The following is a 922,746-nucleotide window of genomic DNA, read 5'->3' as shown; positions in this document are numbered from 1 at the left end:
ACAAAGTCACCATCTTTAACTACAGAGTTATACTTATAACCCAATCCTCCTTCAGATGGATCATCAGATATTAATTTGCTCATATCTTTTACATTTACAGGTGAACCAAATGATGAAAAACTTGGTTTACGTTTACCATCTTCTATCTTCATAAAACCTCCTTCATATTTATTAATATATTTTATCCCGCTTTTACCAAGCAAATTTGCTTGTGAATGAAAGGCAAAGTTAACCTTTTCACCTCCTCTACCTTCTATTGTATCTTTAACAAATCTTCCCGTTTGCTTTGCAATACCTGTTGACCAAAGACCTACTTTATCAACTAATGATTCTAGTAAGTCTGGCATAAATCCATATGTTGGGTTATAAGCCACATTTAACTCTACTGGTTTATCTGTTGTTGCTTTGGATTGTCCTGTTTGCTCTAAACCATTTATTATAGCATTAATTTCTGGATTTAAAATTCCATTTACTGAGTTTTGAGAGGTAACTGTATCTTTTGAGATGGTGACTGGTTTTTTAGATATATAAAGCCCTAAACCTTTTAATTTTTCTCTTCCTTTTTCATCTAATCTTTTATAGAATTTAGATTTTTCTATCTCTATATAGCCTTCTTTGTTGTTTTCATGCTTAGGAGACTTTCCATTTACAATCTGCAATACTCTATGCTCAGAATCAGCTGTTCCTGTAAGTACAGGTAAATTTGCAAGTAAACCTCCTCGTCCATTGTTTGGAAGTATTCCAAGGGTCGCTGCAGCTAACACATTTAATGCCTTTCCAAAAGCTGCCTCTACTTTATTATCGCTATATTCATCTGGAAGGGTTGAGGCTACTATGTTCATATTTTTATTCATATTCTCATAATCATGTTTCATCTGCTCTCTTCCATCTCTACTAAGTAGTCTTGTATCTAAGCTAGCATCTACTTTAGAGTTGGTTTGTGAACTATATAACTCATTTGATAGTTTAGATGTATCTGTGTTTAGTCTTTGTAAATCATCTGAGTTAGCTTGATCAAGTATTGTTATACTTCCTTTACCTAGTGTAGCTAGAGTTTTAGAGTTATTTATATTTAGTGAGTTTGATTGATTATAACCTAGTGATGAGATAGTATTAGATACACCATTTACTTTATTGTTTAGACTATCTTTGCTATCACTATCTGATAATGCTAAATTTCTAGTATCTTTATTGTTTAAATTATCTTTATTATCTTTTTTATCATCTTTATCTTTTGAGCTTAGATTTAAATTTATGCCTATTGATTTAGAACTATTGTAATTAGTGTTTGATAGGTTTTCAAAGGTAAGGGTATTTGTTTTAAAGTTTAGCTTTTTATTATCTATAAAGTTAGCTTTATCATCAAATTTACCACTAGCTATTAGCGAACCTTTTAAATGGGTATTGTTTTTAACATCTATATTTACATTAGTTCCTGTTAAAGATGTTAATACACTTTGCTTATTTAATCCTATAGAGTTATTTATATTAAAGCCTGTATTTGCTGAAGATGCTTCACTTACTTCTATACTTGGAACCCTATTGGCTTTTGCATTATCTCCTTTAAATCCTACTCCTGCGCTTACATTAAAGCCTTTATTACTATAAGTATATTCATCTTGTAAAGATATTACATCTAAGTTGTTTCCTACATTTAAATTTAATGTATCATTAGCTCTTAGAGTTGCTCCTTTAAATAAAGCATCATTTACTACATCTATATTTATATTGTTTGATTTTAAATTTGAGTTATTAAATGTTGAAGAGCTAGAGTCATATCTACTTTGTCCATAACCAAGTAAAGCAGATCCTCTTCCACCTCCATACATAGTAAAGTTTACACTACCATTTGTTGATTTAGTATTTTTATTAGTAGAGTCAAAGTCATTACTTGCACTTATATCTAAATTATGAGTATTTATATTAAGCTCATCTTTGGCTACAACATTACTTCCTTTTATAATTGTATTTGTATTTAGTTTTTTGTTTGTGTTTAAGCTTCTACTTAAATTTTGGAATTTGGTTGAATTTGGATTATTTAAATTTAGAGTTTAGCTTAGACCTAAACTCTCATATAAGTTTAAATATAAATTTATATAAGAGAAACTAAATTTATTAAAAGTGATAATATATGTTTTAGTATATTAGTTTCTCTTTAAATTTAACTATTTGATATAATAGCTTCTTATCTTATCTTCTGCATTTATATCATACTTTTTATTTGGATAGTATATATTAAGTCTTTTCATCTTGTTTATATCTATGTTTTTAATTACAATAGAATCTATCATTTGTTTTATACCCTTCATATAATTTAAATGTAAATTTTCAAATTCTTCGTTGGTTGAGTTTTCTTTTGTAAACTTAAACTTATGTTGAATTACAATAGCATCTTCTTCTCCATTTTTATTATAATATGGGCAGGTTGTATCATAATGGGCAAAGCTATGATAATCTAGTTCTTTTCTATATATTAAACTTGTATAACATTTTAATCCTGCTACATAATTAATATATCTCATACCACTAGCTCTATACTTTAACTCATCTTCATTAAAAGACATCCCTAAATAATGTTTATAAGAAGATTTCGGGTTTGTGAGTAGATCATGAATTAACTCTTTGGGGGTTTTATTATAAAGTGTAGATAAGGTATTAAATTTTGGATCATAAATACTAAAAGTATATACTCTTGCACTTTCTTTCATTCTACCATCATTTAAGATATTTGGAATTTCTCTAAAAAAATATATCTCATTATATTTAGTATTGATACCATTAAAGTATGATTTAAATTTATACTCAGGATAAGAGTTTGGAATATTAAAAGTAAAATAAGGACTTGTTGCTTTTTCATTTGGATTTAAATCTATATTGGTATAAAAGTTTTTTACCTTATTATCTGCATTTATATCATACTTTTTATCTGGATAATACATTCCTTGTTTTATCATTCTATCTTTATCTATATCATAAATTTCTAAAGAGTCAAATATCTCTTTTACATCTTGTTTAAATGCATAATTCATTTGTTGTAGAGTGTAGTTTTTTGTGCTTGATTGTTTAGAGCCTTCTAATACTGTTCCACCAGTTGTAAAGATAAAGTCATAGTGAACCATTATAGCCATCTCTTCTCCATCTTTATTGTAATATGGACAAGTTATACTATTAAGACGGTTTCCTAAACCCATGCCTATATTTGTAGATAAAGAAATTGTATAGCATTTAAGCCCTGCTATATAATTAATATATCTTTTATGATATTCTGTTCTTGATTCTATATGACCCTCTAAATCCAAGTCACTTAAAGGAGCATTGATATAATAATCAAAAGTATTTTTCTTGGTTAGTTTACTATGAAATAATTTATTATATTTTTCACTTAATCTGGTAATGTTTAATGCCTTTATCCTTATATCCTCTTTCATCATATTTGGGATGTCTCTAAAAATTCTAATAGTATTATAGAAATTATTTAATCGAATAGTCTCAAAAGGATAATTTGGATAAGGGTTAGGGATTGTAAAAGCAAATTTTGGTGCACTTAATTTAGTATTTGGTCCTACTTCTATATAGTGAGATTTGTAAGAACATCCACTAAAAAATATTGTTACGATTATAAATAAGATTATCTTTTTCATTCTCTATACCCACATACTACACCAATATTTTCATAATCCTCACATATATATGAACTATGTGGAGAATCAGATGTAAAAAGCTTAAATATATTTATTAAATTTAATCTATCTAATATATCTGCTTGCTCATTTACTCCAAACTCAATTTTTGTTGGGTTATAAAAACTAAAATTTTTCATTTATAATCCTTAAATTTGATTTACTTCACTACTTCTTGCATTATACACAAACCAGCTTAGCAGAGTAAAAAGTATAACAAAGCCACAGGCTGAAATAATTATAAAATAAGTACTAAAAATGCTATTTTCTGTAATGCTTTTTAACTCATTTATATTGTGAAGGGTGATCAAAATTCCTGCCAAAGATGCTAAAAATCCTACAAGTTTAAGTAAAAAAATATGAGGATTTATTGATATAAAAAGTGCTGAAATTGTAATTACTCCAAAGCCAATCATAAGGTATGAAAACTCGCTTTGTTCAAAGTTATATGATAGCGCCAAAAAACCCCATAATAGTGTAATTATAAAAGCAAAAGCAAAATATACTGTTCTTTTGTTGCATGTTTTATACATAAAGCAAACAACACCTTTATCTTCTTTGTTGTAATCCATTTGTTACTCCTTACTTTACTTGTTTTTGTATTTTAAAATTTAAAAGTTAAACAAAAGCTAAAATTTAATAAAATTATTTAAAATCATAAAAAATTCAAAAGGAGTAAAAATGCCTTTTATAAATATAAAAATGGCAGGTCCAGAGCCTACCAGAGAACAAAAAGAACAAATCATACAAGAGGTAACAGATACTATGGTTAGGGTTCTTGGAAAAAACAAAGAAAGAGTTATGGTTATGTTAGAAACTTTAAAAGATGATGACATAGGTGTAGGCGGAAAAAGTATAAAAAAGATCAAAGAGGAAAGCAAATGAGTGATTTTAGTAAAGAAGATATAGAAAGAAAAGTTGTTTTGCAAAAAGGTGACGATGCTCCAATTTTTGAGCTTGAAAATCAAGATGGTGTTAAAATAAGCCTTAAAGATTTTGTTGGTAAAAATGTTATTTTGTATTTTTATCCAAAGGATAATACACCTGGTTGCACGACAGAAGCTTGTGAGTTTACACAAAATTATGATGAATTTATAAAAAATGATACTGTAATTATAGGTGTAAGCCCTGATTCTGTAAAATCTCATGCAGGTTTTATGCAAAAACATAGTTTAAAACATATATTATTAAGCGATGAAGCAAGACAAGTTGCTAAGGATTATGGAGTATGGCAAGTTCGTAAAAACTATGGAAGAGAGTATTTAGGCATAGTTAGAACAACTTTTGTTATAGGAAAAGATGGTAAAATTTTAAAAGTATACAAAAGTGTAAAAGCAAAAGAACATGCTGTAAAGGTTTTAGCTGATATAACCAAAGGTTTGTAAAAATATTTAAAATTAAATTATAAAATATAGTGTATTAATAATTTTTTGATAGACTATTGATGATTTTATATTTAATGAAAGGTCAAAAATGAATACTTCAGATTTTATCTGGATGGATGGCAAACTTGTAAAATGGGATGATGCTAAGGTTCATGTTCTTACCCACTCTTTGCACTATGCAAATGCTGTTTTTGAAGGCACAAGAGCTTATAAAACAGATAAAGGTTTGGCTATATTTAGACTTAAAGAACATACTAAGCGTCTTTTGAACTCTGCAAAAATGACAGCTATAAATGTTTCTTATACTCAAAAAGAGCTCGAAGATGCACAAATACAAGTGCTTAAAGTAAATAATTTTGACTCAAATGTTTATATTCGCCCGCTTATTTATTTAGGTTATGGTGTGATGGGCATTTCTCATACAAAAGCACCTGTAAATACAGCTATTGCAGCTTGGAAGTGGGGTGCTTATCTTGGTGAAGATGGGTTAACTAAAGGTATAAAAGTAAAAATTTCTAGTTTTGCAAGAAATTCAATCAAAAGCCAGATGGGTAAAGCAAAGGCTAGTTCTAACTACTTGAATTCTCAAATGGCAAATTATGAGGCAAAAGAGGCTGGATATGATGAGGCTTTACTTTTAGATGAGGATGGTTTTGTTGCTGAGGGTTCTGGCGAGTGTTTTTTTATTGTTCAAGATGGTGTATTGATAAGCCCTCCAAATGATAATAGCTTGGTGAGTATAACGCAAGATACGGTTATCAAAATCGCAAAAGATCTTGGCATAGAAGTAAGAAGAGAGCGTATAACAAGAGATCAGGCTTATACGGCAGACGAGGCTTTTTTTACCGGAACGGCGGCGGAAGTTACTCCGATAAGCAATATAGATGCTAGAATTATCGGTAGCGGAGTAAGAGGTGAAATTACTACAAAAATTCAAGATGCGTATTTTGATGTAGTTTATGGACGAAATGAAAAATACGCATCATTTTTAACTTATATTTAATAAAAAAGGAAATAAATGCCAGCAGATTTAAACGATTATTTTAATAAACGCAAAGGCTCTAGTCAAAACGATAATAACTCAAATGATGATGAGCCAAGAAGACAAAGACCAAATTTCAAAGGTCCTAAGTTGCCAAATGGGGTTGGAAAATTTGGAGTATTTGCTTATATAATTATTGCTATTATTGCTATTATTGCTATAGCTCAGCCATTTGTGATAATAAACTCCGGTGAGGTTGGTATAAAATCAACAGCTGGTAAATATGAACCGCTCCCGCTTCAGCCAGGATTTCACTTTTTTGTGCCTTTGATTCAAAGAGTTGCAGTAGTTGATACTAGAGTTAGGCTTATAAACTATACATCTGGCGAAGACATGGGTGAAAGCAATATAAAGACATTTAGTGGATCAAATGTTGGGATTATAAGAAAAAACTCAATATCTGTTCTTGATGCTAGAAACTTGCCGGTTAGTATAGATATAACTGTTCAATATCGATTAAATCCTGAAAATGCACCTCAAACAATAGCAGCTTGGGGTTTTAGCTGGGAGAGTAAAATAGTTGATCCTGTTGTTAGAGATGTTGTGAGAAGTGTAACAGGAAAATATACAGCAGAAGAGCTTCCTACAAAAAGAAATGAGATAGCTATACAAATAGACCAAGGTATAAGAAAAGATATTGATGCTCAGCCAAATAGACCTGTTGAGTTACTTACAGTTCAGCTTAGAGAGATTATATTGCCAGCTAAGGTTAAAGAGCAGATAGAAAGAGTTCAAATAGCAAAGCAAGAGGCTGAAAGAACAAAATATGAGGTTGAAAGAGCTAACCAAGAGGCGTTAAAACAAGCAGCTTTGGCAGAGGGTTCTGCAAAGGCAGCTATTATAAATGCAAAAGCAAAAGCAGATGCCGTTAAGATAGAAGCAGAAGCTCATGCTTATGCAAATAGAGAGATCGCCAAGAGTTTAGATAATAATTTGCTAAATTTAAAACAGATAGAAACACAGGCTAAATTTAATGAAGCCTTGCGTGAAAACAAAGATACTAAAATTTTCTTAACTCCAGGTGGTGCTGTGCCAAATATTTGGGTTGATACAAAAGATAAGGCTACTCAGAGTTCTATAAATCGTTAAATTTGGTAAGAATTAGGAAAATATGTGAGCGATATAAATATAAATCGGAGTAGGATATCAGGACTTATTCCGTGTGCGGTTCAAGAGTGTGAAATTAAAGATGTTTTAATTTTTGCTTATATGAATCAAGAATCTTTTAATTTAAGTATAAAAACAAGATTTGCTCACTATTTTTCTAGAACTAGAAATAGAATGTTGAAAAATATAAACAAAAGTAAATTGATAAGATGCTAGAAAATATAAAACATACTATATTTTTTATTTTTAAAAATGCAACTTTGATAGATTATCTTTCCTATGGCTGGATTTTTCTTGCTTTTATTTTTATGGTTGTATTAAGTATTTTTTTTACTATAAAATGGTATTGGCAAATAGGCTTTTTGGTTTTTTTTGCTAGTTTTGTTGGATTTTTTATTGGTCTTTATTTTGCAAATATCAATTTAAATAAAATTTTAAGAAATGTTGATATTTCAGAGATTAAGACAAAGCAACTTAAGTATTCTAATACATTAATATTGGATTTAAATATAACTAATAAATCAAAACATAAGTTAAAAATTTGCAAATTTGATGTAAATTTCTATACAATATCCAAAAATAAGTTTAAAAATTATATAAATTCGGTAAAACCATTTTTGGTTAAAAGCGTTTTTACAAAAGAACCTATAGATGTAAATGAAATGAGAAATATGAAAATAACAGTAAATAATTTTGCCTTTGTTGATTATAATATTACAACTAGAACGGATTGTTTTTAGTGAGTATAAGTTATTTCACAATAATTCATATTTTGGTTTTGTGTGTTATTTTTGTTCTATTTATATTGTTTTTTGTTTTGTCTTTTAAAGCAGAGAAGAAATTATTTTGGTCTTTACTTTTTACAAATATCTTAGCTTGTAGTGTTACCGCCGGTTTTTTAATGCCAATACTTGATAAATATACAAAAAAAGGTGTTTTGCAAAATGTTAAACATCATAGAATCTTGATTAACGAGACTATTGTTTTTAATGGTGAAGTGAAAAATATTGGTAAATTCCAAATTAGCAAATGTAATTTTGGAGTTAAAATTGTAAATCAGGCATTAAATACTCATAATGTTTCAGGCAATTCATTTTTTAAATCCAGCGGAGCTTCTTTGTTTTCTTGGTTTTTTGATAGCAATGATGGCAATGAAAAGCCAAATACTGTTGAGTATAGTTTTAGTGTAGCAAAAGATCTTAAGCCTAAAAAAATAGCTTCTTTTAGCGTGTCTATGCCATTTCCCCCATACTTTTCAAAAAGTATGATTATAAATAAATTAAATTGTTATTAGGGAGATAATGTGAAAAAAGCATTTTCTATGATAGAGCTTATAATTGTTATTGTTATATTGGGTGTTTTGGCTGCTATAGCAATACCAAGAATTATAGCGACTAGGGATGATGCCGAGATTGTAAAAGCAGCTACAAATATCAATATATTACTTAGTGATTTAAAAACATATTATTTAACAAGAGATAAACTTAGTAAAATGAAAGATATGTCAAGTGTTATTCCTCCGGTAAAGATTAAAAATGATGTATGCTTTAGAATAACTGCTGTTGTTGGAACAGAGTTAATAATTGAAATAAAAGACGATGGCTTATGTTCTGATGTTTGGGCTTTTTCTAAATTTAAAGAACTGAAAGATAATATAGTTGCAAATGGAGGAAGATTAGACCTTGCTCCAATGAGTGTCAAATTTCAATAAAATTAAAAACAAAAAATTATTTTTTAATTTAATAAACTAACTCTTAGCAATTTTTTGATAGAATCTAGCAATTTTTATTATTATTCAAAAGGTTGCTAACGGTGATAGATGTTATTGAAATTCAAAAGATTCTTCCTCATAGATTTCCATTTTTACTTATAGATAGAGTTGTAGATATAATCCCGGAAAAAAATATAGTTGCATACAAAAATGTAAGCATAGCTGAACCTATTTTTCAAGGTCATTTTCCAGACCACCCGATATATCCAGGTGTTATGATAATTGAAGGTATGGCACAAGCTGGTGGTGTTTTGGCGTTTAAGAGCATGAGTGATGAACATCAAGCAGATATTCACAATAAAGTTGTGTATTTTATGAGCATTGATGGTTGTAAGTTTAGAAGTCCTGTTAGACCAGGGGATAAGCTTGAGTATCGTTTAGATGTGTTAAAACACAAAGGTAATATATGGGTTTTAAAAGGCGAAGCTTATGTTGATGACAAATTGTGTGCCGAAGCTGAGCTAAAAGCTATGATAGTGGATAAATAGGATAAAAATGAAAAATATACATCAAACAGCGGTCGTTGAAGATGGTGCTATTATAGGAGATGATTGTGTCTTGGAAGCCTATTCTTATATAAGCAAGGATGTTGTGCTTGGCAATAACGTTACAGTAAAGCAGGGTGCAAGGATAATAGGTAAGACAAATATAGGAGATAATTCTCGTATTTTTAGTTATGCCATTGTAGGCGATATACCGCAGGATATAAGCTACAAAAATGAAACAAATACAGGTGTTATTATAGGACAAAATGCGACGGTCAGAGAGTTTTGCACCATAAACTCAGGAACTCATAAGGGTGATGGGATAACCAGAATAGGCAATAATGCTTTTATTATGGCTTATTGTCATGTCGCCCATGACTGTTTGTTGGGAGATAATATAATACTTGCAAATAATGCTACTTTGGCTGGTCATGTTGAACTAGGAGATTTTTCTGTTGTAGGTGGTCTTACTCCTATACATCAGTTTGTAAAAGTTGGCGAAAGTTGTATGATAGCTGGGGCTTCTGCTTTGTCGCAAGATGTTGTTCCGTTTTGTTTGGCTGAAGGAAATAGAGCTTATATAAGAAGCTTGAACCTAGTAGGAATTCGTCGTAGATTTGACAAGTCACAGGTTGAAAATTTAGTAAGTGCTTATAAATTTTTATTTAATCAAGGCATAGGATTAAAAGAACAAGCAAATGAGCTTTATGCAAAAACTGATGATATAAATGTAAAAAAAATGTGCGAGTTTATTATAAATACTAAACGTGGGATACCGCTTGCAAAAGGAAGAAATTAATGGCAAAAAAATGTAATTTTTGTGGCGAATATGAATCTAGCGATAGACGTGTATTGTCAAATGAAGATGATAGTGTTTTTATATGCGAATACTGTGCTAATGCCGCTTATAACGTGCTTTATGGCGAAGAAAGCTTAGAAGAGACAACGATAAATAAAAGCGAAGAAAATCAAAATTTAACTCCAAAAGAGTTAAAAAGCGTCCTTGACAGTTATGTAATAGGTCAAGATAAGGCAAAAAAGGTTTTTAGTGTAGGTGTTTATAATCACTATAAGAGAATTTTTAAACAAAAAGATATAAAAGATGATATAGAACTAGCAAAATCAAATATATTGCTTGTTGGTCCAACCGGAAGCGGCAAAACGCTAATGGCTCAAACCTTGGCTAAATTTCTAGATGTTCCTATTGCTATTTGTGATGCTACTAGTCTTACAGAAGCTGGTTATGTTGGCGAAGATGTAGAAAATATACTTACTCGTTTGCTTCAAGCTGCAAACGGCGATGTAAAAAAAGCCGAAAGAGGCATAGTTTTTGTAGACGAGATAGATAAGATAGCAAGAATGAGTGAAAATAGAAGCATTACTCGTGATGTTTCTGGAGAAGGTGTTCAACAAGCTCTTTTAAAAATCATAGAAGGAAGTGTTGTCAATATTCCACCAAAAGGGGGTAGAAAACATCCCAACCAAGATTTTATACAAATTGATACTACTAATATCTTATTTGTTTGTGGCGGTGCTTTTGATGGACTTCTTGATATTATAGAAAGAAGAGTTGGTAAAAACACACTTGGTTTTAATCAAGAAAAGCGAAACAAAAGCGAAAGAGAAGAGCTTTTAAATTTATTAGAACCTGATGATTTAGTTCATTTTGGTCTTATACCAGAGCTTATTGGTAGACTTCACGTTGTCGCTACATTAAATGAAATCACAAAAGAAGATATGGTTAAAATTTTAACAGAGCCTAAAAACTCTATTTTAAAACAATATGAAAAACTATTTGCCATAGATGGTGCTAGTTTGAAATTTGATGATGAGGCTTTGGCTGAGGTTGCATCTCTTGCTATAGAGAGAAAGACCGGAGCTAGGGGTCTTAGAAGTATAATGGAAGAGCTTATGATGGATTTAATGTATGATTTGCCAGAGCTTTTTGGATACGAGATTGTTATATCAAAAGATGTTGTTAAAAATGGCGAAAAGCCTTTGCTTATAAAGCAAAATAAAAGTGTGGAATAAAAAGGAAACAGATGATTTTAGATCAATTAATTGGTTTTTTTTCAAGTGATATGGGTATAGATTTAGGCACTGCAAATACTTTAGTGCTTGTTAAAGACAAAGGAATAATCATAAACGAACCATCAGTTGTTGCAGTTCAAAGAGAGAGATATGGCAAGCAAAAAATATTAGCTGTAGGTCATGCTGCAAAAGAGATGGTTGGAAAAACCCCAGGCGATATTGAGGCAATAAGACCTATGAGAGATGGTGTTATTGCTGATTTTGATATGACTGAAAAAATGATTAGATATTTTATAGAAAAGACGCACAAAAGAAAGAGTTTTTTAAGACCTCGTATTATTATATCTGTTCCTTATGGACTTACTCAGGTTGAAAGAAAGGCCGTTAGAGAGAGTGCATTAAGTGCTGGTGCAAGAGAGGTTTTTTTGATAGAAGAACCAATGGCTGCAGCAATAGGCGCAAATTTACCCATAAAAGAGCCACAAGGAAGTCTTATTGTTGATATAGGCGGGGGGACTACCGAGATAGGAGTTGTTTCGCTTGGTGGTTTAGTTATTAGCAAATCAATAAGAACAGCTGGAGATAAGATGGACGCTAGCATTGTAAATTATATAAAAGAAAAATATAATTTATTAATCGGCGAAAGAACTGGCGAAGATATAAAAATAAGTATAGGCTCAGCTGTTCAGCTTGAAAGAGAACTTAATATTGTCGTAAAGGGCAGAGACCAAATGACTGGTTTGTTAAGTAGGATAGAGCTTACAAGTGAAGATGTAAGAGAAGCTATGAGAGAGCCGCTAAAAGAGATAGCAGATGCTTTAAAGACAGTTCTTGAAATGATGCCACCTGATTTAGCTGGGGATATTGTTGAAAATGGTATAGTTTTAACTGGGGGCGGTGCTTTGATAAGAGGACTTGATAGGTATCTATCTGATATAGTCAAACTTCCTGTTAGTATAGCAGATGAGCCACTTTTAGCAGTTGCTATGGGGACAGGTAAAGCTTTAGGGGAGATAGGACTGCTTCAACAGTTAACCAATGAAGACTAAGATTATTTTTTTTATCTTTATTGCTTTATTGGTTGTATTTTCAATAAAAAAAGGTTCAAGCATAAGCAGTGTTTCTGTTGGCTTGAGCAATTTTGTTGTTAATGTCTATATTGATATTACAAAGACTATTAAAGATAAGATAAACGAACATTTTAGACAGGTTGATGAAATCCAAACCCTAAGAACTCAAAATTTAGAGCTTGAGCATTCAGCAACCTTGCTATCAACTTTTGCAAACGAATTAAATCAAATTTTACAAGATAAAAAATCAAGTTCTTATATGCCTAAAGTCGCTTTAGTTAAGAGTTTGAGTTATGTAAATATAAGTGATTATAATAAAATTTGGATTAGCAGATTTAGAGATTATAATTCTTCAAAAATTTATGGGCTTATGTATCAAGGCAGAAGTGCTGGTATAGTTGTTCCAAAAGAAAATAAACCTATGGCTTTATTGCAAAATGATCCAAAAAGCATATTTTCTGTATATATAGGAGATGAAAAGATACCTGGTGTTGCTCACGGTAACAAACATGGAATAATTATTAAGTATATACCTCAGTGGCTTTCTTTAAAAGTTGGAGATGAGGTTTTTACAAGTGGGCTTGATGGTATATTTTTTAGTGGTGTTCCCGTCGGAAAAATAACCAAAATTTATGAAGAAAGTTCTTATCAGAGTGCCATCGTAGAACCTTATGTTAAGGTTAATATACCAAGCTATTTATATGTTGTTATAAAGGAAAAATAATGCCAAAAAGAGATGATATCAAGAGTGTTTTACTAATAGGCTCAGGCCCAATTGTTATAGGTCAAGCTTGTGAGTTTGATTATTCCGGCACACAAGCTGCTAAGACATTAAAAGAGCTTGGTTACCGTGTCGTTTTGATAAACTCAAATCCAGCTACTATTATGACCGATCCTGACTTTGCTGATGCTACATATATAGAACCTATAACAAAAGAGAGCATAAAAAATATCATCTTAAAAGAAAAAGTTGATGCTATTTTGCCAACTATGGGCGGACAAGTAGCTTTAAATGTTGCTATGGAACTTTATGAGAATGATATGCTTGGTGATGTTAAATTTCTAGGCGCAAATCCAGAAGCCATAAAAAAAGGCGAAGATAGACAAATTTTTAAAGAAGTTATGAAAAAAATTGGTATGGATTTGCCAAAGTCAGCATATGCCTATAACTACGAAGAAGCTATAAATGCTGCTAACGAAATAGGCTTTCCGCTAATCATCAGAGCATCTTTTACACTTGGTGGTGCTGGTTCGGGCGTTGCTTATAATATTGATGAGTTTAAAGAACTTGCATTATTTGGTCTTGAAGCATCTCCAATACACGAAATTTTGATAGAAGAGAGCTTGCTTGGTTGGAAAGAGTATGAGATGGAGGTTATAAGAGATAAAAACGATAACTGCATTATAGTATGTTCCATAGAAAACCTTGATCCAATGGGCGTTCATACAGGAGATAGTATAACGATAGCTCCAGCACTGACATTAACAGACAAAGAGTATCAAATGATGCGTGATGCCTCTTTTGCTATACTTCGTGAAATAGGTGTTGATACAGGCGGAAGCAATGTTCAATTTGCCTTTCATCCACAAACCGGAAGAATGATAGTAATAGAGATGAATCCAAGAGTTAGTAGATCATCAGCTCTTGCTAGCAAGGCTACCGGTTATCCTATCGCAAAGGTTGCTACATTATTAGCTGTTGGTTTTAGTCTTGATGAAATAAAAAATGATATAACAGGAACCCCAGCTTCTTTTGAACCAGTTATTGATTATATAGTTACAAAAATTCCACGCTTTACATTTGAGAAATTTCCGGGTTCAAATCCCTATCTTGGAACAGCTATGAAGTCCGTGGGTGAAGTTATGGCTATTGGAAGGACTTTTAAAGAGAGTATCCAAAAAGCACTTTGTTCTTTAGAGAGAGATTTGAGCGGATTTGATGTATTAAAACTTAGCAAAGATGAGCTTGTATATGGTCTAAGACATGCAAATGAAAAGCGAATTTTGATGTTAGCACAAGCTTTTAGAGATGGTTTTGATATAGAAGATGTTTATGAATATACTAAGATAGATAGATATTTTTTAAATCAAATAAAAGAGATAGTTGAGTTTGAAAAGCAAGTTGATATGGATATTTTAAATGATGAAAATTTACTAAGAAAAGCTAAAACAATGGGCTTTTCTGACAAGATGCTTGCGATTTTGATAAACGAAAAAGATAATTTAGAATTAAGCCAAAATGATATATTTTTCGCTCGTTCAAAACTAGGTGTTGGTTTAGAATATAGCGAAGTTGATACTTGTGGCGGTGAGTTTAAAGCCTTAACTCCTTATCTTTATTCAAGTACAAATATCACAAAAATACAACAAAAAACAGATGTTTCACAAGATAAAAAAGTAATGATAATAGGCGGTGGACCAAATAGAATAGGTCAAGGTATAGAGTTTGATTATTGTTGTGTTCACGCTAGCTATGCCCTTAAAGATTTGGGTATAAAAACTATAATGTATAACTGCAACCCTGAAACTGTTTCTACTGATTATGATACAAGTGATGTGCTTTATTTTGAGCCTATTGATTTTGAACATTTAAGGGCTGTAATAGAACACGAAAAGCCAGATGGAGTTATCGTTCATTTTGGTGGTCAAACACCGCTTAAATTTTCAAAAAGATTAAGTATAGCCGGAGCAAAAATAATAGGAACTAGTGCTAGAACTATTGATATCGCCGAAGATAGAAAGAAATTTAGCGAGTTTATAAATAAAATCGGCGTTAAACAACCAAAAAATGACACCGCAACTAGCGAAGATGAAGCCATAAAAAAGGCTGCTGAGATAGGATATCCTGTGCTTGTTCGCCCTAGCTATGTTCTTGGTGGTAGAGCCATGAGAAGAGTCCATAGCGAGAGCGAGCTTAGAGAGTATATGAATGAGGCTGTAAGTGTTAGTAACAACTCTCCTGTATTGCTTGATAAATTTTTGCAAAATGCAACAGAGCTTGATGTTGATGCTGTAAGTGATGGTAAAGATGTCTATGTGGCTGCTGTTATGGAGCATATTGAAGAGGCCGGAATACACTCAGGAGATAGTGCTTGCATACTTCCTGCTTTGAATTTAAAAGATGAAATGATAGCAAAAGTAAGAAATCAAACAAAAGAGATAGCTTTAAGCTTAGGTGTTGTTGGGCTTTTAAATATTCAGTTTGCGATATATGAAAATGAGCTTTATATGATAGAAGTAAATCCAAGAGCATCAAGAACCGTTCCTTTTGTAAGCAAAGCTACCGGTGTTCCAATTGCAAAAGTTGCTACTAGGGTTATGTGGCAAGGCGATTTACAAGAGGCTCTTAAATACTATGATAAATACAATGTCGTAACTTATGATAATGGAATTTTTATACCAAAAGCGCAAAAGCATATTTGTGTAAAAGAGGTTGTTTTACCGTTTAATAAACTAAATGGTGCTGATTTGATTTTAGGTCCTGAGATGAAATCAACGGGCGAGGTTATGGGTATTAGTAGTAACTTTGCAAAGTCATTTGCAAAATCCCAAATAGCTGCAAATAACACACTTCCGACAAGTGGAAATGTCTTTTTAACACTTGCTGATGCAGATAAAATTTATGCTGTAAAACTGGCAAAAGAGCTTATGGACTTAGGATTTAAGATTATAGCAACCGGCGGAACATATAAGGTTTTAAAAGAGTATGATTTGGATGCTGAGTTTGTTTATAAGATAAGCGAAGGAAGACCAAATATAGAAGATAGGTTGAAAAATGGTGAAATTTCACTCGTGATAAATACAAGCGATAGCAAATCAAATGCCGATGATGGCAAAAAAATAAGACAAAGTGTGCTTAGATTTAAAATACCTTATTTTACAACTATAGCTGCCGCTCAAGCCGCTGCAAAATCAATAAAAAGTGTTCAAGATGGCTTAGTGTATGAGGTCGTGTCTATTCAGGATTATTTGGAGCAAAACGTATGATAGAAGGTGGCATAGGCGGAGGTAATACAAGAACGGGTCTTATTTTTGAGGGCAAGGTTGATTTAGCTACTTTTTTATCAAATCAACCTGGTTATAAAGTTACTGAAAATTTTGATGTTTTTTATAATGATGAGATTGTTGGTAGGATTTTTAAAAAGCATAGTTTTTACAAATTTCTTGAAGAAAATAATGTTAATTGGAAAAATATTATATCAAAGAAGTTGCTTCCAGATGATAGTATTTATGTAATTATCAACAATACTTTTTTTATAATTGAATGTAAATTTCAAAAAGTGGCAGGTTCGGTTGATGAAAAATTACAAACTTGCGACTTTAAGAAGAAACAGTATATAAAATTATTATCTCATCTTAATATGGAAGTTGAGTATATTTACCTTTTAAGCGATTGGTTTCAAAAACCAGAATATAGAGATGTTTTAGATTATATTATAAGTGTTAGATGTAGATATTATTTTAATTATATACCACTTGATGTTTTAGGTTTGCCAATACCATGAAAAAAGAATTTCAAATATATAATGGTGATAGCTTTGAAATTTTACCAAATTTCAAATCACAGTTTGATCTTATCTTCGCCGATCCACCTTACTTTTTATCTAACGACGGTTTGTCTATACAAAGTGGCAAAATAGTCTCTGTAAATAAAGGAGAATGGGATAAAAGCTATGGTATTGATGAGATAGATAAATTTAATTTGAATTGGCTTGATTTGGCAAAGAATTCTTTAACAGATAATGGTAGTATTATGATAAGTGGGACATATCATAATATTTTTTCCATAGGTAGAGCTTTACAAAAATTAGATTATAAAATTTTAAATATTATCACATGGCAAAAGACAAACCCACCACCGAATTTTAGCTGTAGGTACTTAACACACTCGACTGAGCAAATTATTTGGGCTAGAAAAAGTCAAAAATATAAGCATATTTTTAATTATGAGCTTATGAAAAAAATCAATAGCAATAAACAAATGAAAGATGTTTGGAGTTTTCCTGCTATAGCCCCTTGGGAAAAAAGTTTTGGAAAACACCCAACACAAAAGCCACTTTCTCTTTTGGTTAGATTAGTGTTAATGGCGAGCAATGAAAACTCGTTAATCTGTGATCCGTTTTCAGGCTCATCAACAACAGGAATTGCAGCTAATTTAACGGGTAGAAATTTTATAGGAATAGAAAAAGAGTCTGAATTTGTTCAAATGTCGTTAAATAGAAAAAAAGAATTAGATATAAAATACGAGTTTTTTAAAAGTAAAATTTCAGATTTTAAATTTTTATAGTTATTACCTTACGACCAAAAAATGGTCGCAAGGTTTAAATTATCTCTTTTATTAGAAGTTGAGGTGTTATGAGTCCTCTGAAAGAATTTTTTGATACAGAAAAAACTATATCTATTTTCTCTCCAGTTCTTACGTGTCTTGTAAAATTAAAAAACAATGCTTCAAGCGTTTTTTCGCCCTTTTGCAAAATGAGTTTTAGGTGGTTTTGTTCTTTTCCTATTAGTTTATCGTTTTTTACAGTTACGTTTTGAATTTTAAATATAGGGCGAGGGTTTTTTTGTCCGTAAGGCTCAAAGTATTCTAAAATTTCAAGCAAAGAATAATCTATCTCTTTAGGACTAATTTCTCCTAAAAACTCATCATTTGTGCTAAATTTATGCAAGTCCATTAAAAAGCAACTGTTGTTTATAGACTCTTTAAATTTATCTAGATTTATAGGATCGCACACAAGTCCAGCAGCCCCTTGATGACCCCCAAAGCTCATTAAAAGCTCTTCGTGTTCAGCTATCAAAGATAAAATATCTATCTTTCCTACGCTTCTCGCACTTCCTTTAGCTTTGTTCTTATCTACGCTAAATACTATTGCTGGTTTTTTAAAATGTTTAGCAAGACGGCTAGCTACTATCCCAATAACCCCCTCATGCCAATTTTCACCCCAAGTAACGATAATGTGTTCATTTGCATTTATGCATTTTTTAGAATCTTCAAAGAGTATTTTTTCTTCCTCTTTTCTTGAGTTATTAAACTCAACTATCACATCAAGATATTTGTATGCATCATTAATATTTTTTGTTCGTAAAAAATTAAATGAATTTATCGCATCATCCATTCTTCCGGCCGAGTTGATTAAAGGCGCTATTAAAAAGCTTATGTCATCGCATTCAAATCTATCTTTTCCGTAAAAATCCCTAATAGCACAAAATGCAACTCTTCTTGATTTGTTTAATCTTTCTATGCCTAATTTTACAAGTATTCTATTCATGTCGCGAAGTTCCATCATATCAGCCATGATGGCTATGGATAATAGATCTAAAAACTTACCCATATCGTATTTTATGCCAAATACCTCTTTTAAAGCTCCTATTAGATACCAAGCTACTTGTGCTCCACAAATTTCAATATTTGGAAAACAACAATCTTCTTGTTTTGGGTTTATTATCGCATATGCATCTGGCAATACTGGTAGTGGCATATGGTGATCTGTTATTATAAGATCTATGCCTAATTGTTTGCACATATCAGCGGCTTCATTAGCACTTATTCCATTATCTACTGTTATGATTAAATCAGCATTTTTAAACTCATCTATTATAGCTGGATTTAGTCCATAACCATCTTTAAATCTATTTGGGATTCTAACTTTATAATTTTTAACTTTTAAATCATCAAAAAAATCAGCCATTATCACACAAGATATAACACCATCAACATCATAGTCTCCGACAATAACTATATTTTCGTTGTTTTGTATGGCTTGTTTTATTCGCTCTGCGCCCTTAAATGTGTCTTTTAAGTCGCAGGGTTTAGGAATTTCGGAGAGCTTTTTATGAATGTCTTTACTAAATCTTAGCTCAAGTAAATTCCTTATATCATCTTTATTTAGCATTTTCAATGCTTGATTTTATAAAACCTAATATTGTCGGATTTGGTTTTGTTAGGCGAGATGTAAACTCTGGATGAAATTGGACTCCTATAAAAAATGGATGGTCTTTTAGCTCAACTGTCTCAATTAGTCCGTTGCTTGTTCCGCTTATCATAAGACCATTTTTTTCAAAACTTTCTTTGTATTTTGGATTTGCTTCATAGCGATGGCGATGTCTTTCTTTTATAACTTTTTGGTTTGAATAAATTTTTGACAAAATTGAGTTCGGTTTTACATTGCACTCATAAGCCCCAAGTCTCATTGTGCCACCTAGTGGGCTTTTGTGTGTTCTTATTTGCTCTTTTCCGTGCGCATCAATAAAGCTATCTATTAGATAGATTATAGGATTTTCGCAGTTTTCATTAAACTCAATTGAGTTTGCATCTTGTAGCTTCAAAACATTTCTAGCAAATTCAATCAATGCTAGTTGCATACCAAGACAAATTCCAAGATACGGTTTTTTGTTCTCTCTAGCAAATTGTATAGCTAGTATTTTGCCACTTACTCCCCGTTCCCCAAAACCACCAGCAACTAACACACCATCTACATCTTTTAAAATTTCATTGACATTGTCTTTTTCTACTTTTTCGCTATCCACCCATTTTAGGTTTATTTTTGCGTCTAGGTTTGCACCAGCATGTATAATGCTTTCTGTAAGACTTTTGTAGCTTTCTTTTAAGTCAATATATTTTCCAACAAATGCTATTGTTGTCTCTCCTGTTGGAGCTAAGATTCTTTTTACTAAGCTATCCCAGTTTTGCATATCAGGTGTTAATTTTCCAAGTTCTAGCGTCTCAGCTATCGGGGTAAGTATATCCTGTTTTAAAAATGATAGCGGAATTTGATATATACTAGTGCTATCAGCACTTTCTATTACACAGTTTTTCTCTACCCCGCAACTAAGAGCTATTTTATCTTTTAACTCACGATTTAAAGGCATTTCGCTTCTGCAGATAATCATATCAGGCGTTATGCCTATACGGCGAAGTTCACCAACACTATGTTGAGTAGGCTTTGTTTTTAGTTCGCCGGCAACTTTTATAAAAGGCACCAAAGTAAGGTGAATATTCATCGCATTTTTTCTGCCAACTTCGGTTCTTAAAGCCCTAATTGCTTCTAAAAAAGGAAGCCCTTCTATATCTCCTACCGTTCCGCCGATTTCTACTATAAGTATATCTTTACCTTCTCCGGCTTTTTTGATCCTATCAACTATTTCACCAACTATATGCGGTATAACCTGAATAGTCTTACCAAGATAATCGCCTCTTCTTTCTTTTTCTATAACAGCGCTATAAACCCTTCCTGTTGTAAAGTTATTGTTTTGACTTAAGCTCTCATCTAAAAAACGCTCATAATGTCCCAAATCAAGGTCTGTTTCAGCTCCATCATCTGTTACAAAAACCTCTCCGTGTTCGAGCGGACTCATTGTGCCAGGGTCTACATTTATGTATGGGTCAGCCTTTAAAATACTTACTTTTAAGTTAGCGTTTTTAAGCAGTGTTCCAATACTAGCAGCCGCTATGCCTTTGCCAAGTGAGCTTAGAACCCCGCCTGTCACAAAAATATACTTTGTTTGCTTTGACATAAGTTTTCCTTCATCTATTATTTTTTATAAACAAATTATATCTTTTTAAAATTTTAAATATGATTAATTATTTAATATCATAAATGCATACTTTGTTGGTTTAAAATTTTTAGTGCAGATGAAATAAATGTTTAAGTTTTATTATTATAAAATTTCACTTAAATGTATAAGAAATATATAACTAATTTTTTTAAATTTTATATTGATGGCTTTAAGAATATGAAGCTTGGAAGAAAGCTTTGGCTTATCATAATAATCAAACTTGTGATTATGTTCGGTGTTCTTAAAGTTTTTGTGTTTAATAATACTTTAAATTCTAAATTTAAATCAAATGAAGAAAAAAGCGATTTCGTGCTTTTAAATCTAACAAAGGAATAAAATGGCTGAATTAGGTTCTGTTGATTGGTCTAGGGCTCAGTTTGCTCTTACTTCAATATATCATTTTTTGTTTGTTCCATTAACTTTGGGTCTTAGTTTTATTGTTGCTATAATGGAGAGTATTTATATAAAAACAGGTAGTGAAGAGTGGCTTAGAATAACTAAATTTTGGCTTAAGCTTTTTGGTATAAACTTTGCAATAGGTGTTGCAACAGGTATTATTATGGAGTTTGAGTTTGGGACAAATTGGGCAAATTATAGTTGGTTTGTTGGAGATATTTTTGGAGCTCCTTTGGCTATAGAAGGCATTGTTGCATTTTTTCTTGAAAGCACATTTTTTGCTGTTATGTTTTTTGGATGGGATAGGGTAAGTAAGAAATTTCATCTTATATCAACTTGGTTAGTTGCTATAGGATCAAATCTTAGTGCTATGTGGATTTTGATAGCAAATGGTTGGATGCAATACCCAATAGGCATGCAATTTAACCCAGATACAGCAAGAATGGAAATGCAAAGTTTTCTTGAAGTTGCGCTTAGTCCTGTTGGTTTTATAAAATTTTTACATACAGTAACTAGTGGTTATACAATATCAGCTTTGTTTGTTATAGGAATATCAGCTTGGTTTATACTAAAAGGTAAAAATATCATAATGGCTAAAAAATCTATGATAGTAGCTACCTCTTTTGGTCTTATAACCTCTTTATTTTTGTTATTTAGTGGAGATGAAAGTGCATATCAAGTAACACAAGTTCAGCCAATGAAACTAGCAGCTATGGAAGGGCTTTATGAAGGAAATCAAAGACAAGGATTAGTTGCATTTGGATTGCTTGATACAAACAAACAACCTGGCGATAAGAAAAAACCTTTCGTTTTTGATATAGAAGTTCCTTATTTGCTTTCTTTGCTTGGACAAAGGGATTATAAGGCATTTGTTGCGGGTATAGATGATTTGATTTATGGAAATGAAGAACACGGGGTTGAGAGTATAATATCTAAAATTGATAAAGGTAAAATTGCCGTAAATGCTTTAAGAGAGTATAAAGAAGCTAAAAAAAATCAAGATCTTGATGCTATGAGTAATGCAAAATCAACCCTTGATGAAAATATCAAATACCTTGGATATGGTTACTTAAAAGATCCAACAGAGGCTATACCGCCTGTTGCTACTACGTTTTATAGTTTTCATATAATGGTTGCTTTGGGAAGCTTTTTTATATTTTTGTTTTTAGTTATTACTTATTTATGTATGGCAAACGATATAACTAAATTTAAAAAACTTCTTTGGATATGTGTTTTGAGTATTCCACTTGGTTATATAGCGGCTGAGGCAGGTTGGATTGTGGCTGAAGTTGGTAGGCAGCCTTGGGTTGTTCAAGATCTTATGCCAACTAGTGTAGGTGCTACAAATTTATCTGATGTAAATGTGAAGATATCATTTTTTGCTTTTGCTGTATTGTTTACAGTGCTTTTGATAGCTGAAATAAAAATTATGCTAAAACAGATAAAGTTAGGATTTTGATTATGATAGGGTTAGAATTTTTACAAATTTATTGGTGGTTTTTGGTAAGTTTACTTGGTGGATTACTTGTTTTTATGATGTTTGTTCAAGGTGGACAAACATTAGTTTTTACGCTTGCAAAAGATGACTTGCAAAAAGATATGATAATAAACTCAGTAGGGCGAAAATGGGAGCTTACATTTACTACTCTTGTTTTATTTGGTGGTGCTTGTTTTGCAGCTTTTCCACTTTTTTATTCAACTAGTTTTGGTGGAGCATATTGGGTTTGGCTTGGAATACTTTTTTGTTTTATTATTCAAGCTGTAAGCTATGAATACCGTAAAAAACCGGATAATTTTTTAGGCACAAAGACATATGAAATTTTTCTTTTTATAAATGGATCTTTGGGTGTCATACTTATAGGAGTGGCAGTTGCTACATTTTTTTCGGGTAGTAGTTTTAGCTTAAACGATCATAATTTTGTCCAGTGGCAAAGTTCTATGCGTGGGCTTGAAGCATTTAGTAATCCAATGCTTTATACTCTTGGACTCTCTTTGTTTTTTCTTGCAAGGATAGGGGGGTGTTTATACCTTATAAATAATATAAACGATGATGAGATAAGGCTAAATGCTAGAAAGGCAGTTTTAAAAAACACGCTTATATTTTTACCTATATTTTTAGTATTTTTGGCTTGGGTATTTTTAAAAGATGGTTTTGAATACTCACAAGATGGTGTGATTTCTATGGTTAAATACAAATATTTTATCAATCTTTTAAATATGCCAGCTGTTTTTGCCATGCTCGTTATTGGTATTTTTTTGACACTTTATGGTATATTTAAAGGTGCATTTACAAAAAGTATCTATGCTGTTGTGTATTATGGATTTGGTGTTGTTATGGCTGTAACCGCGCTATTTTTAGCGACTGGTTTAAACAATACAGCATTTTATCCATCTTTTTATGATTTGCAAAGTTCGCTTACTATAAAAAATGCTAGTTCTAGCCATTATACTTTAAATACTATGTTTTATGTTAGTTTGCTTATACCATTTGTATTGGGGTATATTTTTGTTGTTTGGAGATCAATGGATAGTAAAAAAATAACAGCTGATGAGATAAAAAATGACCATCATGCTTATTAAGGAGTTTTAGATGACATCAGCACTATTTTTTCTTTTTTTATGGATTTTATCCCTATTTTTAAGTTATAAATTTGTCATTTTAAATATAAAAGAGACAGAAAAACGAGAGAAGAATGAGTCAAAATAGCTAGGTTTTATACTAGCTATTTTTAATTACTTCACATCTTTAATGCAAAAAATCCTTATCAATAATAAAAATAAGTCCAATCACTAAACTTATGAGTTCTCGACATTAAAAAAGATTTATTGTTTATCTCTGTTTTTTTATTATCTATTAAAAATCTTTTCTTAGTTTTAAAATACTTTGCGATAATTATGATCTTTTAATATACCTTTTATAAAGTAAATTTTTGCTTAGTTTGTATGTTTTATGATGTTACGAATTTTATACTTGGCACACAGATTTTGTATGCCAAGTTTTATTATTTTAGTTGGGTTTAGATCAAAAACCGTGTTCGGTTTTACCTTTGACCCATACATCAGAGCCGACTTTTTTATGTAGTTCTGGATATTTGCTAATGTCAAACTCAGGGCTATGGTGTTCTTTTACTTGTTCTTCAAAGTCTTTTAGTAAAAGCATAGCCGTTGGTGCCATTATTACAATTACAATTAAGTTTATAACAGCCATTATAGCCATTGAAGCATCTGCCATATCCCATACCAAACCTATCTTTTGAACTGAGCCAAAATACACCATAAAAAGCACAATTATACGAAATATAGTTAATGTAATTGGGGAGTTTTTGATAAATTGCATGTTGCTTTCAGCATAGGCATAATTTCCTATAATAGAGCTAAAACAGAAGAAGAATAACAATATAGCAAGGAAGCTTCCGCCCCAGTCGCCTACACTATGCTGTATAGCAAGCTGCGTTATTTGAGCGCCGTCTATACCCTCAGTGCCAATAGCCCCACTAAGAAGTATGATAAATGCTGTGCAAGAACAAACTACTATGGTATCCACAAAAACACCAAGCATTTGTATAAGACCTTGGTTCGCAGGGTGCCAAGCGTCACTTGCTGCCGCCGCATTTGGAGCCGAACCCATACCGGCTTCATTTGAGAAAAGTCCTCTTTTTATACCATTTAGCATAGCTGCAGTAAGACCACCTACAACTCCACCACCGGCTGCACTAAAATTAAAAGCATCTTTAAATATTTTACCAAAAACAACAGGAACTTCGCCAAGATTTGTAATAATAATATAAACAGCTATTAGCAAATAAGCCAAAGCCATTACAGGAACTATTTTCTCAGCCACCTTGGCAACTCTTTTTATGCCACCAAATATAATAGGAGCGGTCAATATAACTAGCCCAACAGCTACGTATTCTATATTCCAATCCCATGCTTTTGATGTAACTGCTGTTATTGTGTTTGCTTGAACAGAGTTAAAAACAAAACCAAAAGCTAGTATTAATGATACTGCAAAAGCTACGCCAAGCCATCTCATCCCTAGACCTTGTGTGATATAGTATGCTGGACCACCTCTATATCCTCTTCCATCAGGATTTTTTATCTTATAAAGTTGAGCTAATGAGCTTTCTACAAAGGCCGAAGACATACCTATAAGTGCTGTAATCCACATCCAAAACACAGCGCCAGCACCACCTAAACTAATCGCAATGGCAACACCAGCCACATTTCCCGTGCCTACCCTGCTAGCAAGACCAGTTGCAAAAGCTTGAAATGGGCTTATGGCATGCGCCGAAACTCTTTTTCCTACAACCATTCTTCGGATACTTTGTTTAAAAAGCCTAATCTGTAAAAATCTTGTGCGAATTGTAAAATATATACCAACAGCAAGAAGTATATAAACCAAACTACTCCATAAGTAGTTGTTTAGAGTATTAACAATTTGAGTTAAAATTGTTAATAGATTATTTGATAGTTCACTCACTCACTTTCCTTTTTTAAAATATTTAAGTTTTGTATTTTATGCTAAAATCACTTTAATTTTAGTAATATTTAGTTGAAAAATATTTTATTTTATTTATTGTTTAAAATTTTATATAAATAAATTTTTGCATATTCCATTAAAATACAAAAAAATACCTACAAATTTAACCGTTTAATAAATTGTTTTGTTGACTATAGTTAGAAAAATAAAACATACTTGAAAGAATAAAAAACATATATAGCAGATAAACCTTTTAAAGCAATTAATACAAAAACAGCTAACTAACTCTACTGTATACAATTTAAGCAATTAAGATTTGGTGTAAAATAGATAAAAATATTTTTTGAAGTATATTATTTTATGTTTGGATGGTATTTGTTTAAAGTGAATTTTCATATTTTTTGGATAAAATCTAGTAAATTTTTATTTAAGGCAATATATGGAAAAAGATACCAAAAAAAAAGAAAAAAATACAACTGAAACAAAAAATGATGCAGAGAAAAAAAAGGCATTAGACCTTGCTTTAAAGCAGATAGATAAAGCCTTTGGTAAAGGCACTATGGTAAGACTTGGCGATAAAGAAATTGAGCCTATTGACTCTATACCGACTGGCTCTTTGGGGCTTGATTTGGCTCTTGGTATAGGCGGTGTTCCTAAGGGGCGTATTATAGAAGTATATGGTCCTGAGAGTTCAGGTAAGACTACCTTAACACTTCACATCATAGCACAAGCTCAAAAAGCAGGTGGGACTTGTGCGTTTGTAGATGCTGAACACGCACTTGACGTAAAATATGCTTCAAATTTAGGTGTTGATACTGACAATTTATATGTCTCTCAGCCTGATTTTGGCGAGCAAGCTTTGGATATAGTAGAAACACTAGCAAGAAGCGGAGCTATCGATCTTATAGTGGTTGATAGTGTTGCTGCACTAACTCCAAAAAGCGAGATAGAAGGCGATATGGGCGATCAGCACGTTGGACTTCAAGCAAGACTTATGAGCCAAGCGCTTAGAAAGCTAACCGGCGTTGTTCATAAAATGGGAACAACTGTTATTTTTATAAATCAAATTCGTATGAAGATAGGCGCTATGGGATATGGAACACCTGAAACAACAACAGGTGGAAATGCGCTTAAATTTTATGCCTCTGTTAGACTTGATGTAAGAAAAGTTGCTACACTAAAACAAAACGATGAACCAATAGGAAATAGAGCTAAGGTTAAGGTTGTTAAAAATAAAGTGGCACCACCTTTTAAAACAGCTGAGTTTGACATAATGTTTGGCGAGGGTATAAGTAGAGAAGGTGAGATTATTGATTATGGTGTTAAGCTTGATGTTATAGATAAATCAGGTGCTTGGTTTAGCTATAAAACTAGCAAATTAGGTCAGGGTAGAGAGAACTCAAAGGCTTATTTGAAAGAAAATCAAGATGTTGCAAATGAGATCATAGAAACCATAAAAAGCTCTATGGGGATAGCTCAAATTTTAACCAATAAAGATGATGATAAAACAGAAGATGATTTGGGAGATGAATAATGATATATATTGAAGATGTAAGCGCGATAGAAGTTTTAGACAGTAGAGGAAATCCAACAATAAAAGCCTTTGTTGCATTAAGTGATGGAACTGTTGAAAGTGCGATAGTTCCAAGTGGTGCAAGCACAGGTAAAAGAGAAGCTTTAGAGCTAAGAGACAAAGATGAAAGATACGGCGGAAAAGGTGTTTTAACTGCGGTTTCAAATGTAAATGAAAAAATTGCAGAAGCTATAATAGGCCTTGATGCTTACAATCAAAAAGCGGTTGATGATGAGATGCTTGAACTTGATGGAACTAAAAACTATTCAAATTTAGGTGCTAATGCTGTTTTGGGTGTTTCTATGGCAGTAGCTAGGGCAGCAGCAAAAAGCTTAAATATTCCTTTGTATAGATATCTTGGCGGTGCAAATGCTAGCGTGCTTCCGGTTCCAATGTTTAATATAATAAACGGCGGCGCTCATGCAAACAATAGTGTTGATTTTCAAGAGTTTATGATTATGCCTTTTGGTTTTTCAAACTTTAGCGATGCTTTAAGGGCGGCTACTGAAATTTATCACAAACTAAAAAACATATTAAATAATGCAGGACATAGCACAGCAGTTGGCGATGAGGGTGGTTTTGCTCCAAATTTAAAAGACAACGAAGAGCCTATAAAACTAATAATGCAAGCCATACAAGAAGCTGGATACAAAGCCGGAGAGCAGATAAAACTAGCACTTGATGTCGCTTCTAGTGAGCTTTATAAAGATGGAAAATACGAAGTTTGTGGCGAGAAATTAAGTAGCGAACAACTTGTTGATTATTATGTTGGATTGTGCGATAAATATCCTATCTTTTCTATAGAAGATGGACTTAGTGAAGATGACTGGGATGGATGGAAAATCCTAACAAATAAGCTTGGTGGTAAAGTTCAATTAGTAGGTGATGATCTTTTTGTAACAAATGAAGAGATACTAAATGAAGGTATACAAAAAGGTATCGCAAATGCTATTTTGATAAAACCAAATCAAATAGGCTCTGTATCTCAAACAATGCAAACAGTTCGCCTTGCTCAAAGAAATGGCTATCGTTGTATAATGAGTCATAGAAGTGGCGAAAGCGAAGATAGCTTCATAGCTGATTTCGCCGTTGCTTTAAACACAGGCGAGATAAAAACTGGTGCTACAAGTAGAAGTGAAAGAAATGCAAAATACAATAGACTTCTTGAAATAGAATTAGAAACTAGCGAGTTTTTGGGAAATAAAATTTGAGTGAAATTTTAAAAGAGTATGACAAAGAGCAAAAAAAGTTCAAGAAAAAATACTCTTTTTTGGAAATATTAAAATACATTGGTGTTGTCTGTTGTGTCATTTTGTTTGGCATATATATAGGTAATATGCTATTTGGAAAGAGGTCTTTGGATGTTATGCTTAGTTTGCAAAACAAAAAAGAAAATCTAATCAAAGATGTTGAATATCTTAAAAAAGAAAATTCTAGACTGCAAAAAGAGTATTTTGAGCTAAAAGACCTTGAATCCGATGTAAGTAAAAAGTGAGTGTTATGAATAAAATTTTATTGATATTTGTTTTGGTTTTTGGTGTTTATGCAAGAGAAAATCCTTTTGTTTCCATGAATGATTTAAATACAAGTATAGTTACTACAAATATAAAAGAAGAGTATAAAGAATTTGAAAAGAGAAATGTAAATTTTCCTAGTGATGCCTCTTTGCTTCTTGATGTTAAATTTAAATATCGAGCAAGCGACGGTAGTATAAAAGAGAAAAAACTAGACATAAATGAAACCATAAATTTCAAAAATAAATATGTGATTGCTAAGATAAAAGATCTAGAAATTCCAAAGAGTGAAAAACTTGATGTTTCTGTTACTATGCCAGAAAAAAGTAGCATTAAGATTCTTGATATAAACTCAACACAAGATGACAATAAAACAAAAAAAATAATCTCAGTACCAGAAGAGATGAAAATATCATCTGTTGCATCAAATGAAAATACAAAAATAAATATTAAAGACACACAAAATATATCTATATCGCAAGTTCAACTCCCACTAAAAAGCATTAAAATATTTGATTTTTTAAGATTTGATATTAATCCTATGAGTATGAAAATTTTAACAGCTGATAAGGTCGTTAAACACTTTAAGTATGAAAAAAATAAGATTGTTATTGATTTTAAAAGAAAAAATAGATTTAAAACTCGCAGCATAAATGTTGATTGTGGTGCATTTAAAGATATTACAGTTGGTTGGCATAAGAATTATTACCGTGTAGTTGTCAAATTAGATAAAAATTATAAATATAATTTTTCAAATTTGCAAAATTTAAGTGGATATAGTATAAAGTTACATAAATAACTTTTAAGGAGCAAAAAATGAAAACAGTTATAATTATGTCTCATCCTTATTACGAGAATTCTCGTGTAAATAAGACCTTATTTGAAGCGGCAAAAGGTGCTGATAATGTCGTTGTTAGACATTTAGAAGAAATTTACGGCACTGATACAAGCAAGATAGATGTTGCTAATGAACAAAAAATCTTAGAAAATGCAGATAGGATAGTTTTTCAGTTTCCTCTTTTTTGGTTTGGTATGCCACCTATGTTAAAAGCTTATGTTGATTTAGTATTTGCTTATGGTTGGGCTTATGGAACAAGTGGAGATAAGCTAAAAGGTAAACAGTTTCAAGTAGCGGTAAGCTCTGGAACAGCTGAAGCTGAGTATTCTAAGCAAGGTAAAGTAGCTCTTACTTATGATGAGCTTTTATTACCACTTCAAGCAACAGCTGGCTATTGTGGTATGAGTCTAAATAAAATATTTGTAAGTGGCGGTGCTTTAAATGCAAGTGATGATGATATCAAAAACTATGCTGATAAGTATGTAGCTCTTCTTAAAAACTAATTTATAAAGGAAGAATTATGCAAGACTATCTTGACATTTTGAAATTTCGTCATGCTACTAAAATTTTTGATGAAAACAAAAAAGTATCCGATGATGATATAAACTATATACTAGAAGCAGGCAGGCTTAGTCCTAGCTCTATGGGTTTTGAGCCTTGGGACTTTTTGGTGGTTGAAAATAAAGAACTTCGCAAAAAGATACAAGAAAAAAGTCACAATCAACAGCAAGTTATCACCTCTTCACATTTGATATTTATACTATCTAAGCTTTCAGAGCTTAAAAGTGATGGCACTTATGTAGAACAAGTTGTTGGTATGAGACTAGATAAAAACGAAGAAGAGAAAGCCAAAAGAGTTGAGTTTTATAGAAATTTTCTAAAAAATAGTTTCAAAGACGAAGAAGAGCTACTTTATACTTGGGCTCATGCACAAGCTATGTTTGCTGCTACAAATATAATGAATGCTGCGGCATTTAAAGGCATAGATAGTTGTCCTATGGAAGGCCTTGATAAAGTAGCTGTTGGCGAGATACTTGGCTTAGATCCAAGAAAACATCGCATAGCTATAATGCTACCGGTTGGATACCGCTTAAATGAACAACCTACAAAATATCGCCGAGATATAAAAAATCTAGTATCTTGGATCAAATAAATACTTTTCAAGCCTGAATTTCGGGCTTGAAAATTTTATCTAGTTAAAAAATACCTACATCAAAACATAAATTTGAATTTGTTGTTTTGTTAAACAGCTTACTTTTAAATTATTTATAATATTTTTTTCTTTTTTATTTGTAGTATAAGTCAAAATTTTAGATTTATTTTAATTTTTTATTATTTATGTTATTAGTAATATGAATTTTTAATAATAATTTAATATAGGAGGGGGTAAAATATCTAGATAAATTTTACTTAAGGAGAAAAAGTTGAAAATTTCAAAGATTGCTAGTGCGACCTTGATCGCTGTTGCCTTAACCCAAGGTGTTTGTGTTTATGGAGATGATAAACAAAATGCAATTGAACACTATAAAGAAGAGAAATCAAAGTTAAAAACATCTCAAAAAGCAGAGAAAGATATCACATCCGCCCTACAAGAGCTTAAAAAATATGTAGATTATCTTAAAGACTATGATCCAAGAGAGAATAATAATAATAATACTGATAATACAAAAAATATAGACAAATTGATACAGCAAATCGATTCAGCTAGAAGAAAAATGTACTATATAGGAGATAATGATGGATACCCTGATGGTAAGGGCGGTACAAAAGATTATATAGAATATGATGATGATAAAGGTAATAAAGTCAAGCTTACAAAAAATGGACAAAAAGTAGAGATTACAATTCAAGGTAAAAATAGTGGTGTTGCTAAGGACTTTGCTTTAACTGGTGATGTTACTAAGAGCGATTTTGAAAAATTCTTTAAAGGTACTAATAGAGAAATTGTAATCGGTCTTATGGATGGCTTTATGAAAGAATTTCACAAAGCTGTTGAAGTAAGAGAAGATTGGTTTGTTGAAAAAAAAATGGATTATATCTCCGAAATTAACGAAGATGGCGCAATTGATTTTTCATCAGAAGATACTCAAATCATAAAAGAGATATCTAAAGGCATAAAAGATGCTGCAGAAGCTTTAGGCACTAATCATAAACTTACAATAGGCAACAATAGCGCTGGTCAAGAAGTAGAGATAACTATCAAAAATGCAGAACATGCAAAAGAGCTTGCCGACGCTGTAGGGACATTAGAAGGTAAAAATAAACAGCTAAATTTAGAACAAGCAAAAGTCGCAGCTAAAGTTCTTATGGATGCTGGAGTAAAACTAAAAAAAGATAATAAAGATCTTAGTAAGATTACTGATGCTAAACAAGTAAAAGATGCTTTAGATATAACCGAATTTGATCAAATTACTTCTAAATTTCAAGGTGATAATAAAGTAAAGGATGCTGTAATAGCTTTTATAATGAGAGATAGTTTGTTTGAATTTAATCAAAATGATAAAATGATTAGTGTGATATATGCAGAAAGGGAAGAGAAAAAGGAACAACTCAAAAAAGCTCTTGAGACATATAAGGGATTTAAACAAGAAGTTGAAAATAATAACAAACAAGCAGCTAAAAACATAATTCTAAAATCTACACCTAGAGAGCTTTTAGCTCAACAAACAGCCTTAACAGAAATTCAAAAAGTTTTAGATGATGCTGCAAAAGATTATGATGCGGATCAACAAGGCAAACAAGATGAAGCAAAGAAAAAAGCATTTGATGATGCACTAGCAAAAGCAAAAGAAGCTGGTGTTGTTATTGCTGCCGATGAAGATAAAAAAGCAAGTGAATTACAAAAAAAAGTAGAAGAAGCTTTGAAAGTATTTAATTACAATAATGGTAAGCAGATATATCAAGTAATACAATCTGAAATAGGCTTTGAAAATGCTGAACAAGCATATAACGATAGTTTGGATTTAAGAAAAGATGCCTTCACAAAAGACCCCAAAACACCTCTGTCATCAATGGGCAAAGATGTTATCTCAATTATATTTGATATAGTAAATTCTAATGATGCGGCAGAAAAAGCTTTAATTTTAGACAAAAATTCTTTAGTATCTTTCGTAAAATCAAACGAAGACTCAATCAAAGAAGCTTCATCTGAAATAGGTAAAGTATCTAATCTAGATATGGTTAATTTCAGTAGCCAACTATCAACACAAACAAGACTTGCTAAACTAAGCAACCCATTTAATGAAGACTTAGCATTAGCATCTGCTATAAATAAACTAAGCAATGATAAATTTGCTGATAATGGTGATAGTGTATCATCTGTAATAAAATCATATACAGATAGATTTAACAATGACAACAATATATGGGCAAATGTTATAGGTGCAAAAGGTAAAGTAAAAGATAGTTCTAATCCAGAACTACATGGCTTTAGTATAGGTTATGATAGAGCATTTGATAACACAATAGTAGGTGGATATATGACTCTTGCTAAATCAAAATCTGATTCTAGCCTAATCAACACAAAAGCAAGCAACTATCAATTTGGTCTATATGCTAGAACATATATAGACAATAGCGAGATAGATACAAGAGTATCATTTGGTAAAGCTAAAAACAAAATTGATAGATATGTAAAAAGCAATGGTGATGTATTAACTCAAAACGGTAAATATGATACTACATATACATCATTTGCAGTTGATTATGGTTATGTAATGAATCTAAGCGATAGCTTATTTGTAAAACCATTAGTAGGACTTGATTATTCTCACTCTAAATCAAAAGCTTTCAAAGAAACTGGAAAATTACCATTATCATTTAATGGTGTTACTTCAAAATCTTTAAATGCTAAACTAGGTTTAGAGTTTAGAAAATATGTAGACAATGGAAACTACCTATACATAACTCCAGGATTTGAAGCAGAAGTATACAAAGATGTAAAAGATCCTGTAGCTAGATTTATAGGTTCAAACAAAGATATCAAACTAAAAGCAGATGATAAAAAAGGAAGATTTGTTACACTTAAAACAGGTGCAGAATTAAAACTAACAGATGCTTTATCTACAAATGTTAACTTTGGTGTAAAAGCTAAATCAAAACAACAATACTTTGATGGAACAATAGGACTTAAATACAAATTCTAAGATATACAACTAAACTACCAACCACAACTCTAACCAAGGGTTGTGGTTACTACACATACACAAACAACACCAATCTTATAAAACATACAAATTTCTATCACATATTTATCTTATTTTAATATGGGGAGGGGTAAAATATAGTTGAATTTACTCAAGGAGATAAAATGAAAATTTCAAAGATTGCATGTTGTGCATTATTAGGCGCAATGATAGCTATAAATGCTTATGGTAATGAAACATCTGGATCATCTTTAGATGATATAACAAATATACAAAAAAAGATACAAGATAGAAAACAAGAACTAGAAAAAGTCCAAAAAGATGGAAATAGTTATACTGATAAATTTCAAAAAGAAAAAGAACAAGCTGCAAAAGAAAAAAAAGACCTTGAAGTAGTAAAAGAATTGTTCGAAGGAATAAAAAAAGACCTTGAAGGATTAAAAAAATATCTTGAAGGATCACAAGAGGAAGGTAAAGAACAGTTTCTAAAAGCACTGGATGATAAAATCACACAACAAGAGAAAAAAATCGTAGAACAAGAGAAAAAAATCGTAGAACAACAAGAAGTAGTAGACAAAGCCGAAAAAGCACTAAAAGCAAAAGACAACCCAGAAGAAAGAGCTAAAATCATAGCGGATTTCAATAAAGAACTAGATGCAAAACTAAATCAAGCCAAAAAAGAAAGAGCAGAAGCTATATCAAGTGATAAAAATTTAGAACTAAACAAAGATGAAGCTCAAACAGTATTGTCTTTATTATCTGTTACTAATAATGAAGAAGTTAATAATCTATTATTAAAAACTGAAGCTGAAGACATAGCTATCTTAGCTAAAAATATAAATAGCTCATTAGAAGAAGTTTCAAAAGAGTTTAAAGACAATAAAACAGTAGATACACTTTTATCAAGTGTTGGTTCAGCTATAAACTCAAGACTTGCTAAACTAAGCAATCCATTAAATGATGATCTAGCTTTAGCTTATGCTATAAAAAATCTAAGTGATAATAAATTTGCAGATAACGGAGATACTCTTTCAAGTGTAGTAAAAGAGTATACAAATAGATTTAACTATGACAGCAACCTATGGGGAAATATCATGGGCGGTAAAGCTAAATTAAAATCTCAAGCAAATACAAATACTTATGGATTTATGTTAGGTTATGATAAAGCATTTGATAATATGATAATTGGTGGATATGCTGGATATACTAATGCTAAATCATCAAGTGATACACTAACAACCAAATCAGACAACTATCACTTTGGTGCTTATACTAGAATGTATATAGAGCAAAACGAAATAGATGCTAAAGTATCTTATGGTAAAGGTAAAAACAAACTAGATAGAAAAGTAACTATAGATTCAGACTTTGATGCTAATGCTAAATACAATAGCAAGTTCTTTAATACAAGTATTGATTATGGTTATATATTTGATATAAACAACAACTCTTTTATGAAACCAATGATTGGTTTAGAGTATAGCCATATAAATACTAAAGGCTTTAAAGAAACTGGTAAAGTTCCTGTAAGCTTTAAAGGAAGCACTATAAAAACACTATCAGCTAAAGCAGCAGTAGAGTTTAGAACATATATAGCAAACGGTAACTTCTTATATATAACTCCAGGTATACAAAGAGAATTAACCAAGAGTATGAAAGATACAGAGCTAGCATTTGTAAACTCAACAGAAAATATCAAATATGCATCTAAAAAAGATAAAAACACATTCTTTACACTTAAAACAGGTGCAGAGATGAAACTAACTGATAATCTATCTACAAATATAAACTTTGGCGTAAAAGCTAAATCAAAACAACAACACTACAATGGAACAATAGGACTTTCTTATAAGTTTTAATTGTTAAATAAACTATAACAACCACTGATTTATGTTGGTGGTTGTTATTTATTATATTTATATTTTTTTGTAAAAAACTAATTTTTATATCAAACAATTTTTTAATGTATCCCATAATGCAAAATAAGCTTAAAATAAATCGTTTATTTCTTCTAAGCTTAACAATCATTTATGAAATAGCCATATAAATCACAGGTGTTGTATTTTTAAGAGCTTTATGATTTACTTCTATGATTTTTTTATTAGATTTTAACTTATATTTATTGTTAAATTTTTGAAAGATTTTTAGTGCGTTGAAGCTCTTGTAAATCCTTAAAATTTATACCACTTAATTTGTTGTATTAGTTTATCAAAATTTGATATTTATTTTTTAATAATTTTTTTACTCAGTTTGATAAATTTTATAGGTTTTATATTGATTCTTTATTGTAAGATTTTAAACATAGATGTATAAAAATAAAATTTATTGATTTTACAAGGGAAAATATTTTTTATAATAATAGTTGGTTGCACATTTAAGTGCAACCAAATGAAAGTTTATTCAGCTATTTCGTCGCTAAAATCAGCTGTAGCCAAACGTTTTAATTGGCGATATCTTCTTTGAGCATCTGCTTTGTTGTGATCAAACAACTCTTGTGCGTGTTCAGCATTTGCTTTTTTAAGAGCGTTATATCTTACTTCGTTTAGCAAGAATGACTCATAAAGACTCCAATCAGGCTCTTTTGAAGTTATTTTGATTGGGTTTTTGCCAGCTCTTAGTAGGTCTGGATCATACATATAAGTTGGCCAGTAACCACATTTTGTTGCTAGTTCAGCTTGGTTGCCTGATTGTGATAGACCACCTTTGATACCGTGAGCTATACAAGGAGAGTAAGCTATCACAAGGCTAGGGCCATTATATGCTTCAGCTGCTAACATTGCTTTTATAACATTTACCTGTGAAGCATTTGAGTTTACTTGAGCAACAAATATATTGCCATAGCTCATTGCTATATAACCAAGGTCTTTTTTCTGAACAGGTTTTCCGCTAGCTGTAAATTGTGCTATTGAGCCAGTTCTTGATGATTTTGAGCTTTGGCCACCAGTGTTAGAATAAACCTCTGTATCTAGAACCAGTACATTTATATTTTCACCACTAGCTAAAACATGGTCAAGACCACCAAAGCCTATATCATAAGCCCAGCCATCGCCACCTATTATCCATTGAGATTTTGAGTTGAAGTATTTTTTAAGACATAGTAGTTCATTAACACCTTCAACATCTTTGTTTTGGTTTAGTATTTCTATAAGCTTATCTGCTATTTGCATACTTGCAACAGAGTCATTTCTGCGCTCCAACCAGTCATTGTATAATGCTGCAAGAGAATTTGGAACTTGATCTTTTGTTCTAAGCATTATATCTTCTATACGATGACGCATAGTTTCAGCAGCTATTTTCATACCCATACCAAACTCAGCATTGTCTTCAAATAGTGAGTTAGCCCAAGCTACACCACGACCTTTTGAGTTTTTAGTATAAGGAGTTGAAGGTGCAGAGCCACCATAGATTGAACTACAACCAGTTGCATTTGCGATTATCATGTGATCGCCAAACAATCTTGTTAAAAGTGTTATATAAGGAGTTTCACCACATCCAGGGCAAGCACCGTGGAATTCAAATAAAGGTTGAGCAAAGCCTACATTTTTAACATTATCTTTACCAGTTATATCATCTTTGTATGTAACTTCTTTAAATAGATAATCAGCATTTACTTGTTCGTTTTTATCCATCTCTTCTTCAAGTGGAACCATTACAAGTGATTTTTCTTTGCTCGGGCAGTTTTGTGCGCAAAGCTCACAACCTGTACAGTCAAGAGGGCTAACTTGGATTTTGTATTTTAATCCTTTGACCTCTTTACCTTTTGCCTCTAGAACGTGATCTTTAACTGTTTGAGGAGCTTTTTCTAACTCTTCATCGTTTATAAGGAATGGGCGAATAACAGCGTGTGGGCAAACAAACGCACATTGGTTACATTGGATACAATTTTCTTCTATCCATTTTGGAACTGTTACACCAACACCACGTTTTTCATAAGCTGTTGTTCCTGCCTCAAAGTGTCCATCTTCAAATCCTATAAAGGCTGAAACAGGTAATTGGTCGCCTTTTGCTGCATTGATAGGTTTTACAACTTTTTCAATAAATTCACTACCAACATAGTTGTTTGTTTCTACTTTTTTCTCATCTTCTAAATTTGCCCAGCTAGGGTCAACTTCAACTTTTACAAGCTCATCAGCACCTCTGTCTATAGCTTGATAGTTCATTTCAACTATAGCTTCGCCTTTTTTATTATATGTTTTGTAAGCATACTCTTTCATATATTTTTGAGCATCTTCAAAAGGTATAATTTTTGCAAGTTTGAAGAATGCAGATTGCATAATAGTATTTGTTCTATTTTTTAGTCCTATCTCGTGAGCTAATTTTGTTGCATTAATGATATAAAAATTAACTTTTTTCTTAGCAAGTATTCTTTTTACTTTGTTTGGAATTTTTGCGATTGTTTCTTCTGCATCCCAAATAGAGTTAAGAAGGAATGTTCCGTTCTCTCTGATACCACCTATAACATCATAGATATCAAGATACGCAGCAACAGAGCATGCAACAAAGTGAGGAGTTGAAACTAGATATGTAGATCTGATAGGATTTTTTCCAAATCTCAAGTGGCTTCTTGTGTAACCACCAGATTTTTTACTATCATATGCAAAGTAAGCTTGTGCATAAAGATCTGTTTTATCTCCGATAATTTTAATTGAGTTTTTGTTAGCACCAACTGTACCATCAGCGCCAAGACCGTAGAATAGACACTCTATAGCATCTTTGTCGCTTAGTGAAATTTTTTCTCCAACTTCTAATGACTTAAATGTAACGTCATCAACGATACCTACAGTAAAGCCATTTTTAGGATTGTCTAGTTTTAGGTTGTCATAAACAGCTATCATTTGAGCAGGATCTACGTCTTTTGAGCTTAGACCATATCTTCCGCCTACTATGATAGGATTTAATTCGCTACCATAAAATGCTGTTTTTATATCAAGATATAAAGGCTCACCTAATGAACCAGGCTCTTTTGTTCTATCTAAAACAGCTATTTTTTTAACAGTTTTTGGCATAACATCAAATAGATATTTTGTACTAAATGGACGATATAGATGAACTTTTATAACACCTACTTTTTCGCCTTTTTCCATTAGATGATCTATAACTTCTTCTAGTGTTTGTGTAACAGAACCAATTGCAATTATTATTCTGTCAGCTTCAGGATGTCCGTAATAGTTAAAAGGTTTATAATCTCTTCCTGTTATTTGTGAAATTTCTTTTAAATAACCAGCTACTATATCAGGCACAGCATCATAGTATTTGTTTGATAATTCTCTTGTTTGGAAATATATGTCATCATTTTGTGCTGTTCCTCTTGTTTTAGGACTTTCAGAGTTTATAGCTTCATCTCTAAACTTAGCTATGGCATCTCTATCAACAAGTCTATCAAAATGGGCATAATCCATAAGCTCAACTTTTTGTATTTCATGGCTTGTTCTAAAACCATCAAAGAAATGTAAGAAAGGAACTCTACCTTTTATGGCTGATAAGTGAGCTACACCAGCTAGATCCATTGTTTCTTGGACAGAACCACTGGCAAGCATTGCAAATCCAGTTTGACGACAGGCATATATATCTTGGTGATCTCCAAAGATAGAAAGCGCTTGTGCTGCTATACTTCTAGCACTAACATGTATTACAGCAGGCAGTAATTGACCAGCCATCTTATACATGTTTGGTATTTTAAGTAAAAGACCTTGTGATGCTGTGTATGTTGTAGTTAAAGCACCTGCTTGCAAAGAACCATGTACAACACCAGCCGCACCTGCTTCACTTTGCATTTCTATAATCTTAACAGGCATCCCAAAGATATTTTTCTTTCCTTGACTAGCCCATACATCTGTATAATCAGCCATAGGCGAACTAGGTGTTATTGGATAAATACCAGCAACTTCTGTAAAGGCATAAGCAGAATAAGCAGCTGCTTCATTACCATCCATTGTTTTCATTGGTTTCGTTGGTTTACTCATGTTCGTATCCTTTTCTTTAAGGTATTTGTTTTTTCAAACTTTTCAGAACTTAAATTATATTATAATTTTTTTAACTATTACTTATTTTTTGAAAAATTAAGTATAAAATCATATTATAAAATATATATTTTTAATTTAATAATTTTTTTATATTTTCTTCAGTTAATATAGTGCTATCATATTTTATAAATTTATTATTTTCATCTGCAAATATATCAAACACACCTTTTAGTCCTATTATTTTTTTCAAATCAGCATCTTTTTCTAATTCTATTATTTTAAAAACTCTTGGATCTTTCATGCTTAATAGTGCTATAAACCACAATAAACATATAATAACACAAAGTATAGCTAGTTCGAACATGCCGTATTCGTGAAGTATATATCCGCCAAGTATACCGCCTATAGAGCTTCCAAGATAGCCGAATGCATTAAATACGCCTAAGGCACTTCCTCTTTGTTGTGTTTTTACAAATTTTGTTGCACAAGATTGCATTATAGGTTCATGCAAGTTAAATCCTATAAAAAATATCACAACACCAGCTATAAATACAAATGGTGTTTTTGCGATACTAAACACACTATAACAGCTTATAAATAACACAACTCCGATTAGCAAAATGTATTTTGACATTCCTTTTTTGTCACCTATAAACCCACCAATGCCCATCGCAATAAATCCAAATAACGTACTAGTGGCATAAACTGTTGATAGATCAGATTTAGGATATCCAAGATTTTTAACTAGTATAATCGGTATGGTTAAAAACGCTATGCTTGTTAGCATTTTTTGTATAAGGCTTGTGAGATTTATTATCATAAGGTCTTTTTGTGAAAATAATTGTAATAAAGAAAAATTTTCTTTATTTTTGTGATTTAGTATCTTTTTCTCTTTTGGAACAGCCGTAAATAAAAGTATTATACATAATACGCTAAGTAGTCCGCTTATATAAAATAAAGAGCCTATGCCGTATTTTTCACTTAAAATAGGACTTAATGACATAGATGCAGAAAAGGCAATACCTATAAAAATACCCATTATAGCCATTGCTTTTGAGCGATTTTCTTCTGTAGTACAATCACTAATCATAGCTGTTACAACAGCCCCTATGGCTCCTACACCTTGAAGTAGTCTACCTGCTATCATCGTATATATATCTGTTGCATTTGCTGCTATGAAAGAGCCTACTATAAATATAAGCAAACCTATCGTAAGTGTCTTTTTTCTTCCTATTTTGTCGGATAAAATACCAAATGGTATTTGAAAAATCATCTGTGTTATCGCATAGCCACCTATTAAAAAACCAACTAATTTTTCGTTTGCACCATCTAATTTTAGCGCATATAAACTAAGCACTGGCAAAACTATAAAGATGCCAAAAAATCTATTTCCAACAATAAAACTAAGCGGTAAAACACTTTTAAGCATATTTCTTCCCTTTTTTGTATAAATGTCAATTTTAGCACACTTTTTAAATTTAAACAACATTTTGATAAAATGAAGAGATTTTAAAAATACAAAAAAGGTCTAAAATTGAAAATTGTTTTAGCTACTTCAAATAAAGATAAAGTAAAAGAGATCAAGGAATTTCTAAAAGATTATGAAATTTATGCTTTGAGTGAGATAATGCAACCATTTGAAATAGTAGAAAATGGTTCTACATTTAAAGAAAATGCACTAATAAAATCAAATGCTGTATACGACAGGCTAAAAGAGCTTGGGCTTGATGATGAGTTTGTAGCTCTTAGTGATGATAGTGGAATTTGTATTGATGTGCTTGGCGGAAGACCTGGGATTTATTCTGCTCGTTTTAGTGGCGAAAATGCAACAGATAAGAGCAATAGAGCAAAGCTCATACAAGAGTTAAATGCACTAAATATGACAACTTCGCAAGCACACTATGTAGCTTGTATAGCGATTTCTTCTAAATTTGGAGAGTTTTGCACTCACGGATTTATGTATGGAGATGTGATAAATGAAGAGCGTGGAGATAATGGCTTTGGTTATGACTTTATGTTTATACCAAATGGTTTTGATAAGACTGTTGGCGAGCTTGATTATCAAACAAAACTAGAAATTTCTCATCGCTCAAGGGGCTTAGAGTTGGCAAAAATAGTGCTAAAAACTTTACAAAAAAAGTTTGCTAGATAAATTTAGCTTTTGAATTAACCCGGCTTATTAGTCTGAATTTTTAAAATAAGCCTAAATATAATATAATCACAAAAATTTTAAAAAAGGATTATTAATGTCAAATATATTGATAATAGGCGCAGGTGGTGTAAGTCAAGTAGCTACCGTTAAATGCGCTATGAATAGTGATGTTTTTACAAGTATAATACTAGCAAGTAGGACAAAAAGTAAATGTGATGCAATAGCTGATTTTATAAAACAAAAAGTCGGAGTCGATATAAAAACCGCACAAATTGATGCTGATGACACCGATGCGGTTGTGGAGCTTATAAAAAAGACAGGCGCTGACTTGCTTTTAAATGTGGCTTTACCTTATCAAGACCTTACTTTGATGGATGCTTGCGTAAAGGCTGGAATTCCTTACATAGATACAGCAAACTATGAACACCCTGATACTGCGAAGTTTGAGTATAAGCTTCAATGGGAAAAAGATGAAAACTTTAAAAATGCAAACACAATGGCATTGCTTGGAAGTGGGTTTGACCCGGGTGTTACAAATGTTTTTTGTGCTTATGCTCAGCAAAATTTATTTGATGAGATACATGAGATAGATATCTTAGACTGCAACGCCGGAGATCACGGATATCCTTTTGCTACAAATTTTAATCCCGAGATAAACCTTAGAGAGGTATCAGCAAACGGAAGATACTGGGAAAATGGTGAGTGGATAGAGACAAAGCCTATGGAGATTTCTTTTGCTTGGGATTATCCAAAGGTTGGTGTAAAGGATAGTTATTTGCTTTATCACGAAGAGCTTGAAAGCTTGATAAAAAACATAAAAGGGCTTAAAAGAATAAGATTTTTTATGACTTTTGGACAAAGCTATCTAACGCATATGCAATGCTTACAAAATGTGGGAATGTTACGTATTGATGAGGTAGAGCATAATGGTGTTAAGATAGTGCCTATTCAGTTTTTAAAGACACTTTTACCAGATCCTGCTAGTCTTGGGCCTAGAACAAAGGGTAAAACAAATATAGGTTGTGTGATAAGGGGTATACATCAAGGAAAAGAGAGACAAGTTTATATATATAATGTATGCGATCACGAAGAGTGCTATAAAGAAACCGGCGCCCAAGCTGTTAGTTACACTACCGGTGTGCCTGCTATGATAGGGTCTATGATGGTAGCAAAGGGTGTATGGAGCGGTAAAGGTGTGTTTAATATGGAGACATTTGATGCTAAGCCGTTTATGGATGAGCTAAACAAACAAGGCTTACCGTGGGAGATAATAGAGATGAAACCGGGTGAGAGATACGAAATGATAAGAAAAATTTAATTTTTGCTTTTTATGATATAAATTTTACAGCCAAAATTTTTGGCTGTAAAGAGTGATTAAACTACTGAAGTAATTTTAATACGTTTTGTTGAACACTATTAGCTTGACTCATAGCATAAGAGCCTGATTGAGCTAGTATGTTGTATTTTGAGAAATTTGCTGATTCTGCTGCAAAGTCTACATCTCTTATTTGTGATTCTGCTGATTTAACATTTACTTGTGTTACTGTTATGTTATTTACAGTAGCTACTAGTTGGTTTTGAACAGAACCGAGGTCAGATCTGATAAAGTCTAGTGTTCTTTGAGCTGACTCTGCTATATCCATAACAGCCATAGCACCGCGTAGTGTCATAACACCTGCTGATTGAGGGGACTCCATTTCCGATTTTGACATACGTTGAAACCCCATAGCTGCTGCTACCTTAGCATCTATCTGTCCTTTTATCTCTCTTAGAGATACTGACGCTTGAGAACCACCATCGGTCCCACTAAATGCTGTAGAGAAAGATCCATTCTCATTACCTTTATCTCCACCACTTATTTTTATATCTCTACCATCAAGACGAACAAGGTTAAGGCGACCTACAAACATATTATCACTTAATTTAACCTCGTCTGATACACCTAAACGCGCACCGATTTTCTTGTCATTTGCTTCTGCTCCTCCGCCAGAAATTTTTATAGCACGACCATCACGACTTGTAAGTACAAGCTTACCTTGAGGATCTATAGATGCCTCTACACCTGTTTGATCTTTTACAGAGTTTATGGCATTTACAAGGGTTCCGTTTGAGTCATTATCCTTAACTTCAAGGTCACCTATCTTAACACCGTTTATATTTAACGAGACTATAGATCCAGCAGTAATAGCTTTACTAGCTATAATGGTTACATCAAATGTAGCCCTTACACCACTTTGATCTGCTACTTTGTTGATGTTTTCAGCTAAAGCACCAATACCTTTGCCAAGACCATAAGATAGTTCTGTAGCTGCAACTTTTACATTGTTTATACCATCAACGTTTATAAATGTAAGTGATACTGCACCTTTTGCTTCCGTTATAAGCTTACTACTTTCAAATCTAGTAAGTCCTATCTTATCAGATGTAGTAGCACCTATGCTAGATTTTACTGTTTGGTTTGAGTATGCACCTATTTGAAACTCTTTATTTGAGAATGTTCCATTTAGTAGTTGTTGACCGTTAAATGATGTAGAGTTGCCTATGTTATCTAGTTCTTCCATAAGTCTTACTATGTCAGCTTGTAGTGCTTGTCTTGATCTTGTTGTTTGACCATCTTGAGCTGCTTGAGTAGCTTTTACTTTGATAGTATCAAGTATTTTAAGTTGCTCATCCATAGCTTTATCAGCTACTTGTATGATACCTATAGCATCATTACCATTTGCTATAGCTTGACCTAAAGCACTAGCTTGTGATCTTAAGCTATCTGCAATAGCTAGACCAGAAGCATCATCTGCTGCTGTTTGAATTCTCAAACCTGATGAAAGTCTACCTAGAGAGTTAGATAAGTTTCTGTTGTTACCAACTGCATTTGCATGTGAGTTCATAGCATTAATGTTTGTATTAATTCTAAAGCTCATTATAAATCCTTTTAATGTTTAATTAATAACCTATCCTTATGGTTATTTGATAATTAAATCGGTTTAAAATTTAGAACCTTTAGGGGGGGGGAGCAAGAAAATGTGAAAAAAATGCAAATTTTTTAGGAAATTTAGGAATTTTTTAAAATTCATATGAGAAATTGTTAAAGATAAAATTAAGTTTGTGGAATTTTGTGTGAGCTTGAATAAAGCAAAAAATATCAATCAAAAAAATAACAAGAAGGACAAAAGTCCTTCAGTGATATTTTAAAAGCCTGTTCCTCTTAGAGTTACACGCTTTCTGTATACATTTGATACCTCTGTAGCATCACCGACTAAAAGAGCATTTGTTGCACAAACAGCAGCACACATAGGAACTTTACCCTCTGCAATACGATTTTGTCCGTATAGCTCTCTTTCTTCGTGTGAGTTTGTAGGAGCCGGGCCGCCAGCACACATAGTGCATTTATCCATTTCCCCCTTAACACCAAAAGCCCCATCTCTAGGGAATTGAGGTGCTCCAAATGGACAAGCATATAAACAATAGCCACAGCCTATACATTTATCTTTATCGTGCAAGACTATTCCATCTTCACGAATATAAAAACAATTTACAGGGCAAACCTGCTCGCAAGGTGCGTCTGTGCAGTGTTGACAAGCTATGGTTGTTGAAACCTCTTTGCCAACTATGCCATCGTTTAATGTTATTACCTTACGGCGATTTATCCCAACCGGAGTTTCATGAGCTGAAGAGCAAGCCACTTGACAAGCAAAACAACTAATACATCTGTTGTTATCAACATAAAATTTCATTCTTGCCATATCTTACTCCTTACTTCGCTATCTCATCTAAGAAATTTGTTTTAAAGCCCATAGGCTCAGCTTTTTCTAACCTACAAAGACCAGCATTAAACTCAGAAATTTGTGTTACAGGGTCAAAGCCGTAGTTTGTTATAGTGTTTGAGCTTTCACCTATTGTATAAGGCTTGGTGCCTTCTGGGTATCTTGCTGATAAATCAACACCTTGCATGATACCAGCAAAGTTATATGGAAGACAAATTCTATCAGGTGTAACGCTGTGGTTATGATAGCATTTTACCTTTATCTTTGTGCCTGTTGGAGAGTGTATCCACATCATATCTCCATCAAGTATTCCGTATTCTAATGCAAGTTCAGGATTTACATATGCAAACATTTCAGGAGTTATCGCTGATAGATATTTACTTGTTCTTTCTATCATACCAGCACCACTTAGGTTTACAAGTCTCATAGAGCTCATTATTGTAGGGAATTCCTTACTCCAATCCTCTTTTGTTTGTTCACTTTTAAACTTAGTTTCAACACGGAAGTTTCTATCTTGGTCGTCAAATGTTGGATATTTTTCAACCAAATCAGGGCGTGGCGAGTGTATAGGCTCTCTGTGTTTTGGAATCTGATCTGTAAATTCCCAAACTATTGCACGAGCTTTTGCATTTCCATAAGGAGCTATTCCAGCTTCGCGACATTTTTTGAGAATGATACCACTATAATCAGTCATCCAGTCTTCGCCCATTTTTGCTTTTTCTTCTTCTGTGAGTTTTATACCAAGAACTTTTTCTATATTTGCTTTTGTGATTTGTGGATATCCACCTTTTACCTTAGCGCCTTTTATGCTTATAGCCTCACTTGCTATCAAGCTTTTGCCATCATGTTCTAAACCAAAGCGATTTCTAAAACCAGAACCACCTTGAGCATAAGGCACATCAGGGCGATAAAGTATAGGTGTTCCGCTGTGTTTTTCATCCCAGCAAGGCCAAGGAAGTGCGTAGTATTCGCCTTTTACATCTCCGGCTATACCAAGTTGTGTGTCAGGATCAAAATTTTGCCAGTTAGCTTGGTGTCTTCTTAGTCTCTCAGCTCTCCAGCCTGTAAGTCCTATGCTTTTACCCATTCTAGCCATCTCATTTGTTGCATCATCAGGCCATACAAATGTATCTTTTACTACTTTTAATTCGCCATCAACAACTTCCATTTTTAAAGATTTTGTGAATTCATCATAAAATCCCCATTTTTTTGCAAATTCAAACATTACTTCATGATCTGGCTTGCTTTCGTATAGTGGTTCAACGACCTTACTTCTCCACTGTCCAGCTCTATTTGTAGCAACAACTGTGCCTTCGTTTTCAAATTGGGTTGCAACAGGTAGTATGTAAACCCCATCTTTTCTATCGCTTAAAATAGCAACTTCGTTTACAAATGGCTCAGCAATAACCAATAAATCAAGTTTATCTACTGCTTGTTGTATTTTATGAAGGTGTGACATTGAAGCGATACCTGTTCCTTGAACCCAAAGAACTTTTAGCTCTCCACTTGAAAATGTTTTTTCTTCTTTTAAGACACCTTGCCACCATTTAGCCAAAGACCAGCCTTTTTCATTTCTCCATGTTCTATCTTCTGGATTTTTAGGATCGTGATAAAAATACTCTTGGAATTTTGTTCCTTTTACGGTATCTCCATCGGCTTTTTTCTCTTTTGTTGAAACAGCAAAACGTTTAACAAACTCATCAAAGTCAACACCCCAGCCCTTGCAGAAATACCTCCATGCTTTATCGCCAAGACCATAATAAGTAGGTAGTGTGTCAGCTAGGTTGCCCATATCTGTTGCACCTTGAACATTATCGTGTCCTCTTATGATATTACATCCACCACCAGGCTTACCCATATTTCCAAGAACTGTTTGCAATATAGATAAAATTCTAGTATTTGAGCTACCAACAGAGTGTTGTGTGATACCAAGTGACCAAGCAACTGTTGCTGGTTTTGTGGTAGCAAATAGCCTTGTTATTTGTATGATTTGATCAGCCGGAACTCCTGTAACATTGCTTGTTTCTTCAGGCGTCCATTTTTTAGCTTCTTCTTTTATTTTGTCTATTCCGTAAGCTCTATCTTTGATGTATTCTTTATCTTCCCAGCCGTTTTTAAATATCAAATGTAACATTCCATATACAAAAGCTATATCTGTGCCGGGCCTTATTCTTACGTAGTGATCGGCTCTTGCTGCTGATTTTGTAAAAATTGGATCAACTACTATTAGTTTACAGTTATTTCTATCTTTTGCTTGTAGCATATGCTTAAATCCTATTGGATTTGCAACTGCTGAGTTTGCACCTATTAAAAGTATTGCTTTTGAATTTGCTGTAACATCGCCAAAGTGATTTGTCATAGCGCCATAACCCCAAGTATTTGCGGCACCCGCAACTGAAGCACTATGTCAAATTCTAGCAACGTGGTCTATGTTGTTTGTTCCCCAAAATGCTGCGAATTTTCTAAAATACCAAGATTGTTCGTTGCTAAACTTAGCAGACCCAAGAAATTCAACACAATCAGGACCATGCTCTTTTCTTATTTCAAGCATTTTGTCGCCGATTTCATTAACTGCTGTTTCCCAGCTTATTCTTTGCCACTTGCCATCAACTTTTTTCATTGGGTATTTTATTCTTTGTTTGCTCTTTGTTAGATCTATTTGATCTATCCCCTTACAGCAGTGGCTACCTTGTGAAATAGGATGATGAATGGCCATATCTTGGCGAACCCAAACCCCGTCTTTAACCTCAGCTTCTATACCACAGCCAGCAGAGCATATAGAACATATAGTTCTTACGGTTTTAGAACCCTCGTATGGATTTGGTATAGCTTTTTCTTTACCTTTTTGAAGTGTTTCGTTTTCATTGCCAAAGCAAGCAACACTACCAGTTCCAAGTGCTGCGAGTTTGAGAAACGAACGTCTTCCAACTCTTGAATTGTCCATCAATCAACTCCTAATAAGCGATTTTGTAAAAATGCTCCCACATTTGTGTTTTGTGATAAAGCACCTCTTTTTTATTGGATTTGCCAACTACTACACCATTGCTATCAGCTGATTCAGAAATTTTTGCTGTGTTTGCTAGTGTATTTGTTGCAACAACTCCACCTGCTAGTGTTGAAACTTTAAGAGCTTTTCTTAAAAACTCTCTACGATTTACCTCCATATTGCAACCCCTATTTATAGTTTATATGTAAAAATTGCATATTTATTAAAAGCAAAAATTACAATTTTTTATAAAGCCCATTTTGGGCAACTTAACCATAAAGACTGAAAATTTATAAAAAATTATTAGTAAAATTCTAAAAAATTTACAGATATGCAAATTTAGCACACTCAATAAAAATAATAAATTAATTTAAAAAATAATATTATTTTTTCATATTTGTTTAAGTCAGGATAGCCTTTTTTAGCCATTTAGAGTAACTTTTGTGTAATTAAATAATTTTAATATAAATAAAAAATTGAATATATAAGAGATTTGTTTTTAAACTATAAAATAAAAAACAATAATTTTTTGCTCCCTAAAAAAGAGAGCAAAAATTAACAATTTACCATTTTAGCTAGACCGCCTAGTGAAGTTTCTTTGTATTTTGAGTTCATATCTTTACCTGTTTTATACATAGTGATAATAACTTCATCCAAACTAACTCTAGCTGTAGCGTCGCCATCCAAAACCATCTTGGCGGCACTTATAGCTTTTATAGCACCCAAGACATTTCGTTCTATACAAGGTATCTGAACCAAGCCGCCAACAGGGTCACATGTAAGACCTAGATGATGCTCCATTGCTATCTCAGCAGCATTAAAGACTTGTTCGGTGTTGGCGCCACTAACTATAGCCATAGCGGCCGCCGCCATAGAACTAGCAACACCTATCTCAGCTTGACATCCAGCCTCAGCACCGCTTATACTTGCATTTTTCTTATATAAGTATCCAATGGCTGCTGCTGTTAGAATAAAATTTATTATTTTTTCTTCATCCATATAAAAACGATGATTTTGAATATATAAAAGCACAGCAGGTATAACACCACAAGCACCATTTGTAGGTGCTGTAACGACTTTACCGCCACTTGCATTTTCTTCAGCTACTGCCCTTGCATACATTGAAACATAATCAATCATAGCAAGTGGGTCAAGGTCTTCTTTTTGATTTTCATCAAGTCGTTTTTTGATGGCAGGAGCTAAGCGTTTTAGTTTTATACTCCCTGGCAAAATGCCTTCTTTGTTTGTTATACCGTTATTATAGCATTCCATCATAGCATCATAAATTTCAAGACAATATGCTTTTATCTCTTTTTTGCTCATATGCTCACTCTCTCTAAGTATTACAATCTCAGGTATGGAGTGTTTGTGAATATTACAAAGTTCTGATAGTCTTTGAGCGCTTTCAAACTCAAAACTATTAATCTCTTGTTTTATAAAGCCACTATTTTCACCGCCTATCTCATTAGGTGTTGCTACAAAACCACCTCCGGTAGAATAGTAAGTTTGAGTGATAATTGCATTATTATCCTTATCAAAAGCACTTGCTATTAGTCCATTTTCATGCAAAGGAAGCATAGAATCGTCAAAAACTATATCTCTATCATATACAAATTCTATTTCATTTTTACCAGATAAATTTAATCTATTATTGCTAATAGCATTATGGATAATCTCGCGCTTTTTATCTGGTGTTACATCTTTTGGAGCAACACCACAAAGTCCTATAATGCACCCTATATCAGTCAAGTGTCCCTTGCCTGTTAGGCTAAGGGAGCCGTGTAATACAACTTGCACTCTATGAACATCACTTACTTTATCTCCAAGAAGTTCGCAAAATCTATTCATAGCTACTATAGGACCTATTGTATGAGAACTACTAGGCCCTACGCCTATTTTAAAAATAGATAAAATGCTATCCATAATTTTTATACCATTTTACCATAAACAACACTTAAGATGGTTAGAGTACCCATTAAAAATACAAAACCATCAAATAGTGGATTTTTAAACTTAGCCATTGCAGGAATTTTATATATCGCAATAATTGGCATTATGAATAATATAGCTGCAATAATTGGCCCACCCAAGTCCTCTATAAAACCTAATATACTTGGATTTATATAGCCTACAACAACGGTGCTTATGTATAAAAATATAGTTGCACCAATTTTTACAGCACGGCTATTTGGTTTGCCATCTTTACCTTTTGTTTTATGTAGTATTCCGCAAAGTCCCTCATAAGCACCATAGTAGTGTCCAAAGAAAGATGAAGCAATAGCAAGTAGCGCTACTAAAGGACCAGCATAAGCTATAATAGGGCTATCAAATTCATTTGCAAAATATGAAAGTACAGGAATATTTGCAGCACGAGCCTTTGCAAAATCATCAGGATTTAAGCACAAAACACTTGAAAAAACAAATATCATAACAAATACCAAAAGTATAACACTAGCACCAAATTCAATTTTGCCAGCATTTTTGTCAGTAGCATTTGGATACTCTCTTTGAACACTTTGAGCAAATGTTGAAACAATTGGGCTATGGTTAAAAGAAAATACAAGTACAGGAAGAGTTAGCCAGATAACACCTAAAAAATCACCCATTGCAGGAACATTTACTATAGTGTCAAATTTCCAATGTGGTATTAAATATAAAGAAAAAGCAAGCAATATGACACAAAGAGGATAAACAAGAGCACTACATATCTTTGTAACTATCTCTTCGCTAAATACAAGCACAAACATCATAGCGCTTACTAAACCAAAAGCTAAAAGAAAACGATTAGGTTCAGCAAAACCAAGTTGGTGAACTATAAATGAATTTACTGTATTTGTTATACCAACACCATAAGCTAAACAAATAGGAAAGATAGCAAAAAAGTAAAGAAATGTAATAACAACACCCCAGCCTTGACCAAAATGTTCTGTTACGACTTGTGTTATGTCCATTTGAGGTTTAGAACCTGAGTTAACAAAACGAGCCAAGTTTTTGTGGCTTAAATATGTCATAGGAAAAACCAAAAAACACATTATAACAATAGGCCAAAAACCACCTGTTCCTGCTCTAATAGGTAAAAATAAAATACCCGCACCTACAGCAGTTCCAAAAAGTGACAACATCCAACGTGCATGAAAAGAATTTATTTTCATAAAATAACCTTTAAAAAATAATTTACTTTTAAATTGTATTTATAAATTTATAAAATAATCTTTAAAAGAATGTTATTTTACTATTTTAAGTACAAAATATTACATTATGTAACTATTTATAATATTTTTATTGTTTAATATACAAAAAATATAATATAAATTTAAAATAAATTAATATTAATGGTGTTTTGTTTTTATGCAAGGTGTGATATAATAAATATATAATTTAATTTTAATGTTAAGTTAAAATAAATAAAATTTTAATAGTTTCATTTATTTTTTAACTTTTTTGAAGTAAAATCATGCGAATTTTTAGTAGGGAGGTAAGATTTGGATTTTTTAGATAGTCTTGTTAAGAGTATAAATTCTTATCTTTGGGGACCTTATGTGCTTATAGCTTTGCTTTGCGGAACTGGCATTTATTTTACAATAAGGCTTAAATTTGTTCAATTATTTAAATTTAAAATAGCTGTTCGTAGACTTTTTGGTAGTTTTTCTTTACATGGAGATGCTGCTGGAAAAGAGGGTATGACATCTTTTCAGGCTGTTGCTACCTCTATAGCTGCACAGGTAGGAACTGGAAATTTAGTTGGTGCCTCAACAGCACTTATAATGGGTGGACCTGGTGCTATTTTTTGGATGTGGATAGCAGCTTTTTTTGGTATGGCTACAAATTTTGCTGAAATTTGTCTTGCTCAAATTTATAAAACTAAAGATGATAGTGGCCATACCATAGGTGGACCTGCTTTTTATATATCAAGAGGTCTTGGAGGAAAATTAGGTAAGTTTTTGGCAGGTTTTTTTGCTATAGCTATAATACTAGCTCTTGGTTTTATGGGAAATATGGTTCAAGCAAACTCAATTACAGATGGTTTTGAAAGTGCTTTTGGTGTTTCAAAATATTTTAGTGGAGCTGTTTTATCACTTATATGTACTATAGTTTTTATAGGCGGTGTAAAGAGAATAACTCGCGTCGCTGAAAAAGTTGTCCCTATAATGGCAATATGCTATGTAATTGTAGGAATTGCTATTATAGTTACTAATATTGCGGAAATTCCTTCTGTTTTTTCTTTGATATTTGAAAGTGCATTTAATCCTAGTGCTGCTTGGGGTGGTGCTACTGGAGCTACTATCTCATCTGCAATGCGTTATGGTATAGCAAGAGGTCTTTTTAGTAATGAAGCTGGTATGGGTTCAACCCCTCACTCTCACGCTACAGCAAAGGTAAAACATCCAGTTGAGCAAGCTGTTCTTGGTGTAATGTCTGTTTTTATAGATACATTTGTCGTTTTAAATATCACAGTTTTTGTTATACTTTCATCAGGTGTGGTTGAGTTTGTTGATGGCAAATCTGTTTATATAGGTATTACTCTTGTTCAAGAGGCTTTTTCTTCGCATTTGCTAGGACATACACTTGGATATGCTTTTATAGCTATTTGTCTTTTCTTTTTTGCATTTACTACTATTGTTGGATGGTATTATTTTGGTGAGATAAATGTTCGTTATCTGTTTGGGAAAAAGGGGATAATATTTTTTCAGATTTGTGTTGTGTTTTTTGTTTTTTACGGAAGCTTACAAAAGGTAGATTTAGTCTGGGAACTAGCTGATATGTTTAATGGACTTATGGTGTTGCCAAACCTTATAGCGGTTTTGATACTTAGCCCAATTGTTGTAAAGCTTTTAAAAGACTATGATGACAAAAAAGAATATAATAAAGATAATTATATAAAGTAAGGATATTTTTGAAGGAAATTTTAATAACAAATGATGATGGTTATGAAGCCAATGGACTGATTGAATTAAGAAATGCTTTGCTAGAACTAGGAGATGTAAGGGTGACAGTTGTTGCCCCTAGTACTGAAAAATCAGCTTGCGCTCACTCTCTTACTCTTACAAAACCTTTGAGATTTATAAAAATAGATGATGATTTTTTTAAGTTAGATGATGCAACTCCTAGCGATTGTGTTTATCTTTCTTTTCACGCGCTTTTTAATAAAAAGCCAGATTTGGTGATATCTGGTATAAATCATGGTTCAAATTTGGGGGAAGATATTACTTATTCTGGTACTTGTGGTGCTTGTATGGAAAGCATTTTGCAAGATGTTCCAAGTATTGCTTTTTCTCAATTTTATAAAAATAATTCACTAAGTGAGCTAGGCTTTGATCTAGCTAAAGATGTCGTAAAATATATCACAAGAAAAGTTCTTGATGGCGATGTTTGTTTGCCAAAAAGACAATTTTTAAATGTTAATATACCTTGTGTTAAAAAATCTGATTTTAAAGGATATAAAGTAGTTCCAATAGGAAATAGAAAATACGGCACTGATGCTATGCTTAACCGAAATCCAAGGGGCGTTGAGTATTATTGGCTTGGGAACTTAAAGCCTGATTTTACCCAAATAAATGAAGAAAATGATATAAGTGAAATCAACGCAGGATATGCAACCATAACACCAATAAAAGTTGATCTAACAGCTTATGAAAGCATTGATAGTCTTAAAAAGGTTTTTTGACTTTAAAGCCTTTTAAGGCTTTTGTTTTATTTAGTTACTGTGTTTATATAAATATTTATTTCTTGTTAAAAAAATATAAATTTCTAATAAGTTTTTTATAACTCTTAAGATGATGAAAAACATTAATTGAATAATAAAGCCAAGATTAAAAATCTTTTTATAAAATTACGCTAAAAATTTAAGGAATTTTATGGACAAAATTGATAGATTTACCCGTTCTAGATGGCTTTTTGAAGATGATTTTGATGTAATTTCAAATTCAAAAATCATAGTTTTTGGAGTTGGTGGAGTTGGTGGAATATGTGTTGATGCCTTGGCTCGTAGCGGTGTTGGTAAAATTGTTGTGGTTGATAAGGATAAATTTGATATAACAAATCAAAACCGCCAAATTTATAGCGAAGCTGTTGGCAATATAAAGGTTGATGAGTTTAAAAAAAGATATGAAAATATCCAAGCTATTTGTGATATAGTAACACCTGAATTTGTGGATAAGTTTGATTTTTCAAGCTTTGATATTGTTATAGATGCTATAGATGATGTTACTGCTAAGGTTGCTCTTGCTTTAAAAACACATAAAAAACTTATCTCCTCAATGGGCGGAGCAAAACGAATAGATGCTACGCAAGTAAAGATAGCCTCAATTTATAAAACATATAACGACCCTTTTGCTAGAAAGATAAGATATGAGCTTAAAAAGGCAAATTTTAAGGGCAATTATGATGTTGTTTTTTCAAGTGAGCTACCAAGATGTCAAAAACTAGGTAGTTTTATGGGAGTAACTGCTGTTTTTGGACTTAATTTAGCATCACTTGCTATTAGAAAGCTTTTAAATTCAAACAAAATGGGCTATAATCAAAATAAAAATTAGGTAAATATGAGTAATAAAATTTTAGTTTGTGCGCTTGAACCATCTGCAAATTTGCATTTAGAACAAGTTTTATTGAAATTGAAAGATTATGAGCTTTTTGGTATTTTTGATGAAAAATTTGGAAAGCCTTATATGAAAAGCTCTGAGTTTTCAGCTATGGGATTTATTGAAGTTTTACCACTTGTTTTTAAGGCAAAAAGAGCCATGAAAGAACTTGTAAATCTTGCAAAAGATGTTGATAGTATTCTTTTGATAGATAGCCCAGCTTTTAATTTGCCTTTTGCAAAAAGCTTAAAAGAGGCAGGAGTTAAGGCTAATATTACATATTATATACTTCCGCAAGTTTGGGCTTGGAAAGAAAAAAGGGTGGCTAAGGTTGAGCGTTATTGCGATAATCTAGCATCGATTTTACCATTTGATGATAGATATTATTCAAAAAGCCAGTATGTAGGTCATCCTTTGCTCGATGAGATAAAATTTAAAAAAACAGATATAAGTTCTAGCTCACAAATAGCTTTTTTACCCGGTTCAAGAAAGAGTGAGATAACAAGACTTATGCCGATTTTTAAAGAGTTAGCAACACATATAAATACAAAAAAAGTTATTTGTGTGCCAAAGCATCTTATGGGTAGTTTGGACGAAATTTATGGTGATTTGAGCGAGTTTGAAATCTCAAACGATACACCTAAAACTCTTTTTGAAAGTGAGTTTGCATTTATATGCTCAGGCACTGCGACTCTTGAAGCAGCTCTTATCGGGACACCTTTTGTTCTTTGCTATAAGGCTAAGGCCTTAGATGTATGGCTTGCTAGAAAGTTTTTAAAGATAAAATACGCAGGACTTGCAAATATTATTTTTGATTTTATGGGTAAAAGTGCTATTCATGATGAGCTTATTCAAGATGATGTTAGTGTTGAAAATTTATTAAAATCATACAAAGAGTGCGATAGAGATATATTTTTGTTATCTTGTAATGAACTTAGGAATTTTTTAAAACATGGAAGTAGCCAAAATGTTGCAAATATGATAAATGGAGGAAAAAATGAGTGAACCTATGACTATTTATGGGTATGAAAAAATTGAAGCTGAATTAAAAGATTTAAAGCAAGTTCAAAGACCTCAAATAGTAAAAGAGATAGATGTTGCTAGAAGTTATGGTGACTTGAAAGAAAATGCAGAGTATCATGCAGCTAAGGAAAAACAAGCTTTCATAGAGGCTAGAATTGCTGAACTTGGTGCATTGTTAACAAAAGCAGAAGTTGTAGACCCTAGTTCTTATGAACATGATAAGGTTAGGTTTGGATCAAACGTTACTATAATGGATTTGGACATAGAAGAGGAAAAGTCTTATACTATTGTTGGTGTTAGTGAGAGTGATTTGGATAAAGGACTTATTTCTATTAACTCACCTTTAGCAAAACAACTAATAGGTAAAAGCGAAGGCGATGAGGTAACGCTTAGGTTGCCAAATGGTGTTAAAGATGTTGAAATTATTGAGGTTTGCTATAAACCTATTGAATTTTAAATAATTTTTTTTGAGGATTAATGAGTAGTTTGTGTGATATAAAAGATGGGGCTATTTTTGTTTCTGATGCACATGAGAATGAAAATAGAGATAAACTTTTAGTTTTTCTAAAAGATATAAAAGATAAAAAGATACAAACTACTCAGCTTTTTTTACTTGGAGATATTTTTGATTTTGTAACCGGCTACACTGAGTATTCGATGAAATTTTATGATAAGCACATAAAACTTATAAAAGAAATTTCTAATGATATAGAGGTATTTTTTATAGAGGGAAATCATGATTTTAAAATGTCAAATTTGTTTAAGGACACAAGTGTTAAGGTTTTTGAAATATCCTCTCAGCCGGTTAAATTTAAGGCATTAAACTCAGATATCCAGATAGCTCACGGAGATAATTTTTTACCATTTGTAAGTAAATATGCCTTGCTTTTTTTGCGTGTAAAACCATTTTTGATTTTTATGAATTTTGTAGATAGAATATTTAATTTTAAAATTTCTAAGTGGATTTTGAATAAACTAAAATTTAAAAAACTTGATTATAAAATACCAAATTTTAAAGAGCTTATAAGGCCTAAATTAAGGTATTATAATGCAGATTATGTCATTGAAGGACATTATCATCAAGGTTGTGTTTTTGATATAGAAAATAAAAAATATATAAATTTACCATGTTTTGCGTGCAACCAAAGTTATTTTATAGTAGAATACGAAAATGATAAAATAAAATTCATTAAAAAAAATCTGAAAGGACATTGATGTTTGGAGACGACGTATTGAAAACGGGTTCAAACGAGATGGAGCTTGTTGATTTTCGTATCTTTAAAAAAACAGATAAAAAAGTATATGAAGGTATATACGGTGTAAATGTTGCAAAAGTTCGCGAAATCATTAAGATGCCAAATCTTACAGAGTTGCCGGGAGTTCCTGATTATATAGAGGGTATTTTTGACCTTCGTGGAGTTGTTATACCTGTTATAAATCTTGCTAGATGGATGAATATAGTTGAGCCAACGGATGAAGTTAGCATAAAACCTCGTGTTATAATAGCTGAGTTTAGTGGCATACTTATTGGTTTTATAGTTCATGAAGCAAAAAGAATTAGGCGTATAAGCTGGAAAGACATTGAGCCAGCTAGTTTTGCATCTGGAACAGGTGCTGGGACACTTGATAAGGGTAAAATAACAGGTGTTACTCGTATAGAGAATGATGAAGTTTTGCTTATACTTGATCTTGAAAGTATAGTCGAAGAGCTTGGAATTTATTCTCCTAAGCTAGATGTTGAAATAGATGAAAGTAAAAAAATACGTGGTATTGCAGTTGTCTTAGATGATAGTGCAACAGCAAGAAAACTTGTTAAAGATGCATTAGAAAAAATGGGACTTACTGTTACGGAAGCAAAAAATGGAGTTGAGGGCTTAGAAAGAATGAGCGAACTTTATGATAGGTTTGGCGATAATATATCAAAAGAAGTTCGTGTTATTTTAAGTGATATAGAGATGCCTCAAATGGATGGCTATCATTTTGCTTCACATGTAAAAAATGACGAGAGATTTAAAAATATACCTATAGTATTTAGTTCATCTTTAAGTAATGAATTTAGCGAAGTTCAAAGTAAAGAAGCTGGCGGTGCTGCTTACCTTACTAAATTTGATGCAAGTGTATTTTATCAAGAGGTGCTAAAAGTTATAGAGGCACACTCAAAAAATATTAATTAGGAGTGATTTATGGATGATATGAGAGAAATAATGGAAGACTTCTTGATAGAAGCCTTTGAACTTATAGAACAAATAGATCATGATCTTGTTGAGCTAGAGTCAAATCCTGAAGACCTTGAATTATTGAATAGAATTTTTAGGGTTGCACATACGGTCAAAGGAAGCTCTTCATTTTTAAATTTTGATATTTTAACAAAGCTTACTCATCATATGGAAGATGTTCTTAATAAAGCAAGAAAAGATGAGCTAAAAATAACACCTGATGTTATGGATGTGGTTCTTGAGTCAGTAGATATGATGAAAGGTCTTTTGCATGGAATTAGAGATCATGGAAATGATACAGATGTTGGTATAGAGATAGAAAATATTTGTAAGCGCTTAACTGCTATATCAGAAGGCGATGATAGTAAAGCCTCTGCATCTCAAGAGACAGAAAAAGAGCCTGAGCCTGTTGTTCAAGCCGAACCAGAACCAGAACCAGAGATAAGTGATGAAGAGTTATCAAAACTTAGCGATGACGAGGTTGAAGCCGAAATAGAAAGGCTTTTACAAGTTAGAAAGGCAGAAGATAAAGCTAGACGCGAGAGTAAGAAATCAGCTCAAAAAACAGAAGCTCCTAAGCCAACTCCAGTAGTAGCCTCTAAACCAAAAGAAGAGCCGGCTAAAAAAGTTCCTGTTCAATCTAATGGAGCAGTAACACAAGAGCAAACAATTAGAGTTGAAGTAAAAAGACTTGATCATTTAATGAACTTAATTGGCGAGCTTGTTCTTGGCAAAAACCGTTTGCTTAAAATTTATGATGATGTTGAAGAAAGATATGAGGGTGAGAAATTTCTTGAAGAGCTTAATCAGGTCGTTTCAAGTCTAAGTATAGTAACTACTGATATTCAGCTTGCTGTTATGAAAACAAGAATGCTTCCTATAGCAAAAGTGTTTAATAAGTTCCCAAGAATGATTAGGGACTTAAGCCGTGAACTTGGAAAACAGATAGATCTTGAAATTTCAGGTGAGGAAACAGAGCTTGATAAATCTATCGTAGAAGAGATAGGTGATCCGTTAGTTCACATCATTAGAAACTCTTGCGATCATGGTATAGAAGATCCAGAAGTAAGAAAAATTGCCGGTAAGAATGAAAAAGGTCTCGTTCAACTAAAAGCATATAATGAAGGCAATCATATAGTTATAGAGATAGTTGATGATGGAAAAGGTCTTGATGCTCATATGCTTAAAGCAAAATCAATAGAAAAAGGTATTATTACCGAAAGAGAAGCTGATACTATGAGCGATAAAGAGGCTTTTGGCCTTATATTTAAACCAGGATTTTCAACAGCCGCCAAGGTAACAAATGTAAGTGGTCGTGGCGTTGGTATGGACGTTGTTAAGACTAACATAGAAAAATTAAATGGTATTATTGATATAGATAGTGAAGTTGGCAAAGGTACTGTCATGAAGTTAAAAATACCTTTAACTTTGGCTATTATTCAGTCTTTACTGGTTGGAACTCAAGAGGAGTTTTATGCTATACCATTAGCTAGTGTTTTAGAAACAGTTCGTGTGCCTATAGATGATATATATACAATAGATGGTAAAAATGTTCTTAGGCTTCGTGATGAGGTTTTATCTCTAGTTAGGCTTTCTGATGTGTTTGGTGTAAATAAAGTATTTGATGGCGGAGAGCAAACCTATGTTGTTATTATAGGTGTTGCAGAAGCAAAGCTTGGTATTATAGTTGATACTCTTGTCGGACAAGAAGAAATTGTTATAAAATCAATGGGTGATTATTTACAAAATATACATGGTATAGCAGGTGCTACTATACGTGGTGATGGTAGAGTTACTTTAATTATTGATGTTGCTGCTATGATGGAAATGGCAAAAGATATTAAAGTAAATATTAGAGCCGAATTGGATGCCGAATCTAAAAATATAAAAGAAAAACCAAGTGATTATAAGGTTCTTATAGTTGATGATTCAAAAATGGACAGAACTATAATGCAAAAATCACTTGAACCAACAGGCGTGACTGTTATAGAAGCTACAAATGGTGTTGAAGCTCTTAGCTTAATAAAATCAGGAGAGCATGCATTTGATGCTATATTGATAGATATAGAAATGCCTAGAATGGATGGATATACATTGGCTGGTGAGATAAGAAAGTATTCAAAATATAGAAATTTACCATTAATAGCCGTTACATCTAGAACATCTAAAACAGATAGATTACGAGGTGTTGAGGTAGGAATGACAGAGTATATAACCAAACCTTACTCTGCTGAATATCTTGAAAATGTTGTTAGAAAAAATATCAAGTTACCATAGGGAGTAAGATATGAGCAGTAATAAATTAAATGAAGTCTTACAAAAGCAAAAAAAACAGATACAAGGTCCTGAAGATACTAGAAGCGAAGATATTATTCAATTAGTCGGCTTTGTGGTTGGCGATGAAGAATATGCTATACCAATTTTAAACATTCAAGAGATAATAAAACCAATAGAGTATACTCGTGTTCCAAGTGTTCCCGAGTATGTTTTGGGTGTATTTAATTTAAGAGGTAATGTTATACCTCTTATAGATCTAAGAAAGAGATTTGCTTTAAATGCAGGAAAACAAAGTAGCAGCACTAGATATATTGTTATGAAAGATGACGATAATATTGCTGGATTTGTTATAGATAGATTGACAGAGGCTATTCGTATAAATAGAAATAGAATTGATCCGCCGCCTGAGACTTTAGTAAAAGATAAAGGAATGATATACGGTATAGGCAAAAGAGATCAAAATATACTTACTATTTTAAAGGTTGAAAGCCTTTTAAAGCGTGACTTTTAAGGTTTACTTTGATAAAACTCTGTATTTTTGACTTTGATTCAACACTAATGGATGGCGAGACTATTGATATTCTCGCCGAATCATATGGTGTTGGAGATGAGGTGAAAAATATAACAAAAAAAGCTATGGCTGGCGAGCTTGACTTTTTTGAAAGCTTAACCTCTAGAGTCTCTTTGCTAGAGGGGATGTCTTATTTTCTTGCAAAAGATATATGTGAGAATTTACCTGTTATGAATGGTGCTAAAGAGCTTATTGAAAATTTAAAAGCTAAAGGCATTAAGGTTATTGTATTTAGCGGAGGGTTTGATTTAGGCACCAATGCTATGCAAAAAAAATTAAATTTTGATGCTAGTTTTGCAAATATATTGCATCAAAAAGATGGAAAACTTACGGGCAGAGTTGGCGGAGAGATGATGTTTGGCTTTTCAAAAGGCAAAATGCTTCAAAAAATTCAAAAAATAATTAATGTAGATATTTCTAATACTATGTGTGTTGGAGATGGTGCTAATGATATTTCTATGTTTGAGTATTCAAATCTCAAAATTGCTTTTTGTGCTAATGAAATTTTAAAACAAAATGCTACACACTGTGTTGATCAAAAAGATCTACGAGAAATTTTAAAACTTATTTAGGTAAAAAATGTATAACAAAAATATTAATTTTTCGCTTTGGTGCGATTTTATTGAAAGAGAATTTTTAAATAACGAATTTGTTGATTTGATCAGCAAAGATATTATAAATGGTGCTACTAGCAACCCTGCTATTTTTAAATCAGCTTTCGTTGAAAGTGAAGCTTATAATACAGCTATTAAAAATAGCCATAAAAGACATCCGAAAGATATATATGAAACTTTAGCTACCCAAGATATCAAAATGGCGGCTTGCAAGCTTTTAAAAAATTATGCAAACAGTGATGATGGCTTTGTTAGCATTGAGGTTGATCCAAATTTGCATGATAATGTTAACGCCACTGTAGAAGAAGGTAAAAGACTTCATCAGATGATTAAAATGCCAAATGTTATGATAAAAGTTCCTGCCACAAAAGAGGGTTTTGAAGCAATGAGTGCTTTGATGGCAGATGGAATTAGTGTAAATGCTACTTTGATTTTTTCTCCTGAACAAGCTAAGGGATGCTTGGAAGCCTTTAAGGAAGGTGTGGCTCAATATCAAAAAAGATATATAAACACTATACTTCCGCAAGGTGTTATAAGTATTTTTGTCAGTCGTTTTGATAGATTGCTTGATGATAAAATGCAAGAAAAAAGTCTCCCTAAATCCCAAATCGGCATAATGAATGCTACTAAAATATATCATATGATAAAAGATGAGAATTTAAGTAATGTTAGAGCTTTATTTGCAAGCACTGGTGTTAAGGGGAATGAGTTAAGAGCTGATTATTATGTTCGTGAGCTTATGTTTGAAAATACTATCAATACAGCTCCGTTGGATACGATAAAGGAATTTATAAAGCAAAAGGCTGAGCCAAAAGTAGCTACAAGCAAAGAAAATATAGATAGTTTTTTTAGTGTTTTAAAAAATGCAAATATAGATCTTCAAACAGCTTATAGAGATTTGTTAAATGATGGACTAAAAGCATTTGTTGTTGCATTTGATGACATATTAAAAGGATTAAAATAATGCTTGACAATCAACATGATGTTGATGTTTCCAAGCTTGATTTTAAGCTAAGAGACGAGCTTAATGCTTATTTGCAACTACTTATAGAGCGTGAAGGAAGCGACTTACATATTAAATCAAATAGCTATATTCGTGGTAGATTTAATGGCGAAATGCAAATTATGAGTGATAAAATTTTAAGCAAGCAAGATGGGATTACTTTGGCAAAAGAGTTGCTTAGAACAAATTTCAAAGATCTTGTAGAGCAAAGAAATGTTGATTTTACTTATAACTTAAATGATGATTATAGATTTCGCGTAAATATATTTTTTCAAATGGATGGCGTTTCTGCAGTTTTTAGAACTATTCCTACAAAACTTCCAACAATGGATGATTTAAAACTTCCACCTGTTATCAAAAAAATATGTGAAAATTTCCATAGAGGCATTATCTTGGTTACTGGACCAACAGGGAGTGGAAAAACAACAACCCTTGCTAGCATGATAAATCATATGAATAAGACAAAAAAAAAGCATATTATAACAATAGAAGACCCTATCGAATATGTTTATAGTGATGAACAGTGTCTTATAAATCAACGTTCAGTAGGGCAAGATGCTAGAAATTTCTCAGAAGCATTGCGAGCATCTTTGCGCGAGGATCCAGATGTTATATTGGTTGGCGAAATGAGAGATCTTGAAACAGTAGAAACAGCTTTACATGCAGCAGAAACAGGACACTTAGTACTTTCCACTCTTCATACAGTAGATGCTAAAGAGACTATTGGTCGTGTAGTTAGTATGTTTTCTAAAGAGGAACAAAATAGGGTAAAAATGACACTTTCCTCTGTGCTTGCTGCTATAATTTCTCAAAGACTTGTAAAAACAAAAGATGGAAAAAGAAGAGCAGCTGTTGAGATTTTGATTAAAAATATAAGAATAAGAGATATAATCGCAAACAACAGAGAAGATGAAATTTTTACAGCTATTTCTGAAAGTAAAAATACTTATGGTATGCAGACATTTGATCAGCATTTATTAGAGCTTTATGAAGAGGGCGTTATAGATAAAGAAGAAGCTCTTGAAAAAGCTAGTAGACCAAATGACCTTGAAATAAAAATAAAAAATTCAAATCTTGCTAAGCAAGAAAATGTGATAGGTGTTAAAAAGCATTCTCAAGATGATAGATTTAAAGATAGTATAATTGCACTTAAGCAAATTCAAGATAGTGACTAATATAAAATTTATTAATTTTTAGGTATAATCCGTACCTATTTTTTTATGAAAGGATGACGATGTTAGAAGGTATCGTTAGAGAGAGTATCGGTAAGAAGTCTGCAAAGGCTTTGAGAAGAGATGGTTATCTAATCGCGAACATTTATGGTAAGGGATTAGAGAATGTTGCAGCAGCTTTTAAAGTAAATGAATTTATAAAAGAAGCTCGCAAAAAAGAGACCCTTGCATTTGATGTAAAAGTTGGCGAGAATGTATACAAAGTCGTTATCGTTGATTATCAAAGAGATGCTGTTACAAATAATTTAAAACACGTTGATCTTAAAGTAGCTATTCCTGGTCTTGTTTCAAAATATCTTATACCTGTTAAGCCTTATGGCACTCCAATAGGTCTTAAAAACAAAGGTGTTTTAATACAATCAAAAAGACGTATAGCTGTTAAGTGTACTGCTGAAAATTTACCAAACTCTTTTGATGTTGATGTTAGCAAACTTGATATAGATGATACTATATTGGTTCGTGATATTGTTGTTCCAGATGGTGTTACTATGGTAGATGCTGACCGTATAGCAGTTCTTGGGGTAATAAAAGCTAGATAAAAGAAGTCTTATAATGATTCTTATAGTGGGGCTAGGTAACCCCACCGAACAATACAAAAATACTAGACACAATATCGGATTTATGCTTATAGACAAGCTTTTAAATTCCGATTTTGTGGATGTTAGTTCATCTAAATTTCAAGGTGAAGTCTATAAACACAAAAACACATTGCTTCTAAAACCAAACACTTATATGAATCTTTCTGGAAATAGTGTAAAAGCTGTTAATGATTTTTATAAGCCAGACCGTATAGTAGTTATTCATGATGATCTTGATTTAAGCTTTGGTGCTGTTAAGTTTAAAAAAGGTGGCAGTAGTGGAGGTCATAATGGTATTAAATCGATAGATAATTTAATCGGAAATGATTATGAAAGAGTCAGGATAGGCATCGGTCGTGCTAACAATGTTACAAATTTTGTTCTAGGCGAGTTTAATGATAATGAAAAAAAGATTTTAGATGATATTTTAGATTATACTAAAAATGCTGTTTTAGAACTTATAAAAAATGATATTTCTTATGCCTCGCAAAAATTTACACTAAAAAAATGGCAAAATGCTGTTTAGATATAAAATTTAAGGTAATGTTTTGAAACTTTATTCTAGATATATTGGCTGGATTTATTTTAAGACATTTTTGATTATATTTTTAGCTTTGGAATTGTTTTATGTTGGGATTGATTTGCTTTCAAATTTCAAAGACTTACCAGTCTCTGCTGGTTTACAACTTTTATATATGGGCGCTACTTTTTTAACTGCCATATCATATACAATGCCTATTTCTTTGGTTTTAGCAACAGTTGTTTGCTTTATAGGTATAGCTCGTTCAAATGAGTTTGTAAGCTTTTATGCTCTAGGTGTTTATAAAAATTCTTTGATAAAAATGCCATTTTTGATATCATGTGTCATTACAGTTTTGTATATTTTGCTTAATTTTACATCTTTTGCATATATGTATGATTATCAAAAGAGTATTAAAGACGGGTTTAGCGTAAAAAGAAATACAACTGACTCTTTTTTAAAATTTGATGGAAAATTTATATATATTAAAGAACTCAACCCTTTAGAGCAAAGTATCTCAGATATTGCTATTTTTGATATAAATAACACAACATTAAACAATATTATGTTTGCTAATAATGCTAAATTTAATTCGGATGAGTGGATATTAAACGACACAAAAACTATAGTATTGCCTGAAAAATTACAAGTTGGAGAAAAAGGTTTAGATATAAAAACAAGCTCCAATGTTCATTCGTTAAAAGGCTTTACTCCCAAAAATATACAAAGTGCAAATAGCGATGACAGAATAAGCCTTTCGGTTTTAGATACCATTGATTTTATAACAACATTTCAAGGAGAGGGTGCATCTATAAATAATGCAAAATCTATATTTTATACTCTAACAATAGCACCATTATTCGGTCCGATTTTAGTTTTTATATTATATTATCATTTGCCTGTTGTAGGTAGATTTTTTAATCTAGCATTGGCTAGTTTTGTATATGTATTAGTAACTCTTATAATATGGGGAGTTTTGTTTATACTTGCTAAATTTTCAGCTACTGGAGTATTGGTTCCAGAGCTAGGTATTGTTATGCCTGTTGTTTTATTGGCATTTTATTCTATTTATCTGTTTAGGCTCAATCGTTAAGCCAATTTTTGGCATTTTTTTTGTAAAATCTATCTATTTTTACAATAAGGTTTTTTATGGATTACTCTAGCTTAGCACAAAAGTATAATACCCCGCTTTATATATATGATTTTGACAAAATTGCTTTAAGATATAGCGAGCTAAAACAAGCCTTTAGCGGTAGAAAATCTCTTGTTTGTTATGCAGTAAAAGCAAACTCAAACTTAAGTTTACTTAAATTTTTAGCCTCTTTAGGAGCTGGATTTGATTGTGTTAGTGTGGGAGAAATAAAAAGAGCGTTGATTGCTGGTGCAAAGCCTTACCAGATGATATTTAGCGGTGTCGGAAAAAGAGATGATGAGATAAAGTATGCTTTGACAAGTGATATTCTTATGATAAATTTAGAAAGCGAAGCTGAACTTGAAAGAGTTGAAAACATCTCTAGGGAGCTACAAAAAGTAGCAAGAATTAGCATAAGAGTAAATCCAGATGTTGATGCAAATACTCATCCTTATATATCTACAGGATTAAATGAAAATAAATTCGGTGTTGATATGGATACAGCTAAAAAAATGTATATAAAAGCAAAAAAATCAGATAACTTGCAACCAATAGGAATACATTTTCATATAGGTTCTCAAATAACAGATATAAGCTCTATAATACAAGCTTCTGGCATAGTAAGCAAACTATTGACTGAACTTAAATCAGTTGATGTTGATATTAAATTTTTTGATATTGGTGGTGGTATCGGGATAGTTTATAATGATGAGCGAGATGTAAGCTTATATGATTATGCACAAGGAATTTTAAAAAATCTTTCAGGTCATGATATGACTATAGTGTGTGAGCCTGGTAGGTTTTTAGTTGGTAATGCTGGTGAGTTTTTAACCAAGGTTTTGTATGAAAAGACAAATAAAAACAAAAGATTTGTTGTTGTAGATGGCGCCATGAATGATCTTTTAAGACCTAGTTTGTATAATGCTTATCATAGAATTAGTGTTGTTGGAAAAGATAAAAATCATACAAGTTGTGATGTAGTTGGCCCTATATGTGAAAGCGGAGATTTTTTAGCTAAAAACATAAATTTGCCTATATGCGAAAGCGGTGATTTGATTGTTGTTAAAAGTGCTGGGGCATATGGGTTTAGTATGAGTTCTAATTATAACACAAGACCTAGGGTTGCTGAGGTGGCTATCATAAACAACAAGGACAAGCTTATAAGAAAAAGGGAAAGCTTCGATGATGTTATAGCTCTTGAAAAGGAGTGTTTGGAATAATGCAAGATATTGATGATTTAAGAAAAGATATTGATGATATTGATGATTTGATTTTAGAAAAATTAAATCAAAGAATGAAATTTGTCAAGAAAATAGGGGAGTTGAAACAAACCAATGGTTCTCCTATTTATAGACCTGAGCGTGAAAAAGCTATATTAAATCGCTTAGAAAGCTATGAGGATAATCTTTTAAATAAATCAGCAATCGAATCAATATATCTTGAAATTTTTGCGGTAAGTAGAAATATTGAAATGCCACAAAAAATAGCATATCTTGGGCCAGAAGGCACATATACCTATCAAGCTGCAGAGAGTCGTTTTGGAGCAATGAGCGAATACCTAGCACTTGCGAGTATTGAATCAGTATTTACAAAATTATCTCAAAAAGAGGTTAAATACGGAGTTGTTCCTATAGAAAACAATACAGAAGGTGCAGTTGGCGCTACTTTTGATTGTTTGGCTAAGTTTGAAAATGTTAAAATAGTTTCTGAAATTTATTTGGATATTCACCATAGTTTTATTAGTCTAAATGAGAATTTAAAAAATATAAAAACAATATACTCTCATCCGCAAGGCTATAATCAATGTAGAAACTTTTTAGAAAGTCATATGCTTTCAGGTGTTACTTTTGTTGCTGCAAAATCAACAGCACATGCGGCTTTTTTGGCTTCTAAGGATAAAGAATCAGCTGCGATTTGTTCTAAGATAGCTGCTAAACTTTATAATGTTCCTATAATGTTTGAAACAATTGAAGATAATATGGCAAATAGAACTAGATTTTTTGTTTTGAGTGATTTTAAAACAAACAAAACAAAGCACTCAAAAACATCAATACTTGCAAAAACAGATCATCTTCCGGGCTCTTTGGCTGATTTATTAAATCTTTTTAAATCCGAAAATATAAATCTTAGTAAGCTAGAAAGCAGGTCTATAAAACAGAGTGAGTTTAGAACTTTATTTTTTATTGATTTTGATGGACATATAGATGATGATAGGGTTCAAAATGTATTAGGATTATGTAAGAAAATCGGGATAGAGGTAACATGGCTTGGGAGTTATCTCAATGGAGATGAGGGATGAAATTTAATAAAATTTTATCAAATTTAAAAAACTATGAAACAGGAAAACCAATAGAACTAGTTGTTCGTGAGTTTGGCATAAAGCCAGAAGAGGTTGTAAAACTAGCTAGCAATGAAAATCCTTTTGATGCTAGCAAAATGGTTGAGCAGGGTATGCAAGAGGTGTTTAAGAATGCATATTTATATCCTGATGATAGCTATTATGAGTTAAAAGATGCTTTGGCAAATAAACATAATGTTCAATCCTCAAATATTATAATTGGAGCTGGAAGCGATCAAATTATTGAGTTTTGTGTGCATGCAAAGGCAAATAAAAAAAGTGCTGTTTTGATGGCTGGTGCAACATTTTCTATGTATGAAATTTATGCCAAACAGGTTGGTGCTGAGATTATTAGAACAAAATCAAAAACACATAATTTAAAAGAGTTACAAGAGCTTTATAAGGCCAATAAAGACAAAATAAGCATTATATTTTTGTGTTTGCCAAACAATCCACTTGGTGAGTGTGCTGATGCAAAAGATGTTTATAAATTTATAAATAAAATCAAAAAGAATGTTTTGGTTGTTGTTGATTGTGCTTATATGGAATTTGCTAGTTTTAAAGATCAAGATAAACTTATACAAGCTAAATATTTGATTGAAAATTTTGAAAATGCTATATTTTTAGGAACATTTTCAAAAGCTTATGGACTTGGTGGAATGTGCATTAGTTACGGCATTGCAAATAAATTTATAATCTCTGAATTAAATAAATTAAGACCACCTTTTAATATAACAACTCTTAGTTTAAGGGCTGCTATTTTGGCTTTACAAGATCAAAATTTTGTTGATGAATATGTAAAGAACATTTTTTTGCAAATGAAAAGATATGAAGCTGTTGCTGATAGTTTAAATATAGAGTATATACCAAGCTATGCAAATTTTATAACTCTTAAATTTAAAGAGCAAAATAGCACAGATATATGTCAAAATCTATTAAAAAAAGGTATAATTTTAAGAGATTTACAAAGCTATGGTTTGAATGCTATTCGTATTACGATAGGCACATCGGAACAAAACACTAAAGTTTTAGAACATTTAAGGGAAATTTTAAAGTAAAAGCATGGATTTAAAAGCATTACTTCAACAAATAAGTCAAGTTTATCAAAAATTATCTTTAAGACAAAAAATAGTAATAGCTAGTTCGGTTGTTGTTGTTGTTGGTTTTTTGGTTTTTTTGACTCTGTTCAAGTCAAAGACAAATACCTATGCTGGATATAGTGTTTTATTTGAAAATATAAGCGCAAATGATTCAGCTTTAATTATAGATCAGCTCACAAAAGATGGGGTGGATTATAAACTTGTAAATGAAGGCACTATACTTGTTCCAAATGCTGATGTTTATAAGGAACGAATATCCGTTGCAACTCTTGGTATCCCAAAAGAAAGCAAGATTGGATTTGAAATTTTTGATAAGCAAGAATTTGGAGCCACAGATGTCGAGCAAAGAGTTAAATATCAAAGGGCATTAGAGGGTGAGCTTGCAAGAACGATAGAAAGCCTTGCTCCAATAACCAAGGCTACAATCAGAATAGCATTTCCAAAAGAAACGGTATTTACAGAAAGACAAAGCCCACCAACAGCATCTGTTGTGCTTGAGTTAAAATCAGGTGGTTCTCTTGGAGCAAAGCAAATTTTTGGTATTAAAAATCTAGTCGCAGCTTCTGTTACAAATTTAACCTTGGAAAATGTAAAGATAGTAAATCAAGATGGTATAGCATTAGGTGAAGAAGATGGCTTTGATAGCGAGATGATAATTCAGCAAATTCGCTACAAAAAAGAATTTGAAAATAATTATGAACAAAAAATAATAAATGTCCTAGCACCAATAGTTGGCGGAACTAACAAAGTTGTTGCTAAGGTAAATATAGAGTTTGATTTTGACAAAAAAGACTCTCAAAGCGAGGTTTATGATCCAAACAATGTTGTTAGAAGCGAAAGTAACGTAGAAGAAAAAAGACAAGGCAGGACAAAAAATGATATCCAAGGTGTTCCTGGCGCTGTAAGCAACATAGGTCCTGTAGAAGGTCTTGATGATAACAAGTTAGAAGAACAATACAGCAAAAGTTCTCAGCAAACAAATTATGAAATCTCTAAAAAAATTACAAATGTAAAAGGTCAGTTTGCCACTATTTTAAGAGTTAGTGCAGCCGTTGTTGTTGATGGTATTTATCAGAACAAAAAAGATGAAAATGGAAATTTATTAGATGAATTTGAATATATATCTTTAAACGACTCTCAAAAAGCTTCAATTACAAATTTGATAAAACAAGCTATTGGCTTTAATGCCAGTAGAGGTGATGAAGTAACGCTTGACAACTTTGAGTTTAAAAATTTAACAAGGGTCTCTCCAACCCAAAAAGTAAATGGGTTTATGCAAGATTATATTATTCCTTTTATGCCTTTGTTTAAATATATTTTTGCTATATTGTTACTATATTTGTTTTACAAAAAAGTTATCGTTGTATTTATGCAAAAGATGCTTGAAGATATTAAGGAAGATGAAGATGACTTGGGTATCGATCACCTTGAAAATTTAGAGATAGATGATGAGGATACCTTGGAGAAATTTAAGGCAGCTAAGAAAAAAGTCGAAGAGCAACTCGGTCTTACTGGCGATTTTAATGAAGATGAGCTTAAATACGATGTATTGCTTGAAAAGATGAAAGGTATAGTTCAAGAAAGAAGCGAAGAGATATCAATTTTGCTTCAAGATATGGTAAAAAATGACAGCGATTTTAATGTTCGCAAGGAGTTGTAAATGGCTATAAAACTATCAGATCAGCAAAAACTTATATATGACGATTTGTCAATGCCAGAAAAGATTGCTATACTTTTAATACAGCTTGGAGAGGAATCCACAAGTTTGTTATTTTCTCATATGGATGTTGATGTTATAACTGATATTTCAGGGTATATAGCAACTTCTAAAAATATTGATAAACAAGTGGCTGGTGCTATACTTGAAGAGTTTTATGCTTTAATGCAATCAAATCAATATATGAGAAGCGGTGGTCTTGAGTATGCTAAGGAAATTTTGTATAGGACATTTGGACCTGAAGCAGCTCAAAAAATTCTTGATAAATTAGCAAAAAGCATGGAAAATACAAAAAGCTTTGGTTATCTTACAAAGATAAAACCGCAACAACTTGCTGATTTTATAGTAAAAGAACATCCGCAAACAATAGCTCTTATTTTAGCACATATGGATGCTACGGGAGCCGCCGAAACACTTGCTTATTTTCCAGATGAATTAAGAAGCGATGTTGTTATAAGAATGGCAAATTTAGGTGATATTAGCCCATCAGTCATAAAACGTGTATCAACAGTCCTTGAAGGCAAACTTGAAAGCCTGACATCTTACAAGGTTGAAGTTGGTGGACCAAGAGCTGTTGCCGAAATGCTTAATAGACTAGGTCAAAAAGCTTCTAAGGCAACCATATCATATATAGAACAAAACGATGAAAAACTCGCAAATACCATTAAAGAGCTTATGTTTACATTTGAAGATATTAGCACACTTAATGCTAACGCTATACGTGAGATTTTGAAAAATGTAGAGAAGAAAGATCTTATGGTTGCACTTAAAGGTAGCAGTGATAGCTTAAAAGATAAATTTTTATCCAACATGTCTCAAAGAGCAGCCGAAGCTTTTAAAGAGGAGATGGGTTATTTGGGTGCTGTTAGGGTTAAGGATGTGGAAGATTCTCAAAGACGCATAGTTGAGGCTGTTCAAGCACTAGCAGAACAAGGGGTATTTCAAGTTGGTGAAGCAGATGAGATGATAGAATAATGAAAAGCAGTGTTATAACAAACGAAATTGCCAATAAGCATTTCGTTGAAAATTATCGTTTTAAGGTTTTGGGTAGTGATATGTCTAATGAAAAAGATAAAATTTCTCATGAGCAAAAAACTTTACCTGCTTCTGAAGATGAAAATACTAAAAATATAGAACCAAAACAAAATAATATTAACCAACAAAATATACAGTCTTATGAAGCTCAAAATAAATCATCAAATTTTGATGCAGGATTTGTTGAAGAATTGCTTAAAAAAACAGATGAGCTTAGCTCAAATATGATAAAACTTCAAATGCAAATAGAAAATCAAGAGAGCGAGTTTGCAAAAAGACTAGAGGCAGAAGTTGCAAGAGCAAAAGAAGATGGCAAAAATGAAGGCATCGCTGAGTCAAATTCGGCTTTTGATACAAAACTTAAAGAGCTAAATGATAAGTTTAATGCTTCCATTGAAAAACTTGCAGTTAAATTTAATGAACTTGATGAGTTTATACTTAAAAACGAACAGGATTTAGCCGAAACATCAATAAGCATAGCAAAAGAGGTGATTGGCTCTGAAGTAGAACAAAAATCAGAAAAAATAGCTTATGCTGTAACTAAAAATTTACTTCAAGATATAAAAGATGCAAAAAATATAACTCTTAGGGTAAATCCTGATGATGGCGAATATCTAAAAAATGCTTTTTTAGAAAATTCACACATTAAAATAGAATTAGATGATGCTATTAGTAAGGGCGGTGTTGTTATTATAAATGAGCTGGGCAATATTGATGCAACGCTTGAAACTAGAATTGAAAAATTAAAGACTTTGGTGGAATAAAAAATGGATATAAAAAATTTAAATTTAGAAGAACTAAACCAGCTGTGTGAAAAAATAAGAAAAAGAATAATAGATGTAGTTAGTAAAAATGGAGGACATCTTAGTTCAAATATAGGGGCAGTTGAGCTTATAGTAGCTATGCATTATGTTTTTGATGTTAAAAAAGATCCATTTATTTTTGATGTAAGTCACCAATCTTACGCACATAAACTTTTAACGGATAGATGGGATGATTTTGAAACACTTAGGCAATTTGGTGGCATAAGTGGCTTTTCAAAGCCAAGTGAAAATGAAGCTGATTATTTTATAGCTGGTCATAGCTCAACATCTATTTCATTGGCTGTTGGCGCAGCAAAATCAATCAAACTCAAGTGTGAAAACAGACTACCTGTAGCTTTGATAGGTGATGGTTCTATGAGTGCTGGAATGGCATATGAGGCATTAAATGAACTCGGGGATAGAAAATACCCTTGCGTAATTATACTAAATGATAACGAAATGAGTATAAGTCGGCCAATAGGTGCTTTAAGCAAGTATTTAAGTCATATTATGGCTGGAAAGTCTTATCAGAAATTTAAAGGTGGTGTTGAAAAATTTCTTTCATATATGCCTGATTCGGCTGCATATATGGCAAGAAGAATGGAAGAAAGCATTAAGCTAATTACCCCCGGTATAATTTTTGAAGAGCTTGGGCTTGAATATATAGGTCCTGTAAATGGGCATAAATTAAGCGAGCTTATATCTACTTTTGAAACAGCAAAGTCAATGAATAAACCGGTTATTATTCATGCTCAGACCTTAAAAGGTAAAGGTTATAAAAATGCAGAAGGACATTTTGCTTCTTGGCACGGAGTTGGTCCATTTGATGTAAAAACTGGTGAAGTGATAAAAAAAACAAACTCAAAAGTTCAAGCTACTAAGATTTTTAGCGATCATCTTTTAAAGATGGCCGGTGAGCATAAAGATATAGTTGGGATAACAGCAGCAATGCCGACAGGAACTGGCATGGATGCTTTGATAGAAGCTTATCCCGATAGATTTTGGGATGTTGCAATAGCAGAACAACATGGTGTTACATCAATGGCAGCAATGGCAAAAGAGGGCTTTAAGCCTTTTGTAGTTATTTACTCTACATTTTTGCAAAGAGCTTACGATCAAGTTATTCACGATGCCTGTATATCAAATCTAAATATGACTTTTGCTATGGATAGAGCAGGTATTGTAGGAGAAGACGGAGAGACTCATCAGGGTGCTTTTGATATAAGTTATTTACATGCAATACCAAATATGGTTTTGTTTGCACCACGCTCGCAGGATAGCTTAAAATTTGCAATGGAATTTGCGTATGCATACAAAGGTGTTAGCGCATTTAGATTTCCAAGGGGGTCTTTTGGTATAGATGATTCTGATTTTAAGGCCAACAAACTAGAATTAGGCAAGTCTGAAATGCTTATTCAAACAGATAGTGATATAGCTTTTATAGGGTATGGAAATGGTGTTGGTAAAGCAAATGCTGTGAGAAATATCATAAAAGATAAGCTGAATGTAAATTTAGTTGATTTAGTCTTTATAAAGCCGCTAGACCGTGAGTTTTTGATAAACTTATCTAAGAAAACAAAAAAATGGTATATCTTTAGCGATAGTGTAAAAAAAGGAGGGGTTGGAGATATATTAAGCTCATTTTTGCAAGAAAATAATATTTTTGATGTTAGTGTTGTGAGTTTTGAGTATGATGATAAATTTATAACTCATGGAAATATAAATTTAGTTGAAGAAAGTATGGGAATATCGCCAAATTTAATAGCTCAAAAAATACTAATAAATAATAAATATTAATTAATAAAGAATACTTTAAGCACATTTTTAGTATATTTTAAAATAGACTAAAATAAATTTAAAGGAGTGCTTATGCAACATGTTTCCTTATTGAAGCGGTTTGGATTAAAAGTAACGCCCCAAAGACTTAGTGTTCTAAAAGTTTTAGATCAACACACACACCCAACCATAGATGAATTATACGAAGAGATAAAAAAAGAAAATCCATCTGTTTCGCTGGCTACTGTATATAAGAATTTAAACACACTAAAAGATGAAGGTTTGGTAGTTGAGGTTAATATAATAAATCAAAAACCAAGATATGATATATACGAATACCCTCATATTCATGTTGTTTGTGATAATTGTGGATATGTTCAAGATGTTAGCTATGATGATGCTGAACTTAATAAATACCAAGAAAATCTTGAGAAAAAGCTAGGCAATATTATAGAGCGGTTAAATCTAGTTGCTAATGTAAAAACTTGCAAAAAATGTAGATAATGAGCTTTTTTAGCTCATTATAAAACTAAAATTTGTTCTAAAAATACTAAATTTTTAAGCCATAACTTGCTAAAATATAGTTAAATACTATGGAGGCTTTATGGAGTTATTTATACAACGTAGATTCTTGCTTAAAGATAACAAGCTTCTTGAGTTTTTAACATCTCTTGGTGCATTTTTTAATACATACAACTCTACTCAATTTTATACAAAAATAACACCAAAAGAAGAGATAATTTATAAAAGTAATGATGATACATTTGTAAAAATTAGAAAAATAATCTCAAATAATTCAGTAAAAACTGACTCTCAAAAAATAAGCCAAGATGAGTTTGATGATGCCTTAAAATATAAACTAGGCTCTGTTATTTATAAAAAACGTTATGCTTTTATGATGAATAACAACAACTCTTATATTGATGAATATACGGGCGATTTATCAGGTCTTTGTATGCTTGATATAGAGTTTAAAAACGAGCTTTATGGTATATTTTTTAAAATAAAAGAGCCTTTTAGTGATTTTGTGTTGGAAGATGTTAGTGATAAGAGCGAGTTTAGCGATAAAAACTTATCTCTTTTTGGGTATCTTAAAGAAGATTTTGACAGTGATTCAAAAAGCTCATACTCAAAAAATGCTCTTAAATATATATTTTTAAAAAATATTGATAGACAAAGTTATTGTTTTGAAGATGAAATAATACTTTTAGATATATTTGATAAGGTATTTGACTTTGAATTAACAAATGCTTTTAAAGATAATTTTCAAAAGATAAATCAAATTTATAAGATAAAATCAGAGCTTTTATCTTGTGTTGATGTTATGCAAGATATCAAAGATTGTGGTGATTTAAAATATTTTATAAATGATGCTTTGGCTATTGAAAATGAAAATATAAAAAATGAGCTAGATAAGATAAAAAGTGAAAATATTTTGAGTGACTGGGAACTTTTTTTACAAGAAGATGGTAGCTTTTATGATGGAGATTTTGCTGATAAAAAAATTATAAACTTAGTTTCTTATGCCCTTAGGCTTGAGAGTTTAAGGGTTTTAAAATCACTTAAAAATATAGATTTAAAAACAACTAATGATTTTTTGTATAATATACAAAGCGATATAAAAAATTTATCTTGCTTGATATTTTATTTTTCAAATTTTTATGATATTTCTGCATTTAAAAAGATGAAAAAGAGAGTTGCTGTTATGAATTTACTTTTAGAAAAACTTTATAGTTATGATCTGTTTTTAAAAGTGCTTGATAGCTCTTTTTTGTCTCAAAAGAAAAAGGATAAAATTTCTACAAAAATATATGAAAAAATTTATAAAGTTCGTAAAAATATAGTAAAAAAATCAGCTAAAGCTGTAAAAACATTACATATTTTTTCTAAAAATATTAAAATTTATTATTAAAAAGGTTTAAAAGATTATGCAAAAACAAGAACAAATAGTAAAAATGTTTGACAATATAGCTCCTACTTATGATGTTGCAAATAGAGTTTTGAGTATGGGTATTGATATTAGTTGGAGAAAATATGCTTGTAAACAAACACTACTTAAAATGGAACAAGATGATCTAAATATCGTAGATGTTGCTTGTGGAACTGGTGATATGATGGGTATGTGGAAGAATATAGCTGATGATATGGATAAAGATATACATAATCTAATCGGTGTTGATCCATCTTCTGGTATGCTAAAACAGGGGCAAGAAAAATTTCCAAATTTTATATTTAAACAAGCATTTGCTGATAATACCGGTCTTGATAGTGATTTTGCTGATATTTTAAGCATTAGTTATGGGATTAGAAATGTCGTTGCAAGAAAAGAGGCTTTGGCTGAGTTTAATAGGGTTCTTAAAATGGGTGGGTATGTTGTCGTGCTTGAGTTTACAAAAAGAAAAAAAGCTGGCCCTATAACAAGAATTCGTGATTTTTACCTTAGTTCTATATTGCCTAAAATAGGTGCATTTATATCAAAAGATAAAGAAGCATACGAGTATCTGCCAAGCTCCATAGATAGCTTCTTAGACTCAGAATCATTTTGTAAAGAGCTTGTAAAATCTGGCTTTGAAATAATTGAATGCAAAGGCTTTAGTATGGATATATCTACACTGTTTATAGCAAAAAAAGTTAAATCATGCTAAGTGTAACAGAGTTAAATGAAAAGGCTAAAACTCTACTTGATACAACATTTGGCTATGTTGAGATAGCTGGTGAAATTTCACGCTTAACCAAACACGGTTCAGGACATTGGTATTTTACATTAAAAGATGATAGTTCGAGTGTCGCTGCTGTAATGTATAAAATGAATAATTTAAAACTAGGCTTTAATGTTACAGATGGTATGAAGGTTATAGTTTATGCCAAAGTGTCTTTGTATGTGCCAAATGGCTCTTATCAGGTTATCGTAAACTCTTTAAGACCAGATGGGATAGGAGAGCTTGAACTAGCATTTAATCAGCTAAAACAAAAACTTGCTTCGGAGGGTTTGTTTGATATAACATACAAAAAACCAATACCAAGCTTACCTAAAAAAATAGCTCTTGTTACATCAGCAACATCTGCCGCTTTGCAAGATATGCTAAGGGTATTAACTCAAAAATGGAAACTTAGTGAAATTTTTATTTTTGACTCTTTGACGCAAGGTGAAAATGCACCACAATCTTTAATAAAATCTTTAAAAAAAGCCGATAATTATGGCGTTGATGTTATAGTTTTGGCTCGTGGTGGTGGTAGTAAAGAGGATCTTTGGTGTTTTAATGATGAAGGCTTGGCTCGTGAAATTTTTAAAACCAAAACACCTGTGATAAGTGCTATAGGACACGAGATAGATTATGTGATTAGTGATTTTGTTGCTGACAAAAGAGCTTTGACACCAAGTGCTGCTATGTTTGATCTTTTACCTGATGAAGATGCTTATTTTCAGTATATAGATACTATTTCAAATGATATTTTTAAAGCCATGGAGTTGAAATTTAAAAATCTTCAAAGCAAGTTAGAGCTACTAAATATAAAACTTTCAACAGATACAATTTTAGCAAAGATAGATACAAAAATTTCAAAGATAAATAACCTAAAAATGAGTCTTGAAAATATTATTTTAAATAAAATTTCACTTCTTACATCTGATATAAGAGCTTTAAAAATTGGCTTTGATACAAGGGAAGATTTTTTTAAAAAGACTGAAAATTTAGTAGAGATAAGAAGTCTTAGTAAAAATATAAATTTACAAGATCTAAACATAGATGATGAGATACAAATAATATCACAAAACATATCACGACAAGCAAAAATAACAAAATAAGGAGCAAGAATGAGAATGATAAATTTTAGTGCAGGACCAACAGGGCTTCCTTTTGAGGTTTTGCAAAAAGCACAATCTGAGTTTGTGAACTATCATAATGAAGGTTATAGCATAATGGAAATAAGTCATCGCTCAAAGACTTATGAAGAGGTTCATTTTGGTGCTATGCAAAAAATAAGAGAGTTGTATAATATTTCAGATGATTTTGATATTTTATTTTTGCAAGGCGGGGCTCATCTTCAATTTAGTATGATACCGCTAAATCTTTATCAAGGCGGTGTTGCTGAGTATGTAGATACTGGTGTTTGGACTTCAAAAGCTATAAAAGAGGCTCAAATTTTAGGTATAAATCATAAAGTTGTTGCTAGTTCTAAGGATGATAATTTTAATCATATCCCTGATATTAATTTTGATGATAATGCTGATTTTAGTTATATTTGTTCTAATAATACAATTTATGGAACCCAATACAAATCACTACCAAAAAGCAAAGCACCTTTGGTTGTAGATAGCTCTAGTGATTTTTTTTCTCGCCCACTTGATTTTAGTGATATTGGTGTTTTATATGGAGGAGCTCAAAAAAATGCCGGCCCTAGTGGTGTTACTATTGTTATAATAAGAAAAGATTTGATTGATAGGGTTAGTTCAAACAATGTTCCTATGTTTTTAAGATATAAAACTCATGCAGATGCTAAATCTTTATATAACACACCTCCGACATTTGCTATTTATCTTTTAAATCTAAATATGCAATGGCTAATAGATCGTGGCGGGCTTAAAGCTACTGATCAAATAAATACAAAAAAAGCTGAAATTTTATATAGCGTTATAGATAACTCTGATGATTTTTATAAAGGACATGCAAAAAAAGAGGATAGATCTGTGATGAATGTTAGCTTTAATATTAAAAATAAAGATTTAGAGCCTATTTTTGTAAGTGAAGCTTTAAAAAATAATATGCTTGGACTAAAAGGACATAGGCATTTAGGCGGTATAAGAGCTTCTATATATAATGCTGTTAGCATTGAAGATGTAACCGTTTTAGCTGATTTTATGAAGGAATTTGCTAGAAAAAATGGTTAATACAAAAGAAAACGATGCCTATTTAAAAGAACAAATTTTAACCTATCTTGGAAATAAACGTTCTTTGCTTAACTTTATAAATCAAGGTGTTGATATAGCCAAAAAAGAGCTTTTTAAAGATAAGCTTAGTGTTGGGGATTTGTTTTCTGGTTCGGGTATCGTTTCTAGGAATTTAAAGCAACATGCTAGTTATATCGTTGCAAATGATTTAGAGCTTTATTCTAAGATAACTAATGAGTGTTATTTGTTTAATGCTGATTTTGAGTTTAAAAAAGAGCTTCTTAATCTAAATAAAAAACTAAATAAAAATATACAAACAAGCTTAAGAGATGGCTTTTTATCAAGGCTTTATGCCCCTTTGTGTGATGATGATATAAAAGATAATGAAAGGGTATTTTATACTAGGAAAAATGCTAATTTTTTAGATACAGCAAGGCAAGAGATAGATGGGCTTGATGAGGATTTTAAAAAGTTTTTTATAGCACCTCTTTTGTATGAGGCTAGCAATAAAGCAAACACAAGCGGTGTTTTTAAAGGATTTTATAAAAACAAAGATGGTAAAGGTGAGTTTGGCGGTAGTGGCAAAAATGCATTAAAAAGGATAATGGCAGATATTGTATTACCTGTGCCTGTTTTTTCAAATTTTAATGTCAAATACGATGTGTTTAATAAAGATTCAAACGAACTTGCAAACGAACTTGATGAGCTTGATTTGATATACCTAGACCCCCCTTATAATCAACATCCTTACGGTTCTAACTATTTTATGCTAAATCTAATAGCAAAATACGATGAGCCAAAAGAAATTTCAAAAGTTTCAGGAATAACAAAAGATTGGAATAGGTCAGCTTATAATAAAAAGGCTTTTGCCTCTGATACTTTTTTTGAACTCATAGCAAAATTAAAAGCAAAATTTATCCTTATATCGTTTAATTCTGAGGGATTTATTAGTCGTGAAAAGTTTGAACAAGAGCTTTGTAAATTTGGAAAAGTTAAGATACTAGAACAAAAATATAATACATTTAAAGCAAGTAGAAATTTAAAAAATAGACAGCTACATGTTATAGAATATTTATACATATTAAAAAAACAAAATAAGGAATAAAAATGTTACAAACAAAAGATACTTATGATGATGTGCCTTATTTTTCAGCAGCTTTTGTGGATTCTTCGCCTTTTAGGCTGCAAGCTGTAGCAACATTTTTAAACATAAAAAACAAAAGCTTGGAAAATGCCCGAGTTTTAGAGCTTGGCTGTTCTTATGGTGGAAATATTTTGCCATTTGCTATTCATAACAAAAATGCCGATGTTGTCGGTATTGATATGTCGAAAACTCAGGTTAGTATAGGCAATAAAATATCAAAGGAAGCTGGGGTTAAGAATTTTGAATTGATACAAAAAAATATATTAGATCTTACACAAGATGACTACGAAAAGCTTGGAAAATTTGATTATATTATAGCTCACGGTCTTTATAGTTGGGTAGATGACGATGTAAAAAAATCCGTTTTAAAACTTATAAAAAATGTTCTCGCAGTTGATGGGATCTCTTATATATCTTATAATGTATATCCTGGTTGGAATAGCTTTGAAATTTTAAGAGAATATATGCTTTTTGTAAGCAGTGATGAGAGTAGCTATCAAGGCAGGTTACAAAAGTCAAAAGATGAGCTTGAGTTTTTTAAAAATTTTTTAAGAATGAATCTTCAAAATATACAAAACCAAACATTAAAGGATTCTACAAAATTACTTTTAACTCAACTTGATTTTTTAAAAAATATCACAAAAGACAAAAAGAATGATTATTATATCTTGCACGATTTTTTAGAAATTTGTAATAAGCCCATATACTTTAATAAATTTATAAAAGAGATACAAGAAGCCGGACTTTGTTATTTGCTTGATTCTACTCTTGATGATATTTTTAACTCATCTTTTGGTGTTTTTAGGTTTGATGAGCATATTAAGAAAAATTATCCAAAAAGAGTGCAAAAAGAGCAGATGAAAGATTTTTTTCAAAACCGTTCTTTTAGAAAAAGTTTGGTTATGAATAGTGAAATTTTGGGTTCTAATGATGATTTTGATGTGCAAATAGGTATTGATGAAATTTCTAAATTAAATTTAATAGTAAAATTAATCAAAAAAGATGATATTTTCTATATTAAAGATAGAGCTTTAAATACAAGCTTTAATGATATTTTTGAAAGATTTTATGAGGCTTATCCTAGCAGTTTAAATATGAGTGATTTTAAAGATAAGGATACTCAAAATGTTTTTTATGCATTTTTAGAGCTTATCAGTGATGTAAATACTGTGATTGTTACAAGAGAGTTTAAAAAGCTTGATTATGTTGTTGGAAAAACAAGATTAAAAGAGGATATAAGAGGTTATGTGAGGTATTTTGCAAATGCAGATGAGCCTGTGATTTTATTTGCTGATGCTTTAAATCAAAAAGTTGAACTAGATAGAAATTTGGCAAATATAGCTTTGGAATTTGATGGAAAAAATAGTATTGATTTTTTAGAGAAAAAATTTGATAAAGATAGTGTTTTAAAGGTCTATTCTATTTTACAAAAGGCTTATTTTTTTGAGAGTTTTTAAAGATAGACTTTGTATTTGTATAAAAAGTTTCAGATAAAATTTGTTATAATTTTATAAATATTATTAAGGTTGTTTTTATGTTTGATAATTTTGATTTTTCTAAGATAGGAGATATGCTATCACAAGCTCAGGCTAAGGCACAAGAGCTTGAAAAAGAGCGTGAAGAAAAGCAGTTTAGCGTAAAAAGTGGTGGTGGTCTTATAAATGTTAAGGCAAATGGTCTTGGCGAGATACTTGATATCAGTATAGATGATAGTTTATTAGAAGATAAAGAGAGTATGCAAATACTTCTTATAAGTGCAATAAATGATGTTGTAAAAATGGTTGAAGATGATAAAAAAGCCATGGCATCAAATATGCTTGGTTCTTTGGGTGGATTTAAATTCTAAGGAATAAAATTGAAAAAAATATTTTTACTTTTTTGTTGTGTTGTCTTTGCATTTTCTGCTCCTCGTCCTACACAGGATGATTTTAATGCTTGTTATGAGAAAAATAAAAACTCAATAATATCAGTTAACGGTAATTATGGTGTTGCTATAACAGAAAATCTTATTGCGGTTGCAAAAAATTCTCAAACCCCTTTGAATGATTATATTAAGTTTGATTCTTATTTAGGGCTTTATCTTGTAAAAAGCGATAAAAAGCTAGATCCTGCTGTGATGGCTGATGAAAATGATGATGTAAAGTTTAATAAAACAACTTGGATAGGAAATTTAAGTGACAATAACTCAACTGTTATGGGACATGTTAAAGAGTTTGGCTCAGGTCTTGGAGACTTTGATACTCTTAACTTTGATGTAAATGCTGTTTCTGAATTAAATACAGGTTGTTGTAAAATGGCTGGTATAAGTGTAGGTGGTAATAAATTTATACCAAATAGGTATTTAAAACATTTTGCTATGTATGACGATGTTTATTATGGTGATATTGGTGTTATTTTTGAGCAAAAAGGCGATAAGTTTTTTGTAAAAAGTGTAGACCCACTTGGTCGCGGTAAGGCTTTGATGAAGGGTGATGAAATTCTTAGTGTAAACTCAGATAAGCCAAAATCTTTGAGACTTTTAAACGAAACTGTGCTTTTTGCGCCAAAAGGCTCTTTGCTTGAGTTTAAAATAAGAAGAGATGGCGAAGAGACAAAAATTTATACACCCGTTTCTGGCGATGTTAGTTTAAAAGATAATTCAATACAAGAAAGCACAAAAGACCAAGCCGCCGAGATTGAAAAAAACAATCAAAATACTGAGTCAAATTTATTAGATGAGATATTAATGCAATGGGGTATTTTTGTTGATAATAATTTGGTTGTTAAAAAGGTTGTTGATGGTTCTAAAGCAGAAGAGTTCGGGATAAAGCTAAATGATAAAATACTTCAATTAAACAGTGATGATGTTAAAAATAGAAAACAATTGCTTGAAAAAATAGGAAAACAAACTAGCTTTTTATTGCTTTTTAGAAGAGATGATTTTGATTTTTTTGCAAGGGTTGTTAGATGAGTGATAAATTTGTAGAATTTTTAAATGAAAATTTACCAACTTCTGAGTCTTTTCATCCTTATTATTCTGAGGCTTTGAATCATGTTTTAAAGGCTGGTGGTAAGCATTTTAGGGCTTCTTTGCTTTTGGGTGTTGTTGATGCTATCAAGCCAGAACTAACCGATAAAGCTATGCGTGTTGCTCTTGGTGTGGAGCTTTTGCATACTTATTCTTTGATACATGATGATTTGCCGGCCATGGACAATGCCCCGCTTAGAAGAGGTGTTGAGACTTTGCATGTAAAATATGATGAGGTGACGGCTATCTTAGTCGGAGATGCGCTTAATACACATGCTTTTTTTGAAATTTCAAGGTCTGATTTGCCGTCAGATATTTTGCTTAAATGTATTGAAATTCTAAGCTTTAATGGTGGTGTAAATGGAATGGTTTTAGGTCAAGCTTTGGATTGTTATTTTGAGGGTAAAAAGCTAGATTTAAAACAGGTTGAGTTTTTGCATATACATAAGACCGCAAAGCTAATAGCTGCAAGCTTGCAAATGGGTGCCGTTATAGCTAGTTGCGATAAAAACACTTGCTCTAGTTTGTATAAAATAGGTCTTGATTTGGGTCTTGCTTTTCAGATACAAGATGACATTATAGATGCCACAAGTAATGAGGCTGAGGCCGGAAAGCCAGTTCATAATGATGATGTGAAAAATTCTTTTATAAATTTAATGGGGTTAGACGGCGCAAAAAATAGCAAAGAAGAACTAATAAGAGCAATTATAAAAGAACTTGAAATTGTTCCATCTGAATTAAGACCGGTTATTGAAAAATTAATAAATAAATATTTGAAAGGTTGATAATGCTTAAAAAACAAGCTGATACTATAAGATTTTTGTGTGCCGATATGGTGCAAAAGGCAAATAGCGGCCATCCTGGTGCACCTATGGGGCTTGCTGATATTATGGTAGTGCTTATGCAAAATTTAAAACACAATCCAAAAGATCCAAAGTGGTTAAACCGTGATAGATTAGTATTTAGTGGAGGACATGCTAGTTCTTTAGTATATAGCTTTTTGTATTTAAGTGGTTATGATTTAAGTTTTGAAGAATTGCAAAATTTTAGACAACTTGGCTCAAAAACCCCAGGCCATCCAGAGATCGAAACAAATGGTGTTGAGATAGCAACAGGCCCTTTGGGACAAGGTGTGGCTAATGCTGTTGGTTTTGCTATGGCTGCAAAATATGCTGCAAATATCCTTAATGCTCCTAAAAATAAAATTATAGATCATAAAGTGTATTGTCTTTGTGGTGATGGTGATTTACAAGAGGGTATAAGCTATGAGGCTTGTGCTATGGCTGGAAATTTAAACCTTGATAATCTTGTAATAATATATGATTCAAATAATATAACTATAGAAGGCGATACAAATTTAGCTTGGAACGAAGATGTTAAGTTGCGTTTTGAGGCACAAGGTTTTGAAGTAGCAAAAATAAATGGACATGATTATGATGAGATTGAGTTTGCTCTAAAAGAGGCTAAAAATAAGACAAAACCTTATTTGATAATAGCAAATACTTGTATTGCAAAAGGTGCTGGAGAGCTTGAAGGTAGTCATCACTCTCACGGTGCTCCGCTTGGAGAAGAAATTATTAAAATCGCAAAACAAAATGCTGGGTTTGACCCAGATAAGAAATTTCATATAGATGAAGATGTATTGCTAAGATTTAGAGTTGCTCTTGAAAAGGGTGATTTGGCACAAACTTTGTGGCAAGAACAAGTTGATAAATTAGACAATGATGGTAAAAAATTATTAAACTCTCTTTTAAATCCTGATTTTTCAAAGATAAGCTATCCTGATTTTGGTGACAAAAAAATGGCTACTAGGGATACAAATGGCCTTATAATAAATGCCATAGCCAATGCTTTGCCTGGGTTTATCGGCGGTAGTGCAGATCTTGCTCCATCAAACAAAACAGAGCTTAAAAATATGGGTGATTTTCCAAATGGTAGAAATATACATTTTGGTATAAGAGAACACTCAATGGCTGCTATAAATAATGCCTTTGCAAGGTATGGATTATTTATGCCATTTTCAGCTACATTTTTTATATTTAGCGATTACATGAAATCTGGCGCAAGAATGGCAGCCCTTATGAAATTAAAACATTATTTCATATTTACGCATGATAGTATAGGTGTTGGCGAAGATGGACCAACTCATCAGCCTATTGAGCAATTAAGCCAATTTAGAGCTATGCCTAATTTTTATACATTCCGTCCGGCAGATGGTAATGAAAATGCAAAATCTTGGCAGGTCGCTCTTGGATTAAATGCTCCTTGTGCTTTTGTTTGTTCTAGACAAGGTTTAGAGCCATTGGCGAGTTCTGTTTTTGGTGATGTTTCAAATGGTGCTTATCTTTTGAAACAAAGCGAAAATGCAAAGGTAACTTTGATAGCTAGTGGAAGTGAAGTATCTTTGGTGTTAAAAACTGCTGAGCTACTAGATAATGATGGCATAGGAGCGAATGTTGTTTCTGCTCCTTGTTATGATTTGCTTTGTAATCAAGATAAACAATACATAGATAAAATCATACAAAAAGATACATATAAAATCGCAGTAGAAGCTTCCAGTGCATTAGAGTGGTATAAATTTGCTGATGATGTATATGGTATGAAAACATTTGGCGAGAGCGGAAAGGCCGATGAGTTATTTAAGCATTTTGGATTTGAACCAAATGCACTTTATAACTTTATAAAAGAGAAACTTTAGTGGATTTTGTTCAAACTATCGTTTTAGCCCTTGTTCAGGGCTTTAGTGAGTTTTTGCCTATCTCTAGCTCTGCTCATTTGATTTTGGTTCCCGAGCTTCTTGGTTGGAAAGACCAAGGGCTTGTTTTTGATGTAGCTGTTCATATAGGGACCTTATTTGCCATAGTCTTTTATTTTAGAAATATGGTTTTTTCTGCATTGAAAGATTTTTTTTGTTCTATAAAATTAAAAAAAAATGTCGGACAAAGTAGGCTTGTTTGGGCTGTTGGATTTGGGACTATTCCAGCTGGTATAATTGGACTTCTTATAAAAGATATTGTAGAAGATTATGCTAGAAATGGGCTTATTATAGCTTTTACTACAATTATTTTTGGTATTATTTTATTTTTTGCAGATAAAAAAAATGGCAACAAACAAGAGGGTGATATAAGTATCAAGATAGCCCTTGTTATAGGCCTTGCTCAAGCATTTGCTTTAATACCGGGTGTTTCTAGGTCGGGTGTTACTATTAGTATGGCATTGTTGCTTGGATTTTCCAAGGTTGCTAGTGCAAATTTCTCTTTTTTGTTATCTATACCGATAATAATTTTAGCCGGTGGTTTGAAATTATTAAAAATAAATAGTAGCGATGTTATTGTCTCCGATTTGCTTATAGGTATGTTTGTTAGCGGAATTAGTGCATATATTTGTGTTAAATTATTTATCTCTATAATATCAAAAATAAGTATGCTACCATTTGTTATTTATCGTATATTGCTTGGTTGTTTTTTATTATTTTGGTTTCTTTTTTGAAAAAAATTCTTATTGATAGAAGTAAAAAAATATAAATTAAATCAACATATTAATCTAAGTTAGTAGTTTTGAAGTAAAAAATATAAATAGAATAATAAAGATAGTATTTAAGAATATATAATTTCTAAAATACTATAAATTTTTTGGATTATTTATGCAAGATACTTCTTATCGGTATTACAAAAATAGCTATAGCAACATAAAATGTTAGTCCAAAAACAGCTGCCATTGCAAAGATAGTTCCAATGTCAGCAAGAGTTGAATATAGTCTAAATTGTTCCAAATAGTCTATTAAAAACCAAAGACCAACACCAGCTAATATAGCTAGTAAAAAAACTGGAACAGAAAATAAAACTTTAAACATACTAACTCCTTTGTTGTTTGTGTATAGCAAAAGCTATACACTTTATTATTAATTATAGTCCCTCAAAAGGATTTGAAACTACACTATCACGGTCTATTATGTAAGGTATAATAGCTGCGTGTCTAGCTCTTTTTATCGCTTTTTCAACCATCTCTTGGTATTTTTTAGATGTACCTGTTAATCTTCTAGGCATAATTTTAAATCTCTCTGATAAGCAGTACTTTAAAAGAGATGTATCTTTATAGTCTATAAAATCTATCTTAGCTTCTGTGTATTTGCAATATTTGCGTGAATATTTTCTTTTCTCTGCCATTGTCTTTCCTTTTTAAAACGGTATACTATCATCTGAATCATACTCATCGTTTATGTCTTGAGTATCATCAAATTTATTATTTTGTTGAGTTTTTACAAAATCATTATTTTGCTTATTGTAAGCTGGTGTTTGTTCTTGGTTGTTAAAGTTATTTTGCTTGGCATAGTTATTATTGTTATTATAGCTTTGGTTATCATAACTTTGCTGATTGTTCCAGCCTTGATTTTGATTAAAACCACCACCTTGATTTTGCATTTGGTTGCCACCACCAAGCATTTCCATATTTTCAACACTTACACTGTGTTTACTTCTATTTTGTCCATTATTATCAGTCCATTGATCAAGCTTTAAACGACCTTCAACTAAAAGTTTAGATCCTTTGCTTAGGTATTGGTTGGCAATTTCTGCTTGTTTTCCAAAAAATGATATATCAATAAAGCAAGTCTCTTCGCGTTTTTCGCCATTTGTTGTAAATTTTCTTGTTACGGCTATACCTGAATTTCCGATAGCAACACCAGTTGTTGTATATCTTAACTCTATGTCTCTGGTTAAGTTTCCTACTAAAACTACTTTATTGAACATCTTTATTTCCTATTTTTCTGCAGCAGCTTCTTCTGTTGGTTTTTCTGCTCTTGGCTCACGATATGCTCTTGGCTCACGTGTTTGTGTTTTTATTGTTTGTTTGATTCCCTTGCATAGTCTATCCCAAGCAGCTATTTCGCTCTTGTTTTCATATTTTACACTTAAAAATCTTATAATATCTTCAGTTATTCTGATGTTTCTTGTAAGCTCAGTTAATAATGCTGGAGGTGCTTTGTAGTATATAACAAAATATGTTCCACGCTCATATTTTTGTATTTTGTATGCTAGTTTGCGAGTGCCCATTTCAACAACAGTTGCTATCTCACCACCATTTTTTGTAATAACTTCTTTTACGAAGTCAACTCTTGCTTTAGCTTCTTCTTCAGTCAATGTTGGCTTTAGAATAAATAAAAGCTCGTAATGTCTCATAAATTTCTCCTTATGGGTATTAAGCCTACTTTTTGATTTTTATTTTATTATAAAAATAGGCAAGGATTCCTTGCTTTTTAGCACAAGAAACTTAAGATTTTATCTCAAAACTACTTAAATTTTGCTTTTGATATAATATTTTGTAGATTTAAAATCATAGATATCAAAAATGCACTTTTGTCTATTGACGAGTTTGTTTTTAGTTCTAATTCTGCCAAATTTAATGCTTTGAAGATTTCTTCATAGTTTTTTAAATTTAGCATTAGGCTCTGTTGCTTTAGTGTATTTTCTATATTTATAGGCGGCTTGTATCCAATAGCCTCTTTTATGTCAAATTTTCCGTTTATTTTTATATATGAATGAAGTTTAAAAAGTCTAAAAAATAGTTTATAAAACGAGTTTATTAGAGCTATTTCATTAAAGCTAGGGCTTTGTTCGATTTGAAAAAAATCATTTTTTATATCTTGTAGATTAAATAGTTTATTAAAAAATTCATCAAAACCTATGCTGGAAAGACTAAAAACTAATTTTTTTACTATTTCTTGGTCTATGTGTAGGTTTAAGCTAGAAAGTTTGTTTAATTCACTAGCCGCTAAGTATAAATTTTCATTGTGTATAAAGTATATATCATAAAGTGCATTTTTAGTTATATTTAAGCCAATTTTTCTTGATGTTTTTGCTAGTATATTTATAGCTTCATCAGGTGTATTTGGCTTGAAAAATCTTACAAAATTTGTTCCAAATACTTTTGATATTTCACTTGTAATTTTTGTATCACTTTCATATAATTCTAGTATAAATTTATTATCTTGATTGTCTTTGCATAGTGATATTAATGCTTTTAAATCTTTTGTTGGAATTTTTTTATCAGTTTTTATATGTAATATATTTTGACTTGCAAATAAAGATGGCTCACTTAGATGATTTATAGCTGTCTTAAACTCATACTCATCAAAATAAAGTGTAAGTAAATTTGTATCTTCATTTATAAAAATTGATAGTATTTCTTCGGTGTAATCTTGTATTTGATACTCTTCTGCTCCAAACAATAAGAAAAAATTGTTTATTTTTTTTGTCTCTAAAAGAGTATCTAGTTCTTTTTTATACACTATTTATGCCTTGATTACCTTACCAAAAATTTTAGCACTAGGTATATCAACTTCTGTTATTTTTACACTTACATAACTAAGCAAAGGTGCTGTGTAGCTAGGTATAAAAATTCTAGCACCTTTTAGCTCATCGTCAAGTCTTGCTATTAGTATATTTTTGTTTTCGCAAACATAGCATTTAAATGTATTTCCGATATTTTCATTCGCCCATCTTGCGAACTTTCTATCCATAAAATCATAAGCTACCTTGTCAGCTTCTCTTTCTAATTCGCTTAAATTTTGACAAGTATCTTCTATATTTAAAAGCAAGTATCTATATAACTTTTCATCGTTTTTTATGCTTGCTTTTAAAAGTCTATGCAAGATAAGGTCAGAATATCTTCTAATAGGGCTTGTAAAATGTGTATATCTATCAAAACCAAGACCAAAATGCCCTAAATTTTGATTTGAATATTCAGCCTTTTTTTGTGCTCTTATTATTAGTTTGTCTATCTCTTCATAGTTTGGTAAAGAGTGGCTTTTGGCTTGAATTTTTTTGATTAATTTTACTAAGTCATTTTCGTAAGCAAACTCAAGTCCTAAAAGAGCTAATTCATCTAAGAGATTGTATATCTTTCTTAAATCAGGCTCACCGTGATTTCTAAAAATTCCATTTTTGATTTTTTTGGCAGCTGCCTTATTTGCCAAAAGCATACAGTCTTCTACTAACTGATGTGAAACACTATCTGTTTCAAAATGGGTTGAGTTTATATCTCCATTTTCATTTAGTTCTATTCTTAATTCTGTTGTTCTAAAATCAAAAGCATTTTCAAGCCTTTTTTTTCTTAGTTTTGAAGTGATTTTGTGTAAAGGTTTTATCCAGCTTATAGGGCTATCTTTTTTATCTTGCAATATCTCATCAATCTCATCATAATTAAATCTCTTTTTTGATTTTATAATGGCATTAAATAGCTCTTCTTTGATTACTTCACAATTTTTATCTAAAGAAATTTTAAAACAAAAAGCAAGTCTATATACATCAGGCTTAAGAGAGCAGATATTTTCGCTTAAATTTCTTGGTAACATTGGGACTGATTTGTGCGGAAAATATATAGAAAATCCACGTTTTTTAGCTTCCGTGTCTATATTGTTGTAGGTATTTACATACTCGCTTACATCAGCTATCGCGACATAAATTTGCATATTTCTTTCATCAAAATATATGGCATCATCAAAATCTTTTGCATCAACTGGGTCTATGGTGCAAAAATCAAAATTTTCTAAATTTATCCTATCTGTATACATATTTGGATCTACTTCATCACCCCACGCATTTGCTTCATCTTCACATTCTTGTGTAAAATTATCGCTTTTATTGTATATCGATAGTGATATTTTTTCATCACTCATAGGATCATTTATATTGCCTATAACTTCAGTTATCTCGCCGTTATGATTGTTTATTTTTAGTATGGTTCCAGGAGGCAATGCTCTAAGGCTTTTTTGTGATGCTTTTAAGGTTATATTTAATCCGGTTTTGATATTTACACCAAGAACAGCTGATTTGAAAAATTTAGTATATACAAGACTTGTTTCATTTGCTAGTTTTAGACTTATTATTATTTTAGCACTTTGTCTTTTTCTTTTGCCTTTTATTATCTTTGCAAGAACTATATCTCCAAGATTTGAGCCATTTAGATTTTTGTTTTCTACTAAAATATCTTCTTTGAAGTTATTGTCAAATGGGGTTATAAATCCGGTTCCGCCTGAACTTATATCAAGTCTTCCACAGACAAAACCGTTATTTATATAAAATTTATTGTTATGTTCACAAACGGCTTTTAAATTCGTTAAAACTCTTAATGTTTCTAAGTCTTGATTTGAAACCTCTTTTTGACAAATTCCGTTTGTGAGAGATGTAAGAAATTGTTTCAAAGATTATCTTTTACTTTTGCTACAGCCATTAAAAACGTATCGTGATTAAGCTCATATTCATCAAGTAAAGGAAGTGTATTTTGTATGCTTATGTCATCTATTTGGTTGAAAATATTTATAGCCGTTTTAACTACTTTTAATGCTCTTGCATAATCCCTTAGATATTTTGGAGCATTATCTGGATCGTTTGAGTGAAGTATTGCTCCAACCAATTCATTTTCTAGATTCCATTGCTCAAAAATTTTAGCCGCCACCTCTTCGTTTGTTATTTTTAAAAAGCTATTTTCTAAAATTATTAAATCCGTAGGATTTTTAGCTTCTTTTAGCTTCTCTTTAAAATCAGAATCAAGAGAATTTTCTATAATTTCTTTTGATAAAACTATCTTTCCTATCTCCATCATAAATGATGCCGGAGATAGTATTTCTAAATCTTTTGGTTTTATTTTTGAGTACCAATTATACATTAGTGCATTTTGCATGACAGATATATTTAAAAAATCATGAGTTGTTATCAGATATGGATCTAAATTTATAGAAAAACTTTTTTTGATTGAGCTAGAAAGTGCAAAACCACGAATTGTAGCCATTCCAAACAAAGATATAGCACGAGAAATTGTTGTTATCTCTTTGCTAAAACCATAAAGCGGCGAGTTTGCCGAATGCAGTATATTTGCAGTAAGCATAGGGTCTTTTTCTATAACCTTTGTTAAATCGTTCATAGAACTATTTTCATTAGAGCATATCTGCTGTATTTGCACCACACTATCATCTAGTGGCGGCAGGCTTTTTATTTTTAAAAAGATAGAATCATTCATTTTTGTTTTTACTCTTTTTTATTTTTTTAAACATTTGATTAGCTTAATGTTTTTTATTATTGCAATTTTATCAAAATTGGCTTTTTAAGAAACTTAAAAATAGCAATAATATTTTATTTCAGCGTTATTTGAGTTGTTGGAATGTATAATTTTACACAAAAATATTTACTATTAAGGAGCTATTTATGGCTATAAGTGTTTATTACGATAAAGACTGTGATTTAAGTATTATAAAAAGTAGAAAAGTTGCCGTTATCGGCTTTGGTTCACAAGGACATGCACATGCTGAAAACCTTAGAGATAGTGGGGTAAATGTTGTTATTGGTCTTGCAAAAGGTGGAAAAAGCTGGGCTAAAGCGGAAGCTAAAAATTTTAAAGTAAAGACAGTTGCTGAAGCTACAAAAGATGCCGATGTAATTATGATATTAACACCTGATGAACTTCAAGCTCAAATATACAAAGAAGAAATAGAACCAAATCTAAAAGATGGTGCTGCTATAGCTTTTGGACATGGTTTTAATGTTCATTTTGGACAGATAAATGCACCTAAAAATATAGATGTTATTATGATAGCTCCTAAGGCACCAGGACATACTGTAAGAAGCGAATTTATTAAAGGTGGTGGTATACCTGATTTAATTGCTGTTGAGCAAAATGCTAGCGGTAAGGCAAAAGAGATAGCTTTAAGTTATGCTAGCGCTATAGGTGGCGGAAGAACTGGTATCATAGAAACTACATTTAAAGATGAAACAGAAACTGATTTATTTGGCGAACAAGCTGTTTTATGTGGGGGATTATGCGCTTTGGTAAATGCTGGATTTGAAACTTTAGTAGAAGCAGGATATGAGCCTGAGATGGCTTATTTTGAGTGCTTACATGAGTTAAAATTGATAGTTGATTTGATGTATCAAGGCGGTATGGATGATATGAGATATTCTATCTCAAATACAGCTGAATATGGTGATTATGTTAGCGGACAACGCGTTATAACTGATGAAAGTAAAAAGGCTATGAAAGGTATTTTAAAAGATATCCAAACTGGTAAATTTGCTAAAGATTTTATCCTTGAAAAAGCAGCTGGATATACAAGAATGAATGCTGAGCGTGCTATTGGTGAGAGATCTTTACTAAATCAAACTGGCAAAAAACTTAGAGCTATGATGCCTTGGATAAGTGCTGGAAAACTTATAGATAAAGACAAAAACTAAATTGGCTAAGTTAAAAAAAACGGACAATAAACCAAAAAGGCGTCCAAGGGCCAAAAAAGCCAAAAAAGGACGCTTTTTTTTATGGTTATTTGTTGTTTTAGCAATCATATCGGCATCTTCTTATCTGTTTTTTAAAAATTACGATTTTGATATCAAAAAAAAGCAAGAACATATTCAAAAAACAGAAATTAATCATAAAAAAAATATAGATAAAAAAACACAAAAAGAAAATAGTGCCAAAAAATCAAATAAAGAAGCAAAACCTAAAACAAAAAAAATAGTTAAATTTGATAAAGATGAGAATTTAAGCAAGCTTTTTTTGGATACAAACACAAAAGATGAAACATACTTTTTAAGACAAATAAAAGAAGATAAAAAGCAAAAGCTTGAAACAAAACAAGAAAGTACAAATGTAAATCATAGTGTTTTTCCTGATAAAAACAGAACCGAGATACTACAAGAGAAAAAAATACAAACTAATGATACAAAAAAGATTATAGAACAAAATGAGAAAATAATAGACAAAAAAATAAAAATAGAAAACAACAAGACAGTAGATAAAAGCATAGCTTTCAAAAAAACAGAAAACAAAGCTATAAAAAACACAAAGATAAAAAAGCCAAAACTGGCTATCGTTATAGATGATGTCGCAAATAGACATCATGTTGATATGATCCGTTCTGTTGGGCTTAAAATGACACCTTCGTTTTTTCCAAAGACAAAACACCATTTAGGCACTCCAAAGTTAGCAAAAGAATTTGAGTTTTATATGATACATTTGCCTATGCAAGCGCAGCATTTTTCAAGCCCTGAGATAAATACACTAAACGTTCAAGATAGTGAAAAAATTATAGATAAAAAGATAAAAGATGTAAGGGTTGATTTTCCCACTGCAAAGTTTATGAATAACCATACCGGAAGTAAATTTACAAGCGATTTTAATGCAATGGATAAAGCATTTAAGGCTTTTATAAAATATGATTTTATATTTATTGATAGCAAAACCATAGCTACTACCAAAGTAAAAAAAGTAGCAAAAAAATACAAAAAACCATATATATCAAGAGATGTTTTTTTGGATGATAAAGACAATAAGGCTAGCATAAACAAAGAGATAAAAAATGCTATAAATATCGCAAAACAAAAAGGTTATGCGATAGCAATAGGGCATCCTAGAAAAAATACAATAGAAGCTTTAAAACAAAATCGTTCTTATATTTTAGATAATGTAGAGCTTGTTTATGTGAAAGACCTTTATGGATTTTATAGATAAACAAGAGTTGCCGGAGTCATTAAACAGACTTAAAAATCCACCTAAAAAGCTATTTTATATAGGAAACAAATCTTTACTCAAACTTCCAAAAATAGCCATAGTTGGGTCAAGAAAAGCCAGTGTTTATACTAAAAATTGTGTTTTGCAACTAGCTAGTGTGCTTAAAAATCATGGCATTTGTGTTGTTAGTGGTGGGGCTTTGGGGGTTGATATTTTGGCTCATATCGGTGCTATGCCAAATACAATTGGAGTCTTTGCAAATGGCCTTGATTCAATCTATCCAAAAACAAACGAAAAAACTATAAGAGAAATTTATAAGCACGGTTTGGCTTTGAGTGAGTATGAGCCTGAGTCTTTGCCAGTGGCATATAAATTTATACAAAGAAATAGAATAGTAGTCTCTTTGTGTGATGCTGTTGTGATAGCTCAAGCTGATATAAAAAGTGGTTCTATGCAAAGTGCAAAGATGGCATACGAGCTTGGAGTTCCTGTCTATGTTTTGGCTCAAAGATATAACGAGAGCGACGGCACAAACTATCTTTTGGCTAATTCAAAAGCAAAACTAATAGGCGATTTTAATGAATTTGCGGCTAGTTTTGGCACCACAAACTATATGCAAGAATCAACCACAGATGAGTTTTTGGGGTTTTGCAAAAATGGTGTAAGTTTGCAATATGCTTTGGATAAATTCGGTGATATTGTATATGAATACGAACTTAATGGACTTATAAAAATAGAAAATTTAAGAGTTATTGTTGTCTAAAAAGCTCTGGCCTATACTCAAAATGCATTGTATCAAAATGCTTCCATCTCCCACCCCAAATAAAGCCATTTTTTTCAAATATATCTACAATCTTTTTAGATATTAAATTTTATAGTTTTTATGCCATCTCCAATAATTACTACTTTTGACATTTATATCTATTGTGATTGCATAGCTATGGGTGCTTAGCCTATTTGTGCCGGTTATATTTCTATATTTGAAAGTTTCCACTTATATTTTTTAAAAATTTCAGCATTGACGGGTCTTTTTTAGAAGTTCGTTTAATTCATTGCTTACTTTTTTAAGAGAATGCGAGGCTTTATTTTTATATTCAAAAATTCTTTTATCAAAACTACATCTTGTAAATTTTTATTATCTCGGCTTTACTGTTTTTGTAAATTTTGTTTGACAATTTATAATTTTCACATCTTCTAATATCGCTTAAATCTTTACCAATTTCAGCAAATGCATTGTAATTACCAATAGTATCTTCAATATCAGCTCCGCCACTACACTCGCTATTTTGTTATGATATTCATTGATTTTATTTTTGATAAAAGTAGGCTTTTTTTATCAACATTTTTTAGATTTGCTCCTATATCCAAAGGTGTTATTGCTATTTGACCAATTAATGCACGACCATTGTCTTTTGTTCTTATACCCCAAGCATCGTGCAAAGCAAGAACTTTATCATCTTTTATTCCTATATAAAGCATTATATGTCCGTTTAGATAAAATAAGGTTGTATAAGGAATGCCTTTTTCTTTTATGATATTTAACTTTTCTTTGTTACTTAGCTCTTCGAGTTCTATTTTTGTTCCTATTTTTGATTGTGCTGATGAGTTTCTAGGTAGCCAAATTCCAAAGCTTCCTAAAAAATCTTTTGTAAACAAAGAACAATCCCTAAGATCACCCCAGCCACCCCAGCCATAAGGTTGTCCTAAAAGAGAACTTGCTATTTTTTGTATATTTTCATCGTTTAATTCAGCTGGGTATTTTGTAGAAAGAGCTTTTGGGATTTTGTATTTTTTGATACCAGAAATAGTTTGTATTTCGCCTATAAAGTTTAAATCATCTTGTTTATAATAGGGCAACAAAGCCCCAATCTTACCATAAAATAAAAAATTGTTTTGGGTGTCATAAATAGGCATTTTATCTTTTGTGAGTATGATAAATTTTGAGTTTTGAAGTTTTTTTGCTTCTTGATTGTCTATAAATTTTATATCATTTATCTTAACCCAGCCCCAAACGGTGTCATCTTTTACCATCGCCCAAGCCCTATCGAGTGATAGATGTGATACAAATATTGGCTTTGCTATGCTTATGTTTGAAGCTTGTAAATAATCAAACGGATACCCCTCGCCAGCCCTGTTGGGGTTGTGAAAAATTGGTTCGTTTGTTGGAAAATTTCTTATAGCTGTATTTGTTACACTGATTGCCAAACGCGATAATTTTAAAAACTCATCTTTGTTTGCATTTTTTTCTTGTTCTTCAAACCAGCTTGGTGGGATGGGTCTTAGATTTGAGCCATAGTATGTTTTATTTTTTTTAGGAGTATATATATCAAAAGCCCAAAACGCATCTTTTGTATCATCTTTGTTTGGTATATATGAAAATACACTAAATCTTTTTTCTAAGAGTTCGCCACCTGCTATCTTTTGGTTTGATAAAATTTTTGGCATAGTATAGGCATTTTGATTTTCAAGATCTAGCACACTTATATGGCTTTCTTGTTTTGTTGAACAAGATATAAAAAATATAACAATAAAAGATAAAAAAATTAAGTTTTTCATAAAGTAGCCTTTGTATAAGTGAATGGTTGATTTTATCTTAAAATTTTTAAAATTTGATATAATTTTTATTAATAATTTTTTAGGTGAGGTTTTGTTAGAACAAGTTTTAAATTTACTAAAAGAACATAATGTGTTTTTAACCGGTGGTGGCGGAGTAGGCAAGACATATCTTACTCAGGCTATTGTTGATCATTACAATAGCTTATCAAAAAATGTTATCAAGCTTGGATCTACCGGCATTAGTGCTGTAAATATCGGCGGTGTAAGCATACATAGTTTTTTTAAATTTGGAATTTGTAAAGATTTTTTAGAACTCGCGGCTTATGATAGAAGACAAAAGCAAAAACTAAAAAAAGTTTATGATATGCTTGATGTCGCCGATTTGATAGTGATAGATGAAGTTTCAATGGTTAGTTCTGAGCTTATGGAGATGATAAGATTTCGCCTTGATGTTTCAAAATTTAAAGGTAAGTTGCTTATAGTTGGGGATTTTTATCAGCTACCCCCAGTTCAAAATACAAAAAACGAAACCCAGACAAATTTATTTAATTTTGTCTATGCTTTTAATTCAAGTTCTTGGAGTGATTTTAACTTTAAAAATATAGAGCTTAAAATTTCAAAAAGAACACAAGATAAGGAATTTTATAATATCTTAAAAAAGATTAGAATTGGCGAGATAGATGATATTGTTTTAAGATATATAAACTCACTTCGTGTAAACCGATACTCATTAGATGAAAATATCACTATGCTTTTTGGAAGAAATAAAGATGTAAATGAAGTAAATGAGATAATGTTAAATCGCTTACAAACACCAATGCAAACAAGTTTTGCTGATGTAAAAATTTTAGATGAAAGTGTTCACGAAAAAAGCGTTCAAGGCTGGGTAGATGCTCTAAATAGCCCAAAAGAGCTTCAATTAAAAGTTGGGGCAAAGATAATATTTATAGTAAATTACCCATTTATGGGATATTATAACGGTGAGCAAGGAAAGATAGTAGAGATAAAAAATGCAAATGGGGTTCTTAGCGTATTTGTTCAAAAAGAAAATGGCGAAATTCTTGAAGTACAAAAGCATATTTTTACATATACGAAATTTGTAAAAGATGGCGAAAATATACAACAACAAGTTTTGGCAACTTTTGAACAATTTCCGTTTAAATTAGCCTATGCTTTAACTATCCATAAATCACAAGGAATGAGTATCAATAATCTAATGTGTGATTTAAGCCATATTTTTACAAATGGTCAGCTTTACGTAGCACTTTCAAGAGCGATAAACCCAAAAAATTTAAAGCTTTTTTATGGAAAAAGTTTAAATTTCAACTCTTATTTAAAAAGTGTAGTTAAAATAGATAAAGAAGTGGCTGATTTTTATGCAAAAACAAAATTTGAAATGATAGAGGAAGTGTGATAATGTTAAAAAATATTTTAGCGATAGTTTTTTGTTCTGTTTTTGGATTTTGTGATGTTATTAGTATAGATGACTTCAAAGCTGATGTTTATTCAAAATTTTCAAAAGGGCTTGCTAAAAAAATAGAGCTTAACTTAGATATCATTGGTAGAGATGTAGAAGAAAATAACGCTTATGTATTAGATGGTTTAAACGTTGTTATAGGAAGTTTTTATGCTGAGGATTTACTCACATCTGCCGGTAAGGAAAAGTTAAAAGAGACTTTGAAAAAGTATACTGCAAAAAAGCACTCAGTTGATATTGATGAGGTTTTAATAAGGTCTTTAAAGATAGTAAATGACTTAGAACTTGATGAGATTATAGAAGCTATAAAATCAAGAAATTTATGTGGTTATTCAACTTCAAATGGAGATACTGAAATCAGAAGACAAAACGAGACAACTATATCTCCAAAATTTAAAAACTCAAATCAAAGACCTATTGATTTAAATAGTATAGATGAGTTTTGATTTTATTGGGTTATGATGTCATAACCACTTGGTATTTTTGGTGTTAGTATATCTTGTAAAATTTCTTTATCTTTTACGACATTTGAAAGTGTAATGTCTATTTTATTGCCCAATTTATCTTCATAGCTTATATTAAAAGGAAGATTTTCTTTTATGGTTATTTTGTATTTTGTATCTTGGAAATCAGCTTCATAAAGTGAGTCTGTGATTTTTTTTGCATTGAGTAAAATTTCGCTTAAATTTATATTTTCATTGAAATTTGATATGATTGCTTGTTCTAGGTCATCTTCTATCATTATGATTTTTGAATTGGTAAAATATATCTTTTTTGGGTTTGGTTTTTTATATATCCAAAGTGCTTCATTGTTATTTTTTATATAAAATTTACCGCTATAATTTACTTTTTTATCGTTACTATTTAGTGTTTGGATAAAATCACTTTGTAGTGTTGTAAAGTCTAAAACCGAAGAGTATGAGCATATATAAATTGCTAATAAAGCTATTATTTTTTTCATTTTTACTCCTTAAAAGCCCATTTTAACCAAGTTTAATTAAATAAATAGTTAAAGTATGATACAATCTGCGAATTTAAAAATTAAATAGAGGTAGATTATATGATTGGTGCTGTATTTAAAGCAATTTTTGGAACAAAGAACGATCGAGAAATTAAAAAATATTTAAAAAGATTAAAAGGCATAAATGAGCTTGAAAAAGTTTATAAAGATATGTCTGATGAAGAGCTAAAAGCAGTATTTGCAAAATTAAAAGAGCTTGTGCTAAGTGGTAAAAAAACCGAGGATGATGTTTTAAATGATGTTTTTGCTATTGTTAGAGAAAGTAGCAAAAGGGTTTTAAATATGCGTCATTTTGATGTTCAGCTTATAGGTGGTATGGTACTTCATGAGGGCAGGATAGCTGAAATGAAAACAGGTGAGGGTAAGACTTTGGTTGCCACTTTACCTGTTGTTTTAAATGCTATGAGTGGGAAAGGCGTTCACGTAGTTACTGTAAATGACTATCTTGCAAAGCGTGATGCAACTCAAATGGGAGAGCTTTATAACTTTCTAGGACTTAGTGTAGATGTTGTGCTTAGCGGTGTTTATGATGATGAGGTGCGAAAAAAGGCTTATGATTCAGATATAACTTATGGAACGAACTCTGAGTTTGGGTTTGATTATTTGCGTGATAATATGAAATTTTCAATGAACGATAAGGTTCAAAGAAAACATAATTTTGTTATAGTTGATGAGGTTGATAGTATCTTGATAGATGAAGCAAGAACTCCACTTATAATCTCAGGTTCTACAAATAGAACACTTGATGGTTATATAAAAGCAGATGAAGTAGCTAAAAAACTAATTCGTGGTGAGGCTGCTGATCCAAATGTGCCAAACTCAAAACCTACTGGCGATTTTGTAGCTGATGAAAAAAATAGAACTATTTTAATAACCGAAGAGGGTATAAATAAAGCTGAGAAATTATTTGGCGTTGGCAACCTATATGACCTTGAAAATGCTATTTTAAGCCATCATCTAGATCAAGCCTTAAAGGCACATAATCTTTTTGAAAAAGATGTTCATTATGTTGTGCGTGATAATGAGGTTATTATAGTTGATGAATTTACAGGAAGGCTTAGCGAGGGTAGAAGATTTAGCGAAGGACTTCATCAAGCATTAGAAGCAAAAGAGGGTGTAAAGATACAAGAAGAGAGCCAGACGCTAGCCGATACAACTTATCAAAATTATTTTAGAATGTATAATAAACTTGCTGGTATGACAGGAACAGCACAGACAGAGGCTACTGAGTTTTCTCAAATTTATAAATTAGATGTTATCTCTATACCTACAAATGTTCCTGTTGCTAGAATAGACAAAAATGACCTTATTTATAAGACGCAAGATGAGAAATTTAAAGCTGTTATTGATGAGATAAAAAAAGCAAATGAAAAAGGACAGCCTGTTCTTGTTGGAACTGCTAGTATTGAGCGTAGTGAATTGCTTCACTCTATGCTTGCAAAAACTGGCATAGCACACTCTGTTTTGAATGCAAAAAATCACGAAAAAGAGGCTGAAATAATAGCTTCAGCTGGCGTAAAAGGTGCTGTTACTATAGCTACAAATATGGCTGGTCGTGGTGTTGATATCCGTATAGATGATGAGGTTAGGGCTTTAGGCGGACTTTATATCATAGGAACAGAAAGACACGAAAGCAGAAGGATAGACAATCAGCTAAGAGGTAGAGCTGGTCGCCAAGGAGATCCTGGTGTTAGTAGATTTTATCTAAGCTTAGAAGATAACCTGCTTAGAATTTTTGGCTCTGATAGGATTAAAGCTATCATGGACAGACTAGGTATAGAAGATGGCGAAAGCATAGAGAGTAAGATGGTTACAAGAGCTGTTGAAAATGCTCAAAAAAAGGTAGAAAGTCTTCATTTTGAATCAAGAAAACATTTGCTTGAATACGATGATGTGGCTAATGAACAAAGAAAAACTATATACAAATATCGCGATGAATTACTGGATAAAGAATTTGATATAAGCGATAAGATAGAACAAAATAGAAAAGAATATGCTATTTTGATGCTTGAAAATGTTGATATTTTAGCCGGTGGCTTAAAAGAAGATTTTGATCTGAGTAAATTATGTGCTTTTATCCTAAGCGATTGTGGAGAGAGTGTCAGCGAAGAAGAGCTTAAAGGGCTTGATTATGATGAATTGGTTGATAAGATAGTTCAAATTTTAACCGATAGATACAATGCTAAGATGAGCGTTGTTGATGAAGCTCAAAAAGTAGATATACAAAAGATGATTTTCTTACAAGTACTTGATGATGCTTGGAGAGAACACCTATATCAAATGGATATACTAAAAACAGGTATAGGGTTACGTGGATACAACCAAAAAGACCCACTTACTGAATACAAAAAAGAAAGCTATAATTTATTTGTTGAGCTTGTTTCAAGACTTAAAACAGAAAGTGTAAAGATACTTCAACTTTTAAGACTTAGAGAGAATAAAGATCAAGAAAACAATGTTGACAGCATGAAATCATCAATGCAAAAAAAACAAGATGAGTTGATGGCTGAAAACAATACTCAAAACACTCCTGTTAGAGAGAAAAAAATCCCTAGAAACTCACCTTGCCATTGTGGCAGCGGTAAAAAATATAAAGAGTGTTGCGGCAAAAGTGGCCCTAAAAAAGGCTGGCTTGCTTGATAAAGAACGACAAGGCAAAACAAACAAGCCTTCCTAGGTATTTGCTTTTTAAATACCTTAGATTTGATAAATCACAGCCTTTTATAACACTAAGTGCTGTGCTTGCTTTTTTGGGTGTTAGTGTCGGCTTGATGGTTCTTATAGTAGCTATGGCTATAATGAACGGCTTTGATAAAGAATTTGAACGAAAACTTTTTACTATGAATTACCCTTTAACCATAATAAGTGGCTTTAAGGGTAATGTTAATGATAAATTTGTAGATGAGCTAAAACAAAAATTTCCAAACCTAAAATTTAGCCCATATATAAGCACTCAGGTTATATTTAAAGGACAAGAGCGACTTGATGGTGGGATTTTGTTTGGTATAAACTCAGATGATGAAAAGCATATAAATTCAGTTGTAAAAGATGCACTTGGCGATAAAAACCTAGACGGATATGATATTTTGATAGGTAGCGGAATACAAAGTGATTTTGGCTTGCTTAATGGAGATAAGCTTACTTTGATATTTACAAAAGCCGATCCTAGCGGGTTTAGTCTTATACCAAAGATGAAAAGATTTGTGGTTAAAGATAGCTTTACCTCAGGACTTATAGCTTATGATAAGTCATATTCTTATGCTTCTTCCAAAGCTTTGGCTAAAATTTTAGATTATCCAGATGGTGTTTATGATGGTGTTCATGTATATTCTGATAAACCTTTTGAAGATATTGTTTTATTGCAAAATGCTTTGCCTTTTAGCTTTAAAGCTATTGGCTGGTGGCAACAAAATGGAAATTTCTTTTCTGCATTACAGCTTGAAAAAAGGGCTTTGTTTATAGTTCTTATGCTTATTATTTTGGTAGCTTCGTTAAATATAGTAAGTTCGCTTTTGATGACAGTTATGAATAGAAGACAAGAGATAGCTTTGCTCCTAGCACTTGGTGCTACTACAAGTGAGATTAAGAAAAGCTTTTTTTACCAAGGTCTTGTTATAGGGCTAGGTGGTATTTTATTTGGTGTTTTACTTGGCTTGTTTGGTATATGGCTACTTGGAAATTTTGATATTATAAACTTGCCAGCGGATGTTTATGGTAGTTCTAATTTACCATTAGAACTTTCTTTGGTTGATTTTTTGATGATAGTTGGAGGAGCTGTTGTTATAGTTGCTTTATCATCTTATTATCCAGCAAAAAAAGCTACAAAGATAAATATATTAACAACATTAAGAAACGAATAGTATTTGTTTTGATATCCACTTTCTTTGTGAAATAATTTTTATATTAAATTTAATATTATTTTGTTATTATATTGATAAGGATTATTAAATATGCAAAACAAGGAAATATAATTATGAAAAAAATTATTGCTTTAGTTGTGGCTATGTTTTTTGTTGGATGTGCTACAACATCTCATAATACAGTCTCAAAAAAACAAGAAAACATAAACCACACTCATCACAATCACCATGATATGCCTATACACTTTACAGATGATTTTATGCATACACACGAAGGACATGAGATGAATCATGACATGATGCAAAATTTTCAATTAAGAAGTATGCCAGAGATTAAGTTAAAAAGCGATACAAAAAATGCAAATGATGTAGAAAAGGCTATATTAAAAGAATTTAAAGATAAAGTTATCGCAGTCGCATATATGAAATATGCAGCTGGCAGGGGTGTTGATCTTGAAATAAAAGAACCTATAAATCGTATAACATTTAGAAAACTTGGCGTTAAGATAGCTGATTTGGTTAGACAAGTAACTGGTAAAGATGGTCTTGTAGAGATAAATTCTAAAATAAACGGACTTCAGGTTAGTAAATTTTTATGACATATCATTGAATTTTAATATATTTGTAATATATAATTAAGAAATATTAGCAAATGAGCCTTAAACTTAGAACATTTTTGGTCTATTTTGTTATTTATAATAATTTTTATATTAAAATAATTATATTATTTTTTAATATAAACGTGAAAAATATTTTTAAAGGATAATTTAATTCATATATTATATAATACATAAGTTAATATATATAAAATATATATAAAATATAGTTATTTTTTATTGATTTTTTAAAAAAAATATAGTAGTATACGCGATCTAAAATAGAAAATACACAAATTCAGAAAAAGGAAAGGGGAGCTTGATTGATAATGAAAAATAATTTTTTAATTATTTTATCGCTTTTTTATATAACTTGTCTTGAAGCAAGAGCCTATAAGTCGTTAGATATTAGGAATGAAAAGATAGAAGAAAATAGACAGTTTAAAAAAGAGATAGATAAAAAAATACAAAATATCGACAATCAAAAATCAGACAGTATAGATATAGACTATATAAAAGAAGAGAATAAAATAAATAAAATCGATATAGAAAAACAAGATATAAGTCTAAAAAAAATATTTTTAGATGGAGAACATCCTTTAAAAGAAAAGTTGCAAAAAGAAATAAAAAAATTTTTAAATGCTGAAATGAACGAAAAAAACATCTACCTAATAATAGAATATATAAATAAACGTTTAATAGAAGATGGTTATGTTACAAGCTTTAGTTTTTTTAAAAACGGAAATGTCTATGATGGTTATCTTGAATTAGAAATAAAAGCAGGAAAAATAAACGAAATTTATTTCGAGACTAAAAAAGACAAAGGTTTTAGAGAAAGACAAGAGATTTTTTTCGCGTTTCCATATTATAAAGACAAAGTTTTAAATACAAAATATTTAGACCAAGGAATAGAAAATTTAAGTATGGGTCGAAAACAAAATCAATTAGAGATAGTCCCAAGCGATAAAGAGGGGTATTCTGATATTATCATACATCAAAAAGAAGGTATTGGAAATTTTGGAATCAACTATGACAATAGCCCAATTGATAAGGATAGAAATAAATTAGGGTTTAATTATAACGGAGGAAATATATTCCCAATAAATGACTCATTTGGTATATCGTATTCTACAAATTTAGGAAAAGATTATACTAAAAATAAAGATGAAAATTTAAACCTTTCTTATGCAATACCTTTTGGGTATTATAAATTTTCATATAATTTAGGAATAAACAAAACACATTCAGTTGTTAAGGGAAATACGACTAATATAACAAGAGATGGTAAGGTAAAAAAACAAAAATTTAAACTATCTAGGGTTATAACTAGAGGTAAGTATAATAAAATTACAGGTTATGTGTTTTTTAGTCAAAGAGATAATGAAACCTATATAAATAATGAAAAAATTTTAATAAATAGCAAAACATATTCTACGACCGGTCTTGGGGTGGATTATTCTGATAAGTTTTTAGGTGGAAATATTTATTTGGGATTAGAATATGAAAAAGGGGTTCCTTGGTTTAAGGCAGAAGGAGATAAAAACTATAATCCTAAATTACCTAAAAAAGAGTTTCAAAAGTATTCTTTAAATGTTGATTGGGGAAGATATTTTCTTTTACAAAACAAAGATGTTTTGGGATTTAGATCAAGTTTTTTAGGTGTTTATTCAAATGATAGATTGTTAAATATAAATAAAATGAGTATAGGAGATGATTATACAGTGAGGGGTTTTAAAGAAAATTCCATTTCGGGAGAAAAAGGTGCTTATATAAGCAATACACTTACATACTATTTCTCGGAAGAGAAACATCCATATATCCATGTCATAAACCCTTTTGTGGGTTTGGATGCAGGAACGCTAAAGGATAAAGATAATAGTTCTAGAGAAAGTATAATTGGAATGGCATACGGAGTCAAATTTCAAAAAAATGGTTTTAATGGGAGTTTAATGGTTAGCAGAGCTTTAAAAACAGAATCAAGACACAAAAATGAGGGAAATGTGATCTCATTTAATTTTGGTCATTCATTTTAATTTAAGGAATAGAAAATGAAATCGTCGATATTTTTTAAAAAAATTGAAAGTTTTTTAAAACAAAATTTACAAAAAATCAAAAAAATAGCAACTGTAGCTATGGCATTTTTTTTAACTAGTATGGGTATAAGGACTTTAGCAGAAGAAAATAAAGTAGAAAATATAGTAAAAAATGAAAAAAGTAAAGATTTAAAAATAGAAAGAAGTAAAGATAGAGGTTCTATAAAAATTGACATAGAAAAACCTAATAGCAATGGCATTTCTCATAATATTTATGATAAATTTGATATGAGTTCAGATGATCAGACTGTTTTTAATAATGTTGATAATAAAAGCTTTGAAAGCCATATAGATACGAGCGAGCTTTTTGGTCGGGTTCAAAAAAATAAAAATTTTGGTTCAGAAGATGCTGCAAATGTTATAATAAATGAAATTGTAGGTGGAGATCCAAGTAGTTTAGGAGGAACGATTGAAATAGTTGGGAAAAAAGCTGATTTAATATTTGCAAATGAAAATGGAATTAATGTAAATGACCAGCATTATCTTAATGTTGATAGAGTGATTTTTGGAAATAGTATGAAAGATATACGAAATCAAAAAGAACATTCGTATTTAATATATGGCAACAAAGGTATAAGTGATACTATAAAAAAAATAGAAAAAATAAAAGAAAAAATAAAAGAAATAGAAAAAATAGCTAAAAATATAGAGGATACAGAAAAAAAACAAGAAGCCTCTAAAAAGGAATCAGAGGTAATAAAGTCTTTAGAAAAGGAATTAAAAAAAGAGATTAAAAATCTAGAAATTGCTAAAGCTTCTGCAAGAACAGCAAATCCTTCTATGTATGAAAATAAAATTATTATAAAGCCAAGTAGTAATGTTGGGTATGGCTCATTGTATTCATTACAAAGAGTTAATGGTAAAACATTAGAAATAGACAAAAAAACAGGTGCTATCGCATCAAGGGGTCAAGATGATTTATCTCTACCTGTAGTATATAGTCAAAAGCTTAACAGAGCAACTCTTCCTTCTATAGCAAACACTAAGATAGTACAGGAGCCATCAAAATATGTAGCTAAAACACAAAAATTAGATACAAAATCAGCTAGTAGCACCCCTAGTATAAATTTCAATAAAAGCAAAGATGATTTATCATTAGATGACGCATCTTTCACAGGAATTTTGCCAGTAGCTCTTACTAGTTTTTCTCCTGCCCAACAAGTCTATAAAACAGCAAAACAAACAAAAGATACACAAGAATCAGATACTCCTAAAACAAGATCAATAAAATTTAAATCAGGCAATAGTTTTGCTAAAAATGGTATAGAATTTAAAAAAGGAGAAGCAGATGCTTCAACTACTCAAGATTTTACCCCTGTATCTCTAGCAAGTGTGGCTACTGGTAAAAAAACAGAGAAGTTGGAAGAGCAATTAGATAACACACAAGCATTAGATGAAGAAAAAGCAACAAAAAAAGCTAAAGCAGATAATGGCTCTAGTAAAAATACTTTGGAGCTTAAAGCAGCTGAAGTAGCTACTTCAGAAGCTCAAAAACTTGCTCCTGTGTCTGTTTCTAGTGAAGCTAATACTGAGAAAAAAGTAGATACTCCTATAAAAAAATTAAACCATATAGAAGTAGCGGATACAACTAAAACTCAGTTGGAAAAAGTTGAAGGACATGATAAATCAACCTTGGTTCAGATAGCAAAAACTAATAGCAATGGAATTTCTCATAACCTATATAATGAATTTAGTATAGAATCTGATGAAAATGTATTGCTAAACAATAATAGCGGTAGTGGAAAAGCAAGAAGTAAGCTTTTAAATGGTCAACAATTTTCATCAAATAAAAATCTTGATGGAAAATCTGCAAGTTTGATTATCAATGAAGTTGGAATGAATGATAGAGGTGCGACTAAACTAGCTGGAGGACTTGAGGTTTTAGGAACAAAATCTGACGTTATTATTGCTAATGAAAACGGAATTATCGTAAATGGTGGTCGTTTTGAAAATGTTGGTGAGCTTACATTAAGCTCAGGAAAATACAGAATGTCTGATTCAAGTGGAAAACAACATGCATTTAGCGATAACAATGGAAAAGTATTGGTTAATGCTAATACAAAAGTAGATAAGCTTTCTATTGTAGATAGTGGACAAATTGAGATATCAAAAGAAGCTACTTTGGATTCAAATCGTCTATTTTTACAAGCAAATAAAAACCTAAGCAATCAAGGAAAAATTACAGGTAAAAGCACAAGAGTGCTATCTAAAGGAAACATAATAAATGATGGTGAGATAAACTCTAATGATGTTTTTGTTTCTGGTAAAAATTTAATAAATAAAGGAAAGATAGACTCTACTTTAAGCACAACAGTAAAAGGACGTAATCTACAAAACTATGGGGCAATAACATCAAAAAATTATGTTGATCTAACTGCTGGAACTGGTTTTAATAAAGGAGAAGTTACTTCAAAAAATGTAAAAGCAACACTAGATAATTATCAAAATGAGGGTGTATTATCAGCAAAAGATAATTTGGCAATATACTCAAATGATAAGCTTGTAAATAAAAAAGAGATTTCAGGAAATGTTGTTCAAATATCAGGGGATTATATAGAAAATACAGATGGAGCATTTATCTCAGCAAAAGATGGTCTAAAGATAGAAGGAAAAATTTTAAGAAATGATTCATCTGCAATTGTTTCAGACAAACAATTATATATAGATGCCCAAGATGAAATTCAAAATGTTAACGAAGCTCTTATTCATTCAAATGGAGCAGGAACAATAAGATCTAAAAAGATTTTAAACGTAGCGTCTCAAATTAGCTCAAAAGAAAATCTAAGACTTCAAGCAAATGAGCTTGAAAATACAGGAAAATTTAACTATGAACTTAAAAATGAAGGGTATAACAAGCTAACCAAGCATACAAATGTAAGAGAGTCAATGTGGAAAGCATGGTATAACGGCTATACTGTAGAAGTTAAAATACCAAAAGAATCTGTAAATATTGATAATATCTCATCATTAATCCATTCTGATAAAAATGTTGTTATTTCTGCATATGATAATGGAAAAGATAAAAAAACTAAAGTTTACAATAGAGATTCTAGTATAGTAGCCAAAGAAAGTGCATATATTTTTGGAGATTTAAACAACTTAACAACAACTAAGACTAGACAATTAGCAAATATGCTTCACAATGTAGAGATTACTTTAACATGGGATACTAATTCATTGGTTAATGGTGGAATCTTTAATTCTGGGAAAGATGCAGAAAATGTTTCTCTTTTAAGATTATTAACAGAGAAAAATACTTTAAGAAGATATCAGTATTGGAATTTGTTAAAAAGTATTAATGATCCAGGTTTGGATAAATTAATGAGTTTAGCTTTAGGTTCTGATTGGAAAGCAAAAGATGATATTCCTGATCTTATAAATGGAAAAGAAATTGAATATTATTCTGCTAATAGTCGTGGACAAGTTCTGGCTCAGAAAAATATCTTTGTAAAAGGAGATGTTTACAATGATTCTATAAGTACAGATGAAACATTGTTAAGCTGGGAAAAGAATAGAGATACAAAGGATAAAAAAGGAATTTACGAAAAAGCAGGAGAGATTAGTGCCGGCAATGATAAATATCCTAAATTTATATATAGCAAAGATGCACAAGAAAGTTTGAAAAAAATAGAAAAGAATGCAAAACAAGAGGATACATTAGGAAAAATAAAAGCCGGAAACAATCTAATTGTAGATGCACAGAAATTTAATAATAAAAATTCACAAATTTTTGCTGGAAATAACCTAATTACTTTATCAGAAGACTTCACAAACGAAGGCTCTAAAAATATCAAAACAGATATTGTTGCAAAAGGCCAAGCAAATATTAAAGCAAAAGAAAATGTTAAATTAGAGCTTTCAGAAATAATTGCAGATCAAGGTTTAGATATTCAAGCTAAAAATATAGATTTATTGGGAGCTGATCTTTACTCAATGGGTGGAGATATAAATCTTGAAGCAGAAGAAAAAGTTAATGTGGAAGATAGAATTGAAAAAGATTCAGAAAAAATAATTGAAAATGAAAGAACCACTACAACTAATGAAACTACGGAATTAACAAGGGAAACTGAAAGTAGTAAAGCTTCTAGTATCAAAGGAAAAAATGTAAATATATCAGCAGGAGATAAAGCAAAAGTAAAAGGAAGTGATATCAAAGCTGAAGAAAAAGCAAAAATCAAAGCAAAAGAAGTTGATATAGAATCAAGTGAAACAAAAGATATAGAGAAGATAACCAATCAATCAGGTGGAAAGTATAAATTAGGATTACCTGAATTAGCTGCATTTAAAAGTAAAAGCACTGAACAAACAACCCAAAATGCTAGTACAATTAAAGCAAATAATGTAGTAGTAGAAGCTGAAAATGATATAAATGTAAAGGGAAGCGATATAATAGCTAAGGGGAATGTAGACTTAAAAGCAGGTGGAAAAGTAAATGTAGAAGATGCTAAAGAAACAGAAAAAACTAAAGAAAGAGCTTTAAGTATAGGTTTAGTGGGTTCTACTTACTATAACAAAAAAGAAGAAAAAGGAAAATCAAGAGCAAGTAATATAATTGCTGGTGGAAAAGTAAATATAGATGGCGAAGAGGATGTTGATATTACTGGTTCTAATATCAAAGGTTCCGGAGGAGATATAGTTTCAAGAAAGAAAAAAGTTAATTTTAATGCCGTAGAAGAAACTCATAAAGTAACAGAGACAGAAACATCTGTAGGATTTGTTGGTTCTGCATCAGCTGGAATAGGAGATCTAGGAGCAAAGGCTGAATTTGATAGTGCCCATAATAAAGCTAGTACCGAAATTATAAACAATTATGCACCTAAAAAAGATAGAGGTAATAAACAAGCTAGATCTAAATTATCTAGTCTTGCAAGCGGGGAAATAGGGTTAAAAATTTCAAACAACAAAACAGAGATAGAAGATAAAAAATGGAAGAATGGAACCCTAGAAGCCAGTGAAGGTAGCTTTAATATAAAAGGAAAAGAGCAAGTTGATATCGGTGGAACCGATATAACAACTAAAAAACGTTTGGATATTACAGCAGGAAAAGTAGAATCTAAGGTTTATAAAGACACCCATAAAGAAAAAACTACCGGATTTAGTCTTACAGCAAAACAAAGTGTAGGTGCTACAAGTAGTATATTAGATGCTGTAAATAGTTCAAAAGAGATTACAGAAGATGCAATGAAGGGTCAGTTAAATGGAGGACTAGCGGCATTAAAAGCTGCAGGAGCTGTTACTAACTTATTATTTAATGATACTGTCGGAAGCAATTCTAAGCAAGAATTAGGATTTAACTATACAGACTCTAACAAAGAAGTTACTAAAGATAAAAAATCTAGAATAAAAGCAGGAGAGGGTATATCTATAACAGCTACTGAAGAGGATGTTAATTTAAATAATGTAGATATAGAAAGTAAAGGCGATGTTGATTTAACTGCAAAACGTGATGTTAATGTTGCTGGTGGAGAAATAAATGAAAAATCAACTAATAATAATTTCTCTGCAGAAATTCATACTCAGCAAACAGCTGGAGTTAGTGCTATATTTGGTTCTAATGTTCAAGCTGGGGGCGGAGCTTCGTTTGATTATGAACGTGGTAGCGAAGAGTCAACTAAGCATACCAACTCAAAAATAAAAGGTAAAAATGTAAGAATAAATGCTGGAAGAGATGTTAATGTTAAGGGTGCTGAGATTAGAGCTGATAAAAAAGCGAAAGTTAAAGCAGAGAGAGATCTTAATGTAGAAACCCCAGTAGATACATATAATACTTCAAAAATAAAAGCAAATGCTTCAGCAACATTATCAGCAGGATTGGGAAGTAATACAATTGGTGCAGGAAACGTTAGTGCATCAGCTGGAGGCGGATATATCTATGGTAATGGAGAAAAAATTTCACAAAGATCTAGCATAACAGCAGGAGAAGAATTTGAAGCAGAAGTAGGAAATAATCTTAACTTAGACTCAGCAACTATTGGAAGCGATACTAAAAAAGGTTCTTTAAAAGTTGAAGGAGAAACAAAAATAACCGAAAGAGTATTAAAAGAGCAAGCTGGTGGGGCAATAGTTGGAATTTCAGGCGGAATAACTGGAGAGTTAGGATTAGATCTTGAAATTGGAGATAAAAAAGATAAACAAGTTGCTCAAAATTCTGTAATAAGTCTAGCAAAAGAAAATATATCTTCAGGTAAAATTAAACTAAATGGTGAAGAAGTAAAAGCAGATAGCTTAAAAACAGATAAAAAAGAAGAATCAAAGACATTAAAAGATGTGTTTGAAAAGGGTGGAAGCGCAAGTCTAAGTTTTTCTGTCAAAGATACTAAGGAACTTCTAGGAAAGGTAAGACCAAGATCTAAAAGAAGCACACAAGAAAGTGGACAAAAATCTTCAGGTGATTATGAAGATATAAGCGGTGCTTTTTCAGGTAGAAATGAAGCAGAAAGTAAGAGAGCACAAGAAAGAATAGATGATTCTTCAAGAGAAGCTAGACAAGAACCAATCTATGCACAAATAGATCCATCTAAAAAGACACCAAAGGTTGAGTCAGAAACAGAGAAACAAGCTAGAATAGCTCAAGAAAATACACAAAAATATGGACCAAAAGAAAGTGTAGTAAGTCCTGACAATGATACTTACATGACTATTCAAAGAAAAGGAAGAGTTGAAGAAGCAGCTAATAAAGCACAAAGAGAACTACCAAAACTTCCTGGTGAAGATGTTAAAACACAAAAATCTTCAGATGTAGAAAATGCAAGAGAAAAAATATATGAAGATTTAGATAGTGTTGTTACAAGGAAAAATGAAATTGAAACTATAAAATCTAAAGAAAGCGATTATGAAGATTTAGATGTAATTAGAAATGAAGTAGAGAGTAAGAAAATTCAAGAAAGCGACTATGAAGATTTAGATAAATTTAGAGAAACTTTATCGTCAAATAGAGAAAGAATAGAGAATTCTTTAAGAGAAGCTAGACAAGAACCAATCTATGCACAAATAGATCCATCTAAAAAGACACCAAAAGTTGAGTCAGAAACAGAGAAACAAGCTAGAATAGCTCAAGAAAATACACAAAAATATGGACCAAAAGAAAGTGTAGTAAGTCCTGACAATGCTACTTACATGACTATTCAAAGAAAAGGAAGAGTTGAAGAAGCAGCTAATAAAGCACAAAGAGAACTACCAAAACTTCCTGGTGAAGATGTTAAAATACAAAAATCTTTAGATGTAGAAACTACTAAAGAAAAGATATATGAAGATCCATATAGCATTATTTCTAATAAAAATGATGTAGATAACAAGAGAGTTAAAGAAAGTGATTATGAAGATTTAGATGTACTTAGAAGTGAGCTAAAAAATATAAACTATAAAATGGCTGATGGTGTAGACTTTGGTGCATTTAAAGCCGAAGCAGAAGGTAAAAAATACAAGACAGGCGATACAGATTTGGATAAGTCTAATAAATTTGAAGACATTCCATTAGATTTAGTAGAAGAACTACCAACTCCTATGAAGTTAAAATCTGAATATCATGGATTGATAGAAGGAGCAGGTAGTGGAGTTACTAAGGATAATGTATTTAATGAAAAATATGTAACTATAAATGATAAAATAGTTGCTATAACTAACACAAACTACACTCCAAAACAATTAAGTGCAGAAGAGAGAAATAGAAGATTTGATGAAGTTAAGAAAAAAGCTGAAAAATTAAATCCGCACAAAGAAGCTGTAGACAAACTTAAAAAGATAGCAAACGATGCTAATGATATTCCAAAAGAAGCTATTATTTCTAAATTAAACGAGTTAAGAGATGGATATAGCAACGAACAAGTTATGGAATTGGTAAATAAATCCGCTCAAGAAAATAGTAAGATAGTTGCACCAGATACATTTGATCCAAATAAATTAACTCCAAGTGAAAGAAGCGAGATAGGTAAGGTATTTAATAAAACTCCTTTGAGTAATGAGTATAATGATTTTAGGAAGAATGTAGATCAAAAAATTTACGAGAAGCTAAAAGAAAATCCTAAGTTTGTTGAACTTATGAATAGTAATTTAAGTGGAAATCAAGAAAAACTAAAAGAGCTATTTAAAATAGTTTCTGAAAGTAAGAGGGATGCATTTAAAGAAGTTGGTGGAATAGATATCCCAACACCTAATTTAGAGTTATTATCTTCATCTAAGAAACATAAGCATATTCATGGGGATTATTCTGGAGATTTGGTAAGAATGAATGATGTTGCTCCGATTCCATCAAAAGAAAAATCAGCACAAAATAAAGAGTTGCTAAATACAATCATACATGAGTTAACACATCATGATCAAGCATATTTGGCTGAAAATAGAAATAATGCAAATTTAAGACAAGATTTGAAATTAGATGCTGACATGTTCTCGTTAAATCAAAATCTATATGTTCACAAAGGAAAAGACTATAAGAAGCAGCCATTAGAAAGTGATGCATTTAATGCAGGAGATAGTTTAAGTGATAGATTGATGAAGGATGTATATAAAGATAATTCATCTAGTTTCGGCAACACTGACTATAAGCCTAAGAAAATAAGCGACAAAGAAAAGAAAAAGCTTGAGAAAAAAGCCAAGAAAAATAGTAATTCAGAATTTACAGATACATATAATAAGTTTAGGGAAAATGCAGATACAAGGTTATTAGAAAACCTTTCTGCTGACCCTCAATTTAAGAAATTGATGAGTAGTGAAATTAATGGAAATCCTGAAAAAGTAAAAGAATTGGTTGACATCGTATCAAGAGCTAAGAAAAACTCTTTAGAGCAATTAGGTGAAACTAATATACCAAAATCAGAATTAAGATTAAAACAAGAGATTCCTACTACTTCTAAAACAGGTAGCAAAGAACAACAAAACACAGAAATACTTAATAATGTATTGAAACAATATACATATAAGTTCTCAGAGGCTAATGGAGAGAATCTTGTAAAGAAAATAAGTGAGCAAAAAACAGATAAGATCAATGATGGAATAGGAAATACAAAATATGTTCCTGAGAAATTATCAAAACAAGAACAAAATAAGCTATTTAAAGAAGCTAAAGAAAAAGCTAAAAATAGAAATCAAGCAAAAGAAGCAGAGGCTAAATTGGCTCTATTAGCAAAAAATTCTAAAAATATTCCAAAAGAGCATTTATTAAAAGCTGTAAATGAAATTGCATACGGTTTAGGTATGCAAGATTCAGTAGAATTAATAAAGAAATCTTCTGAGACAGGACTAAAAATAAATAGACCAGTTGTTATAGAAGGATTTGAGGGCAAAAATGTTAAGAATATGGGAGAAGTTCTAAAGAATATTAAATTTGATGAAAGTTATATTAAAGCTAGAGAAGAAATTAACAAAAAAATAGTAGAAAAACTTGATTCAAGTAAAGAATTCCACGATCTAATGAAAGAAAAACTTTCTGGAAATGAAGAAGGAATAAAAAAATTATTTGATATGGTTGAAAGTGCTAAAAGAGAATCTTTAAAAGAGGTAACTGGAATTAAGGGTAAAAAAGCAACATTAGAATTAAATAAAGAAAATGGACCATTATCTATGAAACAAGGATATTATAGTGATAATGAGGTTCATATGAACGTAACTCCTATTATTAGTTTCTTAAGAACTAAAAAACAAAATAATAAGGAAATTCTAGATACTATAGTTCATGAATTAACCCATCATGATCAAGCTCAAATAACAGGAAATAAAAACAAAAAATTGCCAGATGCAATTAAGGCGGATGCTGATTTATTGTCATTAAATGAAAGTTACTATATTAACTCAGATTTAACAAATTTCTCAGCATATAAAAACCAACCTCTAGAAAGAGAGGCTTTTATATCAGGACATAAATTAGGAGAACAATTAAGTAAATTAGTAGATAAAGGCTATACAGGGGATAAAACTGAAGTAAAAGAAATTAAAACTATTGAACATTTACCAAATAAAATAAATAACCTAGAAAGTCCTAAATCTGCACAAGCTGAGTTAGGTGATAATGCTTTAATCTATGGATTAAAATATGGAAGACAAGAGTTAATAGGAAAAGCTAACGAAGCAGATAAAGAGGGTAAAAACCCAACCTTAGCTGATAGTTATATAGGAAAGCTAAACTTAGGGTTTGAGTTTGCAAACTTAACAGATTTCGCTAAAAAATTAAATAAAGGCGAAGTGACAGATGCAGATATAGCAGATATAGCAAACTTTCAAGATCCAGGTGCAGCACATGCTAGAAAAACTGAGTCAAGAAGTAGAATAAATGCTGCTAATTCAGATGATAATAAAAAAATTATGACTGAATTACTAAAAAATGAAAAAGCAGTAGATTCTCTAAAGAAAGTTGGAGAACTTAGTGAAAAAGTTGATAATGTTTTTACAGAGATGAGAAAGAATGAATTTTTAGATTTAGATAATCCAAAAGAGTCTTCACATTTCACTGATGAACAAAATAAACAAATTAGAGAATATAACGAACTTCAAACAGAGCTAAATAATGCTAGAATGGATTTCTTTACAGAAAAGACAAAACTTATAGCAAAAGAAACTTTAGAAAGAGGCGGAAAGTTATATTTCGCATTGGATGGATTAGCGACAGATAGTACTAGCTTTACTAAAAATACAAAAATAGACATGGATCGCTTAAAAGATTTATTTGATGAAAAAAATCCTTACTATAATGCGGTTACATCAAGAGAGTTAAGATATCTATATGAAAATTATAAAGATAATCCAAACTTGAAATTTACAATAAAAGATCATGTAATTGAGAATCCATTAAAGACACTTGAGATTAAGCCTTCTAATGAAGAAGCTGGCAAGAAAGATGTTCAAAAATTTGAGAAGAAATTACTTCCGGAATTAAAAAATCCATTTGCTAAAAAAGCAAATGGTAAAAATGAAGTAGAGGGTAAAAAACAAGCATTACAAAGCGAAGTTTCAGGTTTCGGCAACACTGACTATAAGCCTAAGAAAATAAGCGACAAAGAAAAGAAAAAGCTTGAGAAAAAAGCCAAGAAAAATAGTAATTCAGAATTTACAGATACATATAATAAGTTTAGGGAAAATGCAGATACAAGGTTATTAGAAAACCTTTCTGCTGACCCTCAATTTAAGAAATTGATGAGTAGTGAAATTAATGGAAATCCTGAAAAAGTAAAAGAATTGGTTGACATCGTATCAAGAGCTAAGAAAAACTCTTTAGAGCAATTAGGTGAAACTAATATACCAAAATCAGAATTAAGATTAAAACAAGAGATTCCTACTACTTCTAAAACAGGTAGCAAAGAACAACAAAACACAGAAATACTTAATAATGTATTGAAACAATATACATATAAGTTCTCAGAGGCTAATGGAGAGAATCTTGTAAAGAAAATAAGTGAGCAAAAAACAGATAAGATCAATGATGGAATAGGAAATACAAAATATGTTCCTGAGAAATTATCAAAACAAGAACAAAATAAGCTATTTAAAGAAGCTAAAGAAAAAGCTAAAAATAGAAATCAAGCAAAAGAAGCAGAGGCTAAATTGGCTCTATTAGCAAAAAATTCTAAAAATATTCCAAAAGAGCATTTATTAAAAGCTGTAAATGAAATTGCATACGGTTTAGGTATGCAAGATTCAGTAGAATTAATAAAGAAATCTTCTGAGACAGGACTAAAAATAAATAGACCAGTTGTTATAGAAGGATTTGAGGGCAAAAATGTTAAGAATATGGGAGAAGTTCTAAAGAATATTAAATTTGATGAAAGTTATATTAAAGCTAGAGAAGAAATTAACAAAAAAATAGTAGAAAAACTTGATTCAAGTAAAGAATTCCACGATCTAATGAAAGAAAAACTTTCTGGAAATGAAGAAGGAATAAAAAAATTATTTGATATGGTTGAAAGTGCTAAAAGAGAATCTTTAAAAGAGGTAACTGGAATTAAGGGTAAAAAAGCAACATTAGAATTAAATAAAGAAAATGGACCATTATCTATGAAACAAGGATATTATAGTGATAATGAGGTTCATATGAACGTAACTCCTATTATTAGTTTCTTAAGAACTAAAAAACAAAATAATAAGGAAATTCTAGATACTATAGTTCATGAATTAACCCATCATGATCAAGCTCAAATAACAGGAAATAAAAACAAAAAATTGCCAGATGCAATTAAGGCGGATGCTGATTTATTGTCATTAAATGAAAGTTACTATATTAACTCAGATTTAACAAATTTCTCAGCATATAAAAACCAACCTCTAGAAAGAGAGGCTTTTATATCAGGACATAAATTAGGAGAACAATTAAGTAAATTAGTAGATAAAGGCTATACAGGGGATAAAACTGAAGTAAAAGAAATTAAAACTATTGAACATTTACCAAATAAAATAAATAACCTAGAAAGTCCTAAATCTGCACAAGCTGAGTTAGGTGATAATGCTTTAATCTATGGATTAAAATATGGAAGACAAGAGTTAATAGGAAAAGCTAACGAAGCAGATAAAGAGGGTAAAAACCCAACCTTAGCTGATAGTTATATAGGAAAGCTAAACTTAGGGTTTGAGTTTGCAAACTTAACAGATTTCGCTAAAAAATTAAATAAAGGCGAAGTGACAGATGCAGATATAGCAGATATAGCAAACTTTCAAGATCCAGGTGCAGCACATGCTAGAAAAACTGAGTCAAGAAGTAGAATAAATGCTGCTAATTCAGATGATAATAAAAAAATTATGACTGAATTACTAAAAAATGAAAAAGCAGTAGATTCTCTAAAGAAAGTTGGAGAACTTAGTGAAAAAGTTGATAATGTTTTTACAGAGATGAGAAAGAATGAATTTTTAGATTTAGATAATCCAAAAGAGTCTTCACATTTCACTGATGAACAAAATAAACAAATTAGAGAATATAACGAACTTCAAACAGAGCTAAATAATGCTAGAATGGATTTCTTTACAGAAAAGACAAAACTTATAGCAAAAGAAACTTTAGAAAGAGGCGGAAAGTTATATTTCGCATTGGATGGATTAGCGACAGATAGTACTAGCTTTACTAAAAATACAAAAATAGACATGGATCGCTTAAAAGATTTATTTGATGAAAAAAATCCTTACTATAATGCGGTTACATCAAGAGAGTTAAGATATCTATATGAAAATTATAAAGATAATCCAAACTTGAAATTTACAATAAAAGATCATGTAATTGAGAATCCATTAAAGACACTTGAGATTAAGCCTTCTAAGTAGTTGATTTAAGCATTATAATGCTTAAATGTAGGAAATAAGAAATATTTCTTATTTCCTACATCATATATCAATAGCTACTAATTACTTAAATAATTTTTTATAAAAATATTTAAATTTTACTACTATACTTATAAAATATTTTCTTTTGATAATATTTTTTTTATTTTATGTCTTGTAAAACTATATTCACTATACTTTTTTATAATATAAATTTTATATGAGTGCTTTCAATATATTCCTATGATAATATGGTTTAAATTGTGCTATAAATAAATCCCATTTCTTTGCATTTTTACGGGATGTAGTGATTTGATATTAAAATATACAGTCTAATAATTGGCAGTAAGTAAATTATTATTTTAAAACAAATTTTTTATTGACATTATTTAAAAAATAAATTGTAAGTATTTTTGTTATTGTTAAGATTTTAAATTTTTAAAATTAAATATATTTTTGTTTAAGCCCTTAAAAAAGGGCTTATTTTTTATTTTAAAGCGTCTTTTGCGTTATTAGCGAGTGTTTGGAATGCTTTTGCATCATTCATAGCTAAATCAGCTAAAATTTTTCTATCAAGCTCTATGCCTGCTTTCTTCAAGCCACTTATAAATCTTGAGTAGCTTATATCGTTAAGTCTGCAAGCAGCATTTATACGAACTATCCATAAACGACGGAAATCTCTCTTCTTCTGACGTCTATCGCGGTATGCATAAACTAAACTTCTTTCAAGTTGTTCTTTAGCTTTTCTAAAGTGTTTGTGTCTCGCGCTGAAAAAACCACGCGCAAGTTTTAAAACTTTTTTATGGCGTCTTCTTCTTACTACGCCTGTTTTTACTCTTGCCATATTTATCCTTTTACAAATCGGCGCCCATTTTAAGGGTCTTTCCCTAAAACATATAAAATTTAGGGGAGTTTTGAATGACTTTTGTCAAAAACTTTAGCTAATTGCTAGTATCAAACTCCTAGCATCTTCTTAACTGCTTTGACATTTGTGCTATCCACATATTGTGGTTGGCGCAAATCTCTCATACGCTTACTTGGTTTTTTTGTCAAGATATGGCTTCTAAAAGCAGAGCCTCTTTTTATCTTGTTTTTACCCACTTTAAAGCGTTTAGCAGCACCGCGAACGGTTTTCATTTTTGGCATACTAAATCCTTTAGTGTATTTTATGCTGTTTGTAGCATAAGGGATGGATTATACCAAAATATTTCTTTAATAAATTTAAATCTAATATCTTGCGTCAGATAAAACTATGGCGCATAAAACATTTACGCCATTTTTTTCTAAAAAATTCTTAGCTTCCATTATAGTAGACCCAGTCGTAACTATATCGTCTATGAGTATTACTGGATTTTTTATATTTTTTAAGAGTTTAAAATTTCTTGGATTATTTTTACGAAATTTTAAATCTTTCCCACTATAAGTTATATTGTTTGTTGAATGTAAAGTATGAAACAAGGGCTTGATTTGTTTGGAATTTAAGCTTTTTGCAAGTATGGCTGTATGCGAGTATCCATCGGTATTTTTGTCATCTATGGGTATTGCATTTATTAATGCTTGTGATTTAAAATTTATAGCAAATTTTTCAAAACTAAGTTTTGCTAGGTTGTTAAAGATATATCTTCCGTGAATTTTATGTTTTGATATGATTAGGTCTTTTATCTCAGAATAATTGTAAAAACTATAAATTTTAAAACCATCTATTTCCCGTATGCTTATAGTCGGATTGTATAGAAATTTTGAGCAAACTTTACAAAATGTAAAAATGGTAAATGCGCCACATTTAAAGCAACGCATTTAAAATTTGCTGATAATGTTAGCTGTTTTTATTGCTGCTTGTTTTACCAAAAGACCTACGAAAAAATCAAACTCATCAGAGTTCCCAATTTTTAGATTTTTTACATATTGCTTGGTGTTTATGTTAAAATCTTTATTGAAATTTATATTAGAAATATTTAGCTTAGCTTCAAGCTTTCCGTCCAAGGTTTGACCCATTCTATCATAAAAGCCATCTGTTTTTTTAAATGTAAAATCTAGTCTATATGTATATGGAGATGTTTGTGTTTCAACTACCATTATACCGCGAGAGTTAAGCTCTTGTTTTAAAAACATATAAAAAAGCGCTTCCAAAGATGGGCTTGAATCAAGCGGTATTATCTTGCCTTTTCTTCCTATATAAGAAAAAACAGAAGCGTCTTCTCTGGCATCTACAATTCTATGTAAAAAAACTTTTTTAAGCCCTACATTTGTATCAACCAAATTTTTACGTAAACAGTATTTTATAGCTATATCGCTTGAATATTCAGCTCCGTTTATAAGCACTCTTCTTGTTCCTACTGAATTTTCTTTTGTGCAATCAACTTTTATTCTCATTATATCTTTAAATAGTGTTTCATCTTTGCTTGTTATCTGAAAGTATTTATCTTCACTTTCGTTTGTACTAAATGGATTTAAACTAGCACAACCATAGAAAAATATGGCCATAAAAAAATATAAACATATAGATTTGATTTTTAGCATTTGTTTGTCCTTTAATCTATCTTTAAAACGCTCAGGAATGCTTCTTGTGGTAAATGAACTTTACCGATAGCTTTCATTCTTTTTTTACCTTCTTTTTGCTTTTCAAGAAGTTTTCTTTTTCTTGTTATATCCCCGCCGTAGCATTTTGCCGTTACATTTTTGCCCATTGATTTTACATTTTCTCTTGCTATGACTTTGTTGCCTATACTAGCTTGTATTGCTACTTCAAAAAGTTGGCGCGGAACTATCTCTTTCATAGCTTTTACAAAATCTCTTCCTTTTGTGGCGGCTTTGCTTTCAGGCACTATTATGGATAGTGCATCAACTATCTCTCCAGCCACTCTTACATCTAGTTTTACGAGATCCCCAGCTCTATATTCGCTTGGTTCATAGTCAAAACTAGCATACCCTTTTGTAGCCGATTTTAGCTTGTCGTAAAAATCCATCACAATCTCATTCATAGGAATATCGTATTCTAATAAAACTCTTTCAGGTGTTATATAATCCATCTTTGTTTGAATGCCTCTTCTGTTGTTTAGAAGAGTTATGATATTTCCTAAAAAATCAGTAGGTGTTATAATTGTTGATTTTACATAAGGTTCTTTTATCTGTTCTATTTTATTTACAGCGGGTAGCTCGCTTGGATTTTGTATTTTTAGTATTGTGCCATCTGTTTGAACTATCTCGTAAGTAACTGTTGGAGCTGTTGCTATAAGATCAAGTCCAAACTCTCTTTCAAGTCTTTCTTTGATAACTTCCATATGTAAAAGCCCCAAAAAGCCAACTCTAAATCCAAAACCAAGTGCTATCGATGTTTCTGGTTCATAGCTTATCGAGCTATCATTTAGTTTTAGCTTATCAAGTGCATCTCTAAGGTCTTCAAATTTATCAGTGTCTATCGGGTAAATTCCAGCAAAGACAAATGGTTTTGCTCTTTCAAATCCACCAATTGGCTCTTTTGTTGGGTTTTTTGACATGGTTATAGTGTCGCCAACTTGAACATCACTAACATTTTTAAGTCCTAAAATAACAATACCGACCTCGCCAGCATTTATAGAAGTGGTTTTTATAGGTGCTATTGGATTTGGATACATTAGGTCTAAAACCGTATGTTTTTTATTTGTTCCCATAACAAGAATTTCATCATTTTTTGAAATCTTGCCATCATATACCCTAACCAATGCCAAAGCTCCAAGATAGTTATCAAACCAGCTGTCATATATAAGGGCTTTTGTAGGCAAACTCTCATCTGTAACCGGAGCTGGTATCCTTGAAACTATCGCTTCAAGCAAGTCACTTATGCCTATACCTGATTTTGCACTTACTTCTATCGCATTTGTGCAATCAAGCCCTATGATATGTTCTATCTCATCTTTTACTCGTTCAGGATCTGCTGCTGGTAGGTCTATTTTATTTATTACGGGTATTATTTCAAGATTATGTTCAAGTGCTATATATACATTTGCAATGGTCTGTGCTTCAACGCCTTGTGAAGCATCTACAACCAAAAGAGCACCCTCACAACTTGCCAAGCTTCTACTTACTTCATAGCTAAAATCAACGTGTCCCGGAGTGTCTATTAGGTTTAGTATAAACTCACCATCTTTGTTTTTATAATTAAGTCTTACACTTTGTGCTTTTATTGTTATTCCACGCTCTTTTTCTATATCCATTGTATCCATTATCTGAGAGCTCATTTGTCTATCGCTAACGGCTCCGCATTCTTGGATTAGTCTATCAGCAAGTGTGCTTTTTCCGTGATCTATATGTGCTATAATACTAAAATTTCTTATATTTTTCATATACCTACTTTTTATTTTATTTTTATCTTTTATATTGCCAAAAAATCATTTAAAAAAGCATAAAGTTCAAAAATAGAATTTATTATAGATATTTTGGCAAAGTATGAATCTTAATTTTAAAATTAGCTTATTTTAAACTCTTCAAGTTTATACTTGCTTTTGATTACTTTTTTTGTAGCTCTTATGCCGTGAGCTGTTCCTATCACAAGTAATTTCGAGTTTGTTCCTATTAGAGTATCTCCATTTGGCATAGCTGTAAATTTATTGTTTGTATCCAAAATTCCAACAACATCACAACCTGTTATATTTCTTAGATTTGTCTCTTTTAGTCTTTTAAATCTAAGCCAAGAGTATTCAGGAACTAAAATTTCTTCTATATCTATAGGAGAATCTTTTTTGTATAAAAAGTGCTCTAATAAGTTTTCCATATCAGGTCTAACACTCATTGCACTTAGTCTTTGTGCTACTAGTTTTGATGGGCTTACGACACTGTTTGCACCAAGTTTTTTCAGTCTTTCTGTGTCATCTTCATTGTCAGAGTTTGTCATTATAAAGTATGGTCTTTTTCTATCTATCTCTTTTTCATAAAGTCTTACGGATGCTATAAGCGCTATATTGTCGGCAATGTTGGAACTTATGGCTATAACACCTTTTGCGCTTGAAAGATGAGTTTTTAAAAATGCTAATTGCGTGTGAGGCGCAGCTTTTATGTAGTATGGATACTTGTATTTTTGAGCAAGTTCCGGTAGATCTTCTCTGTTATCAACGACTACAAATGGTATATGATTTTCACGAAATTGAGCGCTAAGTTCTATTGTGTACAAATTGTGATAACAAATAACAAAATGATTTTTAAGCCTAGCGATTTTATAAAGCATATGGCTCTCCTTTATAATAGCTAACAATGAGCCTTTTTTGAATACCTCTACAACGACACCTATAGAAAATGTAAAAACCGCAAAACCAAGCAAAATAAAAACTATCGTAAATATTCTACCTTTTACGGAAATAGGCGCTACCTCTGTAAAACCAACAGTTGTAAAAGTCATACCTGCTTGATAAATTCCATCTATCAATGAAAAATTATCTATAAATACATATCCTAATGAGCCAAACATCATCATTAAGACAACTGAGATTAGCGGAATTCTAAATGGTTTTAGTTGTTCATATAACTCTGTATTTAAATTTATTTCTGGTTTTGAGGATGTAGACCAGTTGAGGAATTTTTTAAGCTTCGTTAAAAAAAGCATAAATTCCTCTTTAGTGTTTCATAGATTTTAATCCTAGTTTGACTGCTTTTTCATTGTTCTTAAAGTAGAAGCAGCTACTTTAATCTTTCTAGTTGTACCATCTTCAAGAGTAACACGGATAGTTCTAAGATTTGGTAAAAATCTTCTCTTTGTTTTGTTATTGGCATGGCTAACATTGTTACCAACCATAGGACCTTTTCCTGTAATATCACATCTTCTTGACATATCTTTTCCTTAAAAAAACAAAATTTAATGTGTGATGTTATCTAAAAAAAACAAAAAAAACGCTTAAATTTATGAATTTTTATTTTTATGGACTTTTAAACTATATTTAAAGTAAAATTACCCCAATTTTTAAAACTAAAAGGTATAAAATGTATGTAGCACCGAGTATATTGTCGGCTGATTTTGGGAATTTAGATGCTGAAATCAAAGCCATTTGTGAAGCTGGCTGTGATTTGATTCATGTTGATGTAATGGATGGTCATTTTGTCCCAAATTTAACAATAGGACCACTTGTGGTAAAAGCTGTCGCAAAAGCTGCTACAAAGCCACTTGATATACATCTAATGGTGCAAAATAATACTTTTTTTGTTGATCTTTTTTTGCCGTTAAAACCAAAATTTATCACATTTCACATAGAAGAAGAAAAACACCCGCTAAGACTTATTGATCATATAAGACAAAATGGAGTAAGCCCCGGCATTGTTTTAAATCCACATACCCCAATATCAACTCTTGAATACATAATCAAAGAGATTGATATGGTTTTGCTTATGAGTGTAAATCCAGGGTTTGGTGGACAAAAATTTATACCTGATGTTGTGGAAAAAATAAAACTTTTAAGAGAATTGATAGATAAAAAAAATGCAAAATGTCTAATAGAAGTTGATGGTGGTGTAAATGGACTTAATGCACCTGATTTAGAAGAAGCTGGGGCTGATGTTTTGGTTGCAGGTAATTATATATTTTCTTCGAATTCTTATGCAGAAGCTATTCGTGCTATAAAGCTTGAGTTTTGAAACATTTAGAAAATCTGTTAAATTTACTTTCAAATAGAAATCTTAGTTATTATGATTTTATTGCTAGGGCAAAGCTAGTTGATGAATTGACAGAAATTTTTGATATCAGAGATATAGATATATGGCAAGCTTTGGGGCTTGATATATCTAGAAATATACATAAAGTTGAGTTAAATACAAGAATAAGACCTATAGCAGAACAAGAGTTTTGTATAGTTGATATAGAGACAAATGGCGGTATGAGTAGCGGACAAATAATAGAAATCGGTGCTATTAAGATTAAAAATGGGGTTGAGATAGGTAGATTTGAGAGTTTGGTTTATGCAAAGGAAGTTCCTGAAAGCATAACCGAACTAACCGGAATCAAACAAGAAGATTTAAAAAATGCCCCAAATTTAAGTCACGTTCTTGAAAAATTTAGAGTTTTTTTAAATAAAAGTGTGTTCGTTGCTCATAATGTAAATTTTGATTATAATTTTATATCAAATAGTATGAAAAATACAGATTTTGGAATACTTTTAAACCGTAAAATATGCACAATAGAGTTAGCAAAAAGAACTATACCATCAGAGAGATATGGACTTGGTTATTTAAAAGAATTGCTTGGCATAAACAATACCCATCACAGGGCTTTAAACGATGCGATATCAGCTTGTGAGATATTTAAGATATCTCTTAGTAAGCTTCCCCAAAATGTAAAAACAGTAGAAGAACTTATAAGATTTACTAAAAATTCTAATAAAGTTAAAATAAATCAATAAGCAATCTCATTTAAAATTAAGCAAGAGTTGTAAAAAGATTAGTTTTAAATTTATACTTGATAAGTAAAATCTCGCAAAAAAATCAAAAAAGGAAACAAAAAATGAAAGATTTAACTTCTTTTGGTGAAGCTAGAATAAAAATAATTGCTCTTCCAAAGGATACAAACTCATCTGGAAATATATTTGGCGGTTGGATAATGTCTCAGATAGATATGGCCGGTGTGATAGCAGCAAGAGAGTTAGCGCCTGAAAGGGTTGTTACCATATCTATGGATGAGATTATATTTAAAGAGCCTGTTTATGTTGGCGATTTGATAAGTTGCTATGCAAAGGTTATCAAGGTTGGAACGACATCCATAAGAACACAGATAGAAGTAACGGCGCTTAGACAAAATAATGATGGGTTTACAGAATGTGTTCAGGTTACAAGTGCATTTGCTACATTTGTTAGTGTCACAAAAGATGGTGTAAAAAAACCAATAGACCCTGAATTAAAAAGATTACACGGATTTTAATAGCATAAAATCACGGCATTAAATTATTTGTCGTGATTTTTACTTTTATGTTTTTCAGCCTTACATTATCAATTTTTAAGTAAAATCCATTTAAAAATTAAATCATGAAATGTAAACAATAAATGGATAGAATAGTTGAAATAGAAAAAGTAAATTTTGAAAATGATTTTGAAGTATCTTTACGTCCTAGTGTTTTTGATGACTATATAGGGCAAGAGAAGATCAAACAAAACTTAAGCATATTTATACAAGCCGCAAAAAAAAGAAACGAGTGTCTCGATCATGTTTTATTTTATGGACCTCCGGGGCTTGGAAAGACAACATTAGCGCATATTATAGCAAATGAAATGAATGTCAGCATAAAGATGACAGCCGCTCCTATGATAGAAAAGAGTGGAGATTTGGCTGCTATTTTGACAAATTTACAAGAGGGTGATGTTCTTTTTATAGATGAGATACACAGACTAAGCCCAGCTATAGAAGAGGTGCTTTATCCTGCTATGGAGGATTTTAGGCTTGATATTATTATAGGCTCAGGACCAGCTGCACAAACTATAAAAATAGATCTTCCGAAATTTACACTTATAGGTGCTACGACTCGTGCTGGTATGATTTCAGCTCCGTTAAGAGATCGTTTTGGCATGGATTTTAGACTTCAATTTTATACTACAAACGAACTATCAAAAATCGTTCAAATCGCATCATCTAAGCTCTCAAAAGAGTGTGATAAAAATGCTTCCTTGGAAATAGCAAAGCGTTCAAGGGGGACTCCAAGGATAGCTTTGAGATTATTAAAAAGAATTCGCGATTTTGCAGAGGTAAGAGATGAAAATTTCATATCTCATGAGCGTTCAAAAGAGGGGCTTGATGCACTTGGGGTTAATGATCTTGGATTTGATGAGATGGATATTCGCTATCTTGAAATTTTAACTCAAGCAAGACGTAGACCGCTCGGACTTAGCACTATTGCGGCCGCTTTAAGCGAAGATGAAGGCACGGTTGAAGATGTGCTTGAGCCTTATTTGCTTGCAAATGGTTATATTGAACGAACAGCAAGAGGTAGGATAGCAAGTATGAAGAGTTTTGAACTTTTTAATATTAAGATAGATAAAGGCTTGTTTGATGATTAATAATGGCAGGGTTTATGTTGGATTTTTCGTAATCTTTTCTCTTTGTTTGGTCTTGTATCTTTTTAAGCCATTTTTATTAAATATATTTATAGCAGCTTTACTTGCGGTTGCCACATCAAATATAAATGTAAAACTTTTGCAAATAACAAATAATAAAAAGACACTTTCGGCTTTTCTTACTACCGTGGCTCTGTTTAGCTTGTTTATGGCACCATTTTTATATGCTGTTGTTAGTGTTGCAAAATATGCAGCAAATATAGACATAAATACCATAAATACAACTGTTGATTATTTAAAGAATTATGATTTTAATCTACCAAAAAGCTTTGAATTTTTAACACCAAAAATAAAAGAAATAATTTCAAGTATTGATGTGAAATTTTTGTTTAACACTGTTGTTTCAAATATAGCAAATGTAGGAAAATTAAGTGCTAAGTTTATGATAGATATGGTTTTTATACTTGTTTTTTTCTTTTTTTGTATTTTGTACGGAAGTGAACTTATAGGGTATATCAAAAAAGCACTTCCTATGAATATAAAAGATAGTGAGTTTGTATTAAGCGAAGTTGCAAATGTTATGAGTGTTGTATTTTATTCTATTATTATAAATACTATTTTTCAAGGTTGTCTTTTTGCATTTATAACAAGTATATATGGATATGATGGATTTTTGACTGGAATTTTATTTGGATTTAGTTCGCTTATACCTGTTATAGGAGGTCTTCTTTTGTGGCTCCCTATAAGTCTTTACGAGTTTGCAAACCTAAATACAACTGCTGCAATAGTAATAGCCTTATATACTATAATTGTTATTTCTATAATAGCCGATACTTTTTTAAAGCCCCTTATTATAAAGTTTATAAATTCAAAACTTGTAAAAATTCCAACCAAGATAAACGAACTTTTACTATTTTTCTCAATGATAGCTGGTATTAGCACATTTGGTTTTTGGGGGCTTATACTAGGCCCAGCGATAGTTACATTTTTTATATCAAATATAAAACTTTATACACTTATAAAAAGAAAATTTATTGATTGATTTTTTAAGCTTATTAAAGTGTTAGTTGAGTAAATGATGATAAAAACTAGTTTCGAATTTTATTAATTTAAAGAAAAACTGTATTTTATTGAACGGAAGTTTAATAAAATATGATAAAATTCTTTCACTTTAATGAAAGGTTTATTATGAACAGTATTTTATTTCGTTTACTTGATAGTTATGCTTTGACTATAAACGATTATTCTTTAAAAACTCCAGAAGTAACTGCCGGATACTGTTGTAACAATACTTGCCATCTTAGATAGGGTTGTAAATTTATGTTTTAAATTTACTCGTATTTTTTAATAATGGTTTATTTTACCATTTCTTTATTTTTTTGAGGATTTAATATGATTATTTTAAATTTAATAGTTTTTGTTGTTTTATTATTTGTATTGTTTAAAGTGTTTCAAAGCACTCAAAAACTAGGCTTAACAGTATTTGTTGGTTTGTTTTTGGGTCTTATCGGTGGTGCTTTGATGCAAAACTTTTATGATAAACCAATTATTAGCTCTACACTTGATTGGATAAATATAGTTGGTAGTGGCTATGTTCGTTTGCTTCAAATGATTGTTATGCCACTTGTTTTTATCTCTATTTTGGCAGCCATTACTAGATTGCATAACTCAAAATCACTAGGCAAGGTTAGTCTTAGTGTTTTATCTGTTTTGCTTCTTACTACAGCTATCGCAGCCGCTATAGGTATTGCTATGGCCTATATGTTTGACTTATCGGCTGAGGGTTTGGTGGCTGGGGAAAGAGAATTGGCTGCACAACTTAGCATAAGTGGTAGAGCTGAAAAAATAAGTAGCTTAACAATACCTTCAATGCTTGTATCTTTTATACCAAAAAATCCATTTGCAGAACTTACTGGTGCAAACCCTACTTCTATAATTAGCACCGTTATTTTTGCCGCATTACTTGGCATAGCAGCTTTAAACCTTTCTAAGCAAAATCAAGAATTTGGTGAAAGAATTGCTAGTGGTGTTGAGTTATTAAATCAGTGGATAATACGCTTAGTTCGTTTTATAATTAGTTTAACTCCTTATGGTGTCTTTGCATTAATGACAAAGATGGCAGCAGTATCTGTTTGGTCTGATGTGGTAAATTTAGGTAGTTTTATAGTAGCTTCTTATCTTGCACTATTGTCAATGTTTGTAATTCATGGTATATTGCTTTTTGTATTTAAAGTAAATCCTTTGGATTATTATAAAAAGGTATTGCCTGTTTTAAGTTTTGCTTTTAGCTCTCGTTCAAGTGCTGCTACCATACCTTTAAATATAGAAACCCAAACAGATAAGCTTGGAAACGATAGTGTTATAGCAAACTTTGCTGCTACATTTGGTGCTACGATAGGACAAAACGGTTGTGCTGGAATTTATCCTGCGATGCTCGCGGTTATGGTTGCGCCAACGGTTGGTATAGACCCTTTTAGTGTTCAGTATATCCTTAGCCTTATTTTAATCGTAGCTATCTCATCATTTGGTATAGCTGGTGTTGGTGGCGGTGCTACATTTGCCGCTATCGTTGTGTTATCTGCTTTAAATTTACCGCTTGCCTTGGTTGGTTTGCTTATATCTATCGAGCCTTTGATAGATATGGGAAGAACTGCTTTAAATGTAAATGGTGCTATGGTCGCTGGAACTTTGAGCGATAGAATTTTAAACAAAAAGCAAAAATAAACTACATAAGTATTCAAACGATGAGTTTTAAAACTTGTCGTTTGGGTATTTTAAATATATTTTTATCATTTATATAAAGTATAGTGGCGGGTAAAGTGGGATTCGAACCCACGAGGCTGTTACACCTACACGCGTTCCAGGCGTGCTCCTTCAACCACTCGGACATCTACCCAAAAAATAAGAACATAAATTATACAGTATCATTGCTTTTATTGGCTTGAAATTTTGAATATTAACATTCATTAAAGTGTTTTTGGATAGACTTATGTCTTTAAATTTTAAAGGATATAGGTTATGAAAAAGATTTTTGTTTGTTTTCCTGTTTTTATAGCTCTTTCTCTGAGCGCATTTGATTTTTCAAGTGTCATAAATACTGCAAAAGGTATGATAAATAATAAAACTACAAATGATAACTATAAAAGTATGGTAGAAAAGGCATTGGACTTATCTGTAAAAGAGTTAAGCGAAAGTGGATTTTTAAATAATAGTGTCGCAAAAATTCCTTTGCCAGAACATATTCAAACAGCTGCAAATTTAGCAAAAAAAGTAGGCGGAGAAAAATGGGCAAATGAGCTTACAAAGTCTATAAATCAAAGTGCAACAAAGGCTGTTGGCGGTGCTTCTAAGGTTTTTTATGATGTTATTCAAAATATGAAAGAGGATGAAATAAAAGGTTTGTTTTTAGACAAAGAAAATAGCTTTACAAAGTATCTTCAAACAAATGCAAGTGATAAATTGTCAGCTGTATTTAAGCCTATAATTGAAAAAATGATGAGTGAAAATACATTTGCTACCGCTTATAATGGTCTTAATTCTTTTGTAAAAAATAACTCTCTTTTGCAAAATGATGCAGTAAAAAACCTAAAAAACTTGGCTGGAAATTTTGGAGGCAATCAATACATTCCAAACACAGATGAAGATTTAAATGATTATATTACTAGAAAAACACTTGATGGTCTTTTTGCACTGATGGAAGAAAAAGAATCAAGTCTTAAAACAGGAACCATTGGCAAAGGTATGGATTTGCTAAATAAAATTTCAAAATAAGCAAATGCATAAATGACATCAAGAGCTAAAGAACTTTATTCTGATATATTGCTTTTTTTAGTTGCGATTGTTTGGGGTGTTACTTTTTTGCCTATGGCAAAGGCACTCCATACGAATGGTGTCTTTACTATACTTTTTTGGAGGTTTTTGATAGCTTTTTTGCTTATGTTTTTAATATCGTTTAAATTTATAAAAAAAGCTGATAAGAACTCTATAAAACATGGCGCTATTCTTGGTATTTTTTTATTTATGGGATTTGCCGTTCAAACATTTGCGTTAAAGTATATACCAAGTTCTACAGTGGCTTTTATAACTGGTCTTAATGTTGTTTTTGTGCCATTTGTGGTATTTGTCTTTTTTGCAAAAAAGATAGCCATATACTCATATATAGGTGCTTTGCTAAGTGCTTTTGGGCTTTATTTTTTATCAAGCACAGAACTTGGCTTTACAAAAGGTGAGCTTTTAAGTATTATTTGCGCTTTAGCTTATACTTTACATATAGTTTTAACTTCTGAATTTGCAAAAAAGAGTGATACAATTATTTTGGTCAATGTCCAATTTTTAGTTGTAGCTATTTTGAATTTTATATGTGCTATTGTGTTTGAGGGTGATGCGATTCCGGTTGTGAATTTTGATTTTGTCACTGCTGTTTTGATTGCATCAATTTTTGCAACCGTTATAGCTTTTTATGTTCAAACAAAAGCACAAGAATTTACATCGCCTATAAAAACATCTTTGATTTTTACATTTGAGCCAGTTACCGCTGGAATAGTTGGTTATTTTATAGGCAAAGAGAACATTAGTCAGACTCAAATAATGGGAGCTTTTGCTATTTTATTCGGTATAATCATAAGCGAAATTGGTTCTTACAAAAAACATTCACATTAAAATTTTAAACATAAGGGAGATATATTGTCTTTTAAATTTCAAATCACAGAATTTCGTGCTGATATAGCCTTGCTTTTTACGGCCGTTGTTTGGGGTGCTAGTTTACTACCTATGTCAAATGCTGCGGATAGTAACGATGTTTTTACTATACTTTTTTGGAGATTTTTTATCTCATTTTTTATAATGGGAACGGTTGCATTAAAGTTTGATAAAAAATTTGATAAAAATAGTATCAAATACGGTCTTATTTTGGGTCTATTTTTGTTTTTGGGTTTTACTTCGCAAACCTTCGCTTTGACACATACATATAGTTCAAGTGTTTCATTTATATCAGGACTTAATGTTGCTATCGTTCCATTTGTTGTATTTTTAATATTTAGAAGAAAAATTTACATACAAGCTTATGTTGGTATAGTTCTTGGAACGATTGGACTTTATTTTTTGACAGATTCAAAGGTTGGTTTTGGTCTTGGCGAAGCTTTGAGCTTGGTTTGTGCTTTGTCTTGGGCTTTGCATATAGTTTTTACTAGTGAGTTTGTAAAAAAATGTGAAATTTTTACACTCATAACCACACAATTTGCTGTGATATTTATTTTAAGTGCTATTTTCGGGGTAGGCACTCATGGCAGTATAGTTCCTATTTTGGATGATGATTTTTATAAGGTTATGTTTATTACTATCGCTTTTTCTACTATATTTGGTTTTATAATGCAAAGTGTTATGCTAGCTCATACAAGCCCTATAAAAGCCGCATTGCTTTTTACTTTTGAACCAGTTACTGCTGGATTTTTAGGATATTTTATAGGTAATGAGCATTTGACTGGATTACAAATTTTTGGAGGTATTATTATAATAGCTGGAATTTTGATAAGTGAGATTGGCTCATATCTAAACAATAAAAGGATAAATTAATGTTTTTTAGCAGACAAATAACTGAGTTTAAAGCTGATTTTGCTCTTTTAATAACAGCTTTTATATGGGGTGCTGCTCTTTTACCGATAGTTGCATCTTTAAAGACAAATGATGTTTTTACGATTTTGTTTTGGAGATTTTTTATTTCAGCTTTGATAATGGGTCTTATAGCTTATAAATTTGATAAGTTTTTTGATAAACAAGCTATTAAATATGGCTCTATTTTAGGGCTTACATTGTTTCTTGGGACATCTTTTCAGACATCGGCTTTAAAATACACATATAGCTCAAGTGTATCTTTTATAGTTAGTTTGTATATACTTTTTATACCATTTATGTCTTTTATGTTGTTTAAGAAAAAGGTTGGAATTTACTCTTATGTGGGTATGTTTTTTGGTGTTTTAGGGCTTTTTTTATTGAAACGAAATCTTGAATTTGGTTTTGGAAAAGGTGAAATTTTAAGTATATGCTCAGCCGTTAGTTTGGCTTTTCATATAGTATTTATGGGGTATTTTACTAAAAAAAGTGAGCTTTTTACATTTTTGGCTTCTCAATTTTTAGTTATTTCTATATGTTGTTTTTTGTTTTCTTATGCATTTAGAGGCGGGGTGGTTCCTACTTTGGATTATGCTTTTTATAAAGCTATGATTATAACTATATTTTTCTCAACTGTAATAGGCTTTGGTATAGAAGGGCTTATGCTTAGATATACAACTCCCGTTAAGGCAGCTATAATATTTATTTTTAAGTCTGTTACTGCTGGATTTTTGGGGTATTTTTTTGGTGGGGAAGATCTAAATAGCATACAAATACTTGGTGCTTGTATAATAATAGCTGGAATTTTAATAAGTGAAGTAGGCCCTTATCTCAATAAAAAAAGCCAAAAGATATAAAACTCTACTATGCAAGATAGATATATTTTGCATAGTTTTTATATTGTTTTCTAAAAGAATATTTTTATCTTTTAAAATGTCTTTTAAATTCTTTGTTTATGTGTAATTAAGCTTAATGTTGGCAAAATTTAAAAATACTTAATTTATGTGTAAGTTGAAAATCTACTGTGAAATTATAAAAAAAACATATTTTCTTAAATGCATATTTGTTAAAATATAATTATAATAATAGTAGGAATATAATATGAAAAATAAAAAAATAGCAGTATTTTTTGACTGTGAAAATATTTCGGCTAAATATGTTGAAGAAATTTTTGATGATTTAGCAAAATATGGAGAGGCTATAATAAAACAGTCTTTTAAGGACTGGGAGAACTCAAATAGCAAAGCTTGGAACAAAGAACTGCACGAAGAATTTGCAATAGAACCAATACAAGTTTTTTCTAATAAAAACTATAAAAACACAGCTGATTTGAGAATTCAAAGAGCTGTTTTTGAAACAATGAATCAAAAAAATATTGACATAATAGCTTTAGTAACTAGCGATAGTGATTTTAGAGATTTGGTTATGAGCATAAAATCCAACGGATTTGAAGCGATTGGATTTGGTGAGTCAAAAACTCCAGCATCTTTAAAAAATGCCTATTCTGATTTTATAGAACTTCCCATAAAAGATAAGCAACAAGATATTTTAGATAAAAAAGTAGTTGATATTTTAAAAGAAGCCATAAACAACACAAATGATGATGGCGAATATAGTCTAGTATCTAAAGTAGGAATGTATCTAAAAAATAAAAACTCATCATATAACCCCAAAAATTTTGGTGCTAGAACATGGGGAAATATAATAAAAAAATTTCCAGATGAATTTGAAATTTGCTATTTAAATAAAGAAAAAAGTATGTTCGCAGTTAAAAATAAAAAATAGATCAGTGCAACAAGTCTTGCTACACTGTTAAGATTTTATGAAAGAACTATTGCTCCTATTGTAGCCCCTATGATTAGCGGGATATTGAAAAATAAAAATGTAGGAACACAAGTATCATAAACGTGATTGTGCTGTTCGTCAGCATTTAGTCCAGATGTAGGACCTAGTGTGCTATCACTTGCTGGACTACCGGCATCCCCAAGCGCTGCAGCTATACCTACAAGTAAGATTATAGCTGCCGGAGAAAATCCAAGTTGTAGTGATAGTGGAACATAAATAGAAGCTATGATAGGTATCGTTCCAAAGCTAGTTCCTATACCTATGGTTACTAACAGTCCTATGATAAGCATAAGCAATGCACCGCCTAATTTACCACCTGCTATTTGACTAGCAAAGCTTACAAGTGATTCTATTCCGCCACTCTCTCTTAAAACAGAGCCAAAACCAGCTGCTACTAGCATTATAAAAGCTATAAAGCCCATCATAGCTAGTCCGTTATCCATTATATTATCTACTTTGTTGTATTCAATACCCTTGAATGCTATCATAAAAACAAGTCCAAGAAGTGCTCCAAGCGGTAAAGAGTCTGTATATAATTGAACACTAAATGCAATAACGGAACCAACTAAAACCACCCACTCTTTTCTTGTCATTTTTAGGCTTTTTGCTATGTTTGCTTCTTCGGTTTCTTTTGCTTCAAAAGCTGTATTTTGATAGACTCTTTTTCTAGAATAAAATACAAAAACAGCCAAGAAAAGCCCTATAAGCATAGATAAACCACCTATCCACATTACACTTGAAATATCGCCTATTTCAACTTTTACACCATTATTTTCTAATTCTTGTTGGATTATATTGTGAAATAATAATCCAAAGCCAACACTTAAGCTAACATAAGGTGCTTTTAGTCCAAATGTAAGCGCGCAAGCAACCGCTCTTCGGTCTATATTTAGTTTATTCATAAGTGGTAAAAGTGGTGGTATCAAGATAGGTATAAAAGCTATGTGAACCGGTATAAGGTTTTGCGAAAAGCAAGCTATAAAAGCTATAGAAAGCACAAACCAAGTTCTTGTTTGGCTTAAAATTTTGCTTATAGCATTTATTAAAATAGCTGTTAAATTTGTATTTGCAATAGCCGCCGCCAATGCACCAAGCAATATATAGCTAAGAGATGTTGTTAGGTTGCCTTTCATTCCTGCTATCAATGTAGAAGTCGTATCTGCCATTGATGTAAAAAGAGTTTGAAAGCCTACCGAGATTCCATCACCAAAGCCGGAAAAACCGTGATGTGAGATAACCCCAGCAAGCAAAGCTGATACTAGTATTGATAACAATATGTTAAACCTAAACAAACACAGTATAATCATTAAAATTATACTTAAAACGACTGGGTTACCAAGCATGTTTTTCCTTTTCTTTGAATTTTTTATGTATTATTGCAAATATATGCAAAAAAAATCTTTAAATTATCTTTAAATATATATTTTTTTTAACCAACATAGTTTTTATTTTTAATCATAGTTTGGATAAAATATTAAAAATTAACTATTTTTCAAGGAAAAAATATGAGAAGTGATGTTATAAAAAAAGGCTATACAAGAACCCCGCATCGTTCGTTGTTAAGAGCTACTGGTTTGGGTGATGATGATTTTAATAAGCCGTTTATCGGTGTAGCAAATAGCTTTATTGAGATTATTCCGGGGCATTTTTTCTTAAATAAATATGCTGAAATTTTAAAAGATGAAATTCGCAAAAACGGCTGTATTCCTTTTGAGTTTAACTGTATTGGTGTTGATGATGGTATCGCAATGGGGCATGGTGGTATGCTTTATAGTTTGCCAAGTCGTGAGATTATCGCAAACTCTGTTGAAACTGTTATGAATGCTCATAGTTTGGATGCTCTTGTTTGTATGCCAAACTGCGATAAGATAGTGCCTGGTATGATTATGGGAGCACTTCGTGTAAATGTGCCTACTATTTTTGTAAGTGGCGGTCCTATGAAAAAAGGATATACTGATAAGGGCGAGCCTATCGATCTAGCAAGTGCTTTTGAGGCTGTTGGTAAATTTGAAAATAAGCAAATAAACGAAACCGAGCTTAAGGATATAGAGTGCAATGCTTGTCCTAGTGGTGGAAGTTGCAGTGGTATGTTTACAGCAAACTCAATGAATACTCTTTGTGAAGCTATGGGTATCGCACTTAGCGGAAATGGCACAATCCTTGCACTTACGCCTGAGAGAGAAGAGCTTGTTAGAAAGGCTGCAAGAAGAATTTGCGAGATAGCTTTGGACGAGAGATTTAAGATAAAAAATATACTAAATGAAAAAGCTGTAAAAAATGCACTTGTTGTTGATATGGCTATGGGTGGAAGCTCAAATACCGTGCTTCATATGCTTGCTATTGCAAGGGAGGCTGGGGTTGATTTAAAAGTTGGTGATTTAAATAAGATAAGCCAAAATATCGCCCATATAGCTAAAATTTCTCCATCTTTGCCAAATGTTCATATGCAAGATGTTGGGGCTGCTGGCGGAATGAATGCTGTTATAAAAGAGATTTCAAGGCGAGATAATGGAATGCTTTGTCTTGACAATCTTACTGTTAGTGGCGATAGCTTGGGTGAGAGAGTAGGTCAGAGTGATATCAAAGATGAGAGTGTGATTCGCAAGGTTGAAAATGCATATTCTCCTGTTGGTGGACTTGCTATTTTATTTGGAAATTTAGCCGAGCAAGGTTGTGTTATAAAAACGGCTGGTATAGTTGGCGAAAGAAGATTTAAGGGTAAGGCTATTTGCTTTAATTCACAAAATGAAGCTATAAAGGGCATTTCTGGTGGTAAGGTTCAAAAAGGCGATGTTGTGGTTATTCGCTATGAAGGTCCAAAAGGTGGTCCCGGTATGCAAGAAATGCTTAGCCCAACATCTCTTATAATGGGTAGAGGTCTTGGTGCTGATGTTGCGCTTATTACTGATGGAAGATTTAGTGGTGCTACGAGGGGTCTTAGTATAGGACACGTAAGTCCAGAAGCTGCTGAGGGCGGAATGATAGGGCTTTTGCAAGATGGTGATATAATAAATATAGATGTTGATAAGTATGAGATAAATGTTGAACTTAGTGACGATGAGATAAAAACTCGCCTTGCAAATTTCGAACCTTATGAGAAAGAGCTAAGCTCAAAATGGCTAAGACAATATAGAAAACTAGTAACTAATGCAAGCAATGGAGCTGTATTGGAAGCTTGATTTCATTTAAATTAATAGTCTTTGATACTTAAAAAAAGGTTTATTAAAACTATATAGCATTAAAATAAAATGGTGCTATATAGTATTTTTCTTAAAAATTAAATTTTTCTATAAAGGATGATATTTGATTTATATTATTGTAGCTGTTGTGTTTGTGATTAGGTTAGTATTTTTAAAAGTTTCTATCAAAAATGAAAAAGAAATTTTAGCTAATGGTGGTAAAGAATATAGTGTGGCAAATTCCAAAAGACTTACTGTTTTGCATATTTTATTTTATATTTTTGCTGTTGTTGAGGCGCTTGTAAGCGGAGCAAATTTTGATATCATTAGTGGTATTGGAGCTGGATTGCTTGTGTTTTCTATGATAATGCTTGATGTTGTGATACGTCTTTTAAAAGGGATATGGACTGTTAAACTAATGCTAGTAAAAGATCATAAATTCAACAATCACTGGCTATTTAGGGTGGTTAAACATCCAAATTATTTTTTAAATATAATTCCTGAATTGATTGGCTTATGTATGTTGTGCCATGCTTTGTATGTAGGTATTGTTTTGGGTGTATTTTATGCTTTGGTTTTAGGTATCAGGATAAAAGATGAAAATAAACTTTTAAACGAGGTTATAATTCCAAATAGTTGCAAATAACTAAGGGGTAAATATTGTTTGAAAATACTTATAATCATAGCCATATAAAAAATATTGATGAAGAAATTACATTATTACAAGATTTACTTAATATATTTAACAACAATCTTAAAATATTACATTATTTGGATGAGTTGCGACATTTATCCGATGCCAATAATACCGATAAAATTGTTTTAGATATTTTTTTAAAAGAAATTAAAAGTAATAATTTTAATGTCAGTAAGACTATTGAATTTATAAAATATAATTTAGCTGATAAAAGAAATTTTAATTATTTAGATGAAAAAAATAAAACAATAATTAAAAAAATATATAATAATTTAAAAGAATTACAAAAAGATAATATTAATTGCTTTAGTGAAAATTTTTTTAAAGACAGAATATTAAATTTAAAGATATTTATTAAACTTCTTAAAAAACAAAAAGAAATCATAAAAGAACATATTTATAGTATAAGTAAAACAGAGTGTAAAAGATTAAATATAGAAATTTTAGAATATGAAAATTCAATTTACAATACATTTTATCCTATGTTTTCAAGATATATTGATTTGCAAAAATATAGTTTTGAACATTTAAAAAATTCTTTGGCTTATGATTTTGTAAGTATTGTTAAATATGCTAAAAAGAAATTTTTAGATTTTACTTTGTTTGCTAGTATAATTTTTATTATTATAGGTATATTTGTGTATAATGCTTATTTAAATTTAAACAGTTTTAAATACTCAATAAATTTACTTGATTTTAAAGATATATTTTTAGTAATAGGCTGTATGTCTATTTTATATATTGTAGTTATTATATGTTTATTGGGGTCAGCAAATTATTTTTTAACAAAAACTAATATGAATGTTACAAAAAATGAAAATTTGAAAAAATGGATTTTCGGAGTAAGTAGATTAAGTTTGTTTTTAATAATAATATTGCCATTTATTGCTGAAAATTATAAAATTAATAATATTGTTAATCATTTTGCTAATATTAATATTGTTTTTGAATGTTTTTATTATATCATTGGTTTTCAATTTTTATTACTACTAATATATTTTGCAATATATTGTTTTGATATAAAAATTAATTTCTTAAATTTTATTTTAAATTTTTTTCTATTTTATATATTTTTCTCAATAGATTTTCTTTTGATTTGTCTAACATATATAAGATTTTACGATATTAATTTTTTTATTTTGTTATTTGTATTATTATTTTATTTATTTGCGCAATTATCTTCTTATTATCATTATTTTTACTATAAGATATCTGTGATTTTTAATTTCTTTGCATTATTTCCATTAGTATTTTTAATAAGTCCTGAAATTATGAAATATTCAGATATTGGAAATTATGAAGATAATTTTACAATAAAAAAAGAAATTATTTCAAAAAGTTTGTTAAATTTACCATATTGTTTTAGTGATTATAATTTTACTTGTATAGATAAAGATATGACAAATGAAAATCAAGTTGCTTTTAACAACTTATTTGTTAGATTAAAAAAGGATAATGCTTATTATCTTAGAGCAGGTATGCCTATAAAATATGATTTTAATTTATCAAATATGAATATATCTGAATGCAGTCAAGAACAAAATACAACTTGTTATGAAAATCTAGATGATAATAAAACTATTGAGATAAAAAATTATGATATAAAATTTAAAGACTTTAAGAATAGTGATAATAAGACAATTTTTAAAGACTTTAAAATAAAAGAGAGCGATATACTAAATTAGTATTATAATTATGGAGAAAAATTGTATCTACTAACTTTAAGACAAAATAGCGATGAGACAATGTTAGGTTTGTTTGAAACTCTTGAAAGTGGGCGAGAGTTTGTGAAAAAATTGCCAAGCTATAAGTATTTTATAAAAGATGGGTTTGAATATGAAACTTTGGACTATAAAGCTTTTAGCGAGTATTTTGAAGTAGAGTATAAGACAAATATCTTGCCGTTTAGTAAGTTTATGTTTAAAGATGAGAGTGAAATTTATATAGAATGGAAAGAGTTGCCAAATTTAGACAAAAGCTTAAATAAAATAGTAGGCGAAGCTACTTTGGTTGATGCTTACCTTGTAAATCATGATGAGGTTAAAGACTATATAGTAAAAAGAGAAAGTTTATACCTAAAAGCAAAGCAAATCCTAGAAAAAATGGGCTTTGAAGTAAGTAGGGCTTATAAGGGTTCTGAGGACGGAGAAGCTATAGTTTTTAAAAAGCAAGATACTGATGAGTGGCGTTTTTTGACACATCTTGATCCTATTTTTGTAAGAGAATGCCCTTGTGATGAGTCTGATATCACAAACTATATACAAAATATGATTTGATAAATGCATTTTTGTTTTTGAAATTCAAAAATATAAGAGCTATTTTGTAGTATAATCATAGCTTTTTAAATGGAGATTTGATTATGCAAAAATTTGATGTTGTTGTTGTTGGTGGCGGACATGCTGGGATTGAAGCATGCTTGGCTTGTGCTAGAATGGGTAAAAAAACTCTTTTGATAACTATACTTGCCGAACAAATAGGTGCGGCTAGCTGTAACCCTGCGATAGGTGGCTTAGCAAAGGGTCATTTGGTAAAAGAGATAGACGCACTTGGCGGTCAAATGGGACTTACTACTGATGCAGTGGGAATACAATTTCGTATATTAAATGAGAGCAAAGGTCCTGCTGTTAGGGGTTCAAGAGCGCAAATAGATATGGATAAATACCGTATATATATGAGAAATGTGCTTTTAAATACACCAAATTTAGAAGTAACACAAGAGATAGCTACTGAAATTTTAACAACAAATAATGAAATAACTGGGATTAAAACAAACCTAGGAAATACATACAACACATCAAAACTAATAATAACAACCGGAACATTTTTAAACGGACTTATACATGTTGGGACTAATAAACTAAAAGCTGGAAGAGTAGGGGAGCTTAGCTCTGTTGAGTTAAGTAAAAGCTTATTTGAACTTGGTCTTGAAATGGGTAGGCTAAAAACCGGAACTTGCCCTAGAATAGATGCAAAAAGCATAAACTTTGATGTTTTAGAAATTCAAGATGGCGATGAGAAACCAAAACCATTTAGTTTTAGAACAAGAGATTTTGCTCCGACACAGCTACCTTGTTATGTTGCTTATACAAATGAAAATACTCACGATACAATAAGATCAAATTTTGACAAAGCTCCGCTTTTTACCGGACAAATAGAGGGTGTTGGCCCTAGATATTGTCCTAGTATTGAGGATAAGATAAATCGTTTTTCTGATAAAGAGAGACATCATTTGTTTGTAGAACCACAAACTCTTGAAGCTACTGAGTATTATATAAATGGCTTTTCTACAAGTTTACCTTATGATGTTCAGGTTCAAATGATTCGTTCAATAAAAGGCTTTGAGAATGCAAAGATAGTAAGACATGGATATGCGATAGAGTATGATTATGTACAACCAACAGAGCTAAAACACTCTCTTGAAACCAAAAAAGTAAAAGGTCTATTTTTAGCTGGTCAGATAAATGGAACAACGGGCTATGAAGAGGCTGGAGCTCAGGGCTTGATGGCTGGTATAAATGCGGCTTTAAGTCTTGATGATAAAGAGCCTTTGGTGCTTAGGAGAGATGAGGGGTATATAGGCGTTTTGATTGATGATTTGGTTACAAAAGGGACAAAAGAGCCTTATAGGGTATTTACAAGCAGGGCTGAATATAGGCTTTTATTAAGAGAAGATAATGCCGTGCTAAGGCTTGGGGAATACGGACACGATCTTGGTCTTTTGGATGATGAAACATTTTCAAGGATACAAAAAATAGCTTCTAATTTGGAGTTTGGATTAAAATACCTAAACGAAAAAGAGATAACTCCATCAAAGCAAAATTTGGAGTTTTTAGCTTCTATAAATGAAGATGTGATAAGTGAAAAAACAACCTTACAAAAGATAGTCGCTAGAAAAAGTTTTGATATCCAAAAACTTAAAAAGATAGATGAGTTTTTTGATAATCTTGATGATGATAGTTTGGAACAAATTTTGATAGAAAGTAAATATCAGCACTATATAAATGAACAAAAAGCACAAATAGAGCGAATGAAAGATATGATAAACATCAAAATACCTGATGGATTTAGCTTTAGGGGGATTAGCGGACTTAGTAATGAAGTGGTTGAAAAACTTGAGAAATTTGCTCCGCCGACTCTATTTTCTGCTTCACAAATAAGCGGCATAACACCGGCAGCTATTGATATATTAAATATATATATTAAGCAGTTTAATAAGAAAAAGTAGGGTAAATACAAGGATAGGCAGTGGCACACCAAGAACTATTTTGGCAAAAATTTTATGAAAATGCATGGGCTTTTAGGGCTGATTTTATGAGATCTCTTTTAAATAAGGGAAAGTTAAATACATATCAAATTATACACAAACTTTCTAATATGGAAAGACTTTACGAGCTTTCTATGACAACTGCAGATGAAAGTGTTCAATGGAATGCAAGGGAATTCAAAGATGATAATAAATTAGATTTTGCAAATATTCCAATAGCAACAAATACATCTGCTTATGGTAATTTATTAACAGTGCCTTATCATTTTAGTTATAATTTTTCTGATTTGCTTATAGATATCTATGATAAGACAGGCCCTTATGATAGCATAGTTGAGCTTGGTTGTGGCTATGGTAGAAATTTATTTGAGATTTTTTATAGAGGTGGCCCTTTAGATGTGCCATATTTTGGTGGCGAGTTTACAAGCTCAGGTGTCCAGATAGCTACAGAATTAGCCACTGCAACTCCAAATATGAAAACAAAATTTTTTCATTTTAATCATCTAGAGCCTGATTTAAGTGGTCTTGATTTTGGCAAAAAAGCTTTAGTATTTACTTGTCATTCTATAGAGCAGGTTAGAGAGATATCTGATGATTGGTTTAAAGTCGTAGCTAGTGCAGCCGATGAAGTTGTAGGTGTTCATCTTGAGCCATTTGGTTTTCAAGTTAAACACTTAAGCGAGATTAGTCAAAAACATCAAAAATTTATGGAAAAAAATCACTGGAATTTAAATTTCGCACAAGTTTTAGTGAAAGCCTCAAATAGTGGAATTATTATTTTAGATGATAATCTTTTAGAAAATAGTTTGCCAGAAGATCCAATAAATCCTGGTTCTATAGCTATTTGGCATTCTGGTAATAAATAAATATTTTGCTTAGAAGAAATAAAGTCGCAAATTATACCAAAACAAAATCTGGTTTTAATTTTTTATAAAATATTGTATACCAAATAATAATAAAATATTTAAGCCTAATGTTATTAACTTATTGGTATATTTATATTGATTTTTAATACAGTTTGTTTTAGGATTTTTCGTATAAAATTTATTTTATTGTTATTTTTATCTAGCTTCCAATTTGTATTTTCAAAAGATTTAAAAAATTATATACACATCTACAATGAGAGATATTGGTAATAAAGATGGTGGAACTTATGCAAACTTGGCGACACTATTAAAATCTTATAAAAAAAGTAACGATGTTGTGTTTTTATTTGGTGGTAATAGTATAGGCCCTAGTATTACATCTAGTATGGATAAAGGAAGCTCATATAATAGATATTTTAAACTATATCAAGCCAGATGCTTATGGTGTAGCTGATAGCAATTTTATTTTCTCAAAAGATGATTTTTCATTGATAGCCAACGAGGCTGTTTCCCCCTTCGTCTTATCAAATGCATCAAACATTGACAATAGTACAATTTATGGAACTGTGAAAAATATAATTATTACAAAACGAAAGTATTTAAATAGGTATTTTGCAGGCTTTAGTTAAAACTAGTAAATCTAGATATTGTATAAACGATATAGTTGTTGATGATGTGATACCTGAAATTTAAAAAATGCCAAACAACTAAGATAGCAAGGAATGGATATTGTTTTACTAATGGCTTCAAACTCATTATTGGATGAGGTAAATCAAATGCTTGATAAAGGTATTGTTGATTTGGCTTTTTCAAAAAATGAGCATATTGTTAATAAAAAATATATAACAAAAGAAAAAATATCTTTCTTTTTAAGCCTGATGAAATAGCTGTTGTTGATATCAAAAAAGATAATAATAAAATAAAAATTACAAGCAAAAAAGACTCTTTATTAGATTATAAAGAAGATGATTATGTGAGAAAACTTTCGTTGTATTATGACAACAAAATTGATATGTTTTTAAATAAAGAGATAGGAATAACAAAGGCAGAGCTTGATACAGATAGAACTCTTGTAAGGACAAAAGAGAATATGTCAATTCAGATATTGCAGTTGTGAATAGTGGTGTAATTAGGGGAAATAAACTATATAAAGCAGGAACAATTTTGACCAGAAAAGATATAGTGGCTGAAATCCCATTTTTAGATACCATTATTCTTACAAAGATAAAAGGCTCAAATATATTTAATATAATAAAAGATTTTGAATCCATAGAAGAAGATAAATATAATCATTCTTTTTTGTTTATGGTGTCAACTGACTATTACGTCAAAAGGTATTATAGACTCAAGCATTTAAAATAGACAAAAATAAAAAATATTTGTTGACATTAAGTAAAAATAACATAATATCCATTTATCTCATATTTTTTTGGTCTTTTGTTTATAAGGTCTTTTTTAGAAATAAAATTATCTTAAGTTTGAGTAATTTTAATAGATATATTGACTATAGACGTAACTGCAAAAAGATGTCAAAATGATTAATGATATAGGTAATGATGAGATATCTTATATTATAAACACATTTGATAATCAATATTGTCATTATTGTTTTAAAAATTTAGTAAAAGAAAATAAAGCTTTGCGTGGAGCCAAAAAAACAGGGCGTAATAAGTTTGTTCATTTTAATGATATGTAAAATTGTATAATCTGAGTTGTATTAGTTTTGTAGCTTTCCTTTTTTAAGTTGTCTTATCAAAAATCTAGCGGGATGAAGTTCGTTAAATAATGACTTTTCTATGCAAAGCGGTCTGTTTAGTATTAGATCACTAATTATATTAGCTCCTAAAACAGCCGTGCAAAGTCCGCGAGAGCCGTGTGCTATGTTTATAAAAACATTATTTTGATATTTTGGTTTTATCTTTGAGCCTTTGTGCTTTGTCCAAAACAAATCTTTATAATTTTCTTTGTAAAAGTTTTCATCGTGCAAATTGCCTATTATTGGAAATCTATCGCTACTATAACTTCTATATCCTACCCTAGCACCTTGTATTGTGATATTTTTTGTATCTACAAATTCACTTATCTTGTTTATGTTTTCTTCATTGTCGGTATCTGTTGGGCTGTTATTTAATTCGTTTCTTGCATATGTTGCTCCGATTACTTGTATATCATCAACTGCCGGAGTTATGTATCCTTTTGCACTTAGTGGTATTTTATTAACTAAGATAGGTTTTATATGTGTTACTTGTCCTCTTACAAAGCTTATTGGCAAGTTTTTGAAAATTTCTACACTTTCACTTCCGGTGGTAAATATCAAAATATCAGTTTTTATTGTGTCGTTATTTTTAAACTTAACACTTATTTTTCCATTTTTTAAATGTTTGTGGTTTTTGTATTCAAGATTGAGCTTTATATCTATATTTTTTGAGACTTTTTTGCACAATTTTCTTGGTCTTGCATAAGCTCCGTCTTTTATCAATACATAAGGATATGGCTTTTTATCTTTATAAAACTCAAATATACTATCATCATTTAAAAAGTATCTTTGAGTTAATGTTTCATCGTATGCATATTCAGCACACCCACTAAAATTTATCTCTTTTTCGCTCATAGATTTTTTATAAAACCTAACAGCTTGCAAAAAAGCATTTTTGTGCATTTTGCCCAAATTTACATCAGGTTTTGTTATAAGTGGCATTAATATCCCACAGTGATTTCCTGAGCCGTTTTGTGCTATTTTATCTCTTTTTTCTGCTATCGTTACATTAAATCCACTATTTTTTAGTTTGTAAGCACTTACGCATCCAGCAACACCAGCACCTATTATAAGCACATCTTTTGCTTTTTTACTATCAGTCTCGCTTCTTTCAAACCAAATATCTTTTTTTTCTTTATCTTGTTGTGTTTTAAATACTGCATGACTCATTTGTCTTTTTTTGCCGTATCCTGCTCTTAATTGCAAATTAAAACCAAAATTGCTAAGCCCATCTCTAACCGGTTTTGAGCAAGAATAGCTTCTTATTATTCCATTTTCTTTTGTGAGTTTTGAAATTTCATTAAAAACTTCCATATCCCACATTTTTGGATTTTTTTTGGGGCTAAAACCATCTAAAAACCATATATCAGCTTTAAAATCAAGCTCTTTTAATACTTCATTTATATCGCCAAAGCACAAATCAAGTATTATATTTTCTTTAAATTCTATTCTATGAATGCCTTTGATGGTTGGAGGATAAGTAGATATCAAATCTTTGCTTAGTCTTTTAAAAACACCGAGCTTATTATAGATATCTTGCAAGCTCTTTTTTGAAAGTGGATAGCCTTCTATGCTTACAAAATGTAGTTTTTTATCTGTGTTTTTAAATCTTTTACAAAGTGTTAAAAAATTTAGCCCAGCCCCAAAACCAGCCTCTGCTACTATGAAGCTATCTTGTTTTTCCCATATTTCATCTATTGCACTTACAAATACATATTCGCTTTCATTTTGTGGTTTATTTGTATTAAAATAAACATCATCAAAATCAATACTAAAAGCCGTATTTTCTTTAAAATTTATATCCGCATTTTTCATTGATTTTTTATAAAGTATGCATCTACACCGTTTGCTATACCAGTTGCTAATGCATTTTGGTAGTGATTATTAAATAATAACTTTCCTTCTTCAGGATGTGTTATATATCCTATTTCTATCAATACAGCTGGCATTAAAGCACCAACTAGCACCCAAAATGGAGCTTCTCTTACTCCGCCATCTACTACTTTGTATTTTTTGCTTTTTATGCTTTTTAAAATTTGAGATTGCATATCTATGCCTAGTTTGTTTGATGATATTATTTTCTCACGGTTTAAAAAGTTTAAAAATGTCTCTTTTGAAAAATAATTCATCTCATCCAAGTCAGATTTATTTTCCAAAGCTGCTGCATTTTTGCTTCTTTCAGACCTTGCCGGAGATAAGAAAAATGTCTCTATACCTCTCATTTCCTTTGCTCTTTTTGCATTTGGAGCAGCATTTGCGTGTATTGATACAAATAGATCAGCCGCTTTATCATTTGCGAATTTTGTTCTTGTTCTAAGGTTTATAAAAACATCTTTTGACCTTGTATAAAATACCTTATATCCCCTTTTTTCTAGCTCTTTGCCTAGTTTTTTTCCTACTTCCAAAACTGCATTTTTTTCTTTTAATTTTCCACTTATTGCACCGGGGTCATTTCCACCGTGACCTGGATCTATTACTATTATTTTTTGTTTTTTTGGTTTTGAAGCTGGAGCTACTTTTTGATTTGGTTTTGAAGTTTGACTTTGTTTTAATGAGCTTGATTTTATGCCTACATATAGCATATTGTCTTTTATGTTTGTTTCTAGAGAATTGGGTTTTGTATCTCTAAAAACCATTCTTATGGTTGTTTTATTGTTTTGTGCTATAAGTATCTCATCAACTAAAAATTTACTATAAACCAATCTTCCACCATTTAAAATAGCTTTGATATCTAAAACATCTCTATAGTATGGTTTTTGAACCAATGAAAAAGTTTTTATTGTATCCGGGTTTATATTTTTATTAAATTTAAGTGCCAAAACATCTTTTTGTTTTGTTGCACTAAGCAAATAAGGTAAACTCTCTTTTTTATTTTGGCTTATTGGCTTTTGCTTTTGCTTTGCAACAACTTTTTTAACTTCTTTATGTGAGCCTTTTATCTTTTTAAAGTCATCTTCGTATACTTTGTAATTTAGCTTTAGTGCTTTTGAGCTTTTGATAAGCCTTGATAATGTTTGGTATTTTAGCTCATTATTATTTTTTATTAATGATTGTATATACAAGTCTTTTATTTGATTGTGAATTTGTAGCTTGACTTGTTTGCTTGAGCTATTAAATTTCTTATCAAAATTACTTAAAATTTCATTTGTATTAGCACCAAATGCACAAATAAAAAAAGCTAAAATGACTAAAAAAAATCTAGCCATCTTCACCTTCTGTTAATTTTTTTATAAGTTCTTTGACACTTATAATCTCTTTTAGTCTATATCCGTTTGCACCGGTAAAAAATAGTCCACTCTCTTTTTTGCCACTATATGCATCAAATAGCCTATCGGCTATACAGTATCCAACTTTTTTTGCTTCTTTGCCTCTTTCACATGGGCTTACGCAGTTGCTTATACATTGTATTTTTGGACCTGCATTTTTGCTTACTAATTCGATTAAATTTGTTCTTATGCCTCTTGCAGGATACCCTACAGGACTTTTTAAAAGCTCAATGTCTTTTTTCTCAGAAGCTAGTAAAACTTCCTTAAAGCCATCGCTAGCGTCACATTCGTATGTTCCTATAAACCTAGTTCCCATTTGAACTCCACTTGCACCAAGAGATATAAATTTTTTAATGTCTGCATTGTCCCATACACCACCAGCGGTAAATAAAGGAAAATCACCCCATTGTTTTATCTCTTCAAGAACTGGCTTTACTAAGTTTTCAAGTTGATAATTTGGATCTAGGCATTGTTCGTATGTAAAGCCTTGATGTCCTCCGCTAAGTGGTCCTTCTAAGACAACTGCATCTGGTAGTTTATTGTATCTTTGTGTCCATCTCTTGCATATTATTTTTAAAGCTTTTGCTGATGAAACTATCGGAACTAAAGCTACATCTTTAAAATTTTGAGTAAATTCTGGAAGGTTTGTAGGAAGTCCAGCACCTGATATTATGATGTTTATCCCAGCTTCACATGCATCTTTTGCAACTCTAGCATAATCATTTGCAGCACACATTATGTTTACACCAAGAGGCAAGTCTCCGCAGATCTTTCTTGCATTGTCTATAACTGCTTTTAATCCTTTGGTAGAGTAAAAATTATCACTACCTAGTGGCTTTGAATTTAGTTCTTTGCTTATGTGTGCTCTATTTTCATAATACCCAGTTCCAACTGAGCTAATTACTCCAAGCCCACCATTTAGACTTACATTTCCAGCAAGTCTGTCCCAGCTTATACCAAGACCCATTCCGCCTTGTATGATAGGGTGCTTTATTTCGTATTTTCCTATTTTTACTGATTTTAGTTCCATTTATATTACCTTAAGTTTTGCAAATTTTCTTTTTCCAACTTGAAGAACATATTCCCCGTTTTCTAGCTTAAGTTGGTCATCTTTTGTTTTTATTTGATCTATGCTTACAGCATTTGCTGCCAAGTCTCTTCTTGCTTGTGAATTTGTAGGTGATAGTTTACAAAAGCTTAAAGCTTCTACAATCCAAGCTGGTCCATTCATCTCAAAAGTTGGCATATCTGTAGGAAGTTCGTTTTTTGTATGTATGCTATTAAATTCACTTTGTGCTTTTTGTGCTTTTTCTTCGCCGTGATATCTTTTTGTTATTTCAAAAGCCAAGTCCTCTTTTGCTTTTTTAGGATGATACTCTCCGTTTTCAACCTGTTTTTTGAGATTGTTTATCTCATCTGTGCTTTTTTGGCTTAAAAGTTCATACCATCTCCACATAAGCTCATCTGATATACTAAGCACTTTTGCAAACATATCATTTTCATTTTCTGTAACACCTATGTAGTTTCCAAGACTCTTACTCATTTTGTTTACACCATCAAGACCTTCAAGAAGTGGCATCATTATTATGGCTTGTTCTTTTCCGATATTGTATGTTCTTTGAAGAGTCCTTCCCATTAAAAGATTAAATTTCTGATCCGTTCCTCCCATTTCTATGTCGCATTTTATAGCAACACTATCATATCCTTGTAAAAGTGGGTATAAAAACTCACTTATTGATATTGAGTTTCCTGACTTGTATCTTTTTTCAAAATCATCTCTTTCTAGCATTCTAGCAACAGCAAACACACTTGTTAGCTCAACTATACCAGCTGCACCAAGTTCATTTAGCCATTTTGTGTTAAACATAACCTCTGTTTTACTTTTGTCTAAAATTTTAAAAACTTGTTCTTCGTATGTTTTTGCATTTTTTGCAACCGTTTCATTATCTAGCTTTTTTCTTGTTGCTGATTTTCCTGTTGGGTCACCAATCTGAGCAGTGAAATCTCCTATTAAAAATTGAACTATTGCACCGTGTTGTTGCAATAAAGCCATTTTGTTTAAGATTACAGTATGTCCTAGGTGTAAATCAGGCGCTGTTGGGTCAAATCCGGCTTTTATATAAAAATTTTCACCCTTTTCATAATAATTTTTTATCAAATCAAAAATACGAGATTCATCTATAAACTCAGCGACACCTCGTTTGATATCTTGCATTATTTTATTTAAATCAATCACTTTTTCTCCCTAATAAATTTTTAAATATAAGCATCATTTTCAGATATAAAATCAATAATTTTAAATCTTTCTTTTAGTCGTTTTTTAACCATATCAACACTTATTCCATCACATATTTCAACACTCAATATGAATATATTGCTTGTTACCCCTGAGCTTTCATTTAAACCTATAGTCGCTAGATTGATTCCAAATTTTGTTAAATATGTCAAAAACTCAGCCAAAGAACCTTTTCTGTTTTCTAAACTCAGTATAATTTTGTATCTATGTGGTGCATTTCGTGTCCATTTTACAAAAATCATCTCATTTTTATCACTTATAAATTTATTTGCTCGTTCGCAAAGTTTATGATGAACTATTGCATTATGATTTTGTCTAAAGCCTATTATGTCATCGCCCCTTTTTGGATTACAACAATAATCAAACTCTACATTTGTTATTTTGTGGTTTGAATAAATTACTATATTTTCAAATTTTTGCTTCTTAACACTATATTTATCACCAAGAGTTAATATAAACGGTCTATCTTTTTTAATATGTTTTTTGAATAAATTTACAACTTCTTGCAGATATATAGAGTCTGTTGCAATCCTATAGATTTTTTTGCTTAGATTTTCTTTTTCTATCCACAATAAAACTTTTTTTCTAGATACATCAAAAATACTTTGTAAAATTTCAATGGCTATTGTGTTGTTTAAATCTTTTAATTTTTGATTACATAATGCACGGATTGTTGCCTTTGCTTTTCCGGTTTTAACACTTTGTATCCAAGAACATCTATATTTTGGCTCATCTGATGTTATTATTCTTACTATATCTCCATTTTTAAGCTCTGTTAAAAGCGGAACTTTTACTCTATTTACAAATGCTTCTTTGGCATATAGACCTATTTCTGTGTGAACTTCATAAGCATAATCAAGAACAGTTGCGCCCCTTGGAAGTGTAAAGATACCACCTTTTGGAGAATACACCGCTATATCTTCTGTATAAAGACTATCTTTTGCATATTCATATAATTCTTCTGGGTTATTTTCAGCTTCATTTTGCATTCCTATGTCGTTTAGCCAGTCTAGTTTCGGATTTAGCATACTTCCGCCTTTGTATTTCCAATGCGCGGCTACTCCAAACTCAGCAGTTTTATGCATATCAAATGTTCTTATTTGAACTTCAAATATGCTTTTATCATCAAAAATTGTTGTATGAATTGTCTGATATCCATTTTGTTTTGGAAGTGCTATATAGTCTTTAAATCTTGATATTAGGGGATTGAAATTTATATGTAAATTTCCAAGTGCCAAATAGCAATCAAGTGGATTTTTTACTAATATTCTAACAGCTAATAAGTCCAAAACTTCTTCTATGCTAAAACCTTTTCTTTGCATTTTAAGATATATGGAGTAATAATGCTTTATCCTTTTTTGCATTTCAAAATTTCCATCTATAAAGCCATTTTTTAATAAAATTTGACCTATTTTTTCAAGAAATGAATTTAGTTTTAATGTAAGTTGTTGCTTGTGTTCATTTAAATACTTATCTATTTTTTCGTATTCTTCTGGAAGTATATATTTAAAGCTCAAATCTTCTAGTATATTTTTTATAGATGATATCCCGAGTCTATGTGCTATGGGTGCATATACCATCATTGTCTCTTCGGCGATTCTTTTTTGCTTTTCTGGTTTTAGTGCGTCTAGTGTTAGCATGTTATGAAGTCTATCACATAGTTTTACAACTAATGCTCTAACATCTTCAATGGATATAAGAAGCATTTTTCTAAAATTTAGCGCCGAATTTGCTAATTTTTCGTTGCTACTCGAGCTTGCTAATTTATCTTCTCTTATGTTTACTATCTTTGTTAAACCCTCAACTAGTTTGCAAACCTCTTCCCCAAACTCAACTTTTATATCTTCTTGTGTTTTTACAGTATCTTCTACTACATCGTGAAGTATGGCAGCCATTATCATGCTTTCGCCACCACCCATATAAGCAACTATACAAGCAACTAAAATTGGATGTATAGCATAAGGTTCTCCACTTTTTCTATATTGTCCAGTGTGTGCTAGTATGCAAAGATCTATTGCTTTTATAATGTTTTCATTTTTCTCACATAAGGAAAACAGTAATTCTTTTGCATCTGGTATGTTTTTGCAAACAACTATCTCATCTAGTAGTTGTTCTAAAAAAATATTATTTTTTTTCAACAATGGCATCTAGTCCTATTTTACCTTCAGCCACTTCAAGAAGTGCTATGTCTGCTGGTTTTAACTTTTCATTTCCTAATTCAACTAAAACATCAGCTCCATTTGCGATCGCTTCTGCTCTTTTTGATACAACAAGTGCTAGCTTGTATCTATCATCTCCAACTTGTTTTAGTGCTTTTGCTGTTATTTGTTCTGTTCTCATTATCTTCCTTTAAATTATTTTACTATTGAATAAACGGCATTTTCATCGCCTTGTATTATACTTAATAAATTTCCTTTTTTGAACATATTGCAAACGATAATTGGTAAATTATTATCTTGTGCCAATGCTATTGATGTGTCATCCATTACTTTTATATTATCTTGCATAGCTTCTTTATAACTTAAAGTATTAAGAAGATTTGCATCTTCAAATTTTTCAGGGTCTTTGTTATATACTCCATCTACTTTTGTGGCTTTTATTATCATATCAGAATCAATTTCTATAGCTCTTAGTGTAGCTGCGGTATCTGTTGTAAAAAATGGATTTCCAGTTCCTGCTGCAAAAATTACAACTCTGCCTTTTTCTAGGTGTCTTTGTGCTCTACCCATAATAAATGTTTCACATATTGCTTCCATTTTGATGGCGCTTTGAACTCTTACACAAACACCAGTGTGTTCTAAAGCCTCTCTCATTGCTATTGAGTTTATAACTGTTGAAAGCATACCCATATGATCGCCACTTGTTCTTTTTATGATACCATCTTTGGCTGCGCTCACACCTCTTATGATGTTGCCACCACCTATTACTATTCCTACTTCAATATCGTTGTTTACAAGTTCTTTTATCTCTTGTGCTATAAATTTTACTACCGAATTATCTATTCCAAAACCAGTATTACCAGCTAGTGCTTCACCTGAGAATTTAACCAAAACACGTTTTCTTTTGACCATATTGCGCTCCTTGAAAATTCTATTATTTTATCTAAAACACATTTAAAGTAAGATAATAATATGTAGTATTTAGTATAATATTGTATTATTTTATAAAGAAGGTGATTTTATGAAAAATTCTATTTTTATAACTGGAACTTCAACAGATGTTGGTAAGACATATATAAGTGCTTTGATATGCAAAAACATGAGTATAAAAAATATAAATGTTGGCTATTTTAAACCTGTTGCAAGTGGAAATATGAAAGATAAAAATGGAAATTTAATAGTTGGTGATGTGCATTTTGTTAAGGAGTTTTCTGGTATAAAATTTGATGAAAAAAATATGTATTCTTTTGCTTATGAAAGAGCATATTCTCCACATCTTGCTTGTAAATTTGAAAAAAATCCACCAAAAATGGATAAGATTTTAAAAGATATAAAATCAATATCTAATGATAGCGATTTTTTGGTTATTGAGGGTAGTGGTGGAATCGTGTGTCCGCTTAGATGGGATAATGAAAAAATTATGCAAATAGATATAGTTCGTTTGCTAGGTTGCGAGATTTTGATAGTTGCAGATGCTGGACTTGGAGGCATAAACTCAACTATTTTAACCATTGAATATTTAAGAAGCCAAGATATAAAAATAAAAGGCATTGTTTTAAATAATTTTGATGAAACAAGTGATATTTGTAATGATAATAAAACCATGATAGAACAAATAGGTAAGGTTGAAATTTTAGCAATTATAAAGCCAAATGACACAGATATAAATATTAATTTGAGTGTTTAACTTTTTAAAATCTCATCCATACTTTTTACACAAAGAGATATAGCCTTATCTATCTCATCTTTTGTTATATTTAAAGGTGGATTAAAATACAAAACATTACCCAATGGTCTTAGTAAAAGACCATTTTTAAGGGCTTTTTTGTAAATTTGATAGCCAATTCTATCTTTTGGGTCAAAATCTATCTTTTTATCTTTATCAAGCACAAGCTCAATTGCATTTATAAGACCTATATTTCTAATTTCTCCAACATTTTTATGGTTTTTAAGTGCTATGTTTATATTTTCACTTAGGTATTTTGCATTTTTTTGAGCTGTTTGTAGTATATTTTCATCTTTCATAACCTTTAATACACCAAGGCCAGCTGCACATCCCAAAGGGTTTCCACTATAAGTATGTGAGTGCATAAATGCTTTGCCTTCACTATAAGGCGCATAAAAAGCATCATAAATCCCTTGTGTGGTTATAGTTATAGACATTGGCATATATCCGCCAGTAAGCCCTTTTGAAATTACCATTATATCGGGGCTAACTTCTGCATGTTCAAAAGCAAACATCTTTCCGGTTCTGCCAAATCCAGTTGCTATCTCATCTGCTATGATTAAGACATTATACTCATCGCAAATTTCACGAAGTTTTTTTAAATAATTAGCTGGATATATCTTCATACCAGCCGCTCCTTGAAGCAATGGTTCTATTATGATTGCGGCTGTGTTGTTACCATGTTTTTTAAACTCTTTTTTTACATATTCAAAGCACTCGGTGTTGCAAGTTTGTCTTGTTTTATTAAACTCACATCTGTAACAATCAGGCGATTTTATGCGTATGCTATCTATTAGTATTGGTTTATAAATTTTAGCGTATAAATCCATAGCTCCAACAGATAAAGCCCCTATGGTTTCGCCGTGATAGCCACCATCAAGGCACATAAACTTTGTTTTTTGTGGATTGTTTGTTTGATAGTGGTATTGAAAGCTCATTTTTAAAGCACTTTCAACAGCGGAGCTTCCATTATCCGAAAAGTTAAATTTACAAAGCCCTTTGGGAACAATCTCACTTAATTGTTTTGCAAGTTCTATGGCTCCTTCGTGGCTAAAATTTGCAAATATAACGTGTTCTAATTTATCTAATTGTGTTTTTATATTATTATTTATTGTTTCATTGCAATGCCCAAGTAGATTGCACCACCAAGAACTAACTATATCCATATATGGCTTATTATCTTTGTCGTATAGGTATATGCCTTTTGCTTTTTTGATGATGATTGGTGGCAACTCTTCATAATCTTTCATCTGAGAACATGGGTGCCATATATATTTTAAATCAAGTTCTTCTAGTGTCATTGCTGCCTCTTAAATATTGTTATGATTTTATAAGTTCAAGCGGGTCTATGTGGTAGTTTTTTTGTGTAACCTCAAATGTTAAATCATCTAAAACTCTTCCTATCACATATCCTTTTTTTACATTTTTGCCAACTTTTATAGTTGGTGCTATTTGATTTAAATGAGCATATATTGTATGAATACCATTACTATGTTGTATGATTATTACTTTATCAAGTAACTGTGTCTGTTTTGCAAATACGACCTTGCCATCTAACACTGTTTTAACCTTTGCATTTGCCGTGGTTGAATTAAGAACAACCGATTCATTAAAGATTTTTATATTATAAACAGGATCTACATAGTTTCCAAATTTTTGTTTTACACTAAAGCTATCAAGAGGAGCTATTGTTTTTGCACCGGTATATTTTTTTACTGATGTTTTTTGATAGCTTGAACCTAGTCGTTTTATATTTGAAACATTTGCTTGTGATGAGCTTAGGGTTTGTGATTTTGTGCTTTTTTTTACTTCTTTTTCTCGTTTTTCAACTATAGCTAATTTTTCAAGTGTTTGTCTTAATTCATCTTGCTGGATTTGAAGTTTTTGAAGTTTTTTTGTATAAATTTCTTTATCACGTTTTAAATTTCTAATTGTATTTTTTTGTTCATTTCTTAGACTGATTAGCTCGTTTTGTTTATCTTTATGCTCTTTTATTCTGTTTTGAATTTTTGCTATTTTGTCTGATTTTTCTTTTATTAGATTTGAGGTTTTTTCATAGTTTTTTGACATTTTTTTTAAATTATTTTTCAAAACATCGTTTAGTTTTGATAAAATGGTTGATGACATTATGGCATCATAGCTTTCATCAAGCCCATCATTTTCTAGCATTAAATCCATAGAAAAATCTTGAGCGATTATTCTTATTATATTCTGCTCTATCTCTTTTTGATTTTTTATAAGTTCTTTGTTTTGCTCGCTTAATGTATTTAATTCTTTATTTGTTTCTGTTTCATTGTCTTGCAGTTTGCTTATTTGATCTTTTATTTTTGTTATATCGTTTGCTATATTTTTTAGTTTATTTTCACTCTCTAACACATCTTTTGCCAAATCATCAAGCTTTTTGTTTAGTTGTTTCGATAAAATTTCTGATGAGTGAAGCGAGCTTTTGTTTGTTTCTATTTTTTTTTGTGTGCTTGTTTTAGCTCCAAATAACACTAATGTGGATAGTAGTATTATAAGAATTTTTTTCATTTTATGTTATTTAGCCTTTTTCATAACCACACTTACAGCAAAAAAGCTAAAAACCAATGCTGAAACTAGTAATGTTAGGCTGTCATATAAAGAAATTTTTGATATATTTATGCTTATTTGTTCTACCTCTTCTTTTATAAAATTTATATTAGGTAAAAAATAAAATATCAAAGATATTATTAATGTTGAAAATATCGCACAAAATATCGCACTTTTATATAAAACAGAGCTTTTTAGCCAAAAACCTGCACCAAAAAGACTCATTATTTCTATCCTTTCTTTATGTTCATAAACCCAAATTCGGATCTGTTTTGACATAAGTAATAATCCTATAAATGCAACTAAAAACATAAATATATATGCTATTGATTTTGTGAGTTTTAATGTTTTGTATACTTTGTTGTGAGTTTTTGCAAATGTTTCTATTTTGTTTATGCCATCTACTTTGAGTAGTTTTTGGCGTATTTCGTTCATATATTTTGTGCTTGGCAAGGAGTTTAGTTTTAGACTATAAAATTTAGGTAGTGTGTTTTTTAGGATTGATAAATTTTTATTTGAAATATCATTTTGCAACCTATTTAATATCTTATCTGAACTAATTTGTGAAATTGAAGAAAATGTGTTTATAAGTGGTTTTATAACCGCTTCGCTTAACTCTTTTGTTGAGACTATAACTATATTATAATCATTGTTCATAAGTTTTTCATAATCTTTTACTGTATTTTTTGCAAGAATGCTAAATTGTATTGAAAACAAGATTGCTATTAGTGCTAGTATGAAGCTAAAATTGTTCCTAAGCAATCTCATTTATATCTCCATTTTCTATCATAAAATGCCTATATGGTATTCGTAAATTTGATGGTATATGGTGTGTTACTACAACGACTGTTGTTCCTAAAAATTCCCTAGCTGACATAAGCAAAGACCATATAACATCACTTGAATACTCATCTAGGTTTCCTGTCGGCTCATCACATAATAATAAATTTGGATTATGCGCCAAAGCTCTTGCCATTGCAACTCTTTGTTGTTCGCCACCACTTAATTCTAATGGATATTTATGTGCTTTGTGTAACATATTGACATGTTTTAGTAACTTTGCTGCTTGTTTTTTGCATATACTTTGAGAAATTCCTTTTATTAAAAGCGGAAGCATGACATTTTGTTCAACACTCCACTCATTTATCAAGCGGTAGTTTTGAAAAATTATTCCTATTCTTTGTCTTAATCTGTTTAGCTCGTTTTGACTTATATTGTTTAGTTGAGTTAAACACACATTAAGATCACCAACTTTTGGCTTTATATCCCCATAAAATGATTTTAGTAGAGTTGATTTTCCGCTACCACTTTTACCTGTTATAAATGCAAAATCATTAGTTTTTATATCTAAATTTGCACCCTTTATAACAATTTCTTCGTGTTCATAAGCAAGGATTAAATTTCTAGCAGTTATTATATTTTGCATTGATTTAAAAAATCCTCTAAAATTTTGTGTGCTTTTAAGTTTTCTCTTGTAAAAAGAGGTTGCTTTATAAAGTATTCACAAGTTTTGTTTTCTAATTTTATATAACAATGTTCAGGCTTGTTAAATGCGCCAAAAGCTAGTTTTATAATTAGCCTTTCATCGCTCTTGTATAGCTCTTCAAAATGTAAAAAACAATCTTCTTCTTTAATTGTATGATTGTTAAAACTTAGAGCTATTTTTGATAAATCATATCTATTTTTAAAAGAAAAATCACTCTCTTTTTTTATCTCTTCGCTATTTTTTATGCAAGTATAGCCCATATCATAGATATCTTTTTCCATTTTTTTCCATCTATCTTCATACTTGCTACTTACCGACAAATCTTGATTTTTTTTGATATTTATTTGTGAATTTTGTAAAGCCAAAAAGATAGAAAAACTAAAATCAAAATACTCTTTGCTATCTGTTCTTAGTTCAAAATTTCCACCTATTTTCAGCGTTCTTTCACACTCTTTTGCAAACTCACAAGAGACAACTCTTCTGTGTTCTGCTTTATCCCAAGGCACTGGAAAATGTAAAAATATCTTATCTATCAAGTTTGAATCAATTAAGGATAACAACAATCTAGCATCAGTATCTACAAGTTTTACATTATGTAGGTTTTCACTTTTGGCTAGTTTTGTTACTTGTTCTATACTTGGTTTGTATATTTCTATGCCTATTATGAGTGTATTTGGATTGTTTCTTGCTTGGTAAAGCAAATGTCTTCCTGACCCAAACCCTATCTCTATAAAAATTTCTTTAAAATTATGTTTTAACTTTTCAAATTCTTGTAAAAACTCATTTATACCCACTATGTATTCTGGTTTTTCCAAAAGTCTTGTTTTTTTAAATGCCATAGCTTCGCTTATAACATTTTTCGTATTTTCATCTTTGTATACACTTAATGCTTTTTGTAAAAGCCCAACCCTTGATGGTCTGGTTATTTTTTCGCCTTTTATTGTATAAGTGTTTTTTTCATTTAGTTTTGAGATTATAAAAAAACTCTCATCCATACTTTTGGTGTATATTAGTTTTTCTTTTCTACCGGTTACTTCCCATAAAAACTCAACATCATCCTTCCCAAAAGGATATTGTTTGTCACATATATTTTTTGCTATGAAATTTGGCATTATTTAGCACTTACTTCTAGTGAATTTGAGTGTTTTGAAACCAAGTCAAATTTATCAATAGCTACAACTTTGTAGGTGTAAGTTGCATTAAACTCAATATCACTATCTTCATAATAAGGCTGTTTTATGTTGTTAATGATTTTTTCATTTGAGTTATTGTCTTTTCTATAAAGTGTATATGATACAGCTCTTTGTATATTGTTCCAATTTAAATTTATACTGCTTCCATTAAAATTATATGATATAAACTCAGGAGCTAATGGAGATTCGAGTGTTTTTCCTTCTACCGGCGTATCTTGTTTTATGCTTTCTAGCTCATCTTTATCAACCACTGTTACTTTATAATATCTTGTTGTATCATTTGAGTTTATAAGATCTTCAAAATGATTGCTTGTTGTTTTTGCGAGGTATGTATATGGTAAAAATTTGCTAATAGAACGATATACATTATAGTGTGAAAAATCATCCATTGCAACTCCATCCCAGGATAAAATAATTTTTTTAGGTGCATTTTGTGTTGCGGTTAAATTTATTACACCTTTTGGTAGCTCTTTTGTTGTTGCTTTTATTATTTCGCTAGGTTTTGATATCACTCCATTTCCGGTTTTTACTTCAATTATGTATTTATATGTGTTGCCGTGTTTCACACTAGAATCTATAAATTCAGCATTAAGTCTTCCTTTTACTTCGGCTATTTCTCTAAAATTATCTGAGTTAAAATTTGCTCTTTTTATTATATAGCTTACTACGCTTGTGCTTGGATGAGGTCTCCATATGATTTTTACACGACCGGGAAGACCCGCTATCGCAACAGCAAAAGGGACTGATTCTATGAGTGGTTTAGTTGTAGCTTCAATGCTATCTCCACCATTTGAAATTGCTGTTTTAGAATATGTTTTCAGCATATATGTATAGGTTGTGTTTGGTGATAAATTTTTATCAACATAGTGGGTAGCAAATCTATCTGGTATTTGAGCAACTGGTTTGAAATTTCCGCCCTTTTGATCCATTCTATAAAGTTGGTATCCTATTACGTTTTCATCATTTATAGCCAACCACTCAAAGCCTATTTCATTTATGTCGGTTATTGTTTTTAAACTTGTTATGTTTGGTAATGACGCACTTTGCTGTGTCGGAACACTATTTGATGCACATCCAACTATCAATATCCCTAAAAGAGTCATTGATAAAATTAGTTTCAGTTTTTTCATAAAATAATTCCTTTGAAAAATTTTTAAATGCTATTTGCTCAAAATCATCATAAAATGGAGCTTTAAATTCCATCCTTTGTTTTGTGATTGGATGAATAAAATAAAGCATATATGCATGTAGCATAACTCTACTAATTTTATCTTTTTCGCTCTTAAAACCGTATAAATCATCGCCCAAAATATGTCTATTTATGCTTTCTAAATGAACTCTGATTTGATGAGTTCTTCCCGTAAAAAGTTTAGCGGCTATTAGGTTTGCATTTTTTGATGATATTAGGTTTAAAAATGCTGTTTTTGCATCTCTTCCGTCTTGTATTATTGCTTTTTTTAAGCGATTTTTGTTATTTCTTCCTATCGGTCTTTGTATTATGCAATTTTGCTTTAAAGCAAAATCACTAAGTGCTAGATAAATTCTTCCCATGCTTTTATCTAGAAGTTGATTGCTTAAAATCGTATGTGCTTTATTGTTTTTTGCGACCACCAAAGCCCCACTTGTTCCTTTGTCAAGTCTATGAACAATGCCAGCTCTTATGTCTCCGTTTAAATTTGATAGCATAAAATTATTTTGATTAAGCCACTCAACCAAGCTAGCCTCTTTTAAACTACTTGCTCCGTGAACGGCGATATGAGGTGGTTTATTTATAACAAGCAAATCATCATCTTCGTATATTATCGGAACATCAAAATCAGCTTGAAATTTATCTTCTTTTATCTTTGGCTTGGCAAATTCAACCAAGATATTATCATCTATGCAAACTTTAAAAGATGGCTTTGTAGTCTGTTTGTTGTTGACTTTTACGAGTCCGTCTTTTATTAAGTTTAATGCTTGGTTTCTTGAAATTTGTAGCTCATTTGAGACACAAACATCCAATCTTTGTTCGTTTTTTGTAATAAATTCAACCAAATTTTTACCTTTTTATGTTAATATTTGCTAAAAAATAGGGCTAATGCTTGATAAGACTTGATAGACGTATTTTAACACATTTTGATTTTTTTCAGTTATTTTTAATTATACCGATAATTATTTTATCATATATTTTAGTATCTGAGGTAAATACAACTTTGGCTGGAAAACAAATTGTATATTTTAGTGCCGGATTTATGCTTTTTTGTCTATTTTTTTTAATGCCCATAAGAAGACTTCAATGGATAATTCCGACTGTTTACTGGTTTAATATTGTTTTGCTAGTTAGTGTTGAGTTTTTTGGTATTAGTAAACTTGGTGCTCAAAGGTGGCTTGATATTCCTTTTGTGCATTTTACGCTTCAGCCTTCTGAGATGATGAAGCCAGCACTTTTGCTTATGCTTGCTTATCTTATTAAAAAGCGACCACCCGATGAAGAAGGGTATAATTTAAAAGAGTTTTTAAGACTTAGTTTTTATATACTTTTGCCATTTGTTTTAATAGCCAAAGAACCTGATTTGGGTACTGCTCTTATACTTTTGCTCGTCGGTTATGCTGTTTTGTTTGTAATAGGTGTAAATAAGAGAATTTGGATAACAATTTTTGTTGCGATAGCCTGTTTAGCCCCTGTTTTATATGAAAATTTACACGATTATCAAAAAAAGAGAATTTTGGATTTTATCTCCGAAAAGCCGAGCTATCACGTTAGACAAAGTATTATAGCTATAGGAAGTGGCGGGCTAAAAGGTAAGCCAAAAGATGAAGCAACTCAAACACATTTTAAGTTTCTACCCATAGCTACAAGTGATTTTATATTTGCATATACTATTGAGAGATTTGGTTTTTATGGAGCTCTTGGATTACTTGGTTTTTATGGAGCTTTGATAGCTCATCTTTTGAGTTTAAATTATATGCTTAAAAATGATCATTTTACACAAGTTATGACTACAGGTATTGCTGTCATGATTTTTATATATGTTGGTGTAAATATATCTATGACTATAGGTTTTGCACCGGTTGTTGGTGTTCCTTTACCATTTTTTAGTTATGGGGGAACTAGTTTTGTGACTTTTATGGTTCTTTTTGGGATGTTGGAAAATTTGCTTACATTTAGATATGATTTTGCTGGGAAATTTTTAAAATTTCAAAGATAAATAAGGGTGCAAAAAAATGACAAATTTACAAAATGTCATTTTTTTAAGTTCTTAAGCTTTTTTTAGGAATTCGGTTTTTAAAACAATAACCCCCATTTTATCAATTCTGCATTCTATTTCATTGTCTTTGTTTGTTAGTTTTATATTTTTAACAAGTGTTCCTCTTTTTATAGTTGAACCAGCACCTTTTACTTTTAAGTCTTTGATTAGTGTGACACTATCTCCAGCGTTTAGTTCTGTTCCATTTGCATCTTTTGCCATGTATCTCCTTTATTTAAAATTTGGATTAAAGTTTAATTCTCTTGCTCTGTTTATAAAAATTTTTAAAGCCTTGTTCTCTTTTTTGCCCATTTTATATGTTATAAATTTTAAATACCATTTAATGTCTTTTTCTGGTATTTGTCTTGACAGTGAATATTTTTTTAGTATATAGGTAGGAATTCTTATATTTTGTTTGCAAAAAGACGACACAAGTTTTTTATATATACTTGCATTTTTTACATAACAAAATCTACCAAAAACAAATGGTAAGTTTGTTTTTTGTCCCCATACTCTTCCTAAATCAAAAAAGTTATCTTTGCCTTCATTTAAAAATGCTTTTAATGCTCTATCTCCTATGATAACCTCGCCTTTTATATTTAAAACTCTTGCTAGCATGTTTGAGCTATCACTTGCGCTATCTAGTTTTGGTTTCGAGTTTTTTCTTACTAATACACTTTTTACATCTTTTTTGGCGATTATCCCAAAGTCAAGCTTTTTATATTTTGTTCTTCTGCTTTCTATACTTGAAATTATAGCAGCATCTATTTTTGATCTTAAAAGAGCTTTGTTTAGTTTGCTTGGAACATCTTTTTTATGCTCTATACTTTTTTTAACATAGCTTTTTAGGTTACTTTTTTTCAAAAATATATGAAAAGGTAATAAATTTAAATAATCAATCTTTCCAAAGTTCATATATACACTTTATTTTAATATTCTTTATATGTTGTTAATTATATAGTTTATCAAAAAAAACCAAACAAACAGTTAAAATAGAATTATTTGGTGTTATATACGATTAAATTTCTTAGAATTATAAATAAAAAGAGTAATTAGTTAAAAGATAGAGAGTTTTTCTCTATCTTTAGTTTTTTTGTTTTGTTTGTATTATTTGTTTAAACTAGCTTCAAGCATCCAAATGCTTTTTTCATAGTTAGCTATCTTTTCTTGAGCATAAGCTTGAGTTGTAGTATCACCATCAGCTAATTCATCTAATTTTTTAAACTCACCTAATAGGTGCTTATAATCAGCTAATACTAACTCTAATACTTCTGTTGGAGTATAGCTATCTTTTGGAGTATGTGTTATATGAGACATCTTTAATAATTCATCACCTTTTACTATAGCTTTGCCGCCTAGCATTATAGCTCTTTCAGCAACATCATCAAACATATCATGCATATCTTCATAAGCTTGTTCTGTATACTCATGTATACTATAAAACTGAATTCCCTTTACATTCCAATGCAAATCATGAAGTTTTATATATAAAGCATGAGTATCAGCTTGTATTTGATTTAATTGAGCGATTACTTTTGACATTTTGTCTCCTTTATATCTTTTATAAATTATTAAAATTATATCACAAAATATTTAATACATCATAAATTAAATAATAAAACTATTGATTGATAAAATTAATCATATAATTCATCATTGAACTTTTCAGTATCAAAATTTTTACCCAAAAATTCACAGATTTTTTCTATATCAACCCTTGCTGTTTCAAAACAGCTTGTAGCGCCAGGACTTGGAGTCATATTAAAAACTATGCCATCATCAGTATTTATTTTTCCTTGTCCAAACTCAAGTCTTTCACTTTGTTTATCAATAACCTGAGGTCTTACTCCGCCAAATTCTTTAGCATAATAAAGCTCATCATCTTTAAGACTAGGAACTATCTTTCTTGCATCTTTTGTAAATGCTTTTTTATTTAATAAAGGCAATTCAAATAATAAATTTCTTAAACTATAATCCCTTATATCTTTATCTTTTAATAAATTCCAAAATATATCTATAACTTTTTTATCAAGTTTCAAAGTTTCAAAAAAGTCAAAAAAACTATCTAGGTTTTTGTATCTTTCTAGTTTTGGTATCGCAAATGCCGTTGGCCCAAATCTTGTCTTTTCTCCGGCTAATATATCTGGGTCACCGTGAAGTGCTGCAAATGGAAGTTTGTCATTTTGAACCGTATACACTTTTCCATTTAAAATTTTTCTTTTTGAAAAGTAAAAACTTCCAGCTATCGGAAGAGTGCTTAAATGTAGTCCATATCCCATTTTATGCGCTAGATAAAGGGAGTATGTTCCTGCATCAACCACGACAAAATTAGCTGTTATAGATAGGTTATTCTTTGTTTTTATATAAAAAGTATCGCCTATTTTTTTTATATCTTTTACTTCCGAATTTAAATAAAGCTCGTATTCTTCGCCGCCTATGTTTTTTGCATTTTTTACAAGCGAATCACTTATAGCACCATAATCTATGGTGGTGTATTCACCCTTTTCAACACCCATAGCTATGATTTCTTCTTTTCTTTCATTTAGTGTTAAATCAAAAACAACATTTGGTTCTATCTGTTTTAGTTTTTCTTTATCAAAAAGCTGTAAATATGGATAAATTTCTTTCAAATCTTCATATCTTGATTTTATTAGATTTACCTCTTTTTCTCCAACCCCAAGAACCATTTTTTGGTGAGAAAACATAAATTTTTCATTATAATTGTATTTTAGTCCATAATTTACAGTCATTTTTGCTATTTTAGCAACATTTGCTGCTTTTTCTTTTGAGTAATTAGTCTCTATATCTCCACAATGAATAGTCTGAGAATTGCAGTGTCCTTTTGTATTTAATGTAGCAATTCCTTCATATTTTTCTATAATGGCAGCACGTTTTATATCTGTAAAATTTGCAAGCGAATAAAATAATGCACATCCACTAATTCCGCCTCCTACGATGACTACTTCATAGTGTTTTTGCTTCACGGTTTCTCCTTATAGCTGTTTGATTTGATTTATAAAATATATCAAGTTTATTTAATGCTAAAAATATTCAAATTATGAACTTATTAATTTATTTCCTCTTGTAATTTTCTTAAAGCTTGTATTCTGTCATTTGTGCTGGGATGTGTGCGAAATAATTGTGATAATTTATCGCCCATACTGCTAAATGGATTTATTATAAACATATGCGCGCTTTGTTCTGATGCATTTCTCATTCTGTAGCTATTTGCATAATTTTCAAGTTTCATTAAAGCACTTGCTAGGTGTTGTGGTTTTTTGGTTATAAGTGCCGCACCTTTATCTGCTTTATATTCTCTTTCTCTTGATATTGCCATTTGAATTATGCTTGCTACAATTGGCATTATTATCGCAAATACTATTATCAAAAATTTATTTGAATTTTTTGAATTGTTTGTTATTGCTCCAAACTTAGCAAAATTAGCAATCATGGCTATGGCACCAGCCATTACGGCTACTATACTTCCTGTTAATATATCATAATGCTTTATGTGGCTTAATTCGTGTGCTATTACACCCTCTATCTCTTCTTCATTTAGTATATCCAAAAGCCCTTCCGTTACAGCAACTGCTGCATGTTTAGGGTTTCTTCCTGTTGCAAAAGCATTTGGTGATTTTTCAGGTATTATATATATTGCTGGCATTTTAAGATTTGCCTTTTTGCAAAGATTTTTTACTATCTTAAACAATCCTTGCGCATTGTATTCATCCACTTTTATTGCGTTATATCTTTTTAAAACTAGTTTGTCGCTAAAAAAATATGAGAAAAAATTAGAACCAAGAGCTATTAGAAATGCTATAAACATCCCTTCTTTTCCGCCAATTAAGCCACCGGTAAATATAAAAACCACCATCAAAGATAGCATTAAAATAGTTGTTTTAAAAATTTCCATTTTTTATCGCTTCTTTAAAAATAGCCACATCAACCTTTAGCTTTGCTAGTTTTTCAAGTTCGTTTTCATCTTGTATAACACAGGCGATTTTGCTATCAAACATATAAAACTCAGCAAGTTCGCTAAATTTAAGTGCTGTATTTTCATCACACACTATAAGCTCAGCATTTATAGCGTTTGCAATTAGTGCTTGTTGTGTGTTAAAGCACTCTATACTAAACTCTAAACCAAGCTCCGCAGCCTTTTTTATAAGTTCGTGATTGTATCTAAAAAGAACACTCTTTTCTTTAAGACTTTCATCTATCTTATCTACAAAAAATATATCTTTGCTTTTTATTAAAGGATGACCTATGATTTTCATTTATTTGCCTTTTATACAGTCTTTGCATATGTATTGTCCGCTACTTAAAATCGCACTTTTTGTTGTTACAAAAGTTCCACATTTTGAACATTGAACAAAATTTTCTATCTCTTTTTCTTCCTTTGGTGCTTGTTTTTTCTTTTTAAAAAACAAAACATAAAGGATAAAAAGTATTGTCGCAAGTGTTAAAAATTTAGCTATCATTTTACGCTCATTATTATATAATTTCTATTTTTGTCATTGTAAATTTTTGCTTCAAGTCCATCTAGTTCATCTACAACACTAGAACCTTTATAAAGCATAAATTTTGTATTTTCATCATAAAAACCATCACAAATTTGTATCAAATCTTTTGTTTTCATTAATGCCCTTGAAGTTATCAAGTCAGCTTTGAACTGTTCGCTTTCTTGAATTTTTTTGCTATGTACTGTTATGTTTTTTAATCCAAGATTTATCTTTACATAGCTAAGAAAAGATGATTTTTTTAAATTTGGCTCAAATAGATGCCACTGGCATTCTTGTATCTTCATAGCTAAAAATATAGCTGGAAAACCAGCTCCTGAGCCTATATCTATTGCTATTTTTGGATTGATATCTAAAAACTCAAGTGGTGCTATGCTATCCATAACTTGGTTTTTTATATCTTTATAATTTGTAAGGCTGTGAATTTTATTAAATTGTTTTAAAATTTCACTAAATTTATCCACATTTTCTTCAAAATTACTCATCTTTAAGCATATGCCCCATTTGTTCTTGCTTGATTTTTAGATAAGATTCATTAAATTTGTTTGATTTTATTATGATAGGAATTCTTGAAACTATCTCAACTTTTTTGAGTCCTTTGAGTTTTTCTGGATTGTTTGTCAATAATTTTATCTTTTTGATACCAAAATGTTCTAGTATAAAATCAACTATTTCATATGTTCTTTCATCTGACTTAAAACCAAGCTGATGATTTGCTTGTATCGTGTCAAATCCTTTATCTTGTAAAGCATAAGCGTTGATTTTGTTTAAAAGCCCTATATTTCTTCCTTCTTGTCTTAGATAAATAACCATGCCGCTATTTTTTTCTATGAAACTTAAACTAGCTTCAAGCTGATCTCTGCAGTCACACTTTAAGCTTCCTATCGCATCTCCTGTTAGACATTCAGAATGTATTCTTACGTTTACTATTTCTTCTAGTGGTTCTTTGTATATTGCTAGGTGTTCTTTTTCGTTTTCTTTGAATGCTTTTAATTTGTACTTTCCAAATCTAGAAGGTAAATTTGCAACATCAGAAATTTCTATTTTCATTTTAAATTTACTCCAACTATGATAAACTTTTATCAAACATTTTATCAAATAAAAGGCAAAATTATGTTTAAGCGTTTTAGAAGACTTAGGATAAATGAGAATTTACGAGAGATACTCAAAGAGACAACACTTAGTGTTAATGACTTGATATATCCCCTTTTTGTCGTTCCTGGAACAAATATAAAAAAAGAGATATCTTCTATGCCGGGTGTTTTTCAGCTTAGCCAAGATGAAATTTTAAAAGAGTGTGAAGAAATAATAAATCTAGGCATAAAGTCAATTATTTTATTTGGTATACCTGAGATAAAAGATAGTATAGGAAGTGATGCTTTGAGCGATGATGGAATTATTGCAAAAACACTTCGCGCTATAAAAAGCAAGTTCCCAAAATTATTTGTTATAACCGATCTTTGTTTTTGTGAATATACAGACCACGGACATTGCGGTATATTAGATCATGTTCATCAAACCGTTGATAATGATGCTACTCTTGAAATTTCAGCAAAACAGGCTTTGATTCACGCTAAAAATGGTGCTGATATGATAGCTCCAAGTGGTATGATGGATGGAATAATACAAACTTTAAGAAGTGCTCTTGATAGCAATGGATATGAAAATCTTCCTATTATGGCTTATTCTACAAAATTTGCATCGGCTTATTACGGACCTTTTCGTGATGTAGCCGAATCAACACCTAGCTTTGGCGATAGAAGAAGCTATCAGATTGATAGTGCTAATAGGCTTGAAGCTATAAATGAGAGTTTAGAAGATGAAAAACAAGGTGCTGACATACTTATGGTAAAACCAGCACTTGCTTATCTTGACATAATAAGAGAGCTAAGAGATGTCACCAGACTTCCTATTTGTACTTATAATGTTAGTGGTGAATATGCTATGTTAAAAGCTGCTGCAAAAGCTGGTGTGATTGATTATGATAGGGTGATGTTTGAAACATTGGTAGGATTTAAAAGAGCTGGGGCTGATTTGATTATAACCTATCATGCAAAAGAGGTTGCTTTGGCATTAAAGAGTGCAAAATGAGACATTTTTTAACCTTGGATGATTTTAGTAAGGATGAGATAAATGAGATAATACAACTTGCTATTAGTATCAAAAAAGAGAGTAAAGAGAAAAACTACAAGCCTTATCTTAAAAATCAAAAACTTGCAATGATATTTGAAAAAAGCTCTACTAGAACAAGAGTTAGTTTTGAAGTTGGAATGTTTGAGCTTGGTGGTTATGCACTTTTTTTATCAAAAAATGATATTCAAATAGGTCGCGGAGAGAGTATAAAAGATACATCAAGGGTTATTAGTAGAATGTGTGATATGGCTATGCTTAGGGTAAATTCTCACGATACATTAGATGAGTTTGCTAAGTTTTCATCAATACCTGTTATTAATGGATTAAGTGATATCTATCATCCTTGTCAAATTTTGGCTGATTATCTTACTATGGTTGAAAGAGACCATTTAGGAAGTGTTGCTTATGTTGGCGATGGAAACAATATAACTCATTCTTGGCTAATGCTAGCTTCAAAAATGGGATTTGAGCTAAGAGTGGCTACACCTGTTGGTTATGAAGTAAATAGTGAAGTATTGTCAAAAGCTCTTAAAAATTCAGAAAAATCAGGTGCAAAAATAATCATAACAAATGATATAAAAAAAGCTATTGAAAATGCCGATGTTGTAACAACTGATACTTGGATATCTATGGGTCAAGAAGAGCAAAAAGCTCAAAGAATTCGTGATTTTAAAGGTTTTACTGTTAATGACGATATAATGAAATTAGCTTCTAAAAATGCTATGTTTTTACATTGTCTTCCTGCTTATAAGGGGTATGAAGTTAGTGAGAGTGTTTTTGAAAAACATAGCGATGAAATTTTTGATGAAGCTGAAAATAGGCTTCATGTGCAAAAAGCTATAATGGTTTGGCTTGATAAATATAGATAAAGTTATAATTAAGGAAATAGATTATGAATGAAAAGAAAAGTGCTTATGAAAAAATAGATGAGATAAGTAACTCTCTTGGATTGGAAGAAGAAGAAAGAACTATATTTGAAATAACTCCAACTGAAAATCCAAACGAGAGAGCTTTGAGCTTAAAAAGTGGCTCTTGGGATGGTATAGAACCTTGGTTTGGTATAGATGAAAATCAAAATTTGCATACAATGGTATCTGTAAAATCTCTTTCTGATTTAATACAAGCTTATAGAAAAACACAAAAAGAAAATTTTGACCTAAGACTAGAAAAGACAATATGGCAAAATATCCCTATTGATTTTAGTGATGTTTGGGTTGTTGCTATGGATGAGATTAAAAAAATAGCAAAAAATGAAAACAAAAATGGATTTAGTGTGGATCTTGATAAACTTTTAAGAACTATTAAAAAACAATATCCAAATTTATTTGTAGATATGAAAGAGATTATGAAATTTAAAAAAGAGGCAAATAATGATTAATTTTGACGCTTATGTAAAGTATTCAAGACCTGGTCCTAGATATACAAGCTACCCAACAGCACCTGAGTTTAGTGATAAGTTTAGCTATGAGGATTATTTAAAACAATTGCAAAGCAAAGATAAGTCAAGACCATTATCTCTTTATTTTCATCTTCCGTTTTGTAGAAGCGCCTGTTATTTTTGTGGCTGTAATGTTATTTATACTAGTAAAGAAGATAAGAAAGAGCGTTATATAGGATATTTGCAAAAAGAGATAGAAATCCTAAGTAGATATCTTGATACCAAAATACCTGTTTTACAGCTTCATTTTGGTGGAGGAACTCCAACTTTTTATAGCGCAGAGCAGCTAGATAGAATTATAAATATAATTAAGTCTAAATTTACGAATTTCACAGATGATGCGGAGATAAGCTGTGAGATCGATCCTAGATTTTTAAATGAAGATCAGATAAAAGTTTTAACATCTCACGGATTTAATAGAATTAGCTATGGCGTTCAAGATTTTAATGATGATGTCCAAAAAGAAATTCATAGAATTCAGCCATTTGAAGTTACTAAAAATGCAGTAGAATTAGCTAGAAGATATGGTATAAACTCAATTAATATGGATCTTATTTACGGCCTTCCTTATCAAAGTTTAGATAGTTTTAAAGACACCTTAAAAAAGGCACTTATATTAAACCCCGATAGGCTTGCCGTGTTTAATTATGCTCATGTTCCTTGGATTAAGAAGACTATGAGAAAATTTGATGAGGCGACATTACCAAATCCAAAAACAAAACTTGAAATTTTAAAACACACGATAGAATTTTTTACAAGTAATGGCTATAGCATGATAGGAATGGATCACTTTGCAAAACCAAATGATGAGTTGTTTAAGGCTTTAAAAAATGGTAGTTTGCATAGAAATTTCCAAGGATATACGACAAAGGGTGGCTCTGATCTTATAGGCATAGGTGTCACTAGTATATCTGAATGCAAACGACATTATTCGCAAAATCATAAAGATTTGGATTTATACGAACAAGCTATAGATAATGACAGGCTTCCTTATTCAAAGGGGATTTACCTAAGCGATGAGGATCTTCTTAGAAAAGCCGTGATAATGAGTCTGATGAGTAATTTTATGCTTGATATCAAATCAATAGAAGATGAGTTTGGTATAGACTTTTTTGATCATTTTAGTGATGAATTAAAAGAGCTTGATTATTTGAAAGACTTTTTTGAGATAAAAGATAAAAAAATAATAGTAAATCAAACTGGTAGTATGATAATTAGAAATATAGCTATGTGTTTTGATGAGTATTTAAAGAAACTTCCTGAAAATTTAAGACGCTTTTCAAAAACTATATAGTTGCAACTTTGAGGAATTTTAATTGTATGGCATAAAACATAAATAAAATTTAATTTTAGGATAAAAATCAAGAAATTTTATACACTAAATACGGTAAAATTTAAATAGTAAAATAGCATTTTCGTTAATTTTTTAGTATTAAAAATTAAATCTTTGTAGTTAGAATACAATCAGGTTGAGCCTAATATTTTGTAAATAAAAATACAATAATTAAATGTAAGTTAAAATATTTTTTTATATTGATTTTTAATCAAAATTAAAGTATCATTAAAAGTTAGCTGAATTTTTATTAATTCGCAGAAAAGGATGTTAAATAATTATGAAAAAAGTTGTCTCTGTTAGTGTTTTTGTGGCCCTTGGCATTTCTTGTTTAAATGCTGAAGATTTAGCCTATAGAATTTTTGTTGGTACTTATGATAAAAATAGAAGCGATGAAGCTATAAGTAGTGTTATCAATCAATTACAAGAAAGAGTAAAAGGTGCTGGTGATTTATATAAATTTGACAGTTATGTGTCTGGCAATAAGCAAAAAGTTTTATTTATTGATACAAAACCGATTTCTAAAGCCGAAGCTGATAAACTTTTGTCTAAAATAAGACAAGTTTCTGGACATGAAGATTCCTTTATAAAAATAAAAAAAGAAAGTGACTATAAAACTGTTAGTGAAAATATCAAAGATACTCAAACTAGTCAACACAAGCCATTAATAGATGAATATTTATCTCAACCGGTAGTAAACGATATGCCAATTGATAAAGCAGATGAACAATCTAACTTCATAAATAAAAAAACATTATCCTTAGATAGTGTTGTAAAAACTGTTTTAAATGAAAATCCTAATATTAAAGCTTCGGAGTTTAGTTATTTACAAGTTGGAAAAGATTTGAAAATAGCAAAAAATGCTTACTATCCCACTCTTGATCTTTCATCCCATGTTGGCTATGAATCAAAACGGCTAGATGATGGTTCTTCTACAAGAAAAGGTGATGGAAGGGTAAGTGCTTCAACATTGACATTAACAGAAAATATTTATAATGGCGGTGCCGATAAAAATAGAATCAATTCTCAAAGTGCAAGGCTTGATTCTGCTGCTTATAGTATTTCACAAACTGCGGATAGATTATCTTTGCAGGTTGTTAATGCTTATTTAGAGCTTATAAAAACTAAAAAAATACTTGACATCGAAGAGCAAAGTGTAAAAAGTCATGAAGAAATTTATAACCAAATAAGAGATAGAGCTCAGGCTGGCTTTGGTGTTGCGTCAGAAGAGAGACAGGCTGGCTCTAGATATACTTTAGCTCAATCTAATTTAATCTCGGCTCAAAATAATTACATAGATGCCGTTACAACATTTGAGAAATTATATGGACATAAGGTTTCAGTTGAAAATTTAGCATTTCCAGAATTTCAAATAACGTTACCTAGTTCAGAAAAAGATGTTTACGATAGAGCTATGTTGTGCAATCCTTCTATATTGGTTCAAAAAGCAAATATAGCAATGTCCGAATCTGTTGTAAAAGAAAAAGAAGCACCTTTTAGACCAAAACTTGATTTAGAAGTTTCTGGAAAATATGATCATAGTAATGTTTTATATGATAATTATGAAGATACAACACTTGATGCATTGCTTAGATTTAAATATAATATTTATAATAAAGGTATAGATAAATTAGATAACGAAAAGAGCCAGCTACTTGTATCACAAGAACAGCAAGCCTTGGATGCACTTACTAGAGATTTGCAAGAAAGTTTAAAATTTTCTTGGCAGAGTTATGTATTAGAGCAAAAGAAAATGGCTTATTTAAATGAGCATATTGAATATGCCAAGTTAACATTAGATTCTTATCAAGATGAGTTTAAAATAGGCCGCAGGGATTTAATTAATTTGCTAGATGCTGAAAATGAATATAATAGTGCTTTAAAAGAGACTATAGAGAATGAAACAGCTTTATTGTATGCCAAATATAGATTATTAGACAATATGGGGCTTATAACTGATAGTTTTGAGCCTGGATTTGCCCAAAAATATATACAAGGTGCATGCAGTATTGCAAATGACTTGAGGTAAGTTCGTTAAATGATCAAAAATAAAGGTAAAATTTTCTTTAATTTACCTTTGATATTTTTATTTTGTTCTATTTTTTTTGCTTTAGCTGATGAATTCATAAAATCATCAGCTATTAAAAATATTGAGATACGTTACGGAGAAAATGCTAGAAAAAGAGCTGTTGCTTTAAATAGCTTAATGAGCTCAATTGCTAATGCAAGTGAAAGTGAAAAATTAGTCCGAGTTAATAATTTTTTTAATTCATTTAGATGGCAAGATGACTTGAAAGTTTGGAATAAAAAAGATTATTGGGCTACTAGAATGGAGTTTATAGGTAAAGGTGCTGGCGATTGTGAAGATTATGTTATAGCTAAATATTTTACTTTAAAACAACTCGGTATTGCTACAAATAAACTTTATTTTACATATGTAAAAGCTATTAAACATAATCAAGCTCACATGGTTTTATCATACTACGAAACACCAAAATCAATACCGCTTGTTTTGGATAATATTAATGGAAATATTAAAATTGCCACACAAAGAAAAGATTTAATTCCTGTATATAGTTTCAATGGAGATTCTCTATATTTAGCTAAACAAGAAGGTTTAGGGCAGGTTGTTCCAGGAGGGAATAAAAAACAAAATCCTAAATGGATTGATTTGGTTGATAGAATAAAGAAAGAGGGTTTATGACACTTTTTAAACAAATTATGGTTGCTATTATTACTTTTGGGTTTATTATATTTTTAGTAGTAGGTTTTATCAATTTTAATAGTTTAAATAACTATATAGATGATCAATTGGGTGCTAATGCTAGCCATACAGCAACATCTTTAGGGTTATCTATCAAACCATCAATTGAAGCCGGCGATATCCCATTAATTGAAACTATGATTAATTCTATTTTTGATAGTGGATATTATCAAATGATTAAATTGGTTGATGTTGATGGAAATGTTTTGATTGAGAATAACCAAAAGCTTTCTCTTGTTGGAATTCCTGATTGGTTTGCTAATAATATAAAATTTAATCCTCCTGTTGCAAAAAGTGAAATTATGTCTGGCTGGAGTCAATTTGGTACACTTTATGTTCAAAGTAGTGTGGGAATGGCTTATTATGAATTGTATAATAGTATTAAAAGCATATTTATTGCTCTTTTTTTAATTTTTATTGCTATGATTTTATTTGTTTATGTTGGATTAAAGTTTATATTTAGGCCACTTACAAGAGCACAAACCCAAGCAGAGGCTATTCTTGGAAATAAATTTATTATACAAGATAAAATACCTTTTACCACTGATTTAAAACATATGGTGTTAGCTATGAATTCAATGGTTGAGAAGGTAAAAAATATATTTGAAAAAGAGGCTCAAACCTTAAACAAATATCAAGAATTACTCTATATGGATTCTACAACAGGGCTTTATAATAGAAGATATTTTCAAACAAAGTTTTCTGAGTATCTTTCTAGCGAAGAGTATTCTAGCGGCTGTATTGTGTTAATCAGTTGCAACAATTTAATAAATCTTAAAAATAATTTAGGCTTTGAAAAGTTGCATGGCTTTTTAAAAGAGATTTCGCAAATTTTTAATAAAAATTCACAAGATATAGATAAAACATCTTTTGTTTGTAGAATATCAGACAATGATTTTATGGTTTTGTTTGATGGATTATCTTCAAATAAAATTTTAAATTTTATTGATAATAGCATTAAAGATGTTAAGAGTTCGATGTTATGTTTTGGCATAAATGATAATATTTTTGGTGTAAATATAGCTATTGTTGATTATAACCCGGATAATAGCTTAAAACAAATCTTAACAGCAGCAGATGTCACATTAGCTGAATCTAAAGCAAACGGAAATTTTAAGTATAAGATTTTTGAAAACAAAAAACATACTTTAGTGCTTGGTAAAGAGGAGTATAGGTCCCTTATAATGAACTCAATGAAATATGATATGTTTAAATTTGCTTCTCAAAATGTTTTAAATTTAGATGGTGATTTGGAACATATGGAGTTATATTTAAGGTTGGTTGATAAAAATAATAAATGGCAGATGGCTTCTTATTTTATGCCTATGGTAAATGAGCTTGGTTTGAGCGCATTACTTGATTTTTATGTAATAAAAAAAGTAGAAAATATGATATCAGAGAATATTTTTAATGAAAATGCTATTGCAGTTAACCTAGGTAAAGAAGTGATAAGCTCTGATGAAAATTTTGATAAATTAACAAATTTGTTTAAAAATATTAGGCTTAGTTCTAAAACTAAAATATATATAGAAATTCCAAATAAGAATGATATATCTATATCTAGCGTATTAAAACTCGCTTCTATTTTACGAAAATATAGGCTTGGTTTCGGATTAGATCATTTTGATATAAACCCTATAAGCATAGAAAAACTAAAAGACTTAAATCCTGACTATGTAAAGATCAGATCAGCAAATATTATAGATTTTTTCGGTGATAAAGAGGGTGAGTATACTAAAAAATCACTAGATACTATAACAAGTTCAAAAGGAATTGATATAATAGCAATAGGTGTAGAAAATGAAGAGCAAAAAAATAAATTGATTGAACTTGGTATAAAAAGCATGCAAGGAAATTATATTGATAATACAAAAAATATTGGATAAAAAATGTTAAATACAGTAAAAAAAGATGAATTATTAGAATGTCTTGTTATTTTTACAAAGCTTCATAATAATCCTTATAGTACAGATGCTCTAACCATAGGTCTTCCAGTTGAAGATGGAGAAGAAGTTGAGTTGTTTTCATTAAGCGGTTCAAAATCACTTTTTTCAAGAGCTGCTATGAGGGCAGGGTTTGCTTCTACTCTTGTAAAAAAACAACTTGAAGACATATCACCACTTGTTTTACCTTGTATATTAATGCTAAGAGGCAAAAGAGCTTGTATACTTCAAAGCATAAGTTCTGATAAAACTACAGCAAATATTATAGTTCCAGATATAGCAAATGGCGTTAGCACTATAGAATTAGAAAAATTAAAGAATGAATACCTTGGTTATGCTTATTATCTAAAAAAAGAATTTTCTCCAGATGAGTCTAGCTCTTCACATTTGCTTGAAAATACTAAAGAACATTGGTTTTGGGGAACACTTAAAAAATCAAAAAAAATATATTTTGATGTTATCATAGCTACTTTTATTATAAATTTATTTGTTCTTGCTAGTCCTCTTTTTACAATGAATGTTTATGATAGGGTTGTTCCTAATAATGCTGTTGAAACATTATGGGTTTTGGCTATTGGTGTTTTAGTTGTGTATTTGATAGATTTTTTCTTAAAATTTATAAGGTCTTATTTTCTTGAAATTGCCGGTAAAAAAAGCGATATTATTATGAGTTCTATACTTTTTGAAAGAGTTATGGATTTAAAATTAACAAATAGACCAAAATCAGTAGGCTCTTTTGCTAGTAACCTTAAAGAGTTTGATGTTATAAGGAATTTCTTTTCATCAGCATCTTTGGCCGCTATTGTTGATTTGCCGTTTTCTGTAATATTTTTACTAACTATTTATTTTATAGGTAGCTATTTGGTATTCGCACCTATTGTAACTATGTTTATTATACTTATATATACATTTTCAATTAAAAATCCTTTGCAAAACGCAATAAAAAGCACATTTGAAGCATCTGCTGCAAAAAATGGTATATTGATAGAAAGTCTAAATGGGCTTGAAACGATAAAAACACTTGGCGCAAGTGGTCATGTTCAGTGGAATTGGGAAGAAGCTACGGGAGAGATATCTAGTAGAAGCATAAAATCAAAAATGATAACAACATCTATAACCACAATAACTGCTTTTTTAGTGCATCTTAACACAATTGCGATCGTTGTTATGGGTGTTTATATGATTAAAGATACTAATTTAACGATAGGTGGATTGATAGCAACCGTTATCCTTTCTGGACGTGCCATTGCTCCAATGGGTCAAGTAGCTGCACTTGTGGCTAATTTTGAACAGACAAAAACAGCATATAAGGGTATAGATAATATTATGAATATGCCAGTTGAAAGACCTGAGGGTAAAAAATTTGTTAGAAGAAATTCATTCCAAGGTAAAATTGAGTTTAAAAATGTTAGCTTTACGTATCCTGAAACAGTAAAAGGTTCTTTAGATAGGATTAATTTTACAATACAGGCTGGAGAAAAGGTTGCTATAATTGGAAGAAATGGTTCTGGTAAAACAACTATACAAAAGCTTATGCTTGGCTTATATGCACCAACAGATGGTTCTGTGCTTATAGATGGAATTGATATAAATCAAATAGATCCAGCTGACTTAAGAAGAAATATAGGGTATGTTCCACAAGATGTTTTGTTATTTAAAGGAACTGTTAGAGAAAATATAGTTCAAAAAGCACCTTATGCCGATGATATGCAAATTATTAGAGCTGCAAAAATAAGTGGTGTTGATGAATATGTTAATATGCATCCTTTGGGTTTTGATATGCCAGTTCTTGAGCGTGGCGACGGTATAAGTGGAGGGCAAAGACAAAGTATAGCGTTAGCAAGAGCATTTTTGCTTGATAGTCCTATAATTTTACTTGATGAACCTACAAATTCCCTAGATAGCACAGTTGAAAACAAACTAAAACAAAATTTAAAAATAAATATAGCAAATAAAACTATGGTTTTGGTTACTCATAAAATGTCTTTACTTGATTTGGTTGATAGAGTTATAGTCGTTGATAATGGCAAGGTATTACTTGATGGCAACAGAGATGAGATTTTAAAAAAATTAAGTGGGAAATAAATAATGAATACAGATAGTAATCAAACAATTAATTCTACTAAGGATAATTTAAACAAAAATATAGATGGTAAAAATATGGAAATTCAAAACGATATTGGAAATGAAATTTATAATACCGCAAAAAGAATCAATTCTAATGTTAAAAATAAAAATTATGATGCACATGATATAAGGTTTATGTCAAGTTTGTCGGAGGCTGTTTTAGCAAAAGCACCTTCAAATTCAAGAAAATTACTTTATATTATATTTTTTACTATTTTTTGGTTAGTTGTTTGGTCATCTCAGGCAGAGATAGACGAGATAACAAGAGGCACTGGTAAAATTATTCCTTCCGGTAAAAATCAATCAATACAAAATCTAGAAGGTGGTATTGTTCAAGAAATTTTAGTAAAAGAGGGTGATGAAGTCAAAAAAGACCAGATTATTTTAAAAATTAATAACAAAAATTTTTCAAGTAGTTATGGTGAATCGCAAATAAGACTTAAAGAGCTACAAGCTAAATTTCTAAGGCTTGATGCTGAAGCTAATGATAAAGAATTTAAATTTGATTTAGCTAGAGATGCAAATAATACTAAACCTATATATTATGAATTAAGTTTATATAGCTCCAATAAAGCACAACTTAATGAACAACTAAGGATACTTGCAGAACAATTAAGTCAGCGTCAAAGCGAATTAAGGGAGTTAAAAAATAAGATAGAACAAGCAGAAAGAAGTTATTCTTTATCTATTAAAGAAAAAGACATAATGGAACCTTTGTTTAAAAAAGGTCTTGTTAGCGAAGTTGAGTATTTACAGTTTAGAAGAAGGCTTAATGATTTAAAAGGAGAGCTTGATTCAGCAAAACTATCTATATCTAGGGTTCAATCAACAATCAATGAAGTTGAGAACAAAATAAAAGAGTCAAAACTAGCCTTTAAAAATAATGCAAAGAAAGAATTAAATGAAGTTTCAGCAGAAATGGCACGCTTAAATGAATCTCAAATAAATTTAAGCGATAGGGTTGATCGAACATTTGTTAGGTCTCCTGTTAACGGTATTGTTAGTAAGCTTATGATTCATACTGTTTCAGGGGTTATAAAACCTGGAGAAAACATAGCTGAGATAGTTCCTGTTGAAGATAAGCTTGTTGCTGAAATTAAGGTTAAACCAGCCGATGTTGCGTTTTTGAGACAAGGGCTTGATACAGTTGTTAAGTTTACGGCTTATGATTTTAGTATTTATGGTGGATTAAAAGGTAAAGTTACTCAAATAAGTGCCGATACTGAGACAAATGAGAAAACTGGAGATAGTTACTATCTTGTAAGGGTTGAGACTGATAAAAATTATTTGGGTAATGAGAAAAAACAACTTAAAATTAAAGTAGGTATGATAGTAAGTGCTGATATTATTACTGGCAAGAAAACAATCTTAGATTATTTGTTAAAACCTATTTTAAAAGCAAAAAATAATGCTTTAACAGAGAGATAGATGGTGTAGGATGTCTAATATTGCTTATTATGATAAAAATTTTAATGATTATAGCTTGATTGCTAATGATGATTATGATTTATTGATATTAAAGGGCAATAATGTTTGTGATATAATAAATTCTGATATAGAAAAATTAGTTTTTAAAGATTGTGAAAAAGAAATTTCTGAATTTTTAGACAGATATAATGAATTTTTTTTGTTTAGAGATGAAGTTAAGCTTGATGATTTTAAAGATAGAGTTTATTTGCTTAAATTGATTTTAAAAGGTTATGATGAAAACCATGATAGACTTGAATTTGATATGAAAAGTTTAAATTTAAAATCACCTTATAGATATTCTATAACAGACAAAAGCATAGATATCAATGTTAATGTTGATAACGATTTTTGTAGTGTAAAAGAATTTCTTTATACTATAAAATATAAATTTTTAAATCCTTGCGATAAAAGTGTGTTTTTGTATATTAATGGGGATTTGATTTATGACAATCAAATAAAAAATATAGGGAGTTATATAGTATGAAAGTTATTCTATTTACAAAAAACAATTCGCTTTATAATTTATGGATGAGTTATAATATATCGCAAGATACATTGATTTTGACTAATATTAATGAATTTTTAAAACAAATAAAACTTAATAAAGATGCTATATTTTGTATCGATTTAGATTCGCTAGATAACTCTAATGATTTTATTAAAAATATAATTGAAAACAATCAAGATATAAAAATTCTTGCTCTTTCAAACGAACCAAAATTTACAAAAGGCAAAACACTTTTATCTTATGGTATTAAGGGTTATGCAAACTCACATATGAGAGAAGTGCATTTTGTAGATGCAATAGATACTATAAAAGATCGAAAGGTTTGGTTATATCCTGAGTTTATACAACAAATGATAGGAGAAATTGTTGATAATACAAATGATATTCAAATAGCAAATACTCATTTATTAAAAGAACTTACAGATAGAGAAATCCAAATAGCCGAGTTTGTTCAACAAGGGTTGAGTAATAAAGAAATATCAGAAAAGACAGATATAACACTAAGAACCGTAAAGGCTCATGTTGCATCTATCTATAATAAAATGGGTGTAAAAGATCGCATAGGACTTGTTTTATTAATGCAAAAAAATGTTTAAGTTTATAGTTTTATTTTTTGCTTTTATTTATGTTAATGCTTATGAGTTAAGTAATAAAAATTTATCTCTTTGTGGCTCCGATATTCGTTGTAAAAATATTTTAAATCACTATACTAAATTTATGAATAAGACAAAAAATGAAACTTTTGATAGAAAATTAGAGCTTGTAAATTCTTATATAAACACAATAATGCCACGTTATGATGATTTTTATAATAAAAATATTGATACTTGGAGTACAAGGAGTGAGTTTTTAAGAACTGGTGGTGGCGATTGTGAAGAGTATGCTATAAGTAAACAAGAAAGCCTTAAAGATTTAGGCATTAAAAATAATAGTTGTCTTTTAGTTGTTGAGGAAAAAATGATAGGTGGTTATCATATGGTTTTGGCTTTATGGAAAAAGGATGGAGAAGAACCAGTTATTCTTGATAATCTTAGTTTTAGAATTTTACCAATTTCTCAAAGATATGATTTAAAACCAATGTATTGTTTGATGAATGGAAAATACTACAAATTTAAAAATCATGGTAAACATCTAGAACCAATTAATATTAGAATAAAAAGCTACGAGAAACTGTTACAAAAACAAATTAAAGAGCAATTCTGGAACAATTAATCCTCTATATCTATATCTATTTTTGTAATATTTTGTTTATTTGTTTCTATACTATGCTTATTTTTTTCTATTAGTAGCCTATTTTTTTCTATTAAATCTTTATTTTCTGCTATGTTATTTTTGTTTTGGTCTATTAATTTTTCAAGTATTTTTATCTTTCTTTCATATTTAGTACTTAGGTAATATACTATATAAGCAAGTATTATTATTATAATCCATGGTAAAAATTTCATTATTTCCTCGCATGTTTTTATTAAATTTTGTTGTATTATAGAGTTCTAAAATTTAAAATACGGTTAAAAAAATATATTATTTTAAATAAAAAATAAAACAACTCTTGACATTTATTTTTTTTTGAGCTATAATTCACTTTTCAAAACAAGCTGGTGTAGCTCAGATGGTAGAGCTACTGCCTTGTAAGCAGTAGGTCGGCGGTTCGATTCCGTTCACCAGCTCCATTTATTTTTAATAGAAAATAACAGTGTTTGACCAGAATACAAAGCATAATATTAATAGGGTGAGATACTCAAGTGGCCAACGAGGGCAGACTGTAAATCTGCTGACTATGTCTTCCGTGGTTCGAATCCACGTCTCACCACCATGCTATTTGCGGGAGTAGCTCAGTTGGCTAGAGCATCAGCCTTCCAAGCTGAGGGTCGCGGGTTCGAGTCCCGTTTCCCGCTCCAAAGATAAACTTGGATATTAACTGGGAGCTGTAAGGTATTTTTTATCTGCAATTCAGTTATATCCTATATAAGTTTTTGGTTTAATTTGTATTTTTATATGTCGTCTCTGCCAAGAGTTTTAACGCTCATATGGCTCAGAGGTAGAGCACTTCCTTGGTAAGGAAGAGGTCGCGGGTTCAAGTCCCGCTATGAGCTCCACGGTTTATACGATATAGTTTAAAATATACAAATTTTAGTTTTAAAAGTCACATAATTATAATGGAGGACAAGATGGCTAAAGAAAAATTTTCACGCAACAAGCCACATGTAAATATTGGTACTATAGGTCACGTTGACCATGGTAAAACTACTTTGACAGCTGCTATTTCTGCTGTTCTTTCAAGACAAGGTCTTGCTGAGCTTAAAGATTATGATAATATAGATAACGCTCCAGAAGAAAAAGAGCGTGGTATAACTATCGCTACTTCTCACATTGAGTATGAAACAGAAAATCGTCACTATGCTCACGTTGACTGCCCAGGTCACGCCGACTATGTTAAAAACATGATTACTGGTGCTGCTCAAATGGACGGTGCTATTTTGGTTGTTTCTGCAGCTGATGGCCCTATGCCACAAACTAGAGAGCACATTCTTCTATCACGCCAAGTTGGTGTTCCATATATAGTTGTATTTATGAATAAAGCTGATATGGTTGATGACGCTGAACTTCTTGAATTAGTTGAAATGGAAATCCGTGAACTTCTAAACGAATATAGTTTCCCTGGCGACGATACTCCAATAGTTTCAGGTTCTGCTTTAAAAGCTTTAGAAGAAGCAAAAAATGGTACAGATGGAGAGTGGTCAGCTAAGGTTATGGAATTAATGGCTGCAGTTGATAGCTATATTCCAAATCCAGTTCGTGATACAGATAAAGATCTACTTATGCCTATAGAGGACGTATTCTCTATTTCTGGTCGTGGTACAGTTGTTACAGGTAGAATAGAAAAAGGTGTTGTTAAAGTTGGTGACACTATTGAAATCGTTGGTATTAGAGACACTCAAACAACAACTGTTACAGGTGTTGAAATGTTTAGAAAAGAGATGGATCAAGGTGAAGCTGGCGATAACGTTGGTGTATTATTAAGAGGAACAAAAAAAGAAGATGTTGAGCGTGGTATGGTTTTATGTAAGCCAAAATCTATAACTCCTCATACAAAATTCGAAGGTGAAGTTTATATCCTAACTAAAGAAGAAGGTGGAAGACACACTCCATTCTTTAACAACTATAGACCACAATTTTATGTAAGAACAACAGACGTTACAGGTTCTATTACACTTCCTGAAGGAACTGAAATGGTTATGCCTGGCGATAACTTAAAAATTAGTGTTGAGCTTATAGCTCCTATCGCTCTTGAAGAGGGAACACGTTTTGCTATTCGTGAGGGTGGTAGAACTGTTGGTTCTGGTGTTGTTTCAAAGATACTAGCATAATAATATTATATATGAGTGAAATAATTTATTTCACTCATAATTTTTTTAAGGATTTTTTATGAGAATTAAAGTAGGTTTAAAATGTGTTGAAAGTGGAGATATAAACTACAGCACAACTAAAAATAGTAAGACTATGACAGAAAAGTTAGAATTAAAAAAATATTGTCCAAGACTTAAAAAGCATACTGTTCATAAAGAAGTTAAGCTAAAGAGTTAGTATAATTCTGTTAGGGCAATAGCTCCAACGGTAGAGCGCTGGATTCCAAATCCAATGGTTGGGGGTTCGAATCCCTCTTGCCCTGCCATAAGTTAAGGTATAATATGGAAAAAATAATAAATTATATAAAGCTTTCTAAAGCTGAGATTTTGAAGGTTATATTCCCAACAAAAGAGCAAATTAGAAATGCTTTTATTACTGTTTTTATTGTTGTAACTGTGGTATCACTTTTTTTAGCAATAATCGATGCCTTAATGGCTTTTTCTCTTTCTAGTTTGATATAGGAGTGTTTGTAATGGCTCATAAATGGTATGCTATTCAGACATATGCTGGAAGTGAAATGGCTGTAAAAAGAGGTATAGAAAATTTAGTTAAAGAGCATGGTATAGAAGATCAGCTTAAGGAAGTTATAGTTCCTACTGAGGATGTTATAGAAATTAAAAATGGAAAGCAAAAGATAAATGAGAGAACTCTTTATCCTGGATATGCTTTTGCTCATTTAGATTTAAATACATCTTTGTGGCATAAGATTCAATCTTTACCTAAGGTTGGAAGATTCATAGGTGAATCAAAAAAACCAACACCTTTAACCGAAAAAGATATTAATACGATTTTAGAAAAAGTTGAAAAAAGAGCAGCTCCTAAACCAAAAATTTATTTTGAGGAAGGGGAAAATGTTCGTATAACTGAAGGCCCTTTTGCAAATTTTATAGGTGTTGTTGAAGAGTATGATATGATACACGGAAAACTTCGTTTAAATGTTTCTATATTTGGAAGAAGTACACCGGTTGATATTTTGTATTCACAAGTTGAGAAGATAATTTAAGGAGAAGGTTTATGGCTAAAAAAGTTATAGGCGAAATAAAATTACAGATTGCTGCTACTAAAGCAAATCCTAGCCCACCTGTAGGTCCAGCTCTTGGACAAAGAGGTGTTAACATAATGGAGTTTTGTAAAGCTTTTAATGAGAAAACTAAGGATATGGTTGGTTTTAATATACCAGTTGTTATTACAGTTTATGCAGATAAGAGTTTTACATTTATTACAAAGCAACCGCCAGCAACAGATCTTATTAAAAAAGCTGCCGGTATTACAAAGGGAACAGATAATCCTTTAAAAAATAAAGTTGCAAAGATAACTAAAGCTCAAGTTCTTGATATAGTTGAGAAAAAAATAGCTGATTTAAATACAAAAGATAGAGAGCAAGCTGCTAAGATTATAGCTGGTTCAGCTCGTTCTATGGGTGTTGAAGTTATAGATTGATAAAAGCCTAAACCGCCGGGTTGATTTTCAGTAGGCGGAAGCACTTTAAAATGCGGAGATATTTTATGGGAAAAACTACTAAAAGATTTGAAGAATTATTGAAAAAAGTTGACAATACTAAAACATATAGTTTAGCCGAAGGTGTTGAAACTGTTAAAAATTTAGCTTCTGCTAAATTTGATGAAACAGTAGAGATTGCATTAAAATTAAATGTTGATCCAAGACATGCTGATCAAATGGTTAGAGGTTCTGTTATTTTACCAGCCGGAACAGGAAAAACTGTTCGTGTTGCTGTTATAGCTAAAGATGCTAAAGCAGACGAGGCTAAAAATGCAGGTGCAGATATAGTAGGTTCTGATGATTTGATAGAAGATATTCAAAAAGGTGTTATTAATTTTGATGTGCTGATTGCTACACCAAATTTAATGGGTCTTGTTGGAAAAGTTGGTAGATTATTAGGGCCTAAAGGTTTAATGCCTAACCCTAAAACAGGAACAGTTACTATGGATGTTGCACAAGCTATCAATAATGCAAAAGGTGGACAGGTAAATTTCCGTGTTGATAAACAAGGAAATATACATGCTGGTATAGGCAAAGTTAGCTTTACTAAAGAGCAAATACTTGATAATGCAACAGCATTTATTAAAGCTATTAATAAACATAAGCCATCTGCTGCTAAAGGTAGATATGTTAAAAATGCTAAATTGTCATTGACAATGAGTCCATCTGTTACTCTTGATACTCAAGAAGTTATAGATTTAAAATAAAATAATTTAATTTTTTATCTTAGATTAGAGAAAGTAGAGGCTTAAAAGCTTAATTGTTCGACCCTCTCTACTGAAATCGCTGGTCGGAAAGGAGAAGAAGTGACACGTAGCAAAAAATCTGAAGTTATATTAGGTTTAGAAAACGAATTTAAAGAAGCACAAGCTATAGTTGTTTGTGATTATCGTGGTTTAAATGTAAAAAAACTTGAAGTATTAAGAAATTCTGCTAGAGAGCAGGGTGTTAAGGTTCAAGTTATAAAAAATACACTTGCTAATATAGCATTAAATAATGTTAATAAAGATGGTCTTGAGCTTAAAGATACAAACATATATGTTTGGGGTGAAGATCAACTATCTGTAACAAAAGTTGTTGCTAAATTTGAAGAAAATAATAGTGATCTTTTTAAAATCAAATTAGCACATATAGACGGTGAAGTTACAGATGCAAATAAAGTTAGAGCATTGTCTAAAATGCCTAGCCGTGATGAACTTATTGCAATGCTTTTGCAAGTTTGGAATGCGCCAATTCAAAATTTTACAATTGGATTAAATGCGCTTAAAGAAAAAAAAGAACAAGCAGTATAAAAAATTAGGAGAAAAATAATGGCAATTACTAAAGAAGATGTATTAGAGTTTATATCTAATCTTTCAGTTTTAGAACTTAGTGAATTAGTTAAAGAATTTGAAGAAAAATTTGGCGTTAGTGCTGCACCTGTTATGGTTGCTGGTGCTGCTGGTGCTGCTGGTGAAGCAGCTGAAGAGAAGACAGAATTTAATATTGTTCTTCTTGACTCTGGTGATAAGAAAATCAACGTTATTAAAGTTGTTAGAGCTCTTACAGGTCTTGGCCTTAAAGAAGCTAAAGATGCAGTTGAAGCAACTCCATCTGTTCTTAAAGAAGGTGTTAGTAAAGATGAAGCTGAAGCAGCTAAAAAAGAGCTTGAAGAAGCTGGTGCTAAAGTGGAGCTTAAATAATTTTAATATTTATGAAAATTCCCATAAGAGAGCCTTTGCTCTCTTATTTTAAATTTAGATGCCTTATAAAAGGCTCAATACTTTTCTTTCAAAATTACCACGAGGTAGATCAATGTTAAATAGTTTATACTCAGGAAATCGATTAAGAGTTGATTTTTCGGATGTTGTCAAAGAGATAGATGTTCCTAACTTATTACAATTGCAAAAAAAAAGCTTTGATAATTTTTTAAATTTAGATAATTCACAAACAGAAAGTGGAATAGAAAAAGTTTTTAGATCAATTTTTCCTATACATGATGCACAAAATCGTTTAAGTTTGGAATATGTTAGCTCAGAAATAGGAAAACCAAAATACACAATAAGAGAATGTATAGAGAGAGGTCTTACATACTCTGTTAATTTAAAAATGAAAATTCGTCTAATAGTTCATGAAAAAGATGAAAAAACTGGCGAAAAAATTGGTATAAAAGATATAAAAGAACAAGAAATTTTTATACGTGAAATTCCACTAATGACAGATAGAATTTCATTTATAATAAATGGTGTTGAACGTGTTGTTGTAAACCAATTGCACAGAAGCCCAGGAGTTATTTTCAAACAAGAAGAAAGTTCAACAGTTGTAAATAAATTAATATACACAGCCCAAATTATACCTGATAGAGGTTCTTGGCTGTATTTTGAATATGATACAAAAGATGTTTTATATGTAAGAATTAATAAACGTAGAAAAGTGCCTGTTACTATATTATTTAGAGCACTTGGTTATAAAAAACAAGATATAATTAAATTATTTTATCCTATACAAACTTTAAATATTAAAAATAATAAATTTTTAACCCCTTTTAATCCAGATGATTATGTAGGCAGGGTTGAATATGATATTAAAGATGAAAATGGAAATGTTGTTCATCAAGCTGGAAAAAGATTAACTAAGAAAAAAATAGATAAATTGATAGAAGATGGTCTTAAAACCGTTGAATATCCTATTGAAGGACTGATTGGTAGATATCTTGCAAGCCCTCTTGTAAATGCTGAAAGCGGAGAGGTTCTTTATGATACATTATCTCAACTTGATGAAAATAAACTTATAAAAATCGTAAATGAATACACAGAGATGGAGATAATAAATAACTCAGCCTTAGGTGTTGATGATGCAATCATTAACTCATTTATTGCTGATTCTGAAACTTTAAAACTTCTTAAGCAGTCAGAAGGTATTGATGATGAAAATGATTTATCTGCTATAAGAATTTATAAAGTTATGAGACCTGGCGAGCCTGTCGTTAAAGAGGCTGCTAAAACTTTTGTTAATGATATTTTCTTTAATCCTGAAAGGTATGATTTAACAAGTGTTGGTCGTATGAAAATGAATCATAAGCTTGGTATAGATGTTCCAGAATATGTTTCTGTTTTGACAAATGAAGATATATTAAAAACAGCTAAATATCTTATTAAAGTTAAAAACGGACAAGGCCATATAGACGACAGAGATCACCTTGGTAACCGTAGAATACGTTCAATTGGAGAATTATTAGCCAATGAACTTCATCTTGGTTTTGTTAAAATGCAAAAAGCTATTCGTGATAAATTTACAGGCCTTAGTAACAATATCGATGAAGTTATGCCTTATGATTTAATTAATCCTAAAATGATAACTGCAACTATTATGGAATTCTTTACAGGTGGACAACTTAGTCAGTTTATGGATCAAACAAACCCACTTAGCGAAGTAACACACAAAAGAAGATTGTCTGCACTTGGTGAAGGTGGTTTGGTTAAAGAGCGTGCTGGATTTGAGGTGCGTGACGTTCATCCTACACACTATGGAAGAATTTGTCCTGTTGAGACCCCAGAAGGTCAAAACATAGGTCTTATAAACACACTTTCTACTTATGCTAAGGTTAATGATCTTGGTTTTGTTGAAGCACCTTATAAAAAAGTTGTTGATGGCAAAGTGATTGATGAGATAGTTTACTTAACTGCTACACAAGAAGAAAATAATGTAATTGCTCCGGCATCAACGGCTCTTGATGAAAATGGATATATTATAGAGGATTTACTTGAAGTTAGACGAGATGGTGAGATGATGCTTGCTCGTCGCGAAGAGGTTACTCTTATAGACTTATGCTCTGGTATGATAGCTGGTGTTGCTGCTTCTTTAATTCCTTTCTTAGAACACGATGATGCTAACCGTGCTTTGATGGGTTCAAACATGCAAAGACAGGCTGTGCCTTTGTTGCAAGCTACTGCCCCTATTGTTGGTACTGGTATGGAAAGTGTTATTGCTCGTGATGCTTGGGAAAATATCAAAGCTAAACGTGGCGGTATTGTTGAAAAAGTTGATAATAAAAATATATTTATATTAGGCGAAGATGAAGCAGGTCCATTTATAGATCACTACTCTCTTGAAAAAAATCTTAGAACAAACCAAAACACTACTTTTTCTCAACATCCTATCGTAAGAAAAGGCGAAGAGATAAAAGCTGGTCAAATTATAGCCGATGGTTCTAGTATGGAACTAGGCGAACTTGCTATAGGTAAAAATGCTTTAATAGCTTTCATGCCTTGGAACGGATATAACTATGAGGATGCTATTGTTATAAACGAAAGAATGATTCGTGAAGATGCATTTACAAGTGTTCATATTTATGAAAAAGAGATAGAAGCTAGAGAGCTTAAAGATGGCGTTGAAGAGATAACAAAAGATATACCAAATATAAAAGAAGAAGATTTATTACATCTTGATGAGAGCGGAATTGTCAAGATAGGTACCGAAGTAAAACCAGGTATGATTTTAGTTGGTAAAGTTTCTCCAAAAGGTGAAGTAAAACCAACTCCAGAAGAGCGTTTATTGCGTGCTATTTTTGGAGAAAAAGCAGGACATGTTGTAAATAAATCACTTTATGCTACAGCTTCTATGGAAGGTGTTGTTGTTGATGTTAAAATTTTCACAAAAAAAGGTTATGAAAAAGACAATAGAGCAAACCAAGCTTATGAAGATGAAAAAGCTGAATTAGAAAAAGAACATCATGATAGACTTTTAATGCTTGATAGGGAAGAGATGTTAAAAGTTACATCTTTATTGTCAAAAAATCCTTTGGCTGCAGAACAAGTTGTAAACAAAAAAGAGTATAAAAAAGGTGATATTATAGATAAGGTTGAGTTTGAAAATATTAACCGTTTTACTTTAAACTCAATAGTTAAAAGTTTTTCTAAAGAAATTCAAAAACAATATGAAGAGTTAAAAAATCACTTCCAAAATGAAAAGAAAAAACTAAAAGAAGAACATGACGCTAAGATAGAAATTTTAGGCAAAGATGATATTTTGCCTAGTGGTGTTGTTAAACTTGTTAAAGTTTATATAGCTACCAAGAGAAAACTAAAAGTCGGTGATAAAATGGCTGGTCGTCACGGTAATAAAGGTATTGTTTCAAATATAGTTCCAGAAGTTGACATGCCATATCTTCCAAGTGGCCAGATTGTAGATATAGTCTTAAATCCACTTGGTGTTCCAAGCCGTATGAATATAGGTCAAATTTTAGAAAGTCACTTGGGTCTTGTTGGATATCGTTTGGGTGAGCAAATAGCTGAAATTTTTGAAGACAAAAAAGGTGAATGGGTAGCTAATTTAAGGGCTAAAATGATAGAAATAGCAAGTGTTTCTAGTCTTATGAGTGCCGAAAAAGCACTAAATGCTTTAAGTGATGAAGAACTTATTAAGTATGCTAGAGATTGGAGCAAAGGTGTTAGATTTGCTACTCCTATCTTTGAAGGTGTAAAACCAGAAGAATTTGCAAAACTTTTTGAAATGGCTAAGATTGATAGTGATGGTAAAACTGAACTTTATGATGGAAGAACTGGTTCTAAGATAAGAGAAAGAGTTAATGTTGGTTGTATGTATATGCTAAAACTTCACCATCTTGTTGATGAAAAAGTGCATGCAAGAAGTACAGGGCCTTATAGCTTGGTTACTCAGCAACCAGTTGGCGGTAAAGCACTGTTTGGTGGTCAAAGATTTGGAGAGATGGAGGTTTGGGCGCTTGAAGCTTATGGAGCAGCTCATACACTTCGTGAAATGTTAACAGTTAAATCAGATGATATAGAAGGAAGATTGTCAGCTTACAAGGCGTTGACTCGTGGTGAAAATGTTCCTGAGACAGGAATTCCTGAAACATTTTTTGTTCTTACAAATGAGTTAAAATCATTGGCACTTGATGTTGAGATATATGATAAGGATGAATCAGATGAATGAGTTAAAACCTATTGAGATAAAAGAAGAGCAAAGACCTCGTGATTTTGAGGCCTTTCAACTTCGTTTGGCTAGCCCTGAGAGAATTAAATCTTGGAGCTACGGAGAGGTAAAAAAACCAGAAACCATAAACTATAGAACTTTAAAACCTGAGCGTGATGGTCTTTTTTGTGCAAAAATTTTTGGCCCTATTCGTGATTATGAGTGCCTTTGTGGAAAATACAAAAAAATGCGTTACAAAGGCATCAAGTGCGAAAAATGTGGTGTTGAAGTAACAAGTTCTAAAGTTAGAAGATCACGTATGGGTCACATAGAATTAGTAACTCCAGTTGCTCATATTTGGTATGTTAACTCTTTGCCAAGCAGAATAGGTACATTGCTTGGCATAAAAATGAAAGACTTGGAGCGTGTACTATACTATGAAGCATATATAGTTGAAACTCCAGGAGATGCTTTTTATGATAATGAAAATACAAAAAAAGTAGAAAAATATGATGTTTTAAATGAAGAGCAATATCAGCTTTTGTTGCAACGTTATGAAAATAATGGTTTTTCTGCAAGAATGGGTGGTGAAGTTATTCACGATATGCTTGCAGATCTTGATTTAACTGATATTTTATTTAACCTTAAAGCAGATATGGAAACTACAAATTCAGAGGCTAAGAAAAAAAGTATCGTAAAACGCCTAAAAGTCGTTGAAAGCTTTTTGAACTCTGGCAACCGCCCTGAATGGATGATGATAACCAATTTACCTGTTTTACCACCTGACTTAAGACCTCTTGTTAGTCTTGATGGTGGAAAATTTGCTGTATCTGATGTAAATGACTTGTATCGTAGAGTTATAAATAGAAATAGTCGTTTAAAGCGTTTAATGGAACTTGATGCACCTGAGATTATTATTAGAAATGAAAAAAGAATGCTTCAAGAAGCTGTTGATGCTTTATTTGATAATGGTCGTCGTGCAAATGCCGTAAAAGGTGCAAATAAACGCCCGCTTAAATCTCTTTCTGAAATAATTAAAGGAAAACAAGGACGTTTCCGTCAAAATCTACTTGGTAAACGTGTTGACTTTTCTGGTCGTTCAGTTATTGTTGTTGGACCAAAGTTAAGAATGGATCAGTGCGGATTGCCTAAAAAAATGGCACTTGAATTATTTAAGCCACATTTATTAGCTCGTCTTGAAGAAAAAGGATATGCTACAACTGTAAAACAAGCTAAAAAAATGATAGAAGACAAAACTAATGAAGTTTGGGAGTGCCTTGAGGAGGTTGTTAAAGACCACCCGGTTATGTTAAACCGTGCACCTACGCTACATAAATTGTCAATTCAAGCATTCCACCCTGTTTTGGTTGAAGGTAAAGCTATACAGTTGCACCCTCTTGTTTGTGCTGCATTTAATGCCGACTTTGATGGTGACCAGATGGCTGTTCACGTTCCACTTAGTCAAGAAGCTATATCAGAATGCAAAATACTTATGCTTAGTTCTATGAATATCTTGCTTCCAGCAAGTGGTAAGGCTATAACAGTTCCTTCACAGGATATGGTTTTGGGAATTTATTACCTAAGCTTGCAAAGAGATGATGTTTTGGGTGCAAATAAAATTTTTGCTAGTGTTGATGAAGTTATGATAGCGGAAGAAGCACACTCTTTAGGCTTGCATGCTAAGATAAAAACAATAGTTGATGGACGTACTATATTTACAACTGCTGGTAGACTTATACTTCGTTCTATTATACCTAACTTTGTTCCTGAAAATTTATGGAATAAGGTTATGAAGAAAAAAGATATATCAGCATTGGTTGATTATGTTTATAAAAATGGTGGATTAGAAGTTACAGCTGAGTTTTTAGATAAACTTAAAAATTTAGGTTTTAGATATGCTACAAAGGCTGGTATTTCTATATCTATTGCTGATATTATTGTTCCTGAAAATAAACAAAAACTTATAGATGAAGCTAAGAAAAAAGTTCGCGACATACAAAAACAATATGGCGGTGGTTTATTAACAGATTCTGAAAGATATAATAAAATAGTTGATATTTGGACAGATACAAATAACTCTGTTGCTAGTGAGATGATGAACCTTGTTAAAAATGACAAAGGTGGATTTAACTCAATTTATATGATGGCAGACTCCGGTGCTAGGGGTAGTGCAGCTCAGATTCGTCAGCTTGCTGGTATGCGTGGTCTTATGGCAAAACCTGATGGCTCTATTATTGAAACACCTATTGTTTCTAACTTCCGTGAAGGTCTAAATATGATGGAATACTTCATTTCTACCCACGGTGCTAGAAAAGGTCTTGCAGATACTGCACTAAAAACAGCAAATGCTGGTTATCTAACAAGAAAACTAATAGATGTTGCTCAAAATGTTAAGGTTACTATGCATGATTGTGGTACTCACGAAGGTGTTGAAATAACTGAAATAACTGAAAATGGTGAGCTTATAGAAAGCCTTGAAGAAAGAGTTCTTGGTAGAGTTTTAGCTGATGATGTTATTGACCCTATAACAAACGAAATTTTATTTAGTGAAGGTACTTTGATGGATGAAGAGAAGTCAAAAGTGCTTAGCGAATCAGGAATCAAAGCGGTTAGTATAAGAACTCCTATAACTTGTAAAGCTGGAAAAGGTGTTTGTGCTAAATGTTACGGTATAAACCTAGGTGAGGGTAAATTGGTTAAGCCAGGTGAGGCTGTCGGTATTATCTCAGCTCAGTCTATTGGTGAGCCAGGAACGCAACTTACTCTTAGAACATTCCACATAGGTGGTACTGCTTCTACTGAACAGCAAGACAGACAGATAGTAGCTCAAAAAGAGGGCTTTATAAGATATTATAATCTAAATACTTATGAAAATAATGGAAAGATTATAGTAGCTAATAGAAGAAGTGCTGCTGTGCTTTTAGTTGAGCCAAAAATAAAATCTGCCATAAGTGGTACTATAGAGATAGAAACAGCTCACGAAGATATAAACGTAACAGTTAAGAATAAAAAAGAAGAAGTTAAATACACCATAAGACGTGGCGATTTAGCTAAACCTAACGAACTTGCTGGTGTAAGTGGAAAGATAGAAGGAAAGCTTTATATTCCTTATTCTAACGGTGATGAAGTATCTGAAAATGAAAGTATAGTTGAAGTTATTAAAGAGGGATGGAATGTTCCAAATCGTATTCCTTTTGCAAGTGAACTTAAAATACAAGATGGTGAACCTGTAACACAAAAGATATTAGCTGGTGCTGAAGGAGCTATAAAATACTTTATTCTAAAAGGTGATTATCTAGATAGAGTAAAAGATATTAAAAAAGGTCAAAAAGTAGAGCAAAAAGGCTTGTTTGTAATAGTTTCTGATAAAGATGGAAGAGAGGCTGTTAGACATTATATTCCTAGAAATTCTATAATAGAACTAGATGATAATTCAAATGTGTCTACAAGCAGTGTAGTAGCCCTTCCTGATAGTAATGATAAGCTTATTATTGCCGAGTGGGATCCTTATTCTACTCCTATTATTGCTGAGGAATCAGGTGTTGTTAGTTTTGAAGATATAGAACCTGGATATAGTGTATCAGAGCAATTTGATGAAGCAACAGGTCAAAGCCGTTTAGTTGTAAATGAATATCTTCCAAGTGGTGTTAAGCCTACTATTATAGTAGCTACTAAAAATGGTGGCTTGATAAGATATCAATTAGACCCTAAAACAGCTATATTTGTTTCAGATGGGGCTAGTGTAGCTCAAGCTGATATTTTAGCGAAGACTCCAAAAGCTGTTGCTAAGTCAAAAGATATTACCGGTGGTCTTCCTCGTGTTAGTGAGTTGTTTGAGGCAAGACGTCCTAAAAATACAGCTGTTGTTGCTGAGATTGATGGTGTAGTTAGATTTGATAAACCTCTTCGTTCTAAGGAGAGAATTATTATTGAAGCTGAAGATGGGGCAAGCGCTGAATACTTGATAGACAAAACACGTCAAATTCAAGTAAGAAGTGGCGAGTTTGTTCATGCTGGTGAAAAACTAACAGATGGCCTTATATCAAGTCATGATATACTAAGAATACTTGGTGAAAAAGCATTGCACTATTATTTGATAAGTGAAATTCAGCAAGTTTATCGTAGTCAAGGTGTTGCGATAGCTGATAAACATATTGAAATAATAGTTTCTCAAATGTTGCGTCAGGTTAAGATAGTTGATAGTGGAAACACTAACTTTATAATTGGAGACCTTATCTCTAGAGCTAAGTTTAAAGAAGAAAACGAGCGTATTATGAGAATGGGTGGAGAGCCTGCTATCGCAGAACCTGTATTGCTTGGTGTTACTAGGGCGGCCATTGGAAGTGATAGTGTTATATCTGCTGCTTCTTTCCAAGAAACCACAAAGGTACTGACAGAGGCCTCTATTGCAGCTAAATTTGATTATTTAGAAGATCTAAAAGAAAACGTTATACTTGGTCGTATGATTCCTGTTGGAACAGGTTTATACAAAGACTATAATGTAAAAATAAAAGCTCTTTAATTTTTTAGCCAACTCTTTTTTTGAGTTGGCTTTTTAAACCACAATTTATGATCTATGATGTAAAATATAAAAAAATAATTTTACATTTGGATCTTTTATGTTTGGTATAGATTTTTCCCCTTTTTATGTATCGTTAAAACTCTCTTTGATTACTACTTTTATTTTATTTGTAGTAGTTACACCTTTGGCATATTTTTTTGCAAGAGTTGATTTTAGATTTAAACCATTTTTTGAATCTCTTGTTTCGCTTCCTTTGGTATTACCACCTAGTGTGCTTGGGTTTTATCTATTGCTTTTTTTATCTCCATATTCTACTTTTGGAAAATTTATAGAAAGCACTTTTGATATTCGCTTAGTTTTTAATTTTTATGGTTTGGTTGTTGCTAGTTGCATTTACTCCTTGCCTTTTATGTTTTCACCACTTCAATCTGGTTTTTCAAATTTAAAAAATAATCTTTTTGAAGCAAGTTATTCTCTTGGTAAAGGTAAGCTTGCAACTCTTTTTTTTGTTGCCTTGCCAAACATAAAATCAAGTTTACTTACAGCTTTAGTTATAAGTTTTGCTCATACTATGGGCGAGTTTGGGGTTGTTTTGATGATAGGCGGAAGCATAGGAGATGAGACTAGGGTTGCTAGTATAGCGATATTTGAGTCAGTTGAAATGCTTGATTATGATAAAGCAAATATATACTCTATGTGTATGCTTGTGTTTAGTTTTAGTATTTTATTTTTGTTATACTTTTTAAATTTAAAGACAAAAAATAATTTTAAATAAAAGGAAATAATGTGATTTTAAAAGATGTAAATGGTGTATATTTTAACTTTTTAGAGTTTATAAAAACCAATGATTGTGTTGTGTTTTTGTATCCAAAAATGGGTCAAAGCGGTAAGTTTTTAGATGATGATTTGAAAAACAAAGAAGGCATGACAGGTTGCACCTTGCAAACTAAAAGCTATGAAAATTTAAAAGATGAGTTTTTGAAAAATAATTTTAATATAGTTGCTATAGGTTCGCATAGTTTTGAAAAACAAAAGGCTTTTAAACAAGAAGTTGAAGCTAGTTTTATCTTTTTAAATGATGATAAATTTATATTAGAAAAAGAGCTAGGCCTTAAAACATTTAACACAAATGATGGTAATAAATTTTATTTTAGGCAAACATTGGTCTTTAAAAACTCAAAGTTAATATATAAACATGATGTAAAAGATGCTCAAAGTGATGCATCTCAAACTCTAAAATTTATTGAGTCTTTATAAAATTTTATAATTTTGTATTTTGTTAAAAATACTATCTGATATTCTAATTTGCATACCATTAAACTCAGTATTTATCTGTTTTAATGGTATGTTTTTGTTGATCCAATAGCTTATTTTGTTGTAATAATTTATCAAATTTTCTGATTTTTTTTGTATTTCATTATCTTTAATATAATTTGGTCTTATGTAGATTTTACCCTTTTTTATTGTTTTTTCTGCTTCAAATATAGGCGAGTTATTAAAAAATATAATAGGCGATGTGAGTTCGCTAAAACCTATAAAATTATTATCTGCATATATATCAAGGTCTCCAAATATAGGCGAGTGGATGTAAAAATTTATATATCCATTTTCTTGTATAAAATCATACGGATTTTTGGTTTTTAGTATGTTTAGGTTTTTCATTATTATAAGGTCACAATCAAGTTGTGCGATAAATTCAAAAAAATAATCTTGTGTTTGATTATCCATCAAAAACTCTAATTTCAAAATCCAATCTCCTTTATTTTTTTTATAACCATATCGGAGGTTAGATTTTTCATACACTCGTGAGTTTTTATAGGGCATGCTCTTTTCATACAAGGCTGACAAGGCAAATTTAGGTGTAACAAATGCGCATTTTCATTTTTAAAAGGACTTGTTTCGTTGTATTTTGTTGGACCAAAAAGAGCTATCGTTGGTATTTTGTAATTAGCCGCTATATGCATAGGACCGCTATCGTTTGTGATAAAAAGCTTTAAAGAACTTATATATTTGCAAAGTTCTTGTATATTTGTTTTTCCACATAAATTTTTAAAATTTATATTGTTTTTTTGTAAAATTTCAGCTATTTCATCACAAATTTTTGATTCATTTTTTGAACCAAATATTAAAAACTCATAACCATTATTCATTTTTATTGCAACTTCTGCAAAGTATTCAGGATACCATTTTTTAGCACTTCCATATGTGGCACCAGGGTTTATTCCGATAAAGTTTTTTGTAACTTCTTTGTTTATTGGTATATATAAGTCATCTTTTATTTTTTCTAGGTTTAAGGCATTTTTTGCAAAATTTAGATATTTTTTTGCTTGATGAATGCTTGTTTTTGTCTTTTTAAATTGTATTTTTTTATTTGCTTTGATAAATTTAAGCAACATAAAGCTTGCAAACGAGCTTCTAAAACTAATTCCAAGATCAAATTTATCCATTTTTTTACAAATCTTAAAAAGATAAAGCCATCTAAAGCTATGTTTTTTGCTTTCGTCTATGATTGTAAATTCACAGTTTTTATGATATTTTAAAATTTCTGTGCTAACAAAAGAGCCAAAAAATACTATCTTGCAATCCGGAAAATTTTCTACCAAGCTTTGTATAGCAGGTGTTGCCATTATACAGTCGCCAAGCCAAGTTGGAAGTTCTATGAAAATTCTCATTTTACAATGCTTTTTATAGCCGATATAGTTTCTTTTGCATTTTTTTCTATGCTGAAATTTTTAACGAGTTCAAAAGAACTATTTTGTTCTTTTTTTAATAAGTCTTTGTCAGCCAACAGCTCATTTATAAACTTTATATTTTGGATAAAATCATCATTTTTTATAACAAATTTATCTGATAAAATTTCACTTGCTCCATTACTAGATGTGGTAAATACGGCATTTTTAAAGCTTAATGCTTCCAAAACTACATTTGAAAATGGCTCGTATTTTGTAGGAAATATAAAAATATCACTAGCTTTGTAGTATCTATCTACATCTTTTCTGGCACCCATAAAAAAGACCTTGTTTTCTAGCCCAAGTTCTTTTGATTTGCTCTTGTAATTATTTAATTTTTTATCTTTTCCTATTATTATGGCGTTGAAATTTTGATTAATTTTTGAAAGTATGTTTAAAAATACATCAACACCTTTTCTTTTAAAGCCACTTCCAACAAAGAGTATTATTGGTATATTTGTATCTATGCTTAGTTCTTTGCATATCGTTTGTTTAAACTCATCTTTGCTAAACTCATCTTGTAGTTTTACGCCATTATATATAACTTTGATTTTTTCATCTTTTATTTTATAGGTATCAATAATCTGTTTTTTGATGAAATTTGAGTTTGCTATTATAAGTTTTGAGTTTATAAAACATTTTTTTTCAAGGTATGGATATACGAAATTCAAAGGGTTTAAAAACCAAAATTTTTTACTTTTCATATACACCTTATGAACACCATCTCCAGCCCTATAAATATCAGCTGAGTCAATTCTTTCTAGGCTAAAATAAATATCATCTTTTTTTGAAGACTTTGCATATTTGTTGAAAACCAAAGCCTTTATCCAAGAGCTTATAAACTTTGGTATTTTTAGACTTTTTATCTCACAATGTATATTTTCATTTTTTAAAGCTTGTGTTAGTCTTGATAGGTAAATCTCTGCTCCACCAACTGCTTTTGGATTCATTCTTAAAAATGTTAGTTTTTTCATTTAACGATTTTATAATAAAATTAATAAAAATTTGGTTATAATCTTATTAAACCCATGCTACAATTATTGTGTTTTAATCTAATTTTAGGATAAGAATGATAAATATACTTGAGCTTGAAAGTTCCAAAGGGTTTGGTGGTCAAGAGCATAGAACCCAGCGTGTTATAAATGGATTAGATAAACAAAAATTTAAAGTTTTTTATGGTCTAAATAAAGGCTCTACTAGCTTTACAAAAGATATAGATTGTGAATTTGTTGAGTTTGATCTTAGAAAAGTTTATAATATTTTTGAGATTATCAAAATATGTCGTTTTGTTAAAAAAAACGATATTAAAATTATATCAACCCACTCAGGAAAAGATGGAATAATAGGCTCTATAGTTGGTAAAATTTGTAAAGTTAAAGTTATTAGGACAAGGCATTTACAAACTCCTATAAGTTCTGCTATGAGTTATAATTTATGCACCAAAGTCGTTGCTGTATCAAATGCTACAAAATGTAGTTTAATCAGCAAGGGTGTTAAAGAAAATTTAATAGATGTTATTTATACAGGTGTTGATACTAATAAGTTTAATCCAAATTTTAAAAAAGATATAAAAAAAGAGTTAAATTTAGCATCTGATATTATTGTTATTGGTATTGTAGCTGTATTAAGAGGTGCTAAAAATCATAAACTTTTAATAAATGCTTTTAATGAACTTAGTTTGGAAAATTGTGCTTTAGTTATAGTTGGCGATGGACCACAAGAAGATCATTTAAAAGAGATAACAAAAGACAGTAAAAATATCTTTATGCTTGGAAATAGGACAGATGTTGTTGATTTTATGGGTAGTTTTGATATTTTTGTTTTACCTTCTAAGATGGAGGCTCTTGGCACTGTTTTGTTAGAAGCCGGAAGTTGTGCTGTGCCTTGTATAGGAAGTAATGTCGGTGGTATTGTAGAGGCTATTTTGGATAATAAAACAGGGTTTATATTTAACTTAGATAATAAAGAAGAGCTTAAAAATGCAATATTTAAATTAGTGCAAGACAAGGGGCTAAGATATAAATTTGGCAAAAACGCAAGAGAATATGTCGATAATAATTTTTCAATAGAACAAATGGTTAAGAAAACGGAGATTTTATATGAAACTATCTGAAAGGCTTTTAAAATTTATTTTAAAAAAAAAGAGTGTTGTAAAAACAGATTTGGTAAAAGAGTCTTTTAAGACAGTTTGTTTTTTTAGCAATACAGCTATAGGAGATACGCTTTTTAATACTCCTGTTTTTAGGGTTTTTAAACAACATTATCCTAATGTAAAAACTATAGCTTTATTAAATCCAAAAAATGCAAAGCTTTTTGAGAATGATCCCAATTTGGATGAAATTATTTTATATAATGGTCGTTGGAATAGTTTTTTAAAAACAAGAAATATCCTAAAATCTAAAAAAATAGATATAGCATTTTTACTTCATTCAAATGAACCGCAAGCTACACCTTTAGCTTTTTTAAGCGGTATAAAATATATTTTTAAATTGCCAAATGATAGAAATGATTTTAATTTTTTGCATTCAAATAATCCTTCTAGTTATATACCTGATGGATATGTTGTTCTAACTAGACTTAGGTATCTTAATTTTGTTGGGGTTAGTAGTAGTGATACTAGAATGAGTCTTTATTTAAATAACGATGATATAAAAAAAGCAGAAATTGTATTGAATAAAAAAACAAATGAGAAAATAATTGGTTTTCAGATGGGTGCTAATTCAAAATCAAGAATGTGGACACTTGAAAGATGGCATAAACTTGCAAATATGATACTTTTAAAAGAAAATACTAGGTTAGTCTTAATAGGTAGTCCAAGTGAAATGGAACTCACAAATTCATTGGAGAAAAAGATAAATAGTGGTAGGGTTTTAAATGTGGCTGGCAAATTTAGCATAACTGAAGCTGCTGCTATTATTGGTGAATTTGATGTTTTAGTTACCCCAGATACTGGCCCTTTACATATAGCTGCTGCGTTAAAAACTCCTGTTTTAGGATTATTTGGTGTTGCAAGCCCAGAATCATCAATGCCAGATTTTGATACAGAATTACATCAATTTATAAAAGTAGATTTTGTAGCAGATGAAACTTATTCAAAACATAAAGATTATAGTGAATTGATGGGAAAAATAACAGAAACTAATGTTTATAATAAACTGAAAAAGGTTGTTGATGTTTTGTAGGTATTGTCAAAAAAATATTTTATTTTTTTTAATAAGTTTTAATTTTTTTCAAGACTTAGATTCTTTTATGTATTAGCATGATTTAAAAATTATAAAAAACATTAAAATAAAATATATTGTATATAAAGTTAATGTCGATTGTACTTTTTTATAACAAAATCTAATTTTGTATATTAAATAAGAGCCTAATAAAGATATATAAAATTAATGTAGATAATTAATATATTAAGTTGCTAAAAAATACAAGAGAGTATTTTTTGTGATAATTTTTTTAACATGATAAATGGCTCAAAGAGAAACGGAGATTTTATATGAAAGTTGCTTTATTTTTTCGCTCAAATTCTTATGGTGGTTCTGTTAGAGTTGCTAGGTTTATATATGATATTTTGTTATCAGAAGGTTTTAATGTAATATTGTATGCAACATCTTCTAAGCTTTGTAATAATGGTTATTTTAATAATATCCCGCATAAACACATTAAAATTCCAAGATTCAATAGGGATTGGTTTTATATACAAAGAATTAAATATTTTAAAAAACTGGTCTTAGAAACAAATGCTGAGTTGATAATAACAACTGTAAACTTAAATCAACCAATGCTTTCTATTGTGGCTGGATATATGAATATAAAGATTATTATTTCAGAACATGGTAACCATACAGGAGTTACAAGTCTAAAAAAGAAGATATTAAGATATTTGGCATATAAAAAAGCAAGTATGGTTACTTTTTTAACGAACTTTGATATGGATTATTTTAATAAATTGCAAAACAAAAGACTTGTAAGAAATCCTATGTGTATTGAAAGTTTTAATAAAAATATAAAAAAAGAAAATATTATACTGTTCCCAAATAGAATAGACAAAAATAAAAGGCTTATTTTCTTGCTTAAAGCATTTTCTTATATCGACAGAAATATAAGAGACAAGTATAGTATAATTGTTTGTGGTGATGGGGATGAAAAATTAAAACAAGAAAGTGTTTTATATGCAAAAGAAAATAATATTAACTTGCAAATTTTAGGATTTGTTTCAAATATATCAGAGTATTATGCAAAATCAAAAATAGTAGCGCTTACATCTTTAAGTGAAGGCTTGCCAAATATATTAATAGAAAGTATATTTTTTAATTGTGCTAGAATCTCAGTTGATTGTATTTCTGGACCAAATGAACTTATAAAAGATGGTTATGATGGTTTTTTAAGCGAACTAAATGATATAGTTGGTTTTTCAAAAAAACTTAGTATGCTTATGCAAGATGATAGTGTGATTGATAAATTTTGCAATAATGCACTAGACAGAAAAGGCGAATTTGCTCCAGAAAATATACAAAAAATTTGGATTGAAATTATTAACAAGGTTTTGAATTGAAAACACTTTTGTTTATAAGTGACAAAGATGAGAAATTTAATCATAGTTTTATACAAAATGTTATAAACGGTTATCTAAAAAATTATTTTCATGTGTATATTGTTTATTTTACTGATACTTGCAAGCTTGTTAATAATGATATTTATATATTAAAAAAAGATAGAAGTAAGGTTTTGGAAATCATAAATGATAAATTTTTAAATCTCAATGATGTTGATTTTGTGATAGTTAGGAATTTTTTGGATGTTTTAAAAAATTCAGTAAAACTAAAGTCCAAATTCGGATTTAAATTGTATTTTCAGTTGAGTTTTCCTCATTTTTATAGACCTTATCATGAAGCAAAGATAAAAAACAAAAATGTTCTTTTTAAATTTATAAAATATAAAATTAACTTATTTTTATATAGAAAATTTATAAATAAGTGCGATGGGTTTTTCCCTATATCAAATTTAATGGTAGATGAATTTTTTAAAGGCATTAAAACAAAAGTTTTGGCACTGCCTATGGGCTTAAATGAAGAAGATACAAAACACACCAAGAAAAACAAACAAGGTGTAAAAAAGTTTATTTATATTGGAGCTGTTGATATAAATAGAAATTTAGAATATTTCTTTAATGAGTTTTCAAAAGCAAAAAGCGATTTTATTTTTGAAATTTACACTAAAGACTACGAATATACTAAGAAAATATTACCAAATGACAATCGTTTTTTATTACATCATTCTGTTGAAAAAAATCGTATTTTTGAGATTATGCAAGATTTTGATATAGGTTGTTTCTATGTTCCTATAAATAAACTTTATAATCTTTGTTCGCCTACTAAGGTAATGGACTATTATGCTTGTGGCTTGGTTAGCTTTAGTTCAAAAGTAAATGAATGTAATGAACTTTTTGATAAAAATAGCATGTTTTTTGTAGATAAAAATATAGCCGAAACTGTTGATGCGATATGTGGTGTGGATAGACAAGAGTTAAATAACATGAGTATCTTAGGGCTTGATTCTCTTTTAAGAAATAGAAACTATAAAATAATAGCCGACGAATTAGCTAATTTTATAAAAAACTAAAATAGTTTATAAAGTTATTAAGATATTATAATTTGCAAAAAAATATGTTTATTTGATAAAATAAATAGACTTTTTTCAAGAAGACCAAAAAAAGAATTATTATAAACACAAAAGGCTTATATTGAGTGTAGTAGTTTTAATGTATCATCATATTTTACCAAAGGCTGGATTTATATCTAGTAGTATGGAACAGTTTAAAAGCCAGATGAGCTTTTTAGCAAAAAATGGATATAAAACCTTAACATCAGATGAGTTTTTTGATTATAAAAATGGCTTGATAGATTTACCTAAAAAATCAGTTTTTATAACATTTGATGATGGCTGGAGAAATAACTATTATTATGCTTATCCTATCTTAAAAGAACTAGGTCTTAAAGCTACGATTTTTTTAGTTACTTCATGGATAGAAAAAGCAAGTGAACAAAACTCTATACAAAAAGCGGAGTTTTTGCCACTTCAGCACAATGAAGCTAAAAAAACTGCTCCTACAAATCCAGCTGGACTTTTTTTAAATTGGGATGAAATTTACAAGATGAAAGATGTATTTGACTTTCATTCGCATACAGACGGGCATACAGATGGATATTTTGGAGATTTGCCGTTTGAGCAAGACCTTGCTCAATGTAAAAATATTATAAAAACTAGACTTGGCTTTGATGACAAACAGCTTTGTTGGCCAAGAGGAAAATATAATAACCAAAAGCTTCAAACAGCAAAAGATATAGGCTATGAAATGTTTTATACAACAAAAAGAGGTATGAATTTAAATGATGGATTTTTAGATGAAATTAAAAGAATAGCTGTTAAAAATAGCTCTTTTTGGCTTGCAAAAACTATGTTCATATATCAAAATAAGATTATTTTTGATTTATATTCAAAGATTAAAAAGTAACTTGGTTTTTTGTATTTGATAATATTGTATTTTTTATGTCATTGATATTAAAATCCATAAGGCAGTTACTAATTTTACTTCCATCACATCCATCTTGCCCACAAGGGGAACATTTCCAATTTTTTTGAAAAACATGATGTTTGCCCATTTTTTGATTTCCATTTATATTTTTGTATTGATTTTGCATTAAATTATTATCCCATGGGCCCCATTCAAAAACCCCACTAGGACCAAAAAACGCTATAACTGGTGTATCATTGGCGGCTGCTATATGCATTATAGCCGTATCAACACCTATAAAAAGCAATGATTTTTTATTAAGAGCTGCTACTTGTTTTAGGCTTAACTTACCGCTTAAATTTATTGGACTGCTTTTGCATATATTGATTACAGATTTTACTTTGTTTTTTTCTATCTCGTTATTATCTGCTGTGATTACAACCTTTGTTTTTATATCGTTTTCACAAAAATCTATAATCTTTGCCATGATTTCATCTTTGATGCATTTAAATATCCATCTACTGGTTAGATGAACATGTATAAATTTTTCTGGTAAATTTAAATGGCTTATAATGTTTTTGTCAAAAAAAATTTCTACTTTTTTGTGTATAGGTTTTAAATTCAGAGCATTTAGAATTTCTAAATTTCTATCAATAGTATGTGTATTCCATTTTGATTTTAATACTTTATCGGTTATTAGTTTATTTATAGATTTATTTTTGCCTTCAAAGCCAATTATTTTTTTTATTTTTGCATATTTTGCGATTATAATACCTCTGTCTCCAGTTGTTGTTTGTATGGCTATATCGTATTTTTCTTTTTTGATAGCCTTTATAAATCTAAGTTCAGTAAGTATTCTTTTAAAGATTCTATTGCTTTTAGCAACTTGTCTGTCATAGATGTGTATTTTGTTTATATTTGGATTATCTTGTAAAACAGCTTCACATCCTTTATTTAATGCAAAGTCTATTTGTGCATCAGGAAAATGGTGTTTTAGGTTTGATAAAAGCGGTGTTGTTAATAAAACATCCCCTATGTTTCTAAATTTCATTACTAGTATTTTCATTTTATGTATTTCCAAAAAGTGTATTGTGAATAAAGTTTTGCTACAACATATCCACGCCAACCAGCCATAAATCCGCCTTTTACAACAAAAAGCTTAAAAAATGTCCAAGTAGGATTTATTATTGCTTTTAACCTATTTTTCTTAGCTCCAAGAGTTGAATATCTGTTTTGTTTATTTATAAACTGCTCTATACTCTCATAGGCATAATGTAAAAAATGATTTTTTAAAACCCCAAATTTATTTGCGTCATCAAACAAAACAACACTTTCGTGAACTTCTTTATCGTTAAAATTAGCATGATTTTTATTAAAAAATCTCACGCTATTATCAGGATAAAGCCCCATTTGTTTTATGGGTTTGCCAAAAAAATAATTAAGCCTAGCTACTTTGTAAGCAAAGAACTTTGGATTTTGCAATATATCTTTGATTTCAGCTTCTAGCTCTTTTGTAAATATCTCATCACTATCAAGCACAAAAACCCACTCATTTTTGGCTTGATTTACTCCAAATGATTTTTGTTTGCCAAATCCAAGCCATTTCTGAAAGATAAATTTGGTATTTTTAAACTCACTACATATTTGTTTTGTTTTATCAGTTGAGCCGTTGTCTATTATCACGACTTCATCTGCAAACTCAATGCTTTTAAGAGCTTTTTTCAGGTATTTTTCGCTATTAAAAGTTAGCATTACAATGCTAATTTTCATATCTATCCTCATAAAAATGCTTAAATCTTTTATGAAACCAAAAATACTCATCTGGGTTTTGTCTTATAAAATATTCTGTTATGTCAGCTTGTTTTTGTGTCATTTGTAGTATTGCTTCATGTTTTTTCATGTTTTGATAATCATTTGGGTCTATTGGTTCAAAAAAACAAATTTCGTTTTTGTTTTCATTTAATTTATGAATCAAAGTTGGTATAATTATTGAATTTGTTTTTTCTGCAATTACACTTGCTGATGGAGTATGTAAAGCTCTTTTGTTAAAAAAGCTTACTTCAATTCCTTCTTTTTTTGCTGTATTTTGATCTACTAATATTCCAATCATTCTTCCATCTTTTATTGATTTTAATATTTGTTTTACCCCGTCTTTTTTGTCTATCAACTCAAGATTAAATTGTGTTCTATTTTTTTGTAAAATTTTTTGCATAGCACTACTATCTAATTTTCTTCCTATAACACTTCCTTTTCCAAATTTTGCAGCTATTGCTAAAGGTATAAGCTCCCATTCACCACAATGAGCGCTTTGTATTATTATGCTTCTTTTGTCTTTTATGGCTTCTGTTAAGAAATTTTCGTTTTTAAATACAACTCTATTTAAAATTTTTTCTTTTGTTGAATCTTGGTTCTTTATAAAATTTATTCCTAAAAAATTTGCAAAATTTATATATACTTTATTTGCTATATTTAGTTTTTGTTCATATGTAAGGCTATCTTCAAAAGCTAAATCAAGATTTGTCATAACGACTTTAAATCTTTTTTTGTTTGTTTTCATATATGCAAAGGCTATAAATTTCATAAAAATATCATGTATAAATGATGGAGTTATGGCTATTAAAGTTTTTAAAAAATAAAAACCAAATATGTAAACTTTATCCATTTAATATCCTTTTTGCGAAATTTGCAACTGTTTCAGGGAGTATCTCTTTTATGCAAAAGTCGTTTTTATTAATACTTCTTGCATCAGGTTGTTTTCCCATATCTACTACCAAATTCACTTTTGTTCTAAATGCATTTCTTTTACTTGGCCTATTTCCAAAAAGAGTGATTGAGGGAGTATTTATTGCCCATGCGATATGAGTTAAACCGCTATCATTTCCTATCACTAAATCAGCCTGTGATATAGCTTTTATCATCTCTTTTAGATTTTTTCTTTCTAGCAGTTTTGCGTGTGTATTTTTTGTTAGATTTTCGGCGGATTTTAACTCTTTGTCGTTTGCGTGAGTTATGTAAATTTCATACTCTTTTAATAGGTTTATAACATCTTTAAATTTATCATAACACTTGCTATCTTCACTCGCAAAAGGGGCTATGATTATTGTATTTTTGCTGTTTTTTTCTTTTGAGTCTATACCAAAACAAGGATTTTTGTTTATTATCTCATTTTTATCAAATTTAAAACCAAGAGCAAAAGATGCAAGCGATAAATTTCTTATTATGATATTTTGATTATAGTCAATTTTGAGTTTGTGTGTATAAAACAATGAAGCTATGTTTTCTTTTACACTATCTATACCAAAACCATATATATTTTTTCCTATTATTCTTGATACTATAGCTGATTTTAAAAGCCCTTGCATATCTATAACTACATCAAAATTATCTAAATTTTTCAAGATTTTATAGCAACTTAGTATTTTTTTATCTTTTAGTGGTATTTCAACAAGCTCATCTATCAATGAATGATCCCTTAAGATATCTGCAAAACGTTCATCTACTATCCATGTTATATGTGAGTTTGGTATATGTTTTTTTATAAATTGTAAAACTATAACTGAATGCACTATATCACCAAGTGCGGAAAGTTTTACTATAGCTATTTTGTTTTTATTTTTCATTATCTACTTTAAATTGAAATTTTGATATCATTTTATAAAAAAATGTCTAAAAAAGGCTTAAAATGGCAAAAAATTGTATTTGTGTGTTTGATTGTGAGACTATTCCTGATGTAGATTTATTAAGGCGAGTTTATGGCTTTGATGGTGATGATATGGATGTAAGCTTGCAAGCATTTGAGTATCAAAAAAGTATAAGCGGTAGCGAGTTTTTGCCGGTTATGTTTCATAAAGTTGTGGCTATCTCTGCTGTTATAGCTGATGAGTATGGTAAATTTGAGCGAGTTAATACTATGGAAGGCGAAGATGAGAGGGATATACTTTCTAAGTTTATAAACTTTATAAATAGACTAAATCCACGCCTTGTTAGCTTTAATGGAAGAGGGTTTGATTTGCCTATGATAATGACTAGGGCGATGAGGTATAATTTAACCGCAAATGCTTATTATGAAACCGATAATAAAGAGCTTAATAAAAATAAATGGGAAAATTATCGTTCAAGATATGATGCTAGATTTCATCTTGATTTACTTGATCATATTAGTGATTTTGGTGCAGTGAGAGGGCTTAAGCTTGATCTGCTTTGTGCGAGTTTAAATCTACCGGGAAAATATGATGTTCATGGAGATCAAGTCTTACAGCTTTATTATGAAAATGAAATTTTTAAAATAAACGAATATTGTGAATCGGATGTTTTAAATACATATTGGCTATTTTTGAAATTTGAACTTTTACAAGGACATGTAACGCTTGATGATTATGCTCATTTTTTAAACACTATGAGTAATTTTTTAAACACTAATTGCAAAAATAAAAACTATACGGATATTTTTTGTGATTTTATATCTCAAGAACTTTATAGATTGCAAAATAAAGATGGTTATAAATATATAAGCAAGATAAATAAAACAGCTTTTGATGAGGATATCCAAAGAGTTTCACTTGAAAATTTAGATGAGCATATGGCTAAAAATGGACTTGAAAATGTATTAAAAAAAGCCAGTGAGTTAAAACCATCTAATGCGAAGATAAAAATAGATGAGCAAATTCCTGAGATAAACTTAGATGATGAGTAGATAAATTAGCCATTTAAATGGCTAATTTATTAGTTGTTTCCAAATAACCAACGAAAATACCATAAATAATACCACCATTTTTTGTTTTTAGGACTAGGTATATTTTTTCTATATTGTTCGCTTAAAATTGTCCATGTAAAATTAAGAAAAATTCTAGAATGCCCATATTCTGCCCCAAAATTTCTATTTTCCATTTTCTTTCTAAGATCTACTGGTGTATTGTATGATAAATCTCTTTTTAAAGTATGATAAGATTTTTCTCTATTTACATTATCTTTTAAATCAGTATTGTTATCTCTAGTTGAGCAAAGATATTTTTTAGGGAGGTATGATTGTTTTGAGCCATGTGCTTTATGAAATTTTACAAATCTAAAATCTTCACTTCCATAATGCCCTGCAAATTCTTCATCATATCCGTAAAACCTCATAAATCTAGCTCTGCTCATAAAAAATAAATTAGCATGTCCTTTTCTTATTTTGCCATCATTGTTGGCAGAAGTTCTATAAATTTTATATATATTTCTCCCTAAAGGTCTTTTATTTGCCATATACCAAAGGGTGTTTTCGTGTATATAGTGATCCAAATCTAACATTACAATCTTATCGCTTCTTGCATATGTGGCCCCTAGATTTCTGGCGCCTGCTTGGTTCCATTGTATGTCTTCGTTTATTTTAAGCCATCTTATATTTAAATCAAACTCTGGTATTTCGTATTGTATTGGCGATCCATCATCTACTATGATAAACTCAATTTGATCTAGTAAATCTGGTGAATATTGTTCATATTTTCTAAGTAAAGATATTACAGAGTCTATATTTTCTTGATTGCAATAAAAATGGGTTATGTAGCTTAATTTTATATGAGAAGCATCTAGCTGATGTCTGTTTGGGTAGTTTTTGTTTATTCTTGATATCTCTTTTTGTTGATTAAATGCAGGCATGTTTTTCCTAAATTTTTTATTTTAAATATCTTAATTTACACATAATAGCATATTTAAATTTTGTAAAAAATAAATTTATATTTTTATTAAAACACTATCTTGTAAATCAAAAATGCACTCATAAATAGATATAGTCCTAAGAAATATTTTTTTAAGAGTTTTTTATCAATTTTATTTGAAGCTCTTGTTCCAAAAAATACACCAACGATAGACCCAAGACCTATCAAAATTCCATCCAAATATGCAATGTATCCGTGGTATGCAAATGATAAAAATCCAGAAAATGAGCTAAATATAACAAAAAAGAGACCCATTGAAGATGCTTTTTTGATATCAAGCCCTAAAAATCCAACAAGTATCGGTGTAATAAATACAGATCCACCTATGCCAACACTAATGGCAAGAGCCCCAACTCCAATACCTATGGCAAATAAAATAGCTTTTGATATTATTAGTTTTTTTGCTTGTTTTGGATTATAATAAAGTTTTATTATTGAAATAATAAATATTGAAAGTAAGGCTAATTTTAGCACAATATCCGGAGTTATAGACACTATATATCCACTAAAACTAGCACCAACGGCACCACCAAGTCCTAAAAATACACCATTGTCTAATTTTAAATTTCCATCTTTGTAATTAAAATAAGAGCCAAAAACTGAACTAAAAAGCATTTGAAAAATACTTACACCAATTGCTGCTTTCATGTCAAAACCAAGCATTAACATAGTCGGAACTATAATAGCCCCGCCACCTATGCCAAAAAAACCAGCGATGAAGCCTATAAAAACTCCAAAAATAAGCAAAAACAATAGCATGATTTGTCCTATAGTTGTTTTTTTATTAAATTTTATCATAAAATGGTATTGGTAAAATTAAAATTTAAAAAAACAAAAGCTTTTTTATTTTTAAAGTATAAAAAACTTTAATAAATTTCGCACTAAAAATATAAAAACATACTAAAAATAAACAAATGGCTTATTTTAGTTTTATAACGATTTTATGAAAACAAAAGTATAATAAACACCAAGTAAATTTCAAGGGAAAATTAATGAAATCGGTTATAGATGATGCTGTAAATTATCTTTGTGTTCAAACATTGGGATTTGATGTCAAAAGTGCAAAATCACTAGGAAAAGGCTTTTATGGAGCTAGTATACCTTTGTATAAAGATGATACAGAGTTTAATTTTTATCTTTTTTTCAAAAAAGACACACTAAAAAATTTTGCTAATGCTTTTTTTGGTCAAGATGATGTTGTTGAAGCTGATTTTGATGATTTGTCAAAAGAGATATCAAATCAAATAATTGGCAGGGTAAAAGTTGTTTTAAATAATTCAAATGATAAATCACAATACAAGCTTGGAACACCTGAGTTTTTAGGTGAAGTTAAAAACTTTAATATAAAATTAGATGATAAAATAATATATAAAATGAAAAATAGAACATTTCAAATAGGATATAAAAAAGTATGACTGAAGATAATGAAGTTGTAGAAATATTTGAAAATTTAGGACTTTTTAAAAGCTATGATGAGCTTATGGATATAAGTGTTGATTTTATAGCAGAACTTGGCACTACAACTATAAGTATAAATGAGCTTTTGAAATTTGAGCCAGGCTCTGTCATAGACTTAGAAAAACCAGCCGGAGAGAGTGTCGAGCTTTATATAAACAATAGAATATTTGGCAAAGGCGAAGTTATGGTGTATGAAAAAAACCTAGCCATTCGTATAAATGAGATACTAGATTCTAAATCCGTGATACAATATTTTAAAAAAGAGCTTTTATGAGATTTTTACTTTTATTTTTACTTTTATTATCAAACATCAATGCCGTAAATTTGCTTACATATAATGTTTACGAAAGAACCGATAGGGTTGATATCATGCTTAGCTTTGATGCTCCGTATGAGGGTAACATATTTCAAAAAAGAGATAAAGATTATACATCTTTGGTCTTAAATTTGCTTAATTTTGAAGAAAACATAAATAAAATTTTAAAATCAGATATAGTTCAAGAATTTGATTTTGAACCAAGACAAAGTTCTTTGATATTAAAGCTAAAATCAAAAGAGCCAATACTTGTAAATGCATCAAAAACAACAGATGGCTTTGGTCTTAGAATAAGGGCTAGCTTGAAAAATACACCAGAAAAATTGGCAAATATCCCAAAAGCTAGTATTATGGTTGGACAAAAGACAAAAGAAGATGATGGATTGCTTGATAGTAGGTATTTTTTAGTTGTAGGTGTTTTGCTATTATTGTTGGTATTTTTATTTTTAGTAAAAAAAGTTTTATTAACAAAAGATGGAAAAGTAAAAAATACAAATAGTATGTCGTGGCTTATAAAAGGCAATAATGCAAAGATAAATATAATATATGAAAAATATATAGATAGACAAAATAAGGTTGTTTTGTTTAGTTATGAAGAAAAAAAATATCTTGTTTTGGTTGGTTCTACAAATGTTTTGCTTGATAGCTTTGGAGAAGAAAAAATACAATCACAAGAGGACTTTGCTGTGTTTTTTGAAGAGAATAAAAAGAAGCTAGGTAATTTTTTACAAGATAGACAAAATAGTTTAAATAGCTATAAAGATAAGCTTAGTCAAGATTCATTTTAATTTTTTATGTCCATAAAATAGAAATTTCTTCATTGAAAATATCTGATTTTTTGGGCATAATTTTTATCTCTTTGAGCTCTATATTTTTGATATCATTTTGAGCTTTTAAGTTTGAAATTTCTTCTTGCATTGTTTGAGATAGTTCATCTAGTTTAGTGTTTATATCATCTATTAAATCTTGCAACATTTCTACATCGTTTTTTTCTTTTATGACCTTACTTGCTTTTCTCACTCCACTTGCTATCGTTCTTGGATTTTTTGTTTTAGAGCCAAAAAATGCACCAATAATGCTCGTTCCTATATTTATAATAGCATCTAATTTACTAGATGTAAGGTCGTTTTCTTCTTTTTCTAATTGATAGTTTACTTTTTGAAGTTTTTGTAATAATTTGCTTTCTTCTTTTTTAAACTTATCCATAATATCTTGTGTTTTTTCTTCAAGTAATTCATTGCAAATATCTTGCACTCTTAGACAAAATTCCTCTTTACTTTCATCTAATTTTGATGTTATGCCAAGGGCCGATAATATCGTTAAACTTTCATTTTGGTATATAAAATTTTTAAAATCTTTTTTTAATTCATTTGTGTTTTTTATGTTTAAAATAAAATCAGGAATTGGCTTAAATTTTGGATTTTTACTTGGCTGTAATTGAATTATTTTTTTATTTTTTATAGCTTTATCCCAATTTACACTGGTATCGGATTTGTCTAATTGTATTATGAAGGTTAATTTTTTTGTTGTATCTATGCCAAGTTTTTGATTGTAAAATTTAACATCAGCAGTGGCTAATAAATTTCCACTTAATTCATCATTGTTGCTAGCAAATATTTGTGTTATATTGCTAGAAAATAGCGGTTTTGAATGGCTAAAATTATCGTTTGATTGTTTATCTTTTGACTTTTTATCCTTCATTAGTGTAGATATATGTTCTTTGGAAAGAGGACCTTTTAGATAGCTTAAAGCCCAGCGAGTTTTTATAAGGCGAAGCTCGCTTTCGTTGATATTTTTAATCAAAAAATGTCTTTTTTCTAAATTTGATATCGTGTTTTCAAGCTCTTTGTTGGTTATATCAGATATTCCACTTAGCCCTGATATAACCTTTTGTTTATCTTGTTCGGTCTGAAGTCTTCCTATAAACCAAGTTCCTATATTGCTTAATCCTCTATAATCAAGATCTACCGGATTTTGTGTGCTTAATATACATCCTATACCAAAGGCTCTTGCTTGTTTTAGCAAAAGAAGCATTGGTTGTTTTGATGGAGGATTTGCATTTGGAGGAAAAAATCCAAAAATTTCATCCATATATAAAATAGCTCTTAATGAGTTTGTTCCATTTGTACTTCTCATCCAGGTTACTATTTTATTAAGCAAGATTGTTACAAAAAACATTCTTTCGCTATCGTTTAGGTGTGATATTGTGAAGATATTACATTTTGCTTTTTTGTCTTTATTAAAAAGCAATTTACTTATATCTAAATCTTCCCCTTGTGTGTATGCTTTAAAATTATTGCTAGATATTAAAGTGTTTAGTTTTAAACCTAGCTTCATTCTCTCATCACTTGGATAAAATTGTTCTAAACTAAAAACACCTATTTTGTTAAATGGGGGATTTAGTATAGACAAAATTAGTTCTTGTATGTTTATACTTTCATTTTTGCTAAATTTATGAGTAAAAATATTTGATATAAGTATATGTTCTTTTGAAGTTTCATCCACATTTACATTTAAAAGTGATAATATTGAGCTTGTTATTGAGCTTATGTAAGAGTTTAAAAGTTCATCATCATCGGTATTCGGAGCTTCAAAATTTCCAAGCAAAGCTATGCTTACTCCGGCATTGCTTTTTGGTGTGTATATCGTAAAATCAGCACTTTCTTTAAGTAATTTTATCCTTGAGATATCTTGAAAGCTTGAATTTAAGCCATCACCCCATCTTTTGCTTAATTTTTCAGACAACTCTTCTTTGCTTAAATTTTCATTATTTGCTTCAGTCTCATCTATATATGGTAAAAAATCATTTCTGTTTAGATTTTCAAATGATAGACATAAGTTTGTCATATCACCTTTTGGGTCTATTATGATAGACGGGATATTATCTATACAAGCCTCTTCTAAAATAGAAATTCCAAGACCGGTTTTGCCGCTTCCTGTCATTCCTATTATTGCTGCATGGGTTGTTAAGTCTTTGTTTTTATAAAAAAATGGTTTGTTGTTTTCTAAGCCAACATAAAAAAGTTTTAAGTTCTCTTGAATGTTTTTTTCTATCATATATATAGTTTTTTTAGCTCTTTTAATTCCCTGAAAATATCATCAACTCTTTTATCTATAAAATTATCCAAAGCAGGTTCTATTGTTTCGCTACTGTTTTGCATACAATATCTCATAAAACCATTATAATTCATTTGAACAACAAGCTTGAGATTTAAAGTTACATCAAAGCCTTCATCTTCATTGTCTGGCGCAAGCTTAAAAATAGCCGTTATCTCTTCACCTTGCTTGAATTTAATATCTTGTGAAGTTAAAACACTAAGACCGCCTTTTGAAATATCATACATATTACCCAAGACTTCATCTTGCGTTCCTTTTAGCAGTACTTTTGTGAATTTATTCGGAGTTACACGTTGATGCTTTCTTTTGTTAGCATTCATTACATCCATTCTTTTAAAATTACTTAGTGTAACAGTTTGAGCGGTAATGTTAAAATCTATAATATCTGCTTTTAAGTGTTTTGAGAAAAATTCATTTTGAAGTATAAAGGCATTACCTTCTTCTTTCATTGCTAAAATTTGTATAATATCAACTTGTATTGTAACACTAGAATCAGAAGTGCTTATTATGTGACCACTGTTTTTTACATTAACACCATCATATAAATTTAAGAACACAAGCTCTTTGTCTAAATCTTTCATTTTTTTAAATGTGTTTATAGGATGTTCAAAAAAAGTATCAGTACTAATTTTAAAAGTTGAGCTTGGTAAATCAAGTGTTATTCTTGCAAGCATGGATTTTTTTATAAATTCTATTCTTAATATCATCTGTTTTAAAAATGTATCCTTATCGCTTTTTTTTGAATATAAAAAAATAAAATTTATCAATACATAGTCTAAACTATATTTAAAAAGCTTATTCTCGCTACTAAATTTTTTGAAATCATTTTGCAAGGAGGACATATTTTCTTTTTCATTAATTATATTACAATACAAATCTTCAAAAAAAGCTGCAATATCATCTTTGTTTAAAGTTTTTGTATTTTGCTCGCAAAAATGCAATCCAGAATCGATAAAACTACTCTTTAGTTCATTAAATACAATTTTTTGGGTTTGAAAATATTCATCCATAAATATCATAGGGATAGTCCTTAAGGTTATTAAAGCAGTATTATAATTAAAGTTTGCTTTTAAAAATTTTAGGTTTTGTAAAAATCAAAAATGTAGTGATATAACGGATGTTTTTTAGCGGAAGAGTAAAATCTCCCCCACATTTAAAAATTATAGCTTGTTAGCGTTTTTGTCAAGATAGTCTGCAACACCATCTGTGCTTGGTTTCATGCCAGCATCACCTTTGTTCCATCCAGCTGGGCATACTTCGCCATGCTCATTTGTAAATATCATCGTATCAACCATTCTTACCATTTCATCTATATTTCTACCTAAAGGAAGATCGTTTACAACCGCGTGGCGAATTGTTCCATCTTTGTCTAGCAAGAATGATCCACGAAGAGCTATACCAGCATCTTCCAAAAGAACATCAAATGCTTTTGCTATTTCATGATTTCTGTCAGCCACTATAGGGAAGCGAACTTGGCCTATACCGCCTTTGTTTACCGGTGTTTCTTTCCAAGCAAAGTGAGAAAATTCATTGTCTGTGCTTACAGCAATTACCTCTATACCACGAGATTTAAACTCATCATATCTTTTATCAAAAGCTATTATTTCGCTTGGACAAACAAATGTAAAGTCCATAGGGTAGAAAAATACTACAGCGCCTTTTTCGCCTATATTTTTATAAAGATTAAAATCTCCAACTATTTGATTGTTTCCTAGTACAGCAGCGGCAGTAAAATCTTGTGCTTTTTTTGTTACTAACATTAATTCTCCTTGTAATAAAATTTATTAATTACGAAATTATATAGATTAAGTTTAAATAAAAACTTAATGTTAAAATATTCATGTTTTATATATTAAAACTCTATTTTTTTAAAGGAGGTAAAGACCAGCCTTTATAATAAGCCAGCATTCTAAATATTATTCCTAGTGTAAAAAGCAACACAACAAAGAAAACATTATTTAGATTTAAAATATATAACAAGTAATAACAAATTCCAACACTAAAACTAATTGTGCCGTAAAGACCAGTTGTCAAAAACCACGGAATTTCATTTAGTAAAATATCTCTTAATATACCTCCGCCGACACCATTAAAAAAAGCTATAAATGCTACTCCAAATATATTATAATCATGCTCTATAGCAACCATTGCTCCAACTATTGAAAAACAAATAACATCTATTGCATCAGCAAAAATAAATATAAATTTTTTCTCAATTTTCTCCCTGTGTCTATAAATTTTAAAGAAATTAGCAACAAAAAGCACAAATAAAACAATAAGAGTTGGTGTATAATGAGTAAAAGAGTATATGCTTTTACCAAGCATTATATCTCTTAAAATTCCTCCCCCAAGAGCTGTTAAAAATGATGCAAGAAAAGCTCCAAGCCAATCGCAATCTTTTTTTATAGCAAACAAAAACCCGCTAAGAGCCGCAGATGCTATACCTATATATTCAAAAAAAAGTATAAATTTCATAAGTTGTCTTTAAAGTTCTTATTTTATATATATTGTATGAAATATAGCCATAAAATTATATAAAAATATTTACTTTTTAACTTTTATTATATTATAATGTTAATATATATAAAATATTTGAAAATTATAAGGAGATATTTTTATGAATTTTTTTAAAACTTTTTGTGTAGTTTTATTCATATTTAACTTTTTAAATGCTGATGTAATTCAAAATCAAAACATTAAAACAGCTATTAATATTTTAAATGATTTTGCTAATTCTAAACAGAATAGTTTAAAAAAGGGTGATATAAAAGCAATAGCTATTGTTCCAAGTGTTTCAAAAATAGGTCTTTTAGCTAGTGTATCAAAAAGCGAAGGAATTTTTATAGCTAAAAATGATAATGGTGAATGGTCAAACCCATTTTTTATAAACTATACTAGTGGTGGTTTTGGTCCACAAATTGGCATAACCTCTAGCGACCTTATTATATTTTTCAAAAGCTCAAGATCTTATGATAAATTATTTACTGATAATGAGGATACAATTAGTTTAAATTTTGAAGTAGCTGCTATGGATAAGGGTATTAGAGATGGTATTTCTACCGATTTTCCTGAACTCTCAGCTTATATGCTAATAAAAGGTAATAGTAGCGGTTGGTTTATAGGTTCTAGTCTTGATGTTGCTAGAATGAGCATAAATAGGCAAAATCTAAATGATTATTATGAAAGAATGTATACATACGAAGATATATTAAATAATAGTCCAAAAGAAAGTAAATATACTTTAAAGCTAAAAGAAATTGCTAGTAAATTTTTTTAATAAAATGTATTTATGGTTTAAAATTAAACCATAAATAAAGAAGCAAATCTTTTTTTCGGGATAGGGGAGAATTGGGTCATATATTCAAATGCTTCCTCTATATCTCCATCAGTATATTGAGCTACTTGTTCTATTAGTTCATAAAGCTCTTCATCATCCAAAGAATCAAAGCTTCCATTGTTTTCTAATATTTCAAGCAAAACAGCATCTAATTCTAATTCATCATATGTCATTTTTATTACCTTTAATTAAAAAAATTGCGACACTATACCAAAACAAACTTATAATATGCTTTATTTTTAGGTTTTATTAAGTGCTATATGATAAAATTTATTAAAATTTTAATAATATAAGTTACTAAAAATATGGATAAATTTGACAAAATTTATAAAAGCTTTTCTGAATTGTTGAATGATTTAAATTATAAAAACTCATATATTAAAGAAAAAATTTTAAATATTTTATATGTCTCAAACGCTCATTTAAATGCAGTTGATATCCAAAATATTTTTAAAAAACGGTATAAAGAGCAAATTTCTTTAACAGCAATATACTCTTTTTTGAATTTTTTAACAGAATGTAATTTGGTTAATGTATATAATAAAAATAATATTAGAGAGTATGAACTGAATTTAAGCTCTCATCATGATCATTTAATTTGTGAAAAATGCAATAAAATAATTACTTTCTTTGATAAAGATATAGAAAAAAGACAACATATCGTATCCAGTAATAATAAATTTAATCTTATTGGGCATACAATGATTTTATATGGAATTTGCAAAGAATGTCAAAATATCAAAAAGTATTGATAATGATATGCAAAAAGCTTTAAGTTACATATAAGTTATAAAATAACATAATGTGCTAATGAATAAAAATCAAGGAAATATATGGATATAAATACACAAGATATACTAAAAGTTGTATCTTATTTTAAGCCTATTAGCCATACTCCTGGCAGGTTAAGAGTTAGAGTAAATCCTAAGATAAAAGAGCTTTCAAATGAGATTGATGTAAATAATTTAGATAGTATTATTAATAGAATTAATGGTATAAATAATGTTAAAATTAATAAACTAATAGGCTCTGTGACTATTGAGTATGACAAGATGGTTTTTGATAAACAAATTTGGGATGATTTGCTAAATGGAAATAATATAGAAAATATATCTGAAAAAATAAATAATATTGCAAAGGAAGTATATGCAGGATGAATTAAGTATAGCCTATGTGGCAGAAAAAAGTGCATATAAAATATATGAAAAGGTATCTGAGTATTGTGAAGTTTTTGTTCAGATAAAAAGTATTAGAGAAAATGGCTTAAAGCTATTAAGCGATTTTGCAAAATTAAATAAAATCAATTTACAATATGATGATATAGATATTGCTTTTATACCTGAAAATTTAGAAGATATTTTGATATTTGTTATAAATTATGAAAATTCACTATGTAAAACTTACGAGAGTTTGACAGATAATACAAATGATGAGCATTTAAAAGATGTGTTTTTTAGATTGTGGGCTACTTGTTCTAATGAATATATACCGACTCTAAAAGAGCTTTTAAAACATCAAATTTCTAATAAATCAACAAAAGATTTAAGTGATGAAGTTTTAAATAGTGATAATTTACAAAATATGTTTGGAAATTATCAACAAGAATTTTCACAAATAAGTTCACAACTTGAAAATATACTTTCAGGCAAAGCTGACAAGAAAGATATAATGAAAATTTTAAATAGTCCAAATTTTTCTTTTTTATCAGGTGCAGCATTAGGTGTTTTAGGTGCTAGTTTTATAGCTAAAAATATACAAGAAGATGAAAATAATAAAAAGGATTAATATGCCATTACCATTTATAGCAGGAATAGCAGCAGGAGCTTTGACAGTTCTTGCTTGGAATAAAAGAGATGAATTAACACAAAAAGCTTGCAATGAGATGCAAAAAGGTAAAGATTTGCTAGTCGAGAACATTCAAAAAAGCAAGGATAAAATAAGTGAAGTTTTATCTAATAAAGATAAAGAAAGTTCAAAAATAAAAAAGACTACAACAAGAAAAAGATCTACATCTAGTAAATCAAAAACAACAAAAGAAAATAAAGATCAGGGTGCTTGAAAATGAATAATGCAAATTTATCTAAAATATCTCAAATGTCTACAACAAGACTTCCCTTGGATCATTTTGTAAGCGGCGCATTAGCCTCTACTATAGCAACTTTGGTGTTTGAATATAGCAAGAACTCACAATTATCAAATATAGATGTAAAAAAGCTATTAAAAAATGGTGCGATAGCTGGTGTTACAGCCGCAAGTGCTATTTATACAGCAAATTCAATCGCAAAAGGTAAGTACTTAGATGCTGGATTTGGCTTGGCGGCTGGTGTTAGCGGTGCTTTACTGATAGAAAAAACATTAAAATAATTTTTAGGAGTTAAAATGAAAAATCCATATATAAACAATAATCAACAAGTTGAGCAAAATGGTATAGACAAAGCCATAAATCATGCGGCTAAAGATATATCTTTTGTTCCTAGTAATTTTAATGCGGCAGGCTTTGTAAAGGGTCTTGTTTTGGGTGGCTTGGCAGCTTATGTGCTTACAAATCCTAAGGCTCAAGAGTATATTTTTAAGGCGATTATAAAAGGTGGCTCTTTAATAAATGCTGGCATCGAAGAGTTAAAAGAGCGATTTGAAGATGTTAAGGCTGAGCTTGAAGCAGAAGAATAATGTAACTATCTTGCATAGTTGCAAAAATAGAGTTAGACTTAGAGTTAATGAGCTAAAAGAGACTAGTGACATAAGTCACATAGAGGCTAGTATCGCCGAGCTTAGCAGTGTAAATAATGTTCGCGTAAATAAATATACAAAAAGCATAGTTATAGAGTATTTATCGCAACTTGAAAAGATTATTGAGTTTGTTGGTAATTTGGATTTAAAAACAAAGCCAAAAGTTCATGGGATAAGTAAAGCTGATATTTACAAGGCTGGGGCTTCTTTAGTTGTTGAACCACTGCTTTCAAATCCAAAAGCAAAAGCGGCTGTTAGTGTTTATAGTTCTGTGCCTATTTTGCTTGATGGACTTAAAGAGTTTAAAGATAATGGTCTTACTTCAAGAGTTCTTGAATCTATGGCTGTTGGTGTAAGTTTGGCTAGAAAAGATTACCTTGCTGCAAATAGCACAAATTTAATGCTTGCTTTGGGCGAATATATGGAAGAAAGCACCGTTCATAAAAGTGATGATTTGATAAAGGAACTAGCAAAGCCAAACATAGAAGAGGTTTGGGTTGAGACTAATGAGAATGGTCAAAAAACATTAAATAAAGTAAAGACTCAAAATTTATCCAAAGGCGATATAGTTGTCGTTGGAGTTGGTGAAAATATTGGTATAGATGGCTATATAGTTGAGGGCGAAGCTAGTGTAAATCAGGTTTCTATGACAGGTGAAGCTGAACCAGTTATGAAAAAAAGAGGCGATAGGGTAATAAGTGGCACGATAGTAGAAGAGGGGAAAATAAAAATTTGGGCTGAAAATGTTGGCAGTGATACTGCTACAGCTAGAATTAAAGAATATATTCAAACCTCTTTAAATGAAAAATCAAGCATAGGACTCAAGGCTACAAAATTAGCAGATAACTTAGTGCCTGTTACTCTTTCTCTGGCTGGTATTTCATATTTGGTTAATAAAAATACAGATAGTGTTGCTTCTGTTTTGCAGGCTGATTACTCTTGTGCTTTGAAGTTAGCAACGCCAGTGGCATTTAAATCAAGTATATCAAAAGCTGGAAGAAATGGAATTTTAATAAAAGGGGCAAAGGCTATAGAGGCTTTAGGCGCTGCTGATACATTTGTCTTTGACAAGACAGGAACTCTTACAAAAGGTAGCCTAGCTGTCGTTGGGATATACCCATTTAAAGATGGTATGAATGAAGATGAGCTTTTGAACTTAACCGCTAGTGCAGAAGAGCATTATTTTCATCCTGTTGCTGAGGCTATCGTTGAAGCTGCTAGAAAAAGAGGTTTTGATCATATTCATCATGATGAGGTTGAGTTTATAGTGGCTCACGGGGTAAAAACCCAGATGAATACAAAAGAGGTTGTGATAGGCTCTAGACATTTTTTAGAAGATGATGAAAAAATAGATTTTTCTAAACACGAAAAAACTATACAAGATGCTTTAGATAATGGTCTTACCCTTCTTTATATAGGATACGATAAAGAACTTGCCGGTGTCATTGCTATGAAAGATGAGATGAGAGAAAATACAAAAAGCATGATAGCCAAACTTAGAAAATCAGGTGTTAAACAGATTATAATGCTTACCGGAGATGTTGAGTTAAAGGCTAAAGAAGTAGCAGATGAGCTTGGTATAGATAGATTTTATGCTGATTGTTTGCCTACTGATAAATCAAGAATTATAGAAGAGTTAAAAGCTGAGGGTGCTAATGTGGCTTTTATAGGTGATGGTATCAATGATGCTCCATCTTTAACAAAGGCAAATGTTGGAATTAGTATGCATAAAGGTGCTGATATAGCAAAAGCTACAGCTGATATTAGCTTGTTAAAAGATGATATTATGAGTGTTGCTATAGCAAAAGAGATAGCTGTAAAAACCATGAGCATCATAAGCTCAAATTTCAAGCTAACAGTGGGCATAAACTCAGTCATATTAGGTGCTGCTACATTTGGATTATTAAATCCTATATCCACAGCTGTTTTACATAATGGAACCACTATATGGCTATTATTAAACTCAATGAAAGGTATAAAATTTGAAAAATAATATAAGTGGGCAGCTGCTTGATCTAAATGCTCAGAGAAAATTTGCAAAAGTTGGTATGAGTGTGTCTTTGGGTGTTTTGACATTAACTGCTTTTAATATGAAAAATAAAACATTTAAAAAAGCCCACACCGTTGCTGGTATTGCTATGGTTGCATTTAGTGTTTATCACGCTGGTCTTTATGATAATGGTATTTTTAAAAAAATGATATTAAAACAATCAAATAAAGCTAAGAGGGTTAAAAAAAGATAGTGATAAATCTTGATGAATATATATTTTCTGATGTAGGCTTTGAGGATTTGACCACTAGCCTACAATCAGATGAAGAGTTTTATGACAAATGTGTTACACTTAGAATTTATACTAGAGAAAGGCTTGTTTTAAGTGGTGCTTGAATGGCTTTGGGTATTGCTAAGAAATTTAACTGCGAAGTGATAAAAGCAGGCAAAAACTCAGATGTTTTTATGCCAAAAGATGAAATTTTTTCAATCAAAGGTAGATATTTTGATATCCATAAGGCCTGAAAACTAATACAGATTTTATTTGAATATTCGTTTAAAATTTCAACATATACATATGATATGGTTTCTCAGATAAAAAAGGCAAATGCAAATTGTGCTTTGCTTACTACAAGAAAAACATTTCCTTTTTTAAAGAGCTTTGTGTTCAAGCTGTTTTATCTGGTGGTGGGAATATTCATAGATTTGGGCTTTTTGATAGTATTTTATTTTTTGATAATCACATTAAATTTTATAAAAACTTTAATGAATTTTGTGAAAAAATAAAGATTTTTAAGATAAAAATGCCAGAAAAAAAGATAATGGTTGAGTGCGGCGATTTTGATGATTTTAAATTGCTTCTTAGTTATGAGCCAGATGTTATTCAGTGCGATAAATTTAGCTTAAAACAATTACAAGATTGTCTATCTTTAAGGGATAAAAGCCATAAAAATATAAATATTACTGCTTCCGGTGGCATTAATTTAGATAATTGCTTTGATTATGCTAAAATAGGTATAGATGGTATAGTAACTTCCGCTCCTTATACTCAAGGTGTTGTAAATTTAGGTTGTGAAATTATATAAAATTATAAATTTCAGTTAAATTATGTAAAAAATATTATACAATACGGGCTTTAAAAAATTAAGGATTTATGATGTTAGAAAAGTTTTTTGAAAAAATAATGTGGTCTAGTAGAATTTTTTCTGTTTTACCGGTTATATTTTGTATTCTTGGTGCTATAGTTATTTTTATTATAGCTAGTTATGATGTTTTCAATGTTTTTAAAGATGTTTATGCTTATTTTTTCAATGGTTTTCATCCGGATGACTTTCATTCAAGCGTGGTTGGTGGAATAGTTGGTGCTATAGATCTTTATCTTATGGCATTAGTGCTTTTTATATTTGGATTTGGTATTTATGAGCTTTTTATAAGCGAAGTTGAGATTATGAAAAGCTCAAAGCATTCAAGTGTGCTTGAAGTTCATTCTTTAGATGAATTAAAAGATAAGTTAGCTAAAGTCATTATAATGGTTTTGATTGTGAATTTCTTCCAAAGAGTTTTGCATGCAGAGTTTAAAACACCATTGGAAATGTCATATCTTGCTCTTAGTATACTGGCTATTTGTCTTGGAATTTATTTTTTACATAAAGGTGAAAAACATTAAATCTTAATCAGGAGGCATGTAGTTTTTTTCTTTTTGTTTCTTAAGTGCCTCTTTTTTTCTTTTTTCTAGTTCATAAGCATCATTTAATGCATCTTCATCATCAAATTTATTTCCATCTAAAAACTTTCTATAGTCTTCAAATTGTTTATTTTTTATACCCCATATGAGTCCAAAAAGTGCAAATGCACCAAGTGCTACGGATATGAAAAGCATAGTTGCTATTACACCATTACTCATTTTTATTCCTTTGATTTTTTATGCGAAGAGAATTTAGTATTACTATTATTGAACTAAAAGACATAGATAAAGCCGCAAATAGTGGTATTATAAAACCCATTATAGCTAAAGGTACAGTAAGGGCATTATAGCTTAATGAGAAAAATAAATTTTGTTTTATAATAGACATCGTTTTTTTGCTTATTAATATAGATTTAGTTAATGATTTTAATGAATCATCTAATATAATCACATCGCTTTTTTCTAAACTTATGTCAGATCCACTTCCCATGCATATTGCTACATGCGAATAGCCCATAGCGATAGCATCGTTTATTCCATCTCCAACCATTAATACTGTTTTGTTATTTTTATTAAGGGTTGATATAAAATTTGCTTTTTCATCTGGTAGCATTTCATATTTTATATTTTTAACACCAAGTTGGTTTGCTACTTTTTTTGCTGTAATTTCATTATCTCCAGTAAGTATATAGATATCCAAATTAAGTTTTTTTAGCTTTTTGATACAACTTTTCGCATCTTCTTTTATCTCATCGCTTAAGCTAAATTTTGCTACTAAAACTTTATCAAATGCAACAAAATATTCAGTTGAGTCTTGATTGCTATTTATCATTATCCCATTTTCTTGTAGAAATTTTTTATTTCCTCCAATTAGTGTTTTATTGTTAAAATTAGCCATTACCCCTTTTGCTGAAATTTCTTTAATGTTTGTTAAATTTATATTTGATGTGATATTTTTTTGTTTTAAAAACTCAAAAATAGCGACACTAACTGGATGTTTTGAGGTTTTACATAATGATGCAATAAGCTCTAAATTTATATCGTTTATTTGCTCAAACCTATCTACTTTTAGTTTTGCTTTTGTTAGTGTTCCTGTTTTATCAAAAACTATAGTATCGCATTTTGCTAGTGTTTCTATTGTCTTTGATTGTTTAAATATAACATTGTTTTTAAGCCCAGCACCTATGCCTACAAGTGTACTAACTGGTGTTGCAAGAGCCAAGGCGCAAGGACAAGCTATGATTATAACAGATATTGCAATTATAAGAGCGGTTTGAAAATCTGATTTTAAAAACCAAAAGAAAAATGTAAAAATTGCTATGATTAAAATAGTAAATGAAAATTTAGATGCAATTTTATTTGCAAGTTGTTGAAGATTTGGTTTGTTTGAGCTTGAGTTTTGTATTAGGTTTATTATTTTATTTAAGAAAGAGTTTTTAAACTCAGATGTTGCTTTGTATTCTATGTATCCATCCAGACACACAGTAGAGCTTTTTATTTCATCTGACACACCAAGTGTGATAGGTATGCTTTCCCCGCTTAGACTAGAACAGTCAAAACTAGCCTCCCCACTGGTTATGATTCCATCTATAACAACTTTATCTCCGGCTTTTAATACTATTGTTTCACCGACCATAATTTCGTGAATATTTTTTGATATGATTTTGCCTTCGGTTTTTATATTTACCTCATTTAAAACCATTGAATTTAAGGTATCAAGAGTATCACTAGCTCTTTTTTTGCTTAAAACTTCTAAGAATTTTCCTATAAAAACAAATGTGATAATCATAGCAACAGAGTCAAAATAGACCTCTGCTTTTCTTGAAAACATAGCGTATATAGAATAAAAATAAGCTAGTGATGCGCCTGTTGCTACAAGCATGTCCATATTTGGAGTTTTAGTTTTTAACGCTATTTTAAAGCCATTAAAAAAGCTACCACCAGTATAAAAAAGCACAGGGCTTGCTAGTATAAACTCTGCAAAATTTAAGATATCTTTTATATCTTTATCCATGCCACTAAAATATCCTGCATATTGGGCTATTGCTATCCACATTATATTCATAAGTGCAAAAATTCCAACTAGAAGTTTGATATAAAAATCTCTTCTTTTTGCATTTAAAATAGTATCTTCTTTTGATGAATCATAAACAAGAGCTTTGTATCCTATAGAGTTTATTTTTGTTAAAATCTCTTTTAAATTTGTTTCATTTTCATCCCAAAGAATCGTTGCTTTATTGTTTATAGAGTTTATGTTAACTTCTAAAATTCCTTTAGTTGAAAATAGTATTTTTTCATTTAGCCATATGCAAGCACTACAATGAATTCCTTCTATTATTAGGCTTATTTGATTAAAACCATCTTTTCTTGTAACATAGTTTTTGTATAAATTTTCAAGATTTGATTCGAGTGAATTTGAATTTTTTGCTGGATTTAGGTTGTTGTTTCCAAGCCTTGAATAAAATTCCTCAAATCCATTATTTTTAATTATTGCATATACATTTTTGCAACCATTGCAACAAAATATACCATTATCTGTCTTTATCATAGAGTTAGTATCAAACATAAGTTTGCAGTGATTACATCTATCTTTTGCCATAATTTTGCTTCCGGATTATATATTTTTTATAATTTTTTATGCTTTATGTATTTAAAAAAATCGTATTTACTAGCGATAGATTGTTATAAGTTAATGATATTTTTCGTATCATTAACTTATAAAATAAAATTATATATTAAAATCTTCTTCCTATGCTAAACTCAAATCTATTTGTTTCATCGTTCCTTGATGGGTGAATTGGTTTTGCGTATATAAGTTGTAAAGGACCAATAGGTGTAATCCATTCTATACCAGCACCAGTTGACATTCTTGTTATCTCACTTAAGTTTTTCTCTCCAATAGCACCGTAATCAAAAAATAATACCCCACGCATCTTTACGCGATCTATGATAGGAAAACTAAACTCAAATGAGTTATTAAAAGATATTTCGCCACCAGTTTCATACCATTCTTTATTATAAGATACTTTTGGAGATACAGTTCTGTTTTCATATCCACGAAGATCTCTTAAGCCACCAAGGTAGAATTTTTCATTTATAGGCACATATCCATTATTCCATATTTTACTAAATGCTGATTTATATCTTAAAATAAAATCATAATCTATATAATCTTTTAATCCTAGATAATAGTTAAAATTTGTTCTAAATTTTGTAAATTTTTCATCTCCACCAAGTCCTGCAAACTCTACAGACATCCCTGCTGTTACACCTCTTCTGGGAAGATAATAATCATCAGTGCTAATATAATTTATGGCAGGTATTAAAGAACTTTTTAGATTTTTACCCTCTTTATGTCCTATTTGTAAAAGAGCTCTACTAAGACCAGAAATTTGACTTTGTTGTATTATATATGTTAAAGATGTACTTAAGTTTCTTGTTAATCTTCTGCCTAAAGTTGTGTTAAAACCATATGATTTTTGTTTGTAGCTGTTTCTTTCGTAGTCATTTGCATAAATTGATCCACCAAGACTATATTCTGAATCATTTAATCTTGGATTTGTTAGGCTTATTTGACCAGAAAGCTCATCATCACTTTTTTCTACGCTTATGCCTCCGTTCATGCCTGAACCAAATATATTTGTGTCTGATAAACTTGCATTTAATAATAATCCATCAGAACTACCATAACCTATACCACCACTAATTGATCCGGTTGATGCCTCTTTTACATTAACAACTAAGTCTATAGTGTTTGCGTCTATGCGCTCTTCTTGTATTTGAACATCTTCAAAATAGCTTGTTCTTCTCAAAGAGTCTTCGGAATCCTTTAGATCGGTTCTGTTGTATAAGTTTCCTTCTGTGAGATATAACTCTCTTCTAACTACTCTGTCAGCAGTTCTTTCGTTTCCTGAAATTTGAACATTTCTTATATATACTTGCTCGCCAGGTTCTATTTTATATTCTATCTCTACTGTTTGATTATCTTCATGCTTATTTGTATTTGGATAGACTTTTACAAAAGCATATCCTTTGTCAGCAACCAAATTATCTAAGACTTTCATGTCTTTTCTCAAACGTTCAGAGTTCATTCGATCCCCAGCTTCTAGTTTAAAGTCTTTTGTTAATTTTTCTTTGTCTAGTTCTAAAAATTCTGGAGCATTTATTTTTACATCAGAAACATTATAAGGTTTTCCTTCTTTTATGTAGTATGTTAAATCAGATTTATAGCTATCAAACGAAGCATTCAAAAATGGCTGTGATACTGTTGCATCTAAGTAGCCTTTTTGAAAATATTTATCTTGAATCCTATGCGGATCTGATGGTAATTCAAAAAGCTTTACTTTTCCATCATTTCTTCCCCACATCCATCCAAGAAATTCTCGGCTTTTATTTGCAACGATTGGTTCTATATCGGAGTAACTAAATACATTTGCTCCTATCAATTTAATATCATCTATAATCATATTTTCGCCGCGATTTACATTTAGTGTGAGTGCGACCGAGCTTTCATCTCCTTGTATAAATTCTTTATTTACATCAACAACTGTATCAAAATATCCTTTTGCTTCATAAAATTGTCTAATTTTTTCAATTGTTTTTTCCAATGAAACTTCATCATACATATTTCCAGGTTTTATGTCTATTAAAGATTCTATTGCTGTTTTATCATTTGTTACAACACCCTCTAGCTCTATTTTTGCTATACTAGGCTTTTCTTTTAGATTGATTGTTACGTTTCCATTGTTATCACTTGTTATATATATATCTTTGAAGTATCCTTGTTTAAAAAGATTTATAATTGCTTTGTCGGTATTTTTACCGTTCAATGTATCTCCAATTTTTAACCCACTTATATCTTTTGCAACATCTTGTGATAAGTGTATTAGTCCTGAAAAATTTATTGAACGAATTTGTTCAGCATTTAAACCACAAATAACCATTAAACATAAAAATAATTTTTTTTTCATATAATTTAACCTAATAATTTTTAATCTTAAAGTTGATATAATAACATAAATATTTTTAAAATAGACAAAAATTAAAATGTTTTTATTGAAAATAGGCATATTAGGGCTTGGGTTGGCTCTTAAAGATCAAAAATCAATATCTTGTATTAGTGGTTTTGATTTAAACACTACACATCAAGAAAAAGCTTTAAGTCCTGGTTTGGTTCATGAAATTTTAACTCTTGATGAGATGAAAGAAAAATGCGATATTATATTTTTAGCAATTCCTGTTGAAACAATTTTAAAATTTTGCAAGATATAAAAAATGCAAATATTGTGGATTTTGGTTCAACTAAAGAGAAAATTTTAAACTAAGTACTACAAAGCATTAGAAAAAATTTCATAGTAGTACATCTTACTGGCTTGAATATAATGCTCCAAGCTAGTTTAAAAGTCTTATAATGATGCTGTTGTTGTGTGTTATTTTGAGCTAAAGTGGAGAATTGCACATAAAACGTTCAGTTGAGCTTTTTCATATAGAAATGAAGATGGTTTTATGAACGCAAAAGATCATGATCATCACGTTGCTATAACATCTCATTTGACACATGCTATATTTTTTTGGCTAATAGTGTTTTGATCAAAGAAGATAAAAATATTATAGCTTTACTAAGTTCTGTTTTTAGGGGTATGATATGTATCGCAAAAAGCCCTTCTAAAAATATAGAATGATATATTTAAGCAAAATAAGGATAATATTTTTAGATTCAATTGATATATTTAAAAAAATTAAATCAGTTTGAATAATAGGATATCAAATGAAAAACGGGATGAAGTTTGTAAGTGGATGTCTGATGCTAGAATTATTAGAGAAATTTTATAGATTATCTTGATTCGTTAGCCAAGCGTTTAACATTTTTTTGTAAATTTATTTGAAATAAATTATTAAGTTTAGGTGGTTTTATTTTGAGAAGACGTGGTTTTAATGCAAAATCTTTTGTGGTTTTTTTAATTTTATTTTTAGTTTTAGGTTGTTCGTGGTATATTTTAACATCAAAAGAATTTGAAAAAAACGCTCCTCAAATACTAATACAAGATAAAATTTATTGGAATTTGAAAACTCCTTTAAATGTTAAGTTTAAAGATGATAGTGGTATTAAATTTCTTAGAATAAGCATGAGTGATGGACAAAACAATATAAATATATTAAATCAACTTTTATCTACTCCTATGAGAGAGTTTGATGTTAATTTGACCATACCAAAAACCAGTTTTTTTAGTGTAAAAGATAAATATACTATGAGCATAGAAGCCACAGATACCAGTAAATGGAATTTTTTTACAGGGAATAAAACTAATAAAAACGTTGAGATTATATTAGATACAACAAAACCAGATGTTTACGTGCTTTCAAATTCCTATTCTATATCTAATGGTGGTGCTGCCGCTGTTGTTTTTAAAGCCACAGATAATGATTTAAAAGATGTTTATATTCAGACAAATTATGGAAAAAAATTTATTCCTACTCCTTTTTACAAAGAAGGATATTATGCTGCATTGATTGCTTGGCCTGTTTCTGTAGATAATTTTAGTGCCGAAGTTGTTGCTTTGGATAATGCCGGTAATGAAACAAAATCTCATATTAGATATTTTTATAAAAAAAATAATTATAGAACATCAACAATACCTTTACGAGATAGTTTCTTGGATGGGAAAATATCTCAATTAGCTGAAGTGTATTCAAAAAGCACAAAAGATATGAGTAGATTAGAGAAAATGAAGTTTATAAATGAAGATTTAAGAAATGAAAATACTAATAAAATATCAAAAATAACTTCTGTTGTTTCAAAAGAGATGATTAATAAATTTTATCTAAATACTTTTTATCCTTTAAAAAATGCTAAAAAAGTTGCTGATTTTGCCGATCATAGATTTTATACATATAATAATCAACAAGTTAGTGAGGCTTGGCATATGGGGCTTGATTTAGCAAGTGTTGCCACAGCTCGAATAATTAGTAGCAATGATGGTAGGGTTGTGTTTGTTGGCGATAATGGAATTTATGGATTAAATATTATTATAGATCACGGTTTTGGTCTTTACTCTCTTTACGCACATTGTTCGAGCGCTAAAGTTAAATTAAACGATACTGTAAAAGCAGGAGATCATATAGCAAATACTGGAACAAGTGGTCTTGCTTTGGGCGATCATTTACATTTTGGAATTTTGGTACAAGGTGAAGAAGTTAGACCACAACAATGGTTTGATAATAAGTGGATGAAAGATAATATCACTGATGTATTAAATGTTGCTAAAAAAATAATAGATAGAAATTAACTAAGGAATTAAAGTGAAACAGACTACGATAGCTAGGAAAATAGAAGCTGTTGGTATAGGTCTTCATAAGGGCGAACCGATAAAGTTAGTTCTTGAGCCTCTTGATGCAAATATGGGCATAATTGTATCAAGAACTGATTTGGGTATTAGTTTTAAGCTAGAGCCACAAAATGTTATAAATACACAAATGGCTACGGTGATAGGAAATCAACAAGGATTTGTAAGCACAATAGAGCATCTTTTGGGAGCTATAAATGGTTATGGTATAGATAATATAAAAATATCAGTAGATGCAAATGAAGTGCCTGTTATGGATGGTAGTGCTATAAGTTTTTGTATGCTTTTAGAAGAAGCCGGTATTGATTTTCTTGAAGAACCAAAAAAAATAATGCTACTAAAAAAAGATTTAGAAGTAGCAGAAGGTAGTAAATTTGTTCGTGTTTCATCTTCTTTAAAACCAAAATTTGACTATACTATAAAGTTTAATCATCCTGTAATTGGCGAACAAAGATATGTTTTTGAGTTTAGTAAAAGCAATTTTATTAAAGAGATAGCAAGAGCTAGAACATTTGGATTCTTAAAAGATTTGCAAAAATTACAAGCTCAAAATCTAGCACTCGGTGCATCTCTTGATAATGCAGTTGCAATTGATGATACCCATATTTTAAATCCAGAGGGTCTGAGATTTCAAGATGAGTTTGTTAGGCATAAAATTTTAGATGCTATTGGTGATTTGAGCCTTTTGGGTGTTTCTTTGATGGCTGATTATACAGCTTTTGCGGGTAGTCACGATTTAAATCACAAATTAACATTAGCTATTTTTGCTGATGAAAAAAATTACGAAATAGTCAAGATGGATAAAGAGCTTGTTAAAGACTATGCAAAGGTGTTCGCATAAAAGAGGTTGAGATATTGGTTGCTTCTTTGACATCTCCTTTGCTTGTTGGAATTTATAGCAATGGAAATCTTATTAAAAAGATTGAGACAAATGAAAGAGTAAGCGAAGCACTGGTTTGTATACTAGATGAGCTATCAAGTTCTTATGATATAAAAAAAATAATTTATGCAAATACTCCAGGAAGTTTTATGGGACTTAAAGTTGCATATGTAGTTTTAAAGACTTTTAGTATTATTAAAAATTGTGATTTTTTTGCTATTAGTGGATTTGAACTTACAAATAATATGCCAATTAAGGCAAATAAAATTTTGTCATTTGTTAAAGATAAAGATGATATTGTTTTAAAAAAAGTTGAAAATGCAAATTTATCATTACCTTTAAATTTAGAAAATTTAAAACTAAATTCAGATACACTACCAAATTATGTAATACAAGCAGTTTAGGAGTTTTATTGAATATCTTAGTTCCAGCAACTAGTGCAAATTTAGGCCCGGGATTTGATAGTTTAGGTCTTAGTTTAAAGCTTTATAACGAAGTAGATGTTAAAAGGTCAAAATTTTCTTGTATCTCTATCAAAGGAGAAGGAAGCGAGAATATTAAATTAAAAAAAAATAATATTTTTATAAGTATTTTTAATGAAATTTTTAAAGAATTAACAAAAGAAGAAGTAAATTTTAAATTTGTTTTTGATAATAAAATACCTTTTTCAAGAGGGCTTGGTAGTTCTTCTGCTGTTATTGTGTCAGCCATTGCTTGTGCTTACGAGATTGCTGGATTTAAGATTGATAAAAATGTTATTTTAAATAGAGCTTTGTTTTATGAAAATCATCCTGATAATATAGCACCAGCTGTATTTGGTGGTTTTGTTAGCTCTATTGTTGTTGATGGTAGTATATATACAAATAAAATTAATATAGATGATAGTTTGAAGGCTGTTGTCGTTGTGCCAAATAAACCAATGAGTACAAATAAATCTAGGCAAATTTTACCAAAACATTATACTATAAAAGAGTGTGTAAATAATATAGCTCATTCTTCGTTTTTGACATCTTGTTTTTTTAATAAAAAATATGATTTATTGAAATTAGCTTGTAAAGATATGTTGCACGAAGAAAGAAGAATGCAAAATTTACCAGAGCTTTTTAAAGTCAAAGAGTTTGCTTATAATCATGGATCTTTAATGAGCGCTCTTTCTGGTTCCGGTTCATCATTTTTAAATATAGTTTATAGTGATGATGCTGAAAAACTAAAAACAAAATTACATGAACAGTTTGATGAATTTAGAGTTGAAATTTTTTCATTTGATAACGATGGATTTATTATAACAAAAAGCTAAAAAAAAGTTAAAAAAAGATATAATGAAAAATAACAATCCAATAAGGACATGCGTTTTATGTAAAAACAAATTTTCACAAACACTATTAAATAGATATAGATTTATAAATGGCACTCTTGAGATTGGTGCTGGTTTTGGAAGAAGTTTTTATTTATGCGATGAATGCCTAAAAAAAGATGATAAAATACTAAAAAAAATACTTGAAAAACATACAAAAAATTCAAATTTTGATGTATCAAGGTTAAAGGAGAAGCCCTTAAATGGTTAAAATTTCAGAGATTGCAAATGATATAGGATTTTCTAATAAAGAAGTCCTAGAAAAAGCACAGGAGCTAGGCTTAAAGGTTAAAACACATTCTAGTTCTGTTAGTGAAGAAGAGGCCGAAGGTATATATACATACATTCAAACTGGTGAAATATCTGATGTTTTTAAGAAAAAAACTTCAAATAAAAAAGAGACTAAAAAACAAGATGAACCTGCTACTAAACAAGTAAAACCAAAAAAGGCTTCAGAAAAAGTAGAAAAAAGTATTGAAAAATCTAATAAAACCAAGGAAACTAAAACCAAGGAGAAAAAAATAGAAGTTGGCGATAATAAAGAAAAAGAAGATGTAAAAGTCAGCGACGATTCATCTGATAAAGTTACAAGCGATAAAGAAATTAAGCCAAAAGAGAGTTTGGCTGATGTGAGTCTTCAAAAAAGAAGAGGTCTTGTTATAGTAAAGAAAAAAAATAGTGTAGGCACATCATCAAGACAAAAACTTTCTCAAAAACAAAACACGCCTGCTATTAATATACCTAGCCTTGAAAGTATTTTTTCAAATTTAGATGAAAATACAGGCAAGAAAAAGAAAAAAGAGAAAAAAGTATCGCACACACATAAAAAAAGTAATGCACAAAAAGTTGATCTTTTAGGTGCTTATGATTTTAAAGATATTGAGCTTGAAGATAAAAATGAAGTTGTTTTACCAGACTTGACATTTAAAGCACCTACTCCACCACCTGCTCAAAAACCAAGAGAACATAACTTTTTAAGAAGCACATCTAGTAATTCTGCTAATTCTTTTATAGAAGGCGGTATACACAGAAGATCTCGCAAGAAGCATAAAAAAACAGAAAATAAACAAAATAATGAAAATGTAACATCTGTTAATATCCCAAAAGAGATACGCGTTTATGAATTTGCTGAAAAATTAAATAAACAAGCAAGTGAAATAATAGGAAAATTATTTATGCTTGGTGTTATGACTACTAAAAATGACTTTTTGGATGAAGATGCGATAGAAATTTTAGCTGATGAGTTTAATATAGAAGTAAATATTATAGATACCCAAGAAGAGTTTGATTATGTAAAAGCTTATGAAGATGAGCAAGATGATAAAAACTTAACTCAAAGAGTTCCTGTTATAACTATAATGGGACACGTTGATCACGGAAAGACATCTTTGCTTGATTATATAAGAAGTTCTAGGGTTGCTAGTGGTGAAGCTGGTGGTATAACTCAGCACGTTGGTGCTTATATGGTTACAAAAAATGACAAGAAAATCACATTTATAGACACCCCAGGACACGAAGCATTTACTGCTATGAGAGCAAGGGGTGCTGGTGTAACTGATATTGTTATTATAGTTGTTGCAGCTGATGATGGTGTTAAACCACAAACAAAAGAGGCTGTCGCTCATGCAAAAGCTGCCGGTGTTCCTATCATTATAGCTATAAACAAAATGGATAAAGAGGCTGCAAATCCAGAGTTTGTAAAAACAGGATTAGCTGAACTTGATATAGTTCCTACTGAGTGGGGCGGTTCTTATGAATTTGTTCCTATTTCTGCAAAAACAGGAATGGGTATTGATGATTTGCTTGAAATAGTGCTTTTACAGGCTGATATACTTGAACTTAAAGCAAATGCAAAAACAAATGCGAAAGCTACTGTTGTTGAGAGCTCTTTGCAAAAAGGCAGAGGACCTGTCGCTACTGTTATTGTAGAAAATGGAACACTTAAAGTAGGAGATACTATAGTTGCTGGAGTTGCTTACGGAAGACTTAGAAGCTTACTTGATGATCAAGGTAAATCTCTTAAAGAAATTAAACCTGGTGAGTGTGGTGTTATAGTTGGTCTTAGTGAAGTTCCTGAGGCTGGTGAGACACTTATTAGTGTAAAAAGTGATAAAGAAGCTAGGGAATATGCTCATAAAAAAGCTGAGTATTTAAGGCAAAAAGAGCTTAGTAGATCAACAAAAGTAAGCATAGATGAACTAAGTGCTAAAATAGCAGAAGGCGAGTTAAAAACTCTTCCTGTTATTGTAAAAGCTGATGTTCAAGGCTCTCTTGAAGCGATAAAAGCTAGTTTAGAGAAACTTGCTAATGATGAAATAAAAGTTAATATCATACACTCTGGTATAGGTGGTATAACACAAAGCGATATAGCACTTGCAGCAGCTAGCAAAAATAGTGTAATATTGGGATTTAATATAAGACCTACTGGTGAGATAAAAGAAAAAGCAAAAGATAGTGGTTGTGAGATAAAAACATATAATGTTATTTATAATCTTATAGATGATGTTAAATCGCTACTTGGTGGTTTGATGTCTCCTGTTATAAGAGAAGAACAATTAGGACAAGCTCAGGTTCGTCAAGTAATAAATGTTCCTAAAATAGGTGCAATTGCTGGATGTATGGTTACAGATGGAACAATAAATCGTGGAGCAAAAATTCGCCTAATCAGAGATGGTGTTGTTGTTTATGAAGGAACTGTAAGCTCATTAAAACGCTTTAAAGATGATGTTAAAGAGGTTGCTAAGGGTTACGAGTGTGGTGTCGGCATAGATGGCTATAATGATATTAGAGAAAATGACTATATAGAAAGTTTCAAACAAATAGAGGAACAAGCTAGTTTATGAACCAATCAGAAATTAAAAGACTTAGAACAGAAAGTATTTTAAAAGAGCTTATACCTGAGGCTTTAGCAACCCTTGAAGATCAAATTTTGCAAAGCCTTTGCGTGACTGATGTTGAGTGCAAAAAAGGTAGATATGATGCTTTTGTCTATCTTGATAAAATGGCCTTTGATGAAAGAGAACAAGCTTATATATTATCTCATTTAAGAAGAGTTTGTAAGCATTTACAAAATCATTGCATGGCAGCTGAAGGTTGGTATAGATGTCCAAATTTTCATTTTGAATTTGATGATAGGCTTGAGTATCAAAATCATATGGATAAGCTTTTTGATAAAATTTCTAAGGATTTAAATAAAAATGGATAATTTAAGTGAATTAGTAAAAGAGTGTGGTGTAGAACTTTATGATACAGAGATAGTAAACGAAAACTCAAAAGCTATTTTTAGGGTTTATATAACAAAAAATGGTGGAGTTAATCTTGAAGATTGTGAAAAAGTTAGTAGATTTTTATCGCCTATCTTTGATGTAACGCCACCAATATCTGGTGATTATATATTAGAAGTAAGTAGTCCTGGCTTGGAGAGAAAATTAGAACAACCAAAGCATTTTATATCCAGCATAGGCGAACTTGTAAAAATTAAAACAAACGAAACAACATTTAAAGGAAAATTAATATCTGTAAATCATACTTCTATTATATTACAAAATAATAATGGAGATATTGCCATCAATTTTGCAGACATAAAAAAAGCAAAAACTTATTTGGAGTGGTAATGTTAAGTGATATTCAAATAGCTACAAACGCAAATTTAATAAATATAAAAGATGTTGCCAGTAATTTGGGCTTATCAGAAGATGAACTTGAATTATATGGCAAATATAAAGCAAAAATTAATCCAAAACTACAAAAATCAAACTCAAAACTTATTTTGGTCACAGCAACAAATCCAACACCTTATGGTGAAGGAAAAACGACAACTTCTATAGGTCTTGCAGATGCACTTAAATATATAGGTAAAAATGTATGTTTGGCATTAAGAGAGCCTTCTCTTGGTCCAGTTTTTGGAATAAAAGGCGGAGCGGCCGGCGGAGGGTATTCTCAGATAGCCCCTATGCAAGATTTAAATTTACATTTTACCGGTGATTTTCACGCTATTACATCCGCAAATAACTTAATATCAGCAGTTATAGATAATAGTATTTATCAAGGTAACCCACTTGATATACAACAGGTTTTATGGAATCGTTGTATGGATATGAACGATAGAGCTTTAAGACATATTACTGTCGGTCAAGGTGGAAAATTTGATGGTGTGGAAAGACAAGATAGCTTTAATATAACAGCAGCTAGTGAGATTATGGCTATTTTGTGTCTTTGTGATGATTTGAGTGATTTAAAAGAAAAAATATCAAACATTATAGTGGCATTAAACTCAAAATCAGAGCCTATTTATGTGCGTGATTTGGGTTGCGAGAATGCTGTTGTTATACTTTTAAAAGATGCAATAAAACCAAATTTATTTCAAACATTAGAAAATACTCCGACATTGGTTCACGGAGGCCCTTTTGCAAACATAGCTCACGGATGCAACTCAATCATAGCAACAAAAACAGCTTTAAATTTGGCTGATTATGTTGTTACTGAAGCTGGATTTGGTTCAGAACTTGGTGCTGAGAAATTTATAGATATAAAATGCAAAAAAGCGGATATATTACCAGATGCCACGGTTTTAGTAAGTACCGTTAGATCCATAAAATACAATAGTGGTGTAAGCAAAGAAGATATAACAAAACCAAATTTAAAAGCATTACAAGATGGTATAAAAAATCTTGGTGGCCATATAGAAAATTTAAAAACCAAATTTGGCTTAAACTTGGTTGTGGCTTTAAATAAATTTGCCACAGACACAGAAGAAGAGATTGATTTTGTTAAAGATTATTGTGCTAAATTTAATGTAAAAGTAGCAGTTTGTGAAAATTTTGCAAATGGTGGAAAAGGTGCTGTAGAACTTGCAAATTTAGTTTTAGAAGAGATTGACAAGCCTTACAAGATAAATTTTACTTATGAAAATAGTGACAGTATCCAAACAAAAATAGAAAAAATAGCAAAACAAATTTATGGTGCTAATGATGTTATCTTTGAAGACGATGCTTTAAAAGCACTGAAAAACATAAAAGAGCTTAATCTTGAGCATTTTCCGGTTTGTATAGCAAAAACACAGTATTCTTTTAGCGATGATGCAAATATGCTTGGCAGACCTACTGGGTTTGAGTTTAGAGTTAAAGATTTGCAAATTCGTTCAGGCGCTGGTTTTATTGTTGCTGTTTGTGGTAAGATTATGCTAATGCCAGGACTTTCAGCTCATCCAAATGCTCTAAATATGAAGATAGATACAAAAACTGGTGAGATAACAGGTTTGGCATAATATAAATTTCAAAAAACTTGGAGATTTTGATGGATTTTAAAGACCTTTTGCAAGTTGATAAGATTTTAAATCTTGAAGAGTTTAAGCTTTATTCAAAACCATTGCTAGCAACAATATCAAGGGTGGTTTTGGATGAACAAAGAAAACTTATAATACAAAAAAAGCCATCATTATCAAAAGATGAAATAATAAATGAAATTTCTCAAAGATATGCTGAGTTTCAAAGGTTTTCATTTCAAAAAGTAATCAATGCTACCGGTGTTGTTATGCATACAAATCTAGGAAGAAGCATTATTGATGAAGAAATTTTAAAAAGAGCAAAAGATGTAATATGCTTTTATTCGAATTTAGAGTTTGATTTACAAAGTGGTTCTCGTGGCAATAGGTATGATTATGTCTCTAATTTGTGCAAGGTTTTATTTGGTTGCGAAGATGCTTTGGTTGTAAATAACAATGCTAGTGCTGTTTTTTTGATACTAAATACATTTGCAAAAAACAAAGAAGTTGTTGTTAGCAGAGGCGAGCTTGTTGAAATAGGCGGTAGTTTTAGGATACCAGATGTTATGTTAAACTCGGGAGCTATTTTAAAAGAAGTAGGCACAACAAATAAAACAAATATTGATGATTATAAAAATGCAATCACACAAGATACAAATATGCTTTTTAAGGCACACAAATCAAACTTTGATATAGTTGGTTTTACTCAAAGTGTTGCTATTAGGGATATTAGTAATATTGCAAAAGAAAATGGGCTTATTGATTATTATGATCTTGGAAGTGGTTATGTAAATGAGCTTGGATATAATTTAAGCAAGGATGAGCCAAGTATTTCAAGGGTGCTTCAAGATGGAGTTAGCTTGGTTAGTTTTAGTGGCGACAAGCTTTTTGGTTCTGTTCAAAGCGGTATTATTTTGGGAAAAAAAGAGCTTATATCAAAACTTCGCAAAAATCAACTTCTTAGAATGCTAAGGGTTGATAAGGTTGTTCTGAGTATACTTTGCGAAAGTATTAAAGCTTATATAAATAAAGAATTAAATCTTATAACTACAATTAATTTAATAAACAAAAAAGAAAACGATTTATTTGATTTGGCTAATTTGATAAACTCAAAACTATCAAAACCACTTAAAATTTTAAAAACTACAACCTTTGTTGGTGGTGGTAGTTTGCCAAATAAAAATATACCTAGCGTGGCATTAGCTATTAGTGGTAATGCTATTAAAAATGAACAAAAATATAGAGAAAAAAATGTTATTGGAAGGATTGAAAATAACAGTTTTATTTTTGATTTAAGAAGTATACTTTATAAAGATGTCGATGATTTGATAAAAATAATAAATGAGCTTGAAAATGAATAGTCTTATAATAGGAACATCGGGGCATATAGACCACGGAAAAACATCTTTAATAAGAGCTTTAAATGGTTTTGATGGCGACTCTTTAGAAGAAGAAAAGAGTAGGGGCATAACCATAGACCTAAGTTTTTCAAACTTGCAAAACAATAATAAAAATATAGCCTTTATAGATGTTCCTGGACACGAAAATCTAGTAAAAACAATGATAAGTGGCGCTTTTGCTTTCGATGCTTGTATGCTTGTAGTTGCCGCAAATGATGGGATAATGCCACAAACAAAAGAGCATATGAATGTTTTGAGTTTATTGGGTGTTAAAGATGTTATCTTGGTTGTTACAAAGATTGATTTAGTTGATAGTGATACAATACATAGCTTAGAAAATAAAGCAAAAGAATACATTAAAAACAGCATGAGTTTAAATATTTTAAAAACTTTTCATACAAGTATAAAAGATTTAAATACAATAGAAGAATTAAAAAAATATCTCTTTACATTAAAACCAAAAAAAAGAGATGCAGATGGAGTTTTTCGTTATTATATAGATAGGGTTTTTAGTATAAAAGGTATAGGCTCTGTAGTTACTGGTAGTGTTATTAGTGGAAAAGTTAGTGTTGGAGATAAGCTTTTTGATTATGATATAGCCAAGGATGTGAGTGTTAGAAGCATTCAGCTTCATGATAAAAACGAAGATTTTGCAACAACTAGCAATAGAGCCGCTCTTAATCTAACAGGAGTGCAACTTAGTGAACTTAAAAAAGGACAGCTTCTTAGTAAAAAAGGCTTTTTTAGGGGATTTAAAGAGGCTGATGCTATAGTTTTTGCGGATGATTTAAAGCACAATCAAAACTTAACTTTTTGTGTTGGTTCAAAACAAGTAGCAGCAAAAGCCGTTGTTTTAAGTGATGAAAAAGATAAATTTGTAAGTTTTAAATTTGAAAAAGATATGTTTTTGATATTTAATGAGCCGTTTGTTTTGCTTTTAAATGGCCGTGTTATAGGCGGTGGAAGAGTTTTAAATCCTATAAGCGAACCTATGAAAAAACAAGGCAAGATAGCTCTTTTGGTAGCTTTAAATAATCTTGATTTTAAAAGGGTTTTTGAAATTTTAAAGCTTACCCATAAAAATGGATTTGGACTTATAAGCTCTACTCAAAGATTTAACTTAACCCATAAACAAGCTCTTGATATAGCAAAAACTTTACCTAATAGTTTTGTGGATGAAGATGCTTTGAATGTCTATGATGAAGCAGTAAAATATAGAATAACAGAGTTTATTAAGTTTATAATAGACAAAAATAAATTCGCTGTTTTTTCAGCTTCCAGTATAAGCTTAAAGCTTGGTTGGGCTAGTGAAAAGCTAACCCAGTCTTGTATAGATGAGCTTTATAATAGCGATATTATTGAAAAAAATAGTGGAGTTTATACAAAAAAAGGTGTTGATTTTAGTGAGTTAAAAATCAAGTTAGAAGATGAAATTTATAAAATTTTAGATAATGATAAATTTGCTCCAAAAGCACCTTATAATATATATGATGAACTTGAAATAGACAGGTTAAGCGGAGATAATGCATTAAAAAAATTAACAGCAAATGGTCGTGTTATAAGACTTGCACATAATCTTTTTATAACATCCAAAAATCTTTCAGATGTGCTTAAATATCTAAAAAATTTAATAAAAGAAGATGGTTTTGTAAATGTTCAAAATGCAAAAAATAGACTTAATTTAAGTAGAAAATATATAATTGCATATCTTGAAAAACTTGATTTAGATAGTGATATAATTAAAAATGGACAAAATAGGGTGTTTAGGGATAATTAATTTATTAATTTTTATATGTTTATAAAATCGGAGGTGTTTTTATGATTCATAAAATTCTTATAGCAAATCGTGGGGAAATAGCTGTTAGGATAGTTCGTGCTTGTAGAGATTTGCACATAAAAAGTGTAGCCATTTATACAAAACCAGATGCTGAATGCTTGCATGTTAAGATTGCTGATGAAGCTCATATGATAGGCGATGAACCCATAAAAGGGTATCTTAATGCAAAATCTATAGTAGAAATCGCTAAGAGTTGTGGCGCTGATGCAATACATCCTGGGTATGGATTTTTAAGTGAAAATTATGAGTTTGCAAAACTTGTTGAGGATTCTGGACTTGTTTTTATTGGTCCTAAATCTGATGTGATTCGCAAAATGGGCGATAAAAATATTGCAAGATATTTGATGAAAAGAAATGGAATTCCAATAGTTCCAGGCACAGAAAAATTAAATGATGAGCCTATGGAGAAGATAAAAGAATATGCTTTAAAGATTGGATATCCGGTTATATTAAAAGCCAGCGGTGGTGGTGGCGGACGAGGTATTAGAAAAGTTTTTAAAGAAGATGAGCTAGAAGATGCTTACAACTCTTGTAAGAGAGAGGCTAAAGCTTATTTTAATAACGATGAAGTTTTTATGGAAAAACTTGTTGTAAATCCAAGGCACATTGAGTTTCAAATTTTAGGCGATAATTATGGCAATATAATACACCTTTGTGAAAGAGATTGTTCTATACAAAGAAGACATCAAAAGATTATTGAGATAGCCCCTTGTCCTTCTATAAGTGAAAATTTACGTAAAATTATGGGTGTTACAGCTGTGGCTGCTGCAAAAGCTGTTGGGTATTCAAATGTAGGAACTATAGAGTTTTTATTAGATGATGATAATCAATTTTATTTTATGGAGATGAATACAAGAATACAAGTTGAACATGGAGTTACAGAAGAGATAACGGGAGTTGACTTGGTTGTTAGACAGATTAGAACAGCTGCAGGGGAGATACTAGAACTTGAGCAAAGCGATATAAAACCTCAAGGTTATGCTATAGAAGCAAGGATAACTGCTGAAAATGTTTGGCAAAACTTTATTCCAACGCCAGGTAAAATTTTAGGTTATTATCCAGCGCTCGGACCATCTGTTAGGGTTGATAGTCATGCATATAAAGACTATACTATCCCACCTTATTATGATTCTTTGGTTGCAAAGCTTATAGTAAAAGCAACTGATTATGATCTGATGATAAATAAACTTGAAAGAGCACTTGAAGAATTTACGATAGAGGGTGTCCAGACTATTATACCTTTCTTGCTTGCTATTAGTAAATCTCGTGAGTTTAGGCGAGGATTTTTTGATACAAGTTATGTTGAAAAAAATCTAAACTCTATACTTGAAAATACTCATGACAGTACTCATGGTGGAGAAGAAGAGCTAAAAACAGCCATTAATCAAGCTATAAACAAGCATAGAAAAGTTTATGGTAAATAATAAAATTTAGCTTGTTTTTGATAAAATATTTTTTATGTTTAATAAAGGTAAAAATTGAATATAAAACAAAATGTCAAAATACAAGCTAATGCTGATTTTGTTACGATTTATTTAAATGGTGATTTGACATACAAAAACGCAAAAGAGTTAAATGTGTTTTTGCTTGGCATCAAAAAATACAAAAATATACAAATTGATTTTTCAAACCTTAACAGTATTGATTATTCGGTTGCTATCTTGCTTGATATATTCTTATCAAAATACAATAATGTTAAGTTTATAAATCAAAATGATAATATTATTAAAATTTTTGATTTTGTTAGACAGCAAGAATCTCACTCTGAGCATAAACAATACAGTAAAGGCTTAAATTTAATACAGACAATTGGCAAAAAAGTTTTAGTGGTTGTTGATTCTATGCTTTGTTTTTGTAGTTTTTTTGGAGAGTTTTTAGTAAAAAGTCTATGTTCTTTTTACAATCCAAAAAATTTTCGCTTAAAAGAGTTAAGTAATTATATAAAAGACGGCGGGATTAATGCTATTTTTATAGTGCTTTTAACTTCATTTTTGATAGGTATAGTTTTAGCTTATTTAGGAAGCGCAATGCTTGCTAATTTTGGTGCAAGTATTTTTATCGTTGATATTATGGGTATTTTAACTCTCAGAGAGGTTGCTCCTTTGATAGCAACTATAGTTATAGCTGGTCGCTCATCTTCTAGTTTTGCTGCGCAAATTGGTGTTATGAAAATAACAGAAGAGATAGATGCTATGAAAACTATGGGGCTTGATCCCGTTGCTGTTTTAGTTTTTCCTAGGGTTATGGCTATGGTTTTATCTGTGCCTTTGGTGATTTTTCTCGCCGATGGTGTAAGTATTTTAGGGCAAATGCTTGTTTCTAAAAATATTTTAGATATAGATTTTAGTGAGTATATTAGCAGATTTAGGGATAGTGTTGATTTAAAGCATTTTTGGGTTGGTATGATAAAAGCACCTTTTTTTGGAGCCATGATAGCAATAATAGGTTGCTTAAGAGGTTTTGAGGTAAATCAAAATGCTCAAAGTTTGGGCGAAAAAACTACAACAAGTGTTGTAAATGCCATTTTTTGTGTTGTAGCTCTTGATTCTGTTTTTGCTATATTTTTTATGTGGTATGGAATATGAAAAATATACTTAGAGGTGTTGATATAACAACCAGATACGGGAATACAACCATACACGATAATGTTAGTTGGGGGATAAATCAGTCTGAAATTTATGGTTTTTTAGGTGGAAGTGGAAGCGGTAAGACCACTCTAATGAAAACTATGATGTATCTAAAAAAACCAGATAATGGAAATATATTTTTTGAACAAAAAGATATATGGAATAGCTCGCAAGAACAAATCAAAGATATAAAGCTAAGCTGTGGTAGTATGTTTCAGTTTGGTGCTTTGTTTGGTTCTATGAATATATTGCAAAATGTTGGAGTTATGTTAAAAGAATATTCTGATTTTAAGCAGTCTCAGATAGATGAAATTTCTATGTTTTGGATACAAAAAGTAGGACTTAAAAAACAAGCTGCTTTTTTATATCCAGCTGAGCTTAGTGGTGGTATGAAAAAACGAGCAGCTCTTGCTAGGGCGCTTGTGCTAAGCCCTAAGGTTTTATTTTTGGATGAGCCAAATAGTGGTCTTGATCCGGTTAGTAGTCGTGAGATGGATAAGCTTGTTTGTAGTTTAAGAGACAGCCTTGGTATAACTATTGTTATGGTTACTCACGATGCTGATTCTATATTTGATATATTGGATCGTTTTTTGATTATTGATAATAAAAAGATAGCTTTTGAGGGAAATTTAAAAGAGCTTGAAAGAATAGATGTAAACCCTCTTGAAGAATTATTTAAAATGAGGAAAAATAATGGAAAATAGAAACTCATATACCATAGTTGGATTGTTTTTTACACTTTGTATTATCTTGTTTGCTGTTTTTATGTGGTGGATGAGTGATTCTGATAAAAATATAAGTTATGAAGAGTATTATATTGTAGCTGATGAGCTTCCTTCTGGTATAAGGGTTGAGTCTCAGGTGAAGTTTGTTGGTGTTGTTGTTGGAAGTGTTAGTAAAATAGAATTTGAAAAAAGTGTGCCAGAAAGAATCAGACTAACCTTAAAAATAAGAAGCGATGTCCCTATCAAAAAAGATAGTTTGGCTGATGTTGAGTATCAAATAGTAAGTGGAATATCAACCTTAAATATAAGTCGCGGAAGCGAGGAATTTGATACAAATTATAAGATAATAAATTTAAAAGAGGGGATTTTTTCGCAACTAACAAACAAGGCACAAAATATAAGTGATAGAATAAACGATATGTTTGTTAATGTTGATAAGCTTATATCGGATGAGAATTTAAAACATTTGCAAACTACTCTTGTTAATATAGATATTTTAACAAAAAGCTTATCAGATGAAGCAAATCTTAAAAATATCAATGAAATACTTAAAAATTTAAATGGGATATCTGCCAATATAAAAGATACTAAAATTAATGAACTTGTTATTAATTTAAATAATTTAGTTAATAATGCAAACAATATGGTTGTAAAATTTAATGGTCTTATTGGGGGTTTTGATGGTGTCCAAGAAAAATTAAACTCAAAGTTGAGTAGTGGAGAGTATGATTTTAAACAAACACTTCAGCCAACACTTGATCAAACTAAAGAATTTTTAACAAATTTTGAAAAAACATTACGCCAGATAAGAAATACATTAAATAGACTTGAAGATAATCCTTACGAGTTTTTCTTTAAAGATGTAAAGGAGAGGTAGGAAATGATAAAAATAAAATTATTTTGTATTGCTATTTTTGTCTTTTTGATTTATGGGTGTAGTTTTAAAACAGAAGCAAAAGCACCAATTAAATATGAGTTTTACTATAATCAACAAGGCTGTGTAGCAAAAATAAATCCTAAAAAAATATATATAGAAAATGTCAAGGCTTTAGAGTTAGTAGATACTAGGCAAATTTTAGTTTATACTGATAAAAATCAGATAAAGTATCTAAATGATGCAAGATATGCTTCTTTGCCTAGCGAGATGTTTTATAAGGCATTATTAAAAGGGTTTTATGCAAATTGCAATGCAAAACCAGTTTTTACTTATAATAAGGGTGATTTAAAATTAAGTGCCAAATTGCTTGCAATGCATGCAAGAGATAATTATGCTGAAATTTCTATCGCTTACGAGTTAAAACAAGATGAGAAAGTGCTAAAATCAGGGATAATTGAAAAAAGAAATCCTTTTGAAGATAAAAGTTCATCAACTATCTTCAATGCTATAAATAAATCAAGCAATGAGATAATAGATGAACTTTTGATACAAATTTTATAGTGTTTTTTGCATTTTAGACATTAAATCTAAAATGCATAACATCTCCGTCAACAACTACATAGTCTTTGCCTTCTAGGCGCATTTTGCCAGCTTCTTTTGCTCCATTTTCGCCTCCGTTTGCTATATAATCATCATAGCTTATAACCTCGGCCCTTATAAAGCCACGTTCAAAGTCATTATGTATCACACTTGCTGCTTTTGGAGCTTTCCAACCATTTGTTATAGTCCAAGCTCTTACTTCTACAACACCTGCTGTAAAATAGCTTATTAAATTTAATTTCGCAAATGATGTTCTTATTATTTTTTCAAGCCCACTTTCGCTAGCACCAAGTGATGATAAAAGTTCGTGAGCCTCAGCATCATCAAGTCCTATTAACTCTTCTTCTATCTTTGCGCAAAGTTTTATAACTTCATGGTTTGATTTTTTTGCATACTCTTTTAATTGTGTAACATATTCATTATCACTTGCTATAAAGCCTTCATCTACGTTAGCGCCATATATAACTTCTTTTGCACTTAAAAGCCTAAGCTCTTTATTTAAAGCCTTGTATATATCACTATCTCGTTCATCAAAGCTACTAGCACTTAATCCGTCATTTAAGTGTGCTAAAAGTTTATTTGCTATTTCTAAGCTATCTTTTGCACCCTTTATATTTGCTTTTGCTTCTTTGTTTAGTTTTTCTATTTTTTTATTTATCTGTTCTATATCAGCTAAGATTAGCTCAGTTTGTATTATCTCTATATCTCTAACCGGATCAACTTTGCCCTCAACATGGGTAATGTTTTCATCATCAAAACAACGAACCATATGAAGTATAACCTCTGTTTCTCTTATATTTGATAAAAACTTATTACCAAGTCCTTCGCCCTTGCTAGCACCTTTTACAAGCCCAGCAATATCAACAAATTCTATTGTTGAATACTGTATTTTATTTGGATTTACGATTTTTGCTAACTCGTTTAGTCTTTTATCAGGAACAGCAACTATTGCCTTGTTTGGCTCTATTGTGCAAAATGGATAGTTTGCACTTTGAGCATTTTGAGCTTTGGTTAAAGCATTAAAAGTTGTTGATTTACCTACGTTTGGAAGTCCTACTATGCCTACACTTAAACCCATTATGCCTCCTTCGCAATTTCATTTAGATAATATAAATTCATTCTTACACCAGCACCGCTAGCCCCATGTTGGTTGTATCCCCAAGCTTTTTGAACATATGCTGGGCCGGCTATATCTTGGTGCATCCATTTTTGTTTATTTTCATCTCTTATAAACTTATCTAAAAATAATCCAGCTGTTATAGCACCACCATATCTTGAACTAGATATATTGCAAACATCCGCAATAGGTGTTTTTATAAGTTCTTTTAGATGCTTATTAAAATGAAAAATTGTAGTTAATTCGCCACTTTTTGATATTTTTTTTCTAAAATCCTCTTTTAATTCTTCATTATTTCCCATTATGCCACTTGTATATTCTCCAAGACCAACAACGCAAGCACCCGTTAATGTAGCCATATCTATTAAAGTATCTGGTTTAAAATCTTGCGCCCAGCTTAAACAATCAGCCAAAACAAGTCTTCCCTCCGCGTCTGTATTTCTAATCTCTATGCTAACACCTTCACGAGACATAATAACATCATCAGGTTTATAGGCATTTCCGCCTATCATATTTTCAGTTGCTCCAAGTATAACATGTACTTCTATATCAAGCTCAAGCTCACTTGCCCCTTTTATGATACCAAGTGCTGCCGCGGCTCCACTTTTGTCAGCTTTCATTGTTACCATATAATCAGCTGGTTTTAAGCTGAGACCGCCGCTATCATATGTAAGTCCCTTTCCTACAAATATTATCCTTTTTTTTGCATTTTGTGGTTTGTAGATCATATGAATAAGTCTAGGTGGATGAACACTTGCTCTATTTACAGCCAAAAATGCATTCATATTTTCTTTTTTCAAAAATTCTTCATCATAAACTTCGCAGGTTACATTTTTTAGCTCTTTTGCTAGGTTTTTAGCATCATTAGCCATTTTTATAGGAGTATATATTTCTGGTATTTCGTTTACGATATTTTTTGTAAAGTTTGTTGCATTTGCTATTATTTGACCATTTTTTAGACCAAGTTCAGCTTTGCTTGCATCAACTGTTTCATCGTTTAGTTCTTCTTGTGTTGAGAATATTATATTTTGAAGCTTTGATTCTTTTTTCTCTTTTTTGTATTTGTTAAATTCATAACTTCCCAGAATAAATCCTTCAACTATACTTTGAAAACTCATTTTTTGGCATTTTGAGAGATAAGATGCAAGTTTTATGCTTTTTATATTCAAAGATTTTACTGCTTCAAATGCCTTGCAAGCACCAAGCCTTAGCTCTTCATAATCAAGATTTTCTATCCCAATATAAAGAGTTTTTGTTTTTTGTATCAAAACACTTCCAGAACCATCAAACCCAAAAAAATCAAATTCTTTTTCATCTTTTATAAATTTATGTTTTAAGTTTTTGTCTATTACAAAAACCAATGTTAAATCAGCTTGAATTTGATCTAATGGCTGATTTATGATTTCAAATTTCATTTCTTTTCCTTTTTTTAATTTCATGTCTTTTGTTTAAAATATTATCTTCAAATTTTTTAAATGCAAAAATCAATATTGACAAAAATATTATCACCAAAGGTATTGCTATATACCAATGATTTTTTGAATGTTCTAATACTTTTATAATTTTATCACCTAATATATATGAAGGTAGTATTGTTATGCTAGCCCATGCTAAAGCACTTATGAAATTTATAAACGCAAATTTCTTAGCACTGTATCTTGTAAGACCTATGCTTATTGGCAAAATTGTTCTAAGACCATACAAATATCTTTGTATAAATATAATCCAAGAGCCATATTTTTTCATAAGCAGGTGAGCTATGGCAAATTTTCTTCTTTGTGATTTTAATTTTTTTGATATCTTGCTTTTGTTGTATCTGCCGATATAAAAATATAGCTGATCTCCAGCAAAGCCACCCAGTGCTGCTACAAATATGGCTAATGGTAAGACAATAACTCCAGTATGAGATAATATTCCTGCCATTATAAGAGCCATTTCTCCTTCAAGCATACACCATATAAATATAATTATGTAACTATAGTCATGTATTAAGTTAATGAAAATTTCTTCCATTTAAATCTCTAATATATTATAAATATTTGTTAGTTTTGAAATTTCTTTATCTCCACCAAGATCTTTTAAATTTATTAAAAAACAAGCTTCAACACAATTAGCATTTGTTTGTTTTATGAGTTCTATACTAGCTTTTGCCGTTCCACCAGTCGCTATTAAGTCATCTATTAAAAGTACTTTTGCGCCTGATTTGTTTACAAAAGCATCAATATGCATTTGAACCTCATCTACACCATATTCTAAACTATATTTTTGAGATATTGTTATATATGGTAGTTTTTTTGGTTTTCTTATGGGAACAAAGCCGATTCCAAGTCTTGTAGCAAGAGCTGCGCCAAATATAAAGCCACGACTTTCTATTCCAACTATGAAATCCAAATCAAAACTTTTGTATCTTTGCTCTAAATGGTTCATTAAAAACTCAAATGCCTTTGCATTATTTAACAAAGTTGTAATATCTTTAAAAACAATTCCAGGTTTTGGAAAATCTTTTATACTTCTAATAGAATCTAATAAATATTTTTTTTCTTCTTCGTTTAAACGTAACATTTTATTCCTTATAGTAGTGCTTCTATTTTTCCTTCAAGTTCTCTTATTCTTCCTCTTAATTTGTCATTTTCTAGTCTGTATTGTGAATTTCTTGTTCTAAGTGATGTAACATCATTTTTCGTTTTATTTAATTCTTCTGTTAATATGTCTATGTTTCCTAAACTTCTTTGTAACTGAATTTGAAGTTTTCTTATCACAATCTCAGTATCTTGAAGATTGTTTTTCATAAAATCTTTTGTACTTCTTTCTTTTTTGAGTAATGTTTTAAAATAAAAAACCATTACCACAAGATATAAACAAACACATATCAAAGCCGTTAGAAAAAGCCATTCGCTCATTATCTACTCTCTTTATAATTTATTTTTATTACTCTTTTTTCGTGTCTTTCGCCTGCAAATTCTGTGCTAAAAAATGTATTTAGCATATCATAAGCAACTTCATCTCCGACAACTCTTGCTCCAAATGCTATTACATTTGCGTTATTATGTTCTCTTGATAGTTTTGCTCCTAGATGATCATGGCAAAGAGCACATCTTATATTTTCATGTCTATTTGCAGCTATGGATATGCCAATCCCTGTTCCACAAATAAGTATCCCATAATCATCATCTTTTAATTTTAAAGCTAACTCATGTGCAAAATCAGGATAATCGACGCTAACATCTGAACTATTTGTGCCTAAATCTATAACTTCAAATTTTGATTTTAAAAAATCTTTTACACGCTCTTTTAAATCAAATCCAGCATGGTCACTTGCTATATAAATTTTATTTATCTTCATTATGTTCCTCGATATCTAATTTAAAAATAACTTAAAAATATAATCAATTGGTGCAAAAAAATATTTTGAAATAGGGCTTATAATTATTACAATAAGTATTACCATTCCATATCTTTCAAACGAATAAATTTTACTTGCTATTTTATTAAATCCAAATTGTAAAAGCGTATATGTTAATGCCTTGGAGCCATCTAATGGTGGTATTGGATATAAATTTAAAAGACCTAAAAAAAGATTTATATTAAAAAGTATATATAAAAATTTTGCAGTACTATTATTTAAGTTTTCTGTAAAATTCATAAGCACAAAAAGAGAAAAAATAGCTAACACGATATTGTAAAATATGCCAGCAAGTGCCACAAATACGCCAGCTTTATAACCACCATTTTTTATAACTACGTTTATGTTTACAGGAACTGGTTTTGCCCAACCAAATAAAAAACCGCCACTAAAATAAAGTATAGCCGGAAGTATAATAGTTCCTATCGGGTCTATATGGCGAATAGGATTTATACTCAGTCTATTTTGGGATTTTGCGGTGCTGTCTCCAAATTTATAAGCGACCCAGCCGTGCATTATCTCATGTCCCACTATTGCAATTATCAACGCTAAAAGTAAAAATAGTATCTCTTCTAGATTAATATTAGTAAAGTCCATCTATGTCATCCTCTTTTATAGCCGAGTCTATTATTTGCTTATCGTTTTCCAAGGTCTCTACAAATCTTCCTATTCTTTCCCATCTGATTTTGTAGTCCTTGTCCCAGCTAAAATAAACAAACCAAGGTTTACCAACTATATATCTATATTTAACGCTTCCCCAAAATCTACTGTCATTTGAATGATCTCTATTGTCGCCCATCATAAAATACTCGCTTTCAGGCACTTTTACATAAAATGCATTAAACGCAAGTCCATTTATAGCACTATCTAGTTCTTTTACTTCAACTGGCGTCATTGCAAGTTTTTTTGAGTTATAATAATAAATCATTTGTTCAAACATATTTGCATTTTTATCATAATGTATGCCATGGAATTTATATGGCTCTTTTACAAATAACTTTCCATTTAGTGTTGTTATGTCATCTTTGTTGTAGTTTGCTTTTATAAAACCATCACCTTCTTTTGGCCTTAAAAAAGTTTGTTTTTCTGTAAAAATTATCTCATCTCCGCCGATACCAAAACATCTTTTTACATAATGTATTTTTTCATTGTGTGGATATCTAAAAATTACGATATCTCCTCTTTTTGGGCCTTTATCGGTTATGAGGTGGTCGTTTTTATTAAAATCAGGCAAAACTCTCATCTCAAGCCAAGGTATTCTAGGTATTGGAATTCCATAACTAAACTTTTTTGCAAATAAAAAATCGCCTACTAGAAGAGTGTTTTTCATAGAACCGCTAGGTATTACAAATGCCTGTGCTATAAAGAAAATAACAAACAATACAATTATTATAGTTCCAGTCCAAGAGCTAGAAAAATCATATAACTTACTTAAAAATTTTTTCATATACTTCTTTCAAATTATAAATTAAACTAAGCCAAGTTTTTTGGCTCTATTTTGTGTTGATTTTATTGTGTTTTTTAAAAGCATTGCTATAGTCATAGGTCCAACTCCGCCTGGAACTGGAGTTATATAGCTAGTTTTTTCAGCTACATTTTTAAAATCAACATCTCCACAAAGAGAGCCATCATCAAGTCTATTTATACCAACATCAATAACAATAGCACCATCTTTAACCATATCTTTAGTTACAAAATTAGGCTTTCCTATTGCAGCTACTATTATATCCGCATTTTTACAAATTTCTTTTAAATTTTTAGTTTTAGAGTGTGTTATGGTTATTGTTGCGTTTGCGTTTAAAAGTAAGCTCGCCATAGGTTTTCCTACGATATTGCTTCTTCCGATTATTACAGCATTTTTTCCAGCTGGATCAATGTTATACTCATTTAACATATTCATTATTCCCAAAGGGGTACATGGTACAAATCCATCTTTAAAACCACTTGCTAGTTTTCCGACATTTATAGCGTGAAAACCATCAACATCCTTATCGCATCTGATATTTTCTAAAACAGTATTTGTGTCTATGTGTTTTGGTAAAGGAAGTTGAACTAAAATTCCATCCACTCCATCATCTAAATTTAATACATTAATAAGTGCTAAAAGTTCACTTTGGGTTGTGCTTTCTGGCAAACGGTGTATTATGGATTTTATTCCTGTTTGCATGCAAGCTTTTTCTTTTGAGGCAACATAGGTTTGACTAGCCTTGTTTTCACCAACCAAGATAACAGCAAGTGCAGGCTCCACTCCTATATTTTTTAAGACTTCTGTCTCGTGCTTTATCTGCTCTTTTGCATTCGCACTACTTATTTTGCCATCTAAAATTTTCATATAAATTCCTTAAATTAAAAGCGTTTTTAATCACAAAAGTTGTATCATACCTAAAATTTATTTAAAAATTTAGAAATTTGGAAGTTAATGAAAATAGTTTTTGTTTTTTTTGCATTTTTGCATTTTTGTTTCGGGACAGATTTTATCACAAAAAAAGAGTATGCCAAGATGCTCTATTCAAATCCAAGGGGTATAGGTTGTAATCTTTGTCATGGAGATAAAGGCGAAGGTATGGTTATTGCAAAATACAAAACACTAGATAAAAAAACAAAACAACTTATAGCAAGAGAACTTACATCGCCTAGTATAAATGATGTAGAGTTTGATTGTTTTAAAAATGCTCTAAAAAAGACAAGTTTAAATTTTATTTGCAAGGGTGTTGTAAAAAAAACAAGATCAGATAGTATAATGCCTAGCTATTTTTTAACAGATGATGAGATCAAGATATTATATGAATATGTAGTAAATTTAAAGGATAAAAAATGACAAATAAAGATGCGTTTAACGAAGCTAAAAAATTTATACCAGGTGGTGTAAACTCTCCGGTTAGAGCTTTTAAAAGTGTTAATGCGGATCCTATCGTGATACAAAAAGGAGATGGTTCTTATTTGTATGATGTGGAGGGTAAAAAATATATTGATTTTATACAAAGCTGGGGGCCACTTATATTTGGACATTGTGATAAAGATATACAAAATGCTATAAGTTCGGCTTTAAGCTATGGTATCAGCTACGGCGCTCCTAGTCTAAATGAGACTACACTTGCTAAAATAGTATGTGATAAATTTAAAAACATAGATAAAATTCGTTTCGTTAGTTCAGGCACAGAGGCTACAATGAGCGCTATAAGAGTGGCTAGGGGTTATGCGAAAAAAGATGGACTTATAAAATTTGAAGGTTGCTATCACGGACACTCAGATGCACTTTTGGTAAAAGCTGGTAGTGGTGCCACTACTTATCTTCACGCATCAAGTGCAGGAGTTCCTGAAAACACAGTAAAAGACACACATTTAGCTATATATAATGACCTGCAAAGTGTTGAAAATATTTTTAAAACTCAAAGCATTGGTGCTGTTATAATAGAGCCAATAGCTGGAAATATGGGCTTAGTTCCTGCTAAAAAGGAATTCTTACAAGGTTTAAGAAAACTTTGCGATAAATATAAAGCGGTGTTAATATTTGATGAGGTTATGAGTGGTTTTAGAGCTTCTGAGTTTGGCTCTTTGCCTTATCACGATGTTCTTGCTGATATGATTACATTCGGAAAGGTGATAGGCGGTGGCATGAATGTCGCTGCTTTTGGTGGCAAAGATGAGATAATGGATTGTCTTAGTCCAAATGGAGCTGTGTATCAAGCTGGAACATTAAGTGGAAATCCTTTGGCTATGGCCGCTGGTATAGCTTGCCTTAAAAAGATAAACGAAAATCCTGAAATTTATAAAAGATTAGAAACTATGGCAAATAACTTGATAAATGGTTTTAAACAAGCTGGAGCTAAATATGGTGTTGATATCCAGATAAATGTCCGTGGTTCTATGTTTGGATTTTTCTTTAATAAAAATGAAGTTTTAAACTACGATGATGCTTTAAAAAGTGATACAAAAATGTATGCTTTGTTTCACCAAGCAATGCTTAGCAGAGGCGTATATCTAGCCCCTAGCCAGTTTGAGACAGGGTTTGTTTGCTCCACTATGACAGATGAAGATATAGAGTTTGCCGTAAATGCCGCAAATGAATCATTTAAGGAGATAACTCAATAATGGCAAGAATAAAAGATATCGTTGGTGCAGCCGAGCAGCTTAGTTTGGGTATATCTATAGTTGTTGCTGTTTTGATTGGAGTAGGGCTTGGTATGTGGCTAAAAAATATTACCGGACTTGGATTTATGCTTTGGGTTGGAGTTGGATTTGGTATCGCAGCAGCTGTTTTAAATATCAAAAAGGCATATAAACAGCAGATAAAAAGTTTGGATGAATTAAAAGATGAAAATAGATATAAATTTTCAAAAGACAACAATGAAATTTAAAAAACTTTTTATTATTTATTTGATTTTTTGGTTATGTCTTAGTGGTTTTGGACTAGCTTTTGCTGATGATTTTTTTTATAGCTCTCAGATTGGATATTTTTGTTCCATTTTTATAGCTTTTGTTAGTTATAAAAGTTATAAGAGACGTGTTTTAAAAAAGTTAAAAGACAAAAATAAACTAGATGAGATTGATGAAGATGATGAAGAGCAGATTGATGATAATATAAGTTTAGAAGATGAAAAGCGAAGGTTAAAAACAAAAAAAATAAGACTAAAAGATATGAATTTAGATATGGCATTTGTTCCTTATCGTTTGTTTGCCTATGCTTTTTTTGTTATCGGATTTTTTTTACTAAAACGACATGATGTTTTAAATGTTTTTGGGCTGCTTGTTGGCTTAAGTATGATGCCTATTGGTGCTTTGGTGCTTGGTTTTTTACAAAGAAACGAAACAAAATAATTAATAAATTTTAAGGATAGAAATGTCAAATAGCAAACGCATTATAAAGACTATGATGCCTCTGTTTTTGGGTATGAGTCTTTTATTTGTCGGAAATGGACTAGTTGTTAGTTCTCTTTCTACATTGCTTAAACAAATGAATATTGATAATGTGACTATCGGTCTTATAAATGCGTGCTTTTTTGTTGGAGCCATACTTAGCACTTTAACATCTCACATTATAATTTCAAAAGTAGGGCATATTCGCTCATTTGCTATTTTTAGCGCGTTTTTTGGTGTTTGTTCTATGGTATATGAGCTTGGTACAAATTTGTATTTTTGGGCATTTTTAAGAGGGTGTTTAGGTTATTGTTACTATGCCCTTTTAGTTGTTATAGAAAGTTGGTTAAATGAAAAGGCAAGAAATAAAAATCGCTCAAGAATATTAGCCTTTTATGAAGGAGTTTTTTATGTATCTTTTGGTGTGGGTATTTTGATTTTAGCTTTAAATCTAAAACCTACTCAGATTTTTATAATATCGGCTGCTTTTATTATGCTTTCAAGTATACCTTTGAATTTAACAAAGATAAGACAACCAGCTATTCCTCAAAGACAAAATGCAAGTTTTCCTAAAATTTTTTCAGTAGCACCACTTGCGCTTGTTGGAAGTATTGTTGCTGGTGTTTTAATAAATGGATTTTTCTCTATGGCAAGTTTGTTTATACTGTCGCAAGGTTTTTCTTTGGCTAATGTATCATTTTTTATGACCATAGCTATGCTTGGTGGATTTGTTTCTCAGTTTATTATGGGCTATTTATCAGATACACTTGGTAGAAAGTTTGCTATCATATCATCTTCTTTGGTTGGTTTTTTAGCATCGGTTGGTTTTTTATTTGTTGGAGATAATATTGTATTACAATATATATTGTCATTTTTTCTTGGTGGTGGTATTTTTTGTCTTTATGTTTTATCTTTGGCTAGGGCAAATGATATGCTAGAGCATAAATCAAAAAGCATGGAGATCGGAAGAACGCTTTTGTTTAGCTACTCTTTTGGTTCTCTGGTTTCATCTATTGTTATTGGTTTTGCTATGAATTTTTTTGGAAATTTTGGTTTTATATATGTTTATATTGTTTTGCTTTTTATACTTATAGTATTTGCGTTAACAAAAGAGAGTATACCAAAAGAAGATAGAATAAGCTATAACCCTCATACTATTAAAACAACTGTGATAGATGAGTTAAATATAGAGTATGAAAATCAAGAATCAAAGCAAATTTAATTAATGGCAGATATAACAACAAATATACAAAATAGTATCAATCAGACCGGTCTTAATACAAATGTAAAACAGACTGGTCAAATTTTTAAAAAACAACCACAGCCTAATACAAAAGATACTATTGCTAGAGATAAATTAGAGCTTGAAAATGTAGATAAGTTTATAAATAAAGTTATGAATGAGCTTTCTGGTGCAAAAACCAAAAATCAGACAAACAAAATTTTGCAAATGGTAAAAGATACAAAGATAGCCCCAAATTTAGCAAACGATATACAAAATGTCGCCAAGCTTATTGAAAATGATGAAAGCATACAAAACAATCCAGCTTTAAAAGATCTGGCTTTAAAATTAAAAGAATTTTTAAAACCAATAGCTGATATAAAAACCGCCACTTTAAACGAACAGGTAAGAAACTCAGGTGTTATGCTTGAGGGTAATTTAAAAGAAGCATTGAATCCGCAAAAGCTTCCAAGCTCTATAAATAAACTTTTATTTGATATAAAAAATCTTTCAAATAATGATTTGCTTGATAAAATTTTAACCTTATCAAAAAATGAAAATTTAAACGATAATGATTCATTCTTGAAATTAAAAGAAATTTTAAAAAATGAAGAAACGGCGCTTTTAAAAACATTAAACAATTCAAATATAAAAGGCTTATTAACAGATGTAAATAAGCTTGATAATATATCTAAATTTCTTAGTAAATTTCAGACAAATATTGAAAATAGTGGAGATAAGGTTAAGCTTTATGTTGATAAATTGCAAGATTTTGTATCAAAACTTGATAATAAAATAAACTCTTTGAATACAAATGAAAAATTAAATCAAATTTCTGGTTTTTCTTCAAATTTTAAAGATTTAAAAATAGCTTTAAAAGATATACAAAATACATTAAAATCATTAAACAATATTGGAGATGAGATCAATCTTATAAAATCTTTTGATAACTTGCTTGATGGTAGTAGTTCAAATTTACAGTTTAAGTTGCAAAGTGCTGCAAGAAGACTTAGTGCTAGTTTGACTTTTATAGATAATAATGCAAGTGATGCGAGTAATAAACTAAAAGAGATAAAACATATCTCAAATCAGCTAAAAATAGCATCAAATGATATAATGAATATTGAAAAAAATAACATAGATGTCGCAAAAATAATTAGTAGTGATATAAAAAGCACTTTGCTCTCTATACAAGAAAAATCAGCAGGATTAAATAACTCATCTCAGATAAATCAAATAAGTGAAAAGATGTTATCTCAGATAGAGATACATCAAATGGTTTCTAGTATAGGTGGTGGAATTCAGACATATTTGCCATATATTTGGGATGGGGTTGATGGTGGAAGTATAGCTTTTAAGCAAGGCAAAAGAGATAGATATTATGCTCAAATAGATTTAAATTTTAAGCAATATGGCAAGGTTAATATAATGGTTGGACTTATAGATAAAAAATATATAGATATATCTATCGCCACTGCTCAAAAATCACTTAAAGATATAATATTTAATGAAGCAAAGGAGCTTAAAATCTCTATCTCAAAACTTGGTTTAATTGTTTCTAATTTTAATTTAAAGGTGCTATCTAAAAATGAAATTGCTGCAAAATTTAAAGATTTTTCAGGTCTTGAATTTGGTTTTGACAAGAAGGCTTAATGGCAAATATTATTAAGAAAAAAGCTGTTGCTCTAGGTTATAATAAGAAAAAAGATAATGCCCCAAAGGTTATGGCTAGCGGTAGTGGCGAGGTGGCAAACAATATTATAAATTTAGCAAAAGAGCATAAAATTCCAATAAAAGAAGACCCTGATCTTATAGAAATTTTAAGCAAGGTTGAAGTAAATCAAGAGATACCATCAAACTTATATAAGGCTGTTGCTGAGATATTTAGCTTTTTGTATAAAATGACAAATAAGTCTTGATAATTTAAACAAAAATGATATAATCCAGCACCCAAACCACTTTAAGTAAAGGAGATATTATGAAATTTTATGATTCGTGTGTAGAAAAATTGCACAATGTAGATCTTGCATTACTTTTTGTTCGTCTTGGTTTAGCATTTACTATTATTTTTCATGGTATTGCTAAAGCTTCACATGGTATTGCAAAAATTCAAGATCAGCTTATTAATATGCTTGGCTTCCCTGAATTAATAGGAACTTATTTTGCATATTTGGTTTATCTAGGTGAAATAGTAGCCCCAATTATGCTTATATTAGGTGTATTTAGTAGATTGGCTGCTGTATTTACATTGGGAACAACATTGTTTATTTTTATTGTAAAACATTCTGTTTTATTCGGCTTAGATGCAAGAACTGGTGGATTAATTCTCGCTGAAGCTTATTTTTATTTAACTAGTTCACTTGCAATAATCTTTGCTGGAAGTGGTAAATACGCTCTTAGAAAAGACTAAGAGGTATTATTAAAAGCAATTTTATATTGCTTTTTTATTTTTATTGTTTTAAATTTTAAAAGTGGTTTGTTGGTGTTGTTTGAATAAATTTTAAGCATTTTTCAATGCTTAAAATTTATTTTTTACCTCATTTTAGTTTATTTTACACTTGCTAGTTTTCTTCTCATATAAGCTATTTTGCTTTGCAAAGGTAAATGTTTTGGACAGTTGTCTTCACAAGCAAGCAAGCTCATACAACCAAATACTCCATCATCATCGCCTATAAGCTCATAAAAGTCTTCATCTGTTCTTTTGTCAAGTGCATCAATTTTAAATCTAGCTACTCTATTTAATCCAACAGCACCTATAAAATCTTTTCTCATAATAGCGGTTCCACAAGCAGCAACGCAAATACCGCATTCTATACATCTATCAAGCTCAAATACTTCTTGTGCTACTTCTGGCTCAACCTTTTCTTCAAGTTTTGATATATCTGTTTTGTGATCTGTGTGTATCCAACTCTCAACCCTTTTGCTCATAGCATTCATCCAATTTCCAGTATCAACGCTTAAATCTTTAATGAGTCTAAATACAGGAAGAGGCATTAGCTCTATAATACCACTTTCAAAATCTTTTGTAAGTGTTCTACATGCTAAACTAGGCTTGCCGTTTATTAGCATTCCGCAGCTACCACAAATTCCCGCACGACAAACAAAATCAAAGCTTAGATCTGGATCGTGTCTTTCTCTTATATAATTTAATGCTATAAATATAGTCATTCCAGGTGTTTCTTCTAGCTCATAGGTTGCAAAATATGGTTTTGAAATTTTGCTTAATGGGTTATATTTAAATGCTTTAATTGTTATTTTTCTACTCATATCCTATACCTGCTCTTTCATTTGGTGCTTTATATTTTGGTTGTAATTCATAATGCATAAGTGCTTCTTGTATCTCTTGTCTGCTTTTGCCTTCAGCTTGCATTTTTGAACGAATTTCATCAACTTGAGCTTGCCTTATGGCGCTATCAGGGTGTTCTATTATATTTCCCTTTGCTCCATATCCTCTAAATGCTGGAGGCATTTCCATTTTCATAATATCAAGTTTTTCATATTCTACCGTAGGCATTGTGTCGCCTTCTTTCCAGCTTGTAAGAGTTCTACTTAACCAATTTAAATCATCTCTTTTTGTATAATCTTCTCTATAGTGTGCTCCACGACTTTCTGTTCTTAAAAGAGCGCCGTAAGCTATACAAAGAGCTAGCTTTAGCATTTTTGGAACTCTGTATGCCTCTTCAAGTTCAGGGTTGCCGAATAAATTTTTGTTACTTACTTTTACATCAAGCGAGTGTTTGTATAATTCTTCAAGCTCTTTTACTGCCTTTTCAAGTCCTTCGCCTGTTCTAAATATGGCAACATGTTCCCACATTATATCTTTCATCTTGTTTTTAATCTCAAAAACATTGAAATGACCATCTTTTTTTATTAGATTTTGCATATAGTCTATTTGATCTTGGACAAATTTATTTATGTTTTGTGTTTTTATCTCTATTTCGTGAGTATTACAGTAATCAGCAAAATAATCACCAACAATCATACCAGCAACAACTGTTTCAGAAACAGAGTTTCCTCCAAGTCTATTAAAACCATGCATATCCCAACAAGCAGCTTCTCCCGCACTAAATAGACCTTGAAGTGTTGGACTTTCTCCTTTTGCATTTGTTTTAATCCCGCCCATTGAATAATGTTGCATAGGTAAAATAGGAGCCCAACCTTTAGGACCTTCATCTGCCGGATCTATCCCATTAAAAATTTGGCAAATTTCTTGAACATCACGTAAATTTTTCTCTATATGTTCACGACCAAGTATACTTATATCAAGCCAAACATGATCCCCATAAGCACTTTTTACACCTTTGCCTTTTCTTATGTGTTCCATAATTCTACGACTTACAACATCACGACTAGCAAGTTCTTTTTTTTCTGGTTCATAATCAGGCATAAATCTATATCCGTCAACATCACGCAATATTCCACCATCCCCACGGCATCCCTCTGTTAGTAAAATTCCGCTTGGAACTATAGGTGTTGGGTGAAACTGCACAGCTTCCATATTTCCTAGTCTCGCCACCCCTGTTTCTAGAGCTATTGCTGCACCTATGCCCTCACAAACAACAGCATTTGTGGTATGTTTATAGACTCTTCCATATCCACCGGTTGCTATAAGTGTTCCTTTTGATACATAAGCGGTGATATCGCCGGTTATTAAGTCACGAACTATAGCACCGTAGCAACGGTTGTTCTCATGAATTAATGCTATAGCTTCTTTTCTATCTTCAATTGCAACATTGTGTTTTAATGCTTCGTTTGCAACAGCAAATAGCATTGTGTGTCCTGTTGCATCAGCTGTATAACAGGTTCTCCATTTTTTTGTTCCACCAAAATCCCTAGAGTGTATAAGACCATGAACTTCTTCTTTTTCAACTATTGTTGTTTTTTGTGCGTTTATAATTGCACTTCTTTCACCTTTTTTTATTCTTGTCCATGGAACACCCCAAGCCGCTAATTCGCGAATAGCTTTTGGTGCAGTTTGGCAAAACATTCTAGCAACATCCTGATCGCACCCCCAGTCACTTCCTTTTACAGTATCTGCAAAGTGAACATCTTCGTTGTCGCCTTCACTCATTTTAGAGTTACCTAGGCTCGCTTGCATTCCACCTTGTGCGGCTGCAGAGTGCGATCTTTTAACTGGAATAAGGCTTAACACTATAGTGCTAAGACCTTTTTCTCCAGCCGCAACAGCAGCTCTAAGCCCAGCAAGTCCACCACCAATGACTAGCGCATCACAATATTTTACATTCATTTTTCTAAGCTCCTATTTCCAATTAATGACTAAGGCCAATCCATATAAAATCGGCTATTAATGCTATTGTTGCAAGTGCTCCAAAAATAGCAAAAATTATTGTTCTAGCTTTATTTCTTTTTTCTAGCATCTCTTGTCTGTTAGCACCATCAATGCTTATCCATTTTACATATAACCTGTACATGCCAATACTTGCATGAACAACCATAAAAATAAGAAGTGCAAGATAGAAAAATTCCAATGTTTCAAAATTTGTAGCAGATGTTTTAGCTGTTATTTTGGTTGGATTAAACATAATATCAACAAGATGAGCGCTTGCTGTAAAAAATAGAACAAATCCTGTTAAAAATTGAAACCACCATAGTGTAGTATCAAAATGTTTTATGCGATTTTTATGACCTACAAACATTATATATTGTTTGAAGTTAGCTGGAAACTTTCTCATTGCTAAAAATGCATGAACCATAAAAATAACAAATATAAAAGCAGCGATTAAATTTGTTATTATTGGTAATCCACCTTCAAATAAAAAACTAGCTTCCGCAAACTCTACAACTGCATTAAATGCATCTTTGCCAAAGATTATTGTAGATGTGAAAACCATATGACATAGTATAAAACAGGCTAGAATAAGCCCTGTTATACTTTGTAATCTATCCCAGCTGGCGGTGCAACGACTTTTTTTGCAGTCTGAGCGAACACCTAAAAAACCCTCAATAAGCCCGGTCATGAATACTCCTTACTTTAAAATTATATTAATAAAATCTTAATTAATATAATTAAATAAAATTAATAATTTTGTAATTATATAAAAAAAATACTTTAGCTAAATTTAAATTATTTTTTTAAATAAAAGTATGTAAAGCAACCTATAAAAATCATTGCTAAAGATAACAAATGACCCATAGATAGATTTAAAAATATAAAGCCTAGATTATAATCAGGCTCCCTAAAAAACTCTGATACAAACCTAGCAATAGCATATAAAATAGCATATAATGCAATAAGCTCTCCATTAAATTTCTTAAATTTCCTATAAAAAAATAAAATAATAAAAACTATTAAGCCTTCAAGCACAGCTTCATAAAGCTGAGAAGGGTGTCTCATAATACCACCTACCTTTATCGCCCAAGCTACATCGGTTGCTCTTCCAAATAACTCTTGATTTAAAAAATTTCCTATACGACCAAAGAAATACCCAAGTGGTATCGATATAGCACACAAATCCAAAAACATCAAGCTATTTTGTTTATATTTTTTACAATATGCAAATGTAGCTATTAAAAATCCAACAACAGCACCGTGATAGCTCATACCGCGAATTCCAACAAAAACTCCGTCATAAAATGGGTTAAAAATTTGCCAAGGGTTGGTTATGTACCATAATGTATCATCAGAATAAATAAGTATATATCCAATCCTAGCACCAAGAATAACTCCAACTTCAACCCAGAAAAAATAATTATCAAGCATAGAGTTGCTTATAGGTATTTTGTCTTTTTTAACAAAATATTTAGCCATGCTTAATGCTACTAATAATGCTAAAACATACATTATTCCATACCAGTGGACATTTATTCCAAAAATACTAAATGCTACGGGATTAAAGTGTGTATAAATTTCATTCCAAAAAGTCATATAAAATCTTTCATTTGTGTAATATGTAAGTTAGGATTTTACAATATAAAACTTATTGTTTTGATAAAATTTGTATAAAATTATATCTTTAAAATTAGTTTATGCTATCTTTTGCATGTATTGGTAATGCTAAAAATTCAAAATCATTTGTTTGTATTGTTTTTAAAAAATTATGTAAATTTAAAAACTCTTGCATTGTTAAGTTTATCTCCCACTTGGCACCTTTTTCGTTAAAATCTTTTTTGATATCAAAAATATTGTTTGTTTGAAAATAGTGTTCAAATCTTGAAATAAGTGAAAAATTTGTAAAAAACACAACACTCTCTTTTTGTATAAAATCAATTAAAATTGCTTCATTTATAGCTAAATTTGTAGCTGTTGAATAAGCCCTTACAAGACCTCCTGTGCCAAGTTTTATTCCACCAAAATATCTTACTATAAGTATTGCTGAGTTTATTAGGTTTGCACCCCTTAAAGCATTAAGTGCTGGTGGGCCGCTTGTTCCTTTTGGCTCTCCATCATCGCTTTGATTTTCAACAATTTGTCCGTATTTATTCATAACTCTATAAGCCCATACTATATGAACAGCTTTTGGGTGTTCTTGTTTTAGCGATTCGTGCATAGTTTTGAAATTTTCAAAAGGTGTTAAAAAAGCTAAAAAATTAGATTTTTTTATGTCTATTTGGGCTTTAAATGTATCGTTTATTGTTTTTAGCATATCTAAATTAAGGTGGGTAAATCCCACCTAGTTATTAATTTTTTCTTGTTTTGGCATCAGGAGTAAATAGTTGTTTGTTTAACAATTTAAAATCACCAACAAACTTTTGACCCTCATCACTAACAATCCAGTCTATAAATTTATTTGCATTTTCTACATCGGCATTTTTGCAGTGTTTCGGGTTTACAGCTATTATTGAGTAGAGATTTTTAAGGCTTTCATCACCTTCATTTACTATAACTAAATCAGGGTTTCCTTTAGCATTTGCTTCATATTTGATATATGTTCCTCTATCAGTAAAGCTAACACCTTTTTGCTCTTCAGCAGCTTTTATAGTAGCTAGCATTCCTTGACCTGTTTGACGATACCAAGCTTCGTTTTCAGGAACACCATTTGCCATTTTTTTCCAAATTCCTTTTTCTTTGTTGTCTGTTCCTGATTTGTCGCCTCTTGAGAAGAATGGAATTTTTTCTTTGTTTATTACTTCAAATGCACCTTTTAAGTCTTTGCCTTTAAATTTATCAGCAATACTTTTATCAGCTATTAAAACAAAATCATTATACATAACAGCTTTTCTTTCTATACCGTAGCCATTATTTACAAAATCCATTTCTACCTTTGGAGAGTGAACAAAAAGTATGTCAACATCACAGTTTTCTCCCATTTTCAAAGCAGCACCAGTTCCAACTGCTGTCCATTTTAAATCAACTCCGGTTTTCGCCTTATAAACAGGGTATATAGCATCCAAAAGTCCTGTGTTGTCAGTACTTGTTGTTGTAGCCATATTTAAATCAGAATCAGCTCCTAAAAGTGCACAAACCGCTATAATTGATGATATAAATATTTTTTTCATAAACTACCTTTCTTGTGAAATTTTATCTTATATATGCTATGATAACATAAATATGTAAATTTAGGAATTATTAAGTTGGAATTTATTACAGATGGTATTTTTACGGCTTTTAAGCTACTTATGAGCTTAGATATTGAAACATATTCTGCCATCAAAGCCACACTTTATACATCTAGTATATCGATTATTCTTGCATTAATCATAGGTCTTCCTATCGGTTTTATCCTAGGGTTTTATAAATTTTTTGGAGCTAAGGTTTTAAAATTTATAAGCGATACTATGCTTGCTATGCCAACTGTTGCAATAGGCCTTATAATATATGCTTTTATTACTAGAAATGGTCCTTTAGGGGAGTTTGGATTATTATTTACATTAAAGGCTATAGTTATCGGCCAATTAGTTTTAGCCTTGCCTATTATCATATCTTTAAGTTCTAGTATTATTGAAAATATGGATGAAAAGCACTATTTTACTATAATGTCTTATAGACTTGGTAGCTTAAGACTTGCAATGGTTGTTATTTATGAATTAAGATATTCTTTAATGGTTGTTGTAGCTAATGCCTATGGTAGGATTGTTGCTGAGGTTGGTGTTGCAATGCTTATTGGTGGAAATATAAAGTATTTTACAAGAACGATAACAACAGCAATATCGCTTGAAACAAATAAGGGTCAATTTGAAAGAGGTATAGCTTTGGCTATTGTTTTGATATCTATAGCCTTTTTGGTAAATTTATCTATTCATTTTTTAAAAAGGCTTGATAAATGATTGAGATATCAAATTTAAAAGTAGATTATAATAATTTTCGTGCCATTGATATAGAAAAATTAAACATAGACACAAAGATAAGCACAGCACTTTTAGGCTTTAATGGTAGTGGAAAAAGCACACTTTTAAAAGCTATTGCACATCTTATAAAGCCAACAAGTGGAAGTCTTAAAATTTGGGGCAAAGATAGGCTCAGTTTAGATGAACTAAAAGATATTTCTATACTTTTACCAGAGCCTATGCTTTTAAAAAGAAGTATTAGGGATAATTTTAAATTTGCTCTAAAATCAAGAGGGAATTTAGATAAATTTGATAAATATGTATATGAAGCTTTGGAGCTTGTTGGACTTGATGATAGTTTTTTACAAAAACAACATTATGAATTAAGTTCAGGACAAAACAAACGTATAGCTTTTGCTTTGATTATATGTTTAAGAGCTAAGTTAAACTTGCTTGATGAGCCTACAAATGCTGTTGATTTAAGCACGGCTAAGCAATTTGCGAAAGCTATACAATTTATGAAAGATCAGTATAAAAGTGGATTTATTATAGCTTCTCATGATGAAAAATGGCTAAGTGCTATTAGTGATGAGAGCTTGTTTTTGCACGAGGGTAGGTTAAGTGATTTTGAGCTTAAAAATATATTTAATGCTTCAAATGGGTTTATTGATTTTGGAGATTTTAAAATTGAGCTACCAAAAGAGTTTAAAAATAGTAAAAAAATAGCAATAAATCAAAATCTTATAAATTTAAGTTTTGTAAAATCAGATAATAGTATAAAAGGTATCTTGCATTCTGTTTCGCTTATATATAAAAATGATATTTTGCTTAAAATAAAAGCTGGGGATTTTTTGATAAAATGTGTTGTAAAAAATGCCAAAATAGGCGAATATACAACTGGAAAAGAGATATTTTTTTCTGTAAATGAAAAAGCATTTTTAAGCTTGGAATGATAAAATAACACAATTAAAATTTTATTTTTAGGAAATCAAAATGATACAAACTTGTCTTTTTCCGGCAGCTGGTTATGGAACTAGGTTTTTACCAGCAACAAAATCTTTACCAAAAGAGATGTTACCTATCTTAACAAAGCCATTGATTCATTATGGTGTTGATGAGGCTTTGGAAGCTGGAATGGACAATATGGCTTTTGTTGTTGGTCGTGGCAAGAGAGCTTTGGAGGATTATTTTGATATAAGTTATGAACTAGAACATCAAATAGCTGGAACAAGCAAAGAACCACTTTTAGATGATATAAGAAAGCTCATGCAAAGTGCAACATTTTGTTTTACTAGACAAAATGAGATGAAAGGGCTTGGAGATGCTATCTATACCGGAAAATCATTAGTAAAAGATGAGGCTTTTGGTGTTGTTTTGGCTGATGATTTATGTATAAATGAAGATGGTGAAGGTGTTTTGTCTCAAATGATAAAAATTTATGAAAGATATCGTTGTTCTGTTGTTGCTGTTATGGAAGTTCCAAAAGAGCAAACAAAAAGCTATGGTGTGGTGTCTGGAAGAGCTATTGAAGATGGACTTTTGATGGTTGATGATATGGTCGAAAAACCAGACCCACAAGAAGCACCTAGTAATCTAGCTATAATTGGAAGATATATTTTAACTCCTGATATTTTTAATATATTAGAAAAAACACAACCAGGTAAAAATGGAGAAATCCAAATCACAGATGCTTTAAAAACACAGGCTAAAAGAGGTATGGTTTTGGCTTATAAATTTAAGGGTCGTAGGTTTGATTGTGGAAGTTTAGATGGCTTTGTGGAAGCAACAAATTATTTTTATAAGTTAAAAAATGATTAAAAATAGTTTTTATTTTAATTTTGATGATGAAAATATAATAAATGAATATGCTAAGCGTGTAAATTTGGAACACGATAGTGGTGAAATAGGGTATTATCATCTTCCTGATTTGAACAAAAAAGAGCTTGATAAAATTTTAGAATACGAAAAAAAATTAAAAGGCATAAAAAATATTGTGCTAGTTGGTATTGGTGGTAGTTCTTTGGGTGTTAAGGCTTTAAAAATGGCTATGGCTCAAAAACAGCACACAAGAGAGCTTTTTTTTATAGATAATGTAGACCCTAGCGTTTTTGAAATGGTAACTAAGCATATAAATTTTGAAGAGAGCTTGTTTATAATAAGCTCAAAATCAGGTAATACAATAGAGACTATAAGTATATTTAAATGTCTTATTGATCTTTACAAGCCAGCTGATTTAAGTAGAAATTTTTTGATAATAACAGATAAAAATACAACCTTAGAGCAATATGCAAAAGAAAATAATATAAATTTTTTCAATATTCCTAAAAATGTTGGTGGTAGGTTTAGTGTTTTGAGTGTTATAGGGCTTGTGCCTTTGGCTTTTTGTGGATATGATATATCACTTTTACTTGATGGTGCTATGTATTGCAAAAAACAATACATAGATGAAAATGATAATTCTATCATCTTTAAGGCTTATCACTATGCAACTCACAGAAATGCTGATATAAATGTCGTTTTTAGTTATTCTAGTTTGCTTGATGGATTTAATGATTGGTATGTTCAGCTTTGGGCTGAAAGTCTTGGTAAAAAAAATGGATATAAACGTATAGGTCGCACACCTGTTGGACTTATAGGTAGCAAAGACCAACATAGTTTTTTGCAGCTTATTATGGATGGTGTTAAGGATAAAACAATAACTTTTATCAAGGTAAAAAACACCAACTCTGTAAAAATTCCATCTTTAAATATTTCTCACTTTAAAGACTGTGATTTTGTTGATGGTTTACAGCTTGGTGAGCTTATAAATTTTCAGTGTGATTCTACCAAGATGGCATTGGTTCAAGAAGGACTTAGTGTTGATGTTATAGAGCTTGATATGATTGATGAGTGGCATATGGGATACTTAGTTTATTATTATGAACTCTTGACATCAGCAACAGGAATTATGCTAGGTATTGATACTTATAATCAACCAGGTGTTGAGATAGGCAAGAGAATCCTTAAAAATATGCTTTTGAAATAAAAAATATTGAATACAATTTAAAAATTTACTTTATTTTAAGTAGCTTTTTAAATAGTTTTTTTTAAAATAAACTTAAAATTAAATTTAAGGAAATTAGAAAATGCATAATGAATTAAAACTCAGTAAAAAGATGAATGTTGGCATAAAAAGTCTTTTGATTTCAGGTTCGCTTGGTATTTTAGTTTTGATATTTATCATCAATATGTTATTTTTAGAATTTCAAGTTAAAAAAGATATGGTAAATGTTTTGCTTGAAAAATCAACTTTACAGGTAAAAGAAACAGCTAAACATATAGAGTATATATTGAATAATGAAAAAAATTACGAGAAAATTTTACAGAAATTGGTTTTAGATGAAGCTAAACAAGACAATGTTGCTTATGCTGTTGTTATAGATTCTAATATTCGGGCAATAGCACATTCTGACGAGTCCAAAAAAGGAAAAATATATGAAGACAGCTATACTAAAAATGCTGTTCGGAATTCCACTATAGCAACTAGTAGATGGTATGCAGATGTTCAAAAAACTTGGGTTTATGACATAATGATACCTATTTATAAGGATAATAAACCATTTGGTGTTATAGATATAGGTGTTCCAGAAAGTGGAATAAATTCAGTAACAGATAGAATAGTATTTTCTCAAATAACTACTTATGTGGTTATTTTTATTATTATATTAATTTTACTTCCAATATGTATTAAAGTGTTTTTTCGCTCACTTTTTGATGCTATTTTTATAATGCAAAAAATATCTGAAGGCGATGGTGATTTAACTTCTAGACTTAAAGTTGCAGGTATTAAAGAGATAAAAGAGATTGCGTATTATTTTAATCAAACCATGGAAAAAATTCAAACTCTTATATCAAATTCAAAAAAAGCATCTACAGAAAATGCTGGTGTAGCAAATGAGTTAAGCTCAACAGCACTTTCTGTTGGACAAAGAGTTGAAGAAGAAACTAATTTAGTAGCGCAAACAGTAAGTCAAGGCGAAAAAGTAGTTCAAAATGTTGCATCTACTGTTAGCTCAGCAAAAGAAAGCAGTGATAAGTTGGGTGAAGCTGGGGAAAATTTAAATACCATACAACAAGAGATGGAAAACTTAAATACTCTTTTAAATAAAACAGCATCACAAAGTTTGGAGTTAAGTCAAAAACTAACACAAACTAGCCATAATACAGCTGAAGTAAAAGAAGTTTTAACAGTTATAAACGACATAGCAGATCAAACAAATTTACTAGCACTTAATGCAGCTATAGAAGCAGCAAGAGCAGGAGAGCATGGTAGAGGATTTGCAGTTGTTGCTGATGAAGTAAGACAATTAGCTGAAAAAACACAAAAAAGCTTAAATGAAATAAACACAACCATAAATGTAGTTGTTCAGTCAGTTAATGATGTAAGCACTGATTTAAATAGTGCAGCAAAAGGCATAGAAGAAACATCAAAAGTTTCACAAGACTTAAGCGAAATAGTGCATACAAATGCTCAGATAGTAAAATCAAGCATAGATGCAAACATACAAAATACAAAAGAGTATCAAGAAGTATCAAAATCAGTAAATGAAATAATAGATCAAATCAAAAAGATAAACGATATAGCCAGCACAAATGCAAGAAGCATTGAAGAAGTAGCAAGTGCTAGTGAGCATTTATCTAAAATGACAAATCAACTTGATGGTGAGCTTGGTAAGTTTAAGGTTTAATTTTTTATTATTTAAGTGTCTCTCACATCGATATAAATAATATCATTTTGAGGACACTTTTTTGCTTTTTTAAAAAATTTAATATCTATAAAACATAATAATACTCCATTTATATTAAGCCTATTTTTACCTTATTTTTATCTCTTTATTTTTGTGTGTAAATTTTTATTTTTTAACTTTTAATGAGTTTTGTGTAGTTTAGTATTATATTTCTATGATATTTATAAGGTTTTTTGTATTATTAAGTCATATTTTTTTGTAAATTATTTAAAAAAAATAAAATAAACTTTTATATGTTTAGTCTATAGATTGAAATTTGCTTTGTGAATTAACATGAAATAATTAGCCTGAAATAAGGCTAATTATTGTTTATATAATACTTTATCTTTTGCTCTTTTCTTGAACTTGTTTTATAAAATATTTTGCATTTTCAACAGGCACATCGGGTAGTATTCCGTGACCTAGGTTAAATATATGATTTTTGTTTTGCATTATATTTAAAATTTTATCTATACCTTCATCTATGGCCTGTTTTGAATATAGTCTTGTAGGCTCCATATTTCCTTGTAGTACATATTTGTGTCCTAATTTTTCTTTTGCAAGTTCTATCGGAGTACCCCAATCAACACCAAAAACATCAAAATTCCCATCTATCTTATCAAGATATCCACTTATTCCTTTTGGAAATACTATAACAGGTATATGCGGAAATTCTGATTTTATTGCGTCTACTATTTTTAATATATAACTCCAACTAAACTCAAAAAATGCACTTTCTTCAAGAGCCGCAGCCCAGCTATCAAAGATTTGTATAGCATTGACACCTGATCTTATTTGAGTTTTGGCATAGCCTATCAAGGCATTTGTTGTTTTTTCTAAAATTTGATGCATTAGTTCAGGGTTTTGATAAAGCATTTTTTTGCTTATAGCGTATGTTTTGCTTCCTTGACCTTCTGTCATATATGTAGCTAAAGTCCATGGAGCACCCAAAAAGCCAATCAAGGCCTTATTTTTATCTAGTTTTTCTCTTGTTAGTTTTATGGTGTCATATACATATGATAAATTTTTTACAGCTTTTTGTTCATCTAGTATTTGTAGGTCTTGTATGTTTTTTATAGGTGATTTAAATATCGGACCTTCGCCTTTAACAAACTCAAGTTCCATGCCCATTTCAAGAGGAACAACCAATATATCACTAAACAATATCGCAGCATCAACCCCCAAAATATCAATAGGCTGTATCGTTACTTCACTTGCTTTTTTATAGTCTTTACAAAGTGATAAAAAATCACCCGCTTGCTTCCTTACTTGCATGTATTCAGGCAGGTATCTTCCAGCTTGACGCATCATCCAAACCGGTGTGTAAGGTGTGTCTTTTTTAAGACATGCATCTACAAAAATCATAACTTTCCTTTTGGTTTATTTATAATGATTATACAAAAAATATAAAAAAACAATCTTTAATAATAAGTTTTTGTATTAAAATACAAGATGTATTGTGGTAAATATTATTGAAATTTATTAGTTTGTGGTAGTTTAAAATAGATAAGTTATGGCGATACAAAAAATGTTATTCAAATATAAAAAAATCAACCCTTCTCAAAAATTATTTTGATTTTTTCTTTTTTGATTTTTTGGATTGATTTACTTTATCTAGTTTTATATAACCTAGCTCTAGTAATTTATTGTAAATTCTAGATACCTTTGGTCCAGCTGCTGAACCACCGTGTCCACCGTGTTCTATTATCATTGTGATAACGTATTGCGGGTCTTCATAAGGTGCATATGTAGTAAGCCAAGCGTGAGATCTTTTTAGATACTCCATATCTTCTTCTCTTGCGCGTTTTTTTTCTGTCTGCGATATTCCTATTACCTGAGCCGTTCCTGTTTTTGCAGCTACTGTTACATTTGACTCTGTGAAGTATCGTCTTGCTGTTCCTTTTGGATGATTTGCTACTTCATACATAGCGTGTCTTATTGTTGGAAGCTGTGCTTTTTCAAATTTTGTAAATATATTATCTTTTGGGGTAAAATCTGAAATTTCGTTGTCTATACTTTGTAAAAAGTGAGGAACTATATTTAGCCCTGTAGCTAGCATAGCTGTGTGTCTTGCGACTTGCATAGGAGTTGTTAAGAAATTTCCTTGACCTATTGATGTGATGAGAGTTTCACCTTGAAACCAAGATTTTCCGTATTTTCTCATTTTCCATTCCCTGCTAGGCACTGTTCCTAAAAACTCATTTGGTAAATCAACACCAGTTTTTGTTCCAAAGCCGAGTCTTTCTATAACCGGAGCTATTGCATCTATTCCTATTTTTTGACTGCTTTTATAAAAATAATCATCACAACTTTCTCTAATAGCGCTAGTTAGATTCATAAACCCATGTCCATAAATATTCCAACATCTAAATTTTCTACCACCAAGTTCATAAGAGCCATTGCAAGTATAACCTTCATTTTTACTTATTCCGGCATCTAAAAATGCCATGCCCATAGCCATTTTTACAACAGAGCCGGGAGGATAAAGACCATTTACCATTTTGTTTGTAAATGGGTGATCTAAATCTTTGATGAGCTTATCCCATTCATTTTGTGTTATTCCTGTAACAAATGGATTGAGATTGTATTCGGGAAAACTTCCAGCAGCTACTATCGCACCATCTTTTAGGCTCATTACAACCACACTACCGGCATCTTGCCCAAAAACATTAGATACAAATTGTTGAAGCTCTAGGTCTATGCTTAGTCTTATATTTTTGCTGCTAGGCGGAGTATAATTTATCTGTTCTAGTTCTTCATTTAAGGCATTGATTTTTACTTTCCTGCTACCTTCTTGTCCTTGCAAGATATTATTATAATATCTTTCTATACCACTTCTTCCTGTATGATTTGTTAGTTTTGCTAATGGATTATTATTCATATCTTGTTGATTCGCACGGCCAACATAACCTATTATATGAGATGCCAAATCATTATAAGGGTAATGTCTCTTTGAAGCAGGTTTTATCTCTAAATTTTCATGTAAAGATAATTTGGCTATATGTGGTATAAATTTATCATAGTCTATAAATTCAATAACATTTATAAAATCTTGATTATATGCAGAATCATTCTTTTTGTATTCTTTTTGTATTCTTGTTGCATTTAAATCATCAAAAGTTGATGTTAAAAAAATAATTTCTTTATCTAATACATCTGGCTTTTTTGTAAGATGAGGTTTGATTGCCACTGAAAAACCAAGTCTATTTACTGCTAAAGGTCTATCTTTTGAATCAAATATTAGACCTCTTACTGGAGCTATATATTGTGTTTTAATAGCATTTTGTTCAGCTATTTCTTCATAATATGCATTTGAATTAACACTTAGATGATATATTCTTGTAAGCAGTATGAGCCAAAAAATTATGATAATTGCAAAAACTATCCGCATTCTCATACTATACGCTCTCTAAAAAGTATTATTGCCACAAAAGACTCTATAACTATATAAATAATATATTCTATGTCTAAATATAAAAAATCGTTATTTTGAATATAGTTTATAGCATTATTTACTAGATATGTTCCTATATATCCACTTGTTACAAATATAATAAGTATTAAATTTCTATATTTCATTGTAGAAAATAGCCAATCCACTATAAAATAGAAAAAAATAAAAAATGTAATTATTGTTGAAAAAATATAAAATCCATGAACTTGTTCAGCAAAAAGTAAAAAAGCTATACTTAAATACCACCCAAAGCCAAATTCTATATATGTTCTTTGCTGTTTTCTTGCATATTCTATAACCATGTATGTGAAAAAAATTCCAAATAAAGGTGGTAGATAAACTAATATAGTCGTTAGCATTTCATATGCAAATAACAACAAAATACCAAAAAAATTTCCTATATGTTGTAAGTCCGTGTTATTTTTTTGCATTTTTATATAAATTTATTCGCTACCAAGTGTTTTTTTTATTATTGTGTTTAATGCTTTTTCTATCCCATTTTTATTTAGGGTTGATACTAAAATTCCGTCTGGATCGTTTTTTAATACTGCACTTTTAAGGCTTTGATTTAATTTATCTGATTTTGTGTATAAATTTAAAAGTTTTTGATCAGGTCTTAAAAAACTTGTTATGTAGTCATTTACGTTTTTATCTATTTCAAGATCAAAATGTCTAGAGTCTATCAAATGCACAAAAAGTCTTATAGTTTCCCTTGATTTCAAAAACTCATCTAAGTTTTTTTTCCATTCGTTGTGAGTTGATTTGGCTACTCTCGCATATCCAAAACCTGGTAGATCAACGAAAATTACATTAAATTTTTCTCCTTTTTCATCATCAAGCAAGCAAATTTCAAAAAAGTTTATGAGTTGCGTTTTTCCTGGTGTAGATGAACTTTTCGCTAAAGAGTTATGTTTTGTTAGGGAGTTTATAAGGCTTGATTTACCAACATTTGATCGACCTAAAAAGACAATTTCACTTGAATTAAATACAGGTGCTTCTTTTATACTAGGCGATGAGGTTATGAAATTTGCTGAAACTATTTTTATCACTTTTTGTCTTCTTTTACTTGAAATATAAATTTAACTGGTTGTTTTTCTGAACTTACTACATTATAAACACCAGTTTTTTGATTTACTATTATTTGTTGTCCATATACATTTTTGTCTGTTTGGATTTCTCTTAGATGTGCTTTGCCTGCAATTGTGTAAATTTCTTGCTGAGGCTCATAAGTTAGTAAATTTCCATTACCCTCATATGTTTTATCGTGTATCATTACTTTAAAGTAAACATTGTTTGTCGCTGTGTATTTTATAGGTTGTCTTGCATTGTTGAAATTTACAACAACTTTTTCAGCTCTTAACTCATCATAATCACCTTTTTTTATCTTTACATTTCCAAAAAATTCACTAATTTGTTTTTTCTCGTCAGCAAAAAAACTATCAGAAGTTATCTCTATTTGCTGAGCCTTTAATGCTGAAATTGCTAGAAAAAATATAATTATTAATTTTGATTTATCCATATTTTGACACCTTTTGCTTTTGTTATTTTGTTATTTAAATCATATATTATATTTGTTCCGGTTATGTTATTTTCATTTTTTGTGATTACAAAGTCAGTATTAGACATAAGTGTTTTATCTTTTTTATGATAAATCGCTTCTTGTGATTTAAATGTTAAACTTTGATTATTTTCATAATTTACGTTTTGTCTCAATTTTATCTCTTCGCCTTTTATTATTGCCTTATCTGCTTTTAAGAAATTATTTAGATTAGAGTTTATAAAATTTGCTCTAAAATATACTAGTTCATCGTTAGCTTTGTATCTGTTAATCTCTTTTGCCTCATATTTTGCTGATATTTTTTCATTATCAATTTCATAATCGACAACATCATTTATCTGTATATTTGATATACTAAAATCGGTTGTAAAGTTTTCAGCCATATATGGATTCGAAGATGCTAAAAAAACCATAGAAATACTAAAAATTGTAACTATTATGTAAAATATTTTTATAACCAATTTTTAGACCACTCATCGTATAAATTTTCTTTTTTTATAATTATTTCTATCATTTCTCTAATGGCACCTTTGCCACCTTTGTTTTTTAATTTTGTTTTTACTTTTAGCTCCGGTATTGCATTTTTTGGCTTAAAACTCCATTTTACACTGTTTAAAAGCTGAAAATCATTATAGTCATCTCCAATAGCGGCTGCATTTTTTAACTCAAGTCCTTCAAAATTTAATATCTCAATTGCTGTTTGCAATTTATCTTTGACACCTTGATATACATGTGTTATTTTTAAATCCTCAGCTCTACGTTCTACTATTTCTGATTTTCTTCCAGTTATTATAGCTATTTTTTTACCAAGTTTTAGCCATCCTTCTATTGCATAACCATCTTTAACATTGAAGCTTTTAAACAATTCACCGTTTGAACTGTAATTTATGCTACCATCAGTTAAGCAACCATCTACATCTAAAAAAATTATCTCTATCATAAAATTCCCTTTGTGCTAGAAATATTAATTATTACTATAATTAAAAAAGATTATTTCTAATTCCTAATCCCTTAGTATATAAGCGCCATCAAAGTGACCACTTTTTGCAAAATCTCTAGCCTCATCTTCACTTTTAAAACCTGTTAAAAACACTCTGTACATTTTAAGGTTGTCTATTATATATGTTTTTATTATGGATTTGTATCCTAATATTTGTTTGTGTTGTTTTTGATAAATTATTGCACCATTTTTGTTTCTAAAAGCACCTATTTGAACCATAAAATTCCCACCAACTATGCTTTGACTTTGATTGCTTGGATAATTTTTTTGTTCTGAAATGTTTTGACCTGCAAAGCCAACTATATCTAAAATGACAGGTGCTGTGCCTGTTGAAATCATAGATATTTTTTCAGCAGCAGCTTTTGAAAGATCTATTATTCTATTTGATACAAATGGACCTCTATCGTTTATTCTCACTGTTATATTTTTGCCATTATTTAAATTTGTAACTTTAACGATTGTGTTCATCGGTAAAGTTTTATGGGCGGCTGTTAAGTTATACATATTAAATATTTCGCCATTTGATGTTTTTTTTCCATGAAAATTTGGACCATACCAACTAGCCATTCCTCTTTGTGTATCTCCTATTTTTACTACTGTAGGATAATATGTTTTACCATTTATTGTGTATGGTCTCATTGTTGCTTTTTGAATACTTTTTGAATTATTTATTTTTGTATTAGTTGGTCCAATTGGATAGTATGAATTGGTATAAAAACAGCCATTTAATAAAAAAAGTATAGCTAGAAATGATATTTTTTTAAGGAATGACAATAGATGCCCCTGTTGTTAGTATATCAGAACTAGCAAAAGCATTTGCCTCTTTTATGTCTTTTATGTTTACATTAAATTTCTTAGATAATATTTCCAAGGTGTCACCTTTTCTTACTATGTAGTTTTGAAATTTATTTTTATCAGATCTTGGTATTATTATTTTTTGATTTATAGCTATTTTACTTGTTGTTAGATCGTTATATTCTTTTATTGCTTTGTGACTTACTCCTGAGCTTTTTGATATGCCGATTAATGTATCACCTTTTTTTACTGTATATGTATAAAATCTATTATTGTATTTTATTGGTTTGAAATTTTGATTAAAAATATCTTTTTTGTTTTCAGGTATATACACATAGTAATTTTTGGCATTTGGAGGAGTAAATGCGAAGTTTAGATGTGTATTATCATCTCTTATTTTCTTAACACCAACACCTATACTCTCTCCAATTTTTTTTAAAGAAGTGCCTCCTGGAATAGCTACTCTTATTAATTTTGCACCTTTTTTATTTAATAAATTAAAATCAGGAGATGAAGTGAAGTACTGATTTTGTTCTATAAAAGAAGCTCTTATTATCTTCATTATAAAATTTCTAGTTTCTTTTGGGAGATATCTTTTTTTTGGATCCAATAAAGTTTCTAAATCATCAGTATTTGCTTGTCTTATAGCCTTTCTTAATTTTCCTTCGCCGCAATTGTATGCTAATATCGCTAAATACCATTTTCCAAATCTATTTTTTAGACCTTTAAGATACTCTGATGCTGCTTTTGTAGCTTTTACAGGATCTCTTCTTTCATCAACATATTTGTCTATTTTAAGTCCATGAACCTTAGCTGTTGTTGACATAAATTGCCATATTCCAGCTGCTTTTGCATTTGAAATAACCTTATTAGAAAAACCAGATTCTACCATTGCTAGATAAAAAAATATGTCAGGCATACTAGCTGCTTGTAAAGTATTTTTTATCGTTGGTATATATTTGTATCCACTTTTTAATTTTCTTGAAAAATCATCTACTTGATTTTTTGTAATACTTTCGTTCATATTTTTAAAATAATTTGTATTTGCAAAATTGTAAGGTATATCTAATTGTTTTAAGATTTTTAATTGATTTTCTTGTGAAATATTTGCAAACAAATTTACATTGACAGCACTAATACATGCGAATACTAAAAGTATTTTAATTATTATATTTCTCATTTTTCTCCTTAGTTATTAAAAACTTTAAATAATCTTTTTGTGTTATCTAATACTATTTTTTTTATCTCACTTTCTTCTATTTGTAAAATTTCAGACATTTTTTTTGCAACTAAAGTTGTATATAAAGGTTCATTTCTTTCGCCTCTGTAAGGATGGGGTGTAAGATATGGCGAATCAGTCTCTATTAATAACCTGTCTGTTGGTATTTTTGGTAAAATTGAAACTAAATTTTTTGCATTCTTAAAAGTTAAAACCCCACCTATCCCAAAATAAAAATTTCCTATTTTTGCTAACTCTAATAATAACGGAGAGGCATTATAACAATGTAATATAGCTCCACTTGTAAGTTTTGAAGAATATTTTTTAAGTATATTAAAACTATCTTCATTTGCATCTCTTATATGTAATATTAGAGGTTTTTTTAATTCAATTGCTATATTTATTTGTTCTATAAAAATTTCTTTTTGTTCCTCTTTTTCTTTTATTTTGGCATTTTCATCAGTAGGTAATCTGTAATAATCTAATCCGCATTCACCAACAGCGATACATTTTTTGTGTTTTGCAAACTCCATAAGTCTTTTTTTATCAAAAGTGTCTTTGTGATAAGGATGAACACCTATTGCAAAAAAAACATCATCGTATTTTTCGCTAACACTTACGATTTTTTCCAAGTCATTACCATCTGCGCCAGGTATCAAAAACCCTTTTATCTCGTTTTTTCTAGCATTGTTAATTACTTGACTTAAATCACTATCATATTTTATATGATCAAGATGGCAATGTGTGTCTATTATCATAAATTAGCTATCTCCACTCTGTTTCTGCCATTGTCTTTTGCTCTATATAAGGCTTCATCTGCTAGTTCCATTAATTCTTCTAAAGTGTAGTTTTCGTTTCCAAATACCAACCCTATTGATGATGTTATTTTTATTGTTTTATCTTTAAAAGTTATCTGCTCATTTGCTATTTCGTTTCTTAATGTTACAAAAAATTTAACAGCATTTTCATTACTTGTGTTTTTTAACACAACACAAAATTCTTCCCCGCCAAATCTAGCCACTATGTCGCTACCTTTTGTTTTCCCAATAAGCATGTTAGAAAAACATTTAAGCACTAAGTCCCCAGAATCGTGTCCATATGTGTCATTAACATTTTTGAAAAAATCTATATCAAATAATGCTATTGCAAATTGTTCATTTTGCTCATATGCGTGGATTGTGTAGTTTAGCATATTATCAAAAAAGTATCTTCTATTATAGGCACCAGTTAAAAAATCTTTATTTGCAAAATCTGCTATTTGTTGTATGTTTTCTATAGCTTCTATTGTATTATTTACTCTGCAAATTATCTCTTCTTTTTCAAAAGGTTTGGCTATAAAATCGTTTGCTCCATGTTTTAAAAACATTGAAGTTCCAACATTTGCATCAGGCGTTGTCATTGCTATAAAACCAACTTCATTTTTGTCTTTATTTTGTCTGATTTCATCCAGCAACTCGAGCCCGTTTTTAACAGGCATGTTATAATCTGATAAAATAAGTTTTACATCTGGATTTTGTTCAAAATAATTAATAGCTTCTTCACCGTGAGCTGCAGCAAAGACTTCAAATTGTAAACTTTTTAATATATTTTTTATGGAGTTTCTAAGCGTCATAGAGTCTTCAGCTATTATAACTTTATATTTTCTATTTTTTATAAGGCGATTTATTGTTGAAAATATATAATTCACATCGTTTACATTGCTTTTATAAACATAATCAATTATGTTTTTTTGAAGAAATTCCTCTTTTGTTTTTGTATCAACACTTCCAGTTAGAACTATTACATTTAACCCTCTTGATAAAGCGTAGTCTACTATCTCTCCATTTGGAGCATCTGGTAAGTTTAGATCTAATATAGACAATAGATATTTATCTTTTTCATTCATAAACAACTGTGCTTCAGCAAAACTATATGCCACATCTATCTCTAAATTTTCAATTTCTTTTGTAATTTTTCTAGCTAATAATTTTGATAAAGTTTTATTGTCATCAACTAATAAAATTCTTTCCATGAGTTTTGTGCCTTGTTTTTTTATTTATGCAATATAAATTATATCATGAACATTTTATCAAAAAAATTTTTGATAAATCTTAAATTAAAAATTAATTATATTTTATTATTTCAAGAGTTCTTTGGCAAATTGTATAGCTTCATTGCTTATATGTTCGCCACTTATCATTCTAGCAAGTTCGTTTATTCTTTCTTGATTCGTTAACTCTTTGATAGTTGATAAATTATCTTTTTTTTCTATTAAAAAATGAGAATTTGCTTTTGAACTAAGTTGTGGCTGGTGTGATATGGCAAAAATTTGATAAAATTGTGATATTTGAACCAATACATTTGCTATGCTCATCGCTTCTTTTCCACTTAAATTTGCATCTATTTCATCAAGTATCATTACACCATTTCCGCTGTTTGTTATCTTGCTTTCACTTGCTATTAATGCAAGTCGTAGTCTATTTATTTCACCTGAACTTAGCTTTGATAAGCTTGTTTGATTTAGGGTTAGCACGACAAGATCTTTCCCAAATTCGCTTATCTTTGTAGGTTCTATTTTTAGCGTTATGTTTTGCATGTATAAATTATTTAGATATTCGTTTATGATGTTTTGAAGATTTGAAAGTAGAGACATTCTTTTATTTGTTATTTTTTCACAAATTTCATCTTGTTGTTCACTTATTTGACTATATTGTGCTTGTAAATTCTTTTTTTCAAAGCTTATGTTTTCGTATTTTTGTAGTTCTTCTTCTTTCTTTCTTAATGTTGCTATTGCTTCTTTTTCGCTTCCATATCTTTTGATTATAGAGTTTAAGTCTTCAATTCTATCTAGTATTTCTTCCACGTTTATATCATCAAGTTCATCTATATTTAGCTCATCTCTTGCTATTCTTAATGCATTCATTGCTTCTTCAAAAAAAGAGCTATCTATATCACTTATATTTAAGGCTTCTATAACACTATGTTCAAGCTCAAAAATATTTTCAGCTTTATTCCAAGCTTGTTCTATTTTATCTTTTTTGCTTAACATTTTTTTTATTTGCATTAGCTCTTCAAATTCGCCATCTTTTGGATTTGTATTTTTTATTTTTTCTATTTCAAATCTTGCAAATTCTTTAAGCTCTTCTATCTGTTTTTCGTCATTTTGTATTTTTTCTAGCTCATTTTTTATTTTTTTATATGTTAAATTAATTTGTCTTAATTGTTTTAAATTTTCATTGTGTTCTTTATCGTTAGCTAATGTATCTATGATATTTAAAAATCTTTCATTTTCAAATTCATTTATTTGTTTTGCTGATAGAAATTTTATATGTTCATTTGCTATGTTTGTAAGATTTTTTTTAGATATCGCTTGAGAGTTTATAAAATATCTTGTTGAGTTGTTTTTTGTCATTTTGAAGCTATTTATCTCTTCGTTTTCTATACCAAATTCTTGCATTTCAAACTGATAGTTAACATCAGCTTCTATTACTTTTGCCTCGCTATCACTAAGACCAAAAGCACTCATTATAGCAGACATAAACACTGATTTTCCAGATCCACTAACTCCTGTAAAAACACTAAGTCCTTTTTTAAACTTAACTTCTACTTCACTAAAGCTTAAATGATTTTTTATATAAATTCTTTCTATCATTGTTGTCCCCATCTGAGTTTTTCTTTTAAAACTTGAAAATAATCCCTTTGTATATGTCTTATGAGTCTTGCTCTTTTTTGACTCAATTTAACTTTAATACTATCATAATCTTTCATTTTGAATGTATCTTGCCCATCTATAACCAAGACTTCATCTTTGTAGGCTTTAAACTCTACATAAAAATCTTTTGGTAATATAACTGGTCTTTGAGTTAGAGAGTGAGAACAAATAGGCGTTATTGCAAATACATCACTGAGTGGATATATTATTGAACCACCGGAACTCATATTGTATGCTGTTGAGCCAACAGGAGTTGTTGCTATAACCCCATCTCCAAAATAAGAGTTAAAATATTCTCCATTTAAATAAGCATCAACCAAGGCATTTGATACAGGTTTTGCTCTCATTATAACAGCATCATTAAATGCTATTTTACGTATCTCTTCTTCTTGATTATTTTTTAGGATGACATCAAGCATAAAAGGCTCTTCTATCTGAAATTTGCCATTAAAAAACTCGCTAAAAAAATCCTCAGTTTGCTCCATAGTAATATCTGTTAAAAAGCCTAAATTTCCAGCATGTATACCAAGAACATATGGCGAAAAATCACAACATTTTCTGCACGTAGAAATAATAGTTCCATCTCCACCAAGAGATATTATAAAATCACTTTTTTTTGCGATAGCCTCTAATGTATACCCAGTTTGATTTAGCTTATTGGCTATACTTTCCTCTGGTAAAATTTCAACACCATATTTACTTAATATATTTTTTAATTTATTGAAATTTTGAGTAAAGTTTGAGGTTTTTTTTGCAACCAAGCCAACAAATTTTATGTTATTATAATCAAGATTCATTATTTTTTCTTAAAAAATTTATAAAATTATCAATGCTCATAGGTTTTGCAACAATATATCCTTGCACTTCATCGCAATTTAATTTTTTTGCTAATTCTAGCGTTTCCTTGTTTTCTAAACCTTTTGCAATTGTTTTTGCGCCTATTATTTTTCCAAATTCTATAATTGATTGGACTATTTCTTGCTCATCTTTATTTATATGTATATTTGATATCAACTTATTTGCTATCTTTATATGACTGATCTTATATGTTCTAGTGTACAATAGCGATGAACGCCCAGCTCCAAAATTATCTATACAGACATTTATACCAATACGTTGCAATCTTATAAATATATTTTCTAGTATATCTTTTGAATTCATCCATATAGATTCATCTAATTCAAGCATGATATATTTTGGATTTACTTCGTAAATTTTTAAATTTTCTTGGATTTTTTCTATGAATTCTAATAAATATATTTTATTAGAAAATATGTTTATACTTATTATTGGCGGTTTTATATTTAATAATTTAAAATCTTTTATGGTTGATGATATTTTTTGTATAACAAATTCAAAAAATTTATTAGCAATATCAGTTTTTTTTGCTATTTCTATAAAACTATTTGCTTCTAAAAATCCAAGTTCTGGATTGTTCCATCTCAGTAGTGCTTCAGCTGAAACAATTTTATTTGTTTTTGCATCCAATACTGGTTGGAGATAAATTTCAAATTCTTTGTTGATTTGAGAGTTGTTTAATAAAATATCAATTTTAGAGTCATGTCGCAATAATCTGCTCATTTCTTCTGTATATATAAGAGGATTTAAAGAAGGCGCTTCTTTTGCAAAATTCATAGCTTGATCAGCATTTATTATTATTGATTTTGCATCTTTTTTACTATTATAATCAGATATGCCTATTCCAACTATGCAGTCTAATGCAAAATTGTAAGATTCTATTTGAATATTTTCTTTTATAGATCCTATTATTTGATTTGCAAAATTTAATAAGTTTTTTTTGTTTTTATCTTCGAATTTAGCCACTATTACAAACTCATCAGCATTTAATCGACCAACTATTTTGTTTTCATCACACAAAATCAATAATCTTTTGCCAACAATTTTCAAAATTTTATCACCAACAATGTATCCATAACAAGAGTTAGTTAGCTTGAATCGTTTTATGTTTATATAATATACAGCTATACATTCATTTTTTGTTTGTTTTTCTAACAATTCGCTAATCTTGTGTATTATAAAATCATTGGTGTGTAATCCTGTTAAGTAGTCTTTTTCTATTAGTTCTTTTAGCTTTAGGTTTGCTATAATTAATTCATTTGTGTGCATTGCAACTTTTTTTTCTAGTTCATTTGTTAAATTTTGTTCTTTCTTTAAAAGTTTGTTGCTATATATTGTATTTTTTACATAATAGCTAAGTAGAATATGTCCAAAAATTATTAAAAGAATAAAAATTGATATTTCAGCTTCTATATTTTTTTGAAATATTACAGGTATAATGCTTATCATGGGTATCCACTTTGCTATTATTGAAAAATTGATATTTTTTTGTTTAATAACTCTATTTGCACCTTGAAACTCATAAGCCCCAAACATTATTATCATAAATGGAATTATATAAAATATATTTAAGAATCTACTATCTAAATGATTGGAATTAACCATATCTTTAAAATATGTTATATTTATCAGAGAGAGTATGACGCATGATATGATTACATAAAAAATACTTAGATTTATTGATATCTTATTGCTAGCAAAAAGCGCATTTAATACAAAAAATAAAATCATAAAGCTAAAAATAATAGAAAAAAATGCTGAAAATTGAGTTATATTTTTTGTTATGAGTATAAAATTATAATCTTTAAAGAAGCTTATTAAAAATACAGATAACATTAAAAATATTCCAAGCGCATCGTTTAATATTAGCATTTTATCTTCTGCTTCATGTTTAAACTTTTTATAAAAATAAGAGCCTGTTCCAATTAAAATAAAAAAAGTAGGTATCAAATACGCAATGTGTAAAAAACTATACTCATTATAATCTTTTAATAATATAAATTTATATATATACCAATTTAAATCACAAACTATCCAAAGAATAGAAGATAGACTTAAAAGTATCCAAAGTTCTCTTTGCTCTCCTAGTTTAGATATCGAAGCATATATTTTTTTTGAAATTACTGCCATGGCTATTAATTCTATCATGTAAGACAAGAATGTAAAATTAAATAAATAACAGACAAAAGATATAAAAATTGATAGTAAAATAAACATTGTTATGTATAATTTACCAAGCTCTTTGAATCTAAAATTCAATTTTTCTCCTAATTATTGTTGGATTTAGATTATACCATAAAACATTTTTCAGATATAATCTTTTTCAGATATCTTAAATTGGTGGGGCAAAATATGACAAAAAATATTTTATTAAAAGATAATGATTTGCTAGACTTTTATACTTTTATGGTTACATCTTCAAAAAAAGCTAGAAATACAAAAATTTTTAATACGATTGGTGTTTTTAGTGAAATTATGATAGCCTTTTTTATCTTAGGGTTTATGTTGGAAAAAAATATTTTAATAATTGTGGGATTTATTCTATCATTTTTTTGGCTATTTTTCTATCCATTTTTTTTAAAAAATAAACAAAAAAAAATACTTAGGAGTTTTAAAATAAACAATAATATTAAAAATATGTATATTTATGTGTCAGATAATTATATTGCATTTTATAGTGATACAAAAAAAGATGAAAATACATTTTTAATTGATAATATTAGCGAGATTTATGAGTGTAAAAATATATTTATTGTATTTATATCTGATAGTATTCATATAATTATTCCAAAAAATATAGAAAATACAGATATAGTAAGATATATAGCTAAAAAAGCCGACAAGAATATATTGGTTTTTGAAAGTTTAAGTTATAATGATTTTTTAAACTGATATTTGATTTTTTAAAAAGCATTCAAAATCTTTGCTTTCTAATGGTTCACTCCATATAAATCCTTGTATTTCATCACAACCTATATTTTTTAATACTTCTAGCTGTTCTTCGCTTGAAACACCTTCTGCTATGGTCTTTATGTTCATAACTTTTGCTAATGATACAATCGCTTTCACTATGTCTTTGCTTATTACATCCGTTCTTATTTCATCGATAAGTTTTTTTGTTATTTTTAATTTATTTATATTAAATTGTTTGATTGCGCTAATTGACGAAAAGCCAGTGCCAAAATTATCCATAGATATATTTATATTGTTTTGTTTAAATATATGCAATATCTCTTTGGCTATATCATAGTTGTCACTAAAGTCTAGTTCTGATATTTCTATGTTTATCCATTTTGGATCTATATTATTTTTTTTGATTAAATTTATTATATTATTAGCAAAGTTGATTCCATCCATTTGTTTTGAAGAGATATTAATGCCTATTGATAAATCTGTTTTGTATTTTTCATTTATATATTTTATGTATTTTACCGAATTAACTACAACCCATTTTCCTATTTTTATAATAGTTGCATCTTGCTCCGCTATAGGAATAAATTTACTAGGCGGTATATTGCCTTTGCTTGAAGAATTCCATCTAAGAAGTGCTTCAAAGCCAATTATCTTTTTATTTTTTATATTAAATTGTGGTTGAAATATAAGTCTAAATTCTTTATCAAAATCAGCATTTTCTAAAAGATTTTTTATGTGGTAATCTTCCCATCTTATAATATTTAAATCTTCAGTGTATATATAAAATGGTATCGGTGTATATTTTTTTGCTACATTAAGAGCCATATTTGCTTGAGATATCAAGTCTTGGACTTTTATTTGGCTTGTTTCAGTTGAGCTTATTCCTATTTTTGCTGATATTTTTATTTTATTGTTTTCTATAATTAGAGGTTTTTGTATATAGCTTAATAGGCCGTTAGTAAAATCAATATAATCAATATCTGTATTTTTTTCTTTTATCGCTATTAATATATCGTCTCTGCCAAATCTTCCTATAATATAATATAATTTTTTAGAAATGAATTCTTTAATTCGATTTATGGTTTTTATTAGAACTTGATCTACTATTTGACAACTATAGGTGTTGTTAATATTTTTAATATTTTTAATATTTATTATATATAGACTAATCACAGTATGATATGATTTTGTAGAAATTAATTCTGACAATTGAGCTATAAAGTATGGCCTATTAAACACTCTAGTTAATGCATCATACATTACTAATTCTTTTAGCTTTATATTAGTGTTATTTAGTTCGTTTAGTCTATTTTGTTTAGTTATATTTAGCTTTATGATCGCTTTTTTTTCTTTTTCAATCATCTCTTTATTATATTTTATGCTTGAAAGTTGATAAGTTAATACACTATAAAAAACTACAATCAACATAGAAAAAATTATATACGTCATATTTAAGTTTTGTATATAGAAACTAGATAATATTGGGACCAACATGAGAAAAGATAACTTTTTTATTAAGTTTGAGCTTGTTGGCTCGAATGATGCTATAAAATTTTTATTATTTTCTTTTTGTATTAAAAAGCTAGATAGCGTTGCTAATAAAAAAGATATAGAAAAAAGTATTTCAGATACTATATATGATGTATTTTCATTTTTTATAGCACCAAATATATCTAAAATATCGTTTCCAGAAAAAATAAGTATTGATACCATTAATAGATACAAAGAGTAGTCTTTTTTTAAATTTTCAATACAAGTATATAGTATTGCTATTGTTGTTATGTTAAAAATATTTATTATTAAAAATAGTCCGTTTAGGATATGGTCTTTGTATGTTTTTATGTCTTCAAACTCATTATCAAAAATAATAAATACAAAAAGACTAATTGATATAAAACTGGTAAATAATATATCTGCTGCAATTTGTCTTGAATTTGTATCTTTAAGGTAGGTTTTATAAATACATATTGTTGTGCAAAGTATTATTGAAGTCGGTATTAGATATATTGAGTATATAATAAAACTATTTTGGTTGGAGTATAAAAATAACCATAAAGTGTCACATATACCCCATGTAAAAATATATCCAAATGTGAATAACCAGTACTTTTTTATTTTATTGTTTACTATTAATATATTTTTGTAAATTATTATAGACATGTATAAGTTCAATACAACACTTAGTATATGAGAAACAATATCATAATGAAAAAATAGACTAATAGCATAGGCACAAAAAATTGTTATAATTTGTATTAATGTTGACGTATTATCTTTTTTAATATTGTTTATTAGTTTTAACAAAGTTTCACCTAGTATATTAAGTTTTTGAGCATTATAACAAAAAAATTATTTTATTATATTTTGCCACTTTTCCCATTCGCCACTTTCATCTACATCGTTTCCTATATCTTTGTATCTTTCATAAAAGTATAAAACAAATTCTTTTGTATTATTATTTTTTGGTAAAAATGTATTTTTATGTTCCTCGCAAAATATATTTAAAAACTCACTCGCTTCTTTTTTATCAGCATAGTGTTTTGCTAGATTTTTGTAGTTGTTTAGACAAATTTCTTTAAATTTTTCATATGATGATTCATCAAAATTAATACTTAGTTTTTTATCTTTAAATGATAAAACACCGCTTTCAAAAAGCAGACTAAGATGTATAAGCCCTTCGCAATAATAAGCCCTTACTTCATCTACTTCCATCCATGCTATAAGCCCTATTGCACGTGCGATTAGTTCATGAAATACAGCCATTTTATACTTTTCATCTTCATGTAAAAAGAAATTTACAAGTCCACCGGTTGTAGCCTTATACTCTTCTATAAATTTAAACACTCCATTTTTATTCATAAGTAGTTCTGTATCATTATCTATAAATAAAATATGTCCAAACTCGTGTCCTATTGTTGAAATTTCATATACTTTTTTCCAAATTTCAGGTTTTGTATAAAGTATCTCTCTTCCAAAATTTAAAAAATCTTTTTCAAATATCTCAGAACTAAGTTTCATGAACGGTTTCGCTTTTGCACTTTCATATATATAATTTACAAAAGCAAATATCTTTTTGCCACACATTTTACTTACTTTTTCATCATTTGGTACAACTTGAGCGCTAAATAGACCATTTAGCTCGGCACCATAATAAACAAGTGGTAAAGAAACATAAAGTTGTGTTCTTTGTATATTTGATATAACTTGATTTTTTATGTTTTCATCTTGTAAATTTATCTCTTTGCTTATGTGTTCAAAACTTTTTTGTATACTTGATTTAAAACTTTCTTCATCTATTCCATCTTCATCGACAAGTCTTATATCCCATTCTAATGCTACAGCGTGAGTATAAGCATCTTCATAATATTCAAGTGGATGTGCTGGTTGAATTTTATCTCTTATATTCATCCAACAAATTTCCGCTTCCTGCCAAGCTTTTATAACCTTGTCATTATTGTTTTCTAAAAATGCATTTTTTATGCTTTTAAAGTATTTTATATATGATTTTTCATTGTCGTTTTTGCAAAGTTTTTCTAAATTTATTAGACCAAACTCAATTTCGTTTGCAACATCTAATACTTCATCTTTAAATACAGTTGCGTATGGAAAAAATTGATATTTTTTGCCGGTTTTTATGATGGCTCCATATGTTCTATCTGCTTTTTGATTGTCATCTGTCTGAAAAAGCTTGTTTTTTTCACAAAATTCACTTGCTTCTTTTAGATTTTTGAACTTTTTATCAAATTCTTTATTTATGCCATCTATTATGTGTGATTGCCACAACTCTTGCCATTTGTTGATTTTTATTCCAACTCTATGCATAAGAGTTATGATTTCGGTAAAAAAATCATCTAGTATCTTTTCTTCTTTTATTTTTAGCAAAAGCTCAAAATGTATTTTTTCATGAATTTTTCTTGTAAAATCATACATTTTTTCTATCGCTATTTTTTGTTCTTCTTCATTTCTTCCAAGCTTTTTAAGTTCATTTTTAAGCGGGTCTATTTTTAGATCAACTACTCTTCTTAATATTGCTATTTTTTCACTTTTTGTGCCTTGTAAATTTAAAATTTCAAGTGCTTGTTTCACAATATCATTATCTAAATCTTTATAAAGCGAGTTCAATTTTGCTCTATTTTTATTTACTAATTTATTTAATTTTTTAAAATCATTCATATTTTAACCTAAATTTTATTTTTATTTTTATAATTATATCAATAATTTTTTAATCTTTTTTAATACATTTTTGGGTAATATGTTTCGATTAATATAAAGTGATTTTAGGAGCAATATGAGCTTTTCTATACGCCGTATCTTTTCAAATTTATTTTTAAGCGTAGTTTTGGAGGGTTCTACATGCATGTTTTATGGTCGTGTGTTTAAAAATGGCAAGGTTGTAAAGACCTTAGAAGCGACATTTACTGATATTGATACTGAAAATATAGATGATAAAATTATAGCTTATGTTAAACGACAAGAAGATGCATATTATGCTGTTTATATATCACTTTTTTATAATGATAACTTTCAGGGTGCTTTACCAACTCTTAATAAAGAAGAGTTTAAAAAATACAATATAAAAACCGATGATTTGCTTACTATTAGGATTGATGATTTTAGTGTGTATGCCGATATTGTTGCTGTCAATAAAGCTAAGAATTTATTTGGTGAGAGCAGTATAGATCTTCTTTATTCGCCTATTGCTATTATGTTTCATGAAATTTCAAAGATAGGAATTTCTGAAAATACATCTTTGTATTTGTATTCTATGAATGATTCAGCAGCACTTGCTATTTTTAGCAAAAAAAAGATGAAATTTGCAACTTTTTTTAAGTTAGATAAAAATGATTATACAGTTTCTGATGAATCAGAATTCAATAAAGAGGATATTACAGACATAGACAATCTTATAGTAAAAGATGAAGAGGAGATGTCATCTTTGGATGGTTTAACCAGTCTTGATGATATAATCCAAGATGAAAAGCCTAAGGAATTTGAGGATTTGGGCTATGACATAAATATGCCAGAATCAAAAGACGTAGATGCTTCTGTTTCTATTTTTGGGCGTGATATGGGCATGTATCGTTATATAATGTCAGCTATAAAAGAATTTTACCTAAACCCTTTATATAATGGTGACTTTATACAAGATATAATTGTATTTGATAGCTCAAGAACGAGTGCTACTTTCTTGCAATATATACAAACTGAGCTTTTTGTAGAAACATATGTTCATCAGGTGGATACATTAAAAAGTATGAATGAATTAATGCAAAAGGAGATAAGTTTATGAGTTTTAGTTTTATAAAACCAGAACCAAGACCTATTTTTAGCATTTTTACAAAAGTTTGGATGATTTTGATATCATTTCTGTTTGTATTTTTGTTCTTATCTAATTTGTTTATTTTATATAAAAATTACTCCATAAAAAGCGATACTAGTAGCTTAAAACAACAACAAATTGATCTTAATATGAATATAGAAAGTATGAATTCAATGATTGATAATTTAAATTCAAAAATTGATGTTGGCAAAGATATACAAACTTCAAATTCTCTATTAAAACAAAGTCTACACAATCTTTTTGATTTGGTTCCTGATAGTATTACTCTTGAAGAGGTTATGATGGATAAGACATCTCTCATAATAAGAGGTGTTACGCCAACAAAAAATGTTTTTAATCAGTTGCTTTCAACGCCTTTAAAATCAATTTTTAACACATCTAATACAAGTTTTTATCAGATAAAAAATGGATGGTATGGATTTGTTAGCACAAATAAAATGGATAATTCAGAGGGATATAATGAGTAAAAAAGATACAAGTTTAGAAAATATAGACATAGTTAAACTTTTGCTTTTTATATTTATATTTGCTTTGATTGCTCTTATTATGGTTTTTGGATTTTTAGTTCCAAATATAAAAGAGTATAGAAAACTAAGTAGAGAAAATAACTCTCAGATGGCATCTTATGTTAAAGTAAAACAATTATTTGATATGTATTCAGCTAATTTAAATAGTATAAAACAAGATAATCAATTTTTACTAAAATCTTATGATAGTAAATTTGATAAAGATGATTTTATAAAATTTACATCAAAATTTTTCAAAAATGTATCTTTAAATCAAATAGATAAAACAGAAGATAGTGAGTATTTTTTGTACGAGCTTAAAGTTACTAGTTTGGTAAAAACTCCAAAAAAGTTTTATGATTTTTTAGATAGCCTTGGTAAATATAGTAGTATAATAAAAGCCGAGTTTCCTATCAAGATGACTGGTGATGGAGAAAATATAGACATGACTTTTAATATCAAAGTTTATGGAAATAAACAAAAATAGTTTAAAAAAGAGTTGCTTCTTCTTTTTCGTTCAATCTTTCCATAAGCTCTTCTTTATTGCACAGCATAAGCACATATCTGAAATTTTTAAAGCTTTTTATATCGTCTAATTTTTTAAAATAGACTATATTTTCTATGTCTAGTTTTGTGTCTTTACTAGCTGTTATTATTATATCTGATTGATCAAATTTATTAGCAAGATAATTTGCTTCTAGTTTAAAAAGTTCTATGTCATTTTCTACAATGATAGCTCTAAAACTTGTTCCAAAACTTACTGGATAGAAATTTTTATCTATAAATATAGGCTCGAAGTGATCTAAGCTTTTTATCTCATTTAGTTTAAAATGTATATTGTTGCCACTTAGTGTTTCTAGGAGTGAGCATAAGTCTTTTAAAAATATTTGTGGTATATTTATATTTTGATAAAAAATTTCATCAAAAATAAAATTTACAAAAAACATGGAATTTGAGTTTATTGTTTCTATATTTTTTGTAAGTGCTGTTGACTGATAATTTGGTGATAATTGGTTTAAAATTTCTATATCATCACTAAAAAAAATCTCATTAAAATTAGCATTTTGGATAACTTTAAAAATATCATCAATTCTATTCGGTAATAATTTAGCATTTTTTATGTGCATGTTTGAAATAATTGATTTTTGTATCTTGTTTATATGATAAAAAACAAGTGATTTTTCCGAAGCCATAAATCTAACCAGTCTAATGACTGATAGCCGTATGTCTTCAACTTTTATATATGCTATCTCTTCGTCTTGTATAAAGCCTATCTTGGTTGCTATGATAGCATAGGCACCATTGTTTATGGCTTGGGATATGTCGTCTTCATTTGAATCGTTTGAAAAAAATGCATATCCCCGTTTTATGGCTTTTGCATCAAAACCAAACTCATTTATTTCAGATATAGCTGGATTATTAAGCAGGATTCCATTGAGTAGTCTACATAGATTTTCTAGTCTCATTTATCCTATTATTGCACCATTTTTTACTTTTGTATGTGTTGTAAGCAGTGTTAATTTTCCATCTTCAGCACTTAAGATCATACCTTGAGATATTTGTTTCATTATCTTTCTCTCTTTTAGGTTTGCTAAGACACACACTTGTTTGCCTATCAGTTCGCTTGGCTTATAATATTTTGCTATTCCTGATAAAATTTGGCGTGGTTTTTCTTCGCCAAGGTCTATTTGGAATTTAAGCAATTTTTCGCTTCCTTCAACTCTTTCACATTCAAGAACTTCACCAACCTTTATAACAAGTTTTGAAAAATCATCTATACTTATGCTCTCATCTTCTTTTTCTTTTTGTATTGGTTGTTCTTGTGTTTGTGTATCTTTCATTAGCTCTTCTTCTATTCGTGTAAATAATGGCTCTGTCTTTTTTGTTTTATAATCAATGATTTTATTTTCTAAGATTATATCTTGATAGGATTTTGTATCAATCGTAAATCCAAGCGCATCTGCGATTTTTTGTGTTGTTTTTGGCATACAAGGATTTAATAATATGGCTACCTTTGTTAAAAGATTTGCACAAAGTGCAACAAGTGCATTTGCTTCATCTTGCTTTGAGTCTTTTATTAGTTGCCATGGCTCATATTTTGCTATTACTCCATTTGCCAAAGATACTATTTTCCAAATTTCTTCTAAATACCTATTTGGCATTATATTTTCTAAATTTGAAATAGCATTTTTTGTATATTCGTTTGCTTCTTGTAATTCTTGATTATAAAATTTAACTAAATCTTTGCTTTGTATTTCAAAATTTGTATATTTTCCACTCATTCCGATTATTCTATTTAGTAAATTTCCAAGACCGTTGTTTAGTTCGGAATTTATTCTATCTATTATAGCTTTTTGGCTAAAATCTCCATCTTGGCCAAAAGGAACTTCACGCAATAAAAAATATCTAAAATTTTCAAGACCATAAGCATCAGCTACCTCTTTTGGGTTTACTACATTACCTTTGCTTTTGCTCATTTTTTGACCATCTCTTGTCCACCATCCGTGAGCCGCTACTGATTTTGGAAGTGGTAGGTCCAAGCTTAGTAGAAAAGCAGGCCAATAAACAGCGTGAAATCTTAAAATATCTTTGCCAACTAGATGTATAGCATTATCCCAAAAATCCATTCTCTCGTTATCTCTTGAATATCCAAGTGTTGTTAGATAATTTACTAATGCATCAAGCCATACATACATAACGTGTTTTTCATCATTTATCTGTTTTGGGAGTTTGATACCCCAATCAAAGCTTGTTCTTGTGATTGATAGATCTTTTAAGCCACCTTTTACAAAGCTTATAACCTCATTTTTTTTACCCTTTGGTAATACACTTTGTTCGTTTTTTTCATACCAATCCAAAATCGCATCTTGGTATTTTGATAAACGGAAAAAATAGCTCTCTTCTTTTACTATATTTGTCGGTTTTCCACAGTCAGGACAGCAATTATTTTCAAGAAGTTGTGTTTGTGTGAAAAATGTCTCACAGCTAACGCAGTAAAATCCTTCATACTCGCCTTTGTAGATATCACCTTTTTCATACATTTTTAAAAATGCGTTTTGTGCAGTTAAGATATGTTCTTCATCTGTTGTTCTTATAAAATGGTCGTAACTTATCTCAAAATCATCCCATAGTTTTTTAAATTTGCCACTAATTTCATCAGCATACTCTTTTGGTGTTTTGCCTCTTTGTTGTGCTGCTTGTTCTATTTTTTGACCGTGTTCATCAGTCCCGGTCATAAAATATGTATCATATCCTTGAAGCCTTTTAAAACGAGCTAAGGTATCTGCTATGATTGTTGTATATGCGTGTCCGATGTGTGCAACATCATTCACATAATAAATAGGTGTGGTTATGTATGCTTTTTTCATATTTTTTCCTTAAATAACTTACTAAAATTCAAATCCGCCTTGTTGTCCTTTTGACATAGAGTTATATACACTATGAACATAACTCTTTCTTGTTTCGCATTCAAACAAGGCTTCACAATCAAAACAAGTTTTTAAATTTTTATCTGTTTGGCATTTTTGTAGCGCAATCGAATCTTGTTCTAATTTTAGCTCAAATTCGTCTTTTGGGATTTGTTCTTCACTCATTTTTTATCACCATAAAATTTATAAAGAAGCTTTATCTCATCTTTTGAACCAAAAAAGCAAGGTGTTGTTTGGTGTATTTTTTCTATTTTTGTTTCAAAAAGTGTTTTTGAATATCCGTTGCTTGTAGCTCCACCAGCATTTTCATATATAAATGCAAATGGTAAAACTTCAAACAATGCTCTTAATTTTCCATTTGGAGCATCTGTCGTTGCCGGGTAGCTAAAAATGCCACCACCCTTTAATAAAATTTGATGTAAATCGCTAACCATAGCGCCAGAATATCTTAGCCTATATCCTTGTAAAAATAGCTCTCTTACAAACTTACAATGCTCATCGCTCCAGCCTTTTTGTGTTGCACCTGTGGCATTTAACTTACCTTTGTTTTCTAGTTTCAGATCTTTTATAAATTTAAAATTATTTTCTTTATCTAGTCTATAAAGTTTTGGTAATTCATTTTTTTGTGTATTTTTTACAAGTTCAACCCTAGGTCCATAAAGAGAGTATATCGCTGCTATTAGATTTTCTGGTTTTAACTCATCTTCATATATTGCAAATATTGAACCTATTGCAAAATTTACATCAACTAAGCTAGAACCATCTAATGGATCATAGGCAATTATATATTTTGCATCTTTATTTACCCATAAAATTTCATCTTTTTCTTCGCTCACTATGGCTTTTACTGAGCTTATGTTTGATAGGTTTTGTGTTATTATATTATCGCTTAAAACATCTAGTTTTAGTTGTGTGTCACCAGTTGCATTAGCGTGTTGTGTGTAGCCAAGATCTGCATATTTTATCTCTTCACTGATTTGTTTTACGCTTTTTTCTATATTTTTTATGATTTCTTCCATTTATACAGCCTTTGAATTTTTTAATATCCAATCACAAATTTCATCTATGCTATCTAAGTCTATATTTGTTATATTTGGATATGAGATATCTTTTTTGTATGTAGCAATTGCATTTGAAAAACTAAGATAATCTTCATCTATATCATCTTTAAATACACTTATTCTAGGTAAGGGTAGTGTTTTTAACCCTTCAACAAGTAATAAATCAAAATCTCCAATCATTTTTATAACATCATCAAGATTTGATTTGTCTTGCGAAAAATAAGTAGTTCTCGTTGGGCTTAAAACGACAACATCTGCACCGGTTTGGCTAAATCTATAACTATCTTTGCCTTCAACATCAAATTTAGCTTTGTCTGCTGGGTCGTGTTTTATAACCACAACTTTTAAGCCTTTGTTTATAAAATTTTGCGCAACTTTTAGTATTAAGGTGGTTTTGCCACTATTTGATGGTCCAGAAAATGCGACTGCTAACCTCTTCATAATTAAAGCCCTTGTTTATAAAATGGGTTGATTATATCTAAAATAGGCTTAAAAATATTGATAAATGTAATTAAATTTGATAAAATCTTGCTTTAATTTAAAGGTATAAAACTATGAAAAAAAAAATATTATTTTTAGCAATGCTTATGATTTTTGTTGGGTGTTCAACCAAACAATACACCAAAGAAGAGATCAGAAATGAAATTCTAGCCTATACAAGTAAAAAAGATATTATAACAAAAGATGGCAGAGCTCTTATTGTTGGCACTTATGTAAATCCTATGCTTAAAAATAGTGATAAAAAGCAGACAGATGAAAAATTTATCATTTCAGTAAATCCAAAAAATTTAAAAATAACCAAAGAAAATATAACCATAAATGGTGAAAATATAAAATCAATAAATAAATTAAATAGTGACGATGAAAGGCTAAAAACACTTGGTTTTAGTATGCCTTGGTCGGATTATTATGAGATAATAGCTTCAAATCAAGATAGTGATAAATTGAAGCTATTATTTAAGTTTTCTATTTGCGAAAATTGTCAGTTAGAGCAGGTTGGGTTAGAATTTCAAAAAGTCGCGAAATCTTTATATTGGAACCAGTAAGAGCCCTATAAACTACATAGTTTGCTAATACTTTTTTTCCATAAAGCCTTGTTTCTGAGTATGGTATAAGCTCCATTGATAAAAATGGTTCAAATTTTCCATTTTTAAACATATCATCTCTTAGTAATAATCTTTTTGTAAAACCTATTCCACCATTATATGCATAAGCTATAAATAGCGGATGTTTTAGATATTTTTCAAGATAATCAAGATGATGGTTTGCAAATCTATAAGCAACGGTCGGATTAAACATAGCATCTTGATCAAAGTTTGGTATCTTTAACTCTTTTTTGCCTATTGCATTAGCTAAAAATGGCATAAATTGCATTGTTCCAAGTGCATAAGATGTTGATATGACAGATGGTAAAAATAGACTCTCTTGTCTTGCTAGTGAAAAAATCATAGATTTTCTTAGGCTGCTTAAACCATTAAGACTCTCGTTTTCTGGAATTATAAAATAGTTTTTCTCCCAATTGCTAGCTTTTTGCATAAAATATACATATGCTGAAACTGTATCTTTTGAGTAAAATTGAGTAGCTATTTTTTCAAGTTCTTTTTGGCTTTTATCTTTTGCACTATCTGCTATTTGCTGCCAAACAAATGGATTTGTTATATCATATTTTGTTGATTTTTTAATTTTTGGTCTTGGTACATATATGTTAAAAGGCTTGGAGTGGGTCAGTTCTTTTGCATATAAAGAATATATATTTATATCATTGCTTCTAGCAAGTTCGTTTAATATGCTTTTATCTCCTAAGAGATATAGCCAAAAATTAGCATTATCTTTTTGTCTTGTTAGTTTATATGTATCTGCCGCTCTTTTAAAAAATGCTTTTGCTTTTTTTGTATTATCCAAAGTGATTGCATTTAATCCTAAGAAAAAAGCCTCTTTTTGTTCTGTTATTTCCGGTGTTATTTTTAGTAAATTTTGTCTGAATTTATCAAAATCTCTTTTAAGAACTAAGTTTATTAGAATTTGAGTAAAACCTTTTGCATTATAAAACATATCCATCGTTTTTTTATCAAATTCAATACCAAAAAACTCATCTTTTTGTTTTTGTGAACTAGCTTTAAATAAAGATACAAATGAGTCTATATCTCCTTGTTTTGCAAAAGTTAAAGCTGGATTTTTTGAGTTTAGATTTAATAAAATTTGTGATTTATATTTAAATTCATTGGCTAAATTTATGGCTAATTTTTGCCTTGTTTGATTGTCTAATTTTAAACTAAAAGCAATACTTGTTAGCATATTTTGACAAGTTGTATTAGCATCTAATATATTTTTTATGCCTACCTTACTACAAGCTCCCAGTGTGTATTTTGGCGGTAATATCGTATCTATTGATTTTTTGACAGCACCACCATTTCTAAATATATCTTTTGATAACTCTTGAATTTGAGATTTTGTATATTTTCCTTCGTTTATAAGCCTATTTATATAATAATCTTTTACAAGGCTTTTTGGTTTGTCTTTTAATTCTTTATAGTCTAAGACCTTCGCACCTAATCCCAAAACACTTATAATAATAAGACTAAACAGACGCAGCAAAAGCAAAAAGCAACCTTATAAAAAATAAATCAATGAATTGAAGAGCTAATAGTAAAACGATAGGTGTTATGTCTATGCCGCCAAAAACGGTTGGGATAAATCTTCTTATAAACCCATAAACAGGCTCTGTTAGTCTTGCTAATAGTTGAACTATTGGATTGTAAGGGTCAGGTCTAACCCAGCTAATTAAGGCTGATATTATAACAACCCAAATGTATATTTGAATGATTGAGTGCAGTATATTTGCAAGTGCTGATATAAATGTTGAAAGTATCATTGTGTAATCTTCTTTAAATCTTTTTTTATTAATGGGTATAACTCATTTAATTCAGAATTTTGTGTTTCTGATGTGAGTAAAACTGTAAGTGGGGTTATAAAACTTTCGCCTGTTAGTTTTGTGATTTGCATAAGTTTGTTTTTAAACTCATCAAATGTTTCAAGCTCTATATTTAGGTTTTTTATAGCTTCTCTTAATATTTTAAACTCCTTATTAAACTCCGTTGGAGCTATCTTTTTTGAATAAATTTTTTCTATTTTTTCTTTTATTTTTGTTAAAAGTGATATTTTGTTTGCATAAAAACGAATTAAATTATTATAAGATTTATCAAGCCCTAAAAGTTCATTTAGTCTCAAATCGCTTGCTAGTTTTATATGTTCTTGATTTATTTTTTTAAGTTTATCTATATCAAAATTTATGTGCTTGTTGGAAAGTTTTGTTATATCAAACCAATGAATCGCTTCTTGGAGTGTAAAAATTTCTTTTGGAGTTTTGTTTCCTAATAAGATTAGATAGTTTAACAGGGCTTCTGGCATAAAACCATCATCTAGCATTGATTTTACACTTTGGATATCATCTTTGTTTAGTATTTTTGGTAAATGAGTATAGTTCATTTGTTTTTTATATCCTAGGTATTGTCTTATTAGGTTTTGTCTTGATGTGTTTAATTTGTTGTTTTCTTGGTCTATTATAAAGCTTGTGTCTTGAAACATATCATCTATAGCGCAAGCAAAATCAAAACTAGGAGTTTTGTCTTTTTTTATTATTACAAAATCATCAATTTCATCTGGGCTAAAATTAATTTTACCTTGTATGCTATCTGTAAAAGATTTTGTCTTTTCTGGTCTTTTTAGTCTTACAACAAAGGGCTTTTCGCACCCCAAAACTTCAACATTACTCATTTTTTCGCAAGTGCCGTCATAGCTATAAATTTTATTTTTTTGCTTTGCTTGTTCTTTTTTGTGTTTTATATCTTCTTCTGAGCAAAAACAAACAAAGGCTTTTTTATCTATTAGTAGTTTTGATGCTAGTTGTCTATGAAATTTTAAATTGTGATTTTGTGTAAAAATTTGTTTTATAATTATTCCAAATTTAGCTAAAAATTCTATTATATCTTTTTCTTTGTTTTTTAGGTTTTGTTGGTTGTTTGAATTTTCTAACTTTATTAGAAATTCTTTTTTGTATTTTTTTGAATATATATAATTAAATATCGCTAATCGTAAATCTTCTATATGCATATCTTCTATTGAAGATTTTGCAAAACAATACATCTTATCCCTTAAAAATTATTTTGTAATAAACCATTATAACATAACAATATTAAATTATAACGCTTAATATTTTGTAAAGTTTTGTGATTGTAGAATACTAAATATTTTAAAATAAGATAAAAAAAGGATAATTTTGAGTTTTTTAAAAGAATTTAAAGATTTTGCCGTTAAAGGTAATGTTGTTGATATGGCTATTGGTGTTATTATTGGTGCTGCTTTTGGAAAGATAGTCTCATCATTAGTATCTGATATCATAATGCCAGTAGTTGGTTTTTTGACAGGCGGGGTTAATTTTTATGATTTAAAATTTATTATAAAAGAATCTATCGGAGATGCTCCAGCAGTAACTATAAATTATGGAAATTTTATACAAACTACGGTTGATTTTTTAATAATTGCTTTATGTATTTTTTGTGTTGTAAAATCTATAAATTCATTTAAGAAAAAAGAAAAACCAGCTCTAGAAAAACCAGCTCAAATACCACCCGATATAGTTTTGCTTACAGAAATAAGAGATCTTTTAAAAAAATAATAATTTTAAAAATGGAATTAAAATAATGTTAAGAAAAATACCTATTTTTAGTAATTTAAAAGATGATGAGTTGTCTAGATTAAAAGACATAGCGATTATTAAAAAATACAAAAAAGGTGAGTTTTTATTTATGGAAGGAGATGATCCTAGATGGTTAATTTACTTACTTTCCGGCTCTGTTAAGCTTTATAAAAATAGCCCAAAGGGCAAAGAAATTTTTTTACATCAATTGTCTCCAATGAATTTTGTTGCAGAACTTGCAAATTTTGAAAATATTAAATATCCAGCAAATGCAGTTTTTTCAGTTTCCGGAGAAGTTTTGAAGATTGATTATTCTAAATTTCGTGATGAATTTTTAATAAATCCTAAAATTTCAATTGAAATCATTAAATCTTTATCCGAAAAATTAAAAATAACAAGCGATATACTACATCAAGAATTAGTTTTAAACTCAGAAGCAAGAGTTGCTAGGTTTATAGTTGAGCATGAAGATTTATTTAATGAATTAAAATATATAAAGATATCTTCTATATTAAATATAACTCCTGAAACTTTTTCTAGAATTTTAAATAAATTTAAAACTTCTAATTTAATTAAATTTGATAATAGTAATAATTTGATTTTTAAGGACGATGAAGCTTTAATTGACATTTATGATTGCTAAAGTATTTATATAAAATTTATAAAATTTGATTTAAATCAACTTTTTTTAACAAAACTTATTGTATAATCCTTTTCTTTTTATTAATTTAGTGTTAATAAATATTTTTCCAAGGAGGTATAAATTGACAAAAAACAAAAAAAAAGTTTTTGTTTTATCTTCCATTATAATAGGTATTTTTATAGGTCTAATTTCTTCTATGGGTATAGCTGATGTATTGCATGCTACCGGAAGCGGATATACCTGTACCATGTGCCATACTATGGATGCTATGAATGCTGCATATAATGAAGACACTCATGGCGGAAGAAATAAGCTAGGTATAAAAGCAGAATGTTCAGCCTGTCACCTTGATCATACGAGTGCATATACTTATGTGTTAACAAAAATTAAAGTTTCTATCAATGACGGTTATAAAACTTTTTTTACCAATACAGACAAAATAGATTGGCGTAAAAAAAGAGAACATGCTTCACATTTTGTTTATGATAGTGGATGTATGACCTGTCACTCGAATTTAAAAAACGTTATTCAGTCTGGAAAAGCATTTTTGCCGCATAGGGATTATTTTGTTCTCGGAAACAAGAATAATAAAACATGTGTTGAATGCCATAAAAATGTAGGACATAAAAATCTAGGATTACAAATAGATAAATTTGAAAAAATAAAATTAGAAAAACAAAGTAGAAAGGAGTAGTTTATGCTTAAAAAAGTTGCTATATTATTAGCCTGTATTTTATCGTTCTCTCTTGCAAGTTCTGATTCAAATGAAACCTCTGTAAAATTAAATCTTGTAAAGAACATAAAAATAAGTCATAAAATGACAGAAATGTCAAAAAAATGTGTTGAGTGTCACGCAGAAAAAACACCTGGAGTTGTAGCTGACTGGAAACAAAGTCGTCACTCTCATGCTGGTGTTACCTGTGTTGATTGTCACTCTGTAAATGCCGATAGCCCTATGGCATCTGCAAAAGTTCATCCTAAAGGTTCTGATAATCATATCTCTATGTTAGTAAGTCCAAAAACCTGTGCAAAATGTCATGCTGAAGAGGTAAAACAGTTTGAAGAGAGCGGACATGCTAGAGGTGCTATGCAAATGTATGCAAAACCTGGAATGGTTAAATTAATGTATCATTATGAAGGTGCCGATCATCCTGACTTAAAGATGTCTCCAGACACTACTGGTTGTGCTATGTGTCACGGAAGTATAATAAAACTTGATGCAAATAAAAAACCAACACCAGAAACATGGCCTACATATGGTATAGGTACTGTTTATCCTGATGGTGGGGTAGGCGGATGTAAATCTTGTCATACTATGCATAAATTTAGTGTTGCTGAAGCTAGAAAACCAGCTGCTTGCGCATCTTGTCACCTAGGGCCTGATCATCCAGATATAGAGATATTTAATAACTCAAAACATGGTCATATATTTAACTCTGAAGGACATACTTGGAATTATGATAGCGCACCTGATACTTGGGAAGTACCTGATTTTAGAGCTCCTACTTGTTCGGCTTGCCATATGAGTGGTGTTGGCGAAACTGTTACAACTCACAATATTTCAAAAAGACTAAAATATAACCTTTGGGCTCCAAGATCAAATCTTAGAACAGCTGGAAATGATAAAGCCGTTGAAGAGTTTAGAAAAACAGGAAAACTTAATATAGGAACTGCTCTTGCTGGACACCCAGAAGGTCCTGAAGCTGCTAGAGCAGAGATGAAACTTGTTTGTAAGTCTTGTCACTCTACTACAAGCACAGATAATTTCTTTACTATGGCTGATAAGCATGTTGAGTTGTATAATGTTTATTTTGATGAAGCTAAGAAAATGTTAGATGATTTGAAATCTAAAAAATTATTATTAGAAGATGAGTGGTCAGATGAGTTCCAAGAAATTTATTATCACTTATGGCACCATGAAGGTCGTCGTATGAGACAAGGTGCTTTGATGAATGGACCTGATTATGCTCACTGGCATGGGGTTTTTGAAGTCAAAAATGACATAAGAAAACTTAGAAAAATATATAAAGAAAGAATAGAAACTGGTAAAATTCACTAATTTTTAATCTTTTTAAAAAGCCGAAAGAGAGAACTATCTTTTTCGGCTTAAAATTCTACTAAACTAATTTAAATTTTTATTAAAGAGTTTTTATTGTAAGATTATGTGTTAATTGATTTTATAATAAAGGCTAAAAAATGAATATAGATCCTATTGTATTTTCTGTTATTATAATAGCTTTAATAGTTATATTGTTTAGCAAAATGTTTAAGATTGTTCCGCAATCTAATGTTTATATAGTAGAAAGATTAGGAAAATATAATAGAACTCTTGAAAGTGGTTTGAATTTTATTATTCCTATACTTGATAAAGTAAGGGTGGAGCTTTCTATAAAAGAAGAGATCTTAAATATCCCTAAACAACAAGTTATCACAAAAGATAATGTTAATATTTCTGTTGATGGTATAGTCTATCTTGCTGTTTTTGATCCAAAACTCGCTGTTTATAATGTAGGAAATTATGTTAAAGCTATTTCAAATCTTGCTATGACCACACTTAGGGGGGAGATAGGTTCTTTAAATTTGGATGATACGTTAAGCTCAAGAGATAAGCTTAATGCATCTTTGCAAATAGCATTAGGAGATCCTGCTGCAAACTGGGGAGTTAAAATAACTCGCATAGAGATATCTGAGATATCTGTTCCTCACGAAATAGAAGAGTCAATGAATTTACAGATGAAAGCCGAGAGAGAAAAACGAGCCATAGAGCTAAATGCTCAGGCTGAAAAAGAGGCTCTTATAAGAAAAGCTGAGGCTTTTAAGCAACAGCAGGTTTTAGAGGCTGAGGCTATAGAAAGAATGGCGGATGCTAAAAAATACGAACAGATAACTATCGCAAATGCACAAAAAGAGAGTATGGATATGCTTAATGAAAGCTTATCTAAAAATCATATGGCAGCTGAGTTTTTACTTGCAAAAGATAGAATACAAGCTTTTAACAAACTAGCAAGCAGCCCATCTAAAGACAAGGTTATTGTGCCTTATGAGGTTACAGAACTTATAGGTTCGCTTAGTTTGTTTAAAGATTTTATTAAAAACCAAAAAGATTAAAAATGCAAGATTTATTAATACAAGGTTTTGATATACTTACAAAAACACCGTATGGATATTTGATTATCGGTTGTTTTTTGATATTTTTTCAAGCTTTTATACTTGAAAGTATATCTTTTGTAGGTTTTGCGGCTTTAGTTGTTTCTGGTGTGATGTTTTTTTATGATATTTCATTTATATTACAAATAATTATTCTTGCTGTTGTTGCTATTTTGACAATGATTGTGTCTAAAAAATTAACTAAAAATAAAAAAAATAATGACCTTGTTGATTTGGCAAAAGATTTAAAACTAAACACACAATATGGACATATAAAAAATCAAATGCTTTACGCTAGAGGGATGTTGTTTAAGATAAATAACATAAACTCTAATGAGCTTAATGAAAATGAAAAAGTTAAAATTATAAATTTCAATAATGACAATAGTGTGGATATAGAAAAATTAACAATATAATTTTTTGTTTTAGAGGTTTTGATGATTTACTTAGTTGGTTCATCTTTAGAATTTGACGGTGTTAAAACTCTTGTTTTAAATGAGATAAGGCTTGCTAAGCTTGAACTTGATTTAAACTCATTTGATTGTTTGATATTAACATCAAAAAATAGTATAAAATCACTTGAATTTAACAATATAAAGCCAAGTGAAAATATAGAAGTTTTTGTTATAGGTGAAGCAACTTATAGTCGTGCTTTGAAATTTGGTTTTAAAAAAATATATACATCTAAAAATTCACATGGAAATGAATTTGGTATAGAAATTTTACCTTTTTTAAAATCAAAAAAAGTACTTTATCTAAGAGCAAAAAAGGTTGTTTCAAATATTTTTGATTTTTTAAATCAAAATAAAATAGATATAAAGTATGTGGTTGCTTATGAGAATATTTCTAAAATTGTAGATTTAAAACAAAAACCAACAAAAAATAGTATTATTATTTTTACTTCTCCATCAAGTGTTGATAATTTTATTATGAATTTTGGTTGGGATGAATCATATAAGGCTATTTGTATTGGAAATACAACTGCAAATAGAATAAATTTTACAAAAAAAATAACAATATCAAAAAAACAAACAATAAATTCTTGTATAGAGCTTGCTAAAACATTACTTTAAGTAAAATTTTTATATAATTACTAAGCCTGAGTGAAGCGACAACGCATTTTTTCAGGGTCCAACACTTTTGTATTAGCGAAGATGTATAGGTGCTCTGTGATGTGGCTTTGTTTGAGTGTATTTAACATTAGAAGTTGCAACCTTTAAGCGCTTATCTATTTGCAAGATTGGCTTTAATTTGGGCCACTCTTTTATGCAACGCTCATTTGGGTTTTAAAAATACGGAGAATATATGAAAATCCTGATAATCGGAAGCGGCGGTAGAGAATACTCTATCGCCTTAAAACTCAAAGAAGAAAAAAATATAGAAAGTATATATTTTGCACCAGGAAATGGAGCTACTTCTAGAATTGGTCAAAATTTAGATATAAAAGATTACAAAGATTTGGCTAAATTTGCACAAGAAAACAAAATAGATCTTACAATAGTTGGCCCAGAAGCACCACTTAGTGATGGAGTGGTTGATATCTTTAAAACATACAATCTTAACATTTTTGGACCAAGTAAAAAAGCTGCTAGACTAGAGTCTAGCAAGGCTTATATGAAAGACTTTTTGGCAAAAAACAATATAAAAACAGCAAAGTATTTAAATACAGACAACAAAGATGAGGCTTATAAATTTATAGATGAATTCAAAACACCATTAGTTGTAAAAGCTGATGGTCTTTGTGCTGGAAAAGGTGTTATTATATGCCAAGATCATCAAGAAGCCAAAAATGCGGTTGATGATATGCTTAGTGGTAGTAGTTTTGGTGATGCTGGAAAAAGAGTTATCATTGAAGAGTATTTGGATGGATTTGAGCTTAGTTTTTTTGCTATCTGTGATGGTAAGAATTTTGTAAGTTTGCCTGTAGCTCAAGATCACAAAAGACTGCTAGATAACGACGAAGGCCCAAATACTGGTGGTATGGGAGCTTATGCACCTAGTCCGCTTGCTAATAAAAATTTAATTAAAAAAATAGAAGAAGAGGTAGTAAAACCAACTCTTGTTGGTATGCAAAACGAAAACGAACCTTTTTGTGGGGTATTGTTTGTTGGTGTAATGGTTGTTGAAAATGAGCCTTATGTGCTTGAGTTTAATGTTCGTTTTGGCGATCCTGAATGTGAGGTTTTGATGCCTTTGATAGATGAAAATTTGAGCGAATTGTTGCTTGATGCATCTAAAGGAAAATTAAAAGATATAAAACTAAAAGATAATTATGCTGTTGGTGTTGTGATGGCAAGTGAAAAATATCCATATTCTAGTTCTAAAAAAGAAAAAATAGATGTAAAACAAATTCCTCAAAATACACATATTGTATATGCTGGAGTAAGTGAAATAGATGGTGAATTATATGCTGATGGTGGTAGGGTTTTAGTCTGTATTGGTTATGGAAAAAATATAAATGAAGCAGCTAAGAATGCATATTTACTTTGCGATAATATAAGCTTTAATGGTATGCAATATCGTAAAGATATAGCATGGCAGGTGCTAAATGAGCGATAGCTTAGAGCTTAGATTAGAAAAAGAAAATATAAAAATAGCTAGCATAGCTAAGAGATCTGTAGCTTTTGGTATAGATGAAATTTTAGTTAGTGTTTTATTTATGGTTGTATTTTACGATTATTTTAAACTTTATGATGATCCTCAAGATATGGTTAATGCTATATCAAAAATAGCTTTACAATATGTTTTGATTCGTTTTATTTATCAGACATTTTTTGTGTGGTATTATGGCGCTACTATCGGAAAGATTTCTGTTAAAATAGCATGTGTTGATATAGAGTATTTTGATAAGCCAAAATTTATACCAAGCGTAATCAGGGCTTTGGTTAGAAATATAAGCGAAAGTGCCTTCTATCTTGGTTTTATATGGGCTTTTGGAAATCCAGTTAAGCAAACATGGCAAGATAAGCTGTCAAAGACGGTGGTTATAGATGTATCGTAAGATTTTTTTGTTTTGTGCCGTTAATTTTAGTTTGTTTGCAGCTACTCAAAATTTTGAATTTTTAGCAGATAATATTTCTCATAAAGATGGTGTGATTGTTGCTGATAAAAATGTGGTTGTCTATTCTCAGGCATATTTAATAACGGCAGATAAAGCCATATATGATCAAAAAAATCAAATAGTTGAGCTTTTTGGTAATGTAAATATGATGAAAGGCGCTGGAGAAATTTCTAGATCGAATTATGCAAAATTAAATTTAAAAAATAATGATTTAGATCTTAAGTCGCTTTTTATGATGAATAAAGATATGGAAATTTGGCTAAAAAGTGATCAAAGCAACTCAGATAGTAAATACTATACAATAAAACAAGCTACTGTGTCTAGCTGTAATGTTAATGATCCTGATTGGAGTATTAGCGCTTCAAGCACCAAACTAAATAGACAGAGTAAATTTTTACATATGTTTAACCCTGTTTTTAGAATAGGAAATATACCTGTTTTTTATCTTCCTTATTTTGGTTTTAGCATTGATAAACATAGGCGTAGCGGTCTTTTGACTCCTGAAGTAGGGTATAGAAAAAAAGAGGGAATTTATTATAAACAGCCTATATATTTTGCTCCTTATGATGAGTGGGATTTTCAGCTAGATCCACAAATTAGAACTTTAAGAGGCGCTGGTCTTTATTCTGGATTGAGATTTGTTGATTCTGAGTATTCAAACGGGGCTATAGATTTTGGTTTTTTCAATGATAAAGAGAGTTATAGGCGAAATCAAATAAATACCAACTCTAACAATTCTGAATTAAAAAATAAACTTCATAAAGGTATCGAAGTTAAATATAATAGGGATAATTTATTTAAAAATTATTTTGACTCCACATTGCAAGAAGGATTTTTACTTGATGCAACTGTTTTAAATGATATAGAATATCTTAATTTACAGGGTAAAAATGAAGATTATGATTCGCTTGTAACATCTAAATTAAACTATTATATATCTGGTGATGAAAATTATTTTGGAATTTACTCAAATTATTATATAGATACTGAAAAGATAGGAAATAAAAATGGCAATAAAGATACTTTGCAAGAGTTGCCATCTTTGCAATATCATAAATTTTTAACCGATCTTTGGATTCCAAATATATTATATTCTGTTGATTTGCAGTCTCATAGATATGATAGAAAAATAGGCGTAAGTGCTGTTCAGAATGAGCTAAATATTCCATTATCTTTAAATATTCCATTATTTGATGATTATTTTACATTTTCTTTTTATAATAATTTTTATGCAACAAGTATAAATTATAATAATAAGATAAACTCTAGACTAAACAAGAACAATGATTTAAGTAATCAATATGTTAATATAGAACATAGATTTGACATTCACTCAGACTTGGCAAAAACGTATGATAACTTTTTTCATACAATAAATTATGGTGTTGAGTATATAGTTCCTGGCTATAAAAAAGGTGATTTGTCAGAAGATTTTATCTATGATGAGGATAGTGTTGCTTATGAAAATTTCTTGTATAAACAAGAAAGAGAACAAGAACTTAGAATGTATTTAACACAATATTTTTATACTTCAAACGGAAGAAAAATTTTAAAACATAGTATATCTCAGGGTAAATATATAAAAGATTCTAAATATGGAGATTTAAAAAATAGTATATTTTTATATCCATTCTCAAATTTATCGCTTTATAATAAGCTTGAATATTCGCATACAGACGATAAGATTAGAACCATACATTCTGGTATAAATTATACTGGAGATATTTTTTCTTTAAATCTTAATCATACATTGAAAAATAACATAAACTTTCAAAAAGATAGTTATTTGACTTCCTCTGCATCTATAAATTTACTTAGATACTATAAGCTATCTGGTTCTTGGCAGTATGATTTGCAAAATAATAAAACAAAGATGTGGAGAGCAGGTTTAAATCACAATAGAAAATGCTGGAATTATAATTTTGTATATCAAAGAGATATAGAACCAGTTACAACAAGCTCAGGTTCGGCTACTAAAAAAACAGATGGTTTTTATCTTTATGTTAATTTTTATCCAATGGGTGGCGTTCATTATGATTTTTCTATCGAGCATGATTCTACAGGAAATAGATGAAAGAAAATCAAGTAAAATTTAAAAATAAATTGGATGCGGCTTTAAAATTATTTGAAGTTTTACCAAAAAAAGAGCTTGCTGATTCCAAAACACTAGTTTTGTGTGTATCTATAGAATCTGTTATTTTAGTTAACGAGCTTTGTAATTTACTTAACTTAAATTACGAGATGCTTTTTTGTGAAAGCATCCCAACTCCAAATAATCCAGAATGTGATATAGCTATGGTTAGTGAAACAAAAGATGTTATTATAAATGATCAATTAATAGACTCCTTTGGCATAAGTTATGATTTTGTGTACGGGCAAGCACATAGAAAATATGAAGAGAAAATTTTAAAAAATATTTATAAATTTAGAAAAGGAAATCTTTTGTCAAAAATAGAAGGCAGAAATGTATTGTTTGTTGATGAGGGGTCTGAAACCGGTATGACAGCTATGATTTGCGTAAAAACATTGATAAACTCAAAAGCAAAAACAATATCATATGCTACACCCGTTATAGCTAGTGATGTAGCTGCGGCTTTGTATGATTTGGTTGATAATATTTACACGGTAAATAAAATAGTAAATTTTATAGATGTTGATAGTTATTATGAGGAAAAAATAGAAATAAATGATGATTTGATAATGTCAATTTTAGAGGAAAGTCCAAAATATTTGCCATTACAAAAACAACAAGGAGATATAGATAAAAATGCAATATAGTATAGAAGTAAATAATCAGATTGAAATTTTTGATTTAAATAAGGTTGCAAAACAAGCATCTGGAGCGGTGCTGTTACGTGTTAAAAATACTGTTGTTCTGGCAACTGTGGCAAGAGAAGATACTTTGGTTGAAGAAGATTTTTTACCACTTACGGTTCAATATATAGAAAAAAGTTATGCTGCTGGTAAAATACCGGGCGGATATATAAAAAGAGAGACAAAACCAGGTGATTTTGAAACATTAACATCTCGTATTATCGATAGGTCTTTAAGACCTTTGTTTCCAAAAGGTTACGCATATCCTACTCAAATAGTTGTAATGGTTTTATCAGCTGATCCTGAAGTTGATCTTCAAGTTGTTGGGCTAAATGCTGCAAGTGTTGCTTTATATCTTAGTGATATTCCTGTAAATAGACCAGTTTGCGGTGTTAGGGTAGGCTATATAAATGATGAGTTTGTTATAAATCCAACAAACTCAGAGCTTAAAACAAGTGCTTTGGACCTTTATGTGGCCGGAACAAAAGATGAGCTTTTAATGATAGAAATGAGAAGTATGCCTCAACTTAATGATGAATTAATGCCTGCTGTTGATTCTTGTGTTGGTGCTGATTTTGCTTTTAAACAAAACATGAATGAATTTAGTGAAGATAAAATGGTTGAAGCTATAGATTTTGCTGGCAAAGCTATACTTCGTGCTACAAGAGCATATGAGGAAGCTTTTAGTAATCATAAAAAAGAAGATGCTGATTTGGAATTAAAGCCAGAGATATTAAATGATGAAGTAGCTATTTATATAGATAAACATTATAAAGATGATGTTAAAAATGCTATAAATCAAATGGCTAAAAGCGAGCGTGCTAGTGAATTAGGAAATATAGCCAAAAGAATTTTGAGTGATGACGAGGCTACTCAAAAAGGCTGGGACGAAAAGCTTATAAATAATGTTTTATCAAAATATAAAAAGAAAATAGTTAGAGAGCAAATTATAAACGAAAGTGTTAGAGCTGATGGTAGAAAATTAAACGAAGTTAGACCAATTAGCATAGAAACAAATATTTTACCTAATGTTCATGGCTCTTGTTTATTTACAAGAGGGCAAACTCAAGCTCTTGTTGTTACAACACTTGGAACAGATTCTGATGCTCAAATGTATGATATGCTAACAGAAAATGCAGCCTCTGTTGAAAAATTTATGTTTAATTATAATTTCCCTGGATTTAGCGTCGGCGAAGCTAGTCCTTTAAAAGCTCCTGGAAGAAGAGAACTTGGTCATGGAAACTTAGCCAAAAGAGCCTTAGCGCCTAGTATAGATATAAACTCAGCATATACTTTAAGGGTTGTTTCTGAAATTTTAGAAAGTAATGGTTCTAGTTCTATGGCTAGTGTTTGCGGTGGTTCATTGTCTCTTCGTGCAGCTGGCGTTGATACAATAAAGCTAGTTGCCGGTATAGCAATGGGACTTGTTTTTGAAGATGATAAGCATGCTGTTTTAACTGATATAATGGGTCTTGAAGATCATGATGGGGATATGGATTTTAAAGTTGCTGGCACATTTGATGGCATAACAGCTCTTCAAATGGATATAAAACTTGGTGGCATTAGTCTTGATGTCTTAAGAGAAGCTTTATATCAGGCTAAGCAAGGTAGAGAGCATATACTTAAATTAATGCAAAAAGCAGATGAAGAAATAGTTATAAATGATTCAATACTTCCTAAAATGGAACTTTTTAAAATAGAGCCTAGTAAGATAGTTGATATAATCGGACAAGCTGGAAAGACAATCAAAGAAATCATTGAAAGATTTGGTGTTGCTATAGATTTGGATAGAGAAAAGGGTGAAGTAAAAATTTCTGGAAATAGTAAAAATAGTGTAGATGATGCTAAGGATTATATTATAGAATTAACTTCTAAAGAGAATAAATTTAACAGAAAATCAAACGACAGAAGAGATAGCCATAGACCAAAACCAGTATTTAATATAGGTGATGAGTTTGATGGTAAAGTAAAAAGTGTTGTTGATTTTGGTGTGTTTGTTGAATTAAAAGATGGTGTTGATGGACTTTTACATAAATCCAAAATCCAAAATCCTTTAAATGTTGGAGATATTGTGAGAGTTGTTGTAAGCGAACAAAAAGGCTCAAAAGTATCTTTATCATTGGTTTGAAAATAGTTAGGAATAAAAATGAAATATAAAAAGATTCTTTTTCCGATTGGTGCAGGAGATGATGTAACATCAAGAATTTATGGCGCCTTGCAAGTTGCAAAGTGGCTTAAAGTTCATATTGAAGTTTTATCTTGTCAAATAGACCCTAGCATAGTATATAATATGAAAATGACATTAAGGGGCGGTGTTTTATTTGAAGAGTTTTTAAAGTCAGCAAAGGCTGATTTGGAAGAAGAACATATGAAAAATAAAAATGCCTTTATTAAAATGTGTAAAGAGCTTGATATTGAGGTCAGCGATCATGCCATAAATGGCAAGGCTAGTGCCAATTTTATTATTAAAGATGGTAAAAGAAGTGTCGTTGTGGAAAGAGAATCTAAATTTTATGATCTTATCGTTGCAGCTGTTCCTATTACTGGTAAAATTACTGGGACATTTGAATCAGCTGTTATGAAAAGCGGAAAAGATTGTATAGTTATTCCTAGAAATTTAACTAAGTTTGAGCCAAAAAATATACTTGTAAGTTGGACCTCTACTCCAAATAGTGCTAGTGCTTTAACAAACTCTCTTGATTTATTAAAAAAAGCAGATAGAGTTCATTGTGTCACAGCAAAGAAATCTTTTAATGAAGATAGCGGGTATGCTATAAATAAATTAGAGGATTATTTAAAAATGCATGATATTAATGCAACTTGTGAGATTATTAATACCTATTCAATTCCAGGTAAAGCACTTGTAAAAGTTGCTAGTGATGGTAATTTTGATTTGGTCGTTGCTGGAAGACAGGGTGAAAATGGACTAAGGGAGATGGTTTTGGGCGGAACTTCAAAATTTTTCTTAGAACATACAAAAGTTCCGATTTTTATGTAATTTCAACACAAAAATAGAAAAATAATTACATGGTGTTTTAAAATTTATTTATTATGCCATGTATTTTTTATTATAAAAATAATTTACTTTTAAATTTTACTTGATACAATTTCTAAAATTTTTTTAAGGTGTCTATTGTGCAAAAAGTTTTTTTATCCCCTCCGAATATGAGCGGTAAAGAAGAAGAGTATATATCAAATGTTTTTAAAAGCAACTATATAGCTCCTCTTGGAAAATATGTTGATAAGTTTGAAAATATAGTTAAGGTATACACAAAATCAAACGATGCTTTGGCGCTAAGTAGTGCTACATCAGCAATACATTTAGCGCTTAGGGTTTTGGGAATAAAGCAGGATGATATAGTTTTTGCTTCAGCTTTTACATTTATAGCATCTGTTTCTCCGATTCTTTATGAAAAAGCTACTCCTGTTTTTATAGATTGTGATGATAGTTGGAATTTAAGTCCAGAGCTTTTAAAAGTGGCTATAAAAAATAGTCCAAAAAAACCAAAAGCTCTTATACTAACTCATCTTTATGGTCAATCTTGTAAGATGGATGAAATATGCGATATTTGTAAAAATGAGGGTATTTTTTTGATAGAAGATGCCGCTGAAGCACTTGGAGGGTTTTATAAAGATAAAGCACTTGGAAGTTTTGGTGATCTTGGTGTTTATAGCTTTAATGGAAATAAGATTATCACCACATCTGGAGGCGGTATGCTTGTTGGAGATAGAAAACTTGTTGAGAAGGCAAGGTTTTATTCAACTCAAGCAAGAGAACCTATGCTTCATTATGAACATAATGAGTATGGATATAATTATAGATTAAGCAATGTTTTAGGAGCTATTGGTGTAGCTCAGATGGAAGTTTTAGATGAAAGAGTTAAGCAAAAAAGAGCTGTGTTTGAAATTTATAAAGAGCAATTAAGTGATATTTTGGATTTTATGCCTGAAATTCAAAATTCTCACGGCAACAGATGGCTTAGTACCGGGGTATTTAAAGAAAAAAATATAAATCTAAAAATAATTGAAAAACTATCTAAAAATAACATAGAAAGTAGACCACTTTGGAAGCCTATGCACTTACAGCCATTATTTAAAGATAGTCTGAGTTTTGTTGACGGAACTAGTGAAAGTTTATATAATGATGGGATTTGCCTACCAAGTGGCAGTTGTTTAGATATAGCTACACAAGAAAAAATTATAAATTTAATAAGACAAGAGATAAAGTGTTAAAAACTACAAAATTAAAAAGACTGATATTTTTTATTTTTGGCGATATTGTATTATTTTGCATATCTATATATTTTGCTTTTTTGTTAAGGTTTAATGGCTTTATACCAGATGTTTTTTATACAGGGTTTTTTATTAGTTTGATGTCATTAAATATAATAAAACTTTTCTTTATGTGGTTTTTTAAAATTTATAGAGTTCCGTGGAGATTTTTTGGACTTAATGAGGCTAGAAAAATTTTTATAGCCCATTTTTTTTCGTTCGTATCTTTTTATATTTTATTTTTATATTTTCAAGATTTATTTAATCCCTTTCCTAGAAGTGTAATATTTATAGATTTTGTTATTTCTTATTTGTTTATCGGTGGATTTAGGATATCAAAGCGTATGTTTTTGGATTTTTCAGTAAAAACAAAGCAGGGGAAAGCTTGTATCGTTATCGGGGCCACAAACAAAACTATACAAATTTTTAAAGGCTTGAAAGATGGCTATATAGATGATTTTTATGCCGTTGGTGTTTTTGATAAAAGACAAGAGCTTATTGGCACTTATTGTGGTGGATTTTTGGTTCAAGACAAAACAAGTATAAAAAAAATTGTCGATGATTATGGTGTTAAAACAGCTATAATAGCTTTGAACTTAAATCAAAATGAGTTAAAAGAACTTTTTGATGAGCTTATGGTTTATGGAATACGAGATATTAAACTTTTTTCATTGATTGAAGATAATCCAATAAAAGACATTCGTATAGAGGATTTGTTGGCTAGAAAACCAAAAGATTTAGACCAAGAGATACTTGTTAAATTTATTTGTGATAAGGTTGTTTTAGTAACTGGAGCTGGTGGAAGCATAGGTTCTGAAATAGTAAAACAGTGTTTAAAATTTGGTTCAAAAAAAATTATTTTAGTTGATAATAGTGAGTTTAATCTTTATAAAATATCAGAAGAAACTAACGATGCTAGATGTATTTGTAAGATGGTTGATATTACAAATCTCCAAGATATAGAGAATATATTTTTAGATTACAAACCAGATATAGTCATACATGCGGCTGCTTATAAACATGTTTTTTTATGTGAATTAAATCCTTTGGCTGCTGTTAAAAATAATGTTATAGGAACAAAAAATATCATAGATTTATCAAAAAAATACAATGTTAAAAAGGTTGTGGTTATATCATCAGATAAGGCTGTTAGACCAACAAATATTATGGGAGCCACAAAAAGAGTTTGTGAATTGTATGCTTTAAATTCTAATGAAGATAGTAGTTGCGAAATAGTTTGTGTTCGTTTTGGAAATGTTTTAGGAAGTAGTGGTAGTGTTATACCAAAGTTTAAATCACAAATAGCTCAAAATAAACCTTTAAGTGTAACTCATCCTGAAATAACTAGATATTTTATGCTTACTAGTGAGGCTTGCCAACTTGTATTGCAAGCTGCATCTATAGCTTCTGGTGGAGAGCTGTTTGTTCTTGATATGGGAGAGCCTGTTAAGATACTAGACCTTGCTAAAAAAATGCTTTTTCTTTCAAATAAAGAGCATTTGGGTGTGAAATTTGTTGGTCTTAAAATGGGTGAAAAATTATATGAAGAATTGCTTGTTAATAAAGATGATATTCAAACAAAATTTGAATCAATATTTGTTACAAAATATGAAAAATATGATATTGTGAAATTAAATAAAGAGATACAGCACCTTATCACTTTAAAAAATGATAAAATTTGTGAAGTATTAAAAGATATAGTTCCTGATTTCAACCACGAATTAAATTTAAAGGATTAAAAATTGGTCATAAAAGACATACAAAGATTTAGTGATGTAAGATACAAAGCAAGAGCATATTTGTGTTATATTTTTGAAAGAAATATTCCAAATAGATTGCCAGGCGCAAACTTGCAAAATATAAAAGATGGTTTTGATAAGGTTGTTCATGAGATAGAGAATTTTGATGCATTTTATATACTTGATAAAAATGGAGTTCAGGTAGAAAATGCTCTTAGTACAAAGAAGGAATACTGTGTTGGAGCTGGTGAAAATAGGGCTAATAAAGCTTATTATTATTCTACTGTAAAGTTAAGAAGATTTTTTTTAAGTGACCCATATCCATCGGTGCTAGATGGTAAGCTTTGTGTTACTGCAAGTATGCCAGTTTATAATGAAAAAAATGAGTTAAAATTTATAGCTTGTATAGATATATCTCTTGAAAATATTTTAAGCATTGTTGATAGCGGCGGTATTGAAAGACATTTTGGTAATTTTTTAAAAAGTGTTTATACTTTATTTTGTGGATCGCTTTTTATGATATGTGCGTTTTTATTTTGGCATGGAGTAAAAAGTTTTATATCACACACATCAAATATCCAAATAGAACAAATTTTTGAATCAACCATTATATTGACATTGGCACTTGCGATTTTTGATTTGGTAAAGACTATTTTTGAAGAAGAAGTTATGGGCAAAAACCATGATGAAACAAGCGTGGTATATAAAACAATGGTTAGATTTATCGGCTCTATTATAATAGCACTTGCCATTGAGGCACTTATGCTTGTGTTTAAATTTGCTATTACTTCACCGGAAAATATTATAAATGCTATTTATTTAATAGGTGGTGTTGCACTTCTTATGGTGGCTCTTAGCTTTTATTTAATTAGTGTGAAAAAGCAAGATAGATGATTTTTATAAAATAAAATTATTATTTTAAAAATTAATTGCTATTTTTTTATTTTTAAATAGTAATAATTATAAAAATTAAGAGAGCTTTTTTATCTTTTAGAATAATTAAAGCTTTAATAAATAGATTTTTTGATAAAATAAAGCATTTTTTTTAAAAAGGATATTATGTGAAAATATTAGTAGTAGATGATAGTTCAACTATGAGAAGAATCATAAAAAACACTTTGCAAAGGCTTGGCCATCAAGATATTTTAGAGGCCGAGCATGGTGGCGAGGCTTGGAATTTATTAGGACAACATAGCGATATTAATGTTTTAATAACTGACTGGAATATGCCTGAAATGAATGGGTTAGAGCTTGTTAAAAAAGTTCGTGCAGAGGAAAAATATGTTGATATGCCAATAATAATGGTAACAACAGAGGGCGGAAAAGCTGAGGTTATTACAGCCTTAAAAGCTGGTGTAAATAACTACATAGTGAAACCTTTTACACCGCAAGTTTTAAAAGAAAAACTTGAAGACGTTTTAGGTTAATGAGAGATAATTTTTATGAGTTAAGTGTTAAAACACTTAAATTTTACCCTGAGATATTGGAGTTTATTTTTTTACTTGGCTTTACTTGTGTAGAAGAGTGTGAGAATAATGAAATTTTGTTGCGCGATGAATCTGATTTGAGTGAAGTTGAGTGGGGTATAAAAGAATATATAGATAGAATTTGCCAAACTTTAAATATTGATAGTGATTTGGTAACTAATTTAAGTATTAGAGAAAATAAAGATTGGATAAATGAATATAAACAAGCTATTAAACCAATTTTATTGGATAATTTTTATATACGCCCTAGTTGGGAAAAAGAGCTTGATGGAGTACAAAATATAATAATAGACCCAGCACTTGCTTTTGGGTCGGGTCATCATGAAAGTACAAGCTCTTGTGTTTTATTTTTACAAAAATATGCAAAAAGAAATTTACATACAATAGATGTTGGTTGTGGCAGCGGAATACTTAGTATATTGATGTCAAAACTTGGCTGCGTGGTTGATGCTTGTGATACTGATGAGCAGGCTGTTAAAAGCTCTATAGAAAATGCAAAATTAAATAATGTTAAATATAATAAAATATGGACAGGTTCGATATCTAATTTAAATATTAAATATGATATTGTTGTTGCAAATATTATAGCTGATGTTATATTTATGCTTGAAAAAGATTTAAAAAATATTTTAAAAGATGGTGCATACTTAGTTTTGTCAGGCATATTGGCGAAATATGAAACTCGTATCAAAGATACTTTTAAAGAGTTTGAATTAGTTGAACAAAAACAGCTTAATGATTGGGTTAGTTTTGTGTTTAAAAAATAATTTTTAAGAGGAAATTAATGAATAATAAAAAACAAAATAATAACGATAACGGCAATTTCTTTAATAAGAATCCAATTTTTATTTTTGCTATTTTTTCTATTGTGATTATATTGATTTTCAGAAGTTTAACTGGAGACAGCATGATGGGCTCTATTGGCTCTAATGCTCAAACGAAAAATATAGCATATTCTGATTTTAAAGATATGGTTAAAGGTAAACAAATAACACAAGTAGCTATATCAGATAGCACAATTAAAGCAGTATCAAATGATAGATATGTTTATATAGTAAAAAGAGTTTCTGACCCAACATTGATACCTATGCTTGAGCAAAATGGTGTTGAGTTTGGAGCATATAGTGATACGAATTGGTTTAGTGAGTTACTTTTTTCTTGGGTTCTTCCTGTTTTTATATTTTTTGGAATTTGGATGTTTTTGGCTAGTAGAATGCAAAAAAATATGGGCGGAGGAATTTTAGGCATAGGAAGCGCCAAAAAGCTTATAAACTCTGAAAAACCAAAAACTACATTTAATGATGTTGCAGGTGTAGAAGAAGCAAAAGAAGAGGTTGAGGAGATTGTTGATTATCTTAAAAATCCAGATAAATATCTTCGTCTAGGTGCAAAAATACCAAAAGGCATTTTGTTGGTTGGACCCCCAGGAACAGGTAAAACATTGCTTGCAAGAGCTGTTGCTGGCGAAGCAAATGTTCCATTTTTTTCAATGTCTGCTTCCAGTTTTATAGAGATGTTTGTTGGTGTCGGTGCTAGTCGTGTTAGAGATCTTTTTGAAAATGCAAAAAAAGAATCTCCTGCTATTGTCTTTATAGATGAGATTGATGCTATAGGAAAGAGTAGAAACTCAAGCCCTATGGGTGGAAATGATGAGAGAGAACAAACTTTAAATCAGCTTTTGTCTGAAATGGATGGTTTTGATGCTGATAAGGCTCCTGTTATAGTCATAGCTGCTACAAATAGACCAGAGGTTTTAGATGCTGCTTTACTTAGACCTGGTCGTTTTGATAGACAAGTTTTGGTAGACAAACCTGATTTTAAAGGCAGGATAGATATACTAAAAGTTCACATGAAAGATGTTAAAGTTTCAGATGATGTAAACTTAGAAGAGATCGGAAGATTAACAACTGGTTTGGCTGGAGCTGATTTACAAAATATAATAAATGAAGCAGCTTTACTTGCTGGTAGAAATTCAAAAAAAGTTGTAGAACAAAATGATCTTGTAGAGGCTGTTGAAAGATCAATAGCTGGATTAGAAAAAAAATCCCGCAGAGTAAATCCTAAAGAGAAAAAGATAGTAACTTATCATGAAAGTGGACATGCCTTGATAGCCGAAGTTACTAAAGGTGCTAAAAAAGTTAGCAAGGTTTCTGTTATACCTCGTGGTTTGGCAGCTCTAGGATATACGCTAAATACTCCAGAAGAAAATAAATTTATGATGCAAAAACATGAGCTTTTAGCTGAAGTTGATGTATTGCTTGCTGGTAGAGCGGCCGAAGAAATTTTTATAAAAGAGATTTCAACAGGCGCTAGCAATGATCTAGAAAGAGCAACAGATATATTAAAAGCTATGATTAGTATGTATGGTATGAGTGATGTTGCCGGACTTATGGTTCTTGAGAAACAAAGAAATAATTTTTTAGGTGGTCAAAGCATAAAAGATTATAGTGATAAGATGGCTGAAAAAGTTGATGAATTTGTAAAAAATATGCTTGATACTAGATACGCCGAAGTTTTACAAACACTCAAAACTTATAGCGGTGCGATAGAAGATATGGTAAAAGCACTATATGAAGAAGAAACAATTAGTGGTGAAAAAGTTAGAGAAATTATAGCAAATTATGAGGAAGTAAATAACATGCCTACTCGCTTAGATAATTCAAAAGATGATTTTTCTGATAACAAGGCTTAATTAAAAAATCTACGGTAAAATCTCCGTAGATTTTTATAAAATTTATTAATTATTGGATTTTAAATTATGAATGAATTAAAAAAAATACAGCTTATGTATGTCTTACCAAATTTATTTACAGCAGCTAGTGCTTTTACTGGTGTTGTTAGTATAATTTCATCTATCAATGGACAATATTCCAAGGCTATATTGTATATATTTTTGTCTTTGATTTTTGATGGATTAGATGGTCGTGTAGCAAGACTTACCAAAACTACTAGTAAATTTGGTGTTGAATTTGATAGCTTAGCTGATTTGGTTGCTTTTGGTGTTGCTCCAAGTATTCTTTTTTATCTCACTATTGGGCATCAATTTGGTAGATTTGGGGCTTTAATTAGTGCTATTTTTGTTGTTTTTGGTGCTATAAGATTGGCTCGTTTTAATGTAACAACCGGAACTTATGAACCAAATGTTTTTATAGGATTACCTATACCTACTGCGGCTATAGTTTCTGTGGTGTGGGTAGGATTTTATATAGAGTATGATTTTTTAAATGGATTTGAATTGGTTTTTATGTTTTTTAAAGCTATTTTGGGTATGTTGATGGTAAGCAACATTCGTTATCCTAGTTTTAAAAAGATAAATTTAAAACAGATGCATGTTTTAAGAACATTGATTGGACTTGTTGTTACCTTTTCTATGTTGTATTTATATCCATTAGAAAGTTCTATGATTATAACAAGCGCTTATGTGTTATATGGTTTGGCAAGAGCTGGCATAATGTATAGCAAAAATTTAAAAAAGGAGAGTAAATGATTTTTTGTATTACTAAAATCATAATATTTATTTTAAAAAATAAAAACTTTCCTCTGTTGCTACTTAAGTAGTAAAATTACTTCACTTTTAACCTAATAGTATACAAAAATATAAAACATAAACTAAAATGCATAAGGCAATTATAAAATAAATATAAATTTATAATATTTGAATATCAAGAGATGGCAAGCAAGTTACAGGTGTTTATATAAATATAGCTAAAAGTACATATATAACTTTAGCTTGAAAGACTTTGGGTTTATATATGTTATAGGAGCAGTTTTTGCAGTTGCTAATAACGGCGACTTTGATTTGTAAAACAAATATCCAAACAAGCTTTAAATAATAATCGTTTGTTTTCTTTATAGGGATTTGGAAAAAGATATAAAATTAGCCAACAATGCACTTAAGTCATCTAAAAATAAAAGAATTTATACATTTATAGAGAACAAGTCCTAAACATATAAAGTACAAGCTAAAAATGAAGCCAGATGAAGTTATCAAAAGGGCGGTTTAAGCTGTAAATTATGCAAAAAACTTTTTATAATGATGTAGAGTTTAGTCGCGAAGACACAGGAATAGTGATATTGGTTTTAAAAGAGATATTAGATGCTGTCATATTATCTGAGCTAAAACCATAAATTTGCTTGATACTGTTGGTAGTAATTTTCAGATGAGCTTAGTGATATGATAAAATAAATGATTAATTTTATAGATAATAGAGCTATTGTTTTAGTTTATAATCATCTTGCTACTGCCAAATTATTTATCTTGTGTTATAGCTAGAGCTAGGCAAATAGAGTTTACTATCAACGGAATAGGCGAATGGGCTTAAATGCAGGACTTGAAGAGATAATTGTGGCAATTAATACCAAAAAAGATATTTTTGATGATATTCATGCGGATATAATAGCTAAAGAAATTTATCCTACTTCTAAATTTGTTGCAAATATTCAGGTATTGAGTCACAATCGAATAAAGCCATATTGGCAATACACGAAAGTGAGACACATTAAGATTGTGTTAAAGCATAAACAAACTCATGAGATTGTATCGGTAGAAAGTATAGGTTTGAAAAAATTATCTTGTTCTTGGTAAACATAGCGCAAGACACGCACTTAAAGATAAATTAGTATCTTTAGGGTTTAATTTAGATGAAGAGTCATTAAATGAAGCATTCTATAAATTTAAAGATTTGACAGATAGGAAAAAAAGAGATTTTTGATGGCGATATTAGAGCTTTAAGTTCTTAAGAAATTATTAAAATCTCTCAAGCTTTATAAACTTGTAATATTTTACAAAGTAGTTTTGGCAAGCGTTTCTGTGGATATTTGGGTATAATGAAGAAAACAAGAGTGGTTCATTTTTGAGTGGCGGAATTATTTAAAGCTATGAACCTTATAATTAGAATTAGTAGTGTATTAAATATAGCTGTTACTTTAAAATTTAGCCAAAGGTTGGTGTCGAATGAGATCAAAAGAATAGAATATGCCTAGATACAGACACAAAGTACTAAAGCTTATATTGGTTTATTAATATAGTTACACTCGCATAAAAAATAGCTAATTAATTTTTCTGTTATGGTTTGTAATTATATGCCGGAAATTTTATAAAATTCATGCAAATTATTCGTTTAAAAATATAAATAAATATTATCAATTCTAAGTAAGAAAAACTAAAAACTAATTAATTTTTAACAATTTATTTTTTATGTTAATGCTGTTTTTATCGCGCTTTGAAACATGTTTGAATATATGAAAATTTAAGCTAAAAATAAGTCATATTTGTTAAAATACTTTTATGCTTTATGATTTCTTTGCAGATTATAAAGCATAGTAATAATTTGATCAAATTTTATTTACGGGTTTTAGATTTATTTTTATAGAGGTTATTCTATGTTTTGAATTATGTAAGATATTGTTCAAACCTTATAGATAAAAACTATATTTTTAATATCAAAAAAAATTATTATAAAACCAAAAAAATGTTTGATAGTTTTTAGACATTTTTATAAGGTTATGCTTAGTTGCTAAAATAATTTTTTATTATTTTGGCTTGAACTTAAAGCTTTTTTAAAGCAAATATTAATTGAAACAATTTTTTATGGAGGAAACTATGTATTCAAACAAAAAACTTTTAGAACTTTTAACCCCTGAAAATAGCCAGCTTATAATTATAGATCATCAACCACAAATGGCGTTTGGTGTTCAATCTATGGATCGTCAAGTATTAAAAAACAATGTTGTTGCGCTTGCAAAAGGTGCTAAAGCATTTAATATCCCAACAACAATAACAACAGTTGAAACAGAAAGCTTTTCTGGTCACACTTATCCTGAATTATTACAAGTATTTCCTCATCACAAAATTCTTGAGCGTAGCTCAATGAACTCTTGGGATGACCAAAATGTTCGTGATACTTTGGCTAAAAACGGACGCAAAAAAGTAGTAGTAGCTGGATTATGGACAGAAGTTTGCAATCTAGGCTTTGCACTAGCTGCAGCGCTAGAAGGTGGCTATGAAATTTACATGGTAGCTGATGCTTCTGGTGGTACTTCTGTAGAAGCTCATAAATATGCTATGGATCGCATGACTCAAGCAGGTATCGTTCCTGTAACTTGGCAACAAGTTATTCTTGAATGGCAACGTGACTGGGCAAGAAAAGACACTTATAATGCAGTAATGGATATAGTAAGAGAGCATTCTGGTGCTTATGGTATGGGTGTTGATTATGCTTATACTATGGTACATAAAGCTCCTGAGCGTGTAAAACACGGCGAACGCGTTGGACCAAACCCTGCAAAATAATATATTTTGATTTAAACACTAGATATTTAGCGGTCTACTCTTTTTTGGTCTAGATCGCTTTTTGTTTAAAACAAATTTATATTAAAGGGTAATAATAATGAAACTTTATTTTTTTAGCTTATGCGTCGGATTATTAGTAGGCGTTATTTATTATATTTTAAATGTCCGCTCCCCAGCCCCTCCATTAGTAGCCCTTATAGGACTTCTTGGTATGCTTATAGGCGAACAGATTATTCCGGTTGTAAAAAATTTTTTTTCCAAAGATGAAATTATAAAAACTAACGAACAAACTAATATCCCAAAAAAAACAAACAATCAATATATTATTGATACACAAAGGGATAAAAATGACAAAACAGATTCCTGATATTATTTTTTACAATGGTGACATTACAACTCTTGATAAATCAAATCCAAAAGCACAAGCTGTTGCTATTAAAGATGGTAAATTTATAAGCGTTGGTTCTAATGATGATGTTTTAAGATTAGCAGGTGATTTAACAAAAAAGGTTGATTTAAAAGGACGCGGGGTTCTTCCCGGGTTGTTTGATAACCATACTCACGTTATTCGTGGTGGACTTAATTATAACCTTGAGCTTAGATGGGATGGAGTTAGAAGCTTGGCTGATGCTATGGCTATGCTAAAAGCACAAGTTGATATCACCCCAGCACCTCAATGGGTTCGTGTTGTTGGTGGATTTACAGAACACCAATTTGTTGAAAAAAGACTTCCAACAATAGAAGAATTAAATAAAATTGCACCTCAAACACCTGTTTTTATATTGCACCTTTATGACCGTGCTATATTAAATGGTGCCGCTTTAAGGGCTGTTGGATATACAAAAGATACTCCAAACCCTCCTGGTGGCGAAATAGTACGCGACAGTAAAGGAAATCCTACGGGCTTATTTTTAGCAAAACCAAATGCTACTATACTTTATACTTCTTTGGCAAAAGGACCAAAACTTCCCTTGGATTATCAAGTAAACTCAACTAGACACTTTATGCGTGAATTAAATCGCTTGGGTATAACGGGCGTTATAGATGCTGGTGGCGGTTTTCAAAACTATCCAGATGATTATGAGGTTATTCAAAAATTATCAGATGAAAATCAGCTAACAGTAAGAATAGCTTATAACTTGTTTACCCAAAAACCAAAAGAAGAAAAAGAAGACTTTTTAAGATGGACTTCATCTGTTAAATACAAGCAAGGAAATGATTATTTCCGCCACAATGGTGCTGGTGAAATGCTTGTCTTCTCGGCAGCAGACTTTGAGGATTTTCGTCAGCCTAGGCCTGAAATGGGACCTGAAATGGAGGATGATTTAGAAGAAGTTGTTAGAATTTTAGCTGAAAACAAATGGCCTTGGCGTTTACACGCAACCTATGATGAGACTATATCTCGTGCTTTAGATGTTTTTGAAAAGGTTAATGAAGACATTCCATTAGAAGGTATTAACTGGTTTTTTGACCATGCTGAGACAATATCTAATAAATCAATAGATAGAATAGCTAAACTCGGTGGAGGTGTTGCGTTCCAACACAGAATGGCATATCAAGGTGAATATTTTATAGATAGATACGGTGCAAAAGCAGCTGAGGCTACACCTCCTGTTAAAAAAATGCTTGAAAGTGGTGTAAAAACATCAGCTGGAACAGATGCTACACGGGTTGCTTCTTACAATCCTTGGGTTTCGTTATCTTGGCTTGTAACTGGTAAAACAGTTGGCGGTGTAAAAATGTATCCTGATAGCAACTTGCTTGATCGCGAAACAGCTCTTAGAATGTGGACTGAAAAGGTTGCTTGGTTCTCAAATGAAGATGGCAAACGAGGTAGGATAGAAGCTGGACATTTTGCTGATTTTATTGTTCCTAGCAAAGATTATTTTAGTGTAGATGACGATGAAATTTCATTTTTAACTTCTCATCTAACAGTAGTTGGCGGAAAGGTTGTTTTTGGTGATGGAGATTTTATAGATTTGGATGAAAATCCACTACCGCCAGCTATGCCTGATTGGTCTCCAACACGTAAATTTAAAGGATTTGCTGCTTGGGGCGACCCTGACGGTGCAGGTAAAAACTCACTTTCTCTTATACGTCAGCAAGCTATGTCTAGTTGTGGTTGCGGAACATCTTGCGGTATTCACGGCCACGACCATGCACAAGCTTGGAAGTCAAACATACCGACATCTGATTTAAAAGGATTTTTTGGTGTGCTTGGTTGTTCTTGTTGGATGGCATAAATTTAAAACTGGATTGGACTTTGTTTCAATCCAACATTATTTTAGGAGTGTGAATGTTAATATCAGAAGATAGTAGTTTTGCTCCGTTAAAGCAAAAATTATTTTTAGTTCTTTGGGTTGCTACTGTTGTTGGAAACATAGGAAGTTTTATAAGAGATGTTGCAAGTAGTTGGCTTATAACAGACCTGTCTGCTTCACCTGCGGCTGTTTCTTTAATACAAGCGGCTACAACATTACCTGTATTTTTACTTGCTATACCAGCTGGGGTTATGTCTGATATTTTAGATAGGCGTAAATTTCTAATAGCAATACAGCTTTTATTAGCTTCAAGTAGTATTAGCTTGATGTTTTTATCTATGACGGGACTTCAGTCTGTTGCTACTTTGGTTTTGTTTACTTTTGTTGGTGGTATAGGTGCTGCTTTAATGGGACCTACTTGGCAGACAATAGTTCCTGAATTAGTGCAACGCAAAGAGTTAAAAAACGCAGTCGCTTTAAATTCATTAGGGATAAATATAGCAAGGGCTGTTGGACCTGCTGTGGGCGGTGTTGTTTTAGCTCAGTTTGGTGCTTATTTTGCTTATGGAATGGATGTTATAAGCTATGTCTTTGTTATCTCTGCTTTACTTTGGTGGAAGCCACAAGTAAAAGTTAAAGATGAGCTTTTTGAAAACTTTGGCGGTGCTTTTAGAGCAGGTCTTAGATATGCAAAATCGAGCAAACCTTTGCATGCAGTTTTGTTTAGAACTATTATATATTTTATATTTGTTAGTGCTATGTGGGCTTTGCTTCCTTTAGTTGCTCGTAAGCTTTTATCAGGCACTGCCGGATTTTACGGAATACTTTTGGCTTCAATAGGTCTTGGTGCTATTATAGGCGCCATTGTTCTTCCAAGACTAAGAAAAAGGTTTGATTCTGACAAGTTAATAGTATTATCAGCTGTTTTAAGCGGCATTGTTATGCTTGGTTTGTCTTTTGCACCACCTAAATTTATAGCTGTAATTGCTGTATTTTTCTTAGGTTCAGCTTGGATTATAGCTTTAACAACTCTTAATAGTGTAACTCAAACCATATTGCCAAACTGGGTTCGTGGTCGCTCACTTGCCATATATCTTACTACCTTTAATGGCGCAATGACTGCTGGTAGTTTGATATGGGGTGTTGTTGCTCAGTATATTGGTATAAGCCTTACTTTGGTTGGGGCTGCTATTTTGCTAGTTGTAGCAAATATTTTAGCTAGTAGAAAAAAACTACCACTTGGAGAAGATGATTTAAGTCCAGCACAGCACTGGGAAGATCCATATACTCATTCTAAGATAGATTTACATCGTTCGCCTGTTTTAGTTCAAGTTGAGTATTTAGTAAAAAAATCAGACCAAGAAGAGTTTTTACATAAAATAAAAAAACTAGCAGAACATAGAAAAAAAGATGGTGCGTATGCTTGGGGGATAGTTCAAAGCACTCACGATGAGGAAATTTTGCTTGAATGGTTTTTTGTTGAAAATTGGGCAGAGCATTTAAGGCAGCACAATAGGGTTTCTAAGGTTGATGCTATGCTTCAAGCGGAAATTAATGCATATCATCAAGGAGAAAAACCTAACATAAAACATTTTGTAGGCATGAACTAATAAAATATATTTAACATAAAATTAGAAAATATATAGTGTATTTTAAGTAAAACAAAGCTTTTTTTATGTATTATTTCAGCTCATAAGGCTTTATAAAGTAGGGGATAGATCCGAAATAAGCTTTAAAATTTTAAGGAGAATGACGATGAAAAAAATCGTTTTATTACTTTTATCTCTCACTGCTTTTGCATTTGCTGCAGGCGCAGATGGTGAAATGAACAACTCAATGATTAGATCAGCTTCTGTTTTAGCTGCTGGTATAGGTCTTGGTCTTGCTGCTCTTGGCGGTGCTATAGGTATGGGAAATACCGCTGCTGCTACTATTAGTGGAACAGCTAGAAATCCTGGTGTTGCTAGTAAGCTTATGACAACCATGTTTATTGCTCTTGCTATGGTTGAAGCTCAGGTCATTTATGCATTGGTTATAACTCTTATTGTTCTATACGGCAACCCTATGCTTGGATAATAAATAATTTTATGCTCTATGTTTTATAGGGCATATTTCTTTGCGACCTTGGTGGAATTGGTAGACACGCTATCTTGAGGGGGTAGTGCCAGTAGGTGTGCGAGTTCAAGTCTCGCAGGTCGCACCATCTAATTTTCTATTAGATACATCTATGCTTGTTTGTTAGTATTAAATAATAATTTTGATTATCTTTGCTATTTAAAATTTTACTAATAGCTTTTGCTGTATTATTTTCGCCTTTATTGTCCTTTATAAATTTTTGTTAAAAATTTATAGTACCCGTCATTAAACCTTAGAATTGATTTTTTATTTTTAGTTTATTGAGTGTCGTTATAATAAAATAGAATATATTAATCAAATATAAAATTATTGCATTTATGAATTTTCTTGATTAAAACGCTTTTTAATCATATTTAAGATAATATCCATTTTTTTATTTATTTAGAAATTTATTAAAAGTGGGAATTTATGAAGATAATTTTTATGGGAACGCCTGATTATGCTACTGAGATTTTGCGTCAAATTTTAATTGAAGGCATAGAAGTATTAGCTGTTTTTACAAATCCAGATAGACCAGTAGGAAGAAAACAAATTTTAACACCGCCAAGTGTGAAGCTATTTTTACAAGAAAATGGATACAAAATAGATATTTTTCAACCAAAAAATTTAAGGGATGAGGATACAATAAAAAAAATAAAAGAATTAAATCCTGATTTTATAGTTGTTGCTGCTTATGGTAAAATTTTACCAAAAGATATTTTACAAATAGCCCCCTGTATAAACTTACATGCATCTATTTTACCAAAATATAGAGGTGCTAGCCCTATCCAATCAGCATTATTAGCCGGCGAAAAACAAACCGGAGTAACAACGATGCTTATGAATGAGGGGCTTGATACAGGCGATATGCTTGAGTTTGATTGTACAACCTGTGAGCACAAAACAAGTAAAGAGTTATTTGATGAATTAGCTCAAACGGCTGGAAAATTAATCATATCTACACTTAAAAATTTCAATACTTTAAAACATATCAAACAAGATGAAAGCAATGCAAGTTATTGTAAAAAAATCACAAAACAAATGGGGCTTGTTAGTTTTAAAGATACAACGGCTGAAATTTATAATAAATTTAGAGCTTTTGATCCTTGGCCTGGTATATTTTTAGAAAATGGATTAAAAATTATTGATTTAAAACCAAGTAATAAAAAGGGTAATTGCGAAGAAATAATTGATATAACCGAAAAAAGCTTTTTTGTTGCTACACATGATTTTTCGGTAGAAATTTTTAGCATACAAGAACCTGGTAAAAAGGCGGTTAAGGCTATAGATTTTATAAATGGAAAGAGGCTTAAAGTTGGTAGTAGAATTTCTTGATGAATGTGAATCAACACATCTGCATTTAGTAAATTTGCTAAAATCAAATGCCATAAAACCGCCCCATGCTATATCAACCAAGATACAAACAAATGGTGTTGGTAGTCGTGGTAATAGTTGGCTTGGATATGAAGGCAATCTTTTTTTGTCTGTTTGTGTTGATAAAAACAGTATACCAAATGATTTAAATGATGCCTCAATATCTATATATTTTTCTATGATTTTAAAACAATATCTTAAATCATTTGGATCAAACGTATGGGTAAAATGGCCTAATGATTTTTATATAAACGATAGGAAAATAGGTGGAATTTTAAGCACAAAAATAAACGACAATTACATAATTAGCTTAGGATTAAATTTAGTCGAATCTCCAGACAATGCGGATATTTTAGATATAAATTTGACGGCAGATAGCATAGTATGGGGCTTTTGCGAGCAAATAGATAAAATGATTTCATGGAAGCATATTTTTAGCAAATTTAAGATAGAATTCGAAAAATCAAAAAAGTTCATAACACATATTGATAGATATAGTGTTGATCTGTCGCAAGCTACGCTTTGTGAAGATGGAGCTATTTTTATAAACAATAAAAAGGTGTATTCTTTAAGATGAGTGAAGTAATAACTATAGCAAACCAAAAAGGTGGAGTTGGTAAGACAACAACTGCTGTAAATTTAGCAGCTTCTTTAGCTGTAGCAGAAAAAAAAGTTCTGCTTATAGATATAGATCCACAAGCAAATGCTACAACTGGCATGGGTTTTAATAGAAGTGATTATGAGTTTAATATCTATCATGTCTTAACAGGATCAAAAAAATTATCAGAAATAGTGCTAAAAACACAGATACCAACTCTATTTTTAGCACCTGCAAATATAGGCTTAGTAGGAATAGAAAGAGAATTTGATGATAAAAGCAGGGATTTTAAACTTGTATTAAAAAACAAACTTGATGAGATAAGAAGCGATTATGATTTTGTTATAATAGACAGTCCACCAGCACTAGGAAGTCTAACTATAAATGCATTAAGTGCAAGCGATAGTGTTATCATACCTGTTCAGTGCGAATTTTATGCATTGGAAGGTCTTGCAATGATGTTAAATACAATCAAACTAGTAAAAAGCGAAACAAATCCAAAGCTTAACGTAAAAGGATTTTTGCCAACTATGTTTAGCTCTCAAAATAATCTAGCAAAAGATGTTGTAACAAATTTAAAGCAACACTTCAAACATAAGCTTTTTATGTGTGGACTAAACCCAGATGATGATTTGGTTGTAATCCCAAGAAATGTTAAACTAGCTGAAAGCCCTAGCTTTGGCAAACCTGTTATATTGTATGATATAAAATCAGCTGGTTCTTTGGCATATCAAAACTTAGCATATTCTATCTTGGAGTAATAATGGCAAAAAAAACAGGACTTGGCGGAAGAGATTTTGGTGTTGTATTTAGCGATGTTGAAGCCGCTTACAATAAAGTATTTGAAACCGATAAAAGTATAGTAAAACAGATAAATATCTCGCTTATATCAAATAACCCATATCAACCAAGAAAAAATTTCAACAAAGAAGCACTTAACGAACTTAGCGAAAGCATAAAAAGACATGGACTAATTCAACCAATAGTTGTTATCCAAAAAGATGATGGCTATATGCTTATAGCGGGGGAACGAAGACTTAGAGCAACAAAACTTCTTGGAGAAGAAAAAATTTCAGCAATTATAGCTGATATAGGCTCTAACAACCTAAGAGAACTTGCACTTATTGAAAACATACAAAGAGAAAACTTAAACTCAATAGAACTTGCACTTTCATACAAAGAACTAATAAATGAATATAAAATCACACAAGAAGCATTAGCGGATATCTTACATAAATCAAGAACACAAATAACAAACACAATGAGATTATTAACCTTGCTTCCTTCAACACAGGATTTGTTGATAGAAGAAAAACTTTCTCAAGGTCATGCTAAAATCATAGTTGGCTTAAGTCCTGAAAATGAAAAGCTTATAGTAGATACAATAATCGGTCAAAAACTAAATGTTAGAGATACTGAAAAATTAGTAAAAAAGTTCAAGACAAAAAATACGTCAACAAACAAAAAACAAAGTGTTGAGTTTGAACATCAAAACGAGTTAATAAGATTGAAAAAATCACTTGAAAATTTTAAAATAAAAACAAAAATTCAAAATAAAAAGATTATTTTAGAATTTAAAGATGTTTCACAAATTCAAGTATTTTTAGATAAATTAGAATAATTTTCAAAAATTTAATATAACTTTTTTGTATTTTATTGTAAAATCGTGAGAATTTTAATTATTTATAAAAAATTAAGGAGGATAGATGTTAGAAATAAATCCTAGTCTTGTTATCTTAACAGCTATTGTTTTTCTGATTCTAATTGCTGTTTTAAATTCATTGCTTTATAAGCCAATGCTTAAATTTCTAGATGACAGAAATACTTTCATAAAAGACAAAGAGGATAGTGTTAATAAAAATAACAACGACCTTGGAGTTTATGAACAAGAGATACAAAGCATAATTTCAAATGCTAGAAATGAAGCAAATGCTATAAAACAAGAAGCTTTAAATTCTGCAAAAGCATTAGCACAAGATGAAATAAAACAAAAAAAATTACATATTGAAGAAGAGTATATAAAGTTTACAGAAGAGCTAAATAGCAAAAAAGATACATTAAAAAATGAACTCATGTTAAAAATTCCTGAGTTAAAAGAAATATTAAATAATAAAATAGCAAGGATTTAAACTATGATGTCAAAATATAAATTACTATTTTTTATAACCCCTGTTTTTTTGCTAGCATCTTCCGAAAACACAAACTATGATATAGTAGAAAGAACTCTTAATTTTTTATTATTTTTTGGTATATTGTTATATTTTGTAGCAAAACCTTTAAAACAAATGTATCTAGATAGAATAAACTCAATAGCAAATAAACTTGATAGTATACAAGAAAAGCTAAAAGCATCAAATAATAAAAGAGATGAGGCATTAAGAAGGGTTGAAGACTCAAAAATAAATGCTGCAAATCTTATAGAAACTGCTAAAAAAGAGGCTATTATTATAAAAGAAAAAATTAAAAAAGAGAGCGAACTAGATATTTTAAACCTAGAAAAAAGTTTCAAAGAACAAAAAGAATTTGAAGAAAGAAAGATGGTTAAAAATCTAGTAAATGAAATATTAAACAACATATTTGACAATAAAGATTTAAAATTGGATCAAAAAGAGCTTGTAAATATAATACTTAAAAAGGTTGCATAATGAATGAAATAGTTGCAAAAAAATATGTAAAAGCTATTTTGAATGGCTCTTCTTCAACTGATTTGGATATTTTTATTGAGAATTTGGAAAATATATCTAGTGCTTTTGAAAATGAAAAATTTCAAAATATCATAACTATGCCAGCTTTAAAAAATGATTTAAAAGTTGATTTTTTAATATCATTGGCTACAAGTGGTAATGATAAATTTAATAATTTAATAAAATTATTAGCTAAAAATAAAAGACTTGAACTAATTCCAGCTATATTAGCTGAGCTAAAAACAAAAAAAGCTATTATGCAAAATGTTTACATTGGTAAAATATATGGCGAAGTTGAGTTAGACAATAAGCAAAAAGAGGATATAGAAGAGAAATTTTCAAAGAAGTTTAATGCAAACATTAAGCTTGATTTTGTAAAAAAGAAATACAATGGAATAAAAGTAGAATTAGATGAATTAGGCATAGAGGTTAGCTTTTCGGTAGATAGACTGAAGGCACAAATTAACGAATATATATTAAAAGCAATTTAAGAAGGAGCATACGCGTGAGTGTTAAAAATAAAGCTGATGAAATTAGCACTATCATCAAAGAAAGAATTGAAAATTTTGAATTAAATATCGATGTTGAAGAGACAGGTAAGGTTATATCTGTTGCTGATGGTGTTGCAAATGTTTATGGACTTAAAAACATTATGGCTGGCGAGATGGTTGAGTTTGAAAGTGGTGAAAAAGGAATGGCACTTAACCTTGAAGAAAGCAGTGTTGGTATAGTTATACTTGGTAAAACAAATGCCATTTCAGAAGGAACTTCTGTAAAAAGATTAAAAAAACTACTTCGTGTTCCAGTTGGCGATGCTCTAATAGGTCGTGTTGTAAATGCGCTTGGTGAGCCTATAGATGCAAAAGGACCTATAGAAGCTACAGAAACTAGATTTGTTGAAGAAAAAGCTAAAGGAATTATGGCCAGAAAATCAGTTCACGAGCCTCTACAAACAGGTATAAAAGCTATTGACGCTCTTGTTCCGATAGGTCGCGGACAACGTGAATTAATAATTGGCGATAGACAAACCGGAAAAACAACTGTTGCGATAGATACTATAATAAACCAAAGAGGTCAAAATGTAGTATGTATATATGTTGCTATAGGTCAAAAACAATCAACAGTTGCACAAGTTGTAAAAAAACTTGAAGAATATGGTGCTATGGACTATACCATTGTTGTAAGTGCTGGTGCAAGCGATGCTGCTGCATTACAATATCTTGCTCCATATGCTGGTGTAACGATGGGTGAATATTTTAGAGATAACTCTCGTCATGCATTGATTATATATGATGATTTATCAAAACATGCTGTAGCATATCGTGAAATGTCTCTTATTTTACGTCGTCCTCCAGGTCGTGAAGCTTATCCGGGAGATGTATTTTACCTACACTCAAGATTGCTTGAAAGAGCTAGTAAGCTAAATGATGAGCTTGGTGCTGGTTCTTTAACAGCTTTACCTATCATAGAAACACAAGCTGGTGACGTTTCTGCCTATATACCAACAAACGTTATATCAATAACAGATGGTCAGATATTCCTAGAATCAGACTTGTTTAACTCAGGAATTCGTCCTGCGATTAACGTTGGTCTTTCTGTTTCAAGGGTCGGTGGTTCAGCACAGATAAAGGCTACTAAACAAGTTTCTGGAAATTTAAGACTAGACCTTGCTCAATACCGTGAGCTTCAAGCATTTGCTCAATTTGCAAGTGATCTTGATGAAAGCTCAAGAAAGCAACTAGAGCGTGGACAAAAAATGGTTGAAGTTTTAAAACAACCTCCTTATTCTCCACTTCCTGTTGAAAATCAAGTATTGATAATATTTGCTGGTTCTAAAGGATACCTTGATGATATAGAAACTTCAAGTGTTACAAAATTTGAAGCTGAATTATATCCTTATGTTGAAGCAAAATCACCAGAAGTTTTCGAGCAGATAAGAACAAAAAAAGCAATAGATAAAGAGCTAGAAGAGATTTTACATAAAGTAATTAAAGAGTTTAAAGCGACTTTTTCTTCTAATTAAGGCTAAAAAATGTCAAATTTAAAAGATATAAAAAGAAAGATTAAGAGTGTTCAAAATACTCAAAAGACTACTCGTGCTATGAAGCTTGTCTCTACTGCAAAACTTAGAAAAGCAGAAGAGGCAGCGAGAAAGTCTAGGGTTTATGCTCTTAAGATAAATGAGGTTTTATCAGAAATAGCATATAAGATAAACCAATATACATCAGTTGCAAATGAAAGTAATTTTTTCAATATTTCTAAGAAGGTTGAAAAAGTAGATATTATTTTTGTTACTGCAGATAAGGGATTGTGTGGCGGTTTTAATGTTCAGACTATTAAAAATGTAAAAAAATTAGTAGAAGAATATAAATCACAAAATGCAAAAGTTCGTTTGCGTGCTGTTGGTAAAAAAGGTATTGAGTTTTTCAATTTCCAAGGTGTTGAGTTGCTTAAGAAGCATGTAGGTGTAAGCTCATCTCCAACATACGAAAAATCTCAAGAAATAATACAAGATGCTATAAATGATTTTGTAAATGGAGAAACAGATAAAGTAATATTGGTTCACAATGGCTATAAAAATATGATTTCACAAGAGATAAAAATTACAGATATTGCACCAATAGAACCACCAAAAACACCGGATGTAAAGACAGATTCATTGATGGAATTTGAACCTGAAGATGACAGTTCAAAAATTTTAGATGAATTGCTTAAAAAATATTTTGAATACAATATGTATTTTTCGCTGGTTGACTCATTAGTCGCTGAACATAGTGCAAGAATGCAAGCTATGGACAATGCAACAAATAACGCTAAAGAAAGAGTTAAGCAGTTAAACCTAGCTTACAACAAAGCTAGACAAGAATCCATAACCACCGAACTTATTGAGATAATAAGTGGTGTTGAGTCAATGAAATAAGATAAGGAGTATAAATGAAGGGTATTATTAGTCAAGTAATGGGTCCCGTAGTAGACGTTGATTTTAATGACTATTTGCCAAAGATTAATGAAGCTATTGAAGTTTTCTTTGATGTTGAAGGCAAAAAAAATAGACTGGTTTTAGAAGTAGCTGCACACTTAGGAGATAATAGAGTTAGAACTATTGCGATGGATATGAGTGAAGGGCTTACAAGAGGCCTTGAGGCTACTGCATTAGGAACACCTATTAGCATACCAGTTGGTGAAAAGGTTTTGGGTAGAATTTTTAACGTTGTTGGTGATTTGATTGACGAAGGTGAAGATATTAAATTTGAAAATCATTGGTCTATCCATAGAGATCCGCCTCCATTTGAAGAACAAAGCACAAAAAGTGAAATTTTTGAAACAGGTATAAAAGTTGTTGACTTACTAGCTCCTTATGCAAAGGGAGGAAAAGTTGGCTTATTTGGTGGTGCTGGAGTTGGAAAAACAGTTATTATTATGGAACTTATTCACAATGTTGCGTTTAAACATAGTGGTTATTCTGTATTTGCTGGCGTTGGTGAAAGAACAAGAGAAGGTAATGACCTTTATCATGAAATGAAAGAGTCAAACGTATTGGATAAAGTTGCACTGTGCTATGGACAGATGAACGAACCACCAGGAGCAAGAAACCGTATAGCACTTACTGGTTTGACAATGGCTGAGTATTTTAGAGATGAAATGGGTCTTGATGTATTGATGTTTATAGATAATATATTCCGTTTTTCTCAATCAGGTGCAGAGATGTCAGCCTTACTTGGTCGTATCCCATCAGCGGTTGGTTATCAACCTACACTAGCGAGCGAAATGGGTAAATTCCAAGAAAGAATTACATCTACAAAAAAAGGTTCAATTACATCAGTTCAAGCTGTTTATGTTCCAGCTGATGACTTGACAGACCCAGCACCGGCAACTGTTTTTGCTCACCTTGATGCTACAACAGTTCTAAACCGTGCTATAGCTGAAAAAGGTATCTATCCAGCAGTTGATCCACTCGACTCAACATCTCGTATGCTAGACCCACAAATTCTTGGAGAAGAGCACTATAAAGTTGCTCGTGGTGTTCAAGCTGTGCTTCAAAAATATAAAGATTTGCAAGATATCATAGCTATATTAGGTATGGATGAACTTAGCGAAGAAGATAAATTAACAGTTGATAGAGCAAGAAAGATAGAGAGATTTTTATCTCAGCCATTCTTTGTTGCTGAAGTTTTCACAGGTAGTCCTGGAAAGTATGTTAGTCTTGAAGAAAGTATAGCTGGATTTAAAGGTATATTAGAAGGCAAATACGATGAGCTTCCAGAAGCGGCATTTTATATGGTTGGAAGTATAGAAGAGGCTATTGCTAAAGCTGAAAAACTTAAGTCTTAAGCCTAAAAAAGGAAGCATAAATGAATAAATTACATTTAGAAATAGTTACACCTCAAGGGCAAGTTTTTTCTGGCGATGTAAGTAGTGTTGTACTGCCTGGAAGCGATGGCGAATTTGGTGTTTTACCAAGTCATGCTTCCTTGGTTTCACTTCTTCAAGCAGGCATAATAGATATACAAGATTTGGATAACAAACACGATATAGTTGCCATAAACTGGGGTTATGCCAAGATAGATGAAGAAAAAGTAACTATACTTGCAGATGGTGCCGTTTATGTGTCAGGAAATAGCGAAAGCGATCTGTCTGATTCTTTGAATAAAGCTAAGGAGTTATTCAATAGTATAAGTAGCGACAAAAATGCATTTGCTACTACTATATCAAAAATGGAAAATATTGCGAGAAATAAATAATGGAATCTATGGATATTGTTTTAAACTATTTTTCTAAGAGTAGCTTTATAACCATATTTGTATTATCTTGGTTGTCTTTATATTTTATAATGAGTTTTACAATATTATTTTCTAGAATGACAGGACTTGGAGCATTGCAAAGAAAAGAACAAAATGCTCTTGAGTCTTTGTTAATGGGTGCTAAAAATTTACCAAGAGATTCTTTTTTTAAGAAATTTATTTCAAATGGCATAACAAAAGAAAAGCTACACATAGCTTTAAATTTAGCCGAAAGAAGATCAACTAGCGGTCTAGTATGGCTTGGAATTATTGCATCTACATCTCCATTTATAGGTCTTTTTGGAACGGTGGTATCTATTTTGGAAACATTTTCTAATTTAGGAAGTAGTGCCAATACATCTTTAAATGTTATCGCTCCAGCTATATCAGAAGCACTTATTGCTACAGGGGCTGGAATATTTGTCGCTATACCAGCGTATACTTTCAATCTTTTGATAAAAAGAAAAGCTTATGAGCTTATAGGTGTTTTACAACGTCAAGCCGATGTAATATTTGGTATAAAGGATGAAATTGGCTGATTTTAAATTTGATGATGACGTGCCAGAATTAAATATAACACCACTTGTTGATATTATGCTTGTACTACTAGCTATATTGATGGTTACTATGCCAACTATAGTTTATCAAGAAGATATCAACCTACCAACTGGTTCTAAGACAAAGTCATCAAATACTCTGCAAAAAGATTTGACTGTTTTTATAAATGAAAAACGTGAAATTAAAATAGAACAACACAAAATGTCCCTAAAAGAATTTCCAGATAATATATTATTAATCACTCAAAAGTATGATAAGAATTCACCAGTTTACATAAAAGCCGATAAAAATCTAAAATATGACGATGTAATGTTTGCATTAAAAACGCTTAAAAATTCCGGATTTATCAAAGTAGCGTTACAAACAAATTAAACAAATTGATGTTAAACTTTAATTTTCCCACAATAAGCTCTTTTCTGGTTTCACTTTGCTTGTATGCAAGTATTGTTGCTATTATTTTAATAAATATTTCAACTTTTACAGTTCCAATTAAAAAATACACAGACAAAAAAGATTCTTTTATGGATGTTATGATAGCAGAACAAGAGTTATCAACTGAGATAAAAGCACCAGAAAAGAAAGAAGAAAAAGAAATAACAAAAGAAGATCAACCTGAAAAGAAGCAAGAAGAAAAAGAAAAAACAAACACCACAAATAAACAAACAACACAGGCAGCACAAAAAGAAGAAGAGCAAGTTGTAGTTAGTGAAAAAAAACCTAGCTTAAAAGACTTATTTAAAGATATAGATACAAAAGAATTACAGCAAAAAGAGAAAAAAAGTACAAAAATACAAAGCAGAAAAAAAGATGAGAAAAAAAACTCAACAACAAAAACAAACAAAGCGACAAATATCATAGAAAGTTTAAAAATAGATGAAGTAGCAAAAACACCTGAAAGTCAAAGTACTGGAACATATGATCCATTACTAGGTGCTATACAAAATCAAATTGAAAGAGCTTGGAGAAGCTATAAGGCTGATTCTGATAATAAGGCTCTTATAAAAATTCTAATAGATGCTTATGGAAATTTTAATTATGAAATAATAAAGCTATCTTTTGATGATAATTTCAATAAAAAAGTAAGAGAATTCTTAAACAAATTAACCACAGAAAAATTTCCGCATTCAAACAACAATAGAAGTATATCTTTAAATTTATTTTTAGAAGATAAGCTGTAAAAGAAATTTATTATTTAAAATAAAAGACTAAAATATTATTATATTTTATCCTTACAAAAGGATATTTTTTATAGGATATAAAAAAATAAAATGGAGTATATATGAAGAAAATTATTTTAGCTTTACATATTATGTTAACATTTATGTTTGCTTCTGATGCGACAATATCTGTTATAAATCAAGGCATTGCATTGCCAAAAATAGCACTTCAAGATGCTAGTGAGAATATGCAAGATCTTAATTTAAAAGAGAAATTTTTTAAAATTATGCTTGGGGATTTAAAAGTTAGTGCTGATTTTGAAATTATTAAAAGTGAAAATATTGCCAACTTTGAAGGTGATGAATTAACAAATGTATTAAACGATGGAACTCAATTTATATTTAGATATGCCCTACAAGGTTCTATCGATTCTGATATAACACTCCAAACAAAACTTATAGACGCAAAAACAGGTTTAACTAAGTATCAAAAAAATTATCTTTTAAATGGTGAAAAATATCCATTTTTAGCTCACAAAAGTATAGTTGATTTAACAAAAGAGCTAAATTTACCATCTGTTGAATGGATGGAAAAATTTATAATTTTTTCAAAATATACATCAGCAAAAGAGAGCGATATAGTTGTGGCTGACTATACATTGACATATCAAAAAACAATAATAAGTGGTAAATTAAATATTTTTCCAAAATGGGGCAATAAAGAACAAAGCATATTTTACTACACTGGATATGTAAATAATAAACCTACGCTTTTTAGATACAATCTAACTAATGGAAATAAAACAAAAATAATTGATAGTAATGGTATGCTAATCGCTTCAGATGTTAGCAAGGATGGTCAAAAAATTTTACTAACAATGGCTCCACAAGATCAGCCAGATATTTATGTATATGATTTAAAAACCAAAAGCTTAAATCAAATAACAAATTATATCGGTATAGATGTAAATGGCAACTTTGTTGATAACGACAGCAGGATTGTTTTTGTATCTGATAGACTTGGTTATCCAAATATTTTTGCTACAGATGTATATACAAAAAGTGTTGAGCAAATGGTCTTTCATGGAAAAAATAACAATTCAGTAACTACTTATGGAAATTATATAGTTTATTCTAGTAGAGAAAATAGTAGTGATCCAAGTAATTCATTTAATATCTATATGATATCAACAAAAACAGACTTTATAAGACAACTAACAGCAAATGGAAAAAATAATTATCCTAGATTTTCAAGTGATGGTGAAAGTATAGTATTTATAAAACAAATTGGAAGCCAAAGTTCGCTAGGTGTTATTAGGATCAATGAAAATAAAAGTTTTCAATTTCCACTCAAAATAGGGAAAATTCAATCAATAGATTGGTAATATATTTTAAATTGTGATATAATATTAGAAATTTTAAACATAGAAAGGTATAAATTTATGAAAAATGTATTATTAACTGGTCTAGCTGTTGCAGGATTGCTATTTGTTGGATGTTCTCAAAAAACCCCTGAAGTAGATATGAGTGCTGATGTTATAGAACCATCAACTGCAGAGGAAGTTGTATACGAAATGAGTGAAGCTGATAAATTAAATGCTTTAATATCAAGCATACAATCAAAAGTTCAAAATATATATTTTGATTTTGACAAGTTTAATATTTCTGCTAACCAACAAGGAAAAGTTAGTTCAAATGCTGCTTTATTTAGTTATGAACAAGCAAGCAACTTATCTATAAAAGTTGAAGGAAACTGTGATGAGTGGGGAACAGATGAGTATAACTATGCACTTGGTTTAAAAAGAGCAAAAAGCACAAAAGATGCTTTAGTAAAAAATGGTGTTTCACCAGATAGAATATCAGTTGTAAGCTATGGTGAAAGCAATCCGGTTTGCACTAGCAAATCTAAATCTTGCGATGCTCAAAATAGACGTGTTGAATTTAAAGTTCTACCTTAATTTTTTAGTATTATGATAAAAAATATTTTTTCATTAGCGGTTATAAGTTCTATAGCCGCTGTTTCTTTCGCAGGTGAAGTTTCTGTATTTAATGCTGGAAATTTAGACACAGCAAACCCTTATGGATTAACAGAAAGTGAAAAAGAGGTTTTAAAAAATAAGCACAATGTTGCAACACTAGAATCAAATTTAAACACAAATCAAGAACAGATACAAGGTTTGCAAAGTATTGTTGAAAGCCTTAGTGCTAGAATTTATAAATTAGAGCAACGTCTTAACGACATTGATTCTAGAATGCTAGGCGATCTTAACTCTTCAAATACTTCATTTGCATCGTTAAAAGAGTATGTAGAAGAAACAAGAAAAATACAAGAAAAAAATTATACAAAGATAACAAAAACATTAAAACAATTAGGAGCTCTTATAGACAAAAAAGAGTCAGATACGAAGCAACAAAAAAAAGTAACTCCTAAACCAAAAAAAGACAATTTTTCTGGTAAAAATAATAATGATATATTCAAAAATGCAGTTAAATTATTTAACGAAAATAAACTAGATGATTCAAAAGAGCATTTTGAACACCTACTATCTAAAAATACAAAACTAGCTACTTCTAATTTCTACCTTGGCGAAATAGAATATAAAAATAAATTATATGCCAATGCTATAACATATTATCAAAAAAGTATAGAAATAGACGATAAGGCATCTTATCTACCAAAACTTTTATATCATACCGCTATAAGCTTTGATAAGGTTGGAGATACAAATAGTGCCAATAGATTCTATAAAGCTTTAAAAATAGGATATCCAGAAACAAAAGAAGCACAAGCATCTCCAGATAGAAAATAGTAAAAAAATAATTAAGCTTTTTTAGATATAATCTCAGGCATTATTAAAAATTTTAAGGAGATTATTGTGAACAAAGATCAAGTAATAACTATGTTTTACGAATTAAAAGATGCAAACACCGGTGAAGTATTAGAAACAAATATGGAAAATGGTGGGATTTCGTTTATGACTGGAAGAGGTCATATTATTCAAAATTTAGAAGATGAAATTTTAAAGCTTAAAGAAGGCGATAAAACTAGCATAACCATAAAAGCCGCTAATGCTTGCGGAGAATATGATAGCTCTGCAGTTCAAACATTACCAAAAGAGCAATTTGCTGGCATTGAGCTAAGAGAAGGCATGGAATTATTTGGACAAGGCGAAGATGGCTCAAATGTTAGAGTTATTGTAAAAGCAATAGGCGAAGATGAAGTAATGGTTGATTTTAACCATCCTTATGCTGGCAAAGATTTGCTTTTCAATGTAGAAATACTGGAAGTAAGAGATGCTAGTGAGGATGAGCTTGCTTCTGGAATGGTTGCTGGCGCACATAGTTGCGGTTGCGGTAGCCATGGAGAAAAAGAAGGTGGTTGCTGCGGGGGACATGGGCATCATCATGATCATAAAGAAGGCGGTTGTTGTGGAGGACATCATTAAAAATGTCTTTAAAATATGCTTTTATATTTGCTGGACAAGGTTCTCAAAATGTGGGAATGGGTAAAGATTTTTACCTAAATTTCCCGCAATCTAAAGATTTATTACATAAAGCTAGTCAGTCGTTAGATATTGATTTTGAGAAATTGCTTTTCACAGAAAACGAAGAATTAAATATTAGTGAGTTTACACAACCCGCAATAGTGTTAAACTCTTTAATGACTTATGAAGCACTAAAAACCAAGATAGAGCCTAGACAAGAATTTTCACTCGGACACTCTCTTGGTGAATTTAGTGCTTTATGTGTAAATGGTGCTTTTGATTTTGTAGATGGTATTAAAATCGTGAATTTAAGAGGCAAATTTATGCAAGAAGCTTGCGATGGTAAAGGTGCTGGTATGATGGTAATACTAGGGCTAGATGATCAAAAAGTGGAAGATATTTGCAAAGATGCATTGTCGAAAGGAAAGCAAGTGTATGCTGCTAACTATAATTGTGATGGGCAAATAGTAGTTGCTGGCATAAAAGATGACTTGGACTCACTTCAATCAACTTTTAAAGAAGCTGGTGCAAAAAAAACTATGCTTTTAAATATGTCAGTAGCTAGCCATTGTCCTATTTTAGAAAGTGCTAGCGATAAGCTATACGACAAACTCAAATTATATATAAAAGATTCTTTTTTGTCTGTTATTTCAAATGCGAATGCAAATTCATACACAGAAAAAACCAATGCCTTAGGGTTACTAAAACAACAACTAGTCTCACCTGTTTTATACAAACAAAGTATTAAAAATTTTGAAAATAATGTTGATTGTTTTATTGAAATAGGATCTAGTATACTAAAAGGAATGAATAAAAAAATCACAAATAAGCCAACATTAAGCATCACAGATGTAAAAAGCATGGATGAAGTGATTAATTTTTTGGAGGGTAAATGATAGCGATTCTTGGAGCAATGGAAGAAGAGATAACACCTATTTTAGAATCTCTTGAAACTTATGAAACTATATCGTATGCTGCAAATAAATTTTATATATCAAATTACAAAGGTAGAGATATAGTAGTGGCTTATTCTAAGATAGGCAAAGTAAACTCCACTATAACTGCTAGCATTATGATTGAAAAATTTAAAGCACAAAAGCTCATTTTTACAGGAGTTGCCGGTGCTTTAAGGGATGATTTAAAAATCGGTGATCTGTTTTATGCTACATCACTAGCGCAACACGACCTCGACATTACAGCTTTTGGACATCCAAATGGATATGTTCCTGGTATAGAAATTTTTACCAAAACAGATGATGGACTAAACGAGATAGCTAAAAAAGTTGCTAGCAATAAGTCTATAGATTTAAAAAGTGGAATTATAGCAACAGGCGATCAGTTTATATGTAAACAATCCATCAAAGACTGGATAAAAGATACATTTAAAGCGGACGTAGTTGAGATGGAGGGTGCAAGTGTTGCACAAGTTTGCAAACAGCTAAGTATTCCATTTTTTATGCTTAGAGCTATAAGTGATGAGGCTGGTGGTGGTGCTGAGTTTGATTTTGATGAATTTCTTAAAAGTTCAGCTAAACTTAGTGCTGAGTTTGTCTTAAGTATGGTTGAAGAATTATGATTGATATTAGCAAAAAACTATTATCAAAAGTTGGTAAAACTAATGCCAAGTATAAGATGATACAAAAAAATGATAGAATTTTGTTAGGTTTAAGTGGTGGCAAAGATAGCTTGGCTTTGGCTCATGTATTAAAACATATACAAAATGTTTCGCCAGATAAATTTGAGTTTAAGGCTGTAACTTTAAGCTATGGTATGGGCGAAAACTATGATTATCTAACCAAGCATTGCAATGAACATGGTATAGAACATGAAGTTATAGATAGCTCTATCTTTGAAATTTCTAAAGAAAAAATAAGACAAAACTCTAGTTTTTGTAGCTTTTTTTCAAGAATGAGAAGAGGATATCTGTATACATATGCACTAAATAATAATTTTAATAAATTAGCCATAGCTCATCATCTTGATGATGCTGCGGAAAGTTTTTTTATGAATTTTACATACAATGGTGCATTAAGAACTCTTGCCCCAAAATATAAAGCAAAAAATGGCATAGAAGTAATAAGACCTTTTATATTTGTTAGAGAAAGAGCTTTGAGAGAAAATGCCATAAGAAATAATCTAACAGTTGTAGGAGATGAGGCTTGTCCTGCTATGAGATTTGATGTTAAGATGCCACATGCAAGAGCTGAAACCAAAGCACTATTAGCAAGCTTAGAAAAAGAAAATCCAAAGCTTTTCTTGTCTTTAAAAGCTGCATTTGAAAATATACATACAGATACTTTTTTTAATTAATATCGTTTTTTATGATATATTTTTTAGTTTTTGTTGGGTTTTATTATTCTTTGAAGTTTTATTATATATCTTTAATTGTAATAAAATCCAATCATAAATAGAAAATATTATTATAATTTTAATGAAAATTTAAACTATTGATAATATATATAATATTAAAGTAATTAAAATTTTATAATTTAAAAGCTTGAAATATTATCAATTTATATAAATTTATAATTATATAAGATATAATAATTGTTTTTATTATAAATAATAATTATTGGATAATTACATGCATGATGGACTTTCTATATTAATAGTTTTAGCTTTTATAATTTTTTCATCACCTTATTTTTCTAGGTTGTTAAATATTTCGGTTGCTCCGATTGAGATATTACTTGGAAGTTTGGCGGGATATTTTGGTTTTATAGAACATAATGAAATTTTTGAAATGGTGAGCCATGTGGCTTTTTTGTTTTTGATGTTTTTAGCTGGTATGGAAATAGACTTAAGAGTTGTTTTAAGTGCAGATAAAAATACTATAAAAAAAGGACTTTTATATATTGTACTTCTTTATGTTCTTTCTAGTATTGTAACCTTTGCTTTAAATCTTAATAAAATTTTTATAATCATAATACCTATAATGAGTGTTGGTATGATTTTTACTCTTTTTAAAGAGTATGGCAAAGATGTTAAATGGCTAAATATAAGTATGTTGATAGGTTCTATTGGAGAGGTTGTGAGTATAGTTATATTAACTTTTACAGCTTCATTTTTGGAATTTGGTTCATCAAGTGAGTTTTGGTTTAGCATTATTTATTTGATTGGATTTTTACTTATTAGCTCTATTGGATATAAGTTATTGGTTGTTGTTTTTTGGTGGTATCCAAACTTAAAAGTGATATTTATGCCTCATTATGATAAAAACGAAAAAGATATAAGACTAAGCATAGCACTGTTTTTTGCAATGATAGCACTCATGATATATCTAAAACTTGAAATAGCATTTGGTGTTTTTATAGCAGGTATGTTTATAGCAACCTTTTTTGATCATAAAAAAGATTTGCCACATAAGCTTGGTAGTTTTGGATTTGGATTTTTGGTTCCTATATTTTTTGTTTATATAGGAACCACGCTAAAACTGAGTAATTTGCTTATAGGCTCAGTTGTTACATATGCCTTTTTTGTTGTTTTTTTAATGCTTATTTGTCGTATTGTTGCGAGTTTGGTATTTGTAAGAATATTAAGTTTTAAAGATATGATTTTGTATTCACTTTCTCAGTCTATGCCGCTTACGCTTTTAGTTGCATTTGCTACTATAGCACACAGCGCAGGTAATATAAGTGATGAAAATTACTCATCTTTTATACTTGCTAGCTTACTTCAGGCTATAATTATGCTTGTGTGTATAAAAATCATAGCCAACACAAAACAAAAAACAGAGAAAAAGGTTTTAGTATGAAAAATACAGCGACTCTTATTGACAACAGAAATGGTAAAAGTTATGAATTTGATATATTAAAAGGGACAAAAGGTCCTGATGTAATAGACATATCATCATTCTTTTCCAAAACAGGCATGTTTACTTTTGACCGTGGTTATACATCTACAGCTATGTGTCGTTCTAGTATAACTTATATAGATGGTTTAAAAGGTGAGTTGATGTATAGGGGCTATGACATAGCCTATCTTGCTAAAAATAAAACATTTTTAGATGTCGCTTATTTGCTTTTAAATAAAAAATTACCAACTAAAGATGAGTGCGATAACTTTAGGTATGAGCTTAAAAAAAGATCATATATACATGAAGGTATGATGAAAATTTTTGATGCTTTTCCAAGTAAAGCTCATCCTATGGCTATCTTACAAGCTTCTGTTTCAGCTCTTTCTGCTTTTTATGCTGATCATTTAAATATGGATAAACCAGAGGAGTATAGAGAGATGGCTATGAGAATAATAGCAAAAATACCAACTATTGCTGCTTTTAGTTATCGTTTTTCAAAAGGATATCCTATTATATATCCAAATTTAGACAGAGGATTTACTGAAAATTTTTTATATATGATGCGTGCTTATCCTTACGAACATGTTGATTTAAAACCTATTGAAATTAAGGCTTTAGATACTGTTTTTATGCTTCACGCAGATCACGAACAAAATGCCTCTACAACAACCGTTAGAACAGTTGGTTCAACCCATGCCCATCCATATGCATGTATATCAGCAGGAATAGGGGCATTGTGGGGTTGGGCTCATGGTGGTGCTAACGAAGGCGTTATAAGACAGCTAGAGGAGATAGGTAGTGTTGAAAATGTTGATAAGTATATCGCAAGAGCTAAAGATAAAAACGATCCTTTTAGGCTTATGGGATTTGGGCATAGAGTTTATAAGAATTTTGATCCTCGTGCCAAAGTTTTAAAGACAATGAGAGATGAACTTATAGATGAGATAGGTATAAACTCAGAACTTATAAAGGTAGCAAATAAAATAGAAGAGATAGTTTTAAGTGATGAGTATTTTGTTTCAAGAAACCTTTATCCAAATGTTGATTTTCATTCTGGGCTTATTCTAAAAGCACTTGGAATTCCAAATGATATGTTTGCTGTTATTTTTGTTATAGGAAGAACTCCTGGTTGGATAAGTCAGTGGATGGAGCTTAAAGAACAAGATACCATAAAGATAGTTAGACCAAGACAATTATACATAGGAGATACAGATAAAGCACCAATATGAGTTGCTTTGTTTAGCAAAGCAAGCGGCTATAAATGCTGGGGTTGAGATTTTAAGACACTATAATAATTTTAAAGTAAGTTTAAAAAAAGACAAATCTCCTGTAACAACAGCAGATATTGCCTCTAATAACATTATATTTAAAATACTTAAGCAAACAAAAATTCCTATTTGTTCGGAAGAGAAAATTTTAACAAACAACTCAGATACGTTTTGGCTTATAGACCCACTTGATGGAACAAGTGGTTTTATAGAAAAAAGTATTGAGTTTTGTGTTTGTATATCTTTAGTAAAAAACTTTACCCCAATACTTGGTGTGATATTTATACCAATGACAAATGAGCTTTTTTATGGTACTGAAAACGGTGCATTTAAAGAAAAATTAGACAATAATTATAAAGTTAATAGCGTAATCAATTTAAATGAAATTGTCTGTGATAAGGGTATTGTTTATGCTAGCCATAAGTCAGATGATATAAAACATAATTCTTTGGCGAATAAGCTCGGTTTTAGACCACAAAAACTTGGCTCGGCTATCAAGTTTTGTCGTTTGGCTGAAACTAGTGGTATTTATCTAAGAATGGGACCTAGTAGCATTTGGGATAATTGCGCTGGAGATGCTTTGATTAGATCTTGTGGTGGAATTATTATTGATGTTTATACAAAAGAGCCAATGACTTATGATGTTGCAAAATTAAAAAGTCCGTTTTTTATATGTATAAGCAAAGAATTTATAGATAAAAAAGATGAGATTTTAAGGTATGTTTTTGGGGTTTAAAATTTATAAAATTAAAAAATACAAGTAAAGATAAGAAAATTTAGGATATAATCGGACAATTTTCTTTAATAAAGTTAGGTTGTAAATATGAGTTTTATTGATATATTTTCTAAAATAAGAAAGACACAGCCAGACCCAAAAGAGGCTCCTAGCCATTGGGTTAAGTGTGATCATTGCGGTGCTCTTATGTATTATAAAGAGGTTCAATCTTCTTATAATGTTTGTCCAAAATGTAATTATCATATGAGATTAAATCCGCACGATAGAATAAATTTGATATGTGATGAAGATACATTTATTGAGTTTGACTCCAAGCTAAAACCAGTGGATCCGCTTAAATTTGTAGATAAAAAATCTTATAAAAAGCGAATATTAGAAGGCGAAGATAAAACCGGTCGTTTTAGCTCTGTGGTATCTGGAGAGGCTAAGTGTGGCGGTCATAATATACAGCTTGTGGTGTTTGATTTTTCTTTTATGGGTGGCTCTTTGGCATCAGTTGAAGGTGAAAAGATAGTTAGAGCTATAAAAAGAGCTTTAGAAAAAAAAGAACCACTTATCATAGTTAGTGCATCTGGTGGCGCTAGAATGCAAGAAAGTACATTTTCGCTAATGCAAATGTCAAAGACTTCTGCTGCTTTGAAGTTACTAGATGAGGCTAAAGTCCCATATATTTCCATATTAACAGATCCTACTATGGGTGGAGTTAGTGCATCTTTTGCTTGGCTTGGAGATATAATCATAGCAGAACCAGGAGCTCTTATAGGATTTGCTGGTCAAAGAGTTATTAAGCAAACTATAGGTGCTGATTTGCCAGAAGGCTTTCAAAGGGCTGAGTTTTTATTAGAACATGGTTTGATTGATGCAATAGTTCCTAGAAGTGAGCATAAAAAATATTTAAGCGATATAATAGATTTGCTTTGTAGGAATAATGAAATTTGAGATAATTAGAAGCATTAAAAATTAGGATATTTTGGTGGAAATTTCAGTTTTTAGTATACAAAAAAGTCGTTTTGGAAATTTTGAAGAAGAGATAGATTCTTATATTAAAATGTCATCAAAATATGCAAAAATAAATGATAATATAATTTTTAATGATAAAATTGCAAAAGCCCAAAGCATAGGACAAAAAGAGGCTTATAAGGCCTATGACGATATTTATTTATCAAACATGAGAGGTTTTTGTGTATCTCTTGATGAAAGAGGAAAGGAATTTACTAGCAAGGAATTTGCTAAGATTTTTGACCAAAATTCAGATATAAAATTTTTTATAGGCGGTGCTTATGGATTAAGCGAAGAGTTTAAGTCCAAGTCAAATTTAGTTATTAGATTAAGCAAGCTTACTATGGCTCATAAGATAGCAAAACTTGTTTTGTTTGAACAAATTTTTAGAGGTCTTTGTATAAAAGCAAATCACCCATATCATAAATAAGGAAATAGATGACTCAAAATGATTTAGATTGTTTTAAAAAAATGCTTGAAGATAGAAAATGGCAAATTAAAAAAAATATATCAGATGCTATTGAAGAGGTTCATGGTTTGCGTGGCAGTGGTGTTAGTGATGAGATGGATATAGCATCTATAAATACAGATGAATTAATAGAACAATCTATTTCTTTAAAACAAAAATTTGAGCTTGATGAAATAGATAGATCTTTGAGTAAGATTTTTAATAAAACATATGGTATATGCGAAATGTGCGAAGAAGATATTTCTATTGCTAGGCTAAAGGCTAAGCCTCATGCTAGGTATTGTATATCTTGTAGAGAGATGGTTGAAAAAACATCTACAAAATAAAGGAGTTTTGATTATGAAGACTAGATCATTTATTGTGTATTCTTTTATATATTTGTTGCTAGTTGCAGCTATAGTTTATGTTTTAAACAACGGCAATTATAGTATTAATGTATTTAGCTACAATCTTGAGTTGCCAATAGCAATTTGGTTTGTTTTGCCTGTAGCTTTATTTGCTGTATTAGCTGCATTGCATATATTTTATCACAGTATTGGGTTTTATAGATATAAACGTTTTATAAAAAGAGATACAAGTCTTTATAATGAGTTTGTTAAAGAGATATTTTTAGCACTACCTAGCAATAAAGAATTTAGAACAGAATTTCATAAAACTTCTTCAGCTGTAGCTAGAATATTATCTCCTTGGGGGTTGTATAAAAATATTGAGATTGATAATCCTGAGCTAGATACTGTTATAAAAAATGTAAAATCAGTAAAAGCTGGAGAAATAGTTGATCTTAAAAAATATAGACTTTCAAAAGATAATCCTTTGTTTATACAAAATGAACTAAATAAGATTGAAAAATTAAAAGATTATTATTTGGAAATTTTAAAACGAGATAGTTTTAATGACCTTATTGATGCAGCAGCTTTAAAGAAATTAATAGAATGCGGAAGTTTTGCTGATATAAGAAGATATATGCTAAATAGTAAAGAAACAGATTATATCGTAAATGTTCTTCAAAGATATGCTAATGATGATATAAATATGACATCAGATGAAATTTATGAAATTTTAAATAACCAAGGTATTAATCAAGAGCAATACCTAAAAGCAGCTATGATTTTAAAAAATAAGTTAAAACCAGAATCATATAAAAGCATGTTTGAAAAGATAAAGCATGATCATCAAAATGCTACAAAGGCATATTTGTATGTGCTTTATGAGCTTGTTTTATTAGATGAATTAAGAGAGTATTTACAAGGCACTGATTCTGATGATTTTGCTGATATAAAAATACTTTTATTCTTAAAAGAGAACAATAAAAATATTTCAAGCGAACTGTTTTTTAAATGATTGATTTTAGTAAAAAAGTATTATTTTTAGCTCCTTTAGCTGGCTTTTCTGACCTTCCATTAAGGGAGGTTGTTAAGCAATTTGGTTGCGATGTTACAGTTAGTGAGATGATAAGCTCTAATGCTTTGGTTTATGAAAACTCAAAAACATTAAGAATGATACAAAAATCACCATTAGAAGATCCGTATATAGTTCAAATAGCTGGGACTGATTTGGATGTGGTAAAAAAGGCTGTTGAAATTTTAAATAAAATTGATGGAATTGATGGAATTGATTTAAATTGCGGCTGTCCTGTGCCAAAAGTAGTAAGGCAAAAAAGTGGCTCAGCACTTTTGCAAGATCTTGATCATTTAAAAAAAGTTGTTGAAATCATTAAAAGCAGATCAAATAAAAAAACAACTAGTGTTAAAGTAAGACTTGGTTTTAATGAAAAAATCCCAGAAAAAATAGCAAAAGCTTGTGAAGAGGCTGGAGCTGATTATATAGCTATTCACGGAAGAACTAGAGCCGGTGGATATACTCAAGATGTAGATTATGAAGCCATAGCTAGAGCCAAAAGAAGTGTTAAAATTCCAGTTATAGCAAATGGCGACATTAGCTTTGATAACTACAAACAAGTACTAGATATAACGGATGCTGATGGGATTATGATAGGCAGAGCTAGTATTGGAAATCCTTGGATATTTTCACAGATAAAAAATGAAAATCAAGTATCAGACTCACTTAAGCGTGATATTATTTTGGCTCATTTTGATTCTATGCTTAAATACTATGGAGATCAAGGAACTGTGATTTTTAGAAAACATTTACATAGATATAGCAAAGGCATGGATGATGCAGCTTCTTTTAGAAATGAAATAAATAGAATACAACAAGCAGATTTAATTAAAAAAAGAATTGAAGAATTTTTCTAAGTTTTTATGCAAGGCTATATTTTACATACGCAAAAGGTAAAAGAAGAAGACCTTATTGTTTATATATTAACCGATAAATTTGTTGTAAAATCATATAGATTTTATGGGGCTAGACACTCTATTTTAGTAAATGGGTATAAAATAGATTTTGAACTCATAAGTAGTATGAATTTCTTACCCCATTTAAGAACCGTTTTGCATATGGGTTTTAAATGGCTACTTGATAGGGAAAAATTTATAGTTTGGCAGCAGTTTATGAGACTTTTGTATATGCATTTAAAAGATGTTGAAGAGATTGATGAAGTTTATTTTAATGAGATTGATTTTTGTGCAAAAAGGATGGATAAGCAAAACCCAAAGAGATTGATTTTGCAATCTTATGTTAAAATTTTAGAACACGAAGGTAGACTTCATAGTGAGTTTGAATGCTTTATATGCGATGAAGTTATAAACGATGATGTCTGTTTTGGTCGTAGTTTTTTGCCGGGACATAAAAATTGTTTAAATAAATTTTCTTTTGAGCTTAAAAAAATAGAATATCTTTTTGATAATAAAAGCACTTTAATGCTTGATGACCGAGATGTAAACGAACTTTATTCTATCTTGTTAGAAGGGTTTTAGCTCATACACTCCATTTTTTATCTTTGTAAAGATTTTTGCATTTTCTAAAAGCTTGAATGTCTGTAAAACTGTGGGTTTGCTTGTGTTTGTAGCTTTGCATATTTCATCTATTTTTAAATTTATAAAACCATGTTCGCCTATGTTTTGTATTAAAAATTCTATAATTTGTATTTTTTTCTCTCCATGAATTGCTGAAAAAATACCCTTTTCTATATCGTTCAAAATATCTCGCTTATTAATTTATTAAATTTTAAACGGTATTATAACAAATAAAAAAGGATTAAATTTGAAATTAATAAGTTGGAATGTTAATGGTCTTCGTGCAGTAGTGTCCAAAAATGCATTTGAGTGGTTGGATGAGTATAAGCCTGATTTTTTAGCACTTCAAGAAATAAAGGCAAAACAAGATGATATCCCAGCTCAAATGTATAATCTTGGTTTTAGTGAAATAAACTCAAACTCGGCTCAAAAAGCCGGTTATTCTGGGGTTATGAGCCTTAGTAAATTTCAAACAAGTTGTTTAAAATCTCAATTTTTTGATGATACTGAGGGTAGGGTTTTAGAACATAGATTCGGCGATATTGTTCTTTTTAATATATATTTTCCAAATGGTCAAAAAGATGATGAGAGATTAAACCACAAGATGGAATTTTATGCCGCATTTTTAAAGTATTGTAACGAAATTTTAGATAGCGGAAAGCATGTTATCTTTTGTGGTGATGTAAATACTGCACACCAAGAGATTGATCTTAAAAACCCAAAGGCAAATTCAAAAACTTCAGGATTTTTACCCATTGAAAGAGCTTGGATAGATGAGGTTTTGTCAAATGGCTTTATAGATACATTTAGGCATTTTAACCCCGATAAAATAGATGCTTATTCGTGGTGGAGTTATCGTTTTGGTGCTAGGGCTAAAAATGTAGGTTGGAGAATTGATTATTTTTTTGTATCACAAGGCTTGAAAGACAGACTTAAAAATGCTTTTATCCTAAGTGATATAACAGGAAGCGATCATTGTCCGGTCGGAATAGAAATAGATATTTAGGATATACTATGCGTAAAGAGTTTTTAAAAGATGCTAAAAAAATTGTTATTAAGATAGGCACTTCAACTCTTACAAATGAAAATGGCTCTTTGAACGAGAGTCTGATAAAAAATATAGTAGCCGATATTTGCAAGCTATGTGATGATAATAAGCAAATAATCATAGTAACATCTGGTGCAGTTGGTGCTGGTATGGGCATACTTAATATCTCTCAAAAACCAAAAAACATAAATCAAAAACAAGCACTTGCGGCTGTTGGTCAAGTGGCGCTTATGCATCTTTATGAGCGTATATTTTGGGCTTATTCAAAAAATATAGCACAGATTTTGCTTACTCGTGGCGATTTTGAGGATAGAAAGAGATATCTAAACGCTAGAAATGTGTGTGCGGCATTGCTTGAAAAAAATATCATACCTATCATAAATGAAAATGATACTGTTGTTGCAGATGAGTTAAAAGTAGGTGATAATGATACATTAAGTGCATTGGTAACCGGTCTTATTGATGCTGATTTGCTTATAATTTTAAGTGATATTGATGGTTTGTATGATAAAAATCCGAATTTATATAAAGATGCAAAGATTATAAATTTAGTAAAAAATATAGATGAAAATATTGAAAAAATGGCTGGAGATGAAGGTAGTAAATTTGGCACAGGCGGAATGAAAACAAAGATAAAATCAGCCAAAATGACTTCACAAATAGGCACTAATTTAATAATCGCAAATGGTAAAAAAGATAATGTTTTGTTAAATGTATTAAAAGATTCAAACGAGGGGACTTTGTTTTTGGCTAATGATAAAAAGGTTAGCTTGAAAAAACATTGGCTTGCTTATGGTGCAAAAAATAAAGGAGAGATAGTAATAGATAATGGAGCAAAACTTGCATTAAAATCTGGCAAAAGTTTACTTGCTGTTGGTGTTTTAGATGTTGTTGGTGATTTTTGCAGAGGAGAAATCGTTGAGATTTTAAACAATAAAGAGATTATAGCTCGTGGCATAAGTAATTATTCTTCAAAACAAATTTTATTAATAAAAGGCAAAAAGAGCGATGAAATAGAACAAATTTTAGCTTATAAATACGAAGATGATATAATGCATGCTGATAATATAGTTTTAGACAAAGGTTGAAAAATGAGCAAGATAGCAGATTTGGTTTCTTTGGCAAAAAATGCAAGTAAAGAGCTTTTGAGTTTAGAAGAAAATAAAAAAAATGAGATACTCAGAGCTGTTGCAAATGAGTTATTACTTAAAAAAGAGTTTATAAAAGAGGCAAATAAAAAAGATATAAAAAATGCAAAAGAAAGCTCATTAAGTGAAGCTTTGATAGATAGACTTACTCTTAATGATGAGCGTATACAAGGTATGGCAGAAAGTGTATTGCAAATAGCAAATCAAAAAAATCCAATAGGAAAAATACTAGACGGATTTAGACATCAAAATGGTATGCAAATAACACAGGTAAGTGTTCCTCTTGGTGTAGTAGCTATGATATATGAAAGCAGACCAAATGTCACTATAGACTCCGCAGCTATCGCACTAAAAACCCAAAATGCTCTTATTCTTCGCGGTTCGTCAAATGCTATAAATTCGAATTTATATTTATGCGAGCTTTTTTGTGAGATAGGTAAAAAATTTGGTCTTGCTGATGGGTTTTTGCAGATAATAGGCACTGACAAAAGTGAGCTTGATGAGCTTGTAAAACAAGATAAGCTTATAGATGTTTTGATACCTAGAGGGGGAGCTAAACTAAAAGAGTATATAAAAAAGAACTCAACTATACCGGTTATTCAAACAGGTGAGGGGCTTTGTCATATATATGTTGATAAGAGTGCTGATATAGATGAGGCTTTGCAAATTATCAAAAATGCCAAAACCCAAAGACCTAGCACTTGTAATTCGCTTGAGTGCTTAGTTTTACACGAAAGTATAGCTGAAAAGATATTGCTTATATTATTAAATTTACTTGAAAATGTTGAGTTTAGAATAGATGAAAAAATATTTGAAAATTTTCAAGGGTTTGATAATGTCAAAAAAGCCACAAGAGAGGATTTCTCTACTGAATTTTTGGATTTGATTTTATCTGTAAAAGTAGTGAAAGATATAGTTGAAGCTATCTCATACATAAATCAAAACTCAACACTTCATTCAGAAAGTATATTAAGCAAAGATTATGATAATATAAATAAATTTTTAAATCTGATAGATAGTGCTGTTGTGTATGCAAATTCTTCTACTAGATTTAGCGATGGTGGAGAGTTTGGTTTTGGATCTGAGATAGGCATTTCTACTCAAAAAATGCATGCCAGAGGACCTATGGGGCTTGAAGCGCTTACTTCAAAAAAATATGTAGTTTATGGTCATGGACAAATAAGGGAGCAGTTTTGAAAATAGGAATTATAGGTTTTGGAAATATGGGTAAAGCCATAACAGATGGTATAAAAAGCTCAAATTTTGTAAAGCCACAAGATATTTTTGTTTTTGATAAAAATGAAGATAAATTAGATGGATTAAAAGAGCTTGGTATAAATATATGTGATGATGAGTGCGGTGTTGCAAAGGTAGCTGATATCTTAATCCTAGCTGTTAAACCAAACTCTTATACTAAGTTGTTAGAAAAAATAAAGCCATTTTTTGATAAAAAGTCTATTTTGCTAAGTATAGCAGCTGGTATTACTATAGAAGATATTAAAGATATACTTGGTTTAGATACAAAAGTAGTAAGAGCTATGCCAAATACACCAGCTAGTGTTTTAAGATCTGTAACTGGTGTTTGTTTTGATGAAAATTGCAATGAAAATGATAAAAAAAATACGATAAAACTTCTTGAAAGTTTTGGTGTAGTTTATCAGATAAGCCAAGAACAAATGCATGCATTTGTAGGTATATCAGGTTCGCTTCCGGCTTATGTTTGTATGTTTGTAGATGCTTTGGCTGATGGTGCTGTATTTGAGGGGTTACCAAAAGATTTGGCTATAAAAATAGCAGCAGATGCAGTATCTTCAAGCGCATATATGATAAATAAAATAGGCATGCATCCATCTGTTTTAAAAGACAAAGTTTGTTCTCCTAGCGGCACCACAATAGAGGCCTTGAGATATTTAGAGAATAGTGGTTTTAGAGGTTTGGTTATAGATACTGTGATTTTAGCTTCAAAAAAATCAAAAAATATAAATAAATAGTGCTTTATTAATCTAATTTTTAAGACATTTGAATATAATAACGTAAAATTTTTTAAAAAAGGATATTTGATGAAAATAAAAAATAGTTTTTTAGCTGTTTGTACAGTTGCTTTATTTGCAGGTTGTGCTATAAATAATAGCAGTTCTTCTATGAACAACGATATGCAGGATAAGGTTGTTTCAAGTTACGATATGTATAGTGTTGCTGGTGTTTATAAGGCTGTCTTACCTTGCGCTTCTTGCGAAGCTATAGATACTACTTTAGTATTAAAAAATGATGGTAAATTCGAGTCTTTAATGGAGTATAAAGGCGGTGAACAATATACAGAAAAATCAAGCGGAACTTATAACGTAAAAGGTGATATTGTTACAGTTGTAAATAAATACAATAAAACAAGTATGTTTAGAGTGGATAATAAAAGTTTAAAAATGCTAGATGCTGAAGGTAAAGAAGTTACAGGACCTATGGCTAAGTTTTACGTGTTTAAAAAAATGTAAAAATAAATCAGTGGTTTTACCACTGATTTTATAAAACAATTATTATAAATCCCCAAATAAAGCTTTTAAATCTTTTGTCATAGTATTTGACTCTTGTGATTCAGAAGAACTTGCTCCAAGATCTCTTAATTCTATCTCATATCCGGTAAGCATACTTGCAAGCCTTATATTTATACCGCTTTTTCCTATAGCTTTACTTTTTTGTTCACTTACGAGAGAAACTATAGCTTTTTGTCCTTCTATTGTAACTGAATTAATTATCGCTGGACTCATAGCTCTTGTTATGAAAATAACAGGTTCGCTTGAATACTCAACTACATCAATATTTTCATTATTTAACTCTTTGCTTACAGCATTTATTCTAACACCTTTTGTTCCAACAGTAGCGCCAATTGGATCTATCATGGGAGATACTGATGAAAGCGCTACTTTAGCTCTTTCTCCCGGTATTCTTGCGCTATTTTGAATTATGATTCCACCATCGTTTATTTCCGGCACTTCAGCCTTTAAAAGAGCATCTAAAAATCTTGGAGATGTTCTGCTTAACTCAACTTTTATGCCTAAATTTTTATCAGCAAATACCTTTCTTATAACAGCTTTTACTACATTTCCTACCTTAAAGTTTTCGCCTTTTATTCTATTTTTTCTTGGTAAAATAGCTCTTAACTCTTCAATCTCGATAAAAGTATTTTCTTGTTCATCAACTCTTACAACAGTTCCAAAAACTATCTGTCCTTGCATTTGATTGTATTTTTCAAAAATTTTATCCTCAACAAGCCTTTGGATATGATACTCAAGCTCTTTATGCAATGTTTGTGCAGCTGTTCTTCCTAGATTATCAAGGCTTAGTTCATATGTTAGCTCATCGCCAACTTCAACACTATTGTCAATATTTCTTGCCTCTTTTAGGCTTATAAAATGTTCGTTGTCTTCTTCTAATCTCTCATCGTCATCATAAATAATTGTTGTTTTTTGATATAGTTTTATTGTTTTATTGGTATCTATGGCAACATCATACTCGTAGTTATGGCCATAAACATGTTTTGCTGTATTTATAAGAGCCCTTTTTACACGCTCCTTTACATCTTCTATATCCAAATTTTTTTCATTTGCTATTGATTCTATGATATCTGAAATTCTTTCCATTTTTTCTCCACTTGTAGTCATAAATGATAAATTCTAGGGAATTTAAAATTTTGAAGATTTGTGCTGATTATACAATTTTGTTACTAATAAAAACTTTAATATATGTTTTATGCCATTTTTGATATACTAATCAGCTTAAAGTTATAAGGAAGGATAAAAAATGGAGTTAAAACTTGCAAGATCCGAGCTTAGTTCAAAGCCAAAAACAATATCTTTGGACAAGATTGAAGCTGCCGTAAGTAAAGAGGGTCAGAAAATTTTTTATTTTGATAAAGATAATAGCCATAAACAACTTATTGAATTAGTTGAGTTTTTTGAAGAAAAAGGCTTAAGTGTTTATCATCGTGTTGTTAAATATGGTCTTGATGATAAAGATTATATGTATGAAGTGCATATCTTGTAATGAGTAAAAAGCTTTTTATTCAAACTTTGGGTTGTGCGATGAATGTTCGTGATAGCGAGCATATGATCGCAGAGCTAAAAAGCAAAGAAAATTATGAACTAACACAAGATATAAGCGATGCTGATTTGATACTTATAAACACTTGCTCGGTTAGAGAAAAGCCTGTGCATAAGCTTTTTAGCGAGGTAGGTGCTTTTGAAAAAGTAAAGAAAAAAGGTGCAAAGATAGGTGTTTGTGGTTGCACAGCTAGTCATCTTGGAGGCGAGATATTTAAAAAGGCTCCTTATGTTGATTTTGTTTTAGGGGCTAGAAATATCAGTAAAATATCAACCGCTGTAAATACACCAAAGTTTGTAAGCACTGATATAAATTACGATGAAAGTGATTATGCTTTTGGTGAGTTTAGAGGTTCTCCATTCAAGTCATACATAAATATATCAATAGGATGTGATAAAAAGTGCACTTATTGTATAGTTCCTCATACTCGTGGAGATGAAATTTCAATACCTTTAAATTTGATATTAAGCGAAGCAAAAAAAGCTGTTGATAGTGGAGCTAAAGAGATTTTTTTATTGGGTCAAAATGTAAATAACTATGGTAAAAGATTTTCAAGTAGCCACGAAAAAATTGATTTTAGCGACCTTTTAGTAAAGTTAAGTGAGATAAATGGATTAGAGCGTATTAGATTTACAAGCCCACATCCTTTGCATATGGATGATAAATTTTTAGAAGTTTTTAGCCAAAATGATAAAATTTGTAAATCAATGCACATGCCACTTCAAAGCGGAAATACAAAAGTCTTAAAAGAGATGAAAAGGGGATATGCAAAGGAGTGGTTTTTAGATAGAGCTTTAAAACTTCGCTCACTTTGTCCTGATGTTAGCATTAGTACTGATATTATAGTTGCTTTTCCGGGTGAGAGTGATGAAGAATTTATGGATACAATGGACGTTATAGAAAAGGTTAGATTTGAGCAAATTTTTAGCTTTAAATACTCTCCACGCCCTATGACAAAAGCGGCTGAGTTTACAAATCAAGTTCCTGAGAATATTGCTTCAGAAAGGCTTACTTTTTTACAAAGTAGACATACTGAAATTCTAGATGAGATTGTAGCTGCTCAAAAAGATAAAATTTTTGATGTTTATTTTGAAGAGTTGCGCGCAAATGGTGGAGTAGCTGGTAGGAGCTTTAATAACTTTTTGGTTCAAGTAAACGGAAGCGAGGAACTTTTAGGTAAGACCCTTAAAGTCCGTGTTGACAATCCAAAAAGAATGGTCTTATATGGAAACCTCGTATAGTAGAATAAAAAAAAGCATATTTATCAATTTGATAGTATATGTTTTTTATCTACTTGTTTGGGTTATATTTTTAACTTGCAAAAAAACATATTCAAAAAATAAACTTCCAAATGATAGCTGTGTTGTTGTATTTTGGCATTCAAGACTGGCTTTTATGAGCTTTGCTTACCTTAGGTATTGGACTTGTGATTTTAACAAAAAAAGAAAAGGTAAAGTTGTTATAAGTGATCATAAAGATGGCGAGATAATCACACGAATAATTAATTTTTTTGGCATATCTACAATAAGAGGTAGTAGCTCAAAAGGTGGCGCTAAGGTTTTGATAAATGCACTAAAAGATATAAAAAATGGCATTGATGTTATCATTACACCAGATGGCCCTCGTGGTCCAAGACATAGTATAGCTGACGGTGCTATTGTGATAGCTCAAAAAACAAACAAAGATGTTTATATACTAAACTACGAAGCAAGCTCTTTTTGGCAACTAAAAAGTTGGGATAAGATGATCATCCCAAAGCCATTTTCTACGATAAACTTTACACTTTCAAAGCCACTAAATTTTAACGAACTTGATATTGATACAGCAAAAGAAGAGCTTCAGGCTAAGATGTGGCTTGAGAGTGAAAGAAATCCTAACGGCAAAAGTGTGTTAGAGCATAAAGAAGAATTTGTACTAAACCTAAAACAATGGTGGTCTAAAAATGCTAAAAAGCATTGAAAGATAAGCTATGCTTTTTAATAAAACCTTGCCTGTTGCTGTAGTTATTTTGATACTAAGTGCTTGTGCTTTGTTTTTTGCTACAAATGAATCTTACCAGCTTTCGTTTAAAGCTAAATTTTATTATGAACTACAAAATTATGACAAATCATACGAACTTAGCAAAAAATCATACGAACTTGATAAATACAATAAAATGGCTCAGTCTTTGTTTAAAAAAAATGAAGATATACTCAAATACAAAAGATATATATCACAAGCTGATGAGTATCTAAAAAAGATACAAGATATCTCAAAAGGTAAGGTCGGTACGGCAAATAAAGAAAGAATACGCCTAATTTGTGATATTATGATAGATGAATTAGATAGTGTTGTTAGCTCTACATCAGATACTCAGTTTTTAGAAGAAGCTACCAAAAAACAAGAAATCTTTAAAAAATTAAAATACGAACTTTTTGAAATTTAAGCATTTTTGTATATAATAAATTATACTTTTAAAATTATTTAATTATATATAAGGTGTTTTTTATGAAAGCTAGTATTGATTTGGAAATTTTTTTAGGTGATAATATATCTGTTTTGCAAAAACATATAAAATTACTAAAAGCCATTGATTCTACAAAAAGCATAACAAAAGCCGCTCAGACTATTGGTATATCATATAAAAATGCTTGGGATAACATAGATATATTAAATAGCAAAAGCGATAAACCACTTGTAAGTAGAGCAAATGGAAAGAAAAAAAATAGTGGCACAGAATTAACCGAATACGGCCACAAGATGATTGAAATTTATGAAAAGTTGCTTGGTTTGCAAAATGATTTTTTAACAAAGGTATGCGAAAATCTTGATATTTCAAACTCTGAAATAATAAATTTTTCTAGACTAAGCAACAATCTAAGTGCTAGAAATCAGCTAAACTGCGAGATAGTAGAAATAAAATCAGGTGCGGTTAGCTCTCAAATTTTTGCAAAATTAAGCAACGATGATATTATGCATTCTAATATTACCCTTGAAAGTGAAAAAAATTTAAACCTTATCATTGGTAAAAAAGTTGTTTTTATCTTTAAAGCACCTTGCGTTAGCCTTGTAAAAAAAGATGAGGTTATAAAAGATGATAGTATAAATCAACTAAATGGAGAAGTGGTATCTGTAAAAGTTGGCTCTAAAAATGCGGATGTGATAATGCGTTTGAGTGATTATCAAAACCTAAGTGCGATAGTTGCAAAAGATGTTGTTATGGATCTAAAAATAGGTGTCGGAGATAAATTAAAAGCATTAGTGAAATCATCAGACATTATAATAGGAGTATAAAAATGAAAAAAATTTTAGTTGCATTAGTTATTAGTGCTTGTGCTTTGTTTGCAGGGGAGATTAGAGTGCTTGCTGCGGCAAATACATCTTATGCTTTTGAAGAGCTTTTGAAGAAATTTAACGAACTTTACCCAGATACAAAGGTAGAACTTAGCTTAGGTGCTAGTGGCGGTCTTACATCCCAGATACAAAACGGAGCCCCAGCTGATATATTTATGGCTGCAAATATGGGTTTTGCAGACAAGGTTTATGAGAGTGGATTTGGTGTTGCTAAGCCAGTTGTGTATGCGCAAGGTTCCCTTGCTATATTTACTATAAGGGATTTTAAACTAAAAAACGGACTTGATGTTTTAAAAGATACAAAAACCATATCTATAGCAAATCCAAAAAGCGCACCTTATGGAGAGGCTAGTATAGAGGCTTTAAAAAATGCAAATCTTTTTAAAGATATAGAAAAAAAGATAATCTATACTCAAAAAATTTCAGAGACACTTTCACAAGCTTTAAGTGCTGCTGATATTGGATTTATAGCGGCTAGTGCCTTGTATGATAAAAAAATGTCAAAGTATAAAGAGGGTGTTAATTATGTTTTTGTTGATAAAAATTTATACAAACCGATAGACCAAGGTATGGTTTTGCTAAAAAGGGCTGAAAATAACAAAGAAGCAAAGGCCTTTTATGACTTTATCCTAAGTGATGAAGCAAAAGATATCTTTAACAAATTTGGTTATATAACACCTAAATGATAAAAGCCGTAGTTGATAACATAACAACATTTGATGATGTTAGTTTGGTTAGATTTAGCGTAGATGAAGACTTATCTTTGTCTATGCTATCACTTGATAATGTGAGCTTAAAGCCAAAAGATAAAGTTAAGCTTGGTTTTAAAAGCTCAAATGTATCCATATCTACAAATAAACTTGAAAATTTCTCTATCAAAAACGAGATATACTGCAAGATAATAGACCTACAAATAGGCGAAATTTTATCTGTTATCTTGCTTAGATACAAAGACATTGAGTTTGAAAGTATCATCACGTCAAAATCAGCCAAAAGGCTAAACTTAAAGCTTAACGATATGGTATTTGCCTATATAAAATCAACATCAATTTATATAAGTGAAATTTTATGATAGATATCAATGTCCAAAAAACTCTAAATAGTGCTAATGGAAAGTTTTTGCTAGATGCAAAGCTTAGTATAAAAGATGGTGAATTTGTAGCTATTTATGGTAAAAGCGGAAGTGGCAAGACAACTATACTAAGGCTTTTAGCTGGTTTTGAAACTCCTGATAGTGGTGCTATCTTAGCCAATGATACTATTTTTTATAAGGATAAAAAATCCCTAGCTATTCAAAAAAGAAATATAGGCTTTTTATTTCAAGACTATGCCTTGTTTGAAAATATGAGTGTGATAAAAAATCTACTTTTTGCTAAAAAAGATATAAGCTTAGCAAATGAACTACTTGATATAATGGATATATCAAGCTTGAAAAATCAAAGCATAACAAACCTTTCAGGCGGTCAAAAACAAAGAGTAGCTTTAGCTAGGGCTTTGATGATAAGGCCAAAGATACTTTTGCTTGATGAGCCACTCAGTGCATTGGATACCCAGACTCGTGAAAAACTTCAAGAGTATCTTATAAAGATAAACAAACAGTTAAAAATTACGACCATAATAATAAGTCACGATGTCGCTGAAATTTATAAATTATGCGATAAAGTCTTTTTTCTAGATGGCGGTAGGATAATAAAATCAGGAACTCCAAGGCAGATGTTTTTAAAACAACAAGGCTCTCAAAAACTAGCTTTTAATGCAAAAATTTTAGACATAAAACCTACAGATACAGCCTTTGTAGTCTTAGTTCTTGTATCAAATCAGCTTTGCAAAGTCGTATTATCAAAAAACGAACTAAAAGACTTAAATGTAGGCGATGAGATAATGCTTAGTATAAAAGCTTTTGGTGTAAATGTGCAAAAGATACATTAATAATAATTGAGGATTTCTAAAATTTTATATATAGTGTTGCTAAGCGGTATTGCTGTTAGTTTGTTTGTAGATATAAATACAAAAGAAGCAATTGATTATCGGACAATACCTAAAGATAAAACTTTTAATTTTATTAATAACCAAATAAGTTTTAACATTTTTGATAAAACAAAGTGAATTTAAAAAGGTATTTAATTTTATAGGTAAAATAGTAGCAGAACAAGCTATATAAAACGGTTGAAATTGATGACATAGTTTTACGTTTTTTAGACAGTAACACTAAAAAATAATAAGGTAAGCAAAAAAACAATTAACTTTATAAAAGAACTAACAACATCTGTTAAAGACACTACAAGCTCTTTAACAACATCATCTGCAACAGATGTAGTTAAGTTTTCATCAAATCTTTCAACTCAAACAAGACTTGCTAAACTAGCAAATCCATATAACAATGACCTAGCATTAGCTTATGCTATAAATAATCTAAAAGATAATAAATTTGCTGATGCTGGTGATAGCTTATCAAATGTAGTAAAATCATATACAGATAGATTTAATAGCGATAACAATTTATCATAGGCTCTAAAGCTAAGATAAAAAGTGATAAATGAAGCATTAAGACTAAATGTAAACTTTGGAGCTAAAACAAGATCTAAAGAAAAATATTACAATGGAAACATTGGTTTAAAATATAGCTTTCAATTAAAATAAAATACATTTAATGGTTATGAGGGTGGCTCTTAAATACTCTTTGATAGGCTTACAACTACAAGATATTTCTAATAGCTACTTAAAATTTTATATAATTAAATTTTTTATTTAATCACAATTTGTTAAAATACTAAACATAGTAATTTTAAATATAGGAGCTTTAGATGAGATCTTTATTTTTAAAGACAGTTAAATTTTTATCAGTTGTTGCCCTTTTTGGTGCTTTGAGTGCAAGTGCATTTACAGAAGGTGAGGACTATGTTAAGTTAGAACAGCCATTACCGGTCAAAAATAATACCTTGGTAAAAGTTTTTAGCTATGCTTGTCCGCATTGCTACAAATACGATAAAAGTGTTGTTTCAAAATTAATGCAAAAATTACCAGGTGTAAAATTTATCCCATATCATTTAAAAACAAAAGGTAGTTTTGGGGAGACTATCAGTAAAGTTTTTGCTGTTTTGATAGCCAAGGATAATGAAAATGGTATTAGTTTATTAGATGATAAGTCTTTATTTAAAAAAGCTAAATTTACATACTATAGAGCATATCATGATAAAAAAGAGACATGGAATGAGGGAAAAGATAAAGATGGATTTTTAAAGACCGGTCTTGATGCTGTTGGTATGAGTGTGGATGAGTATAATAAAGAGCTTGATAATCCAAAAGTTATTGAAATTTTATCAAAATGGGACGCTGCTTATGATGTAGCAAAACTTCAAGGTGTTCCTGCTTTTGTTGTAAATGGAAAATATCTTATCAATATAGATAATGTCAAATCAATAGATGGCATCGCTAGATTAGTTAAAGATTTATTAGCAAAATAATAAAATATACGGCATTTGTGTTTATAATGCCGTAAAATTATCTGTATAGTATAGACCCTAAGCGAATCATATTTGAACCGCATTTTATAGCTAACATAAAATCAGAACTCATTCCCATAGAGCATATCTTGGCCCCATCGGATCTTAAACTCTCATAAATTTTATATGTTTGCTCAAAGCTTTTTTGTATCTGTTTTTCATCTTCAACATTAGCCCCTATACTCATAACACCTATAAGATTTATATTTTTACATTCCTGTTGAATTTTTAGGTACTCTTCTATGGCTTGGCTTGTGCTTACACCTTGTTTGCTATCTTCGTTTGCTGAGTTTATCTGCAAAAGTGTATCTAACTTATAACTAAGCCTTTTATCTACCGCAACTGCCTTTTTTAAACTATCACAACTTTGCCATAGAGTAGGGCGAAGCGATATGAGTTGGTTTATTTTATTATCTTGCAATCTTCCTATCATATGCCATTTTGGATTAAAGTTTGCTAGTTCTGTTTGTTTTTTAGCCATCTCTTGAACTCTATTTTCGCCAAATTCTATCTGACCCTGATTTATCAGTTCTATAACCTCTTTGCTAGTTACATTTTTGCTTACAGCTACGAGCCTTATATCGCCTATTTTTTCATAAAGTTCTTTTAAATTTATCATTTATAAAATCCACCAAGTCTCATTATGTCATTAAAGGTAGCAACAAGCATCATCGTTAAAAGTATAGCCCAGCCAAGATATGTAAGCCAAGCAAATACCTTTTCGCTTACCTCTTTTTTAAATATTAGTTCGTAAGCATTAAAGATAATATGTCCTCCATCAAGTGCCGGTATAGGGAGTAAATTTAAAATACCCAAATTTACAGAGATAAGTGCTGTGATTAAAAGAAGTATTGCTACATCTGTTTTTGCTGCTTTTGATGTTATATCTGTTATTTGGACTATGCCGCCCATCTCTTTTATAGGAACTATGCCGGTTATTATCTTTTCAAAGCCTAAAAATATAAGCTTAGAAGCTTTTATAGTTTCATCAAAAGCATATGATATAGAACTAAATCCAGTGTGATAAACCTTTACAAAATCGCCTTTTGGAGATATGCCTATGAGTGGTTTTTGTATGGTTTCGCCAAAGATATTTTTACTCTCTCCTATCTTTGGTGTTAGCTTTATTGTGAGTTGTTTATCATCTCTTTGTAGTGTTATTTTTGTTGGATTTATACTTACTTGTTTTCCTATGTCATCCCACTCTTTTATTATTTTGTTATTTATCATTAAAATTTTATCATCTACCATTATACCAGCTTGTTTTGCTGCTGAATTATCAAGCACAGTTCCTACAATTGGTGCTAGTTTTTCATTTCCCATAAAACCAAGTGATATGTATATAAAAAATGCCAATATAAGATTAAAAAATGGTCCAGCAAAAAGTATGAGAATTCTTTTTATAGGGCTTAGTGTGTTGTAACTGTCACTATCATAGTTTCTGTTTTTTGGGTCTGTATCATCTTGTCCTTTGAGCTGGACATATCCGCCAAGTGGTATAGCACTTATGCAATAATCGGTATTATTAACTCTTTTTGTAAAAATCTTTTCACCAAATCCAATACTAAAAGTATTGACACAAACTCCAAAAAAACGAGCAACTAAAAAATGTCCTAATTCGTGAAAAAATATTAAAAAAGATATAACAAATATAGTAACAAAAAAATGCCAAGAGTAGGCATAAATTCCAACTATAAGCATTAAAATAACAAAAAATATACTTTTCAAATCATTCCTTTTATATTAATTATTTATAACTTTATCATTTTATTGTAAATTTAATTTCAAAGTTTTGAAAAACTTTCTTTTAAATTTTCTCTTATATTTTCATTTATCTCATCTGGATTTTTTAGGCTTTTTTGGATTGAGTTTTCAAGTGAGCTTAAGATATCAAATAGCTCTTTCTCCCAGCTTTTTGCATCTTTTTTTGTATTCATATTTTGTATAAAAGTAAGTTTTCTACTAAGCTGTGATAGTTCTGCCATAAACTCATCTTTTACATCATCACTTATAAATAAATCATTATCTTTTACTTTTTGTCTTAAATCCCTTATTTGTTTATCTATCTCATCGCAAAAAGATTTGTATTTATCTGTCTTGTCTTCTGATAATAATTGACTGTTTTTATCTTCATCATCTTCTTTAAAATCGCCATTTAAAGCTTCATTCATGTCTATATTTTGTGTCATCTTTTGTATTTGCATATAAAGTGCAAAAGCAACTGCTATTGAGATCAGAAAAGCTATGGTTATGTCATTCATTTATGTCCTTTTTTGTTTTTTAAATATATTTTTTCTAAACTTACTATTATTAAACCACTCCAAATAAGCATAAAAGATATTATTTTTGTATAATCTAAACTCTCGTTAAATACCAAAACAGCGATAGCTAATGTAAGTGTTGGGCTTAGATAATGAACATATCCCAATGTGCTTAGTTTTATTCTATTTGCTGCTGCATTAAACATCACAAGTGGTAAAATCGTAACTATACCAGAAAGTATCATCAAAATTCCATTAAAATCAGCTTTAAAATTGTTTTGATGAGTAAAACAAAGATATAAAAAATATCCAAAAGCTAAAAATGAAATCATCAATGTTTCTATAAAAAGCCCATCTATGGCTCGTAGCTTTATAAATTTCCTTATAGATACATAAATAGCCATTGATACCGGTAATATGATAGAGATAAATGGTATCTTGCCTACATTGTATATCTGAATAAAAACAGAAACACAAACAAGAAAAACAGCAATTTTTTCAACCTTACTTGGCTGTTCTTTAAAAATCAAAAATCCAACTAAAATATTCATAAGTGGATTTATAAAATACCCAAGGCTAGCTTCTACTATATGAGATGTATTTACGGCATATATGTATAATCCCCAATTTATGCTTATCATGGTACCACTAAGAAATAAAAGATTTCTAATTTTTTTATTTCTTAAAAGAATTTTTATGTTTCTAAAACCGGATTTTAGATATAAAAATAAGCTCATAAAAATCAAAGACCATAACACCCTATGTGCCAAAATTTCAACCGAACCTACATCTTCACTAAATAATTTAAAATATAAAGGGTAAAAACCCCATATCGTAAAAGCAATTATTGCAAGAAACAAACCCTGTGTTTCTTCGTTTTTTAAATTCATACCAAAGCCTTAAATTAAAGCATAGATTATAATTTTATATATATTAATAAAGCATAAAATTTAAGTTTTTAATGTTATAATCGGAAATATATCAAAATTTAGAAAACGAGGTTGTGTAACGAATGTGGAGTAAAGATAGTTGGAGAAAATACAATATACTTCAACAGCCAAAATATCCAGACAAAGATAAATTAAATGAAGTGGAAGAAAAATTGAAAAATTTACCACCATTGGTATTTGCTGGGGAGGCTAGAAATTTAAAAAAAGAGCTTGCTAAGGTTTGTAATGGTGAGGCTTTTTTGCTTCAAGGCGGTGATTGTGCCGAAAGTTTTTTAAATTTTAATGCAAATAATATAAGAGATATGTTTAAAGTAATGCTTCAAATGGCTATAGTTTTGACATTTGCAGGTGATCGTCCGATAGTAAAAGTAGGTCGCGTTGCAGGTCAATTTGCAAAGCCTAGAAGTTCGGATTTTGAAGAGATTAATGGAATTAGTCTTCCTAGTTATCGTGGTGATATTATAAATGGTTTTGCATTTAATGATGTTGCTCGCATACCTGATCCAACAAGAATGATAGAAGCTTATTATCAAAGTGCTTTTACTATGAACCTATTGCGTGCCTTTTCTCGTGGCGGGTTGGCTGATTTACATCAAATCAATAAGTGGAATTTAGGCTTTGCTAAAAGGGCTGAGATACATGAAAAATACTCAGAACTAACAGATAGTATTACTAAAACACTTGAGTTTATGAAAGCTTGTGGAATGACATCTGAAAATACACCTGCTATAAATCAAACTTCGTTTTATACATCACACGAAGCTTTATTGTTGCCTTATGAAGAGGCTATGACAAGAGAGGATAGTTTGAGTAATGAGTGGTATGATTGTTCTGCACATATGCTTTGGATAGGTGAGAGAACAAGGGGTGTTGATGATGCTCACGTTCATTTCTTAAGTGGTGTAAAAAATCCAATAGGTGTTAAAATAGGACCTAGTGCAAACTCATCAGATATATTAAAATTATCAGAAAAATTAAATCCAGAAAATGAAGCCGGAAGACTTAATGTGATAATAAGAATGGGTGCTGATAAAATCAATGAAAATTTACCTAAATTATTAAGAGACATCAAAAAAGAAGGCTTAAATATAGTTTATAGTATAGATCCTATGCATGGAAATACAACAAAAGCCGGTAATTATAAAACTAGAGAATTTGATAAAATTATCAGTGAAGTAAAAAGTTTTTTTGATATAACAAAATCCGAGAGTATGTACGCAGGAGGTATTCATCTTGAGATGACAGGTCAGGATGTAACAGAGTGTATGGGCGGTGTTTTTAATGTAACAGAACAAAGTTTAAAAGAGCGTTACGAAACACAATGCGATCCAAGACTAAATTCAGACCAAGCTTTAGAGCTTGCATTCTTGGTTGCAGAGTTATTAAAAAAACAGATAAGTTAATTTATTTTTATTACAAAGCGTAATTTTTATTTTAAGAAGTTATTTTTTTATTTCTTGGATTTTAATATTTTTTGTGATAAATTCATTTAATTAATATTTTTTATTATTTTAGGAGAAATTTATGTCAGTAATTTATGATTTAGTTGTTATAGGTGCCGGGCCTTGTGGTATAGGTGCCGCTATTGAGGCTAAGGCTAATGGTCTTGATAATGTTTTAATGCTTGAAAAGGGCGAAGAAAATCTGCAAACTATAAGAAAGTTTTACAAAGATAATAAGCGTGTTGATAAAGAGTATAAAGGACAAGAAAGTACTATTTATGGAGTTGTAGCTTTTCAAGATGGAACAAAAGAGACCACAATAGAGTTTTTTGATAAAATCATTGCTGAAAATAATATAGAATGCGTTTTTAAATGCGAAGTTGAAAGTGTAAAAAAAGTTGGAGATTTGTTTGAGATCACTACTTCAAAAGATATTTATAAGTCTAAAAATGTGCTTGTGAGTATAGGTAAAATGGGTAAACCAAATAAGCCTGATTATAAAATTCCTTTACCATTAAATGGTGTTGTTAACTTTAACTTAGACAAATGTAGTAGTGGAGAAAAGATACTGGTAGTTGGTGGTGGAAACTCAGCTGTTGAGTATGCTATAGACCTCTGTAAAAACAATGAAACTACGTTGGCATACAGAAGAGATACTTTTGCAAGAGTTAATGATACAAATAAAGAAAATCTTGAAATTTTAGAAAAAGAAAATAAATTAAAAGTTAGATTAAATCACGATATCGTAAGTCTTGATAATGATAATGGTAAAGTTGTTGTGAATTTTTCAAATGATAAAACAAGAGTTTATGATAGAGTTATATATGCAATAGGCGGTTCAAGCCCAGTTGATTTCTTGCAAAAATGTGGAATCAAAATGGACGATAAAGGCAATGCATTAGTAAATGATGCTTGTGAAAGCGATATTGCTGGTCTTTATGCTGGTGGTGATATAACATTAAAAAATGGTGGTTCAATAGTAGTTGGATTAAACCATGCTTATAAAGTTGTCCAAAATATTATAAAAAAATGAGTATAAAGCTTGAGAGAATATAAGAGATTTTTTCTAGTTTTTTTTATTTTATTTGTGACCAGTTATTTTTTTATTAACTTTTCGCAAATAAAAAAAGAACAAACTTCACAAAGAGAGTATAAAATTTACTCTCTTAAATTTGATGATTTGTCGGAAGAAGAAAAAGAGAAATATATAAGTAAAGATCAACTTTTTGAGTATGGTGGTTATATAACTGCAAAGAGCTATATTGAAAATTTTGATGTTGTTTTTGATGAAAACTTAACAAATGATATTACTAAATTAAAAGCTGATTTTAAAGATATAGTTGAAAAAAACAGGGTTTTAATTAAAGACAATGTAGACATAGCTAAGAAAAATCTTGATTTGATTTCAAAGATTGATAGTATAAAAATGCAATTTTTATCTAAAGAAAAAAAAATAGAAGAAAAAAATCTTGAAAATTTTAAAAATAAAGAAAAAACACTTACTGACCGTATAGAAAATTTAACAAACGAACTAGCAGAAAATCAAAAACAAGGTCTTGAGATGATGTCAAAATATGAAAGAAAGATAATACAGTTAGAGCAAAATATATCATCTTTAGCTGTTAATTATGATAAAAATACATCTATTTTGCAAAACAAAAATCTTGAACTTCAAAATAAAATATCGTTATTAAATAAAAAGGATAATGCACGAGAGAGTTCAAAAAAAGAGCTAAAAGACCTAAAAGAAGAGATTAAAATAGAAAAAAATGAAATTCAAAAACTTGATTTTTTGCACAAAAAAGAATTAAAACGTATACAAGATGGATTTGATATTCAGCGCTTAACTCTTGAAGATGAATTGTCAAAAAAATCAAATAACATAATTGATTTAAAAGCAGAGATCAAAAAACTTGAATATGATATAAAAAATAGAGATACTAAAATCAAAAATTTAGATACACAAATCCAGCAACTAAATTCTTTTATAGTTGGTTTAAATGATCTAAATAAAGATCTAAATTCAACTAATAATCAAAAAGATAAGGATATTTTTAGTTTAAAAAATCAAATTTTAGCTTTAAACAAGGAAAGCCAGGAGTTTAAAAATAATATTAAACTTCAACAAAATAAAAACAACTCACTAAAAATGGATTTAAACACTAGCAACAATACTATTGCTCAAAAAGACGTTGAGATAAAAGAGCTAAGTGCAAATATCCAAAAGCTTAGCTTTGATTTAAACAAAACGCAAAATCAAGTCGAGGTTTTTAAACAGCTAAGTCTTAAAAATGAAAATAATGCGACTATTTTAAAGCTTATATTAGATAAAACACAAGAAGAACTTGATACGCAAAAACAATCTTCTAAAATAGATATGCGAAATTATGCTATTTTAAAAACTCAAATAGAAGAGTTAAGAACTTTGGCCGATAGAAATTTGATGATAAAAAAACTGCAAGATGAGATGAATGATTTAAAAAATGAACTTAAGAGCATGCAGACCAAAAATATATCCACTCAAACTTTTTTAGATAAATTAGAAGGCTTGCAACAAGAGATACAAAATTCAATTGACAAACAAGATATATTAGAAGATGAAAATATAAATTTAAAAAAGATATTAGAAACCCAAACAAAGCCGGAAGTTCCTAAAAAACTTGTTTTTGTTTCACAAGTTGAGTGTTTTGATATGGATAAAAATGGCATAACTATGATGTGTAAAAATCGTGTTAGCGAGTTTTTAAGTAGGTATAATTCAAACTATTTATATGAGATTACATCTATAGTTGATGGTCGTGGATATGCTTTACCATATCAAGTGACTTCTAATATAAGTAAAATTGAATTAAATAGACTAAATTCTTATGTTGATTTTGGCATAGGTAAAGAAAGAAGTGAAATGGCAGCAAAACTCATCAGAGATGAATTTGGTGATTTTTCAAGAATTAGCTATAGTACCGAAGTTTTGAGAAGAAAAGATTCTAGAGGCTTCATTATAAAAGCTTACAGATGATACTTTATCAACTAAAAGATGGCTATCATTATAATAGCGATTCATTGATTTTGTATGATTTTGTTTCATCTTTTTTGGATCCAAACTACAAAGGAAGTGTTTTAGATGTTGGTTGTGGTTGCGGGGTTGTTGGACTTTTATTAAAGCGTGATTTTAATAAAATTGATCTATCGTTACTTGATATTCAACATATAAATATTATGTTATGTAAAAAAAATTTAACTAAAAATAATCTATCAGCAAATTTAATAGAGTGTGATTTTTTAAAAATCAAAACAGATGAGAAATTTGACCTGATAGTTTCAAACCCACCTTATTATCGTGATGGTGTTGTAAAAAGCGCAAATACACATTTAGCTATTAGTCGTTATGCTGATGAGTTTTCTTTGAAGGCATTTTTAAGCACAGCAAATAAAATTTTAAAGCCAAGGGCTGAGATAATATTTTGTTATGAAAGCTTACAGTTACAAGTTATTATGCAAATCTTAAGTGAATTTAAATTTACTTGTTGTAATGTTTGTTTTGTGCATCCAAAAAAAGAGAAAAAATCAAATTTAGTTTTGATTAGAGCAAAAAAAAGCTCTCGTTCAACTTGTGATGTTATGACACCACTTATTTTGCAAGATGGTGATAAAAATAGTTTAAGGGCTGATGAAATTTATAAAAAAGCAGATACAAAGAGTTTGATGTGTCAATTTTAAAACAAGATGGATATAATTATACTTTTGATAGCTCAAAATGTAGCGAATGTGGTGGAAAGTGTTGCATAGGTGAGAGTGGCTATATTTGGATAAGTAAAGAGGAAATATTAAAATTGGCTGATTTTTTGAATTTGGATTTTAAACAAGTTCAAGATAGGTATTTGATAAAAGTTCAAAATAGATTTAGTATAAAAGAGGTTGATTATAAAACCGGTTATGCTTGTATATTTTTTGATATGTCAAAAAAAATGTGCTCTATATATGAGCATAGACCAAATCAGTGTAGGACATTTCCATTTTGGGATTATTTTAAGGATAATTTAAAGGAGTTAAAAGAAGAATGTATAGGAATAAAATAATATTTTTTTTAAGTTTTTTGATTTTTTTAATAAATAATTTAAATGCAAAAGATATAAATCTTGAAATTTTAAAAGCATTAGAATTTACAAATAATGGCAACTATGATTTGGCAATCGCTGTTTATGATGATTTATATAAGCAGACAAAAGATTCTGAGTTTTTAAAAGAAGAATTAAAATTAGCTGTAAGCTTTAGTGATGATAAAATTGATGAGATAATGAGTAGGGCTGATGAAAAATTAAAAAAAGATCCTTTTTATATAAGACTTCTTTCAACTAAGAAAATAAGAAAAGGTGATTTAGTAGGTGCTAAAAAACTTCTTAATGAGCTTTTAAAAACCGATAAAGATGCAAAAAATTATCTTATGCTTGGTGATATAGCATTATTTGAAAAAGATGAAAAAACAGCTCTTGTAAATTTTCAAAAAGCGTATGATTTAGACCAAAGCGAAGACAATCTTCTGAAATTGACTATGCTTGATGAGTCTAGTAAAAGTTTTGAATTATTAAAAGATTATAAAGATCAAAATGGTTGTAGTTTATCGGTTTGCTCAAAACTTGCAAATATGTATTTAGAGAATAAAGAATATATAAAACTGTCTGGAATCTATACTGAGTTATTTGAAGCTACGGGTGATTATAAATTTAAAGAGCTATCTTTAGGAATTTTGCTTTTTTCAAAAAATAATGATCAGGCTATAGAACTTCTTAAAAATGGTGATTTTGATAACAACACTACTATAGATGTTTATGCTTCTATGAAAAGATATAAAGATGCTTATGATGTAGCTAAAAATGCCTACGATGATACTAAGGATATTTTTTATCTTTCAATGATGGCTATTTTTGAGTATGAAAAATATGACTCAAAACCTGATAAAGCAACACTAAATAATATCATTTCAAATTTTGAAAAAAGTGCAGTTAAGCTAAATAATCCTATCTTTTTGAATTATTATGGATATTTAATGATAGATCACGATGTTGATTATAAAAAGGGTATATCTTTGGTTAAAAAAGCCTTAAAAATAGATCCTAAATCTTCAGCCTATCTTGACTCTTTGGCTTGGGGATATTTTAAAATCAATGAGTGTAAAAAGGCAAAAGAGATAATGGATAAAGTTTTAAAAGATGAAGACTTCGCAAAACAAGATGAGGCTATTTTACATTCAAAAGAGATAGATAAATGCTTAAAGAATTAAAAATGATACTTGATGAAATTATAGACAGTATAAATCAAAATATAAAAATAAAAAAACAAAAATTTCCTATACAGTGGCTAAAAGAGACTTATCAAAGTGCTTATCAACCAAGAGATGAAATTATAGTTGCTGAAAGTGGAATTTATAAAAAATCTCAGTTAAAATACCTTAATGAATTAGGTGTGGATGCTCTTTGATAGGCAAACACTTTATGAGACAAAATGATATGAAATTAGCTTTTAGTAAGCTTAGAGGATATTAATATGCAACATTTATGTGCGCCGTGGAGGTCAGAATACTTTGAAAATAAGCCAACTGGTTGTGTTTTTTGTGCGATAAAAGACAACCCTGATGATGATATAAAAAATGGGGTTTTGTTTAGGGCTAAGTTTTGTTATGGGATAATGAATCGTTTTCCTTATTCTCCGGGACATTTTATGGTTATACCTTTTTCTCACTTTGATAATATAGAATCACTAGATGATGAAATTTGGCAAGAGATGTCGTATTATGTAAAAAGAGGTGTTAAGATCTTAAAAGATGAATTAAAAGCAGATGGTGTAAATATAGGTATGAATCTGGGAAAAGCTGCTGGAGCTGGTATAGCCGAACATGTCCATTATCATTTAGTGCCTAGATGGGAAAGGGATACAAACTTTATCACTACGATAGCTGATGTTAGGGTAAATGGAACACCTTTTTATCCATTATTTGAAAAATTAAAAAGAGCATTTAGTGAGCTTAGTTGAGTTAGATATAGATAATTGGTTAAAAAATAGAGATAAATTTGACCTTATTATTGATGCTAGAAGTCCTAGCGAATTTGCATATTCTCGTATAAAAGGTGCTATAAATTTATATGTTTTAAACGACAAAGAACATAATGAAATAGGCACTCTTTACAAACAAAATAGATCATTAGCAAAGGTTTTGGGTGCTAGATATGTTTGTCTAAATACAAGCGAACATTTACCAAAGATATATGAAATGGCAAAAGTCGGATCTCTTATAGGTGTTTATTGCTCAAGAGGTGGAATGCGTTCTAACTCTATTTCTCAAATTTTAAGTATGATTGGTTATAGGGTTGAAAGACTTATTGATGGATATAAATCATATAGAAAAAATGTTTTGGATGAGCTTGAAAAACCTATTGATTTGAAATTTATAACACTTTTTGGAAATACCGGAAGTAGTAAAACCAAGCTCATAAGATCACTACAACCATCTTTGGATTTGGAACATATAGCAAATCATTTAGGCTCTGTTTTTGGTGAGATAAATGGAAAACAGCCTAGTCAAAAAGAGTTTGAAGATAATTTATTTGAAGAGCTTATTTTACTAAAAGATAAAAAAGCATGTTTTATAGAGGGTGAGAGTAGGCGTATAGGCTCATTAACTGTTCCTTCTAGTTTGCATACTTCTATGAGAAGTGGTATAAATGTTGAGATAGTGGCTAGTCTTGAAAATAGGGTAGAGTGCATTATGAAAGATTATAAGAGTGTGGATAGTGAGTTTTTTTACTCTTGTATGAAAAAAATTAGCCCTTTTATATCAAAAGAGGCAAGAGATGATGCTATAAATGCTTATGAAAATAATGACATACATAAGGTTTGTGAGATACTCTTAGTTAAATACTATGATAAGGTTTACAAAAAGCCACAAAAGATAGATTATACTATAAGTTCAGATGATTTTGAACTGGCAAAATCAAAGCTTATGCAAATCTATAATAAACAATTAAAATTATAAAAATTTTAAAACACTAAAATAAAATGCACCAGATAGTATAGCCGAAGCAGGGAGTGTTATAACCCAAGCTAGAAGTATTGGTTTTACCATAGCCCAGTTTGCGTTTTTGTTTATTATGCCTATTCCTAATACAGCACCTATAAGTATATGTGTTGAGCTTACCGGAATTCCAAATTTTGTTGCTAGAAGTATAACCATACTAGCACCAAGTTCAGCGCTAAATCCGGTTGTTGGTAAAATTTCGGCAAGCTTGGAGCCTATGGTGGAGATAACTTCTTTTCCTAAAAACCATAAGCCAACAACCAAAGAAATTCCAAAAGTAATCATAACAACACTAGGTATAGTAGAGGCTTTATTTATAACTCCTGTTTTCAATACATCAAGTATCGCAACAAAAGGGCCGATTGCGTTTGCTATATCGTTTGCCCCGTGTGAAAATGCAAACGATGAGGCTGTAAAAATTTGAAACCAAGAAAATACACGATTTATGCTTTTTTCGGCATCATTTTTATTCATTACTTTAATGAATGCAAAACTGGCAAGATATGCTAAAACACCTATAACAAAGAGTATCCATATGCTTTGTATTATGCTTATATCTAAATTTATATTCTTTAAGCCCTTAAAAATCATCATGGATGATATAACCATTGCAGCAAAACCTGCTATCAATGGGATATGTTTTTTCATCGCAGCAAAGGAGTCTATCTGTTTTTCTCTTTCTTTCATTGCTTTAATTTGCGATCTGTATTCGCTGTATTTTGTGCTTTTTGTATCATCTTCATCGATTAAAATCATGTTTGAAAGTGTTTTTATTTGTTCACTTTCCGGTTTTGTTTTTAGTTCTTTTATGAAGTTACGTTTAAAGATTTTTCTCTCTTTTTTTAGCGTTTTAATTGAAATTCTAAGTTGTCTTGTGGGATTTATGATATTTTTCTTAATATAGCCAAATACCAAAAATGATAACACGCCACCCATTAGTGGTGAGATGACCCAGCTTATTGCTATTTTGCCTATTTCGCTCCAAGTTACCATTTCAAATGCTTCTTTTGCGCCATAGCTTGTATAACCCATCATAATACCAGCGCCGACTATGCCACCTACTATCGAGTGTGTTGTAGAGACAGGAAGTCCTTTTCTTGATGCAAAAAACAGCCAAAGTCCAGAACTTAGAAGTGCTGACATCATTATGGCTACAAATTTTTCCGGTATTACATTTTTATCTGAAAAGTTTATGATACCGTTTCTTATCGTATTTGTTACTTCTGCACCAGCAAAAACAGCACCGCTTAGCTCAAATATAGCAGCTATTATAAGGGCTTGTTTTATTGTTAAAGTTTTTGCTCCAACACTAGTTCCAAAGCTATTTGCTACATCGTTTCCGCCTATATTAAACGCCATAAATATACCAAAAAGACTTGCTATAAAAAATATAAAATATTTGCTATTTGGTATAGTGTTGATTCCCCACGTAAAAAAGCATACTATAGTAATTATAAATATAACAAAGGCTATCAGGTTGTCTCGTGTCAAGTTGTGTCCTTGATTTAAAAATATTTGTTGATTATATCTTTATGTTTATTGAAATTTGATAAAATTTACCAAAAATAAAATTTTATAAAGGTTAAAGATGATTATAGGTATTGATTTGGGTTCAAATACATTAAGAATAGCACTTATAAAACACGAACATGGAATTTGTGTTGTTGAAAAAAGTTTTGAAGCTATTGTTGGAAGTGCTAGAGGGCTTCGTGAAAATATGCTAATTAGCGATGAAGCCAAAGAGCGTATTTTTAATGCTTTAAAACTTGCAAAAGAAGAGTTTGATTTTTCTTTGTTTGAGCATATAGCTGTGGCTACAGCTGCATTTAGGATAGCAAAAAACTCAGATATCATCTTTCAACAAATCAAAGAATTATTTGGTATAAATTTTCAAATTATTAGCGGAGATAGCGAAGCTAGATATATAAATCTAGGTGTTAAAAATGCTTTAAATAGACTTCAAATACCGGATAAAAATTATGTTTGCATAGACCTTGGTGGTGCTAGTAGTGAGATAAGTGACTCAAATACTTTTAGGAGTTTTAAATTCGGTATTATTACATTTTTTGAAGAGTTTAAAACTATAAAAGATATGAACGAAAATGTATCAAGCGTTGTTAAGCAGGCTAAAGATTTTTTGTCATCATTTAAAAAAGATTTTATTGTTCTTACATCAGGCGTTGCTACTACTATGGCTGCTTTAAAGCTCGGGATTGATTATGATGATTATGATGCAAATTTGATAAATGGTTGTTCTTTGGATATACAAGATTTTACTGATTTAAAACAGATGTTGATTGAGCTTTGTGATGATAAGGCTGATATTGTTGTTGGGAAAAATAGAAAAATGCTTGTTGTTGCTGGTATGATTTTATTAAAAGAGCTTTTAAAAGATGAAAGTGCTAAGATTGTTACTATAGATGATGGTCTTAGAGAGGGAATTGTAGTTGCTTATTTTAAGCGTGAGTTTGATAAAATTTTAAAAACTAAAAGGGGTTAAAATGACAATACGAGAACAAATTTTAGATGATATTAAAGTAGCTATGAAAGAAAAAGATGAGTTTAAAAGAGATACTTTAAGAACTCTTAATGCTGCTTTAAAGCAAGTTGAAGTCGATAATAGAGTAGAACTTACAGATGATGTGGTGTTGCCTTTATTGCAAAAAGAGATTAAAAAAAGAAATGATGCTAAAGAGCTTTTTTTAAAGGGTGAGCGCGAAGATCTTGCACAAAAAGAGCAAAACGAGATGGATATCATAAGCAAATATCTTCCAGCTCAGCTTAGTGATGATGAGCTAAAAGACAAACTAAGAGAGATTATAACTGAAGTTGGTGCATGCAGTATAGCTAAGCTAGGTGATGTTATAAAGACAGCAAAAGAAAGACTTGGTGCAAGTGCTGATCCAAAAAGAATAAGTGATATGGCTAAAAAATTCCTAGCTTAATTTGAATTTTTATTTATTGAGCTAAATCAATGAATAAAATTTATTAAATAGTATAATACTCCTAAATTATTTAATATTTAGGAGTATATAATGAGTTTTTTTAATGATTGGCAAGAGTTTGCAGTAGATGGTGCAAGTGTTAGTTTTTATAAAAAAGATGATTTTATAGGTTTTGATTCAAGAAAATGCATGCCTCCTGAGCCTATGGTAAATGCCATGGTTGCTTTAAATCTAGTTAAAGACAAAAATACAAAAATCATAATGATAAATCACAAATTTCCAGTTGGGCTTATACCAAAGATTGAAGATAAATTTGATATAGAGCGTGAAGATTTGGAAAATGGTGAAGTTAAACTTATTTTTACATTAAAACAAAATGCTTCTTTGCCAAATTTTGAAACAAAACAAATTTGCCACGGATAAGACATGATACTAAATACATTTGCTCCACCGTTTAGATTGGTAGGCGGATATTTTTTGGTAGGGTTGTTTTATCTGCTAGTTAGCATTTTTTTGTTTTTTTATGCTGATTTTAATGCATTAACATCTTTAAATACAGCTGGTTTTTTTCATGTATTTTTTGTTGGATTTGTTTTAAGTATTATTATAGGTGCTTTATATCAGCTAACTTCAGTTATATTAGAGAGTGCATTTTTTAGCATAAAAGGGGCATATTTAAACTTATTTATATATGCTATCTCTCTTTTGTTTTTTTCTGCTGGTATGGTGTTTGCAAATGATAAGTTTTTGCATATTGGTTCAAAGATATTATTTACCTCTCTTTTGTTTTTCGCAATTACTTTTTTTCTTAGTTTTTTAAAGGGCAATAAAAGAAGTTTTGCTTCTTTTGCATTATTTATATCATCTTTGTTCTTGATAGTAGGACTTATTTTTGGTCTTTTCTTGGCTTTGATTTTTGCTGGTAAAGTAAGTTTGGATTTTGAGCTTATGCTTCGCTATCATATATATTTTGTTATTGGATTTATATTTTTTGTAATTATTGGAGCCGGAAGTGTTCTTTTGCCTATGTTTGCTTTGTCACATAAGGTTAATTTTTTGATTTCAAAGATATCTATTGCTACTTATATATTGTCTGGTTTTTTTATTTTTTGGAATATTAAAATTTCTTTGGTGATGATAATAGTTTCATTCTTACTTTTTGTTATTCAAGCTATTTTAATACTTAAAAATAGAGTAAGAAAGGCTTTTGATTATTGGAATTTAAATTTATTTTTATCATTTATAAGTTTGATTATTTTTTGTTTTGGATTTGATAAATTTGGAAATTCTTATAGTGTTTTTATAATAACTTATGGATTTTTATATCCTTTTATAGTTGCCCATTTTTATAAAATAGTTCCTTTTTTAGTTTGGTATCATTATGTTTCGCCATTTGTCGGAAAACAAAATGTTCCGCTTCTTGATGATATGGTTAAGAAAAATATGGCATATTCTGCTTTTAGGCTTAATCTGTTTGCTATATTTTTATCATTTTTTTGGTTAAAAATATCAATATTATTTTTGTTTTTTAGTATTTTTTTAGTTTGTGCTAACACATTACATATATTTAAATTTACAAAATTTGGAGTAAAAAATGAAAGATGAAATTTACAACGAGCTTTCAAAAATAGTTGACCCTGAGGTTGGTTTTGATATAGTATCTTTAGGTCTTATATATGATGTTTATTATGATGACGGTAAAGCAAAAGTTACAATGACTCTATCTACTAAGTCATGCCCTTTGCACGAACTTATACTCAATTGGGTAGAAGATGCTGTTATGAGAGTGGATGGAGTAAAAGAGTGTGATATAAATTTGGTTTGGGAACCACAGTGGAATATAACTATGGCTAGTGATGAAGTTAAAGCAAAGCTGGGTTAGAAATTTTAAAATAATTTGATATTTACATATAAGCTTAAAATAAAATAAGCTTATATGTAAAAAATATAATTATCTTAATTTATATTCCATTGGGATTTTTATAAGATAGTCTTTTTCGAGTATCGGAAATTCTTTTGAAGCTAATTTTATTGTTTTCATAGCAGCATCATCAAGTATATCTGTTCCTGAGCTATTAACTACTTTTATATTTTCAACAGCACCACTTTTTTTAAGTAAGAAACTAACTTCAACAATACCTTGCTTTCTCATTTTTCTTGCTTTCATGGGGTATTTTTGATTTTTCTTAATTGCTTTATGTATCTTTGAAAATCTTTCATCTCCTGCTGATGTTGCAAAGTTAAACTCTCCAACTACTGGTGCTGCGTTTGAACTTGTTGCTGCGGAAGAATTGCTATTATTTGTTGCTGAAGGTGCTGCTGTTGGCTGTGGCTCTGCTGTTTCTTCAATAACTTCTTCTTGCTTTTCAATTGGTTTTTGTATAGGCTTAGGAATAGGTTGTTTTTGAACCTTTTTTTTAACTATTTTTTTTGGTTTAGGCTTTTCAATAGGTTTAGGTTTTACTGGCTCTGGCTTAACTGGTTCAGGTTTTGGTGGAGCTGGCGGAGTTGGGGTTGGAGCAGGTGGTATTGGAGCCGGATTAAAAGTTCCTAAACTTATTTTTGTGATTTCTTCTTTGCCTGTGTGTTTTATCTCAGAATGAAAATGTATTAAAGCCGTAAATAAAACGGCATGAAATAGAGCGGATACACAAAATCCGCCTAGATTACATTTTTTACTCCTTGAGAGTTGTAATTGCAAAATTCTCATGATTTTTTTCTTTCAGTATATCTATTATTTTTACAAACATTTCAAACTTGCTTTCTTTGTCGCTTTTTAATTGAATCAAAGTTTTTTGATCTATTTCATTTAAACGTTCTTTTAATTCATCTTCTGCTATTTTTTCATCTTCTATAAAAAACTCATTGTCTTTATTTATAGTTACGGTTATTTTGTTATCTTCTTTATCTTGTGTAGCACTTTCACTACTTGGTAGATCTACTGGTATATTTCCTTGCGCTATAAAAGTAGAGATACTTAAAACAATAGCAAGTAAAACAAGCATAATATCAATTAGTGGGATTACATTTAATCCCTCTTTTTTTGGTAGCTTCACTGCATTGCCTTATATTTATTCATCATAACATCAACTTTTCTAATAAAACCATTGTAAATCATAAGTGTAGGTATCGCCACCACAAGACCAAATGCTGTTGCTTTTAATGCCAAAGATAAGCCAACCATTATGCTTTTTGTGTCTATGCCACCGCTCATACCCATGTCATAAAATGTTATCATGATACCAGCTACAGTTCCTAAAAGACCTATGTAAGGTGCATTTGAATATATTATATAAAGAGTTGTTAGGTGATTTGTTAAACTTTCTTCTAATTCATCTTTGCTTTTATAATTTTCAAAATTAATGTTTTTATAAAATAAAAGTCTTTCTATTGTAAACCATACTACTAAAAAGCTCATAAAACCTAGTATAGCAATAATAAAATAATCTATATTTTCTTTCAAAAACTCCATAAATTCCTCCAAGTCATTTTTTGCGTATTATATCAATTACGATATTTATTGTCAATATAAAATACATAACTAATATTTATAGTTTATGCTCATCATAGCGGTTCTTCCTCTTGCAAAGTTGTTGTTTGCAAATTGATAACCACTTGCTGAACCAAGTTCAAAAATAAATTGATTAGCTGAATCGTTATTTGAATCAAGTGGACTTATGTATTTTGTGTCAAACATGTTTTGAATTTCAAATTTAATAGTTAAATTATTATTTGGTTGATATATGCTATAAAAATCAAATACCCATGGTTGTTTTTTTAGCTCATATTCTTTTTTAGAGTAACCACATACATATGTTATATTATCCCCTTCTTTAACTATATTTCCATTACAATCAACTCTTTGTAGATTACCTGAAGTAATTCTACTTTTGCCATAATATTTTCCTATGCCTCCTACTGTAAATTTCTCATTAAATAGTCTTGCTCCTAAATCAATAGTAGCATAATCATCAGGAAGTATTGTTACCTTTGTAAGTCCATAACCTTGTGCGTCTGTTTCATCTTCGCTTTTAAGGTCATCAACTCTAGGGCTTGAATCTGTAAAGTTAAATGGTTGGTTTGTTTTTTGGCGAGAGTATGATATATTTGCATAAAATATACCAGAATCATACGAGGCTTCTATTTCAAAACCTTTTATACTAACATCTGTTTTTGAATTAAAATGTTTTATATATAAAGGTCTGCCAGATGTTCTTTCATTTCCTCTTATATTGTATATATAATCTTTAATTTTTGTTTTGTATTTAACAAATTTAAATCCAAATTCGTCATTATCTGTAAAGATACCATCTTTAAAAGAGTTAAAGCCTAGTTGTGTATTTATGGCTGTTTCTGGTCTTAGGTTTGAATTGACTCCGTATTGGCCATAGTCTGAAAAAAACATCTCTTTTATATTTGGTGCTCTATGTGTTTTTGAATAATTCACAAAAGGACTAAATAAGTCATGTAGATAAACAGAAGTACCAAAAGAGTAATTAATATAATTATGGTTTCCATGATCAATTTCTCTTGGATTGTCATATTTTGCTGCGGCTTTTATATTCTCTCCATCTGTTTTTTGTATTAATGAGTCTATTTGCATTATATTCTTATAACATTCAGATAAATTATTCTTATCGCAAATTCCATAATCTATCTCATAGTCATAATATTCGTTTTTGGCCCATCTTTCGGCTTCTTCTATCTGATATTTTCTGTATTTTCTGTCATCATTTGTTATTTCGCCTTTCATCAATCTCTCATATGTTTTAACCCCTTCTTTATACTGGTCTTGATAAAAATCAAATAATTCATTGACTATTGCCTTTTTTTCTGGATCATCTGAGGTAAAAATATCATTACCAAATTTATTTCTTACAAAATTTACTAATGGTCTAAACATATGTAAGTTATAATTCTGAAATCTCTCTCCCCAAAAACTATTTTTAGCATAATTAATATTTGTTGTAAAAGTAAAAATTCCATAATTTATCTCATTGTCTATATATACGGTGTTAAACTTTTGACCACCTTCTGGATAAAGAGTGTTTGCTTCATAGCCAAGTTTCATTCTAGCGAAACCTTGAGCATCTTTAAAATTATCTTCTAAAAAATTTAATTCTTTTGGATGTCTGCTTTTTTCATATCTATTTTTTAAAAGATTAAAACCTATTCTTGTCTTTATGTTGCCATCATTTCCAAAATCATTATCAAATGTATTACTTATATCAAAGGTGGTTGATGTGTTTTTTGCTTGTATATTTTTTAAAAGTTCAACGCCTGCAAATGTTGAACCTGCTTTATACTGTTGTTTGCCTATGCTTTTTGCAACAATTAAATTTAAATCTAAATTTTTATATTCTGGTGATTTTAGATTATAATCTAATTGATAATTATTGCTTGTTACTTTTCTACCGGTAAGGGCTGTTTTGTAATCCCTATAAGACAAAACCAATTTATTTATATTATCTTTGTATTCTACTTTTGCTATATTGCTTTTTGTTTTTTGAGCAAGTGATGAAGGATCATATGAAGGATTGCCACTAAAATAAGTTCTTTCTCCTGTTTGAGGGTTTACCCACAACAAATCTCCATTTCCGTTATCGCCTCTCATCTGTTTTCCATTACTGTCTAATGCTGGTTGAAACTTAACACCGGTTACTCTGTTTCCACCGCCAACTTCAAAATCTTGAGAAATTTTATTTTGACTATATCCATACAGTACACCAAAATAACCATCGTTTATTTCTTCTTTAAAGGCTATTATATTTGAATATTTTGGACCAGTGGAGTTATTGCCAAATAATGTACTTGTTAAAAAACCAAATTTATTACCATCTCTTACTATATCATTTATGCTTATTGTTCTGAGATTTGCCGAACCCATTAGTGAATTTGCTCCACCTTTCCCGCTAAAACTACCTTTTTCTACATCAACACCTCTTAAAAATGAAGAGTCTATCATGGCTCCAAATGTTGAAGTTCCACCATTTCTTGAGCTATTATCGGCTGATGTTGAATAAAAAGTTTGAGTAACACCATCTATCATTGTATTTACTCTTCCAAGACCACTCATTCCACGTATATTTATATTTACGGTTCCTTGTGTATTGTCAATATTTGTAAAAGCGCCGGCTATTGATCTTACAATATTGTCAAAACTTTGTGTTGTACCCTCTTTAAATTCTCTCGTGCTTACTGCTTTAGATTCAAGATAAACTTCATTTTTTTCAACTGCCTCTACTTTGTCAAGTTCTATATTATCTAAAGCATTTACTGTTACAATAGACATTAGTGAGATAAATACAGATTTTGATTTATTTTTTACCATTAAATTCCTTTGATTTGTTAATTTTAATATATTTGCAACTAAGTTGCAATTCTACATTTAATCTTTTTAAATAACGATAAAAAATATTAATAAATATCAAATTTTCGTATTTATTAATATTTGTTTAGATATTATCGCTATAAATTTAACTCAAGGAGTGCTGTTGTTTTCATCTTTTTTTTATAGTAAAAAATGGACTATGTGGGCTTATGGAGGTTCTGTATTTATAATATTATTACTTATATTTCAAACTTATCAATTTTTAAATAAATGATTGGTATAAAAAATTTTATGACATTATGCAAAACGTAAAAGACCATACTAATGACACTTATTGCTTTTACTCCTATTTGGTGGGAACTTAGTAAAAAAGTTGAGCTTTATTATATGCAAGATATACCTAGTTTTTTAATCTGGATAGCCTTATTTGTGAGTATTGGCGGGCTTATGTTATCTTGGTTAGTCGGTATTAAATCACCAAATTTGGAATATAATAATCAAAAAGTAGAGCTGCTTTTAGAAAAGAGCTTGTTTATGCAGAAGAAGATAAGATCAATTATGCCGATACAAAGACTATAACCGAGCTTTTTATTGGCTTGAAATTTAATTATTCAAGACTGTTTTTACATTATGGTTATTTTAATATTTGGCTTTATTCTTTTTCTCAAATTTTAGTTATTGTTCCGTATATTATCATGGGTGAGGAGCTTTTTACTGGGCTTATAACGCTTGGCGTCTTGGTTTATGTAAGTATTGCATTTTCACAAGTTCGTTCAAGTTTCAGTATTTTTATAGATAATTAGAAAACTATAACCGAGCCTAGATATATTCACAAGCGTTTAAAAGAATTTGAAATTAGTATATAGTATAAGAAAAAATAAATTTATTCCACCTTTTTTGGTGGAATAAAAACTATTTTTTAAATATGTTTGCCATTTTGATGAATTGATCAGCTTTTTCGTATTCTGGTTTTGTCAAAACACTAACTACAAAATATATTATGGCTGAGCTACTTACTCCGATTATGACTTGTGCTGTTGAGTTTGGCTCCCAAAATGCTGGCATAGACGGCTCAAAACTTCTAGCAAGATTATAAAGACAATAAACAAGCCCAAATCCCATAGAAGCTATAGCTGCTTTTGAGTTGCCTCTTCTATATATAAAACCAAAAACCAAAGGTATAAAAACACCAGTTGTTATGATATCAGAGGCTATCCAAGAAATCTCTAAAACAGATTTAATCCTTAAAGAAATAACAAGTGCTACAATAGTAACTATAAACGTTGCTATACGAGAAAATGCTAGTTTTTCTTTTTCGCTTTTATCTTTTTTGGCTAAATCCATAGTAAGAGTCATTGCACCCGTGTTTATAAGCGAGTCCATGGTAGACATAATGGCTGCTGAAATACCAACAAAAACAATAGCCCCAAGAATAGGCGACATATATTCTGTAACTATGGCTGTTACTACGCCACCTTCTGGCAGTTTATCAAAAAGAACTATCCCAGCCATGCCTGTAAAAACTACTATTAAATAAAGTGGAATATAAGCAAAAAAGCTCATAACTGTCATTTTATAAGCATCTTTGTCGCTTTTGGTTGCTGAAATTCTTTGCCAAACATTTGCCTGTATCATCCAAGCACAACCAAAGGTTATAACATACATCATATATTTTGATGCTCCATCACTTATGCTCATATAATTATCTTTACCTAGGCTTTTTGCTGTATTTGCTATATCTAAAAAGCCACCAGTATTGCTTATAGCTACCACAAATACCGCTATAGCTGAAACACTAAGCAAAACAAATTGTATGATGTCTGTCAAAACAACACCACGAAACCCACCAAATGTTGAATACATTAAAACTATAACAGTGCCTATTATCACGGCTGTTTCGTATTGTATTCCTAGATATGTACCGAAAAAATTTCCTATGCCTACCATCTGAGATGCCGCTGTAAAAGTCATAAAAATAAGTATCATAACTGAAAGAAATTTAGATGTGCTTTTTGAGTATCTAGCTTCCATCATCTCACCTTGTGTTAGATATTCAACCCTTCTTATAGCCTTTGAGCCAACTATCATTAAAAAAGTAGATATAAGCACAGGAACACCATAATACCAAAATGCACCAAGTCCATCTGAGTAGGCAAGGTCTGCTGTAGATAGCGCCGAACCAGCACCCCACCAAGATGCTATAAAGGTTATAGACAAAGCCCAAAATGGTAAAGATCTGCCTGCAAAAAAATAATCAATCGTGCTACTGTTTTTCTTTTCTTTTGCTACTATAAAAAGCAACACGGCAAAATAAATAATCAAACCAGCTAACGATATGGTCTGTAAGGTACTCAATAAAACTCCTTCAAATTGGTATTTATAAAAAATACTAAAATTGTTTGTTTTTTAATAAGATAAAAAATTGAACGTAAGATTATATGTTTTATTTAACAATTATTGTTAAATAAGTTAAAATTAGCCCTACAAGTTAGGACTAATTTATGGAATTTTATTAAGCTATAAAGCCACTTGCTATAACTTGATCGCCTTTATACATAACACAAAGCTGTCCTTGCGCCACACCATAAGCATCTTCATTTAAATTTAATACAGCAGTATTATTTGTTGTGTCTATTTTTGCTTTTGCTTTGATTTTAGGGCTTCTGTATCTTATTTTTACATCACACTCAAACTCTAAATCATCTATAAACATATTTACATTTTCAAGCAACACTTTGTTTTCTTTTAGATCATCTTTTGAGCCAACAACTATCTCGTTTTTGTCTGCATTGATTTTAAGTACAAAATGTGGTTCATGTGCACCGTGTATTTCAAAACCACGTCTTTTCCCAATAGTGTAATGCATATATCCTTGATGTGTGCCTATCTCTTTGCCACTTTTATCAACAACTTTTCCAGGTAAGCTTGTGTTATAATGTTTTTGCAATACTTCTATGTATGTCTTATCAACAAAGCATATCTCGCTACTTTCAGCTTGTTCTCCAAATTCTTTAAGTACATCAACACTTTTTGCAAGTTCTTTTATATCTTTTTTAAATTTATCCCCAAGTGGAAAAATAACATCTTTTAAAATCTCTCGTGGAACTTGAGCTAAGAAATAACTTTGATCTTTTGTGTCATCTTTTGCTGATGTTATTAGCCCATCAATTATTTGTATATAGTGTCCTGTAGCTAGTTTTTCGCAACCGTTTTCCTTTGCAAAATCAAGCAAAACACCAAGCTTTATAAATTTATTACATAATGCACAAGGGTTTGGTGTTTTTCCATTTTTGTATAGATTTATAAATGGATCATAGACATATTTATTAAACTCATTTTGCAAATCCAAAATATGAACTTTTATGCCAAGATATTCACCAACTTTTTTAACTTTTCTTATATTTTCTTCGTGATATCCTGGTTTAGAATGAAGTTTCATATAACAACCTTGTACTTCATGCCCTTGTTCTTTTAAAAATTTAGCGGTCATAGTGCTATCTACACCGCCACTCATCGCAACCATTATTTTCATGTGAACCTTTTTTATTTAAAATTTTGAAACTTGGATTATATTTTATTTTTTTAAATATTTAAAATTTTGTTTTTAATAAAGTCTAAATCATCGGTTATTTTGTATAGTTCCAAGCTGTTTGTGTCTATTGCATTTTCGTTTAGTAATGTAGTTTTTATAAAATCATCAAGTTTTTTCCAAAACTCAACACCATATAAGAAAATTTTCGCCTTTTTGAGTTTTGTTTGTGATAAAACCAAGACCTCAAATAGTTCATCAAGAGTCCCAAATCCTCCTGGAAATACAACAAAAGCTTTTGAATGCTCGATAAGTGCAAATTTTCTAGGCAAGAAGTTTGAAAATATAAAACTATAGCTAGTAAAGTTATTTATTTGTTGTTCAAAAGGCAGTTTTATGTTAAATCCTATGCTTTGTGATTTTTTACTTTTGTATGCACCTTCGTTTGCTGCCCCCATTATTCCATCGCCACCACCAGTGATTATGTTTATACCATTTTCACTTAACATAAAAGCTAATTCTTTTGCTTTTATGCAGTATTTATTATCAGGTTTAAATCTTGCTGAGCCAAAAAAGGTTACATTACTTTCAGATATTGTTAGATTATCTTTATAACTTGTAAATTCATTTATAAATTTCATTTTAATTGTTCAAGCCTTTCTTTTTTTGAGCCTATTTGTGTGATTTGTATGCCAAAGTTTCCATCAACAATAACAACTTCTCCATATGCTATCACTTTATCGCCTATTAAAATTTCAAGAGGATCATTTGCAAGTTGATTTAGTTCTATTACGGATCCTATATCCATCGACAAAACATCTTTTAAAAGCATTCTTTTAGAGCCTATTCTTACCCTTATAGGTAGTCTTACGTCCATTATAAGACCTATGTTTCTCATCTCTTCTGTTGTTAAATTTCCTGAATTATTTGTTGTATTTTGCTTTTGTTGTTTACTTTCTTCTTTTTTTTGGCTCGGATCTATTGCTTGATTAAATGCGTCATCTCCAATAAATCCTATATATTCATCTAAATCTTCTATTTTTATATTAAAAAGATATAATTTTTCAAAGTCACTTAGATCTAAATTTTCATCTTCTTTTAAAAAATTTACCCCAAGGACTTCAAAGCTTAGTTTTGGTAGATTTTTTTGAGCACCTAGTGATGTATTAAATGCACCTATAAGATTTGAAAATATCTCTTTTGCTGCATCTAGGTCATCTTCACTTAAATTTTCATTTTTAGTTATCTCTTCTTCGCCCATCATCCATTCGCCAATAGCACTTATGAGTACAGGTGTGCAAACGAGCATCCCTTTTGCATTGCATTCGCCTTTTATGGCTATGTTTGAAGTTACAAGAGGTGTTTTGATGCCATTTTGTGTTTTGGCATCAAAGTCATTTCTTTCCCCAATCTCTGGAGTTTTGCCTGTAAGCCCTTCAATTGTGGCTTTTATTTCATTTGAAAATATATTAAAAAATTCATTCATCATTGTGTTTTTCTTCCTCTTGTCTTTGTTTCTCTTCTTGCTCGTATGCTAAAAGTTTTGCTTTTCTTTCCTCTTCATATTTTTCTAGTATATTTTTTATTTCATCTTTATCTGATCTTATTAACTGTTCTATTTTTATAGATTTTCTAAACCTATAAAGCCCAACTTCTGCTAAAAATACCTCTTTTTTATCAATAGCAACTATAGCTTTATCGTCAGCACCTCTATCAAGTCTTAATATATCTCCTTCTTTTAAATCAAGAAATTCATTTACACTAATTACTGTTTTTCCTAGTATGGCTTCATATAAAATTTCAGCTCTTCCTATCAATGTTTTTAGTTCTTTATTTCTGCTTTTTTTAGCACTTGTTTCACCAAGCATTATATCTCTATTTGCTAAGCGAGATAATATAGGCTCAAGATATATTACAGGATAGCATATATTTATCATACCACTCGAGTTTCCTACTATTATCTCCATTACCACCATTATTACAATTTCATTTTGAGATACTATTTGAACAACATTTGGACTACTTTCCTTGGCCTCAACATTTGGATACATATCAGTTATCATAGACCAGCTCTCTTTTAGCCTTTGCATTATCATTCTTAGTATAGCATCAAGTAAGTTTATCTCTATTTCGGTTAGTTCTCTGTTAGTTTCAAAACTTTCGCCATTTCCACCAAGTAATCTATCTATCATAGGAAATGCAATGCTTGGGTTTATCTCTAGTATACAATTTCCATCAAGTGGTTTTATTGAAAACACGTTAAAGCTTGTAGGGCTTGGAAGACTCATTAAAAACTCGCCATAAGTCATCTGATCTACACTGTGAAGTCTTATTTCGACTATGCTTCTCATAACGCTAGAAATTTGAGAAGCTAGGTTTCTGGCTAGTTTATCGTGTATCCCCTTTATTGCACGAAGTTGTTCTTTTGATACACGATTTGGACGCTTAAAGTCATATATAATGATCTGTTTTTGTTCACTGTTGTCACTAGAGTGCTCTATTTCATGTGGCTCTGTGTCTCCATCAACAACTTCAAGTAGTGCATCTATCTCTTCTTGACTTAAAATATCAGCCATTAACCCTCCAAATGTTCTCTTATTTTAGTTAAGAGTCTTTTGTGAATTTGAGAAATTCTACCTTCACTTATTTCTAAAATTTCACTTATTTCTTTTAAACTTAGCTCTTCATAATAATAAAGTTGTATTATAAGTTGTTCTCTTTGTGTAAAGTTATTTAAAACATTTTCAATTTTTTGAATCAAGTCATCTCTTGAGACAGTTTCTTCTGTGTTTTCACTACTTAAAGCACCTATTTGCTCATCTAGCGATAAAACAGAACTTACCATATTTGCATTTCTTGCATCTTTTATCTTTTCTATATCTTCATTTAAGACTTTAGCTAGATACTCATCATCAGGCTCTTCTTCAAATTTATTAAAATACTCATCTACGGCTTTATTTATTTGACGGATGAGTTTTCTGTTTGATCTACTTACTATATCAAGACTTCTTAGATAATCAAGCATGGAGCCATAAACTCTTTTTCTTGCGTATCCCCAAAAAGAATCATTTTGTGTTTTATCATATTTCCTGCTGAGTTTTATCATCTCTTCCACGCCTATGCTTATAAGTTCACTTACTTCTATATTAGCTGGAAGTCTCTCTTTTAAGCGAAATGCCATTGTTTTTAATGCAGGCATGTATGATAAAACAATCTCATCTTGTTCTTTTTTTATAGCATTTTGATAAGGGTTAGGCTGCTTTTGCTTTTGATCTTGCATTTGTTTTACCTGTTGTTTTTTGCTTTGGCTCAGGCTCTTGCATGACAATTAGATGTTCTATTCGCTTTTCTCTTATCGCTAATTCACTAAGTAAATAATCAGCAACTTCCTCATGTTTTTCTTTATCAAAAAATTTCTTTATTGTTGTTTTTATGTCAACATAATTCATAATTATTATGTGTATAATAAGATAGTAAAAAAAAGTGATTAAGACGGTGTATACAAGCATATCAATAGCCTCTTGTGCTTTTATAAAAGACCATATTATTCCAGTAAAAAAACCACAAACAGTAAAAAATGCTATATAATTTTCCGCTCTCACTATAATTCCTTAAAATTGCTCTATCAATCGTTTGAAAAATCCACTAAAACTGTGGTTTTCATTTACAAGCACTTTTCGTTCCAGTTTATATAAAATTTTTGACACAATATCTTTTAGCTCAGATGTTGAATTACTATATGGGGCATCATCGCTGAATAGTGTCCTTTGTTTTATACTTTTTGATATTATTTTATCAGCATTTAAATGACCTATAAATTCAAGATCTAATTCATTTTTTATATTTGCTACAGCTACTTTTTTGATATTTTCAAATATCTTTGTAGCTTCGTTTTCATTTTTTACCATATTTAAAAGAAGTAAAGGGTTGCTTTTAAATTTTGATAAAATTTTTATAACTGCATATGCATCAGTTATCGCTGCTGGGTCTGGTATAGTTACAACAACAACCTCATCAGCGGCTTCTAAAAAGAGCTGAGTGCTTCCACCTATGCCAGCACCTGTGTCTATTATCATAAAATCAAGCTCATCAAGCTCATTTGCCTCAGTTAAAAATCTCTCATATAAAAATTGATTATTAAACTTTAATATCTCATCTCCGCTTTCGCCAGGTATTAGTATTAAATTTTTTTTAACTTCTATTAGTATCTCTTTTAAGGAGCATTCGCCTTTTAATACGTTTAATAAATTTTTACCCATTTTTACATTTAAGATAACATCTAAATTAGCAAGTCCTATATCAGCATCTAAAAGTGCGACCTTGTATCCATTTGTAGCTAAAACATTTGCTATATTGGCACTAATAGTGCTTTTGCCAACACCGCCTTTGCCACTTGTTATGGCTATAAAATGTGTTCTTTTTTGTGTTTGATTTGTAGCATTTGAAACTAGGTTTTTTAACTTATGTGCTTGATTTATCATAAAACATCCTTTTTAAAACCTTCTAAGACACAAGAAACCAAAAAATCACTTTTTGCTTCTATCAAATCATCGGGAACCTCTTGTCCAACACAAAAATAGCTAACAGGCGTATTTGTCTCATATATCAAAGAAAATACATTTCCAAACACTCTTGTTTCATCAAACTTTGTTATGATTAGCGTGTCTATATCCAAAAAAGAAAAACCATTATAAATTTCTATCAAATCATCTACTTTTGACCCAGCACTAAGAACCAAGCTTACATCTATTTGTGCTTCACTTGCTCTTAAAAACTTATCAAGCTTATCTAGTTTTTCTTTGTCATATTGTGAGTTTCCGGTTGTGTCAATAAGTATAATATCACAATGATTTAGTCTTCTTATAGCATCTTTAAAATCATCTATTTCAATAACATCAAGAATTGGAAGTTTCATCATTTTTGCATATTGAAACAGCTGTTCGACAGCTCCTATTCTATATGTATCAAGTGTTATTATGCCTGTTGTGTATCTTTTTTCACTACTATATGCAAATCTTGCAGCAAGTTTTGCTAGTGTGGTTGTCTTGCCGACTCCTGTTGGTCCAACTAGCATCATAATTTTTTGTTTTGAATGCTTTTTTTCTTTTCTACAAGGAAGCATATTTCTAAGTAAAGAGTAAAAATATCTTTTTACAGCTGTTGGGTTTGCTTTCATGCTTGTTGGCATATTAGTTAAGGTTGTGTGCATTATAGCCTCTAAATGCTCTTCTTTCATGCCACTACTTTTTGCTGCTTTGTATATAGTTGCAAACTCGGGCGGAATTGCTAGATGATTTCTACTAACTGCTCTTTCATCCCAAAACATATCAGTTATGAGATTTACCTTTTCGCTTAAAATATTTACTTGTTTTGCCACTTCATCCATTTTTTTATTTGTCTGGCTTTGTTCTTTTTGGATGGGTTCAATGGCTGGAATATTTGCTATTTCACTTATCTCTTTTGCCATGTTTGATATGCTAAGCATTACATCTTCGCTATTTAATTTATTTTGTTTTGCTGACTCTTTTGTTGCTTCTGTTATGCTAAATTTTGGCTTTACTGGTTCTTGTTTTTGGTTGAATTTAGAATATGCATTTTCATAATTTAATACTACAGGATTTGGTTTTTGCTTTATTTCATCGGTTTCTTCAACACTTACAACAACTTCAAATATTGGCTTTTTGTTGATAGTTTTAGGCTGTATTTGTTTGGTTGTAACATGAATAGCATTATCACCATAAAGTTCTCTTGCCTTTTTTAATGCCTCTATACTACTTTCTGCTGTAACCGAATACATTTTGGTTGCCATTAAAGTCCCTTTTTTTAAGCTTTCATAAGTCCAAGCGGAATTATAACACTAAGTCTTTGATTTGCTCCGATATGTGGTATTGTTAGTTTTGAGGTTTTTCTTACCTTATTACTAAAATATAATATATCCAAATCAATTGTTCTTGGTGCATTTTTAAAACTTCTTGTCCGCCTAAAAATTTTCTCATAATTTTGCATTATTTTTAATAAATTATATGGACTTACACTAGTTTGTAAATTTATAACAGCATTACTAAAATCATCTTGATATATATATCCAAATGCTTTATTTATAAGTATTGGAGATGTTTCAACTATGTGAAATCTTTTATCATTTTTTAATGCTCTTATAAATCTATCAAATATTTTTTTTGTATTTCCTATGTTTCCACCAACTCCTATTAATGTATTAAATTTAAAATTATTTTTAAATCCAAAATATTTTGGAAAAAAAGATGAGCTTGTGATAGACCTTGCTCCATCTGCTATCATAAAATCAAAGCCCCATCTTTGGTTACTAAAACCACATCTTCTATCCTAACACCAAATTCGTTTTGTATGTAAATTCCAGGTTCTACACTAAAAATCATACCTTCTTGAATGATAGTTTCGCTTCTTTTATTTATGTTTGGAAACTCATGTATATCTATCCCAACTCCGTGTCCGGTTGAGTGAAAAAACTCTTTTTCATAACCAGCTTTTGCTATGAAATTTCTAGCTGCTAAGTCTATCTCTTTTGCTTTTATGCTCGGTTTTATGATGTTTATAGCTTTGATTTGAGCTTGTTTTACTATCTCATATACATCTTGTTGTTTTTGATTTTTAAATTTTTGCTCTTTTGAAAAGTTAAAATTCTCATCAAAACAAGCCGTTCTTGTTCTGTCAGAACAGTATTTTTTGTATCTAACACCTGCATCAACTAAGAGCAAATCCCCATATTGTAGCTTTTTTTTGCTTGGCAGGGCGTGTGCTTTTGCTGCATTTTCGTTTATTGCGACTATTGGTTCAAAACTTAGACCTAGTGTATTTTTTTGGCGAAAAATCGAATTTGCATTAAAAAATAGCTCTTCTTCGCTCATATTTTCGCCATTTTTCCTAATAAAATCAGCAAATTCATCAAAACATTTTTCTCCAAATTTTGCTGCTTGTTGCAAGATTTGGATCTCTTCTTGGCTTTTAATAATTCTTTTTAACTTTGAAAAATTTGGTTTTTGTATAAAATGAATCCCAAGAGATGAAGAGAGTTTATTAAAATCAGCATAGCTAAAATCAAATGGATCAAAAACTAGATTTTTTGGTTTAAGTTTTCTTAATAAAAATCTAGCTTCTTTGATAACACTTGTTTGTGTGCATATGACATTAACATCTGATTTTGCAAACTCTTGTGCTTCTATAGCATATCTTGCATCAGCGATAAAAAATTTATACCCATCTATACAGATAAAAATTTCATTATCACAGCTGTATCCACATTCAAAAAATACAGCATTTTCATCTCTTAGGATATAATTTTTCATTGATTTTGATTTGCTGCTTCTAATGCTTTGATTTGATCAAAAATTTGTAACATTCCTATCATAGCTAAATGATATCCTACAGGTCCAAAACCAGCAATATGACCAGCACATACAGGTGCTATCAAGCTTTTTTCTCTAAACTCTTCTCTTCTATATATGTTGCTTATATGAACTTCTATGGTTGGTAATCCAACGGCACTTATAGCATCTCTTATTGCTATTGAAGTATGAGAATATGCAGCCGGGTTTATTATGATTCCATCAACCTCACCTAAGCACTCTTGTATTTTATCTACCAATTCACCTTCAAAATTGCTTTGGAAAAACTCAATATCAGCTCCATATTGTTCTGCAACTACTTTCATCTGAGAATGGATATCTTCCATCTTCATACTTCCGTACATACCTAGGTCTCTAACACCTAGCATATTGATATTTGGTCCTTGAATAACCATTATTTTAAATTTCTTATCCACGTTTATAACCTTTCATTGATAAAATGTAACTAGATTATACATTTTTATTTCTAAATTTTTGCTACAATACTCAACTTTTAGGGGTAAAATATGAAGATATTAAAAGCAAAGTACTTAATAGATGAAAATTTAAATTTTTTAAAAGACCATGCTATTGTTTTTCAAAAGCATATTATAGATATGGGCGATGCTGATACAATTATAAAAAAATATAATAATGCCGAAGTGATTGATATGAAAAACTCTATCATAGCTCCAGCTTTTGTAAATACACATGTTCATTTGGAATTTAGTGCAAATAAAAGTAGTTTGGTTTATGGTGATTTTATTGTATGGCTTGGTTCTATTGTTAAAAACTCAGCTTTTTTGGTGAAAAAAGGAACGCCAAAAGTAATTGAAAAAGCTATAAAATCAATGCTAAAAAGTGGAATAGCAAGTGTTGGTGCGATATCAAGTTTTGGTAACGATATTAAGTCTTTGGCAAACTCACCTTTAAATGTAGTTATGTTTAATGAAATTTTGGGTTCAAATGAGCTTTATTGTGAACAAAGTTTTGATTTATTTTTAAAGCGTTTTAACGAAAGCGTAAAGTATAAAAGCGAGAGATTTATACCGGCAATGGCTATACATTCGCCTTATTCAGTTCATCCTAAGCTTTTACAAAAATCATTAGAGTTTGCAAAAAAAGAAAAGCTAGTTTTATCTACTCATTTTTTAGAGAGCAAATACGAAAAACAGTGGCTTGAAGAGGGTAAGGGAAATTTTGAAAATCATCTCAAAAAATTTGTTGATAATCCAAAGCCTATGTATAATCCTGATGAATTTTTTGCAAATTTCAAAGGATTAAAGACTCTTTTTACACATTGTGTTTATGCTTCAAATTTAAAAGATTTTGATAAGAATCATAGTATAACGCATTGTCCTCGTTCAAATAGACTTCTTGGAGATAAGAGGCTTGATTTAAAAGGTGTATTTGAGTCTGATATATCTTTAAATATAGGAACAGATGGTCTTAGTTCTAATTTGAGTTTAAATATGTTTGATGAGATTAGGGCAGCTATTTTTACCCATTGTGATTTTAGTTTAAATGAGCTTTGCAAGAAGTTATTTAAAGCTGCTACTATTGGAGGTGCTAATGCTTTAGTTTTAAATAATGGAGTGCTTAAAAAAGGGTATAATTCTGATATTATGGTTTTAACAGCACCACAATGCGATAAAAGCTCACTTTTAACACAGATGCTTTTGCATACAAAAAATGTAAAAAAACTTTATATAGGAGGAGATGAATGCAATTTTTAAAAAATATTTTTTTATCAATAATTGCTATTTTTAGGTTTATAAATAACTATTTTAAGGCTTTGATTTTTTTATTAATCTTGTTTTTGGTTTTTTCGCCAGAAGCTGATGTAAAAAGTCCAAATTTGGCACAAGTTGATATAAGAGGTGCTATTTTTAATGCTGATGAGGTCATTAAAAAGCTTGAAGATATAAGAAATGATAAAAACATAAGAGGTGTTTTGCTTTATATAGATAGCCCGGGTGGTTCTTTAAGCCCTAGTGTTGAGATAGCTATGGAGGTTAAAAAACTAAAACTTGAAAAGAAAGTTGTCTCTTATGCGGCTGGAAGCATGACAAGTGGTAGTTATTATGCTGGTGTTAATGCTGATAAAATAATAGCCAATCCAGGCTCTTTTATAGGCTCGATAGGTGTTATAATGCAAGCTCCAAATATATCAGAACTTGCTAGTAAAATAGGCATAAAAGAGCAGGTTGTGAAGGCTGGTGAGTTTAAAGAGGCTGGAACATTTACTAGAGAGTGGAATGATGTTGAAAGACAAAGTATTCAAGAGTTGGTTGATAAATCATATGAGCTTTTTACTACCGATGTTTCTTTGGCTAGAAAGTTGAAATTAGAAAATATAAATGAATGGGCTAATGCAAGGGTATTTTTAGCAGGTGATGCTATAAAATTTGGCCTTATAGATGAGCTTGGTGGCTATTTTGATGCTAAAAAAGAGCTTGAAAATATATCAAATGTTGATATGCCAATTTGGCAAGAGACACCAAAAATAGAAAAAATAATACAAAAAATAACATCTGATGGCGTTAATTCTTTTATAAGTCTAATTTTTTCACCAAAGATAAAATAATAAATTTTGTCCTAATAAATTTAGGACAAAATTTATTAAGCTGACACATTTAAGACATCGGCACCAAGCACAGCTAGTTTTTTATCAATCTCTTGTATTGATTTTTCAATTGTTTTTTGTGAAATTTCAGGAAGTTTTGAACCCCATAATTTTTCAGCTTCTTTAAAACCCCTTAACATTCCTTCTTTTCCAGCTCTTAATTTTTCTACATCATCGCCAGCACCATTTATTATAAAATTTGTTATTCTTTCTGATGTTTGTGATATTCCAAAAAAACCATTTTCGCCTACAAGTTCATCTGCTTCTTCTTTTGATAATTCTGTTATATTTTTGCCGTTATAGCCAATTTTATCTAGATCCATATCTTTTAAAATTTCAGCTAAATTATCTGGTATATTTATATTTGATATACCAAAAATAGATGATTGTGCATTTATGTTTGATGAACTTGTTTGCTCTATTTGTTGAGAGTATTGTAAAAAATATGAATTTGAAATTTGTTTTGCATTCATTGTTGTATCTAAATTTTCAAATTTATTTTCATTTTGCTTGGTTTTATTTATATTTTGCTGATTAATGTTTGAAAAAGACGAGTTAATTTGCATATATAATCCTTTATTGCTTAATTTATATATATATATCGGCAAAAAAGATTATTTTTTTAATTTATCAAGCCGAGAATTTTATCTCAGCTTGATAATTTGGGTTAGATTAAAATTGGCGCAATAATAAATCCAAGCATAACAGATATAGTTACCATTATAGTGCCAGGAATAAAAAATGAGTGGTTTATTATAAATTTACCAACTTTTGTTGTTCCTGTGTCGTCCATTGCAATGGCTCCAAGTGTTGTTGGATATGTAGGAAGAACAAATAGACCAGAAACAGCAGCAAATGACGCTACTAAAATCCAAATTTGTCCGGAGTTTTCAGGAGTAGTCATTCCCATTGCAAGTGCAACAGCTGGCATCATTATCTTTGTTGTTGCTGCTTGTGAATAAAGAAGACAACTTACAAAATAAAGAGCAATTGCTAATATATAAGGATATTTTGTTACTACCTCAGATGCTATTTCTTTTATTGAATCTATGTGTCCAGCAACAAATGTGCTTCCAAGCCAAGCTATACCAAGAACACATATACACGCATTCATACCGCTTTGAAATGTGCTAGTTGATAAAAGTTTGCTTGTATCAACTTTACAAAGTATTACTATAAATGCACCTATTGTTAGCATAAAGCTCATTATTGCGCCATCTCTACCAAGTATTACAGGATCTATTAGCTTAATACTATTTGATATGGCTAGTGCATATATAACAACAGCTAAAACACCTATACCAAATATTGCAACTGATCTTTTTGCATAAGGAAGAAGTTCTTTATGTTCTTGTCCTTTTAGCTCTTTTATAAGACCTTTTTTTAATCTTTCTTGATATATAGGGTCTTTTGAAAGATCTAAGTCATAAAATTTATTTACTATAAAAGACGTGATTAAGCAAGCCCCAAATGTTGTAGAAATACAAATTAATAACAATATTGGGTAGCTAACTCCTAGTGGTTCGCAAACACCAGTCATAGCAACAAAAGCAGCGCTTATAGGACTTGCTGTAATTGCTACTTGAGATGATACAACTGATAATGCAAGTGGAGCGGATGGTTTTATATTTTGTCCTTTCGCAACTTCTGTAATAACTGGCAGTATTGAAAATGCAGTATGTCCAGTTCCTGCAAATACTGTTAATAAGTATGTTACTATTGGTGCTAGATAGTTTATGTATTTCGGATTTTTTCTTAAAAACTTTTCTGCTATTTGAACCATATAGTCAAGTCCACCCGCGACTTGCATAGCTGTTATTGCAGATATTACTGATGCAATGATTAAAATAACATCCCAAGGTAGACTAGCTGGCTTCATCCCAAGACCAATTGTTAATACAATAACACCAAGACCTCCAGCATAGCCTATGCCCATACCACCTAATTTAACACCTAAATAGATACCACCAAAAAGGACTATGATTTGTAAAATTAACATTATATCCATGTAATATCTCCTTCCTTAAATTTATTTAAAATATTGCTTTAAAAATGTAAAAATAATAGCAAATTTATTGTTACACTTAGATTAATTGCTAAAACTATCTTGTCATGCTAGGATTTAGCATATTTTTTGGCTCTAAAATCTTATCTATCTCCTCTTTTGTTAAATACCCTCTTTCTAGGCATATTTCTCCAACTGGTTTTCCAGTTTGTAAAGCTTCTTTTGCAATACTTGCTGACTTTTCATATCCTATATGTGGATTAAATGCTGTTACTATACCTACAGAACCAAGCACTGATTTTAAGCAAGCTTCTGGATTTGCAGTTAAATGTTTTATAGCTTTTGTTGCCATAGTTTTCATAGCATTTTCTAATATAATTAGTGAATTAAATAAGGCGTATGCTATGCCTGGTTCAAAAGCATTTAATTCAAATTCTCCTCTTTCAGAACAAAGCATAATTGTTGTATCGTTGCCTATTACTTCGTAGCAAGCTTCTCCTACAACTTCACATATTACAGGATTTACCTTTCCAGGCATTATAGAACTTCCCGGTTGCATTTGTGGTAAATTTATCTCTCCTAATCCACATCTTGGTCCAGAGTTCATTAAGCGCAAATCGTTTGCTATTTTGCTTAGTCTAACAGCAGCTGTTTTTAAAGCCCCACTTACATGAACAAAATCAGCAGTATCTTGTGTAGCAGCTATAAAATCATTAGCTTTTTTAAACTCAACACCAACTATCTCACTTAATTTTTTTTCTATTACATTTTTGTAATCAGGATGGCAATTTATACCAGTTCCTATAGCAGTAGCACCCATATTTAGATATCTCATTGATTCTCTTGCTGCTGTAATTTTTTCTATATCGCTTTTTATATAAGTTGCAAATGCATTAAATGTATTTCCAAGAGTTGTAGGAACTGCATCTTCTAGCTCAGTTCTTCCCATTTTTATTATATCTTTAAACTCTTTTGCTTTCTTTTCAAGCTCATCTTTTAATAAATTCATAGCATCTAACAAATCAGTCATTTTGGAATAAACTGCAACTTTTATAGAACTAGGATATGTGTCATTTGTGCTTTGACCTAAATTGGTATGGTCGTTTGGATGTAGATATTGGTATTCGCCTTTTTTATGTCCCATAAGTTCAAGTGCGACATTCGTAATAACTTCATTTAAGTTCATATTTGTTGATGTTCCAGCACCACCTTGAATCATATCTACTACAAATTGATCTGCAAACTCTCCATTTATTATCTTATCGCAAGCTTTCGCTAAAAAATCAGCTTTGTCTGCTTCTAATACTCCAACTTCTTTGTTTGATAAAGCAGCTGCTTTTTTTATTTGAGCAAAAGCTTTAACGAAAAATGGATATTCTTTTAGTGTTTTTCCACTAATTACAAAATTTTCAAGTGCTCTAAATGTTTGCACGCCATAATAGACACTGTCGTCTATTTCAAGTTCTCCTATAAAATCATGCTCTTTTCTAGTAGCCATTTTATATCCTTTGTATAAAAAAATATTTTGAAATTATAATATAATTTTTAGTAAAAAAGTTTAATTTTTATTTTATATTTTAAGTTTTTATCCAAATATCCATTTTTAGTATTATAAATATATATTACTTTAATATTATAAGTAAAATTTAATTAAAATAATTATAAAAACAGCTACAAAACATAAAAAATAACTTTTTTGTTATATAAATAGCCATAAAATTCAGTAAAAAAACAATAATTTTTAAGGAAAAAATATAAAAATTATATATGTCTAATAAAAAATATTTATTATATACGCATATAAATAATATAAACCAATTAATTTATATTAATTGGTTTATATAAAAATAATTTAATTTTATATAAACTTTTGGATTTTATTTTTACATATATTATTTTGTTATTTTTACATTTAATAAATTTTTTATTGTAACCATATTAGATAACACTTAGTTTTTGTTTTGTGTTAAATTTAAAATTGCAATTAATGAATCATATGTATATGGTTGTCTGAGTATTATGCTATCTTTTGTTATTTTTTTGTCTATCTTGTTTTCGTTATCGCATATAATGATTATTGAAAAATTTTTAATTTTTTGTATTTTATATATCTCTTCAAAAATATTTTTTTTTGTTAAAAAATCTTGATACAAAAATATTAAATTTGGCTTATATATAGCATCTTTCATATGTTTCATAAAAGTTTCATAGTCATTTTTTTGAATTATATTTATATCCATTGAGAGTAATTGATTTTTTAAGATATTGAAACCATCTTTGTTTTCATAGGCAACTAATGTATGATATTTTTTTGATTTTTCAAAATGACTGTTTAGATGAAAGAATTCATAAAAGCTATCTCTTTTAGAACCTAATGTTAATTTTATATCCAATATTATTTTGTTGTTGTTTATAATTACTTCATAATCTGAATATTTTATCCACTTATTTAGGTATTGTATATTTTTTTTATCTAGAGTATTGTTGCTTTGATTGTTTTCATTTAAATTTATAGTTATTCTAAAAAATACTCTATTTCTATCATAATTCGTTAATTTAAATGATATTATTATTTGTGATTGTGTATTTGCATAAAGAAGAGATTTTGCCGAATATTCTAATGTTTTAATAAGCCTCTCTTTTTCTCCGACAAAAACTCTAGGATAGGACAAATCATAATCAAATAAAATTTTATTATTTGTAGATATGGCATCATAGTAAAGTGTTTCAAGCAAAAAATTCAAACCACTTACTAGGTCAAACTCTTTCATATTATTATCATCCCATCTCCATAAGAATAAAATCTGTATTTTTTCTCTATGGCTGTTTTATAAATTTCCATCGTTTCATCTAGTCCTATAAAGCTACTTACTAACATTATTAGTGTTGATTTTGGTAAATGAAAATTTGTAAGTAAATATTGTTGTCTTATAGGTGGATTGTTTAAATTTAAAAAAAGATTACAAAAACCACTATCTTTTTTGCTTCTAGCATACTCTTCTATGCATCTAGTTACAGTTGTTCCAACACCTAATATAGGTGTGTCAGAGTTTATTATGTCTAGTGTTGCTTGCGGTATACTAAAAAACTCGCTATGCATTTTGTGTTCATTTATATTTTCGCTTTCAACACCTTTAAATGTTCCAGCTCCAACATGAAGTGTTATATATGATGTTTTGTGTGTATTTTTTATTTTTTCAAGCATTTCATTAGAAAAGTGAAGACTTGCTGTTGGTGCTGCAACTGCACCAGAATTTTGTGCAAATATGCTTTGATACCAGCTTTCATCTTCTTTTGTATCTGCTCTTTTTATATATGGTGGCAGAGGTATATGTCCTATAATTTCTAGTTCTTTAAAGACCTCATTTGTGTCTAATTTTTTATTTGATTTTAAAAAACTAACAACTCTTGTTCCATCATCATTTAGTTTTAAGACTTCTGCATTTATTTCGTTATCAAAGATTAGCATGCTTCCTTGATTTACCTTACCTCTTATATATGCACTAAATTTGCCATCACCAAGTGGTTGATTTAGCATTATCTCTGTTTGACCACCACTTTGTTTTTTGCCTATAATTCTTGCTTTTATAACTTTTGTATCATTAAAAATAACAGCACATTTAGGTAAAATATCTGCCAAATCTCCAAATTTTAGATGTTGTATTTTTTTGCTGTTTTTATGGTATACCAAGAGTCTTGCATCCTCTTTTGGCATAATTGGCTCATTTGCTATTAATTCATTTGGTAAATTATAATCATAGCTAGAAAGTGCATTTATATCATTCATTGTTATCATTTTTTGTTGAATTTGATTGTTCTTCGTTTTCCTTATCGTCGCTCTTATATGGGTTTACTTTTTTTGCTATCATTATAGATATCCCATAAAGACCAAGAAGTGGGAAAGCCATTAGAAGTTGGCTTATAACATCAGGTGGTGTCATAACGGCTGCAAATATAAAAATAATCACTATTGCATGTCTTGAATAATTTTTAAGCATTTGATCATCAACCAATCCAAGCTTTGCAAAGAAAAATGTAACCACAGGAAGCTCAAATGCTAGTCCAAAAGCTACTAATATTTTTGTGAAAAATCCAACGTATTCTCCTATGCTTGGAAGTGCTGTAAATAATTGACCGCCAAAATTTACTAGGAATTTAAAACCAAGTGGAACAACAACATAGTAGCAAAACGAAGCACCACATAAAAACATTAGAGTCGCTGAAAGCACAAATGGTATAACGTATTTTTTTTCATTTTCATAAAGTCCAGGAGCTACAAATAACCAAAATTGCCAAAAAATTATAGGCAGTGTCAAAATAAGACCTGTAAAAAAGGCTACTTTCATAGCTGTAAAAAATGGCTCTTGTATCTGTGTAAAGATTATATTGCTTCCTTCTGGCAATACCTCTTTTAATGGTTCGCTCATCCAAGCTAGTATCGGATTCCAGAAACTAAAACACACAAAAAAACCAATTATTACGCTAACAAAGCTTATTGTAAGTCTTTTTCTGAGTTCTGCTAAATGAGGTTTTAATTCTTCAAACATTTATTTTTCTTCTTTATCGTTTAGTATTGTGTCTTTTATCGCTTTTGTTGGGTTTTTTATACTCTCTTGTATAGTGTTTATATCTTTAGTTACACCTTTTTTTAGCTCATCTAGCTCTTCAAAAGTGAGCTTTTTTCTGACATTTTGAGTTGTTTTTTCTATACTTTCTTTGTATTTTTTAGCATCTTCTTTTAGTTCTGCTATCTTTATCTCTTGATCAAAGCTTACTTTTGCATCATTGACACTTTTTTTAATGCTTTTTAATGCCTTGGCTATACTAACCATAGTCTGTGGAAGCTTATCAGGACCTAGGACTATTACAGCAACAACTGCTATCATTATTATTTCAGGAAGACTCATTCCAAACATATTTTTTTTGTCCTATACTTTTATCAAATTTAAGGTGTCTATTTTAGCTTTATTTTTCTCAAAATTTAATTAATTTTCATTTATAAAAAGAGCAATTTCATCAGCTAAAAGAAAATTTTTAACAAAATATCTTCCATTTTTTTCTATAATCTTTCTGGATTTTTTTAAAATTTCAGCTTTTTTGATTTGTTCTTGGCTTAATTTTTTTTTATCTATTCCTATTTTGCTTCTAGCGCCTAAAAATATATGTTCTAACAATAAATCATCTTTTGATAATTTTTCAATTTTTCTTTCTAGCGGATTTTTTATGTAATTATCTATATTTTCACTAGCATATAATCTTTTTTTATCATAAAACCCAACAGAGTAAGCCCCTATGCCTATATACTCATTTCCTTTCCAGTAGTTTAGATTATGCTGACAAGCTTTTCCAAAGTTGGAAATTTCGTATTGTTTAAATCCAGCTTTTTTTATCTCAGAAATTATAAAATTTGCTAAAATCGGGCTATTGTTTTGGTATTGTGTTTTGTTATAAAAAGGTGTGTTTTCTTCAAGTGTTAGCGAGTAAGCACTTAAGTGATTTATTTTTAGTTGTTTTATATTTTCAATCTCTTGTTTTAAAAGTTTCTTGTTATCAAATTTTGTAGAGTAAATCATATCTACATTTATATTCTTAAACCCTGCATTTTTTGCATTTATCACAGCATTTTTTGCATCTTGAGCATTATGTGCTCTTCCTAATAATTTTAATTTTTTTTCATTAAAACTTTGAGCTCCAAAACTTATCCTGTTTACACCTATCTCTTTCATTTTTTTTAGCCACTGTAAAGATGCCGAGTTTGGATTTGCTTCACTTGTTATCTCGGCATTTTTTGAACAATACGGTAAAAATATATCAAAAATTTCTTGGTATAAATTTGCATTTACAACACTAGGTGTTCCGCCACCTATAAAAACTGTTTTAATTTTAAGATTTTTAAAATTTGATATTTGAAATTTTAAATCTTTTACTAAAGCTTTAAAATAACTATTGGCTTTTGAGTCTTTTCCTACAACAGAACCAAATGCACAATATGGGCATTTGGTTTCACAAAATGGTATATGAATATATAGTAGCAATATTAAAGTATCCAATCTTTTTGATTAATTTTTATCATTTTACATAAAAAAATTAAATTATTATCAAGTTTTGTTTTAAACACCATGTAAACTCTTTTTGGATAAAATCTCGCATAATTAAAAAATAATCAATGGGCTAAAACATGAAAAAAAAATATAGACCCAATGTGGCAGCTGTTATCTTATCATCAGCTTATCCTTTAAAATGTGATGTTTTTATAGGAAATAGAGTTGATTTAGAACATGTATGGCAGTTTCCGCAGGGCGGTATAGATGAAGGAGAAAATCCCAAGGATGCTCTTTTAAGAGAGTTGGAAGAAGAAATAGGAACAAATCAAGTTGAAATTTTAGATGAATATCCTGATTGGTTGAGTTATGATTTTCCAAACAGTGCACCAACTAAGATGTATCCTTATGATGGACAAACACAAAAGTATTTTTTAGTAAAACTAAAAGGTGGCGCTAAGATTGATTTAAATACTAAATTTCCAGAGTTTAGTAAGTATAAATTTGTTGATGTTAATAAAATTTTTAATGACATAAATCACTTTAAAAGACCGATATATACAAAGGTTTTGACATATTTTAAAGAGAAAGGATTTTTTTAATGCTAGTCGTTCAAAAATTTGGAGGAACGAGTGTTGGAACGCTTGAACGAATAGAAGCAACTGCAAAAAGAGTTATAGAAACTAAAAAAAGTGGCGCCGATGTCGTAGTTGTTGTTTCTGCTATGAGTGGTGTTACTAATCAATTAGTTGAATACGGCGAACACTTTTCAAAACAACCAGATCCTATAGCTATGGATATGCTTTTAAGCTCAGGTGAGCAGGTAACTACATCACTTTTAACTATAGCTTTAAATGAGATGGGTTATCCGGCTGTTGGTTTAACTGGTGCTATGGCAGGGATATACACAGATGATATCCACACAAAAGCTAGAATAGAAAACATAAACACATCTAGAATAAAAAGAGAGCTTCGTGATGGAAAAATAGTAATAGTTGCGGGTTTTCAAGGTATTACAAAAGGTGGAGATATCACTACTCTTGGTCGTGGCGGAAGCGATCTTAGTGCTGTTGCTTTATCTGGTGCTTTGGATGCTGATTTATGTGAAATTTTTACAGATGTGGACGGTGTTTATACAACAGATCCTAGGGTAGAAAAAAGAGCAAAAAAATTAAATGCAATTAGCTATGATGAAATGTTAGAGCTGGCAAGTGCTGGGGCTAAAGTTTTGCAAAATAGATCTGTGGAACTTGCAAAAAAATTAAATGTAAAACTTATAACTAGAAATAGTTTTAATCATAACGAAGGGACTTTGATAACAGGAGAGGATGTTAGTATGGAAGCGGTTTTGGTAAGTGGTATAGCTTTGGATAAAAATCAAGCAAGGGTTACTTTAAGAGGTGTTGTTGATAAACCTGGTATTGCTGCTGATATTTTTACAGTTTTGGCTGAAAAAAATATAAATGTTGATATGATTATTCAAAACGTTGGACAAGACGGCACTACAAATTTGGGTTTTACAGTTCCGCAAAATGAGTTAGAGCTTACCAAACAAACCATGAGTACTCTAGCTGCCGCAAAGCATATTGAATATGATGATCAAATCGTTAAGGTGTCTATAGTTGGTGTTGGTATGAAAAGCCATAGTGGTATAGCTTGTCTGGCATTTGAAACACTTGCAAAAGAGGGTATTAATATACAAATGATTTCTACAAGCGAGATAAAACTTTCTGTTATAGTAGATCAAAAGTATGCAGAGCTAGCTGTTCGTGTTTTGCATAATGCTTATCAGTTAGAAAAATAATGCAAGAGTTTATGAAATGGACCTTGGATGCTATACGCTCCGAAGGTCTTTTACTTAGTTGGATGGAAGAAAAGCGTGTTGAGTGGGCAAATCTTTTGGCCCCACGCTTAAAATATTTGCTTAATGGTCGAACTTTTATTGTTTTTACTGATAATGATAGAGAGTGGTTTGAAACATACCTTTTGAAAAAAATCAATAGTGTAAATTCTGCTCGTCCATTGCTACCATTTGTAAGCCTAAAATCAATATATCCATCTTTGGATGACATTAGTTCAAAAGAGCAGATAATGTTACTTGAAGATATGCTTAGTATAGTTTTTCCAAATGGATATGTCTATTTTTATATTGGAAAAAGTTCTGATAAAAAATCGCAAATTGCAAAGTTAAATGATGATAGTTATATGTGGCTTTTTGATGAACAAGTTCAAAATAGCTTTTATCTTAGCTCGAGTGATGATAAATTGGATACAAAACTTATAAGCTTGTATAATTTGCTTGATAAAAGCATAGATGCGACTCTTTTTGCTGAATTAAGCTTATAAAATGCGTAGTAAGATTATTATATCTGATGACTTTAATGATATTAAAAATGAGCTTGAGATAGAATTAAAACATAATGTTAAATTTTTTATAAGTGATGATTTTTTAATAGAAAATGCAAATAATGTCATAAATGAAGCTTATATATCTGAAGAACAAGATAAATTATTGGTTTTGATGGCTAAGAGTTTTCGCATAGAGGCTCAAAATTCACTCCTAAAAGTTATAGAAGAGCCGCCTAGAAATATATTTTTTTATATTGTTGCACCTAGTAAAAATGCTTTGCTTCCTACTATTTGTTCTCGTTTGATAGTAGAATATAAAAATAAAAAAAGAAAAAAAATTAGCTCAGGGTTAAACCTTAGACAGTTAGAGTTAAAAGAAATTTATAATTTTATACAGACAATAGAAACAAAAGAACGTAGTGATGGTTTTGGTAAAAATGAGTTAAAAGAAATTTTAAGCGTTATTATTTTAGAAGCATTAGAGGCTGGGTTTAAATTTAGTGAAGATGAGCTATCTTATTTTTATAAGATAGTAAATTTAGCTTCTTTAAATTCAAAAGCTCATAGTATATTAACGCCACTTTTATTAAATATTTTAAATAAAAGTAAAAAATAAAATTTAAAGGTTGGAAAAATGACAATTTATAAAATAAATAAAGAATCAAATTTTGATGAAATTTGTAAGCAAATATCTCCAAGCTTATCTGGTCAAGATATGATGAAAAAAAAATCAAATATAAACTTTTTTTTTATTAAAAATATTAAATCTCCGGCGGCAAATATCTTAAAACAAGATGCATTGAGTGTCGGAGCCGAATTAGTGACCAATAAAAATACTATTTTTGGAAAAGATGAACCAAGTAATGCCTTGCTTATAGGAACTGATGCACAATTAAAACAACTTTGCAAGAAAGAAAAATTGCAAGATTTTGGCCTTAAAAACTTATCTAACTTTTTAGCTTTAAAATTTAACAAACCCAAAAAACCACTAATAATGGGAGTGTTGAATATTAATGAGGATAGCTTTAATCCAAGTAGTCGTATAAGTATGGAAGATAGCTTAGAGAGAATTTTAAAATTTATTGAAGATGGGGCTGATTATATAGATATAGGCGGTGTTAGTTCTAGACCTGGAAGTGAGTATGCTGGAAGAGATGAGGAATTTAGACGTATTAAAGATGTTGTGGATCTTATATATAAAGAAAAATTATATGATAAAGTAAAATTTAGCCTTGATAGTTTTGATGAGTATTGTCTTGAATATGCACTAGATCGCGGATTTGTTATGATAAATGATATTACGTCAAATACTGAATTAGCAAAACTTGCCTGTAAATATGATGCCGAGTTTTGTATGATGCATATGCAAAATGATCCAAAAACTATGCAAAATAATCCCAAATATGATGATTTAATAAGAGAAATTGATAGTTTTTTTGAAGAAAAAATAAATAAGGCTTTGTATAATGGTGCTAAAAAGATATTTTTAGATGTTGGGATAGGCTTTGGTAAGACACCAGAACACAATCTGCTTTTAATGAAGCATTTAGAGCATTTTACTCATTTTGGCTATCCATTGCTTGTTGGTGCTAGTAGAAAATCAGTTATAAATCATTATTATACAAGTGAAGTTAAAGATAGGCTTAGTGGTAGTTTGTATCTTCATCTAAAATCATTTGAAAATGGTGCTCGCGTTATTAGAACTCATGATGTAGCAGAACACAAGCAGCTTTTTGCAATGCATTTAGCAATGGAGAGTGTAAATTTATGGTAAAAATATCAAATCAAAATGAGTATGAAAAAGCTATTGAAGTTTTAAACAAATGGGCTAAGGCATATTATACGGATGATAAGCCAATAGCAAGTGATGAAGAGTATGATGAGCTTTATCACAAGGTGCTTGAATATGAAAGACAAAATCCAAGTAAGGTTTCTATCTTTTCGCCAACAAATAAAATAGGCGGAGAGATAAGTGATAAATTTAGCAAGGCAAGCCATATAAAACAAATGTGGAGTATGGAAGATATTTTTAGTAAAGATGAACTTATTGCTTGGTTAAAAAGAGGGGATAAGAGTAGATTTAGCTTTGTGGTTGAGCCAAAATTTGATGGAGCAAGTTTAAATTTGCTTTATGAAAATGGAGTTTTGGTTAAGGCTATAACAAGAGGCGATGGACTTGTTGGAGAAGATGTAACACAAAATGCAAAGGTTATAAAAAGTATCCCTTTAAGTATTGATTATAAAGACAAGATAGAGATAAGAGGCGAGGTTGTTATAAAAAAATCTGATTTTGATGCTTTGAATGAGCAAAGGGCAAAAAACTCAGAACAGCTTTTATCAAATCCAAGAAATGCCGCTGCTGGAAGTTTAAGACAACTTGATAGTAAGATAACTGCTAGTAGAAGACTTTTATTTGTACCTTGGGGTGTTGGAGAACATGAATTAGAGTTTAAAAAACATAGTGAAATAATGAACTTTGTAAAAAAACTTGGATTTTATTTTGATGATTTTTTTAAGATTGTTTATAATGTTGATGAAATTTATGAGTGTTATGAAGAGCTTTTGGGTTTAAGAGATGAAAAGCCGATTTTAATGGATGGTATGGTTGTTAGAGTTGATGAACTTGATGGCTCAAATGAGCTTGGCTATACTGTTAAATTTCCAAAATTTATGGTTGCTTTTAAATTTCCAGCTATACAAAAAACTACTAGGCTTATAGATGTGTCTTTTCAGGTTGGAAGAAGTGGTGTTGTTACACCTGTCGGTGTTTTAGATGAGGTTGTGATAGATGGTGCTAGGGTAAAATCAGCAACACTTCATAATTTTGATGAGATACAAAGACTTGGTGTTATGAAAAATGATTATGTTAGTATAATTCGTTCAGGCGATGTAATACCAAAGATAACGGGTGTTTATAAAGATAGAAGAGATGGCTCGGAGCTTGTGATAGAGCGCCCTAAGTATTGTCCTGAATGTGGCTCTCGCTTGCTTGATGAAGGTGTTTTTGTAAAGTGTCAAAATCTAGAATGTAAAGCAAGGGTTATAAACTCAATTATATATTATGCTTCAAAAAAATGTCTAAACATAGATGGTCTTGGAGATGCGATAGTAAATTTGCTTTTTGAAAAAAGTCTAATAAAAAATATAACAGATATTTATCATCTTAAATATGAAGATTTAATTTGTCTTGAAGGCTTTAAAGACAAGAAGGTAAAAAATTTATTAAATGCTATTGAAAATAGTAAAAATTGTGATCTTTCAAGGTTTATAAATGGGCTAGGGTGTGAGCATATAGGTGAAGTAGCTGCTAAAAAGATAGCTTTGGCTTTTGGTGATAATTGGTTAAATGTTAGTTATGAAGATGTTGTTTTGCTTGATGGTTTCGGTGATGAAATGAGTAAAAGTTTTATTGAATTTATTCAAATTAATAAAGAAACGATAATAAATTTAATAAGCATAGTAAGTCCAAAAGCTGTAGTTAGCGAAGTAAAGCAAAGTTTGATTACAGATAAAACTTTTGTTATAACGGGAACTCTTAGTAAATCAAGAGATGAGATAAAAGATATGTTGCAAAGTTTTGGTGCAAGGGTTTCGGGTTCTGTGTCTAAAAAAACTGATTTTGTATTGGCTGGGTTGGAAGCTGGAAGTAAGCTTGAAAAAGCACTAAGCTTAGGGGTTAAGGTCATATCAGAAGAAGAATTAGAAAGCATGATAAATGAGAGCTGATATTTTTGTGGCAACAAAGCTTGATATAAGTAGAAATAAGGCAAGTGAGCTTATAAAAAACTCAAAAGTTATGTTTGATGGTGAAATTTTATCAAAACCTGCTTTTGAGATAGAAGATGCTGATATTAAGCTTTTAGATAAAATTTATGTTGGTCGTGGGGCTTTGAAACTTAAAAGTTTTTTAAGGTATCTTAACTTGGATTTAAAAGGTAAAAATGCTCTTGATATAGGAAGCTCTACGGGCGGTTTTATGCAAATTTTACTTGAAAATGGCATCGATAAAGTCGTTGGAATTGATGTAGGTAAAGATCAGCTTGATAAAAGCCTAAGAGATGATGGTCGTGTTGAAATTTATGAAGAAACTGACATTAGAGAGTTTAAAAATAATGATAAATTTGATATTATAACCTGCGATGTTTCTTTTATATCTATCTTGCAAATTTTAAAAGATATTGATAGATTTATGTATGAGGGTTCAACTGCTGTTTTATTGTTTAAACCACAATATGAAGTTGGTAAAAGTGTTAAGAGAAACAAAAAAGGAGTTGTTGTAGATAAAAAATCTATAGGTCTTGTTATGAAAAATTTTGAACTAGAATGTGCAAAATTAGGCTGGATACTTATTGAAACAAAAGAGTGTGAGTTAAAGGGAAAGGAAGGAAATGCCGAATTTTTCTACGCTTTTAACAAAAGATAATATAACTGCGGTCGCAATTGGCCATTTTGATGGAATTCACAAAGGTCACAAAGAGCTTTTAAAACATCTTGGCGAATATGGCGGACTTGTCGTTATAGATAAGAATTTTGCAAATATAACGCCAAGGCTAAAAAGGGCTGAGTATTCTAATTATCCCTGTTTTTTGTATGAATTTGAAGATATAAAATCTCTTTCTGGTTATGATTTTATAAAGCTTTTAAAAAAAGATTTTAAGCATTTAAATAAAATTGTTGTTGGATTTGACTTTAGATTTGGAAAAGATAGAGCTTGGAATAGGTATGATCTAAAAGATATGTTTGATGGCGAAGTTGTCATCGTTGATGAATATTGTTTTGATGGTATCGGTGTTCATAGTTCTATTATTAGAGAACTTATAAAAAAAGGTAGTATACAAAGAGCAAATATGTTTTTGGGTCGCGAATATTCAATAGAGGGCGAAGTTATAAGTGGTCAAGGTATAGGCTCTAAAAAACTTGTAGCTACACTAAATTTAAGGGATTTGGGCTATGTGTTACCTAGTGATGGCGTGTATGCCACTAAGACAAAAATAGGAAATAAGATATTTGGCTCTGTAACATTTATAGGAGATAGGCTTAGTACTGATGGTAAGTTTAGCTTAGAAACTCATATTTTGGATGAAAATATAAAACATGCTCCAAAAAAAGTTTCCGTTTATTTTATATCAAAATTAAGAAATAATATTAAATTTGAAAGCTTAGAAGAGCTAAAAAAAGCAATACAAGAAGATATAAATAATGCTAGAATAATATCTCTTGCTTGTAAATTATCATTATAGGTTTATATATGAAAGATAAAATTTTTACACAACCGATAGATAAGCAGTTTGAGTTTGATTCATCTGTTGCTAGTGTTTTTGATGATATGATTGGTAGGAGTGTTCCGTTTTATGATGTTTCTTTGAGTCTTATAGCTGATATTTTATCTAAACTTTTACCAAGTAATGCAAAGCTAATAGATCTTGGTTGTTCAACTGCGACAAGCTTGATATCTATTTATAATTTAAGAGATGATTTAAGATTGTTTGGTGTTGATAATTCAGATGCTATGATACAACTTGCATCACAAAAATCAAAAGCTTATGGTGCTGGAATTGAACTTAAAGTGTGTGATATATTAGAATATGAGCTTAATAATTTTGATGCCGTTTTGTTAAATTATACATTGCAGTTTATAAGACCAATAAAAAGAGAAACACTTGTAAAAAATATATATAATGGTTTAAATGATAATGGAATTTTTATTTTTAGTGAAAAAATTATTTATGAAGATAAGAAATTTGCAAAACAGATGATTGAGGTATATGAAAATTATAAGCAAAATCAAGGCTATTCTCGTTATGAAATTTCTCAAAAAAGAGAAGCGCTTGAAAATGTATTGATTCCGTATACCGAAGAAGAAAATAAGACCCTAGTTTTAAAGGCAGGATTTAAAAGAGTTGAGAGTATCTTTAAGTGGGGTAATTTTATGAGTTTTATAGCTTTTAAGTAAATATTTGATTTAAATTTACATTGTAAATTTAAATCATTTAAAAAACTTAACTTACATTTAAAAAAATAGTATATAATTTTTTTGAAATGATTATATTTAAAAAAAGGCTAACAATGTTTCTAAAGAATTTTTTTAGTATGGGATCAATGATAATTTTGCTAATAATCTTTGCTTTTGCTAGTGGTGCTGCAACGATTATAGAGAGCAAAACATCTACCCAAATGGCTTGGAGCTATGTTTATGGCGCTGGTTGGTTTGCTGCCGTTCAACTTTTACTTGGTATAAATTTGGCTTATAATATCTTTAGATATAAGCTTATAAATTTAAAAAAATTACCATCTTTTTTATTCCATTTGAGTTTTTTAGGAATTTTACTAGGAGCTGGTATAACTAGATATTTTGGTTTTGAGGGCAATGTTCATATTAGAGAAAATACAGAGACAAATATAATAACTACAAGAGGTTCTTATATAAACTTTGAAACAAAACTTAATGGTAAGGACTATTCTGTTTCTATTCCGCGTGAGCTTGAGGTTCTTGGCAAGAGTGGATTTGATCTGACTCTTGATCTTGAAGGAAAACAAGCTAAGCTTAAATTTTTAGAATATGTTCCAAATGCTAGTTATAAATTTGTTGATGAAAAAGGCGGAAAACCTGTTATAGAGTTAGTTCTTTCTAACGCAAGCGAAAGAGAAGAAGTTAGTTTGCTTGATGGAGAAGAAGTTGTAGCTGGAAATGTTAGCTTTTTATTTAATGCTACGCCAAAAGATGGTCAAAAATATGTATTATTTGAGTTAAAAGATGATAAATTTTATATTACTTCAAATACAGAAATTTCAAAATTTTCTATGGCTGATAATGCAAAAACAACTGTGCCTGCTGATACAAAAGTTGATTTGCAAACTTTAAATCTTTTTACAGCAGGCGATGTTAATTTTTCTGCTAAGTTTTTATCTTCTAGTGCCGCTAGAAGATTGGTTCCTGATAAAAATAGCGAGTTTGATGCAATCATTGCAAATCTAAGCTATGAGGGTGAAGATAAGGAGATGGTTCTTTTTCACAATCTAATAGAGCCAGCTAAGGCTATCATAGGCACTCAAGTGTTTAGTGCTTCATGGGGTTTTCAACAGATTAAATTACCTTTTAGCCTGTATCTTAAAGATTTTGAACTCAAAAGATATCCTGGTTCAAACTCACCTATGAGTTATGCTAGTGATGTTGTAGTAAAAGATCCTAACAACAAAGAATTTGATTATAGAATTTATATGAACCATGTTCTTGATTATGCTGGATATAGATTTTTCCAGAGTTCATATGATATGGATGAGCGTGGAACTATTCTTTCTGTAAATAAAGACCCAGGTAAAATACCTACTTATATTAGTTATTTTTTACTTGGTTTAGGACTCTTGTTAAATATCATAAATCCAAACTCAAGATTTATGAAACTTGCTAGATTGATAAATCAAGACTCTATAAAAAAGACAGCTATTTTTGTATTTTTTACCTGTTTTGCTTTAAATACAACAAGTGTTAATGCTGCTGACTTTTTACCAAATATCAGTAAAGAGCATGCTGAAAAATTAGGAAGATTGCTAGTTCAAAGTCAAGATGGAAGAATGAAGCCTTTTGATACTGTAAGTAAAGAGGTTTTAAATAAAATTCATAGAAGCAATAATATAGGCTCTTTGAACTCAAATCAAGTTGTTTTATCTATAATGGTTGATCCACCTTATTGGAGACAAGAAAATATAATTTCTATCGGAACAAACAAAGAGGTTAAAAAAGTTCTTGGTGTAGATGAAAAACAAAAATATGCAAATTTTAATGACTTTTTTATTCTAAAAGATGATAGTAGTGAGTATAAACTTACAAGATATGCTGATGTGGCAAATAGAAAGCATCCTGGTTCAAGGGGTACTTTTGATAAAGATGTTATTAAAATAGATGAGAGATTAAATGTCTTTTACATGGTATTTACTGGCGAAATGTTTAAAATTTTCCCAAAACAAGATGATCCATCAAATACTTGGTATGCACCAAACTCAGCACTCATTAGTATGCCTATGACTGAAGCAAATGAGATAGCAAATATGATGAAAGATTATTTTGTTTCTGTTGATGAAGCTATTGTTAGTAATGACTGGTCAAAAGCTGATTTAGCACTTCAAGCTATAAGTGATTATCAACAAAAATATGGTTCGGCGATAATACCTTCAAAAACAAGACTGGATACAGAGATATTGTTTAATCGCCTTAATATATTTGATAGACTTACCCCTGTATATTTATTAGCTGGATTTGTATTGTTGATATTTGTATTTTTAAAAATGCTAATACCTCGTGCAAATATCAATGGTATTTTTAAGGGAATTTATTATTTAAATATTTTAGCTTTTATAATTCATACAATAGGTCTTGGTATAAGATGGTATATATCAGAACATGCTCCTTGGAGCAATGCTTATGAATCTATGGTTTATATAGCTTGGGCATTAAGTTTATCAGGTATAATTTTTTCAAAACAAAGTCCTATAGCAATGGCGTTAACGTCTATTTTAGCTGGTGTTACATTATTTGTTGCTCATCTTAGCTGGATGGATCCTCAAATCACAAACCTAGTTCCTGTTTTGCAAAGCTATTGGCTTACAATACATGTTTCTGTTATAACTGCTAGCTATGGATTTTTAGGTCTTTGTGCATTACTTGGATTTTTTGTCTTAGTATTAATAGGACTATCAAATACAAAAAAACCAAATCCGCAAATTCTAAAAAATATAACAGAAGCAACAAGAATAAATGAGATGGCTATGATACTTGGTATAAGTTTATTAACACTTGGTAACTTTCTTGGTGGTGTATGGGCAAACGAAAGCTGGGGAAGATACTGGGGATGGGATAGTAAAGAGACGTGGGCTTTAGTTTCTATTCTTGTGTATGCTGCTGTATTGCATATTAGATTTGTTGCAAAAATAAATAGCCAATATGTTTTTGCTGTTTTATCTATGTTTGCTTATTGGTCTATTATTATGACATACTTTGGCGTTAACTTTTATTTAGCTGGTATGCACTCTTATGCTGCCGGCGATAGTTTTCCTGTTCCTAACTTTATATGGATTATAATCAGCGTAATGATTTTTGTTAGCGTTCTTGCTTATTTTAAAAGAAAAATTTGTACTAAAATATAATCCATCCAAACACCCTCTATTACAGGGGGTGTTTTCTACTTAATATTGATATATTATAAGCTACTTAACTTTTTTGATATAATCTTATACTTAAATTTGATTAGAGGTATAAGAATAGGCATTAGTTATCCATCAGAAAAAGAAGAATTTGTTGAGGTTAAAACTAGAGAAATTGACTCTAGTTTTTTTAATTATTTTGTGATTAGTATATGCTTTTTATGGTCTGTCTTTCAGCTATATGTTGATTATTTTCCGTAAAATACTACTATTTCTCACTCTATACATTTATCTTTTGCTATAGTGTTGATATTTTTACTTTATCTTAATAAAAATACACAAAAAAGCACATTTTAAAATGCCATTTTATGATATTTTGATATTTGTGGTTGGTATAGGTGTTGTTTAACCAGCTGTTGATTTATGGTCTTACTTTAGACCTGGTGATTATTTGCAAAGAGATATGGTTATCTCCGCATAGCTTTTTGTGATTATAGAAGCTATAAGAAGAGTTATTTGTGGTATATTAATGTATGATTATTTTGGTCAGTATATGCGTGATCTTATATCGCACCAAGGTGCTAGTATATAAAAGCTTGCTGTGGGACATATGTTTTTAACAACAGAGGGTGTTTTTGGTGTTCCTATGGGTGTTAGTGTAAGTTTTATATATCTTTTTGTTCTTTTTGGATCTTTACTTGAAAGGATTGGAATAGGTCAGTATTTTATAAATGTAGCGTTTGCTTTACTTGGTCGTTTTAAGGAGATATAATAAAAGCATCTGTTGTAGCTAGTGGTCTTACAAATATAGTTAGTGGAAGCTCTACTGCAAATGTTGTAACAGTTGGAATATTTACTATACTTTTGATGAAAAAAGCTAGACTTACAAGGGTAAAATCCGGTGCTATAGAGGTCGCTGCAGGTGTTTAATGGCCAGCTTATGCCCCTATGGGTGCGGGGTGGCATTTATAATAGCTGAGTTTTTAGGCATGAGTTATACAAATGTTATGATAGCTGTTATTATTTCTGCTTTTGCGTGTTATATATCTTTATTTTTTATAGTACATTTGGAAAGTTGTAAGCTTGGTTTTAAAGGAATAAAGGATAACGAATATCAATCAAAATTTAAAATATTTGTAAGTGGACTTCTTTATATACTTCCTATTTTAATGCTATTTTGTTATTGTTTTTGATAATGATTTTTCAAGAACCAGTAAAAAAACTTACCATGGAAGAAAAGGTAGGTATATAAGATATATCTATAGGCTTTAGTAATATTTTTGGCTATAGTTGCAGCTACTAAAATTGACTACTATAGTTGCGGTCACAGCTTTGACTGGTATTATAAGTTGGCTCTATATCGCTTACTGACCTTGCTCAGGTTTTATCTGAGGTGGTTGAACAGTTGGTAGGATATAACATAATACTTATTTTATTTTTAACTGCTTTAATATCTTTGTTGCTTGGCATGAGTCTTTCAACAATAGCAAATTATATAGCTGTATCTAGTTTGGTAGCTCCCGTTATACTTTTACTTGCTGCTAAAATGGATTTTTGATTCCAGTCATTGCTGTTCATTTGTTTGTATTTTATTTTGGTATTTTAGCTGAAGATACCCTGTTGGTATAGCAGCTTATGTGGCCACTGGCATAGCAAAACAAATCCAGTTATAGTTGGAGTTCAGGGATTTTTTTATGATTTAAAAACTGCTATTTTACCTTTTTTTCTTTAATAATAAATTATTATTGATTGAATCAGCTGATCCATTAAATCCTTGTTATACAAAAAGTATTGTCTGGTTGAGTAATCCTATTGAGATAGTTGTTGTTTTTACTATGGTATTTGTTGGAATGTTTGCTTTTTCATCTTTGTTACAAGGTTGTTTTATTGTAAATCTTAGAATATGGGAAAGATTATTGCTTATACCAGTTGTTTCTTTAGCACTTGTTCTAAATATATGTGCTAAGTGTTTAATAATACCTAATGAATATATTAGTTATATTATTTGCGCTATTATTTACGGATTTGTATTTTTAACACAATGGATAAAATCAAAAAAAGAAAATATTCTAGACTGCGACTAATGCAGTCTAGATGTAAGGTTAGTCTTTCTCGTAAAAAGTAACTCCATTACCAAATTTCTTTTTATATATCGAGGTATAAGGTATCAAATCAGCATGACCTGTATATAACCTACCATCATCTTTTAGTATCTTATGTAGTCTTTCTATACATTTTAATCTAAAATTATCATCAAAATAAATCATCATATTTCTTGATAAGATAATATCAAATTTCCCTATATTAAATATAGAATCATCAAATACATTTAACACTTTAAATTCACATTTTGCTAAGTTGTGTTTTTTGATACTATACTTATCGTTTTGCAGCTCAAAAAACTTATTTTTTTGAAAATCATTAAGTCTATGTAAATTTCTATCGTTATAAACACCAGAGTTGGCTTGTTTTATAGCTTGAGAGTTAATATCTATTCCTATTATATGTAGTAATTTTGGATCCATTCCCATTTCATTAGCTATCATTGCTAGCGAGTAGACTTCGTCTCCTGTAGAACATGGTGCACAAAGTATATTTGCATTGGGAAGTTCTTTTGCGTAAGTTATTACATCTTTTAATTGAGGTAGCTCTCTGTAAAAATATGTCTCGTTTACTGTTATTAGGTTTAAGATATCTTGTCTAGTTTCAGAGTTATATTTTATTATAGAAGCTATCTCTTTAAAAGTTTTTATCCTTTTATTTTTTGCAAAAGCTTCAAGTCTTTGGATTGTTATTTCTCTTTTTGGTTCAAGATCAACACCTGATAACACCTTTATATTTTTTATAAAATCATCAATCCCATCTATATCGGTTGGTAATGGAAATTCTGTTTGATTGTTGTTGTTTATTTCCTGATTATTTTTTTTAAATAACATTTAAAAAGCCCTCCAGCTCTTTTTTTATATTTGTTAAATTTAATGACTTTATTGTAGGGTTTAGCTCTTTTGCACGTTTTGGCATACCATAAACTATCGCACTTTCTTCATTTTCTGCTATACATTTTACTCCAGCTTTTTGAAGTTTATCTAGCCCGCTAGCTCCATCATCTCCTATTCCTGTAAGAAGTATTGCCATTAAATCAATGCTTTTAGATATATTAACGCAAGAATCAAAAAGCATATCGACATTTGGTGTAAAAGTTGTTTTGTTTTCTGAATTAGGTTTAGCTGACAATGGGAGAGTGTCTGATATGACAAAATTTTTCTCACAAACATATACTTTTTCTTTTAAAATAGTTTTTTCTTTTAAAATTTCAAGTTTTATACTGCACTCTTTTGCAATTTGTGCAGCAAAAGATGGTATAAACATTTTGTTCATATGTTGTGCTATTACAACTGTTGCACCATTTAGATTGATATCTTTTAGAAGTTTTTTGATGTGTCCCGGCCCTCCGGTTGAAGCACCTATGACTATAAGTTTTTGAGACATAAAATAGCCTTTTTTATTTTTAAATATGTTTTTTTTAATTATAACAAAATATTGATAAAATTAAGAAAAATTAACAGGATCTATATCTATATCTATATATTTATATTTATATTTTAGTTTTTGAGCCGTGTTTATTAAGCTTTTATATGATTTTGAGCGAATTAAAATTTCATATCTAAATCTTGAGCCTATCTTTTCTATACTGCACTTACCATAACCTATTAAATTTATGTTTTTTTGTTTTGTTGTTATATTTATTAAGTTGTTTAATATTTCATTGGCTGTGTTATCATTTTGATGGGATATAACAACTCTTAAAATTCTATAAAACGGTGGATATAAATTATTTCTACATTCTAAGTCGTATTGTATAAATTTATCATAGTCATCTAGGTATTTTTTAAAAAAATCTTTTTGTCTTGTTTGTAGTATTATAGTACCATCGCCTTTTCTTCCGGCTCTTCCTGAAACTTGTTTTACTAATGATAGGGTTTTTTCATACGCACGAAAATCAGGATAAGTAAGCAGCTCATCTACCCCCATTACTATAGCCAAATCAACATTATGATAATCATGCCCTTTGCTTAACATTTGTGTTCCAACCAAAATATCTATTTTTTTGTTGTTGAAATCTTTTAAAATTTTTACAAGCTTATTTTGTGTTGTTATTTCATCTCTGTCAAATTTTATAATATTTGCATTTGCGAATTCATTTTGTAGTTGTTCTAAAAGTTCACTTGTACCAATTTTTTTTGCTTCTATCATATTGCTTCCGCATTTATCACATGTGTTTGTAACAGGCATTTTAAACTCGCAGTATTGGCATTTTAGTATGTTTTCTTTTTTGTAAAAACTCATTCCTATGCTACAAAATGGACATTTTATTGTATCTGCACATTCTTTGCATGTTAGGTATCTAAAATTTGCCCTTGTTGGAAGACAGATGATTGCTTGTTTTTTGCTTGCAAGTGTTTTTTGTAATTGGTTAATTATTGTTTGTGATAATTGGGTTTCGGTTTCATCGTATATTATATTTTTATTTGATTTAAAAAATGTGCCTTTTAGTCTAAAGTGAGGAAATTTGTAAAAACTAGTAACATTTGGAGTGGCGCTACCAAGAACTGTTTTTATGTCCAATTTTGATGATAAAAATACAGCTAAATCTCTTGCGTTATAGTGTGGATTTGATATTGAATTTTTATAACTATCATCATGCTCTTCATCAACTATTATGATTTTTAGCCTTTCAAATGGTAAAAATAGAGCAGACCTCGCTCCTGCTATTAGTTTGATTTTGCCAGATATTAAATCTTTTAAAATTTGTTCTTTTTTTTTCTTTGTTATTTTTGAATGCCAAATACCGATACTGTCTCCAAAATAGTTTTCAAGCCTTGTTTGCATTTGTGGTGTTAATGAAATTTCAGGCATTAAAAAGAGTGCTTGGTTGTTATCGTTTAAAGCCTCTCTTATTAAACTTATGTAAATTTCACTTTTTCCACTACCAGTATCTCCAAACAATAAGCTATTTTTTTGATTTTTTATAAACTCAAATGCTTTTTGTTGCTCTTTGCTTAAAAGTGGTTTTTTTGCAAAATTTACAATTTTAAATATTTTTTGTCTATTGTTGCTTATTGTAAAGTTGTATTTTTTTTGTTGATTATCTATTTTTGGTTCAAATAAAGACAGAGAAGCTCCAAACTCACAAGTGTAGTAATAACTTATAAACTTACAAAGTTCTATTTGCATGCTTGTTAAATAAAAAGGTAGAACTTCTAAAATTTCTAGTGTTTCAAACTCAGGTTCTGTAGTTTCTGAAATCACAAAACCCATTATTTTTTTTGATCTTAAAGATACTAATACAGCTTTAAATAAGCATATTTCTACCTTGCTTTTGTAGGTTAGTATTTCTAAATTTAGTCCAGGAAATGAAATTTTATAATAAAAATTACTTTGCAAAACTTTATATTATTCTAATTGAGAACAAAGAGTGGTGTCGTGGTTTGGTTCACAAGTTAGTTTTCCATCTGCTTTCTTGTATTTAAATTTTACAGTTCTTCCTGATACTGTAAAGGTATATTCTTCATTGGGTTTTATTATTTTCCAACCATTTTTTCCGGTACTAGGTTTAATACCACCCATTGGCAAAATAGATCCAAATAATTTTCCATCTTTGTCTAAAGTTTCTGGATATTTAGGCTTTCCAAATAGTAACTTATCGTTATAATATACCATTATTGCTGATTTTACGGAAGCTAATTGAACTTTTGCGTTTTGTATTTCAGCATCAGTTCTTCCGAAATTCATTTTCATGATAGCTACGCCAGATAATATTCCTATAATTGTAATTATAAAAACCAATTCTATCATTATAAAAGCTTTTTTCATACACTAACCTTTATTTTAAATTCTTTTCTACATTTTCAAGGACTTCTTTTATATGGCACTCATTTATGTAGTTATCATAGCACTTTTGAACATAAGCATCTAGTAGTTCTTTTGGCGTAAGGAACTTTCTACCTCCAACAAAACCACCAAAATCACGCTCTAATACTCGTGCAAATTCATCATCTTCTATTGTTATTACGTAGTCTTTTGATGATATTGTGAGCGTGATTTCTTTTTTCATTATTTATTTAAAACTGCTTCTATTTTCTTTAAAACATCATCTGTTTCATTTGTCTTTTTATTCAGCTCTTCTTCTAAACGCATAATTTGATTTGTTTTTGCTTCGTTTTGAGCTTTTAATGTTACTATTTGATTGTGTAATTCTTCATTATCTTTGCATAAATCTTCATATCTTACCAATAGATCATTAACTTTACCTGTTAAAGTTGTTAGTACTTTTTCATCATCAAACATAATTTTTTGCCTTTGTATAAAATTTGAAGCCATATTTTATCATATAGTCTATAAAATTTTTATAATAAATAAAAAAGTTGTGTTAAAATATATAAAATAAATTTTGTAAATACAAAATATATAAGAAGGATAATTTGTCTGATTTTAAAATTTCATCAAAATTTAAGCCAGGAGAAGATCAAAAAAAGGCTATAAGTTCGATAGTAAAAAGTATAAAAAGTGGAAATAAATACAATACGCTTCTTGGTGTAACAGGAAGCGGTAAAACTTTTACTATGGCAAATGTTATTGCAAACTTAAAAATGCCAACACTAATAATGACTCATAACAAATCATTGGCCGCTCAACTTTATAGCGAATTTAAGGGATTTTTCCCGAAAAATCACGTTGAGTATTTTATAAGTTATTATGATTATTATCAGCCTGAGGCTTATATACCAAGAAGTGATATTTATATAGAAAAAGATAGCTCTATAAACGATGAGCTTGAAAGACTTAGGCTTAGCACGACCGCCAGTTTACTTAGTTTTGATGATGTTATTGTTATAGCTTCTGTTTCTGCTAATTACGGTCTTGGTGACCCTAGTGAGTATCAAGGTATGATTCAATATCTTAATGTTGGTGATGAAATAAGTCAAAAAAAGCTCTTAAGTAGGCTTGTTGATATGGGTTATACGAGAAATGATTCTTTTTTTGATCGTGGAAATTTTAGAGTTAATGGTGATGTTGTGGATATTTATCCTGCCTATTGGGGTGATGAAGCTTTGAGGGTTGAGTTTTTTGGCGATGAGATAGAACAAATGTATCATTTTGAAGTCTTGGATAATAAAAAGCTAAAAGATATTTCTAAATTTACTCTTTATGCAACAAGTCAATTTATAGTTAGAGAAGATAGATTAAAAACAGCAATTAAAGGCATAGAAGATGAGCTTAGCGAGAGGCTAGAGTTTTATCAAAAAGAGGGTAAGCTTGTGGAAATGCAACGCCTAAAACAAAGGGTTGAGTTTGATTTAGAGATGCTTTCTTCAACTGGTATTTGCAAGGGTGTTGAAAATTATGCAAGGCATCTTACAGGACTTAAAAGTGGTGCTACACCTTATACAATGTTTGATTATTTTGAGCTTTTAAATGGTGGTAAGTTTTTGGTTATAGTTGATGAATCTCATGTTAGTTTGCCACAATTTAGAGGTATGTATGCTGGTGATAGAAGCAGAAAAGAGACTCTTGTGGAGTATGGATTTAGATTGCCATCAGCTCTTGATAACCGCCCTTTGAAATTTGATGAGTTTATAAATAAAAATGCAAATTTTTTGTTTGTATCTGCTACTCCTAATGAACTAGAAGTAGAACTTTCAAAAGGACATGTTTATGAACAAATACTAAGACCTACAGGATTGTTAGATCCTGTTATAGATATCAAAGATAGTGACAATCAAGTTGAAACTTTATATGATATGGCGAAAGAGGTTATAGCTCGTAAAGAGAGGGTTTTAATCACTGTCCTAACAAAAAAAATGGCAGAAGAATTAAGTAGATATTACACTGAGCTTGGACTTATGGTCAAGTATATGCACTCTGATATAGATGCTATTGAAAGAAATGAGCTTATTCGCGGGCTTAGGAATGGAGATTATGATGTTTTAATAGGTATAAATTTATTAAGAGAAGGACTTGATCTGCCAGAAGTAAGTTTGATAGCGATAATGGATGCCGATAAAGAAGGATTTTTGCGTTCAAGAACCAGTCTTATACAAACTATGGGTAGGGCAGCAAGAAATGTGAACGGAAGAGTTGTTATGTTTTGTAAAAAAATTACAAAATCAATGCAAGAAGCAATAGATATAACCACTCAAAGAAGAAAACTACAAGATGAATATAATAAGATAAATGGTATAACTCCAAAAAGCGCAACAAGAAATTTAGAAGATAGTTTGCATCAAAATGATGATGCAAATTTGTATACAAAAGCTAAGAAATTAGAAAAAATGCCAGCTATTGAAAGAGCCAAAATAGTAAAAGAGCTTAAAAAACAGATGTTTGAAGCAGCAAATGCGCTTGAATTTGAAAAAGCAGCTGCTATCCGAGATGAGATAGCAAAGCTTAGGCAAATATAAAATAATATATTTTAAATTAAAGTTCAAAAATATCTATTGGTTCTTCTATTTTTAGGCATTCAAGCGAAATTCCATAGTTGTCTATTATTTCATCTTGTATTTTATTTAGTATCGCTTTTGTATCTTTTCCATCGTTTGGATAAGATACAACAAGATCTATAGGCTCTTCATTTAAAAACTCCTGTATTCCGGCTAAAAGTTTGCTAGCTCCATTTTTATTTGTTGCATATAAGATGGCTATAAAATGATTACCTTCATTGACTACAGCATCTGTGTTTCTTAGTATTCTTTCAAAGATCTCTTCATACCAATATATCGGATCCGGAAGTTTGAAATATATCAAAGAAAAGGAGTTGACTTCTTTTGCGTGTTGGTAATATCTTTTTATAACGGCAATTTCTAAGTCTATTAATGATTTTATATCTTTAGATTCAAATTTTTTTGCTGACATAATTTCTCCTATGTAAATTTGATTTTATTTTCTTATTATAACTTTCAAATTATCAAAAATAAATATATTTAATCCATTTTTATGTTCATAGTTTAAATTTAATTTATGAGAGTTTAAAATATTATTTACAATATAAAGCCCTAGACCAAAACTTTTTTGTGAGTTATAGCCTTTAATAAATGGTTGCATAAAGAAATTAAGATCGTTTTTTAATTTCTCTCCTTTGCTTATAATTTTGATGTTGTTTTCATTTACAATAATTTGCACTTTTTTATCTGTAGAGTATTTTATTCCATTATCTATCATGTTTTTTATAGCTATGCTAAAAAGTTTAAAATCCACATTTATTTTTAGATTTTGATTTTCTTTTATTTCGACACTATCTTTTTCTATCATCGCTATATCTATCGCTTCATCTATTATATCATCTACAAAGCAAGTTGTCTTATTCTCAAGTTCTATTTTTGATGTTGTTTGCTCTATAGCAGCTAATTCGTTTATTAGGTTCTCAAGCTTATCAAAAATTGATATAAAACGCTCTTTACTTTTGCAATGATCCATCATTTCAGCGACCAATCTTCCTTTTGTTATAGGTGTTTTGAGTTCATGCATAATATTTCGTAAAAACAAATGTCTAGAGTCATTTAGTGTTTTAATCTGCAATACAGCATCATAAAATGCTTGTGCAACATCTGAAATTTCATCATTTCCACTACTTACATTTTCTATATTTTCAAGGTCGTTTTGCGCAAATTTATTTATTTGACGTTTTAGTTTTCTTAGCGGTTTTAATTTATATATTACAAAAATATATGCAAGTAGTAATATAAACGAAATTATCCAAAAAATAACTTTTATAACTTCATATCTGTATGGTTGAAATTCTTTATCTTTTAGTAGTTTTATCTCATCAAGATGAACTATTTTAAGATAGTGATTTTTTTTATAAAGTAATATAGCAACAGTTCCCAAATCATCAGAAATTTCCTCTATAGTTGTTGACTTGTTTAAAATTGTATCTTTTGTTTTTTCATCTTCTATCTCAGGCATATCAACATTTTGCATACTTTGTTTGTATTTTTCTTCAGTTATTATTCCGCTCATATAAAAAATATTTGTTTGTGCTACATTTGAGTATTTGTTGTTTAGCTCTCTTGCATAGTTTTGTTTATCGTAGTCTATGAGCCATAAGAATGCAACTAGTATACTTCCAAATGCAAGTAAAAATATAGTTGTTATTGTTATAAATATAGAAGAGCGTTGCATTTAAATTACTAACTTGTATCCTATGCCCCTAATGGCATGGATATATTTTGGCTCTTTTGGATTTTCTCCTATTTTAGCTCTTATTCTACTTATTATTACATCTATGCTCTTATTTGTAGTATCTTCGTTTATGCTTTCACAGTTGTATATAAGCTCTTCTCTGCTTACAGCTCCACCTTGTTTTATTATGAGATATCTTAATATATCGTATTCAGCTACTGTTAAATTAAGTGGTTTATTTTTAAAAAGTATTTCGTGTTCATACTCTTTTAATATGAAGTCTTTTTTTTCTTTGTTTTCTATCTCTGTTTTTATATTTTCTCTTCTAAGGTGACTTCTTATTCTTGCTAATAGTTCTTGTGGATCGTATGGTTTTGGTAAATAATCATCAGCACCATTATCAAGCGCATTTACTTTATCTGTTATATCATGTCTTGCACTTGATATAATAATTGGTATATTATGAGCTTTTCTTATTTCTTTACATAATTCAAGACCATCTATGCCTGGCAGTGTTAGATCCAATATAATAAGATCAAATTTTTTAGTATTTAAGGTAGAGAGCCCAAGATAAGGCTCTGCTACTATTGTTACACTAAAATCATTACTTTGTAAATATTCGCTTAAAATTTCGGCTAATTCTAAATCATCTTCTATCATTAAAATTTCGCTCATAAAATTACTCCAAAATTTTTAGTTCATATTATAACTTTATTAGTTTAAATCTTGCCTAACTTTATATAAAAAATGTATATGTTTTGCATATTGCTCAACGATATCATTAATGATAGCACCTTTGCTCCATCCAATAACATCATAGTCTTGACCCCCCTCAGCAAGATAAACTTCCCCTCTGTAATACATGTCAAGCATATCTGAGGCAAACTCAGGCATTTGCGTTTTTATAAGTTTTACCCCATATATAAAATCTTGCTCTTCGCCAAGTTTTACAATAACTTCTATTTTGTTGTCTTTTATATTATATGTAAGATTTGCATCTAGATTATTGTTTTTAAACTCATCACATACCTCTTTAAAGGCTGGGCGAGCTACTGTATTTAAAAATCCTTTTGCATCATCTTTGTCAGGGTGTTCTATAATACCTTTTAATCTCTCTTTCCAGTCATATGTACCACCTCTAGCAAATGAAGCTACTATTGTATTTTGACTATCCTTTTTATATATATCAACATTAAGAGCCTTAAATAATCCGTATATAGATCCAAGTAGGGCTAATGTTAGCGGTAAAGCCGCTATCATTGTCATGCTCTGAAGAGCTGATAGCCCACCTATATATAAAAGAGTTGCAGATAATACACCTATCATTATTGCCCAAAATGCTCTTTGCCATTTTACTTGTTTATTGCTTCCTCTAAGGCATAACATATCCATAACTAATGCAGCTGAATCAGCAGAAGTTATAAAAAATAGAATAATCATAAATGTCGCTATTAAAGATAAAACAGAACTTAGCGGGAACTTTTCTAAAAATATAAATAATGCCAAAGAAACATCTTTATTTACCATTCCAACAAGTTCGGTAAATCCACCTTGAACTAGACTTATCGCGCTATTTCCAAAAAAGCTCATCCACATAAATGTAAAACCAGCTGGAACAAATAAAACACCAACAACAAATTCTCTTATGCTTCTACCGCGAGAAATTTTTGCTATAAAAAGACCAACAAATGGGGACCATGATAGCCACCACGTCCAATATAATATAGTCCAACCACCAAGCCAAGCATCATTTTGTTTTTTATACGCATATAGCTTGAATGTATCGCCAACAAAGGATGATATATAATTACCTGTGTTTTCAACAAGTGCTTTTAAAAGCTCTGTTGTGTTTCCTAAAAACAGTATAAAGAATAAAAACAATATAGCCAGAGCCATATTTGTATTACTTAAGATTTTTATGCCTTTATCGAGACCAGATAAAACAGATATAGTAACCAAAACGGTTATTATTGCTATAAATATTATTTGAGTTGTTGCTGAAATTGGCACTCCAAATAAATGATTAAAGCCAGCATTTACTTGCAAAACACCATATCCAAGTGATGTTGTAACACCAAAAAGAGTCGATACAACAGCAAAAATATCTACAATATCACCAAATTTGCCATAAATTTTATCTCCAACTATCGGATAAAATGCTGATCTTAATGTAAGTGGCAGATTATGTCTATATGCGAAGAACGCAAGAACTATTGCCACTATTCCATAAACAGCCCAAGCTGAAAAGCCCCAGTGAAAAAATGTTATTTTCATGGCTTCTCTTGCCGCTTCAATGCTCTGAGGTTCCGCATTTGGAGGACTCATGAAATGCATAAGTGGTTCGCCAACACCAAAAAACATTATACCTATACCCATTCCAGCTGAAAAAAGCATAGCAAACCAAGATATGTTTCCATATTGTGGTTTAGCATGATCTGGTCCAAGCTTTATACTTCCAAATTTGGAAATACAAAGATATAAAATACTAAAGAATATAACCGTTATACTAAGTGTATAAAACCAGCTAAATTTTATGCTTAGAAAATTTTGAATATCTTTTAGATATTTCAAAGTTGCTTCTGGAAAAATAATTGATAATATTAAAATTGCCAGAGAAACTATTATAGAACCATTAAATACTATAAAACTATGTGATTGTTTAAAATTAGTTTCCATATTACTCCTTGTTGATTTTATTTGTTTTTTGTAACTTTTATATTATATTTAACAATAATTAATAATTTAAAATAACATAAATTAAATTAAATAAAAATAAAAATATTTGTGTAAACACTTGGTTTATATTGAGTATAAAGATTTTATGTTTTTTGCTTATAGATGAGATTTAAAATAAATATATTATTTTTTTATATATTTTTAATATTTATTAAATTTAATGAATGTACTAATTGATATATTTTTATAAGAATTACATTATAAAAATATGTATTTTGTTTCAATTTTACACATTTGTTAATTTATTGTTATAAAAATATATTTTTTAATCTTTGTAAAAATAATGTAAAAATAACGATAAATTAATAAAAAAAATAATATCAATGTAAAAATAATGTAAAATTTTGTAATATTTTTATTATTTTTTGAAATTAAATTTCAATTAAGAAATAATACAAAAAATATCTTATTAAGATCAATTTTAATTTAAAGTATTAAAATTATATTAAATAAATGTTAAAGGTTAAAGGAGGATATAAATTTTATTATTAATGTAATTATAATGTAAAAAATTATTTACATTTTGCATTATTATGTGGTTGGGGGCTAAGTTAGACTTTTAAGGTCTTTTAAAATTGCTTAAATTAAGGAGGATTTATTATGAAACGAAAATCATTAAATATTTTATCAAAAGCCTGTATTGTAGCTTTTTGCTCTTTTGTTGGATTTTCTACATTACAAGCAAATGACAAAGATTTCAAAAATACATTTCAAAATGATGGTTTTAAACCTAGAACATTAATTGATGTAACCAAAGAAGATAAGTATTTCTGGGATTACTTGAAAGAAAATCACCCTGTTTTTAAATTTGAAAAAGAGGGTCGTTTGATCGGAAAATATAAACTTTCTAATCGTGATGAAGAATTTGTAGATTTTGGTGGCGGTAAGCAATATGCACAAAAAACTGGTAGACCAACTGCTATTACTTATCGTCTTGCTATGGAATCTTTTTTGGATTTTCCAAATAAATTCGTCGGACCACAAAAATGTGGTGAGTGTCACCCAGCTCAATATGCTCAGTGGGAAAGATCTCGTCATGCTAAAACATTAAGATGGCCAGAGGAATTAGAAGAAGTTGGCGGTGATGTAAAACAGGGTATGTATGGTACTGATGTTACTATTCTTGCTAAAGGTGTAAGACCAGATGATGTTTTTGCTATTATAGGAACTCCTAGAACAAAATATGGCTTTTTAGATAAATGGCTTGTTCGTGGAACTTACCATGTGGTTGATGGTACATTAGATGATCCAAACTCAAAAATAGTTGCTGGTGGTAATCAATTTTCTCTGAATTGGACAAAATTCTTAACTCCTGAAGTTGCACAAAAAATAAAAGATGAAGTAGTTTCAAACTTCCCGACTAAAATGGAAGAGTTTGGTGGAAACGGTTCTTATATATGGGGCATGAACTCATATGGTGCTAGTTATCAAAAATCATTTAAGTTTCAACCGGCAAGTGCTTACTGTGAAGTTTGCCACAGCTTTAAATTTGATTTTAAAAGTAAAGAAGAATTCTTGGGTGCATTAGGGGATGCAAAAGAGCTTAGAAAACATACTATTTCAAAAGGCATATCTTGTGAAGAGTGTCATGGTGCTGGTGCTCACTTATATGGTGCTAGAGGTGCTGGCATGGCTTCAAATTGTGAAAGATGCCACCAAAGATTCCAGTATCATGAAGATGATGCTAAATTAAATCCAAGAAAAGAATTTAATGCTTACTTTAAATCATCTTGCCCTGCTTGTGGAACAGAGGGTGCTCAAATGTATAGCACTATGCACTATGATAAAGGTCTAAGATGTAGCACTTGTCATGATCCACATGAAGTAACAGCTAATGATTGGAAAGACTCTTATACATTGACTGGATTAAAGAAAAATTGTAAAGATTGTCATGAGCCTCAAGCCGAAATGTTTAAATATGGTGGACCTCATGCTAAAGATAATTGTACTGGTTGTCATATGCCAAATATGATGAGTTGTGAAAACTTCCCAGCTATACAAAATCCAGATCTTGCAGGGTTTGATAACGTTAGAGCATCTCATATTTGGAAAATATTAGTTGATAAAGATAAAAAGACACTAAACCCACCTGCTGGAAAAGCTAGGGATCCTAAGGTTAAAGGCTGGAGACTAGCTCGTGAAGATGGAAGATTCTTTGTTGATCTTATGTGGAGTTGTGGTAGAACAAGCTTTGAAGATCCAAATTTAGTAAAACCAGGCGCAAGTGGATGCCATAGTGTAATTCAATCAACACTTCCAAAAGAGCTTCATTATAAAGATCAAGCCAGTATATATGAAGATGTTATGAAGTGGCAAAACCCTGTTAAAGATGGATATGCTAATATCGAGCAAATTCTTAGAAAAATAGACAAATCTTTGATTGAAAATAAAAAGATATCAGTTGAGTCAAAAACAAAAGTTCTAAGCTATGCTAAACAAGCTCAAGATATTTTAGATAGGATTAAAAAAGATGGTTCTTGGGGTGTTCATGGACCAAAATATGCTAAAAAACTTATAGATGAGGCATTGACATACGCTAATTATGCTCAAGATATCATTGATGGTAAGAGCAAATAGGTCAAAATAGCAAAAAAAAGAGAGATGATTCTCTCTTTAAATAACAAATAATTTAAGGAGAAAGACGGCCATGAAAATTATAGCCCGATTTTTTATTATATTTGCATTCATTATTTTACCTAATACTTTTGCCTCTATGCCTATGGAGATAAATTTAAGCTTAGATAGTGTTAACCCTATAAGTTTAAATGAAGCAGAAAAAATAAGCAAAGAGAAAGATGTATATTTTTTGGATGCAAACGATGAAAGAGTTTATAAACAAAGGCATATTCCTAATGCTATAAATGTTAATGTAAGTAATGTGCTAAGTTTCTTACCAGATAATAAAAATATAAAAATAGTTTTATATGGTTTAAACTCAGCATCTATTGAACCAACAGAGATTGCTACTATCTTACAAAAAGATGGATATAATAATCTTTATTATATGTTAGAAGGTATTGATGCTTGGGCTTTATCAGGTAGAAAAGTAGATAGTATTTTTCACAAGACTGAGCAATTAACTCAGAAAAAAATACAAAACTACAAAGATGGTATTCATGATGATTTGTTGTTTGCAAATTTACCTGCTTGTAGAGATTGCCATGCATCACCAAAAGTAGTGTATGCAACAAAGCAAGAGAAAGAAGAACTTTTTAGAGATAAAGAGTTTGTGAATGATAATTGTAAAACTTGTCATAAAAAAGAGAAGTCTTATTTTGAAAAAAGTGTGCATAGTCCTTTTGTTACACAAGATTTAAAAGAAGGTAGAAAACTACCAAACTGTACAGATTGTCACGGTGTTCATATAGCTGATAAAAATGGTAAAGTTCATAAAGAATTAAAGCAATTAAGCCAAGAAAATTGTGGTGTATGTCATGAAAAACAACAAAGTTTATACCATGAAACATTCCACGGTAAAGCACTTTTACTTAATAAGCCTGGCGATGCAATAAGAGTTGCTGCTTGTTATGATTGTCACGGTACGCATAATGTTTTAAATATGGACAAAGAAGAATCAACGCTACATATAAACAATAGAGTTAAAACTTGTGGTGAGTGTCATGTTGACTCAAATATAAATTTCGTTGGTTTTATAGCTCATGCTGATCATACAGATGCTGAAAAATATCCATTGCTACATACAGCTTATGTGTTTATGACAGGGCTTGTTATAGTTGTATTCTTATTCTTTGGAGTGCATACATTGTTATGGTCAATGAAACTTATCCAAACAAGAATGGCTTATCCTAAAGAGTGGAAAGAAGCTAAACAAAAAGCTCATAATGATAAAATGACAATCAAGAGATTTAGTACTTTACACCTAATCCAGCATTTATTTATGGCTTCTAGCTTCTTAGGGCTTGCATTTTCTGGATTGCCACAGAAATTCTATACAGCTCCATGGGCTAATAAAATGATAGAATTAATGGGTGGTATTGAAGTAGCTACATTTATACATCACTTATCTGCTGTTATTATGTTTGCTGTATTCTTTAGCCATATTGCTGAGATTATTGTGGTTCAGACAAGAAAAGGAAAAGGATTTTTTAGTCGCTTGTTTGATGCTGATTCTCTTGTGCCTAGAATTCAAGACTTTAAAGATATGAAAGCTCACTTCTTATGGTTCTTCGGAAAGGGAGAAAGACCACAATTTGACAGATGGACTTATTGGGAAAAATTTGACTATATTGCGGTATTCTGGGGTATGTTTATCATTGGATTTAGTGGACTTGTTTTATGGTTCCCTACATTCTTCTCTAACTTTATGCCAGGTTGGATGATAAACCTAAGCACATTAGTCCATTCAGATGAAGCGTTGCTTGCTACTGGATTTATATTTGCTATTCACTTCTTTAATACCCACTTTAGAGCTGATCGTTTCCCTATGGATATGGTTATATTTAGTGGAACTTTAACAGAAGAAGAGATTAAACAAGAGAGAAAACATTGGTATGACAGATTGGTTAAAAACGGAGACCTTAAAAGGTTATATCATGAAAATGAAAATTATGCTTGGTATAAACCGATAGCAAAATTTGCTGGATTTGCCATGCTTATTACAGGACTTGTGTTCTTGTTTATGATGATATATGCTTATATAGTAAGTATATTTTAATTAAAATACCCCTTTATCAAAAAAAAAGGGGGTATTTATTATTTTTTAAATGTTAAAACGGTATATAAATCACTTAATTCTAAATAATATGTTGTGTTTTTTGATTTTCTTTTGTTGTTAGAGTGATATTGTGTATATTCAAAGAGTTCATTAAAACAAGTTTTATATTATCAATATATACATCTTTATATGACAATTAATTTCTGAGTTTATTGAAATTTCAATAATTTTTTATATTTATTATCTATAATCTTTTGAATCGGTGTTAAATTCTTTAACTCAATTAAAAACCTATTTATTTTTATTTTTTACTTTGACAAATATCATTTAATATACACTCATTACATTTCGGTTTTATTGCTTTACATGTATATCTACCAAATAATACCATAGCCTGATGAAGCTTTCCAAGCTCTGTTTTAAATGTTTTGCATAGATCTTTTTCTACTAGCTCGGGAGTTTTTTTATTGCTTAAATTTAATCTATGAGAAACCCTAAAAACATGTGTATCAACAGCCATTACATTTGCTCCTACTGCTTCTAATAAAACCACATGTGCTGTTTTTTGCCCAACACCTGCTAAGCTTATCAAGTCTTTTTCGTTAAGAGGAATTTCTGAGTTATGCAGCTCTACAACTGATTTTGCCATTTTTATTAGGTTGGTGGCTTTATTATTAAAAAAACTACATGAGTTTATTAAAAGTTTGAGAGATGCTAAATTTGCATTTGCCAAATCATCTATACTTTGGTATTCTTCAAATAACCTTGGAGTTATTAAATTCACTCTTTTGTCTGTGCATTGTGCTGAAAGCATAACACAAACTATAAGTTCATAATTGTTTTTCCAAATTAATTCACTTTTTGCACCTTCAAAGTGTTTTAAAAATCTATTTTTTATTATTAAAATTCTATCTTTTTTATTCATGTTTTTAATTTTAGCAAAAATTTTATAAACTTAATGTATAATATCCACTTTTAATTTTAAAAACCAAAATATTTTACAAGGAATAATCATGAAAAAAAAGATATTTTTTACTGCTTTAAGTTTTGTTGCAGCAATGAGTTTGAGTGCTGCTGTTGTTGCTACTGTTGATGGAGAAAATATAACAGATGATGATATTCAGATTCTTTTAAGCCAAGCTATGCCTGGTGTAGATACTTCAAAGTTAAACGATGATTTAAAAAAGAAAGTTATAGATGATATAGTTGGAAGAAAATTATTGTTAAAAGAAGCTAAATCATCAGGAATAGAAAAAGATCCTGAGTTTAAAAAAGCTCTTGATATTGCTCGTGAAAATATAGCTGGAGAGTTATATTTTAAAAAGATTTTTGACACTATAAAAGTTAATGATGCTGAAGTTAAAAAATTTTATGATGAAAATAAAGAAAATTTTAATCAACCAGCAAGTGTTCAAGCAAGACATATATTAGTTGAAAAAGAAGAAGATGCTAAATCTATAATTTCATCACTTAAAAAATTAAAAGGTGATGCCTTAAATAAAAAATTTGAAGAAATTGCAAAAGAAAAATCTATAGATAAAGGTTCTGCTGTAAGAGGAGGAGAGCTTGGCTGGTTTGGTCAATCACAAATGGTAAAACCTTTTGCTGATGCTGTTTTTTCTATGACTAAGGGTGAAGTTTCTAAAAATCCGGTTAAATCACAATTTGGTTATCATGTAATTTTAAAAGAGGATATGAAACCAGCTGGAATTATACCTTTCAAAGATGTTAAAGATCAAATTGAGCAAAATGTTAAAATGCAAAAATTTCAAGAAGTTATTAAACAAAAAACAGATACTCTTCGCTCAAAAGCAAAAGTTCAATATAAATAATTAATAAAAAAGAGGAATTAAAATGGGTGTTTTAGATATCGTTAAAGCTGGTGTTTTGACAGGAGATGATGTAACAAAGCTTTACTCTTATGCAAAAGAGCAAGGATTTGCTATACCTGCTGTTAATGTAGTTGGTAGTGATTCTGTTAATGCTGTTTTGGAAGCAGCTAAAATTGCAAATTCACCCGTTATAATTCAATTTAGTAATGGTGGCGCTAGCTTTTATGCAGGAAAATCATGTAAAAATGCTGATGTTTTTGGTGCTATAGCTGGTGCCAAGCATGTTCACTCTTTAGCTAGCGCTTATGGCGTTCCTGTTGTTTTACATACAGACCATGCTGCTAGAAAATTATTGCCATGGATAGATGAGCTTATAGTTGCTTCTGCTGAGCATAAAAAAAGTTTCGGAATTCCTCTTTTTAGCTCTCATATGCTTGATCTAAGCGAAGAGAGTTTAGAGGAAAATTTACAAACTTGTGAAGAGTATCTAAAAAAAATGAGTGAGCTTGACATTAGCCTTGAGATAGAACTTGGTGTTACTGGCGGAGAGGAAGATGGTGTTGACAACACAGGTGTTGATAATTCTTTGCTTTATACTCAACCAGAAGATGTAGCTCTTGCTTATGAAAGGCTTGGCAAAATTAGCGATAAATTTAGTATAGCTGCTAGTTTTGGTAATGTTCATGGTGTATATAAACCCGGAAATGTGGTTTTAAGACCAGAGATACTTAAAAATTCTCAAGAATATGTTTCAAATAAGTTTAACACAAGCAACAAAAAACCTGTGAATTTTGTATTTCACGGAGGAAGTGGAAGCGAGATAAAAGATATAAAAGATGCTGTAAGTTATGGTGTTATTAAAATGAATATAGATACTGATACACAGTGGTCTTTCTGGGATGGTGTAAGAAAATATGAGCTTAAAAATAGGGATTATTTACAAGCTCAAATAGGAAATCCTGATGGCGAAGATAAGCCAAATAAAAAATACTATGATCCAAGAAAATGGTTAAGAGCTGGCGAAGAGAGTATGGTTGAGCGTTTACAGATAGCTTTTTCAGATTTAAATTGCCTAAATAGGAACTAATTGATGGCTATTAGAAATGATTATTCTGATTTAACATTACCAAAACCAGAGTCTGATAGCTCTATTTTTACATATATTAAAATTGTACTAGTGCCAGTTTTGATATATGCTGCTGCTTTGCTAGGATATTTTAATGTTATAAAATTTCATATAGAAATTCATAGTCTTATTATGATGGGTATAATACTTATTATAGCCTTGTTTTTTGCAAGACATAATGCTGATTTTGCCTTTTCTGTTTTATCAAAAAAGAGTGCTGATTTTAAAAGTAGTCTAAAAGATTTTATAGTATCAAATTTACTTGAAATTTCAGGTGTAAAAAAATCAAATGTATGCTTTGATAATTTTTTGAGTAATTATATCAAAGGTTTAAGAAATTCTCATATTGCTGGTATGGGGTATTCTATATTTCCTATGCTTGGAATTTTAGGAACTTTTATTAGTATAGCTATTTCAATGCCATCTTTTAGTTCAAGCGATTCTCTTGGGCTTGAAAAAGAAATAGGTATACTGTTAAATGGTGTAGGCACAGCTTTTTATGTATCAATTTATGGTATATTTTTGGCTATTTGGTGGATGTTTTTTGAAAAATTTGGTGTAACTAAATTTGATAATTTTTCAAGAGAGCAAAAAGAATTAAGTAAAGAATTTTTTTGGCAAAAAGATGAGTTAGAACAAAGATTTATGAGTGTTGCTAGTGAACATTTTGATGATATCAGATCTGTATTTTCAAGAATAAGCAATGAAGATTTTTTTAAAAATTTGGATAATGTTGTTGGTAATAAATTTAAATCATATTCTGAGCTACAAAATTTAGAACAAAGAATGATAAGTGAATCCCAAATAAAATTTGATCAAAATATTAGACTTTTAAATAAAGCAGGTTCAAGACAAGATGAATTTGTTAAAATTCACACAGAAATATTAAAAGCTACTATTGATTTAAACCTATCATTAAAAGATATGCAAAAATCATTTTCTACTGAATATAATAGACTTAACGAACTTATGCAAGATAAAGTTAATGGTTTTGAAAAAAGTGTTAATAAATTCGATTTAAATCTTAAGACGCTTGATTTGAGTTTAAAAGAATTTGCTACTAAGATTATTAGCGAACAAAACAATGCTATGCAAGCATTTAAAGTCGGTCTATTGGAAGGGATATCTGCTTTTAAAGAAGTCTATGAACAAGAAAAAACTCTAACTAAGTCAGAGTTAGAAAGAGAGATAGCTTTGCAGGATTTAAAAAAGAATGCTAATGAATTAGATGGTGAAGTTCAAAGGGTTATGCAAAATATAGAAAGTTCAAATTTAGAAGATGAGATTTCAAAATAATCAAGAAGAAAATAACCAAACTTTTTGGATATCTTATGCTGATTTAATGGCGGGTTTATTATTTGTTTTTATGCTTATTGTTGGCGCTATTGTAGTTAAATATGTATTGTCTCAAAACATACTAGCCAACAAAGAGCAAACTATTATAAAAACACTAGAAAATTTAAAGGATGAACAAGGCAAAAATCTAAGTCTTGATAAGCTCAATGCTATTTTAAAAAATGAAATTTTAAGAGCAAATGCAAATAATATTGAACTTCAAGAATTAAATAAAAATTTAACTTCAGTTATTGTAGATTTAAAATCAAAATTACAGGTATTATCAGATACAAATAGTGAATATATTGCTGATATAGACGGATTAAAATCAAATAATTATGAGCTTAATGAGAGTATAACCGATCTAAATTCAAAAATAGTATCTATTGAAAACAAGCTTAATAATGCGGAAGTTAATGCTACTAATTTAAATATGCAAAATAATCAAAATTTAAAAATAATAGATGAATTAACCTATCAACTTAGAGATAAAGATGATAAGTATAATGTGTTATTAACAGATTTAAATATAACCAAAAATCACATTAAAAGTTTAACCGGTATAAGAGTTAAAGTTATAACAGCTCTAAAAGATAAGCTTGGAAAAAGTATAGAAATAGATCCGGTATCCGGTGCATTAAAGCTTCGCTCATCTGTATTGTTTAATAAAAATGAATCAAAATTAAAAGATGAAGCAAAATCTGATTTAAAGGATACATTGCAAAAATACTTTGATGTTTTGCTTAATGACCCAGATATAAGCAAAAATATTGATCAGGTCATGATAGAGGGTTTTACTGATAGCGATGGAAGTTATTTATATAATCTTGAATTATCTCAGCGCAGGGCTTATGAAGTTATGAGATTTATCAATTCTTATAATTCTGATAAAAAATTAAACAAACTTTTGGTGGCTAGCGGAAGAAGTTTTAACAATCTTGTCTTAAAGGATGGCAAAGAAGATAAAGAGGCTTCAAGACGTATAGAGATCAAATTTTCAATATCAAATAAAGATGCTTTAGAACAGATAGAAAAACTTTTAGAACAAAAACAATGATACAAAAAATTTTATTTAGAGATTTTGAGTTTTATATTTTAAGAGATGATTTACTTGGTGAATTTAATGGTAATAAGGCTAGGAAATTAGAGTATTTTTTACAAAACGATCTAGATATAAAAGGCATAGTATCTCACGGCTCTAGTCAATCAAACGCTATGTATTCTCTTAGTGTTTTTGCTAAATTAAAAAAAATAGAATTTCATTATGTGGTTTCTCATCTAAACGAGAATCTGCAAAAAAATCCAGTTGGAAATTTTTTAGCTTCACTTGAAAATGGAATGAAACTTTATATAAAAGATAGTAGAGAATATTATGCAAAACAAATAGCAAAAGATAAAAATTTATTTTTTATTCAAGAGGGTGTTGCTATTCCTGAAGCAGAATATGGTTTTAAGACTCAGGCTTTAGAGATAAAAAATTTTGCATTAAAAAATTCACTTAAATTTGATATTTTCTTACCAAGTGGAACAGGAACAAGTGCTAGTTTTTTGTCAAAAAATATAGATTTTGATGTTTATACCTGTCCTTGTGTTGGCGATGAAGAATATTTAAAGTTGCAAATACAAAATTTAGTTTCTAACTCCAAAGTTAAAATTTTAAAACCTCCTAAAAAATATCATTTTGGTGATTTGAAGATTGAATTATTTCAAATTTATAAAGAATTAAAAAAATCAACAAACATAGAATTTGATCTAATCTATGATCCAGTTGGTTTTATAACACTTTTTAATAATTTAGATAAGTTTAAAAACGATGTATTGTATATCCATCAAGGTGGAATTATGGGAAATATAAGTCAAAAACAGAGATACGAAAGAAAATTTAAAAAAATATGATGAAAATTTCAAGCACAAAAGAGTGAAACTTTGATTATAAAATTAAAAAATTAGTTAATATTTATATTGTATATATTAATTGCTTTTTTAATTTTGGTGTAAATAGTTTTTGCATAAATAAAAACAGTTTATTAAAATTTATAGATATCATTGAATTATTTATAAAAATATACAAAAATATTTAAGTACAATTTTATTGTGTCTTATTCTGAATATCTTTATGTTTTTTTGGGTATTTAACAATGCTTTACTTGCTATTTTTTAAGTGTTAGATGTAAATTATTTATGATTTTATTATTGAAGCTTTTTTGTCTGTGTAAAAATAATTATAACTCTAGTTGCAATTTTTTTATTTCACTATTTATTTGAACTTAATTAAAAAAAGATTAATGACAAAAATAAAGGATAAATTTATATTTTTTGATGTATGATATATGCAACTAAGGAGAATAATATGAAAGTAAACAATATATCTTCAACTCAATATTTAAATAGTGCCGATAAAGCTAAACAGGCACAAGATAAGGCTTTGCAAAACATATCTGCTAATCGTGCGTTAAGTGGTGTTGATAGCGCAAATCTTGCCATAGCCGATAGTTTATTATCGCAGGCTAATGTGATAAATCAAGGTATAGCTAATGCAAATGATGCAATCGGTGCTTTAAATATTGCTGACTCTACTTTAAATAATATTACTCAAACTGCTGATAGATTAAATGAATTATCTGTTAAAAATAATAACCCAGCATTGTCAGATAGAGAACGCGGTATATTAAACCGTGAGGCTGATAGATTAAAAGAGTCTATAGGCCAAAGCATAGATAACGCGACATTTAATGGCAAAAATGTATTTGGTGATATGTCAAATTTTTATACTGGAAATGCAACTCAAAATATCAATTTATCAGAAAATAGCGTAAGATCTGGCGCTAGTAATTTGGATATATCCAATCAAAATGGCATTAATGATTTTATAAATGATGTTAATAGATTAAGAGGAGAGATTGGTTCTGTCCAAAACGGTATAGTTGCTGATATAAATTCATCTTTAAAACAAAATGTTGCTTTAAGACAAAGTGAAAGTGGTTTGCAAAATAATGATATATCTAAAAATTTAAATGAACAAAACAATGAGAAATTAAGACTTAATGCTTCTATATTGGCTCAAAGCCATAATGTTGCAAATTTGCAATCTCAGATAGATAGACTTTTGGCTTAATTATCAAATCTAAACCATATGCTTATAAATAATTGTTATATGGTTTAGATTTTTATTCTACTTTTGCATTAAATATATTCTTTTTATAGATATGTATTATAAAAAATAATAAAAAAGGTTTTGGTTATGTTGATAGATGGCCATGGTAGAGTTGTTGATTATCTTCGTGTATCTGTTACTCAAAGGTGCAACTTTCGTTGCAGATATTGTATGCCAAAAACACCATTTGAATGGACCCCGAAAGAAAATTTACTAAGTTTTGAAGAGTTATTTTTATTTATAAAAGTTGCAATTGATGAAGGTGTAAAAAAAATTCGTATAACTGGTGGAGAGCCATTACTTCGCAAAGATTTGGATGTATTTATAAAGATGATAAATGATTATAATCCAAATGTAGATTTAGCTCTTACAACTAATGGATTTATGCTGAAGCACTATGCAAAAAGACTAAAAGAAGCAGGCCTTAAAAGAATAAACATGTCTCTTGATACCTTAAAACCAGAAGTTGCGAAAACGATAGCTCAAAAGAGTGTTTTACATGAAGTTTTAGCTGGGTTTGAAGAGGCTTTAGATGCTGGCCTTAGTGTTAAGATTAATACTGTTGCTTTAAAAGGCATTAACGATAACGAGATTATAAATTTGCTCGAGTTTGCTAAGTTTAGAAATTGTCAGATTAGATTTATAGAGTATATGGAAAACTCACATGCGAATGATGAGTTAAAAGGCTTAAAAAGCGATGAGATACTATCTATAATTTCAAAAAAATACAAACTTACAAAAGATGATAAATTACCAAATGCACCAGCTTCTATATATAAACTTGAAGATGGTTATAAGTTTGGGATTATAGATCCACATAAGCACGATTTTTGTGAAAGTTGTAATAGAATAAGACTAACTGCAGAAGGGTTTTTGATACCTTGTTTATATTTTGAAGATGCTATGAGTATAAAAGATGCTGTTACAAAAGGTGATGTTGCTGGTGCTGCAGAGGTTTTAAGACAGGTTTTGATAAACAAACCTGAAAAAAATAAGTGGGAAATAGGCGAACAAAATGAAACTTCAAGCAGAGCATTTTATCAAACTGGTGGGTAATATTGGCTAGTTTGAGTTTGGTTGAAGAGTTTATAAGCATACAAGGAGAGGGAAAATATCAAGGTCATCTTGGTATTTTTTTGAGGTTTTTTGGGTGCAATTTAAATTGTTACGGCTTTGATGTTAAGCAAATATCTAATAAGACTGGTGATACTTTAATTGGCTGTGATACAATTAGAGCTGTTTTTACATCTCATTTTGATGCTACTCAGATACAAACTGAAGATGAAATTTTAAACTTAGTTAATGCAAGAATAAAAGATTTGAAAAAACTGCCTATGATAGTTATTACAGGTGGGGAACCTCTTTTGCATCATAAAAATAAAATCTTTATTAATTTAGTTTCAAAGTTGATAGATAGTGGTTTTAAGATCCAATTTGAAACAAATTCTAGTATTTTTGTTGATTTTGAGAAATTTCCAATTTATAAAAAATGTAGTTTTGCTATGAGTGTTAAGCTTAAAAATAGTGGCGAAAAATATGAAAAAAGAATAAATAAAGAAGCTATAAAGGCTATTTGTGAAAATTCTTATGATAGCTTTTATAAGTTTGTTATTTTAGGAAAAGACAAAGAGCTTGATGAGATTAATGACATACTTAAAATTTATAATCAAGATGTTTGGTGTATGCCAATGGGTTCAAATAAAATCGAATTAGAAAAAAATGCTTTAAACGTAGCCAATTTTGCTATAAAAAATGGATTTAATTATAGTGATCGTATGCATATTAGGATTTGGGATAATAAAGAGGGTGTTTAATGATAATTAGAAAGCTTTTTAAATTTGAAAATGCACATATAGTTAGGTTTTGTAGCTCTAAGCGTTGTAGAACTAGTATTCATGGACATAGTTACAAGGCAGAAGTTTTGCTAAAATCAGATTTTTTAGATAATGCTGGCATGGTTTATGACTTTGGCTTGATGAAGAAAAATATTAAAACCATAATTGATAGCTTTGATCATAGTACGACTATATATTCATTAGACAACAAAGAGTATATAGATGACATAAAAAAACACTCTGCGAGATGGGTAAGCATACCTGTTAATCCATCTGCTGAACAATTTTGTAGAGTATTTTTTGTTATTATAGATACTTTGTTGCAAAATACAATAATGCAAAATGCGGAGCAGGGTGTAACTCTTGATAGTATAATAGTTCACGAAACAGATACAGGATATGCTCAATGCTTCAAACAAGATGCTTATAATGAAAATATGGGTATCATAAGTTTAGATGATATAGTGTTTTCAGACGCTATAATAGATGAATGGGAGGACAAGAACCTTTTTAATAAAATAAAGACAAAAACTAAAATTTTAAATCCAAAGGAAGTTTGATGAAAAAAGTTTTTTATAGCTTATTTCTAATGATTTTTATGTTTGTTATAGGATGTAGTGATAATAAAACCAATAATATAAACAATACAAATGATAAGGTGCCAACAGATATTCCTATATCTCAAGGTGAAACAAATACTACTATTGATGAAAATTTCCCACCGGAACCAGTTATGGAGAAACAAGAATGATTGAACACTTACAAGAATTACACTCAGCCATCTACCCTTTTCATAAAGGAATGATGCACTTGCTTTTAACACTTGTTGTTATACATTTGGTCTTAACACAAATAGGCATAAATACTAAAAACTATGTGCTTAGGATAAGGTATTTTTTACCTTTATATCACTTGGTTTTTACTATTGTATTTTTTACTGGTATTTTAATGCTTGTAGCATTAAATTTTAGTGTAACTTGGCATATAGCTAGAATGATTATATCTTTTATTGGTTTAGTTACTTTAAATATAATTGGATATAAGAAGCTGAAAAAATATGCTCCACAAAATGAGCTTGGAAAATTTAGAAAATTTGCATTTTTCCAAATTTTAGGAGAGATATTTTTTGTGCTTTTTGCTGGATTATGATATGCAGTTTTTGTATGATAAAAATGCCGGAAATGAACGATTAGTCGTTGAAAACGAACCATTTTTACATCTAAAAGCAAGAAGAGTTAAAGTAGGCGATAGAATAGAGGTAAGAAATCTAAAAGATAGTAAAAAATATCTTTATGAAATTGAAAGCTTTGAAAGAAGAAGTGCTTCTTTGTCCCTTGTTTTTGCTAGTTTGAATGAAAAACCAAGTTATGATTTTAAGATAGCTTGGTCTGTAATTGATCCAAAAACGATAGAAAAAACACTACCTTATTTAAACGAACTTGGTGTAGGCAAGATTATTTTTGTCTATACTGATTTTTCACAAGCAAATTTCAAAATAGACATTAAAAGATTTGAATACATTTGCGCTTTATCGTGTGAACAATGTGGTAGAGATGCTTTGATGGAATTTGAAATTTATGATAGCATTGATGATTTTTCTTTGAGGTATAATAATGTAGCACTTATCCATTTTGGAGGAGATGATATAAGCTTATATAAAGATGAGCTTTTATTTATAGGCCCTGAGGGTGGATTTTCCAAAAGAGAAGTAGAATTATTTGCTAAGAAATTTGGCTTAAAAACCAAGCATATATTAAAATCTCAAACAGCTATAACTTCTGTTGTCTCAAAAATTTTATTATAGTCTAACTTTTCTATTTCAAAGTTTATTTGAAATAAATAAGGTCTTATTAGTTTTGGGATGAAAGCTTTTCTGCATTTTTCTTTAAATTTTTTATCCATTACTTCTTTTACAAAAGGCGATATAAATACAATATCGTCTTTTATTCCAATAGCAATTTTGCCACTTATTACACCATCTTTTAGTGCTGTTAGTCTTTGGCTTTGACTCATTAGCACACCAAGCTTTTTACAAACTTTGTCTATGCCTCTTATTGCATTTTTGTCATTATAAACTAGATAAAAATCATCTTTTATTTTTTTATATTTTGGTTTTAACTGATTATAGTCTAGGTTTAAAAACTCAAAACTTTTTTTAACTCCTTTTGAGTATTGTTTTATGAATTGGTTTGAAAACTCAAGTCTAAAATGATTTCTTGTATATTTGTTTGAAAAATTACTTTCATCAACAAAATATTTATAATTATTTTTATCTAAATACTCATTAAGTTCATCTTTTTGTATATTTAAAATAGGTCTTATAAGTGTATAATGCTCTTTTTTCTCTATCTCTTGCATTCCTATTAGTTCGTTTAGCCCAGCACCTTTGCTAAATTGCATTAAAAACCATTCAAACATATCATTTAATTGATGTGCTAAAATCAAATTTGTATATTTTTCATTTATACAAATTTCTTTGAAAAAATTATATCTTATTTTTCTTGCTTCGCTTTCAAAGTTTTTATTTTGAAGTTTAACACTTTTCAAAAAGCATTTTTTGTTAAATTTATATGCTAGGTTTTTTGCACTTGTTGCTTCTAATGTGCTGTTTTTTCGTGTGTTGTAGTTGATTATAGCTATGTCAAAATCAACACCCAACTCATCTAAAAGGTAAAAAAGTGCCGTGCTATCAACACCATGAGAAAATGCTAGCAAATTTTTACCATTTTTTAGATGAGTTATGCAGTTTTTACTAATCAAATTTTAAGCTTCTTTTAAAATAGTTCCGAGTAGTTTTTTATCAGCTCTTTGTGTTATTTTACAAATATATCTTTTTCCTACTTGCAAATCACTAATATCGCTTTCGTTTATTAAAACCTCGCCATCTATATCTTTATCCCATATGTCAAGTTTGGCTCCAAAAAACATCTCTCCTTCGCTACTTACTCCATCAAGTGTTACGATATATTCTTTATCTATTGTGTTATCAAGACTTTTTGATATTGTGTTGTCTATGATTTTTTCTATTTTGCTTAGTCTTTGAGATATTATTTTTGTTGGAACTTGCTCCATTTCATAAGCTTTTGTATCCTCTTCTTTTGAGTAGGCAAATGCTGAAACCCTATCAAATGAAAACTCGCTTAAAAACTCACATAGTGTGTCAAAATCTTCGTTGGTTTCTCCGGGGTGTCCTATGATGATCCCAGTTCTTAAAAAAGAATTTGGTGCTTGTCTCATCATATCCAAAAGCTCTCTTAGTCTCTTCTCGCCACTTCCTCTTCTCATTATTTTTAGCATATTGTCGCTTATGTGTTGTATGGGCATATCAAAATAGTTATGAAAAACCTTTGATGAGATTATTTTTGAAATTAACTCATTTGATGTTGTGCTTGGATAAAGATAAAGTATCCTTGCGCTTTTTACACCGTCTATTTTTTCAATCTCGTCTATTAAATTTATAAGCCCATCGCTAGTGTTAAAATCTCTCATATATGAACTAGAATCTTGTGATAAAAAGCTAAAATCATAAAAACCTTTTTGAACTAGTTTTTTTACTTCATCTACGATATCTTCTAAATTTCTTGATTTTAATTTTCCTTTAAAGGTTGGTATAGCACAAAAGCTACATCTTTGATTACAGCCTTCTGATATTTTTATATAAGCATGGTAGTTTGAACCAGTAATGACTCTATCTTCTGTGCTTTGTAAATATGTATCAGGGCTAAATAAATTTGTCTTTTTTAATAAAATTTCATCTATCTTATCATAATCCCCAACACCGGTAAACAAATCAACCTCCGGAAGTTCAGCCATTAATTCATCGCGGTATCTTTGCATTAAACAGCCAGTTACAACAAGAGTTGCATCTTGTTTTTTGTTTTCTGCTACTTCAAGTATTGTTTGTATACTCTCTTGTTTTGCTGATTCTATAAAACCACAGGTATTTACTATGATAACATCAGCACTATTTACATCATCTGTTATGCTATAGTTTTTTAAACGACCAAGCATTATCTCGCTATCTACTAAATTTTTATTACAACCAAGTGATATTAGATGAACTTTTTGCATTCTTATATCCACATGTTGTCAATAAGTCTAGTTTTACCAACATAAGCCGCTACAAGTATTATAGTGTTTCCTTCTTCTACTTTTTGTATCTCTTCAAGTTCTTTGTTTACTATTGCCACATAGTCTAATTTTAAAGGCTCTAATATCCTTAACATCTCTTCTTTGATAGATCTGCTATCAAGATCTCCATTTTCTACAAAATTTAAAGCATTTTGCAATGATTTTGATATGCGAAGAGCCATACATTTTTCTTCTTCGCTAAGATATGCATTTCTGCTTGAAAGGGCTAGACCATCACTTTCTCTCACTATATCACAAGGAATTATTTCTATATCCAAAAACATTGTATTTATATAGTTTTGTATTATTAAAAGTTGTTGTGTATCTTTTTTTCCAAAATATGCTCTGTTTGGTTTTACTAGGTTGAAAAATTTAGTAAGAACCCTTAAAACACCATCAAAATGACCGGGTCTTGTCTTTCCTTCTAAGATATTTGCAAATTTATTTGGTGCTAAAACTAACGGCTCTTTATCAGAATACATAATATTTGCATCAGGTATAAAAATAGCACTAGCCCCGCAAGTTTCGCAAATTTTTATATCATCTTCTTCTTTTCTTGGATATTTTTCTAAATCCTCTCCAGGTAAGAATTGTGTTGGATTTACAAAAACAGAGACAATTGTATGTTCATTTTGATCTACTGATTTTTGTATAAGGCTTTTATGTCCATCGTGTAAGGCACCCATGGTAGGGACAAAGCCAACATTGCCATTAAGACTTGATCTAAATTCTTTAAGTTCTTCAATAGTTTTTATTATCTTCATTTTTCACTCTTTTTTGTATTTTAACCTGTCATTTTATCAAAATAAAAATTAAATTTGGTAAAATAGGCGAAAAAATTATGGAGATAATGAAATTGGATAATTATGAATATACAGAATTATTAAAAACACTAAGCACAAAGGTTGAAAATATCGCTCAGGTTGTTAAGCCAGATAGCCTAAAAAATAGACTTGATGAAATTAGTTCGTTAGAAAACGATCCTGATTTTTGGCAAGATATATCAAAAGCTGGTGTTATAGCAAAAGAAAAATCAAAAATAAATTCAATGCTTGATAAATTTAACTCCGCAAAACAGGCTGTTGATGATGCTAAGGATCTTTATGAATTAGCAAATTCAGAAAACGATGCCGAAACCATACAGTCATTATTTGATGATGCGCAAAATTTACAAGACCATATTATAAATTTAGAAATAGTTATGCTCCTTAGTGGAGATGATGACGGCAAAAATGCTATTGTTTCTATACATCCTGGTGCTGGTGGAACTGAGAGTAATGACTGGGCCAGTATGCTTTATAGAATGTATCTTCGTTTTTGTGAAAGAGAGGGTTTTAAGGTAGAAACTCTTGACTTTCAAGAGGGTGATGAAGCAGGTCTTAAAGATGTAAGTTTTATAGTAAAAGGTGAGAATGCTTATGGTTATTTAAAGGCTGAAAACGGCATTCATAGACTTGTTAGAACTAGTCCTTTTGATAGTGCCGGTAGACGTCATACAAGCTTTTCAAGTGTTATGGTAAGTCCTGAAATCGATGATGATATAGAGATAAACATAGATGAAAAAGATCTAAAAATAGATACATATAGAGCTAGTGGGGCTGGTGGTCAGCACGTAAATAAAACAGAAAGTGCAATAAGAATAACACATGTTCCAACAGGCATAGTAGTGCAATGCCAAAATGATAGGTCTCAACACAAAAATAGAGCCACAGCTATGAAAATGCTAAAATCAAGGCTTTATGAACTTGAACTTATAAAACAACAAGAGGCTAGCGCTAGTGTTGAAAAGAGCGAAATAGGGTGGGGACATCAGATCCGTTCTTATGTACTTTTCCCTTATCAACAAGTAAAGGATAACAGAAGCGGACAAGCTTACTCTCAAACAGATGCCATACTTGATGGTGATATTAAAAAAATGATAGAGGGTGTTTTAATAAGTCAAAAAAGTATTTGATCTAAGAGTAAAATCAACGCTCTTGGGATAAATAAATTTTTCTAAAATAAATATAGTTTTTGATGTTTATTTAGCAATTTTTACAGTTAAGCTATCTTTAAAATCCAAAGATAGCTTAAAAAATACCAAAAATTTGTTTTAAAATTTAAAAGCTTAAAAAATAGTTATTATTTTTGTATATTTCTTTTTGCATAAAATTTTATTTTAAACTTAGCAAATTCGCCTTTTATGATAGCTTCTCTAATCTCTTTCATTAAATTTAGATAATAATGCAAATTATGCAAACTTGCTAATCTAAAAAATGTAAGCTCTCTTGCTTTAAAAAGATGGTTTAAATATCCACGGGAATAATTTTTGCAAGTATAGCATTGGCATTCTGGATCTATTGGCATATGATCGTTTATAAATTTTGCTGATTTGATGTTTATCTTTCCAAAACTTGTAAAAAGAGTCCCGTTTCTTGCATTTCTTGTAGGCATAACACAGTCAAACATATCAACTCCACGCCCAACATTTTCAACCAAATCCTCGGGTGTTCCAACTCCCATTAGATATCTTGGTCTATTTTGGTCAATAAATGGCATAACAGCCTCAACGGTATCATACATCTCTTGATTGCTTTCGCCAACACTAAGCCCACCTATAGCAAGCCCATCAAAGTCCATCTGTGAAATCTCAGTCGCACATTTTTTTCTAGCTTCATAATCTGTTCCGCCTTGGATTATTCCAAATATATTTTGATTAACACCTATGCCTTGAGATTGTTTAAGCTTATGATAATCAATAGCTTCTTTTGCCCATTTTATAGTTCTATGCAGGCTTAACTCAACTCTTTTTTTATCAGCCGGAAGAGCAACCAAATCATCAAGTATCATCATTATATCACTACCAAAATCATATTGGGTATCAAGGACAGATTTTGGTGTAAAATAGTGCATTGAGCCATCTATATGGCTTTTAAATTTAATTCCGCCATCATCGTTTTTTGTATTTGATCTTAATGAAAATGCTTGAAAACCACCGCTATCGGTTAAAAAACTTCTATCAAATTTTGTAAATCCGTGAAGACCACCAAATTCTTTTACGATTTTGCTTCCGGGGCGTAGATACATATGATATGTATTTGCTAGTATGATATTTGCATTTAGTGTCTCTTTCATATCTAAAGCATCTAGACTTTTTACAGCCCCAACAGTTCCAACAGGCATAAAAACAGGAGTTTGTATCATGGAATGTGCTGTTTGTATAATACCAGCTCTAGCATTAGAATCTTTAGCAACTATATCAAATTTCATTTTTGCCCTTTAAATTAAGTATTATGTTTTTTTGGATTAATTGTAGCAGGTTATAGCTAAAAAACTTTTTTAGCTATAATTTAAATTAAGATTTTATGAAATATTTTTCAAGCCAAGCTTGTGCTGATTCAAAAGTTTCAAACTTACCACTTTTAGCAACCTGAGCAACACCCTCATAAAAACGTATGCGTATTCCATCTTGAACATTATCTATTTTTACACGTGTTATTTTATCCGTATTTAGATACACTCTATCGTTTAATTTTACAAACATATTTTCTCCTTTCTTTAGTTTTTATCTTTTTTAACTCTATCTTCTTGATCACTTAAAAAAAGCTCTTTAAAACGTTTGTTTACATACTCTTCTATGTCTCTTTGGAGTTGTTTGTATGATTTTATAAGTTCATAAGCACGAGGATTTAGGGTTGTGCCAGCATTGTCTCCACCGCCTTGCTTAGTATTTACTAAGTCCTCTTTCATATTTTTTGATAAAATTTGTATATGGCTCCAACATTTTTTATAATTCATTCCTAAAATTTCAGCAGCTTTTGATATAGAGCCAGATTCTGCTATTACTTCCAATACTTCTGTCTTTCCTTTTCCAAAAAGCAAATCCCCATCGCTGTTTTCTATCCAAGTTTTTGTTTTTACTATCATTTTTTTACCTTTCTTCTCTTTAAAACATCCTAATTGGCAGTATTTTACATCAACACCATAGTCTTTTAATGTCGATCTTATCTTTTTAAGACCAACACCAACTCCAGCATCTCTTGCATCTTTACAGGTTATTCTACCTTTTTCATCAATCTTTGGTTTTAGACCATTATATACTATATAACTACCATCTGATTTTTCTAGCTTGCCAAATTGACCAAGTTCGCACGAGTCTATTTTGATGCCAAGATTTGTAGCTGTTTTGCCAACTTCTCCAACATCAACATCTAATTTTTTTGCTATTTTAAATGCAACTCCGCAATCTAATCTACCATTTTTATTTTGAAATTTTATTATTAGTTTTTCTATCTCTTTATGCATAAATTCTACTTTCACAGCTATAAACATTAAGCTTGTTGCCACGAGCAAATCCGCATAAAGTTAGGTTAAATTTTCTAGCTATCAAAACACCAAGGCTTGTTGGAGCTGTTCTTGAAACAAGTAGTGGTATAGAGTTCATAACAGCTTTTACAACCATTTCAGAACTAAGTCTTCCGCTAACCATTAAAAAGCTATTTTTCAAATCAGCATTATCTAATGTAGCTTTCCCAATAGCTTTGTCTATCGTGTTGTGCTGAGCTATATCTTCTCCTATATAAAATTTTTGATTATCTGTAAAAAGTTTTGCTGTATGCACACAGCCTGTTTTTTCGTATAATTCACACTGAGTGTAAAACTCACTCATTTGATTTGATATATCACTTCTTCTGAATTTGATATCTTGATTTATGAGCTTTGCACTTAGTGTTTCTAAATTTACATTTGCAGTAACGCTTCTACCGCAGCCGCTTATTATTATGCTTTCGTGGTTTAGTGTTTTTAAGCTTTCTTCATTTACCTTTGCTTTTATTTCTACACATAATTTTTTTTCATTGAATTTTATATCCGATATATCTTTGGGATTTAATATAATGTTTTCGCTAAGCAGGTATCCTACGGCTAGTGCTTCTAAATCAACCGGCGTAGCCATCATAGAGCCAACTTTTTTATCATTTACTATAATATCTAGTTTTATCTCTCTTACTAATATATCATCACAATTAGAGAAATCATCTCCAATATATTTTGTTATTTGCGTTGTAAAAATAGGTTCCACTTATTCCCTTGAAAGATAGCTTCACCATCTTAAGGCGAAGCTAAAAAATTATTTTAGTTTAGGATAAACTTTTTCGTATTCTGATACTGGTATTTGATCTTTTGATATAAGCTCTTGATACCAATAATGATGAAGAACATATACCTCTTCTTCTTCTTTATACCCTGTTATCATAGACCAAATAGCGCCATGTATAGCTATGGCGGCCATATATATATGAACTAAGAAAAATACAGCACACACAACACCTAAAACATTGTGAATTATAGCTGATAGTCTAAGTAATTCTATCTGACTTAATCCAAGCCAAGTTGCAACGCTAGGTTGTTTAAAATCAAGAAAATACATAGCAGCACCAGTTGCTATCATAACCATTCCACCTGGTATAGCTATCCAATACCAAGCCTTTTGTCCTGCATTAAATTTTCCAGCTGGAACACAGGCTTTTTTCTTTGACAAATAACCGCCAACTATCATCATCCATTTTATATCATAAATGGCAGGTAGCATTCTTTTTGTCCAGTAAAGAAACAAAGGAATCACAGAAAATGCAAAAAATAAAGTTGCAATTCCGTGAGAATTTTTCATAAGTCTTACAAATGTTCCGCCGCCAAATGCACTTCCCCACATCATTATTATACCTGTTGGGACTAATACTATCCAAGAAACAGCCGCTATACCGTGCATAACTCTTTCTATTATATTGAAAGCATATACTTTTTTGCCATCGTGGCTAAAATGCTTTGGACCAACAACCAAAAAATGTAGTGTAAAACCTATAAGCACACCAAGTACTGCTATAACAACACCATAAGCAAAATACTCATTTCCTTGCAAAAAGGTGAAAAGTTCACCAAAGCCACCTTCGTAACCCTTTATATTTTCTACTCTAGCTGATGCCCAAACATTGCTATCATATTGATTTGTTCCGTCAGGTAGATGTAGAGCAAAGGCATTAACGATAAAAAATAATACAGATAATAACCTCATATTCTGTCCTTCTTGTAGTAAGCTATTTTCCAAGTTAGAGACTCTTTTATATCTTTTATGCCATAACCCCTAGCATTAACTCTATCTTGGTAAATTTTTTGTATTATATCAGATTCTCCCACAAGTAAAGCTTTTGTTGAACACATAGCCGCACACACTGGTACTTTGCCTTCTGCTATTCTGTTTTGGCCATACTCTTCAAATTCTTCTTCTGAATTTGTTTGTATATTTACACCACCAGCACACATTGTGCATTTATCCATACTTCCTTTTACACCAAAAGCACCATCTCTAGGGAATTGTGGAGCACCAAACGGACAAGCATAAAGACAATATCCACAACCTATACATATATCTTTATCGTGTAACACAACCCCATCTGCTCTTATATGAAAACAATCAACAGGACAAACTAGCGAACAAGGAGCATCCTCACAGTGCATACAAGATATAGATGTTGATAGCTCTTTCCCTGGTATTCCTTCGTTTAAGGTTACAACCTTTCTTCTTCTAATACCTATCGGAAGTTCGTGTGCCTCATCACAAGCCACAGAACAACCATTGCAATCTATACAACGATCCGTATCGCAATAAAATTTTAATCTAGTAAAGCTTTGATTCATTTATCGCTCCTTAAGCTTTTTCTATGCGGCATAATCCGCCTTTTGTTTCAGGGATTTGAGTGATGATATCATATCCATAGTTTGTAACTGTGTTTGCACTTTCTCCTGATGCGTATGGTTTTGTTCCTTCAGGGAAGTTACCAGTCATATCAACACCTTGCATTACACCTGCAAAGTGAAATGGTAAAAATATCATATCTGGAAGCACCGATGGAACCAATCTAGCCTTAACTTTTATCTTTGTTCCCTCAGGCGAGTGAATCCAAACCATATCCCCATTTTCTATGCCTTTTTGTTTTGCTAAATCCGGATGAATATCAGCAAACATTTCAGGTGTTAATCTAGCAAGATATTTGCTTGCTCTGTTTTCCATTCCAGCACCATTTAGATTTACAAGACGAGCTGTAACTAGGTTTATAGGGAACTCTTTTGCAAAGTCTTTGCTTTGTTGCAAGCTTTCATATTTTGTGTAAACTCTATAATGATTTGGCTTATCATTAAAGCTAGGATATTTTTTTGCCAAATCAGGTCTTTGAGAGTGTATAGGCTCTCTATGTTTTGGAATTTGGTCTGCAAATATCCAAACAACAGCCCTAGCTTTTGCATTACCATAAGGAGCTATACCTTTTTGCATACATTTTTCAGCTATTATATTGCTATCATCAACTTTCCAATTAGCACCCATTCTTGCTTTTTCATCTTCTGTTAGCTGTATGTTTAGGACTTTTTCTATATTGTCTTTTGTTATCTCTGGATATCCACCATTTATAGGCGAATCAATCGGAGCTGAACCATCTTCTGCTAATAAATTTACGCCATCACGCTCTAAACCATAACGATTTCTAAAACCCATGCCACCTTTGCTTACAGGTAAATTTACATTATATAAATTTGGGCTTCCGCAATGAGTTGTAGTCCAGCAAGGCCAAGGAAGACCATAGTATTCACCAGCGACATCTGTTCCTTCTTTTCCAAGAAGTGTTTTTTCATCAAATTTATCCCAATTTAATGTGTGATTTTTAAGTCTTTCAGGAGTCCAACCTGTAAGTCCTATTGTTTTTATAGTATTTGCTATTTCTTTTGTTGCTGCTTCTGGCCATTGGATGTTACCATTTTCATCTCTTATTGTTCTTGTAAGCTCTTCGTAAAAGCCAAGCCTTTTTGCAAGTTCAAATAAAATTTCTTGATCTTGTTTGCTTTCATATAAAGGATCTGTTACTTGAAATCTCCACTGTCCAGAGCGATTTGTTGCAACAACTGTTCCGCTAGATTCAAATTGTGTAGCTGATGGTAATAAAAATATATTATCTTGCTTGTGAGTAACAACAGCTGCTTCGTTCACAAAAGGATCTGCAAGAACTAATAATTCAAGATTATCAAGACCTTCTTGAACCTTTGCTTGTTGAGCTGTTGAAGTGATTCCATTTCCTATAACAAATAGTGCTTTTAAGTTTGTCCCGCTATTTTCAATTGAATCATTACCATCTTTACCGCCAAGTGAACCAGCCCACCAACGAGCTAGTGTAAAACCTGGTTTATTCATCCACTCTGGTTTTATAAAGTTTCCTTGAAGCCAATCAAAATCAACCTTCCACATCTTAGCAAAATATTTCCAAGCACCTTGTGCTATTCCGTAATAACCAGGTAGATTATCAGGTAAGTTTGCCATATCTGTTGCACCTTGGACATTATCATGGCCACGAAGAATGTTACAGCCACCGCCTTCTATACCCATATTGCCTAATGCAAGTTGTAAAATAGGTGCTATACGAGTGTTTGAGCTTCCTATTGAGTGCTGAGTTAGACCCATTGCCCATATTAAAGTTCCTGGAGAATTTTTTGCATATACTTCTGTTATCTCTTTTAATAATTCAGCTTTTACACCAGTAACATCTTCTACTATGTCAGGTGTCCAGTTTTTCGCTTCTTTTCTTATCTCATCCATGCCGTAAACACGGTCGTTTATAAATTGTTTATCTTCCCAGCCATTTTCAAATATCAAATTTAGCATTCCATACATAAATGGTATATCTGTCCCAGGTCTTATTTGAGCAAAATAATCAGCCTTGGCAGCTGTTCTTGTATATCTTGGATCAACAACTATTAGTTTTGATCTATTATTTTCTTTTGCTTTTAGAAAGTGTCTAAAACCAACAGGGTGATTAACCGCAGGATTTGCTCCAAAGATTATCATAGCTTTTGAGTTTTGGATATCTCCAAGATGGTTTGTCATAGCGCCATAACCCCAAGTATTCGCCACACCGGCGACTGTTGTGCTATGTCAAATTCTAGCTTGATGATCTAGGTTATTTGTCCCAAACATTGCGGTAAATTTACGTATATAGTAACTTTGTTCATTACTTACTTTTGCAGAACCCAAAAACATAACTTGTTCGGGATTTTCATCTCTATATTTTTTAAGTTGCTCTCCTATTCTATTAAGAGCTTCTTCGTAACTAATACGTTTCCATTTGCCGTTTTCTTTTACCATAGGGTATTTTAAGCGAACTTGTGAGCGAACCATATCGATCATGTCGCTTCCCTTACAGCAGTGGCCACCAGCACTTACAGGGTGATCTTGAGCTACCTCTTGGCGAACCCAAACACCGTTTGAAACTTCGGCCATTATACCACATCCTACAGAACATGCTGTGCATACTGTTTTTACCATTTTTGAATCAGGAAATGGATTTTTTAATTCATTCTTGGTGGCTTCTCTAGTTACTCCGCTGGCATAAATTCCAGTTGCTCCAGCGGTCATACCAAGAGATGCCATTTTCAAAAACGAACGCCTACCAACACGAGATGAAGCTAAATCGTTTTGCATAATACATCCTTTCTAAAATTTAATTTGCTTGTTTATAATAAAATTCCCAAGTTTTAGTTCTTGAGTATAAATTTTCTTCGCCTTTTTCTGTTTTTTTGGCTTTGTCTTTAGCCAAAACACTTGTAGAAGCAAGCCCAACAGATGTTCCTACCATAAGTTTTTTTAAAAACTCGCGTCTATTTTTTTGCATACTTTTCCTTTCTTTGGTTTTTATATTTGTTCTTCAGCTTTTCTTCTTGCTTTATTTGCTTCTCTTCTTATCATTTCAGATCTTGAAATTCCATTTTGAGTTTTTATATTTTTTTCATTTTCATAATTTGGTTTGTTAATACCATAATATAGTCTTTCAAATTCTATAAATGATTGAAGTATTAAGCAGATTGATTTGTAACTTTTAGAGTTTTGATGGTTATATAAGTTTAATATAAACTCATCAATAAAAGGATTTATTGTTGATTCAAATAGCTCTTTTGAAAACTCTTTATATTTTTCATCTTTATCTAGTATGTATGATATAAAATCAAACATTAATGAAAACACAAATCCTACATTGTCTTCGTTTTCTTTAAACTCTTTTTCATCTCTTCTTATATTTGTTTTTGATAAGATTTTTCTAACTCTAACACAGGCAGAACCGGAGCTATAGCCCTCTTCATAATAAGAAAATGTATTGTGTAAAGGTCTAGGCGGTGCATGAAATATATCATCATATTCATCAGCTAAAGCATTAAAATCAGTAAAATTTTCTAAAAAATTATTTATCCCGATAGAGCTTGTTTCATCAAGTGGTGATTGTTTTATTGTATTTAAAATATCCAAAACACTATCGTATCTATCTTTTTTGTTGTTAAAAACAAATAATTTTGAAAATAGAAGATAATAAATCTTTCTAGCATTTAAAATATTATTTTTATCTTCTTTTGTCATTGTCTTTCCTTAAAGTACATTTTTAATTTATACTTAAAAATGTAGTTAAAAATCTAAACAAAAGCAATTAAACATGATAATTTAGATTTTCTACTATAAAACTTTATCTTAAATTTACTTAGTGAGGAGTCTTTAAAAAATATAAGTTTTTATAATTCAAGTTTTATTAAATATGCCTTAATTGCATATTATTAGTAATACAAAGTTGCTATATTTATTATAAAAATAAAAAATATAGCAATTTGAAAATATATTATTATTTATGATAAAATATTTAAATAAAATTCCTTAAAAAATGGAGAAAATTAAATGAAAAAATCCCAGTCTGTAGAACCAAAGATCGCAGATCTCGCAAATGGGTGGCTTAAATCATACAATTTAGACTATAAATTAGAACAAGAAAATTTAAACGATGAGATAGATAGGGCACTTGAAAACTATCAATCAAAAAATGGTGGTAATGGTGGAAATAGACCAGATTGTAAACTTTTATTGCAAGATAAGTATTTAAAATTTTATCCAATATTGATAGAGTATAAAGGCTATAAAGATAAATTAGTAAAGCTAAATGACAAAAACCAAGTAGACAATATTACAAGTAAAAATGAACATAATTTTACAAATATAAACTCATATGCCGTAAATGGTGCAGTCCATTATGCTAATGCACTCTTGCATCATACCGGTTATGAAGATATTATATCTATAGGAATTACAGGCTACAAAGACGAAAAAGGGAAGATAATCTACTCTATAGGTGTTTATTATGTGTCAAAAACAAATTTAGGAGTAGGGCAAGAAGTTGGTGATTTTACAGATCTATCATTTTTAAAAAAAGAAAATTTTGATAACTTTATAGAAAAAGTTAAAAAGCTATCTCTTACAACAGAAGAACTGGAACTTATCAAAGAACAAAAAGAAAGAGAGATAACTGCAAGCTTAACAAAATTAAATAATGATATATATAAAAATGAAACAGGGCTTGGAGAAAATGATAGAGTTTACTTGGTTGCAGCTTCAATTATGGCAACACTAGGAGTTCCAGGCAAGGTTTCTCCACTTAAAAAAGAAGATTTAAAATCACTAGATGAAATTGGAAACACCGATGGGGATATAATAATAAGAAAAATACAAGCTTTTTTAAGCGAAAAGAACTTACCAAAAAATAAAATGGATTTAATTGTTAGAACTTTACAAAACACACTTTTAAGCGATAATATCAATAAAGTTGCAGATGGAGAAACACAGCTAAAAAGAGTATTTACAAAAATAGTTGATGATTTGGGAATTTATTATAAAATAGGCTTAACTACTGATTTTACGGGTAAGCTATTTAATGAAATGTATGGTTGGTTAGGCTTTACTCAAGATAAGCTAAACGATGTCGTGCTAACACCATCATATGTAGCAAATTTACTTGTAAAATTAGCAAGGGTAAACAAAGATAGCTTTGTCTGGGATTTTGCTACTGGTTCGGCGGGTCTTTTAGTGGCTGCTATGAATGAAATGCTAAATAATGCTAAAAATAGCATAAAATCGCCCGATGAACTTAGAAAAAAAGAAGCTAAAATAAAAGCAGAACAACTCTTAGGGCTTGAAATTTTACCTAGTATTTATATGTTGGCTATTTTAAATATGATTTTAATGGGAGATGGTAGTTCAAATATTTTAAATCAGGATTCTATTAAAGATTTTGATGGTAAGTATGGTTTTGGAAAAACTGATGATAAATTTCCAGCTGATGCCTTTGTGTTAAACCCGCCTTATTCGGCAAATGGTAATGGTATGAACTTTGTTGAAAGTGCATTTGAAAAGATGAATAAAGGTTATGGAGCTATCATTATACAAGGCAGTGCAGGAAGTGGAAAAGCCATAGAATACAATAAAAAAATATTAGAAAAAAACACCTTAATAGCAAGTATTAAAATGCCAATAGACCTTTTTGTTGGAAAATCAAGTGTCCAAACTTATATTTATGTTTTCAAGGTTGCAGAGCCTCATCATAAAGATGATATTGTTAAATTTATTGATTTTTCAAACGATGGCTATACTAGAACCAATCGCAAAAAAGCAAGCAATAATCTAAAAGACACAGATAGGGCAAAAGAGCGTTACGAAGAGCTTGTAAATTTGGTTCGCTTTGGTAAAGGTAAGTTAAATATATTTACAGATAAGGAATACTACGAAGGACATATTGACCCAAAAAATGGAGCAGACTGGAACCAATCAGCACCTATTGACATAAAGCCAACTTTAAAAGATTTTAAAAAAACGGTGAGTGATTACCTAGCTTGGGAAGTAAGCAATCTACTTAAAAACCAAAGTAATAATTTGGGAAAGTAAGTTCCCCGCTTAACGAAATGCTAGAAGGTGTTAAGTGGGGTGAGTTTAGGATAGGAGATTTGTTTGAAATAGGAACAGGTTCTCTATTATCGGGCAATGAATTAAATAAAGGTAGTATTCCTAGAATTTCAGTAAGATCTGATAATAATGGCATTTTAGGTTATTTTGATACTGAAAAAATAGATAATTCTAGGCATTTTGAAAATTTTATCTCTGTAAACTTTTTTGGAAGCGACGGTGGTATATTTTATCATCCATATAAAGCAAGTGTTGAAATGAAAGTCCATACTCTAAAAATTCCAAATATTGAGTTTAATGCTAGAACAGGAAAATTTATAGCATCTTCTTTAAGTATATCTTTAAATGGTTTTAATTATGGTAGTCAGTTGTCAAGTTCAAAGCTGAAAAATTTAAACTTTAAAATCAAACTCCCCATTTGTGAAAATGGGGAAATAAATTTTTCCTTTATGGAAAAATTTATTGCAGAGCTAGAAGCTACTCATCTTGCAGAGCTAGAAGCGTATTTGCAAGTAACAGGCTTAAAAGATTATAAATTAACAAATGAAGAAATTAGGGCTTTAGAAGATTTTGAAAATGATAGTATAAAATGGTGTGAATTTAGGCTAGGAGATTTGTTTAAAATAGAAAAAACAAAAAGCTTTAATTCTGATAGTCTAGTTGATGGTTTTGAGTATGACTATGTAACAAGGACTTCAATAAATCAAGGTATTTTGCAAACCACTGGTTTTATAAATGACAATAATATAAATTCGGAAGGCACTTGGAGTTTGGGATTGTTGCAGATGGACTTTTTTTATCGTGAAAAAAAATGGTATGCAGGGCAATTTGTAAGAAAAGTAATTCCTAAATTTGAATTAAACGAATATACGAAATTGTATTTTTCGTCCGTGCTAAATTCTTTGAAACCTTATTTGTTGACATTGGCTGTTAGATTTGTTGATGAAGAATTTAGAAAAATTAAAGTTAATCTCCCTGTTTTTAAAAACAACATACCTAATTACGATTTTATGCAAACTTTTATAAGAGCCATTGAAAAACTTGTTATAAAAGATATAGTTTTATTTGCAGAGCGAAAAATAAAAGCAACGAAATCTGTAATAAATAAGTGATTTTAAGGTTGAAGCTTTATGGTTTTGACCTTGATATTACTTTTTTATTTTCTTGTTCTTTGTGTGTATAAAAAACTTAATATTTAAATCATATAATTGTTTGTTTTAGATAAAATATTGTATTATATTAACAAACAAACACTACAAAGGAAAAATTGAATGGAAAAAAAGATAAAAATTGTAGCAACATTAGGACCTGCTAGCGACAATATAAATACTATAAAAGAGATGGTATTGGCTGGTGTAAATGTATTTCGTTTAAATTTTAGCCACGGAACACATGAATATCACAAAGAAAATATACAAAAAGTAAGAGAAGTTGAAAAAGAACTTGATACAAAAATAGGAATACTTCAAGATATATGTGGTCCAAAAATTCGTATAGGCAAACTAGAAGAAAAATTTGAATTAAAGCCAAATGATAGACTTGATATTTATACACAAGATATACTCGGTGTTAAGGTGGCTGAAAATCACTATAAAACATCTATAAATCAGCCACAAATTTTAAAGATGTTACAAAAAGATCAATATATCTATCTTTACGATGGAAATATAAGAGCAAAAGTTGTAAGTGTTGATGATACTATGGTTCAAACTGTAGTTAAAAATAGTGGTGTATTAAACTCAAATAAAGGTGTAAATTTCCCAAATACAAGACTTGGTATAGATGTTATTACACCAAAAGACAGAGCAGATATGGAGTTTGGAGCAGAACAAAAGGTTGATTTTGTTGCTATTAGTTTTGTTCAAAATGCTGACGATGTAAAAAAAGCAAAAGATATATTAAACTCATTGGGTTCAAAAGCAAGATTACTCTCAAAGATAGAAAAATTTGATGCAGTTGAAAATATAGATGATATTATAAAAATAAGTGATGGTATTATGATAGCTCGTGGAGATCTTGGTATAGAGATACCTTACTATGAAGTGCCTACCATTCAAAAATCAATAATAAAAAAAGCAAATATAGCAAGCAAGCCAGTTATAACAGCAACTCAAATGATGCTATCAATGGCAGAGCATGAAACAGCTACAAGGGCTGAGATAAGTGATGTCGCAAATGCAGTTTTAGATGGGACAGATGCTGTTATGTTAAGTGAAGAAAGTGCAGTTGGTATAAATCCAATAGCTGTTGTAAAAGCTATGAGCAATACTATACTTCAAGCACAAAAGATATACCCATACAATAAATTTGATCAGCTTGAGTTCTTGGATGAGACCGATATGGTGGCTTCAAGTGCTGCGGCATTGGCATATAGACTAAATGCAGATGCTATTATATCTATAACAGGCTCTGGTAAATCAGCTATAAAAATAGCCAGAAATAGGGTTGATATGGATATTATAGCTGTTACTCATGATCCTCAAATATCTGGTTCTTTAACACTCGCTTGGGGTGTTGGCTCTGCAAATTTTGTATTACCAAAGTGCAATACCATAACAGAACTTCTCATGAGAATGATAAAAGAAGCTGTCAAAAATAAAATAATAGATATAGATAAGACATATCTTGTTACAGCTGGTTTTCCTACTGGTGTTGAAGGTAGCACAAACTTTATGAGAATTTTAAGAAAAGAGCAGATAGAACATTATTTATCACTATAAAATATCTTTTTTAAAGGGTTTTAAATTTACTATTTTTAACCCTTTTTTATAAAAATATACATTATTTTACAAAATTTCATGTACACTAATAACAGATTATTAATACAAGCTTGTTTAAAATGTTATATCAAAATAAATAAATTATGATAACAGTCCATAAAAACGAGCTTAAACGACTCTTATTAATATATTTTCTTAATTAAGATTTTATTTATACTACATTAATCCAAATTTAAAAATAAAATACGATACTTTCATCAAATAAAAAATAGGAGAAAACGATGGAAAGAAAAGTAAAAGCTCAGGTTAATGGATTTAGGACTATGGATGGTGCGGGTGTAAAACTCGTTAGGGTTTTAGGAAATCAAACAACAGATGTGTTTGACCCTATATTGATGCTGGATTCTTTTGATAGTGTAAATCCAGATGATTATACAGCAGGTTTTCCTATGCACCCACATAGAGGCATAGAGACAGTAAGTTATGTGTTTAAAGGCAGAATGATGCATAAAGATAACTTAGGTTTTCAAGATACAATAGGCGATGGTGAGGTTCAGTGGATGACTGCTGGTTCTGGGATATTGCACGAAGAGAGACTTCCAGCTAGCGAAAGAATGTTAGGTGTTCAGTTATGGTTAAACTTACCAGCTAAATACAAAATGGTAAAACCAGAGTATAATGCGATAAAAAATGAGCAAATAGAAGAGATACCTTTTGATGGTGGTATGATAAGACTGCTTGCTGGAGAGTATAAAGACCATAAAGGTTATCAAGGAAAATACCTTCCGTTAAATTATTATGATATAGAGTTAGAGCCAAATGCTAGTATAACTATAGATACAAAAAGTGATGATTCTATCATGCTATTTACACTTTTATCTGATGCAGAGATAAGCGGCGAACACATAAAAGAAAAAACAGCTGTAAAGCTTACAGATGGCGATAGTGTAACTATAAAAGCTTTGGATAAAAAAGCAAAAGTTTTATTTATGGGTTCTAAGAGACTAGATGAAAGTATATCTTGGGGCGGACCTATAGTTATGAACACCGAAGAAGAGCTAAGACATGCATTCTTTGAGCTAAAAACAGGAACTTTTATAAAATAAACTTAAAAAGCTTGTTGGGTTATCCAGCAAGCTTTAATGAAATTTAAGACTTCTATGTTATTATCCTACTAAATGTGTGTAAAAAATCTAACATCATTGTTTAAACCAAACCAAAAATAAAGCAAACCCAACAAAACCCAACACCTTTACAAGCCAACTCTTTTAAGTTGTTTTAAATCCTATAAAAGCCTAATGCTTTCAAAGCTATACTTTATCCGGTAATTTTTATCCAAATCCATAAAAACCAAAAATTTTAGTATTTGTTTATATGCTTTACTAAGTCAAACCCAACTTTTATTAAATTTCAAAAACTATAACTTTTTATGTTTTATTTGTATAGCAAAACCTAACTTTATCAAAATTCCAAAACCCCACAAAAATCACACATAATTATTTAGACCAAATCAAAAATAGAACAAACTTTGTGTGCAAAAATCTAATAGTTTTAAAAGCTAACTCTTTTTTAGTCTTTTTAACTTCACAAACATCATACTCTTTAATTAAGCCTTTTAAATCACACAACAGCCCAATACTTTCAAAAGCTCACTTTGCCACATCACATAAATCATAAAGCCATACTTTATCCGGTAATTTTTTATCTAAATTCCTAAAAACCAAATAGTATTTGTTTGTATGCCTTGCTAGTTTAAAACCGCAACTTTATCCAAATCATCTATAAAATTTTACTTATTTAACATAGATATTACATTTTCTAACTCCTCACTTTGTCCTATCCTGTAAAGTGCAAAGTCGTATTTGATAGGGTCGTTTTTATCAAATGTCCTTAGTTTGTTTGTGAGTTCTAAAACTGCTTTAAAGTCATAAGTCTTTCTTTTAACAAGCCCAAGAGACAACGAAACCCTATGTGTGTGAACGTCTAGTGGTATCAAAAGTTCGCTTTTATCTAGGCTTTTAAAAATTCCCAAATCTATATCGGTATCTCTTACCATCCATCTTAGGTACATATTGTATCTTTTGTATGGAGAGCTTGGCTCTTTATCAAAAGGCCTTGCAAAAAAGAACTCATACCCATCTGATTTATAAGGGTTTAGTTTATAAATTTCTTTTATAAGCTCGTTTATAGCATAGCACATGCCACCTTTTTGAAACCCTTTTTTTAGTGTATGCTCTATATCCAAATCTTTTTTTAGTCTACTTAGAGTTATAAATATATTTTGCACATCTTTTGTGTTTTGAAATCTATATTTGTGTATTGTTATGCTTTTTATTATCTCTTTTTCTGTCTCATCTAATAGCGAAAATTCAAGAGAGTTTAAAAACTTTACTATAAGTTTTGCATTTCCATATGCAAACAAAGCACATACAAGACAAGAAACTGGCTCTTTTAGTTTTGTTGCGACCTGCAAAGGATCGGCATAAGAAAATAACTCATTTTGTCTGTTTTTATCAAAAACATAACCATCTAGTATATTTTTAATCATTGTTTTAAGGTAAGTAGTGTTTCTAACATTTGATTTACAGTTGTTACTATCTTCGCTGCTGCTCCATAACTAGCCTGAAATCTAATTAAATTTGTCAATTCTTCATTTGTATCAACACCACTTACAGACTGAAACTCTTGCTCTGCTGTTTTAAAAAGAGATGTATTTGTTTCATTAAAGTTATTATTTGCTTCTGTATCACTTGCTATATCTGTGGTTAAAAATCTATAATACCCATCTATAGTATCATCTCTATCTTGTGCTATTCCATTTGAATAAAATTTTAATTTATCATATTGTAGCTGAACCATTTTATTAGCAACCTCATTGTTTCCAGAAACAGGTTTTGAGTATGCTCTAAGCTTTGTATGATCCGAGATAAAATCACTATTTATAGCCATATCTCTTGCTTTTTCGCCATCAAAAAATCTATTTAGTCCAAGAACACCAGGGACATTTGTGCCGTGATCAACAAAAGCAATACTATAAAGCCCTTTTGTCTGTTTAGGTATAACAGCAAATGTTCCTTTATTTGATAATTTATCATAAAAATAAGATGCTTCAAAATAATCATTTACATCATTTGACATATTATTGTCATTATTATCATCCGAGTTTGAGTTAAAATCGTGCATTATAGAGTTTCCATAAGTTAGATCATTCATGGTTGTTGTTCCATTAACATCTATCGTTTTTTTGGCTATTTCTTTTCCTGTATTGTCATATACTATAACATCAAAAGTCCCGTTTTGAACATCTTTGCTAAAATTCATTAAGGTCTTATCATTTTCTAAGAAGTCAAACTCTTTGGTGTTTGATATCTCTACTGCTGATTGTGCATAGATATTATTTGTGTTGTGTATGATTGTTTTTGCAAGTGTATCAAGGTTGTCTATATATTTTTGCACAGAGCCTTCTGTAAATTTTTGAGCCAAAGGATCATAGTGTCTACCACGAAGATCAAGCTGTGCCCCTATCTTGCCATTATAAATTTTATCTTCCATTTTTATAAGTCTACCATCTTGCATCTCATAAAAAATTCCAGTAAATTGTCCTTTTGTATCAGCCTTATTCATAACAAGAGGATGAAAGTTAACACCATCTACTATACTTACACCACCTATATTTAGGTTGTAAAATCTTCCCTCATCGGTGATTCCACTATCTATCCTTGTGTTGCTTTTTAAATCACTCTTAAAAGTATCTATATTTACAAGTTTTGATAATGCAAGTTCTAGCTCATCTCTTTTATCTCTTAAGTCATTTGCATTTACTTTTATACCTGAGTCAGCACCTGATTCTACTCTTCTTATCTCTTTGTTTAGGTTTGCTATTTGCTCGCCTATTTTATTTACTTCTTCAACATTTATTTTCATTAGCCTATCTACTTCTGATTGAAGGCTATCAAGCTTTGTAGCTGTTCTTGATATGCCTTTAGTAAATACAGAAGCCATATTTATAAGGTTTAGTTTTTGTGCCGAATCATTAGGATTTGAGGCAAATTTATTCCAGGCATTAAAATAATTTGTCATATCTCTACTCAATCCAGAATCCTGCAAATCCGGAAAATTTTGAGCTAATTCTTGCATTATCCTTTGTTTAAAAGTTGTATTTTCTAAATTTGATGATGCTGATTTAAGCCTTGCATAGGTAAATTCATCGTGTATTCTTACAGTGGTTTCTACCTGTGTTCCCATGCCAACACCGCCCTCAACATTATACAAAGACATTGCTGAGGTTTGGACAACTCTTTGTCTTGTATAGTATGTGGAGTCGGCATTTGCTATATTATTTCCAGTTGTAGATATTTGAACTTGTGCCGCATTTAGCCCTGAAACACCTGTGTTTAAAGACATAAAAATATTTGCCATATTAAACCTTTGCCTTATATAATGTGTTTGTGTTTAAATTTTTAGAGTATGTATTTGAGTCTATATCAAACATCTCCTTTGTCAAACTATCAAAAAATTCTTTTACTACAACTACATGTTTTGCATATTTTTTGTTTACTTCGTTTAGACTTTCAAGCCTTTCGCGCATTGTTACAAGTTTTGATTTTGCTTCATCATCTAGAGTTTCTGCTATGCTTGATGATGTTTGTGATATTTTAACTAGCTCTTTGTCGATATTTCTTTTTGTCTCTTCAAATTTTTTTATAAGAAGACCTTTTTTTCTTACACTCTCATCTACAAGTGAGTGTTTTGCCTCTTTTATATTTAAAATATCTTGTTTTGTGATCTCTATCAATTCTTCAAGAGTCACAATAGCTTCGTTTAAATATCCATTTAACATCTTAATCCTTCATAATCATACAAGAGTATCTAGTATAGCTCCTGCTGTTTTTTTCATATCTATCTTATATGTGCCATCTTTGATAGCATCTTTTATATCTTGCAACTTTGTATTTTCTTGCTTAGATATATTTTGTATGTCATTATCTTTGTTGGTATTCAAGCTTTTGTTTGCTACATTTGTGCTTAAGCTTGATGAAAAACCACTTACATTACCTATCATTTTAAAGCCTTTAGTTTGATTTACAAAAACCAAATCGGCATAAAATATTTTTTCTTAAGACCTCTCTTTTAAAAAATTAAACAAAAGTTCGCTAAACCCAAGCCCACCACTAAGAGCCTTACTCATAGTGTCATTATACATTGACTTATATATGTCAGATCCGGCTGATTTTGGAAAGATTGAGCTTTTTTCATCCTCTTTTAATGCTATATCAAGCACCTCTTTAACCAAAAAAGACTCAAAAGCATCTGTTTGTTCTTTTAGTAATTTATCCTGTTTTGCATTTGATTTTAACCTATCTGTATTTATGCTATTAAATGAATTTATAGCTAGAGTGTTGTCTGTATACATTACATTACCTTTACATCCACGTGTATCGCACCAACACGCTTTAAATTTTGAATGATAGCTATTATGTCGCTAGGTGAAGCACCAAGTTTGTTTAAAGCTCTTGTTACTGTTGCTAGTGTTGTTTTTTGATCCTCTATCCTTAGTAAATTTGCTTTTGGGGATATAGCCGAGCCATCTTGCAAGTCAAAGTCAGTCTCGCTTTTTTTGTTATATGAATTGGGTTCTATCTTTATGGTTATATCACCATGTGTTAGTATAACAGGATCCACGCTTACATTTATACCACTTACTATCGTTCCGCTTCTTTCATCTATAACGACTTTATCATCAGTAGTATAGTTTATATCTAGGTTTAACACAGTGCTTATTATGTCTATCAAGTTTGCTTCATCTGGTTTTTTTATGATTATAGTTTTTGGATCTATTGCTGATGCTGTTTGTATACCTAAAGCCGAGTTTATAGTGTTTTGTGTATCCATGGCCGCTTTAAAATTTGAAGTTTTTAGACTTAGGGTAAAACTTTGCTGATTGTATATATCATAAGCTACCTCTTTTTCTACCAAAGCACCATTTAGTATAAGTCCGGCTGTCATATGTTTATCGCCACCTCTGCCTATGATCTTTCCGCCTATACTAAGCGAACCTTGTGCTAACGCATATATATCGCCATCAACACCCTTTAAAGGTGTCATTAGAAGCGTTCCTCCTTGAAGGCTTTTTGCATCTCCTATAGATGATATCGTAACATCAAGCTGATCGCCTTGTCTTGCAAATGGCGGCAGTGTTGCTGTTACTATCACGGCTGCGGTATTTTTTGATTTTATATCATCTGGATTTATCTTGACATTTACTGTTTGTAGCATATTTGATAAAGATTGTATCGTAAACTCAGATGTAGAGCCATCACCAGTTCCATTTAGTCCTACTACAAGTCCATATCCTATGAGCTGATTTTCTCTCACACCCAGCACACTTGCTATATCTTTTATCTGAGTAGCAAAAACACTTTTAAGTGTAGCTAAGATAAGCACAAGAAAAACAAACTTTTTCATATAAGACCTTATTTTTTGATTTTTAAAGGATACAAGCAAGAACTGTTCCATCTTTGAAAATAAACAGTTAAAATAACATTTAAGTTAAATTTAATGTATCAAAAAGTAAAATATTTACTTAATTTTAACTTTTAAAAGGAGAAGAAATGAAAATTTCAAAGATTGCGTGCGCTACATTATTAGGTGCTATTATAGTTACAGGTGCATTTGCAAAGGATGCAAATGCTGAGATAACTAAATATAATGAAGAAAAAACAAAGCTAGAAAAATCCCAAAAAGCAGAAGAGGTATTTAAAACCCAATTAGAAAATCTCAAACAATACATAAGTGATCTTAAAACTTATGATCCAGATAACCACAAAGAAGGTAATTCAGCTAAGATATTTGAAATAATGAGTAAAATTAGTGAAGCTAGAACAAACCTGAGCCATATAGGAGATATTAAATATGGCGGTGGTAAACGTTATATAAAGTATACTGATGCAAATCGAAATGAGGTTGTTCTTAAAAGAGGAGGAGCTAGTTTAGAAATTAAAATTAATGGTTTTGCTAAAAATTTTGCTTTAGATGCAAAGATTAATAAAGCAACAGCAGGAGATTTTAAAAAATTATTTGCAGATGGTAATAAAAAAATTGTAGAGGGTCTTATAGATGGCTTTATTAAAAAATTTGATGAAGCTGTTAAAGCAAGAAAAAATTTTGTTATTCAAAAAGAGATTATATATCTTAATAAGCTTAATAATGAAGCGGATAGATTTTCCGAAAAAGATACTAATGCTCTAAACTCAATACTTAAAGACCTACCTAGAGAGCTAAAAGAAACCGCAGATGCTTTAGGCACTAACCATGAGCTTACCTTAGGTCAAAATAATTCTAATACCAATGTAAAGATAACTATCAAAGATGCAAAACATGCAAAAGCACTTTTTGAAGCTGTAGCAACATTAAGTATCGATGGTATACCACTAGAAGATGCAAAAGCCGCAGCTAAAGTCCTTATGGATGCTGGAGTGAAACTAAAAGCAGATAAACAAGACCTTAGTAAGATTTCTGAAGGTAGTGAAGTAAAAGAAGCTTTGGATATAGACAAATTTGATAATATTGCTAAGAAATTTGAAGAAGATAAAAAAGTAAATGAAGCAGTTCAAGCTCTACTTATAAAAGATCTATTATTTGATTTTAATGAAAATAGTAAATTAACTGAAGATCTTCACAAGACAAGAGAAGAAAAAAAAAGAGAATTAGTAAAAGCTCTTGAAGAAAAAGAAGGCGATGCTAATAACTTTAAAAAACAAGTAGAAACAAACAATAATTCACAAGATAAAAAAATAATCCTAAATGCAGATCCTAAAAAACTTGCAGAGCAAAAAAGAGCCTTAAAAGAAATTAAATATATTTTGGAACATGATGCAAATGGATATGATGAAAAGCAGCAAGATGCAGCAAAGAAAAAAGCATTTGATGAGGCACTAGCAAAAGCAAAAGCAGCTGGTGTTGTTATAGCTGATAATGATTATTCTAACAAAAAAGCAAGTGAATTAGAAAAAAAAGTAGAAAAAGCCTTAGAAGTATTTAATGGCAATAATGGTAACAATAAAATCAAAACAGTAGTAGATGCACAACAAGCATTTGAAGTAGCACTACAAGCATATCGCGATAGTGTATCTTTAAGAGTTGATGCTATTATAAAAAACCCTAAAAACTCTTTATCATCAGTAGCTAAAAATATAATTTCATCTTTAGCCGATATAACAGATTCTAATGTAAAAGCTTTAGCTACTGTATCGTTATTTGATAAAGAATTTTTGCTAAAAGTTATAAAAGCCAACGAAACCTCAATCCAATCAGCAACAAACGAAATAGGTAAAGTATCTAATCTAGATATGGTTAACTTTAGTAGCCAACTATCGACTGCAACAAGACTTGCTAAACTAAGCAATCCATTTAATGAAGACTTAGCATTAGCATCTGCTATAAATAAACTAAGCAATGATAAATTTGCTGATAATGGTGATAGTGTATCATCTATAATAAAATCATATACAGATAGATTTAACAATGATAACAATATATGGGCAAACGTTATAGGTGCAAAAGGTAAAGTAAAAGATAGTTCTAATCCAGAACTACATGGCTTTAGTATAGGTTATGATAGAGCATTTGATAATACAATAGTAGGTGGATATATGACTCTTGCTAAATCAAAAGCTGATTCTAGCCTAATCAACACAAAAGCAAGCAACTATCAATTTGGTCTATATGCTAGAACATATATAGACAATAGCGAAATAGATACAAGAGTATCATTTGGTAAAGCTAAAAACAAAATTCAAAGAAATGTTATGCTTGAAGATAGAAAGCTAACCCAAGATGGTAAATATGATACTACATATGCATCATTTGCAGTTGATTATGGTTATGTAATGAATCTAAGTGATAGCTTATTTGTAAAACCATTAGTAGGACTTGATTATTCTCACTCTAAATCAAAAGCTTTCAAAGAAACTGGAGATTTACCATTATCATTTAATGGTGTTACTTCAAAATCTTTAAATGCTAAACTAGGTTTAGAATTTAGAAAATATGTAGACAATGGAAACTACCTATACATAACTCCAGGATTTGAAGCAGAAGTATATAAAGATGTAAAAGATCCTGTAGCTAGATTTATAGGTTCAAACAAAGATATCAAACTAAAAGCAGATGATAAAAAAGGAAGATTTGTTACACTTAAAACAGGTGCGGAATTAAAACTAACAGATGCTTTATCTACAAATGTTAACTTTGGTGTAAAAGCTAAATCAAAACAACAATACTTTGATGGAACTGTAGGACTTAAATATAAGTTCTAAGAACACAACTAAACTACAACCACAACTCTAACCAAGGGTTGTGGTTATCACACATACACATAAACAACACTAATCTTATAAAACATACAAATTTCTATCAAATATTTAGCTTATTTTAATATATAAAGGGCTAAAATATGGATTTTATATCTATTTGTATATTAAATATAGATATAATTTATATAAAAGGAGAAAAAATGAAAATTTCAAAGATTGCATGTTGCACATTATTAGGTGCTATCATCGCCACAGGTGCTTTTGCGGACGAGAAACAAGATTATCTTAATATAAAAGATGCAAAAGATAATATTGTTAAAGAGATTAAAGCTTTTAAAGATAGTTTATCAAAAGTTACTAAGTTTTATTTAGATCGTTATGATTCTCTCAACAAAGACGATGTTCCATCCCTTAAAGAACTACATAGCCATATTACTAAATTAGTTGAATATTTTGATGTGATCAACAAAGACAAAAAAGGTGTTTCTATACCTAAAAATGGTCAAGATACTTGTGATAAAGATAAAACAAATAATTGTCTTTTTGCTATTATACAAGATAATGGCAAAAAAGGAGTTTACCTTAATGGTAAAAAAATAGCTAAGTTAGATAAAAATAAACCTGTAATAGAGAAAGATATTTTAAAAAAATATAAAGAAAAAAATAAACCATTAGATGAATCTGTATATTTAAAACTACAAGAATTTGTAAACAAGCAAGCAAAAGAAATTGCAGATAAGTATACAAAAGAAGCTTTAAAAAATGATGGATTTAAAAATGCAGATAAAAAGCTTTTAGCTGAAGCTATAGTAACAGCAAATGGATTAAATAAAAATGAAGCTCAAACAGTATCATCTTTATTTAATATCAAAGATGATAAAAATAAACTTTCTGATATTATTGCAGAATACGAGGATTCTGAAGAGATAGCTATGTTGGGTAAAATGATAAATAAATCTTTAGAAGATATTACCAGTGGCTTTAATCATATCGATACGATAGATGCTATCATATCAAATACTGGATTAGCTACAAACTCAAGACTTGCTAAACTAAGCAATCCATTAAACGATGATCTAGCTTTAGCTTATGCTATAAAAAATCTAAGTGATAATAAATTTGCAGATAACGGAGATACTCTTTCAAGTGTAGTAAAAGAGTATACAAATAGATTTAACTATGACAGCAACCTATGGGGAAATATCATGGGCGGTAAAGCTAAATTAAAATCTCAAGCAAATACAAATACTTATGGATTTATGTTAGGTTATGATCAGGCATTTGATAATATGATAATTGGTGGATATGCTGGATATACTAATGCTAAATCATCAAGTAAAATGCTAACAACCAAATCAGACAACTATCACTTTGGTGCTTATACTAGAATGTATATAGAACAAAACGAAATAGATGCTAAAGTATCTTATGGTAAAGGTAAAAACAAACTAGATAGAAAAGTTATAGATCCAGACTTTGATGCTAATGGTAAATACGATACTAATTTCTTCGATGCAAGTATTGATTATGGTTATATATTTGATATAAACAATAACTCTTTTATGAAACCAATGATTGGTTTAGAGTATAGCCATGTAAGTACTAAAGGCTTTAAAGAAACTGGTAAAGTTCCTGTAAGCTTTAAAGGAACTACTGTAAAAACACTATCAGCTAAAGCAGCAGTAGAGTTTAGAAAATACATAGCAAATGGTAACTTCTTATATATAACTCCAGGTATCCAAAAAGAGTTACGTAAAAGTATGAAAGATACACAGCTAGCATTTGTAAACTCAACAGAAAATATCAAATATGCATCTAAAAAAGATAAAAACACATTCTTTACACTTAAAACAGGTGCAGAGATGAGACTAACTGATAATCTATCTACAAATATAAACTTTGGCGTAAAAGCTAAATCAGAATCAAAATACTACAATGGAACAGTAGGACTTTCTTATAAGTTTTAATTGTTAAATAAACGACCCCTTTTAGGGGTTGTTTTATATAAAATAACTAAGCGTAGTAGCTCCAAATTTTTTTGTTTTTATTAGTTTGAAAGTTGCCAAGCTTTCTTCAAATTTAAAATCACTCGAATGCTCAAAAACTATCATATATATATTTTGTTTATTTAGACTTGATATTAGATCGATAAGATCGTTATAAATATCCTTAAAGCCATCTCTAAAATCAAAAGGTGGATCAAGATATAATAAAACCTTATCCGAGCTTTTATTTATGATGTCAGGAAGTAGCTTAAAACTATCTCCTTTTATGGCTTTTAGATTTGTATTATCTATGGAGTTTAGGTTTTTTTGTGTTAGCTTAAAGGCTTCGTTATCTATCTCTATAGCTAATGCGTTTTTTACTCCATTACTAAAAGCTTCACATGCCATAACACCACTTCCGCCAAAGCCTTCTATAAAAACCAATGGTCTTAACTCATATCTCACACTATTGAAAAATGACTCTTTTACTATGCTTTTTGTGCTTCTAGTTGTTTTTAGGCTAGGTAGTTCAAGTTTTTTTCCTTTAAATTTTCCACTAGATATGGTTGTAAAAATTTTTGACATTTTTTGACACCTTGTTGTATTTTTTATTTAATAGCTATTATTTTGATTCGTTTATAAGTTTAACAATATCTTGTTTGAAATTATTTAAAAGTATATCTAGTTTTTCTTCAAAAGTATCTGTTGTTTGGTTTTTTGTGATGTTTTGAACTTGTATAGCGGAGTAAAATTCTTTAAGAGTGTTTATAAGTGCTTTTTTTGTAAATGGTAAGTTTATATGATGATTTTCAGTGCCTATTAAAAATAGCGGTTTTTTTGTTTGAATTTTTTTATCAGATACTATAAAATCGCATTCAAATCGCTCACTTACATACTCACTACAAAACAAAAACATAGTTTTTTGCAGTATAATGCATTCGCATTCAAATGAAATTTTCATACAAGTCCTTATATAATTTTTGTCATTTTATCAAATTTAAATTTAAATAGCCTAAAGAAAAATGATTTTTTACCGATTTTAAAAGTATAGTTATTAATTAATGATATTTTCAAGGAGTGAAAATGGAAATTTTCAAAGCTGCAGCTCAACAGCTAGATACTTCAGTATCAATAAAGTCAAATCACAATACTCAAACAAGAGAAGTTGAGAGTGTTAAAATTCAAAAGAATTTAGTAGATAAAAACAATGAGCCAGATAAACTTGATAAGCTTTCTTCTGGCGAAATGGATAAAAAACTTAAAGATATAACAACTGAGCTAAATTTTCAAATGCAACAACTAAATACAAATATTAGATTTAGCTACAATGCAGAAGAAAGCACTATGGTTGTTCAAGTAAGAGAGGCTGATACGGGAGCTGTTATCAGAGAGTTGCCTACGAAAGAAGCGTTAAGGATAGCAAGATATTTTAAAGAAAGCATAGGTTTGCTTTTTGACAAGGAGAGTTAAAAATGCCAACAACTGATTCAGTTTCAAGCACAACAAACACAAAAGGGATTATGGGTCTTGGGAGTAGAGGTAGCGCTGCTTTAAATGATGAACTAATAGGAAAATTAAAAGCAGCTGATAGTAGAGCACAGGTAGATCCTATAAAGAAAAAAGTAGAAGATAATTCATTTCAAAAACAAGAATTATCTGCTTTAATGACTCTTATGGATAATGTAAACGCCAGTTTTAAAGAGTTAAACAATGAAGCATTATACTTTAAAAGAAAGGTAAACTCATCAGGTTCTAGCGCTTCTGTTAGTGTTGTTCCTGGTGTTAATATCCAAGATTTAAATCTTAATGTAAAACAAGTAGCACAAAAGGATAGCTTTCAATCTTCAAGATTTAAAGACTCGGCAAGTTCTTTGAATGTTGATTCTGATACTAGTTTTAATCTTGAAATAAGAGGTGTTTCTTACAAGATAGAAGTAGCCAAAGGTGCGACACTACAAGATGTGGCAGATAGTATAAATAAAACAGCTGGTTTTGATGTCCAGGCTAGGATAATAAAAGTAGGTGGTGAAAATCCATATCAACTAGTATTGCAATCAAAAAGAGTTGGAGCTGATAATAAAATTTCATTTTCTTATGGAGACAAAACAACAGAAAAAGCAACAGAAAAAGCAAAACCAAGCACATCACCTGAGACAGCTACATCACAAAGAACACCTATAACAGATGGCATATTAAAGACTCTTGGTTGGGATGATAATCAGGCAGAGGAGGTCGATGGAGAAGATGGAAAGACTACTAAAATAACAAATCTTGAAAAAAATAGACTTACAACAGCACAAAATGCTATTTTTGACTACAATGGTTTGGAAGTTGTAAGAGATAAAAATACCATTGATGATTTACGCACTGGTGTTACTATAAATTTAAAAGAGACTGGTGTTTCTAGCTTTGCTGTTGTTGAAGATACAGAAGATATAGCCAAAAACTTAGAAAATATGGTTTCATCTTACAATACCCTTATCGCAAATTTAAATATAACAACAGGCTATGATGATAAGACCGGCGATTCTGGTGCATTTCAAGGTGTAAATGATATCACAACTATACGTTCTAGCTTAAATAGAATATTTTCAAGCCAAAACTCGGAGGGAAAAAGTTTAGACCAATATGGTATAACATTTGATGAAAAAGGTGTTTTACATCTTGATAGTAAGAAACTAAACGACAAACTTCAAAGTAGTGTAGAGGATGTAAGAAACTTCTTTGTTGGATATACAAAGTATGGAGAACTAGCTTATAGTGCAAATACTCAAGTTCAAGATGGAGAGATTACTTTAGATAAAGAAGATCTAAAAATAAATGATATCTCTATAAAGCTAGAAACAAAAGCTAGTGATTCACAAGAAGATAATGCACTAGCTTTAATTACTGCTATAAAACAAGCAAAGATAGATGGCGTTTATGCTAGTTTAAGTATCGATAAAAAAAGCATTGTTTTAAAAACAGATGATGGAACACCTATAAACATAACTGGAAATGCCGAAAAACTTAAAAAATTAGGTATGAGTGAGACTTCGCTTACAGCTAGTGAAACTAAAGTTGTTGGTTTGTTTTCTAGACTAAATACTAAATTAGATGAGTTAGTCGGCAAAGATGGTTCTTTGAGTATTTATGAAAATAGACTTAATGAAGAGAGTAAAAAGCTAAGTGATGAAAAAGAGAAGATAGAAAACTCTTTAAATCAAAAGTATGATACAATGAGAGAGAGATGGGCTTTGTATGCACAGCAAATAACGGCTTTGGAAAATCAGTTTTCTACACTAAAAACAATGATAGATTTTGAAATAAATAAAAAATAGAGGTAAAAATGGCTACAAACAGCAATCTAGCTTATGCAGCATACGCACAATCAAGTGTTGGAGGTATAGAATCTCCAACAAAGCTTATACAAATGCTTTATGATGGAATATTGCGTTTTATTTTTAGAACAAAAAAAGCCATAGAGGCTGGCGATTTTGAGCAAAAAGTGTATTATATAAATAGAGCAAATGCCATCTTTGTTGAGCTTTTAAACTCTCTTGATTATTCTCAAGGCGATGTGGCTCACTATCTAAGTGGGCTTTATACTCGCCAAATTCAGCTTTTAGCAATGGCTAATATAAAAAATGATGTTGAAATTTTAAATGAGATAACAAATGTTGTTAAACAACTAAATGAGGCTTGGAGAGAGGTTACAAGCGATGAATGATTGGCTCAAGAGTTTTAAAATTTCATTTTTAAATAAAGACATAGATACTTTGATAAAACTTATATCTGAGTTTGATAAAGATAACTTTAAAAACTTAGATGAGTTAAATGAAGCTTCTAGTCTTATTTTAGAGGTTCGTGAAATTTTTAAACAAGAGCAAATTTCATTAGAGGGCGAGATAAAAAAACTTCAAAATGTTAAACGATATACGAAATAAAATTATGACATTGAGTAGTTACTCGCTTAAACTTAAAATCTTCAAAAATATATAATTTGCAATTTATGTCTTAAAAAGTGAATACTAGTGAATGCCTTTGTTTGGATTAAGGATTTAGTATTTGATTTTAACTAAGTTATTAATCCTTCTTTTAAAGATATGTGATAGTCTTTAAAATACTACTAATACAAATGAATTAAAATAAGATTTGATAATTTCTTTGTCGTTTGGTGGTTTTTGATATTTGGACTTTTTTCTATTATTACTTGTTAAAAAATCAAAATCCAAAGTATATTTTGATACTTAACACCACAAAAAAATAGGCTTTTTATGTGATAATAATTTTTTTATAATTTATAAAAGTATGATTTAAAAATGAAGAATTTTATAAATATTGTAAGAAAATCATACAAGTATTAATATATAAAAAAACGATTAGAAGTATATAAAATAAATTTATAAGTTGAAATTGCTAAAAATAAACATAGTTTTATCTAATACAACTAAAAATTATTTAAAAATTTCGTATAGCTTATCTTTTATCTCATCCGCCCATTCGCTAGCACTTATTATATCTTCGCTTTGCAAGGCTTTTAAATCACTTACTTTACAATACTCACTTAATGCATTTTTGTATCCACCCCTTATGCTGGCTTCTTTGTTTTGTAAAAAACCAGCACCGGCAAGTATCAGTGTTCCTAAGTTTAGTCCTATTTTTAGCTTTGTCTTAGAAGCTGATTTTATCCAAGATAAAAAAATCTCATCATAGCGAAGTGTAAGGGCTCCAATTCCATCTGGTATTATGATGACGTCAGCTCCATATATACTTTCTGCATATACATCAGGATGTATTCTCACTCCAAATTCATCTTTTATCTCTTGCTTGAAAGCACAAGTTTTGATATTTATATCATCAAAAGAGTGCAAAAAACTAAGCACATTTGAAAAACTAAGTAAATTCATCTTATCATACATAACAATAGCGACATTCATCTTTTACCTTTTTAAGCCATTTAAATTATTTTAGTGTAAATCCTCGTTTAGTTTTATTGCTCTTTTTGATATACTAGCTACTATCTGTCCGGTTTGGCTATTTTGTCTAAAATGAAGACCGTTTAATCCAGCTAGTTCAAGACCCTTATAAGTATCTTTATCAAATTTAAAATCAGGATTTACATCGCCAAGTAGTTTTCTATCTTTTTCGCTTATAAATATCTTTGTTCCTTCTAAGATAGCAATTCCAGCATCTATTATACATCTATCTCCAAAAGGTATTCCTGTTACTGAGTTTGCACCAAGCAAGCAGTTTTTACCTATGCTTACAGGATTTCCATTTGTTCCGCTAAGAACACCAAGTATAGATGCCCCGCCACCTACATCGCTTCCTTCGCCGACAACAACAGAGCTACTAACTCTACCTTCAACCATAACGCTTCCGGTTGTCCCAGCATTAAAGTTCACATATGCTGCACCTGGCATTATAGTTGTTCCTGGATGTAAACTAGCACCCATTCTTACCTTTGATGTTTCTAGTATTCTTGTGTTATCTGATGGTATGATATGATTTAGATATCTTGGAAATTTATCAACACTTAGTATAGTTGGGTATGTTCCATTCATTTTAAGCTCTATTTCGTTTTCTCTAAGCCATTCAAGCTCTATTGGCTTGTTATTTATGTCCCAAGCTACATTTTTTAACACACCAAAAGCACCATCAAGACAAAGCGATCTAAGTGGGGCTTTGTTTAGGCTAAGCAGGTATAGTTTAAGATATACAACCTCAACACTTTGGGGTTTTTTATCTTCAAATATAAAAACAGCTCTAAACTTATCAGAGTTTTCATCTTTATTTATTGCATTAAATACAGCTTTTATAACTTGAACATTTTTGTGTTTTTGTATCTCGTTTTCAAAAACACTAAAAATTTCCCAAGCCTTCTTAACTACATCTTTTGTAAAATCAAGCACAAGTTCGCTTTTGCTAAAATCAAGACTTACTCCTGATTGTTTAAATGCCAAAAGTATAGCCGCTGCTGATAGTAAGTTTTCTTTAAAATTTACAACAGAATAATCAGCTGACAATATAGCATTTTTGTCAATCTTACCACGTGTTATTCTTGCTATTGAAAATGCTATAGGGTCTTTATAGCCATCTGAGTTTTGCATATTTTTACATAGTTGTGTAAAATTTTCTGATATATTTTCTAGCATTATCTCTCCAAAAATTAAATTATATTTTTATTTAGTCTATCAAAATAAATATTATAAAATAATATATTTGTTTGAAAAATTATATTTTTTTGTTGTTATATAATTAAGATAAAACATTGTATATTTAAAGGTTAAGTGGTTGAAATTTTTATTTTTTAACAGCTATATTTATAATATATTTTTAAATAATAAAATATGATTATAAAACAAAATAAATTTAAACAATAGATGTTTGAATTAATAAAAAACTTTGTATAATTACACAAAGTATCAGGGGAGCTTAGGCTGAGAATAGGTTTTTACCTTAAACCCTTAAAACCTGAAGTGGATAATGCCACCGTAGGAAGATCTCTCATCTGCTGATACAAATAATCTAAAAAGAGCAAAAATGTTAGTTATCAATGGAAAAATAGAAGATGATTTTTTAAACAAGAGTGTTGATGAGTATCTTCTTAATAGAAAAATAAATAAAGATAGGGTTGTTGTTGAGTTAAACGGCGAAATTTTGCCAAAAGATAAATTTGATACTAAATTTAATGAAAATGACAAGGTTGAAGTAGTATGTTTTGTGGGCGGTGGTTGAGATATGAGCGAGATTTATAAAAGAAATGTAAAAGGTGTTTTAGAGGCACTAAACAAACAAAAAATAATAATTTGCGGTGCCGGTGGTATAGGCTCAAATTTGGCTGTTATGCTTGTTCGTTCAGGGCTTAAAAACCTTAGCATTGTTGATTTTGATAGTGTTGAGCAAAGCAATTTAAATCGACAATATTATTTTAAACATCACCTTGGTATGCCAAAAGTTAAGGCTTTAAAAAGTGTTTTAACCCAAATTGATGATGTTAATGTCAATGATATTTATACAAAGATAACACAAGAAAATGCAAAAGAAATTTTAAGCGGATTTGATATTGTTTGTGAAGCATTTGATGATGCTTCGCAAAAGGCATTTTTGACAAATTATGTATTGTTAAATTTCAAAAAATCAATAATTATCGCTAGTAGTGGAATGTCAGGCTTGGACTGTGATATAAAAACAAAAAAGATAAATGAAAATTTTTATCTTTGTGGCGATGGAGTTAGTGATATAAGTATTGGTGTTATGAGTCCTAGGGTTAGTATATGTGCCGCAAACATGGCTAATTTGATACTAAAGTTATCACTTGAAAGGGGATAAAAGTGAATGATGATATTTTAAAAATAGGAGAGTATGAGTTTAAATCTAGATTTATTCTTGGCTCTGGTAAGTTTTCTTTGGGTTTGTTAAATGCTGCGATAAATGAAGCAAAAGCTCAAATGGTAACACTTGCTTTAAGAAGAGTTGATGATGGCGGTAGCGATAATATACTTGATTATATACCAAAGGGTATAACTATCATTCCAAATACATCTGGTGCAAGAAATGCAAATGAGGCTGTTAGGATAGCAAAACTTGCCAGAGAGATGGGATGTGGAAATTTTATAAAGATAGAGTGTATAAAAGATAGCAAATACTTACTTCCTGATAATTATGAAACTATAAAAGCCACAGAAGAACTTGCAAAATTAGGCTTTGTCGTTATGCCTTATATGTATCCTGATTTGAATGTAGCAAGGGAGCTTTTAAATGCCGGTGCGGCCTGTATAATGCCACTTGGTGCTCCAATAGGCACAAATAAAGGACTTTTAACAAAAGAATTTATACAAATTTTGATAGATGAAATTTCTCTTCCTATCATAGTAGATGCTGGTATAGGCACTCCATCTCAAGCATGTGAAGCTATGCAAATGGGTTGTGCTGCTGTTATGGCAAATACAGCTATTTCAAGTGCTGGAGATATATCAAAAATGGCAAAAGCCTTTGGTATGGCTATAGAGGCTGGAAGACTTGCTTATTTGTCTAAGCTCGGTGGTGTTAGTGATTTAGCAAGAGCTAGCTCGCCACTTACTGGATTTTTAGGATAGTGATATGAAATTTATAGATCATATGACATATATGCAAGGAATGCAACAGATAAATAGCGATATTTTAGATCGCGTTTTGTATTATAGAGATAGTTATGATTATGAAAAATATACAAAAAATGATGTTATTGAGGCTTTGAGTGAGGATAGGCTAAGTATTGATGGGCTTATGGCTCTTTTAAGTCCTGTTGCTAGGGATTTTTTGGAAGATATGGCTTTAAAAGCAAGAAGTGAAACTAGAAAATATTTTGGAAATAGTATTGAGTTTTTTACTCCGCTTTATATATCAAACACCTGCGATAGTAACTGCACATATTGTGGTTTTGCTTCGGCAAATAAAATTTCAAGGGTTAAGTTAAAGCTACAAGAAGCTAAAGAAGAGCTTGAAAATATAGCAAAAAGTGGGCTTAAAGATATCTTGATACTTACTGGCGAAAATAGTAAAAAAAGCGATCTTGCTTATATAGGAGAAGTTTGTAAAGAGGCTAGTAAATTATTTAGTAATGTTGGTGTTGAAATTTATCCGCTAAACTCAGATGAATATGCTTTTTTGCACTCTTGTGGTGTTGATTATGTTATCGTTTTTCAAGAAACTTATAGTACAAAAAGATATAGTGAGGTTCATATAGGCGGTCAAAAAAGAGTATTTCCATATAGGTTTAATGCTCAAGAAAGAGCTTTGATGGGAGGAATGAGAAGTGTTGGGTTTGCAGCTTTGCTCGGACTTGATGATTTTAGAAAAGATGCTTTAAGCACAGCGCTTCATGCTTATTTTATACAGCAAAAATACCCACATGCAGAAATAGCCATATCTTGTCCAAGACTAAGACCAATTATAAACAATAGCAATATAAATCCAAAAGATGTTGATGAAAAGAATTTATTCCAAGTTATATGTGCTTATCGTATATTTTTACCTTTTTCAAATATAACCATATCAACAAGAGAGAGTGCTAAGTTTAGAGATGGTGTTGTTGGAGTGGCTGCTAGTAAAATTTCAGCAGGTGTTAGTGTAGGAGTAGGAACTCACTCTGATAAAGCAAAAAAGGGCGATGAGCAGTTTGAAATAAGCGATGATAGAGATGTCAAAACTATATATGATGATATTTGTAGCTTAGGACTTCAACCTGTAATGAGTAATCATATCTATGTTTGAACTCATCTATGTAACAAATCGCCATTTAAGTGATGATTTTTTAGATGATGTAAAGTTTGTGCTTGAAACAAAAAAACCAGATTTTATATTGCTTAGAGAGAAGGATTTGGATGATGTTTTGTATAAAAAACTTTCAAAAGAGATTTTGGATATTTTAAAAAAATATAAAACAAAACTTATAGCTCATACAAATTTTAGGATTGCTTTGGATTTAAATATACAAAATATTCACTTTTCTTTTTATGATTTTAAAAAAAATATAGATATTATAGATAAATTTAAAAAAGTTGGTGTTTCTATCCATTCTATTGATGAGCTTTTGGAGGTTCAAAAATATGGTGTTGATTATGTAATAGCTGGTCATATATTTGATACTAAAAGCCATAAAGATGAAAAACCAAGAGGGACTCAGTTTTTAGAAGAAATTTGTCAAAATAGCAAGATAAAAGTATATGCAATAGGTGGAATAAACTTTGAAAATTTAGATATTATTATGCAAACAAAAGCAAGTGGTGCTTGCATGATGAGATGTATGCTTGATATAAGTAAAAAGGATAGTAATGAATATATTAATAACGGGTGGGGCAGGGTATATAGGAAGCCATACTTTAAAGGCTTTTTTAAAAGAAAATAAGCATAATATTACGGTGATAGATAATTTATCAAAGGGTTCGAAAAAAGCTATTGATACTTTACTTGGTGTTGGAAAGTTTGATTTTATAAAGGCAAATTTGGAAGATGATTTGAGTGAAATTTTTGCTAAAGGTAAATTTGATGCAATTATTCATTTTGCTGCCTTTATAGAGGTTTTTGAAAGCACAAAAGACCCACTTAAATATTATCTTAACAATACAGCAAATGTTGCTAAGATTTTAAGGTATTGTAAGGATTTTGGTGTGGATAAGTTTGTGTTTAGTTCAACTGCTGCCGTTTATGGAGAACCAGATGTTGCCGAAGTAAGCGAAAAAGATAACACTTTACCTATAAATCCATACGGCATGAGTAAATTAATGAGCGAAAAAATCATACAAGATTATGCTATTTCAAATAAAAATTTTAGATTTGCCATTTTAAGGTATTTTAATGTTGCGGGTGCTGATGAAGATGGCTTGCTTGGACAAAACTACCCAAATGCAACACACCTTATAAAAATAGCCACTCAAACAGCTTTAAAAAAACGAGATAATATGGCTATATTTGGAAGTGATTATGATACTAAAGATGGCACTTGCATAAGAGATTATATCCATGTAAATGATCTAGCTGAAGCTCATTTAAGCGCTTTAGAATATATACAAAACAATTCAAGTGAGATTTTTAATGTCGGATATGGTAAGGGTTTTAGTGTAAAAGAGGTTATAAATAAAGTAAAAGAGGTGAGTGGGGTTGATTTTAAAGTTCTTGATAATCCAAGAAGAGATGGAGACCCAGCCATACTTATAGCAAAATCAGAAAAGATAAAAACTCTTACTGGCTGGAAACCAAAAAGAGATAATCTTGAATTAATTATAAAAACAGCTTTGGAATGGGAGAGAAAGATATAGATTTTTTGTTATAAGATGTATAAAATCTTTTTTTAACTTAAAATTTATAGAATAAAGTGCTAGGAAATTCCTAGCACTCTTTGAAAAAATCAAAAACTATACGTCCGCTTTTTATTGTTTTTATAGCCGCACCTTTTAGCTTTTTACCCATTAGTGGTGAATTTACTGATTTTGAACGATTTAGTTTTTTATCGTATATGTATTCTAAGTTTGGATCTATTATAGCAATATCAGCCAACATTCCTTCTTTTATCTCGCCTTTATCTTTTAGATTTAGAATATTTGCTGGATTTTTAGAGGTTAGTGCTACCATTTGTTCTAAGCTAATAACTCCTTCGTCAACAAGCCTTAATGTTAGTGGTATGAGTGTTTGAAGTCCTATTATTCCAAATGGTGCTTTGTCAAACTCAACACATTTTTCATCATCGTGATGTGGCGCATGATCTGTTGCTATAACATCTATCGTGCCATTTTTTAGCCCTTCTCTTATAGCTTTTACATCGCTTATCTCTCTTAAAGGTGGTGACATTTTGAAATTTGTGTCGTATTTGTTTTGCAAAATTTCATCATCTGTAAAAGTAAAATGATGAGGTGTTGCTTCGCAGGTTATTTTTATCCCATCTTGTTTTGCCATCTGTATGATTTTTAGCGAGTAGGCCGAACTAACATGTGCTATATGAACATGACCGCCGGTAAGTTTTGCTAAAAGCATATCTCTACTAACTGAAATTTCCTCTTTCTCTCTAGCCATCCCTTTAAGCCCAAGAACTGCTGATACTTTTCCTTCATGCATAACACCTTGTCTACAAAGCGAACAATCCTCAGAATGAGATATACAAAAACTTCCAAACATTTTTGAGTATTCAAGTGCTGCTCTCATTACACTTGAACTACTTACAGGTAAGCCATCATCACTAAAAGCAACCGCTCCAGCTTCAAGCATATCGCCCATTTCAACTAATTCATTTCCGTTTAAACTTTTAGTTATTGCACCTATTGGAAGCAAGTCTATAAGTCCACATTCTTTAGCTTTTCTAATCATCTCTTTTGTTATTGAAGCATTGTCATTTACAGGATTTGTATTTGCCATTGGAAGACAAGTTGTAACACCACCAGCAACAGCTGCACGAGAACCAGAGATAATATCATCCTTGTATTCATATCCAGGGTCTCTAAAATGTACGTGCATATCTATAAGTCCTGGAAGTACATATTTATCTTTTGCATCTATTTGTATATCTGCATCAAAATTTTCATTTGATACTGATACTATTTTTTCATCTTCTATTAGTACATTTGCTTTGAATGTTTTATCATGATTTATAATTAGTCCATTATTTATAGCTATTTTCATTTTAGTTCCTATTTTGGGCTAGTGTGTGAAGGATTGCCATTCTTATAGCAACACCATTTTCAACTTGATTTAAAATCACAGAGCAATCAGAATCAGCCACATCAGAGTTTATCTCAACTCCTCTATTTATTGGACCTGGATGTAGTATTATTGCATTTTTATTTGCTAATTTTGCCCTATCTTTATTTAATCCAAAAAATTTAGAATACTCTCTTGAGCTAGGAAATGCAACATCGCCATCAGACCTTTCTAGCTGGATCCTAAGCATTATTATAACATCGCTTCCTTCACAAGCCTCTTCCATGTTTTTGCAAATTTGACAACCAAATACTTCGGCATCTTTTGGCATCATCATAGCAGGGGCAAATAGTTTTACATTTATACCCAGTGTTTTCATAGCCCATATATTTGATCTTGCTACCCTTGATCTAGCTATATCTCCTATGATTGCAACTGTTGTGCTTTTATCAAGCTTTTTGTTGTATTCGCTTATAGTAAAAAGATCAAGCAGGGATTGTGACGGATGTTCGTTTAGACCATCTCCAGCATTTACTATGCTAGCTTCTGTATTATTTGCTGCAAGTATGGCAGCTCCTGAGCTATAATGTCTTATGACTATAATATCAGTTTTCATAGCAGCCATATTTTTTATAGTGTCTATTAGAGTTTCGCCTTTTTTTACACTAGAACTTGATGCTGTAAAATTAACAGCATCTGCACCAAGTCTTTTTGCCGCTATTTCAAAAGATGTTCTTGTGCGAGTTGAGTTTTCAAAAAAAGCATTTATTGTTGTCTTCCCTCTTAAACTATCTGATTTTTTTATATCTTGTAAATTTAGCTGTTTAAATTCTTTAGCCTTGTCTAAAAAATATAGTATTTCTTCTTTGCTAAGGTCTATCGTTCCTAATAAATCTTTGCGTTTATAACTATACATTTTGATTATTCTTTTACTAATTCACAAGCTGGTTTATATCCACCATCACAAGATTTTTTAAAAAGTGCTTTTGTTTTTTCTTCATCTTTTTGTTTGTTTTTTGTGAGTCCATAAGCATACATTTCTCCAAGTTTTTCACAAGCCATAAACTCATTTTCATTACACATTTTTTCAAAAATTTGCTCAGCTTGAGCATTATCTTTTTTAACCCCGCTACCATTAAAAAGCATTATAGCATTCATCGTGCAAGCTTTTTTAACACCTTCTTTACAAGCTTTATTAAAATTTAAATACGCATTTTTATAATCTTTTGCATTAAATTGCTCTGTTGCTTTGTCAAAATTATCATTTGCAATTAATGCAATACCAATCATGCATATACTAATTAGATATTTTTTTATCATTGCTTTTTCCTTTTTTTATTTTTCAAATAACTTTTTATGATGTTTTTTCATGTATTCTATGATTTCAATCACTTCATCAACACCTGTTGCTTCTGAGTTTTCGAGTGCATCATCTATGCTTTGGACATATATATTTGCAGCTTCTTCTAAATTTGATTTTTTAACCCCTGTATAATAGAGTAAACCTTCTAAAACCATACTAAGCTCATAGCTTAATTCATCAATACTAACTTCTTCTTCTCTCATTTTTACTCCTGTGTTTTTTTATTTATTAGCTCAGTTACTTGTTCTTTGATAATTTGATAATCAAAACTATCTTTAAAACCAGCAAATAAGCCACCACTGGCATTCACATGTCCGCCACCACCAACTAGATTTTTAGCCATTAAGCTAACATCTACCTTTCCATTTGCTCTAAAACTCATTGTTTTTTTATTTGTGATATCTAAGAAAAAATCATAATCAGGGTTTGCAACTAAAAAATCATTTCCTATAACAGATGTGTTGCCTATATTGTAAGTTAGTATCCCTTTAAATTCTTTATATTGTATTGTTAGATTCTCTCTGTTTTTGCTTAGCAAGGTTACTACATAATTTGATATTAAATTACTTAAAGTTTCATCTTTGTCTTGTTTAAAAAAATCTTTTTTTATTCCGTGTATAGCCATATCAAGACCTATATAGTCGTTTTTATCATTGAAAAATTTTCTAGCATTTTCAAGAAGATGAAACATATAAAGATTATTTTCATTTTCAAACATTACTTTATTTATATCCTTAGCATTTGCTACAAGTCCAAGACATACCTTTCCCATTTCAAAATGCTTGCTTTCTTTTAGCCATATATCAACCGAGTTTACAACATCACTAAAAAGCTCTAACTCTTTATTTTTACCAAGCATATTCGCAAAAAAATCATAAGTTATTTTTGTAGCACATCTGCTAGAATCTAAAAAATACCAATCAAACTCAGAAGCACATTCTGCACCGCTTTGGTGATGGTCTAGTAAAAATAATTTTGCGTTTTTGTCTTTTAACTTTTCTGTAAAATCTATACATTGCTCTTTTGTTAAGTTTAAATCTGTTATTAAAATAATGCTTTCTTCATCTGTTAGTTTTGATAATATCGTATTAAATTTATCATCTATCTCTCTTCCGTAATTTGAGTTTGAATAAATAACATCTTTAAAATAGTATTTTGTTATAAATTGTGCTCCATATCCATCTAAATCAGTATGAGAGAGGTGAAAAAATTTCATTTGTTTCCTTTATAAATTTTGTATTTCTATAACACCAACTGTTTCAAATGGTGTATTTGGCGAAATTTCCGCAAAGCTTAATATGACTATGTCTATACTAAAATTAGAACAAATATCAGCTATGAATTTTCTTAAACTAGGCTCAACACAGAGTATCATCGGACCACTTTGACTTATTGGTCTTTTTTGTTTTTCGTTTCTTAGTGCTTGAACTATAGCTGATGTTTGCGCAACATTTATCATAAGATGATAGTTGCCATCTTTGTATTGAACTGCTTCCATAAGTTTTTGTTGAACAGATGTTTCAAGGATATAAAAATTTAATTCGCCATTTTCATTTTTATAAATTGATGTTATTATTCTTGATAGAGATGATCTAACATGCTCTATTATGATGTCTAGATTTTTGCTTACTTCGGCTATATCACTTATAGCTTCTAATATACTTAGCATATCTTTTATAGGTATATTATCTTTTAATAGTGCTTTAAGAACTTTTTGTATTAGACCTATACTTGCTATTTTAAGTGTATCATCTACTATAACCGGATAGTCATTTTTGAGTTTGTCTAGCAGGATTTGTGTTTCTTGTCTTGTTAGAAGTTCGGCTGAGTTTTGTTTGATTAGTTCGCTCATATGCGTTGATATAACACTTGCTGGATCAACTATCGTATAACCACTTAGTATCGCATCTTCTTTTATGTTTGTGTCTATCCAAAGTGCATCTAGCCCAAAGGCTGGTTCTTTTGTCGGAATTCCTTCTATATCTTCGCTTACTAGACCGCTATCCATAGCAAGAAATTTATCAGCATAAATTTCTCCTTGGCCTATAATAACACCTTTTAATTTAAATCTATACTCATTTGGCGGTAGTTGAAGATTGTCTCTTATTCTTATTTTTGGCATTAAAAATCCAAGCTGAGTTGCTATGTTTCTACGCATAGCTCTGATTCTTTCTATAAGGTCAACATCGGCTAGTTTTAATAACCCATATCCCAAATCCAGCTCTAAAATTTCAAGTTTTAAAATGTCATTTATTTTATTTTCTTCTTCTCTTGCTATCTCTTCTTCGCTTTTTTTTATGGGCTTTGTCTGGTTTTGTGCTGTTGGTGAGTTTGGATCATCTGGTTTGCTTTTTGATTCACTCATAGTAGTGGTTGGCATTATTAGATTGCCATCTTGAGCTTGTTTTACCATATATCCAAGACCTAAAAACAAAAATGATATAAATCCAAGTGAAAAAGTAGGAAGACCGGGAACTAAAGCAAAAATAAATAGTATGAATCCAACTATAAAAAGTGTCTTATAATCTCCAAGTAGTTGGTTTAATGTTCCTTCTGCAAAGTTATCATCATCTTTACTTGCTCTTGTTATTATGATAGCTGTTGCTGTTGATGTTATTAGTGCTGGTATTTGACCGACCAAGCCATCACCTATCGTTAATATAGTGTAGTTTTGTGCTGATGTTGCCATATCTAAATCAAACTGAAAAGAGCCTATAGCAAAGCCACCTATTATGTTTATTATTGTTATGATAATACCGGCTACCGCATCGCCTTTTATAAACTTAGATGAACCATCCATTGCTCCATAAAAGTTTGCTTCGCTGATGATAGCTTGTCTTCTCTCTCTTGCCGTTTTTTCATCTATCAATCCAGCATTTAAATCAGCATCTATTGCCATTTGTTTACCCGGCATAGCATCTAGTGTAAAACGAGCTTGAACCTCTGAAACACGAGTAGAGCCCTTGGTTACAACCATAAAATTTATAAGAACCAAGATACAAAAAACTATAATTCCTATCACATAATTTCCGCCAACAACAAACGCACCAAAGCTAGATATGATATCACTTACAGCCTCAGGTCCATTGTGTCCTTTGCTTAGTATCATACGTGTTGTTGCTATATTTAAAGATAGTCTAAATAGTGTTATTATAAGTATTAGAGTTGGAAAAGTGCTAAGGTCTGTTGGTTTTGGGACGTAGATTGAAATAAGTATTATTAAAACAGATATAGAGATAGAAAGAGCCAAAAAAAAATCAAGAACTCCGCTTGGTAACGGAACTATTATTATTGCTAAAATAGCAACAATAAGACCCACTATACTTAAGCTTTTAAATTTTATTATGGGCGCTAAAAATGGAGCTACAAGAACTAAAATTTTATTTTTTGCCATCAACTTACTTTGTTGTTATATCTTGTAAGGTTATATTATCAAGCATGTTGTCTATTTTTATTTGTAAAGAATTTAGTGTTGTCCATATTTGACAGCTTGTCGCTTGATTGCTAGGGCAGTCATCTATAGAATTTGAACATTCAAAAACTGTCGTAGGGCGTTTTTCCACACATTCTATTATTTTTTTTATTGTAAGTTCAGATGGATTTATGTTTAAAGAAAATCCTCCGTTTGCGCCTTTGAATGAATTTAAAATTTTATCTTTTGCAAGGCTTTGTAAAATTTTTGCCAAAAAACTCTTTGAAATTTGCAACTCATTTGACATTGTATCAACATCTATTGGTTGCGTTTTTTGTGATAAAAATATCAAAGAGAGCAGGGCATATTCGCTAGCTTTGGTAAAAAGCACATTAAATCCTTATACTTGTTAAATTGGTTATTATTTTATACAAAAAATGCTAGATTTTTTATTAAAGTTTCAAAACTTATTGTTATTTATATAAAAAATATTTTTTATTAGAGTTAAAAATAAATTTATTTTAAGGAAAATTAACCAAAAATTAAATTTAAAACCCCTATAATGTCATGTCGAAATTTTTAAATAACAAAAGGTGTTTTTATGTATCTTTTTACTTCAGAGGTTGTTAGCCCAGGACATCCAGATAAATGCGCAGATATAATAGCAGATAGTATAGTTGATAAAATTTTAATGGCTGATTCTAATGGTCGTGTAGCTAGTGAAGTTTTTGTAGCGGGAAAAAATATAGTTATAGGTGGAGAGATAAACTCAAGGTTAAAATTAGAGCAAAAAGATTATGAAAATATCGTAAAAGATGCTCTTTTAAATATAGGCTATAAAGGACTACCTTATTTTACAAAAGAACAGTGTTTGCATCCTGATGATATTAATGTAAGTGTGCATATAAATCAACAAAGTTCTGATATAAATCAAGGTGTTGATCAAAAAGATGGTGAGATAGGAGCTGGAGATCAAGGTATTATGTTTGGCTTTGCAAGTTGTGAAGCCGATGAGTATATGCCGGCTGCAATAACTTATGCAAGAATGCTTTGCGATAAAGTATATAAATTTGCAAAAGAAAACCCTAATAAATTAGGTGTTGATATCAAAACTCAGGTTAGCGTTGATTATGGCACTAAGGATAATTTTGAAAATTGTAAGCCACAAAGCATACATACAATAGTTGTTTCAGCTCCTTGTGTTGAAAGTATGGGCATAAATGAGTTAAGAGAGCTTATTCAGACTTTGATAGATGATTCTGGTTTGCCAACTAATCTTTATGATAAGCAAAAGACTATTATTTATATAAATCCTACAGGTAGATATGTAAATCATAGCTCATTGCACGATAGTGGTTTAACGGGTAGAAAGCTTATAGTTGATAGCTTTGGTGGATATGCTCCAATAGGTGGTGGAGCTCAAAGCTCTAAGGACTATACTAAGGTTGATAGAAGTGGTCTTTATGCTGCAAGATATATAGCAAAAAATATAGTAGCTGCCGGACTTGCAAAAAAATGTATAGTTCAGTTAAGCTATGCGATAGGTGTCGCAAAGCCAACATCTGTTAGTGTTGATACTATGGGGACAAATGTAGCATCTGTTGATGACGATAAACTTTCAAATTTTGTTATGGATAATTTCTCTCTTACTCCAAAATGGATAATAAATAAATTTGGTTTAGATAAGCCAAGTGATGATACATTTTTGTATGCAAAAGTTGCTGCTTTTGGTCAAGTAGGTAACTCAAAATATCCTTGGGAACAACTAGATAGCGTTGAACTATTTAAAACCTTAATATAATTTTTATTAGCTTGTTATGCTTTTTTTGTATGACAAGCTAAAATCACATTTAATAATATTTCTTGTTATACCACACACTTAAAACACAATTTTTTACTCTTAAATAATTATTTTATAAATTGTTTAAAAAATATATAATAAGTATAATTTACTGCATATTTCTTTAATCTTAAATTCTAAAAATATTTTTTTAATTAAAAAAATATATAATTAATTTATAATATATCACAAAAATTACTTTTTGGAAATTATTTTTATTTAAAATTATATTTATAATCTATTTAGGAGGGGTATATGAGAAGTTTTAGATTTTTATCTTTAGCTGCTGTTTTAGCACTTGGTTTAAACGCTCAAAGTATATTGCTTAATGGCAACAGTGTAACACCAAAAGATATAGTTTTGATATCAAATGGTGCAAAAGTTGAGATTGGCAAAGACGCTTTAACTAAAGTAAATAAAGCACATGATGTTTTATTAGAGGCTGCAAAAGATGGTCAGAAAATTTATGGCTTAACCGTAGGTGTTGGCCTAAATAAAGATAAGAAATTTGTTGATGCAAAGGGAAATTTAGATAAAGAAGTTATAGATGCTTCTACTAAATTTAACATAGGACTAATTCATGCACACTGTGGTGGTGTTGGTGAAGATATGCCATTAAAAACAGCGCGGGCTGTTCTTGCTACAAGACTAAATAATATGCTTTATGCTGGTGCTGGAGTTCAGAGTGATGTTGTAAATTTATATAAGGAATTTTTAAATAAAGACATAATTCCAGTAATGCCTAGCAAAGGTTCTATGGGGGAAGCTGATATTACTATTTTAGGGCATGTTGGGCTTGCTATGCTTGGTGAAGGAGATGTTTATTATAAAGGCAAAAAAATGCCAGCTAGCGAGGCTTTAAAAAAAGCTGGCTTGAAAAAATTATCACCTTTTGGAAAAGATAGTCTTAGTATATTAAGCTCAAATGCTTACTCTGCTGCACTTGCTTCAATAGCGGTTGAGGATTTAAAGCATACATTGGAACTTTCTAAACTTGTATTTGCTTTAAGTTTGGAAGCGTTTAATGGTAATGTTGCTCCTTTTACAAAAGAAGCTTCAGAACTTAGAGCTTTTCCTGACTTTATATCTACAACAAAAGAGATAAGAGAAATTTTAAAAGATAGCTATTTGTGGGATCAAGATAATGAGAGAGCTTTACAAGATCCACTAAGCTATAGAGATGCTTCATACTTTTTTGCAACTCTTAAAGGCACTATAAACACACTTGAAAATTTAATGAAGATTCAATTAAATACATCAGATGATAATCCTGGAATTTCTCTTTCAATGAATCCAGAAACTGATAAATTCCAAGAGACTAAGCTATTTACTAAAAATGGTGCAGTTGTTCCAACTTCAAATTTTGAACCAATTATGTGGGTAGTTGAGTTTGAAAAAGCTTCTATTGTATTGGCTCATAATTCAAAAGCAAGTGCTTTAAGAACTATTAAACTTTCAAATGATGGTTTTACTCATCTTAGTAGATTTTTGGGTACAGATAAGACAGTCCATGCCTTTGGTGCTATGCAAAAACCTTTTGTAGCTTTAGCTGGAGAGAATGAATATCTAGCAAATCCTATTTCACTGGATTATACACCTGTTGCGGGAGAGATAGAAGATGTTGCTACAAATGCACCTTTTGTTGTTCAAAAACTTCAAAAACAGATAAATAATTATTATCATATTTTAGGTATGGAGCTTATGCATGCAGCTCAAGCAATTGACCTTAGAAAACAAAAAAATCCAGATTTAAAACTATCTAAACAAACAGAAAAGTTATATAACGAATATAGAAAAGTTGTTAAATTTATGGATATAGATAGACCTTTAACTGATGATTTTAGAAACTCAGCTAAATTTTTAAAAGAATATAAATAAAAAAGAGATAAAAAATGGCTAGTAGAAGAGATTTTTTAAATAGTATGATGCTCTTTGGTGCAGCATCAATGACTCAAACATCGCTTTTTGCTAATGAAAATAGCATAAAATGGGATGAAGAGTGGGATGTGTTGGTTGTGGGATCTGGTTTTGCTGGATCTGCTGCAACCTGTCAAGCTATAGAAGAGGGTGCAAAAACACTAATGATAGATAAGATGCCTGTTCTTGGTGGCAACTCAGCTATAAATGGTGGGGCTATTGCTGTTGTAAACTCAAGCTTTCAAAAAGATAGAGGTATAAAAGACTCTTATGAGCTTTATGTAAAAGATATTTTAAAAGCTGGACTTGGACTAAATAGAATGGATTTGGTTGAAGTTATTGCAAAAAATGGTAACAGTGCTTATGAATGGACTTTGCAAAAAGGGGTTTATTATAGAAATGCTTTAGGTCAATTTGGCGGACATAGCGTCCCTAGAACAATTTGGCCTGAAATAAACTCAGGTGGTAAAATAACAATACCTCTTCAAGAATTTGCGATGAAAAATGGCGCAACAATAAGAACTAGAGTCATTTTAGATGATTTTGTAAGAGATGAATCAGGTAAAATCATAGGTGCAAAAGTTAGAGAAAATTATGATTTTGACTTTGATACTACCAAAGATGAAGCTGATAACAAAAGCGGAACAGTTAAATTTTATAAGATAAAAGGTGGTATTGTTATGGCTACTGGTGGTTTTTCTTATGATGTTAAATTTAGACAAGAGATAGACCCTGCTATAACACCTGAGCTTGATTGTACAAACCACTATGGCGCAACCGCATATGCTCTAAAAACAATGATGAGAAACAACGTTAAAACAGTTGATTTAAAATGGATTCAACTCGGTCCTTGGGGAAGCCCTGATGAAAAAGGTTTTGGTATAGCTCCGGTGTTTGCAATACCTGCTTTTTCTTATGGAATCATGGTTGATGCAAGGACTGGAAAGAGATTTGTAAATGAACTAGCGGATAGAAAAATTCGTTCAGATGCGATTTTGAAAATGCATAAAAACCCTGATGGAAGCATAACTCATCCTGTGGTAATTTGTGATAGTATAGGCGCGCAAGGAACAACAAAAGCCAATGTTTATAGAGGTATTCATAAAAATGTTATTAAGGTTTTTGACACATTAAAAGAACTTGCTGATTTTTATAATATTCCTTACGAAGGGTTAAAACAAAGTGTAGATAACTATACAAAATATGCTAGAAATGGTAAAGATGAAGAGTTTGGAAAGCCATTTTTTAAATTTAAAGATGTAATACCTGATCTTACAAAGCCACCATTTTATGCATGGAGAGCATTACCAAAAGTTCATCACACAATGGGCGGTGTTAAAATAGATACTGAGGCTAGGGTCTATGACAACGATGATAAGCCGATAGAAGGACTTTTTGCAGCTGGCGAAGCCGTAGGTGGACCTCACGGTGCTAGTAGGCTTGGAAGTTGTGCTATACCTGATTGTTTGGTATTTGGAAGAATTGCAGGTAAAAATGCTGCAAATTTGGCGAAGAAAGGATAAAAAAATGAGAAAAATATCAAATATATTTTTAATCCTTTTGATTGCTTGTGGTGTTAGTTTATTTGCGGCAGAAGTAGATAAATTTAGTAAAGAAAATTATCCATTTAAGGCCCATGATAAATTACATTTTGATTGTAAAAGCTGTCATAAAGAGCAAAATCCAAAAGAGTATAAAAGCTTGACAACAGATGATTGTTTAAGTTGTCATAAGAGTTATAAAAAGTTAGCTGAACAAACCGGCCATCTTGGTTATGATGATAATATTCATGCAAGCCCACACTATCCAAATATGGATTGCAACCTTTGTCATCAAACACATAAACCATCTAAAAACTACTGTGTTATGTGCCATTCACAAGACAGTATGAAAAAACTATTGGTGCCATAAGGAGACATTATGAAAAATATACTTTTAAAAATTTGTTTTGCTTTGGTGTTTGCCTTTGTGGTGTTTTTTGGTGGGAATGCACTTGTTCATTCTACGCAAGAAGATACTTTTTGTGTTGTTTGTCATGAGTGGATGGATCCATTTGTAGATACTTATGCGCATAGTTCGCACGGTGGTGCAAATAAAAATGGCTTTAAAGCAAAGTGTGTAGAGTGCCATTTGCCACACGATAATCATGTAAAATACATCTTTCAAAAAGCATTAAATGGCTTTAATGAAGTTACGCATATGGCATTTAATGATGCAAAAGATGCAAAATGGCAAGAAAATAGAAAAAATAGATCTAAATTTGTTTTTGATACCGGTTGTTTAAGCTGTCATAAAACTATTTTAGATATAAATTCAACAAATCAAAACATAAAAGATATGCATAATCTTTATGTTAAGTTTAAAAATGATCCAAAAGAGAAATTGGATTGTGTTACTTGTCATAAAAATGTGGGACATAAAGAGCTTGGAAAAACTCTTTATGAGTTAAAACATCCACCAGTTGGAGCTTGGTGATAAATAAAGGGAGTTGATGATAGAAAATATCTACAAAAATCGTGTTTTTATATTTTTTTCTATCATTTTTCTCTCTTTAATGATAGTTAATTACTATCTAAATCGTTCGTTTGTCAAAGAGATATTGATAAACGAACAACTAAATATACTAAAAAACTCAAGTGATAGAATAGAGAGCTGGATAGATGATAAAAAATTAAGCCTTTTTGCTATAAATACTATAATATTAAACTATGACCCCATAAAAGATGAAAAAACTATCAAAGATGTTTTGCAAAAAAGTGAAGAGATAGCCGGTTTTTCAAGTGTTTATGTTGGTTATGAAAACAACATAACTATATCAAGTAAAATTTTTAATAAACCAAAAAACTATATACCAACCAATCGCCCTTGGTATAAAAATACCATAAAAGAAGATAAGTTTTATATAACAAAACCATATGTAGATGTAGGTCTTAAAATACCTGTTATTTCAATATGTCAAAATGTAAAAGATAGTGCAAAGATAAAAGGTGTTTTATGTGGGATTTTGTCTTTTAATGATGTAAAAAATGAAATTTTGGATTTGAGGTTAGACAATAGTGGATATGTCTTTTTGATGGATGAAAACTTCAATATTTTATTTCACCCAAATGATAAATTTCAGCTACAAAAAGCAAACTTTGATATAAAAAACCCAAGTATAAAACAAACATCAAACTATGAAACAGATGATGAAATTTTAACTTTTAAAACACTATCAAACTCCCATCTTATACTAGTCGCACAAACTTTTAAAAACAATATATATGCTAGGATAAATAAACAATTTTTAATGAATTTGGTTATTTATACAATCAGTATATTTCTGTTTTTTACACTTGCATTTTTTTATAACAAAAAGATAAAAAAACAAGAAGAATTGCTTGAAAAAACAAAAAGAGAGTATGAAGTTTTGCTCTTTTCGCAAACAAAAATGGCAGAACTAGGTCAGATGATAGCTTCTATATCTCACCAATGGACACAGCCCTTAAACTCACTTGGTATTTTTCTTGGAAATTTAGTTCAGTTTAAAAAGTTAGGTGCTTTGAGCGATGATATTTTTTATGATAATATATCTAGGTCTTTAAAAAATATAGACTATATGAATGATACTATGAATACTTTTAAAAACTTTTATAAATTTCAAGATAAAAAGCAAATTTTTAATGTAAAACAAGCTATTTTAGATACCATTTTTATACTTTTTTCACAGCATTCAAAAATAGATATAAAAGTAAATGTATCAAATAAGATTGATTTAGAATGCGAAAACTATTTGAATGAATTTAAACAAATAATTGCTTGTTTGATACAAAACTCAAAACAAGCATTTTTGTCTAATCAAATAAGAAAAAATGCAAAAATAGTAATCTCTATAAGAAGTGATGAGACTCATTTTTTAATAAGAGTTATAGATAATGCAGGTGGTATAGCTGATGATTATAAGGATAAAATTTTCAAGCCATTTTTAAGCACTAAAAACAGTAGCGGGCTTGGTCTTTATATATCTAAATTGATTGCTTTTAAAAAATGCAATGGTGATTTGACTTTAGCACAAGCTAAAAGACCAACCATATTTTTACTAAAAATAGCAAAAAAGGTATAAAATGATAGATGTAAATATACTTTCAAAACTTAAAAATATCTCTGTCTTGCTTGTTGAAGACGATGAAAATACAAGGATAGCCATAACTCAATCTTTGCAGTTTTATTGCAAAAAGATTGTGAGTGTAGATGACGGACTTAGTGGATTTAATGAGTATTTTAATGGGGATTTTGATATAGTGATAACTGATATAAATCTACCAAATCTAAACGGTCTTGAAATGCTTGAAGAGATCAAAAAAAGAGCACCGCATCTAAAATCAATCATTATAACATCATACGATACAAGTGAAAATATGCTAGCTAGTATAGAACTTGGAGCATATAATTATCTAAGAAAACCTTTTAAGATAGAAGAGCTTCAGACAACTATTTTGATGGCTACAAAAGGCATGTGTGAAAATAAAATACTTATAAAAGACAGCTATGAGTATGATTTGATTGATAAAATTTTACTTAAAAACAAAGAAGAAGTTGCGATGACAAAGATAGAATCAAAGCTATTTTATCTGCTCGCAAGCAATGCAAATAAAACAGTTGGCTATGATGTTATTGAAGATTTTGTTTGGAATGATAAAGCTATGAGCAATGAAGCTTTAAGAATGGTTGTTAAAAAAATAAGACTTAAAACAGATCAAAACCTGATAGAAAACATATCAGGTGTTGGTTATAGGGTTTGTACTTAGATGTAGCCGAGCATACTGAAATGCCCGGCTTTTTGATTAAAATGTTATTTCAAAATCAAGTTTGAAATTTCTTCCAGGAGCATTAAATCTATTTAGACCAAGGTTATCTGATTTTCTTACCCTATTTGTTGTTCCAAATGATCTTATGGATCTTGCGCTTTCCCAATTGATGTATTTTTTATCAGTTAGGTTATAAGCACCAAGTCTAAATGTTATATTTTTTCTAGGCCTTACATAACTTATAAGATCTATAGTAGTGTATTTATTGCTTAGCCAGTGAGCTGATGAGTCTTGCACTTTTTTATTGTTTACTATAATATCCTCTCTTTTCTCGCTAAGCCAAAACATATTGTAAGTATTTCCTGGTTTTTTTGCATTTGCGCGTGTTATGAATATATCTGCTCCAAATTTATCATTAGGTGCGCTATAGCCTATGTTATAGATAAATTTATTTGGCTGAATGGCATTCATAGGTCTAAATACATCCTTGCCATCTTCTGTTACCAAAACCTTACCTTTTTGTCTTGTGTATTTAACACCAAAATAAAATCCAGGTAAATCAGCTTTTATATCTTTTAAATTTATCTTAGAGTCTATTTCTATACCTGTTACTTTTGCAACTGCTCTATTTACATTTTGGTATCCTACTAAATCAGTTGATAATGCAATGCCATTATCAACATGTTTGTTTGTTTTTGCTGCACCAACGTATCTAAAATCCAAAAAGTCTTTATATTTTGTCTCAAAACCACTAACTGTTATAAAACTTAAATTATTATAAAGTGTGATTGCCACTTCTTTTGTTTTTGAGATCTCTGGTTTTAATTTTGTATTTGGAACAATTATAAAGCCTGGAAATCTAAAGTTAAAATACAATTCATCAGGAGTTGGAGCTCTAAAACCTTTTGAGTATTTTCCTTGAAGTCTTAAAAAATCAATCGGATCTAAATCTAAACTTATAAAATGAGAAGTTTCATTAAAAATATTTCCTTTGTATTTTTTATCTATCCTGGCGCTTTCTATAAACTTTTTACGATCAGCTAAATATTGTGGATGATTTTCTCCACTCTTATTGGGATCGGTTCCAATATATTTAGGATCTGTATATCTTGGTTTTTCTATGTCATGTTTTGCCAATGCTCCCAAAAATCCATCTGGTATTTTTGGACTCTTACCCTCTTCATAATCTACTCTATATTTTATGAAGTCCTTTCTAAATCCTCCTTTTAATGATATAAAATCATTTATTTTTATATCATCTGATACATAAAATGCCTTTTGTGTTTTAGTTGTTGGGACTAAGAAAGATTCTTCTCCTGAAAAAATAGGACATTGAAGAGTGTTTCCGCCTGATTTACAATCTTCTTTATAGGAGTTAGCCCACCATTTGACATTTGAACCATTGCTTCCTTCTATATTTGTCATGCTTTTTTTGTTTATACTATACAGACCACCATAGCTTAAAAAATGATCTATGTTTTTAGTGTCTATGCTTTTTTCAAAATCCAAATTTACTTGCTTGGTTTCATTATCTAAATCTCTTTGTTTCCAATCGTTTTTTGAAAATCCAGCTGAATACGGTAATGGTATATAAAATGAGTTATCTTGATCTTTTTTATCAGTTCCATCCAAACTTGTATATTCACGTATAGAATTTATTTTTTTATATATCTTGTTGTTTTTATTTATAGTTTCAACAGTTACATGATAAATATCTTTTTTTATCTTTTTATCCCAACCTTTATAACTACGATTAAATATTGTTTCGTTTTTAGAAGACAGATCTATATTTATAGGCTTATCTTCAAAAATTAAATTTACAGGTTTTTCACAATTAAAAAAAGAGCAGTCAAAAGTAAATGTTGTGGCTACAGCATCTTTACCTGAAGTTCTAAATTTATCTCCTTCTTTGTATTTAGTTCTATCATCGCTTTTTAAATATATATACTCTGGCCCTAAAGGACTTGCTGTGTCTTTTTCTTTTACAAGTTTAAGTAATTTATTATCCTTATCTAGGTAGTTATTGTTTTCATCTAAATGAAAGCCAGCTGGATTATTAATATCACGACAATTATCACCAAAACATCTCTCTTCTGTTTTTGCTCTTGTTTTTGTCTTTTGATGTGATAATGTAAGCTTCGCACTATCCCAAAATGGTGTTTCATTAAAATTTTCAAAAGTTACAAAATAATTTTTTCTAGTAGACAAATCATTTGTGTATCTTTTTTCTTCTTCAACGGTATCAGAAAATTGGCTTAAACTAAGATTATAAGAATAATCATGGCCCTTTGGGTTGTCTTTATAATAATCAAGCCCAGCGGTAACTCTTGTAGTATCACTTGGACTAAAGCCAAATTTTAAAAGATTGCTCTCTTTTTTGATGGTATACGGATCAGCTTTTTCTCTTTCTGCTGCAACCACACTATCATCATACTCATCGTATCCGTAGTTTTTAAGCTCATGTCCTTTTCTATCTGTTCGGATAAAGAGTATATCAAACCATTTATATTTAGCTGCTAATGTATGAGATGTATATTTTTGTGAGTTAGCGGTAGAATATCCTGTTTTAAATCCATAAAAATAGTCTTTATCTAGTAAATAATCTCTTGCATCTTTTGTCTCAAACATAACAGAACCACCAAGAGCCCCTGAACCAGCTTTTATAGAGTCAGCACCTTTGGTTATTCTTACTTGTTTAAGTGTTTCTACTTCTACACCATTTCTTGAGTTGTTAAAGTTGCCATATCCTTCGAATAACTCTTTAAATCCTTGAGAGCTTAAAGTTTCTGCTTGATGAAGTCCATCTATGGTTATAGCAACCCTGTTTTCATCAACACCTCTTATAGAGTATCCACTAGCACCAAATCTTCCATTTTCTACTACACTTACCCCAGTTTCATATTTTACTAGATCTCTTGTATCTTGGGCTTGTTCTTTAGTGAGTGTCTTAGCGCTTTTTACTCTTTCTCCTACTTTCTTTTGAGTAGGATCATTTTCTGATTCACCAGTAACTGTTACACTGTCTAGTTCAACTTGATTTGATGATATATCTGCAGCATGCAAATTTACACCAAAACCAAGAACTAATAGAGCAACCATAGAAAACCTAAGCTTGTTCATATTTATCCTTATTATAATTATGATATTCATTCTTTAAAATAAGATATATGATAATAGATATTAATTTAAATACTGGTTAAAAATATAAATAAAAATACAATATTGATTTAAAATTTGAAATATTTTATTAAAAATTCAATAATTCAAATTTATTTTTTTGAATTATTGAATATATATTATTTTTTTATAATATGTTTATTGTTTGGATTTGATTTAAATATAGAAAGAGATTTTTGAGTATTATCTGTCTTCGAAACTGGTTTTTTTGGATTTGAAATGTTTGTTAATATTCCTTGATTTTCAATTCCAATTTGAACTATAGCATTTAGAGGTACTTTTACAACAGATGCAAAATTATCTTTTCCAAATCCAGCTTCAAAACTAATCTCTTCTTTTGATAGTATGGCACTTTGAAATGTATAACCAGATAAAACAAACATAACAATAGGTGATTTAAATGTCTTTTTTATCTCTTCTGGTAGCTCAGGTGCAAAGCCTATCAGTGATATATCAGAAAAAATATAAAAATCAATGCCGTTTTGCAAAAGATAATCTAAACATTCATAAATATGTCTTTTCATTAATAATCCAAAACTCTCATCATTTGAAACTTTTTCTAGCATTTTATAACTCCAAAAACTCATCAACCATATTTGAAATTTGTTTAAGTCCTATAAGCCAAAAATCTTCATCATCTATGTCAAAACCAAACATATTTACAAGTTCTTTTGGGCTTTTACTTCCACCACTACTTAAAAATTTTGTATAAATTTCAACAAAATTTTCACATTTGTTGCTTTTATAAAGTCCAAATAGGGCTAAAACCAAAAGCTGCGCATAAGAGTATGCGTAGCAATAAAATGGCGAATGTATAAAATGTGGTATATAACTCCACCATATTTTATAATAATCATTTAGCACAATACTATCTTTAAACATCTTTGTGCTTTCTTCATACCACATATCATTTAGTGTATCAAGTGATATTTCGCCTTTGTGTGCGTGGACTCTTCTTTCAAATGTTGTAAAGTTTATTTGTCTAAAAAATGTTGCAAAAATATCTTCTATTTTTCTTGCTAAAAGTGTCTGTTTTTCTTTTTTGTCTATGTCTTTGACAATATAATCAAACACCAACATCTCACAAAAAACTGATGCTGTTTCTGCTGTAGTAAGTGGAGTATCTGAGTTTAAAAATCCAACACTATAGCTTAGCTTTTGGTGTATTGCATGTCCTAGCTCGTGCGCTAATGTAAAAAGGTCTCTACTTTCATCTGTATAGTTTAGTAAAACATAAGGGTGTGCGTCACTTGAACCAGAATGAGAAAAAGCACCACCTCTTTTTGCATCACTTGGATATACGTCTATCCAGCCATTGTCAAATGCTTCTTGTGCTATTTTTTGAAACTCTGGGCTAAAGTTTCCAAACGATTTTAAGACTATATCTTTTGCTACGCTATACTTATATTTTGTTTTGTTTTGAGATAACGGCGCATATCTATCATAATCATAAAGCTTTTCGTAGCCCAAAATTTCTCTTTTTTTATTGTAAAATTTATAAGATAGTTCAAAGTTATTTTCACAAGCTTTGATTAGCGAATCTACACTTTGTTTGCTTATTTGATTATCTAGATGTCTTGGGTCTTCTGGATTTTCAAAATTTCTTAATTCGCAACTTGTAGATAAATCTGTTTTTATCATATTATAAATATAACCCAAAAGATGTTGATGTTTTTTAAGCTCATCACTTAAGCTTATAGCAGCTAGTTTTCTCTCTTCTCTATTCTCGCTATGAAGTTTGCTAAGCACTTCTTCTTCGCTTAGTAGCTCTTCCTTAAACTTAAATTTCATAGCGCTCATGGTCTCATCAAAAAGTCTTGCAAATGCTTGAGCACCCGTGTTTGAAGTTCTTAGTAAAACTTGTTCTTGTTCTAAGCTAAGCTGGTGCTTTTTTTGCTGTTTTAAATTTGAAAGATAGTAAGAAAAATCATCACAAGAAGCTATAAATTTATCTTGAATTCTATTGTCCAAAGTGTTAAACTCTAATTCAAAAAATAAAATATACTCTTGTATCTTATTACATTCTTCTTCGTATTTTGAGTAAAAAGCTCCTTGTTTTGTGTCTTTTGCAAAAACCAAAAATGCATAAGTCATTATTTTAGAGACAGAACTAACAAGCCTTTGGTATTCATTCATTGCTTTTACAAATTCTTTTTCTTCTAAATTTGCAATCTTGCCCTTGTATGTATCGCTAAAATTTTTAACATCTTTTTGTAAATTTAATAGATAGCTTTCAAGCTCTTTTTTATCTTTAAATAATGCTGTTAAGTCCCAAATCATTTTTCATCCTTCATAGCAGCCACTGCTGTAAATAAAACATCAGATGAGCTATTTAGTGCTGTCTCAACTGAATCTTGTATAACACCTATCGCAACACCTATCGCAACAACTTGCATAGCAACATCGTTTGGTATATTAAATAGTGAGCAAGCAAGAGGTATAAGCATAAGTGAGCCACCTGGAACTCCTGATGCACCGCAAGCTGCTACCGATGAAAGAACGCTTAACATAAATGCATTTGCAAAACTTACATTAATGCTATCAACACTATTTACAGCTGCTAATGCTAAAACACTTATAGTAATAGCTGCTCCAGCCATATTCATACTTGCACCAAGCGGTATAGAAACAGAGTAAATTTCTTCTTTTATATTTAATTTTTTACATAAATTTAGATTTACAGGTATATTTGCTGCAGAACTTCTAGTAAAAAATGCTGTTATTCCACTCTCTTTCAAGCAGGTAAAAACTAAAGGATATGGATTTTTTCTTAGTGATAAAAATACTATCAAAGGATTTACAACCAATGCAACTGTAAGCATTACACCAACTAGTAAAATCAATAATTTTGCATATTCCAACAAAGAGCTTCCACCGCTATCATATACACTAAAAGCAACTATACCAAAAATTCCAAATGGAGCAAGTCTTATGATAAATCTAACTATTTTTGTAACAGCATCAGAAACATTTATTATCATTGTTTTTGTTTCGCTTGATGAGTGTCTTAAGACTACCCCAAAACCTATAGCCCAAGCCAAAATTCCTATGTAGTTAGCAGTAGCTACCGCATTTACAGGATTGTCTACTATCTTTAGAAGAAGTGTTTTTAAAACATCAGATATCTCTTTTGGGGTTGAATTGCTTACTGCTTCTACTCCATCAAGTGTTAATGATACTGGAAACAAAAAGCTAGCTCCAACAGCTATAAGCGCTGCCCCTAAAGTTCCCACAACGTAGTAAAAAATTACACTTTTAAAACCTTTTGATTCGCTATCTATGTTTCTTGTGGATATTGCAGATACAATTAAAACAAAAACAAGTATTGGTGCTACTGCTTTTAAACCACCTACAAATAGATCTCCAAGTATAGAAATACTCATAACTATTTGTTTTATGCTTTGTGAATCAGATTTGAATGCTATAAAACCGAGCATAGCTCCACAAACCATACCTATTATTATTTGAATTATTAAGTTGCCATCTTTATATGAGTGTATAAATTTTGAAAAAATGCCCATTATATAGCCTTTTTGATTGTATAATATTTAATTAAGTATATCCAATAAAATGTTAAAATAAGTTTTAACTTAAAAAGTATTATTTAATTTTTTTAAGTTTTATGATAAATTAGGTTGGTAAAAAACTTTATTTAGATAAAGACCGTTGGGAGATACTGGCATTCTTGTAAAAATCTTTTTATTTTGTAATTGATCTTGTATGAGATTTTTTCCATTATCGTATTTTAAGCCTTTTAATACAGCAGATACCATAAGTCTTACTTGCGCTCTTAAAAAACCATTCGCTTTAAAAACTATAATAGTTTTGTTTTTATAACTATAACAAAAAGCTTTATACACTGTTCTTATAGGGCTTTTTGTGTCACTTCCTACCTTCATAAATAAACTAAAATCATGTTCACCTATAAATAATTTTAGTAATTCATTTGCTTTTTTTGTGTCTATTTTTGGTAAAAATAGACAATAATTACTTCTAAAAACATCAAATTCATCATGGCTTATGATGTATCTATATTTTCTTGCTTTTGCATCATATCTAGCCTGAAAATTATCATCTACTTTTTTTATTGATTTTATGTGTATAAAAGGGTGTGCATGGCGATTTATCAGTTGCTTGAGTCTATTAAAATCATTGAAATGCTTGCCACACTCTACACATACACTTTGATTGTTTGCATGAACTCCTTTATCTGTTCGTGAGCTAGAGACTATCTTTGAAAAAATACCAACATGTGATAATGCTTGTTTTAAAACATCTTCCACGGAGTTTTTATGAGGTTGCGTTTGTGAACCTTGAAATTTAGAGCCATCATAGCTTAGTATGAGCTGAATTTTCATATCAATATTTCAATGCTATTTTGTATTTATAAAATGCAAAACCGCACATCATAAATGGAAAAAATACTATAGGTATTATTATTTGTGAATAAGAGCTTAAAAGCATAATTATCGCAAAGTATGCAAATAAAACACCAAAAGTTCCAGTATAAACACTACCTTTATCATATCTGTAAGTTACTATTCCAAAACTTATAGCAAATAAAACAGAGGCTAGTGGGAAAAGTGATATTAAGATATATGTGTTTAAATCTTTATTTCTTTTTTTATCTGTTTTTGCTTGTAACCAGTAATGCATAAAATTTCCAACTTTGCTTATTTTGTTGTCTTGATTTGTTCTTATTTTCATTGAACTAAAACTACTTTGATGATAAATGTTATCTTTTATGTCATAAATTTTACCATCTTCTAAAATAAGTTGAATCATTGAGTTTATATTTGATATTGTAGCTGTTTTTGCTATTATAAGTCTATTCGCATCTTTTTGTGGATTATACATTATTATATCTTTATAGATTGTCCCATTTTTGTCTCTCGTTTCATCATTTATGTATACCATCCAATCTGAAAATTTTTGTCCAAATTTTCCACCTTTTAGATTTAACTTAGCTACTGTTTTCTTATAGTCTATAAAGTTAGAGTTTAACTCAGCTGATTTTGGTATTAAAAAGATTGCAATAACTAATAAAAAAATTGTAAAAATACTAGATAACCATACAAAAAATTTACTTATCTTTGCCGGAGAATAACCAAGTGTAAATATAACTATACTCTCATTTTCCTTTGATAGTCTAAAAAGTGTCATAGCTATAGCTACAAAAAAAGATATGGGAACTACAAATAACAATATTCTAGGAAGCAAAAATAGGTATAATTTTGCGAGTTCGAAAAATGTTATTTCTATATATGATGTGATTCTTGCTATTTGTATAAAAAATACAATTGACATTATTAAAAATAGTGTGCTAAATAAAGATGCAAATGTGCTTATAAAATTATTTAAAAGATATCTATTTATATTAGACATAAATCATCTTTATTATAGCTAAGAAAAAATCATCAAAACAATAAACTAGCAATAATGCTAAACTTAAAAACGGAACAAATGCTAATTCGTAATTTTTTTTCTTTACTATCATATAAACTGGTAATGTTAAGATAGCAGATAAATAAACAGCCGCTAGTCCAAGCTTATATCCAAGCATTGCACCTATAACAGTAGCTATAAAAATATCAGCACTTCCCATAGCTTCTTTTTTAAGAAAAAAACTAACTAAAAATCTAAGCAACCAAAATGCAAATGCAAACACAAAAGAACATAATAAATTATCGTAAAAATTATCATTTTGAGTTATGTTTTTTAGTACCGCGTATGCAAATGCAAGTACTAATCCTGTGTATAAAAGTTGTTCAGGAACAGCTTTGTATCTTATATCAATAACAGATAGTGCAAGTAAATTTATAAAAGACAATCCAACGATAAATGCCAAAATAAGCTCTTTTGCATCAAAAACATATATGCCAAATTCTTTGTAAAATCCAATAAGCATAAAAAAACCACCGGCTAGTTCTGCTACAGGATAAACTATGCTTATTTTTGTTTTACAAAAGCTACATTTTCCGTTTAGAAAAAACCAAGAAAAAATAGGTATGTTGTGATACCATTTTAATGGTGTATTGCATACTGTGCAATGTGAGCTTGGAAAACTTACACTTTGAGATTTTGGCAAACGATATATCAAAACATTTGAAAAAGAACCAAAGCAAATTCCAAAAATAAATAAAAAAATAGATAAAGTTATATCAAAGCTATCCATAATCATCCTAGTTATATAATTTAGTGCGTAAATTTGCCATTTTATTGATTATATACATATTAAATTGCACCAAAACGCCTATTTTTTAGTCTAAAATCATCAACTATCTTTTGTAGTTCTTCTTTTTTAAAATCAGGCCAAAGTGTGTCAGTAAAAGCAAGTTCTGCATAGCTTGCTTGCCAAAGCATAAAATTTGAAAGTCTTTGTTCGCCACCGGTTCTTATAAGTAGGTCTATCTGCTCTTTTTCATCAAGAAACTCGTTTAGGTTTTCTTCTGTTATCTCTTTTTTTTGAGATATTAAGCTTTTTGTTGCTCTTATTATCTCATCTTTTGCACCATAATTTATAGCAAGATTAAATTTTAATTTTTTATTATCTTTTGTTATATTTTTTAAGTTTTTTATCTCTAGTTTTAAATCATCATTGAAGATATCTATATCTCCTATTGTGTTAAAAAAGATACCATTTTTTACAAAATTTTCTTTTCTCGAGACTAAAAATTTTTTTAATAAATCTAGCAAAAAATCAATCTCAGTTTTTGGTCTTTTCCAATTTTCTGTACTAAATGCATAAAGAGTTAAGATTTTTATCTCATTTGATATGCAAAAATCACAAATTTTTTCAACCACTAAAGCACCATTTTCATGCCCTTTTGTCCTTAAAAAACCGCGGTTTTTTGCCCATCTTCCATTGCCATCCATAATAATGGCTAAATGGTTTAATTCATTCATCTTATCCCTTAAAATCAATTAAATTTTTATTTTTTTTCCATATCGCATCTATATCACAATTTTCTATTTTGCATGAAAAATGTTCTTTTAAGACGCTAGATACTTTTTGAAATGGGGTTTTAATTGTATCTAAATTTCCATCAACAAACTCAAAAAGCAAAGGTGCAAAATTTAAAAACACCAAATACATGTATGCCTTATTTTTATCTTTTTTAAATTGAAAAAGATTGAAGTTGTCATTGTATATAAATGGTATATGAATTATGTTTTGATTTAACGCAAGTAGTATATTTGTATAAATTTCAAACTCATCTTTATTTATATTTGATGAGAGATTTTTTATTATCTCTTCATAAAGCCACTTTATGTCCTCTTCGCTAACAAGCCTTTCAATCAAAAAAATACCATTTTCTAATCCACAATCTAAAAAATCAGGTTTTTCATAAAGATTGTTTATAACTATATTATCACTTGCACTTTTTATCTCACCCCAATATTTGGCTCCAACTTTAAGTCTCTTTGCGCTTTTTGTTACTAACTCTTTATTTCTAAATTTCAAAATATATCTATTAAAAGATATTTTTTCACTTACAAATAAGCTTACTGGCAATGATGTATTTAGCGATATTGTGCTTATTTTATCATTTGTTATTTTTTGTATTTTTTGAATACTTGAAATCATAACTCACTTGCCAAATTTGCTATTTTTATAGCTATGTTTTCTTTGGTGTCAATTTCTAAAAGTGTCTCTTTTTCTTTTGTTATAAAGTTTATCTTATTTTTTTCACTTCCAAAACTATTTTCTTTTTCTATTACATTTAGACAAACAGCATCTAAGTTTTTATCTATTAGCATATTTTTTGCATTATTATAAGCACTATTTTTATCGTATTCTAATTTAAAGCCTATTTTTTTGCATTTAAAGTCTTTTAGACTTGATAAAACATCAATATTTTGTTTTAACTCTAAGCTCCACTCTTTTCCTAATTCGCTTTTTTTAAGCTTAAAATCATAATTTTGTTTGCATATATAATCACTAACAGCCACGCACATGACTAATAAATCAGAGTCTTTGCATTCTGCTTTACATAAAGATAATAATTCATCTGTGTTTTTAAACTCACAAGATTTATATGGTAAATTTTCATACTTTACGCTTGAGATAAGCATAACATCTGCGCCTAAAAAGAAAAAAGCATCAGATAAGGCTTTTGACATTTTTCCACTAGAATTATTTGTGATGGCTCTTACATCATCTATTTTTTCAGTTGTTGCGCCACCTGTTATGATTACTTTTTTTCCTTTAAAAGTTTGATTAAAAAAAGCTTTTTTTACTTCATATAGTATGTTTGATATATCTGCCAAACCACCTTTTCCTATGTCCTTACAAGCTAACATTTTTGTTACAGGTTCAACTACTTTTACGCCATTTTTTTTCAAAAAATCTAAATTTTTTACCGTAGAAAAATGCTCTAACATTTTATTGTTTGCCGCAGGTGCTATTATCATAGGTGCATTTGAAGCGATTAGGGTTTGCATAAATATACTTGAACAAACCCCACTAGCAAGGCTATTTATAGTATTTACAGAAGCTGGCGCTATCAAAATAAGATCTACTTTTGCATACTCTATATGGCTTATCTTTTTTTGCCAATCCTCGTTTCCTGTGCATAAAACCGGATGATTTGTGATAGCTTCAAAGGATAAAGGATTACAAAATTTCAAAGCCCCATCACTTAACATAACCTTTACATCAGCACCGAGCTTTTTAAGGTTTGATACTAGCTCGTATGCTTTATAAAATGAAACACTACCACAAACACCTAGTAAAATTTTTTTATCTTTTAACATCACTTTTCTTCTTTAAAAAATTTATAAAAAAACCTATCTTTATTTATCTGTTTTGTTCTAGAAACGGCTAATGCGCCACTTGGAATATCTTTTGTTATCGTGCTTCCTGCGGCTATCATAACATCATCTTGTATTGTTACAGGGGCTATTACTTGAGTATCTGAACCTACAAATACATTTTTGCCTATTTTTGTTTGATATTTGTTTTTGCCATCATAATTGCAGGTTATAAAACCACAACCGATATTTGTTCCTTCTTGCACTTCACAATCACCAAGATAGCTTAAATGTCCAGCTTTTACACCATCTAAATTTGCATTTTTTGTTTCAACAAAATTTCCAATGCGTGTGTTTTTTATTTTGCTTTTTGGTCTTATTCTGGCTAATGGACCAATGCTTGAGTTTTGTATTTCGCTATATTCTATTACACTAGAACTTTTTACAATGCTATTTTTTATTAAGCATTCTCCTATTATGCTTACATTTTCTTCTATGACACATTCGCCTTCAAATTTAGCTCTACAATCTATATATGTTGTATTTGGCATACGCATTAATACACCGCTTTTCATCAAATCTTTTTTTATTTCATCTTGCATTATTTTTTCTGCTATGCTAAGTTGAAATTTGTCATTTATACCCATAAAGTTTTGCTCTTTTACTTCTATAATGCCACATTTTAGGCTTAGTTCGTTTGCTATTTTTACAGCATCGGTTAGATAGTATTCATTTTGTGCATTATTGTTTTTTATAAGTGGTAGAATTTTCTCTAAAGCATCTGTTTTAAATGCATAACATCCAGCATTTACACTTTTTATTTTTTTTTCATTTTCACTTGCATCTTTTTCTTCTACTATGGATAAAACTTGATTATTTTCGCTTATAATTCTTCCATATCCGAAAGGATTTTCGGTATTAAAGCTACTTATTGTTAGGTCAAGATCGCTTTTTGCTAGATTTTCAAGTTCATTTTGTGTTATTAGTGGCATATCTCCACATAAAATTATTGTTTTTTTTGTTTTTGAAATAGCTCCTATTAATGCACCAGCGGTTCCTGGAAAATTTTCAAAATCTTGTATATGGATTTTTGTATCTGGATAGTTTTTTAGAATATGTTCTTGTATCATATCTTTTTGGTGATACAACACAACGCATACATCATCTGTTATTTTGTAAGCCTTATTTAGTATGTGAGATATCATGCTTGCTCCACAAATTTCAAACATAACTTTTGGGGTTTTTGACTTCATTCTTGTTCCAAGACCAGCCGCTAGTATAATTATAGAAGTTTCTTTCACTTTATAAAACCTTAAAATAATGTATTTTTTTCAAAACTTAGTCCTTGATTGTATCAAAAAAAGACAAATAAATATTTGAATTTATGCTATTTTTAACTAAAAGCTAATAAAATATTGTTTTTATCTGAATTTTAAAGAGAGTTGATATGGATTTAGGAACCGTTGTCGGTTGGGTTTTGATAGTAGTTTTACTTTTTGGCTCCATGGCTATAGGTGTTGGTATAGGACCATATGTTGATGTGCCATCAGTTATGATTGTTTTTGGTGGAACCACTGGTTGTTTGCTTGTTGGTTTTAAAATGGAACAATTAAAAAAGATTTTTACATTTTATGGTGTTGCTGTCAAGCCAGGTCAAGTAAATTTAGCTGAAACTATAAAAAAAATAGTTGATTATTCTACAAAAGCTAGAAGAGATGGAATACTTGCTCTTGAAAATGATGTAAATAATGAAGTTAATGAATTTTTAAAAAAAGGTCTATCCATGGCTGTTGATGGTAATGAGCCAGATGCTGTAAGATCTTTGCTTGAAATAGACATAGATCAAACAAGTTCAAGGCATGGTTCAAATATTAAAATTTTTGAACAAGTTGGTGGTTTTTCTGGTGCTATGGGTATGATAGGAACACTTATAGGTTTGGTTGCTATGCTTTTAAATATGTCAGATCCTAGTGCTATTGGTCCTTCAATGGCGGTTGCGTTGCTTACTACACTTTATGGTGCTATGATTGGAAATATTATAGGTGGTCCGGTTGCAAATATATTATCTATTAGAAATAATGATGAAATGTTAGAAAAAGAAGTTATATTAGAAGGTATTATGTCAATTCAGGCTGGAGATAATCCAAGAACACTTGAAAGTAAGTTGTTGTCTTATTTACCTCCAAAAGATAGAAAATCACAATTTGAGTAAGATATGGCAAAAAAAATAGATCCAAGCGAATGCCCAAAATGTATGCCTGAATGGCTTGCTGCATTTGGTGATTTGATGTCACTTTTGCTATGCTTTTTTGTATTGTTATTATCAATGAGTACTATGGATGCAAAAAAGCTTGAAATGGCTGTTGGTTCTTTAGCAGGAGCTATGAGTGTCTTAGAAGGCGGTGCAAGGCCGGAAACTCAAAAAGAACAAGAGATAGAGCTTCAATCTAAAATCAAAAAAGAAAAGATTCAATCACAATCAGAAAATAGCTTTTCTCAAGCTGTAAAGGCTATAAATGAGCTTTTGAATGCTACTGGTTCTCCCGAGGTTGTTATGAAAGATAGCGAGGATGGTTTTATTATTCGCTTACCTGCTAGTTTGTTGTTTGAGCATGGTAAGGCTGAAATACAAAGTGATGATGCAAAATTGTTTATAAAACGCATTTCTATGATAGCAACAAAGTTACCACCATATATTGATATAAATGTTGTTGGTCATACTGATGATTTAGAGCCGGATCTTAATTCTATTTATAAAAACAATTGGCAGTTGTCAACAGCTCGTGCAATGAGTGTTGTTGATGAATTATTAAAAGATGGAGTTGATGCAAAAAAGCTAATAGCATCAGGAAGAGCTTCTTATGAACCCATAGCTCTAAACTCAACACAAGAAGGCAGAGTTCAAAATAATAGAGTAGAGATAAAGTTTGTATCTTTGGATAAAAAGAAAAAAGAAGCTGCTCGTAAAAGTATATTGGATTAAATTTTAATATGAGAATACTATTTTTATTATCTGTTTTTGGTCTATTTGGATTTTCAGCTGATGTTGAAATTCCAACGATAAATTTAAGCCTAACAGCTCCAAACAACCCAACACAATTAGTAACTTCTCTAAACGTTTTAATAGCCTTAACGGTTTTAACATTAGCACCAGGTCTTATATTTATGATGACAAGTTTTTTAAGACTTGTCATAGTGTTTTCGTTTTTGCGTCAAGCTATGGGTACTCAGCAAATGCCACCTTCTACACTTTTGATATCCATAGCTATGGTTCTTACATTTTTTATAATGGAGCCAGTTGCAAAGCAAAGCTATGAGAATGGAATAAAGCCTTATTTGGCAGAACAGATTGGTTATGAAGAGTCTTTTGATAAAAGTATAAAGCCTTTTAAGGAATTTATGGTTAGAAATACAAGAGAAAAAGATTTGGCACTTTTTTTTAGGATAAGAAATTTACAAAACCCAGCAAATATAGATGAAATTCCACTTACTATAGCTATGTCGGCTTTTGCGATAAGTGAGCTAAAAACAGCTTTCGAGATAGCTTTTTTGCTTTATCTTCCATTTTTAGTTATAGATATGGTTGTAAGCTCTGTTCTTATGTCTATGGGTATGATGATGTTGCCACCCGTTATGATATCACTACCTTTTAAACTACTTATTTTTGTTTTGGTTGACGGGTGGAATTTACTAGTTGGAAATTTAGTTGAAAGTTTTCATTGAAAGAAGTATATAAATGATTAGATTTTTATTTTTATGTTTATTTTGCTTGGTTTTGAATGCTACAAGCTTAAAAGAGGTGATTTTAAACACTCAAAACTCAGAATTAGCAAATATAAAAAAATATGATGTTGCAAAATCTGAGCTTAATAAACAAAATGTTTTGCTTGGTTATCTTCCAAGTGTTTCAGTAGGTGGAGGATATAAAACAAACTCAGATGAAAAGTTGATTTTAAGACCAAAAGAGATAAATAGTATTTATGCTAAACTTGATTTTATGATATATGATGGTGGTGCAAGAGAGGCAAGAATAAGAGCTTTGGCTAATTTAAATCAAAGTGAAATTTATAAAAACGATGAATATAAAAATTATCTATCTTTAAATGTTGTTAGACTTTATTATAATGCCTTGTCTTTGGTTGGTATAATCAAAGCAAAAGAAGGTGAAAAAAATTATTTAAGTGCTACTTTGGAGCGTTTAAAATCATTTAAAGATGCTGGACTTGGTTCAAGTAGCGAGTATGAAAGTATTTTAGCTAAGTATTACTTGAGTTTAAGCGAGGAGCTTGAACTAAAACAAAAACTAAACAAAATAAAAAATTCAATCAATCTTTTATCAAATATTAATGTTGCTAATTTTGATTTTATATCTTTAAAAGAGCCTGATTATAATATTTCAAGTGAGAAGGCTGAATTAAAAGCTATAAGTAAAGAACTTTTTGCTATTGATAATAGTATAAAAGAGTCTTATTCTGAGTATTTACCACATATATTTTTACAAAATACTTTTATGTATACAAAGAGTAGGTTAGGTAGCTCTCTTAATGGTAATATAGCTATTTTTAAATCTTATGCTGATGATTTGTTAAAAGAAGATTGGGAAAAAAATAACGAGTTTATGATTGGATTTAAGTGGAAAATTTTTGATTTTGGATCTAATCTTAAAAAAATAGAGACCCAAAGAGTAAAAAAAGCACAAGCAATGCTTAATCTAAATTATAAAAAAAGAGAAAACGAATTAAGTTTGAAAAATATCAAAGAAGAGATAGAAAATTTGAAAGATAAAATACTAGCAAATGAGCTTTATCTAAAATCATCTCAAACAAGTTTAAAAGCGATAGATAATAAGTATAAATCAGGACTTGTTGGGTATAATGACTTTTTGTTATCACTTGCTAATGAATTTGGGGCTAAAAGTAGTTTGATAACAGCTAAAAATGAGCTTGAGATAAAAAAGGCTGAATATTATTTTGAAAGTGGAGTTGATATTTTAGAGAGGATAGGATTTTGAAATTTATTTTTATATTACTTATTTTTTTAAATTTTTCTTTTGCTGATGAGAAAATATATGCAAATTTTGATGTTTTGGCCGTTAAGGATTCAAAACTTGTATTTGAAGCAAATGGAATTGTAAAAAAAATAAATGTAGATGTTTCTAGTGTTGTAAAAAAAGGTGATAAGCTTGTTTTGCTTGATGATTTAGATGAAAAAATAGCTTTAAAGATAGCACAAAATGAGCTTGAAAACGCAAAATTGGTTAAAGATTTTAAATTGCAAACTTTAAATAAATTTAAACAAGTTGAAGACGATATATCAAAATATGATTTTGAAAAGGTAAAATTTGATTATGAAAATGCTTTAATTGTTGTAAAAAAAGCTCAAATAGCGGTTGAAAATATAAACAATAGACTTTCTAAAAAGACTCTTATTGCTCCTTTTAGTGGAGTTATAGTTGCTAAAAATGCTGAAATTGGAAGTGGTGTTATAGCACTTAATTCTAGTGTGCTAGAACTCGTATCTTATCCTGAAGTTAAGATTGTAATGTATATAGATGGAAGTTATATTGACAAGATAAAAGTTGGAGATGAGTTTTATTTTGATAAAAAAGATGGGAATAAACAAGTGGTAAAAATATCAAATATTTATCCGATAATAGATATCAAAACTAGAAAATTTAAAGCTGAAGCCTATGCTGATGGTTTAACAATCGGAAGTTATGGTGAAGGTTTTATAAAAATAAAGTGATTACTAGTGTATAAATTTGCTATAAATAGACCAATTACTACTTTGATGATTTTTTTATCACTTTTTGTTTTTGGAATCATATCCATAAGAACAATGAGTATAAGCTTGTTTCCTGATGTTGAAATTCCGCTTGTTAAAATTACAACATTTGCAAAAGGCGATAAAAACTATATAAATAACAAAATTACAAAAAAACTTGAAGATGAAGTTTCTTCAATAGATGGTATTAAAAATATAAATTCTGTTAGTTATGATAACCTTAGCGTTGTTTTGATTGAGTTTGAACTTGAAAAAAATATAGAAATAGCTTTAAATGATATAAGGGATAAAATTTCAAAAGCCGGTTTGCCAGTAAAAAGTATAACAGAAAAAGTATCTGGTTCTGATAAGCCAATTTTTAGTATTTTTGTAAGTTCTAAAGATAAAAATACAACAAATTTAATGAAAGTTGTGGATGAAAAAGCTATAACATTTTTGCAAAGAATAAATGGGGTAGGTGGAATAAATAAAGTAGGATTTTTAAAGCCACAAGTAAATATTTTATTAAATCCATTTTTATTAAACAAATTTAATTTAAATGCTAAAGATGTTGCACAAATCATAAATTTACAAAATTTTCAAATGCCTCTTGGTAATTTGCAAACAGATGATAAAAAAATAGTTTTAAGTTCCGATTTTAACGCAAAAAGCATAGATGAGCTAAAAAATTTAAGAATCAAAGATGGCTTGTTTTTACAAGATATAGCCGATGTCTCCTTTTCTCATGCAAAAACAGATAGTTTAGCGATTATGGATGGCAAAGATGGTGTTATGCTTGAAATTAAAAAAATAAACGGCATAAATACAATAAAAACAATAAAAGCCATAAAAGAAAGTTTAAAAGATTTTAAATATTTGATTGGTGATGAACTTGATTTTAATATAGCTTTTGATGAGAGTGGGATTGTTTTAAAACATATAAAACAAGTAGCTTTAGATATGGTTCTTGGTATTTTTCTTACTGCTTTGATAGTTTTTTTATTTTTAAGAAGTGTTTCATCAACCATAATAGCAACTATTGCAATTCCTGTGAGTATTATAGGAACATTTTTTATAATGGATATTTTGGGTTATGATATAAACCGTTTAACTCTTGTAGCTTTGACGCTTGGGATTGGTATATTTGTCGATGATGCTATAGTTGTCATTGAAAATATATCAAAGAAAATAGAAAATGGTGAAAAAAATCCACTGATAGCTGGTTTTGATGGTGTTCGTGATATAGCATTTAGTGTTCTTGGAATATCATTAGTATTACTTTGTGTTTTTATTCCGATAGCATTTATGGATGGTATCGTTGGTAGATATTTTAACTCTTTTGCTATTAGTGTTGCTGGTGGAATTGTTGTTTCTTTTTTGGTTTGTATAATGCTTATCCCAGCACTTTGCACTAGATTTTTAAATACAAAAAAAAGTTATTTTTATAATAAAAGTAGCTTTTTGTTTGAAGCTTTAGATAATTCATATGGTAAAGTTTTAGACCTTATTTTAAGGTTTAAATTTATTTTTATAATTATTACTTTTTGTATATTTGCTTTTTGTATATCTTTTGCAGGAAAAGTTGGTATTGATTTTATGCCAAGTGAAGATAATAGCGAGTTTAATATTTTCATAAAAGCGGATCCAAGCTCATCAATTGACTTTATGCAAGATAAATTACAACCTATTATAAATACAATCAAAGATGATAAACGTATTGAATATTTTTATACACTTGTTGGTTATGATGATGCAAAACAAGCTTATAAGGCTAAAATCTATGCTCATTTGGGCCCTGTGTCTAAAAGAAATCAAAGACAAAAAGATATAATGGCTGATTATAGAAATAAACTTGATTTTTCTGATTTAAATATCAGCATTACTGATTTACCTATAGTTGATACTGGTGATAATGAACCTGTTCAGATTATAATTACTGGTGATAGTTTTGATGAGCTTGAAAATATATTTTTAAAAGTCAAAAAAATGCTCACTGATTTTGGTGGCGTTATTGATATAAAAAGCAAAAATGAAGATAAAAGTGAGCAGATAAAAATCAGTATGGATAGAGAAAAGCTTTCAAAACTTCACATTAGTGAATACGAAGTAGCTACGATAATCAACACATCTTTTTCTCAAAATACTATAAGTTTATATGATAATGGTGTTAATCAATATGATATCGTGATAGGATTTGATGATAAGTTTAAAAAAGATATACAAGAGCTTAAGAAAATAAGAGTAAAAAATGCTTTTGGTGAATTTTTTACTTTAGATAATATCGCTAGTTTTGAGATAAAAAAAGATATTTTGTTTATACCAAGATATAACAAGCAAAACGAATTAAAAATTTTAGCAAATTTGGACAATATACCGCTTGGTAATGTATCTGCATATCTTGATGAAAATATTCCTGAGATTTTACCGCAAGGATATAGTAAGAAATATACCGGCTTTATCAAGCTTATGAAAAATACAAATGAGGCTTTTATCTTTACTATAAGTCTTAGTGCATTACTTATTTATATGATACTTGCCGCTCTTTATGAGAGTTTTGTTTTGCCATTTGTTATCATGATATCTATGCCTCTTGCTTTTGCTGGAGTTGTTGTTGGACTTTTAATGAGTGGAAATTCTTTTAGTCTTTTTGTTATGGTCGGTTCTATTTTGCTTTTTGGTATGGTTGGTAAAAATGCTATTTTGGTAGTTGATTTTGCTAATAAATATGCAAATAGTGGAATTGATTTAAATGAAGCTATAAAAAAAGCAGGAATTATGAGACTTCATGCGATTTTAATGACAACTTTTGCCATGATATTTGCTATGCTTCCACTTGCTATTTCAAAAGGTGCTGGTTACGAAGCAAACTCGCCTATGTCTATAGCTATAATATCGGGTCTTATAAGCTCTACTATATTAACACTTTTGATAGTTCCAGCACTTTTTTCATTTGCGTATAAGCTAGATAAATACTTTAAAAGATTTTATGAACGAGAAAAAATATAGTGAAAAATTTAGTTTTAGTTACTTTTATATGGGCTTTTAGTTTTAGCTTTATAGGTGAGTTTTTAGCTGGAAAGATAGATAGTTATTTTTCTGTTCTTGTTCGTGTTTCTTTGGCTAGTATCGTTTTTTTACCATTTACAAAATTTAAAAACATACCATTAAAATTATCTTTTAGTATTATGTTTATAGGCGCTATGCAGATTGGTTTAATGTATTTGTTTTATTATAATTCTTTTTTATATTTAAGTGTTGCAGAAGTAGCTTTATTTACTATTTTTACTCCATTTTATGTTACTTTGGTTTATGATGCTTTTTCTTTGAAATTTAAAAAATTATATCTAGTTAGCATAGGTATCGCTTTTTTAGGGGCATTTGTTATCAAATATGACGGCATAAATAATAATTCATTAAAAGGTTTTTTGTTAGTTCAGGGTGCAAACTTATGCTTTGGAGCAGGTCAGAGCCTATATAAAATTTTAATTGAAAAATTTAATGGATTTAATCAAAGGGATATATTTGGATATTTTTATTTTGGTGCTTTTATAGTTGTTTTGATAGCATTTGCTTTATTTGGGAATTTTGAAAAAGTAAATCCAAATTTAACTCAGACTTTAACATTGATTTGGCTTGGTGTTGTTGCAAGCGGAGTAGGGTATTTTTTATGGAATAAAGGCGCTTGTGATGTTGATAGTGGAGTTTTGGCTATTATGAATAATGCTTTAATACCGGCTGCTATATTGGTAAATTTATTATTTTGGCAAAAAGACACAGATTTGTTTAAATTAATTATAGGTAGTTCTATTCTATATATTTCACTTATAATTCACAATAAAATTATTAAATATTACAATACAAATGTAAATTAAATATTTTTCTAATGTTACTTTTAGTGGCACATTCTTGATTTTGATTATTAAAATATAAACATTATTAATTAGCACAAGTGTATTTAAATAACAATACTGTTAATTTTGTTTATTATTTTATGTTACCAATATTCACATATTAATTTTAATCTTAAAAATAATTACACATTTAGTGCATGTTTTTTGGTTTTTTTATTAAAATATAAATAAATAAAAAATGATTTTAATATAAGGAGATTTTATGTATTCTTTCTTAGCTTTTTTTCCTATTATTGTAATACTTGTTATGATGATAGGTTTTAAAAAGAGTTCAAAGCTTTCACTTAGTGTCGCTTTAGCCTTTGCTCTGCTTATTTCATATTTTTCGTTTGGTGCTAGTGTTACCGAACTTAGTGCAAGGGTTTTGTTTGGCTTTCTTAAAGCTTTTGACATACTCGTAATTATATTCGGAGCGATCCTTATATTAAATACTATGAAGTATTCAGGTGCCATGAATGCTATAAATAATGGATTTACAAAGATTACGACAGATCGTCGTATTCAAGTTATTATTATAGGTTGGGCATTTGGAGCATTTATAGAGGGTGCAGCGGGATTTGGTGCTCCAGCAGCTTTAGCGGCTCCGCTTTTGGTGGGACTTGGCTTTCCTGCTTTCGGTGCAGCTATAACCACTCTTATCTTAAATAGCTCACCTGTTAGTTATGGCGCAGTTGGAACTCCAACTTTTGGTATCCAACAGGCTTTAAATTCTTTTTTGCCTGATCCGGTAGCACTTGATGCTTATATGAAAGATGTTAGTATACATACAGCTACTATACATTCAGTCTGTGCTTTATTTGTGCCTTTTTTGGTTGTTGCTATGATGGTTAAAATTTTTGGTAAAAACAAAAGTTTTAAAGATGCACTTCCAGTCTTACCATTTTGTTTATTAGCTAGTATTAGTTTTATAGTTCCATTTTTTTTAATGGCCAAATTTGCTGGTTTTGAGTTACCTGCATTGCTTGGCGGTCTTATATCTTTAGGTATATTGGTTTTAGCTGCTAAAATTGGATTTTTAGTGCCAAAAGATAAATGGGATTTTGAGCCTATTGAAACTTGGCCAGATTTTTGGAAGGCTCCTATCAATACATCTTCAGAAAAAAAAGAAACTGTTACTCAAAATATGTCACTATTTATGGCTTGGTTGCCTTATGTGATTATATCTCTTGTTCTTGTTATTACTCGTATTCCGCAATTTGGATTAAAAGATTTTTTAAAAAGCTTAAAAATAGAATTTCCAGCAATTATGGATGTTCCAGGGACAGCTTATGATTTTGAGTATGCTTATTTACCAGGAACTATACCATTTATTTTAGTTGCCATTATTATAATATTTTTACATAAAATGAAAATTGAAGATGTAAAATCTGCTTGGAGTGTTACTTTTGGGCAAGTTTCAAAAGCTGTTATACCTCTGGCGGCCGGTGTTGCAATGGTTTATATTTTAAAAGATTTTAAATTTACATATGAAACCCAAGAAGGCTTTACAATGGTTAAGATTATGGCTAAGTTCTTTGCTGACTTATCAGGAAAAGGTTATGTAATAGTTTCTCCATTGATAGGCATATTGGGGAGTTTCTTTTCTGGTTCTAATACTGTATCAAATATTTTATTCGGAGGTCTTCAGTATGAAACTGCTTCATTGGTGGGTTTAAATACCCAAGTTATTTTAGCATTGCAAAATGTTGGCGGTTCTATTGGGCATATGGTGTGTATAAATAATATAGTTGCTGTATGTGCGACAGTTGGTCTGCTTGGTAAAGGCGAAGGAAGACTACTTACATATAGTTTATTACCGTGTTTATTTTACACCGTTTTGGCTGTAGGTGTAGGTTATGTTTTATTAGGTGTTATATAACCAATCAAAATAAAGGAGAGTATAATGAATAAAAAAGTTTATCTTTATTCGACTTGTCTTGGTTCTGCTACTATGGGTAGAACCTTGGTAAGTGCTATAAAGCTACTTCAAAGAGAGGGTATTGAGGTGATCTATAAAAAAGATCAAACCTGTTGTGGACAACCTAGTTATAATACAGGGTATTTTGAAGAGAGTAAAAAAATAGCTCTTTATAATGCTGATTTGTTTAAAGGTGATTATCCTATCTTGGTTCCAAGTGGTTCTTGCACGGGGGTAATGAAGCACGATTATTTAGAGCTTTTTCATGGTGATAAAAATGAAGAAAAGATAAAGGAATTTAGTTCACGTGTTGTTGAATTAAGTGTTTATCTCGATCAAGTCTTAGGTGTTAAGTATGAAGATAAAGGCGAGCCTGTTAAGATAACATGGCATTCAAATTGTCACGCACTTCGTGTCGCAAAAAGTATAGATAGTTCCAAGAATCTATTAAAACAGCTTAGTAATGTAGAACTTGTAGAGTTAAAATATGAAGAAGAGTGTTGCGGATTTGGTGGAACTTTTTCTGTAAAAGAGCCTGAAATTTCAGATGCCATGGCTATAGAGAAAATGAATGATATAAATAATGCAGGTGTTAAATATCTAGTCAGTGCGGATGGTGGATGTATGTTAAATATATATGGCACACTTAAACGCCAAAAATCAGATGTAAAACTAATACATCTTTATGACTTCTTATTGAACCGTATTCAAGGAGAGGCGCTATGAATAATCATAAAAATATAGTAAATATAAGCTTAAATGATCAACAATTAAGAAAAAATTTAGGTGATGCTATGCACTTGTTACAAGGTAATAGAGCTCGTGTTATAGAGAATAAATATAATAACTGGCAAGAACAAAGACATAGTGCAAAACATGCTAAAAACAATAGTCTTTATCGATTAGATGAAAGACTATTAAAGTTTGAAGAAAAAGCTAAAAAAAACGGATGGATTGTTCACTGGGCAAATACTGGCGATGATGTATGTGAGATAATTTATCAGCTTATGCTTGAAAAAGGTGCTGATAAGGTTATTAAACAAAAAACAATGGCTTCAGAAGAAGTTGGCCTTAATCACTACCTAGAAAAAAGAGGAAAAAAATCACTTGAAACAGACCTTGGAGAGGTTATTATACAATTAGTTGATGAAAAACCTGTTCATATTGTTGTTCCAGCTATTCATAAAAACAGATATCAAGTAGGTGAGATATTCCATGAAAAAATAGGTGCTCCGTTAGAAAATGAGCCAGAAAAATTAAATGCAATTGCTCGTGATTATATGCGTCAGCATTTTAAAACCGGAACCATAGGCATTTGTGGAGCAAACTTTGCTATAGCGGAAGAAGGTGCCATATGGTTAGTTGAAAATGAAGGTAATGGTAGAATGTCTACTACTATACCAGATGTTTTGGTATCAATTTGCGGTATAGAAAAAGTATGTGATACTGTTGAAGATGCATCTAACCTAGTTGGTTTATTGACTCCATCTGCAACAGGTCAATTTATAGCAAACTATAATAATATTATATCAGGTCCAAGAAGAGAAGGTGAGCTTGACGGTCCAAAAGAGTGTCATATAATTTTATTTGATAATCATAGAACAAATATGCTAGCACATGAGGATTATTATGAGGCTCTTCGCTGTATTCGCTGTGGTGCTTGTATGAATTTCTGTCCTGTCTATGATAAGATTAGTGGACACTCATATCAATCAGTATATCCTGGTCCTATAGGTGCTGTTATTAGTCCTCAAATATTTGGTATGGATATAAATGGAGATGTTGTTTCGCTTTGTTCGCTTTGCGGAAGATGTAGCGAAGTTTGTCCTGTTGAAATTCCTTTAGCTGATTTGATTAGAAAACTAAGAAGAGACAAAGTAGGAGATGGTAAAAATCCTCCATATGGTGCAGATAATATAAATCATAGTGCTGTTGAAAGAATGGGTTTTAAAGGTTTTACTATGGTAGCTACAAGTGGATTTATGTGGCGAACGGCTATGACAAGTGCTAGGATATTTAATGGCTTAATTCAATCACAAGGTAAAAATATTCCTGTACTAAAATTATGGTTTGAGCATAAAGATTTGCCACCATTTAACTTTAATACAAATGATGTTATATCAAAAATGGAAGGAGTAATCTATGAGTAAAGAAGAAATTTTACACCGCATAAGAAGCGGTAAGCATAATATGCAAATGATTGATGACGCTCCAACAGCAGACCCAGTTCAGTTTATTAAAAGAGATCCAAGTGGTGATATGTATAAGGAATTTATAGATAGAATCACAGAAAATAGATCGATTGTTGTAGAAACAACTGAAGATAAATTAGCTGAGGAAATCAATGGCATAATCAAAAAAGAAGGCGCAAAACATCTTATATATTCAGATGAAAAACTACCTTTTGATGCAGAAACTTTAGATATAGAAAAGAAATTTAAATTCGATAAGCCTATTGAGCAGTTTAAACAACAAATTTTTGATTTTGATATGTCTATTATAAGTGCAAGATATGCTGTTAGTTCCCATGGTACTTGTTGTATAGCTTCTAGCAAGACTCAGCCAAGAATGATGAGCTTATCTCCAAAAATATGTGTAATGCTTGTTAAAAAAGATACTATAGTTAAAAGCTTGAGTGAGGCTTTGCATAAAGTCAAGGAAGAAGAGGGTGGAAGGTTGCCAACAAATACAATCTTTATAACTGGCCCATCTAGAACAGCAGATATAGAGCTTCAAACTATTATAGGTGTTCATGGTTCTCAGATAGCATATGTTATAGTATACTAAAGTTTAAAGGGCTTTTTTTTAAAGCCCTTTTTGGAATTATTAAAACAATCCAGCTATTTGTGAAGCTATTTTATTTTCTAGGATTGGTATAGCCTCGTTTAAATTAAGACCACTTTTTGTAGCTTCTGCAAAAATTGTTGTTTTTTGTTCTGTATAATCTCTTTCAAATACTTGGTTGTCATAATTTGTTGAGTTTGAATTAAAGTTTCCACTAGCCTCATCTCTTCTTATTTCCCCACCAAATTCATTAAAAAATCCTGATTTTCTTTTATCAGCTACACTTGCTTGACCAGAAACGTTTCCTTTATTTGCAGTAACTTTTCCTTTTGCTTTTTCTCTGACTATAATATCAACTTGCATTTGGTATATCGTATCTTCTGTTAGTTTTCCTATTATGCCTGTTACTGCAGCTCCTATTGCTCCACCTGCAATAGTTCCTGTTATAGAGCCGTGGTTATATGCACCAATACTGCTTCCTATTGCTCCACCTGTTACTGCGGCTCCAGCTGCATTGTTTTCACTTTTTTTGTCGCAATATAGTATATTGCTCATTAAAATATATGTTGCTATTTCTGGATCATCTACTATTTTATAGCCTCTTTGTGTTAAAAGATTTTCTATTTGATTTTGTATGTTTACATTTTGACCACTTGTATTTTTTGTCGCAATAAAAATTAACTTTTTGCTACTAGCAACAGGATTTATAAATATACTTTGACTCATTTTTGCATTTGTTTGTAATTGAATTGTTGCACAACCAACAAATAACACAGAAGCTAATGCAACTGATGTTATAATTTTTACTGATTTCATTACTTTACTTCCTTTTAACGTTTTAAATTTTAGATTAATATCCAATGTAAAGATTATATCAAAAAAATATAATTTTATATGATTATTTTATAATATATTTTTGTATTTATAAAATAAAATTATAAAATAATTAAAAATTTAAGCAAAAAATTATATTATTTAGCTATAATCTCAATTCATCTTTGGTAATGGACAGATGGGTGAGTGGCTGAAACCACACCCCTGCTAAGGGTGCAGCTCTTAACGGGGCTCGAGGGTTCAAATCCCTCTCTGTCCGCCACTAATACTTTTAAATACCTTTCAAAACCTTTCACAAAGCCTTATAAAATCGAAGTTTTAAAGCCTTTATACCTTTCAATGATTTTCAATAAATTTCAATGATTTTAAGATTTTTTTATTGACTTTTTTATTGACTTGTAAAAAATAATTGAATAAATTTGGTTTTGAGTCAATAAAAAAGGGATAAACATGCCTAAAATAGCTACTTCGCTCACTGCAATATCAATCAAAAATTTAAAACCAAAAGATAAGCCCTACTTTGTAAGCGATGGTTTTAATATGTTAGTTAAAGTCGCTCCGAACGGAAATAAAACTTTTGTATTTATATATAAAAGTCCAAAGACAAATAAACGTAGGCGACATACAATAGGAACATATCCAACAATGAGTTTAAGCGAAGCAAGAGAAAAAAGAACAGAGTTACAAAAATTAGTAAATAATGGTATAGATATTTTACAAGAGCAAAATTACAAAGATTTTCAAGCAATATATCAAGAATACATAAAAACAAGATCAGATGTAACACCAAAACATCTACAAAGAATAAAAAGTATATTTGATAGATTTATATTACCAAAGTTTGCAAATGCTGATATAAAAATCATAACAAGAAAAGATATAATTAATGCACTCTCCCCTATTCAAGATAAACAAGAAACATTAAAGAAAAGTTTAATAGCTTTAAACCATTTCTATAAGTATGCATTATTATATGAAGACATAGACCATAATATAATAACAGACATAGATAAAAAACGCTCATAGGCAAAATAGAAGTAACACATTATGCTTTCTTAAAAGATGATAAGGATATAAGCAATTTGCTAAGAAATATAAAAGAGTATGCCGGAGATGATAGGATAAAGATATGTGCTTTGCTTCAGCTTTATACAGCTGTGCGTGGAGCAAATGCAAGATTTGCCGAATGGTCTGAGTTTGATTTTGATAAGAGCTTATGGAGTATAAGTGCCCAAAAGATGAAAGCTGGTAAAGCTCATGAAGTGCATTTAACAAATAGCGTTAAAAATATGCTTTTAGAATATAAACAAAAATATACTTTTAACTCAAAATATCTATTTCCTAGCCTAAGGACAAATTTAAAACCTATAAGCGATAACACAGTAAGAACTATGCTAAGAAACTTGGGCTATTCAAACGAGCAAATAACACCGCATGGGTTTAGAGCTACATTTAGCACGATATGTCATGAAAACATAGACATACATAAACATAGCTCGGATGTGATAGAGCTTTGTTTAGCTCACATTGAAACCAATAAAGTAAAAGATGCATATAATCATGCTAAAAATTTAAAGCAAAGGGCTAGTTTGCTTAAATGGTGGAGTGATTATTTAGATAATCTGTATTCGCCTGACATGTAGCGATTAATTGATTGAAGTGAATAATACACCGTTTTATGTCCTGCTTTTCTTTTGTCTAAGATTTTATCTCTTGCTAATCGCCAAAGGGTTGTATCACCAACACCTAGCATCTCTTTGGCTTGTTTTGCTGGTATAAATGTATCGTTCATATTATCTCCTTTTTACAACTTTCATAATCAGCTTTGTATTCATTTAGTTGGTTTTTGTCTTTAATGAATTTCTTTTGTATTTCATCATAATACCCTGTGCGGGATGATATTTCTTTTATAGTTTCAAGCATACATTTATAAATATCATAGTTTTTGTCTTTTATGCCTAAAAACAGTATAAACAAGCTTCTGCCTAAATACTTGTTGTCGCGTTTACCAAAAGTAATATAATTATCAACTAATTCAAAAATATCATTCACAAATGTGCTATTTATAAAACACTCATCTTTATTATCGAGAAAATATAATATTTCTTCTATTTCATATTTTTTAAACTCAAAAGAATTTAAAATAAACACAGCCATATCACAAAGTGCATCAACTCGCTCGTTATCATCTCCAGCTCTTAAATACTCGGCTAACTCTTCAAGGATGTTTGCCATTAAACCATTGCTGTGATCTTCATAAGTTAAATCACGCTCTACGCGGTAAGCTTTTAATTTTTCTTGAATATCGTTAAATTGTGTCTTTGTCATTTTCTAACTCCTTGCTAACTAATGTCGCATATCCTGCGATATCATCCCAATGGTCTTTATAGTTTGGGTTTCCCGCCAAAATTCTTGCTATCTTGTGGGCTATCATTTCCAAAGCTTCAATTTATCCTACTGTTAGCTTGTATTTTTCGCTTTTTATGTATTTCTTTATGTTTTGTGCATAAAATGATTGTAGTCCAAAATCCCCGTGTGTCTTTTGTCTCTCTTTTAAGATATCTTCTATCATCTTTCTACCCTTTTTTTGTCTAATCTTTGTTTTAAAAAATAGGCGTTATCTTCCCAAACATAAGGGATTAATGCACCTATGTCGCCGTAAGCGTCATCTAGCTGAGACCTTATCTTGTCTAAGACTTTAAATGTTACTTCTTCTTTGAATTTGTGCTTTTCTTCAAGGTCTTTATACTTCTTAAAATAATAATCTCTTTCAAGCATTGCATTTTTATATCTTGCTTCATAGTTTAATGAGCTATTAGCGTTTTTAAGCTCTTGCTTTAATGCTACTATCTTGTTGTTTTTCTGCGAAAGATTTGATTTGTAAGCATTTACAACCCTTTGGTGTCTTTTTGCTTTGCTAATCAAAGTCGCATTTAGGCTTGATATCTCGTTTATGTATTTTTCGTGTTTTAATCTCTGATTTTCAGATTTTAATTCATAAAAAGCTTTAACAAGTATCTTTTTGGCTTCTCTTACTTGCTTTGTGTTTTTCATATAAGTAAGCAATAAAGTAGCTTGTTGTTCGTTTAGGTAATAAACTTTTTTATAAGTGCATCCTAGCCCTGCTTGAATTTTAAAATTATAAAAACCAAGATTTCCAAATTCTTCTAAGTCGGGTTTGTATGCTCTTATAAGTCTTTGTATTGACTGTTCGTTGTTGTCAGTTAGTTCTGAAACTTTATCTTGTGTTGTAACTAGTGTGCCATTATAATTTATGACTAAATTATTCATTTTCAATACCTTTCCAATGAGTTATTATTGGAATTATATTGAATTATTATTTATTTGTCAATACTTTATAATTGTTTTTTCAATATTTTTGCATTGAATTAGCAATATGGCACTCGGATTTTAAATCCGACCGCCTATTTTTTCGTTTCTCGTATAAGCATAAACATTATGTATTGATTTAGGCTTACTCCTGCTTCTTGTGCTAAAGCTTCTAATTTTTCTTTCAGCTCGTATGGAATTTTTATTTGTAGGTTATAACTTCCCGTTGGTGTTTCTTTTTCATCTGCCATTACTTCTCCTTGTCTTTATCAAATATTGTGTTAAAAATTTCATTTTCAAAATCTTCCATTTTTTCATCTATGGTTTTTGGTGTTTCGTTAATAATATTTTTTTTATCATTATTTTCCATTTCTTTGCTTATTATTGTCATAATAGCATCTTCTAAAAAAACTTTGCTTTGCTCTATACTTTCCATTAGTAATAATATAAATTTTGCCGCAATATCAATTCTTTTTTCAACTAATTGATACGAAGAAAGCATTTCTTTGTTGCTATTATCAATTATTTCAATTAAACTTTCGTTTAGCGGTGTGTAGTTTATATTTTTTCTTTCTTCTTCTGTACTTGCATATCTTAATATAAGCGTGTCGCAGGTTAAAATAATAGATTCAATGTCTATTAATTGTATTAAAGGGTTTATTGTTTCATAAAAATCAAATTTTATTTTCTTTTTATCAAGTATGTTTTGGACTATTGGTATTAAGGTAATAAAATTTTTTTCCATATTATTAGTAATTAGAGAACGCATATTTTCATCTAAACCTAATTTGCCAAATTGTATATCATATGTCCTTTCAATTCGTGTTTTTATAACAGATTTTTTTTTAAATATTTTTTCAATTCGCTTCTCTGCACGAAATACATAAATTGGAGATAAAATGCCAAAAAATACATATTGTGAAGCCCACAAAACCAAAAATAAAGGTATGCCGACAAGTAAACCAATAATGGTTAAATCCAAAATGAAACTAAGAATATACAAAACTTTAAAAAGCCTAATAAGCTTTTCATTTCTCATCTTAACCCCTTTAAATAAAAGTGTTAAATTCTATTTAAAATTAGATTAAAAGTTTATTTAGTGGTTTGTATTAAACATATAATTCGCTATCAATATCTTTAAGCGATAGTTTTATTCTAATTAATTCTATGTATAGCTTAAGAGCTTTTACAAAAGGCAAAGGCAATTCTTTGTGGTTAAGCTTTTCAAACTCTTTTAACTCTTCTATGCTATAACCTAGATGTTCGCTTAGTTTTTCGTAGGTTGATTGCTTGTATTTGATAATTAATGTTATAGGGTTTAAATTTACATCATCGCTTGATATAATCATAGTTGTTCCTTTTATATTTATTATTTGGTTTTTATCATAAAAATACTAACATACATTGCGGGATACCCAGCTTTTAAGGATACCTAATGCAAAAATTATTAATATGTTATGATTTGTATAAACAAGGACAAAATTATAAGGGGATAGATAATCTTATCCAAACTCTTGGGGATTGTCGTAGGATTTTGAATACTACTTGGATACTAAAAACTAAATATTCATATGATAGAGTTTTTGACAAGCTTCAAAATGAGTGCTTGGATAGTAATGACAAATGTTTAGTTTTTGAGTTGCCGGATGAATTAAATGGCATAATCAGTAATCTAGGCAAAGATGTTACTGAATGGATTAATTCGTAGTTATTGTCTAATTAAGAGTTAGACAAGAAAATGGTATCCCGTTCATCTAAAACTTTTTCTTCTGCCATTATTACTCCTTTGTAAAGCTTAAGCTTATATTTGCACCTTGTGCGTTAGATAGTATCTTGAATATGTTTTTTAAATTTCTTACGCTTTCTATGTTTAGCTGTGATGGTATCCACTCAATGCCACAATTAGGGCATTCGTTTATAAATGTCTGTTGTGTGGCTAGTGGATAAGATAGGCTAAGCCCACAAGCATTACACTTAAAATCTAAGCCTTTTATATCCTTTATAGGGATTTTTTCATCGCTCATTTTAATCCTTGGTTAGTAAATTATATTTGTAATGATTTCTTTTAACTCTTCTTTGCTTACCTTTCCACTTGCTAAATCAACCACTACATCTTCCATCTTGTCCGCAAAATAGACAAAGTAGCCTTCAAGGTCGTTTAACTCTAAAAAGAAAATACCTAAATAAATAGATGTTCTTTTGTTTCCATCTAAAAATGGATGAAATTTAACACAAGAAAAAACTAAATGGGTTAATTTATCTATAAAAGTTGGATAGTATTCATCGTTTTGGATTTGCTCTAAGGCTGAATCTAAATATCCTATGCTAACTTCATTGTAACCATTAGCACCACCCATATTTGATATAATTTGGTCGTGTAGCTCTATGGCATCTGCTATTGTAAAATAATTCACTTGTCTTTTAGCCTTTTAAAGACTGATTTTACTTTAGGATTTTGTAAAACTACATTTTTCATTTTTTCTTTTGTTTGCTGTTTTTTGTCAGTTTCTTGTATAGTTCTCACAGTATTACCTTTTAAATATTTTAAATAATTGTATTCAAAAAGATATTAAAAGTTTATTTATTTTCGCTATAATTGCTTTTAGTTTAGGGAGCTCACGCTGGAATGCGTGGTAAAAAGCGACCCTAAATTCCTTATTAGTGGTTATCAACTAATGGTTTACAACCACTCAACAGTCAACTATTAGTTGACTGTTGCTAAAACGGCATCCCGTATTCTTTGATTAATTCTTCTTTATAGTCATTGTATATTTGTTCTTCTATTTTTAGTGTTTCTTTATATAAAAAAATATCTTTTCGGTAAGGCAAAAGCAAATTATAAAAGCTTGATTGTTCGAGCTGTTTTACTTCTTCTATACTATAATCTAGTTTATCGCCTAATTCTTTGTAGGTATATCGCTTGTGTTTAATTAAAGCTTTTATTGGATTTATGCTTGAAATCATATTTATATCCTATGAAATTAATTAAAATGGTACCGTGTTGTCTGATTGTTCGTATCTGTCGTTATACTCTTCATCTATTTGCTGGTTTTCTTGTATCGTTTGCTTTTGCGATGGTCTTTGATAATTGTTCATTTGATAGCTTTGATGGCTATTTTTGGCATTAGTATTACAATTACCATTAGTGTTATAAGTGTTGTTAGCATTGTTATTTGTATTGCCTAACATCTCCATATTTTCAACTATTACACTATGTTTGCTTTTGTTATTTCCTTGTTGGTCTTGCCAAACATCTTGTTTTAAACGACCCTCAATCAAGAGCTTTGAGCCTTTGCTTAGATACTGGTTTGCTATCTCTGCACCTTTGCCAAAAAAGGTAATATCTACAAAACAAGTCTCTTCTCTTTTCTCGCCGTTTGTTGTAAATTTTCTAGTTACAGCTATGGCGGAATTGCCCAAAGCCAAACCGCTTTCTGTATATCTTAACTCGATATCTCTTGTTAGATTTCCTACTAAAACTATTTTGTTAAACATCTTTTGCCCCTATTTTTAATAAAATTTCTACCAGTCTTTTTGTTTTAGGACTCGCACCAAGATAAACCATATAACTTTTAGTGTGTTTGTTCTCGTGTTGTTTAGCTTCTTCATTGCTAAATGTAAAAAAGAAGTCATTAGGGTCGCATTCCCAAGATGTTTTAACTGCATTATAGTGAATAGAATCAAACTCGTAATTGTGTGAGTCCAAAAATTCTTCCAGCTCATCATCTTCTTTTATATCATTAATGAGTGGTATAAACTTTTTATTCATCTCTTGTGCTAAATCAATCAAATATTTTTTTGAGTCTTCTAATCCTTCAGCAAGACACAAACCATCAGAGGACAAACAATAATTATCATAACCAAAACGACTATCAACAGTTTTATATTTTTTACTAAGAAGCACTAACCCACAAGGCTGCGCTGTGCTTCTTGTGTCTTGAGTTGACATTTCGTTTCCTAAATTCTATAAAAAAGTAATATCATCTAATGTTAGGTCTTTAAACATTTAAGCTGTCCTCCCTAAAAATTTTAAAGCTTTTTTCATATCGTTTATACGATACATTTTGCATTTTGTGCCTTTGTCGTTTGTATGCCATCGTGATTGTAAAATGCCTTGTTTTGCTAATGGTGCTAAGTATTGATTTGCATTGCTTCTTTTAAAATCAGTCGCTGTCATCTCTTTGCCAAACTTGATAAAATCAGATACTATTTCTTTGCTAATTTTTAAGGAGCTCATCGTTATACCTTTCTATAAGTAAATCTTGCCAAAAATTAATAGCTTTATAAACTTTTGATATTCGCTCATCATCTCTTGCTTTAAGTGGGGCTTTTTGAAGTTTTGTTAAAAGCTCTCTTGCTAGTTTAATTCGTTCATTTCCAATAGGTGTTAGGTCTAATAATTCGCTTGGCTCTACATCGTATAAGTATTTAGTTGGTGTCATTATATTCATTTGTATACCTTTATGCACTTTGTTCTATTAGGTTATCTATCGCATTTGGGTCGCTTAGTAGTTGCAATACCTGTTCTTTACTAAAACGACTTACTACATCTTCTGCAAGGTCTTCATCTATGCCACGAGCTACGAGTTCTTTTTCTAGCTCATCGTGTGGTAATGTTTGTGGTTCTATCTCAACTTCTAATAGCTCTTTTTTCTCTTTTTCGCTAACAATTTCATTTAGGTTTGGTTTCTTAGGCTGAATTGTTATCTCATCGCTATCTTGAAGTTCTTCTTTTGATTTTATGCCTAGTTTTACTTCTGGGTAGTATTCGTTTATAAAAAAGCTTTGAGCCCTGTATCTAAGCATAAGTTCTGGCATCGTTTTCCATTTTGAGCCGGATTTACTTAGCCAACCTTCAGCAGCTGCCATATCAAGTGTGATAGTAGAGCCCCTGTAAGTCTCGCCGGTTTCGGCATCTATGGCTTCACAATAAGCACTTTTTTTATCATCTGATATAATTGTCTTTAGCCTTCCTTTGATTTTACCACTCATATTTAACCTAGCTACTAAAAACTTGGTTTCAAAGCTTGGCTTCCCGTATATGATAAATATGCTTTGTGCTATCTCTAATGGGCTTACATTCATTCTATAAGCCAAATCATAAACAACTACTGCATTTGATGTAGATATAAGCTGTGCATTTGGCCCTTGTCCTTTTAAGTGTTGTGGAAAAAACACAGACATACTAAAAGCCTTTGCTTGTCTTTGTTCTAACTCAAATCTTTGCATTTGTGTTTGTATTTCTGTTATCTCGGTACTCATCTTATGCTCCTATCTGTTTTGTATAAAATAATCGTTGTCTTCCCAAACATAAGCTATCAAAGCCCCAACATCTGTGTAGGTCTTGTCTAGTTGTGTTCTTATATCGTTTAGGATTTGAAATGTTTTTTGTTCTTTTGTAAAAAAGCACTCTTTTAGCTTTTGGCATTTTTGATAATAGTAGTTTCGCTCTAAGATGGCATTTTTATACATAGCCTTATAACTATCATCATCAACCTGTGCTGTGTAAATCTTTTGTGCTTTGACTAACTCTTGTTTTAGTGCTACTATCTCTTTGTTTTTCTGTGATATTTGGGATTTGTAGCCTAAAACTTGGTAATTATGGTGCTTACCTTGTGCCATTTGATAGGCTTTTAGGTTTGATATCTCATTCACATAAGTTATATTTTTTTCTCTTATCTCGTTTGCTTTTTCAAGCTCTGCTAAAATAGATTTTTCTAGCTCTTGCTCCGCCCATAGTCTAAACTTTTTGGCTTCCTTGCTTCTTATAAACATACCAAGCTTAACAATTCCACGTAAAGTCCATTTTAACATCTCTTGTTTGCCACCATTGGTTGAAATAACTTCATACACAAAATGTATATTTTCTGCTATCTCGTCTGAATGCTCTGCTTTGTGGTTTCTTATTGTTGTTAATGCTACACCATAACCATTAGCGACTTGTTCTGTTGTAAATGTTTGGAATGTATGAGCCTTGTTTGTTGCTGTAAATAAATTTTTCATAATAAAATCCTTGTGGTAAATATTTATGTTCGAATTGTATCATCATTATAAATATTTGTCAAGTAATTTTATTTATATTGTAAAGTTTTTATCTTAATTATTATTTACCATATAAAAAAAGGGGTATCAGTATTTCTGACACCCCTTTGGTTTAATCTCACAAAATAATGGCTTAGGATTGTTTAGCTTCATCTAATAATTTAAATGCTTGTTTGAATTTATCTAGTTGTTTTTTTACCTTGTTATGAGCCAATAAAAGGTTCATAAATTTTATAGCCATCTCTGGTGGCTCTTTTTGTGTAGCCCATTGTGCTGGGGTATTGTCAGCAACGCCTATCATCTCTGCTAATTCTTTTTGTGTTATCCCTAGTATTCTGCAAGTATGTTTAACTATGTTTTCATTACCATAATACATAAATTTAATTTCATCATCTGTATAACCACATTCTTTACATACTAAATAAGAGTCTTCTATCGTTGCTCCTGCAAGTTTATCAGCTCTGTCTTGTTTGATTTTTTCATTGCCACATTTAGGGCATTTATAATTTTTAGGTATCATTATCACTCCTTAGTTTTTATAATTTTATTCAAAAACATATTAAAAGCTTATTTAGGTTGTAATACAATGTTTAAGCTCCTACTTCTTGATAAAATTTCCAGTTTGGTAAGGCTAGTGTTTGTATGTGATTTACTTCGTTGTCTTTAAACTCAGCATAGCCCCACCATTCGTTTTTAGCCTCGCATACTTTGTAAAGGTCAAGCAATCTTAAATAATCATCTCTGCCTTTATCTATGGCTGTTTGGTCTAGCTCATAAAAGCCCACCATATAAGGCTTTTTGGTTTCTACTGCGATAAATAAGAAGTTATTTACTTCTTTGCCGTTTTGTCTTAAAATATCGCTGTAAAAACTTGCTTGTATGTGATAGTTAAAGTTTGCTACACTCTTTGCAAAGCCTGTAGCACTTGCATCTGATGTAGTCTTTAAATCAATGGCTAAACCTAGACTTTCATTATAAAAATCGGGGCGACATTTGACCTTAACACCTTCAATCTCTCCAAAATAGCTCTGTTCTGCTAAGCCGTTTTTTAAAAACAGCCCGGTCTCTTTCATAGAAAGAACCTTTAAAGCTATCTCTTGTGCTGTTTCGTTTAAGCTTTGTGGGACTATGGTTTTATCGCCTACACTTGTTAAAAACTCTTGATAGGCTTCTTTACCGGCTTTGGTTCGCTTATCACACACAGGCTCTATGATAAACTCATTGTTAAAATCTTGTGGTTCAAGGACTAATTTATGAACTAATGAGCCTAAAATCAAGGTTTGGCTTGGCTCTGTTTCAAACTCACTTTTAAACTTAAAGTGAAATGGGCTTTTTGCTAATTTATCAAGGTCGCTTTTGCTTATCTCACTTCTTGAGTGGTATTCTTTGTTAGTTAATGCTATGTTTAAATCAATATCAAGCATTTAACACTTCCAAATTAACAAATTCTGTTATTCCAGCTTTTCCTAGCAAATCTTTGACTTTTCCAAGTAAAATATTTCTATCTGCATTAGCATTTGCTTTGACATTAAAATCAGCTCTTATTATGTATATTACTTTGCCATCTTCGGCTTTGATAGGAGCTTGCTTTACTGTCTCTTGTATAGCTTCTTGTTTTTCTCTTTCTAGTCTTTTTTGTTCTTCAATTTTAGCTCTTTGTATAGCTTCTTGTTTTTCTCTTTCTAGTATTTCTCTTAGTTCTATTTCTCTTTGTCTTGCTCTTTCTTCGGCTTTAGCTTTTGCTTGCTCTGCTATTTCTCTATCTCTTCTTGCTTTTTCTTCTGCTTCAAGTTTTGCTTTTAATATCTCGTTTTCAATTATTGCTATTTTATTGTCTATCGCTTCTTTTGTTGTTTTTGCTATACTTCCACTAGGTGTTACTGCTGTTAATTTTACAAACTCATACACATTAATAAGTTCTGTATTTATAGATTTTTCTTGGCATTGCGTATTTATATAAGCTTGCACAGTTTGTTTTATAACTTCAAGTTTTTTATTTTCAAAATCTGCTACATTATCTGCTATTGACTGTCTTCCATTATCAATAATTAAAGCAATTTGTTTTTTCTCGTCTTTTAGTTGGTTTATAGGTATGGAAAATCTATCTATAAACTCCTTATATTTTATATCAATCTCTTTTTTGACTTTGTTAAAATTTGCCATAACTTTTTTAGCTTCAGGGATGTTATCTTCTGTAACATTTATGCTATACTTATTAACTTCATTTTGTACTTCTTGTTTTATATTCTCAAAGTTTGTTGTTAAGACTTCATTTGTGAAATCAACTTTTAAAATTATATCTGTCATTTTGTATCCTTTGTTTTTTTATCTTTTTACCCAAATAACGGTTTTGAGTTTTGATTACTAAAAAATGTTTTACTATCTTCATAACTAATCCTTGTTTGTAATTAAAAAAATGCTCTTGCTTGAGTTCTTATCTCATCTTGTAAATCTTTGTATTTGATATACTCTTCGTAGTTTGATACTAAATGCTCGATTTCTTCGCTTGCATTAGCAAGGATATCATCTAGCTTTGAGCTAAACTCATCAAATAATGCATCAGCTCTTGCTTGCATTTGTTCGTGTGTCATTAAATCCTTTTCATAGCTTTCTAATATCATTGTTAAATCCTTTCTAGGTGCAAAAATCTTATATTTTTGATAACTGCACCTTTTTTTTGAAATAAACTCAAAATCTTTTTTATAGTTTTCATAATTACTCCTTTTTTTACACATATACAAACCCTTACAACTCCAATTATTTTTGATTTAATTAATAAGGAGTTTTTTATGTCTGCATGGTTTTTATGTTTGATTTTTTGAAGTCATAAGGGCTTGTATATGTGTAAAAAATCTGTTATACTTTGCGAATGGAATGGATAAATTATCTTAAAACGCTTAATGCTTATGAACTAATAATCTTTGTCGCTGGTTTTTGTTGTGGTTGGCTTGTCGCTTTTAAATATTTTCGTTTTAAAGATAAGAAAATATTCATAACTCAAAGCACCGGCAACTGCACTATACCCGTTAAAATCAACGGTCAAGTGATGGACTACACAACAAATGTTGTTATCACTTATGAAAATAACAAACCTGTTCGTGTCGGCTGTCCTCACTTTAATAAAGGCAAGTGCGAACTAGCTAAAACCGATTGCGAAGCTTTAAATAAACAAGTCTAATTGTATCAACTATAAAGACTAAAAACCAAGCAAAAAGCACAAGCTCACAGCCTGTGATAATGCCAAACTCAAAACCTCTAATAAATGCTTCTATCATCTAATATCCTTTAAAACAAAAAAATACACACTAAGCAAGTTGCTAAACCGCCGCTGAAAATCAATTTCTATTAAGAAAGGTTCGATAACTCTATTTTCTAAAAAGTACTATAAGATGTCAATTGTTGAAAGCTCATTGCCTAATGTGCATATTTTTGTTTTAAAAAGTGTGGATTTTACTACCCCCGAACACACTACTATCGGGGCTTGAACCGAGTATATAATTATCGTCTACATACTGACGCTACCCGTAGCTTTAGCTAAACCCTAGCTAGGAGTGGGGCTCCTTTGTTTTGTTGGTGTAATGTTAATATAATTTACATTAAATAATACTTAAAAAAGTAAATAATACTAACATTTTGTAAAAAAATATAATTTTATATGGTTTTATTTACTTTTATTTGGAATTTAAATATGTATTGATAGAATAATTCATATAAAACATTAAAAGGGGTCTTGTATGAATAGACTTTTTGTTGTTATATGTATAATGGCTTTTGTTGGATGTAGCCAATATGATTTAGAAAATAATATTAATACTTATTTTACTTCAAGAGATGTTAGGCACGGTGTTGATTTAGATTGGGATAGAATATCGCATAATTCTACAAAGTCTGGTTTAATAGCTTCTGGTATAGGTCTTGGGGTAGGTATAATTGGTGCTGTTTTTGGCAAAGCCAAACAGATGATTGATGAGTATCAATATGAAAAAGAGATGGAAGAATACGAAAAAGAGCTTGAGAGTGAAAACAATGCGACTGCAAAAGACAATAACACAACAATTCCACTACAAGCTGAATGAAGCAAAAGATATTTAATAGTATTTTCCTATAATACTAAGTCATTCGGCAGATAGCTCCGTGCGACTCTGCCAAATAAAGATAACCTTTGACGGATTAAAGCTGTAGTCTTGGGCTCAAGGTAGGCATTTGCTTAGTATTCTGCATGCTCCTGGGTTATCTTTATTTTTTACTATTCAATCTAAGACTATTGTTGTTTTTTGGAATTATCTTTTTGTTTTGGTCTATTGCCTATTATTGCTGGTGTCATTGCAACAATAGAAGATATGAGACCAGCTATCGCAATACCAACTTCGCCTTTTTGTATAGCAAAAGCAGTTACTGCTATAAGTGCAAATAGTATTAATGTGATAAATATTTGTCCCCTAAAATTATATTTTGCTATCTTCGGGGCTTCTTCTGCTCTTAGGACTTGCTCTTTTTCTTCTAATGTTAAAATTCTATCGTCTGAATTATGTCTATGGGTTTGTTCTTTTTCCAAATACTCTAACACACGTTCTGTATAATTTGGGTTTTGCTTAATAATGTCCGAAAGTTCTGATGGAATAAAATTTATATTTAGATTTTGCTGTATAGCTTTATCTATAAAAGCTTTAGGTGTATTTTCTAAATTATTATTTTGTTTTTTCGGTATTTTTTTGTTCGGCATAGTGTTTTTTAAACTCTTGTATACGTGCATTAAATATTTTTTCTGATAACTCGCCACGCTCATTAAGAGTACTTATTTCAGATGTGTTTACAAATCTAAAAGCATTTTTAAAGCCAAAGATAAAAGCTTTTAATGTTTCACTCATAAGTCCTCCTTGTTGTTATTGACAATAATTATATTAAATAATGGGTTAAAAGTAGTTAAAATATAACAAATTAACTACTTATTTTATCCCACTATCTGAAAATGTTAAGCCTTTTGAAATTTCAAACTTGATTTTTCCACAAACCTTACCTAAAATCTCATATTCGTAACCATCTTTGTGTGGATACATATCGCCGTATTTTGGGTTTAGTGAGATTAGCTTAACAGCATTGTTTGGTAAAAACTCAACACGCTTAATATAAACTACATCACCAACCCTAACTACATAAATACCAGCTATTTTGACAAAATCATATCTGTGATTTACCATATCCACAATAGCCAGGTCGCCCTCATCATACTCAGGAAACATACTATCTCCTACGACTTCAAATAATTTTAGATTTGCGGGGTTTAGGGCACCTATAAACTTTTTATCTACTGCAACTCTTGTCTCGCTCTCAAACAAGCTTAAGTCAAAAGCACCTTCAGCACCCGCACCTATAAGCATTTCTGATTTTGGTAAAAATACTGTGTTTTTTATCTGTGCTTGGTTTGGGATTAGGTCAGCATACTTTGCAAAATTGTTTTTTAATTCTTGTTTTACAATTTGTCTGTTAATTTCTAGCTCATCATCAAAAAAGAAAGTCATAGCAACACCGCACGCATCAGCAATAAGTTTTAATGTTGCGATAGGCGGAATAGCAACATCTGTTTCATATTGTGTTATTGATGCACGATTTATACCAAGCAATTCAGATAATTGCAACTGCGTTAACCCTTTTAATTTTCTTGCTTTTTTAATTTTGCTACTTAACGACATAACTTATCCCCTTTTTTTGTAAAAGTTAATTTTACTTAACATAATGATAATTAAATTAACATTATTAAGTATTATTTAATGTAAATTATATTAACATTATCAAATGAAAAGAACAAAAATTAAACTAATTGACATAGCAAAAGCTACAAATAAGACACACTCTGCTGTCAGTTTGTGGTTTGGCAAATCAGCTTACCCAAATATCAAAGATATTGAAACAATGGATAAGGAATTCAACATACCTGCAACAGCTTGGTATGACATTCATTCTTATATCTTGAATAATAGCGAAAGATTTGGTGCGATTAAAACATTACGAAAGCAACACAATGACAACACAAAAGTATGACAATAGCAGAAGCTTTAAATTAAGCAATCAAAATATCGCAAATATCGTTGAGATACAAAACAAGAAAGGATTTAAGAGCGATAGCGAGGTCATAAGATTTTGTCTTGATTTTGTTAAAGCTTTTATAGATAAAGACTTAGAGACACAAACCATAGCAAAGATACTAGAAGATGTAAACTCAGGGAGTAAAAGATGAATGAATTAGTCGTTTTGCTTGTTGTAATAGTTTGTATGTTTGCTACCGGGTTTTTACTAGGTTTTGGAATTAAAGATTAAGGAGGAAAGATGAGCGAAGACGAGATTTATAAGGCTTTTTTGGATATTGAAATAGCCCTTTTAAGTGTAGATAATTGTGTAGCGACAGATGATACTAAGGCTGAGCCTGTAGATGGTTATAGCTGGAGAATAGATAATAAAAATAGCTTTGATGCTTTGTGTAAGTTGAGAAAAATTTTAAAAGCAAAGGAAGAGATAATGGAAAAAACGAGAAATGAGAGAAAAAGACAAAAACTAAAAGATAAGGCTTTTAAGAAAATAGTTAAGGAACTTAGAAAGATAGAAGATTGGCACGACCAAACAAGTGTTTTAAGAGCTGTTAGTTGTTATCTAAGACTAGCTCTCACCTAAGTTTTATTTATTAGTTTTTTCTAAATCGCTAAGAGTGTTTTTAATCTCTTTAGCGATTTCATTAAAGATTTGAGAAGCTATCTCGCCTAATTCATTAGTGGGTTTGTTGGTTATGTTTTCGTTTTTAGCTATTACGGCTTTGGTTAATTCTAGGATTAATTCTTTGTCTGTCATATAAGTCCTTTGTTTGGATTTTCTGGTTTGGTCGCCGGGGAATTTTACAAAGGATTTATATGAAAGTCAACTTAAAAGGTAAGATATGAAAGAGATAATTAAACAGCTTAGTGAACGCCCTATTGCTTACTATCCTGCGTATGCAAGACTGGCTGGGTCAATAACAGCTGGTTTGCTTTTGTCGCAATTAATGTATTGGTTTACTAAGCAAGATAAAATATTTAAAACAGATGCTGAGATAATGGCTGAAACTATGCTAAGTAAAGATGAGCTAAGAAGTGCTAAGTCTAAGCTAAAAAATCTTGATTTTTTAACAATATCACGCGAGGGTATTCCTGCAAAAACTTTTTACGAAATTGATTGGGATTTGTTAGAAAATGCTTTAAATTTTGATAAAAAAGTAGTTAAAAATAACGAAACTAGACAAGTAAAAACCCCTAAACAAGATGTGGTAAATTCACAAGACAAGATTAGGGAATTTCCCGAAACTGGTTTAGGGAAATTCACGAAACAAGATGAGTTAAATTCGCAAATCTCTTACTATAATGCAGAGAATACTACAGAGAATACTACAGAGAATAAAAAAGAAAAAATAAAAAAAGAAAAAATCAAAGCTGTTGAAAATGAAATTGTTTTGCCTAAGTTTTTAAATCCTGAAATTTGGAGTAATTATCTAATCTACAAAAAAGAACGTAGAGAGAAATTAACCCCGATGGGAATAAAAATGAAATTTGCCGAGTGGGAGAAGTGGCATAACCAAGGAATTGATGTAAATCAGTGCATAGTTACTGCTATGGCAAATAATTGGCAAGGAGTGTTTAAACCAAAACCAAAGCAAGAGTATAAGTCAAGCAATAACTACGACAATCAAGAAATCAGTCAAGAAGACATGAAGCGATTTGGCTTTAAGGACTACTCAAAAGCCCCAGACATAGACCTTGATAGTGTCTTTAATGCGAATAGATTTTTGATAGGAGCTGTAAATGAATAGGCTAGAAATAATATCTCAGGCTTTGGAATGTAATCAAGTTCAAGCGATGATTTATGATGAGGAAATGAAAGATATACCGGATGATAGATTGCTTAATTTTTTTAGATTTAGACTTAATTATGTTGATCAGTTTAAAAGCAAAGAGCTAATCACAAAAGAAGCTTTATCAGCTTTTAGATTAGAACTTTTTAAGCGAGAAGTTAAGCAAACTGGCAAGGTGTTTTCAAACATAGAGGCGATGATAAGCTTTATAAAGTCAAACTTTAAAGGCAAAGAGTTTTGCTATGGTGCTAAGCCTTTTTACGACTTTGTAAGGCTTGGGCTTGATGATGATTTGGATATCGTAAATAAGTTTTCACAAAATGAGTATGGAAAATTTCCAAAGCTTGATGGGGAAGACACGATAGAAGTTTATAACTTTTTGTTTGAAAATCAAGCAAGGATAGGCGATGTGAAGTATATAAAGCCTTATGAGATTAAAACAGAACAGATAGAAGAGAGTAAAAAAGAGGCACCAAGAGTAGCGACTAATTCTGTATTTGCGATGATAAGTGATTTGAGTAAGAGAATGAGGGTTGGAGTATGAGAGTTTTAAGTCTTTTTGATGGAATTTCTTGTGGTAGATTAGCACTGCAAAGAGCTAATGTTGATGTTGAAAGATATTATAGCAGCGAGATAGATGAGTATGCTATAAAGATTGCAAATAATAACTATCCACAAGACAAAGAATACCGTCTGGGCGATGTGAAAAATATAAAAGCTAAAGATTTACCAAAGATTGATTTATTAATTGCCGGGAGTCCTTGTCAAGGCTTTTCCGTAGCTGGTAAAAGATTAAACTTTCAAGATGAAAGAAGTGCTTTATTTTTTGAGTTTGTTAGACTTTTGAAAGAATTAAAACCTAAATATTTTTTGCTTGAAAATGTAGTTATGAAACAAGAGTGGCAAGATATCATAAGTGATATTTTAAAAGTTAAGCCTATCAAAATAAATTCAGCACTTGTTTCAGCACAAAACAGAAATCGTTTATACTGGACTAATATACCAAACATAATACAACCTAATGATAAAAATATAAAACTAAGCGATGTGTTAGACACGCACGAGTTTAGAGAGCTTAAGCCTTTTTGTTTTAAAACTCGTAACAATAAAGCAAGAAAAGACACTTTAAGAACAGTGTGTGATGAAAAAGCAAACTGTTTAACAACAAGTAATACACACACAACACAATATTATCTTAACAAAGAAAGAAACAAGATGAGAAACCTAAGCGTAAATGAGTATGAAAAATTACAAACATTGCCTATTGACTATACAGTAGGTGTATCAAATACACAACGTTACAAAGCGATAGGTAATGCTTGGACTGTTGATGTGATAGCACATATTTTTAAAGGTTTAGAAAATGAGAAGTATTGAGTTTATAAGTATGCAAAGGGATAAATATGGCAAATACAAAGTCAGGTTTTTTGACCAAAATAAAAAGTTTGTAGAAGAGCTAAAAGAACAGCTTAGATTTAATGAGTTTTGGAGGATAGAACAAGAGCTTTTAAAAGCACAAAGAAAGCTAAGAGAGCAAGAGGAGCCTAGGTTATTATGAATTTTATGACATTTGATGAGTGTGGTGAGATGTTAAGGTATTACAGATATTTAGAATTAAAAAACCAAAACAAAGTAGAGGACTGGATGAAAACATACAATCCCGAAGCAACTTATGAAAAAATCAACAAAAGACTAAAAGAAATCTGGGAGAAAGAGTTTTATTCTTGTGTTGATAGTGAAGTTGAAAACATACTAAACGAAGCTTTAGATAAAAGACAAAATACAAAGCTATCAAACAGTGTTTTATCGGGTATAAAAGAAGCAAGAACAAGAATTGAGCTATTAAAAGATGTCATAAACAAAATAGCAAATATAAAATGCAATGATTTAAAGAGTGCAAAAGCTATCATAAATCATTTAAACGAAATCTTGCAGAGTGTTTGAGATGAGATTTAATAAATATCATAACACAAAATCAAAAGGCTATGATAGTAAGAAAGAAGCTAAAAGAGCTAATGAGCTAAGACTCTTACAGAGTGCTAAGCAAATAAGTGAGCTTAAAGAACAAGTGCCTTTTGTCTTGCAAGAGAGTTTTAGAGTGCCAAGCGATAAAACCAAAAGCGGATATGAGAGTATAAGGGAGATTAAATACATTGCGGATTTTACATATTTTAAAAATGGTGTGATGTTTATAGAAGATGTGAAAGGCTTTAAGACTACTGAGTATAAATTAAAAGCAAAGATGCTTAAAAAGCTAATCGCTGATAAAAAGATAAATGCGGTTTTTGTAGAGAGTTGAAGATGAGAAAGATAACACAAGAGCTAAAAGACAAAATTATAGCTGAATATAAAACTGGTGCATCTAAAAATCAACTATCAATAAAATACGATGTTAGTGTGGGTTTTGTTTATAATCTTTGCAAAGATGTAGAACAAAATTTAAAAGAACTTGTGAAAACTGAAGTTGCGATAAAAACAGAGCTAGCAAAGCTAAATGAAAAAGAAGTGAAAGCTTTTCATGAAGTTGTTGAGGAAAGAACCAAACATTTAATCTATTTTCAAAACATAGCCTTAGCAAATCAAAGAAAAGCTAATGAACTTTTGGAGATGGCAGACACGATACAAGATGTGGAAGCACATAGCAGAATAACCGCAAGAAATAAAGAAACCGTGCTGGGCAAAGAAGCTAATACGATAATAAACAATACAAACGCACAGCAAAACCAAACAAAGCTTACTATCGTGAGAAAGGATTTAAAAGATGAGTGATATAACTTTGAATTTAACTTATTGTGATTGGCAGAAAGAGGTATTTTTTAATAACGACGCTAAGTTTACAACAATAGAAAAAGGACGTAGGGTTGGCTTTACAAAAGGTATAGCTAATGCGTGCATTGAGTGGCTTTGCGATGGTAAGAAAATACTTTGGGTTGATACAATCACGTCAAACTTACAAAGGTATTTTGAAAGATATTTTTTACCTGAGTTAAAGCAATTACCACAAGAGCTTTGGAAGTTTCACTCACAAGATAAAAGACTGGTTTTTAATGAGGCTTTTTTGGATATGCGAAGTGCTGAACGCCCTGAGAATATCGAAGGCTTTGGCTATGACATAGTGATTCTTAATGAAGCTGGAATAATCCTTAAAAATGCCTACCTTTGGGATAATGCAATAAGACCTATGTTGCTTGATTATCCAGATAGTAGGGCTTTTATAGGTGGAGTGCCAAAGGGAAAGAATAAGTTTTTTGAGTTAGCTCAAAAGGGGATGAGAAACGAGAAAGACTGGAAAAACTATCAAATTTCAAGCTATAAAAACCCAATGCTAAGACCTGATGAGATAGATGAGTTAATAGCCGAACTTGGCGGGGCTGATAGTGATGTTGTTAAGCAAGAGATATACGGCGAGTTTTTAGACAGTACAACAAATAAACTATTTTCTTTATCAATGATAGAAAATGCATTTTTAAAGCCTATGAGATTTGAGCCAAACACAATAGAAGTTTGGGGACTTGATGTTGCAAGGGATGGCGATGATGAGAGTGTGTTATGTAAGCGTGATGGCGAGTGCGTGAAAGAGTTTAAAAGCTATCATATAACAAGCACGACAGAGCTTGCAAGGGAAATTTTAAGAGAGTATGAGATGAGCGAGAAAAAGCCCGAGGTTATCTTTATCGATACCGTTGGGGTTGGTGCTGGGACTTATGATAGATTAGTTGAATACGGACTTCGTGGGATTTGTAGAGAAGCAAAGGCGAGCTATAAAGCTACGGATGAAAAGAGATATGCAAATAAAAGGGCTGAAATGTATTTTAGGCTAAAAGATAAAATACCACTACTTGCTATAACTCCAAATGAAAAAATCAAAAGACAGCTTCAAATGATAGAGTTTTTATATGACACAAAAGAACGTTATTTGTTAGCTCCAAAAGACGCTATAAAAAAAGAATTTGGCGTTAGTCCTGATTACGCAGATAGTTTAGCACTTACTTATTTTGACAATGTTTATCCAAGGAAAGAGCAAGAAATGGATTTTTATAATGAAAATGTGTGGTAAAAATAGCAAAAGTCTATTTTTTGGGTTGAAAATAGACTGGAAGTTTGAGTACATTCAACACAAAATAGATGCAAATGCTATCAGAGAGATAGCAAAACTAGGCGATGATGAGCTAAAGCTTTTGTTAGCTAGTTTGATTTGCGAGATAACGAGTGGTATCAAGTATATACCTAACAAAAAAGCAAAGGTAGAGCTTGCAAAAATGCTAATAAGAAAGAACACTGACAAAGAAAAGGTTTTTTCACTTACGGGCATTAGCAAGGCTACATATTTTAAACTCAAAAAAGGAGAGATGAATGGCTAAGAGTGTTAAGAAACCGGAAGAAGTGGAAGTTAAAAAACAAGTTGGTTCGGTGGAGCCTGTGGAATTTAGGTTGGAAGATTATGAGACTAAGACTGATGAGTTAGGGGATGAGACCGGAAAAGCCAAAGGACAAGCTAAGCAAATGGAGCAAGAGCATAAAGAAGTAAAAGAGCAAGTTATAAAGCATAAAACTACTGTGAGTGATTTTATAAGAGCTGATGAGTTAGATAAAGACAAAGCAAAAGCAATGCTTGAACTAATAAGTAAAGGCATTTATTTCCGCAAGGTTGTGAAAGCTTCACAAGAAATTGTGGGTGTTTATGAAAGTGGTGGTGTTAATGATGAGAGCTTAAAAGCGATAAATGATTTTAATACAGATGAGTTTATCCAAAAGCTAAATAGCTATTTTGTGTCAGATTTGAAAGCGTTAAGAGATGATGAGTAACGAAAGAACAGCCCAACTTGATGAGCTAATAAAAGTTGCAAAAGCTGGGTTTGAACACTATAAGCCATCGTTTGATAAGCTAAATAATGCTTATTTGCTCTATCTAGAACAACAACAATTAGAGAGCTTAAAGCAACGGAACAAATCAAGGCTTTATATACCTAAAATAAACTCAAAAGCTAAAAGAATAGCTGATGCGTTAAGTGAGACATACTTTAATAACGATACCTTTGCAGTGCTTGAAACTTATATAAATTCAAAGCAAGAAGTGATAGATAAGTGGCAAAAGGTTTTAGACATCTATACATCAATGCTAAGGCTTTATAATACCTTTGCTCCGATGTTTCAGAAAATACCATTTTTAGGCACAAGTGTGGCAAAGGTGTATTGGTCTAATGATATGCCAGTCATTGAAGAAATAGAACTTGATGATATCTACTTTGACCCAAATGCAAAGAGTGTGAGTGATATAAGATTTATCGTAAATAAGATAAATTTAACAACTAGCGACTTATTAAGACTTGCTAAAAAGAAGGTCTTTAACAAAAAGATGGTTGATGAGCTTATAGATAGTGTAACGATGAATCAAACTACAATGTATGAGCGAGTAATGCTTTATGATGTGTATGAGCTTATAGATGATAAGTGGTATTTATCTACGATATACGATAATTCTGTGATTTTAAGGGATATGGTAGAGCTTAAAGATGGACAGCCTTTTATCTTTGGTTATATGACACCGCAGGTAAGAAGCTATGAAGAGAGTAACTTTGTGTGTGCTTATGGAGAGCCACCGCTTGCAAGTATTTTACCTTTACAAGATGAGATGAATATAACAAGAAATGGTTTTATAGATGGTGTAAATGCTTGTTTAAAACCAAAGATAGTAGCTCCACTAAGCGCAAACATATCAAGAGCTGATATCGAAACGATAGGAAAGCCGATATTTACTGAAAACCCAACGGCTATTAGCTTTGTTCCACTCCCTAGCCTGCAGTCAGCTCAGGTAAATATAACACTTATAGATAATGAGATGAGTGAAGCAAGTGGTATAAGCCCACAACAAAACGGAGCAACGACCACAAGGAAAGAGACAGCCACGATGGCTAGTATTATGGCTAATGAGGGAAGTGTAAGACTTCAAGGATACATAAGAACATATAATGAAACATTTTTTGAACCTGTGTTTGAAAGACTTGCAAAGCTAGTGTGGAAATACGGACAAAAAGAGTTTTTTGCGGGATATGACAGAAGCGAGATACCAAGCTTTGCGGTTAATCTTAACACGGGAATTGGGGCATTAAATAAAGAGGTGCAAAAGCAAGGGCTGATACAGGCATCTGGGGCTATAAGTAATCATATTAATTTATGTATGGGCCTACAAGATATACAAACAGCTAGGAGAATGCTTAATGCTAATTTTAAAATCATAGAGCAGTTATTACCGCTTTATGGGATTAAAAATGTAGATGAATTTTTAGACAAGGAGCCAAATGTTTTTAACGAACAAGGAGAAAATTTATCAGGATATCCTGAATCAATGCCTAGCCAACAAGGACTTATACCAAATATGCAAGGCTCAAGTGTTCAAGGACTTATTAGTTCACCTAGTGAACCTATGGCTTGATAATATTGGGATAAGTAAAGATAACACGGCAGAGGATAAGGTGCGAGTTAATGCTATTGAAAAAGCAAAAGTCGCTGAAATGATTATTAATTTTATAACAAACTATAAGGAGAGATAAAATGGCAGATTTAACAGAAGCAGATGTAATACAATCACTAATTGGTGAGATAACAGGAGATGAGACACAAGAAACACAAGATACACCGGAGAGCAAGGAAGAAAATACAGAAGCTATAAAATCAGAAGAGTCAAAAGAAGCTAGCGGACTAAGTGAAGAAGCTTTTAGTAATGCTGTGCTAAATGCTTTATCAAAAGCAAAAGAGCAAGAACAAACACAAACACAAGAAGAACCAACACCAGAACAGCTACAAAGAAAACAGACACTAGAACAACTAGGGATTGGTAACTATGATGAGCTAGCCGCACAAGTAGAGCAAATGAAACAAATGCAACAAGAAGCAATATTAAAAGAGCAAAAAAGGCAGACCTTTAACAAGAACTTAGAACAATTTAGTAAAGACTTCCCTACCATCAAGCCTGAGGATATGGGAAAATGGGCTGAGACAAACGGCTTTTTAAACTTCTTAGGCGATGACTATACAGGGTGGAAACTTGTCGCACAAGCTATGATGAATGTAGCAACACCAAAAGAAAAACCAGACAATATCATAGGAAATACCGGGTCTGCTAGTGAGTCAAATGTTTTTGAAAAGATAAAAAAAGGCGAAGATGTATCTAATGTTGATTTAGGCTCAGCACTTTTAGGAGAGTTGTGATGAATTTTTTGTGGGATAGTTTTTGGAAAAATACTTTATCAAACACATTATCAGGCGGTAAAAGTATAATGGATGGAGCTAGTAATGATGATGGCGGTGGCTTTTTTAATAAAGCCCTTGGTTGGCTTGGTAGCTCAAGTGTAGCAGGGTCTACACCTAATTGGCTTGGTGTTGCTGGTATGGCCGGCAGTCTTTACGATGGATATCAGACACATAAAAATGCTAAAAAGATGCAAAAACTTCAAAACGATACTTATAACTTTAACAAGATGTTATCAGAAAGACAGCTAAGTAAAGACAATCAAGCACAAAATAATTTAGAGAGAGCTTGGGCGAATTCTAGATTTAATGTAAATAACGATGATGAAGAAAGGTTGTATTAATGCCTTATTATAATCCAAAGATGATTGATTTTAATCATGCAACAATGAGAATAGAGCCAGTCAAAGAGGTTGGCTCTGCTTTGTATGATATCTATCAAAACAATGTAGCAAATAAGCAAAATCAAATGAAGATAGATGAGATAAATAGACACAATATGGAGGCTGAAAGGATAGATAACGATAGGCTTAATGAAGCTATAAACAATAATAAACGAACATTTGAATTTAACCAAAATAAGTTTAATGTAGATAACGACCAGTGGCAAAAAGATTATAACCTTAGAAGTAGACAGTTGGCTGAGAGTGCGGAGCTTAGAAGACAACAGCAAGAATGGAATGCGTGGCTAAAACAAAAGAAAATAGAAGAACAAGAAAATAAAATCAATACCGAAAAACAAAAGCAAATAGATGAAGCTAACCTTTACATAGATTATGCAAAAAATAATCCTGAAGCTTTCAAGGGAGCAAATATTGATAATATAAATGACCCTATTTTAGCGGCTAAGGCTTTAAAACTAGCCTTTGATACAAATAAAAGCACTGGTAGTTTGGTAGATAGAAATAAGGTTAAACAAGATGTAGCTATGAGCTTAACCGGAACAAAGACCTTGCTTAATAACTTACAAAATGTAAAAAACATTTATGATGATAGCTATGTAGGGTGGATTGATGATGGTATACACAAGATAGCATCTATCTTGCCGGAGTGGATGAGAAACACAGAAATGGCGAGGTTTAGAGCATTACTGGATGGTGCAAAAACAGATTTAAAGAGCATGCAAGATACTGGTAAGATTACCAACCAACAATATAACGACCTTTTGGCTGTCTTGCCAAGAAAAGATGAGACAAACCAAGGGGACTTTAAAGAAAAATGGGATGGCTACCTTGATAGAGTAACAAGTATTTATAGAAATAAGATAGCCGGACTTAAGGCTAGTGGGGCAAATACAGCCGAGTTTGACAAAGACATAGAAGAGATAGAAAATTGGGCTAATAGTCTGCACTTTAATAAAGGCAAAAAAACAATGAAGATGAACCCAAACGGAAACTATACAGTATATTAAAAAAGGCAAGAGGATGAATTTTATAAACGAGAATGAAGCAAGACAAGCAACAGCTAATTATTTTAAAAATAGAAATTTTAAGCCTATGGATATCGAGGCAGAAGACAAACCACTAGAAGTAACGATACCGTTTATAAATCCGGTAAAAAATATCGTTACTGGTGGTGCTGAACTAGCAAATAAGGCTTTGGGCTATGGAACAAATTACAAAGATGAGATACTGAATGCAAAAAATGATGATGATTTGATAAGCGGTGTGAATAATGGCATATCAAAGTTTGAAAGCTCTCATCCTATTTTTGGTGGTGATGAGAATAAAAGAAACCAATTTTTAAAAGAAATAGGCAATACAATAAGAGCAAGTAAGTTAGGCGATGGTCTTGTAAGAGATAATGACACAAACACATTGTATATTACTCGCGGTGATGAACTTATAAGCCTTGATGATGGCTTGATAAAACAAATAGGCAGGATTGGGCGTGATAATCTAGGCTCTATTATAGGCGGTGCTTTGGCTGTTAAAAGTGGCAAAGGCTTTTTAAATAATATGGGTCGTAGTGCTGGTGGCTCTTTGCTTGGTGGTGGTGCTGATGCACTTATAAATGCTAATGCTACAGACCAAGATATAACAGCAAAAGATGTGCTTGGTAAGGCGGCGGAAGAAGCTTTATTTTCAGCTGGTGGAGATTTAGTTTTTAAGGGCTTAGGAGCTGTTGCGAAACCAACTTTAAAAGGGCTTGGTAGTCTTACTAAATCAGAGACTGTTAAAAAGGGTGTAGACTTCGCAAAAGATGGTGCTTCAAGTATTCCAAATGCAAATGTACGTGGTGCAAAAAAGATAGCAGAGGCAATAACCGGCGATGATACAAAACCAATCTTAGAACATGCAAAAGAGTATGGGGTTAAGGTAGATAGCGATAACTTTACGGATATACAACTTATTAATCCTCTTATCAACAAAATAAAAGATACAAGCTCATGGGCGGCTAAAAAACTACACCTTGATGATGTTGCGGATAAGATAAAAAATGCCGAAGGTGTGGATAAAGATAGAGAGGATGTTATAAATTTAGCACTTAGTAGTCCAAGACTTGCTGGTCGCCTTTATGATGCCGTTATTTCTGACAGAAGCGGAAAAGCCGCCGAAAAATTAACAAATATGGCACAAAAGGACTTAGATGAAGTAAGAGATATGCTAAGTGCTGTAGAAACAAAAGACACGGAACTATCTGATATCGTAAATAAATATTATACTGATACAAAAAATAATTTTGGGGATGGCATAAGACAACTAAAAGACTTTGTCACAGACAAAACAACCGGGATAGAAAAAACAGTAAGGTTGAACGATAAAGCTATCGATGATATGATAAATGATGTAACAGATAGGCTTAGTATATTTGATAAAAGCTCATCAAAGACAGATGAGATTATAAGAGGACTTGAGAGCCTAAGAGGTAGAGATTTAACCGTAGAGGATTTAAACAAACTAAGGTCTGATTACAACAAAGATTTAAATAATATCTTAAATAAAGATAGAGTAACACACGCAACTAAGGTTGATTTTGCAAGAGGCAAAGAGATTTTAGAAAAGGCAATGGATGAATTATTGGACAATCAAGGAGCTAGTGATTTTTTAAGAAATAGACTTAAAAGCTACAAACATATGAAACATGTAGCAGATAATGAGTTTTTTAAAACAATAACAAATGGTAATAGTAGCTTAGAAGATGTTATAAATGGATTTGAAAAGGCGTATAATTCACAAGGTAAAATTTATAATGATTTTATATCTAGCTTAGGTCAAGATGATATCGAGAAGTTTGAAATGGCTTTGATAAAGCACCACGTGGAAGGTGCAACTGGTCGTAGCGGTGTGCATATAAACAAGGAGGCATTAAATTCAAAAGGGCTGAGCGAGATTTTAAACAAGATAGATTTTAAAAGTGAAAAAGCAAAACAAATAGCAAAACACATAGATAACTTAGCAAAAGCAAAAGGTAATTTAATATCTATCTTAACTCATTTAGAAACAAATTACATACAACCAAAGGCAATACAAAAAGGAATTGCTACAACATTTGAGGGTGCAAGAAAAACAGCTGTTGTAAATGTTGCAAGAGATATACTACAAAAATACATCCCATATTTTGGAGATGACCAAGCGTTAGAGTATCACCTACGCGAAGGACTTAAACACCTTAAAAACGGCGGAGACTTTAAAGGGTATATTGATAGCTTAAAAAATACAGAAGTGCCAAAAACTGAGATAAAAAAATTAGAGGACTTTTTAACAAAAACATCAGAGCTAACAAAAGAGCTAAACAAAGCTAATGTAAGCAAGGAAGAACTAGGAGTATTGTCAAAGGAAGCAAGAAATAAAAAAGAAAAACGTGGTGTTTATAATGTAGCTTTTAATAGCAAAAAAGCTACGAACATATACAAAGACCAAGATTTAAAAGATATTGAAAACGCTATAAGATTTGAAAGAGGATTTGAGAACAAAAAAAGAGATAGAGGATACGGGGCTAAACATATACAAAAACACCTTGACCCTAAAAAAGACGGCTATGTAACAGAGCAAGAAGTAGCTAGTATAGGGGATATAATAAGAAATGTTGAACCAAAGACAGATAAAGATGGTAAAAGGGTTTATGAATATTACAATAAAGAAGGTGTAAGGTTTAGAGTTATAGTTGGGGAAAATTCAGGTAAGGAAAAAGTTATAACTTTTTATTCAGATAGAAAGGTTGGCGTAGAGCATAATGCCCTAGCTTACGATTTCGCCAACCATAATGAAATTATACCAAAACAAAATGAAAAAAGCAATGGTGTTTTTGATTTGTTATTTGATGATTTGGGTAGCGAACTAACAGATATACAAAAAGCAGTAGCGGAGAAATCGCCAATAGCTAAAAAAATATTTTTGGATAAGATAAAACGTGATAGGATGATAAAACAATTAATAGCGAACTATCAAGCACAAAAGAAAGGTAGCGAGTAGGCTACCAAATTTATATAATAAGCTCTTTTAATTCACGAAGTTTTTCGCATCCTTTTTTATAGCCTAAATCACAAGCTTTTTTAAAATATGGCTTTGCTTTGTTTATGTATTTTTGAGCTTTTGCACGAGTAGGGCTAAGACCCATTTTCTCTAAAGTGGAAACTCCTAAATTATAACAACCTATACTATCATTTAAATCACAACCTTTAACTGCATATTCAGCCGCTTTTTTATATGAAAATTCAACACCTTGTCCACGTTCATAATAATATGACATATTAGAGCAAGCTGCACCGTAATCTAAATAACAAGCTTTAGCTGTATATTCTGCCGCTTTAGCATAAGATTGTTCTACACCATCACCATTATAATATAAATCAGCTAAATTATTACAACCTTCGCCATCTCCCAAATCGCAAGCTTTACTAGTATATTCTTTAGCTTTTGACAAAGACCTGATAACACCATTACCATAGTAGTATAAATATGCTAGCTTTGAGCAATCAGCACCATTACCTGATTCACAAGATATTTTATAGTTTTCAAAATCAGAAGAAAATGCCAAGCTAGAAAACAACACTAAAGCACATAAAATTTTTTTCATACTCACTCCTTTTTTTAATATTCTTATAATTAACTGTAAGTAAATATTACACCAAAAAACTTTTAAAAATCGTTAAATTTATTTATATTTTAGTCAATAGTCTATTTTTTGGGTAGTTTTTAGACTGTATATTTTCGTATATTGTCATAAAACTATTTAAAGGAATAAAATATGGCAATAACTTCAACAGGCTTTCAAAGCCCAGCAACCGCCCGTGTAGGGCTTGTCCCATCAGTCTATGACAAGATAATGATTGTCGGTGCTGATGAGACACCACTTTTAGCAAAACTAGGTAAGTCAAAGGTAACTGGCATAACTCATAGCTGGCTAATAGACCACTTAGCAGACCCAAAAAAGAATGCTCAAAAAGAGATAAGCGACTTTGATGAGACCATGAAAAGCACAAAGCAACAACAGACAAATGCGGTGCAAATCTTTAAAACAGAGGTAGCGGTATCAAGAACAATGCAAGCTGTAAAGACTTATGGCGGTAAAGAGCTTGAGAATGAAACAGGTAAAAGAGCAAAAGAGCATAAGCTGGATATGGAGTATGCACTTTTTGGACTTGGTAGAAACTCCGATGTAAAAACAAGTGTGTTTAAAGAACCAACTTTAAGAACAGATGATGCGGCGGGTGAGATGGCGGGGATATTTCACTACATAGCAAAAGGTGAAAAGAACTTTTCAGGTGGTCGCCGTGGTAATGTCTTTGCTTTTGATAGCACACAAAACTGGACTGGTGCTAAGACAGTCTTAACAGAAGAAGAGCTTAACCAAATACTTCAAAGCATTTGGGACAAAGGAGCAACTCCAAAGGATGTATTTATAGGTGCAAACCTAAAAAGAGCTATAAATAAAATGGCTACAAGACAGTTTGGAAATGAGAAAAAACTAAACACTATGGTAACATCTTTAGAGACTGATTTTGGTGTTGTAAACTTTAGACTTCATAGGTTTTTAAGTGCAAAATATGAGCTTGATGATGTGCTTATCGCTGGGGATTTTTCATTTATGAAAATGGGCTTACTAATCCCAACAGAGATAACAGATGTAACAACTTCAAAGACTGCTAAACAAAAGAGATTTTATACTGAAGGTTGTTTGGAAGTCCGAAATGCTGATGCATTTGCAATAGGTGTAGGACTTAAATCTTAATGCTAAACACAAGGGTAAAAGAGATAACAGCTCACTTAAACACTTCGGGTAAAAATTTACCCGGAGATGAGTTGCTTAGTGAGCTATTTTTACAAGCGATGTTTTTTGTAGCTAGTAAATGTGTGCCTTCTGAATTGGTAAGAAGAAAAAGAAGCAGTAGCGATATAAGAGTGCTAAGAAATATCGAAGATGAGTGTTTTATCTGTGTGCCTGATAAGCCAAATTTTAGTAACAAACAAGAGCATTTAATGATAGATGAAGAGCTAACCTATGCAGTCATAAATGAAGTCTTATTTCTTATAAATCAAGAGCCGTTTTATAGGGAGCTAGCAATGCAAATAATCGCACAATACAATGCTAATAATGGGAGAGAGTTTTATGAAAGATAAAGAAAGAACCGCAAATAATGTAAGGGCTTTGGCTAATATTGATTTGCTTAAGCTTTTTAAGGATATGAGGCAAAGGTTTAAGCAAGTCAAAGAAAATATCAAAAAGGCTGGATACTAAAAATGATAAGTATGTATGAACTAAAGCTTGGTAATGAAACACTAGAAGCTTTAAAATTTTTATTATCACAAGTTGATGAGCTAGAAACAGCTATAACAAATATAAACTTAGAAGAAGTAAAAAGCATAAGTGCTACGATACAATCAAACAAAAATGCCATAGAAAGTGCAAAGGCTGAGATATGGCGAATAAAAACAGCACTTAATGATGATAAGCTGGATTTTGATAGTAAGTATGTAATTTTTAAAGAGTTTTCGGCGACAATAGAGCCTTTAAAGACCCTGCTTAACTCTATAAAAAAAGATGTAGAACAAAATGCGGAGCAAGTAGCTACAAATACCAAGCTAAGCACTCAAAACAAAGAAGAGATAAAACAAAAATACAATGAGATACAAGAACTTGCAAGAGATGTTAAGGCTGATTATGAAAAATCAAAAGAAAACTTAACAAACTCAAACTTTGTAAAAGATGAAGTAATACAAAAAGACAATGAGCTAAGAGAGTTTGTAGAAACTAAAAACAATGAGATTATTGCATATACTGATAAGAAGAAAGAGGACTTTAATCAGTATATGGAGGATAAAAACGAAGAGTTGGAAGCTTGGATAGAGCAAAAATTTGGTAATGTCGATACAACAAAGCAAGAGATAATAAGTGCAAAAGAGCAAGTAAGAAGTGATAAGGAAAAGACACATGCTTTCAAAGAACAAGTAGAGCAAAAAGCAAAAGAACTTATATCTTTAGAGTCCGCACTCAGCACACTTAAAGAGCAGATACAAGAAACAATAAAAACCGGCTCAATAAATGATGACACCTTAAGCAGTACACAATCTTATTCAAGTAATAAGGTAGAACAAGACTTTTTAAAAAAAGAAACAGCAGAGCAAACTTATCTTAAAAAAACAGATACAATAGATGCATACACAAAAACACAAACAGATAAAACTTTTGTCAAAACAACAAATGTCTATACAAAAGAAGAAAGTGATGGTAAATATGCATCAAGTTCAGTACTAACTGACTACTTAACTACTGAGAATGCAAATAAAACTTATGCCTCAAAGAGTGAGTTAAATAACAAACTAGATGTAGATACATATAATAATGAAAAAAATGATTTTGCTACAAAGAGTGATATAAGTTCTGTAAAAAGTGCCATACCAAATGTTTCAGAGTTTATTACTCAAAACACCGCCGATAGTAGGTATATTCGTTCAGAAAACGCAAACTATACAACAGTAACAGATAATCTTGCTAGTTCATCGCCAAAGGAAGCCCTTAGTGCCAATCAAGGTAAAGTCCTTAAAGAGTTGATAGATAAAAAAATAGACAAAACTTCAGCTGAATTTTTATATTTAAAAAAAGCAGGACAGACTGCTTTTGATAAAAGGGAACAAACAAGTTTAAGTGTTGATTTAAGACAAAGTAACAATTTTGTTATAAACCCAAATACAAAAGAAACACTGTCTTTAAACAATGGGATAGTTGGACAAACTGGGATAGTAGTAGTTATAGATAGCTCTAAAATATCAGGATTTGGCAGTATGTGTAAGTTCAAAGTAGCACCAAAGGAATTATACGGATATGACCTTTTTATTTATTTTGTTGTTAGCCCTACTGATGTTAAGATGGCTCATATGACAGTTGGTAGTAGTAATAGTGTTGAATCTAAAGTCCAAAGATTCCAGGGTACATATTTCCCACTGACACATACTACTAAAGACCCAGTATACCCAAAATACGTAGAGCGAGGGGGAGCTACTTATACATTTAAACCTAATGATGGTTTATACTTCTCAAAACCACCAGTATCGTTTAAATTTCTATTAAAAAATGACCCTAGTGCAAATAACAGTCTGTATTTTAATGACCCTGATATTAATTTTTGGTCTATGTCTCAAATTGACAACACAGCTGATATGTTCCATGGTTGTAAAAACTTTAATCAGAATTTAAACAACTTCAATATAGAAAATGTTAAGGATGCAAATAGTATGTTTTGGGACTGTCATAAGTTTAATCAACCTTTGGCACACTTTAAAACAAAAAAGGCTTCTGATTTATCTTTCATGTTATATAACTGCAAGAATTTCAATCAGAATATAGCTAACTTAGATGTTACTAATGTTACTAATTACAAGTTCTTTGCTCAAGGTTCAGGATTGGCTAAGGCTAATGCTCCACTTAAGTTTAGAAACAAGACAGCTAACACAACTTGGTAATAAGGATAAAAAATGAAAAAATACTTTGACAAAAAAGAAAATAGGTTTATATTTGATAGTTGTGTAATCACAGAAGATGGTATATTCTATCTTGATAGACTAAGTAAAGAGGAACTAAATAAGATTGGGTTACTTATTGTTACAGAAGTTCAAATTAACCCTGATTATCAAACGGTAGAGTATAAAGAAGTAGATGGTAAATATGTAGCTCAAATCATAGAGACAAAGAATATAAAAGAATACACAAAAGAAAAACTTATACAAGAATTTAAGGATAGAGTGCAAGCTCATTTAGATGAAAAAGCGCAGGAGTATGGATACGATAATATTGTATCGGCTTGCAGTTATGCAGGGTACGAGAATGAGTTTAAGGAAGAAGGAGAAGCCTTTGGTAGGTGGCGAGCTAAGGTGTGGAAAATGGGATACGAGCTACTCGCAACGCTTGGTAGTGTTGATTTAAACAAAATAAATCTTGATGAAGTTATAAAAGATTTACCAGAATTTAAAGAAAGGGGATAAGTAGAAACGGCTAGAGGGAAAAACCATATTAGCCCCAACAAGGGGCTAGGCTTAGTAAGCCTTGACTATAATTATACAAAGTAGTATAATTATCGTGTATATGGTTTTTGAAAGCATCAAAATCACCTCTTTTCCGAGGTAAAATTTAGGCTAGAGGTTGCTACTCTAGCCTAACCTCTAGTCGTAATTCTACTTTAAAACAAATATGAACAAACTTAACAGAGTCATTGTTAAACCTTTTGGTAAGGATAAATTCGAAGTAGTAGAAGATTTTATCTTTGAAAGTATAAAAGTACCTAAGGGGTATAAAAGCAATGGTGCAAATGTGCCTAGACTTTTATGGTCTATATTTCCACCGAATAGTCCTGAGTACCTATCAGCTACTATCTTACACGATTACTTATGTGATGTAGCTGATAGCACTGTCAAAGATAACATACTTAAAAATGTAAACTTTAAGTACGCCGATGACATGCTTCTAAAAGCTCTTTTAACTTTGAGTGTGAATAAATTTAAGTCTAGGCTGTTTTATTATAGCTGTAGAGCGTATCACAAACTAAGGTATAAACAATGATCAAAGATTATATTAATTATATCTCTTACTCCCTTATAGTTGTTTGCTTTTTATGGATAAATCATTTAAATAATAAAATAGATGAACTGAGATACAGACTAAACACGAGCAAGATAACAAATGAGCTTTATATCTCAAACCTTAGTGACTGTAACTCTAAAATAAAACTTCAAAATGAGAAGCTAAAAATTCTAAGAGTAGATAAAGAAAAACTAAATAATGAGCTTATAAAACTTGATGATAAATTTAAAAAGATAACAACACCAAAAGCAAATAGCAAGTGTAATGTAAAACTAAAATACTATGAGCAACTTTTTAAGGAGCTTTCGTGATGAAAACAGAAACTAAAAACAGAAATTGTAAGTTTGTATTTTATATCTTTGTAGTTGTTTTTTTGATTATCTTAGCAGGTTGTGCTGATAAGCAAGTGATAGTAAAAACAGAATATAAAGATGTATACGTGCCAGTGAAATGTAAAGTAGAGCTACCAAATAAACCAGCGTTTGATGAAAAAAATCCACAGACAGCAAAAGAGCTATCTAAATACTATAAACAAATAGAAATACTTTTAAAGGAATGTATAGATGAATGATATCTTAATATTTTTTGAAAAAAATAGTTATTTGCTTTGGATAGCAATTATTGGTCTTGTGGCTGGATTTTTAAATGATAAGTATAGTGAAGATAAGACAAATACAAGAAAGATAGCCAACTTCTTTACAGGTGCAATATCTAGTATGTTTTTTTGTTGGATTGCTTATGAAATATCATACTATTTTACAGACCATGAAAGATTATCTTTGGCCGTTGGTGGGTTTGTCGCTTGGAGAGGTGCTGAGTGGATAAATAGCATAGTTGATAAATTCATAGAGACAAAAACGAATAAAGGCATTAGATGATACTTCACATAATGAGAATAAAAGATATAAACGATGGGAGTATTGGCGAGTTTGAGCTAAAAAATAGTGATGATGAGATAATGCTAAATGGCTACACACTAGAACCAGCAGGACCTGACACAATAGAAAGAAACAAAGATAAAAGAATACCAAAGGGACTTTATCATGTCTCTTGGCATTCTAGCCCTAAGTTTAAAACGACATTGCCACTCTTGCACAATGAAAACGTAGCCAAAGATAGGTTTGTGCTGATACATGCTGGGAATTACCCAAAGGACACAAAAGGATGTATCTTGCTTGGGGCTAGTTATGATGATAAGGGCGTGTATAAAAGCAAAGATACTTTAAATAAATTTTTAAAATTAACAAGATGTAAAGAGCTAAAGGTGGTAATAAGCGATGTCAGATGAAGAGTTGCAAGCATTAAAAAATAAGATTAATTACTTAGAACAACAGATAGAGAACCTATCAAATGCGGTAGATAGAATAAATAATAATGGCATGAGTTCAAGAGTAAGGGATATAAACAATACTCTTACTCTACAAAATGCAAAAATCAGGAGAATACAAAGAGATGACAAATACAAACTATAATGAGGTATATAAAGAGAGACTAAAGGATCTGCTAGAGCTATCAACAAAAAAAGATAGCCCGTATAGTGAAACGATAAAGTTTTTAGAAGAGAAATTTAACGAGTATAATATAACAAATGACTATCGTATAAAGATACTTATTGCACTGCTTCCACAAATGACACTGCAATTTACACAAACAGCAATGCAGGTAGCTTTGCAATTAGCAGATGAAGACCTTAGCTTTGCTGTAAAACTTGAAAACCTTAAAAAGCAAGGCAGTGCTATGGATGCAAACATAGAAGGGATAAAAGAGCAAACAAAAAATCAAGAGATAAAAAATGCCAAGCTATCAGAACAAAGAGCTGATGAGCTGGAAAACCTTAAAAAACAAGGAAGAATGCTTGAAGCTCAGATAAAAAAGTTAGAAAAAGAAAATAAACTGGCTCAGTCCCAACAAGAAGCGATAGATAGACAAGTAAAGGATAATAGAGTAATAAAAGTGCTTAGTGTTTTAGGAAGCTTTATAGAGGGTAATCAACAAGGCGGTATGATAGTGCCGTCTGATATGACTAAGTTCTTTTTTGATTTACAAAGTGAGCTTATCAAAAATGATGTAAGTATCACTAAACCAACAGAAATGAAAATGACAGAGCGAAAGAAATAAGATAGATGTATATCGCATTTAAAGACTTTGTAAACACTACATATAATTTTAGCGATGATGTATTTAATGAGCTTGCTGGAAGTAACTTTGATGAGAGTTATGCGAGCGGAAGTCTTTACAATGCCTTTTCTTTGCCTATGCCAAATTTAAAAGGCTTGTTTATAGAACAAGGCGGGTCTTTAACAGAAGCAATACTACAACTTAATGAAGACTTTGCAGAGTTTGCACTAAGTGCTATACAAATATCACTTGAATATAAAGACTATGAAAGAAGCTTGGACGGCTTTGTAAATGCTGCTGAAGTTGCTATAAATGCTATAAATGATTTAAGACATTATGGTAATGAGCTATCAAACCGTGATAGTGAGAATGTAAGATTTAGTAAAACAAATCCTTTAACTTCTGGAGAGTTTGGAAATATTGGTATCTCTGGAAATGGATACTATAAAGCTGGTAGTTTGGCAGGGCTTGCTGATGAGATACATAAAGATAGTGCTTTGGAAAATGTGCTTGAGAGTATTGGCGGTGCTTATTTAGGCTCTCTTGGCTCAATCTTTGCTGGTATTGCATTTGATTATGCTAAGGATGGTAAGTTTAATGCTTCAAACATAGCAGAGCATGTTTATAGTGGACTTCTTAAAAAAAGTGTAGATGTGGCTATAAGCAAAAGCTTATCGGCACTTGGAACTACGATATCTCCTATTGGTGGGTTTATAGCATTAAAAGCAGTGCAAACACTTGTTACAGAAGCTTTAGAAGTAGCAACTGGGCTTGATAATCGCTTTGGATTTGGTGGTGATTTGGTAGGTGCTGTAAATATTGATAATAAGCAAGTGGATGCTTATATCGGCGATAGAAGCTTTTTACAGGGTTTAAAATCTATAATAGGTCTTGATATGGGTGCCGAGTTTTTAACAGACATAGATAAAAATGTTCTTGGGTTTGCATATAATGAAAAAATATCAGCTGTTTATCAAGGCGACAAACTTGTAAGCAATATAACCAATAATGTGTTTAGTGGCACGATAGTTGATAAAAGGCTTGGTGCATTTTTAGAAACTGGGTTTAATAGCTTTTCTGTCCGCCACTAATACTTTTAGGTACCTTTCAAAACCTTTCACAAAGCCTTATAAAATCGAAGTTTTAAAGCCTTTATACATTTCAATGCTTTGCTTTGCTTTTAATATTTTTTTGTTGACTGTTTTATTGACTACTAAAAAATAATTAGATAAATTTGGTTTTGAGTCAACAAAAAAAGACATTTAGCCTAAAAAACAAGCAATTTATACTAATCAATCAGAATATAATAACTCACATAAACTAAACATATAAATGGTAAATCAAGAAAATATTAAATTGTTTAATATGGAGATAATAGATGACAATATTAGAAGAATTGAGCTTAAAAGATAAAGAAGTATCAATATTATTAAGACTATAGTGTAAGAACTAGAAAATTACCGCAAGAACTGAAAAAATAAAAACAATAAGCATTGCAAACTCAGTTAGTAGATTTGTGGACTTATTAAAAAACAATCAATTTTACAAGATAATTTGTAAAATCAGACTCTATCTTTACAAAAGTAATTAATAAAATCAAACAAATAACAACAGCCATTCTTTCAAAAATTAGAAGAATAATAGAAAAAATAAACAAAAAAGAGTTATAAAAACAAAAGGCTTTAGAAAATAAAACTAATACACTAACGACAGATATTGGTAGTGAATCAGATAGTTGGTTTGGGATGAAGAGAATGGATGTAGAGATAGAAAAAATGAAGGTATATTTAGCAATTAAGACTACCTCATATTTTGTGTAAATAAACACTTTGTCTAGAAAGTAATTTTGTCTTGATTTGCCTTATTTCTCCATCAAGCCTATCTTGAAAAACTATAGATAATTTAGATATGATTTTAGCTGAATGTAGGATAGATTTGTCTTGTTTTTTAACTATTATTGTAAACTCAGAATACTATTTCAAATAGAGAAAATTATTACTAGTAAAGTTTTAGTAATTTTTATAATTTGTTAAATCCTTCAACTATATTTGTAGTATAAATAATTCTTCTAAGAAATCTATATTAACTTAAGAATTTAGAATACTAAGTCATTGAAAGACTTGGTATTTTAATGTGTTACTTATTGCAGTCTCTAGAGTTAAACTTTTAACTTCCTCATCTATTCATACCAATTTGCATCATATCTTGATTGTTTTGTATATCATTTTGAGTTATAGATGTTAAACCATTGTCTTGTGTATAAGATTTTAGCTGTTTTGTAACTTTATTTATTTGAGTACTTGATATAAAATTACCCTCACTTAACTCTATCTTGTTTATTCCCTTTCTATTATCTTTGTATCTAAATATTTCTTGTATAGTGATGGAATCGGTAGTATATTTAATCTTTATAATCAAACTATTTTGCGAATTGTCTATAAATATTAGATCATTCCTGCTAATTCCTTCTTTAAATTTAATAGTGTCGTTGTCTCCATCACTATCTTCATTGCCATAAGGATTGTCATTGTCATTTCGACCAATTAGTGCTTTATCATTTTTAGTTCCAGAACTAGTAAAAAATTTTATACTTGTATCTTTTGATAATGTAGTTAAATATTCGGTTAAAAGCTCTTTGTCTTTAGCTCTTGTGGTAAAATTTTCAAGCAAATCGATAGCATTAACTATTTTGCTTTTATCTTCATATAAATCAATAAACCCAGCTAAATCAGTAAATGCTTTTGAGGGTTGGTGTTATGTACTTATGAAATTTTTAATAGTTTCGTTATAGTTCAAAGAAAATTTATATTTATAATTTCCTTGTTTATCTTTTTTCATCCACATTAAGTGCTGCAACGTCCATGTATTCTTTTAGTCTTGTTTGGGTTAATAATGACTTACAAGCAACATCCACTATGCTTTTATAAGTTGAGTTTATATAATTAATTATATTTTTTCTATCATAATTACTAGTATAATACAATGTAGCGGTTGTTGTTTCTTTGAAATTTATTTTTTGGTTTTATACCTAAAAAATTATTAATAATCTCTCTATTTAGTTTAGAAATTTATTTTAAATAAAAAATTTAATGTGCTATAATTTTTATTTTTAGAAAGGTAGAATATGTTTAAAAAAATATATGAGTTTTTAACTAAATCAATTATTTTACCAATATCTTTTGCCATCTTAATTCTTATATTAATAAGTTATCTTTCTTTTGGCATTAAAAATAATAATTATAATACAGATATATTTTACTTAACCATATGTAATTTAATTAAAGATTTTAGCACGATTAATTTTTCCAATTTAATAAATATTGCAATATACTTTTTAACTATCATAATGTTGTGGATAGCTATAACGCAAATAAAATTGGCAAGAAAGCAAGAAAAGAAACAAAGGGAACAGAAAAAAATATCTTCATTGCCTGTGCTAAGAAATTTTTCGACAAACATATTCAATGCTTCAAATTTTATGGTAAATTATAAAAACCATGGTTTTACAAGCTACCCATTACAAGAAGTTGGAAATATATATAACGATGTAATAAAAGATATGTTAAATTATTTTAATAATATAAATAATGATTATCTTAGTGTAGATGAAAAAAAGAACATACAAAAAAGCTTTTTAAAATTAATAAACGAATTGACCAAAAGCTTTGAATATAATTTTGATTTAAATTTATTTATAGAACAAGAGAGTATAAATTTAGAAAGCGATAAAGCAAAAAAAGTTTTAAAAGATATATGCAGGCAAGTTAGCAATCAATTACTGCATGATCATAGCATTAATATATTATTTTCAGGACAATACATATTTAATCAACTTAAAAAATTAAGAGATGAGCTACTTTTTGTTGGAAATTCTGATATATATTCTAAAATTAATGAAATGGTAAATAAATTTCAGCATATGATGAAAGAGGCAAATAAAAATAATAATTTAAAATTTTTTGTTAAATTTAAAGAATTTAATGAACTATCAAAAAAAGAAGAAATTAATAAGTTGCAAAACTTCATAGCTAATTTTAGACTAAAAGAATTAGAAGAAAAAGAAGAATTAACAGATGCTGAAAAAGAAGAAATTAATAAGTTGCAAAACTTTATAGCTAATTTTAGACCAAAAGAATTGGAAAAAATATGCTTAAATCTTGCTAAAAAATACATTAAAGAATATAACCAATATTGTGAAAAAAATGCGAAGTTAAATAATTTAATCACTAAAGAAAGTAAAAAAAATGAATATTTTAACGTTTATATACTTTCTATGATAGGCTTTTATACTTATGCTATTGTAATTGACTATCTAAGGTCTAACAACGAAGAAAAAATCAGCGAAGGGTATAACAAAATAACAGATGATTACATAAAAGAAATGTCTCACAAATCAATAAAAGCCATAGAAGACATTATTAAAGAGGCTTTAAAAATATATGAATACCAGAAAAAATAAAAAATAGCGGAATTAAAATTTTAAATTATGTGTAAAATATCTTAAAGTTAAATATTATATATGAATTTAATTTATAATACATAAAAAGCATAAAGAGAATTGTTTTTTATGCTTTTTATTCTAGCAAAACTTTTAAATTTAATAATTATTAATTATATTAACTAAAATTTAATTCTTGATAATGATTGTATATTAATTTTTTAATTATATTTATAAGAGATTCTTCGCTTTGCTTTGAATGACATTCTCCACTGAGGGCTCATCCGAAGGATCTAATGTGATTTTTACACTTCTTTAAACTTATAAAATACTTGTCGGAACACCTATTGATTTACCTATGACTTCATGATGCTAATTTTCAAAATCTTTATGCTTAATTTTATTCTATTTTTATAGCTTCTTTATCATACCGCTTAAAGCCTCATTTTTTATTATACTAAAACATAATTATGTAAAAACGCATATTGGCTATGAAGTTATTTTATCTTAATAATTTTAATATCTTCTTTAAAACCTAAATATTTTATTAAGATAATAATTAAGATTAATGATATTAATTTATTATAATTAAACTATGTATTAGTAGATAGTGAAATCAATAAATTTGTGTTAGCTAATTTTTAATTAATATTTTAAAATAGTTATTTTTTAAGATTATTTAATTAATTTTTTATTTTAGTGTTTTAATAAATTAATATTTACATTAATACAATTTTTTAATGCTTATCTTTTACTTACATCTATTTATCTGTGAAGATAGAGTATAGTTGCTTTTATGTTATTTGCTTGTGAGTTTATAATGTCTAGCTCCAACTCTTTGTTTAATGATTTAATTAATAATTCTAATATTTCTATCTTATTTCTCTCGCCTCTAAGGTAGAGTTTGTTTATTTGATCTGTCTGTTTTTTGGTTTCTAAGAATGCATTTAAATCAGCTAACTCTTTTTGATATTCTAATTTAGCTTGTACTTTTTTATACTCTATCTTTTTGGCTTCTAATTCTTGTTTTTCTATTTTAGACTTTCTTCTACTTTTATTATAAAGCTCCCATCCTACTTCATAACTATGTTTATCTATATCTTCATAAGATTCATAGTGGTTTTTAGTATCACTTCTATAAAAGTCATATTTACCATATAAAGATATAGCAGGATAGTATGCTTTTTCTAAGTATTATTTTAAAAGCTCATTATTTTTTAGCTTTGATTTGAGTAATTTAGCTTTATATGTGTTGTTAAAATCTGTAAAGTTATATATCCCCATCTCATCGCTAAAATCATCAAGTTTATCTAATGAGTTTATCTTTATGCTACTTATTACCATTATAGACGAAAGCGTGGTTCTAGTTTCTAGTTTTAAATGTTTTAATTTATAGTTATTTGCACTTATATCATCAAGTTGTCCTGCGTCTTGTAATCTTTTTAAGTATCAACTAAGTGAGCTATATGCCTTTTCTGGTTTGGTGTATATATCTATGTTGTTTTTTAAATTTAGTGCTTTTTTGTAGTTTTCAAGCAAGTTTAAACTGAGTTCTATTTTATAATTCCATTTATCATAAGTAGCTCTTGTTTCGTTTTCTTCAGCAGCTTTAAGTTCTAATATATCTTTGCCAAGAGTAAATATACCATATCTAAGTATGATTGATATTTGACTTTGATAAGAGGTAGAGTTTGGAAGTAAGCTCTCTTACATGTATAGAATTATAATTTTTATCAAATGTATCTGAATACTGAGATAAAGCACTAAATAGTAATCTTGGATAAAAGTCAGCCTTTTGAAATTTAGTATCTTCTTTGGCTATCTTAATATCTAGCTTTTTTATATTTATAGTTGGTGAGTCTTTTTTGGCTTTATTTAGCAGGTATTCATAATCATACAAAGCTTCTTTTGCAAACAAATATATTCGTCAAAGATATAAAAGCTAAAATAATCGGTTTTTGCATTTAACACTAAGCCCTTCATCTAGGTATTTAATGAAAGGGTATATAAAAAGCTCGATAACTCTTTTTTCCTACCTTTCCTTAAGGCCAATACGCTCATACCAGACTCTATCTCTTTAAGCTCTCCGTCTACTATTAAATTTGTTTTTAAGGGCTTGACTTTTATCTCCTAAATTTCACCCAGTTTTTCATCCTTTATAGAGTCGTTTGCAATATGTATTAGTTTGCCATCTATCTTGCCATATTTTTGAAAGTTAAAAGCATCTATTTTTATAGAAACATTTTGGTTAAGTTTTAAAAATCCAATATCTTTGTTTAGCATATTTGCACTAATGATTATTTGATGGCACTATGGACAAAAGTTGTTCAGTATTACTAATAGATGATCCAATGGTGTGAACTAAAAGTTTTCAATATAGCCATCAGCCGGTGAAGTTATGATTTGCTGTTTTGTTTGGAAGTTTAGAGCATTTGTCTCAGCACGAACCAAACTTGCCTCTTTTTTCTTAGATAAAAGTTTATCCGCCCTTTTTGATTTAGATAAAACTTTTAAATACTTCAAACTCTTTTTTAATCTCGTTTAGTCTGGCTTGTTCTATAAGCAACTTTTTGTTTGAGACTATAAGTTGTGATTTTAAATCAAGCTCTTTAATTTTTGCATCTTCATATTCTTTATAAGCTATAATATTTTTACTTTATTTAGTTTTTGCATTCTTTTAGTTGCAATATTTTTTAGTAAGGCTAGCTTTTAATGTCTTCTTTATTTTGCTTTAATGGAGTTTATGAGTTGTTCTATTTTAAAGCTATATTAAGATGTGGTTTTATCATAGTTTATTTTTTGGCTTATATAAAGAGCTTTTTCATCTATGCTTAAATTTGAATCTTTTACAAAATTATCTTTATTTGCCAAAAGTTCCAATCTTGTTATAGAGTATTTTCAAGCTTTCAAGCTCTCTTCTTTTGTTGCAAGATTTACTTTTGGATACATTAGGATCAAGTAATAATCAAAGGTTGCTTGGCTTTAATCTTATCACCTTCTTTTACAAGAATATGAGAGATTATCCCGCTTTCAAATGGTTTTAATATCTTTATATTTCCACTTGGTATATACTTGCCACTTGCACTTACAGCAATATCTACTTTTGCAAAGAATAACCAAAAAACCCAAATATTATAATAGCAATAACTATCCAAATAACTGATCTTCCTATTGGATTTAGTGGAGTCTCTTCAATCTCAATAATCGTTGGCTTAAACTCATGTGAATCATCTTTTATATCTTTAAATATTTTAAACATATATATTCTCGCTATATTCTGAACTCATATTAAGATACCTGTTTGTTATATAAGTTTTTGCAATATCCATTTAGTGCCATAAGTTCTTCATGAGTACCACGCTCTTTTATCTCACCTTTATCTATTACAAATATCTCATCACAATGTTTTACAGTACTAAGTCTGTGGGGTATTATTGTAAATGTATGATTGTGCTTTATTTTGTTAATGTTTTTGTTTATAAAGCTTTCACTTTCATAATCAAATGCAGATGTTGCTTTATCAAATATAAGAATTCTTGGATTATTTATAAGTGCTCTTGCTATTGCAATTCTTTGTTTTTGACCACCACTGAAAGCTTGAGCCTCTTTCTCCTACTAAGGTATCATATCCATTTGGAAGCTCACTTATAAACTCATGTGCTTGAGAGCTACTTGAATGACTTGTTTTATACTAGCATTTGTAGATGTAAATGTGATATTACTTTTTGTGCTTCCACTAAAAAGATAGCTCTCTTGTAGAAATTAAAGATAATAGTTTAAAATATCTCCTAATCTATCTACACTTAAAAGTGCTTGTTATAACTCATTCCAAAGACCAACCAAACGCATAATTGGAGCTAAAAACTGACCTGCAAACATTTGAAATGCAATTAATTGTCCAACACTTAACTTTCCATCTATTATACAAGTCCAACACCAAGGTAAAGTATACTTAAAGTCATTAGTTTTTGTAAGGCTCCTGCTATATTATTTAAATTATTTAGATCAAAACTAGATCTTACATATTTGCTTAAATACTCTTCCTATTGTTTTTGCATACTACCTTCAATATCTAGGGATTTTACTGTTTGCATACCCGTAACTGACTCAACTAAATAAGAGTTGTTCGCGGCTCCCATTTGAAATTTATCTTCAAGTTTTTTCTAAGAATAGGAGTTATAAAAAAGTATATTAAAGCAATTACCGCTACAAACTCTATTGTAGCTAAAGTTAGTTTTACGCTATATAAAAGCATCATAGCAATAAATAAAATATCAAGCAATACTGTAATTTGTCTGCTATAAAGTCTCTTATCCTCGCTACTATATTTCCTGCTTTTCTATTTTTAAAGTAGGTCATAGGAAGAAAAACTAAATGGCTAAAAAGCTCACTGCCTAATCTTGAATCGATTTTAGTAGTTGTGTGAGCAAATATGTAGTTTCTACATAGTGATAAGCATTTCAAAGATAATAACAGCAAAAAATGCAATTGTAATAACATTTAGCGTGCTAATGCTATGATGTGTTAAAACCTTGTCTAGAACTACTTAGGTAAAGAGTGGAGTAATTAAACCAAATAGTTGCATGATAAATGAAGCTATTTATATCTCAAATACAATTCTTTTAAACTCAAGCATTCTTTTATAAAACCAAGCAAAACCAAATTTGATTTGTGAACTCAATGCCTTATGTGTTGATACTATAAATTTTAAAGTTGTTATTACTGTAAGTTCTTCTTAGCTTATCTCTCTTGCTTCATTTTCACCATCATAAATTAAGTACTTATCACCATCTTCTAAAACTTTTAAAATAGTAAAAAAAGTGTTATCTTGTTTTTGAACCACAAATGGTGCTTTTTTGTTTATAGTAACCCTTAGCCTAAGTGAGCTAAGAGCTGTTTTTATAAGAGTCTTTGTGTTGTTGTTTGTCTATAGTTTAAATTAATTTATTTTTTTAATTTATGTAGACTATAAATTTATATTAAATAAAATTATAATTATAAAATAATTAAATTCGTATTTAATTTTGTCTAAATTTCAATTAGAAATATAAGAAGAGATATTATTTTGTCTTAAAATATCTCCAAAATGACTAGTTATTCCAATATTCCCTACAAGCTCAATTCCTACATCAGTATTTTTAATTTCATTTATTAATAATCTTAAAGCATCTAACCCTTCATCTGTATTAAATTTTATAAATGATGAAGCGTGTTTGTCTACTATTGTATGTTGGCTTGTTATTGTTGAATCGTTTTTTAATTGATTAAGTTGAACTACCCAAACTTTTTTACCATCACAAACCCACTCTATAGATAATTTATTTCCTAAAATATCCATGTGACTTCTTAATTTGTTGTGGACTTCTAAAATTTTATTTAATATATTTTTCGGTAATTTTTGAGATGGCTCAAGACCAACCATAAAAGAATCACCTTTGCCGATAACACCTTCAATAATATCATCTTTAAAATTTTTAGAAACAATGCTAGCTCCTGAAAATTTCGCTTCAACGCTTTCTTGAGATATAACACTAGCTAAATTCATTTTTTGGTTACCTTTTTTTTCTTCAGATGCAATAGTGTCAAATGGGTCTAGCCAACTATCTTTTGTTATATATTTTCCTGGTTCTTTAACTAAAGGACAAGTTCTAAACCATTTTTCGCTTGAACCTGTGTGTTTACCAAAAGTAAATGGCGCAACTCTTCTAGAAATGACAGTAGTGTAAGGAATATTAAACCCTAAGCAATCTGCTATTAAAAGACCAAAAACTTTATCTCCTAAAAATTTTGAAAAATTATTTGGCCATGAGATTTTTTCATTATAATTATAATTTTCAAATTTTTCATATTCCCATAAAATAGTATGCTCTTTATTAACTCCTTCTTTATTAGGGTGAATACTAAATTCAACTCTATAATCTTTAGTAAAATTGATATTTGGAACGAAACCATATACTTTTTTTAACAGCATATAACCTAATTCTTTGCCAAATTTGCAAATTCCATCTTTCTCAACACATTTTGGAGTATCGTCAGGTGAGAATTCTATAATATTACCAAGAACAACACCTGATACACCACCATCTTTTATATCTATATTTTCGTTTATTATAGAATACATATTATTAGATGCATTTGCTTTGATTATCTGCAATATTTCTTCAATATCTTTTTTTTCTTTTCCGTAATGCAACTTATGTCCTTTTGCGCTTACTTTACTAAAGCTACGTATGTTAACCATACCGCTTCTGGAAGAGTCTATAAGTTTCATTATTAAAGATTTAGTATTTAAACTTTCATATGAGTTTAAATTATTTATTACAACTAATTTAGGTTTTTCAATATTTTTTGGAGATATGCTAATAAATTGAGCTATGTTCCCATAGTTTGATTTTATTATTTCAAATAGTTTGTCGTCTTTTAAAAGTTCTTTCATTTTGTATCCAATATATTAAATTTCAAAATCATCAATCAAAGAATTTAAATGCAAATACATTTTTCTAGCATAATCATCAGTCATTGTAGATATATAATAAGCTATTTTTTTTTGTCTATCTTTTTCTTCTGTATGTTTATCACAATTATATTCTTTTGGTAAAATTTCAGGATGCTTCATTAAATCTTCAAATAAATATTTAATAATTTTTTCTCCTTTTATATCGCTTTTTTTAATTTTTATATTTCCTATATAATATTTGTCTACAATTTCTCTGAGTTCTAAATATTCATTAAAAATTTCTGTATCAATATTTATAATCTGCCCTTTTAGATAAGCTTGTCTTTGAATTTTATTTAATTTTTTAATATCTTTTTTTATATTTTCTTTTTCGGAATCTTCTGCATTTTGCAGATTTTTTTCTAATTTTTCTAATTTTTCTAAGATTTCTTTATTGTTTTTAAAATGTTCTTTTTCATCTTTGGTTATATCATTTATACATTGGTCAATTTTCTTTCCAGTCTCATCTTTGGTATCCATATTTATTTTATGTTTTTGTAAATTTTTAAAACTAGATTCAATTAAGTTATTTGTTAAACTTCTGATTAAATCTCTTGTTTGCAATTCTATTATATTCTTACCTGTAATCTTTTTTAGTATGTTTTCTAGTTGTTCTTGACAGGTTTTATCTTTTTTAATTATTTCATTATATAATTCACTTTTATAAAAATCCTCAAAATCATGGGTAATATAAGCTATTTTATCTGCCCATATAACAATTTGAGCCTCAAGGGTGCTTGGCGGTGTGCCTAATTCGTCTTTTAAAAAATCTATGAATTCTTTTTTAAAATTTTCATCTAATTCTATATTAAAGGTTATCAGGTCTTGATTGTCTGCAATTTGTTTATTTATAGAAAACATATCTGAATCATGTTTTAATATGCCTTCATAGACTTTATTATCAATCTTGGAGCCATAATTTCCCCAAATATATTTAACACTTTGTATTGAATGATAAAAACCACCATTACCTTCAAGCAAATCATTTAATGTTCTTTCCCCTGAATGTCCAAAAGGGGTATGTCCAACATCATGCCCTAAAGCTATCGCAGAAACTAAATCTTTATTTAAACTAAGGGCATCAGCCACGCTTATAGCTATTTGTTCTACTTCTAATGTATGAGTAAGCCTGGTTCTATGATCACCCATTTTTAACACAGGCATAACTTGGGTTTTATCTTGAAGCCTTCTAAAACCACCAGTATAAAGAATTTTATCCCTTTGTCTTCTTAGAGTTGTTCTGTAAGTTTCTTCTTTATCTTTATCACAATTATTTACATTTTTATGTTTATATGCATATTCGCACATACAATTATCTGCTTCATTTTCTAATTTTTTACATGATTTAGCTTCGTCATTCATATTTGCCCCAAGTATGGATTTATGTTAGTTAAACTTTATTTTACTTAAACAACTCTTATTTAATTATAAAATAATAAGAAATAGCATATATTAAATACTCATTTATTTTATAAAATCCAAAAAATTTTATAACTTTAGCTTAATTGTTTTACTAAATCAATTTTTAATAATTTTTTTATCATAATGAGTGTCTTTTTTATATTTAACTATATATTTATATTCTCTTTTTCTAAAATGACAATTAGTTTTTTTCGTTTTTCATAATTTGAAGTTAAAACTATAGTTTTACCGCTAGCTTGTATTTTTCTTAGGATTTTAGTATCAATATTTAGTAATTTTGATAATCTTTCAAATTGTGCATTACTCATTTTTGCTCTTCGTATATGGTGTAAAAATAACCCCTCATTATAATCTCTTATATTTCTATTTATATGAACATTCGCATAACTGTATATATTAAAATCTGAGTTTAAGATTTTATTTTTAAAATCATTATAAAAACTAGCAAGTTTTTTATTTTCATCTAATATACTGCTTAGTAATTCTTTTGTAATTTCTGGAAGATATGGAGTTCCATTTTCAAGTTTGTCAATATTAATTATTGAATTATAATGGACATTATTATTTATTAAAACGATAGTTAAATTTGGGCAATCCTCATCATAGGCATCAAAATATAAATTTATTCTTATTTTATTATAATGATAGCTTATTCTTATACAATCATTAATATTCTGATTTGTGTACTCTTTATATTTTTTAATTAAATATTCTTTTATACTGAGCATATTAATTTCCTTATATCTTGTTTATAAAATTACATTTTAGCATATTGTAAGAAATAATTTTTGAACGTTTAGTTATTGGTAATATCCTAAAATTAATTTTTATATATAAAATAATGACTATCTTTAAAATATCTATCAATAAATAAAATTCAAATTTGTGCTAAAAATACTACAAAATTTTGTCCAGAATTTTTATAATATTCTTTATATTTATTTTTTATTTTGCTTATATACTGTTCATTTTCTACAAAAATGTTTTTTATATATCGCATTATTAAACTTATCATTTTTGTTTTAAAATAATATTTTTAGATGCTTTAAGAATAGCCCCTAACTAAAGATTTTTATCAGACTTGTCAAACAAAAAGTATTTTCGCCCTAATATAACAAAGAAGAATTTAAAATTAAAAAATCAAATTTATTCTTAGCTTTGTAGTATTAGCACAATCTAAAGAATGCTTATATTATAAGATAAAACTATTTGTTTTTGTTGTCATTGTTAAAATTAACGCCAGTTTTAAATTTTATTATCAACCACTAAATTTTTTATTAATTCGTTTGATTTTTAAAGTAAAAAAACAATAATTAAAAATTCATGTAAACTACTATTTTTAAAGATAATATAGTAGCAAGATAGTTTTAAAATACTTTATGATACTCTGAAAGAGTAAGCTATGTAGTTTTAAAAACTAAACTATTTTATTTTTATAAAATTTCTAAAAAATGCATATAATAAACAAATATTATAAAATACATACATATAAAAAATTTGAACTATATTGCAATAATTAAAAGTTAGTATATTTTTAATTTATAAGCATATAATTTATATGCTTTAGCCCACGAAAAAAGTGGGCTAAGTATCTTATTTTTTGTATAAGAAATTTGGTAGGTTTTCTACTTTAGGGCAGTTTAGCTGTTGCATAACTTGAATAAATTCTCTTTTTAGGATTTGAGCTACTTGATCGCCACCTTTAGAGCCAAGAGCGCCAGTGCCATACATAAATGGTCTTCCTAAGAAACAAAACTCAGCACCAGAAGCTATAACTCTTGCTATATCAGGTCCTGTTCTCATACCACTGTCTATCATGATTTTTATCTTACCTTTGCCTACTTTTACTATATCAGGAAGAGTTTTTATACTCGTTGGACCAGCATCTAGCTGTCTTCCACCGTGATTAGATACTATAATACCATCCACACCCAAATCTATAGCTGTTTGAGTATCTTCAACAGTTGATATACCTTTTATGACTATTTTTCCAGGCCAAATATCTTGAATATCTTTTATCCTATCAACTGTTAGCTTTCCATCAAAGAAATCATCCATAAACATACCAAGTTGTTGAAGATTCATCTTTTCTGTCATGTATTTTTCTAATGTCTCAAAACGAGGCATACCACCATTTAAAAGTGTTTCAAAGGCCCAAGTTGGTTTAGTCATAGCATTTAATATGTTTCTTATATACATAGCAGGAGGCATACCAAGACCATTATAAACATCTTTTGGTCTATAACCAAAGGTAGGAACATCAGAAAGAAGACATAGAACCTTGCAACCATTATCCCAAGCACGCTTTAAAATATCCTCGCGACGTTCTTTGTCTTTTGGATAATAAAGTTGAAACCAAAACTTACCATCTGTAATTTTAGCTGCCTCTTCTATAGACATAGTTGTAACTGTTGAAAGCATAAAAGGTATATTGTGTTCTTTTGCTGCTTTAGCCAAATATTGTGGAGTTTTAGGCCACATGAGAGACTGAAGCCCAACAGCGCTTATACCAAATGGCGCGTCATAAGTTTCACCAAATAACTCCACTTGAGGATCTGAATCTCTAAAATCAGTCAAGTATCTTGAAACCATTTCTATCTCTCTGATTTCAGATGTATTTTTAGTAACATTTAAATCATCGTTACAACCTTCTGTTAAATAATCATATGCGAAACGAGGCATTCTTTTTTTTGCTTTTATACGCAAATGTTCTACACTTGGATACCTTACATCAATGTGAAAAGGTTTTTGAGGTCTACCCATTATATCTCCTTGAAAAAATAAAAAAATAATTTTTGTGTTATTATATATTAAAAAATAATAATGATAATTAATTTTTTATTTATTAATTGTAAACAAACGTTTTTTAATAATCAAAAAAAAGATAGCTATCATAACTATCTATAATTTAAAAATTACATCAGTTAGATATATTAATGGGTTAATTAACAAGAGCTAAATTTATTTTATTAGCAAATATTTTGAACTGCTTTATTGCTACCACTTAGTTTTGCTTGATTTAGCAAGCTGTGTGCATGTTTAAATAAATGTTTTCAAATTCTCAACCTTTTAAATAAAATTTAACTTCACATCAACTATTTTTCTCTACTTTTTATTTTGTTACCAAGCACATTTTTGTTATTTGCATTTATATCAAACCCCATTCTGTTATTTTATAAATTAAATGTGTAAAAGCATGATATTAGTGCTATCATACATAAGTAATGTAAACTTAAAAAGCAAAAAAGTGAGTATTTAAACTCCATTGCTAGTTTTTTGTACTATTGGTGTTTATAGTATAGATAGTTTTGCTCGTTGTGTTTTTTTGCGTGATAAAATGAGTATATTATTTGTTGATATAGTTTATTTGCTTGATAGTTATATAAGAGATAAATATGCGATAATTAATATCTTTTGTTTCAAAAAAACACAGCATGTATAAAAGTATTAAAAAAATATTTATTATTTAGATAAAACAAAAGTTTTTTATGGTATCGTATGCATGATATTTTGTTACTTTTATACTAAGTAATATCTCGGGAGTTATATGACAGATAAATTTTCAAAAATAGGATTTGTTTTGGCTATGGCTGGTTCTGCGGTTGGCCTTGGAAATGCATGGAAATTTCCAACCATGGTTGGAAATAATGGCGGTTCAGCTTTTATAGTTATATATCTACTACTCACATTTTTTGTAGCTTTTGTAGCTTTTTTAGCAGAATTAAGCATAGGAAAATTAGGAGAAACAGATCCTGTCCATTCTTTTGAAAAACTTGCACCTAGATATAAAAAACAGTGGTCTTTAGCTGGATTTTTTATGATAGGTGGCATCTTGATAGCATCTTTTTACTTGCTTGTTATAGGATGGATTTTAAAATATGTTATACTTAGTTTTGATAAACTTCCTACTACAACACAGGAGGCTGGAAAAGCATTTAATAATTTGATATCAAATGAGTTTCTTAATTCGTTTTTATGCTTTAGTGTTGTTTTTGCAATGGTATTTTTTGTTGTTTCAAAAGGCATTAAAAGTGGTATTGAAAAGCTAAATTTTTGGATGATGCCTAGTCTTTTTATTTTGCTTATAATTATGCTTGCTTATTCTTTATCAATAGGAGATGGTTTTGTTAAAGCGGCTTCATTTTTATTTGTCCCTGATTTTAGCAAGATAACACCTGATATCATACTTCAAGCATTGGGCCTTGCTTTTTTTTCACTTTCTATGGGTGTTTGCACTGTTCCTACATATGCTGCTAGTTTGCCAGATGGAACAAATTTGGTTAAGTCTACGTTATCCATAATAACTATAAATATTTTAGTTGGTGTAATGATGGGGCTTGTTGTGTTTACATTTGTATTTGAATATGGCGGTGATACTACACAAGGAGGACCTGGGCTTATTTTTGTGAGCCTTGCAACATTATTTGCAAAGCTAGGAATTATGGGAAATATTTTATCTTTTATGTTTTTTATTTCATTATTATTTGCTGGAATAACAAGTGCTGTTTCTATGATAGAACCTTTTACTTTTTACCTTATAAATAAATTAAAAATTTCTAGAAAAAGAGCTTTATTATATATAGCTTGTTTTGTTTATATTCTTGGTTTTATGTGTATATTATCATTTTATGAGCCAACATCGTTTAATGTTTTAGGTAAGCCATTTTTTGATATTCTTGATTATTTAACATCAAATATAATAATGCCAATTGGAGCTATAGTCTTTAGTTTTTTTGTTGGATTTGTTATCAAAAAAGATGGGCTTTATATTTTATTTAGTTCATTTATGAATAAAACATTTTTTGAAATTTGGTATTTTTTATTGAGGTTTGTTGCCCCTGTGGCTATTTTGTTAATTATGATATATCAAATTTATAAGTAGTGCCGATGAATGATAAATTTTCTAAAATAGGTTTTATATTATCTATAGTTGGGGCTGCCATAGGTCTTGGAAATGCTTGGAAATTTCCATATATGGTGGGTATTAATGGTGGATCAGCTTTTGTCCTTATTTATCTTATTTTTGCTTTGATTGTTGGGCTTAGTATATTTTTTGCTGAGATGGCTATGGGTAAAATTTCACAAAAAGATACTGTTAATGCATTTAAAACATTAGCTACCAAAGGTCCAAATATATGGAAATTTGCCGGTATAGTTATGATAACAGGTGTTTTAATTGCATCATTTTATACTCTTATTATAGGTTGGGTTATAAAATATGTTTTTTTATCTTTTTCTAATTTGCCTAGTGATATTGAAATTTCCGGAAAGATTTTTAATGATTTTGTTTCAAAAAATTCTTTTGAGCAAATTTTATATTTTACGATAGCATTTATTGCCTATTTTTTCGTATTAACAAAAGGTGTTAAAGCAGGTATAGAAAAGATAAATTTATGGTTGATTCCTACTCTTTTTTTGCTTTTAATGTTGATGCTAGGTTATTCTTTCAGTATGGATGGCTTTTCTAAGGCAGCTGAGTTTTTGCTTGTTCCTGATTTTTCCAAGATAAACTCTCATACTATTTTTATGGCATTGGGGCTTGCATTTTTTACGATGTGCATAGGTATAGGTGCTGTTCTTAGTTATTCCACAAACCTTGATAATAAAACAAATTTATTTACATCATCTTTATATGTTGTTGTTTTAAATATTATTATAAGTATAATTATAGGACTTATAGTATTTACATTTGTTTTTGAGTTTAATTCATCTCCTACAGATGGAGTAGGACTTGCTTTCGTGTCTTTGCCTACATTATTTGCAAAGCTTGGATTTCTTGGCAATGTTTTATGTTTTGTATTTTTTCTTGCACTTGTTTTTGCGGGTCTTACATCCGCTATTTCAATGGTTGAGCCTTGTATATTATTTTTAACACAAAATTTTAATCTAACAAGAACAAAAGCTATATTTATAGTAGGAAGTGTTGTTTATATACTTGGAGTGTTATGTGCTTTATCAAACATAGATGGAATAAAAGATGATTTAGTTTTTTTTGGGAAAGGGTTTTTTGACTTATTGGATTTTATAAGCTCAAATATCATGCTTCCTATTGGCGGTATATTATTTTGTATCTTTGTCGGATATTTTATGAAATATGAAAGTTTAAAAGAATTGTTTATACCTTATATGGGAAAACACATATTTCAAATTTGGTATTTTTTATTGCGTTTTATAGCGCCAGTTTGTGTATTTTTAGTTTTGATTGGAGGAATAATTTAGTGGCGAAAGAGTATTTTAGTAAGTTAGGTTATGTATTAGCAGTGGCTGGATCCGCTGTTGGTCTTGGTAGTGCTTGGAAATTCCCATATATTGTTGGAGAAAATGGTGGATCGGCGTTTGTTTTGCTTTACGTTTTTATATGTTTTCTAATAGGAGTTCCTGTATTTTTAGGGGAACTTAGTATCGGAAAGCTTAGCGAAAGTGATAGTGTGAATTCATTTAGAAAACTAGCTCCTAAAAATAAAAAAATATGGGGATATTTCGGCATGCTTACTATGATTACAGCTGCTATTATTGCTAGTTATTATATTGTTATAGTCGGATGGGTTTTAAAATACATATATATATCTTTTTTAACATTACCTAGTGATATTGAAAGCTCTAAAACTTTATTTATGGATTTTATAACAACTGATATTTATGGACAAATATTTTTCTTTATATTGGCATTTTTAATTTGTATTGTTATACTTTCTAAAGGCGTAAAAAGCGGTATCGAAAAGATTAGTTTTTGGATGATGCCAGGACTTTTTATTACTCTTTTGGCGATGCTTGCTTATTCTTTTACAATGGATGGATTTGTCGATTCGGCTAAGTTTTTGCTTATTCCTGATTTTAGTAAAATAACTTTAAATTCACTATTTTTAGCTCTTGGCCTTGCGTTTTTTACGATGTCTTTAGGCATGTCTATTATCATTACATATTCAGCCTCTTTGTCAAATGAAACAAACTTTATTACATCTACTATAAGTATAGTAGCTATAAATATTTTACTTGCTATAATGATGGGGCTTATTATATTTACATTTGTATTTGAGTTTGGAGGAGAGCCTTCTCAAGGACCTGGTCTTGTGTTTATATCGCTACCTACTTTATTTTCAAAGCTTGGTATTATTGGAAATGCTTTAGCCGTTTTGTTTTTTATATCTCTTAGTTTTGCCGCTATAACTTCTGCTATTTCCCTTATAGAGCCATTTGTATTTTTTATGATTAGGGAATTTAAAATACAAAGGCAAAAAGCACTTTTTATAGTTAGCTTAGCTATATTTATAATAGGAGTATTTTGTATATTGTCATATATAAAAGATGTCGGAGATAGCATTTTATTTTTTAGTAAGAATTTCTTTGATTTTCTTGATTATGTTGCTTCTAATATATTGTCTCCTATAGGCGGAATAGGTGGAGCTATTTTTGTTGGTTATATTATAAAAAAAGAGGCATTACAAACACTTTTTGCTCCATATGCAACACAATTAGTATTTAACATATGGTATTTTATTATAAAATTTGTTGCACCAATAAGCATTCTTGCTATTATGATTAATATAATTTTTTTCAACTAGTTAAGAAAGAGTGGATTATGAATATAAATCTTGTTTCTGAGGGTTTTAGTTTTATGGTTCTTGGTATGAGTTCTGTATTTTTATTTTTAGTTATTATGATTTTTACACTTAGTATTCAAGGTAGGTTTATAAATAAATTTATAAAAAATGAAATAATAGACAACGATAACAAAAAAATATGTTTTAAAAAAGAGAATAATAACGAGTTGGTTGCAGCTATTAGTGTTGCTATATCTAATTTTAAAAAAAGATAAAATTTAAGGGAGCATTTAGATGGCTAAGAAATTTATAGATGTGATGGATACAACTTTTAGAGATGGATTCCAGTCTGTATTTGGAGCTAGAGTTCTTATGGATGATTTTTTTCCGGCAGTTGAAGCGGCAAAAAATGCAGGTATAACACATTTTGAATTTGGTGGGGGCGCTAGATTTCAAAGTCTTTATTTTTATCTAAATGAAGATGCTTTTGTTATGATGGATAAATTTAGACAGATAGTAGGAGAAGATGCAAATTTACAAACTTTAGCTCGTGGTGTAAATACAGTAACTCTTGATACTGGAAGCCGCGAGATAATAGACCTTCATGCTAAGATGTTTAAAAAACACGGAACTACTACTGTAAGAAATTTTGATGCACTCAATGATGTTGAAAATTTAAAATATTCAGGAGAAAGAATATTTCATCATGGTTTAAAACATGAGGTAGTTGTAACTATGATGGACCTTCCACCAAAATGTATTGGTGCTCATGATGTTGCTTTTTATGAGAGGATATTAAGAGAAATTCTAGATGCTGGTATTCCTTATCATAGTGTCTGTTTTAAAGATGCTAGCGGTACTTCAAATCCACAAAAAGTATATGAAACCATAAAAATGGCAAGAAAATTGCTTCCAGAAAATACACATTTAAGACTTCACACACATGAAACGGCTGGTGTTAGTATAGCTTGTTATTTAGCTGCTCTAGAAGCCGGAGCAGATGGTATAGACTTGGCTGCAAGTCCAGTAAGTGGAGGAACATCACAGCCAGATATACTTACTATGCTTCATACTTTAAAAGGCAAAGATTATGATCTAGGTTTGGATATAGATAAAATTTTAACATACGAAAACACATTAAAAGATTGTTTAAAAGATTATTTTATACCGCCTGAAGCTACTCAGGTAAGTCCTATAATACCTTTTTCTCCTATGCCAGGTGGAGCATTGACTGCAAATACTCAAATGATGAGAGATAATAATATCTTGGATAAATTTCCAGAAGTTATAGATGCTATGAGAGAGGTTGTAGAACTTGGAGGATATGGAACTAGTGTAACACCAGTTAGTCAGTTTTATTTCCAACAAGCTTTTAATAATGTAATGTTTGGAAAATGGAAAAAAATTGCCGATGGATATGGAAAAATGGTTCTTGGTTATTTTGGTAAAACACCAGTTAAACCAGATGAAAACATAGTAAAACTAGCAAGTGAGCAACTTGGACTAGAGCCTACTACAAAACATGCTATTGATTTGGCTGACCTTGATGAAACAAAAACTCTTAAATACACTCAACAAATTTTAGAAAAAGAAAATATAGAAGTTACTGATGAGAATTTATTTATAGTTGCTGCTTGTAAAGAAAAAGGTATCGCATTTTTAAAAGGTGAAACTAAAGTAAATGTAAGAAAGATAGACAATACAGTAAAAACATCTATAGCACCAAGTAATAGCAACAATAACTCAAATATTGGAAAATATAGTGTTGTTGTAAATGGAAATAGATATAATGTTGAAGTTAGTGAAGGTTTTGCTGATGGTGTTGAGATAAAACAAATCAAACAAGTTTCAAGCCAAGAAACAAATCAAAATCAACCTACAAGCTCATCATCTGATGACTCGGCTTGTATAACTTCAAGTCTTCCTGGTAGTATTTTTAAAATACTTGTAAATCCTGGTGATAACGTAAAATCAGGACAAGTTGTGTTTATAGTTGAAGCTATGAAGATGGAAATAGAGATAGTGTCTCCACAAGATGGCATTATATCTAGTATAGAGGTTTCACAAGGACAAAGTGTAGCAAATGGTCAAATTTTGGCTAGGTTTAAGTAATGATTTTTAAAAAAAGATTTATTTTAAAAATTTTACTACTAAGTTTTATTTGTTGCTTTTGTTTTACAAATATTTTTGCGAGCGAATCATCTTCTCAAAACAGTAAAGTTGAGTATAAACAAAAAAGTATAGGCGAATTATTTACAAATTTTTATAAAACAACTGGGGTTTATACTTTTTTAAACCCCAGCGATGATGTAAAAGATCATGATGGCAACCCTATATCAAAGTTTAATCAAAGTTTTGGAAAAATTATAATGTTTTTTATATGCTTTTTACTTTTGTATTTAGCGATCAAAAAAGGTTTTGAGCCACTACTTCTTATTCCTATAGGTTTTGGTGGATTACTTGCAAATATACCTATAGCTGATATAGCCGGACCTGATGGTTTTTTAGGGATAATTTATAATTTTGGAATTTCTACTGGATTATTTCCTCTTATAATATTTATGGGAGTAGGGGCTATGACTGATTTTGGTCCACTTTTGGCAAATCCAAAAACAGCATTACTAGGTGGTGCTGCTCAGTTTGGTATATTTGCTACTCTTATAGGTGCTTTGGCTTTATCTCAGTATACATCATTTTTTGATTTTTCACTTTCAGATGCTGCTGCTATAGGTATTATAGGTGGTGCCGATGGTCCTACCGCTATATTTTTAGCTTCTAGACTGGCTCCTGATTTGCTTGGAGCGATAGCTGTTGCTGCTTATTCTTATATGGCTTTGGTTCCTATAATCCAACCACCTATAATGAGAGCTTTAACAACCGAAAAAGAGAGAAAAATAAAAATGGTTCAATTAAGAGAAGTTAGTCAAATTGAAAAGATATTTTTTCCTTTAACTCTTGTTATTTTATGTGTTATGATTTTACCAGATGCTACACCACTTATAGGAGCTTTGGCATTTGGAAATTTAGTGAAAGAGTGCGGAGTAGTATCAAGGCTTAGTGATACTATGCAAAATGCACTTATAAACATCATCACTATATTTTTAGGTCTTTCTGTTGGTTCAAAACTAGCAGCAGAAAAATTTTTAGTTCCAAATACACTTGGTATATTGGTTTTGGGGCTTATAGCATTTGCTATAGGAACGGCTAGTGGTGTTATTATGGCAAAAATAATGAATAAATTTTCAAAAACAAAAATAAATCCTTTGATAGGCGCAGCTGGTGTTAGCGCTGTTCCTATGGCTGCTAGGGTTGTAAATAAAGAAGGTGTTAAGGAGGATTGCACTAACATTTTATTGATGCATGCTATGGGTCCTAATGTGGCCGGAGTTGTTGGTTCAGCTGTTGCTGCCGGTGTATTATTATCAATATTTAAATAAAAAAGGAAATAATTATGTTAAGTGATATTAATAAGCTCGGATTGGAAAATATCAAGAGTGTTTATCACAATCTAAGTTATGAAGATATATTTAAGCATGAGATTAAAAATAACGAAGGTGTTGTTAGTAAAAATGGAACTTTTGTAGTTGATACAGGTATTTTTACAGGCAGAAGCCCAAAAGATAAGTATTTTGTAAATCAAGACCCTTCAAATAAATATATATCTTGGGGTAAAATAAATCAGCCCACGACAAAAGAGCTTTTTGATAAACTAATGCTAAAAGCAAAAAAACAATTAAGCGGTAAAGATATATATGTCCAAGATGCCTTTTGTGGTGCTAGCCAGAAGAGTAAAAAATCAGTTAGATTTGTAACTGAAGTAGCTTGGCAAGCACATTTCGTTAAAAATATGTTTATACGACCAAATGAAGAAGAACTTAAGAATTTCAAACCTGATTTTGTTATATACAATGCTTGCAAATGTGTAAATGATGAGTGGGAAAAAGATGGTCTAAACTCAGAAGTATTTGTTATCTTTAATGTCGAGGAAAATGTTGCAGTTATTGGCGGTACTTGGTATGGTGGAGAGATGAAAAAAGGAATTTTTTCTATGATGAATTATTGGTTACCGCTTGAAGGAAAACTAAGTATGCATTGTTCTGCAAACGTAGGCAATGATGGAGATACAGCTCTGTTTTTTGGACTTAGTGGAACAGGAAAAACAACACTATCAACAGATCCCAAAAGAAAGCTTATAGGCGATGATGAGCATGGTTGGGATGATGAAGGTGTGTTTAATTTTGAGGGCGGTTGCTATGCTAAATGTATAAACTTAGACAAAGATAGTGAGCCTGAAATTTATGAAGCTATCAAAAGAAATGCACTTTTGGAAAATGTTGTTTTAGATAAAGATGGCGTTGTTGATTATACAGATGGTAGTAAAACAGAAAACACACGCGTAAGCTATCCGATAGAGCATATACAAAATCACGAACCTAGCTTAAGTGCAGGTCATCCAAGTAATATTATATTTTTAACAGCAGATGCCTTTGGTGTTTTACCTCCTGTTTCAAAACTTACAAAAGAACAGGCTATGTATTATTTTCTTAGTGGTTATACAGCAAAAGTTGCTGGGACAGAAAGAGGCATAACAGAGCCTGTTGCTACATTTAGTGCATGCTTTGGAGAGCCATTTATGCCACTTCATCCAACTGTATATGCAAAGCTATTAGGCAAGAAGATAGATAAGCATAATGTAAGTGTATATCTTGTAAATACTGGCTGGAGCGGCGGTGCTTATGGCGTTGGTAAAAGAATGAGCATAAAAGCTACAAGGGCTTGCATAAACGCTATTCTTGACGGCAGTATAAAATCTTGCGAATTTGAAAATTTTGAAAAGTTTAATCTTGCTATACCAAAACAATTAGACGGAGTTGATACGGTTTTATTAAATCCTATAAACACTTGGGCTAATAAAGATGAATATATAGCTTCAAGAGATAAATTAGCAACTATGTTTGAACAAAATTTTAAAAGATATGAGGATGTAAAAGAAGGCATTGAATTCGCTAAAGCCGGCCCTAAAATATAAATTTACTATTATATTTTTTCTTCTGATTTTATATATAGTATCTGATATATTAGGTTTTTACAGTTCAAATCATAATCAACTTTTAGTTGCAAAAACACCAAAAGAATACAATGTATTTGACGGTGTTGATTATATAAATACAATAAGAGAAGATAATGGTCTTGGTTGGTTTCGTGCAAATAAAAATTTAGAAATTTCTGCTACTAACCATGCCAATCATCTTCTTAAAAATAAAGATAAAATTAGTGTAAGTATGCACGATGAAGAGAGAAATCTTGATGGTTTTACTGGTGAAGATGTATCGCAAAGGGCTATGTTTGCTGGCTATAGCTCAAGCTATGTTGTAGAAAATATATCAAACAATCAAATAAACACAAGAAGCTCCATAGATAATTTACTCAGTGCTATATATCATCGTTTTGGTTTTTTAAACTATTCTTTTAACGAGATAGGTTTTGCAAATGTTTCTTTTGGTGATGAAAAGTTTTATGTTTATAATATGGGTAATTCATATGTAAACAATATCTGTTTAAAAGGTGGTGATTTTAAAAATAGCGGTTATTATATAGATAATGTATGTAAAAATAATATTTATAAAATAAAACAAGATAGTTTTAAAATAGCTACTATACCAAAAAGCCCAGAATATATTAAATTTCCATATAAAAATCCAGCGCTTGCTTATTTTAGTGGTGAGATACCAGATCCGATTCCATCTTGTAAAATTATGGGAAATCCTATAAGTATAGAGTTTAATCCAAATATTGAAAATATAAAAATGCAAAGTTTTAAAATTTTTAGGGACAATAAAGAGATAGATGACACGGTTATAATCACTAAACAAAATGACATAAACCATAAATTTAATAAAAATCAATTTGCATTGTTTTCAAAAAAAGTGTTTGATTTTGATAAAGAGTATTTGGCTGTTTTTAAATATACCCAAAACAACAAAGATAAAGAGATTAGGTGGAGCTTTAAAACTTTAACACCACGGTTTAATTATTTTTCTATTAAAGATGGAGATATCTTAGAAATATATCCCGATAGATTTTATGATATCTTTATAAAACCTCGTGATTGCAATGATGTATTTACTAGCTATTCTTATAAAAAATCAACTTTGTTAGATGCTTATGTTAGAGATATTGGGGTAAACATGATAAGAATAAGCTTAAGTGGTTATAAAGGCGATAAAATCACTATATCTACAAATAATGGCGTGAAATTTAAAGCAATACTAGCTAAAGACTCTAAAAATGCAACTAAAATATTTGGGTTTAGATTAAATTATTTAGTGCTTGTTGTTTTGGTTTTTATCTCTTTTGCGTTTATGATTGTTGATCTTAAGCATCAAAAAAATAAGTAACTTTTGTTTTAAAAGCTAATGTTTTTATATCTAATTTTGAAACCAAATTTATAGTCATTTAAATTTTTACATCATAAATTAGTAAAAAATTGATTTTTTATTTAAAATTTAACCAGTATTTAAATTAATATTTATTATCATCTACTCGAAATTAAATAATAAATATCATAATTATAACAAGGATATCCATGAACAAACTCAGGTTTTCTATGATAACTATATTAATGCTTGGTTTAAATGTAAATTTACAAGCTGTTGATATAGAAGAAAGTAATAGTATTGAATTAGATAGCGTAACAGTTACTGGTGAATCAGATAACGATCCTATGCAAAAAAAGGTAGGTGAAAGAGTAAAGAGTGCTAAGACACTCACTAAAGAACAAGTACAAGATACAAGAGATCTAGTAAAATATGAAACTGGAGTAAGCGTAGTAGAAACAGGTAGATTTGGTGCTAGTGGTTATGCTATAAGAGGTGTTGATGAAAATAGAGTAGCTATAACAATAGATGGTCTAAGACAAGCAGAAACTTTAAGCTCTCAAGGATTTAAAGAGATATTTGAAGGATATGGTAACTTTAATAATACAAGAAATGGTGTAGAGATACAAACCCTAAAACAAGCTACTATCACAAAAGGAGCTGACTCTATAAAAACTGGTTCAGGGGCTCTTGGTGGTTCTGTTATGTTTGAGACAAAAGATGCAAGAGATTATCTACTTGATAAAGACTATTTTTATGGATTTAAGACAGGTATATCAACAGCAAACTCTCAAAGATATGGTTCTCATACCCTAGCTGCTAGATACAAGTGGTTTGATGTGCTTTTGATAAACACAAAAAGAAAACTAAGAGAAACAAAAAACTATGGATATGATGAGTATGATGATAGTGTAGTAGGTAGAGAAAGAGAGAAAGCCGATCCATACAATATAAAAAAAGAAAGCACCTTGCTTAAGTTTAGCTTTCAACCAGCAGATAATGCAAGGATAGGTATAGCTTATGATAACGGTAAAGTTAATTCAAAAGGGCATGATTTTTCTTATACTCTTACACCTAATAATATTACAAATACAGCAGGAATTGATAAAGTAATAGCTGATAGAAGATATACAAATGATACAACAACAAGGAAAAACTTTAGTGCTACATATGAAGTTTTTAGTGAAATGCCGTTTTGGGATAGTATAAAAATCACTTACTCAGATCAAAAAATAAAGGCTAGAGCTAGGACTGATGAGACTTGCGAGGGGGCAAGTTGTCAAAATATACAAAATCATGCAGGTCTTCACATAAAAGACAATAAGACTGTAGATAAGGATGATCAAGAGTTAAGTTTGCATTATGAAAATGGTGGTCTTAAAAAGGTAAAAAATCACAAAGATGAAGATACTTATGATAAATTTGTTGCTACAAAAAAATTAAGCGAATATAAATTTTATTGTGATTTGTATGACTGTGATTCTCCTGATAAGCAGATAAAGCTGATTATAGATGATACTAACGACTATACTCAAGGGAAAAGACCAATAGTAAAAATAGATTTAACAAAAGAAAATCAAAATACTATAGCTAAGATAGATGGTGGTGCTAAAAAAAGAAATCTTAAATTTACAATAGAAAATAAGGTGGATAAGGATAATAGAAGATATAAAAAAATATTAGCGCAACATACATATAAAGGTGGATTTGGCGATACAACAGCTTCTTACGAGGATTTATATATGTTTATCCCAAATCAACCAGGTTTTATAGAAAATCAATGGAAAGAGAGAGATCTAAATACAGATACCAAACAGTTTAATTTTGATTTTACAAAAAATTTAGAACTAAAAAATTTAGAACATTATGTGCAATACGGACTATCTCATACCAGTACCAAAAAAAGCATGATAAATAAAGCTGGATATAACGCAAAAAATCCTCAATGGTGGGCTGACTCTGATGGTGACTGCTCAACAAAAGGTTCTACTGATATAGGTAATGCCTTGAAATGTCCAAAGACAGAAAAACCTACAAGTTTTTTAATACCTGTTGAGTCAGATGAGGGTGCCTTGTATCTAAAAGATGAGATACATTTTAACGATCAAGTTTCACTAGACATAGGATTTAGACATGATAGAGTAAAATATAGACCAAACTACATACCAGGAAGAACACCAAAAATAGCTGATGATATGGTAAAAGGTCTTTTTGTTCCATTAAAACCAAAAAGAGATGTGTCAAAAGTGCCAGAGAAAGTGCATAGCTGGGATAAGCCGAAGAAAAATAGCTATGCACATTTTGAATCATGTAAAGATGTATCAAAAAAAAATTACTTTGATTGTCCTATTGATAAAATAGTTGTTAAGGATGAAGATAAATTTAATAAAGAACTTAAAGAATTTGAAGAAAAAGATAAAACTTATAAGAACTATTTAAAAGATGTAGAATACAATAAACTTGTTGATAAAGAAAACGAAACAAATCCCCAAAAAAATATAGAGTATTTTTCTCAGCCTAGAGAGTTTAAAAACAACTCTTATGCCATCGCAGCAACACTTGATCCAACAGAGTTTGTAAGGGTTCAAGTTAAGTACTCAAAAGGCTTTAGGGTGCCTACTCATGAAGAGCTTTATCTTGCGTTTAAACATCCTGATTTTACTATAAAGCCAAATGTTGATTTAAAACCTGAGATAGCAAAGACAAAAGAGATAGCCCTTACTTTGCATAAAAATATGAGCTTTTTAACTATGAGTATTTTTAAGACAGAGTATAAAGACTTTTTGGATTTAGAATACAAAGGAACAGAGAAATTAAATCAAGGAAATCAAAATAATAACGGTACTCAAACCAATAGCTCTCTTGACTTTGATATCTATCAAAATGTAAATAGACAAGATGCTTCTGTTAATGGATTTGAGATAAGCTCTAGGCTAAATTTTGAAGATATATATAGTAAATTATCAGGATTTTATATAGGATATAAACTTACAAATCAAAGAGGAAGTATACTTACAAAACAAGATGGAAATGTTCCTATGAATGCTATACAACCTAAAAAATCAATATATAGCTTTGGCTATACAGCTCCAAATGATACTTTTGGAGTGGACTTTTATCTTACAAGTGTGAAAGCTAAAAAACCAAATGAAACATATAATATGTTTTGGAAAAATGAAAAACCAAGTTCTCCAGCAGATGCAAGGGATTATATAAATGGAAAATTAGTTACAGACTCATCGGCTCACTGGCTAAGTAATAAATACAATATCTTGGATATGATAGCCTATGTAAGACCTAAGAAAAATCTTACATTTAGACTTGGTGCTTATAATATCACGGATGAAAAATACATCACTTGGGACTCAGCTAGATCTATCAGATCTTTTGGAACTATGAATATGGTTAGAAAAACAGATAGTCTTGGTATAAATAGATTTAACGCACCAGGAAGAAATTTCAAACTTGATTTTGAGTTTACATACTAGTCAATAAAAAATAAAGACCAAGATTTTCTTGGTCTTTTACACACTAAAATATCTCTCTTTTTATCTTTACAACATCATCACTTAAAGCATCTCTTTGTTTTTGTGTTATGTTTTATCTACTAAATATCACTTTTAAATAATATTTAACAAACATACCCTTGCATTAAAACAAATTTTATTTTGTTCTATTGTACTTTACTGCAAGAGTAGCCTACAGCTTTAAAATCTCTATAAATTTCATTTATATTTTAGTCTTGTTTATAACCATGTTGGATATAGTGGATTTTAAGTATATTTGCATTTAACTTGTTTGGTGTAGTATTAGCGGTGTATCATTATAAAACACTCTAGAATTCTTTTAAATCATGCTTATTTGCACTTGATACATCATAAACTATACAGACTTAAATTTTAAAACAAATTATATAGCGATATTATGGTGTATTGTTTTTATCAAAACAAGCCATTTCTATACACTAAAATATCTCTTTTTTATCTCTCTTTTTATCTTTACGACATCATCGCTTAATGCATCTCTTGGTCTTAAAAGCGGCACGAGTATCTCTTGTGATAAGCTTGCCGGCTTTTTGTCTAGTATGTAAATCCTATCTGATAATAGTATAGCCTCTTCTATATCGTGAGTTATAAAAAGTGTGGTTAGCTTCATATCTCTTACTACATCAAGATACCAGCTGTGGATGTTCTCTTTTGTCATTGCGTCTAGTGCTGAAAATGGCTCATCTAGTAGTATAAGGTCTTTTTCAAAAAGATAAGTCCTAAGCAAAGCCGCTCTTTGTCTCATGCCACCTGATAGCATTTTTGGATATTCATTTTGCATACCATCAAGGCCAAATTCCTTAAAATACACCATAGCCTTATTATAGGCTTCTTGCTTGCTTTTGCCTTTTATTATCTGAGGTAGGGCTACATTTTCAAGGACTGTTTTAAATGGCAAAAGTAGGTCTTTTTGTAGCATATAGCCTACATTTCCACTTTTACCAGTTATATCTTCATTATCAAGCAAGACTTGTCCAAAGCTTGGGGTGATAAGTCCTGCTGCTATGTTAAATATAGTGCTTTTACCACATCCACTTGGTCCTATGATACTTACTATCTCATTTTTATTTATATGAAAATTTATATCCTTTAAGATATGTGTATCGCCAAATGAATGTGATATGTTTTTTAGTCTTAGTTTCATAGCTTACTTTAAAAACTCATTTGTAAAGCCTTGGTCTGTCAAAGGCTCTTTTATAAGCTTTTGATTGTATAGCCATTCATAAAATGCATTCCATCTTTTTGGGTCTATTATGCCCCAAGATTTCGCATCAGCTATGTATTGTGTTGATACAAATTTTTGACTCTCTCTGATAAGATTAGCGTCGCCTTCTGGTGCATTTTGTATCAAAACCTCAGCTGCTTGTTCTGGGTTTTTAGCAGCAAATTCATAGCCTTTTTTGATAGCTTTTAGAGCTTTTTTGGCGATCTCCGGACTATTTTTTAAAAAATCATTGTTTGCTATGATAACAGGAGCATAGTAATCAAACTCTTTTGCATAGTCTTTAAGTAAGAAAAAATTTGTTTTTACATTTTTTACCTTAGAGTATATGTAGTCCCAGCCCTTATAAACAAGTATCGCGTCAAACATTTTAAGTCTTAAAGCTGTTGTAGCGTCTGTTGATTCGCCCGGTATTAGGCTTATTTTATCCCAGTTGCCACCATCTTTATTTACTATGTATTTTATGGTTGCGTCATCTATCGGGTCTTGCCAAGTTGAGTATTTTTTACCTGTCATATCTTTTGGAGATAGTATGTTGCTTTCTTGTAAGCTTAGTATACCACCTGTGTTGTGTTGAAGTATAGCTGCTACTGCTGTTATAGGAGTTTTTTTAAGAAGTCTTTTTACCATATTTGGCTGAAAATAAACCCCAAGTTCTGCTCTACCATATCCAACTATCGTTGATGAGCTATCTTCTGATGGCTGAACTATATCCACATCAACGCCTTCATCTTTAAAATACCCTTTGTCTTTTGCGACAAAAAGACCTGTGTGATTTGTGTTTGGAACCCAGTCTAGAACGATAGTTAGTTTTTTTATATCATCATTAGCATTAAGCCCTACAAATAGCAACATAGATAGTATAAAAAATATCTTTTTTTTCATTTTGTTTTTCCTTTGTTTTAGTATTTAACTACTTTTTTATGTATGTAGTTTATAATCGCCATCAAAACCAAACTTAGTATAGATACAAAAAAGATAATTGCAAACATTTTATCAAGCGCAAATGCCTTTCTCACCCTTGTCATATATACCCCAAGCCCATAAAAACCACCAAGCCACTCAGATACCACAGCTGATATCAAAGCATAAGATATTGATACCCTAAGTCCAGCGAAAAAATACCCTAAACTTGCTGGAAGTTTTGCGTGGCGATATGTTTGCCACTTTGTAGCACCCATACTTTTTAAAAGTGTCAAGCTATCTTTATCCACCGACCTATATCCATCTATCAAAGCTATAAGTATAGGAAAAAATCCAGTAAGCACTATAAGCACTATCTTTGGTGTCATATGATATCCAAGCCATATTATCAAAAGCGGGGCTATTGCTATGGTTGGTATGGTTTGTGTGATTATGATAGGCGGATATAAGATATCATAGCAAATTTTAAATGTATCCATTAGTATGGATAGTAAAAATGCCAAAACTATAGCTATGCTTATGCCTATAAATGTTTCAAGTAGGGTGTATTTTGTGTGATACATTATAAGGCTAAAATCATCTATAAAAGCCTTGATGACAGAGTAGGGGGAGGGCAATAAAAACTCAGGTATGATCGCTAAACTCGCCATTATTTGCCATATAAGCAAGACAAGCCATATAATGCTATATCTATATAAAAAATTAAATAAGTTTTTAAATTTCTGTTTCAACACTAACCTTTAAACTGTCAATGTAAGTGCTAAAATGAAATCTATCTTTTTCCTACGTTGGCATTATCCAAATCAGGTTATACGGGTATGATCTCAGCCATAAAAGCACCCCAATGAACTAAAAGCAATATTATACTGTTTTAATCTAAATTTAAAACACCTTATTGGATATAAAGATATTTTTGGTTAATTGTTTTGTATAATAATTCAAATAATTTTAACTCATAAAAGGATTTAAATGTTTTTTACACTTATTTTTATTATAGCTATGTGCTTTATGAACTTTTATTCTTATAAATTTTTTGTTTCAAAGATAGCTTTTTTAAAAAATCATATTTTTAGTGTGAGAATCTTTTTTATACTTGTTTGCATCCTTGAAGTTTTGTTTATAATTCAGTTAAGATATCTGTTTTTTAACTCATCTTTTTATATATTTAGTGCGACTTTTTTGGCATTTTCTTGGTTTTTGTTTGCTATAAGCATTTTGTATCATTTAGGCTTAATTATCTTAAATAAGCAAAAATTTATTAGCTCAAGAAGAGAGTTTATAAAAATTTGTTTTGATATAACATTTGTTATATTGTTTATTAGTTTTTTTCTAAAAGGTCTATTTTCAGCCATAATGCCACCTAAGATAAAAGAGAAAAATATCAAGATAAAAAATCTAAAAAAAGATATAAAAATAGCCCTTATAACAGATATACATATAGGCACTTTTTTGCAAAAAGAGTTTTTAGCAGGTATGGTAAATGATATAAACAAAACAAAGCCCGATATCGTTGCTATATCTGGGGATTTGGTGGATATGAAAGCCGATGAAATAGGGGATTTTTTAGACCCATTAAAAGACATAAAGAGTAAATACGGTGTGTTTTATGTGCCGGGAAATCACGAGTATTATCATGGGGTAGATGCGATTTTAGCAAAGATAGAAACCCTTGGAGTTAATGTGTTAAGAAATGATTGTATAGAGTTAGATGATATAAATGTATGTGGTGTTTATGACGTTAGTGGATATAGATTTGATTATCTAAAGCCTGATTTAAAACAAACATTGTCTGGCGTAAATGATGATAAACCGGTTGTGTTGCTAGCTCATCAGCCAAAATTTGTCGAGTATATGCATAAAGATGTAGACCTTGTACTAAGTGGACATACACACGCTGGACAAATTTTTCCTTTTGGACTTCTTGTGCTATTGCAACAGCCTTATTTATATGGTCTTTATCAACATAATGATAAAATGCAGATATATGTTAGCTCTGGTGCCGGTTTTTGGGGTCCACCTGTTAGGATTTTGGCACAAAGTGAGATAGCTATATTAAATTTATATGGAGATAATAATGCTTGATAAGATGATTTCAAATTTATTTGGTGCGATTTTTGGTTGTAAATTTCCAAAAGTCATTCAAAAAATGATAAATAGATGGTATGTAAGTTATTTTAAGATAGATATGAGTGAGTTTTGGAATCCTGACACTTATGAGAGCTTAAATAAGCTTTTTACAAGAGAGTTTATAAAGCCAAGAGATATTGATAGTGATAAAAGCTCATTTATAAGCCCTTGTGATGGCACTTGTCTTAGTTGTGGTAGTAGCGTAGCCAATCTTGCATTTAGCGTAAAAGGAATGGGATATAGTGTAAGTGAGTTGCTTTGGAATGCTATAAGTGATGATGATATGCAAAAAGGGTATGACTTTTTAAATCTTTATCTTAGTCCGAGTGATTATCACCATTATCATTCACCGTTTGATATAAAGGTAAAAAAAGCTATATATGTGCCAGGTAGATTATATAGTGTAGCTATAAGCAAACTAAAAAAAATAAGCAGTCTTTATACAAAAAATGAACGCGTGATACTTGAATGTGAGATAGAAAATATAGGTAAAATTTGGCTTGTATTTGTAGGTGCTTTAAATGTCGGAAAGATGAATTTTGTCTTTGATAGTAGGATAAAAACAAATGCAAAAGCAAATGATGTAAATGTATATGAATATGATAATTTGTTTATCAAAAAAGGCGATAAGATAGGAAATTTTGAGCTTGGTTCTACCATAGTAATAATTAGCCCTAAGGGTTTGATAAAATACAATCTTAGCGAGTTGCAAAAGGTAAAATTTACTCAAAGCATAGGTAAAATATCTTTGTTAGGAGAATAATATGAGCAATGAAGTAGTTTCTTTACAAAATAATGAGTTGCAAGATGATGCTATAAAGCTAAAACAAGCTATAGAAAACAATGACTTAGTTGAGATTTGGCAGGAGTCAAATGACTATGAAAAATTAGCCGAAACTACTATAAAAACTATGCAATACATAAATAACGAACAAGTTAAGGAGTTTACAGAAAAACTAACAAAAACAAATGAAAAGATAATGAATCTAACATTTGAAGGGGTAAAAAAACATCACGAAAAGCAGATGGAAAAAACAAAAAGAATACACAAAAATCAACTCATAACCTATAGCGCTATAAGCTTTTTTATCGGCATTATAGCGACTATTATTTGTATAAAGTTATTTTTTTGATTTTATTGTATTTTTGAAATTTCCGGCTCACCAAATAGCCTTTTTGCTTCTCTAATGAGATTTTCTTGTCTATTTCTTTCAAGCTCTTCTTTGGTCTTGTTTGCATTTAGGCTTAGAATTTCATCTTGTATGCTTAGTTTTGTTTCTGATTTTTGAGCTATCTTTATAGGCGCTTGTTCTTTTACTTCTAGCCTTGCTAACTCTTCATCTAGCAAATTTGAAAGATTGTCATTTTTTTTTACTTCTTGCTTTATCTCTTGTTCTTGGACTTTTATATCTTCTTTGATACTCTCTTTTGGTGTTGGAACTATTTTTATAGTTGCTTTTTCTCCAAAATTTGCTTTTAAAATTTGCATTATTATCTTTGAGCTATTTCTTAAAAGCATTTGATCGCTTCCACTAGCACTTGATGTTATACTAAGGACATTGTTTTCATAGCTAACAAATTTTGTATTTTTTGATAGACATTCGCCAAGGTCAAAATCCCTATCATAAATTTTTGCCAAAAATATAGCATAGATGTCTTTTGGTTTTTCTTCTTTTTTGATATTTTCAGGTTTTGTTTCTTGGGTTGTTTGAGCTTGGATGACTGGTTGTTGTATTTGAGTGCTTATGGCTTCATCTATGGTTTGTAAATTCAATGCTTCTATCATCATAAAAAGCATTATACTTAATACAAAGTTATTGTCGTTTGTTGTATTTAGCATACCCTTAGCTTGTGCAAAAATTCTAAAAAATCTTTCATAGACAAGTAGTGAAAATCTAGGGTCGTTGTTTAAAAACTTGCCTTTTAGATTTGTTATAAGCTCATCTATAATCATCTCAGCTTCGTATGATTCAAGCTCTACTATAAGCTCTTTTAGTCTGTTTTTATCAGAGCTTAAAACTATATTGTATATCTCTTCTATCCTTTGTGGTTCAAGAAGTCCAAGCATCTCAACGACACTATCTTGTGTTATTTTATTATTGCTATATATTATGGCTTGATCAAGTAGTGTCAATGTATCTCTTAAAGAACCCGACCCACTACGAGCTAGAATTTCAATCGCCTCTTTTTCGTAGCTTATATTTTCATTTGATAGTATGTATTCAAGATGTTTTTGGATAGCATATTTATTTATCTGTTTAAATCTAAAATGTTGAGTTCTTGATAAAATAGTTGCCGGTAGTTTTAAAGGATCTGTGGTTGCAAGGATAAACTTTACATAAGGTGGTGGTTCTTCAAGTGTTTTAAGCAGGGCATTAAATGCCTCTTTTGTTAGCATATGAACCTCATCTATGATAAAGATTTTATATCTTGCAGATGCGGGGTTGTATTTTGTTTGTTCTATAAGCTCTCTTATATCATCTATCTTTCTATGGCTTGCAGCGTCTATTTCTATTATATCCATATGCCTTGATTCATTTGCCATTTTGCAGTGTGCACACTCTTCGCACGGTGTAGCTGTTGGACCTTGTTCGCAAACCAAAGCTTTTGAAAATATCCTAGCGCTTGAAGTTTTTCCACTCCCTCTAAGTCCTGAAAACAGATAAGCGTGGCTTATTCTTTGATCTTTTAAAGCATAAGTTAGACTTTTACTTACGGCTTCTTGTCCTATAAGCTCACTGAAATTTTTTGGACGATATTTTAACGCTAGTGCTTGCAAATTTTATCCTTTTGATAATATTTTTTTTGGATTTTACTAAAAAGTATATAAATTTAAAGATAGACAACTGTTTTAAATGTTGATTGATTTTATAAACTTTGTGTTTAAAGTCTGTAAAATAGCTTTTGTTAAAAAAATCAATAAATTTTAACAAAGATATATCTGTATGTTAAAAAAATCAATAAATTTTAACATACTATACCCTTTTTAAGAATTTCAAATAAAGATAAATTTACATAATAACTCATATTGTTTAATTTTATACATCTTAAAAGACCTAGCTCTTCACAAGTTTTAAGATATTTTGATGCAGTTTGTCTACTTATGTTTAACTTTTCTTCTACTGATTGAATTTTAGTATAAGCAAATGAAAATAAAAGCTCGACAAAATCTTTGCTATAAATCTTTGGCGCTTCTTCTTTTAATATAGATGTAAAATTTTTAATTGATGATTCTATATCTTTTATAAGCTTTATTGTTGCTATGGATGTTTTGTTTATGCCTACTAAAATATATAAAATCCAATCTTCCCAATCATTATTCTTACTAACATTTTCTAAAAGCTCATAATATTTGGTTTTATTTTGTATGATATAAGCACTTAGATATAAAATTGGTAGGTCTAAAAGTCCCATTTTTGTTAGATATAACACATTTATTATCCTGCCAGTTCTTCCATTGCCATCATAAAATGGATGTATGGTTTCAAACTGATAGTGTATTATCGCAATTCTTATCAATGGATCAAGGTCATCTAATTCATCATTTATATAGTTTTGTAAATTATCCATAAGTTCATTTATGTTATCTATATGTTGCGGTGGTATATGTTTAATTTCTCCTGTCGTTGGATTTTTTAAAGTTGTTCCACTTTGAGTTCTAAAACCTGCATTATTTGATTGTAATATTTTTTGTATGCTTAATATATGGCGATTTAATAGTAACTTGTTTTTTTGTATTAACTCAAAACCTAATTTTAATGCCTTTTCATAGTTTATTACCTCTTTTGTATTTTTGGCTATTTTATCATCATTTATTTGAGCTATAAATATATCATCGTGAGTTGTTATTATGTTTTCTATCTCACTTGAATCTTTTGCTTCTTGTAATACAAGTGAGTTTATAAGTATATTTTGATTTGGTATAGTCTTTATAAAACCGTTTAGTTCTCCTAAGCTTCTTGAAGCAGTATTTAATGCCTTGTATAAATTATCTGACATATTTATCTTAATGGGTAACTTATTTGGTATAAATTCTTTTTTACCACTCATATTTATCTCTTTTATTGTTTTATGTATTAAAAGTGTCTAGAATTTACTAGACACTACACCATTAGTAGTATGTCTACTATTTCGCCTTTTTGTATCGTTTTTGTATCTTTTGGAACAACGAGCAAAGCTGCTTTATTTGATAGGTTGTTTACTATAGCTGAACTTCCAATTTTTTTACCATTTAGGTTTGCATATACATTGCCATTTTTGTATTCTAAATTTACAGCCGTAAACTCCAAAAACGGAGATCTCTTGTCATAAGTTTCATCCATTATAGCCTTAATGTAAGGCTCATCTTGTAAAAACCAAGAGTTTAAAAGCACTCTTACATACAGCACACACATTACCATAGCCGAATACGGAAAACCAGGTAATGCAAATATATATTTTTCTTTGTTTTTTGCTATCTTGATATGTCTTCCGGGCTTTATAAAAGCACCATTTATTATCACATCAAACTCATCTTTTAATGCAGTCTTTACAAAATCATAATCCCCAACACTAACACCGCCGGTTGTTATTAGTATATCGGCTGATTTTAGTGCATTTATTATAGAGTTTTTTACAAGTTCTGGCTTATCTTTTACTATTTCACATATCATCGCATCAGCACCCATTTTATTAACCATCATAGCTATACCTATGTGGTTAGAACTATAAATTTGTGCTTCGTTTTCAAGCTGTTCGCCTAAGTCTTTTATCTCGCTTCCGGTTGCTAAAACAGCAACTTTTGGCTTTACAAATACACTAACGTGAAATACTCCAAGCTCAGCTAAAAGCGCTATATCAGCATATCCTAGCTTTGTTCCTTTTTTTATTAGTATCTCATCTTTTTTATAGCTTTCTCCTATTTTTCTTATAGCAAAGCCTTTTTTTACTGGATTTATTATGCTTACTTTTTTACCTTCTACTTTTACATTTTCTATCGGTATTAGTGTGTCGGCACCATCTGTTATTAGTGAGCCGGTAAATGTTTTTATACATTCATTGTTTTTTATTGTGATTGTGTTATTGCTTCCAGCTGGCAAATCAGTCAAAAGTTCAAGTTCTTTGATGTTTTCTTGAAATTTAAAGGCATATCCATCCATAGCTGAGGTTTGATGTTTTGGGTAGTTGTCTTTTGCGATAATATCTATTGCGATGTGTCTGTCTAAGGCTTGTGTGATAGCTACTTTTTCTACTCTATCCCACTTAACGATACTATCTTTTAAAATTTTTAAACTATCTTCATAACTCATAAATTCCATCTAATCTCCTAAAATTCCAGCACCCAAAACAGGATGACTTCTTTGCTTTGCGTATATTCTTTCGCCTTTTATCACATCGTATTTCCATATAGGGGCATTTGCTTTAAAGTCTTCAACAAAGTCATTTATAAGCTTTAATGCAACCTTTCTTTGTGGGCTTAGCACACCAGCTATATATGAGCTTTCACTTACTTTTACATCGCCTTTTGAGTGAGCAAAAAAGACACTAGCATTTTGTTGTTTTGCTATCTCTTCCCACTTTTCAAGCCATTTTTTTAATATTGGTTCGTATATATCAAAGCTTAAAGCTTCTATACCGTCCTCTTCTCTTACTATTCCAACAAAAGTTATTAATGCACCACAATTTTTTTGAGTGCTTTGTTTATACCAACGATTTTGAATTTCACATATATCTAACGAGCCGTTATAAAATTCCATTTTATACCTCACCCGCCACATACAGGAGCTAAAAGTACTACTTTATCGCCATTTTTAAGCTCTGTATCTAGGTTTGTTACTATCTCATCATTTATCGCAACACCACACTCTTTTAGCCAAACTTTTAGCTCTTCATCTTTGTTTAAAATCTCTTTTAACTCTTTTAAATTTTTTACATCTAACTCTAAACTTGGTTTATTTATAGGTCCTAAAAACTCAACTTTTACCATATCTTTCCTTTGTGATTTTTTATTATTGTAGCAAAAAGTAAGAAAATTTTTATATAATCATCAAAAAATAAAAGGTATGAAATATGAAAGAAAACGAAATAAAAACTCCAGCTTATGTGTGCGAAGAGTCTAAACTACGTAAAAATTTAGAGCTTTTAAAATATGTAAAAGAACAAAGCGGGGCTAAGGTTTTGGTCGCTTTAAAAGGCTTTGCATTTAGTGGGGCTATGGGTTTGGTAGATAGTTATCTTGATGGTGCAACGGCTAGTGGATTGCACGAAGCAAAATTTGCAAAAAAATATCTAAGTGGTAAAATTTGCACTTATTCTCCAGCATTTAAAGATGATGATATAGATGAAATCTTGCAAATCTCAGACCATGTTATTTTTAATAGCTTTACTCAGTGGCAAAAATTCAAAGATAAGGCTTTAAACTCAAATGTAGAGTGCGGTCTTAGGATAAACCCGGAAAGTTCAGCATCTCCAGTTGATGCTTATAATCCTTGTGCTAGATATAGTCGTCTTGGTATAACAAAGGCAAATTTCAAAGATGATTTGCTTGACGGTATAAGCGGATTGCATTTTCACGCATTGTGCGAAGAGAGTGCTGAGAGTTTGGAGTTTGTTTTGGCTGATTTTGAAGAAAAATTTGGCAAATATATAAGTAAAATGAAATGGATAAATTTTGGCGGAGGACATCATATAACAAGAAAAGATTATAATGTAGAACTTTTGATAAAACTAATTAAAAATTTCAAAGAAAAATATGATGTTGACGTTATATTAGAACCAGGTGAAGCTGTTGGTTGGCAGTGTGGATATTTGGTGGCTAGTGTGCTTGATATAGTAAAAAATGAAAAAAACATAGCCATCTTGGATGTTTCAGCTGAAGCCCATATGCCAGATACTATTTTAATGCCTTATAGACCAGCCATAAGAGGTGAGAGTAAAAACGGTAAGTTTAGTTATCGTTTTGGTGCAAATACTTGTTTGGCTGGTGATATAGTTGGTCTTAGTGTTGGCGAGCCTGATTATAATTTTGATGAAGAGATAAAAGTAGGGGATAGGGTTATTTTTGAAGATCAAATCCATTACACAATAGTAAAAAACACAACATTTAATGGGGTAAAATTACCTGATTTGGTATATTTGCGTGAAGATAAAGAAGCTGTTGTTGTAAGGGAGTTTGGATTTAAAGAGTATGAAGAAAGAAATTAAAATTTATTATTAAGGCTTTTTAAAAGCCTTAATTTTCATCTTGCCAGATAATTTTTTTCCCAAAACCAAGTGTATTGTCTGTATATTTTATCCAAGATAGTTTTATCTGCCATAGCTTTGGATTTAGTATTTTTGCATATTGAAAATTTTTAAAGTATATATCATTTTTATCGTTAGTAAAACTCATCTTTCCCTTAAACTGAATCCCTTGTATTTTTGCTACAACAAGTGTGTTTTTTGCCATTGTTCCAGATACTATATCGTGAAAATTTAATGCTTGTATATGAGATGTGTCATCATTGCTGGCTATGATTATAGTGTTTGTTTTTTCATCAAATGCATAAAATGCAGAAAATGAGTGTGGGGTGCTATCTTTTAAAACTACACTAATACTACATAGATGTTGTGAGTTTAAAAAATTGATTATTTTTTTGTCTATCATGATAAAAACCCATTCAAAAATAAATTTATATTATTTAAATTTTTTACAGTTAAGGTTATAAGGACTATCCAAAATGTAAGTAAAAAACACTCTATAAAGAAAAAACTATTTTTTGAAATTTGTTTAAAATAAATCATACTTAAAAACGAACCAATAACACCACCTATAAGTGAAAAGTAATGAACGGCACCTTTTTTTACAAATGTCGGAAGTTTATTGTTAAAAAATAGTGAAAAAATAATCATAGAAACTATATTTGCAAATATAAAATAGTATCCAATTACCGGAATTTGATTATAAAATTTATGTGATACAAAACTCATAATAGTTATAAAAAATAGCAAAAAAACCCTAACACCAAAACAACACATTTTTATCCTTTTTTGTAATTTTAACTTTTGAATCCTTAAAAATATAAAGTAATTTTATAAAAAATTGCAAAATTTCAAAAAAAAACGTTTTTAATGTATAATCACGCATTTAATAAATCCAAATAAAAGCAAAGATATATGTATGAATTAATCAAAAAATTATTTCCAATATCACGTTCAATTACAGGTAAAGGTGTAGTTGAAAGCTTGGAAATAATAAACAAAGAACTTAATAATGAATTAAAATTGTATAAAATTAAAAGTGGAACCAAAGTTTTTGACTGGGTTGTGCCAGATGAATGGAATATAAACGAAGCATATATAATAACTCCAGATGGAAAAAAAATATGTGATTTTAAGGAGAATAATTTGCATGTTTTAAATTATTCTCAGCCTATAAATAAATATATTTCTTTAAATGAACTACAACAAAACCTATACTCCTTACCAGAAATAGAAGAAGCTATACCTTATGTAACAAGTTATTATAAAAAAAGATGGGGTTTTTGTATATCTCAAAAAGAAAGAAATCAATTAAAGCCAGGCATTTATAAAGTTTTTGTGGATTCTCAATACAATAAAAATGGTTCTTTGGTATACGCAGAATACGTTTTAAATAGCAAAAATAAATCAATAAAAGATGAAATATTGATTTCTACATATATTTGTCATCCATCATTGGCTAATGATTCTATAAGTGGTGTTGTAGTTGCTGTTGAGTTGTTAAAGTGGATAAAAAAACTAAATAATATTAAAGGATTATCTTATAATTATAGATTTGTCTTTGTTCCAGAAACTATAGGTTCTATAGTATATATAAATCAAAATTTATCTAATTTAAAAAATAATACAAAGGCTGGTTTTGTTTTAACTTGTATGGGAGATAATATGAATTATTCATTAATACACTCTCCAGATAAAGAGACTATGGCTGATAAGGTAGCTTTTCATGTATTAAAAGACAAAAATAATTTTAAAGAATTTGATTTCAATGAAGCTGGAAGCGATGAAAGACAATATTGCAGTCCTCTTGTTGATTTACCAGTTTGTGGGATATGTAGAACAAAATACGGAAATTTTAAACAATATCATACTTCACTTGATAATTTGGATTTTGTAAGCGAAAATGCTTTAAAAAATAGCCTAGAAGCTATGAAAGAAATTGTTGAAACCATTGAAATAAATAAAAAATATATAACGACTACTTTTTGTGAACCACATCTTGGCAAATATGGGTTATACCCTACCTTAAATTCTAATACAGAAAATAAGAATGAATACATATATAAAAAATTTTTATCATTTTGTAATGGCAAAAATGATTGCATTGATATTGCTGATAGGATAGGAGTTAAAGCATATAAAATAAGAGAAATTATAGAACAACTAAAACAAAATAATCTTATAAGGGAAGTATGTTGAAAGAAGTTAATATATATAATTTCTTAGAAAATTCATTACCTAATTTCAAAGATAAAATACTTTTTTTTGACAAAGATAAATATATAACTTATGCTGAATTTGATCTATTAACCTCAAAAATAGCAAGCAAAATTTTAAGCTTTAACCTTAAAAAGATGCCTATATTGATCTTATTGCCAAAAGGAATAGATTGTATAGGAAGTATGTTTGCAACAGCAAGAAGTGGCAATTTTTATTGTGTATTAGATATTAAAAATCCAGAAGATCGTATAAAAAAAATAGTTAAAACATTAAAACCGAAACTATTAATAACAAGTAAAAAGTTTGATTTTAATTTTTTGGATATAGAAACAATTTATTGTGAAGATTTTGATAGTTTTTTAATAAATGACAAAATGCTTAAAATTGCAGAAAATGAAGTGATAGATACGGATTTATTATATGTTTTATTTACATCAGGTACGACAGGGGAGCCAAAAGGAGTCTGTATACCTCACAAAAATGCAATAGAGTATATAGAGTGGGTGTGTAGCACTTTTGAGTTTAATGAAAAAGATGTTATTTCTAATAGTGCTAACTTATATGCAGACAAATCTATATTTGATATATTTTCAGGTATTAAGGTTGGAGCTACTATACATTTATTGGATTCTTTTATGTCTATTTTTCCAGATACTTTGTTATCATATTGGAAACAGCATGGTATCACAACAATAAACCTAGTTCCTTCGGTATTTTCTATAATATCTAATTCAGGAGCATTGTATAAATATGATTTGCCAGATCTGAAGAAGATATTTTCCGGAGGTGAGATAATTCAAACAAAACAATTTAATGCATGGATTAACAAATTTCCAAATGCTAAGTTTGTAAATTTGTATGGACCAACAGAAATCACAAGTAATTGTGCTTACTTTGTAATAAATAGGAAATTTAACGATGATGATATTATTCCTATAGGTAAAGCAAGAAGAAATTTTGATATTTTATTGCTAAATGCTGATGGTAAAATAATAAACAATCAAGATATTGGCAAAAAAGGAGAAATATGTGTTAGAGGAAGCTCGATTTCATATGGATACTATGCCAATCAATGCGAAACAAATAAGCGTTTTATACAAAATCCATATAATAAATTATATGAAGAAAAAATTTATAAAACAGGAGATATTGGATTTTATAATAAAAATATGGAGCTTGTATGCATTGGAAGACTTGACAATCAAATTAAAATCGCAGGTCATAGAATAGAATTAGAAGAAATAGAAAATACATGTTTATCTATAGAAGGTATTAATTCTGCTGCTTGTATTTTTAAAGAAAAGCTAATTTGTTTTTATATATCAAGTATGAATGAGATGAAAATCAAACAACTACTATCAAATAAGCTTATAAATTATATGATGCCTGATAAATTTATAAAATTAAAAACAATGCCATTAAATGCCAATGGTAAGATAGACAGAAAAGGATTGGTGAAAATATATGAATCATTTAAAAAGGATTTTTGAAAAAATAGGAAAACCAAACATAGATGTAACGGCTAAAAATATGATTACATCTGGTATTTTAGACTCTATAGATATTATGAAGATAATAGTAGAGATAGACACAATTATAGGAAAACCTCTTGACTCAAAATTTATTAAAATAGAAAATTTTGAAAGTTTTGATAAGATAGAAAATATGATCAAAGAAGCAATGAACGAACAATGAACGAACTTTTTATACATAATGGTAAAAAATTCTCCGATAAAGATTTATTAGAATGTTTGTATAATCTAGGGATAAAAAGAGGGGATTATATTTGTATTCACAGTAGTATTTTTGAGTTTGGAAGAGCATTAATAGATTACGATAAATTATTGTCAAATATATGTAAAGTTTTTTTTGATATTGTTGGAAAAGAAGGAATTGTTATGATGCCCACTTTTACATATAGTTTTTGTGATGGAGATATTTATGATAAAGAAAAATCAAAAAGTAAAGTTGGTATTTTAGGCGAATTCTTTAGAAAATTAAAAGGGGTATATAGGACAGATGATCCTATATTTTCTTTTGCTGTTTATGGAGATAAATCCTACGAATTTTTAAAAACTACAGATAGCTGTTTTGGTAAAAATAGCCCTTATGATATTTTAGTTAAAAATAATGGTAAAATTGTTATGTTTGGCTTAAAAGAAGAGGGCTATTCGTTTAATATGTATATAGAACAATATTTAAAGGTAAGGTATAGATATTTTAAAACTTTTACCGGAATAATGATAGACAACGATGGAAATTGTAAAGATAAAAGTATAAATTACTATGTTAGGGATTTAACCATAGATCCTAAACCGGATAGGCGCAAAAGAGTAAAGGTTTTAGAAGAAAACGATATATTGAAAAGTTCAAAATTTGCTGGTTCTAACATATGCGTTATAGATGCTAGAAAAAATTTAAATCTTTTTGTTGATATTTTGAAAAAAGATGAAAACTATTTTAATCTATAAATTAATATTAATGTTTGACTTTATATTGTTTATCAAAACAACACATTTTCATCCTTTTTTATAATTTTAATTTTTGAAGCCTTAAAAATATAAATTTTTTGCCGATATGTATATAAAATATTTTCAAGGAATAATATGCAAACTAAATTATATTCACAATCAAATTTTAACTCTTTTGACTTTTCTTTCAAAACAAGCTCCGGAGATAAGATAAATCTTGCAATGTATGATAATAAAAATATAGAGTATAAAAATGCAACAGATGGAAATACAAGCTTTACATCTCTTAGCCTAAAACACGAATACGGATATGAATTTTCTTATGTCGGTGATGGATTAGATGCAAATGATATGGCTGAGATAAAAAAGGCATTGGAAGAAATTTCGCCAAAAATAGATGAATTTATGAAAAATGTAAACGAGGGTATGAATTTTTCAAATCAAGAAATAGCAAACCTAGCAAATTCAATGAAGCAAAAACTCCCAGAAGCCAGAGATTTAAATCATTCAAATCTTATCGCAGATAGCACTCTTAAAGCTTTTGATGATTTATTGGCAAAAAATAAAGCTAGTAGAGATTTACTTATAAAAACACAAAAATTATTTGAGAATTTACTTGATAAGACAAATAAATTCTCGTTTTATGTCTAGTTTTATCTTACAAATCAGCTTTTGTTTGTTCGTTTGACCTAACTACATTCCCAGAACCATGAATAACACTAGGAATGCAGTTAGTGCATATATCAACCTCTTCTTTATTTTTATGTGCTCTTACAAATACAGCGTTTTCATCTTCTGTGCTTTTGATTCCACAAACATTACACACTACTAAATCATTTTCTCTCATTTTTTCTCCTTGAATAAAATTTGCCTTATTATACTTATATGCTTTAAAAAATAAATGATTTATATCAATTTTTTACTTTATTTTGATAAAATTGGGCTTAAAATTGAAAGGATAGATAAATATGCAAACAAAAGAATTGATTTTTAATATGATAAAAATGCAACAAAAGCTAAATGATGATACCAATGGTCTTGGATGGGAAAATGGCTATACAAATAAAAATAAGATTATAAGTTGGCGAAGATGTATATATATGGAGTGTGCTGAGCTTATAGATAGCTTTGCTTGGAAACATTGGAAAGATATATCATCTCAAACAGATGAAGAAAATTTAAGAGTAGAAGTTGTTGATATTTGGCATTTTATAATGAGCTTAATGCTTGAACAATACCATATAAAAGGCTTGGGTGATATAGAAAAACTTTGCAATGATATAGTTTTTTCTAGTGGTTTTGATGATTTTTGTAAAGAGGCTTATAATGTAAAAAACGAAAGCATATATGAGATAATAAACGATATAGAAAGACTTATAAATGAATGTAGTAGTTTTGAGTATGATATGTTTGATATTTTAAAGAAGTATTTTGTAGTCGCCTTAAAATGCGGAGTAAATTTAGAATCTTTATATGAATGTTATGTTGCAAAAAATGTCTTAAATAAATTTAGACAAGATAATGGATATAAAGAGGGAACTTATAAAAAAATATGGAATAACCGTGAAGATAATGTCGTAATGAGTGAAATTATAAAGCTTGGTATAATAAACACTGATGAGATTTATGATGCATTACAAAAAGAATATGCAAAAATAAAATGATAGATATTTTTAGACTTAGCTTTGCTGATTTTTGGAGTAAGAAGATAATGCTCCTTTCTGTTTTGCCATTTTTGCTTAGTGTCCTTGTTTTTGGCTTTTCTGCTTATTTTGCGAGTGTGAATTTAACTGAGTTTATTATAGACACATTGTCAGGATGGGGATATGAATATTTTGATTTAAATAAGTATAGTTTTTTTCAAGCCATAACGGAAGGTGTTTTGTTTAAGTGGACCTTTTATTCAATCATATATGTTTTGGTTGCTTATTTTGTGTTAGTGGCTAGTGTTTTTTCATCTTTAATAATTGTTGGTTTTTTGACACCAATTGTTGTTAAAGAGATAAACTTAAGGCATTATAATATAGATGTAAAAAATCCAATTAACTTTATGTTTATAACAAAAAGTATGTGTGCTATTTTGATTAAATTTATCTTTATTTTTATTGCTTGTTTACCATTTTTGTTTTTGCCATTTGTCAATTTTATTATTATAAGTGTGCCGTTTTTTTATCTTTATTATAAATTTTTACTTATTGATGTTGGCTCAAACATACTAAATGAGATTAAATTTAAAATAGCTTATTTGGAAAATGGTGGATTTTTATTTATACTATCTTGTCTTGCGTTTTACGCTGTCTGTTTAATCCCTATTTTAGGATTGTTTTTTCAATTATTCTTTGTAATATTTTTAACACATTTACTTGTCAGAAGATATGTTTTAAAGATTTAAAAGAATTAAAAAATGTAAAATAAGCTATAATAATAGATTATAATTTTTTTGGAGATTTTATGAAAATATTTTTTGCCATTCTTATTACATTTAGCTTGTCGTTTTCTGATGATTTTGATGATTTTGATAACGAATTTTCTGATGATAAGCAAGTAGTATTTGATCCGCTAAGTGGTTATAATAGGGTTATGACAAATGTAAATGATTTTATTTACCTAAATATTTTTGATCCTGTGGTTTATGGATATAAGGTTGTTGTTCCAGAACAAGGAAGAACTGCTATAGGCAATTTTTTTGATAATTTACTTTTTCCAATCCGTTTTGTAAATAATATCTTGCAATTTAAATTTGGTAATGCTAAGGATGAAACACTTAGATTTTTAGCAAATACAATTATGGGATTTGGTGGTATTAGTGATATAGCTACAACTTATTATAAAATACCTAGACATGATGAAGATTTTGGTCAAACTCTTGGATATTGGGGAATAGGAAAAGGATTTCATGTGGTATTGCCTATACTGGGACCTTCAAATTTAAGAGATATGTTTGGTATAGCTGGAGATTATTTTTCAGATCCTACTACATATTTTGGAGAAGATGATGTAGCCAGTGGTGTAAAAGTATTTGGAAAACTAAACTCAAATTCTTTACAGATACCGTATAAAGAAATTAGAAAAGATGCGATAGAGTTATATCCATTTTTACGTGATGCCTATGAGCAAAGGCGAGATTTTTTGATAAAGGAATAATATGAAAATTTTAAAATTTATACTAGTTTTAATGTTTACAATAACTTTTGGTTTTTGCATTGAAAAAAATGAGATAAGAGATATTGTATCTAAAAAAATGGATAATGCTTTAGCTGTTTTAAGCAATAAAAGCTTAGATGAAGATGAAAAATTGAAGTTGGTTTTTGCTGAATTTGATCCTATATTTGATTATGAACAAATGGCAAAAATAAGTTTGGGTAGAAACTATAAAGCTTTAAGTAAAGAGCAACAAAAAGAATTTGCAAAAGCTTTTGAGATAAATTTGAAAGATAATTATATTGATAAAATTAAAAATTATGCAGGTCAAGATATTGTCTTAAAAGATTCCATAGAGCCTCAACAAAATAGATACTTTCTTAAAGGTGAGGTTGTTGATAACGGAAATGTGTATAATTTTACATATAAATTTTATAATGCAAAAGAGCGTGGCTGGCTTGTTTATGATATAGACATTGTTGGTATAAGTATAATTCAAACATATAGAAGTCAATTTGCAGATTTACTTGAAAATACAGATTTTTCTGTTTTAATGAAAAAGCTAAATAAATCAAACGAGAATTAATTAGTTGAAAAAAGTATTAAAATACACAATAGTATATTCAAAAATCATATTAGCTTTTGTTTTTTTTGCCACTATTTTTTTTGGATATTATTCTACAAAGCTACAAATAGATGCATCTTCGGAAACACTTTTACTAGAGAATGATAAAGATTTGTCTATATGGCGTAATATATCAAAAAGATATGTATCTCCAAATTTTTTAGTTGTTACATATACACCTAAAGATAGTATCTTGTCAGAAAAAAGCATAAATCTAATATCTAACCTAAGTAGTGAATTTGAGAAAAATGAGCTTGTAACAAGTGTAGTTTCTATAATAAATGTCCCACTGTTAAAGAGTGTAAAAGGTGGAATAGGTGGTATTTTAGATCATACTCCAACGCTTATAGACAAAGATATTGATAAGAAGTTGGTTGAAGATGAGTTTAAAAATAGCCCTATTTATAGTCAAAATTTAATTAGTAAAGATCTTAAAACAACAGCAATAGTATTAAATCTAAAAGCAGATGTTAAGTTTAATAAATTACTCAGTGAAAGAAATTTATTATTAGCACTTGAATCAAACTCAACTATAACAAACGAGCAAAAGCAAAAACTTTTAAAAGTCAAGAATGAATTTAAAGAGTATAGAGATGAACTACGCATAAAAGAACATCAAAACTTAGAACAAATCAAAAGCACTATATCTAAGTTTAATAACCAGGATAATGTTTTATTTTTAGGTGGCGCAAATATGATAGCTGATGACATGGTAAGCTTTGTAAAAGATGATATTTTTATCTATGGTATTAGTGTTACTGTTTTATTATGCATTAGTTTATGGTTATTTTTTAGGCAGATTATTTGGGTGGTTTTGCCTATTTCTATATGTATTTTAAGTGTTGTTTTTTCTATGGGCGTGTTTGGTTTTTTTGGCTGGGAGATCACAGTTGTTTCATCAAATTTTGTCTCTTTGGTTTTGATAATAAGCATATCAATTATAATACATTTGATAGTTAGCTATAGGGAATTTTATATAAAACATCCAAAATTTACACAAAAACAATTAGTCTATATTACCATGAGAGATAAGGCTAGCCCATCTTTTTGGGCGATCTTAACAACTATCATAGGTTTTACATCTCTTATGAGTGCCGATATAAAACCAGTTGTTATGCTCGGGCTTATGATGAGTGCTGGTATTAGTATATCGTTGTTATTAGCTTTTTTGGTTTTTAGTAGTATTGTTTCAAATATAAATAAAATACCTCCAAAAGAGACATTTGAAAACAAATTTCATATAACAGAGTATTGTGCTAATTTTGCTATAAAAGATAAAAAAATAATATATATAGTTTGCTCTATCTTACTTTGCTTTGGTGTTTTTGGAATAAGTAAAGTAAAAGTTGAAAATAGTTTTATTGGTTATTTTAAAGAAAATACTGAGATTAGACAAAGTATGCAAGTTATTGATGAAAATCTTGGTGGAACTATACCTCTTGATATTATTGTTAAATTTAAAGAAGAAAAAAAAGATACACAAGATGAATTTGATGAGTTTGAGAGCGAGTTTAACAAAGATGCAAATGATGCAAAGTATTGGTTTAATAGTTATCATACTCGTATAGCAGAAAAGATACACGATCATCTAACAAAACAAAGATTTGTTGGTTCTGTTAGTTCTTTGGGGACTTTAATAAAAGTTATTAAAGAATTAAATAATGGCGAAGTTGATGATTTTTTACTTGCAGCAATGTATGAAAAACTTCCTTTAGAATATAAAAACATACTTTTAACTCCTTATGTTAATGTTAAAGATAATGAGCTTCGTTTTTCTTTAAGAATTATTGATAGCGATAAAAATTTAAGAAGAGATGAATTTTTAAAAAATCTCAAATCATCGCTGGATGAGCTAACAAAAGATGATAATGTTAAAGTTAGTATTGCAGGACTTATGGTTCTTTATAATAATGTGTTGCTTAATTTAGTAACATCACAGATAGATACTTTAAGTATAAGTTTATTTGTCCTTTTTGTTCTGTTTTGTTTTATTTTTAGAAATTTAAAGATAGCCTCACTTGCCATAATCGCAAATGTCTTGCCACTTTGTGTTTTGTTTGGAATAATTGGAGTATTTGGTATACCATTGGATGTAATGAGTATAACAATAGCGGCTATAAGTATAGGGATAGGTGTTGATGATATTATTCACTATACTCATAGATTTTTGCATGAAAAAAAGACAAAAAACACAGTAGATAGTATCAAACAAGCGCATTCTAGTATAGGTTATGCTATGTATTATACATCTTTTACTATCATTTTAGGTTTTAGTGTTATGATAACTAGTAACTTTATACCTACTATTTATTTTGGATTATTGACAGTTTTAGTTATGGGGCTTATGCTTATATCTGCCCTTGTTTTGTATCCTAAGATGATTATGAGTTTTTATAAAAGATAATATAAAGCCCATATAAATAGGGCTTTAATTGTTTTATTGACTACAAGCTGATTTGCCATTCATCACTGGTTGTATTTCTGAGTTATCCGCTCCACCATCTTGGTTTATTTTTTCTATTTTTTCCCAAATTTTTATAGCTGCTTCTTGATATCTTTTTGCAGTTACTGAGTCAGGATTGTAAAAACTTATAGGTTTTCCACTATCTCCACCAAGTCTTACTGCTGGTTCTATTGGTATTTGAGCTAGTATATCTGTTTTGTAAATTTTAGCCAACTCATCGGTTGTGCCTTTTCCAAATATATCATACTCTTTACCATTATCAGGGCATATAAAACCACTCATATTTTCAACTATACCAGCGATTGGAATATGGAGTTTTTCAAACATGTCAAGTCCACGTTTACTATCATCAAGGGCTACTACTTGAGGTGTTGTTACGCAAACCCCAGCTGTTACAGGAACACTTTGAGCTAGTGTAAGTTGTGCATCACCTGTACCTGGAGGCATATCTAAAAATAATACATCTAACTCGCTCCATAAAACATCTCTTAAAAGTTGCTCTATAGCTTTCATTATCATAGAACCGCGCCAAATAAGGCTCATTCCTTCTTCCATAAGAACGCCCATACTCATCATTTCAATACCGTGGCTTTGTATAGGTTTTAATTTTTGTCCAACAACAGATGGTTGAGTATTTACCTCTCCAAGCATTCTAGGTATATTTGGACCATATATATCGGCATCAAGTAAGCCTACTTTTTTTCCAAGTTTTGCCATTGATATGGCTAGGTTTAGTGTTGTTGTACTTTTTCCAACACCACCCTTTCCAGAGCTTATCATTATTACATTTTTTACTTGTGGTATTAAATTTTTACCACTTTGAGAGTTACTTTTTTCTTCTGGTATTTTTGGTTGAATTATATTTAGCTCATATTCGTTACCAACTAAAACTCTATCAACATCAGCTTTTAAAGTATTTGCAACCTCAGGATTCGAGCTTACTATTTCTATGTCTATTTTTATTTTATCTGCTATTTCTATGTTTTTTACAAAACCAAAATCAACTATGCTTTTATCAAAACCTGGGTATGATACAGCTTTTAGACGATTTAAAATTTCATCTTTATTTAGCATTTTTTCTCCTTATATAATTTGAAGTTTAAATTATATCAAAAGTTTAAAAATATATTAAAAACAAAAAATAATATATCCATTTTTAAGATGGATATATTTTATTTATTTTCTTCTGGATAGCTTTCACATTGAAGTTTGGCTATATCTTTTGATATTCTGTAAGCACAAAATTTTGGACCACACATAGAGCAAAACTCAGCTTCTTTAAATACCTCTTCAGGTAAGCTTTCATCGTGAAGTTCTCTTGCTTTGTCTGGGTCAAGCGCTAATTCAAACTGTTTATTCCAGTCAAATGCATATCTTGCATCACTCATAGCATGGTCACGTTCTATTGCGCCTTTTCTACCACGAGCAACGTCCGCTGCATGTGCTGCTATCTTATGAGATATGATACCATCTCTTACATCTGATGCAGTTGGAAGCCCTAAGTGTTCTTTTGGAGTAACATAACAAAGCATGGCAACACCATGACTAGCTGCTAATGCACCACCTATCGCACTTGTTATGTGATCGTATCCTGCACCTATATCTGTTACAAGTGGTCCAAGAACATAAAATGGAGCATTGTGACACCATTCTTGCTGAATTTTTACATTGTATTCTATTTGATTTAAAGGCACATGTCCTGGTCCTTCTATCATAACTTGGACATTTTTCTCCCAAGCTTTTAGTGTTAGTTCTCCAAGAACTTTTAGCTCACTTAGCTGGGCTTCATCTGTAGCATCGTATAAACAGCCAGGACGTAAACTATCGCCTAATGATAACGATACATCATATTTTGCACAAATATCTAAAATTTCATCAAATATTTCATAAAATGGATTTTCTTTATGGTGTTTCATCATATAAGTCGCCATTAAACTACCACCACGACTAACGATACCCATCTTTCTTTTTGCAACAAATGGCATAAATTTTAATAAAAATCCAGCATGTATAGTAAAGTAACTAACGCCTTGTTTTGCTTGTTTTTCTAATACTTCAAGCATAGCTTTTGGATTTAGGTTATCAAGGTCTGATATATCATGTATTATCTGATACATAGGAACAGTACCGATAGGTATAGTTGAATGCTCGATTATATTTTCTCTTATAAGATCAAGATCGCCACCAGTTGATAGATCCATAACTGTATCAGCACCGTATTTTAGGCATAGATTAAGCTTTTCAAGCTCTTCGTTGTATCCACTTGCTAGGCTTGAGTTTCCTATGTTTGCATTTACCTTTGTTTTTGTATCTATTCCTATTGCCATAGGTATTAGGTTTTTATGGTTAATGTTTGCTGGTATTATCATTCTACCCTTTGCTACACAATCTCTTACAAACTCAGGTTCTAACTGTTCAATCTCAGCTACATATTTCATCTCTTCTGTTATAATGCCATTTTTTGCATAATACATTTGAGTAGGTGTCTTATCATTTTGTCGTTTTTTTACCCATTGTTCTCTCATCATCTGTCCTTGCTTTATTATTTATAGCTAACTATTGCTCATACAATTTTACCTTTTTGAAACTTAATAATTTTATAGTTTGGTTTGATGTTTTAAATTATAGCTATAATTTTATTATTTAAAAATAATATATAAAGTTTTAACAAGCTAAAATATGTATAATTTTGTAACACTTTCTAAAAGGATTTAATTTGTTTGATATGACGTTGATTATGCTTGGAGCCGGTGACTCTACACGCTTTCAGATGCCTGTGAAAAAGCAATGGCTAAGAGTTGGTGATGATCCTTTATGGCTTTTTGCTACAAAAAATTTAAGCTCTTTTTACACATTTAAAGAAATTATAGTAGTTTCAAAAGAGTGTGATTATATGCAAAGATTTGCACCTGAATATAAATTTGTTTTAGGTGGTCAAACTAGACAAGAGAGCCTTAAAAATGCACTAGGGCATGTAAAAACAGAATTTGTTTTAGTTAGCGATATAGCAAGACCTTGTATAACAAAAGATATGCTTACAAAAATTATAGAATCATCTAATTTGGCTGATTGTGTTGTTCCAATTTTAAACGTTGTAGATACTGCTTATTATGATAATGAAAGTATACAAAGAGAGAAGATAAAACTTATTCAAACTCCACAACTTTCTAGGACGAATATTTTATTAAAAGCTCTTAATACAGACAAGGTTTATACTGATGATAGTTCTGCTATAAAATCAAATGGCGGGAGTGTTTGGCAAATTTTAGGTGATGAAAAAGCTAGAAAGATAACCACAAAAGATGATTTATTTAAGTTAGAACTTGATTCTCCATTGAAAGATTATTTTGTTGGTAATGGCTTTGATGTTCATGAGCTTTGTGAGGGATATGAACTTTGGCTTTGTGGAGAAAAGATAGAGTATGAGCTTGGATTAAAAGGTCATAGTGATGCCGATGTGGCTGCACATGCTTTGATAGATGCAATGCTTGGAGCAAGCGGTCTTGGTGATATAGGTGAACTTTTTCCAGATAGTGACGAAATATACAAAGGTATTAGCTCTATGAAATTGCTCAAAGAGGTATACACAAAGATACAAAGTGTTGGATTTGAGCTTGTTAATGCCGATATAACCATATTGGCAGAAAGACCAAAAATATCTAAGTTTAAAAGAAAAATGGAGCTTAATTTATCTGATGTTTTGGGTATTAAACCAAATAAGATAAATGTAAAAGCTACAACTACAGAAAAGCTAGGTTTTATAGGAAGAGGTGATGGTATAGCCTGTATGTCTAGTGTGAGTTTAAAATATTATGATTGGACCAAAAAATGAAGGTTTTGATAGTAGAGAATGAAATTTATTTGGCTGGTTCTATAGCTACAAAATTAGCAGATATAGGGTATGAATGTGAAATAGCAAGAAGTGTAAATGATGCCTTAAAAAATGAAAATTTTGATGTTGTGTTGCTTTCTACGACACTTACAGGAGAAGATTTTTACCCTGTTATAAAAAAATTTAAAAACTCAATTATAATACTTTTAATTGCTTATATTAGCAATGACACTGTCTCTAAACCAATTTCTGCTGGAGCTAGTGATTATATTCAAAAACCGTTTATGATAGAAGAGTTGGTAAGAAAGATAAACCATTTTGTTGAATATAAAAAAATGAGAAGCAATTTTGATTCTTATCAAAATTACATAACTAATATCTTAAAAGAATATCATATTCCAAATATTGACATAAGAAAGATAAAACTTCCACTGATTTTAAAAACTCCAAAGATAAATTATGCTGATAATTTTGTTTTTAGCTACATAAGACTTATAGATAAACCTTTGAAAGTTATTTTTGCTACTGATTATAATCAAGTGCAAAAAGAGATAATCTCTTTGGAAAATGAATATATTTATATATCTGGCATTCAAGTTCTTAATGATATTGAATGTGAAAAATTATTTTTGATATGCCAGAAAAAAAAAGCTATATTTTCTACTACAAATTTAAATACTAAGTCTTATTTTGATGTTTGTGAGTTAGGTGTAGACAGCAAGAGTTTTAAAATAGATGAGATAATAACGATAGATGAGTATATAAAATATATTATAAATACATATCAAAGTCAATTTCCAGATACAGAATTATCAAAAAAATTAGGCATATCAAGAAAATCACTTTGGGAAAAGAGAAAGAAGTATGAAATCACAAAGAAAAAGTAAAAGTATAAATATTGATTTAGATATATTTTATACACTTGAGCTTATACAAAATAAAATTTTTTCTAAATTCAATAAATTGATGAACGAGAAAGAAATAGAGTCTGTAAGTTTAGATGGCTATTTTATGCAAGAACCTATGCCATATCCTTTTATTTTCTCTGTTGATATGAGTGATAGCGATTTAAAAAACATTGATAAATTAGAATTAATCTGTGAAAATAAAAATGTTGGCTATATAAATATAGAAACATTTTTTAAAAATAAAAAAGAGTATGAATTAAATATTTTTAACACAAGATTAAATAAAAATAAAGATAAAGATAAATGGTGTGTGTCTGGTAGTTTTGAAATTTATAGCAATGAAGTAAAAAATGCAAAAAAACATATAGAAAACATTAAGCATGAGTTAAATACACAAAAAATAACTGCTGTAATGTTAACAGCTGACCCAATAAACAGAGCTCATGAAAGACTTATTAGGATGGCTATAGATAAAGCTGATTTAGTTATAATTTTTTTGCTACAATCACATGGTGAAAATAGTATTAATTTTGAATTAAGACAAGAAACTATTGAGTATTTTATACAAAATTATCTTCCTAAAAATCGTGTTGTTATTATGCCTTTTAAAACAAGTATTTTTACCCTTCATCAAAATCCAGTTTTGGAGTGTATATCAGCTTGTAATTTAGGTGTTAATAAGCTTGTTATAGGACAAAATCATCACGGAATAGGTATGTTTTATGATCAAAATCAACCAAAAACAGTTTTGGATAAATACATAAAAGATCTAAATATGGATGTTATAGTTTTACCAGAGTTGGTTTATTGTGATAAATGCAAGACTATAGTTAGTACAAAGACTTGTCCCCATGGGCAACACCACCATATAAAATACCATCCTGAGACAATAAAATCGCTTTTATTTAATGGAATAATGCCACCAGCCATACTTATACGTTCTGATATATCGGCTATAATTTTAAGCAATATTTTTAAGAACAGATTTAAAGATATTCAAACTCTTTGCGATGAGTTGTTTCCAAACTCAGGATTGCTTGAAAAAAGAACAGAATGCGACTTTTATAAGGAGCTTATGCGTTTATATCAGACATCTTCTTTGACTTGATTTAAAGAGGGTCTATTACTTGATTTTTATACTTCATGTTTTCAAGTTTTATTTTTAAAGCTCTGTTTTCTTCAAGCAAAACATCTCTTTTATTGTTTATGTCAGATATCTCTCTGCTTGTATAATATATTTCATTTGCAATGTATATTTTTGGAATAAGGATACAAAGACAAACTAGTAGTAGTAAATATGCCACCCAAAGCGTTTTTAAACTTAAATTTTCCTCTTGCGATGTTGATTTTTTATAAAGTTCTAATAATTCGTCTCTGTCTTCTTGTGTGTTCACTTTTTTACCTTATCATAAAAGCACGCATTTTAGCACAACTACTTCTTGAATTTTCAAAAATCTCTTCTTTTGTTGGTTGAATTGCCTTTTTTGTTAGTATTTTTCCTATGCTATTATTGTTTCCGCACTCACATCTTAATGAATTTGGTGGGCAAATGCAGTTTGTTTGCCAGTCTTTAAATGTAGATTTTACTATCCTATCTTCTAGTGAATGAAAGCTTATTATACAAACTAAGCAATTTTTTATACCACTTTTTTTAATTAGATTTAATAAATTTTTTAGTTCTTCCAACTCTTTATTTACTTCTATCCTTATTGCTTGAAATGCAAGTATGGCTTGCGAAACGTTTCTTCCTTTTATACTATTTGTTCCTATTATTTTTGCTAGTTGTTTTGCTGATTTTATAGGAGCTTTATTTCTTGCTGTTATTATTTTTTGTGCTATGTTTCTTGCATTTTTTAGCTCTCCATACTCAAAAAATATCCTTGATAGCTCATCATATGTATAATTATTTACAATTTCAAAAGCGCTTATTGGATTGTTTTGATCCATTCTCATATCAAGAGTATCCGAATTTATAGAAAAACCTCTGTCATCTTTGTCTATTTGAAGTGAACTAACACCTATGTCAGCAAGTATTGCTCTTATGTTTTTTTTGTCATCATTGCTTATTTTATTTAAAAGCTCAGAAAAATTACTTTTATAAATTTTTACTCTATCTTTAAACTCTTCTAATTTTTTTGTGCTAAATCTAATAGCTTCATCATCTCTATCGCAAGCTATTAGTTTTAGATTGGGATTGTTTTTTAATATTTCGTAAGAGTGTCCAGCATAGCCTAATGTACAATCTATAAAATTTCCATCTAGGTTTGAAAATATATCTTTAACTTCATTTAATAATACACTTTTATGAGGACTTTGCAAAATATAAAACCTTTATTTTTTATATAAATGTATCAAAATTTTACTTAAAAAAATAAATTGTGTATAATTTTATGTATTTTATTGTTTTATATAAATTTTTTGGAGATATTATTATGGATTTGCAGTATTCTAAGGATAAATTAAAAAAAGTTTCGCTTTCTATGTTTAGAAAGAATTTTTTTGGTGTTTTTCATGGTTCTATATCGACAAGAATAGAAGGAAGCCAGTTTTTGATTAATAGGCAAAATGCTATTTTTGATGATTTAGGGGATGATGATTTGATTTTATTATCATCTAAGCAAGATTATAGATGGAATGAAGCAAGTATAGATGCATATATACATTCAAATATTTATAAAAATATAAATGAAGCCAAATATATATGCTATGCTATGCCTCATTATGCTACTGCTTATAGCCTTAAATATAGCAGCCTTCACCCAAAAGACTACTTTGGATATATGAAATTTAATAAAATTTTAGTTTACGATCCTAAACAATTTGAAGATTGGTATGAAAGGGCGCAAACTGAAATTTATAGATATATGATTGAAAAGCAGACAAATTTAGTACTTATAAAAGGATATGGGGTTTATGCTTTTGGTAGAACGGCAGAGCAACTCGCAAAAGATGTTGCTATTTTGGAAAATAGTTGTAAACTTATTGAACTTTACTCAAAAGCTAAGTACTAACAAGCTGTTAGTTAGTATAATTTAACGTTATTTAAAGCCTAAAAAAGGTAAAATCGCATAATTTTATAAAAGTAATTTTAAGGAATAAAAATGATAACATGGATGCAAAAGCGTAAAAAATATCTTGTAGTTACAATTTGGATAAGCACTATAGCTTTTGTTGGAGCTGGTTTTGTGGGTTGGGGAGCTTATGATTTTAACTCAAATAGATCGACATCTGTTGCAAAAGTAGGTCATAGAAATATAAGTGTTCAAGAGTTAAACGAAAAATACTCTCAACTTTTTAGTTATTATAATAATGTTTTTAATGGTCAGCTAAGTGAAGAAAAAGCAAGTGATATGGGGCTTCAAAATTTAGCTCTTGATGCAAGCATAAGAGACTCTTTGCTTTTAAATTTTGCCGATGATATAGGTTTGAGTGTAAATGATGATGATATTATAAAATATATAGTATCGGATAGTAATTTTCAAAAAGATGGTGTTTTTGATGAAAAAATATACAAAGATGTATTAAGGCGCTCAAGAATAAACCCGCAAGATTTTGAGAAAAATCTAAAACGCTCTATTTTAATAGAAAAATTATCACAAGCTATAAGGGTGTCAGCTAATGATGATGATATTTCTATGATGTCTGCTATATTTAATATGAAAGATGAAGTTGCTTTTAAAATAGTAACCATAAGTGATAATGAGATTGTTATAGCTAAAGATGAAATGAAGAAATTTTGGAAAAAAAATAAAAATAACTATATGACAGAAGATAAATATAAATTTGGCAGCATTTTTATACCAAATGGTGATCTAAAAGCGAGCGATGATGTTTTAAAGAGCTACTATGAAGATAACAAAGATAGCTATAGAAATTCAGAAGATAAAATTAAATCTTTTGAAGAAGCTAAGGATCTTGTAAAAAGAGATTATGCTTTACAGGAGAATAAAACTGCTGCTTTAAAGAGATACACAGAACTTAAAAAAGGTGAAGTTCAAACAACAGAAGATATAAACTTTTTTGCTAGCCAAACACCTTTTGATATAGAGAATTTAAATAAATTAAGTGTAGGAGATGTTGTTAAGCCTATAATTTACAATAATGGATATATAATACTGAAATTGAATGAGATCGAAAAATCCAAAACAAAAACATACGATGAAGCAAAAGATGAAGTTTTGGAGGCTTTTAAACTTGAAAAAGAAAAAGAAATTTTAGATGCTAAGGTAAAAAAAGAAATTGCTGATTTTGATGTGAAAAAAGCTAGCGTAGCAAGCATTAGTAGAACAGATCAAAAAGACATAGACGGGCTAGATATGTTAGAAAGTGGAAACTTTATAGATCATGTGTTTTCTTCTACTAACAAAAAAGGTTATGTTATTTTAGATAACAAGGCTGTTATATATGAAATTTTGGAACAAAAATTGCTTCCTGATGGTTTAGTTAGTGATAAAAAGTTAGTTAGTGAAAATATTGCTACATTGAAAAACAATGAGCTTATAAAAGATTTAACCAATGCGTTGCAAAAACGCTATAAAGTAGAAGAATATATCAAAAGGTAATTGTTTTGAGTATTAAAATTTTAGGTATAGACATAGGTTCTTTCCAAGTTAGAGCTGTTATGGCTGAATACAGCGATGATGGAATGAAAATAATAGGTATAGGAACAGAAAAAGCAAACGGTGTAAAAAAAGGTGCTATTACAAATATAGAATTAGCTTCTAAATCTGTCAAGAATGCATTAACAAATGCACAAAGGGTTGCTGGAACCAGATATGATAAGGTTATTGTGTCAATATCTGGTGCTAATACAAAAAGTTTAGATAGTAATGGCGTTGTAAATATACCAAATCACGAGATAGGCATAAGTGAGATAGAAAGAGCTATGCAGATAGCAAATCATTATGCAAGTGTTTCTACTGATTATGAAAAGCTTCATGTTTTACCTTATAACTTTAAAGTTGATGAGCAAGAACATATTGAAGATCCTTTGGGTATGAACGGCACTAGGCTTGAGGTTCATGCTCATATTATAATTGTTCAAAAGTCTATTTTAAACAATCTAAAAAAAGCAATAAATTTAGCCGGTATAGAGATAGATAATATAGTTTTATCAGGTTATGCTTCCTCTATAGCTACTTTAAATGATGATGAAAAAGAGTTAGGTGCTGCTTTGATAGATATAGGTGGCTCTGTTTCTGATGTTGTTGTCCATTCTGGAAATTCTATTATTTTTAATGACTTTTTACCTGTTGGTTCTTCTCATATAACAAATGATCTGTCTATAGCACTTCATACTCCTTTGCCAAAAGCAGAAGAGATAAAGATAGGCTATGGTTCTTTGATTGCTAAATCCACAGATTTAATAGAACTTCCTGAACTTGGCGATGAGAATAAAAGTAATGAGGTTTCTTTAGATATTATCTCTAAGGTTATATATGCAAGAGCTGAGGAAACATTAGTATTTTTGTCAAATATTATTCAAAATAGCAAAAATGAATTAAAACACAAGGATATGCTAGGCGCTGGTGTTGTGTTTACTGGCGGAATGACAAAACTAGATGGATTTAAAGAATTGGCTAGCATGGTATTTGATAAATATCAAATAAGAATAGCAAAACCTAAAAATATGGAAGGGTTGTATGAGGTTATAAGAGATCCATCAAATTCTTGTGTTATAGGGCTTTGTATGTATGGAGCCGGTCACTTTACTCCATACGAGATTGATTCTGAAAAAAAGATGAGATATAAAAATGAATCAATAGTATCTTCAAAAGCTCGTTTGAAAAATCTTTTTGAAGAAGATAGCTTGTTAAATAATGAAGAAAATAAAGAACAAGAGGAATTTGGATTTAAATATACAAAAGGCACAGAACAATTTCAAGATAATGGCGAAAAAGATATAAAAGATGAGTTGTTGGATATATCAGATATAAAACATGAAAAAAATCCAAGTGTATTTAGTAAAATATGGCACTGGATGACTCAATGGTTTTGAGCCGTTTGAGATATAATTTTATTGTATGAATTTTAAGGAGATAAATATGAGTGGTGGTTTTAGAGTGGAAGAAAATGATAATTTGTATGGAACAAAGATAAAAGCTATTGGAGTAGGTGGTGGTGGTAGTAATATGATCAATAGAATCATAAGAGAGTATTCTAGTCTTGATATTGATCTGATTGTTGCAAACACCGATGCTCAGGCTCTTAAGAATTCAAACGCACACAATAAAATTCAGCTTGGCGAAAAAAAGACAAGAGGTCTTGGTGCCGGCATGAAACCAGATGTCGGTAGAGAGGCAGCTTTAGAAAGCTACGATGAGATAAAAAGTGTATTAGAAGGCACAGATATAGTGTTTATAGCTGCTGGTCTTGGTGGTGGAACCGGAACAGGCGCTGCCCCTATAATAGCACAGGCAACAAAAGAAAGTGGAGCTTTGGCTGTTTCTGTTGTTACTTTGCCTTTTGAGTTTGAGGGAAGAAAAAGACTAAAATTAGCAAATCTTGGACTTGAAGAGCTAAGAAAAGAGTGTGATTCTATAATTGTTATATCTAATGAAAAGCTAAGAAATGTTATGGATAAAAAAGCAAGTATAGATGAGAGCTTTAGAGTTGTTGATAATGTTCTTGCTCGTGCTGTTGGTGGTATGAGTACAGTTATACTTGGAAATGGTTATGTAAATATTGACTTTGCTGATGTTAGAACTATAATGAGCCATAGAGGTATGGCTATAATGGGTGTCGGTGAAGCAACTGGCGAAAATGCGGCTCAAGAAGCTATCAAAGAGGCTATACAATCGCCTTTATTAGGAGATATAGATATAAATGGTGCTATGGGTGTTTTAATACATTTTAGACACCATCCAAGCACACCACTTTCTGATATAACAGATGCTATGCATATAGTAGAAAGCGCTGCTGATGAAGATGCTGATATTATTTTTGGTACAACTGAAGATGATACTTTTGAAAATAATAAAATAGAGGTAACTATAGTTGCAACTGGATTTGAGATAGAGCAAGATAAAAAAGTTGAAGAGAGTGTAAATACTAATATAAATAACAAAAGAGATAGAATTTTAATGCTTCAAAAAGTAAGTGGCGATGATATGTATTCAGAGCAGATAGATGTTCCATCTTATATGCGCCATAAATTAGACTAACAATAAGTATTAAGTATAGGAGTTTAAAACCCCTATACTTCTTTATATCTTACCGCCCTCTACAACAACTGCTTCAGGTTTTATATCATCGCTATATATATTTTTTAATGTTTCATCATAAGCTTTGTGGAAGAAATTTTCTTCTTCAAGTTTGGTTATTTCATTATTTATCCAATCAAGCAATACTTTGTTTCCTTTATTTACAGCCGGTGCTATGTAGTCTTGATCTCCTAATGTTTGTATTCCTATATTAAAACCCTGATTTTCTTTAATCCAAGCGAATAATAACGTATTGTCATGTGCTAAAGCTGCACCACGACCATCAAGCAAAGCAGCAAATGTTTCTGTGTTTTGATCAAATTTTATTAGTTTTATTTCAGGATGGTTTTTTGTAAAATACGCATCAGCTGTAGTTCCTTTATTTACTATAAGTTTTTTATCTTTTAGTTGAGATATGTCACTTACAACATCTCCTGATGGACTTACAACGCCTAGTGCAACCTTCATGTAAGGTAATGCAAAATCAACAATTTCTTTGCGTTCAGGAGTAACTGTAAAGTTTGCTAGTATTACATCTACTTTATCAGCCACTAAAAACTCTACTCTGCTAGCAGCTTCAACTAATTCAAATTTAATCTTGTTTTCATCACCTAATAAATCTTTAGCTATACGTTTTGCAAGATATATATCATATCCTTGATTTTTACCATTTGAATCAACAAATCCAAACGGTGGCTTGTCGCTAAAAACCCCTATGCGAATAAATCCTCTCTCTTTTATCTTAGTAATGCTGTCTTTTTGTGTTGTTGTATTATCTCCACAACCTGCTAAAAATATAGCAACAGCTAATGCTAAAAATGAAATTATTTTTTTCATCTGTATCTCCTGTGTTTAAAATTAGTAAGAAATTCTAACCAAACAAAGTAAATAATTGAGATTACTTATTAAAAGTGAATAAATTTAAAAATTTTTTTGCTCTTTGTGTTTTTGGATTTGTAAAAAAATCATTAGGAGTAGTTTCTTCTACTATTTTTCCATCATCCATAAAGACTATTTTATCAGCAACAGATTTTGCAAAACCCATCTCATGAGTTACTATAAGCATACTCATTCCGTCTTTTGCTAAATTTATTATCACATCTAAAACTTCTCTTGTAATTTCTGGATCAAGAGCAGCTGTTACTTCATCAAATAGCATAACTTCTGGATTCATACATAAACTTCTTACTATAGCTATTCTTTGCTTTTGTCCCCCGCTGAGCTCTTTTGGTTTTGCATATTTTTTGTCTATAAGACCAACTTTTTCTAGCCATTTATCAGCTTCAACTTCTACTTCTTTTTTATCTCGTTTTTGTGCTTTTATAGGTGCAAGGAGTATATTTTCTATGACGTTTAAGTGATCAAAAAGTTCATAGTGTTGAAACACCATTCCAACTCTTTGTCTCATTTTAGTCCAATTTTTATAGTCTTTTGTAACAATATCTCCATTTAGTATTATTTCCCCACTTTGAATATTTTCAAGCCCATTTATACATCTAAGAGTTGTGGATTTTCCACACCCAGAAGGACCAAGTAAAACTATAACTTCCCCTTTTTTTAAACTTAAGTTTATATCCTTTAACGCTTGAGTTTGTCCATAAAATTTATTAACATTTTTGAGCTCTAGTATATTCATTTTGTTCCTCACATCCAGCGTTTTTCAAGTTTTTGAGATAATTTTGATATTGGGTAGCATATTAAAAAATATAATATAAAAATTACACCATATATTAAAAACGGTGCCATATTATTATTAAAAACATTTCTTTCTACTATTTGTTGTCCTACTTTTACAACTTCAACAACACCTATTAATACAACTATAGAAGTTGTTTTTATCATACGACTTAGTAAATTTACAGCGCTAGGAGCTAATCTCCTCATGGTTAGAGGTATTATAATATATATATAAATTTGTATTTTATTAAGCCCTAGTGCGGTTGAGCTTTCAAATTGATGTTTCGGGATTGATACAATAGCTCCTCTTACTATATCCATCATTTCAAACACACCCCAAACGCTAAATACTATCAAACTTGCACTAAATGCACTTAGGTGCAAATTCATAGCTCTTGCTAGCCCAAAATAAAATATAAAAAGCCACACTATGGTTGGCATTATTCTTATTGCCTCTAAACAAATTTTTAAAAAAATATAGATAAATTTATTTTTTAAACTCATAATAATGCCAAAAAATACTCCACCAATTATTGAAATAATTATTGATATTATAGAAATTTCTATACTAACCAATAATCCTTCAGCAAGTCGTATTATGTTTTGTGTGCTAAATAATAAGCTATCTTGCACGAGCAATCCTCTCTATAAATCCTAAAAATAAGGATATCGGTAAAATAATTATTAGGTAACTAATTACTAACATAAATAAAGCTTCATCTGTTTTATAATAAAGTCCTATAAGATCTTTTGCTACATACACAAGATCCCCAAGTGCTATTATGCTAACTATTGATGTTTCTTTAAGCAAGAATATAATATTTGCACTTATGCTAGGAAGTGAAATTGTAAATGCTTGTGGTGTTATTATGTGATATAAAATTTGTATATTGTTTAAACCAAGACTAAGACCAGCTTCTATTTGTGATTTTCTAACTGCTTCATATCCAAGTCTAAAACTTTCTGCCATGTAACTGCCACCTAAAAAAGTAAGCCCTATAACAGCACAAGTAAAGCTATCTATATTTATGCCAAGCTTTGGTAAGCCATAATAAAGAAAAAATAGCTGTATTAAAAGTGGCGTGTTTCTTGAAATTTCTACATATGAGGTTATTATTGGTAGTGCAAATTTGATATTATAAAATCTTATAGCAACACAAAATATTCCTATAATTATAGAAAAAAATATACCTAAAAATGCAAGCTTAATGGTGAGTATTCCAGCCTCAATATACATAGGGTAAAATTTTAAAATAAACTCAATATCCATTTAGCAATCCAAAAAAATAAAAATCAAATTTTGCATTGTATCTAAAAATAGTAAATTTAGCTTTTATAATCTTTGTGATAAAATAATGTCTTTAAAATTTAAGGTGTATAATGGATATATTTCAAATTATAGGTTTTTTAGGTATGTTGTGTGTGGTTGGTGCATATTTTCTTTTACAAATTGAAAAGATAAATCAAAAGAGTTTGGCTTATCAGCTTATAAATTTAGTCGGTGCAATATTGCTTATAATTTCACTTTTAGTGCATTTTAATTTGGGTTCTTTTTTGATAGAAGTTTTTTGGATTTTTATCACATTATATGGTATTTATAAAATTTATAAAGAGAGTAAAACAAAATGAGTATTAGAGCTTTTGGAGAGTGGGAAAAACAAGAAAGTTTGCTTTTGTCATTACCGCATAAAAATACAGATTGGAGTCCATATTTAGAGGAAATCCTAACAAGCTATGAAGAGTTAGTTAGTGTTGTTAGTGCTTTTGAAAAATGTATTTTGATATGTCCTGATGATGAAGTGTTAAAAAGGTTTTCTAAATTTAAAAATTGTGAATTTTACAATATAGACACAGATGATACTTGGATAAGGGATTATGGAAGTATAGATGTTTTATCGGATAATGAACTTGTAAGTTATGATTTTAAATTTAATGCTTGGGGTGATAAATTTAGTTCATTAAATGATAATGCTCTAAATGTAAAATTAAATAAATTCTTAAATAAAAATCTAAAAAGCATTGATATGGTTTTAGAAGGTGGAAGTGTCGATTTTAATTCAAAAGGCGTGCTTTTAACAACAGAATATTGTTTGCTTAATAAAAATAGAAATCCAAATTTAACAAAAGAGATGCTTGAAAAAGAGTTAAAAAATCTTTTCGGACTCGAAAAGATTATATGGCTTAAACATGGATTTATAAAAGGTGACGATACAGATCATCATATAGATACATTAGCTCGTTTTATATCAAGCGACACTATAGCTTATGCTAGTTGTGATGATGAAAATGATGAACATTTCAAAGAGCTAAAAAAAATGGAAGATGAGCTTAAAAAAACCGGATTTAACCTAATCTCACTACCAATTCCAAAGGCAAAATTTTTTGAAGGTAAGAGGCTAGGTTGTACATATACAAATTTTATTTTTATAAACAATGCTCTTATAGTTCCTACTTATAATGATGACAACGATGATATTGTTATACAAAAACTTAAAAATGCTCTACCAAATTTGGAGATAATTGGTGTAAATTCTTTGGTTTTTGTTCGTCAAAATGGATCGCTTCATTGTTCTAGCCAAAATAAATTTTTAAAAATATAATGAAACTTGAAACAAAGGCGATTTTTTTAGCTTCTATTATAGCTTTGATTTCGGCTATTGTCAAAATAGTAGCCGGTTTTTTAAGCAGTTCTATACTTCTTATTAATTCGGCTGTTGATTCGTTCTTTGATAGTTTTGTATCTTTTTTAAATTTATTTGTTCTTAAAAAATCATCCCAAAGTCCAGATTCTACTTTTAATTTTGGATACTCAAAGCTTGAGAGTTTGGCAGCTTTTACTCAAGGATTGATCATATCTTGTATTGGAATATTTTTATTTTATCAAAGTATAATGAAGCTCGTTCAGAACAATCATAATTTAGATATTGAAATTTCAATATTTGCTATGCTATTTTCATTGTTTTTTACAGCCATTATCGTTTTTTTGTTGTATTATGCTTTTAAAAAGACTGATAATTTGGTTGTAAAAACAGATATGCAACACTATAAAGGTGATCTTGTTGCCAATCTTGCTGTTTTGTTAGCTTTTGTATTTATAAGCTTTACCAATCTTTATATTTTTGATAGTTTATTTGGAATTTTAGCTAGTTGTTATATTATATATTCTGCTTTTTTGTTGATAAAACAAAGTTCTTATATGCTTTTAGATGGTAGTATAGATGAAAAGATATTGTGTGAGGTCGTGCAACTTATTTTGCAAAGAGAAGAGGTGCTTAGTTTGCACGATGTAAAATCAAGACAGAGCGGAAATAGGTATTTTTTGAGTTATCATGTGGTGTTTAATAAAACTTTGAGTTTAAACGAAGCTCATGATATTTCAGATGAAATTGAAAATCTCATAAAAGAAAAGTTTAAATTCAATTGGGATATAGATGTTCATTTTGATTATTTTGATGATAGTAATTAATTTTTTAAGGAGCATAAATGAAAGTAGCGCTAATACAACAAAAATTTCATAAAACAAAAAAACAGACAGTTGAAAAAACATTAGAGCTTATAAAACAAGCAAGTAAAAACAGTGCAGAACTTGTTGTTTTACAGGAGTTGCATCAAACTCAATATTTTTGTCAAAGCGAAGATGTTGAATTTTTTGATTTAGCAAATGAGTATAAGAGCGATATAAAGTTTTGGGCTAATGTAGCAAAAGAAAATAAAGTTGTTTTAGTTACATCTTTATTTGAAAAAAGAACTACTGGGCTTTATCACAATACGGCTTATGTTTTTGAAAAAGATGGCTCTCTGGCTGGAAAATACAGAAAGATGCATATTCCTGATGATCCACTTTTTTATGAAAAGTTTTATTTTACACCGGGTGATATTGGTTTTGAGCCGATTGATACTAGTGTAGGGCGACTTGGTGTTTTGGTTTGCTGGGATCAGTGGTACCCAGAAGCTGCTAGATTAATGGCTTTAAAAGGAGCCGATATTTTGATATACCCTACTGCTATTGGTTGGTTTGATCTTGATAGTGATGATGAAAAATTAAGACAGCTTGAAGCTTGGGTTGCGGTTCAAAGAGGGCATAGTGTGGCAAATGGACTTCCTGTTGTAACTGTAAACAGGGTTGGCTTTGAGAAAGATGAAAGCGGTGTATCTGATGGTATACGTTTTTGGGGTAATAGTTTTGTTTTTGGCCCGCAAGGAGAGCAATTATTTAGAGCCGATAGCGAAAAGGAAGAGTGCTTTATTGTAGATGTAGATATGAAAAAAAGTGAAGATGTTCGCAGAATTTGGCCATTTTTAAGAGATAGGCGCATAGATAGCTATAGTGGACTTTTAAAGAGATTTATTGATTAGTTCCAAAAATTTAAATTTATTAATACTTAATAAAAAAGTAATGACTAAAATGTGATAATCACATAAAAACTAAATTAATAGGAGTTGGATATTATGAAAAAAGTTTCTATTTTGTTGTCAGCAATTGCTTTAAGTTCTATGGTTAATGCTAAAGAATTTATAAGTATAGGCACAGGAGGTATGACTGGCACCTACTATCCTATAGGTGGTGCTATATGCAGACTTATTAACAAAGATCCAAAGATTAAGTGTTCAGTTCAATCAACCGGAGGTTCTGTTTACAATCTTAATAATGTTTTAAAAAAAGAGCTTACTTTTGGATTTGTTCAAAGTGATGTTGTTTATGATAAATACAATGGAACTGGTAAATTTAAAGATATGGGTGATAATAAGCTGCGTTCCGTTATGGCAATTTACCCAGAGCTATTAGCATTTGTTGTCTCTAAAGAAAGTGGTATAAAAAATATAGTTGATTTAGCTGACAAAAAGTATAATGTAGGCAATCCTGGTAGTGGGAATGAAGTTACTACACTTGCTGTTTTTGATGCTAAGAAATTTGATGTTTCAAAACTTGCGTATAGAGGTGTTTTAACTGCTCAAGAGTGTCCTCACGCATTAAAAGATAAAAAAATAGATGGTTATAGCTTTATGGTTGGACACCCAACCGCAAATATAACTGACGCTGCAAATTCATTACCTATTGATATACTTGATATAAGTGGTGATGATATAGACGACATGATAAAACAGTATCCGTATTTTGCTAAAGGTGTTATACCAAAAGGAACTTATGAGGGTGTTGATAGAGATGTAAATAGTGTTGGTGTAAAGGCTGTATTGGTGGCTACCGAGTCAACTAGCAATAATGCTGTTGCTTCTGTTGTTAAGTCTATTATAGAAAATTTTGATGAGTATAAAAGTCTTCATCCAGCACTTAAATCTGTAACAAAAGAGAGTTTGCTTGAAGGTCTTTCTGCTCCGTTACACCCAGCTGCTGAAGCTGAGTTTAAGAAAGCTGGAATATTAAAATAATTATTTTCCTCTCTTTTGAGAGGAAAATAATTATCTAATATATTAACTTTTTTAGGATTATTTAAAACTAAGCGTTTTGTTGTAGGTGTGTTTATTTGCAACAAGCTTAAAAAGCAAGTTACAAATAAATAAAAGATTATATTGTTAACTTACAATAACAGGTATAAGCATAGGGAATAGATTTAATATTACCCAAGTTATGATACCGCCAACAACTATATATATAATTGAGTATTTTAGTGTAAATTTAAGTAACTCGCTCTCTCTTCCTACAAGACCAACAGCTGCGCAAGCTACGGCTATACTTTGAGGGCTTATCATTTTTCCAGCCATTCCACCTACCGTGTTCGCTGCTAAAAATATTATTTCAGGTATATTTAATTGCGATGCTGTCACCTGTTGTAATGTCCCAAAAAGCAAATTTGAGCTTGTAACAGAACCAGTTAGAAAAACACCAACCCAACCTATTACTGGAGAGAAAAATGCAAACGCTTCACCACCAGTATTTGCTAGAGCTAGCCCCATAGTGGCAGCTTGAGCGCTATTTTTAGCTATAAAAGCATACGCTACAACAAGACCTATTGTAACAATTGGCATAAACATCTCTTTAAATGTCTCTTTTGCTGCATCAACAGCTATGTTTGCCTTTATTTTTAAAGTAAATATAGTGCATATTCCAGCAAGCAATATTGCAAGACCTATTGCTTTTATGGCTTGAAAAGTATATGCTGTATTTACTGGCTTTTCATCTAAGCTAAGCGGAGCTGTCTGGATAATACTATCTTTTAGATATGGCAAATAAAATGTAATGTCAGCAAAAGAAGCAAATGTTTTTATAATAGGTGTTGTCCATATAACTATAAAAATTATAAGATATATAAATGGAGACCAAGCTTTTAATATATCTTTTATATTAATTTTTTTATCATTATCAAAATTTGTTTTTCCATCTAATCTGTATATATTTTTTATTTTATAAAATTTCAAAAATACAACAGTTATCGCTATTGAAAACACAGATGAAGTTATATCTGCAAGCTGTGGTCCTAAAATACTAGCTGTTAGGTATTGAACTAAGGTATAACTAGAAGCAACGACACATAATGGTAAAAATGTTTGTTTAATACCTTTAAAGCCATCCATTAAAAATACTATAAAAAACGGAACACTTAAAGTTATTATAGGTAGCATTCTTCCAACCATCATTGATAAAATATTTTCATCAATTCCAGTTGTTTGAGCCATAGCAACAATAGGAATTCCAACTGCTCCAAATGCTGCTGGAGCTGTGTTTGCTATCATACAAAAACCAGCTGCATGTAGAGGATTTAGTCCGAGTCCAACAAGTAAAGCAGCTGTTATGGCAACAGGTGCACCAAAACCTATAGCACCCTCTAAAAATGTTCCAAAACAAAGAGCTATTATAACAACTTGCACCCTATGATCAGGTGTTATAGTAGTAATTGATGCTTTTAAAGTTTCAAAATACCCTGACTTTACGCTTAGCTTATATAGAAAAATAGCGGTTAATATAATCCAAGCTATAGGCCAAAGACCTGTAAAAAATCCTTGAAAAAAGCTCATTACTGCTATCGCTATTGGCATTTTATAAACAATAATTGCTATTATTAAGCTTAATGATACTGTTAAAAAAGCAGCAACATAACCTTTTAGTTTTAAAACGACTAATGAAGCAAAAAAACAAAAATATAGGTAGCGCTGCTACAAAAGCACTTAGCCATATATTTGAAAATGGATCATAAATTTGTCTGTATAATTCCATGATTTCAACCTTTGTGTAAATTAAAGATCCGATTTTATCACAAATGTGATAAAAATAAATATTTATCACATATTAAATATATTTTATTATTTTATATTAAGAATTATGAGTTATTTGCAATGATATATTTTTAATGTAAGTAAAATTATTAATTCTTGCTAGCTCAAAACAAAAATTATTCAATTATTGTTTTACAAGTCAACAAAAAAACTCAGTGTGTAAAAAAGTAATAAATTAACATAATAAAGTTTATACATAAAATATTACATATAATTTTATGTAATATTTATTAAAAAAATTCTATATCACTTATCCATGATTTATTTATAGTATGTGTAATTTTTTTAATTATTGCTCGTTTTGTTTCGTTTTCTATTTGTAAGTTTAAATAACCACCAGCAAAAAAAGCCACACCCATGCATTTAACATTACCCTTAAAAGTATTATTTTGGTTTTGTTGTAGATAGCTGTTTGCTATTTTTAAGGCTTCTTGCTCTGTGTCGGCTGAATAAAGTTGTCTTCTTAGCACAGGCTCGCCATCGCCAACTTTAGTTATTTTTGTTTCGTTTGTTTTTGTATCTTGCCATGTTACTTCGCAAGATTTATAATTTGTTGTCTCTAATTGCTCGAATGATAAATCTATATAATCATCATCATTTAAAAAATATTCTACTCTATCGGCTTTTTTATCTTTGTCAATAAAAATCATTGTTTGATTTTTTATACTAAAAGTTAAATCCAAATCATCTGCTATCTTTTCACAAAATGCGGCATCGCTTAAATCGTGCTGTTCTAATTCCACAACATCATTCATTTTATTAAAATTTATCTTTGTTTTTAAACCATGCTCGCTTGCTACACTCTCTAAAATCTTTTTATAGCTAAGGTTTAAAAATGATCTGCTTTTTTATCTTTTAAGTTACTCATAAAATTAGCAGATATTGCTTCTATGTTGTAACTTTTTTTATAATTTGTTTTTATTTTGGCAATAACAAAATAACCAAGAAAATAACCATCTATATAAATTTGTATATTGTCTTTAACTCGTGGTATTGCTCCGCCATAAGCTAGCGTTATATTTAATTTATCGGTTTCTTTGCTTTCGTTATCTTCAATACTTATATTAACCCAATCCATCAAAGCAGTTTTATCAACACCGTTATATAAAATTTGCACTTTTGGTTTTTTATATTCTGATCTTAATCCCATAAGTAAACAACCTTTTTAACTTTTTTAACTTCAATATCGGGGAAAAATACTATATCCCCACTTTGAAGCGTGTTTTTATTTAATAAATGCTCGTTTTCTCTTAAAAACTCACTATAAACATCAGTATCTAGTGTTTTATATTGTTTATAACAAAGCATATCGAGCGTGTCGCCATCTTTAGCTAAATACTTCATTTTCTTAACTCCTCTTCAAATATCTCGTTAGCTCTTTTTAATAGTTTATTTGTTTCATCTATGGCTAAAGCTACTAGCCCTTTTTTTAGTTTTTTTGGTGCGTTGTAATTTCGTGGCTGTGTGAATTTAATTCCTTCTTTTGTTTTGTAGCTTGATGGTATTTTGTTGGAAGTAGACACAATAAAGCCATCAATTTTATTAGCTTTTGAACTAATTAAAAACTTACTATCACGACTGCGTGGCTTTTGTAATGCAAAGCCACTAGCAACAACTTTATTAATTCTGCTTATTGTTATTTCTACTCCATTGATCTTTTCTTCTTTTGGTAGACTAGCAATTGACATTCTCTTGTGATAAGTAAAAATTTTTATATCTAAATCATCTTGCTCTGCTCTTTTTGTTTTTGTGTGTTTTCTTATTAGCTGCTTTTTAAACAATGTTTTGTTAAAAAGCATATTTATCTGTTCTTGTTTTGCTCTCGTAAGAGTTCTATTCATAGCGTTTCTTACTTCTCTCTTTGCTTGCTTTAATATATCATCGTTATTTTTACTCAATGACATACCCCGATATTTTGATATTTTTTGTGTAGTATGTAACGCCATTAAAAGAGCTTTTGACAAAGTTTGATACACTTTGGGTAAGTTTATTAATTAAAATTTGTTTATTGTCTGCTAAATCAAAGCTTGAAAAAGATAAAGGCTCGCCTTTTTTAACCAGCTCTTCAAACCCTGTAAAGTCTTTTATATCATCAAGCAAAATAGTAGCATCAAAACTAATATCATCTTCAACGCCTCCAAGATGGCTATATACTGGTTTTGTGATAGTATTTTGTTTATCTATGTTTATTGTTGTGGATTTTGTTAAATTGCTTATATTGTGTTTGACTTCAAATATATATTTATCAATTACAATTAACATTTTACCCCTTGTAATTTTTTTAACCAATTTTATGCAAAAACTTATCAAAAATATACAATGGATAACGCCCAATTCTTAAACCTTAATTTCCGATAAATTCGCCATATACAAAACCTTAATTTCCGATAAATTCCCAATATACTAAAATCAATACTAGCCACTATAACAACGCACTCCACAAAGGTTTTAAAAAAACGCGATTGCAATTAAAACTCTTAATTGTGTGCATTTTAGCTATAAAAAAATATATAAAAAATAGGCTTTAAACTTAAATGATTTTATAAATATAAACGGGTCCTTCTCAAGAAACTTTTTAAACTGCGGTGGGCCTGCCCGAAAGAAAGAGATTTATAAGAAAGCTTAAGGGGGTTCATTTTCGTTTTTATCGTATTCTTAGCAATATTTTTAATAAAAAAATAGGCTTTAAACTTAAAAAATAAAAGAAATTTATTTTAAAAAACAATAAATTTTAAAAAAATTATTAGTTTTTTTGATTTTTATTGGTAAAAAATGATAAAATAAAGAATGTAAAAAAATACTTTTTTACTTTTGTTTATGAGCTACTGACTATTAAAACACACTTTTAAAATTTAAAAAAACATACATGAGAAAAATTATAAATATTTTTGCAAACTCAATTTTTATAAAGCCGAGATTAAATTTAACAGAGTGGGCTAAAGAGTTCAGAATTTTATCACGCGAAAGCTCATCAAATTATGGAAGATTTAAACCTTTTTCTTATCAAATAGAGCCTATGAACGAAATATCAAATCAAAAAAGGCGTAAAGTAGTTTTACTTTGGGCTTCCCGGCTTGGGAAAAGCGAGATGATAAATAATACTATAGGCTACTATATTCATCAAGAGCCAAGCACAGTATTATTTATGCTCCCAAATGAAAACGACGCAGAAGACTACTCAAAACGGCGACTTACTCCTATGATTAGAGACTGCAAAGAGATAAACGCACTTATAAACTCAAACGATTCAAACAATACGATATTAATTAAAAACTTTCGTGGTGGCAACTTAGCGCTTGTAGGCTCAAACTCTCCATCAAAACTAGCATCAAAACCCATCAAGGTGCTTTTAGTTGATGAGGCTGATAGGTGTGAAGCTACGAAAGAGGGCGATAGTATAAAACTAGCAGAAAAAAGAACGATAACATTTGCAGATAGAAAAATAATCATAAGCTCAACACCTACGATAAAAGGTAGTTCAGCTATTGAAGCAGAATTTGAAAGTTCTGATAAAAGATTTTTTTATGTAACTTGCCCCCATTGCGGGTTTAAACAAACTCTTAAATTTGAATATTTAGTTTGGGACAAAGACGACAAAGAAAAACCACTATATGACACGGCTAAATATCAATGTGCGGAGTGCGGCTCACTACTTAGCGAACAAGAGAAAAACGAGGCGGTAAGAAATGGCGAGCGGATAGCAAAAAATCCACACTCAAAAACTGCAGGCTTTTTTCTAAATGCAATTTATAGCCCCTTTTTTAAAATGAGTGATATTGCAAGAGATTGGTATGAGAGCAAAAACGACCAGCTAAAGTTACAAACTTTTATAAATACTATTAAATGCGAGAGTTTTGAGCCTCCAGCGGTTAAGTTTAATGAAAACGAACTATATAACAGACGCGAAACATACACTGCTAACAACTTCCCTGTGCAAGTTGAGTTTATCACTGCCGGCGTTGATATACAAGATAACAGAATAGAAATTAATTTCATAGGTTGGGCGCGTGGGCTTGAAGCTTATAACCTTGAATATATACAATGCTGGGGCAACACAGACCAAGATAAAGTGTGGATGGATACATACAAAGAATTAGTTAAAAAATTCAAAAGAGAGGATAATAAAACGTTTATTGTATCTCTTGTTTGTATCGATAGTGGCTTTAATGCTGAAAGAGTATATAGACTTGTTAGCCTTGATAAAAGATTTATAGCAACAAAAGGGCTAAGCGAACAAAGCTCAAAAGCTAGTTTTTTAAATAAATTAAAAAATATACAAAAAGGCGTTAAATTTATGCCTATTGGAACATACGCAGGTAAAAATGAATTATACAGACTTTTAAGTATAACAGAACACGGCGATGGATACTTTCACTACAATGAGAGCTATACGCAAGAGTTTTTTAACCAGCTAACAGCTGAGAAAATAGAAAAAGTAAAAGATAAAAACGGATACACAAAACTAAGATGGGTAAAAACAAGAGAGCGTAACGAAGCATTAGATATAACTTTACTAGCATACGCCGCTGCAAAACTTCTAAAAATATCAAAAAGAAAGAAAAAAGTAGTGAATAATGGAAAAAGTGCATAAAAACTTAATGATTAAAAAAACAAGATATGATATGACAATTAGCATAGAGTGCGCCTCAAAATTCGAACAACTATGCGAAGCTTACGAATTAAAAAAAATCAGACATGGCAGACTTGATAATAAACTCGTTTTGTGAAGGCAATCTCGTATATAAGCACTACTTGCAAAACCTAAGAGTAAAAAAACAATCAATAAAACAAAAAGCAATCAAAGATTTATCACTTTTTGGAGATTTGGATTGATAGTAACTACAAACGAGCTAGGCGATATACTCTCTTTGACTAGCAGGAGAATTCAAGATCTAGAAAATGAAGGCGTTATAAATAAAGTTGCTCGTAATAAATGGGATTTAAGAGATTGTGTTGATAAGTATTTGGATTATAAAATATCAAACGCGACAAGCTCATACGGGCTAACAGAAGCAAGAGCAAAAAAAGAGCTAGCAGACGCAGAGCTAAAAGAGCTTATTTTGGCAGAAAAAAAAGGCGAAGTTATAAGGCTTGATAAATTAGAGAAAGAATTAAGTGATATAGCTTCAACACTATCAAACAAGCTTTACAACCTACCAAATAGGTTAAAACTAAATATAGCTATTAGTGATGAGGTAGAAATTCATCTTATTAAAGAACTAGAAGAAATTTTAAAAGAGCTTAAAATACCAGAAAACTACAATGGCTAATATCTATTAATATTTTTTTTAAATCCCTTGTATAAAAATAAATAGTGCTTTTGTTAATTTTTTGGTTATGGAAGCACTGGAAAAAATTAAAAAAATAGATGAAGCTATAGATAATGTGTTATCAAATCTCGGTAACGGCATAGAGATAAAAGAATACTACATTGACAATATAAGAATTGTTAAACGCTCACCGCTGGAGCTCATACAAGAACTAAGACGTATAAAAAAGCTAATAATATCAGATATGCAAAAGCAGAAAAAAAGCTTTAAATTTATATTTGGAGATAGCTTTTAATGAATATATTTAAATCATTTTTTAAATCATCAAAAACTAAAACAGGCTTTTTTAAACCAAAGCCAAAAATAAAACTTTTTAGGTACCCAAGCCTTGAAGCACCAGAGATAAACAAAGCAGAGCTATCAAGACTTATAAGAAACACAGACCCTGATAACGCCAACAAAATACTAAGAAATCAAGCAAGAAGCATAAGCACTGCTGTAAGCTTAGCAAGTGGCTTTTTTGATACGCTTGATTCTGAAATTTTAGGTGAAAGTGGATTTATTTTAGACATTGCTACTCAAAACAGAAAACTAAACACAACTATACAAAACGCTTTCTATGAGTGGGAGCAAAATTGTTGCTTGCATGGAGTATACGACTTTGAAGATTACGAAGAGCTTGTATTAAATGCACTTTATCGCGACGGCGAGGCATTTATCCGCATTGTTAGGGGCGATAGCTTAAAAATAGAGCTAATCGATGCGGACGACATAGATAACGATTTTAACGACGATGCTTTAAATATAAGATGTGGCATACAAAGAGCAAGTAAAAACAGTATAACCCCAATAAGATATTATGTTAAAAACTCTGAACGCGAACGCATAGGCATAGATGCAAAAGACATAATACATATTAAAAAACCACTCATTGCAAAACAAGTAAGAGGTAACTCAAAACTTGCAAGCTCTATATTAGACATACACCAAAAAGATAAATTTAAAAAAGCAGAATTGAATCGTGCAAGACTTAGCTCCGAAGCAACAGGATTTTATACAAGAAAAGATGATGGAGCGATAGGCGATGCCTTAAAAGGATGGGATGAAGAAACAGGCGAGTTTTTAGAAAGTGAAGAAGCACAAGCCCCAGAAACTGTAAGCGTTGGGACTATGAATGTGCTAGATGAAGGATACGAGCCAAAATTTATAGACCCGCACAACCCTACAAATATCGAGTTTTACCTAAAAAGCACAAATCAAGAAATAGCCCGCTCTCTTGGCGTTTCTTACTCAACCTTAACTGGTGATTTAAGGGAGGTAAATTATAGCTCACTTAGGCAAGGTGCTACGTCGGAACGTAGAGGATTTAGACGCACACAAAACTTTATACGTAGAAAAATGCATAACGTGATTTTTAAAGAATGGCTGCTTATCGAGCTTTTAAACGGCAAGATAAGACCAAACGCTTATAACTTAATTTTAGCTCATTTTTCTTTTAAGCCTCAAGGCTGGGAGTATATAGACCCAAACAAAGAAGTTGCAGCAAATGCAAAAGCAATCGAAAGTGGTTTTAAAACACGCGTTGAGGTTTTACGTGAAAAAGGTATCGAGTATGATACTTATATAGATGAAAAAGAAAAAGAAAAAGAAATCGTAAAAAAACTAAAAGAAATTGAAGATATACAAAATTCAAGGAGCGATGATGAATAAAGATTTTTTAAAAGAGTTGCAAAACTTTAGTATCTCTTTTGCAAAAGATACTGCTTTTGATGATGAAAACAAAACTATAAGCTTTGTAGCTTTATCAAAAGACAATCTACATAAAAGGACGAGCTTTTGGGGTGATGAATACTATTTAAGTGTAGATACATCAAATGTTAAATTTAATGCAAAAACACTATACAAAGACCATAACCCTACATTTGAAAACGCAATCGGCAAGATTGTAGATGTTAAATTTGAAAACGGCACGATAAAAGCCAAAGTGCAGTTTAACGATGAGGTAAGAGAGTCAAAAGAAGCCTACGCAAAATATAAGGCAGGCTTTTCTAACTCTGTCAGTGTTGGTTTTGGCGAGTATAAAGTAAAGGAGATGGACAAAATAGATGGAATAGACCATTACCAGATCTATGAAGGCGAGATTATAGAGCTTTCAGCGGTTTGGCAAGGAGCAGACAAAAACGCAGTAGTATCAAAATTTAATAAATCAATTAAACAAGGAGGGCAGATGCCAGAAGCAATCAAAAAGCTGCAAGAAGAATCAGCACAAGACACACAAAAACTACAAGCAGAGCAAGAAGTGCAAACTTTTAGCAAAGCAGGACAAGCACAAAACGAAGAAAGAGCAAACATAATAGAGCTAGCTAAAATAATGGGGCGTGAAAAAGAAGGGCTAGACGCTATAAGCGAAGGCAAGACTTATGCACAATTTTCTAAAGAAATGGCAGCATTAAATTCACAAAGTGAGGTTAAAAAAGTGAATATAATCACAAATAAAACAGAAGATGCAAACTTTTCACTTGCTAAAATCATAAGATCAGCAGTTGATAGGAACATAGACCTATCAAGAGAAATGCAAAACAGCGGCAAAGAAATCGGCAGATTCGCATTACCCGATGAATTCATAGCACAATTTAACGACACAATCACAAAAACATCTAATACAGGCGATATAGTAAATCAATCATACAGAAGTGATTTATTAGTGGACCAATTAAAGCAAGAAAGCAAACTTCTAGGACTTTGTACGTGGCTTACAGGACTTCACGCAGCAGTTACAATTCCAAGAGATACATCAAACATTACCGCTGATTTTGTAGAAGAGGGCGGAACAAGAGACGCTGAAAAGCTAGCATTTGATAACATCAAACTAGCACCGCACACTTTAAACGCGAACATAGTTATAACAAGAACTATGCTAAATATGGCAGCTATTGACCTTGAAAGCTTTGCATTTAAAAAGCTAAAAGAAGCTATACGCAAAAAGCTAGAGCTTACTATGCTTTATGGCGTTAGCGTCGTAAAAGGTTTATTTGACACTAGCGGGATACCAACAGTGCAAAATTATATGAAAACCCCAACACTTGATTTAACTTTAAAATTTGGCGATTTGCTTGACGCATCAGGTGCTAACACAGACCACGCCAAATTCTTTTTAAACGGCACAGATATAAGCAAGCTAAGAGCTACAAAACGTGGCGAAAGCTTAGACAGAATGCTTATTGATGTAGGCGATACAGATTTGCAAGGCTATCAGTACTTTAAAAATAACAACTTAAAATCAGGCGATGTGATTTTTGGTAATTTTGAAGATATATATGTAGGTGCGTTTGGTTCGCTTGAAGTATTGCCTTTAATGCAAAGGGGCGGGGATGTGTTGTTGCAGGCATTTTATGATATAGATATTAAATTTGCACGTGAGAAATCATTCGCAGTATCTAAGACATCAGAATAACAAAAAAAAGAAAGGCAATCAATGAGAAAATTTAAAGTTTTATACCCAACAAGAATAATGGATAAAATCTATAAGGAAGGCGAGACTGTAGAGTTTTCGCCAAGCACTGATAGAAACTTTATAGCAAGACTCCAAACAATAAAAGCTATTGAAGAAATAATCGAAGAAGAAAATCAAGAAAATTCAATCGATGATTTGATTAATGGCGAATTTGATGAGGTGGACCAGTTAGATGCAGAGCCACAAGACAAAAAGCAAAGAGCTAAAAAGCAAAAGTAATCAATATGATAAATCTTGAAATGGTAAAAGCTGATATGCTAGCTATCATAAATCAAAGTGCAAGTATTGATTTTACACTTAAAAAAGATGAAAGCGTAAGAAAATGCCATTTTAATAAATACTCAAAAGTCATATATGATAATGGGGCGGTAGGGACAGAGATAACCGCCCTAGTAACGATACAAAACAACGAAGATATAAAATTAAAAGATATTATAGAAATTTTAGGCGTAGAATACGAGATAACAAAATTAATAACAGAAAGCCAAGTTTTAAAGCGATTATTTTTAAGAGAGTTATAATAATGCAAGAGATAAGAGAATTAAACATCACTAAGCCCACACATCAAGAACAACCGCCAAAAAATCAAAGAAGCGAAATAATAAGCGGTTTAAAACAACATCTTAGCGAACTTAATTATAATATTGAGGTATTTGAAATTTATGTATTTGACAAAGAAACATTACCGCTTATAGTTATAAAAGATAGTGATGATGATGTAGATGTTGTAAGTTTTGAAACAATAAGGCATACATTAAGTGTTAGTATAATTTTAATAGATACATCATACACAAAAAACGATGAACTTGTAAAAGAAGTTTTACATAAAATGAAGAGCTTTAATTCTAAATTTAATACAAAAATATTAAACGCAATTAATAGGTCTACAATTCAAGTATTAGATAAAGATTATGTAGCGACAGAATTAAAAGTAACATTTACTTATCAAACCGAACTTTGGAGCTTGTAAAATGCAGTTTATAGGCAGTATTTGTGAAATTAGCGAAGATAAAAGCCTTGTGAGGGTTGATTACTTAGGCACAAAAACAAAAATGATACCTTACGTGCAATTTGCTAACTCTTTTAAACGTTCATTCTCGCCCCCACGCATAGGCGAACAAGTTATAGTGCATCAGCTAAGAGACAACGGGCTTAAATATGCCATAGGTGCTATCTTTAACACAAAATGTAAAGAGCCATTAGGTGTAAGCCAAACAAAAGAGATAACAGAGTACGAAGACGGAACGATAATAAGCTATGATACTTCAAACTCAACACTTGAGATAAAATCACCTAAACTTATAAATTTAGCATGTGATAATTTAACAATTAAAGGCAATATAAAAATAATAGGCAATATAACGCAACAAGGAAGTATAAAAATAAGCGGGGAGATAACAGATAGCAGGGGTAATTTAACTACACATAGTCATAGAGATACAGACGGAGGAACAAGCCTACCACGCTAAAAATCCCTTGTATAAAAACAAAAAAGCACTTTGCTAATATAAGCCCAAATAAACAAAAAAAGGCAAAGTGTGTATCAAATATCAATAGATGAAAACATAGCGCGCATAGCAAAAACAACTAAGCTAACTAAAACGCTACGCCCAACTTTTGGGCTTGATAAATACATTGATAAACAAATCACGCTAAGTAGATTATTACAAATCAAGCAAGAGCTAAAAACTCAAATAAAAGAGTATGAACCAAGAGCGAAAGATTTAGCTATTGATATTGATGTAGGCATAGACAATAAGCTAGATATAAAAATAAGATATAGCGTTAAAGACTCCGAACTTACAAACACTCTAAGGTTGGAAATATGAGAACTCCAAAATTTATAAAACCATTAGACATCGAAAAAGAACGCCAAAGCATAATCGAAGAGTTTAAAACAAAAAGTAATAAGCTTGATTATGTTCCTCTTGTAGGCGATGATTATATGACGCTTATAGATATATTTTTGTTTAGATTAAATAACTTCTTTGAGCTAATCAACATAAAAATAGCAAATAATTATCTAAGTTTTAGCACAGGCGAGTATTTAGACGAGCTAGTCTCACTTATAGGCATTAAGCGTAATGAAGAAGTAAGACCTATAGCACAAGTTGAAATTACTGTAAGTTCTGCTACTTTTTTACCAAAAGGAACAAAATTCACAGATGGCAAAGGGCATTTTGCTTATTTGCTAGAAAGTACAGATATACAAGATAGTAAAATAGTCAAAATAGAAGCAACAGAGTATTTTAAAGAAAACTACGAAACTACCATAATTGAAAATAAAAACATCTATGTTAAAAGCGTAACAATGTCATCGCCTTTTAGTGGGTTTAAGGCAAGAGAGAATGACGACGAACTAAGGAAACGCTTTTTACTTGCTATGCATCGTTTTAGTACGGCGGGGAGTGCAAAGAGCTATCTATTTTATGTTTTAAGCGTTGAAGGTATCAGCAAAGCAAATGTATATAACCTAAGTGCTGGAGTAGTGCAAATAGTTTATTTTTCAGACTATGACGAAGATACCGCAAAGCTTAAAATAACAGAAGCATTAAAAGATAAAATACCGCTCACCGATAAGGTAAAGATTAAACCCGCCACAAAAATAAGTCTTGATTTAACAATACAAGTAAAAGTAACGCAAGATTTTATGTTTAACGAAGTTGTCAAAAATATAGATTTTAGAATAAGAGAGTTTTTTAAAACACTTGAGATAGCACAAACACCTCACACTTCAAAGCTTATAGAAGTAGCATTTGATGATAACACAAGAGCAATCGAGATAAGCACCCAAATACCGAAAGCCGATAGAGATAGTATATTAATACTTAACGATTTGCAGATTACAAAGGCTAACTATGCTCGATTTAAGGGCGTATAGTGATGTTTTGTTTCGCATTGATGAGGTAATACAAAATAAGCTAGATGAGTATTTGATATTTGATGATAGATTTTTTATAATCAGAATGATACTAATCGTGCTTTTTTAGCTGATATGTTTGATGTAGAACCAAAAAGCAGAAGCTTAGAAGAAACAAAAGAACTATTAAAAGAGCAAATTAAAACTTATTTTAACGAGGGTACTTTTAATGCTATAGAAAAAGCGCTAAGAGGATTATATGCAGATACTAAAATATCAAATTGGTATGAGTATGACGGCGAACCTTATCATTTCAAGATAGAACTTGACAGCAGTAAAAACGGCGTTAATTTTGATGAGCTTACAAAAGTAGACGAGATAGCAAACACTTATAAAAATGTGCGTTCAGTGTTTGATGGGGCTAGCATAAAAGTAGGCATAAACACAAATATAAATGCCGCATCTTTTACAAGTATATCTGAAGACATTGTTATATATCCCGCACAAATAAAAAATATAAGTACAAATAATAATTACTTCATAGGCTCTTACACAAAACTAGCCGAAATCATAAGCACACAAACTATAAATTTAAAAGGAGAGCTTGAATGAGTCAAAGCACGATGATAACAAATGTGGGACTTAGCAAATTAATACAAGCATCATCTAATAACGGCACTATACAGCTTTCCCATATGGCAGTTGGGGACGGCCAAGGCGAAATAAACCAAGATATGACCGCATTACAAAACGAAAAACATAGATTTTCTATAAATGCTATAACTATAAACGCACAAGATAGCCATATACTTGAAGTTGAAGGCGTTATAAATGCAAACATAGGAGGCTTTTATATACGTGAGGCAGGTATTTTTTGCGATGATGGAAGTTTATTTGCAATCGCAAAAGTTGCTGAAAGTTATAAGCCACTACTTGATGAAGGTAGCGCAAAAGATATAACAATAAGCTTTAAAATTCAGGTATCAAATACAAACTTAATAAACTTAGTAGTTGATAATAATACAGTGCTAGCTACGAGAAAGTGGGTAAATGCATCACACTACACAAAAACAAAAACAGATGAGTTGTTTTTAAAAAAAGATGATGCCGAACAAAGATATCTTAAAAAAACAGATACAATAGATGCTTATACCAAAAGCCAAAGCGATAATAAATATGCTAAAAAGAGTGAACTTAATGACAAGCTAAACACATCAACATTTAACGATGAAAAGTCAAACTTTCTACTTAAAAGTGCTGTGACTAATTCATTAACATCATAAAGTACTGCTAATGCTTTATCAGCTAATCAAGGCAAAGAGCTAAAAAGACTAATAGATAACTTGGCATCAACTGTAAACAACAAAGCCGATACAAGCAGAAGTTACACTAAGAACGAAAGCGACAATAGTTATATTAAAAAACAGATGCAACAGATACCCCATCATCTAACAAAATAGCAAAATACAACAGTAGTTCAAATCTAAAAGCTTATCAGTTTCAAATGACAAAAAGTAGCGATAGCGGGATGAACTCAAGTTCGTATATTGCTTACATGAACAGTGATGGACTTATATTTAAATCAAACATATCAAACTTTTTAAACGCAATAAATGTTTATAACAAATCAGAAAGCGACAATAGATATGTTCAAAAATCTGATAATGATGGAGTTCCACCAGGTACAATCATAGCATTTGCAGGGAACATATCAAATAAGCCATCTGGCTTTTTAGAATGTAATGGCGCTAGTTTAAGTAAGTCTACCTACTCAAAACTTTACTCAGCAATAGGCACTACCTACGGTGGTAGTGGAAGTAATTTCAACCTTCCTGATTTTAGGGGGATGTTTCTGCGTGGCGTTGGTGGTAATGCTGCAGCACTTGGCACAAAACAAGGCGATGCTATTAGAAATATTCAAGGGAAAATATCTCTTGTTCGACGAGGGTCTTATGAAAAGAATGAAGTTAGCGGAGTGTTTGCATATGATAAAAGCTGGAGCGCTGCTCTCAAAAGCGGAAATGAAGATTCATGGGGTTCTACTGCATCCTTTGACGTTTCAAGAGTAGTCGCAACAGCAAACGAGAATAGACCACAAAACTTTGCAATTTATTGGTTGATTAAATATTAAATAAAAGGATGAGTGATGAAAATTTATAATTACGATGCTATAACAAAAGAGTTTTTAAATGAAAGTGAAGCAGAGCTTAGCTCACTAGAAGAAAACGTATATTTAATACCAGCAAATGCAACTGACATAAAACCACTAAAAGCAAAATCAGGGTTTGCGATTTGCTTTATAAATAACGAGTGGGTTTATAAAAGGGATCTAAGAGATAAAACATTTTATCACACAAAAACACAGCAAAGCATTGTGGTAGATACGCTTGATTTTGATGATGGGGAATATACAGAGTTAGAGCCTTTTGATGATAGCTTCTGGGACGGTAAAAAATGGGTAAAAAGCCCTATCACAAAAGAAAAGCTTATACAAGAATTTAAAGACAGAGTGCAAGCTCATTTAGATAAGGAAGCACAAAGTCACGGATACGATAATATTGTATCAGCTTGCAGCTATGCTGGGTATGAAAACGAGTTTAAAGAAGAGGGCGAAGCTTTTGGTAAGTGGCGTGCGAAGGTGTGGAAAAAGTGGTATATATTTTTAGCGGAAAAAGGAAATCAAGACCCTAATACAATAAAGATTGATGAACTTTTACAAGACTTACCAGATCTTGAATTACCAAAAGAGAGTAATTAAACATGCAAAACATAAAACGTGTAATCGTTAAACCGTTTAGCAAGGATAAGTTTGAACTTGCTGAGGACTTTATCTTTGGTTATATAAAAGTACCAAAAGGCTACAAAACCAATGGTGCAAATATACCACGCTTATTGTGGTCTTTGTTTCCGCCAAACGCACCTGAATATTTATCAGCCATTGTAATACACGATTACTTATGTGATGTAGCTGATAGCACTGTCAAAGATAACATACTTAAAAATGTAAACTTTAAGTACGCCGATGACATGCTTCTAAAAGCTCTTTTAACTTTGAGTGTGAATAAATTTAAGTCTAGGCTGTTTTATTATAGCTGTAGAGCGTATCACAAACTAAGGTATAAACAATGATCAAAGATTATATTAATTATATCTCTTACTCCCTTATAGTTGTTTGCTTTTTATGGATAAATCATTTAAATAATAAAATAGATGAACTGAGATACAGACTAAACACGAGCAAGATAACAAATGAGCTTTATATCTCAAACCTTAGTGACTGTAACTCTAAAATAAAACTTCAAAATGAGAAGCTAAAAATTCTAAGAGTAGATAAAGAAAAACTAAATAATGAGCTTATAAAACTTGATGATAAATTTAAAAAGATAACAACACCAAAAGCAAATAGCAAGTGTAATGTAAAACTAAAATACTATGAGCAACTTTTTAAGGAGCTTTCGTGATGAAAACAGAAACTAAAAACAGAAATTGTAAGTTTGTATTTTATATCTTTGTAGTTGTTTTTTTGATTATCTTAGCAGGTTGTGCTGATAAGCAAGTGATAGTAAAAACAGAATATAAAGATGTATACGTGCCAGTGAAATGTAAAGTAGAGCTACCAAATAAACCAGCGTTTGATGAAAAAAATCCACAGACAGCAAAAGAGCTATCTAAATACTATAAACAAATAGAAATACTTTTAAAGGAATGTATAGATGAATGATATCTTAATATTTTTTGAAAAAAATAGTTATTTGCTTTGGATAGCAATTATTGGTCTTGTGGCTGGATTTTTAAATGATAAGTATAGTGAAGATAAGACAAATACAAGAAAGATAGCCAACTTCTTTACAGGTGCAATATCTAGTATGTTTTTTTGTTGGATTGCTTATGAAATATCATACTATTTTACAGACCATGAAAGATTATCTTTGGCCGTTGGTGGGTTTGTCGCTTGGAGAGGTGCTGAGTGGATAAATAGCATAGTTGATAAATTCATAGAGACAAAAACAACGAATAAAGGGAGTGAATGAAAACATTATACATACATAGATTTAAAAATATTCATGATGGAACAATCGGAAGATTTGAGTTAAAAGACGCAAACCTATCGCTTTTGTAAGGCGTAACATTAGAACCAAAAGGCGAGGACTGCGAAACTCCAAATCAAGACAAAAGAATACCAGCAGGAGACTATAAAGCGATATTTTACAGAAGCCCGCGTTTTAAAAGAAGATTACCGCTTTTGTTTAACGATAAAGTTAAAAAAGTTAGATACATTTTGATCCATAACGGCAACTTCCCGCAAGACGCTGAGGGGTGTTTTTAGTGGGGAATAGAAGCGACAACAAAGGAATTTATAATTCTGTGGCAACTTTAAGTAAATTGCTTGAACTTATAAATTACGATAATTTTGAAGTAAAGATAATAAATCAATTTTAAAAAAAGGAGATATAATGCCTAGCAAATACGGCGTTAATGTAGAGCTTTATAACGGCTCACTAAACCCATACGAGATCAACAATCAAAGACCAATAGCGATAGTTGGTGATGATAGCACATTAGCAGCGGGGTTATATGTATATAGTTCAGTTAATGATGCGATTGCTAAAGTAGAGCGCGGAAGTGTAAAAAATGCACTTGATGATTTAAAGGCGTGTGGGATACACACACAAGTGGTATTAAATGTTTTTGCACCAAGCACAGAAGAGGACGAAGAAACAAAAAAAACAAGCAAATTTAACATCTTGCATAAACGCAGTAGATGAGCTTAAAAAAGCTCAAAGCATAGTAATGACAAAACCGAAATTTATAGCTGCCCCTGAATATAACGATAACGGAGTATATGAAAAACTTAAACAAGTAGCCGAGTATCTGAGGGCGGTATATACTATTGAAATAAATGCAACAAACGAAACCACCGCAAAATCTGCAGTAACAACACTACAAACAAAAATGGCGATAATCACTTATCAAAAAGTAGCTAGAGTAGATAAAACAGTAAGACCTATGAGTATGTTTTTACTAGCTCTTTACGCCAAAGTGATGGCTAAAACCGAGTATGGGTTTTCACAAACATACTCAAACAGAGTAATACCAGATATTACAGGATTAGTTGATACAGTTGAATATATCCAAGGCGTTGATTGTGAGGCTGATAGACTAAGAGGTGAGGGCATTACTGTAGCTTTTGTAGATGATGGAATTCGCGCGTGGGGAGGCGAAACAAGAGATGAAGACTTTTCTAGCTTACATACATATGTTATATTTTACACTGCCATAGAAACCATATTTGAAGCACAAAAAAGAGCTATAGATAAAAGAATGCGTGATGTGCTTAAAAATGTAGTAGATAGCTTAGAAGCTTTTTATCGTAGACTTGTAGCTAATAACGTTGCGGTTGGTTTTGAGGTAAGTATCCCACTTGAGCTAAACACAAACGAAACCATAAGCGAAGGTAAAATCTACATACAACACAAAGTGCAAGAGATGCCACTAATCAAAAACATAACAAATAGAATTTACAGGGTTACAGAATACTCACAAGTTCTAATCGAGGAGCTTTAAAAATGAATAGACTTGAACTTAAAGGCAGCATATACGAAGCAAGAGAAGAGGTAACAAAAGCACAAAATTTAAAAAACAAAATGAAAAATGATCTTGTAGGCTCTTTGAATGAGCCTTTAAATTTTAATTTGCTTTTTGGATATTTAGAAAGCTTAAAAACAGCAGATGAAACAATCAAATCAAAACAAAAAGAGATAAAAGATTTGCAAGAACAATTAAACGATACAGAGGAGCTTTAAAAATGAATAAATATGAACTAATGGGGCGAATAGTAGAACAAAAAGAGATAGCCGCCAAAACAAAAGAAGCCTTAGCCGAACTAAAAGAGGCTATAGTGTCATCTTTAAATAAAAAGTTTTTACCTAGCGTATGGGATGAACTAACTAAAAACTATAAAAATAAAAGTATATTGTTAAGCAATACTTTTTTAAAAATAAAAGAGTATGAAGATGAGCTAAAAACACTTGGTAATGAAAACATAAAGGAGTAAGAAAATGTTAAAAGCACAAGCAATAACAGGCGGAAACCTTTTTATTGATGGGGTAGGTTGTTTTGGCGAGTTGGTAGATTTTGAAGCACCAAAATTCGAGCATGAGACACTAGAAGCGAATTCAGAAGTTGGCAAATATGAGCTAGTATTACCAACGCTAAAACCGCTATCAGCTAAATTTACTGTAAATAACGTAAGTGATGTATATTTTTCACTACTTAACACAAAACAACATCAAAAGGTTTATATCAAATCAAACAACACAGGAAGCGAAGGAACAGAAGTATCAATAATAGCTACTTTTACCGGTAGCGTAAAAATACTAGAAACGCCAAAGTTTGAAATGAATAAAGAGGCGAATATGACAATTGAAATGAATTGTTATATAGTTAAATACGAAGTAGATAAAAAAGCTGTATTGGTTTATGATATAGAAAACAAAGTATATTCTGTAAATGGCGATGATTTATACGCCACTATAAGAAAAAACATATCATAAATTAGTGATGAGGTTATAGCGTCTTATAAACAAGACGCTTTAAAAATATAAAAAATCAAGGAGTAAAAAAATGGGACTTAAAAAAATAGAATTACCACAAAAAGAGTATACTTTTTCAGACGGCCAAACAGTAATTTTAAAATCGCCAACTTTAGCACAAATGCAAAACATCCAAAAAAGAACAAGTGATGACATAGAACAAATAAAACTTATGCTTATAGAAATGAGTGATGGAGAACTTGACAAGGAATTTTTAGGAAGTTTGCCGATTAATGAATGGGCGAACCTTGCTAAAAATATAAGTGAGTTTATAGGCATAGACATAAAAAACTAACAGAGGGCATTGCTCTTATAGGGCATTGCCTACATTTTACATATAGTGATATTATGAACTTAGATTTTAATGAGTTTGTAGAATATTACAATATATCAACAAGGCTAATCCAAATTTGAATTGGCCTTTCTTTTCTTAAATATAAAATATAAAATTGCTAAGGGGATAATCCATACCCATGCATAAGTTGCTACCATCCACTCTGCCGCTATATAAACAAGAATAATAAAAATAATCATCATAACCCAACCAAAAAGATTCGCAAACGCTACGACAATATCATCCATTGCTATTAGCTCCATTGTATTTTTTAAGCTTAACTATTTGTTATTGTATCATAATAAATAATTATAAGGCTTTTTTATGGCAAAACCTATATTAACCTTTGGAATGGATTTAAGCGATTTTAACAAGGCGATGAGTGTTGTAAATCGTGAAACAAGAAGTTTTAGCAATCAATTAAACAAAGTAACAAAAGATGCAATGACTGCTTACAAAAAAGGGCTACAAGAATTAAAGGCCAACCCACTAGCAGATCAAAAAGTAAAAGAAAAGCTAGACAAATTAAAGCAAGACCTAATCAAAGCCACATCTACAAAAATACGCCTCAATATAGATGAAGCAACAAAGAAAATAATGAACCTTAAAGGCGAAGCATTGGCAGCCTTTGCATCTATAAGTGCAGTAAAAGCCCCTATAAAAACAGCTATAGATTTTGAAAGTGCTATGGCTGATGTTAAAAAGGTAGTTGATTTTGACACTCCCGAAGAAGTAAAGCTATTTTTAAATAAGCTTTTAAAAATGAGTCAAATTATACCAATGACCGCAGAAGGCTTATCACAAGTAACCGCTGCAGGCGCTCAAATGGGTATAGCAAAAGATGAGTTATTTAAATTTACTGAACTTGCATCAAAAACAGCAGTAGCCTTTGACATAACCGCCGAACAAGCAGGGGACAGCATAGGGAAGATAAAAAACATCCCATCTCTTAGCATAGACGAAACGGGCGAGATGATGGATGCGATAAACCACATATCAAACAAAAACGCCGCCAAAGCCTCCGAGATAGTGGAAGTAATGAAGCGTATATCAGGCATAGGTAAACAAGTAGGCATAAGCAAAGAACAAACCGCCGCACTTGCTACTTCTTTTATCGCACTTGGTAAGGCGCCAGAAACAGCAGCAACTGCAAGCGAAGCACTACTTAAAAAGCTAAACAATATAAAATCAGCCACACCAAAAGCACAAAAAGCGTTTAGCGATATGGGGATAGATATAAACGACTTTTCAAACGCTATGAAGAAAGACGCGCAAGGGACTATACTTAAATTTCTTAGTGCTTTGCAAAAGGTAGAACCACAAAAAAGAGGAACACTCTTAACTTCTATAATGGGCTTAAATTATGATAGCGACATTGCTACTCTTATAAGTGGTATAGATATATAAAAAAGCACTAAACGAAGTAAGCAGTAAAGATAATTTCAAAGGCTCAAATGAAGCAGAGTTTAAAGCAAGAAGTGCAACGACTGCCAACTCTTTGCAGATGGTTAAAAACTCTTTTACTGCTGTGGGTATAAGCATAGGTAATATATTTTACCTTATGTAAATAAAGCCCTTGATGTTGTTAGCTCTTTTATCAAAAATATAAGTGAGTTCGCGCAAAACAATGAATCGCTTATAAAAGTTATAGGGCTTGGCGTTGGGGCTTTAGTCGCTTTAAAGACTGCCTTTTTAGGCGTAAAGTTTGTAGGTGCATTAGCTACGATAAGCTTAAATGGATATAGGCAAATGCTTATAAAACTTCCTTTTGATTGTTTAAAACTTGGCGGGGCGGTTGGCGATTGTAATATAAGCTTATCAAACATGAGACAACACCTATCAAATAATACATTATCATTAAATAAAATCAAACAAAGCATAATAAACAATATAGCGTATTTTAAACTATATGCTTTATCTGTCGGCGGAGCTAAAGGCGTTATACAAAATTTTGGTAGTGCGTTGATCTCTTTAGTCGCAACGCCTTTTAAAATGCTTTTGGCTGGATTTTCTGCGATAAAAACAGCACTTATAGCATTGACTACAACCCCTATAGGCCTAACCATTACCGCAATAGCTACTGCGGCTTTTTTGGTTTATAAGTATTGGGAACCTATAAAGGCTTTTTTGGGTGGCATTTGGGATGGACTAAAAGAAGGCCTATCTCCGATAATACAAACCATATCTGTAGCATTTGCACCACTAAAACCAATATTTAGTTTTATATCTGATTTTTTTAGCTCTTTGTTTTCTCAAAGCGAAGTCACAAAAGAAAGTTTATCAGGCTTTGCAAGTGTTGGTAAAATGGTCGGTAATGTTTTGGTGATGGTTTTTAACGCTATAACTTACCCTTTGCAGATCGTGATAAAATCTATACAATGGATTTTTAAAACAATAGCAAGCTCAAGCGTAGGTAAGTGGCTAGGCGAAAAGCTCGGTATTAGTATCAATGATGAAGATATTAAAAAGCTAAATAGTAATGAATTTAAAACGATAGACATCTCCCAACTAACCACGCAAATGCCAAATGCAATAACACAACAATCAACAGTCAATAATTATCAAAACAACCAAACAACTAAAGGCACAATAGATAAAGTCATAAGCGACAAATATACAAACAACACTCAAAACACTACAAGACAAATAAACGATAATAAAAAGATAGATATACACATGCACGGCACACAAGCCACACCAGAAGCAGTAGCCGTTGCGGTAGCAAGTGAAAGGTATAGTTTTACGGATTAGACTTATGCGCTAACTTGCATTTTTAAACCAAAAGAAGATATAAGTTTCATTATAGTATCAAACTTTGGTTTACTTCCTTTGTGAAAGGTTTTATATAAACTTTCTCTGCCCAGCCCTGTGTCTTTTGCTATTTGGCTCATGCCTTTGGCTTTTGCTATATTGCCAAGTGCGTCTAGTAACTCATCCATATCACCATCGGCTAAGATTTGAGATATATATTCTGCTATGACTTCTTGATTGTCTAAATACTGAGATATATCAAAATCCGTTATTTGTGTTTTACTCATTTTCTAAATCCTTTAAAATTTCATTTGCTTTTTTAATATCATTACTTTGAGTTGATTTATCCCCGCCAACTAATAAAATAATAATCTCATCGTTTTTATTTGTGTAATAAACTCTATATCCTGGACCAGTTGTAATTCTTAGTTCGCTTATATTGTTACCAACTGATTTGCAATCTCCAAAGTTACCATCTTTTATTCTTTCAATTCTTCGCAAAATTGAAACTTTGCCCCTTATATCTTTAAGCTTTATTAGCCATTTTGAAAAGTAATCAGTTTGTTTTATTGTATACATGGATAAATTGTATCCTAAAAGATACTTATTTGTCAATAAAATTAATATAATCAATATTGACAAAAATATATATAAAACTATATTATTATAAATAAAAAAGACACTTTATGAGCTGTAATATAACAGTATCTCTACCAAATGATTTAAATGAAGAGCTTGCAAGTGTAGCAAAAGAGCTAGGCGAGAGTAAAAGTGCTTCGGTTAGGCAAGCACTATATTATTACTTTGATATACTTGATCTAAAACTAGCCGAGCAAAGAGCAAAAGACAAACAAAAATGGCATAGCTTAGATGAGCTTATAAAGCTAAATGATTAGCTATTAGGGTTATCTATCAAAAGATAGATGATAAGCTAATAATATACGTTCTAAAAATTACAGATAGAAAAGATGCTTATTAGTTTTTTAAAAATTAAAAAATTTATTTGACTGTGATAACGCTATAATTTCATTAGCTTTGTAATCTTCATATATACTTTCTATTTTATCGTATATTATAGGTATAATAAATTGCCCATTAATATTGTTTGAGATATTAAAAAGTTGTTGAAGTTTTTCAATATCTACTATTTCAACTTTATCTATTGCTGAAAATCTAGGGGATGTCTTGTTTATTTTATTTACAAAATCTATATATGCTAAATCAAAAGCTGATATTATAACTTGCTTTTTACCATGACCCTCATTACCATTCATATCTTTTATAGAAAATTTTTTAACTGTTGGTGTGTCTTCATATGATAAAAAGAATTTTTGCCCATATAACAAATCCGAATATGATGTAAAAAAAGAGTTAAAATCTGTGATATTGTTGTTAATAATATCCATTTTTGTGTCTATTTTTGCTTTTATTTTCTCAAATATAATTTTTAGCTTATTTTCGTATTCTTCTGTTTTTTGTATATTGTCTATTTGCTGTTCTAATCTTCCTTTTTCTTCCGAGTTAGCTTCTAATTGTTGATTTAATTTAGTATATTCTGCTAGTGACCCTGTTTTTGATAGTTTTTGAAGAATATTTGAGTATTTTTCTGCATATTTCCCCCTTTTTTCTTCTAAAATACTTAAATCTTTATTATAGTTATCTATCTTTTTAATAGTATATTCTAGTTCGTGTTTAATCATTTTGTTATGAAAATTTACTACATTTTCAAAGCTCTTATGCATACTTTCTGTGTAAAATTTAACCTCTTCGTATAATAATTTTAGAGTATTTGTATCTTGTGCAAAAAGACCATTCTCTATATTGTCACGCTGTTTTGTGCTTATTGATATTTTTAGGTTTAAATCTGTTATATGATTTTCTATTTTCATTAAATTAAGCTGAATGTTTTTTAACTCTTCTTCTTCTGCTTGATACTTTGAGTCTATTTCAAAATCATCTCTTTGTTTTGATAATTTTTCTATGTTATTTTTTACTATTTCCAGCATTTGTTTTAAATCTTGAAGATTAAATTTTTGTTTTAGTATTTTTAACTCATCTTCAGTTTTTTTGAGTGTTTTTTCCAATTTGCTTTTTCTATCCAATAAAGTGTCGGCGCTAAAACCAAATAAAGATAAATGTATTTTTTCGTATTCTGAGTCAGATGTGCTTGAAAATAGGTATCTTAATACATTTAATAGTTGCTCTTCGTTTTTTCTTATAAATTTTGGTATAAGTTGCCTAAAGCTAGGTTTTAAAGAGCTATTATTAAAAAATATTTGTTTTAGTTTAGTTTTAAACTCTTCAAATTCTATTTCATTATTGTTTTTAAATATGTAATCTTCTGCTTTGATATTTTCTTTTTTAAAATATATACTTCTAAGTATAGTATAAGTGATATTTGGATTTTCTAAGCTATCTTTTATGGTAAGTTTAAATGTTGGAGTGTTGTTTTTTAGAAATTCAAAAATATCGTTATTTGTATTTTTAAACTCTTTGTCTTGATAAATTTGTTTTATATCTCCGCCAAGGCAAAAATCTATACATCTTAAAAGAGTAGTTTTGCCTATGTTATTTGTTGAACCTTGTTCTTCGCTTAACCCTATTATTAGATTAAGCCCTTTTTTGAATGTAATAGTTCTAATATTATTATTAAATTTATCTGTAATTTCCAACTTATCTAAGAACATTTTTTTATAAACCCATTCTCTGTAATATTTACAACATTTATCAAAAATAACCAATCTATAGTCAAAATAAAGTATTTTAAGCTTACTTTATGATGTTTGTTGAAAGAATTATATAAATCAAATATCGTATATTCTTTTTCATTTTCTAATATTTTTATTAATTCAGCCCCTAAAACATATAAACTATTTTGCGGGTATCTTTCAGTTATTATCATCTTTTTTTATTCCTTAAATTCTAAAAGAGGTTTTTCAAAAATTTTACACCTAGCAAATACATAAAATACTACATGGATAATATAACTTTTATCATCTGCATTTAAATCCGAATCAATAAGATCATATTTTATATCTTTTATGATTTTATCTAAAATTTCATTTGCATTTGCTTTATCATCATTGTTTTCCATGTATATATTTCTCATATATTTAATCATTTTGCTTTCAAATGCCGGATCTGTTTCACTTATAATTTTAATCTTTTCTGCTACTATATTATAGTTTTCCATATATTCATCAAAAAATTTTTTATAATTTGTAAGTTCGTTGTATTCTATCTTCTTTTCTATTGTGTAATCTTTTGTATCAGGCTTCTCATATTCTACATCTGTTGTAAAATCTGATATTTTTAGTAGTATCTTTTGTATGCTTGACTCTGCTTTTGAATTAGCCTCGGCACATAAGAAGATATTGATATGGTTTATATCTCTACCAGCCGCATTACTGTTGTTATTTGCTGTTATGTTTTGGCTTTTATCTAACATCTCTACCAGCCGCATTACTGTTGTTATTTGCTGTTATGTTTTGGCTTTTGATATTCATGCTATTATTTATCTTAATAACTTTTATAGTAGCAAATAAAGATAACACCAAACCAATTACACTACATATACCACTTATAAACAAAAACATATCGTTCGTAACTATTTCATGTATCATTTTTTAAATCCTTTACATTTTCAAGTTTAAATTCTCCAACCACATCTCTAAAAATTTCAAAGCATTTATTTGTATCAATCTTATTTTTCTTATAAGCATCATATAGCTTAAGAAATTCAAATATAGTTATTATTAGTATATTCTCTCTTTTTGCATAAGATATTTGTTGTTCGTGGATATTATCTCTATCAAGTGGAGATTTATCTCTTTGTGAATTTATGATTAGTATTCCTTTTATATTGGAAGGATTTATATTTTCATTGGAAGATATAAGATCTGATACGAATTTTTTACATTGAGCTATATTTTTATTGCTTACATTGTCTTTGATGCCTTTGATTTCTATCATAAATGTAAAATCTTTAAACTCAAATCTAAAATCCTCTTTTTTTACATCATTAAAATTTTTATCTACACTAAATATATCGTGTAATATATCTATAATAGCAACTACTAGCTCATCACCAGTTGAATAAAGTATAGATCTTATTGCATTATTTTTATCTATATTTTGTTGAATACTCTTTATATTATTTTCTAACTCTTCTTTTTTTAAGATTAAGCTTTTATCGTTAAAAAGTTCGATATCTTTAATCCACACAGGAGATTCTGATTTGTTAAAACTACATTGTAAAAAATCAATTATTTCTGATATGTTGTTTTTATCTATTTTGAGGGTTGTTATAAATATATTATTATTGCTTTTGTGTCTTATTAGAACATCATTGCCACCTAAAGATTTCAATATAACATCAACATTTTGATTATAATAATTTTTCATTACAAAATCAGATGAAAATTCTCTTTTGTTTATAATAGTTTTACTTCTATCATATTCTATTTTTGTATTTATTTTGATTGCACCGTTTATATAATTTTCAATATCTTTTAATGTGTCTTTGACTTCTGTATCATACTTATAATTTGTTACTTTTTGATTTTGTGGGAGTATTAATAAAACTTTATTTTTAGTATTATGTAAGATATTCGGTAGAATTGTAAAAAAATTTACCGTAACACAAAGAGTTTTTTGTTTATCGTCATATAGCCAAATTTCACTGTTATCTAAATCTATAACATTAAAGTCAAACTCGTTAAAGCTTTGATGTTTATCTAAATTGTTAATTGTGTATTTTTTGTTTTCATCGTATTTGATAGTTATATTATTATTTGTTAATACTTGTATATTCATATATTATCCTTTTATATTATACACTTTAAGACTTTGCCTACTCTATTTTATGTGTTAGAGTGTTTTTATCACCAGCAATAATAATATTGCGTGAACCATCAACATTTATATTTATCTGTATATATGCACCATCTTTTAAGGATTGTAAAAATGCTTCATTTGTAAAAATTGTAAGTATTCCATCGGCTACTCCATCACTAATCCTGCTTACTTCTTCTCGTCTTCGTGCTAGGTAAATTCTACGATTTTCATCTCTTTGTGTTTTAATATGATATACAAACAACGCAATTAAAAACACGATCGATACAATAAGTGTTGATATAGTTAGATAACAAGTCAATCATATTAATCCTCTGATATTTCTTTTATAGTTTTTAATTTTTTTATAAAGCTTTCTAAAACAGCATCATTTCCATATTTTTCATAAAGATTTAAAAATTCTTTAAATTTGTCAGAATAATTATCAGTCGTTGTGATTTTATTATCGTTGCCACTAACAGATATATTGTTGTTGCCTATATTAGTACTAATAATAAATGAGTATTTGTCAGGAATTTTATTCTCTTTTCTCCAATTTGATATAGCAGAATTACTTTTATACCCAAGCTTCAAAGATAGCTGATTATCGTTTTCTACACCATAATACGCATATAATTTTTTAAAATCATCATCAATGTTATTACTCATAATACTCACCTTTTTACTAATAAAATTCATATTTTACTCATTTTTCTCTTGATATATTCAGATTTTATGAGTATAATGCCACACAACAAAAATATTAAAAGGATTATATCACAAATGATAGACATAACGAAAGAAATAAGAAAACAATACAAAAGCGTTAAATCATACGCCAAAGAACGAAACATCAACTATAAAAGTTTAAGAAGAGCTATCTACACAATAGCACAAAACGGCAAAAGCGAATATACAAATATAGAAAATGTTTTAAAACAAGATGGTTTTTTAAAAGTAGAAAATTAGGGAGAGAATATGACACAGATAAATTGGATTAGCTCAAAAGTAGATGAGCCAAAGATAAGCAGGGCTCTGCTACTTGAAGAGATAGAGGTAATGTTTGGGTATGAGGTTATTGAGATGATAAATAGCTATGGCTATATGATCATCTCACGCAAAAGAATAGATGAGCTTAGGCTTTGTTATCACGAGCTAGTATCTGCCAATCAGCAAGGCTATCTAGCTCAATTTCGGGAAAGTCGTTGTAGAGAAAGGGTAAGTGATGAGGTCAAAGCGTAAGTGTAGAAAAAGGGATAATAACAAAGTAGTCAAGATGTCAGCAAACGCTATAAAGATAAATCGTATGGCTAGAGATGTTTTAACATCTCCTTTGCCTTTTATAGATTTTGAAAAATATATAAAGACGCTATTACAAAAGGAATATCCAGAAGTTTTTTCGCCAATAAAGATAGATATTTTAGTAGCTCTTTCGGGCTTATTGATATTAACCCTCTTTTACGTTTGTTAATATCTATTTGCTCCATTAATATGGCTCTGTTATCAAAGACTTTTAAGATGTCTTCTTCTAATTGCTCTTTGGTATAAAAGCCTGTAATTGCTCTTTGGTATAAAAGCCTGTTTCGTGTAGTTTTATTATTGATAAAACTCTTAAATAGGCATCAATGTTTGCCATGTGGTATCTAGTGTCATCTGTGGCTTCTTGTAGGTGATTTTTAAAATCTATAAGTGGCTTTCTTATGTTTGTGTTGTTTATTTGTTTTGACTTCTTTGGGTTTGGTTTGTGGCGAAAATATTATAACTCAAAGGGGTTTAAAGAGTGAAATTTATAAGTGGTTGTCATCTAATAGTTTACAACCATAAGAAGGAGATAAGATGGATTTTAAGAAAACCAAAATTAAAGTGGCGGCTGAGAATTTATTGCAAGCTGCTAATAGTCTTGTAAACAGTATAAATATGTACGGTGATAGACCCAAATATTTAACTGATTATAAATTAAAGGCAGAGCAGTTACTAAAAGATATTGAAGATTATGAGGCTAGGTTAGAAGCTTCATTTGCTCTTGAAGTTTTACAACCTTATATGGATGATAGTACATACGATAATGTGGGGGATAAGTTAAATAATTCAATGTATAGAATTTTTAGAACAAATTAAGTGAAGCTTAGGCTTCACTGTTTAAACCCTTTCTTGCCTGCGTGGTGGTTCTAAAAAACAAAGGGGCTTAAAGAGTGAATTTAAGGAACTGTAAACTAATGGTTGACAGTTGAAAAAAAGGATAAACGATGTCAAAGAATTTAAAAAAAACAAATCAAAGCCATAGGTTTAAAAGGTTTTGATTGGGGCGTGTATAAGATTTTGCTTGAGGTTGATATTTTAGATGAAGAGCGAGCTTATCAAAACTCATCAAGTTTAAAAGTTTTAAGAGTTTTAAGAGTTTTAAGGCGTTTTTCCTTTACGCCAAATAGTTTATAACTAAGAAAGGGTGAATGATGAAGTCAAATCGTAAGTGTAAGCATAATAGAAATAATTGCTTTACGATTATAAAGACAGAATACACAGATGGGCAACCTGCTTGGATTAAGGTTTATAACGGCTTTATAGCTACATTGTGCCTTGTGATTTGGATTTTTGTTTTTTTGGTTGGTTTGCGTGTTAGTGAGTTAGATGAGTTGCAAGGCGTGAGATATTTTTTTGGGATTATGGTAGGAGTGCTTGGGGTTTTTGTGATTGCAAAAATTAGTGATTTTTTGCAATCTTTGGGATGGAAAATTTTTAAAAGGGTAAACGATGAGGTTAAGTAAAACAGATTTAAAAAATAAAGTGATTATGGCAGGGTTTGAGGTGCTATCTTATGACAAAGGTTTTATAGGCATAAGAAGAGGAAAGATAAAAGGGGCGAGCGGTTGTTCTTTTAGTCATAAGCTTTATTATGTAAACGATGATGATTTTATTGTTTATAAGCCTAATGGTGCAATTGTTGATGTGGCTATGAGATGATTGATTACGAGTTTAGTAGTGGGATTGATAGTTATGAATTCATACTACCAAAAAAGACTTTGATGTCTTTTTTAAAAAAACTTGAACTAATTAAAAAGCTTAGGCTTGTAAGCAGGAATAAGAGCGTAAAAGAATACGCGGACTATAAATATAAAAGTAAAGAAGCAAAAAAAGATGAAAGCAGACAAGCCAAAAAAGACGAAGATAAAACGCCTATGAAGATACGATATATAAGCTTTAAGCGTGGTATTAAGAGTTTAACAAACTCAATGCTTGTTATAGAGTATACGGATGAGCTTAAAAAACTTTGTAAAAAGAGAAAAAAGCGAGATGGGTATTATGTATCTGTTGTCTTTGCAGGGCTTTATCAACCGAGCAGGGAGGTGCATAAAGAGACATATAAAATTTTGGGTAAGTTTTTGAGAAGATTTAAAACTTACAGTTATGATTTTGCGGCGGATTTTAAAGGTGGTGGCGAGATAAGCTATAAGATGAAAGAGTTTTTTAAAAAAGCTACCGAAAAATATACGGATGGTAATGTGACAAGTAAAAGCACATCACTATATGCTAATAACTGCGATGATAAGCTTTATGGGCTTAGTCGTATTTTGCTTTATGATAAGTATAAAAAGCAAACAAACTATCATAAACAAAAAATAGATAATAGTTTTGATGGTTGGCAAAGGCTAGAGCTAACATTTAAACTAAATAAAAAATTTTTAGATGAGGTAGAAAACAAAAGCTACCAAGAGAGTATAGCGGTGATGGATGAGATCATTTCTAATATTAGTGATGATTTTCCGTTTGGGGTTGATCTTGCAAAACTTAACGAGCAAATAGCATTTTTTAAAGATATGCGAAAGCGATTAAGCTTAAAAAGAATGATTTTTTAAAAGGGTAAACAATGAATTACGATTTAGATGAGTATATAAGAGCGATTAGAGTATGTCGTTATTTTCGTAAAAAAGGTATTAAGCATTTAATGCTTATAAATCCAAATTTGAAACATTTAGAGATAGCACTTGAATTAAAATTAAAGGGTAAAAGATGAAGGTTTATGTAGCAAGTGCTTACGATACAGCTTTAAAAGCCGGTAAAAGTAAAAGATATGTGAGAGAGCTAGCATTTCAAGCAATGATACAAGCGGTTAATCATTTTCCAGAAAATTGTTCTTTGTTTTCGCCTGTAGCGATGACGCTAGATATGCAAAATATATTTAACAATAAAAGCAGGGATGAGATGATGAGGATTTGTCTTGATAGGCTTAATGGGTGCGATGCTTTGTTTATACCAAATTTAAGTTATACATTATCAAGCGAAGAGATAAGGCAAGAGTATAAATTCGCAACAAATAACAATAAAAAAATTGTGTTTGAAAATCATATTTTTCAGGAAATTTTCGATCAGGATTTAGCAGAAGATTATTGTTTACAAGATTTAAGAGACTCTATAAAAAGGCAAGATGAGAATATAAAAGAGACTATGAAAAAAGTGATAGTTTTGTTCGACAAAATTAATCAGCTTTGCGAAGGCGTAAAGAGCTAGATATGTTTAATAAAGTTATTTTAGTAGGACATTTAACAAAAGATATAGAGCTTAGGTTTATGCAGTCAAATACCGCGATAGGTAAAACATCAGTCGCAGTAAATCGCAAATACACAATAAACAACGAAAAAATGGAAAAAACTATGTTTATTGATATTGTGTTTTTTGCAAGGCTTGCAGAAATAGCAAATGAATACATTCGCAAAGGTGTAAAAATTTTAATAGAAAGCAGATTGGTGCAGGAGACTTGGCAGTCTACTACCGGTCAAAACAGAAGCAAGCATGTTGTAGTGGTTGAAAACATGCAAATGCTTGGCGATAATACAATAGATAGAGGTTAAAAATATGGATGTTATAGATCAAGTTGTGACAGATGAATACGCTATCTACAATGGCGATAGTTGTGAGGTTATAAAAAGTTTTGATGACGAGAGCATAGATTATACACCTTTTGATAGCCTTTATACTTATTCAAACTCTGATAGAGATATGGGGAACTCCGACAAAGGTGAGTTTATAAAGCATTTTGAGTTTTTAGCCAAAGATTTGTTTAGGGTGTTAAAAAGCGGTAGGCTTATGAGTTTTCATTGTATGAATTTACCTACTTCAAAAGTTAAAGATGGGTTTATAGGGATTAGGGATTTTAGGGGTGAGCTTATAAGACTTTTTCAAGAAGTTGGTTTTATCTTTCATAGTGAGGTTTGCATTTGGAAAGACCCAGTAATCGCGCAACAACGCACAAAAGCACTAGGGCTTTTACATAAGCAATTGGTTAAAGATAGCGCTATGAGCCGTCAGGGCATACCTGATTATCTGGTAACCATGAGAAAACCAGGCGAGAACAAAGAACCTATATCCGGTGGGTTTGAATACTATTCGGGCGATGGCGAACCTATAACAGCAGAGTTTAACGAGGAGAAGGGCAGTTTAAATCGTGGGAGCATAGAGGTATGGCAAAGGTATGCTAGCCCCGTTTGGATGGATATAAGACAAAGCAACACACTTGCTTTAAAGGGGAGTAAAGACGATGAAGATGAAAAGCACATATGCCCTTTACAACTTGACGTGATAGAAAGAGCTTTGCAACTTTGGACTAACGAGGGCGATATTGTCTTAACTCCCTTTTTAGGTATAGGAAGCGAAGTTTATCAATCTTTAAAAATGAAACGCAGGGGCGTAGGCGTAGAGCTTAAAAGCTCTTATTTTAAAGTTGCTGCTAAAAATTGCAAGCTAGCAATAAACCAACGACAACAAAAAAGTTTATTTGATTAAGGATAACAATATGACATATGATGAATTTTTAGGGTCAAAGAAAAAAATGGCGGTTTTTAAAAGTGTTGATATAAAAAGAGATGAATTGAATAAAACTTTGTTTGAATATCAAAAAGACCTAGTGCAACTTGCGCTAAAAAAAGGGCATTTTGCTATCTTTGCAATGACGGGGAGTGGTAAAACAGCCATGCAGGGCGAGTGGGCTTATCAAGTGTGGAAGAAAGAACAAAAACCGGTATTAATAATAGCACCGCTTGCAGTCGCTCATCAAAGTGTAGAAGAAATAAAACACATTTTGGGATATAATGTTAAATACTGTGAAAGTGTAAAAGATGTTATAAACGGCATAAATATAACAAGCTATGAAAAGCTAGATAAATTTAATGCTAGTGAGTTTGTAGCTGTGGTATTAGATGAAAGCAGTCACATAAAAAGCTATACTTCAAAGGGTCGAGCTTTGATAATAGTAAGCTTTAAATCAACTGCTTATAAACTCGCTTGCTCGGCGACACCATCGCCAAATGACTACACCGAGCTAGGCAATCATACCGAATTTTTAAACATAATGAGCTTAAGCGAAATGTTATCGATGTATTTTATACATGATGGGAGCAATACATCAAATTGGATTTTAAAAGGGCATGCTGCTAAGCCGTTTTGGGAGTTTATAAGCACTTGGGTGGCATTTTTTACAAAACCTAGCGATCTTGGTTATGCTAACGCGGAAGATGATAAATTTAAACTCCCAAAACTAAATATGCATCATATAGAAGTAGAGCATGCGAGCACTACTTCATTATTTGCAGATGTGGCACAAACGCTATCAGAGCGAAGACAAGCAAAAAAAGATAGCTTAGATGATAGATGTAAAGCAGTAGCTGATATATGCAACTCTAACGATGATAATTATTTGGTTTGGTGTGAATTAAATGATGAAGGTAAGAAATTAAAAGAGCTTATAAATGATGCTGTGGAGATAAAAGGAAGTGATAGTGATGAGTTTAAAGCCAAAGCTATGCAAGACTTCGCAAAAGGCAAAATAAGAGTACTGATAACAAAGCCAAAAATCGCAGGTTTTGGGATGAACTGGCAAAAGCATTGTAAAAATGTCGTATACGCTAGCTTGTCCGATAGCTTTGAAGGTTTTTTTCAGAGCTTAATGCGGGTTTATAGATACGGGCAAAAGAATGATGTTGATTGTTGTATCGTTACAAGTGAGGCAGAGGCAAACGTATTGTCTAATATAAACCGCAAAGAAAAAGATTTTTTAAAAATGATTGACGGTGTTATTAGCCAAACAAAAGACATCGTGCAAGAAGAGATACGACAAACAAAAACAATTAAAACAGAATACAACCCTAAAGTTGAAACCCAAATACCTAATTTTTTAAAAGTGAGTTAATAATGGAGGTAGCAAACACAAACAACAGAAAACAAATTGGTGGCAGTCATTACGAAAAGATGACGATTGAACCCATAGACTTTATAACTTCTAATAATATGGGATTTTGCGAAGGTAATATTATTAAATATATTTGTAGGTATAAAGATAAAAATGGGGGTGAGGATTTAAAAAAAGCCAAATGGTATATTGATTTTTTGATAAAGGCTTATGAATGAGTGGTGATGTAAATGTTTTAAGCCTTTTTGATGGAATCTCTTGTGGTAGATTAGCGTTGCAAAGAGCTAATGTTGCGATTGATAAATATTATAGCATCGAGACAAATGAGTATGCAATCAAGATTGCTAATAATAACTATCCACAAGATAAAGAATATCGATTAGGAGATGTTAGGAATATAAAAGGCAGAGACTTGCCACAAATCGATTTATTAATAGCGTGTAGTCCTTGTCAAGGCTTTTCTGTGGCTGGTAAAAGGTTAAATTTCAAAGACGAAAGAAGTGATTTGTTTTTTGAGTTTGTACGACTTTTAAGAGAGGTTAAACCTAAATACTTTTTGCTTGAAAATGTAGTGATGAAAAAAGAGTGCCAAGATATCATAAGCGATATTTTAAAAGTTCAGCCTGTAAAAATTAATTCGGCACTTGTATCAGCACAAAACAGAAACCGCTTATATTGGACGAATATACCAAACATAACACAACCACAAGATAAAAACATAAAACTAAACGATGTGCTAGACACACACGAATTTAGAGAGCTTAAGCCTTTTTGTTTTAAATTGCATAATGGGGTAGCGATTAAAGATATTTTAAAAACAGTGTGTGATGAAAAAGCAAACTGTTTAACAACAAACAAAACACATACGAAACAATACTATCTCAATAAAGAAAAAAACAAGATGAGAAATCTAAGCGTAAATGAGTATTAAAAATTGCAAACATTGCCTATTGACTATACAGTAGGTGTATCAAATACACAAAGATATAAAAGCATAGGCAACGCCTGGACTGTTGATGTTATAGCGCATATTTTTAAAAGGCTGGCAGAAGACTTACAAAAAAAGCAAAACACAATAAAAAAAGGTAACTAAGATCATGAGATTAGATGACTGTGTTGGGATTTTTAAAAAAGCTGAGCGATTAGAAATAAAAAGGATGTTTGCGTCTTCAAAGTATCCAGACAATGCGGATAAAATATTTGAGAAAATAAACGCCAAATTAAATAAAATTTGGGAAGCAAACAATAATATAACTGATGAAATTGACAAAATTATTAAGTCTGCAACATGCAAAAAAACATACATTATTAACAAAAAATGTTTTATCGTGTGTCAAAGAAGCACGTGTTAGGACTGAGATGCTGAAAGAAATAACGCATCTATAAAATGCAATGATTTAACAACCGCAAAAAGCATAATAAAACATTTAAATGAAATAGTGCAAAGCTTATAAAGGAGTAAAAATGCTAACTAAACTTATAGAACATGATTTAAAATATTTTATTGAGATCATAAAAAAAGATTACGCATTAGTTAAGACAGCGCATGATGATTATATTAGCGGTGTGGCTGATAAAGAATTGTTAAACGAACGATTGAATGACTTATGCGATGAAGTTGATGCGCTCATGAGCTGTATAAGCATGACTTTAGAAGAAATATACCAGGAGTAAAAAAATGAATAATACATTTATACCAGCAAAACAAGCCAAAGAGATGCTAGGTGTTGGTGATACAACCCTTTGGCGATTAGCAAGAGATAAAATCTTAGACAAAAGAAAAGCAGGACATAAAACGGTGTATTATTCACTTCAATCAATTAATCGCTACATGTCAGGCGAATACAGATTATCTAAATAATCACTCCACCATTTAAGCAAACTAGCCCTTTGCTTTAAATTTTTAGCATGATTATATGCATCTTTTACTTTATTGGTTTCAATGTGAGCTAAACAAAGCTCTATCACATCCGAGCTATGTTTATGTATGTCTATGTTTTCATGACATATCGTGCTAAATGTAGCTCTAAACCCATGCGGTGTTATTTGCTCGTTTGAATAGCCCAAGTTTCTTAGCATAGTTCTTACTGTGTTATCGCTTATAGGTTTTAAATTTGTCCTTAGGCTAGGAAATAGATATTTTGAGTTAAAAGTATATTTTTGTTTATATTCTAAAAGCATATTTTTAACGCTATTTGTTAAATGCACTTCATGAGCTTTACCAGCTTTCATCTTTTGGGCACTTATACTCCATAAGCTCTTATCAAAATCAAACTCAGACCATTCGGCAAATCTTGCATTTGCTCCACGCACAGCTGTATAAAGCTGAAGCAAAGCACATATCTTTATCCTATCATCTCCGGCATACTCTTTTATATTTCTTAGCAAATTGCTTATATCCTTATCATCTTTTAAGAAAGCATAATGTGTTACTTCTATTTTGCCTATGAGCGTTTTTTATCTATGTCTGTTATTATATTATGGTCTATGTCTTCATATAATAATGCATACTTATAGAAATGGTTTAAAGCTATTAAACTTTTCTTTAATGTTTCTTGTTTATCTTGAATAGGGGAGAGTGCATTAATTATATCTTTTCTTGTTATGATTTTTATATCAGCATTTGCAAACTTTGGTAATATAAATCTATCAAATATACTTTTTATTCTTTGTAGATGTTTTGGTGTTACATCTGATCTTGTTTTTATGTATTCTTGATATATTGCTTGAAAATCTTTGTAATTTTGCTCTTGTAAAATATCTATACCATTATTTACTAATTTTTGTAACTCTGTTCTTTTTTCTCTTGCTTCGCTTAAACTCATTGTTGGATATGTTCCTATTGTATGTCGCCTACGTTTATTTGTCTTTGGACTTTTATATATAAATACAAAAGTTTTATTTCCGTTCGGAGCGACTTTAACTAACATATTAAAACCATCGCTTACAAAGTAGGGCTTATCTTTTGGTTTTAAATTTTTGATTGATATTGCAGTGAGCGAAGTAGCTATTTTAGGCATGTTTATCCCTTTTTTATTGACTCAAAACCAAATTTATTCAATTATTTTTTACAAGTCAATAAAAAAGTCAATAAAAAAATCTTAAAATCATTGAAATTTATTGAAAATCATTGAAAGGTATAAAGGCTTTAAAACTTCGATTTTATAAGGCTTTGTGAAAGGTTTTGAAAGGTATTTAAAAGTATGAATGGTGTCAAGAGAGAGACTTGAACTCTCGACCTCCGGCTTATGAGACCAGCGCTCTAACCAGCTGAGCTACCTTGACATTTTAGGCTGTGATTATATCACAAAAAACTTAGATTTTTATAAAATAAATCATAAAATTATATATATTTTTTAAAAATGGTTATTTTGATTTGTTTACTAGTATATTAAGCTATATTTAATACTATATTTAATATAATCTCGGACTTAAATATCTTTTAAAAAAGTACTAAAAATATAAGAAAAGGTTAGTTATGGCAAATCATAAATCTGCTGAAAAAAGAGCAAGACAGACTATAAAAAGAACAGAAAGAAATAGATTTTATAGAACAAGGCTTAAAAACATAACAAAAAGTGTTTTAGTTGCTGTAGAAGAGAAAAACTTAGACAAAGCTACTGAAGCTTTAAAAGTTGCAAACAAAAGTTTCCATAGTTTTGTAAGCAAGGGATTTTTGAAAAAACAAACAGCTGCTCGCCGTGTTAGTCGTTTAGCTAAACTTGTAAATACACTTAAAGTAGCATAATTATATAATGTTAGCTGATAAGCTTCGTCCTTTTCTAGAACGTTATAACGAAATTTCTAAGCTTCTTAGCGAACCAAATATTTCTACTGATATAGAAAAGATGACCGCTCTATCTAAAGAACAGTCATCTTTAGAAGATATATATCAGGTTTCTGCATTATATCTTAATACTTTAAACTCTATAGAAGAAAATAAAAATCTTCTTGGTGATCCTGAGCTTGGCGATCTTGCAAAAGATGAAATAAAAGAACTTCAAAATCTTACTGTTGAGCTTGAAAATAAGATTAAAATTTTATTGATACCTAAAGATCCAAATGATGAAAAAAATATATTCTTAGAAATAAGAGCTGGTACCGGTGGAGATGAAGCTGCATTGTTTGTTGGCGATCTTTTTGGTGCTTATATTCGTTATGCTGATGCTAGAGGCTGGAAATTTGAAGTTGTTGGGCAGAGTGAAGGAAGCGCAGGTGGCTTTAAAGAAATTATTGTTTTGATTAAAGGTAAAGGTGCTTATTCTAGACTTAAGTTTGAAGGCGGTACTCATAGAGTTCAAAGGGTTCCTGAAACAGAGAGTCAGGGCAGGGTACATACGTCTGCTGTTACTGTAGCTATTATGCCTGAAGTTGAAGATAGTGAAATAGAAATAAATATGAATGATCTTCGTATAGATGTAATGAGAAGTTCAGGTCATGGTGGTCAAAGTGTAAATACTACAGATAGTGCTGTAAGGATAACTCATATTCCAACAGGAATAGTTGTAACAAACCAAGACGGAAAATCACAACATAAAAACAAAGAAGCAGCAATGAAAGTCTTAAAAGCAAGGCTTTATGAAAAGCAAGAGCAAGAAAGACTTGAAAAAGAAGTTAGCGAAAGAAAAAATCAAGTAGGAACCGGTGATAGAAGTGGTAGAATAAGAACTTATAATTTTCCACAAAATAGAATAAGCGATCATCGTATAAACCTAACTCTTTATAGACTTGATGCTATAATGGCAGCTGGTCTTTTTGATGAGATAATAGATCCATTGATAGCTCATAATCAAGCAGAAGCTTTAACAGAAGCTGGGTTATAAAAAGCTTTTTTATATTATTTTTTAATACTTTAAATTTTTCATAATAGTACAAAAATTTTATACAATAATTTTATAGTTATCTCTATATCCCAATAAGATAAAATAAATTACAATTAAAATAATTAAAAATAAAAGATAATATTATTTGTGTATTTTTTGTGAGGGCTATAAGAAATGAGAATAGTAAATTAGTGATTGTTTTGTTAAGGTGTTGATATTGTATATTTTTTGGTGTTTGGCACTTGGTTTTTAAATACTCAAAAAGCTACTAATAAAATTAAGAGAGTGTAAAATTTCAACTCCAATAATAGAACAAAGTTTTTTGTGCTTTGGGCAGCGTAACAAGTGATATAGATACTGTTTGCAAGATTGTTGGGATATTTGATCGTATAAGTGAAGTAGCTCAAAAAGGTGTGCTTTTTTGCAATAGATGAAAAAGCAAGTGAACTATATCATGCTAAAAAAAGCGTGGAAGAGCTTTTGATATCATTAATAGAGGCTAAGGTTTTGCTTGGGTTTTAATTATCGTGGAGTGATAAAATATATATACAATAGGGCAACTACTTATATCTCGATATTAGAATTTAAAACAACCCTGTAGTTAAACAATTAACACTAGATTTTTCTATTAGATAGCTATTTAAATATTATTAGAAGATTTTTAAAATAGTTTATAGAGAGAAGTCTTAAACGTAAAATAAATGTTTATCTTATGTAGCTTTGGCAAGACAAGGGCATTGTAAAGCAATCGCCGAAGTTGAAAAAATAAAATCCCTTCCTGTAAACAAGCAGAGTAATATTAGCAAAACTTCTTATAGACAAGCAAAAATATTTTATTTTGTAAGGAGTTTGTATGCAAACAACAAAAGCAGCATTTGGCTGGGTAGGCGGCAAAAGTAAGCTAGCAAAAGACATAATAGCTTTAATGCCTAAGCACGATAAGTATGTAGAGGTGTTTGGTGGAGCTTTATCTGTGTTTTATCAAAAAAGCCCATCAAAATGCGAGATATTAAACGATATAAATGGCGAACTTATAAATTTACATAGAATAATAAAAACAAGACCACAAAGCCTAAACATAGAGCTTAATAATATGCTAAGAAGTAGAGAGATTTTTTATCTCATAAAAGATAAAAAGCTAAAACCAAGAAACAACATACAAAGAGCAGCTTTGTACTTTTATCTTATAAGTCTTAGCTTTGGATCTAAGGGTAATAATTTTGTTATGGCTAAGAATAGAAATCCTAAAAATATTTACCGGGATTTTGCAGTACAATCAAGAAAGCTTAAGCGTGCTATTATAGAGAATATGAGCTATGAAAGATTAATAAAAGAGTATGATAGTAAAGATACTTTGTTTTACCTAGACCCACCGTATGTGGGTACTGAAAGCTATTATAAAACACCAAAAGATTTTAATATAGCAGATCATAAAAATTTATCTTATATATTAAGCAATATCAATGCTAAATTTATACTTTCTTATAACGATTGCGACTTGGTAAGAGAGCTTTATAGTGATTTTATAATCAAAGAGCTAAATATAAGATACACACTCAATGCTAAAACAAATAAGATAAATAAAGAGTTGCTTATTATGATTTTTTAGTATCATTACAAATTGTAATATTTTTAGATATTATTTGAAAATATGTTTAAATTCATTATAAAATTTAAAGGTATTACAATGAATATGAATGAGATAAACGAAAGGCTTAAAGAATATGAATATAAAACAAGTAGGGGACTTATGAGGAATTTAATACCCATAAAGTGATTTTTAAAAAGCTTTTAAAAGGTATTTAAAACGAGAGTGGTTTTATATGATATTTGACTTACTATCATTTTAAATGCAAGATATTTTCGTTTTAAATGTTTGGATACAAAATTAAATTGTTATTCAAGTTTAAAACAACATATTATTTGCTTAATTGCAAGTTTTCTTCGATTTCGATTAAACTATTAAAAATATTTTTTATGTTTTCTAAATCTTGATTGCCTATATTTATATTTGAAATTTGTGTTATTTGCTTTAAAAAAGCTTCATTTTGTAAAATTTCTATATCAAATTTTTTTGCATTTTGTGCTATTTTTATATTTGTTATATTTTGAGTATTAAAGTTTTCATATCCCATTTGTCTACCTTAAAGCTATTATTCCTGCAAATCTACCTGTTATTTTATCTCTTCTATAAGAAAAATATCTATTATCGCAATGTGCACAAGTGTTATTAAAAGAAAAATCATTTACACCAAGTGAAATAAGCTCATTTTTAAGTGCTAAGTTCATATCAAATTTATTTCCTATCTTAAATTCATTAAACTCTTTTAGATCCAAATCACCGACTTCATAACAACTACCTTTTATATTTGGTCCTACAAATACTGATAAGTCTGAAACATTTGAGTTAAAATTCTCTTGCATTTTTATCACGCATTTTGTTAATATTTTTTTGATGACACCTTGTCTTCCAGCGTGGATACAAGCAATGACACTATTTTTACTATCATAAATTAAAATAGGCGAACAATCAGCAACCATAACACAAATGCCAATATTTTTTAAATTTGTGATAATCCCATCACAATCTCCAAGAATTTGCTCTTTATCTTTTAGAATTTTAACTTCATCTGAGTGAATTTGATTTACAAAAATCAGCTTTTGCAAACAAAGAAAATTTCTTAAAACTTCTCTATTTTTTAAGACATTGTATGTATTATCACCGGTATGCAAACCTAGATTTAAACAGCTATAGGCTCCATCACTGACTCCGCCAAATCTAGTGCTAAATCCAGCTATGATATTTTTATCGTTTAATACAAACTCAAAAAGTTGTCTACTTTTTCCCAAGTAAGCTCTTTTTTAAACTCAATTTGTCTAGCAATATATCTAGCCATCATATCACTTTCTATATTTACCCTTCTACCTATCTTAAAATCACAAAAAAGGCTCTCTTTGAAAGTTATAGGTATTATTGTTAGTTTTATTGCATTTTGCAAGACTTCGTTTACTGTAAGGCTTACACCATCAACGCATACACTTCCTTTGTTTGCCATAAATTTCATTATCTCTTGTGGTAATTTTATAAAAACATCAACCCCGTTTTCATTTTGTGAAATTTTATAAACTTCACCTATGGAATCTATATGACCTTGAACTAAATGTCCGTCTATTCTGTCACCAAGCTTCATAGCAGGTTCTATGTGAACCTTACCTTTTAAGTTCTCAGTAGCTATATGCTTTCTGCTTTCAAGGCTAAGTTCAACACTAAAACCATCATCAAATATCTCTATCACACTAAGACAAGCACCATTTACAGCTATGCTGTCGCCAAGATTTGGTTTAAAATCGGCTTTTAGTCTAAGTATGTTATTTGTATAACTTTTAACTACAGCTATTTCTCTTATTAGACCGTTAAACATTATTTGTTTTTAACTATTTCGTTTTTTTCATTTACAAAAACAACAGTAGGTTTAAACTCTTTTGCTTTTTTAGGTTTCATACTAGCATATGCAACTATTATAACAACATCACCAGCACATACTTTTCTAGCCGCAGCACCGTTAAGACAGATTTCGCCTTTTTTGCCGTTTATTACATATGTGCTAAATCTTTCGCCATTATTGACATTTAGTATCTCAACTTTTTGCCATTGGCAAAGACCAGCAGCTTTTATTAGTTCTGTGTCTATGCTTATTGAGCCAACATAGTTTAAATTCGCATCTGTTACAACGGCTCTATGTATTTTACTAGATAAAACTTCTATTGTCATTTTATATTTCCTTTAAAATTTCTTCTACTATTTTTTTATCGCTAAATGGAAATTTTACACCATTTATCTCTTGATATTCTTCATCACCTTTACCAAGTATAACAAGTGCTTCACCATCTTGTAATGATGAAAGTCCAATTTTTATAGCCTTTTTTCTATCTTCTTCTTGTATTATATTTTCTTTATTCATTCCAGTGTATATATCATTTATGATATCTTGTGGTCTTTCGCTTCTTGGATTATCGCTTGTTATTATTGAAACCCTAGCATATCTTTGAACTATCTCACCCATTTTTGGTCTTTTTGTCTTATCTCTGTCCCCGCCAGCTCCAAAAATTACAACCAAACTCAAATGTCTTAATGCGTGTAAAACTTTTTCTATACCATCTGGAGTATGAGCAAAATCAACTATCACGAGTGGTTTTTTGCTAACTATTTGCATGCGTCCATCTACACCATTAAATTCACTTAAAGCTTTTGAAATTTGTTTGATATTTTTGTCTGTTAAAAGAGATATAGCCCCAAAAACGGCTAACATATTATAAAGATTGAACTCACCTTGTAGGCCTAAATCAAGCCAAATTTCTTCATTATTTGTTTTAACTAATGCCTTAATACGCTCCTTTAATTCGTAGTTTATTGAATAAAAATCACTATTTCGTTTTAATGAGTAAAAGTATGCATTTTTTTCATTAAATTTAATGGATTTGTCATCTTTGTTTATAAGTTTTAAGCTATCATCTTGAAAAAAACTACTTTTTACATTTGCATATTCTTCAATGCTTTTATGATAATCAAGATGATCTTGACTTAAATTTGTAAAAATTTTAAGAGCAAAATCCAAACCTTCTATCCTATTTTGTGATATTGCGTGAGAACTTACCTCCATAACAAAAAAATCACACTTTTCTTCACTTGCTTTTTGTAAATAATATAGTGTTTTAAAAATAGGGCTTGTTGTTAGTGATTTTTCATCTATGTTTTTACCGTTTATAAAAGCACCTCTTGTGCCACTAAGACCACATTTAAAACCTAGCTTCATAAGAGATGAGTATATCGCAGTAGCAGTTGTTGTTTTACCATTTGTTCCTGTTATGCCTACTATTTTTATATTTTTATCTATTTTTAGTAGGTTTTTGCACTCATCTACATCTATTATCGTTGCTTTTTTTTCTAACGCACTATCTGTATATTTATGATTGCTTTGAGTTTGTAAAAAATAACATCCAGGCTCGCACTCTAAAGAGCTATCTGTTATAAAAGTTTTATTAATGTGTATCTTCATTATTTTTTCTTTCTTTTACTTTTTCAAGAAGTTTGTCTATCCTCTCATCGCCTCTAAACATAGTAGCTGCACTTTCAAGATAGTTAATGCTCATGTCTAAAAAATCGTTTTTTATTAAATTTTGTATAAAATCCAAAAAATCATCTTTATTTGATATCATGACTTTTGTTGAAAACATTATATTTTGAAATACACTTTTAAAATCAGAATTCCTAACAAAACTCATAAATTCTTCATAGCTTATAGCATCTTCTTCTTCAAGCTCTTCGCTTTGTGCGTGTTTGTTTTCTAATGCGTATAATAATTCATATAAATTTTCTGTGTCTTCTTGTTTTTTTTCTTTTGCATAAAAAAGCTCAAAAAGCATATTTGCTTCATCAAAAGAATCTTTTGCAAAAACACATAAATTTATATAAAAAAGCAAATTTTTATCTTTTGTTTGTTCGTATGCTAATGAAAAGTATTTTAACGCATCATCAAATTTATGATTTTTAAAATTTTTTATACCAAGTTTTTTATAATTAAGCAAAGCTAACCTCTTCGCCTTGCGGTACATTTACTACTTCTAGTTCCGGATGTATATCTATTTTTAATTGTCTTTCTACACCGTATTTTAGAGTGTTTCCACTTGCTGCACATCCATGGCAATGTCCTGTTAGTCTTACGTAAATTTTACCATTTTTAATACCAAGTAAGTCAAGTCCACCGCCATCATTTTCTAACATAGGTAAAACTTTTTTTAAACTTGTCTGAACCGGTTTTAAAAGCTCTTCGTCTGTAAATGGTATCATGTTTTTCCTTTTTTAAATTAATTTTTTGTTGCTAAATAAAGTGGCATTACCTTATTTGCTATATTTTTCAAATCAGCTATTCTGCTAGCATTTGATGGGTGAGTGCTTAAAATTTCAGGTGTGCTTTGTTTTGAAAACTTACTCATTTTTACCCATACTCTAACAGCTTCTTGGGGATCGTATCCAGCTCGTGCCATAAGTTCTGTCCCTATATGATCAGCTTGTGTTTCGTGTGCTCTTGAAAAAGGAAGCATTATTGTATATCTTGTTGCTAATTCCATTAAATTAGTTGCTGATGAGTCAAGACCAGCAACTTTTGTGATGGCAAAAATTCCTAGATTTTTTATCTTGTCATTACTTGCTTGCTCTCTACTGTGTTCTCTTAGTGCGTGAGCTATCTCATGTCCTAAAACAGCGGCTAATTGAGCATCTGTTAGATTGAGTCTTTTTATAAGACCGCTATAAACAGCTATCTTGCCACCTGGCATACACCAAGCATTTAGTATATCTTGATCTATTACGTTAACCTGCCAATTCCAATTTAGAGCATCTTTTCTAAATGTTCCAACTTGTTTTATAAGTCTATCAGCTATAACTTTTACACGTTTTGTTAATATAATATCAGTATTTAATGAATTTTTTGTTTTTGCATCGCTTAGTGTTTGTATGTATGCTTGATTTGCACTCTGATCCATTTGTTCAGAAGATATAAGGAGTAGCTGTTTTGAGTTTTCTCCGACCAAGCCACCATTTGTTGTGCTTGTATAACAACCAACGATCATAACCCCAATAAAAATTAACGACAATAAATACTTTTTCATCATAATAAACACCTAAATAATATAAAATATAATCAAAATTATATCAAAAACTTACGTAATTATTTGTTTTAATTATATTAATTTTTTATCATTCTACTTTATCACTTAATAAAATTGCTATAAATTTTGTATTTGGATTTGAATCTAAAGCTATTTTAAGACTCATCGTAAGTGGGATTGCTAAAAACATTCCGCCGATTCCAAATAAAAATCCCCAGAACAAAAGGCTTAGTAAAACAACAAGAGTGCTTATGCCAAGCCCTTTTCCTAAAAATTTCGGTTCTATAAAATTTCCAATCGCTATATTTGTAAATAGAAACAATAAAAACACCCAAAAAGCAGTTGTTGAGTTATTTATAAGCATTGCTACTAAAATAGCTGGTAAAGCAGCTACTATAGAACCTATTGTTGGTATGAAATTTAAGATAAATGCTAAAATAGACCAAAGTGGAGCATACATTACTCCAAGCAGTTCAAGTCCTGCAAATACAACAACACCTGTTGCAAATGATGCTAGGAATTTAATCTCAAGATATCTTTTTAGGTTTGATATAAATGTATCTACTGTTGTTTGGGCTTGGATATTTTTTCTTGCAAAATATGCAACTTTTTGTTCAAATACACTCTTTTCAAAAAGCATAAAAGTAATAAGTAAAAATATAAAAAATGCCTTTGATACAATTTGAGTACTCTCTCTTAAAAATCCAGAAAATGTTGCAAATATTTTATTTGGGTCAAAATCCCCACTTAAAAAGCTTTTTATATCAAATCCATATTCATACGCAATTTTAGCCATGCTATCTGTAAATACTTTGAATTTTGTTTGCAGTTCTGTTATGTTTCCTAAAAGTCCGTTTATAGTCTTTATGACGGTATTACCCATAAAACCAAGCGATGAAAATATAAGAAAAACAACAATCAAAAATGCTAATATTTTTGGTATTTTAAGACTTTCTAGCTTATCTATGAGCGGGGATACTATGATGGCTATAAAAGCAGCTATCAAAAACGGCAGAACTATCGTGCTAGCAGCTTTTAATCCAGCCGCTACTATAACAAAACTAGCTATATAAACTACAATTAAATTATTTTTCAACTTTTACCTTTTTAAATTAATTATTACTTAGTTTTTCACAAACTTTATATTTTATAAAATCAAAATCACCACTTATTCTGTTTAAAAAAGATGAGCGATTAAAAGTCTTTTGTCTTTTTGCGAGTTGTGATGTATGAATGAAAATTAAATTTTCTAATTCTTCAATGTTAATTTCGTTTTTTAAATACAAATTGCACTCTTTAAGACCTATTGATTTTAGCGGTTTTAAATCGCTATCAAATTTATCAAATAGAAATTTCGCCTCATCTATCAGGCCATTTTCTATCATCTTTTTTGTTCTTATTTTGATTCTTTGTCTTATATCTTCTCTTTCCCAAAATATCTCAAATATATCTATATCTTTTATTATTGGTTTTGTTGTGTTTTCTTTTAACCATTTTGTTGGTATATCATTACTAAATTTATAAATTTGATACCATTTTTCAAGTCTATATGAGTCATTTTTGCTAAATTTTTGAACAAATTCATTATCTATATTTTGAGCAAGTTTATATATCTCTTCTTTTGAAATTTCAATATCACATTTTGGCACATCTGGGCTTAGGCCATCTAACATTGATTTTAGATAAAATCCACTTCCGCCAGTTATAAGTAGTGGTTTTTGTTCTTTTATGCAAAAATCCTTAGCTTTTTTGTAAATTTCAAAAAACTTTCCAGCGCTAAAATGTTCGTTTGGAAATATCTCGTTTATACCAAAATGTTTTACTAGTTCAAGCTCTTGTTTTGTCGGCTTTGCACTTGCTATATCTATGAGTTTGTAAATACAAAGTGAGTCAAGACTTAGTATAACACAATCAAATTTTGTTGCAACTTGCATAGCAAGGTCTGTCTTTCCACTAGCGGTAGTGCCTATGATACATATTTGTTTAAACATATACTTCCTTAATAAATTTTAAAAATTATAGCAATATAAATTTAAATTTAAAGCAAAAGATTGTAAAATCAAAATCATAAATTTGTATTTAAAGAGAGTTTAATGGGTAAATTTATAAAAACGTTACAAGATATAAGTGATTTGATAGTTTTTAAGCACTCAGTTTTTTCATTGCCTTTTATTTTTATATCAATGATAGTTGCTTCAAAACAGATAAATGGAACTATAAATTTTGGGTTTAAATTATTTATTTTGGGTGTTTTATGTGCTGTTAGTGCTAGAAACTTTGCAATGGCATTTAATCGCTATGCAGACAAAGATATAGACAAACAAAATCCGCGAACGGCAAATAGACCAAGTGTTGATGGCAGGATAGGTAAAAACAACCTTATGGTTTTTATAATTGCAAATGCTGTTTTGTTTATAGTGTGTGCCTATCTTATAAACGATCTTGCATTTAAATTAAGCATTCCTATTTTAACTATACTTGGTGGATATTCTTTGTTTAAAAGATTTAGCGAATTGGCACATTTGGTATTGGGTGTTAGTTTGGGACTTGCACCGATTGCTGGTGTTGTTGCTATTATGAACGAGATAACTCTTTGGAGTGTTCTTTTATGTCTTGGTGTTAGCTTTTGGGTTGCTGGATTTGATCTTTTGTATTCGCTTCAAGATATAGAGTTTGATAAGCAAAATGGACTTTTTAGCATACCGTCTATATATGGCGAAAAAGCTACTATGTTTATCTCAGCACTTTTTCACTCTATAACAATTATATTTTGGTTGCTTTTTTGTTGGAGTGCAGGGCTTGGATCTATTGCGTTTTTAGGTGTTATAGCTAGTGCATTTGTCCTTTTAAAAGAACATCAAATAGTAAGGCGTGATTTTTCAAAGATAGATAGGGCATTTTTTACTTTAAATGGTTATCTTGGGATCATGTTTTTTGTGTTTATTTTTGTGAGTTTAATATGAGTGAGATAAGGCTTATTCCTGCTGATTTAATGATAGATTTTGAGCTTGATAAATATAAAAACGAGAGATTTTTTAAGGAATTTACATCCATTACAAACAATGAAGAAGATCAGCTCGGAGCTTGGTTGAAAAGAGCAAAAGCGAGAGGTGAAACAAAAGAAAGTGATCAAGTTTTGCTTACTTTACTTGTTGAACTTCACCGTAAATTTGATGAGTTAAGTGCTAGTATAAAGCAAGAGAGTAGAGAGTTTTTAAAACTAAACGATAATGATAAAATATCTGGTATAGGCTTTGAGTATTTTTGTATAGAAAATGACAAATTTATAAAAGATGAGTTTTATTATGCAAGGATTGCAATGCCTGTTTTTCCAAAAAGAACTATAGCAATTTATTTTAAATCAATAGATGAAAAAACAGCTCATATTGTAAATATGCATTTGGATGACGAGGAGAGTTGGAATGCTTATGTAACAGCAAGAGAGCGTGTTATGATAAGACAATTAAGAGAATAAAAAAAGGGGATTTTGTGGAGTATATATTGTTTATTATTTTTGGTGTTATTTTGATAGTTATGCTAGGACTTATAATACTAAAAGATTTAGAAGCAAATAAAAAATTTGCAAGATATGAAAAAGCTTTGGAAGGTGTTATACAAGAAAATTTTAATCTAAAAAAACAAATTTCTACACTTTCTAGTGTAAAAGATGGCGAAATAGTTGATCTTGGTGCTTTGCAAAATAGCCTTGATAGCAAGATAGAACTCAGTTTAAATGATAAGATAATGCCAATTTTTAACTCATTAAAAAATATAGAAAGCACGATCGATGAGTTTCAAAATGAACAACAAAGCAGAATTTATAGCTTAGAAGAGAAAACAAGAGATTTTACTAAAATAACATCTCCTGATATACAAAGCGATGAGGATGTTATTGTTAAATTGTTTAATGAAGGTAAAAGTGTTGAAAACATCGCAAAAGATCTGAAAATAGGTGTTGGCAGGGTAGAGTTTGTTTTAAAAATGCATAGCCTTGTTTGACACCATAAACAACTACTTTATGGTAGTTGTTTATGCTCTATAATATTTTTTAATAATTCATTTGTTTTTGTTTGTATCTCTTTTAAGAAATTTTCATTTGTCGCTTCAAATCTAGTTACGATTATAGGTGTTGTATTAGAAGCTCTTACTAATGCCCATCCATCTTTAAATTTTATTCTTATTCCGTCTATTTCTATTATGCTCTCTATTTTTGGTAGATTTGTTTGATTGCTTTTTATACTATCTTTAAAACTTTCAACTATCTTAAATTTACTCTCTTCATCTACCTTTATTTTAAGTTCATCGGTGCTAAAAAGAGTAGGGAGTTTGTTTAGTTCTTTGTCTAAATCAAACCCCTTTTGTAAAAGCTCTATAACTCTCATCATAGCATACAACGCATCATCAAATCCAAAATATCTCTCTTTGAAAAATATATGTCCACTAACTTCAGCTGCAAGGTCTATATTTAGCTCTTTCATCATTTTTTTGATATTGCTATGACCTGTTTTTCCCATAAATACCTCGCCTATTTTTGAGATCTCATCATACATACTTTGAGAGCATTTTACCTCTCCTAAGACTCTTGGATTTTTCATATTTAATGTATAAAGATAGGCTAACTCATCACCTTTGATATTGTGCTTATCTGTTATAACAGCTATTCTATCGCCATCTCCATCAAATGCAAATCCAAGATTGTATTGTTTGTTTTCTATCATGCTTAAAAGTTCTTTTATATTTTCTTTTTCACTTGGGTCTGGGTGGTGATTTGGAAAATTTCCATCTGGATTTGGATATAAAATTTTTGCATTTAAATTTAGTGCTTTTAGTATAGGTTCTAGTGTAACACCAATAGCTCCGTTTCCGCAATCTGCTAAAAATGCAAGATTAAAATCTTTTAAGTGAGAAAACTCTTTTATAAAAAAATCTATATAGTGTGTTAAGATATCAAATTTTTTAGAGTTAAAATTATCTTCTATAATCTCTTTATTTTCGATTATTTCTAAGACATCTTGCTTTAAAATTTGCAAATCTTTTCCAAAATAACTATCTTTTTTTATTGTTATTTTAAAACCATTGTAATCTTTTGGATTATGAGAGCCTGTTATCATTATGTTCGCATCAAAAAAATCAGCATAAACACTAAAATACCCAACCGGAGTAGGGGCTAATCCTATATCAAAAACTTCAATTCCACCAGCCTTATTTATACCGCTTAATAAAAACTTAAATAAATTATCAGCACTAAGTCTAGCATCATATCCTATACTAAGGTTTTTTACACCTAATTTTTTCATTTTTATACCAAGCGCATAGCCTATAGCCTTTACACTTGTTTCGTTTAAATCTTTTTCGTAAATGCCTCTTATGTCATATTCTCTAAAAATATTTTCTAAATTCATAAAAATCCTATTTAAAATTATTTCGGATGCAATATTACTATAATGTGTTTAAAATTAGAATTAATATTTAAAAAGCAAAGTTGTGTAAATTGTGTGAGTGTATAAAATTAATAAACCAAGACAAGCAAAGCTTATCTTGGTTTTAAAGAGTGTTTTTTTGGTTTTGATGTTTTAATTACATCATTCCGCCCATGCCACCCATTCCGCCCATATCAGGCATTGCTGGCATTGGTTTGTCTTCTTTGATTTCGCTTATTGTTGCTTCTGTTGTAAGAAGTAAGCTAGCTACTGAAACTGCATTTTGAAGAGCAACTCTCTCAACCTTAACAGGGTCTATAATACCAGCTTCAAACATATCAACATATTCACCAGTTACAGCATTAAATCCGTAATTGTCTTTTTGGCTAGTCTCTACACCATTTACAACAACACCAGCATCAAAACCAGCATTTTCTGCTATTTGTTTAAGTGGTGCACGAAGAGCTCTTCTTACTATTTCAGCACCTATTGCTTCATCACCGCTAAGGTCTAGTTTTACCTTCTTAGATGCAAGTATTAAAGCTGAACCACCACCTACTACTATACCTTCTTCTACAGCTGCACGAGTAGCACTTAAAGCATCATCTACACGGTCTTTTTTCTCTTTCATTTCTGTTTCAGTTGCTGCACCAACTTTAATAACAGCAACACCACCGCTTAGTTTTGCTAAACGTTCTTGTAATTTTTCTTTATCATAATCACTTGTAGTTTCTGCTATTTGAGCTTTGATTTGGTTGATACGAGCATCTATATTTGCTTTGTCTCCATCACCATTTACGATAGTTGTGTTGTCTTTATCTATGATAACACTAGAAGCTTGACCAAGATCGTTTAATGTAGCACTTTCTAATGTTCTACCAAGTTCTTCGCTAACAACTTCACCACCTGTAAGTATAGCTATATCTTCAAGCATAGCCTTTCTTCTATCTCCAAAACCAGGAGCTTTAACAGCTGATATATTTAAAACACCACGAAGTTTATTTACAACTAAAGTTGCTAGTGCTTCACCTTCTATATCTTCAGCTATTATTAAAAGTGGCTTACCTGTTTTTTGAATTTGTTCAAGTATTGGTAATAAGTCTTTTAAATTTGTTATTTTTTTATCAAAAAGTAAGATATAAGGACTGCTTAATTCAACTTGCATTTTTTCTGTGTTATTTATAAAATAAGGGCTTAAATAACCACGGTCAAATTGCATACCTTCAACTACATTTAGTTCATCTTGGATTGATTTTGCTTCTTCAACTGTTATAACACCATCTTTTCCAACTTTTTCCATAGCATCAGCTATAAGTTTTCCTATGCTTTCATCTGAATTTGCAGAAATAGTTGCTATTTGAGCTATCTCTTTGCTTCCGGTTACTGTTTTTGATATTTTTTTAAGCTCTTCGACCAAAGCCGCTACTTCTTTATCCATACCACGTTTTACTTCGATTGGATTTGCTCCAGCTGTAACGTTTCTTAAACCTTCTTTGAAAATAGCATGTGCTAAAACAGTCGCAGTTGTAGTTCCATCTCCAGCTTGGTCATTTGTCTTACTAGCTACTTCACGAACTAGATTAGCACCCATGTTTTCAATGCTATCTTTTAATTCAACTTCTTTTGCAACACTAACGCCATCTTTTGTTATTGTTGGTGCACCAAAACTTTTTTGTATCAAAACATTTCTTCCTCTTGGTCCCATTGTAACTTTTACAGCGTCATTTAATTTTTTAACACCTTCGTAAAGTCTGTTTCTTGCATCATCTGAGTAAAAAATTTCTTTTGCCATTTTATTTTCCTTTATTATTTAATTATTCCTAAAACATCATCAAGGTTTAATACTAAATATGTTTTACCGTCAAGAGTTATTTCAGTACCACTATATTTAGCAAATACGATATTATCCTCAACCTTTATATTTTCAATTTCATTACCTATTGCCAAAACTTTTCCATTTAAAGGTTTTTCTTTTGCATTATCAGGTATAATAATACCAGAAGCTGTGGTTTTTGTTTCTTCCACACGCTCAACTAGAACGCGTTTTCCTAATGGTTGAAAATTCATAATTCATCCTTTTTGGTTTATTTTTTAATTTTTAGCACTCTTTATTTTTGAGTGATGAAATATTATCATTTTTTTTCGTTAAAGTCAATATTTAACGATAATTTATTAAATATATTTAGTCTACTAGACTAAACTTTAATGATGTTAATACATTAAATGAAAGGAGTAAAATGAAAATTTTAGCTTATGTTGTAGGAGTATTACTTCTGCTATTTTTAGGTGTTTATACTATAGCTTTTACTGGGTTTGGTAACGGAATAGTTTCTAATTATCTTGAAAAAGTTATAAAAGAAAAAAGTGGTTTTGAGGTTAAATTTGCTAAATTTAGTCTTGATATGAGTAGCTTGGATATTAAAGCTAATGTAAATGATGAGATTAATTTTAATGCTCACGGTAGTTTATCTATATTTTCTCAAAAATTTGATATAGACTATGCTATTTTAGCGAGTAATTTAAAAAGTGCGAATATAAATTTACAAAAGCCGATATCATTAAAAGGAAAAGCCAAAGGTGCTGTTAAGGACTTTGATGTAAATGGTGCTGGTGATTTGCTTGGTTCAAATTTAAGTTTTTTAACAAATATAAAGGATCTTAAACCTTTTACTGCAAAAGTAGATGCTAGAAAACTTAATATAGCTGAGGCTTTGGTGCTAGCAAAGCAGCCAGAATATGCAAAAGGATATGTTGATTTAATAGCTGATATTAAAGATGAAAATGGAAATAGAGATGGTGATGCCAAGATAGAAATTTATGATGGTATTGTAAACAATGGCACCGTTTTAAAAGATTTTAACATCACATTGCCTAAGAATTTTTATTTCAAAGGTGCTTTTAATGCTGAGATTAAAAATGATGATGTAAATCTTAAAAGTATATTTATAACCCCTGTTGCGACAGCTGATACCAAAAATACACATTATAATTTGAAAAATCTAAAATTAAGTAGCGATTTTGGTTTTAACGTAGATGATCTTGCTAACCTTGAGCCTATAATAAAGCAAAAATTAAATGGTAGCTTAAGTGCTGATGGTAATTTGATTTTAGACAATGATAAGCTAGAAACACTAAATACAAAGATAAATGGCTTTGGTGGAAATATCATAGCAAATTTAAAAGATAATAAAGTAAAAGCTACAATAAATCAAATAAAACTTAATGAGCTATTAAAACTTGCTTCACAGCCAGCTTTTGCTAGTGCTACTATAAATGGAAATGCGGTTATAAATAATATAAATGATGTAAAGAATATAAGCGGTAATTTAGGGTTAAATACAAAAGATGGAAAATTACATCCTGTTGAGTTAAAACAAATGAGTGGTTTTGATATCAAAAATGGTGTTGATTTCAGCCTTGAATCAAAAGCTGATATAAAAGATTCTATTGTAAATTTTGATACAAACTTATTTAGCGACCTTTTAAGTTTAAAAAATGTAAAAGGTGTTTTTGCAATAGATAAAGGCAATATGGATAGTATTTTTAATCTTGAAGTCTCTGATTTGGCTAAATTTGAAAAGATAGTTGGTGTCAACCTTAGCGGTAATGTAAATCTTAACGGAAATATAAAATTAAAAAATATGGCTTTAAGTGAGCTTAATGTAAATGGAAAAGCTATCGGCGGAGATATCAATGCTGGACTTAAAGATGGCAAGGTTGATGCTAAACTTACAAAACTTGCTCTTAGGGATTTATTTTCATTTGCTGGCATGAAGCCTTTAGCTGATGCGACATTAAATTTAGAAGCAAAACTTGATTCTATAGATGTTAAAAATTTAAATGGTAGTGTTATCTTTACGGCTGAAAATGGTAGCTTTATGCAAAAAAATATGAGTGAGTTTTTAGAGAAAAAATTCCCAGCAAATGCCAAATTTAGTGCAAAAGCAAATGTAGATATATCAAAAAGTATAGCTAAATTTAATGCAAATGTACTTAGTGATTTTGTAAATGCAAAAGAGATAAATGGAAATTTTGATATAAATAATAATACATTGGATTCAAACTTAAAAATCAATATAGCTGATTTAAGAAATCTTAAATTTTTAACAGAAAAAGAGCTATTTGGTGCTGTTGATGTTTTAGTTAATGCTAAAATGAAAAACAATCAGATGGATATAACAGCAACATCTGATATATTTGATGGAAAATTAGATGCTAAGTTTAAAGATAATTTGTTAAATGCTACTTTAAATAAGTTTGCATTTAAAGGTCTTACTGATATGCTTGGCATGGATAATTTTTATAATGGAGTAGGTGACGCTAAGTTTGATTATAATGTTTTATCTCAAAAAGGTAATTTCAACCTAAATATAAATGAGGGTAGGTTGGTAGCCAATAACTTTACAAATACCTTAAAGACATTTACAGCTAGAGATATAACAACAGAAGTTTATAAAGACGGATATGTAAAAGGCACTATAAACAAAGGCTTGGTAAATTTTGATATGGATTTAGAAGCTCAAAGAAGCAGTATAAAATCAAAAGATGCTAAGCTAAACACATTGACAGATGCTATAGATATACCTGTTGAGTTTAGATATGAAAAAACAGATGCCAAAATAGACATTAAAGGCACTAGCAAACAGCCTAAATACTCAATTAGCTCTGATTATCTAAAAGAAAAAGCCTTAAAAGGTCTTGATAAACTAATTGATAAAAACCTAGGTAATGATGGTAAAGATGGTGGAACAAAGGATGTTGTAAAAGGTCTTCTTAAAGGACTATTTTAATTAAAATAATAAGATGAGATTTTTCTCATCTTATTTTATTTATCTGCTTCATTGATTAGTTTTTTAGCGTATAACTCTCTTAATTTTTTAGAATATTCTCCTATTTTTGAATTGTTTATCTCTATGTTATCAACTTTTATGGCTGGAAGTAGTATTAATGTAGCAGCGGATATAAAAACTTCATCGGCTTCATATACTTCATCAAGTGTAAAATTTCTAAGCTCTATCTTAAGTCCAATTTTTTTAGCAAGCTCAAGCAAAACTTTTCTTCTTATGCCCGGAAGTATTGCATTTGATAAGGCTTTTGTTATTAATTTGTCGTTTTTGATTATAAATACGCTTGAACTACAACCCTCACTAACAAACCCGTTTTCTACCATTATGCCTTCAAATGCTCCATTTTGAACGGCTCTATTTTTTGCATAGCATTGTGCAAGTAATGAGATAGACTTTATATCTCTTCTTTTCCATCTTATATCATCAACACTCGCAAGCGTTATACCTGTTTTTGCATATTCATGATTTATTATATTAGTTTTATAACAAAATACAAATACAGTTGGTTGTAAATCTTTGATAAACTCAAAACTTCTAGGAGCTACGCCCCTTGTTATTTGCATATAAATACCGCCTTCATTAAGGCTGTTTTTTTCTATTATATTTGTTAATATTTCTTCAAATTCTTCTTTTGTGTATGGTAATTTTATATTTATCTCTCCAAGACTTTTATTAAATCTTTCCCAAAAATCATCTTTGTCAACTAGGTGAAAATTTATTACCGGCACAACTTCATATATTCCATCTCCAAATATAAAACCCCTATCAAAAACACTAACTTTTGCTTCATCTGAGTTTTTATATTCACCATTTATAAATACTATTTTTTCTGGTAAGTTACCCATTGTTAATTCCTTTTTTTAGTAATTTTATCAAATTTTTTGATATAATCTCAAAAAATAAATAAAAAAAGTAAGTTGATAAAAATGAAACAAAATTTAAAAGAAAAGATATTAGACAAAATTTTTATAGTCTCAAAAAAACCTATTTTGCTTCGCGATTTACTTGAAGCAAATAGCCTTTATAAAGATAATATGCTGATAGATGATTCTAGACTAAATTTTAGATTTAATCACTTAAAAACATATCAAGTTTATGGGATTTTATGTGCTGTTATTTTTCTTCCTATATTGCTCGTGACACATCATTCTTTAGCTAAGCTTGATTCTCACATCTCTATAATAGGAACAGCTATTGTTACAGCTATAATATTTATAGGGTTTGATGTGTTTAAAATTTGGGCTAGGAAAGAGATAAATATAGAGCTTATAAAAAAGGCTTGGAATGTTCATTTTCCATATTTTTCTTATGAAAAATACTCAGACAAAGTAGATTTTATTTATCAAGAAGCTATAAAAAATGATATTTCAAAAAAAGAGCTTGAACAATATATTTTAGAAAGACTGATTACCACTGAAAAATAAAAAAAGCTAATAGCAAATTTCAAGGCTATTAGCTACTACTTTATAAAATTTCCCTTTGTCCTTTAGAATTTACTCCGCTTAAAATACCCATTTTTTCCATTTGTTCTATTATATTTGCTGATCTATTATATCCAACACCAAGTCTTCTTTGAAGGTAACTTATAGATGTTTTTTGTTCTGTTAAAATTATCTCTTTTGCTGATTCAAAAAGTGGATCAAGTTCGCCTGCTATAACACCATCATTAGCTTGATTATCACTAGAACTAGAACCACTTTCTTGTAAAAATCTTTCATCGTACATAACACTTTGTTGAGATTTTAAAAACTCTACAATAGTTTCTATCTCTTTTTCGCTTGTAAAAGGTGCATGAAGACGAATGATACCAGGACTTCCAGGAGGAGTAAATAGCATATCCCCACGCCCAAGCAAGCTTTCTGCTCCCATTTGATCAATAATAACTTTACTATCTATTTTTTGACCAACTCTATAGCTTATACGACTTGGTAAGTTTGCCTTTATAAGACCTGTTACAACATCAACACTAGGTCTTTGTGTTGCCACTATAAGGTGTATGCCACTAGCTCTCGCCATCTGAGCCAAACGACCTATATAAAGCTCTACATCTTTACCGCTTGTCATCATCAAGTCCGCCAATTCATCTATAATAACAACGATATATGGAAATTGCTCTCCGCCTTCTTTTTTCATCTTTTCGTTATAGCTTTCAATATTTTTGGTGCGTGTATGGCTCATTACTGTATATCTTCTTTCCATTTCTGCGACCATATTTGAAAGTGCTGTTATAGCCTGTTTTGCTTGTGTTATAACAGGTGTTAATAAATGTGGAATATCATTATATATACTAAACTCAAGCATTTTTGGATCTATCATCATAAGTCTTAATGTTTGTGGACTATTTCTGTAAAGTAGACTTAAAAGCATAGCATTTATACCAACACTTTTTCCGCTTCCTGTGGTTCCTGCTATAAGTAGATGAGGAAGTTTTTTAAGGTCTGTTATAAAAGGAGCACCTACTATATCTTTTCCTAAAGCCATAGTTAAAGGTGAGCTTGCATTTTTGTAAATTTCGCTATCTAAAATCTCTTTTAGATATATTGTTTCTGTATTTTTATTCGGAACTTCTATACCAACTACATCTTTTCCTGGCACAGGTGCTTGTATCCTGATAGTTTGAGCTTTTAAGGCCATGGCTAAATCATCTTGCAGTGTTAAAATTTTACTTACTTTGATATGAGGAGCTGGCTTAAACTCAAATGTGGTTACTATAGGTCCTGTATAAGTTCTAACGACATCTCCGTCTATCTTAAACTTATGAAGTTTATCTAATAAATCAGAAATTTTTTGATCTATTTCAGCTTCGTTTACACCACTTGATCTTTTTGGTGGATCAGCTAGAAATTTCAAAGACGGTAATGTAAAATCTTTTGGCTTTTCTATCTTTCCTTTTTCAAGTTCATCTAGTAATTTTTTATTTTCAACAACTTCGTTAAGTATCTCAACTTTTGAGTTTTTTGTATCTTGTTTTTGAGTTTTTTGTATCTCTTTTTCTGTCTTTTCTTGATTTGTATTTGTTTTGTCTTCTTGTATTTCTTCTTCTACTATATTTTCTGTTTCAACTATATCATCATCTTGTATTATTTGAGTATCTATAATATCATCTTTTGTTTTTGATTTAGGCTTATTATTTTCTTTGTATTCTATCTCTTTGTGATATTTTTGATTTTTAAATACATTTTTTGTAGGATCTATAAAAGATTTTTTAATAAGGACTATTATATTATCTCTAAAAATAAGAGCCAAAGACATTATAAATATACCAATGGTAATTATAAAAGAGCCTATTTTTCCTATAAAGCTTCTTAGTGTGTCGTTTATAGCACTTCCAATAAGACCTGAGTTTGTGCCGTTAAATCCCATAGCTTGAAACATTAATATAGCAAAAAAGAATAATATTAATCCAAAAGTAAATTCCAAAAACTCGATGTCTATTTTTTTGATTTTATAAAATTTAAAACTAACTATACAAATTAATATAAATGGATAAATGTAAGATACTAAACCAAAAAGCTTTAAGTTCCATTTTCCTAAATTTTTACCAACTATACCCACAAAATCAGCTGTTGGAAAAAACGTGGAAAGACCAAAATAAACTAAAAAACATATAGATAAAATAAAAAATCCTTGACGTAAAATAATATATCCTTTTTTTGAATTTATACTTTATATTATATCACGCAAGGAATAAAAAAATTATAATACAAATAATAATTATAAATAAAAAATATAATTAGAATTTATATCTTAAGCCAGCACCTCCGATATAATTTTTTAAATTTTTATTAATTTTTGTTCCAAAATTAATATTTAATGAAAATGATTCATTAAGGTCTATATCCGCTCCACTTAATAGCTCAAAATTAACTCTTTTTTTTGCATCAGATTTTATTAAAATATTATCATTTATACCTGCATAGTTTAATTTTATATCTTTAAATTTATTGTAAATTTCTTTTGAAATACTAGGTTTTAAATATAAAAATCCTCTGCTGTTGTAATATCTAATTTCTGTTCCTAATTTTGCTCTGAGCGTAGAATATGTTTGTGATCCATATTTAAATGCTAATAAACCATTTTCAACAAAAGCTTTATTTTGAGTATTGATATAAGAAAATCCCAAAAATGGTTTAATATATAAACTATCATATGCTTTTAAAGCATAACCATAGTCAATGTTTGCGTTTATAGAGCTTGAATCAAAATTTCCATTTTTGTTCACATTCGCTCCATTGAAATTTAGCATTGTTGACAATTCATTTTTGGATTTTGTTAATGACATATCTAAATTTAGTTCATTCTGGCTATTTGTATAGTTAAGATATGTTCCAAAACTATAGTTTTTAGAATTAAAATATGTTTCTTTTGTATTAAAATTTGCTCTTGTATAAGATGTATAAAATCCATATATAAAATCATCTATTTTTGTATCAATTCCAAGTGTAATGATATTTTGTTTTTGATAGCTGTCTGAAAAATTAGAATATGATTTTATAGCATTTGCCCATAAGTTAGATGTTTTTTCTTGATAATCTTTAATTAAATTCGCTGTTGTATTATCTGCATAGTAATTGCCTTCAATGCTTTTTATTGCCCTTGCTAATTTTAAATCATCATCGTTTAGATATGACAACAAAACTACACGGTTTTGTGTAAGTAATGAATTTGAAAAAGAAATATTTTCATTGAAATTTATTTGTTTAGATATTGTATTTGCTATATCTTCTGTAGATTTTTTTATATTATTAACTACTTCTTGTCTTTCTTTGCTGTCTAATTTAAAAACATCAACAATCTTACTATCCTTATTCGGTGTTTTTGCTAATCCGGATAGATATTTGTCTGTACTTATACTATCTTGTTTGATTTGTATATCATTTAATGTGTTTTCTAGTGATTTTACTCCATCATTGCCTTTGTCATCTTTTTCTGTTAAAGCTGAGGCTGTGTTTGATTGCTCTAGAAAAGTTTCTAAATTTTTGAAAATTTCTAATTGCTCTTTGTTAGCATTAGCTTTTGCGCTTTCTATTTTTTCTTTTATATCTTCTGCTATTTCTTTTCTATTTTTTATTTTTTTATTTAGTACTTCTTTTTGTTCTTTTGCTTTTTGGTTTGCTTCGTTTGCAGTAGTTATTTTGTTTCTTAAATTAGTTTTATTTTCTTCAGTAATTTTACTATCTGCTTTTAAAACCTCATTTGTGTACGAGGTAGCAATTTCTGCAAACTGAACTGTAAAGTTTGCGAATTCAACAATATCACTAGGATCTGTTGCTTCAAATGTTGCTGTAGCGGCTTTATTTGCTGTAATTGCATTTTGTATAGCATTTTTATAAGAAAGTAATTGTGGATTTGCATTACTTTTTTGTAAAGCTTCTATTGTGTTTTTGGCACTAGTTGAAGCCTCGAACACCAAAGTTAAAGCCTTTTTTACTTCGTCTCGCTCATCTTTTACCTTTTGTTTTAAAATAAGGGTAGAGTCTAAAATATCATTTATACCTCCCCCTGTATTAGCATACAAATTAGCAGCTAGAACACAGCTTATCGTTAAAGTTAATAATTTGGTTTTCATGTTTCCCCTTTACATGTAAAATTATAGTTTTTGTTGTAATTTTTATACTATTATACTTAATTTTAACAATAAAATAAAAAATATTATCGAAAAACTTTTAAAATAAAACATATAAAGATATAATAATGCAAATTTTTTAAAGGGTTATAATGAGAGAGTTAAATGGTTCTCAAATGATAAGCGAAGCTTTAAAAGCTGAAGGTGTTGAGATTGTTTTTGGTTATCCTGGTGGTGCAGCATTAAATATATATGATGAAACTTATAAGCAGAAATATTTTAAGCATATTTTGACTCGCCACGAACAAGCCGCAGTTCATGCAGCAGATGGATATGCTAGAGCATCCGGTAAAGTTGGTGTCGCTTTTGTTACAAGTGGACCTGGTTTTACAAACGCCATAACAGGACTTGCTACAGCATATTCTGACAGTATTCCACTAGTGCTTATTAGCGGTCAAGTTGCAACCTCTCTCATTGGAACTGATGCATTTCAAGAAATAGATGCTGTTGGAATTTCTCGCCCCTGTGTTAAGCATAATTATTTAGTTAAAGACATAAGTGAACTTCCTAGGATACTAAAAGAGGCATTTTATATAGCAAAAACAGGTAGAAAAGGACCTGTGCATATAGATATACCAAAGGATGTAACCGCAGCCATTGGAAAATTTGAATATCTAAAAGAGATAAATATGCCAACCTATAAACCTGTTTACAAAGGAGATCCAAAACAGATAAAAAAAGCGATTGAAGTTATACAAAGCTCACATAAACCTTTGATTTATATAGGCGGTGGTGCGATTAGCTCAGAAGCTAGTAAAGCTATAAGAAAATTTTCTATAAAGACAGGAATTCCTGCTGTTCAAACCCTTATGGCACTTGGGACTTTAGATGCAAGTGATGAGTTAAATTTAGGAATGCCTGGTATGCACGGAAGCTACGCTTCAAATATGGCACTTAGTGAAAGTGATTTAATTATTGCTTTTGGTGCTAGATTTGATGATAGGGTTACTGGAAAGCTTGATGAGTTTGGAAAGAATGCGAAAATTATCCATGTTGATATAGTTCCTAGCTCTATCTCAAAGATAGTAAATGCTGATTTTCCAATTGTCGGCGATCTTAAAAACGTTGTAGAAGAGTTGCTTAACAAAATCAACATACCAAACGATCAATTTAAGTCTTGGCATGAGATTTTAACTAGATATAAAACTTTACAACCTTTAAAATTCACAGATAGTGATGAAGTTTTAAAGCCTCAATGGGTTATACAAAAAACGGCACAAATTGCTTCAAATGCTGTTATTACAACAGATGTTGGACAACATCAAATGTGGGTCGCTCAATTTTTCCCTTTTAGATACCCAAGACAATTTATAACCAGTGGAGGGCAGGGAACTATGGGATTTGGTCTTCCATCGGCTTTAGGTGCAAAATGTGCAGTTAATGACAAAGCTCCGGTTATAAACTTTACAGGCGATGGCTCTATTTTGATGAATATACAAGAGATTATGACATCAGTTGCGGAAAACAAGCCAGTTGTAAATATTATACTAAACAATAACTTTTTAGGAATGGTAAGACAATGGCAAAGCTTTTTTTACGGAGAAAGATATTCAAACACAGATTTGAGTATACAGCCTGATTTTGTAAAACTATCTGAGAGTTTTGGCGGTATAGGTTTTAGAGTAACAAACAAGAAAGAATTTGAAAAAGCATTAAAAGAGTCTTTAAATAGTGATAAAATATCTTTTATAGATGTAGCAATAGATCGTTTTGAGAATGTTTTACCTATGGTTCCAGCAGGTGCCGCGATCTATAATATGATACTTGAATAAGGAAAAATATGAGAAGAGTTATATCGGTTATTGTTTTAAATGAACATGGAGTATTATCTAGAATTTCTGGACTTTTTGCGGGTAGGGGATATAACATAGATAGTTTAACTGTCGCCCCTGTTCCTGATAGTAATTTTTCAAGACTTAGTATTATTACAAGTGGAGATGAAAAAGTTTTAGAGCAAATTGTTAAACAACTCCATAAACTTATTCCTACATACAAAGTTATAGAAAATTCAAAATTTATAGAAAAGGAGATGGCGTTGGTAAAAATTCCTTTAAGTGAAAATTATGCTGGGCTTGATGCTATATTAAAAGGATATAATGGAAGCGTAGCTAATACTAATGAAAACCATATTATAGTAATGGTAACAGATGATACGAGCAGGGTGGATAATTTTTTAATGGCAATAAAAAAGTTCAATCCAGTTGATATAGTCCGTGGCGGATCAGTTTTGATGGATTTTTGATATGAAATTAAGTCAAATAGCTAATAAACTTGGATTAGAATTTAGAGGTAATGATTTTGAAGTAGTTGCTTTAAATTCATTGTTAAATGCCGATAAAGATGAGCTTACTTACTGCGATGGTGAAAAAAATTCTCAATTTATAAGTAAATCAAATGCTGGAGCTATACTTGTTACTGAAAATTTTATAGACTTGGTTCCTGAGCCAATGTCTGTGATTGTTTGTGAAAATCCACATTTAGCTTTTGCTATTTTGAGTGAGGATTATGCAAAACCTCTTTTTATAGAAAAAAAAGAGAGTCATATTGATCCAAGTTCAAAAATAATGCCAAATGTATATATCGGACAAGGTGTGAGTGTTGGTAAAAATAGCATTATTATGCACGGAGCTTTTTTGGGAGACAATGTATCTATTGGTGATAACTGTATAATACATCCAAATGTTGTTGTTTATAATGATTGTAAAATAGGAAATAATTGTCATCTAAATGCTAATTGTGTTATTGGTTCTGATGGTTTTGGATATGCACATACAAAAACAGGGGAGCATATAAAAATTTATCACAATGGAAATGTAGTTCTTGAGGATAATGTTGAAATCGGAGCTTGCACTACCATAGATAGAGGTGTTTTTGAATCAACGATAGTTAAGAAATTTACAAAAATAGATAATTTAGTTCAGATAGGACATAATTGCGAGCTTGGACAAGGCTGTCTGATAGTCTCGCAGGTTGGTTTGGCTGGATCTACAAAACTTGGTAGAAATGTTGTTATGGGTGGTCAAAGCGGGACAGCAGGACATTTAAAAGTTGGCGACTTTGCTCAGATTGCAGCAAGGGGAGGTGTTACAAAAAGCTTAGAATCAAATAAAAAATATGCTGGACATCCTATAATGGAAATGAACGAGCATTTTAAACTTCAAGCAAAAATAATAAGATTTTTCAAAAAACAATAATTTATTCCGGTTTGTTAGCAAATTTATATATTTAATATTTGCTAACAAATTTAACCTTTCAAAAAACATTCATTATTTAAAATTCTTTTTACCCTATTTTTTATTTTTTTTACAACCAAACACAATAATGTTATTTTTTATATAGAAGTTTTTTTTGCAAAATAGGGTAGTGTTAGACAAATTAACTCAATTACATAATATAAAAAAATTATTATAATTTATAATTATATTTTATATTTAAAATATTTTCTTATATGATAGCGAGTATATGAAATTTTAAAAATGATAAAAATATTTTATGTAAAATATGTAAGTAATTTATTTGTATAAAAATACAAAATATTTAATGGATAAATTTATTTCATTCAAAATGTAAAGTCATAAAATGGCGTATTTTAGCATATTTGGTATAATAAAAGCAGGATAGAATCGATATTTATATATTAGTTTGAAAATTATAGTTTTCAATACAAAATATATAAAATAGCTTGTATTTTACTTTTTATTGTATATTTTTACTTATTTTTTAATTTAAGAAAAATATATTCTTATGGTTGGTAATCTTTGTTTTTTGTCGCTATAATTCTTGCTAAATTTAATAAAAAAATATTTGATTAATTTTTAGCTTTTTTGAAATTTTGTATCGCTTGTCTTCTAGAGTTTGTTATATCAACTATGCTCGCAGGATATTTTATAAATATATCTTCTAAAAGACCATTTTCTATATGTAGTAGTTTTGGATTAACATCTCTTAATTCAGGTATAACTTTTTTTATAAATATTGCATTTGGATCAAATTTTTTTGATTGAGAGTATGGGTTAAAAACTCTAAAATATGGATTAGCATCAGTTCCTGTGCTAGCACTCCATTGCCACGAACCTATATTTGAGCTAGCCTCATAATCTAAAAGTTTTAAAGCGAAATATTCCTCACCTTTTTTCCAGTCTATAAAAAGATTTTTAGTTAAAAAAGATGCTGTTATCATTCTTAGTCTGTTATGTATTGTTCCTGTATTGTTTAAATGTCTCATTGCAGCATCTATTATAGGAACACCTGTTTCTCCCCTGCACCATTTTTTAAAATGTTCTTCGTTATTGCTCCAATTTATATTAATGTTTTGAAAGTTTTGTGTTTGACTGCTTGGAAAATGAAACAATATATAGTTATAAAATTCTCTCCAAAACAACTCTCTTATAAAAGATTCGCTGTTTAAGTTTTGCTCGGATTTTAAATAATTAAAAACCTCTTTTGGTGAAATTAGCCCAAATCTTAAATGAACCGATATTTTAGATGTATCATCCATATAAAAATAATCCCTAGCTTTGTCATATTTTTCTATTTTTTCTTTAAAAATATCTAGTAACTCGATAGGATTTTTTTCTAAAAAATCAGGAAGTTTTTGCTCTACAAAGCCCATCGTTTCAAGACTTGGTATAAAGCTATAATCAAAATTTATTTTGTTAAGTTTATTTTTTAATTCATAAGTGCTTATTTTGCTTGAAGAAGTTATTGGATTTAAAGATTTATAAAAAGGTGTAAAAACCTTATATGGTGTTTGATCTTTTTTTAAATGCTCATTTGGATTAAGTATAAAAGAGTCTAAATATCTATTTAATGGTAGTATTTCTTCTATCTCTTTATCTCTATTTACAGAGTATGAATCAAAGTCAATAGAACATAAAATTTCATCAAATCCATCTTTTTTTAACTTTGTAAAAACTCTTTTGGGACTATCATAAAAAATAGCCAAATCAAGCCCTAATTTTTTAAGATTTGTTTTTAGATTTAGAACTGATTTATATATAAAAGTTACTCTTTTATCATCATTTGGAAGTTTTTCTAAAATATTTTTATCAAAAATAAATATAGGCAAAACATCTTTGTTTGCATTTGCTAAAATAGCATTATCGCTTACTCTTAGATCTCTTCTAAACCAAAGAATTTGTTTCAATACAAATCCTTGCTAGATAGATAAAATTCCAATTTTTTAGGGTATGGATTTAGTATTTTTTGATTTTCTAGATATTTTATGTCAAATTTTCTTATATATAAAGCTAAAACTTCTGATACTGATTTGAATGAGATAAGACCTTGTTTAAATATATTTAACATTTTTAATATTTCTTGTTTTTCATCTTTTGTTATGTAGTTTTTAAAATATCCATATATGTGAAGAAATATATTATAAGTCTTTGCAATACTTTCTTTAAGACTTATTGCTTCTAAAAATATAATTTTATACTCATCTAAAACCTTATCCAAGGTCTTTTTGTTGTGATTAGCTACAATATTTCCAAGATGTTTATAGTGTTTGTGAGATTTTGAATAAATTAAATATTTGTATGATGAGTGAAACTCAATCAAGCTTTTAAACGATGGCTTTGTTTGTAAAAATTCAAATATTTCTTTATATGCAAAAATTTGCATTAGAAAATATTGTTTAAACCATATATGTTTAGTATTTTGTTTTTCGTGTAAATCATAGCATTTTTCTTTTGTGTTTTTAGTAAAAATTCTAATTTTATTTTTTTCAATGTATATTCTTATTTTTTCTAAATTATGTTCTTTTTCTAATCTCATATTTATCCCATTATATGAATAATTTACAAAATTATAGCAGATAACTAAGATAAAAAAGTTTTTTTGTTTGTTTTTAATCACTATTTCCTTTTAAAATCGTTAACTATTTACAGATACAATTTCAATTAAATTCAAGAAATTATAACTTGTAATTTTTTCATTAAAATCTTTAAGGAGTAAAAATGAGTTTATCTAATGAATTAGATACTTCAACAAAAGAAGTAGAGGTTACAACACAAAAAGCTTCAGAAAATGATGCTTTATCTAGTAGACGTAAGTTTTTAAGTGCTGCCGGTTTAGGACTAGGGGTTGTAAGCACATTACCATTTGTTAGCACTCCTGTTTTAGCAGATGAAAAAACAACTACCAAAACAAAGAAACTAGCTAAGACTGCTTATGGTGCAAGTACAGCAGAAAAAGAGATTAAAGTTGTTAGTCTTGAAAGATTACAAGATGAAGTAAAAAAAGTTGTTCCTAAGGCTGGATTTGAGTTTGTATCAGGTGCAGCTGGTGGTGAATGGACTATGCATGAAAATAGACGTGCATTTGATGATTATCGTATAGCTCCTAAACGTTTAGTTGGATTATCTTGGAATGATATTGATACATCAACCAAACTACTTGGTTTAGATATGGCTTCACCTATTATGGTTGCTCCTATGGGTGCTCATGCTATGATACATGAAGGTGATGAAAGAGCTACAGCAAAAGGTGCTGGTTTAGCAAATACTCTTTATTGTTCATCAGGTGCTTCAAATGCAACATTAGAACAAATAGCAAATGCTACAAATGGACCTAAATGGTTTCAATTATATTATAACAATGATGAGGGTGTAACTAAATCACTATTAACTCGTGCTAAAAATGCTGGTTATTCAGCTATTATACTAACAGCTGATGCACTTGGACCGGGACAGCCAGAAAATTTCATTGCTATGGGTAGCCCATTCCGTCCTGATAGGTTATTTGGCAACCATGATCCTAAAATGGGTGGTAAAGGAAACTTTTTTGATCAAAAAACAGCCCTAACAACCAAAGATATTGAATTTATAAAAAGCTTTACAGGACTGCCTGTAATAGTTAAAGGTATATTACGTCCTGATGACGCTAAAAGATTTGTTGAAGCTGGTGCTGATGCTATACAAGTATCTAACCATGGTGGTCGTCAGATAGACGGTGTTCCTGCAAGTATGACAGCACTACCAGCTATTGCTAAAGCTGTTAATAAAAAAGTTCCTATCATCTTAGATGGTGGTGTTCGTAGAGGTATAGATATAGTAAGAGCTATTGCTATGGGTGCAAATGCTGTTGCTGTTGGTCGCCCTATGCTTTATGGTTTAGGACTAGGTGGTTCACTAGGTGTTAAATCAGTAATAGAGTTTTTAAACAAAGACTTAGTAGCTGCAATGATATTAAGCGGTGCTGGTAAATTAGCTGATTTAAATCCAAGCTATATTGATATAGTTGGAGAAAATGCTAAATTTAATAAATATAATTCATAATTAAATTATCTTAATATAATACAAAGCGAACATTAATTTGTTCGCTTTAATATAAACTCATAAACCTGCATTAAAAACATATTTAATAAAAACACAATATAATATTAATTATATATTTTAAAAATTTAACAATATATAATAAAAAATAAATAACATCAGAAAGTATTTTATGAATCATGAAAAGAATAATAATATAGATATTAAAAAAGAGGCTTTAAAAGAAATTTTTGACTTAATTTTAGAAAATCAATGGGTATCAACTGCTGTATTTTTTGGATTTGGGCTTATAATATATTTTGGATATTTTTATTTGAGTTATAGCTATATACCTAGTCTTGCATGGGGAGAAATATTTTCTATTATGGTTTCATTGTCTACTATATTTTTATTATTGCCTATTTTAATATTAATTTTTGTATTTTTATTTTGGTTGTTTTATTATGTTGATAAAAATTTGGATTGTTTTGAAACTAAAAACTATAAATTTTTTACATATTATAAGTCTAATTTTATATGGATAACATCATTTTTAATATTTTTAATTTCATTTTATGCGTTTATTGTCCGACCACCTGAAATTTTTAATAATTTTGTTATTATGATTAATTCTTATGCAGATATTGATCTTACTGAACTTATTGTTATTTTTGTAATGTTTATTGTGCCATTTATTTTTTTAAATCTTATTATAAGACATAGAAATAATAAATTTATTTCTATTGTATTTTTTATAAGCTTAATGTTAATTTTTTTATTTATATCATTTTTTATATTTTCAGTAACAAATGTTTTATGGATGTTTTGGTTTATATTTTTTATCACCATAATGTTGTTTTATCTTTTATTAAATACAAGTAATATTTCAAAATTTGATTTTAAACTATCTTTTTCTATTTATTTTAGTGTGATTTTATTTTTAGTACTTGTGCTAACTTCTGGTCATATAATAAAAATATTAAATTACGGTAATATTGATTATGAAACCTTGATTTTGGATAAACAAGCAATTAATATATTACCTGATGAAATTTCAAGAAAAAATACAGATGATAATAAAACATATGTTGAATATGTTAATGAAAATAGCAACAATTTTAAAATAAAACTTCACAACGTGAAAGCATTGTCAACTTTGGGAAAATTTTATTATTTACAAACAAAAGATGATTTGAGATTTGAAATAGATTCAAGCTATATAAAAACTAAAATAACAAGTAAATAATAAAAATGAAATAGATACTTGTCTTGTTTAAAAAATATAATAATCTAGATAAGTATCAAATCATTTCAAGTTTCATTAAATACATATCTTCACCATCTATAACTTCAAGGTTTTGAGAGTTACACTTAGGACATAAAAATTCATTTTTGCTAAGTTCTGATTGATTTCCGCACTCTTTACATTTTACAACTATCTCTTGAACATTTATTATTAGTTTTGCATTTTCGCATATTGTCTCTGCTTGACATACACTAAAAGCACTTTCTAGATAGTGCGGTTCTATTCCACTTAAACGCCCTACTTTGATCTTTATTTTGGTTACCTCTTTTGCATTATTTTTTGCCGCATTGTCTTCACATAGTTTAAGTAAAGATTGTGCTATACTAAGTTCGTGCATTAACAAATCCTCGGTAATAATTCGCCCCTAGGAGCATCTAAAAATCTTCTTGATTTATACATATTTTCTATCATAACTCTTGAGTTCTTATCTTCCAAAATTTCACCTATTTCATTTGCATTTTTATCAAATTGTTGTAAAATTTCCAATGCTTTTTTGCTATCTTTTTCTTCCACAGCCAATACAAAAGTGCCTTCATTTGCAAGTTCATAAGGTTCAAAACCAAATAGTTCACATATACCAAGAACACCATCACTAACTTTGATATTTTCTTCAAAAATCAATATATCATGTTTGCAAGCACTGCTCCATTCATTTAAAACGGCACTAAGTCCGCCGCGAGTAGCATCTCGCATACATAGTGGTTTTATACCTGAGTTTAAAAGCTCCATTACTACATTTTTTAAACTTTTACAATCACTTTGAAGATCACTTTCTAGTTCAAATTCTTCCCTATTTGCAAGTATTACACCACCATGTCTTCCTATATCGCCACTTATTAGTATTTTTGCATTAGGTTTAAGACTTTTTATATTTATATTTGGCATTACTATATGCCCTATTCCAGATGTGTTGATAAAAATTTTATCGCACTTTCCTTTTGGAACAACCTTTGTATCTCCGCATACAACTTTTACATTTGATTCTTTGCAAGTTTTAGCAAGAGATGTAAGAACTTTTTTGAGTTCATCTATACTAAGACCCTCTTCCAATATCAAAGAACAGCTTAGAAATTTAGCTTCAGCTCCAACCATAGATAGATCGTTTATAGTTCCGCAAGCAGCTATTTTCCCTATATCTCCACCATTAAAAAATATAGGGGTAACAACAAAGCTATCGGCACTAAAAGCTATATCGCCTGATATGTTTAGTATAGCGCTATCATTTGCTTCTTTTAGTGTTTCATTGTCAAAAATTTCAAATATAATATCATTTATTAATGAGTTCATTTCAACACCGCCACCACCATGGCTAAGCATAATATTCATATTTTACCTTTTTGTGTATTTGTAGTAAGCGGCACAAGCGCCCTCACCTGAAACCATACATGATCCGATAGGTGTTTGAGGCGTACAAGCTTTAGCAAAGACTTTACAATCATAAGGCTTTGCTTTTGCTCTTAAAATTTCTCCACATATACATGCTTTTGATTCCGGTTTACTAACAACACTACAATCAAAATTTATTCTAGCATCAAGTCTTTTAAATTTATCCCTTAGTCTATACCCACTATTTTGTATGGTTCCAAGCCCTCGCCAATTAAAATCACAAATTTCAAAGTATTCATCTATGAGATTTTGAGCTTTAATGTTGCCTTCTTTTGTTACTATTCTTGAGTATTCGTTAAAAACTTCATACGTAGAATCATTTTGTTGTTGAACTAAATTTAAAACACCAGTAAGTATATCAAGTGGTTCAAATCCACTTACAGCTATTGGTTTTTTGTAGTCATTTGCTATTTTTTCATAAATTTTTGTCCCCATAATAACGCTAACATGACTAGGTCCTAAAAAACCATCTATTTTTACATCTTTATCATTCATTATAGCCATTACAGGCTCGGGAACTTTTACATGATTTATATGAAAAAATAAATTTTTAAAATCAAGTTCAATACATTTTTTTACAACATTTGCTGTCATAGGGGTTGTTGTTTCAAAACCTATGGCAAAAAATATTACTTTTTTATCAGGGTTTTGGGTTGCTATCTTTATAGAGTCAAGCGGTGAATACAACGCCCTTATGTCATGCCCTTTGGATCTAAGTTTTAACAAGCTATCATAAGAACCAGGAACTCTTAACATATCGGCAAGTGTGCAAAATATAACATCAGGCATACTTGCCAATTTACAGGCTTCATCTATTCTGTTTTTTGGCATTACGCAAACAGGACATCCTGGCCCATGAATAAAATTTATATACTCTCCAACCAATTCGCTAAGTCCAAATTTCATAATACTATGGGTATGTCCTCCGCAAATTTCCATTATATTTAAAGGCTTATTGCTCTTTTGTTTTATAAGTTTTGAAATAGCAAAAATAAGATCTTTGTCGCGAAAATCATTTATTAGATCCATCTAAAATCTCCATAAGTCCGATATCTCCATCATAAGAATCAATTTTACCGTTTTTCATATCTTTTGCTATTTGTCTATAAATTTCCAAACTTTCTTCGGCTATTTTTGTGTCTATCTTTTCCATAGCAAAACCAACATGTATTAGTATGTAATCACCTATATTTACATCCTCAGAGATAAGATCTAAACTAACACTTCGTTTTACCCCAAGAGTCTCTACCAATGCGACATTATCTTTATCTATTTCAAGAACCTTTGAAGGGACTGAAAGACACATTATCTAAATTCCTTTTTAAATTTTATATAATCAATCCATCTTTGAATACCATTTCCACTTTTACTATCTACTTCTATGATATCAACTTTTGGATTTAGTTTTCTAGCTTCAGTTTTAACACGCTCTACTTCAAAATCAAAATGTTGTATCAAGTCCATCTTGCTAACGATGATAACATCCGCAGATCTAAACATAACGGGATATTTAGCTACCTTATCATCACCTTCTGTTACAGATAATAAAACTACATTTAGATGAGTTCCTACATCATAGCTAGCTGGACAAACTAGATTTCCAACATTTTCTACAAATACAACATCTAAATCATCCATAGGGATATTATGCAATCCTTCGTGAACCATAAAAGCATCCAGATGACAAGTCTGTCCTGTGCTTATCTGGTGTGCTTTCCCACCGGCTTTTAGTATTCTGTTTGCATCGTTATTTGTTTCCAGATCGCCCTCAACAACACCTATTTTAAGATCAGAATTTTTTATAGTAGCTTCAAGCAATGTTGTTTTTCCACTTCCTGGACTACTCATTAAATTTATAGCCAGTATTCCTGATTTGTCAAACCACTCTCTGTTCTTTGATGCTTCTTTGTCGTTTTCGGATAAAATTTTACTTATAACATTTATTGTTTTTACATCATTTAATGTTGGGTTTTGATGAGTATGATTATGATCACCATCTCCTACTCCATGCTCGTTATCATGTGTGTGAGTATGTGCATGAACAGTGCCATCAGAATGAGTGTGCGTATGCTCATGATGTATGTGCTCATGCTTATCTTGGTGGGAATGACCATGATTATGCTCGTATTCGTGTGTGTGAATAGTTTTATTAGAATGAGTGTGTGTATCAATATGACTTCCCATACTACAGCCGCAATCTTTACACATCTTATATCCTTTTGTTATAAAATTAGTTTCATTGCAACCATTATAACGCTTTGTAATTAAATAAATATAAATTTATTTTTTATTGTTTTTAATAAAATTTATCTCCACAATCCTAGCATTACCTTTAAAAATTTTAATCTTAGCATATGACTTATAGTTAGGATCAGCAAGTTTATTTTGTAAAGTAATTGCATTTTTTTCAGTGGTAAAATATTTTTGTATTCCAAAATTATTATAAATACCTTGTATATATATCCCGCTTTTTGGTTTTTTGTCTATAATTTTTTTAGTATAGTGGATATTATTTTTTTCTTCTAATACAGCATAATTTTTTGATTTTTTTATATTATCTATATCATTAAAATCATATCTTAAATTTACATAATTTCCACGAAAAGGATCCATTGGATCATATCCGTGAACTTGCATAACAATTTCTTTTCCAAAATACAAAGGCACAAAAGCATAAAAAACCATCAAAATAAGCAAAGCGGGCTGTAATAAAGCTACAAAAACAATAAATTTATTTTTCATTTTTTACTCTTTTTAGTTTTAAAATAACAAACATAATAAATCCAAAAAATAAAAATAGCATACTAGTTGATATATAATCTCCACTAAACTCAAAATATCTAATAATAGATGTGCTAAAAATAAGTAAAAGCCCTAAAAAAAGTTTATAATTTTTTATATAAAGTCCACCAAGTATTATACATATGATGGAAAAAAACATTCCTTCATTTTGAATATAAAAAAATGCGATAGGTAAACATAATAAAATAAAATTTACAATAAATAAAAATTTATTTTTATATTGAAAAGCTATTATAGAATTTATCACAAACAAAAATACAAAAATAAAACCATAAATGTTGTTAAAAATATCATAAAAACTCATCTGTGCTGGTTTTTGTTCTAATACAAAACTTAAAAATACCAAAAATAATGAAGCGAATATTTGAGATATATTGTAAAAATTTTGAGAGTTTCGCACCTGCCCTATTTTATCTAAAGGCTCTTTTAGTGATATAAAAAGCAACAAACACATGAGTATACAAAAACAATACATTACTACATGCTCTCTCAAGCCAGCTCCATTTATTTTGTATTCTAGTGCAAAAAGATATATAATTATTCCTAAAATGATATTAAATACCAAAAACTTACCACTTTTTTTATAGCAAACAAATACAGATAATAAAATAAAACATATAAAATATATTGAATTTATATTATAGTAATACAGTTCAAAAAGTAGCCATACTATAGATATCATAAGTGAAATAGCTGTCAAAAAAGAGCTAAAAATACACACAGATAAGACTATGGAACCAATAGCATAAAGCAATAATCCATCTGGCATATAGCTATCAAGATGATATGTTTGTGATATCAAAGCTATGCTTGTTCCATATACCAATATAGCTAGGAAGAATATCATCTCAGAGTGTTTGAAATTTCCTTTTTTATAAGTATAAAGACCTGATATATTTAAAAATAATGTAAGACCTGCAAGTAAAACAAGGCGAATATAATCAGGTATCTCTTCCCAATTAGAACCAACTAAAAAAAATAAAGATAACCCAAAAAATAGATAAGCTAATAAATGTAGTAACAAATTGGAATTTGTTTCTGGATTTATGATACTATAATTATATCTTTCTGACATTTTATTTATAAATTCGTCTTTTGCTATGCCTTCTTGTTTCCATTTTAAAATTTCTTTAACCGATATATTTTTCAATTTATACCACCTAATAATGTTAAAATTATATTTAAAAATTATAACATAAAAAATGTTAAAATATAATTTATATTATTTTTTTTGGTATAATCTATATCTCAATCAAAACAAAGAAAATTTTATAAAATAACTAAATTTTTATCAAACATTTATAAAGGAATAATTTTATGGGTAACAACCTAAGAAACATTAACTATATCTTGAAACCAAGTGTAGTTATCTCTTTATCTGCATTTTTGGTTTCTTGTGGTGGCGGAGGTGGTGGCGGAGGTGGCTCTTCTCAACCATCCTATACTGATATTTATACACCATCGCCAAGATATACACCATCTGCGCCTCAACGGGATGAAGACAATAAAATGCAACAGTTACTTCCTGTAAATCTACCTATATCAAAAACCTTATTTTTTGATGGAAGAGAAACAATAAATGAATCAAATTCGGTAGTTCAAAATTTACAATCAGAACAAATAGATAGATATAACAACAAACAAAAAAATACAAAAGAAAATGAAAGAAAAATATCAGTAATAGATTCCGGTTTTAAAGATTATCAATATGATGCAAACGTTCTTTTTCTTAATGGATATTTGAGACATAATCGAAAAGAAGATCTTCATGGAGCTTATGTTCTAGATATTATCAGAAATCAATTAAAAAATAAAAATAATATAAATAAACCAATAATTTTAATAGCAGATGTTGGAAATGGTAATAATATGCTCTCTGTAAGTAATCAAGTTTTTGACGAAATGTACAAAAAAGGTGCTAGGATATTCAACAACTCTTGGGGAACTTCTAATAAACAACATAAACCATATGAAATCAAAACACTAAAAGGTTTAATAGGAGATAAACCGGAAAAAGATAGTATATTTGTATTTGCAGCTGGAAATGACAAGAGAGATGAGCCAACATCTGAAGCTAGCTATCCAAAAGAATATGATAATGCTAGAAATGGTTTTATAGCGGTTGCTGCTTATGACGAAAATATCAAATCAAAACTTGCAGATTATTCAAATAAATTTGATGAAAAATCAAAAAAATGGGGGATAGTAGCTAGTGGTATTACAGGAAATCATCAAGGTACATCTTTTGCCGCTCCCAGGGTTACAGCAGCAGTTGCTAATGTATGGGATAAATTTCCTTGGATGAGTAATCACTTAGTAACAGTAACTATATTATCAACAGCTGATATACCTGGGACAAGCACCCCTACAGAAGGACCAAATTCTGGAAAAAAAGATGTGGGCGATCCTTCATTTGGATGGGGAATTTTAAATCAAGAAAGGGCTTTAAAAGGACCTGCATTGCTTCACTTGGATCTTAGAACATTAAGCAAGGATGAACAATTTGTTCAAAACTTATTTACAGTTGATTTTGATTATAGAAATTATCAAGATAAGAACAAACTAACTTGGAGCAATGATATAAAAGGTAGAGGCGGTATATACAAAAAAGGTACAGGTACCTTGTATCTTAGTGGAGATAACCAATATGAAGGTGCAACTTGGATACAAAATGGTGATATAGTGCTTCAAAATAAACTTCAAAATTCAGATGTAATTATAGAAAAGCAAGGAACCTTAAGAGCTGAATCCAAAAATGGTGCGTTTGCAGAAATAGGTAAGTCAATAACAAACAATGGGGGTTCTTTAAATGTATATGGAAAAGGACTTTATATAAAAGAAAAATATGAAGGAAAAAATGGAGCTAGAATAGTTATAGATATAGATAAATCATTGCTTAAGGCTGATGGAAATATAAACTTTGGAAATAATGGATACTTACTAGCCGATATAGAAAATTTACAAGAAATTCCATCAAGAAACACAACAAGAACAAGAACTATTATTGAGGCTAATCAAATAGAAAATTTTGATTCAAAGAAAGCTAAAATTTCAAACAATATATCAAATTTTATAAACATATATGGATTAAATTTAAATAATTCACAAAAAAATCTAGAAGTAAAATATTCAAGAAATGACACCGCTTATGTAGCTTCTGCATTAGGCTATAAAGCTAACGATATCGCATTTAAAACTGCAGAAAATTTGGATGTCGTTTTGGATGAATTAGCTGTGTCGGATGATAAAGATAGTCAAATTTACCAAGCTTCTTTATCTTTGTTTGCAATGCCGGCTCAAGCTTTAAGCAATGCTATAAACACTCTTTCTGGTGAAATTTATTCATCAAGTCAAAATATACTTGCAAAACAAAATGAGACTTTCAATAAAACATTAAGCGATAGAATATCATCTTTGATTTATGAAGATAGAAGTGGTTTTTGGGCCAATCAGATATTTGCAGATGTAAATTTAAAAAATAAAGGCTATGCAAATACTAGCACAAATATACACGGTTCTGCATTTGGACTTGATAAAAAAACTGACAACTATATACTTGGTGTTTCTTTGCTTTCCGGAAGAGCAAAGACTGATTTTGATAAAAATGCAGGTAGTACAAATATAAAAAATACATCAGTTAGTCTATATGGTTCATACAACTTTGATGATTTTTATATGCTTGGTAGAGTTGGATTAAATAGTTCAAAAAGCAAGGTAGAAAGAGAAATTTTAGATAAAAACTCAAAAATTTCATACGACAGTAAATTTTATAATACATATACAGAAATTGGTAAGATTTTTGAATTAGATAAATTTAAAATAAATCCATTTTTTGCTACACAGCTTGACTGGTTAAAAAGAGATAAGATTTTTGAAAAAGATGTTTTTGGATTACAAGCTGATAAAAAAACATACAACTTAACATCTTTGCTAGCAGGTGTAAGAACAAAAGTTGAATTTGACAAACTATTTATAAGCTCAAATCTAACTTATATCAACAAGCCATCTCCTAATGATTTTAGCTTTGATGCAAAATTTACAGGCTCAAATAGTAATGTAAAAATAACAGGTATCAAAGAAGCTAAAAGCACTGTATGGTTTGGTAGCAACTTTGGTTATAATCTAACTAAGAATATCATGTTAAATTGTGGATTTGATCTATCTTTTGACAGTTCGCATAATAACAGCAAAGTATTTAATGTTGGTGGTTTATATAGGTTTTAAATAAACCATAAAGTATTATAGAAATATATTCTTATTAATTTTTTTTATTAAACTTGATATGAATTGTATCAAGTTTAAAAATAATTTTATCACTTTATGTTATAATCTGCCAAAAATTTCAAAAAAAAGGAAATAAAATGGCAGATAAATTTGAATTTCAAACAGAAGTGAATGATCTTTTAAACTTAATGATACATTCACTTTATTCAAACAAAGAGATATTTTTAAGGGAGCTTATTTCAAATGCAAGTGATGCTCTTGATAAGCTAAACTATCTATGTCTAACAAACGATAAGTATAAACAACTTCAGTATTCAGCAAAAATAGACATACAATTTAACAAAGAAAATAAAACACTAACCATAAGTGATAATGGTATAGGTATGAATAAAGATGAACTTATAGCAAACCTTGGAACAATAGCAAGAAGTGGAACAAAAGGCTTCTTGTCATCTCTTAGTGGCGATGCCAAAAAAGATAGTTCGCTTATAGGTCAATTTGGCGTTGGTTTTTATTCTGCATTTATGGTTGCAAACAAAATAGAAGTTGTTAGTAAAAAAGCTTTAGAAGAAGAAGCTTATAAATGGACTTCCGATGCTAAAAGCTATGAGATAGAAAATACTCAAAAACAAGAACACGGAACAAGTATAACACTATACTTAAACGATGAAGAATTTGCTGATGAATGGAGGCTTGAAAATATAATCAAAAAATATTCAAACCACATTCCATATCCTATCTTTATGGATAAAAGTGAATATATTCCGCCAAAAGATGAAGAAAAAGAAGGCACTTATGAGAGTAAAAATACTCAGATAAATAAAGCTTCAGCACTTTGGCGTATGAATAAAGTAAGCATAAAAGCTGATGAATATAATGAGTTTTATAAACAAATCAGTCACGACTCTACAGACCCTATTTTACATATACATACAAAAGCGGAAGGAAAGATAGAGTATTCATCATTATTTTACATTCCTAGTGTAGAGCCTTTTGATCTATTTAGGGTTGATTATCAAAGCGGTGTTAAGCTTTATGTTAAAAGAGTATTTATAACAGATGATGCAAAAGAGCTTTTACCACCTTATTTGCGTTTCGTTCGTGGTGTTTTAGATGTTGAAGACCTGCCTTTAAATGTAAGTCGTGAGATACTTCAGGAAAATGCAATAATGCGTAGCGTTAAAGAACAAAGCATAAAGAAAATTTTAAATGAGCTTAAAAAACTAAAAGAATCAGATAAAGAAAAATACATAAAATTTTACACACTTTTTGGAAAAGTCTTAAAAGAAGGTTTATACGGCTTTGGAACAGAAAAAGAACAAATTTTAGACTTAGTGCTTTTTAAATCAACAACAAGAGATGGACTTGTAAGTCTAAAAGAGTATAAAGAATCAATGAAAGAAGATCAAAAAAGCATATATTATATAAGCGGAAATAATGAAAATATGCTTAGAAATTCACCTTTGTTAGAGAGCTTTAAATCTAAAAATATAGAGGTTTTGATAATGGATGAAGAGATTGATACTATTGTTATGCCTATGGTTAATGAGTTTGACAAGACACCACTGAAATCAATCTCTCATTCAGATATAGATGATGAGATAAAAACAGAAAATGAAGACAAAAAAGATGAGAGTGCCATCGCAAATACACTTGTAAAAATGCGTGAAATACTAAAAGATGAAGTTAAAGATGTAAAACTAAGCTCTCGCCTTAGCGAATCAGCAGCTGTCTTGATATACGACAAAAATGATCCTGACTTTGCTATGCAAGGCATATTAAAACAGATGGGTCAAAGCAATATACCAAAAGTAAAACCTATACTTGAAATAAATGCAAATCACGAAATTTATAACAAACTTGAAAAAAATGAGCTTATGGTAAATGATATTTCAAGATTGTTGCTTGATATGGCAAAGATAAATGAAGGCATGAGCATAGAAAACCCATCTGAATTTAGTAAAATTTTAACAAAAATTATGGTAAAAGCCATATAATTTAATTCGGTTAAGTCTTTTTTGACTTAACCACTATTTTACATAATATATGGAACACTTATTGCTTACGGTCTTTATATAAATTACGTAAAAAATGGAGATTGTTATGCATATAACTCATACTTTAGAATCTTTAAGTATAAAAACTTATGATGATAAACTTTTTACTGAACTAAGCAATATGATAAATAAAAATTTTCAAAACACAATTTCAAGCAAAGGCAGAGTAATATCTTTTTATGAAGAAAATGAAATGCCACAAAGAAAGTATTTTTTAAAATTTATAAAAAAAATTTATGAAAAACAAAACAAAGATGAATTAAACATACAATTTGCTGAGTATAAGACAATAAAACTTAACTATATGCAAAAAAACACATTAACAAATGTAATATTTGCAAAGGTGTTTTTTGAAGATGATGAAGTTATATTTAGACTACAAAAATCAAATAATTTGTTTTTTGGATATTTATTGCAAACTTTTAAAAACAGAGAATTTAAGATAAATGATTCAAAAACTAGACTAAATATCAAAATAACATCTGATAAAGATTGCGATATTTTACAATCACTATTTGAGAAAAAAGAGTATTTAGATTTTATAGTTGAGTTTGATAAAGATGATGAGAAATTTGATAAATTTAAAAGAAACTTCAAAGTAAAAAAATCAGCTAAGTTTATAAATAGATTTTCAGCACTTGCTTCATTGCTTGAAGATAATTTTAAAGTATTAGATTGTAAGATAGACAGTAGTTTTGATGATATAAGACAGAGTTATTTGGACCTTGTAAAAATTTATCATCCAGATAGGCATGCAAACAAATCAGAAAATATTAAAGATGTATATAGAAAGAAATTTGAACAAATTCAAAATGCTTATGAGAGTTTAAAATCATTCTTTAAAACTCAAGAAAACTTTATAAGTGCATAATTAAGAGCCGTTATTTATAGCATAAATTCTCTTTCTTTCACTAGAACTTGCTATATTTAAGGCTTTTCTGTATTTTGTTATGGTTCTTCTAACCATTTTTACCTTGAACTCATCTTGGATAAGTTCAAGAATTTTAAGATCAGATAGCGGTTTTGATTTGTTTTCATTTTTTACTAAATTTAAAACATAGCTTTTTATTGTAGCATTGGATACATCGTCATCTAATGCGGTTGCAAAAAAGTTTTTTAGTGGTATCAAACCCCTTGAACATTGCAAATACTTATTTGATATAGCTCTTGATATCGTGGATGGATTTCTGTCTAGATCATCAGCTATATCTTTTAGTTTCATTGGTTTTATATCTCCACCAAAAAAAAAGTCATATTGGTATTCAACTATCATCAGCCCTATTTTATAAAGTGTTGATTTTCTTAATTCAAGTGCATCTATAAGCTCTTTTGCCTCTTTTATTTTTGATGCTACAAAATCATCTTTTTCATTAAGCCCGTCTACATCAAGAACTATATTTGGATACTGATCGCTATTTAAACTTACATTTATATTGTTATCGCTTGTATCTATAAAAATATCAGCAAATATACTAATATCATCTTGTATATACTCAATAGCCGGTGGATTTTTAAATTTTTTTATTATAGATATAGCTTTTTCGTAGTTTTTTGTTTTTGTTAGGCTTTGCAAGTTATCAAAATTTAGTATTATATTTTTTGCTATTTTGTAAATTTCATCATCGGTATTTATAGCTTCAAGTTGAAACATAAAGCTCTCTTTTAGATCTCTTGCACCTACTCCAATTGGTTCAAGGTATGCAAAACGACCCCTTATTTTTTCTATATCATCGATACTTTCGACATTAAAAATATCCTTATCGTATTCAAAATACCCCTCGCTATTTATACATTGTATTATCTTATATGCTATGTTTTGTGATTTTTTTGTCGGAAAAAGGGGCGGGTTTATTTGAGAACTTAAAACATCATAAAGGCTATCTTTATTTATCGTTAAAGCTTCTATGTTATCTGTGGCTGAATTGCTATAAATTTGTTTAAAAAAATCTTTTTTAGGTGGTTTTGGATTTTGTTCTATTGTTATAAACGGATTTTTCTCAGCAAAAGGTTCTAATGTCTCTTTTAGTTCATCAAGGCCACTTTGAAGTATGCCAAGCCAAGATCTAAGTGTATGGTTTAGCTTATTTTTGGTGGTTATTGATGTTTTTTGACGAAGCATACTTTACTCTAAAAGTTTAAATTCTTCACCAAGATAATAAGTTCTTACACTTTTGTCATTTGCTATCTCTTTTGCTGTTCCATTTGCTAGTAAATTACCATCTTTGATAACATAAGCTCTATCACAGATAGCCAAGGTCTCTCTTACATTATGATCGGTTATCAAAACCCCTATTCCAAGCTTTTTAAGATCTCTTACAATGCTTTGTATATCGCTAACAGCTATTGGATCAACTCCGGCAAAAGGTTCATCAAGAAGTAAAAATTTAGGTGTTATTACAAGACTTCTTGCTATCTCGCAACGTCTTCTTTCACCACCACTAAGACTCACACCTTTTCTAAGCCTTATTGGTTCGATATTTAACAAATCAAGCATTTCATCTACTTTTTTTGCACACTCTTGCTTATCTTTATATACAAGCTCAGCACCTAAAAGTAAATTTTCTTCAACACTTAAATCTTTAAAAATACTTGATTCTTGTGGTAAATAGCCTATTCCCATTCTAGCTCTTTTGTGAAGTGGTGTGTTTGTAACATCTTCACCATCTAAAAAAATACCACCACTACTTGGTTTTATAAGCCCGCAAGTCATATAAAAAGTAGTAGTTTTTCCAGCCCCATTTGGACCAAGTAGCCCTACTATCTCTCCACTTTGTATATTTAGTGATACCCCATTTATGATATTTGTCTTTTTTATAGTCTTTTTTAAATCTTTTACTTCTAATTTATGCACCAAAAACCTCGTATTCTCTTAGATCATCTTTTAAATTTATAACAATTTTTATATATTGCATTTCGTAGTTTTTAAGTAAATTTTCTAAATTCTCATCGCCCCACTCTACCAAATGCAACCCATCTTCAAATAAATTTTCAAAAAGACCATTGTTTAATAAGCCATTAACTCCATTTTGATATATATCATAATGATAAATTGTTATATTTTCTGACTTATAAGATTGCATTATAGAAAATGTAGGAGATGTAACCTCTTCATCTATTCCGTGAAATTTTACTATACTTTTAACAAGCGTTGTTTTACCAGAAGCAAGTGTTCCTTGGAGTAAGATTATCCCGCTTTTTGGTAAAGTATCCATTAGGCTGTTTATATCATTCAAACAAAGAATAAATTTCTTACTCATATTTGTTTTACATACTCACTTTGCGATGATTTTGGTATGCTTTTGGTTGCAGGTATAGCTAACACTTCATAATTTACATCTTTTGTTATAAATTTTATTGTGATTTTATCGCCTATTTTTACATCTTTTGCTGGTTTTACAACAACACCATTTATACTTACAACACCACTTTTACACATATCTTCACTGATAGCTCTACGCTTTGTTATATTTACAACATTTAAAAATTTATCTATTCTCATAAGACCCATTTTAGCCAAAAAACTCTTAAAATTTATATTACTTTGATTTATATTTTTTGATAATTTGGATTATTAAACTTAAATTTCTATATCTAAGCGAGTTTATCAATTCCACTTTGTGCTATTTCTTTGAGTATGTCAAATGTATTTTTACCCAAATCAAACTCTCGTTTTATGATTTCATAAATTTTTCTTATTTCGCTTGTGGCCTCATCTTTGTAAGTCGTGCTTTTACTGACAGCTTGGATTGGTTTAAATTTATCTTTGGCATTGTTTTCTTGGCTGTTTGTGTTTTGTGCTTTTCTTTCTTCGTATTCGCCTTTTATGATTTCCATTAAATCTAGCCATTTTTCTTTAAATTCTTTGATTGGCATTGTGCTATCTAATAAATTTTCAGCCCGTCTGTCAAAAACTAATTCTTTATTTGGAGATGAATTTTTTATAAATTCCATTAAGTTGTTAGATTCTTTATCATCAAAGTTTTTATCAAAACCCATAGCTTTACCAATTAAGCTAACTTCGCCACTTATATGATTAAAACCAAAAATTTCTTTTATATTAAATGATGATTTTAGTTCATTATTTGAAGCGTATGTTATATCTGAAATATTACTAAACACTGCTTGTGTGGCTAGTTTTTTAAGTCTAGTGCTTTCATCATCATCTTTTAAAACTTTGAGTTCATCATTAAACTCACTTATAAGTTCATCTTTTGTCTTATTGGGTGTTGATATGTAATTATTTAAATTTGCTGTGTTAATCATATTATTATCATTTCAATTTTATTAAGTACTTTTATAAAATCATTAGCATTTAAAGCACCAGTAAGTGCAAACTTAAATGATATATCGGCAAAATTTAAAAAACATTAATATATTATTTATAATTATGGATTAAAACAATTAAAAATATTTATTTTGAAAACAAGATAATATTTGATAAAATACTATAAATTTTAAATAAGGTTAAATTAAATGAAAAAAAAGACCAATTTTTTACAAACTATCATAAAAAATGACTTACAAACAAAAAAATATGAAAAAATAATAACAAGATTTCCACCAGAACCAAACGGCTATCCACACATAGGACACGCCAAATCTATATGTTTAAATTTCGGTCTTGCGAAGGAATTTAACGGACTTTGCAACCTGCGAATGGACGATACAAACCCAACCACAGAAGATACTGATTATGTAAAAGCCTTAAAAGATGCGGTTGAGTGGCTTGGCTTTGAGTATAATGGAGAGATTAGATATACATCTGATTATTTTGACGAGCTTTATGAATACGCCGTAAAGCTTATAAAAATGGGCAAGGCTTATGTAGACAGCATAAGTGAAGAGCAAATGAGCGAGTATCGTGGCACAGTAACAAGTGCTGGAAAAAGAAGTGAGTTTGCAAACCGCACAGTGGAAGAAAACTTAGATCTTTTTGAGCGAATGAAAAACGGTGAGTTTAAAAACGGCGAGCATATTTTAAGAGCAAAAATAGATATGAGTGCAAAAAATATGCAACTTCGCGACCCTTTGCTTTATAGGATTCGCCACTCTCATCATTTTAGAACAGGCGATAAATGGTGCATTTATCCTATGTATGATTTTGCTCATCCTTTGAGTGATTATATAGAAGGTGTTACACACTCTATTTGCACCCTTGAGTTTGAAAACAACCGAGATATTTACAACTGGCTACTTGACACACTAGGACTTAGCCCACGACCTTATCAGTATGAGTTTGCAAGGCTAAACATAAACTATACAATGATGAGTAAAAGAAAGCTTATAGAGCTTGTAAGAAAAGGTATAGTTAGTGGTTGGGACGACCCTAGAATGCCAACTATTGCTGGATATAAAAGAAAAGGCTATACAAAAGAATCTATTATAAACTTTTGCGAACAAATAGGCGTAGCCAAGGCAAACTCAACCGTAGATGTAAATCAACTTGAGTTTTGTATAAGAGATGATTTAAATACCAAAGCACCACGTGTTATGTGTGTTAGTGAGCCTTTAAAAGTGGTGATTGAAAACTACGAAGGAGATGAAGAACTTGAGGCGGATTATTTTCCACCTGATGTTGGTAAAAGCGGAAGCAGAAAGCTGGTATTTTCAAAAGAAATTTATATCCAAAAAGATGATTTTAGCGAAAATCCACCAAAGGGCTATTATAGGCTAACACCTACTCAAAGTGTGAGATTAAAACACGGCTATATCATAAGCTTTAAAGAGGCTATAAAAGATCAAAACGGCGATATAGTTGAGCTTAGAGTAAATTATCATAAAGATTCAAAAAGTGGCAGTGATACAAGCGGTATAAAAGTAAAAAGTGCTATACAGTGGCTAAGTGCAAAAACAGCCAAAAAAGCTGAGCTTAGGCTTTATGATAGATTGTTTTTAAACGAAAGTCCAAAAGATGAGAGTGACTTAAATCCAAACTCACTTATAGTGCTAAAAGATGCTTTGATAGAACCAGCTGTGCTTAGTGAAAAAATAAGCGAGAGATTTCAGTTTGAAAGACTTGGATATTTTTATGCTGACCCGGTTGATTATACAGATGAAAATCCTGTGTTTAACAAGATAGTAGGACTTAAAGACTCTTACACAAAAAGCCCACAAGTAGTGCAGCAAAAACAAGAAAGAAGTGTTAAAAAAGAGCAAATTCAAGGCGAAAGCAAGGCTTTAAGCAAGGAAGAACAAGCTATCTTTGAAAGATATACAAAAGAATTAGGCTTAAATGACGAAGTTGCAAATATCCTAGCAAAGGATAAGGCATTATCTGAGTTTTTTGAAAAATCGCTTTTAGAGTTAAACAGCCCTATAAATTTAGCAAATATCATAAGTTCACAAGTGGCAAAAGAGATAAAAAATAGCGGTGCAGATGAGCTTAAATTTAGCCCTTTGCAAGTTGCAAGTTTGATTAAAATGCTTGATGATGAGCTGATTTCCAGCAAGATAGTTAAAGATGTTTTTGAGATTATGGCTAAAACCGGCGAGGAGCCACAAAAGATAGTAGAAGAAAAAGGACTTATACAAATAAGCGATGTAAATATCATAATGCCTATGATTGATGAAGTTTTGGCTAAAAATAGCGAGAATTTACAAAAATACAAAGATGGTAATACAAATCTTTTTGGCTTTTTTGTAGGTCAAGTCCTAAAAGCAACTGGTGGTAAGGCAAATCCAAAAGTTGTAAATGAGCTTGTAAAAGAGAGATTGGGGTAAAATTTATTACAAACAAAAAACATAGCAAGCTTAAAAGTATGGGGAATGCCACCCCCACCCATTTTTCTTTTTTTATATTATAGTATGATATAAATTTACTATCGCCAAAATCTCAATATTTTTTTATTTTTACATACTTTGGTTAAAGAATTCTTTTTATTTAGCTCTTTATCACAATTTGCTATATTTGATGTTAGTGATAGAGATTGGTATGCTATATTCTCAATTGAAAGTATTAAAGCATTATTAAAAGTATTTTCGTATCTTGCATCAACTTATATTATGTGGAAATTAGTAATTAAAGGTGCTGATTGGGTTATTGATTTGTTAGGATTAAAAGGTGGTCAAGATAATGTTATGATAGAAAGCTTATCAACTAGACTTGAACAAAATGTATTTAGGGCTTAATAAGATAGGGGATAAGCCCCCCCCCTTTTTTTTTATTAATAAACTATGCTTTTGTATATATTTATTATTGCTGGAACAAAAAACACAATTAAAGCAAGTATATTTTTGTGCATTGGTGTTTTATCTAGTGGTCTATAAAAAAGCAAACAAAATGAATGTGTTAAAATATCTAATCTTTTCTTATTAAATAAACTTTTATAATTATCATAATCATAGCAAAACAAACTAACTTTATTACCTAAAATTATATGTCTTAATTTATTAAATTGTGCTAATACTATAAAATAAAATAATATAGATGAAAGCTCATAAAACAATTGATTATATTCTAAGTAACCTTTAAATGAGCTAATTGCCCTAAGCATTGGTATTGAAAGTATTATAGCCATAAAGTAAAAACAAACATTAGTTAGAATAACTGAATTTCTACCTAAATAAGTTCTGCTTTTTGCTTTTTCATTTTCAAGCTCATCATCAGGAGTGCAATATTTTCTATCTAGTGGTATGATTTCCAAAAAGTTAAAATTATCTAATTTTTTCAAGAAGTCTTTTATTTTATTATTCTGCATTTTTCTATCCTTTTAATTATTGTTCAATAAAATATCTATATGCTATTGATAAACAATAAGAAGCATATAAATAATATAAAATATAAAACCTAAGCAAAGACAAATATTGGTCTAACTTATCGTGTATCGGTCTAAACCCTATTAATCTATATACAATAGCTAAGAATAAACCTAACGGAGTGCTAACTTCAAAAAACTTATATAGTTTTTGTAACATTATAAATCCTTATATAATTTAAATTTATACTCAATCACAAGTCAGTATGTAACCTGATTCTGATACATTTTTTAGCTTTATGCCAAGTTCTCTTTTTAGCCTTAATATGGTGTTTTGATAGATGACAAAGACAATAAAATTTAAGATAAGTATCTAAAATAAATTATATTTATATGATTAAGTAAAGTATTTATTGTATTATACTTTTAATCTCACATTTTATTTTTTTACTTTATCAAAATTGACATTAAAAGTTTTTTTGTATAAAATTAACATACAATAAAAACATAAGGAATACTATTATGAAAAAAGATGTTAAAAAAGTAGTTTTGGCGTATTCTGGAGGACTTGATACTAGTATTATTTTAAAATGGCTACAAGATGAGTATAATTGTGAAGTTGTAACTTTTACAGCTGATATCGGTCAAGCAGAAGAAATTGAACTAGCTAGAAAAAAAGCATTGGATTTGGGTGTAAAGCCTGAAAATATTTTCATAGAAGATTTAAAAGAAGAATTTGCAAGAGATTATATATTTCCTATGTTTAGAGCAAATGCAATATACGAAGGCGAATACCTGCTCGGCACTTCAATAGCAAGACCGCTTATAGCAAAGAAACAAGCAGAGATAGCAAAACAAGTAGGTGCTGATGGTGTTAGTCATGGTGCAACCGGAAAAGGAAATGACCAAGTAAGATTTGAACTTGGATATTATGCTTTTAATTCTGATCTTAAAATAATAGCTCCTTGGAGAGAGTGGGATCTTAATTCGAGAGAAAAATTATTAGCTTATGCTGAAAAAAATGGGATAGACATAAGCAAGAAAAAAGGTAAAAGCCCCTACTCTATGGATGCAAACTTACTTCATATAAGCTATGAAGGTTTGGTTCTTGAAGACCCAGCATCAAAACCAGAAGATGATATGTGGAGATGGACTGTTAGCCCAAAAGATGCACCAGATGAGAGCGAAATAATTACAATAGGATATGAAAAAGGTGATCCGGTAAGCATAAACTCAAAGAAAATGACTCCGGCTGAGCTTTTGGCTGAGCTAAACAGACTTGGCGCAAAACACGGCATAGGAAGACTTGATATAGCTGAAAATCGTTATGTAGGAATGAAAAGCAGAGGTTGTTATGAAACTCCGGGCGGAACTATAATGCTAAAAGCACATAGAGCAATAGAAAGTATAACACTAGATGCTGGAGCGGCACACCTAAAAGATGAACTTATGCCAAGATATGCTGAGCTTATATATAATGGTTATTGGTGGTCATCAGAAAGAGTTATGTTGCAAGCGGCTATTGATAAATCGCAAGAGCATGTTAATGGAGAAGTTAAACTTGAACTATATAAAGGAAATGTTATAGTAATAGGCAGATCAAGTGCTAATGATAGCTTGTTTGATGAAGCTTATAGCACATTTGAAGAAGATAACGTTTATGATCAAAAAGATGCACAAGGATTTATAAAACTACACGCACTTAGATTTATAATAGCATCTAAAAACGGAAGAAAATTTTAAAAAACAAATAAAAAAGGATTAAAATGAAAGTATTATTAATAAAAGATGTTAAAGGTTTAGGAAAATCAGGAGAGATAAAAGAAGTAAAAGATGGATACGGAAATAACTTTTTAATAGGAAAAGGCTTTGCTAAAGCTGCTACTCCTGATGTAATAAGACAATACGAAGCTGCTCAAAAAAGAAAAGCCGAAGAGCTAAAATATGAAATAGCTAATTTGGAAAAATTAAAAGATGAGCTTGAAAAAGTTACAGTTGTTATAAAAAAACCATTGGGTGCCAATGGTGCTTTGTTTGGTTCTGTTTCAAAAGACGAGATAGCAACCGAACTTGAAAGCAAATTTCATCTTATCGTAGATAAAAAATCAATAGAAATAGACCACAATAACTTAAAAAATGTAGGTCTTTATAGTCTAAATGTAAAATTAGGACATTCTATAAATGCGAATTTAAAAGTTGAAGTAGAGGGTGAATAAAGTGTTTCATGCAACAACCATACTAGCATATAAAGGAAAAAACAAGTCTGTCATAGGCGGTGACGGACAAGTTAGCTTTGGCAATACAATACTTAAAGGAAATGCCACAAAAATAAGAAAAATACACAATGGAAAGGTTATAGCTGGTTTTGCTGGTAGCACAGCTGATGCCTTTAATCTTTTTGATATGTTTGAAAAGAATTTAGAACAAGCCAAGGGCGATCTTTTAAAAGCAGTTATTGAGTTTTCAAAAGAGTGGAGAAAAGATAAGTATCTTAGAAAACTTGAAGCAATGATGCTTGTTTTAAATAGAGAAAAGATTTTTTTACTAAGTGGAACTGGTGATGTTGTAGAGCCAGAAGATGGAAAAATAGCAGCTATAGGAAGTGGCGGAAATTATGCATTATCGGCAGCTAGAGCATTAGATAGAGTAAATGCTGATATCGATGAAGAAGAGCTTGTAAAACAGAGCTTAAATATAGCTGGAGAAATTTGTATATATACAAATACAAATATAAAAACTTATGTTATAGAGGATGAAAAATAATGAATATGACACCAAAACAAATAGTTGAGTTTTTGGATGATTATGTTATCGGGCAAAAAAACGCTAAAAAAATAATAGCCATAGCTTTAAGAAATAGATATAGAAGAATGAAGCTTGAAAAATCAATACAAGATGATATAGTTCCAAAAAACATACTTATGATAGGTTCTACCGGTGTTGGAAAGACAGAAATAGCTCGTAGACTATCTAAGCTTATGGGACTTCCTTTTGTAAAAGTGGAAGCTAGCAAATACACAGAAGTTGGATTTGTGGGTCGCGATGTTGAAAGCATGGTTAGAGATCTTGTTATGGCTTCTTTTAATCTAATAAAATCAGAACAAAGCGAAAAAAACAAAGAAAAAATAGAAGAATACATAGAAAATAAAATTATCAAAAAGTTACTTCCACCACTTCCAAAAGGTGCTAGCGAAGAAAAACAAGCCGATTATGAAAAAAGCCGAGAAAAAATGGTAAATAAATTTAGAAATGGTGACTTAGATGATTTAACCATAGAGATAGAAGTAGAACAAAGCGCTATTGATACAAACTCACATATGCCACCAGATATGGCTCAAATGCAAGAAAGTTTTATTAAAATCATTGGAATTACGAATAAAAATGTAAAAAAAGATATGAAAGTAAAAGATGCTAAAAAAGCACTAGAGTCAGAAGCAAATGAAAAAATTTTAAATATAGATGATATAAAATCAGAAGCTATAAGAAGAGCTGAAAATGAAGGTATTATATTTATAGATGAGATTGATAAAGTTGCTGTTAGTTCTGGGAATTCAAGTAGGCAAGATCCAAGCAAAGAAGGTGTTCAAAGAGATCTTTTACCTATAGTTGAAGGCTCTTTGGTTTCAACAAAATTTGGAAATATAAAAACAGATCATATACTTTTTATAGCGGCAGGTGCCTTTCATATAAGTAAACCAAGCGATCTTATACCAGAACTTCAAGGTAGATTTCCTTTAAGGGTTGAATTAAATAGCTTAGATGAAAGCGTTTTATATAAAATTTTAACTCAACCAAAAAATTCACTTTTAAAACAGTATATCGCACTATTAAAAACTGAAAATGTTGAGCTAGTTTTTGATGATGAAGCCATAAAAGAGATAGCAAAAATAGCACAAAATGCCAATGAAAGCATGGAAGATATAGGTGCTAGAAGACTACACACTGTTATCGAAAAAGTAATAGAAGATATAAGTTTTGAAGCAAGCGATAAAGCTGGAGAAAAGATAACAGTAACAAAAGAGCTTGTTAGAGAAAAACTTGAAAATATAGTTCAAAATCAAGATCTTGCAAGGTATATACTTTGAAATCCGGTTTTGTTAGTATCATAGGGCGAACAAATGCTGGTAAGAGTTCGCTCTTAAATGCTTTACTTAATGAAAAAATAACAATAGTTTCACATAAACAAAATGCCACAAGAAGAAAAATCAATGGCATAGTAATGCATAAAGATAATCAAGTAATTTTTATAGATACTCCAGGACTTCATAAAAGTGAAAAAGTTTTAAACAAGCTTATGATAGAAGATGCCAAGAAAGCTATGTCTGATTGTGATGCGATAGTATTTATGGCTTCTGTTTATGATAGCACTTTGGACTATGAAGAATTTTTACAATTAAACCCGCAAAAACCTCATATTTTGGTAATTAGTAAAGTAGACAAGGTAAAAAATGATATTTTGCTAAAAAAAATATCAGAATATCAAAAATTTCAAGATAATTTTATAGCCTTAATACCTTTTAGCATAAAAGGAAATAGTTATAATAATTTACTTTTAGATGAGATAGTTAAAATTTTACCAGAACATGAGTATTTTTTTGATCCAGATTTTATAACAAACACGAACGAAAAAGAAATTTTTAAAGAATTTATATTAGAATCGATATATGAAAATTTAAGTGATGAAATACCTTATTCTAGCGATGTTATTATTGATAAAGTTATAGAAAAAGATCAAATTATTGAGATTTATTCAACAATAATAACAGAAAAAAAATCACATAAATCAATGATTATTGGTAAAGATGGAAGTACTCTAAAAAGAATAGGCATACATGCTAGAAAATTAATTTGTAATTTAGTTGGAAAAAAAATATTCTTAAAGACAAATGTGATTATTAAAAAAGGCTGGACTAAAGATGAAAAATTTATAAGTAGCCAAAATTTATATTGACTTTTAAATGAAAATCAAATAAAATATATACTTTTTAATAATTAAGTATTAAGGTTTTGCATGACCAACAATAAAGTTGAAAGTAATGATGTTATGATAACGATCGATCCTTATAATGGTGAAGCTTTCAAATTTAGAAATAATAAAGTTACCATATTTGAAATAAGCAAGAATTTATCATACAAAAATCATTTTTTTATATCTTATTTAAAACTTAAAAGCTTAAATACTGCAATAATAGAAATACCAAAAAGTATAAGCAATGATGATCTGGCAAATATACTATCAATTAAAGCTTATGAAGAGCTTTCTTTGGATACAGAAAAAGATTATAAAATTTCATATATAGAAATGTCGGGGTTAAATGCAGAAAATAGATTTTTTAATGTTTTTGTCATAGATACAGAAACATTAAATGGCATTTTTCAAAACACCATTGAAAATATAAAATATATTGATTATGTAGGAATAGCACCATTACTATATAGTGCTATGTATAAGAAAAATTTGATACAAAAATCAAATATTGATTGTTTTATTAATCTTTCAAAAGATGATGCGTTTTTAGCTGTATATCAAGGTGGCGAATATTTTACCTCAAGATCATTAAGATATAATTTAACATATCTAAAAGATAAATTTTGTGAACAGGCAGGCGAGCGAACAAGCGATAAACTTTTTTTTAACATGCTTAAACAAAATGGTATATCTAAAGATGATAGTGAAGATAATATTTTTTCAAAAGATATTTTTTACATATTAGATGATTGTTTTTCTTATATATCAGATATTATAAACAGTTTAAATAGAATTTATGATATAAGTATAAACAATATATTTATAGATACAGATATAGGCAACATAAATGGATTATCCAAATTTGTTTCTCAAAAATTAGAGTTACCTGTCTCTGATTTAAATGCCGATTTAGCCATAAATAAAAACAACATTTATTTTGCGCAAAACCACAATTTAATGAGCATAGAAGGTTGGAATTACAAAGAAGAGGAAAATGATGATCTTAACTTTTCTATATTCAAAAGACCTCCACCATTTTTTCAAAGAAAAAGCGGAAAGTTTATTACAACTCTTACAGCATCTTTTTTACTTTCTCTTTCTTATCCAATTTTTAATTACTCATATGGATTTTTTTTACAAAAAGAAGCTGATAAAATGCAAGAAGAGTATAATATTAAACATAATGATGAACTAAGAATAAAGTCAAAATTAGAAAACCTAAATAAAGAAAAAAACATAGTTAGAGATAAATTGACTGAAGAAGAACAAAGATTTGATTTTAGAAAAAAATTACTAAGTGAAATAGATGATAAAAAAAATAATTATAAAATGAAAAGTATAGTTTTATATGATTTAAGTAATTTGTTAAATAAAGAAGAAATTAAAATAAAAAGAATTTATAGCAATGATAAAAACATAACCATTAGAGTGCAAAGTGATAGTGATAAAAAAATAACAGAGTTTATAAAATCTATTGCAAAGTCGCCAAATTATTCAGTTGGAACGAAAGAAATATCGTTTATTGAAAAACCTATTAAATTTTACGAAAGCAATATAAGCGTGGAGATAAAATAATGGGAAGTGATATATTGGATAAATTAGACAATTATTTTGAACAAAAAAACCAAAGCGAGGTTTTTATTATTTTTATTGGGGCTGCTTTATTTACAATTATTATAATATACCTTATTGCATTTGATTCTTCTACTAATTTTTTTGAATCAAATAGAGATAGACATGCTGATATAGGCACAAAATTATCCAATACAAACCACTATTTAAAATCAGTCAGCTCTGCAGATGGGGATATTGAGTTTGAAATCAACAGACAAACAAAAGCCTTAAATTTGCTAAACAAAACTTTATACAATAAAATAGAAATAAATAACTATTTTGATAAAAGACTAAGAGAATTATCTTATTTATTATTTAATGAACAAAACTGGGCTAATTTTGTAGACAACATGGTTTTACTAGCAAAGAGTACTGGAATTCAAATACTAAATTTGCACAATGAGTTTAAAAATCCTGGATATCAAAAAATAGAACAATTTTTAAATATAGACATATATACAAAAGGAAATTTTAAAAGTTTAATAAATTATATAAATAAAATAGAAGAGTCTAAGCTTGTTGTTGATCTTAACAAATTAGATATAAACTCTACTGACAATGATCTTGATGCAAAACTTGGAATATCTGTATGGGGGATGAAATACTAATGAAAATAACAAATAAATTTTTTATAATATTGTTTTTATTATACACATCAACTATTGGTAACGAAAATAATATCATACAAAATGAGACTGCTTCACAGGAACAAATATTTGAAAGAATATCAAAAGTAAGAGTAGGCTTAAAAAAAGAGGAGTTAGAAATAGTAGAAAATCCTTTTATTTCTTCAAAAGTTCAAAATAAAATTACTACACAAGATTTAAATGATGGTATCAACAATATATTTGTATTAAAAGCTATTATGAGCAATAGAGCCAAAATAAACGATAAGTGGTATAAAATAGGTGATAGTATAGAAAATGCTATTATAACAAATATATCAAGCGAAAGTGTTGTTTTATCAAGCCAAAACGAAAAACAAACATTAAAAATAGCGAGGGAAAATTCAAATGTTCAAATTTCTAAGTAAAAATTTACTTTTTACATTTACTTCAATAATAATCTTAACAACAGATGCTCTTAATGCAAAAGAAAGCAACTGTCTAAGTAGAAGCTTTAATATAAAAATTCTAGAAGATATTACAATTAGCGAAATTATTAATCAAATATCAGATATGTGCTATTTTAGTGTTGTTGTAAAAGATAATTATAGTAAAAAAATATTATCCGATAAGATATCTGGAATAAATATAAAAAATATGTCATTGAGCGATAGCTTGAATATATTGCTTAGTGAAAATAATTTAAACTATGAATTTTCAAATAATGTTTTAAAAATTTCAGCGCTAAAAACAAAAACATTTAAGATAGATTATATAACATCAGTTAGAGAAGGAAGAGCTGTAACAAAAGCCTCTGTTGATTCATCTCCTATTGAATTTGGAGAAAATTCTAACTCAAAGGAATCATCTTCAGATACAAAAAACCAAGATAACATAATAAGTACAATAGAAAAATTTGATTTCTGGGAAAAACTCGGAGTAGAACTAAAAGCTATATTAAACAATACTACAGAAAATATATCTGCTCCTGATCCTATTATTAATTCAAATGCTGGATTAATAACAATAACAGGAACTCCATCTCAAATCAAAAGAGCGGAAAGCTACATACATCAAATACAAAAAAGATTAAAAAAACAAGTTGTTATAGATGTGTCTATTATATCTGTCGAATTAAACAACCAATACAAAAAGGGTGTTGATTGGTCTAAATTTGAATTAGGTTTTAACTCTAATGTGTTTAGTAATATAGAACAAAAAGGTGCAGATGATAAATCTGCAGTAAGAACAACAGAAATTTCAACCCCTAGCTCATTTCGAATAAGCACAAATTCACTTAATTTTGGTGGTTCTCAGAGTACTCTAAGATTAGGTGCTGCTTTAAATTTAAATATAGATGGTGTTCTTAATTTTTTAGAAACAAACGGAAAAACAAAAGTTATATCTAGCCCAAAAGTTACAACATTAAATAATCAACAGGCACTAATAACAGTTGGAGAAAATATAAATTATAAAATTCAAGAAACTAGTGAAGCAAGTGAATCTGGAAGGCTCAATGTTACATACAAACAATATTCTACATTTGTTGGTATTTTACTCAACCTATTGCCGGAGGTATCTGAAGATAATAGGATAATGCTTAGAATCAATCCTTCACTAAGCAGCTTAAGTGGAACCGCTAATAGACTAAATTTAAATGGAGAAAGATCAATAGCACCAGACACTTTACAGAAAAAAATATCTACAGTTGTTCATGTTAATAGCGGAGATACTATAATACTAGGAGGATTAATTGATCAACAAAAATCAAAAAGAAACACAAGAGTTCCTCTTCTTAGTGATATACCTTTGATAGGAAATGCATTTAAATCAACAAATGATATACTAACCACAACAGAACTTATTTTTGTTATTACTCCTAGAGTAATAGATATAGAAGATCAAAAGCCAGTTGCAAATAGCCTAAAAGAACTTGGTTTCTCAAAGTCGATATATGAAAGATAATGTATACACAACAATAAAAAATAACTTTATTGAAGATGACAATTTAGACTGGTTTATTAATTTAGATAAATCGGTCAGCTGTTATAACAAAATAGTATCAGCCCTTAAAAAACCTTTAAAGTTAGTTTTGTTTTATGGTAAACCTGGGAGTGGTAAAACATTTTTATTAAATAAAATAAAAAATGATTTAAAAGATAAAAATGATATAATATTTTTTTCTCATCCATTTTTTAGTGAGAAAGATTTTATTTATGCTATATATGGGAAAATTTTTGGAGATAAAAATCCAGATATTGAAAATTTTGAAAATTTTTTAAGAGCGTATTCGTCTAAATTTAAAGCAGATGAAAAACATATAAACAATCAAAAAATAGTTATTTTAGATGAAGCTCAATTATATCCACCAGAACTAATAGAAAAAATCAGGCTTATGGCTGATAGCAGATTTTTTAAGTTTTTATTTACCATTCACAAGACAGAAAATGAAGATCTGCTAGCTAAAGACTATTTTCAAACTAGAATTTGGGAAAGTATAGAATTAAAAAGTGCTGAAATGCCAGAGATAAGACTTTATATTCAAAAAAAGATAGAAAATTTTATTAACAAAATTAATTTTAACGATGAAGATTATCAAATAATATACAACTTTACCGATGGAAATTTAAGAAATATAAATAAACTTATGTATAAATTTTTTGAAATTTGTGAAAGCTATGAGGTAAACCAGCCGTCATTTTTGACTGATTTAAGAAAAAATTATAAAATACTCCATATGGCAGCAATATCATTAGGGATTATAAATGCTTGATTTTTCAGAACTAAAAGAACTTGAAAAAAAATACGAACAGTACGAAAAATCAATGCGATCAAAAAAACGCATTGATTTTCAAAAATATATTATTTTAATTAAAAATGAAAAAATAATTTTTCTTCTGGTTATGATTATAATTCTTGCGTATAGTTTTTTACATAATAATATCTCAATAGATAAAAGTGATATGAAAAGAAATATAAACAATGAATTTCAGATAAAAAATATTGAATCAAAAAATAAATTCGAAAAAGAAATAGAACAAAATAATTTAGCACAAAAAATAGCAGATAAATTGGAAGAAAAAAAACAAATTAATAATATAGAAAACAACAAAACAACAAAACAACAAAACAATAGCAACGTAATTCAAGGTTGGCTGAAAATAAATACAATAAATCTAGAATATAATTATGATAATTTTACAAACGATCAATCAATTTTAGAATCAAAAGATAATGAACAAATTATACCAACCAATCAAAGCAAGGAATACACATACAATAATAAAAATAATAATAAAAAATTTCAAATAGAGATAAAAAATTCCGAAACTAATGATGAAGAAAAAATTTTAGAAAATAATTTTTATAGAACGAATGATATAAGATACGCAATACAATTAGCAAAGTATTTTTTAAAAAATAAAGAATACGAAAAAGCTTTAAAATGGTCATTAAACGCTAATGAGATTGATAATTCTAACGAAGATAGCTGGAGTATATTTGCAATAGCTAAATACAAATTAGATCAAAAAAGCGATGCTTTAAAAGTTCTAAAATCCTACAACAAATCTAAAAATAGTGAAAACATAAACAAATTAATTAATAAGATAGAAAGCGATACATTATAATGAGATATATTTTTATATTTTTATTTATAGCAAATCAATGTTTTGCTATAAATGGTGCAGATATTCAAAACTGGTTTAATAATAAAAATTATTCACAAGTTTGTTCAAATACGGTTGAGAAATTCTACAAAGACAACAATGATGATGGAATATTAAATCTTTATGCAATATCTTGTCTTAATACGCATCAGATAAATAGATTAACATTACCTATTTTTAAATTAGTAAAAACAAAAGAAGCAAGAGAGAATGCAGCATATTTTGCTGATATACTATTTAAGAAAAAACTATTATATCATGCTATAATAGATGGTGTAAATATAGATTATATAAGACTTCCAAGAAGTGATTATATACTATCAATGATATTTGATAGATTTGTTAAAAAAGATTATGAAAAAGATGGAGAGATATATATATTCAATGATAATAATTCAGATACTTATTATGAATTAGGAAAAAGTAATGATTATAATGAAATTCAAAGAATATATATAAAAACATATAAAAACGATGAGCTTATTTCTGAAATAGAGTACTGGTAATGAATTCAACTGAAAATATATTATTTAAACATTTATTGGATAATCAAAAAATAACAAAAGAAATAGACGAGACAACCTTACAAAATCAAAATTTATCGCTAGTAGATATTCTCATAAAAAACAACTTGATAGATGAAGAAACTTTAATTATGTCTGCGGTTGAGCTATATAGAAGAAATAGATTAGATATATCATCTATAACTAACGATATTGGAATCATAATAGATGATTTTTTGAAAATAATTTCTAGAGAATTTAACTTAGAGTTATTTGATCTTGATAATGTAAGTATAGATTATCGCATATCTGAAAAAATAGGTATTGCAAAAATTAAAAATTTTGAAATATTACCAATTAAAGAAGATGAGATAAACGTATATGTTATCTTTAAAAATCCTTTTGATATTATAACACAAGATAAGGTTCAAAATTTATTCAATAGAAAGTTATTAAAAGTTGCAATAGCAAATCCAAGCCAGATAGATAAATTCATAAATAAACTAGAACTAAATGAAAGTATAAGAGATCTAATAATAGAAATCAGAAAAGAACTTTCAAGTTCAGCAATAAATAATCAAGCTGATGAAAGCTCTGGTATTCTTAAACTAATAGAAGTTATACTAAAAACTTCTATTCAAAGTAGAGCTAGTGATATACATATAGAACCAACGGAAACAAATTGTATAGTAAGAAGTCGTATAGATGGATTACTTACTGAAACATTTATATTTGATAAAGATATATATCCTCCTATGGTTAGCCGTATGAAATTGCTATCAAATATGGATATAGCCGAACGTAGAAAACCTCAAGATGGTCGTTTTTCTGCTCAAATTTTAGACAAAGAGTATGATTTTCGTATATCTACATTACCTATATTAAACGGTGAAAGTATTGTTCTTCGTATATTGGATAAATCAAAAGTTGTAATAAATCTTGAAAATTTAGGTATGCACCCTGAAAATTTTGATAAATTTAAAAAGGCTATGAAAGCTCCTTACGGAATTATTTTAGTTACTGGACCAACAGGCTCTGGTAAAACAACTACTCTGTATGCTGCATTAAATGACATTAAAAGTGTGGATACAAAAATAATTACTGTTGAGGATCCTGTTGAGTATCAACTTAATCTAATTCAACAAGTGCATGTAAATGAAAAAGCTGGTTTAAATTTCTCATCAGCATTAAGATCTATATTACGTCAAGACCCTGACATTATAATGATAGGTGAGATAAGAGATCAAGAAACTTTGCGCATAGCAATACAAGCCGCCCTTACTGGACACTTGGTATTTTCTACGCTCCATACAAACGATGCAATATCGGCGCTTCCTAGAATAATAGATATGGGGATAGAACCATATCTTGTAAGTGGTGCTTTGGTTGGTATAGAGGCACAAAGACTTGTTAGAAAACTTTGTCCCCACTGTAAACAAAAAATCAATTTGTCAAAAACAGCGATGAAAGATTTTGAAAATTTTCTACCACAAGAGTATCAATTTTATACAAATGTTGGTTGTGAGCATTGCTCAGGAACAGGTTATATCGGACGTGAAATGATAAGTGAAATTTTACCTATTAGTGATCATATACAAAATTTAGTTGCAAACTCAGCAACCAAAGAAGAGATTAGAAAAGTGGCATATGAAGAAGGATTTATTGATATGTTTAAAGATGGCATTTTGCGTGCAGCAAGAGGCATAACAACAATAGAAGAAGTTTACAGGGTGGCTAAAGCATGAAATTTTTTGAAGTTGAATACATAGACAATGGAAGAAGACAAAAAATAATTCTTAAAGCTAACAATAAAAATGAAGTTAAAAATATAGCAACTTCAAGAAATTATGGAATGATAGTAAAAATAGGCGAAACAAAAGCTATTCCAATAACAGAGCAAATAAACGATTTTGGTGATAAAATATCTAAAATATTTATAAAACCAAAATTAAAAACACCTATTTTAGTTGCCAGTATAAGACAATTAAGTGTTATGACGAATGCTGGAATATCTATACACGATAGTATCAAAGAAATTGCAAAATCATCTGAAGACAAAAGATTACAAGAAATTTTTAATAAAATAAATGAAGATTTAAATCAAGGATCGAGTTTAACAGAATCAATGAATTCATTTAGAGGTGAATTTGGAGATGTAACAATAGCCATGATTAGACTTGGAGAAAATACAGGTAATATGGCTGAATCCATGACCAAACTTGCTGAAATATTACAAGATGTTTGGGATAATCAACAAAAATTTAAAAAAGCTATCCGATATCCAATAACAGTAATAGTCGCCATTGTAATAGCATTTGCAATTATGATGTTATCAGTTGTTCCGAAATTCCGTGAAATTTTTGAACAACTAGGGGCTGAATTGCCGTTACCAACGAGAATGCTGCTTGCAATGGAAAGTGCTTTAAGCAACTATGGTCTTTTTATTTTAGGGGCATTTGTTGCGTTATTGATAGTTTTAAAAAAAGCATATGGCGGCAATATGGAATTTAAAAAGTCGTTTGATAAATTTATTTTAAAAGTATATCTTATAGGCAAAATAATACATTTTTCTACAATGAGTAGATTTAATCTAATTTTTACAGAATTAGTTCGTGCAGGAATTCCTATAGCGGACTCGCTAGACACTGCTGTTTTAACAGTTTCAAACGAAAATTTAAAAGCAAAACTTTCCGGTGTTAAAGTATTGGTAGGTAGAGGGGTTAGTTTAACTGAAAGTTTTAAAGATACTGAATTATATGAAAGCATGTTGCTTCAGATGATTAGTGCTGGTGAACAAAGTGGTAGCTTGGATTCTATGCTTGAAAAAGTAACCGATTATTATAAAATGAAATTTAATGATATTATTGACAATATATCAACATATATAGAGCCTATTCTTTTGGCGGTTTTAGCCATAATGGTTACATTTTTAGCACTTGGTATATTTATGCCTATGTGGGATATGGCACAAGCTGTAAAATCATAGTATAAAACATTCAGCAAGAAAAATAAATGTCTAATATAACAACAAATATAGAAAGACAAGTAAGCGAAAGTGCTTTTTTGGTCTCAAAAACAGATAAGAGTGGAAGAATAACTTATTGCAATGTTCCATTTGTAGATATTGTTGAAGCAAAAGGCAATGAGCTTATAGGAAAAACACAATATAGTAAGACATCTAGATATGCCAAAAGTTATATTTAAAATGCTATAGGAAAAGATTGAAAGCAAACAAGAAATTTTTGCATATGTAAAAAATCGTAGTTTTGATGGATCTTTTTATTGGGTTTTTGCAAATATAACTGCATCTTTAGATCAAAGTGAAAATATAGTCGGATATTATTCGGTAAGAAGAAAACCGAATCAAAAAGCATTGGATATTATCAAAGCAATTTATGAAAAACTTTTAAATCTAGAAAAAAATGGTGGCATTGATGCTTCTTTTAAATATTTGCAAAATTTACTTAGTTGAAAAAATACAACCTATGATGAATTTGTAAATAATTTACAAAGAAGTTAAAAAGGAGTTGATTGTGTTTGGTAGTAAGAAAAAAGTTAATTACAATGAAATATTGGAAGTAATAAAATCAGTTAGAAATGGAATACTAGAACCCTGTATAATCAATCCAGACACTAGCGATCCAATGGGCGAGATAGCACTTGGCATAAATGATTTACTTGATCAAATCGAGGCTCTACAAAGAGAGATGGCGACTTGTGTTAGTATGGCTGAAAGTGGTGTAACATATAGAAATATTTTTACAGAGGGTTTTTAGAGGTTTATTTAAAACAAATGCTATTTTCATGAGTAACGGTGTAGATGGAATCAAAGCAGGTCAAAAAAGCAAAATAAGAGGCATATTGTCTGAGAAATTTGGTAATTTAAAAAACGGGAGCAATAGAATAGAAGATGTTTAAAATGATTTAAATACAAGCATAAAAAATTTAACACAAATGGCAAACATTGCACAATAAACATCAGATACAGCAAATGAAACTCTAATAAGTATGGAAAAATTAAGCACTAGTGTGAACTCACTAGAAGAATTGGTAGATAATTCAGCAAATGCCATAAAAAGTCTAACATCAAGAACCGATGAAATATCATCAGTAGTTGGATTAATAAAATATATAGCAGAACAAACAAATTTATTAGCATTAAATTGTTGCAATAGAAACAGCAAGGGCTGGAGAGCATGGAAGAGGATTCGCAGTTGTTGCAGATGAAGTAAAAAAACTTGCTGAAAATACCCAAAAAGCAACGAGCGAAATAAGCATAAGTATACAAACATTGCAGCAAGAAACAACAGAGATTAGCCAAAATTCCGATGAAATTAACAAGATAGCGCAAGAGGCTAACGCAAGTGTTTAAATGTTTAAAAATATATTAAGTAAATTTAATTCTGATGCAGAAACTACAGCAATTACATCAAAATATGTTGAAAATAAAACATTTAGTATAATAGCAAAGATATCACAAATAATACACAAAACTAATTTGTATTCAGATGTAATAAATGAAAATATTCATATTGAAAATTTAGAAAAAATAAACAATGAGTTTGAAAAATAGTATACTGGGGAATGTTATGATAAATTTAAAAATACAAAATCATATAATGCTCTGAAAAATTTGATTTCTGATTTTAATATTAATGTATTAGAAATCTCAGATAATGCAAAAAATGGCTACAATAAATCAAATATAGATCTAATAGCAAATAAATTTTATAGATTGGAAGATATAAGCAATAATATATTTAAAATATACAACCAAATGGTTGATGAATTAAAAGATTAAAACAAAAGAAGGTTTTAAAACCTTCTTTGTAATGATTATAAAAATATACCCTTTATTCCTAAAATCTTAACATTCCATTTCTTTTCTACTATTGTTTTTAAAAAAGAAGGCAATAAACCAGAAAGCTCAAAACCAAACACTTTTGCAACAGAATACTTATGCCCTATAGAACATATAATACCATTACTTCTAAAATTAAATTCTTCATTAAATTCTTCATTAAAAAGAATACTACGAAATTCTCTTGCCAAATAAGCACCCTGCTCACAGGCTATCTGTGCTGTTGGAGGATAGTATCCACCATTTTTTTTGTCTTTAACCGCACTAACATCTCCTATATAAAACATATGCTTACTACCAATAGCTCTTAATTTATCATCTACTTTTACTCTTCCTCTTTCATTTTCTCTATCGCTATCACTTACTATACTAGCACCTTTAACACCAGCTGTCCAAACTATCAAATCAGCATTAAAAGAGCCATTTTCAAAAATAACTTTATTTTTTTCTAAAGATTTTATCTTTGTATCATGTATAACATTTACCCCTAATTCCTCTAACTTATCAGCTGTTTTTTTAGATAACTTCTCGCTAAAAAAAGTTAAAAGTCTAGGAGTTGAGCTAACTAATTTGACTTTAAATTTATCTTGTAATTGTTTAGAAACATTATAAAATTTACATTTTTCTTTTATCATATTAGCACAAGATGCAGCAAACTCTATACCAGTAAGACCACCACCGCATATTACTATCTCCATGCCCTTTTCATTTTCTAAGGCTTGATCAAATTTTAATTTTATCTGTTCACATATTCTAGCAGACTGAGAATAAGAATCTATAAACATCGCATTTGAAATTCCTTCCAAGTTAAAACTCTCTTTTTCAAACCCTGCTGCACAAACCAAATAATCATATTCATAGCTTCCAAATTCAGTAGTGATAACATGATTTTTTTCATCTATATCTGTAACCAATTGTTGTATTATTTTTATCTCGGGGTGTAAAATTTCTCTTAAATCAAACATAATCTTACCGCTCTTTTCAGCAGTTGCAACTTTATGAAGCATTGTTGAATGATAATGATATGAGTTTTTATTTATTATAGTAAAATCACCTTTTTTAAAACACTCCTCATCTAAGCTTTTTAAAAAAGCCATGCCGGCATAACCAGCACCAACAACAATTATTTTTGGTTTTTTCATTATATTTTTTCCTTTAGTTTCATTATTCTTTTATAAGATTTTTTTATTCGTTCTTTTGTAATTTCACCATTTTTTATTGCATCCAAGATACACTCATATACAACATCCCCTACTCTTTTATTTTTGATTTTAAACTCACTAAAAAGCATAATATCCCCACCAGCATTTATAAATTTTATGATTTTTTCCTTTAGTGTGTAATTACCCAATCCGCCCATAAGCATATCATCACTAATAACAACACCATCAAAACCAAGCTCTTTTCTAAGCATTAAATTTATAATTGTATTAGATAAACTTGCTGGATTTTTATCATCTATATTATTAACAAAAATATGACCAACCATTATAGTGTCTATTTTATTTAATCTTATAGCTTCCTTATAAGCAAAAATATCATCTGCAGTTATATTAACGTAAGTTTTCTCTTTGTGTGAGTCCTGTTTTGACCTACCATGACCAGGAAAATGCTTAAAAGTATTGATTATATTAAACTTATGCAATGAATCTGCAAAAATATTTGCATATAAACTTACTTTTTGAGAATTTTGACTATATGCTCTTTCTTTTTGTCCTATTATTTTAGAGTTTACATCATGCAAATCAACAACTGGAGCAAAGTTCATATTTACACCACAATCTTGTAGTTTTTTCGCTAATTTTTCATAAATGATTTTTGCACTATTTATATCAAAATTGGCACCAACTTTATAAGCACTTAAAGTTTTTTCACCAAAACTACTATCAACTAATCTACTAACCTCTCCACCTTCTTCATCTATGGCTACAAGTATATTTTGACGTTCTTGCTTTATTAAATTTATTAGTTTTGTTAATTGGCTTTTGTTTTGTATATTTCTTCCAAACAAAACAACACCACCAAATCTAGGATAATGAAGATCGCTAATCATAATTCTGACATCTTTGTCGCTATATTTTTGGCCATTAAAACCAACCATAATCATCTCAGAAATTTGCTCTCTTAAACCCATTTCTTTTGAATATAAATTTATTAAAAAGCAAAATATAAGAAAAAATCTCATCTACGACCTAGTAGTTTTTCCAAGCTTTCATAAACATCTTTACCATCCAGCATTAAAGAAACTTCATCTGCTATTGGTGTATAAATTCCTTTTTGTTTTGAAATATCACATATTGCATATGAGGTTGCTACACCCTCAGCTACCTCTCCAAGTTCATCTAAAATTTTTTCCAAACTTTCGTTTTTTGCAAGACCTATACCAACTCTATAATTTCTGGACAAAACACTTGAAGCTGTCAAAAAAAGATCCCCTGCTCCACTAAGACCCAAGAAAGTATCTTCTTTTGCGCCAAAAAATTTTCCAAATCTAGTCATTTCAACAAGACCTCTAGATATAAGACTAGCTCTTGCGTTATTGCCAAGACCAAGACCATCACATATACCACCAGCTATTGCTATCACGTTTTTATAGGCTCCGCAAACTTCTGCACCTACTATATCATCTGATGAATATGCTTTCATAAATTTAGGAAAAAAACTGCAAAATTTATCAGCTAATTCTAAATTTGAAGAGCTAACAACCAAAGCACAAGGTAGTTTTTTTTGAACCTCTTTTGCAAAAGTTGGTCCGGATAAAAAAGCTAAATTTGAAGCCGGCACAAACTCTTCATAAATTTCATTTAAAAATCTTTTGCTTTTTATATCTATACCCTTACTAGCTATTAAAATTTTTTGGTCATTAAATTTAAAATTATTTTTAAGCCATTCATGTGTTTTTTGTGTGGGTATAGCAAAAACAAGATAATCACATTTTAAAGCATCTTGTAAATCAACAAAATTTTCTATTGGTTTTTGAGTTCTTGATGTTATATAACACTCATTATTTTCACTAAAAGCGTTAAATAACGCCATACCCCATTTACCAGCTCCTATTACAGCTATTTTCATTTTAAAGCTTTATTTAGCAATTCATTTACTTTAGCTGGGTTAAAAGCACCTTTACCCTCTTTCATAACCTGACCTACAAAAAATCCAAAAAGCTTATCTTTTCCATTTTTGTATTCTAAAACTTTATCTTGGTTTTTATCAAGTATGTTTTTAATAATTTCAACGATTGCACCATCATCACTTACTTGTTTAAGCCCTAATTTATCTATAACTTCATCTACACTTACATCATTTTGCATTAAATAATCAAGCACATCTTTTGCTGCCTTAGCACTTATGGTAGAGTCTTGTATTCTTTTTAAAAGCTCTGCCATTTTTTTGCTATCTACTGGGCTATTTTGTATAGTTAGACCATTTTTTAATCTAGCAAGTAATTCAACAAGTATCCAAGTTACGCAAAGTTTTGGTGATATGTTTTGACTTACAACATCTTCAAAATATCTACTCATCTCAATACTGCTTACTAAATTTAAAGCATCTTCTTCTTTTATCCCGAACTCTTTTTGATATCTTATTACTTTTTCATCTGCTAGCTCTGGTATTTTTATGCATTCGTTATACATCTCATCGCTTATTTCAACAGGAAGCAAATCAGGATCAGGAAAATATCTATATTCAGCACTATCTTCTTTACCACGCATAGAACGAGTTGTTAAATTTACAGTATCAAAAAGCCTTGTTTCTTGATATACCTCTTCATCATAATTGCCATCTTCCCAAGCTATACTTTGGCGCTCTACCTCATAATCTATAGCTTTTTGTATAAATTTAAATGAATTTAGATTTTTAATCTCAACCCTTGTATAAAGTTTTGTATCGCCTTTTGGTCTTATGCTAACATTTGCATCACAACGAAAACTTCCCTCTTGCATATTCGCATCAGAAATATTTAAAAATCTCAGTATTGAGTGAAGTTTTTTAAGATAAGCAACAGCCTCATCAGAACTTCTAAGGTCAGGTTCACTTACTATTTCAAGCAAAGGTGTTCCAGCCCTATTTAAATCAACCAAACTTCTTCCATCTTCATGGATATTTTTACCAGCATCTTCTTCTAAGTGTGCCCTTGTTATACCTATTCTTTTCTTTTCTCCATTTACCTCTATAAAAAGTTCTCCATTTTCAACTATAGGTATCTCAAATTGTGAAATTTGATAAGCCTTTGGCAAATCAGGGTAAAAATAATTTTTTCTATTAAACACAGATTTTTTATTTATAGTAGCATTTACAGCAGCGCCAAAACTTATGGCTTTTCTTACAGCTTCTTTATTTAACACAGGTAAGGCACCAGGTAAAGCTAAACAAGTTGGACATACATGAGTATTTGCCTCATCGCCAAAGCTTGTAGAGCAAGAGCAAAAAATCTTTGTATTAGTATTAAGCTGAGCATGCACCTCAAGTCCAATAATTACTTCAAACATAAACAAAACCTTTTTTTATAAACTTTTAAAATATATAATTACTATTTTATCAATTATTTCTTTGGGATTACATTAATTTATATTAAAAAATAAATTTCATAGATTTTATACATTCAATGAATACGTATTTTTATACATAAAATATTACATATTTATTATATATTTTACGTTTTAATAAAAAAATATTTAAATTTTATTATTATCTTAGTCATATAATTCAAAATCTTAAAAATATTTTAACACAAAGGAATAAATAATGAAAAAAATTGCAATAATATCTATTTTTGCAGCAAGTTTACTATATTCAAATAGTATAACATTTAATGAAGCAGACTCTAATATAAAAAGAATATCTCCAATAGAAAATAGCGAAAATGCTATTTTATCATATCATGATTCTATCGTAAATGCCAAAAAATCTGTTGTAAATATATCTACTACAAAAACTATTCGTTCATCTCAAAATGGCATAGAAGAAATGTTTAATGATCCATTCTTTAAAGAATTTTTTGGTTTTAACTTTGGAATACCCTATGAAAGAAAACAAAAAAGCTCATCTCTTGGTTCGGGTGTTATAATATCAAAAGATGGCTATATAGTAACAAATAATCATGTTATAGAAGATAGCGATGAAATAATAGTAACCCTACCTGAAAATCACAAGGATTATAAAGCAAAGATTATAGGCACTGATTCAAAAACCGATTTGGCTGTTATAAAAATAGAAGATAACAATTTAAATGCCATAAAAATAGCTGACTCTTCTAAAATTCTTGAAGGCGATGTTGTGTTTGCCATAGGCAATCCTTTTGGTGTTGGAAGTAGTATAACAAGAGGTATAATCTCGGCCTTAAACAAAAACAATATAGGTCTAAATCAATATGAAAATTTCATACAAACAGACGCATCTATAAATCCTGGAAACTCAGGAGGAGCTTTGGTTGATAGCAGAGGTGCTTTAATAGGAATTAACTCAGCAATATTATCAAGAGGAGGTGATAGTAGTGGTATAGGTTTTGCCATCCCATCTAGTATGGTCAAAAATGTAGCACAAAAATTAATCAGTGATGGAAAAATTGAGCGTGGTTACATAGGTGTAATGATAGCAAATTTAACAGAAGATCAAAAAGAGCTATATAAAAATAAAGAAGGTGCTTTAATAAGCAGTGTTGAAAAAGATTTTCCAGCCGATAAAGCAGGTATAAAAAGAGGTGATTTAATAATTGCCATAAATGATAAAGATATAAAAAGCGCAAATGATTTAAAAAATGCAATAGGCTCAATAGCTCCAAATACAGAAGTAAGCGTAACTTATGAGAGAAGCAAAAAAATATCTAAAACAAAAATGAAATTGGCAAATATGAGCCTCAATGCTTCAAATGCAAAAGATATACAAAGCATAGAAGGACTTAGTGTCTCTAACATAAATGATGAATTAAAAAGAAGATATAAATTAAATTCAGATATCACAGGCATTTTGGTTACAGATGTAAAACAAAAATCAAAAGCTAGTGATATAGGCTTTCTCAGAGGCGATATTATTGTTCAAGTTGGAGAAGATATAATAAAAGATATAGATAGCTTTACAAAAGCTATAAAATCAACAAATGGACAAAAAACATTGGTATGGGTAAATAGAAACTCTATAATGCAAGGTCTTGTTATAAAATAGCTTGATAAATAAATTTAAATTTTAAAGGACAAAAATGAAAAAATTACTTTTAGCAGCAGCTTTTGTAGCTAGTGTTTTTGGTGCGGATATAATAAAGCCATATAGCAATGATTTTAGATTTAGCGCCGAGGAGATGAACGATATAGCAAACAAATCTAGACTTGCTTGGAGAATTTTTTATAAAAAACCTAGCGAAGGCAAAGATGCAGCTTGGTTTGATGCTGTAAAAAAAGGCGACCTTGAAACAGTTAAAAAAATGGTAAAAAATGGACAAGATTTAGAGGTAAAAGATGAAGCAAGCTTGGGGCAAACAGCTCTTGGCTGGGCTGCTTTTATAGGATATGAAGACATAGTTGATTATCTTATCTCTAATGGTGCTAGCTTGTTTGCAACAGATAGAGGCGATGTATATAATGTATTCAAATCAGCAGTTCTTGGAAAGAATGTAAACATAGTAAAAAAGGTTTACGGCAATCTTTCGCCATATGATTTAAATGATCAAACAGTTGAAAGTGATGGCGAAACCTTGGTTATGGTAGCAGCTAGTAACAACCGCTTAGATGTAGTTAAGTTCTTAATAAGCAAGGGTGCAAAATTAAACTACACAACAACAACCAAAGATAAAAAGTTAGGTTCTTATAACCAAAGTGCTTTGTCTTATGCTTGTTCTAGAAATCTACCTGATATGATAAAACTACTTGTAGATAATGGTGCAATAAACCACAAAACAGGCAAGGCTACTTGCGAATAAATTATAAATTTAAGCGGGATTTTTATCTCGCTTTAGCTCCTCTTATAGCAAATAAAATAACAATTATAAATAAATATATTTTTAATTAACTTTAGTAATAACTTTGCAAATTAAATTTTTTTCGCTAAAATCAAAAATTTAATTTTAAACAAAAGGTGAGAATCATGGAAAAATTCTCTAAAATCGGCTATATATTAGCCGTTGCGGGTTCAGCTGTAGGTCTTGGAAATGCTTGGAAATTTCCTTATATGGTAGGACAAAATGGTGGTTCAGCATTTATTTTGCTTTATCTTGGTATTTGTTTTATAGTAGGTGTGCCTATCTTTTTAGCTGAAATGAGCATTGGTAAGCTTAGTGAGAGTGACGCTCCAACAGGCTTTGCAAAACTAGCACATAAAAACAAAAAACTATGGAGCTATGTTGGTATGATAGGTATGCTTAGTGCTTATTTAATTTCTAGCTTTTATATTGTTATTATCGGTTGGATTTTATACTATGTTATATTGTCATTTGGGATATTACCATCTGACATAGAGGCATCAAAAGGTCTATTTTTAGGTTTTATAGGCGGAAAAGAAAATGTAGTAGCTCAAATAGCTTGCTTTTTGGCAATATTTACACTTTGCATGTTTATACTTAGTCGTGGTGTTAAAAGCGGTATAGAAAAGCTAAATGTATGGATGATGCCAAGCTTATTTGTGCTGCTTTTAATTATGCTTGCGTATTCAATAACTATGAACGGCTTTGGTGATTCGGCAAAGTTTTTACTTGTTCCTGATTTTAGTAAAATTGATTTTAAAGTACTTCTTGATGCGATGGGTCTTGCATTTTGGACTCTTTCTATCGGACTTGCTGTTATTATCACATATTCGGCTAGCATAAATGACAAAACAAACCTTGCTAGTTCAGCACTTAGTGTTCTTTTTATAAATATATTACTTGGTATGATGATAGGTCTTATTATATTTACTTTCATCTTTGAATTTGGTGCTACTCCAGCGCAAGGTCCTGGTCTTGTATTTATATCTTTACCTACACTTTTTGCTAAACTCGGTGTGCTTGGAAATGTTTTGGCTGTAGCATTTTTCATAGCTCTAGCCTTTGCTGGTATCACATCAGCTGTTTCCATCATAGAACCATTTACATTTTATCTAGTTCGCCATTTTAATATAAGCCGAACAAAGGCACTTGCATTTTTAGGTAGTGGTATTTTATTACTTGGTGTACTATCTCTTTTATCAAATGTAGGTGGCATGGGGCTTGACAAAAAAATATTTTTAGATAAAAATTTCTTTGATGTTATGGACTTTATTACAGGAAATATCATGATGCCACTTGCTGGTATAGGTGTTGCTGTATTTGTTGGTTTTGTAATGAAAAGAAAGACACTTGAAGAGTTGTTTTTAAATTATATGAATCGCCCAGTATTTGAAGTATGGTATTTTTTAATTAAATTTATAACTCCGCTATGTGTTTTTGCAATTATGATAAATACTTTATTTTTTACATAAGTTTAAGGGGCAAAGCCCCTTTTTTTTGTTTAAGCTAATTGTCTTGAAGTTTTGTGAAATAGAGTAAATGCTATAAATATAAAAGCAAGAACACAAGAGATAATCAAAGTATAAAAACCTCCATCCCAGCCATACAAATCAACAACCTTGCCCATAACATAACCAGCACTTGCAGAACCTAGAAAATATCCAAATAGACCTGTAAGACCTGTAGCTGTTCCTGTTGCAACTCTAGGTACCAAATCAGCCGCTTGAAGCCCTATCATCATAACTGGACCATATATCAAAAATCCAATAGCTATAAGGCAAATGTTATCAACAAGAGGATTTCCAGCTGGATTTTTCCAATATATAATAACAGCTATTAAAACACCAACTAAAAACAAAAGCATAGGTGGTGCTCTATGTCCTTTAAATACTTTATCACTCATATACCCACTTGCAAGCATACCAAAAATTCCAGCATACTCATAAAGAAAATATGCCCAACTTTGCTTATCAAAACTAAAATGTTTAACCTCTTTTAGATAAGTTGGTGCCCAATCAATTATTCCATATCTTATAAAATACACAAAGGCATTTGCTATGGCTATTGACCATAAGAATTTATTATTTAAAACATATTTGAAAAATATATCACTTGCGCTTAATTCATGTGCTCCAGCAACTTTTTGGATGTGTTTTTCGCCTTTATATTCCTCAACACTAGGAAGCCCTTCACTCTCAGGAGTGTCTTTCATAAAATAAAAACAAATAAAAGCAAGCACAATAGCAATCAAAGCCGGTAAATAAAATAAAGAGTGCCAAGTACCAAAAATAGCCACACCCAATATAGCTAGTGGTCCTATAAGTCCACCACCTAAATTATGGCTAACATTCCACCAACTCCACCATACTCCACGCTCACCAGTGCTAAACCAGTTAGTCATAGTCTTTGCACCAGGAGGATAACCCATACCTTGAAACCAACCATTAAAAGCAGCCAAGATAACCATAAGAGTGATGCTAGAAAGCACACCTGGAACTAAACCAAAAATAAGACTAACAGCGGCTGAACCAAGCAAGCCAGCAACTAAGAAGTATTTTGGATTTGATCTATCAGAGATATTTCCCATTATAAATTTACTAAAGCCATAAGCAAAACTAAGTGCAACACCAACTATACCAAGTTGTGCTTTTGTAAAGCCATATTCTTCTATCAAATGAGGAATAGCAAGGCTAAAGTTTTTACGGATAAGATAATAAGCAGCATAGCCAATAAAAACACCAGCAAACACTTGCCATCTTAACTTTTTATAAGTGCTATCAATCTTATCCGCACTAACCTTCTCTTCTTTTGGTAAAGAAGCCTTAAAAAACGAGAACATAAATTCCCTCCTTATCTTTAAAATTTTAAAAACATACAAATTTATTATAATTATTTAGCAATCAAATTAACAATTTCTTTTACAACATTAGCTGATGCTAGTAAAGATTTTATAGGCAAATACTCATAAATAGAGTGAAAATTGTGAGCACCTGTAAATAAATTTGGACAAGGTATACCCTTTTCAGATATAATAGCACCATCATAACCGCCTCTCATAGGTTTTATAATAGGCTTGATATTTAAATTTTCAAATGCCTTTTTAGCATATTTTATAGCTGGTGCTTCTTCATTTTTTAGATAGTTATATACATTTTTATATCTATCATTTAAAACTATTTTTACTCTATTGTCCCAAATTTTATTAAGACCATCTGCTATATCTTGTAAAAATTGCATTCTTTGAGTGTATTTTACATCATCAAATTCTCTAACATCTATTTTAAGAACTGTTTTAGCACTATTTCCACTAAGTTCTTTTACCCAAAAATATCCTTCTTTATTTTCTGTATATTCAGGTGCTTCGCCATTAGGCAATAAAGATATAAATTTATGAGCCATCAAAAGAGAGTTTATAAGCTTTCCTTTTGCATTCATAGGATGAGCAGAAGCTCCTGTAAAAGTTACTATACAATCTCCAGCATTCCAGTTTTCATATATAAACTCACCAATCCCACAACAATCCAAACAATATCCAAAATCAGCCCCTACACTACTTGCATCTAAGGCTTTAGCTCCCCTTAAACCCTGCTCTTCATCAGGTAAAAAACAAGCTATAATCTCACCGTGCTTTATCTCTGGATTTGAGATAAAATACTCAAGCATATTTACTATACTAGCAATAGCCGCCTTATCATCTGCGCCAAGCAAACTAGTTCCATCAGTAACTATAATATCATCATCTATATAATCTTTTAGTTCAGGAAATTCACTTTGTTTTAGATAGATACCAAGCTCTTTGTTTAAGCAAATATCACCGCCTTTATAGCTTACTATCCTGGCTTTTGTATCGTTTTGCTGTTCGGCACTTGTATCAAGATGAGCAAAAAATGCCACACTTGGAACTTTTTTATCTAAATTTGAAGGTAATTTAGCTACTAAAATAGCCTTTTCATTTAGACTTATATCTTTTATCCCAAGCTCTTCAAGCTCTGTTTTGATAAATTTTGCAAGCTCCATCTCTTTTGGATTAGAAGGCATTATGCCATCTAATCCATTTTGTCTATTTGTTGTTGTATTAATTTTTGTATAGTTTAAAAATCTATCAACTATATACATAATTCAATCCTTAATTTTACAATATAAAAAATGCTATAACTGCAACAGATAAAAACATACCTAAAAATGTTCTTTTTGCTATTCCTATAGGATTTACACCAGCTATACCAGCACATACTATACAAGCACCAGCTATAGGAGAAGCAGACCTACCGAGTGATCCAGCTATAGCAGCAGCCATACCAAGACTTGCTTGATCCATACCCAAATCAGCAGCATGAACTGTAACAGCTTGATTAAATGCAAAAGTCGCAGCATCACCCGAACCTGTTACAACACCCATTAAAAACGGTATAAAAGTGCCTCCAAATTTCACATAGCCTTGTTCAGCCTTTAAAAACTCTATAACAAGGTCAATAGCACCACAAGCCTTAAGTCCAGCAACAAAAACACCAGCTGATATAATAATACCCATAACATCAGCATAAGCACTACCCATACCATTAAAAAACTCTTTTGTTATCTTTTGTGGATTTGTTAAAGTTACAATTATAGTAACAATAACACCAAGCAACATTGCCTCAGCCACACCCATTTTTGTCCAAGCAAGGAAAGGATACTCTTTTAAGCTTGTTCCACCAATAACCAAAACAACAAGTGGCACCAAAGGCATTAAAGCATACAAATAATTTACACTTTCATCATCTTGTTTTGTTTGTGAAACTTCATTTGCAGAAAGTGAAAAATTTTGTCCTCTTTGATAGTCTTTAAATAACAAAGCAACTATTGTTATAGCTATAAGAACAACTATAAGAGAAGTTATAGCACTTGGAAACTGAACTTTAATAATCTCTTGAACTGTAAATTCAGGATTTGTCTTTTTTACTAGGTCTGTAACAAAAATATTGTGTGCTGAACCAGGGCTTAAAACACCGCCAAAAGTTCCGGCAAAGACAGAAGCCGCTGCCATCTCAGGCTTTATACCGGCTGACATTAAAAGCGGTATCAAAGTAGCACCAACAGCTGCTGAACAACCAGCCGCAGAAGGTATAGCTATATTTATAAAGTAAGTAACAGTTATGGTTATAGGGATTAAGAAAAATCCAACATTTTTGAGCGGACTGGTTAAAAGCCTAACCAAATGCTTATCACATTTTGTGTATTTCATAACAAAAGCAAAGCCCATACTAGCACATATTGCCTTTATAAGACCAGCCTTTGCCATATTAGCAGTAAATGCACCAAAAGCATCCATTGGTTTAAGAGAAAGTATACATAAAAGTAGACCAACACCTATTAAAACCGTTTTTGTTTCATACTTTTTAACAAGCAAAACAACAACAGCAACTATACCCAGTAAGGCAAAAATAATTTTTAAATTTTCCACAAAATTCCTTTATATTTTGATTTTATCGCCTACTTTTATAAAAGTATTCTCTTTTTTATACTCAAATTTAATCAAATCAGCATAGCCTATAACTTCGGCTTCGTTATCATTTATTAAAAGTCCGGTTCCCTCTGGCATAGCATATACGGTGCTATTTTGATTTACTATCAAAAACTCTTCCAAACGCTCTTCCCTACTCTCTCCATTATGTCCTTGTATCTTACCACTTATGAAGTGTGGGTTTATCTGATAAGGAAAAATATTTAAAGCGTCAAATGATTTTGGCATTATTATTGGCATATCATTTGTAGTCATCATGCTGCTACCAGCTATATTTGCACCAGCAGACCAACCAAAATACAAACAACCATCATTTACAGCTTGTTTTATAGCATCTATTAGGTTAAGTTTGTAAAGATAGCGCATTAAAACAAAGGTGTTTCCGCCACCAACGGCTATTGTTTTTGCATTTTTTATAGCAGATATTTTGTCATCATATCTATGTATGGATTTGATATTTTTATTTTCCAAGCAAGTTATAACTTTTTGTTCGTATTCTTCGTTATTTCTTCTTACACCGGCATAAGGTATAAATAAAATTTCATCATCCTTTGCACTGCCCAAAAAGTCATTTATCCAGCCCTTACTATGGTTTAAATAACCAGTATCTTTATAACTTGACGCACTTAAAAGTAAAGCTTTTTTCATATTTTATCCTTTATCGTGAATTCCATTTGTTTTATAAATGGCTCTTAAAAACACATCTATTCCAACTAACAAAGAGTCTTCATCAAAATCAAATTTATAATTATGATGTCCTGCGGCAAGTGTAGTTCCTATCATAAGATATCCGCTTTTTCCACCACTTTTTTGCACGCTTTGCATAAAATGAGCAAAATCTTCACAAGCACCAAAATCAAGTTTTTGAACTATTTTTTCATTTTGAACAAAAGGTGACTGCTTAGCGCACTCTTCATAAAGATATGTCACTTCATCATTACTATCGCCACCAGAAGTTCCACCTGTATGTATAATCTCATAATCAACACCGTAAGCCAAGCAAACACCTTTTACTATATCAAAAGATTTTGCTTTCATAAACTCATTAAGCTCTGTTGTCTCTCCCCTTGTTTCACAGGCAAGATAGGCATTTGGAGCTATTACGTTTCTTCCCTCTCCAGCTTTCAAAACACCGACATTCACCCTTGTAACACCATCGCTATGTCTTGTTATACCGTGCATATTTAAAGCTATTTGAGCTGCGGCAAGCAAAGCATTTGCTCCATCTTGTGGTGCACCGGCTGCATGTGCAGAACGACCTTTTAAAACTATATCAAATTTACTTGTGGCGAGGAATTTATTGGTTCCGCATATTATGCCACCCATATCTTTTGCTTGAAATCCTATATGTCCGCCAAACAAATAATCAACACCATCTAAAATACCGGTTGGCTCCATGCCAACAGCTCCCCTAGTGCCTTCTTCTGCTGTTTGAAATATAAATCTAAATTTGCCATTAAAATCATTTAAATTTTCAGATATAAGCTTTGCTAATAACAACCCTATCGTAATATGACCATCATGTCCGCAAGCGTGAGTTATGCCATTTATATCCGAGCTAAAACCATCTACAAAAGGTCTATGATCGCTATCCTTACTCTCCGTAACATCAACCCCATCTATATCAAATCTAAAAGCGATAAACTTACCATCTCTGCCGGTATCTATATCAGCAACCAAACCAGTTAGCCCATCTTCCATAATATCTAGAAATTTACTTTGTTCTTCATTTAACAAGCTTTTTGCTCTTTGTATAGCTTGTTTGCAATTTTCATCACTACCAAGCCCAGCTCTTTGTTCTGGCACGATAATATCTCGTCCCATTTTTAGTTTATATCCAAGCTTACTCATCTTATCAGCTATAACAGCCGTTGTAAAAAAGGTAAACCAACCAGTTTCTGGATGAGAGTGAAAAAATCTTCTACACTTGATACTCTCATCCTTTAAATTTAAGACTTTTTTAGATATGTCATCCATTTTATTTACCCTCTCCTTTTTTTAAGATCTTTTTTGCTATGAATTAGCCAAATCAAGAATAGTATGGGCTAATAATTCAGTGCCTTTAAAAGCATCATTAAAATTTATATCCTCATTTACATTATGACTTATACCATCTTTGCAAGGTATAAATATCATACCAACAAAATCAGCTATACCTTTCATATGCATAGCATCATGCCCCGCCCCACTTGGTAATACGAGAGTTTTTATTTTTAATTTTTCTGCTTGTTCTTTCATTAATTTTATTATTTTTTCATCTAAAACAACTGGTCTATCTTTTGTGAGTTGCAAAAGTTCAAAATCACAAGCCCTATTTTTACAAATTTCTGCTATACTACTGTAAATTTCACTATCAAGTTTTTCTAACTGCAAATCATCTATATCTCTTATATCTATATCCAAAACACACTCTTGTGGTATAACATTTAAAACACCAGGAAAAGTTTTTATATACCCAACAGTAGCTACAGATGTTTTATGTGCTTTTGAAAGTTTTTCTATATTTAAAATTATTTCACTAGAACAAACCAAAGCATCTTTTCTCATATTCATAGGAGTTGCACCACTATGGTCAGCCTTTCCTTTGACTTTTAGCTCATATCTTATAGGAGCTGCAATACCACTAACCAAACCGACAGGAATATTATATTTTTCAAGAACTGGACCTTGTTCTATGTGAAGCTCTAGGTATGCTAGGTATGTGCCATTTTTTAAAATGCACTCTTGTAAATTTTCTGGATTTAAATCAAAATCTTTCATGGCATCAAAAACACTTATACCATTATCATCTTTTAAGTCTTTAAGCTTTGATGTATCTAGTTTTGAGCTTATTATTTTACTACCTATAGTAGCCATTTTAAATCTACTTGACTCTTCACAAACAAAAACAATAAGTTCTAGTGGTCTTTTTAGCTCAAGACCACTCTTTTTTATGCTTCTTATGGCTTCGAGTCCAGACATAACACCCAATGTTCCATCATAAAAACCACCATTTGGAACGCTATCTATATGAGAACCAACACTAATTGCGGATAAATTTGGCTCTTTTACATCATCAAACCTAGCGTATATATTTCCAACATTATCAATTTTTATTTTAAGTCCGGATTGTTTTATAAGCTTAATAAGATATTCCCTAGCATCTTTATCTTCATTACTAAAAGCTAAACGAGTAATTCCTTTATCTTTTAAAGCACCAAATCTAGATATTTCTTGAAACTCTTCTTTAAGTCGTTTTGTATTTATCATAAAGGAATCCTTGTGATTTAAAATCAAAATAATCTAAAATAAACAAACTAGAAATTTGATTTTATAAAATACAAACATAATCGAAACTTAAAGATATAAAAATAAAAAGATATTGTAAAATTTTAAATTACAATATGAGACATAATCTAAAAAATTACAATATTTAAAGTATAAAAAATTAATTTTTTCTTATTATTAAATTCTTTTTCAGGCGAGATTTTGGAAGAGTATAATTAAAATCTCCATTTTCTTTTTTATAACCCAAGGCTAAGATAATTTGAGATGTATATCCAAGTTCTCTAATTTTAAGCTCATTATCTAAAGCATTGGAGTCAAAGCCCTCTATAGCTGTTGTATCTATACCAAGGGTAGCAGCTGCCATCAAAACGCTACCCAAAGATAAATATGCTTGTTTTGCATGCCAATGAGCTTCATCTTTTAAATCAAATCTATGAAAATTTAAAAAATATTCCCTAGTTTGCCTAACCTTGTCTTTAAACTCAGGCTTTAAAAAGCGACCATCGGCATCTTCTTGTTCTATTACATTTTGCAAATGAGCATCTTCTACAAAACACTTAGAACAAAAAACTATAACATGAGAAGCATTTTGGATCTTTTTTAAGTTAAACTCAAACTGACCCTGCGTAGCTTTAGAAATTCTAGCCTTACTTTCATCATTACTTGCTATCACAAAATATAAAGGTTGTAAATTTGTACTAGTTGGTGTTAATTCCAAAATACTTTCTATTTGATCAAAATCCTCATCAGAAATTTTCTTATTACTATCAAATACCTTTGTCGTATAACGCTCATTCATAATATCTCTAATACTTCTCATATATATTCCTTTATTTAAACTTTAAACTCAAATTCCTTAGGATTATCAAGAGCATACTTAAATTTTGCAAGATCGACTTTTTTATCCCACATGGATATGACAGCACAACCAACGGCATTACCGCATAAATTTCCAACAGCACGCATTTCTGACATAAATTTATCAACACCAAGTAAAACAGAAACAGCAACAACAGGTATACCAGTATTTGGTAAAGCAGCAAGTGTTCCAGCCAAAACAATAAAACCAGATCCAGTTACTCCAACTGCGCCTTTACTTGTTATCATTAAAACGATGAGAACACTAATAAGGTTTTCAAAACTAAGAGGCACATCAAAAGCTTGAGCCAAAAATATCACACTTAAGCTAAGATATATATTTGTGCAATCTAAATTAAAAGAGTAGCCAGTAGGTATTATAAGCCCTACAGCACCACGATTTATACCAGCATTCTCCAGTTTTTGCATAAGTGGTCCTAAGGCTGTTTCACTTGAACTAGTTGCAAATACAACTAAAACTTCTTTGGCAATAAACCTCATAAATTTAAATATATTTATCTTAGCAAAATAGCATATAATACCCAAAACCACAAATATAAAAAACAAACTAGATAATGCCATTACAGCAAGCAATTCCATCATTCCAAGCAAAGAACCTATGCCAAATTTTCCAATCAAATACGCCATAGCAGAAAATGCAGCTATAGGGCTAAAAAGCATTAAAAAACTAAGTAGTTTTAAGACATAATGTTGTATAAATTCCAGAGGTTTTAAACATTGTTTTTTACGAGTTGGGTTTAAAAATGACAAAAATATTGCAACCACAAGAGCCATAAAAAGCACTTGTAGAGTATTTGAATATATAAAAGGACTTATAGGATCGCTTGGAACAGCACTTTTTAATATAGACCACATAGAGCCAACATCTCTATCTATATGTGTATATTTATCAATACTACTAGCATCAAGCTTTGTCCAATCAAGATGCATACCATGTCCAGGCTTTATTGTTTCTCCAAAAAATATACCAATAGATAAAGCTAGTGTGCTTACTATCTCAAAATATATAAACGACTTTAAGCCTATGCTACCAAGCTCTTTTAAACTCTCAAGACCAACTATCCCAGAAACTATTGTTAAAAATATAATTGGCCCTATAAGAAGTTTTAGAGTCTTTATAAAATAATCAATCCCAGGCTTGCTACCAACTCCTATGTCAGGAAATTGTATCCCAACAACAATACCAGCTATAATAGCAAATATAACCCAGAAAGCAAGACTTGTAAAAATCTTTAACATTTTATTGTTTTGCCTTTTATTGATAAAGTTTGCAAAAATCATTATTTTGATAAAATTTCAGCTGAAACTATCTTATTCATAGCTTCTATACTATCTAACACTTTCAAGCTTTCGTTATCAGCACATTTTCCAAAAACAGTATGCACACCATCAAGATGTGGTTGTGCACTATGACATATAAAAAACTGAGAACCACCAGTATCTCTACCAGCGTGAGCCATAGATAGAGTTCCTCTTTCGTGTCTTACATTTTGATTATCACATTCACATTTGATTCTATATCCTGGTCCACCCATTCCATTTCCATGAGGGCAACCGCCTTGTATTACAAAGTTTTTAATCACTCTATGAAAATTTAATCCGTTATAAAATCCTGAGTTTATCAAACTTACAAAATTCATAACAGCCTGTGGTGCTTCTTCGTGGAAAAGCTCAAGCTTTATATCTCCTTTTTCGGTATGCAATACAGCAAATTTATTTTTCTTTAGTTCATCTAAATTTATATCATAAACTTTTAATTCTTCTCTCATTTTATCTCCTAATTTTTTATTATTCTATATTTGTATATACTGATTGAACATCGTCATCATCTTCTAACTTATCAAGAAGCTTTTCTACATCTACCATTTCGGACTCATTTAAATGTATTGTAGAGTTTGGAATATATTGAAGCGAACCTTTTTTGAGCTCAAGCCCATTTTTTTCTATGCCTTCACTAAGAGTTCCAAAACTAGTATATTCACCATAAATAACAACACTATCTTCCTCTACTTCAAGCTCAGTAAGACCAAAATCTATCAAATTTAGCTCTAATTCTTCCAAATCGCAATCAGGCTTTACAATCTCAAAAACGCTTTTTCTTGAAAACATAAAACTAAGACTTCCACTTGGCAACATCTCGCCACCATTTTTATTAAAAATAGCTTTTACATTGGCAACTGTTCTTGTTGGATTATCAGTAGCACATTCTACTATTATTTGTGTTCCGTGAGCAGCTTTTCCATCATAAAATATAGTCTTTATATCAGAACTATCTTTACCATTTGCTCTTTTTATAGCAGAGTCTATATTGTCTTTTGGCATATTTTCAGCTTTAGCAGCTGCTATTGCTGCACGAAGTTTTGGGTTCATATCAGGGTCAGTTCCACCTTCTTTTGCAGCAACTGTTATAGCTTTAGAAAGTTTTGGAAAAACCTTACTCATTTTATCCCATCTAGCTTCTTTGGCAGCTCTTCTATATTCAAACGCTCTTCCCATATATATCCTATCCTTAAAATAAAATCCACAAATTATACATCACAGATACTTAAACTTAAAAATTTATATAAAATATACTATTTTTCCAATGCATAATTAACGGTATATTTAGCTAATTCTAACGTAGCATCTATAAAATTATATGGTTTATCTAAATACTCCAAAAACATTGGAATTTCAGTACAAGCAGCTATATAAACATCAGCCTTAATCTCTGAAATAATTTTATTAAAAAGTGAAACATAATCTTTGGTTTTACCAGCTTTTACACCTTTGTATATACAGTCCATTAAGGCTTTTTGTTGTTCATTTGTAAAACTAACACTATTTAAGCCGTTTTCTTCTAGTATCTTATCATATACCCTACCCTTTTTTGTTCCGCTAGTTGCTATTACAGCAATATCTTTTGCATTTGGATATATTTTTTTTATAGCTTCAATGGCTATTTTTGTTATATATAAAATTTTTACATTTGCTTGTTTTTCAATTTCTTCGGCAAAATAGTGAGCTGTATTACAAGAAATGATTATAGCATCACAACCAGCTGTTTTTAATCTCTTTGCGCTCTCAACAAGCTTATCAATAGGACTTTTTTCATTATCTATGATAAATTTTGTTCTATCTTCAATTTGTGGATAACTGTCTATGACTACATGAATATGTTTTTGATCACAAGTGGCTGGGGTTAAAGATACTATTTTATTATAAAGATCTATAGTAGCAAGCGGACCCATTCCGCCTATAATTCCAATTTGCTTCATTGTTACTCCTAAAAATAATTTATGAACAATAAAACAAATTATATCACTTTAATTTTAAAAATTAAGAAAAATTTTAAAATTAGGTGGAAAAATCCACCCAATTATTATTTTAAAGTCTGTATATAATCAGCAACAGCATTCATGTCATCGTCACTAAGAGGTTTTGCAACAGGCTTCATCATAGCACCCATAGCATATTTATTTATACTACCATCTTTATAACCCTTTAAAGAAGAAACAATATCTTCTTTTGAAAGAGTATTTAAAGGTCCAACTTTATTATTAAATTTCTTTTCCGCTTTAGCTCCATGACAAGCTATACATTTTTTATACAAAGTAGAACCATCAGCAGCAAAACTACAGGTCGCAAACATAGCAATAGCTCCAGAAATAATAAGTAATTTTTTCATACATTATCCTTTTTTAATAAAATGGCTTTTATTGTATAACATAAAAGTAAATATAATTTTTTGGTATAATTTTGATTATGGATAAAAATAAAGCAATATTTTTAGATAGAGATGGCGTTATAAATGTAGATTTTGGATATGTATATAAGCCTGAAAATTTTGTATTTTGTGATGGTATCTTTGAAGCATTAAAGGGTTTTATCTCATTTGGATACAAACTGATAATAATAACAAATCAATCAGGAATACAAAGAGGCTATTATACATTACAGGATTTTGAAAACATCACAAATTTTATGATTAAAAAGCTCAAAAATGAAGGAATTTGTATACAAAAAGTGTTTTTTTGTCCACATTCTCCCGAACAAATGTGTGATTGCAGAAAACCAAGCCCTAAAATGATACTAGATGCATCTAGTGAATTTAATATATCATTAAAAGATTCTATAATGATAGGAGATAAAAAAAGTGATATTGCGGCTGGTAAAAATGCTGGTGTTGGGCTTAATTTTTTAATAGACAATATAAATTTTAAAAACGCAAAAGACGTTTTTGATTTTTTAAAAGATAAGGAAAATTTATGAACTTAGATAATAAAAAAATAGTAATTACCGGTGGGGCTGGATTTATAGGCTCAGCTTTAGCACATTATTTTGATGAAAATTTTAAAGATACAGAGGTTTTAGTTGTTGATAAATTTAGAAACAATGAAACATTTAGCAATGGAAATTTAAAGAGTTTTGGACACTATAAGAATTTAATAGGATTTAAAGGAGAGGTTTTTGAAGGCGATATAAACAGCAAAAAAACTCTTGAAAAAATAAAACAATTCAAACCAGATATAATCTATCATGAAGCTGCTATTTCAGACACAACAGTAAAAGAACAAGATGAAATAATAAGAACAAATGTAAATGCTTTTGTTGATTTGCTTGATATTTGCAAAGATATAAACTCAAAAATGATATATGCGAGTTCTGCTGCAACATACGGAAATGCAAAAAGTCCTCAAAAAGTCGGAGAGTGCGAAAGCCCCAACAATGCTTATGGTTTTTCAAAACTAAGTATGGATAATATAAGCAAAACATATACAAAAAAGGGACTACAAATAGTTGGTCTTAGATATTTTAATGTTTATGGAAAAGGTGAGTTTTTTAAAAATAAAACAGCATCCATGGTTTTACAATTTGGGCTTCAAATACTCTCAGGAAAAGCACCTTGCCTTTTTGAAAATAGCGATAAAATAAAACGCGATTTTGTATATATAAAAGATATAATTGGAGCAAACATAAAAGCCATAAATGCAAAAAGTGGCACATATAATGCAGCAACAGGAACAGCAAGAAGCTTTCAAGATATAGCAGATATACTACAAAAAGAACTTGGTACAAATTTAGGAAATACTTATATAAAAAATCCATTTTTAGGCTCATATCAGTTTCATACACAAGCTGATGTTAACTCTAGCGAAAAAGAACTTGGATACAAAAGCGAATGGAGCTTAGAAGATGGAATCAAAGACTATCTACCAGAAATAATAAGAATATATAAAGAAGAAATCAATGTATAAAGATGTTAAAATTTTAGTAGTTGGTGATTTGATGCTTGATCACTACATATGGGGACAGTGCGATAGAATTTCTCCAGAAGCACCAGTTCAAGTTGTAAAAACTACAAATGAAACATATAAACTTGGTGGTGCTGGAAATGTTGTAGAAAATCTAATATCTCTTGGAGCAAAAGTAAATGTAGCAAGTGTGATAGGAGAAGATAACACTGGAGAAAAAATCATAGAAATTTTAGGACAAGTTGGTGCCGATACAAGTCTTATCATAAAAGAAAAAGGTCGTGAAAGCTCTATAAAAAGTAGAGTTATGGCGTCTCATCAACAAGTTGTTAGAATAGATAAAGAGAGTATTGGCGATATAAATATGCAAGATGATTTTGTCTCTATGGTAACAAAAAATCTTGGCAATTTTGATCTTGTATTGCTTAGTGATTATGCAAAAGGTGTCTTAACTGATAATGTATGCCAAAGTATAATAAAAGAGTGCAATAAGCATAATAAATATGTATTAATCGATCCAAAAGGAGATGATTATATAAAATACAAAAATGCAACACTTCTAACACCAAATAAAAAAGAGGCTTCTCAAGCAACAAATATAAATATAAAAGACAAAGATAGCTTAGTAAAAGCTATAAAAAAACTTAAAGATGAAATTTCATTAAGGTATTCTTTAATAACACTATCAGAAGAAGGAATAGCACTTTTTGATGAAAACCTAGAAATATTTGAAGCCGAGGGTAAAGAGGTATTTGATGTTACCGGTGCTGGAGATACAGTGCTTGCTACACTTGGATTTATGCTAGCAAGTAATTATGATATAAAAGATGCTATAAAAACAGCAAACTTGGCAGCTGCTGTCGTAGTAGGAAAGATAGGAAGCGCAACAGCTACTTTTGGTGAGATGGAAGAGCTTTTAAGAAGTAGAGCTAATGTTGATTTTGAGCATAAGATAAAAAGTATTGAAGAAGCACTTGTGATTTTATCAAAAAAAGGTAATAAAAAGCTTGTTTTCACAAATGGTTGCTTTGATATTTTACATGTTGGGCACACAAAATACCTATCAAAAGCTAGGGATTTTGGAGATATTTTAGTAGTTGGTCTAAACTCTGATGATTCAGTAAGAAGACTAAAAGGCGAAACTCGCCCTATAAACAATCAAAACGATAGAGCAAGTATGTTAAGTTCGCTTGGTTTTGTTGATTATGTTATTATCTTTGATGAAGACACACCTTATGAACTTATCAAAAAACTAAAACCAGACATACTTGTAAAAGGTGCTGATTATAAAGATAAAGATGTAGTCGGTAGTGATTTAGTCAAAGATGTAAGATTGGTTGAGTTTGTGCCAAACAAAAGCACAACTAATATAATAAATAGGATAAAAAATAATGCAAGATATGATAAAAAATGAGCTGCGATCACATATAGATACTGCAAACAAAATGCAAGATTTGACAAATGATATTGAAAAAATATCAAAAATAATAACCCAAGCACTAAGCAATGGAAATAAAATTTTAATATGCGGAAATGGTGGAAGTGCTGCCGATGCTCAACACTTTGCGGCTGAGCTTATCGGAAGATACAAAACAGAAAGAAAAGCGCTACCAGCTATCGCTATCACGACAGATACATCTGCTTTAACAGCCATAGGAAATGACTATGGATATGATGTTGTTTTTTCTCGCCAAGTTGAGGGACTAGCAAATAAAGATGATGTGTTGGTTGGAATTTCAACAAGTGGAAATAGTGCTAATGTAATCAATGCTTTTTTAAAAGCCAAAGATATTGGTGCTAAAACAATAGGCTTAAGTGGTAGAGATGGTGGTAAAATGAATGATGTGTGTGATATAAACTTTATAGCCCCATCATCAGACACACCAAGAATCCAAGAGATGCATATTTTTGTAATACATACAATATGCGAAGCTGTTGATAATTTTTTTAAACAAAATTGATTTAAAATTTTAGTTTTGATAAAATATAATAAATAATTTAAGGTTGTAAATTATGGCTGGTAAAGTTTGGAATTTCAAAGACATTAGCCTTAATATAAATTTATTAACAATTAAAAAAAGTTGTTTTTTGCAAATAGATACCAACAATTGGATCAACAAAGATAAGATGAGCTTAAGTTTATACAAAAGTTTAGTAAAAAGTTTTTTGTAGTATAAAATAAGGGTAACATATATGAAAAAATATAAAATTTGTGTTATAAAAGGTGATGGCATAGGGCCTGAGATAGTTGATGAGGCTATAAAGGTTTTAGATGTTGCTTCTGTAAAATTTGGATTTGAATTAGAATATGATCACAAACTTATGGGCGGATGTGCTTATGAAGTTTTTGGAGAGCCATTGCCAGATGAAACTATAAATAGTGCATTAAGCGCCGATGCTGTTTTATTTGGCGCTATTGGTGGTGAAAAATGGGACAATCTTCCTAAAGACAAACATCCTGAAAGCGGGCTTGTAAAACTCAGAAAAAGTCTTGAAACTTTTGCAAATTTAAGACCTGCTATTATCTTTGATGAGCTTATAGAAAAAAGCACCCTAAAAGCTGATGTTATAAAAGGTATTGATATCTTAGTTGTTCGTGAATTGACCGGTGGTATATATTTTGGACAACCAAGAGAGAGAAAAAAAGATAGTGCATTTAATACAATGGTATATTCCGAAGCAGAAATACAAAGAATTTCAAAAGTTGCATTTGAAGCTGCTGTCAAAAGAAATAAAAAAGTTTGCATGGTAGATAAGTCAAATATCCTTGAAACATCAGAACTTTGGAGAGAGGTTGTATCTGAAGTTTCAAAAGACTATCCAGAGATAGAACTTAGCTTTATGTATGTAGATGATGCAACTATGCAACTTATTAGAAATCCAAAGCAGTTTGATGTAATTTTAACAGAAAATCTTTTTGGAGATATTTTAAGCAACGAAGCAAGTATAATATGTGGATCTATGGGGCTTTTACCTAGTGCCAGTATAGGGAGCAAGGTTGGAATTTATGAACCCATGCATGGGTCTGTACCTGATATAGCTGGTCAAGGTATAGCAAACCCAATAGCTACTATTTTAAGTGCTTCAATGATGTTAAGATATGCTTTAAATGAAAAAGAAGCTTCTTTGGCTATAGATGAAGCTGTAAAAAAGGCTTTATCACAAGGATATAGAACAAAAGATATTTCGGCTTTTGATGCTAAAGAAATTTGCACAACAGATGAAATAGGAAGTATTATAGCAGGACTTATTTGATGTTAAATACAATCACAAAAGCATTAATATATGAATCACAAGGTCTTAAAGATGATGCTTTAGAAGTGTACAAAAATATACTAAAAGCAGATCCGAACAATAAAGAAGCAATAAGTGCAATAAGAAGACTTAGCGGTATAAGAAGAAGTATAAAGATAAAAAATGAACAAATGAAAGATTTTTTTGTTGATATGAGTACCCCTGAGGAAATAAATGAATTTAAAAGGTGGCTTATAAAATTATGAAACTTGATGATATAGCAAAAATGGCAATAGATGAGGTAAATGCTGAACTTGAAAATATACAAGCATTAGAAGAAAAAAAACCTGTTTTTCAGATAAAAACAACAGAAGAGATACAAACAACGCCTACAAAAGAAGAAGTTATTGAAAAATCGGATATAGAGGAAGAAATAGAAAAAATACTACCAAGTGAAGAGATATTTTTAAACAATCTAAAAGAGCGAATAGAGGTTTTATTTGAAGGTTTAAATGAAACTTCCGAGCAGAACTTAGAAAATAGATTAGAGCTAACACTAAAATTTCTTGAATTTACACTTGCAAATGTTGAAAATAGACTTCAAAATATTAAAAACTAAACAGTTACAAGAGATAAAAGACATACTATCGCCTTACACAAAAAGAGCCTACTTAGTAGGTGGATGTGTAAGGGATAGTTTTTTAGGAATTAAAAGCAGTGATTTTGATATAGAAGTTTATGATATTTTGCCTGAAAAATTTGAAAAAATTATGCAAAAAATAGGTGCCAAAGGTGTTGGAAAAAGCTATTTTATATACAAATACAAAGAATTTGACTTAGGTCTTCCAAGAACAGAAAACAAAACCGGTTTAAAACATACTGATTTTGATGTTTTTTATTGCAATGACACAAAACAAGCATCAATAAGACGCGATTTTACAATAAACTCAATAATGATAAATATTTTTAATGGCGAAATAATTGATCATAATAATGGCATAACAGATATAAAAAAAAGAGTTTTAAAACACATAGATGATCATAAATTTTGCGAAGACCCATTAAGAGTGCTTCGAGGTATACAGTTTAGTGCAAGATTTGGCTTTAAGATAGAAAAAAACACATTAAATATAATGAAAAACATAAGAATAAAATATATAAGTAAAGATAGAATAACATCTGAGCTGATGAAATTTTTTAAAGCTGAGTTTTTGCATATAGGATTTTATTATCTTTATGAATTAAATCTTTTAAAAGAAATTTTTAATTTAAGCATAAAAAATAACGAATTTATAAGCTTTAGTCGTAAATTAAAACATGGTCGCAAATTTATAAAAGATGAACAATTTTTTATATATCTTTTGTGTGGGTATTTTAATTTAGATACTAAAATCTTACTATCAAACCTAAACCTAACAAAAAAATTTGCAAATCTTCAAAAGCAAAAGTATTTTCATAAAAAGATAAAAGACATCCAAATGCTTGAAATAGCGACCGATCAACCGCTAAATAAATGGCTTGGTTTATACACGCCACAAAGAATAAAACAAGCTAAAAAACTTGGATTTTTTGATAATAAATTTGATATAAAAATTGATGTAGATACAATTATAAAAAACGGATTTGAAAAAGAAGAAATCGCGCAAGAAATACAAAAAATAAAGCAAAAAATACTTATTAATTTTTTAAAACATAGATAATTTTTAACATAAATTATTATATAAATTTTAAATTTAAGTCCATAAAATTACACTTTTTTTATATATAAGCATTTTTTAGGTAAAATAAATGCTTTAAATTTTTCTAAAGGTTTATTTTGAAAGAAAGAAAAAACTGGAGTTCACAACTTACATATATTTTAGCTGTTGCTGGAGCAACAGTTGGCTTTGGCGCTACTTGGCGTTTTCCATACCTTGTTGGTCAAAACGGCGGGGGAGCTTATGTCTTAGTATTTTGTATAGCAATGATAGTTATAGGCATACCTATGATACTTGTTGAAAATGCCATAGGAAGAAGACTTAAGATAAATGCCATAGACGCCTTTGGGGGACATAAGAAAATAAATAAATTTTGGAAAATTATAGGATATATGGGTCTTATGGGAGCATTTGGAATAATGGCATATTATATGGTTATAGGCGGTTGGGTTTTAAACTATATAGCCAAAATAGCAACCGGAGTTTTGAACCTATCATCAAATATAACACTTGAAGTAACAAGTAAATTTTATAACGAAAATATAAATTCATCTCCTTTGCATATAGCAATAGCAACTTTGATATTTGTTATTATAAACTATATAATTCTTATAAAAGGAGCGGTTGATGGCATAGAGCGTTCAGCAAAATACCTAATGCCAATACTTTTTTTACTTATGATAACCATGGTAATAAGAAATATAACGCTAGATGGTGCATTAGAAGGAATTAAGTTTTATCTTACACCTGATTTTTCAAAGATAAATGCAAAGTTATTTGTTGATGTGTTAGGGCAAGTATTTTTTGCTTTATCGCTTGGATTTGGGGTTATGATAACATTATCAAGTTTTGTTAAAAAAGATGAAAATTTAGTCAAAATCTCTGTTATAACTGGCTTTTTAAATACAGGTATAGCTATTTTGGCTGGTTTTATGATTTTTCCATCTCTTTTTACATTTGGCATAGAGCCAAACAGTGGCCCTAGTCTGGTCTTTAAAAGTCTTCCAATAGTATTTTCTCATATGTGGGGCGGAGAGGTTTTTGCTGTTGGATTTTTTACACTGCTAATGATAGCTGCGCTAACAACATCTTTGCCAATATACGAGGTTATTATCACAACAGTTCAAGAAAAACTATCAATAAAAAGACAAAAAGCTATATTGATTGTTTTAAGCGTTATTTTTGTCTTAGGAAATATACCTAGTTTGCTAGCTACAAATATTTTAAGCGATATAACAATTTTTGGAAAAAATATCTTTGATGCTTATGATGCTATAAGTGCTACAATATTTTTTATACTAACCTCTCTTGGATGTGCTATCTTTGTAGGTTGGGTTTTAAAAGATGAAGCAAAAAAAGAGATACTAAAAGGAAGTGAAAAATACAAAAAAGTTATAGACTTTTGGTTTGTATATGTGAAATTTATAATTCCTATAATAATATTAGTAGTTTTCATTAGTAGTTTTTACGATAACTTTATAAAATAAAAAAGGATTAAAAAATATGTTTAGCACATTAAGTATTATTTTAATAGCATATGTCTGTGCAAAAACCTATATATCACTACTTCAAATAAACTTCATAAAAAAACACTCAAAAGAAGAAGCGGTGGTATTAGAACAATCAGAATATGAAAATGCCGCAAAAATAGCCATTGAGAATCAAAAATTTGATATTTTTTCAAATATATTTAGTGTAATAATATCGCTTTTATGGCTTGGTTTTGGTTTAAAAATTTTATTTGAAAATACAGTTAAAACCGATTCAATACTTGAAAATGTTATCTTTGTTGTAGGTTTTTTAATAATAAATACAATTATAGAACTTCCGGTATCTATATATGAAAAATTTATTAAAGATAAAAAACAAGGTTTTTCAAATGTAACACCAAAAATTTTTATAACAGACCTTATAAAATCACTACTATTAATGCTTGTATTTGGTTCAGCATTTATATGGCTTATAATTATATGTATAGAAAATTTAGGTATACTTTGGTGGTTTTGGGCATTTTTATTAAGCTTTGCTATCATACTAACTATAAATTTAATATACCCAACCATAATAGCTCCGATTTTTAACAAAGTAACACCACTTGAGGATGGAGAGTTAAAATCATCAATACAAGATTTACTTTTAGGATTAGGCTTTAAAAGCAGTGGTGTCTTTACATTAGATGCTAGCAAAAGGGATAATAGACTAAATGCATATTTTGGTGGTCTTGGTAAGACAAAAAGAGTTGTATTGTTTGACACCTTGATAAAAAAGCTAAATTTAGATGAGATAATAGCTGTATTAGGACACGAACTTGGTCACTTTAAACACAAAGACATCATAAAAATGATAGTTTTAAGTTCTATTATGATTTTTGCACTTTTTGCTATATTTGGAAATATATCAGATAATGTATATCAAGATATAGGTATGCCTAGTAGTGGTGGAGTTATTGTATTTTTAATGATTTTTTCGCCTATTTTTAATTTCTTTTTTAATCCAATTATAGCATTTATAAGTAGAAAAAATGAATTTAATGCTGATAAATTTGGCTCAAAGATAAAGGATAAAGATAGTATGATTAGTGCATTAAAAAAACTTGGAAGTGAAAACAAAGCATTCCCAAAATCACATCAGCTATACTCAACACTTTATCACTCACACCCTAGCCTTTATGAACGAATAGAGAAACTAAAAAGTGAAAATTAAACAAGCTATAGAACTTGGCAAAAATGAGCTTAGTGATTTTGAAAATAACTACAATATAGTTAAAACATTATTACTAAGCCATTTAGATATATCATTTGAAAAGCTATATCTAAATCTAGACCAAGAATTACCAAATGAAGAGATATTTTTAAAAAATATCAAAGACTTTAAAAACTCAAAACCATTAGAATACATAACAGGTAAAGCTTCGTTTTATTCACTTGATTTTAAGGTATTTGAAGGTGTGTTAATCCCTAGACCAGAAACTGAAATTTTGGTTCAAAAAGTTATAGATATAAGTAAAAACCTAAATAAAGAGCTAAAAATATGCGAAATAGGTGTTGGTAGTGGAATAATAAGCACGGTTTTGGCATTAAATATAAATGCTAAAATAGTATCAACGGATATAAGCGAGATAGCTATAAAAAATGCAAAAGAAAATATACAAAATTTCAAAGTCCAAGATAGAGTAAAACTAATACACACATCGTATCTAGACGGCATAAATGAAGATTTTGATATCTTGGTATCAAACCCGCCATATATAGCAAATAATTATAAACTTGATAATTGGGTTTTAAACGAACCAAAAAATGCTCTTTTTGGTGGAGATAGTGGAGATGAAATTTTAAAAGAGATAATAAAACTAGCTGATTTAAAAAATATAAAAATCATAGCTTGTGAAATGGGGTATGATCAGAAAAAATCAATGTCAGATGAATTAAAAAAATACAATTACAAAGCCGAGTTCTATAAAGACTTAGCTGGATTTGATCGTGGATTTATAGCAATTAAAAATTAAAAGGAGAATAATGAAAAGTATATATATGTTTTTACTAGCATTTATTATAGGAATTGAGTTTGCACTTGGAGTGTTTGTAGCACCTGCTATATTTTTCCCAGAAAGATATGCAAGTGATATAACTTTGACACATTTTCAAAGTGGTTTAATAATGACACAAATTTTTATAAAATATAACTACACATTGCTTTTTGTAAGTGGCTTTGCTGTTTTGTTTGAACTAATAAACATAAAATCAAAAGAGTGTATACATGTAAAAATTTCAACAATAACACTTTCGCTTATAAATTTAGCATTGGCTTTAACATTTGTGTTTTATTTTACTGATTTTATAGTTGAAGCTCAAAAATTAGGAGATAGCGCAACACTAAACAATCCCGAGTTTGATAGTATCCATAAAGCCAGTGAATATGTCATGAAGCTTATGATGATAGCTCAATTTTTATTATTTTTTATGAAGAATATAAAACCAAAAAATAATAATTAATATAATATCTGGAGGCATATAAAAAATTAATGTGCCTCTAAGATCTATCACATTTATAAAATCTCTATATTATAAATCATTCTTTTATAAATTCCACCATTAAAACACTAAACTCTGTGATACTACAATAAGGATTTGACAATCATACCTTTTGTTTTTGATTGAAAAACTTCTTAGTAAGTTTATTAAAACTTTAAATAAGAAACGAATTTAACTTTACATTTAAAGGACTTATCTATAAGAAATTTATTTGTTTAAAAATTACTTATAATATGCTATCGAAAACCAAATATTTTGATATTACTATATAAGTTTAACTATTTTTGGTTAAATATAAATTTAGAATTATGCTTTAACAATACCATAAACCTTTGAGTTATCATCAACATCTTTTAAAACAGTACTTCCAGCACCAATAATACAATTTTTTCCTATCTTTACACACTCTATAATACAAGAACCTATACCGATATGAGTGAGCTCTCCAACTTTAACATTTCCAGCCAACGAGACATTTGGACTGATATGAGAATATCTATCTATAAAGCACTCGTGTTCTATAACACAAGATGAGTTTAATATAACTCCATCTTGTATAATGGCACTTGCATTTATAACGACATTTGGCATAATCACAACACCGTTACCTATCTTTGTGCTTGGGCTTATGACTGAACTTGGATGAATAAGACTTACAAGGTTAAAACCAGCATTTTGAACCTTTTGCATAATCTCTTTTCTTGTTTTATTATTTCCTATGGCTACTACAATATCTGCTTTTTTTAATGCTGGGTTAAATTTATTTTCTTTATTATCATCTAAAAATATTATCTCATCGTAGCCAACAGACCTTGCAATATCAGCAACAACCAGACCGTGTCCCCCTGCACCATAAATATAAATCATCTTAGTTGTTTTCATTAAATTTCTCCGTTGTGTCAAAACCTTGTTTGTTTATATCTTTTCTTTTAAAAACAACCTTTATTGTATCTATAGCTATCTTTATATCTGTTTTAAAACTTAAGCTTTTTACATATTTTACATCATATTCAAACTTTTCTTTCCAACTTATAGCATTTCTACCATTTGTTTGAGCAAGACCTGTGATACCGGGTCTAACACAATGTCTTTGAAGCTGATGTGGTGTATAAATATCAAGATATTCAACAAGCAAAGGTCTAGGTCCTATAAAGCTCATATCACCCTTTAATACATTAAAAAGTTGCGGGAGTTCATCTAAACTTAAAGAGCGTATTTTTTTACCAAAGGTGCCTAAACGAAGTTCATCTGGTAATAAATTGCCATCTTTATCTTTTTTATTATTCATAGTTCTAAACTTATATATTTTAAAAATTTTTGACTCCAATCCCGGTCTTTCTTGTGTAAAAATAACCGGCGAACCAAGTTTTATTTTAATTAAAATAGCAACTAAAATCATAATAGGAGAAGTTAAAATAATCAAAAAAATAGCACCAAAAAAATCAAAAAATCTTTTAAAAAATTTTCTATACATCAATAAATTTCCTATAAAGTTCTATATATTTTTTCGTAATTATATTTTCATCAAATTCCTGCGCGGCTAGTTTTCTACCATTTTTTCCAAGCTCTAAAGCTAATTTTTCATCATCAAGTAAAACTTCTATCTTTTTAGCTAAATCTTTTGAATCCCTTACTTTACACAAAAGCCCATTAAAACCATCAATAACAGCCTCATTACATCCATCAACATCACTTGCAACTACAGCCACACCACAAGACATTGCTTCTAAGATAGTTCTAGGAAAACCCTCTTTATAGCTTGGTAAAACAAGCATATAAGCATCTCTTAAAATATCACAAACATCATTTCTAGCACCCAAATATTTCACATTTGAACTATTTAAAAACTCTATATCCAAACTACTTTTATTGCCATCAAAATTATCTCCGATATAAACAAACTCACAATCATTACGCAAACTTAGCATCTTGCTTGCTTGATAATATTCACGAACACCTTTATGTAATATGGCTCTTGCTACCATCAAAACCATCTTTTTTTGTTTAAAATCACGGTATTGCTTGGGGTAAAATTTAGAAGTATCAACACCAACACTTGATATACAAAACACCTTATCGTTTTGTATAAGTCCTTGTTTTAAAAAATATTTCGGGTCGCTTTTATTTACAAAAATACAACCATCACTCAATCTTAACGACTTCTTATATAAAATTTCTATAATAAATCTAATAATTTTTGTTTTTATATCGCTATCTATATAAAAACTTCCAAGACCTTCGACTAAATTTAATATCTTTTTTACACCAGCTTTTTTTGCCGCAAAAGTTCCAAAAACATTTGATTTATGAGCCGAAGTTTGAATCAAATCAAGATCTAATTTTTTTATTATTTTTGCTAATTTATTGGTATTTGATAAAACTACAAATGGATTTAAACTAGACTTATTAAGCTCATACAAAACAACATCAAATTCTTTTCTAAGCTCGGCTACAAACTCCCCATTTGGACATATAGCATATACATCATGTCCCATATTTTTTAAAGCACACATTATAGGTGTTCTAAAATGATATATACTCATATCAGAATGCGATAAAAATCCTATTTTTGCCATTATTTTTTTAATCTATAAATTTTTACATCATTATTAATGATAACGGGTTCAAATATATCTTTATTGTAATTTTCAAGAACAAAAAGCTGAATAAATGTGCTTTCAAACATGCTTCTGTCTAAAATCAAAAATCTTGCATAATCACGCATAAAAATAACATAAAGTTCTGAGTTTTTATCATTTTCAACAGCACTCACCACTAATTTATCATTTTCATCTTTTTTTGTCTCTATAAAAGTATTTATATTAAAAATATTATCGCCAACAAAAAGCTTATCAAAATCGCTAGATACTACTATATTTGTTCCAGCAAGACCAATTCCCTTTGGGTCTTCATAAACCCTTTCGCTGATCTCGTAAAGATTTGGTGGAAATTCTTTTCCGGTTATCAAATCAAGCTTACTAAAATGAAGCATTGTAGGGAAAATATACATCATTCTATCAGGTAAATAATAATAAATTTCACGACTCTTTTTTGGTGGGTTAAAATTCTCATCCCCTATATCAAATAAAAATTTATTAGAATTTGTTGTATTATAGTCTTTCATCATTTGAGCTAAATTTACACCAAAATGCTCTTTGAAATTTCTTTCAGTATATTCAACTTCAAGTCTAGCCATATTTGCGGAACTTATCTGGTCTTGCGACAAAGCAAAGCTTACAGCAAAATTATCTCTTCCAAGGTGTTTTCCACCATCAATCAAAGTTTTAACATCACTATAATATCTTATCGGATAACCATAATCCCACCAAGCTAAAACATAATCATCTCTTGAAGCTATTTTTTTTAATTTATCTAATGTTTCAACTTCATTTTGAGTAAAAACGGGTGTCATCAAATACTCTTTTATGTGATTTAAAATAGGAAAAATAGCAAAAAATAAAAACACAATATATAAAATATTGTGTTGAAAATTTGATTTTAGTTTTAAAAATTTAAGAAAATTAACAACAAAAAATCCAAGCCCCAAAGCCATAATAGGAACAGCATATATGGTAAATCTAAGACCACCTTTAAGAGCTAAAAACCCTAAAAACAACATAGGTATAGTTATACAAAAAGAACGGTGTCTAAAACACATCCACACAAACCCTATAAGCGAAACAAAAAATGTAATCGTATGACCGCTTATTCTATTAAAAAATGTTGTAAAATCAACTATACTTGATTCCTGAATTGTCTGATTTACATTAAAAAATTTAAAACTCAAATCTGAAATTTCACTAATATCTCTAAAAAAATAAAACTTAAATTGAAACCATATTGGGTTTAAACCACCACAAGCTATAAAAACAGCAATACAAGCAATCAAAAATAAGTCCAATATTTTTATACTTATCTTATTTTCATACTTCAAATAACCAAAATAAGCTAACAATATAGCTATAAATTTGATATAAAAATTAAAATTTGAGATAGATAAAACAAGCAAGCCAAGTTGAAAATAAAATAGTATATTTTTTCTATCAAATAAAATGACATAAAACAAAAAAAGACCAATGGTAGATATAAGCAAACTAAAACCGCTTAGATACCACCAATTATATATCAAAATAAAAATAGGCGCTATTATGATATCTCTTTTATCTTTTTTTTCTAAAACACGCAAAAGCCCCCATATAACAAACACAGGCAAAACTATAGTAAGCATATCAGTATCATAATACCCAGCCATAGTTCTATTGTAATAGCTATCCGCAATACTCGCTATAATAGCTGCAAAAAGCCCAAGCTTTAAATTCATATACTCTTTTGAAATAAGTAATATCGGTATAACTATAAGTGAACCAAAAAGCACACTCATATAAAGCATAGCAACTTCAAGTTTTATTCCGGTTATTTTTACAAAATAATATGTTAAAGTAGAAAGAGAGCTACCAAAATAGCTAAGGTCGTTTTCTTGATGAAAACCAGCAAGCATATCCCTAGCACCCTCGGCAAAAGCATATCCATCATTTGTGCTTATCATCAAGGTATCATTGTAAAAAAACATAGGATATCCACTAGCCCAAAAAACCCAATACAGTCTAGCGCACACACTAAAAGTAAAGGCCATTAGCATAAAAATATAAAGTTGTTTAGAAGTGTTTAAGTTATTTAAAAAATTAATCTTTTTTTGCACAATATTCCTTATAAAATAACAAATTTAAGCTGTAATTATATGGTATTTTTATATAAATATTGATAAAAAACAATAAAACTACTGCTCTAAAAACTCAATTAGTTTTAAAGATATTATACCACTATCAAATTTCTTAACTCTTTCATAAGCCCTTGATTCATATTTATGTCTAAGCTCTTCATTATCCAAAATATTTTGCATAGCTTCTTGCATTGATTTTTCATCATCTACACCGACCAATAAACCATATTCATTATCTCCCAAAAGCTCTTTGGCACCACTTTTGTGAGATGTTGAGATTATAGTTTTTTCACAAGCTAATGCTTCAAGTAAAACATTTGAAAACCCCTCAAATCTAGAAGCACAAACAAAACAAGATGAGTTTTTTATATACTTAAATGGGTTTTTATCAACACCCAAAAGCTTAACTCTATCATCAACCTTATGTTTTTTAATCAAAGACAAAAGCTCATCTTTCATATACCCATCGCCTAAAATCCCAAGTGTTGCTCTTTCATCTTTTAAATTTGCTATGATTTTAATAAGCATTGATTGATTTTTACCACTATCTAAACGACCTATATTTAAAAAAAATGGCTTAAAGTCAATGCCCAAAGGCTCATTTTTGAGTTTTTGTATACTTTTTAAATCAATGGCATTATAAAAAACCTTTGTTTTGTCTTTATCACAACCAAAATTTTGTATCAAATCATCGGCATTTTCTTTGGCATTTGCAAGTATCAAATCAGCTTTATTGTAAAGCAATCTAATAAAAGCTCTATTAAAAAAGCCATTTATTCCTTTTTTATATATCATACTAGGACAACTTCTTTCACTGATTATAAGTCTACCTTTTAGACCAAAAATACGAGAAATCAATGCTATATAACAAGGTCTATTCATAAGCACAAAATGACTATTTATACCTAGATTATTAGATATTTTTTTATATTTAAATGCCAAAAAAGGCAAAGCAAAAATAAGTCTAAACATCTTTTTTATCTTGTTTTCATTGGGATTTGAATGCTCTAAAAAATGAAATTTAACTGAGTTTGGAATCTCATAAGATACAACATCGCTCATTAAAAAAAGATGGACTTCATATTTTTGAGTCAAAAAAGGCAATAAATTTGACACAACCCTTTCAGCTCCACCTGCCCCCATAGAATACAAAAAAACGCTTAATTTTTTCATTTTTTATTTTTTTTGTTATACATTTTTACACGAATTTTAGTAAGAAATAATATCAATTTCTTAGGAAATGGTGTCAAAATAAGCATAATAAAAGCCTCTTTTGTAAGCTTAAAGCTTAAGCTATAAAAAAGGTACTTATACATTTTTATATATTCGCCAGCAAATTTTGCATAATATCCAGCCATTTTATAAAGGATAGCTATATATCTTTTATCTATTTTGGTTGTTTTTTGCATAATAAGCTCAGCTGTCATCGCATAGCCTTTCATAACACAATGTGGTCTTTGATGAGAGTTTAAAGTTACACTATCTTGTCTATGAAATCTATAAATTCTAACAGCCTCATTTAAATAATAAGCCTTAAAATCAAACAAATGTATCCATAGTGTATTTTCTGAACCATAAAGACCTTTTTCAAATCTCTTATCGCCTATACAATAGCTCATAAACATTATTAAAAACTCACCATTTATTTTACCATCATAATAATCTTGTGGAATTATTTCTTGGCTTTCATCAAGCCCAAATCCAGAAAAATCAGTCGTTCTTGTGCCATTAATTTCAAAATAACAATTAGCCCAAACACTATCATAACCCATTTTAAGAACACTAACCATTTTTGAAATTGCACCGGGCAATAACAGATCATCATCGTCTAAAATGACAAAAGCATCTCCATTTGCATTATCAAATCCATTGTTTTTATTTCCGTTTGGTCCTTTTTCATATTTTTCATTGACACAATATTTTATAAAATCAAAATCATTGGCATATTTTAAAGCTAATTGTTTCGTTCCATCTGTTGAGTTATCATCCGATATAATAATTTCCTTATTTATATAATCTTGATTTATTGCTGATTTTAATGCTAATTCAAATAAATCTTTACGATTAAAAGTTGGTATTATAATGCTGACTTTTATATCTTTACTATCATTCATTTATCTATCTTTTTTATGTTTGAGTTTATAAATTTCATCCATTTTTGATATATGTTTTCTATCTTAAAATCATCAGCTCTTAAATGAGCATTTTTTACAAATTTATCCCGCAAATTTTCATCATCCATAAGCTTTGTTATCTTTTGGCTAAGCGTATAAAAATCATCTATTGGGACTATAAATCCATCAAAATCATTCTTTATAAGCTCTTTTGCTCCACTAGTAGCCGTAGCAACCCTAGCACAATCAAAAAATATACTTTCCATAAGCACATTTGGAAGCCCTTCTGTTTGCGAACTAGAAACTATGATTTTTGATTTTTCATACACCAAAGATATATCATTTGTATTACCTAAAAACTCTATATCGGCATTGATATTTTTTGCCATTTTTTCAAGGAGCTGTCTTTGATCCCCATCACCAACTACCAAAATCTTATAATCTTTAAGTTTTGCTGAGTCTATAAGTGATATAGCTTTTAAAAAAACATCGCAAGCTTTTATCTTTACAAGTCTTGCTACAAAAAGTATTATGTTTTCTTTTGGTATATTATGTTTTTTTATATCAAAAACCGGATTATACATAATAATTTTATTTTTTACAAAGTCATAATACTTAAAATCGGTATTAGTTAAGACACTAAGACCATTTGCATAAGGATATAAAATTCGTCTTAAAAATACCCAAATTTTTGATTTTAAAAACTCAGAACTTGAATGTTCACTTATAAAAAGCGGTCTATTTATAAATAAATTTGATAAAATAACGTTTATATTTGTGCTATCCATAAAAGATATAACAACATCAAAATTTCCATTTTTAAGCAAATCTCTTTGATAAACAAATTTCTTTATTCTTCTTTTTAAATTTACAAAAAATCCTTGTTTTATCATAGGATAAGGTAAGTTTATAATATTTATTTTTTCATCTAGTTCATAAAATGAATCTTTTTGATCAAATTTAAGCAAAGTGACATCATGAAATTTAGCAAAATAACTAGCTAAAATACTCATAACCCTTTCAGCTCCACCGGCTTGCATTGTTGATATAATAAATAAAACTCTCAATTAATTTCCTATAACTATCTTTTAAATATTCTCTCAAATCCTTTAAACAAAACCTCTATTCTAGTTAAAAAGATATATCTTAAAGATTTGAAATATGATAATATATTTTTTTTATTATAGCCCTTACTGACTCTTGATGATTGTATCTTTGAATCGCTAAGATCAATAGGATGTGAAAAAATATCCGAAAAATACATATTTAAATCAGCTTTTTTAAGCAAACAACTCCAAAAATCAGCAGGATATAAAGCATCTTGATGAGCTTTTAGTATTTGTTTTGCACAATCTTTACTTAAAATATAAGCAGCAGCCCTATAAATACTAGAATGTGAGTGCTTTGATACAAGATAAAAATTATCTTGTATTTTTTTACCAAAAGCACTAAAACGACCTTCAAGACCATCTTGACAACCGCAAATAAAAACAGATTTATCATCAAGATGCTTTACATATTCAAAAGCCAACTTAATACTTTCATCATCTCCAATAACATCATCTTCTAGTATCAAAGCATAGTCTAAATTGCTATTTATAAACTCATCATAAGCTTTCATATGAGATAAGCAACATCCAATTTCAGCTGGAGATAAAAATAAATTATTTATTTTAAAAGAGTTTAAAGCATATAAAAAATATTGATTTGTTTCAAGCTTACTACCATCAATAGCATCTATAAATTTGAAATTTTTATAGCTATTTTTAAACCTAAATATTAGCTTATCTCTTCTTGTATTGTCTTCTTTTAAAGATATCAAAAAAATTCCAAATTCCATATCAAGCTCTTTTAACTTTTGCTTTTATATATAAAAACATTTTCTTTCTTTCTTTCTTTGAAAATAATAAAAATAAATTTATAAAATATCCCAATAATGCTATAAAAAATATATTAAAAACAAAATCAAACCAATCTTTTATATCTATAAATTCACTAATACAAAAATAAAAAATTAGCAAAATAAAAAAGGTAAAAATATGTTTTATATAGATAATATAAAAAGTATAAAGCTTTAAATTAAGATTTAAAGCACCATTTAAGAGATCAAAAAACAATATCCTAAAACTATAAAAAACACAAAGCACACAAACGACCCCAACAAGACCATAATTAGTATATTTAAGCAGTAAAATTTGTGTTAAAATGGTAAATACTCCAAAAATAGTATTTGCTATGGCCGGTCGTTTTAAATTATTTGATGTGCTATCTATGTTTAGCAAAGGAAAAAGATAGCTTATAAGAGCGATTGGAATGATAGCTATCATGCTTATTTGATATATAAACGAAATTTCATCAATACTTTTAAAAGATAGCCAAAGCATATAAAAATCTTTTGCAAAAACAATAAATATAGCCAAAGGAACACCGGCTATAAAAGCAACTATTTTCATTGCAAATCTTATCTCTAAAATAAGCCTTTTAATTTTATTTGCGGAGTAAAATTTGATAAATTTTGGTGAAAATATAGCACTTATTTGTGCTACAAAACTCTCTAATATAAGTGGAGCTATCTTAGATATAGCAAGTATTCCAACTAAATTTGAGTTTAGAAAAATATTGCATATAAAAAGATCTGTCCCATTTAACAAAACACGATTTAAGGCAGAAAAACTACTCCAAACCCCAGAACGAAAAAGCTCTTTTATGGATAAAAAATCAAATTTTAAAAGGCTAAATTTCAAATCAGGGGCTATTTTTTTAGAAACAAAAAAAGTCGCACAAAAAACAAATACACTAGATATCAAAGCACAAATAGCAAGATAAGAAATCATAGGTTTTAAAAGATAAAATAACAATACAACCAAACAAGCAAAAAGTATACTAGATATAGCATTTCTAATAGAAATAATATATAACTTATCTGTAACAAAAGCACAAACAGATAAAACACCATTAAAAAGCAAAACACAAAAATTTATAAAATAAAAAATAAAGGTAAGTTTAACATCATAAAGCAAATGTTGTGGAATATTTAAAAAATAATTTATATTAAAAATAAAAAATATAGCAACAATGGCTACTACCAAAGAGAAAAAGATATTAACAATCAAAACAGATGAATAATAGGTATTTGATTTTTCAAAATTATTTTTATGCCACTCATATGCAACAAATCTAGAACTAACAGAATTTATAGATAAAGTTATTACATAAGCATAAGAGATTATAGCATTGCAAAGCCCAATAAAGCCATAAGCTTCATTTCCAAGGCTTTGAACAATGTATGGTGTAAGAAAAAAATTTATCCCAAAAGATACCAAAAAAACTATTATGGAACTGGACAAATTTAATATCAAGCTTTAAAGTCTCGCACTAGCTTTAGGGTAGATATTTTTTATATCATATACCAATTTATCTTTAAAATCAAGCCCCTTAAACTCATTATGAGCAACAGCTGTAACTATACAATCATAATCATCTGCATTATAGTTTTGAATCATTTGCATATTGTATTCTTGTTTTACCTCTTTTTTGCTAGCCCAAGGGTCAAATATATCAACTTCGCAACCAAAATCTTTAAGCTCATCTATAACATCAATCACGCGTGAGTTTCTAATATCAGGACAATTTTCTTTAAACGTAATACCCAAAATTAAAATCTTTGATCTATTTATAGCAATACCATCTTTTATCATAAGTTTAACTATTTCAGAAGCCACATATTTTCCCATATTATCATTGATTCTACGACCAGCCAAAATCATCTCTGGATGAAATCCAAGCTCTTGTGCTTTAAATGTAAGATAGTAAGGATCAACACCTATACAATGCCCGCCAACTAAGCCAGGTTTGAAATTTAAAAAATTCCACTTTGTGCCAGCAGCTTCTAAAACATCATTAGTATTTATATTCATCTTGTTAAAAATCATAGCAAGTTCATTTATAAAAGCTATATTTATATCTCTTTGAGTATTTTCTATGACTTTTGCAGCCTCAGCCACTTTGATGCTACTTGCTTTATGGGTTCCAGCTGTGATTATGGATTTATAAATTTCATCTATCTTATCAGCTATCTCAGGTGTTGAACCACTAGTTATTTTTTTGATTTTAGTAACAGTGTGTTCTTTATCGCCCGGATTTATTCGTTCTGGGGAGTATCCGCAAAAGAAGTCTTGATTAAACTTAAATCCACTAATATCTTCTAGTATAGGCACACAAATATCTTCTGTAACACCAGGATAAACCGTGCTTTCATAAACAACAATATCGCCTTTTTTTAATACCTTTGCCACACTTTGAGTAGCTTTTATAACAGGGGTTAAATCAGGTCTTTTATTTTTATCTATAGGAGTAGGAACTGTAACTATAAAAAAATTACAATCTTTTACATCTTCTAATTTTGTGCTAAATTTCATACCGTTATCAATAGCTTTTTGCATTTGTTTATCATCAAGCTCCAATGTTCTATCTATACCATTTTTAAGCTCATTAATTCGTTCTAAATTAATATCAAATCCAACAACACTATATTTTTCAGAAAATGCTACTGCTAAAGGAAGTCCAACATAACCAAGTCCAATAACTGCTATATTCATCTTATCTCGCTTTCTATCTCTTTAAAAACTTTAACTTGCAATTTTATGTCTTTTTTCACATAAACAACAATTGGTAATTTTGAATTATATCTAGGTTTTAACACATCTTGATAAGTTACAAATTTACTCTTTTTAGCTCCATCACACATCATCAAGGTATTTGCTAGCTCATCCTTGCCATCAAATTCATAATATTTATATCCCCATCCATCAAGGTTTAACTCTTTAAGTCTTCCATCTACAAAGAAATGATAGTTACAATCAGTTAAAATATCTTTACCAAAATAAATCTCAACCCTAAGATTATCTTCATCATTTCTAGGCTCTAAGTTTATAACTTTTTGAACAAAACCATCTTTTGGCTTAGGGTAAATACTCAAATCATAAGAAAACGAGCAACAAACAACAAAAATAAATAAAACTATCTTTTTCAAGCTTTAACTCCTATTTGAAAATATTTAAATCCAATATCTTGTAATGTTTTTAAATTATATTGATTTCTTCCATCAAAAATAACCGGATTTTTCAATCTGTTTTTTATCTCATAAAAATCAGGCGACCTAAACTCACTCCACTCAGTCAAAAGCACCATACATTCAGCATCATCTAATGCATCATATTTGTTTTTAGTATAAGTTATTTTTGAGTTTTTAAGATATTTTTTAGCTTCATCAACAGCTTTTGGGTCATAAGCACTTACAACAGCACCTTCTTTTTCAAGAAGTTCAATTAAAGTTATAGAACTAGCTTCTCTCATATCATCTGTATTTGGCTTAAATGCAAGTCCCCAAAGTGCTATTTTTTTACCACTTAAATTTCCATCAAAAAATGCATAAATTTTATCAAATAAAACCCTTTTTTGTGCTTTGTTTCTTGATTTAACAGCATTTAACAACTCAGGCTCAAACCCATTTTGTCTAGCTGTATATATCAAGGCTTCCACATCTTTTGGAAAGCAGCTCCCACCATATCCGCATCCAGGATATATAAAACTATAACCTATTCTAGAATCGCTACCAATGCCTTTTCTCACCAAGTTTACATCAGCTCCAACCTTTTCGCATATATTTGCTATCTCGTTTATAAAGCTTATTTTAGTAGCAAGCATTGAATTTGCAGCATATTTTGTCATCTCCGCTGATTTTACATCCATAGATATAAACCTATCGTGATTTTTCATAAATGGAGCATAAAGCTCTCTCATTACACTATCGCCCCAAGCTGTAGATGAGCCAACGACCACTCTATCTGGCTTTAAAAAATCATCAACAGCAGCACCCTCTTTTAAAAACTCAGGATTTGAAACAACTTCAAACTTAATATCTAAATTTCTTTTTTGAATTTCTTGGCATATTATCTCATTAACCTTTTCGCCAGTACCAACAGGAACAGTTGATTTATCAACTATTATCATAGGATGAGTGATATTTTCACCTATGCTTTTTGCGACTTGTAAAACATATTTTAAGTCAGCTTGTCCATCGCTTCCCATGGGAGTTCCAACAGCTATAAACAACACATCAGAATGTGATAAAGCATCTTTTATATCTGTGCTAAAAAGCAAGGAGTTATTTTGGATACACTCAGATACAATTTCGGCAAGACCTGGTTCGTATATCGGTATTTGTGAATTTTTTAGATCCTGTATCTTTTTTTCATCTACATCAATACAAATTACGCTATTGCCCATTTTTGCCAAACAAGCACCACTAACAAGTCCTACATATCCTGTACCAACAACTCCGATTTTCAAAATTCTATCCTTGATTTTTTTATTTATGCGCGTATTTTATCATATTAATATAAGAGCTTAGTTTAAAGAATAAATATTTAATACGCAAAAAGGCAAAAAATTAACTACTAAAATTATAAATATTATTTAAAAATTCAATAAATATATAACAAAATTACAAAATAAATTTATTACACAAAAAAAAGGATTTATATATGTAAAAGGTATCCAAATTGTTATTTTGGCCATATTTATTGTATTATTCTCCATCTTTGCATTTCAAAGCTACAAAGAAGCATAGTCAGCAATTTTAAAACTGCAAAAGATACAAAAAGAAGTTTTCCCAAAAACGATCCCAAAAAAGACTTTAAATGTTTCTAGGGTGAAAAAAGTTCTAACAGATAGCATTAATGCTTTCAAGGCAGTTGTTGCCGATGAAGTAAGAAAACTAGCAGAAAGAACTCAAAAATCATTAGGAGAGATAGAAGCAAATACAAATGTATTAGCTCAATCAATAAATGAAATGAGTGAGTCTATAAAAGAGCAAGCAGAAGGTATTAATATGATTAATAAATCTGTTTCAGAAGTAGATATGCTAACTCAACAAAATGTTAAAATAGCAAACAACACAAATCAAATTACATTAGAAGTAGATGGTATGGCTAAGACTATAAGTTAAATAAGTATGGTTATTTTTGATAAATTATTTTTTGATACAAATCTTAAAATTCCATCTCATGAGTTTTAATTAAAAGACAAATCATCAATCCTAGAAATATCACTTACTAAAGCTGGTCTTAAATTATTAACACTTTTATTATCAAAACAAGAAGAAATAAATTAAATATAAATTAAACTTTTTTCATTATAAAATCCTAAAAAATAAATATAGAAAATAATCAAAAAAAGTAAAAAATCCGAAATTATAGTAATAATTATAAAACAATAATTTCGGACTGCAATTAACTATTAGTGTGTTTCAAATATCTTAGCAATTTTATCTTTATCATTTGTTTTTGTTAAAGCAAGCATTAACAAAACTCTAGCTTTTTGGGCATTTAGATTATCACTTGTTATAAAGCCATATTTATCATCATCAACCTCTCCATTTAAAGTTGTTTCACCGCTTCCGACACGAGAATCCCTGACAACAATAACACCATTTTTAACACCGTCAAATAAAGCATTTAAAACACTTGGATAAGGATTACCATTACCCATTCCAGCACTTATTATACCTTTTGCATTATTTTTCAATGCAGTATTTACAAAATCAGCATTATCATTAGTATGAGAATATATAATATCAACCCTAGGAAGTTCTTTTATATTTGCTATATCAAAATCAGAGTTTAAAGTATGCTTTCTAATTGGATTCATATAATATTTTACTTTTCCATAAAATACCGTTCCTATTTTTCCAGAATTTGGAGATTTAAAAGTACTAACACTAGTTGTATTTGTTTTAGTTACCTCTCTTGCCGCGTGTATTTCATCATTCATAACAACAACAACACCCTTGCCTATACTATTTTTATCAATAGCAACATTAACAGCATTAAATAAATTTAAAGGTCCATCAGCACTTAAAGATGATGAGTTTCTCATTGCTCCAACCATAACAATAGGCTTATCGCTTTTTACAACTAAATTTAAAAAATAAGCTGTTTCTTCCATTGTATCAGTTCCGTGGGTTATTACAATACCATCAGCATTACCATTGACTAAAAGCTCATTAACCCTACTAGCTAGTTTTAGCCAAACTTCATTATTCATCTCTTGTGAACCAATATTAGAAATTTGCTCACCTTTTATCGTAGCTATTTTATTTATCTCAGGCACTGCTGATATTAATTTATCTACAGTTACAGTTCCTGATGTGTAACTACTATCCAAAGCTCCAGAACCACTTCCGGCTATAGTGCCGCCCGTAGCAAGTATATATACTGTCGGCTTTGCAAAACTTGCAATTGCACTAAGTAACATGACAAACACCACCTTTTTTAAACCGAATTTCATCTGAAATCTCCTTAAATTATATTTAAATTTAATATCTAAAGATATAAATTTATAAAAGTTATTATAACTATTATTTTTAATTAAGTCAATTAATATTATTAATTAATATTAATTTAATATATTAAATAAAAACTTAAAAGATTTCAAAAAAATAAAAACATAACATTATTTAATATTTTTTGTGGATTAAATATTTTTTTAAGACCAAAGCACATAAGACCTTGGTCTTAAAAGTTTAGTTTAGTTCTTTTATAAGTTTGGTGATTTCTCCACCATTTGGAAATCTAACTTCATCGTTAGTTCCTATTCTGTCTTTTTTTGAAAATATAACTTTACCATCTACTTCAACGATAAAATCTCCGCCACTTCCTTCTATTTTCTCAACAATACTATCGCCAAAGTTTGATTTTATTTCATCTTCTACACGAGAAGCTACTGGACGATAGTTTCAAGAGTTGCAGTAAGTTATTTTTACTTGCATTTCCATTCCTTTCGTTAAAATTTCTGTTAGATTTTTATTCTATCAAAATTTTATTAAATAGTATGATAAAATACTATAAATACTTTTAAAACACAAAAAAAGGAAAACAATGAAAAAAGTTGCAATCATCCTAGCTGATGGATTTGAAGAAATAGAAGCAATTACTACAATAGACATTTTAAGAAGAGCTGGAATAGATGTTAGTATAGTTGGGTTAAATCAAGCTCTAATAAATGGCACTCATGACATAACTGTAAAAGCAAATATCTTATTAGATGAGCTTGATGAAACGAGTTTTGATATGATAATTTTACCTGGTGGTCTTACTGGAACAAAAAATTTAGCCAATAATAATAAGGTACTAGAAGTATTAAATTATTTTCACAAAAAAGGTAAATACATATCCGCTATATGTGCCGCTCCTATGGTTCTTTCAAAAGCTGGAGTTTTAAAAAATAATTTTACATGCTATCCTGGATTTGAGAATGAAGTAAGAAATTTTGGTTATATAAATGATCAAAATGTAGTTATAGATGACAATATCATAACATCAAAAGGTCCTGCTACAGCAATGGAATTTTCACTAGCTTTAATAAAAGAATTGGTTGGAGAAAATAAGCTTAATGAAATAAAAAAAGAAATTTTATTATAAAAAAATTATATTTTATGCTAATTTTTGGAAAAATTAGGGTATCATTACATCAACCGAAATTAATGTCGGAAAAATTTTAAAGGAAAACCCTAGTGAATATCTATGTGGGAAATTTGTCATATCGTATGACAGAAACTGAGCTTAAGGAAGTTTTTACACCATTTGGTGAAGTAAAACGTGCAAAGATTGTAAAAGATCGTGATACAAATCGTTCTAAAGGATTTGGATTTATTGAAATGGATGATAATGTAGCCGCACAAAAAGCTATAAATGAAATCAATAATAAAGAGATTGATGGACGCAATCTAAGAGTAAACGAATCTCGCCCAAAAGAGTAAAGCTCATTCTTGCCATCTTAAATTTTTAATTTTTTGATGGCAAATTTATTATAATCACAAAACACAACAAAAAAATACAAAGCAACATAAAAGATAAAATTAGCTAACATAACTATATTAATGAAATTTAGGAAAATAATATGGTCGATTTTACACATTTGCATTTACATACAGAATACTCACTACTTGATGGTGCTAATAAAATAAAAGAACTTGCAAAAACACTTAAAGAACGCGGAGTAAAAAGTGTAGCTATAACAGATCACGGAAATATGTTTGGTGCTATAGATTTTTACAAAACAATGAAAAAAGAAGGCATAAAACCGCTAATAGGCATGGAAGCCTATATACACAATCAAGATGAATTATCAGATAAAAGCACAAAGCAAAGATTTCACCTAATACTAATCGCTAAAAATGAAATAGGCTATAAAAATTTAATGTATCTTAGCTCTATGAGTTATATAGATGGATTTTACTATTATCCAAGAATAAATAAAAAAATACTTAAAGAACATAGCGAAGGTATAATATGTACAGGGGCATGTTTACAAGGTGAGGTTAGTTGGAATTTAAATTTAAGCGAAAGAAATCTTAAATTTGGAGCCAAAGGATATGAAAAAGCAAAAGAAATTGCCCTTGAATATAAAGAAATTTTTGGAGATGATTTTTATCTTGAAATAATGCGTCACGGTATAAATCACCAAATGCAAATTGATGATGATATAATAAAAATAGCAAAAGAGACAAATATAAAAATCATAGCAACAAACGATACTCACTATACATTTAAGTCAAGAGCCGATGCACATGAGGTATTTATGTGTATTGCTATGGGTAAAATTCTAGATGATCCAAATAGACTAAAACATAGTGTTCATGAATTTTATGTTAAGTCAAACGAAGATATGCAAGCACTTTTTTTAGATATACCTGAAGCTATAAGCAACACACAAGAAATATCCGATAAATGCAATCTTGAAATCAAACTTGGTGATGCAACACCGCCTAACTTTAAATTTACACTTGAATATGCAAAAGAAAGAGGTCTAGATCTTCCTGAACCAGATACTAGATATAGCTTTAAAAATGATGCTGTATTTTTTGAATATGAATGTAGAAAAGGATTAGAAGAAAGACTCAAATTCGTGCCAAATGAAAAGCACGAAGAATACAAAAAAAGACTGCAAATTGAAATTGATATAATAAACAAAATGAACTTTCCTGGATATATGGTTATAGTTTGGGACTTTATAAACGAAGCTAAAAAAAGAGGTGTTCCAGTTGGTCCTGGAAGGGGTTCAGCTGCTGGAAGCTTGGTTGCCTATGCACTTAAAATAACTGACCTTGATCCACTTCCATACAACCTTCTTTTTGAGAGATTTCTAAATCCAGAACGTGTTAGTATGCCAGATATTGATGTTGATTTTTGTCAGACAAGAAGAGGCGAAATAATAGATTATGTTATAGAAAAATATGGAAAATACAATGTTGCCGGTGTAATAACATTTGGTAAGCTATTAGCAAAAGGGGTTATTAGAGATGTCGCAAGGGTATGCAATATGCCCTACTCTGAAGCTGATGCTATGGCAAAATTAATACCGGAAAAACTAGGTATAACACTAAAAGAAGCATTTGAATCAGAACCAAAAATAAAAGAATTAATAAGTGTAAATAAAAATGCTGAAAGAATTTGGAAATTTGCACTTGATTTAGAAGGGCTAAATAGAAATGCGGGCCAGCATGCAGCTGGAGTTGTTATATCAAACGAGGAACTATGGAATAAAACACCATTGTTTAGACAATCAAATAGCCCTGAAGGACATTTTGTAACACAGTATAGCTTAAAATATTTAGAAGATGTTGATTTGATAAAATTTGACTTCTTGGGTCTAAAAACTCTTACCGTTATAGACAATGCAATCAAACTAATAAAAAAGCGTTTTAATAAAGATATTATTTGGGAACAAATAGACAAAAATGATCAAAAAGTCTATGAAATGATACAAAGTGGCGATGCAATAGGAATATTTCAAATAGAAAGCGACGGCATGAGAAAGCTAGGAGCAAACCTGAAACCTGACTGTTTTGAAGATATTGTAGCGATGCTTGCACTTTATAGACCAGGTCCTATGGAAAGTGGAATGCTTGATGATTTTGTGGATAGAAAACACGGAAGAGCTAGTATAACATATGCCTTTAAAGAGTTAGAACCGATACTTTCTCCAACTTATGGGGTAATAGTCTACCAAGAGCAAGTTATGCAAATAGTTCAAAAAATAGGTGGTTTTAGCCTAGGTGGAGCCGATCTTGTTAGACGTGCGATGGGTAAAAAAATAAAAGAAGAAATGGACAACCTAAAAGGTCAGTTTGTAGAAGGTGCTGTCAAAAAAGGACTAGATGGTCAAAAAGCAGATGATTTATTTGAACTTATTGTAAAATTTGCTGGATATGGATTTAACAAATCACACTCGGCTGCTTATGCATATATAACATTTCAAACAGCATATTTAAAGGCATATTATCCTGCTGAGTTTATGGCAGCACTACTAACTAGCGAAGAAAATAATGTTGATAAAATAGTAAAATACATAGATGAGAGCAAAAGACTAAATATAGATGTTTTAGGGCCTGACATCAATAAATCATCTAAAGAATTTGGTGTTATAGAAGTTGATGGAGCTAGTAAGATTATTTTTGGACTTTCTGCTATAAAAGGTGTTGGCGGAGCTGCTGTTGATAACATAATAGAAGAGAGAAAAGATAAAGATTTTGAGGATATAAATGATTTGGTATCTAGAATAGATGCCTTTAAAGTAAATAAAAAAGTATTAGAGAGTTTAATCTACTCTGGGGCTTTTACATCTTTTAATATAAGCAGAAAATGCCTTATAAATAATATAGACAATATAATGGATGCATGCAAAAAATCAGCAAACATAAAAAGAAATTCTAGTGAAAGTCTTTTTGCTGATGACGAAACAATGAGTAATGTTGAAGTTGAATTATCATATAGCAAAGATGAATTTAATGAAAAAGATTTACTTAGATATGAAAGAGAGAGTACTGGTATATATCTGTCAGGACATCCCCTAAACGAATACAAAGATGAGATTTTAAAGATAAATCATACACTAAGTTCAGATATGGACACATTAAAAGAAACTTGTAAGACATTAGTAGTAGGAAAAATAGAAGATTTTAGTGTAAAAATGTCAAAAAATGGTAAAAAAATAGGAACTCTAAACATTTTAGATCTTCATGGCAACATTCACATAACTGTATTTGAAAGAAATAATAGCGAAGATTCAAAAAGCAATATAGACATACTAAATGATATTTTTAAAGATCCAAATAAAAACAACTTACCTTATGCTTTTGATGTAAACATAACAATAGATGACCAATTTAGAAATATTATACTAAATAAAGTTATTGAAATGGCAGAGGCTAAAAATAAAAAATTTAACACAAAAAAATTACAAAAAGAGGTAAAACAAAGAAGTTATAATAATTTAGAAATTGTATTAAATCTTGAAAATATAGATAAAGAAAAACTTATAGAGCTTTATAAGATTAGTGCTAAATTAAGTGATGTGGAAAATAAAAATCGTTTAATACTTAAAATACTAAATAACTCAACAAAAGAAGAATATAAATTTAATACTGACTTTTTTGTGGGAGATAATTTTACAGATGAAGTAAGTGGGTATATAGCAGGATAATAGTAGATTTTCTACTATTATCTAATATCCCATGCTTTTATCTATTTTGCATTGAATTGCTTCGTGAACCAAAATTCTAGCCATTGCTTTTTCTTCTTTTATAAAGTGAAAATTTTTATCTAGATCATCAAACAACTCTTGTTTTTCATTTTTACTAACTCTTATTACTGTCTGAATATCCGGAGAGTAATCTTTTATAGCCCTTATTATAAGTTCTAGTTTTTGCTCATTTGACACAGTAACAACAACAGCAGAAGCCGTAGATATACAAGCATTTTCAAATGTGATTTTTTGAAATGCATTTCCCAAAAACACATTCTCGCCCCTGCTTCTGCCAAGCTCAACAAGACCAATATCACTTTCAAGAGCAAGATATACAAGTCCTCTTTCTTTTAATCTTAAGACAACCTCTTGACCTAAAGTTCCATATCCAAAAACAACAATATGATCTTTTAGCTTTTGTGGTTTTATAATCTCTTCTGGCTCCATCACTATCTCTTTTTCAAAAAAATCAGCCAAAAAGTTTAGATTTTTTAGAACAAAAGGTGTAACAAACATAGAAATAACACTTGAGGCTATTAAAATTTGAGCCACATTCATTTCCAACATATTTTTTGTTGCCATAAGACCAAATACAGCAAGAGCAAATTCACCAACTTGACAAATACTTAAAGCCGCTTTAAATGATACCCTAATACTCAAATATGATTTTAAAATAGCAAATATAACAAAAGCTTTAATAATCATTGCTCCAACTACTATTGCAACTATAATAAATATATTTTCAAACACAACAGATATATTTATTTGCATACCAATACTTATAAAAAATAGTCCAAGCAAAAGATCTCTAAATGGTATAAGATCTGATTCTATTTGATGTTTATACTCAGTTTCTGCCATCATCATACCAGCCAAGAAAGCGCCAAGAGAAAATGAAAAACCAAATTTATGTGCTAATGTGCCAGAACCAACAACCAAAAACAAAATAGTTGCTATAAAAATTTCTTGAGAATTTGTATGAATAACTTTTGAAAAAAGCCAGTTTATCAGGTATTTTCCTATTAAATAAATTAACACAACTAAAATTGTAGCTCCAAAAAAAGTTTGGATTATCAAATCATTTAATGAACTTTGTTTAGAACTAAAAACATCAACCATAATCAAAATAGGAATAACTGCAATATCTTGAAAAAGTAATATTCCTAATGATTTTCTGCCATAAACTTCAGATATATTTCCACTGTCATTTAGTATTTTTAAAACTATAGCTGTCGAAGAAAGAGAGAGTGCCAATCCTACAACTAAAGCATTTTTTTCTCCCAACCCAAGCAAATAAAATATAAAAACAGCGAGAAATAAACCGGAAGCAAACACTTGCAATCCTCCGTTTAAAAAAACCTCTTTTTTCATGCTCATCAGGTGTTTTAAACTAAACTCAAGGCCTATTGTAAACATTAAAAAAACTATACCAAACTCGGCTATATGGACTATATTTTCACTGCTTTTAAGATTAAAAAACTCAGATATAACTATACCCGTTACTATGTAGCCTATTATAGTTGGTATTTCAAATTTTTTAAAAATTATATTTAGAATAACGCTTAAAAAAATAGTAATTAAAAATGCAAGTAAAAAATATTCCATTATTTTTTACTTTCATAAAATATAAGATCAAATTTAGTTTGTTTTTTAACAAGTGCTTTCTTAGATGGTATATCACCCCTATTGTTTAGCTCAGTTCTAAGCTCGTTTATAGTATTTTCAAAATCATCTATTTGATCTTTTAGTTTTAATATAACATCAACTCCAGCTAAATTTACTCCGAGATCTCTTGTTAAACGAAGTATCATCTTTATCTTATCAACATCTCTTTGAGAATAAAGTCTCATTCTTCCATCAGTTCTTGAAGGTTCCAAAAGACCTTCTCGCTCATATTGACGCAATGTTTGTGGATGAATACTCAAAACTTTAGCTACGACACTTATAAGATATAAAGGTTCATCATAGTTTTGCATATTATCACTCCGGTAATTTTTCTTTTAAAATTTTTACAAATTCTTCATCTAATTCGTTTATATCTGGCAAGCCAACCCTAACTCTAAGATAAAGATCGCCAAAAATTCCGCTCTTTCTATTTTGAACACCATATCCCTTTAACCTTATCTTAGAACCAGCTTTTGTATTTTCATTTATTTTTATATTTACATCTTTTTTAAATGTAGAAATAGAAACTTTTCCGCCAAACATCATTGTTTTTAATGGTATCAAAACATCTTTTATAAGATCATCCCCATCTCTTTCATACTCATCACTCTCTTCAATACTAACGGTAAGTATCAAATCACCATTTGAGTTTTTTCCCTTACCTTTGATTCTTAATTTTTCATTTTCATTTATACCTGCTGGGATTTTTATCTTAATACTATCTCCACCATAATTTATCTTATGCTCTCCACCCAAAACAGATACTTCAAAAGGAATTTTAATTTTAGCATTTGTATCAAAATTAGCTCCGCCAAAACCAAAATCATCACTACCAAAATTAAAGCCACTAGAAAACCTACTTCCAGAAAAACCACCACCGTTAAAGATGTTTTTTAGTATTTCATCTAAATTTACAGAGTTAGAGTATCCACTCGCAAAATCATGGAAATTCTGGCCACCAAACATACTATCACCATACATATCATATTGAGAACGTTTTTTATCATCGCTTAATATCTCATATGCTGCATTGATTTCTTTAAATTTTTCTTCGGCACCTGGCTCTTTATTTATATCTGGATGATACTTTCTAGCCAATCTTCTATAAGCTTTTTTTATCTCATCAGACGAAGCTGATTTTGAAACACCTAATGTTTCATATAAACTTTCACTCACAGTTAACCCCTATAATGTATTATTTTATTAGCTATATTGTATCATAAAAGTTTAGTCAATGTCAATCAAGTTTATATATCTATTATTTAAAATAAGATTACAAACAATAGATAAAAATATGCCTTAAACAAGCCATTTCACATAAGTCTTTTTATAAAATACATAAAATTTTACATAAAATAAAAACTATATAACATCAAAAAGGCCAAATAGTTTCTATCAACTTTGTACCCCAAGGCTTTTTAGTGCTTTTATCTAAATCACCCTCTGTTTTATATAAAATTTTTGCATCAGCTATATATCTTGAATCAATCTCATTATTTTGTGATATATCATAAGGTCTAATCACACCTGTTATTTGAATAATTTGTTTTTCTCCGTTTATTAAAAGCTCACGATTTCCCTCTATAAAATAATTTCCATTATTTAAAATTTTAATTATTCTTGCAGAAATTGTAGTATTAAACCTCTCGCTTCTATCGCTAGAACCGCTACCTGTAAAACCTGATTCTCCCCCTGCTTCAAATCCAATATTTCCATATTTATTGATTTGCTTTGCTATATGCGACAAAGGGGCAGCTCCACCTGTAACAATACCACCTTTTAATGAAGTTGTGGTATCCCTTGTGGTTTTTTTACTTCCGCTAGAGCTTTGGGTTGATGTTTCTGATATTATTACTGTTACTATATCATTTACATTCATAGCCTTTCTATCAGAGAACAATGGATTATCGCCACGACCATAAAGACTGCCCGGATTACTTACTCCTATTCCTGTATTTTTAGATGGTAGTTGTTCTACATAAGCCGGTGGTTTCATATTTATATGTGGGTCTGCACTAGGCACACATCCTGAAAAAAATACAAAAAATGTTAATATATATACATGTTTAAACTTCATAAAAGCCTCTAATATAAAAAAATATGTTAAAATCAAAGTGCTACAAAATTCCTAAAAGGAGAATTTCTATGAGATGTTTATATCTAAATTGTGCTGAAAGTCTTTTAAATTTAAAAGAAGAATTAAGCAAAAAATTTAGTAAAGTTGCCGTTTTTGAAATAAAACTAGGCCAAAAAGAACAAGAGCTACTGCAGCTAGAAAACGAAAAAACTTTTTTTATTGACTTGATTAATAAATTCAACGAATTTAAAAAAGGTAATGACTTTGTTATCGTTGTTGGTTGCGATGGATTTGGTATTATAGGTAAGTATGAATTAAATCTGAAAATAGCAAAAAATTTAAATTGCCCTATATATGAAATAAAAAATTTAAATGCTTTAAAAAATTTAAATAAAAATTCAAAACTTCTTATAACAAATGACTTACAAGAGATAATATCATTTGAACAAAACATAATCACTCCATATCAATTTGAAAATCTACTAACAAACCGCGCAAGAGATGCAAAAGCTACAGTAATATTACCAGAAAGTGATGATGATAGAATTTTAAAAGCAAGTGATCTTTTATTAAAACAAGATGTAGTTTCTTTAATTATTCTTGGCGATCAAAGCAAGGTATTTGAAAGAGCAAATGAGCTTGGATTAGATTTAAAAAAAGCTAAAATAATAAATCCAGAATCAAACGAATACCAAAAAGATGTTGCCGCTAGTATATACGAAAAAAGAAAAGCTAAAGGTATGACTGAAGAAAATGCATTGAAACTAGCAAAAGACAGAACATATTTTGGAACAATGCTTGTTGAACTTGGTATAGCTGATGCTATGGTTAGTGGTGCTAGCACAACAACAGCAGAAACAATAAGACCAGCACTTCAACTAATAAAAACAAAACCAGGTGTTTCTATCGTATCTGGACTATTTTTTATGTCTTTAGATGAAGAAGTGTTACTATATGCTGATTGTGCAATAACTCCAAATCCAGACCCTGAAGCACTTGCTAGTATAGCTATAAGCACAGCAGAAAGTGCAAAATCTTTTGGAATAGTTCCAAAAGTAGCTATGCTTAGTTATTCAACAGGTGAAAGTGGAACAGGCCCTGATGTTGATATGATAAAAGAAGCTGCGAAAATATTAAAAGAAAAAGACCCTGAGCTTAAATTTGCAGCCCCTATACAATACGATGCTGCTGCTGATATTACAGTTGGAGCTAAAAAAATGCCTGGTTCTCAGGTAGCTGGACATGCAAATGTATTTGTATTCCCTAGCCTAAATACAGGAAATATATGCTATAAAGCAGTTCAAAGAACAGCAAACGCTCTTGCTATAGGACCTGTTTTACAAGGTCTAAGAAAGCCTGTTAATGACTTAAGCCGTGGTTGTCTAGTAGAAGATATAATAAATACAGTATTAATAAGTGCAATACAAGCAAAAGGATAAAAATGAAAATTCTAGTTTTAAACTCAGGAAGCAGCTCTATAAAGTTTCAATTATTTTTAATGGATGAAAATAAAAGTATAGCAAGTGGTCTTATAGAACAAATAGGACAAGATAATTCTCATGCAATTTTAAAAGCAAATGGTGAAGTTTATGAAAGATTTGTACCTATAAAAGATCACAACATTGGTCTTGAAATAATGAACGAATTATTTCGTGAAAGTGGAACTTTACATGACTTAAAAGATCTAGATGGTATAGGCCATAGAATAGTTCATGGTGGAGAAACTTTTAAAAGTTCTGCATTGGTAAATGATGATGTAATCAAAAAAATAGAGGATAACATAGCATTAGCTCCTTTACATAACCCAGGACACCTTGCAGGAATAAAAACAGCTATGAAAAGTAGTGGAGATATTCCACATGTTGTTGTATTTGATACGGTTTTTCATCAAACAATGCCAGAATACGCATACAGATATGCAATCCCTTACGAAATAAGCAAAAAAAATCATGTTAGAAGATATGGATTTCATGGAACATCACACAATTATGTAAGCCAAGAAGCTGCAAAATTTTTAAATATACCTTACGAAAATTTAAATGCAATAACACTACACCTTGGTAATGGTGCTAGTATGTGTGCTATCAAAAATGGGAAAAGTGTAGATACATCTATGGGTCTAAGTCCGCTAGAAGGTCTAATCATGGGAACAAGAAGTGGCGATATAGATCCAGCTGTTTTAACATACCTTATAAGTTGTGGTGAACTAAAAGCTGAAGATATGGATGACTTTTTAAATAAAAAAAGTGGTTTATTTGGAATTTGCGGAACAAACGATATGCGCGATATAGAAGAAAAAATAGCACAAAATGATGAATTAGCAAAACTTGCATTTGAAATGTTTTGCTACCGTATAAAAAAATACATAGGTGCTTACTATGCAGTTGTTGGCAAGCTAGATGCTATCATATTTACAGGTGGTATAGGCGAAAACGATCAAGGTATGCGCGAAAAAGTATGTAACGAACTAAAACACTTCGGCATAAGCATTGATAGTAATCTAAATAAGGATAGAAGTAATAGAGGAAATAGATGTTTAGATGATAGCAATGCTACAATCAAAACACTTGTTATCCCAACAAACGAAGAGCTTATGATAGCTACTGAAACATTAAAATTTATAAAAAAATAATTTTTATTTTAGACAAAAGAGAATTAAAATCTCTCTTTTGTCATCAAAGGCATAATAATTTATAAATTTATATTATGTATTTTTTATTTAACTATTCTAAATGGTTGTATTAGCAATGTTTTAATGCCTGCATCTAATGTAGCAACAGTATATGATGCATACTCTATCTCTAAAGATCAAAGAGGAATTTATTCTATTGCGAAAGATAAATTAATTAAAACTAAAATTCAAGCAAAAATATTTGCAACTAAAGGTTTAAATAGCTTAGATTTGGAAGTAGAGTCTTTTTATTCAAATGTATATCTTATAGGGCTTATTGAATCTGAAAAATATAGAAATACACTCATAAATTTAGCAAAAAATACAAGTGGTGTTGAAAAAATATATACATATTTAAGACTAAAACAAAAAAACTATCATTGTAACAACTTAGCTATTTTAACAAATCTAAAAAAAGAACTTTTTACAGATAAAAAAATAAATGCAACACAAATAAGGGTAAGTGTTGTTGGTTGCGATGTTGTATTTAGTGGAATCATTGAGTCAAAAAAACAAGAAGAATATGCAATTTGGTATGCAAAACATATACAAAGTGTTAAAAATGTATACTCTTTTTTAAGATTGCTTAACTAAAAAATGGCGAGAGGATGAGAGAATCGAACTCCCCACAAAACGGTCAACCGCTCTGTCCTCGGATTTGAAGTCCGTGAGTGACACCAGAACACTTTATCCTCCAAACAACTACTTAAAGATTTTTATTATATCATTTTAAACATAAAAAACAAATGCTATTTAGGAAGTTTTTATTAATTTTTTGATAGAATAAATTAGTTATATGTAAGGATAAAAATGGAAGAAAATATTTTAAATCAAACCCAAGATATTGAAATCATAGATATTGAAGATTCTATAAAAGCAAGTTATCTTGATTATTCTATGAGTGTTATTATAGGTCGTGCTTTACCTGATGCTAGAGACGGTTTAAAACCTGTTCATAGAAGAATCTTATATGCTATGCACAAATTAGGTGTAAGAAGTAGTGCAAAATATGTAAAATCAGCAAGAATTGTTGGAGATGTTATAGGTAAATACCATCCGCACGGAGATACAGCTGTATATGATGCATTAGTAAGAATGGCTCAAAGCTTTTCTATGCGCTATCCAAGTGTTGATGGACAAGGAAACTTTGGTTCTATAGATGGCGATAGTGCAGCGGCTATGCGTTATACGGAAGCAAAGATGACAAAGCTATCAGAAGATATATTAAGTGATATAGAAAAAGAGACTGTTGATTTTATACCAAATTATGATGGTAGTGAGATAGAGCCTGATGTTTTACCTAGTAGAATTCCAAATTTATTATTAAATGGTTCAAGCGGTATAGCTGTTGGTATGGCTACAAATATTCCGCCTCACAGCTTAGATGAACTAATAGATGGCCTTTTGCTAGTTCTTGATAACAAAGATGCTAGTTTAGAAGAAGTTATGCAACATATAAAAGGACCAGATTTTCCAACCGGTGGTATAATATTTGGTAAAAAAGGCATCATAGAAGCATATAGGACAGGTAGAGGTCGTGTTAAGGTAAGAGCAAAAACACACATAGAAAAAAAACCAAACAAAGATGTTATAGTAATAGATGAACTTCCTTATCAAACAAACAAAGCAAGGCTTATAGAACAAATAGCTGATTTAGTAAAAGATAAACAAATAGATGGAATTAGCGAAGTTAGAGATGAGAGTGATAGAGAAGGTATAAGGGTAGTTATAGAGCTTAAGCGCGATGCTATGAGTGATATTGTATTAAATAACTTATTTAAATCTACAACAATGGAAACTACTTTTGGTGTAATAATGCTTGCTATTGACAACAAAGAGCCAAAAGTATTTACCCTGATAGAACTTTTAAAACTTTTCTTAAATCATAGAAAAACTATAATAATAAGAAGAACAATCTTTGACCTTGAAAAGGCAAAAGCAAGAGCACATATTCTAGAGGGTTTAAAAATAGCACTTGATAATATAGATGCTGTAATAAACTTGATACGCTCAAGTCCAGATACTCAAACAGCACGAGAAGGCTTGATGAGCAGCTTTGGACTTAGTAGATTACAAGCCGATGCAATACTTGATATGAGATTAAGTAAGCTAACAGGGCTTGAAAGAGAAAAACTAGAAAACGAACTAAAAGAACTTATGGCTGAGATAAAAAAACTTAGCGAAATTCTAAAAAGCGAAACATTGCTTGAAGAGATTATCAAAGAAGAATTAAAAGAGATAAAAAATAAATTCAAAGTTCCTAGAATTACAGAAATAGTTGATGACTATGATGATATAGATATAGAAGATTTAATACCTAATGAAAATATGGTTGTTACCATAACTCACCGCGGATATATAAAAAGAGTTCCTAGCAAACAATACGAAAAACAAAGAAGAGGTGGAAAAGGTAAATTAGCAGTCACTACTTATGATGATGATTTCATAGAAAGCTTCTTTACTAGCAACACTCATGATACACTAATGTTTGTTACTGACCGTGGTCAGCTTTACTGGTTAAAAGTATACAAAATCCCAGAAGGAAGCAGAACAGCAAAAGGCAAAGCCGTGGTAAATTTGGTTCAGCTTCAGCCTGATGAAAAAATAAAAGCTATCATACCAACAACTGATTTTGATGAAAGCAAATCACTTGCATTTTTTACAAAAAATGGTGTTGTAAAAAGAACAAATTTAAGCGAGTTTAAGAACATTCGTTCAATAGGCGTTAAAGCTATAAATTTAGATGAAAATGATGAGCTTGTAACAGCATTGATAGTTGAAGGAGATGGTGTTGATTTGTCATTTGAAGATGAAAATACAGAAGACGGTGTTGAAAGTCAAGATGAAAGCAAAATGCTATTTATCGTTACTAAAAAGGGTATGTGTCTTAAATTTAATGTTCACAAAGTTAGACAAATGGGCAGAACAGCTAGAGGTGTTACTGGTATTAAATTTAAAGAGCAAAATGATGAAGTTGTTGGCGCGGCTGTTATAGAAAATAATTCACAAGAGATATTAAGCATATCTCAAAAAGGTATAGGAAAACGAACAACAGCAGATGAATATAGACTAACAAATCGTGGTGGAAAGGGCGTTATTTGTATGAAACTTACAGGTAGGACTGGCGATCTTGTTGGTGTAGTTATGGTTGATGATGATATGGATCTTATGACTCTTACAACTAGTGGAAAAATGATAAGAGTTGATATGCAAAGTATACGCAAAGCCGGTAGAAATACAAGTGGTGTTATAGTTGTAAATGTAGATGGTGATGAAGTTGTAAGTATAGCAAGTTGTCCAAAAACAGAAAGCACAGAAAGTGATGAAGATATCATTGATGATGAAACTTTAAATTTGGAATAATTTTTGCTTCAAAAGCATAAAGTATAAATTTAATTAAGGTATATAAAATTATGAAAAAAATAACTTTTTTATCAGCCATTGTTTTGGTTTCTTTTAGTGCATGCTCTTTTAATGGCTTTTTTGGAGAACCAACTACAATACCTAGTGATATTGTGATCCAAAAAGTAGATAAAGATGATTTAAGAGAAGTTATAAAAAAAGAAAAAATGACATTCGCTACAGAACCAATAGATATAAGTTTTAATGCAGTTGGTGAAGGTATAGCGCCCACAAATGCTATATCTCACGCACAAGCTCTAACACTTGCAAAAAGAGCAGCCATAGCAGATGCATACTCACAACTTGCAGGAAAATTATATGGAGTAAAAATCAACTCACAAGATACAGTAAAAGATGCTATGCTTAAAGATTCTACAATCACAACAAAAGTTCAAGGACTTGTAAAAAATGCCAGCATAGTAAGCGAAGAGTTTAAAAATGGACTTTATAAAGTAAATATGACACTAAATATAAATAAAGACAAGTGGCACGAAATTTTTGCTTATTAATACTCGTAAGTTATATACTTTTTGGCTCGGAAGATTTTATCTTCTGGGCTGATCTTAATTTCAAAAACAATGCAACCTATTCTGAAAATTTTAATATTTCAAAACCTATGGTAAAGAGATATGGAAATTTAAAATTTTTATGTGAAATTAATAATTCAAAAGATAAAGATACAAAAACAATTGATTATTTGAATTTAAATAAAGATAAGTTATTTGAATGTTTTTCATTAAATAAAACATTTATAAAAAGTACATCAAAAAAATATGGTTTAAATTTTTTAAACGAAACTAAATTAACTATAAAACCTATTGATTTTACAATAGATTTTAAGTCAAATTCGGCTATGATTTTTATTATTGAAAGCGAGTAATTATGAATATAGCAATAGTTGAAGATGATATAAATATGAGAAAATCTCTTGAAATTAGTCTTAGTGAATTTCAAGAGTTAAATATCAAAACTTATAAAAATGCAAACGAAGCTTTAAAAAAACTAGATGATAGCATAGACCTAATAATAACAGATATAAATATGCCAGGAATTGATGGTATTGAGTTTATCAAACAGCTAGAAAATAAATATGATGTTATTATCATGACCGGAAATGCCACATTAAATAGAGCAATAGAAAGTGTAAGACTTGGGGTTAAGGACTTTTTAACAAAACCATTTGATATAAACACGCTATACGAAACAATAAAAAGGGTGAAATTAGAGCGTGAAAAAATAAAATCTGTAAAAAAAATCAAAAATATAAAAACAAATGATGATTTTATAAATCCATCTGAAGCTTTAAAGAAAGTTTTAAACATAGCATTAAAAGCAGCTAAAACAGATACAAGCATAATGATAATGGGCGAAAGTGGTGCCGGGAAAGAAGTTTTTGCAAAATACATACATAAAAACTCAAACAGAAAAGATAAGCCTTTTGTTGCAATAAACATGGCAGCAATACCTGAAAATCTAATAGAAAGTGAACTATTTGGATATGAAAAAGGCGCTTTTACAGATGCAATAGCTCAAAAAATAGGTCAATTTGAATTAGCAAATGGAGGAACACTATTTTTAGATGAGATAGGAGAAATGCCTATAAATTTGCAACCAAAATTACTAAGAGCTTTACAAGAAAGAGAAATAACAAGACTTGGCAGCTTAAAAAGCATAAAAGTAGATGTTAGAATTTTATGTGCAACAAATGCAAACTTACAAAACTTAATAGAAGATGGAAAATTTAGACAAGATTTGTATTATAGACTAAACACTATACCAATACTTATACCACCACTAAAAGATAGAAAAGAAGAGATAATACCAATCTCTAAAAAAACTTTGGAAAATATTTGCAAAAAATATAGCCTAGAAGAAAAAGAACTTAGCGAAGAAGCTATGGAAGAATTACTTAGTTATGATTATCCTGGAAATATAAGAGAACTTATATCCATCATAGAAAGAGCAGCTATACTAAGCGAAGATAGATATATAAAAGCAGATGATTTGTTTATCCAAAGTAGAAAGAAAAAAGAGATAAGTGAGATAAAAAAAGACTTTTTTGTAGATGTTATAAGTAGTGTTGATTTTAATTTAAACGAGGCATCTTCTATTTTAAACTTAAGCACTGAAGATATAAAAAAACTAATAAAAAAATACAATTTAAAGGAGTATTGATGAAGAAATTTAATATTGCTGTTGTCGGTGCAACTGGAGCTGTTGGAGAAGAAATTTTTAATGTTTTAGAAGAGGTAAATTTTCCTGTTGGCGAGTTGTTGCCGCTTGCTAGTGCAAAAAGTGCAGGAAGCGAGATAATTTTTCACGGTAAAAGTTATAAAGTAAAAGAACTTACAGAAACTAGCTTTGAAGAACACGAGATAGATATAGCATTTTTTAGCGCTGGTGGTTCGGTTTCATCAAAATTTGCACCTCTTGCAGCAGCTAGCGGAGCTGTTGTTATTGATAATACTAGCCATTTTAGAATGGATGCCGATGTGCCTTTGGTTGTTCCTGAGTGCAACCCAGCTGATATAAATGCCTGGCAAGAAAGAGGAATTATAGCAAATCCAAATTGCTCTACTATTCAAATGGTGCAAATTTTAAAACCTCTTGATGATGTTTTTGATATAGCACGTGTTGATGTTGCTACATATCAAGCAGCAAGTGGCGCAGGTAAAGAGGGTATGAAAGAGTTAGTAACCCAAATGCAAAAGTTTTTTGAATTTAAACTTAGAGAGTGCGAGCCTAAGGTTTTTGCTCATCAGCTTGCTTTAAATTTAATACCACATATAGATGTTTTTCTTGATAATGATTACACAAAAGAAGAAATAAAGATGGTAAATGAAACACAAAAGATACTTCATAAAAATATTGAAGTATCGGCTACTTGCGTTCGTGTTCCTGTTCTTAGAAGTCACTCAGAAGCCATCACTATACACTTTAGAAATTCAGTAAATGCCAATAAGGCTAGAGATATTTTAAGAGATGCTCCAAGTGTTGTTGTGTTAGATGAACCAAGCAAAAAAGAATATCCTATGCCTATGATTTCAAGCGACACTAATGAAACTTATGTTGGTAGAATTAGAGTTGACAACTTCCGTGATAATATTTTACATTTATGGTGTTGTGCTGACCAAATCCGTGTAGGTGCTGCCACTAATGCGGTAAGAATAGCCCAAAAATGGATAGAATTGCCCGAGAACAATTAACATAAAGCTGGTTTTGCCAGCTTTATAAAACCAAAAAACAAATTTTGTCGAAACAAATCACTTCTTTGCCAAAACTTAATATATTTAACAAGTATTTCAATAATTATATTTCTATCAAATATTAAATAAATTCTAATTTTATTTCAGAAAAACTTTATAATATACTATTGGTAGTTAAAATTACCACCAAATTTATTTAATTTAATTATGTTTATATGAATTTTTAATTTTTTATATATTTATTACACTAAAGTTATTATTAAATATAAAATGTTATAATTATTATTAAATATTAAGGAGTTTTTAATGAAAAAAGTTTTTGTTATAGAGTACAGCAAGGGAACAGATAAAGGTTTTGATGGTTTTAGACCTGATACTAAGCCTATTTTAAATGCAATAAAAGAATTTACAAAACTAGATACAGAGATAGTTTTTTATGTTCCAGATAAAAAAGACAAATTATTTGAATATCTAAAAGAAAATGCCTTACATATAATAAGCCGGATAAATCCAGGTAATTTAAAAGAAGTTGATGAGTATTTTCAGTTTTTAAAAAAACTAAGTGATGAAGGTGTAGTTGTACATACTCATCCAGATGTTATGAAAAATTTAGACTTAAAAGATATATTAGAAAAGCTAAAATTGACAGCAATGGGTGAAGAAAGCACTAAATTTTATCAAAACTACAAAGAGTTTAAAGCTGAATTACCAGAAATTTTAAAAAGAGAAAAAATAAGAGTTTTGAAGACAAATTATGGCTCAACCGGAGAAGGTGTTTATCTTGTAAAATTAAATGACGATGAAAGTATAACTTGCACAGAAGCTGTTAATAATAAAAAAGAAAACTTTAAAAGTTTAGACGATTTTATAACTAACTTTAAAAATAATTTTGAAGAAGAAGATCCAAATGCAGTATATTTTAAAGGTAAAAAAGGCTTTGTAAGCTGCAAATATCTAAAAAGAATTAGTGAGGGTGAAATAAGAGTACTTTTAATTAAAGAAAAGCCGGTTTCAATAGTTCATAAAAAACCGAAAGAAGGCGAGTTTTCTGCTACTCTTTTCTCGGGTGCAAAATACCAATATGACAAGCCAGATGATCCAAAATGGTCTGGTGTGCTAGCATTATCACAGCAAGGTATAAAAGACATAAAACCTTATTTAGAAGGTTTTGATTATCCTTTACTTTGGACTTTAGATTATATTCTTGATTATGATAAAGATGGGAATGATGTTTATGTTTTAAGCGAGATAAACTGTTCTTGCGTTGGTATAACAACAGAACTTCAATATGCACAAGATGTTGCAAAACAACTTATAAAATAATTTAAAGTAAAGCCTTTTTTAGGTTTTACTTACACTTACAAATATACAGTTTATAAATTTATCACAATTAGCGAATTAGCTATTTTGGACATGTTTATACTTTTTTATTGACTCAAAACCAATTATTTCTTACAAGTCAACAAAAAATCTGTGAAAACATACTAAAACCATTAAGAGCTTTAAAAGTCCGATATTTTGGTGCTTTAGTGAATGTATTTAAATGTACTAATGGTGCCCGAGGTCGGACTCGAACCGACACAAGGTTGCCCTTACCAGATTTTGAGTCTAGCGCGTCTACCAGTTTCACCACTCGGGCATAAAAAAAGTTTGGCTTGAAAAAACAAACCAAACATATAAAATTAAGATATTATTATTTTTTCTTAGTTTTTTTAACGCTAGCTGCAACTACTTCTTTTAATTTTTTTCCAACTTTAAATTTAACAGCTTTGCTAGCAGGAACATCTATAACTTTTTTAGTTCCAGGAACTCTAGCTTGTCTAGCAGCTCTATCAGCAGTACTAAATGTACCAAATCCTATAAAACTAATACTATCACCACCTACCAAAGCTTCTGTTATAACTTCTAGTGTAGAATCAACAGCTTTTAGAGAATCTTTTTTAGATAGTCCAGTTTTCTCAGCAACAGCTTGAACAAAATCAGCTTTTTTCATTTTAAACATCCTTTACTTTAAAAGTATTATTGGGGTATTCTACAATTTTTTTTGAAAAAATACAATACATTTCAAACAAAAAATTGCTAAAAAGTTAAAAAAATCACAATTTAGCCAATTATTTCAAAAATTAATTCATTTTTTGATTTTATCTTTCTTATTTCTAGTAGCTTTAAACCCTCAATATTTAAATTCATAAGCTCATCTTTAGTATTTGTATTGTTACTAGCTAACTCTTTTAATAAAATTCCTCTATATGCTTTTGCAAAATGACTAACCACCTTACCGTTTTTTATAAATTTAAAAGAAAAATACTCTTTTTTTATATCATAAAATTTTTCATAATACCCTGCTCTTAAATCCAAGACAACTTCATCTTTTAAAAATTCATCAATATATAAACTAAAATTATCTTTGTAAAATTTTTCTATATTTAATTTTTGTATTCTTTCTCCTTGTTTTAGCTTGTATTCTGGTATCATGTCTTTTGCTAAAATTGGACCAAATAAATTTGAAAATATTAAAACATTATTATCTATATATTTTTGAGAATATTCATCCAAGTTTAAATAATCCAAATATTTATATCCGACACCGTTATACCTTAAAATAGCCCTAACACAACCTTTTTCAAATAAGTCATACCTTAAACTATCATTGTATGTTTTTAAACCAAACAACTTACACAACTCTTCTTCAGTGCTATTTTTTATAAATTCATTATATATGTTTACAATTTCCATTCTCTTATTAAACAAATCTTCAAAAACAAAGCAATATTTACTTATCTTTTTATCACTATCAATATTGCTTTTACTTTCACTGGGAGAAAAAAGTATTTTCATAAAACATCCTTAAATAAAATCATTTTTTTATATTTATGTGATTATATATAAAAAAAATAAAATATTATCCGATATAGTATTTATAAATCAATAACTAAAGCATATTATGGAATTAATTTTGCTTAATATCTTGGTATTGAAGTTAAGGATATAATAATGAGAATAACAAACCAGTGGAAATATGCCCAAACTATGTATGATTATCAGCGAGGAATGCAAGGTGTTCAAAAGCACCATATGCAACTTTCAAGTGGTTTAAAAATACAAAAATCATATGAAGCAGCTGGAACATACAGTGATGCTATGAGACTTGATTACGAAATTACTACTTTAGAACAAGTGACCGAAGCTACATCAAAATCTCAAAATTTTTCAAAAAATTCTGACAAATCATTGCAAGAATTTAGCAAACAACTTGAAAATTTCAAAGTTAAATTAGTTCAAGCGGCTAGTGATATACACAACACAACATCACTTGGAGCTATAGCGAATGACTTAGAAGGTATAAAAAATCACCTTATGAATATAGCTAACACTTCTATAAATGGTCAATTTTTATTTTCTGGAAGTGCTGTTGATACAAAACCAATAAGCCAAAATGGTAGCTACAATGGAAATGAAGAAAATATGACAACGATTTCTGGTTCAAAAATTGATATACCTTTTAATTTAAATGGATTTGATCTATTTTTAGGAAAAGACAATGACTATCATAAAACTATAACAACTAATGTCAGGCTTGCAGATCAAACGAAGCCTGATGCAAATGAAAATCCAAAGTATCTAAATGAAGAAAGCACTATTAAAAACCTAATAGGTTTAAACTATGTAAAAAATAAGGATACACTAAATGAAGATCATGATTTTGTTGATAAAAATATAAAATTTCCAGATACTTATTTTTATCTTCAAGGAACAAAAACAGATGGGACAACATTTACAAGTAAGTTTTCTTTGACCGCTGATGCCACAATGCGTGGTTTTATGGACAAAATAGGACAAGAGTTTGGAAACACAGCGACAAGCAAAGTTGTAGATGTAAATATAAACAATGATGGTCAAATAGTTGTAAAAGATTTAACTAAGGGTAGTCAGAATTTAAACATGAGTCTTGTAGGCGCTACTCAAATAGTGGACAAGAAAGACGGATTACCCGGTAATGCAGCAAATGATCCAGCGGATGTAAAAGATTTTGTGGAATTAGAAAAAAATTTTAAAAATAATTCAATACATATTACTAATTTTACAAAAAACATCTATAAAGATGAAAATGGGAAAACGGTAGATAGTTTTGATTTTGATAAAGTAAGATTAGAAAAAAAAGACAATACTCTAACAACAAATGTAAGCCAAGTAAACCGCTTTACTGGAGAATTTGCCAAAGACTCAACTAGGCTAAGTGAGGTTGCTGGTGCAGAAAGTTTATATCCACATATAAGAAATAAGCCGGATGGATACAATATAGATGGTGAAAAAATAAATCTAAAGATAAATTCAAGAAACGGCGTAAAATATGATATAACAGTCAACCTAGGTAAAAAAAATCCTAGTGGCCCTGTTAGTTTTTCAATACAAGATACAAATCCAGATATCGGAAAAAAAGGAACAACGATAACTGTTTACAACTCAGATGAATTTGGACAATACCCAACACAAACTGATGATTTTACTTATAGACAACTAATGGATATCATAGGAATGGTTGCAAGCGATAATATACCTGAACAAAAAAATTTAGAAAAAGATATCAAAATAGCAACCGAAGATGGTCTAGAAAAAAGAAAAGAAAACTACGATGAATACAAAAGAAGCATAGATAAGTCAAAAGGTGCTATAGATGTTAATCTAGATCACAGAGGAAAAATTGTAGTAACAGACAAAACACAATCCGTTACAAATATAGATGTTGCTATATATAATGACAAAGAAAGTGGTAAATTTTTTGGTGATAGCACCGGAAGCACAAAGGATAAAGCACAGGGCAAAGGATCAATTTTTAGCTTTATGCAAAATAATGCACAAGCGATAGACGAACCATCTATAGATGTATTTAAAGATTTGGAAAAAATGATTTATGCTGTAAGAAATGGGATTCGAAGAAGTGATTCTAAAAATGAAGACCCTAGAAACAACGGAATCCAAGGCGCAATAGAAAGAATAGATCATATAATGGATCATATAAATAAAGAAAAAGTAAAAATAGGCTCTTATACAAATTTATTAAAAGAGACAAACGAAAGAGCTAGCTTGATGAAAGTAAATGTTGCTAGCGTGAAAAGCGAGGTTATAGATGCTGATTATGCAGAGTCTTACCTAAGCTTAACTCAAAAAATGATGGGCTATCAAGCTATGCTTCAAGCGACATCAAAGATAAATCAACTAAGTCTTTTAAACTACATGTAAAATTTATTAGGGATAACAATATCCCTAATCCTGCGATAATATTTTTATTATAAAAAATCAAAACAAACATTAGTAATAAATTTAATTTGAAATTTTATAATTACAAAATGATAAGAAAAGCAAATACCAATGAAGCAAATCAATGCATAAATCTTTTAAAACTAGCTCTTGATGATATTATATACACTCTAAGCAAGAGTAATGATGAAAAATACACAAATGATTTTTTGATAAGTATGTTTAAAAGCGAACAGTGTCGTATAAGCTATAAAAACACAACTGTTTTTGAAAAAGATAATAAAATTGTTGGTGTTATGGTTAGCTACGGCGGAAAAGATGTTGAATATCTCGATAAGCATTATAAAAATATCTTTGAAAAAGAGTGTTTTGATGATGAGTATTATATAGATGCAATAGCTGTAGATGAAAAATACAGAGGCAACAAAATAGCTACTAAGCTTATAAACTACACTGATAATTTAGCAAAAGATAAAAACTATAATAAAATATCACTTATTGTAGATAATCACAAAGAAAAAACTATGCAATTTTATCAAAGACTTGGGTTTTTATACGACCAAGATTTTAGAGTATACGATAAAGATTTTAAACACATGATAAAGGATATAAAATGAAAAAATTTGAAGTTTTAAACATAAATTGCCAAAATTGTGCTAATACAATCAAAAATGCATTAAGTGATGAATTTGGTGATATAGAAGTTGATTTAAGTGTTGAGCCTAAAATCGTAAGTGTTGATTTAAAAAATAGCGATGATGTAGAGAAATTTAAATCAGAGCTTGATGATCTTGGATTTGAGGTTTCAAAAGAACTATAAAATGCAAAAAGTTAAGCTAAATATAAGCGGAATGAGTTGTGTAAACTGCTCAAACGCTGTTGAAAGAGTAGCTCTAAAAATAGATGGAGTTAGCAGTGCAAAGGTAAATTTTGCAAATGGGATTGGAGAATTTGAAGTAAAAGATGATGAAATTTTACAAACCCTAAAAGCTAAAATCAAAAAATTAGGCTACGATATAGCTTTTAATATAGAAGAATTTGAAGAAAAACAAAGACTATATGTACTTAGTTTGAGAAACAACTTCATATCAGCATTGATTATCTCTTGTATAATAATGTCGCTTGAAATGTTTTTTAACCAGACAATTATTATAAATACGATAATGATTTTACTTGCTATTTTTGCAATATTTTATAATGGAAAAATGTTTTTTTCTCATGCCATAGGGTCTTTAAAAAACAAAAATTATGATATGAATGTATTGGTTGCACTTGGATCTTTAAGTGCACTTTTTCATTCGGTTTTCGTCATTATATTTAAAGATTTATTACCAAATAACCTGACACATATATATGTTGGCGGAGCAACAATGATAATAACCTTTGTATTGCTTGGTAAATTCTTAGAAGAACGTTCAAAAGCAAAAGCTGGGGATTATCTAAAAACACTTATGGATATGTCCGCAAAAACAGCAACCATAATAAAACCAGATGGACAAAATGAAGAAATACCTATAGCCAATCTAAAAATAAACGATATTGTGATTGTAAAAAATGGATACAATATACCTAGTGATGGGGTTGTCATCCAAGGTGGTGCAGAGATAGACACATCTACACTAACTGGCGAAAGTATACCAAAATACCACGGCATAGGCGACACAGTCTATGCTGGAACAACAAATACAAACGGTCATATAATAATAAAAATCACAAAATTATCAAATCAAACACTTTTATCACAAATACTTGCACTTTTAAGTGATGCAACAACAAAAAAAATGCCAGTATCTCGCCTAGCTGATAAGGTTGCTAATGTGTTTGTGCCAATTGTTATAACCTTATCAATCATAACATTCACGATTTGGGCTATGATAACACAAAACTATACTTATGCAATAATAAATGCTATAAATGTCCTTATAATATCCTGCCCTTGTGCCTTAGGTCTTGCAACACCAATAGCCATCATATCATCACTATCAAGGGGTGCAAAAGGTGGAATACTCGTAAAAAATCCAGAAGTTATAGAGATTATTAAAGATGTAAAATTTGCAATTTTTGATAAAACGGGAACACTTAGCAAAGGAGAGATAAGTGTATCTTATTCGAATTTAGATGAAAACGAACTATCTTTGGTGGCTTCGGTAGAAAATCTAAGCGAACACCCTATTTCAAAAGCTGTAGTTAAATTTGCAAAAGATAAAAATATTAAGATATTAAATTTAAAAGGTGAGTTTAAAAACCATCTTGGTCTTGGCATAACATACAAAGATGATAAAAACACAGTAATAATAGGCAACAAAAAACTATTAAAAAATTTCAATATAACTGTGCCAAATCAAGAAATAGATCAACTACAAGATATACAAAGCTTTATTTATTATGCTAAAAATGATGAATTTATAGGGACTATAGGCATATCTGATGAGTTAAAAGATGATGCCATACAAAGCATACAAGAGCTAAAAAAATACAACATAACACCAATAATAATATCTGGTGATAATGAAAAAAGTGTAAAAACCGTAGCTCAAAAACTAGAAATTGATGAGTTTTATGCAAATACTATGCCTAACGAAAAATTAGATATATTAAAAAATATACAGAGCAAAGGTAAAGTTTTTTTTGTTGGTGACGGCATAAATGACTCTTTGTGTCTAAAACAATCAGATGTCGGCATAGCTATGAACAGTGGTTCTGATATAGCAAAAAGCTCTGGTGATATAGTACTTATAAAAAATCAATTAAAAGATGTTATCTTTACGCTAAAACTTGCTAAAAAAACAATGAAAACTATAAAACAAAATCTTTTTTGGGCTTTTATATACAATCTAATTTGTATACCAATAGCAGCAGGTGTTTTATACCCGCCATTTGGACTATTATTAAGCCCAATGTATGCAGCATTTGCTATGTGTTTTAGTTCAATAAATGTTGTTTTAAATTCAATTAGGCTAAAATTTGTCAAATTTTAAGGAGATTATGTGAGAGTTGGTGAATTTTACGGTATTTTATCTTTAATTTTTGCAAATAATTTTAATGAAGCAATGTCTCAAGAAGGCTTTCAAAAAATAAAAAATAGCAATTCTTGGATAGTAAAAAATGATAGCGAAGAAAATAAAAATGGTAGTATCTTATATAAAGATTTTATAGAAAATGAGAGTTTGGCGGAGCTAAGGACTGATTTTAGAAGCCTAAGAAAGATATTTTTAGCAAGAACTTATTTTGAAACTGCACAAGATGATTTAAAAAAATTTTACACAGCTATAAATTTCAAACCATTTTTTGGTTCTTCGGATAGCATTTCAAATCAATTACTATTTTTATCAGCAATATTTAAAAATGAGTTAGATGAGAAAAAACAAGAGTTACTAGTAAAATTTCTAATAGGATTTTTTCTACCATATGCAACAATACTAAGTGATGAACTAATAGAAAAATCAAAAAGCAGTTTTTATAAGTCAATGGGATATTTTTTAAAAGATTATTCAAAAAGCCTACAAAATATATTTAACATAAAACATAAAATAAATTAAAATAATATATAAGCCATAAAAATACAAACTAACAAAAATATATCTTTTTATAAGTTAAAATTTTTTAAAATGTAAGTTAAAATGATTTCTTATTCTTAGGATTTTTGATCAAGAATAAAAAAGACAGAATCCGCATATAAGCACTTAGTTTTTTGAACAATTTATAAAAGAATTATTTAAAAATTATAGAACTCTTATAATATCCATTTTAGCATTGTGTAAATACAATAGCTATAATTTTTTAATAAGCAATATACCTAAATAACAAAACAATATACACAACAATAGGTTTAAAATTATATTTAATATAAAAAATTTAAAATTATTTTCATTTAAAAATATAATATTTTCATAAGTAAAAGTTGAAAAAGTTGTTAAGGCACCAAGAATACCAGTAGTGACAAATAGCTTTAAATTTTCATTTTCAAAATTTAATGATAAGAAAATTCCCATCAAAAAACTACCAAAGACATTTACAAAAAGTGTTCCTAGTGGAAAACTTGGATACACTTTTAAAATTACACTGCTTAAAACAAATCTCAAAATAGCCCCAAAAAATCCACCTAAACCAACAGCAAATATCTTAATCAACATTTCTATTCTGATCTAAAATTTCTTGCATTTTATGTCTTGTATCCTCATACCAATCTGGTTTTGTTGTATCAACAACATCCATATATACTACTTTTATAGTTCCGTTCTTGAAAGTAAAATTATTTACATCAAGTATGTCAGAGCCAACAACAACAACTGGTTGAACTTTTAAATTCAGTTTTTCAGCCAATACTTTAGCTCCGCTTTGAAATTTCAAAAGCTTATTGCCTTTTGCCCTAGTTCCTTCTGGAAAAATAGCAATCACACGATCATCTTTTAATCTATCTTTTACCTCTTTTAGTAAATTAATTATCGCCCTAGGACTTTCTCTATCAACAGGAATCATCTTAGGCAAAGTCATAATTTTACCTATAATTGGTAATTTTCCTATCTCTTTTTTTGCAATCCAACATAAATTTTTAGGATAAACATCTTCTAAGACAACTATATCAAGCATGCTCTTATGATTAACAATGATCATATTAGCATCTTTGGCTTTTCCTATAATTTCCACTTTATAAAAGCCTAAAATTCTCTGCGTTTTTGCCCAAATACGCCTAACTTTATGCATATTATTTTTAAAAATCCACATAAAAAATACAACCAAAACAACACTAATAATAAATTCTACAAAATAATACGCAGCTTTAATTCTTGATAATATCATCTTTTTTTACCCATCCAATTTTTCCATCATGAAATAATACTTTCACATAATCATCAACATATAACAATATCTCTACATTTTCATCTGTCTGTGTAGTATAAAAAATAGTAGAATTAATTGTAGGTAATATTTTTACATTTACATTTTTATTTAAAACAGCATTTCTAAAAGGATTATAACTATAAAAACCAATAGCCGCAAATATTAAAAATAAAATAAAATATATTACTTTTCTTTTTATCAAAAATATAATAAAAAATATCAGCCCGAGTATGTATATAACGCTATTTTTATAAAAAACTATATCACTTTGTTTTGGATTTAATCCTATCTGTGTGCTAATTTCATCATCTTCTATACTAACAGGCAAAGAAAAACTATCAAATTTTCCTCTAACTAAATTATAATAGCTAAAATCCAATGTTTTTTTATTTGGTTTAAAAACAGCAAAATAATATGCACTTTGACTACCAAAATCACCAGCTATAGTATCAACACCTTGTTTTATTATATTTTTATTATCTATATAAAATGATGCCATATTGATATTTTTACCATATAATTCAACTATCATTATATTGTTTGTGTCATCAAATTTAGTAGTTTTAAATTTCTTTACCTCTAGCAAATCAGCAACAATATTATTATAATCGTTTTGTGTTTTTAATTGTTTTAATTTTGGAAGAAAAATATTCATATTACCTTCCTGAAATACTTCTTCATTTCTAATTAATTTTAAATTAAAACTAGTACTTTTTGCCTTTGTGTTTTTTACCTGTATATAAAAAGTAGCTATATAATTTTCACTATCTTTATATTTTACCCATTGAATACTATTTTTATTTAACCAATTTAAATTTGTCTCATCTAATTCACTTACAAACTCAAAATCAAAATTGCTTTGAATATTTACAGATATATCTATTTTAAAAATCTCTCCGACAATGACCTCTTTTGGCATTTCAGAAACTTTTAAAATAATATCTTTCTTTTTTATCGTATCATAAAGCATATATTCAGGGATATTCAAATCAGGCTCATCTGTAGGATTTAAATTAATTATATCCCTTTTATCTATTTGATCTTTATCTAAATGCTCATCTATTTTATTATATTCCGATGTTTGGGATGGTTTATTTTTTATAAATTTATCAGTACCATCCCTTTGCATCATATCAAAAACACTAGGTTCATCTAAGTTTTCAGCATATAAAAAAACAACTAGAGAAAATAGAATATATTTTTTTAACAAACTAAACCTTTAAGCATTTTAAGTCCATCATCAGAACCAAGTATTAAATCACAAGCACGCTCTGGATGTGGCATAAGTCCAAATATTTTTTTATTTTTATCACAAATTCCAGCAATAAAATCAATAGAGCCATTTGGGTTGATTTCATTACCATAATCATCGCAATACTTTAATAAAACTTGCTCATTATCATATAGTTTTTTCAACGTGTCTTGATCTGTAAAATAATTACCCTCACCATGTGCTACCGGTATATTTAAAATTTCAGATTCAATACAATTAGATAAGAATTTATTTTTATTAGATACAACTTTAAGCTTATGGTATTTTGATATAAAATTCATGCTCTCATTTCTTCTCATGGCACCATCCAGCAAAGACAACTCAAGAAGCATTTGAAAGCCATTACAAATTCCAAGAATATATCCACCATTTTTAGCATGCTCTAAAACAGCTTTCATTATAGGTGAAAATTTTGCTATTGCAGCTGTTCTAAGATAATCACCATAGCTAAAACCTCCAGGTAAAACTACTAAATCAGCGCTAATTTTATCTTGTTTGTGCCAAACCACCTCAGTTTCACAACCCAAAAGCTCAAAAGCATATTTAGTATCTTGTTCGCAATTTGTACCTGGAAATAATACAATAGCTACCTTCATAATACTATCTCATAATCTTCTATAACAGTATTAGATAAAAGTTCATCGCACATAATTTTTAACCGATCTTGTGCTTTTTGTTTATCAGCTTCATCTATTTCAAGAACTATCTGTTTACCTATCCTAACTCCTGATATATTATTAAATCCCAAAGAGTTAAGTGCGTGTTCTGTAGCTTTTCCTGCTGGATCTAAAACCCCATTTTTGAGTGCTATATTTATAATTGCTTTCATTTAATACCTTATGATAAAATTCTTCTTAATACTTCTTCATAAGCAACTTTTACCTCACCTATACCTTGCCTAAATCTATCTTTGTCTAATTTTTCATTTGTTGTAGCATCCCAAAAACGGCAACTATCAGGACTAATTTCATCAGCTAATATTATATTTCCATCTTTGTCTATTCCAAACTCAACTTTAAAATCAACAAGTTTTAGGTTTCTTTCTTTAAAGAACTTAAATAAAATATCATTTATCTCTCTACCGGTTTTACGTAATACTTCTAAGTCATCTTTGCTTCTAACAAGTTCCATAACAAGACAATGCTCATCATTTACTATAGGGTCATTCAAATCATCATTTTTATAATAAAACTCAACTAAAGTAAAAGGTAAAACCTTACCATCTTCAATACCAAGTCTTTTTGTAAGAGAACCGGTTGCTATATTTCTTACAACAACCTCAAGAGGTATAATTTTACATTTTTTTATAACTTGTTCTGTATCACTAATAGTCTCAACAAGATGCGTTTTTATACCACTATCCTGAAGTAGTTTAAAAATTTGAGTGCTTATTTTGTTATTTAAGGCACCCTTTCCTTGTTCACTACCTTTTTTTTGAGCATTAAATGCTGTTAAATCATCTTTAAACTCTGCTACTAAAAGATTTTCATCATTAGTGCTATATAACTTTTTACCCTTACCCTCATACACAAGTTCTAGTTTTTGCATTGGTTAGCCCTTTATATTTGTTTTTAAAACCTTAATAACATCTATCGCAGTCTTTAACTGAATATCATCATTAACTTTTTTCTGAGTTACTATATTTTTATCATTTTCTTTTTTGCCTTTATTATCATCTTTTTCTTTTTTATCTGATTTCTCATCTTTTATTTTTTCAAGTTCGCCTTGAAGATGAGCTTTTAGTTCATTTTCTTTTATCATAAATGCACTGTTGTCATTTTGTGGAACTTTTCCAGGATGAACAACAACATCTGGTATAACACCGACAGCTTGAACTGTTTTACCACTAGGCAAATAATATCTAGCTATAGTTAATTTAATAGCCTCTTTTTTATCTATAGGTAAAACAACTTGAACACTACCTTTTCCAAATGTATTTTCTCCGACAACAACAGCTCTTTTACTATCTTGCAAAGATCCACTAACTATCTCACTTGCACTTGCACTACCACCATTAACCAAAACAGCCAAAGGAAGATTTGTTATAGTGGCACTTTTGCTTGCACTATATTGTGAGTTTTCTTTTTCATCTCTACCTTTTTGAGAAACTATAACACCTTTATCAACAAACAAATCAACAAGACCAACAGCTTGATTTAGAAGTCCACCAGGGTTGTTTCTAAGATCAAGTATAATACCTTCTACATTTTTATGTTTTTTAATTGCATCTTTGGCTTTACTAACTACATTTTTATCAAAATTTGTAACTCTTAAGTATAAAATATTTGAATCTTTTATGATTTTAGTGTATACAGATTCAACCTTTATAATATCTCTTACAATCTTAACATCAAATGGTTTTGGCTCACCTTTTCTAACAATAGTGATATTGATAGGAGTTTTTGGTTCACCTCTCATTTTATTTATAGCTTCATCTATAGTTGTGCCTATAGTAGCATTTCCATCAATTCTTAAAATAATATCTCCAGCTTTTATACCAGCTTTATCAGCAGGAGTATCCTCTATAGGAGACACAACAGTCAAAGCACCATCTTTCATACTTACAGTTATACCAAGTCCACCAAATTCTCCATTTGTCTGAACTTGCATATCTTTAAATGCTTTTTCATTTAAAAAACTAGAGTGAGCATCAAGATTTTGCATAAGCCCTGCAATAGTTTTATCAATAAGTTCATTAAATTTTATATCATCAACATAGTATTTTTCAACTGTATTTAAAGCTTTGTTTAATTTTGATAGAGCCTCAACCCTATCTTTTGTATCATTCTCTTGTGATTTTGCATTTAAATTTGCCATAAAAAAAACAGAGGCTAACGCCGCAGAAATTAAAAAAAATTTACCTTTTTTCAAAAAAAATCTCCTAATGTTAAATAATTTCATATTTTAGTCTTTTTTCGCTAAAAATAGCATAAATTTAATAAAAAAAATAGTTATTTTTTTATATATTAAAAGAAATTATTCAATAAACTTGACATTAAAAGACTAAAGTTATATAATGCTCTCATTAGTAAGATTAAAAGGAGATAATATGGCAAACATAGGAGAACAACTTACATCTTCGATGTCAAATGCTTTAGAAAATGGTGCTAGTTTAGCAATACACTCAAAAAACCAGCAGGTAATGCCTTTGCATATTTTTTGGAGTTTAGTTGTTGATGATACATCTATAATGAATCAGGTTTTTAATAAAGCAAATATAAATAAAGAAGCTGTTTTATTAGAGATAAAATCACAGATTCAAAATCTTCCAACATCATCAAATGTCAGTAAAGAAAATGTATCTTTTTCAAAAGATAGCATAAACTCACTTGAAAATGCAAAAGCTTTAATGATAAGTTTAGGTGATAATTTTATAGCTGTTGACACTTGGATAATAGCAAATTTAAACCTTGAACCAATAAAAAGCATAATATCAAAATTTACAGACTTAACTGAAATAAAGAAAAATCTAGAGCTTATAAGAGGTGGTAAAAAAATAACAAATCAAACAAGTGATGAAAATCTAAATAATTTGGAAAAATTCGGAATAGATTTAACACAAAAAGCATCAAATGGAGAGCTTGATCCGGTTATAGGTAGAGATGAAGAAATAACCAGAATGATGCAAATTTTAATAAGAAAAAGCAAAAATAACCCTATATTGTTAGGAGAACCTGGGGTTGGTAAAACAGCAATAGTTGAAGGATTGGCTCAAAAAATAATCTCAAAAGATGTGCCAACAAGCCTAGCAAACAAAAGGGTTATTGCACTTGATATGAGTGCATTGATAGCTGGCGCAAAATATAGAGGCGAGTTTGAAGATAGACTAAAAGCTGTTATAAATGAGGTAAAAAGTGCTGCGAATATCATTTTATTTATAGATGAAATTCACACCATAGTAGGAGCTGGAGCTAGTGAAGGAAGCATGGATGCTGCAAATATATTAAAACCAGCACTTGCAAGAGGAGAACTTCATACAATAGGAGCTACAACATTAAAAGAATATAGAAAATATTTTGAAAAAGATGCGGCTTTACAAAGAAGGTTTCAGCCAGTAGATATAAAAGAACCAACAGTAAATGAGGCTTTGCAAATCTTAAGAGGAATAAAAGAAAAACTAGAAGTTCATCATAATGTAAATATAACAGATACAGCTTTGGTTGCCGCTGCAAAACTTAGCCATAGATATATATCTGGTAGATTTTTACCTGATAAAGCGATTGATTTAATAGATGAGGCTGCGGCTGAATTAAAAATGCAAATAGAGAGTGAGCCTTATGAACTTGCAAAAATAAAAAGAGAGATAATAGCTCTTGAAGTTGAAAAAGAAGCTCTAAAAATGGAAGATGAAGAAAAAAACAAAGATCGTTTAGAACAAATACAAAAAGATATGGAAGACTTAAAAGAGCAAAAAAGCGGTCTTGAGCTTAAATTTGAAAATGAAAAATCAGTTTTTGATGGAATTTCAAATGCAAAAAAACAGATAGACATACTGAAAAACGAAGCGGAAAATGCAAGAAGAAATGGTGATTTTAATAAAGCGGCTGAAATAGAATATGGAAAAATCTTGGAAGTAAGCAAAACTCAAAAAGAGCTTGAAGAAAAATGGGAAAATATGAAAAAATCAGGTGTTTTGCTAAAAAATCAAGTTGATGAAGAACTTGTTGCTGGAATTTTAAGCAAATGGACTGGAATTTCTGTATCAAAAATGCTAACAAGCGAAAAAGCAAAATATACAAAGATACAAGAATATCTAAAACAAAATGTTGTTGGTCAAGACGATGCCTTAAATGCACTAGCAAGAGCTATCAAAAGAAACAAAGCTGGACTTAGTAGCGACAAAAAACCTATAGGCTCATTTTTATTTTTAGGTCCTACTGGTGTTGGAAAAACACAATCAGCAAAAGCATTAGCTAAGTTTTTATTTGATGATGAAAGATCTTTAATAAGATTTGATATGAGCGAATATATGGAAAAACATAGTGTTTCAAGACTACTAGGTGCACCTCCTGGATATGTAGGATATGAAGAAGGTGGTCAGTTAACAGAGGCCGTAAGAAGAAAACCTTATAGTGTGTTGTTATTTGATGAGATAGAAAAAGCACATAAAGATGTATTTAACATATTACTTGGCATATTAGATGATGGAAGAGCTACTGACAATAAAGGTGTTACGGTTGATTTTAAAAATACAATCATAATACTAACATCAAACATAGCTTCAAATTTTATAATGGAACTTGAAGGCGAAGAGCGAGATAACTCTGTAAAAAATGAGCTTAAAAATTATTTTAAACCAGAGTTTATAAACCGTCTTGATGAGATAATTATTTTCAATCCTTTAAGTGAAGATGGCCTTGTTCAAATTGTTGATATAATGTTTGAAGAGATAAAAGAGATTTTAAACAACCGCGGAATAAAGGCTAGTATCAGCTTAGAAGCAAAAAAACTAATAGCAAGTGCCGGTTTTGACATAAATTATGGAGCAAGACCTTTAAGAAGAGCTTTGTATGAACTTGTGGAAGATAAGTTGGCTGATATGATACTAAATGATGAAATTTCAAATGACGACACGATAGAGATACAAGCACAAGACAACGATATAAAAATCGTAAAGATATAAAATAAGGTAGCTAATGCTACCTTATAACTACTGATATTTTCTTACTATATTATTCACAACTTTAGTTATTATATCAACAGAAGCTAGTTCTACTTTTTCATTGGTAGAATGTGGAGAGTGTATATTTGGACCTATTGAACAAACTGTTAGATTTTTTTGACCATCTTTTAAGATTCCACATTCAAGTCCAGCATGAATTGCAGTAATCTTTGCCTCAGGACGGAAAACTTGAAGCTGTTTTAAAACATCATTAGCAAATTCAGTAATCTCTGGCTTCCAGGCAACAGATCTATCTTTTACAGAAACATCAAATCCAAGTACCTTAGCCAATTCTGTGGTTTCAAACTCTAATTCTCTTAAACCTTTTTCATCCATAGACCTTGCAAAAAATGTCAAAATAACTTTATTATCTTTTATATTTACAAGAGATAAATTTATACTATTTAACACTATGCTTATATTTGCGTCATAGCTTCTTACACCTTGGGAAAATGAGTTAATAAAAGCTAGCACTCTATCACCATTAACCATAACTTCATTTGAGCTTTCAATCTTTTTCACACTTATAAACTCATTATTGCTTACTAGTTCTTTTTCACATGCAACTACAGCTTTTGCTTTTGTAGGTATAGAGTTACTTCTTTCTCCACCATCAATACTTACTAGCTTACATTCATTTTCTCTTAAAAATCTAGCTAAAACCTTTATAGCATTTGGTATATTTTTATGAATTTCAATACCAGAGTGACCTCCACGAAGTCTACTAACAGTAACTTCATAGGTATTTTTAATGCTTGTTGTTTGCATTTGCAAATCAATACTTGCAAACAAATCAAGACCACCAGCACAACCTATAATAACCTCATTATCATCTTCACTGTCTAAATTTAAAAGATATTTTGAAACAATCTCACCTTTAAAATTAGTTGCTCCTATCATTCCAACCTCTTCATCATTTGTAAAAAGGCACTCAATATTTTCAAAATTTGAAATAGAGTTCATCATTATAGCTACACCGATACCATTATCAGCACCAAGTGATGAATTTTTAGCCATCATATAGCCATTATCCACAACGAGTTCTAAATTTGGAGCCTCTCCTATGCAAACCATATCATAATGAGCCTGCAAACAAAGTTTCGGTTTGCCTTTAATAGCATGTATTGTTCCAAACTCATCTATAACTGTTTTACAGCCATTTTTGTTACAAAAATCAACCAAAAACTCAGACATCTTTTTAGTTTCAAAACTACAATGAGGAATGGAACAAATTTGTTTAAAATAATCCATAACTTCCATTTTTTACTCCTTTACAATAATACCTGGATAGTTTATTTTTTCTATGGCTTTTAAAAGTTTATTTTCATCAACACTATCATTAGCTGTAACATAAGCTTTTTTTGATACCAATTTGGCTTTTACTTTTTCAACACCATCAACCTTTAAAAGCTCTTTTCTAACCAAAACAGTGCAAAGAGGACAATGCATAGCCTCAACCAATATAACTATATCTTTTGCAAAGATATTTACACTTAATAAAAACAGTAATAAAATTTTACTCATATAAAAATCCTAAAATTTCTGGATAAAAAAGCAATAATAAAAATAATAATAAAACAATTAAATAATTTAAAATATTTTTTTTACTATAAGTAGCAACCGAGCAAAAGCTTTTTTTACCATTTAAATATAAAAAACTCCATAAAATAAATAATAACAAAGATATTATTGTGAAAAATGCTCTATATTCTGTTAAAAAATCCAAATTTGAGAAAAAAGAAAAAGATACACCAAACACTAAAATCAACAAGGCTGGCAAGCAACACAAAGTCGCTAAAATACCAGTCCCTATTGAAAAAAATAATAGATAAAATCTTTTCAAATCAAAATCTCTTGAGATGTGTATTTGTATGAAAAATCTTTTGGCGAATAATAATCAATAACATTACCTTCAAGCTCAGCATATGGATAGCCAAAGTTATTCATAGGATACTGTTCTGGTTGTGGTTTTAAGATAAAATCGCGACCATAGTTAAAACCTATCCAACACATTTCCCAATTTCCAAATAAATAATCTCTTATTTGACCAATTCTTGCATCGTTATTGTCTAGGTTTTCTCCTAGTCTAACCTTTGTAACATCAGCAGGGTCAACAGGAATCCAGCCATAACCTTTTAAATAAAACTCTGCACGACAATGCTGTGCTCCGGTAATATCAGCAAATCCATTTTTATCAGCCTTGCCCATTTGATTTGATGTTTTAGACTGCCCTACTCTTATACCAAAAAACTCACGAGCAGGAATACCAACAGCTCTACACAATCCAACAAAAACAGAGTTTATATCGGTGCATTTACCGACTAATTTTCCTGTTTCAAGTATAGCTTTTATATCTCCACGACCACAACCTATGACACTATTATCTCTTTGCATTGTATTTGCGACCCATGTATATATAGCTTTTGCTTTTTCTAAGTCGCCTTTTATGTTACCAACTATCTGTTTTGCTTTTTCAAATACAACACCATCTACTGGAATTTGTGTGGTTGGTTTTAAAAATTTTTCAATCTCAGGAGGCAACTTTTCATTTTCATTAAAATTAACCTTAGAAAAATCAGTATTTCTCTCCTGTGTTTGAACACTAAAACTAATATCTAGATTAAAGTTTTTATCTTTATCATCAAATTTAGCATATAGTGTTGGAATTTCAAAATCAGACATATAATAATCTTTTGAATTTGTATTTATATCATATAAACTAGTAATTTGTTGATAATCCGTATTTGTAACAAGCGGAACCCAAAGCCTTTGATCTATAGACTTCTCTTTTATAAAATGTTTTAAATTTATATTAAAAGTTCTATTTTGTTTTGATTTTATATCGCTTTTTGCTGTAGCAACACTTGAAATAGCGCAAGTAGCACCTAATATACTGCCGAATTTAAAAAAATCACGTCTTTTCATTGACATTTGCCTTAAATAATACATTAGCTAAAACTTAGCTCTAAAATAGCGCTCATTGTATATTAAAAAATATAAATTTTAGCTTTTTATGATAAAATTAGTGCCATGAAAAGCGTGATATTATTTACATTTATGATTTTATTTTTTAATGGTTGTGTGTTCTTTAATGCAAGAGGAGTTTCTACCAATTATTATAATGATTGCAAAGAGTATTATGATGCAACAGGAACATATAAAAAAGAGTGTCCGCACAATATAATAGATTGGTAAAAATGGATTTAGAAAAGATAAGAAATTTAAAACAAAAAGAGCTATTTTCGGAAAGAAACTCAGATATTTTAAAACAAATAGATATTTTGGATTTTCAATGCCTATGTGAGTTTGCAGATAGAGTAAAAATAAAATTTGATGACTCAAAAGATAAAGATATAATTGAAAAAATAGCAAAAGCGTTAAAACCCTGGAGAAAAGGTCCTTTTGAAATAAATAATTTATTTATAGATACAGAATGGCAAAGTTTTATTAAATTTAATATTTTAAAACCGCACCTTAATCTAAAAGATAAGATAGTTGCCGATGTTGGTTGCAATAATGGCTATTATATGTTTAGAATGCTTGATTTTAAACCTAAAAAAATAGTTGGTTTTGACCCAAGCATACACACAGCAATGCAATTTAAATTTCTTAATAAACTAATAAAAAGCGATATTATAAACTATGAACTTTTGGGTGTTGAGCATTTGCCATATTTTGAGCATAAGTTTGATACTATATTTTGTCTTGGAGTTATATACCACAGAAGCGATCCAATAAAAATGCTAAAAGAACTTAAACAATCACTTAATAAAAATGGAGAGGTATTTTTAGACACTATGTATATAGACATACAAGGTGATTTTGTATTATCACCTAAAACAACATACTCAAAAATACCAAACATTTACTTTATTCCAAGCTTACAAGTTTTACAAAACTGGTGCGAAAGAGCTAAATTTAAAGATTTTGAAATTTTAGCAACAAAAGAAACAGACACCAACGAACAAAGAAAAACAGAGTGGATAAATGGAGAGAGTTTAGAAAATTTCTTAGATCCAAATGACAACTCAAAAACTATAGAGGGTTACCCAGCCCCAAAAAGAGTATATATTAAAATTAAAATTTAAAAGGTAATACAATGTCTGATGAAAATATATTTGAAAATAACTCAGATGGAATTATACTCCCTGAAGAAGAAAACCCATTTAGAAATGAGTTAAAAACATCAAGCGCAATAAAACTAAATCTCTCAGGAGTTGTTACAGAATTAAAAAAAAGCTATGCAAAAACAAAGCTTTTTACAATAGAAGAAATGGTTAGTGATAATGAAGGCTTAATACACAGCGGTTTTGTTTTTTCAGCAGCAAACTATGCAGCATTAACTTCCATAAATGAAGAATATTGTGTAAGCATAAGTGCTAGAATAAATTTCTTTGGTCCAGTAAGACTTGGCGATATAGTTGAGTTTGAAGCTCAGGCATATTTTGATGAATCAAGAAAAAGAGATGTAAGAGTAACTGGAAAAGTAAGAGAAATTAAGGTATTTGAAGGAACATTTCAAGCAGTTGTTTTAGAAGAGCATGTATTTTTAGCACAACAAAAAAATATACAAAAAGAAGCAGCTATAAGAAGAGCAAAGGAAAAAGAACAAGAAAAGGAACAAGAAAAAGAAAAAAATTAATTATTTTTTTCTTATCTTTGCGACATAAACCAAACTTATAATCAAAACAACGCTAAAAAGTGCAAAACTAACTATATACATATACTCTTTTGATGGATTTGAGCCAAAAAAATATCCCAACATCAAAAGAATAAATACCCAAATTCCAGCACCTAGTGTTGTATATAGTGAAAATTTAAATATATTCATTTTAGCAAAACCGGCAGGCAAACTAATGTATTGTCTAATGCCAGGAAGCAATCTTGAATTAAAAGTAGAAATTTCTCCGTGTTTATTAAAAAAATCTTGAAATTTATCTAATTTATTTTGGCTTAAACCAATATAGCCAGCATACTTATAAATCAATCTTCTTCCAAAAAAATAGCATAAATAATAGTTAAATAATGCCCCGAGCAACGAACCAGTAGTTCCTACCAAAAAAGAAGCGCAAAAATTAATCTCATTTTTACTAGCTAAATATCCAGCTGGTATCATAACAATTTCACTAGGAAACGGAAAAAATAAACTTTCCAGAAACATAAGAAAAAATATACCAAAATAACCCCAATCCCTTACTTGATTTACTATAAAATTTACAATATCAATAAACAAAATTAAATCCTAATTAAAACTTCATAAATAATAGAAACAGCAAATATCATAAAAATCAAAGCACAAAATGTATCTATAATCTTATGCTTTCTAAAAAACATATCCCTAAAACTATGTTTTGAAAATAATTTGGCAAGTACTATAAAAAATAAAGTAGTTTCAAAACTTATAATTAAAAAGACTATAATTAAACTTGTGCTGGATTTAAAATTATCCATAAAAGAAGAAAAAATACTAGAAAAATACAAAATAACTTTTGGATTTGTTATATTTGTAAAAAATCCTTTTTTGTAAAAATAAAATAGACTATAATGATTTGATAAATTTTGTGATATAAAATCAATTTTAACCATCATTGATTTTAAAATAGAAAAAGATATAAAAAAAAGATAAAAAGCACCACAAATCATAATTAATATCTGAAAAAATGGGTAGATATCAAAAATCGTTTTTAGACCAACTAAACTTAAAATACTCCATAAAATAGCACCTGTCCCAACACCTAAAGAGACAAATAAGCTTTGTTTGTAACCATGAGCTAAAGCAGTTCTTGTAACAATAAAAAAATCAGGACCAGGCATAAGTAAAGCCATAAAATGAACTATAATCAAAGTAATAAATGGATAAATAATCATAATTGCCTTAGGATAATATATTTAGGTGGATGAAACTCATCACACCTAATAAAAAATTAAAAAACTGGTAAAACAGCACCTTGATATTTTTCTATGATAAATTTCTTAACATCTTCTGATGTTACAGCATCGTTAAGAGCCTTTATCTTTTTATCATTTTCATGACCCTCTTTTACAACTATATAGTTTACATAAGGGCTATCTTTATCTTCAAGCAAAATAGAATCTTTTAGTGGATTTAAATTTGCACTTAGTGCATAGTTTGTGTTTATAGCCGCCAAAGTAATATCATCTAAAGAGCGAGGAATTTGAGCAGCTTCTATCTCAACAAAATTTAAATTTTTAGGATTTTCTGTTATATCTATCAAGGTCTTTAAAGGCTCATCATTTAGCTTTATAAGCCCCGCTTTTGCTAAGATATTAAGAGCGCGATCTTCATTTGTTGGATCATTTGGTATAGCAACACTATCTCCATCTTTTAGCTCATCAAGACTTTTTACTTTTTTAGAATAAATTCCAAGTGGCTCTATATGAACAGCTACAGTTGTAACAAGATGAGTGCCTTTATTTTTATTAAACTCTGTTAGATAAGGTGTGTGCTGAAAATAATTAGCATCCAAATCCTCATCTTCAAGAGCCAAATTTGGCAAACTATAATCAAAGAATTCTTTTATTTCTAAATCATAACCAGATTTTTTTAAAACAGGTTTTACAGCTTCTAAAATTTCAGCATGAGGAACAGAAGTAGCTCCGATTATTATTTTTTCATCAGCATTAGCAAACAAAGATAAGCCTAAAGCAACCAAAGAAGATATAAGTATTTTTTTCATTTTTTATCCTTTTTTATATATTTATATAAACCAAACACATAAAAAGGATGAAGAGTCATATGTATATAATATAACAGAATTTCTTTTTAAGTGTTTAGCAAAACGACTAAGCACTTAAAAAGAAATTCGCACCTAGTCTTAGTCTATCGACACCTCAATCTTAAAGCCATACATTTCGCACATATCTGTTTTCATGTCTTAACCTTTCTTTTAATAAAATAATCTTTTAATTTTAAGAAAAAAATATTTAAAAAAAGATAAAAGTAGTAATATATTACTACTTTTTTGTAATTTTATATAAAAAATCTCCTATGATTTGAAAGATATGAACCATTATCACGAGAATAACAACAGTATAAAGCATAATATCTGGTCTAAATCTTTGATAACCATAGTTTATAGCAACAGCACCAAGACCACCACCTCCAACAGCACCAGCCATAGCAGAAAAACCTATATTTACTATAAGTGTTAGTGTCAAAGCTGAGATTATACTAGGCAGTGATTCAACTAGCATTATTCTAAAAATTATTTGAAATTTTGAGGCACCAAAACTCTTTGCCGCCTCTATAATGCCGTTATCAACCTCTTTAAAGGCACTTTCAATAAGTCTAGCAACAAATGGAGCTGCTCCTATTGTAAGTGGAACTATGGTTGCAGTAGTCCCTATACTAGTGCCTACTATCATTCTAGTTATAGGTATCAAGACTATTATTAAAATAATAAAAGGAAAACTTCTTAGTGTATTTATCATAGCATCTAAGATAAAATACAATTTAGGATTTGGTTTTAAGCCATCTTTGCTTGATATTATAAGTAATACAGCCGGAATCAATCCTATTGCAAATGCAAGTATAGTTGAAACAAGACTCATATAAAGTGTTTCATTTATAGCTGGGAGTAAAATTTTAACAAATATATCAGGAAATTTTGAAAAATCTATACCAAACATTAAGCTACCTCCCATAAAACACCACTTTTTGATATATAATTAATAACTTGGTCTTTATCGCTTTCTTTTATATTAACAACCAAGCTACCAAGAACATTTTCATTTAGCTTTTCAAGCTTTCCCCAAACTATATTAAAATCAATATCAAGAGTTCTTGCCATATTTGTAATCAAACTACTTTGAGCAACCTCTTTTGGAAAAAACAATCTTATATTTACACCACTTTCTGGAAGTATCTCCTCTTCACCTAAAAACTCTTTCATTTTAGCATCAGGTTTTAAGAAAAGCTCTTCTATAAGACCTGAGCCGATGATTTTTCCGTGTTCAAGCAATATAGCTCTACTAGCTATGCTTTTCACAACTTCCATTTCGTGAGTAACCAAAACAATGCTTATGCCTAGCTCTAAATTTATCTTTTTTAAAAGCTCCAAAATGGATTTTGTTGTATTTGGATCAAGTGCTGATGTAGCCTCATCACTAAGCAAAACCTTTGGATTTAAAGCCAAAGCCCTAGCTATAGCAACACGCTGTTTTTGACCACCGCTTAAAGAATTTGGAAAAGCATCTTTTTTGCTTTCAAGCCCAACAAGGCTTAAAAGTTCATTTACTCTTGAGTTTATATAATCATCCTTATATCCCCAAAATCTAAGCGGAGTTGCAACATTTTCAAAAACATTTTTACGGCTCATCAAAGCAAAATGTTGGAATATCATACCAACATCTTTTCTAAAATGTCTAAGTTCTTCTTGATTTAATTGCTTAATCTCTTTATCAAAAACTTTTAAACTTCCATCAGCATACTCTTCAAGACCATTAATACAACGTAAAAGAGTTGATTTACCAGCCCCACTATGACCTACTATCGCAAAAATTTCACCTTTTTTGACATCAAAAGAGATATCATCTATAATCAAAGTCTTACCATAATATTTTTTTAAATTATTGATTTTTATCAATTCACTAACCTTGTAAATTTTTTAATTCTTCTTCTATTTTGTTAAATTTGTCTGTTGCGCTTTGCAATGCATCTTTATTTGTTTTTACAACATTTTCAGGTGCACTTGCTATAAATTTCTCATTATTTAACATATTTGATAGTTTTATTATCTCTTTTTCAAGCTTATTTTTTTGTTGATTTAATCTATTTATCATAGCACTCATATCAATACCAACAAGAGGAACAAAACACTCTAAATTTTCACTAACATCTCTTACTGATTTTTCTTGGTTATCACTGCAAAATAAAACTTCTTCTGATTTTGCCAATAATTTAATATAATTTACATAATCACTTATATCATCACTATTTTTATTAAGTTTTATATATGATTTTGCCACCTTTGAATTTCCAAGTTCGACACTAGCTTTTGCACGGCGAATGCTTATTATAGCTTCTATAATAAGTCCAAATTTTCTCTCTATTTCAAAATCACGCTCAATATTATTTGGATATGGCTCAACCATAATAGATTTTGATTCTTTTAGGCTTGTAGCACTTAATTCGTGAAATAAATATTCACTAATAAAAGGCATAAATGGACTAAGAGTCTTTAAAGCCTCTTTAAATATAGCTCCCAATTCACCAATACTACTCTTATCGGCTTTACTAAGCTCTATACCCCAGTCGCAGAACTCATCCCATAAAAACTTATAAAGAGCATTTGCAGCATCATTAAATCTATAAGACTCTAAATTTTCTCTAACATCTTTAACACACTCATTAAACCTACTTAGCATAAACTTACCAAGCTGTGTTTTTATTGTTATATCGCTTAAATTTTCAAATTTAGACTCATTTAGTAAAAGATATTTACTTGCATTATATAATTTATTTGTGAAGTTTCTAACTAATATCATTTTTTCTTCACTCATTCTTATATCTCTACCTTGAACAGCTAAAAGTGTAAGAGTAAAACGAAGTATATCGGCACTATACTCATCTATTTTATCAATAGGGTCTATAACATTACCACTACTTTTACTCATCTTTTTACCATCTTTATCTTTAACCAAAGCATGTAAATATACATCTTTAAATGGAAGTTCGCTAACTGCATTTTCGCTTTGAAACATCATTCTAGCAACCCAGAAAAAGAGTATATCAAATCCGGTAATAAGCATGGTATTTGGATAAAATTCCTTGATATCATTCTCAAACCATTTTATGTTTTTTAACTCATCATCATTACCCCAACCAAGAGTAGATATAGGCCAAAGTCCGCTTGAAAACCAAGTGTCTAAAACGTCAGGGTCTTGATGGAAATTTTTACTTCCACATTTAGTGCATTTTTCAGGATGTTCTTCTTCGCTAGCCCACTCATGAGAACAATCATCACAATAAAAAACCGGTATCTGATGACCCCACCATAACTGACGAGATATGCACCAATCTTTAAGCTCTCTCATCCAAGCATTAAAACTATTTATCCAATGAGATGGATAAAAATCAACACCACCATCATTAACTTTTTTAATAGCCTCATCAGCTATCTCTTTTTTTACAAACCACTGCTTTGATATATATGGTTCTACAACATTTTTACAACGATAACAATACCCTACTTGATTTTCATAATCCTCTATCTTTTCAACATATCCAAGTTTATCAAGTTCTGCAACAATAACATCTCTAGCTTCAAGTCTTTCAAGTCCAGCGAATTTATCACAATATTCATTTAAAATACCGTTTTCATCAAAAACAGTGATAAACTCTAAATTATGTCTTTTACCAACTTCGTAGTCATTTACATCGTGAGCTGGTGTAACCTTAACTAAACCGGTTCCAAACTCAACATCAACATGCTCATCTGCTATGATTTTTACCTCACGATTTATTATAGGAAGTATGACACTTTTACCTATAAGGTGTTTGTATCTATCATCGTTTGGATTTACCATAACAGCCGTATCTCCAAAGTATGTCTCAGGACGAGTAGTAGCAACAACTATGTATTTATCACTATCTTTTAGATAGTATCTTATGTGATACAATTTTCCTTTATTTTCTTTATGTTCAACCTCAACATCACTTAAAGCACCATCGTGAGTACACCAATTTACCATATAGTTATCTCTAACTATAAGACCTTTTTCGTATAAATTTACAAAGGCTTTTTTTACAGCTTTTTTAAGCCCTTCATCCATAGTAAAACGTTCTCTACTCCAAGCTGGAGTTATACCAAGACGACGCATTTGATATACTATGGTTCCACCACTTTTTTCTTTCCATTCCCAAACTTTTTTCACAAATTCATCACGACCAAGATCTTCTTTTTTTATACCTTGTGCTAAAAGTTGTTTTTCTACAACATTTTGAGTTGCTATACCAGCATGATCAAGTCCTGGTTGCCATAAAGTCTTATAGCCATCCATCCTTTTATATCTTGTCATAATATCTTGTAAAGTAAATGTCAAAGCATGTCCTATATGTAAAACACCTGTAACATTAGGAGGTGGCATCATAATACAAAAAGTTTTATCCTTTTGTTGAATCTCTTTATTTCCATCAATTTCAAAATATCCACGCTCTTCGCATATTTTGTAAAATTCTTCCTCAACATCTTTTGGGTTATAAAAATCAGCCAATTTAGTTCCTTTTTTATCAATTTTATATATTAATTATATTTAGTGAGATTATCCTATTATCTCTTTTACTTTTTTACCGATATCCGCTGGATTTGCGATCACATAAGCACCAGCTTCAATTAAAGCTTTCATTTTAGCATCAGCACTTGCATTACTTGAGTTTATGATAGCTCCAGCATGTCCCATTTTTCTACCCTTTGGCGCACTAGCTCCAGCTATAAAAGCAACTACTGGTTTTGTAATCTTTGTTTTTATAATCTCACTAGCTTTTATCTCAAGCTCCCCACCTATCTCACCTATCATAACAATAGCTAGAGTATCTTCATCTTTTTCAAACTCCAACAATAACTCATCATAGCTAGTTCCTATAACAGCATCTCCGCCAATACCAACAGCACTTGATATACCATACCCTTGAGCTAAAATTTGATTTGCCGCCTCGTATGTTAAAGTTCCTGATTTTGAAATTATGCCTATATTTTTATTAGATTTTTTAAAAATTTCAGATGGCATTATACCAAGCTTACACTCATCAGCACTAATTATACCAGGGCAGTTAGGGCCTATTATAAGCATATTGTATTTTTTAGCTATCTCTTTTACTTTCAGCATATCAAAAATAGGAATATGTTCAGTAATTACAACACATAGTTTTATGCCAGCTAATGCAGCTTCTAATATAGCATCTTTTGTAAAAGCAGCTGGAACAAAAATCATACTTGTATCAGCACCAGTCATACAAACAGCCTCTTTTACACTATTAAATATATCAATACCAAGATGCTTTGTGCCACCCTTAAATGGAGTAACACCAGCTACAATATTTGTTCCATATTCTAAACATTTTTGAGTATGAAAACTACCTTGTTTACCAGTTATACCTTGAACTACAACTTTTGTATTTTTATCAACAAGTATACTCATATATCACCCTTTTTTGCTATCTCAACAGCCATTTTAGCACCATCATAAAGATTTGAACTAGCATAAATTCCACTAAGCCCTGATTGCTTTAAAATTTCTATAGCCTCTTTTGAGTTTGTTCCATCAAGCCTTATAACAACAGGAACATTAAGTGCCAAATGCTTACATGCCTCACAAATTCCATGTGCAATAATATCACAACGAACTATTCCTCCAAAGATATTAACAAATATAACTTTTACATTTTTATCTCTTAGTATGAGTTCAAATGCTTTTGAAACACCATCTTCATTTGCGCTTCCACCAACATCTAAGAAATTTGCGGCACTTCCTCCAAGGTCTTTTATGATATCCATAGTAGCCATAGCTAAACCAGCTCCATTTACAACACAGCCAACATTTCCATCTAACTTAATATAACTCAAATTTAAAGCTTTTGCCTGATTTTCATTCTCATTTGTCTGAGTCAAATCATCTAATTCAGCTATATCTTTATGCCTAAACAATGCACTATCATCAAAGCTAAGTTTTGCATCAAGAGCATAAAGCTCATCATCATCACTTATAACAAGTGGATTTATCTCCACTAAAATAGCCTCTTTTTGTATATAAATTTCATACAAAGATTTTAATAATTTTCCAAATTTTATACCGAGGTCTTTATTAAATCCCAAAAATTGTAAAAATTCCTGAATATGAAATCCGCATAAACCAGTCTGAAAATCAATACCTAATCTTTTAATAAGCTCAGGATTAGTTTTTGCTGTTTCTTCTATACTAACACCACCATCTTTTGAGACTATCAAGCTTATATTTTCATTTATTCTATCAAATGTAAAGCACAAATAAAACTCTTTTTTAAACTTAAGAGCTTTTTCTATATAAACCTTGTTTACTAAAATTCCATCTTTTGGAGTTTGTGGGGTTACTAGGTAGCTACCAAGCATTTCACTTGCAAATTTATTTGCTTCAATTTTGCTTTTAGCTATCTTAACACCGCCGCCAATAGCTCTTCCACCAGCATGTATTTGAGACTTGATAGCAAATGTGTCTCCGCCAAGTTCATCCAAGACATTATCTATATCATCTTTATTATTTACAACAATGCCTTGCATAACATTGACACCGAAATCTTTTAAAATCTTTTTTGATTGATACTCGTGTATATTCATATTAGGTTTTCTTTCAAAAATTTAATATTATTTGTTATTTTTTCTTCACTTATTTTTAATTTTTCTTTTTCATCATCATCTAGTTCTAATGGTAAAATTTCACAAACACCATCTTTTGACAATCTAACAAGACGACCACAAGCAAGCTCTTTGCTTAAAATAACACTTGTACTTAAAACCTCATCTTTATTGTCTTTTATAGCTAGACACATTTTTACTACGCCTGCTGCTGGTGCATAAAAGGCTGATGTTTTAAGCAATTTTACTATTTTTGCTCCACCACCTTTTGTTTCAAGCTCTATTTTATCAAATTCATCCTTATTTAATTTTGTATTCAAACTAGATTTTAAAACTATCATCTCATCACTATGAACACCGACCACCTTTGCTTTTATTTCATTAGCTTTGATATTTTTTAGGTTTGATATCTCATAAATAAGTCTTGCACTATCAAGCTCCCCAGCCATACCTATAATTTTTCTTTTATCAAAACCACTATAATTATAAGCAACCCAAACCATCACATCTAGCGGATTTGTTACAACTATAATGACTGAGTTTGGTGCATATCTTTTTATATTTTCACTTGCTGTTTTTACAACTTCTGCATTCTTAATAAGCAAATCTTCCCTGCTTTGACCATCTTTTCTAGGACTTCCAGCTGTTATCACAACTATATCAGAATCCTTTAAAAGGCTATAATCATCACCACCATAAACAGCACAATCATTACCAAATACACAATTTGATTGATATATATCCATAGCTTTTGCTTTTGCAACATCAGCAAAAATATCTATCAATACAAGTTCTTTGCATACATTTTTTAAGCTTAATGCATAAGCAACACTTGCACCAACATTTCCAGCACCAATAACACTTATCTTCATATTTTCAACCTATTATTTCATTTAAAGTTTTACTAGGTCGCATAATCAAATCAGCCACCTTATCATCAATATAATACCAACCACCAAAATCTTGTTTTTTACCTTGAACTTCATTTAACTCGCTAATGATTTTTTCTTCATTATTTTTTAATTCATTTGCTAATTGAGTGTATTTTTCTTTTAAATCGCTATTTGATAAAGCATTAGCCCAATACAAAGCAAGATAAAAATGGCTAGCCCTAGTATCATTTTCACCAACTTTAAGTTTTGGTGAAGCATTGTTGTTTAGATACTCACTTATTGCTTTATCTAATGTTTTTGCCAAAATCTCCGCATTTTTATTATCTTTTGATTTTGCCAAAAATTCCAAAGAAGCATTAAGTGCTAAAAACTCACCCAAACTATCCCAAATAAAGTGATTATCGTTTATAAGCTCTTTTACAAGCATAGGTGCAGTTCCACCTGCTCCGGTCTCAAAAAGTCCACCTTTACTTAGCAAAGGAACGATAGATAGCATTTTAGAACTTGTTCCTAACTCAAAAATAGGAAAAAGGTCTGTCAAGTAATCCCTTAAAACATTACCGGTAACACTAATACAATCTTTTTTATCTCTTATAATTTCAAGTGTTTTTAAGCAAGCCATAGCTGGATTTAAGATAACAAAATCTTCATCTTTAAATCCGTTTGCTAAAATCTCTTCTTTTAAAATTTGTATCAAGTTTAAATCACTTGCCCTATTTTCATCAAGCCAAAAAATCATATCTTTTTTGCTATTTTTTCTCTCATCAAAAGCTAAAGATATCCAATTTTTAATAGCTTCATTTTTAGTCAAACACATTCTAAAAATATCGCCTTTTTTAACTTTAAAATCCAATACACTATCATTATCAAAGTAAATTATAAACTCTCCATCACTAGAAGCTACAAAACTCTTATCGTGACTACCATACTCCTGTGCTTTTTTAGCCATAAGTCCTATATTTGAAACACTTCCAATACTTGTAACATCAAGCTTTCCATTTTGCTTAAAATCACTAAGAACACTATCATAAACACCAGCATAAGTCCTATCAGGAATAACAGCCTTACACTCTCTAATGTCCCCACTTTTATCTATCATTTTTCCAGAGTTTCTAAGCATAGCTGGCATTGAAGCATCTATTATCACATCATTTGGATTGTGAAAATTCGTTATTTGATTTTTATAATCAACCATAGCAATATCAGCTTTTTCTTCAAAGCATTTATTAAACTTATCAATTATCTCATTGGCATTTTTTAGCTTATTTATCTTTTCAAAAATATCTTTTAATCCATTTTTACTATCTATTCCTGCATTTTCAAAATCTTTTTTATATTCATTAAAGATTTCTTCAAAATAAGCTTTCAAACACACACCAAACATTATAGGGTCGCTAACTTTCATCATAGAAGATTTCAGATGAAGGCTAAAAAGCAAATTCTTTTGCTTTGCATCTCTTATCTCTTCTTTATAAAAATCATACAATTTAGACACATCCATAAAACTAAAATCAACAACATCACCCTTATTAACATTTATATTATCTTTTAATACTATTTCTTCATTGTTGTTTTTAAATCTAATGCTTATTTTCAAATCTTTATTTATAATTTTTGATTTTTCATTAGAATAAAAATCTCCATCTTTCATAGATGAAATTTCTGTTTTACTATCACTACTCCATTCACCCATAAAGTGTGGATTTTTCTTTGCATACTCTTTTACAGCTAGCGAGCTATATCTTTTTGAATTACCCTGCCTTAAAACCGGATTTACAGCACTTCCTAGTATCTTAGAATATATATCAAATATCTTTTTATCATTATCGACATCGTTAGGATATTGTGGGATATCATATCCAGCATTTACAAGCTCTTTTATAGCTACATTTAACTGCGGAATAGTAGCTGATATATTTGGAAGTTTTATGATATTTGCATTTTCATCTTTTACTAAATTTTCTAAAAACTTAAGACCATCTTCTTTAAAACCAAAAGCTGACAAAATCCTACCACTAAGACTTATATCAACCACATCCAAATCAATATCAGATCTTTTTAAAAAAGATTTTACAATAGCAAGTAAAGAAAAACTAGCAATAAATGGGCTTTCATCTGTCTTTGTCCACACTATATCACTCATACAAACCTCCTAAAATATTATCAAACCTATCTACTTGATATTTTCATTATGTTCTTTTAATGTCTTTGAAAATTTATGCCTTTTATTTTTTCTATCCAAAACAAAATACAAATAATCGCTCTTGGCCGGACTTATAGCTGCCTTAATAGCATTTATAGAAACAGCACAAATTGGACTTGGTGGAAGTCCATCATTTAAATATGTATTAAACCCACTTGTATCACTTCTTATTCTTTGGGCTGTTACCTTTTCATGAGAGTATTTACCATAATTAAGAGTTCCATCCATTTGCAAACGCATATTTTTAGAAAGTCTATTGTATATCACGGACGCAACAAGTGGCATTTCATTATCATTAGCGGCCTCTTTTTGAACAATAGAAGCTATTGTTAATATCTTATGCCACTTACGTTCGTTATACTCTCCATAAATTTTATTACTCAACTCTTTATGTGTTTTTTTAGATAAATTCACAAGATAGTAAATAAGATGTTTTTCGCTCATTCCAATCGGAATACTATAAGTATCTGGGATCAAATAACCATCTTGCAATGGTGCTATAAGTTTGTATTCTTGTAATAATTTATCACTATCAAGTTTTAACTGATTTGCTATATCATTTAAAAAAACAAAATTTGTTTCTCCTGGAATAAGGGTTATTTTTGTCATAGCTGCCTTAGCCACTGTTAACTGCTTTAAAAAATCAATTCTTGAAAGCTTTGTTGTCTTCATATCTATCCAGCCTGATTGAATATGTCCCAAAAATACAACAACATACTTATCAATACTACTTAATTTAAAATTTCTACTGGCTAAATATGTTATAATTTCACTCACACCACCTTTTGGCACAAATACAACCTTACTTGTATTTATTGGTTGTGATAAATAAAAAAACACACTTAAGGCAAATATGAAAAATGTATCAAAAATCATAAAAGCTATAGAAATTTTTTTTATATTTTTTATCATTATATCTCTTTCAGTTATTTTAACTTTAAAGTTAGGTATCAAAATAGATAACTTTGAACTATACAACTTAAAATTTGAAAAATTATACATAAAATTAGATAAAAAATTAATTGTAAGAGCTGAGAATATAGGCATTCCAAAATTTAAAGATAACAATAATAGCAAAAACTCATCTGATTATCTTTTAAATTTAAGCCAAAATGCTTCACTATTAAATACTTTTTTTCAAGAAATTACTATACAAAATATAAAATATGATGATACAAGCATAAAAATAACATATAAAAATGATATTTTTTTTATAGATACACCAATTTTTTTAGCTGATTTACAAATTTCTGAAAAATTAGACAATAAAACAGAAACCATAAAAGTAAAAAATATTTTCTTTAAAGACTTTGATATTAAATTAAATGGAATTATAAGCGCTAATTTAAAAGATAAAAAATATGCTTTTGTTGGAAATATTTCATCGTATGAACTAAATGGTAAAATTGAATTTGCTCTAGTAAACAAACTCATAAAATACAAAATATATGATTTAAATGCCAATTCTTTAAAAGATTTTATTAACGCGTTAGATAATACAATAAGATTAAATTCAGAAGTAAAAAAATGGATATATGGGTATGTTATAGCAAAAAAATATAATCTAAAAGAGATAACCGGCAAGATAGATTTGGTGAAAAAAGACTTTTTTTTAAATGATCTAAAAGCTACAGCTAGTGCAAAAAATCTAACCGTAAAATTAGATAAAACACTAGATCCAATTCATATAAAAAGTGCTGATATAGTCTTAGAAAAATCAAATTTATACTTTATTCTAAATAATCCAACATATAACAATCGCTCATTAAATGGCTCTAACCTTTATATATATAACATTTTTAAACACCACAATTCATCTGGAGTTATTTTAAATTTAAAAGGAAACTCTATCTACGATAAATCTATTGGTGATATTTTAAGATTTTATAAGATAAATATACCAATAGAGCAAAAAACCGGAGATAGTAATTTAAACTTAAACTTAGATATAAATTTTGACACTCTTGAAGTAAAAACAAATGGAAAAATTACAACAGAAAATACAATAACAAACATAGCAAATACACCATTTTATGCAAAAAAAGCAATAATTAATATACTTGATAGCAATCACTTAAACATAAGTGCAAAAGATTTTGGAACAGAACTTTTTAAAAGTGATATCAATGCCTCGTTTGATTTAACAAAAAAAATAGCAGATATTAATGGTTTTTTAAAAAATTTTAATATAGAGACAAAAAATCAAAGCATTCTTAATCTGAAAAATATGGATTTTAATGCAACTCTTGATTTTAGTGAAGAATACACTATACTAAGCTTTAAAGAGTTAGAGCTATTTATGAAATTTGACAAAAACAATAATATAACTTGCTATAAACCTATAAATTTTATACCAAGTTCGCAACTACTAAAAACATTAAAAATAAAAAATGCAAGTTTTTTAAATATAAATACAATTGATTTTCAAAATTTTTATATAACCGCAAATAATGTTTTATTTGATTATCCTCTAATAAAAAAAGATGGAAGTAAATACGAAAATGATACATTTAATATATCAATAAGTGATAACAATATAACAGTAAAAAGCGAAAGTAAAAACTTGTTTTTCGTATCAGACAAATACAACACAGATGTCGAGTTAAATAATGTTGATGTTCTGCTGGAATTTAATGATCAAAATGTAGAAAACACAGAAAAAATAAGGATAAATGGTAAAAATTCAAATCTAATATTTGCCGACATAAACAGAACTTTAAAATTGCCTGAATACAAGGTATTATTAGCAGAAGATAGTCTAAGCTTTAATTCAACAAATAACGATAATCGCATTGTTTTTTCAAAAAATAAAGATGAAATTTTCCTTGAAGCTTTAAACATAAAAGGCGAATATATAAATCAATTTTTAAATAGCAAAAGCTTTGACGGAGGAAACTTTAAACTAAAAGTTATAGGAAGCACTGATGTATTTAAAGGCGAAATGAGATTTTATGACACTTATTTTAAAGATTATAAGATATATCAAAGTCTTCTTAGCTTTTTAAACTCAATACCAGCTTTACTAACATTTAAAACACCTGATTTTAACAATAAGGGTTTTTCTGCAAAATTAGGAAAAGTTATATTTGAAAGAAATAAAGATATAATAAATTTTATAGCTATAAACATAGAAGGAACAAGTGCAAATATACTAGGAAAAGGGTTTATCAATCTAAGGACAAAAGATATAAATATAGATCTTGAGATAGAAATTTTAAAAGATGCAAGCAAAACCATAGATAAAATTCCTCTTTTAAATCAAATAATTTTAGGAAAAGACAAAACACTTTCAACACTTATAAAAGTAAGAGGAAAACTTGATAATCCACAATACTCAACACAAGTTATACAAGATACAATAATGGCACCTTTTAAAATAATAAGAAATATTTTACAAGTTCCTTTTTTGATATTTGATTAAAAAAATATTTTTTTGTAAAATTAATTTATAAAACTAACCAAGGATAAAAAAATGGAAAAAATGTGGTCTGGAAGATTTAATGAATCAAGTAGCGAACTTCTTGAAAAATTTAATGCTTCTATAAATTTTGATAAAGAGCTATACCTAGAAGATATAAACGGAAGTAAAGCTCATGTCAAGATGTTAGCAAAACAAAAAATCATTACAGAAGATGAGTGCTTAAAAATCACTGATGGATTAAATCAAATTTTAAAAGAGATAATTGATGGCGACTTTATCTTTGATATAAAGGATGAAGATATCCATATGAGCATAGAAAAAAGACTAAGCCAAATAGTAGGTAGCGAGATAGGTGGCAAACTTCACACAGCAAGATCAAGAAACGATCAAGTAGCTCTTGATTTTAGACTATATTTTTTAAAAAGCACAAAAAATATAGCACACGAATTACTCAACCTAATAACAACACTAAAAGATATTTCAAGCAATAACCTACAAACTATAATGCCTGGATACACACACCTTCAACATGCTCAACCAGTTAGCTTAGCTTTTCATTTAATGGCTTATTCTTTTATGTTTATGAGAGATTTTCAAAGGCTCGAATCTAGCTTTAAAAGAAATAACTTAAGCCCGCTTGGCTCTTGCGCCTTAGCTGGAACACCGCATAACACAAATAGAGATTTTGTAGCAGAAGAACTTGGATTTGAAGGTATTACGCCAAATGCTATGGATGGTGTGAGTGATAGAGATTTTGCACTTGAGCTTTTATTTAATATAAGTGTTATTTTTACACATACTTCAAGACTTTGCGAAGAGATAATTATGTGGAGTTCTAGTGAGTTTGGTTTTATAAAAATCAGTGATAAGTTTTCAACTGGAAGCTCTATAATGCCACAGAAAAAAAACCCAGATGTAGCAGAACTAATAAGAGGAAAAACAGGAAGAGTTTATGGAAATTTAATAGCTCTTTTAACGACAATGAAAGCACTTCCATTAGCTTATAACAAAGATATGCAAGAGGATAAGGAAGGTGTATTTGATAGTGTAAACACAGCACTTTCAAGCCTTGTTATATTAAATCAAATGCTAAAAGAATCAAGCTTTAATAAAGAAAATATGAAAAAAGCTTCAATGACAGGACACCTTACCGCTACTGACTTGGCTGATTTTTTAGTTAGAGAAAAAAATATAGCATTTAGACAAGCTCATTTTATAACTGGAAAAATAGTCGCTAAAGCAGAAGAATTAGGTAAAGATATAAGTGAATTAAATAGTGATGATATTAAAAATATAAATGAAAATATAGACAATGAGGCATTAAAAGTTTTAGACCTAATATCATCAATGCAAGCTAGAAAATCAAAAGGTGGAACAAGCACTCAAAGTGTAAAAGAACAGATAGATATCCTTGAAAATTGGATAAAAAGTATAAATTTCTAATAATTTTTCAAAGGAGACAAAACTCCTTTGATTTTTTAAAATCTAAAAATATATAGGCAAACTAACACAAAAAGTCTTTGGGTTTAGACTTATTTCTATACTTCCTTTATGTGCTTGTATTATCTGTAAACAAAGACTCAATCCAAGTCCATTACCTTTGAGTTTTGTTGTTTTAAATGGCTCAAAGACTATCCTTTTATCAGCTATACTAACTCCACTATCATACATATAAAACCTATGCTCTTCATCTGTTTTTTCATACCAAATTTTAATCTCTCCACTATCATTTTCATCATCTTCAATAGCATCAATGGCATTAAAAAGAAGATTTTGAAAAACCAAAGAAAGAAGCTCTTTGTCAGCATTATAAAAGCCTTTTTGAAAATCAAGTCTTATATCTATTTCCTTTGAATAATCATAATATTTAAGTGCATCTTCGCAGTCTTTTTTTAAATCCAAAAAATTAAATGGTTGTCTATTTATATGAACGCCTTTTGTAAATAGCAATGTAGCCTTTATAATACGTTCAACCCGCCAAATAGCACTTTGCATTTCTTTTACTATAAAAGAGTTTTTATCGTCTACTCGCTTTAAAAGAGTTGAAGACAAAAGCGATATTGAGCCTATTGGATTTCTTATCTCGTGTGCTAAATGAGCGGCAACCTGACCCATTGAAGCAAGTCTTTCATTTCTTTTTTGAGATGTTATATCTATTGCTGAAATTATCTTTTTATCATCTTTATTTGAAATTTTTACGAGATAAAATTTAGCCTCAAATTCTATCTCATACTCGGCTTCATTCAAATCAAGCTGATTAAAAAGCTTGTTATTTTTACTAGCTTGAGCATTTTGTAAAAACAGAGTTTCATCGCTATTTAATATCCAAATAGCGGTAGGCAAAACATCCACAACATCTTTAATAATCTTTTGTAAATTCTCATAACTAGCATATAAGTTCTTATACTCTTGCTCTATCATATAAGTTTGTTCTATTAAATTTTTAAGACCAACTTCTAAATTATCATTCATATAAAATCTCCGATATATCATCTAAATCAATAAGCAAAAGTTTATCATTTTTCATATTTAAAAGCTCTGTGCTAAAACCACTTTTTGAAAACAAAACAATATTATTTGGTTTTAAATCAAGCCTATCACACTTATTTAAAAGTATATTTAATACATTTTTACAAACTTTTTTATTTTTATATTTAGCTTCTCCAACTATTTTATTTTTATTTGAGTTTACTAAGATATCTATCTCCAAATCTTTATTCCAAAAACTACTTACAACTTCATCTTTTAAATCAAATTTATATCTCAAATAATCACAACATATAAGCTCAAATCCCAAAGATGCATACTCATCAAAATGAGATTTTATATATTCAAGCACTCCATCCACATTGCCTTGTTTTAGTTGCTTTAATCTTGGTTCTATAAACCTAAACCAAAACCTATAAAAATGAGTGCTAAAATGTATTTTATCTTGAATTTTATACCTTCTATCACATTTTTTAAGTTTTTGATTTTTATATAGTTTTATTATTGGCTGTTCTCTACTTTTTTCTATATATAGTATATTTTTATTAAATAAATTTTCATAGGTTTTTATAGCCAAACTTCTTGGCATCATCTTATAAATTTTAAGCCATTTTCTATCATTTTTTGCAAAATTTCTTAAAGCATATCTCTCTTCAATAGACAAATCATCAAATTCTTTTGATACATTGTCTATATTTTTTATGATTTCGTTATCTATTGCTTCAAAAATATCATAGTAAGATTTTTGTGTTTTTAACCCATCAAATACAAGATAAAATTTAATAAGTTCATCAATATCAAGATGTTTATTTGTTTGGAAGAAATTTTTAAGAGATTTTATATAAAACCTCCATTTAAAAACTCAAGAGCAAGGGTTTTTACACCCTTGCATTGATTATCAAGTCCTAAACTCACCAAGTTTAGCATTTAATGTATCTGTCATCTTATTTAGATGTTCGGCTGCTGCTGCTATTTCTTCAACACTTCTTGCATTTTCAGTTGATATATGGTTTATATTATCCATACCACTTGCTATACCATCTATGTTTTTACCTGTTAGTATATAATCTTCTACAGTTTTATCAGATAGTTTTATAGCATCTCCTATAGCAGAACTCATTACTTTTATAGTATCTTCTACATTAGCAGCAACCTTTGTAAGTTCTCCTATTTGTTTAGAGTTTTCATTCATTTGAGTGCTTGATTCTGTTATAGCTTGAACTATTACGTTTATAGTAGCATTTATCTCTGTTAAGCTCTTTTGTGTTCTTTCAGCTAGCTGTCTTACTTCATCAGCAACAACAGCAAATCCTCTACCATGTTCTCCTGCTCTTGCTGCTTCAATAGCTGCATTAAGTGCAAGTAGATTTGTTTGATCAGCTATATCATTAATTACTACAAGAACTGATTTAACTTGTTCGGCATCTTTACTTAGTTGATCTATCTTATTTGCCATATCATATTCTGTTTGAGCTGTTTGAGTTATCTCTGAAGCAAGTTCTGTTATAGCTTTATTTGCTTCATGTATGTATTCGGTTGCTTTTTGTAAATCATCTTTACCTTTTTGAGCTATTTCAACTGATGATTTCATGTTTTCTTGTATATCTGAGCAATTTTTAGATGTATCTGTAATAATAGCTGTTGAGTCTTCTACTCTTTTACCTGTTTGAAGTGATGTAGAGCTTAATTCATTTGCTATAGATGAGTTTTCACTAGATAGATGTTTGGCATCATTTATAAGCACTCTTACTTTTTCTATAAAGTTATTTATAGCATCACTAGCCATTGCTATCTCATCTTTACCTACTACTTCAAGTTTTCTTGTTAAGTCTCCATCTCCACTTGATAGGTTTCTTGCTCTGTTTATTAGTTCGTTAAGTGGTTTGGTGATTGAAAACTTAGTATAAACAAGAGCTAAAACAATCATTATTATAGATACAACAGCAGCAGAAGTTATAAACTCGAGCAATTGTATATTTGATTTTGATTCCATGTCTGAGATTATTTCATTTGTATTTTTATACATAGGCTCAAGATTAGTTGCTATATTAAATATATAACTTTTACCTTCTATGGTTAACTTTTTAGAAAATCCAATCTTTCTGACTCCATTCCATTTATAGAACAAAAACCTATCTCTATTATCAGCTATTTTAATTAATTCTTGATAAATTTTAGTACCGTCTTGAGATGTTAAATCCCATTTATTGGTTCCAATCCAATCCTTATGTACAGGATGCATAAAGACCTTACCCTTGTCGTCAAATACAAAAACATATCCATCATCACCAAATCTTATATTTTCTATAAACTCCAAAATATCTTTAGTGGCTTCTCCTGGCTTTTCACCAAACTCTTCATACTCTTTGTTGATATCTTTAACAAAACCAACATATATATCCATATTTTCTTGCAAGCTTATCTTTTTTTCCTTGATAATTTCTTCTCTAAGCTTAGCTTTTGAGTATTCAATATTATCAGAATTCATATCGTTTGCCAAATAAGCAAGCACTGCTAACAATAGCACCAATGATGATACTATCATTGTAAAAATTTTGGTAGAAATTTTCATTTCACAATCCTTTTCATTAATTGTTTGTTGTAGATTTTTAATCTAATTTACCAATTATACCAAAAATTTAATTATATATTATCAAAAATAATATGTAATTAATATTATAAATTATTAGACAACAAAAATATACTATGTTTTAAATACTTTTATTATAATTTATATATTATTTTTTAGGTATAATTTTACAAACAAAAGAATATTCGGGAAATAAAAATTTGGTAAATTTAGAACATATAAGAAAAAATATTATACTAAAAGATGAAATTTATTATTTTGACTACACAGCATCAGGGCTTGCATACAAAAACATAGAAGATGAAATTTCAAATATTTTACTTACATATGCAAATACTCATTCAGATAGCTCATTAAACGCTATAATCACTCAAACATTATACGAAAAATCAAGAAGTGAGTTAAAAAAATCATTACAATTAGATAATAGCTTTTATCTACTTCCTTGCGGTTTTGGCTCAACCTCGGCTATAAAGAAATTTCAAGAGTTATTAGGTCTTTATATCCCTCCAAAAACAAAGGCTAGATACAATATAAAACAACCAAGCAACACACCACTTGTGATAGTAGGTCCATACGAACACCACTCAAACGAGGTTAGTTTTAGAGAAGCACTTTGCGATATAGCAAGAGTAAGACTAAATGAAAAAGGCGAAATAGACCTAATACACCTAGAACAAATTCTAAAGCTTAATCAAAAACGTGAGATAATAGCCTCTTTTAGTGTATGTTCAAATGTAACAGGAATAATAACTGATTATAAAAAAATATACAATCTTGTTAAAAAATATAATGGCATAGTTGCACTTGATGCGGCTAGTTTCAGTGCTTACAAAAATGTTGATTGCAACTATTTCGATGCACTATTTTTATCCCCACATAAACTACTTGGCGGAGTTGGAAGCTGTGGCTTACTTGCAATAAAAAAAGAATTATGCGACCTAGATGAGCCAACATTTGCAGGCGGAGGGACTGTTAGTTATGTAAGTAGGACAAGTCATATGTATGATAAAAATATAGAACAACTAGAACAAGCTGGAACACCACCAATACTTGAACTAATAAGAGCAAATTTAGCATACAAGCTAAGAGATGAGATAGGTAAAGCTATATGTGAGAATGAAAATGAACTTTGCGAGTATTTTGAAAAAAGAATACAAGAGATAGAAAACTTACAACTATACACACCATTAAATTTAAAAAAACTTCCAATTTTTTCTTTCAATATAAAAGGAATATCGCCTTATGATTTAGCAGCTATTTTAAGTAAAGATTTTGGAATACAAACAAGGGCTGGTTGTGCATGTGCTGGACCTTATGGACACGAATTATTAAAAATGAAAGATAATCAAAAACTAGAAGAAAAGCCCGGTTGGCTTAGAGTTAGTTTACATTATACACATACTTTTGATGATATAGATTATTTTATAGATTCTTTGCAAAAAAGTATCAAAAAATACCACACAACTTGGGCTGAAGAAATTTCAATGCAATCGCTATTTTAGACAATGCTTTTAACAAAATCAAGCCTGTTTAAAAGTCTATTAACTTTATCTAGGTTTTGAATTTCTTCTTTTGAATAAAAATATCTAACGAGATTATTTGATTTTGAAGCTAAATTTAAATTACTAACCATATTTAAAGTTCCATTTATGCCATCTATAAATTTAATATGATTAGGTAAAATATCTTTCAAAATATCTTTAAAGTAATTAAAATGAGTGCAACCTAAAACCAAAGAAGAATAGTCATTTAAGTTTAAATTTTTAAAAGATTTTTGTAAATATAATTTTACATTATCGGTTGTAAATTCTTCATTCTCAGCAAAACTAACAAGTTTGGGTAAAGCCAAGGCATCAACAAAATCACTAGCATTTAATTTATCTATAAGTTTTTTTAATTTAATGCCATTTATTGTAGCTGGTGTTGCTATAAGAAGTGTTTTTTGATCTTTAAAAGTATTCAATGCTAATTTTACAGCTGGCTCCATACCTATTATAGGCAAGCTAAATTTATCTCTTAATGCTACTATTGAAGCACTTGTAGCTGTATTGCAAGCAACAACTATAGCATCAACACCCAAATCAACCAAAAACTCACAAGCATTTATGCTTAAATCGGTTATTTCTTTGACGCTTTTTGTTCCATAAGGGACATTTTTGCTATCAGCAAAATAAAAAAACTCATAGCCATCAAATCTAACCATAGCCTCATTTAAAACACTTAAACCACCAAAACCAGAATCAAAAAAACCTATTTTCATTTTTTACCTTTTAAAAAAGCAAAATTATATAAAACAAAAGCTATAATTTTACATAAATTTAATAGGAAATTTTAGTGAAATACAAACTAGACAATAAAGAAAATTTTGAATTATCTTTACTTTTTTGGTTAACAAGGTATGTAAAATACAAACTAAGCTCACTTTCAAACAAAGAGCTAAGAGAGCCAAAAATGCTAGCTTCTGTTAATTATAATCTAAACAAAGAGATAAACAATATAGAAAAGTTAGATGGCTTGGTTAAGATGGCTAGAAATGCCGGCTTAACTGGTATAAACACATATTTTAATCCGCTTAAAAAACTTTATGAAACCTTATGTTTTTATGGACTTGAAAGTCTAAAACAGATAGATGAAGAGCTTTTGAGTGAAACCTTAGCTAGTATTACCGGTGGATTAAGCGATGCTAGTAAAAAAAATTATAGAATAAGTGTGATTAATTTTTTTGCATTTTTAGATAAACAAAACGAAGAAGATGGAAAATCGCATATTTTTGATATCGAACTTAAAAATTGGGGCGGAATAACTGGAAGCAAAGGACAAAAGCTCCCTGAATTTATGAGCGAAGATGAGTTAAAAAAATTTCTTACAGCGATAGATGAAGCTGATTTTAAAAGCAACGAAAATAGAAACAAACTTATAATAAAGCTTATAATTTTTACCGGAATTAGAGTAAGTGAGGCGCTTAATCTAAAAAGAAAAGATATAACCCAAGATGATGATTTATACACTATCAGAATAAGGGGAAAAGGTAATAAATATAGAATTGTAATGATAAAAAGGAATTTGATAGAAAAATTTTTAGATGCCATAGCTATAAATTACATAAACAAAGAGGGGTATTTATTTGTCAATAAAAAAGGTACTAGACTTACCCAGGCTTATGTTAGTAGGATAGTAGAGCAGATACTTTTTCAAGCGGGAATAAGAAAAGAAAAAAATGGGGCACATATGCTAAGGCATACATTTGCAACAATGCTTTATAAAAAGCAAAAAGATATAGTTTTGGTTCAAGAAGCATTGGGACATGCTAGTCTAAACACATCTAGAATTTATACCCATTTTGATAACAACAAACTAAGATTAGCTGCACAAGTAGCGCAAGATTTAAGTGAAAATTCATAAAAGGATAATTTTTGAAAAAATTAAAAGATATCATTCATAATATAAAATTTGCATTTGGGATAATAACAAAAATAAAAGATAAAGAGCTTATGCACTATGCTTCAAGCCTTAGCTTTCACACTGTATTATCGATCATACCTGTGCTTTTATTAAGCTTTTCACTTTTTACACAATTACCTGTTTTTAAAACATATTATTCAAAAATAGAGAGTTTTATATTTTCAGCTATGCTACCAACACATCAAGATGTGATAGGCTCATATTTACAAACATTTTTAAAAAATAGTGTAAATCTCGGAATAGTTGGTTTTGTAGCTGTAATTTTTACATCAGCTATGTTTTTTATGGACTATGAGTATGTGGTAAACAAAATAATGTCTAGTAAAAGAAGGAGCTTTTGGAGTTCAATAAGCTCTTATTGGACACTAATCACACTAGCGCCATTAGGACTTGCTCTAAGCTTTTATCTTTCAAATTTATTTCAAGAGTTACTAAACTCAACACAATATACAAGTTGGATTAACTTTATAAGTATATTTCCGTATCTAATTATATGGTGTATATTTTGTGTTGTTTATCTAATATCCGTAAGCTCTCCACTTAAGGTAAAAAATGCACTTTTAGGCTCTTTTATATCATCGTTGGCTTGGTATCTTGGAAAATCAGCATTTATCTATTATGCTTTAAACAACAAAACATATTTAAGCATTTACGGCTCTTTTTCAATTATGCTTTTTTTCTTTTTGTGGATATATATATCTTGGATTATATTTCTTTATGGTTTTAAAATTTGCTCTTTATTAGAAAACAAATCAAGATAAACAAAATTTCAAAAAGACCAAAAAACCAACAAGTGGTAATAAAATAGCCACTTGTTTAATCCTTATAGCAATCAAACTAATAGCATTGAAAATGATAAACTCAACAAAACTTATATCAGAATATAAAAAATTATAATCACTAGAAAAAATATCTATCAAATAAGAATCAAACAAACCCCCTACCCCAAAAATATGAAGTAAAACACTCAAAGGATAAAACACAATAAAAATATAGCTAAGTGGTATTGATATAATTTGATCTAAGCTTATATTTGGGAAAAAATACAAAACAGGCACTTGCATAGCAAAAAACATATAAAAATTTAAGAACAATACTTTTAAAAAGATATGCTTTTTTATATCAAAATATTTTAGATAAATAAAAATATATAAAACTCCCATGCAAGAAAAATAAAATCCAAAACTAAAAATAAGATTAGGAAAAATACTCAAACAGATAAAAATAGCTATAAATAAATTTGTAAAATTTAATACTTGAATATTTCTTACAACAAAATAAAAGCCAACTAAAAACATAACAAAAGCCCTTAAAAAACTAGGCGGATAGTCTATAATATAAATATAAAAAGCTAAAAACAAAAAAGATATAATAAAAATATCAAACTTATAATCTCTAAATGGAATAAATCTCAAATAGATATATTTTAAAAATGGCGTTAAAATAAGATAAAAAATAGACACTATAAGTCCAAGATGATAACCACTAATTGCAACTAAATGTGAAATTCCAAAATTTACAATATCACTTCTAAGACCAGATGAGATATAACTGGAAAAATATAAAGCATTAAAAAGTTCTGAAATTTTAGAATCTTGATGTTGTTTTTGCACACTATCGATCAAATCATCTTTTATATTTTTATCTTTTTTGATTTTTGAGATATTAGAACTAGGCATATAAAATCTAGCTTTTAAATAATCATAAAAATCAACATCTATATTGTAAATTGTGATTTTTACGATGTCATTTAAAGACACATTGCTTGTTTTTGGTATTTTTGTATAAAATTTATAATCTTTAACATCAAACAAAGCTATACGATAAGTTCTGTTGTTTTTTGTTTTTAGATAATCACGCTCAATTTTAGCGATAATATCTTGTTCTCCACCATGAATAAAAACATAAAATTTTATATATTTATAGGCTAAATTACCAAGAAATATAAAAATAAAAATAAGACAAATATATAAAAACTGCTTTAAATTTTCAGTTAAAGGCACATTAGCCTTTAAACTCAGAAACACTATCCGGCATAGGTGCTTTTTCGACAAATTTGGAATGATCTTTTTTAAATATTACTTCTACTATACCTGGCTCACCGTTTCTATTTTTCCCTATTATTATCTCCGCTTTTTCTTGTAATTTATTTTCTGGGACAAACTTTTTAACATATTCTTTACCCTCAGCCTTTGCTCTTTCTTCTCTCTCTTTTTCCTCTTGCTCTCTATAAACTTCTTCCCTAAATATAAAAAATATCATATCGGCATCTTGCTCTATAGCACCAGACTCTCTTAAATCACTAAGCATAGGTCTTTTATTTGATCTTGATTCTAGCCCTCTATTTAACTGAGAAAGTGCTATAATAGGGATATCAAGCTCACGAGCCAAAAGCTTTAACCCACGAGAAATTTCAGCAATCTGAAGATGTCTTTCATTAAAATTACTTGTACTCATCATAAGACCTATATAGTCAATAACACAAAGTGAAATTTCTTTATGCGATGTTTTTAGTTTTCTAAGCTGGGTTCGTATCTGATGTATATTTACATATCCGCTATCGTGAACGAAAAGCTTACGAGAACTCATATATTCACAAGCATCACTTAACTTAGTAAGCTCATCATCTTCCATTTTTGCACTTATGATATTTTGAAGTGGGATAGAAGTTTTAGCAGATAACATACGCATCATTATCTGTTCGGCTGGCATTTCAAGAGAGAAAAATACAACACCCTTGTTTTGACTTAGTGCCTTTTCTATAAAATTTAAACATATAGTTGTCTTACCCATACCGGGACGAGCAGCTACTATTATAAGGTCCCCATTTTTAAAGCCATTTGTTTTTTCATCAAGACTTTTAAAACCAGTGCTTAATCCAACAGTGTCTTTTTCATCTAATTGTGATTGTTTTTTTATATATTCAAGAAAATCATTTACTATCTCTTTGCTCTCTTTTATACTTCCAGTGCTTTTAACATCTGTTAGATTATAAAGCTCAGAGGATATCTCATCAACCATATCCCTACTTGGTTTATCTTGAGAAACTTTACCTGGCATATCTTGAGCCATTTTGAGTATGCTTCTTTTAACTGATTTTTCTTTTAGCTCATTAGCATATTTTTTTATATCAACAATACCATTTGTTCCTAATATATCTGTCAAAACAGCTTCATTATAACTTTTACCAAGTTTTGTTTTCAAAAAAGAACTAGCTATAGGAACATCTGAGTTTAGACACTCTATCATGGCTTTAAATATATCACTATGAGCTTTTAAATAAAAATCTTTTGCACCTACAAGGTCATAAATTTCACTAAGTGCATCATTATTTAAAATTATAGAGCTTAATATCGCTCTTTCCATATCAAGATCATAAAGAGAGCTTAATTCTATATTATTTTTATCCACGTGATTTTATCTCATCATCAATTTCAAGTAAAAATCTATCGACCAACTCATCTTCTTTTAGTTTTGCGACCACCTCTCCTCTTCTCATTATAAGACCATTGCCTTTACCAAATGCTATTGCAACATCAGCGCCTTTGGCCTCACCGATAGCATTTACAACACAGCCCATAACTGAAACATTTAAAGATTCTTTGATATGTTTTGTCTTTTCTTCTACGATCTTAATGGCTTTTACTAGATTGCTTTGTAATCTTCCGCAAGTTGGACAAGATATAATATTTAGCCCCTCTTTTTGTCTTCCACTATCTTTTAATATAGCTTTTGCAACCTTTATCTCTTCTTCTAACTCTCCTGTAATACTAACTCTCATAGTATCGCCAATACCAAGCATTAAAAGTCCACCCAATGCTATTGATGATTTTATAGTAGCATGAAAAGTAGTTCCTGCTTCTGTTACACCCAAATGGAAAGGATAATCAACTTTTTCCCTAAGCTCCCTATACCCATTCATAGTTCTTTCAACATCGCTTGATTTTAATGAAATTTTTATGTCTGTAAAGTCAAGATCCTCTAACAATTTAGTATTATAAAGAGCTGATTGTATCATTGCTGCAACATTTCTTCCATATTTATCTTCAAACTGAGCTTCCAAGGAGCCTGAGTTTACACCTATTCTAATAGGTAAATTTCTTTGTTTGCAAGCTTGAACAACAGCTTTTATTCTATCTTTTGAGCCTATATTTCCTGGATTTATTCTGATGGCATCCACATACTCACTAACAATCAAAGCCAAACGATAATTAAAATGTATATCTGCTACCACCGGAAGTGGGCTTTGTTTTACTATCTCTTTGAGAGCCGCTGCATCTTCTTTATCCAAGACAGCACAGCGAACTATATCACACCCTGCGAAATAAAGACGATTTATCTGTTCTAATGTTCCTTGTATATCTTTTGTCTTAGAAAAAGTCATAGACTGAACACTAATAGGAGCATCTCCACCAATTTTGACATTACGAATTTTAATCTGTTTTGTTGGGTATCTTTGCAATTTAAAAACCTTAATTTTTTTTATATTATAAATAAAAATATCTTTTAGTAAGCTCAAAAAACTATTTATGTTTTTTTTCTTTGTTGTAAACCCAAAGATTCATATCTTTCTATATCTGAAGCATATTCTGGATTTTTCTTTTTTGCTTCAGTATTTAAAAAACTTATTATTTTGGCATCAGCATTTTTATGACTTGCTATAAGAAGTATAAAATTAAGATATTCTTTGGCCGAATCCGGCACACCTGAACCATTTTTAGAAGGAAAATTATGCTTTAAAAAAGCTTCACATAATAAAAAAAGTTCTTTTCTGGTCAAAGAATCATCTGAAACTAATTCTACAACATCTGTTATTGTATTTTGTTTTTTTGTGTTTTGATTGTTATTTTCCTCTTTGGCATAAGAATCACTATCTTGTAATTTAAAAATAAAATATCCCAAAACACAACACAGCAATATAAAAAATATAATTAACACAATAATTAATGTTATTTTCACAAAATTATCCTTAAAATTTATCCTTGAATTTCTTCAAGGATATTATAAAACAGCATAAGAAGCCCAAAGGCAAGTATCTAAAGCATTTAATGCGGCAAGAGTTTCTTTGCTTATTTTTTCATCAACCAAGATAACAGCAAGTGCTTTGCCGTGATCATCTCTACCAAGTCTAAAGTCAGCTATATTTATACCAGAAGATGCCAAAATAGAACTTATTTGAGCTATAACACCAGGAACGTCATTGTTTTTAAATATTATCATTTTTCCTTTTGGTTTAAAATCGGTCTTAAAGCCATTTATTCCAACTATTCTTTGTTCATTTTCATCAAACACTGTTCCGCTTACAATAGTAGTATCTATCTCAGTTGTTATTTTAACTGATATTTTATTTTTATAGCCACTTACAGGAGAAATTGTAGCATCATAAGATATACCTTTTTCATCACAAACAAAGTTAGCATTTACATAGTTGATATTTTCACCAAAGCTCTCTTTTAAAGCACCAACAATAGCAAAAGTAAGCATTGAATCTTTATAATCACTTATTTCACCTTGCACTTCAATAGATATTGATTTTATAGCTTTTTTGTTTATTTGTGCTCCTAAAAATGCCATCTTGCTTGTAAGCTCAATATAAGGTTCTACAAATGGTGGTAAATCTTCAGTTTTTATAGGTAAATTTAAAGCATTAGGATAACTAATAGAACGAACAGCACTTAATGCCTGCTCTACAGCTTGAACAGCGATATTTTGCTGAGATTCTAATGTATTTGCACCAAGGTGGGCTGTAACGCTTATATTTGGCAAATCAAGCAATGGATGATTTATTGCTGGCTCTTTTGAAAAAACATCAATTCCAGCAAAAGCTATTTTTCCACTTTTTAAACCATCTTCAAGTGCTTTTTCGTTATATAAACCACCCCTAGCACAGTTTATAAGTCTTACACCATCTTTCATTTTATCAATTTCTGCTTTATCAATAATATTTGTTGTTTCACTAGTTTTTGGAGTATGTATAGTTATAAAATCACATTTTAAAATATCATCAAAATTTGTAGTATACGTGCCACCCATATCCAAAACTTTTGCAGGGTCTATATATGGATCATAAGCAATTATGTTCATACCAAAAGATTTAGCTCTAGTTGCAACTCTTGAACCTATATTTCCAAATCCTATAATACCTAAGCTTTTATTAAAAAGTTCGACTCCATACCATTTTTCACGCTTCCAAATTCTATTTTCTTTTAAGTCATTATGAGCGTAAACAAAAGATCTAGCTGCACATAACATATGAGCCATAGTAAGTTCTACAGCTGCTATTGTATTTGCAGTAGGAACATTCATAACTATAATTCCACGTCTAGAACAACCTTCAATATCAACATTATCAACACCAACACCAGCTCTAACTACAGCTTTAAGTTTTTTAGCTGCATTTAAAAAAATTTCATCCACATCTGTTGAACTTCTAGTTATAGCAACATCTGCCTCACCTATAATTTTTAGAAGTTCGTCTTTTGGCGTAGAAACAGCATCAATAATATTAATATCATCTTCTTTCTTTAAAAGCTCAAGAGCAACAGGATGCAACGCATCACAAACAATAATAGTTTTCATATTTTTACCTCTATTACATTTGAATTTATATCATATGACTTTAATTTCAATATGATATCCTGTAAAAGCTTTGAATCACTTGTATTTAAAAAAACTTTATTTAAATTACCGTCTTTAACTATAGTAAAATCAACATTTTCATTATACAGTGTTTGCTTGATGCAAAATATAGAATAAATATCACTTTTATCAACAATAAGTTCGTAAGCGGTCTTGGTATCAGACTGAATTGGATAAGAATAATGTATATATATTTGATTTGTCGGAAGAATATACTCCGTTTTTGGCATATTTGCAAGCTCTCCAACCCAATCCTTCTTTTTGTTACTCTTGTCTAGGTTGTTTTGACTTTCATTTAATACTTTAATTTCAGGAGCCTCAGAAAGATTATTATTAGCAAATCTATACAGACCGACACCTGAAAAAATTAAAGCACAAAATAAAATTACTATTATACTCAAAAGAGCATGCTTATGCATATTTTATTGTAATTGCTCTTTTATGATATCTCCAAGAGTAATCTTGTCGTTATCATTAATTTCATTTAAAACTTCACGCTCTTTTTGTTTTGCTAAAAATTTAATACTTAAGCGTATTCTGTTTCTCTTTTCATCAATAAATGCTATAGCTGCTTCTATATCGTCTCCTACTTTCAAAGATTCTATATCTAAATTGCCAATATCTTCTTTTCTAATAAGAGCATCAACGTTATCATCAAGTTCAACAAAAATACCAAAATCTTTAATATCTCTAATCTTACCTTTTACAATATCTCCGATTTTGTGTTTAGTAGCAAAATCTTGAACAGGGCTTTGTTTTAACTCTTTCATACTTAAAGATATTTTTTGATCATTGCTATCTATTCTGACGATTTTAACTTTAACTAAATCGCCATTTTTAAACAACTCTTTACATCTAACATTTCTATCCCAAGATGCATCTTCGTTATGTAACAGACCTTCAACAGAACCTATCTTTACAAAAGCACCAAAAGCTGTAACACTAGTAACAATACCCTCTACAACATCGCCCTCTTTATGGCTCTTTCTAAACTCATCAAAAGGTTTAGGAAGTAAATTTTTAAGGCTAACCCTTAAACGTCTTTCTTTAGCATCTATCTCTATAACTTCAACATCAATATCTTGACCTTCACTTATATGATCTTTTGGATTTTTTATATTTTTGTCCCAAGAAATTTCAGATATATGTAAAAATCCTTCTATGTCATTACCAAGATCAACAAAAGCTCCATAAGGCTCTATATTGCTAACGATAACTTTTATAGTATCTCCAACATCAAGACCATCTTTAATCTCTTCCCATGGATCAGGCATAGCTGCCTTTATAGATAAAGAAAGATGACGTTTTTCATTATCATAACTCATAACTTTAACTAAGACTTTATCGCCTTCATTATACATAGAACTAGGATTTACTGGCCCTTTATAGCTAATCTCGCTATAATGAACAAGACCATCAACACCTCCAACATCTACAAACATTCCATAAGTAGTTATTTTCTTTACAGTGCCTTCCATAACTTCTTCATTATCTACAATGCTTAAAAGAGCTTCTTTTCTTTTCTTTCTATCTTCATCTAGTATTTTTTTTCTAGAAATAACAATACTTTGCTCGTCTTTGTCTACTTTAATAATCTTAACTTTGTATGTTTTACCAACTATATCGTTAGAGTTTTTAAATCCACTTTGAGTTCTAGGCATAAAAAATTCAACACCATCAGCATCTTGAGCAACAAAACCGCCCTTATTCTTACCTATAATTTTTACCTCAATAGTATTATCTTGTGTTTCAGGATCATAATTTTGTATATAAGCTTTAACCTTTTCTTTTCTTAAAGCTTTTTTATGAGATACAGAACCTCTGCCAGTTATTACAACTTTTATAGTATCGCCTACATTGTAAAGTAAGTTACCATTAGCATCGGTTATTTCGGAAAGTTGAAGTCTACCTTCGGACTTTTTGCCTATATCGACTAAAGCCTCATCTCCTCTTATCTCTACAATAGTTCCTTCGCTATCTTCTTCTGTCTTTTTAAAAGACTCCTCTAACATCGTTGCAAAATCGATATCTTCAATGTCATCTGCCTTATTTAACTGAACGCTTTTGTTCACAGCCATCTTAGTCCTTTTTATGTTTTATGATTTGCTATTATACTGCAAATTTACTTATTTTATTTAAAATTTCCTTATTAATGGTTGAAATTTATATTTTTTCTATTTTATTTATAACCTTTTGTATAATCCAGTCAGGAGTACTAGCACCAGCACTTACACCGCAAAGCTGCTTTCCTTCAAACCATTCACTATTTATCTCATTTTCGCTCTCGATAAGATAACTATCTTCACAAAAATTTTTAGCTATTAAGTAAAGTTGTTTTGTGTTTGAGCTATTTTTACCACCTATAACTATCATAACATCTGCTTTTTTTGATAAATTTTTAACAGCTTCTTGATTTTCAAAAGTGGCATTGCAAATTGTGTTAAACACCCTAACCTCTTTCACTCTAGAAATTAAATAATTAACAATTTGCATAAATTTTTCTACTTTACGAGTAGTTTGGCTAACAACTGCAACTTTTTGAGATAATTTTATATTTTCAAGCTCTTCTTCTTCAAGTATAACAAACACATTTCCATTGGCATACGATTTTACACCTTTTACCTCTGGATGATTTTCATCTCCAAAAATAACTATATCATATCCATCTTGACTCATTTTTTCACAAATTTGTTGTGGTTTTGTTACAAATGGACAAGTTGCATCTATAACATCTATCTTACTCGCATTTAATTTTTCTAAATCATTTTTAGGAATTCCGTGAGTTCTTATAATGACTTTTTTTTCATCTTGTAATTCGCTTATTCCATTAAGAGTTTTTACATTAAAATTTATTTTTAAACGATTAATCTCTTCATTATTATGTATCAAAGGACCTATAGTAGAAGCATCCTTTGCATTTTCAGCCATTTTTATAGCTCTTTTAACACCGAAACAAAACCCATAATTACTAGCTAATTCAATCTTCAATATAAACACCAATCTTTCTAAGTATATTACTAAAATTTGGAAAAGAAGTTTTTATAAACTCACTTTTTTCTATTTGCATACCACAAATAAGTCCTAAAATAGCAAAACTCATAGCTATCCTATGATCTCCATGGCTATCTATAATAGCACTTTTTGCCTCTCCTCCAACAACACTAAAACCATCTTCAAATTCCTGAACTTCAATACCACATTGTCTTAAACCAACAACCATAGTATGTATTCTATCTGATTCCTTTACTCTTAACTCTTTTGCATTTCTTATACTACTTTTTCCATCAGCAAAACAAAATGCAATCGCCAATGCAGGAATTTCATCAATAAGCCAAGATATATTTTTACTAACATCAATACTTTTAAGCGGTGCATATTTTATCTCTATTTCACCAATATCTTCATACTGAGAACTTGTCTTTTTAAAAGTTATATTAGCACCCATTTTCTTTAAAACATTATAAGCTTCTATACGAGTTTTATTTAAAATAATATTTTTAATAATCAAATGAGAATTTGGAATAACACAAGCCGCTACAGCATAAAAAAATGCAGAACTAGGATCATTTGGCACATCTATATCAAGTGGCTCTAATGGTTTTTTCATAGGTTCTACAAAGATTCTTAAACCATCAACTTTTATATTAGCACCCATACCCAAAAGCATTTTTTCAGTATGGTCTCTACTTAATTCATTTTCATAAAACTCGCAACCATTCGAACACAATCCAGCCAATATAAGTGCTGACTTAATCTGAGCAGAGCTTATTTGACTTTCAAATTTAAAAAAGTCAAGTTTAGAACCTCTTACACAAATAGGTGCCTTATCACCGTTATTTCTACCATCTATTTTTGCTCCAACCTTTAAAAGAGGAGTAGCAACTCTTGACATAGGTCTTTCATTTAGATACTGATCGCCACTAAGAACATAATAACCATTCTGAGCTGCTAAAAAACCCATAAATATACGCATAGCAGTGCCTGAGTTTCCACAATCCAATATAGTATTTGGCTCTTTTATGTGCTGTGGTGGAGTAATGATAATCTCATCATCCACCTCTTTTATGCTAGCCCCCAATTGTTTTATAATATTTAATGTATTTAATGTATCTTCAGCTTTTAAATAACCTCTTATTTTACTATCTTTATCACTAAGTAGTGAAAAAATAGCAGTTCTATGAGATATTGATTTATCGGCGGATATATCCTCTAAAACGATATCAATAGGCTTTTTTAATGGCTTTATAATCATCTTATACCTATATTTAATTTACCTTTTAAGGCTTGTAATATATTATCTACAATTGCATTTATCTCTTCATCTTCAAGAGTTTTTTCATTGTCTTGGAAAGTAAATTTAATAGTTATACTAGAACTTCCTTTAAGCTCATCGGATTTATATATATCTACCGGTAAAAAATCTTTTAAATTTTTTAAAGATAGAGAGTTTATACAATCTTTTATTTCACTAAATTTCATACCATCAGGAACAATGAGACTTAAATCACGACTAACATTTGGGAATTTAGAATAAGATTCAGCCTTTATGCTTTCATTGTTCATTTTATCAAAATAGATTTCAGCCACATAAGTTTTTGGTAGATCCATATCATCCGCTATCTTAAGATGAACTCTACCTATATATCCTATCTCGATACCATTTTTGTAAATTTTAGCTTGTTCGTATGGGCTTAGATATATCTTATCAGTTGAAGCCACTAATTGTATCTTACCAATCACACTAGAGACCAAGCTTGAAAACTCAAAAAAGTCTACTTCAGAAACCTTAGCTCCATTTTTTAAACTAGGGTCTTTTGATAAACCTGATACTAAAAATCCAAAATTTGAACTTTGATTTGCATTTTCATCAAAAACAACACCATATTCAAATAATTTGATTGATTTTTTAGAATTTTTGATATTTTTTTCACAAGAGCTTAAAAGGTGATTTACAAGAGTTGGTCTTAATGTATTTAATTCATTGTTTATAGGATTACTTATGCCAATTTTGCAAGGCTTAAATCCTAGTTTATCCAGACTTTCACTATTATCAAACACATAATGAACACTTTCAAAAAATCCAACACTAGCGGCTCTTTTTCTTAATTGTAAAGCAAATTTATATCTTTTATATGTATCGTTTAATCTATTTTCTTCGCTAAAAATAAGTGGTTTTGAGCTGATATTGTCTATGCCTATTATTCTTACTATCTCTTCACAAACATCATGAATATTTACTATATCGTGTCTAAATAATGGCACTTTAACATTTATGGTTTCAAGTTCTTGATTTAGCACAACTTCAAAGCCAAGTTTTTTTAGAATTCTAACAATATCATTTTTTTGAATTTCTCGACCTATCATTTTATTTATATCAGATATTGCTATATTTATAAGTGTTGCTTCTCTTCTTATAAAAAACTGCTGTGTTCCAGCATATAAACCAATTGATTTTAAATTCAAAAACATTTTAAATAAAAAGTCTATTCCTAAATTTAAGTTTGGCTCACTACCCCTACTGCTTCTATATACTTCATCATCTTTTTGAGTGTCTTTATTTTCACCATTAAATTCACTAATAACACTTGGGGTAGAATAACTAGCTTGTATTATAGCTATTTTTGTATTTTCGTCTATTTTGTAGTTTTTGTCTTGAAAAACACCAGCCACACCTATATTTAAACCATTACAACTAATTATACTTTCTTTAAAATTTCCATTTTTTAAATCAAAAGTTACTTTATTATTCAAACTTAGCTTAGAATAATCATAAGCTCTAAATAAAACACCGGTTGAATATGTAGCATATTCCAAAAGCCTTTCTATAGGGTTTGTTTTAGTGCTACCAATAAGACCCAATCTAAGTCTTGTTATTAAACTCTCATTTATATTATCATTAATTTCTATAGCTTTAAACAAAAAAGAACTATTTAGATTTTCATCTGAATGTATAGAAAATATACGACCTATACCAGGTAAATTTTCTGGATCTTCATAAGATTTATTTTCCTTACAACATAAGTCCAAAGCAACGCAAAGCTCTCTTGCTATGCCATTTATGCTTTGACAATCTCCACGATTTGCAGTGATATCAACATCAATAACAACATCACTAAATATAGGAAAATCAGCAATCTGTTTACCAAGCTCTAATCGTCCTATACTCTCATCAAGCACCATAATACCATCATTTGTTTTAGCCAACCCAAGCTCTGTTGATGAGCATATCATACCAGAACTCTCAATACCTCTTAGTTTAGCTTTTTTTATTTTCATTCCATTTGGCATTGTAGTACCAACTAACGCAACTGGAACAAACTGACCAACTTCAACATTTTTAGCACCGCAGACTATCTGCAAATTTTCATTTCCAACATCAACTTGACAAACATTTAGTTTATCAGCATCTGGATGTTTTTCTTTGCTTTTTACATATCCAACAACTATATTTTCAGGTATTTTTATTTCATGAGAGCCATCTACTTCAAGACCTATTGAGTTTAAAGTTTTTAAAATTTCATCGGCACTAATAGAACCTAAATCTACCCATTCATTTAACCAGTTTTTTGATATTATCATTTAAATTGCTCCAATAATCTTAAATCCCCCTCAAACAAAGAGCGTAAATCAGGAACTCTATGAAGCAACATAGCAAAACGCTCAACACCAAGACCAAAAGCATATCCGCTGACATTTTTATATCCGACAGATTTAAATACATTTGGATCAACAACACCACATCCCAAAACCTCTAGCCAGGTCGTGTGTTTGCAAACTCTACAACCTTCGCCGTGGCAAAATATACAGCTAATATCTACCTCTGCACTAGGTTCCGTAAAAGGGAAAAAGCTAGGTCTAAATCTAACTTTCACATCTCCAAACATATGTTTCAAAAACCCTTCTAGCATACTTTTTAGATTTGCAAAACTTACATTATCACCCTCTTCTACAACCAATCCCTCAACCTGATGAAACATAGGTGTATGAGTAACATCAAAATCACGTCTAAAAACTGTTCCAGGAGCTATCATTCTTATAGGTGGCTTTGAGCTTAGCATTTTTCTGATTTGAACAGGGCTTGTATGTGTCCTTAAAAGCCTTGAATCACTCAAATAAAATGTATCTTGCATATCACGTGCCGGATGATATTTTGGTAAATTTAATGCTTCAAAATTATGAAAATCATCTTCTATTAAAGGGCCTGTTTCTAATGAGAAATTTTGAGAAACAAAATATTCTATTATCCTATCCATAACATCCATCACAGGATGAATAGCACCCACATTTAAAGGTTCATTAAACAAAGTAACATCTACTGCATCTTTTTTCATTTTAAGTGCAATAGCTTCTTCGCTTAACTGGGCTTTTTTGTTGTCAATTAAAACAGAAAACTCATCCCTTTGTTTGTTTAGTTTTTCAGCAAACTCTTTTTTTTCGCTATTGTCAAGGGTTTTAAGTTTTGCAAAACCTTCAGCTAAAATACCTTTTTTACCAAAAATCTCAAGTCTAATTTTTTCAAGACTAGCAAGATCTTGCGTTTCAGAAATCTTTTGTATAAAATCTTTCAAGAATACAACCTTTTTAAATTTTTATCAAAGATTTTATATAAAATTTATTAAAAAACTAATAAAAGAATATTTTTTTATATCTAAATCTGATATAATCTTCTAAAATTAAAGGAGAAACAATGACAATTTTTGAAAAAATAGTAGCCGGAGAAATTCCATGCAACAAAGTTTTAGAAAATGATAAATTCCTTGCTTTTAGAGATATAAATCCAAAAGCCCCTATACACATACTTATAATACCAAAAAAACACTATAAAAACATACAAGAAATGGATCCTGCTTTAATGGGAGAAATGTTAAGTTTTATACAAGAGTTAGCAAGATTTATAGGTGTTGATGAAAGTGGGTATAGACTCGTAACAAACTGTGGGGAAAATGGTGGCCAAGAGGTAATGCACCTACACTTTCACATGTTAGCCGGGGCAAAACTATATTGGGACAAAAATCCATCAAATCCACAATCAACATTTTAATTTAACCATTTAAATCGTTCCATTTAAATCGCTAATTATATAAATAAAAATTAGCGATTTTTTATTATAAACTACATAACAAAAATATAATACATAATAGGAAGAGTTATAAAGCTTAAAGCTACACCAGTAGCTATAGATGATATAGCCAAAGAGCTATCAAGTTCTGCTTTCATAATCATAGCACCAGCCAAGATCATAGGAGGCATACTACATTGCATAAGACCAACTATCCAAGTTTTATCTTGCATATCCAACCCAATAACACTAGATATAACAATAAAAACAATAACAGGAAGTATCATTTTACAAAAGAGAACTACTGCTGTGCTTTTGTAAGAGCTTTTTATACTAGCAAAACCAAGTCCTACTCCAATAGCAAAAAGACCAACTGGAGTAATACTTGCTTCAAATAATTTTAGTGGTTCAAACAAAAAATCTGGAATTGATATATTTTTAAAAATAATTCCAGCCACAAGTGCAACAAATGGTGGAAACTTTAAAATTTTCATTGTGTTCTTAAAAAGAGAAACCTTATCATGACCACCGAAAGATAGTATAAAAGGTCCTATTATAGATATAGGAATGCTTGTAGCCATTTGATCATAAAATATAACTTCGTTTAATATATCATCTCCAAAAAAACCTCTGGCAACAGGCATACCAACAAAAAGAGTATTACCAAAAAGACTAAGCATAATAACACTAACTGTAGTTGCTTTTGAAAATTTAAAAAACCGGCAAATAAAAAAACCAATAATAGCAGATATTATACTTGATATAAAACCTATAAAAATTATGCTAATAAGAGTAGTATCTATATTAACATGATACATCTTATCAAAAATCAAAGCCGGTATTGCAAAACATAAAACAAAATTTATGAATATAGTAGAATTCTTTTGTTCTAATACGCCTGTTTTTTTAGCCAAAAACCCAGATGCCATTAAAACAAATATAGAAAACAAAGGAACAAAAATCATAAACACCCCCTAGTATTTTTTGTAGGTGGCAATTTTATAACTATAAAAATAAAAATTTTATAAATTTAAAAAAATTAATTGATTTTATTTTGTAGATTTAATATATTTTCTTTTATAGAATTTGGACCATAAATTGCATTAACAATAGCTATAAGATCCGCTTTTGCTTCAGATACTTTGCTGATATTTGTTTCATTTATGCCACCTATTGCACATACGGAGATATTAAACATATTCTTTGCTTGAGTTATTATATCAAGACTTGCAGAGCCTGCTTCTGGCTTTGTAAGACTTGTAAAAATTGAGCCAAATGCAATATAATCAGCTCCATTTTTTACTGCTTCTTTGGCAAGCTCTAAACTATCATAGCAACTAACACCTATAAAAAAATCTTTACCTAAAAATTTTCTGGCATCTTTTAGATTTACATCTTTTTTGCCTATATGCACACTTTTTGCACCTATTCTTTTTGCAAAAACTATATCATCATTTATTATAAATCTAGCATTATAATCATTACATAAACAAAGTATTTCTCGTGCTATATCTTCATTTTTATTGAAGCGTTTGCAACGATATTGATAATACTTAATACCACTTTGTAATATATCTTCAACATGCTCTAAAATAATATCATCTGGACTTAAAATATCATCGCTTAAAGCATAAATTTCACTCATTAAAATCCTTAAAATTATGTCTTAATAATGTTTTACCAAATTTGGTATCATGACTATTCAAAATAGCATTATAAACATAATTTTTAGCATTTTTTACGCAATCTTGAATGTCAAATCCAAGAGCTAAAAAGCAGGCTATGGCACTACTAAATGTACAACCAGCACCATGAATAAGCTCTGGTTTAATAAGTGGAGTTGAAAAATCAAAAACACCACCATCTTTTTTATATAGTCTATCGACACTATAGCCATTAACAACATCTTTTTTAACTACTATATCACACAAAAGATTGTTAAAATTATTTTGAAAAATACATTCAGCTTCAAATTTATTAGGAGTTGCAATAGTTGCATATTTAAAAAGTTCTTTTAAGCTATCAATAGCATTATCATCTATAAGCTTTATATTTGACTTGCTGATACAAACTGGATCTAATACAACCGGAGCATTTATGATTGGAATCCATTTTAATACAGTATTTATTATATTAGTATTATATAACATTCCTATCTTAATAGCATCTATTCTAAGTTCATCTACAATGCATTTGATTTGTGAATCAACAAATTCAGAACTTACTTCCGATATACTAACAACATTTTGAGAGTTTTCTGCTACTAAGACACTTATAGCAGCAGCACCGTAACAACCGAGTGCTTCACATGTTTTTATATCAGCTTGTGCACCGGCTCCAGCAACACTGTCAGAACCGGCAATTATAAGTATATTTTTCATTGAATTAAAAAATTAAATTTTACTTCAAATTATATTTTTCTTCTATTTTCTCAAAAGTACCATCATCTTTAAGCTCTTTTAATGCAGAATTTATTTTTTTGATAAGTTCTGCTTTTTTATCTTTCTCAAAAGCTATTGAAAAACCTTCGCTGCCATCAGCAACTTTATAAAATTCTTCCAAATCTTCATTTTGTTTTAAATATCCATATCCTATAGAACTATCAATCAAAACAACATCTATTTTTCCAGCTTTTAAGCCCATAATAGCGCTTAAAACATTATCAGCAGGAATTACTTTTGCACCTTCAATTTTTTTAGCGGCACTCTCTTGCAATGTTCCAAGCTGAACACCTATTTGCTTATCAACAAGGCTATTCTGATTAACATCAGAGCCTTTTTTTCTAATAAATAAATTTTCAGTTGAGTAATAGGTATCCGAAAAATCAACTGATTTTCTTCTATCTTCAGTAGCACTCATAGCACTCATTATAGCATCAATTTTACCAGCTTTTAAAGCAGGTATAAGACCATCAAAGCTTATATTGTTAAGTTCTAATTCAAACCCTACTTTTTTAGCAACAGCTTGCATTAATTCAATATCAAAACCAGCTGGGTTATTATTGTCATCTATAAACTCAAATGGTGGATAATCCATACTCACACCAAGTTTTACAACTTCTTGTTTGCTTGAATTGACATCAGCAACCTTGGCCTCTTTTTTTTCATCCATGCATCCCATAAAAAATACAGCAAATGCCAAAAACAATAAAAATTTTTTCATTTTTTTCCTTTTTTTTAATATTATTAGTGATTTAAGACTTTTCCTAAAAATTCTTTCAAACGTGGGTGTGTAGGATTTTCAAAAACATTTTTAGGAGTATCGTCAACAGCTATCACACCACCATCCATGAAAAAAATACGATTTGCAACATTTCTAGCAAATCCCATCTCATGAGTAACTACAAGCATTGTTAATCCTTTTGAAGCAACATCTTGCATAATATCAAGAACCTCACCTATCATCTCAGGATCAAGAGCCGATGTTGGCTCATCAAAAAGTATAACATCAGGATTCATAGCAAGCGATCTAGCTATAGCTATACGCTGTTTTTGTCCACCTGAAAGCTTATGCGGAAACACATCTTTTTTATCACTCAATCCAACACTTTTTAAAAGCTCCAAGGCTTTTTTTTCAGCCTCTTCTTTTGACAAAGTTCCAGTTTTTATAGGGGCTAATGTTAAATTTGACAAAACAGTTTTGTTTGCAAATAGATTAAAATGTTGAAATACCATACTTACTTTTTGACGAATTTTATTAATGTTTGATTTTTTGTCTAAAATATCTTCACCATCTATAAATATATGACCACTAGTTGGCTCTTCAAGTCTATTTATACAACGTAAAAATGTGCTTTTACCACCACCACTAGGACCTATTATAGCTATAACTTCACCTTGCTTTATATCTAAATTTATATCTTTTAAAACCTGTAATTTTTCATAGCTTTTATTTAAATCTCTAATTTTAATCATTTTGTCTTAATCTCTCTTCTAATTTTCTAACCAAAAATGAAAAAAACTTAATACTAATATAATAAACTATGCCGGTAAATAATATAGGCTTTGGGTTATAAAACACGGCTTGAAGGCTCTTGCTTTGCATTGTTATATCCACAACGCTAATATAACCAACAACAGAAGTCTCTTTAAATAAAGATATAAACTCATTAGCTAAAGCTGGAAGTATATTTTTTGTAGCTTGTGGAAAAACTATCTCTTTCATAGATGTATAATAACTAAGCCCCATTGCTCTTGATGCTTCCATTTGACCTTTATCTACACTATTTATACCACTTCTAACTATCTCAGCAACATAAGCAGAGCTATTTAGCCCTAGCGCTATAAGCGCCACATAAAAATTATCGCTCCAAGTAGCAAAAATTACTACAGAAAAAATCAAAAGTTGTATGATAATAGGAGTGCCTCTTAATATATCTATATATTCATCTATTATGAAATTTAAAATTTTTATATCTAAAAACTTTAAAAATGCAAGTATAAAACCCAATATAATACCTATGCTTATACCACCAGCAGTAAGTCCTAATGTAACACCATAGCTGTTGATATAAGCCATTCTCTGGGTACTATTTAGCTCAGTGGGGTATGTATAGTAAATACCAGCAACAGCTACTATTACAAAAAATAGTAATTTAAAAAAATTTTCTTTAGACAAATTTTTCCTTTTTAAATACTTAAAATAGCTAATAATAATACGCAAAATTTCTTATTTTTTAGCTTAAAATTATAAATTTTCTTTGATTTTAAATAAAATTATAATAATATCACATCTTTAAAATAAAAAACAACTAAGGTATTTTATGGATTTTTCATCTTATTTGGCTATCGCATTTTATTTTGGAATATTACTTTTTATAGGCTGGTATTCTTACAACAAAACAGCAAATATGAGCGAGTATTTACTTGACAACAGACAACTAGGTCCGGTTGCAACTGCTTTAAGCGCAGGCGCAAGCGATATGAGTGGATGGATGTTGCTTGGTCTTCCTGGTGCTCTTTATGCAACAGGACTTGCAAATATTTGGATAGTTATAGGACTTTGTGTTGGAGCTTATTGCAATTATTTATTTTTAGCAAAAAGAATAAGAGTTTATACAGAAGTTGCAAGTGATAGCATTACGATACCTGATTTTTTAGAAAATCGTTTCAAAGATAGAACAAAAATACTAAGAATAATTTCTGGACTTATAATACTTATATTTTTTACCATTTATGTATCAAGTGGAATCATAGCCGGTGGAAAAAGTTTTGAAAGTTTTTTCAACCTTCCTTTTAGCCTTGGTGCTTTTATAACTCTTTTTATAGTTGTTTTTTACACCTTTTTTGGTGGTTTTAAAGCGGTTTGCATAACCGATGTATTTCAAGGTACTTTGATGTTTTTTGTTTTGATTGCAATACCGGTAGTAGCTTATTTCAATATAGATTTATCGGGCAATAAAACATTTATAACAGAAATAACAAGTCTTAGCAAAGATCACTTAAATATCTTTGCAAACCAAAGCTTTTTGGGGATTTTAGGTTTATTAGCTTGGGGGCTTGGGTATTTTGGACAACCGCACATAATAGTCAGATTTATGGCTATAAGAAGCTCAAAAGAGTTAGCTTTAGCAAGAAAAATAGGAATCGGATGGATGACATTAGGACTACTTGGAGCACTTATGAGTGGTCTTATAGGATATGTTTATTTTAATCAAAATAATATGGCTTTAAAAGATCCTGAATTAGTATTTTTAAAACTTGGCGAGATATTATTTCATCCATTTTTTGTAGGTATCATACTTTCTGCTGTGCTTTCCGCCATAATGAGCACTGTTTCAAGTCAATTATTAGTGAGTGCTAGTTCTATAACCAAAGATTTTATACTCGCATTTTACAAAAAAGAAATTTCAGCAGATAAACAAGTCATAATAGGAAGATGTGCAGTTGTTGGCGTTGCTCTTATAGCTACGGCTTTAGCTTTTTTATCAAGTGATACTGTGCTTGGAGTTGTAGGAAATGCTTGGGCTGGTTTTGGTGCTAGTTTTGGCCCTGTGCTACTTTTTAGTCTTTATTGGAGAAAAATGAGTGCACTTGGAGCCTTAGCTGGAATGATAGTTGGTGGAGCAACTGTTATATTGTGGATAACACTAGGTCTTAGCTCTTATATATATGAACTACTTCCTGGTTTTATCGCTTCTAGTATAAGTATAGTAGTTGTTAGTATCTGGGGCGATGCGATAGATAAAATGACAAGAGAACCTAATAAAAATACAATATCAGATGAGTTTGATAAAATGAAAACAAGATTATAAAAGTAAATAACATAATAAAATACTCGAAATATAATTAGATTATAGATGTCTCAACTCTATAATCTAAAAAACAATAAGATAAAAAAGATTAAGTCAAGACAGCAAATAAATACAAAACGAAACTTAAAAAATTAGATACGATATAAGATATCTATATAATCGATAAGCCTCAATTAAATCATAAGAAAACATTAATTGCTAAAAAGTTAGTTTCGATATACACAAATTATATAAAATATTTTTTATAATAGTTTAACTTTCTTGATTTAATTCTATAAATAAAATAGAATTATTACTAAATTAACGCTTTTAGCTTAAATCTTGATTTATCTCATACCAGCCATAATTGTCATTTTCAAAGTTTGATTCAAAAATAGGTCTAAATGAGTTTTTAAATTTTATATTTTCACCATCTTTAAGCTCATTACTCTTATATAACAAAACCCGTTTTAAATTTGGTATCTTGCCATCAAAAGCAAGTTTTAACATACCTGCTCCACCCTCATATATTACAAGTTTTTTTTCTAAATTTTCAAGAGAGTTGGAGATAAACACTTTTCTATCTTTAACACCAAAAAGAGGTATATTTTTATCAAAATCATTTTGTCTTGAATATATCAAAACATCTGGATTTTTTCCATTTTGAATAAGCCTTGTATCAAGTGTAGGACGATCTATCCTAACAGTATTTCCACCTATAATTAAAAGCTCGGAAACATCTCTTAATTTATGAGAGTGAGTTCTACTTAAAGCATTGGATATAATTCCTCCAGTAATTACTCCATTTAGACTGATAGCTAATTTTAAAAATGAAAAATTTCCTTTTTGCCAAGACAAAAATGGATCAATAAGCTCTCTCCCATTTTCAACACAAACACCGACTTTAGTATTTATATTGTGTTGTTTTAATAGTTCTATCCCGCCACTAGCTACATCATTAAAATCCATACAAGATATAATTACATCTTTAAATTTTAACCGAATAAATAAATTGACACAAGGTGGGGTTTTTCCGTGATGAGTACATGGTTCTAGTGTTACATAAGCTTTTGCATCTTTTAATAAATTTGAATGATTTTCAAGTATAAATTTATAAGTAAAATTTGACTCCAAATCATACTCTTCAAGCTCTTTTATACTTAAAAACTTAACAAAAAACTTATCATAATAAGCCTTTGTAAAATCAAAAAATATCTGCTCGTTTAATTTAAAAAGAGCAAACAATATAGCCGTTGGTTCTGCATGCAAAAAACCAGCTTTTTTATGAGCTTGACATGATAGCAATGTGCCATTTTTATCTAAAATCGCACAACCAACAGATGGGTTTGGATATGTTAAAACAGAGTATTTCCAAGCTTGTCTTATAGCCAAATCCATAAAAAATTCATCAGATATTATCAAAGTAAAACCTTTGCAAGATAAAACTGAGGGATAAATAATCCCTCAGTTTATTTTTTAGTAAAGACCGAATTTACCATCTGTTCTTTTATAAATAACACGCATTCTTGCATCTATATCATTAAAAACTAAAAACTGCATATCGCTATTTTTTAGTTTTTCAAGTGCTTCTTCTATCTCAAGAGGCTTATAAAGCTCTAGCTCGGTAGGTACTATCTCATCTAAAATATCTGTATTTTCTTCATTTACAAACATTCTTTTTATTTTTTCTTCATCTTTGCCTTTTACGGTTGTAGTTTTATCATGCTCTCTTCTAAGAACTTTTAGCATTCTATCAAGAGTTAGATCTATAGCAGCATACAAATCTTTATCTTTTTGTTTAATAACAATAGTATTTTTATGAGAAATGTTTGCAGCAAACTCTACGCCAAAGCCTTTTTTTCCATTTTTCTCATCAGCAGATACAACACATCTTAGAGATATTATATCCATCTGGTATTTGCAAAGTGCACTAAAAGCATTCTCTATATAGTCTTTTATAGAATCAGTAAGCTCTAATTGTTTACCTACAATACTTGTATTCATTACCATACTCCTTAAAATAAAGTTTGTATGGTAATTATATCACATAAACAAATAAAAACTTAAATTTTTTGTATTATTCTTTTATGAAGTCTAACTGGGTATTTTTCTGAAATTTTATATTTATCATCTTTTGTTTTTTTCAAACTATCAACATATTCTACAAAAATATCAATTATAACAGTTCCTTGTGTATATTTTGTAGTGATTGGAACACCATTACATTTTCCAATAGTGCCAAAATATTTTATACTAGAACTAGTCACAAAAGCCGGGTATTCCTCACCTTTTATGGTTAAATCTGGCCTATGCCATCCTTTAACTTTTTCCAAACAATTAACATCAAAATCATGAGTTAAGATATTTAGCATTGTATACTCGGCAAAACTTCTTAACAATATTTCGCCTTGTTCTCTAACATAAACATCTCCAGTTTGTTTTGCAGTTCCAACAGATAATTTAAGAGCAACAGCACCAAGAGAAGCTATAGTTACAACAAAAATTATAGCGATTAATAAACCAAAACCTTTTCTCATCTAAAAAACCGCCTTTGTTCTACATACGTTAAAATCAAATCCAGACTTAGATAATGAGCTTCTTTGCTTTTGATTATCTCTTAAACAAAGTTTTAAAAAAACCATTCCATTTTCCTCTTTAAACTTAAACATACTAACATGTCTAGCTAAAACAGTAGAACTACCTTGATTATATTGCTGTCCTAACCATGGTCTATAATCATAATAAAGTACTAAATCAAAATCCCTATTTGAAGCACTTTCACTTACAGCTGATGTAGCATTTTTCGTAACAACTATAGCATATGCAGTATGTGCTAAATAATACTGCTCTGACATCTGCTTACCAACAAATGATATATCATTATTAAAATGTGTTAAATCTTTAAATTTTACCTTAGCAAAATCTACATTAGTTCCGGTATAACCAAAAGAGTTATTAACATTATAACTAACACCTCTAAAAATCATTGCTAGCTCTTTATCTTTATTTCTAGGAGACAGTTGATTAAACACAGACATATCAAGATTGCTACCAGGTGTTTCTATGCCACTTAAATTACTACTAGCATCCATATCAACAACACCACTATAAACATCTAAATCAAAAGCTTCATAGCTATAAGGTATAAATTCTAATATATCATAACTTTCATCCAAGCTACTATCATTTAAATTTAATATACTATTATCTGAACTATTTCTTGCTATATCACTACTTCTTATTCTATATTCTAATCTCTTAGATATCTGATCTAAGATAATATCAGCTTGAGATCCCACCCTAGAGATAGACTCACTTTGAACATAATTTTTATATATTACAAAAACTAAATTTAATGTCATTCCAGTAACTATAGCAAGTATAACTATAACCAATATAAGTTCTATAAGAGTAAAAGCTTTTTTCATTTAAATTCTCTAGTTTGAATTATAGGAGAATCTCCTATATTAGCAGCTATAGCTAAAAGTCTTATTTTTTCGGATTTGAATCTATCAGGTTTTATATCAAATATATCAACAGAAACAAGTGTTAAATCTTTGTCATAGCTTTTTTGCTCATAACGACTATCATTAAATGGATCTTTTTTAATACCAACGTCAACTTTATAATTAGCTTCTGTAACAAAATCACGATCGTTATTTGAATCAGGAGACATTTTGACTTCATCAATATCTTTGTAAAACCAAATTGTTTTAATGCCATAAGATGATGCGACAGATACTGGGCATTTATCATCATGGTGTTCATCAAAATTATTTAAATCTGTATCTGGTAAACCAGTAGCGGGTAAAATAATCCTTCTCTCGTGTGGATCTAATTTATATTTCTTATAAAAGTCATAACTTCCTAAAGAAAAATTGGGATCTTTTTCTGATGTTCCTAATTTGTTATTAGCGAACCTAGGCATAGGTGAGCTAGGATTTTCCCCTATATAAACACAGGTGTATTGTGACTTAAGAACCGTATTTAAATATGTCTTAGCATTAAGTAACATCTCTTGAATAGTAAACCTCAGATTGGCTTCTGAGGTTACACTTATAATCACAGGAACACTCAAAGAGGTAATTGCTATAATAACTATAGAGACAATAACCTCTATAAGAGAAAAACCTCTAGTTTTCACCAGTCAATTCTCCTATTTTTCCTAACAGGTGCATCAACACCACTAGGTAGTTCATCTAATATAAACTTACCAGCATTATTTTTATCTTCTCCCTTTCCATCATAAGACTTTCCAGCCCAACTACCATTTGCACCAAAGAAACCAACCTTTATCTCATTATAATCATAAGTAGGATAATTTTCATTAAAAATCAACCAAGGAGCTTTAGACATTTTAAGCTTTATGGTATCTTTTACACTTTCTTTATTACTAAATTTAACTTTTTCTACACCATTTTTTACCCTAGAAGGTGCACCAAATGAATTATTATCAGAAATTGATACTAAATTTGTTTTAAGCATAGAGCTATAACCATCCCAAACACCAAAATCATCAGTGCTATAACTATCCCAATGCCCAAATTTATCAGAGTTATGTGACAAATTTACAACATAGTTACCTATAGACTCTCCTTTTAATGTTGAGCTTATTCTTGAGCTACAATCAACATCACAATAAAAAGTATAATATATCTTGCCATCAAATCCATCTTTTGGACCCTCTTGATAAGGAGCAGTTACTCTGCCATAAACCATAGTGGCATAACTATTTTTAGAAGAATTAACATTTTTTGTTGATAAAGTAGCTATATCTTTAAATTCTGTCTTTCTACCAGAATCTGTTATAACTCTATCTCCAATTTTTAATTTATCCAAGCTAAACTCTTTATTATATATCACAAATGGGTTTTCAGGTTTTTTATAATCTTTATCAAAATTAAACCCTATTTTAGCAATAGCAGTATTTTGCTCAAATAAATCTTTAGAAAATAAATATGGCGCAGAAGCAACTAATGAACTAGGATCATATTTACTATAAACACCGCTAAAATACAAATTAGGATCAAACTCACTATTATACATATTTATAACAACTCGTCCACCATTTTCTGCAAATTTCATTCTTTTAGCATTATTTAATTTTTCCCAAGACCAATGTTTTTTATCTTCTATCAAAGAGTGATTTTCTGTCTTATTTTCTTTTAAAATTTTATCTCCATCATAAGATATAACAGCCCCTATATCTTTTGCATAACAATCCTTAGTAAAGTTAGATAAATCTTGATTTTTAGCATTTTTTGGAGCTAGCTCAATATTTAAAAATGCTTTCATACGATAAGAATCTGCATTTAAGGTATTTAGATAAGTAAAGTTACTACTATTAAAGTTTTCTACTGACTTTGTTATATCAAAACTAGCAGGAACAAACTCAACATAAGCTGGAACAACATTAGATATATAACAATCAACTAAATCTCTATTAAATTCAGCGGCATTAACACCTTTTATCTGTTTTGATGGCTCTTTACATTCATAACCATATTTAGAAATTTTATCTTGATCATTTGTTTGGTCTATTGCTGTCCATGTTTTATCAACTATATTTGTTTTAAATCTCATAACATTATCATCATTAATATCGCTAGTGAAATTATTTGAGATATTATCATAAAATTTAATATTAAATTTACCATCAGGCAAATCTTTTCCTTTATACTGACATGTTTTTCCATTTAAATAGGGAGTAAGCAAAGAATCGTTATTTTCTATCTGTGCATGGTACTTACCAACTACAGTTGTAACACCATCGGAAGTATCAGTTGAGTTATATTTAGTTATATCTTTTATTGATGAACTATCTATGTCTTTTTTCTGTGCTTTTGCTGTAACTGTATATGTCTTACCAGAAGTAAGATATAAGACAGAATCAGCTATATTAGATAATTTTTTATCATGTAATGTAGGCTCTATTTTTTTATTACTACCATTTTCACTAAAGCTAAGAGTATATCCTATAGGTTTAAAAGAAAAATGATCAGAATCAGTAGTTCCAGTCCTTTCCTTTTTAAAGTCATCAGGAACTATAAAAACACCTCTCTCTTTAGGTTGAAACTCAAAAACTTGAAAATAGGCATCTTTGGTTATAAGTTTTTCTGAAACAGTTGTCATTCTAAAACAGCTTTTACTTTTATTCATATCTTTACTGCTACCTGGTGTTCTTACCATATACACACTTTTGTCATTTACAAGAGTACGCATTGTATCCTTATCTTGGTAATCTTTATATCTTATACGAGCACCTACTATTTTATTTTGATTTTCTTTTATTTCAATATATTTACCATTTGGGTCTTTTGTCCCCATGATAATACAAAATTTATTAGTATCGCCGATATCTTTTGTCCTTATAGGACTATTCCACAACCAATCAAAATCTTTACCTTGACCTTTATTTTTAATGTAAGCATCTACATACTCATCTTCAACTACACGATACTCTATATCAGATTTTGGTAATTTATATTCGAAATCTACTATTTGCATACCACATTTACCATTTTGAGTAAATATACTTGTATCATTTCTGTTTGTTTTTGGCGGTTGTAATTCATGAGGTGTAACGCAATTACCTTTATTTCTATTAATGTCATCGCCATTGATCCATTTTAGATGTATACTAGATGTTTTATGTATACTCCAATCTGCACTCTCATATATAAGCCTGAATCTTAGCTTATCGCCTTTTTTTAATTTTTTTATAATTATAGCATCGTTATCATTATATCCATATGCATACTTATACCAATAAGATGAGTATTTTTTGTTGTATGTTGTTGTGCTGTTACGATAAAAACATTCTTTATTTTTAGAAGCTTCAACATCGCATATTGTTAATAATGCTTTACCTTGTATGGTAAGACTAAATCTCCATTCTCCATCTTGTGGTATATCAATATAACCTTCCCATACCGAGGTCCACTTATATAAACCATTACTACTATAAGTATTTCCTTTATCAAATTCTACAAGCATTGGAAATGGAAATCTAAAATATGAATCTTTAGCACAACCGTAATTCCAAATCTTTTTATCTGGTGGATAATATCCAGGCCAATAGTCAAAAGATATAGCTCTATCTTTATAATTACCATCTAGGCCATTTTCTGTTCTCATCTCAGAGTATTGCTCATCATAACATCTGCTGTATTTAAATATTGGTGCCTTAACTTTGGTAGAAACGGACGAATACTTACCTTTGCCATCACTAAGTTCACGATTAGATTTATTTGTAAATTGGCTAAAATTTTTTCCGGAACCTTTTTTATAATAATTGGCCGTAACCCTTTCAGCACTCAAATCCAAAACAGATAGCAATAAAATACTTGCAAATGCAAATAAAATTTTATTATTTTTCATTTTACTTAATATCTCCTATTTTTGTATAAAGCTTTCTATAACCTCAGCTTGTTTGTAATCAGGATAAGACACAACATCAAGAACTATCTGAGAAAGTGTCATATTGTCCATATTACAAACTATAGGAGCTATAAAATTTACAGTAGATTTCTCTAAAGGTGTAGCAACCACAAGTATGTTATAAACTCTAAGCTCACTGCTGTTTTTGATATCCATAAGATCTTCGTAGTATGTTGGAATATCAAATTCATAATTTCTTAAAGCATAAGGATTTATCATAGTAAAAGATGTATTATCGTCTTTGCTTTGGAGTTTTACAAAAAACTTATCAAGCTCTATAAGCTCCATAGTTTTTATATGTTCAAAACCTAGTATAGGGCTTTTAACAGTAAAAATCATATTTCAATCTCCTTGATATAAAAATTGTAACATTGTATCATCTTTTTAATTAAAAAACTAAAAATATGCAAAAATTTATATAAAAATAATCCCAAACAATGTAAAATAACAAATTATTTTAATTTACGTAAGGAATACAATGATAAATATCTATAAGTTTTTGGCATCAATTTTTTTAGTTGTGATGCTTTTAGGATGTTCTAATAAACAAGCTAAACTATACAATCTCACACCAGAAGAGTGGTATTCACAGATATTAGAAAATATAAAATCTAATGAGCTAGAGCTAGCTGATAAGTATTATGTATCTATGGCTAGTGAACATGTGGCATCTCCTTTGCTAGAACAAATACTTATGATACTATCTCAGGCTCATGCAAATAATGAAGAGTATTTACTTGCTAACTTCTATCTCAATGAGTATGTAAAAAGATATGGGGATAATGCAGAAAAAACAGAATTTGCGGAGTTTTTAAAGATAAAAGCAAATTTTGACTCATTTTTACAACCAAATAGGAATCAAAAACTAATACAAGATAGCATAAATTCTATAGAAAAATTTTTATATCTATATCCAAATACAAAGTTTAAACCTTTAGTGCAAACAATGCTTGTTAAGTTTAAACTAGCTATTTATAGTTTAGATAAAGAAATAGCAAATCTATACATAAGAACAGGAAGAGATATTTCAGCAGAGATATATAAAGAAAAACTTAAGCAATCTCCTCTAAACGATGCAAAAATTTTAAATCCAGAACGTCCTTGGTATAGAAGAATATTTAATTAGGAGTGCCCTTTGCAATTAGATGAAAATAAATTTTTACCGACAGAAATTCCAATTATAGTTGAGGATGAGTTATTTTTATATCCATTTATGATAACTCCACTTTTTTTAAGTGATGAAGAAAACTTAAGAGCACTTGAACTAGCCATGCAAAACGAAACATCAATACTAGTTGTTTCATCAAAACCAAATCAAGATGGCGAAAGAAATTTTAACAGCATATATGACACTGGAGTATTAGGAACTATAATGAGAAAAGTTCCTTTGCCAGATGGTCGTGTAAAGATTCTTTTTCAAGGGGTAGATAAAGCAAAGATAATCAATCAAACAAGCACTAGTCCATTAGTAGCATTAGTAGATAAGCTAAACATAATAAAACCATCCACAGCTAAGACAGAAGCTTTACTTGTCGTTTTAAGAGAAAAAGCTAGAGAACTAAGCGCTATAAGCCATCTTTTTCCACCTGACTTGCTTAAAACTATAGAAGAAAGTGTAGAGCCTATAAGGGTATGCGACTTGATTTCTAGTGCTTTAAGATTAAAAAAACAAGTAGCTTATAGTTTTTTTATAGAAGAGGATTTAGAGCAAAGACTTTTAAAACTTATAGACTATATCATAGAAGAGATAGAGGCAAATAAACTTCAAAAAGAGATAAAAAACAAAGTTCACTCAAAAATTGATAAGCACAATAAAGAGTATTTTCTAAAAGAGCAATTAAAACAAATTCAAGCAGAACTGGGAAGCGACACTAGCCGAGATGAAGAGATAGAAGAATATAAGAAAAAACTAGAAAACAAAAAGAAATTTATGGGTGAAGATGCGTATAAAGAGATAAAAAAACAGATAGAAAAACTGTCTCGTATGCACCAAGACTCTGCCGATGCAAACACAATACAGAGCTATCTTGACTGGACTCTTGAGGTTCCATTTGAAAATGTATCTAAGAAAAAATCATCAATAATAGAAGTATCAAAAAGACTAAATGCAGATCATCATAGCTTAGAAAAACCAAAAGAAAGAATAGAAGAATACTTTGCTTTAAGAGAGTTATTAGAACTTAGAGGCGTAGATGAAAAGGCTAACAATGGAGCTATACTTTGCTTTGCTGGACCTCCAGGAGTTGGAAAAACAAGCTTGGCAAACTCAATAGCAAAAGCGCTTAAAAGAGAGTTGGTAAGAATAGCTCTAGGCGGACTTGAAGATGTGAATGAACTAAGGGGACACAGAAGAACATATATAGGTGCTATGCCTGGTCGTATAGTTCAAGGACTTATAGAAGCCAAACAAATGAATCCTGTTATTGTATTAGATGAGATAGATAAAGTAGGAAGAAGCTACCGCGGGGATCCTACGGCTGTCTTACTTGAGATATTAGACCCTGAACAAAATAATAAATTTAGAGATTATTATCTTAACTTCAATATAGACCTAAGCAAGGTTATTTTTATAGCTACTGCAAACGATATAAGCATGATACCTGCTCCACTTCGCGATAGGATGGAGTTTATACATCTTAGCTCATACACGCCTCAAGAAAAATTTGAGATAGCAAAAAAATATTTAATACCACAAGAGCTTAAAAAGCATGGACTAAAACCTGTTGATGTAAATATAACCAAAGATGCGATAGCAATGATGATTTCAGAATACACAAGAGAGAGTGGAGTTAGAAATTTACGTAGGAAAATAGCGGATATACTAAGAAAAGTAGCAAAAAAAATACTTACAGATAACCAAGGAAAAATAACAGTAAATTCTAAAAACCTAAAAGAATTTTTAGAAAAGAAAGTATTTGAGATAGAACAAGCAGACAAAAAAGATAAAATAGGTCAAGTAAATGGTCTAGCTTGGACTAGTGTTGGTGGAGACGTGCTTAGGATAGAGGCTATTCGCTTACAAGGCAAAGGAAATATGCAAATAACAGGGCAGCTTGGCGATGTTATGAAAGAAAGCGCACAGATAGCATTTAGTGTTGTTAAGGTTCTTATAGACAATAAAAAAATAAAAGTGCCAATGAGTATAATTCCTAAATTTGATGACGATAAAAGAAAGCTTGAGCCTAGCGATGTGTATAGGAGATTTGATCTGCATTTGCACGTTCCTGAAGGTGCTACGCCAAAAGATGGTCCAAGCGCCGGTATAACAATGGTAACAGCAATAGCATCTATACTTACAGACATAAAAGTAAGACACGATGTAGCAATGACTGGCGAGATAACACTAAGCGGAAGAGTGCTTCCTATAGGAGGGTTAAAAGAAAAGCTTATAGCTGCACACAAAGCAGACATAAAACTAGCACTAATACCAAGAAAAAATTATGAAAGAGATTTGGAAGATATACCAGAGGATGTAAGAAAAGATATGAAAATCATTCCTGTTGATATGATAGATGATGTATTAAAAAATGCACTTGTAAAATAGCGAGTAGATTTTAAAAGTTAAAGGAAAAAATATGCAAGAGTATGTTTTGAAAATAAAATGCAGTGATGAAAAAGGACTTATATATAGAATTTCTGACATAGTCTTTAAATACAGGCTAAATATACAAACAAATAATGAGTTTGTAGATCAAGAAAATAATACATTTTTTATGAGAAGTGAACTTATTGGAGATATAAATATAGATGAATTTATAGGCAACCTTGAGGCTGTATTACCAAAAAATGCTGAGATATCTTGCACTCACAAAAATAAAAAAAATATAATAATACTTGCTACAAAAGAGAGCCATTGTTTGGGAGATTTGCTTATTAAATTTGATAGCGGGGAGCTAAATGCAAATATCGTTTCAGTTGTTGCAAATCATGAAGTTTTAAGAAGTCTAGTTGAAAGATTTAATATACCTTTTGAGTATGTAAGTGCTGATGATTTAAGCAGAGAAGAGCATGAACAAAAAGTATTAGACATTATGGCAAAATATGATTTTGATTATGTTGTATTAGCAAAATATATGAGAATATTAACTCCAAATTTTGTCCAAAACTATAACAACAAGATAATAAACATACATCACTCGTTTTTACCAGCTTTTATAGGAGCAAATCCATATAAACAAGCCTTTGAAAGAGGAGTTAAAATAATAGGAGCAACTGCTCATTTTGTAAATGATAATCTAGACGAAGGTCCAATAATAGTTCAAGATGTAATAAATATAAACCACGAAATGAGCTGGAAAGATATGCAAAAAGCAGGTAGAGCTTGTGAAAAAAATGTATTAGCAAAGGCGTTGGATTTAGCACTTGAAGATAGATTATTTATAAATGAAAATAAGGTTATTGTTTTTTAATGTTTAATATAGTCTTAGTAAGTCCACAAATTCCTCAAAACACAGGAGCCATAGGAAGACTGTGTGTAAATGCAAATTTAAGGCTTCATATCATAAAACCAACTGTTTTTGACCTAAGCGAAAAGGCAGTAAGAAGAGCTGGACTTGATTACTGGAAGATACTAGAGCCTAAAATTTGGGAAAGCTTGAATGAGTTTTTAGAAGAAAATATAAAGCTCAAAGATAGGTTTTTCTTCGCCACAACAAAAACAAACAATAACTACTTTGAAGCTAATTTTAAAACTGGTGATTTTATATTTTTTGGAGGAGAAAGCACAGGACTACCAGCAACCCTAATGGATATAATGCCAAAAAATAAAATAACAATTCCTATGGGTAAAAATGGAAGAAGTTTAAATCTAGCAATAAGCACGGGCATAATAGCATATGAAGCTATAAGACAAAACATAAATGAGTTTGATTTTAGAGAGAAAATATGAATAAACTTATATTTATATTTTTTATACCTATTTTTATTTTTGCACAAACTATAAAAATTGCTACTTATAATGTTGAAAATTTATTTGATGGCAAAAATAATGGCAACGAATATAGAGATTTTAAAATAGGAAAATCATCATGGAGCGATGAAAAATACAAACATAAACTTGCAAACATAAAAGAAGTAATAAAATCAATAAATGCGGATATAATAGCACTTCAAGAGATAGAAAATGAAGATGTTTTAAAAGAGCTTATAAAAGGTACTGATTATAAATTTATAAACTTCAAAACAACTAAAAATGCCCCTGTTGGACTTGGGCTAATATCAAAAATAAGACCAATTTTAACAAAATCATTTAGTGTAGCTGGTGTAAAGACTAGAGATATTTTAAAAGTTAGTTTTGAAGAAGATAAAAAAATATTTAGTATCTTTATAAATCACTTTCCGGCTTTTAAGAAAAATGGAATAATATCTCAAAAAAAAGCAGAAAGAACACTAAGAGTAGCTTTAGAAAATGAAAAAAATGCAATAGTGCTTGGGGATTTTAATAGTCCTTATGGGAAAAAATCCATACTAAACGACATACAAATTACAAAAAATTATATAAACCTCTGGGAATTCATAGAACCGAAACAAAGATATAGTTTTGCGGCTTATGGTAAAAAAAGAGCTATAGATCATATCCTTTTATCGCCTGAATTTATGGATACAAAATATGATTTTATATATGTTTGCGATAGTTTTAAAGTTTTTAAAAATAATTTATTAAATAATAAAGGTTTTGCAAAAACAGAAAATAAAGAACACAAATACTCAGATCATCTACCTTTGGTATTTGAAATTTCAACAGACAAAGATAAAGCTTGTCGGTCTTGGAGTAATTTTTTAGATATTTTTAAAGGCAAGAAATGAAAAATTTTTTAGATATTTTTATGGTGATTTGTTTAGTTGGCTTTTTGTTTTTTATGATAAGAGGCGTTATACTTCAAACAGCAAAAAAAGATGAATTAAGAAAAAAAATTAAACAAGAGGAAAAAAAGAAAAATGAATAAAGAACTTTTGATAGAAATAGGAGTTGAAGAACTTCCAGCAATACCATTTTTAAAAGAGTTGCCAAACATAAAAACAAAATGGCAAAAGGTGTTAGATGAGTATAATTTAAAAAGCGAATTTGATTTTTTCTATACCCCAAGAAGGCTTGTTTTATCTCATAAAAATTTCAAGCAAAAACAAGATGATAGCAATGTAGAGTTTATAGGAGCACCAAAACATATAGCTATAAAAGATGGTAAATTTACACCAGCGGCTATTAGTTTTGCAAAAAAATGTGAGATACAAGAAAGTGAACTTAGTTTTAAAAATATAAATGGTAAAGAGGTGCTTCACTATCAAAAACAAGTATCAGGAAAAGATGTAAAAGAAATTTTACCAGACATGATAGAAAAATTTCTACTTAGTCTAAGCTTTGGAAAATCTATGCGTTGGGGCAATGGGGAGTTTGAGTTTATAAGACCTATAAGATCATTTTTAGTATTTTTAGGAAATGAGTCTTTGGAGTTTACAAAATTTGGAATAAAAAGCGAAAACTCAACATATCCACACAGAGATATAAGCTACGATAAAATAAAAATAGAAAATATAAACCAATATTTTGAAAACTCTACACAAAGAGGTGTTATCCTTAGCCAAGACGAGAGAGAAAGCATTATAAGAAAACAATTTGAAGCACTTGAAAAAGAAAATAATATAAGCATTGAGGTTGATGAAGACTTACTAAGTGAAGTTGTAGCTATCACAGAATACCCAACAGCTTTGCTTGGTCAATTTGAAAGTGAGTTTTTAGATATTCCAAAAGAAGTTATAATAACATCTATGAAAGAAAATCAGAGATATTTTCCTGTATTTAAAAACTCAAAATTAGAAAATAAATTTATAGTTGTAAGCAACTCATTAAATGAAGAAAAATCACTAATAATAAAAGGTAACGAAAAAGTTTTAAGAGCTAGGCTTAGCGATGCAATGTTCTTTTGGAAAAGCGACTTGCAAGCACCTTTTACACCTGATAAACTAAAAAATATAACATACCTAAAAGAGCTAGGAACGCTATACGATAAAGAACTTAGAGAGGAAAAAATAGCTAAAATTTTAGCAGAGAAATACAAAAATAGACTAGCTAAAGAAGTTGGAAATAACTATATAGAAAAAATTTCAAGAGCTGTAATGCTAAGCAAGGCTGATTTGACAAGCAGTATGGTTTATGAATTTACAGAACTTCAAGGTATTATGGGTCATTACTATGCAGAAAAAAAAGGCGAAGATAAAGATATAGTGATAGCTATAAAAGAACAATACCTACCAGATGGCGAAAATGCGGATTGCCCTAGTACCCTTTTTAGCTCAATAGTTGCACTATCATATAAACTTGATAGCTTGGTTGGACTTTTTAGTGTTGGTAAAATTCCAACAGGAACAAAAGATCCTTACGCACTAAGAAGGGCAGCAAACGGAGTTATAAAAATAATTTTAAACGAGGGTTTGGAGTTTGATATATCAGAAATTTTAAATGAAATAGCAAAAAATTACAATAACTTTGATGTAAACACACTAGAAAATTTCATACTTGATAGATTGTATACATTTTTTGATGCAAACTCATCTATAATAAAAAGTTGTATAGATAGCAAAAATAGAGATATAGTTAAACTTTATAATGCTATACAAGCACTTCATATAATATCAAATGAACCTAGTTTTAAAGATAATTTTTCTACATTTAAAAGACTTTCAAATATCATAAAAGATGCAAAAATACAAGATGTCAAAGAAGAATTATTTGAAAGTCAATATGAAAAAAATCTAAATAATAAATTTAAAGCTTTAAATAGCAATGAAGAAAAATATGAAGAGAGATTAAGAGAGCTATTTGGTTTAAAACAAGAAATTGATGAGTTTTTTGAAAATGTTATGATAAACACCGATGATGAAAAAATCAAAAATAACAGAATAGCATTAATAGGTCAAATTTATTTAGCTTTCAAAAAAATAGCTGATATAAAAGAGATAAGTTTTTAATATAGATTTTATTATGAATAAGCCTAATATAGAAGAAGTAGCAAAGTTTCTCATAGAATACACATCTAAAATGCTAAGCATAGGAACATATACAGCAAGAGTAGATAGATGTGTATCTAGGGTAGCAAAGTCTTACGGATATAATGTAAGTCTTACAGCATTAACTAAGCACTTTAGTATAAGTATAACGGACAATAGCAATAGTTCTAATTTTAGAACTTATGTGATTGATACACCAAATCATTTTATAAGTTTTAGGCTTATTTCTGAACTTAGTGCACTTAGTTGGCAAATACAAGATGAGTGTTTAAGTATACAAGATGCAATACAAAATTATAATGAAATAATAAATTTCAAACAAAATCATATAAAAAAAACTATCTTATTTATAAGTCTTGCTAATGCTGCATTTTGTAAATTATTTGGAGGCGATATAGGAAGTATGTTTGTTGTTTTTGTGTCTACTTTTATTGGATTTATTTTTAGACATTTAACAACAAAAATAAGATTAAATATAAAATTACAACATCTAATGGCAGCATTTATATCATCATTTGTAGCATATCTTGGAATATATTTTGGTTTTTCTGCGACACCTGATATAGCCATAGGCTCAAGCGTATTATATCTAATGCCGGGTGTTATGCTCATAAACTCAACATTTGATATACTAAATAGCAATGTATTAATTGGTCTAGCAAAAGCTATAAACACAGGACTTTTGATAGTATGTATAGCAATAGGAATATACATAACACTATCCATATCAAGTATAAAGTTATTAAATGTATAATTTTATACTTGATGCAGTATTTGCTGCTATTGCCGGATTTGGATTTGCATATGTAAGTTCGCCACCAAAAAATACACTTCTTATATCAGCATTTATAGCTGCCATAGCGCACTCTTTTAGGTATCTCATTTTGCATAATGATATTTTAAATATATCACTAGCAACTCTTATTGCATCTTTTTTAGCAGGTATACTAGGAATGTTTTTTGCATTTAGACTTAAGGTTCCAGCTGAAATCATAGCATTTCCAGCCCTACTCCCTATGATACCCGGAATTTATGCCTATAAAAGTATATTGGCATTATTCTTATTTATAAAAAACGATGATGTTACTATAAAGTCAAAACATTTGGTATTGTTTTTTGATAATGCACTAACTACAATTTCTGTAGCGTTAGCACTTGGAGTTGGAGTTTCTATAACACTTTTGCTGTTTTACGAAAGAGCCTTGATGAGTACAAGGGGAGCTAGGAAAAACTCAAAGAAAGACAAAAAATGAAGATAAGAATATACTATGAAGATACAGATACAGGTGGGATTGTATATCATGCAAATTATATAAAATACTGCGATAGAGCAAGAAGTGAAATGTTTTTTTCATCATCTATAAAGCCATTTACAAAAGATGCTTTTTTTGTTGTTTCAAGCATAGAAGCAAAATACATAAAACCTGCCTTTATAGGAGATTTGATAGAGGTAAAGACTAATATTTTAGAGGTAAAAAAAGCAAGTGCTGTCTTAGAACAGAGCATATATAGGATTGAAGATATTGAAAAAAATATAAAAGATGATTTATTGTTTAAAGCAAAAATCACTATCGCATTTGTTTCAAATTTAAAACCAAAAAAAATAAATGATGAAATTGCATTATTTTTTAATAATTATAATCACTCAAATCATTAGTTTTGATAAAATTATATTCATCTGTTTTTAAAATATCAACATCATACACAACCTGATTATCTATTATTTCTTGGTTAAATTTTCTATTTTTTCCAGTAGCCAAACTATATATATAATCAAGCCCTACACTAGATGAATAACCAATCCAGTTATACCTTAAATCTATACCAAATAAAGCATTGACGCTATTTAAACTATCATCATCAAGAAAAATTGAATTAGCGATATAAAATTTCTCCCTATCACTTTTTTTTACGAGTTGCAAAAATTTTGGATTATAGTTTATTTGAGTACTTAATAAAGAAAATGGCTCTATTTCAAAAATTTTTAATTGCGTTGCTATTAGCGATGCTTTAATGAGAGATAAATTTAAAAATACACTTGAGTTATTAATATATGAAAAATTATTAAAATACTCTTCAAGTTTTATATTTTTAGCCAACATTTGAACTTCATACACACTATTTTCAGATATATTTTTTACATAGTTATTTAAAGAATTCCCAGTAAAACTTCCATCACTAAAAGCACTTATTTTATTATTAGTAAATTCAAAAAGTGATTTAATCTGAACTTGATAATCCACACCTCCAAATATAAAATTTGGATTATTTAGCTTAAAAAGTGATGAATGAACACTTGGAAAAAAGAAAGTTTCATTTGGATAGGCTAGTTTATTTATTAAGATGACTCCATTAGCGGTCAATGGAGCTATAAAATATTTTATAGAATCTTTTCTAGCCTCATCCAGCGCTTTTTGAATATTTTTAGGACTCTCATCATCACTATTTATAAATTTCAAATCAACATTTAAATCATACTTTAAAACATAAGAAATCAATGATTTGGTAACACTATCAGTATATGATTTTATAATCTTTTGTGGCAATATAATAGCTATTTTTAAATTATCATTTAAAACCATATCTGGAGTATAATAATATATTTTTAAATATTTATCCAAAAGCTCTAAATTTGTTACCCTAAGCCTATCAAAACGAGCTAAAAAACTAGCTATCATATCCTGTTGCAAAAGCTTATTCAAACAATCATCATTACAAAAACCAGGTTCTAAATCAATATAGTACATCGTAACAGGTTTTATATCTGACATTCTTTGTTCTTTTGCAAAAACAGAAAAGAAAAGAAAAAAAATCAGTATGTATTTCATAAAACGTCCTTTATTTTATTTAAATCGTTTATAAAATTTGCTTGTAGACTTGGATTTTTAATTATTTTATCCAAAGAATATGTTGCCATCAAAAAAGCATTTCCAAACTTTAAAAAACTACCTCTTAAACTTTCAAAAGAGCTATTTTTTGCATTTTGAATATACAAATTCAAAAAAACATCTTCACCTAAAGCCACAATAATTTTAGGATTAATAAAATTCATTTCTTCATCCAAATACGGTCTGCATTTTAAAAAACAATCAGACAAATCTAAACTCATTTGTTTTTTGCAATGCAATAAATAGCTTATATAAAAATCTCTCTCTGAAAATTTAAGATATTTTCTTAATAACTCCAAAAAATTATCCATAATATTAGTATTTAAATTTGGTTCTAACATAACGAATGTTATTTTTGAATTAATATTACCAAAACCAGTATATGATTTTACCGAATAATTTTTTAAACAACAAAGGTTGCAATTTATAATTTGATTATTTAATTTATCAAAACTATCAAAACAATAACATGAAGTGCTTTTTAAATCTTTTTTTCCTACAAAATTATACCCAATAGCTTTTAAAAAATATAATTTTTTTAAATCATTATCATTCATGTATATAATTATAGTTAATTTTTGATTAAATTTAGCTATTCAAAGCTTTTTAAGTATTGCTTTGATAAAATCACGCTTTTACATTAAATTTTAAGGATTAGTATGAAAAGAACTTATCAACCTCATAAAACACCTAAGAAAAGAACTCATGGTTTTCGTCTTAGAATGAAAACAAAAAATGGTCGCAAAATTTTAAATGCTAGACGCGCAAAAGGAAGAAGAAGATTGGCAGTCTAGTTGGTTTTGAGTCTATAGGCGACTCAAAAGAATTTTCTTTGGTTTATAAAGATGCTAAAAAATGGCACTGCGAGTCCTGTATTCTTTTTTATAGACCTTCTCAGGAAAACAAAATGGCAGTTGTGGCCAGCAAAAAAGTAGGTAAAGCCGTCATAAGAAACAGATGTAAAAGACTATTAAAATCAGCATTTATAAATGCATCTTCAAATCTAAAAGACGGAACCTATATTTTAATAGCAAAATCTGGCGTAGATAAAATATCTTTTAATGATATTAATAAAAATTTAAAGTGGTCGCTAAAGAAATTAGGGTGTTTAAAGTGAACAGTATTGTTATTTTTATGATTAATTTTTATCAAAAATACATATCTAAATTTACTCCTGCTTCTTGTAGATATTATCCGACTTGTTCAGAATACACAATTTGGCAATTTAAAAATAACAATTTTTTCTTAGCCACTATCTACTCTACACTGAGAATTTTAAAATGCAATCAATTTTTTAAAGGTGGTATTAATTACCCTATTATTAGTAAGAATTTTGAAACTTTATATGTCTTTAAAAAAATAAAATCTATAAATATTATTTTTTGGTTTGTTCCATTTAAGGATGACAAATTCTATGTTATAAAAAAATTTAAGGGAATATGAAATTATGGATAAATTATCAACACAAAAAAGGGTCTTATTAGCGACAATATTTTCATTTGTCTTTTTTATCGCTTACGACTTTTTTTTCATACCAAAACAACCGATACAAGATAATAACATAAGCACAAAAACAACTTCAAATATAGAGCAAAAAAATAACTTTGCAAAAAAAGAAATTGAAAGCACAAATGATCAAATAATAAATTCAAAGCCAAACACAAGTAATGAAATTCTTGTAAAAGTAAAATCAGATAAATTTGAAGCACACATAGATAGTCTAGGAAGACTTAGCAAATTTTATCTAAATGAAGATAAATATCAAACCGAAGATGAAAAGAGAATACAACTTGTAAGTGAGTCACTAATGCCTTTAGAGATTAGATTTAGTGATGAAAAAGTAAATCAACTTGCATTTAAAAATAAATACACAACAGATATTAATGAAGTAAATATAACAAATGATTCAAAAATAATAAATTTACAACAAGACTTGGGAGATTTCACTCTAAACAAGAAAATAACTTTTTTTAAAAATGGAACATACGATATAGAAGTTTCTACAAGTAAAAATATTGATTATTTTATAACCACTGGCTTAAGACCAAGTATTGCAATAGACACACTGACAGTTCATGGTGCATTGTTAAGACATACAGATGATAAAATAACTGTCTTAAAAGATGATGATCTTGATGGAAATGAAAAATTTAACAATGTAGATATAGCAGCTGCTTCTGACAGATACTACACATCTTTATTTTTCTCTTTTGAAAAACCACTAAATGTTGTTATGAGTACAGATGAAAATAAAAATGCACTTGTATTCATAAAACAAAATGGTGATTTTAAAACAAAAGCCTATATAGGACCAAAAGATCACGATGTCTTAAAAAGCATAGATAAAAGACTAACAGATATCATAGAATATGGTTGGTTTACATTTATAGCAAAACCAATGTTTAGCTTCTTAAATTTCTTGCATACACACATAGGAAATTGGGGTTGGGCTATCGTTGTTTTAACAATTTCTATAAGAATAATTTTATTCCCTCTTACATACAAAGGTATGGTTTCTATGAATAAAATAAAAGAGATTGCACCAAAAATGAAAGAGCTTCAAGCAAAATATAAAGGCGATCCACAAAAACTAAATACACACATGATGGAACTTTATAAAAAGCATAATGCAAATCCTATGGGTGGTTGTCTACCTATACTTATGCAAATACCTATATTTTTTGCTATATACAGAGTCTTACTAAACGCAATAGAACTTAAAGCGGCTCCTTGGATTTTTTGGATACACGATCTTTCTGTAATGGATCCGTATTTCATACTACCTATCTTAATGGGTGCTACAATGTTTTTACAACAAAAGCTTACACCGACAACATTTAATGATCCAATGCAAGAAAAGATAATGAAATTTTTACCACTTATATTTACGGTATTTTTTGTTTCATTCCCAGCAGGACTTACACTTTATTGGTTTATAAACAACTTGTTCTCTGTAGCTCAACAATCTTTCGTAAATAGACTATTTGAAAAGCAAAAAAATAAGAGTGCAGAGGTAAAATAATAATGCGTATAGAAGCACAAAATTTACAAGAAGCTTTTCAAAAAGCAGCAGAAAAGTTAAATTGCTCCGTAACAGAACTTGATATAAAAGTTATACAACACCCTAGTAATGGTTTTTTAGGGTTTTTTAAAAAAAATGCAATCATAGAAGCTAATAATGAAAAAACTGTAAATATACCTAAGCCAAAAAATGAGCAAAAAGACTCTAATGAAAAAAATAAAAAAAGAAATAAAAATAAAAAAAATCAAAATGATAAAAAATCTGAACCAACAAATATAGAAAAACAAAATGAACCAAAACAAGACTATATAATAAAGCGTTTAGATAAAGAAGAAAATAATAAGAAAAAGCAAGAAAAAACACAAAATCAAGCAGAATCTAAGCAAAACAAATCTCAACAAAATATTGATTTTGACAAAATTTTACCTGAAATCAAAGCTGGTCTAGTAAAACTTTTTGCTTCTAGCTTCTTTAAAATAGATAAAATTGAAGTTAGCAAGTATTCGGATGATTGTGTATTAATCGAACTTGATGGAGAGGATGCGGCTTTACTTATAGGCAAAGAAGGATATAGATATAAAGCTATATCTTATTTGATTCATAATTGGCTTAACCTTAAATACAATTTATCAATAAGACTTGAAATAGCTGAGTTTTTAAAAAATCAAGAAAATACAATGGATCAATATCTAAGCAATATAATACAAAGAGTTCAAACAAATGGAAAAGCTCAAACAAAACCACTTGATGGAGTCCTTGTAAAAATTGCTGTTTCTAAATTGAGAGAGAAATTTCCAGATAAATATGTTGGCATTAAAACCAATGGAAATGATAAGTTTGTTATAGTAAATGACTTCATTAAAAAATGATACAATAGTTGCAACAGCAACAGCACACGGAGCCGGCTCTGTAAGCATAATAAGAATGAGCGGTTTTGACTCTTTAAAAATCGCAAAAAAGCTGATAAAAAAAGATGAGCTGACTCCTAGATATGCAACTTTATGCAAAATTTATTCATTAGATAACTCCTTTATGGATGAGGGGTTAATTATATACTTTAAAGCTCCAAATAGTTTTACTGGCGAAGATATAGTTGAGTTTCAAATTCACGGTGGATTTACCATAACAGATATGCTTTTAAATGAACTTATAAAAGCTGGAGCTAGGTTAGCAAACCCTGGCGAGTTTAGCAAAAGAGCTTTTTTAAACGATAAAATAGACCTACTAAAAGCAAATGCGATAAGTGCTATGATAAATGCAAGAAGTCAAAGTGCTGTTAAAATACTAGCTAGACAGATGAAAGGCGAATTAAAAGAATATGTTGAAAATATAAGACTTGATCTTATAAAAACTCTAGCATATGTAGAAACAAGTATAGACTATGCTGATGATGATCTACCGGAAGATATAATAATTCAAATAAAGCAAATGCTTGTAAAAAATAGCCAAAGTCTTGATAAAATAGTCCAGATAAGCAAACAAAGAAGTGGCCTTATAGATGGTTTTAAAATAGCAATAGTCGGAAAACCAAATGTTGGAAAAAGTTCTATATTAAATTCACTTTTAAAATATGAAAGAGCAATAGTCTCAAACGAAGCTGGAACGACAAGAGATACAATAGAAGAAGAGCTAAAAATAGGAACTCATATAATAAAAATAATAGACACAGCTGGAATAAGAGAGAATACAGGAGCTATAGAAGAAATAGGAATAAGCTATACCTTAAGAGCAATAAAAGAAGCCGATATAATACTAGCTGTTTTTGATGCATCAAGCAAAGCAACTGAGCAAGATAAGCAGATAATCAAACTTATAAATAACTCAGACAAACAGATATTTTTTATATTAAACAAGATTGATTTAGATATTAAGTTTGATTTGGATTTAAAAGATCCTATAAAAATATCAGCAAACAACAGTGTGGATGAAATTTTAAGCACATTAAATAACTTTTTAAATAACCAAGATACAGGTGAACTAATGTTAAGCTCTGTTTCTCAAATAAATGCTTGTGCAAATGCAAGTATGGCACTAAAAAATGGCTTAGAATTAATGCAAGATAATGAGTTAGAACTTTTTGCTTACGAGCTAAATAAAGCTATAAAAAATATAGCAGATATAACAAAACCGGTTGAATATTCAGAATTGCTTGATGAGATGTTTTCTAATTTTTGTTTAGGAAAATAAGGTATTTATTGTTTATTTTAAATAAATAAATTTGATATTATCTATGAAATTTAAAAGATTTGCAATTTAATATAAAGGCGATTCATTATAGACTTTTGTATATGATTTAACCTTCCTTACAAGACACATTTTTTAAAAACTCGTGGTAAATAATTTATTAAAAAAGCTAATCCAACCTAATACATAGTTAAATTACAATAAATTCATTAGCACAAAATAATATTAATTATAGTTTATAAAGATAATAAAATGCAAGTTAAAGAATCTTAATTAAAATTATTTAAAACACTATTTATATATTAATGGTCTTTAATTTAAAACAGTATAAAATTTACAACCAGCTTCGCTACCTAAATCACAACCTTTATCATAATATTTTATGGCTTTATGGTATGATTGTTTTTATACCTTTGTCATAGCACCTAAGATAAAACAACCACTAACTTCACAGAAATCGCAAGCTTTGTTAGAATATCCTATAGCCTTAGAATATAATTGTTTAACTCCTTGACCATTTTGATAGAAAAATACTTAAGATAGTGCAACTCTTACTATCGCCCAAATTACAGGCTTTTTTAAAATCATCAAATTTTGAAGCAAAAATAGTAGTTACTAAAGCTAATAGTATGTGTTAAAAAATATTTATTTTCCTCTATATCTCTTTGGATATTCAAAAAATAGCACCCCAACCTCATCTTTTTTTATGTCTGAAAATTTACCTTCAAACTCTATACCAAAAACCCCACAAGTTGGCATATTTCCTATACTAGAATCACTTATATACTCACAAATTTCAGTTATTGCTGGATTGTGAAGGACTAAAAACACATTTTTTATATCATCATCTATACTCTGTATAAATTCAAAAATATAATTTGCAGTTGCTGTATAAAATCTTTTTTTATACTTTACATCTTTTTTTATATCCATCTCATTAAAAAGCTCTTTTACAGTTTGTTTACATCTAATAGCATCACTAGACACAACCAAATCAAAAGCTATGTCGTGTTTTTTAAGTGCCTTTGCTATAAGTTTTATATCTTTTTTACCCCTATCGTTAATAGCTCTTTTAAAATCTTTATCAGAATTTGTTTCAACAGCTTTTGCATGTCTCATAAAATAAATTTTTTTCATCTTATAGCCATCTGTTTTATGATTTTTATCTCATCCATAGAAAAACCGGCTTTAAGTCTATCCTCTTCGTTTAATTCCCTGCTGGTCAAAAATGAATTTGGATAAAGTCTTTGTATTATATTTACATATTCAAGTGGATCTATATTTTCAATTTTACAAGCATATTTAAACCACTTATCGCCTTTTTTTACGTGAGCTATCTCTTCATCAAGTATAATTTGTAAAGCATTTATAAGCTCAACACTAGCATTTTGTTTTTTTAATTTTTTGATTATATGAGCATTTGCATCAAGACCATTTGCTTCCATATATCTAGGTAAAAGCGCCATTCTCTCTAAAAGACTATTTTCTGTTTTTTTAAGTGCTACAAAAAGTCCATCATGAACTTGCATACAGCCATAATATCCACCATTTTTAGCAAGTAAATCCTCTATCATCAAAAAATGACGAACCTCATCATCAGCCACTTCAAGCCAATCATCATAAAAATCACGACTCATCAAATCAAATCTATAACACTCATCCAAGGCTATATCAATAGCACTAAATTCTATATGTGCAACAGAGTGTATAAAATATAAATTTTTATCTTTTTGTGGTATTTTTTTATTCAAATTCCTCATAGAAACCACATCACAAAAATCACTATAACAAGGCTTTTCAAGTGATTTTGGCTCACCTACCCTATTAAAATTTATATCTTTTGTATTTTTATATTTTTTATAAAATTCATTAAATTTTGCAATCTTTTTATTTTTATTGCCTTCATTAATAATATCCCAAATCGAATCAAAAAAATTCACTAATAAACCTTATATGGTAAAATTATAATAAATCAATGAAGTTTTTATTTTATCAAAATTTTGTTTTCTAAGCAAAAAATCAATATAATATTTTTTTACTTTTTAAAATTTCTAAGGCTTTAAATGTATTATTTGCAAATAACTGGACAAAACAAACTATCTGGCGAAGTTAAGATAAGTGGAGCTAAAAATGCTGCTTTACCTATAATAGCACTAACTTTGCTTGCAAAAAACAAAGTTGATATAAAAAATATTCCAAATGTAGCTGATATAAAAACTCTAGCACAATTATTAACAAATTTAGGCTCAAATTGCGAATATAAAGACGATAATGAAATCAATATAGACACAACAGGGATAAACTCAACCACTGCAACATACGATATAGTAAGAAAAATGAGAGCTTCTATACTTGTATTAGGACCGCTTTTGGCTAGATTTGGTAAATGCGAAGTGAGTCTTCCAGGCGGATGTGCGATAGGTCAAAGACCTATTGACCTTCATCTATCGGCACTAGAAAAAATGGGTGCTGATATACAAATCAAGCAAGGATATGTAGTAGCTAGTGCAAAAAATGGCTTGCAAGGTGCAAAAATAGTTTTTGATAAAGTAACAGTAACTGGTAGTGAAAATATAATAATGGCCGCAGCATTAGCAAATGGAAAAACACATCTGATAAATGTAGCAAAAGAGCCTGAGGTTGTTCAAATATGTGAAATTTTATCAAAAGCTGGTGTCAAAATAGAAGGCATAGGCACGGATGAGCTTATAATATATGGAACAAATAAAGAACTTTTAGATATAGATGAAATAAATGTTATCCCAGATAGAATAGAAGCTGGAACTTACTTATGTGCCGGAGCTATCACAAACTCACAAATAACAATCACAAATGTAAATCCAAAACATTTAGAAGCTATCACAACAAAACTTGAACAAATGGGCTTTAAGATACAAACAGATGAAGATAAAATAACTATAATTCCAGCTGATAAAATAAATAGTTGTGAAATTGTAACAAGAGAGTATCCAGGATTTCCTACAGATATGCAAGCTCAATTTATGGCACTATCATTAGTTGCTGATGGTGTAAGCACGATAGATGAGAGACTTTTTGAAAATCGCTTTATGCATGTAAGCGAGCTTTCAAGAATGGGAGCTGATATAAGATTAAACGGTCATATGGCAAGTATTTATGGTGGCAAAAAATTAAATGCAGCAGATGTTATGGCTACAGACCTTAGAGCAAGTTCGGCTTTGGTTCTTGCAGCTCTTGCAGCAGAAGGAACAAGCAGGGTTCATAGAATTTATCATCTTGATAGAGGCTATGAAAATTTACACAAAAAACTACAAATGCTTGGTGCAGACATACAAAGACTTAAGGAAGAATAATGGTTGAATTAAATGAAGTTTTTGAAATTTTAAAAAGCAATGAAACACTAGATGAGTGTATTGCCTTAGAAAATGCATTAGGTAAAATAACAAGCCAAGATATAGTAGCTATAAAAGATCTTCCTTGTTTTGATAATTCTGCACTAGATGGATTTGCCATAAAATTTGATCAAAAAGAAAATGGATACACTCTTATAGATACTGTCTTTGCTGGAGAAACAAAAAAAACTCAGATAAAAGACAATGAATGTATAAAAATAATGACTGGGGCTATATTTCCCCTAGGAGCTGATACTATTTTAAGAATAGAAGATAGTATTGAAAAAGATGGAAAAATATATCCTAAAAATCCAGAAAAACTAAAAAAAGGTGATGCACATAGGTTTAAAGGTGAAGAGGTAACAATAGGAAATGTTCTAATAAAAAAAGGAACAAAACTAGAACCAACTCACATAATGCTACTAGCGTCTCAAGGCATATATAATGTAAAAGTAAAACCAAACCCTAAAATAGCCATATTTTCAAGTGGCAATGAATTAAAAGAGCCTTGGGAATTTGCAAATGAAACACAAATTTATAATGCCAATGCACTTGGAATTTCTTCGCTACTTCAAAAAAATGGATTTAACTCATCATATTTTGGAATAATAAAAGATGACTTAGGCCAAACAATAAATTCATTAAAAAACACAAGCAATTTTGATGTAGTTATATGTTCTGGCGGGGCTAGCATGGGCGATGCTGACTTTATGAAAATGGCTTTAGATAAGCTTGGTTATACACAAATTTTTGACAAAATAAATCTAAGACCGGGTGCTCCAACAAAAGCTTATAAAAAAGATAACCAAACAGTATTTATACTACCTGGAAATCCAATGGCTGCATATATTTGCAATCTTATTGTAGTTGTACCTTTTTTAAATAACAGTAAACCTGAAATGATAAAATGCATATCTGGCGAAAATATAAAGTTTAAAAAAGGTCGTGCAAATGTTGTTTTGGGGAATTTACAAGATGGTAAATTTTATAGTTTAAATAACAACAAATATGGCTCAGGCATGATAACACCGCTAACGCAAAGCGATTTTATATACATATCAAACCCATCTGATGAGCAAATTATGCAAGACCAAGAAATTTATATAATGAAAATTTCTTGACAAATGAAAAAGTTTTTGATAAAATCACGCTTTATTTTTGAACTTAAATTATGCGGGAATAGCTCAGGGGTAGAGCATAACCTTGCCAAGGTTAGGGTCGCGAGTTCGAATCTCGTTTCCCGCTCCATCATAATCCTACTTTTACCACTATTTTTATTTGGTTTTGATGTAAATATTTATCCAATGTATTGTATAAGTGATAGCGTTATAAGCTTAAAAACATTTGGTTTTGATGGCGAAGATAATGAAATTTTAAATCTTGAAAACAGACGTGCAGCAAAGATAGATAAAGAAAAACTATTTGAAATTTTAAAATCTAATTTTAAAACATTTAATGATAAAACAGGAAAAACAGTCGCCTTTGTAAGAGATTGCACTACCTATGATAAAATTCAAGCAGAATTTATAAAAACATTAAGCAATGAGTATCAAAATATAGATATAAAAGATATTGATATTGCATCACAAAATAAACTTCCAGATAATTTTGATAATTTTAAATTAAAAGAAATTTCAGTATTAAAAAATCCAAAATCAAATGGAAATTTTAAAGCTACTTTTGTGGTAAATGACTTTAATATTAAAACTCTTTATTTTAGATATAATTTTAAAGCCCAAATACCTGTTTTTGTTGCTATAAAAAACCTAAATAGAGGCGATGAATTAGATGTTTTTGATTATCAAAAATCATTTGTGGATTTTAATAAATTTGATATAAACTTATTAAAAGATATTGATAATTCTAAAATGGTAGCAAAAACAGAGATTAAAGCCGGAGATGTGCTATTAACACAAAATTTCACAAAAATGTCTTTGATAAAAAGAGGCGATAAGATAAATGCCACATTAAACGATGGTGGGTTAAGCTTAATAATAGAGACAATAGCTGTACAAAATGGAAACTTGGGTGATGAAATAACAGTAAGAACAAAAGATAGAAAAAGCTTTAAAGCAAAGATAGTATCAAAAAATATGGCGATTATACAATGAAAATAGCAGTAGGAATCACGGGTGCTAGTGGTTGTTTTCTAGGCTTTAAATTAGCCCATGAAATAAGTAAAAATCACGAAACATATGTTGTAATAAGTGAAAGTGCAAAAACCACACTAAAACTTGAAAATGGTATAAATTTTAATGAAGAAAAACAAAAGCTACAAAAAGCTACAATCCTTGATGACAAAGATATAGGTGCTTGTGTTGCTTCTGGTTCATTTGGAATACAAAAGACAATAATTGCACCTTGTTCCATAAACACACTAGCAAAGATATCAAATGGTTTTTGTGATACACTAATAACAAGAATGGCAGCCGTTGCATTAAAAGAACAAAAAAGATTAGTACTTGGAGTAAGGGAGATGCCATTTTCAAATATATCCCTTAAACAGATGAGTGAACTAAGTTCATTAAATGTTATGATAGCTCCACCGGTGTTTGGCTTTTATTCAAAATCACAAAGTTTTGATGATATCTGTGATTTTATAGTTGGAAAATGGCTTGATACTCTTGAGATAGAAAACTCATTATACAAAAGATGGAATTAATAAATTTATTTTTAATAAAAAACAGATAAAATAACGATTTTAAATTTTTACGAGGTAGTGAATTGAAAGCTTGTATGTATCCTGGAACCTTTGATCCTTTAACAAATGGACATATAGATGTTATAACAAGAGCATCTAAGATTTTTAGCAAAGTCATAGTAGCTGTTGCAAAAAACGACAACAAAAAGCCTTTGTTTAGCTTAGAACATAGAATAAAAATGGCAAAAGAGTGTGTAAAAAAACTAAAAAATGTTGAGATATTGGGATTTGATGGTTTGCTTGTTGATTTTGCAAAACAACACGATATAAAGATAAATATAAGAGGCCTTAGAGCTGTTAGTGATTTTGAGTATGAACTACAAATGGGCTATGCAAACTCTACGCTTTATCACGAATTTGAAACTATATATTTAATGCCTAGCTTAAACAATTCATTTATTTCAAGCTCAATAGTAAGGTCTGTATTAAACCACAATGGAGATGTAAGTAAATTAGTTCCAAAAGAGATTATTAAATATCTTAAAGAGATAAAATAAATGTATATTTTATTTGAAGGTATAGATGGAGTTGGTAAAAGCACACAGATAAAAAGAATATCAAAATTTTATAACAATGTTTTAATAACAAAAGAGCCGGGTGCAACGCCTTTTGGCGACAAGATAAGAGATATTTTATTGCACGGAAAATTACAATTAAGCAAAAAGGCGGAGATGTTTTTATTCTTAGCAGATAGAGCTGAACACGCACAAAGCGTAATAGAAAAGAACCAAGATAAATTAATACTTAGTGATAGAGGTTTTATCTCAGGTATCTCATATGCCATAACAAATGATAGCGAATTAAATTTTGATACTCTTTTGAGCTTTAATAAATTTGCACTAAATAATAATATGCCTGATAAAATTATATTTTTTAAAGCTGATGAGAGCTTGATTTTAAAAAGATTTAAGCTTAGAAATAAAAAAGATACAATAGAAAAAAGAGGTATAAAATATCTCTTACAAGTTCAAGAAAATATGGAAAACACGATAGATAAATTAGGTATCGAAAGCTTAAAAATAGATGCTACTTTAAAAAAAGAAGAGATAACAAAAAAGATAATAAATTTTATAAACTTAGATAAGGATATGATATGATAAATGCACTTCGTGGAATGAAAGATATGATGCTCAAAAAAGCCAAATTATATGAGCATATAGTAAAAATTTGCGAACAAACAGCAAAAAATTATGGCTATACATTAGTAAAAACTCCACATTTAGAACAAACATCTCTTTTTAAAAGAAGTGTTGGTGAAAGCAGTGATATAGTTGGCAAAGAGATGTATCAATTTACAGATAAAGGCGATAACGATGTCTGTTTAAGACCAGAAGGAACAGCTGGAGTCGTAAGGGCATTTATAGAGTCAAAACAAGATAAAACAAATGGTGTTTATAGATATTTTTATCACGGTTCTATGTTTAGATATGAAAGACCGCAAAAAGGAAGACTTAGAGAATTTCATCAATTTGGAGTTGAGTGTTTTGGAGAAGCTGATGTAAAAGAAGATGCAAGTGTTATTCTTATGCTAAACGAGATACTAACAAAACTAAACATCAAAACAACTCTTAAAATAAACTCATTAGGCGATGCTTCATCAATGGCTACCTATAAAGAAAAATTAGTAAAATTTTTAGATAAACACGATAAGGAAATATGTGCTGACTGCCAAAGAAGGAAGGATTTAAATCCTATAAGAGTTCTTGATTGTAAAAATGAAAGCTGTCAAGAAATATACAAAAATGCACCACTTATGATAGATAATTTAAACGATGAAGCAAAGGCTGATTTTGAAAAATTAAAAGAAATTTTAACCAATAACCAAATATCTTTTGAGATAGACCCAAAACTTGTTAGAGGTTTAGATTATTACTGTAAAACGGCATTTGAGTTTATTAGTAACGAGATAGGTTCACAAAGCGCTGTTGCTGGTGGTGGAAGGTATGATAGATTGGTTGAATATCTTGGAGGCAAGGCAAATTATGGTGTTGGTTTTGCTATGGGTATAGAAAGAATTATGGAAATATTAAATGAGATAGATGAAAAAAGAGATGGAATTTATATATGTGCTTTGGATGAAAAATATATAGATTATATTTTCAATCTTGGTATCAAACTAAGAAAAGAATTTAAGGTAAACATATCCTATAAAGCAAAAAAACTTCAAAAACATCTATCAGATGCGGACAATAATAATTCAAAAATTTTCCTATGTGTTGGGGAAAATGAAAAAAATAACAACGAAATTTGGTTTAAAAACCTACAAACAAAAGATGAAAAAACTATAAAAATAGATGATATTTATAAGGAGCTTGAAAATGAATGATTATGGCCTTAGTATTTGGGGTGATAACAATTTTATTATAGAACAAGGTAAGGTTTGTGTAAATAAAAAAAGCAAACCAGCGATACTAGATATAGTAAAAGAGATAAATTCTCAAGGCTATAGAGGTCCTATATTGCTTCGTTTTCCACACCTTATCAAAAAACAGATAGAGCAAATTTATGCAAGTTTCTCTAAGGCAAAAAAGGAATTTGGTTACAAGGGAAATTTCAATGCTGTTTATCCATTAAAAGTAAATCAATATCCAGGATTTGTTAAAAACTTAGTTACACTAGGAAAGCCTTATAATTATGGACTTGAAGCTGGAAGCAAGGCTGAGTTACTGTTAGCAATGGCTTATAATAATGAAAATGCACCTATAACAGTAAATGGCTTTAAGGATAAAGAGCTTATAAATATAGGATTTATAGCTGCTGAAATGGGACACAATATAACACTTACGATAGAAGGCTTAAATGAACTTGAAGCAATTATAGCAACAGCAAAAGAGCGTTTTTCTCCAAAACCAAACATAGGACTTAGAATAAGACTTCACTCTACCGGTTCTGGAATTTGGGCAAAAAGTGGTGGAATATACTCTAAATTTGGGCTTACATCAACTGAACTTATAGAAGCTATAAATATGCTAAAAAAGGCAGATTTGTTAGAGTGTTTTAGTATGATACATTTTCATATAGGTTCGCAAATAACAGAAATTCATCCACTAAAAAAAGCCTTAACAGAAGCAGGAAATATATATGCAGAGTTAAGAAAAATGGGGGCAAAAAACCTAAAAGCTATAAACTTAGGTGGCGGTCTAGCGATAGAATACTCACAATTCAAACAAGCATCAAGTAGAAATTATACACTTAATGAATATGCAAACGATGTTGTTTATCTTCTAAAAAGCATAGCAGGACAAAAAAATGAACAAGAACCAGATATTTTTATAGAATCAGGGCGTTTTATATCAGCATCTCATGCTTTACTTGTTGCTCCGGTGCTTGAACTTTTTTCACAAGATCACACAGAAGAAAAATTAAATTTAAAAGAAAAAAATCCACAACTTATAACAGAACTTTATGATCTATATAATTCTATAAGACCATCAAATGCCTTAGAATATCTCCATGATAGTATAGATCATATGGAAAGCGTATTGACACTTTTTGACCTTGGTTATGTTGATTTGCAAGATAGATCTAATGCTGAGGTGTTAGTTCAACTAATAGGAAAAAAAGCTGTTATAATGCTTGGAAATAAAAACAGCACATCTGATTTGTTGAAAATACAAGAAGAGATAAAAGAGAGATATTTGGTAAATTTCTCAGTATTTCAGTCATTACCTGATTTTTGGGGATTAAAACAAAACTTTCCTATAATGCCACTAGATTGTCTTGATATACGCCCTACTCTACCAGCTTGCATTTGGGATATTACTTGTGATAGTGATGGAGAGATAAGCTATAAAGATGAAATGAATCAACTATTTTTACACGATGTTGATGTAGAAAAAGATGAGTATTTTTTAGGATTTTTTCTAGTTGGTGCTTACCAAGAAGTTTTAGGAATGAAACACAATCTTTTTACACATCCAACCGAAGCTATTGTTGAGATAAGTGAGACTGGATTTGAGATAAAAAACCTACTTGAAAGTCAATCCATTCTTGATATTATGGAAGATATGGATTATGATATACACGAGATACAAGATACTTTAAATGAGCGGCTAGAACGTTCAAATCTTGTAAATGAAACTCAAAAAAAGCAAATATTAGGAGAGATATATCTATTTTTAAATGATAATGGTTATCTAAAAACAATAAACTAAATTTAAAAAATTTTTTGGTTTATAAAAAAGTGATAAAATATTGGTTTATAACAATATCTAAAATACATTACAAAGGATTAAGTAAATGTTATCACAAAGAATGCAAACTTTAAGTGAGTCTTTAACCATAGCAATATCAGCTAAAGCAAAGCAGATGAAAGCTGATGGCGTAGATGTTATAAGTTTTAGTGCTGGTGAACCTGATTTTGATACACCTAAAGCAATAAAAGATGCTGTAAAAGAAGCACTAGATAGTGGCTGTGGAAAATATACAGCTGTAGCAGGTGAACCTGATGTATTAAAAGCTATAGCTACAAAACTAAAAAAAGATAACAACTTAACCTATACAACAAATCAAATCGTAACAAATGTTGGAGCAAAACACTCACTTTTTAATATCTTTCAAGCACTTATAGATAAGGGTGATGAGGTTATTATCCCAAGTCCTTACTGGGTAAGCTACCCTGAAATTGTAAAATTCAGTGGCGGTGTTCCTGTATTTTTAGAAACTAATGACGAGTGTGATTTTAAAATAACCCCAAAACAACTAAAAGATGCAATCACAGAAAAAACAAAGGTATTTTGCCTAAATCACCCAAATAACCCAACAGGTTCTGTTTATACAAAAGATGAACTTTTAGAATTTGCAGAAATTTTAAAAGGTACAAACATAATAGTTTTAAGTGATGAAATTTATGAAAAATTAACATACGACACAGAATTTGTGGCAGTTGCTTCTATAAGTGAAGATATGTTTAAAAGAACTGTTACCATAAATGGACTTAGTAAATGTGGGGCTATGCCTGGATGGAGATTTGGCTATATGGCAAGTGTTATGGATGAGCTAAATGCCGCTGTTAAAAAACTACAAAGTCAAAGCACTAGCAACATATCAACACTAACTCAAAGAGGTGCTATAGCTTCACTTCTAGGTAAAAGCGATGATGATATAAAGTATATGAAAAATGAGTTTCAAAAAAGAAGAGACTTGGCTGTTGAGCTTATAAACAACATAGATGGATTAAAAGTCAAAAAACCAAATGGTGCATTTTATCTATTTGTAAATTGTAAAGAAGTTGATGAAGACTCGGTAAGATTTTGTAAAAAAATGCTAGAAGAAGCAAAGGTTGCAACAGTGCCTGGAATTGGTTTTGGAATGCAAGGTTATTTTAGACTAAGCTTTGCCACAGACACAGATAGTATAAAAAAAGGAATAGAAAGAATAAGTAATTTTGTAAAAAATTATAAAATATAAGAGTGGATAAAAAATTGATAAAAATAGAAATTAACGGATACGGTTTTAAGACAGACTCAAAAGACTTAAATGAATTAAAAAGTGAAATTTCAGGTGAATTAAAAAGTGAAATTTCACTTTTTATACAAAAGCACAACCTACTTGAAGCTGATATTTATATATTAAATGGTTTTGCCATAAAAGGAAATCAGCCTTTAAAAGATAACGATAAAATAAATATAATAAAACGTGGTGTTATGCCTAGCAATGAGATATTAAAATCAATGATAGAAGCTAGAAACTCTCCTGAATTAAATAATGCTCTATCAAATGCTTGTGTAGGCATAGCTGGACTCGGTGGTCTTGGTTCAAACATAGCATTAAGCCTTGCTAGAGTCGGTATATCAAAGCTTGTTTTGGTTGATTTTGACATAGTAGAACCAAGCAATTTAAATCGCCAACAATACTATGTAAGCCATATAGGTATGAATAAAACACATGCATTAAAAGATCTTATTAGTAAAATAAATCCATTTGTTGAAGTAATAACACATGAAATTTATCTTGATAAAACAAATGTAGCAGATATTTTTTCAGAGTGCAGTATAGTTTGTGAAGCATTTGACAATACATTAAGCAAATCAATGATTATAAACGAAGCTGGAAATAGTCTAAAAGATAAAAAAATTATTTGTGGTTCTGGAATGGCTGGAATGCATAGCTCTAACCTAATCAAAACTGTAAAATTTGCAAATAACTTGTACATATGCGGAGATTTTACAAACGAAGCAAATATAGGTCAAGGACTAATGGCACCTAGAGTTGCTATATGTGCAAACCATGAAGCAAATTTAGCATTAAGATTATTGATGAACTTAGGTGTATAAAATCATTAAATAATTTTAAATAGTTTTTATAAGTTTCAAAAGCCAATCATATCATTAAAAACCAATGCTATGTTTGGCAAAAACTAACAAAATGCGAATATTTTTATTATATAAAAGCCACTTATGATTTTTTTTAATATGCACTTTACAACAAGTTACACCAATTTTAGGTGTTAAATCCAAAAAACATAATTTTTAACACTAAAAAACAAGTCTTTATGTAAAATTTCAAAAAAAGAATATACTCTATTAACTGGAGATATTGATCTTATTTTAGGCATATTTAACTTATTTTGTATCATAGAAATAAAGCTTGAACTAGAAAATAATTTTTATAAAGCCGGTAAAAACTCATAGAAAATGCTGATGATTTTAGTATTAAAAAGGAGTTAGATTTAATATAGATTAATTAAAAATGAATTTGATTGTATAAATTTTAAAAATCTGCTATGAATTTTAAACTAGCTGGCGCAAGAACACAAAATATTAGCTTTGGTTGTATTCAAAGTTTAGCATATTTTTTTGCTGATTTTGTATATAAACATTCAAAAGAGCTTAAATGTGAAAATGTTGTATTTAGTGGGGATATGTTTGAAAATCAAAGTATGTAAAATTTATTTTATAAACATATAAACCCAAATAACGACATAGCATTCAAAGAGCTCATTAAGATATAAAATTCAAACCTTTATAAGATAGTTTTAAATAAAATAATAGGCTATTTATATAAAAGCGGAGAACTATTTTGAGTGCTGATAAAATTCTATTTTTTTTAAGTGTTTCATTGCTTATAATCGGCGTAGTATTTTCTCTTTCTTTATCTGCTTTTACAGTTTTATCATTTAATTATAGCGAGTATCATTTTTTTGCAAGACAATTTATTGTAGCTTTTATAGGCATAGCTATGATGTGGGGAATTTCTAGATTAAATCCGGATAAATATCTTATGTGGATAGGATTTAGTTTGTTTATAACCTGTACTCTAATAATGGGGTTAATGTATGTTTTACCAAGCTCTCTTGTAACAGAAGCTGGAGGTGCTAGAAGATGGATAAGGCTTCCTGGGTTTTCTTTAGCACCGGTTGAGTTTTTTAAAATAGGATTTGTATATTTCTTAGCTTGGAGTTTTAGTAGAAAAATAGATAGTTCAAAAAAAAGATTAGTTGATGAGCTAAAAATCCTAGCACCATATTTATTTTTATTTATGATAATTATATATCTTATAGCTGTTTTACAAAACGACTTAGGTCAAGTAGTAGTTCTTGCACTCACACTTATAATAATGGCACTTTTTGCTGGAACAAGTAAGAAATTTTTTGGCATAGGGATATTAGCGGCAACATTGGCTGCAATAATCATAATTTTTAGCTCAGATCATAGAATTTTAAGGATAAAATCTTGGTGGGGAAGCATACAAGATATGATTTTATCATTTTTCCCGCACCAAATAGCAGATGTATTAAGAGTGGACAACGCACCAGAACCATACCAAGTAGGACACTCTTTAAATGCAATAAAACACGGAGAGATATTTGGCGAAGGCTTGGGAGCTGGGGTTATAAAGCTTGGGTTTTTAAGTGAAGTTCATACCGACTTTGTTCTTGCTGGTATAGCTGAAGAGATTGGATTTGTAGGTATAAGTTTGATAGTTATACTATTTTCTTTTTTGCTTTTTAGAATTTTTAGAATATCTTCAAGAAGTGAAAACAAAGTTTATCATCTATTTTCACTTGGAATTGGACTTTTGATATCTTTTTCATTTTTGATAAATAGCTATGGAATAAACTCATTAGTTCCTATAAAGGGTCTAGCGGTTCCATTTTTAAGTTATGGCGGAAGTTCTGTTTTAGCGGTATGTATAAGTATAGGTATGGTTTTAATGGTAAGTAAAAAGGTAAAACAATGATAGCAATAACAGGCGGTGGAACAGGCGGGCATTTAGCTATAGCTAGAAGCTTTTGTAATCAACTAAAAAAACAGAACAAACAGGCCATATTTATAGGTTCAACAAATGGTCAAGATAAGATGTGGTTTGAAAATGATAAAAATTTTGATCAAAAATACTTTTTACAAAGCTCTGGTGTTGTTAATAAAAAAGGATTAAATAAACTAAAATCATTTTTAAATATCATAAAACTATCATTTGAGTGCAAAAAAATATTTAAACAAAATAATATAAAAGCGGTAATTAGTGTCGGTGGATACTCAGCAGCACCAGCATCTTTGGCGGCTATTTTATCAAATATACCGCTTTTTATACACGAACAAAATGCAATAGTTGGCAAATTAAATTATATACTAAGACCTTTTGCAAATAAATTTTACAGCTCATACGAAAAACAGCCATTCGCCTACCCTGTGAGTGATAAATTTTTCAAAGCACAAAGAATAAGAAGCGATATAAAAACGATACTTTTTTTAGGTGGATCTCAAGGTGCAAAAGCTATAAATGAACTTGTTATCAAAATAGCACCTACTTTAAAAGAAAAAAATATAAACATAATACATCAATGCGGCAAAGACTCACTTCAAGCATTACAGACTGAGTACAAAGAATTAGGTTTTACCGATGAGAATTTAGAACTTTTTGACTTTTGCAACAACATAGAAGAAAAAATGCAAAAAGCAGATTTAGCCATAACAAGATCTGGTGCTAGTTCTTTATGGGAACTTATAGCAAATGCCTTGCCTTGTATTTTTATACCTTTTCCATATGCAGCAAAAAACCATCAATACCACAATGCTAAATTTTTACAAGACAAAAACCTAGCAAAAATCTCAACACAAATAAAAAACAGTGCAAATGATAAAGAAATTTTAAAAATGATTGAAGAATACGATATAAAAAATACATCTGAACTTTTATCTAATTTAACACATCAAGATAATACGGATGAGATTATAAAAGATATCATCTCAAAGCTAAATGATTAGCTTTAATTCATTTAGCACTTTTTTGATCTGAATCTAAACTTTATTCTTTTTAATCTATACGTTGTCAAAGCATAAAATTCTCTATAAAAACAAACAAATCTAGACTCTTTTTTACTACATATACAAGCAAATACACTTTCTAACTCTCTACGTTCTTTGTTTGTAATTTTATCCATAAATTATGCTCCGGCTAATTTTTTTATCTTTTTTAAAACAAACAATACTTCATCATCATCTAGTTCGCAAAGCATTTTACAAACAACAGCTGCCGCTTGTGGCTTTGTCCTTCCAAGTCTCCAATCCTGATAAGTTCTCATAGGAATTCCAAGACTTTTTGCCATTTCATTTTGAGAAATTTTCTTTCCCAAATTCTTAGACTCAACAGCATTATGAAGTAAATTAAAAATATCATTTGTTTCAATCATCGGAGTATTGTATAAAATATTGTATTAAATATTAATTAAAAAATATAAAAAATTATATATTAAGTATTAAATATAATATAAATATATCTAATTATATATTATTTAATATATTTTATACGATATATAGTATAATTATATTAAGTTTGACTTATTTTATATAATAAAACTTTAGTTAATAAGACTAAAGTAAAATAAATTAAAATAATTAGATTTAACCCTTGACAATAATATACTCAATATTGTATAATTCACTTAGCAATTTAAATGAAAGAGTGCTAATTAATAGATGAAATCAAATAAAATAAGTAAAAGAGATATAATACTTAACTCAATCATAGATGCCTATATAGAACAAAACATTCCAATAGGCTCTAGTGAGCTTGGTTCTCGCATGGATATAAATATCTCAGCATCTACTATTAGGGTATATTTTAAAAAGCTATCTGATGAAGGCGAAATAATGCAACTTCATATAAGTGGCGGAAGAATACCTACTGTAAATGCTATGCAAAAATATTGGAATGATTTTTTCTATGATTTTTCAGATAAAATTGTTATAAATGATGAAAATATTTTAAAATTTTTGTGTGATAAGCATGAGCTTTATTGTATGATTTTTGGAAATCTTGATCAAAATTTAGAAGAAATTTTAAATCTTAATAGTAGATTTTTAGTGCTTAATTTCACAAAAGATGAGATAGTTATAAAATACAATGAAAAGGTTGAGCAATTTTTATCAAATTTAATAGGAGTTAGTTTAAACAAGCTTGAATTAGTATCATCCCAAGTTGGTTTAAGCGAACTTAGAAGCAAAATAAGAGAGCTTAAAAGAACAAAAATCTATTTTCAAGAAAATGAAATTTTGGCTTTGAAGATGTTTGAAAATAAAAAAATAAAATCTATTTTAGAGCCGAGTTTTGAAAATTTTATGAAGAAAAAATTAACTTTTTCTCCATTATTTGAAGATGGCTTTATGGGTTTAAAATTGGCAGCAAATTACAAAGGAGAAGACTCTATAATGGTATGTAGCGGAAGCGTATATGCTAACTATATTAGATTTTTAAATAACATAAAGGAGGTAGCATGAGCGAAGATATAAAACAAGAAGAAAATAATTTAGAAAATGTAACCGACAACAAGGAAATAACTAGTGATAATATTGATTTAAATAATCTATCACAAGAAGAGTTTTCAAAAGTTTTAGAATTAGAAAAAGAACTTAGTGAATTAACAAATAAGTATTATAGAGCTAATGCTGATTTTGAAAACATGAAAAAGCGTTTTGAAAAAGAAAAAGAAGGGATAGCAAGCTATGCAAATGAGAAATTTGCAAGAGATCTTTTGCCTGTCATAGATGCTATGCTTATGGCTGTAAATTTTGATGCATCAGAAGATGAATTTGCAAAAAAGATAAAAGAAGGTGTGCTTTTAACGCTAGATGAGTTTAAAAAATGCTTTGAAAAGCACGGTATAAAAGAGATACAAACTGATATAGATTTTGATCCAAATGTGCATAATGCTGTATTAAGAGTAGATAGCGAAAATCACACAAGTGGACAAATAGTGCAAGTTATGCAAGTGGGATACACTATAAATGGTAGGGTTTTAAGACCAGCAATGGTTAGTATAGCAAATTAATTTAGAAAATAAAAAATTTAATAAAAAGGAAAAAACATGTCAAAAGTTATAGGAATAGATTTAGGAACAACAAACTCTTGTGTTAGTGTTTTTGAACGCGGGGAAAGCAAGGTTATACCAAATAAGGAGGGAAAAAACACAACTCCTTCAGTAGTAGCTTTTACAGATAAAGGCGATGTATTAGTTGGTGATGTTGCAAAACGTCAAGCTGTAACAAATCCTGAAAAAACTATTTATTCTATAAAGCGTATCATGGGATTAATGAGCAATGAAGATGCAGCAAAAGAAGCAAAAAACAGACTTCCTTATCACGTAGTTGATAGAAATGGCGCATGCGCTATTGAAATTTCCGGCAAAGTTTATACACCACAAGAAATTTCTGCAAAAGTTTTAATTAAATTAAAAGAAGATGCGGAAAGCTTTTTAGGTGAAAAAGTTGTTGATGCTGTTATTACGGTGCCTGCTTACTTTAACGATAGCCAAAGAAAGGCTACAAAAGAAGCTGGAACAATAGCTGGTTTAAATGTTTTACGTATTA

Annotated in this window: 954 protein-coding genes, 12 tRNA genes, 12 pseudogenes and 2 riboswitches (2 of these 980 cut by a window edge); of the genes and pseudogenes, 577 read left to right on the top strand and 401 right to left on the bottom strand. The window is 30.1% G+C overall.

Features of this window, described 5'->3' with window-relative positions; translation table 11 throughout:
• From CPIN17260_RS08265 to CPIN17260_RS08250, 4 genes are all read right to left on the bottom strand, one after another.
• Positions 1-1,964, bottom strand: the 5' portion of a protein-coding gene (locus CPIN17260_RS08265; RefSeq protein ID WP_078440870.1) for a hemagglutinin repeat-containing protein. It extends 166 nt beyond the left edge of the window; the window shows 1,964 of its 2,130 coding nt (coding positions 1-1,964); its start codon is at positions 1,962-1,964; its stop codon lies off the left edge, out of view.
• Between the two features lie 201 nt (positions 1,965-2,165).
• A complete protein-coding gene (locus CPIN17260_RS08260; protein ID WP_078440869.1) occupies positions 2,166-3,641 on the bottom strand; it encodes a hypothetical protein in 1,476 nt (491 codons plus the stop codon).
• A complete protein-coding gene (locus CPIN17260_RS08255) occupies positions 3,638-3,820 on the bottom strand; it encodes a hypothetical protein (RefSeq protein WP_069633263.1) in 183 nt (60 codons plus the stop codon). The genes CPIN17260_RS08260 and CPIN17260_RS08255 overlap by 4 nt, the downstream gene beginning before the upstream one ends.
• Before the next feature lie 9 nt (positions 3,821-3,829).
• A complete protein-coding gene (locus CPIN17260_RS08250; protein ID WP_069633264.1) occupies positions 3,830-4,252 on the bottom strand; it encodes a hypothetical protein in 423 nt (140 codons plus the stop codon).
• 109 nt (positions 4,253-4,361) lie between these two features.
• Here CPIN17260_RS08250 and CPIN17260_RS08245 point away from each other — a divergent pair, with 109 nt between their 5' ends.
• The 16 genes from CPIN17260_RS08245 to CPIN17260_RS08170 all read left to right on the top strand — a co-directional run bounded on the left by CPIN17260_RS08245 (position 4,362) and on the right by CPIN17260_RS08170 (position 17,858).
• Positions 4,362-4,565 carry a tautomerase family protein gene (locus CPIN17260_RS08245; protein WP_069633265.1) on the top strand — a complete coding sequence of 68 codons (204 nt, stop codon included), beginning with the start codon at positions 4,362-4,364 and terminating at the stop codon, positions 4,563-4,565.
• A complete protein-coding gene (bcp, locus tag CPIN17260_RS08240; RefSeq protein ID WP_069633266.1) occupies positions 4,562-5,065 on the top strand; it encodes a thioredoxin-dependent thiol peroxidase in 504 nt (167 codons plus the stop codon). Before CPIN17260_RS08245 ends, bcp begins: the two co-directional genes overlap by 4 nt.
• 88 nt (positions 5,066-5,153) lie before the next feature.
• A complete protein-coding gene (locus CPIN17260_RS08235) occupies positions 5,154-6,068 on the top strand; it encodes a branched-chain amino acid transaminase (RefSeq protein WP_078398138.1) in 915 nt (304 codons plus the stop codon).
• 15 nt (positions 6,069-6,083) lie between these two features.
• The gene (locus CPIN17260_RS08230; protein ID WP_069633268.1) at positions 6,084-7,196 is read left to right on the top strand and encodes a prohibitin family protein; all 1,113 of its coding nucleotides are present in this window, start codon (positions 6,084-6,086) and stop codon (positions 7,194-7,196) included.
• A gap of 24 nt (positions 7,197-7,220) precedes the next feature.
• Positions 7,221-7,430 (top strand): phosphoribosyl-AMP cyclohydrolase, encoded by a 210-nt coding sequence (locus CPIN17260_RS08225; RefSeq protein WP_069633269.1) that lies wholly within the window; start codon positions 7,221-7,223, stop codon positions 7,428-7,430.
• Positions 7,424-7,954 carry a DUF2393 family protein gene (locus CPIN17260_RS08220; protein ID WP_078415649.1) on the top strand — a complete coding sequence of 177 codons (531 nt, stop codon included), beginning with the start codon at positions 7,424-7,426 and terminating at the stop codon, positions 7,952-7,954. Before CPIN17260_RS08225 ends, CPIN17260_RS08220 begins: the two co-directional genes overlap by 7 nt.
• On the top strand, positions 7,954-8,508 hold the full coding sequence (locus CPIN17260_RS08215) for a DUF2393 family protein (protein ID WP_078406246.1): 555 nt from the start codon (positions 7,954-7,956) through the stop codon (positions 8,506-8,508). Before CPIN17260_RS08220 ends, CPIN17260_RS08215 begins: the two co-directional genes overlap by 1 nt.
• A gap of 9 nt (positions 8,509-8,517) precedes the next feature.
• Positions 8,518-8,925 carry a prepilin-type N-terminal cleavage/methylation domain-containing protein gene (locus CPIN17260_RS08210; RefSeq protein ID WP_078388072.1) on the top strand — a complete coding sequence of 136 codons (408 nt, stop codon included), beginning with the start codon at positions 8,518-8,520 and terminating at the stop codon, positions 8,923-8,925.
• A gap of 101 nt (positions 8,926-9,026) precedes the next feature.
• Complete coding sequence (gene fabZ / locus CPIN17260_RS08205) at positions 9,027-9,473, top strand: 3-hydroxyacyl-ACP dehydratase FabZ (protein ID WP_069633273.1); 447 nt, start codon at positions 9,027-9,029, stop codon at positions 9,471-9,473.
• A gap of 7 nt (positions 9,474-9,480) precedes the next feature.
• The gene (lpxA, locus tag CPIN17260_RS08200) at positions 9,481-10,269 is read left to right on the top strand and encodes an acyl-ACP--UDP-N-acetylglucosamine O-acyltransferase (RefSeq protein WP_069637158.1); all 789 of its coding nucleotides are present in this window, start codon (positions 9,481-9,483) and stop codon (positions 10,267-10,269) included.
• On the top strand, positions 10,269-11,501 hold the full coding sequence (gene clpX, locus CPIN17260_RS08195) for an ATP-dependent Clp protease ATP-binding subunit ClpX (RefSeq protein ID WP_078440868.1): 1,233 nt from the start codon (positions 10,269-10,271) through the stop codon (positions 11,499-11,501). Before lpxA ends, clpX begins: the two co-directional genes overlap by 1 nt.
• Before the next feature lie 11 nt (positions 11,502-11,512).
• Positions 11,513-12,550 carry a rod shape-determining protein gene (locus CPIN17260_RS08190; RefSeq protein ID WP_069633276.1) on the top strand — a complete coding sequence of 346 codons (1,038 nt, stop codon included), beginning with the start codon at positions 11,513-11,515 and terminating at the stop codon, positions 12,548-12,550.
• A complete protein-coding gene (gene mreC, locus CPIN17260_RS08185) occupies positions 12,540-13,295 on the top strand; it encodes a rod shape-determining protein MreC (protein WP_069633277.1) in 756 nt (251 codons plus the stop codon). Before CPIN17260_RS08190 ends, mreC begins: the two co-directional genes overlap by 11 nt.
• Positions 13,295-16,558, top strand: a complete 3,264-nt coding sequence (carB, locus tag CPIN17260_RS08180) for a carbamoyl-phosphate synthase large subunit (RefSeq protein ID WP_078440867.1) — start codon at positions 13,295-13,297, stop codon at positions 16,556-16,558. Before mreC ends, carB begins: the two co-directional genes overlap by 1 nt.
• Positions 16,555-17,076, top strand: a complete 522-nt coding sequence (locus CPIN17260_RS08175) for a PD-(D/E)XK nuclease superfamily protein (protein ID WP_078440866.1) — start codon at positions 16,555-16,557, stop codon at positions 17,074-17,076. Before carB ends, CPIN17260_RS08175 begins: the two co-directional genes overlap by 4 nt.
• Positions 17,073-17,858, top strand: coding sequence for a DNA-methyltransferase (locus CPIN17260_RS08170; protein WP_069633280.1), 786 nt, complete (start codon positions 17,073-17,075; stop codon positions 17,856-17,858). The genes CPIN17260_RS08175 and CPIN17260_RS08170 overlap by 4 nt, the downstream gene beginning before the upstream one ends.
• Before the next feature lie 34 nt (positions 17,859-17,892).
• On the opposite strand, the gene recJ is transcribed toward CPIN17260_RS08170, so the two are convergent.
• Positions 17,893-19,470 (bottom strand): single-stranded-DNA-specific exonuclease RecJ, encoded by a 1,578-nt coding sequence (gene recJ / locus CPIN17260_RS08165; RefSeq protein WP_226996937.1) that lies wholly within the window; start codon positions 19,468-19,470, stop codon positions 17,893-17,895.
• Positions 19,454-21,085: a CTP synthase gene (locus CPIN17260_RS08160; RefSeq protein WP_078406243.1), complete on the bottom strand. Its 1,632-nt coding sequence runs from the start codon at positions 21,083-21,085 to the stop codon at positions 19,454-19,456. Before CPIN17260_RS08160 ends, recJ begins: the two co-directional genes overlap by 17 nt.
• Positions 21,086-21,247: 162 nt before the next feature.
• Between CPIN17260_RS08160 and CPIN17260_RS08155 the strand changes: the two genes are divergently transcribed.
• From CPIN17260_RS08155 to CPIN17260_RS08145, 3 genes are read left to right on the top strand one after another with little or no spacing between them, the layout of a single operon-like run.
• Positions 21,248-21,463, top strand: a complete 216-nt coding sequence (locus CPIN17260_RS08155) for a DUF4492 domain-containing protein (protein ID WP_069633282.1) — start codon at positions 21,248-21,250, stop codon at positions 21,461-21,463.
• Position 21,464: 1 nt separating this feature from the next.
• A complete protein-coding gene (locus tag CPIN17260_RS08150) occupies positions 21,465-22,982 on the top strand; it encodes a cytochrome ubiquinol oxidase subunit I (protein WP_078440865.1) in 1,518 nt (505 codons plus the stop codon).
• Positions 22,976-24,103, top strand: a complete 1,128-nt coding sequence (locus tag CPIN17260_RS08145; RefSeq protein WP_226997048.1) for a cytochrome d ubiquinol oxidase subunit II — start codon at positions 22,976-22,978, stop codon at positions 24,101-24,103. The genes CPIN17260_RS08150 and CPIN17260_RS08145 overlap by 7 nt, the downstream gene beginning before the upstream one ends.
• A 442-nt stretch (positions 24,104-24,545) precedes the next feature.
• Here the strand turns inward: CPIN17260_RS08145 and CPIN17260_RS08140 are convergent, their stop codons facing one another.
• Entirely contained in the window at positions 24,546-26,003 is a 1,458-nt protein-coding gene (locus tag CPIN17260_RS08140) for an alanine/glycine:cation symporter family protein (protein ID WP_078415653.1), read from the bottom strand.
• 439 nt (positions 26,004-26,442) lie between these two features.
• Between CPIN17260_RS08140 and recA the strand changes: the two genes are divergently transcribed.
• From recA to CPIN17260_RS08100, 8 genes are all read left to right on the top strand, one after another.
• Complete coding sequence (gene recA, locus CPIN17260_RS08135) at positions 26,443-27,537, top strand: recombinase RecA (protein ID WP_069633285.1); 1,095 nt, start codon at positions 26,443-26,445, stop codon at positions 27,535-27,537.
• Positions 27,537-28,787, top strand: a complete 1,251-nt coding sequence (gene eno, locus CPIN17260_RS08130) for a phosphopyruvate hydratase (RefSeq protein WP_069633286.1) — start codon at positions 27,537-27,539, stop codon at positions 28,785-28,787. Before recA ends, eno begins: the two co-directional genes overlap by 1 nt.
• Positions 28,784-29,071: a septum formation initiator gene (locus CPIN17260_RS08125; protein ID WP_069633287.1), complete on the top strand. Its 288-nt coding sequence runs from the start codon at positions 28,784-28,786 to the stop codon at positions 29,069-29,071. The genes eno and CPIN17260_RS08125 overlap by 4 nt, the downstream gene beginning before the upstream one ends.
• A gap of 5 nt (positions 29,072-29,076) precedes the next feature.
• Entirely contained in the window at positions 29,077-29,889 is an 813-nt protein-coding gene (locus CPIN17260_RS08120) for an AMIN domain-containing protein (protein ID WP_078406239.1), read from the top strand.
• Between the two features lie 17 nt (positions 29,890-29,906).
• Complete coding sequence (locus CPIN17260_RS08115; RefSeq protein ID WP_069633289.1) at positions 29,907-30,431, top strand: NAD(P)H-dependent oxidoreductase; 525 nt, start codon at positions 29,907-29,909, stop codon at positions 30,429-30,431.
• Between the two features lie 17 nt (positions 30,432-30,448).
• Positions 30,449-31,081 (top strand): NAD(P)H-dependent oxidoreductase, encoded by a 633-nt coding sequence (locus CPIN17260_RS08110; RefSeq protein WP_078440864.1) that lies wholly within the window; start codon positions 30,449-30,451, stop codon positions 31,079-31,081.
• Positions 31,082-31,352: 271 nt separating this feature from the next.
• Complete coding sequence (locus tag CPIN17260_RS08105) at positions 31,353-34,073, top strand: autotransporter outer membrane beta-barrel domain-containing protein (RefSeq protein ID WP_078440863.1); 2,721 nt, start codon at positions 31,353-31,355, stop codon at positions 34,071-34,073.
• Between the two features lie 164 nt (positions 34,074-34,237).
• The gene (locus CPIN17260_RS08100; RefSeq protein ID WP_078440862.1) at positions 34,238-35,932 is read left to right on the top strand and encodes an autotransporter outer membrane beta-barrel domain-containing protein; all 1,695 of its coding nucleotides are present in this window, start codon (positions 34,238-34,240) and stop codon (positions 35,930-35,932) included.
• 537 nt (positions 35,933-36,469) lie between these two features.
• Here CPIN17260_RS08100 and nifJ read toward each other — a convergent pair.
• Both nifJ and CPIN17260_RS08090 read right to left on the bottom strand, forming a co-directional pair.
• Positions 36,470-40,036, bottom strand: a complete 3,567-nt coding sequence (gene nifJ, locus CPIN17260_RS08095; RefSeq protein ID WP_069636814.1) for a pyruvate:ferredoxin (flavodoxin) oxidoreductase — start codon at positions 40,034-40,036, stop codon at positions 36,470-36,472.
• A 130-nt stretch (positions 40,037-40,166) separates the two neighbouring features.
• Positions 40,167-41,465: an MFS transporter gene (locus CPIN17260_RS08090; RefSeq protein WP_078440861.1), complete on the bottom strand. Its 1,299-nt coding sequence runs from the start codon at positions 41,463-41,465 to the stop codon at positions 40,167-40,169.
• Positions 41,466-41,570: 105 nt separating this feature from the next.
• Between CPIN17260_RS08090 and CPIN17260_RS08085 the strand changes: the two genes are divergently transcribed.
• Together CPIN17260_RS08085 and CPIN17260_RS08080 are read left to right on the top strand one after the other, a co-directional pair.
• Positions 41,571-42,188: a non-canonical purine NTP pyrophosphatase gene (locus CPIN17260_RS08085; RefSeq protein WP_078440860.1), complete on the top strand. Its 618-nt coding sequence runs from the start codon at positions 41,571-41,573 to the stop codon at positions 42,186-42,188.
• A 94-nt stretch (positions 42,189-42,282) separates the two neighbouring features.
• The gene (locus tag CPIN17260_RS08080; RefSeq protein WP_078440859.1) at positions 42,283-43,506 is read left to right on the top strand and encodes a saccharopine dehydrogenase family protein; all 1,224 of its coding nucleotides are present in this window, start codon (positions 42,283-42,285) and stop codon (positions 43,504-43,506) included.
• Between the two features lie 61 nt (positions 43,507-43,567).
• Here CPIN17260_RS08080 and CPIN17260_RS08075 read toward each other — a convergent pair whose 3' ends face one another.
• From CPIN17260_RS08075 to CPIN17260_RS08045, 6 genes are all read right to left on the bottom strand, one after another.
• Positions 43,568-45,106, bottom strand: coding sequence for a flagellin B (locus tag CPIN17260_RS08075; protein ID WP_078440858.1), 1,539 nt, complete (start codon positions 45,104-45,106; stop codon positions 43,568-43,570).
• 267 nt (positions 45,107-45,373) lie between these two features.
• Positions 45,374-45,928: a formate dehydrogenase FDH3 subunit beta gene (gene fdh3B / locus CPIN17260_RS08070; protein ID WP_069633007.1), complete on the bottom strand. Its 555-nt coding sequence runs from the start codon at positions 45,926-45,928 to the stop codon at positions 45,374-45,376.
• A 10-nt stretch (positions 45,929-45,938) separates the two neighbouring features.
• Entirely contained in the window at positions 45,939-48,893 is a 2,955-nt protein-coding gene (locus tag CPIN17260_RS08065; RefSeq protein ID WP_226996935.1) for a formate dehydrogenase subunit alpha, read from the bottom strand.
• Between the two features lie 10 nt (positions 48,894-48,903).
• Complete coding sequence (locus CPIN17260_RS08055) at positions 48,904-49,113, bottom strand: Tat pathway signal protein (protein WP_069633004.1); 210 nt, start codon at positions 49,111-49,113, stop codon at positions 48,904-48,906.
• A 377-nt stretch (positions 49,114-49,490) separates the two neighbouring features.
• Complete coding sequence (locus tag CPIN17260_RS08050) at positions 49,491-50,858, bottom strand: L-serine ammonia-lyase (RefSeq protein ID WP_069636808.1); 1,368 nt, start codon at positions 50,856-50,858, stop codon at positions 49,491-49,493.
• Positions 50,859-50,863: 5 nt separating this feature from the next.
• Entirely contained in the window at positions 50,864-52,087 is a 1,224-nt protein-coding gene (locus tag CPIN17260_RS08045; protein ID WP_078440856.1) for an aromatic amino acid transport family protein, read from the bottom strand.
• Positions 52,088-52,417: 330 nt separating this feature from the next.
• Between CPIN17260_RS08045 and CPIN17260_RS08040 the strand changes: the two genes are divergently transcribed.
• The 34 genes from CPIN17260_RS08040 to CPIN17260_RS07875 all read left to right on the top strand — a co-directional run bounded on the left by CPIN17260_RS08040 (position 52,418) and on the right by CPIN17260_RS07875 (position 87,976).
• Entirely contained in the window at positions 52,418-53,821 is a 1,404-nt protein-coding gene (locus CPIN17260_RS08040) for an alanine/glycine:cation symporter family protein (protein ID WP_078440855.1), read from the top strand.
• 8 nt (positions 53,822-53,829) lie between these two features.
• The gene (surE, locus tag CPIN17260_RS08035) at positions 53,830-54,600 is read left to right on the top strand and encodes a 5'/3'-nucleotidase SurE (RefSeq protein WP_078440854.1); all 771 of its coding nucleotides are present in this window, start codon (positions 53,830-53,832) and stop codon (positions 54,598-54,600) included.
• A gap of 190 nt (positions 54,601-54,790) precedes the next feature.
• The gene (locus tag CPIN17260_RS08030) at positions 54,791-55,468 is read left to right on the top strand and encodes a tRNA threonylcarbamoyladenosine dehydratase (RefSeq protein ID WP_069632999.1); all 678 of its coding nucleotides are present in this window, start codon (positions 54,791-54,793) and stop codon (positions 55,466-55,468) included.
• Between the two features lie 6 nt (positions 55,469-55,474).
• Complete coding sequence (gene lpxB / locus CPIN17260_RS08025; protein WP_078440853.1) at positions 55,475-56,518, top strand: lipid-A-disaccharide synthase; 1,044 nt, start codon at positions 55,475-55,477, stop codon at positions 56,516-56,518.
• Entirely contained in the window at positions 56,511-56,993 is a 483-nt protein-coding gene (gene greA, locus CPIN17260_RS08020) for a transcription elongation factor GreA (RefSeq protein ID WP_078440852.1), read from the top strand. The genes lpxB and greA overlap by 8 nt, the downstream gene beginning before the upstream one ends.
• 20 nt (positions 56,994-57,013) lie before the next feature.
• Positions 57,014-57,751 (top strand): UDP-2,3-diacylglucosamine diphosphatase, encoded by a 738-nt coding sequence (locus CPIN17260_RS08015; RefSeq protein ID WP_078440851.1) that lies wholly within the window; start codon positions 57,014-57,016, stop codon positions 57,749-57,751.
• The gene (locus tag CPIN17260_RS08010; protein WP_069632995.1) at positions 57,751-58,710 is read left to right on the top strand and encodes a chemotaxis protein; all 960 of its coding nucleotides are present in this window, start codon (positions 57,751-57,753) and stop codon (positions 58,708-58,710) included. The genes CPIN17260_RS08015 and CPIN17260_RS08010 overlap by 1 nt, the downstream gene beginning before the upstream one ends.
• Positions 58,711-58,719: 9 nt before the next feature.
• Positions 58,720-61,029 carry a hybrid sensor histidine kinase/response regulator gene (locus tag CPIN17260_RS08005; RefSeq protein ID WP_069632994.1) on the top strand — a complete coding sequence of 770 codons (2,310 nt, stop codon included), beginning with the start codon at positions 58,720-58,722 and terminating at the stop codon, positions 61,027-61,029.
• Positions 61,030-61,039: 10 nt separating this feature from the next.
• Positions 61,040-61,540, top strand: coding sequence for a chemotaxis protein CheW (locus CPIN17260_RS08000; RefSeq protein WP_069632993.1), 501 nt, complete (start codon positions 61,040-61,042; stop codon positions 61,538-61,540).
• A gap of 8 nt (positions 61,541-61,548) precedes the next feature.
• Complete coding sequence (gene serB, locus CPIN17260_RS07995) at positions 61,549-62,172, top strand: phosphoserine phosphatase SerB (protein ID WP_078440850.1); 624 nt, start codon at positions 61,549-61,551, stop codon at positions 62,170-62,172.
• 7 nt (positions 62,173-62,179) lie between these two features.
• Positions 62,180-63,178, top strand: coding sequence for a transaldolase (locus CPIN17260_RS07990; protein WP_078440849.1), 999 nt, complete (start codon positions 62,180-62,182; stop codon positions 63,176-63,178).
• Positions 63,178-64,392, top strand: coding sequence for a type IV pilus twitching motility protein PilT (locus CPIN17260_RS07985; protein ID WP_078440848.1), 1,215 nt, complete (start codon positions 63,178-63,180; stop codon positions 64,390-64,392). Before CPIN17260_RS07990 ends, CPIN17260_RS07985 begins: the two co-directional genes overlap by 1 nt.
• Positions 64,393-64,451: 59 nt before the next feature.
• Complete coding sequence (locus tag CPIN17260_RS07980) at positions 64,452-64,988, top strand: 50S ribosomal protein L25/general stress protein Ctc (RefSeq protein WP_069632989.1); 537 nt, start codon at positions 64,452-64,454, stop codon at positions 64,986-64,988.
• 13 nt (positions 64,989-65,001) lie between these two features.
• The gene (gene pth / locus CPIN17260_RS07975) at positions 65,002-65,553 is read left to right on the top strand and encodes an aminoacyl-tRNA hydrolase (RefSeq protein ID WP_069632988.1); all 552 of its coding nucleotides are present in this window, start codon (positions 65,002-65,004) and stop codon (positions 65,551-65,553) included.
• 22 nt (positions 65,554-65,575) lie between these two features.
• The gene (locus CPIN17260_RS07970) at positions 65,576-66,640 is read left to right on the top strand and encodes an LptF/LptG family permease (RefSeq protein ID WP_069632987.1); all 1,065 of its coding nucleotides are present in this window, start codon (positions 65,576-65,578) and stop codon (positions 66,638-66,640) included.
• Between the two features lie 56 nt (positions 66,641-66,696).
• Complete coding sequence (gene lysA, locus CPIN17260_RS07965) at positions 66,697-67,899, top strand: diaminopimelate decarboxylase (RefSeq protein ID WP_078440847.1); 1,203 nt, start codon at positions 66,697-66,699, stop codon at positions 67,897-67,899.
• On the top strand, positions 67,899-68,978 hold the full coding sequence (gene pheA, locus CPIN17260_RS07960) for a prephenate dehydratase (protein WP_078440846.1): 1,080 nt from the start codon (positions 67,899-67,901) through the stop codon (positions 68,976-68,978). The genes lysA and pheA overlap by 1 nt, the downstream gene beginning before the upstream one ends.
• Positions 68,975-70,075: a histidinol-phosphate transaminase gene (gene hisC, locus CPIN17260_RS07955; protein WP_078440845.1), complete on the top strand. Its 1,101-nt coding sequence runs from the start codon at positions 68,975-68,977 to the stop codon at positions 70,073-70,075. The genes pheA and hisC overlap by 4 nt, the downstream gene beginning before the upstream one ends.
• A gap of 4 nt (positions 70,076-70,079) precedes the next feature.
• On the top strand, positions 70,080-71,777 hold the full coding sequence (gene fliF / locus CPIN17260_RS07950; RefSeq protein WP_069632983.1) for a flagellar basal-body MS-ring/collar protein FliF: 1,698 nt from the start codon (positions 70,080-70,082) through the stop codon (positions 71,775-71,777).
• Complete coding sequence (gene fliG / locus CPIN17260_RS07945; protein ID WP_069632982.1) at positions 71,778-72,809, top strand: flagellar motor switch protein FliG; 1,032 nt, start codon at positions 71,778-71,780, stop codon at positions 72,807-72,809.
• Positions 72,809-73,633 (top strand): flagellar assembly protein FliH, encoded by an 825-nt coding sequence (fliH, locus tag CPIN17260_RS07940; protein ID WP_078440844.1) that lies wholly within the window; start codon positions 72,809-72,811, stop codon positions 73,631-73,633. The genes fliG and fliH overlap by 1 nt, the downstream gene beginning before the upstream one ends.
• A 3-nt stretch (positions 73,634-73,636) precedes the next feature.
• A complete protein-coding gene (gene dxs, locus CPIN17260_RS07935) occupies positions 73,637-75,469 on the top strand; it encodes a 1-deoxy-D-xylulose-5-phosphate synthase (protein WP_078440843.1) in 1,833 nt (610 codons plus the stop codon).
• A 72-nt stretch (positions 75,470-75,541) separates the two neighbouring features.
• A complete protein-coding gene (locus CPIN17260_RS07930) occupies positions 75,542-75,952 on the top strand; it encodes a Fur family transcriptional regulator (RefSeq protein ID WP_069632979.1) in 411 nt (136 codons plus the stop codon).
• Between the two features lie 100 nt (positions 75,953-76,052).
• Positions 76,053-77,360, top strand: coding sequence for a hypothetical protein (locus CPIN17260_RS07925; protein WP_078440842.1), 1,308 nt, complete (start codon positions 76,053-76,055; stop codon positions 77,358-77,360).
• A gap of 16 nt (positions 77,361-77,376) precedes the next feature.
• Positions 77,377-78,093: a bifunctional demethylmenaquinone methyltransferase/2-methoxy-6-polyprenyl-1,4-benzoquinol methylase UbiE gene (gene ubiE, locus CPIN17260_RS07920; protein WP_069632977.1), complete on the top strand. Its 717-nt coding sequence runs from the start codon at positions 77,377-77,379 to the stop codon at positions 78,091-78,093.
• Complete coding sequence (xseA, locus tag CPIN17260_RS07915) at positions 78,087-79,253, top strand: exodeoxyribonuclease VII large subunit (RefSeq protein ID WP_078440841.1); 1,167 nt, start codon at positions 78,087-78,089, stop codon at positions 79,251-79,253. Before ubiE ends, xseA begins: the two co-directional genes overlap by 7 nt.
• A 9-nt stretch (positions 79,254-79,262) precedes the next feature.
• A complete protein-coding gene (gene serC, locus CPIN17260_RS07910) occupies positions 79,263-80,336 on the top strand; it encodes a phosphoserine transaminase (RefSeq protein ID WP_069636791.1) in 1,074 nt (357 codons plus the stop codon).
• On the top strand, positions 80,329-81,441 hold the full coding sequence (locus tag CPIN17260_RS07905; RefSeq protein WP_069636816.1) for a DNA adenine methylase: 1,113 nt from the start codon (positions 80,329-80,331) through the stop codon (positions 81,439-81,441). Before serC ends, CPIN17260_RS07905 begins: the two co-directional genes overlap by 8 nt.
• A gap of 2 nt (positions 81,442-81,443) precedes the next feature.
• A complete protein-coding gene (locus CPIN17260_RS07900) occupies positions 81,444-82,937 on the top strand; it encodes a class I SAM-dependent methyltransferase (protein ID WP_069636790.1) in 1,494 nt (497 codons plus the stop codon).
• 77 nt (positions 82,938-83,014) lie between these two features.
• A complete protein-coding gene (locus tag CPIN17260_RS07895; RefSeq protein WP_069636789.1) occupies positions 83,015-83,326 on the top strand; it encodes a YbaB/EbfC family nucleoid-associated protein in 312 nt (103 codons plus the stop codon).
• 9 nt (positions 83,327-83,335) lie between these two features.
• Positions 83,336-84,430 carry a DUF7488 domain-containing protein gene (locus tag CPIN17260_RS07890; RefSeq protein WP_069636788.1) on the top strand — a complete coding sequence of 365 codons (1,095 nt, stop codon included), beginning with the start codon at positions 83,336-83,338 and terminating at the stop codon, positions 84,428-84,430.
• The gene (locus tag CPIN17260_RS07885; RefSeq protein WP_069636787.1) at positions 84,427-85,272 is read left to right on the top strand and encodes a polyprenyl synthetase family protein; all 846 of its coding nucleotides are present in this window, start codon (positions 84,427-84,429) and stop codon (positions 85,270-85,272) included. The genes CPIN17260_RS07890 and CPIN17260_RS07885 overlap by 4 nt, the downstream gene beginning before the upstream one ends.
• A gap of 2 nt (positions 85,273-85,274) precedes the next feature.
• Positions 85,275-87,185, top strand: a complete 1,911-nt coding sequence (gene tkt / locus CPIN17260_RS07880; RefSeq protein ID WP_078440840.1) for a transketolase — start codon at positions 85,275-85,277, stop codon at positions 87,183-87,185.
• Positions 87,185-87,976 carry an undecaprenyl-diphosphate phosphatase gene (locus tag CPIN17260_RS07875; RefSeq protein WP_069636996.1) on the top strand — a complete coding sequence of 264 codons (792 nt, stop codon included), beginning with the start codon at positions 87,185-87,187 and terminating at the stop codon, positions 87,974-87,976. The genes tkt and CPIN17260_RS07875 overlap by 1 nt, the downstream gene beginning before the upstream one ends.
• Before the next feature lie 148 nt (positions 87,977-88,124).
• On the opposite strand, the gene CPIN17260_RS07870 is transcribed toward CPIN17260_RS07875, so the two are convergent.
• The 7 genes from CPIN17260_RS07870 to CPIN17260_RS07840 all read right to left on the bottom strand — a co-directional run bounded on the left by CPIN17260_RS07870 (position 88,125) and on the right by CPIN17260_RS07840 (position 93,502).
• Positions 88,125-88,340 (bottom strand): ATP-binding protein, encoded by a 216-nt coding sequence (locus tag CPIN17260_RS07870; RefSeq protein ID WP_069636997.1) that lies wholly within the window; start codon positions 88,338-88,340, stop codon positions 88,125-88,127.
• A gap of 52 nt (positions 88,341-88,392) precedes the next feature.
• Positions 88,393-88,653 (bottom strand): 30S ribosomal protein S18, encoded by a 261-nt coding sequence (gene rpsR / locus CPIN17260_RS07865; protein ID WP_069632966.1) that lies wholly within the window; start codon positions 88,651-88,653, stop codon positions 88,393-88,395.
• Between the two features lie 12 nt (positions 88,654-88,665).
• A complete protein-coding gene (locus CPIN17260_RS07860; RefSeq protein ID WP_069636998.1) occupies positions 88,666-89,235 on the bottom strand; it encodes a single-stranded DNA-binding protein in 570 nt (189 codons plus the stop codon).
• Between the two features lie 9 nt (positions 89,236-89,244).
• Positions 89,245-89,664, bottom strand: a complete 420-nt coding sequence (gene rpsF, locus CPIN17260_RS07855) for a 30S ribosomal protein S6 (RefSeq protein ID WP_069632964.1) — start codon at positions 89,662-89,664, stop codon at positions 89,245-89,247.
• A 110-nt stretch (positions 89,665-89,774) separates the two neighbouring features.
• Positions 89,775-90,773, bottom strand: coding sequence for a DNA polymerase III subunit delta (holA, locus tag CPIN17260_RS07850; RefSeq protein ID WP_069636999.1), 999 nt, complete (start codon positions 90,771-90,773; stop codon positions 89,775-89,777).
• 3 nt (positions 90,774-90,776) lie between these two features.
• The gene (locus CPIN17260_RS07845; protein ID WP_069637000.1) at positions 90,777-92,687 is read right to left on the bottom strand and encodes an RNB domain-containing ribonuclease; all 1,911 of its coding nucleotides are present in this window, start codon (positions 92,685-92,687) and stop codon (positions 90,777-90,779) included.
• Positions 92,684-93,502, bottom strand: a complete 819-nt coding sequence (locus CPIN17260_RS07840; RefSeq protein WP_069637001.1) for an HDOD domain-containing protein — start codon at positions 93,500-93,502, stop codon at positions 92,684-92,686. Before CPIN17260_RS07840 ends, CPIN17260_RS07845 begins: the two co-directional genes overlap by 4 nt.
• 185 nt (positions 93,503-93,687) lie before the next feature.
• On the opposite strand from CPIN17260_RS07840, the gene ilvC reads away from it, so the two are divergent.
• From ilvC to dprA, 3 genes are read left to right on the top strand one after another with little or no spacing between them, the layout of a single operon-like run.
• Positions 93,688-94,710, top strand: coding sequence for a ketol-acid reductoisomerase (gene ilvC, locus CPIN17260_RS07835; RefSeq protein ID WP_069638256.1), 1,023 nt, complete (start codon positions 93,688-93,690; stop codon positions 94,708-94,710).
• A 1-nt stretch (position 94,711) separates the two neighbouring features.
• The gene (locus CPIN17260_RS07830; protein WP_078440839.1) at positions 94,712-95,983 is read left to right on the top strand and encodes a divergent polysaccharide deacetylase family protein; all 1,272 of its coding nucleotides are present in this window, start codon (positions 94,712-94,714) and stop codon (positions 95,981-95,983) included.
• Positions 95,967-96,746: a DNA-processing protein DprA gene (gene dprA / locus CPIN17260_RS07825; protein ID WP_078440838.1), complete on the top strand. Its 780-nt coding sequence runs from the start codon at positions 95,967-95,969 to the stop codon at positions 96,744-96,746. Before CPIN17260_RS07830 ends, dprA begins: the two co-directional genes overlap by 17 nt.
• Here dprA and CPIN17260_RS09505 read toward each other — a convergent pair.
• The 3 genes from CPIN17260_RS09505 to CPIN17260_RS07820 form a co-directional block, all read right to left on the bottom strand.
• On the bottom strand, positions 96,733-96,807 hold the full coding sequence (locus CPIN17260_RS09505; protein ID WP_233144810.1) for a M15 family metallopeptidase domain-containing protein: 75 nt from the start codon (positions 96,805-96,807) through the stop codon (positions 96,733-96,735). The genes dprA and CPIN17260_RS09505 overlap by 14 nt on opposite strands.
• A gap of 41 nt (positions 96,808-96,848) precedes the next feature.
• Positions 96,849-96,977, bottom strand: coding sequence for a M15 family metallopeptidase (locus CPIN17260_RS09500; RefSeq protein WP_250637809.1), 129 nt, complete (start codon positions 96,975-96,977; stop codon positions 96,849-96,851).
• 287 nt (positions 96,978-97,264) lie between these two features.
• Positions 97,265-98,539 (bottom strand): SH3 domain-containing C40 family peptidase, encoded by a 1,275-nt coding sequence (locus tag CPIN17260_RS07820; RefSeq protein ID WP_099046660.1) that lies wholly within the window; start codon positions 98,537-98,539, stop codon positions 97,265-97,267.
• A gap of 91 nt (positions 98,540-98,630) precedes the next feature.
• On the opposite strand from CPIN17260_RS07820, the gene CPIN17260_RS07815 reads away from it, so the two are divergent.
• Both CPIN17260_RS07815 and CPIN17260_RS07810 read left to right on the top strand, forming a co-directional pair.
• Entirely contained in the window at positions 98,631-99,953 is a 1,323-nt protein-coding gene (locus CPIN17260_RS07815; RefSeq protein ID WP_078440944.1) for an ATP-dependent DNA helicase, read from the top strand.
• Between the two features lie 2 nt (positions 99,954-99,955).
• Positions 99,956-100,462, top strand: coding sequence for a hypothetical protein (locus tag CPIN17260_RS07810; protein ID WP_069632956.1), 507 nt, complete (start codon positions 99,956-99,958; stop codon positions 100,460-100,462).
• A 2-nt stretch (positions 100,463-100,464) separates the two neighbouring features.
• Here the strand turns inward: CPIN17260_RS07810 and lolA are convergent, their stop codons facing one another.
• The gene (lolA, locus tag CPIN17260_RS07805; protein ID WP_069637007.1) at positions 100,465-100,977 is read right to left on the bottom strand and encodes a LolA-like outer membrane lipoprotein chaperone; all 513 of its coding nucleotides are present in this window, start codon (positions 100,975-100,977) and stop codon (positions 100,465-100,467) included.
• Between the two features lie 99 nt (positions 100,978-101,076).
• Between lolA and secA the strand changes: the two genes are divergently transcribed.
• From secA to CPIN17260_RS07780, 5 genes are all read left to right on the top strand, one after another.
• Complete coding sequence (gene secA / locus CPIN17260_RS07800) at positions 101,077-103,677, top strand: preprotein translocase subunit SecA (protein WP_078440837.1); 2,601 nt, start codon at positions 101,077-101,079, stop codon at positions 103,675-103,677.
• Positions 103,674-104,897, top strand: coding sequence for an ABC transporter permease (locus CPIN17260_RS07795; RefSeq protein WP_226996933.1), 1,224 nt, complete (start codon positions 103,674-103,676; stop codon positions 104,895-104,897). Before secA ends, CPIN17260_RS07795 begins: the two co-directional genes overlap by 4 nt.
• Positions 104,898-105,010: 113 nt before the next feature.
• Positions 105,011-105,496, top strand: a complete 486-nt coding sequence (locus tag CPIN17260_RS07790; RefSeq protein ID WP_078440836.1) for a hypothetical protein — start codon at positions 105,011-105,013, stop codon at positions 105,494-105,496.
• A gap of 326 nt (positions 105,497-105,822) precedes the next feature.
• A complete protein-coding gene (locus CPIN17260_RS07785) occupies positions 105,823-107,526 on the top strand; it encodes a ShlB/FhaC/HecB family hemolysin secretion/activation protein (RefSeq protein ID WP_078440942.1) in 1,704 nt (567 codons plus the stop codon).
• A gap of 15 nt (positions 107,527-107,541) precedes the next feature.
• Positions 107,542-120,822, top strand: coding sequence for a hemagglutinin repeat-containing protein (locus tag CPIN17260_RS07780; RefSeq protein ID WP_078440835.1), 13,281 nt, complete (start codon positions 107,542-107,544; stop codon positions 120,820-120,822).
• 484 nt (positions 120,823-121,306) lie between these two features.
• Here CPIN17260_RS07780 and rplT read toward each other — a convergent pair whose 3' ends face one another.
• The 7 genes from rplT to rpmB all read right to left on the bottom strand — a co-directional run bounded on the left by rplT (position 121,307) and on the right by rpmB (position 126,619).
• The gene (gene rplT, locus CPIN17260_RS07775) at positions 121,307-121,663 is read right to left on the bottom strand and encodes a 50S ribosomal protein L20 (RefSeq protein WP_069633121.1); all 357 of its coding nucleotides are present in this window, start codon (positions 121,661-121,663) and stop codon (positions 121,307-121,309) included.
• Positions 121,664-121,773: 110 nt separating this feature from the next.
• The gene (gene rpmI / locus CPIN17260_RS07770) at positions 121,774-121,965 is read right to left on the bottom strand and encodes a 50S ribosomal protein L35 (protein WP_069633122.1); all 192 of its coding nucleotides are present in this window, start codon (positions 121,963-121,965) and stop codon (positions 121,774-121,776) included.
• Positions 121,966-122,046: 81 nt separating this feature from the next.
• The gene (locus tag CPIN17260_RS07765) at positions 122,047-122,616 is read right to left on the bottom strand and encodes a ComF family protein (RefSeq protein ID WP_078440834.1); all 570 of its coding nucleotides are present in this window, start codon (positions 122,614-122,616) and stop codon (positions 122,047-122,049) included.
• Positions 122,617-123,339, bottom strand: coding sequence for a YajG family lipoprotein (locus CPIN17260_RS07760; RefSeq protein ID WP_078440833.1), 723 nt, complete (start codon positions 123,337-123,339; stop codon positions 122,617-122,619).
• 11 nt (positions 123,340-123,350) lie between these two features.
• A complete protein-coding gene (gene lepA, locus CPIN17260_RS07755; protein ID WP_078440832.1) occupies positions 123,351-125,141 on the bottom strand; it encodes a translation elongation factor 4 in 1,791 nt (596 codons plus the stop codon).
• A gap of 122 nt (positions 125,142-125,263) precedes the next feature.
• The gene (locus CPIN17260_RS07750; RefSeq protein ID WP_069633126.1) at positions 125,264-126,394 is read right to left on the bottom strand and encodes a potassium channel family protein; all 1,131 of its coding nucleotides are present in this window, start codon (positions 126,392-126,394) and stop codon (positions 125,264-125,266) included.
• 33 nt (positions 126,395-126,427) lie between these two features.
• Entirely contained in the window at positions 126,428-126,619 is a 192-nt protein-coding gene (gene rpmB, locus CPIN17260_RS07745; RefSeq protein ID WP_069633127.1) for a 50S ribosomal protein L28, read from the bottom strand.
• Positions 126,620-126,768: 149 nt separating this feature from the next.
• Here rpmB and rpe point away from each other — a divergent pair, with 149 nt between their 5' ends.
• From rpe to CPIN17260_RS07715, 6 genes are all read left to right on the top strand, one after another.
• The gene (rpe, locus tag CPIN17260_RS07740; protein ID WP_069633128.1) at positions 126,769-127,416 is read left to right on the top strand and encodes a ribulose-phosphate 3-epimerase; all 648 of its coding nucleotides are present in this window, start codon (positions 126,769-126,771) and stop codon (positions 127,414-127,416) included.
• A complete protein-coding gene (locus CPIN17260_RS07735) occupies positions 127,413-128,177 on the top strand; it encodes a 3'-5' exonuclease (protein WP_069637129.1) in 765 nt (254 codons plus the stop codon). Before rpe ends, CPIN17260_RS07735 begins: the two co-directional genes overlap by 4 nt.
• 101 nt (positions 128,178-128,278) lie before the next feature.
• Positions 128,279-128,692 carry an acyl-CoA thioesterase gene (locus CPIN17260_RS07730; protein WP_069633130.1) on the top strand — a complete coding sequence of 138 codons (414 nt, stop codon included), beginning with the start codon at positions 128,279-128,281 and terminating at the stop codon, positions 128,690-128,692.
• A 122-nt stretch (positions 128,693-128,814) separates the two neighbouring features.
• On the top strand, positions 128,815-129,822 hold the full coding sequence (gene ruvB, locus CPIN17260_RS07725) for a Holliday junction branch migration DNA helicase RuvB (protein ID WP_069633131.1): 1,008 nt from the start codon (positions 128,815-128,817) through the stop codon (positions 129,820-129,822).
• A complete protein-coding gene (locus tag CPIN17260_RS07720) occupies positions 129,818-130,861 on the top strand; it encodes an AI-2E family transporter (protein ID WP_226997047.1) in 1,044 nt (347 codons plus the stop codon). Before ruvB ends, CPIN17260_RS07720 begins: the two co-directional genes overlap by 5 nt.
• A gap of 350 nt (positions 130,862-131,211) precedes the next feature.
• On the top strand, positions 131,212-132,543 hold the full coding sequence (locus tag CPIN17260_RS07715; protein ID WP_069637130.1) for an L-cystine transporter: 1,332 nt from the start codon (positions 131,212-131,214) through the stop codon (positions 132,541-132,543).
• A gap of 84 nt (positions 132,544-132,627) precedes the next feature.
• Here CPIN17260_RS07715 and CPIN17260_RS07710 read toward each other — a convergent pair.
• A tRNA-Ser gene (locus tag CPIN17260_RS07710) sits at positions 132,628-132,715 on the bottom strand.
• 122 nt (positions 132,716-132,837) lie between these two features.
• Between CPIN17260_RS07710 and CPIN17260_RS07705 the strand changes: the two genes are divergently transcribed.
• From CPIN17260_RS07705 to CPIN17260_RS07685, 5 genes are all read left to right on the top strand, one after another.
• Complete coding sequence (locus CPIN17260_RS07705) at positions 132,838-133,590, top strand: DUF4197 domain-containing protein (RefSeq protein ID WP_078406207.1); 753 nt, start codon at positions 132,838-132,840, stop codon at positions 133,588-133,590.
• Between the two features lie 12 nt (positions 133,591-133,602).
• Positions 133,603-134,478 carry a DMT family transporter gene (locus CPIN17260_RS07700; RefSeq protein ID WP_069637132.1) on the top strand — a complete coding sequence of 292 codons (876 nt, stop codon included), beginning with the start codon at positions 133,603-133,605 and terminating at the stop codon, positions 134,476-134,478.
• Positions 134,479-134,502: 24 nt separating this feature from the next.
• The gene (locus CPIN17260_RS07695) at positions 134,503-135,390 is read left to right on the top strand and encodes a DMT family transporter (protein WP_069637133.1); all 888 of its coding nucleotides are present in this window, start codon (positions 134,503-134,505) and stop codon (positions 135,388-135,390) included.
• On the top strand, positions 135,390-136,283 hold the full coding sequence (locus CPIN17260_RS07690; protein ID WP_069637627.1) for a DMT family transporter: 894 nt from the start codon (positions 135,390-135,392) through the stop codon (positions 136,281-136,283). Before CPIN17260_RS07695 ends, CPIN17260_RS07690 begins: the two co-directional genes overlap by 1 nt.
• A 244-nt stretch (positions 136,284-136,527) precedes the next feature.
• The gene (locus CPIN17260_RS07685; RefSeq protein WP_069636979.1) at positions 136,528-137,211 is read left to right on the top strand and encodes an NYN domain-containing protein; all 684 of its coding nucleotides are present in this window, start codon (positions 136,528-136,530) and stop codon (positions 137,209-137,211) included.
• 35 nt (positions 137,212-137,246) lie between these two features.
• Here CPIN17260_RS07685 and CPIN17260_RS07680 read toward each other — a convergent pair whose 3' ends face one another.
• Positions 137,247-138,614: a Na+/H+ antiporter NhaC family protein gene (locus CPIN17260_RS07680; protein WP_069636980.1), complete on the bottom strand. Its 1,368-nt coding sequence runs from the start codon at positions 138,612-138,614 to the stop codon at positions 137,247-137,249.
• A gap of 162 nt (positions 138,615-138,776) precedes the next feature.
• Between CPIN17260_RS07680 and ilvD the strand changes: the two genes are divergently transcribed.
• From ilvD to CPIN17260_RS09220, 11 genes are all read left to right on the top strand, one after another.
• On the top strand, positions 138,777-140,450 hold the full coding sequence (gene ilvD / locus CPIN17260_RS07675) for a dihydroxy-acid dehydratase (RefSeq protein WP_069636981.1): 1,674 nt from the start codon (positions 138,777-138,779) through the stop codon (positions 140,448-140,450).
• Between the two features lie 124 nt (positions 140,451-140,574).
• Positions 140,575-141,096: an isoprenylcysteine carboxyl methyltransferase family protein gene (locus tag CPIN17260_RS07670; RefSeq protein WP_069636982.1), complete on the top strand. Its 522-nt coding sequence runs from the start codon at positions 140,575-140,577 to the stop codon at positions 141,094-141,096.
• Positions 141,097-142,418: 1,322 nt separating this feature from the next.
• A complete protein-coding gene (locus CPIN17260_RS09235) occupies positions 142,419-142,832 on the top strand; it encodes a hypothetical protein (RefSeq protein WP_157887348.1) in 414 nt (137 codons plus the stop codon).
• 21 nt (positions 142,833-142,853) lie between these two features.
• Complete coding sequence (locus CPIN17260_RS07660; protein WP_069633143.1) at positions 142,854-143,423, top strand: hypothetical protein; 570 nt, start codon at positions 142,854-142,856, stop codon at positions 143,421-143,423.
• Positions 143,424-143,506: 83 nt separating this feature from the next.
• Positions 143,507-145,372 carry a tRNA uridine-5-carboxymethylaminomethyl(34) synthesis enzyme MnmG gene (mnmG, locus tag CPIN17260_RS07655; RefSeq protein WP_078388015.1) on the top strand — a complete coding sequence of 622 codons (1,866 nt, stop codon included), beginning with the start codon at positions 143,507-143,509 and terminating at the stop codon, positions 145,370-145,372.
• Between the two features lie 20 nt (positions 145,373-145,392).
• The gene (locus CPIN17260_RS07650) at positions 145,393-146,277 is read left to right on the top strand and encodes a hypothetical protein (protein WP_078388014.1); all 885 of its coding nucleotides are present in this window, start codon (positions 145,393-145,395) and stop codon (positions 146,275-146,277) included.
• A 253-nt stretch (positions 146,278-146,530) separates the two neighbouring features.
• A complete protein-coding gene (locus CPIN17260_RS07645) occupies positions 146,531-146,731 on the top strand; it encodes a hypothetical protein (RefSeq protein ID WP_078415586.1) in 201 nt (66 codons plus the stop codon).
• A 268-nt stretch (positions 146,732-146,999) separates the two neighbouring features.
• Positions 147,000-147,164 carry a hypothetical protein gene (locus CPIN17260_RS09230; RefSeq protein ID WP_157887347.1) on the top strand — a complete coding sequence of 55 codons (165 nt, stop codon included), beginning with the start codon at positions 147,000-147,002 and terminating at the stop codon, positions 147,162-147,164.
• Between the two features lie 86 nt (positions 147,165-147,250).
• Positions 147,251-147,394: a hypothetical protein gene (locus CPIN17260_RS09225; protein ID WP_157887346.1), complete on the top strand. Its 144-nt coding sequence runs from the start codon at positions 147,251-147,253 to the stop codon at positions 147,392-147,394.
• The gene (locus tag CPIN17260_RS07640; RefSeq protein WP_069636988.1) at positions 147,391-147,639 is read left to right on the top strand and encodes a 5'-nucleotidase C-terminal domain-containing protein; all 249 of its coding nucleotides are present in this window, start codon (positions 147,391-147,393) and stop codon (positions 147,637-147,639) included. Before CPIN17260_RS09225 ends, CPIN17260_RS07640 begins: the two co-directional genes overlap by 4 nt.
• Before the next feature lie 172 nt (positions 147,640-147,811).
• The gene (locus CPIN17260_RS09220; protein ID WP_153300803.1) at positions 147,812-147,973 is read left to right on the top strand and encodes a hypothetical protein; all 162 of its coding nucleotides are present in this window, start codon (positions 147,812-147,814) and stop codon (positions 147,971-147,973) included.
• A gap of 21 nt (positions 147,974-147,994) precedes the next feature.
• Here the strand turns inward: CPIN17260_RS09220 and mnmC are convergent, their stop codons facing one another.
• Genes mnmC through pyrH form a run of 7 tightly spaced genes read right to left on the bottom strand, consistent with a single transcriptional unit; the run spans position 147,995 to position 156,666 of the window.
• A complete protein-coding gene (gene mnmC, locus CPIN17260_RS07635; RefSeq protein WP_078397771.1) occupies positions 147,995-149,848 on the bottom strand; it encodes a bifunctional tRNA (5-methylaminomethyl-2-thiouridine)(34)-methyltransferase MnmC2/FAD-dependent 5-carboxymethylaminomethyl-2-thiouridine(34) oxidoreductase MnmC1 in 1,854 nt (617 codons plus the stop codon).
• A complete protein-coding gene (locus CPIN17260_RS07630; RefSeq protein WP_078397770.1) occupies positions 149,845-151,239 on the bottom strand; it encodes an N-acetylmuramoyl-L-alanine amidase family protein in 1,395 nt (464 codons plus the stop codon). The genes mnmC and CPIN17260_RS07630 overlap by 4 nt, the downstream gene beginning before the upstream one ends.
• Entirely contained in the window at positions 151,232-152,329 is a 1,098-nt protein-coding gene (locus CPIN17260_RS07625) for a nitronate monooxygenase (protein WP_069633151.1), read from the bottom strand. Before CPIN17260_RS07625 ends, CPIN17260_RS07630 begins: the two co-directional genes overlap by 8 nt.
• Positions 152,330-153,532 carry a tyrosine--tRNA ligase gene (gene tyrS, locus CPIN17260_RS07620; protein ID WP_226997046.1) on the bottom strand — a complete coding sequence of 401 codons (1,203 nt, stop codon included), beginning with the start codon at positions 153,530-153,532 and terminating at the stop codon, positions 152,330-152,332.
• Between the two features lie 23 nt (positions 153,533-153,555).
• The gene (locus tag CPIN17260_RS07615) at positions 153,556-155,742 is read right to left on the bottom strand and encodes a RelA/SpoT family protein (RefSeq protein WP_193431667.1); all 2,187 of its coding nucleotides are present in this window, start codon (positions 155,740-155,742) and stop codon (positions 153,556-153,558) included.
• Positions 155,720-155,935: a DNA-directed RNA polymerase subunit omega gene (locus CPIN17260_RS07610; protein WP_069633152.1), complete on the bottom strand. Its 216-nt coding sequence runs from the start codon at positions 155,933-155,935 to the stop codon at positions 155,720-155,722. Before CPIN17260_RS07610 ends, CPIN17260_RS07615 begins: the two co-directional genes overlap by 23 nt.
• Before the next feature lie 14 nt (positions 155,936-155,949).
• Complete coding sequence (pyrH, locus tag CPIN17260_RS07605) at positions 155,950-156,666, bottom strand: UMP kinase (RefSeq protein WP_069633153.1); 717 nt, start codon at positions 156,664-156,666, stop codon at positions 155,950-155,952.
• Between the two features lie 109 nt (positions 156,667-156,775).
• On the opposite strand from pyrH, the gene bioD reads away from it, so the two are divergent.
• The gene (gene bioD, locus CPIN17260_RS07600; RefSeq protein ID WP_078415584.1) at positions 156,776-157,441 is read left to right on the top strand and encodes a dethiobiotin synthase; all 666 of its coding nucleotides are present in this window, start codon (positions 156,776-156,778) and stop codon (positions 157,439-157,441) included.
• On the opposite strand, the gene bioA is transcribed toward bioD, so the two are convergent.
• From bioA to CPIN17260_RS07565, 7 genes are read right to left on the bottom strand one after another with little or no spacing between them, the layout of a single operon-like run.
• Complete coding sequence (gene bioA, locus CPIN17260_RS07595) at positions 157,438-158,781, bottom strand: adenosylmethionine--8-amino-7-oxononanoate transaminase (RefSeq protein WP_078440830.1); 1,344 nt, start codon at positions 158,779-158,781, stop codon at positions 157,438-157,440. The genes bioD and bioA overlap by 4 nt on opposite strands.
• Positions 158,782-158,800: 19 nt before the next feature.
• A complete protein-coding gene (locus tag CPIN17260_RS07590; RefSeq protein ID WP_069637642.1) occupies positions 158,801-160,012 on the bottom strand; it encodes a murein hydrolase activator EnvC family protein in 1,212 nt (403 codons plus the stop codon).
• 6 nt (positions 160,013-160,018) lie between these two features.
• Positions 160,019-160,819, bottom strand: coding sequence for a cell division FtsX domain-containing protein (locus tag CPIN17260_RS07585; protein ID WP_069633157.1), 801 nt, complete (start codon positions 160,817-160,819; stop codon positions 160,019-160,021).
• Positions 160,806-161,477: a cell division ATP-binding protein FtsE gene (locus CPIN17260_RS07580; RefSeq protein WP_069633158.1), complete on the bottom strand. Its 672-nt coding sequence runs from the start codon at positions 161,475-161,477 to the stop codon at positions 160,806-160,808. Before CPIN17260_RS07580 ends, CPIN17260_RS07585 begins: the two co-directional genes overlap by 14 nt.
• Complete coding sequence (trmB, locus tag CPIN17260_RS07575; protein ID WP_078440829.1) at positions 161,465-162,649, bottom strand: tRNA (guanosine(46)-N7)-methyltransferase TrmB; 1,185 nt, start codon at positions 162,647-162,649, stop codon at positions 161,465-161,467. Before trmB ends, CPIN17260_RS07580 begins: the two co-directional genes overlap by 13 nt.
• On the bottom strand, positions 162,649-163,860 hold the full coding sequence (locus CPIN17260_RS07570) for a fibronectin type III domain-containing protein (RefSeq protein WP_069636994.1): 1,212 nt from the start codon (positions 163,858-163,860) through the stop codon (positions 162,649-162,651). Before CPIN17260_RS07570 ends, trmB begins: the two co-directional genes overlap by 1 nt.
• A complete protein-coding gene (locus CPIN17260_RS07565; RefSeq protein ID WP_069636995.1) occupies positions 163,790-164,764 on the bottom strand; it encodes an RluA family pseudouridine synthase in 975 nt (324 codons plus the stop codon). The genes CPIN17260_RS07570 and CPIN17260_RS07565 overlap by 71 nt, the downstream gene beginning before the upstream one ends.
• 47 nt (positions 164,765-164,811) lie before the next feature.
• Between CPIN17260_RS07565 and CPIN17260_RS07560 the strand changes: the two genes are divergently transcribed.
• Complete coding sequence (locus tag CPIN17260_RS07560; RefSeq protein WP_069633162.1) at positions 164,812-165,918, top strand: FtsW/RodA/SpoVE family cell cycle protein; 1,107 nt, start codon at positions 164,812-164,814, stop codon at positions 165,916-165,918.
• 51 nt (positions 165,919-165,969) lie between these two features.
• Here the strand turns inward: CPIN17260_RS07560 and CPIN17260_RS07555 are convergent, their stop codons facing one another.
• The 9 genes from CPIN17260_RS07555 to ribA all read right to left on the bottom strand — a co-directional run bounded on the left by CPIN17260_RS07555 (position 165,970) and on the right by ribA (position 171,524).
• The gene (locus CPIN17260_RS07555; protein ID WP_069633163.1) at positions 165,970-166,179 is read right to left on the bottom strand and encodes an alkylphosphonate utilization protein; all 210 of its coding nucleotides are present in this window, start codon (positions 166,177-166,179) and stop codon (positions 165,970-165,972) included.
• 9 nt (positions 166,180-166,188) lie between these two features.
• Entirely contained in the window at positions 166,189-166,872 is a 684-nt protein-coding gene (locus CPIN17260_RS07550) for an MqnA/MqnD/SBP family protein (protein WP_069633164.1), read from the bottom strand.
• A gap of 192 nt (positions 166,873-167,064) precedes the next feature.
• Positions 167,065-167,499: a Dps family protein gene (locus tag CPIN17260_RS07545; protein WP_069637646.1), complete on the bottom strand. Its 435-nt coding sequence runs from the start codon at positions 167,497-167,499 to the stop codon at positions 167,065-167,067.
• Between the two features lie 95 nt (positions 167,500-167,594).
• Positions 167,595-168,941: an FAD-dependent oxidoreductase gene (locus tag CPIN17260_RS07540; protein ID WP_078440828.1), complete on the bottom strand. Its 1,347-nt coding sequence runs from the start codon at positions 168,939-168,941 to the stop codon at positions 167,595-167,597.
• 83 nt (positions 168,942-169,024) lie between these two features.
• A complete protein-coding gene (gene htpX, locus CPIN17260_RS07535; protein WP_078440827.1) occupies positions 169,025-169,870 on the bottom strand; it encodes a zinc metalloprotease HtpX in 846 nt (281 codons plus the stop codon).
• Positions 169,857-170,231 carry a hypothetical protein gene (locus tag CPIN17260_RS07530; RefSeq protein ID WP_078440826.1) on the bottom strand — a complete coding sequence of 125 codons (375 nt, stop codon included), beginning with the start codon at positions 170,229-170,231 and terminating at the stop codon, positions 169,857-169,859. Before CPIN17260_RS07530 ends, htpX begins: the two co-directional genes overlap by 14 nt.
• Positions 170,232-170,435 (bottom strand): PP0621 family protein, encoded by a 204-nt coding sequence (locus CPIN17260_RS07525; protein ID WP_069637649.1) that lies wholly within the window; start codon positions 170,433-170,435, stop codon positions 170,232-170,234.
• Positions 170,432-170,959 (bottom strand): 16S rRNA (guanine(527)-N(7))-methyltransferase RsmG, encoded by a 528-nt coding sequence (gene rsmG, locus CPIN17260_RS07520; protein ID WP_078440825.1) that lies wholly within the window; start codon positions 170,957-170,959, stop codon positions 170,432-170,434. Before rsmG ends, CPIN17260_RS07525 begins: the two co-directional genes overlap by 4 nt.
• Entirely contained in the window at positions 170,952-171,524 is a 573-nt protein-coding gene (gene ribA / locus CPIN17260_RS07515; RefSeq protein ID WP_078440824.1) for a GTP cyclohydrolase II, read from the bottom strand. Before ribA ends, rsmG begins: the two co-directional genes overlap by 8 nt.
• A gap of 63 nt (positions 171,525-171,587) precedes the next feature.
• Between ribA and hemB the strand changes: the two genes are divergently transcribed.
• From hemB to CPIN17260_RS07455, 12 genes are all read left to right on the top strand, one after another.
• Complete coding sequence (hemB, locus tag CPIN17260_RS07510) at positions 171,588-172,565, top strand: porphobilinogen synthase (RefSeq protein ID WP_078440823.1); 978 nt, start codon at positions 171,588-171,590, stop codon at positions 172,563-172,565.
• Positions 172,562-173,476: an ornithine carbamoyltransferase gene (gene argF / locus CPIN17260_RS07505; protein WP_078388002.1), complete on the top strand. Its 915-nt coding sequence runs from the start codon at positions 172,562-172,564 to the stop codon at positions 173,474-173,476. The genes hemB and argF overlap by 4 nt, the downstream gene beginning before the upstream one ends.
• A 23-nt stretch (positions 173,477-173,499) precedes the next feature.
• The gene (locus tag CPIN17260_RS07500) at positions 173,500-173,985 is read left to right on the top strand and encodes a DUF2603 domain-containing protein (RefSeq protein ID WP_078440822.1); all 486 of its coding nucleotides are present in this window, start codon (positions 173,500-173,502) and stop codon (positions 173,983-173,985) included.
• Entirely contained in the window at positions 173,978-175,339 is a 1,362-nt protein-coding gene (hemN, locus tag CPIN17260_RS07495) for an oxygen-independent coproporphyrinogen III oxidase (RefSeq protein WP_078388000.1), read from the top strand. The genes CPIN17260_RS07500 and hemN overlap by 8 nt, the downstream gene beginning before the upstream one ends.
• A gap of 742 nt (positions 175,340-176,081) precedes the next feature.
• Entirely contained in the window at positions 176,082-177,407 is a 1,326-nt protein-coding gene (locus CPIN17260_RS07490; RefSeq protein WP_418225663.1) for a TolC family outer membrane protein, read from the top strand.
• A 9-nt stretch (positions 177,408-177,416) separates the two neighbouring features.
• Positions 177,417-178,082, top strand: a complete 666-nt coding sequence (locus CPIN17260_RS07485) for a transglutaminase-like cysteine peptidase (RefSeq protein WP_078387998.1) — start codon at positions 177,417-177,419, stop codon at positions 178,080-178,082.
• Positions 178,079-180,028 (top strand): bifunctional diguanylate cyclase/phosphodiesterase, encoded by a 1,950-nt coding sequence (locus tag CPIN17260_RS07480; RefSeq protein ID WP_069636344.1) that lies wholly within the window; start codon positions 178,079-178,081, stop codon positions 180,026-180,028. The genes CPIN17260_RS07485 and CPIN17260_RS07480 overlap by 4 nt, the downstream gene beginning before the upstream one ends.
• A 3-nt stretch (positions 180,029-180,031) precedes the next feature.
• Complete coding sequence (locus tag CPIN17260_RS07475) at positions 180,032-182,170, top strand: type I secretion system permease/ATPase (protein ID WP_078387997.1); 2,139 nt, start codon at positions 180,032-180,034, stop codon at positions 182,168-182,170.
• A gap of 75 nt (positions 182,171-182,245) precedes the next feature.
• The gene (locus CPIN17260_RS07470; RefSeq protein WP_307781468.1) at positions 182,246-183,640 is read left to right on the top strand and encodes an HlyD family type I secretion periplasmic adaptor subunit; all 1,395 of its coding nucleotides are present in this window, start codon (positions 182,246-182,248) and stop codon (positions 183,638-183,640) included.
• 10 nt (positions 183,641-183,650) lie between these two features.
• Positions 183,651-184,166 carry a DUF5416 family protein gene (locus CPIN17260_RS07465; protein ID WP_069632242.1) on the top strand — a complete coding sequence of 172 codons (516 nt, stop codon included), beginning with the start codon at positions 183,651-183,653 and terminating at the stop codon, positions 184,164-184,166.
• Entirely contained in the window at positions 184,163-184,786 is a 624-nt protein-coding gene (locus CPIN17260_RS07460) for a helix-turn-helix transcriptional regulator (protein WP_069632243.1), read from the top strand. Before CPIN17260_RS07465 ends, CPIN17260_RS07460 begins: the two co-directional genes overlap by 4 nt.
• Positions 184,779-185,402: a transglutaminase-like cysteine peptidase gene (locus tag CPIN17260_RS07455; protein ID WP_069632244.1), complete on the top strand. Its 624-nt coding sequence runs from the start codon at positions 184,779-184,781 to the stop codon at positions 185,400-185,402. The genes CPIN17260_RS07460 and CPIN17260_RS07455 overlap by 8 nt, the downstream gene beginning before the upstream one ends.
• Here CPIN17260_RS07455 and CPIN17260_RS07450 read toward each other — a convergent pair.
• Entirely contained in the window at positions 185,399-185,635 is a 237-nt protein-coding gene (locus CPIN17260_RS07450) for a flagellar biosynthesis protein (protein WP_069632245.1), read from the bottom strand. The genes CPIN17260_RS07455 and CPIN17260_RS07450 overlap by 4 nt on opposite strands.
• A gap of 149 nt (positions 185,636-185,784) precedes the next feature.
• Between CPIN17260_RS07450 and CPIN17260_RS07445 the strand changes: the two genes are divergently transcribed.
• The 17 genes from CPIN17260_RS07445 (at position 185,785) to CPIN17260_RS07365 (ending at position 200,790) form a co-directional block, all read left to right on the top strand.
• Positions 185,785-185,860: transfer RNA gene (locus tag CPIN17260_RS07445), tRNA-Thr, on the top strand.
• Between the two features lie 58 nt (positions 185,861-185,918).
• Positions 185,919-186,003, top strand: a tRNA-Tyr gene (locus tag CPIN17260_RS07440).
• An 8-nt stretch (positions 186,004-186,011) separates the two neighbouring features.
• Positions 186,012-186,088 (top strand) — tRNA-Gly (locus CPIN17260_RS07435).
• Between the two features lie 123 nt (positions 186,089-186,211).
• A tRNA-Thr gene (locus CPIN17260_RS07430) sits at positions 186,212-186,286 on the top strand.
• Positions 186,287-186,358: 72 nt separating this feature from the next.
• Positions 186,359-187,558 (top strand): elongation factor Tu, encoded by a 1,200-nt coding sequence (gene tuf, locus CPIN17260_RS07425; RefSeq protein ID WP_078406190.1) that lies wholly within the window; start codon positions 186,359-186,361, stop codon positions 187,556-187,558.
• A gap of 58 nt (positions 187,559-187,616) precedes the next feature.
• On the top strand, positions 187,617-187,775 hold the full coding sequence (gene rpmG / locus CPIN17260_RS07420) for a 50S ribosomal protein L33 (protein ID WP_069632247.1): 159 nt from the start codon (positions 187,617-187,619) through the stop codon (positions 187,773-187,775).
• A 12-nt stretch (positions 187,776-187,787) separates the two neighbouring features.
• Positions 187,788-187,863 (top strand) — tRNA-Trp (locus CPIN17260_RS07415).
• A 16-nt stretch (positions 187,864-187,879) separates the two neighbouring features.
• A complete protein-coding gene (secE, locus tag CPIN17260_RS07410; protein WP_069632248.1) occupies positions 187,880-188,059 on the top strand; it encodes a preprotein translocase subunit SecE in 180 nt (59 codons plus the stop codon).
• Between the two features lie 11 nt (positions 188,060-188,070).
• Complete coding sequence (gene nusG, locus CPIN17260_RS07405) at positions 188,071-188,601, top strand: transcription termination/antitermination protein NusG (RefSeq protein WP_069632249.1); 531 nt, start codon at positions 188,071-188,073, stop codon at positions 188,599-188,601.
• Positions 188,602-188,612: 11 nt separating this feature from the next.
• Positions 188,613-189,038: a 50S ribosomal protein L11 gene (rplK, locus tag CPIN17260_RS07400; RefSeq protein ID WP_069632250.1), complete on the top strand. Its 426-nt coding sequence runs from the start codon at positions 188,613-188,615 to the stop codon at positions 189,036-189,038.
• A 65-nt stretch (positions 189,039-189,103) separates the two neighbouring features.
• Positions 189,104-189,805: a 50S ribosomal protein L1 gene (rplA, locus tag CPIN17260_RS07395; RefSeq protein ID WP_078387995.1), complete on the top strand. Its 702-nt coding sequence runs from the start codon at positions 189,104-189,106 to the stop codon at positions 189,803-189,805.
• 99 nt (positions 189,806-189,904) lie between these two features.
• On the top strand, positions 189,905-190,390 hold the full coding sequence (rplJ, locus tag CPIN17260_RS07390; protein ID WP_069632252.1) for a 50S ribosomal protein L10: 486 nt from the start codon (positions 189,905-189,907) through the stop codon (positions 190,388-190,390).
• An 18-nt stretch (positions 190,391-190,408) separates the two neighbouring features.
• Positions 190,409-190,780 (top strand): 50S ribosomal protein L7/L12, encoded by a 372-nt coding sequence (gene rplL / locus CPIN17260_RS07385; RefSeq protein ID WP_069636338.1) that lies wholly within the window; start codon positions 190,409-190,411, stop codon positions 190,778-190,780.
• Positions 190,781-190,892: 112 nt separating this feature from the next.
• Positions 190,893-195,032 carry a DNA-directed RNA polymerase subunit beta gene (gene rpoB / locus CPIN17260_RS07380; protein ID WP_078387994.1) on the top strand — a complete coding sequence of 1,380 codons (4,140 nt, stop codon included), beginning with the start codon at positions 190,893-190,895 and terminating at the stop codon, positions 195,030-195,032.
• Positions 195,025-199,533: a DNA-directed RNA polymerase subunit beta' gene (rpoC, locus tag CPIN17260_RS07375; RefSeq protein ID WP_078387993.1), complete on the top strand. Its 4,509-nt coding sequence runs from the start codon at positions 195,025-195,027 to the stop codon at positions 199,531-199,533. Before rpoB ends, rpoC begins: the two co-directional genes overlap by 8 nt.
• A gap of 97 nt (positions 199,534-199,630) precedes the next feature.
• Entirely contained in the window at positions 199,631-200,308 is a 678-nt protein-coding gene (modB, locus tag CPIN17260_RS07370; protein WP_069632256.1) for a molybdate ABC transporter permease subunit, read from the top strand.
• 11 nt (positions 200,309-200,319) lie between these two features.
• The gene (locus CPIN17260_RS07365; RefSeq protein WP_078387992.1) at positions 200,320-200,790 is read left to right on the top strand and encodes a thioredoxin domain-containing protein; all 471 of its coding nucleotides are present in this window, start codon (positions 200,320-200,322) and stop codon (positions 200,788-200,790) included.
• On the opposite strand, the gene CPIN17260_RS07360 is transcribed toward CPIN17260_RS07365, so the two are convergent.
• From CPIN17260_RS07360 to CPIN17260_RS07350, 3 genes are read right to left on the bottom strand one after another with little or no spacing between them, the layout of a single operon-like run.
• Complete coding sequence (locus tag CPIN17260_RS07360) at positions 200,785-201,279, bottom strand: hypothetical protein (protein ID WP_078387991.1); 495 nt, start codon at positions 201,277-201,279, stop codon at positions 200,785-200,787. The genes CPIN17260_RS07365 and CPIN17260_RS07360 overlap by 6 nt on opposite strands.
• Positions 201,276-202,205 carry a lipopolysaccharide heptosyltransferase II gene (gene waaF, locus CPIN17260_RS07355; RefSeq protein ID WP_078387990.1) on the bottom strand — a complete coding sequence of 310 codons (930 nt, stop codon included), beginning with the start codon at positions 202,203-202,205 and terminating at the stop codon, positions 201,276-201,278. The genes CPIN17260_RS07360 and waaF overlap by 4 nt, the downstream gene beginning before the upstream one ends.
• Positions 202,202-203,236: a glycosyltransferase family 4 protein gene (locus CPIN17260_RS07350; RefSeq protein WP_078387989.1), complete on the bottom strand. Its 1,035-nt coding sequence runs from the start codon at positions 203,234-203,236 to the stop codon at positions 202,202-202,204. Before CPIN17260_RS07350 ends, waaF begins: the two co-directional genes overlap by 4 nt.
• A gap of 95 nt (positions 203,237-203,331) precedes the next feature.
• On the opposite strand from CPIN17260_RS07350, the gene CPIN17260_RS07345 reads away from it, so the two are divergent.
• From CPIN17260_RS07345 to CPIN17260_RS07325, 5 genes are all read left to right on the top strand, one after another.
• Positions 203,332-204,375 (top strand): glycosyltransferase family 4 protein, encoded by a 1,044-nt coding sequence (locus CPIN17260_RS07345; RefSeq protein ID WP_069632261.1) that lies wholly within the window; start codon positions 203,332-203,334, stop codon positions 204,373-204,375.
• The gene (locus CPIN17260_RS07340) at positions 204,362-205,444 is read left to right on the top strand and encodes a glycosyltransferase family 9 protein (RefSeq protein WP_078387988.1); all 1,083 of its coding nucleotides are present in this window, start codon (positions 204,362-204,364) and stop codon (positions 205,442-205,444) included. Before CPIN17260_RS07345 ends, CPIN17260_RS07340 begins: the two co-directional genes overlap by 14 nt.
• Positions 205,445-205,755: 311 nt before the next feature.
• Positions 205,756-206,814, top strand: coding sequence for a glycosyltransferase (locus CPIN17260_RS07335; protein WP_078387987.1), 1,059 nt, complete (start codon positions 205,756-205,758; stop codon positions 206,812-206,814).
• The gene (locus tag CPIN17260_RS07330; protein WP_078387986.1) at positions 206,811-207,881 is read left to right on the top strand and encodes a glycosyltransferase family protein; all 1,071 of its coding nucleotides are present in this window, start codon (positions 206,811-206,813) and stop codon (positions 207,879-207,881) included. Before CPIN17260_RS07335 ends, CPIN17260_RS07330 begins: the two co-directional genes overlap by 4 nt.
• A gap of 121 nt (positions 207,882-208,002) precedes the next feature.
• Positions 208,003-208,773 carry a polysaccharide deacetylase family protein gene (locus tag CPIN17260_RS07325; protein WP_078387985.1) on the top strand — a complete coding sequence of 257 codons (771 nt, stop codon included), beginning with the start codon at positions 208,003-208,005 and terminating at the stop codon, positions 208,771-208,773.
• On the opposite strand, the gene rfaQ is transcribed toward CPIN17260_RS07325, so the two are convergent.
• The 4 genes from rfaQ to waaC are packed head-to-tail and all read right to left on the bottom strand — an operon-like array spanning position 208,763 to position 212,393.
• The gene (gene rfaQ / locus CPIN17260_RS07320) at positions 208,763-209,839 is read right to left on the bottom strand and encodes a putative lipopolysaccharide heptosyltransferase III (protein WP_069632266.1); all 1,077 of its coding nucleotides are present in this window, start codon (positions 209,837-209,839) and stop codon (positions 208,763-208,765) included. The genes CPIN17260_RS07325 and rfaQ overlap by 11 nt on opposite strands.
• Positions 209,836-210,543, bottom strand: coding sequence for a glycosyltransferase family 2 protein (locus CPIN17260_RS07315; RefSeq protein WP_078387984.1), 708 nt, complete (start codon positions 210,541-210,543; stop codon positions 209,836-209,838). Before CPIN17260_RS07315 ends, rfaQ begins: the two co-directional genes overlap by 4 nt.
• Positions 210,533-211,435 (bottom strand): lipid A biosynthesis lauroyl acyltransferase, encoded by a 903-nt coding sequence (locus CPIN17260_RS07310; RefSeq protein ID WP_069632268.1) that lies wholly within the window; start codon positions 211,433-211,435, stop codon positions 210,533-210,535. The genes CPIN17260_RS07315 and CPIN17260_RS07310 overlap by 11 nt, the downstream gene beginning before the upstream one ends.
• On the bottom strand, positions 211,428-212,393 hold the full coding sequence (gene waaC / locus CPIN17260_RS07305) for a lipopolysaccharide heptosyltransferase I (protein ID WP_069632269.1): 966 nt from the start codon (positions 212,391-212,393) through the stop codon (positions 211,428-211,430). The genes CPIN17260_RS07310 and waaC overlap by 8 nt, the downstream gene beginning before the upstream one ends.
• 62 nt (positions 212,394-212,455) lie before the next feature.
• Between waaC and CPIN17260_RS07300 the strand changes: the two genes are divergently transcribed.
• The gene (locus CPIN17260_RS07300; protein ID WP_069632270.1) at positions 212,456-213,466 is read left to right on the top strand and encodes a 3'-5' exonuclease; all 1,011 of its coding nucleotides are present in this window, start codon (positions 212,456-212,458) and stop codon (positions 213,464-213,466) included.
• 29 nt (positions 213,467-213,495) lie between these two features.
• Here the strand turns inward: CPIN17260_RS07300 and CPIN17260_RS07295 are convergent, their stop codons facing one another.
• Positions 213,496-214,407, bottom strand: a complete 912-nt coding sequence (locus CPIN17260_RS07295; RefSeq protein ID WP_069637674.1) for a glycosyltransferase family 2 protein — start codon at positions 214,405-214,407, stop codon at positions 213,496-213,498.
• 86 nt (positions 214,408-214,493) lie between these two features.
• On the bottom strand, positions 214,494-215,225 hold the full coding sequence (locus tag CPIN17260_RS07290) for a sulfite exporter TauE/SafE family protein (RefSeq protein ID WP_078387982.1): 732 nt from the start codon (positions 215,223-215,225) through the stop codon (positions 214,494-214,496).
• A gap of 233 nt (positions 215,226-215,458) precedes the next feature.
• On the opposite strand from CPIN17260_RS07290, the gene CPIN17260_RS07285 reads away from it, so the two are divergent.
• The 3 genes from CPIN17260_RS07285 to CPIN17260_RS07275 are packed head-to-tail and all read left to right on the top strand — an operon-like array spanning position 215,459 to position 217,028.
• A complete protein-coding gene (locus tag CPIN17260_RS07285) occupies positions 215,459-215,881 on the top strand; it encodes a chemotaxis protein CheX (protein WP_069632272.1) in 423 nt (140 codons plus the stop codon).
• On the top strand, positions 215,878-216,198 hold the full coding sequence (gene fliN / locus CPIN17260_RS07280; protein WP_069632273.1) for a flagellar motor switch protein FliN: 321 nt from the start codon (positions 215,878-215,880) through the stop codon (positions 216,196-216,198). The genes CPIN17260_RS07285 and fliN overlap by 4 nt, the downstream gene beginning before the upstream one ends.
• Positions 216,195-217,028, top strand: a complete 834-nt coding sequence (locus CPIN17260_RS07275; protein WP_069632274.1) for an excinuclease ABC subunit A — start codon at positions 216,195-216,197, stop codon at positions 217,026-217,028. The genes fliN and CPIN17260_RS07275 overlap by 4 nt, the downstream gene beginning before the upstream one ends.
• A 4-nt stretch (positions 217,029-217,032) precedes the next feature.
• Here the strand turns inward: CPIN17260_RS07275 and CPIN17260_RS07270 are convergent, their stop codons facing one another.
• The 4 genes from CPIN17260_RS07270 to CPIN17260_RS07255 form a co-directional block, all read right to left on the bottom strand.
• Entirely contained in the window at positions 217,033-219,297 is a 2,265-nt protein-coding gene (locus tag CPIN17260_RS07270) for an ATP-binding protein (RefSeq protein WP_078440821.1), read from the bottom strand.
• Positions 219,294-220,376 (bottom strand): PilZ domain-containing protein, encoded by a 1,083-nt coding sequence (locus tag CPIN17260_RS07265; RefSeq protein ID WP_078440820.1) that lies wholly within the window; start codon positions 220,374-220,376, stop codon positions 219,294-219,296. Before CPIN17260_RS07265 ends, CPIN17260_RS07270 begins: the two co-directional genes overlap by 4 nt.
• Before the next feature lie 141 nt (positions 220,377-220,517).
• Positions 220,518-221,117, bottom strand: a complete 600-nt coding sequence (locus CPIN17260_RS07260; protein WP_069636321.1) for a peroxiredoxin — start codon at positions 221,115-221,117, stop codon at positions 220,518-220,520.
• A 100-nt stretch (positions 221,118-221,217) separates the two neighbouring features.
• Positions 221,218-221,832: a trimeric intracellular cation channel family protein gene (locus tag CPIN17260_RS07255; protein ID WP_069632277.1), complete on the bottom strand. Its 615-nt coding sequence runs from the start codon at positions 221,830-221,832 to the stop codon at positions 221,218-221,220.
• Positions 221,833-221,974: 142 nt separating this feature from the next.
• Here CPIN17260_RS07255 and CPIN17260_RS07250 point away from each other — a divergent pair, with 142 nt between their 5' ends.
• Positions 221,975-222,634: a lipid-binding SYLF domain-containing protein gene (locus CPIN17260_RS07250; protein WP_078440819.1), complete on the top strand. Its 660-nt coding sequence runs from the start codon at positions 221,975-221,977 to the stop codon at positions 222,632-222,634.
• A 23-nt stretch (positions 222,635-222,657) separates the two neighbouring features.
• On the opposite strand, the gene CPIN17260_RS07245 is transcribed toward CPIN17260_RS07250, so the two are convergent.
• Positions 222,658-222,867 carry a hypothetical protein gene (locus CPIN17260_RS07245; protein ID WP_069632279.1) on the bottom strand — a complete coding sequence of 70 codons (210 nt, stop codon included), beginning with the start codon at positions 222,865-222,867 and terminating at the stop codon, positions 222,658-222,660.
• Positions 222,868-222,999: 132 nt separating this feature from the next.
• Here CPIN17260_RS07245 and CPIN17260_RS07240 point away from each other — a divergent pair, with 132 nt between their 5' ends.
• The 12 genes from CPIN17260_RS07240 (at position 223,000) to CPIN17260_RS07195 (ending at position 229,080) form a co-directional block, all read left to right on the top strand.
• Positions 223,000-223,446, top strand: a complete 447-nt coding sequence (locus tag CPIN17260_RS07240; protein ID WP_078440818.1) for a Fur family transcriptional regulator — start codon at positions 223,000-223,002, stop codon at positions 223,444-223,446.
• Positions 223,447-223,527: 81 nt separating this feature from the next.
• Positions 223,528-223,851 (top strand): HMA2 domain-containing protein, encoded by a 324-nt coding sequence (locus CPIN17260_RS07235; RefSeq protein ID WP_069632281.1) that lies wholly within the window; start codon positions 223,528-223,530, stop codon positions 223,849-223,851.
• Complete coding sequence (locus tag CPIN17260_RS07230; RefSeq protein WP_078440817.1) at positions 223,841-224,479, top strand: hypothetical protein; 639 nt, start codon at positions 223,841-223,843, stop codon at positions 224,477-224,479. The genes CPIN17260_RS07235 and CPIN17260_RS07230 overlap by 11 nt, the downstream gene beginning before the upstream one ends.
• A 1-nt stretch (position 224,480) precedes the next feature.
• Positions 224,481-224,753, top strand: a complete 273-nt coding sequence (locus tag CPIN17260_RS07225) for a hypothetical protein (protein WP_069636317.1) — start codon at positions 224,481-224,483, stop codon at positions 224,751-224,753.
• 2 nt (positions 224,754-224,755) lie between these two features.
• On the top strand, positions 224,756-225,058 hold the full coding sequence (locus CPIN17260_RS07220; protein WP_078440816.1) for a hypothetical protein: 303 nt from the start codon (positions 224,756-224,758) through the stop codon (positions 225,056-225,058).
• A gap of 15 nt (positions 225,059-225,073) precedes the next feature.
• Positions 225,074-225,364, top strand: coding sequence for an oxidoreductase (locus CPIN17260_RS07215; protein ID WP_078440815.1), 291 nt, complete (start codon positions 225,074-225,076; stop codon positions 225,362-225,364).
• On the top strand, positions 225,348-227,417 hold the full coding sequence (locus tag CPIN17260_RS07210; RefSeq protein WP_099046658.1) for a heavy metal translocating P-type ATPase: 2,070 nt from the start codon (positions 225,348-225,350) through the stop codon (positions 227,415-227,417). The genes CPIN17260_RS07215 and CPIN17260_RS07210 overlap by 17 nt, the downstream gene beginning before the upstream one ends.
• Entirely contained in the window at positions 227,407-227,667 is a 261-nt protein-coding gene (locus CPIN17260_RS07205; RefSeq protein ID WP_069632286.1) for a helicase, read from the top strand. Before CPIN17260_RS07210 ends, CPIN17260_RS07205 begins: the two co-directional genes overlap by 11 nt.
• Positions 227,667-227,810 carry a hypothetical protein gene (locus CPIN17260_RS09465; RefSeq protein ID WP_226996930.1) on the top strand — a complete coding sequence of 48 codons (144 nt, stop codon included), beginning with the start codon at positions 227,667-227,669 and terminating at the stop codon, positions 227,808-227,810. Before CPIN17260_RS07205 ends, CPIN17260_RS09465 begins: the two co-directional genes overlap by 1 nt.
• Positions 227,811-227,939, top strand: a complete 129-nt coding sequence (locus CPIN17260_RS09560; protein ID WP_257616951.1) for a hypothetical protein — start codon at positions 227,811-227,813, stop codon at positions 227,937-227,939.
• A gap of 89 nt (positions 227,940-228,028) precedes the next feature.
• Entirely contained in the window at positions 228,029-228,499 is a 471-nt protein-coding gene (locus CPIN17260_RS09460) for a beta/alpha barrel domain-containing protein (protein WP_226996928.1), read from the top strand.
• A gap of 71 nt (positions 228,500-228,570) precedes the next feature.
• Positions 228,571-229,080, top strand: a complete 510-nt coding sequence (locus CPIN17260_RS07195; protein ID WP_069632287.1) for a YqhA family protein — start codon at positions 228,571-228,573, stop codon at positions 229,078-229,080.
• Between the two features lie 3 nt (positions 229,081-229,083).
• Here the strand turns inward: CPIN17260_RS07195 and CPIN17260_RS07190 are convergent, their stop codons facing one another.
• The 3 genes from CPIN17260_RS07190 to bamA all read right to left on the bottom strand — a co-directional run bounded on the left by CPIN17260_RS07190 (position 229,084) and on the right by bamA (position 234,068).
• Positions 229,084-229,317, bottom strand: coding sequence for a cbb3-type cytochrome oxidase assembly protein (locus tag CPIN17260_RS07190; RefSeq protein ID WP_069632288.1), 234 nt, complete (start codon positions 229,315-229,317; stop codon positions 229,084-229,086).
• A complete protein-coding gene (locus CPIN17260_RS07185; protein WP_078387973.1) occupies positions 229,310-231,697 on the bottom strand; it encodes a heavy metal translocating P-type ATPase in 2,388 nt (795 codons plus the stop codon). Before CPIN17260_RS07185 ends, CPIN17260_RS07190 begins: the two co-directional genes overlap by 8 nt.
• A 136-nt stretch (positions 231,698-231,833) precedes the next feature.
• Entirely contained in the window at positions 231,834-234,068 is a 2,235-nt protein-coding gene (gene bamA, locus CPIN17260_RS07180; RefSeq protein ID WP_078440813.1) for an outer membrane protein assembly factor BamA, read from the bottom strand.
• Between the two features lie 112 nt (positions 234,069-234,180).
• On the opposite strand from bamA, the gene CPIN17260_RS09455 reads away from it, so the two are divergent.
• The 18 genes from CPIN17260_RS09455 (at position 234,181) to CPIN17260_RS07095 (ending at position 251,965) form a co-directional block, all read left to right on the top strand.
• Positions 234,181-234,369, top strand: coding sequence for a prephenate dehydrogenase/arogenate dehydrogenase family protein (locus CPIN17260_RS09455; RefSeq protein ID WP_236844725.1), 189 nt, complete (start codon positions 234,181-234,183; stop codon positions 234,367-234,369).
• A 234-nt stretch (positions 234,370-234,603) separates the two neighbouring features.
• On the top strand, positions 234,604-234,687 hold the full coding sequence (locus CPIN17260_RS09725) for a prephenate dehydrogenase dimerization domain-containing protein (protein ID WP_226997045.1): 84 nt from the start codon (positions 234,604-234,606) through the stop codon (positions 234,685-234,687).
• 326 nt (positions 234,688-235,013) lie between these two features.
• Entirely contained in the window at positions 235,014-236,384 is a 1,371-nt protein-coding gene (gene pgp6, locus CPIN17260_RS07170; protein ID WP_078440812.1) for a peptidoglycan metallopeptidase Pgp6, read from the top strand.
• 13 nt (positions 236,385-236,397) lie between these two features.
• The gene (gene lpxC, locus CPIN17260_RS07165; protein WP_069632292.1) at positions 236,398-237,282 is read left to right on the top strand and encodes a UDP-3-O-acyl-N-acetylglucosamine deacetylase; all 885 of its coding nucleotides are present in this window, start codon (positions 236,398-236,400) and stop codon (positions 237,280-237,282) included.
• A 14-nt stretch (positions 237,283-237,296) separates the two neighbouring features.
• Positions 237,297-237,725, top strand: a complete 429-nt coding sequence (locus CPIN17260_RS07160; protein WP_307781466.1) for a glycoprotease — start codon at positions 237,297-237,299, stop codon at positions 237,723-237,725.
• Between the two features lie 8 nt (positions 237,726-237,733).
• On the top strand, positions 237,734-238,618 hold the full coding sequence (thrB, locus tag CPIN17260_RS07155) for a homoserine kinase (protein ID WP_069632293.1): 885 nt from the start codon (positions 237,734-237,736) through the stop codon (positions 238,616-238,618).
• Positions 238,619-238,640: 22 nt separating this feature from the next.
• Entirely contained in the window at positions 238,641-238,886 is a 246-nt protein-coding gene (locus CPIN17260_RS07150; protein ID WP_069632294.1) for a hypothetical protein, read from the top strand.
• The gene (gene infB, locus CPIN17260_RS07145; RefSeq protein ID WP_069632295.1) at positions 238,879-241,518 is read left to right on the top strand and encodes a translation initiation factor IF-2; all 2,640 of its coding nucleotides are present in this window, start codon (positions 238,879-238,881) and stop codon (positions 241,516-241,518) included. Before CPIN17260_RS07150 ends, infB begins: the two co-directional genes overlap by 8 nt.
• Positions 241,515-241,880, top strand: a complete 366-nt coding sequence (gene rbfA, locus CPIN17260_RS07140; protein WP_078387969.1) for a 30S ribosome-binding factor RbfA — start codon at positions 241,515-241,517, stop codon at positions 241,878-241,880. The genes infB and rbfA overlap by 4 nt, the downstream gene beginning before the upstream one ends.
• Positions 241,873-242,289, top strand: a complete 417-nt coding sequence (gene rimP, locus CPIN17260_RS07135) for a ribosome maturation factor RimP (protein WP_069632297.1) — start codon at positions 241,873-241,875, stop codon at positions 242,287-242,289. The genes rbfA and rimP overlap by 8 nt, the downstream gene beginning before the upstream one ends.
• A complete protein-coding gene (locus CPIN17260_RS07130) occupies positions 242,289-243,941 on the top strand; it encodes a formate--tetrahydrofolate ligase (protein WP_078440811.1) in 1,653 nt (550 codons plus the stop codon). Before rimP ends, CPIN17260_RS07130 begins: the two co-directional genes overlap by 1 nt.
• Before the next feature lie 29 nt (positions 243,942-243,970).
• Complete coding sequence (gene selA / locus CPIN17260_RS07125) at positions 243,971-245,299, top strand: L-seryl-tRNA(Sec) selenium transferase (RefSeq protein ID WP_078440810.1); 1,329 nt, start codon at positions 243,971-243,973, stop codon at positions 245,297-245,299.
• Positions 245,292-247,115, top strand: coding sequence for a selenocysteine-specific translation elongation factor (selB, locus tag CPIN17260_RS07120; protein WP_078387967.1), 1,824 nt, complete (start codon positions 245,292-245,294; stop codon positions 247,113-247,115). The genes selA and selB overlap by 8 nt, the downstream gene beginning before the upstream one ends.
• A 41-nt stretch (positions 247,116-247,156) precedes the next feature.
• Positions 247,157-248,599, top strand: a complete 1,443-nt coding sequence (locus CPIN17260_RS07115; RefSeq protein WP_078440809.1) for an acetyl-CoA carboxylase subunit A — start codon at positions 247,157-247,159, stop codon at positions 248,597-248,599.
• A 54-nt stretch (positions 248,600-248,653) separates the two neighbouring features.
• Positions 248,654-249,760: an MlaE family ABC transporter permease gene (locus CPIN17260_RS07110; RefSeq protein ID WP_193431666.1), complete on the top strand. Its 1,107-nt coding sequence runs from the start codon at positions 248,654-248,656 to the stop codon at positions 249,758-249,760.
• Positions 249,757-250,506, top strand: coding sequence for an ABC transporter ATP-binding protein (locus tag CPIN17260_RS07105; protein WP_078440808.1), 750 nt, complete (start codon positions 249,757-249,759; stop codon positions 250,504-250,506). The genes CPIN17260_RS07110 and CPIN17260_RS07105 overlap by 4 nt, the downstream gene beginning before the upstream one ends.
• Positions 250,496-251,404 carry an MlaD family protein gene (locus tag CPIN17260_RS07100; protein ID WP_069632303.1) on the top strand — a complete coding sequence of 303 codons (909 nt, stop codon included), beginning with the start codon at positions 250,496-250,498 and terminating at the stop codon, positions 251,402-251,404. The genes CPIN17260_RS07105 and CPIN17260_RS07100 overlap by 11 nt, the downstream gene beginning before the upstream one ends.
• Before the next feature lie 3 nt (positions 251,405-251,407).
• The gene (locus CPIN17260_RS07095) at positions 251,408-251,965 is read left to right on the top strand and encodes an ABC-type transport auxiliary lipoprotein family protein (RefSeq protein ID WP_078387964.1); all 558 of its coding nucleotides are present in this window, start codon (positions 251,408-251,410) and stop codon (positions 251,963-251,965) included.
• Positions 251,966-251,978: 13 nt separating this feature from the next.
• Here CPIN17260_RS07095 and ychF read toward each other — a convergent pair whose 3' ends face one another.
• The 9 genes from ychF to folD are packed head-to-tail and all read right to left on the bottom strand — an operon-like array spanning position 251,979 to position 258,856.
• Positions 251,979-253,082 carry a redox-regulated ATPase YchF gene (ychF, locus tag CPIN17260_RS07090; protein WP_078440807.1) on the bottom strand — a complete coding sequence of 368 codons (1,104 nt, stop codon included), beginning with the start codon at positions 253,080-253,082 and terminating at the stop codon, positions 251,979-251,981.
• Positions 253,082-254,536 carry a leucyl aminopeptidase gene (locus tag CPIN17260_RS07085; RefSeq protein ID WP_078387962.1) on the bottom strand — a complete coding sequence of 485 codons (1,455 nt, stop codon included), beginning with the start codon at positions 254,534-254,536 and terminating at the stop codon, positions 253,082-253,084. The genes ychF and CPIN17260_RS07085 overlap by 1 nt, the downstream gene beginning before the upstream one ends.
• Positions 254,526-255,134 (bottom strand): DedA family protein, encoded by a 609-nt coding sequence (locus tag CPIN17260_RS07080; RefSeq protein WP_078387961.1) that lies wholly within the window; start codon positions 255,132-255,134, stop codon positions 254,526-254,528. Before CPIN17260_RS07080 ends, CPIN17260_RS07085 begins: the two co-directional genes overlap by 11 nt.
• Positions 255,135-255,683 carry an adenine phosphoribosyltransferase gene (locus CPIN17260_RS07075; protein ID WP_069632307.1) on the bottom strand — a complete coding sequence of 183 codons (549 nt, stop codon included), beginning with the start codon at positions 255,681-255,683 and terminating at the stop codon, positions 255,135-255,137.
• Between the two features lie 8 nt (positions 255,684-255,691).
• Positions 255,692-256,021, bottom strand: coding sequence for a hypothetical protein (locus tag CPIN17260_RS07070; RefSeq protein ID WP_372236781.1), 330 nt, complete (start codon positions 256,019-256,021; stop codon positions 255,692-255,694).
• The gene (rpiB, locus tag CPIN17260_RS07065) at positions 256,021-256,464 is read right to left on the bottom strand and encodes a ribose 5-phosphate isomerase B (protein WP_069636298.1); all 444 of its coding nucleotides are present in this window, start codon (positions 256,462-256,464) and stop codon (positions 256,021-256,023) included. The genes CPIN17260_RS07070 and rpiB overlap by 1 nt, the downstream gene beginning before the upstream one ends.
• 15 nt (positions 256,465-256,479) lie before the next feature.
• Positions 256,480-257,121: a site-2 protease family protein gene (locus tag CPIN17260_RS07060; protein WP_069632310.1), complete on the bottom strand. Its 642-nt coding sequence runs from the start codon at positions 257,119-257,121 to the stop codon at positions 256,480-256,482.
• Positions 257,108-257,971: a signal peptidase I gene (gene lepB / locus CPIN17260_RS07055; protein ID WP_078440806.1), complete on the bottom strand. Its 864-nt coding sequence runs from the start codon at positions 257,969-257,971 to the stop codon at positions 257,108-257,110. Before lepB ends, CPIN17260_RS07060 begins: the two co-directional genes overlap by 14 nt.
• A 21-nt stretch (positions 257,972-257,992) precedes the next feature.
• Positions 257,993-258,856 carry a bifunctional methylenetetrahydrofolate dehydrogenase/methenyltetrahydrofolate cyclohydrolase FolD gene (gene folD, locus CPIN17260_RS07050; RefSeq protein WP_078440805.1) on the bottom strand — a complete coding sequence of 288 codons (864 nt, stop codon included), beginning with the start codon at positions 258,854-258,856 and terminating at the stop codon, positions 257,993-257,995.
• An 87-nt stretch (positions 258,857-258,943) separates the two neighbouring features.
• Here folD and CPIN17260_RS07045 point away from each other — a divergent pair, with 87 nt between their 5' ends.
• The 8 genes from CPIN17260_RS07045 to CPIN17260_RS07010 are packed head-to-tail and all read left to right on the top strand — an operon-like array spanning position 258,944 to position 265,013.
• Positions 258,944-259,342: a c-type cytochrome gene (locus CPIN17260_RS07045; protein ID WP_069632313.1), complete on the top strand. Its 399-nt coding sequence runs from the start codon at positions 258,944-258,946 to the stop codon at positions 259,340-259,342.
• Positions 259,339-260,616 carry a glutamate-1-semialdehyde 2,1-aminomutase gene (gene hemL, locus CPIN17260_RS07040; protein ID WP_078440804.1) on the top strand — a complete coding sequence of 426 codons (1,278 nt, stop codon included), beginning with the start codon at positions 259,339-259,341 and terminating at the stop codon, positions 260,614-260,616. The genes CPIN17260_RS07045 and hemL overlap by 4 nt, the downstream gene beginning before the upstream one ends.
• Complete coding sequence (locus tag CPIN17260_RS07035; RefSeq protein WP_069638131.1) at positions 260,616-260,882, top strand: AtpZ/AtpI family protein; 267 nt, start codon at positions 260,616-260,618, stop codon at positions 260,880-260,882. Before hemL ends, CPIN17260_RS07035 begins: the two co-directional genes overlap by 1 nt.
• Positions 260,872-261,342, top strand: coding sequence for a hypothetical protein (locus CPIN17260_RS07030; RefSeq protein WP_069638137.1), 471 nt, complete (start codon positions 260,872-260,874; stop codon positions 261,340-261,342). Before CPIN17260_RS07035 ends, CPIN17260_RS07030 begins: the two co-directional genes overlap by 11 nt.
• A 22-nt stretch (positions 261,343-261,364) precedes the next feature.
• On the top strand, positions 261,365-262,603 hold the full coding sequence (locus tag CPIN17260_RS07025; protein ID WP_069638130.1) for an MFS transporter: 1,239 nt from the start codon (positions 261,365-261,367) through the stop codon (positions 262,601-262,603).
• Between the two features lie 3 nt (positions 262,604-262,606).
• The gene (locus CPIN17260_RS07020; protein ID WP_078440802.1) at positions 262,607-264,256 is read left to right on the top strand and encodes a flagellar hook-length control protein FliK; all 1,650 of its coding nucleotides are present in this window, start codon (positions 262,607-262,609) and stop codon (positions 264,254-264,256) included.
• Complete coding sequence (locus tag CPIN17260_RS07015; RefSeq protein ID WP_069632319.1) at positions 264,256-264,522, top strand: FlhB-like flagellar biosynthesis protein; 267 nt, start codon at positions 264,256-264,258, stop codon at positions 264,520-264,522. Before CPIN17260_RS07020 ends, CPIN17260_RS07015 begins: the two co-directional genes overlap by 1 nt.
• A gap of 59 nt (positions 264,523-264,581) precedes the next feature.
• Complete coding sequence (locus tag CPIN17260_RS07010) at positions 264,582-265,013, top strand: DoxX family protein (protein WP_078387957.1); 432 nt, start codon at positions 264,582-264,584, stop codon at positions 265,011-265,013.
• Positions 265,014-265,150: 137 nt separating this feature from the next.
• On the opposite strand, the gene CPIN17260_RS07005 is transcribed toward CPIN17260_RS07010, so the two are convergent.
• From CPIN17260_RS07005 to tupA, 6 genes are all read right to left on the bottom strand, one after another.
• Positions 265,151-265,870, bottom strand: a complete 720-nt coding sequence (locus CPIN17260_RS07005) for a fumarate reductase iron-sulfur subunit (RefSeq protein ID WP_069632320.1) — start codon at positions 265,868-265,870, stop codon at positions 265,151-265,153.
• Positions 265,863-267,851, bottom strand: coding sequence for a fumarate reductase flavoprotein subunit (locus CPIN17260_RS07000; protein WP_069632321.1), 1,989 nt, complete (start codon positions 267,849-267,851; stop codon positions 265,863-265,865). Before CPIN17260_RS07000 ends, CPIN17260_RS07005 begins: the two co-directional genes overlap by 8 nt.
• Positions 267,852-267,873: 22 nt before the next feature.
• Positions 267,874-268,581, bottom strand: coding sequence for a fumarate reductase cytochrome b subunit (locus CPIN17260_RS06995; protein WP_078440801.1), 708 nt, complete (start codon positions 268,579-268,581; stop codon positions 267,874-267,876).
• A gap of 107 nt (positions 268,582-268,688) precedes the next feature.
• The gene (gene lgt / locus CPIN17260_RS06990) at positions 268,689-269,489 is read right to left on the bottom strand and encodes a prolipoprotein diacylglyceryl transferase (RefSeq protein ID WP_078440800.1); all 801 of its coding nucleotides are present in this window, start codon (positions 269,487-269,489) and stop codon (positions 268,689-268,691) included.
• Positions 269,490-269,583: 94 nt separating this feature from the next.
• Positions 269,584-270,207, bottom strand: coding sequence for an IMPACT family protein (locus tag CPIN17260_RS06985; protein WP_078387940.1), 624 nt, complete (start codon positions 270,205-270,207; stop codon positions 269,584-269,586).
• A gap of 34 nt (positions 270,208-270,241) precedes the next feature.
• Complete coding sequence (gene tupA, locus CPIN17260_RS06980) at positions 270,242-271,060, bottom strand: tungstate ABC transporter substrate-binding protein TupA (RefSeq protein WP_069632325.1); 819 nt, start codon at positions 271,058-271,060, stop codon at positions 270,242-270,244.
• A 75-nt stretch (positions 271,061-271,135) separates the two neighbouring features.
• Between tupA and tupB the strand changes: the two genes are divergently transcribed.
• The 6 genes and pseudogenes from tupB to CPIN17260_RS09715 form a co-directional block, all read left to right on the top strand.
• Positions 271,136-271,828, top strand: coding sequence for a tungstate ABC transporter permease TupB (gene tupB, locus CPIN17260_RS06975; protein WP_069632326.1), 693 nt, complete (start codon positions 271,136-271,138; stop codon positions 271,826-271,828).
• Positions 271,825-272,781: a tungstate ABC transporter ATP-binding protein TupC gene (gene tupC / locus CPIN17260_RS06970; RefSeq protein WP_069636290.1), complete on the top strand. Its 957-nt coding sequence runs from the start codon at positions 271,825-271,827 to the stop codon at positions 272,779-272,781. The genes tupB and tupC overlap by 4 nt, the downstream gene beginning before the upstream one ends.
• 40 nt (positions 272,782-272,821) lie before the next feature.
• Positions 272,822-273,646, top strand: a complete 825-nt coding sequence (galU, locus tag CPIN17260_RS06965; RefSeq protein WP_069632328.1) for a UTP--glucose-1-phosphate uridylyltransferase GalU — start codon at positions 272,822-272,824, stop codon at positions 273,644-273,646.
• Positions 273,639-274,853, top strand: coding sequence for a glucose-6-phosphate isomerase (locus tag CPIN17260_RS06960; RefSeq protein WP_078440799.1), 1,215 nt, complete (start codon positions 273,639-273,641; stop codon positions 274,851-274,853). Before galU ends, CPIN17260_RS06960 begins: the two co-directional genes overlap by 8 nt.
• 100 nt (positions 274,854-274,953) lie before the next feature.
• Positions 274,954-275,460 (top strand): annotated as a pseudogene (locus CPIN17260_RS09720) (hypothetical protein); the annotation flags it as partial.
• Positions 275,461-276,057: 597 nt separating this feature from the next.
• A pseudogene (locus CPIN17260_RS09715) lies at positions 276,058-276,555 on the top strand (methyl-accepting chemotaxis protein); the annotation flags it as partial.
• A 381-nt stretch (positions 276,556-276,936) separates the two neighbouring features.
• Here CPIN17260_RS09715 and hemE read toward each other — a convergent pair.
• From hemE to CPIN17260_RS06885, 14 genes are all read right to left on the bottom strand, one after another.
• A complete protein-coding gene (gene hemE, locus CPIN17260_RS06950) occupies positions 276,937-277,959 on the bottom strand; it encodes a uroporphyrinogen decarboxylase (RefSeq protein ID WP_069632331.1) in 1,023 nt (340 codons plus the stop codon).
• Between the two features lie 202 nt (positions 277,960-278,161).
• Positions 278,162-279,991, bottom strand: a complete 1,830-nt coding sequence (gene mrdA, locus CPIN17260_RS06945; RefSeq protein WP_078440797.1) for a penicillin-binding protein 2 — start codon at positions 279,989-279,991, stop codon at positions 278,162-278,164.
• The gene (locus tag CPIN17260_RS06940) at positions 279,988-280,479 is read right to left on the bottom strand and encodes a hypothetical protein (RefSeq protein WP_069632333.1); all 492 of its coding nucleotides are present in this window, start codon (positions 280,477-280,479) and stop codon (positions 279,988-279,990) included. Before CPIN17260_RS06940 ends, mrdA begins: the two co-directional genes overlap by 4 nt.
• A gap of 12 nt (positions 280,480-280,491) precedes the next feature.
• Complete coding sequence (gene yihA / locus CPIN17260_RS06935) at positions 280,492-281,097, bottom strand: ribosome biogenesis GTP-binding protein YihA/YsxC (protein ID WP_078440796.1); 606 nt, start codon at positions 281,095-281,097, stop codon at positions 280,492-280,494.
• The gene (lptA, locus tag CPIN17260_RS06930; RefSeq protein ID WP_069632335.1) at positions 281,094-281,567 is read right to left on the bottom strand and encodes a lipopolysaccharide transport periplasmic protein LptA; all 474 of its coding nucleotides are present in this window, start codon (positions 281,565-281,567) and stop codon (positions 281,094-281,096) included. Before lptA ends, yihA begins: the two co-directional genes overlap by 4 nt.
• Positions 281,549-282,067 carry an LPS export ABC transporter periplasmic protein LptC gene (gene lptC / locus CPIN17260_RS06925; RefSeq protein WP_069632336.1) on the bottom strand — a complete coding sequence of 173 codons (519 nt, stop codon included), beginning with the start codon at positions 282,065-282,067 and terminating at the stop codon, positions 281,549-281,551. The genes lptA and lptC overlap by 19 nt, the downstream gene beginning before the upstream one ends.
• Positions 282,058-282,546, bottom strand: a complete 489-nt coding sequence (locus tag CPIN17260_RS06920; RefSeq protein ID WP_069632337.1) for a KdsC family phosphatase — start codon at positions 282,544-282,546, stop codon at positions 282,058-282,060. Before CPIN17260_RS06920 ends, lptC begins: the two co-directional genes overlap by 10 nt.
• 63 nt (positions 282,547-282,609) lie before the next feature.
• Positions 282,610-283,380: a septal ring lytic transglycosylase RlpA family protein gene (locus tag CPIN17260_RS06915; protein ID WP_226996926.1), complete on the bottom strand. Its 771-nt coding sequence runs from the start codon at positions 283,378-283,380 to the stop codon at positions 282,610-282,612.
• Entirely contained in the window at positions 283,367-284,581 is a 1,215-nt protein-coding gene (locus tag CPIN17260_RS06910; protein ID WP_069638122.1) for a lytic transglycosylase domain-containing protein, read from the bottom strand. The genes CPIN17260_RS06915 and CPIN17260_RS06910 overlap by 14 nt, the downstream gene beginning before the upstream one ends.
• 8 nt (positions 284,582-284,589) lie before the next feature.
• Positions 284,590-285,378: a TatD family hydrolase gene (locus tag CPIN17260_RS06905; protein ID WP_078440795.1), complete on the bottom strand. Its 789-nt coding sequence runs from the start codon at positions 285,376-285,378 to the stop codon at positions 284,590-284,592.
• Positions 285,375-286,631, bottom strand: coding sequence for a GGDEF domain-containing response regulator (locus CPIN17260_RS06900; RefSeq protein ID WP_069638120.1), 1,257 nt, complete (start codon positions 286,629-286,631; stop codon positions 285,375-285,377). Before CPIN17260_RS06900 ends, CPIN17260_RS06905 begins: the two co-directional genes overlap by 4 nt.
• A 105-nt stretch (positions 286,632-286,736) precedes the next feature.
• The gene (locus tag CPIN17260_RS06895) at positions 286,737-288,251 is read right to left on the bottom strand and encodes an AAA family ATPase (protein WP_069638119.1); all 1,515 of its coding nucleotides are present in this window, start codon (positions 288,249-288,251) and stop codon (positions 286,737-286,739) included.
• Positions 288,248-289,108, bottom strand: a complete 861-nt coding sequence (locus tag CPIN17260_RS06890) for an NAD(+) kinase (RefSeq protein ID WP_069638118.1) — start codon at positions 289,106-289,108, stop codon at positions 288,248-288,250. The genes CPIN17260_RS06895 and CPIN17260_RS06890 overlap by 4 nt, the downstream gene beginning before the upstream one ends.
• Positions 289,098-291,428 carry a bifunctional diguanylate cyclase/phosphodiesterase gene (locus tag CPIN17260_RS06885; protein WP_069638117.1) on the bottom strand — a complete coding sequence of 777 codons (2,331 nt, stop codon included), beginning with the start codon at positions 291,426-291,428 and terminating at the stop codon, positions 289,098-289,100. The genes CPIN17260_RS06890 and CPIN17260_RS06885 overlap by 11 nt, the downstream gene beginning before the upstream one ends.
• A gap of 93 nt (positions 291,429-291,521) precedes the next feature.
• Here CPIN17260_RS06885 and CPIN17260_RS06880 point away from each other — a divergent pair, with 93 nt between their 5' ends.
• Positions 291,522-292,061, top strand: coding sequence for a hypothetical protein (locus CPIN17260_RS06880; protein ID WP_069638116.1), 540 nt, complete (start codon positions 291,522-291,524; stop codon positions 292,059-292,061).
• Here the strand turns inward: CPIN17260_RS06880 and CPIN17260_RS09265 are convergent.
• Positions 292,053-293,444, bottom strand: coding sequence for a GGDEF domain-containing phosphodiesterase (locus tag CPIN17260_RS09265; protein WP_162273583.1), 1,392 nt, complete (start codon positions 293,442-293,444; stop codon positions 292,053-292,055). The genes CPIN17260_RS06880 and CPIN17260_RS09265 overlap by 9 nt on opposite strands.
• A 130-nt stretch (positions 293,445-293,574) precedes the next feature.
• Between CPIN17260_RS09265 and CPIN17260_RS09260 the strand changes: the two genes are divergently transcribed.
• Positions 293,575-293,814 (top strand): hypothetical protein, encoded by a 240-nt coding sequence (locus tag CPIN17260_RS09260; RefSeq protein ID WP_162273582.1) that lies wholly within the window; start codon positions 293,575-293,577, stop codon positions 293,812-293,814.
• A 617-nt stretch (positions 293,815-294,431) separates the two neighbouring features.
• On the opposite strand, the gene ciaB is transcribed toward CPIN17260_RS09260, so the two are convergent.
• A complete protein-coding gene (ciaB, locus tag CPIN17260_RS06870; RefSeq protein ID WP_069632346.1) occupies positions 294,432-296,255 on the bottom strand; it encodes an invasion protein CiaB in 1,824 nt (607 codons plus the stop codon).
• A 115-nt stretch (positions 296,256-296,370) separates the two neighbouring features.
• Between ciaB and CPIN17260_RS06865 the strand changes: the two genes are divergently transcribed.
• Genes CPIN17260_RS06865 through CPIN17260_RS06855 form a run of 3 tightly spaced genes read left to right on the top strand, consistent with a single transcriptional unit; the run spans position 296,371 to position 298,416 of the window.
• Positions 296,371-297,372 carry a DUF8341 domain-containing protein gene (locus tag CPIN17260_RS06865; RefSeq protein WP_069632347.1) on the top strand — a complete coding sequence of 334 codons (1,002 nt, stop codon included), beginning with the start codon at positions 296,371-296,373 and terminating at the stop codon, positions 297,370-297,372.
• Positions 297,369-297,890, top strand: a complete 522-nt coding sequence (locus CPIN17260_RS06860) for a hypothetical protein (RefSeq protein WP_078397706.1) — start codon at positions 297,369-297,371, stop codon at positions 297,888-297,890. Before CPIN17260_RS06865 ends, CPIN17260_RS06860 begins: the two co-directional genes overlap by 4 nt.
• The gene (locus tag CPIN17260_RS06855) at positions 297,883-298,416 is read left to right on the top strand and encodes a hypothetical protein (protein ID WP_078440793.1); all 534 of its coding nucleotides are present in this window, start codon (positions 297,883-297,885) and stop codon (positions 298,414-298,416) included. The genes CPIN17260_RS06860 and CPIN17260_RS06855 overlap by 8 nt, the downstream gene beginning before the upstream one ends.
• Before the next feature lies 1 nt (position 298,417).
• Here CPIN17260_RS06855 and CPIN17260_RS06850 read toward each other — a convergent pair whose 3' ends face one another.
• From CPIN17260_RS06850 to mobB, 5 genes are read right to left on the bottom strand one after another with little or no spacing between them, the layout of a single operon-like run.
• Positions 298,418-299,395: a hypothetical protein gene (locus CPIN17260_RS06850; RefSeq protein ID WP_078440792.1), complete on the bottom strand. Its 978-nt coding sequence runs from the start codon at positions 299,393-299,395 to the stop codon at positions 298,418-298,420.
• Positions 299,396-301,297: a methionine--tRNA ligase gene (gene metG, locus CPIN17260_RS06845; RefSeq protein ID WP_078387928.1), complete on the bottom strand. Its 1,902-nt coding sequence runs from the start codon at positions 301,295-301,297 to the stop codon at positions 299,396-299,398. It abuts the gene before it with no gap.
• 21 nt (positions 301,298-301,318) lie between these two features.
• Positions 301,319-301,522, bottom strand: a complete 204-nt coding sequence (locus CPIN17260_RS06840; protein ID WP_078397705.1) for a hypothetical protein — start codon at positions 301,520-301,522, stop codon at positions 301,319-301,321.
• Positions 301,519-302,376, bottom strand: coding sequence for a class 1 fructose-bisphosphatase (locus tag CPIN17260_RS06835; protein ID WP_078387926.1), 858 nt, complete (start codon positions 302,374-302,376; stop codon positions 301,519-301,521). The genes CPIN17260_RS06840 and CPIN17260_RS06835 overlap by 4 nt, the downstream gene beginning before the upstream one ends.
• Positions 302,377-302,859 (bottom strand): molybdopterin-guanine dinucleotide biosynthesis protein B, encoded by a 483-nt coding sequence (gene mobB, locus CPIN17260_RS06830; RefSeq protein WP_078387925.1) that lies wholly within the window; start codon positions 302,857-302,859, stop codon positions 302,377-302,379.
• Positions 302,860-302,972: 113 nt separating this feature from the next.
• Between mobB and CPIN17260_RS06825 the strand changes: the two genes are divergently transcribed.
• A complete protein-coding gene (locus CPIN17260_RS06825; protein ID WP_078387924.1) occupies positions 302,973-303,464 on the top strand; it encodes a hypothetical protein in 492 nt (163 codons plus the stop codon).
• On the opposite strand, the gene CPIN17260_RS06820 is transcribed toward CPIN17260_RS06825, so the two are convergent.
• Genes CPIN17260_RS06820 through CPIN17260_RS06810 form a run of 3 tightly spaced genes read right to left on the bottom strand, consistent with a single transcriptional unit; the run spans position 303,385 to position 306,561 of the window.
• Positions 303,385-305,019, bottom strand: coding sequence for a lytic transglycosylase domain-containing protein (locus tag CPIN17260_RS06820; RefSeq protein ID WP_078387923.1), 1,635 nt, complete (start codon positions 305,017-305,019; stop codon positions 303,385-303,387). The genes CPIN17260_RS06825 and CPIN17260_RS06820 overlap by 80 nt on opposite strands.
• Positions 304,997-305,290, bottom strand: coding sequence for a YggT family protein (locus CPIN17260_RS06815; RefSeq protein ID WP_069632357.1), 294 nt, complete (start codon positions 305,288-305,290; stop codon positions 304,997-304,999). The genes CPIN17260_RS06820 and CPIN17260_RS06815 overlap by 23 nt, the downstream gene beginning before the upstream one ends.
• A complete protein-coding gene (locus CPIN17260_RS06810) occupies positions 305,287-306,561 on the bottom strand; it encodes a glutamate--tRNA ligase family protein (RefSeq protein ID WP_078440791.1) in 1,275 nt (424 codons plus the stop codon). Before CPIN17260_RS06810 ends, CPIN17260_RS06815 begins: the two co-directional genes overlap by 4 nt.
• A gap of 133 nt (positions 306,562-306,694) precedes the next feature.
• Here CPIN17260_RS06810 and mscL point away from each other — a divergent pair, with 133 nt between their 5' ends.
• The 58 genes and pseudogenes from mscL to recO all read left to right on the top strand — a co-directional run bounded on the left by mscL (position 306,695) and on the right by recO (position 359,726).
• Positions 306,695-307,093 (top strand): large-conductance mechanosensitive channel protein MscL, encoded by a 399-nt coding sequence (mscL, locus tag CPIN17260_RS06805; RefSeq protein ID WP_069632359.1) that lies wholly within the window; start codon positions 306,695-306,697, stop codon positions 307,091-307,093.
• 25 nt (positions 307,094-307,118) lie between these two features.
• Positions 307,119-307,757: a Crp/Fnr family transcriptional regulator gene (locus tag CPIN17260_RS06800; RefSeq protein ID WP_069632360.1), complete on the top strand. Its 639-nt coding sequence runs from the start codon at positions 307,119-307,121 to the stop codon at positions 307,755-307,757.
• 121 nt (positions 307,758-307,878) lie between these two features.
• Complete coding sequence (locus CPIN17260_RS06795; protein WP_069632361.1) at positions 307,879-308,451, top strand: cytochrome c3 family protein; 573 nt, start codon at positions 307,879-307,881, stop codon at positions 308,449-308,451.
• 3 nt (positions 308,452-308,454) lie between these two features.
• Complete coding sequence (locus tag CPIN17260_RS06790; protein ID WP_069636831.1) at positions 308,455-309,816, top strand: multiheme c-type cytochrome; 1,362 nt, start codon at positions 308,455-308,457, stop codon at positions 309,814-309,816.
• A gap of 137 nt (positions 309,817-309,953) precedes the next feature.
• The gene (locus CPIN17260_RS06785) at positions 309,954-310,865 is read left to right on the top strand and encodes an SPFH domain-containing protein (protein WP_078440790.1); all 912 of its coding nucleotides are present in this window, start codon (positions 309,954-309,956) and stop codon (positions 310,863-310,865) included.
• Positions 310,866-310,867: 2 nt separating this feature from the next.
• Complete coding sequence (locus CPIN17260_RS06780) at positions 310,868-311,320, top strand: hypothetical protein (protein WP_078440789.1); 453 nt, start codon at positions 310,868-310,870, stop codon at positions 311,318-311,320.
• 21 nt (positions 311,321-311,341) lie between these two features.
• Complete coding sequence (locus CPIN17260_RS06775; protein ID WP_078440788.1) at positions 311,342-311,977, top strand: uroporphyrinogen-III synthase; 636 nt, start codon at positions 311,342-311,344, stop codon at positions 311,975-311,977.
• 232 nt (positions 311,978-312,209) lie between these two features.
• Positions 312,210-313,463, top strand: coding sequence for a phosphoribosylamine--glycine ligase (gene purD, locus CPIN17260_RS06770; RefSeq protein ID WP_078440787.1), 1,254 nt, complete (start codon positions 312,210-312,212; stop codon positions 313,461-313,463).
• The gene (locus tag CPIN17260_RS06765) at positions 313,453-313,905 is read left to right on the top strand and encodes an RDD family protein (protein ID WP_069632367.1); all 453 of its coding nucleotides are present in this window, start codon (positions 313,453-313,455) and stop codon (positions 313,903-313,905) included. Before purD ends, CPIN17260_RS06765 begins: the two co-directional genes overlap by 11 nt.
• Entirely contained in the window at positions 313,895-316,039 is a 2,145-nt protein-coding gene (locus tag CPIN17260_RS06760; RefSeq protein WP_078440786.1) for an LPS-assembly protein LptD, read from the top strand. The genes CPIN17260_RS06765 and CPIN17260_RS06760 overlap by 11 nt, the downstream gene beginning before the upstream one ends.
• Complete coding sequence (locus CPIN17260_RS06755; RefSeq protein ID WP_069632369.1) at positions 316,036-316,743, top strand: phosphoribosyltransferase family protein; 708 nt, start codon at positions 316,036-316,038, stop codon at positions 316,741-316,743. Before CPIN17260_RS06760 ends, CPIN17260_RS06755 begins: the two co-directional genes overlap by 4 nt.
• Positions 316,733-318,907 carry a polyribonucleotide nucleotidyltransferase gene (locus tag CPIN17260_RS06750; protein ID WP_069636838.1) on the top strand — a complete coding sequence of 725 codons (2,175 nt, stop codon included), beginning with the start codon at positions 316,733-316,735 and terminating at the stop codon, positions 318,905-318,907. Before CPIN17260_RS06755 ends, CPIN17260_RS06750 begins: the two co-directional genes overlap by 11 nt.
• Before the next feature lie 18 nt (positions 318,908-318,925).
• On the top strand, positions 318,926-319,777 hold the full coding sequence (locus tag CPIN17260_RS06745) for a universal stress protein (protein ID WP_069636839.1): 852 nt from the start codon (positions 318,926-318,928) through the stop codon (positions 319,775-319,777).
• Between the two features lie 137 nt (positions 319,778-319,914).
• Entirely contained in the window at positions 319,915-321,012 is a 1,098-nt protein-coding gene (gene pglE / locus CPIN17260_RS06740; protein ID WP_078387921.1) for a UDP-N-acetylbacillosamine transaminase, read from the top strand.
• Positions 321,006-322,790, top strand: coding sequence for a UDP-N-acetylglucosamine 4,6-dehydratase (configuration-retaining) (pglF, locus tag CPIN17260_RS06735; RefSeq protein ID WP_069632393.1), 1,785 nt, complete (start codon positions 321,006-321,008; stop codon positions 322,788-322,790). The genes pglE and pglF overlap by 7 nt, the downstream gene beginning before the upstream one ends.
• A 3-nt stretch (positions 322,791-322,793) precedes the next feature.
• Entirely contained in the window at positions 322,794-323,684 is an 891-nt protein-coding gene (locus tag CPIN17260_RS06730) for a PDC sensor domain-containing protein (RefSeq protein WP_069632373.1), read from the top strand.
• Positions 323,685-323,851: 167 nt separating this feature from the next.
• Positions 323,852-324,217 carry a chemotaxis response regulator CheY gene (locus CPIN17260_RS06725; RefSeq protein ID WP_069632374.1) on the top strand — a complete coding sequence of 122 codons (366 nt, stop codon included), beginning with the start codon at positions 323,852-323,854 and terminating at the stop codon, positions 324,215-324,217.
• A complete protein-coding gene (locus CPIN17260_RS06720) occupies positions 324,217-325,044 on the top strand; it encodes a 50S ribosomal protein L11 methyltransferase (protein ID WP_069632375.1) in 828 nt (275 codons plus the stop codon). The genes CPIN17260_RS06725 and CPIN17260_RS06720 overlap by 1 nt, the downstream gene beginning before the upstream one ends.
• Positions 325,045-325,061: 17 nt before the next feature.
• Positions 325,062-326,969, top strand: coding sequence for an ATP-dependent zinc metalloprotease FtsH (ftsH, locus tag CPIN17260_RS06715; protein ID WP_078440785.1), 1,908 nt, complete (start codon positions 325,062-325,064; stop codon positions 326,967-326,969).
• A gap of 66 nt (positions 326,970-327,035) precedes the next feature.
• The gene (pssA, locus tag CPIN17260_RS06710) at positions 327,036-327,764 is read left to right on the top strand and encodes a CDP-diacylglycerol--serine O-phosphatidyltransferase (RefSeq protein ID WP_078387919.1); all 729 of its coding nucleotides are present in this window, start codon (positions 327,036-327,038) and stop codon (positions 327,762-327,764) included.
• A gap of 825 nt (positions 327,765-328,589) precedes the next feature.
• Entirely contained in the window at positions 328,590-328,862 is a 273-nt protein-coding gene (locus CPIN17260_RS06705; protein WP_078440784.1) for a hypothetical protein, read from the top strand.
• A 43-nt stretch (positions 328,863-328,905) separates the two neighbouring features.
• Positions 328,906-328,989: pseudogene (locus tag CPIN17260_RS09710) on the top strand (hypothetical protein); the annotation flags it as partial.
• An 890-nt stretch (positions 328,990-329,879) separates the two neighbouring features.
• Entirely contained in the window at positions 329,880-330,569 is a 690-nt protein-coding gene (locus tag CPIN17260_RS06700; protein WP_069632379.1) for a hydrolase, read from the top strand.
• A 97-nt stretch (positions 330,570-330,666) separates the two neighbouring features.
• Positions 330,667-330,936 carry a XapX domain-containing protein gene (locus CPIN17260_RS06695; RefSeq protein ID WP_069632380.1) on the top strand — a complete coding sequence of 90 codons (270 nt, stop codon included), beginning with the start codon at positions 330,667-330,669 and terminating at the stop codon, positions 330,934-330,936.
• Positions 330,917-332,812: an amidohydrolase gene (locus CPIN17260_RS06690; protein ID WP_069632381.1), complete on the top strand. Its 1,896-nt coding sequence runs from the start codon at positions 330,917-330,919 to the stop codon at positions 332,810-332,812. Before CPIN17260_RS06695 ends, CPIN17260_RS06690 begins: the two co-directional genes overlap by 20 nt.
• A gap of 53 nt (positions 332,813-332,865) precedes the next feature.
• Positions 332,866-334,440 (top strand): MFS transporter, encoded by a 1,575-nt coding sequence (locus tag CPIN17260_RS06685; RefSeq protein WP_078397697.1) that lies wholly within the window; start codon positions 332,866-332,868, stop codon positions 334,438-334,440.
• Between the two features lie 145 nt (positions 334,441-334,585).
• A complete protein-coding gene (locus CPIN17260_RS06680) occupies positions 334,586-334,906 on the top strand; it encodes a F0F1 ATP synthase subunit C (RefSeq protein ID WP_069632383.1) in 321 nt (106 codons plus the stop codon).
• A 42-nt stretch (positions 334,907-334,948) separates the two neighbouring features.
• Positions 334,949-335,033: transfer RNA gene (locus tag CPIN17260_RS06675), tRNA-Leu, on the top strand.
• 341 nt (positions 335,034-335,374) lie between these two features.
• Positions 335,375-336,280 (top strand): methionyl-tRNA formyltransferase, encoded by a 906-nt coding sequence (gene fmt / locus CPIN17260_RS06670; RefSeq protein WP_069638097.1) that lies wholly within the window; start codon positions 335,375-335,377, stop codon positions 336,278-336,280.
• The gene (locus CPIN17260_RS06665; RefSeq protein WP_069638134.1) at positions 336,261-336,896 is read left to right on the top strand and encodes a biotin--[acetyl-CoA-carboxylase] ligase; all 636 of its coding nucleotides are present in this window, start codon (positions 336,261-336,263) and stop codon (positions 336,894-336,896) included. Before fmt ends, CPIN17260_RS06665 begins: the two co-directional genes overlap by 20 nt.
• Positions 336,893-337,678 carry a ParA family protein gene (locus CPIN17260_RS06660; RefSeq protein WP_069633433.1) on the top strand — a complete coding sequence of 262 codons (786 nt, stop codon included), beginning with the start codon at positions 336,893-336,895 and terminating at the stop codon, positions 337,676-337,678. Before CPIN17260_RS06665 ends, CPIN17260_RS06660 begins: the two co-directional genes overlap by 4 nt.
• A gap of 2 nt (positions 337,679-337,680) precedes the next feature.
• Entirely contained in the window at positions 337,681-338,538 is an 858-nt protein-coding gene (locus tag CPIN17260_RS06655) for a ParB/RepB/Spo0J family partition protein (RefSeq protein WP_078440783.1), read from the top strand.
• Between the two features lie 85 nt (positions 338,539-338,623).
• Positions 338,624-339,046: a FoF1 ATP synthase subunit B' gene (locus tag CPIN17260_RS06650; protein ID WP_069633431.1), complete on the top strand. Its 423-nt coding sequence runs from the start codon at positions 338,624-338,626 to the stop codon at positions 339,044-339,046.
• Positions 339,047-339,052: 6 nt separating this feature from the next.
• Positions 339,053-339,562: a F0F1 ATP synthase subunit B gene (locus tag CPIN17260_RS06645; protein ID WP_069633435.1), complete on the top strand. Its 510-nt coding sequence runs from the start codon at positions 339,053-339,055 to the stop codon at positions 339,560-339,562.
• The gene (locus CPIN17260_RS06640) at positions 339,562-340,092 is read left to right on the top strand and encodes a F0F1 ATP synthase subunit delta (RefSeq protein ID WP_069633430.1); all 531 of its coding nucleotides are present in this window, start codon (positions 339,562-339,564) and stop codon (positions 340,090-340,092) included. Before CPIN17260_RS06645 ends, CPIN17260_RS06640 begins: the two co-directional genes overlap by 1 nt.
• Positions 340,093-340,106: 14 nt before the next feature.
• Complete coding sequence (gene atpA, locus CPIN17260_RS06635; RefSeq protein ID WP_069633429.1) at positions 340,107-341,624, top strand: F0F1 ATP synthase subunit alpha; 1,518 nt, start codon at positions 340,107-340,109, stop codon at positions 341,622-341,624.
• 9 nt (positions 341,625-341,633) lie between these two features.
• A complete protein-coding gene (gene atpG / locus CPIN17260_RS06630; RefSeq protein WP_078440782.1) occupies positions 341,634-342,521 on the top strand; it encodes an ATP synthase F1 subunit gamma in 888 nt (295 codons plus the stop codon).
• A gap of 14 nt (positions 342,522-342,535) precedes the next feature.
• Complete coding sequence (atpD, locus tag CPIN17260_RS06625) at positions 342,536-343,933, top strand: F0F1 ATP synthase subunit beta (protein ID WP_078423607.1); 1,398 nt, start codon at positions 342,536-342,538, stop codon at positions 343,931-343,933.
• Positions 343,934-343,953: 20 nt separating this feature from the next.
• Positions 343,954-344,343 (top strand): ATP synthase F1 subunit epsilon, encoded by a 390-nt coding sequence (atpC, locus tag CPIN17260_RS06620; RefSeq protein WP_069632501.1) that lies wholly within the window; start codon positions 343,954-343,956, stop codon positions 344,341-344,343.
• Positions 344,343-344,921 (top strand): MotA/TolQ/ExbB proton channel family protein, encoded by a 579-nt coding sequence (locus tag CPIN17260_RS06615; RefSeq protein ID WP_069632502.1) that lies wholly within the window; start codon positions 344,343-344,345, stop codon positions 344,919-344,921. Before atpC ends, CPIN17260_RS06615 begins: the two co-directional genes overlap by 1 nt.
• The gene (locus tag CPIN17260_RS06610) at positions 344,908-345,312 is read left to right on the top strand and encodes a biopolymer transporter ExbD (RefSeq protein WP_078387915.1); all 405 of its coding nucleotides are present in this window, start codon (positions 344,908-344,910) and stop codon (positions 345,310-345,312) included. Before CPIN17260_RS06615 ends, CPIN17260_RS06610 begins: the two co-directional genes overlap by 14 nt.
• Positions 345,313-345,461: 149 nt before the next feature.
• On the top strand, positions 345,462-346,118 hold the full coding sequence (locus CPIN17260_RS06605; protein ID WP_226996925.1) for a TonB C-terminal domain-containing protein: 657 nt from the start codon (positions 345,462-345,464) through the stop codon (positions 346,116-346,118).
• Between the two features lie 101 nt (positions 346,119-346,219).
• On the top strand, positions 346,220-347,482 hold the full coding sequence (tolB, locus tag CPIN17260_RS06600; protein WP_069636285.1) for a Tol-Pal system protein TolB: 1,263 nt from the start codon (positions 346,220-346,222) through the stop codon (positions 347,480-347,482).
• 57 nt (positions 347,483-347,539) lie between these two features.
• The gene (locus tag CPIN17260_RS06595) at positions 347,540-348,055 is read left to right on the top strand and encodes an OmpA family protein (RefSeq protein WP_078406142.1); all 516 of its coding nucleotides are present in this window, start codon (positions 347,540-347,542) and stop codon (positions 348,053-348,055) included.
• A 12-nt stretch (positions 348,056-348,067) separates the two neighbouring features.
• Positions 348,068-348,907 carry a tetratricopeptide repeat protein gene (locus CPIN17260_RS06590; protein ID WP_078397691.1) on the top strand — a complete coding sequence of 280 codons (840 nt, stop codon included), beginning with the start codon at positions 348,068-348,070 and terminating at the stop codon, positions 348,905-348,907.
• 66 nt (positions 348,908-348,973) lie between these two features.
• Positions 348,974-349,543, top strand: a complete 570-nt coding sequence (locus tag CPIN17260_RS06585; protein ID WP_078440781.1) for an FKBP-type peptidyl-prolyl cis-trans isomerase — start codon at positions 348,974-348,976, stop codon at positions 349,541-349,543.
• A gap of 2 nt (positions 349,544-349,545) precedes the next feature.
• The gene (fabD, locus tag CPIN17260_RS06580) at positions 349,546-350,478 is read left to right on the top strand and encodes an ACP S-malonyltransferase (RefSeq protein ID WP_078440780.1); all 933 of its coding nucleotides are present in this window, start codon (positions 349,546-349,548) and stop codon (positions 350,476-350,478) included.
• Positions 350,475-351,158 carry a 5'-methylthioadenosine/adenosylhomocysteine nucleosidase gene (locus tag CPIN17260_RS06575; RefSeq protein ID WP_078440779.1) on the top strand — a complete coding sequence of 228 codons (684 nt, stop codon included), beginning with the start codon at positions 350,475-350,477 and terminating at the stop codon, positions 351,156-351,158. The genes fabD and CPIN17260_RS06575 overlap by 4 nt, the downstream gene beginning before the upstream one ends.
• On the top strand, positions 351,155-351,892 hold the full coding sequence (locus tag CPIN17260_RS06570; RefSeq protein WP_069632510.1) for a tRNA 2-thiocytidine biosynthesis TtcA family protein: 738 nt from the start codon (positions 351,155-351,157) through the stop codon (positions 351,890-351,892). Before CPIN17260_RS06575 ends, CPIN17260_RS06570 begins: the two co-directional genes overlap by 4 nt.
• A gap of 274 nt (positions 351,893-352,166) precedes the next feature.
• A complete protein-coding gene (locus CPIN17260_RS06565) occupies positions 352,167-353,336 on the top strand; it encodes a cation:proton antiporter (protein WP_069632511.1) in 1,170 nt (389 codons plus the stop codon).
• A complete protein-coding gene (locus tag CPIN17260_RS06560) occupies positions 353,333-354,607 on the top strand; it encodes a citrate synthase (protein ID WP_078440778.1) in 1,275 nt (424 codons plus the stop codon). The genes CPIN17260_RS06565 and CPIN17260_RS06560 overlap by 4 nt, the downstream gene beginning before the upstream one ends.
• 1 nt (position 354,608) lies before the next feature.
• Positions 354,609-355,382 carry a 3'(2'),5'-bisphosphate nucleotidase CysQ family protein gene (locus CPIN17260_RS06555; protein ID WP_226996924.1) on the top strand — a complete coding sequence of 258 codons (774 nt, stop codon included), beginning with the start codon at positions 354,609-354,611 and terminating at the stop codon, positions 355,380-355,382.
• Positions 355,383-355,469: 87 nt separating this feature from the next.
• Positions 355,470-356,321 (top strand): acetyl-CoA carboxylase, carboxyltransferase subunit beta, encoded by an 852-nt coding sequence (gene accD / locus CPIN17260_RS06550; protein ID WP_078397687.1) that lies wholly within the window; start codon positions 355,470-355,472, stop codon positions 356,319-356,321.
• A 34-nt stretch (positions 356,322-356,355) separates the two neighbouring features.
• Positions 356,356-356,811: a 23S rRNA (pseudouridine(1915)-N(3))-methyltransferase RlmH gene (locus CPIN17260_RS06545; RefSeq protein ID WP_069632515.1), complete on the top strand. Its 456-nt coding sequence runs from the start codon at positions 356,356-356,358 to the stop codon at positions 356,809-356,811.
• Between the two features lie 8 nt (positions 356,812-356,819).
• Positions 356,820-357,176 carry an RNA polymerase-binding protein DksA gene (gene dksA, locus CPIN17260_RS06540; protein WP_069632516.1) on the top strand — a complete coding sequence of 119 codons (357 nt, stop codon included), beginning with the start codon at positions 356,820-356,822 and terminating at the stop codon, positions 357,174-357,176.
• A 13-nt stretch (positions 357,177-357,189) separates the two neighbouring features.
• Positions 357,190-358,191 (top strand): Frag1/DRAM/Sfk1 family protein, encoded by a 1,002-nt coding sequence (locus CPIN17260_RS06535; RefSeq protein ID WP_069632517.1) that lies wholly within the window; start codon positions 357,190-357,192, stop codon positions 358,189-358,191.
• A complete protein-coding gene (locus CPIN17260_RS06530; protein WP_078440776.1) occupies positions 358,188-359,105 on the top strand; it encodes a tRNA dihydrouridine synthase in 918 nt (305 codons plus the stop codon). The genes CPIN17260_RS06535 and CPIN17260_RS06530 overlap by 4 nt, the downstream gene beginning before the upstream one ends.
• 6 nt (positions 359,106-359,111) lie before the next feature.
• Positions 359,112-359,726, top strand: a complete 615-nt coding sequence (gene recO, locus CPIN17260_RS06525) for a recombination protein RecO (protein WP_078440775.1) — start codon at positions 359,112-359,114, stop codon at positions 359,724-359,726.
• Here the strand turns inward: recO and CPIN17260_RS06520 are convergent.
• Positions 359,712-359,948, bottom strand: coding sequence for a replication/maintenance protein RepL (locus tag CPIN17260_RS06520; RefSeq protein WP_078440774.1), 237 nt, complete (start codon positions 359,946-359,948; stop codon positions 359,712-359,714). The two genes, recO and CPIN17260_RS06520, sit on opposite strands and share 15 nt — an antisense overlap.
• A 64-nt stretch (positions 359,949-360,012) precedes the next feature.
• Between CPIN17260_RS06520 and CPIN17260_RS06515 the strand changes: the two genes are divergently transcribed.
• The 5 genes from CPIN17260_RS06515 to CPIN17260_RS06495 all read left to right on the top strand — a co-directional run bounded on the left by CPIN17260_RS06515 (position 360,013) and on the right by CPIN17260_RS06495 (position 364,450).
• Positions 360,013-360,771, top strand: a complete 759-nt coding sequence (locus tag CPIN17260_RS06515; protein WP_069632521.1) for an exodeoxyribonuclease III — start codon at positions 360,013-360,015, stop codon at positions 360,769-360,771.
• A gap of 8 nt (positions 360,772-360,779) precedes the next feature.
• Entirely contained in the window at positions 360,780-361,901 is a 1,122-nt protein-coding gene (gene proB, locus CPIN17260_RS06510) for a glutamate 5-kinase (protein WP_069636271.1), read from the top strand.
• Positions 361,902-361,904: 3 nt separating this feature from the next.
• Positions 361,905-363,158, top strand: a complete 1,254-nt coding sequence (locus tag CPIN17260_RS06505) for a glutamate-5-semialdehyde dehydrogenase (RefSeq protein WP_078440773.1) — start codon at positions 361,905-361,907, stop codon at positions 363,156-363,158.
• Entirely contained in the window at positions 363,155-363,952 is a 798-nt protein-coding gene (proC, locus tag CPIN17260_RS06500; protein WP_078440772.1) for a pyrroline-5-carboxylate reductase, read from the top strand. Before CPIN17260_RS06505 ends, proC begins: the two co-directional genes overlap by 4 nt.
• A gap of 69 nt (positions 363,953-364,021) precedes the next feature.
• Positions 364,022-364,450 (top strand): copper resistance protein NlpE, encoded by a 429-nt coding sequence (locus CPIN17260_RS06495; RefSeq protein ID WP_078387904.1) that lies wholly within the window; start codon positions 364,022-364,024, stop codon positions 364,448-364,450.
• A 42-nt stretch (positions 364,451-364,492) separates the two neighbouring features.
• On the opposite strand, the gene nusA is transcribed toward CPIN17260_RS06495, so the two are convergent.
• On the bottom strand, positions 364,493-365,596 hold the full coding sequence (gene nusA, locus CPIN17260_RS06490) for a transcription termination factor NusA (RefSeq protein WP_078387903.1): 1,104 nt from the start codon (positions 365,594-365,596) through the stop codon (positions 364,493-364,495).
• A 160-nt stretch (positions 365,597-365,756) separates the two neighbouring features.
• On the opposite strand from nusA, the gene CPIN17260_RS06485 reads away from it, so the two are divergent.
• The 9 genes from CPIN17260_RS06485 (at position 365,757) to CPIN17260_RS06445 (ending at position 372,853) form a co-directional block, all read left to right on the top strand.
• Positions 365,757-365,999 carry an HP0268 family nuclease gene (locus tag CPIN17260_RS06485; RefSeq protein WP_069632526.1) on the top strand — a complete coding sequence of 81 codons (243 nt, stop codon included), beginning with the start codon at positions 365,757-365,759 and terminating at the stop codon, positions 365,997-365,999.
• A complete protein-coding gene (miaB, locus tag CPIN17260_RS06480) occupies positions 365,999-367,297 on the top strand; it encodes a tRNA (N6-isopentenyl adenosine(37)-C2)-methylthiotransferase MiaB (RefSeq protein WP_078387902.1) in 1,299 nt (432 codons plus the stop codon). The genes CPIN17260_RS06485 and miaB overlap by 1 nt, the downstream gene beginning before the upstream one ends.
• A 28-nt stretch (positions 367,298-367,325) precedes the next feature.
• Positions 367,326-368,015, top strand: a complete 690-nt coding sequence (locus tag CPIN17260_RS06475; RefSeq protein ID WP_226996921.1) for a lysophospholipid acyltransferase family protein — start codon at positions 367,326-367,328, stop codon at positions 368,013-368,015.
• 10 nt (positions 368,016-368,025) lie between these two features.
• A complete protein-coding gene (locus tag CPIN17260_RS06470; protein WP_069632529.1) occupies positions 368,026-368,481 on the top strand; it encodes a hypothetical protein in 456 nt (151 codons plus the stop codon).
• 62 nt (positions 368,482-368,543) lie between these two features.
• Positions 368,544-369,329: a TOBE domain-containing protein gene (locus CPIN17260_RS06465; protein ID WP_078440771.1), complete on the top strand. Its 786-nt coding sequence runs from the start codon at positions 368,544-368,546 to the stop codon at positions 369,327-369,329.
• A gap of 2 nt (positions 369,330-369,331) precedes the next feature.
• Positions 369,332-370,075, top strand: a complete 744-nt coding sequence (modA, locus tag CPIN17260_RS06460; RefSeq protein WP_069636269.1) for a molybdate ABC transporter substrate-binding protein — start codon at positions 369,332-369,334, stop codon at positions 370,073-370,075.
• A complete protein-coding gene (locus tag CPIN17260_RS06455) occupies positions 370,072-370,461 on the top strand; it encodes a TOBE domain-containing protein (RefSeq protein WP_069636268.1) in 390 nt (129 codons plus the stop codon). Before modA ends, CPIN17260_RS06455 begins: the two co-directional genes overlap by 4 nt.
• Positions 370,458-371,318, top strand: coding sequence for an ABC transporter ATP-binding protein (locus CPIN17260_RS06450; RefSeq protein WP_069632533.1), 861 nt, complete (start codon positions 370,458-370,460; stop codon positions 371,316-371,318). Before CPIN17260_RS06455 ends, CPIN17260_RS06450 begins: the two co-directional genes overlap by 4 nt.
• Positions 371,319-372,193: 875 nt before the next feature.
• Positions 372,194-372,853, top strand: a complete 660-nt coding sequence (locus CPIN17260_RS06445) for a thiol:disulfide interchange protein DsbA/DsbL (RefSeq protein WP_078440770.1) — start codon at positions 372,194-372,196, stop codon at positions 372,851-372,853.
• A 37-nt stretch (positions 372,854-372,890) separates the two neighbouring features.
• Here CPIN17260_RS06445 and CPIN17260_RS06440 read toward each other — a convergent pair whose 3' ends face one another.
• Genes CPIN17260_RS06440 through rarD form a run of 4 tightly spaced genes read right to left on the bottom strand, consistent with a single transcriptional unit; the run spans position 372,891 to position 376,043 of the window.
• Complete coding sequence (locus CPIN17260_RS06440; RefSeq protein ID WP_078440769.1) at positions 372,891-373,511, bottom strand: YggS family pyridoxal phosphate-dependent enzyme; 621 nt, start codon at positions 373,509-373,511, stop codon at positions 372,891-372,893.
• Positions 373,508-374,620, bottom strand: a complete 1,113-nt coding sequence (gene rseP / locus CPIN17260_RS06435) for an RIP metalloprotease RseP (protein WP_069637987.1) — start codon at positions 374,618-374,620, stop codon at positions 373,508-373,510. Before rseP ends, CPIN17260_RS06440 begins: the two co-directional genes overlap by 4 nt.
• 56 nt (positions 374,621-374,676) lie before the next feature.
• A complete protein-coding gene (locus CPIN17260_RS06430) occupies positions 374,677-375,153 on the bottom strand; it encodes a hypothetical protein (RefSeq protein WP_069632537.1) in 477 nt (158 codons plus the stop codon).
• On the bottom strand, positions 375,150-376,043 hold the full coding sequence (rarD, locus tag CPIN17260_RS06425; protein WP_078440768.1) for an EamA family transporter RarD: 894 nt from the start codon (positions 376,041-376,043) through the stop codon (positions 375,150-375,152). Before rarD ends, CPIN17260_RS06430 begins: the two co-directional genes overlap by 4 nt.
• A 122-nt stretch (positions 376,044-376,165) precedes the next feature.
• On the opposite strand from rarD, the gene CPIN17260_RS06420 reads away from it, so the two are divergent.
• From CPIN17260_RS06420 to mnmH, 9 genes are all read left to right on the top strand, one after another.
• The gene (locus tag CPIN17260_RS06420; RefSeq protein ID WP_069636266.1) at positions 376,166-377,506 is read left to right on the top strand and encodes a class II 3-deoxy-7-phosphoheptulonate synthase; all 1,341 of its coding nucleotides are present in this window, start codon (positions 376,166-376,168) and stop codon (positions 377,504-377,506) included.
• Between the two features lie 121 nt (positions 377,507-377,627).
• A complete protein-coding gene (locus CPIN17260_RS06415; RefSeq protein ID WP_069632540.1) occupies positions 377,628-378,578 on the top strand; it encodes an NAD(P)-binding domain-containing protein in 951 nt (316 codons plus the stop codon).
• Positions 378,579-378,632: 54 nt separating this feature from the next.
• On the top strand, positions 378,633-380,561 hold the full coding sequence (locus tag CPIN17260_RS06410; RefSeq protein ID WP_157887345.1) for a coiled-coil domain-containing protein: 1,929 nt from the start codon (positions 378,633-378,635) through the stop codon (positions 380,559-380,561).
• On the top strand, positions 380,558-381,262 hold the full coding sequence (locus CPIN17260_RS06405) for a tRNA1(Val) (adenine(37)-N6)-methyltransferase (RefSeq protein ID WP_078440766.1): 705 nt from the start codon (positions 380,558-380,560) through the stop codon (positions 381,260-381,262). Before CPIN17260_RS06410 ends, CPIN17260_RS06405 begins: the two co-directional genes overlap by 4 nt.
• On the top strand, positions 381,250-381,621 hold the full coding sequence (locus CPIN17260_RS06400) for a YkgJ family cysteine cluster protein (protein ID WP_069632543.1): 372 nt from the start codon (positions 381,250-381,252) through the stop codon (positions 381,619-381,621). The genes CPIN17260_RS06405 and CPIN17260_RS06400 overlap by 13 nt, the downstream gene beginning before the upstream one ends.
• On the top strand, positions 381,603-382,823 hold the full coding sequence (locus CPIN17260_RS06395; protein WP_078387891.1) for a tetratricopeptide repeat protein: 1,221 nt from the start codon (positions 381,603-381,605) through the stop codon (positions 382,821-382,823). Before CPIN17260_RS06400 ends, CPIN17260_RS06395 begins: the two co-directional genes overlap by 19 nt.
• Positions 382,808-383,020: a hypothetical protein gene (locus tag CPIN17260_RS09705; protein WP_078397672.1), complete on the top strand. Its 213-nt coding sequence runs from the start codon at positions 382,808-382,810 to the stop codon at positions 383,018-383,020. The genes CPIN17260_RS06395 and CPIN17260_RS09705 overlap by 16 nt, the downstream gene beginning before the upstream one ends.
• A gap of 66 nt (positions 383,021-383,086) precedes the next feature.
• Positions 383,087-383,572 carry an HIT family protein gene (locus CPIN17260_RS06385; protein ID WP_078397671.1) on the top strand — a complete coding sequence of 162 codons (486 nt, stop codon included), beginning with the start codon at positions 383,087-383,089 and terminating at the stop codon, positions 383,570-383,572.
• The gene (gene mnmH, locus CPIN17260_RS06380) at positions 383,559-384,572 is read left to right on the top strand and encodes a tRNA 2-selenouridine(34) synthase MnmH (protein WP_078397670.1); all 1,014 of its coding nucleotides are present in this window, start codon (positions 383,559-383,561) and stop codon (positions 384,570-384,572) included. Before CPIN17260_RS06385 ends, mnmH begins: the two co-directional genes overlap by 14 nt.
• On the opposite strand, the gene CPIN17260_RS06375 is transcribed toward mnmH, so the two are convergent.
• The gene (locus CPIN17260_RS06375) at positions 384,567-386,105 is read right to left on the bottom strand and encodes an inorganic phosphate transporter (RefSeq protein WP_078387887.1); all 1,539 of its coding nucleotides are present in this window, start codon (positions 386,103-386,105) and stop codon (positions 384,567-384,569) included. The two genes, mnmH and CPIN17260_RS06375, sit on opposite strands and share 6 nt — an antisense overlap.
• A 97-nt stretch (positions 386,106-386,202) precedes the next feature.
• On the opposite strand from CPIN17260_RS06375, the gene CPIN17260_RS06370 reads away from it, so the two are divergent.
• The 5 genes from CPIN17260_RS06370 (at position 386,203) to CPIN17260_RS06350 (ending at position 389,441) form a co-directional block, all read left to right on the top strand.
• Positions 386,203-387,114, top strand: a complete 912-nt coding sequence (locus tag CPIN17260_RS06370; protein WP_078440765.1) for a Ppx/GppA phosphatase family protein — start codon at positions 386,203-386,205, stop codon at positions 387,112-387,114.
• Between the two features lies 1 nt (position 387,115).
• On the top strand, positions 387,116-387,559 hold the full coding sequence (locus CPIN17260_RS06365) for a GatB/YqeY domain-containing protein (RefSeq protein ID WP_069632550.1): 444 nt from the start codon (positions 387,116-387,118) through the stop codon (positions 387,557-387,559).
• Positions 387,560-387,649: 90 nt separating this feature from the next.
• Positions 387,650-387,982, top strand: a complete 333-nt coding sequence (locus tag CPIN17260_RS06360; protein WP_069632551.1) for a hypothetical protein — start codon at positions 387,650-387,652, stop codon at positions 387,980-387,982.
• A gap of 3 nt (positions 387,983-387,985) precedes the next feature.
• Positions 387,986-389,164 carry a peptidase M50 gene (locus CPIN17260_RS06355; protein ID WP_078440764.1) on the top strand — a complete coding sequence of 393 codons (1,179 nt, stop codon included), beginning with the start codon at positions 387,986-387,988 and terminating at the stop codon, positions 389,162-389,164.
• Positions 389,154-389,441, top strand: coding sequence for a metal-sulfur cluster assembly factor (locus CPIN17260_RS06350; protein ID WP_069632553.1), 288 nt, complete (start codon positions 389,154-389,156; stop codon positions 389,439-389,441). The genes CPIN17260_RS06355 and CPIN17260_RS06350 overlap by 11 nt, the downstream gene beginning before the upstream one ends.
• A gap of 69 nt (positions 389,442-389,510) precedes the next feature.
• On the opposite strand, the gene CPIN17260_RS06345 is transcribed toward CPIN17260_RS06350, so the two are convergent.
• From CPIN17260_RS06345 to CPIN17260_RS06330, 4 genes are all read right to left on the bottom strand, one after another.
• A complete protein-coding gene (locus CPIN17260_RS06345; protein ID WP_078440763.1) occupies positions 389,511-390,269 on the bottom strand; it encodes an energy transducer TonB in 759 nt (252 codons plus the stop codon).
• Positions 390,235-390,564, bottom strand: coding sequence for a TonB system transport protein ExbD (gene exbD, locus CPIN17260_RS06340; protein ID WP_416160592.1), 330 nt, complete (start codon positions 390,562-390,564; stop codon positions 390,235-390,237). Before exbD ends, CPIN17260_RS06345 begins: the two co-directional genes overlap by 35 nt.
• 47 nt (positions 390,565-390,611) lie before the next feature.
• A complete protein-coding gene (gene exbB, locus CPIN17260_RS06335) occupies positions 390,612-391,031 on the bottom strand; it encodes a TonB-system energizer ExbB (protein ID WP_069632555.1) in 420 nt (139 codons plus the stop codon).
• 69 nt (positions 391,032-391,100) lie between these two features.
• Positions 391,101-393,890 carry a TonB-dependent receptor domain-containing protein gene (locus tag CPIN17260_RS06330; protein ID WP_078440762.1) on the bottom strand — a complete coding sequence of 930 codons (2,790 nt, stop codon included), beginning with the start codon at positions 393,888-393,890 and terminating at the stop codon, positions 391,101-391,103.
• Between the two features lie 324 nt (positions 393,891-394,214).
• On the opposite strand from CPIN17260_RS06330, the pseudogene CPIN17260_RS06325 reads away from it, so the two are divergent.
• Positions 394,215-394,693 (top strand): annotated as a pseudogene (locus tag CPIN17260_RS06325) (SbmA/BacA-like family transporter).
• A 109-nt stretch (positions 394,694-394,802) separates the two neighbouring features.
• On the opposite strand, the gene CPIN17260_RS06320 reads toward CPIN17260_RS06325, so the two are convergent.
• The 12 genes from CPIN17260_RS06320 to aroQ all read right to left on the bottom strand — a co-directional run bounded on the left by CPIN17260_RS06320 (position 394,803) and on the right by aroQ (position 405,199).
• A complete protein-coding gene (locus tag CPIN17260_RS06320; protein ID WP_157887344.1) occupies positions 394,803-396,245 on the bottom strand; it encodes a sodium:solute symporter family protein in 1,443 nt (480 codons plus the stop codon).
• A 157-nt stretch (positions 396,246-396,402) separates the two neighbouring features.
• Positions 396,403-397,422: a tRNA 2-thiouridine(34) synthase MnmA gene (gene mnmA / locus CPIN17260_RS06315; protein ID WP_069632557.1), complete on the bottom strand. Its 1,020-nt coding sequence runs from the start codon at positions 397,420-397,422 to the stop codon at positions 396,403-396,405.
• 50 nt (positions 397,423-397,472) lie between these two features.
• Entirely contained in the window at positions 397,473-398,060 is a 588-nt protein-coding gene (locus tag CPIN17260_RS06310) for an LOG family protein (RefSeq protein WP_078440760.1), read from the bottom strand.
• The gene (fliY, locus tag CPIN17260_RS06305; protein ID WP_069632559.1) at positions 398,057-398,908 is read right to left on the bottom strand and encodes a flagellar motor switch protein FliY; all 852 of its coding nucleotides are present in this window, start codon (positions 398,906-398,908) and stop codon (positions 398,057-398,059) included. The genes CPIN17260_RS06310 and fliY overlap by 4 nt, the downstream gene beginning before the upstream one ends.
• Positions 398,898-399,995, bottom strand: a complete 1,098-nt coding sequence (gene fliM, locus CPIN17260_RS06300; RefSeq protein WP_069632560.1) for a flagellar motor switch protein FliM — start codon at positions 399,993-399,995, stop codon at positions 398,898-398,900. Before fliM ends, fliY begins: the two co-directional genes overlap by 11 nt.
• Positions 399,995-400,699 carry an RNA polymerase sigma factor FliA gene (locus CPIN17260_RS06295; protein WP_078440759.1) on the bottom strand — a complete coding sequence of 235 codons (705 nt, stop codon included), beginning with the start codon at positions 400,697-400,699 and terminating at the stop codon, positions 399,995-399,997. The genes fliM and CPIN17260_RS06295 overlap by 1 nt, the downstream gene beginning before the upstream one ends.
• Positions 400,671-401,021 (bottom strand): hypothetical protein, encoded by a 351-nt coding sequence (locus CPIN17260_RS06290; RefSeq protein ID WP_069632562.1) that lies wholly within the window; start codon positions 401,019-401,021, stop codon positions 400,671-400,673. The genes CPIN17260_RS06295 and CPIN17260_RS06290 overlap by 29 nt, the downstream gene beginning before the upstream one ends.
• Before the next feature lie 9 nt (positions 401,022-401,030).
• Complete coding sequence (locus CPIN17260_RS06285) at positions 401,031-401,900, bottom strand: P-loop NTPase (protein WP_069632563.1); 870 nt, start codon at positions 401,898-401,900, stop codon at positions 401,031-401,033.
• Positions 401,897-403,228: a flagellar biosynthesis GTPase FlhF gene (gene flhF, locus CPIN17260_RS06280; protein WP_078440758.1), complete on the bottom strand. Its 1,332-nt coding sequence runs from the start codon at positions 403,226-403,228 to the stop codon at positions 401,897-401,899. Before flhF ends, CPIN17260_RS06285 begins: the two co-directional genes overlap by 4 nt.
• A 14-nt stretch (positions 403,229-403,242) precedes the next feature.
• Positions 403,243-403,719, bottom strand: a complete 477-nt coding sequence (gene folK, locus CPIN17260_RS06275; RefSeq protein WP_078440757.1) for a 2-amino-4-hydroxy-6-hydroxymethyldihydropteridine diphosphokinase — start codon at positions 403,717-403,719, stop codon at positions 403,243-403,245.
• On the bottom strand, positions 403,716-404,744 hold the full coding sequence (locus tag CPIN17260_RS06270) for a M24 family metallopeptidase (protein ID WP_078440756.1): 1,029 nt from the start codon (positions 404,742-404,744) through the stop codon (positions 403,716-403,718). The genes folK and CPIN17260_RS06270 overlap by 4 nt, the downstream gene beginning before the upstream one ends.
• A complete protein-coding gene (gene aroQ / locus CPIN17260_RS06265) occupies positions 404,741-405,199 on the bottom strand; it encodes a type II 3-dehydroquinate dehydratase (RefSeq protein ID WP_180374445.1) in 459 nt (152 codons plus the stop codon). Before aroQ ends, CPIN17260_RS06270 begins: the two co-directional genes overlap by 4 nt.
• Positions 405,200-405,310: 111 nt before the next feature.
• Between aroQ and mqnF the strand changes: the two genes are divergently transcribed.
• Both mqnF and sppA read left to right on the top strand, forming a co-directional pair.
• Positions 405,311-406,519, top strand: a complete 1,209-nt coding sequence (gene mqnF / locus CPIN17260_RS06260; protein ID WP_078440755.1) for an aminofutalosine deaminase family hydrolase — start codon at positions 405,311-405,313, stop codon at positions 406,517-406,519.
• Positions 406,507-407,370 carry a signal peptide peptidase SppA gene (gene sppA, locus CPIN17260_RS06255; RefSeq protein WP_078440754.1) on the top strand — a complete coding sequence of 288 codons (864 nt, stop codon included), beginning with the start codon at positions 406,507-406,509 and terminating at the stop codon, positions 407,368-407,370. The genes mqnF and sppA overlap by 13 nt, the downstream gene beginning before the upstream one ends.
• A gap of 35 nt (positions 407,371-407,405) precedes the next feature.
• On the opposite strand, the gene CPIN17260_RS06250 is transcribed toward sppA, so the two are convergent.
• From CPIN17260_RS06250 to hemW, 8 genes are all read right to left on the bottom strand, one after another.
• Entirely contained in the window at positions 407,406-407,975 is a 570-nt protein-coding gene (locus CPIN17260_RS06250; protein ID WP_078387875.1) for a hydrogenase-4 component G, read from the bottom strand.
• 101 nt (positions 407,976-408,076) lie between these two features.
• Complete coding sequence (locus CPIN17260_RS06245) at positions 408,077-409,417, bottom strand: anaerobic C4-dicarboxylate transporter (protein WP_078397656.1); 1,341 nt, start codon at positions 409,415-409,417, stop codon at positions 408,077-408,079.
• 94 nt (positions 409,418-409,511) lie between these two features.
• Positions 409,512-410,912: an aspartate ammonia-lyase gene (locus CPIN17260_RS06240; RefSeq protein ID WP_069632572.1), complete on the bottom strand. Its 1,401-nt coding sequence runs from the start codon at positions 410,910-410,912 to the stop codon at positions 409,512-409,514.
• Positions 410,913-411,363: 451 nt separating this feature from the next.
• Positions 411,364-412,185, bottom strand: a complete 822-nt coding sequence (locus tag CPIN17260_RS06235) for a hypothetical protein (protein WP_069632573.1) — start codon at positions 412,183-412,185, stop codon at positions 411,364-411,366.
• Positions 412,182-413,201, bottom strand: coding sequence for a tRNA preQ1(34) S-adenosylmethionine ribosyltransferase-isomerase QueA (queA, locus tag CPIN17260_RS06230; protein ID WP_193431664.1), 1,020 nt, complete (start codon positions 413,199-413,201; stop codon positions 412,182-412,184). Before queA ends, CPIN17260_RS06235 begins: the two co-directional genes overlap by 4 nt.
• Positions 413,194-413,961 carry a twin-arginine translocase subunit TatC gene (tatC, locus tag CPIN17260_RS06225; RefSeq protein ID WP_078415289.1) on the bottom strand — a complete coding sequence of 256 codons (768 nt, stop codon included), beginning with the start codon at positions 413,959-413,961 and terminating at the stop codon, positions 413,194-413,196. The genes queA and tatC overlap by 8 nt, the downstream gene beginning before the upstream one ends.
• Positions 413,962-414,330: a Sec-independent protein translocase protein TatB gene (tatB, locus tag CPIN17260_RS06220; protein WP_069632575.1), complete on the bottom strand. Its 369-nt coding sequence runs from the start codon at positions 414,328-414,330 to the stop codon at positions 413,962-413,964.
• Between the two features lie 69 nt (positions 414,331-414,399).
• Positions 414,400-415,449 (bottom strand): radical SAM family heme chaperone HemW, encoded by a 1,050-nt coding sequence (hemW, locus tag CPIN17260_RS06215; RefSeq protein WP_078440752.1) that lies wholly within the window; start codon positions 415,447-415,449, stop codon positions 414,400-414,402.
• 143 nt (positions 415,450-415,592) lie between these two features.
• Here hemW and CPIN17260_RS06210 point away from each other — a divergent pair, with 143 nt between their 5' ends.
• The 15 genes from CPIN17260_RS06210 to CPIN17260_RS09680 all read left to right on the top strand — a co-directional run bounded on the left by CPIN17260_RS06210 (position 415,593) and on the right by CPIN17260_RS09680 (position 429,026).
• Positions 415,593-416,057, top strand: a complete 465-nt coding sequence (locus tag CPIN17260_RS06210) for an RNA pyrophosphohydrolase (RefSeq protein ID WP_069632577.1) — start codon at positions 415,593-415,595, stop codon at positions 416,055-416,057.
• The gene (locus CPIN17260_RS06205; protein ID WP_078440751.1) at positions 416,057-417,259 is read left to right on the top strand and encodes an aspartate kinase; all 1,203 of its coding nucleotides are present in this window, start codon (positions 416,057-416,059) and stop codon (positions 417,257-417,259) included. Before CPIN17260_RS06210 ends, CPIN17260_RS06205 begins: the two co-directional genes overlap by 1 nt.
• Positions 417,259-417,801, top strand: a complete 543-nt coding sequence (locus CPIN17260_RS06200) for a HobA family DNA replication regulator (protein ID WP_078397652.1) — start codon at positions 417,259-417,261, stop codon at positions 417,799-417,801. The genes CPIN17260_RS06205 and CPIN17260_RS06200 overlap by 1 nt, the downstream gene beginning before the upstream one ends.
• A gap of 1 nt (position 417,802) precedes the next feature.
• Positions 417,803-418,420 (top strand): DNA polymerase III subunit delta', encoded by a 618-nt coding sequence (locus CPIN17260_RS06195; protein WP_078440750.1) that lies wholly within the window; start codon positions 417,803-417,805, stop codon positions 418,418-418,420.
• Positions 418,421-418,438: 18 nt separating this feature from the next.
• Positions 418,439-419,578, top strand: coding sequence for a dihydropteroate synthase (folP, locus tag CPIN17260_RS06190; protein ID WP_069632581.1), 1,140 nt, complete (start codon positions 418,439-418,441; stop codon positions 419,576-419,578).
• A complete protein-coding gene (gene ligA / locus CPIN17260_RS06185) occupies positions 419,572-421,530 on the top strand; it encodes an NAD-dependent DNA ligase LigA (protein ID WP_069636242.1) in 1,959 nt (652 codons plus the stop codon). Before folP ends, ligA begins: the two co-directional genes overlap by 7 nt.
• Positions 421,520-422,227: a 23S rRNA (cytidine-2'-O)-methyltransferase TlyA gene (gene tlyA / locus CPIN17260_RS06180; RefSeq protein ID WP_078440749.1), complete on the top strand. Its 708-nt coding sequence runs from the start codon at positions 421,520-421,522 to the stop codon at positions 422,225-422,227. The genes ligA and tlyA overlap by 11 nt, the downstream gene beginning before the upstream one ends.
• Entirely contained in the window at positions 422,193-423,044 is an 852-nt protein-coding gene (locus CPIN17260_RS06175; RefSeq protein WP_069632584.1) for a bifunctional riboflavin kinase/FAD synthetase, read from the top strand. Before tlyA ends, CPIN17260_RS06175 begins: the two co-directional genes overlap by 35 nt.
• An 8-nt stretch (positions 423,045-423,052) precedes the next feature.
• Positions 423,053-423,757 carry a carboxy-S-adenosyl-L-methionine synthase CmoA gene (gene cmoA, locus CPIN17260_RS06170; RefSeq protein WP_069632585.1) on the top strand — a complete coding sequence of 235 codons (705 nt, stop codon included), beginning with the start codon at positions 423,053-423,055 and terminating at the stop codon, positions 423,755-423,757.
• Positions 423,758-423,903: 146 nt separating this feature from the next.
• The gene (locus tag CPIN17260_RS06165; protein ID WP_416160591.1) at positions 423,904-426,945 is read left to right on the top strand and encodes a cytochrome c biogenesis protein; all 3,042 of its coding nucleotides are present in this window, start codon (positions 423,904-423,906) and stop codon (positions 426,943-426,945) included.
• Positions 426,946-427,552: 607 nt separating this feature from the next.
• Entirely contained in the window at positions 427,553-427,714 is a 162-nt protein-coding gene (locus tag CPIN17260_RS09700; RefSeq protein ID WP_250637783.1) for a TRAP transporter large permease subunit, read from the top strand.
• Positions 427,711-427,872, top strand: a complete 162-nt coding sequence (locus tag CPIN17260_RS09695; RefSeq protein WP_335582265.1) for a TRAP transporter large permease subunit — start codon at positions 427,711-427,713, stop codon at positions 427,870-427,872. The genes CPIN17260_RS09700 and CPIN17260_RS09695 overlap by 4 nt, the downstream gene beginning before the upstream one ends.
• Positions 427,873-427,901: 29 nt before the next feature.
• Positions 427,902-428,135, top strand: coding sequence for a TRAP transporter large permease subunit (locus tag CPIN17260_RS09690; RefSeq protein WP_250637781.1), 234 nt, complete (start codon positions 427,902-427,904; stop codon positions 428,133-428,135).
• Positions 428,136-428,335: 200 nt separating this feature from the next.
• A complete protein-coding gene (locus CPIN17260_RS09685) occupies positions 428,336-428,500 on the top strand; it encodes a hypothetical protein (RefSeq protein WP_233144015.1) in 165 nt (54 codons plus the stop codon).
• A gap of 241 nt (positions 428,501-428,741) precedes the next feature.
• Positions 428,742-429,026, top strand: coding sequence for a hypothetical protein (locus CPIN17260_RS09680; protein WP_226996919.1), 285 nt, complete (start codon positions 428,742-428,744; stop codon positions 429,024-429,026).
• 18 nt (positions 429,027-429,044) lie between these two features.
• Here the strand turns inward: CPIN17260_RS09680 and CPIN17260_RS06155 are convergent, their stop codons facing one another.
• The 6 genes from CPIN17260_RS06155 to CPIN17260_RS06130 are packed head-to-tail and all read right to left on the bottom strand — an operon-like array spanning position 429,045 to position 433,290.
• The gene (locus tag CPIN17260_RS06155) at positions 429,045-429,878 is read right to left on the bottom strand and encodes a CheR family methyltransferase (protein ID WP_069632587.1); all 834 of its coding nucleotides are present in this window, start codon (positions 429,876-429,878) and stop codon (positions 429,045-429,047) included.
• On the bottom strand, positions 429,868-430,431 hold the full coding sequence (locus tag CPIN17260_RS06150) for a CheB methylesterase domain-containing protein (protein WP_069632588.1): 564 nt from the start codon (positions 430,429-430,431) through the stop codon (positions 429,868-429,870). Before CPIN17260_RS06150 ends, CPIN17260_RS06155 begins: the two co-directional genes overlap by 11 nt.
• Before the next feature lie 60 nt (positions 430,432-430,491).
• Positions 430,492-432,387, bottom strand: coding sequence for a primosomal protein N' (locus CPIN17260_RS06145; protein ID WP_078440748.1), 1,896 nt, complete (start codon positions 432,385-432,387; stop codon positions 430,492-430,494).
• Between the two features lie 9 nt (positions 432,388-432,396).
• Positions 432,397-432,798 carry a type II secretion system protein gene (locus tag CPIN17260_RS06140; protein ID WP_141071284.1) on the bottom strand — a complete coding sequence of 134 codons (402 nt, stop codon included), beginning with the start codon at positions 432,796-432,798 and terminating at the stop codon, positions 432,397-432,399.
• Between the two features lie 28 nt (positions 432,799-432,826).
• Entirely contained in the window at positions 432,827-433,057 is a 231-nt protein-coding gene (locus CPIN17260_RS06135) for a hypothetical protein (protein WP_069632591.1), read from the bottom strand.
• Positions 433,057-433,290: a hypothetical protein gene (locus tag CPIN17260_RS06130; protein WP_069632592.1), complete on the bottom strand. Its 234-nt coding sequence runs from the start codon at positions 433,288-433,290 to the stop codon at positions 433,057-433,059. Before CPIN17260_RS06130 ends, CPIN17260_RS06135 begins: the two co-directional genes overlap by 1 nt.
• 134 nt (positions 433,291-433,424) lie before the next feature.
• Between CPIN17260_RS06130 and uvrB the strand changes: the two genes are divergently transcribed.
• The gene (uvrB, locus tag CPIN17260_RS06125) at positions 433,425-435,404 is read left to right on the top strand and encodes an excinuclease ABC subunit UvrB (RefSeq protein WP_069632593.1); all 1,980 of its coding nucleotides are present in this window, start codon (positions 433,425-433,427) and stop codon (positions 435,402-435,404) included.
• A 16-nt stretch (positions 435,405-435,420) separates the two neighbouring features.
• Here the strand turns inward: uvrB and CPIN17260_RS06120 are convergent, their stop codons facing one another.
• From CPIN17260_RS06120 to CPIN17260_RS06105, 4 genes are read right to left on the bottom strand one after another with little or no spacing between them, the layout of a single operon-like run.
• Positions 435,421-435,855, bottom strand: coding sequence for a pyridoxal-5'-phosphate-dependent protein (locus CPIN17260_RS06120; protein WP_078387865.1), 435 nt, complete (start codon positions 435,853-435,855; stop codon positions 435,421-435,423).
• Positions 435,856-435,879: 24 nt separating this feature from the next.
• A complete protein-coding gene (locus tag CPIN17260_RS06115; RefSeq protein WP_069632595.1) occupies positions 435,880-437,121 on the bottom strand; it encodes an ArsS family sensor histidine kinase in 1,242 nt (413 codons plus the stop codon).
• Entirely contained in the window at positions 437,122-437,796 is a 675-nt protein-coding gene (locus CPIN17260_RS06110; protein WP_069636235.1) for a response regulator transcription factor, read from the bottom strand. It lies immediately after the preceding gene.
• A 39-nt stretch (positions 437,797-437,835) separates the two neighbouring features.
• On the bottom strand, positions 437,836-439,797 hold the full coding sequence (locus CPIN17260_RS06105) for a BCCT family transporter (RefSeq protein WP_069632597.1): 1,962 nt from the start codon (positions 439,795-439,797) through the stop codon (positions 437,836-437,838).
• 660 nt (positions 439,798-440,457) lie between these two features.
• Between CPIN17260_RS06105 and CPIN17260_RS06100 the strand changes: the two genes are divergently transcribed.
• Together CPIN17260_RS06100 and CPIN17260_RS06095 are read left to right on the top strand one after the other, a co-directional pair.
• A complete protein-coding gene (locus CPIN17260_RS06100; RefSeq protein WP_069638028.1) occupies positions 440,458-442,434 on the top strand; it encodes a cytochrome c3 family protein in 1,977 nt (658 codons plus the stop codon).
• 70 nt (positions 442,435-442,504) lie between these two features.
• A complete protein-coding gene (locus CPIN17260_RS06095) occupies positions 442,505-444,532 on the top strand; it encodes a rhodanese-like domain-containing protein (RefSeq protein WP_078406111.1) in 2,028 nt (675 codons plus the stop codon).
• A 301-nt stretch (positions 444,533-444,833) separates the two neighbouring features.
• Here CPIN17260_RS06095 and nth read toward each other — a convergent pair whose 3' ends face one another.
• Positions 444,834-445,457 carry an endonuclease III gene (gene nth / locus CPIN17260_RS06090; protein WP_069632600.1) on the bottom strand — a complete coding sequence of 208 codons (624 nt, stop codon included), beginning with the start codon at positions 445,455-445,457 and terminating at the stop codon, positions 444,834-444,836.
• An 88-nt stretch (positions 445,458-445,545) separates the two neighbouring features.
• On the opposite strand from nth, the gene CPIN17260_RS06085 reads away from it, so the two are divergent.
• The 12 genes from CPIN17260_RS06085 to CPIN17260_RS06030 all read left to right on the top strand — a co-directional run bounded on the left by CPIN17260_RS06085 (position 445,546) and on the right by CPIN17260_RS06030 (position 455,618).
• Entirely contained in the window at positions 445,546-446,364 is an 819-nt protein-coding gene (locus tag CPIN17260_RS06085) for a peptidylprolyl isomerase (protein WP_069636231.1), read from the top strand.
• 22 nt (positions 446,365-446,386) lie between these two features.
• Positions 446,387-447,451 (top strand): class II fructose-bisphosphate aldolase, encoded by a 1,065-nt coding sequence (gene fbaA / locus CPIN17260_RS06080; RefSeq protein ID WP_078440746.1) that lies wholly within the window; start codon positions 446,387-446,389, stop codon positions 447,449-447,451.
• Positions 447,452-447,454: 3 nt separating this feature from the next.
• A complete protein-coding gene (locus CPIN17260_RS06075; protein WP_069636287.1) occupies positions 447,455-448,786 on the top strand; it encodes a MotA/TolQ/ExbB proton channel family protein in 1,332 nt (443 codons plus the stop codon).
• On the top strand, positions 448,770-449,882 hold the full coding sequence (locus CPIN17260_RS06070; RefSeq protein WP_078387862.1) for an OmpA family protein: 1,113 nt from the start codon (positions 448,770-448,772) through the stop codon (positions 449,880-449,882). The genes CPIN17260_RS06075 and CPIN17260_RS06070 overlap by 17 nt, the downstream gene beginning before the upstream one ends.
• Positions 449,879-450,721, top strand: coding sequence for a 1-aminocyclopropane-1-carboxylate deaminase (locus CPIN17260_RS06065; RefSeq protein ID WP_069633258.1), 843 nt, complete (start codon positions 449,879-449,881; stop codon positions 450,719-450,721). The genes CPIN17260_RS06070 and CPIN17260_RS06065 overlap by 4 nt, the downstream gene beginning before the upstream one ends.
• Positions 450,722-451,175: 454 nt before the next feature.
• Entirely contained in the window at positions 451,176-451,940 is a 765-nt protein-coding gene (locus CPIN17260_RS06060) for a flagellin (protein ID WP_069633257.1), read from the top strand.
• 126 nt (positions 451,941-452,066) lie between these two features.
• The gene (gene moaA, locus CPIN17260_RS06055) at positions 452,067-453,035 is read left to right on the top strand and encodes a GTP 3',8-cyclase MoaA (protein WP_069633256.1); all 969 of its coding nucleotides are present in this window, start codon (positions 452,067-452,069) and stop codon (positions 453,033-453,035) included.
• 11 nt (positions 453,036-453,046) lie between these two features.
• Positions 453,047-453,793, top strand: coding sequence for a 7-carboxy-7-deazaguanine synthase QueE (locus CPIN17260_RS06050; protein ID WP_069636977.1), 747 nt, complete (start codon positions 453,047-453,049; stop codon positions 453,791-453,793).
• Complete coding sequence (locus tag CPIN17260_RS06045) at positions 453,793-454,374, top strand: 6-pyruvoyl trahydropterin synthase family protein (RefSeq protein WP_069633255.1); 582 nt, start codon at positions 453,793-453,795, stop codon at positions 454,372-454,374. The genes CPIN17260_RS06050 and CPIN17260_RS06045 overlap by 1 nt, the downstream gene beginning before the upstream one ends.
• Positions 454,374-454,565, top strand: a complete 192-nt coding sequence (locus CPIN17260_RS06040) for a hypothetical protein (RefSeq protein WP_069633254.1) — start codon at positions 454,374-454,376, stop codon at positions 454,563-454,565. Before CPIN17260_RS06045 ends, CPIN17260_RS06040 begins: the two co-directional genes overlap by 1 nt.
• On the top strand, positions 454,562-454,963 hold the full coding sequence (locus tag CPIN17260_RS06035; RefSeq protein WP_069636957.1) for a hypothetical protein: 402 nt from the start codon (positions 454,562-454,564) through the stop codon (positions 454,961-454,963). The genes CPIN17260_RS06040 and CPIN17260_RS06035 overlap by 4 nt, the downstream gene beginning before the upstream one ends.
• Entirely contained in the window at positions 454,941-455,618 is a 678-nt protein-coding gene (locus tag CPIN17260_RS06030) for a 16S rRNA (uracil(1498)-N(3))-methyltransferase (RefSeq protein WP_226996916.1), read from the top strand. The genes CPIN17260_RS06035 and CPIN17260_RS06030 overlap by 23 nt, the downstream gene beginning before the upstream one ends.
• Here CPIN17260_RS06030 and tilS read toward each other — a convergent pair.
• The 3 genes from tilS to panC are packed head-to-tail and all read right to left on the bottom strand — an operon-like array spanning position 455,576 to position 458,709.
• Positions 455,576-456,574 (bottom strand): tRNA lysidine(34) synthetase TilS, encoded by a 999-nt coding sequence (gene tilS / locus CPIN17260_RS06025; protein WP_069637585.1) that lies wholly within the window; start codon positions 456,572-456,574, stop codon positions 455,576-455,578. The genes CPIN17260_RS06030 and tilS overlap by 43 nt on opposite strands.
• Positions 456,575-456,577: 3 nt before the next feature.
• Positions 456,578-457,885: a 30S ribosomal protein S12 methylthiotransferase RimO gene (gene rimO / locus CPIN17260_RS06020; protein WP_078387858.1), complete on the bottom strand. Its 1,308-nt coding sequence runs from the start codon at positions 457,883-457,885 to the stop codon at positions 456,578-456,580.
• Between the two features lie 2 nt (positions 457,886-457,887).
• A complete protein-coding gene (gene panC / locus CPIN17260_RS06015; protein WP_078387857.1) occupies positions 457,888-458,709 on the bottom strand; it encodes a pantoate--beta-alanine ligase in 822 nt (273 codons plus the stop codon).
• A 92-nt stretch (positions 458,710-458,801) separates the two neighbouring features.
• Between panC and prfB the strand changes: the two genes are divergently transcribed.
• Complete coding sequence (prfB, locus tag CPIN17260_RS06010) at positions 458,802-459,899, top strand: peptide chain release factor 2 (protein ID WP_069636978.1); 1,098 nt, start codon at positions 458,802-458,804, stop codon at positions 459,897-459,899.
• A gap of 167 nt (positions 459,900-460,066) precedes the next feature.
• On the opposite strand, the gene tgt is transcribed toward prfB, so the two are convergent.
• The 9 genes from tgt to CPIN17260_RS05965 all read right to left on the bottom strand — a co-directional run bounded on the left by tgt (position 460,067) and on the right by CPIN17260_RS05965 (position 468,371).
• Entirely contained in the window at positions 460,067-461,194 is a 1,128-nt protein-coding gene (gene tgt, locus CPIN17260_RS06005; protein WP_078440745.1) for a tRNA guanosine(34) transglycosylase Tgt, read from the bottom strand.
• Positions 461,195-461,279: 85 nt separating this feature from the next.
• Positions 461,280-461,468, bottom strand: a complete 189-nt coding sequence (locus tag CPIN17260_RS06000; RefSeq protein WP_069633247.1) for a sodium-dependent tyrosine transporter — start codon at positions 461,466-461,468, stop codon at positions 461,280-461,282.
• 14 nt (positions 461,469-461,482) lie between these two features.
• Positions 461,483-462,229, bottom strand: coding sequence for a winged helix-turn-helix domain-containing protein (locus CPIN17260_RS05995; protein WP_078440744.1), 747 nt, complete (start codon positions 462,227-462,229; stop codon positions 461,483-461,485).
• Positions 462,222-463,004 carry a formate dehydrogenase accessory sulfurtransferase FdhD gene (fdhD, locus tag CPIN17260_RS05990; RefSeq protein WP_069637582.1) on the bottom strand — a complete coding sequence of 261 codons (783 nt, stop codon included), beginning with the start codon at positions 463,002-463,004 and terminating at the stop codon, positions 462,222-462,224. The genes CPIN17260_RS05995 and fdhD overlap by 8 nt, the downstream gene beginning before the upstream one ends.
• 48 nt (positions 463,005-463,052) lie before the next feature.
• Complete coding sequence (locus tag CPIN17260_RS05985) at positions 463,053-463,994, bottom strand: formate dehydrogenase subunit gamma (protein WP_069636964.1); 942 nt, start codon at positions 463,992-463,994, stop codon at positions 463,053-463,055.
• Complete coding sequence (gene fdh3B / locus CPIN17260_RS05980; RefSeq protein ID WP_078387854.1) at positions 463,991-464,617, bottom strand: formate dehydrogenase FDH3 subunit beta; 627 nt, start codon at positions 464,615-464,617, stop codon at positions 463,991-463,993. Before fdh3B (CPIN17260_RS05980) ends, CPIN17260_RS05985 begins: the two co-directional genes overlap by 4 nt.
• Before the next feature lie 10 nt (positions 464,618-464,627).
• Positions 464,628-467,444 carry a formate dehydrogenase subunit alpha gene (locus CPIN17260_RS05975; protein ID WP_226996914.1) on the bottom strand — a complete coding sequence of 939 codons (2,817 nt, stop codon included), beginning with the start codon at positions 467,442-467,444 and terminating at the stop codon, positions 464,628-464,630.
• Between the two features lie 19 nt (positions 467,445-467,463).
• Positions 467,464-467,634: a Tat pathway signal protein gene (locus CPIN17260_RS09035; protein WP_099046657.1), complete on the bottom strand. Its 171-nt coding sequence runs from the start codon at positions 467,632-467,634 to the stop codon at positions 467,464-467,466.
• A 20-nt stretch (positions 467,635-467,654) separates the two neighbouring features.
• Positions 467,655-468,371 (bottom strand): TorD/DmsD family molecular chaperone, encoded by a 717-nt coding sequence (locus tag CPIN17260_RS05965; protein ID WP_078440742.1) that lies wholly within the window; start codon positions 468,369-468,371, stop codon positions 467,655-467,657.
• 309 nt (positions 468,372-468,680) lie between these two features.
• Between CPIN17260_RS05965 and CPIN17260_RS05960 the strand changes: the two genes are divergently transcribed.
• The 4 genes from CPIN17260_RS05960 (at position 468,681) to CPIN17260_RS05945 (ending at position 474,558) form a co-directional block, all read left to right on the top strand.
• Positions 468,681-470,714, top strand: a complete 2,034-nt coding sequence (locus tag CPIN17260_RS05960; protein WP_069636969.1) for an HsdM family class I SAM-dependent methyltransferase — start codon at positions 468,681-468,683, stop codon at positions 470,712-470,714.
• Between the two features lie 17 nt (positions 470,715-470,731).
• Positions 470,732-471,844: a restriction endonuclease subunit S gene (locus CPIN17260_RS05955; RefSeq protein WP_069636970.1), complete on the top strand. Its 1,113-nt coding sequence runs from the start codon at positions 470,732-470,734 to the stop codon at positions 471,842-471,844.
• 159 nt (positions 471,845-472,003) lie between these two features.
• Positions 472,004-473,452 (top strand): pyruvate kinase, encoded by a 1,449-nt coding sequence (gene pyk / locus CPIN17260_RS05950; protein ID WP_078440741.1) that lies wholly within the window; start codon positions 472,004-472,006, stop codon positions 473,450-473,452.
• Positions 473,453-473,733: 281 nt separating this feature from the next.
• Positions 473,734-474,558, top strand: a complete 825-nt coding sequence (locus CPIN17260_RS05945) for a pirin family protein (RefSeq protein WP_069633237.1) — start codon at positions 473,734-473,736, stop codon at positions 474,556-474,558.
• 683 nt (positions 474,559-475,241) lie between these two features.
• On the opposite strand, the gene CPIN17260_RS05940 is transcribed toward CPIN17260_RS05945, so the two are convergent.
• From CPIN17260_RS05940 to CPIN17260_RS05915, 6 genes are read right to left on the bottom strand one after another with little or no spacing between them, the layout of a single operon-like run.
• Positions 475,242-476,000: a TIGR02757 family protein gene (locus tag CPIN17260_RS05940; RefSeq protein ID WP_078440740.1), complete on the bottom strand. Its 759-nt coding sequence runs from the start codon at positions 475,998-476,000 to the stop codon at positions 475,242-475,244.
• Positions 475,997-477,871: a flagellar hook-associated protein FlgK gene (flgK, locus tag CPIN17260_RS05935; protein ID WP_078440739.1), complete on the bottom strand. Its 1,875-nt coding sequence runs from the start codon at positions 477,869-477,871 to the stop codon at positions 475,997-475,999. The genes CPIN17260_RS05940 and flgK overlap by 4 nt, the downstream gene beginning before the upstream one ends.
• Before the next feature lies 1 nt (position 477,872).
• Complete coding sequence (locus CPIN17260_RS05930) at positions 477,873-478,292, bottom strand: flagellar export chaperone FlgN (protein ID WP_078440738.1); 420 nt, start codon at positions 478,290-478,292, stop codon at positions 477,873-477,875.
• 15 nt (positions 478,293-478,307) lie between these two features.
• Positions 478,308-478,514, bottom strand: a complete 207-nt coding sequence (locus tag CPIN17260_RS05925) for a flagellar biosynthesis anti-sigma factor FlgM (protein WP_069637573.1) — start codon at positions 478,512-478,514, stop codon at positions 478,308-478,310.
• Positions 478,515-478,568: 54 nt separating this feature from the next.
• Positions 478,569-478,865, bottom strand: coding sequence for a rod-binding protein (locus CPIN17260_RS05920; RefSeq protein ID WP_078387845.1), 297 nt, complete (start codon positions 478,863-478,865; stop codon positions 478,569-478,571).
• Entirely contained in the window at positions 478,865-479,917 is a 1,053-nt protein-coding gene (locus CPIN17260_RS05915; RefSeq protein WP_078440737.1) for a flagellar basal body P-ring protein FlgI, read from the bottom strand. The genes CPIN17260_RS05920 and CPIN17260_RS05915 overlap by 1 nt, the downstream gene beginning before the upstream one ends.
• Positions 479,918-480,063: 146 nt before the next feature.
• Between CPIN17260_RS05915 and CPIN17260_RS05910 the strand changes: the two genes are divergently transcribed.
• Together CPIN17260_RS05910 and CPIN17260_RS05905 are read left to right on the top strand one after the other, a co-directional pair.
• Positions 480,064-482,769 (top strand): autotransporter outer membrane beta-barrel domain-containing protein, encoded by a 2,706-nt coding sequence (locus CPIN17260_RS05910; RefSeq protein WP_078440736.1) that lies wholly within the window; start codon positions 480,064-480,066, stop codon positions 482,767-482,769.
• A 197-nt stretch (positions 482,770-482,966) separates the two neighbouring features.
• Entirely contained in the window at positions 482,967-484,733 is a 1,767-nt protein-coding gene (locus CPIN17260_RS05905; RefSeq protein WP_157887343.1) for an autotransporter outer membrane beta-barrel domain-containing protein, read from the top strand.
• A gap of 33 nt (positions 484,734-484,766) precedes the next feature.
• On the opposite strand, the gene rsmD is transcribed toward CPIN17260_RS05905, so the two are convergent.
• Both rsmD and CPIN17260_RS05895 read right to left on the bottom strand, forming a co-directional pair.
• On the bottom strand, positions 484,767-485,336 hold the full coding sequence (gene rsmD, locus CPIN17260_RS05900; RefSeq protein ID WP_078415305.1) for a 16S rRNA (guanine(966)-N(2))-methyltransferase RsmD: 570 nt from the start codon (positions 485,334-485,336) through the stop codon (positions 484,767-484,769).
• Positions 485,337-485,373: 37 nt separating this feature from the next.
• Positions 485,374-485,712 carry a hypothetical protein gene (locus CPIN17260_RS05895; RefSeq protein WP_078415306.1) on the bottom strand — a complete coding sequence of 113 codons (339 nt, stop codon included), beginning with the start codon at positions 485,710-485,712 and terminating at the stop codon, positions 485,374-485,376.
• 122 nt (positions 485,713-485,834) lie between these two features.
• Here CPIN17260_RS05895 and CPIN17260_RS05890 point away from each other — a divergent pair, with 122 nt between their 5' ends.
• From CPIN17260_RS05890 to CPIN17260_RS05875, 4 genes are read left to right on the top strand one after another with little or no spacing between them, the layout of a single operon-like run.
• Positions 485,835-486,221 carry a flagella length regulator FlaG gene (locus CPIN17260_RS05890; protein ID WP_069631951.1) on the top strand — a complete coding sequence of 129 codons (387 nt, stop codon included), beginning with the start codon at positions 485,835-485,837 and terminating at the stop codon, positions 486,219-486,221.
• A 2-nt stretch (positions 486,222-486,223) separates the two neighbouring features.
• Positions 486,224-488,071: a flagellar filament capping protein FliD gene (fliD, locus tag CPIN17260_RS05885; protein ID WP_078415307.1), complete on the top strand. Its 1,848-nt coding sequence runs from the start codon at positions 486,224-486,226 to the stop codon at positions 488,069-488,071.
• Positions 488,072-488,079: 8 nt separating this feature from the next.
• Positions 488,080-488,460 carry a flagellar export chaperone FliS gene (fliS, locus tag CPIN17260_RS05880; RefSeq protein ID WP_069637565.1) on the top strand — a complete coding sequence of 127 codons (381 nt, stop codon included), beginning with the start codon at positions 488,080-488,082 and terminating at the stop codon, positions 488,458-488,460.
• Complete coding sequence (locus CPIN17260_RS05875; protein WP_069631954.1) at positions 488,453-488,677, top strand: hypothetical protein; 225 nt, start codon at positions 488,453-488,455, stop codon at positions 488,675-488,677. The genes fliS and CPIN17260_RS05875 overlap by 8 nt, the downstream gene beginning before the upstream one ends.
• Before the next feature lie 510 nt (positions 488,678-489,187).
• On the opposite strand, the gene CPIN17260_RS05870 is transcribed toward CPIN17260_RS05875, so the two are convergent.
• Both CPIN17260_RS05870 and CPIN17260_RS05865 read right to left on the bottom strand, forming a co-directional pair.
• Entirely contained in the window at positions 489,188-489,670 is a 483-nt protein-coding gene (locus tag CPIN17260_RS05870) for a type 1 glutamine amidotransferase family protein (RefSeq protein ID WP_069631955.1), read from the bottom strand.
• A gap of 30 nt (positions 489,671-489,700) precedes the next feature.
• The gene (locus CPIN17260_RS05865; RefSeq protein ID WP_078440734.1) at positions 489,701-490,888 is read right to left on the bottom strand and encodes a tetrahydrodipicolinate N-succinyltransferase N-terminal domain-containing protein; all 1,188 of its coding nucleotides are present in this window, start codon (positions 490,886-490,888) and stop codon (positions 489,701-489,703) included.
• A 262-nt stretch (positions 490,889-491,150) separates the two neighbouring features.
• A riboswitch (TPP riboswitch) is annotated at positions 491,151-491,251 on the top strand.
• 25 nt (positions 491,252-491,276) lie between these two features.
• Here CPIN17260_RS05865 and thiS point away from each other — a divergent pair.
• The 6 genes from thiS to galE are packed head-to-tail and all read left to right on the top strand — an operon-like array spanning position 491,277 to position 495,532.
• On the top strand, positions 491,277-491,471 hold the full coding sequence (thiS, locus tag CPIN17260_RS05860) for a sulfur carrier protein ThiS (RefSeq protein WP_069636604.1): 195 nt from the start codon (positions 491,277-491,279) through the stop codon (positions 491,469-491,471).
• A 3-nt stretch (positions 491,472-491,474) separates the two neighbouring features.
• Positions 491,475-492,065 carry a sulfur carrier protein ThiS adenylyltransferase ThiF gene (gene thiF, locus CPIN17260_RS05855; protein WP_078440733.1) on the top strand — a complete coding sequence of 197 codons (591 nt, stop codon included), beginning with the start codon at positions 491,475-491,477 and terminating at the stop codon, positions 492,063-492,065.
• Between the two features lie 2 nt (positions 492,066-492,067).
• Positions 492,068-492,832, top strand: a complete 765-nt coding sequence (locus CPIN17260_RS05850) for a thiazole synthase (protein ID WP_086936808.1) — start codon at positions 492,068-492,070, stop codon at positions 492,830-492,832.
• A gap of 4 nt (positions 492,833-492,836) precedes the next feature.
• Positions 492,837-493,988, top strand: a complete 1,152-nt coding sequence (thiH, locus tag CPIN17260_RS05845; protein WP_069636606.1) for a 2-iminoacetate synthase ThiH — start codon at positions 492,837-492,839, stop codon at positions 493,986-493,988.
• A complete protein-coding gene (locus CPIN17260_RS05840) occupies positions 493,981-494,622 on the top strand; it encodes a thiamine phosphate synthase (protein ID WP_078440732.1) in 642 nt (213 codons plus the stop codon). Before thiH ends, CPIN17260_RS05840 begins: the two co-directional genes overlap by 8 nt.
• On the top strand, positions 494,549-495,532 hold the full coding sequence (gene galE, locus CPIN17260_RS05835; protein WP_078440731.1) for a UDP-glucose 4-epimerase GalE: 984 nt from the start codon (positions 494,549-494,551) through the stop codon (positions 495,530-495,532). Before CPIN17260_RS05840 ends, galE begins: the two co-directional genes overlap by 74 nt.
• Before the next feature lie 70 nt (positions 495,533-495,602).
• Here the strand turns inward: galE and CPIN17260_RS05830 are convergent, their stop codons facing one another.
• The 7 genes from CPIN17260_RS05830 to CPIN17260_RS05800 are packed head-to-tail and all read right to left on the bottom strand — an operon-like array spanning position 495,603 to position 502,070.
• The gene (locus CPIN17260_RS05830; protein WP_078440730.1) at positions 495,603-496,886 is read right to left on the bottom strand and encodes a dihydroorotase; all 1,284 of its coding nucleotides are present in this window, start codon (positions 496,884-496,886) and stop codon (positions 495,603-495,605) included.
• 1 nt (position 496,887) lies between these two features.
• Entirely contained in the window at positions 496,888-497,820 is a 933-nt protein-coding gene (locus CPIN17260_RS05825) for an aspartate carbamoyltransferase catalytic subunit (protein ID WP_069631963.1), read from the bottom strand.
• 5 nt (positions 497,821-497,825) lie between these two features.
• The gene (locus tag CPIN17260_RS05820) at positions 497,826-498,224 is read right to left on the bottom strand and encodes a tetratricopeptide repeat protein (RefSeq protein ID WP_069636610.1); all 399 of its coding nucleotides are present in this window, start codon (positions 498,222-498,224) and stop codon (positions 497,826-497,828) included.
• Positions 498,225-498,239: 15 nt separating this feature from the next.
• Positions 498,240-498,470 carry a hypothetical protein gene (locus CPIN17260_RS05815; RefSeq protein WP_078440729.1) on the bottom strand — a complete coding sequence of 77 codons (231 nt, stop codon included), beginning with the start codon at positions 498,468-498,470 and terminating at the stop codon, positions 498,240-498,242.
• Between the two features lie 2 nt (positions 498,471-498,472).
• On the bottom strand, positions 498,473-499,483 hold the full coding sequence (locus CPIN17260_RS05810; RefSeq protein ID WP_078440728.1) for a DHH family phosphoesterase: 1,011 nt from the start codon (positions 499,481-499,483) through the stop codon (positions 498,473-498,475).
• 9 nt (positions 499,484-499,492) lie between these two features.
• Complete coding sequence (flhA, locus tag CPIN17260_RS05805; protein ID WP_078440727.1) at positions 499,493-501,661, bottom strand: flagellar biosynthesis protein FlhA; 2,169 nt, start codon at positions 501,659-501,661, stop codon at positions 499,493-499,495.
• 4 nt (positions 501,662-501,665) lie between these two features.
• Positions 501,666-502,070, bottom strand: coding sequence for an RrF2 family transcriptional regulator (locus tag CPIN17260_RS05800; protein ID WP_069631968.1), 405 nt, complete (start codon positions 502,068-502,070; stop codon positions 501,666-501,668).
• Positions 502,071-502,280: 210 nt separating this feature from the next.
• Here CPIN17260_RS05800 and metK point away from each other — a divergent pair, with 210 nt between their 5' ends.
• From metK to CPIN17260_RS05765, 7 genes are all read left to right on the top strand, one after another.
• The gene (gene metK / locus CPIN17260_RS05795; protein WP_078440726.1) at positions 502,281-503,480 is read left to right on the top strand and encodes a methionine adenosyltransferase; all 1,200 of its coding nucleotides are present in this window, start codon (positions 502,281-502,283) and stop codon (positions 503,478-503,480) included.
• A 294-nt stretch (positions 503,481-503,774) separates the two neighbouring features.
• Positions 503,775-505,397 (top strand): HAL/PAL/TAL family ammonia-lyase, encoded by a 1,623-nt coding sequence (locus CPIN17260_RS05790; protein WP_078387830.1) that lies wholly within the window; start codon positions 503,775-503,777, stop codon positions 505,395-505,397.
• Positions 505,398-505,411: 14 nt separating this feature from the next.
• Positions 505,412-506,959: a flavocytochrome c gene (locus CPIN17260_RS05785; RefSeq protein WP_069636614.1), complete on the top strand. Its 1,548-nt coding sequence runs from the start codon at positions 505,412-505,414 to the stop codon at positions 506,957-506,959.
• Between the two features lie 4 nt (positions 506,960-506,963).
• A complete protein-coding gene (locus CPIN17260_RS05780) occupies positions 506,964-507,347 on the top strand; it encodes a cytochrome c3 family protein (protein WP_069631972.1) in 384 nt (127 codons plus the stop codon).
• 9 nt (positions 507,348-507,356) lie between these two features.
• On the top strand, positions 507,357-507,911 hold the full coding sequence (locus CPIN17260_RS05775; protein WP_069636615.1) for a cytochrome c3 family protein: 555 nt from the start codon (positions 507,357-507,359) through the stop codon (positions 507,909-507,911).
• 16 nt (positions 507,912-507,927) lie between these two features.
• Positions 507,928-509,538 (top strand): sensor histidine kinase, encoded by a 1,611-nt coding sequence (locus tag CPIN17260_RS05770; RefSeq protein ID WP_078440725.1) that lies wholly within the window; start codon positions 507,928-507,930, stop codon positions 509,536-509,538.
• Between the two features lies 1 nt (position 509,539).
• Positions 509,540-510,223 (top strand): response regulator transcription factor, encoded by a 684-nt coding sequence (locus CPIN17260_RS05765; protein WP_069631975.1) that lies wholly within the window; start codon positions 509,540-509,542, stop codon positions 510,221-510,223.
• 36 nt (positions 510,224-510,259) lie between these two features.
• Here CPIN17260_RS05765 and CPIN17260_RS05760 read toward each other — a convergent pair whose 3' ends face one another.
• From CPIN17260_RS05760 to glmU, 11 genes are all read right to left on the bottom strand, one after another.
• On the bottom strand, positions 510,260-513,343 hold the full coding sequence (locus CPIN17260_RS05760; RefSeq protein ID WP_162273581.1) for a TonB-dependent receptor domain-containing protein: 3,084 nt from the start codon (positions 513,341-513,343) through the stop codon (positions 510,260-510,262).
• 176 nt (positions 513,344-513,519) lie between these two features.
• Complete coding sequence (locus tag CPIN17260_RS05755) at positions 513,520-513,966, bottom strand: hypothetical protein (RefSeq protein WP_069636617.1); 447 nt, start codon at positions 513,964-513,966, stop codon at positions 513,520-513,522.
• 1 nt (position 513,967) lies between these two features.
• Positions 513,968-515,680: a M3 family oligoendopeptidase gene (locus tag CPIN17260_RS05750; RefSeq protein WP_078440723.1), complete on the bottom strand. Its 1,713-nt coding sequence runs from the start codon at positions 515,678-515,680 to the stop codon at positions 513,968-513,970.
• Positions 515,677-516,921 carry a serine/threonine transporter SstT gene (sstT, locus tag CPIN17260_RS05745; RefSeq protein ID WP_078440722.1) on the bottom strand — a complete coding sequence of 415 codons (1,245 nt, stop codon included), beginning with the start codon at positions 516,919-516,921 and terminating at the stop codon, positions 515,677-515,679. The genes CPIN17260_RS05750 and sstT overlap by 4 nt, the downstream gene beginning before the upstream one ends.
• 99 nt (positions 516,922-517,020) lie before the next feature.
• Positions 517,021-517,758 (bottom strand): tRNA pseudouridine(38-40) synthase TruA, encoded by a 738-nt coding sequence (gene truA, locus CPIN17260_RS05740; RefSeq protein ID WP_078387825.1) that lies wholly within the window; start codon positions 517,756-517,758, stop codon positions 517,021-517,023.
• A 1-nt stretch (position 517,759) separates the two neighbouring features.
• Positions 517,760-518,785, bottom strand: coding sequence for an LptF/LptG family permease (locus CPIN17260_RS05735; RefSeq protein ID WP_078440721.1), 1,026 nt, complete (start codon positions 518,783-518,785; stop codon positions 517,760-517,762).
• Positions 518,778-519,575 (bottom strand): prepilin peptidase, encoded by a 798-nt coding sequence (locus CPIN17260_RS05730; protein ID WP_078440720.1) that lies wholly within the window; start codon positions 519,573-519,575, stop codon positions 518,778-518,780. The genes CPIN17260_RS05735 and CPIN17260_RS05730 overlap by 8 nt, the downstream gene beginning before the upstream one ends.
• 59 nt (positions 519,576-519,634) lie before the next feature.
• Positions 519,635-520,306: a polyprenyl diphosphate synthase gene (uppS, locus tag CPIN17260_RS05725; protein ID WP_078406084.1), complete on the bottom strand. Its 672-nt coding sequence runs from the start codon at positions 520,304-520,306 to the stop codon at positions 519,635-519,637.
• A gap of 1 nt (position 520,307) precedes the next feature.
• A complete protein-coding gene (locus tag CPIN17260_RS05720) occupies positions 520,308-520,988 on the bottom strand; it encodes a hypothetical protein (protein WP_078387822.1) in 681 nt (226 codons plus the stop codon).
• On the bottom strand, positions 520,985-522,157 hold the full coding sequence (coaBC, locus tag CPIN17260_RS05715) for a bifunctional phosphopantothenoylcysteine decarboxylase/phosphopantothenate--cysteine ligase CoaBC (protein WP_078388209.1): 1,173 nt from the start codon (positions 522,155-522,157) through the stop codon (positions 520,985-520,987). Before coaBC ends, CPIN17260_RS05720 begins: the two co-directional genes overlap by 4 nt.
• Positions 522,157-523,455, bottom strand: coding sequence for a bifunctional UDP-N-acetylglucosamine diphosphorylase/glucosamine-1-phosphate N-acetyltransferase GlmU (gene glmU, locus CPIN17260_RS05710; protein WP_078406083.1), 1,299 nt, complete (start codon positions 523,453-523,455; stop codon positions 522,157-522,159). Before glmU ends, coaBC begins: the two co-directional genes overlap by 1 nt.
• Positions 523,456-523,601: 146 nt before the next feature.
• Between glmU and CPIN17260_RS05705 the strand changes: the two genes are divergently transcribed.
• The 11 genes from CPIN17260_RS05705 (at position 523,602) to CPIN17260_RS05655 (ending at position 536,512) form a co-directional block, all read left to right on the top strand.
• On the top strand, positions 523,602-524,366 hold the full coding sequence (locus CPIN17260_RS05705; RefSeq protein WP_069636626.1) for a motility protein A: 765 nt from the start codon (positions 523,602-523,604) through the stop codon (positions 524,364-524,366).
• A gap of 3 nt (positions 524,367-524,369) precedes the next feature.
• On the top strand, positions 524,370-525,137 hold the full coding sequence (locus CPIN17260_RS05700) for a flagellar motor protein MotB (protein ID WP_078415322.1): 768 nt from the start codon (positions 524,370-524,372) through the stop codon (positions 525,135-525,137).
• Between the two features lie 8 nt (positions 525,138-525,145).
• A complete protein-coding gene (gene fliP, locus CPIN17260_RS05695) occupies positions 525,146-525,877 on the top strand; it encodes a flagellar type III secretion system pore protein FliP (protein ID WP_078387819.1) in 732 nt (243 codons plus the stop codon).
• A 13-nt stretch (positions 525,878-525,890) separates the two neighbouring features.
• Positions 525,891-527,165 carry a TolC family protein gene (locus tag CPIN17260_RS05690; RefSeq protein WP_078387818.1) on the top strand — a complete coding sequence of 425 codons (1,275 nt, stop codon included), beginning with the start codon at positions 525,891-525,893 and terminating at the stop codon, positions 527,163-527,165.
• The gene (locus CPIN17260_RS05685; protein WP_157887342.1) at positions 527,162-527,899 is read left to right on the top strand and encodes an efflux RND transporter periplasmic adaptor subunit; all 738 of its coding nucleotides are present in this window, start codon (positions 527,162-527,164) and stop codon (positions 527,897-527,899) included. The genes CPIN17260_RS05690 and CPIN17260_RS05685 overlap by 4 nt, the downstream gene beginning before the upstream one ends.
• A gap of 6 nt (positions 527,900-527,905) precedes the next feature.
• On the top strand, positions 527,906-530,923 hold the full coding sequence (locus tag CPIN17260_RS05680; protein WP_078440719.1) for an efflux RND transporter permease subunit: 3,018 nt from the start codon (positions 527,906-527,908) through the stop codon (positions 530,921-530,923).
• Positions 530,923-531,789 carry a DMT family transporter gene (locus tag CPIN17260_RS05675; RefSeq protein ID WP_078406079.1) on the top strand — a complete coding sequence of 289 codons (867 nt, stop codon included), beginning with the start codon at positions 530,923-530,925 and terminating at the stop codon, positions 531,787-531,789. The genes CPIN17260_RS05680 and CPIN17260_RS05675 overlap by 1 nt, the downstream gene beginning before the upstream one ends.
• A gap of 241 nt (positions 531,790-532,030) precedes the next feature.
• Positions 532,031-533,686 carry an L-lactate permease gene (locus tag CPIN17260_RS05670; protein ID WP_078406078.1) on the top strand — a complete coding sequence of 552 codons (1,656 nt, stop codon included), beginning with the start codon at positions 532,031-532,033 and terminating at the stop codon, positions 533,684-533,686.
• A gap of 24 nt (positions 533,687-533,710) precedes the next feature.
• Positions 533,711-534,451, top strand: coding sequence for a (Fe-S)-binding protein (locus CPIN17260_RS05665; protein ID WP_069631994.1), 741 nt, complete (start codon positions 533,711-533,713; stop codon positions 534,449-534,451).
• A complete protein-coding gene (locus CPIN17260_RS05660; protein WP_078415328.1) occupies positions 534,448-535,875 on the top strand; it encodes a LutB/LldF family L-lactate oxidation iron-sulfur protein in 1,428 nt (475 codons plus the stop codon). The genes CPIN17260_RS05665 and CPIN17260_RS05660 overlap by 4 nt, the downstream gene beginning before the upstream one ends.
• Positions 535,868-536,512, top strand: coding sequence for a LutC/YkgG family protein (locus tag CPIN17260_RS05655; protein WP_069637534.1), 645 nt, complete (start codon positions 535,868-535,870; stop codon positions 536,510-536,512). Before CPIN17260_RS05660 ends, CPIN17260_RS05655 begins: the two co-directional genes overlap by 8 nt.
• Before the next feature lie 39 nt (positions 536,513-536,551).
• On the opposite strand, the gene CPIN17260_RS05650 is transcribed toward CPIN17260_RS05655, so the two are convergent.
• A complete protein-coding gene (locus CPIN17260_RS05650) occupies positions 536,552-537,325 on the bottom strand; it encodes a complement resistance protein TraT (protein ID WP_069631997.1) in 774 nt (257 codons plus the stop codon).
• A gap of 190 nt (positions 537,326-537,515) precedes the next feature.
• Here CPIN17260_RS05650 and CPIN17260_RS05645 point away from each other — a divergent pair.
• The 3 genes from CPIN17260_RS05645 to CPIN17260_RS09420 all read left to right on the top strand — a co-directional run bounded on the left by CPIN17260_RS05645 (position 537,516) and on the right by CPIN17260_RS09420 (position 538,986).
• Positions 537,516-537,605 (top strand) — tRNA-Ser (locus tag CPIN17260_RS05645).
• A 188-nt stretch (positions 537,606-537,793) separates the two neighbouring features.
• On the top strand, positions 537,794-538,369 hold the full coding sequence (locus CPIN17260_RS09425) for a tyrosine-type recombinase/integrase (RefSeq protein ID WP_226996901.1): 576 nt from the start codon (positions 537,794-537,796) through the stop codon (positions 538,367-538,369).
• Between the two features lie 56 nt (positions 538,370-538,425).
• On the top strand, positions 538,426-538,986 hold the full coding sequence (locus CPIN17260_RS09420) for a tyrosine-type recombinase/integrase (protein WP_226996902.1): 561 nt from the start codon (positions 538,426-538,428) through the stop codon (positions 538,984-538,986).
• Here CPIN17260_RS09420 and CPIN17260_RS05635 read toward each other — a convergent pair.
• The 8 genes from CPIN17260_RS05635 to CPIN17260_RS05605 all read right to left on the bottom strand — a co-directional run bounded on the left by CPIN17260_RS05635 (position 538,953) and on the right by CPIN17260_RS05605 (position 542,022).
• Positions 538,953-539,135, bottom strand: coding sequence for a helix-turn-helix transcriptional regulator (locus CPIN17260_RS05635; protein WP_078440718.1), 183 nt, complete (start codon positions 539,133-539,135; stop codon positions 538,953-538,955). The two genes, CPIN17260_RS09420 and CPIN17260_RS05635, sit on opposite strands and share 34 nt — an antisense overlap.
• Complete coding sequence (locus CPIN17260_RS05630) at positions 539,132-539,671, bottom strand: hypothetical protein (protein ID WP_069637530.1); 540 nt, start codon at positions 539,669-539,671, stop codon at positions 539,132-539,134. Before CPIN17260_RS05630 ends, CPIN17260_RS05635 begins: the two co-directional genes overlap by 4 nt.
• Entirely contained in the window at positions 539,652-539,777 is a 126-nt protein-coding gene (locus CPIN17260_RS09555) for a hypothetical protein (RefSeq protein WP_257617167.1), read from the bottom strand. Before CPIN17260_RS09555 ends, CPIN17260_RS05630 begins: the two co-directional genes overlap by 20 nt.
• Before the next feature lie 15 nt (positions 539,778-539,792).
• Positions 539,793-539,915 carry a hypothetical protein gene (locus CPIN17260_RS09550; protein ID WP_257617166.1) on the bottom strand — a complete coding sequence of 41 codons (123 nt, stop codon included), beginning with the start codon at positions 539,913-539,915 and terminating at the stop codon, positions 539,793-539,795.
• Entirely contained in the window at positions 539,912-540,634 is a 723-nt protein-coding gene (locus CPIN17260_RS05620; protein WP_078415578.1) for a Rha family transcriptional regulator, read from the bottom strand. Before CPIN17260_RS05620 ends, CPIN17260_RS09550 begins: the two co-directional genes overlap by 4 nt.
• 134 nt (positions 540,635-540,768) lie before the next feature.
• On the bottom strand, positions 540,769-540,924 hold the full coding sequence (locus tag CPIN17260_RS05615; RefSeq protein WP_078415577.1) for a toxin-antitoxin system HicB family antitoxin: 156 nt from the start codon (positions 540,922-540,924) through the stop codon (positions 540,769-540,771).
• Entirely contained in the window at positions 540,924-541,712 is a 789-nt protein-coding gene (locus CPIN17260_RS09305; protein ID WP_193431663.1) for a hypothetical protein, read from the bottom strand. The genes CPIN17260_RS05615 and CPIN17260_RS09305 overlap by 1 nt, the downstream gene beginning before the upstream one ends.
• A 70-nt stretch (positions 541,713-541,782) precedes the next feature.
• Entirely contained in the window at positions 541,783-542,022 is a 240-nt protein-coding gene (locus CPIN17260_RS05605; protein WP_078387810.1) for a hypothetical protein, read from the bottom strand.
• 86 nt (positions 542,023-542,108) lie between these two features.
• On the opposite strand from CPIN17260_RS05605, the gene CPIN17260_RS05600 reads away from it, so the two are divergent.
• On the top strand, positions 542,109-542,381 hold the full coding sequence (locus tag CPIN17260_RS05600; RefSeq protein ID WP_069637524.1) for a hypothetical protein: 273 nt from the start codon (positions 542,109-542,111) through the stop codon (positions 542,379-542,381).
• 70 nt (positions 542,382-542,451) lie between these two features.
• On the opposite strand, the gene CPIN17260_RS05595 is transcribed toward CPIN17260_RS05600, so the two are convergent.
• The 13 genes from CPIN17260_RS05595 to CPIN17260_RS05535 form a co-directional block, all read right to left on the bottom strand.
• A complete protein-coding gene (locus CPIN17260_RS05595) occupies positions 542,452-542,697 on the bottom strand; it encodes a hypothetical protein (protein WP_069637523.1) in 246 nt (81 codons plus the stop codon).
• 12 nt (positions 542,698-542,709) lie between these two features.
• On the bottom strand, positions 542,710-543,087 hold the full coding sequence (locus CPIN17260_RS05590) for a type II toxin-antitoxin system death-on-curing family toxin (RefSeq protein WP_069637522.1): 378 nt from the start codon (positions 543,085-543,087) through the stop codon (positions 542,710-542,712).
• Positions 543,088-543,391: 304 nt separating this feature from the next.
• Positions 543,392-543,637 carry a hypothetical protein gene (locus CPIN17260_RS05585; protein WP_069637521.1) on the bottom strand — a complete coding sequence of 82 codons (246 nt, stop codon included), beginning with the start codon at positions 543,635-543,637 and terminating at the stop codon, positions 543,392-543,394.
• 21 nt (positions 543,638-543,658) lie between these two features.
• Positions 543,659-544,168, bottom strand: coding sequence for a single-stranded DNA-binding protein (ssb, locus tag CPIN17260_RS05580; protein WP_078440717.1), 510 nt, complete (start codon positions 544,166-544,168; stop codon positions 543,659-543,661).
• The gene (locus tag CPIN17260_RS05575; RefSeq protein ID WP_078440716.1) at positions 544,161-544,622 is read right to left on the bottom strand and encodes a hypothetical protein; all 462 of its coding nucleotides are present in this window, start codon (positions 544,620-544,622) and stop codon (positions 544,161-544,163) included. Before CPIN17260_RS05575 ends, ssb (CPIN17260_RS05580) begins: the two co-directional genes overlap by 8 nt.
• A gap of 57 nt (positions 544,623-544,679) precedes the next feature.
• The gene (locus tag CPIN17260_RS05570; protein WP_078387807.1) at positions 544,680-544,910 is read right to left on the bottom strand and encodes a hypothetical protein; all 231 of its coding nucleotides are present in this window, start codon (positions 544,908-544,910) and stop codon (positions 544,680-544,682) included.
• A complete protein-coding gene (locus CPIN17260_RS05565) occupies positions 544,891-545,124 on the bottom strand; it encodes a hypothetical protein (RefSeq protein ID WP_078440715.1) in 234 nt (77 codons plus the stop codon). Before CPIN17260_RS05565 ends, CPIN17260_RS05570 begins: the two co-directional genes overlap by 20 nt.
• Positions 545,125-545,134: 10 nt before the next feature.
• On the bottom strand, positions 545,135-545,935 hold the full coding sequence (locus CPIN17260_RS05560; RefSeq protein ID WP_078387805.1) for a hypothetical protein: 801 nt from the start codon (positions 545,933-545,935) through the stop codon (positions 545,135-545,137).
• A gap of 9 nt (positions 545,936-545,944) precedes the next feature.
• The gene (locus tag CPIN17260_RS05555) at positions 545,945-546,676 is read right to left on the bottom strand and encodes a BRO-N domain-containing protein (protein ID WP_078440714.1); all 732 of its coding nucleotides are present in this window, start codon (positions 546,674-546,676) and stop codon (positions 545,945-545,947) included.
• Positions 546,677-546,848: 172 nt separating this feature from the next.
• Positions 546,849-547,235, bottom strand: coding sequence for a hypothetical protein (locus CPIN17260_RS09415; RefSeq protein ID WP_226996912.1), 387 nt, complete (start codon positions 547,233-547,235; stop codon positions 546,849-546,851).
• 70 nt (positions 547,236-547,305) lie between these two features.
• Positions 547,306-548,139: a PD-(D/E)XK nuclease-like domain-containing protein gene (locus CPIN17260_RS05545; RefSeq protein WP_078440713.1), complete on the bottom strand. Its 834-nt coding sequence runs from the start codon at positions 548,137-548,139 to the stop codon at positions 547,306-547,308.
• Positions 548,132-549,022 (bottom strand): DUF1351 domain-containing protein, encoded by an 891-nt coding sequence (locus CPIN17260_RS05540; RefSeq protein ID WP_078440712.1) that lies wholly within the window; start codon positions 549,020-549,022, stop codon positions 548,132-548,134. The genes CPIN17260_RS05545 and CPIN17260_RS05540 overlap by 8 nt, the downstream gene beginning before the upstream one ends.
• A 101-nt stretch (positions 549,023-549,123) precedes the next feature.
• Positions 549,124-549,336 carry a hypothetical protein gene (locus tag CPIN17260_RS05535; protein WP_078440711.1) on the bottom strand — a complete coding sequence of 71 codons (213 nt, stop codon included), beginning with the start codon at positions 549,334-549,336 and terminating at the stop codon, positions 549,124-549,126.
• Positions 549,337-549,584: 248 nt separating this feature from the next.
• Between CPIN17260_RS05535 and CPIN17260_RS09215 the strand changes: the two genes are divergently transcribed.
• Both CPIN17260_RS09215 and CPIN17260_RS05530 read left to right on the top strand, forming a co-directional pair.
• The gene (locus CPIN17260_RS09215) at positions 549,585-549,893 is read left to right on the top strand and encodes a hypothetical protein (RefSeq protein ID WP_153300941.1); all 309 of its coding nucleotides are present in this window, start codon (positions 549,585-549,587) and stop codon (positions 549,891-549,893) included.
• A gap of 556 nt (positions 549,894-550,449) precedes the next feature.
• Positions 550,450-550,791 (top strand): hypothetical protein, encoded by a 342-nt coding sequence (locus CPIN17260_RS05530; protein ID WP_078440710.1) that lies wholly within the window; start codon positions 550,450-550,452, stop codon positions 550,789-550,791.
• A gap of 185 nt (positions 550,792-550,976) precedes the next feature.
• Here CPIN17260_RS05530 and CPIN17260_RS05525 read toward each other — a convergent pair whose 3' ends face one another.
• The 3 genes from CPIN17260_RS05525 to CPIN17260_RS05515 all read right to left on the bottom strand — a co-directional run bounded on the left by CPIN17260_RS05525 (position 550,977) and on the right by CPIN17260_RS05515 (position 552,405).
• Positions 550,977-551,438, bottom strand: a complete 462-nt coding sequence (locus CPIN17260_RS05525) for a DUF2335 domain-containing protein (protein WP_069637509.1) — start codon at positions 551,436-551,438, stop codon at positions 550,977-550,979.
• Positions 551,404-551,583 (bottom strand): hypothetical protein, encoded by a 180-nt coding sequence (locus CPIN17260_RS09210; protein WP_069637508.1) that lies wholly within the window; start codon positions 551,581-551,583, stop codon positions 551,404-551,406. The genes CPIN17260_RS05525 and CPIN17260_RS09210 overlap by 35 nt, the downstream gene beginning before the upstream one ends.
• Positions 551,584-551,661: 78 nt before the next feature.
• Positions 551,662-552,405 (bottom strand): XRE family transcriptional regulator, encoded by a 744-nt coding sequence (locus tag CPIN17260_RS05515; RefSeq protein WP_078440709.1) that lies wholly within the window; start codon positions 552,403-552,405, stop codon positions 551,662-551,664.
• Positions 552,406-552,625: 220 nt separating this feature from the next.
• On the opposite strand from CPIN17260_RS05515, the gene CPIN17260_RS09545 reads away from it, so the two are divergent.
• The 3 genes from CPIN17260_RS09545 to CPIN17260_RS05500 all read left to right on the top strand — a co-directional run bounded on the left by CPIN17260_RS09545 (position 552,626) and on the right by CPIN17260_RS05500 (position 553,381).
• Positions 552,626-552,754 (top strand): hypothetical protein, encoded by a 129-nt coding sequence (locus CPIN17260_RS09545; RefSeq protein ID WP_257787824.1) that lies wholly within the window; start codon positions 552,626-552,628, stop codon positions 552,752-552,754.
• A complete protein-coding gene (locus CPIN17260_RS05505) occupies positions 552,735-552,950 on the top strand; it encodes a hypothetical protein (protein WP_078440707.1) in 216 nt (71 codons plus the stop codon). Before CPIN17260_RS09545 ends, CPIN17260_RS05505 begins: the two co-directional genes overlap by 20 nt.
• A gap of 89 nt (positions 552,951-553,039) precedes the next feature.
• Positions 553,040-553,381 carry a hypothetical protein gene (locus tag CPIN17260_RS05500; RefSeq protein WP_078440706.1) on the top strand — a complete coding sequence of 114 codons (342 nt, stop codon included), beginning with the start codon at positions 553,040-553,042 and terminating at the stop codon, positions 553,379-553,381.
• A 3-nt stretch (positions 553,382-553,384) separates the two neighbouring features.
• Here CPIN17260_RS05500 and CPIN17260_RS09205 read toward each other — a convergent pair whose 3' ends face one another.
• Entirely contained in the window at positions 553,385-553,555 is a 171-nt protein-coding gene (locus tag CPIN17260_RS09205; RefSeq protein ID WP_157887341.1) for a hypothetical protein, read from the bottom strand.
• Positions 553,556-553,640: 85 nt separating this feature from the next.
• Here CPIN17260_RS09205 and CPIN17260_RS05495 point away from each other — a divergent pair, with 85 nt between their 5' ends.
• The 15 genes from CPIN17260_RS05495 (at position 553,641) to CPIN17260_RS05425 (ending at position 566,251) form a co-directional block, all read left to right on the top strand.
• The gene (locus CPIN17260_RS05495) at positions 553,641-554,546 is read left to right on the top strand and encodes a phage replication initiator YdaU family protein (protein WP_078440705.1); all 906 of its coding nucleotides are present in this window, start codon (positions 553,641-553,643) and stop codon (positions 554,544-554,546) included.
• Positions 554,539-555,132 carry a hypothetical protein gene (locus CPIN17260_RS05490; RefSeq protein WP_078440704.1) on the top strand — a complete coding sequence of 198 codons (594 nt, stop codon included), beginning with the start codon at positions 554,539-554,541 and terminating at the stop codon, positions 555,130-555,132. The genes CPIN17260_RS05495 and CPIN17260_RS05490 overlap by 8 nt, the downstream gene beginning before the upstream one ends.
• Positions 555,129-555,965, top strand: coding sequence for a DNA cytosine methyltransferase (locus CPIN17260_RS05485; protein ID WP_078387792.1), 837 nt, complete (start codon positions 555,129-555,131; stop codon positions 555,963-555,965). Before CPIN17260_RS05490 ends, CPIN17260_RS05485 begins: the two co-directional genes overlap by 4 nt.
• Entirely contained in the window at positions 555,952-556,146 is a 195-nt protein-coding gene (locus CPIN17260_RS05480; protein ID WP_069637500.1) for a hypothetical protein, read from the top strand. Before CPIN17260_RS05485 ends, CPIN17260_RS05480 begins: the two co-directional genes overlap by 14 nt.
• Complete coding sequence (locus CPIN17260_RS05475) at positions 556,143-556,532, top strand: hypothetical protein (RefSeq protein WP_078440703.1); 390 nt, start codon at positions 556,143-556,145, stop codon at positions 556,530-556,532. Before CPIN17260_RS05480 ends, CPIN17260_RS05475 begins: the two co-directional genes overlap by 4 nt.
• 1 nt (position 556,533) lies before the next feature.
• Positions 556,534-556,887 (top strand): DUF1064 domain-containing protein, encoded by a 354-nt coding sequence (locus CPIN17260_RS05470; RefSeq protein WP_078440702.1) that lies wholly within the window; start codon positions 556,534-556,536, stop codon positions 556,885-556,887.
• A gap of 2 nt (positions 556,888-556,889) precedes the next feature.
• Positions 556,890-557,357, top strand: a complete 468-nt coding sequence (locus CPIN17260_RS05465) for a glutamyl-tRNA amidotransferase (protein WP_069637497.1) — start codon at positions 556,890-556,892, stop codon at positions 557,355-557,357.
• Positions 557,350-558,645 carry a terminase large subunit domain-containing protein gene (locus CPIN17260_RS05460; RefSeq protein ID WP_069637496.1) on the top strand — a complete coding sequence of 432 codons (1,296 nt, stop codon included), beginning with the start codon at positions 557,350-557,352 and terminating at the stop codon, positions 558,643-558,645. The genes CPIN17260_RS05465 and CPIN17260_RS05460 overlap by 8 nt, the downstream gene beginning before the upstream one ends.
• Entirely contained in the window at positions 558,629-558,949 is a 321-nt protein-coding gene (locus CPIN17260_RS05455) for a hypothetical protein (RefSeq protein WP_078387789.1), read from the top strand. The genes CPIN17260_RS05460 and CPIN17260_RS05455 overlap by 17 nt, the downstream gene beginning before the upstream one ends.
• Positions 558,942-559,394 carry a hypothetical protein gene (locus CPIN17260_RS05450; RefSeq protein ID WP_069637495.1) on the top strand — a complete coding sequence of 151 codons (453 nt, stop codon included), beginning with the start codon at positions 558,942-558,944 and terminating at the stop codon, positions 559,392-559,394. The genes CPIN17260_RS05455 and CPIN17260_RS05450 overlap by 8 nt, the downstream gene beginning before the upstream one ends.
• On the top strand, positions 559,384-561,021 hold the full coding sequence (locus tag CPIN17260_RS05445; protein ID WP_078387788.1) for a portal protein: 1,638 nt from the start codon (positions 559,384-559,386) through the stop codon (positions 561,019-561,021). The genes CPIN17260_RS05450 and CPIN17260_RS05445 overlap by 11 nt, the downstream gene beginning before the upstream one ends.
• 119 nt (positions 561,022-561,140) lie before the next feature.
• Positions 561,141-561,797: a hypothetical protein gene (locus CPIN17260_RS05440; protein ID WP_078415567.1), complete on the top strand. Its 657-nt coding sequence runs from the start codon at positions 561,141-561,143 to the stop codon at positions 561,795-561,797.
• Positions 561,797-562,180: a hypothetical protein gene (locus CPIN17260_RS05435; protein ID WP_167562275.1), complete on the top strand. Its 384-nt coding sequence runs from the start codon at positions 561,797-561,799 to the stop codon at positions 562,178-562,180. The genes CPIN17260_RS05440 and CPIN17260_RS05435 overlap by 1 nt, the downstream gene beginning before the upstream one ends.
• The gene (locus CPIN17260_RS05430) at positions 562,180-563,247 is read left to right on the top strand and encodes a hypothetical protein (RefSeq protein WP_078415566.1); all 1,068 of its coding nucleotides are present in this window, start codon (positions 562,180-562,182) and stop codon (positions 563,245-563,247) included. The genes CPIN17260_RS05435 and CPIN17260_RS05430 overlap by 1 nt, the downstream gene beginning before the upstream one ends.
• A 13-nt stretch (positions 563,248-563,260) precedes the next feature.
• Positions 563,261-566,251: a hypothetical protein gene (locus CPIN17260_RS05425; protein ID WP_078415565.1), complete on the top strand. Its 2,991-nt coding sequence runs from the start codon at positions 563,261-563,263 to the stop codon at positions 566,249-566,251.
• Between the two features lie 10 nt (positions 566,252-566,261).
• Here the strand turns inward: CPIN17260_RS05425 and CPIN17260_RS05420 are convergent, their stop codons facing one another.
• On the bottom strand, positions 566,262-566,855 hold the full coding sequence (locus tag CPIN17260_RS05420) for a tetratricopeptide repeat protein (RefSeq protein WP_078415564.1): 594 nt from the start codon (positions 566,853-566,855) through the stop codon (positions 566,262-566,264).
• Between the two features lie 171 nt (positions 566,856-567,026).
• Here CPIN17260_RS05420 and CPIN17260_RS05415 point away from each other — a divergent pair, with 171 nt between their 5' ends.
• From CPIN17260_RS05415 to CPIN17260_RS05360, 13 genes are all read left to right on the top strand, one after another.
• On the top strand, positions 567,027-568,010 hold the full coding sequence (locus tag CPIN17260_RS05415) for an SU10 major capsid protein (RefSeq protein ID WP_069637489.1): 984 nt from the start codon (positions 567,027-567,029) through the stop codon (positions 568,008-568,010).
• Positions 568,010-568,399 carry a hypothetical protein gene (locus tag CPIN17260_RS05410; protein WP_069637488.1) on the top strand — a complete coding sequence of 130 codons (390 nt, stop codon included), beginning with the start codon at positions 568,010-568,012 and terminating at the stop codon, positions 568,397-568,399. The genes CPIN17260_RS05415 and CPIN17260_RS05410 overlap by 1 nt, the downstream gene beginning before the upstream one ends.
• On the top strand, positions 568,389-568,517 hold the full coding sequence (locus CPIN17260_RS09540) for a hypothetical protein (protein WP_257617165.1): 129 nt from the start codon (positions 568,389-568,391) through the stop codon (positions 568,515-568,517). Before CPIN17260_RS05410 ends, CPIN17260_RS09540 begins: the two co-directional genes overlap by 11 nt.
• A 2-nt stretch (positions 568,518-568,519) precedes the next feature.
• Entirely contained in the window at positions 568,520-570,739 is a 2,220-nt protein-coding gene (locus CPIN17260_RS05405; RefSeq protein ID WP_078440701.1) for a BspA family leucine-rich repeat surface protein, read from the top strand.
• A 12-nt stretch (positions 570,740-570,751) separates the two neighbouring features.
• The gene (locus tag CPIN17260_RS05400) at positions 570,752-571,258 is read left to right on the top strand and encodes a hypothetical protein (protein ID WP_078440700.1); all 507 of its coding nucleotides are present in this window, start codon (positions 570,752-570,754) and stop codon (positions 571,256-571,258) included.
• Positions 571,259-571,463: 205 nt separating this feature from the next.
• Positions 571,464-571,832 carry a DUF1353 domain-containing protein gene (locus tag CPIN17260_RS05395; RefSeq protein WP_078440699.1) on the top strand — a complete coding sequence of 123 codons (369 nt, stop codon included), beginning with the start codon at positions 571,464-571,466 and terminating at the stop codon, positions 571,830-571,832.
• Positions 571,829-572,164 carry a hypothetical protein gene (locus CPIN17260_RS05390; RefSeq protein ID WP_078440654.1) on the top strand — a complete coding sequence of 112 codons (336 nt, stop codon included), beginning with the start codon at positions 571,829-571,831 and terminating at the stop codon, positions 572,162-572,164. The genes CPIN17260_RS05395 and CPIN17260_RS05390 overlap by 4 nt, the downstream gene beginning before the upstream one ends.
• Complete coding sequence (locus tag CPIN17260_RS05385; protein ID WP_069637482.1) at positions 572,164-572,424, top strand: hypothetical protein; 261 nt, start codon at positions 572,164-572,166, stop codon at positions 572,422-572,424. Before CPIN17260_RS05390 ends, CPIN17260_RS05385 begins: the two co-directional genes overlap by 1 nt.
• The gene (locus CPIN17260_RS05380; RefSeq protein WP_069637481.1) at positions 572,417-572,731 is read left to right on the top strand and encodes a phage holin family protein; all 315 of its coding nucleotides are present in this window, start codon (positions 572,417-572,419) and stop codon (positions 572,729-572,731) included. The genes CPIN17260_RS05385 and CPIN17260_RS05380 overlap by 8 nt, the downstream gene beginning before the upstream one ends.
• On the top strand, positions 572,728-573,141 hold the full coding sequence (locus tag CPIN17260_RS05375; protein WP_069637480.1) for a DUF5675 family protein: 414 nt from the start codon (positions 572,728-572,730) through the stop codon (positions 573,139-573,141). Before CPIN17260_RS05380 ends, CPIN17260_RS05375 begins: the two co-directional genes overlap by 4 nt.
• On the top strand, positions 573,131-573,325 hold the full coding sequence (locus CPIN17260_RS05370) for a hypothetical protein (protein ID WP_078440698.1): 195 nt from the start codon (positions 573,131-573,133) through the stop codon (positions 573,323-573,325). Before CPIN17260_RS05375 ends, CPIN17260_RS05370 begins: the two co-directional genes overlap by 11 nt.
• Positions 573,306-573,971 carry a hypothetical protein gene (locus CPIN17260_RS05365; RefSeq protein WP_078440697.1) on the top strand — a complete coding sequence of 222 codons (666 nt, stop codon included), beginning with the start codon at positions 573,306-573,308 and terminating at the stop codon, positions 573,969-573,971. Before CPIN17260_RS05370 ends, CPIN17260_RS05365 begins: the two co-directional genes overlap by 20 nt.
• A 5-nt stretch (positions 573,972-573,976) precedes the next feature.
• Positions 573,977-575,062, top strand: coding sequence for a hypothetical protein (locus tag CPIN17260_RS05360; protein ID WP_078440696.1), 1,086 nt, complete (start codon positions 573,977-573,979; stop codon positions 575,060-575,062).
• Between the two features lie 1,084 nt (positions 575,063-576,146).
• Here the strand turns inward: CPIN17260_RS05360 and CPIN17260_RS05355 are convergent.
• Positions 576,147-576,641 (bottom strand): calcium-binding protein, encoded by a 495-nt coding sequence (locus tag CPIN17260_RS05355; protein ID WP_157887340.1) that lies wholly within the window; start codon positions 576,639-576,641, stop codon positions 576,147-576,149.
• A gap of 808 nt (positions 576,642-577,449) precedes the next feature.
• Between CPIN17260_RS05355 and CPIN17260_RS05350 the strand changes: the two genes are divergently transcribed.
• The gene (locus tag CPIN17260_RS05350; RefSeq protein WP_141071273.1) at positions 577,450-578,430 is read left to right on the top strand and encodes a hypothetical protein; all 981 of its coding nucleotides are present in this window, start codon (positions 577,450-577,452) and stop codon (positions 578,428-578,430) included.
• Positions 578,431-579,603: 1,173 nt separating this feature from the next.
• Here CPIN17260_RS05350 and CPIN17260_RS09195 read toward each other — a convergent pair.
• From CPIN17260_RS09195 to CPIN17260_RS05315, 11 genes are all read right to left on the bottom strand, one after another.
• Positions 579,604-579,753 (bottom strand): hypothetical protein, encoded by a 150-nt coding sequence (locus CPIN17260_RS09195; RefSeq protein WP_157887339.1) that lies wholly within the window; start codon positions 579,751-579,753, stop codon positions 579,604-579,606.
• Between the two features lie 307 nt (positions 579,754-580,060).
• Positions 580,061-580,327 (bottom strand): TolC family protein, encoded by a 267-nt coding sequence (locus CPIN17260_RS05345; RefSeq protein ID WP_078440694.1) that lies wholly within the window; start codon positions 580,325-580,327, stop codon positions 580,061-580,063.
• Positions 580,328-580,539: 212 nt separating this feature from the next.
• Positions 580,540-580,692, bottom strand: coding sequence for a beta-barrel domain-containing protein (locus CPIN17260_RS09190; RefSeq protein WP_157887338.1), 153 nt, complete (start codon positions 580,690-580,692; stop codon positions 580,540-580,542).
• A 78-nt stretch (positions 580,693-580,770) separates the two neighbouring features.
• Complete coding sequence (locus CPIN17260_RS09185) at positions 580,771-580,932, bottom strand: hypothetical protein (protein WP_157887337.1); 162 nt, start codon at positions 580,930-580,932, stop codon at positions 580,771-580,773.
• A 574-nt stretch (positions 580,933-581,506) separates the two neighbouring features.
• Complete coding sequence (locus tag CPIN17260_RS09180; RefSeq protein WP_157887336.1) at positions 581,507-581,668, bottom strand: hypothetical protein; 162 nt, start codon at positions 581,666-581,668, stop codon at positions 581,507-581,509.
• Between the two features lie 29 nt (positions 581,669-581,697).
• Complete coding sequence (locus CPIN17260_RS09410) at positions 581,698-581,973, bottom strand: hypothetical protein (protein WP_226997041.1); 276 nt, start codon at positions 581,971-581,973, stop codon at positions 581,698-581,700.
• 690 nt (positions 581,974-582,663) lie between these two features.
• Positions 582,664-582,909 (bottom strand): ABC transporter transmembrane domain-containing protein, encoded by a 246-nt coding sequence (locus CPIN17260_RS09405; RefSeq protein WP_110109157.1) that lies wholly within the window; start codon positions 582,907-582,909, stop codon positions 582,664-582,666.
• Between the two features lie 535 nt (positions 582,910-583,444).
• Positions 583,445-584,845 carry a hypothetical protein gene (locus CPIN17260_RS05330; protein WP_069632003.1) on the bottom strand — a complete coding sequence of 467 codons (1,401 nt, stop codon included), beginning with the start codon at positions 584,843-584,845 and terminating at the stop codon, positions 583,445-583,447.
• Positions 584,846-584,860: 15 nt separating this feature from the next.
• Positions 584,861-586,267 (bottom strand): dGTP triphosphohydrolase, encoded by a 1,407-nt coding sequence (dgt, locus tag CPIN17260_RS05325; protein WP_069632004.1) that lies wholly within the window; start codon positions 586,265-586,267, stop codon positions 584,861-584,863.
• 206 nt (positions 586,268-586,473) lie between these two features.
• Positions 586,474-587,055, bottom strand: a complete 582-nt coding sequence (locus CPIN17260_RS05320) for a hypothetical protein (RefSeq protein ID WP_078406073.1) — start codon at positions 587,053-587,055, stop codon at positions 586,474-586,476.
• A gap of 865 nt (positions 587,056-587,920) precedes the next feature.
• Positions 587,921-589,090, bottom strand: a complete 1,170-nt coding sequence (locus CPIN17260_RS05315; RefSeq protein WP_069636634.1) for an alpha-hydroxy acid oxidase — start codon at positions 589,088-589,090, stop codon at positions 587,921-587,923.
• 784 nt (positions 589,091-589,874) lie between these two features.
• On the opposite strand from CPIN17260_RS05315, the gene CPIN17260_RS05310 reads away from it, so the two are divergent.
• The 9 genes from CPIN17260_RS05310 to CPIN17260_RS05270 all read left to right on the top strand — a co-directional run bounded on the left by CPIN17260_RS05310 (position 589,875) and on the right by CPIN17260_RS05270 (position 603,733).
• Positions 589,875-591,209 carry a sodium-dependent transporter gene (locus CPIN17260_RS05310; protein ID WP_078397937.1) on the top strand — a complete coding sequence of 445 codons (1,335 nt, stop codon included), beginning with the start codon at positions 589,875-589,877 and terminating at the stop codon, positions 591,207-591,209.
• 5 nt (positions 591,210-591,214) lie between these two features.
• On the top strand, positions 591,215-592,546 hold the full coding sequence (locus CPIN17260_RS05305) for a sodium-dependent transporter (RefSeq protein ID WP_078397936.1): 1,332 nt from the start codon (positions 591,215-591,217) through the stop codon (positions 592,544-592,546).
• Positions 592,546-593,889 carry a sodium-dependent transporter gene (locus CPIN17260_RS05300; protein WP_078397935.1) on the top strand — a complete coding sequence of 448 codons (1,344 nt, stop codon included), beginning with the start codon at positions 592,546-592,548 and terminating at the stop codon, positions 593,887-593,889. The genes CPIN17260_RS05305 and CPIN17260_RS05300 overlap by 1 nt, the downstream gene beginning before the upstream one ends.
• 17 nt (positions 593,890-593,906) lie before the next feature.
• Positions 593,907-594,143, top strand: a complete 237-nt coding sequence (locus tag CPIN17260_RS05295) for an OadG family protein (RefSeq protein ID WP_069636781.1) — start codon at positions 593,907-593,909, stop codon at positions 594,141-594,143.
• 19 nt (positions 594,144-594,162) lie between these two features.
• The gene (locus tag CPIN17260_RS05290; protein ID WP_078397934.1) at positions 594,163-595,980 is read left to right on the top strand and encodes a biotin/lipoyl-containing protein; all 1,818 of its coding nucleotides are present in this window, start codon (positions 594,163-594,165) and stop codon (positions 595,978-595,980) included.
• Entirely contained in the window at positions 595,980-597,305 is a 1,326-nt protein-coding gene (locus CPIN17260_RS05285) for a sodium ion-translocating decarboxylase subunit beta (RefSeq protein ID WP_078406071.1), read from the top strand. The genes CPIN17260_RS05290 and CPIN17260_RS05285 overlap by 1 nt, the downstream gene beginning before the upstream one ends.
• 14 nt (positions 597,306-597,319) lie before the next feature.
• Positions 597,320-598,897 carry a phosphoenolpyruvate carboxykinase (ATP) gene (gene pckA, locus CPIN17260_RS05280; RefSeq protein WP_069637466.1) on the top strand — a complete coding sequence of 526 codons (1,578 nt, stop codon included), beginning with the start codon at positions 597,320-597,322 and terminating at the stop codon, positions 598,895-598,897.
• Complete coding sequence (locus CPIN17260_RS05275; RefSeq protein ID WP_078440693.1) at positions 598,866-600,266, top strand: CAP domain-containing protein; 1,401 nt, start codon at positions 598,866-598,868, stop codon at positions 600,264-600,266. The genes pckA and CPIN17260_RS05275 overlap by 32 nt, the downstream gene beginning before the upstream one ends.
• A 188-nt stretch (positions 600,267-600,454) precedes the next feature.
• Positions 600,455-603,733, top strand: coding sequence for a TonB-dependent receptor domain-containing protein (locus tag CPIN17260_RS05270; RefSeq protein WP_078440692.1), 3,279 nt, complete (start codon positions 600,455-600,457; stop codon positions 603,731-603,733).
• A gap of 469 nt (positions 603,734-604,202) precedes the next feature.
• Here CPIN17260_RS05270 and CPIN17260_RS05265 read toward each other — a convergent pair whose 3' ends face one another.
• The 3 genes from CPIN17260_RS05265 to CPIN17260_RS05255 are packed head-to-tail and all read right to left on the bottom strand — an operon-like array spanning position 604,203 to position 606,586.
• Positions 604,203-604,934 (bottom strand): ABC transporter ATP-binding protein, encoded by a 732-nt coding sequence (locus CPIN17260_RS05265; RefSeq protein WP_078440691.1) that lies wholly within the window; start codon positions 604,932-604,934, stop codon positions 604,203-604,205.
• 3 nt (positions 604,935-604,937) lie between these two features.
• Positions 604,938-605,897, bottom strand: coding sequence for an ABC transporter substrate-binding protein (locus CPIN17260_RS05260; protein WP_078440690.1), 960 nt, complete (start codon positions 605,895-605,897; stop codon positions 604,938-604,940).
• 17 nt (positions 605,898-605,914) lie between these two features.
• The gene (locus tag CPIN17260_RS05255; RefSeq protein WP_078397961.1) at positions 605,915-606,586 is read right to left on the bottom strand and encodes an ABC transporter permease; all 672 of its coding nucleotides are present in this window, start codon (positions 606,584-606,586) and stop codon (positions 605,915-605,917) included.
• Positions 606,587-606,698: 112 nt separating this feature from the next.
• Positions 606,699-606,790: riboswitch (TPP riboswitch) on the bottom strand.
• Positions 606,791-606,905: 115 nt separating this feature from the next.
• Between CPIN17260_RS05255 and CPIN17260_RS05250 the strand changes: the two genes are divergently transcribed.
• From CPIN17260_RS05250 to CPIN17260_RS05240, 3 genes are read left to right on the top strand one after another with little or no spacing between them, the layout of a single operon-like run.
• Complete coding sequence (locus CPIN17260_RS05250) at positions 606,906-608,018, top strand: metallophosphoesterase (protein WP_078440689.1); 1,113 nt, start codon at positions 606,906-606,908, stop codon at positions 608,016-608,018.
• Positions 608,008-608,826, top strand: a complete 819-nt coding sequence (locus CPIN17260_RS05245; protein WP_418225736.1) for a phosphatidylserine decarboxylase — start codon at positions 608,008-608,010, stop codon at positions 608,824-608,826. The genes CPIN17260_RS05250 and CPIN17260_RS05245 overlap by 11 nt, the downstream gene beginning before the upstream one ends.
• Before the next feature lies 1 nt (position 608,827).
• On the top strand, positions 608,828-609,196 hold the full coding sequence (locus tag CPIN17260_RS05240) for a hypothetical protein (RefSeq protein WP_069636770.1): 369 nt from the start codon (positions 608,828-608,830) through the stop codon (positions 609,194-609,196).
• 2 nt (positions 609,197-609,198) lie between these two features.
• On the opposite strand, the gene CPIN17260_RS05235 is transcribed toward CPIN17260_RS05240, so the two are convergent.
• From CPIN17260_RS05235 to CPIN17260_RS05215, 5 genes are all read right to left on the bottom strand, one after another.
• A complete protein-coding gene (locus CPIN17260_RS05235) occupies positions 609,199-610,842 on the bottom strand; it encodes a DNA polymerase III subunit gamma/tau (protein ID WP_078440687.1) in 1,644 nt (547 codons plus the stop codon).
• 188 nt (positions 610,843-611,030) lie between these two features.
• The gene (locus tag CPIN17260_RS05230) at positions 611,031-612,113 is read right to left on the bottom strand and encodes a Fic family protein (RefSeq protein WP_069637457.1); all 1,083 of its coding nucleotides are present in this window, start codon (positions 612,111-612,113) and stop codon (positions 611,031-611,033) included.
• A gap of 53 nt (positions 612,114-612,166) precedes the next feature.
• Complete coding sequence (locus CPIN17260_RS05225) at positions 612,167-613,360, bottom strand: molybdopterin molybdotransferase MoeA (protein ID WP_078440686.1); 1,194 nt, start codon at positions 613,358-613,360, stop codon at positions 612,167-612,169.
• On the bottom strand, positions 613,361-613,798 hold the full coding sequence (locus tag CPIN17260_RS05220; protein WP_078397923.1) for a molybdopterin synthase catalytic subunit: 438 nt from the start codon (positions 613,796-613,798) through the stop codon (positions 613,361-613,363).
• Positions 613,799-613,806: 8 nt separating this feature from the next.
• The gene (locus CPIN17260_RS05215) at positions 613,807-614,028 is read right to left on the bottom strand and encodes a MoaD/ThiS family protein (RefSeq protein ID WP_069632025.1); all 222 of its coding nucleotides are present in this window, start codon (positions 614,026-614,028) and stop codon (positions 613,807-613,809) included.
• An 83-nt stretch (positions 614,029-614,111) separates the two neighbouring features.
• Between CPIN17260_RS05215 and nspC the strand changes: the two genes are divergently transcribed.
• Positions 614,112-615,245: a carboxynorspermidine decarboxylase gene (gene nspC, locus CPIN17260_RS05210; protein ID WP_078440685.1), complete on the top strand. Its 1,134-nt coding sequence runs from the start codon at positions 614,112-614,114 to the stop codon at positions 615,243-615,245.
• A gap of 28 nt (positions 615,246-615,273) precedes the next feature.
• On the opposite strand, the gene CPIN17260_RS05205 is transcribed toward nspC, so the two are convergent.
• Both CPIN17260_RS05205 and CPIN17260_RS05200 read right to left on the bottom strand, forming a co-directional pair.
• Positions 615,274-615,687: a pyridoxamine 5'-phosphate oxidase family protein gene (locus CPIN17260_RS05205; protein ID WP_078440684.1), complete on the bottom strand. Its 414-nt coding sequence runs from the start codon at positions 615,685-615,687 to the stop codon at positions 615,274-615,276.
• Positions 615,684-616,058, bottom strand: a complete 375-nt coding sequence (locus CPIN17260_RS05200; RefSeq protein ID WP_078423412.1) for an L-arabinose ABC transporter — start codon at positions 616,056-616,058, stop codon at positions 615,684-615,686. The genes CPIN17260_RS05205 and CPIN17260_RS05200 overlap by 4 nt, the downstream gene beginning before the upstream one ends.
• 138 nt (positions 616,059-616,196) lie before the next feature.
• Between CPIN17260_RS05200 and CPIN17260_RS05195 the strand changes: the two genes are divergently transcribed.
• The 5 genes from CPIN17260_RS05195 to CPIN17260_RS05175 all read left to right on the top strand — a co-directional run bounded on the left by CPIN17260_RS05195 (position 616,197) and on the right by CPIN17260_RS05175 (position 620,623).
• Positions 616,197-617,480 carry a DUF4910 domain-containing protein gene (locus CPIN17260_RS05195; protein ID WP_078440683.1) on the top strand — a complete coding sequence of 428 codons (1,284 nt, stop codon included), beginning with the start codon at positions 616,197-616,199 and terminating at the stop codon, positions 617,478-617,480.
• A complete protein-coding gene (locus CPIN17260_RS05190; protein ID WP_078440682.1) occupies positions 617,474-618,991 on the top strand; it encodes an AMP-binding protein in 1,518 nt (505 codons plus the stop codon). The genes CPIN17260_RS05195 and CPIN17260_RS05190 overlap by 7 nt, the downstream gene beginning before the upstream one ends.
• Entirely contained in the window at positions 618,966-619,196 is a 231-nt protein-coding gene (locus CPIN17260_RS05185) for a hypothetical protein (RefSeq protein ID WP_078423409.1), read from the top strand. The genes CPIN17260_RS05190 and CPIN17260_RS05185 overlap by 26 nt, the downstream gene beginning before the upstream one ends.
• Entirely contained in the window at positions 619,193-619,972 is a 780-nt protein-coding gene (locus CPIN17260_RS05180; RefSeq protein WP_078440681.1) for an AAC(3) family N-acetyltransferase, read from the top strand. Before CPIN17260_RS05185 ends, CPIN17260_RS05180 begins: the two co-directional genes overlap by 4 nt.
• 135 nt (positions 619,973-620,107) lie before the next feature.
• Positions 620,108-620,623 (top strand): ATP/GTP-binding protein, encoded by a 516-nt coding sequence (locus CPIN17260_RS05175; protein WP_069632029.1) that lies wholly within the window; start codon positions 620,108-620,110, stop codon positions 620,621-620,623.
• Between the two features lie 7 nt (positions 620,624-620,630).
• Here CPIN17260_RS05175 and CPIN17260_RS05170 read toward each other — a convergent pair whose 3' ends face one another.
• On the bottom strand, positions 620,631-620,819 hold the full coding sequence (locus CPIN17260_RS05170) for a hypothetical protein (protein ID WP_078423407.1): 189 nt from the start codon (positions 620,817-620,819) through the stop codon (positions 620,631-620,633).
• Positions 620,820-620,940: 121 nt separating this feature from the next.
• Here CPIN17260_RS05170 and dut point away from each other — a divergent pair, with 121 nt between their 5' ends.
• The 5 genes from dut to CPIN17260_RS05145 are packed head-to-tail and all read left to right on the top strand — an operon-like array spanning position 620,941 to position 626,142.
• A complete protein-coding gene (gene dut / locus CPIN17260_RS05165; RefSeq protein ID WP_078440680.1) occupies positions 620,941-621,636 on the top strand; it encodes a dUTPase in 696 nt (231 codons plus the stop codon).
• Positions 621,633-622,364 carry an EI24 domain-containing protein gene (locus tag CPIN17260_RS05160; protein WP_078440679.1) on the top strand — a complete coding sequence of 244 codons (732 nt, stop codon included), beginning with the start codon at positions 621,633-621,635 and terminating at the stop codon, positions 622,362-622,364. The genes dut and CPIN17260_RS05160 overlap by 4 nt, the downstream gene beginning before the upstream one ends.
• A gap of 59 nt (positions 622,365-622,423) precedes the next feature.
• Entirely contained in the window at positions 622,424-623,116 is a 693-nt protein-coding gene (locus CPIN17260_RS05155; protein ID WP_078440678.1) for an MlaA family lipoprotein, read from the top strand.
• A 1-nt stretch (position 623,117) separates the two neighbouring features.
• Positions 623,118-623,699: an MlaC/ttg2D family ABC transporter substrate-binding protein gene (locus CPIN17260_RS05150; RefSeq protein WP_078440677.1), complete on the top strand. Its 582-nt coding sequence runs from the start codon at positions 623,118-623,120 to the stop codon at positions 623,697-623,699.
• A gap of 4 nt (positions 623,700-623,703) precedes the next feature.
• Positions 623,704-626,142, top strand: coding sequence for an efflux RND transporter permease subunit (locus CPIN17260_RS05145; protein ID WP_078440676.1), 2,439 nt, complete (start codon positions 623,704-623,706; stop codon positions 626,140-626,142).
• A 33-nt stretch (positions 626,143-626,175) separates the two neighbouring features.
• Here the strand turns inward: CPIN17260_RS05145 and CPIN17260_RS05140 are convergent, their stop codons facing one another.
• Both CPIN17260_RS05140 and thiC read right to left on the bottom strand, forming a co-directional pair.
• On the bottom strand, positions 626,176-627,276 hold the full coding sequence (locus CPIN17260_RS05140) for an Mrp/NBP35 family ATP-binding protein (protein ID WP_078423401.1): 1,101 nt from the start codon (positions 627,274-627,276) through the stop codon (positions 626,176-626,178).
• Positions 627,277-627,374: 98 nt separating this feature from the next.
• Entirely contained in the window at positions 627,375-628,727 is a 1,353-nt protein-coding gene (thiC, locus tag CPIN17260_RS05135) for a phosphomethylpyrimidine synthase ThiC (RefSeq protein WP_069632037.1), read from the bottom strand.
• Between the two features lie 191 nt (positions 628,728-628,918).
• Between thiC and CPIN17260_RS05130 the strand changes: the two genes are divergently transcribed.
• The 3 genes from CPIN17260_RS05130 to CPIN17260_RS05120 are packed head-to-tail and all read left to right on the top strand — an operon-like array spanning position 628,919 to position 632,050.
• Positions 628,919-630,034, top strand: a complete 1,116-nt coding sequence (locus CPIN17260_RS05130; protein ID WP_069637440.1) for a bifunctional 2-C-methyl-D-erythritol 4-phosphate cytidylyltransferase/2-C-methyl-D-erythritol 2,4-cyclodiphosphate synthase — start codon at positions 628,919-628,921, stop codon at positions 630,032-630,034.
• Positions 630,031-630,921 (top strand): response regulator, encoded by an 891-nt coding sequence (locus CPIN17260_RS05125; RefSeq protein WP_078387748.1) that lies wholly within the window; start codon positions 630,031-630,033, stop codon positions 630,919-630,921. The genes CPIN17260_RS05130 and CPIN17260_RS05125 overlap by 4 nt, the downstream gene beginning before the upstream one ends.
• The gene (locus CPIN17260_RS05120; protein ID WP_069632040.1) at positions 630,899-632,050 is read left to right on the top strand and encodes a sulfate adenylyltransferase; all 1,152 of its coding nucleotides are present in this window, start codon (positions 630,899-630,901) and stop codon (positions 632,048-632,050) included. The genes CPIN17260_RS05125 and CPIN17260_RS05120 overlap by 23 nt, the downstream gene beginning before the upstream one ends.
• Before the next feature lies 1 nt (position 632,051).
• Here the strand turns inward: CPIN17260_RS05120 and CPIN17260_RS05115 are convergent, their stop codons facing one another.
• Entirely contained in the window at positions 632,052-632,336 is a 285-nt protein-coding gene (locus CPIN17260_RS05115) for a hypothetical protein (RefSeq protein WP_069632041.1), read from the bottom strand.
• 4 nt (positions 632,337-632,340) lie between these two features.
• Complete coding sequence (gene rsmH / locus CPIN17260_RS05110) at positions 632,341-633,261, bottom strand: 16S rRNA (cytosine(1402)-N(4))-methyltransferase RsmH (protein ID WP_078440675.1); 921 nt, start codon at positions 633,259-633,261, stop codon at positions 632,341-632,343.
• Between the two features lie 113 nt (positions 633,262-633,374).
• Here rsmH and CPIN17260_RS05105 point away from each other — a divergent pair, with 113 nt between their 5' ends.
• From CPIN17260_RS05105 to ftsZ, 4 genes are all read left to right on the top strand, one after another.
• Entirely contained in the window at positions 633,375-633,953 is a 579-nt protein-coding gene (locus tag CPIN17260_RS05105) for a class II aldolase and adducin N-terminal domain-containing protein (protein ID WP_069632043.1), read from the top strand.
• Between the two features lie 90 nt (positions 633,954-634,043).
• The gene (locus tag CPIN17260_RS05100) at positions 634,044-635,504 is read left to right on the top strand and encodes a SurA N-terminal domain-containing protein (RefSeq protein ID WP_078440674.1); all 1,461 of its coding nucleotides are present in this window, start codon (positions 634,044-634,046) and stop codon (positions 635,502-635,504) included.
• Between the two features lie 11 nt (positions 635,505-635,515).
• Positions 635,516-636,940, top strand: a complete 1,425-nt coding sequence (gene ftsA, locus CPIN17260_RS05095) for a cell division protein FtsA (RefSeq protein ID WP_226997040.1) — start codon at positions 635,516-635,518, stop codon at positions 636,938-636,940.
• Positions 636,941-636,986: 46 nt separating this feature from the next.
• A complete protein-coding gene (ftsZ, locus tag CPIN17260_RS05090; RefSeq protein WP_069632045.1) occupies positions 636,987-638,105 on the top strand; it encodes a cell division protein FtsZ in 1,119 nt (372 codons plus the stop codon).
• A gap of 42 nt (positions 638,106-638,147) precedes the next feature.
• On the opposite strand, the gene CPIN17260_RS05085 is transcribed toward ftsZ, so the two are convergent.
• The 4 genes from CPIN17260_RS05085 to CPIN17260_RS05070 all read right to left on the bottom strand — a co-directional run bounded on the left by CPIN17260_RS05085 (position 638,148) and on the right by CPIN17260_RS05070 (position 641,091).
• On the bottom strand, positions 638,148-638,981 hold the full coding sequence (locus tag CPIN17260_RS05085) for a cysteine ABC transporter substrate-binding protein (protein ID WP_078440672.1): 834 nt from the start codon (positions 638,979-638,981) through the stop codon (positions 638,148-638,150).
• A 61-nt stretch (positions 638,982-639,042) separates the two neighbouring features.
• On the bottom strand, positions 639,043-639,780 hold the full coding sequence (locus CPIN17260_RS05080; RefSeq protein ID WP_069637433.1) for an amino acid ABC transporter ATP-binding protein: 738 nt from the start codon (positions 639,778-639,780) through the stop codon (positions 639,043-639,045).
• 8 nt (positions 639,781-639,788) lie between these two features.
• Entirely contained in the window at positions 639,789-640,454 is a 666-nt protein-coding gene (locus CPIN17260_RS05075; protein WP_078440671.1) for an ABC transporter permease subunit, read from the bottom strand.
• Positions 640,444-641,091: an amino acid ABC transporter permease gene (locus CPIN17260_RS05070; RefSeq protein ID WP_069637431.1), complete on the bottom strand. Its 648-nt coding sequence runs from the start codon at positions 641,089-641,091 to the stop codon at positions 640,444-640,446. Before CPIN17260_RS05070 ends, CPIN17260_RS05075 begins: the two co-directional genes overlap by 11 nt.
• A 110-nt stretch (positions 641,092-641,201) precedes the next feature.
• Here CPIN17260_RS05070 and CPIN17260_RS05065 point away from each other — a divergent pair, with 110 nt between their 5' ends.
• The 5 genes from CPIN17260_RS05065 to CPIN17260_RS05045 all read left to right on the top strand — a co-directional run bounded on the left by CPIN17260_RS05065 (position 641,202) and on the right by CPIN17260_RS05045 (position 645,209).
• Positions 641,202-641,450 (top strand): CBU_0592 family membrane protein, encoded by a 249-nt coding sequence (locus CPIN17260_RS05065; RefSeq protein WP_069636748.1) that lies wholly within the window; start codon positions 641,202-641,204, stop codon positions 641,448-641,450.
• A 2-nt stretch (positions 641,451-641,452) separates the two neighbouring features.
• A complete protein-coding gene (locus CPIN17260_RS05060; protein ID WP_078440940.1) occupies positions 641,453-642,421 on the top strand; it encodes an agmatine deiminase family protein in 969 nt (322 codons plus the stop codon).
• The gene (locus tag CPIN17260_RS05055; RefSeq protein WP_078440670.1) at positions 642,421-643,287 is read left to right on the top strand and encodes a cation diffusion facilitator family transporter; all 867 of its coding nucleotides are present in this window, start codon (positions 642,421-642,423) and stop codon (positions 643,285-643,287) included. The genes CPIN17260_RS05060 and CPIN17260_RS05055 overlap by 1 nt, the downstream gene beginning before the upstream one ends.
• A 17-nt stretch (positions 643,288-643,304) precedes the next feature.
• A complete protein-coding gene (locus CPIN17260_RS05050) occupies positions 643,305-644,177 on the top strand; it encodes a carbon-nitrogen hydrolase (protein WP_078440669.1) in 873 nt (290 codons plus the stop codon).
• Positions 644,178-644,270: 93 nt separating this feature from the next.
• Positions 644,271-645,209: a TAXI family TRAP transporter solute-binding subunit gene (locus CPIN17260_RS05045; RefSeq protein WP_078440668.1), complete on the top strand. Its 939-nt coding sequence runs from the start codon at positions 644,271-644,273 to the stop codon at positions 645,207-645,209.
• A gap of 144 nt (positions 645,210-645,353) precedes the next feature.
• On the opposite strand, the pseudogene CPIN17260_RS05040 reads toward CPIN17260_RS05045, so the two are convergent.
• From CPIN17260_RS05040 to CPIN17260_RS05020, 6 genes and pseudogenes are all read right to left on the bottom strand, one after another.
• A pseudogene (locus CPIN17260_RS05040) lies at positions 645,354-646,992 on the bottom strand (L-lactate permease).
• Positions 646,993-647,281: 289 nt separating this feature from the next.
• The gene (locus CPIN17260_RS09400) at positions 647,282-647,806 is read right to left on the bottom strand and encodes a hypothetical protein (RefSeq protein ID WP_226996910.1); all 525 of its coding nucleotides are present in this window, start codon (positions 647,804-647,806) and stop codon (positions 647,282-647,284) included.
• 74 nt (positions 647,807-647,880) lie between these two features.
• Positions 647,881-648,201: a hypothetical protein gene (locus CPIN17260_RS09395; protein WP_226996908.1), complete on the bottom strand. Its 321-nt coding sequence runs from the start codon at positions 648,199-648,201 to the stop codon at positions 647,881-647,883.
• A complete protein-coding gene (locus tag CPIN17260_RS05030; protein ID WP_078440667.1) occupies positions 648,192-648,395 on the bottom strand; it encodes a tail protein X in 204 nt (67 codons plus the stop codon). Before CPIN17260_RS05030 ends, CPIN17260_RS09395 begins: the two co-directional genes overlap by 10 nt.
• The gene (locus tag CPIN17260_RS05025; RefSeq protein ID WP_078440666.1) at positions 648,392-648,949 is read right to left on the bottom strand and encodes a hypothetical protein; all 558 of its coding nucleotides are present in this window, start codon (positions 648,947-648,949) and stop codon (positions 648,392-648,394) included. Before CPIN17260_RS05025 ends, CPIN17260_RS05030 begins: the two co-directional genes overlap by 4 nt.
• Positions 648,942-649,313 (bottom strand): hypothetical protein, encoded by a 372-nt coding sequence (locus CPIN17260_RS05020; protein WP_078440665.1) that lies wholly within the window; start codon positions 649,311-649,313, stop codon positions 648,942-648,944. The genes CPIN17260_RS05025 and CPIN17260_RS05020 overlap by 8 nt, the downstream gene beginning before the upstream one ends.
• A 604-nt stretch (positions 649,314-649,917) precedes the next feature.
• Between CPIN17260_RS05020 and CPIN17260_RS05015 the strand changes: the two genes are divergently transcribed.
• From CPIN17260_RS05015 to CPIN17260_RS04895, 27 genes and pseudogenes are all read left to right on the top strand, one after another.
• The gene (locus CPIN17260_RS05015; RefSeq protein ID WP_078440664.1) at positions 649,918-651,642 is read left to right on the top strand and encodes a phage terminase large subunit family protein; all 1,725 of its coding nucleotides are present in this window, start codon (positions 649,918-649,920) and stop codon (positions 651,640-651,642) included.
• A gap of 238 nt (positions 651,643-651,880) precedes the next feature.
• A complete protein-coding gene (locus CPIN17260_RS05005) occupies positions 651,881-652,321 on the top strand; it encodes a hypothetical protein (RefSeq protein WP_078440663.1) in 441 nt (146 codons plus the stop codon).
• A 67-nt stretch (positions 652,322-652,388) separates the two neighbouring features.
• The gene (locus CPIN17260_RS05000) at positions 652,389-652,616 is read left to right on the top strand and encodes a hypothetical protein (protein ID WP_078440662.1); all 228 of its coding nucleotides are present in this window, start codon (positions 652,389-652,391) and stop codon (positions 652,614-652,616) included.
• Complete coding sequence (locus CPIN17260_RS04995) at positions 652,616-654,031, top strand: phage portal protein (RefSeq protein WP_078440661.1); 1,416 nt, start codon at positions 652,616-652,618, stop codon at positions 654,029-654,031. The genes CPIN17260_RS05000 and CPIN17260_RS04995 overlap by 1 nt, the downstream gene beginning before the upstream one ends.
• Complete coding sequence (locus CPIN17260_RS04990; RefSeq protein WP_078440660.1) at positions 654,024-655,775, top strand: phage major capsid protein; 1,752 nt, start codon at positions 654,024-654,026, stop codon at positions 655,773-655,775. Before CPIN17260_RS04995 ends, CPIN17260_RS04990 begins: the two co-directional genes overlap by 8 nt.
• Before the next feature lie 21 nt (positions 655,776-655,796).
• Positions 655,797-656,054 (top strand): hypothetical protein, encoded by a 258-nt coding sequence (locus CPIN17260_RS04985; RefSeq protein ID WP_078440659.1) that lies wholly within the window; start codon positions 655,797-655,799, stop codon positions 656,052-656,054.
• A 5-nt stretch (positions 656,055-656,059) separates the two neighbouring features.
• Positions 656,060-656,356 (top strand): hypothetical protein, encoded by a 297-nt coding sequence (locus CPIN17260_RS04980; protein WP_078440658.1) that lies wholly within the window; start codon positions 656,060-656,062, stop codon positions 656,354-656,356.
• Between the two features lie 2 nt (positions 656,357-656,358).
• The gene (locus tag CPIN17260_RS04975) at positions 656,359-656,805 is read left to right on the top strand and encodes a hypothetical protein (protein WP_078387726.1); all 447 of its coding nucleotides are present in this window, start codon (positions 656,359-656,361) and stop codon (positions 656,803-656,805) included.
• Between the two features lies 1 nt (position 656,806).
• Positions 656,807-657,304: a phage baseplate assembly protein V gene (locus tag CPIN17260_RS04970; RefSeq protein WP_078440657.1), complete on the top strand. Its 498-nt coding sequence runs from the start codon at positions 656,807-656,809 to the stop codon at positions 657,302-657,304.
• 69 nt (positions 657,305-657,373) lie between these two features.
• Entirely contained in the window at positions 657,374-657,664 is a 291-nt protein-coding gene (locus CPIN17260_RS04965; protein ID WP_157887335.1) for a GPW/gp25 family protein, read from the top strand.
• Positions 657,661-658,716 carry a baseplate J/gp47 family protein gene (locus tag CPIN17260_RS04960; RefSeq protein ID WP_078387723.1) on the top strand — a complete coding sequence of 352 codons (1,056 nt, stop codon included), beginning with the start codon at positions 657,661-657,663 and terminating at the stop codon, positions 658,714-658,716. Before CPIN17260_RS04965 ends, CPIN17260_RS04960 begins: the two co-directional genes overlap by 4 nt.
• Positions 658,694-658,825 carry a hypothetical protein gene (locus CPIN17260_RS09535; RefSeq protein WP_257617163.1) on the top strand — a complete coding sequence of 44 codons (132 nt, stop codon included), beginning with the start codon at positions 658,694-658,696 and terminating at the stop codon, positions 658,823-658,825. Before CPIN17260_RS04960 ends, CPIN17260_RS09535 begins: the two co-directional genes overlap by 23 nt.
• A 5-nt stretch (positions 658,826-658,830) precedes the next feature.
• Positions 658,831-659,307 carry a phage tail protein gene (locus CPIN17260_RS04955; protein ID WP_078387722.1) on the top strand — a complete coding sequence of 159 codons (477 nt, stop codon included), beginning with the start codon at positions 658,831-658,833 and terminating at the stop codon, positions 659,305-659,307.
• Positions 659,304-659,978, top strand: a complete 675-nt coding sequence (locus tag CPIN17260_RS04950) for a phage tail protein (RefSeq protein ID WP_078440656.1) — start codon at positions 659,304-659,306, stop codon at positions 659,976-659,978. The genes CPIN17260_RS04955 and CPIN17260_RS04950 overlap by 4 nt, the downstream gene beginning before the upstream one ends.
• A 221-nt stretch (positions 659,979-660,199) precedes the next feature.
• A complete protein-coding gene (locus CPIN17260_RS04945) occupies positions 660,200-660,826 on the top strand; it encodes a phage tail protein (protein WP_078387720.1) in 627 nt (208 codons plus the stop codon).
• Positions 660,827-660,841: 15 nt separating this feature from the next.
• Positions 660,842-661,453, top strand: a complete 612-nt coding sequence (locus CPIN17260_RS04940; protein WP_078387719.1) for a hypothetical protein — start codon at positions 660,842-660,844, stop codon at positions 661,451-661,453.
• 2 nt (positions 661,454-661,455) lie between these two features.
• On the top strand, positions 661,456-661,824 hold the full coding sequence (locus CPIN17260_RS04935; protein ID WP_078440655.1) for a DUF1353 domain-containing protein: 369 nt from the start codon (positions 661,456-661,458) through the stop codon (positions 661,822-661,824).
• Positions 661,821-662,156 carry a hypothetical protein gene (locus CPIN17260_RS04930; protein WP_078440654.1) on the top strand — a complete coding sequence of 112 codons (336 nt, stop codon included), beginning with the start codon at positions 661,821-661,823 and terminating at the stop codon, positions 662,154-662,156. Before CPIN17260_RS04935 ends, CPIN17260_RS04930 begins: the two co-directional genes overlap by 4 nt.
• Positions 662,156-662,416 carry a hypothetical protein gene (locus CPIN17260_RS04925; RefSeq protein ID WP_069637482.1) on the top strand — a complete coding sequence of 87 codons (261 nt, stop codon included), beginning with the start codon at positions 662,156-662,158 and terminating at the stop codon, positions 662,414-662,416. Before CPIN17260_RS04930 ends, CPIN17260_RS04925 begins: the two co-directional genes overlap by 1 nt.
• Complete coding sequence (locus CPIN17260_RS04920) at positions 662,409-662,726, top strand: phage holin family protein (protein ID WP_078387716.1); 318 nt, start codon at positions 662,409-662,411, stop codon at positions 662,724-662,726. The genes CPIN17260_RS04925 and CPIN17260_RS04920 overlap by 8 nt, the downstream gene beginning before the upstream one ends.
• 104 nt (positions 662,727-662,830) lie before the next feature.
• Positions 662,831-663,022: pseudogene (locus CPIN17260_RS09670) on the top strand (DUF5675 family protein); the annotation flags it as partial.
• A 127-nt stretch (positions 663,023-663,149) separates the two neighbouring features.
• The gene (locus CPIN17260_RS09385; protein ID WP_226996906.1) at positions 663,150-663,461 is read left to right on the top strand and encodes a hypothetical protein; all 312 of its coding nucleotides are present in this window, start codon (positions 663,150-663,152) and stop codon (positions 663,459-663,461) included.
• Entirely contained in the window at positions 663,379-664,260 is an 882-nt protein-coding gene (locus tag CPIN17260_RS04915) for a phage tail sheath protein (protein WP_226996904.1), read from the top strand. The genes CPIN17260_RS09385 and CPIN17260_RS04915 overlap by 83 nt, the downstream gene beginning before the upstream one ends.
• Before the next feature lie 2 nt (positions 664,261-664,262).
• Positions 664,263-664,499, top strand: coding sequence for a hypothetical protein (locus CPIN17260_RS04910; RefSeq protein WP_078440653.1), 237 nt, complete (start codon positions 664,263-664,265; stop codon positions 664,497-664,499).
• Positions 664,500-664,501: 2 nt separating this feature from the next.
• The gene (locus tag CPIN17260_RS04905; protein ID WP_078440652.1) at positions 664,502-664,750 is read left to right on the top strand and encodes a hypothetical protein; all 249 of its coding nucleotides are present in this window, start codon (positions 664,502-664,504) and stop codon (positions 664,748-664,750) included.
• Between the two features lie 4 nt (positions 664,751-664,754).
• Entirely contained in the window at positions 664,755-665,249 is a 495-nt protein-coding gene (locus CPIN17260_RS04900; protein WP_078440651.1) for a phage major tail tube protein, read from the top strand.
• 70 nt (positions 665,250-665,319) lie between these two features.
• Positions 665,320-665,583, top strand: coding sequence for a hypothetical protein (locus tag CPIN17260_RS04895; protein ID WP_078415519.1), 264 nt, complete (start codon positions 665,320-665,322; stop codon positions 665,581-665,583).
• Between the two features lie 104 nt (positions 665,584-665,687).
• On the opposite strand, the gene CPIN17260_RS04890 is transcribed toward CPIN17260_RS04895, so the two are convergent.
• The gene (locus CPIN17260_RS04890; protein ID WP_078387711.1) at positions 665,688-665,870 is read right to left on the bottom strand and encodes a hypothetical protein; all 183 of its coding nucleotides are present in this window, start codon (positions 665,868-665,870) and stop codon (positions 665,688-665,690) included.
• A 76-nt stretch (positions 665,871-665,946) separates the two neighbouring features.
• On the opposite strand from CPIN17260_RS04890, the gene CPIN17260_RS04885 reads away from it, so the two are divergent.
• Positions 665,947-667,029, top strand: coding sequence for a phage tail tape measure protein (locus CPIN17260_RS04885; protein ID WP_078387710.1), 1,083 nt, complete (start codon positions 665,947-665,949; stop codon positions 667,027-667,029).
• A 152-nt stretch (positions 667,030-667,181) separates the two neighbouring features.
• Here CPIN17260_RS04885 and CPIN17260_RS04880 read toward each other — a convergent pair whose 3' ends face one another.
• Positions 667,182-667,448 carry a hypothetical protein gene (locus CPIN17260_RS04880; protein ID WP_078387709.1) on the bottom strand — a complete coding sequence of 89 codons (267 nt, stop codon included), beginning with the start codon at positions 667,446-667,448 and terminating at the stop codon, positions 667,182-667,184.
• Between CPIN17260_RS04880 and CPIN17260_RS04875 the strand changes: the two genes are divergently transcribed.
• Positions 667,447-668,373 carry a phage tail tape measure protein gene (locus CPIN17260_RS04875; protein ID WP_078440650.1) on the top strand — a complete coding sequence of 309 codons (927 nt, stop codon included), beginning with the start codon at positions 667,447-667,449 and terminating at the stop codon, positions 668,371-668,373. The genes CPIN17260_RS04880 and CPIN17260_RS04875 overlap by 2 nt on opposite strands.
• Positions 668,374-668,375: 2 nt before the next feature.
• Here the strand turns inward: CPIN17260_RS04875 and CPIN17260_RS04870 are convergent, their stop codons facing one another.
• Positions 668,376-668,660 carry an addiction module antidote protein gene (locus CPIN17260_RS04870; RefSeq protein ID WP_078387707.1) on the bottom strand — a complete coding sequence of 95 codons (285 nt, stop codon included), beginning with the start codon at positions 668,658-668,660 and terminating at the stop codon, positions 668,376-668,378.
• Positions 668,653-668,952, bottom strand: a complete 300-nt coding sequence (locus tag CPIN17260_RS04865) for a type II toxin-antitoxin system RelE/ParE family toxin (RefSeq protein ID WP_078440649.1) — start codon at positions 668,950-668,952, stop codon at positions 668,653-668,655. Before CPIN17260_RS04865 ends, CPIN17260_RS04870 begins: the two co-directional genes overlap by 8 nt.
• A 107-nt stretch (positions 668,953-669,059) precedes the next feature.
• On the opposite strand from CPIN17260_RS04865, the gene CPIN17260_RS04860 reads away from it, so the two are divergent.
• Complete coding sequence (locus CPIN17260_RS04860) at positions 669,060-669,269, top strand: hypothetical protein (RefSeq protein ID WP_078387705.1); 210 nt, start codon at positions 669,060-669,062, stop codon at positions 669,267-669,269.
• 87 nt (positions 669,270-669,356) lie between these two features.
• Here CPIN17260_RS04860 and CPIN17260_RS04855 read toward each other — a convergent pair whose 3' ends face one another.
• The 7 genes from CPIN17260_RS04855 to CPIN17260_RS04825 are packed head-to-tail and all read right to left on the bottom strand — an operon-like array spanning position 669,357 to position 673,875.
• A complete protein-coding gene (locus CPIN17260_RS04855) occupies positions 669,357-671,060 on the bottom strand; it encodes an AAA family ATPase (protein WP_078440648.1) in 1,704 nt (567 codons plus the stop codon).
• The gene (locus CPIN17260_RS04850; protein ID WP_078440647.1) at positions 671,051-671,275 is read right to left on the bottom strand and encodes an ABC-three component system middle component 6; all 225 of its coding nucleotides are present in this window, start codon (positions 671,273-671,275) and stop codon (positions 671,051-671,053) included. The genes CPIN17260_RS04855 and CPIN17260_RS04850 overlap by 10 nt, the downstream gene beginning before the upstream one ends.
• 6 nt (positions 671,276-671,281) lie before the next feature.
• A complete protein-coding gene (locus tag CPIN17260_RS04845) occupies positions 671,282-671,821 on the bottom strand; it encodes an ABC-three component system protein (RefSeq protein ID WP_078440646.1) in 540 nt (179 codons plus the stop codon).
• The gene (locus CPIN17260_RS04840; RefSeq protein WP_078387701.1) at positions 671,811-671,996 is read right to left on the bottom strand and encodes a hypothetical protein; all 186 of its coding nucleotides are present in this window, start codon (positions 671,994-671,996) and stop codon (positions 671,811-671,813) included. The genes CPIN17260_RS04845 and CPIN17260_RS04840 overlap by 11 nt, the downstream gene beginning before the upstream one ends.
• A complete protein-coding gene (locus tag CPIN17260_RS04835) occupies positions 671,986-673,188 on the bottom strand; it encodes a hypothetical protein (protein WP_078440645.1) in 1,203 nt (400 codons plus the stop codon). The genes CPIN17260_RS04840 and CPIN17260_RS04835 overlap by 11 nt, the downstream gene beginning before the upstream one ends.
• 37 nt (positions 673,189-673,225) lie before the next feature.
• Positions 673,226-673,528: a hypothetical protein gene (locus CPIN17260_RS04830; RefSeq protein WP_099046655.1), complete on the bottom strand. Its 303-nt coding sequence runs from the start codon at positions 673,526-673,528 to the stop codon at positions 673,226-673,228.
• Positions 673,529-673,533: 5 nt separating this feature from the next.
• Complete coding sequence (locus CPIN17260_RS04825) at positions 673,534-673,875, bottom strand: hypothetical protein (protein ID WP_078387698.1); 342 nt, start codon at positions 673,873-673,875, stop codon at positions 673,534-673,536.
• Positions 673,876-673,989: 114 nt separating this feature from the next.
• Between CPIN17260_RS04825 and CPIN17260_RS04820 the strand changes: the two genes are divergently transcribed.
• From CPIN17260_RS04820 to CPIN17260_RS04745, 19 genes and pseudogenes are all read left to right on the top strand, one after another.
• Complete coding sequence (locus CPIN17260_RS04820) at positions 673,990-674,175, top strand: hypothetical protein (RefSeq protein WP_078387697.1); 186 nt, start codon at positions 673,990-673,992, stop codon at positions 674,173-674,175.
• Positions 674,176-674,184: 9 nt separating this feature from the next.
• A complete protein-coding gene (locus tag CPIN17260_RS04815) occupies positions 674,185-674,448 on the top strand; it encodes a hypothetical protein (protein ID WP_078387696.1) in 264 nt (87 codons plus the stop codon).
• Positions 674,432-674,677 carry a hypothetical protein gene (locus tag CPIN17260_RS04810; RefSeq protein ID WP_078387695.1) on the top strand — a complete coding sequence of 82 codons (246 nt, stop codon included), beginning with the start codon at positions 674,432-674,434 and terminating at the stop codon, positions 674,675-674,677. The genes CPIN17260_RS04815 and CPIN17260_RS04810 overlap by 17 nt, the downstream gene beginning before the upstream one ends.
• A gap of 365 nt (positions 674,678-675,042) precedes the next feature.
• On the top strand, positions 675,043-675,324 hold the full coding sequence (locus tag CPIN17260_RS04805) for a hypothetical protein (protein ID WP_078387694.1): 282 nt from the start codon (positions 675,043-675,045) through the stop codon (positions 675,322-675,324).
• Positions 675,325-675,513: 189 nt separating this feature from the next.
• The gene (locus tag CPIN17260_RS09530; RefSeq protein WP_257787823.1) at positions 675,514-675,642 is read left to right on the top strand and encodes a hypothetical protein; all 129 of its coding nucleotides are present in this window, start codon (positions 675,514-675,516) and stop codon (positions 675,640-675,642) included.
• 17 nt (positions 675,643-675,659) lie between these two features.
• Positions 675,660-675,971 carry a hypothetical protein gene (locus CPIN17260_RS04800; RefSeq protein WP_078387692.1) on the top strand — a complete coding sequence of 104 codons (312 nt, stop codon included), beginning with the start codon at positions 675,660-675,662 and terminating at the stop codon, positions 675,969-675,971.
• A complete protein-coding gene (locus CPIN17260_RS04795) occupies positions 675,958-676,167 on the top strand; it encodes a hypothetical protein (RefSeq protein ID WP_078387691.1) in 210 nt (69 codons plus the stop codon). Before CPIN17260_RS04800 ends, CPIN17260_RS04795 begins: the two co-directional genes overlap by 14 nt.
• The gene (locus CPIN17260_RS04790) at positions 676,164-677,060 is read left to right on the top strand and encodes a hypothetical protein (RefSeq protein WP_078440644.1); all 897 of its coding nucleotides are present in this window, start codon (positions 676,164-676,166) and stop codon (positions 677,058-677,060) included. The genes CPIN17260_RS04795 and CPIN17260_RS04790 overlap by 4 nt, the downstream gene beginning before the upstream one ends.
• A gap of 11 nt (positions 677,061-677,071) precedes the next feature.
• The gene (locus CPIN17260_RS09170; protein WP_153300935.1) at positions 677,072-677,218 is read left to right on the top strand and encodes a hypothetical protein; all 147 of its coding nucleotides are present in this window, start codon (positions 677,072-677,074) and stop codon (positions 677,216-677,218) included.
• Complete coding sequence (locus tag CPIN17260_RS04785) at positions 677,215-677,712, top strand: hypothetical protein (protein WP_078387689.1); 498 nt, start codon at positions 677,215-677,217, stop codon at positions 677,710-677,712. Before CPIN17260_RS09170 ends, CPIN17260_RS04785 begins: the two co-directional genes overlap by 4 nt.
• A 2-nt stretch (positions 677,713-677,714) precedes the next feature.
• Positions 677,715-678,035 (top strand): annotated as a pseudogene (gene ssb / locus CPIN17260_RS04780) (single-stranded DNA-binding protein); the annotation flags it as partial.
• Positions 678,036-678,057: 22 nt separating this feature from the next.
• The gene (locus CPIN17260_RS04775; RefSeq protein ID WP_078387687.1) at positions 678,058-678,984 is read left to right on the top strand and encodes a DNA-methyltransferase; all 927 of its coding nucleotides are present in this window, start codon (positions 678,058-678,060) and stop codon (positions 678,982-678,984) included.
• 10 nt (positions 678,985-678,994) lie between these two features.
• Entirely contained in the window at positions 678,995-680,386 is a 1,392-nt protein-coding gene (locus CPIN17260_RS04770; protein ID WP_078387686.1) for a DEAD/DEAH box helicase, read from the top strand.
• Between the two features lie 2 nt (positions 680,387-680,388).
• Entirely contained in the window at positions 680,389-680,604 is a 216-nt protein-coding gene (locus CPIN17260_RS04765) for a DUF3310 domain-containing protein (RefSeq protein WP_078415509.1), read from the top strand.
• A complete protein-coding gene (locus CPIN17260_RS04760; protein WP_078440642.1) occupies positions 680,601-681,317 on the top strand; it encodes a DNA cytosine methyltransferase in 717 nt (238 codons plus the stop codon). The genes CPIN17260_RS04765 and CPIN17260_RS04760 overlap by 4 nt, the downstream gene beginning before the upstream one ends.
• A gap of 3 nt (positions 681,318-681,320) precedes the next feature.
• Entirely contained in the window at positions 681,321-681,479 is a 159-nt protein-coding gene (locus CPIN17260_RS09065; RefSeq protein ID WP_110109156.1) for a DNA cytosine methyltransferase, read from the top strand.
• 4 nt (positions 681,480-681,483) lie between these two features.
• Positions 681,484-681,738, top strand: coding sequence for a hypothetical protein (locus CPIN17260_RS04755; protein ID WP_078387683.1), 255 nt, complete (start codon positions 681,484-681,486; stop codon positions 681,736-681,738).
• 112 nt (positions 681,739-681,850) lie between these two features.
• A complete protein-coding gene (locus CPIN17260_RS04750; RefSeq protein WP_078387682.1) occupies positions 681,851-682,060 on the top strand; it encodes a hypothetical protein in 210 nt (69 codons plus the stop codon).
• A gap of 4 nt (positions 682,061-682,064) precedes the next feature.
• Positions 682,065-682,247 carry a helix-turn-helix transcriptional regulator gene (locus CPIN17260_RS04745; protein ID WP_078440641.1) on the top strand — a complete coding sequence of 61 codons (183 nt, stop codon included), beginning with the start codon at positions 682,065-682,067 and terminating at the stop codon, positions 682,245-682,247.
• Here CPIN17260_RS04745 and CPIN17260_RS09380 read toward each other — a convergent pair.
• The 3 genes from CPIN17260_RS09380 to CPIN17260_RS04735 form a co-directional block, all read right to left on the bottom strand.
• Positions 682,214-682,774 (bottom strand): tyrosine-type recombinase/integrase, encoded by a 561-nt coding sequence (locus CPIN17260_RS09380; RefSeq protein ID WP_226996902.1) that lies wholly within the window; start codon positions 682,772-682,774, stop codon positions 682,214-682,216. The two genes, CPIN17260_RS04745 and CPIN17260_RS09380, sit on opposite strands and share 34 nt — an antisense overlap.
• A 56-nt stretch (positions 682,775-682,830) precedes the next feature.
• Positions 682,831-683,406: a tyrosine-type recombinase/integrase gene (locus tag CPIN17260_RS09375; RefSeq protein ID WP_226996901.1), complete on the bottom strand. Its 576-nt coding sequence runs from the start codon at positions 683,404-683,406 to the stop codon at positions 682,831-682,833.
• A gap of 188 nt (positions 683,407-683,594) precedes the next feature.
• A tRNA-Met gene (locus tag CPIN17260_RS04735) sits at positions 683,595-683,671 on the bottom strand.
• Between the two features lie 193 nt (positions 683,672-683,864).
• On the opposite strand from CPIN17260_RS04735, the gene rpsT reads away from it, so the two are divergent.
• From rpsT to CPIN17260_RS04720, 3 genes are all read left to right on the top strand, one after another.
• The gene (gene rpsT, locus CPIN17260_RS04730; protein ID WP_069632054.1) at positions 683,865-684,134 is read left to right on the top strand and encodes a 30S ribosomal protein S20; all 270 of its coding nucleotides are present in this window, start codon (positions 683,865-683,867) and stop codon (positions 684,132-684,134) included.
• Between the two features lie 7 nt (positions 684,135-684,141).
• The gene (gene prfA / locus CPIN17260_RS04725) at positions 684,142-685,209 is read left to right on the top strand and encodes a peptide chain release factor 1 (protein ID WP_069632055.1); all 1,068 of its coding nucleotides are present in this window, start codon (positions 684,142-684,144) and stop codon (positions 685,207-685,209) included.
• Positions 685,210-686,062: 853 nt separating this feature from the next.
• Positions 686,063-686,818 (top strand): DNA adenine methylase, encoded by a 756-nt coding sequence (locus CPIN17260_RS04720; RefSeq protein ID WP_069632056.1) that lies wholly within the window; start codon positions 686,063-686,065, stop codon positions 686,816-686,818.
• A 310-nt stretch (positions 686,819-687,128) separates the two neighbouring features.
• On the opposite strand, the gene CPIN17260_RS04715 is transcribed toward CPIN17260_RS04720, so the two are convergent.
• The 10 genes from CPIN17260_RS04715 to miaA all read right to left on the bottom strand — a co-directional run bounded on the left by CPIN17260_RS04715 (position 687,129) and on the right by miaA (position 693,869).
• Entirely contained in the window at positions 687,129-687,344 is a 216-nt protein-coding gene (locus tag CPIN17260_RS04715) for a hypothetical protein (protein WP_069632057.1), read from the bottom strand.
• A gap of 4 nt (positions 687,345-687,348) precedes the next feature.
• Entirely contained in the window at positions 687,349-688,059 is a 711-nt protein-coding gene (gene pgeF / locus CPIN17260_RS04710) for a peptidoglycan editing factor PgeF (RefSeq protein WP_069632058.1), read from the bottom strand.
• Positions 688,023-688,631, bottom strand: a complete 609-nt coding sequence (ribE, locus tag CPIN17260_RS04705) for a riboflavin synthase (protein ID WP_069632059.1) — start codon at positions 688,629-688,631, stop codon at positions 688,023-688,025. The genes pgeF and ribE overlap by 37 nt, the downstream gene beginning before the upstream one ends.
• The gene (gene panD / locus CPIN17260_RS04700) at positions 688,631-688,981 is read right to left on the bottom strand and encodes an aspartate 1-decarboxylase (protein ID WP_069632060.1); all 351 of its coding nucleotides are present in this window, start codon (positions 688,979-688,981) and stop codon (positions 688,631-688,633) included. Before panD ends, ribE begins: the two co-directional genes overlap by 1 nt.
• 1 nt (position 688,982) lies before the next feature.
• On the bottom strand, positions 688,983-690,266 hold the full coding sequence (locus CPIN17260_RS04695; RefSeq protein WP_078440640.1) for a UDP-N-acetylmuramoyl-L-alanyl-D-glutamate--2,6-diaminopimelate ligase: 1,284 nt from the start codon (positions 690,264-690,266) through the stop codon (positions 688,983-688,985).
• Complete coding sequence (locus CPIN17260_RS04690) at positions 690,250-690,795, bottom strand: histidine kinase (protein WP_069636708.1); 546 nt, start codon at positions 690,793-690,795, stop codon at positions 690,250-690,252. The genes CPIN17260_RS04695 and CPIN17260_RS04690 overlap by 17 nt, the downstream gene beginning before the upstream one ends.
• Positions 690,788-691,057 (bottom strand): NifU family protein, encoded by a 270-nt coding sequence (locus CPIN17260_RS04685; RefSeq protein WP_069632063.1) that lies wholly within the window; start codon positions 691,055-691,057, stop codon positions 690,788-690,790. Before CPIN17260_RS04685 ends, CPIN17260_RS04690 begins: the two co-directional genes overlap by 8 nt.
• Before the next feature lie 17 nt (positions 691,058-691,074).
• Complete coding sequence (locus tag CPIN17260_RS04680; RefSeq protein ID WP_078440938.1) at positions 691,075-691,878, bottom strand: M48 family metallopeptidase; 804 nt, start codon at positions 691,876-691,878, stop codon at positions 691,075-691,077.
• Between the two features lie 88 nt (positions 691,879-691,966).
• Entirely contained in the window at positions 691,967-692,974 is a 1,008-nt protein-coding gene (locus CPIN17260_RS04675; RefSeq protein WP_078440639.1) for an AI-2E family transporter, read from the bottom strand.
• 16 nt (positions 692,975-692,990) lie between these two features.
• The gene (miaA, locus tag CPIN17260_RS04670) at positions 692,991-693,869 is read right to left on the bottom strand and encodes a tRNA (adenosine(37)-N6)-dimethylallyltransferase MiaA (protein ID WP_078440638.1); all 879 of its coding nucleotides are present in this window, start codon (positions 693,867-693,869) and stop codon (positions 692,991-692,993) included.
• Between the two features lie 102 nt (positions 693,870-693,971).
• On the opposite strand from miaA, the gene mqnP reads away from it, so the two are divergent.
• The 3 genes from mqnP to CPIN17260_RS04655 are packed head-to-tail and all read left to right on the top strand — an operon-like array spanning position 693,972 to position 695,877.
• Positions 693,972-694,841 (top strand): menaquinone biosynthesis prenyltransferase MqnP, encoded by an 870-nt coding sequence (gene mqnP / locus CPIN17260_RS04665; protein WP_078440637.1) that lies wholly within the window; start codon positions 693,972-693,974, stop codon positions 694,839-694,841.
• On the top strand, positions 694,838-695,353 hold the full coding sequence (locus CPIN17260_RS04660; RefSeq protein WP_069636712.1) for a hypothetical protein: 516 nt from the start codon (positions 694,838-694,840) through the stop codon (positions 695,351-695,353). The genes mqnP and CPIN17260_RS04660 overlap by 4 nt, the downstream gene beginning before the upstream one ends.
• Before the next feature lie 14 nt (positions 695,354-695,367).
• Positions 695,368-695,877 carry a DUF6115 domain-containing protein gene (locus CPIN17260_RS04655; protein ID WP_069632068.1) on the top strand — a complete coding sequence of 170 codons (510 nt, stop codon included), beginning with the start codon at positions 695,368-695,370 and terminating at the stop codon, positions 695,875-695,877.
• 17 nt (positions 695,878-695,894) lie between these two features.
• Here the strand turns inward: CPIN17260_RS04655 and CPIN17260_RS04650 are convergent, their stop codons facing one another.
• From CPIN17260_RS04650 to groES, 3 genes are all read right to left on the bottom strand, one after another.
• On the bottom strand, positions 695,895-697,280 hold the full coding sequence (locus tag CPIN17260_RS04650) for a phosphomannomutase/phosphoglucomutase (protein ID WP_078440636.1): 1,386 nt from the start codon (positions 697,278-697,280) through the stop codon (positions 695,895-695,897).
• Between the two features lie 175 nt (positions 697,281-697,455).
• Positions 697,456-699,090 carry a chaperonin GroEL gene (groL, locus tag CPIN17260_RS04645; protein WP_069632070.1) on the bottom strand — a complete coding sequence of 545 codons (1,635 nt, stop codon included), beginning with the start codon at positions 699,088-699,090 and terminating at the stop codon, positions 697,456-697,458.
• A 14-nt stretch (positions 699,091-699,104) separates the two neighbouring features.
• Complete coding sequence (gene groES / locus CPIN17260_RS04640; protein WP_069632071.1) at positions 699,105-699,365, bottom strand: co-chaperone GroES; 261 nt, start codon at positions 699,363-699,365, stop codon at positions 699,105-699,107.
• Positions 699,366-699,535: 170 nt separating this feature from the next.
• Here groES and CPIN17260_RS04635 point away from each other — a divergent pair, with 170 nt between their 5' ends.
• Positions 699,536-702,088, top strand: a complete 2,553-nt coding sequence (locus CPIN17260_RS04635; protein ID WP_078440635.1) for a hypothetical protein — start codon at positions 699,536-699,538, stop codon at positions 702,086-702,088.
• Positions 702,089-702,123: 35 nt separating this feature from the next.
• Here CPIN17260_RS04635 and CPIN17260_RS04630 read toward each other — a convergent pair whose 3' ends face one another.
• Positions 702,124-702,990, bottom strand: coding sequence for a D-amino-acid transaminase (locus CPIN17260_RS04630; RefSeq protein ID WP_069636715.1), 867 nt, complete (start codon positions 702,988-702,990; stop codon positions 702,124-702,126).
• Positions 702,991-703,071: 81 nt separating this feature from the next.
• Between CPIN17260_RS04630 and CPIN17260_RS04625 the strand changes: the two genes are divergently transcribed.
• Complete coding sequence (locus tag CPIN17260_RS04625) at positions 703,072-703,569, top strand: hypothetical protein (protein WP_078415493.1); 498 nt, start codon at positions 703,072-703,074, stop codon at positions 703,567-703,569.
• Between the two features lie 40 nt (positions 703,570-703,609).
• On the opposite strand, the gene CPIN17260_RS04620 is transcribed toward CPIN17260_RS04625, so the two are convergent.
• Both CPIN17260_RS04620 and CPIN17260_RS04615 read right to left on the bottom strand, forming a co-directional pair.
• A complete protein-coding gene (locus CPIN17260_RS04620) occupies positions 703,610-705,754 on the bottom strand; it encodes an FtsK/SpoIIIE family DNA translocase (protein ID WP_099046654.1) in 2,145 nt (714 codons plus the stop codon).
• 124 nt (positions 705,755-705,878) lie between these two features.
• Positions 705,879-707,714 (bottom strand): autotransporter outer membrane beta-barrel domain-containing protein, encoded by a 1,836-nt coding sequence (locus CPIN17260_RS04615; RefSeq protein WP_078440633.1) that lies wholly within the window; start codon positions 707,712-707,714, stop codon positions 705,879-705,881.
• 149 nt (positions 707,715-707,863) lie between these two features.
• On the opposite strand from CPIN17260_RS04615, the gene CPIN17260_RS04610 reads away from it, so the two are divergent.
• From CPIN17260_RS04610 to lpxD, 3 genes are read left to right on the top strand one after another with little or no spacing between them, the layout of a single operon-like run.
• Positions 707,864-709,543 (top strand): acetolactate synthase large subunit, encoded by a 1,680-nt coding sequence (locus CPIN17260_RS04610; protein ID WP_078440632.1) that lies wholly within the window; start codon positions 707,864-707,866, stop codon positions 709,541-709,543.
• A gap of 8 nt (positions 709,544-709,551) precedes the next feature.
• Positions 709,552-710,013: an acetolactate synthase small subunit gene (gene ilvN / locus CPIN17260_RS04605; protein WP_069632078.1), complete on the top strand. Its 462-nt coding sequence runs from the start codon at positions 709,552-709,554 to the stop codon at positions 710,011-710,013.
• Position 710,014: 1 nt separating this feature from the next.
• Positions 710,015-710,965 carry a UDP-3-O-(3-hydroxymyristoyl)glucosamine N-acyltransferase gene (gene lpxD, locus CPIN17260_RS04600; protein ID WP_078440631.1) on the top strand — a complete coding sequence of 317 codons (951 nt, stop codon included), beginning with the start codon at positions 710,015-710,017 and terminating at the stop codon, positions 710,963-710,965.
• Between the two features lie 614 nt (positions 710,966-711,579).
• On the opposite strand, the gene CPIN17260_RS04595 is transcribed toward lpxD, so the two are convergent.
• The gene (locus CPIN17260_RS04595; protein WP_078440630.1) at positions 711,580-712,917 is read right to left on the bottom strand and encodes a cryptochrome/photolyase family protein; all 1,338 of its coding nucleotides are present in this window, start codon (positions 712,915-712,917) and stop codon (positions 711,580-711,582) included.
• Positions 712,914-713,546 (bottom strand): DUF1722 domain-containing protein, encoded by a 633-nt coding sequence (locus CPIN17260_RS04590; RefSeq protein ID WP_157887334.1) that lies wholly within the window; start codon positions 713,544-713,546, stop codon positions 712,914-712,916. The genes CPIN17260_RS04595 and CPIN17260_RS04590 overlap by 4 nt, the downstream gene beginning before the upstream one ends.
• Positions 713,547-713,728: 182 nt before the next feature.
• Between CPIN17260_RS04590 and CPIN17260_RS04585 the strand changes: the two genes are divergently transcribed.
• Positions 713,729-715,048: an alpha-hydroxy-acid oxidizing protein gene (locus CPIN17260_RS04585; protein ID WP_078415487.1), complete on the top strand. Its 1,320-nt coding sequence runs from the start codon at positions 713,729-713,731 to the stop codon at positions 715,046-715,048.
• A 169-nt stretch (positions 715,049-715,217) separates the two neighbouring features.
• A complete protein-coding gene (locus tag CPIN17260_RS04580; RefSeq protein WP_078440628.1) occupies positions 715,218-716,270 on the top strand; it encodes a hypothetical protein in 1,053 nt (350 codons plus the stop codon).
• A gap of 55 nt (positions 716,271-716,325) precedes the next feature.
• On the opposite strand, the gene hypA is transcribed toward CPIN17260_RS04580, so the two are convergent.
• The 7 genes from hypA to CPIN17260_RS04545 form a co-directional block, all read right to left on the bottom strand.
• Positions 716,326-716,667, bottom strand: a complete 342-nt coding sequence (gene hypA, locus CPIN17260_RS04575; RefSeq protein WP_078440627.1) for a hydrogenase maturation nickel metallochaperone HypA — start codon at positions 716,665-716,667, stop codon at positions 716,326-716,328.
• Positions 716,667-717,656 carry a hydrogenase expression/formation protein HypE gene (hypE, locus tag CPIN17260_RS04570; RefSeq protein WP_078440626.1) on the bottom strand — a complete coding sequence of 330 codons (990 nt, stop codon included), beginning with the start codon at positions 717,654-717,656 and terminating at the stop codon, positions 716,667-716,669. The genes hypA and hypE overlap by 1 nt, the downstream gene beginning before the upstream one ends.
• Before the next feature lie 3 nt (positions 717,657-717,659).
• Positions 717,660-718,745 carry a hydrogenase formation protein HypD gene (hypD, locus tag CPIN17260_RS04565; RefSeq protein ID WP_069636727.1) on the bottom strand — a complete coding sequence of 362 codons (1,086 nt, stop codon included), beginning with the start codon at positions 718,743-718,745 and terminating at the stop codon, positions 717,660-717,662.
• Complete coding sequence (locus CPIN17260_RS04560) at positions 718,729-719,022, bottom strand: HypC/HybG/HupF family hydrogenase formation chaperone (protein WP_078415484.1); 294 nt, start codon at positions 719,020-719,022, stop codon at positions 718,729-718,731. Before CPIN17260_RS04560 ends, hypD begins: the two co-directional genes overlap by 17 nt.
• Positions 719,022-719,924 (bottom strand): hydrogenase nickel incorporation protein HypB, encoded by a 903-nt coding sequence (gene hypB, locus CPIN17260_RS04555; RefSeq protein WP_226996899.1) that lies wholly within the window; start codon positions 719,922-719,924, stop codon positions 719,022-719,024. The genes CPIN17260_RS04560 and hypB overlap by 1 nt, the downstream gene beginning before the upstream one ends.
• A 72-nt stretch (positions 719,925-719,996) precedes the next feature.
• A complete protein-coding gene (locus CPIN17260_RS04550; RefSeq protein WP_078387662.1) occupies positions 719,997-720,458 on the bottom strand; it encodes a GDYXXLXY domain-containing protein in 462 nt (153 codons plus the stop codon).
• Complete coding sequence (locus CPIN17260_RS04545) at positions 720,448-721,668, bottom strand: DUF2157 domain-containing protein (protein ID WP_078440625.1); 1,221 nt, start codon at positions 721,666-721,668, stop codon at positions 720,448-720,450. Before CPIN17260_RS04545 ends, CPIN17260_RS04550 begins: the two co-directional genes overlap by 11 nt.
• Before the next feature lie 167 nt (positions 721,669-721,835).
• Here CPIN17260_RS04545 and CPIN17260_RS04540 point away from each other — a divergent pair, with 167 nt between their 5' ends.
• The 3 genes from CPIN17260_RS04540 (at position 721,836) to CPIN17260_RS04530 (ending at position 727,670) form a co-directional block, all read left to right on the top strand.
• On the top strand, positions 721,836-724,742 hold the full coding sequence (locus CPIN17260_RS04540; protein ID WP_078440624.1) for an autotransporter domain-containing protein: 2,907 nt from the start codon (positions 721,836-721,838) through the stop codon (positions 724,740-724,742).
• Positions 724,743-724,879: 137 nt separating this feature from the next.
• Complete coding sequence (gene htpG, locus CPIN17260_RS04535) at positions 724,880-726,739, top strand: molecular chaperone HtpG (protein WP_078440623.1); 1,860 nt, start codon at positions 724,880-724,882, stop codon at positions 726,737-726,739.
• Positions 726,740-726,845: 106 nt separating this feature from the next.
• Complete coding sequence (locus CPIN17260_RS04530) at positions 726,846-727,670, top strand: adenylosuccinate lyase (protein ID WP_078406045.1); 825 nt, start codon at positions 726,846-726,848, stop codon at positions 727,668-727,670.
• Here the strand turns inward: CPIN17260_RS04530 and CPIN17260_RS04525 are convergent, their stop codons facing one another.
• The 5 genes from CPIN17260_RS04525 to CPIN17260_RS04505 all read right to left on the bottom strand — a co-directional run bounded on the left by CPIN17260_RS04525 (position 727,671) and on the right by CPIN17260_RS04505 (position 731,062).
• Positions 727,671-728,918 (bottom strand): RNA polymerase factor sigma-54, encoded by a 1,248-nt coding sequence (locus CPIN17260_RS04525; protein WP_078406044.1) that lies wholly within the window; start codon positions 728,916-728,918, stop codon positions 727,671-727,673.
• Between the two features lie 3 nt (positions 728,919-728,921).
• The gene (gene lptB / locus CPIN17260_RS04520) at positions 728,922-729,650 is read right to left on the bottom strand and encodes an LPS export ABC transporter ATP-binding protein (RefSeq protein ID WP_069632096.1); all 729 of its coding nucleotides are present in this window, start codon (positions 729,648-729,650) and stop codon (positions 728,922-728,924) included.
• Complete coding sequence (tsaE, locus tag CPIN17260_RS04515) at positions 729,643-730,056, bottom strand: tRNA (adenosine(37)-N6)-threonylcarbamoyltransferase complex ATPase subunit type 1 TsaE (protein ID WP_069632097.1); 414 nt, start codon at positions 730,054-730,056, stop codon at positions 729,643-729,645. Before tsaE ends, lptB begins: the two co-directional genes overlap by 8 nt.
• A complete protein-coding gene (locus CPIN17260_RS04510; RefSeq protein WP_069637604.1) occupies positions 730,053-730,298 on the bottom strand; it encodes an RNA-binding S4 domain-containing protein in 246 nt (81 codons plus the stop codon). Before CPIN17260_RS04510 ends, tsaE begins: the two co-directional genes overlap by 4 nt.
• Before the next feature lie 92 nt (positions 730,299-730,390).
• Positions 730,391-731,062 carry a Cj0814-related protein gene (locus tag CPIN17260_RS04505; protein WP_069637396.1) on the bottom strand — a complete coding sequence of 224 codons (672 nt, stop codon included), beginning with the start codon at positions 731,060-731,062 and terminating at the stop codon, positions 730,391-730,393.
• A 210-nt stretch (positions 731,063-731,272) separates the two neighbouring features.
• Here CPIN17260_RS04505 and CPIN17260_RS04500 point away from each other — a divergent pair, with 210 nt between their 5' ends.
• Complete coding sequence (locus CPIN17260_RS04500) at positions 731,273-733,519, top strand: glutamine--tRNA ligase/YqeY domain fusion protein (RefSeq protein ID WP_078440622.1); 2,247 nt, start codon at positions 731,273-731,275, stop codon at positions 733,517-733,519.
• 138 nt (positions 733,520-733,657) lie between these two features.
• Positions 733,658-733,927, top strand: coding sequence for a hypothetical protein (locus CPIN17260_RS04495; RefSeq protein WP_069632101.1), 270 nt, complete (start codon positions 733,658-733,660; stop codon positions 733,925-733,927).
• 35 nt (positions 733,928-733,962) lie between these two features.
• Here CPIN17260_RS04495 and CPIN17260_RS04490 read toward each other — a convergent pair whose 3' ends face one another.
• The 3 genes and pseudogenes from CPIN17260_RS04490 to CPIN17260_RS09595 form a co-directional block, all read right to left on the bottom strand.
• On the bottom strand, positions 733,963-734,496 hold the full coding sequence (locus CPIN17260_RS04490) for a hypothetical protein (protein WP_078440621.1): 534 nt from the start codon (positions 734,494-734,496) through the stop codon (positions 733,963-733,965).
• 16 nt (positions 734,497-734,512) lie between these two features.
• Entirely contained in the window at positions 734,513-734,713 is a 201-nt protein-coding gene (locus CPIN17260_RS04485; RefSeq protein ID WP_069632103.1) for a hypothetical protein, read from the bottom strand.
• A gap of 30 nt (positions 734,714-734,743) precedes the next feature.
• Positions 734,744-734,830, bottom strand: a pseudogene (locus CPIN17260_RS09595) (DNA-binding response regulator); the annotation flags it as partial.
• Positions 734,831-735,015: 185 nt separating this feature from the next.
• Here CPIN17260_RS09595 and CPIN17260_RS04480 point away from each other — a divergent pair.
• The 19 genes and pseudogenes from CPIN17260_RS04480 (at position 735,016) to CPIN17260_RS09150 (ending at position 750,653) form a co-directional block, all read left to right on the top strand.
• Positions 735,016-736,236, top strand: a complete 1,221-nt coding sequence (locus CPIN17260_RS04480) for an argininosuccinate synthase (protein ID WP_069632104.1) — start codon at positions 735,016-735,018, stop codon at positions 736,234-736,236.
• 23 nt (positions 736,237-736,259) lie between these two features.
• On the top strand, positions 736,260-736,709 hold the full coding sequence (rplI, locus tag CPIN17260_RS04475) for a 50S ribosomal protein L9 (protein WP_069632105.1): 450 nt from the start codon (positions 736,260-736,262) through the stop codon (positions 736,707-736,709).
• A gap of 1 nt (position 736,710) precedes the next feature.
• Entirely contained in the window at positions 736,711-737,256 is a 546-nt protein-coding gene (gene hslV / locus CPIN17260_RS04470) for an ATP-dependent protease subunit HslV (protein WP_069632106.1), read from the top strand.
• On the top strand, positions 737,256-738,578 hold the full coding sequence (hslU, locus tag CPIN17260_RS04465) for an ATP-dependent protease ATPase subunit HslU (RefSeq protein ID WP_078440620.1): 1,323 nt from the start codon (positions 737,256-737,258) through the stop codon (positions 738,576-738,578). Before hslV ends, hslU begins: the two co-directional genes overlap by 1 nt.
• Positions 738,575-739,444 carry a GTPase Era gene (gene era / locus CPIN17260_RS04460; RefSeq protein ID WP_078440619.1) on the top strand — a complete coding sequence of 290 codons (870 nt, stop codon included), beginning with the start codon at positions 738,575-738,577 and terminating at the stop codon, positions 739,442-739,444. Before hslU ends, era begins: the two co-directional genes overlap by 4 nt.
• A 60-nt stretch (positions 739,445-739,504) precedes the next feature.
• Positions 739,505-741,037 (top strand): hypothetical protein, encoded by a 1,533-nt coding sequence (locus CPIN17260_RS04455; RefSeq protein WP_078415470.1) that lies wholly within the window; start codon positions 739,505-739,507, stop codon positions 741,035-741,037.
• Positions 741,037-741,684 carry a pilus assembly protein PilO gene (locus CPIN17260_RS04450; protein ID WP_069632110.1) on the top strand — a complete coding sequence of 216 codons (648 nt, stop codon included), beginning with the start codon at positions 741,037-741,039 and terminating at the stop codon, positions 741,682-741,684. The genes CPIN17260_RS04455 and CPIN17260_RS04450 overlap by 1 nt, the downstream gene beginning before the upstream one ends.
• Positions 741,684-742,109 carry a hypothetical protein gene (locus CPIN17260_RS04445; RefSeq protein WP_141080324.1) on the top strand — a complete coding sequence of 142 codons (426 nt, stop codon included), beginning with the start codon at positions 741,684-741,686 and terminating at the stop codon, positions 742,107-742,109. Before CPIN17260_RS04450 ends, CPIN17260_RS04445 begins: the two co-directional genes overlap by 1 nt.
• Positions 742,090-743,646 (top strand): pilus (MSHA type) biogenesis protein MshL, encoded by a 1,557-nt coding sequence (gene mshL, locus CPIN17260_RS04440; protein ID WP_069632112.1) that lies wholly within the window; start codon positions 742,090-742,092, stop codon positions 743,644-743,646. Before CPIN17260_RS04445 ends, mshL begins: the two co-directional genes overlap by 20 nt.
• On the top strand, positions 743,636-744,454 hold the full coding sequence (locus CPIN17260_RS04435; protein ID WP_069637380.1) for an ATP-binding protein: 819 nt from the start codon (positions 743,636-743,638) through the stop codon (positions 744,452-744,454). Before mshL ends, CPIN17260_RS04435 begins: the two co-directional genes overlap by 11 nt.
• A complete protein-coding gene (locus CPIN17260_RS04430) occupies positions 744,447-745,310 on the top strand; it encodes a CDC27 family protein (RefSeq protein WP_078406041.1) in 864 nt (287 codons plus the stop codon). The genes CPIN17260_RS04435 and CPIN17260_RS04430 overlap by 8 nt, the downstream gene beginning before the upstream one ends.
• Complete coding sequence (locus CPIN17260_RS04425) at positions 745,310-745,855, top strand: hypothetical protein (protein WP_078387652.1); 546 nt, start codon at positions 745,310-745,312, stop codon at positions 745,853-745,855. Before CPIN17260_RS04430 ends, CPIN17260_RS04425 begins: the two co-directional genes overlap by 1 nt.
• Positions 745,855-747,597, top strand: a complete 1,743-nt coding sequence (locus CPIN17260_RS04420; RefSeq protein ID WP_078406040.1) for a GspE/PulE family protein — start codon at positions 745,855-745,857, stop codon at positions 747,595-747,597. Before CPIN17260_RS04425 ends, CPIN17260_RS04420 begins: the two co-directional genes overlap by 1 nt.
• Entirely contained in the window at positions 747,594-748,838 is a 1,245-nt protein-coding gene (locus tag CPIN17260_RS04415; protein ID WP_078387650.1) for a type II secretion system F family protein, read from the top strand. Before CPIN17260_RS04420 ends, CPIN17260_RS04415 begins: the two co-directional genes overlap by 4 nt.
• 26 nt (positions 748,839-748,864) lie before the next feature.
• Positions 748,865-749,324, top strand: a pseudogene (locus CPIN17260_RS04410) (PAS domain-containing protein).
• A 61-nt stretch (positions 749,325-749,385) separates the two neighbouring features.
• Entirely contained in the window at positions 749,386-749,628 is a 243-nt protein-coding gene (locus CPIN17260_RS09165) for a hypothetical protein (protein WP_141080323.1), read from the top strand.
• A gap of 346 nt (positions 749,629-749,974) precedes the next feature.
• Positions 749,975-750,153 (top strand): annotated as a pseudogene (locus CPIN17260_RS09580) (methyl-accepting chemotaxis protein); the annotation flags it as partial.
• 71 nt (positions 750,154-750,224) lie between these two features.
• Positions 750,225-750,425, top strand: coding sequence for a hypothetical protein (locus CPIN17260_RS09155; RefSeq protein WP_141080369.1), 201 nt, complete (start codon positions 750,225-750,227; stop codon positions 750,423-750,425).
• A 60-nt stretch (positions 750,426-750,485) separates the two neighbouring features.
• Positions 750,486-750,653, top strand: coding sequence for a hypothetical protein (locus CPIN17260_RS09150; protein ID WP_157887333.1), 168 nt, complete (start codon positions 750,486-750,488; stop codon positions 750,651-750,653).
• Between the two features lie 35 nt (positions 750,654-750,688).
• Here CPIN17260_RS09150 and CPIN17260_RS04400 read toward each other — a convergent pair whose 3' ends face one another.
• From CPIN17260_RS04400 to gatB, 4 genes are read right to left on the bottom strand one after another with little or no spacing between them, the layout of a single operon-like run.
• Complete coding sequence (locus CPIN17260_RS04400; protein ID WP_069636869.1) at positions 750,689-751,855, bottom strand: NAD(P)/FAD-dependent oxidoreductase; 1,167 nt, start codon at positions 751,853-751,855, stop codon at positions 750,689-750,691.
• Positions 751,855-752,898: a glycoside hydrolase family 3 N-terminal domain-containing protein gene (locus CPIN17260_RS04395; protein ID WP_069636868.1), complete on the bottom strand. Its 1,044-nt coding sequence runs from the start codon at positions 752,896-752,898 to the stop codon at positions 751,855-751,857. Before CPIN17260_RS04395 ends, CPIN17260_RS04400 begins: the two co-directional genes overlap by 1 nt.
• Positions 752,895-753,785, bottom strand: a complete 891-nt coding sequence (locus CPIN17260_RS04390; RefSeq protein WP_078415467.1) for an NAD(P)H-dependent glycerol-3-phosphate dehydrogenase — start codon at positions 753,783-753,785, stop codon at positions 752,895-752,897. The genes CPIN17260_RS04395 and CPIN17260_RS04390 overlap by 4 nt, the downstream gene beginning before the upstream one ends.
• Positions 753,782-755,203 (bottom strand): Asp-tRNA(Asn)/Glu-tRNA(Gln) amidotransferase subunit GatB, encoded by a 1,422-nt coding sequence (gatB, locus tag CPIN17260_RS04385; RefSeq protein WP_078397876.1) that lies wholly within the window; start codon positions 755,201-755,203, stop codon positions 753,782-753,784. Before gatB ends, CPIN17260_RS04390 begins: the two co-directional genes overlap by 4 nt.
• 256 nt (positions 755,204-755,459) lie before the next feature.
• Between gatB and CPIN17260_RS04380 the strand changes: the two genes are divergently transcribed.
• The 3 genes from CPIN17260_RS04380 (at position 755,460) to CPIN17260_RS04370 (ending at position 759,137) form a co-directional block, all read left to right on the top strand.
• Positions 755,460-756,875 (top strand): Do family serine endopeptidase, encoded by a 1,416-nt coding sequence (locus CPIN17260_RS04380; RefSeq protein ID WP_069632124.1) that lies wholly within the window; start codon positions 755,460-755,462, stop codon positions 756,873-756,875.
• A gap of 34 nt (positions 756,876-756,909) precedes the next feature.
• Positions 756,910-757,626: an ankyrin repeat domain-containing protein gene (locus CPIN17260_RS04375; protein WP_078440618.1), complete on the top strand. Its 717-nt coding sequence runs from the start codon at positions 756,910-756,912 to the stop codon at positions 757,624-757,626.
• Positions 757,627-757,790: 164 nt separating this feature from the next.
• A complete protein-coding gene (locus CPIN17260_RS04370; RefSeq protein ID WP_078440617.1) occupies positions 757,791-759,137 on the top strand; it encodes a sodium-dependent transporter in 1,347 nt (448 codons plus the stop codon).
• Between the two features lie 29 nt (positions 759,138-759,166).
• On the opposite strand, the gene pgtP is transcribed toward CPIN17260_RS04370, so the two are convergent.
• The 12 genes from pgtP to CPIN17260_RS04310 form a co-directional block, all read right to left on the bottom strand.
• Complete coding sequence (gene pgtP / locus CPIN17260_RS04365; RefSeq protein ID WP_078440616.1) at positions 759,167-760,504, bottom strand: phosphoglycerate transporter protein PgtP; 1,338 nt, start codon at positions 760,502-760,504, stop codon at positions 759,167-759,169.
• Positions 760,505-760,554: 50 nt separating this feature from the next.
• Positions 760,555-761,781, bottom strand: coding sequence for a peptidase T (gene pepT, locus CPIN17260_RS04360; RefSeq protein WP_078440615.1), 1,227 nt, complete (start codon positions 761,779-761,781; stop codon positions 760,555-760,557).
• 16 nt (positions 761,782-761,797) lie between these two features.
• Entirely contained in the window at positions 761,798-763,108 is a 1,311-nt protein-coding gene (gene dcuC, locus CPIN17260_RS04355; protein WP_078440614.1) for a C4-dicarboxylate transporter DcuC, read from the bottom strand.
• A 9-nt stretch (positions 763,109-763,117) separates the two neighbouring features.
• Positions 763,118-763,816, bottom strand: coding sequence for a dipeptidase PepE (gene pepE, locus CPIN17260_RS04350; protein WP_078415460.1), 699 nt, complete (start codon positions 763,814-763,816; stop codon positions 763,118-763,120).
• A 3-nt stretch (positions 763,817-763,819) separates the two neighbouring features.
• A complete protein-coding gene (locus tag CPIN17260_RS04345; RefSeq protein ID WP_078415459.1) occupies positions 763,820-765,145 on the bottom strand; it encodes an amidohydrolase in 1,326 nt (441 codons plus the stop codon).
• Positions 765,146-765,181: 36 nt separating this feature from the next.
• Positions 765,182-766,417 (bottom strand): M20 family metallo-hydrolase, encoded by a 1,236-nt coding sequence (locus CPIN17260_RS04340; protein WP_078415458.1) that lies wholly within the window; start codon positions 766,415-766,417, stop codon positions 765,182-765,184.
• 178 nt (positions 766,418-766,595) lie between these two features.
• On the bottom strand, positions 766,596-767,255 hold the full coding sequence (gene nfsB / locus CPIN17260_RS04335; RefSeq protein WP_180374459.1) for an oxygen-insensitive NAD(P)H nitroreductase: 660 nt from the start codon (positions 767,253-767,255) through the stop codon (positions 766,596-766,598).
• Between the two features lie 14 nt (positions 767,256-767,269).
• A complete protein-coding gene (locus tag CPIN17260_RS04330) occupies positions 767,270-768,553 on the bottom strand; it encodes a cation:dicarboxylate symporter family transporter (protein WP_226997019.1) in 1,284 nt (427 codons plus the stop codon).
• 41 nt (positions 768,554-768,594) lie between these two features.
• Positions 768,595-769,083 carry a peptidylprolyl isomerase gene (locus CPIN17260_RS04325; protein ID WP_078415457.1) on the bottom strand — a complete coding sequence of 163 codons (489 nt, stop codon included), beginning with the start codon at positions 769,081-769,083 and terminating at the stop codon, positions 768,595-768,597.
• A 19-nt stretch (positions 769,084-769,102) separates the two neighbouring features.
• Entirely contained in the window at positions 769,103-769,810 is a 708-nt protein-coding gene (locus CPIN17260_RS04320; protein WP_078415456.1) for a YebC/PmpR family DNA-binding transcriptional regulator, read from the bottom strand.
• A gap of 77 nt (positions 769,811-769,887) precedes the next feature.
• Positions 769,888-770,571, bottom strand: a complete 684-nt coding sequence (gene cuyB, locus CPIN17260_RS04315) for a cysteate racemase (RefSeq protein WP_069632137.1) — start codon at positions 770,569-770,571, stop codon at positions 769,888-769,890.
• Between the two features lie 104 nt (positions 770,572-770,675).
• Positions 770,676-770,981: a c-type cytochrome gene (locus tag CPIN17260_RS04310; RefSeq protein WP_078415455.1), complete on the bottom strand. Its 306-nt coding sequence runs from the start codon at positions 770,979-770,981 to the stop codon at positions 770,676-770,678.
• A gap of 77 nt (positions 770,982-771,058) precedes the next feature.
• On the opposite strand from CPIN17260_RS04310, the gene gmhB reads away from it, so the two are divergent.
• From gmhB to CPIN17260_RS04250, 12 genes and pseudogenes are all read left to right on the top strand, one after another.
• Complete coding sequence (gmhB, locus tag CPIN17260_RS04305; protein WP_078397957.1) at positions 771,059-771,565, top strand: D-glycero-beta-D-manno-heptose 1,7-bisphosphate 7-phosphatase; 507 nt, start codon at positions 771,059-771,061, stop codon at positions 771,563-771,565.
• Positions 771,562-772,551, top strand: coding sequence for an ADP-glyceromanno-heptose 6-epimerase (gene rfaD / locus CPIN17260_RS04300; protein WP_078440613.1), 990 nt, complete (start codon positions 771,562-771,564; stop codon positions 772,549-772,551). Before gmhB ends, rfaD begins: the two co-directional genes overlap by 4 nt.
• Positions 772,544-773,962, top strand: coding sequence for a D-glycero-beta-D-manno-heptose-7-phosphate kinase (gene rfaE1 / locus CPIN17260_RS04295; RefSeq protein WP_078440612.1), 1,419 nt, complete (start codon positions 772,544-772,546; stop codon positions 773,960-773,962). Before rfaD ends, rfaE1 begins: the two co-directional genes overlap by 8 nt.
• A complete protein-coding gene (gene gmhA / locus CPIN17260_RS04290) occupies positions 773,940-774,509 on the top strand; it encodes a D-sedoheptulose 7-phosphate isomerase (protein WP_078387634.1) in 570 nt (189 codons plus the stop codon). Before rfaE1 ends, gmhA begins: the two co-directional genes overlap by 23 nt.
• Before the next feature lie 232 nt (positions 774,510-774,741).
• Positions 774,742-775,803: a 3-isopropylmalate dehydrogenase gene (gene leuB, locus CPIN17260_RS04285; protein ID WP_078440611.1), complete on the top strand. Its 1,062-nt coding sequence runs from the start codon at positions 774,742-774,744 to the stop codon at positions 775,801-775,803.
• Positions 775,803-776,048 (top strand): tetratricopeptide repeat protein, encoded by a 246-nt coding sequence (locus CPIN17260_RS04280; protein WP_078440610.1) that lies wholly within the window; start codon positions 775,803-775,805, stop codon positions 776,046-776,048. The genes leuB and CPIN17260_RS04280 overlap by 1 nt, the downstream gene beginning before the upstream one ends.
• Before the next feature lie 188 nt (positions 776,049-776,236).
• Positions 776,237-776,401, top strand: a pseudogene (locus CPIN17260_RS09665) (CiaD-like domain-containing protein); the annotation flags it as partial.
• Entirely contained in the window at positions 776,367-777,482 is a 1,116-nt protein-coding gene (locus CPIN17260_RS04270) for a tRNA nucleotidyltransferase/poly(A) polymerase-related protein (RefSeq protein WP_078406029.1), read from the top strand. The pseudogene CPIN17260_RS09665 and the gene CPIN17260_RS04270, both read left to right, overlap by 35 nt.
• A gap of 116 nt (positions 777,483-777,598) precedes the next feature.
• The gene (locus CPIN17260_RS04265) at positions 777,599-778,966 is read left to right on the top strand and encodes a sodium-dependent transporter (RefSeq protein WP_069637355.1); all 1,368 of its coding nucleotides are present in this window, start codon (positions 777,599-777,601) and stop codon (positions 778,964-778,966) included.
• Positions 778,967-778,982: 16 nt separating this feature from the next.
• Positions 778,983-780,182: a M48 family metallopeptidase gene (locus CPIN17260_RS04260; protein ID WP_078397863.1), complete on the top strand. Its 1,200-nt coding sequence runs from the start codon at positions 778,983-778,985 to the stop codon at positions 780,180-780,182.
• Positions 780,172-780,984 carry a HemK/PrmC family methyltransferase gene (locus CPIN17260_RS04255; protein ID WP_078440608.1) on the top strand — a complete coding sequence of 271 codons (813 nt, stop codon included), beginning with the start codon at positions 780,172-780,174 and terminating at the stop codon, positions 780,982-780,984. Before CPIN17260_RS04260 ends, CPIN17260_RS04255 begins: the two co-directional genes overlap by 11 nt.
• A 10-nt stretch (positions 780,985-780,994) precedes the next feature.
• Positions 780,995-781,471: a DUF4149 domain-containing protein gene (locus tag CPIN17260_RS04250; RefSeq protein WP_069632149.1), complete on the top strand. Its 477-nt coding sequence runs from the start codon at positions 780,995-780,997 to the stop codon at positions 781,469-781,471.
• Between the two features lie 345 nt (positions 781,472-781,816).
• Here CPIN17260_RS04250 and pglD read toward each other — a convergent pair whose 3' ends face one another.
• The 12 genes from pglD to CPIN17260_RS04190 form a co-directional block, all read right to left on the bottom strand.
• Positions 781,817-782,392 carry a UDP-N-acetylbacillosamine N-acetyltransferase gene (gene pglD / locus CPIN17260_RS04245; RefSeq protein WP_078397860.1) on the bottom strand — a complete coding sequence of 192 codons (576 nt, stop codon included), beginning with the start codon at positions 782,390-782,392 and terminating at the stop codon, positions 781,817-781,819.
• Positions 782,379-782,984, bottom strand: coding sequence for a sugar transferase (locus CPIN17260_RS04240; RefSeq protein WP_078397859.1), 606 nt, complete (start codon positions 782,982-782,984; stop codon positions 782,379-782,381). Before CPIN17260_RS04240 ends, pglD begins: the two co-directional genes overlap by 14 nt.
• Complete coding sequence (gene pglA / locus CPIN17260_RS04235; protein WP_078440607.1) at positions 782,977-784,086, bottom strand: N,N'-diacetylbacillosaminyl-diphospho-undecaprenol alpha-1,3-N-acetylgalactosaminyltransferase; 1,110 nt, start codon at positions 784,084-784,086, stop codon at positions 782,977-782,979. Before pglA ends, CPIN17260_RS04240 begins: the two co-directional genes overlap by 8 nt.
• Positions 784,086-786,209, bottom strand: a complete 2,124-nt coding sequence (locus tag CPIN17260_RS04230) for an STT3 domain-containing protein (RefSeq protein ID WP_226997017.1) — start codon at positions 786,207-786,209, stop codon at positions 784,086-784,088. Before CPIN17260_RS04230 ends, pglA begins: the two co-directional genes overlap by 1 nt.
• 78 nt (positions 786,210-786,287) lie before the next feature.
• Positions 786,288-787,403: an N-acetylgalactosamine-N,N'-diacetylbacillosaminyl-diphospho-undecaprenol 4-alpha-N-acetylgalactosaminyltransferase gene (gene pglJ / locus CPIN17260_RS04225; protein WP_078440606.1), complete on the bottom strand. Its 1,116-nt coding sequence runs from the start codon at positions 787,401-787,403 to the stop codon at positions 786,288-786,290.
• Positions 787,400-788,344 (bottom strand): glycosyltransferase family 2 protein, encoded by a 945-nt coding sequence (locus tag CPIN17260_RS04220; protein WP_078440605.1) that lies wholly within the window; start codon positions 788,342-788,344, stop codon positions 787,400-787,402. The genes pglJ and CPIN17260_RS04220 overlap by 4 nt, the downstream gene beginning before the upstream one ends.
• Entirely contained in the window at positions 788,341-789,411 is a 1,071-nt protein-coding gene (locus tag CPIN17260_RS04215) for a glycosyltransferase (RefSeq protein WP_078440604.1), read from the bottom strand. Before CPIN17260_RS04215 ends, CPIN17260_RS04220 begins: the two co-directional genes overlap by 4 nt.
• Positions 789,412-789,425: 14 nt before the next feature.
• Positions 789,426-790,184, bottom strand: a complete 759-nt coding sequence (locus tag CPIN17260_RS04210; protein ID WP_078387624.1) for a glycosyltransferase family 25 protein — start codon at positions 790,182-790,184, stop codon at positions 789,426-789,428.
• Between the two features lies 1 nt (position 790,185).
• Positions 790,186-791,691, bottom strand: coding sequence for an MATE family efflux transporter (locus tag CPIN17260_RS04205; protein ID WP_226997015.1), 1,506 nt, complete (start codon positions 791,689-791,691; stop codon positions 790,186-790,188).
• Between the two features lie 15 nt (positions 791,692-791,706).
• Complete coding sequence (gene tviB / locus CPIN17260_RS04200; RefSeq protein WP_078387622.1) at positions 791,707-792,942, bottom strand: Vi polysaccharide biosynthesis UDP-N-acetylglucosamine C-6 dehydrogenase TviB; 1,236 nt, start codon at positions 792,940-792,942, stop codon at positions 791,707-791,709.
• Positions 792,939-793,376 carry an ecotin family protein gene (locus tag CPIN17260_RS04195; protein WP_078387621.1) on the bottom strand — a complete coding sequence of 146 codons (438 nt, stop codon included), beginning with the start codon at positions 793,374-793,376 and terminating at the stop codon, positions 792,939-792,941. Before CPIN17260_RS04195 ends, tviB begins: the two co-directional genes overlap by 4 nt.
• Positions 793,373-794,695, bottom strand: a complete 1,323-nt coding sequence (locus tag CPIN17260_RS04190) for a UDP-glucose dehydrogenase family protein (RefSeq protein WP_078387620.1) — start codon at positions 794,693-794,695, stop codon at positions 793,373-793,375. The genes CPIN17260_RS04195 and CPIN17260_RS04190 overlap by 4 nt, the downstream gene beginning before the upstream one ends.
• Positions 794,696-795,095: 400 nt before the next feature.
• Between CPIN17260_RS04190 and CPIN17260_RS04185 the strand changes: the two are divergent.
• A pseudogene (locus CPIN17260_RS04185) lies at positions 795,096-795,353 on the top strand (methyl-accepting chemotaxis protein); the annotation flags it as partial.
• Between the two features lie 290 nt (positions 795,354-795,643).
• On the opposite strand, the gene CPIN17260_RS04180 reads toward CPIN17260_RS04185, so the two are convergent.
• Positions 795,644-796,693 (bottom strand): type II asparaginase, encoded by a 1,050-nt coding sequence (locus CPIN17260_RS04180; protein WP_069636432.1) that lies wholly within the window; start codon positions 796,691-796,693, stop codon positions 795,644-795,646.
• A 235-nt stretch (positions 796,694-796,928) separates the two neighbouring features.
• Positions 796,929-797,174, bottom strand: coding sequence for a SelT/SelW/SelH family (seleno)protein (locus tag CPIN17260_RS09525; protein WP_257616960.1), 246 nt, complete (start codon positions 797,172-797,174; stop codon positions 796,929-796,931).
• A gap of 109 nt (positions 797,175-797,283) precedes the next feature.
• Here CPIN17260_RS09525 and CPIN17260_RS04170 point away from each other — a divergent pair, with 109 nt between their 5' ends.
• From CPIN17260_RS04170 to dnaE, 3 genes are all read left to right on the top strand, one after another.
• Positions 797,284-797,826 carry a DJ-1 family glyoxalase III gene (locus CPIN17260_RS04170; RefSeq protein WP_069636433.1) on the top strand — a complete coding sequence of 181 codons (543 nt, stop codon included), beginning with the start codon at positions 797,284-797,286 and terminating at the stop codon, positions 797,824-797,826.
• A gap of 92 nt (positions 797,827-797,918) precedes the next feature.
• Positions 797,919-798,164, top strand: coding sequence for an RNA-binding regulator (locus tag CPIN17260_RS04165; protein WP_069632170.1), 246 nt, complete (start codon positions 797,919-797,921; stop codon positions 798,162-798,164).
• 140 nt (positions 798,165-798,304) lie between these two features.
• Entirely contained in the window at positions 798,305-801,889 is a 3,585-nt protein-coding gene (gene dnaE / locus CPIN17260_RS04160) for a DNA polymerase III subunit alpha (protein WP_078440602.1), read from the top strand.
• 21 nt (positions 801,890-801,910) lie between these two features.
• Here the strand turns inward: dnaE and CPIN17260_RS04155 are convergent, their stop codons facing one another.
• The 4 genes from CPIN17260_RS04155 to flgH all read right to left on the bottom strand — a co-directional run bounded on the left by CPIN17260_RS04155 (position 801,911) and on the right by flgH (position 805,673).
• Complete coding sequence (locus CPIN17260_RS04155; protein WP_078440601.1) at positions 801,911-803,536, bottom strand: cation:proton antiporter; 1,626 nt, start codon at positions 803,534-803,536, stop codon at positions 801,911-801,913.
• Entirely contained in the window at positions 803,536-803,907 is a 372-nt protein-coding gene (locus tag CPIN17260_RS04150; RefSeq protein WP_069636436.1) for a heat shock protein transcriptional repressor HspR, read from the bottom strand. Before CPIN17260_RS04150 ends, CPIN17260_RS04155 begins: the two co-directional genes overlap by 1 nt.
• Before the next feature lie 4 nt (positions 803,908-803,911).
• Positions 803,912-804,772: a DnaJ C-terminal domain-containing protein gene (locus CPIN17260_RS04145; RefSeq protein ID WP_078440600.1), complete on the bottom strand. Its 861-nt coding sequence runs from the start codon at positions 804,770-804,772 to the stop codon at positions 803,912-803,914.
• A gap of 196 nt (positions 804,773-804,968) precedes the next feature.
• Entirely contained in the window at positions 804,969-805,673 is a 705-nt protein-coding gene (gene flgH, locus CPIN17260_RS04140) for a flagellar basal body L-ring protein FlgH (RefSeq protein WP_069632224.1), read from the bottom strand.
• A gap of 68 nt (positions 805,674-805,741) precedes the next feature.
• Between flgH and pta the strand changes: the two genes are divergently transcribed.
• From pta to CPIN17260_RS04125, 3 genes are all read left to right on the top strand, one after another.
• Positions 805,742-807,112: a phosphate acetyltransferase gene (gene pta, locus CPIN17260_RS04135; RefSeq protein WP_069632175.1), complete on the top strand. Its 1,371-nt coding sequence runs from the start codon at positions 805,742-805,744 to the stop codon at positions 807,110-807,112.
• Positions 807,113-807,114: 2 nt separating this feature from the next.
• The gene (locus CPIN17260_RS04130; protein WP_069632176.1) at positions 807,115-808,305 is read left to right on the top strand and encodes an acetate kinase; all 1,191 of its coding nucleotides are present in this window, start codon (positions 807,115-807,117) and stop codon (positions 808,303-808,305) included.
• 123 nt (positions 808,306-808,428) lie between these two features.
• Positions 808,429-808,938 (top strand): BON domain-containing protein, encoded by a 510-nt coding sequence (locus CPIN17260_RS04125; protein WP_078406010.1) that lies wholly within the window; start codon positions 808,429-808,431, stop codon positions 808,936-808,938.
• Positions 808,939-808,942: 4 nt separating this feature from the next.
• Here CPIN17260_RS04125 and CPIN17260_RS09145 read toward each other — a convergent pair.
• A tRNA-Sec gene (locus tag CPIN17260_RS09145) sits at positions 808,943-809,040 on the bottom strand.
• Positions 809,041-809,154: 114 nt separating this feature from the next.
• Between CPIN17260_RS09145 and gyrA the strand changes: the two genes are divergently transcribed.
• From gyrA to CPIN17260_RS04095, 6 genes are all read left to right on the top strand, one after another.
• Entirely contained in the window at positions 809,155-811,707 is a 2,553-nt protein-coding gene (gene gyrA, locus CPIN17260_RS04120; protein ID WP_078440599.1) for a DNA gyrase subunit A, read from the top strand.
• A 50-nt stretch (positions 811,708-811,757) separates the two neighbouring features.
• Positions 811,758-812,255 carry an LPP20 family lipoprotein gene (locus CPIN17260_RS04115; protein WP_078406008.1) on the top strand — a complete coding sequence of 166 codons (498 nt, stop codon included), beginning with the start codon at positions 811,758-811,760 and terminating at the stop codon, positions 812,253-812,255.
• Positions 812,231-812,626: a hypothetical protein gene (locus CPIN17260_RS04110; protein WP_078387613.1), complete on the top strand. Its 396-nt coding sequence runs from the start codon at positions 812,231-812,233 to the stop codon at positions 812,624-812,626. The genes CPIN17260_RS04115 and CPIN17260_RS04110 overlap by 25 nt, the downstream gene beginning before the upstream one ends.
• 2 nt (positions 812,627-812,628) lie before the next feature.
• Positions 812,629-813,921, top strand: a complete 1,293-nt coding sequence (locus CPIN17260_RS04105; RefSeq protein WP_078397841.1) for a sigma-54-dependent transcriptional regulator — start codon at positions 812,629-812,631, stop codon at positions 813,919-813,921.
• A complete protein-coding gene (locus CPIN17260_RS04100) occupies positions 813,921-814,952 on the top strand; it encodes an aspartate-semialdehyde dehydrogenase (RefSeq protein WP_078387611.1) in 1,032 nt (343 codons plus the stop codon). Before CPIN17260_RS04105 ends, CPIN17260_RS04100 begins: the two co-directional genes overlap by 1 nt.
• A 306-nt stretch (positions 814,953-815,258) precedes the next feature.
• On the top strand, positions 815,259-816,275 hold the full coding sequence (locus tag CPIN17260_RS04095; protein ID WP_078440598.1) for a Cj0069 family protein: 1,017 nt from the start codon (positions 815,259-815,261) through the stop codon (positions 816,273-816,275).
• 229 nt (positions 816,276-816,504) lie between these two features.
• Here the strand turns inward: CPIN17260_RS04095 and CPIN17260_RS04090 are convergent.
• From CPIN17260_RS04090 to CPIN17260_RS04080, 3 genes are all read right to left on the bottom strand, one after another.
• Positions 816,505-816,591, bottom strand: a tRNA-Leu gene (locus tag CPIN17260_RS04090).
• Positions 816,592-816,645: 54 nt separating this feature from the next.
• On the bottom strand, positions 816,646-816,945 hold the full coding sequence (locus CPIN17260_RS04085) for an HU family DNA-binding protein (RefSeq protein WP_069632183.1): 300 nt from the start codon (positions 816,943-816,945) through the stop codon (positions 816,646-816,648).
• Between the two features lie 110 nt (positions 816,946-817,055).
• Positions 817,056-817,790, bottom strand: a complete 735-nt coding sequence (locus tag CPIN17260_RS04080; protein WP_078387609.1) for a YaaA family protein — start codon at positions 817,788-817,790, stop codon at positions 817,056-817,058.
• A 156-nt stretch (positions 817,791-817,946) separates the two neighbouring features.
• Here CPIN17260_RS04080 and CPIN17260_RS04075 point away from each other — a divergent pair, with 156 nt between their 5' ends.
• The 5 genes from CPIN17260_RS04075 to CPIN17260_RS04055 all read left to right on the top strand — a co-directional run bounded on the left by CPIN17260_RS04075 (position 817,947) and on the right by CPIN17260_RS04055 (position 823,750).
• Positions 817,947-820,193 (top strand): flagellin N-terminal helical domain-containing protein, encoded by a 2,247-nt coding sequence (locus CPIN17260_RS04075; RefSeq protein ID WP_078415440.1) that lies wholly within the window; start codon positions 817,947-817,949, stop codon positions 820,191-820,193.
• Between the two features lie 86 nt (positions 820,194-820,279).
• The gene (locus tag CPIN17260_RS04070; protein ID WP_157887332.1) at positions 820,280-820,828 is read left to right on the top strand and encodes a GNAT family N-acetyltransferase; all 549 of its coding nucleotides are present in this window, start codon (positions 820,280-820,282) and stop codon (positions 820,826-820,828) included.
• Complete coding sequence (locus tag CPIN17260_RS04065) at positions 820,825-821,031, top strand: heavy-metal-associated domain-containing protein (protein ID WP_078415438.1); 207 nt, start codon at positions 820,825-820,827, stop codon at positions 821,029-821,031. Before CPIN17260_RS04070 ends, CPIN17260_RS04065 begins: the two co-directional genes overlap by 4 nt.
• 1 nt (position 821,032) lies before the next feature.
• Positions 821,033-823,189, top strand: coding sequence for a heavy metal translocating P-type ATPase (locus CPIN17260_RS04060; RefSeq protein ID WP_078440597.1), 2,157 nt, complete (start codon positions 821,033-821,035; stop codon positions 823,187-823,189).
• Between the two features lie 9 nt (positions 823,190-823,198).
• Entirely contained in the window at positions 823,199-823,750 is a 552-nt protein-coding gene (locus CPIN17260_RS04055; RefSeq protein WP_069636446.1) for a hypothetical protein, read from the top strand.
• 231 nt (positions 823,751-823,981) lie between these two features.
• Here the strand turns inward: CPIN17260_RS04055 and crcB are convergent, their stop codons facing one another.
• The 7 genes from crcB to CPIN17260_RS04020 are packed head-to-tail and all read right to left on the bottom strand — an operon-like array spanning position 823,982 to position 829,227.
• Positions 823,982-824,344 (bottom strand): fluoride efflux transporter CrcB, encoded by a 363-nt coding sequence (gene crcB, locus CPIN17260_RS04050; RefSeq protein ID WP_069632190.1) that lies wholly within the window; start codon positions 824,342-824,344, stop codon positions 823,982-823,984.
• On the bottom strand, positions 824,334-825,011 hold the full coding sequence (locus tag CPIN17260_RS04045) for a lysophospholipid acyltransferase family protein (protein WP_078440596.1): 678 nt from the start codon (positions 825,009-825,011) through the stop codon (positions 824,334-824,336). Before CPIN17260_RS04045 ends, crcB begins: the two co-directional genes overlap by 11 nt.
• Positions 824,992-826,263 (bottom strand): SH3 domain-containing protein, encoded by a 1,272-nt coding sequence (locus CPIN17260_RS04040; protein WP_069636448.1) that lies wholly within the window; start codon positions 826,261-826,263, stop codon positions 824,992-824,994. Before CPIN17260_RS04040 ends, CPIN17260_RS04045 begins: the two co-directional genes overlap by 20 nt.
• Positions 826,257-826,922 (bottom strand): phosphoribosylformylglycinamidine synthase subunit PurQ, encoded by a 666-nt coding sequence (gene purQ / locus CPIN17260_RS04035; protein WP_069632193.1) that lies wholly within the window; start codon positions 826,920-826,922, stop codon positions 826,257-826,259. Before purQ ends, CPIN17260_RS04040 begins: the two co-directional genes overlap by 7 nt.
• Positions 826,919-827,155, bottom strand: a complete 237-nt coding sequence (gene purS / locus CPIN17260_RS04030) for a phosphoribosylformylglycinamidine synthase subunit PurS (RefSeq protein ID WP_078406003.1) — start codon at positions 827,153-827,155, stop codon at positions 826,919-826,921. The genes purQ and purS overlap by 4 nt, the downstream gene beginning before the upstream one ends.
• Before the next feature lie 8 nt (positions 827,156-827,163).
• Positions 827,164-827,874 carry a phosphoribosylaminoimidazolesuccinocarboxamide synthase gene (purC, locus tag CPIN17260_RS04025; protein WP_069637308.1) on the bottom strand — a complete coding sequence of 237 codons (711 nt, stop codon included), beginning with the start codon at positions 827,872-827,874 and terminating at the stop codon, positions 827,164-827,166.
• A gap of 3 nt (positions 827,875-827,877) precedes the next feature.
• Positions 827,878-829,227, bottom strand: coding sequence for a S41 family peptidase (locus CPIN17260_RS04020; protein ID WP_078406002.1), 1,350 nt, complete (start codon positions 829,225-829,227; stop codon positions 827,878-827,880).
• Between the two features lie 148 nt (positions 829,228-829,375).
• Here CPIN17260_RS04020 and CPIN17260_RS04015 point away from each other — a divergent pair, with 148 nt between their 5' ends.
• Entirely contained in the window at positions 829,376-831,949 is a 2,574-nt protein-coding gene (locus tag CPIN17260_RS04015) for an ATP-dependent Clp protease ATP-binding subunit (protein ID WP_078406001.1), read from the top strand.
• A gap of 27 nt (positions 831,950-831,976) precedes the next feature.
• Here the strand turns inward: CPIN17260_RS04015 and CPIN17260_RS04010 are convergent, their stop codons facing one another.
• From CPIN17260_RS04010 to CPIN17260_RS09660, 3 genes are read right to left on the bottom strand one after another with little or no spacing between them, the layout of a single operon-like run.
• Positions 831,977-833,248 carry a M20/M25/M40 family metallo-hydrolase gene (locus CPIN17260_RS04010; RefSeq protein WP_078406000.1) on the bottom strand — a complete coding sequence of 424 codons (1,272 nt, stop codon included), beginning with the start codon at positions 833,246-833,248 and terminating at the stop codon, positions 831,977-831,979.
• A 3-nt stretch (positions 833,249-833,251) separates the two neighbouring features.
• Positions 833,252-833,512 (bottom strand): heavy-metal-associated domain-containing protein, encoded by a 261-nt coding sequence (locus CPIN17260_RS04005; protein ID WP_069636453.1) that lies wholly within the window; start codon positions 833,510-833,512, stop codon positions 833,252-833,254.
• Positions 833,505-833,747 (bottom strand): aryl sulfotransferase, encoded by a 243-nt coding sequence (locus CPIN17260_RS09660; RefSeq protein ID WP_226997037.1) that lies wholly within the window; start codon positions 833,745-833,747, stop codon positions 833,505-833,507. Before CPIN17260_RS09660 ends, CPIN17260_RS04005 begins: the two co-directional genes overlap by 8 nt.
• On the opposite strand from CPIN17260_RS09660, the gene CPIN17260_RS09370 reads away from it, so the two are divergent.
• A complete protein-coding gene (locus CPIN17260_RS09370; RefSeq protein WP_226997054.1) occupies positions 833,680-833,820 on the top strand; it encodes a hypothetical protein in 141 nt (46 codons plus the stop codon). The genes CPIN17260_RS09660 and CPIN17260_RS09370 overlap by 68 nt on opposite strands.
• 7 nt (positions 833,821-833,827) lie before the next feature.
• Here CPIN17260_RS09370 and CPIN17260_RS04000 read toward each other — a convergent pair whose 3' ends face one another.
• Positions 833,828-834,913 carry a transglutaminase family protein gene (locus CPIN17260_RS04000; protein WP_078405999.1) on the bottom strand — a complete coding sequence of 362 codons (1,086 nt, stop codon included), beginning with the start codon at positions 834,911-834,913 and terminating at the stop codon, positions 833,828-833,830.
• A gap of 105 nt (positions 834,914-835,018) precedes the next feature.
• Between CPIN17260_RS04000 and CPIN17260_RS09290 the strand changes: the two genes are divergently transcribed.
• The 3 genes from CPIN17260_RS09290 to CPIN17260_RS03990 are packed head-to-tail and all read left to right on the top strand — an operon-like array spanning position 835,019 to position 836,630.
• Positions 835,019-835,183, top strand: a complete 165-nt coding sequence (locus tag CPIN17260_RS09290) for a hypothetical protein (protein ID WP_167562274.1) — start codon at positions 835,019-835,021, stop codon at positions 835,181-835,183.
• A gap of 2 nt (positions 835,184-835,185) precedes the next feature.
• On the top strand, positions 835,186-836,076 hold the full coding sequence (gene cmoB / locus CPIN17260_RS03995) for a tRNA 5-methoxyuridine(34)/uridine 5-oxyacetic acid(34) synthase CmoB (protein WP_078405998.1): 891 nt from the start codon (positions 835,186-835,188) through the stop codon (positions 836,074-836,076).
• A gap of 11 nt (positions 836,077-836,087) precedes the next feature.
• Positions 836,088-836,630, top strand: a complete 543-nt coding sequence (locus tag CPIN17260_RS03990; RefSeq protein ID WP_078440595.1) for a PaaI family thioesterase — start codon at positions 836,088-836,090, stop codon at positions 836,628-836,630.
• Here CPIN17260_RS03990 and CPIN17260_RS03985 read toward each other — a convergent pair whose 3' ends face one another.
• From CPIN17260_RS03985 to mltG, 11 genes are all read right to left on the bottom strand, one after another.
• Positions 836,631-837,221 carry a DedA family protein gene (locus tag CPIN17260_RS03985; RefSeq protein WP_226997013.1) on the bottom strand — a complete coding sequence of 197 codons (591 nt, stop codon included), beginning with the start codon at positions 837,219-837,221 and terminating at the stop codon, positions 836,631-836,633.
• 2 nt (positions 837,222-837,223) lie between these two features.
• Positions 837,224-837,856: a LysE family transporter gene (locus CPIN17260_RS03980; RefSeq protein WP_078405997.1), complete on the bottom strand. Its 633-nt coding sequence runs from the start codon at positions 837,854-837,856 to the stop codon at positions 837,224-837,226.
• A 56-nt stretch (positions 837,857-837,912) separates the two neighbouring features.
• The gene (locus tag CPIN17260_RS03975) at positions 837,913-838,686 is read right to left on the bottom strand and encodes a MetQ/NlpA family ABC transporter substrate-binding protein (RefSeq protein ID WP_078387604.1); all 774 of its coding nucleotides are present in this window, start codon (positions 838,684-838,686) and stop codon (positions 837,913-837,915) included.
• Positions 838,687-838,963: 277 nt separating this feature from the next.
• Positions 838,964-839,638, bottom strand: coding sequence for a methionine ABC transporter permease (locus CPIN17260_RS03970; RefSeq protein ID WP_069637300.1), 675 nt, complete (start codon positions 839,636-839,638; stop codon positions 838,964-838,966).
• The gene (locus tag CPIN17260_RS03965) at positions 839,638-840,594 is read right to left on the bottom strand and encodes a methionine ABC transporter ATP-binding protein (RefSeq protein ID WP_069636460.1); all 957 of its coding nucleotides are present in this window, start codon (positions 840,592-840,594) and stop codon (positions 839,638-839,640) included. Before CPIN17260_RS03965 ends, CPIN17260_RS03970 begins: the two co-directional genes overlap by 1 nt.
• A gap of 4 nt (positions 840,595-840,598) precedes the next feature.
• On the bottom strand, positions 840,599-843,223 hold the full coding sequence (locus tag CPIN17260_RS03960) for a valine--tRNA ligase (RefSeq protein WP_078440594.1): 2,625 nt from the start codon (positions 843,221-843,223) through the stop codon (positions 840,599-840,601).
• Between the two features lie 48 nt (positions 843,224-843,271).
• The gene (gene sucD, locus CPIN17260_RS03955; RefSeq protein WP_078440593.1) at positions 843,272-844,147 is read right to left on the bottom strand and encodes a succinate--CoA ligase subunit alpha; all 876 of its coding nucleotides are present in this window, start codon (positions 844,145-844,147) and stop codon (positions 843,272-843,274) included.
• Positions 844,144-845,319, bottom strand: a complete 1,176-nt coding sequence (sucC, locus tag CPIN17260_RS03950) for an ADP-forming succinate--CoA ligase subunit beta (RefSeq protein WP_078440592.1) — start codon at positions 845,317-845,319, stop codon at positions 844,144-844,146. Before sucC ends, sucD begins: the two co-directional genes overlap by 4 nt.
• Complete coding sequence (locus CPIN17260_RS03945; protein WP_078440591.1) at positions 845,316-846,209, bottom strand: malate dehydrogenase; 894 nt, start codon at positions 846,207-846,209, stop codon at positions 845,316-845,318. Before CPIN17260_RS03945 ends, sucC begins: the two co-directional genes overlap by 4 nt.
• A 4-nt stretch (positions 846,210-846,213) precedes the next feature.
• Entirely contained in the window at positions 846,214-848,373 is a 2,160-nt protein-coding gene (locus CPIN17260_RS03940) for an NADP-dependent isocitrate dehydrogenase (protein ID WP_078397828.1), read from the bottom strand.
• Positions 848,374-848,403: 30 nt separating this feature from the next.
• Positions 848,404-849,345, bottom strand: a complete 942-nt coding sequence (gene mltG, locus CPIN17260_RS03935; protein WP_069632213.1) for an endolytic transglycosylase MltG — start codon at positions 849,343-849,345, stop codon at positions 848,404-848,406.
• Here mltG and CPIN17260_RS03930 point away from each other — a divergent pair.
• Complete coding sequence (locus CPIN17260_RS03930) at positions 849,287-851,854, top strand: YhdP family protein (protein WP_078440590.1); 2,568 nt, start codon at positions 849,287-849,289, stop codon at positions 851,852-851,854. The two genes, mltG and CPIN17260_RS03930, sit on opposite strands and share 59 nt — an antisense overlap.
• 51 nt (positions 851,855-851,905) lie before the next feature.
• A complete protein-coding gene (argH, locus tag CPIN17260_RS03925; protein WP_078387596.1) occupies positions 851,906-853,297 on the top strand; it encodes an argininosuccinate lyase in 1,392 nt (463 codons plus the stop codon).
• Positions 853,298-853,339: 42 nt separating this feature from the next.
• On the opposite strand, the gene CPIN17260_RS03920 is transcribed toward argH, so the two are convergent.
• The 3 genes from CPIN17260_RS03920 to CPIN17260_RS03910 form a co-directional block, all read right to left on the bottom strand.
• Positions 853,340-854,326: a sensor histidine kinase gene (locus CPIN17260_RS03920; RefSeq protein WP_069632216.1), complete on the bottom strand. Its 987-nt coding sequence runs from the start codon at positions 854,324-854,326 to the stop codon at positions 853,340-853,342.
• Entirely contained in the window at positions 854,319-855,005 is a 687-nt protein-coding gene (locus CPIN17260_RS03915) for a DUF234 domain-containing protein (protein ID WP_226997012.1), read from the bottom strand. Before CPIN17260_RS03915 ends, CPIN17260_RS03920 begins: the two co-directional genes overlap by 8 nt.
• A gap of 234 nt (positions 855,006-855,239) precedes the next feature.
• Positions 855,240-856,913 (bottom strand): methyl-accepting chemotaxis protein, encoded by a 1,674-nt coding sequence (locus CPIN17260_RS03910; RefSeq protein WP_078387593.1) that lies wholly within the window; start codon positions 856,911-856,913, stop codon positions 855,240-855,242.
• 218 nt (positions 856,914-857,131) lie between these two features.
• Here CPIN17260_RS03910 and CPIN17260_RS03905 point away from each other — a divergent pair, with 218 nt between their 5' ends.
• On the top strand, positions 857,132-858,436 hold the full coding sequence (locus tag CPIN17260_RS03905) for an aminotransferase class V-fold PLP-dependent enzyme (protein WP_078440589.1): 1,305 nt from the start codon (positions 857,132-857,134) through the stop codon (positions 858,434-858,436).
• Here the strand turns inward: CPIN17260_RS03905 and murI are convergent.
• A complete protein-coding gene (gene murI / locus CPIN17260_RS03900; RefSeq protein WP_078440588.1) occupies positions 858,433-859,194 on the bottom strand; it encodes a glutamate racemase in 762 nt (253 codons plus the stop codon). The genes CPIN17260_RS03905 and murI overlap by 4 nt on opposite strands.
• Before the next feature lie 74 nt (positions 859,195-859,268).
• Between murI and CPIN17260_RS03895 the strand changes: the two genes are divergently transcribed.
• Both CPIN17260_RS03895 and CPIN17260_RS03890 read left to right on the top strand, forming a co-directional pair.
• The gene (locus tag CPIN17260_RS03895; protein WP_078423245.1) at positions 859,269-860,336 is read left to right on the top strand and encodes a tyrosine-type recombinase/integrase; all 1,068 of its coding nucleotides are present in this window, start codon (positions 859,269-859,271) and stop codon (positions 860,334-860,336) included.
• A gap of 11 nt (positions 860,337-860,347) precedes the next feature.
• A complete protein-coding gene (locus tag CPIN17260_RS03890) occupies positions 860,348-861,157 on the top strand; it encodes a YihY family inner membrane protein (protein ID WP_226997010.1) in 810 nt (269 codons plus the stop codon).
• Here the strand turns inward: CPIN17260_RS03890 and CPIN17260_RS03885 are convergent.
• The 11 genes from CPIN17260_RS03885 to pheS all read right to left on the bottom strand — a co-directional run bounded on the left by CPIN17260_RS03885 (position 861,149) and on the right by pheS (position 874,603).
• Positions 861,149-862,399 carry a ComEC/Rec2 family competence protein gene (locus CPIN17260_RS03885; RefSeq protein WP_078440587.1) on the bottom strand — a complete coding sequence of 417 codons (1,251 nt, stop codon included), beginning with the start codon at positions 862,397-862,399 and terminating at the stop codon, positions 861,149-861,151. The two genes, CPIN17260_RS03890 and CPIN17260_RS03885, sit on opposite strands and share 9 nt — an antisense overlap.
• 1 nt (position 862,400) lies before the next feature.
• Positions 862,401-863,807, bottom strand: a complete 1,407-nt coding sequence (locus tag CPIN17260_RS03880; RefSeq protein ID WP_078440586.1) for a replicative DNA helicase — start codon at positions 863,805-863,807, stop codon at positions 862,401-862,403.
• Positions 863,800-864,858: a flavodoxin-dependent (E)-4-hydroxy-3-methylbut-2-enyl-diphosphate synthase gene (ispG, locus tag CPIN17260_RS03875; protein WP_078440585.1), complete on the bottom strand. Its 1,059-nt coding sequence runs from the start codon at positions 864,856-864,858 to the stop codon at positions 863,800-863,802. Before ispG ends, CPIN17260_RS03880 begins: the two co-directional genes overlap by 8 nt.
• A 65-nt stretch (positions 864,859-864,923) precedes the next feature.
• The gene (locus CPIN17260_RS09300) at positions 864,924-865,355 is read right to left on the bottom strand and encodes a hypothetical protein (protein ID WP_078440584.1); all 432 of its coding nucleotides are present in this window, start codon (positions 865,353-865,355) and stop codon (positions 864,924-864,926) included.
• Positions 865,356-865,397: 42 nt separating this feature from the next.
• Positions 865,398-866,975: a phosphoglycerate dehydrogenase gene (gene serA / locus CPIN17260_RS03865; protein ID WP_078398045.1), complete on the bottom strand. Its 1,578-nt coding sequence runs from the start codon at positions 866,973-866,975 to the stop codon at positions 865,398-865,400.
• On the bottom strand, positions 866,972-867,436 hold the full coding sequence (locus CPIN17260_RS03860) for a hypothetical protein (RefSeq protein ID WP_069636672.1): 465 nt from the start codon (positions 867,434-867,436) through the stop codon (positions 866,972-866,974). The genes serA and CPIN17260_RS03860 overlap by 4 nt, the downstream gene beginning before the upstream one ends.
• A 21-nt stretch (positions 867,437-867,457) precedes the next feature.
• Positions 867,458-869,113 carry a 30S ribosomal protein S1 gene (locus tag CPIN17260_RS03855; protein WP_078387587.1) on the bottom strand — a complete coding sequence of 552 codons (1,656 nt, stop codon included), beginning with the start codon at positions 869,111-869,113 and terminating at the stop codon, positions 867,458-867,460.
• Between the two features lie 85 nt (positions 869,114-869,198).
• A complete protein-coding gene (locus CPIN17260_RS03850; protein ID WP_069632482.1) occupies positions 869,199-870,023 on the bottom strand; it encodes a 4-hydroxy-3-methylbut-2-enyl diphosphate reductase in 825 nt (274 codons plus the stop codon).
• Complete coding sequence (gene aroA / locus CPIN17260_RS03845) at positions 870,013-871,287, bottom strand: 3-phosphoshikimate 1-carboxyvinyltransferase (protein WP_078440583.1); 1,275 nt, start codon at positions 871,285-871,287, stop codon at positions 870,013-870,015. The genes CPIN17260_RS03850 and aroA overlap by 11 nt, the downstream gene beginning before the upstream one ends.
• The gene (gene pheT, locus CPIN17260_RS03840; protein WP_078440582.1) at positions 871,284-873,614 is read right to left on the bottom strand and encodes a phenylalanine--tRNA ligase subunit beta; all 2,331 of its coding nucleotides are present in this window, start codon (positions 873,612-873,614) and stop codon (positions 871,284-871,286) included. The genes aroA and pheT overlap by 4 nt, the downstream gene beginning before the upstream one ends.
• On the bottom strand, positions 873,611-874,603 hold the full coding sequence (gene pheS / locus CPIN17260_RS03835) for a phenylalanine--tRNA ligase subunit alpha (RefSeq protein WP_069632479.1): 993 nt from the start codon (positions 874,601-874,603) through the stop codon (positions 873,611-873,613). The genes pheT and pheS overlap by 4 nt, the downstream gene beginning before the upstream one ends.
• A gap of 119 nt (positions 874,604-874,722) precedes the next feature.
• Between pheS and CPIN17260_RS03830 the strand changes: the two genes are divergently transcribed.
• The gene (locus tag CPIN17260_RS03830; RefSeq protein WP_069632478.1) at positions 874,723-875,076 is read left to right on the top strand and encodes a histidine triad nucleotide-binding protein; all 354 of its coding nucleotides are present in this window, start codon (positions 874,723-874,725) and stop codon (positions 875,074-875,076) included.
• A 71-nt stretch (positions 875,077-875,147) separates the two neighbouring features.
• Here the strand turns inward: CPIN17260_RS03830 and CPIN17260_RS03825 are convergent, their stop codons facing one another.
• The 6 genes from CPIN17260_RS03825 to CPIN17260_RS03800 form a co-directional block, all read right to left on the bottom strand.
• Positions 875,148-876,059, bottom strand: a complete 912-nt coding sequence (locus tag CPIN17260_RS03825) for an AEC family transporter (RefSeq protein ID WP_069632477.1) — start codon at positions 876,057-876,059, stop codon at positions 875,148-875,150.
• A 74-nt stretch (positions 876,060-876,133) separates the two neighbouring features.
• On the bottom strand, positions 876,134-876,739 hold the full coding sequence (thiE, locus tag CPIN17260_RS03820) for a thiamine phosphate synthase (RefSeq protein ID WP_069632476.1): 606 nt from the start codon (positions 876,737-876,739) through the stop codon (positions 876,134-876,136).
• Complete coding sequence (locus CPIN17260_RS03815) at positions 876,732-877,475, bottom strand: hydroxymethylpyrimidine/phosphomethylpyrimidine kinase (protein ID WP_078440581.1); 744 nt, start codon at positions 877,473-877,475, stop codon at positions 876,732-876,734. Before CPIN17260_RS03815 ends, thiE begins: the two co-directional genes overlap by 8 nt.
• A 19-nt stretch (positions 877,476-877,494) precedes the next feature.
• Positions 877,495-878,256 (bottom strand): transporter substrate-binding domain-containing protein, encoded by a 762-nt coding sequence (locus tag CPIN17260_RS03810; protein ID WP_078405985.1) that lies wholly within the window; start codon positions 878,254-878,256, stop codon positions 877,495-877,497.
• Positions 878,257-878,279: 23 nt separating this feature from the next.
• Complete coding sequence (locus CPIN17260_RS03805) at positions 878,280-879,008, bottom strand: amino acid ABC transporter ATP-binding protein (protein ID WP_069637278.1); 729 nt, start codon at positions 879,006-879,008, stop codon at positions 878,280-878,282.
• The gene (locus CPIN17260_RS03800) at positions 879,001-879,711 is read right to left on the bottom strand and encodes an amino acid ABC transporter permease (protein WP_069632472.1); all 711 of its coding nucleotides are present in this window, start codon (positions 879,709-879,711) and stop codon (positions 879,001-879,003) included. The genes CPIN17260_RS03805 and CPIN17260_RS03800 overlap by 8 nt, the downstream gene beginning before the upstream one ends.
• 145 nt (positions 879,712-879,856) lie before the next feature.
• On the opposite strand from CPIN17260_RS03800, the gene putP reads away from it, so the two are divergent.
• Positions 879,857-881,347 (top strand): sodium/proline symporter PutP, encoded by a 1,491-nt coding sequence (gene putP, locus CPIN17260_RS03795; protein ID WP_078398042.1) that lies wholly within the window; start codon positions 879,857-879,859, stop codon positions 881,345-881,347.
• A gap of 309 nt (positions 881,348-881,656) precedes the next feature.
• Here the strand turns inward: putP and ribD are convergent, their stop codons facing one another.
• Genes ribD through fliW form a run of 7 tightly spaced genes read right to left on the bottom strand, consistent with a single transcriptional unit; the run spans position 881,657 to position 889,105 of the window.
• The gene (ribD, locus tag CPIN17260_RS03790; RefSeq protein ID WP_078440934.1) at positions 881,657-882,742 is read right to left on the bottom strand and encodes a bifunctional diaminohydroxyphosphoribosylaminopyrimidine deaminase/5-amino-6-(5-phosphoribosylamino)uracil reductase RibD; all 1,086 of its coding nucleotides are present in this window, start codon (positions 882,740-882,742) and stop codon (positions 881,657-881,659) included.
• Positions 882,743-882,802: 60 nt separating this feature from the next.
• Positions 882,803-883,330 (bottom strand): ribosome hibernation-promoting factor, HPF/YfiA family, encoded by a 528-nt coding sequence (hpf, locus tag CPIN17260_RS03785; protein WP_069636658.1) that lies wholly within the window; start codon positions 883,328-883,330, stop codon positions 882,803-882,805.
• A gap of 59 nt (positions 883,331-883,389) precedes the next feature.
• A complete protein-coding gene (locus CPIN17260_RS03780) occupies positions 883,390-883,863 on the bottom strand; it encodes a hypothetical protein (protein WP_069632469.1) in 474 nt (157 codons plus the stop codon).
• Complete coding sequence (locus tag CPIN17260_RS03775; protein ID WP_078440580.1) at positions 883,864-884,754, bottom strand: prepilin-type N-terminal cleavage/methylation domain-containing protein; 891 nt, start codon at positions 884,752-884,754, stop codon at positions 883,864-883,866. It lies immediately after the preceding gene.
• Positions 884,751-885,470 (bottom strand): prepilin-type N-terminal cleavage/methylation domain-containing protein, encoded by a 720-nt coding sequence (locus CPIN17260_RS03770; protein ID WP_157887330.1) that lies wholly within the window; start codon positions 885,468-885,470, stop codon positions 884,751-884,753. Before CPIN17260_RS03770 ends, CPIN17260_RS03775 begins: the two co-directional genes overlap by 4 nt.
• On the bottom strand, positions 885,467-888,706 hold the full coding sequence (locus tag CPIN17260_RS03765) for a hypothetical protein (RefSeq protein ID WP_078440579.1): 3,240 nt from the start codon (positions 888,704-888,706) through the stop codon (positions 885,467-885,469). The genes CPIN17260_RS03770 and CPIN17260_RS03765 overlap by 4 nt, the downstream gene beginning before the upstream one ends.
• 15 nt (positions 888,707-888,721) lie before the next feature.
• Positions 888,722-889,105, bottom strand: a complete 384-nt coding sequence (gene fliW / locus CPIN17260_RS03760; RefSeq protein ID WP_069632465.1) for a flagellar assembly protein FliW — start codon at positions 889,103-889,105, stop codon at positions 888,722-888,724.
• A 139-nt stretch (positions 889,106-889,244) separates the two neighbouring features.
• On the opposite strand from fliW, the gene CPIN17260_RS03755 reads away from it, so the two are divergent.
• The 10 genes from CPIN17260_RS03755 to CPIN17260_RS03715 are packed head-to-tail and all read left to right on the top strand — an operon-like array spanning position 889,245 to position 898,427.
• Positions 889,245-889,892: an outer membrane protein assembly factor BamD gene (locus CPIN17260_RS03755; protein ID WP_078440578.1), complete on the top strand. Its 648-nt coding sequence runs from the start codon at positions 889,245-889,247 to the stop codon at positions 889,890-889,892.
• A gap of 9 nt (positions 889,893-889,901) precedes the next feature.
• Positions 889,902-892,310, top strand: a complete 2,409-nt coding sequence (gene lon / locus CPIN17260_RS03750) for an endopeptidase La (protein WP_069636652.1) — start codon at positions 889,902-889,904, stop codon at positions 892,308-892,310.
• A 31-nt stretch (positions 892,311-892,341) separates the two neighbouring features.
• Positions 892,342-893,175: a formyltetrahydrofolate deformylase gene (gene purU / locus CPIN17260_RS03745; RefSeq protein WP_069636651.1), complete on the top strand. Its 834-nt coding sequence runs from the start codon at positions 892,342-892,344 to the stop codon at positions 893,173-893,175.
• On the top strand, positions 893,175-893,654 hold the full coding sequence (locus CPIN17260_RS03740; RefSeq protein ID WP_069632461.1) for a tRNA (cytidine(34)-2'-O)-methyltransferase: 480 nt from the start codon (positions 893,175-893,177) through the stop codon (positions 893,652-893,654). Before purU ends, CPIN17260_RS03740 begins: the two co-directional genes overlap by 1 nt.
• On the top strand, positions 893,651-894,571 hold the full coding sequence (locus tag CPIN17260_RS03735; protein WP_069637268.1) for an endonuclease/exonuclease/phosphatase family protein: 921 nt from the start codon (positions 893,651-893,653) through the stop codon (positions 894,569-894,571). The genes CPIN17260_RS03740 and CPIN17260_RS03735 overlap by 4 nt, the downstream gene beginning before the upstream one ends.
• Positions 894,568-894,711: a hypothetical protein gene (locus CPIN17260_RS09140; protein ID WP_153300791.1), complete on the top strand. Its 144-nt coding sequence runs from the start codon at positions 894,568-894,570 to the stop codon at positions 894,709-894,711. Before CPIN17260_RS03735 ends, CPIN17260_RS09140 begins: the two co-directional genes overlap by 4 nt.
• Positions 894,704-896,731, top strand: coding sequence for a glycine--tRNA ligase subunit beta (gene glyS / locus CPIN17260_RS03730; RefSeq protein ID WP_078440577.1), 2,028 nt, complete (start codon positions 894,704-894,706; stop codon positions 896,729-896,731). The genes CPIN17260_RS09140 and glyS overlap by 8 nt, the downstream gene beginning before the upstream one ends.
• Positions 896,732-896,744: 13 nt before the next feature.
• Positions 896,745-897,524, top strand: coding sequence for a threonine/serine exporter family protein (locus CPIN17260_RS03725; RefSeq protein WP_069632458.1), 780 nt, complete (start codon positions 896,745-896,747; stop codon positions 897,522-897,524).
• Positions 897,517-898,023, top strand: a complete 507-nt coding sequence (locus tag CPIN17260_RS03720) for a threonine/serine exporter family protein (RefSeq protein ID WP_078440576.1) — start codon at positions 897,517-897,519, stop codon at positions 898,021-898,023. Before CPIN17260_RS03725 ends, CPIN17260_RS03720 begins: the two co-directional genes overlap by 8 nt.
• Complete coding sequence (locus tag CPIN17260_RS03715; protein WP_069632456.1) at positions 898,020-898,427, top strand: YbgC/FadM family acyl-CoA thioesterase; 408 nt, start codon at positions 898,020-898,022, stop codon at positions 898,425-898,427. The genes CPIN17260_RS03720 and CPIN17260_RS03715 overlap by 4 nt, the downstream gene beginning before the upstream one ends.
• On the opposite strand, the gene CPIN17260_RS03710 is transcribed toward CPIN17260_RS03715, so the two are convergent.
• Positions 898,399-899,598: a hypothetical protein gene (locus tag CPIN17260_RS03710; RefSeq protein WP_069632455.1), complete on the bottom strand. Its 1,200-nt coding sequence runs from the start codon at positions 899,596-899,598 to the stop codon at positions 898,399-898,401. The genes CPIN17260_RS03715 and CPIN17260_RS03710 overlap by 29 nt on opposite strands.
• Complete coding sequence (locus CPIN17260_RS09750; RefSeq protein ID WP_157887329.1) at positions 899,595-899,957, bottom strand: uracil-DNA glycosylase family protein; 363 nt, start codon at positions 899,955-899,957, stop codon at positions 899,595-899,597. Before CPIN17260_RS09750 ends, CPIN17260_RS03710 begins: the two co-directional genes overlap by 4 nt.
• A 360-nt stretch (positions 899,958-900,317) precedes the next feature.
• Here CPIN17260_RS09750 and rpmH point away from each other — a divergent pair, with 360 nt between their 5' ends.
• From rpmH to mnmE, 6 genes are read left to right on the top strand one after another with little or no spacing between them, the layout of a single operon-like run.
• Entirely contained in the window at positions 900,318-900,452 is a 135-nt protein-coding gene (rpmH, locus tag CPIN17260_RS03700; protein ID WP_069632453.1) for a 50S ribosomal protein L34, read from the top strand.
• Complete coding sequence (rnpA, locus tag CPIN17260_RS03695; RefSeq protein WP_069632452.1) at positions 900,440-900,775, top strand: ribonuclease P protein component; 336 nt, start codon at positions 900,440-900,442, stop codon at positions 900,773-900,775. The genes rpmH and rnpA overlap by 13 nt, the downstream gene beginning before the upstream one ends.
• Entirely contained in the window at positions 900,772-901,101 is a 330-nt protein-coding gene (gene yidD, locus CPIN17260_RS03690) for a membrane protein insertion efficiency factor YidD (protein ID WP_257787832.1), read from the top strand. The genes rnpA and yidD overlap by 4 nt, the downstream gene beginning before the upstream one ends.
• Before the next feature lie 4 nt (positions 901,102-901,105).
• Positions 901,106-902,680 carry a membrane protein insertase YidC gene (yidC, locus tag CPIN17260_RS03685; protein ID WP_069632451.1) on the top strand — a complete coding sequence of 525 codons (1,575 nt, stop codon included), beginning with the start codon at positions 901,106-901,108 and terminating at the stop codon, positions 902,678-902,680.
• Between the two features lie 2 nt (positions 902,681-902,682).
• Complete coding sequence (locus CPIN17260_RS03680) at positions 902,683-903,549, top strand: Jag N-terminal domain-containing protein (protein ID WP_069632450.1); 867 nt, start codon at positions 902,683-902,685, stop codon at positions 903,547-903,549.
• Positions 903,530-904,867 carry a tRNA uridine-5-carboxymethylaminomethyl(34) synthesis GTPase MnmE gene (gene mnmE / locus CPIN17260_RS03675; protein WP_069632449.1) on the top strand — a complete coding sequence of 446 codons (1,338 nt, stop codon included), beginning with the start codon at positions 903,530-903,532 and terminating at the stop codon, positions 904,865-904,867. The genes CPIN17260_RS03680 and mnmE overlap by 20 nt, the downstream gene beginning before the upstream one ends.
• 642 nt (positions 904,868-905,509) lie before the next feature.
• Here mnmE and CPIN17260_RS03670 read toward each other — a convergent pair.
• Both CPIN17260_RS03670 and CPIN17260_RS03665 read right to left on the bottom strand, forming a co-directional pair.
• The gene (locus tag CPIN17260_RS03670) at positions 905,510-906,001 is read right to left on the bottom strand and encodes a SixA phosphatase family protein (RefSeq protein WP_069632448.1); all 492 of its coding nucleotides are present in this window, start codon (positions 905,999-906,001) and stop codon (positions 905,510-905,512) included.
• Complete coding sequence (locus tag CPIN17260_RS03665) at positions 905,998-906,804, bottom strand: ferritin-like domain-containing protein (RefSeq protein ID WP_069632447.1); 807 nt, start codon at positions 906,802-906,804, stop codon at positions 905,998-906,000. The genes CPIN17260_RS03670 and CPIN17260_RS03665 overlap by 4 nt, the downstream gene beginning before the upstream one ends.
• 123 nt (positions 906,805-906,927) lie before the next feature.
• On the opposite strand from CPIN17260_RS03665, the gene murA reads away from it, so the two are divergent.
• From murA to murG, 14 genes are all read left to right on the top strand, one after another.
• Positions 906,928-908,196, top strand: coding sequence for a UDP-N-acetylglucosamine 1-carboxyvinyltransferase (murA, locus tag CPIN17260_RS03660; RefSeq protein ID WP_069632446.1), 1,269 nt, complete (start codon positions 906,928-906,930; stop codon positions 908,194-908,196).
• Positions 908,196-909,356, top strand: a complete 1,161-nt coding sequence (locus CPIN17260_RS03655; RefSeq protein ID WP_069632445.1) for a molybdopterin molybdotransferase MoeA — start codon at positions 908,196-908,198, stop codon at positions 909,354-909,356. The genes murA and CPIN17260_RS03655 overlap by 1 nt, the downstream gene beginning before the upstream one ends.
• 52 nt (positions 909,357-909,408) lie before the next feature.
• Positions 909,409-909,483, top strand: a tRNA-Gly gene (locus CPIN17260_RS03650).
• A 56-nt stretch (positions 909,484-909,539) separates the two neighbouring features.
• Positions 909,540-910,346: a flagellar basal body P-ring formation chaperone FlgA gene (gene flgA, locus CPIN17260_RS03645; RefSeq protein WP_069632444.1), complete on the top strand. Its 807-nt coding sequence runs from the start codon at positions 909,540-909,542 to the stop codon at positions 910,344-910,346.
• On the top strand, positions 910,343-910,897 hold the full coding sequence (locus CPIN17260_RS03640; RefSeq protein ID WP_069636638.1) for a UbiX family flavin prenyltransferase: 555 nt from the start codon (positions 910,343-910,345) through the stop codon (positions 910,895-910,897). The genes flgA and CPIN17260_RS03640 overlap by 4 nt, the downstream gene beginning before the upstream one ends.
• A 74-nt stretch (positions 910,898-910,971) precedes the next feature.
• Entirely contained in the window at positions 910,972-911,433 is a 462-nt protein-coding gene (gene coaD / locus CPIN17260_RS03635; RefSeq protein WP_069632494.1) for a pantetheine-phosphate adenylyltransferase, read from the top strand.
• On the top strand, positions 911,434-912,033 hold the full coding sequence (gene tmk, locus CPIN17260_RS03630) for a dTMP kinase (RefSeq protein ID WP_069632442.1): 600 nt from the start codon (positions 911,434-911,436) through the stop codon (positions 912,031-912,033).
• Positions 912,030-913,262 (top strand): histidine--tRNA ligase, encoded by a 1,233-nt coding sequence (hisS, locus tag CPIN17260_RS03625; protein ID WP_069632441.1) that lies wholly within the window; start codon positions 912,030-912,032, stop codon positions 913,260-913,262. Before tmk ends, hisS begins: the two co-directional genes overlap by 4 nt.
• Complete coding sequence (gene speA, locus CPIN17260_RS03620; protein WP_069636637.1) at positions 913,255-915,090, top strand: biosynthetic arginine decarboxylase; 1,836 nt, start codon at positions 913,255-913,257, stop codon at positions 915,088-915,090. The genes hisS and speA overlap by 8 nt, the downstream gene beginning before the upstream one ends.
• Positions 915,091-915,175: 85 nt before the next feature.
• The gene (locus CPIN17260_RS03615; protein ID WP_078440575.1) at positions 915,176-916,345 is read left to right on the top strand and encodes a pyridoxal phosphate-dependent aminotransferase; all 1,170 of its coding nucleotides are present in this window, start codon (positions 915,176-915,178) and stop codon (positions 916,343-916,345) included.
• 14 nt (positions 916,346-916,359) lie between these two features.
• Positions 916,360-917,211, top strand: a complete 852-nt coding sequence (thiF, locus tag CPIN17260_RS03610) for a sulfur carrier protein ThiS adenylyltransferase ThiF (RefSeq protein ID WP_069636675.1) — start codon at positions 916,360-916,362, stop codon at positions 917,209-917,211.
• Positions 917,212-917,660: 449 nt separating this feature from the next.
• Positions 917,661-917,822, top strand: a complete 162-nt coding sequence (locus CPIN17260_RS09130) for a hypothetical protein (RefSeq protein ID WP_157887328.1) — start codon at positions 917,661-917,663, stop codon at positions 917,820-917,822.
• Positions 917,823-917,956: 134 nt separating this feature from the next.
• Complete coding sequence (locus CPIN17260_RS03605; RefSeq protein WP_069636676.1) at positions 917,957-919,117, top strand: peptidoglycan glycosyltransferase FtsW; 1,161 nt, start codon at positions 917,957-917,959, stop codon at positions 919,115-919,117.
• A complete protein-coding gene (gene murG / locus CPIN17260_RS03600; RefSeq protein ID WP_069636677.1) occupies positions 919,114-920,145 on the top strand; it encodes an undecaprenyldiphospho-muramoylpentapeptide beta-N-acetylglucosaminyltransferase in 1,032 nt (343 codons plus the stop codon). Before CPIN17260_RS03605 ends, murG begins: the two co-directional genes overlap by 4 nt.
• A gap of 179 nt (positions 920,146-920,324) precedes the next feature.
• Here the strand turns inward: murG and CPIN17260_RS03595 are convergent, their stop codons facing one another.
• On the bottom strand, positions 920,325-920,570 hold the full coding sequence (locus CPIN17260_RS03595; protein ID WP_069636678.1) for a helix-turn-helix domain-containing protein: 246 nt from the start codon (positions 920,568-920,570) through the stop codon (positions 920,325-920,327).
• A gap of 286 nt (positions 920,571-920,856) precedes the next feature.
• Between CPIN17260_RS03595 and CPIN17260_RS03590 the strand changes: the two genes are divergently transcribed.
• The 3 genes in view from CPIN17260_RS03590 to dnaK are tightly spaced (at most 36 nt apart) and all read left to right on the top strand, a layout consistent with a single transcriptional unit that may run on beyond the window.
• Positions 920,857-921,657 (top strand): HrcA family transcriptional regulator, encoded by an 801-nt coding sequence (locus tag CPIN17260_RS03590; RefSeq protein WP_069636679.1) that lies wholly within the window; start codon positions 920,857-920,859, stop codon positions 921,655-921,657.
• Positions 921,654-922,208 (top strand): nucleotide exchange factor GrpE, encoded by a 555-nt coding sequence (gene grpE, locus CPIN17260_RS03585; protein WP_069632433.1) that lies wholly within the window; start codon positions 921,654-921,656, stop codon positions 922,206-922,208. Before CPIN17260_RS03590 ends, grpE begins: the two co-directional genes overlap by 4 nt.
• Before the next feature lie 36 nt (positions 922,209-922,244).
• Positions 922,245-922,746, top strand: the 5' portion of a protein-coding gene (gene dnaK, locus CPIN17260_RS03580) for a molecular chaperone DnaK (protein WP_078440574.1). 1,370 nt of this gene lie beyond the right edge of the window; 502 of the gene's 1,872 nt are visible here — the first part of the coding sequence; its start codon is at positions 922,245-922,247; its stop codon lies off the right edge, out of view.

It is taken from the genome of Campylobacter pinnipediorum subsp. pinnipediorum, assembly GCF_002021925.1.
Classification (GTDB): domain Bacteria; phylum Campylobacterota; class Campylobacteria; order Campylobacterales; family Campylobacteraceae; genus Campylobacter_A; species Campylobacter_A pinnipediorum.
Note: the sequence above shows the minus strand (reverse complement) of the source record. Positions and strands in the feature narration are given on the sequence as shown.

Bases quoted from the DNA above. Each gene is read 5' to 3' on its own strand.
- CPIN17260_RS08260 (WP_078440869.1), bottom strand. From the start codon at position 3,641: ATGAAAAAGATAATCTTATTTATAATCGTAACAATATTTTTTAGTGGA.
- CPIN17260_RS08255 (WP_069633263.1), bottom strand. From the start codon at position 3,820: ATGAAAAATTTTAGTTTTTATAACCCAACAAAAATTGAGTTTGGAGTA.
- CPIN17260_RS08250 (WP_069633264.1), bottom strand. From the start codon at position 4,252: ATGGATTACAACAAAGAAGATAAAGGTGTTGTTTGCTTTATGTATAAA.
- CPIN17260_RS08245 (WP_069633265.1), top strand. From the start codon at position 4,362: ATGCCTTTTATAAATATAAAAATGGCAGGTCCAGAGCCTACCAGAGAA.
- bcp (WP_069633266.1), top strand. From the start codon at position 4,562: ATGAGTGATTTTAGTAAAGAAGATATAGAAAGAAAAGTTGTTTTGCAA.
- CPIN17260_RS08235 (WP_078398138.1), top strand. From the start codon at position 5,154: ATGAATACTTCAGATTTTATCTGGATGGATGGCAAACTTGTAAAATGG.
- CPIN17260_RS08230 (WP_069633268.1), top strand. From the start codon at position 6,084: ATGCCAGCAGATTTAAACGATTATTTTAATAAACGCAAAGGCTCTAGT.
- CPIN17260_RS08220 (WP_078415649.1), top strand. From the start codon at position 7,424: ATGCTAGAAAATATAAAACATACTATATTTTTTATTTTTAAAAATGCA.
- lpxA (WP_069637158.1), top strand. From the start codon at position 9,481: ATGAAAAATATACATCAAACAGCGGTCGTTGAAGATGGTGCTATTATA.
- clpX (WP_078440868.1), top strand. From the start codon at position 10,269: ATGGCAAAAAAATGTAATTTTTGTGGCGAATATGAATCTAGCGATAGA.
- CPIN17260_RS08190 (WP_069633276.1), top strand. From the start codon at position 11,513: ATGATTTTAGATCAATTAATTGGTTTTTTTTCAAGTGATATGGGTATA.
- mreC (WP_069633277.1), top strand. From the start codon at position 12,540: ATGAAGACTAAGATTATTTTTTTTATCTTTATTGCTTTATTGGTTGTA.
- carB (WP_078440867.1), top strand. From the start codon at position 13,295: ATGCCAAAAAGAGATGATATCAAGAGTGTTTTACTAATAGGCTCAGGC.
- CPIN17260_RS08175 (WP_078440866.1), top strand. From the start codon at position 16,555: ATGATAGAAGGTGGCATAGGCGGAGGTAATACAAGAACGGGTCTTATT.
- CPIN17260_RS08170 (WP_069633280.1), top strand. From the start codon at position 17,073: ATGAAAAAAGAATTTCAAATATATAATGGTGATAGCTTTGAAATTTTA.
- CPIN17260_RS08160 (WP_078406243.1), bottom strand. From the start codon at position 21,085: ATGTCAAAGCAAACAAAGTATATTTTTGTGACAGGCGGGGTTCTAAGC.
- CPIN17260_RS08155 (WP_069633282.1), top strand. From the start codon at position 21,248: ATGTATAAGAAATATATAACTAATTTTTTTAAATTTTATATTGATGGC.
- CPIN17260_RS08150 (WP_078440865.1), top strand. From the start codon at position 21,465: ATGGCTGAATTAGGTTCTGTTGATTGGTCTAGGGCTCAGTTTGCTCTT.
- recA (WP_069633285.1), top strand. From the start codon at position 26,443: ATGGAAAAAGATACCAAAAAAAAAGAAAAAAATACAACTGAAACAAAA.
- eno (WP_069633286.1), top strand. From the start codon at position 27,537: ATGATATATATTGAAGATGTAAGCGCGATAGAAGTTTTAGACAGTAGA.
- CPIN17260_RS08120 (WP_078406239.1), top strand. From the start codon at position 29,077: ATGAATAAAATTTTATTGATATTTGTTTTGGTTTTTGGTGTTTATGCA.
- CPIN17260_RS08115 (WP_069633289.1), top strand. From the start codon at position 29,907: ATGAAAACAGTTATAATTATGTCTCATCCTTATTACGAGAATTCTCGT.
- CPIN17260_RS08110 (WP_078440864.1), top strand. From the start codon at position 30,449: ATGCAAGACTATCTTGACATTTTGAAATTTCGTCATGCTACTAAAATT.
- CPIN17260_RS08100 (WP_078440862.1), top strand. From the start codon at position 34,238: ATGAAAATTTCAAAGATTGCATGTTGTGCATTATTAGGCGCAATGATA.
- nifJ (WP_069636814.1), bottom strand. From the start codon at position 40,036: ATGAGTAAACCAACGAAACCAATGAAAACAATGGATGGTAATGAAGCA.
- CPIN17260_RS08090 (WP_078440861.1), bottom strand. From the start codon at position 41,465: ATGCTTAAAAGTGTTTTACCGCTTAGTTTTATTGTTGGAAATAGATTT.
- CPIN17260_RS08080 (WP_078440859.1), top strand. From the start codon at position 42,283: ATGTCAAATATATTGATAATAGGCGCAGGTGGTGTAAGTCAAGTAGCT.
- CPIN17260_RS08075 (WP_078440858.1), bottom strand. From the start codon at position 45,106: ATGAGCTTTAGAATTAATACAAACATTAATGCTATGAACTCACATGCA.
- fdh3B (WP_069633007.1), bottom strand. From the start codon at position 45,928: ATGGCAAGAATGAAATTTTATGTTGATAACAACAGATGTATTAGTTGT.
- CPIN17260_RS08055 (WP_069633004.1), bottom strand. From the start codon at position 49,113: ATGGAGGTAAATCGTAGAGAGTTTTTAAGAAAAGCTCTTAAAGTTTCA.
- CPIN17260_RS08050 (WP_069636808.1), bottom strand. From the start codon at position 50,858: ATGGATAGCATTTTATCTATTTTTAAAATAGGCGTAGGGCCTAGTAGT.
- CPIN17260_RS08045 (WP_078440856.1), bottom strand. From the start codon at position 52,087: ATGAAAATAAATTCTTTTCATGCACGTTGGATGTTGTCACTTTTTGGA.
- CPIN17260_RS08030 (WP_069632999.1), top strand. From the start codon at position 54,791: ATGGACAAAATTGATAGATTTACCCGTTCTAGATGGCTTTTTGAAGAT.
- lpxB (WP_078440853.1), top strand. From the start codon at position 55,475: ATGAGTAATAAAATTTTAGTTTGTGCGCTTGAACCATCTGCAAATTTG.
- greA (WP_078440852.1), top strand. From the start codon at position 56,511: ATGAGTGAACCTATGACTATTTATGGGTATGAAAAAATTGAAGCTGAA.
- CPIN17260_RS08015 (WP_078440851.1), top strand. From the start codon at position 57,014: ATGAGTAGTTTGTGTGATATAAAAGATGGGGCTATTTTTGTTTCTGAT.
- CPIN17260_RS08010 (WP_069632995.1), top strand. From the start codon at position 57,751: ATGTTTGGAGACGACGTATTGAAAACGGGTTCAAACGAGATGGAGCTT.
- CPIN17260_RS08005 (WP_069632994.1), top strand. From the start codon at position 58,720: ATGGATGATATGAGAGAAATAATGGAAGACTTCTTGATAGAAGCCTTT.
- CPIN17260_RS08000 (WP_069632993.1), top strand. From the start codon at position 61,040: ATGAGCAGTAATAAATTAAATGAAGTCTTACAAAAGCAAAAAAAACAG.
- CPIN17260_RS07990 (WP_078440849.1), top strand. From the start codon at position 62,180: ATGTATAACAAAAATATTAATTTTTCGCTTTGGTGCGATTTTATTGAA.
- CPIN17260_RS07985 (WP_078440848.1), top strand. From the start codon at position 63,178: ATGCTTGACAATCAACATGATGTTGATGTTTCCAAGCTTGATTTTAAG.
- CPIN17260_RS07980 (WP_069632989.1), top strand. From the start codon at position 64,452: ATGTTAGAAGGTATCGTTAGAGAGAGTATCGGTAAGAAGTCTGCAAAG.
- pth (WP_069632988.1), top strand. From the start codon at position 65,002: ATGATTCTTATAGTGGGGCTAGGTAACCCCACCGAACAATACAAAAAT.
- lysA (WP_078440847.1), top strand. From the start codon at position 66,697: ATGGATTACTCTAGCTTAGCACAAAAGTATAATACCCCGCTTTATATA.
- pheA (WP_078440846.1), top strand. From the start codon at position 67,899: ATGCAAGATATTGATGATTTAAGAAAAGATATTGATGATATTGATGAT.
- hisC (WP_078440845.1), top strand. From the start codon at position 68,975: ATGAAATTTAATAAAATTTTATCAAATTTAAAAAACTATGAAACAGGA.
- fliF (WP_069632983.1), top strand. From the start codon at position 70,080: ATGGATTTAAAAGCATTACTTCAACAAATAAGTCAAGTTTATCAAAAA.
- fliG (WP_069632982.1), top strand. From the start codon at position 71,778: ATGGCTATAAAACTATCAGATCAGCAAAAACTTATATATGACGATTTG.
- fliH (WP_078440844.1), top strand. From the start codon at position 72,809: ATGAAAAGCAGTGTTATAACAAACGAAATTGCCAATAAGCATTTCGTT.
- dxs (WP_078440843.1), top strand. From the start codon at position 73,637: ATGGATATAAAAAATTTAAATTTAGAAGAACTAAACCAGCTGTGTGAA.
- CPIN17260_RS07930 (WP_069632979.1), top strand. From the start codon at position 75,542: ATGCAACATGTTTCCTTATTGAAGCGGTTTGGATTAAAAGTAACGCCC.
- CPIN17260_RS07925 (WP_078440842.1), top strand. From the start codon at position 76,053: ATGGAGTTATTTATACAACGTAGATTCTTGCTTAAAGATAACAAGCTT.
- ubiE (WP_069632977.1), top strand. From the start codon at position 77,377: ATGCAAAAACAAGAACAAATAGTAAAAATGTTTGACAATATAGCTCCT.
- xseA (WP_078440841.1), top strand. From the start codon at position 78,087: ATGCTAAGTGTAACAGAGTTAAATGAAAAGGCTAAAACTCTACTTGAT.
- serC (WP_069636791.1), top strand. From the start codon at position 79,263: ATGAGAATGATAAATTTTAGTGCAGGACCAACAGGGCTTCCTTTTGAG.
- CPIN17260_RS07905 (WP_069636816.1), top strand. From the start codon at position 80,329: ATGGTTAATACAAAAGAAAACGATGCCTATTTAAAAGAACAAATTTTA.
- CPIN17260_RS07900 (WP_069636790.1), top strand. From the start codon at position 81,444: ATGTTACAAACAAAAGATACTTATGATGATGTGCCTTATTTTTCAGCA.
- CPIN17260_RS07895 (WP_069636789.1), top strand. From the start codon at position 83,015: ATGTTTGATAATTTTGATTTTTCTAAGATAGGAGATATGCTATCACAA.
- CPIN17260_RS07885 (WP_069636787.1), top strand. From the start codon at position 84,427: ATGAGTGATAAATTTGTAGAATTTTTAAATGAAAATTTACCAACTTCT.
- tkt (WP_078440840.1), top strand. From the start codon at position 85,275: ATGCTTAAAAAACAAGCTGATACTATAAGATTTTTGTGTGCCGATATG.
- CPIN17260_RS07870 (WP_069636997.1), bottom strand. From the start codon at position 88,340: ATGTTTAAAGTTTTATTTTCTGTTCCAGTTTTTTTACTAGCTATATTA.
- rpsR (WP_069632966.1), bottom strand. From the start codon at position 88,653: ATGGCAGAGAAAAGAAAATATTCACGCAAATATTGCAAATACACAGAA.
- CPIN17260_RS07860 (WP_069636998.1), bottom strand. From the start codon at position 89,235: ATGTTCAATAAAGTAGTTTTAGTAGGAAACTTAACCAGAGACATAGAG.
- rpsF (WP_069632964.1), bottom strand. From the start codon at position 89,664: ATGAGACATTACGAGCTTTTATTTATTCTAAAGCCAACATTGACTGAA.
- CPIN17260_RS07840 (WP_069637001.1), bottom strand. From the start codon at position 93,502: ATGAATGATTCTATCTTTTTAAAAATAAAAAGCCTGCCGCCACTAGAT.
- ilvC (WP_069638256.1), top strand. From the start codon at position 93,688: ATGGCTATAAGTGTTTATTACGATAAAGACTGTGATTTAAGTATTATA.
- dprA (WP_078440838.1), top strand. From the start codon at position 95,967: ATGGATTTTATAGATAAACAAGAGTTGCCGGAGTCATTAAACAGACTT.
- CPIN17260_RS07820 (WP_099046660.1), bottom strand. From the start codon at position 98,539: ATGAAAAACTTAATTTTTTTATCTTTTATTGTTATATTTTTTATATCT.
- CPIN17260_RS07810 (WP_069632956.1), top strand. From the start codon at position 99,956: ATGTTAAAAAATATTTTAGCGATAGTTTTTTGTTCTGTTTTTGGATTT.
- lolA (WP_069637007.1), bottom strand. From the start codon at position 100,977: ATGAAAAAAATAATAGCTTTATTAGCAATTTATATATGCTCATACTCT.
- secA (WP_078440837.1), top strand. From the start codon at position 101,077: ATGATTGGTGCTGTATTTAAAGCAATTTTTGGAACAAAGAACGATCGA.
- CPIN17260_RS07790 (WP_078440836.1), top strand. From the start codon at position 105,011: ATGAAAAAAATTATTGCTTTAGTTGTGGCTATGTTTTTTGTTGGATGT.
- CPIN17260_RS07785 (WP_078440942.1), top strand. From the start codon at position 105,823: ATGAAAAATAATTTTTTAATTATTTTATCGCTTTTTTATATAACTTGT.
- CPIN17260_RS07780 (WP_078440835.1), top strand. From the start codon at position 107,542: ATGAAATCGTCGATATTTTTTAAAAAAATTGAAAGTTTTTTAAAACAA.
- rplT (WP_069633121.1), bottom strand. From the start codon at position 121,663: ATGGCAAGAGTAAAAACAGGCGTAGTAAGAAGAAGACGCCATAAAAAA.
- rpmI (WP_069633122.1), bottom strand. From the start codon at position 121,965: ATGCCAAAAATGAAAACCGTTCGCGGTGCTGCTAAACGCTTTAAAGTG.
- CPIN17260_RS07765 (WP_078440834.1), bottom strand. From the start codon at position 122,616: ATGCGTTGCTTTAAATGTGGCGCATTTACCATTTTTACATTTTGTAAA.
- CPIN17260_RS07760 (WP_078440833.1), bottom strand. From the start codon at position 123,339: ATGCTAAAAATCAAATCTATATGTTTATATTTTTTTATGGCCATATTT.
- lepA (WP_078440832.1), bottom strand. From the start codon at position 125,141: ATGAAAAATATAAGAAATTTTAGTATTATAGCACATATAGATCACGGA.
- CPIN17260_RS07750 (WP_069633126.1), bottom strand. From the start codon at position 126,394: ATGCTTTTTTTAACGAAGCTTAAAAAATTCCTCAACTGGTCTACATCC.
- rpmB (WP_069633127.1), bottom strand. From the start codon at position 126,619: ATGTCAAGAAGATGTGATATTACAGGAAAAGGTCCTATGGTTGGTAAC.
- rpe (WP_069633128.1), top strand. From the start codon at position 126,769: ATGTATGTAGCACCGAGTATATTGTCGGCTGATTTTGGGAATTTAGAT.
- CPIN17260_RS07730 (WP_069633130.1), top strand. From the start codon at position 128,279: ATGAAAGATTTAACTTCTTTTGGTGAAGCTAGAATAAAAATAATTGCT.
- ruvB (WP_069633131.1), top strand. From the start codon at position 128,815: ATGGATAGAATAGTTGAAATAGAAAAAGTAAATTTTGAAAATGATTTT.
- CPIN17260_RS07715 (WP_069637130.1), top strand. From the start codon at position 131,212: ATGATTATTTTAAATTTAATAGTTTTTGTTGTTTTATTATTTGTATTG.
- CPIN17260_RS07705 (WP_078406207.1), top strand. From the start codon at position 132,838: ATGAAAAAGATTTTTGTTTGTTTTCCTGTTTTTATAGCTCTTTCTCTG.
- CPIN17260_RS07700 (WP_069637132.1), top strand. From the start codon at position 133,603: ATGACATCAAGAGCTAAAGAACTTTATTCTGATATATTGCTTTTTTTA.
- CPIN17260_RS07690 (WP_069637627.1), top strand. From the start codon at position 135,390: ATGTTTTTTAGCAGACAAATAACTGAGTTTAAAGCTGATTTTGCTCTT.
- CPIN17260_RS07685 (WP_069636979.1), top strand. From the start codon at position 136,528: ATGAAAAATAAAAAAATAGCAGTATTTTTTGACTGTGAAAATATTTCG.
- CPIN17260_RS07680 (WP_069636980.1), bottom strand. From the start codon at position 138,614: ATGCTTGGTAACCCAGTCGTTTTAAGTATAATTTTAATGATTATACTG.
- ilvD (WP_069636981.1), top strand. From the start codon at position 138,777: ATGAGAAGTGATGTTATAAAAAAAGGCTATACAAGAACCCCGCATCGT.
- CPIN17260_RS09235 (WP_157887348.1), top strand. From the start codon at position 142,419: ATGAAATATTCAGATATTGGAAATTATGAAGATAATTTTACAATAAAA.
- mnmG (WP_078388015.1), top strand. From the start codon at position 143,507: ATGCAAAAATTTGATGTTGTTGTTGTTGGTGGCGGACATGCTGGGATT.
- CPIN17260_RS07645 (WP_078415586.1), top strand. From the start codon at position 146,531: ATGAGAGATATTGGTAATAAAGATGGTGGAACTTATGCAAACTTGGCG.
- CPIN17260_RS09230 (WP_157887347.1), top strand. From the start codon at position 147,000: ATGGATATTGTTTTACTAATGGCTTCAAACTCATTATTGGATGAGGTA.
- CPIN17260_RS09220 (WP_153300803.1), top strand. From the start codon at position 147,812: ATGATTAATGATATAGGTAATGATGAGATATCTTATATTATAAACACA.
- mnmC (WP_078397771.1), bottom strand. From the start codon at position 149,848: ATGAAAAATGCGGATATAAATTTTAAAGAAAATACGGCTTTTAGTATT.
- CPIN17260_RS07630 (WP_078397770.1), bottom strand. From the start codon at position 151,239: ATGGCTAGATTTTTTTTAGTCATTTTAGCTTTTTTTATTTGTGCATTT.
- CPIN17260_RS07625 (WP_069633151.1), bottom strand. From the start codon at position 152,329: ATGGAACTAAAATCAGTAAAAATAGGAAAATACGAAATAAAGCACCCT.
- CPIN17260_RS07615 (WP_193431667.1), bottom strand. From the start codon at position 155,742: ATGCCATTGTTGAAAAAAAATAATATTTTTTTAGAACAACTACTAGAT.
- CPIN17260_RS07610 (WP_069633152.1), bottom strand. From the start codon at position 155,935: ATGAGAACAGAACAAATAACAGCAAAAGCACTAAAACAAGTTGGAGAT.
- pyrH (WP_069633153.1), bottom strand. From the start codon at position 156,666: ATGGTCAAAAGAAAACGTGTTTTGGTTAAATTCTCAGGTGAAGCACTA.
- bioD (WP_078415584.1), top strand. From the start codon at position 156,776: ATGAAAAATTCTATTTTTATAACTGGAACTTCAACAGATGTTGGTAAG.
- bioA (WP_078440830.1), bottom strand. From the start codon at position 158,781: ATGACACTAGAAGAACTTGATTTAAAATATATATGGCACCCATGTTCT.
- CPIN17260_RS07590 (WP_069637642.1), bottom strand. From the start codon at position 160,012: ATGAAAAAAATTCTTATAATACTACTATCCACATTAGTGTTATTTGGA.
- CPIN17260_RS07585 (WP_069633157.1), bottom strand. From the start codon at position 160,819: ATGAGATTGCTTAGGAACAATTTTAGCTTCATACTAGCACTAATAGCA.
- CPIN17260_RS07580 (WP_069633158.1), bottom strand. From the start codon at position 161,477: ATGCAAAATATAATAACTGCTAGAAATTTAATCCTTGCTTATGAACAC.
- trmB (WP_078440829.1), bottom strand. From the start codon at position 162,649: ATGCCAAATTTCATAGCAAAAAATATATGTGACAAACAATATCCTTTT.
- CPIN17260_RS07570 (WP_069636994.1), bottom strand. From the start codon at position 163,860: ATGAAAAAACTGAAACTAATTTTATCAATGACTCTTTTAGGGATATTG.
- CPIN17260_RS07555 (WP_069633163.1), bottom strand. From the start codon at position 166,179: ATGGCAAAAGATGCAAATGGAACAGAACTAAACGCTGGAGATAGTGTC.
- CPIN17260_RS07550 (WP_069633164.1), bottom strand. From the start codon at position 166,872: ATGAACTTTGGAAAGATTGATTATTTAAATTTATTACCTTTTCATATA.
- CPIN17260_RS07545 (WP_069637646.1), bottom strand. From the start codon at position 167,499: ATGTCAAAAGTAATCGCTCAATTAAATCAAATACAAGCTGATACTCAT.
- htpX (WP_078440827.1), bottom strand. From the start codon at position 169,870: ATGGAAATTTTTAAAACAACTATTTTAATGCTATCTTTGATGGTGGTT.
- CPIN17260_RS07530 (WP_078440826.1), bottom strand. From the start codon at position 170,231: ATGAAAATCATAGGTCATCCTTTAATAAAAAGCAAAGATATATTTTTT.
- CPIN17260_RS07525 (WP_069637649.1), bottom strand. From the start codon at position 170,435: ATGATAGCTAAATTTTTAACACTTGCGACAATACTTTTTATCCTTTAT.
- rsmG (WP_078440825.1), bottom strand. From the start codon at position 170,959: ATGAGTAATTTTGAAGAAAATGTGGATAAATTTAGTGAAATTTTAAAA.
- ribA (WP_078440824.1), bottom strand. From the start codon at position 171,524: ATGAAAATAGAAATTTCTGATGTTGCAAATTTACCTTCTAGATTTGGA.
- hemB (WP_078440823.1), top strand. From the start codon at position 171,588: ATGTTTAAGCGTTTTAGAAGACTTAGGATAAATGAGAATTTACGAGAG.
- argF (WP_078388002.1), top strand. From the start codon at position 172,562: ATGAGACATTTTTTAACCTTGGATGATTTTAGTAAGGATGAGATAAAT.
- CPIN17260_RS07500 (WP_078440822.1), top strand. From the start codon at position 173,500: ATGAATGAAAAGAAAAGTGCTTATGAAAAAATAGATGAGATAAGTAAC.
- hemN (WP_078388000.1), top strand. From the start codon at position 173,978: ATGATTAATTTTGACGCTTATGTAAAGTATTCAAGACCTGGTCCTAGA.
- CPIN17260_RS07490 (WP_418225663.1), top strand. From the start codon at position 176,082: ATGCCAATTGATAAAGCAGATGAACAATCTAACTTCATAAATAAAAAA.
- CPIN17260_RS07485 (WP_078387998.1), top strand. From the start codon at position 177,417: ATGATCAAAAATAAAGGTAAAATTTTCTTTAATTTACCTTTGATATTT.
- CPIN17260_RS07480 (WP_069636344.1), top strand. From the start codon at position 178,079: ATGACACTTTTTAAACAAATTATGGTTGCTATTATTACTTTTGGGTTT.
- CPIN17260_RS07475 (WP_078387997.1), top strand. From the start codon at position 180,032: ATGTTAAATACAGTAAAAAAAGATGAATTATTAGAATGTCTTGTTATT.
- CPIN17260_RS07470 (WP_307781468.1), top strand. From the start codon at position 182,246: ATGGAAATTCAAAACGATATTGGAAATGAAATTTATAATACCGCAAAA.
- CPIN17260_RS07465 (WP_069632242.1), top strand. From the start codon at position 183,651: ATGTCTAATATTGCTTATTATGATAAAAATTTTAATGATTATAGCTTG.
- CPIN17260_RS07460 (WP_069632243.1), top strand. From the start codon at position 184,163: ATGAAAGTTATTCTATTTACAAAAAACAATTCGCTTTATAATTTATGG.
- CPIN17260_RS07455 (WP_069632244.1), top strand. From the start codon at position 184,779: ATGTTTAAGTTTATAGTTTTATTTTTTGCTTTTATTTATGTTAATGCT.
- CPIN17260_RS07450 (WP_069632245.1), bottom strand. From the start codon at position 185,635: ATGAAATTTTTACCATGGATTATAATAATAATACTTGCTTATATAGTA.
- tuf (WP_078406190.1), top strand. From the start codon at position 186,359: ATGGCTAAAGAAAAATTTTCACGCAACAAGCCACATGTAAATATTGGT.
- rpmG (WP_069632247.1), top strand. From the start codon at position 187,617: ATGAGAATTAAAGTAGGTTTAAAATGTGTTGAAAGTGGAGATATAAAC.
- secE (WP_069632248.1), top strand. From the start codon at position 187,880: ATGGAAAAAATAATAAATTATATAAAGCTTTCTAAAGCTGAGATTTTG.
- nusG (WP_069632249.1), top strand. From the start codon at position 188,071: ATGGCTCATAAATGGTATGCTATTCAGACATATGCTGGAAGTGAAATG.
- rplK (WP_069632250.1), top strand. From the start codon at position 188,613: ATGGCTAAAAAAGTTATAGGCGAAATAAAATTACAGATTGCTGCTACT.
- rplA (WP_078387995.1), top strand. From the start codon at position 189,104: ATGGGAAAAACTACTAAAAGATTTGAAGAATTATTGAAAAAAGTTGAC.
- rplL (WP_069636338.1), top strand. From the start codon at position 190,409: ATGGCAATTACTAAAGAAGATGTATTAGAGTTTATATCTAATCTTTCA.
- rpoB (WP_078387994.1), top strand. From the start codon at position 190,893: ATGTTAAATAGTTTATACTCAGGAAATCGATTAAGAGTTGATTTTTCG.
- rpoC (WP_078387993.1), top strand. From the start codon at position 195,025: ATGAATGAGTTAAAACCTATTGAGATAAAAGAAGAGCAAAGACCTCGT.
- modB (WP_069632256.1), top strand. From the start codon at position 199,631: ATGTTTGGTATAGATTTTTCCCCTTTTTATGTATCGTTAAAACTCTCT.
- waaF (WP_078387990.1), bottom strand. From the start codon at position 202,205: ATGAGAATTTTCATAGAACTTCCAACTTGGCTTGGCGACTGTATAATG.
- CPIN17260_RS07350 (WP_078387989.1), bottom strand. From the start codon at position 203,236: ATGAAAAAACTAACATTTTTAAGAATGAATCCAAAAGCAGTTGGTGGA.
- CPIN17260_RS07345 (WP_069632261.1), top strand. From the start codon at position 203,332: ATGATAAATATACTTGAGCTTGAAAGTTCCAAAGGGTTTGGTGGTCAA.
- CPIN17260_RS07340 (WP_078387988.1), top strand. From the start codon at position 204,362: ATGAAACTATCTGAAAGGCTTTTAAAATTTATTTTAAAAAAAAAGAGT.
- CPIN17260_RS07335 (WP_078387987.1), top strand. From the start codon at position 205,756: ATGAAAGTTGCTTTATTTTTTCGCTCAAATTCTTATGGTGGTTCTGTT.
- rfaQ (WP_069632266.1), bottom strand. From the start codon at position 209,839: ATGAAAATACTAGTAATGAAATTTAGAAACATAGGGGATGTTTTATTA.
- CPIN17260_RS07315 (WP_078387984.1), bottom strand. From the start codon at position 210,543: ATGAAAATTAGCATTGTAATGCTAACTTTTAATAGCGAAAAATACCTG.
- CPIN17260_RS07310 (WP_069632268.1), bottom strand. From the start codon at position 211,435: ATGGATAAAGTTTACATATTTGGTTTTTATTTTTTAAAAACTTTAATA.
- waaC (WP_069632269.1), bottom strand. From the start codon at position 212,393: ATGAAAAATAAAAACAAAATAGCTATAGTAAAACTTTCCGCACTTGGT.
- CPIN17260_RS07300 (WP_069632270.1), top strand. From the start codon at position 212,456: ATGGCAAAAAATTGTATTTGTGTGTTTGATTGTGAGACTATTCCTGAT.
- CPIN17260_RS07295 (WP_069637674.1), bottom strand. From the start codon at position 214,407: ATGCCTGCATTTAATCAACAAAAAGAGATATCAAGAATAAACAAAAAC.
- CPIN17260_RS07290 (WP_078387982.1), bottom strand. From the start codon at position 215,225: ATGCTATTGTTTTTGCTTATTTTTGGAGTTTTTATAGGCTTCATCGCT.
- CPIN17260_RS07285 (WP_069632272.1), top strand. From the start codon at position 215,459: ATGAAATCGGTTATAGATGATGCTGTAAATTATCTTTGTGTTCAAACA.
- fliN (WP_069632273.1), top strand. From the start codon at position 215,878: ATGACTGAAGATAATGAAGTTGTAGAAATATTTGAAAATTTAGGACTT.
- CPIN17260_RS07275 (WP_069632274.1), top strand. From the start codon at position 216,195: ATGAGATTTTTACTTTTATTTTTACTTTTATTATCAAACATCAATGCC.
- CPIN17260_RS07270 (WP_078440821.1), bottom strand. From the start codon at position 219,297: ATGATAGAAAAAAACATTCAAGAGAACTTAAAACTTTTTTATGTTGGC.
- CPIN17260_RS07265 (WP_078440820.1), bottom strand. From the start codon at position 220,376: ATGATATTTATGGATGAATATTTTCAAACCCAAAAAATTGTATTTAAT.
- CPIN17260_RS07260 (WP_069636321.1), bottom strand. From the start codon at position 221,117: ATGTTAGTAACAAAAAAAGCACAAGATTTTACTGCCGCTGCTGTACTA.
- CPIN17260_RS07255 (WP_069632277.1), bottom strand. From the start codon at position 221,832: ATGAAATTTATACTTTTTTTTGAATATATAGGTATAGCATCTGCGGCT.
- CPIN17260_RS07250 (WP_078440819.1), top strand. From the start codon at position 221,975: ATGAATTTTTTTAAAACTTTTTGTGTAGTTTTATTCATATTTAACTTT.
- CPIN17260_RS07245 (WP_069632279.1), bottom strand. From the start codon at position 222,867: ATGACATATGATGAATTAGAATTAGATGCTGTTTTGCTTGAAATATTA.
- CPIN17260_RS07240 (WP_078440818.1), top strand. From the start codon at position 223,000: ATGGATAAATTTGACAAAATTTATAAAAGCTTTTCTGAATTGTTGAAT.
- CPIN17260_RS07235 (WP_069632281.1), top strand. From the start codon at position 223,528: ATGGATATAAATACACAAGATATACTAAAAGTTGTATCTTATTTTAAG.
- CPIN17260_RS07230 (WP_078440817.1), top strand. From the start codon at position 223,841: ATGCAGGATGAATTAAGTATAGCCTATGTGGCAGAAAAAAGTGCATAT.
- CPIN17260_RS07225 (WP_069636317.1), top strand. From the start codon at position 224,481: ATGCCATTACCATTTATAGCAGGAATAGCAGCAGGAGCTTTGACAGTT.
- CPIN17260_RS07220 (WP_078440816.1), top strand. From the start codon at position 224,756: ATGAATAATGCAAATTTATCTAAAATATCTCAAATGTCTACAACAAGA.
- CPIN17260_RS07215 (WP_078440815.1), top strand. From the start codon at position 225,074: ATGAAAAATCCATATATAAACAATAATCAACAAGTTGAGCAAAATGGT.
- CPIN17260_RS09560 (WP_257616951.1), top strand. From the start codon at position 227,811: ATGGCTTTGGGTATTGCTAAGAAATTTAACTGCGAAGTGATAAAAGCA.
- CPIN17260_RS07195 (WP_069632287.1), top strand. From the start codon at position 228,571: ATGTTAGAAAAGTTTTTTGAAAAAATAATGTGGTCTAGTAGAATTTTT.
- CPIN17260_RS07190 (WP_069632288.1), bottom strand. From the start codon at position 229,317: ATGAGTAATGGTGTAATAGCAACTATGCTTTTCATATCCGTAGCACTT.
- CPIN17260_RS07185 (WP_078387973.1), bottom strand. From the start codon at position 231,697: ATGGCAAAAGATAGATGTAATCACTGCAAACTTATGTTTGATACTAAC.
- bamA (WP_078440813.1), bottom strand. From the start codon at position 234,068: ATGAAAAAAAAATTATTTTTATGTTTAATGGTTATTTGTGGTTTAAAT.
- CPIN17260_RS09725 (WP_226997045.1), top strand. From the start codon at position 234,604: ATGAACGCAAAAGATCATGATCATCACGTTGCTATAACATCTCATTTG.
- CPIN17260_RS07150 (WP_069632294.1), top strand. From the start codon at position 238,641: ATGAAAAATAACAATCCAATAAGGACATGCGTTTTATGTAAAAACAAA.
- infB (WP_069632295.1), top strand. From the start codon at position 238,879: ATGGTTAAAATTTCAGAGATTGCAAATGATATAGGATTTTCTAATAAA.
- rbfA (WP_078387969.1), top strand. From the start codon at position 241,515: ATGAACCAATCAGAAATTAAAAGACTTAGAACAGAAAGTATTTTAAAA.
- rimP (WP_069632297.1), top strand. From the start codon at position 241,873: ATGGATAATTTAAGTGAATTAGTAAAAGAGTGTGGTGTAGAACTTTAT.
- CPIN17260_RS07130 (WP_078440811.1), top strand. From the start codon at position 242,289: ATGTTAAGTGATATTCAAATAGCTACAAACGCAAATTTAATAAATATA.
- selA (WP_078440810.1), top strand. From the start codon at position 243,971: ATGGATTTTAAAGACCTTTTGCAAGTTGATAAGATTTTAAATCTTGAA.
- selB (WP_078387967.1), top strand. From the start codon at position 245,292: ATGAATAGTCTTATAATAGGAACATCGGGGCATATAGACCACGGAAAA.
- CPIN17260_RS07115 (WP_078440809.1), top strand. From the start codon at position 247,157: ATGATTCATAAAATTCTTATAGCAAATCGTGGGGAAATAGCTGTTAGG.
- CPIN17260_RS07105 (WP_078440808.1), top strand. From the start codon at position 249,757: ATGAAAAATATACTTAGAGGTGTTGATATAACAACCAGATACGGGAAT.
- CPIN17260_RS07100 (WP_069632303.1), top strand. From the start codon at position 250,496: ATGGAAAATAGAAACTCATATACCATAGTTGGATTGTTTTTTACACTT.
- CPIN17260_RS07095 (WP_078387964.1), top strand. From the start codon at position 251,408: ATGATAAAAATAAAATTATTTTGTATTGCTATTTTTGTCTTTTTGATT.
- ychF (WP_078440807.1), bottom strand. From the start codon at position 253,082: ATGGGTTTAAGTGTAGGCATAGTAGGACTTCCAAACGTAGGTAAATCA.
- CPIN17260_RS07085 (WP_078387962.1), bottom strand. From the start codon at position 254,536: ATGAAATTTGAAATCATAAATCAGCCATTAGATCAAATTCAAGCTGAT.
- CPIN17260_RS07080 (WP_078387961.1), bottom strand. From the start codon at position 255,134: ATGGAAGAAATTTTCATTAACTTAATACATGACTATAGTTACATAATT.
- CPIN17260_RS07075 (WP_069632307.1), bottom strand. From the start codon at position 255,683: ATGTTACGTTTAAACGAAGAAGAAAAAAAATATTTATTAGATTCTATT.
- CPIN17260_RS07070 (WP_372236781.1), bottom strand. From the start codon at position 256,021: ATGAGCGAATGGCTTTTTCTAACGGCTTTGATATGTGTTTGTTTATAT.
- rpiB (WP_069636298.1), bottom strand. From the start codon at position 256,464: ATGAAGATAAATAAAATTTATATAGCAAGTGACCATGCTGGATTTGAT.
- CPIN17260_RS07060 (WP_069632310.1), bottom strand. From the start codon at position 257,121: ATGGACTTTACTAATATTAATCTAGAAGAGATACTATTTTTACTTTTA.
- lepB (WP_078440806.1), bottom strand. From the start codon at position 257,971: ATGAAAAAATTTTTAAGTAAGTTATATGATTTTTCTAGCTCTTGGACT.
- folD (WP_078440805.1), bottom strand. From the start codon at position 258,856: ATGAAAATTTTAGATGGCAAAATAAGTAGTGCGAATGCAAAAGAGCAG.
- CPIN17260_RS07045 (WP_069632313.1), top strand. From the start codon at position 258,944: ATGAAAATAGTTTTTGTTTTTTTTGCATTTTTGCATTTTTGTTTCGGG.
- hemL (WP_078440804.1), top strand. From the start codon at position 259,339: ATGACAAATAAAGATGCGTTTAACGAAGCTAAAAAATTTATACCAGGT.
- CPIN17260_RS07035 (WP_069638131.1), top strand. From the start codon at position 260,616: ATGGCAAGAATAAAAGATATCGTTGGTGCAGCCGAGCAGCTTAGTTTG.
- CPIN17260_RS07030 (WP_069638137.1), top strand. From the start codon at position 260,872: ATGAAATTTAAAAAACTTTTTATTATTTATTTGATTTTTTGGTTATGT.
- CPIN17260_RS07025 (WP_069638130.1), top strand. From the start codon at position 261,365: ATGTCAAATAGCAAACGCATTATAAAGACTATGATGCCTCTGTTTTTG.
- CPIN17260_RS07020 (WP_078440802.1), top strand. From the start codon at position 262,607: ATGGCAGATATAACAACAAATATACAAAATAGTATCAATCAGACCGGT.
- CPIN17260_RS07015 (WP_069632319.1), top strand. From the start codon at position 264,256: ATGGCAAATATTATTAAGAAAAAAGCTGTTGCTCTAGGTTATAATAAG.
- CPIN17260_RS07010 (WP_078387957.1), top strand. From the start codon at position 264,582: ATGAAATTTTATGATTCGTGTGTAGAAAAATTGCACAATGTAGATCTT.
- CPIN17260_RS07005 (WP_069632320.1), bottom strand. From the start codon at position 265,870: ATGAGTAGAAAAATAACAATTAAAGCATTTAAATATAACCCATTAAGC.
- CPIN17260_RS07000 (WP_069632321.1), bottom strand. From the start codon at position 267,851: ATGAATGTAAAATATTGTGATGCGCTAGTCATTGGTGGTGGACTTGCT.
- CPIN17260_RS06995 (WP_078440801.1), bottom strand. From the start codon at position 268,581: ATGACCGGGCTTATTGAGGGTTTTTTAGGTGTTCGCTCAGACTGCAAA.
- lgt (WP_078440800.1), bottom strand. From the start codon at position 269,489: ATGACTTTTTGGAATGAAATTTATACACACTTTAATCCCGTAGCATTT.
- CPIN17260_RS06985 (WP_078387940.1), bottom strand. From the start codon at position 270,207: ATGCTAAAAACAATAAACGATACATTTAAAGCCCAAATAGACATAAAA.
- tupA (WP_069632325.1), bottom strand. From the start codon at position 271,060: ATGAAAAAAATATTTATATCATCAATTATAGCGGTTTGTGCACTTTTA.
- tupC (WP_069636290.1), top strand. From the start codon at position 271,825: ATGATTGAGATATCAAATTTAAAAGTAGATTATAATAATTTTCGTGCC.
- galU (WP_069632328.1), top strand. From the start codon at position 272,822: ATGATACAAACTTGTCTTTTTCCGGCAGCTGGTTATGGAACTAGGTTT.
- CPIN17260_RS06960 (WP_078440799.1), top strand. From the start codon at position 273,639: ATGATTAAAAATAGTTTTTATTTTAATTTTGATGATGAAAATATAATA.
- hemE (WP_069632331.1), bottom strand. From the start codon at position 277,959: ATGATTTTTGTAGATGCATGTCTTAAAAAAGACACACCTTACACACCG.
- mrdA (WP_078440797.1), bottom strand. From the start codon at position 279,991: ATGAGAATGCGGATAGTTTTTGCAATTATCATAATTTTTTGGCTCATA.
- CPIN17260_RS06940 (WP_069632333.1), bottom strand. From the start codon at position 280,479: ATGCAAAAAAATAACACGGACTTACAACATATAGGAAATTTTTTTGGT.
- lptA (WP_069632335.1), bottom strand. From the start codon at position 281,567: ATGGATAAATCAAAATTAATAATTATATTTTTTCTAGCAATTTCAGCA.
- CPIN17260_RS06920 (WP_069632337.1), bottom strand. From the start codon at position 282,546: ATGATAGAGATAATTTTTTTAGATGTAGATGGTTGCTTAACTGATGGT.
- CPIN17260_RS06910 (WP_069638122.1), bottom strand. From the start codon at position 284,581: ATGAGAAATATAATAATTAAAATACTTTTAGTATTCGCATGTATTAGT.
- CPIN17260_RS06905 (WP_078440795.1), bottom strand. From the start codon at position 285,378: ATGATAATAGACACACATTGCCATCTTGATCATATAAAATATGATAGT.
- CPIN17260_RS06900 (WP_069638120.1), bottom strand. From the start codon at position 286,631: ATGGAAAGAATTTTATTAGTTGATGACAATAAAACTTTATCAAAATTA.
- CPIN17260_RS06895 (WP_069638119.1), bottom strand. From the start codon at position 288,251: ATGATAGAAAGAATTTATATAAAAAATCATTTAAGCTTTAGTGAAGTA.
- CPIN17260_RS06890 (WP_069638118.1), bottom strand. From the start codon at position 289,108: ATGAATCTTGATTATAATAACATAAAATTTGTTGGCTTGGTTGCAAAA.
- CPIN17260_RS06880 (WP_069638116.1), top strand. From the start codon at position 291,522: ATGACAAAAAATATTTTATTAAAAGATAATGATTTGCTAGACTTTTAT.
- CPIN17260_RS09265 (WP_162273583.1), bottom strand. From the start codon at position 293,444: ATGATTGAAAAAGAAAAAAAAGCGATCATAAAGCTAAATATAACTAAA.
- CPIN17260_RS09260 (WP_162273582.1), top strand. From the start codon at position 293,575: ATGAGAAAAGATAACTTTTTTATTAAGTTTGAGCTTGTTGGCTCGAAT.
- ciaB (WP_069632346.1), bottom strand. From the start codon at position 296,255: ATGAATGATTTTAAAAAATTAAATAAATTAGTAAATAAAAATAGAGCA.
- CPIN17260_RS06865 (WP_069632347.1), top strand. From the start codon at position 296,371: ATGAGCTTTTCTATACGCCGTATCTTTTCAAATTTATTTTTAAGCGTA.
- CPIN17260_RS06860 (WP_078397706.1), top strand. From the start codon at position 297,369: ATGAGTTTTAGTTTTATAAAACCAGAACCAAGACCTATTTTTAGCATT.
- CPIN17260_RS06855 (WP_078440793.1), top strand. From the start codon at position 297,883: ATGAGTAAAAAAGATACAAGTTTAGAAAATATAGACATAGTTAAACTT.
- CPIN17260_RS06850 (WP_078440792.1), bottom strand. From the start codon at position 299,395: ATGAGACTAGAAAATCTATGTAGACTACTCAATGGAATCCTGCTTAAT.
- metG (WP_078387928.1), bottom strand. From the start codon at position 301,297: ATGAAAAAAGCATACATAACCACACCTATTTATTATGTGAATGATGTT.
- CPIN17260_RS06840 (WP_078397705.1), bottom strand. From the start codon at position 301,522: ATGAGTGAAGAACAAATCCCAAAAGACGAATTTGAGCTAAAATTAGAA.
- CPIN17260_RS06835 (WP_078387926.1), bottom strand. From the start codon at position 302,376: ATGGAAGAAATCATAAAAAATATAGAAAAAAGCGTAAAACAAATCAGT.
- mobB (WP_078387925.1), bottom strand. From the start codon at position 302,859: ATGAAGAGGTTAGCAGTCGCATTTTCTGGACCATCAAATAGTGGCAAA.
- CPIN17260_RS06825 (WP_078387924.1), top strand. From the start codon at position 302,973: ATGAAAAAAAAAATATTATTTTTAGCAATGCTTATGATTTTTGTTGGG.
- CPIN17260_RS06815 (WP_069632357.1), bottom strand. From the start codon at position 305,290: ATGATACTTTCAACATTTATATCAGCACTTGCAAATATACTGCACTCA.
- CPIN17260_RS06810 (WP_078440791.1), bottom strand. From the start codon at position 306,561: ATGTATTGTTTTGCAAAATCTTCAATAGAAGATATGCATATAGAAGAT.
- CPIN17260_RS06800 (WP_069632360.1), top strand. From the start codon at position 307,119: ATGTTAAGAAAAATACCTATTTTTAGTAATTTAAAAGATGATGAGTTG.
- CPIN17260_RS06790 (WP_069636831.1), top strand. From the start codon at position 308,455: ATGCTTAAAAAAGTTGCTATATTATTAGCCTGTATTTTATCGTTCTCT.
- CPIN17260_RS06785 (WP_078440790.1), top strand. From the start codon at position 309,954: ATGAATATAGATCCTATTGTATTTTCTGTTATTATAATAGCTTTAATA.
- CPIN17260_RS06780 (WP_078440789.1), top strand. From the start codon at position 310,868: ATGCAAGATTTATTAATACAAGGTTTTGATATACTTACAAAAACACCG.
- CPIN17260_RS06775 (WP_078440788.1), top strand. From the start codon at position 311,342: ATGATTTACTTAGTTGGTTCATCTTTAGAATTTGACGGTGTTAAAACT.
- purD (WP_078440787.1), top strand. From the start codon at position 312,210: ATGAAAATCCTGATAATCGGAAGCGGCGGTAGAGAATACTCTATCGCC.
- CPIN17260_RS06765 (WP_069632367.1), top strand. From the start codon at position 313,453: ATGAGCGATAGCTTAGAGCTTAGATTAGAAAAAGAAAATATAAAAATA.
- CPIN17260_RS06760 (WP_078440786.1), top strand. From the start codon at position 313,895: ATGTATCGTAAGATTTTTTTGTTTTGTGCCGTTAATTTTAGTTTGTTT.
- CPIN17260_RS06755 (WP_069632369.1), top strand. From the start codon at position 316,036: ATGAAAGAAAATCAAGTAAAATTTAAAAATAAATTGGATGCGGCTTTA.
- CPIN17260_RS06750 (WP_069636838.1), top strand. From the start codon at position 316,733: ATGCAATATAGTATAGAAGTAAATAATCAGATTGAAATTTTTGATTTA.
- CPIN17260_RS06745 (WP_069636839.1), top strand. From the start codon at position 318,926: ATGAAATATAAAAAGATTCTTTTTCCGATTGGTGCAGGAGATGATGTA.
- CPIN17260_RS06720 (WP_069632375.1), top strand. From the start codon at position 324,217: ATGAGAGATAATTTTTATGAGTTAAGTGTTAAAACACTTAAATTTTAC.
- ftsH (WP_078440785.1), top strand. From the start codon at position 325,062: ATGAATAATAAAAAACAAAATAATAACGATAACGGCAATTTCTTTAAT.
- pssA (WP_078387919.1), top strand. From the start codon at position 327,036: ATGAATGAATTAAAAAAAATACAGCTTATGTATGTCTTACCAAATTTA.
- CPIN17260_RS06705 (WP_078440784.1), top strand. From the start codon at position 328,590: ATGGGCTTAAATGCAGGACTTGAAGAGATAATTGTGGCAATTAATACC.
- CPIN17260_RS06700 (WP_069632379.1), top strand. From the start codon at position 329,880: ATGTATTCAAACAAAAAACTTTTAGAACTTTTAACCCCTGAAAATAGC.
- CPIN17260_RS06695 (WP_069632380.1), top strand. From the start codon at position 330,667: ATGAAACTTTATTTTTTTAGCTTATGCGTCGGATTATTAGTAGGCGTT.
- CPIN17260_RS06690 (WP_069632381.1), top strand. From the start codon at position 330,917: ATGACAAAACAGATTCCTGATATTATTTTTTACAATGGTGACATTACA.
- CPIN17260_RS06685 (WP_078397697.1), top strand. From the start codon at position 332,866: ATGTTAATATCAGAAGATAGTAGTTTTGCTCCGTTAAAGCAAAAATTA.
- CPIN17260_RS06680 (WP_069632383.1), top strand. From the start codon at position 334,586: ATGAAAAAAATCGTTTTATTACTTTTATCTCTCACTGCTTTTGCATTT.
- fmt (WP_069638097.1), top strand. From the start codon at position 335,375: ATGAAGATAATTTTTATGGGAACGCCTGATTATGCTACTGAGATTTTG.
- CPIN17260_RS06660 (WP_069633433.1), top strand. From the start codon at position 336,893: ATGAGTGAAGTAATAACTATAGCAAACCAAAAAGGTGGAGTTGGTAAG.
- CPIN17260_RS06655 (WP_078440783.1), top strand. From the start codon at position 337,681: ATGGCAAAAAAAACAGGACTTGGCGGAAGAGATTTTGGTGTTGTATTT.
- CPIN17260_RS06650 (WP_069633431.1), top strand. From the start codon at position 338,624: ATGTTAGAAATAAATCCTAGTCTTGTTATCTTAACAGCTATTGTTTTT.
- CPIN17260_RS06645 (WP_069633435.1), top strand. From the start codon at position 339,053: ATGTCAAAATATAAATTACTATTTTTTATAACCCCTGTTTTTTTGCTA.
- CPIN17260_RS06640 (WP_069633430.1), top strand. From the start codon at position 339,562: ATGAATGAAATAGTTGCAAAAAAATATGTAAAAGCTATTTTGAATGGC.
- atpG (WP_078440782.1), top strand. From the start codon at position 341,634: ATGTCAAATTTAAAAGATATAAAAAGAAAGATTAAGAGTGTTCAAAAT.
- atpD (WP_078423607.1), top strand. From the start codon at position 342,536: ATGAAGGGTATTATTAGTCAAGTAATGGGTCCCGTAGTAGACGTTGAT.
- atpC (WP_069632501.1), top strand. From the start codon at position 343,954: ATGAATAAATTACATTTAGAAATAGTTACACCTCAAGGGCAAGTTTTT.
- CPIN17260_RS06615 (WP_069632502.1), top strand. From the start codon at position 344,343: ATGGAATCTATGGATATTGTTTTAAACTATTTTTCTAAGAGTAGCTTT.
- CPIN17260_RS06610 (WP_078387915.1), top strand. From the start codon at position 344,908: ATGAAATTGGCTGATTTTAAATTTGATGATGACGTGCCAGAATTAAAT.
- CPIN17260_RS06605 (WP_226996925.1), top strand. From the start codon at position 345,462: ATGGATGTTATGATAGCAGAACAAGAGTTATCAACTGAGATAAAAGCA.
- tolB (WP_069636285.1), top strand. From the start codon at position 346,220: ATGAAGAAAATTATTTTAGCTTTACATATTATGTTAACATTTATGTTT.
- CPIN17260_RS06595 (WP_078406142.1), top strand. From the start codon at position 347,540: ATGAAAAATGTATTATTAACTGGTCTAGCTGTTGCAGGATTGCTATTT.
- CPIN17260_RS06590 (WP_078397691.1), top strand. From the start codon at position 348,068: ATGATAAAAAATATTTTTTCATTAGCGGTTATAAGTTCTATAGCCGCT.
- fabD (WP_078440780.1), top strand. From the start codon at position 349,546: ATGTCTTTAAAATATGCTTTTATATTTGCTGGACAAGGTTCTCAAAAT.
- CPIN17260_RS06575 (WP_078440779.1), top strand. From the start codon at position 350,475: ATGATAGCGATTCTTGGAGCAATGGAAGAAGAGATAACACCTATTTTA.
- CPIN17260_RS06570 (WP_069632510.1), top strand. From the start codon at position 351,155: ATGATTGATATTAGCAAAAAACTATTATCAAAAGTTGGTAAAACTAAT.
- CPIN17260_RS06565 (WP_069632511.1), top strand. From the start codon at position 352,167: ATGCATGATGGACTTTCTATATTAATAGTTTTAGCTTTTATAATTTTT.
- CPIN17260_RS06560 (WP_078440778.1), top strand. From the start codon at position 353,333: ATGAAAAATACAGCGACTCTTATTGACAACAGAAATGGTAAAAGTTAT.
- accD (WP_078397687.1), top strand. From the start codon at position 355,470: ATGAGTTTTATTGATATATTTTCTAAAATAAGAAAGACACAGCCAGAC.
- dksA (WP_069632516.1), top strand. From the start codon at position 356,820: ATGACTCAAAATGATTTAGATTGTTTTAAAAAAATGCTTGAAGATAGA.
- CPIN17260_RS06535 (WP_069632517.1), top strand. From the start codon at position 357,190: ATGAAGACTAGATCATTTATTGTGTATTCTTTTATATATTTGTTGCTA.
- CPIN17260_RS06530 (WP_078440776.1), top strand. From the start codon at position 358,188: ATGATTGATTTTAGTAAAAAAGTATTATTTTTAGCTCCTTTAGCTGGC.
- recO (WP_078440775.1), top strand. From the start codon at position 359,112: ATGCAAGGCTATATTTTACATACGCAAAAGGTAAAAGAAGAAGACCTT.
- proB (WP_069636271.1), top strand. From the start codon at position 360,780: ATGCGTAAAGAGTTTTTAAAAGATGCTAAAAAAATTGTTATTAAGATA.
- CPIN17260_RS06505 (WP_078440773.1), top strand. From the start codon at position 361,905: ATGAGCAAGATAGCAGATTTGGTTTCTTTGGCAAAAAATGCAAGTAAA.
- CPIN17260_RS06495 (WP_078387904.1), top strand. From the start codon at position 364,022: ATGAAAATAAAAAATAGTTTTTTAGCTGTTTGTACAGTTGCTTTATTT.
- nusA (WP_078387903.1), bottom strand. From the start codon at position 365,596: ATGGAAAGAATTTCAGATATCATAGAATCAATAGCAAATGAAAAAAAT.
- CPIN17260_RS06485 (WP_069632526.1), top strand. From the start codon at position 365,757: ATGGAGTTAAAACTTGCAAGATCCGAGCTTAGTTCAAAGCCAAAAACA.
- miaB (WP_078387902.1), top strand. From the start codon at position 365,999: ATGAGTAAAAAGCTTTTTATTCAAACTTTGGGTTGTGCGATGAATGTT.
- CPIN17260_RS06470 (WP_069632529.1), top strand. From the start codon at position 368,026: ATGCTTTTTAATAAAACCTTGCCTGTTGCTGTAGTTATTTTGATACTA.
- CPIN17260_RS06465 (WP_078440771.1), top strand. From the start codon at position 368,544: ATGAAAGCTAGTATTGATTTGGAAATTTTTTTAGGTGATAATATATCT.
- modA (WP_069636269.1), top strand. From the start codon at position 369,332: ATGAAAAAAATTTTAGTTGCATTAGTTATTAGTGCTTGTGCTTTGTTT.
- CPIN17260_RS06455 (WP_069636268.1), top strand. From the start codon at position 370,072: ATGATAAAAGCCGTAGTTGATAACATAACAACATTTGATGATGTTAGT.
- CPIN17260_RS06450 (WP_069632533.1), top strand. From the start codon at position 370,458: ATGATAGATATCAATGTCCAAAAAACTCTAAATAGTGCTAATGGAAAG.
- CPIN17260_RS06445 (WP_078440770.1), top strand. From the start codon at position 372,194: ATGAGATCTTTATTTTTAAAGACAGTTAAATTTTTATCAGTTGTTGCC.
- CPIN17260_RS06440 (WP_078440769.1), bottom strand. From the start codon at position 373,511: ATGATAAATTTAAAAGAACTTTATGAAAAAATAGGCGATATAAGGCTC.
- CPIN17260_RS06430 (WP_069632537.1), bottom strand. From the start codon at position 375,153: ATGAATGACATAACCATAGCTTTTCTGATCTCAATAGCAGTTGCTTTT.
- rarD (WP_078440768.1), bottom strand. From the start codon at position 376,043: ATGAATTTAAAAAACGAAGAAACACAGGGTTTGTTTCTTGCAATAATT.
- CPIN17260_RS06420 (WP_069636266.1), top strand. From the start codon at position 376,166: ATGTGGAGTAAAGATAGTTGGAGAAAATACAATATACTTCAACAGCCA.
- CPIN17260_RS06415 (WP_069632540.1), top strand. From the start codon at position 377,628: ATGTCAGTAATTTATGATTTAGTTGTTATAGGTGCCGGGCCTTGTGGT.
- CPIN17260_RS06405 (WP_078440766.1), top strand. From the start codon at position 380,558: ATGATACTTTATCAACTAAAAGATGGCTATCATTATAATAGCGATTCA.
- CPIN17260_RS06395 (WP_078387891.1), top strand. From the start codon at position 381,603: ATGTATAGGAATAAAATAATATTTTTTTTAAGTTTTTTGATTTTTTTA.
- CPIN17260_RS09705 (WP_078397672.1), top strand. From the start codon at position 382,808: ATGCTTAAAGAATTAAAAATGATACTTGATGAAATTATAGACAGTATA.
- CPIN17260_RS06385 (WP_078397671.1), top strand. From the start codon at position 383,087: ATGCAACATTTATGTGCGCCGTGGAGGTCAGAATACTTTGAAAATAAG.
- CPIN17260_RS06370 (WP_078440765.1), top strand. From the start codon at position 386,203: ATGATTATAGGTATTGATTTGGGTTCAAATACATTAAGAATAGCACTT.
- CPIN17260_RS06365 (WP_069632550.1), top strand. From the start codon at position 387,116: ATGACAATACGAGAACAAATTTTAGATGATATTAAAGTAGCTATGAAA.
- CPIN17260_RS06360 (WP_069632551.1), top strand. From the start codon at position 387,650: ATGAGTTTTTTTAATGATTGGCAAGAGTTTGCAGTAGATGGTGCAAGT.
- CPIN17260_RS06355 (WP_078440764.1), top strand. From the start codon at position 387,986: ATGATACTAAATACATTTGCTCCACCGTTTAGATTGGTAGGCGGATAT.
- CPIN17260_RS06350 (WP_069632553.1), top strand. From the start codon at position 389,154: ATGAAAGATGAAATTTACAACGAGCTTTCAAAAATAGTTGACCCTGAG.
- CPIN17260_RS06345 (WP_078440763.1), bottom strand. From the start codon at position 390,269: ATGAGAATTTTGCAATTACAACTCTCAAGGAGTAAAAAATGTAATCTA.
- exbD (WP_416160592.1), bottom strand. From the start codon at position 390,564: ATGCTTGTTTTACTTGCTATTGTTTTAAGTATCTCTACTTTTATAGCG.
- exbB (WP_069632555.1), bottom strand. From the start codon at position 391,031: ATGGAGTTTTTGAAAGAAAATATAGATTATTTTATTATTGCTATACTA.
- CPIN17260_RS06330 (WP_078440762.1), bottom strand. From the start codon at position 393,890: ATGGTAAAAAATAAATCAAAATCTGTATTTATCTCACTAATGTCTATT.
- mnmA (WP_069632557.1), bottom strand. From the start codon at position 397,422: ATGAAAATAATGGTTGCGATGAGTGGCGGTGTAGATAGCACTATGACC.
- CPIN17260_RS06310 (WP_078440760.1), bottom strand. From the start codon at position 398,060: ATGAAATTTATAAATGAATTTACAAGTTATAAAGATAATCTAACAATA.
- fliY (WP_069632559.1), bottom strand. From the start codon at position 398,908: ATGATGAATGAATTTTTTAATATATTTTCAAATGAAATAAAAGCCACA.
- fliM (WP_069632560.1), bottom strand. From the start codon at position 399,995: ATGGCTGATATTTTAAGTCAAGAAGAGATAGATGCACTACTTGAAGTT.
- CPIN17260_RS06295 (WP_078440759.1), bottom strand. From the start codon at position 400,699: ATGCAAGATCAAAAGCAAAAGCAGCCTAACCCTTATCAAAATGCTATA.
- CPIN17260_RS06285 (WP_069632563.1), bottom strand. From the start codon at position 401,900: ATGATAAATCAAGCACATAAGTTAAAAAACCTAGTTTCAAATGCTACA.
- flhF (WP_078440758.1), bottom strand. From the start codon at position 403,228: ATGGCAACCAAAATGTATTCGGTTACAGCAGAAAGTAGTATAGAGGCA.
- folK (WP_078440757.1), bottom strand. From the start codon at position 403,719: ATGATAGCAGATGGAGCAAGGTCTATCACAAGCTCATCTTTTTTTCCA.
- CPIN17260_RS06270 (WP_078440756.1), bottom strand. From the start codon at position 404,744: ATGAAAAATTATATCCTAAGAGATGAAAATGCTGTATTTTTTGAATGT.
- aroQ (WP_180374445.1), bottom strand. From the start codon at position 405,199: ATGGTTATTCAAGGACCAAATATCAATATGCTAGGTGTTAGAGACCTA.
- mqnF (WP_078440755.1), top strand. From the start codon at position 405,311: ATGAAGATATTAAAAGCAAAGTACTTAATAGATGAAAATTTAAATTTT.
- sppA (WP_078440754.1), top strand. From the start codon at position 406,507: ATGCAATTTTTAAAAAATATTTTTTTATCAATAATTGCTATTTTTAGG.
- CPIN17260_RS06250 (WP_078387875.1), bottom strand. From the start codon at position 407,975: ATGCAAATTAACTCGTCTTTTTCAAACATTAATCAGCAAAATATAAAT.
- CPIN17260_RS06245 (WP_078397656.1), bottom strand. From the start codon at position 409,417: ATGGATATAATGTTAATTTTACAAATCATAGTCCTTTTTGGTGGTATC.
- CPIN17260_RS06240 (WP_069632572.1), bottom strand. From the start codon at position 410,912: ATGGCTACTAGAAAAGAGCATGATTTTATAGGAGAACTTGAAATAGAC.
- CPIN17260_RS06235 (WP_069632573.1), bottom strand. From the start codon at position 412,185: ATGAAAGAGTTTGACCTAGTAAGTGGTTTGAATTTTTTGCTTGAAACA.
- queA (WP_193431664.1), bottom strand. From the start codon at position 413,201: ATGAATGATATAAATGCACTTTCTAGCTATGATTATAATTTACCAAAT.
- tatC (WP_078415289.1), bottom strand. From the start codon at position 413,961: ATGTTTGAAGAATTAAAACCTCATTTAGCAGAACTCAGAAAAAGACTT.
- tatB (WP_069632575.1), bottom strand. From the start codon at position 414,330: ATGTTTGGAATGAGTCTTCCTGAAATAATAATGATAGCAGTTGTTGCT.
- CPIN17260_RS06210 (WP_069632577.1), top strand. From the start codon at position 415,593: ATGAAAAAAAAATATAGACCCAATGTGGCAGCTGTTATCTTATCATCA.
- CPIN17260_RS06205 (WP_078440751.1), top strand. From the start codon at position 416,057: ATGCTAGTCGTTCAAAAATTTGGAGGAACGAGTGTTGGAACGCTTGAA.
- CPIN17260_RS06200 (WP_078397652.1), top strand. From the start codon at position 417,259: ATGCAAGAGTTTATGAAATGGACCTTGGATGCTATACGCTCCGAAGGT.
- CPIN17260_RS06195 (WP_078440750.1), top strand. From the start codon at position 417,803: ATGCGTAGTAAGATTATTATATCTGATGACTTTAATGATATTAAAAAT.
- folP (WP_069632581.1), top strand. From the start codon at position 418,439: ATGACAATTTATAAAATAAATAAAGAATCAAATTTTGATGAAATTTGT.
- ligA (WP_069636242.1), top strand. From the start codon at position 419,572: ATGGTAAAAATATCAAATCAAAATGAGTATGAAAAAGCTATTGAAGTT.
- tlyA (WP_078440749.1), top strand. From the start codon at position 421,520: ATGAGAGCTGATATTTTTGTGGCAACAAAGCTTGATATAAGTAGAAAT.
- CPIN17260_RS06175 (WP_069632584.1), top strand. From the start codon at position 422,193: ATGCCGAATTTTTCTACGCTTTTAACAAAAGATAATATAACTGCGGTC.
- cmoA (WP_069632585.1), top strand. From the start codon at position 423,053: ATGAAAGATAAAATTTTTACACAACCGATAGATAAGCAGTTTGAGTTT.
- CPIN17260_RS06165 (WP_416160591.1), top strand. From the start codon at position 423,904: ATGATAATTTTGCTAATAATCTTTGCTTTTGCTAGTGGTGCTGCAACG.
- CPIN17260_RS09700 (WP_250637783.1), top strand. From the start codon at position 427,553: ATGTTTTTAACAACAGAGGGTGTTTTTGGTGTTCCTATGGGTGTTAGT.
- CPIN17260_RS06155 (WP_069632587.1), bottom strand. From the start codon at position 429,878: ATGTTATTTAAAAAAAATAATCAGGAAATAAACAACAACAATCAAACA.
- CPIN17260_RS06150 (WP_069632588.1), bottom strand. From the start codon at position 430,431: ATGTCTCAAAAACTTATAGTCATAGGTGCTTCAACCGGAGGGCCGGGA.
- CPIN17260_RS06140 (WP_141071284.1), bottom strand. From the start codon at position 432,798: ATGATAGAATTGGTTTTTATAATTACAATTATAGGAATATTATCTGGC.
- CPIN17260_RS06135 (WP_069632591.1), bottom strand. From the start codon at position 433,057: ATGAAAAAAGAAATCACGCTCACAATATCATCAAAAGACTACGTAATA.
- CPIN17260_RS06130 (WP_069632592.1), bottom strand. From the start codon at position 433,290: ATGTTTGATGATGAAAAAGTACTAACAACTTTAACAGGTAAAGTTAAT.
- CPIN17260_RS06120 (WP_078387865.1), bottom strand. From the start codon at position 435,855: ATGTCAGCAAAAAAATTTGAATCTAAAGATATAAAATCATTAATAGAC.
- CPIN17260_RS06115 (WP_069632595.1), bottom strand. From the start codon at position 437,121: ATGCAACGCTCTTCTATATTTATAACAATAACAACTATATTTTTACTT.
- CPIN17260_RS06110 (WP_069636235.1), bottom strand. From the start codon at position 437,796: ATGAGCGAAATTTTAATGATAGAAGATGATTTAGAATTAGCCGAAATT.
- CPIN17260_RS06105 (WP_069632597.1), bottom strand. From the start codon at position 439,797: ATGGAAACTAATTTTAAACAATCACATAGTTTTATAGTATTTAATGGT.
- CPIN17260_RS06100 (WP_069638028.1), top strand. From the start codon at position 440,458: ATGAAACGAAAATCATTAAATATTTTATCAAAAGCCTGTATTGTAGCT.
- CPIN17260_RS06095 (WP_078406111.1), top strand. From the start codon at position 442,505: ATGAAAATTATAGCCCGATTTTTTATTATATTTGCATTCATTATTTTA.
- nth (WP_069632600.1), bottom strand. From the start codon at position 445,457: ATGAATAAAAAAGATAGAATTTTAATAATAAAAAATAGATTTTTAAAA.
- CPIN17260_RS06085 (WP_069636231.1), top strand. From the start codon at position 445,546: ATGAAAAAAAAGATATTTTTTACTGCTTTAAGTTTTGTTGCAGCAATG.
- fbaA (WP_078440746.1), top strand. From the start codon at position 446,387: ATGGGTGTTTTAGATATCGTTAAAGCTGGTGTTTTGACAGGAGATGAT.
- CPIN17260_RS06075 (WP_069636287.1), top strand. From the start codon at position 447,455: ATGGCTATTAGAAATGATTATTCTGATTTAACATTACCAAAACCAGAG.
- CPIN17260_RS06070 (WP_078387862.1), top strand. From the start codon at position 448,770: ATGAGATTTCAAAATAATCAAGAAGAAAATAACCAAACTTTTTGGATA.
- CPIN17260_RS06065 (WP_069633258.1), top strand. From the start codon at position 449,879: ATGATACAAAAAATTTTATTTAGAGATTTTGAGTTTTATATTTTAAGA.
- CPIN17260_RS06060 (WP_069633257.1), top strand. From the start codon at position 451,176: ATGAAAGTAAACAATATATCTTCAACTCAATATTTAAATAGTGCCGAT.
- moaA (WP_069633256.1), top strand. From the start codon at position 452,067: ATGTTGATAGATGGCCATGGTAGAGTTGTTGATTATCTTCGTGTATCT.
- CPIN17260_RS06045 (WP_069633255.1), top strand. From the start codon at position 453,793: ATGATAATTAGAAAGCTTTTTAAATTTGAAAATGCACATATAGTTAGG.
- CPIN17260_RS06040 (WP_069633254.1), top strand. From the start codon at position 454,374: ATGAAAAAAGTTTTTTATAGCTTATTTCTAATGATTTTTATGTTTGTT.
- CPIN17260_RS06035 (WP_069636957.1), top strand. From the start codon at position 454,562: ATGATTGAACACTTACAAGAATTACACTCAGCCATCTACCCTTTTCAT.
- rimO (WP_078387858.1), bottom strand. From the start codon at position 457,885: ATGCAAAAAGTTCATCTAATATCACTTGGTTGTAATAAAAATTTAGTA.
- panC (WP_078387857.1), bottom strand. From the start codon at position 458,709: ATGAAGATAATAAAAACTATTGAAGAACTTAAAGAATTTAGATCAAGT.
- tgt (WP_078440745.1), bottom strand. From the start codon at position 461,194: ATGAAATTTGATATAGTTGCTAAAGATTCTAATGCTAGAGCTGGTATT.
- CPIN17260_RS06000 (WP_069633247.1), bottom strand. From the start codon at position 461,468: ATGTTTGTAAAATTAAACGATAGAGTGTATCTAAATACGGATAAAATA.
- CPIN17260_RS05995 (WP_078440744.1), bottom strand. From the start codon at position 462,229: ATGCATAAAGAGATAGAAAAACTAATAATAAAATTTCAAAATAAAAAT.
- CPIN17260_RS05985 (WP_069636964.1), bottom strand. From the start codon at position 463,994: ATGAGGTTATTATCTGTATTATTTTTTATCGTTAATGCCTTTGCTCTA.
- fdh3B (WP_078387854.1), bottom strand. From the start codon at position 464,617: ATGAATCAAAGCTTTACTAGATTAAAATTTTATTGCGATACGGATCGT.
- CPIN17260_RS09035 (WP_099046657.1), bottom strand. From the start codon at position 467,634: ATGCAAAAAAATAGACGCGAGTTTTTAAAAAAACTTATGGTAGGAACA.
- CPIN17260_RS05965 (WP_078440742.1), bottom strand. From the start codon at position 468,371: ATGACAAAAGAAGATAAAAATAATATTTTAAATGCTAGAAAGATTTAT.
- CPIN17260_RS05960 (WP_069636969.1), top strand. From the start codon at position 468,681: ATGAAAAAATCCCAGTCTGTAGAACCAAAGATCGCAGATCTCGCAAAT.
- CPIN17260_RS05955 (WP_069636970.1), top strand. From the start codon at position 470,732: ATGCTAGAAGGTGTTAAGTGGGGTGAGTTTAGGATAGGAGATTTGTTT.
- pyk (WP_078440741.1), top strand. From the start codon at position 472,004: ATGGAAAAAAAGATAAAAATTGTAGCAACATTAGGACCTGCTAGCGAC.
- CPIN17260_RS05945 (WP_069633237.1), top strand. From the start codon at position 473,734: ATGGAAAGAAAAGTAAAAGCTCAGGTTAATGGATTTAGGACTATGGAT.
- CPIN17260_RS05940 (WP_078440740.1), bottom strand. From the start codon at position 476,000: ATGATTAAAAATATACTAGATGGTTATGTTTTTGATAAAAACAGACAA.
- flgK (WP_078440739.1), bottom strand. From the start codon at position 477,871: ATGGCAAATATTTTTATGTCTTTAAACACAGGTGTTTCAGGGCTAAAT.
- CPIN17260_RS05930 (WP_078440738.1), bottom strand. From the start codon at position 478,292: ATGTTAAATGGATATTTAAACGAAGCTATTGTGACTCTTGAAGAATTG.
- CPIN17260_RS05925 (WP_069637573.1), bottom strand. From the start codon at position 478,514: ATGATAGGTAATGTAAGTGGTTTTTCATCAAGCTTAAGCACAAATGTA.
- CPIN17260_RS05920 (WP_078387845.1), bottom strand. From the start codon at position 478,865: ATGTATACAGACAACACTCTAGCTATAAATTCATTTAATAGCATAAAT.
- CPIN17260_RS05915 (WP_078440737.1), bottom strand. From the start codon at position 479,917: ATGAAAAAGTTTGTTTTTCTTGTGCTTATCTTAGCTACACTTAAAAGT.
- CPIN17260_RS05910 (WP_078440736.1), top strand. From the start codon at position 480,064: ATGAAAATTTCAAAGATTGCGTGCGCTACATTATTAGGTGCTATTATA.
- CPIN17260_RS05905 (WP_157887343.1), top strand. From the start codon at position 482,967: ATGAAAATTTCAAAGATTGCATGTTGCACATTATTAGGTGCTATCATC.
- rsmD (WP_078415305.1), bottom strand. From the start codon at position 485,336: ATGTCAAAAATTTTTACAACCATATCTAGTGGAAAATTTAAAGGAAAA.
- CPIN17260_RS05895 (WP_078415306.1), bottom strand. From the start codon at position 485,712: ATGAAAATTTCATTTGAATGCGAATGCATTATACTGCAAAAAACTATG.
- CPIN17260_RS05890 (WP_069631951.1), top strand. From the start codon at position 485,835: ATGGAAATTTTCAAAGCTGCAGCTCAACAGCTAGATACTTCAGTATCA.
- fliD (WP_078415307.1), top strand. From the start codon at position 486,224: ATGCCAACAACTGATTCAGTTTCAAGCACAACAAACACAAAAGGGATT.
- fliS (WP_069637565.1), top strand. From the start codon at position 488,080: ATGGCTACAAACAGCAATCTAGCTTATGCAGCATACGCACAATCAAGT.
- CPIN17260_RS05875 (WP_069631954.1), top strand. From the start codon at position 488,453: ATGAATGATTGGCTCAAGAGTTTTAAAATTTCATTTTTAAATAAAGAC.
- CPIN17260_RS05870 (WP_069631955.1), bottom strand. From the start codon at position 489,670: ATGAATGTCGCTATTGTTATGTATGATAAGATGAATTTACTTAGTTTT.
- CPIN17260_RS05865 (WP_078440734.1), bottom strand. From the start codon at position 490,888: ATGCTAGAAAATATATCAGAAAATTTTACACAACTATGTAAAAATATG.
- thiS (WP_069636604.1), top strand. From the start codon at position 491,277: ATGTTAGTTATCAATGGAAAAATAGAAGATGATTTTTTAAACAAGAGT.
- thiF (WP_078440733.1), top strand. From the start codon at position 491,475: ATGAGCGAGATTTATAAAAGAAATGTAAAAGGTGTTTTAGAGGCACTA.
- thiH (WP_069636606.1), top strand. From the start codon at position 492,837: ATGAAATTTATAGATCATATGACATATATGCAAGGAATGCAACAGATA.
- CPIN17260_RS05840 (WP_078440732.1), top strand. From the start codon at position 493,981: ATGTTTGAACTCATCTATGTAACAAATCGCCATTTAAGTGATGATTTT.
- galE (WP_078440731.1), top strand. From the start codon at position 494,549: ATGAATATATTAATAACGGGTGGGGCAGGGTATATAGGAAGCCATACT.
- CPIN17260_RS05830 (WP_078440730.1), bottom strand. From the start codon at position 496,886: ATGAAAATAGCTATAAATAATGGACTAATTATAAATCATGATAAAACA.
- CPIN17260_RS05825 (WP_069631963.1), bottom strand. From the start codon at position 497,820: ATGTATAGTTATAAACGCAAAGATTTATTAGGAACGATAGACCTTAGC.
- CPIN17260_RS05820 (WP_069636610.1), bottom strand. From the start codon at position 498,224: ATGATAAAAAAATATCTAATTAGTATATGCATGATTGGTATTGCATTA.
- CPIN17260_RS05815 (WP_078440729.1), bottom strand. From the start codon at position 498,470: ATGAGAGAAGAAGAAGTTAGTATTGATGAATTAAGCTATGAGCTTAGT.
- CPIN17260_RS05810 (WP_078440728.1), bottom strand. From the start codon at position 499,483: ATGAAATTTTTTCACCTCTCTCATACTGATTTAGATGGATATGGAGCA.
- flhA (WP_078440727.1), bottom strand. From the start codon at position 501,661: ATGGCAAAAAATAAAATTTTAGTTCTTGTAGCTCCATTTTTAGCGCCC.
- metK (WP_078440726.1), top strand. From the start codon at position 502,281: ATGTATCTTTTTACTTCAGAGGTTGTTAGCCCAGGACATCCAGATAAA.
- CPIN17260_RS05790 (WP_078387830.1), top strand. From the start codon at position 503,775: ATGAGAAGTTTTAGATTTTTATCTTTAGCTGCTGTTTTAGCACTTGGT.
- CPIN17260_RS05785 (WP_069636614.1), top strand. From the start codon at position 505,412: ATGGCTAGTAGAAGAGATTTTTTAAATAGTATGATGCTCTTTGGTGCA.
- CPIN17260_RS05780 (WP_069631972.1), top strand. From the start codon at position 506,964: ATGAGAAAAATATCAAATATATTTTTAATCCTTTTGATTGCTTGTGGT.
- CPIN17260_RS05775 (WP_069636615.1), top strand. From the start codon at position 507,357: ATGAAAAATATACTTTTAAAAATTTGTTTTGCTTTGGTGTTTGCCTTT.
- CPIN17260_RS05770 (WP_078440725.1), top strand. From the start codon at position 507,928: ATGATAGAAAATATCTACAAAAATCGTGTTTTTATATTTTTTTCTATC.
- CPIN17260_RS05765 (WP_069631975.1), top strand. From the start codon at position 509,540: ATGATAGATGTAAATATACTTTCAAAACTTAAAAATATCTCTGTCTTG.
- CPIN17260_RS05760 (WP_162273581.1), bottom strand. From the start codon at position 513,343: ATGAACAAGCTTAGGTTTTCTATGGTTGCTCTATTAGTTCTTGGTTTT.
- CPIN17260_RS05755 (WP_069636617.1), bottom strand. From the start codon at position 513,966: ATGCTAGAAAAAGTTTCAAATGATGAGAGTTTTGGATTATTAATGAAA.
- CPIN17260_RS05750 (WP_078440723.1), bottom strand. From the start codon at position 515,680: ATGATTTGGGACTTAACAGCATTATTTAAAGATAAAAAAGAGCTTGAA.
- sstT (WP_078440722.1), bottom strand. From the start codon at position 516,921: ATGGGCATTTTTTCAAAATTTATACACTCATATAAAGATGGCAACTTA.
- truA (WP_078387825.1), bottom strand. From the start codon at position 517,758: ATGAAAATTCAGCTCATACTAAGCTATGATGGCTCTAAATTTCAAGGT.
- CPIN17260_RS05735 (WP_078440721.1), bottom strand. From the start codon at position 518,785: ATGTCTAATATAAATAGATATCTTTTAAATAATTTTATAAGCACATTT.
- CPIN17260_RS05730 (WP_078440720.1), bottom strand. From the start codon at position 519,575: ATGGATAGCTTTGATATAACTTTATCTATTTTTTTATTTATTTTTGGA.
- uppS (WP_078406084.1), bottom strand. From the start codon at position 520,306: ATGAATGAATTAAACCATTTAGCCATTATTATGGATGGCAATGGAAGA.
- CPIN17260_RS05720 (WP_078387822.1), bottom strand. From the start codon at position 520,988: ATGATTTCAAGTATTCAAAAAATACAAAAAATAACAAATGATAAAATA.
- coaBC (WP_078388209.1), bottom strand. From the start codon at position 522,157: ATGTTAAAAGATAAAAAAATTTTACTAGGTGTTTGTGGTAGTGTTTCA.
- CPIN17260_RS05705 (WP_069636626.1), top strand. From the start codon at position 523,602: ATGGATTTAGGAACCGTTGTCGGTTGGGTTTTGATAGTAGTTTTACTT.
- CPIN17260_RS05700 (WP_078415322.1), top strand. From the start codon at position 524,370: ATGGCAAAAAAAATAGATCCAAGCGAATGCCCAAAATGTATGCCTGAA.
- fliP (WP_078387819.1), top strand. From the start codon at position 525,146: ATGAGAATACTATTTTTATTATCTGTTTTTGGTCTATTTGGATTTTCA.
- CPIN17260_RS05690 (WP_078387818.1), top strand. From the start codon at position 525,891: ATGATTAGATTTTTATTTTTATGTTTATTTTGCTTGGTTTTGAATGCT.
- CPIN17260_RS05670 (WP_078406078.1), top strand. From the start codon at position 532,031: ATGTATTCTTTCTTAGCTTTTTTTCCTATTATTGTAATACTTGTTATG.
- CPIN17260_RS05665 (WP_069631994.1), top strand. From the start codon at position 533,711: ATGAATAAAAAAGTTTATCTTTATTCGACTTGTCTTGGTTCTGCTACT.
- CPIN17260_RS05660 (WP_078415328.1), top strand. From the start codon at position 534,448: ATGAATAATCATAAAAATATAGTAAATATAAGCTTAAATGATCAACAA.
- CPIN17260_RS05655 (WP_069637534.1), top strand. From the start codon at position 535,868: ATGAGTAAAGAAGAAATTTTACACCGCATAAGAAGCGGTAAGCATAAT.
- CPIN17260_RS05650 (WP_069631997.1), bottom strand. From the start codon at position 537,325: ATGAAATCAGTAAAAATTATAACATCAGTTGCATTAGCTTCTGTGTTA.
- CPIN17260_RS09425 (WP_226996901.1), top strand. From the start codon at position 537,794: ATGCCTAAAATAGCTACTTCGCTCACTGCAATATCAATCAAAAATTTA.
- CPIN17260_RS05635 (WP_078440718.1), bottom strand. From the start codon at position 539,135: ATGAACGATACATTTATACCAGCAAAACAAGCCAAAGAGATGCTAGGT.
- CPIN17260_RS05630 (WP_069637530.1), bottom strand. From the start codon at position 539,671: ATGACAAAGACACAATTTAACGATATTCAAGAAAAATTAAAAGCTTAC.
- CPIN17260_RS09555 (WP_257617167.1), bottom strand. From the start codon at position 539,777: ATGATAGCCCACAAGATAGCAAGAATTTTGGCGGGAAACCCAAACTAT.
- CPIN17260_RS09550 (WP_257617166.1), bottom strand. From the start codon at position 539,915: ATGATAGAAGATATCTTAAAAGAGAGACAAAAGACACACGGGGATTTT.
- CPIN17260_RS05620 (WP_078415578.1), bottom strand. From the start codon at position 540,634: ATGAATAATTTAGTCATAAATTATAATGGCACACTAGTTACAACACAA.
- CPIN17260_RS05615 (WP_078415577.1), bottom strand. From the start codon at position 540,924: ATGGCAGATGAAAAAGAAACACCAACGGGAAGTTATAACCTACAAATA.
- CPIN17260_RS09305 (WP_193431663.1), bottom strand. From the start codon at position 541,712: ATGAGAAATGAAAAGCTTATTAGGCTTTTTAAAGTTTTGTATATTCTT.
- CPIN17260_RS05605 (WP_078387810.1), bottom strand. From the start codon at position 542,022: ATGATTATATCAAGCGATGATGTAAATTTAAACCCTATAACATTAATT.
- CPIN17260_RS05600 (WP_069637524.1), top strand. From the start codon at position 542,109: ATGCAAAAATTATTAATATGTTATGATTTGTATAAACAAGGACAAAAT.
- CPIN17260_RS05595 (WP_069637523.1), bottom strand. From the start codon at position 542,697: ATGAGCGATGAAAAAATCCCTATAAAGGATATAAAAGGCTTAGATTTT.
- CPIN17260_RS05585 (WP_069637521.1), bottom strand. From the start codon at position 543,637: ATGATTTCAAGCATAAATCCAATAAAAGCTTTAATTAAACACAAGCGA.
- ssb (WP_078440717.1), bottom strand. From the start codon at position 544,168: ATGTTTAACAAAATAGTTTTAGTAGGAAATCTAACAAGAGATATCGAG.
- CPIN17260_RS05575 (WP_078440716.1), bottom strand. From the start codon at position 544,622: ATGTCAACTCAAGACACAAGAAGCACAGCGCAGCCTTGTGGGTTAGTG.
- CPIN17260_RS05570 (WP_078387807.1), bottom strand. From the start codon at position 544,910: ATGAGCTCCTTAAAAATTAGCAAAGAAATAGTATCTGATTTTATCAAG.
- CPIN17260_RS05565 (WP_078440715.1), bottom strand. From the start codon at position 545,124: ATGAATATAATGACACCAACTAAATACTTATACGATGTAGAGCCAAGC.
- CPIN17260_RS05560 (WP_078387805.1), bottom strand. From the start codon at position 545,935: ATGAGTACCGAGATAACAGAAATACAAACACAAATGCAAAGATTTGAG.
- CPIN17260_RS05555 (WP_078440714.1), bottom strand. From the start codon at position 546,676: ATGAAAAATTTATTTACAGCAACAAACAAGGCTCATACATTCCAAACA.
- CPIN17260_RS09415 (WP_226996912.1), bottom strand. From the start codon at position 547,235: ATGATACCTAAAAATTATAAATGCCCTAAATGTGGCAATGAAAAAATC.
- CPIN17260_RS05545 (WP_078440713.1), bottom strand. From the start codon at position 548,139: ATGCTTGATATTGATTTAAACATAGCATTAACTAACAAAGAATACCAC.
- CPIN17260_RS05540 (WP_078440712.1), bottom strand. From the start codon at position 549,022: ATGACAGATATAATTTTAAAAGTTGATTTCACAAATGAAGTCTTAACA.
- CPIN17260_RS05535 (WP_078440711.1), bottom strand. From the start codon at position 549,336: ATGATATTAGAAAGCTATGAAAAGGATTTAATGACACACGAACAAATG.
- CPIN17260_RS09215 (WP_153300941.1), top strand. From the start codon at position 549,585: ATGGAATGGATAAATTATCTTAAAACGCTTAATGCTTATGAACTAATA.
- CPIN17260_RS05530 (WP_078440710.1), top strand. From the start codon at position 550,450: ATGAATAGACTTTTTGTTGTTATATGTATAATGGCTTTTGTTGGATGT.
- CPIN17260_RS05525 (WP_069637509.1), bottom strand. From the start codon at position 551,438: ATGCCGAACAAAAAAATACCGAAAAAACAAAATAATAATTTAGAAAAT.
- CPIN17260_RS09210 (WP_069637508.1), bottom strand. From the start codon at position 551,583: ATGAGTGAAACATTAAAAGCTTTTATCTTTGGCTTTAAAAATGCTTTT.
- CPIN17260_RS05515 (WP_078440709.1), bottom strand. From the start codon at position 552,405: ATGTCGTTAAGTAGCAAAATTAAAAAAGCAAGAAAATTAAAAGGGTTA.
- CPIN17260_RS09545 (WP_257787824.1), top strand. From the start codon at position 552,626: ATGGATAAGGAATTCAACATACCTGCAACAGCTTGGTATGACATTCAT.
- CPIN17260_RS05505 (WP_078440707.1), top strand. From the start codon at position 552,735: ATGACAACACAAAAGTATGACAATAGCAGAAGCTTTAAATTAAGCAAT.
- CPIN17260_RS05500 (WP_078440706.1), top strand. From the start codon at position 553,040: ATGAGCGAAGACGAGATTTATAAGGCTTTTTTGGATATTGAAATAGCC.
- CPIN17260_RS09205 (WP_157887341.1), bottom strand. From the start codon at position 553,555: ATGACAGACAAAGAATTAATCCTAGAATTAACCAAAGCCGTAATAGCT.
- CPIN17260_RS05495 (WP_078440705.1), top strand. From the start codon at position 553,641: ATGAAAGAGATAATTAAACAGCTTAGTGAACGCCCTATTGCTTACTAT.
- CPIN17260_RS05490 (WP_078440704.1), top strand. From the start codon at position 554,539: ATGAATAGGCTAGAAATAATATCTCAGGCTTTGGAATGTAATCAAGTT.
- CPIN17260_RS05485 (WP_078387792.1), top strand. From the start codon at position 555,129: ATGAGAGTTTTAAGTCTTTTTGATGGAATTTCTTGTGGTAGATTAGCA.
- CPIN17260_RS05480 (WP_069637500.1), top strand. From the start codon at position 555,952: ATGAGAAGTATTGAGTTTATAAGTATGCAAAGGGATAAATATGGCAAA.
- CPIN17260_RS05475 (WP_078440703.1), top strand. From the start codon at position 556,143: ATGAATTTTATGACATTTGATGAGTGTGGTGAGATGTTAAGGTATTAC.
- CPIN17260_RS05470 (WP_078440702.1), top strand. From the start codon at position 556,534: ATGAGATTTAATAAATATCATAACACAAAATCAAAAGGCTATGATAGT.
- CPIN17260_RS05465 (WP_069637497.1), top strand. From the start codon at position 556,890: ATGAGAAAGATAACACAAGAGCTAAAAGACAAAATTATAGCTGAATAT.
- CPIN17260_RS05460 (WP_069637496.1), top strand. From the start codon at position 557,350: ATGAGTGATATAACTTTGAATTTAACTTATTGTGATTGGCAGAAAGAG.
- CPIN17260_RS05455 (WP_078387789.1), top strand. From the start codon at position 558,629: ATGAAAATGTGTGGTAAAAATAGCAAAAGTCTATTTTTTGGGTTGAAA.
- CPIN17260_RS05450 (WP_069637495.1), top strand. From the start codon at position 558,942: ATGGCTAAGAGTGTTAAGAAACCGGAAGAAGTGGAAGTTAAAAAACAA.
- CPIN17260_RS05445 (WP_078387788.1), top strand. From the start codon at position 559,384: ATGATGAGTAACGAAAGAACAGCCCAACTTGATGAGCTAATAAAAGTT.
- CPIN17260_RS05440 (WP_078415567.1), top strand. From the start codon at position 561,141: ATGGCAGATTTAACAGAAGCAGATGTAATACAATCACTAATTGGTGAG.
- CPIN17260_RS05435 (WP_167562275.1), top strand. From the start codon at position 561,797: ATGAATTTTTTGTGGGATAGTTTTTGGAAAAATACTTTATCAAACACA.
- CPIN17260_RS05430 (WP_078415566.1), top strand. From the start codon at position 562,180: ATGCCTTATTATAATCCAAAGATGATTGATTTTAATCATGCAACAATG.
- CPIN17260_RS05425 (WP_078415565.1), top strand. From the start codon at position 563,261: ATGAATTTTATAAACGAGAATGAAGCAAGACAAGCAACAGCTAATTAT.
- CPIN17260_RS05420 (WP_078415564.1), bottom strand. From the start codon at position 566,855: ATGAAAAAAATTTTATGTGCTTTAGTGTTGTTTTCTAGCTTGGCATTT.
- CPIN17260_RS05415 (WP_069637489.1), top strand. From the start codon at position 567,027: ATGGCAATAACTTCAACAGGCTTTCAAAGCCCAGCAACCGCCCGTGTA.
- CPIN17260_RS05410 (WP_069637488.1), top strand. From the start codon at position 568,010: ATGCTAAACACAAGGGTAAAAGAGATAACAGCTCACTTAAACACTTCG.
- CPIN17260_RS09540 (WP_257617165.1), top strand. From the start codon at position 568,389: ATGAAAGATAAAGAAAGAACCGCAAATAATGTAAGGGCTTTGGCTAAT.
- CPIN17260_RS05405 (WP_078440701.1), top strand. From the start codon at position 568,520: ATGATAAGTATGTATGAACTAAAGCTTGGTAATGAAACACTAGAAGCT.
- CPIN17260_RS05400 (WP_078440700.1), top strand. From the start codon at position 570,752: ATGAAAAAATACTTTGACAAAAAAGAAAATAGGTTTATATTTGATAGT.
- CPIN17260_RS05395 (WP_078440699.1), top strand. From the start codon at position 571,464: ATGAACAAACTTAACAGAGTCATTGTTAAACCTTTTGGTAAGGATAAA.
- CPIN17260_RS05390 (WP_078440654.1), top strand. From the start codon at position 571,829: ATGATCAAAGATTATATTAATTATATCTCTTACTCCCTTATAGTTGTT.
- CPIN17260_RS05385 (WP_069637482.1), top strand. From the start codon at position 572,164: ATGAAAACAGAAACTAAAAACAGAAATTGTAAGTTTGTATTTTATATC.
- CPIN17260_RS05380 (WP_069637481.1), top strand. From the start codon at position 572,417: ATGAATGATATCTTAATATTTTTTGAAAAAAATAGTTATTTGCTTTGG.
- CPIN17260_RS05375 (WP_069637480.1), top strand. From the start codon at position 572,728: ATGATACTTCACATAATGAGAATAAAAGATATAAACGATGGGAGTATT.
- CPIN17260_RS05370 (WP_078440698.1), top strand. From the start codon at position 573,131: ATGTCAGATGAAGAGTTGCAAGCATTAAAAAATAAGATTAATTACTTA.
- CPIN17260_RS05365 (WP_078440697.1), top strand. From the start codon at position 573,306: ATGACAAATACAAACTATAATGAGGTATATAAAGAGAGACTAAAGGAT.
- CPIN17260_RS05360 (WP_078440696.1), top strand. From the start codon at position 573,977: ATGTATATCGCATTTAAAGACTTTGTAAACACTACATATAATTTTAGC.
- CPIN17260_RS05350 (WP_141071273.1), top strand. From the start codon at position 577,450: ATGGTAAATTATAAAAACCATGGTTTTACAAGCTACCCATTACAAGAA.
- CPIN17260_RS09195 (WP_157887339.1), bottom strand. From the start codon at position 579,753: ATGGTAATAAGTAGCATAAAGATAAACTCATTAGATAAACTTGATGAT.
- CPIN17260_RS09190 (WP_157887338.1), bottom strand. From the start codon at position 580,692: ATGCTAAACAAAGATATTGGATTTTTAAAACTTAACCAAAATGTTTCT.
- CPIN17260_RS09180 (WP_157887336.1), bottom strand. From the start codon at position 581,668: ATGTTTAAAATATTTAAAGATATAAAAGATGATTCACATGAGTTTAAG.
- CPIN17260_RS09405 (WP_110109157.1), bottom strand. From the start codon at position 582,909: ATGTTATTACAATTGCATTTTTTGCTGTTATTATCTTTGAAATGCTTA.
- CPIN17260_RS05330 (WP_069632003.1), bottom strand. From the start codon at position 584,845: ATGAAAGAACTTTTAAAAGACGACAAACTATTTGAAATAATAAAATCA.
- dgt (WP_069632004.1), bottom strand. From the start codon at position 586,267: ATGAATGACGAAGCTAAATCATGTAAAAAATTAGAAAATGAAGCAGAT.
- CPIN17260_RS05320 (WP_078406073.1), bottom strand. From the start codon at position 587,055: ATGCTCAGTATAAAAGAATATTTAATTAAAAAATATAAAGAGTACACA.
- CPIN17260_RS05315 (WP_069636634.1), bottom strand. From the start codon at position 589,090: ATGGGTAGACCTCAAAAACCTTTTCACATTGATGTAAGGTATCCAAGT.
- CPIN17260_RS05310 (WP_078397937.1), top strand. From the start codon at position 589,875: ATGACAGATAAATTTTCAAAAATAGGATTTGTTTTGGCTATGGCTGGT.
- CPIN17260_RS05305 (WP_078397936.1), top strand. From the start codon at position 591,215: ATGAATGATAAATTTTCTAAAATAGGTTTTATATTATCTATAGTTGGG.
- CPIN17260_RS05295 (WP_069636781.1), top strand. From the start codon at position 593,907: ATGAATATAAATCTTGTTTCTGAGGGTTTTAGTTTTATGGTTCTTGGT.
- CPIN17260_RS05290 (WP_078397934.1), top strand. From the start codon at position 594,163: ATGGCTAAGAAATTTATAGATGTGATGGATACAACTTTTAGAGATGGA.
- CPIN17260_RS05285 (WP_078406071.1), top strand. From the start codon at position 595,980: ATGATTTTTAAAAAAAGATTTATTTTAAAAATTTTACTACTAAGTTTT.
- pckA (WP_069637466.1), top strand. From the start codon at position 597,320: ATGTTAAGTGATATTAATAAGCTCGGATTGGAAAATATCAAGAGTGTT.
- CPIN17260_RS05270 (WP_078440692.1), top strand. From the start codon at position 600,455: ATGAACAAACTCAGGTTTTCTATGATAACTATATTAATGCTTGGTTTA.
- CPIN17260_RS05265 (WP_078440691.1), bottom strand. From the start codon at position 604,934: ATGAAACTAAGACTAAAAAACATATCACATTCATTTGGCGATACACAT.
- CPIN17260_RS05260 (WP_078440690.1), bottom strand. From the start codon at position 605,897: ATGAAAAAAAAGATATTTTTTATACTATCTATGTTGCTATTTGTAGGG.
- CPIN17260_RS05255 (WP_078397961.1), bottom strand. From the start codon at position 606,586: ATGGCGAGTTTAGCGATCATACCTGAGTTTTTATTGCCCTCCCCCTAC.
- CPIN17260_RS05250 (WP_078440689.1), top strand. From the start codon at position 606,906: ATGTTTTTTACACTTATTTTTATTATAGCTATGTGCTTTATGAACTTT.
- CPIN17260_RS05240 (WP_069636770.1), top strand. From the start codon at position 608,828: ATGAGCAATGAAGTAGTTTCTTTACAAAATAATGAGTTGCAAGATGAT.
- CPIN17260_RS05230 (WP_069637457.1), bottom strand. From the start codon at position 612,113: ATGAGTGGTAAAAAAGAATTTATACCAAATAAGTTACCCATTAAGATA.
- CPIN17260_RS05225 (WP_078440686.1), bottom strand. From the start codon at position 613,360: ATGGAATTTATGAGTTATGAAGATAGTTTAAAAATTTTAAAAGATAGT.
- CPIN17260_RS05220 (WP_078397923.1), bottom strand. From the start codon at position 613,798: ATGGAATTTTATAACGGCTCGTTAGATATATGTGAAATTCAAAATCGT.
- CPIN17260_RS05215 (WP_069632025.1), bottom strand. From the start codon at position 614,028: ATGGTAAAAGTTGAGTTTTTAGGACCTATAAATAAACCAAGTTTAGAG.
- nspC (WP_078440685.1), top strand. From the start codon at position 614,112: ATGAAAGAAAACGAAATAAAAACTCCAGCTTATGTGTGCGAAGAGTCT.
- CPIN17260_RS05205 (WP_078440684.1), bottom strand. From the start codon at position 615,687: ATGATAGACAAAAAAATAATCAATTTTTTAAACTCACAACATCTATGT.
- CPIN17260_RS05200 (WP_078423412.1), bottom strand. From the start codon at position 616,058: ATGTGTTGTTTTGGTGTTAGGGTTTTTTTGCTATTTTTTATAACTATT.
- CPIN17260_RS05195 (WP_078440683.1), top strand. From the start codon at position 616,197: ATGTATGAATTAATCAAAAAATTATTTCCAATATCACGTTCAATTACA.
- CPIN17260_RS05190 (WP_078440682.1), top strand. From the start codon at position 617,474: ATGTTGAAAGAAGTTAATATATATAATTTCTTAGAAAATTCATTACCT.
- CPIN17260_RS05185 (WP_078423409.1), top strand. From the start codon at position 618,966: ATGAATCATTTAAAAAGGATTTTTGAAAAAATAGGAAAACCAAACATA.
- CPIN17260_RS05180 (WP_078440681.1), top strand. From the start codon at position 619,193: ATGAACGAACTTTTTATACATAATGGTAAAAAATTCTCCGATAAAGAT.
- CPIN17260_RS05175 (WP_069632029.1), top strand. From the start codon at position 620,108: ATGCAAACTAAATTATATTCACAATCAAATTTTAACTCTTTTGACTTT.
- CPIN17260_RS05170 (WP_078423407.1), bottom strand. From the start codon at position 620,819: ATGAGAGAAAATGATTTAGTAGTGTGTAATGTTTGTGGAATCAAAAGC.
- dut (WP_078440680.1), top strand. From the start codon at position 620,941: ATGCAAACAAAAGAATTGATTTTTAATATGATAAAAATGCAACAAAAG.
- CPIN17260_RS05160 (WP_078440679.1), top strand. From the start codon at position 621,633: ATGATAGATATTTTTAGACTTAGCTTTGCTGATTTTTGGAGTAAGAAG.
- CPIN17260_RS05155 (WP_078440678.1), top strand. From the start codon at position 622,424: ATGAAAATATTTTTTGCCATTCTTATTACATTTAGCTTGTCGTTTTCT.
- CPIN17260_RS05150 (WP_078440677.1), top strand. From the start codon at position 623,118: ATGAAAATTTTAAAATTTATACTAGTTTTAATGTTTACAATAACTTTT.
- CPIN17260_RS05140 (WP_078423401.1), bottom strand. From the start codon at position 627,276: ATGCTAAATAAAGATGAAATTTTAAATCGTCTAAAAGCTGTATCATAC.
- thiC (WP_069632037.1), bottom strand. From the start codon at position 628,727: ATGAGAGAACAATGGGTAAAAAAACGACAAAATGATAAGACACCTACT.
- CPIN17260_RS05125 (WP_078387748.1), top strand. From the start codon at position 630,031: ATGAAGGTTTTGATAGTAGAGAATGAAATTTATTTGGCTGGTTCTATA.
- CPIN17260_RS05120 (WP_069632040.1), top strand. From the start codon at position 630,899: ATGAAATCACAAAGAAAAAGTAAAAGTATAAATATTGATTTAGATATA.
- CPIN17260_RS05105 (WP_069632043.1), top strand. From the start codon at position 633,375: ATGGATTTGCAGTATTCTAAGGATAAATTAAAAAAAGTTTCGCTTTCT.
- CPIN17260_RS05100 (WP_078440674.1), top strand. From the start codon at position 634,044: ATGATAACATGGATGCAAAAGCGTAAAAAATATCTTGTAGTTACAATT.
- ftsZ (WP_069632045.1), top strand. From the start codon at position 636,987: ATGAGTGGTGGTTTTAGAGTGGAAGAAAATGATAATTTGTATGGAACA.
- CPIN17260_RS05085 (WP_078440672.1), bottom strand. From the start codon at position 638,981: ATGAAAAAAATAATTTCATTTTTAGCATTAGCTGTTGCTATATTTTTA.
- CPIN17260_RS05080 (WP_069637433.1), bottom strand. From the start codon at position 639,780: ATGAATATACTAGAGCTCAAAAATGTTAATAAATTTTATGGACAAACT.
- CPIN17260_RS05070 (WP_069637431.1), bottom strand. From the start codon at position 641,091: ATGGATATTGAGTTTATTTTAAAATTTTACCCTATGTATATTGAGGCT.
- CPIN17260_RS05065 (WP_069636748.1), top strand. From the start codon at position 641,202: ATGGATATATTTCAAATTATAGGTTTTTTAGGTATGTTGTGTGTGGTT.
- CPIN17260_RS05055 (WP_078440670.1), top strand. From the start codon at position 642,421: ATGAAACTTGAAACAAAGGCGATTTTTTTAGCTTCTATTATAGCTTTG.
- CPIN17260_RS05050 (WP_078440669.1), top strand. From the start codon at position 643,305: ATGAAAGTAGCGCTAATACAACAAAAATTTCATAAAACAAAAAAACAG.
- CPIN17260_RS05045 (WP_078440668.1), top strand. From the start codon at position 644,271: ATGAAAAAAGTTTCTATTTTGTTGTCAGCAATTGCTTTAAGTTCTATG.
- CPIN17260_RS09400 (WP_226996910.1), bottom strand. From the start codon at position 647,806: ATGAATGATGTTGTGGAATTAGAACAGCACGATTTAAGCGATGCCGCA.
- CPIN17260_RS09395 (WP_226996908.1), bottom strand. From the start codon at position 648,201: ATGGGATTAAGATCAGAATATAAAAAACCAAAAGTGCAAATTTTATAT.
- CPIN17260_RS05030 (WP_078440667.1), bottom strand. From the start codon at position 648,395: ATGAAGTATTTAGCTAAAGATGGCGACACGCTCGATATGCTTTGTTAT.
- CPIN17260_RS05020 (WP_078440665.1), bottom strand. From the start codon at position 649,313: ATGTTAATTGTAATTGATAAATATATATTTGAAGTCAAACACAATATA.
- CPIN17260_RS05015 (WP_078440664.1), top strand. From the start codon at position 649,918: ATGAGAAAAATTATAAATATTTTTGCAAACTCAATTTTTATAAAGCCG.
- CPIN17260_RS05000 (WP_078440662.1), top strand. From the start codon at position 652,389: ATGGAAGCACTGGAAAAAATTAAAAAAATAGATGAAGCTATAGATAAT.
- CPIN17260_RS04995 (WP_078440661.1), top strand. From the start codon at position 652,616: ATGAATATATTTAAATCATTTTTTAAATCATCAAAAACTAAAACAGGC.
- CPIN17260_RS04990 (WP_078440660.1), top strand. From the start codon at position 654,024: ATGAATAAAGATTTTTTAAAAGAGTTGCAAAACTTTAGTATCTCTTTT.
- CPIN17260_RS04985 (WP_078440659.1), top strand. From the start codon at position 655,797: ATGAGAAAATTTAAAGTTTTATACCCAACAAGAATAATGGATAAAATC.
- CPIN17260_RS04980 (WP_078440658.1), top strand. From the start codon at position 656,060: ATGATAAATCTTGAAATGGTAAAAGCTGATATGCTAGCTATCATAAAT.
- CPIN17260_RS04975 (WP_078387726.1), top strand. From the start codon at position 656,359: ATGCAAGAGATAAGAGAATTAAACATCACTAAGCCCACACATCAAGAA.
- CPIN17260_RS04970 (WP_078440657.1), top strand. From the start codon at position 656,807: ATGCAGTTTATAGGCAGTATTTGTGAAATTAGCGAAGATAAAAGCCTT.
- CPIN17260_RS04960 (WP_078387723.1), top strand. From the start codon at position 657,661: ATGAGAACTCCAAAATTTATAAAACCATTAGACATCGAAAAAGAACGC.
- CPIN17260_RS09535 (WP_257617163.1), top strand. From the start codon at position 658,694: ATGCTCGATTTAAGGGCGTATAGTGATGTTTTGTTTCGCATTGATGAG.
- CPIN17260_RS04955 (WP_078387722.1), top strand. From the start codon at position 658,831: ATGTTTGATGTAGAACCAAAAAGCAGAAGCTTAGAAGAAACAAAAGAA.
- CPIN17260_RS04950 (WP_078440656.1), top strand. From the start codon at position 659,304: ATGAGTCAAAGCACGATGATAACAAATGTGGGACTTAGCAAATTAATA.
- CPIN17260_RS04945 (WP_078387720.1), top strand. From the start codon at position 660,200: ATGACAAAAAGTAGCGATAGCGGGATGAACTCAAGTTCGTATATTGCT.
- CPIN17260_RS04940 (WP_078387719.1), top strand. From the start codon at position 660,842: ATGAAAATTTATAATTACGATGCTATAACAAAAGAGTTTTTAAATGAA.
- CPIN17260_RS04935 (WP_078440655.1), top strand. From the start codon at position 661,456: ATGCAAAACATAAAACGTGTAATCGTTAAACCGTTTAGCAAGGATAAG.
- CPIN17260_RS04930 (WP_078440654.1), top strand. From the start codon at position 661,821: ATGATCAAAGATTATATTAATTATATCTCTTACTCCCTTATAGTTGTT.
- CPIN17260_RS04925 (WP_069637482.1), top strand. From the start codon at position 662,156: ATGAAAACAGAAACTAAAAACAGAAATTGTAAGTTTGTATTTTATATC.
- CPIN17260_RS04920 (WP_078387716.1), top strand. From the start codon at position 662,409: ATGAATGATATCTTAATATTTTTTGAAAAAAATAGTTATTTGCTTTGG.
- CPIN17260_RS09385 (WP_226996906.1), top strand. From the start codon at position 663,150: ATGCCTAGCAAATACGGCGTTAATGTAGAGCTTTATAACGGCTCACTA.
- CPIN17260_RS04915 (WP_226996904.1), top strand. From the start codon at position 663,379: ATGTTTTTGCACCAAGCACAGAAGAGGACGAAGAAACAAAAAAAACAA.
- CPIN17260_RS04910 (WP_078440653.1), top strand. From the start codon at position 664,263: ATGAATAGACTTGAACTTAAAGGCAGCATATACGAAGCAAGAGAAGAG.
- CPIN17260_RS04905 (WP_078440652.1), top strand. From the start codon at position 664,502: ATGAATAAATATGAACTAATGGGGCGAATAGTAGAACAAAAAGAGATA.
- CPIN17260_RS04900 (WP_078440651.1), top strand. From the start codon at position 664,755: ATGTTAAAAGCACAAGCAATAACAGGCGGAAACCTTTTTATTGATGGG.
- CPIN17260_RS04895 (WP_078415519.1), top strand. From the start codon at position 665,320: ATGGGACTTAAAAAAATAGAATTACCACAAAAAGAGTATACTTTTTCA.
- CPIN17260_RS04890 (WP_078387711.1), bottom strand. From the start codon at position 665,870: ATGGATGATATTGTCGTAGCGTTTGCGAATCTTTTTGGTTGGGTTATG.
- CPIN17260_RS04885 (WP_078387710.1), top strand. From the start codon at position 665,947: ATGGCAAAACCTATATTAACCTTTGGAATGGATTTAAGCGATTTTAAC.
- CPIN17260_RS04875 (WP_078440650.1), top strand. From the start codon at position 667,447: ATGAGACAACACCTATCAAATAATACATTATCATTAAATAAAATCAAA.
- CPIN17260_RS04880 (WP_078387709.1), bottom strand. From the start codon at position 667,448: ATGTTTGATAAGCTTATATTACAATCGCCAACCGCCCCGCCAAGTTTT.
- CPIN17260_RS04870 (WP_078387707.1), bottom strand. From the start codon at position 668,660: ATGAGTAAAACACAAATAACGGATTTTGATATATCTCAGTATTTAGAC.
- CPIN17260_RS04865 (WP_078440649.1), bottom strand. From the start codon at position 668,952: ATGTATACAATAAAACAAACTGATTACTTTTCAAAATGGCTAATAAAG.
- CPIN17260_RS04860 (WP_078387705.1), top strand. From the start codon at position 669,060: ATGAGCTGTAATATAACAGTATCTCTACCAAATGATTTAAATGAAGAG.
- CPIN17260_RS04855 (WP_078440648.1), bottom strand. From the start codon at position 671,060: ATGTTCTTAGATAAGTTGGAAATTACAGATAAATTTAATAATAATATT.
- CPIN17260_RS04850 (WP_078440647.1), bottom strand. From the start codon at position 671,275: ATGATAATAACTGAAAGATACCCGCAAAATAGTTTATATGTTTTAGGG.
- CPIN17260_RS04845 (WP_078440646.1), bottom strand. From the start codon at position 671,821: ATGTTAGATAAAAGCCAAAACATAACAGCAAATAACAACAGTAATGCG.
- CPIN17260_RS04840 (WP_078387701.1), bottom strand. From the start codon at position 671,996: ATGATACATGAAATAGTTACGAACGATATGTTTTTGTTTATAAGTGGT.
- CPIN17260_RS04835 (WP_078440645.1), bottom strand. From the start codon at position 673,188: ATGAATATACAAGTATTAACAAATAATAATATAACTATCAAATACGAT.
- CPIN17260_RS04825 (WP_078387698.1), bottom strand. From the start codon at position 673,875: ATGAGTAATAACATTGATGATGATTTTAAAAAATTATATGCGTATTAT.
- CPIN17260_RS04820 (WP_078387697.1), top strand. From the start codon at position 673,990: ATGATAGACATAACGAAAGAAATAAGAAAACAATACAAAAGCGTTAAA.
- CPIN17260_RS04815 (WP_078387696.1), top strand. From the start codon at position 674,185: ATGACACAGATAAATTGGATTAGCTCAAAAGTAGATGAGCCAAAGATA.
- CPIN17260_RS04810 (WP_078387695.1), top strand. From the start codon at position 674,432: ATGAGGTCAAAGCGTAAGTGTAGAAAAAGGGATAATAACAAAGTAGTC.
- CPIN17260_RS04805 (WP_078387694.1), top strand. From the start codon at position 675,043: ATGGATTTTAAGAAAACCAAAATTAAAGTGGCGGCTGAGAATTTATTG.
- CPIN17260_RS04800 (WP_078387692.1), top strand. From the start codon at position 675,660: ATGAAGTCAAATCGTAAGTGTAAGCATAATAGAAATAATTGCTTTACG.
- CPIN17260_RS04795 (WP_078387691.1), top strand. From the start codon at position 675,958: ATGAGGTTAAGTAAAACAGATTTAAAAAATAAAGTGATTATGGCAGGG.
- CPIN17260_RS04790 (WP_078440644.1), top strand. From the start codon at position 676,164: ATGATTGATTACGAGTTTAGTAGTGGGATTGATAGTTATGAATTCATA.
- CPIN17260_RS09170 (WP_153300935.1), top strand. From the start codon at position 677,072: ATGAATTACGATTTAGATGAGTATATAAGAGCGATTAGAGTATGTCGT.
- CPIN17260_RS04785 (WP_078387689.1), top strand. From the start codon at position 677,215: ATGAAGGTTTATGTAGCAAGTGCTTACGATACAGCTTTAAAAGCCGGT.
- CPIN17260_RS04775 (WP_078387687.1), top strand. From the start codon at position 678,058: ATGGATGTTATAGATCAAGTTGTGACAGATGAATACGCTATCTACAAT.
- CPIN17260_RS04770 (WP_078387686.1), top strand. From the start codon at position 678,995: ATGACATATGATGAATTTTTAGGGTCAAAGAAAAAAATGGCGGTTTTT.
- CPIN17260_RS04765 (WP_078415509.1), top strand. From the start codon at position 680,389: ATGGAGGTAGCAAACACAAACAACAGAAAACAAATTGGTGGCAGTCAT.
- CPIN17260_RS04760 (WP_078440642.1), top strand. From the start codon at position 680,601: ATGAGTGGTGATGTAAATGTTTTAAGCCTTTTTGATGGAATCTCTTGT.
- CPIN17260_RS04755 (WP_078387683.1), top strand. From the start codon at position 681,484: ATGAGATTAGATGACTGTGTTGGGATTTTTAAAAAAGCTGAGCGATTA.
- CPIN17260_RS04750 (WP_078387682.1), top strand. From the start codon at position 681,851: ATGCTAACTAAACTTATAGAACATGATTTAAAATATTTTATTGAGATC.
- CPIN17260_RS04745 (WP_078440641.1), top strand. From the start codon at position 682,065: ATGAATAATACATTTATACCAGCAAAACAAGCCAAAGAGATGCTAGGT.
- CPIN17260_RS09375 (WP_226996901.1), bottom strand. From the start codon at position 683,406: ATGCCTAAAATAGCTACTTCGCTCACTGCAATATCAATCAAAAATTTA.
- rpsT (WP_069632054.1), top strand. From the start codon at position 683,865: ATGGCAAATCATAAATCTGCTGAAAAAAGAGCAAGACAGACTATAAAA.
- prfA (WP_069632055.1), top strand. From the start codon at position 684,142: ATGTTAGCTGATAAGCTTCGTCCTTTTCTAGAACGTTATAACGAAATT.
- CPIN17260_RS04720 (WP_069632056.1), top strand. From the start codon at position 686,063: ATGCAAACAACAAAAGCAGCATTTGGCTGGGTAGGCGGCAAAAGTAAG.
- CPIN17260_RS04715 (WP_069632057.1), bottom strand. From the start codon at position 687,344: ATGGGATATGAAAACTTTAATACTCAAAATATAACAAATATAAAAATA.
- ribE (WP_069632059.1), bottom strand. From the start codon at position 688,631: ATGTTTAACGGTCTAATAAGAGAAATAGCTGTAGTTAAAAGTTATACA.
- panD (WP_069632060.1), bottom strand. From the start codon at position 688,981: ATGACAATAGAAGTTTTATCTAGTAAAATACATAGAGCCGTTGTAACA.
- CPIN17260_RS04695 (WP_078440640.1), bottom strand. From the start codon at position 690,266: ATGAAGATACACATTAATAAAACTTTTATAACAGATAGCTCTTTAGAG.
- CPIN17260_RS04685 (WP_069632063.1), bottom strand. From the start codon at position 691,057: ATGATACCATTTACAGACGAAGAGCTTTTAAAACCGGTTCAGACAAGT.
- CPIN17260_RS04680 (WP_078440938.1), bottom strand. From the start codon at position 691,878: ATGAAAAAGTATTTATTGTCGTTAATTTTTATTGGGGTTATGATCGTT.
- miaA (WP_078440638.1), bottom strand. From the start codon at position 693,869: ATGTTTAAACAAATATGTATCATAGGCACTACCGCTAGTGGAAAGACA.
- mqnP (WP_078440637.1), top strand. From the start codon at position 693,972: ATGGGTAAATTTATAAAAACGTTACAAGATATAAGTGATTTGATAGTT.
- CPIN17260_RS04660 (WP_069636712.1), top strand. From the start codon at position 694,838: ATGAGTGAGATAAGGCTTATTCCTGCTGATTTAATGATAGATTTTGAG.
- CPIN17260_RS04650 (WP_078440636.1), bottom strand. From the start codon at position 697,280: ATGAATTTAGAAAATATTTTTAGAGAATATGACATAAGAGGCATTTAC.
- groL (WP_069632070.1), bottom strand. From the start codon at position 699,090: ATGGCAAAAGAAATTTTTTACTCAGATGATGCAAGAAACAGACTTTAC.
- groES (WP_069632071.1), bottom strand. From the start codon at position 699,365: ATGAATTTTCAACCATTAGGAAAACGCGTTCTAGTTGAGCGTGTGGAA.
- CPIN17260_RS04635 (WP_078440635.1), top strand. From the start codon at position 699,536: ATGAAAATTTTAGCTTATGTTGTAGGAGTATTACTTCTGCTATTTTTA.
- CPIN17260_RS04630 (WP_069636715.1), bottom strand. From the start codon at position 702,990: ATGGGTAACTTACCAGAAAAAATAGTATTTATAAATGGTGAATATAAA.
- CPIN17260_RS04625 (WP_078415493.1), top strand. From the start codon at position 703,072: ATGAAACAAAATTTAAAAGAAAAGATATTAGACAAAATTTTTATAGTC.
- CPIN17260_RS04615 (WP_078440633.1), bottom strand. From the start codon at position 707,714: ATGAAAACCAAATTATTAACTTTAACGATAAGCTGTGTTCTAGCTGCT.
- CPIN17260_RS04610 (WP_078440632.1), top strand. From the start codon at position 707,864: ATGAGAGAGTTAAATGGTTCTCAAATGATAAGCGAAGCTTTAAAAGCT.
- ilvN (WP_069632078.1), top strand. From the start codon at position 709,552: ATGAGAAGAGTTATATCGGTTATTGTTTTAAATGAACATGGAGTATTA.
- lpxD (WP_078440631.1), top strand. From the start codon at position 710,015: ATGAAATTAAGTCAAATAGCTAATAAACTTGGATTAGAATTTAGAGGT.
- CPIN17260_RS04590 (WP_157887334.1), bottom strand. From the start codon at position 713,546: ATGAGATTAGAAAAAGAACATAATTTAGAAAAAATAAGAATATACATT.
- CPIN17260_RS04585 (WP_078415487.1), top strand. From the start codon at position 713,729: ATGAGTTTATCTAATGAATTAGATACTTCAACAAAAGAAGTAGAGGTT.
- CPIN17260_RS04580 (WP_078440628.1), top strand. From the start codon at position 715,218: ATGAATCATGAAAAGAATAATAATATAGATATTAAAAAAGAGGCTTTA.
- hypA (WP_078440627.1), bottom strand. From the start codon at position 716,667: ATGCACGAACTTAGTATAGCACAATCTTTACTTAAACTATGTGAAGAC.
- hypE (WP_078440626.1), bottom strand. From the start codon at position 717,656: ATGAATATTATGCTTAGCCATGGTGGTGGCGGTGTTGAAATGAACTCA.
- hypD (WP_069636727.1), bottom strand. From the start codon at position 718,745: ATGGATCTAATAAATGATTTTCGCGACAAAGATCTTATTTTTGCTATT.
- CPIN17260_RS04560 (WP_078415484.1), bottom strand. From the start codon at position 719,022: ATGTGTCTTTCAGTCCCTTCAAAGGTTCTTGAAATAGATAAAGATAAT.
- hypB (WP_226996899.1), bottom strand. From the start codon at position 719,924: ATGTGTAAAGATTGCGGCTGTAGTATGGGAAGTCATATTGATACACAC.
- CPIN17260_RS04550 (WP_078387662.1), bottom strand. From the start codon at position 720,458: ATGAAAAATAAATTTATTGTTTTTGTAGCTTTATTACAGCCCGCTTTG.
- CPIN17260_RS04540 (WP_078440624.1), top strand. From the start codon at position 721,836: ATGGGTAACAACCTAAGAAACATTAACTATATCTTGAAACCAAGTGTA.
- htpG (WP_078440623.1), top strand. From the start codon at position 724,880: ATGGCAGATAAATTTGAATTTCAAACAGAAGTGAATGATCTTTTAAAC.
- CPIN17260_RS04530 (WP_078406045.1), top strand. From the start codon at position 726,846: ATGCATATAACTCATACTTTAGAATCTTTAAGTATAAAAACTTATGAT.
- CPIN17260_RS04525 (WP_078406044.1), bottom strand. From the start codon at position 728,918: ATGCTTCGTCAAAAAACATCAATAACCACCAAAAATAAGCTAAACCAT.
- tsaE (WP_069632097.1), bottom strand. From the start codon at position 730,056: ATGAGTAAGAAATTTATTCTTTGTTTGAATGATATAAACAGCCTAATG.
- CPIN17260_RS04510 (WP_069637604.1), bottom strand. From the start codon at position 730,298: ATGAGAATAGATAAATTTTTAAATGTTGTAAATATAACAAAGCGTAGA.
- CPIN17260_RS04505 (WP_069637396.1), bottom strand. From the start codon at position 731,062: ATGATTAACACAGCAAATTTAAATAATTACATATCAACACCCAATAAG.
- CPIN17260_RS04500 (WP_078440622.1), top strand. From the start codon at position 731,273: ATGAAAAAAAAGACCAATTTTTTACAAACTATCATAAAAAATGACTTA.
- CPIN17260_RS04490 (WP_078440621.1), bottom strand. From the start codon at position 734,496: ATGCAGAATAATAAAATAAAAGACTTCTTGAAAAAATTAGATAATTTT.
- CPIN17260_RS04485 (WP_069632103.1), bottom strand. From the start codon at position 734,713: ATGTTACAAAAACTATATAAGTTTTTTGAAGTTAGCACTCCGTTAGGT.
- CPIN17260_RS04480 (WP_069632104.1), top strand. From the start codon at position 735,016: ATGAAAAAAGATGTTAAAAAAGTAGTTTTGGCGTATTCTGGAGGACTT.
- rplI (WP_069632105.1), top strand. From the start codon at position 736,260: ATGAAAGTATTATTAATAAAAGATGTTAAAGGTTTAGGAAAATCAGGA.
- hslU (WP_078440620.1), top strand. From the start codon at position 737,256: ATGAATATGACACCAAAACAAATAGTTGAGTTTTTGGATGATTATGTT.
- CPIN17260_RS04455 (WP_078415470.1), top strand. From the start codon at position 739,505: ATGACCAACAATAAAGTTGAAAGTAATGATGTTATGATAACGATCGAT.
- CPIN17260_RS04450 (WP_069632110.1), top strand. From the start codon at position 741,037: ATGGGAAGTGATATATTGGATAAATTAGACAATTATTTTGAACAAAAA.
- CPIN17260_RS04445 (WP_141080324.1), top strand. From the start codon at position 741,684: ATGAAAATAACAAATAAATTTTTTATAATATTGTTTTTATTATACACA.
- mshL (WP_069632112.1), top strand. From the start codon at position 742,090: ATGTTCAAATTTCTAAGTAAAAATTTACTTTTTACATTTACTTCAATA.
- CPIN17260_RS04435 (WP_069637380.1), top strand. From the start codon at position 743,636: ATGAAAGATAATGTATACACAACAATAAAAAATAACTTTATTGAAGAT.
- CPIN17260_RS04430 (WP_078406041.1), top strand. From the start codon at position 744,447: ATGCTTGATTTTTCAGAACTAAAAGAACTTGAAAAAAAATACGAACAG.
- CPIN17260_RS04425 (WP_078387652.1), top strand. From the start codon at position 745,310: ATGAGATATATTTTTATATTTTTATTTATAGCAAATCAATGTTTTGCT.
- CPIN17260_RS04420 (WP_078406040.1), top strand. From the start codon at position 745,855: ATGAATTCAACTGAAAATATATTATTTAAACATTTATTGGATAATCAA.
- CPIN17260_RS04415 (WP_078387650.1), top strand. From the start codon at position 747,594: ATGAAATTTTTTGAAGTTGAATACATAGACAATGGAAGAAGACAAAAA.
- CPIN17260_RS09155 (WP_141080369.1), top strand. From the start codon at position 750,225: ATGTTTAAAAATATATTAAGTAAATTTAATTCTGATGCAGAAACTACA.
- CPIN17260_RS04400 (WP_069636869.1), bottom strand. From the start codon at position 751,855: ATGAAAAAACCAAAAATAATTGTTGTTGGTGCTGGTTATGCCGGCATG.
- CPIN17260_RS04395 (WP_069636868.1), bottom strand. From the start codon at position 752,898: ATGAGATTTTTTCTTATATTTTGCTTTTTAATAAATTTATATTCAAAA.
- CPIN17260_RS04390 (WP_078415467.1), bottom strand. From the start codon at position 753,785: ATGAAAATAGCTGTAATAGGAGCTGGTAAATGGGGTATGGCGTTATTT.
- gatB (WP_078397876.1), bottom strand. From the start codon at position 755,203: ATGTTTGAAGTAATTATTGGACTTGAGGTGCATGCTCAGCTTAATACT.
- CPIN17260_RS04380 (WP_069632124.1), top strand. From the start codon at position 755,460: ATGAAAAAAATTGCAATAATATCTATTTTTGCAGCAAGTTTACTATAT.
- CPIN17260_RS04375 (WP_078440618.1), top strand. From the start codon at position 756,910: ATGAAAAAATTACTTTTAGCAGCAGCTTTTGTAGCTAGTGTTTTTGGT.
- CPIN17260_RS04370 (WP_078440617.1), top strand. From the start codon at position 757,791: ATGGAAAAATTCTCTAAAATCGGCTATATATTAGCCGTTGCGGGTTCA.
- pgtP (WP_078440616.1), bottom strand. From the start codon at position 760,504: ATGTTCTCGTTTTTTAAGGCTTCTTTACCAAAAGAAGAGAAGGTTAGT.
- pepT (WP_078440615.1), bottom strand. From the start codon at position 761,781: ATGTATATAGTTGATAGATTTTTAAACTATACAAAAATTAATACAACA.
- pepE (WP_078415460.1), bottom strand. From the start codon at position 763,816: ATGAAAAAAGCTTTACTTTTAAGTGCGTCAAGTTATAAAGATACTGGT.
- CPIN17260_RS04345 (WP_078415459.1), bottom strand. From the start codon at position 765,145: ATGGATGACATATCTAAAAAAGTCTTAAATTTAAAGGATGAGAGTATC.
- CPIN17260_RS04340 (WP_078415458.1), bottom strand. From the start codon at position 766,417: ATGATAAATACAAAACGACTTAAAGAAGAGTTTCAAGAAATATCTAGA.
- nfsB (WP_180374459.1), bottom strand. From the start codon at position 767,255: ATGAGAAGTATTAGAGATATTATGAATGAGCGTTATACGACAAAGGTA.
- CPIN17260_RS04330 (WP_226997019.1), bottom strand. From the start codon at position 768,553: ATGTTAAAGATTTTTACAAGTCTTGCTTTCTGGGTTATATTTGCTATT.
- CPIN17260_RS04325 (WP_078415457.1), bottom strand. From the start codon at position 769,083: ATGAGAGAAGAATTAAAAGTTTATGATATAAATTTAGATGAACTAAAG.
- CPIN17260_RS04320 (WP_078415456.1), bottom strand. From the start codon at position 769,810: ATGGGAAGAGCGTTTGAATATAGAAGAGCTGCCAAAGAAGCTAGATGG.
- cuyB (WP_069632137.1), bottom strand. From the start codon at position 770,571: ATGAAGCAAATTGGAATTATAGGCGGAATGGGTCCGCTTGCTACTATA.
- CPIN17260_RS04310 (WP_078415455.1), bottom strand. From the start codon at position 770,981: ATGAAAAAATTACTTATTATTTCTGGAGCTATTGCTATGTTTGCGACC.
- gmhB (WP_078397957.1), top strand. From the start codon at position 771,059: ATGGATAAAAATAAAGCAATATTTTTAGATAGAGATGGCGTTATAAAT.
- rfaD (WP_078440613.1), top strand. From the start codon at position 771,562: ATGAACTTAGATAATAAAAAAATAGTAATTACCGGTGGGGCTGGATTT.
- rfaE1 (WP_078440612.1), top strand. From the start codon at position 772,544: ATGTATAAAGATGTTAAAATTTTAGTAGTTGGTGATTTGATGCTTGAT.
- gmhA (WP_078387634.1), top strand. From the start codon at position 773,940: ATGCAAGATATGATAAAAAATGAGCTGCGATCACATATAGATACTGCA.
- leuB (WP_078440611.1), top strand. From the start codon at position 774,742: ATGAAAAAATATAAAATTTGTGTTATAAAAGGTGATGGCATAGGGCCT.
- CPIN17260_RS04280 (WP_078440610.1), top strand. From the start codon at position 775,803: ATGTTAAATACAATCACAAAAGCATTAATATATGAATCACAAGGTCTT.
- CPIN17260_RS04270 (WP_078406029.1), top strand. From the start codon at position 776,367: ATGTTGAAAATAGACTTCAAAATATTAAAAACTAAACAGTTACAAGAG.
- CPIN17260_RS04260 (WP_078397863.1), top strand. From the start codon at position 778,983: ATGTTTAGCACATTAAGTATTATTTTAATAGCATATGTCTGTGCAAAA.
- CPIN17260_RS04250 (WP_069632149.1), top strand. From the start codon at position 780,995: ATGAAAAGTATATATATGTTTTTACTAGCATTTATTATAGGAATTGAG.
- pglD (WP_078397860.1), bottom strand. From the start codon at position 782,392: ATGAAAACAACTAAGATGATTTATATTTATGGTGCAGGGGGACACGGT.
- CPIN17260_RS04240 (WP_078397859.1), bottom strand. From the start codon at position 782,984: ATGTATAGAAAATTTTTTAAAAGATTTTTTGATTTTTTTGGTGCTATT.
- pglA (WP_078440607.1), bottom strand. From the start codon at position 784,086: ATGGCAAAAATAGGATTTTTATCGCATTCTGATATGAGTATATATCAT.
- pglJ (WP_078440606.1), bottom strand. From the start codon at position 787,403: ATGAAAAAATTAAGCGTTTTTTTGTATTCTATGGGGGCAGGTGGAGCT.
- CPIN17260_RS04220 (WP_078440605.1), bottom strand. From the start codon at position 788,344: ATGAATGATAGTAAAGATATAAAAGTCAGCATTATAATACCAACTTTT.
- CPIN17260_RS04210 (WP_078387624.1), bottom strand. From the start codon at position 790,184: ATGGAATTTGGAATTTTTTTGATATCTTTAAAAGAAGACAATACAAGA.
- tviB (WP_078387622.1), bottom strand. From the start codon at position 792,942: ATGAATATAGCAGTTATTGGACTTGGTTATGTTGGACTTCCTTTAGCA.
- CPIN17260_RS04180 (WP_069636432.1), bottom strand. From the start codon at position 796,693: ATGAAATTCGGTTTAAAAAAGGTGGTGTTTGTCATGTTACTTAGTGCA.
- CPIN17260_RS04170 (WP_069636433.1), top strand. From the start codon at position 797,284: ATGAAAAAAGTTGCAATCATCCTAGCTGATGGATTTGAAGAAATAGAA.
- dnaE (WP_078440602.1), top strand. From the start codon at position 798,305: ATGGTCGATTTTACACATTTGCATTTACATACAGAATACTCACTACTT.
- CPIN17260_RS04155 (WP_078440601.1), bottom strand. From the start codon at position 803,536: ATGGAATATTTTTTACTTGCATTTTTAATTACTATTTTTTTAAGCGTT.
- CPIN17260_RS04150 (WP_069636436.1), bottom strand. From the start codon at position 803,907: ATGCAAAACTATGATGAACCTTTATATCTTATAAGTGTCGTAGCTAAA.
- flgH (WP_069632224.1), bottom strand. From the start codon at position 805,673: ATGAAGTTTAAACATGTATATATATTAACATTTTTTGTATTTTTTTCA.
- pta (WP_069632175.1), top strand. From the start codon at position 805,742: ATGAGATGTTTATATCTAAATTGTGCTGAAAGTCTTTTAAATTTAAAA.
- CPIN17260_RS04130 (WP_069632176.1), top strand. From the start codon at position 807,115: ATGAAAATTCTAGTTTTAAACTCAGGAAGCAGCTCTATAAAGTTTCAA.
- CPIN17260_RS04125 (WP_078406010.1), top strand. From the start codon at position 808,429: ATGCCTGCATCTAATGTAGCAACAGTATATGATGCATACTCTATCTCT.
- gyrA (WP_078440599.1), top strand. From the start codon at position 809,155: ATGGAAGAAAATATTTTAAATCAAACCCAAGATATTGAAATCATAGAT.
- CPIN17260_RS04115 (WP_078406008.1), top strand. From the start codon at position 811,758: ATGAAAAAAATAACTTTTTTATCAGCCATTGTTTTGGTTTCTTTTAGT.
- CPIN17260_RS04105 (WP_078397841.1), top strand. From the start codon at position 812,629: ATGAATATAGCAATAGTTGAAGATGATATAAATATGAGAAAATCTCTT.
- CPIN17260_RS04100 (WP_078387611.1), top strand. From the start codon at position 813,921: ATGAAGAAATTTAATATTGCTGTTGTCGGTGCAACTGGAGCTGTTGGA.
- CPIN17260_RS04095 (WP_078440598.1), top strand. From the start codon at position 815,259: ATGAAAAAAGTTTTTGTTATAGAGTACAGCAAGGGAACAGATAAAGGT.
- CPIN17260_RS04085 (WP_069632183.1), bottom strand. From the start codon at position 816,945: ATGAAAAAAGCTGATTTTGTTCAAGCTGTTGCTGAGAAAACTGGACTA.
- CPIN17260_RS04080 (WP_078387609.1), bottom strand. From the start codon at position 817,790: ATGAAAATACTTTTTTCTCCCAGTGAAAGTAAAAGCAATATTGATAGT.
- CPIN17260_RS04075 (WP_078415440.1), top strand. From the start codon at position 817,947: ATGAGAATAACAAACCAGTGGAAATATGCCCAAACTATGTATGATTAT.
- CPIN17260_RS04065 (WP_078415438.1), top strand. From the start codon at position 820,825: ATGAAAAAATTTGAAGTTTTAAACATAAATTGCCAAAATTGTGCTAAT.
- CPIN17260_RS04060 (WP_078440597.1), top strand. From the start codon at position 821,033: ATGCAAAAAGTTAAGCTAAATATAAGCGGAATGAGTTGTGTAAACTGC.
- crcB (WP_069632190.1), bottom strand. From the start codon at position 824,344: ATGTTGATTAAGATATTTGCTGTTGGTTTAGGTGGATTTTTTGGGGCT.
- CPIN17260_RS04045 (WP_078440596.1), bottom strand. From the start codon at position 825,011: ATGATATTATCAAGAATTAAAGCTGCGTATTATTTTGTAGAATTTATT.
- purQ (WP_069632193.1), bottom strand. From the start codon at position 826,922: ATGAAGGTAGCTATTGTATTATTTCCAGGTACAAATTGCGAACAAGAT.
- purS (WP_078406003.1), bottom strand. From the start codon at position 827,155: ATGAAAGCAATTATAAATATAGCACTCAAAAATGGGGTTTTAGATCCA.
- purC (WP_069637308.1), bottom strand. From the start codon at position 827,874: ATGCAAAAACTAGAACTTGTGTATGAGGGTAAGGGTAAAAAGTTATAT.
- CPIN17260_RS04020 (WP_078406002.1), bottom strand. From the start codon at position 829,227: ATGAAATTATTTAACATTAGGAGATTTTTTTTGAAAAAAGGTAAATTT.
- CPIN17260_RS04015 (WP_078406001.1), top strand. From the start codon at position 829,376: ATGGCAAACATAGGAGAACAACTTACATCTTCGATGTCAAATGCTTTA.
- CPIN17260_RS04010 (WP_078406000.1), bottom strand. From the start codon at position 833,248: ATGGAAGTTATGGATTATTTTAAACAAATTTGTTCCATTCCTCATTGT.
- CPIN17260_RS04005 (WP_069636453.1), bottom strand. From the start codon at position 833,512: ATGAGTAAAATTTTATTACTGTTTTTATTAAGTGTAAATATCTTTGCA.
- CPIN17260_RS04000 (WP_078405999.1), bottom strand. From the start codon at position 834,913: ATGAAAAGACGTGATTTTTTTAAATTCGGCAGTATATTAGGTGCTACT.
- CPIN17260_RS09290 (WP_167562274.1), top strand. From the start codon at position 835,019: ATGAAAAGCGTGATATTATTTACATTTATGATTTTATTTTTTAATGGT.
- cmoB (WP_078405998.1), top strand. From the start codon at position 835,186: ATGGATTTAGAAAAGATAAGAAATTTAAAACAAAAAGAGCTATTTTCG.
- CPIN17260_RS03990 (WP_078440595.1), top strand. From the start codon at position 836,088: ATGTCTGATGAAAATATATTTGAAAATAACTCAGATGGAATTATACTC.
- CPIN17260_RS03980 (WP_078405997.1), bottom strand. From the start codon at position 837,856: ATGATTATTTATCCATTTATTACTTTGATTATAGTTCATTTTATGGCT.
- CPIN17260_RS03975 (WP_078387604.1), bottom strand. From the start codon at position 838,686: ATGAAAAAAATACTTATATCTTCTTTGGTTGCTTTAGGCTTATCTTTG.
- CPIN17260_RS03970 (WP_069637300.1), bottom strand. From the start codon at position 839,638: ATGTTTGGTATAGATTTTTCAAAATTTCCTGATATATTTGTTAAAATT.
- sucD (WP_078440593.1), bottom strand. From the start codon at position 844,147: ATGAGTATACTTGTTGATAAAAATACAAAAGTTGTAGTTCAAGGTATA.
- sucC (WP_078440592.1), bottom strand. From the start codon at position 845,319: ATGAATATACACGAGTATCAATCAAAAAAGATTTTAAAAGATTTCGGT.
- CPIN17260_RS03945 (WP_078440591.1), bottom strand. From the start codon at position 846,209: ATGAAGATAAGTGTTATTGGTGCTGGAAATGTTGGTGCAAGTGTTGCT.
- CPIN17260_RS03940 (WP_078397828.1), bottom strand. From the start codon at position 848,373: ATGAGTGATATAGTGTGGACAAAGACAGATGAAAGCCCATTTATTGCT.
- CPIN17260_RS03930 (WP_078440590.1), top strand. From the start codon at position 849,287: ATGAAAAATGTATCAAAAATCATAAAAGCTATAGAAATTTTTTTTATA.
- mltG (WP_069632213.1), bottom strand. From the start codon at position 849,345: ATGATAAAAAATATAAAAAAAATTTCTATAGCTTTTATGATTTTTGAT.
- argH (WP_078387596.1), top strand. From the start codon at position 851,906: ATGGAAAAAATGTGGTCTGGAAGATTTAATGAATCAAGTAGCGAACTT.
- CPIN17260_RS03920 (WP_069632216.1), bottom strand. From the start codon at position 854,326: ATGAATGATAATTTAGAAGTTGGTCTTAAAAATTTAATAGAACAAACT.
- CPIN17260_RS03910 (WP_078387593.1), bottom strand. From the start codon at position 856,913: ATGAAAATTTCTACCAAAATTTTTACAATGATAGTATCATCATTGGTG.
- murI (WP_078440588.1), bottom strand. From the start codon at position 859,194: ATGAAAATAGGTTTTTTTGATTCTGGTTTTGGTGGTTTAAGTGTTTTA.
- serA (WP_078398045.1), bottom strand. From the start codon at position 866,975: ATGAAAACTATTATTGTTTGTGATGCGTTGCATCCTGTTGCTCTTGAG.
- CPIN17260_RS03855 (WP_078387587.1), bottom strand. From the start codon at position 869,113: ATGGCTGTGAACAAAAGCGTTCAGTTAAATAAGGCAGATGACATTGAA.
- aroA (WP_078440583.1), bottom strand. From the start codon at position 871,287: ATGATTATAAAGCCATTAAAAAAGCCTATTGATATCGTTTTAGAGGAT.
- pheT (WP_078440582.1), bottom strand. From the start codon at position 873,614: ATGATAATATCAAAAAACTGGTTAAATGAATGGGTAGATTTAGGTTCT.
- CPIN17260_RS03830 (WP_069632478.1), top strand. From the start codon at position 874,723: ATGACAATTTTTGAAAAAATAGTAGCCGGAGAAATTCCATGCAACAAA.
- CPIN17260_RS03825 (WP_069632477.1), bottom strand. From the start codon at position 876,059: ATGATTTTTGTTCCTTTGTTTTCTATATTTGTTTTAATGGCATCTGGG.
- thiE (WP_069632476.1), bottom strand. From the start codon at position 876,739: ATGAGTGAAATTTATGCTTTAAGCGATGATATTTTAAGTCCAGATGAT.
- CPIN17260_RS03815 (WP_078440581.1), bottom strand. From the start codon at position 877,475: ATGAAAAATATACTTATAATTGCCGGTTCTGACAGTGTTGCTGGAGCC.
- CPIN17260_RS03810 (WP_078405985.1), bottom strand. From the start codon at position 878,256: ATGAAAAAATTTTTATTGTTTTTGGCATTTGCTGTATTTTTTATGGGA.
- CPIN17260_RS03805 (WP_069637278.1), bottom strand. From the start codon at position 879,008: ATGATTAAAATTAGAGATTTAAATAAAAGCTATGAAAAATTACAGGTT.
- putP (WP_078398042.1), top strand. From the start codon at position 879,857: ATGGATTTTTCATCTTATTTGGCTATCGCATTTTATTTTGGAATATTA.
- hpf (WP_069636658.1), bottom strand. From the start codon at position 883,330: ATGAATACAAGTATTGTAGGTAAACAATTAGAGCTTACTGATTCTATA.
- CPIN17260_RS03780 (WP_069632469.1), bottom strand. From the start codon at position 883,863: ATGAGAAAAGGTTTTGGTTTATTAATCGCTATAATTTTTGTTGTAACT.
- CPIN17260_RS03775 (WP_078440580.1), bottom strand. From the start codon at position 884,754: ATGAAAAAAGCTTTTACTCTTATAGAACTTATATTGGTTATAGTTATA.
- CPIN17260_RS03765 (WP_078440579.1), bottom strand. From the start codon at position 888,706: ATGAAAAATAATAAAATTTTATTTGCATTTGCAAGTATTTTATTGCTA.
- fliW (WP_069632465.1), bottom strand. From the start codon at position 889,105: ATGATTTTTACTGTTAAAAGCCCTATACTAGGTTTTGAACATATAAAA.
- CPIN17260_RS03755 (WP_078440578.1), top strand. From the start codon at position 889,245: ATGATAAATATCTATAAGTTTTTGGCATCAATTTTTTTAGTTGTGATG.
- purU (WP_069636651.1), top strand. From the start codon at position 892,342: ATGCAAGAGTATGTTTTGAAAATAAAATGCAGTGATGAAAAAGGACTT.
- CPIN17260_RS03740 (WP_069632461.1), top strand. From the start codon at position 893,175: ATGTTTAATATAGTCTTAGTAAGTCCACAAATTCCTCAAAACACAGGA.
- CPIN17260_RS03735 (WP_069637268.1), top strand. From the start codon at position 893,651: ATGAATAAACTTATATTTATATTTTTTATACCTATTTTTATTTTTGCA.
- CPIN17260_RS09140 (WP_153300791.1), top strand. From the start codon at position 894,568: ATGAAAAATTTTTTAGATATTTTTATGGTGATTTGTTTAGTTGGCTTT.
- glyS (WP_078440577.1), top strand. From the start codon at position 894,704: ATGAATAAAGAACTTTTGATAGAAATAGGAGTTGAAGAACTTCCAGCA.
- CPIN17260_RS03725 (WP_069632458.1), top strand. From the start codon at position 896,745: ATGAATAAGCCTAATATAGAAGAAGTAGCAAAGTTTCTCATAGAATAC.
- CPIN17260_RS03720 (WP_078440576.1), top strand. From the start codon at position 897,517: ATGTATAATTTTATACTTGATGCAGTATTTGCTGCTATTGCCGGATTT.
- CPIN17260_RS03715 (WP_069632456.1), top strand. From the start codon at position 898,020: ATGAAGATAAGAATATACTATGAAGATACAGATACAGGTGGGATTGTA.
- CPIN17260_RS03710 (WP_069632455.1), bottom strand. From the start codon at position 899,598: ATGAAATACATACTGATTTTTTTTCTTTTCTTTTCTGTTTTTGCAAAA.
- rpmH (WP_069632453.1), top strand. From the start codon at position 900,318: ATGAAAAGAACTTATCAACCTCATAAAACACCTAAGAAAAGAACTCAT.
- yidC (WP_069632451.1), top strand. From the start codon at position 901,106: ATGGATAAATTATCAACACAAAAAAGGGTCTTATTAGCGACAATATTT.
- CPIN17260_RS03680 (WP_069632450.1), top strand. From the start codon at position 902,683: ATGCGTATAGAAGCACAAAATTTACAAGAAGCTTTTCAAAAAGCAGCA.
- mnmE (WP_069632449.1), top strand. From the start codon at position 903,530: ATGACTTCATTAAAAAATGATACAATAGTTGCAACAGCAACAGCACAC.
- CPIN17260_RS03670 (WP_069632448.1), bottom strand. From the start codon at position 906,001: ATGAAAAAAATTTATTTTATGAGACATGCAAAAGCTGTTGAAACAAAT.
- murA (WP_069632446.1), top strand. From the start codon at position 906,928: ATGTATTATTTGCAAATAACTGGACAAAACAAACTATCTGGCGAAGTT.
- CPIN17260_RS03655 (WP_069632445.1), top strand. From the start codon at position 908,196: ATGGTTGAATTAAATGAAGTTTTTGAAATTTTAAAAAGCAATGAAACA.
- flgA (WP_069632444.1), top strand. From the start codon at position 909,540: ATGTATTGTATAAGTGATAGCGTTATAAGCTTAAAAACATTTGGTTTT.
- CPIN17260_RS03640 (WP_069636638.1), top strand. From the start codon at position 910,343: ATGAAAATAGCAGTAGGAATCACGGGTGCTAGTGGTTGTTTTCTAGGC.
- coaD (WP_069632494.1), top strand. From the start codon at position 910,972: ATGTATCCTGGAACCTTTGATCCTTTAACAAATGGACATATAGATGTT.
- tmk (WP_069632442.1), top strand. From the start codon at position 911,434: ATGTATATTTTATTTGAAGGTATAGATGGAGTTGGTAAAAGCACACAG.
- hisS (WP_069632441.1), top strand. From the start codon at position 912,030: ATGATAAATGCACTTCGTGGAATGAAAGATATGATGCTCAAAAAAGCC.
- speA (WP_069636637.1), top strand. From the start codon at position 913,255: ATGAATGATTATGGCCTTAGTATTTGGGGTGATAACAATTTTATTATA.
- CPIN17260_RS03615 (WP_078440575.1), top strand. From the start codon at position 915,176: ATGTTATCACAAAGAATGCAAACTTTAAGTGAGTCTTTAACCATAGCA.
- CPIN17260_RS09130 (WP_157887328.1), top strand. From the start codon at position 917,661: ATGAATTTTAAACTAGCTGGCGCAAGAACACAAAATATTAGCTTTGGT.
- murG (WP_069636677.1), top strand. From the start codon at position 919,114: ATGATAGCAATAACAGGCGGTGGAACAGGCGGGCATTTAGCTATAGCT.
- CPIN17260_RS03595 (WP_069636678.1), bottom strand. From the start codon at position 920,570: ATGATTGAAACAAATGATATTTTTAATTTACTTCATAATGCTGTTGAG.
- CPIN17260_RS03590 (WP_069636679.1), top strand. From the start codon at position 920,857: ATGAAATCAAATAAAATAAGTAAAAGAGATATAATACTTAACTCAATC.
- grpE (WP_069632433.1), top strand. From the start codon at position 921,654: ATGAGCGAAGATATAAAACAAGAAGAAAATAATTTAGAAAATGTAACC.